Consider the following 911,381-nt stretch of genomic DNA (forward strand, 5'->3'; position numbering starts at 1 on the left):
TAGCCGCCGAGCACCATCGGCACCAGCACCACCGCCACCAGGACCACCACATAGATCATGATGTCCTTGACGAAGGCGATCAGGGCCGGTGCCCGCAGGCCGGCCGAATAGGTATAGAGCGCGAGGATCAGGAAGGCCGCGATGATGGGGAATTCCCCGGTCAGCCCCATGGCCGAGATCACCGCCTGCATGCCCACGAGCTGAAGCGCGATGTAGGGCATGGTGGCGATGAGGCCGGTGAGCGCGACCACCAGCTCCAGCGCCCGGCTGCCATACATGCCGTGCACCACGTCCGCCGCCGTCACATGGCCGCTGGCATGGGCGACCTTCCACAGCTTCGGCATGACGAGGAAAATGAAGGGATAGACGATGATCGTGTAGGGCAGGGCGAAGAAGCCGTAGGCCCCCACCGCATACACCAGCGCCGGTACGGCGATGACGGTGTAGGCGGTATAGAAGTCGCCGCCCACCAGGAACCAGGTGATCCAGACCCCGAACTGGCGCCCGCCGAGGCCCCATTCGTCGAGCTTGGCATGGTTATCGGCGGCCTTCCAGCGCGAGGCGACGAAGCCCATCACGGTGACCAGCACAAAAAAGAACAGGAAGACCGACAGCGCGGTCCAATCTATGGCGCCGATCATTCCTTGGTCGCCTTATAAACCACGAAGGTCAAAAGGGAGGTCAGCGGCACCCAGGCGAGCTGATACCAATAGAAAAACGGGAAGCCGAACAACTCGGGTAGGCGTTCATTATAGAACGGCACCCATAGCAGCCCCAGGAAGGGCAAGAGCAGGAGGAGTCGCACCTTAGGGAAACCTTCCGAAGGTTAGTCGAGGGGGCGATTAAACCGGTTAGAAAACGCCGTCCAATCAAAATGTCGGGTGTATCTTCATTCCTTAACGGAATAGCTTGCCTCCGCCGTGGTTTCGCCACCATGCGCGCCCAAGCCCTTCGGTGAGATGACGCAAGGGTCGGCGGCGCTGGATTTGCGCAGCGCAGCGCGACCGCCCTTCCGTTCCCGCCCGCTCGGTATTACATGGAGCGCGCCACAGCCGGAGCATTCTCCTTGAATTGGATTTCCAACGTCGTCCGCCCGAAGATCCGCGATTTCCTGGCGCGCCGGGATGTACCGGAGAATCTGTGGGTGAAGTGCCCGGAAACCGGGCAGATGGTGTTCCACAAGGATCTGGAGGCCAATCTCTATGTGATTCCGGGCTCCGGCTATCACATGCGCATGGACGCCACGAAGCGGCTGAAGGCCACCTTCGATGATGGCGCCTATGCGGAGGTCGCGCTTCCGGAGGTCACCATCGACCCGCTGAAGTTCCGCGACGAGCGCCGCTATGCCGACCGCCTCAAGGATGCCCGCACCAAGACCGGCATGCAGGATGCCGTGAAGGTCGCGACCGGCCTGCTGGAAGCCTTGCCCGTGACCATCGCGGTGCAGGATTTCGGCTTCATGGGCGGTTCGCTCGGCATGGCCGCCGGCGAGGCGGTGGTGAAGGGGCTCCAGACGGCGGCCGAGAAGGGCACGCCCTTCATCATGTTCGCCGCCTCGGGTGGCGCGCGCATGCAGGAGGGCATCCTTTCCCTCATGCAGATGCCCCGCACCACGGTGGCGATCCAGGAATTGCGCGAGGCGAAGAAGCCTTACATCGTGGTTCTCACCAATCCGACCACCGGCGGCGTCACCGCCTCCTACGCCATGCTGGGCGACATCCAGATCGCCGAGCCGGGCGCGCTGATCGGATTTGCCGGGCCGCGCGTGATCGAGCAGACCATCCGCGAGAAGCTGCCGGACGGCTTCCAGCGGGCCGAATATCTGCGTGAGCACGGCATGATCGACATGGTGATACATCGCCACCAGATGCGCGAGACGCTGGGCCGCCTGTGCCGCATCCTGGTGAAGGCGCCGGCCGTGCCGCCCAAGGGGCGCCTGCCGCGTCCCGCCGCCGCCTGATGCCCACCCAACCATTGCGCCGCGCGGCCGAAGCCGCGCAGGGGTAGAAGACGATGTCCCTCTCCCGCCCCGTCGGCGGACCCGACGCCATTCTGGAGCGCCTCGCGGCGCTCCACCCCCAGCGGATCGACCTTTCGCTGGATCGGGTCCATCGCCTGCTTACCGCGCTCGATCATCCCGAACTTCGCCTGCCGCCCGTGATCCACGTGGCGGGCACCAATGGCAAGGGATCCACCATCGCCTTCCTGCGCGCGGCGCTGGAGGCGGCGGGCAAGCGCGTGCATGTCTACACCTCGCCCCATCTGGTGCGCTTCAACGAGCGCATCCGCCTTGCCAGTGCTTTGGTGGAGGATGCGGCGCTCTCGCAGGCCCTCGACCAGGTGGAAGCGGCCAATGCCGGGGCGCCCATCACCCTGTTCGAGATCACGACGGCGGCCGCCTTCGTCCTGTTCGCCCAGGTGCCGGCGGACGTGCTGCTGCTGGAAGTTGGCCTCGGCGGGCGGCTCGACGCCACCAATGTGGTGGATGCGCCTCTGGCCAGCGTCATCACGCCGCTGTCCATCGACCATGTGGATTTTCTCGGGCCGACGCTGGAGCTGATCGCCGCCGAGAAGGCCGGCATCATCAAGCGCCGCGTGCCGGTCATCCTCGCCGGCCAGCCGGACGAGGCGCTGGCGGTGATCGAGCGCGCTGCGGCGCGCAAGCTCGCGCCTTTGTTCGCGCGCGGGCAGCAATGGACCATGCACGAGGAAGCGGGGCGGCTGGTCTATTCCGACGAGGCCGGGCTTCTCGATTTGCCGCGTCCGCGCCTCATGGGCGCGCACCAGATCGACAATGCCGGGCTTGCGGTCGCGACCTTGCGGGCCTTGCCGCAATTGGGCGTAAGCGCCGCCGCCATCGAGGCCGGATTGCGGGCGGCCGAATGGCCGGCGCGGCTCCAGCGCTTGGCGCCGGGCCCGCTGACCGCGCGCGCGCCGGCCGACGTGGAAGTCTGGCTCGACGGTGGACACAATGCCGCCGGCGGCGCCGCCCTCGCCAATGCCTTGGCGGAGCTGGAAGAGCGCTATGCGCGCCCGCTGGTGATGATCGTGGGCATGCTGGGCTCGAAGGATGTCGCGGCCTTCCTGGCGCCATTCGCGGGGCTCGCGCGCGAGGTGATCGCGGTGCCCGTTCCCGGCGAGCACAAGGGCCTCTCGCCCGAGGAAGTGGCGGCAGCCGCCGCCGTGCTCGGCATGTCCGGCTCGGTGGCGCGCGATGTGGGCGCTGCGCTCGATGGGCTTGCGTCCTTCCCCCTGATGCCGCCGCCGCGGGTGCTGATCGCCGGCTCGCTCTATCTGGCGGGCGCCGTGCTGCAAGAGAATGGCGCCGCTTTGCTCTGAGGGCCCCGCGTGTGGGGCCTCGCCCTCTCCTCAGCCGGAGGTCGCATCCTCGTTCGGTCGATGGGGATCGGGCAGGGCGCCGGTTCCGGGTGTCTTCTCGGGATCGGTCAGGGACGGCTTGGCGTGGGGGCCAGCGGCAGGCTTGCCGGCGGCGGGCTTGCCAGCTGTGGGATTGCCAGCGGGTTCCGATGACCCTGGCGGGCCGCCGGTGGTGACCTTGCCGGCCTTTGTCTCATCGAAAGCGGGGTGTCGCGGTGACGCGGACATGCGGGGTTCTCCTCTGCAATCCATTGGGATATAACGCGCCAGGGCAAATCCGGTTGCCTCGGCGGCAGGCGCACCTTGACTTACCGCGCCGCGAAGAGCAGCTTCCGCCCGCGCCATGAGGTGCCGGACGGACCCGTCCATCATTCCCCAAAACCCCACGGACAGGCATGCGCAGCTATTTGGACTTCGAGAAGCCGGTGGCCGAGCTCGAGGCGAAGGTGGAAGAACTGCGGGCACTTTCGAGCGGGGACGGCGTCGCCATTGCCGACGACGTGACGCGCCTTGAGGCCAAGGCCGCCGACGCCCTGGCGCAGCTCTATTCCACCCTTACCCCCTGGCAGAAAACCCTTGTGGCGCGCCATCCCGCGCGGCCGCACTTCGGCGATTTCGCCAAGGGCCTGTTCGACGAATTCACCCCCATGGCGGGGGATCGCAAATATGGCGAGGACGAAGCCATCATCGGCGGCTTCGCGCGCTTCCGGGGCGAACCCGTGTGCGTGATCGGCCATGAGAAGGGCTCCACCACGGAAACCCGTATCCGGCACAATTTCGGCATGGCGCGGCCCGAGGGCTATCGCAAGGCCGCGCGCCTGATGGAGCTGGCAGACCGCTTCAACGTGCCCATGATCGCCCTGGTCGACACCGCCGGCGCCTATCCCGGCATCGGCGCCGAGGAGCGTGGCCAGGCCGAGGCCATCGCCCGGTCCACCGACGCCTGCCTTGCGCTCGGCGCGCCCAATGTCGCAGTCGTGATTGGCGAGGGCGGGTCCGGCGGTGCCATCGCCATCGCCACGGCCAATAAGGTCCTGATGCTGGAGCACGCCATCTACAGCGTGATCTCGCCCGAGGGCGCGGCCTCGATCCTGTGGCGCGACACCGCCAAAGCACAGGAGGCGGCGACCAATATGAAGATCACCGCCCAGGATCTGGTGCGCTTCGGCGTGGTGGATTCGATCATCAAGGAGCCCACCGGCGGTGCCCATCGGGACCCCAAGGCCGCCATCACCGCGACCGGGGACGCGATCGCGGAAGCCTTGAGCGGCATGGCCGGCATGGATGCGGCGGCGGTGCGCAAGGCGCGGCGGGCGAAGTTCCTGGCGATCGGCCGCACGCTTTAACCATCTGGAACCATCTGGAGCTGGACGGCGGCCGGTTTGTCTGGAACCATCTCATATCAGCCGCAATTGGTCGGTCATGTGCGCCTAAGGGGCGCTGATTTATCGCTTTTCCGCCATCATATGGTAAGGCCCCGTCAAGGTTGGTGCTTGCATGATGGCTCTTAGTGCCGGATCTGCCCATATGGGCGGATCGCGCTCTAGTGCGCCCGAAACGGACCTTGGAGTTCTGCGTTGAGCCGTCCGCTTCCCCTCATTTCCCGGCTCCGGCTCGCGGCACTGGCCGCCACGGCGGCGGTGGTGCTGGCCGGCTGCAACGGCCAGGGCGATCTGTCCCGGCGCTCCCAGCAGCCCCTGTCGCCGCAGATGGTCACCATGATCCAGGAAAAGGGCATGACGCCCTCCAGCCCGATCCTGGTGCGCCTGTTCAAGCAGGAATCCGAGCTGGAGGTCTGGAAGCAAAAGACCAACGGCACCTATGCGCTGCTGAAGACCTATCCGATCTGCCGCTGGTCGGGCGAGCTCGGCCCCAAGGTGAAGATCGGCGATCGCCAGGCGCCGGAAGGCTTCTATGCCATCACCCCGGCGCTGATGAACCCTAATTCCAATTATTATCTCGCGATCAACACCGGCTTTCCGAACGCGTTCGACAAGTCCTACGGCCGCACCGGCGAGTTCCTGATGATCCATGGGGATTGCTCCTCGTCGGGCTGCTACGCAATGACCGACCAGCAGATCGCCGAGATTTTCGCTTTGGCGCGCGAGAGCTTCGCCGGCGGCCAGCGCTCGTTCCAATTGCAGGCCATGCCGTTCCGCATGACGCCGAAGAACCTCGCCCGCCATCGCACCAACCCGAACATGGCTTTCTGGCGCAACCTGAAGGAAGGCTATGACAGCTTCGAGGTGACGAAGCAGGAGCCGAAGGTCAACGTGTGCGACCGGCACTATGTGTTCAACGCGCAGGTGGAGGGGGGGCGCGGCTTCGACGCTTCCGCCGCCTGCCCGAACTATACCGTTCCCGCCGAGATCGCCAACGCCGTCGCCGCCAAGCGCATGGCCGACGACCTGCAGATCGCCGCGCTGTCGAAATCGCTGCCCGTGGCGCCGGTAAAGACCGGCACCGACGGGGGCATGCATCCGGTGTTCCTCGCCAAGTTCCGCCCGGTCGGCACCGAGGCGAATGATTACACGGTGGACGTGAACGGGGCGCCGCCCGGCACCATGCCCGAAACCACGCGCCCGCCGGGCATTTCTCCGGAAAGCCAGGTAGTCGAATCGAATGCGCCGGTGCGTCCGGGCGCGGATCCGACCTCCGCCTCCGCGCCTACGAGCAGCGGGCCGCGTGTCGCTTCCGTCCTGCCGCCCGGATCGGTGCAGCAGACCGCCAGCCTGAGGCAGGGCACTGCGTCCGGAACGGTCTTGCAGGGCTCCACGACCATCATGACGCCGGGTACGTTCTCCTCCGGCACGCGCTAGAGCCGTCTCGGGTTTTTCCGCCGCCGAAGCGCCGCCGGCGGCGGCTGGGACGCAAAATGTTTCACGTGAAACAATGACTTAGCGCGGACGAAGATCGGTTTACTGAGGCTTCGCCGCAGGTCTCCGGCCTACCGAACCTGCATTTCGGGCGAAGGTTCGGCAAGGATGAATCCGGAGGATGCTCCGGTTCGGTTCGGCCTCGGACGGCCGTCGGTTCGACCCTCTCGCCCCGTTCCGGATCCTCATCCTCATCCGCCTCTGAAACGCAAAAACGCCCGGCTCAGCACCGGGCGTTTTCGTTCAGAAGGGGAGGCGCAAGCCTCAGGCACTTCGCTTCAGGCACTTCGCTTCAGGCGAAGCGGCCGTGGCAGTGCTTGTATTTCTTGCCGGAACCGCAGGGGCAATTCTCGTTGCGGCCCACCTTGCCCCAGGTGGAGGGATCGTTCGGGTCGCGCGCGGCGACCGCGATGTCGCCCGCCACGTCCGGCCGGGGCCGGGTGCCGATGGCGGCGGCGGAGGCGGAGAATTCATCCTCGCCCGTGGTGGCGTCGATATGGTGCGCTTCCATGGGCGGAAGCGCCTCTTCCGGCGGCGGGGAGGTGACGATCTCCACCCGCATCAGCTGCGAGGTGACGATCTCGCGCAGGCGCCCCAGCAGGGCGGAGAACAGCTGGAAGGCTTCCGACTTGTATTCGTTCAGCGGGTCGCGCTGGGCATAGCCGCGCAGGCCCACCACCTGGCGCAGATGGTCCAGCATGCCGATGTGCTCGCGCCACAGATGGTCCAGCGTCTGCAACAGGATCGACTTCTCGATATAGCGCATGAGGTCCGGGCCATATTGGCCGGCCTTGCCCGCCATCCATTCGTCGGCGCGGCGGATGATGCGTTCGGTGACTTCCGGGCCGGCGATGCCTTCTTCCTGCGCCCAGGCTTCCACCGGCAAATCGAGGGTCAGCACGTCGCGCACGGCGAAGTCCAGGCCCTTCACATCCCATTGCTCGGGATAGGAATTTTCCGGGATGTATTTGGCGACGAGGTCGGTGATGACCGAGTGGCGCATGTCCTCCACGGTCTCGGCGATATCGGCGTCGTTCATCAAATCGAGCCGCTGCTCGAACACCACCTTGCGCTGGTCGTTGAGAACGTCGTCATATTTCAGGACGTTCTTGCGCATGTCGTAATTGCGCGCCTCGACCTTCTGCTGGGCCTTCTCCAACGCCTTGTTGATCCAGGAATGGATGATGGCCTCGCCTTCCTTCAGGCCGAGCTTCTGGAGCATGCCGTCCAGACGGTCGGACCCGAAGATGCGCATCAGGTCATCGTCGAGGGAGAGGAAGAATTTGGAGCGGCCGGGGTCGCCCTGGCGCCCGGAGCGGCCGCGCAGCTGGTTGTCGATGCGGCGGCTTTCGTGACGCTCGGTGCCGAGCACGCACAGGCCGCCGGCGGCCAGCGCCTTCTGCTTCATCTCGGCGACTTCGGCGCGAATGCGCGCTTCAGCCTCGGCCCGCTCGGGCCCGTCGGGCAGGTGCTGCAATTCCTGCGCGACGCGCATGTCCACATTGCCGCCGAGCTGGATGTCGGTGCCGCGGCCGGCCATGTTGGTGGCGATGGTGACCGCGCCGGGAACGCCGGCCTGGGAGACGATATAGGCTTCCTGCTCGTGATAGCGGGCATTCAGCACCGCGAACGACTTCTCGTGGCCATGGCCACTGAAGGCGGCGGGGTCGGAAAAGTCCTTCTGCTTCAAGCCGGCCTGCTTGAGCATTTCGGCGAGCAATTCGGATTTCTCGATCGAGGTGGTGCCCACCAGCACGGGCTGGCCGCGCTCCGAGCAATCCTTGATCACCTCGATGATGGCGACATATTTCTCATGGGCGGTGCGATACACCTCGTCGTCATCGTCCTTGCGGGCGATGGGGACGTTGGTGGGCACTTCCACGACCTCGAGCTTATAGATGTCGCCGAACTCGGCCGCCTCGGTATTGGCGGTGCCGGTCATGCCGCCGAGCTTCTCGTAGAGGCGGAAATAATTCTGGAAGGTGATGGAGGCGAGCGTCTGGTTCTCGGGCTGAACCTGCACGTGCTCCTTGGCTTCCAGCGCCTGGTGGAGGCCTTCCGAATAGCGCCGGCCGGGCATCATGCGGCCGGTGAACTCGTCGATGATGACGACTTCATTGTTGCGGACGATATAGTCCTTGTCGCGCTGGAACAGGGTGTGTGCCCGCAACGCCTGGTTGACGTGATGCACCACCGACACGTTCTCGATGTCGTAGAGCGAGGTGGACTTCAGCAGGTCGGCGGCGGAGAGCATCTGCTCCATCTTTTCCATGCCGGCTTCGGTCATGGAGACGGTGCGCTGCTTCTCGTCCACCTCATAGTCTTCCTTGCCGAGGCGCGGAATGTAGGTGTCGATCGTGTTGTAGAAATCCGAGCGATCGTCGAGCGGGCCGGAGATGATGAGCGGCGTGCGCGCCTCGTCGATGAGGATCGAATCCACTTCGTCGACGATGGCGTAGAAATGCCCGCGCTGCACCATGTGCGCGCGGTCGTATTTCATATTGTCGCGCAGATAGTCGAAGCCCAGCTCGTTGTTGGTGGCATAGGTCACGTCGCTGGCATAGGCGGCGCGGCGCTGGTCGTCGTCCAGGCCGTGGACGATGATGCCAGTGGTCAGGCCGAGAAAATTATAGACCTTCGCCATCCATTCGGCGTCGCGCCGGGCGAGATAGTCGTTCACCGTGACCACGTGCACGCCCTTGCCGGCGAGCGCGTTGAGATAGACCGGGAGGGTCGCGACCAGGGTCTTGCCCTCGCCGGTCTTCATTTCGGCGATGTCGCCATTGTGCAGCACCATGCCGCCGATCAGCTGCACGTCGAACGGGCGCAGGCCGAGCACGCGCTTGGCGGCCTCGCGCACGGTGGCGAAGGCGGGAACCAGGAGATCGTCCAGCTTCCGGCCGGCGGCGAGCTGGGCGCGGAATTCGGCCGTGCGGGCGCGCAGCTGATCGTCCGAAAGCGCGGAGATTTCGGGTTCAAGCGCGTTGATCGCCGCCACCATGGGGCGAAATCCGCGGACCATGCGGTCGTTCGCGGAGCCGAAGATCTTGCGGGCAAGTCCACCTAGCATCGTGACGTCTCTATTCCGTCCCGTCTCTTGTAGCGGAGGGGCGGAGACGGGCCGCCGGACCCTCCGGTCCATGAACGCGCTGTTCGACACGCGCAATGCGGCGCCAGCAAGTCCACGCTTGTTATTCGCTTCATCCGGGGCCGACCGCGCCCACGTCCGGCTGAAAGGCCGTTACGGGTCACGTGCCCATCCGGGATACGACGGGAGACTTATGAACGGGTCGCAGGCTTGTCAATGAGAGCGGGCCGCACGGCGTCGCTTCCGGACCGATATTCCCGCCGCGGAACCGCCATCGCGAATTTAACCCGCGATCCCGCACTGCGGTGCACGTGCTGTCATGGACTTGTCCGAGGGTGCTAAGTAGTATCCCGCACGATTGAGGTCCCGGGGGATTTACGATGATGGGGCGGGTAACGCGTGTTTGCCGCGTGGGCTTGAATGCTGGCCTGCGCGCAGGCTTGGGTATGGTTGGAACTCCGGCCCGGATCGCGCTCGCGCTGCCGGTGATCGCCGTGGCCCTCGCGGGCTGCGAGGAAAAGAACACTTATGTCGCCCCGCCGCCGCCCACCGTCACCGTCGCCGAGGCGACCTCCCAGCCCGTGGTGCGGTATCTCGAACTCACCGGCAACACCGCCTCGATCAATACGGTGGACCTCAATGCCCGCGTCCAGGGCTTCCTGACCGACATCAAATATAAGGACGGCGCCCTGGTGAAGAAGGGCACCGTCCTGTTCGTGATCGAGCAGGACCAGTACAAGGCGACCTTGGACCAGGCGAAGGCGACGCTCTCCGCCAACCAGGCGCTTCAGGTCCAGGCCGAAGCCGAGTTCAACCGCCAGAATCAGCTGGCGAAGCAGGACTTCGCCTCCCAGGCGACCCTCGACCAGGCCCGCGCGAAGCGCGACCAGGCGGTGGCGAACGTGCAGAACGCCCAGGCCGCGCTCGATATCGCCAAGATCAATCTCGGCTATACCGAGGTGACCGCACCGTTCGACGGCGTGGTGACGGCCCATCTCCAGGACATCGGCGCGCTGGTGGGCTATAGCGGCCCCACCAAGCTTGCCACCATCGTCGAGGTGAACCCCATCTATGTGTGGTTCTCGCTCTCCGAGACCCAGGTCCTGAACATCAAGGAAGGCCTCGCCAAGCAGGGCAAGACCCTGCAATCGGTGTCGCGCGACCTCGCCAACATCCCGGTCGAGATCGGCTTGCAGACCGAGCAGGGCTATCCCCACGCTGGCAAGCTCGACTATGTCTCCCCGCAGGTCGACCCCAGCACCGGCACGCTCACGGTGCGCGGCATCTTCGACAATAACGACCTCGCGCTGATCCCCGGCCTGTTCGCGCGCGTGCGCCTGCCGCTGGGTTCTGCGACGGACATGGTGGTGGTCAATGATGCCGCCATCGGCACCAACCAGAGCGGCAGCTATGTGCTGACCGTGGATGCCTCCGGCAAAGTGGCCGAGCAGGTGGTTCACCTCGGGCAGATGCAGGACAACGGCTTGCGCGCCCTCGCGGGCGGGCTGACGGCGGGAACCCAGGTGGTCGTCAACGGCCTCCAGCGGGCCGTGCCGGGCTCCAAGGTCACGGTGGAGAAGGGGAGCATGACCCCGGCGGCGCAGAAGAAGCCCATCACGCCGGCGATGAATACGCCCGCGACCACCCCCGCCGCGACCACCCCGGCTGCGACCCCGCCGGCTGCGACCACGCCTCCCGCCGCGACACCCGCGGCGCCGAAGAACTGACGGCCGATCCCTCGAACCACAGGCGGCGAACATGATCTCGCGCTTTTTCATCGAGCGACCGGTCCTTGCCAACGTCCTCGCTCTGCTTTTTGTCCTGATCGGCGCTGTCTGCCTGATCCGCCTGCCGGTGGCGCAATATCCCAATATCGTGCCGCCGACCGTCACCGTGACCACCAGCTATCCGGGCGCCAGCGCCAAGACCATCGTCGACACGGTGGCGCTGCCCATCGAGCAGCAGGTCAACGGCGTCCAGGACATGCTGTACATGCAGTCCTGGGCGGCCAGCGACGGCACCTATACGCTGGTCGTGACCTTCGCCATCGGCACTGACCCCAACATGGCGCAGGTGCTGGTGCAGAACCGCGTCTCCATCGCCTTGGCCTCGCTGCCTTCGGCGGTGTCGACCCAGGGCGTCACGGTGCTTCAGAAGGGCACCTCGATCCTGGAGTTCGTGGCGCTGACCTCGCCAGACGGGCGCTATGACGGCCTGTTCCTCTCCAACTATGCCGCCATCTACGTGCAGAACGAGCTGGCCCGCCTCAGCGGTGTCGGCAACGTGCTCATCTTCGGCGCCGGCGATTATGCCATGCGCGTCTGGATGGATCCGGACAAGATGCAGTCCGTGGGCCTGACGCCTTCGGACGTAGTCAATGCCATCAAGGGGCAGAGCCAGGAAGTCACCGCCGGCCAGGTGGGCATGCCGCCTACCCCCGCGGGCACGAACTTCCAATATACGGTCAATATCCAGGGCCGCCTCAACGATGTGCCGGACTATGAGAACATCATCGTCAAGGTGGACAACCAGGACGGCGGACGCATCCTGCGCGTGAAGGACATCGGCCGGGTCGAGCTCGGCGCGCAGAGCTACAGCAAGACCTTCATGCTGGACAACAAGCCGGCGACCGGCATCGCCATCTTCCAATTGCCCGACGCCAACGCGCTCGACGTGGCGGCGGCAGTCAAGGCGAAGATGGAGCAGCTGAAGACCTCGTTCCCCGAGGGCGTCGCCTATACCGTCCCCTTCGACACCACGCTGTTCGTCGCCGCCTCCATTGGCGAGGTCTACAAGACGCTCTATGAAGCGGGCATCCTGGTGCTGGTCGTCATCATCCTGTTCCTTCAGGATTGGCGCGCCACCCTGGTGCCGGCGACCACCGTGCCGGTCACCATCATCGGCGCCTTCGCCGCCATGGCGGCCATGGGCTTCACCATCAATCTCTCGACCCTGTTCGCGCTCATCCTCGCCATCGGCATCGTGGTGGACGATGCCATCGTGATCGTGGAGGGCGTGGCGCGCCACATCGAGGAGGGGATGGAAGGCCAGCCGGCCGCGGAAAAGGCCATGGACGAATTGTTCGGCCCGGTCATCGGCATCACATTGGTGCTGATGTCGGTGTTCTTGCCGGCCTCGTTCATTCCCGGCCTGACGGGCGAGATGTTCAAGCAATTCGCTTTGGTCATCGCGGCCACGGCCTTCATCTCGGCCATCAATGCCGCGACACTGAAGCCCACCCAGTGTGCCCTGTGGCTGCGCAAGCCGACGCCGCCGGAAAAGCGCAACGTGGTCTATCGCGGCTTCAACGCCATCTATGACCGCTGCGAACGGGGTTATACCGCCCTCATCTCGCGCATGGTGCACGTCTCCGGCCTGATGGTGCTGGTGGCGCTCGCCCTGATCGCGCTTGCCGGCTACGGCCTCACCCGCGTGCCCACCTCGTTCCTGCCCATCGAGGACCAGGGCTATGTGGTGCTGGCGGTGCAATTGCCGGATGGCGCCTCCACCGAACGCACCCAGGCGATCGTCGAACGCGCCTCGGACATCGCCCAGAAGACCCCGGGCGTGAAGGTGGTGCTCGGCATCACCGGCATCTCGGCGCTGGACAATAACGCGACCCTGAGCAGCGCCGGCGTGCTCTATGTGACCTTTGACGACTGGAGCGTGCGCGAAGAGCACCAGGGCCAGGATCTCCTGTCCATCTACACGCACTTGAACAAGGAACTGGGCCAGATCCAGGAAGCCAGCATTGCGGTGCTGGTGCCCCCGGCGATCCAGGGCATCGGCAATGCCGCCGGCTTCACCATGCAGCCGCAGATCCGCGACGGCAATTTCGACTATGTGCTGCTGGACCGCGTGGCCAATGCGATCATCGACAAGGGCGAGGCGCAATCCTCCCTGTCGCATCTGTCCACCTCGTTCCGGGTGGGCGCGCCGCAATTGCAGGTGGACGTCAACCGCATCAAGGCGGAGACGCTGGGCATCACGGTGAACCAGGTGTTCACCGCGGTATCTACCTATGTGGGTTCCGCCTATGTCACGCAGATCAACAAGTTCGGCAATGTGTTCCAGGTCTATGCCCAGGCCGAGGCCAAGGCCCGCATCTCGCCGGAGGATCTCAACAATCTGAAGGTGAAGGCGAGCAATGGCACCATGGTGCCGCTGGGAACCTTGATCGACATCCGGGTGATGCCCGGCGCGCCGCTGATCTCGCTGTATAATCTGTATCCGACCGCGACCATCGTCGGCACCAATGCCCCCGGCTTCTCCTCCGGCCAGGCGCTGAGCGTGATGGAGCAGATCGCCAGCGCCACCTTGCCGCCGGGCATGGGCTTCGAATGGACCGCCATGTCCTATCAGGAGAAGCAGGTCGGCTCGCAGATGTACTACGTCTTCGCGCTCGCCATCCTGCTGGTCTACATGGTGCTCGCCGGCCAGTATGAAAGCTGGATCCAGCCGCTTTCGGTCATCCTGGCGGTGCCGCTGGCGTTGCTCGGCACCGTCGGCGCGCTGGTGGGGCTGGGGATCGCGAACAATCTCTATACCCAGATCGGCCTCGTCCTGCTGATCGCGCTCGCCTCCAAGAATGCCATCCTGATCGTGGAATATGCCCGCGAGAAACGGGCGGAGGGCATGGACATCATGGAAGCGGCGGTGGAAGCCTCGCGCCTGCGGTTCAGGCCGATCCTCATGACATCGTTCGCCTTCATCCTCGGCGTGCTGCCGCTGGTTTTCGCAACCGGAGCCGGCGCGAACTCGCGCAAGTCCATCGGCATCGCGGTGGTGAGCGGCATGCTCGCCTCCACCTGCCTCGCGGTGCTGTTCGTGCCGTCCTTCTACACGGTGCTCCAGCGCTTCGAGGAGAAGTACTTGCACAAGAAGAAGAAGCCCCACGCCGCCCCGGAGAGCGACGACCCCGCCGCGCCCCCGTCCGGCCCGGTCCCCGGCCACCCCGCATCTGCCTGATGCCGCGCACAGGCAGGGCCGCCCGTGCGGTCCTGCCTGAAAATGAGGCAATACGCGCCGCAAACTCACGCTTTCTTGGGCCGATGCGCTTGTCTAACCTCAAGCCATGCCGTGCCAACCGGAGCTGGTGACCTGAATGACGATCCTAGCGAGCCTCCACCACGTCACCAGCTATTCCTATGACCGGCCGATCATGCTCGGCCCGCAGACCGTGCGCCTGCGCCCGGCGCCGCACAGCCGCACCGATATTCCCGCTTATTCGCTGAAGATCACGCCGGCCGAGCACTTCATCAACTGGCAGCAGGACCCGTTCGGCAACTGGCTGGCGCGGCTCGTGTTTCCCGAGAAGACCACCGAGTTCAAGGTCGAAGTGGACCTGCTCGCGCGCATGTCGGTAATCAATCCGTTCGACTTCTTCATCGAGGAATATGCCGACCATTTCCCCTTCACCTATACCGCCGACCTGAAGGCCGAGCTGACCCCCTATCTCGCGCTCGAGGATGGCGGGCCGGCGCTGGACGCCTTCGTCGCCGCCGTGCCGCGCACCAAGACGCGCATGGTGGACTTCCTGGTCGCGCTTAATCAGCGCGTCCAGGCCGAAGTCGGCTATGTGATCCGCATGGAGCCAGGCGTGCAGACGCCGGACGAGACGCTGAAGAGCAAGCTCGGCTCCTGCCGCGATTCCGGCTGGCTGCTGGTGCAGGTGCTGCGCCGCCTCGGCCTCGCCGCCCGCTTCGTCTCCGGCTATCTGATCCAGCTCAAGCCCGACGTGCCGGCGCTCGACGGCCCCTCAGGCACCGATGTGGACTTCACCGACCTGCACGCCTGGGCGGAAGTCTATCTGCCCGGCGCCGGCTGGATCGGCCTTGACGCCACCTCCGGCCTGCTGTGCGGGGAGGGCCATATCCCACTTGCCGCCACCCCGCATTATCGCTCCGCCGCGCCGATCACCGGCGGCGTCGAGCCGGCGGAAGTGGAATTCGATTTCGAAATGTCGGTGGCCCGCGTCGCCGAAGCGCCGCGCGTGACCCTGCCGTTCTCCGACGAGAGCTGGGCCGCGCTCAACACGCTCGGCGAGAAGGTCGATGCCGACCTGCTCACCAACGACGTGCGCCTGACCATGGGCGGCGAGCCCACCTTCGTCTCGATCGACGATTATGAGGGTGCCGAATGGAACACCGCCGCCCTCGGCCCGCAGAAGCGGGTGCGGGCGGACGATCTCGCGCGCCGCCTGCGCAAGCGCTTCGCCCCCGGCGGCCTGCTGCATTACGGCCAGGGCAAATGGTATCCCGGCGAGCCGCTGCCGCGCTGGTCCTTCGGCCTGTTCTGGCGCAAGGACGGCAAGCCGATCTGGCAGGACGAAAAGCTGATAGCCGACGAGGCGCATGATCACGGCGTCACCACCGCCGACGCCGAGCGATTCGCGGTGGCCCTTGCCGAGCGCCTCGGCCTCGGCCGCAAATATGTGCAGCCGGCCTTTGAGGACAATGCCTACTTCCTGCTCAAGGAAGCCAATCTGCCGGAGAATCTCGAGCCCGGCGACAAGCGGCTGGCGGACCCGGAATCCCGCATCACCCTGGCGAAAGCGCTCGCCGAGGGGCTGGGCAATGCGCGCGGCTTCGTCATTCCGGTGCAGCGGCTGAACGCGCGCGGCGGCCAGGGCTGGCTGAGCGAAGTGTGGAAATTCCGCCGCGGCCATCTGTTCCTGGTGCCCGGCGACAGCGCCATCGGCTTCCGCCTGCCGCTGGATTCCCTGCCGTATCTCTCGCCCATCCTCTATCCCCACACCGTTCCCGCCGACCCGATGGAGCCGCGCGGCCCGCTGCCCGATCCCGACGAGATGGCGCAGGGCTATGAGCGCGACGCGGCCACCGGCCATGTGCCCTCCGCCGAGCGGGCGCGGCAGATCCTGTCCGATTATCTGGCGCGCGCGCCGGAGCCGGCCGACCAGGCGGTGCGCACCGCCGTGTCGGTGGAAGCGCGGGACGGGCGGCTGTGCGTGTTCCTGCCGCCGCTGACCACGCTGGAAGATTATCTCGCCTTCGTCTCGGCCGTGGAATCGGTTGCCGCCGAGCTGAAGATGCCGGTGCATCTGGAGGGTTATCCGCCGCCGTTCGACCCGCGCCTGCAGGTGATCGGCCTCTCCCCCGATCCCGGCGTGCTGGAGGTGAACATCCATCCCGCCTCCGATTGGAAGGGATGCGTGGAGACCACCCGCATCGTCTATGAAGAGGCGCGCCTTGCCCGCCTCGGCACCGAGAAATTCATGACCGACGGGCGCCACACCGGCACCGGCGGCGGCAATCACGTGGTGGTGGGCGGCATCACCCCGGCGGACAGCCCGTTCCTGCGCCGGCCGGACCTGCTGAAGAGCCTGCTGCTCTATTGGCAGCGCCATCCCTCGCTGTCCTACATGTTCTCGGGCGTGTTCATCGGCCCCACCTCGCAGCATCCGCGCATCGACGAGGCGCGGCACGACAGCCTGTACGAGCTGGAGATCGCCTTCTCCAAATTCCCCGCGCCGAGCACCGACCTGCCGCCGCCGCCCTGGCTGGTGGACCGCATGCTGCGCAACATCCTGATCGATGTGACGGGCAACACCCACCGCACCGAGATTTCCATCGACAAGCTCTATTCGCCGGACGGGCCCACGGGCCGCCTGGGCTTGGTGGAATTCCGCTGCTTCGAGATGCCGCCCGACTGGCGCATGAGCCTTGCCCAGCAATTGCTGCTGCGGGCGCTCATCTCCGCCCTCTGGCGCAAGCCGCTGTCCGGCTCGCTGGTGCGCTGGGGCACGGCCCTGAACGACCGCTTCATGCTGCCTTATTATGCCTGGTCCGATTTCCAGGACGTGCTCGGCGACCTGCGTGATGCCGGTTATGATTTCGACCCGCTGTGGTTCCAGGCCCAGTTCGAATTCCGCTTCCCGAGCTTCGGCAAGGTGCAGCGGGCGGGCGTGGATATCGAGCTACGCCAGGCATTGGAGCCCTGGCATGTGCTCGGCGAGGAAGCCGCCGCCGGCGGCACCGTGCGCTATGTGGACAGTTCCGTGGAGCGCGTGCAGGTGCAGGTGGACGGGTTCAACCCGGCCCGCCATGTGATGACCTGCAACGGCCGGCGGATTCCGCTCGCGCCAACGGCGCGCAGCGGCACGTTCGTGGCCGGGGTGCGCTACAAGGCGTGGGATCCTTATTCCGCTTTGCATCCGACCATTCCGGTGCACACGCCCTTGGTGTTCGATCTCATCGACACCTGGAGCGGGCGTTCGCGCGGCGGGTTCGTCTATCACGTCTCCCATCCAGGCGGCCGCAGCTACGACACCTATCCGGTGAATTCCTACGAGGCGGAATCGCGCCGGCTCGCCCGGTTCGTGAACCATGGCCATACGCCCGGCGTGCCCCATGTGCCGGCGGAATCCGCGCCCGACGAATTCCCCACCACCCTCGATCTGCGGCGGCCCGGCGGAATCTGAACATCCCCGCCGGCGGCAAACGCCTGCCGGCGGAAAAAGAAATCGTTCCAATTCGCAGATAAGTTCTTTCCTCGCGGGAAAAGTTCGTCAAGCTAGAGCCGGATCTGCCCATATTCGATAAGTTAGAGGGCGATTCACCGCCCATGTGGAACCACCAAGTGGTTCCACATGGGCGGATCGCGCTCTAGGGACGCTGGCGATGGGTCCGCCTCATGCGGGCACATCGCCGGTTTCGCGTGCGGGGCCGGCGGAGCGCCGGCTTGCACCGTGCGTGCAAGAAACGGCATCGACCAAGCCCGCATCGGCCAAGCCCGCATCGGCTAAGTCCGTATGGGCCAAAGCTGCCCAGCGAAGCGGCAAACGGTGATGCGGCGAACGGCGGCGCCGCGCGAACCGGCGGTCATGAGTCATACGAGCGGGCTCTCGGGAGGAAAAGCCAAGCGTGGACAAAGTGAGCCTGGCCGAGGACACCAATCGCGATCCGTTCGCAGCTGCCGCGGTGGAAGCCGTTCTCGACGGCTACCAGACGCTGCCCGGCGTGCGCGACGAGATGATGGGCGCCGATGGCCATCCGCGCGCCCATTGGCTGCCGTTCCTCACCGCGCTCGCGGAACTCGGCCCGCAGGAAGTGCGCCGGCGCTTCGGCGCGGCCGACCGCTATCTGCGCGACAGCGGCGTGTTCTATCGCGTCTATGACGACAAGGGCGGCGGCGAACGGCCGTGGGCGCTCAGCCACATTCCCTTGCTGCTGGACAAGGCGGACTGGGACAGCCTCGCCGCCGGGCTGGTGGAGCGCGCGCAATTGCTGGAAGCCCTGCTGGCCGATCTCTACGGTCCGGCGCGGCTGGTGGAGCAGGGCGCGCTTCCCGCCGCCGCGGTGGCCGGAAGCCCGGAATTCCTCCGCCCCATGGTCGGCACCCTGCCGCGCGGAGGAAAATTCCTGCGCTTCTACGCCGCCGACGTGGGACGCGGCCCCGATGGTCGCTGGTGGGTGCTGTCCGATCGCACGCAGGCGCCCTCGGGCGTCGGCTATGCGCTGGAAAACCGCCTCGCCATGTCGCGCGCCCTGCCGGATATCTCGCGCACCATGCGCATGGAGCGGCTGGCGGGCTTCTTCCAGGGCTTCCGCACCTCGCTCCTGAAGCTCGACCGCACCGGCGAGGGCCGGGTCGGCCTGATGACGCCGGGCGCGCTCAACGAAACCTATTTCGAACACGCTTTGCTCGCCCGCTACATGGGCTTCTCGCTGGTGGAGGGCGAGGACCTCGCGGTGCGGGGCGATGCGCTTTATGTGCGCACGGTGGCTGGGCTGAAGCGCGTGGACGTGGTGCTGCGCCGGCTCGATGCGGATTTCGCCGATCCGCTGGAATTGAATGCACGCTCGCGCCTCGGCGTTCCCGGGCTTGCCCATGTGGCGCGCATCGGCGGGGTGGCGCTGGCCAATGCGCTGGGCTCGGGCCTCGTGGAGGCGCCGGCGCTCATGGCCTTCCTGCCGCGCCTCGCCATCAAGCTGCTGGGCCGTCCGCTCGCTCTGCCGCATGTGGGCACCTGGTGGTGCGGGCAGGGCGCCGAGCGCGCCCAGGTGATGGAGCATCTGGACGAACTCGTGGTCGCCTCCGCCTTCGGCACGCCGGTGCCCGGCATCGGCCGGCGCGGCTCGGTGCTCGGGGCGGATCTCGCCCCCCAGGAGCGGCGGCAGCTGTCCGCGGTCATGGCGCGCCGTGGCGCCGACCTGGTGGGGCAGGATGTGGCGCGCATCTCCACCATGCCGGTGTGGACCGGCGACAAGCTCACCCCGCGCCCGTTCACCCTGCGCGTGTTCCTGGCCGCCACCGAGGATGGCTGGACCGTGATGCCCGGCGGCTTCTGCCGCATTTCGGAGCGGCTCGACGCGCGCGCCTTCTCGATCCAGCGCGGCGACCGCTCGGCGGATGTGTGGGTGCTGGCGGATCGCGAGGTGCCGGCCACCAGCCTTTTGCCGAGCCCCGACAATGTGCGGGTGCGCCGCTCCTCCGGCACGCTGCCGAGCCGCTCGGCGGACAATCTGTTCTGGCTCGGCCGCTATGTGGAGCGCGCCGAGGGTACCTTGCGCCTGGTGCGGGCGCTGGTGGGGCGGCTTGCGGAAACCGAGCCCGCCAGCAGCCCGCTGGTACTGCGCCTGATCACGCTGCTGTCCTCCTGGGGCGCGATGCCGCGCGATTTCGTCGGGGCCTCGCCCGGCCGCTATGCCATCGCCGCCCTAACGCGGCACGATCTGCCCGGCGGCCTGCCGCAAGTGGTGAAATCGGCCCGCGCCGCCGCGTCCGTGATCCGCGACCGCTTCTCGCCCGATGCGTGGCGCGCCCTGGTGGATCTGGAAGCCTGTCTCAATACACCGGTGCCCACGGCGCCGACGGAATCGGACGCCCACGAGCGGGCGGATGCCGCCTTGCGCATCATCGCCGCCTTTTCCGGCCTCGCCAGCGAGAACATGAACCGCCTCACCGGCTGGCGCTTTCTGGAGCTCGGCCGGCGCATCGAACGGGGCATGGCGCTGCTGCGCTTCGCCCGCACCTTTGCCGAGCAGGGCGCCCCGCGCGGCGCGCTCGACGTGCTGTTGCAACTCGCCGACAGCCAGATCACCTATCGCAGCCGCTATGTGGTGATCGAGGCGCGCGGGCCGGTGCTGGACCTGGTGCTGCTGGACCCGGACAATCCCCGTTCGCTGGCGTTCCAGGTGGAGCGCATCGCCGCCCATCTGCGGGTGCTGCCGGGACGCGATCCGGACGAGCCGCCGCCGCGCTCGGAGCGGATCGTCGCGCGCATGCGGGCCGATCTCACGGCCGCCACCGCCGAATCCTTCGACATCGAGGATTTCGACGCGCTGGAAGGCGATCTTGCCCAGCTGTCGGACGAAATCGCGGCCCATTATTTCATCCAGGGGCCGGCGGCGGACATCGCCTGGCCGGGGCAGGGGTGAGGCGCCATGCTCTATGACATCCGCCAGACCACGACCTATCTCTACGGCGGGCAGGTGCGCGTGGCGCGGCAGGTGCTGCGCATGACGCCGGTGGACCGGCCGCATCACCAGAATGTGCTCTCCCATTCGCTCTCGACCGATCCGACCGCGAGCGAAATGGAACAGGGGCTCGATTTCTTCGGCAATGCGATCGCCTGGCTCACCCTCGATACGCCCCACGACCGGCTGGAGATTTCCACCCACAGCCGGGTCGAGGTGAAAGCCGCGCCGCTGCCCGATCTCCAGACCACCTTGATGGTGGACGCGGTGCGCGAGGCGGCGTTCGCCAGCACCGATCTCGGACCGAGTTCGCCGGTGCACGGGCTCTATGCGAGCCGCTCCATTCCGCTCGATCCCGCCATCACCGACTGGACGGCGGAGAGTTGCGCGCCGAACCGGCCGATCCTCGCCGCCGCCTGGGAGGTGATGGAGCGCATCTATACCGACTTCTCCTATGAGCCCGGCGCCACCGACGTCACCACGCTGCCGCACGAGGCTTTTCTCGCCAAGCGGGGCGTGTGCCAGGATTTCGCCCATGTGATGATCGCCGGCCTGCGCGGGCTCGGCCTCTCGGCGCGCTATGTGTCGGGCTATCTGCGCACGGTGCCGCCGGCGGGACAGGAGCGCCTCGCTGGCTCGGATGCCACCCATGCCTGGGCGGAGGTGTGGTGCGGGGAGGATTTGGGCTGGATCGGCCTTGATCCCACCAACGGGATCGCGGCCGGCAACGACCACATCATCCTCGCCATCGGCCGCGATTATGCCGATGTGGCGCCGGTGGACGGCGTCATTGTCGCCTCGGGCGAGCACCTGCTCGCCGTCGGGGTGGATGTGGTGCCGGTGGAACGGCCCCATGCGGTGGCGCCGGCCTCGTAAGGCCGACGCCACCGCATGGGTTCAGGTCGGGCCCATCACCAGGTCCGGTAGCCAGGTGGCGATCTGCGGGAACAGGCAGAGGATGAAAATCCCCAGCATCATGGCGATCACATAGGGGAAAGCTCCCCACAGCACCTCGCTGGTGCGAACCTGCGGCGCGATCGCGTTCACCACGAACAGATTGAGGCCGACCGGAGGGGTGATGAGGCCGATCTCCATGTTGATGGTGAGGATGACCGCGAACCAATAGGGATCGAAGCCCGAGCTGACGACGATGGGATACAGCAGCGGCGCCGACATCACGATGATCGCCACTGGCGGCAGGAACATGCCCGAGATCAGAAGAAATACGTTTATCAGGCCCATCAGCACCCAGCGGTTCACCTCCAGCGACGCGATCGCGCTGGCGACGCTCTGGGTGATGAACAGGGATGACAGGGCAAAGGCGAACAACTCGGCCGAGGCCATAATCATCATGATCATGACGCTTTCCCGCATGGTCGAGCTGAAGATTTCGACGATCGGCTTTGGGCGGAACAACCGGTACATGATGATGACCACGCCCAGCGTCAGGAACGCGCCCGCGCCGGCCGCTTCCGAGGGCGTGGCGACGCCGCCGTAAAGCACATAGAGCGTGCCGCCGATGATCAGCAGGAACGGCGTGACCCGGGGCAGGGCGGCGATCTTGTCCTTCATCGTGAAGGTCGTGCCCTGTTCGTCGAAGCGGAAGCCCTTGCGCTTGCAGTCGAACAGGGCCCAGGCCATGAACATCGCGGTCAGCATCAGCCCGGGCAGGACGCCCGCCAGAAACAGGCGGCCGATGGAGGTCTCGGTGGCGATGCCGTAGACGATCATGGTCACCGAGGGCGGGATCAGGATGCCGAGTGTCCCTCCGGCGCAGATCGAGCCGGTTGCGACCGAGGACGGGTAGCCCCGCTTGAGCATCTCGGGAATGCCCATCTTGCCGATGGCGGCGCAGGTGGCCGGGCTCGATCCGGTCATTCCGGCGAAGATCGCGCAGGCACCGATGTTGGACAGCACCAGCCCGCCCGGCACGCGGTTCAGCCAGCGGTCCAATGCTTCGTAGAGGTCCTTGCCCGCCGGCGTCGCCGCCACCGCCGCGCCCATGAGAACGAACATGGGGATCGAGACATAGGCAAGGTTGGCGATGCCTGCGAACATGGTCTCCGCCAGCACCTCGAACACGCCAAAGCCATTCGCGATCAGCAGGCCGCCGATGGCAGACAGTCCCAGCGCGAACGCGATCGGCATACCGGTTGCGAGCAGCACGACGAGGGTCGCAACCACCGTCAGTCCGGCCATGGAGGGGGAAAGCTGGATCATGCGGCATCTCCATAGGTTCCGCCGATCCGGCGCAGAATTTCAGCGACATATTGCAGGCTGAGGAGAACGAAGCCGATGGGCAGCGGCAGCAGCGGCACCCACAGCACGATGGCGGCAACCGTTGAGGTGCGCCATTCGTTCACATAGGCCTCGTGGAAGAAGATCAGGCTCGCAATGCTCATGGCGATGCAGAACAGCAGGCCGAAGGTTGCGCCCGCGAGCCCGAGCGCGTGTCGCACCGGCGCCGGCGTCATGATCTCGATCACGTCCACTCCGACATGCCCGCGGGTTTGCAGCACATAGGGCGCACCCATAAAGACGGCGGCCGTGGCGGCGAAGATGACGAAGTCCGTTTGCCAGATGGTTGGCGAGCGAAACACGTACCGCAGGAAAATCATCTCGCACGTCACCAGCATGGCGCCGAAGAGGAGCAGCGCGGCAATGACGGCGGCAATGCGGGAGAGGGTATCCACCGCGGCGAGAAAAGATCGGATCATGTTTTTCGGCCGGTTGGTGCGAGAGACGGCAACCCGGCGGCGCCCGCGAAGGGGCCGGCCGTGCGGTTCTCCCACCCCCCGGCCCGCGCACGGGCCGGGGGGTGGGCAGACGTCATTGAACGGCGAGCGCCTTCTTGATCAGCTCGTCGCCGCCCTTCACCTTCTCGGAATAGTTTTTGTAGGAACTTTCCTGAGCCACCTTCAACCAGGCGTCGTAATCGGCGGCGGACATCTCGATCACCTCGACGCCGGCCTTCTTATAGGTGTCGATCAGCTTCTGATCGCCCTTTTTCACTTCCGTGGAAAACCAAACCTGCGCCTTCTTGCCAGCGTCCAGTATCGCCTTCTGCTGCGCCGGGTTGAGGCGGTTGAACACCTGCTTCGACATGAGCACCGGCTCGTACATGAACCACAGGGCGTTCGCCCCTGGCGCCGTGAGGCACTTCACTTGTTCATAAAGGCGGTAGGAGACGAAGCTTTCAGATGAAGTATTGGTGGCGTCCAGCACGCCGGTTTGCATGCCTGAATAGATTTCAGACGACGGCATGGAGGCGATGGACGCGCCGGCCTTCGCCAGCATCTGCTCGAATGCCGGGCCGGCGGCGCGCGTCACCTGACCCTTTATGCTGTCGGGGTTGGTGATGCATTGCTTCTTGGATGCGAATGCGCCGGAAAGCCAGGCGTCGGAAATAACGATCGCGCCGTGTTCCTCGACGATCTTCTTGATATCCGCCATAAAGGGGGAGTTGTTCAGGCGCTCGGCGCGATCAAAATTCCGCACCAGGCCGGGCATCAGCGTCACTGAGAATTGCGGCACACGTCCGGACGCATAGTCGAGCGGAAATGAAGACAAATCGAGCTGGCCCTTGGTCAGCGCGCCCCATTGCTCGTTGGGCTTATAGAGAGATGAGCCGGGAAACACCTGGATCTTCAGACCGACATTGGCGGCTTCCACGTCGCGGGCGATCATCTGTACCATTTCGTCACGCGGATCTCCCTTGCCACCGGGAAACTGGTGCGAGGCGCGTAGGGTGATGTCTTGCGCGGCCACGGGCGCGGCGCACAAAAGCGCGGCGGCGAAGGCCAGTGCACCGCGCTGGCAGGCCCGCGAACGCGGGGAAGCGATCTTGGTCATGGTGTCCTCCTATATGGCCGCGGTCAGCGGTCCGATTGGCGTTTCCTCGAAACCGTCCCGGTTGCTCCGGGATCGGCGGTTCATTCACTGCGACGCCCTGGCAAGGCCGGGCGGCGCATCCTCAGGCGACGTTGCTGCGGTAAATGTCCTTGTACGTGTCTCTCAGCACGTTCTTCTGCACCTTGCCCATGGTGTTGCGGGGCAGATCATCGACGAAGATGATGCGCTTGGGCAGCTTGAACTTCGCGAGCCGGTCTTCCAGCGCGGCGTGGATATCGGCCTCGCTCACCTTGGCGTCGGCGGCGCGCACCACCACCGCCGTCACGCCCTCGCCGAAATCCTTGTGGGGCACGCCGATGACCGCGCTTTCCACCACCCCCGGCAAAGCGTCGATCTCGCCTTCCACTTCCTTGGGATAGACGTTGAAGCCGCCGGTGATCACCAGATCCTTGCCGCGCCCGACGATGTGCACATAGCCGCGCTCGTCGATCTTGCCGAGGTCGCCGGTGATGAAGAATCCATCGTGGAATTCGCTGGCGGTCTTCTCCGGCAGCTTCCAATAGCCCTTGAACACGTTCGGCCCCTTCACCTCGATGGCGCCGATCTCGTCCGCCGCCAGCACCTTGCCGCTCTCCGGATCGGCGATGCGGATCTCGACGCCGGGCAGGGGGAAGCCGACCGTGCCGGCGCGCCGTTCACCGTCATAGGGATTGGAGGTGTTCATGCCGGTCTCGGTCATGCCGTAGCGCTCCAGGATCGCCTGTCCGGTGCGCTCGGCGAACGCGCGATGGGTCTCGGCGAGCAGCGGGGCGGAGCCGGAGACGAACAGGCGCATGTGGGCGGTGGCCTCCCGGGTGAGGCCCTCCTGGTCCAGCAGGCGGGTGTAGAAGGTGGGGACGCCCATCAGGCTGGTGGCCTGCGGCATCAGGCGCAGGGTCTGCGCGGCATCGAACTTCGGGCAGAAGATCATGCGCGCGCCGGCCAAAAGGATGATGTTGCTCGCCACGAACAGGCCGTGGGTGTGGAACAGCGGCAGCGCGTGGATCAGCACGTCATCGGCGGTGAAGCGCCAAGTATCGCGCAAAGTGACGGCGTTGGAGAGCAGATTGTCATGGCTCAGCATGGCGCCCTTGGCGCGCCCTGTGGTGCCGGAGGTGTAGAGGATGCCGGCAAGATCCTCCGGCCCGCGCGCCACATCCTCGAACGTGTCGGGATAGTCCTGCGCCTTTACGGTCAGCGAGCCGATGCCGTCCGCGCCGAGCGTCTCCACCTGCGGCACGCCGAGGGAGGTGGCGAGCGCGCGCACGTCGGCTTCGATCTCCGGCCGGCAGACCAGGACGGTCGGTTCGGCGTCGGAGAGGAAATAGGAGAGTTCCGCCAGCGTATAGGCGGTGTTGAGCGGCAGATAGACCGCGCCGGCGCGCACGGCGGCGAGATAGAGCGCCAGCGCCGGCCAGGATTTTTCCACCTGCACCGCCACCCGGTCGCCCGGCTTCACGCCGAGTGCGACCAGAAGGTTCGCCATGCGGGCGGAGAGGGCGAGCGCGTCGGCATAGGTTTCCACCGCGCCGTCGGGATGCAGCACGAGCGGCTGTTCCAGGGCCGGCATGGCGGCCCGCATGGCGGAGAAGAGATGGTTGGTCTTGGTCATTGCACCGGCACCAGGGAGCGCGAGGCGGTTTCGCCCCGCAGGAGTTTCTTCACGGCGGGGCTCGCCACCACCTCGCCCTTGCCGGCGAAGGCTTCGTGGTTCTTCTCGATGTCGCCCAGCACGTAGCGATAATTCACCATCAGCCCGGCGGCCTGGGCAACGCCCTTGGGCGAGAGGTCGCCCATGGCGTTGATGCGCTCCAGCCGCGCGCCATTGCCGAGATGGAAGCGCGCCACCGGGTCCACCGGGCGGCCCTTGGCGGTCTTGGCCATCAGGAAATATTGCGCCGCCATGGCGCAGATCACCGGCGTCAGCTCGGCGCGGGCCTCCTCGCGCTCCTGCCAGTCCGGCGTTTCCAGCAATTTGAGCGTGGCGCGATCGGCGGGCGTGAGGAGCGGGTTGTCCTCTTTGCGCAGCTCGCCGTCGAGCCAGGCGCGGAAGGTGGGGGTGGGCGAGAGCGTGACGAAGGTGGTGAGCGATGGCATCTCGCGCGAAATCTCTTCCACCACCTGCTTGATCAGGAAATTGCCGAAGCTGACCCCGGCAAGGCCGCGCTGGCAGTTGGAGATGGAATAGAACACCGCCGTGGTTGCGGTCGCGGGATCGAGCGGCGGGCCGCGCTCCGGATCCAGGATCGGCGCGATGGCGGCGGCCGGCTCCTTCATCAGCGCGATTTCCACGAAGATCAGCGGCTCGTCCACCATGGCCGGGTGGAAGAAGGCGTAGCAGCGCCGGTCCGGGGCATCGACGCGGGCGCGCAGGTCGTTCCAGTCCTTGATCTCGTGCACCGCCTCATAGCGGATGATCTTTTCCAGCACATTGGCGGGCGTGGACCAGTCGATACGGCGCAGCACCAGGAACCCCCGATTGAACCAGGAGGAGAAGAGGTGGCCGAAATCCCGGTCCACCGGCGCGAGGTCCCGGCGGTGGACCATGGCGTCCATCAGATGCTCGCGCATGCGCACGAGGCTCGCCGTGGCGCCGGCGGCCATGTTGAAGCGGCGGAACAATTCCTGCCGGCGCGGCTCGCTGGCGCGGTGGATGGCGGCGATCGCGGCCTCGGCCGCATCGGTATTCTCGCCGGCATCCCCATAGGCGGCGATGGCTTGATCGAGCTTTGCCTTGTCCGGGCCGAAGGTGGTCAGGAGCGCCTCGAACAAGGCGATGCGCTCGCCGCTCTTCATGCGGGAATAGCGGTCGAGGATATCGGTGGCCAGCGCCACGCCGGAGGCTTCGCCGCGGCCGGAGAGCAGATCCTCGCAGCGGTCGATCAGGGTCGCGGCGCGGGTGGCGCCGCTGGTGCGGGCGGACCGGTCCAGCAGCGCGCGGCCGCGTTCCGCGATGGTCGTGAGGAGGTCGCCGAAGAACGAGGTGTTGGAACTCATGGCCGCCTTCCCGCAATGCAAGATCGCCGCCCATGACACAGGGCGCCGCCGCTTCTGGCAAGGGGGCATGCGCGGCGCGGGGCGATGCCTGACGTCGCGAAAACCCTTCGCCGCCCTTGCGCGACCCCGTGCCAAGCCCCGTGCGCCGCTGCCGGCCCGTCGGGTCCCTGGTGCGGAACGCGCAGTCGCGCTTGGGAGCGCGGAAAACGCAGGCACGCATGGGCCGGGGGCGTGGGCATCGGCGACCTTCCTGAATGGCGGGGTCATGAAAACCCGTCCTGCATTTCCTGTCAATGATCTTGTATGCAAGATTTGACTGGCTGCATTCTTATCGCCTGCTAAACTCCTTTCACCATTTCGGGAGGCCGATCGTGCGGGGCGAGGCGACACCACGTTTGCGGGAAGCGCTGGAGGACGACATCGTCGCCGGCCGGCTGCGGCCGGGCCAGCGGCTGGACGAGGTGGGCCTCGCCGAGCGCTTCAACGTTTCGCGCACGCCGATCCGCGAGGCGCTGATCCAGCTCGCCTCCTCGGGGCTAGTGGAGATCCGCCCCCGGCGCGGCGCCTTCGTGTTGCTGCTCGGGCCGCGCGAGTTGATCGAATCCTTCGAGCTGATGGCGGAGATCGAGGCCGCCTGCGCGCGCCTCGCCGCCCGGCGCATGGGGGACGAGGATCGCGCCGCCCTGGAGCGCGCCCATCACGCCTGCGAAGATGCGGTGCGCGCCGGCGATCCGGAAGCTTATTATCCCACCAATGCGGCCTTTCACGCGGCCATTTACGCCGCCACCGGCAATCGCGTGCTGGCGGCGGAGGCGCTGCGCCTGCAACGGCGGCTCCAGCCCTATCGGCGCCTGCAATTGCGCGTGCCGCGCCGCATGGACGCCTCGTTCGCCGAGCACGAGGCGATCCTCGCGGCGCTGCTGTCGGGCGATGGAGAGGCCGCCGCCGAGGCGCTGCACGCCCATGTGCTGGTGCAGGGCGAGCGCTTCATGTCGCTGATCACCGCCTTGCAGGACGAGGCGGAGGTGGTGGCGCGGGCGGGGTGAGCGTTTGCGGGGGAGGGGGCTTGCGATTCTGTCCGGCGAGGTCGGGCGCGCGCCCCTCACCCCAGCCCTCTCCCCGGCGGGGAGAGGGAGCCTATGGCTCCGGCGGGGAACGCGGGCCTACGGTTTCGGCGGTTCCCCCTCTCCCCATTGGGGAGAGGGTCGGGGTGAGGGGGCCGCCCCGCGATTCCCTCACGCGCCGGTGAAGAAATCCACCAGCAGCTTGATGTTGAGCGAGATCACCAACAGGCCCGCCGCTGCCGCCAGGAAGGTCTGCCAGCGCGGCGCCACGAACACGCCCATCTTGCGCTTGTCGCTGGTGAACATGACCAGCGGCACGATGGCGAACGGCAATTGCAGCGACAGCACCACCTGGCTCAGGATCAGCAGGGAGGACGCCCCGCTCTCCCCATAGGCGATGGTGACCGCCGCCGCCGGCACGATGGCGATGCTGCGTGTGATGAGACGCCGCAGCCAGGGTTGCAGGCGGATGTGCAGGAACCCTTCCATCACCGCCTGCCCGGCGATGGTGGCGGTGACGGTGGAATTCAGCCCGCAGCACAAAAGCGCCACCGCGAACAGGGTGGGGGCGAGCGCGCTGCCCAGCAGCGGGTTCAGCAATTCGTGCGCCTTGCCGAGGTCCGCCACTTCCCCGCCCTTGCCGTGGAAGGCTGCCGCCGCGAGGATCAGGATCGAGGCATTGATGGTGAGCGCGAACATCAGGGCGAAGGTGGAATCCCAGGTCGCATAGCGGATCGCCTGGCGGATGCCGCTTTCCGTCCCGTCGTGCTTGCGGGTCTGCACGATCGCCGAGTGCAGATAGAGATTATGCGGCATCACCGTCGCGCCGAGGATGCCGAGCGCGAGATAGAGCATGTCGGGATTGGTGATGATCTGCGTGGTCGGCGCAAACCCGCGGATCACATCGCCCCAATTGGGATCGGCCAAGGCGATCTGCACGCCGAAACAGGCGGCGATGATGCCGAGCAGCCCCACCACCAGCGCTTCCACGAAGCGGAAGCCGAGCTTTTGCAGCCACAGGATGAGGAACACGTCCAGCGCCGTGATGATGACGCCGATCTCCAGGGGAATGCCGAACAGCAGATTGAGGCCGATGGCGGTGCCGATCACTTCCGCAAGGTCGGTGGCGCAGATCGCCGCTTCCGCCAGCGCCCACAGCACATAGGCGACCGGGCGGGGGAAGCTGTCGCGGCAGGCCTGGGCGAGGTCGCGCCCGCTGGCGACGCCGAGCCGCGAGCACAGCGCCTGGAGCAGGATGGCGATGAGATTGGAGAGCAGCGCCACCGTAAGCAGCGCATAGCCGAAGCGCGACCCGCCGGCGAGCGAGGTCGCCCAATTGCCCGGGTCCATATAGCCGGTGGCGACCAGATAGCCCGGCCCGAGAAAGGCGAACAGGCGGGAGAAACCCCGGCGCTTGGTGACGTCGATGGTGCCATGCACGTCCGACAAGGCGGGATCGCCCCGCTCGCGGCGCCAACCGTTCAAACCCGCCTGCCGTGAATGATCAAGCATGATGCCACCGCGCACCGGATGAGGAAAACCGCGCGCCGCGCGGGCCGAGGGCGTTTCGTTCGATACATCGGCCCGATAGGCGTCGGACAATGCGATTGCGAATGAATTGCATTATCCTGACCTCCTTGTCGGTAGCTGTCAACTTTATTGCGAGTAATTCGCAAGAACTGTCGCGACCCCGACATTGATGCAAGAGACGGTCCGGAATGCTCTGCGCGAAAGCGTCGCGCGGCCGAGTGCGCGGAGCCCCGGGCCGGAGCCACGCTCGCGCCTCCGGGCGGCACGCGTCTTTCCAGGGCCTGGATTAGCGCCGATCGCCTTTCATGGCTTGACGCCGTTGCAGCAGATCCTCGTCATGCACGGGCTTGGCCCGTGCATCCACGCGGCGCCGCGGGTGCCAGACTTTCAAGACCGGGGGGCGGCGCCCCGTGGATGGCCGGGACGCGCCCGGCCATGACGAACGAGGGGCGCCGAGCGGTCAAAGAAGGACAATAGCGCCCACGTGCCGTCAGGCGTCTCGACGATACATCCCGCCGCTGAATGTCGAGCGGCCCTAGGTGTGCACGGACCTGGTGCATGGACTTGGGCAGGGTACACGAACTTGGCAGGGGCATGCCAAAGACTCAGAAGGCCGCCCTTGCGGGCCGCGCGCCGCGTCGCCAAAGTCCGTTTCAACAAAAGTGGGAGGGACCGCCATGGTGGCGCCGGGACGCCCGGATACGGGCGCGGATGCTTATGATTACATCGTTGTCGGCGCTGGATCTGCGGGCTGCGTGGTCGCGAACCGCCTCTCGGCGGACCCCAATGTGCGAGTCGCCATCGTCGAGGCCGGGGGCAAGGACGACTGGATCTGGTTCCACATTCCCGTGGGCTATCTGTTCGCCATCGGCAATCCGCGCGCGGATTGGTGCTTCAAGACCGAGCCCGAGGCCGGGCTGAACGGGCGCGCGCTCTCCTATCCGCGCGGCAAGACCATCGGCGGCTCCTCGGCCATCAATGCCATGATCTACATGCGCGGGCAGGCGGCCGATTACGACCATTGGCGCCAGCTCGGCCTGCCCGGCTGGGGCTGGGACGATGTGCTGCCGCTCTACAAGAAGCACGAGGACCATTTCCTCGGCCCCAACGCCCATCATGCGACGGGCGGGGAATGGCATGTCGAGTTTCCGCGCATCACCTGGCCGCTTCTCGACAAAGTGCGCGACGCGGCGGCGCAGGACGGAATCGCCGCCATCCCGGACTTCAATACCGGGGACAATGAGGGCTCCTGCTATTTCCACGTGAACCAGAAGCGCGGCCTGCGCTGGAGCGCGGCGCGCGGGTTCCTGAAGCCGGTCCTGAACCGGCCGAACCTTGATCTCATCACCGCCGGCCATGTGCAGAAGGTGACGATCGAGAACAATCGCGCCACCGGCATCGAACTGCGCACCCCAGGCGGCACGCGCACCCTGACGGCGCGGCGCGAGGTGGTGCTGTGCGCCGGCGCGCTCGGCTCGCCGCAGGTGCTCATGCTCTCCGGCATCGGGCCGGGCGAACATCTCCAGGCGAATGGCATCGAAACCGTGCTGGACAAGCCCGGCGTCGGCTCCAATCTGCAGGACCATCTGCAATTGCGCCTGGTGTTCAAGGTCTCCGGCATCGGCACGCTGAACGAGCGCTATCATTCGCTGCTGGGGCGCGCCGGCATGGGGCTGGAATATGCGTTCCTGCGGCGCGGGCCGCTGACCATGGCGCCCTCCCAGCTCGGCATCTTCACCCGATCGGATGCGACGCAGGATCGGGCGAACCTGGAATTCCACGTGCAGCCGCTCTCGCTCGACAAGTTCGGCGACCCGCTGCACCGCTTTCCCGCCTTCACCATGAGCGTGTGCAACCTGCGCCCCACCTCGCGCGGCACCATCCGCCTCAAGAGCGCGGACGCGGCCACCGCGCCGGCGATCCAGCCGCAGTATCTTTCCACCGAGGAGGACCGCACGGTGGCGGCGGACTCGATCCGCGTCGCCCGCCGCATCGTCTCGCGTCCGGCGCTCGCGCCTTATCGCCCGGAAGAGATCCTGCCCGGTCCGGCGGTGGGGAACGACGATGCCTCGCTCGCGACGGCGGCGGGCAATGTGGGCACCACCATCTTCCACCCCGTGGGCACGGCGAAGATGGGCCTGCCGTCCGATCCCATGGCGGTGGTGGATGCGCGCCTGCGGGTGATCGGCATCGACGGCCTGCGGGTGGTGGATGCTTCGATCATGCCGACCATTACCTCCGGCAACACCAATTCTCCGGCCATCATGATCGGCGAGAAGGGGGCCGCCATGATCCTGGAGGATGCGCGCGCATGAGTTTCACCCGTTCACTGGGCGCGGCTGCCCGAGGCTCTGCCGTTCGGCGAGCTGCCGTCCTGCCGGTCCTTGCCGCCCTGCTGGCTTTGGTCGCCGATCCGGTGCTGGCGTCCTCGCCGGCCGCCTGGGCCGAGCTGGAGGGCAAGGCGCGCACGGCCTGCCTCGCGGCGAGCGGGCTCGCGAAGGCTCGCGTGGAAGGCGCGCCCGTGATGTTTGCCGCCCATGTTCTGGTTCTGGTGAAAGGCCACTGGCCGCAGCCGCACATGAAGAACCAGGCTGCAACCTTCGCCTGCCTCTATGACAATCGCGCTGGCACCGCCGAGGCGCAGGAATGGACCGGCGCCGCGCCGAAATAGTGCCGCGCGCCCGCGGCCTCGCGCCCCGTTCGGCCTGCGTGCCATGTGAACAAGGCGCTGGCCGATGCCCCCGGCGATTGTCAATCGCCGGGCGATGGGTTAGAGGATTTCCCTCTGTGCAAGCACCCGTAGCTCAGCTGGATAGAGCGCTGCCCTCCGAAGGCAGAGGCCAGGGGTTCGAATCCCTTCGGGTGCGCCACTTCCGAACAAAACTGGGCACTCCAGCAGCCGCCAATTCTACGCTTGCAGCGGCGGCAAGTGATCGCAGCAGCTCGGTTTTCGAGCCAATCAAGCGAATCTCGCTCTGGCTGACCACCCCCACCCGCTGCGCAAGAGCCCAGAGGTGGTCCCTTCGATATGTTCCATCTTCCTTCTTGAGCTTGCGCCGCGCGGCGAGTGCGAACCGCCGCAAGCGCTCCGGCGTGATCTCCGGCCCAAGCCGCTCGACTGCGGCCGCCGCCCGCTCAGCATCGGCCTGGGATTGATCGCGAATCGCCGTCAGTTCCGTGATCCGATCCTTCAGCGAAGGGTCAGCCATGTTCACGAGACGGTTTTCGAGCGCCCCATAAAGTCGCTTCAGCTTCGCCTCGGCTTCCACCTGGCGCTTGCGCAACTCGGTGATGTGACTGCGGCGACGCCCCGGTCCATTCCTCGCGCCGTTCGAGCAACTGACAGTTGGCCGCTGTTCCCGCGCCGACCAGGGCACGCAACTTCGTCGTGGGGCATGGGCTGTTTGCGGGCGCCTCGTGCTGGTCCGAGGTGATCGCGCGTCTTCAGCCGAGGGGTCTCAATGTCACCGCCGTTCAGAACTCGCTGACGACGTTGCCCGAGGCTGTCGCTTCAGCGCAGCGTCTGCTTGATGATCGGCAAGCCTCAACTCATGCGACTCCACGAGCGTTACGCGGCCGCCGAGCAGGCAGCCCAGCGGCCTGCCATCGGCGAAGCCGAGGCGCACTCGTATCTCCGAAAGGGAATCCATGGCACGCCCTTGGAAGATGGTAATCCGCGTGCTGGTGGGTTCGATGAGCCCGTTCTTGAGCAATCCAAAAGCGAGCGCCGCGGCGGCAATGCCAGTCGCGGCATCCTCCGGGTAGCCCGAGGATTTGGGAAACTGCCTCGCCTCGAAACGCCTCTGGCCCTGATGCTCGATGGCATAGGGATAGAGGCCCGTCGATCCTATCCGCTCACAGCACAGCTCGGTTCGCTTCATATCGGTCACCAGTTCATTGAGGTACCGGATATCCTTCATCGGGATCAGCGTCTTCACGCGCGACGTGACGGCGTTCTGGAGTGGAAGATCGAGCAGATGGGCGCGCGATATGTGGAGCGCCGACAGGACGTCCTCTTCTTCGCTCGGCGTCAAATCGACGACCTCGCCGACCGGCTGGGTGATCTCGACCGAGGGATCCTCGGGGTTTCGACGATCAACATAACCTGTCACGGGCCCGCTGAGCGTCTCAATGCGCACCTCGTCAGCGACCAGGCCGCCCTTGGTCGCCAGGACCCAAAGGGCGCCGATGGTCGCGTGGCCGCACATTTCCATCTCGTGACGTGGGACCCAGAACCGGAAGGTATAGTTGGCGTCGATATTCGGAGATGGCAGGACGAAACCCGACTCATGCCCGAAGTGCTGGGCCACTGAACGCATATGTTCGTCCGAAAGACCCGTGGCATCGACCGCGATCGGACAAGGATTGCCACCGCGCCCCATATGCGTGAAAACTTTAACGAGCTCGATTTCGGTCATAAGGCTACTCATTTCAGAGAAGGCGCAACGGCATCGACGACGGCGTTCGTATAGGAGTCCCCGATCGGTACGCCCACGGACTTTCGCTCACCTTCTTGCAGGAAACTGTAATTCTTCATCATGCCGGCTTCGGAGATTCTGGGGCTGTCGCTGAACGCGGGAAGGCTCAGATTCCAGGCCAGGTCGAACTCCGCCTTCGGAACCTGCGTAAAGAACGGCCGCACCGCCTCCCGCGCTTCGTCCGGATTCGACTTCATGAACAGGAGGCCTCTCCACACCGCGCGGACCACTTTTTGCGCGATCTCGGGCTTTCCGACGATCCAGTCATTTCGCGCGATCAAGGTGTAGAAAAGAAAATCCGCGAACGGGGGATATTCACCCTTCGCAAAATTAAACAGCATCGCGCCGCCGAAACGCTCGATGCCTGTCGTCGATGTCGGCGCGGACAGCGCGTATCCGTCGATGCGCTTCTGACCGAAGGCGGCCAGCATGTTGCCCCCGCCGCCGATCGGCGTGATGGTCATGTCGCGGTCGGGGTTCAATCCGCCGTACAAGGCGATGTGGCGGACCATCAGGTCCGTCAAGCTGCCCGGTCCGGCCACGGCGATGGTGAGCCCTTTCAAGGCCGCCGCCTTGGCCTTGGGGTCCTTCAGATTGGCCAGATCGATCTTCTTCACTGCGTCCGCCGAAAGCACAAGGTCCGATCCGAATTGGGTTTGGACCGCGGCGAATGATTTGACGGGCTGCCCCTTCTCCTGCGCCCTCAATTGAACCGTCGGGCTGCCGACATAGATGTCCGATTGGCCGGCCAACACCGCCGCCATCGCCTCGGCTCCCCCCTTCGAGAAGGTGATCACCTCCGCATCCAGCCCCTCTTTTTCGAAGAAACCGCGGGTGCGCGCCACGTAGATCGGGAGGTAGATGAACCCCTCGCTGGGCTGGCCAAGGATGACCTTCTGCCTGGCCTGTGCCATCGCCAGACTAGGAATGTTGAGAATATTGGCCATTACGGCCCCGGTAATGGTGATTGCCTGACGGCGCGTGACTTGCATGGCGGTCTCCGAGATAAACGATCAGATGGACAGGGTCCGACCTGCTAAACCGTGGCTTCGCGATGCTCTTCTGCCCGCTTCCAGGGCATGAGCATGCGCTCGGCCGTCTTGACCGCCAGATTCAGCAGCATGGTGAGGGTGACGATCGCGATCAGGGCGGCGAACACACCAGGCGTGTCGAACTTCGACGCGGCGTTGGAGATGAGGTAGCCAAGGCCACGATTGGACGCGATGATCTCGCCGACGATCGCCCCGATCAGGGCGTAGGGCACCGACAGCCGCAGGCCCGCGAAAACCCAGGTGATCGCCGACGGCAGCACGAGTTTGCTCAGCAACTGGCGCTCCGAAGCCCCCATCAGGCGCATGACAACCAGTTGTTCGCGGCTCACGCTGCGCACGCCGGTATAGGTGTTCAGGAAGACGAGAAAGAAGACGGTGGTCGCCGCCAGCACGATCTTCATCTCGATGCCGATCCCCAGCCACAGGACGAACAGCGGCGCCAGCGCGACCTTCGGGAGGCTATAGAAAGCGGTCAGGAACGGATCCAGAATGTCCGCGAGAATGCGCGAGCGACCAAGAAGGAGACCTGCGGCGATGCCGACGCTTCCCCCGATCAGAAACCCGAGCAGGGCTTCCACGGTTGTGATCGAGGCATGAAAGAAGAGTTCTCCGCTGCTCAAGATCATCCAGAAGCTTGCGGCAATGGCGGACGGCGTGGAGATATAGAACTCGCTTCCCGCCCAGCTCGATCCGACCTCCCAGACGGCCAGGAGCGAAAGCAACAGCCCGAGGCGGGCCAGCAGAATCGTTGCGGGTGATGGCTTTTTTTCCATAATGGCTTTCCTCACGCCGTCAGCGCGATCGGGGACGACGCGGGCGGCTGCAGATCTGGCGTCAACGTCGCCCAAAGTTCGTTTGTGAAGGCGTGATGGCGCGGGTCGAACCGCAGGCGCATCAGATCGCGCTCTTTCGGCAGCGGATTGTCGAAGACCTTCGCGATCTTGCCCGGGCGGCCTTGGAACACCGCGCATTTGTCACCCAGGCCGGCCGCTTCCTCGATGTCGTGCGTCACGAACATCACGGTCAGGTTGAGCTTTCGGCAGATCCGGAGCAGTTCAGCCTGGAGCGTCAGCCTGAGTTGCGCATCCAACGCGCTGAACGGCTCGTCCAGCAGAAGCGTCTCGCGGTTGGCGGCGAGCAGCCTGGCCAGGGCGCAACGCTTGCGCATGCCACCGGAGATCTGGTTCGGATAGGATTTGGCGAAGTCCGTCAGGCCGACCAGCGTCAGGAGCTCGTCCAGCCGCGCCTCGCGCGCACGCCGCGGGAGCCCCGCGACTTCAAGCGGAACCGCGATGTTGCCGGCGACAGTCCTCCACGGAAGCAGGTGATCCTGCTGCGTCATGTAGGCGACCTTGGCGTTCAAGCCGGCAATGAGCGCGCCATCATAGACCACCTGCCCTGCGCTCGGCCCGATCAGTCCGGCCGTCAGATTCAGCAGCGTCGACTTCCCGCACCCCGAAGGCCCAAGCAACATGGCGATTTCGCCGCGCTTGATCGACATGGTGACGTCATGAATGGCGGTGTATTTTTGAGTACCAATCTGGAAACTCTTCGCCACATCAGTAAATATGATGAAGTCGTCCGGCCGGACATCGTGCATGTGGATTTCCTCAGCCTCGTCGTGCTGCAATTCAGCCGAGGATAAGGGCGAGCGCCACCGGGTGCGCGACCGAACGGGCCTTAAGTCTTGACCGTGCGGGCCATGCTCTTGCGCACGTCTGTCGGCGTAAGGCCGGTCACCCGCCGCATGGTTCTTGCGAGCGAGGAGCCGGATTCGAACCCGACCCGCCAAGCCACCTCGCCGACCGGCAGGCTTGTCTCCACCAGAAGGTCGCGCGCCTGCCTGACCCGCTCCCGCTCATGGAACTCCGCGATCGACATGCTTGTCTTCTCACGGAACAATCGGGTGGCATGGCGTCTGGACAGCCCGAAGAATTCGGCGATCGCGTCCAGAGGCAGATCGCTGGTCGCGTTTTTTGTGATGAAGCTCTTGATCTCGGCAATGAGTGCTTCGCCGTGGCCTTCCGGACAGGCCGCGGAAAGCTGCTCACTGCGTTCAATCTGAGCCAGGCACTTGATGAGGAGTGCCGCCGCGATATGGCCTTGCACCGCGCGGGACGCCATGTCGTCGGTCTCGCTTACGTGGCACAGGCTTTGAAGCGAGCGCATCTCGGGGGTGACCGCAAAGAAGGCGGGAACATCGAGCTTGGCCCGAACGCGGCTCAGGGATCCAATGCGCGCCTCGATCCTCGCCAATTGATCATCGCTCGCGTAGATCGCCAGATGACTGTTGCCGATGCGCGCCGCCGCCGTCTGGTGCGCCAAGCTCTGTCGCACCACAACGAAGCGGTCTTCGCTCAGCCACGCCCCGGACTTTCGGGTCTCATCGCGAAAATCGACGGCGCCGATGCGGGGCAAGAAGAGCATTAGGCAATCATGCCAATGCCACGGCATGAAATACTCACCGCCGCCCCCCCTCAGCGCAAGCTGGTCACCATCCGCTGCGAGCATGGCTGCAGGCGGCGAGGTCTCCCGAAGCTGTTGAATGGACCGCAACATTCTTGCAGACTAGCAGAACCTTTGTGGTTCGGAAATCGCCTGCATATCAGAGCAGATAGCCCGGATGTTGACTTAGACCCCAGGCGTGAGCGGAATATCGTTTGCTTCAACAACCGACGCCGATGACAGGGCCGGCGTCGATCATAACGCGCATAAGTATGTCGGCCTCCATCCGCTCTACGGAAGCGATATCGCGCAACCGCTTGCCGACGCCTGTGCGATCGTGTCGATCACGCGGTGGAGCGCAACCGCGGTATCGAAGGTCGGATGGGAGGCCTCTCCCCCGCGGATTGTCTGAGCGAACGAGGTGTACAGACGGCCGACGTTCAGCGCTTCCACCAAGGACGGGTCATCCGCCGGTGCGGCGAGCCGTTCCGGTGCAGGCAGGGGCGCAAGCTTGTTTTCGCCGCGCGCGCCATGGAGAGAAAGTCGGCAGAACTGCGGAGACTCCTCTCCCGACACCACCAGTGTCCCCTCCCGGCCGTAGATCTCCATGCGATAGCCGCTGCCGGCGAACGGAACGGCCGCCACATGAAGGGACGCCATCGCGCCATTCTTCAACTGGCCTTGGACCAACACGTTGTCGGGCGAGGTGACGTTGACCAACGTCCGGGCGTCGGTATCGAGCCATTGCTTCACCTGCGTCGTCACCACGGCGGACAATTGAGAAAGGTCGCCGACGACGAAGCGCATCGCGTCCAGCGTGTGGCCGTTCGGGATGGTCAATGTGTTTGCGCCCAGCTCGACGTCGCGTTGCCATGTGCGATTTGACGGCCTCGACAGCACGCCTTCGCGCATGAGGCTGACATGAACAGCCAACACCTCGCCAATGCAGCCGCTGTCGACAAGTTCCTTCATGTAGAGCAGTGTCGGATCAACGCGGGCCTGCAAACCGACGGCCGTAACGAGCCCTTTGCTCGCTGCCAATGTCGAGAGCTCTTCGGCCTCGGTCGTTGTGCGGCCGAGCGGCCATTCGCAGTAGACATGCTTCCCAGCCTCGAGGGCTGCTTTTGTCGGGGCGTAATGTAAGGGCACGCGCACCACCACTGCGACCGCGTCGATCTCCGGTGATGCGACCATCTTGCGATAGTCATCGAAAGCCAGACGGGCGCCATAAGCCTGGCGCGCAGCTTCTGCGCTGTCGGCCTTGGTCGTACAGACCGCTGTGAGCTCGACATCACGGCTCGATTGAAGCGCCGGCAGGTGCGAGCGTGAGGACCAGGTGCCCTTCGCGCTCGCACCAATGAGCCCTAGCCTTATCTTCTTTTCCATGTTGCCTCTCCTGCCGCTCATCTGCGCACTGGGGCAAAGGCGCGGCGCGCCCTGATCATCCCTTCCAAGCACCGACCAATGGACTTCGCTCACTTCGGCGCCTGGCGGCACTGTCTTTCCCCGAAGAGTGGAATTGAGCCGATGGGTATGCGCTATCGTTTTAAAAAGCGCCCGCTCCTCGGCGGCTATCCAAGGTCGGTCCTTCGCGTAACGTTTCCTTATTGTGCTTGTCTCGATCCGGCGCACGAGCCGCCAAACCTATTCGAAGACGCGGCGGTCCTCATTCTCATTCATCCCGCGCGCATGGCCAACTGTTGGACCACTTCGGAACGCCGCCGGCGTGGTGCCGAACTTAACCTTGAACGCCCTACCAAAATGGGACCCGTCCGAAAAGCCGAGCTCCGCCGCGATCTGCCCAATCGATAAAGGTGTATTCGCCAGTAACCAGCGTCCGTGCCTTAGGCGGAGCGCCAGATAGCTCTCGTGGGGTGTCTCACCGAGACGCTCCGCGAATATGCGTTCCAGCTGCCGGACACCCACATGAAGCCTATGAGCCAGAACCGAAATGGGTAGTGGCTCCGAGATGTTCTGTTCCATCAACAGAAGGGCGCGGGAAACGCGGGTGTCATCGACCGCATCATCCGTGGGACGCGGGGCCGGTTGAGCGCTTTCGGCAGGTCGCGGCCGATCAATCAGCAATATGTTCAGCGCCTTTTGGGCCAATGCTGATCCCAGATGGTCAGCCACCAAACGCGCCGCGAGATCCGCAACCCCTGTTCCGCCGGCGCATGTAATGCGATCGCGATCGATAACGAACAACCGGTCCGCAATCGGCACAAGTTTTGGGAATTCCTCAAGAAAATCGCGATAATGATACCAGCTGACACAGCATTTACGTTGGTTCATCAAGCCAAGCCGACACAGGACGAACGAACCGGTGCACAGGCCTATGAGAGGAACGCCAGCTGCGGCGGCAGTCTTAATGTATTTTTCAATGGGCTCCGATAATGACGGCATCCCATGCAGAAGTCCGCCGACAATTACAATGTAATCGAACTGCGCCGGGTCCAGAAGCTCCGCAGTTGGTTGAATTTCTATGCCACAGGAGCTCCGCGCGGGACTGCGTCTCGTGTTCATGACTTTCCATGAGCAATCGATAGGCCGGGACCGGTCACCTTTGTCGCCAGCCAGACGCAATACGTCAACAAAATTGGCAAAGGCCGCCAAGGTAAAATTATGCATGAGAATGAATCCCATGCGCAATTTAGCATCCTTACGCAGCGGCGAGCCGACACGATGCGCGTCCGAGGAAAGTCCGGAAGATAAAAAGGCCTCGCCAGTCACCACGTCGACCTCTTTCGAAAATGAAATTTCTGCGTTAACTACACGCCGCAAATCATCGCTTCATTCTCAAATACAAAAGCATCGTTAAATGCAGACTGGCTATTATTGTGCGTTATATTTCAAATTCCAGCCCTTATAAAGTGATGTCGCAACTCATTATTCAAGCCCAATGGCCTGACCTTAGCCTGCCTAAATCGTCTCGACCCTGGCGTTCGCGGCATCGGTCTTCAATACAGGACGAGAAATCTCTCATGGAAAAAATGTTTTCACAAGTGAAAAAATATGGTGATATTTTTATTCAAGCGTGCTCCCCATGGCGAACGAGCGAAGCAATTTGCCTTCGCACGCAAAGGCATGCGCGCGTTTTAATTCAGGTTTAAATGGATTTAAATGTTGAATAAATAAATATATCTTCTCGTTGTTCACTTGTTTCGTCACAATCCGCTGATTCCGGCGCTCAAGCGGGTAGAGCAAAAATGCCATCTTCATATATGAATAAAATCGATATATTTTCACATTCGCGAGACATATATGTTTCGCCGATCCCAATAATCACGTCTATGCGGGACGTGGCTCCTATGTGAGCCACGTCCCGCATGGACAAAGTTAATCAGCGACGATGCATGTGGAGTACGGCGTGTCATTTAGCCATATTATGTCGTCGATCTAGCTTTCATGCGGACGTCAGCGGAAGGGAGCCGACAGCCTTGAGCAAATCGCGCCTGTTCATGGCCTATCTCCATCAACGCCCGAACGCATAGCCCTGCATGTAACGAGGGTTCGCGGCCGCCCGAAGAATGTGGCCGGTGCGGGACACCGCCGATAGCCGTCCGAGCGACCATTCCGGGACAGTCGTAAGCCGGTGCCCGCGACGTATGAGGTCGGCCTGAACGTCTTGCGCGAAGCTCGCCTCGATCGTCAGCGAGCCCGGGATCGCCTGGCGCGGAAAGAAAGAACTCGGCATGTGATCGTTATGGAACATCGGCGCATCGATTGCGTTCTGGAGATTCATTCCATGGTTGGCATGACGCAAGAAGAACGCAGAGCTCCATTGATCCTGCTGGTCGCCGCCCGGCGTGCCAAAACTTCCGTAAGGGTCACCGTCGCGATAAACCAGTGTAACCGAGAGCGTTGTACGCGGACGTTTCTTGGGCGCGAGCGAGGAAGGCAGACCCGGCTTGAGCCAAAACATCTGTGCGCGCGTGCCAAGGGCAAAGCCCAGGCCGGGAACGGTGGGCGAACTTTGCAACCAACCGCCGCTCGGCGTCGCGGAGACGATGTTCCCAAATCGGTCCGCGACATCGATATGAACAGTATCCCCCCGTACCGAACCTTTGGGGCCGACCGTGGGCTCGCCCGCGCCGAGCGCCGATACCCCACCTTCCGTTCTGCCAATATTGTACGGTACCTCATGGTCATAACCGGCAATGTTGCCCGGTCGAAACGCGATCGATGCCGCATCGCCGATTAGCCGCCGACGTTCGTTCGCATATTCATCGCTCAGCAATCTCTCAATGGGGACATCAACAAAGGTCGGGTCGCCATAGAACTTCTCGCGATCGGCATATGCAAGCTTCATGCATTCTGTGACGACATGAACGAAATCCGCCCCCACGGGGTTCATCTGCGAGAGGTCGAAACCTTTCAACAGCGAAAGAAGCTGGAGAAAAACCGGCCCTTGTGTCCAAGGGCCCGCCTTCATGACTTCGAAATTTCCGTACTTCAGCGACAGCGGCGCTTCATAGGTCGGCTGCCAGTTCGCCATGTCCTGGCCGGTCAGCAGGCCGGCATGGCGCCGGCCCGAAGTGTCCATCGCTTCCGTCCGCACGAATTTGTCGATCGCCTCCGCGACGAAGCCTTCGTAAAAGGCCTTGCGGGCCGCTTCGATCCGATGTTCGCGCGATCCTGCCGCGTTTTCTGCGGCTTGCACAATGCGCTCATAAGTATTTGCCAAGTCGGGATTGGTGAACAGCTCGCCCGCGCGCGGAATACCATTGCGAAGATAGATGTCTGCCGAACTCGTCCACTCGGTGCGGAAAAGCGGCTCGATCATCTCGATCGCGGCGACGATCCGCGGCAGCATGACATAGCCATTGCGGGCATATTCGATCGCCGTCTCGAGGACATCGGCGACGCCCATGGTCCCGTAATCGCGCAACAGCGTCATCCAGGCGCCGAACGAGCCGGGCACGCATGCTGAAAGGAAGCCGCTTCCCGGCACGATATCGAGGCCGAGATTACTGAACCGCTGAATGGTCGCGTCTGCGGGGGCCGTTCCCTGGCCGCAAAGAACCTGCGTCTTGTTCGATTTCGCATCGAAGAAGATCACCGGGACCTCGCCGCCAAATCCATTCAGATGGGGTTCGACCACTTGCAGGGCGAAGCCGACGGCGACTGCGGCGTCGAAGGCATTGCCGCCCCGTTCGAGAATCCGCATGCCGGCCGCGGTCCCCAGCCAGTGCGTCGACGCGACCACGCCGAACGTTCCGACGATCTCCGGCCGGGTGGTGAATGGCGGCTCGCCGGCGTCTGGGCCGTAGCTCAAGCGAAAATTACCCAAAGCCAAATTATTGCTCACCGGCATGCCTCCTAAAACGATCCAGATGTGGCGCGGGATCAACCCGAAACAATGCGATTCCAGCGCTCAGTCCACGCGGCCCGGCGATCGGCGATATACGCAAGATCGAGCGGCCTGAGCTTGGACATGGCCGCGGCATTGGTGGTCACGCGCGCGCGCAGTGCCGGCGTAAGCAGATCAAGCATATTCGGATTGGTGCCGGAATAGTTGAACGCCTCGGCAAATACGGCCTGGCACTGCGGACCCATCATGACGTTGAGATAATCCTCCGCGAATGGACGGTTCCGGCATCCCTTCGCGATTCCCGCGCCCCAGGAAATCGGAATCGCTCCCTCTTCCGGCGCGATCCATTGCACGTCCGACCCGCCGTTCTGAAGCGTAAGGGTCTGGGATCGGTACAAAAGCCCGATCACGGCCTCGCCGCTTCTCATCGCATTCATGATGCCGTCGGTATCTCGTGCCCAGATGGGATTTAAATCCACCAGTTTCTGCAGCATCTCAAAGCCGGCGGCTTCATCCTTCGGGTCCTTGCCGGCGGCCATGGCACCGATCGGAATGATGTAAGGACCGATCGAGTGCGTGATGGAGGGAAGGACGACGCGCCCCTTGAATTCCGGCCGCCAGAAGTCGGAAAACTTCGTCGGGGGCGTCTTGACGTCCGCTTTGGTGTAACAGACCCCGATCTCCGAGAAGATGAACGGAACCCAATAGTCGTTACCGAAGTTGCCGATCAATGACTTGGCATTGGAGAGCCGAGGCGATGAGAAATCCAGCTTTTCGTAGGCACCTTGCTGGACAGCCAAAGGCACCAAACCGTCATGCAATTGCATGACATCGAAGATCTGTTTCTTTTCGTTGATCTTGACTTTCGTGATGCGCTCCACCGGCGTCGATCCCCGGTCCTGAATCACCTTGATCCCGAAGCGGCTTTCGAACTCCCGGTCCGCCCCCTTTGCGACGGCGTCGCCGAATTGACCGCCCCAGGTCATGACGGCGATCGAGGTGGGCTTTCCATTCTCCTGTGCCGCCACCCGGCTGGAACCAGCCAGCGCAAAAGCCGCGCTCGCAAGCAAAAAATCGCGACGTCTCATAGCCGTCTCCTGTCGTGGGTTGATGTGTTACTTCCCGGCGATCCGCCGGATGCTCTGGATCGTCGCGAAGAGAACGACGATGATGCCGATCTGCACCGTCGATGCCGCTGCGATCACGAGTTGGGCCCCTTCGAATTGCAGATATCCGAAGACCTCGATCGGCAGCGTCGTAAAGCCCGGCCCTGTCAAGAACAGTGAGGTATTCAGCTCGCCGATCGAGACGACGAAAGCGAAGATCCACCCCGAGAGAAGGCCCGGCCAGATCAACGGCAAGGTCACGTGCCACAGGCTCCGTAGCGGAGGCGCGCCCAGGCTGGCCGCGGCTTCCGAAAGACCTGCGTCGAAGGCCGCCAGTTCTGCGATGATCGCCCTGAACGCATAAGGCAATGCGACTGTTACGTGCGCAAGGATGAGGCCGAACGTCAGGTCAATTCCGGCTACCCTGTAGAACAGAAGGAGCGACAGGCCGAGAATGATGGTGGGGAACACCAATGGAGCGAGGAACAGAGTTTGGAGAAACGCGGACAGCTTCGGTGAAGGCAACCGCATCAGGGCCATGGAAGCCAGCAAGGCCAGAAGTGTCGCGGCAGACGCGGCGAGAAGGGCGATCTCCATGCTGAGCAGCAGCGCCGAGGTCAGGCTCGGAGTCGTGAAGAATTGAGAGAACCATCGCAAGGACAACGCGGGCGGTGGAAATGCGAAATTCTCCGAGCTCGAGAACGAGACGAACACGATTACGAGGATTGGGCCGAGCACAAGGGCGCAGGAAAGCCCCAGAACCAGGTTGAAAGCGGCGGCGACAAGGTTGCGTCGGAGCTGGCCCTGGGCGGGCACCGCGGACGGCAGGGTATTGATCGTGCTCATTTCGAGCGCCCTCCCGCACCGGCAGGCCTAAGGGCCAGAATGAGAATGACCGAGACCCCCAGAGCGAGCGCAAGCAGGATGAAGGAGAGCACGCTGGCCTTGGCCCATTGGAACGTCTGAACCGCGTCGAACACAAGGCTCACCAGCAGCTTGAAGCGCGGGCCGCCCAGCAGCGAAACGGTGATGTAAGCGCTCAAGGTCAACAAGAAGACGAGCAGGGTTCCGGTCAGGACGCCGGGTGCGCTCAGCGGCAGGGTTATGTGCCAGAAGGTGCGCCACGGGGATGCCCCGAGCGATGCGGCGGCCTCGCGATAGCGACGGTCTATGGTATTCAAGGCATTCAGGACGCTGATCACCATGTATGGTAGGAGGATCGTCATCAATCCGATGACGACTGCTTCTATGCTGAACAATATCCGCAAGGGCGGGCCGTCGTAGCCGACGGCCCGCAGGGAGGTGTTGAGCACCCCCGTCCGACCCAAAATGGCCATCCAGCCGTACGCGCGCACCACGTTGCTGACCATCAGCGGAAAGAGGAACAGCAGAAGGAACCAGGTTCTCGTCTGCGGCTTCAGGGATTCCATCTTGTATGCGGCCGCATAGCCGATGATGAGGGCAATCAGAACGATGCCCAGGCCGGAGCCGAGAGTGCGGACGATGACACCGAGATAATATCCATCCGACAGGATGTCGGTGTAGTTCGCAAATGTCCAATCCGCACCGATGAACGCGGTCGGATCCGGGGTCTTCAGACCGGCCACGAAAAGGTAGAGGATCGGTAGCGCAAAGAATACGAGGAGATATGCGATCGGCGGCGCGCCCAAGAAGGCGGCTTGACGATAGGCACGCAGATCCGATCTATCCTTTATCGGTATCGGCTTTTTCATCACTAGACTTTCGAGGCGGTGGCGCGCAGGGGAATAACGCTCGCGGGATCGAACATCGGCTTCACCCAATGGTCGCGCTCGATTTCAGCTTCAGCGCTTGTGTTCGCCGATACGACCACCAGAGGCACTTCGCCGCTTCTGGAGATCGCAATTTGTCGATGAGCACCGCGATAAACCACGTCCGTTACCTGGTAGGCTCCCGCGTCCAGGGATGACGACCGCACGAGGCCAATGCGTTCCGGCCGCAGCGAAACCGGCAAGCGCTGGCCTGCTGCCACACCGCAAGGAGGAAGGGAGATGTCCCGGTCGAGCACGCGGATCCGCGTTGCCGTCGCGGACGTCTCAGTGACCAGTCCATTCAGGATGTTGCTTGCGCCGAGGAAGCGAGCGACGAATTCCGTTTCCGGCCGTTCGTAAACCTCGGCTGGCGAACCCTTCTGTTCGATGCGGCCGGCATTCATGACGACGACGATATCCGACATGGTCAGCGCCTCTTCCTGATCATGCGTGACGAAAATCGCCGTGATGCCCAATTGTCTTTGCAGGTTACGCAATTCGGTCTGCATCTCTTCGCGCAAGGACTTGTCCAGAGCGGCCAAGGATTCATCAAGCAGCAGGACCCCGGGCTTGAACACGACCGCGCGCGCCAGTGCGACGCGCTGCTGCTGCCCGCCGGACAGCTGCTTGGGGTAACGATCCGCAAACGGCGTCAGCTTCACGAGCGAAAGCGTGCGCTCGACCAAGGGCTTGCGGTCGGGCTTCGGGATGCCGCGCATTCGCAAGCCGAAATCCACGTTCGCCGCCACGGTCATGTGGGGGAATAAGGCGTAACTCTGGAAAACCATCCCCAGGTCGCGCCGATAGGGCGGAACATTGGTGACGTCTTCGCCACGGACGTAAACGCGGCCGGCGGTCGGCGTCTCGAAACCCGCAATCAGGCGCAGACACGAAGTCTTGCCGCAGCCACTGGGCCCAAGGAGCGAGACGAATTGCCCTGCCGGCACCTCCAGAGACAGATCGTGGACCGCAACGAAGCTTCCGTATGCCTTTGTCACATCGCGAAGCGTGACGGAGGCCGCCCGAGCACCCGAGAGAGCAGGTTTGACATTCTCGCTCACCGAAGGTGCTCTCGCCTGTGCGCGCTTAGAAATCGCATGTTTCACCTCTGGTTTGTTGCTTATCGAATTTACTTCCGGCACGTCATGTCCACAGTTGACAGTTTGTGCCAGCATGGCGCGTTCTTATCTTCGGCCAGTCTATTTCCAGACCTCCTGCATATGCAGGATACACGCGCAGTGCAGACGAACCACTTCGGGCACCCGAGCTTTTTGACGGTGATTTGTGCCTTCGGTTCCCCAACCGATATTTTTGTGCGGAAGTACTGATTTATTTTATTTCTTGATACAGAAAACAATAGCGTTGGAAATCATCTCTTGGCGCGTAGGAAGACGACGACGTGGTTGTACAAATGCGACATGATGTGGCGCCTCCCCACCCCGCATGCGGAGACGGGCTTCGGTTCAGGTATGGCAGGCGCAGATGTGCGTGCTGGAATAGGCGTGCCCGTCGACAGCGAGACGCCAAGAGGGATACCGGCGTGACTATGTCGGATTTTGCGGAAGGAGCCTGATCGGAGCGGGCTCGCGGCGCGCGCGTCGGTGGCCGCCCCGTCGCCAGGCAGGGCACTCGAGAAGCGGGTCTCCATCACCGGCAGTGATGGATGCCTCCGGATTGCTGGAAGTTACATGCCAAGGGGAGATGACGGCGGACCGCGCTCAATAATGCGGCGGCGTAATGACCCAGACAATCTGGCAGGGAACATCGCCGGGATTGGCGCAACGATGCACCTCGGTGCTCCGGAACGAAAAACTATCCCCCTCTTCGATCCGGAAATGGCGGTCGCCGACCCACAGGTCCATCGTCCCGGCGACGACCAAGCCCGCTTCAGCGCCGTCATGGGTATAATTCCCGCTATCTGCTCCGGGTGCGATTGTGCTGAGCAAAAATTCTAGAGGTCCGCTCAAATTGGGCGACAGAAGCTCTTCAACAATTCCAAGGCCGGTAAATGTCAGCTTCCGTCGATTCGACTTGCGCACGACAATATCGCGCTCATCGAGTGGGGTATCTGGCATGGACTGGAAAAACCAGTTCATATGAACACCCAGGGCATCGCTGATCTGGCGTAGAACGCCGATAGGAAGCTTGGAACGGTTGCGTTCGATTTGGCTCAGGTAACCGACCGAGACGCCAACTTTATTCGCAATATCCTGCAGTGTAAGGCCCTTGATTTTCCGCAACTCGCGAATTTGCTCTCCAATCAAGACGTCCTCTTGATCGCCGGCGCGCACGTCCGTCAGGCGTTGCTGCTCAGACACAGTTTCCGATTGATGGCGTTTCAACATTATGCGTCCGTCAAATCACGATGGTGCCGGCTGCGTCCAGGCACCGCCAGGAGCAAGGACTTTCCAAAAGAAAGCCGTAGATTGAAATACACCTATCACATTGGCAACCGCATTGCGCCACATGGCCAGCGAAGCCGTCCACGGCGCCTGCCTTGCGACACTTGCTTCGCCTACGCAAAATGGGACCTAAACTGCTCGACCCTGGCATGTGCAGCTTTCATGAGAAGGCTTTGGTCGCTATCGACAAGAAATAGGCTGACCCCGTGTGAACGCCACGCCGCCGCTGTGGCAAGGTCGGGCAGGGAGAGGCCGAGAAAAAGCCCCGCCTTTCGCGCCTCCACACACACACCCTCAATCGCATCCGTCACAGCCCGCGCCGAGGGAGAGGCTTCGCCCATTGCCAGCGACAAGCCGATGCTGCCCAGGAACACCCCATCCAGGCCAGGCAGAGTGCAGATTTTGGCCGCGTTCTGCACACCCGGAGGTTCGTCGATCTGTGCGAAAATGAGCAAACGTTCAGCGGCTTCGGTCTTGAAATCGGTCCACGAGATACTTCGATACCGCGATGCCCGACTCACTCCCGCATAGGCGCGCTCCACTGCCGGCCCACGCGCGAATCGCGTCGCCTCCGCAATTTCGCCGGGCGCAGCGGCGTGCGGCAACACGATACCATCTACGCCGACGGAAAGAGCGTGATGAATGTCGCTGCGATTGAAATCCGCCAAGCGAGCGAGAACCGGCAATCCGCCGGCCCTTGCTGTGAACACACATCTGCTGAGGGACGCGCGATCAAAGGCGCCGTGCTCGATATCCATGAAAACAACATCGATCGGGCTAAGCGCCAACGCTTCGTAGACTTCGCTCGCGTCCAGCCGCGTAAACAGGCCGCAGAGGTTTTCGCCGGCGGCAAGCCGCTGTTTCAGTGCCAGGCGTTTGTCGGGTGAAAGGTTCGATGACATCCGAAGTAACCTCCTCGCAGCTACCAGCCGAGCGCATAGGCGGCCGCGCGCCGCGGATCGGCCGACGCCTCAAGCTTTCTGCCATGCGGATCGCGCCGTACGAGACAAACGCCGCCCGCCCGCCACAGGCGCTCGGGCCATACGACGACTTCGTGCCCCAGATCCGACAAGCCCTGGAGCGTTTCAAACGGTAAGCGGCCTTCTACGCACAATCGCCCTGGGAATGCAGCATGGGGCGCAAAGGAATCCGGGTGGCTGTAGGTGATGAAGCGCGGAGCCTCGACGGCACTCTGGGGATCCATTCCGAAGATGATCAGGTTCAGCAGCACCTGCAGCACCGCTTGGACCTGGCTATCGCCTCCGGGACTGCCGATCGGCATCACCGTGCCGTCAGGACGGGTGACCATGACGGGGTTGGGGGTGAGACGCGGTCTCTTGCCCGGCGCCACGCAGGAGGGGTGCTTCGGGTCGCCCCAGGACTGCGAGCCTCGGGACGAGGGCGCGAGCCCCGTTCCAGGCACCACCATGGTATCGCTGGCAACATCGCTCGGTGTGATGGCGATGGCGTTGCCGTGGCGATCCACCACCGTGACGATAGAGGTGTCGAACGGCCCGGCCTCGTTGAGCGGACCCGCCTGTGTCGAAGGCATCTTCGGGATTTCGCGCCCGAGCCCATTGGGGGGAAGTTCCGGCCAGGCCGTGTCTGGCCGGATCAATTCCCGCCGAGAGGCTGCGTAATCCTGCGACAAGAGAATCTCGGCGGGGACGTCCACGAAATCCGGATCGCCATAGAACGCTTCGCGATCCGCAAAAGTCAGCTTCAACGCCTCGGCGACATGGTGGATATAGGCAACCGAATTGTGCCCCATCGCCATGAGATCGAAGCCGGACAAGAGGTTGATCGCCTGGATCAGGGCCGGCCCTTGGCACCAGAAGCCGCAGGTATGGACGATGTGGCCCGCCATACCCGTACGCAAGGCGGGCGCAGTCTTCACCTGGAAATCCGCCATGTCCTGCGCGGTCAAGAAGCCGCCGTGCTCTTCCTGGGTCGCGATGATCGCGCGCATGATGTCGCCGCGATAAAACGCATTGTGCACGGCTTGGAGTCCGTCGAACCGGCTGCCCTCTTCGGCGAGAGCGGCGTGCTCCTGGTCGATCATATGGTGCAGGGTGCGGCCGAGGTCAGCCTGAATGAACAGTTCGCCCACCTCCGGGACCTTGCCGCCTGGCAGATAGATCTCGCGATTGGTGGGCCAGCGCTGGAGCTTCTGCTCCACGATAGCCAGTTGTTCGCGGAGAAAGGGATACATGAAGAAGCCTTCGGACGCGAAACACGCGGCGTAGGTGGCGACCTCGCCGAAAGACAGCGTGCCGTATCGCTTCAATGCTTCAAGATAAGCGGCGGGCGCCGCCGGCACCACCGTGCGCAGAGCCCCTTCGGGGATCTCTCCGGCATGATGTTCCTCATAGAAGGCACAAGTCGCCGCCTTGGGCCATGTGCCGAGGCCGTCGATCGTGATGGGGTCGTCGACGCCGGCCAGCTTGATGATCATGGGGGCGACGCCGGCCACGTTCACCTGGTCGCTATGGACGACCGCAAGCACAAGACCGGCCGCGACGCCGGCATCTATGGCATTCCCGCCGCGTTCGAGGATCTGAAATGCCGCTTCGCTGGCCAGATAATGGCCCGTGGACACCGCGTGCGTGGCGCCGGTGATGACCGGGCGCCACGCCTTGAATGCACTTTCCTGCGCGATAATGGATTGTGAGACTGAATCAATAGACATGACGTCCTCGTCCGTGAGTCGGAGATCAGATGAGGCAGCTGGAGATTCCGATCACCGTTTCCAGCGAAGCACGTGCGCTTCGAACGCATTCAACGCCGAATTGACGATGACGCCGACGCTCGCCAGCAAGACGAGCCCGGCGAACACGCCGGGCGTATCGAAGATGCCGGACGCCTGCGCAATCAGGAAACCGACCCCCCGGTTCGACGACATCAGTTCGCCCACCACCGTACCAATGAGGGCATAAGGTACCGAGACCTTCAGGCCGGCGAGCACCCATGACATGGCAGAAGGCACCACCACATAACGCAGAAGGCGGCCTTCCCCGGCGCCCATGATGCGGAGCGCATTAAGGTGGACCACATTCACCTCGCGCACACCCGAATAGGTGTTCAAGAATACGAGGAAGAAGACGACGATGGCGCTCATGGCGATTTTCGACCCGATGCCGATGCCGAACCACATGATGATGAGCGGCGCGAGCGCGATCTTTGGAAGGCAATAAAGAGCCGTAATATAGGGACTTATGACGTCGGACAGAAACTGGCTGCGACCCATCACGAAACCGAAGCCGAAACCGCCGCACGCGCCGATGACAAACCCCACGCTCGTCGCATAAAGCGTATAGCTGAGATGAAGCACCAATATTCCGCTCTCGGCCCAGGAAACGAGTTTGAGCCATACGGCTGAGGGCGACGAGATGAAGAAGGGATCGATCAGCCGCCCCGACGCGAACTCCCAAAGTCCGATAAAGGTGACTCCAAGGAGGACCTGCAGGAACAGAACCCAAGCCCTATACGCCATTGATTTAACCTCTGAATACAGTTTAGCGGCTAGTTGGTCGAAATTTCCGGCGCAAGCTGGTTCCAGAGGTCCTCGTAAATTTCCTGAAATTCGCTGTGGAAGCGGGCGCGGAATACGTCCCGGGGCCGGCTCAATGGTATCGACCGCTCCGCCTTGATGTGTCCCGGCCGCGCTGAAAAAATAATGATTCGATCCGCCAAGGCAATCGCCTCACTCAGATCATGGGTAACGAACACAAATGTTTTGTGTGATGCTTCGTGAAGCTGAAGAATTTCATTCTGCATGACCATTTTAAGCTGAGCGTCGAGGGCTCCGAATGGCTCATCCATGAGAATGGTCTCTGGATCGTAGGCGAGAACCTGTGCCAGCGCGACGCGCTTTCTCATCCCGCCGGACAATTCGTTTGGATAGGATTTGGCGAAATCCGACAGGCCGACCGAAGCGAGAAGCTGTTCGACGCGCTTGCGCCTCTTCGTCGGCTGTGCGCCCCTCAATTTCAGCGGGAGTTCCACATTCTCGAAAGCCGTACGCCACGGAAGCAGGCTTTCCGCTTGCGTCATATAGCCGACATTGGTATTCGGCCGCGTCACATTGATCCCCTGGTGAGAAATCACGCCCGTACTCGGCGTGATGAGGCCGCCAATCATGTTCAGCAGCGTCGATTTTCCGCACCCGCTCGGGCCGACAAAGGCGACGAACTCCCCCTTCTCTATGCGCAGATCCACCGGCAGCAGGACTTCGCGCGGCCCCTCTTTTGTGGGAAATGTCTTCGAGACATTGGAAACCGTAATCATCGCCCGACTGCCCTCTCCCCGGTGACCATGATTGAACGTCACGGCTTCTTATTTTTTATCGCTGGCGTCCGCGATCTGCGGATCGACCACATTCATGAAGGCAAATCCGTCGGGTATGCGCGGGTCTCGCTTCGCAAGCGTCTGCTTGTGCATAAATTCTATATTCCGGAGAAACTGATCTTCCGTGATGCGGGGGTTATTCATGTATATTTTGGAATTATTGGCAAAGGCGCGCGCAAACAGGGTGGCTTCGAGGTCGGGAAAAAATTCGCGTGCCCATTGCTCGAAGGATGCGGGATCCTGCGAGATAGAAATCAGACTCTGGTTCAACCCTCGATAATAGGCAACGAGATCCGCCGGGCGTTCCTTGATCAACCGATCGCTGGTGGCGACCGCGATATAGAGGAAGTCTTCGAAGAAAGGCGGAGGCGCGGTGGCCATGTCGAAAAGATAGGCCCCCTCGAATTTTGCAACCGCCAAATCCGATGTCGGAGACGATAATCCAAAACCATCGACCGCACCCTGCTTGAACGCCGCCAGCATCGCGGCGCCCCCGCCCCGCACGGGGACGAGTTGAACGTCTTTCTCCGGGTCCAGCCCATGCTCGCATAACAGGAAGCGAAACAGCGAGTCCGGAGCGCCCCCCGCGCCCGTGGTCGCCAGTTTCAACCCCTTCAAGGCGGCGACACGCTCCGCGACGGGCGACAATAGGGTCACCCCCCGTTCCTTCATGAGTGAGGCCCGAACGATGATGTTGCTGGCATATTTATTGACCATGCCGGCAATCAGCTTTAACGGCTGACCTTGCATCTGCACCCGCATCGCCTGATCGGGCGGCGTAAGCACGATATCGGCGGCCCGGCTCAGCAGAGCATCGATATTAGGGGCCTTTTCAGTCGCAACGACCGTGACTTCCAGATTTTGTACTTTGAAGAAGCCCTTCGCGATGCCGTAATCTTCCGGCGCCCAAAGCCACGATTTCGAGGTGGAGCGAAAGCTTGTTAATTGTGCCGGGGCTGCAGCCAGGGCGGGCCTCCCAATCACCGTGGAGGCCGCTCCGCAGGCCATCCCAGCCAGTACCGCTCGCCTACTGATGGTGTTTGGCATTCTTATTGTCCCTCGGAATTCGCGGCCGGACGAGTAGCTAAGATGGTGCGTCACGCAGCGGCACGGGTGGAAGGCGTGTTTTCTTATTGGCTCCGGGTCCGACGAAATTCGATTTCGACGTGAGAGCGCGAGTGGACAGACTTGCAGACAGACTTTTCGGTTGTGGTTCGCAGTCTGCCGGCCGCAAAAATCTGTCACGAAAAAAATTCATTCACAAGTGTAAAATTTGGTCAGATTGCTCATCTAAAGTGCTGCCCATTCACGGATCGCCGTCTACGCTAAGCGGAGCTCGATCAAACGGGGCAGATGGATTAAAATTTTCGTTTAAATTAAATGATATAAATAAGCTAGTCCGGCGTTTCATCCGCTTTCGCACACCTGGCCGACATGCGCTCCAGGCACCTGAAACCCATGGACAACGGCTTTTCCCTTGCCTAGGTTGAATTCACAAATGTAAAAATATTGAATAATTTTTCACAGTTATGATCTCGCTTTCCAGTGAGGGAGACGGACGTGGTTGAGTTTCCGCAGCAGGCGCAAGTCATTATCGTGGGCGGCGGCATCGTGGGATGCAGCATTGCCTATCACCTGACGCTCCGAGGCTATCGGGATGTGGTCCTGCTTGAAAGAAAGCAACTTACATCGGGCACCACCTGGCACGCGGCCGGATTGGTCGGCCAATTGCGCGCGACCCACAATCTGACTCGCCTCGCCCAGTATACGACCCAATTGTACGCATCCCTGGAACGGGACTCCGGCCAAGCAACTGGCTTTCTCCAGATCGGCTCCCTTGCCCTAGCGAATAATGAGGAGCGCTTCGAGGAACTCAAGCGAGGCGCCTCCATGGCGCGCTGCTTTGGCCTAGACGTGAACGTGCTAACCCCTCAGCAGGCCCTCGACCTGTGGCCGCTGATGAATGTCTCCGATCTTGTCGGCGCGGTCCATCTCCCCAAGGACGGTCAGACCAACCCCATCGATACGACCCAAGCCCTCGCGAAGGCCGCCCGGAACGGCGGCGCGCGGATCTTCGAGAATGTCGCCGTCACGCAGATCCTTGTCGAGCAGGGGCGCGCGTCCGGGGTGCGTACGACGCACGGAGACATGAGGGCCGAATTCGTGGTCAATGCCGCCGGCATGTGGGCTCACGGGCTCGGCGCGGCCGCCGGCACCACCGTTCCCCTGCATGCCGCCGAGCATTTCTATATTGTGACCGAGGCAATTCCCGGCTTGCCGAAGCATCTCCCGGTGCTGCGCGACGGCGATGCCTGCAGCTATTTCAAGGAAGATGCGGGCAAGTTGCTGGTGGGCTGGTTCGAGCCGGTCGCCAAGCCCTGGGGCATGATGGGGATTCCCGAGAGCTTCTCGTTCGATCAACTGCCGGATGACCTGGAACATATCGAGCCCTTGCTCGAAGCCGCCATCCATCGCGTGCCAGCCCTAGGGCAGGCCGGGATCCAGCTCTTCTTCAACGGGCCGGAAAGCTTCACGCCCGATGATCGTTATCTGCTCGGCGAGACACCCGAGGTGCGGAACCTGTTCGTGGCTGCGGGCTTCAATTCCATCGGCATCCAGTCCGCCGGGGGCGCGGGTAAGGTCCTGGCTGACTGGATCGTCGACGGGCACCCACCCATGGACCTATGGGACGTCGATATTCGCCGCGCCATGCCCTTCCAGCGCAATCGGACCTATCTCAAAGACCGTACGGTCGAGGCTCTGGGCCTTCTTTACGCCATGCATTGGCCGTTCCGCCAGCCGGAGACAGCGCGTGGCGTCAGGCGCTCCGCCCTGCATGACCGTCTCAAGGCGAGCGGGGCCTGCTTCGGCGAAGTCGCGGGATGGGAGCGGCCAAACTGGTACGCACCCAAAGGGGTTGCCGCCGAATATCGCTACAGCTTCGGGCGTCAGAACTGGTTCGAGCATTCCGCGGCCGAACATCGCGCTGTCAGAAACAACGTCGGCCTATTCGACCAGTCTTCGTTCGGTAAATATACCGTGGAAGGTGGCGATGCAGAAATCGTGCTCAATCGCGTTTGTGCCAATGATGTCTCAGTCCCCGTCGGACAGATCGTCTATACGCAATGGCTGAACGCGCGCGGCGGCATCGAGGCGGACCTTACTGTCACGCGCGAGGCGGAGGAACGCTTCCTCGTGGTGACGGCGGCGGCGACCCAGACCCGAGACCTCGCCTGGCTCCGCCGCCATATGCCCCAGGACGCGCGGGCGGTCGCCGTGGATGTCACGTCGGCCTATGCGGTCCTAGGCATCATGGGTCCGAAATCGCGCGATCTGCTATCGCGCCTGACCGACGCCGATCTGTCCAATGAAGCGTTCCCGTTCGCCACCTCGCGCATGATCGACCTCGGTTATGCCCGGGTGCGCGCCAGCCGCATCACATATGTGGGCGAATTGGGATGGGAGCTTTATGTGCCAACGGAATTCGCCCAGGGCGTCTTCGATGTGATCGCGGCGGAGGGACCGGCCGTGGGCCTGTGCCTCGCGGGCTACCACGCGATGAATTCGCTACGCACCGAGAAGGCGTATCGGCATTGGGGCCACGACATCACGGACGAGGACACGCCGCTGGAAGCCGGCCTCGGCTTCGCGATCGCCTGGGAAAAGGCGGGCGGCTTCATCGGGCGCGATGCCCTGCTGCGCCAGAGAGAGCGGGGACTGAAGCGCCGGCTGGTCAATGTGGCGCTGTCTGATCCCGGCAAGCTTCTCTATCACAACGAGCCTATCTGGCGGGATGGCGTGCTGGTCGGGCGCATCACCTCCGGCATGTTTGGACATACGATCGGCAAGCCGCTGGGCATGGGCTACATAGAAAACGCGCAAGGCTTCGCGACTGTGGCCTTCGTCAAGGAAGGCCGCTATGAGATCGAGGTTGCGGGAGAACGCATTCCCGCGGACGTCCAGCTGCGTCCATTCTATGACCCGGCCAACCTCCGGGTGAAGGATACGCCGCAGAAGGCCCTGCGGGTCGCGCGTATCGGATAGGCGCAAGCCTGAACACCAGCCACAGGGCGCGTCCATCCCGACGCCGTTCCTGCGCCGGGAACATCGGCATCGTCCGCGCGGTGTTCCCTCAGAAGGTCGGCGGGGTGCAAGCGCTGATCACCTCGCAGGCGTGCGGGCCGACGCAGCGGAAGCGATGCGGGCGGCGGCTTTCGAAATAATAAGCATCGCCCGCACCGAGAATGCGCCGCTCTTCGTCCACCGTGACCTCCAGCCGGCCGCTGAGCACGATGCCGCCCTCCTCCCCTTCATGCACCAGGGGCACGCGCCCGGTGTCGGCGCCGGGCTCGTAGCGCTCCTTCAGGATCTGCAGGGCACGGCCGAACAGATTGTCGCCGATCTGCCGGTAGGAGATGGGCCCCTTGCCGATCTCCACCAGTTCCTCGGCCTGATAGAAGGCCTTGGCGGGCTTGTCCGGCGCGATGGCGAAGAATTCCGCAAGGCCGATGGGGATGCCGTCGAGGATGCGCTTCAGCGCGCCGACCGACGGGTTCACGGTGTTGGATTCGATCAGGGAGACGGAGGAGTTCGTCACCCCGGCCCGCTTCGCCAGGGCGCGTTGCGACAAGCCATGGCGCATGCGGACGAAGCGCAGACGCGCGCCGACATCGACAGTCATCACAATGCCCGTTTCAGGTGTTCTCGATCAGCAACATCCTGCCTATCGGTACAATAAAATCAACAGGTTAATTAGATAAAGAAAAGGACTTGTTGGCCCTTGGGAAACGTGGCCCTGCTCGGGAAACAGGAGTCATGCCCATGAATGTCGTCGCGCCCGCCCCCCGGGGGCACAATGCCTCGCTTGATGCCTATTGGATGCCCTTCACCGCCAACCGCCAGTTCAAGGCGGCGCCCCGCCTCCTGGCCCGGGCGGAAGGCATGTATTACACGACCATCGACGGCGGAAAGGTGCTGGACGGCACGGCCGGCCTCTGGTGCGTGAATGCCGGGCACGGGCGGAAAAGCATCGCCGATGCGGTCCAGCGCCAGTTGACGACGCTCGACTACGCGCCCTCCTTCCAGATGGGGCATCCCATTGCCTTCGTGTTCGCCGACCGGCTCGCCTCCATGGCGCCGGGCGGGCCGGAGGCCGGCTTGGACCGCGTGTTCTTCACCGGTTCTGGTTCGGAATCGGTGGATACGGCACTCAAGATCGCACTCGCCTACCAGCGTGCCATCGGCCAGGGAACGCGCACCCGGCTGATCGGCCGGGAACGCGGCTATCACGGGGTCGGCTTCGGCGGCATTTCCGTGGGCGGGCTGGTCAATAATCGCCGCGCCTTCGCGCCGCAATTGCCAGGCGTCGATCATCTGCGGCACACGCACGATCCCGTCCGCAACAGGTTCGTGAAGGGCCTGCCGGAGTATGGCGCGGATCTGGCCGACGATCTGGAGCGAATGGTCGCCCTGCACGGCGCCGACACCATCGCCGCGGTGATCATCGAGCCCGTGGCCGGCTCAACCGGCGTCTTGCTGCCGCCCAAGGGCTATCTCGAGCGGTTGCGCGCCATCACCGAGCGCCATGGCATCCTGCTCATCTTCGATGAGGTCATCACCGGGTTCGGACGCCTCGGCACGCCCTTCGCCACCGATTATTTCGGCGTGGTGCCGGACCTCGTCACCACGGCAAAGGGATTGACCAACGGCGCGGTCCCCATGGGCGCGGTGTTCGCCAGCCGCAAGGTGCATGACGCGCTCATGCAGGGGCCGGAGGAGGCGATCGAGCTGTTCCACGGCTACACCTATTCCGGTCATCCGGTCGCCTGCGCGGCCGGCCTCGCCACGCTCGACATCTATGCGGCGGAGGGCCTCCTGACCCGTGGCGCGGAACTGGCCGATCTGTGGCAGGACACCATGCACGCCCTGCGCGCGGCGGCCCATGTCATCGATATCCGCACCATCGGTCTCGTCGCGGGGATCGAGCTCGACTCCCGTCCAGGTGCTGTCGGCGCGCGCGGCTACGACGTGTTCGTGGATTGCCTCAGCAAGGGCCTGCTGGTCCGCGTGACGGGCGACATCATCGCCCTGTCCCCGCCGCTCATCGTCCAGCCCGACGAGATCGGACGCATGGCAGAAACCCTCGCGGCCGCCATCAACCGGGTCGCCTGATCTGGGGCGGGCCCCGACGGTGCTGTCGTAACCCTTGCCGGCCAGCCGGATGTCGCCCGCGCCGAGGCCGTCCCGAGATGGCCGATCGCACTCCTGACCGGGAGGCGGAAGAAACGCCGGCCGGCCGGCGATCCGGCTCTGGTGCGGTTCGAACCCGGCCGGCCGGACCTTCCCGTCGTGGTCTTCGTCATAGGTGGAGCGGTGCTCGGGCGGACCGTGCAGACACTGAAGCGCCTCAGGCAAACCGCAGCGGACGTCGCCGGCGAGGTCTCGCGCCTGATGGCGTAGAAAAATCGTTCGACCCGGCGCAAGCGGGGCGACGCGGCGCATATGGGCGCGCGTCCCAGCCCCATTGCTCAGCCGCGCGCGGCGCGCACCGGCGCCGCCGGGCCGGCCATCATACGGGCGCTGTGCCATTGGCCGGTTTCGATCAGCCCGGCCGCGATCTGCCGCATCAGATCCTTCACGCAAAGCGCCGCATAGCTCAAAGGCCGCGAGGCGCATCCTAACTACATCAACCCCACCTTCAACCCCACCCGTAGCTCCGGCTTTTGGCATCGACCTTGTCACCAAGGGCCGAGTGCGCCCGGCGCTTCTCGCCGTCGTGGTGACGCCGTCACGTTCGAGGTCGCGCAGATGCGCACCACGGCGCCAAGCGCGCCAACGGAGGCTTGCTATGTGGCCTTCATGTCGGCGGTGGTGCCGTGCAAGCGGCTCTCCGCCGCCAATTGGTCGAGCGTATTGCACATGCTCTTGTCCTTCGCCGTGATCAGATACACGGAGAATGGGGTGTATATGATCTTCGCGGCGGCGGGACCCCGTCACTTCGGGAAGTGACGGGTGCGGCAATATAAGTCGCATTCCGCCTTGACCCTGCGGGAGGGGGCCCGGATAAATCTTCTTCTCTCTGTGGAAGCAGCCTCGTGGATCAACCGAAACGGATGATACCCATCTGTTTTGAAAAACTGATCCACCGGATCAAAGAGTTGTGGTGCGACCGTGACAGAAGGGTTCCACCTGTCGCGGTCGAACCACAAGGATGGACAAATGCGAAGCAGCAGAAGCGAGGTGCATTACATCCGTCTGGTCGACGAAATAGAGGCTTCGCTCGACGACCCCGGTGGCATCGAGAAGCTTGCCTCCCATCTCGAAGGTCTGCCGGAGATACTGCGCAACCTCGACCGGCCCTTGCCTGATGGCGGTCGGATGCTCCTGATGATCGACCCGCTGGGGATCGTCATCAGCCAGAACGCAGCGGCCGCAAAGGCGCTGGGCCTGTCGATCGGTGCATCGGTCGCCGAAGCGGCCCTCACGCCCCAGGCTCTGCCGGCATTTCTGGATATGTTGGGATGTGGGAAGGGGCCAGCTCCACTCGCTGTGGCAGCCCGTGCCGGGCATTCGCTATTTCTGCTGGGCTCGCAGCCCGAGGCCGGGGGACCCATCTCGCTGGCGGAGGTCCGCCGCGGGATCGGCCGGCACGTCCTGAACCGGCTGGCGGACGCGATCAACTTGATACCCTCGGAGACCGAAGTGCTGGCGGGACTGATGGACGGCAAGTCCATCGACCAGATCGCCGCCGCCCTGTCGCGCAAGGAGGGGACGGCGCGCCAGCAGGTCAAGTCAATCATGGCCAAGATGGGGGTCAATTCCCAGACCCAGCTCATCTCGACGGCTTACGCGCTCTCGCTGATGTTCGAGCGCACCCAGTCGCCGGCTCGCGGCATCGCCGGCGCCCAGGGGACAACCTTTGACATGCCCGGGGCGACGCTGTTCGACAGCCGACATGGTCAACTGGGCCTTCACTGCTTTGGCGCCGAGGATGGCATGCCGGTTCTCCTGTTCCACGGCGCGATCTTCGGCATCGCCGGCCATGCCGAGTTTCGGCGGGCCGCCGACATGCTGGGGCTTTGCATCATCGCTCCCGAGCGGCCCGGCTTCGGGCATACGCGATTGCCCGACGAAGCGGACCCGGTGGAACTGGCCTGCGCGCAGGCGCTGGATGTTCTTGACGCGCTCGGCAAGTCGCGCGTTGTCGTGCTGGCCCATGACATCGGAACCCGCTTTGCCGCGCGCCTCGCCCGCCTTGCGCCCGAACGCGTCGCCGCCGTTGTGGCCGCCTCGACGACGCCGCCCATGCAGACCTGGGCCCAGACCGCCGGCATGCCCACCCGTCACCGGGTGAATGCATGGGCGGCGCAGAACCTTCCGGGCCTGATGGACAAGATCGTCGGCCTCGGCCTGTCGCAGATTGCCCGCCAGGGCATCGACGTGCTGCCGAAGCTGGTCTTCGACGGCTGCGATTTCGATCAGGACATTCTGCGCCGGCCGGACTGCCAGGCGGCCCTTCAGGATGGGTTCCATCTCGCATGGTCGCAACAGGGGGCGGGCTTTCGCAGCGACATGCGGCTGACCAATGAAGACTGGCGCCCGGAAGCCATCCAGGTCTCGGTCCCGTTCCACTGCCTGCACGGCACGCAGAATCTCACGGTCTCGGGTCGAGCGGTCATGGAACTTGCGGCCGAGATGCCGCACGGCCGCTTCCGGGCGATCGAGCACGGCGGTCACTCCCTCCCGCTGAGCCATACCGCCGTCATCCTGCGGCATGTGCTGGCGGCGGGACACAAGACCGGGCTGGGACTGGACACGCTCGACCCCTGATCAGGAGCGGTACTGCCGAAAGGCAAGGCAATTTACCATTTGGTAGTTTTGCCCGCTTCCTGAATGCCCATAGGTTACCCGCGCGGCCACAGCGGGAAAATCGACAGTGTCAGCCTTCAAGGTCTCCACCTCGTTCGCCCTGATGGGCCGAACGGCGCCCTTCCTGTTCGTTCGCCTGATGGTCTATGTCGGCATTGCCGCGGCCTATGTGCTGGCAACGGGTGTCGGGGCCGGCATCGGCTATGGCGTGGGCGCCTTTTGGGAGGATGAGAGCCGGCTGTCGGCCGGATTCTGGGGTGCGGCCGCCGGCTTCGGGCTGGTCGGGGCGGTGCTGTACCTGCTGCGCGAATACATCCTCTACATCGTCAAGGCCGGCCACATCGCGGTGATGGTCGAACTGTTGCGGGGCCGCGAGATTCCCGGCGGCCAAAGCCAGATCGCCCATGCCCGCGCCATGGTGGCGGAGCGCTTCGGCACTTCCAACGTGCTGTTCGGCATCGATCAACTGGTCAAGGGCGTGATCAATGCCGTAACGGGACTGCTGGAGGGGGTGCTGTCGATCCTGCCCCTTCCCGGTCTGGACCGGCTGGCCTCGATCCTGCGCGCCTATCTGAGAATCGCTGTCGGGCTGATGGACGAGGTGATGCTCGCCCATTGCTTCGACAATCGCGGGCAGGACCCTTACACCGCCTCGCGCGCGGCGTTGGTGCTCTATGCCCAGAACGCGCGGCCGCTCATGACCAGCGCGGCGTGGGTGACGGCCTGGGTCTGGCTGTTCTCCCTTCTCGTCTTTCTGGTGATGCTGGCGCCGGCAGGGGCCGTCGCGTGGCTGATGCCGGGACAGGTTTCGGCGGGCGGCGTCGTCTTCGCCGCCCTGTTCGCGTGGTCGATCAAGGCCACCATTATCGAGCCCTTCGCCGTCGCCTGCATGCTGCAGGCCTATTTCAAAGTGACCGCGGGCCAGACACCCAATCCCGAATGGGAAGCGAAGCTCGATCGCGCTTCCGACAAGTTCAAGGCCCTTGGCCAGCGCGCCTGCGCGTGGGTGGGTGGGCGCATGGGCTTTTCGGCCAAAGGAGAACCGACATGAGGCGTTCCTTCACATACGCAGCGGCCGCCATGCTGCTGTCGGTCGGGCTGGCGCAGGCGGAAGCGCCGCGCACTATCATCGTGATGGACGGTTCGGGCTCGATGTGGGGGCAGATCGACGGGCGGACCAAGCTCGACATCGCCCGCGAGACCGTGGCCAAGGTTCTTGGCACGCTGCCGGCAGATCAGGAACTGGGGCTTATGGCCTATGGCCACCGCTCCAAGGGCGATTGCCGCGACATCGAACTCATGGTCGCGCCGGCCAAGGGCACCGCGAAGACCATCGGCGAACGGGTGGCAGCCATGCGCTTCCTCGGCAAGACCCCGCTCTCCGAGGCCGTGCGGCAGGCCGCCGAGGCGTTGCGCTATGGCGAGGAGGCGGCCACCGTCGTGCTCATCACCGACGGGCTGGAGACCTGCAAGGCCGACCCCTGCGCGCTGGGGCGTGAGTTGGAAGCGGCGGGACTCAATTTCACCGCCCATGTCATCGGGTTCGGCCTGACCAAGGCGGAAGGCGCGCAGGTCGCGTGCCTCGCCGAGAACACCGGTGGGCGCTATATCGAGGCGTCGAACGCCAACGCCCTGCGCGACGCGCTGGCCGCGACGGTGGCCGCGCCGGCACCGCCTCCCGCCCCAGAGCCCGCCGCTCCCACCGCCACGTTGAGCGCAGCGGACAGCGCCCCCGCGGGGTCCGTGCTTGCGGTCGGCTTCACGGCGCCGAAGGGTGAGTTCGACTACATCCATCTCCTGAACGCGAAAGGCGAGCGCGTCGCAGAGGCTGCGGTCGGCAACGCGAACCCGCTGTCGCTCCGGCTGCCCTTCGAACTCGGACAATACGTGCTGGCCTATTCCAGCCACTCGGCCGGCATCATCGCGCGCCGGCCGCTCACCGTGACCAAGGCGGCGGTCATGCTGAACGCGCCCGACAGCGCGCCAGCCGGCTCGCTGATCGAGATTGGCTGGACTGGACCTGCGGCGGAGCACGACTTCATCAAGCTGCTCGACACGAAGGGCGAGCGCGTGGCCGAGGCGGCCATCAGCGACGGCAACCCGGTCCGTCTGCGCCTGCCGTTCACGCCCGGGCGCTTCACGCTCGTCTATTCGTTCAAGAACACGGAGACCATCTTCTCGCGGCCGATTAGCCTGAGCGAGGCCAAGGTCACGCTGACCGCCCCCGACCGGGCGCAGGTCGGCTCCGAGATCGTCGTCGCGTGGGAAGGGCCGGCGGCCACCTATGACAACATCCAGCTGGTGCGCCAGAGCGATGGCGAGCGCATCACCTACGAATACGTCAAGGACCAGCCACTGACCTTCCGCATGCCGAACGAGCCGGGGCGCTACGAATTCCGCTATGTGTTCGAGGATGCCGAGGTCATCGCGCGCCGGCCCATCGACGTGGTGCTGGAGAAGGTCGAGGTCGCTCCCGCCGCTCAGCCCGGCCAGACCCAGACCGCGAGCACAGCCGCGTCGCAGGACGGCGCCTCGCTGACGCCAGGGGATCTCGTTCCGGTCACCCTTCAGGCCGACATGGGAACCATGGGGTTCAACGTGGTGTGGTCGGCAACACCCGTTCCCGGACAGAAGCTGCCGCCCGAGGCCTGGGCGATGAATGAGGGAACGGCGGATCCGGTCGAGGCCGAGTTCTTTCCCGGCCGGTACGATGTCATCGGCGAGGCGGGGGACAACGTCTTCGCCCGCCGAATCACGGTCGTGGCGGGAAGGCCGAACCGCTTCGTCATCCCGCATTCGCGCGAGCGCAGCCCCGCCGGGGAGGACGCGCCCCGCGCCGATGACGGACTGGTGACGCTGCGGCTCACCGGGATGCCGGAGAGCGGAGCGGTCCGCTGGTTCGCCTTTCCCGTCGATGGTCGGGACGCTCTTGCCGTCGCCAGCAATGATGCGGTCAACGGACCGTGGGAGACGCGGATCGAGCCCGGCCTCTGGTTGATCACCGGCAAGACGGCCGGCGACGCGGCCATCCGCCATTCGGCGCTGAAGCTGTTCGCCCCGTCGCCGTCGCCGCAAGATCTCGCGGTCCCCGCGCCCGCCCGCGCGGCACGCAAGGCAGAGGGGACCGATGGTCTTGGCAGCGTCTGCGACGCCCCGCAGCCCTGCCTCCATCGTGACGCGACAACCGGCCTCAGCCTGCTCCTGCCCAGCGGCTGGGGCATGGAGGCCGCCCTGGTGATGGAAACCGCCGCCGGCGTCGCCGCCCGCTATCCCTCCACCGTGTTCCTGCCGCTACGGCCGGACCGCAACGAGACCATGATCGCACTCAATGCCCGCCAATGGGATGCCAAGCTCGGCCCTTGCGAGGACATCGCGATCGGCCGGCTCTGCCGCACCGAGCCGATGAGCGAGGCCGACCAGCAGGCCTATCGCATCCTCGCGGCGACGCTGGCTGTCGCCGGGCCGCCGTCCCGCGCCTCCGACACCCGCGCGGTCCCGGCAGGCGCGGCACTTGCCGGCATGGTCAAGGCGATCGGGGGCATCGAGGTGACGGTTCCCGACGGGCTCGACCCGCTTGAAATCCTCGCTCCCCAGCTTTGACGGAGTGGCGCGCATGATCCGGCATCTGCTCGTCGCGGCCATGATGGCCCTCTCGCCCTTGACTGCGCAGGCCCAGCAAAATGGCGGCGAGGAGCTTATGGTCGCCCGCTGCGCGCAGGGCGGCTGCCGTTGTGCACTGGTCGACATCACCCAGGACGATCTGGCGTTCCTGCTCGGGCCCGACATTCCCGCCCGCGCGATGCGCATGACGCTGGTGTCGGTCGGGGGCAAGACCTATTTCTCGCCACGCTCCGCCGACGAGGTGCATCGCGCGGCGGGCGGGACGGGACGGTGCGAGGTAAAGCTGTTCGAGCCCATGACGCCGCTCGACGGCATGTGGCGGAGCTCAGTTCGCGTCAGTTCCATGTCCGGTTGCCTGCCGCAGGTGGCCGAGATGGTCCCGCCGATCATCGACGACATGGGCGCCACCGTGCCGGTCACCTGGAACGGGCGTTTTGATCCCGCGAAGCTGGATGGCGGCGGCGTGACCCGGGTGGTCGAATGGACCGAAACTGCACCGGGCCGCTTCAAAGGCCACATCAACATCCCGAACACCGGCATGCTGAAGGTCGATATCGGCCTGACATCGACCCTGCTCACTCCGGAGCGCGCCACCGCCACGATGCATCTGCGCATCGGCGCGGGCGCGGGGGCTAACGCGGCCGCACTCAGCGCACTGGGCATGGCCAACTGCCGAACCACGGCGGTCTACGACTTCACGCGTGTGGGCAAGTGACGCGCTGCGGCGCCGCAGACGAGGTTAATCCATGAAATACTCAGGCTTCGGGATCATCGCCGCCATCCTCCTGGTGCTCGGAGTGGGATGTCCCCGCGCCGCGCTTGCGCAGGCCAACGGTGGGAAGAAAGCCATGGTCGCTGATTGCAGCGGCAAGGAATGCCGCTGCCATCTCTCCGACCTGACACTGAATGACATGGCCATCCTGCTCGGTACCGACGTTCCCGCGGATCCCGAAAGCTTCGTGATGATCCATGGCGACGAGATCGGCTGGTCCAAGGTGAGCATTCGCGATGCGGAAACAGCTATCGGCGGCGACGGCACCTGCGACCTTGAGCTGTTCCAGGACTGGACCCCGGAAGACGGGGCGTGGGATGGAACGACCACGCTACGCGGTGTCTCCGGGGCGGCGGAGTGCCGGCAGATCGGCGGCATGATTGTCACCATGATGAACGGCAAGGGCATGAAGGCGCGGGTCGCATGGAAGGGCGTGTTCGACATGAACGTGTTCCAGGCGGCGACCAATCCGGGACCCGAGGACGACCACCCGAAATGGACACAGGTCGATCATCATACTGTCACCGGCGCGGGCGGCGGCGATGGGATGGCGACCTCCTACAAGGCCCGGCTGCTGACGCCGCGGCGATTCCTCATCGACACTCGAATATCGGGTGAGGGCTGTGTTTTCAGCTTGCGGCATGACGTACGGAAAGCGGATTGAGGGGTAAATATAGGCGGGATATTTGATATCAACGGCGGGGATCTGGGCAAGGCATTGAAGCTGATGCTCAAGGATAACGCTGTCGTCATCGAATGGCTGCAAAGTCCAATTTCCTATTCTGGATCGGAAGAATTCAAAATCGAGCTCCTTGCCTTCGTGACGAAATTTGGGAGCCGAGAACTGGTGGCCCGCCATTATCTCCATCTTTGGCTTCGACAGCGGCACATGTACTCAGCGGCGTATGTACTTTGGAGACGGAAAGTGTATTCCGTCAAAGAAGCTATTTTATGCCTTGCGTCCAGCAACGGTACTAAGATGGCTGTGCCATCACCCCAGCGAGAGGGTGCCCCCATGCACGTCCCCGCGCTTATGACAGGATCCGAGAACGGCATATTTCACTATGACATCCCCAGTCGATACCTGGCGTCAGTCACTATTCAGTTTTCTGCTCGGCAGCGAGCGTCGGGCCGCCATCACCTCTTAGAGCCTGTTTGGAAAAGTGGGACGGGTCGGTCCGCCGGATCTTTCCGGTGCCCGGTGCGTCGAAAACTTGGCCCGATGCGCGGCATCGAGCCGGCGTTTTCTCCTGCCGGATCGCCAGAAATCCCTCGACGGCCCTCAGCCGCCGATTTCCCAAACAGGCTCTTAGCGGATGGGCGAGGCGGCGCAGAGCTTGCGGCGGCGGCGCTACCGCCCACCGAGCGGGCGGTTTCCGCAACGTGCGCCTGCGTCTAAGGAGTTTCGTTCGTCTGCCCGCTGATCAGCCGGAGGTGATGCGTTCATCAACGACGTAAGCTCGCGTTCGCGATCGCTCTATAAATCGAGCTTCATCGGATGGGAGTTGGAGGCAAGTTTAAGACCTGCGAAATGTGATTTTTATCGCAGCAGTAAATAAGCTGACACATGCAGATTACTTTCTGTTTATTTAGAATGCGAAAATCTTATACATTCCAACCTCGTAGAATTATGGCTGGAACGGAAAATTTGTTGTGATTTCTGCGCCCATTTTTGTTAGGCGGTTTGCCCGGCCGCTTCCAGAATCAGTCGGGTGATCTCATCGGGATGGGAGATCAGGGAAAGATGGCTGGATTTCACTTCGATGGTCTTTGCGCCCATCCGCTTGGCCATGAAGCGCTCCAGATCCGGGTTGATCGTGCGATCCTCGGTGGAAACCGCATAGAAACTCGGCTTCGAGCGCCAGGCGGCCTGCGTGGTCTTGCCGGTGAGCAGTGCCCTGTGAAACGGCTCCTGAACTGCATAGAGTACCTTCGCCTTAGCCTCCGGCAGATCGCCAGCGAAGTCGCGCAGAAACGCCTCCTCGGTGAGGCGGCCCTCATCGCCGTCGAAGACGATGCCGGCGGAAGCCGGCGGCGTGGGATAAGTCTTCGCCAGAGCGGCGTAATCCTCGCCCGCGTCCGGCGCCCGCGCCGCCACATAGACCAGCGCCGACACCTTCGGATGCACGCCGACCTCTGAGACGATCATGCCGGAGAAGGAATGCCCGACCAGGACAGTTGGCCCGTCCTGCCGATCAAGCACGCGCTGGGCGGAGGCGACGGCTTCCGGCAGCGTCGTCAGCGGGTTCTGCACGGCCGTGGCATTGAGACCCGCCGCCTGAAGACGCGCGATCACATCGGACCAGCATGACCCATCGGCGAACAGCCCGTGGGCCAGCACGATGTTGCGCGCCTTCGCCGGCGCTTTGGTGGCGGCGATGCCGCGGGTGGAGATCAGCGAAGCCGCGGCACCGGCAACGAGGGCGGCCGAGAAGCTACGTCTGTTCATCATCATGATTGATCGTCCTTTGATCGTGAGGGAGAAATTTGTTCGCGCAAGGCGGCGGCGAATTTGCGCCGGGATGACGGCGCTATCTGGCCGCGGGCCATTCGCCCGTCCCATCAATGCAGCCGGATCGCGCTGGCTGGGAGCCACTGTTGCCGAGCGGGCCTTTGGAGAAAGGTCCGCCCGGGTCGGACATCAGTCTTGCTTGGCGGTTTCTTCCGCTGCCGCTGCCTTCTCGATGAGTCTGGCGACGACAGCCGGATGAGAGACCATGACGAGATGAGGCGCGTCCTTCACGACCAAGGCCTCCTTCGCACCCGCACGCTGCGCCATGAAGGCGTGTGCGGCCGGCGGGATGACCTTATCGGCGCTACCGTAGACAAACCATGAGGGAATGATTTTCCACGCCGGCGCCCCAGAGGCTCCCTTAAGCGCGGCGTCGGTCACGGGGCGCTGGGTAGCCGCCATCAGCTCGGCCTGCTTCTCGGGAACGTCGGCTGCGAATACAGACCGGAACTTGCCCTGCTGGACAAAGAGGTCATGAGCGCCGTCCGCGAGGGCAATCGGTGGGGCCAGCGCGTCAGGCAGGATGCTTCCCGGAAACTTGCCGGTGAGATCGAAGGCGTTCTCGCCAGCTTCCGGCGCGTAGGCCGCGACATAGACCAGGGCCTTCACATTATCGGCGCCGGTCGCGGCGTTCGTGATGATCGAACCTCCATAGGAATGACCGACCAGGACCACCGGCCCCTTGGTGTTTTTGACGATGCCGGACACATAATTGGAATCGCTCTTGAGGCTACGAAGCGGATCGGGAGCGGCGATGACGGTATATCCGTCAGCCTGAAGCCTGGAGATGACGCCGTCCCAGCTCGATGAGTCTGCGAACGCACCGTGGACCAGAATAATGGTGGGCTTCCCCGTTCCCGGGGTGGCGGCCGAAGCTGTCCCCACCGCCATGTTCAACATGCCGACGGCGGTGACAGCCAGGAGTGCGGTCGATGCCACACGTTTCACGTATGTCATAAGTTTCATCGAAGTCTCTCTCTCTGCTAGTTTGACGGGGGATCAAAGCTGACGTTCGCGAGCGATTGCCCGGCTTGCCTGCTCGCCGATGATGACGCAGGGGGCCATGGTGTTGGCCAGGGGAACTCGCGGCATCACGGAGGCATCGGCGATCCGCAGGCGGTCGACGCCGTAGACCTTAAGGCGGCTGTCCACGACGGACATGTCGTCCTGTCCCATCTTGGCGGTGCAGCTCTGGTGCCAGATGGTCGACACGCCATCGCGGATAAATTTGTCCAGGTCGGCAGCGTCGAGCGCGGTCGGCATGACCTCCCGCTTCACGAAGCGCTGAAGCGCTCGAGCGTTGCCGACCTCCCGCGCCAGCTCCACGCACCGCTTTAATGCTGTCAGGTCGGCCGGATCGGAGAGGATCTGCGAGTCGATCAGGATCGGATCTTCGGGTTTTGCTCCGGTCAGCCGCAGGCGGCCCACGCTGTGAGGACGCAGCAGCGCCGGAAAGATCCCCCAGGATCCAGCCGGAATGGCGTAACGCCCGGCAAGTTCAGGGGTTGGCACCGGGAACTGGATCTGGAGCAATTGGATATCGGGACTGTCGAGCTCCGGCGCGCTCTTGGCGAAGAGGGTCGCTTCGCCGCCATTGCCGTGTGGGGGCATCGGCTCGGGGTATTCCCACATGCAACTGGTCACCATGATGTGGTCCTGGAAGTTGGCGCCCACTCCCGGGAGGTGCTGCACCACCGGGATTCCCAGGGCTGCCAGCGTCTCGCCATCGCCAATGCCGGACTGCATCAGGACCTTGGGGGTCTGGATGGCCCCGAGGGACAGGATCACTTCCTGCGACGCGAGGAAGCGGCGGCTCCGGCCCTCGAGGATGCATTCCACGCCGATCGCGGCTCCCCGCTCGATGAGCACGCGCGTGACCAGGGTCCCGGGCAGCACCGTCAGGTTCGGCTGGTTCATCAACGGGAAGGCGTAGGAGCGGAAAATCGACTGCCGCCGGCCGTCGCGAATTCGCAGGTTGAAGTAGGCCGCGCCGCCGGACCCCTCCATCATGGCGCCGTTCACATCGTCGAAGACGGGGATATCAAGCTCGACGGCGGCGTCGAGCATCGCCTTTGCGACGGGGTGCGGCTCGATCGGGGGCGTGATGTAGAGCAGGCCATCCTGTCCGCGGCGGGCGGGATCGGGCACGCCTTGCCAGTTTTCGATCTCGCGGAAGATGCCCAGAACCGAGTCATAGTTCCAGGCGGGATCGCCGGCCTGGGCGGCGAAATAATCCCAGTCGCTCTTGTGGCCGCGCGCCCAGAGCATGACGTTGATGCTTGATCCTCCCCCAAGCACCTTGCCCATGCTCATCGGGATGGCGCGCCCGTTGAGGTGCGGATTGGGTAAGGCCGTGTAGCCCCAGTCGCGCGCGCTGCCGAGATTCATCGGCCACGCCGCCGCCATCTCCACTTCAGGCGCAGTGTCGCTCCCGCCGACCTCGATCAGCAGCACGGAGACCGCCGGATTCTCGGCCAGACGCCGCGCCACGACAGAGCCGGAAGAACCGGAACCGCACACGATGAAGTCGTAGCTCGAGCGAAGTGCGGCCCGAAGCCGAAGCTGGTTTTCTTCAGCGTTGCGGGCGAACTCCGCGTCGAGACTTTCAAGATTGGATGTTTCACTCATCTCACACCTCAAAAAAGGAGGGTCCCGGCTCGGCACAGATGGCGCGAGCCGGCGCCAGATGTCCGAGCCAGAGCCATGGCTGTCTCGGTTAGGCGTTTAGGAAGGTGCTGACGTGATTCACAAAGAGCGCGTGGTGCTGAAAGAGGGCACCGTGGCCGGAGTCGGGATACAGGAGCAGTTGGGCATTGCTCATGGCCTTGAACATCGCGTAGGCGTTGCTCGCCGGGAGCATGGTGTCATGGCTGCCGCTGACCAGGAGGGTCGGCTGGCTGATGGCGCGCAGGATGGTATTCTTGGGGGAAGGCGTGGCGCACCATGTGATCAGGGCCTTTGCCTGCGGGTCGGTCACGGCGCTGCCGCCATCGGTGTCGCGATCTTCCTTGCGGGCATAGACTCGGTTCAGAAATTCCCGGCCGGCGGCCTGACTGGCAGAGGTCTTCGTGAAGAACAGCGGCAGGCGCACGTCAGGCGCTTCGGTTTGGGAGAACGCATCCTTCAGAACCGCCAGCAGGTGCTCTTCGCCACCCTGCGGCGCAGTGCCGACGAGGATTACCTTACGGACCAGCGAGCCGTGCTCAGCCGCCATCTGCTGGGCAACGCAGCCGCCGAGCGAATAGCCCAGCAGGTCAACCTGGGAGAGGCCGAGTGCCTTGATGAAGGTGATCGCGTCGCGGGCCATGGCCGCAACAGTGTCGGGGGTTTGGCCGGTGGAACGGCCGACGCCGGCATTGTCGAAGGCGATCACGGGACGATCGGCGGCCAGGGCGTTTACGACGGCGGGATCCCAGGCGTCGATATTGCCCGAGAAATGCTGCAGCAGAATCAGCGGCGTTCCGGTCGACGGGCCGAGCTGACGATAGGCGAAGCGGATGCCACCACCTTCGATGTAACGGGTGGGCGCGGTTTCCAGCGTGGCGCCCTCACGGTTTGCGATATCCAGTTTGGTCATGTCATCTCCAGGCGCTCAGAGTAAATCTCTGGTTTAGAGCGGCACGACAGAGGATGGCATGGCGGATATTGGATCGGATGTTATGAGGCGTAAGCTCGTGAAAAGTTCTGTCATCAAGAAATTTTGATGATGAAGTACGGTCTGAACACTTTTTGAGTAACAAATTCGTGTGAACTGTACGGATGGAGGGATGCTTTTTTAGCGCCCCGCTTGGCGGCGCTCATTTAGCCGCGAAAATACCATGGTCATGAGAGGGATATTATGGGGCATGGCCCCGCGCCGATGGTGCACTGGCCCTCCGTGCCTCACACCCTGGTGCCTCACGCCCGAAGCGTCGACGGAGTGCTCAAGGTGTCGGTGCCTGAGATAGGGCGGCGGCGGCCGGTGCAGCCCGGACTTCAATGGTGCCGATATCCTCAATCTCGAGTCCTGAGTCGGCAGGGCGTCAAACATGCGCGTCCAAGGGCGGTTCCAGGTCACGCCTCGCAGGGCTTCGCGCCCCGTCAAAGCCGATTCAGATGCCAGATTGATTGCGCAGAATGATGAGCTGAACGATTTTCTCATCGTGACATGAAAAATAAAATGCAAGCACGAGCGGATCTGGCAACCCGCGCTTGTCGAACAATCCATCGATATGGGCGGTCACGATCGAGTGCCCATAGTGCTCGACCAATTTAACGACCTCGAGCGTCAACCGCTCACCGATGATGTCGCGAGCCGCCCAGGTCGCGATGGCCTTCTTCCCCCAGTAATCGACAAGCTGGTCATTAACGAGGGCGTCGTCGACGAATGTTTCCAACAAAGCATCGAGATCGCCTGCGTTCGTTGCGCCAACATAAGCGGCCACCGATGGTGGCAGCTTGGCGATCAGCGCACTCGAGGGCGAATCCTGCGTCGTGGACTCTTGCCGCTTATCGGAATGAGACATATCAATCGACGCCCTATTTGCATTACTTCGAGTAAATATTGGCGCAGGCGACGCTTGGGAGCATGTTATCAGTTGTTAAAGGGCGTTATTGTTCGAAGCGCGCCAGGAGTTCTCGCGCGTATACTAGGTCTTTTGTCTGGCCCCCCTCCACAAAGCGTCGATGGACACCTTCCAGGAGGTCGGTGGCTTTCGCCAATTCGCCCCGTCTGTACCAGTGCCATGCAAGCCCCATAGCCGATCGCAATTCGAAGCTGAGAGCCGATTGCTCCCTTGCTTTGTGCAAGGAGAGCTGAAAGACGCGCTCCGCGGCAGCCGGGTCGGGAGGAGTCGTTTGGAGTAATATCTCCGCACGTACTCTGAGCAGTTCTGAAACGTTCAGGTTTTCGCCGAAGTCCTCGCTGAGGGCCAGGCCAGCGTCGACTGTCGCGGCCGCTTCTTCGAACTCCCCAGCTCTCAAGAACCCCTCAGCCAGAGCTAGGTAAAGTGCCGGTGTTAGGGCGTGATGTTTCTGCACGCGCAGCACTTCAAGAGCGCGTTTCAAGAGCGCTATGCCCTCCGCCGGATTGCCACGCGCGACAGCCAGGGCGCCGCTCAGTGCCATGCCCTGGGTGTGATAGGGGCCGAGGGAATGTCGTGCCGCGTGAGCAAGAAGGCGGCGGACATGCTGATCCGCCTCATCGAAATCGCCTCGCCAGATGAATACGGTTGCCGCGAAGATCAAGGTCATACACAGATTGACGGGGTGATCGCGCTCGGTCGCCAGCTTGATCACCCTCTTTGCGGTATCTGCGGCACGGTCCGGAAACCCGGTTAGCCAGTAGCAGCGTGCCAGCGCAAGGAGGGCGCGAACCTCATGGTCGTATCCAAAGAAGGCAACGTGCGCGGCGCCGGCAGCTTCAGCTACCGCTAGGCCGCGTTCGCAGTGGCGCAACGCACCGATCTGATCTCCCGCCAAATGGTAAGCAACACCAACTACTGACTCTGCCGTCGCGATAACGCCGGGGAAGCCAGAGGCCTCCGCGACTGGAATGCTGCGTTGGGCGACCCCAAGGGCGCCCTGAAAATCGCCGATGCGGGTCAGGAAGATACTCAAACCGACGATCAGATGCATTTGATATACTTGGTCGCCGCGCGCTTCTGCCAAACTCAGCGCGGCCTCGATGGCTGTCCCGACTTCGTTGCTGTTACCTCGGGTAAACATCGCCGAAACAGCTAGAAAAGCCTGCAGCGTCAGGTGGGGAGCGTTTCCTTGATCTTGCTTCGGTAACGCAGCCAGACCTTGTTCGCACCAGCGAACGCACTCGGTGAACAAGGTAAGACTAAAGAATAAAGGAGCCGCTGCGGCCGCCAGCTCGACGCCGATTGCCGCATCCCCGCCAGCGGAAAAGCTCAATTCCAGGGCCGAGCGAATGTTGCCCAGGTACGGAGCGGCGAATGCTACGTCCTCAATGGTGATCGCGACTCCTTCGCCCGCCGCGCTCGAAAGTCGATTCGCGAAGTAGGTGGCATGTCGTCTGGCGACGGCGTTTTCCTCGTCTGTTTGTGCGAGTTTCTCGGCCGCAAAGGCCAGCGTCGAATCAAGCAATCGATGGTGTGCGACCCTGCCGGACGGCGCGACCCAGACCAGCGATTTGTCGATCAGGCTGGACATCGCCTCAGCGACATCAACCGCATCGGTTTGGTCATCGACCGCAACCGCCTGCGCTGCTTCCAGAGTGAACTCGCCAACAAAAACTGAAAGGCGCCTGAGCACGCGCCGCTCCCAGTCGGACAAAAGATTGAAGCTCCAGTCCAGCATCGCCGCGAGGGTCTGATGGCGAGGCGGGGCGCTTCGGCGCCCCTGCCAGAGGAGTTTGAATCGATTGCTGAGCAGGTCAGCCGTGCCCTGCAAGCCATAGGCGCCGACTCGGCTTCCCGCGAGTTCGATAGCAAGCGCAATACCGTCCAGTCTGCTGCAGATAGCGGCGACGGTCGGCGCGTCGGCGTCCGTCAGCGCGCCGGTGTGACCACTGGCAACCGCGCGCTCCATGAACAACTGCACCGCCGGCGCAGCCATGGCTTCGGCCGCGGTCAGATCTTCTCGCGCAGTCGGATAGTCGAGTGGCGCCAATAGGTGAACGTGCTCGCCGTCGGCGCGCAGCGCCTCTCGACTTGTGGCGAGGATATGCACCTCCGGCGCATCGCTATAGAGGCGCTCCGTCAGCGAAACTGCGGCGTCGATGACGTGCTCGCAGTTGTCGAGGACCAGCAGCATTCGACGGCCCGCGAGGAATGCGATGAGACTGGGAAGAGGATCATGCGTCTGCACGGAGCTTCCCACGGCAGTCGCAACCGCGCTCGCGACGACTGCCGCGTCGGTGACCGCGCCGAGGTCTACAAAGAAGACGGCATTGCCGAACTGGTCGAGCAGGGCGTGGGCAACGGACACGGCGACCGTCGTCTTGCCCATACCGCCCGGGCCTACCACGCTGACGAAGCGCCGAGAGGCGAGCAGTGTGGACAACGCCTCCACGGCGCCTTGACGACCGACCATACGCGTTAGGCGTGGCGGAAGCTTGTGTTTGGGGACGGAAAGGGAGGAAGGGAGGACGGGTGGCGACGCCGGTTCAGGTAGTCGAGCTGCCGCACGATCGACAGGCGCGACAAAACAATATCCGCGGCCCGTCACGTTGGCTATGTATCTAGCCCCGCCTTCGCCGTCACCGAGCGCTTTGCGCAAACTGGCGATCGTCACTCTCAGGCTGCCGTCGCCCACCACCACGTTAGGCCAAACACGGGCGATCAATTCGCGTTGGCCGACGACCTCGCCGGCCGATTCGACGAGCGCGATGAGGACATCAAGCACTCGACTGCCGAGGTCGACGGCCTCTCCGTCCCTCAGCAGCAGGCGCTCTTCCGGTATCAGCCGGTAGGATCCGAATGTGATGATATCGCCAGCAGACATGGGGCCTTGACACAATACCCGTTGAAAAGCGGGGGACCCTGTGTCCCCGTAGAATCTTTGTTCGTACTATCCTTCCATTCGCGACCGGCATTGCGTGGCTCCTCCGTCGCCACTATGCGGGCGCCCCCGTCGCGAGTTCCGCCAAACTGCGGAGTTTTGCATCCAGCTTGAGAGCGGCAGCGGACACCTGGTCATTGTGGAGACGGCTCATCAACGACGAGGGCAAGTCGTAGGCCAAGCGCACTTCGCCCGATGCCGTCTGGAAGATTACGACTCTGATTGGAACATTGAGGCCGACGCCGGGGTCGTGCGTGATCATGGTTCTAGCCACCAGCGGGTTACCGATGATGTACGACCGGATCTTGGCGTCCACCCCGACGCGCGCCATCCAGGCTCCATGGTCGTTGGTGAGGAAGCGCATGAATCCGCTTCGACCCTCATACGCCTTTATCCGCAACTCGAAGTCCGCCGGGCTGGCCGCCGTGGCGATTTCGCGTGGAATGATGCCTGGATCCGCAAGATCGCCAATCTCAGCCTCAAATCGGGCAACGACATCTTCAAAAGAGCGCTGGCTGACATGCTCGCAGTGCTGAACGGTAAAGCTCTCGATCATGGCCGCCTGCTCGTTGTCCGCGGGTAGATTTCCCTGACAACTCGGAAATTACGGGTTCACTGATTGGACATAAGCGTATATACGCCTTTAAATGCGCAATTACGCCTATATGATCCAGGCTGTCAAGGTTGCTCTATGAAGCCCACCTCTCCGGAGTTCTGTACCTGCTTGGCAATCCGCCAAGCCGCAAGGCACGTCAGTCAGTATTTTGACCAGCACTTGGCACCATCAGGGCTGCGCATTACGCAATTCTCGATCCTCGCCAAGTTGAAGGCTTACGGCCCCTTGACTATCAATAGTCTTTCTGACGTTCTGGTCATGGACAGGACAACCCTTGGCCGGAATATCCTTCCGCTGACGCGAGATGGTCTCATGGGGACCGTGCAAGGAGCCGTGGACCGCCGGAGCAAGGAGCTTCATCTCACGGATTTAGGTCGGGAACGACTCGACAAGGCTTGGCCATTTTGGGCGAGGGCGCAGGCCGGGTTCGATGCGGCCTTCGGAAGCCCTGAAGATTCGGAGCTGCGGACTTTGATGCGAGCTGTGACGACAACGGAACTTGTTATCGAGAGGACCGAGACGTGAGCCTGATCCCAAGAAGCGGTGTGCTCGAAACGGACCGGAGCGCTGCATCATATCCGCACGGTGTCGGTGCATCCCGATTTAGAGGGTGCAGATGCGGATGCGGATTTCATCGCCGCCTCGGGGCGGGTGGAGGCGGCCTTCACCATTCTTCGGAGCATTGCCGCTGCGCAGGAGAAAGCGCTGGTGTTCATTGAGCACCGCCAGATGCAATATCGCTTCATCGAGCTGGTGAAGTCGGCGTTCGGCCTCAAGCGGGTCGATCTCATCAATGGTGACACGCCCATCCAGAAGCGCCAGGCCATTGTCGATCGGTTCCAGGCGGGGAGTGGCGTGGCGGGCTTCGATCTGCTGGTGCTGGGCCCGAAGGCGGCCGGAACGGGATTGACGCTGACCGCCGCCACCCATGTCATCCATCTGTCCCGTTGGTGGAATCCGGCGGTGGAGGAGCAGTGCAACGACCGGGTGCATCGCATCGGCCAGACCCAGCCGCTCACCGTGCATGTGCCCATGGCGATCCATTCCGGTTACCGCGAGCATTCCTTCGACTGCCTCCTGCACTCCCTGATGCAGCGCAAGCGTCGGCTGGCGCGCTCGGCGCTGTGGCCCATGGGCGACACGCAAGCGGATGTGGGCGAGCTGCAACGGATGCTGGGCGCGGAGATGTCGGCGCGCGCGCAGGACCCGCTGCGTGCGGCGCTGGCGGCCACCTTCCTGCGTGAAGGCCTTCAGCTTCCCGAGCCGGAAGGGGATGGCTCTATTCGTTTTTCTTAGCCCCGCTGGAACGCGGATTGCGCGGTGCCATCCCGAAGCGTTTCCAACTCAATTCGCTACAAGCCCATACCGGGACAATTCGTCGACCAAGTCTCCCCGCTTACTCCACGTGCCACTTCTGAACCATTCGCACGTGCACACTGCGGTGGCGGGGCGCTGCTCGCCTGTTCAACTGACCGTCATCCGAATATCATCGAGAAATTCCGATCCCGGAGAAACGCCGGAGAGCATCAGCCGGTCACGGGCTCGCGTGGCGGCAACATAGAGCAAGTGGCGCTCGGTCTCCTGGATGGCCTCCAAGTCGGCCAAATCCCCCACTTCGCTCAGCCGCTGAGGATCGGGCAGCACATTTTCATCCAGCGCCATGACGGCCACAGCGCGGAACTCCAAACCCTTGGCGTTGTGCATCTGGATGATCGGCACGGCGCAGCCTGCCAAATCTGCTGCCGCTTGCGCACTATCGATCTGACCGGGACCGCGGACCAAAATTGCCAGTTCGTCACGAGCGATACCCTGTGCTTGGCAGTCGCGGATCCATCCGGCAACAGCCGTGATTTCTACGCGCTCGTCCGCGAACAGCTGGACCTGGGGCTCTGGCCCGTCGAACACCGACACGGTGCCGTGGCGGCTCTCGCTTATGCCGTCCTGATCAGAAATGACCGGCAGAAGCAGGCGGTCCGAGAGGGAGCGGATCTGGTGCGAGGTGCGGTAGCAGACCTTCAGCACCGTGGAGCGGCCGCGAATATCCAGCCCCAGCTTCGCCCAGGAGAACGGCAGCCGGAAGATCCGCTGGCCGATGTCTCCGGTGAAGAACAGCGCATCGGTTCTCCCGCGCCCGGCGGCCGTCAAAAAGCGCACCTGCGCGACCGAAAGATCCTGCGCCTCGTCGATGACGATGTGCGTGTAGGGCAGACGCTCTCCGCTCAAAAGCCAATCGGACAGCCGGTGATAGGCCTGGGCCTGGGTGACAAGATTGCGCGCCGCCAGATAAGCCTGGAGGAACGCGAAGACCGCCCAGGCGGCCTCGCGCTGCTTTGCCCCCAAGCGGGTCTTGCGACCGAGGCGCGGGACCGCGCCGTAGCTGCTGGCATCGGACACGCCCCAGGCGTCGGCCACCTCGTCCCATTCCTCCATGAGAAACGCGGCAGAATGGCCGGCCCCCAGTTGCTGCGCCTGGGCGGCTGAGACGGCCGCAAGCAGGTCCGCGCGGCTGGCGAGGCGCATGCCGCCGAAGGCTGCGGTGAAGACCTCATAGGCGGCTTGGTCCAGGGAACAGACCGCCACACGATCCCCTCGCTCGGGATGGGCTTGGGTGAGCAGATCGACTTTGCTACGGAGCGTGTCCGCCAGGGCTTCCGAAAAGGTCGCCAGAAGGACGTGGGCGGCTGGCTGACGGGCAAGGTACGCCGCACGATGCAACGCCACGATGGTCTTGCCCGTGCCGGCGGATCCCGAGATGCGCGCCGGGCCGCTCCAGGCCTTTTCCACCAGCACCCGTTGCGTGGGGTGCAGGAAGACAGCCCATTGCGCGAACGGGGCATCGAGCGCGGCCTTGAGTTCCTCCACGCCCTCGACCATGCGGAAGCGGCGCTGCGCATCCGGGTGCGAAAAGGGATCGGCACCGAGGGGCGCCCGCACCGCAATGTGCTCTTCCAGCCGCCCGCCGGTGGCATAGTCGAGCAGCGCCTCCGCCGCCTCGTCGGGGAGGCGGGCGAACAGGCCGTCCACGCTGGTGGATTCGGCCGAACGAACCGCCTCCAGCCAGTCGCGGGGGACGCCGACATCGAGCATCTGGTCGTCTGTCAGGCTGGCGAAGGGATGATGAACCTGCAACGGCGCGGGGGCGGCCGAGGGCTGATCCGGCGGCGCCGGGGGAATAAGGCTCTCGTGCGACCGTTCCACGATCTCCACGAACTGCATCGCGCCGGTGCGCTCGTGCGGCACGAGGCGGCGGCGCTCGGCCCAGCGATAGGCCTCGTCATGATGGCCCACATAGGCGAGGAGCGTATGCGCGCCGTCCTTGTGCAGCACGAGGCGGATGTCCTGCGAGACCCGGGCGGTCCAGAAGCCGGGAGAGGCCTCCACGCGGTGCATCTGAAGCCCGTTGCCGCCGGGATCAAGGGCCAGATCCACGGTGGCGATCTTCACCTGCTTCTGCTCGGCGGCGGCGAGCCGGCCGAGCGCCTTGGTGAAGGTGGAGGCATAGAGCAGGGTCACGCGGCTATACCCCCACCACCTTCATCACTTCATCGCCCAGATGGTTGATCACCTTCACCGCCACCCGGCCGCCCACGGGGCGCAGGAAGGGGCGGGAGCGGGTGCGCTTCAGGCTTTCCCAGGCTTCCAGGTCGATTTCCGCCTTCAGCGTGGTCTTCAGCGCCTTGTAGGGATCGTTCGCGCCGGGAAAATAAGCGTGGCGGACGCGGAAATTCTCATAGTCGTAATCGGTGTCGATGAACCAGACCGCGATGTCGTCGGCGCTGGAACTCTCGATCTGCCCGCCCTTGTACATGTCGACGCCGGCCACCTCGATGGAAACGCGGCCGTCGCTTTCTTCATGCACCTTGATGTCCGGCTCGCCGAACACGGTGAACAAATTGCCGGCGCCGGTATTGGCGAGATCCGGCATGTGCAGGTCGGGATTGATGCGGGCCTGGAGCACGGGCAGGGCGCCCATGCGGTCGAACTCGCTGGCATGGGCGTCGAAATTGAAGGCGGCGACGATCAGCATGTCAAAGCCGGCCTCCATGGCCTCGCGGGCGGCGGCGGTCATGTCGAGGCGCACCACGGTGCCATATTCCGGGCCGACCATGATGGCGGCGCGCCGCTCCGGGCTGTCGGCGAGCGTGGCGCTCTCCCCTTCGGAGGCTTGCCGCACCCGGCCCTCGGCGCAGACGAAGCGGCCGGGCCAGGGCTTGATGGCGGAGAACACCAGCCGGTCCGCCTTGTGGGCCTGCTGCACGCCGGATTTCTTCAGCGTGTCGAGGATCATCTGCGCGAAATCCGCGCTCTCGGAGACCGGCCCCGCCTGCCGGCGGCCCTCGGCGGCCTCCAGTTCGTCGAACAGGCTGTCGTCATAATCCACGGCGGCGACGCGATGGGGCGAGAGGCTCTCCACCGTGAAGGGACCGGCGACGCGCACGCGGGCCTTGTCCTCATAGGGCTGGTCGTAGAGATATTCGGTGTCCGCCTTGGCGGCGATGGAGGCGTCGATCTCCTTCTGGCGGGCGATGCGCTGCTCCCACCACGCCTGATGCGCCGCGCGCGCCGGCGCGGGCCAATCGGTGCCGGCCGCGCGGGGAATTTCCCAGTCCTGCCACTCTTTGCCGAGCGCGGCATTCAGCGCGGCGCGCAGGGGCTCCAGCACCTGCTGGAATTTCTCCCAGATGGTGTCGATCTCGGCATTGTTGGCGATGGATTTCAGCGTGATGTGCGGCACGCGCTTATAGACGAAGCCGTGGCGCAGGCGGTTGTAGGTGGGCGTGTCGGGGGGCGGGGTGCGGGTGATCTCCCCTTCCTTCATCTGCCCCTCGCGGCTGTCGGCGAGGATGTACCAGGGATAGCGCGCGCCCATCAGCCTGGCGCGGGCCAGCGCCAGCGCCACGCGGCTGGTATCCATGGTGATCCAGCGCCGGCCCCATTGCTCGGCCACGTAAGCGGTGGTGCCGGACCCGCAGGTGGGATCGAGCACCAGATCGCCGGGATCGGTGGTCATCAGGATGCAGCGTTGGATCAGAAGAGATGAAGATTGAACAACATATGTTTTTTCGTCCCTTCGACTTGAAAATTTCACATCTCTCCAGACGTTATTTATAGGTATAGCCGCATAATCTTTAAAATATCTCACATACCGCAAGGATGATCCGCGAGTTTCGATTCGATCAGCCTTAATTAGACGCTGAAAGCCCACGTCTCCGGTCTTCCAGAACCCCGCACCTGGAGTATATTTTCGACCGCGAAATGGCACAGGGAAAGAGCCCGGAGGCCTATTTGATGTCGTGTTGTCTTTTGAGAATAATTTATACTTTTCATTTAACGCCATCCAATCGGATGCCAACAAGTTATTTGGGACAGAAAATCTACTAATATTCTCATCTTGATAAAATGAATATTCATTCATCATACTATCTGTCGCGCCCTTCTCCTCCAGTGGCTGACGAAATTTAACGTTACCTCGGCTGCGACAATAAAATAATATGTAGTCTGTGCTGCTGGAAATCAAATCCGTCGTTTGAGCGCTTGTCTTTTCGATAGTGGCCAGTGCAACAAAATTCTCATCCCCGAACACCTCATCCATCAGCGCCCGCACGCGATGGACGTTCTCATCCCCGATCTGCACGAAGATGGAACCGCTCTCCGTGAGCAAATCCCGCGCCACGGTGAGGCGGTCGCGCAGATAGGTGAGGTAGGAGTGGATGCCGTCGCGCCACGTGTCGCGGAAGGCCTTCACCTGTTCCGGCTCGCGGGTGAGATGGTCGGCCTTGCCGTCCTTCACATCGCGGCTGGTGGTGGACCATTGGAAGTTGGAGTTGAACTTGATGCCATAGGGCGGGTCGATATAGATGCACTGCACCTTGCCCTTCAGCCCCTCCCGCTCGGCGAGACTCGCCATCACCTTCAGGCTGTCGCCCAAAATCATGCGGTTCGACCAATGCTGGTCGTGGGCATAGAATTCCGTGCGCTGTTCCGGCTCGATGCCGTTGAAATCCGCGAACAGGTCCGGCGCCTCCTCCGGCTCCTTGCGCCGCGTGCTGGCGCGCTTGAGATCCTCGATCAGCGCCTTGGGGTGGATCTTCTCCTGGATATAAAGCGGCGGCGCCTCCACCACGAGGTCCGACCAATCCAGCACATCCTTGCCCCGCCACACCAATTGCGGATCGAGATCGGGATTGCGCCGCTCATAGGCCACGCGGATCGGCGCCTTCATGTCCGGCGGCACGAACGCCTCCAGTTCCGCCGTCGGCGCATTCTTGCGCGTCGCCTCATCATGGGTCAGCGCATCAACGCGCAAAGGGGACTTGGACATCAGGCGTTCCTTGAAGGCGCAGGCAAAACAATGAAGGCGGCAATAGAATAAGCGGCGGTCTTGCGATCAGCCATCGGCATGTGCCCCGGCGTGGGTCACCTCATCCAGCCACGCTTCCACCTTGGCGGCGAACTCGGTGCGGATGGTCCACACATCCTTGAACTCGGCATAAGCCCAGCGGCCCAGCCCGCCGAGATTGTTCACCCCCGGCACCCACAAGGTGCGCATGGTCTCCGCCTTGTCCTTGTCGGCCTCGTCGCGCGCGCCCTTGATCTCGACCACGAGGTTCAGCGGGTCGTCCGCGCCGCGGCCATCGTCGATGCGCACGATGAAGTCCGGGCGATAGCGCCGCACCTCGCCGCCGGCCGAATAGGGCACCTCGAAGCCGAGATTGTGGTTCTTCACCCAGGCGAGCACGCGCGGATGCCGATCCGCCACGCGGCAGAATTCCGCCTCCCAATCGCTGTCGATCACCGCATAATTGATGTGGCAGCGCGGGCCGGTCTCGTAGCGGTCCTTGCTGGTCGTGAAGCGCACATGCCGCGTTGAGCCCTCGCGATTATAGGGATCGAGCAGCGCCAGCACGCGCCCCCCGCCATCCTGCGCGCGGGTGATCGCCGCCATGATGCGGTCGGCCACACGATCGGCGATACCGTAATAGAGCAATTGCGCCGGCTGGGTGCCGCCGGTGCAGGTGAGATGCTCGGCCATCCAGCGCCGCACGATGGGCTTCAACTGCATGATCAGCCCCACCTTGGGCTGCTCATCGGCATCGGTGAGCCGGCGCTTGACGATCCAGTCGGCAAGCCGAAGCTGGATGGTGGCGGGGCGGACATCGGACAGATGCGCCAGGGTCAGGTCCGCCTGCTCGCCGATGATGCCGGCATTGACCGTCTCGGTCGCGCCCACCAGATCCGGCGTCAGTTCCAGCGTCGAATCCTCGGAGAATGCGGCAGTGAGCACCTCCTGCGGCAGTTCGGTGCGATAGCCCTCCACGCGGGGAAAGCGGATCTCGCTCATGTCCCGATCCGGGATGACCGCGAAGACGCGCTCCATGTCGTCCGGCGGGCTGGGCTTGGAGACCACGGGCTGGGCCGTGAAATCGAAGGGAATGCCGAGCACATCGGCATATTCCACCTTGAACAGACCGTCGGGTTGTAATGCGTAGGATTGACGGCGCAGCGCGCGGCCGATCACCTGCTCGCACAGAAGCTGGGTTCCGAACGCCCGCACGCCGAGCACATGGGTGACCGTATTGGCGTCCCATCCTTCCGTGAGCATGGACACCGAGACCACGCAGCGAATGCCCTCGCCCAGCGCGCCCTTGCGGCCGACGGTGTTCATCACCTCGCGCAGGATGGTCGCATCGTCGACCTTCTCGGCCGCCGACCGGTCTCCGGTGCGCTGGGTCAATTCGTCCTTGAACCGCTGGATCTCCTCCTTGGCGGCCTCGCGGAATTCCGTGCTGATGGCCTCGCCGCTCTCCAGTTCCTGGCTGTCGATCAGTAGGGTGCGCATGCGCGGGATGGCGACGCCGTCAGGGTCAAAATTGCGGAACAGCGGGCATTTGCCCGCGATGAGCATCTGATTGCCCTGCGCGTCCCCCACTTGATAGCCGGCGATATAATCGTGGACGAGCTTCGACGTCGCGGTATTGTTGCACACCACGATGAACACCGGGTCCACGCCGATTCCCGCCTCCCGCCACAAAGCGTGGGTCTTCTCATAATGCCCGTAGAGCGCGTCGATGGCGGTCAGCAGCTCATTGGGAAGCTTCTGGGGGTCATAGCCCTTGGCATTCGCCCGGCCCTTCTTCGGCAGGCTCTTGCCCACATAGTCCCACAGATTGCGGAACATCGGCGTGTCGCCGCCGGGCACATTGTCCATGATCGGCACGCGGGGCAGCTTCACGATCCCGCATTCGATGGCATCCATGAGGCTGAAATCGCTCATGACCCAGCCGAACAGGGACCCCTCCCGATAGCCGGAGCCGCGCAGGAAGAAGGGCGTCGCGGAGAGGTCGTAGACCATCTGGAGGCCCAACTCGCGTTTCACCGCCTCGAGGCCGGAAATCCACAGGCGCGCGGCCTCGTTGGCCTCCTTCGCCTCCGCCAGTTCGTCGCCCTTCAGCGCCGCCAGTTCTTCGGGGGAGAGGGGACGCTCGCGATAGCAATGGTGGGCCTCGTCGTTCAGCACGACGATATTTTTGAGCCCCATCAACTCACCCGCCACGCGGCGGATCATGGCGCCATCACTCTCTTGGCGGGGCGTGGTCTGCAACGCCGCCTGCTGCACCTTGTTGAGCGGCACCTCGTCCTTCTTCTTGAAGGCGTGGTAATTGGTGATGACAATCTTTGCCCGGCCGAGGTCCGGCAACATATCTTCCGGCACGAGCTCGCGGGTGCTGTAATAGCTCTCCGGATCATTCGGCTGCAGCACGCGCAGGCGGTCCTTGATGGTGATGCCCGGCGCCACCACCAGGAAGCCGCGCGAGAATTTCTTGGCGTTCGGGTGCCGCACCGCATTAATCGTCTGCCAGGCGATCAACATCGCCATCACAGTCGTCTTTCCGGCGCCGGTCGCCAGCTTCAGCGCCATGCGCATCAGCTCGGGATTGGAGGCCGCATTGGCGGCTTCCAGATGCGTCCAGAAGCGGCGCCCCTGGGACGACGACTTCGGTGCCACCTCGGTCAGCCAGATGACCGTCTCGACCGCTTCGACCTGACAGAAGAACGGCTTCTGATTCGCGAAGGGGTACGTGCGCCAATGCCGGAGCAGCCGTGCGGTCGAGGGCGTCACCTGCCATTGGCTTTCAGGCAGGCGGCGCCAGCTTTCGACAGCAGAGCGGATGCCGTTGATCACTTCGGTCGGATTGTATTCCTGCCCGAGCTCGTCAGCGAGAAGGTCTGCTTGAAGCGCCCTTCCTCGTACCCTCTTGGGCTTAGGGATTGGCGAGACCAGGGCACTGGTGCGGCGTTTCAGGACCACCTCACTTGTGGGTTGCCCTCCCGAATCCAGCTCCCAATGACGTGAGGGTTCCTCATAGGGCGAGTTGAGAATCGGAGACTGGAAAAACGCGTCGCTCATAATGGTCCGCCCACCCGCGCTCAACGCGCCTCTGCCCATGTTGGCACACGGCGCCCACGGATGGTCAAGGCAAGGCTGCCGTTAGGAACACCCTCGACAGATTTATTACCGGTTCTAGGGCCGTGCTCTCTGACGGTCCTGACTTTCCCTCTTTACGCGTGCGCGGGGAGTTTCTCCGGCCCTGCCTTCGGCCGCATTCAGAACGTGAGCCATTAAAGCTCACTTATCAGCAGCGTCTGCGGATTTTCGGCCTTTTCCTGCCTATGCACTCGGTCCGAGAATAGCGCGAAGTAACGCGCGAGCTTTTCAAGCGCGTCGAGCTTGTCCCATTTTAAATGGTCGCGCATTTGCGAACCCATCTGCAAAAAAATGCATCTGCCTCTTCATGCGCTTCCCGAGAGAGCCTCACCCTTGACGGGCCAAGTAAGCGGGTTGCCATCTCGAATTCTGCGTCGACATATCTACATATTTCATATGGAATTATTTCGGTGCCGAGTTCTCGCGTCTGCGCCTTTCGCTCCATTAGCGAACTCACCAGATCACAAATCGCCTTCGGCGGCTCGGATTCTTCCATAAGCGTGGGGAAGTGCATAGGGGGCACCCTCTCGCTGGGGTGATAGCGCAGCCACCTTAGTGCCGTTGCTGGACGCAAGGCATAAAATAGCTTCTTTAAAGAAATATACTTTCCGTCTCCAAAGTACATGCGCCGCTGCCGAAGCCCAAGATGGAGATAGTGGCGCGTCATCAGCTCTCGGCTCGCAAATTTCGTTGCGAAGGCAAGTAGCTCGATTTTGAATTCTTCTGATCCGGAATAGGAAATCGGACTTTGCAGCCATTCGATGACGACTGCGTTACCCTTGAGCATCAGCTTCAACGCCTTGCCCAGATCCCAGCCATTGATATCAAATATGGGGTCAATCGGAATTTCGATGACGTCGCGGGGTGGTGATAGCCTTAGATACTGGTCGATGCCCCGAATGAATATAAATCGGCAATCATAGTCGCTGTCTGGAGAGGCAAAACCCCAGGCACGACTCCCTGATTCGACGGCCAGAGCGATGTTTGCGTGGTTCTCCTGCGCGATCCGTTGCAGCGTCTGGTCGATCTGCTGGACCGCATCGCGTGACATTTTTTGGGGCATGTTTCTCAGGGTCTTAAAGGCGATAGTCTCCTTTTCTGCAGGCCTCCCTTTACCCGGTTTCCGGAGGCGGCCTTACCCGGCTTTTACCCGGGATCGACTGCGCTTTAGCGCGAGATCGTGACACGCCCCTGCAGCCGATGTGCCTCGAAAATCAAGCGCCGGCCGGCTGCACCCGCGGGAAGGTCGCCGAATGCCGCGTGATCGAGATCCTGGCCGACCACGGCGAATGCCGACATCACATCCATGACGCCGAAGCCGTTGGAAGTGGCTGAGTATTTCGTCGGATCGGATGGCCGCGTGCCCACATGTCAAAGTGACGCGTAACGGTCTCGTCGCTTGACACCATCCAATGCTTTGGGTCTTCCTGTGTCCATGGTCTGCACCCTTGCACATGCCTTGCGAGCGATTCCCCGTCTGGCGATCCGCCGGATGGTGGCTGTCGCCGTGACGCTTTGCCTGCTTATCGGCGGCTTTGCCGAGCCGGTGGTTGCGCACCACGTCGATGATGTCGATGCCCTCGTCTCGATGAGCGACGGAGCACTCGACCAGGGTGCCGAGAAGAAGCTTCCAGGCCACGGGCCGTCCTTGCCCTCCGCCGACCACGATTGCCACGGTTGCTCCGCAGCGGTGCTCCATGCACCCCTGGAGATTGTGGTCGCCCACGTCCCGATGGTTCTCGAGATCCTATCCGAGAACCTCGTCGAGGGGCGTGTTCCCGGCACCGAACTGCGTCCCCCCCGAGCCTGATCCTTCCGCACGTCGCGCGCTGACGCTCTGCGTCAGCTAATGCAGACCCATGCTTGGAACGGATCATGTCTTTTCATGCCCTCGCGCTCGCGCTTGGGGCAGCGCTTGCGCTGCTTCATGCGCCGCAGACGCTCGCCGCGTCCCCGCGCCCCATCACATTGTCCCAGGCCCTGGCAAGTGCCCTGGCCGCCAATCCGAGGCTGACCGCCACCGAGCGTGACATCGGCATCGCGGGTGGCCGGAGCATTCAGGCGGCGGCGCTGCCAAATCCGAACCTGTCCCTCGAAGTCGAGAATGCCTTCGGCACAAATTCATACCAGGGGCTCGATCTTGCCGAGACGACGCTCCAGGTCAGCCAGCTTGTGGAGCTCGGCGGAAAGCGGGAGGCCCGGATCGCAGCCGCGAATGCGGGAGTGGGAGCCGCCCGCTGGGAAAGCGAAGCGCTGCGCCTTCAGGTTCTCGCTGAGACGACCGCGGTGTTCGTCGCTGTACTGAGTGCTCAACGGCGCCTCGACGTTCTCCAGACACAAGTCGGCGCCATCGAACGTCTCGCGCCGCTCCTTCAGAACCGCGTCCAGGCTGGCGCCTCTTCACCGGCGGAGATTTCACGCGCCAGGGTCGCCGCCGATCTCGCCAAGGTCGAGATGGACCGCGCCAAGGCTGCCCTTTCGACGTCTCGCAGGGAGCTCGCTCTTCTCATGGGGTTGTCCGAGGCGAAGTTTGGCCCCGTGAAGGGCAACCTCGCCAAGGTCAACGCGCCCCCGCCGCTGCAGCGGATCCTCAAGGCATCCCAGGAAAACCCTCAGCTCACGCGCTTCACGGCCCTCAAGGCTCAGCGGAGCGCAGAACTCAGCGGCGCGCGGGCGAAGGCGATACCCGACGTCACTCTGGGCGTCGGGTATCGCCATTATAACGAGACCGTGGACAGCGGCATGGTGTTCTCCTTGTCAGTCCCGCTGCCGCTGTTCGACCAGAACCAGGGTGGGATCATTGAGGCAAACGAATCCCTCCGGAAGGCGGAGGCCGAGGAGGCCGTCGTCCGCAGCGCCCTGATCTCACAGATCGGACGCGCCCACGATACTCTGAAGGCCTCCTACGACGAGATCGCGATCCTCCGCTCCGGAACGATCCCGGAGGCGCGCACCGCGTTTCAGGGCATCGAGAGCGGCTATTCCGAGGGTCGCTACACGCTGCTCGAACTTCTGGATGCCCAGTCAGCACTAACCGAAACCACGCTCCGCGAGCTCGATGCCCTCGTTTCCTATCACACGGCCCTCGCCGCCCTCGAGGGGCTGACGGGCCGGCCCGTCACGTTCGCAAAAGGAAAATCCAAATGAGCCGCGCGGCGAGACGCGACATGGCGCTGCTTCTGCTCGGCCTCGTGGCCGGGGCGGGCACGCTCTATTTCTTGCAGGATCGACCTGCCTCCGTCACCTCCAGCCAGGCCGCAGAGGGTGACCATGGAAAGGAGGAAGGTCATGCGGAAGGAGCGGTCGAGCTCAATGATGCCAAGCTCGCGGCCGCAAGCATCGGCCTCGAGACCGCCGGTCCGGCACATTTGCGCCAGAAACTCCGCCTGAACGGGTTGATTCAGCCGAACCAGGAGGCCGTCGTCCAGGTCGCGCCGCGCTTTCCCGGCATTGTCCGGGAAGTCCGCAAGCGCCTGGGGGACAAGGTCAACAAAGGTGATGTCCTTGCCGTCATCGAGAGCAACCAGAGCCTCACGACATACGATCTGAAGTCCCCCATCTCGGGCACCGTGGTGGATCGCGCCGTGGCGTTGGGAGAATACGTCTCCGAGCAGAAGCCCGCCTTCATCGTCGCCGAGCTCTCCACCCTGTCGGTGGATCTCTCCGTCTACCGGAAGGATTTCGCGAAGGTCCGCGTAGGCGATTCCGTGCAGATCGACCCCGAAGACGGCGGTGCGCTGATCCAGGGCCAGGTCATCTACGTCTCGCCGATCGGTGCCGCAGACACGCAGAGCGCGTTGGCGCGCGTGGCCATTCCCAACGATGGGATGCGGCTGCGGCCGGGCCTGTTCGCTGTGGGCACCATCGTGCTGGCGGAGAAGGCCGTTGATGTCGCGGTTCGCTTGAGTGCCCTCCAGACCATCGACGGCCGCAGCATTGTTTTCGTTCGAAGTGGCGATGCCTTCGAACCCCGCGACGTGGAGCTGGGCGAGCGCGATGGCGAACGGGTCGAGGTGCTGTTCGGCCTGATGCCCGGGGACGCCTACGCAGCGAACAACAGCTTCGTGATCAAGGCCGAGCTCGCCAAGGGGAGCGCCAGCCATGAGCACTGAGATGAAGCTCGTCACCGCCTGCATCCATCCGCACCTCGAGGCGCGCGTCGTGAAGGCGCTCCACGACCTACCGGAATTCCCGGGCTTCTCCATAATTGAACTCCGCGGCCAGGGCCGGGGGAAAGGGGCGGACGGCACTTATCTCGCGAGCGAAACCGACCTCGTCTATCAGCGGCACCTCCAGTTGCAGATCGTCTGCGCGACGGATGCAGTCGAGACGATCTCCCGGATCGTGGCAGAGGCCGGGTGGACCGGCCGAAAAGGGGACGGCGTCATCATCGTGACGCCCGTCGAGGGCTTCAGCCGCATCCGCGAGGCTGGCGCACGCGCGGCCCGGGAGGCGTCGCGATGATCGACGCCATCCTTGCCTTCTCGATCCGCCAACGCTGGCTCGTGGTGCTCGTCAGCCTCGGCATCGCGGCCTTCGGCGCCTGGAACTTCACGCGCTTGCCGATCGATGCGGTGCCGGACATCACCAATGTCCAGGTACAGATCAACACCTCCGCGCCCGGCTTCTCGCCGCTGGAGACGGAGCAGCGCATCACCTTCCCGGTCGAGACCGCCATGGGTGGCCTGCCGGGGCTGGACTACACCCGCTCCATGTCGCGCTACGGCCTGAGCCAGGTGACGGTCGTGTTCCGGGACGGGACCGACATCTATTTCGCCCGCCAGCTCGTAAACGAGCGCATCCAGCAGGCCAAGGACCAGCTTCCGCCAGGCGTCGAAACCGCGATGGGGCCCGTCTCCACGGGCCTCGGCGAGATCTACATGTACACGGTGGAGGCCAGGGACGGGGCGAAGAAGCCGTCCGGCGAGCCCTACAGCCCCACTGACCTGCGCACCATCCAGGACTGGATCATCAAGCCCCAGCTCCGCACCGTGCCCGGTGTGGTCGAGGTGAACACCATCGGCGGCTACGAACGCGAGCTCCACGTCCTGCCGAACCCGGCGCGGCTCATGGCCTACCGCATCTCGTTCCGTGACGTGATGACTGCGCTCACCGCCAACAACGCGAACGTGGGCGCTGGCTATATCGAGCGGAACGGCGAGCAATATCTCGTCCGCACGCCCGGACAGGTGGCCAATGCGGACGAGATCCGGGAAATTGTCATCGGCAGCCGTTCCGGTACGCCGATCCGCATCGGCGACATCGCCGAGGTGCGCGAGGGCAAGGAGCTGCGCACGGGCGCGGCGACGCTGAACGGAGAGGAGGTGGTGCTCGGCACCACCATGCTGCTTATTGGCGAGAACAGCCGCACGGTGGCCCAGCGCGTCGAGACGCGCCTGGAGGCAATCTCCCGCTCGCTGCCCGAAGGCGTCATCGCCCGCGCCGTCTACGACCGCTCCCACCTCGTGGAAGCCACCATCGCAACGGTGGAGAAGAACCTCGTCGAAGGTGCGCTATTTGTCATCGCCGTGCTGTTCGTGCTGCTGGGGAACATCCGCGCGGCGCTGGTGACGGCCTGCGTCATCCCGCTCGCCATGCTCTTCACCATCACCGGCATGGTGGAGAACAAGGTCAGCGCCAACCTGATGAGCCTTGGGGCCATCGACTTCGGCATCATCATCGACGGCGCCGTCATCATCGTCGAGAACTGCCTGCGCCTGTTGGCGGAAGAGCAACATAAGAGGGGCCGCCTCCTGACTCGGGCAGAGCGGTTCGAGACCATCCTCGCGGGTTCGAGGGACGTCATCCGGCCGAGCTTGTTCGGCACCATGATCATCGCCGTGGTCTATCTGCCTGTGCTCACGCTCACGGGCGTGGAAGGCAAGATGTTCACCCCGATGGCGGTGACGGTGCTCATGGCGCTGCTCGGCGCCGCGCTGTTCTCGATGACCTTCGTGCCCGCCGCCATCGCGCTGTTCGTGACCGGCAAGGTTTCCGAGGATGAAAACTTCATCATGCGGGGCGCCCGGCGCCTCTACACGCCGTTGCTGGATGCCTGCATCACCTATCGCGGCGTGGTGGCCGCGGCGGCCGCCGCCCTGGTGATCGCGAGCGGCCTCGCGGCCTCGCGCATGGGTGGGGAGTTCATCCCCAGCCTCGACGAGGGCGATGCCGCCATCCAGGCGCTGCGCGTGCCCGGCACCAGCCTGACGCAGTCCCTCGAGATGCAAGAGGCTCTCGAAAAACGCCTGCTGAAGGTGCCGGAGGTGAAGGAAATCTTCGCCCGCGTCGGCACGGCCGAGATCGCCACCGATGCGATGCCGCCGTCCATCTCCGACGGCTACATCATACTGAAGCCCCGCTCGGAATGGCCGAACCCATCGAAGCCGAAGTCCGAATTGATGGAGGATATCGAGAAGGCCGCCGAAGAGGTGGCGGGGAGCAATTACGAACTCTCCCAGCCCATCCAGCTTCGCTTCAACGAACTGATCTCCGGCATTCGCAGCGACGTGGGCGTGAAGATCTTCGGCGACGATCTCGACACCCTGCTCCAGGTGGCCGGCCAGGTGCAAGCGGTGCTCCAGACGGTGCCCGGCGCGGCAGACGTGAAGACCGAGCAGGTCTCGGGCCTGCCCATGCTGACCGTGGCGCTGAACCGGGCGGCCATGGCGCGCTATGGCGTCTCCGTCGCCGATGTGCAGGAACTGGTCGAGATCGCGGTGGGCGGCAAGGAGGCGGGCGTCCTGTTCGAGGGTGACCGGCGTTTCGACATCATGGTACGCCTGCCCGAGGAATTGCGCACCGACATCGAGGCGTTGCGCGCCCTGCCAATCCCGTTGCCACCGGCGAACGACGAGCGCAACGCTGTACGCGCGATCTGGGGGACGGCTGCGACCTCCCAGATCCGCTATGTGCCGCTCTCCTCCATCGCCAACCTCACGGTGTCTCCCGGACCCAACCAGATCAGCCGCGAGAACGGCAAGCGGCGCATCGTGGTGAGCGCCAACGTGCGCGACCGGGACCTCGGCTCGTTCGTCGCCGATGCCCAGAAGCAAGTCGCCGAGACGGTGAAGCTTCCGGAGGGCTACTGGATCGGCTGGGGCGGCCAATTCGAGCAACTCGTCTCCGCCACCCAGCGCCTCGCCATCGTGGTGCCCATCGCGCTGCTGCTGATCTTCCTGCTGCTGTTCATGAGCTTCGGGTCCATGGGCGATGCCCTGCTGGTGTTCTCGGGCGTGCCGCTGGCGCTTACCGGGGGCGTGGCGGCGCTGCTGCTGCGAGATATTCCCCTCTCCATCAGCGCGGGCATAGGTTTCATCGCCCTGTCCGGCGTGGCGGTGCTGAACGGGCTCGTCATCATCGCTTTCATCCAGCGCCTGCGGGCCGAGGGGAAGGTGATCATCGATGCCGTCCGCGAGGGAGCTCTGACGCGCCTGCGGCCGGTGCTGATGACCGCGCTCGTCGCCTCCCTCGGCTTCGTGCCCATGGCGCTGGCGACGGGGCCGGGCGCGGAGGTGCAGCGCCCGCTCGCCACCGTGGTCATTGGCGGCATCATCTCCTCCACCATCCTCACCTTGCTGGTCCTGCCCGCGCTCTACGTCCTGTTCCGGCGTGAGAGCGAGCGGCCGGAACCTCTTTCGACTGCGGCTGCCGAGGTCGCCTCAATCTAGCAAATACAAGGAGACAAGCATGTTGAAAGCCATTTTCATCGCCGCTGCGGTGCTACTGTCAGGTCCCGCTTTGGCGCAGCACGCCCACGACAACCAGAAGGGTCCCAATGGCGGTCCCATGGAGGACGTCGCCGGTGTCCATGCGGAGTTGCTGGTGTCTGGCCAGGCCGTGACGGTCAATGTCTTCGACGAGGCCGGAAAACCCGTCGACACGACGGGCTATACGGGTTCCGCGATGATCGTCTCCGGCAGCGATCGCAGGACCCTTCCGCTTGCCGCCTCCGGCAACGCCCTCACCGGCCAGGCTGCGGCTCCCATCGCGAAGGGCGCAGTCGTCACCCTCGTCATCAAGACCGCCGCTGGAAAGTCCGGCCAGGCGAAGTTTTCCGCGCCCTGAAGATAGGAATGATGCTCATCATGTCTGGATGCCAGATCTTCCACCGCATGGCCGCGGCGACGATCCCGATCGGGCTCATCGCATCTGCGATCCCGGCCCTCGCCCTAGAAGGTAAGCCTCAAGGTCACAAGGCGAAGGAGAGGCATGTCTTTTGGAATGTGCAGCTCTGCCTCAGTCATCCATCGACTCACGAGAAGAGCACTTAGATATCGGCTCCGCCGCCGTTCTTCTTTACGGGGTTCTTTTCCCCCTCGCCATCGACCTCGCAGTCGATCGGCCACGGCGGAGCTGCGAAATAGAGTGATCTCATCGTCTCTTGCCGGGCGCTTCGCTGCCGTCCTGGCCTCTTCGGGATCAGCCGGATGCGAAGTGCGCGGAGACGGGACGTCCTTCAGGCTCAAAGCCCGCACTGGTCCACAATAGGAAGACAGACATGAAACTCTCGGTAATTCTTGGATTCTCCCTAATCATGGTGAGTGCGTCATTCGCACAAACTGCAGATACTGAGCATTCAAGCGCAAAAGAACATCGTATGTACTGTGAAAAGAAGCGAACGACCTGTGTTGATACGTATAAATGGTATCGGCAACATGAGCTCACTCACTGCCGCATTCAATACAATCAGTGCATGCAGGTATGGAAAAAAGATTGAAAGGAATCGCGAGGACGATGCGCGCGCCACCTTGAACGGCACCGCCCACCCTGGACACATGAGGAACTCGAGAAGCTAAAGTGGCGCGCCAGGAAGGGCGTGGCACTGAAGGCGATCTCGAAAGCGATGACGCAGCGAGGAATCTATCAAAGACCTCAACAAACGCGATGGGATCGGCGTCGCCAAGCCTCTTTAGGTCGTGCTTTTGGCATGGCTTTGAGTGTCGTCGCTGCTCGAAAGTTCACGAACGTCAGCTGAGGCTCCCACGGCATCTGCATGCCAGAGTGGTCTCGAAGAGCTGGCATCAACAAAGGCTCGGAGCGGAAGGTTGCTCTGACGTCAGAAGTATCCGCTTCACGCTGCCTCCAGGCCATCAGGTGCGGCGCCTCTCGCAGGTTCGACTACCTCGACCTGAAGAGTGTCCGGTTTCTGAACTCCTGCCGAGGTCATCTCCTGGTGCAATGCGACCTCAGTCAAGAGGTCCGATACGGCTGGTGGTGGCCTTGCTCACGCCTGTGATTCGCGCGAGTTCGCGCACGCTCTCTCCTTCCGCCCTTCGCTTAGCAACGAAGGCACGCTGATCGGCCGAGAGCACATGTTTACGGCCGAATCGCACACCGCGCGCCTTCGCGCGAATGCGGCCTTCTCCGGTGCGCGTTCTGATGAGCTCTCGCTCGAATTCGGCAAGGCCACCAAGTACGTTGAGCATAAGACGGCCATGCGGCGTTGTCGTATCGGCCCAGCCATCGCCAAGGGACTTGAAGGCCGCGCCGCGTTCGGCGATCTCGGCAAGAATATTGAGCAGATCACGCGTCGAGCGTGCCAGGCGATCGAGCCGAACGACCAAAAGCGTGTCACCGGCTCGCAAGGCCGCCAGGCATTTTCGCAGCTGTCTGCGATCAGTTTTCGCGCCGCTTGCCGTCTCTTGGAAAAGCTTCTCGCAGCCGGCGGCCCTGAGGTGTTCGATCTGGCTATCTAAAGTCTGCCCATCAGTTGAGACACGTGCGTAGCCAACAATCATTTGTGCATTATGAGACTATATTATGAGACAGTCAACGCGTTGATATTTCAGATCATAAATATCGTCTCATATATTTTGATTTTTGAGACACAGCCTCTCCTTTTGATCGAAGGAGCATCCGAGTCGCCTCCTGCGCCGTAAGCAGAGCTTACCGATTGCACGTCTGAACGTCCGGTGTGGGGCCGGTTGCAGACTGGCAGGTTTTGGGCGGGCCGATGTGCAATGCGGGCATTCGGTCGGCAAGGTTCGGAGCTAGAAAGACCCAGAAGGCGACATTCACGACCGCATTGCCCACACCTAACGTCAGACACTCATTCATCAAAGCCCTTCGGAAGAGTCCTGACCGTTTGCCGACAGGCAGGTCCTGGCAGGCAAGCACGGTATAGCCGGGCTTCGCACGCCTGAACGGACATCTTTTGCCATAGCCGGCGTCGGCAGGTGGCCTGAGCCCTGACGATCCTCCACGTATGAGTTATGCCTGAGGCGCTGTTGATGCCCTCGGTCGGATATGAAGCAACCGTCGGCGCAGCAGATAAACCAATGCTGGTTTCAGAAAGCTCTATGCTGATCCAAGGACAAATGCCTGTCCGGCCGGGATATCGATGACCTTCACCGCCATCCGGGCCGAACGCGCTCACGTTAATAGGTGATCTACCCTCTGGTGAGGTTTACCAGGGCGAAGTTGCCCATCCGCTGGAGATCGGGCACCGCCTTGCCGGTCGCCTTGTTGATCTCGGCGATCATCGTGTTGCGCATGTCATCAACGCTGAACGTCTTGATCGTGGCGTCATCGCGTATATGGGCAGTGCGCAGATAGACCATCAATGCCCCGGCGCCAGCCAGTGCATTGTTGTTCATCGCCTGATAGGTCGCGACCGAGCCTGCGGTACGGCTCGAAAGCTCGGTAATCAGTGTATTGCGCCAATCCTCTTTTGAACCGCCCCGAGTTTTCTAGACGGCTTCGGGGCAGGTCTTGTTGCCCCGGACTTTCTGCACTTCCTGCGCATAGGCGACGTTGGCGCACAGCAGCATCGCCGTAGCGAGCGTCAGTTTGGACGTGATCTTCATTGGACTCAGCCTCCGGTTGGTTCGCGCGATCGTCGGATATGGGCCAGCCACCGCGTTCGGCGTGCGAAATGCTCCGTCTCGCGGGATCGTGCCACGACGGGAGAAGCAATAGGCGCGCGCCCGGCGAGTCCGAAACCGACCAGCCGGCCAGTTGCGGCTGGACGAACGTATAGGGTGGCGGCTGGATGCAGCGGCAATTCGGCCAACCCTGCGGCTAACACCGCCATGGGCAATGCGACCAAGGCTGACAGCGACGCGCCGCGATCCGTGGCGGTGGTCGATGAAAGTCTGCCCTGCGCCGATGACGGCCCGTGTCTGCCGATCACCAAACTGTGCGCGAGCCGTGCGGTCAATTATCTGAACTTCGACGACGGCAAGCGCCCCGATGCGCCCGAAGGATGCGAGTGGGTGGTCAACGAAACCGAGATGCCGGGTGACGAAGTAGTGCTGTATCTCGCCGCGCGTTGCGGCAAGAAGACCGCCAAACTGGCCTTCGCGGGCGGTGCGCATCTTTCCGAATTGAGCTATGAGACATCGGCGCTCGCCGAGGGCGCGCCATCGGAGGAGCCCGTCGTCAAGATCGGCGGCGCCGACCAGGGCGAGCCGAAGCTTGCCATTCTGGGCGTCGCGCGCGAGGCCTTCTCCACTCCCGCCGAAGCCGCCAAATGCCAGGTCCGCAAGGCCAATGTCGAAGGCTGGCTCGCCGATGCGATGGTCGTAAATGTGAGCGCCGCCGAATCCGCCAAGGCGCCCAAGGACGAGCCGCGTTCGGCATGCGGCTCCTTTGGCTATGACGGCGGTACGATGTCCTATTGGCGCGTGTTCCAGGGCTATTCGTGGTTTTATCAGCTCGGTCAGGATCAGCTCGAGATCGATTCGGGGGCGTTCACCGTTATGACCAAGGACGATAAGGGCGAATGGGGCCAGGTGGCGTCTTAGCCGCCGCGGGCGACACACCCCGATCGAGCGATCGGGCGCCCTTCCCGTTACCGCGCGCGACCCCGAACGGGCCGCTCGTTCAATTGAAATTTGCCACCCCAAACAAACAGGATAGCAAAACCATGCACAACACCTCCCTCTTCCGTACAGCCTGCGCGGCCCTGGCCCTGATCGTTGCACCGTCGACAGCATGGTCGCAGTCGGAGCCCTATGGCCAGCCCGTTGGCGGCTGGACCTTCAACCAGACCCCCGAAGGCGGCGCGATCAAATGCCGGGCCATCCTCAAGAGCGGCAATCAAACCTATGTCATGGGCGGCTCGACCAGCGGCGGCAGCTTTTACGTCAGTGTGAATGCCGGGAACATCGCCAAGGGCCAATATCCGGGCTCGTCCTTGGTGCTGGCAAGCGGCAATCGCAATGTGACGGTCACGTCCGACGGCGGTCGGATGTGGTTCCAGCTTGTCGATTTCGATATGGAAAAGGTCGCCCAAGAAGGGGCTTTCGTCCTCAATGTGCGGCTGAAGAACGGCGGCTTCGGCGGCGGCGAAATGACGCTCAACAAAGCGGCGCCAAAGGCGCTGGACCGCCTTTTCGAGTGTATTCAGTCGAATGGCGGCTGACAGGCGAACCCAGCGACCGTGCAGGTGCGCTTCGGTCAAGGCAATGGGGGGCGCATGACGAAATTTGCGATGGTGCGTTCAGCGGCGATGGGCGTGGGGCTCTCGCTGCGCTGGCGGCCTGCGGGGGTGGCGATACAAGCAAGGACGCTGACACCGCAGCGACAACCCTGACCTGGGGACTGGGCATTCCGGGGGGTGAGGCTGCCGATTTCGTCGGCATGTCGCTGACCGATCCGGCTGGCAACGTAACCGCGACACTGACCTGCCGACCCGGGAGCAAAAGCACTCTGCTGGCAACCCCCGGTATCGCGTTTCAGGACGGCGTCACCGAACTAACCCTCGGTAAGCCAGGGGGCGATGCGGTGACGTTCACGATGCAGCGTGATCCGTCCGATGGCATGAATGGCGAGGTGCCGCTGCCCGCCAATTTCACGGCGTTGTTCGGCATGGGTGCCGGCATCACCTATGATACCACGACCGTAAGTTTTGCGCCGCCCGAAGGCACCACCGCAGCTGACTTCAAGCTCATCTGTAAAAATGGTTACACGCGGGAGGATGAAACGAGGAACGTGGTTGGTAAAGCCCCGGCAGTCGGCGAGAACGGTCAGGATATGACCATCAACCCAGACAATATGCCCTGACGATGCCAACGGCGCCGTGCCGCTTCCCAAGGCGGCGATGATGCCTCATGTCGAGCGCGTTTCAGCAAATAATCCCAGCGCCATAGGCGATTAGTTGAGCAGTAAGCAGAGTCAGCGTTGATTGACAGTGCCGGCGCCAATATCCATCATTTTTGGCACTCCCAGCATAAGACACCCGTGCTGATCATCGGACCCCTGGTTGAACAAGGCACTTCTCGGCAATCCCTCGCATCCAACCGCTGGATGAACCCGCTGCACCACTAGACATTCGTCCGGGTCATCCTGACTGATCATCCAGTTCACCGGCTATCGGATTTTTGCCGACAAGCGATCGAAGGCACCGTTTCGGTTCGATGCGAACGCTCAGGCCGGGGCAAATGGGTCCGAGCTGCCACTTTGATCGGCGGGCCAACTCGGCAACACCCGGTGCGACGACAAGCGCCCCGTTGTCCTGCCAGTTGACCCCGGGCGAAGCTAGGCTTCAGCCGCGCGCTTATCTTGCGCATCCGCAGTCGGGCTCAAGCGCCGCTTGTGCTGATGTGTTGTGCTCATTCGAAGGGAACGGAAAGATGAAGGCTAGGATCGTTACACTCGCCGCTACTGGCCTCGCCATGGCGCTTCTGGCGCAGCCGGCCGCAGCCAGGATCGTGAAGAGCGACTGCTCGATCACCTTCAAGGGCAAGCTGGTGCTGGAGCTCAAGAAGGAGTGTCAAATCGAATTCATCGGCGACGACGGCTCGTTTAGCTGCCGATAGCGGGAGGTGAATAAGCGGTCGCTTATCTCACTTTGGCGCTCCAAAGCGGCCTGTCCGCTCTCCACCAGTCGTGTCCGTCGGCGCCACCTGACCTAACGTCAGCTTTCGGAGCGGCGATGAGCGCGTTGAACGACCGACTTGGGCCCGAGGCTGTGTGAGAACTCAGTATGGCTCGTCGCTCAGGTTGTTGCCACGGCGCGCATTAGCTCCGTTCACCCGGTTATCGCTTTGAGGGTCGATGCAACGCCGGCGACGGCGATGACGCGCTTGATGTTGTAGGCCAGGATCGCCAGGCTGGCTTCGGTGGAGACGTTCTTGAGGCCGCGCGTTCGGAAGTGGGTGGCGCCCATCCATCCTTTTATGGTGCCGAAGACGTGCTCGACCGTGCAGCGGCGGACCGCCATGGCTTCGGGCATCGCTTGAAGCCTGCGCTCCATGGCATCGAGCACCGCTTCGTGCTCCCATCGTCGGATACGCTTCTCTTTGCCGGCCGTGCACAGCGCACGAGATGCGCAGGCACCACAGGCCCTTTGGTTGAAGTACACGCTTATGAGCTTGCCGCCCTCCACCCTGGCAAAGCGCTTCTGGAGCTGTGCGCCGACTGGGCAGCGGTAGGTGTCGGTCTCAGGCTCATGTACGAACATGGCCTTGCTCCAGAAACCACGCGCCTGAGCCGGCGAGGTATTTGGCTTGGGCACCATCGGGATGATGCCAGCTTCGGTGCAGGCGCGGATCTGCTCGCCCTCATAGTATCCACGATCTGCCAGGGCGATCATTTCGGCAGCGCCGGTCTCGGCCTGGGCCGCTGTGGCCATCTCCAGCAGATGCGAGCGGTCATGACCGCGGTTGGTCACCGCATTGGCGACGACGATGTGGTGCCGGGTATCGACGGCCGCCTGGACGTTGTAGCCGACGACCCCGCGATGGTCGCTCCCGGTCGCCATGGCACGGGCATCGGGATCGGTGAGCGACACCTGCTCATCGGGAGCGGCTTGCAGTTGCTGGCCAATCTCCTCGAGTTCGCGAAGCCGACCACGCAGCGACGCCAGTCGCTCGGTCAGGTGATGGATCCGAGGAGTGGCCGGTCCGGTTTCCGCACTGTCGGCTTCCTCAAGCTCGGCGAGATAGCGCGCGATGCTTTCCACGACATGGGCCTTCCGGCGCGCCAGCTTGCCCTTGGTGTAGTTCTTCTCGTGCGTGTTCACCGCGCGCAAGCGTGACCCGTCGATTGCGACCATGCCGCCACCGACAAGACCCAGTGCACGACAGATGGCGACGAAGTGCTGGCACGCGATCTGGATCGCGCTGGAATTGTCATGGCGGAAGTCCGCGATCGTCTTGAAGTCGGGTGCCAGCTTGCCGGTCAGCCACATCAGTTCGATGTTGCGGCCCGCCTCGCGCTCTAGCTTCCGGCTCGAGGTCAGCCGATGCAGGTATCCATAGACATAGAGCTTGAGCATGGTGCCCGGGGCGGCCGGTCGATGCCGGCTGCACGCGGGAAAAACCGAGCTCGGCAAGATCGAGTTCATCGACAAAGGCATCGATGATGCGGACCGGATTGTCGGGATCGACATAGTCCTCCAAACAAGCGGGCAGAAAGCTCGCCTGATGACGGTCGGCAGCCTCGACAAAACGTCCCATCTGGCACCTCCGAAGAAGTGCCTAAACATAGCATAATCAGGGGTTTTCACACAGCCTCGGGCGCAAAGCGGCCTTTCGCGAGGGCGTGTCGGGAAGGCAGCTTTGGGTCAACAGCGCCATTTGCGCGGTGCTACTCGATGTCGAGGTCTTCGGCGCCTTTCCCGATCAGCACCCACACCTCAACCCGGCCGCAAGCGCGTCCATCAGCATTGCAGCGTCCTCGCCAGCCCGGTGCCGCACTTCGGCGTGCTCCAGCTGATCCCGTATCCCCTCGCTCACTTCATCGCCGAGTTCGCGAAGCAGACCATCCCAACTGCGCAGCGTGAAGCTCGGCTTTATACCCGCCGCTTCGAACAGGGCATCCATCCAATAGGCGTCGAAGGGGCCGCTATCGCACCAAACTGGCCCCCTGCCGATCAGCGTGTTCAGGGTCCTGGCGACGACCATCGGCGGCTCGGCTGTGGCAAGCTCGGCCCGATCGATGCCATGCACGTCTTGCGAGAGTTCGCTCCAATGGCCGAAGTCGGTCCAATCCTGCGTCGGCCGGATAAGCGCCGACCACACCTGGATAGGCTCCTCCAGCGCCGGCCAGACGGCAACACCCACCTCGATGGGATATCCGCCATCCTCCAAAGAACTCGCCTCAAAATCGATGATGCGGAGAGGCCACGGAATCGTCGGCAATTGCTGCTCCTTACCCGGCATCTGGAGAAACCTCCTACCCCCATATCTCGGATACCGCCACCTTGCTCCATGGGCTCGGGCGTCCGGACTGGCGGGAGCTCACTCGGTGCAGTTCGCTATGGCGAGGTGGATGAGCCGCCTGTCTCCTGAGACGCGGAAGCGCAGGGCATCCTGGAAGGAGAGCGCGACCACGGCTTCCAGATCTTGGAACGACGACACCCCTGAGACCTCCAGAACGGTAATGAGCTGGAACGGCGCCTCGGCGAGGCTTGGACACTGCGTGCTGGCATGCCGTCGCAAGCAGTGCCAGACGCCCTCCACAAGATGGTTCCGCGCAAGGCCACGTGCGTGGGAAATTCTCAAGATCGCACGAAGCCGACTCCACTTTCTTATCCAGACAAAATTCGAACCCGAATTTGAAATAAACTATTATTTTTCTGGCATCTTACATTAATTGAATTTTACCCCATTTTTAGATAGGTAAATTGCTCTGGGAAAAGATGCGATTATTTCATTCATGAAGCAGAAAACGATATCATCTTCTCAGCCGTTCGAAGTGCGCGGCATTGACGGTGTTCAGGCCGCCGGGGACAACATAGTGGAAACTGAAAACGAGCAGATTTCGGGCGTTTCCCATGCCGCCTATCGGCTTGTGGCGACCAACCTGCACCTGCCTGCCGACTCCGCGTTGCACAGGCCCGGCCAGATTGTCCCGGTCAGCCAGAACGATCTCGATGCAGCGCTGATGAGGGACCGTGACCAAACGCTGTGATGCCGCACTCTCGGCAAGCTCTGACCGTGAGTGGAAGCGACAATGGCGCTTAATTTCCCTAACGTGAGCCGCAGCTTCGATATGGTGCGGAACTGCGTCTGCTTCTGGGGCTATGACGGTGCCTTCGAAGTCGCCTTCCAGGTGGAGACGGGGGCGCTGCGCCGCATCAAATCCGACGTGCAGGAGGATGAAGAGTCCCTGCTGCGGGTCTTCGACGGCAATCGCGTCCGCATTCAGAAGGTCGCGACCAGCGCTTATTCCAAGCGCCGCCAGAGCCATTACCGCCTGTCGGCGGCGGACTTCTAAAAGCCCGCCCGCGCAGGCTCTCACCCTTCCATGAGACGCATCAGATCCGAGATCCTGATGGTGGCGAAGTTCGAGAAGGTGTCGGAAACCGCATAGGGCAGGATGATCTGGTCCTTGTGCCGCATGGCCCCGCACGTATAGACCACATTCGGTACATAGCCCTCCCGCTCGGACGGTTCCGGCCGCACCAGCGGCTCGCGCGCGCGGGCCAGCACCTTGGACGGGTCGGCCTTGTCGAGCAGCACGGCACCGATGGCGTATTTGCGCACCGGGCCAACCCCATGGGTCAGGAGCAGCCAGCCTTCGTCGAGCTCGATCGGCGATCCGCAATTGCCGATCTGGACGAATTCCCAGGGAAACTGCGGCCGCAAGATCAACTGCCCGCCGTCCCAGGAATAGAGATCATCGGACGTGATGAGATACAGATTCTCATTGTCCTGGCGCCCGATCATGGCGAACCGGCCGTCGATCTTGCGCGGAAACAGCGCCATGCCCTTGTTGCGCGCCGCGCTGCCCCGCAATGGCGTCAGGCGGAAGGATGCGAAATCCTGGGTTTCCAGCAACTCCGAGCGGATCGCCTTGCCGCTATAGGCGGTATAGGTCGCGTAGAAGGTGCGCTGCCCTTCCTCTTCGAACGCAACGAAGCGCGCGTCCTCGATCCCGTTGGATTGAGCTTCGGTCACCGGGAAGATCACCCGCTCGCTGATGTCTTCCTCCGCCCCGAAGATCACCTCCACATGCTCGCCCTCGGGGCCGGGCATCCGCGCCCGAATGGTCGGGGTGGAAGCCAGGCGCACGGTCGGATCGATGCTGACGCTGCCGTCGGCGGCGATGGTTCCCGATCGGAATGTCAGGGAGGAAATGTGCCCTTCGCCCACCGCCCGCAAGCTGAGGATGAAGCGTCGCCCGCCTTCCGGCGCCCCCGATTGGTCGGGGTGGGCAACGATGCTCGGATTGAACAGGGCCGAGGCTTCGAAGGAATATTCGTGGAGAAAATAGGCCCCGACCAGGCGCCGCTGGGTGGCCGTGAAGAGGTCGTGCGCCGCGAGCGCCTCTTCCATTTCGTCGGCTCGGGCATCGAATGTGGCCAGCAGGTTGCGGTGCCGGCCCTGGAAATTCTCCAGCACATCGGCGAGCTGGCTCTCGGCGGTCTCCGCATCGAGGGCGAGCACCCGGTCGACGATATGATTGGCCCGCGTCTTGTCGGTCGGGTTGAAGTCGCGCGGCTCGGTCGCGGGCTTGAAGGGCCGCACGACCACGCGCGCAGGGTCCGGACGCAGGTAGAGCGCCTGCCGGTTCAAAAACATGGGATGGGACACGGCGGCCTCGGTTCGGTTGATGGTTCGCTGTCGGGCGATCAGGCGCTCAGGGCGCGAAACGGGGCTGCCTGTGTTTGCTCGCCGCGCATCTGGGCAAGCTGGCGCATCTCTACCACGCTCAGGGCGAACGACACGACGGATTCCCCGCCGCGGTTCTCATTCGGCCGGTCGCGATGCAGGCCATCGCGGCAACTCCCCGTTTCGACATCGACGAGCGATGCGGAAAGATCATTGCTGCCGAAGAACCAGGAGAAGGCCCGCTCGGCCTCTTCCCGCCATGTGGAATCGCCATCCGCATCCCATGCCGCGAGACATGCGGAAATGGTTGCGGCGGCCTCCACGGGCTGCTGGTCGAAGGCCTCCGGCGGCGTCCGCACATCCGCGAACCCCTCGGTCCCCACGGGGCGGAACACGCCGGTCGCTGCGGTCTGGAGCGTCACCAGCCAGCGGAGCGCCCGCAAGCCTGCCTCCACATAGTCCGGCGTGCCGCTGGACACGCCGGTCAGGATCAGCGCCTGGGGCAAGCGGGCGTTGTCGTAGGAGAGCCCTTCCTCGAACCACACCCAATCCTTGGTCTCCACCCGCCCCAGAAGCACCATCAGCCGGTCGGCGAGCAGAAGCCGCATGCGCTTCGCCGCCGGGTCGTCCGCATGTGCCGCGCAATACGCATCGAGGCCCAGCAAGGTGAACGCCCAGGCGCGGGGCGAGGAAAAGCCTTCCACCGTGCCCAGCGCCGCGCAGAACAGATCGGCCGCCCAGCGCCGGCGGGAGGCATTGTCGTCCAGGCGCGCACAGGTGCCGAGCGCCCACAGGGTCCTCCCGTGGCTGTCTTCGGAGCCGCTCTCTTCCAGCCAGCGGCGATCGAAGCTCATGAAATTGCGAAACCGTCGCAGGTCCGGGTTCCAGGCATGTTGCACGAACGCCGCGAAACGGGTCGTCATGACCTCCGTCAAGGGTGCTTCGCCCGGGGCATTGAGGGCGCAGGCCAGCAGCAGGGCGCGCGCGTTATCGTCGACGCAATAGCCGTGGGACCGGTCGGGCACCGCATGCACGGCATGCTGGTAGAGGCCGGTATCGTCGCACATCGACAGAAAATGGCTGAGATGGAGAGTGGGCACCGGCGGGCGCACATGCGCCGGCGCACCCTGCGTGCGTTGGGCGATAACATTCAGGCGATGCGCGCGCCGCGCGTTTTCGAAGGTGGCGACGTAGCGTTCGGCGGTGCGCTCCCATGTCATGGAACGGCTGGCGGCATAGGCGCATTGGCGCATGGCCTCACGCCGCGCGTCATTGGTCAGAAGATCGGCGATTTCCGCACCGATGGCGGGGGAATCGCCGAACGGCACGAGTGCGCCCCGGCCGGCGGCCAGAAGTTCCCGCGCGTGCCAATAGGGCGTGGAGACCACCGCCCGGCCGAGGCCGAAGCTGTAGGCCAAGGTGCCGGAGGTCATCTGCGCCTCGTTCAGGTACGGCGTCACATAGACATCGCACATGGAAATGAAGTCGAGCAGGGTCGGCTGGTCCACGAACTGGTCGAGAAACACCACGTGCGCCTCGACGCCGAGCGCCCGCGCCCGCGCCACCAGGCTCTCGCGATAGGCTTCGCCTTGCGTGCGCACGAGATTGGGATGGGTCGCGCCAAGCACCACATAGACCGCGTCCGGGCCCTGCTTCAGGACCGCCGGCATGGCATCGATCATCACCTCGATCCCCTTGTTCGGGGACAGAAGGCCGAAAGTGAGAATGACCGAACGGCCGGCGAACCCCCGTCTTGCCTTCGCGGCGCCGGGCGCGACGAAGGGAAAGTCGGGAATCCCATGGGGGATGACTTCGATCTTGTCCGGCGGCACGCGATAGACCGCGAGCAGGAGGTCGCGCCCCTTCTCGGCCATGACGACGAGCTTGGATGAGACGTTGACGATACGCTCCATCACGCGCCGCTGAGCGGCGTTGGGTTCCGCGAGCACGGTATGAAGCGTGGTCACGATGGGCATGTTCAGCCGCGACAGCAATGCCACGATATAGGCGCCCGCTTCCCCACCGAAGATGCCGAATTCGTGTTGCAGGCTGACAACATCGATCTTGGCGCGATTCAATGTCTCCGCCGCACGGATATAATCTTCGATCCGGTCATCATTGATCTGGACCATCACGGTGGAGGGATAATCATAGGCTTGATCATGGTCGTTCATGGCGACGATGGAGGTGGTGATCTGCGCCGGCGCAGCGGCGATGGCATGCTGAAGATCGGTGGTGAATGTGGCTATGCCACAGCGGCGCGGCAGGGAATTGCCGATGAAGGCAACATGCTTGACTTGGGTCACGGTCGCATCTCCGGAGCGCGGAAGGATGTGTCCGCTGGGGAAGGGAAAACTTGGGTCGGGGCGGCGAAACCGGCGGTCCGCGCTGCCGCCGCCGACAGCTCGGGCGCAGCCAGCAGATCCGGTTGCGGCGCATCGGCGGCATATGCGATCAACGCCTTCGCGCCGCGCAGGCCGGCCTTGATCGGCGCGCATTCCCCCTGCAGGAAGATCGCGCCGCCGACCGCCACGTCGAGGCCGCCGACGCGGGCGTTGCCTTTGAGCATCAGCATCCAGGTCTCGTGCGGCGCGTCCAGCGACCAGGCTACGCCGGGGGCAAGATCGACCCGTTCAAGGACAAAATAAGGCGTGGCCGCCAGCAAGGTCCGGCCGTTGCCCAGTGCACGCGGCGCCGCTTGCGGGGAAAGCGGCGCCATATGTGTTGCGGCGACGGCCTGGTCGGCATGCAGTTCACGCGTGCGGCCATAGTCGAAAAGGCGAAAGGTCACGTCGCTGCGCTGTTGGATTTCGGCGATGACGAGACCAGCTCCGATCGCGTGGATGGTTCCGGCGGGGACACAGACCACATCGCCTTTGAGCACGTCGCGCCATTCGATGCGCTCGGCGATCGAGTGATCTTCGATCGCGGTGCGCAATTGTGGTGGCGTAAGCGGACCGTTCAGGCCGACGGCTACCTGCGCGCCGGGCCTGGCGGAAAGGATGTACCAAGCTTCCGTCTTACCGTGTTCCTGGCCGAGAGTACGCGCGAACGCATCATCGGGATGGACCTGGATCGACAGGGGCTGAGTGGTGAACAACAGCTTGAGAAGCAGGGCCGTCTCGGGAGCATGCGGATCGGCACGCTCGAACCAGAGTTCGCCGATGGCACCGTCGACAGGGGCGATGGTGCGCCACGGCAGCAGGTCGGTGCTGCCCCATGGCTTGCGAACCACGCGCACGCAGGCCTGTTCGATTGCCATGATCGTCTCCTCGACCGTGCCGCTGAGATCGGGACGATCTGAGACCGGGCATGTTCATTCGTTTGGCGCGATGCGCCAGCCGCAGCGGTCAGTGACGCCGGTTCGGCACAGCGGACGAAATGTCGCCGGTGACGTCCACATGGGCTGCATCGCTCTCCAGACGCAGCTCCTTATCGGAAAAGGTCAGGTTCAGCAGGCGCCCGTCGTCGGTCAGTAGTTGAACCACCCGCCGACCGAACACCCCACGCAGGGCCGCCGGCGAAAGCCGGATTTCCCCAGAACTGGTGATGCCGACGGGTGCATTGAAGAAGCTGTCGAAGTCATAGGTCGCGCGACCTATTTCCTGCCCGTCGCACCTCAGCACGCCCTCGCCCGCAACTCCACCGATATAGCGCATGGTAAACACTCCACTACATTGGATATATTTCTTGCTCCTATGGATACGACATCGCTTCTTTCGATGGCGATCCACGCAGTACCGCTCTACCGCACGTCGGATTTCCGAAGACGGCAACAGAAATAGGAAAGACCGGTACGCAAGGGTTGGCACAAGCGTGCGTCTGCTAGATTTTCGCCAGCATCTATATATCTAAACGACAAAACACACACGAAAGTCCCAATATCATATTATCAATAGTAAGCCGAAACATCGAAATTACAAGATTTTCATCGAAATTTAGGCTTATTTTTTCAGAAAATTGTTCGGAACAATAAAGATATTTACTCTTCGTAATTCCAAATTTTTCTTCCGCCACTCCAGCGTGATGCAACATTTACATCGTGTAAGAAGTTCCTTTTATGAGCCAACGCCAGCCTTGGCTTACCCCTTAAGAGCCATCCAACACAGCGCTGCGGGATCAAGAAGCGAAGGCTTAGGGTTCGCGACAGCACTGACTGTGCGCTTTCCTCAAAACCATATCTCGCCACCCAGGTGGCGCCCCCTCGCTTGGCCGGACGATGACATATATGATTCCAATCTTCGAGCGTGTCATCGGATGACAGCCTTGTCGCTCGGCAACATGGCGATGGAATAGGGGCGCCGGGATTGTCCATCGACACCGTTCTTGATGATCCAGGCGACAGGCGTTGCGGCGAGCACGGACGCCATGAGTGCGGCAATCATATCTGTGGTTCCTTTGATGGGCAGGGACGCGGAAGTCACTCCGCGCAGTTCGCCATGGCGAGGGGAATGAGACGTCGGTCTCCGGCGACGCGGAAGCGCAGGGCGTCCTGGATCGACCAATCGGCGCGGGAGAGATCGCCGGCGTCTTGGAACGAGACCGCGACCACGGCTTCCAGCTCCTGGAATGACACCCCCGAGACCTCCAGGATTGCGATGAGCTGGAACGGCGCCTCGGCGGTGGGGCTGGGCTTGATGTCGAGCACGCGCGCTGAGACTTTGAGCGTGCCGCCGCGCTCGAAGCGCACCTCCATGTCGAGGTTTTCCAGCATGCTCAGCACATCATCCGCCCGGCTGGTTTTTTGGCCCAGAGCGGTATCGCGCGAGCCCGGCTGGAACACCAAGGCCACGAGCGGGGTCTTGCGGCCTTTGCGACAGAACAGGCGCAGGCGGGTCGTGTCGTCGAAGCGGCTGCTGGCGACTTCGGCAGTGGCGCCGATCGCGGAGCCCATGCCTCCGGCGGCCTGCAGGCTGAGAGGGATATAACGGCGCGCGGTGTTGTCGATATTCCAGGCCCGCATCTCGTCCGGGGTGAGCCAGTGGGGCGCGCCTTCCGGCGTCTTGGCCGCGAGCGCCAGGAAGCGGGGATCTATGCCCATGCTCAGCGTGTAGTCGATCAGCCGCCCCATGATCTGCTGGGTATAGGCCGTCGTGCCCGAGAAGGAGAATTGATGCACGCCGAGGCGGGTGCCGGTGGCGCCCTCGAAGCGGTCGAAGAGATCGCCCTGGTCCTCGGCGCCGGGGTCTTGCGCGATCATGTAGCGCTTCACGCCGCCGAGAATGGCATAGGCGCAAGCGCCGATGCAGACCTCCCCGAGGCTGGTGCCGAAGCCCGCCTTGCGGATCAGTTCGCCCAGCTTGGCGGCGGAGGCGAGATCCCCGCCCGGCGAGACGAACTGCAGCATGCCGCCATCGGGATTGTCGCGGGCGAAGGCGGCGAAGGCCTGCGGCGTCTCCGGCGTGATCATGCCGACGGCGAGGTCTGCGCGCTCGACGGCATTGCCGCTGCAGATCGCGCTCGGCGGGGAGAAGAAGCGCATGGGCTTGCGCAAATCGGCGGGGCGATAGTCCGGCGCATCGCAATCCGGCTCTTCCGCCAATGCCTGGGTTGACGAAGCCGCCAGCGCCAGGATGGCGACGGCGGCAACGCTTGCGAAGATGCGCGAGATCATCCTTCGCTCCGCATGGGCGGCTCGGTGCGATTGGGCTCGATGCGATTGGGCTCGATGCGATTGGGCTCGGTGCGATACGGCGGCCGGTCAATGGCGAGGCTCCATCGGGTCTTGGCGTACCAGGTCTCCTGCGCGTCCGGATCGGCGAACACCCAGCCGTGCTCCAGATAATTCTTGGCCGTCAGTTCGTTGCCCTTGACGCCGAAGAAGATCATCAGGGTCAGATCAAGAATGCAGGCCGTGAGCGCGACCAGGGCCACGTCCTTCGGCTCCAGGTCCGCCAGGCTCTGGCTGATGCTGGTGGAGAAGTTGATCACATTGATCAGGATGCCCCAGACATAGAGGCGGCGCAGGAACAGCGGGATGCCGAAGAAGGTGGAGAAGAAGAACAGGACCCAGCTCCAGCCGACCTTGATGCGCTTGAGCTCGCCCGTCTTCGGGTTTTTCATCAGAACTTTCATGCTTTCCCCCAGAATGACGCGATGATGTGATGACGCGATGGAAACGAGAGTGAGATCGCGGCTCAGCGCTGCGTGGCGGGCGCGGCCATCCCGACGCCGCCGCTGAGCACGAAGCCGGTGCGGCCATCGGCGAGCTGGGCGGGAAGCAGCGTTGCCGCCGCCTCGCCCTTCGGCTGGATGGCAAGGCGCGGCCCGGTCCATGAGAGGGCTTCGCCGACATCGAGCACGGCGCATTCCCCAGCGTCTGTGAGGATGTCGCGCACGCGCCGCCGCGCTGGTCCCGGCCGTTCCGAAAGCAAGGTGGTGAGCTGCTGCGGGGTGCGGCAGAAGACCGTGCGCTCGACGATGGTGCAGCGGCCGCCTTCGACGCAGCGCTCTTCGCTTGGCTGCGCGACCGATGCGGCCTGCGACGCCGAGGCAACCTTCTGCGCCGACCGCAGCGCTGCGAGCGCGGCCATGGCCTGGTCGAGCTCGCGCTGTGCCTGTGCTCGCTCGCGCCGCACTCCCTCCAACGGATCGGGACCGCCGCCGCCCGCCAGACCCTGGAACGCCTGCGCCATGCCGGACGGGCCACGCGCCATACCCATGGCCAGGCTCTGCATGCGGCGCGCCTGATCAGCCTGGATGGCGGCGGAGCGCTCCTGCAAGCGCCGCTCGGCCGACTGCACGGCTTGGCGCGCCCACGCGACACGCGCCTGAGCCGCGTCCAAAGCACTGGCGGCGATATTGGCTTGCGCCTGTGCCTGCCTCTCTCGCGCCTCGGCATCGCGCACCGCGCGCGTGTCCTCCTGACGGCGCGCCTCATCCTGGCGCTGCGTTTCCTCCTGACGGCGGGCTACCTCCTGGCGCTGTGCGTTTTGCTGCTTGCGCGCCGCTTCGCGCGCCTGAAGGGAGCGTGCCGTGTCCTCCTCGATCTCGGTCAGGCGGCGATCGATGGTGGCGTAGGGCTCATCCCCCACGAGCTGCTTCAGGGCCTCCTTGATGGGAAGGTCCTCCAAGGCACCCCCATCGGCAGCGGGGACGGCAACGCCCACACCGGCCAGGCGCTGCACGCGCCAGAGGATGGTCCAGAGCCGCTGCGCGGCGGTCTGCACGTCCGTCCGCTGCAACTCGGCCTGCGGGATCCAGTTCGCCGCAAAGCGCCTGCGGGTCGCGGCCGCCAGATCGCTCAATTGCCGGTCGGTCGAGAGGCCATCGCCATAGGCCTTCTTGAAGAGCACCGTCTGCGCCAGGCAAAGCTCGGTGCCGGTCACCTCAGGCCGCCGGGGCTTTGCGTCAAGCTTCGACAAAGGCTCCGGCGCCTGCGCGATGAGATTCTGTGCGGGCGACGGCGGCGGCCGCGAGACGCCTTTCTTCTGGAGCGCCGCCCAATCGCACAGGCCGCCCATGGCCTGCGCCAGTTCCGCATTGAAAAAGCCGTCAATCTGCTCGGGGGTGATGCCGATCATCATGAGCGACAGGCGGAGCATAACCAGCTCGTTGTCGCTCGGCTTTTCCGGGAGGACGTACTTCTGCTCGAAGATGCGATCCTTGTAACCGTACTCGGACCGGGCCGCGGCAGGGAAGGCGAGCAGGCCAAGGCAGCCGCACAGCGCAAGCGTCCTGATCAGCCTGGGAGAGGCCATCGGAGGGGTTCCTTTCTGAGGGGGCGAAGCCCTGGAAAAATCGGGCATCGGCGGAGATGAATTTCGTAACGTGCACTATAATGCGTAGCACAGTAGTGCACAATGACGCGCCATCGCACCATGGTGGATGCGCAACATGTGCTTGGTGCAAACGTTCGACGCTGCCGTCTGGCGATCGGCCTCTCGCAGGAAGAGGTGGCCGAACGCATGGGCGTCGATCGTGCCTACGTCAGCGGCTTAGAAAGCGGGCGCAGAAATCCCACACTCACTACAATATGGGCTATCGCGCAGGCTCTTGGCGTTGAGATGTCGACATTAGTAAGCGTCGCTGGGGCGAGCGAGCCAGCGCCCCCCATCCGAAAGCGCGCCCCTCGTCGGAAGCCTACCGGATGATAATGCTGGGAGGCCTTGAGGCCTCCCAGCTTTCCGCTCACGCCTTGCAATCGGGATGCATGAGGGCGAGTTGGCTGATCGGCCGCGTGATCACCGGCAGATCGTCGAAGCCGTGCCATTTGAGCGTGGCCCGGGTCGCATCGCGATTGATCACTTCGGCCGGCCACCAGCCGTTGAACTCACCCTCTTCATAGTCCGGTGCCAGCACCAGGTGTCCGCTGGCAATCTGGGGCCAGAGCCCCACGGCGACCTCTTTACTGACGACACCGAGATTGCCGCCATCGAGCCTGTTCTGCGATGCGATGGCCACGGCAGAGACAGGCTTGTCCGTGGCGCCCGAGGCCGTCTCAGCGGCCGTTTCGAGCGTCGGCGCTGCCGTCGCCGCCTTCGCAGCCGTCTTGGCCTCAGCGGCCTTCGGAATCAGCTGCACGACAGGCGCCGCCTTGGCCGCGCTATCGGCCACGGCCGAGAGCTCGCTAATCATGCGCGGCGTGACAGCGCCGAGCAGGGGAGCGCCCTCCTTGTCGAAGGCGCCGCGCGCCAGGCTGGCAATGAGCTTTGCCTCCTTCGCCGGGTTCAGCGTCACGCAGCGATGGCCGAGGCCCTCGGCAGCGGCGCGCGCCTTTTCGGCGGCCTCGCCCTCGAACTTTGCCGCCTGGGACGGCGTGGCATTGAAGAGCACGAGAATGCCGGAGGAAGCGGCCTGAGATTTGACAGTCATGATGTGATCTTTCGTAAGGCTGGCGGCAGTCTCCGCCTCTGTATTGTATCATAATACCGTCGTTTTGTCAAGCAACTCGTGCGGAGGGGAGGCTTTGGCTTCGAGTCGAACCTCAAATCGCGCTTGAATATTTGACCCTCAGCGGCTCAAGGCGGCGATGTATCTGATCTGCCCGCGAGAGCGGCTTTGGGGAGGCATGACGCCCGATACAATCGAGATCGCTGCTCAACGCGGAGGCGCAGAACGTGTTCATCAACTCGAGATAGTCGCCTCGCGCGCACGCGAGAGCAGCACGATCAGAATGTGGGGTGCAATGTGGGGAGAGGCATCGTTCGAGATAGATAAGTCTTTAATTTCAACGACTTATCGCAATGATTGGCGGAGAGAGAGGGATTCGAACCCTCGATACGGTTGCCCGTATACACGCGTTCCAGGCGTGCGCCTTCAACCACTCGGCCACCTCTCCACGGCGCGGCCCGAAGGCGCGCGCGGAACTCATATGCAGGGGAGCGGCGCGGGGAAGCATCGGAGCATGTTCATGCCCTCAGCCGTCCCGAGCCCGCCGTCCTCCGTGCACCACCCGGTCTTGCCCGTTGTGACGGACAGAGCACAGGCGCGATGCACTGCATACCCGCCGAAGCTGTCGTGAAACGTGCGACGCCGGTTGAAGCGCCACGCTCTGGCAAGGCGGCGGAATATAGCGGCTCGCGCGCCTGAGACAAGCCGGTCGGCGAAACTTTCTGCCCGGCTCAACACAAGTCTTTGCACCCCTCCCGCAATCGCCTGTGATCAGCCCGTGGAGGCCCGCGCGGGAAGGGGTGCGGGGGCGCGAGCGATACGCCCTATACATTGTTGATCCAAGCGGTGGAGGAGCTGCGTGTTCGCTCGCTGCTCCGCCCGCCATGGCGATGGCGCAGAGCGCGCCCTGGCCAATGTGGACCGGTTTCTGGAGATGAGTCACGGCGTCGCTGGACTGCATTCGCGCAGTCCGTGAGCAGCGGATGGGATGATGCCCAGCGCACCGCCGAGGGGCGCCCCGACAGCGAGGCGGATGCGGTCTCCCTGATCACCATGCATTCCGCCAAGGGTCTGGAATGGCCTGTGGTTATTCCGATCAATACGATATCCGCGCCGCCCGCGACGGAAGGTGCCATTCCGGACCGCGCAGCTGGCATCTTTACTGGGAAGGCGTTTGGCATCGCCGCGCCCCCATACGCGGCGATTCACGCCGACGAGGTGGCTGAGAGGGAGCGGGAGCAGATGCGCCTCTGGTACGTGGCAACGACCCGCGCGATGGACTTCCTGTTTGTTGGCGAGGTCGGCCACGTTGAAGAAATGCCCTTTGGCGCCGCCTCGGATGAGCGCCGCCTCGGATGAGCGTCACCTCGTTCCATCGCCGCTTCCGCATCGCGACGTCGCTGACGCCATCCAATACCAGAAAAAGCTCCGGCTCCAGGCGGCACGGGCGCGCCTGAGCGCAAGCCAGGGGACATCGCACGGTCGGCCTCGCCGTGGGCTATGATAGTTTCTCACAGTTCAGCCGGGAATATCGCCGGATGTGCGGCAGGCCGCCCGGCCAGAACGGGGCGTCGTTGCGCGCCGAGGGCTCCGTCCGGGCCGAGCGCGTCGCGTGGCTTCGGTGCGTCGATGCGAGTCGTGAATCGCTCTCCATCAATAATTGAGAGACGGATTCACGGATCAGGTTCTAGGGTTCGCCCCTGCCGCGATAGGCCATCATGATGAGCCGATCGAACATCCGGTCCGAAAGTTGGCGTCGAAGGAACAGCAAGGGGCCGGCCGCGAGCCCTGCATGATAGCGCGGGCGCGGGCGCCTTGCCCGCAGTGCCCGCACCACGAGGTCGGTGATCACCTCCGGCCCCGGCGCGCGCGCCTCCTGCTTGCGCAGGCGCATCTCTGCGGCCACAAGATCGGCATAGGCGCCTTCGCCTGATAGCCGCCGGTTCTCTTCTGCCGCAATGCCGCTCCACTCGGAGCGGATACCGCCCGGCTCGATCACGACCACATCGATGCCGAACTGCCGGACCTCGTTGCGCAGCGAGTCCGAATAGCCTTCGAGCGCGAATTTGGAGGCGTGATACCAACCGCCCAAGGGGAAGGCGAACTTGCCGCCGCTCGAGGATATGTTGACGATCTTGCCGCTGTGCCGCCCGCGCATGTGCGGGAGGACAAGCTGGATCAGCCGTGCCGGGCCGAGCAGGTTGGTCTCTATCTGCTGGCGCGCGAGATCGAGCGGCACATCCTCGATCGCTCCATATTGGCCATAGCCCGCTGCATTGATGAGGACATCGATCCGCCCTTGCTCGGCGATGATCCGCTCGACGGCGGCGACACATTGCGCCTCGTCGGTCACGTCGAGCGCCATTGCTTTCGCGCCCTTGCCGGCGAGAGTCGCCAGCCGCTCGGTTCGCCGGGCCGCGGCGTAGACGACATACCTTTCGGACAGAAGGCGGCTGGCGATATCCGCACCCATGCCCGAGGAGGCGCCGGTGACGAGGGCGACGGGAGGCGATGCTGAAGTCATGGGGTTCTCCGACATTGTAACAAGTCGGCCGTTCACCTAAGCTATGGGGTAACCCCATAGTCAAGAGATGATGATGCTGATTGGAGAAGTGGCCCGGCTATCCGGGTTGTCAAAGGACGGCATTCGTCATTACGAGCAATTGGGGCTGATCGGTTCGATCCCGCGCCGGGCCGGAACTCGTACCTATCGTGACTATGACGCTTCGGTGCTTCCGGCGATCGAGCGGGTGAAGCAGGCGCAGCATCTCGGTCTGTCGCTCGCGGAAATTATGCCGCTGTTGCAGGCGTTCGGGAACCATCAGCTGAGCGATGCGGAGACGATTGTTTTTCTTGAGGAACGGCTCACGGCGATGCGGGGCAGGATCGCCGACCTGTCCGAAATAGCCCGCTTCATCGAAGCGAAGCTTGAGGCATACCGGGCGGGCAGGGGCGCCGACCATGCGCGGAAATTCTGCCGGGCATCATCGAAGATGGCAGACCGGTAAATCTGCCTGTCCCAATTGTTCCACAAACTCCACAAACTGGAGCGGGCCCGCCGCTCCGGCGTGAAGGGACACGGCGGCTTGGCGCGGGTTTTCCTTCAGCCGCCAGCATGACAGGTTCGGGTTCCAACCTCGAACCGTCGCGCGCCGACTGTACCGTTTCTCCTGGCCGCCACATTCCAGAAGCGTTCGCCGACCATTTCTTTCGCTCTCGGCCCACAGCGCCTTCGCGCGTTCAGCGTCCAGAGCGTAGGGACGGACACCTTCGGCGTCGGGAGAAAGCTGCGCCTCGGTAACCGTCGCGACATGGCAATTCTCGCAGTAGCGTTCGCCGACTTCGTCGGCGTGAGCGAGAATACCGGCCTAGAGTGACGTCGCTGCTCCTTATGCGATAGTTTTCTCAAAGTAAGAAAGGTTCCCTCTTCGCCTCCTTTTCCTTATTGATATTCTCGATCATCTGGTTGGGTACATCCTCGCCTGCGTGCCGGGCCAGGACGGTCCTGATTGCACCGGGATGGACGGCGGTGGCCTGCACGCCGCGACCACGGTAGCGTCTGGCAAATTCCACCGTGAACAGTACATTGGCTGTCTTCGAGCGAGCATACACAATCCAAGGGTCGTAATCGGTGCTCTCAAAATTCGGATTATCCAGATTGACATCAGCGAAGCGGTGCCCTCCCGATGCCAAGTTTACAAGTCGTCCCTTGGCTGCAAAGAGCGATGCGATGCGGTTGATAAAGCCCTCCTTAAAATCATAGTCGAAAGCTTCAAGGTTTCCAAAGCTCCCCTTGCACGCGCCTGGTCATTCTGTATCGGCAGCCATCATGACCTGAGCACCAAATCAGCGCCGCGTCCGATCAGGCCAGTCAAATCACCGCAGGCGTTTGGCCGCCTGACCACGCATCATAGCGCGCCAGGCATAGGCGGGATCGAGCCGACACTCCTCTCGGAACTGGATTGCGAGTCCCTCATTCTTCGGGAGGGAAATCCGTGGAGGCGGCCAACTCCTTTTGCGTCTGCACGGACGTCAACCGCTCACTGAGCGCTTTCTCAATCATCGTATAGGAATCGCTGCCCAACACGATCCGGCGGGGCGCGGGTTCCTGTTCGACGGTATCGATCATCACGCGTACCATTTTTATGGGATCGCCGTTCGGCATGCGCTTCGGGTCGTCCAGCACGGAGCGGATCATGCTGATCGGTGTCCCTTTATAGGCGTCCGGTTCGGCTCCCATGCGGGCGCTGGCGGTGCTGCGAAACGCTGTGCGGGCACCTCCCGGTTCGACGATCGTCACGCCGATGTTGAACGCCGCGACTTCTCCGGCGAGGGAATCGAAGAAGCCCTCAAGCCCCCATTTGCTCGCATGATATAGTGATGCACCGGGATAGGTGGCCTGCCCGCCATAAGTCGACAGAGCGAGGACGCGACCGCCCCCCTGCGCCCGAAGATGCGGCAGGGCGGCCCGTGTCACCTGGATCGGACCTATCAGATTGGTATCGATTTGGTGGCGAACCTGCGCATCGGTCAGCCCCTCGGCGGCGCCGAAGAGGCCATAGCCCGCATTGTTGACGACCACATCGATCCGGCCGAGCGCCGCGAAGGCCCGAGATACGACATCGTGGATCGCCGGAACGTCGGTCACGTCGAGCTGAGCGGTCCAGAGACGATCGCCGTATTTGGCCTTGAGGTCCTCCACGGCGTTCAATTTGCGCAGCGTGCCGGCGATACGATCACCGCGTGCGAGAAGTTGCTCGGCCATCTCGCGGCCGAAGCCGCTGCTGATCCCCGTGATTAGCCAGGTGCGGGCCATTTTCATTCCTTCCACCGAGGTTGTTCGTCAGAAAGATAGGCCTTAGGATTAGTCGCCATAACCCGCCTAATTTGGCATGCCATGATGGTAAATCCGCATGAATAACCAGCCCACCCTGGTCGAGCTGCGGGCTCTCGCGGCCATCGCTAGGCATCGGAGCTTTCGCAAGGCGGCCGACGAGCTGGACATGGCGTCGTCAACGATCAGCCATATGCTGACCGGATTGGAAGCCCGGGTCGGGTCACGCCTGCTCAATCGGACCACGCGCAGCGTATCGCCTACGCAAGCGGGTGAACGGCTGGTCGCTCGCTTGCTGCCCATCCTCAGTGAGCTTGATACTGCGCTGGCCGAAGTCGACGCGACGCGCGAGCAACCGAACGGTCTGCTGCGGCTTACTGCGTCGGAGACCGTCTCGATGCTGCTGATGCAGACCATCATACCAAGATTTTTGGGACGATATCCCGAAATGACCGTGGATCTCGTTGCGGAGGCGGCCTTGGTCGACATCGTGGCGGAAGGATATGATGCAGGGTTTCGGCTGGGAGAAGCCGTGCCGCGCGACATGGTCGCGGTCCGCTTCGGCGGCCCGTCGCGGATGCTCGCGGTCGCCTCGCCAGCTTATCTGGCCGGTCGCGAAGCGCCGCTTACGCCCGACAACCTCGCCAGGCACCAATGTGTCCGGTCGCGCACGCCGAACGGCAGGCCATACAAATGGGAGTTCGAGCAGCGCGGTCATGCGTTGAATCTTGATGTCACCGGGCCACTGACTCTTAACCGCACCGAGCTGATGGTCGAAGCGGCGCTGAAAGGGCTCGGGATCGCCTTCGTGCCGGAACCGCTGGCAGGACCTTATATCAATGCCGGCGCGTTGAAGGCCGTGCTGCAAGACTGGTGTCCGACCTATCCGGGCTTGTATCTGTACTACCCTGGCCATCGTCAGGTGCCCGCCGGCCTTCGTGCTTTTATCGATGTACTTAAAGCCACGCCCATCGGTGTGACCAGAGCCTGATCTGATCAGCTTGCGATGCAAGCTGATCAGTGCGTGCTCTAGGCGGTTCCGTCGGCCTGCATCCATGACGATGCGTCATCCACTTCCGCCCGTCCCGTGCAGGGAAACGTGGCTGCGCCCCGGTTTGTGGAGCGACGGGCATAGGAAGCCCTTTCTGATACGCCGGTGGTCCTGATCGTAGGCCCACGCCGTGCCGGCAAGACCACGCTTGTCCGAAAAATGGGAGATGCCGGCCGGACCTGTGTCATGCCCGACGATCAAACGGTCCTCCAGGCCGCCCGATCCGATCCCGCCGGCTTCATCCGCGGCCTGGACCGGGCGAGCTCCGCGCTGGATAGAGAGCAGGGTGCCGATACCGTAATCCGCCCCCGATTTTGGATCGACCCGCACCGGCACGCCTCACCGCGCGCGCAGGCGGCGCGCCATATGGGCGAGGCGGTGGCGAGATGCTTCTGCACCGAGCTTTCCGAGATGCCCAGATGGCGTGCCACATCGGCATGGGTGAGACCCTCGATCCGGTTCAGAACGAAAATCTCCTGCGTGCGCCGGGGCCGTTCCTGCACAAGGGCATGGACGCGCTCAAGCTGGAGGCGAACATCGACAATATCCTCCGGCGAGGGCTCGTCCGCCGCAATCTGCATGAAGGCTTCAGGCGCCATCGTCTCCGTCCGTCGGAGGGCTTCGCGCTTGTGGTGGTTGATCAGCAGGTTGCTGGCGATGGCATAGAGATAGGCGCGAAGGTCGTGAATGCGGGTTTCCGGATGCTCCTGTACGTTCAAGAAGGTATCCTGCACCATGTTGCTGGCCGTGTGCCCGTCGCGCAGGCGCCGCCGGAGATAGCTCCGCAACTCGCTTCCAGGGTCAAGAAGACACGCGACGTGTCCGGCTGCAGATATTGATCCCTCAACTCAAAACTCATTGACCTGCCGCATTGAACACCCGCCACGCCAGCGGAAGTGGGGCGGCGTGTCGCGGCTGCGGCTGGGTTGATACTCACGGCCAGCAGCGCGCTCGCCCCGCCCGACTACGTCGCGCGCTTCTACAATCGCCGACGCAGGCACTCGACACAGGGCAATCTGAGCCCCGTCGAGCTCGAGGAACGAGCCAAATTAGCTCACCCCCGCGTCCACTGAACCGGGAGTAGGCCACTCCAACGTCAAGCGGTCCGATTTCCTTACGCGGGATCAGACCGCTCTGGCCGCGCTATGCTTCCGCTCGGTAGCGCGGGAGGTTGCTTTCCAGCAGGCCCAGCATGTCGTCGCGGACGGGATCGTGCGAGCCGTTCGTCCAGGCCGCCGCCAGCGGCAGGACATCAAGCTCTTCCGCTCCGGGGAAGGCGAGGGGCACGTAGACTACCCCGGGAATGCTCATTCGCGCGGTCCATCGCGGAACCAGCGCCACGCCGAGCCTCGCGGCGACGAGGCCGACGATGGTCTGCTTTTCGCCCGCGACCTGGGCGATGGTCGGCCGTAGCCCCGCCTGGGCGAACAGCTTGATCGTGAGGTCGTGGCTATGCGGCCGCAGCCTGCGGTTTGGAACGATAAGCTGCTCCTCCGCCAGCTCGTGAACCGTGATTGAGGAGCGGCGGGCAAGGCTATGGTCGCTTTGCACCGCCACCACGACGCTCTCACGCAGCAGATGGCGGAGCTCAATCTGGCGGGCGAGCTGCCTCGGCGGTCGGATCAGTGCAAGATCGAGCCGCCCGGACAGCAGGCGCGGCAGCAGGCCGACGGTCTTGTCCTCCACAAGCTCGACCACGATGTCCGGCCGCTGGGCGCGGAAATCATGCAGCAGCATCGGCACCAGGCCGGCGGCGGCGGTATCGACCGCGCCAAGGCGCAGCGTCAACGCGGTCAGCCGCACCCGCTCGCGGAACCGGAGCGTCATCTCGTCGGCCGCCCGCAGCAGGGGCAGCGCATCCGCCAGTAGCATCACCCCGTCATCGGTGAGCGCGACACTGCGCGTGGTGCGCACCAAGAGGCGCGTGCCCAACGACTCCTCAAGCAGTTGCACATGGCGTCCGAAGGCGGCAGGCATCAGGTCCATGCGCCGCGCGGCGCGGCCGAAATGCAGCTCGTCGGCGACGGCGACGAAGCATCTCAGCTGATGAAGATCCATGGCCGGCCATCTCTCTGGGGGCAGCCAGATTATTTCAATAAATTATATAATCCAGCCTCGATTAAAGGATGGCCGCGACCGCCCTAGGATAGGTGGGACAGGTGTGAACATAAGCGCCGATCACGACCGAGGGAGGACGGCGAAATGCTGCGCACAGACGCAGGCCGGTCGAGGCGTGCCCTTCGACGCTGGTCCCCGCCATTCCAATCACAACTTTCCGGAAGGTCACGCCCGTGCTGTCGCGCCCTTGCTGTCCCGGCGCTGCATGGGACGGACGCCCCCGCCAGCGCCGGGCTCCTCGCGGCGTGCCGCTTCGACCGTTGATTTTACATCCTGTCCAGGAGAACCTTCGATGAAGACCTACAAGATCGCGGCTATCCCCGGCGATGGCATCGGCAGCGAGGTGATATCGGCCGGTGTGGAGGTTCTGCACGCCATGGCCACCCGCGAGGGCACCTTCTCCTTTCAGGTCGATCATTTCGACTGGGGCGGCGAATACTACAAGCAGCATGGCGTGATGATGCCGGAGAACGGCCGCGACCTGATCCGTCATCACGACGCAATTCTGTTCGGCTCGGCCGGCCACCCGGAGATTCCCGACCACATCACCCTCTGGGGGCTGCGGCTCAACATCTGCCAGCCCTTCGACCAATATGCCAATGTGCGCCCGACCCGCATCCTGCCCGGCATCACTTCGCCGCTGCGCAAGGTGCAGGGCCCCGAGCTGGACTGGGTCATCGTCCGTGAGAACTCGGAGGGAGAGTATGCCGGCGTCGGCGGCCGCGTCCATCGTGGGCAGGCGCTGGAAGTGGCGACGGATGTCGCCATGTTCACCCGCGGCGGCGTCGAGCGCATCATCCGTTTCGCCTTTAAGCTCGCACGCTCGCGTCCGCGCAAGCATCTTACCGTCGTCACCAAGTCCAACGCCCAGCGCCATGCTATGGTGATGTGGGATGAGGTGGCCACCGAAGTTGCCGCCGAGTTCCCGGATGTGACCTGGGACAAGGTGCTGGTCGACGCCATGACCGTGCGCATGGTCATGAAGCCGGAAAGCCTCGACACCATCGTCGCCACCAATCTGCACGCCGACATCCTGTCGGACCTCGCGGCAGCGGTGGCAGGCTCGCTCGGCATCGCACCAACGGCCAACCTCAATCCCGAGCGGAATTTCCCTTCCATGTTCGAGCCGATCCACGGTTCCGCCTTCGATATCACCGGCAAGGGCATCGCCAATCCGATCGGCACCTTCTGGTCGTCGGTGATGATGTTGGAGCATCTGGGCGAGAAGCCCGCCGCCGACCGGCTGATGAGCGCCATCGAGCGCGTCACCGGCGACAAGCGCTTCCACACGCCCGATCTCGGTGGCACCGCCCGCACGGCCGATGTCACCGCTGGCGTGATGGAGGCCATCCACGCCGCCAACGCCTGATCGCGCGCGCCTTCTGGTACCTGGACGACGAATAAATCTCCAGGCCATGAGCAACTGGACGTGGGTTTCGTTGAATGCCCCGCGTCGTCGGCCCTGAACACAAGGATGGGGTGGCTTCGGTGACAGCGGCCATGCTGCCGATCACATGTCGGCGCCCATGGTGCCGGGCGAAGTCGCAATAGAATTCGCTGTGCAGAAAGTCGTTCTCGGCAACCAGCTCGGCGCCGAGCTTCGCGCGCCGCAGATGGTCGGGCCGAGCGGTCGCAAAGTCGTAGCGGGCCTTGGCGCATCAGTGTTCGGCTGCGTCTGCAACAATTTCGGCTGTGCCCTGATCCACCGCGGCTCGGCCTTTACCCAGCTCTCGCTGTTCGCGCGGCGCGACAAGACGGGCAACCTGCATCTCGCTAATCATCTCGGAATAGCAACGACCCGGAGACGATCCATCGGCGGATCGAGAGCGGTGATTTCACCCCCGCCGACATTGTCAATGACCCCTTCCGCGTCGCTTCTGACCATGACTACGCGGACGATGTCCGCGACATCGAGGCGGCGACGCCGTCCCGCTTCAACGCCGATGCGCGTCGCCTGTTCGAGATGTCCGGCAGCGTCGGCAAGATGATGCTCATGGCTATCCGGCTCCTCCCGCAATTATAGCCCGGTTTCATGAGGGAGGGGTTGGCAGGGGCGGCACCTTCCCTCTGTTTCGCCCGCCTGCGAATGCGCGGCCCAATGGGCCGAGAATGGCCACGGCTTGCGGAGAGGCGCACGCCCCATATGAGCGCCAATCGCACCGCCTCCGCAGCGCCGAACTTCCCCGATATGTGCGCATTCCGCGGGGTTAATTCCTCCCTCTCAAGGGGCAAGGCGCAGTTCGATAAAGGTGTCGGGCCCGTAGTGGAGCGTATTGCGCGCGTAATAAGGTGGCACCTGCATGTCGAACTGGGCGTGGCCGTGGCTGACATCGCTCCGCAGGACATCGGTGCGGCTGGCGATGTCAAGGACGAGCCGCTCGCCCGGCTTCAGCACCACGGGCTGGGGCGTGAGGCTGAAGCGCAGCGTCACCGGCACGCCGGGCGTGAGGGGTTCGGGCTGATCGATGTTGATGGCGATCTCGGTGGCGGTGGAACGCGCGGCGTCGATCCTGCGACAGGCGGGACGGATCGCGCCCATGGAGAGGATCTGGTAGGCGCCATCGGCCGAGACGATGCCGGTGCGGGCCACCACGTAGGAATCGATTTCGTTCGAGCTGAAGGAAAGGCTCAAGGTCACGGGTCCGGTCAGCTCCGTCTCCTCGTGCACCGGCAGCTCGAAGGTGAGCTGCTGGTTCTCCACCTCGTCGAACCCCGCCGTCACGATGGCGCCCAGCGGCACCGCCGCCCACCGATTCGCCCCGGTATGTTCGGGTGCGGGCGTGAGCCGGTGCGTTGCGCCATCGGCGCCGCTTGAGGCGAGGTAAAGGCGAAGCGGTGCACTGCCGGGAAGCGGCCAGTCCGAAGCACTGCGATAGTCCTTCGCCCCTTCCGTCCAGTATCGCACCCGCGGCTGCGCGGCATAGCCATTGTCCGCGCCATAGACGAGATGATCGAAGAAGGCGAGTGCCTCCATCTGCCAGAGATAGACCGGCAGATCATAGGTCGCCGGGCCAATGATGAGCCAGCGCTTGTCCTTCGGCGTGCCGGCATTCTGGAACAGGTCGTAGGCGCCGAACTGGTGCAGGTTGAGATAACCTGGATTCTGTACGACGACGAACGGCACCTCGATGTCGCCCAGCACGCCGGACGGACCCGACGGCAGGGCGCTGGTCGCCCGCGTCTTACCGTCGAGCATGAGGGCGGCGAACAGCTCGCGCGTCTGACGTGTGGGGGTCATGCGCTGGAAGGCCTTCATGATCCGCGTCATGCGTTTCTTCAACTGCGGCCACCACAAGCGCTTCAGAGGCGAGTTGGTGATGTGGCTCACCACCGCACGTAGCAGCGGCGGCACGTGCAGGCGGAACTGGAGGGGCGTGAAGTTCGCCCCCATCCAGAGCGCGAAGAAATCCGGCTGCGGTGCGCCGCCGAACATGGCGATGTGGCGGAAGAAATCGGTGCACATCTCGTTGGCGAAGAAGCCTTTCAGGGCCGGCGGACGGAGCCGCGCCACCTGCGGCTGGGTCAGCCCGTAATAGGAGGTGCCGAACAGCACCACCTGGCCGTCGCACCAGGGCTGCGCCGCGGCCCATTGGATCACCTTGGCGTGGTCTTCGACGTCGGTGTCGTTGAGATAGACGGCGTCGGCGCCACCCGAGCGGCCCATGCCGCGCCGGGTGACGATTAGATGGGCATAGCCGCGATCGGTGAACACCGGCGGGCTGCCGGTCTCATTGTTGCCGGCCGGTGCGCCCGCCGCCTGCAATTCCTTGGAATAGGCCGCGAAGGCGATGACCGCCGGCCAACGGCCCGGCGCCTTCGGCACATAGACATCCGTCGCCAGCGCGATGGAGGGGGCAACCTCGATCGTCTGATCTGCGAGGATGCGGCAGCCGAGCCCCGATTTTGCGGCGGGACCTGGCGTCCAGCCCGCCAACTGGTCGCCGAACAGGCCCCCCTTCAGCGCGATCAGATTGTCCCAGAACCTCGGCTTCCCGTTCTTGGCGTCCATGGGCGCTTCCCCTCCACCGGATAACGCGACAGGCGGGCTCTTTCCATCTGCCGCCCCTCCCTCATGAAATCGACGACATTTGCGAAATGTCGAGGCCGCTCTTTTTTGCGATGCCAGCCGCATCTCGCGCAGTACCCATGTCTGTGCATCGTCCGCGATGAAAAACCCGCCGATCCCCGAGGAGAAGGGCAGATCGAATACCTGCTCCGTTACCCGGGCGAGTGCCTGCTCCATGTGCCTGCGGCATGGGGGCGAGAACAGGTCGCCATGTCCGGCAGGTTGGAACCGCGCAACCGCCCGGCGTAGCTCGCCCTGGCCCTCAGGCCTTGGTGGTGGTTCCGTTGCGGCGGGAGGAGCCGCCATGGCATCGGCCGGAAGGTGCGGAAGCATCTACGGGCACCCACACGCGGGCCGCCGTGGGGGCAGGCATTCCCAACGCGACGGACCTTGCACAGCCTGCCACAACGAACCAGACCCTCATCCTCTCGGCCGGACTGTCGCTCCAGGAATAGGCAATTATTGGAGCGGATCAGGCTAGGCGTCGGGCGGTCCCATTTCTATCTTCAAACCTATGCAGCTCCATTCATCGCCAATGATCTGTTCGGGAGGCCGGAGATGATCGTCTCAGGAAGCAAAGCCGCTGGCCAGGATGAGATGGTCGCGTTTGCCCGCAGCCGGATCGCCGATATGGTCGCGCGCCATCTGGGAGTCGGCGAGCGGGGCGAGCAGACGCCTGTCGCGGGCCTGACCATTCACGGCAAGGCAGGGCCCGCCGAGCCGACGTCCTTCCTCTACGCTCCCTCTTTCGCCCTGATCGCCCGCGGGTCGAAGCGCGTCGTGCTGGGAAATGAAAGCTATGTCTATGATGAATCGCATTTTCTGCTGACTGCGGTCGGCCTCCCCACCATCGTGCAGGTTCTAGGCGCCTCGCCATCGGAACCCTATTATTCCATCAAGCTCAACATCGACCTGGACCTCGCGCGCGAGCTCATATCCGAGGTTGCGCAATATGGGCCGGAGCTGGCGACCTTCGGCACGGGCATGGCGATCGGACCCGTTACGTCGTCCCTTGCCCTGGCCGCTATGCGCTTGGTGGACCTACTCGACACCCCGCAGGATATCCCAATCCTCGCGCGACCGTTGCAGCGGGAAATTCTCTATCATGTCCTGACGAGCCCCATCGGAGGCCGTCTTCGCCAGGTGGTGCAGCTTGGAACGCGCACCAACAGGGTCGCCACGGCCATCGATTGGATTCGCGAGAATTTCACCGAGGTTCTCAGGATCGAAGCGCTCGCGGAGATGGCGGGCATGGGGGAATCGACCCTGCATCACCATTTCCGGGCCATCACCGCCATGAGCCCACTGCAGTACCAGAAGCAACTGAGGCTGCATGAGGCGCGGCGCCTCATGGTGAACGACAGGATCGATGCCGGGCTCGCTGCATTAAAAGTCGGATATGAGAGCTCCACGCAGTTCAACCGGGAATACCGCCGTGCATTCGGGGCTCCGCCAAAGCGTGATGTCGCCGCGATCCTGGCGCGGAGCGCGGAGCCGTCCGGAACACTAGCGAGGTTGCCCTGAACGAGACCCCTTCCGCAGACGGCAAGGAAAAACCCGCGATCAAGCGTAATAGGCAAGAAACAGGCTGTTTCGAGCTAACGCGCGGCTCAAGATCGCGCCGATGACTGTCCCGGCCGTCACTGCGGTTGCAGGAGAGGGCCGGAACGCCTGCGTCCGGCGATTGGAAGAACGCGGCCCATGGTCGATTCCGTCGAAGCGCGCGCGGGTGTTTTGCACAGGTGTCTTGCAAAGGAAAAATCGATGACCGAACTCACCGGAAAAATCGCCCTCATCACCGGTGCGTCGAGCGGGATCGGCGCGGCCACCGCGCTGAAACTGGCGCAAGCGGGCGTCAAGGTCGGGATCGCCGCAAGGCGGGCCGACCGTCTCGCGGCGCTGAAGGAAGAGATCGTGCGCCGGGGCGGAGATGCGTGCGTTCTTGAAGTCGATGTCGTCGATGCCGAGGTGGTTCGGGCCGGCGTTGAACGGCTGGTCGAGGCTTTCGGGGCCATTGACATCCTCTTCAACAATGCCGGCGTCATGCCCGTGTCCGAGATTGATGAATTCAAGACCAACGAATGGAATGCGATGGTCGACGTCAACATCAAGGGCGTTCTCAATGCGACAGCCGCGGTCCTGCCCCACATGATCCGCCAGCATTCCGGGCACATCTTCAACACATCCTCGATTGCCGGCCGCAAGGTCTTCGGGCCGGGATACACCGTCTATTCGGCCACGAAGTTCGCCGTCAGCGCCTTCAGCGAAGGGCTGCGCATGGAGGTCGGCAAGAAGCATAACATCCGTGTCACATGCATCCAGCCCGGCGCGGTCGCCACGGAACTGCCCGAGCAGACGACGAACCCGGAAAGGCGCAGGCAGCTCGACGCCTACCGCGCGGCCATCCGCTTCCTTGACCCCGAGGACATTGCCAGCACCGTGCTCTTCGCCGCCGGTGCGCCCGCTCACGTCAATGTCGCAGAGCTCTTCGTGCTGCCCACTGAGCAGGCCTGACATCCGAGGCACGCGATCACGACCGCGTCACTCCCCGTGCGATCGAGCGGATTGGGCAAGAAATCCGGAGCATCGGGCTAACGTGCGGAGACTGGCCGTTCTTACGTTCAGTCATGGCAAGCAAGCGGCAGCGCCGCGAGAGGCTTCCGGAGGCCGTCGATCGCCGGAACCGCCAACGCAAACGGAGAGGCCATGCGCAACCTCGACGTCAAGCTTACGCGGCGTGCCTTCGTCGCCGCAACTTCGACGCTGGTCATTGGCGCGGCGCTTCCCCTCAGGAAGAGCCTCGCCGAGCCGCAGCCTGCCGGCGCCTCCCTTGAACCCAATGCCTTCGTCCGCATCGGCTCCGACGACGTGGTGACCGTGCTGAGCAAGCATATCGAGTTCGGCCAGGGCGCCCATACCGGCATGGCCACGCTGGTGGCGGAGGAACTCGACGCGGACTGGTCGACCATCCGCGTCGAGACCGCCAGGGCCAATACCGCCGTGTACAAGCACCTGATCTATGGCTGGCAGGGGACCGGCGGCTCGAGTGCGATCCGCGAGGCCCATGAGCAGATGCGCCGGATGGGCGCCATGGCCCGACGCATGCTGATGGAGGCGGCCGCCAGGGACTGGGCGGTGCCGATCGAGGAAATTCGCACCGACAATGGTGTGCTGCTGCACCCGCCTTCCGGAAAGTCGGCACGCTACGGAGAGCTTGCGGCTCTGGCCAGCACATTGCCGGCACCGGATCCCGAGACGCTGAAACTCAAGGCGCCGTCCGAATTCCGGCTGATCGGCAAGACATCTCACCTGCCGCGCGTGGATTCGCGGGCAAAGTGCGACGGCACTGCGGTGTTCGGCATGGACATTCACGAACCCGGAATGTTGACCGCCGTCATCCGCAAACCACCCCGCTTCGGCGGAAAGGTGCGGACCTTTGATGCCTCCCGCGCGCTTGAAGTGCCCGGCGTCGTTGCGGTCCGGCAGATCGATACCGGCATTGCCGTCTATGCGACCGGCACTTGGGCCGCCATCCAGGGCCGGGAAGCCCTCGACGTGACTTGGGATGAAAGCGAGGCGGAGACGCGCAGCACCGCCGACATCTTCGCGGCGTTCCGCGCCGTCGCCGGCAAGCCGGGCCTGACCGCGGCGGAGCGCGGCGATGTCGAGCCGGCTTTCGCCGCCGCCGACAGGATCATCGAAGCCGAGTTCACCTTCCCCTATGTCGCCCATGCGGCCATGGAGCCGCTCTGCGGCTTCATCATGTGGGACGGGGCGAGCGTCAAGGCCCGTTACGGCTGCCAGATGCATACCTTCGACCAGAGCCAGCTCGCGCGCCTGTTCGACGTGCCGGTCGAGAAGGTCGAGATTGAGAACGTCTATGCCGGCGGCAGCTTCGGCCGCCGTATCGACCTGGGCAACGAGATCCTCGGCCCGGACTTCGCCGCCGACATGGCCGCCGCCGCCAAGGGGATCGGGCCGGGCCAGGGCGTAAAGGTGATGTGGACGCGCGAGGACGACATCACCGGCGGCTGGTACCGGCCCATGATCCTCCACCGCATGCGGGCAGCCATCAAGAATGGCCGGCTGAGCGCCTGGCACGATAGGATCGTCGGTCACTCCTTCGGGGTCGACAGCGTGCTCCGCGCCCGAATGCCGAGCGGCGCCGATGCCCTGATGGTCGAGGGTGCCGCCAACATGCTCTACGGCGTCGGCAATTTCTTGTGCGACGCGCATATCGTGCGGGACAAGGTTCCGACATCCTCGCTGCGCTCAGTGGGCAGCACACATACGGCCTACGCCGTCGAACGCTTCATTGACCGGGTTCTGGAAGCGCTCGGCCAGGATCCCGTCGAAGGCCGCGTCGCCCTCCTCGGCGCGGAGCCGAAGGAGGTCGGGGTCCTGAGGGCCGTGGCGCAGGCCGCCGGCTGGTCCGGTCCGATGGTTGGCGATGGCCGGGCGCGCGGCGTGGCGGTCGGCAGGGCCTTTTCCACCTCCGTCGCCCAGATCGCGGAGGTCTCGATCGGGCCGGACGGCGGACCGCGCGTTCATAAGGTTTGGTGCGCCATCGACTGCGGCATGGCGGTCAACCCGGATGTCATCAAGGCCCAGATCGAGGGCGGCACAGGCTATGGCCTCGGCATCGCCCTGTTTGGCCAGATCGACCTGGAAAGCGGTCGCATCGCGCAGTCGAATTTTCACGACTACCGGGTGCTACGCCATGACGAGATGCCGGAAGTCGAGGTGATCATCGTTCCGTCCAACGCAGCGCCGACGGGCGTTGGGGAACTGGGCGTGCCGATGATCGGGCCCGCCGTCGCGAATGCACTCGCACGGCTCGGATGGTCGGACGCCGCGCTCCAGCTTCCGCTCCATCCTTCCTCCGCACGGCTTTGAAAGGCTTCGACATGGCATCGGATACCCGACAGACAGATCGGCTCGCCTTCACGCTGAATGGCCGGGAGGTCACCTTCGAAGGCGACCCGAACATGCCGCTGCTCTGGGCCCTGCGCGACGCGCTCGGGCTGACCGGCACCAAGTTCGGATGCGGCATGGCCATGTGCGGGGCCTGCACCGTGCATGTGGACGGAACGGCGACGCGCTCCTGCGTCCTGCCCGTGGATGGGGTCCGTGGAACGGCGGTCACGACGGTCGAGGGCGTCGGCAACACAGCGGTCGGCAGGGCTGTGCAGGAGGCTTGGGTCGACCTGAACGTGGTCCAATGTGGCTACTGCCAGTCCGGGCAGATCATGAGCGCGAGCGCGCTGCTGGCGGAGACGCGCGCGCCGAGCGATGCCGATATCGATGCCGCGATGAGCGGGAACATCTGCCGCTGCGCGACTTATCTGCGCATCAAGGCGGCCATCCATCAGGCGGCGAAAGCGCTGGCATGAGCGGCCGGGCGATCCGACCATCGCCGGTCTGATCTCGCCGGCGGGGGTATGTCGCGCGGCTGCCTGCGGGCGCCGATCCCGGATCCCGTCGCGGGCGCGGCAGATCAATCCGGAGACGGGGCCAACCTGGGCACCGAAATTCCGCGCGCGATCTCCCTTAAGGCGCTCATGACGGTTCCCGGATGACCGCAGTATCGATGCCCGGTGGCGTTTTTCAAGACATTCACCGACAAGCGCCACGAAGGCCTTGTCGAACGATAGCCTATGGCGCAATCGTCCGGACGTGGGTATTGCCCAATTTCTCGTGGGCTCCAGCAACCGGCGGATCGTGTCCCAATATTTCAGCCGCCACGTCTCCAGTTTGAAGGCGCATTCCATGTTCAGCTATATGATGATTGGTACCAACGATCTTTCCCGCGCCATCCCGTTCTATGAAGCCGTGATGGCGGTGCTCGGTCATTCCCGGCTTGACGATTACAGCGATGACCACGGCGGTCGCTGGGCCAGTTGGGGAGCACCAGATCCCGGGCCGCACATTACGGTGGGCCCCCCGTTCGACGGTCTGGCTGCAAAGGTCGGGAATGGGATGATGATTTCATTCCTTGCGAACGATCGCCAGGCGGTCGACCGCTTCCATGCGGCCGCCCTCGCCCATGGCGGCAGCGATGAAGGGGAGCCCGGCCTGCGCCCGCATTATGGTCCGACCTTCTATGCCGCTTATGTCCGCGACCCCGACGGCAATAAGCTCAACGCCGTCTGCTATATATGAGGGTGCATATATGAACTGTTGTTCCACGGGCGGACAGCGCTTCGAATATATTACTTGTGCCCCAGATTCCGCGCTGCTTCAATGGGTTGAAGCCGAACAGATCGCGCCGTCATAGAACCGGATCGTGTTTCGGGTGTAATATTCACCGGATTGAACCTTGATGGTGCCCGGACGTGCGCCGGAATTGACTTATTGAGTAGGAACCCGCCGGGCAGGCGGGGTTTTTTATTCGATCCTGATCGAAGTCCTCAGGCGGTGCATCTTTCGAGGCTGGATTTCGACGCGTGCCTTAAGACCGCACGGTGTTTTCCCGCGAGGAAACTCTTTAAGAAAGCGTCGCACTGGAGCGTTATATGCCTGAGCCGCTTCGAATTTGAACTCCTGCGTGACTGGCGGCAGGGTTGCGCTGACCGAAAAGTGCACCCGTGATGCCTCTCGTCAGCTTCCGCCGCGCGGATCGCAAAAGCCTCCTGCGTGATGGGCTCACGTCCGCCATCCTTCTCGTGCTCGGCCTGGCGTCCGCCGGCTCTGGATTCGCGCAGACCGCCGGCCGCCATGGCGGTGGCGCGAATGTCCCGGTTCCCCAAATGGCCATCGACATCCTCGCGACCACCAGCATCGGGCTGAGCGGCGCCGCTGGTGCAACCGGCAGCGATGGGCCGGACGCGAACGGCGGCAAGGCCAATGGCGAGGGCGGCAAGACCACTGGGGGCAACGGGGTCGGGGCCGGCGGCAATGCGGCCGGCGGCGGCGACGGCGATTTGGGCGGGGCGGGTGGCACGGGCGTCGATGCGGCGTCCGCGAAGGTTCGGGTGGAAGGTGGCATCGTTTCCGGCGGTGCGGGCGGCAGCGGTGGCGCCGGCGGCGAGGGCGGTACCGAGAACGGCAGCAGCGGCAATGGCAATGGCGGCAATGGCAACGCCGGAGCCGGCAATAGCAACGGCGGCAACGGCAGCCCCGGTGACGGCAACCTCAATGGCGGAAGCGGCAACGATGCCGGTGACGCTGGCGGCAACGGCGTTGCGGCAGGCGGCAACATCGTCGACGGCGGCGCTGGTGGCAGCGGTGGGGCGGGCGGCATGGGCATCAGCGCGGCCGATGCCCGGATCCAGATTAGGAACGCCATCGTTTCCGGCGGTACCGGCGGCAGCGGCGGTGCCGGCGGCCATGGCGGGGCGGGCAACGGCGGCAACGGCAATGGCAACGGCGGCAATGGCAACGCCGGGAGCGGCAACAACAACGGCGGAAATAATAACGGCGGCAGCGGGAATGCCAACGGCGGCAGCGGCAATAATAATGGCGGCAACGGCGGCAATGGCGAGAACGCAGGCGCGAACACGGCGATCGGCGGGAACGGCGGCGCGGGTAATGCCGGCGGCGCGGGCATCGGCGCTACGCATGCACGGATCCAGCTCGAAAACAGCACGGTTTCGGGCGGCGCAGGCGGCGCAGGCGGCGTCGGCGGCACCGGCGGGATCGGCAATGGCAGCAACGGCGATGGAAACGGCGGCAACGACAATGCCGGCGATAGCAACAACAATGGTGGCAACAATAACGGCGGCGATGGCAATGCCAATGGGGGCAGTGGCAATAACAATACCGCTGGAAGTGGAGATGGCGGCGGCAATGGCCGCGGTGGTGGCGGGAATAGCGTCGACGGTGGCGCGGGCGGTGGCGGCGGCGCCGGCAGCGCCGCCATCAGCGGCGCCTCGCTCTCGATCCGCACGAAGGACGGCATCATTTCCGGCGGCGCCGGGGGCGCGGGAGGTGTCGGTGGCAATGGCGGGGCCGGCAACGGCGGCAACGGCAATGGCAATGGCGGCAACAATAACGCTGGAAGCAACAACAATAATGGCGGCAACGACAATGGCGGCAATGGCAACGCCAACGGGGGCAGCGGCAATAACAACGGCGGCAACGGCGGCAATGGCGATAACGCCGGCGGCAACGCCGCCAATGGCGGACGCGGTGGTGACGGTGGGATCGGCGGGGGTGGCGTCGTCGGCACCTATGTGAAGATCGACGCCCAGGGCAGCACTATTTCCGGAGGCGCCGGCGGCCGCGGCGGCGATGGCGGGAATGGCGGGGCGGGGAATGGCGGTAATGGAGATGGCAACGGCGGCAACAATAATGGCGGCAGTGGAAATAATAACGGCGGGAATAACAATGCCGGGAACGGAAATAGCGGCGGCGGGAGCAGCAATAACAGCGGCCGGTCGGGAAACAGCAACGGCGGCAACGGCGTCCGTGCGGGCGGTAATTTCGCCGATGGCGGAAGCGGGGGGCAGGGCGCCGCCGGCGGCAATGGCCTAAGCGTGACGCATGCCGCCATCACCGCGCAAGACACCAACATTGCCGGCGGTACCGGAGGGGTCGGGGGCACCGGGGGCAATGGTGGGGGCGGCAATGGCGGCAACGGCAATAACAACAGCGGAAACAACAATGGCGGTAGCGCCAACAACAATGGCGGCAACAATAACGGTGGGAACGGTAACAATAACGGTGGAAGCTCAAACAACAATGGTGGAAGTGGGAACAACAACGGCGCCAATGGCGACCGTGCGGGCGCTAACACTTCCAGCGGCGGCAACGGCGGGGACGGCGGCGACGCCGGAACGGGCATTCTCGCTTCGGATGTAGCGATCCACATCAATGGCGGGCGCGTCTCCGGCGGTGCCGGCGGCGTCGGCGGAACCGGGGGGAACGGCGGCATCGGCAATGGCGGCAACGGCGACGGCAACGGCGGCAACAATAACGGGGGAAGCGGCAACAATAACGGCGGTAACAACAACGGCGGAAGCGGAAATAATAACGGCGGTAGCAGCAACAATAACAGCGGCAACGGCGCCAACGGTATGAGCGCGGGCGACAACAACAATGATGGCGGGATCGGCGGCCAGGGCGGGGCGGGCGGCGCCGGCATCAGCGCGGCCCAGGCCACGATCCGGATCATCGATGGAACCGTTTCCGGCGGCGGCGGCGGTGCTGGCGGCACCGGTGGCAACGGCGGGGCCGGCAATGGTGGTAACGGCAACGGCAACGGCGGCAACAACAACGCCGGCAGCGGCAATAATAATGGCGGCAACAACAATGGCGGCAGCGGCAACGCCACGGACGGCAGCGCCAACGGCAATAGCGGCAACGGCGGCAATGGCGTAGGCGCGGGCGGCAACACTGCCAATGGTCGCGACGGTGGCGCGGGCGGTGACGGCGGCGCCGGCGTGAACACGACCCGGGGGCTCGTCGCCGTTCAAGGCGGAAGCATTTCCGGCGGCGCGGGCGGCGCGGGTGGCACCGGCGGCAATGGCGGGGCCGGCAACGGGGGCAATGGCAACGGCAACGGCGGCAATAACGACGCGGGCAGCGGCAACAATAACGGCGGCAATTACAACGGCGGCAGCGGCAATAGCGGTGGCGGCAGCGGCAATAACAACGGCGGCAGCGCCAGCAACAATGGCGGCAACGGGGCCTCGGCGGGCAATAACAAGGTCAATGGCGGGGCCGGTGGCGCCGGCGGCAGCGGCGGAGCCGGCATCCTTGGGGCCGGCATCGATGGGGCCTCCGCGATTATCGACATCCGGGGCGCGGATATATCCGGCGGCGGGGGCGGCGCTGGCGGCACGGGCGGGAATGGCGGGTCCGGCAACGGCGGCAACGGCACGGGCAATGGCGGTAATAATAATGCCGGCGCCGGCAATAATAACGGCGGCGTTCAGAATGGCGGAAATGGCAATGACAACGCCGGCAGTGGCAATAATAACGGCGGGACCGGAAACAATAACGGCGGCAACGGCAATGAGAGCGGCGGCAACACCGCCGATGGCGGAGCCGGTGGGCAAGGCGGGGCCGGCGGGGTCGGCATCGGCGGGGCCTATGTCGAGATTTCCGTGACCGGCGGACTCGTTTCCGGCGGCGCCGGCGGTCATGGCGGCACGGGCGGCAATGGCGGGGCCGGCAACGGCGGCAATGGCAATGGGAATGGCGGCAATAACGACGCCGGCAGCGGCAATAATAACGGCGGCAACGACAACGGCGGCACCGGCAGCAATAATGGCGGCAGCGGCAATAATAATGGCGGTGCATCCAACAGCAATGCCGGCAATGGAAATGCGGCCGGCGGCAATACGGTCCTCGGCGGAGCGGGCGGAAGCGGCGGCGCCGGCGGCGCCGGGATCAGCGGGGCGTTCGCCCGGATCCAGCTGGACAAGGCGACCATTTCCGGTGGAGCGGCCGGCAATGGCGGCATCGGCGGCAATGGCGGGGCTGGCAACGGCGGCAACGGCACCGGCAATGGCGGCAACGGCAATGCCGGGAGCGGCAACAATAATGGCGGCAATGATAACGCCGGGGATGGCAATAACAACAGCGGAAGTGGAAATAACAATGCCGGGGCGGGCAACAATACCGGCGGCGATGGTGGCATCGCGGGCAGCAACAATGCCGATGGTGGCGCCGGCGGGCGGGGCGGCGCCGGTGGCGCCGGCGTAAGTGCGTCAGATACCACGCTCGATGCGAGCGGCTCGGCCATTTCCGGTGGCGCCGGCGGCAGCGGCGGCACAGGCGGCCACGGCGGCGCGGGCAATGGCGGCAACGGCAATGGCAATGGCGGCAGTCATAATGGCGGCAGCGGCAATAATAATGGTGGCAGCGGCAATGGCGGCAGCGGCAACAACAATGCCGGCAGCAATAACAATAATGGCGGCCATGGCGGCAACGGGGACGGGAGCGGAGACAATCGCGTCATCGGCGGCGTCGGCGGCGATGGCGGGGCAGGCGGAGCCGGCATCAGCGGCGAAAATGTCAGGGTTTCCGTCTGGGATAGCGTGATTTCCGGCGGGGCGGGCGGCGGTGGCGGGGACGGTGGCAACGGCGGCTCCGGCAATGGCGGCAACGGCAATGGCAATGGGGGCAATAACAACGCCGGCAGCGGCAACAATAATGGCGGTAACGACAATCGGGGCAGCGGCAATGACAATGGCGGCAGCGGCAATAACAACGGCAATAATGGTGGCGATGGAGATGCGGCTGGCGGGAACAGGTCCGATGGCGGTGCGGGCGGAGCCGGCGGAGCGGGGGGCGCGGGCATCACCGGCATCCAGGCCGCGATAGATGTGCAGGGCGGCCGTGTGTCGGGCGGCGCGGGCGGAGCGGGGGGCGTCGGCAGCAGTGGCGGCGCGGGCAATGGCGGCAATGGCAATGGCAATGGCGGCAGTGGTAACGGCGGCAGCGGAAATAATAACGGCGGCAGTGGCAATGCCGGAGGCGGCAACAACCAGGGCGGCAACGGCAATAATAATGGCAACAACGGCGGCAACGGGGTCGCGGCCGGCGCCAACACTACGGACGGCGGGGCGGGCGGGGCCGGCGGGGCCGGCGGGGCCGGCATCAGCGGAACCGATGCCAGGGTCACCGTCGAAGACGCGCACATTTCCGGTGGCGCGGGTGGTGCCGGCGGTGTTGGCGGCAACGGCGGCTCCGGCAATGGTGGCAATGGCGGGGGCAGCGGCGGCAACAACAATTCCGGCAGCGGCAATAACAACGGCGGCAATGACAACGGTGGAAGCGGCAATAACAACAGCGGAAATGGCAACAATAACGGCAATAACGGGGCCAGCGGCGTCGGCGCCGGCGGAAATAGTGCTGCGGGGGGCGTGGGCGGCGGCGGCGGCGTCGGCGGTGCCGGCATAGCCGGTTCATATGCCTCGATCGTGGTGAGCGGCGGCTCCATTTCCGCCGGTGTCGGCGGCGATGGGGGCACAGGCGGCAACGGAGGCGCCGGCAACGGCGGCAACGGCAATGGCAATGGCGGCAATGGCACCGGGGGAAGCGGCAACAACAATGGCGGCAACGGAAACGCCGGCGGCGGGAACCTCAATCCCGGGAACGGCAATGGCAACGACGGCAACGGCGGCAATGGCGCCGGGGCCGGCGGCAACATCGCCGACGCCGGCGCGGGCGGAACTGGCGGGGCTGGCGGCGCGGGCATAGGCGTGACGCATGCGGACGTCCTGTTGGAAAATGGGGCGGTTGCCGGCGGTGCCGGCGGCGGGGGCGGAACGGGGGGCAATGGTGGGGCCGGCAACGGCGGCAACGGTGGCGGGAATGGCGGCAACGGCAACGGCGGCGGCGGCAGCAACGGCAATTCCGGTGGCGACAATGGCGGCAGCGGCGGCGGCGGCAATGACAATGGGGGCAACGGCGTCGGCGCCGGAGGAAACAGGGCAGATGGCGGCGCCGGCGGCAGCGGCGGGACTGGCGGCGCGGGCATCAGCGGCACCTATGCACGCCTTCGGATCGACAACGCGATCGTTTCCGCTGGTGCCGGCGGGGCGGGTGGCGCGGGCGGAAACGGGGGCGCTGGCAACGGCGGCAATGGCAACGGCAATGGCGGCAACGGCCTTTCCGAGAGCGGCGCTGGCAGCGGAGCCAACAACGGGGGCAACGGGGTCGGGGCGGGCGGGAATAGCGCCTTCGGAGGCACCGGCGGCGCGGGTGGCGCGGGCGGTGACGGCATCAGTGGCGCGCACGTTTTGATTCAGACCCGGGGCGGCGTCATCTCCGGCGGCGCGGGTGGCGCTGGCGGCACGGGCGGCAGCGGCGGGGAAGGCAATGGCGGCAACGGAACCGGAAACGACGGCACGGCAGGCGCCGCCGGCAGCGGGCAGAACCGCAGTACCGGAGGCGCCGGAGGCAATGGCGCGGCCGGCGGCGCGGGCATCAGCGGCACCTTTTCGACCATCGAGGTGACCGAGGGCCTGGTTTCCGGCGGGCGCGGCGGCAACGGTGGCAATGGGGGCAACGGTGGCCGAGGCGGAGACGGGGACAATTCCACCGATGCCGGCACCGGCGGCAATGGCGGCACGGGTGGGGCGGGCATCAGCGCAAGCGACACCCGGATCACCCTGCAAGGCGGCCGCGTTTCCGGCGGCTCCGGCGGCGCCGCAGGCGGTAGCGGCGCGGCGGCCGAGAGCAATGCGCGCGCAGGACAAGCCGGGGCCGGCGGCATTGGCGGGGCCGGTATCAGCGGCAGCCACGCCACCATCATCCTGAATGAGGGCGTCATTTCCGGCGGCACCGGCGGCCTTGGAGGCGCCGGCGGCGCGGGCGTTGCCGGAGAGGACCTCACGGTAATCAGCAAGGGCGTCATTTCCGGCGGCTTCAACGCATCTGGAACCTATGCCAACGCCATCAGCTTCACCGGGGGCACCAACAGGCTCCTGCTCTATGGAAGCGCCAAGATGAACGGCGCTGTTTCCGGGACCGGAAATGACACGCTTGAACTCAATGGCGCGAGCCCCGGCGCCCTCAATCTCGGCCAATATTCAGGCTTTGCCAATTATGTGAAGCACGACGCGGGCACATGGACGCTCACGGGGACGGGCAAAGACGTTTCGAACTGGTCGATCGAGGGGGGCACGCTCACAATTGCGGCCACATTGGCAACGCGCGATGTCACGCTCCAGGCAGGACAGCTGAACCTTCAGAAAAACATGAGCGTGAGCGGGACTTTCAGCCAGGCAAACGGAACGATCCTTCAGATCCAGAATGCGGGAGCCTCCAATTACAGCCAGATTCAGGTTGCCGGCGCCGCCCAGCTCGGCGGAACCGTGGTTGTGAAACCTGCGGACGGCTTTCAGGCCCCTTACGGACAGCGGCTCGATTTTCTGACCGCGTCGCAGGTCTCGGGCAGCTACGAGTCCGTCATCCTGCTCGACACGCCGTCCACCACGCGTCCGCGCCTGCTCATCAATCAGGATGCCGGGGCCTCGATCCTGATCGCGCCCGCGACCTATAGCCAAGTGGCGCGCAACCCGAACCAGGGCAATGTGGCAGCGGTGCTCAACGATTTCATCTCCGCGACCGGCGGGGACCAGCTCGCGGTTTCCACCGCGCTGGATTCGCTCTCGGCGGCGCAATACGGGGCGGCCTTCAACGCGATCATGCCCAGTTTCTACCAGAGCCTGGGCACGATCGCCTTCAACCTCGCCAATGCCCAGAACACGCAATTGGTGCAATCGCTCTGGAGCCAGCGCCTGGCGGTGGGCGAGGCCTCCGCTCGCGGCGGCGCCGGCACGCGGGATGTGCGCCCGCCCGGCATCGACAACCCGTGGCGCGTCTTCGTGGACGAGACCGGCGTCTTCGCCACCGCCGACAGCGCCGGCATGCTCCCCACCTATGACAGCCGCAGCGTGGGGATCACGGCCGGCCTGACCTACCGATGGAGTGAAAATGTCCTGACGGGCATTTATGGGGGGTATGAAAACAGCTACACCGGCTACGGCCCGAACGGCTCTTTCAATTCCAGCAGCCTGCGCGATGATACCGCCCGCTTCGGCGTCTTCGCGACCTATGCCGAAGCGGCGGGGCAAGGTCTGTCCGCCCTGGTGCTGCTGGGGGGAGCCGGGCACAGCTATGAGGTCACCCGCGCCATCGCCTTTCCCGGCTTCAGCCGCAGCGCCATCAGCAGTCCGGATGCGGGCGAATTCGACGCGATGGTGGCCGGAAGTTACGATTTCAAGCATGAAAATTGGACGTTTGGCCCAACGCTGAGCCTGCAATACACGTATTTCAGTGTAAATGGCGTGGTTGAAACGGGCGCGGGCAGTCTCAATTTCAGCAGCGCCGGATGGAACACCAGCAGCCTGATTTCCAGCCTGGGCGGGCATGCGGCCTATCGGTGGCAGATCGACAAGGACCTGATGGCGGTCCCTCAGCTCAATCTGGCCTGGCAGCATGAATTCCTCCAGGATCCCTATGTCATCCTGGGAAGTCTTGCAGGTGGTCCCTCTTTCGCCAATTGGAGTGCCGCGCCGCTACGCGACACGCTTGCCGTAGGGGTGGGCGTCACGTTGCTGTCGCGCAACAATTGGAGCGCTTCGTTTTCCTACACCGCGCTCGGCGGCAATCAGAACCTCAGCAGCCAGAATATGCTCTGGTCGGCCAGCTTGAAATTCTAGAGCGCCGCCCCCTCGATCCGGCTCTGTCCGCGCGGTGTCGCGCAGGCGCTTGTTGCATTTTAGATTTGGCGCTCTAAAACCGAGGTGTTCCAGCGCGCGAGCGGCTTTCAGCATGGCCAGGCCCAGAGAGTTCGATGAGGAAACCGCGCTTCGCGCGGCCGTCGAGTGCTTCTGGGAGCGCGGCTACGAGGCGACGTCGGTGCGCGATCTCGCGACCCGCATGGGGATCACCAATGCGAGCCTTTACAACGCCTTCGGGGACAAGCGTTCGCTCTATCGCCGCGCGCTCGACCGCTATGTGGAGCTCAGCTTCTCGGATCGCGTCGGCCGGTTCCAGGCCTTGCCCCCGCGCGAGGCCATCGGCGCCTTCTTCAAGGAAATCGTTGACCGATCGGTGGAGGACACGGGCCGCCGCGGCTGCATGCTGGTCAATTCGGCGCTCGAAGTCGCGCCTTATGATCCGGAGTTCCAGCGCGTGGTGACGGAAGTCCTGGTGCAGGTGGAGGGTTTTTTTCGTCACTGTGCCTTGGCCGGACAGGCGGAAGGGACCATCGCCCGCCGCCAGTCCGCCGAGGATATCGGGCGCCTGCTGCTCGGGGTCCTGCTCGGCCTGCGCGTTCTCGCGCGCAACCGGCCGGAGCGCGCCTTGCTGGAAGGGCTGGTGCGCCCGGCCCTGGCCCTGCTGGACGACGGCAGGGAAGCGGCGCAGGATCCGCTTGCATGACACTCGCATCGCGCGAAGAGGAGTGGGCGAATTTGATGCGCGCCGCGATTGCGGGCGATGCCGTCGCCTATCGCGACTTCCTGCAAGCGCTGACGCCGCATCTGCGCGCCATGGCCCGCCGCCGCTGCGACAGCTACGGCTCGCCGCGCAGCGATGCGGAGGACGTGGTCCAGGAGGTTCTGCTGGCGATCCACCTGAAGCGTGGCACCTGGGATCAGGCCCGTCCGCTCGGTCCCTGGCTTTCGGCCATCGTCCGCAACAAGATGGTGGATACCTTGCGGCGCCGGGGCCGGCACATCAATATTCCCATCGAAGACGTCTCCGACATATTGGAAGCAGCCGAGCCCCCCGATGGAACGCAGGCGCACGATATCGACCGAATCCTGAGTACCTTGAAGGACCCACAACGTGATATCGTTCGCTCCATATCGGTTGATGGGACCAGCGTTCGAGAGACGGCGGGTCGCTTGAACATGAGCGAAGGTGCGGTGCGGGTGGCATTGCATCGGGCATTGCGAACACTCGCGGCGGCATATCGAGGCAATGTGTGAAGACTGAGGATTTGATCGGAGCGCTGGCGCAGGACGCCGCTGTCACGTGGAAGCTGTCGAGCCGCCTGGCGCTGGCATTCAGCCTGGGCGCGCTGATCTCCACGATCATCTTCGCGCTCGCGGTCGGCGTGCGCCCGAACCTGCTGGCCGTGGGCGGGAGCGCGCGTTTTCTGTTCAAATTCCTGTTTGCGCTCGCATTGATGCTGGGCGCCGCCGGCGCCGTCACGCAGGTTGGCCGCCCGGCCGCACGGATCGGGCCATGGGCGTTCGTGCTGGTCGCGCTCCCGATCGCGCTTGCCTTCGCCGTCATGGTGGAATTGATGGCGACGCCGGCGGCGCTCTGGGGGGTGCGTCTGGTCGGACGGAATGCCGCTTTCTGCCTCACCGTCATTCCTATTTTGGCGTTAGGACCCTTGGCCTGCCTGCTCGTTGCCCTGCGGGAGAGCGCGCCGGCCCGGCCGGGCCTTGCCGGCGCCGTCGCGGGCCTTGCCGCCAGCGGCATCGCGGCCACGCTGTATGCCTCCCATTGCCCCGACGACAGCCCGCTGTTCGTCGCGGTCTGGTATTCCTCGGCCATCGCCATGGTGGTGGGGGCGGGCTATCTCATGGGCGCGCGGGTCCTGCGCTGGTGATGCCCGGCCCATCGGCACGATAGATTCGCCAACGGCCGGCAACCTCCTCCGCGGGCGTGAAAAGCGCCGAGCGGGCGAACGGATCGCGGCTCCAGGCTCCGTCTTGCGGGGTGAGCAGCACGACCTTGCAATCGAAATCGCGCACCAGCGCCGCAAGATCGTCCGCGCTGCCGGTTCCGGCAAAGACCCGCTCGAACAGATCGGCCGCCCGGGTCCGTGCGTCCGCGGGCAAGGTGGCGAACGCAAGCGTCAGCTCATTGCCGGCGAAGCAGGAGCGGCGATCCGCGAGCAAGGCCCAGGACAGATTGACGGGCCATGGCGCGAGGGTGCTGGTCATCGCAGGATTGCTCGCGATCCGCTCCTGCGGCGTGGCATGGCGGCGCACGGCCGCCCACATGGCGGGCGCATCGCGGAAGCGGGCACCGTCCGGCGAGAGCTCTCCGACGCTGTTGTTGCGCAGCAGAATGAGGCCGTCCGGTACGGCGAGGCACGCCAGGACCAGCGCGCCGGCGATCCCGGCCATCCGGTGCCGCGCGAGGCATCGGGCGAAACCGGCGCCGGCAAACGCGGTGAGGATCAGCAGGCCGGGCAGGACGGCGCGCCATCCCAGATCATTGTTCTCGCCCACCGTGCTCACCAGCTGCCAGCCGCCGCACAAGCTGGCGAACGCCGCCGCCGAGAGGGCGGGCACCAGCGGGTTCTTCAGGCGGAACGCGGCAACCGCGCCGATGATCCAGACGGCGGGAAACTCGATCGCCAGCAAGACCAGCCAATAAGCCGGAAGGTCGAGCAGACGGCGCCAATCATCGGGCACCGCGGGGCCGAGCACCGCGAACGGGGAGATCAGCACCGGCACGCCCCCACCCCGTCCGGACGCAGCGGCGAGCTGCAGGCTCAGCAGGGGAAAGACCAGCGCCAATGCCAGCGCGCCGGCGATCGCAATCGCGATCACGAAAGGAAGGCGCGCGCCGGCCGTGGCGCTGAGCAGGAGCACGAGTCCCGCCGCGCCGGCGCAGAACAGGAAAGTGACGCCGCCCACCCACAGGGAGCTCTCAAACCCGGCGGCGATGAGCAGCGCCAGCACGAGCACGAGCGCGAATTTCGGGGCCAAACTCGGGGCCAGGTTAGGGGGCAGGCGCGAGGCGCGTTTCGGGAGGGAAGGCGCGCATGCCAGTCGCTCCATCAGGATCAGCGACAGCACCACGGTTGCGCCCGCGGCGACATGGTGCGGGCTCCAGCTGGTCTGGAACAGCCAGCCGGCAAGGCCCGTGGCGGGCTCCAGCGCGGCATCGACCGCATCCGCGCCGAACAGCGCCGCGAGCACCGGACGTAGCGATCCTCCGAGCGCAAGGATGAGAACGAACAGCGCGCTGGCCCACTGGCCACCGGACAGGCGAAAGGCGAGGCCGCACACCAGAGCGAGCGAGGCAAAGCCCGTGAACCAGGTGGCGGCGATATCCGCCTCCCATCCGGTCGCGCCCGAAAGGCGCGCCAGCTGTGCCGCGCCGAACAGCCAGAAATAATAATAAGCCGTGCTGCCGGGCCCGTGCGCCGTGCCGAGAAAGGGATTGGCCGGCGGCACGCCGGTGCGCACGATCTCGTCCACCAAAGCGATCTTCGCGTGGTCGTAGATCGGGCTCGCCAGCGCGATGCCGTCCGGCATGAGCTTGGGCAGGATGGCGAGCGCCGGCCCCACCGCCATCAGCGCCGCCGCCGCGAAAATCCAGAGCGGCAGGGCACGCGGGGCGGGTTCGCCCTCTGCTGCGGCCGGCAGGAGGAGCGCGGCTCCGCCGATCGCGAGGGTCGCCGTTAGGATGATGATGACCGTGAAGCCGGCGGCCGTCGCGACTTGAAGCGCGATGATGCCCTGGACCGCCCAGCCGAGCATCGGCGCCGTGGCGAGGGCGAGATCGCGTCCCAGCGGCAGGCGGCGGCCGATCAGCCAGCCGACCGGCACCCAGAGCAAGAGCGCCAGCAAGGCACAGAGGATCGCGGCGGACGGCGTGGCCATGATGTTCCGTGCGGTGATCCTGCCTCGGCAGGGAAGCGGCGAGAGCACGTTCCGTTCCGATGGCATCGCCATCTGAACGGTAAACGTTCTCTATTAATTTTTTAGAGGCGGATTCACCGATCTGGTTGGTTCAACCTGATCGGATCCGGCTCTAGATGTCCGATCAGAGACCGGCGAACCAGTTGAAGCCCTGATCTTCCCAGAATCCGCCGGGATAGGTGTTGGTGACTTCAATGGCCCGGATCCATTTCGGATTCTTGAAGCCGAGCTTGACGGCGGTGCGCAGGCGCAAAGGCGCGCCATAGGGGTCGGTGATGGGCTCGCCGGCGTATTTGGTGGCGAGGATGGTCTGCGGATGCAGGGCCGAGGGCATGTCTATGCATTCCATGTAATCGTCATTGCCATGGAAGGCGACATATTTGGCGGTCAGATCCGCACCGATCTGCGTGAGAAAGTTCCGCAGGTTCGGGCCGGACCATTGGCCGATATAGTCCCAGCCCTCCACGCAGATGTGCTTGATGATGACTTCCTGCTCGGGAAACGCATACACCTGATCAAGGGTCCAGGGCCGCTTGTCGGAAATAAGGCCGGCAAGCTCCAGTTTCCATGTGGCAAGGTCGATGGGCTTGACGTCCTCGATCTCATAATAAGCGTTGAAGCGGGGCGGCTTCACCACCTGGTCCACGGAATAGGTCGGGGCGAGCTTGTTGGGATTGAACAGCAGCTCCTGCACGCGATCATTGAAGGACGACACGGTCCGCAGCGCGCTTTGCACCGATTGGCGATCGGAAATGTCGCATCCTGTGAGGAAGCTGAGTGCCCCGAGGCTCATCGCCCCGCGCAGCAGCTTGCGCCGGTCGATCTCCGCGACCAGCTTGCGGTTCTCCACCAGTAGCGACTGGTCCGGCTGGAGTGTCGGGCGAAAACGAGAAGCGGTGCGGGAGCGGATCATCGTCGGGCCTTCGGCTCAGTGCGTCGGTGAGGTGGGGGCGGGGCCGGCAGCCACCCGCGGGCCGCCGGTGAGCATGGCCAGGATGGTTCGCGGCACGAGCAGCGCGAGCATCACATGCACCACCATGAACAGGCAGATCGCGGTCATTCCGATGAAATGGGCAAGACGGGCGCCCTGGAAATCAGAAAACAGCGCGACCAGGAAAGAGAATTGAACCGGCTTCCAGATCGCCAGGCCGGATATCACCTGCACGATGATGACCAGGATCACGCCCACATAGAGCACCTTCTGCACCGCATTATAGTGGGTGAGATCGGTATGCTTGAGGCGGAAGGTCAGCGCCGCGATCGCTTCCGTGATCACCTCGCGCGGGCGGATGGGCAGCAGCATCCGACGGAACCGGCCGGAAAGCACGCCGTAGGCCAGATAGACGAGGCCGTTTATCATCAGGATCCACATGCCGAAGAAGTGCCATTGCAAGGCGTGCTGCGCCCATATGCCGAGCACCATCCATTGCGGGAAATGGAGAAATCCGAACAGCACTTCGTCGTTATAGATCTTCCAGCCGCTGCCGATCATGATGATCATCGCGATCGCATTGGTCCAATGGACGATGCGTATGAGGAGGGGATGCATCTTCATCGCCGTGGGTCCGTTTCATCGTGGGGCGCCAGGGTCAGCGGCGGCTGATTGCGATCCGAATGATGTCGTTCTTTTGGATGGGTGTGCCCTGGGCGGGGTCCCACGTGGCGAGTTTTGGAACGTCCTCGCGGGGGATATCGAGCAGGTTGATATGACGCGCGAGGATGGCGACCGTCTCGATGGGAATGGGCACCGGCCGCCCGCCGCAGCCGAACCATCCGCCTTCCGGCATCACGAGAACGATCGCGCCGTCCGGCTTGCGGGCGACTTCGGTGACATAGCCGAGGATGCGGTCGTCAAAATCCTGGATCGGGATGCCGATCAAATCGCCGACGCGGACCTTCTGGGGAAAACGGGCATTCATCCGCTCTTCCGGCGTCTGATCATCCTCGCTCACGGTCTGCTGGCCTTGGGAGTGGGCGCCGCCGGGCAATCCGCCGGCGTGTGCCGCAAGCGGGGCCAGAAGCAAGGCGAGGAGCAGGGGCAGGGCAGCGCGGCGCATGTCAAACGGTCCTTAAGGAACGGGCGAGCCGGCTGACGTGCCGGGGATCGGAAAATGTGTCGGGCTGAAGCATGAGGCGCCGCCCCATGGCGAGGGCGCGGCGCTCGCAGGTGGCGCGCAGGGTGAGATCCGCGATGGTCTCGAATTCCGGGATATGCGCGAGGCCGAGGATGCGCCGATGCATCTCGATGCCGGCAAACCCGAGCGTATCGCGCCAGATGTCCCGTAGCAGAGCGGCGAGGGCGGCTTCGGCGCCTTCGGCATCGCCGCCATCCTCGAACAGTTCGGCCAGGCCGAGCATGCCGGTTCGCTCGGTGCGCCAAAGCCGCGCGAACTCTGCCTCGAAGGCGGACCAGACGCCCTCCACCAGCTGGAGAATCCAGTCTTCATAAGCGGCGCGCGCGTGGTCTTCGGCGTCGTGCCCGGCTTTGGCGAAATAGGCCATCAGCAGATTGCCCAGGAACGCCCCGATGTCGAAGCCCATGGGCCCGTAGAAGGCGAATTCCGGATCGATGACGCGGCTGTCCTGCGCGGTCACCATCACCGAGCCGGAATGGAAATCGCCGTGCAGCAAGGTTTCCGCGCAGGTGGCGAATTTACGCTTCAGCGCCGCCGCCGCCAGCTTGAGCGCCCGATCGGCGCGCAGCGCCGCGGCATCCTCTTCCAGGCCGGGCGTGACGCGGTTGCGCGGCGAGACGCAGAACGGGTCGGTGAAGATCAGGTCCTCGCTGATGCCGCACAATTCCACATTGCCGGCGAACAGCGCGAGGTCGCGCTTGCGGTGGGCCGTCTCCATGGCGAAATCCGAGCCGCGAAACAGCGTGCGCGCCAGATACTGGCCCATCTGCCGGTCGAGCTGCGGCAGCACGTCCCCGGCCATCAGGCTTTTGCGCAGGATGACGTGGGGCGTGAGATAGTCCATGACGATCAGCGCCTGTTCCTGATCGAAGACATGGACCTGCGGCAGCCGGCCGGGATCGCGCTGGCCCAGGCGAACCAGCGCATGATATTCGAAATAGCTCCGCTCCAGCGACATGGGCCAGCTCTCGCCGACGCAGCGCGCATAAGGCAGCGCCTGCTTCGCGATCACCGCCCCAAGCAGCCCCTCGACGATGAAGACGAGGTTGAGATTGCCGTCGCCGACCTCGCGGATGCGCCAATGCTCGGCCGGGCCGATCCGATGGGCAAGGCCGGGCGCCGCTGCGAGCCGGCGGGGCAGGGTGCCCACATCGAGGGGCTCATAGGGACGTTTGTCCAGCATACGGACCTCCATCGGTTGGTCGCATCCTCCCCGCCGCATGGGCCGGCAAAGATGACGCTCTGAAAGGAGTTCGCGGGCCACGCGGGGATCGTTACATCGCGCGGGATTTTTCCCGGCGGGCGGGGTTCAACTCGTCGCGAGCACCACCACCCCGAGACCCACCAGCAGCGTGCCGCCGAGGCGCTGCGGCGTGAGCGGTTCTCCCAGCAATTGCCAGGAGGCCAGCGCCACGAATACAAAGCCGAGGCCGAGGAAGGGATAGGCGAAGGAGGCCTCGACCCGGCTCAGCACATAGACCCACACCGCCACGCTGATCGCGTAACAGGCGAGGCCGCCGAAAATGCCTGGGCGCACCAGCACCCGGAGCAGGTTCGTGAGGGTCGCGCCATCCTCGAAGCCGAGGCCGGAGCGCGCGCCCCAGCGCAACAGGATCTGCGCCGAGGCATTCAGCGCGACGCTGAGCAGGATGACGGCGATCAGAAACAGGCGGCTCATGATCTTCTATGCCTGGGCAAGTTCGGCCATCCCGTCTTCGAAGGCCATGGTCGGCCGCCAGCCCAATTGGGCGCGCAGGTGCGAGGAATCCGCCGTGATGTGGCGTACGTCGCCGAGTCGGTACCGCCCCGTCACGATTGGCGCGGGGCCCTTGAGCGAGCGAGCCAGGGCTTCGGCCATCTCTCCCACGGTGCGCGGGGTGCCGGAGCCGACGTTGAAGGCCGCGACGCCCTGCGTATGCATTTCGCAGGCCTGGACCGTCGCCGCCGCGATGTCGCGCACATGGACGAAGTCGCGCCTTTGCCTGCCATCCTCGAACACCTGGGGCGCCAGCCCGTTGCGGAGCGCGGACGTGAAGATCGCGGCCACACCGGCATAGGGCGTATCGCGCGGCATGCCCGGCCCGTAGACATTGTGATAGCGCAGCATCGCCGCCGCACCGCCGGTCACGCGCGCCCAGTTGGCGGCATAGAATTCCTGCGCCACCTTGCTGCTGGCATAGGCGTTGCGCGGATCGAAGGGGGTCGTTTCGCTGACGAGCTGCGTGCTCAACCGGCGGCCGCAATGGGGGCAGGGCGGCTCGAAATCGCCCGCCGCCAGGGCCGCCTCGAAGCGCGGCGCCGGGCGCACCACGCCATGTTCGGGGCACAGGCCCACGCCCTCGCCATAGACCACCATGGAGCTTGCCAGAGTCAGGCGCGGCACGCCGGCCCGCGCCATCGCCGCGAGCAGAACCGCAGTCCCCAAATCATTGGAGGAGACATAATCGGGCAGGTCGCCCACATCCACGCCGAGCCCGACCTTGGCGGCAAGATGAAGCACCGCATCCACCCCTCGAACCGCCGTGTCGACCGCCGCCGCGTCCCGCACGTCGCCAAGCTGAAATTCCACGCCGGGGGGCGGCGTCCAGGGCTTGCCGCGATGCACGTCGGCGCGCAGGGAATCGAGCACCCGCACCGCGTGGCCGCGCGTGCGCAGGCGGGCAAGGACGTGCTGGCCGATGAAGCCGGCACCGCCGGTCAGAAGCACATGCATGTCACTGCCCTCCCGAAAACGAGGTAAGTGGCGCGCCGGCTTCGGCCCGGCGCAGGGTCCAGGCCAGGCGCACGAAGGTCGCGGTGATCTTCCAGGCCGCCTTCACACCCGCGGCGAGATTGCCGGAGACCTTGGAATCTCCGCCCCGGCGGCAGCGATGGTCGACCGGCACCTCCAGGCTGCGCAGGCCGGCGGCGGCGACGCGCATCTGCATTTCCAGGTTCCAGCCATAGGTCATCTCCGCCATGCCGAGCGCGCGCAGCGTCTCCACCCGCATGGCGCGCAGGGGCGACATGTCGGAGAACTGCACCCCGTAGGTCCGCCGCAGCAATTGGCCCGCGAGCCAGCCGGCCGCGATCTGCTGCGCCGTCATGCTGCCTGCCTCGCGCTTTCCCCTGAGGCGCGAGCCCATGACGAAATCCGCCTCCCCGCGCGCGATCGGCCCGATGATCGAGGCGATGAAGGCCGGCACGTCGCTGCCGTCGCCATCGAGGAAGCACACGATTTCCGTACCCGGCCCGACGGCGGCAAGGCCCGCGGCGCAAGCCCGGCCGTAGCCGCGCATGGGTGCGCGCACCACCCGCGCACCGGCCGCCTCGGCCCGCGCGGCGGTACGGTCGGTCGAGCCGTTGTCGACCACGATGACTTCGCCAATCCCCTGCGCGAGCACCTCGCGGACCACGTCCGCGATCGGCTCTTCCTCGTTCAGGCAAGGGATGATGATCGCGGTCGCGGAGCGGTGGGGGAGGGGCATGCTCATGCCATCACCAGCGCGTCGCGGCGCTGCCGCATGAAGGCTTGCGTGCGGGGCGCGCGCTGGAGCGGCCCGGTGGCGAAGGGCGGACGCGTGCCGGCCAGTTCGCGCTCCAGCAGCGCGTACGAGGCGGCATCGTCCACATCGTACCAGGCATCGAGCGTGATCACGGGCAGGTCGATTTCGCGTGCGCGTTCAAGGGTGCGCGCATAGACCGCCGGCGTGCTCCAGGGGATGTCGGCGAACAGATGGGGATGCGGCCGCGAGAGGCCGATCAGGGTGTATCCGCCGTCGAGTGCCGGGCTGAGCACGAGATTGTCGCCGCGAAGCACCGCCTCTACCGCCGCGTCGAGGATGGCGCGCGGCAAGGTGGGGCTGTCGGAATTGATCACGATCGCTCCGGCGTGCCCGGCCGCCAGAAGATCGTTGATCCCGGTCTCCAGGCGCACGCCGAAATTGCCCTCGGCCTGCAACACGAGGCCGAAACCATCCGGCAGCAGGGGGCGCAATTGGGCTTCCGATCCGGCGGGCGTGTAGACAGCATAGCCCTCCGCCCGGCCGGTGCCGGTCATGCTTTCGATGGTCGTCGCCAGGTCCTGGATGAAGCAGGCGGAGATGCCGGCGCATTCCTCGGGCCGCAAGGGCGGGGACAGCCGCGTCTTCGAGCGGCCGGGGCTCGGCGTCTTGCAGATGATGGCGATTGCGACAGATGGTGCCGTCTTGGATCCGTGCGTCATGTCAGATCACTCCCGTGAGCGCCTGGAGAAGATCGCGATACAGATCCTCCGGATCCTCCAGCCCCACCGAAAGGCGCAGCAGATCCTCGGGACAGGGCGAATCCTCGCCCTCGATGGAGGCGCGGTGTTCGATCAAGCTCTCCACCCCGCCGAACGAAGTGGCGCGGCGCCACAGCCGTACATGGGCCGCCACCGCGATGGCCTGGGCGCGATCTTCCAGGCGGATCGACAGCATGCCGCCAAACCCGCCGCTCATCTGCCGCGCGGCGACGGCATGGCCGGGATGATCGACAAGGCCGGGATAGAGCACGGCACGGATCGCGGGATGAACCGCGAGCCGCTCGGCCAAGAGCGTCGCGGTCTGGCTTTGCGCCAGGACGCGCAGGTCGAGCGTGCGCAATCCGCGCAGCAGCAGGAACGCGTCGAACGGGCTGAGGAAGGCGCCGTGGTGCCGCCGGATGTCGTAGATCCGCGACCAGGCCGCATCCACCCGCGCCGTCGCCACCACGCCCGCGACCACGTCGGAATGGCCGTTCAGATATTTGGTGGCCGAATGCACCACCAGATCACACCCGCAATCGAGCGGCTGGCTGAGAATCGGGGTGGAGACGGTGGAATCCGCGCATACGATGGCACCGGCGAGGTGTGCGATGCCGCAGACCGCGCGGATGTCCGTGATGGTCCACAGCGGGTTGCTGGGCGTCTCGATCCAGACCAGCCCGGTCTTTCCGGGAATGATCGCCGCGCGGACCGCCTCGAGGTCCGACATATCGACGAAGCTCACCGCGTGGCCGTAGCGCGGAAGCTCCTGCAACCATTGGCGCAGACCCCAATACATGACCGACGGCGCGACGACGTGGGTCGGCGCGAGCGACAGGAACACCGCCGTCGCGGCCGCCATGCCGGAGCTGAACATCATCGCCTCGCTGGCATGCTCCAGCTCGGCGATCAGCGCCTCGGCCTGATGGATGGATCTGTTGTCCGACCGGCCATAGACGAAGCCGGTGCTGTAGCCATTGTCCGCGTCGCGGATGAAGGTGGTCGCGACATGGATCGGCGGGGTAAGCCCGCGCGTCGCCGGATCGCCAGCGCCCAGCGCGCTCGCGGCGAGGGTGCGCCGCGTCAGAGAGGGAACGTGCCGGTCGTCCATCCTGGTTTATGTCTCGATCGATTGAACAGCTATCGATCGGTATTCGTGGGCGCGCGGCGGTTCGTTACAGGCTCACACGCGTGTGATCGTGGGGCGGCCGGCGGGGCCGCTCCGTGCTTGGCGCGCCCGGCATCGCGGCGGGCCTGTGGGCGCGGATCGCGCTCTAACTTGAATAGAGGGGGATTCACTACCCACATCGCATCGCCTTGGGCGATTCAATGTGGGTAGATCCGGCTCTAGGGGCGTGTGAGGGGCCTCAATAGCCCAGGGCGCAGCCGTCCTTGCGGGGGTCGGACGCGCCGGTCAGCACGCCGTTTTCCCAGTCGATCCAGATCGCCTGCGCACCGCCGATGGGGCGCGCGGGCTTCACGATCCGGTGGCCGAGGCGGCGCAGGCCGTCCCGCGTCTCCTGCGGCATGCTGCCTTCCACCTCCACCGCGTCGGTGCCGAACAGGGGCGACACGCGGGGCAGGTCGATGGCGCTTTGCAGATCGAGGCCGTAGTCGAACACCTTGGTGAGGAAATGGGCGTGGCCCAGCGCCTGATATTGCCCGCCCATCACGCCAAATCCCATGGCCACCTTGCCGGCGCGGGTGAGTAGGCCGGGAATGATGGTGTGCATCGGCCGCTTGGCCGGGCCGATGGCGTTGGGATGCCCGGCTTTCAGCGTGAAGCCCTGGCCGCGATTGTTGAACAGCACGCCCGACTTCGGGCTCACGAGGCCGCTGCCGAACGGCCAGAAGATGGAATTGATGAAGCTCGCGACGTTCCGGTCCTTGTCCACGACCACGATATAGACCGTGTCCTTATGGGCCGGCATTTCCACCGCCGGCAGCGGCTCCTGGCGGGCGTCGGGCCGGATCAGGCCGTGCAGTTCGCAGGCGAGGGCATCGGAGAGCAGATAGTCCACCGGCACCGCGCTGTGCTCGGGATCGGCGACCACCGCGTCGCGGACCGAATAGGCGAGGCGCGCGGCCTCGATCTCCAGGTGCAGGCGCTCGGCCGAAAGCGGATCGCCCGTGGCGTCGCAGCGCGAGAGAATGTTGAGCAGCAGCAGCGCGATGATGCCCTGCCCGTTGGGCGGGCACTCATGCACCTCGAACCCGCGATAGGCGGTCTTGATGGGGGTGACATAGGTGCCGCGGGTGGCGGCGAAATCCTCCAGCGTGTGGAGGCCGCCACGGGCGCGCAGGCCATCCACCATGTCCTGTGCCACCGCGCCTTCATAGAAGGCCTTGCTGCCGCCCTCGGCGATGCGCGTCAGGGTCTGCGCCAGCTCCGGCTGGACATGGCGCGTGCCGGCCAGAGGTGCCGCGCCGCCGGGCAGGAAGATGCGCCGCGCCGCCTCGTCGCGGGCCAGAAGGGCGGTCTGCTCGTGCCAGTCCCGGCTGACGCGCGGCGCCACGGCATACCCCTCGCCGGCAAGGCGGATCGCCGGCGCCAGCAGCCGGCTGAGCGGCCAGGTGCCATGGTCTTGCGCCAGGCGCTCCCAGGCTTCCACCGCGCCGGGCACGTTGACCGCATGGGGCGAGTGGCGCGGGATCTCGCCAAAACCGCGTTCGGCGAAGAAGCCCGGCGTGGCCGCTTGCGGGCAGCGGCCCGAGCCGTTGAAGGCGACCACCTGATCCGAGCCCTGCGGCGCATAGAGTGCGAAGCAGTCGCCGCCGATCCCGGTGGAGCCCGGCTCCACCACGCCCTGCACCGCGCAGGCGGCGATGACCGCGTCCATGGCATTGCCGCCGGCCTGGAGCACGTCGAGCGCGACCAGGCTGGAGAGCGGATGGGAGGTGGCCGCCATGCCCTGCGTGGCCATGACGAGGGAGCGGCCCGGGGTTTCGAAATCTCGCATGGAGGATCTTCCTGATCGGGCCGCGCGATGGCTCAGCGCGGCGCGGCGGCGGGCAGGCCGGCGCCGATACGCTCCAGCATATAGGGAACGAACGGGTTGGAGGAGACGCGCAGAAGCATGTCCACGCCCACATCCAGCCCGCCATATTCGCCATGCGGCGCCATGGTGCCGAGCTGGATGCCGAAATCCTCCGCCGGGTCCGGCCGCAGCCCATAGAGCCCGTCCTCGAGCGGAAAGGGCAAGGCGATATGGGAGAGCGAATAAATCTCGCGCGGATAGGACAGGCCGAGTGGGCGGCGCGTTTCGCCGCTTGCCCCGGCATCGCTCAGGCGCTCCTCGGCCTCGGCGGTGGCGGGCGAGATATTGGCGATGACCGCCGTGCGGAAGGTGCGCGGGGCCGGCGGCAGCAGGCGGCTCAAGGCGGTATCGGCATCGGCGGAGAGGAATGGCGCGAAGGTGGAATTGCGGTTCACGTCGAACAGAACCAGCTCGCTGCCGTTGGCGGGCAAGGCGGCGAACAAGGTGTCGATGACGGCCCGTGTGCTCACCGTATGGTCGAGGATCGATTGGAAGGCGAGGACGGGCGGCAGGCCCTCCAGCCGGCCGTCGCGCAGATGGGCGCGGATCGCGTCCTGGAGCACCTGGGTCAGGCGGAAGGATTCCTGCGCCGCCTTGACCGGAAAGGAATTGTATTTGAACGGGTTGAACTCCGGCAGCAGGTTCAGCCACGCGGCCTTCGCGAACGGTGGCAGCACCGCCGGCAGCCCCGCGAGGCCGGCGAAGCGGGCGAACGGCGTGATCCCCACCATGGGCGAGACCAGCACGAGCTTGTCCGCGCGCGGCAGCTCCGGCGTGTCGAGGGCGTCGAGGGAATATTTGAGCGCCAGCGCGGCGCCGTTGGAATAGCCCACCAGCTGGATCGGCAGGTCCGGCCCGGCCCGGCGCTTGGCCTCGCGCATGGCGAGGCGGGTGGCGGCGAGCCAGTCCGGCCATTCCGCGACCGTCAGCCCGCCCGGCACGGTGCCGTGGCCGGGCAGGCGGATCGAGAGCGCCACGAAGCCAGAGGCCGCATAGCGCCGCGCCACATGGCGCAGGCTGTAGGGGGAATCGGTGAGGCCGTGCAGCAGCACCGCGACGCCCTTCACCGGCCCGTCCGGCTCCAGCACGAAGGAGCGGTTGAAATCCTGCGCGAACCGGCCGGGATAGATCGGGCTGTCGGCGAAATAGCGGTCGGAGGCGACGCGGTCGCGGGGCGGCAGCTTGTCCGTCACTTGGGTGCGTACGCTGTCGAACAGGCGCTGCTCGGCGGCGAGATAGGCCGGCCAGTCGGCGCGGTCGAGTTCGGCGATGCTGAGTTCCTTCGGCACGAAGGTATGCCATGGCTCAAGCGGCGGGCCGCGCAGGGAATCCACCGCGCGCCCCGCGAACAGCGCCACTGCCACGACGCCGAGCAGGATCACCAGCGCTCGGATCGCCTTCATCACCCACGGGCGCATTTCTTTTCTCTCCGGGCCGGCGCGGTCGAATCGGCCGCCGGCGGCATTATGGACCGTGCATCGGGAGAAAGGCGCGCCCGCCGCATTTTCTGCCCCGCCAAAGCTTGCGGCGGCGGGGTATATGCGCAAAATGTTTCACGTGAAACAATGGCTTAGCGCGGACGAAGAGCGGTTTCGTGACGCCTCTCGGCCGCTTTCCGGCACACCAAACCGCCTCTTCGGGCGAATGTTCGGCGCGCATGAATCCGGCCGCGCGCGAGAGGCCGCGGAAAGGCTGGGATGGACATTTAGCGGCGTGGCGCATCGTCGAGGCGCCTGACGGGAAGTGCGTGCCATTGTGTTTCGTTCACCAGCCGTCATGGCCGGGCTTGTCCCGGCCATCCACGTGGCGGCGCCCGTACGGGCCTTGAAAAGCCAGAGCCAGCGGCTCCGCGTGGATGCACGGGACGAGCCCGTGCATGACGATGTCTCCTGCAACGACGCCAAGCCATGAATGTCGATCGGCCCCAGAGCGCACGCCGATCAGCCTGCATCGCGAGCTGGTCTCCAACTCGTGTTTAGAGCCGGGTCCGATCAGGCCCTAGGATCGGGCGCGAAACGAGGGAGCCCATCCCATGGCAGAACGTTCCGTCCGGCAGCCCGGTCCCGACCATCCCATCACCGTCACGCACCATCCGGGGCGGATCGTGGTTTCCGCCGGCGGGCGGGTGATCGCCGACACGCGCGCGGCACTGACCTTGCGCGAGGCGTCCTATCCCGCCGTCCATTATATCCCGCGCAAGGATGTGGATATGGCGCTGCTGGAACGCTCCGCCCATGCCACCTATTGCCCCTACAAAGGCGAGTGCAGCTATTTCAGCATTCCCGGCGGCGGCGCGCGGGCGGAAAATGCGGTGTGGACCTATGAGACGCCGTACCCGGCGGTGGCTGAGATCGCCGGCCATCTGGCCTTCTATCCCGACCGGGTGGAGTCCATCGAGGACAAGCCGCTCGCGCCCTGAGCGGGCGGCGCCCTGAGCGGGTCGGCGTCCCGAGCGCTTCGGCTTCAGGCGGTGGGGGCGCGCTTCTGCACCCGTTCCGCCGTGTCGAGCGCTTGCGTGGTATCGCCGGAAAGATCGGCGGCGAGGAAATCCGCGCTTTCGGGAATGGCGATGCGGAAATCCTCGATCCGCTCCAGGGCGAGCGTGATGGCCTCGCCCGCGCAATCCAGCACATGGCCGCCGAAGCGATGGTCGTCGCTGATGAAATGCACATGCCAGCCGGGCACGCCGAGCCCTTTGGCATAGGAGGGGGTCCAGAAGCCGATCATCGCGCCGTCCACGTCGCGGCATTCGAACTCGGCCTGATGGGACGTCGCCTGAACCAAGGTCTCATGGGCGCCGGCCTTGCAGGCCACGCGATTGTGCACCCGCGCGAAATGGCCGGAAAGGCGCACGGCGAAGAACACATTGTCCGTGTGCCGCAGCGCGTCGAGCTGCGCGACGAGCTCCTGGATGGAGGCGAACGGCGCCAGCGTCACCAGCGCCTCGGGCGAGAAATGGGTGACGATGGCGAACGGCACCTGCTGGGAATCCTCCGCGCGGCGGATGGACCCATCGCCCCGCATCTGGAAGAAGGCGCCATCCAGCGCGATCATCTCGCCGTCGAGATCGACGAAGGTGCCGAGCCCGAAATCCCCGTGCTCGCGCAAAGTGCCCACCGAGACCACGCCCTGGAACAGCCCTTCCACCAGCGCCCCGGAAGTGGACACCTGGAACAGCGTGCCGTGGTCCACCTGCAACGTATCGGCGAGCGCGCGCGAGACGATGTGGGAGATTGTCTCCCCGCTCTCCCTGGTGGCCGCCTGAAGGGCGGTCCACAGCGATTGGGAAATCTCGCAATTCAAGGTCGGCATGGCGGAGCCCCGCTTACGAGATGACGTTGTCGTGCATGGCGGCGCCAAGCTCGATGTTGTGGCGATAATCCACCGGGATATCGATCAGCACCGGCCCCGGCGTTTCCATGGCCTTGCGCAGGATCGGCACGAACTGGTCGGCATGCTCCACGCGGAAGCCGGTGGCGCCGAACGCCTCGGCATATTTCACCGTGTCGATCGGGCCGAAATCGATGCCGGAATGGCGCTGGTATTTCATCATCTCCTGGAACGCGACCATGTTGTAGCTGCCGTCGCGCCAGATCATGTGGACGAAATTGCACTTGAGGCGTACCGCCGTTTCCAGCTCCTGGGCGGAGAACAGGAAGCCGCCGTCGCCGGAGACCGAGAGCACCTTGTCGTTCGGCCGCGCGAGGCAAGCGGCAATCGCCCAGGGCAGCGCGACGCCGAGGGTCTGCTGGCCGTTGGAGATCAACAATTGCTCCGGGCGGAAGCTGTAGAGATACCGCGAATGCCAGATGTAGAAGGAGCCGATGTCGAGGGCGAGGGTCACGTCCTCGGTGATGAAGGGCTGCAGGTCCGAGATGATGCGCAGAGGATGCATCGGCATGCCGGATTCCCGCGCGCCGGCGGCCCGCACCTCCTCCAGCTCGCGCCGGGCCGCGTCCAGCGCGGCATGGGGCACGAGGCGCGGGCGGCGCGGCAATTCGGCGGCGATCCGCGCCAGGGTCGCGGCAATGTCGCCGTATAATTCCACCGCCGGGCGGTAGTCCACGTCCACGGCGGCGATCACATGGTCGATATGGATCACCGGGCGGGTCTTGCCGGCGTTCCACAGGCCCGCGTCATATTCGATCGGATTATAGCCGATGGCGATCACCAGGTCGGCGGCATCCAGCAGCCGGTCCGAGGGCTGGTTGTGGAACAGGCCAATGCGCCCGCCGAAGCAATCCAGCGCCGCGCGCGGCACCACGCCGGCGCCCTGATAGGTGCACACGGTCGCCAGCGGATGGGCCGAGAGCAGCGCGCGCACGGCGGCGGCATTGGCCGGGCGGCTCGCATCCATGCCCAGCAGCAGCACCGGCAGGCTGGCGGCCTCGATCAGACGCACCGCTTCGGCGATCTCCTCCTCCGGCGCGGCGCCGAGGCGGGGCACGCGGGCAGGGGTCAGCACGCGGTCCGGCGCGGGGTCGTTCATCACGTCGTTGGGCAGCGAGACATAGGCCGCGCCGCGCCGGCCGGATTCCGCCGCGCGGAAGGCGTTGGCGAGGATCTCGCCGATGGATTCGCCGGCTTCGATCTCGGCCGCATAGCGCGTCACCGGGCGGAACAGATTGACCGTGTCCAGGCTCTGGTGGGTCTGCTTCATGATCTCGGCGCGCGGCACGGAGCCGCCGAGGCCCACGAGAGGCATGCCTTCGGAATTGGCGGTGGCAAAGCCGGTGACGAGATTGGTGCAGCCGGGGCCGGAGGTGACGAGGCACACGCCGGCCTGTCCGGTCATCTTGCCGACGCCGGCGGCGATGAAGGCGGCGTTCTGCTCGTGCCGGCAGACCACGGTCTCGATGCCCGAGCCGTTCAGGCAATCATAGACCCGGTCCACCTTCGCGCCGGGAATGCCGAACACATGCTTCACGCCCTGCGCCTTGAGGTTGCGCACCAGCACTTCGGCTCCGCATACATCGCCCATGGCGCTTCCCCCGTTCGGTCGTTGCCGAAATGCCCGATCACTGGATCGGATCGTACAGGCTTCGCACTAACGCCGGACGACGCCAATGGGGAAAATGATCCATATGCGGCCCTCAGGTGCGGCCCTCAGCTCGCCGCGGTCTCGGCCGGCGGCACGCGGCCGGAGAACAGGTCCGCCACGGGGCGGCTGGCCGGATGGTGGGCGCACAGGGTCAGCGCGGCGATCAGCAGCGGCACGCCGATGAAGGCGCCGGGCACGCCCCACAGGAAGCTCCAGAAAAACACCGCGAACAGCACCATGAAGGGCGAGGCGGCCAGCGCCTTGCCGGCGATGCGCGGCTCCAGATAGCTGCCCGACAGGAATTGGATCACGTTCAGGCACACGAACACGAAGAGCGCGCTCTGCCAGGATTCGAACTGCACCAGCGCGAACAGGGTGGGCAGCAGCGTGGCGACGAACGGGCCGATGAAGGGAATATAATTCATCGAGAAGGCGATCACGCCCCAGGCGGTCGCCAGCTCCATGCCCGAGGCGAGGGTGAAGCCCCACACCACGAGGCCGGTGGCCAGGCTCATGAGCGTGCGCACCAGCATGTAGCGCTGCATCTTGGTACCGATGTCGGCGCCCGCCGCAAGCATGAACGGCCCGAACGTGCCGCCGCGCAGGCCGGCGAGCTGGCGCTTGAAGATGTCCACCTCCAGCAGGCCGAGGATGACGAATACGAAGGTGACGACCAGGAAGCTGGCGAGGCTCTGCATGCGGCTCGACAGATCCTGGAACACCAGCAGCAGCCAGCGCACGTCGAAATGCTCGGTGATGATGGAGGCCATGACGAAGCCGTGGCCCTCCAGCCAGTCGTGCGCCTGCCCGTACAGCGCCTGGAAGCGCGCGGCATTGGCGAACACCCATTGGCCGACATGGGCAAAGCCCCACACCACGAGGCTGATGATGGTGCCCACCACCGCCAGCGTCACCACCAGCGTCGCCAGCGCGGCGACGACGCCCGGCAGATAGCGCTGCAACGCCTTTTGCAGCGGCCAGACGATGGCGATGATGAACAGCGCGAACACCACCGGGGCGATGATCGACTGGGCCTCGGAGAGGGCCGCGCACACGAGGACCGCCGCGACGATCCCCACCAATATCCTGACCGCGCGATCCTTGATCATTCCCGCCCCTGTGCCCGCTTCTGTTGCTTTGGAACTCACGCCTGTTCCGGCATGGCGCCGTGGCGCACCGAGATTTCCATGCCTTTGATCTTCTCGTAAAGCTTGATGTCGCTGGAATAGGGCCACCAGGAATAAAGCAGCAGCTCCAGCGGGTGCCACAGCCCGACCCAGCCGGCGATCAGCAGGCCCTCGCCGAACAGATAGCCGAGCAGGCTGTCGGAGCCGAGCCATTTGTCCAGCACGGTGGACAGCGCGAGGCAGGCCGCGAGGAAGATCGCGCCGATGCGCAGCGCGCGGTGCCCTTCCAGGCGCAGCTCCAGCATCTTGCGGCGGCAATACAGGATCTGGGAATTGCAATAGGTGGCGAGCGCGCGGGGTAATTGGCCCACCAGCGCGTCGTCGTCGGTGCCGTCCGGAAGCCAGATCACCGCCTTGGCTCGGCGGGTGCGCCAATCCTTCTGCACCCGCAGCGCGTCCATCACCTGGTCGATGCCCGACAGGTCGATGGTTTCCCCCTCGAACGGGTCGACCTCGGGCACGCGGAAGAAATTCTTGAGGTTGCGCAATTGCAGGTGGATTTCGCCGGGCGTCGCGGTCATCGGGTCTCGCCTTGCAGGACGCGCCGGCAAGCGGGCGGCAGCTTTCGGGGGGCTGTGCGGCAGGCGCCGCGCACCATGGTCAAGCTGGGGCTTACACCATTTCGCGCGGGGCGGAAATTCACCCGATCGGGCGCCGATGGCGCCGCAGATTCCCGAGGCGCCCGGCTGGCGCGCGGTTTTGCTTGAAAGCGCGTCGAATTTCCGCTTTGCAGGACGGCGGAAGCGTCAAGGGACGAGCCGGGGGGTGCGCGTGTCGCCATCGAGCAGGGCAGGGCGCCGGAGCGCGGCGGATGGCACGCGAGCGAGCGCCTTGCGGGCAGCCGGCCTTATGGCGGTGAGGATGCGCGCGGCTCTGCTTGGCGCTGTGGCGCTGCTGGCGCTGAACGGCTGCACGCCCCATCCCGAGGGCGTGCTGGTGCCCCTCGCCGCGGGCACCCCGGTTGCCGCCACGGTGGACATTCTCGCCGCCACCACCCGCGCGCCCACCGACCAGCCGGGAATCCTGTTCACCGGCGAACGGGGCGAGGGGCTTTCGCTCACCAATATCGTGGTCTCGATCCCGCCCAACCGTCCCCTGGGCTCGATCCAGTGGCCGCAGCCCGGCACCGCCGATCCGACGCGCGATTTCGCGATTTCCGAGGTGGCGCCGGTGCCGCGCGCGGGCGTCCTGGATTGGTTCAAGGGCGCCAAGGGCAAGAAGCGGCGGGTGCTGATCTTCGTGCACGGCTTCAACACGCGCTTTGATTCCGCCGTGTTCCGCTTCGCCCAGATCGTGCACGACATGAATGCCGATATCGCGCCGGTGCTGTTCTCCTGGCCCTCGCGCGGGCGCATCCTGGATTATGTCTATGATCGCGAGAGCACGAATTTTTCCCGCAACGACCTCGCTTATGTGATGCGGGCGGCGGCGCGCTCGCCTTATGTGGACGACGTGGTGGTGATGGCCCATTCCATGGGCGCCTGGCTCGCGGTGGAATCCCTGCGCCAGCTCGCGCTCCAGGACGGGCGCATCCCGGCGAAGATCTCCAACGTGGTGCTGGCCTCGCCCGATCTCGATATCGACGTGTTCCGCCGGCAGGTGGCGGAGATGGGCAAGGACCGTCCGCGCATCACCATCTTCGTGTCGCGCAACGATCGCGCGCTCGGCCTCTCGCAGCTGATCGCCGGCGGCGTGACGCGGGTGGGCGCGATCGACCTCACGCAGCCCGCCAACGCCGCCCAGCTGGAGCAGGCCACCGGCATCGTGGTGCTCGATCTGTCCGGGCTTGAGAATGGCGATGCGCTCAATCATTCCAAGTTCGCCACCAGCCCCGATGTGGTGCAATTGCTCGGTACGCGCCTGTCGTCTGGGCAGGACCTCGGCGACCGGGAGGGCGGGGGCGGGGCGGAAGCCGTGCAAGTGCTTGGCGCCGCCGTGGGCGGGGTGGTGACTGCGCCCATCACGGTGTTCACCGGCGGCCTGCGGAACTGACACGGGGCCGGACGTCACCGGCCCCGGTGTTTCAAAGGCGTCAGAGCGACCTGGGTCAGAATGACCCGACCGCGCTGCCCAGCACGATCACCGCCACCAGCGCCAGGATCGCGCCCACCACCGCCACCATGACGATGTCGAAATAGCTCTTGGCGTGGGTCGAGCCGCATACCGCCAGCAGCGTCACCACCGCGCCATTGTGCGGCAGGCTGTCGAGCGTGCCGGCGCCGATCACGGCGACGCGGTGCATCAGCGCGGGATCGAGGCCGGTTTCCGCCGCGAGCTTCATATAGGACGCGCCCAGCGCATCAAGCGCGATGGTGAGCCCGCCGGAGGCCGAGCCGGTGAGCGCCGCCAATATGTTGGTGGCGATGGCGAGCGACACCAGCGGCCCACCCTGGATGCCGAGCACCCAGGTGCGCACCAGCTCGAACGCCGGCATGGCCGCGACCACGGCGCCGAAGCCGACCAGGCTCGCCACGCTGAAGGCCGGCAGCACCGAGGCATTGGCGCCCGCGTCCATGGTGGCCCGCAGGTCCGGCAGGCGGCGGAAATTGAACGCCAGCAGCACCAGGATCGCCGCCGTCAGCGCCGTCGCCACCGCCCACACGCCGCCCACGGCGGAAAGCGTGGTGGAGCCCCAGCGCTCTTCGCCGAGGAAGCTCACGTCCAGCCGGGGCAGGATCACCATGGACATCAGCAGGTTGACCAGCACCACGACAACCAACGGCGTTGCCGCCACGAGGAAGGAGGGGCGGGTCGTGCTGTGGGCGCCGTGGGAGATTTCCGCCGTGTCGAATTCATGCGAGGCGGTGGCGCGCTCGCGGATGAATTGGTCGTCGGCGACGCCCGCATCGAGCGGGGTCTCGTCGCCGAAGCCCTCGCCCTTGGCCCGCGCGACGCGCTCCGCCCGCATCAGCCACCACATGCCGAAGCCGAGCATGATCAGCGAGGCGATCACGCCCAGTCCCGGCGCTGCGAACGGCGTGGTGCCGAAGAACGGCATGGGAATGGCGTTCTGGATCGCTGGGGTGCCCGGCAGCGCCGACATGGTGAAGGTGGAGGTGCCGAGCGCGATCGCCGCCGGCATCAGGCGGCGCGGAATGCCGGCCGAGCGGAATAGCGCGATCGCCATGGGGGCCAGCACGAAGAAGGCGACGAACAGGCTCACCCCGCCATAGGTCACGATGGCGCCCGCCAGCACCACGGCGAGAATCGCGCGCTTTTCGCCGAGCTTTTCGGTCATGGTGTCGGCGATCACGGTCACCGAGCCGCTGTCGTCCATCAGCTTGCCGAACAAGGCGCCGAGCAGGAACAGCGGGAAGAATTGCGCCACGAAGGTGGCGGCGTTTGTCATGAAGGTCTGGGTCCAATGGGCGAGCAGCGGCTCGCCCGAGAACGCCGCCGCCACCAGCGCCGCGATGGGCGCCAAAAGCAGGATCGACCAGCCCCGGAAGGCCAGGAACAGGAGCAGCCCGAGGCCGAGGAGGATGCCGAGAAGTCCCATGCTCACACGCCTTCCAGCAGCACGTCGAGATCAATGGAGGAGCGCTTGCCGAGATTGTCGGCATCCCGCGCGAGGAACGCCTCGGCGGACTTGCGGCCCTCGTCGCGCAGCATGGAAAGGAATTCCCATTCCGCATTGAGCTTGGAGGAATAGCCGAGCGTGGACATCAGCGCGTTGGGCACCATGTGGATGCGCATCTTCGCCCATTGCGCGCCCTCGGTGTGGCCGGGGTCCGCGACCTGGCGCAGCATAGCGATCATGCGCAATTCCTTCAGCAGCACCGCATTGAAGGACACCTCGTTGAGGCGGTTGAGGATTTCGCGCGCCGAATTGGGCGTGCCCGGCCGCTCCACCGGGTTGATGGGGATGAGGATGGTGTCGTCGGACTCCAGCTCGCGCACCAGCGGCGTCATGGTGGGATTGCCGGAATAGCCGCCGTCCCAATAGCTCTCGCCGTCGATCTCGATGGCCTGGAACATGGTGGGCAGGCAGGCCGAGGCGAGCAGCACGTCGGGGGTGATCTCGGAATTGCGGAACACCCGTCCGCGCCCGGTGCGCACATTGGTGGCGGTGATGAACAGGCGGATCGGCGAGGTTTTCAGCCGCTCGAAATTGATCAGGTCTTCCAGGATGCTCCGCAGCGGGTGGGAATTGCCGGGGTTGAGGTCATAAGGGGAATAGAGCCGCGAGACGAGGTCGAGGGTGACGAACAGGGGTGAATTGTCGAGCGTCCAGCGCCCCAGCATCTTGTCGATGGGGCCGCGCTGGAACGGGCTGAAGCGCGCCGCTTCCGCCACCCGCTTCCAATAGGCTTCGAGCGCATCGCGCGCCCCTTGCGCGCCGCCCGCCGCGAAGCCGTCCGCCAGCACCGCCGCGTTCATGGCGCCGGCCGAGGTGCCGGAAATGCCGTCGATGCGCAGCCAGTCTTCCTCCAGCAGGCGGTCAAGTACGCCCCAGGTGAAGGCGCCGTGCGAGCCGCCGCCCTGGAGGGCGAAGTCGATCAATACCGGGGTGCGCCCGCTGGCGGTGGGTTCGCTCATGATGCTCTCCAATGTCCCGCACGTGTCGTGCGCGGCCGGACCGCAGGCTGCGGCCCGGCCGTCTTGGCTATGCCGTTACCGCTTGTGAGCCGGGCTCCGGCGGTGCGTCGGGTCCGAACCAGCCGACATAGAGCGCCGGCAGGAAGATCAGGGTCAGCATCGTGCCCACCAGCAGGCCGCCCATGATGGAGAAGGCCATGGGCCCCCAGAACACGGTCGGCGCGATGGGGATCATGCCGAGCACCGTGGAAATGGCGGTCAGCATGATCGGGCGGAAGCGGGTGCAGGCGGCGAGGATCACCGCATCCTGCACCTTCGCCCCGCGCGCCCGCTCGGCCTCGATCTGGCCGATCAGGATCACCGCATTCTTGGTGATCATGCCGATCAGCGCGAGGATGCCGAGGATGGCGACGAAGCCCAGGGGCCGCCCGGAGGCGAGCAGGGCGGCGGAGACGCCGATCAGCCCCAGCGGCGCCACCGAGAGCACCAGCACCAGCCGCGAGAAGCTCTGGAGCTGGAACATCAGCACCGTGAGCATGATCAGCAGCATCACCGGCACCACCGCCAGCACCGAGGCGCGCGATTTCGCGCTCTCCTCCACCGTGCCGCCGGTGACGATGTGGTAGGAGCGCGGCAAGGTCTTCGCCAGCTCCTGGATCTTCGGCGCCAGCGCATCCACCACCGTTTCCGGCAGCGCGCCGGCGATCACGTCTGCCTGCACGGTGAGTGTGGCGACCCGGTCGCGCCGCCACACCACGGGATAGTCCTGCACATATTCGAAGCTGGCGAGCTGGCTCAGCGGCACGGTGCGGCCGCTCGGCAGCGGCACTTGCAGGCTGGCGAGATTGGCCAGCGAGACGCGCTGCTCGTCGGTGGCGCGGGCGACGACGTTCACCAGATAGATGTCGTCGCGCACCTGGGTCACCGGCGTGCCGGTCATCACCGTGTTGAGCACGCCGGCGAGCGCCTGGGTGCTGAGGCCGAGCAGGCGCGCCTGGTCCTGGTCCACCGCGATGCGCACCTGCCGCCCGGGCTCGATCCAGTCGAAATTGACCTTTTCGATCTTGGCGTTGGACGCCATGACGCCGGCGAGCTGGAAGGCGATCTGGCGCACCTTCTCGATATCCGGCCCGCTGACGCGATATTGCACCGGCCAGCCCACCGGCGGGCCGAGTTCCAGCGGGTAGATACGGCCCACCACGTTGGGGAATTGCTCCGCCAGCACCTTTTCCAGCTTCACCCGCAGGCGTTCGCGCGCCGCTACATCCTTGGCGACGATCACCGACTGGGCGAAGAAGTCGTTGGGCAGCTGCACGTTGAGCGGCAGATAGAAGCGGATCGCCCCGCGCCCGACATAGGAGCTGAAGCGCTCCGCATCGGGATCGGCGCGCACGATGGCGTCGAAGCGCTGCGTGATGTCCTCGCTGTTATAGATCGAGGCATTCTGCGGCAGGCGCAGATCCACCAGCAGTTCCGGCCGGTCCGAGGACGGGAAGAATTGCTGCGGGATCAGCGGGATCGCCAGCACGGAGAGCACGAACAGGCCGATTGTGATGGCCACCGTGATCCACCGCGCCTTCAGCGCCAGCTCTAGCAGCGCGCGGTACATCCCAAGCACCTTGCTGGGCTTTTCCGGCGCGCTTTTCTTGGTCTTGTCCGGCGCTTTCAGGATCACCACGCCCAGCAGCGGCGCAAACAGCACTGCCACGAACCAGGAGACGATGAGCGCGATGGAGACCACCGCGAACAAAGAGAAGGTATATTCGCCCGCGGAGCTCGCCGCGAAGCCCACCGGCACGAAGCCGGCCACCGTCACGAACGTGCCCGCCAGCATGGCGAAGGCATAGGTGCGGAAGGCGAAGGTCGCCGCGCTCGCCTTGTCGTCGCCGGCCGCGAGGCGGTTCATCATGGCGTCGGTGGTGGTCATGGCGTCGTCCACCATGAGCGCCAATGCGATGATGAGCGCGCCGAGCGAGATGCGCTGCATGTCGATGCCGGCCAGCTCCATCACCGAGAACACCACGGCGAGCGTCAGCGGGATGGAGAGCGCCACCACCATGCCGGCGCGCACGCCGAGGCTGATGAAGCTCACCACCAGGATGATGCCCACCGCCTGCCAGAGCGAGGACATGAACTCGCCGATGGCGGTGTCCACGGTCACCGCCTGGTCCGCCACCAGATGCGGCTCGATGCCGATGGGCAGATCGGCGGTGATGTCGGCCATGGCGGTTTTCAGGTGTGCGCCGAGCGCCAGGATGTCGCCGCCGTCGCGCATGGCGATGGCGAGCCCGATGGCCGGCTGGCCGTTCACGCGGAACAAAGGCTGCGGCGGGTCGGCATAGGCCCGGCGCACGGTCGCGATGTCGGAGAGCCGCAGCACGCGGCCGTTGACGACGAAATTGACGTTGGCGATGTCCTGCTCGGACTCGAACGCGCCGGAGACGCGCAGCGAGATCGCCTCTTCCCCGGTCTGCACGCTGCCGGCGGGGCTGACGATGTTCTGGCTTTGCAGCGCGGCCAGCACCGCCGAGCGGTCGATGCCGAGGCTCGCCAGTTCCTGCATGTTGAATTCGACGAAGATCCGCTCGTCCTGCGCGCCCAGGATCTCGATCTTGGAGACGTCCGGCACCTGGAGCAGCTTGGAGCGCACCTCTTCCACATAATCGCGCAATTCGCGCTGGCTGAAGCCGTCGGCGGTGAAGCCGTAGATGATGCCGAAGGTATCGCCGAACTCGTCGTTGAAGCCCGGTCCCTGCACGCCTTGCGGCAAGGTGTGGCGCATGTCGCCGATGCTCTTTCGCACGTGGTACCAGATGTCCGGCACCTCCTGCGCGGTGGCGCTGCCCTTCAGGTTGACGAAGATGGTGGTGACGCCGGCGCTGGTATAGCTGCGCAGGAAGTCGAGCTTCGGCGTTTCCTGGAGCGTGCGTTCCAGCCGCTCGGTCACCTGTTTCAGCGTATCCTCGACCGAGGCGCCGGGCCAGGAGGCCTGCACCACCATGGTCTTGATGATGAAGGTCGGGTCCTCGCCCCGGCCCAGCCGTTCATAGGAGAGCAGCCCCGCGAGCACCGCGACGGCCATGAAATAAATGACGATGGAGCGATGCTTCAGCGCCCATTCGGAAAGATTGAGGCCGCTCACAGGTTCGCCCCCAGCAGGCGGACCTTCTGGCCCGGATGGAGCGCCTGGACGCCCGCCGTGACGACGATTTCCGCATTCTTGAGGCCGTCGGCCACGGTGACGGTGGCGGGCGAGAAGCGGGCGATGTCCACCGGCCGCAGGGCCACCGTCTTTGTGGTGGGATCGAAGATCCAGACCGCCGGCTTGCCGTCGATGCGGGTCAGGGCGCTGGCCGGAATCTCGATCACCGGGCCGGTGTCCACCGCCACCGAGCCGTTGACCGTGGAGCCGAGGCGCATCGCCTCCGGCGGGTCGATCAGCCCCACGCGGATCTGGAAGGTGCGGGTGACGGGATCGGCCTGGGGCGCCACCTCGCGCACCCGGCCCTTGGCGCTGGCGCCGCTGCCGTCCGCCAGGGTCACTTGCACCTCGGGATCGGCGGGCATGTCGCGCAGCACCTGGGCGGAGACGTCGAACACCGCGTCGCGGCCGTCCTTGCGGGCCACCTGGACGATGGCCTGGCCGGGCTGAACCACCTCGCCCTGCTCGGCGCGGCGGGCGGTGACGGTGCCGGGCGCATCGGCCTTCAATTCGGTGAAATCCACCCGGTCGGTGGCGATCTTCACCTGCGCCTCGGCATCCTCCACCCGCGAGCGCGCGGTGAGATAGGCCTGTTCGGCCTGCTCATACTGGGCGCGCGGGGTGAAGCCGCGGGCGAGCAAGGCGCGCTGGCGCTCATAGGTGTTGCGCGAGACGCCAAGCTGCCCCTGCGCCGCGCTCAGCGCCGCCTGGGCCGAGCGCAGGGCATTGACCTCATTTTGCGGATCGAGCCGGGCGAGGACCTGCCCGGCCTCCACATGGTCGCCCACATTCACCAGCCGCTCGATGATCCGCCCGCCGATGCGGAAGGCGTAGGTGACCTCGTTCATCGCCTCCACATGGCCGGTGAAGGTGAGGCCGTCCGGCGTGGTGCGGGTGGAGACCTTGATCGCGCGCACCGGCCGGATTTCCGGCGCGGTGGCGGTCTGCTCGCCGCCGCAGGCGGTCAGGGCGAGGGGGGAGAGCAGCACGAATGCCAGCGCGAGCCGCCGTCCGGTGCTGTGCGCCGTGGCGCGCGTCTTCAGTTTGCTAGCGGACACGGAACGCTCCTTTCGGGCCAGTGCATGCCGGGACGCGCCGAGGCATCACGCATAAAGCACCAACTTGGCATTGGGGTGACAGGGTTGTAACGCAGGCGAAGTACATGCGCCGCGCGGCAATCTACATTCGGATTATTCAATCCCGCCCTATGGGAGGGCAGCCATTGCTTGAATGGACTTGATCTTGTTTCGCCAGCGCGGGGAAACCGTGATGAAACCGTCATGGCGCGGCCCTCACAGCGACCGCAAGCGCGATCACCAGGCCGGCGAGCAGCGCTCCCGCCACCCCCCAGCGCCGCAGCACGTCGTCAAGCCGGCCGACACCCTTAAGCCCGCGCGCCAGCAGCGGCCCCAGGCGCTCGGCGAGCACCAGCACATCGCCCGCCGGCACCTCGGGAAGCGCCGGGCCGCGCTGGTGCAAGGCGAACGCGAGCGCGAGCCCCAGCAACACCGGAACCGCCGTCTTCTCCACATTCACCAAGGCGAAGGCGGTGGCGATCCGCTCCCCGGTCACGAGCGGATAGAGCGTGAACGGCAGGGCGAGCGCGAGCACGCTCAGCACGATCCAGGGTGCCATCAGGCGCTGGGAGGGCAGGGGGAAGGCGGCGCGGCCCTTGGCGCTGTCGCGCAGCAGCAACACAAACTTCGCCATCAGCACGGTGGTGCCCGCCGCCGAGAGCGCGAGCAGGAAGCCCGCCGCGCCCTCGCCCATGGGGCCCTTGATCGCGAGCTTCGCCAGTGCCCCGCCGGTGAACGGCAGACCCGCGAGGCTGAGGCCCAGAAGGCCGGCAAGGCCGAGCACCGGCATCACCGCCCCCGGCGCGCTCGCCGCAGCGATGCCCACGCCAAGGAACAGTGCGCCCTTCAGCAGGATGTGGTTGGCGGCATAGAAGGCGGCGATGGCGGCGGCACCGGCATCGCCCTGCACCAGCGCGCCGCCGATCACCGTCGCGACCACGCCCATCTGGCTCACGGTGGAATAAGCCAGCACGCGCTTGGGATGCGTCTGCGTGAGCCCCAGCGCGATGCCATAATAAGCGGTGATGATGCCGGCGATGCTCAGCCCCAGGCCCCAGTGCGGCAGCGCCACGCCGAGCGGCAGGAAGCGCAGCAGGCCGATCACCCCGGCCTTCACCACGATGCCGCTTAGCACCGCCGAGGCCGGCACCGGCGCCACCGAATGGGCGAGCGGCATCCACACATGCAGCGGCACCAGCCCCATCTTCAGTCCGAACCCCACCACCAGCAGCAGGAGGATCGTGTCCCGCCAGGGCGAGAGCGGCCATTGGGCGACCGCGTCGCGGATCAGCGGATTGGCCTGCGGGCTGCCCGAGGCGAGCATGACGAAGGCGGCGATCAGCAGCGCCTCGCCGAACAGGGTCAGCGCCAGATAGACGATGCCGGCACGCCGCGCCTCGGCCGTGTCGTCATGGGCGGACAGGCCGAAGGCGGCAAGGCTCACTAGGGCGAAGGCGAGATAGAAGCTCGCCACGTCGGCCACGATGAACACGCCGAAACTGCCCGAAAGCGTCAGCAGCCACCACACGCAGAAGCCGCCCCGGCGCGGGTCCTTGGCGAAATAGGTCGCGGCATAGGCGCCGGCGGCGATCCACAGCAAGGCGGCGCCACCCAGCAGGATCGCGCCCGGCACGTCGAGGAAGAAAGTGATGCGGAACGGCGCGGGGGCGACCAGCACGAACACGTCGCGCGGCACCGCCAGCGCCGCCAGCAGCCCCGGCACCGCCGCCGGCGCCAGCAGCAGCGGGGCGAAGCGGCGCACGCTCTTGAAGGCGCAGGCCAGCGCCAGCAGGAACGGGACCACCGGCGCTCCGATGAGAAGGGCGGCCGCGACATTCATGGCACGGCTCCATCCCAGCTCGCCGGCCGGCCGATGGCGAGGAAGGCCGCCGGCTGGAGCGGCACGAAGCCGAGCGCGACCGCGCCGAGCGCCAGGGCCAGGGCCACCATCTCCCGCCAGCGCGCGACCGGAACCGGCACCAGCTCCGCGTGCGGGCGTTGCAGCGCCGGCAGCAGCACCCGCAGCACATAGCCGGCGGCGAGCAGGCCGCCGAGGAGGATCACGACGGCGATCCACCATGCGCCCTGCTGCACCGCCGAGGTGAGCAGCATGACCTTGGCGACGAAGCCGCCGCTCGGCGGCAATCCCATCAGCGAGAGGCCGCCGAGCCCGAAGGCGAATACGCTGATGGGCACGATGCGGCCGACGCCGGAGAGCTGGGCGATGCGGTCATGCCCCAGCGTCTCGGCGATCACGCCCGCCGCCATGAACATGGCCGCCTTCGACAGGGCATGGGAGACGAGGTGCAGCGCCCCGCCGGTCCAGGCGATGGCGCCCCATACGCCCGCGCCGGCACTCGCGGCGGCGAGCGGGAACATGAGGAACAGATAGCCGATCTGCGCCGCCGTCGAATAGGCGATCAGCAGCTTCAGCCGCGCCTGCCGCAGCGCGAACACGCCGCACAGCACTACCGCCCCGGCGCCTAACGCAGCCAGGATCGGCGCGACGGCGGCGGTCTGCGCCGGGCTTGCGATGTCGTACCAGAAGCGCACCACCAGGAAGATCGGCGCCTTGATGACCACGGCGGAGAGAATGGCGCTGGCGGCGGCGGGGGCGCCGGCATGGGCGGCGGGCAGCCACAGATAGAAGGGAAACAGCGCCGCCTTCGCCACCATGCCGGCGGTCATCAGCGCCAGGGCGGCGAGCAGCGCCGGTTCGCCATGGGCGCGCTGCGCCAGCAGGAGAATGTCGAGCGTGCCGTAGGTGCCATAGAGCAGCGCCGCGCCCAGCAGATAGAGCACCGAGCCGAACAGGGCGAACAGCAGATATTGCAGCGCCGCCGCAATGGTCTGCGCCCGCCCGTCGAGGCACACCAGCGGCACGGCGGCGAAGGTGAGCAGTTCGAGCGCCACATAGAGGGCGAACAAATCGTCCGCCACATAGACGAGGTTCAGCGCGCTCCACACGCCGAGCAGCAGCATCCAGAAGGCGAGCGGCATGCGCGGCGTGTTCGCGCCCGGCGCGGTCATGGCGAACAGGCCGGCGGCGACCATCACCACCGCCGTCACGCCGAGCATGAAGGCGGAAAACCCGTCCGCCCGCAGGCCGACCCCGAGCGGCGGCCGGAAGCCGCCGAGGAAATAGGCGAGCGGCGCGCCGCTTCGGGCCACTTCGAAACAGAGGGCGCACACGATGGCGAGCCCGGCGGCCAGGACCACCAGCGCCGAACGCTCGGCCGGGCGGGCTTTCAGCAGCAGCAAGGGCGCAAGGCCCAGCAGCGGCACGATGACCGCCAGCACCAGTAGCAGGCCGAGCGGGGAGGCATGTGCGGAGGCGAGAAGATTGGCGGAGGCGAGAAGATTCATGCCGCCTCCTCGCGGTCGCGCGATAAGGCGCCGGGCTCGGCCTCGTCCTCCGGCTCCGGCGGCAGCGCCTGGAGCCGCCGCACCAAAGCGACCGCGAGCGCGGTGGCGGAGAAGGCGACTACGATGCCGGTGATGACCATGGCCTGGGGTACGGGATCGCCGCCGAAGCCGGCGCCCGCGCCGCGCCGCGCGATCACGCCGAACAGCAGGAAAATGCCGCCGCCCAGGATGTTGAACGCCAGGATGCGGCGCAGCGCGTCGCCGTGCACGATCAGCCCGTAAAGGCCGATGGCCACCAGCGCCGCGCCGATGAGGCCGAACAGGGTGGGGGTGGAGGCGAGCGCGGTCATGGGGCGCCCGGCGCCTCCGGCGTCAACGCGCTTCGCCCGTCTCGAACCGGCGCGCCGGGCGTGTCCGTGGTGAATGCGTCCTGCGCCTGCGGCGGATCCAGCACCAGCAGGCCGAGCGTCACGGCAATGGATACGGTGATGGCGATTTCCACGATGACGATGATGGGTTTGGCGAGGCCCTCGGGATAGGCGAGAAACGCTCCGGCGAACACCACGCCGAGCGCGCCGACGGCGAGGAACGAGAACGGCCCGAGCAGCAGCAGCGCCCGCAGCTTGCGGCTTCCGGCGGCCGGCGGGGTACGCAGGCCGGCGAGCAGCACCAGCAGCCAGGCGGCGGCGAGCACCGCGCCGCCCTGGAACGCGCCGCCCGGCTTGTCCGCGCCGGTCCAGAACAGATAGAGCCCCATGAGAAGGCCGAGCGGCGGCAGCAGCCGCGCCAGGAACACCAGCGGCGGCGTGGGCGCGTATCGCCAGAGCGGCGGCGGCGCGCCGGTCCAGTCGCGGTCGGCGGAGAGCGACCACACGCCGATCAGCGCCAGCAGCAGCACCACGGTTTCCAGCAGCGTATCGAGCGCGCGATAGACCAGCAGAACGGCGGTGACGGGATTGCCGAGGCCGGTCGCCTCCAGATGCGCGGCGGCCTCGTCCGCCAGCGAGGGCGCGGGTTCCGGCAAGGTCAGCACCAGCGCCGCGAGGCCGCAGAAGACGGCGAAGGCGAGCAGGCCCGCAAGGCCGCGCACCGCCAGCCCTTGCGGCGCCACCGGCTTCGCGGCGGAGGCCGCGCGCAGCAATACGAGCCCGGTCACGCCGCTGCCGATGGCCGCCTCGGTGAGCGCCACGTCCACCGCATCGAGCCGCACCCACAGCAGCGCCAGCACCAGGCCGAGCCCGACAAAGCCGATGGCGGCGGCGAGCGCTTCGCGCGCCAGCAGCACGCGCAAGGCCAGCGCCAGCGCCAGCAGGCCGAGAATAGTATCGAGGACGAGGCTCACGTCGGTGTGCCTCCCCGCTCTTGCTCCGCCGCACCCGACCCGGCGCCGCGGCTTTCGCCATGGGCCACCTGGGCGAGCAATTGCGCCACGGTGCCGGAGGCGATCTGCACCAGCGCCCAGACCGCCAGCATCTTCGCGCCATCCAGCACGCTGCTGGCCTGGGGCAACAGGCCGAGCACGATCAGCGCCAGGCCCACATTGTCGGCCTTGGTGAGGGCGTGGAGGCGGGAGAGGGAATCGGGAAAGCGCAGCAGGCCCAAGGTTCCGGCCAGGAAAAAGCCGGCTCCGGCCAGCAGGCAGGCGAGGGCGAAGACATCGCGCGCGAGGCTCATGGGGCCGGGCTCCGCTGCGCTTTCGCCGTGTCCTGCGACCACGCGTCGGGCGGCGGCTCGGCCTGCGGCACCGCGCGCACGCTGTGGAAGGCGGCGGCGGCGAAGGCGGCGAGCAGGGCCAGCAGCAGCGCCACGTCCAGCACCGCCGGCGCGCCGGTACCGGCATAGATGAGCAGCAGCACGGCGATGCCGACCGAGCCGAGCAATTGCACCGCCATCATCTGGTCGGCCATGCCCCGGCTGCGCCACAGGCGCACCAAGGCGGCGGCGGCGAAGGCCAGCAGGCAGGCGGCGCATCCGAGGAAGGTTTCAGCCATCGCGGACGCCGTCCCCGATCACGGCGCGGAAGGCCGCTTCGTCCCGCTTGAGATCGTCGCGCACCGGGCCGCTGGTGTCCAGGCAATGCAGCAGCAGCCCGCCATCCGATTCGCCGAGCGGCAGGGTTCCGGGCTGAAGCGCGGTGACGGCGCAGAAGGATTGAAGCGCCAGCCCGCGCGGGCAGCGCGTCGCGAAAATGAGGAAGCCGGGCTGAAGCGGGACCGGGCTCTGGAACGCCCGCCGCCCCACATCCCACCCAGCGATCACCGAGCGGCGGGCGAATCGCGTGGCGAAGGCGAGCAAAGCGGCCGGCTTGGCGCGGGCGGTGCCGGGCGGCAGCAGGGAAAGGCTCGCCCCTGCCGCCAGCGCGCAGATCACCGCGCCCGCGCAGAGATCCAGGGCCGAGACGCGGCCGAGCATGATCCAGAACAGGAAAAAACACAGCCAGCGGCAGGCGAAGGCAGGGCCGTGGAATGCCTGGTCCGCCTGCTCAGCCATTCCGGTTCCCGCCCTTCCGGTTTCCGCCCGTCCGGCATGTGCCCCATGACGGTCTCTCCAGTCCCGGACGCAGCGTCCGGCGGGACTGCCAGGGGGCGAAATGCTCTCGCAGACACTGCATGATCGATGCGATACCGCAGGAAGCTGCGAGAAGATCTTAGGAACTTGTATCGCCGGGCCTTGGGCGTTGCAACGCTCGCGCTCCCGCATTGCACGCAAAGCGCGCGGCGCAACCGCCGCCTGCCTTGGGGGCAGTTTCGGCCCGCGCGTGCCGCAATTATCGTTCGCGTCGAAAAAATCTAAATAGTTTCAATTATTTATGGCGGTACGCGCGGGCCCGCCAACGGCCGCCTTCGATCCGGTCCGGTCCGCCGGTCCGCTTGAGCAGGCCGAAAATTGGGATGGGCGGAACAGGCGCGGGATTCTGCGCCCATTGCCGGACCCTCGGAATGCGGCATAACTCGCTTGGCCGGCGCACAAATACTGGGCGAGCAGGCAATAGGCAGCGGCAGCGATGTCATATCGCGCCGCGAAGGACGTCGAATAATCTGCCCGTCCATCTTGCGCGCTGGTCGAATATCCCTTTGGCGGTTTTATAAAACCTCCGTGGTCGCGGAATCAACGTCATGAGTCATCTGGTTGTCTTTGGGTTCGATGGCATTCACGCCGCGGACGAAGTCTTGAACAAGCTACGCTCCCTGCATGTCGAGCATCTGATCGACCTGGAGGATGCGTGCGTGGTGGAGCGCGACGCGGAGGGTAAGGTCCATATCAAGCAGGCTGTGAACCTCACCGCCATGGGTGCGGCGCGCGGCGGCGTCTCCGGCGCCCTGTGGGGCGCGCTGGTGGGGATTTTATTCCTCAACCCGCTCGCCGGCATGGCGATCGGCGCGGTGGCCGGCGCGGGCACGGGCGCGCTGTCCGGCTCGCTGGTGGATTTCGGCATCAATGACAGCTTCATCAAGGACCTGGGCGGCACCATTCCGGCCGATTCCTCGGCGCTGTTCGTGCTGGTACGCTCGGTGACGGAGGACAAGGTCCTGCCCGAGGTCGAGCCCTACAAGCCTCGCATCCTGAAGACCTCACTCTCCAACGAGGCGGAAGAGCGGCTGCGCAAGGCGCTCATCACGGCGGCCTGAACGGCCGCGCGCGGGCGCAGCAGAACAACACGCTTTCGTCCTCCAGCGCGCGTCGGCGGAGCGGCGCGGAAAAAATGGCCGGCTTCCCGGAAAGGATGGGCCTCTTTCCGGGAAGCACTATCGGAGCGGGGGAGCCCCGAGGGCCTGCGCCGCGCGGGTCGGGGGGACACCGGTGCGCAGGACACCTGCAAGGCTAGCGCGGTCGGCGTCGTTTGCGATGAGCAGGCCGTCCCGCCTCCATGCGCTCGATCCCAATCCCCATTCGCGCCCCCCACGCGCGCCATGCGCGCGGGCGATGTCCCGGCAGCGAGCTGGAACGGCAGCGTTCAACCTTGGCCGGTCCTGCGCTAACATGTCGCCGGGATGCGCCGGCGGGAGCCGGGAGGAGCAGGCGGGAACGACGTGTCATTCGTGGCGATGAACCAGACTCAGCCCTTTGCCGCGCGTGCCGAGGCCGGCGATCCGGCGGCCCCTTCGCCGCTGGCGCCGCTGCATTTCAGCACGGCTGATCTGCCGAAAGCGGAACAGTTCGACGGCTGGCATGATTTCATCGCCTCCACCGTGGACCTGTCCCTGGTGGCCGCCCCCGCCGTGGGATTCGAGGCCGACAAGACGGTGTGGGATCTCGGCCGCTTCGCCCTGACCTCGGCGCGCATGCCCGGCGCCGGCTATCAGCGCAGCTGGCGCCATCTCGGCAAGGACCCGATCGATCATTGGTGCCTGGTGCTCTACGAAAGCGAAATCCCCGGCCGCCGCGCCCCGCTGGGCTTTCGTTCGCTGGCGCGACCGTTCGTGGGCGGCGGCTCAGATCGGCGGGTGCTGACGCTGTTCATTCCGCGCGACCTGTTCGCCGGCACTGCCGCCGCTTTCGATGCCGCGCCACCGGACATCCCCGACACCGGGCTCGGCGGCTTGCTGGCCGATTACCTGCTGAGCCTGGAAAAGCAGATGCCCCGCCTCACCACGGCGGACCTGCCCGCTGTCGCCGAGGCGACGCGCACTTTGCTGGCGGCCTGCATCGCGCCGAGCGCGGACGCGCTGGCCCAGGCGCAGGCGCCGTTGGCGCGCACCACGCTGGAGCGGGCGCGGCGGGTGATTCAGGCCCATCTCAATTCCCCCACCCTGACGCCGGCCGGCCTGTGCCGCGTGCTCGGCATTTCCCGTTCACGCCTCTACCGGCTGTTCGAGGACCTCGGCGGCGTCACGCGCTACATCCAGCGCCAGCGGCTGCTGGCGGCGCTGGCCGCGCTCGGCGATCCGGCCGATGCGCGCGCCATCGGGCAGATCGCCGAATTTTTCGGCTTTGCCGATGCCTCCGGCTTCAGCCGGGCGTTTCGCGGCGAATTCGGCTTCAGCCCGAGCGATGCCCGCAGCGCGGCGCTCGCCGGCCTGCCGCGCCCCCCGGCACCGGCGCGGCGCGCGCGCGAAGACGAGACGCGCGATCTTGAAACCATCCTGCGCGGGCTCCAGGCCTAAGGGACCGGTCCACGGCCGCGTGCAGCGGATTTCGCCGATTGTCATGGAAACGTAACGCTAACCGATCAAGCGTTGAGCCTGATCGGTCCATGGCGCTCTGCATGGCGCACTCGAGGAGGCACATATGGCATCTCGCATCCTGCCGTCGGCGCTGGTTGCCGCCGCGCTGGCCTTCGCCGGCCCGGCATCCGCGCAAACCGAGATCCAATGGTGGCACGCCATGTCCGGCGCGCTGGGCGAGAAGCTGGAGAAGATCGCCAGCGATTTCAACGCGTCGCAGGGCGAATACAAGATTGTCCCGGTGTACAAGGGCTCCTATCCTGAGACCATGACGGGCGCGATAGCCGCCTTCCGCGCCAAGCAGCATCCCGCCATCGTGCAGGTGTTCGAGGTCGGGACCGCGACTTTGATGGCCGCCAAGGGCGCAGTGTATCCGGTCTACAAGCTGATGGCGGACGCGAACGAGCCGTTCGACCCCAAGGTCTATTTGCCGTCGGTCACCGGCTATTATTCCGACACGGCGGGCAACATGCTCTCCCTGCCGTTCAATTCCTCCACCGCGATCCTCTATTACAACAAGGACCTGTTCACGAAGGCGGGTCTTGATCCCAACGTGCCGCCCAAGACCTGGCCCGAGGTGGAGGCGGATGCCAGGAAGCTCCAGGCGGCGGGGGTGCCGTGCGGCTTCACCACCCAATGGCCGTCCTGGGTGAATGTGGAAAATCTGTCCGCCTGGCACAATATTCCCATCGGCACCAAGCAGAACGGCATGGGTGGGCTCGACACCGTGCTGGAGATCGCCAATCCGTTGGTGGAGAAGCATTGGACCGCGCTTGCCATGTGGCAGACCTCCAAGATCTTTGATTACGGCGGACGCCAGTCCAAGGCGGATCCGAAATTCTTCTCCGGCGAATGCGCCATCTCCATCGGCTCGTCGGCGGCGCGCGCGGGCATTCTCGCCAATGCGAAATTCGATCTCGGCTACGGCATGATGCCTTATTGGCCCGACGTGAAGGGCGCGCCGCAGAATTCCATCATCGGCGGCGCCTCGCTGTGGGTGCTGAACGGGCGGCCGAAGGAGGAATATCGCGGGGTGGCGAAATTCTTCACCTATCTCTCGCGCGCCGACGTGCAGGCCTGGTGGCACCAGCAGACCGGCTATCTGCCCATCACCCAGGCGGCCTACGATCTCTCGAAAAGCCAAGGCTTCTACGAGAAGAACCCCGGGACCGACATCTCGATCCTCCAGATGACGCTGAACCCGCCCACGGAAAATTCCAAGGGGCTGCGCTTCGGTTCGTTCGTGCAGATCCGCGATGTGATCGAGGAGGAATTGGAAGCCACCCTCGCGGGCAAGAAGACCCCGAAGGAAGCGCTCGCCGCCGCCCAATCGCGCGGCAATGAGATGCTGCGGGCGTTCGAGAAAGCGAACCAATAGGCGCGGGGCGGAGCCGGACCGCGCGGTTCGGCTCCGCACGATTCCGCGGCGCTGGCCCGACGGGGCTTCAGGACCAATCGGCCGTCAGCGGCGTGGTGATCGTCGAGGGGCTCACCGCCGGTGTGCGCGATTGTATTTCTTTCACCGGTCGATCGCCTTTTGCGCGTCTTGGCCGGGCGCGTCCCGGCCATCTACGCCGGGCCGAACTCACCGGTCTTGAACGGCTGGCACCAACGGTGCCGCGTGGATGCACGGGACAAGCCCGTGCATGACGATTCCTCTGGCGACGGCGCCAAGCCGTGAATGTCGATCGGTCCTAGCCCGCCTAGGGATAGAGCGGGGCGAGGCGGGCGCCGCGGCGCTTCGGGGCGGATCGGGTGCGCGCGGCGCATTCCGCGCGCACGGCGGAGAGGCAGGCGGCGCCGCGCCAGCGCGCAGCCTTGATGCCTGCAGGCTTGAGGCCCGAAGATCCTGCCCCATAGAGATGTTGGCGCAGATCCTCTGCCGCCTTCGCCATGGCGGGCGTGCGGAAGGTATTCGCGTCGAAAGCTTGCGCGTCCAAAGTTTGCGCGTCGAAGGCGTCTCGGTGGACCTGGCCGGTGGCGACGGGGGCAGGGCTGCCCTCGGCCCGCGTCCAGGCGATCAAAGCGGCATGGGCGGCCAGCGCGTTATCGGCCTTGCAGGCGGCGCGCAGATCGGCCAGCGCGGCGGCGGCGCTGATGCGCGCCCGGCCTCGGCTGCGATACGCCGGGCGCGCGGCACCAGACGTTGCGCGCGCCGCATGGGCGGCGCGGCGGCGCAGCAGCAGCGCGGTCAGGCCCAGAACCAGCAGGATCGCGGCCAGCGTCGCGCCGGTGCGCAAATTCAGCATTTCCGCCAGCCACGCCGGCAAGGCAAGCTGCGTCTCCACCGTCGGCGGCGGCGCCTGCGGCACGTCGATGGGCGCCGCAGGTAGCGCTTGGGGCGGCGGCGCGGCGGGGCGCGTCTGGTCGGAGGCGGCGACGGTGAAGGTCTCCGCCGGAAGATGGGCGGTTTCCTGCGTCTTGGTCTCGGTGTTCCACCAGCCCACATCCAGGCCCGGCAGGGTAATGGCGCCATCGCGCGTCGGCACCACGGAAATGGTCTTGATCAGCACCGCGCCGGGCTTGCCATTGATCAGCGCCTGATCGGAACGGCTGGATTCCTCGTATTGGCGCACGCCGTCCGCCTCGACGATGGGCAGGGGCGGCAATTGATTGGGGGTGGCGCCCACCGCTTCCAGGGTCAGGGTGCGCGTCAGCGTCTCGCCCGCCTTGGCCTGGGCGAGCGGCGGGTTCCAGGTGCTGGAGAGTATGACGTCCTGCGCCGGCAGGAACCACCCCACCGCCGCCGCCGGCCGCGGCTTGACCTCGATGCGCACCGGATCCGAATGAAGCGTCACCTCGCGCCCGAGAGCGGGATCCGCGCCGGCGAGCGGCACGGCGCCACTGCGGCCGAGCAGGCGCGCCAGGTCCGAGGGCAGGCCTGCGCCCGCAAAGCCGGGCAATTGCGCCTCCAGCGTGATCGGCCCGATCTCGATCGTTCCGCTGCGCTGGGGGCGCATGATGTAGCCTTGCTCGATCACAGTGTAGCGCTGGCGCCCCACCACCTTGCCGAACACCCGCTGATCGCCGACCTTGGTGAAGGTGGCGCCCACCGCTTCCGGCGGCGTCAGGCGGCCGCCCAGTAGGTTTCCATTGGTGTAGATGCGCACCGCCACCAGCATTTCGCCCTGGACATAGGGCGCGGGGCCGAGAGGCTCCACCTGCACGAACAGCGGGCGCGCCTCGGCCGGGTCCACGGCGGAGGAGGCATCCACCGACAGGCGGATCGGCGCCGTGGTCTGGCCGGCGAGGGTCAGTCCCGGAACATTGATCGCGCCCGCTCGCTTCGGCGCGAGCGTCAGGATCCACTCATTGACCTGGGTGCGCCGGCCGTTGACCACGTCCACCCGGCTTGCCCGGTTGCGGTCGAGAATGTCGAAATCGCGCGCCAGCGGCGCCAGATCGGGCGGCTGGGCGCTATCGCCGCCCACCAGCGTGATGACCAGTTCGAAGCTTTCGCCCACCGACATGGTGGTGCGATCGACGCGCGCGGTCGGGCCGGCAGCGAACGCGGGCGCGGCGCACGCCAGCGCCACCAGCAGGATGGCCAGCATTCGGGCCAGCATCGGCAGGGCGCGGAGCAGGGGGGCGAGCTGCATGCGGAGCGCTGTCATCTCTCAGTTCTGCGACGGGTCGACGACGCCCGCGCCGCCATAATGGCTGCGGATGCGGGCGCGCAAAAGGCCGGTGGGATCATCGGGCACCAGGCGCAGGGTCTGCGCGCGATTCTGATCCTCCTCGGTCAAGGGTTTTGGCGCGCCCGGCTGGGGCGGCTGAGGTGGCGGCTCGGGCGGCTTTTGCTCCGGTGGCTTCTCGGGCGGTTTCTGCTCGGGCGGTTTCTGGTCCGATGGCTTCTGGTCCTGGGGATTGGGCTTGGGCGGTTCTGGCTTTTGCGGTTCGGGTTTGGGTGGCGCCTTCGGCGGCTCGGGCTTCTGTGGCTCAGGCTTTTGAGGCGTGCCCTTCGGGTCCGGGGTGGGCGGCGGCTGGTCGGGCTTCTTGTCGTCCGGCTTCTGCGGCTTGTCCTTCTTCTCGTCCTTGCCGGGCTCGTCCTTCGGCTTCTGGTCGGCGCCGGATTTCTGGTCCTTCTTGTCCTGGTCCTTCTTGTCCTGGTCCTTCTTGTCCTGATCCTTTTTCTGCTGGTCCTTCTTGCGCTGATCCAGCACCTTCTGAACCAGTTCGCGATTGAACAGGGCATCGGCGCGGATCGGATCGTCCTGGCCGGGATGGGCGGCCAGCGCCGCGTCATAGGCCTTGATCGCCTCTTCCAGCTTGCCGGCGCGGGCGAGCGCATTGCCGCGATTGTAATCGCCGTCCGGCACCTTGGCATAGGCGGCCGCCGCCTCGTCATAAGAGCCGGCCTTATAGAGCGCGCTCGCCTGCCATTGCGGGTTTTCAAAGCTGCGCGCGGCGGTGCCATAGTCCGCGCGGCCAAAGGCGTCGGCGCCCTGCTGGTCGGGGGTGCGCCACAGGCCGTCCCATCCGCGCGATCCGCCCGCATCGGCGCCGGCGGAGGCGGAGCCTTGCGCCCCGAGGTTCTGCGTGCCCTGACCTTGCGTGCTCTGACCTTGCGTGCTCTGCCCATCCAACCCGCGCAGGTCCAGGCTTTGCGGGGGCGCGCCTTGCGAGATTGCACCTTGGGCCTGGGCATCGCGCGGGGCCAGCGCGCCGCCGAGCGCGGCCACCAGCAGCACCGCGATCCAGCCCCGGCGGAACGCCAGCGGCGCCAGCGCGAGGACGCCCAGCAGCAGCCAGGGACCCATGTCGAGCCATTGGTCGGCGGACAGGCCGCTGTCCTGGAGCACCGTGTCCAGCGGGGCGGCCGAGCCGGAGGTCTTGGCGAGCACCGTGTCGAGGTCGCCGTCGCCCACCGTCATGGCGGAGAAGCTGCCGCGTCCGGCGGCCGCGATCTCGCGCAGGCGCGCTTCATCCATGCGCGTGGTGACCACGGTGCCGTCGCGCGCCCGCAGCACGCCGCCGTCGAACGCCAGAAGCGGGCTCCCCGCCTGCGTCCCGACGCCAATGACATTGACCCGGTAGCCCGCCTGCGCCGCGGCCTTCGCGGCGGCAAGCGTGGCGGCGGGATCATCGCCCGCCCCGTCGGTGATCAGCACGATGCGGCCCGCCGGGGCACCGGCATCGCGCAGCAGGGCGGTGGCGCGGTCGAGCGCGAGATCGGCCCGGTCCGCGAGCACCGGCATCAGCTCGGTGGAGAGTTCCGGCACCATCTGGGCGATGATGCGTGCATCCTCGGTCAAGGGCGCGGCGACGAACGGGGCGTCGGCATAGATCACCAGCCCCACCTGTCCGCCGCGCATGCGGGCGAGGATGTCGTCCACCTTGTGCCGGGCGGCGCCGAGCCGCGAGGGGCTCTGGTCGGTGGCATTCATGGATTGGGCGAGGCTCAGCACGATCACGGTGGGATCGAGCCGGTCCAGCGCCGGGGTAGGCAGCTTCTGCCAGGCCGGCCCGGCCATGGCGAGCGCGGCGAGTGCCCAGCCGAGCAGCAGCGCCAGCACCGGCCAGCGGCGCGCCCGCGCGGTCTCCTGAACGCTGAGATGGCGCAGCAGATGGGCATCCACCAGATGGCGCCAGGGGTTGCTCCCCGCGCCGAACCGCCGGAATGCGAGCGCGGCCAGCGCCAGCGCCGGCACGATCGCCCACAGCCAGTCCGGCCGCAGGAAGTGAAAGCCTGGGGGCAGCACGCCGGCAAACAGGTCCGGCAGGTTCAGCGAGAATGGGTTCAGTGTCGCGGGGATCATGGCCGCCCCCCGACGCCAGGCGCCGCATCGGGTGCTGCCGCCGCGCGTGCCGCGTTTGGCGCGCGCGGGGCGCGGCCACGGGCAAGGCCCGGCGCCAGCAGCACGGCCGCGAGGATCAGGCTCAGCACCAGGGCAAAGCCGAGCGGCCAGTGGAACAGCGCGATCGTCGGCGCGAGATAGAGCGGCTCGCCCGCCGCCGGCTCCATGAGATTGATCTCGTGATAGATCGCCGCGAGGCCGGCGCCGTCGCGGGCGCGGAAATAGCGCCCGCCGGTCATGGCGGCGATCTGCGCCAGCGCCGCTTCATCGAGTTCGGCGGAGGGATTGACGATCTGCTGGCCGATGGCGAGGCTGTCGGCACCCACCCCGATGGTATAGATCTTCACATGCTCCTGCCGCGCCAGTTCGGCCGCGTGGATCGGATCGAGCACGCCGGAATTATTGGCGCCGTCGGTCAGCAGCACCAGCACGCGCTTGTCCTCGGGCCGGTCCTGCAAGATCTTCACCGCGAGGCCGATGGCATCGCCGATGGCGGTTTCCTGCCCGGTCATGCCGATGGTGGCCTCCGACAGCAGGTCGCGCGTGACCTTGCGGTCGAAGGTCAGCGGGGTCTGGATATAGGCGCGGCTGGAGAACAGGATCAGCCCTACCCGGTCGCCGGACCGCCGGGCGATGAAATCGTCCGCCACCGCCTTCACCACCGAGAGCCGGTCCGTGGGCAGGCCGTCCTGCGTCAGGTCCTGCCGCGCCATGGAGCCGGAAAGATCCACCGCCATCATCAGGTCGCGGCCTTCGACCGGGATCGGCACCGGCTTGCCCACATAGCTCGGGCGCATGGCGGCGAGCACCAAAGCGAGCCAGATCAGGGTCAGCAAGGCGAGCTTCCCGCCGCGCCGCAGGATTGCGCCCGCGCCGGCATGGGGCGCGATCTGGGCGAAGAACGGCACGCGCAGCGCGCCGGCGCGGCTGCGCCGGGCGGCGGGCAGGAGATAGCGCGCCAGGAGCGGAAGCGGGAGCAGGGCGGCCGCCCAGAGCCATTGGAACTCGATCATGCGTTGCTCCGCACCCAGCGCCGCAACGCCGCCACCAGCGCATCGCGCGGCACGCCGTCGGCGCCGGGGGCATGGGCCGGCAGATAGGGCGCGGCCGCGACGAAGGCGGCGAGCGGCGGGGCAAGCGCGCCCTTGCCCTCGGCGAGCACGCGTTCCCAGTCCGCGCCGGTGAGCGCCGCCGCCGCCGGATCGCCCGCGCGCGTCACCAGGATGCGGCGGATCAGCAGCGCGCCGGCGGCGGCCACCGCGCGGGCATCGCGATGGCGCGCGGTGTCGCGGGCGATGGCCTTCAATTCCTGGTCCACCCGATAGGCCAGCGTCTGGCGCCGGCGCCATTCCAGGAACGCGGCGATCAAGCCCAGCACCACCAGCAGCCCCGCCAGCATCCACCAGCCCGGCGCCAGCGGCCAGAAGGAGACCGGCCCCGGCAGATGGATGTCGCGCAGCCCCGCCAGCGGGTCGGCGGCGGGCGCGCCGGGCAGCGTCGCGGGGGCATCGGGAAGGGAGAAGGCCTGCGCCAGCTTCATGCGGCGGCCTTCCGGGCCTGCCGGCGGGCATCGCGCAGCCGCTCGGGATGCAGCAGCGCGGCCGGATCATCGCCGGTCTGGAGCGCGACGAAGGCCATGCCGCGCTGGCGCGAAAGGGCATCCAGCGCCGCGCGGCGGGCGGCGAAGCGGGCCGCATAGGTCTCGCGCATCGCCCGGTTGCCGCCATCCATCAGCCGCACCGCCGCGCCGTCGCTGACCGGATAGGCGCCACGCGCCGGCATGGCTTCTTCCAGCGCGTCATGGACGAAGATGTTGGTGACCTGCGCCTGGAGCGCGAGGCGGCTCAGCTCGCGCGCGGCGGCTTCGGTGAAATCGTGGAAGTCGCTGATCAGGAACACCAAGGTACCGGGCCGCGCGGTGCGGCGCAGGCGCGCGACGGCATCCGCGAGGGCGGGTTCGGGTCCACGCTGCGCTGTCGCGCTTCTCGCGCTCTGAGCCGAGGGCGAAAGCGCGAACCCTTCCTGCGTGCCGTCGGCCATGGCCTTGACGAAACCGAGGACGCGCGCGCGGCTGCGCTGCGGGCTGTAGGAATGAAGTCCGGAGGGGGTGGCGATCACCCCGCCCACCCGGTCGCCGGCCTCGATGGAAATCCAGGTCAGCACCGCCGCCGCCTTCGCCGCGAGCACCGACTTGAACGTGTCGCGGGTGCCGAACCGCATGAAGGAGCGGCAATCCAGCAGGATCAGCACCGGGCGCTCGCGCTCCTCCTGGAACAGCTTGGTGTGGGTGCGCCCGGTGCGCGCCGTGACCCGCCAGTCGATGGTGCGGATATCGTCGCCGGCCTGGTAGAGGCGCACCTCGTCGAACTCCATGCCGCGCCCGCGGAACGCCGAGCGATAGCCGCCGAATTGCTGGCTGCGCACCTTGCCGCGCGGCGCGAACGCGCTTTTCCCGCCCTCCGGCCGCGCCGCGATCAATTCATCGAGGCGGGCGATGAGGCCATAGGCGTCGGCGGGGGCATCGCTCATCTTGCGTCCTCGTGCCGGTTCACTTCACCGGCACGCGGGCGATCAGCGTGTCGAGGAAATCGTCCGCGCTCATGCCGTCGGCCTGGGCCTCGAAGGTCAGCAGGATGCGGTGGCGCAGCGCCGATTTGGCGATCGCCTGCACATCCTCCGGCACCACATAGTCCCGTCCGCGCAGCCAGGCGAAGGCGCGCGCGCATCGGTCGAGCGCGATGGTGCCGCGCGGGCTGGCGCCGAACGCGATCGCGCCGGCGAGGCTTTTGTCGTAGCGCTGCGGGGTGCGGGTGGCGAACACGAATTGCAGGATATATTCCTCAACCGCTTCCGACATATAAGTGGCGAGCGCATCGCGCCGGGCGGCGAAGATGGCGGCCTGGGAAACCCGTTCGCCGAAATCGATCACCTCGCCCTGCGCCTCGCCGCGCACCAGCCGCAGAATCTGCCGCTCGGCGGCGATGTCCGGGTAATCCAGCTTCACATGCAGCAGGAAGCGGTCGAGCTGGGCCTCGGGCAGGGGATAGGTGCCTTCCTGCTCGATCGGGTTCTGGGTCGCCATGACGAGGAACAGCTTGGGCAGCACATAGGTCTTGCCGCCCACCGTCACCTGCCGCTCGGCCATCGCCTCCAGAAGCGCGGCCTGCACTTTCGCGGGCGCGCGGTTGATCTCGTCCGCCAGGATGAAATTGTGGAACACGGGGCCGGGCTGGAAGCGGAAGGAGCCATCCTCCGGCCGGTAGATGTCGGTGCCCGTCAGATCGGAGGGCAGAAGGTCCGGCGTGAACTGGATGCGCTGGTCGTCGCAATCGATGGCTTTCGCCAGCGCCTTGATGGCCTTGGTCTTGGCGAGGCCGGGCGCGCCCTCCACCAGCAGATGCCCGTCCGCCAGCACCGCCACCAGCAGCAGTTCCACGAACGCGGGCTGCCCGAGGATGCAGGTGTTCATATAGGCCGCGAGGCGGTCGAACAGGAGGTGAAGATCCATGAGGCGCAGGTCGTCGGAGGCGGCCGCCGTGGGGGCAAGGTGGGCGTGTGCGGCGTCGCGGGTGGGGTTCATCAAGGGTCAATCCGGTCTGGGTTTGCGACTCTATAGCCAGTGCTGCGTCGCACCGCACCGTCAGGCAGATGATTTTTATGTAATGTGAAATCAGGATATCGGTATTATATAACCAATATTCCGCGCATGTGATCTGGATGGCGCCCCGGCTGGTCGCGCGCGCCGCCGCGCCGCCGCTCCCGAATGTCGCGAATATCTCCGGCATGGCGCTTGCATTGCCTCCCTTCGAGCCAGGAATTGACGCAAACGCGCCAATCCGCTGCAAGATCGGGGGCGACGACATGACGGACATGGTCGAACTGCAAAAGCGCAAGCAGCCGATCAATCTGGCCGTGGTGCATGTGGACCCGGACGCATTTGTCGCAAGCTTCATGGGCTGGCTGGAAATCACCGCCTTCATCAGCGCCCAGCGCGCCGGCACGGCCGCCATCCCCGCTGACGGGGTGACGCCCGCTTTGACCGCCGAGGATCTGAAAAGCCCCGGGGTCCGCAATGTCGGAAACGACGCGCTGTTCGCTTTCTGCATGACGGCGGCGCTGAAGGGCGACAAGGCGGCGGTGGATGCCGTGGACACTGCGCTGAAATCGAGCCTGGGCGAGGATTATCCCGGCGCGCTCGCGGTCGGCTATTTCCGCGCCAACAATGAAAATCCCATCCTGCTGGAGGATTTCGTCGGTGTCGCCGGGCGCAAATGGCTGGAAGGCGACAGGCCGCCCCCGCCCATGCGCGCCCGCGAGGATTGGAACACCGGCCTGCGCTTCTTCGAGAAGGCCCGGCAATCCAATTTCATCCAGGAGGTGATCTATCCCCTTGCGCGCTGGATGCGGGCGCGCTGGGGCCTGATCGCGGAGAAGGAAGCCGCCTTCCTGCATCATATCGAGGACAATCTTCCGGTGCTGCGCGAGGCCCTGGAAGACCCGCGCAACGACCAGCCCTTCATCGCCAACCTGCTGATGAAGGCGGCGCCGGCGGTCGATATGGAATTGACCGAGGAATATCAAGGCTTTTTGCGTTCCCTGGCGCGCCGCTAGGCGCGGCCCTGGCGGTCCGTACGCGGGGAGGGGTGGCGCGGGGAGACAAACCCGACAGGGCCGCGCGCCGGTCGCACAATGTCCGCTTTCCCACACGCCGCCCGCATTCGACTTTGAAAGGCTGGGACCATGACCGAGTTGTTCGCCATCTGCTCCACCTATGAGATCGACGACGGCGGCGCGCGCGGTTTCGTGCTCGCGCGGCTGGACGAGACCGGGGCCAGCAAGCCCTGGCCGATCCTCGTCACGCGCAAGTCCAACGCCTTCTTCGGCTTCGAGAATGCCTGCCCGCACCAGGGATCGCGGCTCGATACCATTCCCGGCGAGTTCCTGGACGAGGACGGCAATTTCCTCACCTGCGGCAAGCATCGCGCCCAGTTCGACCTTGATACCGGCCATTGCTTCATCGGGCCGTGCCAGGGCAAGGCGCTCACCCCGGTGGAACTCGTGATCGACGATGGCGACGTGTGCCTGGTGGGCATCGAGCTTGCCGAGGAGGACGGGCTCGACATCGAGGAGCCCGACACCTTTCCCGAGGTGATGATCACCAGTGACTGAGCCGCCCGGTGCCGCCTTTCCCCTTGCTTTTGCGACCCTTTTGCGCCCCGCGACAGGCGCGCTTTCTCCCGACGTCGCGGGTCGCCCCGGCTCTGATCCGCCGATGCGAACGACGGCCACGCTTCGACGAGCCCCGTCGATCACATCGAAGGACGACCCCTATGACCGCCGTTTCCGACACGCCTTTCGCCAAGCTCGAAACCGAGGGGCGGCTGCTGAAGCCGCTGTTGAGCGCCGATACCCATGTGGCCGGCCGCTTCGGCTATCGCGGCGACATCTCCTTCGACGGGCCAGAGACCTTGTTGAAGGAAGTGTTCTCGGTCTGCGAGAGCGGCAAGCCGGCAATCGGATTCCTCGCCGGCTCCATCAAGGAGTATGCGAGCCTGCCCAAGCTGGTCGAGACCTTTGGCGAAGCGTTCGACGGGGCCGGAAACTACTTCATCTATATCGCCGATCTGCCGCAGGGCAACCGCTTCTACATCCACTTCGGCGACGTGAAGGTGTTCGCTATCTATATCGACGAGACCAGCGTCTATAATGAACTGATCGACACCTTCTATGTCGACAAGATCAAGCTGAAGAAGTTCGATACCTCCGCCAAGCTCGATGCCCTGGCCGATGTGGGGCTGAAGTATTCGAGCCTCTCGGATTATAAGGAAATGTCGTTTGAGGACGGCATGAAGGTCAAGAACGCGGCCTGAGGGGTGCGCGATCCGGCCTGAAAGGTAAAGCCCGGTCAGTCCTGCGTACTGCTGCTCCAGGTGGTGTGCAGGACGCCCGGCTGCTTTTCGATTTCGGCGATCACCGCATCGATCTCGCTGGCATCCACGGCCGTGCTGACCAGCGTGGCGAGAATTTCCACCTTGTCGTTGCTGCGCTCGGTCACCTCCACGTCGCCGACCGGATAATGGGCCGCTTCCAGGCGCTCCACCAGCAAGTCGCGCACCTCGTCCAGGGCCGTGCTGGTGGTGATGACGAGTACTTCGTAGGTCTGCTCCGCGCTCTTGTCGTTGATGGGAATGCGGTTGATCAGATTCACCACCGGCCGCAGCAAGGTGTTGCCAGCCAATACGAAAACGGTCAGCAGGCCGGCTTCCGCGAGCATGTCGGTGCCGGCGCACGCGCCAACCGCGGCCGAGCACCACAAGGTGGCGGCGGTGTTGAGGCCGCGCACGTTCATGCCTTCCTTCATAATCACGCCGGCGCCCAAAAAGCCAATGCCGGAAACGACATAGGAGATCACCCGCACCGCCTCGGCGGTTCCGGCGATGCGCTGGGCCAGGTCCACGAAGGCGGCGGCGCCGATGGCGACCAGCACGTTGGTGCGCAGCCCCGCGGTGCGCTGGCGGTACTGGCGTTCCGCGCCGATCAGCAGGCCCAGGACGAAGGCCGCGGAGAAGCTGATGAACGTGTCAAAAAACTGCAATAAATCAAAAGTTTCAGCGAATTTCATGATTCCGCGACCCCGGACGCTCCAGCCACCCCAGCCTTAGCAGTCCGGGCGGAATTTTCCACCGTACCCCGGAGCGGAAAATCGCCGCTGGGGGAGGCCGCTTTCGCGCGGCCTCCCGGCGGGTGTGCGGGGGCGGGTTCAGGCGGCGGCGCGGCCCCATTTCGGGAACGGGTCGGGCAGGGATTTGAGCTTGGCGAAGTCCAGCGCCTTCGGATCGGTGGGGCCGACCAGGCACGCGTCCAGGGCGGCGCGGATTGCGGCTTCGTCGAGGCCCATGCCGATGAACACTAGCTCCTGCCGGCGGTCGCCATAGCCGGGCGCCCAATGGCGCTTCAGCTCGGTCTTCCATTCGGGATCGTTCGGCCAACGCTCCTTGGGCACGGCGGCCCACCAGAAGCCCATGGCCTCGGTGCGGCAGATGGCGCCGGCCAGGCTCATGTCGCCCACGAAGGCATCGCGGGTGGCGAGCCAGAACAGGCCCTTGGCGCGGATCAGGCCGGGCCACACGGTCTTCAGGAAGTCGGAAAATTTCTGCGGATGGAACGGCCGGCGGGCGCGATAGACGAAGCTTGCGACGCCATATTCCTCGGTTTCCGGCTGGTGATCGGCAAAGCCATAGAGTTCGCGATACCACAGCGGGTGTTCGTGGGCGGTCTCGAAGTCGAACCGGCCGGTGCCCATGACTTCGCCCAGCGGCACGTCGGCGAAATCGGTCTCGATCAGCTTGGCTTTGGGATTCAGCCCCTTGATGACGGCGCGGGCGGCGGCGATCTGGTCCGGTGGGGTGGCGGAAATCTTGTTGAGCACGATGGTGTCGGCGAACTCGATCTGGTCCACCAATAGGTCCACCAGGGTGCGGGCATCGTCCGCGCCGGCGACTTCGCCGCGATCACGCAGGAAATCGTTGGAGCCGTAGTCCTTCAGCAGGTTGGCGGCATCCACCACGGTCACCATGGTGTCGAGGCGGGCGAGATCGGACAAAGAGAAGCCCTCCTCGTCGCGGAACTCGAAGGTGGCGGCCACCGGCAAAGGCTCGGCGATGCCGGTGCTCTCGATTACCAAAGCATCATAGCGCCCGTCGGCGGCGAGGCGCTTCACCTCGGCCAGAAGGTCGCCGCGCAGGGTGCAGCAGATGCAGCCATTGGTCATTTCCACCAGCGTCTCGTCGGTGCGCGAGAGATTGGCGCCGCCCTGGCGCACCAGTTCGGCGTCGATGTTCACTTCCGACATGTCGTTGACGATCACCGCCACCCGCCGGCCCTCGCGATTGGCGAGGATGTGATTGAGCAGCGTGGTCTTGCCGGCGCCGAGAAAGCCGGACAGCACGGTGACGGGAAGGCGCGCATCGGTCGCGGTCATGGCTGCTCCTTATGAGAGATATATTGTATCAGTTTCATGCCACGTGGCGTGGCGGGGCGCAAGCCGGGTGCGCATGGCGGCTGTCGCAGGCGGCACCGAACCGGGCGTCGGGCGGAGCGCGGAACCTGAAGCCGCACGGTGTGCTTACCTCAGCCTGGGGCAAGGATGCGGGACCAACCTGCGCCATGCCGCCGGACAGTTTCGGTTCGCACCCCGCGCCCCCGAGGAGGGCCGCCCATGATCTCGCCCGCTGGACCCCGCTCGATGGCGCCATCGCCTATGGAAAGCCATGATTTCGACCCTGGCACCGCCTTCTGCCTGCGCTGTGGCTGCCATCGCAACATGGTGCTGCGGTTCGAGCGCGCCTGTATCGAGGCGTCGAACGTGGTGGCCATGTCCCATCTGCGGGCGCGTGCTCGGATGCAAGAGGCGCTCGGGCCGAAGACGGGTGCCTCCCTGCGCTAGGACCGATCGAGATTCAGCGGCGTGTTGCATCGTCGAGGCGCCTCAAGGCAGGTGCGCGGCATTGTCTTTCTTTCACCAGCCGTCATGGCCGGGCGTGTCCCGGCCATCCACGGGGCGCCGCCCGCTCCGGCCTTGAAAAGCCGATGCCAGCGGTGCCGCGTGGATGCACGGAACAAGCCCGTGCATGACGATGCTCTGCTGCAACGGCGTCATGCCGTGAATAGCGCTCGGGCCTAAGCCGTCGGCGCATATATAGGAAATTAGTCCTTGACAGCGCTGCGCTCTAGGACTATGGTCAGTTCATGTTCGAGATTTGCGTCTGGCGCCGGCGGTCTGGTCGGCCGGCGCGCGGCGCAGTCGGCCTCGGACGACCCATCCTAATCGCGAGATCCCCTCCCAAACGCGAGATCCCCATGTCCCGCATCCCGCCCAAGGCGGCGGGTCTGGCGCGCGCCCTCTATGAGGCCGGCACGCCGATCCGCCAGATTGCCGCCGAAACCGGCCTGTCCTCCGCCTCCGTCTATTTCTGGGCCGATCGCATCGTCGATCAGGACGGCACGGTGCATCACGCGCCCGCCCAGCGCCGCTATGGCGGGCGCACCACACAGCCGCCGAGCCGCACCCGCCGGCGCGCGCTTCTGGCGCGCCTGTGGCATGCCGCCGAGCGGCAGATGGACGAAATCGATACCCGCGTCGCCGCTCTGGACGCGCCGGACGCCGCCCTTGCCCGCCCGGGCGGGCGCGATGCCGGTGCACGCGAACCTAGTGCGCGCGAAACCAGTGCCCGGGACAGCGAGAAGGATGCGAAGGCACTCGCCGTCCTGGCCCGTGTGGTGCGCGAACTCGGCGCCCTCGATGGCGAGAGCGCGGCCGGAAAATCCCCGGCAACGGGCAAAGGCGGCGCGGCCGCGCAATCGGAGGAGGGCCTGCGTGGACGAAACCTCGACACCTTCCGCCGCGAGCTTGCGCGCCGCCTTGATCGCCTGCGCGAAGGCGGGGATGGCGCCGAGCCTGCTGGCTGAACTACCCGAGGCCGATGCCCGCCTGCTGCTCGCCGATTGGGAAATGTGGGCCCGGCCGGACCAATTGCCCCCCGATGCCGCCCAGGGCGGCGGCCCCTGGTCCACCTGGCTGGTGCTGGGCGGGCGCGGCGCCGGAAAGACCCGCGCCGGGGCGGAATGGGTGCGCGGCCTCGCGCTCGGCCGCCCGCCGTTCGCCGCGCGCCCGGTGGGGCGCATCGCCTTGGTGGCGGAAACCATGTCCGACGTGCGCGAGGTGATGGTGGAAGGGGTCTCGGGTCTGCTCTCCGTCCATGCCGCGGGCGAACGCCCGATCTGGGAGCCCACCCGGCGCCGGCTCGTCTGGAGCAACGGCGCGGTGGCCCAGGGCTTTTCCGCCGAGGATCCGGAAAGCTTGCGCGGTCCGCAATTCGAGGCCGCCTGGCTGGACGAGCTGGCCAAGTGGCGCCGCGCGGATTCAACCTTCGACATGCTGCAATTCGGCCTGCGGCTGGGCGATCGGCCGCGCCAGATGATCACCACCACGCCGCGCCCCTCCGCTTTGCTGCGGCGCCTGCTGGCGGACCCGTCCACCGCCATCAGCCGCGCCCGCACGGCGCAGAACGCGCTGCATCTCGCCCCCGGCTTTCTCGATGCGGTGCTGGCCCGCTATGGCGGCACGCGGCTCGGCCGGCAGGAATTGGACGGCGAACTGATCGAGGACCGGCCCGACGCGCTCTGGTCCCGCCCCGCCCTGGAAGCGGCGCGCGAGGAAGAGGCGCCGCCCTTGGCGCGCATCGTCGTGGGCGTCGATCCGCCGGCCTCCTCCCGGGCCGGGGCCGATGCCTGCGGCCTGGTCTGCGCCGGGATTGATGCCTCCGGCATCGTCCATGTGCTGGCGGACGCGAGCGAAAGCGGCCTGCGCCCTGCGCTCTGGGCGGCCCGCGCGGTGGCGCTGTTCCGCAAATTCGCGGCCGACCGCATCGTCGCCGAGGTGAACCAGGGCGGCGAGATGGTGAGCGCCGTGCTCGCTGAGGTGGACCCTTCCGTCCCGGTCGAGCAGGTGCGGGCCACGCGCGGAAAATTCCTGCGCGCTGAGCCGGTCGCCGCGCTCTACGAGCAGGGCCGCGTGCGCCATGCCGGGGCGTTTTCGGCGCTGGAGGACGAGATGTGCGATTTCGCCTTGGATGGGCTCTCGAACGGCCGTTCGCCGGACCGGCTGGATGCGCTTGTGTGGGCCGTCACCGCCTTGGCCCTCGGCGCGAAAACCGCGCCGCCCCGAGTGCGGGGATTGTAGCGGGGAGTGTTGTGCGCGGCGTTGTGGGGCGAGCCGTTGTTTGTGGGGGAAGCTGTCTTTTAAGACTCCTGTTTCCCTGCCAGAGCCAACGCTCCCCCTCTCCCCGACGGGGAGAGGGGCGGGGAGAGGGGGCCGGCGCGCGTCGCCTTGCCTGCAGCTTGCGAGTTTGCCCCAGCCCCCGGCTCTGCGTTTTGGCTGGGCCGGCGCAGGGGGACGTCGGGCACGGTTTGCGCGATGAGAGCTTTCCCCCTCACCCCAGCCCTCTCCCCGTCGGGGAGAGGGGGCGGAGCGGTGTTTGCGGGGGAAGTTCTCTTTTAAGACCCTCCTTTCCCTGCCAGAGCCATCGCTCCTCCCTCTCCCCGGCGGGGAGAGGGTTGGGGTGAGGGGGAAGAGACAGCGCGCGAGTCTCACGCCAGCCGGTCCGGCCGCTCCCGGCGCGGGGCGCCTTCGCCGCCGTGGGGCGGCGCATCCGGGTTGAAGCGCGACCAGCCATCCTTGCGGTAATCGTTCGCCCGCGCCGCGGGGTCGAATGCCGGCGGGGCGGCGAGGATGGTGCGGGCGGCATCGAGCCGCGCCGCGTCCACCTTCGCCACCACCAGCGCGCCGCCGCGCCGCACGCTTTCCGCGCAGGCATGGGCATCGTCCTCGGGAACGCCGCCATCCATCAAGGCGCCGATGATGCCGCCCGCCGCGCCGCCCACGGCCGCACCGGCGAGCGCGCCGGCCGCCGTCGACAGCAGCCAGCCACCCGCCAGCACCGGGCCGATGCCGGGAATGGCGATCATGCCGAGCCCCGCCAGCAGCCCGCCCGCGCCGCCGATGCCGGCACCGATGCCCGCGCCCGCGCCGGCATCGTGGATCACCTCGGCGAGGTGGTCCGCATGTTCCCGGTCCGCGTGTTCCTGTTCGGCGTGTTCCTGATCCCCATGTTCCTGATCCGCCGCGCCCTGCGGCGGGGCATCCGCGCTCTTGGCGATGATCGAGATCGCGTCGCGCGCAATGCCCGCCATCTGGAGCGCGCGCACCGCTGCGACGGCATCGTCCCGGCTGTCGTAGAGGGCGGTCACGGTGGTCGTCATTGCGGTCGGCTCCTGGTTCGCATCGCGGGGTCCCGGACGGCGTGGCCGTCGTGGGACCGGCGGTCGGATCTTGCCTGCCAAATCCGGTTTGTGAAATCCGGCCGCGCGCGATCTGCGCGCCCGGATGCTCGCCTCTCAACGTATTGACCGCCGCCGCGTTCCCGGCGGCCCCAAAAGGAGCTTTCCGCATGCTCGCGTCCTTCCTCGCGCCGTTCCGCGCACGCCCCGCGGAGGGCCACGCACGCCCCGCGGAGGCGAAAGCCAGCCGGGCTGCGGCCCTGGTCGCGTTCTTCGGGCAGGGGCGGGCTCGCTGGTCGCCGCGCGACTATGGCTCGCTGGCGCGCGAGGGGTTCTTGCGTAACGCCATCGCCTATCGTGCCGTGCGCATGGTGAGCGAGGCCGCCGCCAGCGTGCCGCTGCTGCTCATGCAAGGGCCGCGCGAACTCGACCGCCATCCGCTGCTGGATCTGCTCGCCCGGCCCAATCCGCGCGCCCAGGGCGCCGATCTGCTGGAGGCGCTGTGCGGCCATCTCATGGTGGCCGGAAACGCCTATCTGGAAGCCGTGGCGGTGGAGGGCGCGGTGCGCGAACTCCACGTGCTGCGCCCCGACCGGGTGCGCGTGGTGCCCGGCCCGGAGGGCTGGCCGGAGGCGTTCGACTATACGCTCGACGGCCATACCCTGCGCATCCACCAGGATGGCGCGGATACCGCCGGGGTGCCGCCGATCCTCCATCTCACCTTCTTCAATCCGCTGGATGATCATTACGGCTTCGCGCCGCTGGAGGCGGCCGCCCAGGCGCTCGACCTGCACAATGCCGCCACCGCCTGGAACAAGGCGCTGCTGGACAATGCCGCGCGCCCGTCCGGCGCCCTGGTCTATGGCGGGACGGGATCGCTGAGCGACGAGCAGTTCGAGCGGCTGAAGGGCGAACTGGAGGCGAGCTTCCAGGGGCCCACCAATGCCGGGCGCCCGCTGTTGCTGGAAGGCGGGCTCGACTGGAAGCCGCTCGCGCTGAGCCCCAAGGACATGGATTTCGAGGCCGCCCGCAACGGCGCGGCGCGCGAGATCGCGCTGGCGCTGGGCGTGCCGCCCATGCTGCTCGGCATTCCCGGCGACAACACCTATGCCAATTATGCCGAGGCCCATCGCGCCCTGTGGCGGCTCACGGTGCTGCCGCTGGTGAAGCGGCTCGCGGCCTCGCTCTCCGCCTGGCTGGCGCCGGCCTATGGGGAGGGTCTCGCCCTGGTGCCGGACCTCGACCAGGTGGAGGCGCTCTCTTCCGAGCGCTCGGACCTGTGGGCGCGGGTGGGCGCGGCGGATTTCCTCACCGATGCCGAAAAGCGCGCCGCCGTGGGCTACGGCACCCGCGCGCCCGGCGGTTAGGCGTCACTATGGACGCGCTGATCCGCATCTTCGCCGAGCGCGGCGACCTTGCCCATCTCGCGCTGCTGCTGTGGGCGGTCAGCGCCTCGGCGGTGGCGTTCCGCGCGCTGGCAGGGCTCGCGAAGGCCACCGAGCGGCTGGATGATTTCGTGCGCGAGCTGGCCCGCTTCAACGCCCGCCACGGGAGCGAGTGAGCGCTTCCTTGTCCCGGCTGTCCTTCGCACTCCGTGTCCCGGCCCAGCGACGGCATTGCCGGAGCGCCGAGCCGGGACCCAGCGCAAAATTCCTGCGCAGCAGCCGAGTGCGCCGCGCGCATTTTGAATTGAAGCGCCTGCGGCGGCGCTTTGCGCTGGGTCCCGGCTCGCGCTCCCCGCCTGCGGCGTTCCGCTTGGCTGGGACGCAGGTGCGATATCGGGTGTCCCGGCCCAGCGACGGCTTTGCCGGAGCGCCGAGCCGGGACCCAGCGCGGGATTCCTGCGCAGCAGCCGACCGCGCCGGCGCATCTGGATTGAAGCGCCTGCGGCGGCTTTTTGCGCTGGGTCCCGGCTCGCGGTTCCCGCCTGCGGCGTTCCACTTGGCTCGGATGCGAGTGCGATATCGGGTGTCCCGGCGCAGCGACCGCATCGCCGGAGCGCCGAGCCGGGACCCAGCGCGAAACCTCCTGCGCAGCAGCCGACCGCGCCGGCGCATCTGGATTGAAGCGCCTGCGGCGGCTTTTTGCGCTGGGTCCCGGCTCGCGCTCCCCGCCTGTGGCGTCCTGCTTGGCCGGGATGCGGGCGTTCGATCACCGTTCCGCGCCATTCCCCCATCCCAAACCGGAGATCCTCCATGCGTGCTCCCGGCCGCAAGGCGTCCACGCCGCGCATCCGTGCGTTCGGCCCCACCTTCCATCGCTCCACCGCAGCGCCCAGCGCGCCGGCTCCCGGCGGGGTGTTCCGCGAGTTCGTCGCGGCGCTGGAAAAGCTTGAGCGCGCCAAGCGCCGCAAGCCGCGCGGCACCGATCCGAAGGGCGCATGAGCAGCCCGGCGCGCATCGCGCTTTTCCCGCCCGGCGCGGGGGAAGCGGGCGCCGACATTGCCGGCTATGCCTGCCGCTTCGAGATGCTCGACCTCGGCCGCGACATCATCGAGCGCGGCGCGTTCGCCGCCTGCCTCGCCGCGCGCGGGCCGGGCGCGGTGCGCATGCTCTACCAGCACGATCCCGCCGAGCCGATCGGCGTGTGGACCCACATCGTCGAGGATGCGCGCGGGCTCTATGTGCGCGGGCGGCTCGCGGGCGATGTGGAGCGGGCGCGCGAGGTGGCGAGCCTGATCCGCCTCGGCGCGCTTGATGGGCTCTCCATCGGTTTCAAGGCCGCCGCCGCCCGCACCGATCCGCGCACCCGCGTGCGCCGCATCTCCCGCATCGATCTGTGGGAGATTTCCATCGTCACCTTCCCCATGCAGCCCGACGCCCGCGTCATCGTCGCGCCCGGCGGGCAGGACGCGTCGCGCACCGACGTGGCGTCGCGCACGGACGACCTGCGCCGCACCAATACTGGCCGCGTGCCCGCCTGACCTCCCCACCGCCGGCGGTGCGCCGGCCTGACGCGAAAAATGCCGGCCGCGCGCCGGCCTTGCTTTCCGCAAATCCGGCCCGGCGCCGATCCGCGATCGGAGCCGCCGGCCGCCGCTTTCCTTTCCTCCTCCCACAGGACCGATCCATGACCCATCCCCTGAGCGCCCCCGAGACCAAGGTGACGGCCCCCGAGGCGAACGAGGCTCATTTCGACCTCATGCTCGCGTTCGAAGCCTATAAGGCCACCAACGAGCAGCGCCTCGGCGAGATCGAGCGCCGCGCCGCTGATCCGCTGACGCAGGAAAAGCTGGCCCGCCTCGATGCCGCCCTCGACAGCCAGAAGGCGCGCCTCGACGCCCATGTCACCAAGAGCCGCCGCCCCGCCCTCGGCGGCGCCCCGGAGCAGCGCTCGGGCGCTGCGCTGGAGCATGGCGACGCCTTTTCGAGCTATGTGCGCACCGGCGAGAGCGGCGGGCTCAAGGCATTGGAAGCCAAGGCGCTTTCGGTCGGCAGCGGTGCCGACGGCGGCTATCTGGTGCCGGCGGAAACCGAGCATGAGATCGCCCGCCGCCTCACCCAGCTGTCCCCGATCCGCGCGCTCGCCAGCGTGCGCACCATCGGTTCCGGTACCTACAAGAAGCCGTTCATGAAGAGCGGCCCGGTCAGCGGCTGGGCGGCCGAGACCGCCGCCCGTCCCCAGACCGACAGCCCGGTTTTGGCCGAGCTCGCCTTCCCCGCCATGGAGCTCTACGCCATGCCGGCGGCGACCCAGGCCCTGCTGGACGATGCCCAGGTCAATCTGGAGGAATGGATCGCCGCCGAGGTGGACAGCGCCTTCGCCGACCAGGAGGGCGCGGCCTTCGTGAATGGCGACGGCATCGCCAAGCCCAAGGGCTTCCTCGCCTATACCAAGGTGGCCGAGAGCGCCTGGACCTGGGACAAGGTGGGCTATGTGGCGAGCGGCGTCTCGGGTGCGCTTCCGGCCACCAATCCGTCCGATCCGCTGGTGGACCTGGTCTATGCGCTGAAGGGCGGCTATCGCCAGAACGCCAGCTTCGTGCTCAACCGCCGCACCCAGGCGGCAGTGCGCAAGCTGAAGGACGAGAGCGGCGATTATCTCTGGGCGCCGCCCGCCGTAGCCGGGCAAAGCGCAAGCCTGATGGGTTTCCCGGTCGCCGAGAGCGAGGACATGCCGGACATCGCGGCCGATGCGTTTGCGATCGCCTTCGGCGATTTCCGCCGCTTCTATTTGGTGGTGGACCGGGCCGGCGTGCGGGTGCTGCGCGATCCTTATTCCGCCAAGCCTTATGTGCTGTTCTACACCACCAAGCGGGTGGGCGGCGGGATCCAGGATTTCGACGCCGCCAAGCTGCTGAAGTTCGCTGTGAGCTGAGGCTGCGGGGGAGGGGCGGGGCAGCGGTTTCTTTGCGGCCCCCTCACCCCAACCCTCTCCCCGCCGGGGAGAGGGAGCTTATGGGGCTGGTGGAGGAGACGTCTCTTCGCCGGGTCGGTTCCCCCCTCTCCCCGCCGCGGAGAGGGGGCTTATGGGCTGGGGGGATGAGACGTCTCTTCGCCGGGCCGGTTCCTCCCTCTCCCCGCCGGGGAGAGGGTCGGGGTGAGGGGGCAGCGCGCACCTGCCCGCTGCGTAGGATTTCTCGCACTGGGTCCCGGCTCCGCGCTCCGGCTGCGCCGTCGCTTGTCCGGGACGCGGGAGCCTTGTGTCGGCGGGTCGCTGTACTCGGTCTTCGCCGCAGCCCCTCACCCCAACCCTCTCCCCGTCGGGGAGAGGGGGCTTATGGGCTGGGGGGATGAGACGTCTCTTCGCCGGGCCGGTTCCTCCCTCTCCCCGCCGGGGAGAGGGTCGGGGTGAGGGGGCAGCGCGCACCTGCCCGCTGCGTAGGATTTCTCGCACTGGGTCCCGGCTCCGCGCTCCGGCTGCGCCGTCGCTTGTCCGGGACGCGGGAGCCTTGTGTCGGCGGGTCGCTGTACTCGGTCTTCGCCGCAGCCCCTCACCCCAACCCTCTCCCCGTCGGGGAGAGGGGGCTTATGGGCTGGGGGAGGAGATGCCTTTTCGCCGGCCTGGTTCCCCCTCTCCCCGGCGGGGAGAGGGTCGGGGTGAGGGGGCAGCGCGCACCTGCCTGCTGCGCAGGATTTCTCGCGCTGGGTCCCGGCTCCGCGGTCCAGCGGGGCCGTCGCTGGTCCGGGGCGCGGGAGCCTTGTGTCGGCTGGTCGCGGCTCGCGGTCTTCGCCGCAGCCCCTCGCCCCAACCCTCTCCCCGCCGGGGAGAGGGGGCTTATGGGGCGGGGGGCGGAGATGCCTTTTTGCCAGCCTGGTTCCCCCTCTCCCCGCCGGGGAGAGGGTCGGGGTGAGGGGGCGGGACGCGCGCGGCGCTTCAGGCCCCGCCGTTCAGTTCGCGAGGACGATGCAGGCGCCGCCCGCCTTGTGGAGGCTGGCGCAGAGCGCGTTCGCTTCCGCCCGCGTCTGGGCGGGAAGTCGCACGCGATAGAACGGGCCGCGCCCACGCCCGGGCACGCGGGTGCCGATGACCATGGGCGATCGTTCGCCGATGACGCCAGCGAAGCGGTTCGCGGCGCGGCTGTAGGCGGCGAGCGCCACGCTCTTGGAGAAGGCGCCCGCCACCTGCACGCCCCAGGGCGCGAAATCCGGGCTTTCGGCCGTGCCGGCAAGTGCCGGCTCGCCCTGGCGCAGGGCGGCGACGACGCCGAGGCAGGTTTTGCCATCGCCGGTCTTGCCATCGCTGGACTTGCCATAGTCAGACTTGCCATCGTCAGACTTGCCATCGTCGGAGAAGCCCCGCGCCGCGCCGGTCTTGCGTTCCGTCTCGGGAGCGGTGGCCATGTCTGAACTCGCCCTCGCCTCAGAAGCCTTGTCCGCCTCGGACCTCTTGTCCGCGCCGGACTTGCCGGCCGGCGGCCCGCCCGGCGCCGGCTTTTCGCCGCGTTTGGCCGCCGCCCAATCCTCGGCACTGCGGCCGGTGATGAGGCGCACATAGAGGCGCGTTTCCGAGGGAAGGCCCGAGCGGCCGGCGAGGAACGCGTCCACGCGGGCGGGGCCGGCATTATAGGCCGCCGCCGCAAGCCCGAGATTGCCGAACCGGCGCTGAAGATCGGCCAGCAGGCTTGCCGCCGCCGGAAGTGCGGCCTCGGGATCGAACGGGTTCCTCAAGCCGCGCTCGGCGGCCGTGCCGGGCATGAACTGGGCGATGCCCTGCGCGCCCTTGGAACTCACCACATGGCTGCGGAACGAGCTTTCGCGCCAGATCAGGCGGGTGAGGAAGGCCGCCGGCAGCGCCTCCCTCAGCGCCGCCGCTTCGATCAGGCGGCAGAGCGCCTGGTCCACGCTCTCCCCGCCCGCCGCCTGTGCCGAAGGCGCGCCGAGCGCGGCCGCGACGCATGCAAAGAGCAATGATCGCACCGCGCGGCCGAAGGCGCGGGCGCGGGCCATCTCAGCCCTTCACCGGGCTGCCGAGGGCGCGGGCGGTGGCGGTGATCCAGTCGCGATGCAGGCCCACCAGGGTCACGCCCGTGACGCCGCCGCAGCCGCGCGCGCCATTGGGGCCGGTGGCCCAGCCGATGACGCCCGCGATCTCGCCGTCCTGGAAGGCCGGGCCGCCGCTGTCGCCCACGCAGCCGCCCGCGAGCCCGCTTTGCGGCGACAGGCGCGCCATGATGCCGCCGGTGGTGCCGATGGACGGCAGCAGCGCGGTGCGCAGCTTGCCCGCGCTCTTCTCCGCGCCGTCGGCGGTGACGCCGAAGCCGGCGATGAGAAAGAACGCGCCGCGCGCCGGCAGGCCGCCGCTGGCGATCCGCGCCGGGCTGAAGCGCGCCGGCAGCGGCTCAGACAGCTTCATCAGGGCAAGGTCCGGCGTCGGCCGGCGGGTGCGGAACTGCGCGCCGTTGAAGGACGGATGGATCGCGATGCGCAGCGCCGGCACGAGGCGCGGCGTGCCCTCGCCGACCAGCGCCACGGCATAATCGCCGGCCGGCTGCACGCAATGGGCGGCGGTGAGCACCAGGTCCTGCGCCACCACGCTGCCGGTGCAGGACGCGCCGCGCGTCGAGACGATCAGCACCGTGTGCGCGGCGATGTCGTCGCTCGCCGGCTCGCCGCCGACGATGGCATGCACCGGCAGCGCGGCGAGGCTCAGCAGCCCCACGAGCAGCAGGCCGGCGAGCAGCCCCGGTCCGTTTCCTCTGCGGTCGCGGCGGGCGGGGGCGGGGGAGGGATCTGTCGCGTCGATGGTCATGGCGCGTTTCTGCCGGCCCGGCGGGCCGTTCGTCAATGCCGCGCCGCGCGCGCCGCAATCTTATCTTCCAGCGGAGATCCCCATGTGTGAACGCATCGACGGGCCATCGGCCGAGCCCCTGGGGCTCGCCGAGGCCAAGGCTTTCCTGCGCCTCGACACCGACGCGCAGGACGACGTGGTGGCCGCGCTCATCGCCGCCGCCCGCCAATGGGTGGAGAGCGAGACGCGCCGCATCCTGCTTTTCCAGACATGGCGCTTCACCCGCGATGCCTGGCCGCCGAGCGGCCTCATCGCGGTGCCGCTCGCCCCGGTGCGGGCGGTGCTGGCGGCCCGGATGGTGGCCGAGGACGGCACGACGCAAGATCTGCCGCTCGACCTGTTCACCTTCGCCGGCGCGCGCCTGCCGCCGCTGATCGCGGTGGATCTCGCCCGCGCCCCGGCGCCGACGCGGCGGCTCGGCGGCATCGTGCTGGAGCTTCAATTGGGCTATGGCGCGACCCCGGCGGAGGTGCCGGCGGATCTGCTCCAGGCGGTGCGCCAGCTGGTCGCGGTCCTTTACGAGCATCGCGACGAGCCGGGCGACCAGGGCCGCATGCCCGACAGCATCCTGGCGCTGCTGCGCCCCTATCGTTCGGTGCGGCTGTGAGCGGCGCGGGCGTGAGCGGCGCCGGCGACCTGCGCCATCGCCTGATCCACGAGACGGCGGTGACCTTGCCCGATGGTGCGGGCGGCACCAGCACCACCTTCCTCGCCGTGGACCAGCTCTGGGCGCGCATCGAGAGCCCGGCGGGCGATCCTTCGCTGAGCGCCGAGCGGCGCCTCGCGACGCTGATCCACCGCATCACCGTGCGGGCGCCCAATACCCTGTCGCGCGGCGACCGGCTGACGCTCGGCACGCGCATCTTCGCCATCGAGGCGCTGAGCGATCCCGACGGGCGCGGGCGCTTTACGCGCGCTTTGTGCCGGGAGGAGCAGACATGAGCAATCCCGTTTCCGGCCTCGACGGCCTTGCCAGCCGGCTCGCGGCGCAATTTGCCCCGCGCCTCGCCGAACAGGCGGTGGACGGGGCGGCGCGCGATCTCGCCGCGCGCCTTGCCCCCGCGCTCGGCCTGCCGGCCGATATCCGCCCGCAAGGTCCGGCGCGCCTCGTGGGCACGGACGATCCCGCTGCCGTGGCGCGCGAGACCGGCACCCTGGCGCGGCCGGCGGCCCCCTGGCTCGCGCCCGTCCTCGCCGAACTGCGCCGGAGCGCCACCCCATGAGCCCGCCCCTCACCAGCCCCGCTCTGGCCCTGCGCACCGCGATCCGCGTGCGGCTCTCCACCGATGGCCCGCTGCTCGCTCTGCTGGGTGGGCCGCGCGTCTATGACCTGCCGCCGCCGGCCGCCGCCTTTCCCTTTCTCACGCTCGGGGAAGCGGTGGTGGCCGATTGGTCAACCGCCACCGAGGCCGGCACCGAGCAGAGCCTGACCTTGCACGCCTGGTCGCGCGAGAGCGGGCGGGCGGAAGCCTTCGCGCTCGCCGCCGCCGTGCAATCGGCACTGCACGATGTGCCGCTCGCGCTCGCCGGCCACCGCCTCGCCAATCTGCGCGCCACCACCGCCGAGGTGCGGCGCGACGAGGACGGGCGGACCTTCCACGCTCTGGTGCGCTTTCGCGCCGTCACCGAACCTGCTTGAGGAGATTTCCATGGCCGCGCAGAAGGGCAAGGACCTGCTGCTGAAGATGCACGACGGCACCAGTTATGCCACCGTGGCGGGGCTGCGCTCGCGCACACTCGCCTTCAACGCGCAGAGCGTCGATGTCACCCATTCCGATTCCGCCGGGCGCTGGCGCGAATTGCTGGCCGGCGCCGGCGTGAAGCGGGCCAGCATCGCCGGCAGCGGCGTGTTCAAGGATGCCGCTTCCGACGCTTTGGTGCGCGCCGCTTTCTTCGACGGGGCGCTGCGCGACTGCCAGGTGCTGATCCCCGATTTCGGCACCGTCTCCGGTCCGTTCCAGGTGACGGCGCTGGAGGTCGCGGCCGAGCACGACCGGGAAGTGACCTTCGACCTGACGCTGGAAAGCGCGGGCGAAATCACCTTCGCCGCGCTGTGAGGGGTTTTTGCGTGCGTCTTCCACCTCCCGAACCCTCTCGCAGCTTTCCCCCTCCCCAGCCCTCCCCCGCAAGCGGGAGAGGGGGCATGGCGGTGTGGATGGCGAGACGGTCTCTCCCTCCGGCCCATCGCAACTCCCTCTCCCGCTTGCGGGGGAGGGCTGGGGAGGGGGAGCCGGGTGCGAACGAAAATCCCTTGAGGAGATCCCCATGACCAACGCCCATCGCGGCGAAATCGAGGCTGTGCTCGATGGCCGGCCGCGCACCCTGGTGCTGACCCTCGGCGCGCTCGCGGAGCTGGAACAGGCGTTCGGCGCGAGCGACCTGGTCGCCCTCGCCGAACGGTTCGAGACCGGGCGGCTGACCGCCCGCGACGCCGCGCGCATCATCGCCGCCGGCCTGCGCGGCGCGGGCGACGCGGTGAGCGAGGAAGAGGTTGGCGCCATGCGGGCGGAGGAGGGGGCGATCGGCTATGCCCGCATCGTCGCGCGCCTGCTCGCGGCCACTTTCGGAGGCGCCGCCGACACCCGCCCTCAGCCGCCGCAGACGGCCTGAGCGCGCCCGCGCGGCCCTTCCCCTGGGAGGAGGCCATGCGGGCTGGGCTCGGGCTTCTGCGGCTGCCTCCCGACCAATTCTGGCGCATGACGCCGCGCGAGCTTTCCGCCGCGCTTTCCGCCTTCGCGCCGGATCCGCGCGCCGGCCTCGATCGCGCCGGGCTCGCCGACCTCATGCGCCGTTTTCCCGACACCGCTTGAATAGGAGAGACCCATGACCCCCGTCGATGGCATTTCGGTCAAGGTGGATGCCGATACGCGCCCGTTCCGCGATGCTTTGGCCGACAGCGAGCGCCTCGCGCGCGGCTTCGCCTCCACCCTGGCCAGCGCGTTCACCGGCATTGCCGTGAAGGGACAGGATCTGGGCGACGTGGTCGAGACCATCGGCACGCGGCTTTCCAGCCTGGCGCTGAACCTTGCCCTGAAGCCGGTGGAGCAAGGCGTCGCCAGCTTGTTCTCCGGCATCTTGGGCGGCACGACCTTTGCGCGCGGAGGGGTGGTCGCAGACGGCGCCGTGCGCCCGTTCGCCAAGGGCGGGGTGGTGGCGGCGCCGACCTATTTTCCCCTCGGATCGGGCACGGGCCTGATGGGCGAGCGCGGCGCGGAAGCCATCCTGCCGCTGGCGCGCGGCGCCGACGGTTCGCTCGGCGTGCGCACCCAGGACGGTGGCGGGCGCGCGTCGGTGACGGTGAATGTCAGCACACCCGACGTGGCGAGCTTCCGCCGCTCGGACGCCTATCTCTCCGGCCTCGTGGCGCGCGCGGTGGCGCGGGCGCAGCGCGGTGCCTGAGCGCCCAGCTTCACTTGCTCAGTTTCACTTGACCGTCTTCCACGGGTCGAAGGCGGGGCCGGAATTGCCGGTGATGGTGGTGGCGCTGGTGCCCGGATTGGGCGCATTGCCCACCGTGCTGCCCGATCCCGCATCCATACGCACAGCGCCGCCCACCTTGATGCAGGTATCGGTGCCCGGCGCACGCTGGAACCCCGCCCCGAACTGGGCGCAAGGGTTCGCGCCGGGGTTCGCCCCGGGCTTCGCCGTATCGCCGGCGCGGGCGGAGTCGGCGCCGAATGTTCCTAGCAGCGCCGCCAGGGCGAGGCCGCCACGCAGTGCGCGAACCGGCGCGCCGGCGCGGCGCGGGGGGAAGAAATGAGCGAAAGGAAGACCCATGGCATCCTCGTGACGCGGCCCGGCCGGGCAAGATCGGGAACCGTCCCGCACACAGTTTAGACCGGCAGATCGTGGCGCGTCCAAGGCGGTTCGTTCAGCCAAAGCGGTTCGGGTGGTGACGGCGCGCGCGAGACAGGTTCAAAGCTCCGCCGCCAAACCGCACCGGCGAATTTGGCGCGCGGCAGGCCGTATCATGGCGAACCTTGCCGACGCGCCTTGCCCCGGCGGGCTGTGTCTGGAGGGGTCTTGGACGGGGCGGTCTTGTTGTGGTCGGCGCACGTTCCGTTCGGGCGGAATGACCTTCTCAACGGCAAAAACTTCTCTTTCGATATTTGAGAGGCGGACCGGCTTTGCCCTGACGGCTGTTGCCGATGGGACGCATCCTGCGTCCACCGCCTCTCGCGTCGACCGTCTCCCGTGCTCGCCGTTTTCTGCGCGCGCCGTTCCGATGAGGGTGAACCCGGCGCGCCGAACCAGGCGTGCTCGCTCCGGCGAACCGGCTCAAGCTTGCCGGTTCCGGGCCGCCCGGCGCATTTGCGAAGGAAGGACGGGTATGCAGATCCCGCGCGAGCAGGGCGGTCCCATCTATGACCGGCCGGACAATCCGGCCGGATGTCTTGACCCCGCCTGCGCGGCAACGCCGGCGGTACGCGCGAAAACCGCGCGCCAAGGCTAGGGTGGCCTCAGCTTTTCTTGGCGGGCGCCTTGGCCTTGGGTGCGGCTTTCGCGGGTGCCTTGGCGGCCGCCTTTGCCGGGGCTTTGGCCGACGCCTTGGGCGCGGGCTCGGCGGCCTTCTTGGCGGCGGCGGACTTGTCCGCTGCGGCCTTGATCGCGGCGACCTTGCTCGCCGTGCTGGTCTTAGCGGGGGCCTTCGCGCTGGCCGCCTTCGGGGCCGCCTTGGGGGCCGCAGCCGGAGCGGCCTCAGCCTTCACGGCGGCTGCTTTGGGTGCAGCCGCCTTGGGCGCGGCCGCCTTGCTCGCGGCGGGTTTCGCGGCGGGCTTGGCAGCCGGTGTCTTGGCAGCCGATGCCTTGGCTGCGGGCTTTTTGGCGGCAGCCGGCTTCTCGGCCGGTGCCTCGACGGCGGGAGCCGACGCGGCTTTCGCCTTCGCGGCGGGCTTGGCCGCAGCCTTCGCAGCCGGCTTGGCCGGCGCGGATTTCACCTCGGCGGCGGCTTTCGGCGCGGCTGCCTTCGGCGTGGCGGCCTTGGCCGCGGGCTTCTTGACGGGTGCCGCCTCCGCCGCCGGCTTTGCGGCGGCGGCCTTCGCGGGTGCCGGCTTCGCTGCTGCGGATTTGGGGGCTGCGGACTTCGCCGCAGACTTCACCGCCGGGGATTTCACCGCCGGGGACTTGGGTGCTGCCGCGGGCTTCGCTGCGGCGGTTTCCGGCGCTTTCGCCGGGGCGGCGGCGGCGGGCTTTTTCGCGGTCTTCGTGGCCATGCTTCGGCTCCATCCTCAACGAGGAGTTGGAAGTCAAAGCTTCCAACTAATCTATGTCAAGACGCTGGATACTGAAAACACCTCAGAATTGGGAGGTTTTGTAACAATATGGCATCCTTTCATGAGGTTTTGTTCCCGCTGGACGTCGCCCTGGGCGCTTCCGGCGGGCCGGAGCGGGTCACGCAGGTGGTTACGACCGCCTCCGGACGCGAGGAGCGCAACGCCCGTTCCGCTGATTCGCGGCGCCGGTTCGATGCTGGATACGGCGTGAAAACCCTCGCCGCCTTGCACGATGTGCTGGCCTTTTTCGAAGAGCGGCGCGGGCGTCTTTACGGCTTCCGCTGGCGCGACCGGCTGGACCATGCCTCGTGCCCCCCGGGCGCTTCGATTTCGCCCCTCGACCAGACCCTCGGCACCGGAGACGGCGCGCGCGCCGTGTTCGCCCTGACGAAGACCTACGGCGCCTTCCACGCGCCCTATGCGCGGGCCATCGCCAAGCCGGTTGCGGGCACCGTGCGGGTGGCCGTCGACGGGGTCGAGCAGGCGGAGGGCGCAGCCTTCGGGTGCGACCCCGCGAGTGGCCGCGTCACCTTCCTGCCGGGGCATGTTCCCACGGTCGGAGCGCGGGTCAGCGCGGGGTTTCAGTTCGACGTGCCGGTGCGCTTCGACACCGATTTTCTCGAGGTCAATCTGACCGCCTTCGCGGCCGGGGACATCCCCCGGATTCCCGTGATCGAAATCCGCTGACAGGAGCCGCCATGCGCCCGGTGCCCACCGCCCTTCAAGCCGCCCTCGACGGCGGCGCCACCACCTTCTGCCACGGCTGGCGCATCGCCCGCCGCGACGGCGTCACGCTCGGCTTCACCGACCATGATCGCGACCTCCTGGTGGAGGGCCTCACGTTCCACGCGGCGGGCGGCATCGCCGGCAGCGAAAGCGTTGTCGGACAAGGCCTCGGGGTCACCGGCGCGGAGGTCTCCGGCGCGCTCTGCGCCGACACGCTGAGCGAGGCGGACCTTGCCGCCGGCCGCTTCGACGGGGCGCGCATCGAGCATCTGCTGATCGACTGGAGCGCGCCGGAAAATCACCTGCTGCTCCGGCGCGGAACGCTCGGCGAGGTGCGGCGCGAGGGTGCCGCCTTCACCGCCGAAATCCGCTCCCCGTCCGATGCGCTCAACCAGACCCGCGGGCGGCTGTTTTCCGCTTTGTGCGATGCCGATCTCGGCGATGCGCGCTGCGGGGTGGATGTCGCCGTCGCACCCCATCTGCGCACCGGCATCGTGGCCGGCGTGGAAAGCGCGCTCCGGCTGCGTCTGTCCGGCCTTGGAAGCATCGCCTCGCAGGCGTTCCTGGCCGGTCGGCTCGGCTTCACGTCGGGCCTCAATGCGGGCTTTTCCACCGAAGTGAAGCTGCACGAGGCGCAGGGCGAGACGCCGCTGTTCCAGCTCTGGCAGCGACCGCCGGAAAGCGTCATGCCGGGCGATGGCGTTGCGCTCACGGCGGGCTGCGACAAGCGCTTCTCCACCTGCCGCGACCGCTTCGCCAATGGGCTCAATTTTCGCGGCTGCCCGCATATGCCGGGCAATGATTTCGTCATCACCATCGCCGTGCCGGGCGAGGGCGGATACGACGGCGGAGCGCTCTCATGAGCCCGCACGCGCCGACACGCGCGCGCGTGGTGGAAGAGGCGCGGACCTGGCTCGGCACGCCCTATCTGCATCGCGCCTCGGCGCGGGGCGCGGGCGCCGATTGCCTCGGCCTGGTGCGCGGGGTGTGGCGCGGCCTCTACGGCACCGAGCCGGAGCCGCTCGCGCCCTATGCGCCGGATTGGGCGGAGGCGTCCCGTAGCGAGACCCTGGCGCTCTGCGCCGGGCGTCATCTGCGCGCGGTTCCGGTGGCGGAGGCGCGACCCGGCGACGTGCTGTTGTTCCGGTTCCGCGCGCATCTTCCCGCCAAACACGCGGCCATTCTCTCCGCCCCCGGTTTCATGATCCACGCCTATGACGGCGTGGCCGTGTGCGAGGGCCATCTGACGCCCTGGTGGCGCCGGCATCTGGCCCATGCGTTCGCATTTCCGGGCGTGGAATAGGGCGCGGAGGCCGGCTCTCGCGGCTGTTCCTGTGCCCCCTCCCCAACCCTCCCCCGCACGCGGGAGAGGGGGCTTGTGGGATGTCGGGGCGAGAGATTTTCGCCGCACGCACCGGCCGCCCCCTCACCCGCCCGCTTCCGCGGTCGACCTCTCCCCGTGGGGGAGAGGTGAGCCATGCGAATGGAGTGGGGGCTTACCGGGTTGGCGGCGAGAGCTGCCCTTTTCGCAAGCCAAACGCGCCCCCTCTCCCCGCCGGGGAGAGGGATGGGGTGAGGGGAAAGCCGCCGGTGCGAGCCGCGCACCAGGCGGTTTCGTGCCGGTCCAAACGACTCAAACACAATCGGAGATGTTCAATGGCGACGCTGCTTCTCGGCGCGGCCGGCTCACTTGTGGGCGGGGCGTTTTTCGGGCCGCTCGGCGCGGTCGCCGGGCGGGCGCTGGGCGCGCTCAGCGGATCGGTGGTGGACGGCGCGTTGCTTGGCGGCAGCCGCTCCAATGTGGTGCAGGGATCGCGCCTGTCCGACCTCGACGTGATGACCTCCAGCGCCGGCGCGCCGGTACCGCGCATCTATGGCCGTGCGCGCCTCGCCGGACAGGTGATCTGGGCGACGCGGCTGGAGGAGGTTGTCTCCACGAAGGTGCAGTCCAGCGGCGGCAAATCCAGCCGCGCGCAGAAGGTGACGACCACCACCATTTCCTATGCCTATTTCGCCAGTTTCGCCCTCGGCCTGTGCGAAGGGGAGGTGACCCGCATCGGCCGCGTCTGGGCCGACGGCAAGCCGCTCGACACCTCGGGCCTCACGGTGCGCGCCTATCTCGGCAGCGCCGATCAGCCGCCCGATCCCTGGATCGAGGCGAAGCAAGGGGCGGGCAATGCGCCGGCCTATCGCGGCCTCGCCTATCTCGTGTTCGAGCACCTGCCGCTGGCGAAATTCGGCAATCGCGTGCCGCAGATCACGGTGGAAGTGGAGCGCGCGGTGGGGCGGCTCGAGCCGCTGGTGAAGGCGGTGACGCTGATCCCCGGCTCGACCGAATTCGGCTATGATCCGCGGCAGGTGCAGCGGGTGCTGGGGCGCGGCGCCTATGGCGCGGAAAACCGCCATGTCACCAGCGCCGAGAGCGATCTGGAAGCCTCGCTCGATCAGCTCCAGGCGGCCTGTCCCAATCTGCAGCGCGTCTCCCTCGTCGTCACCTGGTTCGGCGATGACCTGCGCGCCGGCGCTTGCACCGTGCGGCCCAAGGTTGAGCGCACGGTGAAGGACACCATCCCTTATGGCTGGACGGTGGGCTGGTTGCCGCGCCTGCTGGCACCCCTCGTCAGCGATCACGAGGGCCGCCCGGCCTATGGCGGTACGCCGAGCGATGCCAGCGTCATTGCGGCGATCCAAAATCTCAACGCGCGCGGGTTGAAGGTGACGCTGAACCCGTTCGTGATGATGGACATCGCGCCGGGCAACGGCCGGGGCGATCCGTGGAGCGGCGCCGCCTCCCAGCCGGCCTATCCCTGGCGCGGGCGCATCACCTGCGATCCCGCGCCCGGGAGCTCCGGTTCGCCCGACGGCGGGGCGGGGGCGGATGCGCAAGTCGCGGCGCTCTTCGGCACCGCGCAGCCGGGGCATTTCTCCAATTATTTCGGCGGCATCCTCTACCTGGGTCCGGCCGAATGGAGCCTGCGCCGCATGGTGCTGCATTACGCCTTCCTGGCGCAGATGGCGGGCGGGGTGGAAACCTTCCTCATCGGCTCGGAATTCGCCGCGCTCACCCGCGTGCGCGGCGCCGGCGGCTCCTTTCCGGCGGCCCAGGCGCTGCGCGTGCTGGCGCAGGATGTGAAGGCCATGCTCGGCCCCGGCACCAAGGTGTCCTACGGCGCCGACTGGACCGAATATGGCGCGCAGAGCTTTCCGAACGGCGATGTGCGCTTTCCGCTGGATGCGCTGTGGGCCTCGCCCGCCGTGGACTTCATCGGCGTCGATTATTATCCCCCGCTCGCCGACTGGCGCGACGGCCGCGGCCATCTCGATGCGGCGCTGGCGGAAGGCCCCTACGACCTCAATTATCTCACCGCCAACACCCGGCGCGGCGAGGCCTTCGACTGGTATTACGCCGATGAGGCCGCCCGCGCCGCGCAGGCGCGCACGCCCATCGCCGACGGGGCTTATGGGGAGCCGTGGATCTATCGCCAGAAGGACCTCTGGTCGTTCTGGAGCCTGCCCCATTACGAGCGCGCGGCGGGCGTGCGCGCGGCGACGCCGACCGCCTGGACGCCTGGCTCCAAGCCGTTCCGCCTGACCGAGGCGGGGTGCCCGGCGGTGGACAAGGGCGCCAACCGGCCGAGCACCTTTCCCGACGCCAAATCGGTGGAAGGCAGCCTGCCGCCCTTCTCCAACGGCGCCCGCGACGATCTCATGCAGCGCCGCACGCTGGAAGCGGTGCTCGGCGCCTTCGATCCCGACGCGGGCGCGGGCGATGCCGACAATCCGCCCGCGCCGGCCTATGGCGGGCGTATGGTGGAAGAGGGCGGTATCTTCCTGTGGACCTGGGATGCGCGGCCCTATCCGCAATTTCCGCTCGCCCGCGACGTGTGGGCGGATGGCGCCAATTGGGAGACCGGCCATTGGCTCACCGGCCGGCTCGGCGCGGCGCCGCTCTCCGCCGTCATCGAGACCGTGTGCGCCGATCACGGGGTGGAGAATATTTCCGCGACCGGCGTGCTGGGCGTGGTCAGCGGCTTCATCGTGGACCGGCCCATGTCGGCCCGCAGCGCTCTGGAACCGCTGGCCCGCGCCTTCGCCTTCGATGCCCGCGAGGAGGGCGGCATCCTCGCCTTCCGCCCACGCGGTGGGGCGGTCGCGGCGCGCATCGATGCCGCAGACCTGGTGGCGGGGGAGGATGGGGCGGCTCTCTCCCTCGTGCGCGCGCAGGAAAGCGAATTGCCGCTGGAAGTGGGTCTGAGCTTCATCGATGCCGGCGCCGATTATCGCACCGCCAGCGTCAGTTCGCGGCGCCTGGTGGGCGCGAGCCGGCATGTGGCGCAGACCGAAATTCCGGTCGTCGCCTCCGACGCCGTGATGGTGCGCGCGGCCGACATCTGGCTTCAGGATCTGTGGGCCGGGCGCGAGAGCGCCACCTTCGCCTTGCCGCCCTCCCATATCGGCCTCGTGCCCGGCGATGTGGTGGAAATCCTCGACGGCGCGCGCACGCGGGTGCTGGAAATCACCCGCATCGAGGATGCGGAAGCGCGCGCCATCACCGCCCGCTCCATCGAGCCGGAGGTGTTCGACACCCCGCTCCAGGGCGTGGCGGCGGGCAGCGTGGCCCTGCCGCCGGCCTATGGCCCGCCGGCCGTGCAAGTGCTCGATCTGCCGCTGCTGGCGGCGGGCGATCCGGTGCCGCTGCAATCGCTCGCCGCCGCCGCCGTGCCCTGGCCCGGCACGCTCGCCGTGTGGCGCTCCGCCGACGGGGCGAGCTTTGAGGCGGTGGCCGCCTTCAGCGCCTCCTGCACCATGGGCGAGACCCTGGACGATCTCGCGCCCGGTCCGCTCTGGCGGTTCGATCGCTCCACCATTCTGCGGGTGCGGCTGGATGGCGGGCTGTTGCTCGGCGCCAGCGAAGGACAGGTGCTGGAAGGGGCGAACGTGCTCGCTCTGCTGGCCGAGGGGCGGGCGCCGGAAATCCTGCAATTCACCCAGGCGGAGCTGGTGGAGGGCGGCCTGTTCGCGCTCTCCGGCCTGCTGCGCGGACAGGCGGGCACCGAGGCTGCGGGCGCCGCCGCATGGCCTGCCGGCACCGGCTTCGTGCTGCTGGACGGAAATATCGCAAGCGTGGCGAGCGGCGTTTCCGCTTTTGGCCGCGCCTATGTCTATCGCGTGGGCCGCGCGGACCGCGACCATGGCGACGCCTTCGTTTCCGAGGTGAGCGGGCAGGTGGGCGGCGCGGCCTTGAAGCCCTATGCGCCGGTGCATCTTTCCGCCCGCCGGCACGGCGGCGATATCGCCCTTGCCTGGATGCGCCGCACCCGCACCGACGGCGATGGATGGGATGCCGTCGACGTGCTGCTGGGCGAGGCGGTGGAAGCCTATCGGCTGGAGATTCTGTCGGGCGCGTCGGTGGTCCGCGCGGTGGAGGTGGCCGCCCCCGCCTTCACCTATGCGGCCAGCGACGAGACGGCGGATTTCGGCGGGCCACAAAGCGCGTTGACCTTCCGCGTCGCCCAGCTTTCGGCGGTGCTCGGCGCCGGCGATTTCGCGCTGGCGACGCTTGCGTTGTGAGGCGTTGCCTCCGGACGTTCGGCGCGGTGCCAGCCCCTCACCCCAGCCCTCTCTCCGACGGGGAGAGGGAGATATGGGGGCGCGGACGCGGGCCTCTCTCCCCCCGTGCCGGGGAGGAGGCACGCCGCCCGCTGCGGCCCGGCGCGGCTGCCCCGTGCCCCATTCCTTTCCCACCCCAAGGAGGCCCCATGTCGTCCGACCAGTCCGCGCGCCTCGCGCTGCCCTATCTCGCGGCGGCGCAGGCGCAGAAGCATGTCACCCATAATGCCGCCGTGCGCGCGCTCGATGCGCTGGTGCAATTGGTGCTCCAGAGCGTGACCCAGACGAGCCCGCCCGGTGCCCCCTCCGATGGGCAATGCTGGTATGTGCCGGCAGGCGCCACCGGCCTGTGGAGCGGCAAGGAGGGCGCCATCGCCAGCTATGACACCGGCGCATGGGACTATCTGCCCTGCCGCGCCGGCTTTCTCGCCTATGTGGCCGACCAGGGCGCGCTGGCGATGTTCGGCGGTAGCCTGTGGGCGGCGCCGTTCGCCGGCACCGGCGGCCTGCTCGCTAGCAGCCCGCACGGCGCGGCCATCCAGGCGCAGGTGCTGGAGGAGGATTGCACCCTCTCCGGCGCCAGCGTGGACACCAGCATGGTCATTCCCGACCGCGCCATCGTGCTCGGCGTGACGAGCCGCACGCTGACCACCATCATCGGCGCCGCCTCCTACGATGTCGGGATCGCCGCCGAGCGCGCGAAGTTCGGCGGCTCGCTCGGCATCAGCGCCGGCGCCACCAACGGCGGGGTGATCGGACCCACCGCCTTCTATGCCCCCACCGCCCTGCGCATCAGCGCCAATGGCGGGGCCTTCACCGGCGGCAGCGTGCGCCTGGCGCTGCACTTGCTGCTGTGTCCCGGACCCTCGGCCTGATCGCCGAACCGCATCGCGCCACCGTGCTCCTCCAAATGGAAAGACCCCCATCATGGCTTATGATTCCGCCCGCGATCCCCTGCGCGGCCATGCCGCCTCGGCTTCCTCTCCGGCCCGCCTGGTGCGCGTGCTGGTGCCGTCCGACACTCTCGACCTCGATCCCTATGCCAAGAGCCTGTGGCTCTACGTGCCGCCGGATGTGGCGGGGGGCGTCGCCAGCGTGCGCGTCACGGCGGCCGGCACCGCGAACGATGCCGACACCGTGGAGTTTCGCGCGCTGAGCGGCCTCCAGCCGCTGCCGCCGGTGCAGATCCGCCGCGTGTGGAGCACCGGCACCACCGCCGGCGTCACCCTCTATGCGCTGGCGGACCTGTGATGCGGCTCGGCCTGTCGCTTCCGAGCGCCGCGCTCTATCGCCAGCGCGGCCAGCCCCCGGCGCCGGAGACCGCGGGTCTGCTGGCGCGCATGAGCGTTCCGCCGAGTCCGGCGCGGCGCACCCAGATCGACACGCTGGTGAAGACCCTGCTCGCCGCCGGCCTCTGGACGAAACTCGACGCCCTCTACCTGACCGCCGCCCACGATGCCCAGGCGGCCCGGCTCAATCTCGTGCCGTGGACCGGCACGGTGACCAACCTCCTGCCCAACGGGGAGATGATCGGCGCCACCACCGGCGCTCCCGGTACCATGCCGACCGGGTGGGCCTCGGTGTTCATGGTCGGCGGGATCACGCGCCAAGTCGTTGGCGTGGGCACGGTCAACGGCATGCGTTATATCGACGTTCGGTTCTCAGGCACGCCGGCTTCGGCCAGCGGCATAGGCATTCCGCTATCGTCCACCAACGCCTGCCCCGGCGTCGTTGGCAGCCGCATGACGGTCTCGCTCTATCTGGCGTTGATTGGAGGTTCGCTGGACGGCACGACCCTCACCCGGGTCAATTATACCGAATATAACGCTTCGAACGCAGTAGTTGCGGCGGACTATAATGTTATTCCAGCGCAATCCATCACGCTCACATCGGCGCTGACGCGCGTTTCCGGCACGCGCGTCCTGACGGGCGCAACGGCGGCCTTTGTGGTGCCGGCGCTGGAAATTGGGCACGGCACCGGCGCCATCGACCTCACCCTGCGGATCGCCGCCCCGCAGCTGGTGCGCATGGATGTGCCGGGCAATTTCATCCCCACCAGCGGGGTGCCGGCATCGCAGGTGCAGACGCTTGCGCGGTTCGACCTCAGCGCGGTCAATTCGCCGGTGTTCAGCGTGGATCGCGGTTATAGCGGTAACGGTACCAGCAGTTATCTGGATACGAACGCCGACCCGAGCGTCGATTTCTCTAAGGCGACCCTCAGTTCCGCGAGCTATGGCGGGTGGGCCGGACTGAATTTAACGTCCGGCTTTTCCCTGGGCGACACAAACAACCGTGTTTCCATCAACCCGCGCACATCCGGCGATCAGATCAACGTACGCATCAACTCACCCTCCGGCCTCACGAGCACCGCGGGCACGGCGCCAACTGCGGTCGGCCTGACTGTGGCCAACCGACCCTCCGAAAACCTGCGCGAGGGTTGGAAAAACGGGGTGCTCGTCGTGTCGGATACGCAAGCGCCGTCCTCGCTCCCTGTTGATCTGGCGTTGCTACGTGCTGGGGCGACGTGTTCGGCAAACCAAGTCTCGGCGGCGTTTGCCGGATCGTCCCTCACGGCGGCGCAGCACCTTGCGCTTTATTCCGCGCTGCGGACCTACCTCATCGCCCTGGGAGCCGCATCATGAGCGACCTCTGTCTCCTGCTCACCGCGGATCTGGCCGCGGAGGTGCGCGGCCCGACGGCGCCGGGCGCCGCGCTCGCCCCGGTTCTGCTGGCCGACGGCGCCACCTGGGTCTTACCCGAAAGCGTGCTTGATGACCCCGCCCATGCCGTGCGCCGGCCGCAACTCGCCGCCTGCGCCATGCGAATCGTGCTGCCGCAGGAGTGGTGTGCAACCGATCCGACCCTTCTGGATTAGGGGTTCAGTACACGTCCTGCCAGACGTTGCAGTAGGGATTTCCGTTGTATTGAGTTGTTTTATAAACGGACGTTCCGGTGAAATAATAACAATCAAGCTCATTGTCGCGCGCCAGATAGCTATAGACCAGTCCGATTGAGTTTACTTCAAGATAAAATGAAAAACTCACGAACATGAGCGTGAAAATCAAAAACGTGCGGCCAAGCGTATGTTCCACGAGATATCCCCAATACTGGCGAAGCGGTATCCCTGACCGGAATGGTCGCGCCGCGCCAATCAATCCCCGTTCTTAACGAAAAATTATAGGAGCTGTGCATGGTAGCGTCCAGTTTCGACGCCGCTTTGGCGCGCGTGCTCGTCCATGAGGGCGGCTACAGCGATCACCCCGCCGATCCCGGCGGCCCCACGATGCAGGGCGTGATCCAGCGGGTGTACGATGCCTATCGCACCGCCAAGGCCGCGCCGCGCCGCTCGGTGCGGCTGCTGGAGCGCGCCGAGCTTGTCGAGATCTACCGGCGGCAATATTGGGACGCGGTGCGCGCCGACGACCTACCCCCCGGCATCGACTATGTGGTGTTCGACGGCGCGGTGAATTCCGGCCCCGCCCAATCGCTGAAATGGCTTCAGCGCGCGCTCGGCGTTCCGGCCGATGGAGCCATCGGCGCGGTGACGCTCGCGGCGGCGGCCGCCTGCGCCGATCGGGCCGGATTGGTGGACACGATCTGCGACCGCCGGCTGGCGATGCTGAAGAGCCTCTCCACCTTCAAGATCTTCGGCGCGGGATGGAGCCGGCGCGTGGCCGACGTGCGGCAGGCCGGCCGGACCTGGGCGCAGGACGCTGGCGCCGCCGCCGTTTCGCGGGTTCCGGTGCTGCCCCTGGATGCCGGGCCGTCGGGGGCGAAGGCGCCGGCCTCCAGCGCCGCGCCGCTGCCCGGCCCGCAGGCGGGTGCGAGCGCGGCCGCCGGCGGGCTGATGGCCTCGGCGCTCGCGGAGGCGGCGCGGCAGGTGGCGCCGCTGGCGAGCGGCTCGCCCGCGCTTTCGCTGGTGTTAACTTGCCTCACCCTCGCGGGGCTGGTGCTGACGTGCCTCGGGATCGGCGCCGTCTGGTGGGCGGACCACGCCCGCATCCGGCAGGCGGGCGTGCTCGATCTCGCCGAGACGGGAGGCGAGGGCGCCGGCGCGCGGGCGCGGCCATGAGCCTGCTCGCGGAAGCGCTCGTCTACCAGGTGCCGTGGTGGCTGCTCGCGCTGCTCGGCCTTGGGGCCGCGCTGGCCGCCGCCTGGTTCCTGGGGCTTCGGGCGGCGCTCGCGGTGGGGATCGCCGCCCTTATCTTCATCGCCGGGCGCCGCGGCGCCCAGCAGGGTTGGACCGATCGCGAAGCCAAGGGAGACCGCGATGCGCAAAGGGCCATTGATGTGGCGCGCGACGCGCGTGCTGATGCTGAGCGGGGCAGCCGCGATGCTGGGCGGCTGCGCGACGACGACGGGTGGCGGCGAGACTAAGGTGTTCTGCGCCAGCGCCGCGCCGATCACCTGGTCGCGCGCCGACACCGACGCCACCATCCGCCAGGCCAAGGCGCACAATGCGGTGGGAGTCGCGCTGTGCGGCTGGCAGTGACGTGGATACAGTGATGCGCCTGACATCGCGGCCGCGCTCTGGCATGGTGGGGCGGACACGGGAAAACGGGGAACAGCGTGCGGCTGCTGGTGGTCGAAGATGATCCGGATCTCAATCGCCAATTGGTGACCGCCCTTGGCGAGGCCGGCTATGCGGTGGACACCGCCTTCGATGGCGAGGAAGGGCGGCATCTCGGCGAGACCGAGCCCTATGACGCCGTGGTGCTGGATATCGGCCTGCCCAAGCTCGACGGGATTTCGGTGCTGGAAGCCTGGCGCCGCGCCCGGCGCACCATGCCGGTGCTGATTCTCACCGCGCGCGACCGCTGGAGCGACAAGGTGCAGGGCTTCGATGCCGGCGCCGACGATTATGTCGCCAAGCCGTTCCACATGGAGGAGGTGCTGGCCCGCATCCGCGCCTTGCTGCGCCGGGCCACGGGCCATGCCACGAGCGAATTGGTGTGCGGCGCGGTGCGGCTCGACACGCGCTCGGGCCGGGTGACGGTGGCGGGCAACGCGATCAAGCTCACCAGCCACGAATATCGCCTGCTGTCCTACCTGATGCACCATACCGGCCGCGTGGTGTCGCGCGCGGAACTGGTGGAGCATCTTTACGACCAGGATTTCGACCGCGATTCCAACACGATCGAAGTGTTTGTCGGCCGTCTGCGCAAGAAGATCGATTGCGACCTGATCCAGACGGTACGCGGCCTCGGGTATCTGCTCGTGGCGCCGGAGGTGCCGCGATGAGGCGGAGCGTCCCTAGAGCCGGATCTGCCCACATTGAATCGCCCGAGGCGATGCAATGTGGGTAGTGAATCCGCCTCTATTCAATAAGTTAGAGGGCGATTCACCGCCCATATGGGACCACCAAATGGTTCCATATGGGCGGATCGCGCTCTAGTGGTGGAAACCCTGACTGATCCGATGGGCCGGGACCGCGCGAGCGGGTCGCTGGCGTTCCGCCTGTTCCTGTCCGCGGTGGTGGTGACGGCGGCGGTGCTGCTGATCGTCGGCTTCGTGCTGTCCTCGCTTTATCGCGGCAGCACCGAGCGCGCCTTCGACCGCCGGCTGGACATCTATCTGAAGACCATCGTGGCGGAGATCGCCGGTGGCCCGGCGTCGGTCGGCAGCGAATTGCCCCCGCCGCAGGTCCTGGGTGACCCCCTGTTCCTGTTCCCGCTCTCCGGCTGGTATTGGCAGGTGGCGCGGGTGGACCGGGGCGGACAGCGGCTGCTGACCTCGCGCTCGCTGGTGGAAACCGTGCTGCCCTCCCTTGGCGGCACCGACCTTTCCATGGTGCCCGAGGGGCTCCAGGAAGGCTATCTGCCGGGCCCCGAGGGGCAGCGCCTGCGGGTGGTGGAACGCGTGCTCGACCTTGGCGAAGAGGGGCGCTTCATCATCTCCGTGGCGGGAGACGCCTCCGAGATCGACGAGGAGAGCTCAAGCTTCAATATGGCGCTTTTCGGCACCTTCGGGGTGCTTGGGCTGGCGTTCCTGCTGATCGTGGCGTTCCAGGTGCGCTTCGGCCTGAGGCCGCTGGCGCGGCTTTCGGTGGCGCTGGCTGCGGTGCGCTCGGGCGCCACGGAGCGCCTGGAGGGCAGCTATCCCGAAGAGGTGGCGCCCCTGGTGCGGGAGGTGAATGCGCTGATCGACGCCAATAAGGAAGTGGTCGAGCGCGCGCGCACCCATGTGGGCAACCTCGCCCATGCGCTGAAGACACCGCTTTCCGTGCTGATGAACGAGGCCGGCGGCCGCGACGATCCCTTGGCGGCCCGCGTGCGTGACCAGGCAGGCATGATGAGCGACCAGATTTCCCACCATCTCCAGCGGGCCCGCATGGCGGCACGCGTGTCGCTGCCGACCACTGTCTGCGATCTGCGGCCGATCCTGGTGGCGCTCGCCCGCACCATGGAGAAGATCCACCGCGACCGGAACCTGTCCATCGACCTGCGGATCATGGACGACCTGCGCTTTCGCGGGGAACGGCAGGACGTGGAGGAGATGCTCGGCAATCTCGTGGACAATGCCTGCAAATGGGCCATGAGCCGCGTGGAGGTGGAGATGTTCGCCGAATTCCCCCCCTCGCCGGCAGATCGCGCTTATGTGCGCTTCATCATCGACGACGACGGCCCAGGCCTCACCCCGGCCAAGCGCGCCGAGGTGGGGCGGCGCGGCCGGCGCCTCGACGAGAGCAAGCCCGGCTCGGGCCTCGGGCTTTCCATCGTGCAGGAACTGGCCGCGCTCTATGGCGGGCGGCTGGATCTCGGCACCGCGCCTATCGGTGGATTGCGGGCGGAACTGATCCTGCCGGCGATCTAGATGCGCTGATCGCGGCGCGGCGCCGGCCGGGTGCGGCACGCCCGCGCTTGCCAAAGTTTTCCATTCGCCTAAATCCTTGGCCTGGGTCGTTGCGCCTGTCCTGCGGCGGCAGCGCCGGGCCGTGGCTGCGGAGAAATGAGGCTTTCATGGGCGTGCGAATGGGGATGGCGGTCGCCAGGCTGAGTGCCGTCCTGGGGACCGCCCTGTGGCTCTCCGCCTGCGCGAGCAGCGGCGGTACGGGGGGGCCGGCGGCCAATGCGCTCGCGCTGCCGTCGCTGGATACCAGCGCCGGGGATTCAGGCGGGCCGGGCGGGCTTGTGGGGGGCCCACTGGGCCGCGGTCTCGACGAACAGGACCGCGCGCGCGCCTATGCCGCCGAATTGAACGCCCTGGATAATGGCGGCCCCGGCTCGCCGGTAGGCTGGCGCGGCGACAGCGGCGCCTATGGCACGGTGATCGCCGGTCCGGCCTATTCGCGGCCGGGCTATCTCAAATGCCGCGATTACTCGCATACCATTTACGTGCAGGGCAAGCCGCAGGCGGCGCGCGGCATCGCCTGCGTCGCCCGCGAAGGCAGTTGGACTTCCGTTGCGCCGTAGCGCCCTCAGATCAGACCGACGGCGGGGTTTCCAGCGCGCCGTTCGGGCTGAGCTTGTCGATCAGGCCGGGAAGATACTGGGCCATCAGATTGGGCAGCATGTCGGCGGGCAGGCCGAGCCGGCCGGCCATTTCCGCGAGGACCGGCATGTCGAGCGCGTTGGTGAGGTCGGCCGCGCTGATGGGGAGATTCTCGCCATTGGACAGCCAGGACGTCACCTGCTCGCCGAGGCCGGCCGACTTGAGCTGCTCCAGCAGGCCGTCGAGATTGCCGTAGGGCGTGCCGGCGAGCGCGCTGTTGAGCATGGCGGGCAGGTTCTGCCCGAGACCGCCGCTGAGGACGGAGTTCAGCAGGCCGCCGAACAGGCCGCCGCCTTGGCCGAGCGCGCCGAGCGAATCGAACAGTCCCATGGTGTTCCCCTGTGTGCGGCCCGTGCGGGCCGGAAGGCTGTGCGCCCTTCCCTTACCAGATCTCCGCCCGCGCCGCGACCGTTGCCGCCGGTAGGCCGGCCGCTTCGAACCTGCGGCGCGGCGCCGCCGCGACGGAAAGCATCCTTTGCAGCGGCGCGTTACTCGGCTAACGCCTGGGCACGATGATGCCATCTTCCCTGTTCGCAGCCTTCGCCCTCATGACCGCCGCGGCGGTGATGGCGGTGCTATGGCCGCTGGCCCGCCGCCGTCCGCTCAAGGACGAGAAGGCGGCGGACCTTGCGGTCTATCGCGACCAATTGACCGAGCTGGAGCGCGACCAGGTCGCCGGCCGGCTTCCGGCCGCACAGGCCGATGCCGCGCGCATCGAGGTGTCGCGCCGCATGCTCGCGGCCGCCGATGCCGCGCCCGAGCCGGCGCAGGATCCGGTCCGCGCTCGCACCCGCCGGCGCATTGCGGCCGGCTTGGCGCTGGTGGGCGTGCCGCTGGCGGCGGTCGGCCTTTATCTGATGCTTGGCACGCCCGGCCTGCCCGGTGCGCCGCTCGCCGCGCGCCTCGCCGCGCCGCCGGACCGCACCGATGTGGCGATCCTGGTGCGCAAGGTGGAGGACCATCTCGCCGCCAATCCCACCGACGGGCAGGGCTATGAAATCCTCGCCCCGGTCTATCTGCGGCTTGGCCGGGTGGACGATGCGGTGCGCGCCTATGCCCAGGCGATCCGCTATCTTGGCGACAGTTCGGAGCGGCGCGCGTCGCTGGGCGAGGCGCTGGTGGTGCAGGCCGACGGCATTGTGACCAAGGACGCCGTCGCTGCCTTCCAGGCCGCGCTGGCGCTCGATTCGACATCGCCCCGCGCCCGCTATTTCCTCGGCCTCGCCGCGGAGCAGGACGGCCGCAAGGACCAGGCCGCGGCGATCTGGACCAAGCTGGTGCAGGATTCTCCGCCGAACGCACCCTGGCTCGGCCTAGTGCGCACCGCGCTCGGGCGGATCGACTCCCCGGTGCCGCCGCCCTCGGCCGCCAGTCCCTCCGGTTCCGTGATGCGCCGGGACGCTGCCTCGGGCACGCCGCCCCTCTCCGCGCCGTCTCTCGCCACGCCGCCCGGTCCCACCGCGCAGGATGTGGAGGCAGCCGCCCAGCTCGACGCCGCCGGCCGCGCGCAGATGATCCAGGGCATGGTGGACCGCCTTCAGCAGCGCCTCGATGCCGACCCGAAGGACCTCGACGGCTGGTTGCGTCTGGTGCGCGCCCGCACCGTGCTGGGGGAGCGCGACAAGGCGGTCGCGGCGCTCGCTTCCGCCCGCGCGGCGTTCGCGGACGATGCGCCCGCCCAGGCGCGCCTCACCACGCTTGCCGATGAATTGAAGATCGGACCGGAGGCAGGCAATTGAGAATGCGCGCGCCCCGTACCATCTTAGCCGACACATGCGGGAGCCGCCGTCTCAGGCCGTGGGCTCCGGGAGCAGATCGACGTGACGCGTAAAGGCCGCCGCCTCATCCTCATCGGGTCCGCTTTGGCCGTGCTGGCGCTTGCCGCGGGCCTGATCCTGACCGCGCTCAACGACACCATCGTGTTCTTCCGCTCGCCGAGCGAGATCGCCGAGCACAAGGTCGCGCCGGGCGCGCGTCTGCGGCTGGGTGGGCTAGTGGAAGCCGGCAGCGTGGCCAAGCAAGGCACGGCGGTGCGCTTTACCGTCACCGACGGCAATGCCCAGGTGCCGGTGACCTATACCGGCATCCTGCCCGACCTGTTCCGCGAGGGGCAGGGCGTGGTGGCCGAGGGCGTGGTCCAGACCGACGGCTCGTTCAAGGCCGACACGGTGCTCGCCAAGCATGACGAGCGCTACATGCCGCGCGAGGTCGCCGACGCGTTGAAGAAGCAGGGCCACTGGAAGGAAGGCGAGCCCGGCGGCCCGCCCGCGCCGGCGCCCGGGCGGAGCACCGTGCAATGATCGCGGAAATCGGCCAATACGCCCTGATCCTCGCCCTCGCGCTCGCGCTGGTGCAGATGGTGGTGCCCGCCTGGGGCGCCGCCAAGGGCGATCCCGTGCTGATGGGCGTCGCCGCGCCGGTGGCGCTGGCCATGCTGGTGTTCGTGGGCGGCGCCTTCGCCTGCCTCGTGGCGCTCTATGTGACGTCGGATTTCTCGGTCGCCAATGTGGTGGAGAATTCCCATTCCCAGATGCCGCTGGTCTATAAAATCACCAGCACCTGGGGCAATCACGAGGGCTCCATGCTGCTGTGGGCGCTGGTGCTCGCCGTGTTCGGCGCGCTGGTGGCCCTGTTCGGCGGCAATCTGCCCGACCGGCTGAAGGCGAATGTCCTCGCCGTCCAGGCCTCCATCGCCACCGCCTTCCTGCTGTTCATCCTCCTGACCTCCAACCCGTTCCTGCGGGTGCTGTCGCCGCCGGGCGAGGGGCGCGACCTCAATCCCGTGCTCCAGGACCCCGGCCTCGCGATCCACCCCCCGCTGCTTTATCTCGGCTATGTCGGGCTCTCCATCGCCTTCGCCTTCGCCATCGCCGCGCTGATCGAGGGGCGGATCGATGCCGCCTGGGCGCGCTGGGTGCGGCCCTGGACGCTGACCGCCTGGATCTTCCTCACCCTCGGCATCGCGATGGGCTCCTATTGGGCTTATTACGAATTGGGCTGGGGCGGCTGGTGGTTCTGGGACCCGGTGGAGAACGCCTCCCTCATGCCGTGGCTCGCCGCCACCGCCTTGCTGCATTCCGCCGTGGTGATGGAGAAGCGCGACGCCCTCAAGGTGTGGACCATCCTTTTGGCCATCCTCGCCTTCTCGCTCTCCCTCATCGGCACCTTCCTGGTGCGTTCGGGCGTGCTGACCTCGGTGCATGCCTTCGCCACAGATCCGCTGCGCGGCGTGTTCATCCTCGCCATATTGGTGATCTTCATCGGCGGCAGCCTCGCCCTGTTCGCGGTGCGCGCCGGGGAATTGCGCCAGGGCGGGCTGTTCGCGCCGATCTCGCGCGAGGGCGCGCTGGTGTTCAACAATCTGTTCCTCACCGCCGCCACCGCCTCGGTGTTCGTCGGCACGCTCTATCCCCTCGCGCTCGAGGCGCTGACCGGGGACAAGATCACGGTGGGCCCTCCCTTCTTCAACCTCACGTTCGGCGGGCTGATGCTGCCGCTGGTGTTCGCCATGCCGTTCGGCCCGCTGCTGGCCTGGAAGCGCGGCGACCTGCTCGGGGTCGCCCAGCGGCTCATGCTGGCGGCTGGCTTCGCGGTGGTCGCGGCGGTGGTGACGGCGGCCGCGACGGCGGCGGTGAGCGAGGAGCGCGGGCCGGTGCTGGCGCCGGTCGCCATCGGCCTCGCGGTGTTCATCATCGCCGGGGCGCTGACCGACATCGCCGAGCGTGCCGGCATCGGCCGCGTCTCCGCCGGCTTGGCGGTGCGCCGCCTCACCGGGCTGCCGCGCTCCACCTTCGGCACCGCCGTCGCCCATCTCGGGGTCGGCATCTGCCTGCTGGGCATCGTGAGCGAGAGCGCCTGGAGCCTGGAGAAGATCGCCGCCGTGCGGGTCGGCGAAACGGTGACCATCGGCACCCGCGACCTCACCCTTGCGCGGGTCGAAAATCGCGCCGGACCCAATTTCACCTCTCGCGTGGCGGTCTTCGAGATCCGCGACGGCGGCATCTCCCAGGGTACGGTGGAGGCAGCCAAGCGCCAGTTCGCCGCCCGCCAGATGGCGACCACCGAATCCGGCATCCGCACCTTCGGCTTCAGCCAGCTCTATGTCTCCATCGGCGAGGAGCATCCGGACGGGGCCCTCTCCATGCGCGCCACCTGGAAGCCGTTCGTGACCCTGATCTGGCTCGGCGCGGTGGTGATGGCGCTCGGCGGCCTGCTCTCGCTGGCGGACCGGAGGCTGCGCGTCGGGGCGCCGAAGCCCGCGCGCATGCGGCGCGGCACCCTGCCGGCGGCGGCGGAATAAGCCCATGCTGCGCCGCCTGTTCGCCCTTCTCCTCTTTCTCCCCATCGCCCTCGGGGTCCTTGGCACCCTCGTGGATCTTGGCGCCGCGCCGGCGTTCGCGGTACAGCCGGACGAGGTGCTGGGCGATCCGGTGCTGGAGGGGCGGGCGCGCGAGCTCTCTAAAGAGTTGCGCTGCATGGTCTGCCAGAACCAGTCCATCGACGACAGCGATGCGCCGCTCGCGAAGGACCTGCGCCTGCTCGTGCGCGACCGGCTGAAAGCCGGCGACAGCAACCAGCAGGTGCTCGATTTCCTGGTGGCGCGCTATGGCGAGTTCGTGCTGATGCGCCCCGCGCTCTCCTGGCGAAACGCCTTGCTGTGGGGCGCGCCGTTGGTGGCTCTGGGGGCGGGCGGGCTTGCCGCCTATCTCGCCATCCAGCGCCGCCGCCGTGCTGCGCCGGACCTTGTTCCTTTGAGCCCGGACGAGGAAGAGCGGGTGCGCCGTATCCTTGCCGAAACAGCGCCGGCGCCGTCGCCGGAGCCACCCTCCGCGCCGCCAGCCGGAAGCTGAGCGCGGGCTTGCGCGGCTCCCCCGCCGTTGCAGGGCGTCTTAAGGGAACTCACGCAGCCGTGACGCGCCTTAACGATCGGTAATCCAGCCGCCAGCCGGCTGTAAGTTTCCCCGCCCTATGTTTGCTCTCGACCTTGCCCCACGGGGGGCAGACAGAAGAGAGACGAACGATCCCATGACCGGCTTCCCGCGCAAGTCCACCCTCATCCGTCGCCGCCGCTCCGCTCTGCTCGGCGGGGTCTTCGGCCTGGCTGTGACCGGCATCGTTGTCGGCCAGTTCATCCCGCCCTATTCCATGCCGGCCAGCGCGCAGATCACCACCAGCCAGCCCGCAGGCACGTTCTCCTTCGCCGATACGGTGGAGAAGGTTTCGCCCGCCGTGGTGTCGGTGAAGGTCAAGAAGGACGTCAACGCCCAGGAAATGGCCATGGGCGAGGATGGCCCGTTCGGCAACGACGTGCCCCCGCAGATCGAGCGTTTCCTGAAGCGCTTCGGCCTGGAAGGCCAGGGCGGCCCGCAGGGCCAGATGCCGATGCGCCCGCGCGCCGACAAGGGTGAGCGCCGCGTGGTCGGCCAGGGCTCGGGCTTCATCATTTCCGCCGACGGCTATGTGGTGACCAACAATCACGTGGTGGACGGCGCCAGCGAAGTGGACGTGACCACAACCGACGGCAAGGAATATACCGCCAAGGTGATCGGCGCCGATCCGCGCACCGACGTCGCCTTGCTGAAGATCGACGGCAAGAACAACCTGCCCTGGGTGAAGCTGGCCGATGGCGCGCCCCGCGTCGGCGACTGGGTGATCGCGGTCGGCAATCCGTTCGGCCTCGGCGGAACGGTGACGGCAGGCATCGTCTCGGCGCGCGGCCGCGATATCGGCTCGGGCCCGTATGACGACTTCATCCAGATCGATGCGCCGATCAATCGCGGCAATTCCGGCGGCCCGACCTTCAGCCTCAATGGCGAAGTCATCGGCATGAACACCGCGATCGTCTCGCCCTCGGGCGGCAATGTGGGCATCGCCTTCGCCATTCCCTCCGAGACCGTGAAGACGGTGGTGAACCAGCTGCGTGACAGCGGCAAGGTGGCACGCGGCTATATCGGCGTGCAGATCCAGCCGGTGACCGACGATCTCGCCTCGGGCCTCGGCCTGAGCACGTCGGAAGGCGCGCTGGTGGCCCAGGTCCAGCCCGGCACCCCCGGCGCCAAGGCCGGCCTGAAGAGCGGCGACGTGGTGGCCAAGGTGAACGGCGATACCATCAAGGACGCCCGCGACCTCACCCGCAAGATCGGCATGATGAAGCCGGGCGCCAATGTCGACCTGACGGTGATCCGCGACAACAAGCCGATCAATGTCGCGGTGACGCTGGAGCAGATCCCCAACGATCAGCAGGCGAGCCTGAGCCAGGGCGAGAGCGACCAGGCCCCCGGCGCCGACGTGCCGCGCCTCGGCCTCCAGCTCGCTCCGGCCAAGTCGGTCAAGGGTGCCGGCGCGGACGGCGTGGTGGTCACCGACGTGGAGCCGAACGGCCCGGCCGCCCTGCGCGGCATCCGCTCCGGCGACGTGATCCTGGACGTGGGCGGCAAGACTGTCTCCAGCCCGAAGGACGTGCGCGACGGCCTCGCCGCCGCCAAGGCCGAGAACCGCAAGGCGGTGCTCATGCGGGTGAAGGGCGAACAGGGTGTGCGCTTCGTCGCCATCGCCATCGAGGCCAAGGCCAAGGGCTGATTTCGGCGTCTGACCTTTGCGTCTGAGGTGCGCGGCGGGCTTCGGCCCGCCGTTCCGGCGCGGCACAGGATTTGTTCTTCCGTCCTCCTGTGCCGTTCCGACCTCCGCGGCGCGGGAAGCCCGAGCGCTTCCCGCGCCGCGCTTTTGTCCGATACCTCTTCGCGCGGCCGCTTCAGGCCGTTCCCCGGCTCGCTTTCGGCGCTAGGATGAGATGGACGCGAATCTCGAACAAGGTCTGACCTTCTCCATGCGCCTGCTCCTCATCGAGGACGACCGCGACGCGGCGGACTATCTGCGCAAGGCTTTCCGCGAGGCCGGCCACGTGGTGGACCATGCCGGCGACGGGGAGGAGGGGCTCGCGCTCGCCCTCGACGGCAAATATGACGTGCTGGTGGTGGACCGCATGCTGCCCCTCAAGGACGGCCTGTCCATCGTCTCCGACCTGCGGCGGCGCGGCGATACCACGCCGGCGCTGATTCTTTCGGCCCTGGGGCAGGTGGACGACCGGGTGGCGGGCCTGCGCGCCGGCGGCGACGATTATCTGCCCAAGCCCTATGCCTTCACAGAACTGCTGGCACGCGTGGAGGCGCTCTCCCGGCGCGGTGCGCCGCAGGCGGCGGAAACCATCTACAAGGTCGGCGATCTGGAACTGGACCGGCTCGCCCATCGCGTCAGCCGGGGCGGCAAGGACATTCCCCTTCAGCCGCGCGAATTCCGCCTGCTGGAATATCTCATGCGCCATGCCGGGCAGGTGGTGACGCGCACCATGCTGCTGGAAAACGTGTGGGATTATCATTTCGACCCGCAGACCAATGTGATCGACGTCCATGTCTCGCGCCTGCGCTCCAAGATCGACAAGGGGTTCGACGTGCCGCTGCTGCACACGGTGCGCGGCGCGGGCTATATGATTCGCGTCGGGCTGCGCTGATGGCCCTGCGCCATCGCCTCTTGCTCCGGCTGGCCTGACGCCATGCGGATGCCCCGCAACCTGCTGCAACTGGTCCGCACCACGGCGTTCAAGCTGCTGGCGGCCTATCTGGTCGTGTTCGCGCTGTTCTCGGTCGCCATGATCGCCTATGTGGCGTGGCACACGCGCGCGCTGATCGAGAGCCAGGTGGCGGAGAATGTGGAAGGCGAGGTGCGCTTCCTCGCCGAGCAATATCGCATTGGCGGCATCCAGCGCCTGGTCATCGTCATCGACCGCCGCACCCGCCGGCCGGGCTCCTCGATCTATCTGCTGACCAATTTCACCGGCGAGGTGATGGCCTCCAACGTGTCCGATTTGCCCATCGGGCTGCTGGACAAGCCGGGCACGCGCATCACGCCCTATCGCCGCTCCGACGAGCCGGGGGCAAAGGAATTTCTCGCCTTCGTGCAGGTGTTCCAACTGCCCGGCGGCTATCGCCTTCTGGTGGGCCGCGACATCGAGGAACGCGATACCCTGCGCCAATTGGTGGTGCGCCCGGCCCAGGGCGCCCTGGTGCTCATCCTGGTGCTCGGCATCGCGGGGGGCATCTTCGTCACCCGGCGGGTGCTCAAGCGCATCGAATCCATGACCGCCACCTCGGAAACCATCATGGCAGGCGATCTCTCCGGCCGGCTGGCGGTGGACGGCACCGGCGACGAGTTCGACCGCCTCGCCCAGAGCCTCAACACCATGCTGGATCGCATCGAGGCGCTCATGGTCGGCCTCAAGGAGGTTTCCGACAATATCGCCCACGATCTAAAAACGCCGCTCACGCGCCTGCGCAACCGCGCGGAGGAAGCGCTGCGCGGCGCCCATTCGGACGAGGAATGGCGGGCCGCGCTGGAGACCACCATCGAGGAGAGCGATTCCCTGATGCGCACCTTCGACGCGCTGTTGATGATCGCGCGCGCGGAGGCCGGGCAGGCGCGGGACAATATGGTGGACCTGGACCTCGGCGCCATCGCCGAGAATGTCGCCGAACTGTACGAGCCGCTGGCCGACGAGCAGGGCATGGACCTGCGGGTGGACGCGCAGCCGGTGGAGGTTCACGGCATGCGCGAACTGCTCGCCCAGGCGCTCGCCAATCTGGTGGATAACGCGCTCAAATACGGCCGTGTCGCCGAGGGCGAGCGGGGGGAGATCCGCGTCAGCCTGCGCCGCGTGGGCGATGAGGCGGTGCTTGAGGTGGGCGATCGCGGGCCGGGCATTGCGCCGCAGGATCGCGAACGGGTGGTGGAGCGTTTCGTTCGGCTGGACACCAGCCGCTCGCGCCCCGGTTCCGGCCTAGGCCTGTCTTTGGTTGCCGCCGTGGCGCGGCTGCATGGTGGCAGCCTGGCCTTTTCCGACAATGCGCCCGGCCTGCGGGCGACCCTTCGTTTGCCCGTGAAAACGCCATAAGGGCTTGCGCTTAGGCATGGCCTCATGCCTTTAAGTGAGGCAAATGTCCGCTTCCTCCGCTTCGCCCCCTATTGCCGCCGCCTCGCTTGCCGCCTCGATGTGGGAAGCCCCTGTTCTTTGCGATGCTGAGGCGGCAAAGATCAAGCTCGGCTACGCGCTCGAAGGCCTGGACACGGCGGGCCGCGCGCGCATCGACGCCATTCTCGCGGAGCATCCGCGCGCGCGCGCCGTTCTGCTCGGCGTCTCGGAATTCTCGCCGTTTCTCCACGACCTGATCCGCGCCGATCCCCGCTGCCTGCTGCGGGCGCTGGAGGGCGCGCCGGCGGCCCATATCGCCGCCCTCACTGAGGCTTGCCGGCAGGCGGTCGCCCATGCCGCTGACGAGGCGCAGGCGATGACCGCGCTGCGCCGGATGCGCGCGGAAGCCGCGCTCACCATCGCCTTGGCGGATATCGGCGGCGCCATGGATCTGGTGCAGGTGACGCGCGCGCTCACCGACGTGGCGGACACGGCGCTGGGCGCGGCGCTGGATTTCCTGCTCGCCGAGGCGGTTTCCGCCGGAAAGCTCCTGCCGCCCGACCCCGCGACCCCCGCGGTCGGCTGCGGCCTCGCCGTGATCGCCATGGGCAAGCACGGCGCGCGCGAGCTGAATTATTCCTCCGACGTGGATCTGATCGTGGTCTATGACCGCGACGTGGCGCCGCTCGCCGCGGGCGTGGAGCCTTCCCCCTTCTTCGTGAAAATCACCCGCGCTTTGGTGCGCATGCTCCAGGAGCGCACCGGCGACGGCTATGTGCTGCGGGTGGATTTGCGCCTGCGGCCGGACCCCGGCTCGACGCAAGTGGCGCTCTCCACCGCCGCCGCGCTCGCCTATTACGAGCGCGAGGGCGCGACCTGGGAGCGGGCGGCCTATATCAAGGCGCGCCCGGTGGCGGGCGACCTCGCGGTGGGCCGGGAGTTTCTCTCCGATCTTGCCCCCTTCGTCTGGCGCCGCGTGCTGGATTATCGCGCCATCGCCGACGTGCACGCCATGAAGCGCGAGATCCATGCGTTTCGCGGGCACGACGTGGTGGCGGTGGAAGGCCACAATGTGAAGCTCGGGCGCGGCGGCATCCGCGAGGTGGAATTCTTCGTCCAGACCCAGCAGCTCATCGCCGGCGGACGGGATCCGAACCTGCGGTCCTCGCGCACGCTGGAGGCGCTCGACGCGCTGGTGCGCGATTTCTGGATCGCCGGCGCCGTGCGGGACGAACTGGCCGAGGCCTATATCTTCCTGCGCCGGGTCGAGCATCGCATCCAGATGGTGGCGGATGCCCAGACCCACACCTTGCCCGAACAGACCGACGCGCTCGGCGCCTTCGCCCGCTTCATGGGCTATGAGACCCGCGACGCCTTCGCCGCCGCTTTGGTGGATCGCTTGAAGCGGGTGCAGCACCATTACGCGCAATTGTTCGAGGACAGCCCGCCCCCCGCGGTGCTGGACGGGCAATTGCTGTTTCCCCCCGATCATGACGACCGCCAGACCCTGGCAGTGCTCGGCCGGCTCGGCTTTCGCGATCCGCCCGCCGCCAGCATGGTGGTGCGCGGCTGGATGGCGGGGCGCCACCGGGTGCTGCGCAGCGATGTGGCGCGGGGTCAGCTCGCCAGCATCGCGCCGCTGCTGCTGGAGCAATTGTCGCGCGGCGGCGATCCCGACGGGGCGCTGATTGCGGCGGATAATTTCTTCGCCGAACTTTCCGGCGGCCATCTGATGCACGCCTTGCAGCGCCATCCCGATCTGGTGCGGCTGCTGGCCACCATTCTCACGGTCGCCCCGCGCCTCGGCGAGACGTTGGCGCGGCGGCCCTCCCTGCTCGACGCTCTGCTGGATCCGGCCTTCTTCAACAAGCTGCCCGATCAGGCGAGCCTGGAACAGCATCTCGAAATCCTCCTCGACACCGCCGAGAGCGACGAAGAGCAGCTCGACCGCGCGCGCCGCTTCCGCCAGGAACAGCATGTGCTGATCGGCGTGCGCATCGCCTCCGGCACGCTGCCCGCCGCGCGCGCAGGCGAGGCCTATGCGGGCCTCGCCGAAGTCATCATCCGCGCCCTGCACGCGCGCGTCTGGGCACGCTTCCAGGAAGCCCACGGCACGATCGCGGGCGCCGAGACGGCGGTGCTCTCCATGGGCAAGCTCGGCGGCCGGGAAATGACTGCCGGCTCCGATCTCGACCTCATCGTGCTCTATGATTTCGATCCCGAGGCGGACCCATCCTCCGACGGCCCGCGCCCGCTCCATGGCGCGCAATATTTCGCCCGCTTCACCCAGCGCCTGGTCACCGCCCTCACCAGCCTGACCAACGCCGGCAAGCTCTATGACGTGGATCTGCGCCTGCGCCCCTCCGGGCGCTCCGGCCCGGTGGCGACGCGGCTGCGCTCATTCGAGAATTACCAGCGGGACGAGGCCTGGACCTGGGAACACATGGCGCTCACCCGCGCCCGCGTGATCTCGGCGCGGCCGGATTTCTGCGCCCGCGTGGAAGCGGTGATCCGGGACGTGCTGGCCCGTCCGCGCGATCCGCGCCGCATCGCCGGCGACATTCTCGACATGCGCGGCGCCATCGCCGCCGAGAAGGGCGAGGCCGATCGCTGGAATCTCAAGCATGCCCTGGGCGGGCAGGTGGATGTGGAGTTCCTGGCGCAATATCTGGTGCTGGTGCATGCCGCCCAGCATCCGCAGATCGTCGATACGGCGACGGCGCGCATCATCGCGGTGGCGGGCGAACTGCACCTGCTGCCGGCGGAGGACATTCTTCTCCTCGCCAATGCCTGCCGGCTCTACCAGGATCTGACGCAGGTGCTGCGGCTGGCGCTCGACACCCATTTCCTGCCGACGGAGGCGAGCCCGGCCCTGAAGGCGCTCCTCGCCCGCGCCGGCGAGATGCCGGATTTCGCCACCCTGGACGCCCATCTGCGCGAAACCCAGGACCGGGTGCGCGAGATTTTTACCCGCGTGCTGGAGCAGGCGGCGGGATAGGGTCCATCGACGTTGGCGGGGACGGACCTGAAAGCGGGCGGCGCTTTCCCCGCTCGCCTTTCGTTTCGTCATGGCCGGGCGTGTCCCGGCCATCCACGCCGCGCCGACGTCACGATTCCTGAAAAGCCGGTACCGGCGGCACCGCGTGGATGCACGGGTCGAGCCCGTGCATGATCATGTGCATGCCCAGGTGTCGCGCCATGAAGGTTGATCCGGTCTCGGCGGCCGCCTTACGCGCTGCTGCTGCGGGTGCGGCCTCACACCACCGAGGTGAGGCGCGGGGTTTCGTTGGAATTGGCCGCGCCGCCGTCCAGCGGCAGGCGGATGATGACGGTGGTGCCCACCCCTTCCTGCGAGCGGATGCGCATCGCGCCGCCATGCAGCTCGGTCAGTGACTTGGCGATCGCGAGCCCGAGCCCGGACCCCTTGTGGGTCTTGGTGAACTGGCTTTCCACCTGCTCGAACGGCCGGCCCAGCTTGGCCAGGGCGTGCTTGGCGATGCCGATGCCGCTGTCCTCGATGGCGATCACCGCCGCCCCGCCGTTCACCCGCGCCTTGATGGCGATCCGCCCGCCCTCGGGCGTGAACTTCACCGCATTGGAGAGCAGGTTCAGCAGGATCTGCTTCAGCGCCCGCTTGTCCGCCCGCACCGCGAGCCCTTCGCCGGCCTCGGCGGTGACGGAGATCTGCTTCTCCTGCCCCTTGAGCGCCATGACGCGCAGGGCATCCGTGACGATTTCGTCGAGCCGCACGTCCTCCAGCTCCAGCTGCATGCGGCCGGCCTCGATCTTCGACATGTCGAGGATGTCGTTGATGACGTCCAGCAGATAGGTGCCCGAGCCTTTGATGTCGCCGCAATATTCCGCGTATTTTTCCGATCCGAGCGGGCCGAACATGCCGCTCTCCATGATCTCGGAAAAGCCGATGATAGCATTGAGCGGCGTGCGCAATTCGTGGCTCATATTGGCCATGAACTCGCTCTTGGCGCGGTTGGCGTCCTCGGCGCGGTTCTTTTCTTCCGAATATTTCTCCGCCAGCTCGGCCAATTGCTGGGCTTGAAGCTCCAGGGTCTGCTGGGATTTGCGCAGGTCGGCGACCAGCGCCATCAGGCGCTTCTCATTGTCCATGAGGCGTTCCTCATGGCGCTTGAGCGGGGTGATGTCGGTGCCCACCGAAACGTAGCCGCCGTCTTTCGTGCGGCGCTCGGCGATCTTCAGCCAGCGGCCGTTGGAGAGCTGGGCCTCGAACGCCCGCGAGCCCTCTTCCGGCTTATCCTCCGGCTTCAGCGGCGTGCGCGTGACCGGGTGGCGGCCGACGGTGGCGATGGTGTCGAACGAGGTGCCGACCTGGATCGCGTCGTCCGGCAATTCATGCAGGCTCTGGAATTTGGAATTGCAGAGCACGAGCCGGTTCTGGCTGTCCCACAGGACGAAGGCTTCCGAGATGCTCTCGATGGCGTCGCGCAGGCGGGTGTCGGCGGTCACCGTGCGTTCCGCCATGCGCTGGGCCTCGGTGACATCCATGGCTATGCCGATGAGGTGCGGGCCGTCCTCGCCGCCCTGCTGCACCACTTCGGCGCGCATGCGCAGCCACACGAAGTCGCCGCGCGCGGTGCGCATGCGGAACACCCGGTCCACCGAGGCGCCGGGGCGATCCGCGAGGTCCTGGGCCAGTTCGTAGAGGTTCACGTCGTCCGGATGCACCAGCTTGGCGATGTCGCCGAACGAGAGCAACTCGTCGCGCCGGTCCAGCCCGAGAATCTCGAACATGGTGTCGGACCAGTACATGCGGCCGCGCGCCATGTCCCAATCCCACATGCCGCAGCGGCCGCGGTTCAGCGCGGTGTCGATGCGCACGCGCACGGTGTCATAGATGTGGTCCGCCTCGCGCGCCCGGCTCGCCTGCCAGTGGAAGGAGAAGCCGAGGATGAGCAGCACCGCGCCGGTGGTGGTGAACAGCGTCACCGTCAGCGTGGTGCTCTCCGACCAGGTGGCGAGCGCCCGCGCCATGGGCTGCATATAGATGATCTGGCCGAGCGGCGGGTTGAGGTTGCGCACGGTGGCGAGCGCACTGTCCTCGCCGAACGGGATTTCCAGCACGCCGGCGCGCTCGGCGAAGACCGTGAGCGGCTGGGAGGGATCGAGCACATCGGCCAGCGTCGCCGCCGGCGGCAGGCCCTGCGGCGCCGAGGCGAGGATGCGGCCCTGGGGATCGGTCACATAAATGCGGCGTCCGCCCAGCGTCGCGCGGGGCGGAAGGGATTCCTGCAAGGCCTGGCTGATGCGCGCAAGATTGCCGCCCAGGCGCTGGCTCAGCCCCTCGGCTGTCGCGAGCGCGAGCAGGCTGAGGTCGTCCTTGGCGTTGTCGATCACCGCCTGTCGGTGGCTGTGCACTTGCACAACGGCGCCGATGCCGATGACGAGAAGGAAGGTGATGATCAGCGCCGGGACGATCCGGCGCAGAAAAGGCTCGGCTTCGAGAAGCCGCTGGTAGGCGGGTCGTGCTACGGATTTTGCCAATCCACCTATGGCATGACCGCGCACACCGACGCTCTCAGCGTTGGCGCGTGCCATCGCCGGCCCCTCCTCCGGTGTCCGGTCTCAGGGCGGCCACGCCCTTCGACCTATCGTCCTCACAAGACTTGGAGGGACGTGCCGCATCTCTCCGAATCGGGGTCGATTGGACTCGAATCGGGGGGGTGTTGTCTAGAGTCCGGGAGAGTCAAGACCGCAAAAATTCACGCACTTCGCGGGTTATTTTACCGTTGTGGGATCCGCTGCGGCATCGCTCAAGCTGCATCGAGGGTGCGGGCCTCGCTTTGCCGTGCCGCCAGCGTCAGCGCGGGCGATTCAGCCGGGCGCATCCATCGCGCATAGACTTCAACCATAAAGTCCACGAACACCCGCACCTTCAGGTCCTGCGTCGCGCGGGCCGGGAACAGGGCGACCGTCTCCAGCGGTTCGCGGCGCTGCCAATCCGGAAGCACCACCTCCAATTCCCCGGCGTCGATGCGCCGGCGGGCGAGGCAGCGTGACATCATCAGGATCCCGGCGCCGCCTAAGGTCTGCCGTAGGGCCATGATTGCATCATTGGTGACGAGGGCGGGCTGAATCTGCAGGTCCAGCGGACCACCAGGCCCGTCGAGCTCCCAATGCAGCGGCCCGGGACGGTAGCGCACCGCCACTAGGTCGTGCAGGCCGAGCTCGCTCGGATGGGAGGGGCGGCCCTTGCGGTCGAGATAGGCCGGGCTTGCGAGCAGGCTCAGCGTCTGCAATCCCAATGAGCGCACATGATAGCTGGAATCGCGCACCGGCCCGGGGCGCACCGCGACATCATAGCCGTGCTCGGAAAGGTCGAGCGGGTGGTTGTCGAGGGTCAGGTTGAGCTGCACCTTGGGATAGCGGGCGCGGAAGGTCGCGAGTTCCGGCTCCAGGATCAAAATGGCCGGCGCATAGGTGATGAGCACCTTCAGCGGGCCTTCCGGCTCCTTGGTGAGGGCACGGGCGCTGGCTTCGGCGCGGTCAAGTACCGCGATCGCGTCGACGCATTGGTTGTAATAGGCTTGCCCCGCCTCGCTCGGCCACACCCGGCGCGTGGTGCGGTGGAGCAATTGCACGCCGAGCCGATCTTCCAGCGTCTTCAGCTTTCGGCTGACCGAGGTTGCGGGAAGACCCAGCTGCGCGGCGGCTGCGCTGAAGCTGCCGCGCTCGACCACCCGCAGGAACACCTCAATATCATCGAAGCGCGCCATGGCGTTGCTTCCTCTTGCAGACGGAAAGGGACGCGGCGCGCATCGCCGCGCACCGCGTCCTGGTCCGGACCGTTTAACGTGATATGGGTGTTACTCGCCCGTTCCGCCAACGCTGTACTCGGCCTGGCTCGTACGGGTGGGCTGGGCGCTCCGGGCGGGGAAGATGGCGTTCAGCGAATGGCCGGCGGTCGGGACCTCCGCATAGCCGAGCGGGGCGATGGCGGACCGCTCGGCGGCCTGCGCCTCGCGGGCCGACTCGGCCGCGACCGCATAGGCCTCCTTGTTCATGGCGGTGACGTATTCATCGGCGCTGGCGGCGCCGGAAACGGTCAGGGCCGCACCGATGGCGAGGGCTGCAAGGGTAAGATTGCGCATGGAAAGTCTCCTGCATTTGGAAGCCGGCGGGACCGGCGTGTTGATGCAGGGAACCTAATCATTAGCCGACGACGGGATAATGCGCCAAATGCGCAGCTCATTATCCCGTTTTTGTCGATAATCTCTGCGTTACCCAAGCGATCTCATCGCAATGTCGGCCACATCCTCGGACAGGCCGGGCGTTTCCGCAACCCGTCGCAGCGCGCGTTCCGCATGTGCGGCGCGGCCCGCCTCCAATTGCCGCCAGGTCTTGAAGGCGGAGAGCATGCGCGAGGCCACCTGAGGATTGGTGCCGTCGAGCCCCAGGACCACCTCCACGAGGAAATCATAGCCCGCCCCGTCGGCGCGATTGAACTGGGTGGCATTGCCGGTGGCGAACGCGCCGATGAGGGCCCGCACGCGGTTCGGATTGGTCATGGAGAAGAAGGGCATCAGCGACAGGCGCTTCACCCGCTCCAGCGTCCCGGTCTCGGGGATCATCGCCTGGAGGCTCAGCCATTTGTCGATCACCAGCGGATCGTTCTCGAACCGGCGGAAGAAGGCGTCGAGGGCTTGCGTGCGCTCGGGCGTGTCGTGCTGGGACAGAACGGCGAGGGCGGCGAAGCGGTCGGTCATATTGTCCGCCGCCTCGAACTGCGCCACGGCGCGGGCGAGCGCTTGCGGCGTGCCGGGCAAGGTCAGGTAATCGAGGCTGAGATTGCGCAAGGCACGGCGGCCGGCGGACGCCGCGTCGGGGGCATAGGGGCCGGGCGTGCCAAGGGCCGCGTAAGCCTCCGCGAACAAATCACCGAGGCCCTCGGCGAACGCTTTGCGCAGGGTCTTGCGGGCGGCGAAGACGGCATCGGGATTGACGTTGCGCGCCAGCTCCCGCGCCACTTCCGCTTCGCCCGGCAAGGCCAGAGCCTGCGCCTTGAAGGCGGGATCGAGCGTCGCATCGCTCAGGAGCAGGCGCGCGGCCTCAACCAGGGCTTTCGGATCGGGCAGGGTGCCGGTGCGCGCGCCATCCTTTAGCAAAGCGAAGGCCAAGCCCTGGAGCGCGTCGAAGCGGTTGAACGGATCGCTGTCGTGGGCCGCCAGGAACACCAGATCCTCGCTGGTGAGGTTGGACGACAGGTTCACCGGCGCCGAGAAACCCCGGTTGAGCGAGGCCACGGGCCGCGTGCCGATGCCGGTGAAGACGAAGCTCTGCCGCGGCGCCGTGATTTCCAGAACGCCGTCCTGCACTTGGGTGCCATCCTCCAGAACCAGCGGCATGTCGCTGCCATTGGGACCGACGAGGCCGAGCGCCAGCGGGATCACCAGCGGCTGCTTCTCGCTCTGGCCGGGCGTCGGCGGGGTCGATTGGGCGACATCGAGGCGGAACGTGCCGGCGGCCGCGTCATAGGCGCCGGTGACCTCGAGCCGGGGCGTTCCGGCTTGCGCATACCAGAGCGCGAAAGCATCGAGATCGCGGCCGGTGGCGTCGGCGAAGCATTTCAGGAAATCCTCGATGGTGGCGGCGTGTCCATCGTGGCGGGTGAAGTAAAGATCCATGCCGGCGCGGAACCCCTCTTCGCCCAGAAGGGTCTTCAGCATCCGCACCACTTCGGCGCCCTTCTCATAGACGGTCGCCGTGTAGAAATTATTGATCTCGCGATACACCTGCGGCCGCACCGGATGGGAGAGGGGACCCGCATCCTCGGTGAATTGCTGGGCTTTGAGCAGGCGCACGTCGGCGATGCGCTTTACCGGGCGCGAGCGCTGGTCGGAGGAGAATTCCTGGTCGCGGAAGACGGTCAGGCCCTCCTTCAGGCACAGCTGGAACCAGTCGCGGCAGGTGATGCGGTTGCCGCTCCAATTGTGGAAATATTCGTGGGCGATGATCGCCTCGATATTGGCATAGTCTGCGTCGGTCGCGGTTTCCGGTGTCGCCAGAACGTATTTGTCGTTGAAGACGTTGAGCCCCTTGTTCTCCATCGCGCCCATGTTGAAGTCGGACACGGCGACGATATTGAACACGTCGAGGTCGTATTCGCGGCCGAACGCCTGTTCGTCCCAGCGCATGGAGCGCTTCAGCGCGTCCATGGCATAGGCGGCGCGGTCCGCCTTTCCCGGCTCCACATAGATGCCGAGTTCCACCGGGCGCCCGGAGGCGGTGACGAAATGGCTCGGCACCTTGTCGAGCTTGCCGCCGACCAAGGCGAACAGATAGCTCGGCTTGGGCCAGGGATCGTGCCAGACCGCATAATGGCGGTTGGTGCCGGCGATCGGGCCGTTCTTCTCAAGATTGCCATTGCCGAGCAGGATCGGCGCCTCGTCTTTGTCCGCCTCGATGCGGGTGGTGTAGACGGCGAGCACGTCCGAGCGGTCGGGGAAATAGGTGATGCGGCGAAAGCCTTCGGGCTCGCACTGGGTGCAATAATTGGCGCTGGTGCGGAACAGGCCCATCAGCTGGGTGTTCGCGGTGGGGTCCACCAGGGTTTCGATTTCCAGCATCAGGCGATCCGCCGGCGGGGCGGGAATCACCAGCGCCTGGGGCGTCGCCTCATAGGCGCCACCGGCCAGCGGCGCGCCGTTGATCGCCACGCGCACCAGCGTCAGGCCGTCGCCGTCGAGCGCGATGGGGGCGCCCGCGGTGCCGGCGGGATTGCGGCGCAGGGCGAGGCGGGAGACCACGCGCGTCGCGGTCGGATGCAGCAAGATATCGAGATCGACGGTATCCACCAGCCATTCGGGTGGGTGGTAATCGGCCAGGCGCACGGGTTGGGGCTCGGCTTCACGCATCGATCACTCCGGGACAAGCAACGGTCTTAGAGCGCGATCCGAGCAAATTGAATCAATTTGCTCGTGAATCGCCCTCTAAACTTGAGGAAAGAGAACGCGTTATCCGTTCGGCTTGCGATGCAAGCTGAACGGCGCGTGCTCTAGCGCCTGCGGCGCGCGGGAAGACTAGGCCGTCGCAATGGGCGGGGGAAGGGGCGGGCGCGCAGGGGCGAAACTGCGAGGGTTTCTCCCGTTGCAACGGCCAAGGTAGAAATATTCAAGAACGCATGACCATGAAGTATCCGCATTTCAGACAAGGCTTCTCCCCACGGGAACTTTAGGCCTGTCTCCGGCTTTTCCGCAGCGGAGGTCTGTTTCATGGTTCGCTTCAAAGCCCTGGATGCTTGGCGCGGGATCTGCGCGCTGCTGGTGGTTCTATTCCATTTCTGCTTCGTGTTCCGTTCGCCGCTGATGGGAACGCCGATCGTCACCAATGCATTTTTGTTTGTGGACTTTTTCTTTGTCCTCAGTGGCTTCGTGGTGTGCCATGCCTATCGCGACCGGCTGGGGGATGCGCCATCGTGGCGCGCCTTCGTGGTGCGCAGGTTCGGCCGGCTGTGGCCGCTGCATGCGGCCATGCTCGCGCTGTTCATCGCCTTCATCACTTTGGTGAACCTGCTGCCGCACCCCGAGCGTTTCGCCTTCACGCTCGGGCCGAGCGAATATTCCGCCATCGCCATTCCCATCCATTTGCTGCTGCTGAACGCGGTGGATCTGCACGGCATGGCCTGGAACGCCCCGAGCTGGAGCATCGGCGCGGAATTCTACACTTACCTGCTGTTCGGCGCGGTCTGCGTGCTGACGCTGCGGCGTCTCAGCCTCGCCGCGGCCGCCTTGGTGCTGGCGAGCATCGCGCTCCTGGCCATGGTCGCTCCCAGCTACATGAATTCCACCGCCGATTTCGGCCTGTTCCGCTGCGTGGCCGGCTTCTTCACCGGCGTCGTCGCCTATCGCCTGCACGAATTATGGGGCCACCGGCGCCTGCCGTTGGCGACGGCGTGGGAAGCGGGCATCGTCGCGCTCGTGGCGCTGTTCGTGATTCGCGCGAGCCACGGGCCGGATGCGGTGCGCGCGCTCAGCCTCGCGGCGCCGCTGGCGTTCGCCGCGGCGGTGCTGGTGTTCGCCCGCGAACAGGGGGCGATCTCGCGCCTGTTGCGGGCGCGCCCGTTCGCGGCGCTCGGGCGCTGGTCCTATTCCATCTATATGAGCCATCAATTGGTTCTGATGGCGGCGGCGTTCCTGGCCTGGAGCCTTGCGGGCGCGGCCGGCGTCGCGCTGGAGCGCGAGGTGATGGTGGAGGGGCACGCCAAGACGCTCTACGATCTCGGCGGCGTGTGGCAGAGCCATGCGGCGTTGGCGGGCGTGCTTTTGGTGGTGCTGGCGCTCTCGGCGCTCACCTATTCCCGCATCGAGGAGCCGGCGCGGCTCGCCTTCAACGCCTTTGCCAAGCGCATGGTGCGCGGGGAAGCGGTGCGCCGCGCGTTCGCCCAGGTGCGGGCGCGGCGGGTTTCTAACATGACATAAGCCCACATCAGTGGCTTGAAGCTGGCGCGGCCGGCGGGTGCTCCCCGCCGGCCGCGCCATTTTTTTTGCGTTCAGGCTTTCCGTAAGGTCAGGACTTCAGCGCGTCCAGTTCCTCGGTCAGCTCGGCGACCGTGCGGTCGATCATGGTGCGGGCGAAATCGTCGATCGGCAGGCCGGTGACGCGCTCATAGCTGCCATTGGCGCAGATCGCCGGAACGCCCGCATAGACGCCCTCGGGAATGCCATAGCTGCCGTCGGACGGCAGGCCCATGGAGACCCAATCGCCGTTCGAGCCCTGGAACCAGTCGTGCATGTGGTCGATGGCGGCGTTCGCGGCGGACGCGGCCGAGGAGGCGCCGCGCGCTTCGATGATCGCCGTGCCGCGCTTGGCGACGGTGGGGATGAAGGTGTCGCGATACCAGGCTTCGTCATTGATCAGCTCGGGCAGGCTCTTGCCGCCGGAGGTGGCGAAGCGCCAGTCGGCGAACATGGTGGGGGAATGATTGCCCCACACGGCCATCTTCTGGATGCTGGCGACATCGACGCCGGCCTTGGCGGCCAGCTGGGAGAGGGCGCGGTTGTGATCCAGGCGGAGCATCGCGTTGATGTTCTCGCGCGGGAAGTCCGGCGCGTTCTGGGCCAGGATGGCGGCATTGGTGTTGGCGGGATTGCCGACCACCAGCACGCGGGCGTCGCGGCTGGCCGCTTCGTTCAGGGCGCGGCCCTGCACCTTGAAGATTTCGCCGTTGGCCAGCAGCAGGTCGCGCCGCTCCATGCCCTTCGAGCGCGGACGCGAGCCCACCAGGATGGCGGCATCCACGTCGCGGAAGGCGACCTTGGGATCATCGGTGATGGTGACGCCGGCGAGCAGCGGGAAGGCGCAGTCTTCCAGTTCCATCACCACGCCGCCCACGGCCGCCTGGGCCTGCGGCAGGTCGAGCAGCTGCAGCACCACCGGCTGGTCGGCGCCGAACACGTCGCCGTGCGCAAGACGGAACAGCAGGGAGTAGCAAATCTGGCCGGCGGCTCCGGTCACTGCGATACGCTTGGCGGGACGTGTCATGAGGCTGAGCTCCAAAACGGATCGGACGCGAATGTGTCCGGCTCCGGCTTATAAGACGGCTTTCGTGACGTTTCAGCAGGGATTTGTTCCAAAGAGCCTGTTTGGAAAAGTCGGACGGCTCGGTCCGCCGGGCCGTTCCGGCGCCCGGTGCGCCGAAACCTTGGCGCGATGCGCGCCATCGCGCCGGCGTCTTCTGCTGCCGGAGGCCAAAAACGCCCTGACGGACCTCGGCCGCCGATGTCCCAAACCGGCTCTAAGGCGCGCCCGATCTAGGTCCGATCGACATTCAGCCGCGGGGTGGATCGTCGAGGCGCCTGACGGCCGGTGCGCGCCATCGTCTTTATTTCACCGGCCGTCATGGCCGGGCTCGTCCCGGCCATCCACGCCACGCCGCCCGCGCGCGCCTTGAAAAGCTGGCGCCGGCGGGGCCGCGTGGATGCACGGGTCAAGCCCGTGCATGACGATGCTCTGCTGGAATCGCGCCGGACCAGGAATGTCGATCGGTTCTGAAGCGCGGCGCCCTCAGCTGGCGGCGAGCCGCGCCTCCAGCGCCTCATAGAGCGGATTGTCGGAGGCGAACACATATTCCATCGCCCCCACCGTCACCATGCTGGCGCCTTCCGCCCGCAGGAAGGTGGCGAGGCCATGCAAGGTGTCCGGCGGGCAGTGCAGGGTGAGCATGCCGGACGAGGTCGGCCCGCCGAACGGCGCCACGCAGCGAAAGCGCTCCACCGCCTGCGCCACCAGGTCGGCATCGCACGAACCGAAGCGCGTGCGCACCTCGCGCATGGTGCGGGCGCGCTTTTCCGCCGCCATGCGGTCGAAAATGGCGCGGGCGACGGCGCGGGTTCCCGCGGTCCAGGGCGCCGTGAGGGAGGCCACCAGATTGGCTTCCGAACGCAGCATCACCCCGTCGTCCACCACCTTGAGCGCATTGGCGGACAAGGTGGCGCCGGTGGTGGTGATGTCGACGATCAGCTCGGCGCTGCCAGCGGCCGGCGTGCCCTCGGTCGCGCCCGCGCTTTCGACGATGCGATAATCGACGATGCCGTGACGGGCGAAGAAGCCCCGGGTGAGGTTCACATATTTGGTCGCGACGCGGATGCGCCGGCCGGTGCGGCTGTGGAAATGGCTCGCCACATCGTCCAAATCGTCCATGGTGCGCACGTCGATCCAGGCCTGCGGCACCGCGACCACCACATTGGCATGGCCGAAGCCGAGCTTCTCCAGCAGCGCGACGCGGGTATCGGCGTGGGAGATGTTCTCGCGCACCAGGTCTTCGCCCGTGACGCCCACATGGGCGGTGCCGGAGGCGAGCGCGGCCGCGATCTCGGAGGCCGAGAGATAGGCCACTTCCACATTCTCCACCCCGCCGATGGCGCCGCGATAGTCCCGGGCGCCGCGCGCCTGGAGCAGCGGCATGCCGGCGCGGGCGAAGAAGGCCTGCACGTTCTCCTGCAGCCGGCCCTTGGAGGGAACGGCGAGAATCAAGGTGTCGCTCATCGTCCCGCCTCCCCATCGGCCGGGCGCGCCGCGGCCTTGTCCATCGCGGCTTCATCCAGCTTTGCGAGGCGCTCGACCCATGCGGCGAGGCCCACGGCGGGCACCACCGCGCCGCCGAGCCGCTCCAGCAAGCGATCATAGCGCCCGCCCGCCACCAGCGGACCGTCCACGCGCCCGTGCGGATCGTGCAGCTCGAACACCATGCCGCTGTAATAATCGAGCGGCCGGCCGAAGGCGGCCGAGAATTGGATATCCGAAAGGGCGATGCCGTGGGCGCTGATGAAGCCGGCGCGGCGGTCGAACGCGTCGAGCGCGGCGTCGAGCGCGATGCCGGCGTCCTTCGCCAGCGCCCGCAGGCGGGCCGAGGCATCGTCCGGATTGCCCGTGATGTCCAGATAGCGCCCGAGAATCACAGCCGTTTCCGACGACAGGCCGTTGCCCGCGTCGAGCGAGGCCTGTTCCAGGAACCGTTCGGCGATCTCCGAAACGCTGCGCCCGCCCACCGTGGTGATGCCGGCGATGGAGAGCAGGTCGGTGATCAGGGCGCGCGCGCCTTCCGGGTCCGAGCCGGTGAGCGCGTTCAGCACGCCGGCATGGCTCGCGCCATTGCTCGCGCGCTCGGCGTTGAGGCGGGTGAGGTCGGCGTCCAGGCTGCTCTGGCCGAAATCCTTCAGCAGCCGCCGCCGCCACGCCGGGGGCAGGGGAAGCGCTTCGAGCAAGGCGGCGAACAGGGCCACGTCGCCGAGACGGATCGCCGGGGCCGGCATGTTGTAGATGGTGCAGGTTTCCAGCCCGAGGGCGAGAATCTCCGCGTCCGCCGCTTCAAGATCGGTGCGGCCGAAGGATTCGACGCCGGCATGGCGGAACTCGCCGCAGCTCTCGCCACGAAAGCGGAACACCGGGCCGAGATAGCTCACGAAGGTCGGCAGCGGCGCGCCGGACTGGAGCACCTGCCGCGCGACGGGGATCGTCAGGTCCGGCCGAAGGCAGAGTTCCTGCCCCTCCATGTCGGTGGTCAGATACAGCTGGCGGCGGATGGATTCGCCCGAAAGATCCAGAAACACGTCCGCCGGCTGGAGAATAGGCGTGTCGATGCGCACGAAGCCGGCAGCCTCGTAGCGTGCGAGAAGGGCATCGTCCAGGGCGCGGCCTGTGCGCTCGGGAAATCGGCTTTGCGCCTTGGAGGGCATGGAATTCGTCCGCCGCGGTCCGGATAAGGGCTCAAGTGTTCGCGCGGCTTCTAGCAAAGGCGAAGCCCTCAGGCCACCCCGGCCTGCCCGATGGGCGCTTAAGCCTCGCGCCCGGCTCGGCTATGGTGCGCGCAATGACGAGGGAATCGGCGGGCCAGCCCGCAGGCCCGCCCGCCGCACGCGAAAGGAAAGCCCATGGCTGACGCTCCCAAAACCGCCCCCCAGCCCAAAGGCGCCAGCGCCGGCCCGGCGGTGGCAAGCCTCTCCTTCGAGATGGCCCTGGCCGAGCTCGAAGGGATCGTGCAGCGCCTGGAGCGCGGCGACGTGCCCCTGGAAGAGAGCATCGCCATCTATGAGCGCGGCGAGGCGCTGAAAGCGCGCTGCGATGCGCTGCTGAAGGAGGCCGAGGCGCGGGTCGAGACCATCACCCGCGAGTCCGACGGCCGCCCGAGCGGCACGGCGCCGCTCGATCCGGGCTGACCTGTGCCAGCGCGGGACAGGGCCTCGCCGCCGGAACGAACGGGCGGGGAACACAGCGGGTCCGAATCGGACGCCGCGCCCCGTGCGGGCTTTGTTCTTTTTAGTACAGGCCGGGAATGATGCGCTTGGTGCGGGCGCAATAGGCCTCATATTGCGCGCCGAAGGTCTCGCGCATCATCGCTTCCTCCTGTCCGACGCGGAAGAAGAACAGGATGCCGAAGCCGATGAGGCCGGAAAATCCCGCCAGCAGGTTCGGCAGCAGCAGAGCCTGCGCCACCGCCCACAGGAAAAACGCGGAATACATGGGGTGGCGCACCTGCGCATAGACGCCCGACGTCACCAGCTGATGCGCGTCCTTGATCTCCAGCGTCACCGACCAGTTGCGGCCGAGATCGCGATGGGTGCGCCAGAACAGCCAGAGCGAAAACGCGAACACGGCGACGCCCGCCGCCACCTGAAGCGGGGAGGGGGCGTAGCTCAGCGCGCGGGGAAAGCCGGTCGCCGCATAGAGCGCCGGAAGAATGCCGAGCCCGAGCGTGGAGATGGACAGCAGCACCATTTCCCGCGTGGTGCGGTGGCGCCGGTCCGCAACCCTGGCTTTCCGCGCCCTGCGCTCGAACGGCATGCGGATGACGTACCAGGCGATGACGCCGAGCGCCCAGGCCAGTTTCGCGATGGCGAGCGTGCTCATGGGCGCGTCCTGCTCCTGCTCTTGGGATTTTGCCGTCTCTTGGGATTTTGCCGCGCGCGGCCGCCCGCCTTCGGGCGCGCCTTGAGGGACGCCGGCTTTTTCGTCGCCGATGCGGCCGAGGTGTCGGCCGCGCCGCCCACCGCGGTCGCCTGGCGATAGGCGAGGGGCATGAGTGCGCCGTCGGGCGCGAAGATGGCCATCGGCCCGTCGATCTGGCGCACCATCTCGTCGAAGGTCACGGGCGCGCAGATGAAGGCGTAGAAATCGTACGGCGCCTTGCGGTCGTTCGCGAGGAAGAACTGGCAGTGCAGGCGCATCACGTCGAAGCGGAAGCGGGCATAGGTCTTGGGGGTGAGCAGGCCGCGAATGGTGATCTGCCGCACGAACGGCCGGCGCCGCCCGTCCGCATTGCCGGCATGGCCGAGCGTGACCGGATTGACCTTGTAGAAGCTGACGATGTCGTCGCGCGCCTGGAATTCCGCCCAGCCCACCGCTGGGGCGGCATGCACCTTGCGCGCGGCCGCCCGCAGGCGGGTGCCGGCGGGATGCAAAGCGAATTTCGCGGTGGTGGAACCGAGGGTCAGCAGGCGGATCGGGATCCGCGCGCCGAATCTCGGTTCGCGCGCCAGCACCTGCGCCACCAGGCTCACCACATGCATGGCGCCGAGGCTGTGGCCGGCGATGACGATCTCGTCCACGCCACCCTGCCGCGCCACCTCGCGCACCCGCGTCGCGAAGGCGGTGATGCGCGCATCGATGGCGGGATGCCGGCCGCGCGCGTAATCCACCGAGAATTCCGCAAGATCCAGCGATTGCTTGAGGCGCAGCCGCTTGCCCAGCGTCGCCATGAGGCCGAAGAACACCCCCGCCGTCGCCACCGCGCCGAGGAGCAGCGCCGGGACCAGGCCGAGCGGCGCGGTGGCGAAATTGGCCGCGCCATAGCCGGCGGCGAGCGCTGCGGCCGTGATCGCCAGCAGCACCACATAGGTGAGCACGAAGAAGATGCCGTAGCGGTGGCTCAGGCGGAAATAGCGCACCACCGTGCCGCTCGCGATCATGTCGGCGAGCGCGCGGGTCGTGCCGAGAATGTGCGACCAGCGGCCGCGCGCCATGTCGGCGCGCACGAATTCGTCCCAGGCGAGCAACTCGAAGCGCGTGCGCGTGGACCAGCCGGGGCCGTTGGCGTGGGTATTCCACGCGGCGCCCGTGAGGGTGGCTTCCGGGGCGGGATCGCAGCCGGTCGCGACGCTCCAGACCTTGGCGAATCGGGCAAGCTCGCGGGTGAAGACCTTGTGATGGCCTTCCGCGCTCATGGGATCGAAGCCCGCCACGAAGAAGAAGTGGCGGCGGAGCATCTGGTCTGGTTCGTGCGCGGCCATGGTCGTTGGCCTTCTATCGGAGCGCGGCGCGCGATGAAAGGCCCCGCGCCCGCACGGGCCGGGGATGGCGCGTTGTGGCGCGGCGCGGCGGGGTGCTACCACCAAGCGGCACGCGCCGCGCGGAGAACCCATGACCCCGAACGAGACTGAGGCCACGGATACTGAAGCCACGGCAGCGCCGTTGGTGAGCGTGATCCTGGTTTCCTACAACAGCGGGGCGGTGATCGGCCGCGCCATCGCCTCCGTGCCCGAGGGGTGCGAGGTGATCGTGGTGGACAATGCGAGCCCGCAGGGCACCGGCTTCATGGATGGCCTCGCGCGGTCCGCCCGCTTGATCGCCTTGCCGCGCAATTTCGGCTTCGGCACCGCCTGCAATGAAGGCGCGCGCGCTGCGCGGGGCGAATATGTCTTCTTCCTCAATCCCGACGCGGCTCTGGCGCCGGGCGCGCTGGATCGGCTGGTGGCGGCCGAACGCGCCTATGGCCCGGCGATCCTCATGCCCTCGATCCTCAGTGACACCGGACGCCCCATGCGCAAGGAGGGCTCGATCCTTGAGCCGGTGCCGCGCGCGGCAAGGCTCAAGGCGGAAGAGATCGCCGGCGATTATTGCACGCGCTTCGTGCACGGCGCCGCCTTCCTCATGAAACGGGCGGAATTCCTCGCGCTCGGCGGGTTCGACGAGCAGATTTTCCTCTATCACGAGGACGACGACCTGGCCTTGCGGGCGCTGGCGCGCGACCTGCCCATCATCGTGGTGCCGCAGGCGCAAGTGTCCCACAGCGGCGGGAAATCCAGCCCCCCGTCCTGGGGCGCCACCTTCGCCATCAATCGCTACAAGAAGCGCTCGGAACTCTATGTCCGCCGCAAATACGGGCGCCAGCCCCAGATGGCGACGGACGCCCTGCGCCTCGCCGGCGGGTGCCTGCTGGCGCTGGCGACCCTCGACATGCACCGCTTCATGATCCGCGCGGGCAAGCTCGCCGGCCTGCTCGACGGGCCACAGGCGCCCACCGGGCCGGGGCGGGATCGCGAGCTTTAGGACCCACCTTGGGACGCGCCGCCCCTCGCATCTATGGTTAACGGGCCTGGCCGTGTGCGTTGCACATGCCCATTTGTATGTGTAAGGCTTTTTGGCCCGGATACGCCGGGTGCGATCCCCGGCTCAGCCGTTCGGGTCGGCGCGAGGACCGGCGGTACTTGCGGATGATGGGGCCGGCGATGCCGGCGGATTAACAGGGCCGGCGATCCCGGCAGATTAACAGGGCCGGCGATGCCGGCATGTGCGGAGTGTTCCGTGACCGCTTCCAAGACCCCGCTTCTCGATACGGTGCGCAGCCCCGCTGATGTGCGACGCCTGCCGGACGAAAAGCTGCCCCAGCTCGCCGACGAGCTGCGGCTCGAAACCATCGACGCGGTCTCCGTCACCGGCGGGCATCTCGGCGCGGGTCTCGGCGTGGTTGAATTGTCGGTGGCGCTGCATCACGTTTTCGATACCCCGCACGACCGCTTGATCTGGGACGTGGGGCATCAATGCTATCCCCACAAGATCCTCACCGAGCGGCGCGACCGCATCCGCACGCTGCGCCAGGGCGGGGGCCTCTCCGGCTTCACCCAGCGCGCCGAGAGCGTGTACGACCCGTTCGGCGCGGCCCATTCCTCCACCTCCATTTCCGCCGGCCTCGGCATGGCGGTGGCGCGCGACCTCTCGGGCGAGGAACGCAATATCGTCTGCGTCATCGGCGACGGCGCCATGTCGGCGGGCATGGCCTACGAGGCCATGAACAATGCCGGCGCCATGGACAGCCGGCTGATCGTTATCCTCAACGACAACGACATGTCGATCGCCCCGCCCACGGGCGCCATGTCGGCTTATCTCGCGCGGCTCATTTCCGGGCGCACCTATCTTTCCCTGCGCGAGATCGGCAAGCAGCTCGCCGGCCATATGCCGAAGTTCGTCGAGCGCGGCGCCCAGCGGGCGGAGGAGTTCGCGCGCGGCTTCTGGACCGGCGGCACCCTGTTCGAGGAGATGGGCTTCTATTACGTGGGGCCCATCGACGGCCATAATTTCGAGCACCTGCTGCCGGTGCTGCGCAATGTGCGCGACGCCAAGACCGGGCCGATCCTGGTCCATGTGGTGACCCAGAAGGGCAAGGGCTACGCCCCCGCCGAGGCCTCCGCCGACAAATATCATGGCGTGGTGAAGTTCGACGTCGTCACCGGGGCGCAGGTCAAGGCCAAGTCCAATGCGCCGACCTATACCCGCGTGTTCGCCGAGAGCCTGATCAACGAGGCGCGGCACGACGACAAGGTGGTGGCCATCACCGCCGCCATGCCGAGCGGAACCGGGCTCGATCTGTTCGGGCAGGCGTTCCCGAACCGCACGTTCGATGTCGCGATCGCCGAGCAGCACGCGGTGACGTTCGCCGCCGGGCTCGCCGCGGAAGGCTACAAGCCGTTCTGCGCGCTCTATTCCACCTTCCTCCAGCGGGCCTATGACCAGGTGGTGCATGACGTGGCGCTGCAGGGCCTGCCGGTGCGCTTCGCCATCGACCGGGCCGGCCTCGTGGGCGCGGACGGCGCGACCCATGCCGGCGCCTACGACCTCGCGTTTCTCGGCTGCCTGCCGGGCTTCACCATCATGGCCCCGTCCGACGAGGCCGAGCTGACCCATATGATCGCCACTGCCGTCGCTTATGACGACGGGCCGAGCGCGATCCGCTTCCCGCGCGGCGAGGGCGTGGGCGTGGAGCGGCCGGAGCGGGGCGAGGTGCTGCCCATCGGGCGCGGCCGCCTGCTGCGCGAGGGCACGGACGTGGCGCTGGTCGGCCTCGGCACGCGGGTTGCGGCTTGCCTTGCGGCGGCGGAGCGGCTGGCGGACCTCGGCATTTCCGCGAGCGTCGCCGACGCGCGCTTCGCCAAGCCCATCGACCAGGACCTGATCGGCCGCCTGGCCCGTGCGCATGAGGCGCTGATCACGGTGGAGGAAGGCTCCATCGGCGGTTTCGGCAGCCAGGTGATGCAGTTCCTGAGCGATGCCGGGGCGCTGGATCGCGGCCTGAAGCTGCGCGCCATGGTGCTGCCGGACATCTATATCGACCAGGAAACCCCCTCCCGCCAGATCGCCCAGGCCGGCCTCGACGCCGACGGCATCGTGGCGAAGGTGCTTTCGGTGCTGCAACGCGCCGACCGCATCGGTTTGACCCGGCGGGCCTGAGCCGGCCGGGCCTTATGTTGCGCCTCGGCTGATCGCGCGGCGTCAGTTGGTCTTGCAGGCGCTTTCGAACGCGCCGAAGGCGTCCGGCGCGCCGGCGAGGGCCACCTGCTGCTTGACGCCCTTGGTCTCGACCGTCAGCAGCTTGCCGCCGGCGAGCAGGGCCTTGACGTCGGTCATCTTGGCGCCGGCTTCCACGTCCACGGCGCCGTTTTCCTCATTGGCGATTGCGCGGCCGGGAAGCTCCTTCTTCACCTTGCCGGCGGTCAGCACGATGCGGGCGGTCTCCTCAGCCTTCAGCCCCTTGGAGCCGATATAGGAGCTGACGAGCACCATCTCCTTGCCCTTGTCGCAGGTGAAGCTGATGATCGCCTCGTCCGTCTCCGGCACACCGAAGGTCAGGGTCGCCCCGGTATCGCTGTTGCTGCTGGCCCATTGCATCTTCACCTGGGCCGCCGCGGGCATCGCGGAGGCGGCGAGAAGCGCGAGCGCGAGGACCTTACGATACATGCTCAATTCCTCACAAAATGGCGCGGGATCATAGCCGTCCGCCGGAAAAGGGGAAGCCGGCGGGGAGGTGCGCGTGCCGACGTGGTGAATTTCGGTTGTCTGTTACCGTGACGTCAGGCACGCACGCTCGAAATCCTGAAGCCGGCTCCGCGCGCCCGCGAGCGGCAGTGTCTGCGTCTGGCCCGCGAGGCGGATGGTGAGGGTGTCCCCGTCGCGGAAAATATCGAACACGCGCGGCTCCAGGCTCACCGCCGCCTCGACCACCAGCAGGCCGTCGCTGGAGCCGAGAAAGGCGCTCGCCGCCAGTTCCAGATGGCGCTTGCCACTGGAGAGCGACAGCGCGACCCCGTCGCCGGACCGGATCTTGGTGGAATTCACCTCCAGCGCGATCTGAAGCAATTGCGCCGAGGGCTGGCACGTCGCGGCGAACGCCGGATCGGCGGCGCGGGGCTGGCCGAAGCGCAGCACATAGGTGTCATCCCCGCGCACCAGGCTCCACACGCGCGTATCGGGGGGCAGCTGGGTCTTGGATGCGCTGGCCTTGGCGGATTTGGTTTTGGCGGATTTGCCTGAACTGGATTTGCCGGTGCCGGCCTGAGAGCTGTTGGCTTGTGCAACGCCGGTCCCGATGGGCACCGCGGCAAGCACCAGGGCGCAGCAGGCTGCGAGGGCGATACGCATACATTCTCCCATCAGGCAGCCGGCGCGTCCCCTAAAGGCCGCCCGCTCCGTCGCTTGCCGTTTGCCTCTCCCCCAGCCATCGCATATCACGGCCGGCCGGCCGCGCGCGATCAGATTTGCGCGGCTGGCTTAAGGCGGGCGCGGTTCCCTTGGTGCGCTGTCCTCGTGGCGTGCGGTCCCTTTGGCGCGCGTGCGGTTCCTTATTACGGTGGGTGTGGGTCATGGCGCGGCAGCGCATCGACAAGCTTCTGGTGGCGCGCGGCCTGTTCGACAGCCGGGCGCGCGCGCAGGCCGCCATATTGGCGGGGCAGGTGCATGCCGACGGCAAGCCGGTGGCCAAGCCCTCCGAGGAGGTCGCGGAGGATGCGGCCATCGAGGCGCGGGACATTCACCCCTTCGTGTCGCGCGGCGGGCTGAAGCTGGAAGCCGCGCTGGAGGCCTTCGCCATCGATCCCGCCGGATGCGTGGCGCTGGATGTCGGCGCCTCCACCGGCGGCTTCACGGATGTGCTGCTGCGGCGCGGGGCGCGGCGCGTCTATGCGGTCGACGTGGGGCACGACCAGTTCCACGCCCGCCTGCGCGGCCATCCCGACGTGGTGCTTCTGGAAGGTACCGATGCCCGCAGCCTGGACCGCGAAAAGGTGCCCGAACCGGTCGATCTGGTGGTGATCGACGTCAGCTTCATCTCGCTCGCTTTGGTGCTGCCGGCGGCGCTCGCCTTGGCCGCGCCCGGCGCCCGCCTCCCGGCGCTGGTGAAGCCGCAGTTCGAGGCCGGCCCGGCCCATGTGCGCAAGGGCATCGTGCGCGATGCCACCGTCCATGCCGCCGTGTGCGCGCGCGTCCGCGAGAGCGTCGAGGCGCTGGGCTGGCGCGTCGTTGGCCTCATTCCCTCGCCCATCACCGGCGGCGACGGCAATCACGAATTCCTGATCGGGGCGGTGAAGCCATGATGCAAGCCGTCATCGCCCGCATGGGCGCCCAGGGGGATGCCATCGCCGAGACAGCTGACGGCCCGCTGTTCGCCGCTTACGCCCTGCCGGGGGAAACCGTCGCGGGCGTGCGCGAGAAGGACCGGCTGAAGGTGGAGACCATCGTTTCCGCCAGCCCGGACCGCGCGGTGCCGGTGTGCAGCCATTTCGGCGTGTGCGGCGGGTGCCTGCTCCAGCATTGGCAAGCCGCGCCCTATCAGGCCTGGAAGCGCGCCCTGGTGGTGGAGGCGCTGGCGCGCGAGGGCATCCATGCGCCGGTGGGCGATCTGGTGGACGCCCATGGCGCCGGCCGGCGGCGGGCGATCTTCCATGCCCGTCAATATGGCGCGCGCACCGTGGTGGGCTTCGCCGAGCGCAAGTCCCACGCCATGGTGGCCCTGCGCGAATGTCCGGTGCTGGCGCCGGGCCTTGCCCGCGCGCTCGCGGCCGCCCAGGCGGTGGCCGATGCGCTGGCGCCCCTGAAGAAGCCGCTGGATCTGCATGTCACCGCCACCGAGACCGGGCTTGATCTCGACGTGCGCGGCTCCGGCCCGCTGCCGCCGGACCTGATGGTGGAGCTTGGCGCGCTCGCGGAAACCTTCGATCTCGCCCGCTTGACCCGCCATGGAGAACTGGTGCTCCAGCGCGTCGCGCCGGTGCTGACCATGGGGCTGGCGCGCGTCGAGCTGCCGCCGGCCTCCTTCCTCCAGGCAACCCAGATGGGCGAGGAGACGCTGGCCGGGCTGGCGCTGGGCGCGGTCGAGGGGGCAAAGCGCGTCGCCGACCTGTTCTGTGGCGTCGGCACCTTCGCGCTTCGCCTCGCCCAGACCGCCCGGGTGAGCGCCTATGAGAGCAACGCCCCGGCGGTCGCGGCCCTGCAGCGCGCCGCAAAGGCCACCGCGCGCCTCAAGGGCGTGGACGGCGAGGTGCGCGACCTGTTCCGCCGGCCTTTGGTGGCGGAGGAACTGGCCCGGTTCGACGCGGTGGTGATCGACCCGCCGCGCCAGGGGGCGGAGGCCCAGGCCCGCGAACTCGCGCGTTCAAAGGTGGCGCGGCTGGCCTATGTCTCGTGCAGCGCACTCACCTTCGCCCGCGATGCCCGCCTCCTCGCCGAGGGCGGCTTCGCCTTGCGGTCGGTGACGCCGGTGGACCAGTTCCGCTATTCGCCCCATGTGGAACTGGTGGGCGTGTTCTTTCGGTAGGACCGATCGACAGTCATGGCTTGGCGCGATTGCAGCAGCGCACCGTCATGCACGGGCTTGTCCCGTGCATCCACGCGGCATCGCTGGTACCGGCTCTTCAAGGTCCGCGCGGCCATCCACCAGGCCGCTGAATGTCGATCCGACCTAAGATGCATCCGAGCCGGGCGGCAGGTTTTCCCGCGCATCCGGGCGTCGCCGAAATGTTGGCCGAACCTTCGCCCGAAATGGCGGTGTGGTCCGGCGCCAAGCGGCGGAGAAGCGCCAGTAAACCGCTGTTCGTCCGCGCTAAGCCATTGTTTCACGTGAAACATTTTCCGCCGATCGGGGGGCGGGGGCCGCTTTGCGGCACGATCAATTGTTCCAATGCTCCTGCCACAGCCGCTCGCCGATGAGGCAGGAGACGCGAGCCGGCTGCACCACCTTGATGAGCGGAAGGCGGGGCGTGGGCGGTTCCACCCCCGCCACCTCCAGCACCAGCTTGGTCTTGATCGCGCGGGCGAATTCGCCCTGTTCCCGCACTGGAATGACGAACGCGCCGGGACCGCCGATCACGCAATCCTCATAATATAAATCGAGGTCGGCGATATCGAGGAGCGAGTTTCCGGCCCGTTTCAGCAGCAATGGCAAGCCGTTGATGGTGATGCCGCGGGCCACCACCTGGTCGCGCGCCTGCTCCACCGGCCGCCCCTGGTTGTTCACCCCGTCCCCGGACACGTCGATCACCTTGCGCAAGGGGCGGAAACCGCTGTCCTTGAAGAGATCCGCGGCGAACAGCAGGCCGCTGGAAATGGAGGTGCGGTAGACCCGGCGCAGCGGTGCCGCGCGAATCGCCTCCGAGACCATGCGCGCGCTCGCCGGCCCGTCGATCACCTGCCAGGGCAGGATCAATTTCTGCTCGTGCTCGCCCGCCCATTCCATATAGCTGAGCGCGATCCGGCCGTTGGGGCCAAGCCGCAGGGCATCCAGGAATTCAGCGGAGACAAGGGCTGACGCATAGCCCTCGCGCTGAAGCGCCTGCTCGTCCGGGTCCATGGAGAAGGAGACGTCCACCGCCAGCACCAGCTGGACGTCGACCGGCAGATCCGCCGCGGCAGCCGGTATCGGGGCCAGCATCAGCAGGCTCAGGATTGCAAGCCAAAGGGCCGGGGCGCGGGGCGGGCGCACGATCCGCTGTGTCATGGCGCCTCCAGGAGGTGTCAGCCGCGACGAACGATCGACGCATGCTGCCACCTTCCCCGGCGGTGCAAAAGAGGTGAGCCGCCGCTATTTTCCGGCGGCGGCTTTCTGAACCCTCAGCTTTCCAGGTGCTCGGTCTCGACGATCTCGATGCCGAAGCCGGCCAGTCCCACATAGGTGCGGGCCTTTGAGGCCAGCAGGCGAATGGAGACGATGCCGAGATCGCGCAGGATCTGCGCGCCAAGGCCGACCTCGCGCCAGTGGCGATCGCGCTCCAGCTCGCTCGGGGTCTTCTCGCCGGGACCCATGGCGGTGGGCGGAACGCCGGCCGTGCCGTCGCGCAGATAGACCAGCACCCCCCGGCCCTCCGTCTTGATGCGCTCCAGCGCCTTCTGGATCACCTTGGCCCCCATGAAGGCATCGGCCACCGGGTCGGCGCGATGCAGGCGCACCAACACTTTCTCGCCATCGCCGATGCGGCCGTAGACGAGCGCGAGATGGTTCACGGAATCGAACGGGGTGATGAAGGAGAAGCCCTGCAATTCGCCGACGCTGGTGGGCACCGGGAATTCGGCCGAGCGGGTGACAAGCTTCTCGCGCGCCTGACGATAGGCGATGAGGTCGGCGACGGAAATGCGGTGGAGGCCGTGCTTTTCGGCGAACGCCGTCACCTGGGGCCCGCGCTGAACCGTGCCGTCGTCATTCACCAATTCGGCGATCACGCCAATGGGCGGCAGGCCGGCGAGGCGGCACAGATCCACCGCCGCTTCGGTGTGGCCCGAGCGCATCAGCACGCCGCCATCCTTGGCGATCAGCGGGAAGACATGGCCGGGCCGCACGAAATCGCCCGCGCCCATGTTGGGATTGGCGAGTGCGCGCACGGTGTTGGTGCGCTCCTCTGCCGAAATGCCGGTGGTGGTGCCGTGCCGCACGTCGATGGAAACCGTAAAGGCGGTGCCCATGGGGGCATCATTGTTTGCCACCATGGGTTCCAGGCGCAGGCGCTTGGCCTCGGAAGCCGGCACCGGGGTGCAGACGATTCCGGAGGTGTTGCGGATCACGAAGGCCATCTTCTCGGGCGTGGCGAGGGAGGCGGCGAGGATGAGGTCGCCCTCGTTCTCGCGGTCGTCGTCGTCGGTGACCACGACCATTTCGCCACGGGCGATGGCTTCGATGGCAAGCTGAACGCGGGATTGAACGGTATCGGTCACGGGCAAACCTCGGATGCGGGGCGCGGGCAGGCCGAGAAAGTCGTTGGGCGTGACGGCGTGGCCCGTGGCCTCGGCGATCCGCTCGGCGGTTTCGCGGGAGATCCACGCGCGCGCGTCATTGCACAGCGCCGTCACGCTGGCGGGCGAAAGCCCGACCTGCCTGGCAAAGGCGCTGCGCTTGGTCCCGGTGCTTTCGAGCCATTCCGCGAGCTTCATGCCGGGACGCTAGCAGCACTTATTTTCAGTGACAATGAAATTTCTGAAAATTCATTGTGACTGAAATCAGGCCTGCGGGAAGGGCCATGCGGGCGATGCTCCCACCTGTCCGCGATGGCGCAGCAGATGGTCCGCCAGCACGCACGACATCATGGCTTCGCCGACCGGCACGGCGCGGATGCCGACGCACGGGTCGTGCCGGCCCTTGGTGACGAGGTCGGTCTCGGCGCCGAACTTATCCACGGTGCGGCGCGGGGTGAGGATGGAGGAGGTGGGCTTCACCGCGAACCGCGCGACGATGGGCGCGCCGGTGGAGATTCCGCCGAGGATGCCGCCGGCATGGTTCGACAGAAAGGCCGGGTGCCCCTCATTGCCGAGCCGCATCTCGTCGGCATTCTCTTCCCCGGTGAGGCGGGCGGCGTTGAAGCCCTCGCCGATCTCCACGCCCTTGACCGCGTTAATGCCCATGAAGGCGGCGGCAAGATCGGCGTCGAGCTTGGCATAGAGCGGCGCGCCGAGGCCGCCCGGCACCCCTTCCGCCACCACTTCCACCACCGCGCCGACGGACGAGCCGCGCTTGCGGATGGCGTCGAGATAGTCGGTCCACAGGGGCACGGTGCCGGCATCGGGGCAGAAGAAGGGATTTTCATTCACCTGCACCCAGTCCCAGCGGGCGCGGTCGATCTCGATCTCGCCGATGCGCACGAGCGCGGCGCGCACATTCGTCTGCGGCAGCACCTTGGCGGCGAGCGCACCGGCCGCCACCCGCGTTGCGGTCTCGCGCGCCGAGGAACGGCCGCCGCCGCGATGGTCCCGAATCCCGTATTTGATGTCGTAGGTGAAATCCGCATGGCCCGGCCGGTAGCTGCCGGCGATGTCGGAATAATCCTTCGAGCGCTGGTCCATATTCTCGATCAGCATGGCGACCGGCGTGCCGGTGGTGACGAGCCCGCCCTCGGGATGGTCTAGCGTGCCGGAGATGATCCGCACCTGGTCCGGCTCACGCCGCTGGGTGGTGAAGCGCGACTGGCCGGGCCGCCGCCGATCGAGCGCGGCCTGGATGTCCTCCAGCGCGAAGCGAAGACCCGGCGGGCAGCCGTCCACCACGCAGCCGATGGCGGCGCCGTGGCTCTCGCCGAAGGTCGTGACCCGGAACATATGGCCGAACGTATTGAAGGACATGGCCTGCCTGTGTGATGTGCTGAGGTTGTCTAGGTCGGTCCAGGAAAAAGCACAATGTCTGCGGCGGGCCGGCCGGCTGCGTGCCCGCCGCGATAAAGCCGCGCGGCTTCGCGAAAATACCACACGGCCTCGCCCATTGCGGCGCGGCTGTGCTATGGAGAGGCGGACGGAAGGGTCCGATTTTCCCGCCATGCCCATCATCGAAATTTTGATAGTCCTTTTCCTCGTTCTCCTGAACGCTGTTCTTGCTGCCGCGGAACTGTCCATCGTCTCGGCCCGCCCGGCCCGGCTGCGCCACAAGGCGGACAATGGCCACAAGGGCGCCAAGGCAGCGCTCGCCCTCGGGGCGGAGCCCGGCCGCTTCCTGTCCACGGTTCAGATCGGCATCACGCTGATCGGCATTCTGGCAGGTGCCTTCTCCGGCGCAAGCCTCGGCGCCTATCTCGGGCAGGTTCTGGAGGGCGCGGGCGTTGCCGTGCGGCTCGCCGAACCGATCGGCTATGCCGTGGCGGTCGCGGGCATCACCTATATCTCGCTCGTGGTGGGCGAGCTGATCCCCAAGCGGCTCGCGCTCCAGAATCCCGAGCGCCTCGCCTGCATCGTCGCGCCCATGATGGTCGGCCTCGCCAAGGTCGGCGCGCCGGTGGTGTGGGTGCTCGACGTCTCCACCCGCGGCGTGCTCCGGCTGCTCGGCAATTCGGGTGGCCAGGAAGGCGGCGTCACGGACGAGGAAATCCGCGCCATCATCAACGAGGCCGAGACAGCCGGCGTGATCGAGCCCGCCGAGCGGCGCATGATCTCCGGCGTCATGCGCCTTGCGGACCGCCCCGTCACTGCGATCATGACGCCCCGGCCCGACGTGGAATGGGTGGATATTTCCGGCAGCGCGGAGGACGTGCGCGACATCATCCTGTCCACCCCGCACAGCCGCCTGCCGGCCTGCGACAAGTCTCCGGAGGAGACGGTGGGCGTGATCCAGGCGAAGCGCCTGCTCGACGCCTATCTGAAGGGCGAAACGCCCGACCCGCGCACCTTCGTGCAGCCGGTCACCTTCCTGGTGGAGACCGTGGGCGCGCTGGAGGCCATGCGCACCTTGCGCGGTGCCGAGGTGCCCATGGGCATCGTGGTCGACGAATATGGCGACATGGTCGGCGTGGTGACGGGCTATGATCTGTTGGCGGCCATCACCGGGTCGATCTCCGACGACAACCAGCACGACGAACCCCATGTGGTGGAGCGCCAGGACGGCTCATTCCTGATTTCCGGCGATGCGCCCGTGGACGAGTTGCGCGAAGTGCTGCAGCTGAATTTCCCGGTCGACCGCGGCTTTCACACGGTGGCCGGTTTCGCGCTGTCGCAGATCAAGGAATTGCCGCAGGTGGGCGCGGTGTTCGATTCGCTTGGCTGGCGCTTCGAGATCGTCGACATGGACGGGCGGCGGATCGACAAGCTGCTTGTCTCGCGTCCCCCGGTGCTGCACCGGCAGAAGACCGCCGGCGCAGCGCACTGATCCGCGCCGGTTGATCTGCGCCGGGCGGGGCCTCGTCGACCCGCCCGCTGTCCAACTCGGCGTTATTCGGCGACGCGGAAGGCGCCGCCCGCAAGCACATAGACCGCGCCCTGGCGCACGGGCAGGAGCGCCGCTTCTTCCTGCGGCATGCCCGCCTTCGTGTGAAGCAGGGCGCGAATGACGCCGCCGTGGGTCACCACGACCGCATCCTCATCCTTCAGGCGGTCCAGCGCGGTGCTGGCGCGCACGCACAGCATTTCATAGCTTTCCCCCTCAGGCGGCACGAAGGTCCAGGGCGCCCGCTCCCGCGCGCGCACCGCAAGGCTGTCGCGCCGCTTCAGTTCGGGCCAGGTGCTGCCCTCCCAGCGCCCGAACGACAGTTCGGCGAGATGGGGATCCAGATGATAACCAGCGGCCGGCAGGTCGAGCGTGGTGCGCAGGATGCGCATGGTCTCCACCGCCCGCATCAGCGGGCTGGAAACGAAGGTCAGCGGCGTCACGTCGCCCGCCAGCTGATGCAATACCCGGCCGACCTGCGCAGACTGCGCCCGGCCGAGACTGTTTAGCGGAATATCGCGCCGCCCCTGAAGCCGGCCGGCGACATTCCAATCGGTTTCCCCGTGGCGGACCAGGAACAGGCGCGCCATCTCACCGGCCCGGTAGGGTAAGAGTGTGAATGTACCATTGGCCGATCGGCGGATAGGTGACGCGGATCTGCGCGGTCCCCGTGCCGGTGCCGGTGACGATGGTCCCGGGAATGCGCTGGCCCTCGCACACCATGTAGCCGTAATCGGTTCCGGTCACGATGAACGTGCCCGGGCGGATCGACAGGCGAACGCCGGGCGATGCGCTGATCACCTCGATCGCCGGAGGGCCGATATTGAGGCAGGCCTGGTTGGCGGTGCCCGCCGCGAACAGGATTCCACCGCTGCCGCCGCCGGTGAAATAATTGGTGACATAGGCATCGGGATCATTGTCCGGGCCAGCCAGCGCGGGGGCGCTTGCCGCGGTGAGGGCGAGGCAAAGGGCTGCCGCCGCCCATCCAAATGCCTTCATCAGCCCCCTTTTCGCCCGCCCCTGCATCGCCCCCTCCTTCGTGCGCCGCCTCCGGCGCGCTTCCCCAGCCGGGACGCGCGCGGCTCAGCGGGCCGGGATCATGACCTGGTGATCGTACCACGCCCCGATCGGCGGATAGGTCACGCGCAGCACCACGGGACCACCAACGCGCGGCCCCTTGCCGGAGACGCGGACGACATTGCCGACCATGGGCCGGCCGTAGCACAGCGTCGAGCCGGCATCGGTGCCGGTTATCGTGAAGGCACCGGGCGTGACCGAAATCCTGGCTCCCGCCGGGGCGCTGATCACCTGGATCTGCGGCCGGCCGGCGGGCTGGCAGAGGAGGTCCGCCGTGCCCGCGCCGAACAGGATGCCCGGAGCGGCGCCGATCACATAGGCCGGCGGGCTGCCCGCGGGCGCACCCTCGCTCGGCGGGTTGACGTAATCGGGGAAGATCGCCCCGCCGGGTCCGAACAGGCGGTCGCGCAGCGGATAGGCGTTAAAATCGGGTGGGGCGCCGCCAGAGCCCACCGGCACCTGAATCTGCATCTGGGTCTGCGCTCCGGCGGTTCCGCCGCCAGCGAGCAGGGCAAGGCCCAGGAAGAGTGCACGGGTGTGGATCTTGGCGGAGCGAATCATCAGCGTCTCCTCATTCCCGCACAAGCGCGAGGTCCGGCGCGTCGGGATGCTTCATGCCAACGATATGATAACCGGCGTCCACATGATGTATCTCGCCGGTGACACCGCGCGACAGATCGGAGATGAGATATACGCCGGCATCGCCCACCTCGTCCGTGGTGACGGTGCGGCGCAGCGGCGAATTCAGCTCGTTCCATTTGAGGATGTAACGGAAATCGCCGATTCCCGAGGCCGCCAGGGTCTTGATGGGGCCGGCGGAAATGGCGTTCACACGGATGTTCTTTGGCCCAAGGTCAGCGGCGAGATAGCGCACCGAGGCTTCGAGCGCGGCCTTGGCGACGCCCATAACATTGTAGTGCGGCATCCATTTTTCCGCACCGTAATAGGTCAGCGTCACCAACGAGCCGCCGTTCGTCATCAGCTTCTCGGCCCGCTGGGCGATGGCGGTGAACGAATAGCAGGAGATGAACATGGTCTTGGCGAAATTGTCCGCCGTCGTGTCCACGTAGCGGCCGTCCAGCTCGTCCTTGTTGGAAAAGGCGATGCAATGGACCAGGAAGTCGATGCTGCCGAACAGCTTTTGCGTTTCGGCGAAGACCGCGTCGAGGGTGGCGGGCTCGGTGACGTCGCAATGACCGACCAGATGGGCACCCAGTTCCGCCGCCAGCGGCTCCACGCGCTTCTTCAGCGCCTCGCCCTGGTAGGTGAGGGCGATCTCGGCGCCGTGGGCGCGGGCGGACTTGGCGATGCCGTAGGCGATCGACCGATTGTTAGCGACGCCGAGAATCAGCCCGCGCTTGCCTTTCATGAGACCGCTCGCGTTGCTGTCGCTCGACATTCCACCACTCCTCACTCGTTGTCCTGTAACAGGCGGCCTCCTATGGCACGCGGGCGATGGGGGTTCAAGCGAAGGCGAAACGACGAGCTTCCGCGAGAACGCGCTTGCCTCCCTGCCAAAACGCATGCTAGAGGCAGCGCCCTGGTTCGGAGTGTAGCGCAGTCCGGTAGCGCACCACGTTCGGGACGTGGGGGTCGCAGGTTCAAATCCTGCCACTCCGACCAAGGATTTTGAACGGTTTCCCGCCCGTTCGCTTCAATGATAAATCCACGTCCCAGTTTTCCCCGCAAAGCCGCGGGGCAACATAATCCTTATCCCATAAGCGCTTTGCCGCCCTTTCCCGGGAACGAGGCGAGCGCCGCGCGAATCGCCGACGGTAGGGCCGGGCGGGTTGCATGATTCGCGTCGCGCAGGGCAGGTGATCGCCCGCGTGAGGGCACGAATCGGCGGGCTGAAAAAGAAAAACCCCGCGCCGGATGACCGGGCGGGGTTTGCAATTTTCAAAAAAGGCGCTGGAGCCTACCAGCGGCAGTGCAGGCCGCCATACGGGCCGCGATAGCAGCCGCCGCGGCCGGCGACCCACCAATCGATGAACAGGCTGGCGGATTCGCCGGATTTGGGCGCGGTGTCGCTCAGTACCTTGATCGTGTAGGTGAGGGTGTCCCCGGTCAGTTCCGGATCGGTCAGCTCGACCACCGAAACATCGCTCTTGCCGTCCACGGTCACCGAAACGGTGGCATTGGGCGGGTCCTTCTGGAAGCTGTCCTTGCCGACAGTCCAGAATTTCACGAAATCGGCGGTCGCGGTGTCCCCGGTCATGCGCTCGGGGCGGTCGGCGAACATCACGGTCTGGGGCGCGACGCCTTTCAGCGTCATCTTGTTGCCGCTGATTGTGACGGAATCGGCCACCTGGACGAACAGCCAGTTCGCGGGCGGCATCGGCTGCGAATTCGCCGGCAGGCTCTTGGCGTCCTGGGCCAGGGCCGGCGACAAGGCGCAGGTCAGGCTGAGTAGGAGGGCACCCCAAATCGATTTCATCGCGCTTCCCCTGGTTTAACCTGTCGAATTCAAGTTATTGTGACGTTCTAGCATGAACCTGTGACAGTCCCGCGCAAGACGCGATGCGTCCGCGGCGCCCGCGTTACCGTAGCGCGCCGCGTTTCGATGTAGGGTTGGTCAGCTTTCCTTGCGTAAGAACAGTGCCGCAAGGGTAAACAGGCCGCAAGCGAAGGCGGCGAACAGCGCCAGTCCGTGCAAGGTGATCTGCATGGCGAAGCCGGCCGCCAGCGGGCCGATCAGCGCCCCGCCGCCCCAGGTGAGCCCCATCACCGCATAGATGCCCACCAGCGCGCTGCCCTGGAACCGGCTGCCCACGACGGTGAGCATGATGGTGTAGATGCCGACGAAGGCGCCGCCCCAGACAAACAGCAGGGCATAGGTCGCCAGCGGGCTTTGCAGCGCCAGGGGCCACAGGAGCGCGCCGCCGGTCGCCGTCGCCGCCAGCGCGATCACCAGATGCCGCCGGTTCATCTTGTCGCCCAGCCAGCCGATGGGCAGCTGGAGCACGATCGCGCCCAGCATCATGCAGGACATGAGCCGCGCCGCCTCCTGCTCGGCCCAGCCGAGATTGATGGCATAGAGCGCCAGGAAGGAGAGCCCGGCCGCCTCGATGGCGGCATTCAGCACGGTCGCCGACATGGCGAGCGGGGCAAGGCGAAGATAATGCATGGGGTCGGAATGGCTCGGCGCCTCGAACACCGGCGCCTCGACCTTGGGGGAGGCGACGAACAAGGCGGCCGCCACAGCCATGCCGGCCCCCACCGCATAGGGCAAGATCCCCTGTGCGCCCACCAGGGACAGGATCAGCGGTCCGAGCGCGAAGCCGATGGACAGGGCGGCGGTATAGGCCGCCATGGCGCGGGCACGGGTCTGCTCGGTGGAGAGGCTGTTGATCCAGGTCTCCGACAGCACGAACAGGGATTCGGAGGCCGCGCCCAGGACGAAGCGCAGCGGAAACCAGAGCCAGATTGCTGGTGTGAGGGGGAATGCCATCAGCGTCAGCGCCGCGAGCCCCAGGGCGGTCAGGATGAGGCGGCGTGGACCCACGCTCGCCACGAGCCGCGGAAGGACGAGGGCGGTGGCCAGGACGCCAACCGCGTGCATGGCCGCATTGGCGCCGATCACGGCATCGCTAATGCCCCGCCCGGCCAGGTCGAGCGCGATCAGCGCCGCACTCAGGCTGTAGGTGAGGCCGAACATCATGGCGGTGAGAATCACCGCGCCGCGCGACAGCAGGTGCGCGGGCGCAGGTGCGCTGGCCTCTTGGGATGTCATGCGGCAGGGGCTTTCGATCTGGGAAGAAGGATGGCGAGCGCGCCCTTCAGCCGCTCGAACCAGGTTATGCGCGTCGGTTCCACGAGGCGATGGAGGGCGCGCGCGTAATCCAGCACCAGGCCGGGGGTCCAGGTCATGGCCTCGGCATGGGCGCGGATGGCGGCCGCGACCCAGAGGTCGGGATTGCACATGAGGCGCAGCAGCCGCAGCCAGGGATAGGGCGAGGCCAAAGTGCCCTCCAGCGCCGCATCGAGCGCCGATGCGACCGCGACCGAGCAATTGCGGTTGGTGAGATTGTACGTGTTCTCCTGGCGATAGCCGATCCAGAAGGCGCGCAGGCGGCGGGCGTTGAAATTGCGGAACGCCACCTCGGCGTCCGCGTCGCACCAACCGGTCCGCTCCACCTCGTAGGAAGGCTGGAAGCGCCCGGGGATATCGTTGTCGACGGTCGCGCGCAGCGCATTCATGAACGCACCGGCGCTCTGCTCGATCTCCTGTGCGGGATAATGGCTGATATAGACGTCCGGCGGCAGGTCCAGCGCGGCATGGCCGGTGGATATGGTGCCCTTGCGATCAAGCGCGGCAATATAGCGGTCCATGACGACGCGCCGGTTGGCGACATCCGCCGAGCCGACCGGCGTCCACACCCGCACCACCATGGCTTCGGAGGATTTCGGACGCGGATCGTCTCCGAGCAGCACTGGGGCATGGTCATACCAGGCGCGTGCGCCGAACATGGGCAAGGTGAGGATCGCCGCCTCCGGCTCCAGCGATTTGATCATCAGGCTCATGCGGATCAACACCCAGCCGGAGAACAGCAGCAGCAGGCCGACGCAGAAATGGATGTTCTTTGCCCGTGGGATCGGCCAGTCGGCGGCGATCACCAGCGCGAGCAACAGCTCGAAGATGCCCCATGCCACCACTAGCCGCCAATTGCGGAAGCGCACGATGCTTGCGGTGCCGATCCGCGTGGCTCCGTCGACGGCGAAAGCGGCGCTGAACAGGATCGTGACGATGTAGGTGTTGGCGTCGGGATATCGGATGATCAGGCAGCCAATCACGATCAGCCCGGCCGCCTTGAGCGTGGAGATGGTGCGGCTGACGCCGACCTGTCCCGCAAGCGCGGTGAGGATTGCAAATAGTCCTTCCAGAAGGAAAACGAAGCCGAGCACCCCATTCGGCAGCAGGGTTTGTCCGTCCTGAGCATCCAGGATCAAGAACCCGCCGGCGGCCGCGAGCAAGGCACCGAGCCCCGCCATCACGAACCAGCGTTGACGTACCGATTCCGAACCGATGAGAAGAAACGCGATCTGCCCCATGCGTGACCCGTCGCCTCTGGGCTGAAGTCCTTCAGCGTGCATTTGCACGTGAGATATTTAGGTAGCTGGCGACGCTTCGGGCGTCCAGTGGCGCCGATTGCGGTAGGCACTTGAGCGGGAATTGGGAACACGGCCAGGGTTCCGCCGTTGACCTCCCAGCCATGACACGAACGCAGCGGAGGCCAAAATGGGCGATACGGATATTGAACGGCTGAAGGCCGATGCCTCGGGGAACACCGCCTTGAGCGAGACCCTGGCGCAGGCGGTCACGGATTTCATGACCACCGACGATGCGGTGAACTTCCTCACCGCGCGCGGTTTCGACCTCTCCGCCCGCGATCTGACCGAAGCAGCCGCCGCCGAAGCGCGGGACGAAACACCCGTCGGCGAAGGCGAGGGGGGCTATGGCGCGCTGATGAAATTCATCGTGAATCACTGAGTCCGTCGCGCGGCGCCGTCGCACGGTCGAGCTTCCCGAGGTCGAAAAGAAAGCCGGCGCCGCAGGGGGCTCCGGCTTTTTGTTCAGCGAAGCGGCCGCATCCTCAAAGGATCGTGCCGCGCAGGATCGCGTAGGCGACGCTGAAATAGATGATCAGGCCGGTGACATCCACGAGCGTCGCGACGAACGGGGCGGATGCACTCGCCGGATCGAAGCCGACGCGCTTGAGGATGAAGGGCAGCATGGACCCGGCGAACGAGCCGAAGGTGACGATGCCGATCAGCGCGGCGCCGATGGTGATCGCCAGCAGCTGCCAATGCTCACCATAATCGAAAATGCCCAGCTCCTGCCAGACCACGATGCGGATGATGCCGATGACGCCCAGGATGGAACCGAGCACGATGCCGGTCGGGATTTCGCGCAAGACCACGCGGTACCAGTCCTTCAGCCGGACCTCGCGCAGGGCGAGCGCGCGGATGATGAGCGAGGTGGCCTGGGACCCGGAATTGCCGCCCGAGCTCATGACCAGCGGAATGAACAGCGCGAGGACGATCGCCTTCTCCAGTTCGTCCGAATAGACCTGCATGGCGCTGGCGGTCAGCATTTCCGAGAGGAAGAGAACGCACAGCCAGCCGGCACGCTTCTTGATCATCTGCAGGAAGGAAATCTGCATGTAAGGCTGGTCGATGGCCTCCATGCCGCCCATGCGCTGCACGTCTTCGGTCTGCTCGGCGATCATGGCGTCGATCATGTCGTCGAAGGTGACGATGCCGAGCAGATGGTGGGTGCTGTCCACCACCGGCAGGGCGATGAGGTCATATTTCGCCATCTGCCGCGCCACGTCCTCGCGGTCGGTGAGCGGCTTGGTGGTGATGACCTCGTAGGGCTGGGCCAGCGAAAGCATCGAGTCGGCGGGATTGGCCGAGATCAGCCGGCGCAGCCGCACCACGTTCACCAGGCGCTTGGAGGCGGGGTCCAGCAGGTAGATGGCATAAATGGTTTCGCGCGAGGCCTCGACCTCGCGCAGATGGACCAGGGTCTGTTCCACGGTCCAGTCGGCGGGAACGCTGACATATTCGGTGGTCATCAGGCCGCCGGCGGTATTCTCCGGATAGGTCAGCAGATGGGCGATGGCCGCGCGCGTTTCGGGCGAAAGGCGATGCTGCAACTCGCCGCGCACCGGATCATCGATCCAGCGCAGGATATCGGCTGCCCGATCGCTGGACATGCCTTCCAGCAGAGCCACTGCCTTATCCTGCGGCAGCGTCTCGATGACCTCGCAAGCAAGGTCGAAGTCGGGCTGATCGAGAACCTCAACCGCCCATTCGTTCGGCAAGGTGGTGATGAATTGCACCGCCTCGGAAAGCTCTTTCTGATTGAGGAACTCGACAATGTCCGCGACGTGGCGGCGCCCGGCATTTTCAGGCAACAGAGTCGCCTGCACCGGATCGATGGTGTCCTGCTTCATGATCCTGAGCTCCCAGCCCGGCGTGTGACGCCACGCCCGATGTCAAATCAAGCCTGTATGATGAAGGGGTAAAGCGCGTGTGACAGGCTCTCTCTTGATCGTGCGTCGCATTGGCCGCGCGTCTCATGCGGCATGGAACGCGCCGTCTTCGCCCAGCAATTCCAGTTTGCCGGTGGCGACGCCGAAATAAGCGCCGTGCAGCTTAAGCTGGCCCGCGGCGACTCGTTCGCTGAGCCAGGGGAAGGTCACCAGGTTGCGCAGCGACAGGCGCACGCAGCACAATTCGCAGAAACGCTGCCGCTCGGCGGGGGGCAAGTTGGCGTTCAGGGTCTCCGCGCGCGCCGGTTCGGCGATGGTAATCCAACTGGCTACGAAATCGCGCGCAAGCGCGGGGGCGCCTTCCAGCAGGGCGTGGACGCCGCCGCACTGGGCGTGGCCGAGCACGACGATGCGCTCCACCTCCAGCACCCGCACCGCGAATTCCAGGGCCGCGCTGGTGCCGTGATAATTCCCGTCCGGCTCATAGGGCGGCACAAGATTGGCCACGTTGCGCACCACGAACAATTCGCCCGGGCCCGCATCGAAAATGAGCTGAGGATCGACCCGGCTGTCGGAGCACGCGACGACGAAGGTATGGGGCTTCTGGCCTCGCGCGGCGAGGCGCTCGAACAGATCCTTGTAGGTGGGCCACGAGAGTTCGCGAAACCGCCGGTATCCTTCGAGCAGAGTGTCCATGCTTTTCCTCGCTGCGTGCAAACGCGCCACAAAAGAGCGTGCTGCGTCTGCGGTCAAGTTTTCCGCGATGCAACGTGGTGGATTGCGTACGGTGCGGGGAACGCTTCCGCAAGCGCGGCGTTTTCCTTTCAGAGCGTAAAAACCCGAAGGAGTAAAGACGATGCGCGGTTTTGTACTGTGGTTGCTGGGCGTACCGTTTTCGGTGATCGTTCTGCTTTACTTGTTTAACGTTCTTTAACCGGCCCGCCCGTGATCCGATCGGAAAGCGGGCCACCGCCGCGGCAATGGGGCAATGCCCCATCGCCGGAGGGGCTATTTTTTAATCAATTGGTGAATTTATAATCAGATTTATTCGACTGTATACAAATTAGGCGGGGTGTGCCGGGCGTCGAGTGCGCGCGGCGCAACCCTCCGGGGTTTGTCGGAATTGTGGCACGCCCCTTGCTCTTCGTGGTTGCTGGCTTCGCGCCGGCCGACGAACACGGAGAGAGCGTATGCTCGAATTTCTGGGACGGACCACCAAAGGCATCGGGGCGCTGGCGGCAGCGGCCGCCCTCGCGGCAAGCATCGGGGCAGCCAACGCCCAAGAGACCATCAAGGTCGGTATCCTGCATTCCCTTTCCGGCACCATGGCCATCAGCGAAACGACGCTGAAGAACGCCATGCTGATGCTGATCGACGAGCAGAACAAGAAGGGCGGCGTACTCGGCAAGAAGCTTGAGGCGGTCGTGGTCGACCCCGCGTCGAACTGGCCCTTGTTCGCGGAAAAGGCGCGCGAGCTCATCACGAAGGACAAGGTTGCCGTGGTGTTCGGCTGCTGGACGTCGGTGAGCCGCAAGTCGGTGCTGCCGGTGTTCAAGGAGCTGAACTCGATCCTGTTCTACCCCGTGCAATATGAAGGCGAGGAGAGCGAGCGCAACGTGTTCTACACCGGCGCCGCCCCCAACCAGCAGGCCATTCCGGCGGTGGACTATCTCGCCAAGGAAGAGAAGGTCGAGCGCTGGGTGCTCGCGGGCACCGATTATGTCTATCCCCGCACCACCAACAAGATTCTGGAAGCCTATCTGAAGTCCAAGGGCGTGAAGTCCGAGGACATCATGATCAATTATACCCCGTTCGGCCAATCGGATTGGCAGACCATCGTTGCCGACATCAAGAAGTTCGGTTCGGCGGGCAAGAAGACGGCGGTCGTCTCCACCATCAATGGCGATGCCAACGTGCCGTTCTACAAGGAGCTGGCGAACCAGGGTATCAAGGCCACCGATATTCCCGTGGTCGCCTTCTCCGTCGGCGAGGAAGAGCTTGCCGGCATCGACACCAAGCCGCTGGTGGGACATCTCGCGGCGTGGAACTACTTCATGTCGATCAAGACGCCGGAAAACGACGCCTTCATCAAGCAGTGGCAGACCTTCATGAAGAATCCGAAGGCCGTCACCAATGATCCCATGGAAGCCCATTACATCGGCTTCAACATGTGGGTGCAGGCCGTGACCAAAGCCGGCTCGGTCGATCCGGACAAGGTGATCGATGCACTGCCCGGCACCAAGCAGCCGAACCTCACCGGCGGCGTCTCGGAAATGTTGCCGAACCACCACATCACCAAGCCCGTGTTCATCGGAGAGATCGAGGACAATGGCCAGTTCAACGTGGTGTGGAAGACCGACAACCTGATCCCCGGCGAAGCCTGGTCCAAGCAGCTGGAAGGCTCGAAGGACCTGGTGGCCGACTGGGTGCAGCTGAAGTGCGGCAACTACGATTCGGTCAAGAAGGTCTGCCTCGGCACCGCGACCAAGTGAACGCCTGAGCGTTCTGAAATGCCGTCCCACCGCGCGGCTCCGTGCGGTGGGTGTGTCTTCGAAAGAAGGCAAGTCGCGGCGGCGTCCGTCTGCTTCGGGGGGAGCAGGCGGACGCATCGCTGCCGCTCCAGGCGAGGCCGACATGACGATTTCCTTGATGCGGCTGGTTCTATCCGCGCTGCTGGGGCTGGTTCTCCTCGGCGCAGGGCCGGGTTTCGTGACCGAAGGCCGCAGCCAGGGCGCCGCCGATATCGCGCCGGCCGTGGCGCGGTTTGCCGCCGATAGCTATTCCGACACCGAGGCCGGGCTCGCCGCACTGGCCCTCAGTCCCAATCCCCAGGCCGCCGCCATTGTCGATGCGGTGGGGGACGGGCGCCTCATGTTCGATCCCGCCACCAAGACGGTCTATGTGAAGACCAAGGCCGGCGGCCTCACCGACGCCGCCACAGGCGCCGCTGTGACGACGGCCCCGGCCGATCTCAAGACCGTGCGCCTCAACAATCGCGTGCGCCGCGCGGTGGAGGCCGCCGCCGGAGCACTGGCCCTTGCCAGCCCGGATGCGGCAAAGCGGATCGATGCCGCCGGCGCGGTGTTCAAGTCCCGCGATGTCGCCGCTCTCCCCGCGCTCGACGCCGCCATCGCCCGCGAGCGCGACACGGACGTGAAAGCAGCGCTCGCCCAGGCGCGAGCCGCCATCATCCTCACCAAGGCCGATGCGCCGGAGCCCGAGCGCATCGCCGCCACCAAGCTGATCGTCGATCGAGGCGACCAGGAGGCCCTGGCCCTGCTCGCCGGCATGCCAGCCGATGCCTCGCCCGCCCTGCGCACCGCCGCCGATGCCGGGATCGAGAAGATCAATCGCTCGCTCGCCTTCTGGAACGTGGCGCAGAATATCTGGTACGGCCTCTCCCTGGGCTCCGTGCTGCTGCTGGCAGCCATCGGCCTTGCCATCACCTTCGGTGTCATGGGGGTCATCAACATGGCCCATGGCGAGATGGTGATGCTGGGCGCCTACACCACCTTCGTGGTGCAGGAACTGATCCGCACCAAGGCGCCCTATCTGTTCGACTGGTCGCTGGCCATTGCCCTGCCGCTGGCGTTCCTGTTCACCGGCCTCGTCGGCATCGTCATCGAACGCACGGTGATCCGCTTCCTCTATGGCCGTCCGCTGGAAACCCTGCTCGCCACCTGGGGCATTTCGCTGATGTTGCAGCAGGCGACGCGCACCATCTTCGGCCCGACAAACAAGGAAGTCGGCGCGCCCTCCTGGATGTCCGGGGCGTTCCAGCTCGGGCAATTGTCCATCACCTATAACCGCCTGTGCATCATCATCTTCGCGCTGGGCGTGTTCTTCGCGTTGCTGGTGGTGCTGAAGCGCACCTCGCTCGGGCTCTATGTGCGCGCCGTCACGCAGAACCGCCGGATGGCCGGCGCCATGGGCATCCGCACCGGGCGCATCGATGCGCTCACCTTCGGGCTCGGTTCGGGCATTGCCGGCATCGCCGGCGTCGCGCTCTCGCAGATCGACAATGTCAGCCCCAATCTCGGCCAGGGCTACATCATCGACAGCTTCATGGTGGTGGTGTTCGGCGGCGTGGGCAATCTGTGGGGCACGCTGGTGGCGGCCTTCAGCCTCGGCATCGCCAACAAGCTGCTGGAGCCGTTCGCCGGCGCCGTGCTCGCGAAGATCGCCCTGCTGGTGTTCATCATCCTGTTCATTCAGAAGCGCCCGCGCGGTCTGTTCGCGCTCAAGGGCCGGGCGGTGGAATCATGAGAGGCCTCGGCATCGTGGATCGCCCCGGGGCGATCTTTCTCATCCTCCTCGTCGCCGCCGCCATTCTGGTGCCCATCGCCAATCTGGTGGTGCCGGAAGGCAGCCCCTTCCACATCTCCAATTATCTCGTGCCGCTGCTGGGCAAATATCTCTGCTACGCGCTGCTGGCGGTGTCGGTGGATCTGGTGTGGGGCTATTGCGGCGTGCTCTCGCTCGGCCACGGGGCGTTCTTCGCGCTCGGCGGCTATGCCATGGGCATGTATCTGATGCGCCAGATCGGCGCGCGGGGGGTCTACGGCAATCCGGTGCTGCCGGATTTCATGGTGTTCCTGAACTATAAGGAATTGCCCTGGTTCTGGTATGGGTTCGACTGGTTTCCCTTCGCCATGATCATGGCGCTGGTGGTGCCCGGCGTGCTGGCGTTCGCGTTCGGCTGGTTTGCCTTCCGCTCGCGCGTCACGGGCGTCTATCTCTCCATCATCACCCAGGCCATGACGTTCGCGCTCATGCTGGCGTTCTTCCGTAACGACATGGGCTTCGGCGGCAATAATGGGCTGACCGATTTCAAGGACATCCTGGGCTTCTCCATCTCCGCCGACAGCACGCGTGTGACCCTGTTCGTGCTCTCGGCGGTGGCGCTGGCGGCGGGATATCTGCTGTGCCGAGCGCTGGTGACGTCGAAATATGGAAAGGTGCTGGTGGCGGTGCGCGATGCGGAGAGCCGCACGCGCTTCCTCGGCTACCGGGTCGCCAATTACAAGCTGCTGGCCTGGACCGTCTCTGCCATGCTCGCCGGCGCGGCGGGCGCGCTGTATGTGCCGCAGGTGGGCATCATCAATCCCGGCGAGTTCGCTCCCGCCAATTCCATCGAGATCGTCATCTGGGTGGCGGTCGGCGGGCGCGGCACGCTGGTGGGCGCGGCGCTCGGGGCGTTGATCGTGAATGCGGGCAAGACCTGGTTCACCGGCGTGCTGCCGGAAGCCTGGCTGTTCGCCCTCGGCGCGCTGTTCGTGCTGGTCACCTTGTTCCTGCCGCGCGGCGTGCTCGGTCTGTGGGGCAGCCTTTCGGCCAAACGCCACAAGCCCGCGCCCAGCGCCGTGGCTTCGGCCAAGCCGGCGGAGTGAGGATCATGGAAGCAAGCCAAGGCCTCTCCCAGAGCCTCACCCAATCGCTGCTCTATCTCGACAATGTTTCGGTGGTGTTCGACGGCTTCCGGGCCTTGAACGCGCTTTCGCTCACCATCGAGGAAGCGGAGATGCGGGCCATCATCGGCCCTAATGGCGCCGGCAAGACCACCATGATGGACGTGATCACCGGCAAGACGCGCCCCACCAAGGGCGAGGCCCTGTTCGCCGGCGTGCACGACCTCACCCGGCTCGACGAGGCGGCGATCGCGGAACTCGGCATCGGCCGCAAGTTCCAGACCCCGACCGTGTTCGATATGCACACGGTGGAAGACAATCTGCTGCTGGCGGTGAAGGCGGACCGGCGGCCGTTCTTGAACATCTATTGGCGCCGGACCGCGCATGAGCGCGAGCGCATTGATGCGCTGCTGGAGCGCATTCGCCTGAAGGATCATCGCGCGCGCAAGGCCTCCGAGCTCAGCCACGGGCAGAAGCAATGGCTGGAGATCGGCATGCTGCTGGCGCAGGAGCCGCGGCTTCTGCTGGTGGATGAGCCCGCCGCCGGCATGACCGACCAGGAGACCGCCGACACCGCCGAATTGCTGCGCGAGATCGCGCAGACCCGCGCCGTGGTGGTGGTGGAGCACGACATGCAGTTCGTGCGCGACCTCGGCGTGAAGGTGACGGTGCTGCACGAGGGCTCTGTCCTCGCCGAAGGGCCGCTCGATCAGGTGAGCGCCGACGAGCGTGTCATCGAAGTCTATCTGGGGAGATGAGGATGGGTGTTTTCAGTGCATCCTCATCGGCTGGGCTGGCTCCCTCTCCCGCTTGCGGGGGAGGGCTGGGGAGGGGGCGGATACGACTTCTCCCATGTCTCAGCGCTTTCCGGCCATCGGCCGGCCCCCTCCCAACCCTCCCCCGCAAGCGGGAGAGGGCTTTTACGGTATGGCGCGCGGAGGTTTTCCCATGCTGAAGGTCGAGAACCTCGATCTCTATTACGGCGCCGCCCACACCCTGCGCAGCGTTTCGCTGGAGGCGATGCCGGGGCAGGTGACGTGCGTGCTTGGCCGCAACGGGGTCGGCAAGACGTCGCTGCTGCGCGCCATCGTCGGCCAGCGCGCCATCGCCGGCGGCTCGATAAATTTCGACGGGCGGGACATTACCCGCCTGCCGACGCCGGACCGGGCTGCGCTCGGGATCGGCTTCGTGCCCCAGGGGCGCGAGGTGTTTCCGCTGCTGAGCGTGAAGGAGAATCTCGAGACCGGCTTCGCCCGCCTTGCCCGCAAGGACAAATATGTGCCGGACGAGATTTTCGAGCTGTTTCCGGTGCTGAAATCCATGATGGGCCGGCGCGGCGGCGACCTGTCCGGCGGGCAGCAGCAGCAATTGGCCATCGGCCGCGCGCTGGTGACGCGTCCGCGCCTGCTGGTGCTGGACGAGCCGACCGAGGGTATCCAGCCGTCCATCATCAAGGACATCGGCCGCGCCATTTCCTATTTGCGCGACAAGGGGGATATGGCCATCGTACTGGTGGAGCAATATTTTGAGTTCGCCCGGGACCTTGCCGACCGCTTCATCCTGATGGAGCGCGGCGAGGTGGTGGCGAGCGGGGACCGGAGCGGGCTTGATGGGGATGATGTCCGCCGCCTCATGGCGATCTGAGGATTTGCCCCCCGTTTTGGTGAAGAGCGCACCCAGGCGCCAGCGCAGCGTGGGCCGCCTGCGGCTGGTCGCAGCCGGTGCGGGTGGGCGCACACACCTGCTGGAGCTGGAGGAACAGGGCGCCCTGCGCGGGCGCCTGCCGCGCAGCGATGGCGGCGACATGGAAGCCGTGATGGTCAACACCGCAGGTGGGGTCGCCTGCGGCGATACCTTCGCCATCGAGATTGAGGCGCGCGAGGCTGCGCGGCTGACCGTGTCCACCCCTGCCGCGGAGAAGGTTTACCGATCTGATGCCGATGAGGCGTCGATCCACGTGCGGCTTACCGCCGGGCATGGCGCTGCTCTCCATTGGTTGCCACAGGAAACAATCCTGTTCGACCAGGCCCGCCTGGCCCGCCGCTACGAGGTGGACCTCGCGCCGGTAAGCCAGTTCCTCGCGTTCGAGGCGCTGGTTCTGGGGCGCGCGGCACGGGGCGAAATCATGTCTGGCGGATCGCTCACGGATCAGTGGCGGGTGCGGCGCGGCGGTGGGCTGATCTATGCCGACGCGCTGCGGCTGTCGGGTCCCATCGGCGCGCTTCTGGCCAAGCCGGCGATCGCCAACGGTCGTCATGCGCTGGCAACCCTGCTCTATGTCGCCCCCGACGCCGAGGCGCGGCTTGACCAGGCGCGCGCGGCACTGGAACCCTGCGCCAGCGAGTGCGGGGCGAGCGCGTGGAACGGGCTTCTTGTGGTGCGCTGGCTTGCCTCGGACATCGAGATGTTGCGGCGGGACGCCACCTCGTTTTTGATGAATTTCCGGGGCGCGCCCATGCCGCGCGTCTGGGCTTCCTGAGGAGATCGGCCTTGCTGCTTACGCCGCGCGAAAAGGACAAGCTGCTCATCGCTATGGCGGCGGAAGTGGCACGCAAGCGCCTCGCCCGTGGGGTGAAGCTGAACTTCCCCGAGGCGGTGGCCCTGATCACCGATTTCGTGGTGGAAGGCGCGCGGGACGGGCGCACGGTCGCCGACCTCATGTCCGCCGGCGCCCATGTGCTCACCACAAGGCAGGTCATGCCCGGCATTTCGGAAATGCTCCACGACATCCAGGTGGAGGCAACCTTTCCCGACGGCACCAAGCTCGTCACGGTGCATCACCCCATTCGAGGAGAGGCCTCCGACGACGTGCCGGGAGAGATCACCACCGTGCCCGGCCAGATCGTGTTCAACGAAGGCGCGGAACGGGTCACGCTCACGGTCGCCAATACCGGCGACCGGCCGATCCAGGTCGGCAGCCATTACCATTTCTTCGAAACAAACCCGGCGCTCGCCTTCGACCGCGACAAGGCGCGCGGCATGCGGCTGGATATCGCCGCCGGCACCGCCGTGCGCTTCGAGCCGGGCGCGACGCGGGAAATCACGCTGGTGCCCTTCGGCGGCAAGCGCGAGGTGTTCGGCTTCCGGGGCGCGGTCTCGGGAAAATTGTGAGGCCCGCCACGTCCGCAGCAACGGCCTGAAAGGCCGGATCATTGCCTTCAATGAACCGTCGCCCTCGGTTCTGACCAGGATGAGCCCATGTCCACCCCCGCCCATCTGCCCCGTTCCGCCTATGCGCACATGTTCGGTCCCACCACGGGCGACAAGATCCGCCTCGCGGATACGTCTTTGGTGATCGAGGTGGAGAAGGATTTCACCACCTATGGCGAGGAGGTGAAGTTCGGCGGCGGCAAGGTGATCCGCGACGGCATGGGCCAGAGCCAGGTGACAAACGCCAATGGCGCGGTGGATACGGTCATCACCAATGCGGTGGTGCTGGACCATTGGGGCGTCGTGAAATGCGATGTGGGCCTCTCCGGCGGGCGCATCGTGAAGCTCGGCAAGGCCGGCAATCCGGATGTGCAGGGCGGGGTGGACATCATCATCGGCCCCGGCACCGAGGTGATCGCCGGCGAGGGCAAGATCCTCACCGCCGGCGGGTTCGATAGCCATATCCATTTCATCTGCCCGCAGCAGATCGAGGAGGCGCTGGCCTCCGGCGTCACCACCATGCTGGGCGGCGGCACCGGGCCGGCCACCGGCACCTTCGCCACCACCTGCACGCCGGGGCCGTGGCACATCGCCCGCATGATCGAGGCGGCGGACGCCTTCCCCATGAACCTCGCCTTCGCCGGCAAGGGCAATGCCTCGCTGCCGGCGGCGCTGGAGGAGATGGTGCGGGCGGGCGCCTGTGCGCTCAAGCTGCACGAGGATTGGGGCACGACCCCCGCCGCGATCGACTGCTGCCTCTCGGTGGCCGATGCCTTCGACGTGCAGGTGATGATCCATTCGGACACGCTGAACGAGAGCGGCTTCGTGGAAGACACCATCGCCGCTTTCAAGGGCCGCACCATCCATGCCTTTCACACGGAAGGGGCGGGCGGCGGGCATGCGCCTGACATCATCAAGGTGGCGGGCCTGCCGAACGTGTTACCGTCCTCAACCAATCCCACGCGGCCCTATACGCGCAACACTATCGACGAGCATCTGGACATGCTCATGGTGTGCCACCATCTCGACCCCTCCATCGCGGAAGACCTCGCCTTCGCGGAAAGCCGCATCCGCAAGGAGACTATTGCCGCCGAGGACATCCTCCACGACCTGGGCGCCCTCTCCATGATGAGTTCGGACAGCCAGGCCATGGGCCGCGTGGGCGAAGTGGTGATCCGCACCTGGCAGACGGCGGACAAGATGAAGCGCCAGCGCGGCGCCCTGCCGGGGGAGCGCGGCGACAACGACAATCTGCGCGCCCGCCGCTACATCGCGAAGTACACCATCAATCCCGCCATCGCCCACGGCATGTCGCGCCATATCGGTTCGGTGGAGGCGGGGAAGCTTGCCGACCTCGTGCTTTGGTCGCCCGCCTTCTTCGGCGTGAAGCCGGACCTGGTGCTGAAGGGCGGGGTGATCGCGGTGGCGCAGATGGGCGATCCCAACGCCTCCATTCCCACCCCGCAGCCGGTGCACTACCGCCCCATGTTCGGTGCGTATGGCCGGGCGCGGACGGGCTCTTCGCTGATTTTCGTTTCCAGAGCGGCGATCGAGGACGGGCTGGCGGCGCGGCTCCAGACCGCCAAGCAATTGGTGGCGGTGGAAAATGTGCGCGGCGGCATCGGCAAGAAGGATATGGTGCTGAACGACGCGACGCCCCATATCGAGGTGGACGCCGAGACCTATGACGTGCGCGCGGACGGGGAATTGCTCGTCTGCGAACCGGCGGAGGTTCTCCCCATGGCCCAGCGTTATTTCCTGTTCTGAGGTTTTCCCATGCTTCGTGCCACCGCCGTCGTTCGCCGTGCCGCCGTTCGCGAGGAAAAGGTGGTGGACACCATCATGCTCGATCATCAGGCGCGGCATCGCCGCCGCGTCGCCATGACCGGCGCCAAGGGCCTCGACTTCCTGCTGGACCTGGAGAAGGCGACCCTGCTGGACCATGGCGACGCGCTGAAGCTGGAAGACGGTTCCCTGGTGCGCATCGAGGCGGCGCCGGAGAAGCTGATCGAGGTGAAGACGGGAAGTCCGCTGCGGCTGATGAAAGTGGGCTGGCACCTGGGCAACCGCCATGTGCCGACCGAGATCACCGAGGACGCGCTCTATATCGCCTATGACCATGTGCTGGTGGAAATGGTGCGCGGCCTCGGCGCTAGCGCCGCCCCGGTGCTACGGCCCTTCCGCCCCGAGCGCGGCGCCTATGAGGCGGCGGAGGCCCACGGGCACGCCCACGATCACGGGCACGCGCATGATCATGGGCATGACCATCACGACCATGCCGCGCATGGCCATTCCCATGCAGAGGCCCATTCCCACGCGGAGAGGCATTCCCATGCGGAGGCGGGCGCTCCTGCGGCGGACCATGCCTGCGGATGCGGCCACGATCACCATCACGATCATGACCACGCCCATGCTTCCGCCCAGGCGCACGTTCATGGCCCGGATTGCGGACACGACCATTCCGACGCCCATGATCACGCCCACGGCGGGGAAACCTCTCACCGCCATGGCTGATCCTGACACCGGGTCGGCGACCGGCCCGGTCGATATCCTGCCGCTGCTCACCTGGCTGTCGCCCGCCTTTCCCGTCGGCGCTTATGCTTATTCCCATGCCTTGGAATGGGCGGTGGAGGCAGGCGACATCCGCACCGAAGCGGACCTCGCGGGCTGGCTGGAAACCCTGCTCTTGTATGGCCTCGGCCGCAATGACGGCATCCTGTTCGCGCAGGCCCTGGCGGCGACCGACGAGGGGGACAGCGCGCGGCTGGCCGAGGTCAATGTGCTGGCAGTCGCGCTCGCGCCCTCGGCAGAATTGCGGCTGGAGACCTGCCAGCAAGGGCGGAGCTTTCTGGATGCCGTGTGCGCCGCCTGGCCCGTGCCGGCGCTGTTGGCGCAAGCTGCCGTGCTCGAGGGCGAAGTCGCCTATCCCGTCGCAGTGGGCCTCGCCGCCGCCGCCCATGGCGTGCCCGCCGCACCGGCGCTTGAGGCTTTCCTTTTGGCGATGATGCAGAATCTGGTGTCCGCCGCGATCCGCCTCGCGCCCATCGGCCAGACGGCGGGCACGCGGGTGGTGGCCGCCTTGGCCCCGAAGGTGCGGGCACTCGCTGCAGACATCCGCACGCTCACCCTGGACGACCTCGGCAGCGCCACCTTCCGCGCCGATCTTGGCTCATTTCGACACGAAACCCAATATACAAGGCTGTTCCGCTCATGAGCACGTCAGCACATGGTCCGCTTCGCGTCGGCATCGGTGGCCCTGTGGGGTCGGGCAAGACGGCGCTGATGGAAGCGCTCTGCAAGGCGTTCCGCAACCGCTATGATATCTGCGCCATCACCAATGACATCTATACCAAGGAGGATGCGCGCATCCTCACGGTGGCCGGCGCGCTGGAGCCAGAGCGCATTCTCGGCGTGGAGACCGGCGGCTGCCCGCACACCGCGATCCGCGAGGATGCCTCGATCAACCTGCGGGCGGTGGCCGACATGCAGGCCAGATTCCCCAATCTGGACATCGTCCTGATCGAATCCGGCGGCGACAATCTCGCCGCCACCTTTTCCCCGGAACTGGCCGACCTCACCATCTATGTCATTGATGTCGCGGGCGGGGAGAAGATCCCGCGCAAGGGCGGGCCGGGCATCACCCGCTCCGACCTGCTGGTGGTGAACAAGACCGACCTTGCGCCCATGGTGGGCGCCGACCTCTCGGTGATGGAGGCGGACACCCAGCGCATGCGCGCTGGGCGGCCCTATGTGTTCTCCTCCATCCGAAATGGTATCGGGGTGGAGGTTGTGACGCGCTTCATCGAGACGGCGGGCGGCCTGACGGCGCGGGCTTGAGGCGTGCCGCCGGCTCAATGGTAGCCTTCGCCTTCGCGCACCTTGCCGCGGAACAGCCAGTAGACGAATACGATGTAGCCGAGCACCACCGGCAGCAGGAAGATGACGCCGAACAGCATCAGGATCTGGCTCGGCGCGGCGGCAGCCGTCTGCCACACCGTGAGGCTGGGCGGCACCAGATAGGGGAAGGTGGAAATGCCGAGCCCCAGAAAACCCAGCACGAACAAGGCGATGCAGCCGAAGAAGGGGGCGTATTCCGCGGTCCCCTTCAGGCCCCGCCAGACCAGATAGGCTACCGCCGCCGTCACCACCGGCACCGGGGCGAGATAGAAGATGTTGGGCGTGACGAACCAGCGCTGGGCGATGCGATCGAAGGCCAGAGGGGTCCACAGGCTGACGACGGCCATGAAGCCGAGCACCACCGGAAGCAGCAATAGCGCGGTCTTGCGGGCCTGGATGGCGACGGCGCCGTCGGTCTTCATGATGAGCCAGGTGCTGCCGAGCAGCGCGTAGCCGCCGACCACACTGATTCCACATAGGAAAGCGAACGGCGTCGCCCAATCGAACGCGCCGCCGGCGAACTGGCCGTTTTGGACATCAATGCCTTGAATCAGGCCGCCCAGAACCACGCCCTGGCAGAAGGCGGCGAGGGTGGAGCCGCCTGAAAAGGCGAGGTTCCACCAGCGGCGGCTGGAGAGCGCCACCCAGCGAAATTCGAAGGCGACCCCGCGAAATACCAAGGCCAGCAGCATGATGATGATGGGTAAGTAAAGCGCCGGCATCACCACCGCGTAGGCTTTGGGGAAGGCGACCCAAAGGCCGCCGCCGCCCAGAACCAGCCAGGTTTCGTTGCCGTCCCAAAACGGGGCGACCGTATTCATCATCTGGTCACGCGCGCGCTCTTGCTTCGCGAACGGGAACAAGATGCCGATGCCGAGATCGAAACCATCAAGCACCACATACATAACCACCGCCACCGCGATGATGAGCGACCAGATGACGGGGAGATACCATTCCATGGCCCATTCTCCTCACGAACCGGATGCGATGGCTTCGCGGCCGGCTTCATGCGCGGCGGCGATGGGGCGGCTTGGCGTATCATTGCCCGAGGGCGCGATGGCGGATCCGCCGGGCCCCTTCACGATCAGGCGGTTGATGTAATAAATACCCATCGAGAAGATGATGCCATAGACGACAACGAACAGGACCAAGGTGAAGGCGACGGCGCCAGCGCTCACCGGAGAGATGGCATCCGCGGTCCGCAGGATATTGTAGGCAACCCAAGGCTGGCGACCCTGCTCTGTCACGATCCAGCCCGACAAAATTGCCATAAATCCCAGCGGCCAGGCAAGATGAGCCGGGTAGAGATACCAGCGGCTTTCATAAAGCTTGCGCCTGTAGAGCAGGAAAGCGCCCACCCAGCCGAACAGGATCATCACGACGCCAATGCCCACCATGGCGCGGAAACCGAAGAATGGACCGATGACCGGGGGGCGGTCATTGGGTGCAAAATCCTTCAGGCCAGGGAAAAGGCCATCCAGGGAATGGGTGATCATTAAGGAAGCGCCGCGCGGGATCGAGATTTCGAACAGGTTTTTTTCCGCCTTTTCATCCGGCCACGCGAACAGAACCAGCGGCGCGGGCTTTGATCCGTCCCAATGTGCTTCGATGGCAGCGATCTTGGCCGGCTGATACTTGGCGGTATTGAGCCCATGGGAGTCACCCACATAGGCTTGGATTGGCGCGACGATGGCCAGCATGCCGATGGCCATCTGCATCATCACGCGGGCTTCTTCGGTGAACTTGCCCGCCAGTAGATAGCGCGCGCCCACCGCCAGCACCACCAGCGAGGTGGTAAGATAAGCCGCAAGCAGCATGTGCGGCAGGCGGTGGAGGAAGCTGGGGTTGAAGATAATCTCTATCCAATCAAGGGGATAGGCTAGGCCGTCGCGCATCTCATAGCCGGTCGGCGTCTGCATCCAGGAATTGGCGGAGAGGATCCAGAAAGCCGACATGGCGGTGCCGACCGCCACCATCACGCACGCCAGCGCATGTAGCCAGCGGGGCACGCGGTTCCAGCCGAACAGCATCACGCCCAGGAAGGTGGCTTCCAGGAAGAAAGCGGTCAGTACTTCGAAGCCGATCAGGGGGCCGATGACGCTGCCCGTGACTTCCGAGAAGCGGCTCCAATTGGTGCCGAACTGGTAGGATAAGACGATGCCGGACACCACGCCCATGGCGAAGCTCACCGCGAAGATCTTGGTCCAGAAACGGGACAGGCGATGGAAGACGTCGCGGTCCGTCTTGATCCACAAGAGTTCGAGTGTCGCAATAAAAGCCGACAATCCGATGGTGAAGCTTGGAAAAATAATGTGGAAGGAGACGGTAAAGGCGAATTGAATGCGCGCCAGAACGACCGGATCGAGATCCATTGCTTCTTCCCCCTTCGGCGGAAGAGGCGGGTCCACTATCCCCGCCCGGATTGGGTTGAACTTGGCCTGTGCACCCTTAAGGTAAACGACTTCACGGCCGGGCTCCAGCGACAATGACGCGTGCAGGTTCGCCGAGAGGTCCTTCGTCGGCGCAGCGAAATATCTGGCCCCGAGAAGAAAAACCCATATTTCAAAAGGTATTAGCGGGCGGCCCGGGAAGCTGGCAAGGCTCGCGCAAAAGCCCGCATATGGCGGCGATCATGCCCGCCTCCAGGTAGGGCTTGAGCAGGACCGGGGCCGCGCGCAGATGCGGCGGCAGGTGCGGATCCTGCCCGTAACCACTGCAAAACAAAAAGGGAATTCCCCGGCCGTAAAGGATTTCCGCAGCCGGCAGCACGTCTTCTCCGCCCAGGTTTCGATCCAGGATGGCGGCGTCGAGGGGCAGGGTGCGGGCCGCTTTCAGGGTCTCCGACAGGGTGCTCATGGGCCCCAGGACGGTACAATTTTGCCGCACCAGCGCCTCTTCCAGAAGCAGCCCCACCAGCATCTCATCCTCGGCCACAAGGATGCGCTTGCCCGACAAATTCATGTTTAAAGCCGCTCCTCAGCACATCTCCGCTGCGCTGAACCGCAAATTCGGCGAAACGTTCCACGCCGAAATGAAAATGCGCGTCGCCCGGCCCGGCAGCGCGCATATCAACATTCAAAATACGTAAAATGACCCGCGCGAATCGCGGGTCGGAAAGGCACCGCCTCGCGGACGATCCGCCCGCCGGGGAGGGGTCAGTCCTTGGCGCGTTCCACATAAGAGGCGTCGGCGGTCATCACCACCACGCGGGTGCCGGTGGCGACGTGGGGCGGCACCATGGTGCGCACGCCGTTGGAGAGCATCGCCGGCTTATAGGAGGAGGAGGCGGTCTGCCCCTTCACGGTCGGCTCGGTGTCGACGATCTCCAGGGTCACGCGCTGGGGCAGCTCGATGGCGATGGGGATGTTGTTGTAGATGGAGATCATGCACTCCATGCCTTCCTGGAGATACACCGCCATGTCGCCCAGCACGTCCTTGGGCACGGCCACCTGGTCGTAATTCTCCGGGTTCATGAAGGTGTAGCCGTCGCTGTCCTGGTAGAGATAGGTGTGCGGACGATCTTCCACATAGGCGCGCTCCACCTGCTCGGTGGTGCGATAGCGCTCGGAGATCTTCACGCCGTCGGAAATGCGTCGCATGTCCATCTGGGTGACCGGCGTTCCCTTGCCGGGGTGGATGTTCTCGGCGCTCAGGATGACGTAGAGCTTGTCGTCGATTTCGACCACATTGCCTTTGCGCAGAGAGCTGGCGATGACCTTGACCACGGTATGTCTTCCTCGAACGGCTTGGGGCGCCCGGGCGCCCTTGATCGGGCCGCAACATAGCGATCTTCTCGCTTTTCGCCACCCTTGCCGGCTGCTTTTGTGCGCCGACGCAAGTGTTTTTCCGCGCGGCCCACAGCTTTGAGCGCCCCATCCTCCCCCTGGTGGAGCCCGGATCGCCACCAGGATCGGCGCCCCTTCCTCGCCGCCCGTGGCCGCATCATCAAGGCGATCCGCGCCCATTTCGAGGCCCAAGGCTTCACGGAGGTGGAGACCCCCATCCTCCAGATTTCGCCCGGCAACGAGGCGCATCTGCACGCGTTTTCAACCACTTGGCGCGCGCCGGATGGGGCGCTCACGCCGCTTTATCTGCGCACCTCGCCCGAGTTCACCGCCAAGAAGCTGCTGGCGGCGGGGGAGACGCGCATCTTCGAGCTCGCCCGCGTGTTTCGCGATCGCGAGCGGGGCGCCACGCACCATCCCGAATTCACCATGCTGGAATGGTATCGGGCGGGGGAACCCTATGAAACCCTGATGGAAGATTGCGCCGCGCTCCTGGCGCTGGCGGCGCGGGCGGGGGGCGTGGCGCGCTTTTCCTGGCGCGGACAGGAGTGCGACCCGTTCGCCCCGCCCGAGCGGCTCACTTTGGTTGAGGCGTTCGCCCGCCATGCCGGCATCGATCTTTCCCCGCTCCTGGCACAGCCGGGGGAGGAGCCGCAGGCGGCCCCTTTGGCGCAGGCGGCGCGCGCGGCCGGGGTGCGGGTGGCGGAGGACGACACCTGGGCGGATATCTTCTCCAAGGTGCTGGTGGAGCGCATCGAGCCCCATCTCGGCCGGGGGCGGGCGACGCTTTTGTGCGACTATCCCACCAGCGAGGCGGCGCTGGCCCGGCCCAAGCCCGCCGACCCGCGTGTCGCCGAGCGGTTCGAGCTTTATGCCTGCGGGGTGGAACTGGCCAATGCCTTCGGCGAGCTGACCGACCCGCACGAGCAGCGCCGCCGCTTCGAAGTGGAGATGGCGGAAAAGGCCCGCCTCTATGGCGAGCGCTATCCCCTGGACGAAGGCTTTCTGGCCGCCCTCGCCCTCATGCCCCCCGCCAGCGGCTGCGCCCTGGGGCTGGACCGGCTGGCGATGCTGGCGAGCGGCGCGCGCAGCGTGGACGATGTGCTGTGGGCGCCGGTGGAGGTGTGAGGGGGGAGGGCGGGAGCGGCCGTTCGCGGACTATTTCCGAAGTTCAATTTATGGAGTGAGAGCGGACCATCGCTTGAGACTGTTCTTGCGAACGTCGAATCCTCGTCACCAATTTGGGGTATCCTACCAGTTAAGCTTCGGATCTCGAATCCTTAGAGATGACCAGAAGGCGAGGGGCGCACGATAAGACTTCTTATCGCCCTTGCGGCGACGCCATTCGCAGTGGACGACAACCTCTGCGGAAACTGAGGCGAAAGCTGTTGGCTCGTCTTAAGGGTCCGGCTATAGGGGAGAGAAGACGAGGACCTTCTAGATTCCTCGCGTTAGCGATAAGGTATGGCATGTGCTTTTGGCTACTCCCCTTTACAGACACTACGCGTTGATGTTTTCTAATACCACCTAGCCTAATTATTATATTCCAATGGGGGCTCTCGATGCGATATGCGACTATATTGGCGGCTATTATTGCATTTATTTCTTCAGAGGCGTTCGCAGAGGCGCAATCGAGTAAATATAAATTGCCAGATAACTATATTAAAATTCCAGAAAACGATATTCAGAACAAATTTCAAATACAAATTTCCAGGTCAGTCGATTTTAATTCATTATATCTGGGGATGACTAAAGAAAATTTGATTGATAAATTCAAAAATTGCGTAAATCCAAATACAGGTGTTTTTGTGAAATATTATTTATCTAATATTGGATTTTACGTGTCTGAGTCAAATAAAATATTAGATGGATTTCAATTCAGATTAGACGGAATTGTATTATATCGTCCGGGAGATAATACTATTTATAAAGAATTTTCTGGCTCGATCCATGCTGCGTGTAAGGGAGACCCTGAAGAAAATTTATCCATGGTATTTACCCCGCCGTGGCCAAAATCGCGGCTTGCATCACTTCAGAGGAAAATGAAATTCCTCCCGGAAACTGCGCCAACATTAGAAATGCTATCAACGCAGATAAAAACAAAATATGGGACACCGTCAGTCGAAATAAGTAACACGGATACACATGTTATATCTTTCTATTGGAAAGACGCGAAATTGGTTCCTCCATCTTTAACTCCGCCTATGGAATGTGAGACAAAGCGAATTGTGTCCAATGACGATTTCTTTGCGGCGACACGACAGTCGCTGGACCAAGAATGTGATCAGCTTATCATATTTGAAATCAAGGAAGAAAAGGGCGGTGGTAGGGTTGAGTCAATGAATACAACGGCTATTGATTATCAAATCATTGAAAAAATTACTTCGCAACGTGAAAATATAAAGTATAGCGCGCAATGGATGTTCGATGGTGCATTGCGAGATATTCAGTCGCGTCAGCAGCCAACCCTTCCGAAGCTGTGATCCATAGACCGAAGAAAATAACCGCCCCTTGTTCGATCCTGCCGGAGACAGGAATCGAATATTCCATGCGTTGCATGGGTCGAAGGATAATGCCCTCGTCCCGATGCAACCTCGACGCTATGGAGCGCAGGCCCTGTCGACGGTCTCGGTACCGGAGCCACGCGGGGCTGCGCGCAGCCGCAGGCGAGCACTGGGAGTATGGCGAGGAGCTCCCCCGTGGACAGAGACTAGCACAGTGGTGGCCCTTCGTCCGAACGCCGATTTTCACTGAAGGGTTGGGCTTTGATCGGAAAGCTCGCGTATGAACTGATGGAACAGATCTCCACCAGGATGCCGCACCTGAATAGAATCGCAATGGCAGAGCGAAGGGCCGGGCGGCTTCAGTTCGACCTTCCACCGAGCAAGCGGGCGCCGCAAGCCGATACGAGGCTGAAGGTCGGCGCTTGAGGACGACTGCCGCTCCCCCCGACAGATTGATGTATCACAACCTACTGACGTTGTGGCCGCCGGCAATACGTCTGCTCCAAGTCGCAGATCAGACCTTCAACTCTGTCAACGCCGAGGTCCGGTATGGGTCATTACTCCTACCGACTTCGCTCGACGCCACCACCAAATTCCCCCACTGTCGCAAATGCCCCCCCCCGATCACGCGCAGGTGTTCGCGCTTTCCGGTAATAGAAAACCTTCCCCCCTACCTCCCGCCATGATCCCGTGCCAAATGACGCGGCCGCTGTGCCTGCGGCCTGAACGAGGATATCGCCATGGATTCCACGCCCATCGCGCCCGCCGCCGATCCCGCCCTCGACGGGCTTCAGGGTCTGGTGCGCGAACCCTTCTCCCGGCGCGGCTTCGTCATGACAGGCCTGATCGCCGGCTTCACGCTCGCCACCACCTCGGTGGAAGCCCAGGCCATCCACACCGATGCCGTCGGCCTCGTCGCCGGTGAAGTGAAGATCCCCACCATGGACGGCGACATGCCCGGCTATCGCGCCATGCCGGAGGGCAACGGCCCGTTCCCGCTGGTGATCGTGGTGGAGGAGATTTTCGGCGTCCACGAATATATCAAGGACATCTGCCGCCGCCTCGCCAAGCAGGGCTATTGCGCGGTCGCGCCCGAGCTTTATGCCCGCCAGGGCGATCTCACGGGGATGACCGACATCCAGCAGATCGTCCGCGACGTCATCTCCAAGAAGCCCGACGCGGAAATGCTCTCCGATCTCGATGCGGCGGTGGCCTGGGCGGTGAAAAGCTCCAAGGGCGATGAAAATCGGCTCGGCATCACCGGCTTCTGCCGCGGCGGGCGCTCGGTGTGGCTCTATGCGGCGCATAATCCCAAGCTGAAGGCGGCGGTGGCCTGGTACGGCCCCATCGGTGGCGCGCGCACCGCCATCCAGCCCAAGACCGCCGCCGATGTCGCCGCCGACCTCAAGGCCCCGGTGCTCGGCCTCTATGGCGCCGCCGATACCGGCATTCCCGTCGCCGACGTGGAAAAGCAGCGCGACACGGCGCGCGCCGCCGGCAAGACGGTGGACATCGTGATCTATCCCGATACGCCCCACGCCTTCCATGCCGACTATCGCCCGAGCTATCGCAAGGAAGCGGCCGAGGACGGCTGGAAGCGCATGCTCGCCTGGTTCAAGCAATACGGCGTTGCCTGAGCGCTGAATGGGGGCAAGATCGCGGGCGGCTGCGTCGCCGTCCGCGCCACGCCATACCGGGAGAGCCCCTCATGCCGCGCCAGTCCCCCATGTCCCTGTCCCGCACCAAGGCGTCAGCCGTGGGCGCCTCCGCGATCGGCGCCTCCACCGTGGGCACTGCCTCGCTGGGCGCCATCGCGGTGGGGGCGCTGGCGTTCGGCGCGCTCGCCATCGGGGCGCTGGCCATCGGCCGGCTCGCCATCGGGCGCGCGCGCATCCGCTCGCTCACGATTGATGAGCTGACGGTGAAGAAGCTCACCATCCTGCCGCAGACCGATGCGTCACAGGCGGGCGCGCCGCAGGCGGGCGCACCGAAAGCCTGACGGTGACCGGCGGCTAGGGCATTGGCGGTGTCGCATTTCTTCACGCGAACCGGTGTCCACGTCGCTCGAAAATGCTCTATCGGGCCGGCGCGGCGGGTGTCGCGACCACGCCGGGTGTCGCGGCCCCGGCAGGTGCGGCGAGCGCGGGCAGCAGGCCGATATTCTGATTGACGCCGGAAATCTGGATGCCGTCCAGCTCGATGGTGTTCGGCTTGGCGCCGGCCAGTGCGCCATGGGCGGCGAGTTGGCCGCGCAGGGCGGGGGCCAGCTGCGCCAGCTGGGCGAACTTGCCGTGGTTCATCGGGTCCATGGCCTTCACATTGGTCATGTCGATCACAACGGCGCCGAGCGCCACCAGTTCGTCGTCATTGGTGTAATTGCCAAGCCGCACCTTGCCGCCAGCCAGGAAATCGGAGAAGCCGAGCGCCTTGTCGTCGCGCGAGACGATGACGATGAACGGCTTTTCCGGCTTGCCGAAGCGCTTCAGCTGCGATTTGAACACGTCCACGTCGATATCCGGCGCGGCGAGGATGATGTTGCCGACGCGATTCGCGGGCAGGCCGTTGCCGCCGATCTTCATTTGGCGCAGCGCCTCCACGGTCACCCAATTGCCCATGGAATGGGCCATGATGGTGATCTTCTCCGCCTTGCTGGAGGCCACCAGCGTGAGCGTGCGTTCTAGATTGTCGCGCGCGGCGGTGGCGCTGTTGTTGTCGTAAACATAATCCTCGGTCTTGCCGCGCGAGGCCCAGCTGAACAGCACCGGCACGCCCGGCACGTCGGAATCATGGGTCATCTGCGTCAGGCGGTAGAGCGCCTCGGAGAACATGGTGTTGTAGCCATGCACGAACACCAGGACATTGCGGTTCCCGGCCGGCAGCCGGGCAAGCTGGGCATTGAGATCGCGCACGAAATCCTGGTCGGTGTCGCGATAGACCGCTTCATGCACCACCATCTCGGTTGCGGGGTTGCCGGGCGCCTGTTTCGGCCATTCGATGCCGCCGGGCTGGTGCGCGGGCGGCACGGTCAGCGTCACATTGGCAAAGTCGAGCCCGGTCCCGCGTTCGCCGCTGAATAGGGTGCCGGGCCGCGGGTCGCGCGCGCGGGTAGTGGCGACGAGGATGGTATGCGGCTTGGCGCCCGGCGCCTCGGTGAGATTGGGGGTCAGCACATCGGCGCCCGGACGGTCGGCGCAGGCGGAAAGCAGGATCGCGGCGGCGAGAAGCAGGGCCAGAAGGGGCAGGGCGGTGAGCGGCGTGGCACGCGCGGTCTGCACGCTTGCGGCGCTGCCGGCGCGGCGCGAAATCTGCCTGGATATGAAAATCACTGAATGTCCGCCCCGATCCCCGTCGCTCCGGTGCTTGAACATAGCAGAAGCGCCGGCCGGGCGGCGATTGGCAATTCTTAGCCGCATAGAGATGCTTAATAGGAAGCGGCGCGCGTATTGGGGCGCAGTGTGTTTGCGGGATGGGATGGCCCCCTCACCCCAGCCCTCTCCCCGTGGGGGAGAGGGGGCGCGATGGGGAGGGCGGGCTTTGAGTGGCTCACCTCTCCCCCACGGGGAGAGGTCGGCCGCGCAGCGGACGGGTGAGGGGGAGGCGCGCGGCTCAGCCGCGCTCGGCGAGCGGGTGGGTGCGCAGGCGCAGGGGGTCGTAGAACGGCGTGCGCACCACATTGGCCTCATAGCTCTTGCCGTCGTCCACCACGGTCACGGCGGTGCCGAGGGTGGTGAGCGACGGGATGATCGACACCAGGGCCAGCGACTTCATCAGATGCTGGCTGAATACAGTGGAATTCACCGTGCCCACTTCCTGACCGTCCTTGAGGATCTTGGCGCCAGGGGTGATGGCGGCGGAATGCAGCACTTCGAGCCCGGCCTGGTGGGTGCGCTCGGTGCCCTTGCGGGCCATCAGGGCCGCCTTGCCGCGAAAATCCGGCTTGGAGAGGTCCACCGTCCAATCCATCAACACTTCCCACGGCGTGGTGTCCTTGTGGGGCATGTCGAACGGGAAGAACAGCAAGGCGGCTTCCACCCGGCCGAAATCCAGGCAATCCCACGACACCGGCATGATTCCGTGAGGCTTGCCGGCCTCCAGGATCTTGTCCCACACTTCGACCGCATCCTTGGCCTTCACGAACACCTCATAGCCGCGCTCGCCGGAATAGCCGCCGCGCGCGAGCGAAACCGCGATGCCGTAGAGGGTGGTCGGCGCATGGCCGAAATAGGGGATGCCGGCGATATCGAGCGGCGTGCCGGGCTGGAGGATCTCCAGCGCCTTCGGCCCTTGCAGGGAGAGGATGTGCACGTCGTCGTCGCGCGCGAAGGTGACGTCCAGCCCCTCGGTGAGGAGCGGGAGCACCTCCTCGGTGGCGCCGCCGCCATGGGAGAGGCGATAGGCGGTGGGGCTGTCGCAATAGATCAGCACGTCGTCGATGAGCCCGCCGTCTTCTCCGACCATGGAGGAGATCATGGAGCGGCCGGGCGCGATCTTTGCAACGTCGGAGGTGACGAGGCGGTTGAGGAAGGCGGTGGCGTCGGGACCCGAGACGTTCACGATCTTCAGCGCCGACACGTCGATGAGGCCGGCGCGGGTGCGCACGACGGCGACCTCCTCATAGGGATCGGTGGCGTAATGCTGGGGAATGGCGGTGTCGTTCCAGGATTCTTCCAGCTTCGATCCGAGCGCGCGGTGACGCTCGTTCAGGATCGACTGGCGCAATGGCGTCGGGCTCATTCTTTGCGTCCCCTCAGGCTCTGCAAGGCGGGGTCATCCTTGTGCGAGGGGCATTTTCTGTCAATTACTTTTCCTGAGAAGAAATCTTTTGACTAACGCGCCCAAAGAATAGGCGACATAAAAATGGTAAGTCGTTGCTTTCGCATACCTCGCCTATTTTGTGTGCATTTCTGTGCCTGCTTTTGGTTCTTGCGTCCGACGGAGCATTTGGCAATCTGTTTCTGCGGCGGCAAAAAAGTTCACTGAGGGGAACAGCGCGCCGGGGACATTCACCGCTCGCGTGCTGAGGCGCCGGGCGTTCGGAGCAAGCGTCATGTCGCAAGTCAAAATGTGGGGCCAGGAGGAATTCTGGGGCCTCGGGTTCGAGTGGGACCCGCAATGGCTCCTCACCCCCGCCCAGAAGGAATTGCAGGCCAAGCTCATCGCTTTATGCGAAACCACGCTGCGCGCCAACGCCATCGAGAGCGACGCGCAATACATCTATCCCCGCAAGAATTTCGAGGCGCTCGCCACCCTCGGCCTGCTGTCGCTGACGGTGCCCAAGGACCTTGGCGGCCTCGGCGAAAGCCATGTCTGCGCGGCCATGGTGGTGGAAACCATCGCGCGCTACGGCTGCCCCTCCACCGCCATGTGCTACACCATGCACCTCGGCGCCGTGGCGGCGGCCTTGTTGCGCTATCACGACAACGTCCGCCTCACCGACATTCTCAAGCGGCTCGACGCCGATGTGCTGATCGGCACCCTGTCCTATTCCGATCCCGAGACCGGCTCGCACTTCTGGTATCCCATCTCCTCCAAGGCCGAGGCCTTCGGGGATGGCTGGAAGATCACCAAGAAGGCCTCCTGGACCACCTCCGGCGGGTTTGCCGACTGGTACATCCTCCAGACCACCAGCCCCGGCTTCTCGGGCGATTATTCCGACCTCTCCTGCTTCCTGGTGCTCAAGGACGACGTGAAGTCCAATCCGTCCGAATGGGACGGCCTCGGCCTGCGCGGCAACCAGTCCGGCCCGATCCAGGTGGAAGGCGTGGTGATCCCCAAGGACGCCATGGTCGGCCCTATCGGCGACGGCGCGAAATCCAATGACGAGGTGGTGGACCCGTTCTTCCTCACCTGCTCCTCCGCCTGCTGGAACGGCATCTCGCTCGCGGTGATCGACATCGCCAAGCGCCACACCACCCGCAAAACCCACAATGACGTGGGCATGCGCGTCGCCGATTATCCGACCATCCAGGATTATGTCGGCGAGGCGATCATGGACACCAATGCGTGCCGCGCCTTCGTCTTCCAGATGGCCCAGGCGCTCGACAGCGTGACCAATAATTGCGACTGGTCGATCCACAAGGACCTCGACGCGCTGCCCCGCTCGGCGCTGCTGCATTGGCTGTGGCAGGTGAAGTTCGAGGCCGCCAAGAACGTCACCCACGTCACCGACAAGATGCTGCACGCCTGCGGCGGCACCGGCTATCGCCCGGCGCTGCAGATCGAGCGCTATCTGCGCGACGGCAAGGCCGGCTGGGTCATGGGCCCCACCAATGAAGTGCTGCGCCAGTTCGTCGGCAAGGCCTCGCTGCTGGGCTTCGAGAGCCTGGATTACTGGAACAAGTCCATCAACCAGCGCATGCTCAACAATGAAGTGAAGAAGATGGACGACGCGCAGAAGCGCGCCTTCGCCGAGAAGCTCCTCGCCGAGCTTCAGCCGGCCAAGGTGGCGTGAACCGCGCCGCCATGCAGCCGGACGCCGGAAGCCGCGGCACGGATGCGCACCAGGGGGGACAAGGCTTGTCCCTTCTGCCGGCTTCGGTCACCTTCCCGGCATCGGGCGTTCCGCTCGGTGCCGGCGGCCTTGCCGTCGCCGGAGAACGCGGGAGCAAGGAGCGCCTTCCACCCATGACCCGCATTGATCTCGACGCCCGCTTCGATCCGCGCGAACTGCGCAATGTGCTCGGCCGGTTCGCCACCGGCATCGCCGTGGTGCTCGGCCGCGACGAACAGGGGCCGCTGGGCGTGACGGTGAATTCCTTTTCCTCCGTCTCCCTCGACCCGCCGCTGATCCTGTTTTCCATGGCGCGCTCGCTGCAGTCGCTGGCGCGGCTGGAGAAGCTGCAATTCTTCACCGTGAACGTGCTGCTGGAGGGGCAGGAGGAATTGTCCAACCGCTTCGCGCGCGGCGGCGCCGACAAGTTCGCCAATGTCGAGCTTCACGAAGGCCATTCCGGCGCGCCCTTGCTGCGCCCGGCCCATGCGGCCTTCGAATGCGCCGCCTATGCCCATTATGACGGCGGCGACCATGAGATTTTCGTCGGCCGCGTGGTGCATTTCCATGCCGAGGGCGAGGGCGCCCCGCTCATCTATTACCGCGGGCGCTATCGCTCGCTGACCGATCCGGACTGAAGCCCATGGATGCCATCGCCGCGCCTCCCCTCTCTTCCGGTCCGCCTTCGGCGCCCCGCTCGCTCGCCGAGCGCCGCGTGGTGCCGGGCGGCGGCTGTGCCGCCTTCGCGCTGAAGGCGGGCGATGAAATCCGCATCACCGATCCCGAGGGCCTCCAGGCCGCCGATCTCTTCGCTTTCGACGGCACAGGCGCGGATGCCGCGCCAGCGCTGGGGCTTGACGCCGCCCCGCGTGGCGCGCCGCTCTCCGCGCGCCTGGCCGGGGAGGGTGGGGCGGAGGTTGCCCGCCTGCTGGCGCAACGCGGCATCGATACCGCCGCGCCGGCGCGCATCCTGCTGGGCGAGAGCGATGCGCCGGGCGCCGAGGCGCGCCTGACCGCGCTCACGGATCTTCTGGTGGTGATCGCTGCCGGCGGCCCGCTGATGGCACCCGACGAGCAGAGCCCGCCGACGGAGCTGAAGGTCGACGTCTCCCGCGTCGCCGGCTCCCTGCCGGACCTTCCCCCGCCGCTGGGCGAAGTGGTGCTGGACCTGCGCATTCCCGCCGCCCGCGCCAAGGCCTATCGCGTGAAGGCCGGCGATTATATCCAGATCATCGACGTGGAAGGCCGGCAATGCTCCGACTTCCTCGCCTTCGATGCCAAGGCGCTGGACGAAGAGGGGCTGGAATACGGCCTCGATTCCACCACCACGCGCACGCTCATGGGCTCGGCCTTCCCCGGCCCCGGCCTGCATTCGAAATATTTCGACGAGCGCCAGATGCCGCTGGTGGAAGTGGTGCGCGACACCGTGGGCCGGCACGATACGTTCGCGCTCGCCTGCTCGGCCAAATATTACGAGGACATGGGCTATCCCGGCCACGACAATTGCTCGGACAATTTCAACCTCGTCCTGAAGCCTTACGGCATCAAGGAGAAGCGCGGCTGGCCGGCGATCAATTTCTTCTTCAATACCTGCGTCGAAACCTCAAATGCGCTGACCATGGACGAGCCCTGGTCGCGCCCCGGCGATTATGTGCTGCTGCGGGCCATGACGGACCTCGTCTGCGCCTCCTCCTCCTGCGCCGACGACATCGATTCCGCCAATGCCTGGCATCCGACCGACATCCATGTCCGCGTCTATGACGGCGGCACCCCCATTTCCAAAGGAACCGCGTTTCGCATGAGCCCCGAAGCCGAGCCGCGCCTGACGCGGGAGAGCGCCTTCCACCCCCGGATCGCCGAGCAGACCCGCAATTTCGTGGAATATCGCGGCTTCTGGCTGCCCACCTGCTTCACCGGCGCCGGGCCGATCGCGGAATATTGGGCCTGCCGCGAGAAGGCGGCGGTGATGGATCTTTCGCCCCTGCGAAAGTTCGAGGTGACCGGCCCGGACGCGGAACTGCTGCTCCAGCGCACGGTCACGCGCGACATCCGCAAGCTTTCGGTGGGGCAGGTGGTCTATACCGCGCTCTGCTACGAGCACGGCGGCATGATCGACGATGCCACCATTTTCCGCCTCGGCCCGGCGAATTTCCGCGTGGTGTGCGGCGAGGAATTCACCGGCAAATGGCTGCGCGACAAGGCCGCCGAATGGGGCCTGAAAGCCTTCGTCAAATCCTCCACCGACCAGCTCCACAATATCGCCGTGCAGGGGCCGCTCAGCCGCGAGATCCTGGCCGAAATCATCTGGACCTCGCCGGTGCAGCCTTCGATTTCCGAGCTGAAATGGTTCCGCTTCGCCATCGCCCGCCTCGGCGGGCCGCAGGGGCCGGCGCTGGTCGTCTCGCGCACCGGCTATACCGGCGAACTCGGGTTCGAGATCTGGTGCCATCCCAAGGATGCGACCGCGCTGTGGGATGCGGTGTGGGCGGCCGGCGCGCCCAAGGGGATGACGCCGCTCGGCCTCACCGCGCTGGACATGCTGCGCATCGAGGCGGGGCTTGTCTTCGCCGGCTATGATTTCTGCGACCAGACCGACCCGTTCGAAGCCGGCATCGGCTTTGCGGTCGCGAACAAGGACGAGGATTTCGTCGGCCGCGAGGCGCTGTTGCGGCGCAAGGCCAATCCGGCCCGCAAGATGGTGGGGCTTCTCATCGGCTCCAATGACGATGTGGGCCATGGCGACCCCATCTATAGCGGCCGCGCCCAGGTGGGCGTCGTCACCAGCGCCACCAAGTCGCCGATCCTGAAGCAGAATATAGCGCTGGCGCGGCTCGATATCGCGGCGGCGGAGGCGGGCGGTCCGATCGAGATCGGCAAGCTGGACGGCCACCAGAAGCGCATTCCTGCGCAGATCGTGCCGTTCCCGCATTTCGACCCGCAGAAGACGCGGGTGCGGGCGTAAGGGGCGAGCTTTTGGCGATGGGCTGGCCTTGCCCCTCACCCGTCCGCTGCGCGGCCGACCTCTCCCCGTGGGGGGAGGTGAGGGGCCGGGCGGTGTTCCGGCGAGGGGTGTTTGGGCGAGAGAACGCAAAACCCCCTCTCCCCGCTGGGGAGAGGGGTGGGGTGAGGGGGGCGGCGCAGGCGTCGGGCCTTGGAATTTTGACCTGAAGCGGAAAGGCATCATGAGCGATCAAGGCATCAAGAGCCGGCCCAAATATGCGCCGCTGGAACTGGACCTGGCCGGGCGGCATCATCTGCTGCTGGTGGACGGTCCGGCGCTGCCTGCGGAGGCCCTGGCCGAGGGGTTCGAGCCGACCGCGTTCGAAACCTGGACCGTGGTGAACCGCAGCGCGCTGCTGCCCGTCTCCGTGGTGGATGCACAGGGCGAGAGCGTGCGGCCGTTCCGCGCCAACGGCCATCTGTTCTCGGCCCTGGAAGAGCGTCTCGCGCGCGAAACCATGGGCCTGCGCCTCTACGCCACCGGCTCCGAGCCGTTTCTGTGGGATGTGTTCCGCATCGCCGATAAGGCCGGCATGAGCCGCCAGGAAATCCGCCTCGCCCATGCCGGAAGCAAGGCCAGGCGGGTGTTCTGCGTGCATTGCCGCACCTATGGGGAAGGCGTCACCACCTCCATCTTCACCTGCGGCGGCTGCGGGGCGAACCTGTTCGTGCGCGATCATTTCTCCCGCCGGCACGCGGCCTTCATGGGCGTGCAGGTGGATGCCGAAGTGCCCGGCGCGGTTCCTGATGCCGAGGAGCTTTACGCATGATTGCTTCAGGTCCGATCCCGGTCCGCATCCATGAGATCGAACAGCTTTCGCCCACGCTGAAGCGCTTCGCCTTCGCGCCCTTGCACGGCGGGCCGCTGCCGACGCCCTCCGCCGGCGCCCATGTCCTGGTCACCCTGCGCCATGAGGGGCGGGTGATGAAGAATGCCTATTCCCTGGTCTCCCCGCCCGAGAGCCGGGCGCGCTATGAAATCATCGTGCGGCACGTGGCCCAGTCGCGCGGCGGCTCGCGGTTTCTGCATCAGAGCGTGGCGCGCGGCGACGTGATCGAGATCGGCGTTCCGGGCAATCTGTTTCCGCTTGCGGCCAAAGCGCGGAAGCATCTGCTGATCGCGGGCGGCATCGGCATCACGCCGCTCTTGTCCTATGTGCCGGCGCTGAAAGCGCGCGGCGCGCGGTTCGAGCTGCACCAGCTGTGCACGGCGGACGAGGCGCCGGTGTTCGAACAGCTGCTGGCGCCCCACGCGGCGGGAGAGGACATCTTCATCCACGGCAACGGGCGCGCGGCGTTCGATCTCGCCGGGATTTTGGCGCGCCAGCCGCTCGGCACCCATGTCTATACCTGCGGCCCGCGCGCGCTGATGGATGCGGTGATCACGAGCGCGGCCGCGCTCGGCTGGCCTTCAGGCAAGATCCACCGCGAGAGCTTCGGCGATGCCTCCGGCGGCCTGCCGTTCAAGGCGGTGCTGGCGAAATCCGGCATCGAGATTCAGGTCGCCGACAACCAGACCTTGCTGGAGGCGCTGGAGGCGCAGGGCATCGCCGCGCCCTGCCTGTGCCGCGGCGGGGCGTGCGGGGAATGCAAGCTCGATGTGCTGGACGGCGAGGTGGAGCACCGCGACGACTTCCTCTCGGCGGAGGAGAAGGCCTCGCAGAAATTCATGATGCCCTGCGTCTCGCGCGCCCGCACCGCGCAGGTGGTGCTGGATTTTTGAAAGTGTCTCCCTCTCCCCGATGGGGAGAGGGTTGGGGTGAGGGGCGAGAGAGCCCCTTCGGCGACCTTGTTCGTCCGGAATGGCTCTGCCCCCTCACCCGTCCGCTACGCGGCCGACCTCTCCCCGTCGGGGAGAGGTGAAACCCCGGCGGCCCCCTCTTTGGGGTGGGCTCGGTCAGCTCCCTCTCCCCGAGGGGGAGAGGGCTGGGGTGAGGGGCGAGGGGCCCTTTCGGCGAGCTGGAATTCGTCCGGAAAGGCTCTGCGCCCTCACCCGTCCGCTACGCGGCCGACCTCTCCCCGTCGGGGAGAGGTGAAACCGAGTGGTCGCCTCTTCGGGTGGGCTCGGCTAGCTCCCTCTCCCCGTCGGGGAGAGGGTTGGGGTGAGGGGGGCGCTTCTCACGCCGCGCCGATGCTTCTGCGGGGGATGCGGCGTTCCCCCTCCCTAACCCTCCCCCGCACGCGGGAGAGGGGATGTTCCCAGACTTTCTTCGTGACCGGAAGGATGTGCCATGACCCTTCAATTCAAGCCCAATGAAACCTTCCGCCGCGACTTCACCTATCGCAATTCCAGCGCGGCTATCCTGCACTTTCCGTTTCCGTTCCCCGAAGACCAGTACATGTATTCGGTGAACATCGAGCCCCATGTGAAGGGCGGCGCGAGCCCGGCCTATGACCATGTGTTCGATGTCGACGAGCATTATGTCGCCGAATGCCGCGAGCGCGCGCAGGTGCTGGCGGAAGATCCCAAGCGCTGCCAGGTGCTGCCGCACATGATGGCGGCGCAATGGGACACGCTCGAACTCATCATGGAGAATCTGGCCGCCGATTATCCCGAGCATTTCTCGCTCACCAAGGCGGGCGATTTGTGGACCTGGATCAACCGGCCGCTCGGCCTCCACCAGAGCTTCACCTTCGGCAAGGCGGAAACCCTGCCGTGCCCGCCGTTCGAATATATCACCCGCCAGGCCCAGGGCGATTTCACCTTGCAGGACCAGCGCGAGGACAATCTCTATGTGGACGGCGGCATGGTCACCACCCAGGCCGACTGGTCGTTCGAATTCGACATCGGCATGAGCTTCCACGAATGGCACGGCCCGGTGCCGCTGGCGCATGAGCAGGGGGTGTTCGACCGCGCGCTGAAATATCTGCTGCGCCTGCAATATGGCGCGCCGGTGCGGCGGCTGAACTGGACCATGACCATCAATCCGCGCCTCGACACCTCGCCGGAGAATTATCCCGTCTGGGGGCCGGACAAGGCGAGCGTGACGCCGGAGAACGTGGGGCAGAAGGTGCATCTGCGGGTGGAATTGCAGACGCTGTATCGCCTGCCGCGCTCGAACGCGATCCTGTTCGGCATCCGCTGCTATCTCGCCAGCCTGGAGGAGGTGGCGCGGGTGCCCAAATGGGGCAAGCGGCTGCATCGCGTGCTGCGCGATCTGCATCCCGACATCGAGGCCTATAAGGGCCTGCCACGCTTCCGGCAGATGGCGGTGGACTATCTCGCCCCGCTCGACGATGGCGCGGCGCTTTCCAAGGGTATCCAGAGCGAACTGACCACGCTCTGAGCCGAACAGGGCAGGGCCGCGCGGCCCCGCCCTTTTCGGGGTTACGCCGGCGCGGCGGCTTCCTGCACGCCGACGGTTTCCTTGGCTTCCTTCACCATCGTCGCCGCCGCCAGGCCCACCAGCGAGATCGCCGGCAGCATCAGGATGGCATAATGATAGGCCTGCGCCGAATATTGCCCGGTGTCGCCCGAGCCGCCGACCAGATCCAGCACCAGGCCGAACGCCCATTCCGCGATCCCGCCCGCGAGCATGATGATCATGTTCGTGGAGGCGAGCGCGGTGCCCGTGACGGTGTGGGGATTGTGCTCCACGACGGTGGCAAAGCAGATCACCTGCGAGCAGGAAGCCAGCCCCAGCAGGAGCAGCAGCAGATAGGCCACCGGCAGCGACATGCCGGGAATGACCGCGATCACGAAGGTCACAACCACCGTCGCCGCGCTGGCGTAGAGCAGGATCGGCCGGCGGATGCCGAGCTTGTCGGAGGCAAAGCCGGCGAGCGGCCCGCCCACCAGCCAGCCCACATACATCATGGAAACCGCGCCGGTGGCCTCAAGCTTCGAGGCGCCGGTGACGGCGGAGATATATTCCGCGCCCCACAGCGCGCCCAGGATCGACAGCGGCATGTAGAGCGCCGCGCCGATGATGCCGAGATACCAGCTCTGCGGGTTCGCATAGACGATGCGCAGCGCCCGCAGCACGTTGGGCTTGTAGGGATGGGGCACGTCGGTGCCCGCCGGCGGGCGGCTCGGGATCACGAACACGATCAGCGCCGTGATGCCGATGCCGACGAAGCCCGCGCCCACGAGCGCGCTCTGCCAGCCGAGCGTTTCCACCATGCGGGCGATGCCGGCATTGCCGATGATGGCGCCCGCCATGCCGAGCGAGGTGGTGAGCCCCGAGAGCCGTGCCAGCATGGAGCGGGGAAACCATTCGGCCGCGATATACATGGTGCCGACGAACGCGAACGCCGAGCCGAAGCCCTGCGCGAACCGCGCCGCCACCAGGAAGAAGCTGCTGGAGCCGATGATCTCCAGGAACGCGCCGGAGGTGCAGATCAGCGCCGAGACCACCAGCACCTGCTTCACGCCGAAGCGGTCGATGATGGTGCCCGAGATGAGCTGCATGGGCGAATAGACGAGATAATAAGTGCCCGCCGCCGCGCCCAATGCGGCAGCCGACAGGCCGAAATGGCTTTGAAGTTCCGGCTCCATGGCGGAGGGGGCGACGCGGACGAAGAATTCATACAGATAGAACAGGGCCGCGGTGCCCCAGATCATCCAGCCGTGCAGGGATGCCTTTCCCTGAAAGCCGGGTCCGCGATCCTCGATAAGCATGTCCCCCGCTCCAATGCGACCCGTTTCAAACAGGGTCCCATGAAGCCATCGGCAGGCCAAGCGGTTTTGCTTCCACTCTGCGGTGTGCAGCGCGGCAAATGTGGAAAAATCTCAAACCCTTGAGCGCGGCGGCGCAGGTTTTCTCAGCCGGGGCTCGCCAGCAGGTGCACGCTGAACAGGCGCTCGGCGTCGGTCCATGCCGCCTCGCTCCGCCAGCCGGCATTGGCTGCGAGGTCGGCGAAGCCATCCAGCGTGTATTTGTAGCTGCATTCGGTGTGCAGGCTTTCCCCCGCCGCGAAATGATAGGCGGCCCCCTCCAGGTGCACGGTCTGCGCCTCGGCGCTGACGAGGTGCATTTCGATCCGGCTCGCCGGCGCATTGAAGAAGGCGCGGTGCACGAAGGCCGACAGCTCGAAATCGGTGCCCAATTCGCGATTGGCGCGCACCAGCACGTTCTTGTTGAACTGCGCCGTCACGCCCGCCGCGTCATTATAGGCGGCATGGAGCCGGCGCGGGTCCTTCACCAGGTCCACGCCCACGATCATGCGGCTGCCGGGGCCGAGGGTTTCGCGGGCTTGGGCGAGGAAGTCGCGCGCGTCGGCCGGTTCGAAATTGCCGATGGTGGAGCCGGGGAAAAAGCCCAGCAGCGGGCGGGCCCGCGTCATCTGCGGCAAGGCGAAGCGCTGGGTGAAATCCTCCGCCAGCGGCAGGATCTCGATGCCCGGATAGGCGCGGCGCAGGTCGGCGGCGGTGCGCTCCAGGAATTCGGCGGAAATATCCACCGGCACATAGGCCGCGAGATGGGGAATGCGATCCAGCAGCAGGCGCACCTTCACGCTGGCGCCGCTGCCGAATTCCACCAGCACCCCGCCCGGCGGCAGCAGGACCGCCAGATCCTCCGCATGGTCGCGCAGGATGTCGATCTCGGTGCGGGTGGGATAATATTCGGCCAGCTGCGTGATCTGCTCGAACAGGGCCGAGCCGGCGGCATCATAGAAATATTTCGGCGCGAGACGCTTGGTGCGGGCGGACAGCGCGAGCGCGAGATCGCGGGCGAATTCCGCACTCGGGGCCAGCGGCTCCGCGCGTTCGGCGGCATGGGACAGGGGCATGAGGTCTCCTCGATCAGATCGCTTCGTCGGCGAGGCGCAGTCCGGTGAACTGCCAGCGCTGATGGGGATGGAAGAAATTGCGATAGGTCGCGCGCTCATGCCCTTGCGGAGTTGCGAGTGAGGAGCCGCGCAGCACCATCTGGTTGATCATGAACTTGCCATTATATTCGCCGAGCGCGCCAGGGGCGGCGCGATAGCCGGGATAGGCGCCATAGAAGCTGCGCGTCCATTGCCACACCACGCCGAAGGCATCGGCGAGGAGGCCCTTGCCGGCCGCCACCTCGAACGCCTCTTCCGTCGGCAGGGATTTGCCGGCAAAGCGGGCGAAGGCGTCGGCCTCGTAATAGCTCACGTGGCAGACCGGGGCGGTGAGATCCACTGGCCGAAGGCCGCCGAGGGTGAGGGCGAACCAATGCCCGTCCACCTGCCGCCAATAAAGCGGCGCCTCCCAGCCGCCGGCCTGGACGGCGCCGAAGCCTTCCGACAGCCACAGCAGCGGGTCGCCATAGCCGCCGGCTTCCATGAAGGCGAGCCAGTCGCCATTGGTGACCAGATGCCGGTCGATTTTCGTCGGTGGCACCAGCACCTGATGGGCGGGCCCCTCATTGTCGAAGGAAAAGCCCGTGCCCTCGTGGCCGATGCGATAGATCCCGCCGGCCAAAAGCACCTGTTCGCGCGGATCCTCCCCCACGTCCGGCCCGGTGGACGGGGCGGTCCAGGCGGGATCAAAGGCGGGGTTGGTGGGGTTCTGGGAAAAGGCGTGGAGAATGTCGGTCAGCATCAATTCCTGATGCTGCTGCTCATGGTTGAAGCCGATCTCCATCAAGGCGGCGATGGCGGGGAGGCGGGCGTCCTCCACCTGTTCCAGCAGCGCGATCACCGCCGCGTCCACATGGGCGCGATAGGCGCCGACCTCTTGTGCGGTCGGACGTGAGATCAGCCCGCGCTTGGGCCGCTCGTGGCGCGGGCCGGCGGAGACATAATAGGAATTGAACAGGAAGGCGAAGCGCTCGTCGAACGGCACATAGGTCGGCGCATGCGCGCCCAGCACGAATTGCTCGAAAAACCAGGTGGTATGGGCGCGATGCCATTTGATGGGGCTGGCATCGGGCATGGACTGGAGGATCTGGTCCTCGGCGGAAAGGGGGGCGGACCGCCGCTCGGTTTCCCCGCGTATGGACCGATAGGCCGCGATCAGGCCGGAACGCTGGGCCGTTGCCGCAGTTTCTGTCCGGGCATGCGATGCGGCGGGCGCGGCCTGGGATGGCCAGGACATGGGCTTCTCCATTTTCCGCCGGCGTGATGCCTGACCGGCAGCTTGATCGGGTCCAACGTCGGGTCCGCCCGCCGGTTCCGAAAGGGGGGGCGGGAATTTTTTCGTCGCCGGTGCGCTTATGACAGCGGCTTGGCTTCATAATGAAGCAAGGGAGATTCTATTTCAAAAAATGCCGATAACGTCCGACAAACCCTCGCTGCGCCGCCTGCAATATGCCGCCTTGCCGTACCGGCAGCGGCAGGATGGGGAAGTGCAGATCCGCCTGATCACGTCGCGCGAGACGCGCCGCTGGGTGATGCCCAAGGGCTGGCCCATCAAGGGCCTGACCCCGCCGCAGACAGCGGCGCGCGAAGCCTATGAGGAAGCCGGGCTGATCGGCGCCATGTCGCCTGCCGCGGCCGGCATCTACAGCTATGAGAAGCGCCTCTCGCCCACCCGCTCGGTGCCGTGCGACGTGATGGTGTTTCCCATGAAGGTGAAGCGCTATGTGAAAAAATGGCCGGAGCGGCTGGAACGCGTCGGCTTCTGGTTCAGTGCCGAGAGCGCCGCTGCCGCGGTGCAGGAAGAGGGGCTCGCCCTGATTATCCTCCAGTTCGCCGCCACGCTCACCGCGCGGCACGCGGCGAAAATGGCCGCCCAGGAAGAGGAACGCGCCGCCCAGGCCGCCGCCAAGCTGAAAACCGCCGCCAAGCCGAAAGCGGCCGCGAAGGGAACGGCCCCGGCTGAAATCGCGCTGGCGCCCGTCGCTGAGGGGGCGACAGGGAAGGCGGTGGGCAAGAAAACCGAGGCCAAGAAGGCGGAGGCCAAGAAGGCGGAGCCCAAGAAGGCGGAGCCCAGCGAGGCGGGGCCGAAAAAGGCCAAGGCGAAAAATGCCGCGCTGAAGAAGGTGAGCATTCCGCTTCAGGTCGCGGCGAAGGGACCGGTTTCGGATGGGGAAGGCGGTGCCGCTCCTGCTGGGGGCGCCTTGGCTGGGGTATCGGGAAAGGCCGGGACGGACACGTCGCGGGCCAAGAAGTCGACGCCCAAAAAACCCTTGCTTGAAAAACCCTTGCCTGAGAAACCCTTGCCTGAGAAATCCCCGGCGAAGAAGCAGCCGGCCAAGGCGCGGGATGGAAAAGCGCAGAATCTGAAAGCGCACGATACGGGCGCGCGGGGCGTTGCGCTAGAGCGGTGGGCGGCTGTCGGCGCGCGCGTGGATTCTGCTTCGATCTCGCCCGCGCACGTGGTGCTGCCGGACGCCGACGGCACGACGGCGGCCAGCGACAGGCCGGCCAATGGCAAGCAGTCCAATGGCAAGATACCGGAGGGCAAGATACCGGAGGGCGAGAACCGCGGTCGCGAGAACCGCGATGGCGAGAAGCGCGACACCAAAAAGGCGGGGGCCAAGAAGGCGGGGGCCAAGAAGGCGGAGGCCAAGAAGGCGGAGGCCAAGAAGGCGGAGGCCAAAAAGGCGGGGGCCAAGAAGGCCAGCGTCAAGAAAGCCGCGCGCAAACCAGGGCTGGCGGAGACCTCGGGGGGCGCGGGTCCGGCGGGTGATCGCTCCCCGACGCGGCCCGGCGACGGCATGGCGCCCGATCTTTAGGAGCGCCACCACGCCTACGGGCCGGGCTTAGGCGATACTGGCCGTGCGGGCTTACTTTGCGTCATGCTGGCGCCTGCGGCGGGACTGGCTTCGGGTGTGCCGCGCGCAATCGCTGCGCTTGCGCTTGCGCTGTTTGAAATGACACGAAACCATGTCACACATGCCCCGGCTTCCGTGCGCGGGGGGCTTCGTGCGGGGCGAAATCCCGCCGGCGCCTGCGGCCGAAGCTGCCGCGCCGTGCCAGAGGGGCGCGGCCCCTAATCGCAGCGAGCTTTAAGGAAACCGGCCATGAGCGATCTTGTCTTCATCGCCTTCCCCACGGAACAGCGGGCCGTCGAGGTTCGCGACAAGATCCTGGGCATGCAGAAGGAATATCTCATCGAGCTCGGCGATGCGGTCATCGCCGTCAAGGATGAGAACGGCCACATCAAGCTGCACCAGCTGATCAACACCACGGCCACCGGCGCCATGTCGGGCGCTCTGTGGGGCACGCTGATCGGCTTCATCTTCATGATGCCGCTGGTGGGCACGGCCATCGGCGCGGCCTCGGGCGCGCTCGGTGGCGCGCTGACCGATGTCGGCATCAACGACCAGTTCGTGAAGGATGCGGCCGGCGCGCTGCAGCCCGGCACCGCCGGCCTGTTCCTGCTGATCCGCAAGATGACCACCGACAAGGTGCTGGAAGACCTGCGCGGCGTCGGTGGCACGGTGATGAGCACGTCTTTTGACCATACCAAGGAAAATGCGCTGCGCGACGCGCTCGCCGCCCATGCGGCGTGCGAGGTCACCGGCGAGCCCGCCCCGGCGCCGGCCGTCGGCGAAGCCCCGGCCGCGCCGACCGCCTGAGCATTTCGCGCCGTCGCACTTAAAATAAGGGGACCGTCCGCCGCCCGGCGAACGGTCCCTTTTTCATGTCGGGCGATGCGCTCAGCGCCACCAGCCGCCGGGACGATAGACCCAGGTATTGCCCCGGCGCACCCAGGTGCCATCGCGATAGCGGAAGCCGGGCCGGCCGGCGACCCAGCGGCCGGGCACCCAAACATAGCGGCGGCGGCGCGGATCCCAGGTCCAGAAGCCGGACACCCAGACCCAGCCCGGACGGGGCGGGGGCGGGCGGCGCTCGATGCGCAGCGGCGGCGGCGGCGGCTGAATGAAGATCTGGGCATCGGCCTGGCTCGACGCGGCAATGGGCGCGGCGGCGGCGATGCCGGCGGTGAGCAGACCGCCGAGAAGGGACCGTCGAGAGATCATGGGAGATATCCTTGAATACGTCCGGCGCACCGGGCGGAATCAGGCATTCCCCCTGGCGGCAGGCGGCGTGTGTGGCAGAGCCTTATGGCGTTTTTGCGCGGGATCGCGCCGTCTTGGAGGCCACCTTACCTCTTCCAGCATGGGCGCTGCGCCCTAAGTCTTTGAAGTCGCGACGGCAGCTGCAAGGCGTCGCTGAAGATTGCGTTAACCTTGTTTGTGGACAACGGCTTGGGGGTACCGGCGTCAGCCTCCACGCGAGCTGTTCAGCCGACATTTACCGGGGATCTCCTGAAAGCAGGTGCATCCCTCTTCCGCCGTCTTTCGCTTCCTCGTCCTTCGTTCGTCAGGGCCGGGCGTGTCCCGGCCATCGACACCGGGCCGACGACGCGGGCCTTGAAAAGCCGGCGCAGGGCGCGCCGGTCAGTGGGTCCACGCGCAGAGACCGGGCTCAATGCCAAGCTCCCTGCGCCCAGTTCAGTGCACCAAGTTCAGTGCGCCAAGTTCCCTGCGCCAGGCTCAATGCGCCAGGAACAGCGGCACCGGCGAACGCTCGATCAAGGCGCGGGTGAAGCCGCCGAGCACCCATTGCTGAAGCCGCGAGTGCACGAACGCGCCCATCACCACCATATCGGCGCGGAACAGGCCCGCTTGCCCGCGCAGCGTCTCGGCCGCATCGCCATCGCGCACGCTGATGTCGTTCACGCTCACCTTCACGCCGTGTCGCGCGAGGTTCGGCGCCAGCTCGGCGCCGGGGATGGCGTGGGCCAGATCCTTCTCGCCCTTGATGCAGAGGATTTCCACCTCCTGCGCGGCCTTCAGCAGCGGCAGGGCGAAGGCGACCGCGCGGGCCGCGCGCTCGCTGCCGTCCCAGGCGATCACGATGCGCTCGGCGCGGAAGGTGGTGAAGCCCGGCGGCACGGCCAGCACCGGGCGACCGCCGCGAGTGACCACGTTTTCGATGATGTCGCGGCCAATTTCCATCGGCTCGGGCGTGGTTTCCAGCACGGTTATGTCATGCACGCGCGCCTGGCCGACGAAAGCGTCCAGCAGGTCCGCGAGGGGTAATTGCAGGTTTTCGATCGAGCAGGTGAGGCCCGAGGCATCGGCCGCGCCGCGTGCGCGCTCCAAGGTCGCGACCGCTGCTTCGCGCACCCGGCGGTTTTCCGAGCCGGCGAGTTCCGAGGCGAAATGACCGAGGGCGCTGCGTGGCACGCTGACCTTCAGCGCCGCCGCCTGCACCGTGATATGCGCCCCCGCCGCCTGGGCGAAGGAGAGGCCGTAGGCCAATGCGGAGCTGGCGCGATCCGTGCCTTCCTCCGTGATGCCGACGAGGATGCTCTTGAAATCTGAGACAGAGGTCACGGCGTTGCTCCTCACTGTATTCATTATATTCTTACGCTACGGCATTTGACGCGCATGCCTGAATGATTCAAGTCAAAAGCCTGTGGCCGCGCTTTCCACCGGCTCCGGCGTGGGCGCTGCCGCCTGTCAGAACGGCACCGAGAGGCGGGCGCTGAGCTCCTGGGCGAGGAAATCATTGCCAGTCTGCGCCTTGTATTCGGCCCGCACCTCATAGCCCTTGGCGTTCACCAGCTGGAGTCCGGCGGTCACGTCCAAAAGCGTCGCGGGCAGGGGCACGGAATTGGTGAAGCTGGGCACGGAGGGCGCGGCGCCCGCAAGGCGACTCTGGAAAGCCAGGCTGTCGTTGGACAGGAAGGTCACGCCGACGCTGCCATAGGGCCGCAGCCAATAGTCCGGGCTGAGGTCGACGCGGGCGCCGAGCTCCACCGCCGGGCTGAAGGCGAGCGTCCATTCCTTCAGCGAGGAGATGGAGAGGTTCAGCGGCCCGGCCTGGGTTTCCGAATAGCCGGGCATATAGGTGTAGAGCAGGTCGAGATCGGCATAGGGCCGCAGATACCAATTGGCGAACGCCAGCTCATAGGAGGCGCGGGCTCGCGCGCCGGCGGTGAACACGCTGGCGCTGCCTTCGGCGATCCAGCGATTGCCGCCAAGGAAGATGTTGCGGGTGTTGTCATAGCTGCCGAAACCGGCATGCCCGGCGAGCGAGAACAGCCACGGCCCCACCTGGTGCTTCACCGAGAGCGCGCCGTCTGCACCCTCGCCATCCGAGGAGCCGAAGCCGTTATTGGTGGTGAGAGAGGTGTCCGAATAGCCCACCGTGGCGCCCACGAACCAGTCGGTGATCACTTCCTTCTGGGTGCCGATGCGATAGGTGAGGGCGTCGAGCGTGAAGCCGCTGCCGTTGCTATCGGCATATTGCTCGGCGCGGCTGCCGATCACGCGCGCCCAGGTGCAGTCGGTCTCCGCCAGCAGGGTTCCGGTGCCGGAGAAAACCGGGCAGCTCAGGGCCGCATTCAGAGACGCGCGCGCGCCGCGGGTCTGGTTCACGGCGGCGGCCTGCATCTGATCGCCGGAAAGATTCTGCAAGGCGCGCTCGTAGCCGGCCGCCGTCTGCACATTGGCGAGGCTGGCGAACACCGAGGACAGGCCGGTGGAGGTCGCGTTCCAGGACTGCTGGAGCGATTGCGCCATCGCCGCCTCATTGGCGGTGAGGGAGACGTTCGACGGGGTGAAATTGGCCGTCGGGGTCAGCAGCAGGGTATTGTCCTGCTGGTCCAGGCCGAAGCTGATGACGCCCAGGGCGGAGGGCTGGATCACCTGCGCGCTGCCGGTCATCGCGCCGGTGCTGGAGAGGATGGTGTAGGTGAGCGGCAGCAGGTTCGCGCCGACCAACGGCTGCACGCTGCCACCGAGGGTCGTGGTGCCGGAGACGTTCAGCACGTCGTTGGTCTGTCCGGCATTGACGGCGGCATTGATGTCGATGCCGAGAACGCCGCCTGTGCTCTGGGTGAAGTTTCCCTGCAGCATGGTGGAAAGCTCCACATTGCGGCCGCCGGGGTTCAGCGTCCCGGCATTGGTCAATGACCCGCCATAGGGGACGTCCTCGAACGTGGTGCTGGTGCCGAGCCCGACCAGCGGGCCGGGATTGAAATGCGCCCCGGCCACATTCTGGAACGTGCTGGCCAGGGCCTGCGTCAGGTCCACATTGCCCGAGAGGGTGCCGGCATTGGTGATGGTGAAGCCTTCATACGTTCCGATGATCGCGGTGCCGGAAAGGGCGCTCACCTTGCTGCCCGCGCCGAACGTGACGGTATTGTAAATATTCCCGCCTTGGAGCACCAAGGCCGCGCCGGAGCCGCTGCCGCCGACCAAGGTGCCGGTGAAATTCACATTGATCGTGCCGCCGCCGCCGATGATGGCGCCATTCGTGGCCTGGAAACCGCTTTGCGCGAAGATGCCGGCGGCCCCTGCGCCGGTGGCGGAGATGGTGCCGGTCACGTCGATGTTCACACCGCCGCCGCCGAACAAGCCGTAAGCGCCACGCAGGGGGCCGGTCGCGGGCGGAAGCGCGATGCCCTGGGTCGAGCCGATGGCGCCGCCGCCTCCGCTGAGGCTCTGTGCGACGATGCCGTGCGCATTGGCCCCCGTGGTGGAGATCAGCGCGCCGCCCTGCGTGTTCGGCGCCATGGCGATGCTCACGACGCCGGCAAGCATATTGACGTCCGGGTCTGCGCTCGGCGGCAGCACGCTCATGCCCGTCGTGTTCATGGCGCCGCTATAGCCGCCGCCGCCGCCGATGGATTGGGCGAAGATGCCGATCGCGCCGGTGCCCGTGGTGCTGATGCTGCTGCCGCCGCCGAGCAGGATGTTTACATTGCCGCCCGCGCCGGCCCCGCTGCCGCCGACGCCGCCCGTGACGGTGACCGGCATGGTCGGGCCCGCGCCATCGGTGGCAAAGCCGCCGCCGCCGCCGATGGATTGGGCCAGGATGCCGAACGCATTGTCGCCGGTGGTGGTGACGGTGCCGGTGTGGGTGATGTTCACCGTGCCGCCGCCGCCGCTGGTCAGCGCGGAGCCGCCGATGGTGAGGGCAAGCGTGCCGTTCGCGGCATATAATTGCTGCGCATAGGCGGCGGCGATGGCGTTGAGATCGACCCCGAGGCCCAAGAGGCCTTGGACGATCTGGTTCTCGAGCGATGCGATTTCGGCATTGGTCGGGCCGTTCAGGCCGGCCTGTTCGGGATTGACGATGAACACGCCGCCGCCGCCGCCGATCGCCTGTCCGACGATGGCATGGGCTTCGCTGCCCGCCGTCTTGATGGTGCCGGAATTGGTGATCTGAACCGTGTCGGCACCGCCGGTGGCGCCTTGCTGGGCGTTGTTATTATTGGCGTTCGCGGCCGTGGAGCCGCCTACCGTGATGGAGGCAGTGAGCGAAAGGCTGGTGGAATCCACCGCCAGCCCGCCGACCCCGCCGCCGCCGCCCACGCTCTGGGCGAGGATGCCGAAGGCGGAATCGCCCTGGGTGCTGATGAGCGACGTGTTGCCCACGGTCACGAGATTGCCGGTGCCCGCCGCGCCGCCGGCGCCGCCGACCCCGACATTCACATTGATGACATTGCTGCCGGAGAGCGTGGCGCCCCCGCCATTGCCGCCGCCGCCGCCCACGGATTGGGCGAAGATGCCGAACGCGGCATCGCCCAGGGTGGTGATGCTGCCGGCATTGGTGACCGTGACGTCTTCACCGTTGCCGGCCGCCCCGCCCGCGCCGCCGACGGCAATATTCGCCTCGGTGGTCGGAAACGACAGCTTGAGGGCCTCGGACGCGGCATATTGGGGGAGCTTGGCGGCGAGGATCGCCTTCAGCTCGGATTCGATGGTGTCGGCGAGCACGCCGGCGAGCGCGCCCGCGGGGTCGGACGAAGCGGTGCCGCCGCTGCCGCCGCCGCCGCCCACCGATTGCGCCTCTATGCCGTGGGCGCCGTCGGCGGTGGTGGAGATGCTGGCGCCGGCGCTGTTGGCCACCGTCACCGCGCCGCCGTCGCCGCCGCTCCCGCCCTTGCCGCCCACCGAGAGGTTGAGCTGGTAATCATCGGTCCCGGCCGCCTGGCCCGCCGCCGCCGTGCCACCGCCTCCGCCCACCGACTGGGCGAAGATGCCGCGTGCATCCACGCCCGAGGTGGTGATGAAGCCGTTGTTGGTGACGTTGACCGCGCCGCCGGTATTGCCCGAACCACCGGTTCCGCCCACGCCGATGGAGGCGGCGAAGGATTCGTTGAACGAGAACGGAATGATGCTGGTGCTGAGATCGACGCCGGCCTGCTGGCCCGACCAGGACCAGGGCAGGCTCACCGAAGTCGCCGCCGTGCCGGTGCCGCCATTGCCGCCGCCGCCGCCGATGCTGGCGGCATAGATGGCGTCCGCCGCGAAGCCCGCGGTGCTCAGCGTGGCGTTGGGATTATTCGAGACGCTCACGCTCTCGCCGATGCCGCCGCCACCCCCGCCGCCGCCCACCGCCACCGAGAGGGCGAGCACGAGCGAGGAGCCGTAGGTATAGGTGGACGTCGCCGCATTGCCGCCATTGCCGCCGCCTCCGCCCACGGACTGGGCGAGGATGGCATAGGCCTGGTCGCTCTGGGTGCTGATGAAATTGAGGTTGCCGACCGTGACTTGGCCGCCGTTGCCGCCATAGGCGCCCGAACCGCCGATGCCGATGGTGACGCCGATGTTCGGGATTTCGCCATAGCCGAGGCTGTAGGAGCTGGAATTCGCATTGCCGCCGGATCCGCCGCCGCCGCCGATGCTGAGCGCTGCGATGCCCGCCGCGTCCAGGCCCTGGGTGGTGATGGTCGCGGCATTGATCACCTCTATGGCGCCGCCATTGCCGCCGAAGCCGCCGCCGCCGCCGAGCGCCACCGCGACGCTGGGCACCACGAAGCTGGCCGAAGTGGTACCCACCGTGCCGCCCGCCCCGCCGGCGCCGCCGACGCTCAATGCATAGATGCCGATGGCGGAATCATTGGTGGTGGCGATGAGGCCGGAATTCAGCAGGTTCAGCCCGCCACCCGCGCCGCCGCCGCTGCCGTTTCCGCCCACCGTGATGGAGATCGGCCCGAGCCCGTTCACCGCGCCGCCGGAATCCCCGCCGCCGCCGATGGACTGGCCGAACATGCCGTAGCCCTGGTCGCCCGAGGTGGTGATGATGCCCGTATTGGTCAGCGAAATGCCGGCGCCCGCGCCGCCGTTTCCGGCATTGCCGCCTTGCTCATAGACATGGCCGTTGGCCGCCCCGCCGGCGCCGCCGCTGCCGCCCTGGCTGACGCCGTAAATGCCATAGCCGCCGGTGCCGCTGGTTGTGATGGTGCCGGAACTCGTCACCGTCACCGCGAAGTCCACGGAGAGGGAGCCGCCCGAGCCGCCATCTCCGCCCGAGCCGCCATCGGAATCAAAGGTCTCGGAGGAGAGCCCGCCTGCGCCGCCATTGCCGCCCAGCGCGGCGGCATAAATGCCGTAGGAGGAGGTGCCATAGGTGGTGATGGCGGCGGCATTGCTGACGTACACCGTGCCGCCATTGCCGCCCTGGCCGCCGTCGCCGGCATTGCCGACGGTGCCGTTCTGGCCGGAACCTGTGCCCGCATTGCCGCCGACGCTGAGCGCGACGAGGCCGGAAGAGGTGGCCCCGTAGGTGGTCACGGAGGTGCCGACATAGGTGGTCAGCTCGCTGTTTCCTGCGTTGCCGCCGGCTCCGCCCCCTCCGCCGTCCGCGTCCCCGGCATTGGCATAGGCGCCGTTGCCGCCCGTGCCGCCCTGGGTGATGACGCCGAGCCCGGTCGAACTGGTGCCATAGGTGACCGCCTGGGCCGCCACGCCGGAGCTGTTGGCGAATTTCAGTATGGCGGGGACCCCCCCGCCACCGGCCCCGCCATTGGCGCCGGTGCCGTCCGCCGCCGATCCACCCGCGCCGCCGGTGCTGGCGACCCAGGCCGCCGGTGAGAACGAATAGTCCGCGCCGGCGAGGCTCGTGCCGGTCACCACGTTTCCGGTGAGGTTGAGCGTCGCCGGGCCGCCCGAGCCGCCCGCATGATTGCCGCGCCCCGCGCCGCCGGTGGACAAGAGCAGCAGGCCGGTGGAGCTTGGCCCCGCCGTGGTGGCGCCGCTCGTGGGCAGGGCGAGATCGGCGGTGACGCTGACCGTTCCGCCCGCCCCGCTGAGGCCGACGCTATTGGCGTCGCCGCCGAAGCTGGTGGCGCGCAGCGCCGGAGCATTGGCATTGGTTGTGGAAAGGACGCCGCCGGCCGTGACGGTGACCGATCCGCCGGTGCCGCCCGAGGCGTCCGCCCAGATCGCGCTTGCCCCCGCGCCCTGGGTGGTGATCACCGAGGAAGCGGTGGTGGTGAGCGTGACCGAGCCGCCGTCGCCCACGGCACCCTTGCCCAGCGCGCCCGTGCCCTCCTTGCCGCCGTTCGCCATCGCCAGAATGCCGTGGGAATCGGCCCCGGAGGTGAGGATTGTGCCGCTATTGGTGAGGGTGACCGATCCGCCCCCGCCGCCATCGCCGCCATAGCCCTGAAGATTGCTCGAATCCGGGTGCGGATTGCTGCCGCCGTCCCCGCCATTGGCGGTGGCGCGAATGCCCTCGCTCGATTGTCCGGTGGTGATGATCGTCGCGGCGTTGGTGACTTGCGTGGTGCCGCCGGTGCCGCCCGTGCCGCCGCTGGAAAAGCTGCCGCCCTGGCCACCCGCCCCGCCGTCGCTCGCCCCATGGAGCCCCGCCGATTTGTCGCCCGCGGTCTTCAGCGTGCTTCCGGCATAGGCGAGCAGGGTGGAGGAACCGCCGCCGCCGCCCACTCCGCCGCTGCCGCCATCGCCGAAATTGTCGCCGGGCGCGGCCGCCGCGCCGGCCCCGCCGTTGCTCGTCGCGGCGGCGGCCGGGGAGGAGGCGCCGGTGGTGGAGAGCAGGGCGATCCCGCCTTGGGCGGTGCCGAGGGTGACGCTGGCGCTGCCGCCGGTTCCGCCGAGGGCGCCGTTCCCCGGGCTGGCGTCGATTATGATGGTGTGAGGGGGGTTGGTCGTAATGGCGATGGTCGTGGAGGCGGTCATAAGGGTGCTGGCGACAAGGGGGGTCGCGAGCGGCGGCGAGAGTGTGAGGGACGGCGTGCCGATGAGGAGGAGGCTGCCCGAGCCCGCGGTGTCGATGTGAACGGGGCCATTCCAGTAGATGAATGTGCCTCCACCGGCGCTGATCTGGAAGGCGTCGTCCGCGCGGGAGGCGGTGCTGGCGCCGCCTGCGCCGCCGTCCGCCACCGCACGGACCGCCGCCGAGGCGGTGTCGCCGGTGGTGGAGAGCGTGCCGGTGACCACCGCCGTCGCCGATCCACCGTTGCCGCCGATGCCGCCGGTATCCGCCGCGCCGCCCGCGCCGCCGCTCGCCTTCAGCAGAAGTCCTTCCGAGGCGGTGCCGGAGGCGGTCGGCGCGCCATTGGCATTGGCCGAGAGATTGACCGTCGCGCTCGCCGTTCCGCCTTTGCCGCCCGCGCCGCCGCTGGTCTCCGCGCCGCTGGTGCCGCCGTCGCCGCCTTGGGCATAGACCGCGATGGCCGGGGCATGGGCTCCGGACGTTGCCACCGTGCCGAGCGCGTTCACGCCCGCCATTCCGGCGTTTCCACCGATCCCGCCGGCGCCCGGTGAGTCGACCCCCGCTTCATTGCCGCCGCCATTGCCGCCCGCCCCGCCGTTCGCCTGGGCATAAAGGCCGATGGACGAGGCGCCGGTCGTCACGATGGCGGATGTGGCCGTGGTGCTGACGCTCGCACTGCCGCCCGTGAGCCCGGCGCCGCCGCTGGAGCCCATGGAATCGTGTCCGCTGTCGCCGAAGCCGCCGTGTCCGCCATGGCCGCCGGTCGCGGCAGCGCCGACACCGTAGGACGTGTCCCCGCTGGTGGTGATGGCGCCGGAATTGGTCAGCGTGACGGCGCCGCCGATCCCGCCCGCCCCTCCGGCGGAGCCGGACCCTTCATCATCGCCGCCCGCTCCGCCCTTGCCGCCGCTGGCGTCGGCCCATATGCCGGCGGAACTATTGCCGGAGGTGATCAGCATTCCGTCGTTGGCGGCGACGATGGTGCCGCCCTTGCCGCCGCTGCCGGCGCTGCCGGCGCCATAGGAATTGCCTGGATTCTCGCCCTTGGCGCCGTCTCCGCCGAGCGCATAAAGGAGCATCGCCGCGGCATCCGAACCGGAGGTGCTGATGGTGGCGTTCGCGGTATTGGTGGCGTTCGCCGTTCCGCCATTGCCGCCGCCGCCACCATTGCCCGCGCCGGAGGCGAAGCCGCCATCGCCGCCCATCGCGCCCTTGCCGCCATTGGCGACGGAAACGAGGCCGCTGGCGCTATTGGACACCAGGGTCAGATTTCCGCTGTTGAAGGCGGTCGCGGTGCCGCCAATGCCGCCGGAGCCGCCGTCCGAACCGCCGTTCGAGCCCGATCCACCTTGACTTGCGCCACCGTCCCCGCCGGAGGCGATGGCATTGACCGCCGAGCGCACCGTCGCAGCGCCCGCCGGAATCGAAATGATGCCGCTATTGGTCGCGTCGGCGACGTTCCCGGCGCCGCCCGCCCCGCCGTTGGAGGGGCCATTCAGGAAATGATCGCCGTCAGAACCGGCCTCGGCGCCGCTGCCACCCAGGCCGCCGATCGAGGTGGCGTAGATGGCGATCGCGGTGACCGAGGCATTGCCGATCTCGGCCAGGACGCCAGGATTGCCCGGTCCGCCGGGATAATCATTGTCCGACGAGTTCGTGCCCTGCGTGCCGTTGCTGTTGGCCGTGTACCAAGTGGCATTGTCGGTGGTGCAGGAAGTGGCGACGCAGTTGAAGCCTTGCGCCGCCGCACCGCTCGCGGAGAGCAGAAGCGCAAGCGAGCCGCCGAGACAGACCGATGCCAATGAGGTGGATGCCAGAAAACGCGACGCCTGCGCGGACCGCTCTTCGCCGGCCCGAACCCAAATTGGCAAATCCATCTCTCGCCCCCGAAAGACCCCCCTTCCACACACCACCGGCGGCGGAAGCTTAGCCTTGAATAGCAGGGCTTTGGCGCCCCGTCACGGGGGCGGAAGAAGACCGGGCGGTGGGTGCGCGCAACCAGCGCTGGTCTCTCGGCTTTGGAACTTCGTATTCCTCGACACCCATCCCTTCGTCTGGTCGCCGAAACCGGCCAGTTGGTCCGTGGCATGCGCCTCAACATCGAGACTCACACCTTGCTGCCGAAGAGCGTGGGCGAGCTGCTCAATTGCGCGAGCTATCACCTGAACGGCGGCACGGTCGCGGACGGCTCGCCTTATGTCGGCGTTTCGGCCATGTTCCCGAGTTATGCCCCGCGCGTCCGGCAGCGGCCTCGGCCTCACTATCGCGCGCATGGCGGCCACAAGGGTGGGGGCGCGAATAGAACTTGAGAACCGGCAAGCACACCGCGGCCTCCGGGCGGCGCTGATGTGGCTCTGACGCGGCGGCGGGATCAGGCGCCGTGGCGTTCGCGGCGGGCCGCGCGCTCGCAAGACATCATGCGGCGCGCGCGATCAAGGCGTGGATGTCCTCGCAGGGATGCAACAGCGTCGGATGGTCCGCGACGAAGGCGCGAAAATCGGCGCTGCCAGGATGCTCTGCGAACACAAATGATCCGCGCTTGGTGCCACCCCCTTTGAAAACATACCCGTCGCCAGTGGCGATCGCCACCTCGCGGCCGCACCATGCATAGTGGAAACCGTGGCTGCCTGAGGCCACACAACACCCCTCGCACGCTCTCCCGAACCGGACGGGAAAAGCGGCAAGGTCATCGCGCCCGCCCGTTCCTGGCGCCGGGCTTGTTTGGCACACGCTTCCGCTTGTCTTTTTCACGCCTCTCGGCGGGAGATCGCGAACGGTCCGAAGGCCTGCTGCACGGGCATGATCTGAAGACGATTCACATTCAGATGGCGCGGCAGGGTGCAGGACCAGAAGATGGTTTCGGCGATATCCTCGGCCGACATGGCCGTGACACCTTTGTACAACGCCGCAGCTTTCTCCGCATCGCCGCCCGAGCGGACCAGGGAAAACTCGGTCTCCGACATGCCGGGCTCGATATTGGTCACGCGCACCTGCGTGCCCAGCAGGTCGGCGCGCAGACTGAGGCCGAACTGCTTCACGAAGGCTTTGGTCGCGCCGTAGACGTTCGTTGTCGGTCCGGGATAATCGCCGACCACCGAGCCCAGCAGAACGATATGGCCTTCGTCACGCTGCACCATGCCGGGCAGCACCGCACGCACCGTGTTCAGGGCCCCGTTGATATTGGTGGAGACCATCTGCTCCCAGGCCATGATGTCTGCGTCCTGGGCGCGCGCGGACCCCAACGCAAGGCCGGCGTTGACCACGCAGACATTCGGCTTGTCGAACGGGGCGGGCAAGCTTTCGATGGTGCGGAAAACGCCGTCGCGGTCGGTGACGTCCAGCTCGGCGACATGGCAGCGCGCGCCGAGTTCCGCCTTCAGAGCCTCAAGGCGCTGAAGGCGGCGGCCGACGCCGATCACCCGTGCGCCCGCGGCGTGAAATTGGCGGCACAGCGCCGCCCCGAAACCGGCGGTTGCGCCGGTGACGAAGACGGTCAGGTCCTTCGGATCAATGGTCGAAATCATGGGGCCTCCGGCAGGGGTGGGAGCGGACGGGGGACGGCTGCGGTCACATGCCGAGCAATTCCTTCACGCCGTCGGGGGTAACGGGGGTGCGATCATATTGGCGCGCCAGCTCGACCACCTTTCGCACCAAGTCCACGTTGCGGGGCGTGCCGAGCTCGCGATAGCCGTAATCGCCGAGGCCGATGGAGATGTGCCCGCCATTCTCGAGGATGTAGGGCACGAGGCCGAGCAGGTCGCCTTCCTTGCAGCCGACCGACCAGACCATGGGCACCGCCGGATCCAGCAGCTCGATGAACGGCTTGAGGCCGGCGACCGTGCCCGGATGTCCGCCGAGGATGCCGCCTTCCGTGAGCAGGAAGGTCTGGTGCACCGGCGACTTCAACAGGCCCATGCGATAGAGCGCCTGGCCGGTGCGCAGCATGGGAACGGTCCAGGCGAACAATTGCTCGCGCATGCCGAGATCATGGGTCCAGCCGATAAACCGCTCCACCGTCTCGGTGGTGTTGAGGTAAACCTTGTGCTTGGTGTCGAACGTATTGGTCGAAAAATCGAAGCGGTCGATATTCGTGGTGCCGGTGTCGATGGGAACGAAGTCCGGCTTCAGGCCCATCTTCTCCAATGCGACATAATGCTGGAAGCGCGTGGCATCGCCGCTCACATGGATCTGGCCCATGGTCGGCGCGATCAGGATATCGGAACCTGCGCGGATCTTGCGGATGGATGCGGCGTAGCTTTCCGCGTCGAAGGCCGGAGACCCATCTTCCTGGCGCGCATGGAAATGCACGATGGCGGCACCCGCTTCCCGGATCTCCTTGCAATCGCGCGAGATTTCGTCCGGTGTCCAGGGCACGTTGGGGTTGGAATGGCGCATCGCATATTCGTTGACCCGAACCTCGATGATCAATGGACGCCCCACGGCAGATCTCCCTTGGACTTTTTTTGAAGCACGCAACAACTATGACCGGCGAGCGCCGATGGAGCGCCTCAGGACGCTTCCACCAGATTTTCCGCCTTGGATTCGCTGAAGAAAATGTCGTCCTGAATCCGCCGCAACGCGAGCAGCTCGGAGTCCGGCTCGATGACCAGATGATCGAAATCCACGGTCTCGCCCTTGGCGACGGGTCTGACGAGGCGCCGGTTCGCGGCGAGATAGAAGGGCGCAGGCCGGCCCGCGCCCAAGGCCGAAGCGGGAACCAGCTCGGCCGCGACGCCGTCGATATTGTGATGGTGGCCGCCCATGTCGAGCAGGGTTCCCGCCGGCAAATCGCGGTCCGCGCGGGCGATCAGATCGAGATGGGGGCGCGGGGAAAGCCCGCCCGATGAGGCGCCGAGAAGGGCGGCCTCCAAGATGCTCGTGGTCGCCTCCAGGCCCAGCAGGTGCCGCGGCAGGTAAAGCAGCGCATTCTTCAAGTCGCGGCTGACCACATGGCCTTTTTCCGCGAGCATTTCCCAGCTGACCTTGTCGTCGCATCGCACGATGACGAAGACGCCGCCGGCGAAGCTGATCTCTTCCGGCCGGCGCAGGCAATGAAAGACGTCGAGACAGCCGCGACCGGCCAGCAGGCCGCCATCGTCTTTCCCGCACAGGATATCGGGCACTTCGCTGATGCGGGCGATGGGCGCGTGGAGATTTGCCACGTCCGGCGCGAAGCCGGTGGCATTGCCGACGATCAGGAGTTCACACAGATCCGGCACCGCCCGCTGCGGCAGGGCGCTGGCGAGGCGCGACCGAAGCTTGGCGATCTCCGCAGCGCTGCGGTCCCCGCGATCCCAGGCCTGCGCGAAGTCAGGCGCCGGAATGGTCACGCCATTGCTGGTGAGGGTTTTCGCCGCGGGATCGAACACGAAGTCGTATTCGCTGGACTTGCCCACCGCGACGATCTCGAAACCGATCGTCTGGGCCCAGCTGACATGGCCGATGAGCAGGCTCGGCTGGTCGCCGTCCACGGGGGTGACCACCCGCCCGCGCTGCGCCGCCATATGCGCGAGGCCGCTGCCGACGACGCTGTCCACTTCCTTGGAGACAAGGGCGAGATGCTTGCCTGCCTCCACGGCCATGCGCGCATGGCGCGCGCCGCCTTCGGGATGCCCGGTCGCCTCGACCAACACGTCGAACGGCAGGTTTATCACCACGCCGAGATCGGCTGCGGCGATGAAGTCGCCGGCCGCCCAGGCCTTCGCCGCCTCCTGCGGATTGGTGCAGACACGAATCCGCTCGGGCGCGATGCCGATGTCCCGCATCGCTCGGGCAACGGCATCGGCATCGAGATCGACGGCGACCCGCACGTTCATCAGCGGGACATGCAGCCCCTGTGCGAGAAAACTGCGACCAAAGCCACCCGTGCCGACGATGCAGGTTTCGACCGCTTTGGTGGACGGGAAATAACGATGGTAGTTCATCGCGTTGGCCGTATCCTCTCCGTGCTGGCCCGGCGCTGCGGGCGAGCCCCGACCCGCGCGATTAGGAAGAGGGGCGCCGGTCGATCATTCTCTTAATGAAGATTGCATGCGATAAAGAGTCTTACATGTCAAATCGAAATCATGAGACGCAAAAATCAAACCTTTTGCATGCAAACGAGGAGGCGACGATTTCGACCCTTTTGGCAGAAGCTGAAATCGGCCCGCGCGGCCAGCGGGCCTTGGCCGTGGTGGAGCGGATTCGCGACCTGATCGTCGCCGGCGAGCTGGCGGCCGGCAGCCGGATCGCGGAGCGCACCATCATCGAACAGATGGGCGTCGGCCGCACGCCATTGCGAGAAGCCTTCAAGATTCTGGAGGCGGAGGGGCTGGTCAGCATCGTTCCCAATCGCGGCGCGGTGGTCACGCAACTGACGCCGAGCGACGTCGAGGCGGTGATGACCGTGCTCATCGGCCTTGAGGGTGTGGCGTCCGAGCCGGCGTGCGCGCAGGTGACGCCAGCGCAATTCATGTCCATCGAGAATGATCATCTCAAGATGATGGACTGTCATCGACGGGGCGATCTGATGGGATATTTCCATCTGAATCAGTCGATCCACCAGAAGATCGTCGATTGTGCGGGAAACGCGCCGCTCTCACGCATCTATAAGGCGGAATGCGCGCGAATCGGCCGCTATCGACTGGCGGGCAATCGCAATGCCGCGCGCTGGGCGACCGCTGTGAGCGAGCATGAGCAGATCCTGGGCGCGATCCGCAATCGCGAGGGGGCGTTGCTGCGCGAACTGCTGCGGGTCCATCACCTCAACGGATGGCGCAAGACCAGGGAAGTGCTGGAGGCCGAGCGGCTGCCCACGGCGCAAAGTGCCGCCGGCGCGAAGGGCCCCCAGGCAGGAAAGCGCGCAGCCGCCAGCAGGAAAAAAGCTCCCCCGGAATCGGTCTGAAGGCGAAACGGAATGCGGGTCGTCGCGGGGCGGTTCGCTTCGGCTTTTTTCGGCGCAGGCGCCGAGGTTCGGTCGCCTTCCGGAACGGCAAATATTGCATTCAAAACGATTATATCGCCGTGACGCTATTTTGTGAGGTAAAAGAGCGCGTCAAATAAAATAAATAATTTCAATATGTTGAGTGTGTGTCGCCGGAATGTCGTGCCCCTCTCATGATTTGACAATATAAATTGCATTCAAAAGCATTCCTGGCTATAAACTTGCCAAAAGCGCCATCCAGAGCGCGTGGGAGGATCGATCTTGAAGACGCAATTGTTGATTGCTGCGGCTCTGTCGCTTGCCACTGCCAGCGCAGCTTCCGCCTGGGAGCCGACCAAGCCCGTCGAGTTCCTGGTGCCCTTCGCCGCCGGCGGCGCATCCGACCAGATGGTGCGCGTGATCCAGGGCATTATTCAAAAGCATGCCCTGACCTCGCAGCCGGTCGTCGTCGTCAACAAGCCCGCAGCGGCGGGCGGCGAAGCGATGCTTGAGCTGCAAGGATCCTCCGGCGACGCCTACAAGCTGATGGCGGGCTGGTCCGGCATTTATCTCATTCCACTCACGACGAAGCTGCAAGTCAGTTGGCGCGACTTCACGCCGGTGGCCTTGATGGCGCAGGATGCCTTCCTGTTGTGGGTGGGTGAAAAGTCCCCCTACAAGACCCCCGCTGACTTCATCGCAGCGGCAAAGGATGCGAAGCCTGCCCTGAAGGTGGGCGGCGCCGGCTCGAAGCGCGAGGACCATCTGCTGGCGATCGCCATGGAGCAGGCCGCCGGCATCAAGCTCAATTACATCCCCTATGCGGGCGGTGGTGCCGCGTCCACGCAGCTTGCGGGCGGACATATCGAAGCCAATTTCAACAATCCCTCCGAGGATGTCGCGAACTGGCGGGGCGGTCTCACCCGGCCGCTTTGCGTCTTCTCGTCGACGCGCCTGCCCTATGAAGCCAAAGTGACCGCCACCATGTCGTGGGCGGATATCCCCACCTGTCCTCAATTGGGGTTGAATGTCACCTACCAGATGCTGCGGGGCATCTTCCTGCCGAAGGATGTGACACCCGAGCAGGTCGCCTTCTATGTCGACATGTTCAAGAAGGTATCCGAAAGTCAGGAGTGGAAGGATTACGTCACCCAGAATGCATTGGTGCCGGACTTCCGCACAGGTGCCGCGTTCCTGGAGTTCCTGAAGGCGGACGATCAGAAGCATCAGGATTTGGTGGCGAAGGCCGGATTCCGCATCGCCAACTGATGCGGAGCGCCAATGCGCGGCACCAAGAGGGCACCAGATGGCGCCACGGGGCGATCGGCCCGCGCCGGCCGATCGAAGGACGCGGTGCGGTCCGCTCTTCGCGTTCGCCGGAACCCTTGGGCGCGATCATCTTAGGAGACATCCATGCCTAGTATTCCCGAGGAGACCGTCTCCAACCAGGGGCCCACGGACCTCGAGTCCGTGGCCCCGGCGGACGAGCGCGGAATTTCCCGTCGCGCCGCGGAATATGTGGTCGCCGCAATCCTGATCGCCATCGCCGTTCTCGTGCTTTTTGACTCCTATGGTCGCGGGGCAGGGTGGGATATGGGCCCGGAGAACGGCTATTTTCCCGCCCGCGTGGGCTGGATTTTCCTCGCCAGCTCCGCCTTCATCCTGGTGGATGCGTTTCGGCGCCCACCTGAAATCTTTGTGACCTGGGTGCAATTGTCCCTGGTTGCTCGCGTCTTCCTGCCATTGCTCGTCTACGTCGCCTTGATCAAGCCGATCGGGATCTACGTCTCGTCGGCGCTGTTCATCGTCTGCTTCATGCTGGTCGCCGGATCGCGGAATGTCTTCTCCATTCTGGCGACGGCCATCCTGGTTCCGGTCATCTGCTTCTGGGTGTTCGAAATCCAGTTCCTCGTCTCCCTCCCAAAAGGGCCGCTTGAAGCGTTCCTCGGTTATTGAGGTCCAAGGATGGCCGATCTTTCTTCGCTCTTCGCAGGCTTCGAGCTCGCCCTCTCCTGGCACAATATCCTCTTCATGGGGGTTGGCGTGCTGCTCGGAATTGTCGTCGGCGTGCTGCCCGGTCTGGGTGGCCCGAATGGCGTGGCGATCCTGCTGCCGCTGACGTTCGGCATGAATCCCACCTCGGCCATCATTCTGCTGTCGTCCATCTACTGGGGCGCGTTGTTCGGTGGCGCCATCACCTCGATCCTGTTCAATATTCCAGGTGAATCCTGGTCGGTGGCCACCACGTTCGACGGCTATCCCATGGCGGTGCAGGGGCGGGCCGGCGAAGCGCTGACCGCGGCCTTCACCGCATCCTTCTTCGGCGCCCTTTCGGGCGTCATCCTCATCACCTTCGTGGCGCCCTTGGTCGCGCAATTCGCGCTCAGGTTCGGACCAGCGGAGTTCTTTGCAGTCTTTCTGCTGACCTTTTGTTCGTTCGTCGGCATGGGCAAGGAGCACAGGGCAAAGATCGTCGCCGCCTTGTGCCTCGGCTTCCTGCTTGCTGCCTGCGGCGTCGACACCGTTTCCGGCGATATTCGCCTCACCTTCGGCGTCACCGCGCTGATGCACGGCTTCGACTTCCTTGTTGTGGTCATCGGATTGTTCGGCGTCGGCGAAATCCTTCTCACGGTGGAGGAGGGATTGCAGTTCAAGGGCAAGCGGGCCGACATCGACCTGAAGGTGGTGCTGCGGACCTGGGCCGGATTGCCCCGCTATTGGGGCACGCTGGTGCGCTCCGCCATCGTCGGCATGTGGATGGGCGTGACCCCAGGCGGCGCGGTCGCCGCATCCTTCATGGGCTATGGGCTCGCCAAGCGTTTTTCCAAGCGCGGGCATAATTTCGGCAAAGGCGAGATCGAAGGCGTCCTCGGCCCCGAGACGGCGGCCCACGCCGCCGGAACCTCGGCCCTGCTGCCCATGCTGGCCCTCGGCATCCCCGGCTCGGCCACCGCCGCCGTTCTGCTGGGGGGATTGCTGATCTGGGGGCTTCAGCCGGGCCCGCTTCTGTTTGTCGAGCATAAGGAATTCGTCTGGGGGCTGATCGCCTCCATGTATCTCGGCAATATTGCCGGGCTCATCATCGTGCTTGCAACCGTGCCTTTGTTTGCGGCGATCATGCGCGTGCCGTTCACGCTGGTCGCGCCGATCATCCTCATCATCTGTGCCATCGGCGCCTACACGATCTCCAATTCCATCTTCGACGTCTGGTTGATGCTGGCCTTCGGCGTGGTGGGCTATGTCTTCAAGAAGCTGGATTATCCGATGGCGCCCCTGGTGCTGGCCCTGGTGCTGGGTGACCGGACCGAAGAGGCCGCGCGCCAGGCCCTCATCGGTTCAGAGGGGGATCTCAACGTCTTCTTTGCCAACGGCCTTGTGACGAGCCTCATCCTCCTTGCCTTCGCGCTGTTGTTGTGGGGACCCATCTCGGATCTCGTCGCGCGGCTGCGTCGCAAAGCGGTGCCGCAGATGGGCTAAGTGTTTGATCCGGGGGGCGGCCGGGGAGCTTCTCCATCACCCAACGGTTCCATGTGGAAGTCCCTGCGGCAGCTTCAATGCAAACCTGCAGGTGCATGTGCTCACGACTTTGGTGCGTTCGATTAAGGCCCGTGGCGGGCCGGCAGCCCGCTGCGGGTTCCGCGCGCCCAGGCACGTTGATCCCGCGTTGGAGGAGGCGCAGGAAACGCCTCAGGCTGGCTCCGTATCCGGTTTACTCGCTCCGGACACCTTGAGGATTTTGCGTCCGATGAAAATGGGTCAGGAAGGAGACCGCCGTGCCGATGGCCGCCTCGGTCAGCCAGGTAAACAGCGCGGAGACCGTATGGAACGGGGGGCGATCTCCCTGGGAAGCTCAGTGAACACTTAGCGTTCGGTCGGTAGCCGCTCGCTGAAGGTCCGGATCTCCTAACCGAGCCAGGGTCTGTTTCTGGCGCTCCCCGTCCGTCGATTGGCTACGCGGCCGCCGCGTCCCAATCCGGCGCGAAGGGCGGGCGCACGAAGCGTTGGTCCTTTGGGAGCGCGGCGATGGCCGCCCGGTCCTCGTCGTCGAGGCGGATCGCGCGCGCGTCGAGATTGGCCCTCTGGCTCTCGGGACGGGCGGCCTTGGGGATCACCGCGACGCCCGGCTGGTCCAGCAGCCAGGCGACAGCTATCTGCGCGGCGCTGCAGCCATGCTTGGCGCCGAGCGCGGCAAGGGTCGGGTCGTTCGCCGCCCGTCCCTGCGCGAGCGGGGCATAGGCGGTCAGCGGAATGCCCTTCTCCCGCAGATAGGCCAGCATCGGCGCCTGCGAGAGGAACGGGTGATACTCGAGCTGGACGCTCGCGATCGGCGCGCCGATCTCTTCCAGGGCACGGCGAAGCATCGGCATATTGAAATTGCACACGCCGATCGCCCGGGTCAGGCCGCGCTGGCGCAGCGACATGAGCGCCTCCAGAGTCGCCGCCATGTCCATGTCCGGCGCGGGCCAGTGGATCATGTAGAGGTCCACATGATCGAGGCCGAGCTTGCGCAAGCTGGTGTCGAAGGCCCGGTGGAGCGCATCCGGCGCAAGCTGGTCGTGCCAGACTTTGGTGGTGACGAACAATTCGTCCCGGGCAACGCCGGACGCCGAGAGTGCGGCGCCGACGGCGGCCTCGTTCTCATACATCGCCGCCGTGTCGATATGCCGGTAGCCGAGCGCGAGCGCGCTTTCGACGACGGGCTGGGCATCGGCGCCGGGCATGCGGAACGTGCCGAAGCCGAGACGGGGGATCGCAACGCCCTGAATAGCAATGGTTTCCATGATCTTCTCCTTGTCTGGCATGTGGAGGCGGCGGCTTATGCCACAGCCTTGCCGCCACTGGCCTTCACCAGATCGGCGATGACGCTCTCAATTGTTGTGACCCCCTTCCGCGCCGCGCGGCCCTCATTAGCAAAATCGATCCAGCCTTCATTGAAGCCGTCGATCATGCGGATGCGCGGCAGCGGGTTGCGGCTGCCCTGCGCCCGAAACAAAACCTCCCATGTCTCGCGCGGCACGATCTCGACCGAAACCGGGTGCCCCAGCGCTGCGGCGAAGGCGCGGGCGATGGCGTTCGGCGAAACGCGGGCCGGACCTTCCAGCTCGACGATCCGCGTTCCGCTCCAGTCCTCGCACAGCAGCGCGGCGGCGGTGTGGCCGACATCCTGCGTCGCGACCATGGGGAAGGACTTGTCGGCGGGCTGCAGGAAGCTGCGCAGCACGCCTTCATCGCGCGCGGCGGGAACATCCCATTGCGCATTCTCCATGAACCAGCCGGGCCGAAGGAAGGTGACCGGCAGGCCGAGCCCGCCCACCGCCTGCTCCAGCAGCGTGCGCTGGGTCAGCAGGTTCTCGTGCGGGGCGTCGGCGCCGATGGTGGACAGGCACACGACCTTGGCCGGATGCGCGTCGCTGAGCGCCTTCGTCACGGCGTCGATGACGCGGCGGGCTTCCGGAAAGCCCGGCTCCGGATCGAATTCGGATGGCGGCAGGATGAACACGCCCTCGGCGTCCCTGAATGATGCGGCAAGGCTTGCCGCATCATCCATCTCGGCGATGGCGACGTCGCAGCCTCTGGCGCGCCACTCGGCCGCCTTGGCCGCATCGCGCAGCACGGCCCGCACGGGCAGGTTCGCGGCGAGCAGGCTGCGCGCAAGCGCGCTGCCGACCTTGCCGGTGATTCCGGTGATGGCATACATGGTGGGTCTCCAGCGTAGCTTATGGGATCGCTCGGCTCAGGCATGCAGGGCCCGATCCGCCGCGCGTTCCGTGATGGAGACGGTTGTATGTGGTGCCGTGGCGTGATTCCCGCGCATTAGTATCAGTGCTACGTTGACTCCGGTTCACTGCTGACCTGAAGGCGGAGCGCGCGCGCATGGTGTTCGACACGCGATTGCTGACGGGCGTAGGCGTGATGGCTGCCGTCACCGAAACCGGCAATTTTGCGCGCGCCGCCGAGATGCTGGGCCTCACGCCTTCCGGGGTGAGCCGGGCCGTCGCGCGGCTGGAGGCGCGGGTGGGCGTGCGGCTGTTCGATCGCAACCCGCGTGAAGTCAGCTTGACGGAAGAGGGGCGGCGCTTCCATGCGCAGGTGATGCCGCTGCTCGCCGGCCTCGACGAGGCCGCTGCCGAGGCCGCCGGCGCCGCGGCGGTCGTACGCGGACGTCTGCGCGTGTCGGTGGACCCGTGGTTCGCGCGAACGGTCCTCGCCTCGCGGCTTCAGGAGTTTCTGCGGCGCTATCCGCTGCTGTCGGTGGATTTTTCCACCAGCAACTACCGCGAGGAGATGATGGCGGGCTTCGACGTGGCGGTGCGCTTCGGTCCGCCGGACAGTTCATCGCTGATCGCCCGCAAGCTGCTGGAGACCCGCGTGGTGACAGTGGCCGCCCCCGCCTATCTGGAGCGACATGGGGTGCCGCGGTCCCCGCACGACCTTGTCCATCACGAGGCGCTGCTGTTTCGCGATCCTCAGACCGGCCTGCCGTTTCCCTGGGAATTCCATCGCGACGCAGAGCGCGTCGAGGTCAAGGTCGCCAGCCGACTGGTGCTGGACGATCCTTCGGTCGCGGTCTCCGCCTGCGTGGCGGGCCAGGGGATTTTCCAGAGCGTCGCGGTGGGTCTCGCGCCCTTTCTGTCAGCAGGTGACCTCGTACCTGTCTTGCCGGAATGGTCGGAGGAGCTTTATCCGCTCTACGCCTACCACCCCTCGCGCCACCTTCCCCCGGCGAAGGTCCGGGCCTTTCTGGACTACGTGCGGGAGATCGCGCAGGACACAGGAACCATTTGACTGCTCGTGGTGCGATGTCCTGACCAACATCGGTGCGGGCCATCGGTGAGAACGGTTTGCCCGACGTGCCGGGGACCCCTTCGTGTCCGCGACGCCGGCGGCTCGGACCGGCGCCGATCTTTCGGGAGGCCATCAGGCTCCTGGCGCGGCGGCGAATGATTGTTCAGATTGAACCGGCTAAGGCCCACCGCACGACGCCCTATCCGAGGCGGCCGGATTTGGCCCAGGCTTGGCGGATGCGCTCAGTAGCTCCCACAGACTCGCGCTTGCGCTTTGGCATCTCCGGTTCGCGTGTAGACGGCATCAGTAAGCGCAATGCCGACCACAAGGCTCACGGTAAAGTTCCGGCCGAGCGCATAGTCGAAACCGGCACCCAGGCCCGCCAGCAAATAGTTCCTGGCGCTCGACCGGGCCGAGCAGGCCCTGATCGCCGTAAGCGCGGTCCCAGCCGGTATCGCTTCTCGAGAAATATGAGAGCGTGGGTCGGCTGCCATTCCAGCATTCTACAGTTGCGTTGCCTCAATGCACCGCAACATGACCCGCCTAGGGTCTCCGCGCGGGACGAGCCACGGAGGCAGCAGGACGAGCTGCCGCGACGGGACGCAGGGGCGCCGAGGGGCGCGTCTGCGATCGTGATCGCGCGCGCTCATCGAACTGCCTCGCGCAGCAGGAGGTCGTTCGATGAACGATATTATTTCGGCCCGGCGTCGACCGGGATGGAAGAGATGGGGCGCGCTGGCGGCGGTCGCCGCCCTATTGGGCGCGGGGATCTTTTGGTGGGTCGTGACCCCGCCGCGCGTGGATGATGCCGGGCACACGCTCCCGGAGGCGGCGGACCCGGCGCTGATCGCGCGCGGCCGCTACATGGCCGAACTCGGCGATTGCGTCGCTTGCCACACCGAAGGCGGAGGCCCTTCGATGGCCGGCGGGCGACCGCTGGAAACGCCCTTCGGCGTCCTCTATTCCACCAACATCACGCCCGACGCCAAGACGGGAATCGGCGGCTACAGCTTCGGCGCCTTCGACCGCGCCATGCGCAAGGGCGTGACCGCCGAAGGCGCGCATATGTATCCGGCGATGCCGTATCCGTCCTACGCCAAGATCTCGCCGGACGACATGTTCGCCCTCTACGTCTATCTGATGAAGGGTGTGGCGCCGGTGGTGAGCGCCAACAAGCCGTCGGAAATCGGCTTCCCGTTCAACCAGCGCTGGTCGCTGGCGTTCTGGAACCTCGTGTTCCTCGACACCCACCCCTTCGTCGCCGACGCGGACAGGGACGAGATGTGGAATCGCGGCGCCTATCTGGTGCAGGGTCTCGGCCATTGCGGCGCCTGCCACACACCGCGCGGCATCGGCTTCCAGGAGGTCGCCATGTCGGAGCGGGGCGCGAGCGGGGCCGCGTTCGTCTCCGGTGCGAAGGTGGAGGAATGGAACGCCATCAATCTGCGCAACCTATGGACCGTCCCCGATACGGTGGAGTTGCTGAAGACCGGACAAAACCGCTTCGCCACGGTCTCGGGCTCCATGACCGAGGTGATCCACAATTCCACGCAGAATTTTACCGAAGGCGATCTCGTCGCCATCGCGACCTATTTGAAGTCCCTGCCGTCGGATCACCCCTACAAGGACCTGCCGCCGAAGGGTGACGACACCGTGCCCGAGCCTATGTTCACCACGCGCGGCGGGCTTGCCTATGCGCAGTTCTGCGCGGACTGCCATCGTCTCGATGGCGCCGGCGTCGCCAAGGTGTTTCCGCCGCTCGCGGGGAATCCCACGGTGGCGGCGAAGGATTCCTCGACCCTGGTGCATATCACCCTGACCGGCTGGAAGACGGCGGAGACGCAGACCCATCCCCGCGTCTTCACCATGCCCGGCTTCGCACGCCTCGACGACCAGGAGATCGCCGAAATCCTCTCGTTCGTGCGCTCGAACTGGGGCAATGCCGCTGCACCCGTGTCGGCGGAGCAGGTCAAGGCGGCGCGCGCCACCCTCGATCCGCAGCTTGACACCTCCCGGTTCGAGACCCCGCGCATCGCCAACCTGCTGTCGGAGCCGAACGCCGGCCAGCTGGTCCGCGGCATGCGCCTCAACACCGAGACCCACACCTTGCTGCCGAAGAACGTGGGCAATGTGCTCAATTGCGCCAGCTGTCACCTCAACGGCGGCACGGTGGCGGATGGCTCGCCTTATGTCGGCGTCTCGGCCATGTTCCCGAGCTACGCCCCGCGCGCCGGCCGGATGATCACGCTGGAAGACCGCATCAACGGCTGCTTCCTGCGCTCCATGAACGGCAAGCCGCTCGCCACCGATGGCGCCGACATGCAGGCGATGGTCGCTTATTTCAACTGGATGAAGGGCGCGACCAGGCCGGAAGACAAGGTCGAGGGCCGGGGGGTGGGCAAGATCGACACCAGGATCAAGCCCGATCCGGAGAACGGCGCGCGCATCTACACCGCGCAATGCGCGGTGTGTCACGGCCAGAACGGCGAAGGCCTGAAGAATGCGAGCGGCACGTTCGTCTATCCGCCGCTATGGGGCGACTTGTCCTTCAACATCGGAGCCGGCATGGCGCGCACCTATACGGCGGCGGCGTTCGTGAAGCGCAATATGCCGGTGGGCTTTCACCAGCGCTTCCCGCTGGGCCAGGGCGGCCTTTCCGATCAGGAGGCGGTGGACGTGGCCGAGTATTTCAGCCACATGCCGCGCCCGGATTTCGCGCCCAAGGTAAACGACTGGCCGAAGGACAAGAAGCCGGCCGACGCCCGCTACTGATCTTTTCCACGAAAGCAACGAACGCCCGGGCCGCGCAGGACCCGGGCGTCCGCATATCCCGCCCGTCACGGGACGATGCACGGGCGGGAATCTCAGCCGGGTAGAACCACCACCTTGGCTCCGTCGGGAACGCGGCGATGAAGGTCGATGATGTCCTGGTTCATCATGCGGATGCAGCCGGACGACACCGCCTCGCCGATGGACCACGGCTCGTTGGTGCCGTGGATGCGGTAGAGCGTGTCCTTCCCATCCTTGAAGAGATAGAGCGCGCGGGCGCCCAGCGGATTGGTCTCGCCGCCCGCCATGCCGCCCGCCCAGGGCTGGTATCTGGCCGGCTCGCGGGCGATCATCGTGTCGGTGGGCCGCCAGCTCGGCCATTCCCGCTTGTAGCCGATGGCGGCGGTGCCGGAGAATTCCAGGCCCGCCCGCCCGACGCCGACGCCATAGCGCAGCGCCTTGCCGTTCTCCTGCACCAGGTAGAGGAAGCGGTTCTTGGGATCCACCACAAGGGTGCCGGGCGGCTGGCTGGTGGGGTTCTCCACCAGCTGGCGCACGTTGCGGGGCTTCATCTCGGTGGGGTCGACGCCGGGAATGTGGAACCCCCCATCCTCCAGCGCGCCATAGCGTGCCGCATCGGCCGGCGCGATGCGCGGCGCCTGCGCGGCGGGGGCCGGTTGGTTCGACGCGGCGACGCAGGCGCCGAGCGCCAGCGGCAGCAGGAGCGCGCACGCCAGCGCGCGGACGGGACGACGGGCGATGCGAGCGGTTGGCTCCGGGCGGCTTTCAATTCCGCCGCGCACCGTGGATCCGTCCCGCACCACAAGTCTTTCGCGCGCCACAAGTGGGTCGCGCGCCACACGTCGGTCGCGTGTCATTGCTCGGCTGCCTGCCGCCGCCGGGCTTCCGCCACCGCCCGCTTGAAGCTGGCATAATCGAGCGTCGAGGCCAGCAGGGGGCCGACCAGATAGGCCGGCGTGCCCTGGAGCCCGAGGGATTCCGCCTGCGCATTGGTGCGCTTGAGCAAAGCGACGATCTCGGCCCCGTGGAGCTGCGCGTCCATCTCCAGGCGGCCCATGTCCACACCGGACGCCTTCACCGCCTGGAGCATCTGCTCTTGCGGAATCTTGCGTCCGGGAATGCCCATCAGGGCCGCATGGACCAACTCGTATTTCTCCTGGAACCTGGCCGCGAGCGCCAGTTTCGCGCCATAGACCGAGGCTTCCGTGAGAATCGGCCAATCCTTGTAGACGAGGCGGATATGCCCATCCTCGGCGACGATCCGGGCGAGATCGGGGGCCGATTTCTTGCAGAACGGGCAATTATAGTCGAGGAACGCAACGATGGTGACGTCGCCCTGCGGATTGCCGGCCGTGGGCGCATCGGGATCGCGCAGAATGGCGTCCACGTCCACGCCCTGGGCGAGGGCCGGCCGTCCGGCCGCCAGCACGAGGGCAGGGGGAAGGAAGGATACCGCCGCGAGGCGGATGAAGTCCCTGCGTCGCATGAAATCTCCGGTCGATGGGGTGAGGGTCACAGGCCGGCCTTCGCCATGAGGCCGTCGAGATCGGCGCGGGTGATCGCGCCGATGTGCCGGGATCCGGGAACTTCGCGTCCCGCGGCATCCAGGAGGAACAAGGTGGGTGGGCCGACGACGGAATAGCGGGACATGAGCGCTTGCTCGCCCGCGCCATAATTGGTGACGTCGGCGGCGATGCGCGGCACCTGCGCCAGGCGCTGCCGCACCTCCGGTTCGGTCATCACCGCCTCGTTGGACTTGCAGACCGTGCACCAGCCGGCGGTGAAGGAAACCAGCACCGGCCGGCCCGAGGTCCGCGTCTCGGCAAAGGCGGCGTCGAGGGCGGCGGGCGAGGAGACGCGCACCTCTTCCGCCGCCGTCGCAACCGGACCCGGCGGTGCGGCGAGGAAGCCGAGCGGGCGCAGGGGATCGTCCGCGCCGCCGGCGGCGCCGACCACGAGCACGGCGCCATAGAGCGCGGCGAGGAGCCCCGCCGCCTTGCCGAGGCGGGCCGTCGGCGGGCTGCGCCGCGCCATCCGGTCGAACCCGCCGAGGAATACGCCGAGCCCGAGGGCCAGCGCCCCCCAGAGCGCCACGCCCATGGGCGCGGGAAGCACACGCCCGGCGAGCAGGGCGGCGACGGCGAGGAACAGCACGCCGCACGCCTGCTTCGCCCGCTCCAGCCATGGCCCAGAGCGCGGCAGGATCTGCGCGCCGAAGGTGCCGACCGCGATCAGCGGCACGCTCATGCCGAGCCCGAGCAGAAACAGCGCCGCGCCGCCGCGTGCCGCATCGCCGGTCTGGGCCGCATAGAGCATGGCCCCGGCGAGCGGCGGCGTCACGCACGGACCCACCACCAGGGCCGAGCCGAAGCCGAGCGTCGCCGCTTGGCCGATCGAGCCGCCCGCGCCGCGTCCGAGCCGTGCCGCGAGCCCCGCCGGAACTGCCAATTCGAACAGGCCGAACATGGAGGCGGCGAGCCCCAGAAAGAGCATCGCCATCAGCCCCAGCGCCCACGGCGTCTGCAACGCGGCCTGGAGGTTCGCGCCCGACCAGGCGGCGACCAGCCCGAGAACACCATAGGCGGCCGCCATGGCGAGACCATAGGTGCCGGAGAGCGCGAAGCCGCGCAGCGGCGTCGGCTTCGCGCCGCCACCGGCGAGGATGCCGGACAGTACGGGCAGCATGGGAAACACACAGGGCGTGAAGGCGAGCAGCAGGCCGAAGCCGAAGAACGCCACCAGCGGCGCGCCGAGCCCGCCCCCCAGGATGGAGCCCGCCGTCTCTTCTGCCGCCGTCCCGGCGTCCTTCGCGCCGATGCCGTCGGTTCCTGTGCCGTTCGTGCCCGCAGCCTTGGCGCCGGTGCCAGTGGTTCCGCTATCTGTGATTCCGGCAGCGTGCGCGGTCGCGCCGGAGGGCGGCATAAGCGCTAAGCGCTCCTTGATGCGGGATGCGGCCACCGGGGCAGCCGTGGCCGGTTGCTCTTCCGCCGACGATGCGGCGGCAGCGTCCATTCCCGTGGGCGGTGGCGCGGCGATGGCCAGCGTCGCGAGATCCACCAGGCGCGTGACCATTGGATAGCAGATGCCCGCTTCGGCGCAGCCCTGGAAGGACACTGAGACCTCGCCCCGTGCCGGCAGGCCGGCCGCGCGCGCCTCGGCATGGCCATGATAGATTTCCACCGGCCCGAAATTGGGATCGTCTTTTTCCTCGCCGGCGGCGGTGGTGAGGGAGACCGCGGCGCCGTCGATCCGCGCCTTCAGGCTGTCGCGGTAGAGATAGGTGCCGGGCGCGATGCGCCAGAGCAGCGATAAGGTGCCGTCCGCCGCGCGCGTGGCGGTGAGGTGAAAGGCCTCGTCCGCCATCAGCGGCCGGGTCTGGGCGGACGCGAACGTCGTTGCGGCAAGCGCCAGCAGCACTGCGATCAGGACCGTGAAAGGCGGCGCGGCGGCGCGGGGAAGGAGTCTCGTGACCATGGCGCGCTCCCTCGAACGCTCACCTTAAGCCAGCCTTAAGCTCGGGGTAGAAAGTCGGGGCGGAGGAGGCCGGGGCATGCGCATATTGGTGGTCGAGGACGATCCGATCCTGATGGACGGGCTGAAGGTGGGCCTTGGCCTTGCCGGGGCGACGGTGGACGATGTCGCCACCTGCGCCGACGCGCGCGCCGCCCTCGCGGCGAGCCGGTTCGACGCCGTGGTACTCGACCTGATGCTGCCCGACGGCTCGGGCCTGGACCTGCTTGCGGCCATGCGGGCGCGGGACGATGCCACGCCCGTTCTGCTGCTGACCGCCCTCGACGAGGCGCCCGACCGCGTGCGCGGGCTCGATGCCGGGGCCGACGATTATCTCGGCAAGCCCTTCGACCTCGATGAACTGGCGGCGCGGGTCCGGGCCATCGCCCGCCGGGGGCAGGGGCGCGCCGGCCCGGTGCTCAAGGCCGGCGGCCTGGTGCTCGACCCCGCGACCCTCTCCGCCACCGTCGAGGGGCGTCCGGTGGGCCTTTCGCGCCGCGAATTCGCGGTGCTCGCCGCGCTGATGGAGCGGCCGGGCGTGATCCGCTCCAAGGCGGAGATCGAGGAGCGCCTCTATGGCTGGCAGGAGGAGGTGGAAAGCAATACGGTCGAGGTCCACATCCACAATCTGCGCGTCAAGGTGGGGCGCCAGTTCATAGAGACCGTGCGCGGCCTCGGCTATCGTGTGCGGAGGCCGGCGTGACTTCCTTGAGGCGCCGCCTGTTCCTGATCCTCATCGCCGCCACCGGTGCGATCTGGCTGTGCGCGGTGGGCTGGATCTATCTCTCCAGCCGCAGCGAACTGGAACACGTGCTCGACGCCCGCCTCCAGGAGGCCGCCCGCATGGTCCACTCGCTGGTGGCCGGCGGCAATATCGCCGCGACGCCGCTGGCGGCAGAGGTGCCCGGAACCACCTATGAGCGGCAGCTGTCGTGCCAGATCTGGTCGCTCGACGGCCGGCTCGTCGCCCGGTCCGGCGGCGCGCCCGAGGAGGCGCTCGGGGACCCGGCCGAGGGCTATTCCGAGCGCACGGTCAATGGCGAACCGTGGCGCGTCTACACCATCCTCGACACGGAAAAGGGCGTCCGCGTCATGGTGGGCGACCGCATCGGCCTGCGCGACCGGCTGGTGCGCGACCTGGTGGCGGGCCTGCTCGCGCCGCTCTTCCTCGTGGTGCCCCTGCTCGGCGTGCTGATCTGGATGAGCCTCTGGCGCGGGTTGAAGCCGCTCAACGCGGTGGCGCGCGACCTCACGGCCCGCGACGCGGAAGACATGCGCCCCCTTGCGCCGGCTGAGGCGCCGGCGGAGGTCCGCCCGCTCATCGATGCCATCAACGGCCTGTTCGCCAAGGTGGAAGCCGCCCGCCGGCACGAGCGGGACGTGACCGCCTTCGCGGCCCATGAACTGCGCACGCCGCTCGCGGGCCTGAAGACCCAAGCGCAGATCGCCCTCGCGGCCGGGGATGCGGCGACGCGCGACGGCGCGTTGCGGCGCATCCTGGTGTCCGTGGACCGAACCGCGCGCCTCGTGCGCCAGCTCCTGGCGCTGGCGAAGCTTGAAGCTTCCGCGCCCCTTGCGCTTAAGGCGGAGGTGGAGGCCGGTGCCCTGCTGCGGGAGGTGGCGCAGCTCTCGGCGGTCCCCGCGCGCATCGGCGTCAGCCTCGATCCCGCGCTCGACGCGCTCCGCCTGAAGGGAGACCGCGAAACGCTCCACCTCGTGCTGCGCAACCTCCACGAAAACGCCATCGAACATATGCCGGAGGGCGGCTCGATCATCTGGAGGCGCCTGCCGAACGGGTTGTGCGTGGAGGACGAGGGACCGGGCATTCCCGAGGAGGAATTGCCGCGCGTCACCGAGCGTTTCTTTCGAGGGCGCAACAAGAGCGCGTCCGGCAGCGGGCTCGGCCTGACCATCGCGAGCATGGCGGCCAGGCGGCTGGGTGCGCGCATAGAACTTGAGAACCGGGAAGCACGCCCAGGCCTCCGGGCGGCGCTGATGTGGTCCTGACGCGCCGGCGGGATCAGGCGTCGTGGCGCTCGCGGCGGGCCGCGCGCTCGCAAGACATCATGCGGCGCGCGCGATCAGGGCGTGGATGTCCTCGCAATGGCGCACCAGCGTCGGATGGTCAACGACGAAGGCGCGCAGCGGCGTCGCGATGGGATAGAAAAGAATATTGGCGATGAATCCATAAATGGCGGCATCCGCGCTGCCGGGACGCGCCCCGAACACAAAGCCCTGCTCCGGCACCAGCGCCGCGATGGCCGCGAGATCGGCAAGGCCCCGCGCATAGGCCTCGTGCGGCGCGAAGCGGCCGATGCCTTGAAAATAATAGCGGTTGGCATTGAAGCTGCGGGCTTTTTCAAGATCCGCCTCGGTCAGCGCGGGATGCTGGGCGCGCAAGGCTGCGCAGAAGGCGGGCCAGAACGCGTCGTCCTTCCACCGGGAATAGGACATCACCCAATAAAGGTCGTCGAGCGTTCGCCGCAGCATCACGCCAAGGTGCCGCTGCGCCGGGCTCAGGTCCGCATCGAGATCCGGGCCATGCTTGCGTGCGACATGGGCGATGATGGCGTCGCTGTCGCCGATGTTCTCGTCGCCGTCCGTGATGTAGGGAAGCTGGTTGCGGGGTGCGGCCGAGGCGTCGAAGACGTGCCGATGCTCGAACGGAATGCCGGCGAGCTTGAGATAGGCAAAGACCTTGAGTCCGTATCCGTTATTGTCTGCGACGCCAAAGAGTTCGGGATAGGAGAAGAGGGACAGCATGACATGATCCGCGGAACTTGGTGGCGAGTGGGGGAACGGAGGCCGGGAATTCTGGCAGGTGGACATCAAAGCAGCGCGGATCTTGCGCCAACCGCGTGGTGCTGCACCCCTTGAAATATAGCCGCCGCCCGCGCGATCGTCACCTCTTAGCCTCGGCTGCCCAGACTCCCGGCGCGCCTTGACGCGGGCGCGCCGCCAATGCGGTCCGCAACCAGGATCGCGCTCTCGGATCAGCGCGCGGCATCGCTGCCCGTCTCAGGCCTCTTCACGGACCTGGCGGCGCGCTTCATTCGCCAGGGGGTGGAGCCTGTCCGCCGGGGCGGCGCCGGCCAAACTGTAGCCAAGGCCATTGTCGGCCCAGCTGAAGCTGTTCACATTGCCCTGCACATGCAGAACCATCGGCGCTTTAGGGTCCGCCTGCATGGGACGAACGAGCATCACGAGCCGCGTTCCCCTGTCGTCGTCATACATGTACATGGCGGCCGGCCCGTGTTCCGTGGCAACGACGCGCCCTCCCATGAAGCGGTAACCCGCCGCCGTCAGATCGGGAATGGCGACCGGACGGCCGATGCGTATTGTCGTCCATCGTTGGAGCGCGTCTCGCTCTTCGGCGCGGACCTCGACCGGGTGGATGTCGTCCGGCGCATAGACGGAAAAGCTCGTTGTCGCTTCACGCGCGAGCGCCTGCACGCCCGCCGCCGCGGGTAGACCCATGCCGCGCAGGGACCATCCGCCGAGGCCGCCGGCGCAGACCAGCAGCACGGCCGCTGCGGCGATCGCCCAGCGCGGTGTCGGCCGCGCGCGGCGGCGGTCCTCGATCATGCGTAAGAGGCTGAGTTCGGACGGGACCGGCTCCTCGATCACCGGCGCGAAGGCGGAGCGCAGCATGTCGCGTTGTTCGCCATACAGCGTGATGCGCCGCGCGACATCCGGGTGAGCGTCGAGATAGGCGCTGACTTCCGCATGGCGGTGGGGATCGAGCGTGCCGTCTAAAAGGCCGTTGAGGTCGTCTTCGGTGATGGGGCGAGAGCTCATTTCACGCTCCGGAGATAGGGCGGCGAGAGGGCCGCGCGCGGTTCGGCCGACATCAGCCTGACAAGGCGCTCGCGGGCACGAGACAGCCGCGACATCACGGTGCCGATCGGCACTTCGAGCACCTGCGCGGTCTCGGCATAGGAGAGTTGCTCGACGGTGACGAGCAGTAGCACGGTGCGCTGCTCGTCCGGCAACTGAGCCAGCGCTGCGAGCAGATCGCGGTGGCGCAGCCCATCTTCCTGCGATGCGGCGTGCGACAGGTGCGCCGCATCGACATCGTCAAGGGCGACATGGACCGGCCGCTGCGCCGCGCGGCGCAGCCGCGTCATGGCGAGATTGTGCAGGATCGTGAAGATCCACGCACGCGCATCGTTCTCGTGACGCCGCTGATGCCAGCGGCTGATGGCACGCTCCAGGCAATCCTGCACCAGATCGTCCGCCGCCGCCCGCTCGCGCATCAGCGCGCGGGCATAGCGCCGAAGCGCGGGAATGAGCGGCTCGATGAGGCGCACCATGTCTTGGTCCATGCAGTCTCCTTTCGGCGAGAAGGCGGGCCGTTGCAAGAGGGTCCGCCCTCCTCGCGCGCGGCATGCCCGTCAGTCGCTCGTCTGGCGCTGCACCACGGCTCCGGGCTGTGCGCTCGAGCCTTCGGCGATGACGAGATACCGTCGCTGCGCCTTCGCATCGTTCTGCACAATCTGGCGGATCGGACCGGCGGCATTGACGATGGCCGACCCTGCCGGGTTGGTCATGAAGGCGGAAAGAGGCTCCAGCTTGCCTTTGCCATCCGCCTCGCTCGCCAGCGCGAGCACGTAAGGCTTTTTCGGCGCCAACCCGGTGACGGAGGCCTGCAGGATCTGGATCAGCCCCTGATCGAACAGCGAGACGCTGGTCGGGGCCTTGCCCTCTCCCTTAGCTCCATCCTGCCTGAGGGTGAGATGCGCGCTCTGCCCCGCCACGCCGAGCGGCTGAAGGTTCTGCGTGCCATCCCCCTCCGGCACCGCGCCGGGCACGTAGGTCACCGCCTGCGGCGCCTGGCCGATCGGGATGGTCGCAACCACCTTGTTGGTCAGCGTGTCGATGCCGGCCAGCGCGTCGGCGTTCTCCAGGCCGACATAGATGCGCGATCCGTCGCCCGACGGCCAGATGCCGTGCGGCAGATTGCCGACCGGGATGGTCGCCACCTGAGAAAAGTCGTCGGTACGGAATACCTTCACCTGGTTCAGCCCGCCGATGGTCACATAGGCGAAGGTGCCATTGGCGTTGTGGGCGAAATTGACGTGATTGGTAATCGGGCCGGTGTCGAGCGTCTTGATGATCTCGAACGGCGGCCGGGCGTTGAACACCTGCGTCTTGCCGATGTCCTTCAGCGTGAACCAGACCTGCTTGCCGTCGGGCGTCGCCGCGATGTTCGGGCAGAACGGGCTCTCCTGCTTCACATGGCCGACGATCATATGGTCGGCGACCGAGATCACCACGGTCTCGGGCATGAAGGAGGAGCAGACATAGCCGTATTTGCCGTCGGGTGAGAAGATCTGCATGCCCGGGCCGTTCGGCACCTTGATGCGGGTCTTCTCCTCATAGGTCGTCCCGTCCAGGACGGCGACGTAATCCTCGCCCCGCACGGTCACCCAGACTTCCTTGCCGTCGGGCGTGAAGAACGCCTCGTGCGGCGAGCGGCCGACATAGGTGGTGTGCTTCACCGCATTGGTCGCGGTGTCGATGAAGGTCACCGAATTCGAGCCGATCGACACCACCGCGATGGTCTTGCGATCCGGCGAGAAGCCCATGCCGTGCACCAGCACCTGCCCCTTGTAGAGCGGGCTGAAGTTCACCGGCTGCGGCTCGCCCAGCCGAATGACGCCGACCAGCGTGTTGGTGGCGGGATTGGTCACGGAAATGGTGTTGGAGAATTGCTCGGCGGCATAGACGCGGTCGCGGCTGCTCAGCGGGATGTCGGGGGTCGAGGCTGCGAACGGCGCCTGCCCGGCGAATGCGGGCAGGGCACAGGAGAGCATGGCGCTCGCAAGCAGACCGGTGAGGAGAGGATGCTTCATCAGTTCGTTCCTACTTCATTGGCATCGAGCTGGCCGGCATCGGCATGCTGCCGGCAGACATCGTGCTGTGGGATTGTGTGGAATGGTCGGATAGGGGCGCGGCATCGGGCTCGGTCGGCGCCGGCGCGGAAGGCGGCAGCGGCTGGCCGAGCGCAAGCCGCATCGCGGCGATCTCCTGTTGCTGCTCGACCACGATCTCCTGTGCGAGGCGGCGCAGCAGCGGGTTCTGCCCGTAGCGCAGATAGGCCACCGCCATGTCGATCGCGCCCTGATGATGCGGGATCATCATCGCCGTAAAGTCGGCGTCGATATCGCCGGTGGGCTTCACCTCCATGTCCGCCATCATCTTGTCCATGGCGGCGGCGTTCTCGGTGAGAAACGGCGTTTCACCGCTGGTGGCGGAAGCCGTGCCGGCACCATGGCTTTGGTCGTGCGCTCTGGCCGCGCTGCCAGCAAGGCATAGTGCGAGCAGCGCGCCAGCGCAGGCGAGGTGTCGTTGTCGCATGGGCTCTCTTCCTCCGGCGCGACGGCGCCTTGAAGGTTGGACTTCGCGGGGGGGCGATTATTCCCGGCTCGCGGGAGATTTTTTCCCTCCTGCCACCAGACCCGGGCGAGGCAATGCAAGCCGGTGGGAAGATCGCTACGGACGTTGAAGGTCCAGTTGCGCAGGCAATGGGGGCCACGGCCGAGGCTTCGCAATAAGGGTGCCTCTGCCGGAGCGGTGGCGAGGCGCAGCAATGCCTTCGACATGCACATGGGGCGCCCGTCGGTGGCGATCCGACGTTTCGGCTGAGTGCCTGATCAACTGAATCGTGAAGTGCCCGTCTGGATCTGACCGCTGCAGCGCACGTTGAACCGGGACAACAGGCTCACAGGCGGCTGCGTCTGTGGCCCACGTCCTTATGAGGGAGTGATCCAGTGCAGACTCCATGCAACCTGGAAGTCACCCGGCGTGCGTTGCTGATCGGAACCGCGCTGTCCGTGACGGTGACCGCTTCCACCACGCCATCGGCAGCACGCGCGCAAGCTGGCGGAAATTCCATGAACTCCGTGAACTCAAAAGTTTCGTTCGAGGTGAACGGTGTTCCCCGGCATCTCGAACTCGACAATCGCACCACATTGCTGGATGCGCTGCGCGAGCATCTGCACCTCACCGGCACGAAGAAGGGCTGCGACCACGGGCAGTGCGGCGCCTGCACGGTGATGGTGGATGGCAGGCGCATCAATTCATGCCTGACGCTCGCGGTGATGCACGAAGGGAACCACGTCACCACCATCGAGGGGCTGGGGACGCCGGAAAACCTCCACCCCATGCAGGCCGCCTTCGTGAAACACGACGGCTATCAGTGCGGCTATTGCACACCAGGGCAGATCTGCTCCGCCGTTGCGATGCTGGGAGAGATCAAGGCCGGCATTCCAAGCCACGTCAGCGCCGACCTGACCGCTGCCCCTGACGTCACGGCCGCGGAGATGCGCGAGCGCATGAGCGGCAACATCTGCCGGTGCGGCGCCTATTCGAACATCCTTGATGCCATCAGCGAAGTGGCCGGGAGGCAGGCATGAAGTCCTTCACCTATGAGCGGGCGGCATCTCCAGCCGAAGCCGTCGCCGCCGCGGCGCGCGTCCCGGACGCGAAGTTCATTGCCGGCGGGACGAACCTGCTTGACCTCATGAAGCTGGAAATCGAAACGCCGGCCCACCTCATCGATGTCAACGGTCTAGGGCTCGACAAGATCGAGCCGACCAGCGACGGCGGCCTGCGCATCGGCGCTTTGGTCCGAAACACGGATCTCGCCGCGGACGCCCGCGTGCGCCGCGATTACGGCGTCCTGTCGCGGGCGCTGCTGGCAGGTGCCTCGGGCCAGTTGCGGAACAAGGCGACCACGGCCGGCAATCTGCTCCAGCGCACCCGTTGCCCTTATTTCTACGACACCAATATGCCCTGCAATAAACGTCAGCCCGGCAGCGGCTGCGCGGCGATCGGCGGGTTCAGCCGCCAGCACGCCGTGCTGGGTGCAAGCGAAGCCTGCATCGCCGTCCATCCCAGTGACATGGCGGTGGCCATGCGCGCGCTCGACGCCACCGTGGAAACGGTGAAAGCGGACGGCACCCCGCGCAGCATCGCCATCGCCGATTTCCACCGCCTTCCCGGCGATACGCCGGATAAGGAGACGGTTCTGGAAGCGGGCGAACTCATCACCGCCGTGACGCTGCCGAAGCCGATCGGCGGGACGCACATCTATCGAAAGGTGCGCGACCGGGCCTCTTATGCGTTTGCGCTCGTCTCCGTGGCCGCCATCGTCCAGCGGGACGGAACGGGCCACGTGGCTCTCGGGGGCGTGGCGCACAAGCCATGGCGGGTGGAAGCGGCGGAGGCACAGATGCCCCGCGGTGCCAAGGCGGTGGCCGAGCGGCTGCTCGCAGACGCCAAGCCTACCAGCGACAACGCATTCAAGCTGCCATTGGTCCGACGCGCGCTGGCCAGCGCGCTTGCCGAGGCGAAGGGTTGATCCCATGAAATTCGATACGCCCGCAACCACCAATCCCATCGACCAGCTCAAGGTCGTGGGCCACCCGCTCGATCGCATCGACGGGCCGCTGAAGACCACCGGCACGGCGCCCTACGCTTATGAGCACCACGAAGGACTGGCGAACGCGGCCTATGGCTATGTGTTGGGTGCCGCCATCGCAAAGGGGCGGATCGCCTCCATGGACCTGTCGCGCGCCAAGGCCGCGCCCGGCGTGATCGCCATCGTCACGGCTGAGAATGCCGGCAGGTTGGATAAGGGCATTAAGAACACCGCAAAGCTGCTGGGCGGTCCAGACATCGAGCATTATCACCAAGCGGTCGCGGTGGTGGTGGCGGAAAGTTTCGAACAGGCGCGGGCGGCGGCGCAGCTTATTCGCGTCGATTACGTGGAGGCCGACGGCGCGTTCGACCTTTCGGATGCGCGCAAGGGTGCGACCCCGCCGACGGATACCCAGGCGGACAGCAAGCGGGGCGATTTCACGGCCGCGTTCGCCGCCGCGCCCATGACGCTCGATGAGACCTACAGCACGCCCGACCAGGCCCATGCGATGATGGAGCCGCACGCCACCCTGGCCGCCTGGACGGGCGACAAGCTGACGCTCTGGACCTCCAACCAGATGATTGCCTGGGGCGTCGACGACATGGCGAAGACCCTTGGCATTCCAAAGCAGAACGTGCGCCTTGTGTCGCCCTTCATCGGCGGCGGCTTCGGCGGAAAGCTGTTTCTGCGGGCGGATGCGCTCATGGCCGCCCTTGGCGCCCGCGCGGCGCGCCGGCCGGTGAAGGTGGCGCTTTCCCGGCCGTTGATGTTCAACAACACCACCCATCGCCCCGCCACCATCCAGCGCATCCGCATCGGCGCCGGGCAGGACGGAAGGATCACCGCCATCGGTCATGAAAGCTGGTCCGGCGATTTGCCGGGCGGCGGGCCTGAACTTGCCGTGCAGCAGACGCGCCTGCTCTATGCCGGGGAGAACCGCATGACGGCGCTGCGCCTCGCGGTGCTCGATTTGCCGGAAGGCAACGCCATGCGCGCGCCGGGCGAGGCCCCGGGCCTGATGGCACTCGAGATCGCCATGGACGAGATGGCGGAAAAGCTCGGCATGGATCCCATCGCGTTTCGTATCGCCAACGATACGCAGGTGGACCCGGAGCACCCCGAAAGGCCATTCTCTCAGCGTCGCCTTGTGGAGTGCCTGCGGCAGGGCGCCGAGAAGTTCGGCTGGAGCGCGCGCGCCGCGCAGCCTGGAAGCGTGCGCGACGGCGACTGGCTGATCGGCATGGGAATGGCCGCCGCCTTCCGCAATAACCTTGTGATGAAGTCCGGGGCGCGGGTGCGCCTCGACAACAAAGGCATGCTCACGGTCGAGACCGATATGACCGACATCGGCACCGGGAGCTATACCGTGATCGCTCAGACCGCCGCCGAGATGATGGGCGTGCCGCTGGAAAAGGTGCGCGTGCGCCTCGGCGATTCCAGCTTCCCCGTATCGGCCGGATCGGGCGGCCAATGGGGCGGCAACAGTTCCACCGCCGGCGTCTATGCCGCGTGCGTGAAGTTGCGCGAAGCGGTCGCCCAGAAGCTTGGTTTCAATTCCGCCGATGCGGTGTTCGCCAATGGCGATGTGCGCCTGGGCAATCGCAGCGTTCCCCTGACAGAGGCGGCGGGTGAGGACGGGCTTTCCGGTGAGGATACGATGGAATATGGCGACCTCAGCGAAAAATACCAGCAGTCCACCTTCGGCGGTCACTTTGTGGAAGTGGGCGTGGACGTGGTGACCGGCGAAGTGCGCGTGCGCCGCATGCTGGCCGTGTGTGCCGCCGGGCGCATCCTTAATCCCAAGACCGCCCGCAGCCAGGTCATCGGTGCCATGACCATGGGGGTGGGAGCGGCGCTGATGGAGGATTTGAAGATCGACAAACGTCGTGGCTTCTTCGTCAATCATGATCTCGCCGGCTACGAGGTGCCGGTTCACGCGGACATCCCGCACCAGGACGTGATCTTCCTCGACGAGACCGACCCCATGTCCTCACCGATGAAGGCCAAGGGGGTGGGGGAGCTTGGCATCTGCGGCGTCGCGGCTGCCATCGCCAATGCCATCTACAACGCCACGGGCGTCAGGGTGCGCGACTATCCCATCACCTTGGACAAACATCTCGAACGGCTTCCCGACCTCAGCTGAAAGCGCTGGCCTGGCGCGAGTTGTGATGGAGCAGATGGGAAACCTCGCATGATCTGTCGTCGCAGCCGCTGACGCGGCCGAGCACGCAGAAGAGTTTGAACCGGTCATTCCATCGAACACCATCATGTGGCGATCCTCGACCACGGACGGAAGCAAAGAACCCGCGACGTGCCATCATCGGGTTTGACGAAACCGGACCGAATACAGAAGCAGATCATCGGCCGGCGGGCGGCCGGAATGGTAACGGCTGACGTCTGCCGCAAGCACGGCATCTCCTCGGCGACCTTCTACAAGTTCAAGGCGAAGTATGGCGGGATGGTCGTATCGGATGCGCGTCGGCTGAATACCCTCGAGAACGAGAATGCTCGCCTCAAGAAGCTGCTGGCCGAGCAGATGCTCGACAACGCGATCCTGAAGGATGTCGCCGCAAAAAAAATGGTGACGCCCGATGCGAAGCGGAAGGCGGTGGCTCATGCCTGCACGGTGCAGGCAGTGAGCCAGCGTCGGGCGTGCCTGGCCTTGAAGATCGACCGCTCGACGGTGCGCTACACGAGCACCCGTCCCGACGATGCCTTGTTGCGCGAAGCGATGAAGACCGTGGCGACGGAACGCCGGCGGTTCGGCTATCGCAGGATCACATCATGCTGGACCGCCAGGGCATCGAGATGAACCAGAAGAAGCTGCGGCGTCTCTATCGCGAGGAGAAGTTGCAGGTGCGCCGATGCGGCGGCCGCAAACGGGCACTGGGCACGCGCAGACCCATGCTCATGCCTGATCGGGCTGGAGCCTCGATTTCCTCTCCGACACGATCACTGAGGGGCGCCGCTTCAGGGTGCTCGCCATCGTCGACGACTACACACGCGAGTGCCCGGCGCCCGTCGCCGATACCTCGCTCGCGGGCTTGGGCGTGGCTCGCGAACTGGATGGCATCATCCGCCTGCGCGGCCGCCCGGATGCGATCGTTTCCGACAACGGTACCGAGTTCACCTCGATGGCGATCCTGCGCTGGTGCCAAGAGACCGGCGTAGCGTGACATTACATCGCCGCCGGCAAGCCGACGCAGAACGCCTTCGTCGAGAGCTTCAACGGGCGCTTCCGGGACGAATATCTCAACGACACGCAGTTCTCGACGCTCACTGATGCCCGCAGCGCCATCACCTCATGGAAGGAGGACTACAACCGCCACCGACCGCACTTGGCCCTCGGCAACATGACGCCAGCCGAGTTCGCCCTCAAATCTTCGCTGGAAAAACAGGCCGCCTGAGGCCAGAAATGAAACCCAGGACTCTCTCTCAGACCGGAGGAGAAATGGGTCTCAGGTCAACGGTCTGAAATGAGGAAATGGCGCCGCAAGAGGGCACCAGACTAAGGTTCATATTTGGCCGCCGGTGTCGGAAAATGTATTTGAAAACAAACGATATTCTATAGCCGTCGTCCTTGTTCGTCCGTGTCTATTCGCTACAATCCAGCTCCATTTTGTGGGCCGATTTGTGGGCTGTATTGTGGGCGAGGGGATCATATGGGGCAATTGACAGACCTGAAGGTTCGGAAGGCAGGTGCGGGAAAATTCGGGGATGGGGATGGACTCCAGCTTGTCGTCTCCGCTTCGGGGGCCAAGAAATGGATCTTCCGCTTCATGGTGGCGGGACGAGCGCGCGAGATGGGATTGGGGACCTATCCCGATGTGTCCCTTGCTGAGGCGCGGAATGCGGCTTTCGAAGCGCGCAAGCTGGTGGCGGAGGGCAGAGACCCCATCGAAGCGCGCCGCGAGGTGGAGCGGCAGAGGGAAGTGGCTCTTGTCCGCCTGCCAACCTTCGCGGATATCGCGGCGCTGGTAATCGCCGACGCCCAAGCCCAATCAACGAATGCCAAGGTACAGTATCAATGGTCCCGCCATCTCGGCCCGGTGTTCTGCGGACCGCTTCTCGACCGGCCGGTGCATGAGATCACCACTCTGGACGTGGCCGAGGTCCTGAAGTCGGTGTGGGAGGCAAAGCCGGAAGTCGCACGGAAGCTCCATCCAGCGATCCGCCGGGTGTTTGATCGCGCCCGGGTGGTGCTGAAGGCCAAGCACAATATTCAGATGCTGGAGAACCCTGCCAACTGGGTCGACTTGAAGGCGCAGGGCTTCTCGCGACCCAAGGAGCTCTCCCGAGGGCGGCATCCATCGCTGCCGTACCCGAGAATGAAATCCTTCGTGCAGGCTTTGCGGGCGCGCGATGCAGCGGCTGCACGGGCTCTGGAATTTTTAATCCTGACGAACGTGAGAACGGACACCGCATTGAGGGCGGAGTGGCGGGAATTAGACCTGGTCGGCGCCGTTTGGTCGATCCCGCCCGCGAAGCTCAAAGATCGAATCCATCGAAAAGACCCCTTCCGCGTGCCGCTGGCTCCGCGCGTGATCGAGATCATTCAGGAAATGCGCCAGCTTCGAACCTCCGACTATGTGTTTCCGGGTCAGTCGTCGGGCCGCCCCCTGTCGAACATGGCAATGGCCACGGTTATCCGACGCATGAACAACGTTGCGCCGCACGAGGAGCGCTGGATCGATCCCGATCAGGACCGGCTGATCGTGCCGCATGGTTTCAGGGCGACGTTTCGCGTGTGGGCGGAGGAGGCCGGCAACTTCCGCAACGCGATCATCGAAGAAGCCATGGGTCATTCCGTCGGTTCAGCCGTGGAACGGGCCTATCGTCGAACGGATGTTCTTGAGCTGAGGCGGGAGCTCATGGACGCATGGTCGATGTTCTGCGCGCCATGAGGGACACCGGAGATCGATCGGGTTCCAGCGGCCCGGCGAGGATCGGCCTCGTCACCTCGCCCGTGGGCCAAAGCACCGCGATCGGACGACCGATCCGAGATGCATATCTGAGTGTACTCCACGTTCCACTGCGATGTTCGTCGGGTCCGTGAGGTGCGCCAATCAGGAGCCGCCGCCGAGAGGGTTGATCTTGGGCAGGGTCCAGCTCGGGTCGCCGTTGATAAGATTGGATACTGCGGGACGCCACCTTTTCGAGGTTTCGCCTCGGCGCTTGCCTTTAGCCCGACCTGCTAGAGGCGCGCAGCGTTTCGTGGCGGCCAAGCCCGAGGGGTTTGGCGGCTCAGCCTCCCGCTCAGGCGCTGCCGAAGGCGCCGAGAGACTTGCCGCCGCAGACATAGAGCACCTGGCCGTTCATGTAGAACGCCTCGTCGGACGCGAAGAATTGCACGGCATAGGCAACCTCCTCGGCGGTGCCGATGCGGGCGATGGGCTGGGCCTTTACCATGCGCTCCCACACCTCTGGCTTCAGGGCCCGCGTCAGAGGCGTATCGATGAATCCGGGCGCCACGCAGTTGACCGTGATGTCGAACTTGCCCAATTCGATGGCCATGGAACGGGTGAGCCCGACGATCCCGGCCTTGGCAGCGGAGTAATTGGCCTGTCCGGGATTGCCGAGCCACGCGCGCGAGGACACGTTCACCACCCGGCCGCGTCGCTGCGCCATCATCCTGCCGGCGGCCGCCTTGCTACACAGGAAATAGGATTTGAGATTGACGGTGAGCACCGCATCCCAATCCTCCTCCGGCATTCGGGTCAGATAATTATCGCGTACGATGCCGACATTGTTGACCAGGATGTCGAGGCTGCCGAACCGCTCGTGCACATGCGCCACGGCACGCTCCACCTCACCCGCCTCGGTGGCATCGGCGGCGACCGCGAACGCGGTACCGCCATCAGCGCAAATGGCCTCCGCGGCAGCTTCAGCGGCGGCCCCGTCGCGGTCGACGATGGCGACCCTCGCCCCGTTTCCGGCCAAGCGACGGGCGATCGCCGCACCTATGCCAGAGCCAGCCCCGGTGACCAAGGCGGCACGTTCCTCAACTCGCATCTCTCTACTCTCCCGTTGCAGGGCGGGAACGGCGCACGTGCGCCGTTCCCCCCACGTTCAGCTTCCCGATAGGCTGTGGACGTTCTCGAACCACATCTCCTTCCACGAGGCTGGCATCTTCTTGATGCGGCCGACTTGGTTCATGAATTTCACCGATTTCATGGTGTTTTCAGGCGTCATTACAAAGGTGATCTGAGGGTCAGAAATGATGCTGACCACGTCCGCATTGGACAGAGACTTGTCCTTTGACAGGTCGAGATAAACCTGAGCGGCCCGTTTCTTGTCGTTATGGATGATGCCTAGGGCCTTCTCATACGCGGCCAGGAAGGCGGCATAGGTCTTGGGGTTGTTTTTCTGGAAATCGACGGTTGCCCAGACCATCGTCAGCGTCGCTGGCCCGCCGAGCGTGTCGAACGAGTTCAGGATGGTGTGGATGCCGGGGTCCTTTTTCTGCAGGAAGGTAAAGGGTTGAGAGGTGAAGGTACAGGCGATGTCGTTGCTCCCCGACATCAGGGCGATCGAGGCATCCGCCTGGGAGAGCGAGACCGTCATCGGGTCCAGCTTTTCGAAATTCGCGTCGCCCCAGGTGCGCGCCGCCTCCATCTGCAGGAACACCGCCTGCGTGGAGACCTTGATCGCCGGCACGGCGATTTTGTCCTTGGCGGTGAGATCGCGCACCGATTTCAGCGCCGGATTGCGGCAATTGAGATATTCCGGCTGCGCGCTCATGGCGGCGACGCCCTTAACCCGCCCGTTGCTTTTGGCCCAGAGCGTGATGAATGGGGTGATGCCTGAGGACGCGAACTGAAGCTCGCCCGCCAGAACGGCGTCGATGGCGGAATTGCCGCCCGCGAACGTGCTCCATTCGACCGGCACATCCTTCAGGCCGGCTTTCTCCATCTCAGCCTCCAGCAGCTTCTCCTTCTGCATCACCATGGCCGGAAGGAACGCGAGGCTGAGTTGCTGCGCGATCCTAACCTTTGCGACTTCGGCCTGCGCCGGAAGCACGGCCAAAGCGGCACCAAGTGCTCCGACGACCCACGGCAGAATTGATTTCCTTGCCATTTCTTCCTCCCTGGTTTGCTCGCATCTTTGCGTGCGAGATCATACGGTCGAGGCGGTTCCGAAGAGGGCCGTGACCTGACTCGAGAGCGTGCCGCCGTTACCGTGGCACAGGGCGATCTCAGCGCCCGTCACCTGTCGATCGCCCGCGGTTCCGCGCAATTGCTCGGCGGCCTCGATCATGGTGAACACACCGTACATGCCGGGATGGACGCAGGAGAGCCCCCCGCCATTGGTGTTCACCGGCAATGAGCCGCCGGGCGCGATCGCCCCGCTGGCGACGAAGCGCCCGGCCTCGCCTTTCGGGCAGAAGCCCAGATCCTCCAGAAACATCAGGACATTGATGGTGAAAGCGTCATAGAGCTGCAGCACGTCCACATCGGCTGGCGACAGCCCGGCCATGGCGAAGGCGCGCGGGCCGGATTCCGCCGCCGCCGTGGTGGTGAAATCGGGCATGGCGGAGATCTGTCGATGCCATTGCGCCGCCGCACCGCCGAGAAAATACACCGGCTTGCCCTTCAGGTCCCTGGCCCGCCGTGCCGAGACCATGATCACGGCGCCTGCGCCGTCGGTGACGAGACAGCAGTCGCGGGTCGTCAAGGGATCGCAGACCATGCGGGCGGCAAGCACCTCCTCCACCGAGGTGGGCTCGCGCCGGTAGGCCAGCGGATTGAGCTGCGCCCATTGGCGCGCGGCCACGGCGACCCGCGCGAGATCTTCCCGCGTGGTGCCGTATTCGTGCATGTGGCGCGCCGCAGCAAGTGCATAGGCGGCGACCGGAAAGCGCGGCTTGTATGCGGCTTCGTGGGGAGGTAGCTCTGCCCCGCTGGTGTGCTTGCCGGCACCGGTGCGCGAATTGCTGCCGTAGCAGATGAGAGCCACGTCGCACAGGCCAGCCTGGATCGCCATCGCGGCTTTGATGGCATAGTCGACGAACGACGCGCCGCCGAGATTGGTGGCCTCGGCGATCTTCGGGCGCAGGCCGAGATATTCGCCCACCGTCAGCGAGGGGAAGAAGTTCACGAGATTGGCGGTAAACAGGCCGTCGACATCGCCAAGCGTCAGGCCGGCATCGTCCAGGGCTTTGGCGGTGGCTTCCGCTAAAAGTTCCAGATGCGTGTGGCCGGGCGCCTCGCCAAGGCCGGCGAGTCCGGTGCCGACGATCGCGGCGGAGCCGCGCAGGGGATGGTTCTTGGACATGGCGTGCCTCACACCGGCTCGAAGAAGATGGCCGGCGCCTCGCCTGCCTTTCGGATGGTGGCGCGCACGGACATCCCGATGCGCACATCCTGCGGCGCGATGCCGACAACCTGGGTCATCAGGCGCGGCCCCTCGGCCAGGGTGACCATGGCGAGGTTGTAGTCGCCACCTTTGTCAGCAGGCTGGCGGATGATTGTGCTGGAATACACCTCGCCCGCGCCGGAAGCTTCGACGCATTCCAGCGGGCCACCTTTGCAGGCCGGGCAAAGCGCGCGGGGGTAGAAGACGTGGGCCGCGCAGACCGTGCAGCGTTGGATCAGGAATTTCCCGTCTGTGAGCCCGGCGCGAAACACCTGCTCTGGTCCGGGACCTGCGAATTGACGCTCGTCCAAGGCATTCATCGGATTTTGTTCTCCCGCGCGGCTCAATGGACCGCGTCCTTGATCATGGCTTTGGCGATGATGATCTGCTGGATCTGGGACGTGCCCTCGTAGAGGCGGAACAGGCGCACGTCGCGATAGAAGCGCTCCACCTTGAAATCGGCGATGTAACCGGACCCACCGTGGATCTGCACGGCGCGATCCGCGACGCGTCCCACCATCTCGGTGGCGAACAATTTGGCGCAGGAGGCGAGTGCCGTGACGTTCTCGCCCGCGTCGCGCCGCCGGGCGGCATCAAGCACCATGCAGCGCGCCGCATAGGCCTCGGTCCGGCTGTCGGCGAGCATGGCCTGTACGAGCTGGAACTCGGCGATGGGGCGGCCGAACTGGCGGCGGTCCATCGCGTAGGTGAGGCTGTCGCGGATCAGCCGTTCCGCCGCGCCGACGCTGGCGGCAGCGATGTGCAGGCGCCCGCGGTCGAGAACCTTCATGGCGGTCTTGAAACCCTGTCCTTCTACCCCTCCGAGCAAGGCTGAGGTCGGTACCCGGCAATCCTCGAAGATGACGTCGCAGGTGTGGCTGCCCCGCTGCCCCATCTTCTTGTCCGGCTTGCCGAGGCTGAGGCCGGGGGTGCCCGCTTCCACCAGGAAGGCGGAGATGCCAGCTGCACCCTTTTCCTCCGGGTTGGTGCGCGCGAATACCGTGAACAGGCCAGCGTCTGGCGCGTTGGTGATGAAGCGCTTTGTGCCGTTGATCACATAGCTGTCGCCGTCGCGGACGGCGCGGGTGCGCAACGAAGCCGCGTCGGATCCGGCGTTTGGTTCGGTGAGGCAGAAGGAGCCGATGATCTCGCCGCGGGCGAGGCGCGGCAGGTAGCGCTGGCGCTGCTCTTCCGTTCCGTCGATGACCAGTCCCTGGGAGCCGATGCCCACCGTCGTGGCGAACACGGTGCGGTAGGCGCACGAGGCGAGGCAGACCTCGAACAGGACCCGCGCCTCCTCCTCCATGCCCAGACCGAGGCCGTCATACTGCTCGGGAATGGTGAGCGCGAACAGGCCGATATCTTTCATCTCGGCGAGCACTTCCGGCGGCACGTGGTCCTCGGCCTCGAGGCGGTCCTCGTTCGGCACCATGCGTTCGCGGACGAACCTGCCGATGGTGTCGAGGAACTGCTGGAATGTGTCCTGATCCAAAGCCATCCTGGTCTTTCCTCATTGCCCCCAAGGGTTTCAAAGCGGAGCGGAACCGATGCGCAGGGCCATCTCGACGGCCTGAGCAAGGTGGCGCAGCCGAGCCCCCAGATCCTCGATCATGTCCGGCCGGATGCGGCTTGCTGGGCCGCCGCAAGTGATGGACAGCACCTGTCCGCCGGCGGTGCGCAGCGGCACACCCACCGCGTTCACGTTGCTCTCCCAGTCGCCGATGGACTGGCAGTAGCCCTTTCGCTTGTAGTCGGCGCGGGCAGCCTCGATACCGGAGCTGAGGCGCGGCCAGTCATCTGGATGGCAGGCGGCAATGTCCGCAAGCAGATCTCGCCGTTCCGCTTCGGAAATCGCGGCGATATAGGCGCGTCCGCAAGATGTCGTCGCGATGGGAATGCAGGAGCCGACATCCAGCGGCAGGGTCATTACGGAGCGGTTGCGTACCCGCTCGACGAAGATCATGTGCTGCACGTCGCGGGCGCCGATCGAGACGGTGCCGCCGCAATAGTCCGCCAATTCCTGCATCAGCGGGCGCGCCACCTGGCGAACCCCGAGGTTGATCAGCACCGGATAACCGAGGCTGAGGATGTGCGGATGCAGGCGAAAGCGGCCGGTTTCCGCGCAATTGCTCAGATAGCCGAGACTGCGCAGGGTGTGTGTGAGGCGTGTGACGGTGGCTTTGGGCAGCTTCGTACGGCGGGAAAGCTCCGCATTGGTCAATGCGTCGTCGCCTGATCGGAACGCTCCGAGCACATCGAGCCCGCGCGCCAGCGCCGTTATGAAATAACGGTCTTCGCTTTCGCTGCCCTCGTCATCCTTGCTTGGCATTGGCCCAGCCCTTCGTTCCGTAAAATCTTCATCGCACTTGCGGCAGCGTTTCATTTGCAGTGCAGCATGTAATGACCAGATTTAACGGATTATCGCCCTCATGAGCGTTTTGTTATTGGCGTTTCACTCCGCGCAACATCTCGTTACGCATTTCTTTATCTTGCCATCAACTATGGCCGCACGTAATGTCCGGGTCAACAACATAAAATTCTGTTTCGCATAGTGAAACGACACCCAGGACGGAACCCCATGCCACCGGTTTTGCTTGAACGGCCAGAAGCTGGTCTGGCGCTGCTGCGCCTCAATCGCCCCGAAGCCCGCAATGCGCTGAACATGGAGGTGCGCCGACTGATGAGCGATCACCTCGCCGCGCTGGCTGCCGACGGTGATGTCCGTTGCATCTTGCTCGCGGGCAGCGATACAGCCTTCGCGGCCGGCGCGGACATCGCCGAAATGGCCGATGCCGGCCCCATCGAGGTGATGCGCCGCGCGCCGCACGGTCTGTGGCAGGCGCTGACCGCATGCCCCAAGCCCATCGTCGCCGCGGTGAACGGCTTTGCCCTCGGTGGCGGGTGCGAACTGGCCCTGCATGCGGACATCATCGTCGCCGGCGCCGGTGCCCGCTTCGGCCTGCCCGAGGTCAAACTGGGCATCCTGCCGGGCGGGGGCGGCACCCAGCGGCTGGTGCGCGCGGTCGGCAAATACAAGGCCCTGCACCTCATGCTGACCGGCGAACTCTTCGGTGCGGCGCAAGCCGACGCCATGGGCCTGGTGAGCCTCGTGGTGCCGGATTCGCAGACCGAAACCCGCGCCATCGAGATCGCATCCCGCATCGCTGCCCATCCCCCGCTGGCGGTCGAACTCATCAAGGAAGTGACGCTCGCCGGCGCCGATGGGGCGCTGGACGCGGGCCTTCGCCTGGAGCGCAAGGCGCTCCACGTCCTCTTCGCCTCGCAGGACCAAAAGGAGGGCATGCGCGCTTTCCTGGACAAGCGTCCGCCGAATTTCTCCGGGAGATGAAAATGAACCTCGAAATCGACAAGCCAGACCTCATTGTTGGCGTGGTGGGTGTCGGAACCATGGGTCGCGGCATTGTTCAGGTGGCGGCGGCGGGCGGCATGGACGTGCGCCTGCACGACGCCCGCCCCGGTGCAGCGCAGGAGGCCCGGACTTCCGTCATCGGGATGCTTCAGCGGCTCGCCGAAAAGGGCAAGATGACGCCCGCGGAGGCCGGGGCCGCGGCCGGCCGCATTCACGCGGTGGAGACCCTCGCCGACCTCTCCCCTTGCGACGTGGTGATTGAGGTGATCGTCGAGCAGCTCGAAGCCAAGAAGGCGCTTTTCGCCGCCCTGGAGGAGGTGGTCGCCCCCCAGGCCATTCTCGCCAGCAACACGTCTTCCCTTTCGATCACCGCCATCGCCGCCGCCTGCACGCGGCCCGAGCGCGTGGGCGGGCTGCATTTCTTCAATCCGGTTCCGCTGATGAAGCTGGTTGAGGTCATCGGCGGCGCACGCACCGCGCCCTGGGTCGTGGAGGCGCTGACCGGGCTCGGCCGGCGTATGACCCGGGAACCAGTAGTGGTGGCGGACAGCCCCGGCTTCCTGGTCAATCACATCGGCCGCGCCTATGTGCCGGAATCTCTGCGCATTCTCGACGAGGGCATCGCCACCGCCAGCGATATCGACCGGATCCTGCGCGAAGCCGCCGGCTTCCGCATGGGACCGTTCCAATTGTTCGACATGGTAGGCGGGGACGTCGCCCATCCGGTGATGGAATCGCTCTATGCGCAATTCTACCAGGAGCCCATGTATCGCCCATCGCCGACCGCGCGCCGCATGGTGGAGGCGGGCATGCTGGGGCAGAAGACCGGCGCCGGCTTCTACAGGTACGACAATGGTCAGGCACAAATGCCGGACGAGCCTGCACCGGCGCCGCGTCCGGACCCCATGCCGGCGGTGTGGATCAGCCCTGCCTATCCCCAGTTTGCCGCGACGCTGCGCGATGCCCTGGGCGAGGTGCCGGTCAATGCCGCCCTGCGGCCGGCGCCGGACGATCTCTGCCTCGTCACCCCGCTCGGTGCGGACATGGCCACAACCATCGCCGTCGAGGGTCTCGATCCCGCTCGCACCGTCGCGGTGGACATGTTGTTCGGCCTCGATCGCCGCCGCTCGGTCATGATCTCGCCCGCCACCGCGCCGCGCTACCGGGACTCCGCCCTGTCGGCGCTCGGCGTCGGCGCCCCGGTTACGTTACTCAACGACAGTCCGGGCTTCGTCGCCCAGCGGGTCGTGGCGATGATCGTGAACGTGGGATGCGCTATCGCCCAGATGGGCATTTCACCCCCGTCCGACATCGACCTCGGCGCCCGCCTCGGCCTCGGCTATGTGCGCGGGCCGCTGGAATGGGGCGATCTGATCGGCCCTGCGCGGGTGCTGGAAATCCTCGACCGGCTGCACGCTTTCTATGGCGAACCGCGCTACCGGGCGAGCGGGTGGCTGCGCCGGCGCGCCGGCTTCGGCCTCTCCCTCCTCGCGCCTGAGCGCGTCCGATGACCCGCCCCGTCACCGTCGTCACCGGCGCCACGCGTGGCATCGGTCGTTCTCTCGTCGAGCGTCTTGCCGGCCAGGGCCACCATGTGGTCGCCATCGCGCGCAATCCGCCTGAAACCCCGCTCCCCGCTGAGTTCGTCTCCATTGATCTTGCCGACCTGGAGGCTGCCCGTATGGGGCTCCGGGAGGTGGCGGCGCGTCATGCGGTGACGAACCTCGTCAACAATGCCGGAGCACCGCATCCCCAGTGGCTGGCGGACGTGACCTTGGAGGCATTTCAGGCCTCGATCGACATCAATCTGCGCTCCGCCCTGCTATGTGCGCAGGCCTTCTTGCCCGGCATGACGGCGATGGGGCGCGGGCGGATCGTCAATGTCTCGACCCGTGCGGTGCTCGGAAAGGAGCAGCGCACCTCCTATGGCGGCGCGAAGGCGGGGTTGATCGGCTTTACCCGCACCTGGGCGCTGGAACTTGCGGAGAAGGGCATCACGGTCAATGCCGTCGCCCCCGGCGTGGTGATGACCGAACTCTACCAGACGAATAATCCCACCGACGCGGAAAGCCTGCGCCGGGTCACGGACCGCGTGCCAATGCGTCGCTTCGGCCGGCCGGAGGAAGTGGCGGCGTCCATCGCCTTCTTCCTCGGCGACGAGGCGGCCTATGTCACTGGACAGGTGCTTTACGTGTGCGGCGGAACGAGCGTCGGCACGGCCCCCTTGTGAGCGAGGACAGCATGAGTTTCCAAGCCCTTTTCCAGCCGCGCGGCATCGCCGTCGTCGGCGCCTCTGCCGACCTCAGCCGAATCGGCGGCCAGCCCATCCAGGCGCTGAAGGCGGCCGGATATGCCGGGCGCATCTATCCGGTCAACCCCAAGTACGATGCCATAGCGGGCCTGCCGTGCATGCCCAGTATCGCAGCCATCGACGGCCCCTGTGACATGGCCGTAGTGGCGGTGCGCGCCGACGCCGCTGCGGATGCCGTGCGTGCCTGCGGCGCGAAGGGCATCGGCTTCGCGGTGATCTTGAGCGGCGGGTTTCGAGAAACCGGCCCGGCCGGCCTCGCATTGGAGGATCAACTCGTGGCGGCGGCGCGCGAGGCCCGCGTGCGGCTCATCGGCCCCAATTGCCAGGGCATGCTGGCGGTCCACGACCATGTGTTCGCAGTATTCGGTTCGATTTCCGGCGAGGTCGGGGTGAAGGCCGGCTCCGTCTCCATGTGCTTCCAAAGCGGCGGGGTCGGCTTTGCCGTCGTCACCCTGTGCGACATGCAGGGCATTGGCTTCCGCAATTGCGTCTCCACTGGCAACGAGGCGGATGTGAAGATGCCGGAACTGCTCGATGCGCTGCTGGATGATCCAGGAACCAGCCTCGTCTGCACCTATGTGGAGGGCGTACAGGATGGACGCGCGCTCATGGCGGCGGGAGAGAAGGCGCTTGCGCTCGGAAAGCCGGTGCTGGTGTGGAAGGGTGGCAAGACCGAGACCGGCGCGCGTGCCGCCGCCTCCCACACCGCCAATCTCACGGGCCGCTACGACATCTTCCGCGCCGCGTGCCGCCAGTCCGGCCTGATGGAGGTGCAGGACGTGGACGAGATCGTGGATCTCGTTCAAGCGTTCTCCGGCGGGCGGCTGCCGGGCGGGCGCAATGTCGGCGTCATCGGCATCTCCGGCGGCACCGGCATCGTGTTTGCCGACGCCGCGATCGCCCGCGGCCTTGCCTTGCCGCAATTCGAAGCGGCGACAGCAGAACGGCTCTCCCGCATTATCCCAAGCTTCGGCTCGGTGGCCAATCCGGCAGATGTCACCGCCTCTGTCTTCAACGACGTGGCAGTGTTGACCGAAGCCATCGACGCGGTTCTCGCCGATCCCGGCGTTGACCAACTCTGCCTGCTGTTGGCCTCGGCACCAGACCCTGTGGCCGCGCAGGTCGCGCAGGCCATCGTTGCTGCCAAGGCGGGCACCCATAAGCCTATCCTTGTTGGCTGGTCGGTGCGGCGCGCTCGCGCGGAGAGGGGCTATGCGCTGCTGGAAGCGGCTGACATTCCTATTCTCTCCACACCGGTCCGGCTCGCGCGCGCGGCAGCCGGGCTCGCCGATTACGCCGCCTTGCGTGCCGCCGCGCTCGGCCGCACGCCCAGCGCCCCCATAACGCGGGGAGGCGAGACGGAGGCGCATGCAGGCGACCTGCTGCCGCCGCTGGCCGGAGCCCTCGACGAGGCAGCCGGCAAGCGGCTGCTCGCTGCCTATGGCATCCCGACTCCAAAGGAGGTGTTTGTGCCCGTGGGCGCGGACCTTCAGGCGGCGACAGCCGATCTCGCCTTTCCTCTGGCGGCGAAGGTGGTCTCGCCCGACATTGCCCACAAGACCGAGGCGGGCGGCGTCGCGCTGGGGGTCCCCGATGTCGAGGCGCTCGCCGCGGCTGTCGATCGGGTGATCGAAAATGCCCGTGCCTACAGGCCTGGCGCCCGCGTCGCAGGTGTCCTGGTCTCGGAAATGATCGACGACGCTCTGGAAGTGCTAGTGGGCGTGGTTAATGATCCCGCCTTCGGACCGGTGGTGGCTGTGGGGCTCGGCGGCGTGCTCACCGAAGTGCTGCGCGACGTCGCTTATCGCATCGCTCCCTGTGATCGACACACCATACGGGCGATGCTGGATGAACTTCGCGGCCGGCCGCTGTTCGACGGCGTGCGCGGCCGTCCCGCGCTCGACCTCGAAGCATTGGTGGACGCCGTCGTGGCGATCTCCCGTCTCGCCTGGGATCTACGAGACCGGGTGCGGGAATTGGACGTCAACCCGCTGTTCGTTCGCCCCCGCGGCAAGGGCGTAGCGGCGGCCGATGCCCTCGTCATGCTCAATGCTGCGGCACCGGCCTGCGCGGCGGCGCAGCACTCAGGGTCCGGGACTGAACACTCGTCCTCGATGCCTTGCCGCCGGCCCGAAGCCTGATCGCCGACCGCGGCTACGACAGTGCCTGGTTCCGCGAGGCATTGGCCGCCAGGGGCATCGATCCCTGCATTCCTTCATCGCGCAGCCGCAAGCGGCCCTTCCCTTATGACAAAACCCTCTACCGGCAGCGCCACAAGGTCGAGAACCTGTTCGCCAAGCTCAAGGACTGGCGTCGCATCGCCACACGCTACGCATCGCCGCAACAGTCATCTTCTGGCTCTGATTAGTGAGTCCTGAGCCTAGACCTAGAACCAAATCGCTTAGAATTCAGCTCTTAGGGCCACGGTCGCCGCCGGTTTGGGCGCCGGTGGTCGCCTAGCACTACTTTGGCATATTTTGCTCATCGGAACGCTCCTGGGATTCCCTCGGGACGGATTGCGTGATTCATGGGTGGTCGGCTTATGGAATGCCGACCATGAACGAAAGCTGGAAAGCGGATCTGGAAGAGTGGCTGGCGCCGTTCCTCAGCGCTCTGGGTCATAAGGTCCGGGCGCGGCTGTGTCCCTTGTATGTGGCGGGGCTGATCGGTCTGGGAGATCGCAAAAGCATCCAGCCCATGGCGGCGCGTGAAGGCGGCGTCGGCTACGACCAGTTGCATCACTTCGTGGCAGCCGGGACCTGGGATCAGGCGCCGCTGGAGGATGTTCTGCTGAAGGAGGCCGATCGCATGGTGGGCGGCCAGGCCGCCTTCTTGATCATCGATGACACAGTGCTGCCCAAGAAGGGCAAGCATTCGGTGGGCGTCGCCCCGCAATACGCGACCACGCTCGGCAAGAACGCGAACTGCCAGACCCTCGTCTCCATCACGCTGGCGCGCGACGAGGTTCCGGCCATGGTGGGCCTGCGCCTGTTTCTGCCGGAGAGCTGGACCAGCGCCCCTGACCGCATGATCCGGGCGCGTGTGCCGGGCGAACACCAGACTTACAAGACCAAGCCCGAGATCGCTCTGGAGGAGATCGACCGCATCCGGACGGCAGGCGTGCACTTCGGCTGTGTGCTGGCCGACGCCGGCTATGGTCTGAGCGCCCCGTTCCGCCAGGGCCTGAGTGCGCGTGGCCTCACCTGGGCGGTGGGGGGGGGCGGGCGCCAGAAGGTCTATCCCGCCGGCGTGGCCCTGACCTTCCCTGTGGCGGCGCGTGGCCGGCCGCGCAAGAATCCCGTGCCCGACGCGACCTCGCTTTCGGCGAAGAAGACGCTGGCGAGCGCCCCCTGGCGCACGCTGAGCTGGAGACGCGGGACCAAAGGGCACCTTAAGGCGCGCTTTGCCGCCGTGCGGATCAAGGTGGCCGATGGGCCGCCCCAGAGGATCGGTTCCATGAGCCAGCAGCATCTGCCGGGAGAAGAGACCTGGCTCACCGGCGAGCGGAAATATTATCTCTCCAACCTTCCCGCCGATACGCCTCTCAAGCGCCTGGCCGGCGCGGTGGGCCTGCGAGCAGGCGCACCAGCAACTGAAGGAGGAACTCGGGCTCGACCACTTCGAGGGCCGATCCTGGGGCGGCCTGCACAGGCACGCCTTGATGACGATGATCGCCTACGCCTTCCTGCAGAACCGCCGCCTTGGTCAGGCGAGCGGGGGAAAAAAGGATCTCCGCCCCCCACCGCAGCCGAGCCTGCCGGAGATCCGCCAGGCCATCCTGGATCAGATCTTCACGCCGGAGACACTCAGATGTCCTCACTGCAGGGCGCGCCTTCGCGTTTACACCTCAAAATCCAGCCGCTACGCCATTAACGCCTGATACGTGGCATCAGGCCCTCCGGACATGTCTTCTCCTCCGCGGCCTCTTCACCCAGGGGGCTGACGGACCGAGCTGCATGCGATAAGACCGTCTGCATTCCACACTTTCGGAGCGTCTCTCTTCAATAAATACCTGCCTAAGCAACCGGCGCCGCCGGTCATCATCTATGCCATCCGTCTTCGTTTCGAGTCTGGCTGGCACATAAGCTCCGCTCCCGGAGATATCGAGCAAATTGCCGACTGGTACCGCCGCGGCGGCCATGACGTTGACGAGATCCGCCAACTTGGTGCGCCCGTCGAAGAGGGGGATGGCCTCGCAGCTCATTGGCGTGCGCATTCATTGGGCTGGTGGGAAGATCCACTTTGCAGGGTCTGGCGCGCACCGGACGAACCCATTCAACAGCCGTTCGGCGATCCGACGTCGTTCGAGACGCTCGCGGTCGCATTCGAGCCACCCGAGGCGGGCTGGATCGACTTCGTGCTCGCGTCCTACAAGCAGGTCGCGCTTATCCGCATCAGCTATCTCTACAGTTCTGGCGCTGAGATCGTTGCTTGGCTTGAAGAGGTGGCGCGCGGCGGCTTTCCGCGGGTGGCAATCAGCGAAGAGGGATCCTTCGGCGAGCTTCACCTTTTCCCGGGAGATCGATTTCCCCCCAGTGTCACCTGGCGGCCGCCGCGCCGCGACCATGTCAGGCTCTGCGTGATCCTTCGATACATTGTGGGCGCAAAGCTGAAGCTCGATGTGGTGATCCCGCGCAAGGCCTTGGTGCGGGCGATCTATCGGGCGTGGCTCGCCTGCCATGACGACGATCCCGAGCGCTTTCTGGATTAATGGAGCCGCTTCGGGCACGATGACGATATGCCCGATGTTCCCTTCGCGCGCTCCGTGTTTCTTGAAGAATGGCTGGGCATTCCATCGCGCCCGACGCTCTGAAAAACTGCACGCTCAATCATCTGCCCATTCCGATCTTGAAAACAGCAAACGATCAGGAGGCTCCCGCCACACCACACCGCACGCCGATCACCGGCAAAACTCTTATCGCCTGGGGCTTTGAGCCCGGACCTGAATTCCGCAAGCTTCTCGCCAAGGCGACCGAGATGGACGCCAATGGGGAAGACGAAGCCACCATCAAGCTGGTTCTTGCGGGGCTTCTGCCGCCGCTTCAGATCCTCCCTCGGCGACCGTCCGGCCGCTATACGCTCGCGATCCACGCGGAAACTCCGGAGGAAGAAGCGAATATTGCGTTCGTCCGGGCACACATGCCTGTTCGTTCGCCCCCCATGGCGCCGGCCGCAACATGTCGCGCACGGCACTGCTGAAGAAGCTGGGCATCCATGGCCTGCCGCCGGATCGCTATCATGCCGCCGCTTCAGACATCGTTGCGGCGCAGACGGAAGGTCTTGATGTCCGCTTCTTCTATGGACGGCCAGATCCTTCCGAGTCGCCGCTGGCCTACAAATCGGCGGCCTCGGTGCGGGCGCAGATCGAGCATTATGGCCTCGCCGATGTGATCGCCACCATTGAGCCCTTGGGATGCCTGATGGCTGGCGACTACGACAAACCCTGGCAACGCAAGCGCAACCCGGCGGATTAGCTTCTGTCCGATTCATGCAAGGCGGGCGAGAAATCGCCCGCCTTTGACCTCTCAGCTGGGATGCGCAGGCCGGACAAACGGAAGCTTCACATTTCGGCCGCCGTGGCTCGCACTCCCGAAACGAGCGACGAGCCCTTAGGCGATGGAAGGTTGGCGCAGCCCCATCAGTCGGGCAGGGCACGGATCCCGTTCACATCATCCGGATCGGTCACCTCTGGCACGGGTCTATTTCAACGGGCAAACCATTCACGCGGGCGACGTCGCAACGACAGGCGCTCCAGATCGACGGTGCCGCAATGCGGCCGGTCTCTGCGCCATCCCAAAGTTCCCTTTGGCGCACAGCCAGGTGATTTTGTGGGCTGATTTGTGGGCTGGAATAACTGGACGTTAGTCAAATATCTGAAATTAAAGACATTTTTTCAAGGAAATGGTGCCGCAAGAGGGATTCGAACCCCCGACCCCCTCATTACGAATGAGGTGCTCTACCAGCTGAGCTATTGCGGCCCTGAAGCGTTCAAGGCTTCCTGTCTCGGGCGAGGGCCGGAAAAACCCTAAAATCCGCGTTGCCTTGCGTGCGACCACGCGCCGACGCAGCCCAAAGGCCGAAACAGGCGCCTCTCATACGTGGAGCCGTCGTGAGATTCAAGGGCGCCGTGCGGGGGCACACGTGCCATCCCCGGCAAAAACATCCGCAGGGCCGCTCTTGCCTCCTCATCCAGGCGCGGCTAACCCTTGGCCATGGCCTCAGATCCCAAGACGCCCGCCCAAGACAAGTCCGCTCGCCTTGCCCAGGCCTTGCGAGCCAATCTTGCCCGCCGCAAGGCGCAGGGGCGTGCGCGCAAGGAGGAAACGGTCCACCCGGCCGACGCAAATCCAGGATCCGCAAACCACGCCGGTCCGGAAGCGCCCGCCCAGGAAGGGGCCGAGCGCGCCCCGGATGAGGGCGAAAAGGCCTGAATTTCCGTTTCGGAAGGCGGACGGCCCCCGGTCGCCGGTGGATTGGAGCCGGCCATCATTGTGCCCAAGGGCAAGCCTTGCTAGATAACGCGTTTACTCGACGGCCGTGACGAGGGGCAGGGCGGCCACCGGGCACCAGGAGCGTTCAACGCATGGATAAAATTCGCATCGTCGGCGGGTCTTCCCTTGAAGGCACGATTCCCATCTCGGGCGCCAAGAATGCCGCCTTGCCGTTGATGATCGCGAGCCTGCTATCTGAAGAGAAGCTGATCCTCGAGAATGTGCCGCGCCTCGCTGACGTGGCCTTGCTTCAGCGCATCCTCGGCAATCATGGCGTTGACATCACCACCAACGGCAAGCGCAACGGGGATGATCCCCACGCAGGTCAGACGCTGGAGATTGATGCGCGGGTGATTGTCGACACCACGGCGCCCTACGATCTGGTCTCGCGCATGCGGGCGAGCTTCTGGGTGGTCGGGCCGCTGCTGGCCCGCATGGGCGAGGCGAAGGTCTCGCTGCCCGGCGGCTGCGCCATCGGCACCCGGCCGGTGGATCTCCACCTCGACGCCCTGGGAGCGCTGGGCGCGGAGATTGAGATCGACGCCGGCTATGTGCTCGCCCGCGCGCCCAAGGGGCTGCATGGCGCGCGCATTGTATTTCCGAAGGTCTCGGTCGGCGCCACGCACACCGCCATCATGGCCGCCGCGGTCGCCCATGGCGACACGGTGATCGAGAATGCCGCCTGCGAGCCGGAAGTGGTCGATCTTGCCGACTGCCTGGTGAAGATGGGCGCCCGCATTTCCGGTGCCGGCACGCCGCGGATCGAAATCCAGGGCGTGCCGCGCCTGCGCGGCGCACGCCATGCGGTGCTGCCCGACCGCATCGAGACCGGCACCTATGCCATGGCCACCGCCATGGTGGGCGGCGACGTGATGCTTTCCGGCGCGCGGCCGGACCTGCTGGAAACCGTGCTCGACACGCTGCGGGCGGCGGGCGCCGAGATCGACGCCACCAATGAGGGCATCCGCGTGCGCCGCAATGGCGCCGGCATCAGCGCCGTTGATGTGACGACCGCCCCGTTCCCGGGTTTTCCCACCGATCTTCAAGCCCAGTTCATGGCGCTGATGACCCGCGCGAAGGGCCGCTCGCGCATCACCGAGACCATTTTTGAGAATCGCTTCATGCACGTGCAGGAGCTGGCCCGCCTCGGCGCGAAGATCCATCTCGACGGCGATACCGCGACCGTCGAGGGAACGGAGCGTCTCACTGGGGCGCCCGTGATGGCGACCGATCTGCGGGCCTCGGTCTCGCTCGTCATCGCCGGCCTCGCGGCTGAGGGTGAGACCATGGTGCAGCGGGTGTATCACCTTGATCGCGGCTTCGAGCGGCTGGAAGAGAAGCTCTCGCGCTGCGGCGCGCAGATCGAGCGCATCAGCGGCTGAGGATTTCGCGCGCGCAGCATTGCGCCCCGCGATGGGACGGCACGCAAATGCGCGTCGTCCCTTGATGGATGGCGTGGGCGTCGCCATCTGCCATTCATCACAAGAAGCGATAAGAAGGCCGCACGCCGATGGAAAGTCTCAAGCTCCTCGCCATGGATGGCGAAGACCTCGCCATCATCTCGGCTCATCTTCAGGATGCGGTGATCAAGGTGGAGGATATCGGCTTTTTGCCGAGCAGTCGCCGGTTCGCTTTGCTGCTCAACCGGTTCGACTGGGACCAGATGGAAACCGCGGACGAACTGGTGCGCCGCCGTGCCGGGCTGCATTTCGAGCGGGTCAGCGCCGTGCAGGCGCGCGGCTTCGATCCGCGCAAGGGCGATACGGTGCTGAATCTGCTCGCGGTGACGTTCGAGCCCACGGACGAGCCCTCCGGCCACATCTTGCTGACCTGCTCCGGCGGCGCGGAAATCCGCCTGTCGGTGGAGTGCATTGAGGCGCGGCTCAGCGATCTCGGCCCCGCCTGGGGATGCACCTGCGCCCCCAAGCACGACCCGTTGCCGGACATGAAGGCCGGCTGAACGGGGCGGCGCGAGGATCGGGCGATGCGTCACATGATGCGTCGCACCCGCCCCGAACCTGAGCGGAGCGGAAAAGGCATTCAACTTTTCCGGCACATGCTCTAGGGAGACGGAATGCCGATCCGTCTTCATACTCAGCAGAGCGATTTTCCCGCCGCCTTCGCCGCGTTTCTCGCCAGCAAGCGGGAAACCGACGCCGATGTGGCCGCCGTCGTGGCGCAGATCATCGCCGACATCCGCGCGCGGGGCGATGACGCCCTGATCGAAATCTCCGCCCGGCTCGATCGGGTGGACCTCGCGGCACGAGGCATCCGCGTGACCGATGCGGAAATCGACGCCGCGCTCGCCTCCATCCCCGCCGAGACGCGCGAGGCGCTGGAATTCGCCAAGGCCCGCATCCATTCCCATCATGCGCGGCAGAAGCCCCAGGACGAGCGCTATACCGATTCGGTTGGGGTTGAGCTTGGCCAGCGCTGGACCAGCGTGGATGCGGTGGGGCTTTACGTGCCCGGCGGCACGGCGGCCTATCCCTCCTCGGTACTGATGAACGCCGTGCCGGCCAAGGTCGCGGGCGTGCCGCGCGTGGTCATGGTGGTGCCGGCGCCCGACGGGCAGATCGCCCCGCTGGTCCTTGCCGCCGCCCGCCTTGCGGGTGTCGACGAAGTGTATCGCGTCGGTGGGGCGCAGGCCGTGGCGGCGCTCGCCTATGGCACGCAGACCATCGCCCCGGTGGACAAGATCGTCGGTCCCGGCAATGCCTATGTGGCCGCCGCCAAGCGGCAGGTGTTCGGCAAGGTAGGCATCGACATGGTCGCCGGCCCGTCCGAGGTGCTGATCCTGGCGGATGGGGAGGCCAATCCGGACTGGATCGCCGCCGATCTGCTGGCCCAGGCCGAGCATGACACCGCCGCCCAGTCGATCCTCGTCACCGACAGTCCCGCGCTCGCCGAACAGGTGGAGCGTGCGGTAGAACGCATGCTCGCCACCTTGCCGCGCGCCGAGATCGCCCGTGCCTCCTGGCGCGACCATGGCGCCATCATTCTGGTGGACGACCTCGCCGCCGCCGTCCCGCTGGTGGATCGCGTGGCGCCGGAGCATCTGGAGATCCACAGCGTGGATGCCGAGGCGCTTGCCGCCCGCGTCCGCCATGCGGGTGCGATCTTCATCGGCGCCTATACGCCCGAGGCCATCGGTGATTATGTGGGCGGCACCAACCATGTCCTGCCGACCGCGCGCTCGGCCCGCTTTTCCTCCGGGCTCGGCGTGCTGGATTTCATGAAGCGCACCTCGCTGCTGAAATGCACGCCGGAAGCCCTGCGGGTGATCGGCGGGGCGGCGGTGCGTCTCGCCGAAGTGGAGCGCCTCCAGGCCCATGGGCGCTCGGTTCTCATCCGTTCCAACGCCGGCAGCCCGGACGCCTGACGCCATGACGCAAAGCTCCCGCACCGACCGCCTGTGTAACGTCACCCTCGACGACACCTCCATCGGTCGTGGCGGGCCGGATGTGGAGCACGAGCGCGCCACCGCCATCTACGATCTGCTGGAGGACAATCGCTTCGCGCTCGCCACCGATCCGGGGGAGGGGCCGTACACGCTGCATATCGGCCTCATGGACAATCGCCTGGTGCTGGACATCAAGCGCGAGAGTGGCGATCAGGTAGTTCAGCACCACCTGTCCCTTACCCCGTTCCGGAAGGTGGTGAAGGATTATTTTCTGGTGTGCGAGAGCTATTATGACGCCATCCGCACTGCGTCGCCGACCCAGATCGAAGCCATCGACATGGGCCGGCGCGGGCTCCACAACGAGGGGTCCGAACTGTTGCTGGAGCGGCTGAAGGACAAGATCGAGGTGGACTTCGACACCGCGCGCCGCCTGTTCACCCTGATCTGCGCCCTCCATTGGAGAGGATGAGTTGGACGCGCCTCCCGCGGCAGCTTCGCGCTCAGCGCGGCCGCAATCGGTTCTCTTTATCTGCGGGCAGAATGTAGTGCGCTCCGTCATGGCCTCCGCCTGGGCGAAGCATCTGTTCGGCAAGTCGCTTTATGTCGGCTCGGCCGGCGTGATCGCGGGCGAGGCCGATCCGTTCGTCACCGCGGTGATGGAGGAAGTGGGCCTCGACGTGCGCCGCCACCGCCCAAAGAGCGTAGAGGAACTGGAAGAACTCGAGGGGCTGGGGTTCGACCTCGCCATCTCGCTGTCGCCGGACGCCCACCATCGCGCGCTGGAAATCACCCGCACCAATGCCCTCGGCGTGGAATATTGGCCGACCGCCGACCCCACCCTTGAGGCCGGCAATCGCGAGCAGCGCCTGGAGGCCTATCGCACCGTGCGGGACGAATTGGAACGGCACGTGCGGGCCCGCTTCCGCCAGGGATGAGGGCGGCAGGGTGTGCGCCGCCGCTTCGGCGCGCGGTGAAGAGCGCGGATCTGATCGCCTGGAGAGCTGGCACCAGTTGAGCCGGCGCCAGCTTTCCCGTTTGGATGCGCGGGCGGCCGACGCGCGCCGCGCTCACTTCATCAGGTCGAGCCCCTTCAGCAATGCCGCGTTGAATGCAGCCGGGTCCTGGATCTGCGGCGCGTGCCCGAGATCGGCGAATTCCACCAGCGTGGCGCCGGGTATCGCCTTGGCCGCGGCCTTGCCGAGTTCGGGATAATTGCCGAGCCGCTTTTGCACATCCGCCGGTGCGGCTGCCTTGCCGATGGCGGTATTGTCCTTCATGCCGATCAGCAGCAAGGTCGGCGCCTTGATGTTGTGCAGCTCGTGCACCACCGGCTGGCTCAGCAGCATGTCCGAGGTGAGTGCCTGGTCATAGGCCACCTTGTCCTTGCCGGCGCCGAGATACATGCCGGCCAGCATGTCCACCCATTTGTCGTACTCGGGTTTCCAGGTGCCGGCATAATAGGTGTTCTGCTGGTATTTCTTCATGCCCTGGAAATTGTTGCGCTGTTCGCCCACGAGCCATTGGTCCACGGTCAGCGAGGGCACGCCCTTTTCGCGCCAGTCCTCAAGGCCGATGGGATCGACCAGTACCAGCCCCGACACGTCCTGCGGGAAGGTAAGGGCATAGCGGATCGCCAGCATGCCGCCCATCGAATGGCCCATGATAATGGGCTTTTCCACGTCGAGCTGCGCCAGCAGGGCATGGGTGTTCGCGGCGAGCTGATGCAGGGAAAATTGGTAATCCTGCGGCTTGGAGGATTTGCAGAAGCCGACCTGGTCCGGCACCACCACGCGATAGCCGGCCTTGGTGAGCGGCGCGATCACCCCTTCCCAGGTGGCGCCGCAGAAGTTCTTGCCGTGCAGCAATACGATGGTGCGCCCGTTCGCCTGCTCCGGCTTCACATCCATATAGGCCATGTGCAGCGGCTGGCGCTGGGAGGTGAAGTCGAATCGCCCCACGGGATAGGGATAGTCGAAGCCCTCCAGCTCCGGGCCATAGGCGACGCCGCTCTGGGCGGCGGCCGGCAGCGCGGAAAGGGCAAGCAGGAGACCGGTGGCTGCGAAACTCATGCGCATCGCGCGTGTCCTCGTTCCAAATCCCCCCGGCGCGCCTTCTAGCAGTGCTTTATGAACGGTGGGCGGCATCGGGATGCTGGAAGCGCCGTCCGCTGCCGTCCAAGGGGTGCCGGCCTGATGCGCGCAAACGGGCGTTCACACGCGCAACCCTTTGCGCTAGCGTCCGCGCGCCGCGTGTCCCGTGCCGCGCGGCTTCTTTTCAGCCGGTTCGAGGTGACGCAGACGTGAACGACAGGGTGAAGCTCGTATTGGCCTCCGGCTCGCCCCGCAGGCTCGCTCTGCTCAACCAGGCCGGCATCGAGCCGGACCTGCTCATGCCCGCCGACGTGGACGAGACGCCCGACAAGGGCGAGTTGCCGCGCCACCTCGCCCTGCGGCTCGCCCAGCAGAAGGGCGAACTGGTGGCGGCCCGCGCCAAGGAGGCCGGCATGTCGGCCATCGTGGTTTCCGCCGATACGGTGGTGGCGGTGGGCCGGCGCATCCTGCCCAAGCCGGAACTTCAGGGCGAGGCGGAGGAATGTCTGCGCCTGCTCTCGGGCCGGGCGCACCGGGTATTCACCGGCCTCTGCGTGGTTTCGGCACGCGGGCGTTCGCGCACGCGCCTCGTTGAAACCCGCCTGCGCTTCCGCCGCCTCTCGCATGACGACATCACCGCCTATCTCGCCTGCGAGGAATGGCGTGGGAAGGCGGGCGGCTATGCCATCCAAGGCATTGCCGGCTCGTTCGTGGTGAAGCTCATGGGCTCCTATAGCTCGGTGGTCGGCCTGCCGCTCGCCGAGACCATCGCGCTGCTGACGGGCGAGGGCTATCCCGTGCGCGCCGGATGGGCGGAGCGCGCCGCGTGAACGACAATCAGCCCAAGGGAGCGCGCGCCGCGGTGCCGTTCGTCTCCAAGCCGTGCCCGATCTGCGCCAAGCCTTCGGTGGAGCGCTATCGCCCCTTCTGCTCCAAGCGCTGCGCCGACGTGGACTTGAATCGCTGGCTGAAGGGCGCCTATGCCATTCCGGTCGTCGAGGACGAGGACGAGGACGGAGAAGGCAGCGCACCCGAGCGGGAGAGCTGAAGGGGCGGTTGTCCTTTGCCCGGTTCCGATCTTTTGAGCCAACTGCCGCTTTTCCGGCTTCCGGAGCCTTCCCCTCCCTGACCTTCCCCGATTCCCCTCCCTAACCCTCCCCCGCAAGCGGGAGCAAGCGGGAGAGGGAATCCGGCGGAGCGGGAGAGGAGGGATTTCCCACGACGTCGGCACGCCCCCTCTCCCGCTTGCGGGGGAGGGCTGGGGAGGGGGAGGCGTTGCAGGACCACCGCGCAATCCACCCGATGACCGGGCGCCCGCCTTGACGGGGCAAGGTGACAAAGGCGAGGGTGCCGCCCACGCCCCGGCCACGCTTGAAGGATGAAGCCCATGAGCGCCAGCACCCTTAGCGCCAGCACCCTTGCCGCCGCAGCGGCCGCCCCTTCCTTCCGCACCGATGCCTTCATCAACGGCCGCTTCGTGCCGGCGGCGAGCGGCAAGCGTTTTACCGCCATCAATCCCGCCACCGGGCAGGAACTGGGGCAGATCGCCGCCTGCGACGGCATCGACGTGGATCGCGCCGTTTCCGCCGCCCGCATGGCATTCGAGGATCGGCGCTGGGCGGGTTTGAAACCGGGCGAGCGCAAGCGCATCCTGGTGCGCTTCGCCGATCTGGTCCGCACCCATCGCGATGAACTGGCGCTGCTTGAAACCCTCAACATGGGCAAGCCGATCTCGGATGCGAAATTCATCGACGTGCGCGCCACCGCCGATTGCATCGCCTATTACGGCGAGGCGGCGGACAAGGTCTATGGCGAGGTGGCGCCCACCGGCGGCGACGATCTCGCGCTGATCCTGCGCGAGCCGCTCGGCGTGGTGGGCTGCGTGACGCCGTGGAACTTCCCCATGATCATGGCGGCGTGGAAATTCGCGCCGGCCCTCGCCATGGGCAATTCGGTGATTCTGAAGCCGGCGGAGGAATCCCCGCTCACGGCGCTGCGCCTCGCGGAGCTGGCCCAGGACGCCGGCATTCCCGACGGCGTGTTCAACGTAGTGACCGGCCTCGGCGAGGAAGCGGGCGCAGCCCTTGGCCGGCATATGGACGTGGACGCCATCGCCTTTACCGGCTCCACCGAGGTGGGGCGCTATTTCATGCGCTATTCGGCCGACACCAATCTGAAGCGCGTGGGCCTGGAGCTGGGCGGCAAGACCGGCTTCGTCGTCGCCCACGACGCGCCGGATCTGGACGCGGTCGCGCAGGCGGCGGCGGCCGGCATTTTCTTCAACCAGGGCGAAATGTGCACCGCTGGTTCGCGCCTGCTGGTGGACAATCGCATCAAGGACGAATTGGTGGAGCGCATCGCCGCCGCCGCCGCCCAATGGATGCCCGGCGACCCGCTGGACCCCGAGGCCAAGGCCGGCGCGGTGGTGAGCCGCGCGCATCAGGGCCGCATTCTTTCCGCCATCGACCAGGGCCTCGCGGAAGGCGCACGCCTCGTCTTGGGCGGTACGGCGGTGCGCGAGGAGACCGGCGGCGCCTTTGTCGCGCCCACCATCTTCGACAATGTCGCGCCTGGCTCATCGCTAGAGCAGAAGGAAATCTTCGGCCCGGTGCTCTCCGTGATCGGTTTCGACGGGCTGGACGAGGCGGTGAAGATCGCCAACGGCACGGTCTATGGTCTCGGCGCCGCCATCTGGAGCGGCGATCTCGCCGCCGCCCACAAGGTAGCCCGACGCTTTAAGGCGGGCGTGGTCTATGTGAATTGCTTCGACGCCGACGACATGACGGTTCCGTTCGGCGGGGTGAAGCAATCCGGGTTCGGACGGGACAAATCCCTCCACGCTCTGGAAAAATATTCCGATCTCAAGACCGTGTGGACGCGGCTGTAAGGCTCTCCCGCTTCAGGAGCGTTGAAGCAGCAGCACCCGTTCCGTTGCCTCGCATGTGCCCTTCAGGCCGCCGGGGACCTCGACGCTTTCCAGCAGCGAGATGTCATAGGCCGCCCCGTAGAGCGCGCGGGCGTCCTCGGGGCTCACGGCGAACGGCGGACCGGCGATCAGAGATTGATCATAATCGAAGCAGATCAACAGCTGCGGCGCGGCAGCCGTGATGGCGACGAGATGGGCCGCATAGCGGGCGCGCAAGGGCTGGGGCAGGGCGACGAGTGCTGCCCGGTCATAGACGGCATCCACGGTGCCGAGCGTCTCTCGGGTCAATTCGAAGATATCACCGATGAAGATGTCGATCCCCGGAGCGCTGCACCGTGTGAGCGGGCCGAGTTTGGACATTTCGGGCGAAATGCCGAGGTCGGCGAACAATTGCTCCACCGCCAATGCGCTCAATTCCGCGCCGACGATTTCAAAGCCCTGCGAGAGCAGCCAGAAGATGTCGCGCGTCTTGCCGCACAAGGGCACGAAGATGCGGGCGCCGGGGCGAAGCTGGAGCTGGGCGAGGTGCTTCACCAGCAGCGCATTGGGCTTGCCTTCGTGAAAGGCGATCTGGTTGTTTTCCCACTTCGATCGCCAGAAATCCAAATCCATAAGGTCGTCTCCGGTGCGCGCATCTCGATGGTATTGGGCCGTGTCCTAGCATATCCGACCGCGCCGGGAACTTGCCGTTCGCCGAGGCGGGACCATCGGCCGGACGCCGGGCCGGCAAAGGCGCGCTTGTTAAAACCGGAGCGCGGCCGTAAGGAAAATCGGTCGTTCGGCTCTGAAGGAGCATCGCAATCGTGACGTCCGTTCCCCCCTCCAATTCGACCGCCCATTGGCGCCATCTGGACGCAGAGCACCATCTTCATCCCTTCTCCGATACGAAGGCGCTGAATGCGGAAGGGGTGCGGGTGATCACCCATGCGGAGGGGAATTTCATCTTCGATTCCGAGGGCAACAAGATCCTCGACGGCATGTCGGGCTTGTGGTGCTCCCAGGTCGGCCACGGCCGGCACGAGATCGTGGATGCGATTGCCGACCAGCTGCGCAAGCTCGATTATTACAACACCTTCTTCAAGACCACCCATCCCGCCGCCGCCGAGCTTGCGGCCGCCATCGCGGCGGTCGCGCCGCAGGGCATGAACCGCGTGTTCTTCACCTCCGGCGGGTCCGAGGCGGTGGATACGGTCATTCGCATGGTGCGGCATTATTGGGCCGCCATGGGCAAGCCGGAAAAGCATATTTTCATTGCGCGCCACAATGCCTATCACGGCTCGACCGTCGGCGGGGCGAGCCTTGGGGGCATGAAGCCCATGCACGCCCAGGGCGGGCTGCCCATTCCCGGCATCATCCATGTGCAGCAGCCCTATTGGTGGGCCGAGGGCGGCGACATGGACCGCGAGGCCTTCGGCCTGTTCGCCGCCCGCGAGGTCGCCCGCGCCATCGACGAGGCGGGGCCGGAAAATGTGGCCGCCTTCATCGGCGAGCCGATCCAGGGCGCCGGCGGCGTCATCATTCCGCCCGCCAATTATTGGCCGGAAGTTCAGAAGATCTGCCGCGAACGCGACGTGCTGCTGGTGTGCGACGAGGTGATCTGCGGCTTCGGGCGCACCGGGGAATGGTTCGGCTGCCAATATATGGGCGTCGAGCCAGATCTGATCACCTTCGCCAAGGGCATCACCTCCGGCTATTTCCCATTGGGCGGGGTGATCGTGGGCGATCGGGTTGCGGAGGGCTTCATCGCGCACGGCGGCGATTTCAACCACGGCTTCACCTATAGCGGCCATCCCGGCGGCTGCGCGGCGGCGCTGGCCAACCTCAAGATCATGCATGAGGAAAATCTCGTCGCGCGGGTGAAGGATGATATCGGCCCCTATCTCCAGGAGCGCTGGCTGAAGCTTGCCGCGCACCCGCTGGTGGGCGAGGCGCGCATGATCGGCCTGATCGGCGCCCTGGAACTGACTCCGGATAAGGCGAGCCGCGCGAAATTCGCCGGCGAGCAGGGCACCGTCGGCCTCATCGCGCGCGATTTTTCCTTCGCCGAGGGGCTGGTCATGCGGGCCGTGCGCGATGGGCTGATCCTCGCGCCCCCGTTCACCCTGAGCTATGGCGAGGCCGACCAGATCGTGGCCACGGCGTGGCGGGTGCTGGACCTGACGCTTGCCGAACTCAAGCGGCGCGATCTGCTCAAGGCCGCGTGATGTGAAGAAGAAACCCTGCTCGAACCGCGTCTACTGCAAAGCTGCCGATGCTGTGCAATTGCGGCGCTGGTCGAGCGGCAGCGGGTTCAAATTTAGAAGCTTGGCAATTAAGCAAACGGGCTGAGCGCCACTTAAGCATTAAGGCGGAATATTTCATCGCTTCACGTTTTTCTCCCTTAGGGAACGAAGCGCGTTGGGCTTCGTTTGAACCATCGACCAACCGTCGAGAGGAGATCAATATGAAGTCCCCGATCTATATTGCTGCCCTGGCTCTGGCCATCGCGTCCCCGAGCGCCGTCTTCGCCCAGGCGTCCACCGCCACCGGCGCCGTGGGCGGCGCTGCTGTCGGCGCCGTTGTGGGGGGGCCGGTCGGCGCCGTCGTCGGTGGGGCGGTGGGCGCCACCATGGGTGCGGCGGCCGAGCCCCCGCAGGAGGTTCGCTCCTATGTCATTCAGGAGAACCGTCCCTCGGTGCGCTACCAGCATGAAGTGGTGGTGGGTGAGCCGCTGCCGCCCAGCGTCCAGATCTATTCGGTGCCCAATCACGACGAATATGCCTACACCGTCGTCAATGATCGACGCGTGATCGTGGATCGCGGCAGCCGCAAGGTGATCCAGGTCGTCACGCCCTGAGCCTGCCGAAGTGAGATCCGGCGCGGACTTGCGCGCCGGACGATGCGAACATCGCCAAAATCCCGGCCGGACGCTCCGACCGGGATTTTTTCGGGCGCGCACCTTGAAATTGCATCCGATATGGATCGGGAGGGCGCGGTGAAGCGCCAAACTGGATGGGATTGCTCGCGCTGATTCGTAGTCTTTATGTGAAGATGGACCCATCGCCATCATGAGGAGAATGGGTCGGCCGCGGACGGGATATGGCCTCGCCCAGCTGCCCTGAATGAGATTGATGAAGACATTCTGGGTCCATGTCGTTCTGCTGCTCTGTGCGCTTGTGGGCCTGGACGACGCCGGCGCGGCGCAGAGCTTGTCGCTCACTTGGCGCACCAGCGGCGGCGTCCTCATTGCGGAGCGGCAGGTCGCCCTGGCGGAGTTGGATGCCTTTCCGCGCTTCCAGATCGATACCGCCACGCCCTGGACGCTGGGCCGACAGGTCTTCGACGGGCCGAGCCTGCTGGATTTGTCGCGGCTTGTGCCGGGGGATGTCCGCGAGGCCCGGGTGGAGGCGCTCAACGACTATTCCGCCGCCATCCCGGCCGAGGACATGACATATGGCGGCCCGATCCTGGCCACCCGCCGCAATCAGCTTGCGATGCCGGTCCGCGACGAAGGACCATTCTGGATCATCTATCCCATAGACGCGGAGCCCAGGTATAATTCCGCGACCTTCCGCGAACGCATGGTCTGGCAGGTCAAATCCATTGAATTTATCGTTCCATAAACTGACAACGCGCGGCATGCACGTCGTTTCAGCCGTCATGGTGTTGACGACGATCGTGTTTTTTGTCGCGACGGTGATGGTTTACAATTCGACCGACAATCAGCGCTCGATGCTGGCCAAGAAGATCCATAATTCGGGCTGGATCGTCTATCAGGCGCAGCTTGAATTCCTCAAGGCGACGTCACGCCTGCGTCTGACCGCGGTCTCGCCCAGTCCCGGTGAGTTCGAAGCGCTGAAGCTACGCCTGGAATTGCTGCGCTCGCGCCTGCCGGTTCTCTACGAATCCGATGAATCCGATCTGTTACCGGGGCTGGCGGGCTACAAGCCGGAATTGCAGATTTTCGAGCAACGGCTCGACGGCATGATCGACGCTCTTGCCCATCCGAACCTGTTCGATGTCAGCGGCAACGAAGTCTTCCATGAATGGGATATCGAGCTGGAACCCCTGGGGCGGCTGTTGCAGCGCGTCCTGCTGTCCTCGGTCTCCTATAACGAGGCGACGGCGCAGATCGAGGCGCAGCTCGATGCCAACCCTGCCCGCATCCCGCTGCTGCTTCTCTTCGCCTCCGGCAGTATTCTGGTGCTCATCCTGCTGGCGATGGAGCGGCGCGTACAGATGCGCCTCGCGGAGGTGATGGCGGGGCAGGCCGCGTTGGAGTCCATGGAAGCAAGCCTGCTGGCGGTCATCCAGGCGACGCCAGCTTGCGTGATTGTGTTCGATCCCAAGAGCGAGCAGGTGCGGTTTGTCAATCCGGCGGCGCTGGCGGTCGTGGATGCGCCGCTCAACGATCCAGATTGGAAACGCTTGACCCGAACGGCGCGCGATATCGCGGTCGATACCAACGGCAACCCCTGGGGCGGGATCACCATGACATTTTCACGCCGGCAGGGCGATGTCGTCTCGCTGCGCGGCAATCTGTGCGAGGTGCTCTGGCACGGCATTCCGCAAGCACTTCTGGTGGTCGCCGATACCAGCCGCATCCGCCATGCCGAGCTTCAGGTGATGCAAGCGGCCAAGCTCGCGACCCTGGGCGAAATGGCCACAGCCATCGCCCACGAGCTGAACCAGCCGCTTGCCGTGATCAAGATGGCGGCCGCGAACGCCGCGCGCCTGGTGCAATCGGGCGCCGGCCAGGCGGTAGTTCAGGCGAAGCTCGAGCGCATCCAGGGACAGGTGGATCGCGCCAAGCGCATCACCGACCAGGTACGCCGCTACGCCCGCATGCCCACCGACCAATCCAGCAGTTTTTCCATCCGCGCCGCGCTGGAGCTGGCCGCGGGATTTGTGGCCGAGCAATATCGCGCCGCCGGCATTCATCTGCTGCTGCGGTTCAATGTGTCGCCGGATGTCATGGTCGTGGGCGAACAGACCATGTTCGAGCAATTGATCGTCAATCTCCTGGTGAACGCGCGCGATGCCTGCGAGAGCCGTCCGTCGGCGTCGCTGGGGCATCCGCCACGGGTCATCGTGCATTGCCGCGCCGAGGATGATCGCGTCCTCATCGAGGTGGACGACAATGCCGGCGGCATCGCGCCGGATATCCTGCCGCACCTGTTTGAAGCCTTCACCACCACCAAGCCCGCGGACAAGGGCACCGGCCTCGGTCTGTCCCTGTCGCGGACCGTGGTGCGCGACATGGGCGGCACCATCAGCGCGGCCAATCTCGCGGAAGGCGCGCGCTTCACGGTCGACCTGCCACGGCTTGTGGTGCCCGCGCCGGAAATGGCGGAATGAGCATTTACCGCACCCTGCTGATCTGCGACGACGAGCCCGAGCTCGCGGAGGAGATCAGCGAATTCTTCGCCGCGGGCGGATGGTCCGTGCGGACCTGCCATTCCGCGCCGGATGCACTCATGGTGCTTCTCGAAGGTTACCATCCGCTCTGCCTGATCACCGATCTTCGGGTCGGCGAGCACGATGGCGCCGAACTGGTGACGGCGGCGCGGCTGCTGCCAAAGGATTTGCAGCCACAGGTTGTTGTGATAATCACGGGGCATATCGTCAACGAAGCAGAGGCAGCTGATTTCGACGCCGACCTTCTGTATGTGAAGCCTCTCGATCCCGTCATGATGGTCGACCAGATAGAAGCCGTCCTCGCGCAAGCTGCAGGCTCTACCAGCTTGTAGAAGCGAGGTAGCAATGACAGCGCGGGCGCGATCCGTTTTCATTCTGGATGATGAAGAACCCCTGTGCGAGGACCTCTGCGAGCTGATTTCGGCCGCCGGCCATCGCGCGCGCTGGGGTACGGATCCGCGCATGCTCGACATGTCCGAACTTGCCGCGTTCGACGTTGTGCTGCTCGATCTGAGCCTGCCGGCCATGGACGGCATCGACATTATGAACCGCCTCGCCGCTTTCGCGAAGACGCCCCAGCTCATTTTCATCAGCGGGGTGGGCGAGGATGTGCTTCGCGTGGTGGCGCAGGTAGCGGGCGAGCAGAAGCTCAGCGTGCTCGGCGCGCTGACGAAACCCCTTGATCCTCAGCAATTGTTGCGCCTGCTGGACTATCCCGATTGCGGGGCGGAACAGCCCGCCGCGCCGCGCCAGGCGCAGAGCGCGATTCTGCCCGCCCTCAGGGCCAGCCTCACCAATGGCACCTTGCCGGTGAGTTTCCAGCCGAAGGTGGATGTTCAGACGCTCGCCTTCGCCGGTGCGGAAGCGCTGTTGACGGGCGTGTTGCCCGATGTGGGGCCGGTCAGCCCCCTGGACATCGTCGCGGCGGCCGCATCGGATCCTGCGGTGCTGGTGGATCTGACCCAATATGTGCTCGGGGTCGCCGCGCGCGGCTGCGCGCAATGGATCCAAGCCGGCTGGCAGGGCCCGATCAGCGTCAACCTGCCCCTGGACGTGGTGCTCCAGCCCGATTGCCTGCGCAAGCTGATCGAGACCGTGGAGGCTGCCCATATTTCGCCGGCCGACGTCATCTTTGAACTGACCGAGGATTCGCTATACGATTCCTGCGCTGAGTCCCTTTCGATGCTGGCGCGGCTGCGCATAGCGGGCTTCGGCCTCGCGCTCGACGACGTGGGGCGGCGCCAGAGCGGCCTGCTTCAGCTCTCCGCGCTTCCAGTCACGGAGATCAAAATCGATCTCCAGATCGTGCGCGACGCGCGAACCTGGACCAAGGCACGAAATATCTTCGCGTCGATCGCAGAATTAGGCCGGAAGCTGGGCATAAAGGTGGTTGCGGAAGGTGTTGAATTCCCCGAGGATCTTAACCTCGCGCGCACTTTCCCGATCGATTATGTTCAAGGTTACTTGATTTCGCCCAAGCGCCCCCTGCCAGAATTGTTGCACCTGCTAAGTGCACAAGCAGCGCGGGAGGCGGCCGGCGGCGAGCCGAAGACTGGGGCCTAGATTATGGAACAGGACATCGAAGCGGCAGCCCGGGTTCTCCTGGTCGATGACGATCCGGACGTGCTTGCGGAGCTGAGCGAGGGTCTGCTGGCGCTCGACATGCCGACACGGACCGCCGAGACCGCCGTGGAGGCGCTGGACCTGGTGGCCCGCCACAATGAGCTTCAAGTCATCGTCACCGATCTCCACATGCCGCGGATCGACGGTATTGAGCTGCTCCAAAAGCTGGCGGTGCGCCGCCGCGTGAAGCCGCTCGCGGCGATCGTCATCACCGGCCATGCCTCGCTCGATCGTGCCGTGGGCGCACTGCGCCTGCATGCGGTGGATTTCCTGCAAAAGCCCTTGTCGGCCGAAGAGGTGAAGCACGCGGTGGAACGCGCGCTCTCTCTGGTCGAGGACGAATCCAGTCTCTCGCCGCAGGCCCCGATCGTCATGCCTACCGCGCGGCCGAATTATCTCAAGGCGCTGGTCGCCGCGCGCGCGGACCGGGATGCGATCTTCCAGGCCGGTCTGTTCTCCGATCCGGCCTGGGACATGCTGCTCGATCTCGCGGTGGCGGAGGCCACGGGGCGGCCGATTTCCGTGACCAGCCTATGCATCGCCTCCGGCGTGCCCACCACCACCGCCTTGCGGCGCATCGAGGATTTGAAGGACGCCGGCCTGCTGGACCGGCTGCCAGATCCCGGCGATCGCCGCCGTGTCCTGGTGGAGCTTACCGACGTGGGCCGCGAACGCATGGAGGCCTTCGTCCAGCGGCAGGCGGGACGGCTCGGCCTGAAGATCGGCTGAAGCCGAAACCGCAGCCCCCATTTGCCAAGCCCGCGCCCTGGCGCGGGCTTTTGCGTTCTGCGCCGCGGCATCACATTCCCCGCGCTCCCGTTCGCGCCCGCGCCGCGATCGTCTCGCACTCCGGAGCCGCGCCGGATGCAAGCTTCACGCAAGCTTGCCGGTCTAGTGTCTGTTCCATGGAAGGTTGACTGCTTGAACGAGCAGAGCGCCAATCAAAATGAGATTGGCCCCAAAGGCATGATGCCGCCCTTCCATGCCGGTTGAAGTCCGGCATGTCCCCCCGAAATAACCCGATTCATCAAACCCAATCGAGGGACATCTCGCCATGACCAGCATGATCACCAACACCTCCGCAATGGTTGCTCTCCAGACCCTGCGGAGCATCAATACCTCGCTCGACACGACCAACAACCACGTCTCCACCGGCAAGCGCATCAATTCTGCTTCCGACGGCGCGGCCTATTGGTCCATCGCCACCACGCTGACCTCCGACAACGGCGCGCTCGGTGCGGTGAAGAACGCCATGAGCCTCGACAAGAACTCGGTCGATGCGGCGAGCGGCGGCGTCAATGCCATCATCTCCACCCTGGGCAGCATCAAGAACGACCTGACTGCGGCTCTGTCGCCGAACGTCGATCGCACCAAGCTGCAGACGGAAATCGCCTCTTTCATCAGCCAGATCAAGACCACCTCCGACAACTCGGTGATGAACGGCAGCAACTGGCTCTCCGTCGACACCAGCGCCTCCGGCTTCAACGGGACCAAGAACCTGCTGTCGTCCTTCTCGCGCACCGGGAGCAGCGTGACGGTGGGTTCCACCGCCATCGATACCGGCGCCTTCGCGATCTACAACGCAGCGACCGCAGCCACCTCGTCCGGCACCTCCTCCACCACCGACAAGGCGGTGACTGCGGTCGCGACGGCGGCCAACGTGGCGGGCGGCGCGACGGTGACCGTTGATACGGCGGCCGGCAGCCTCAAGGGCTTCATGGACACGAAGTACGTGATCGGCGGCACGGCCACGACCGGAACCCAGGCGATCAAGGATTTTGACGTCTCCGCGCTTGGCAACACCGACGCCGATCTCGCCAAGATCCAGGCCTATGTGAAGATCGTCGATGCGACGATGCAGCAGCTCCAGAATGGCGCCACCACGCTCGGCACCACTTCGACCCGGCTGACCTCGCAGCAGACCTTCGCGCAGAGCCTGATCGACCTGAACACCTCGTCCATCGGCTCGCTGGTCGATGCCAACATGGAAGAGGAATCCACCAAGCTGAAGGCGCTCCAGACCCAGCAGCAGCTGGCGGTGCAGTCCCTCAGCATCGCGAACAACTCCACGCAGAACGTGATGACGCTGTTCCGTTGATCGCATAAAAGCCGCCGCGCCGCTCGCCGGCGCGGCTGTTCTCTGCGCGGTTGTTTTTTTGCGCGGTACGCCGCGCATTTTGAAGCTCCTCTGCCGTCCTCGCCCGGACGGCCGACTTGGCCACGTTCCAGTCTCTGGAGCGTGGCCTTTGTGTTTGCAACGTCCAGGCAAGATTAAGTCCCGAGATTGCACCTCAGGCACATGCAGCGCCGAAGCCATCTGGCCGACGCGCGTGCCCGATCGACCTCCCCCGAAGGCTCCGTCCGCATCCCGCCGGGAGGCGGCCGCGGGGCTCCCAAGGATGCAATCGAGATGAGATCCCGCCGATGATCGGCCGCGAGCAATTGACAGCCCTGTGGAACAACCTGATGGCGCTTGGCGCCCGGCGCCTGATCGCGCTTGGCGTGATCGGCCTCACCGTGGTGGCGGTTGTGGGCCTCGGCGCCTTTTTCCTCAGCCAGCCGGAGCGCGAGACGCTCTATGCCAATCTCAACCGCGAGGATGTGAGCCGCATCGGCGGCGCCCTGAAGGATGCCGGCATTTCCTTCGATGTCAGCGCCGACGGCGCGGCGGTGCTGGTGGGGCATTCGGACACCGCCCGCGCGCGCATGCTGCTGGCGGTCAAGGGCCTGCCCCAAAGCAGCAATTCCGGCTACGAATTGTTCAACGACGTGCGCTCGTTCGGCCTCACCTCGTTCATGCAGGAAGTGACCCGCGTGCGCGCCCTGGAAGGCGAGCTGGCGCGCACCATCCAGACCATGAAGGGCATCAAGGCGGCGCGGGTGCACATCGTGCTGCCGGACCGGGGCTCGTTCCGCCGCGACCAGCAGACCGCGTCCGCCTCCGTGGTGATCCGCACCGAGAATTCAGACGACTCCTCCACCGCCCAGGCGATCCGCCGGCTCGTGGCCTCGGCGATCCCCGGCATGAAGGTCGACACCGTATCGGTGCTCAACACCGACGGTGCGGTGCTCGGCGCGAGCGATGGCGAAGGCGCGGCCTCGGGTCGCAAGACGCTGTTGCAGCAGCAGGTCAATCGCGAGACCGAGGAGAAGATCCGCCGCACGCTGATCCCGTATCTCGGCCTCGGCAATTTCGAGATTTCCGTCTCCTCGCGGCTCAACACCGACCAGATCACCACCCACGAAACCATCTATGACCCGGCCTCCAAATCCGAGCGCTCGATTCGCACCGTGAAGGAGAGCGGCCAGTCGCAGAACCGCACGAAGCAGCCGAACACCTCGGTGCAGCAAAACGTGCCGGCGGCCCAGACCACCAATGACGCCAGCGCCGATTCCAACGAGAACAACACCCACAAGGAAGAGATCACGAATTTCGAGATTTCCTCCCGCACGGTCCAGACCGTTCACGAAGGCTATTCGCTTCAGAACCTCTCCATCGCGGTGCTCCTGAACAAGGATCGCCTGACCGCCCCGGCCTCCCAAGGCGCGGATGCGGTGCCGGTGGAGCAGCAGCTTTACGAAATCGAGCAATTGGTCGGATCGGCGGCGGGCTTCGACAAGGAGCGCGGCGACAAGATGAAGGTCTCCGCCGTCTCCTTCGCCGATGGCGGCCACGCGCTCGATCCCATCCCGCCGCTGCCCTGGACCGAACTGCTGCTGCGCCAGGCCGGCACGCTGATCAATGCGCTGACGATCCTGATTGTCGCGGGCCTGCTGATCTGGTTCGGGCTGCGTCCGGCGGTCCGCGCCATCCTGGCCCGTCCCGAGATTGAGGCGGACGGCGAGGATGCGGCGGCCATCGAGGCGGCCATGCTGGCGCCCCCGAGCGTTCCCGCCGTCGCCGGCCCGCCGGGCTTGCCCGGAGAGGTGAAAGCGGAGGGCGAGGCGGATGCGATCGGCGCAACCACCGTCAATCTGATCGAGGATCTCACCAGCCGCATGAACCGCTCGCCGCAGAAGCGTTTGGAGCAGATCGTCGAATTCGATGAGGCCCAGGCGGCGGCGATCCTGCGGCAATGGTTGCACCAGGATGTGAAGGTCTGATCATGCACGCTTTGTCGCGCCACCTTCCCCATTTCGGTCCGGTGCGGGCCAATGCCGGCACGCCCCAGGCGCGCGCCGCGAGCGTGATCGAGACCATGACCCGTCCGCCCGCGCCGGGTGCCGGTCGGGCGGCGACGGCCGGTGGCGCGGACGCACCGGCGGCCGTGGCCTCGAAGGCTGCCGCTCCCGCGCCGGCGAGCGAAGCGCCGCGTCCTGATCCCACGCCCCGCATTACGGCGGAAGACCTGGAGCGGGCGGTTGCGTTGGCCCGTCGCGAGGCGAGCGCCGCCCTCGCTGCGGCGAACGAGGCTGCGGCCCAGACCCGGATCCAGGACCGGGCAGAATTCGACGCCCGCCTCGCCGATGCGCGCGTGGCCTGGGCCCGCGAGGAGGGCGATGTTCTGGCCCATCAAATCAACGAGGCGATCGGCGCGCTGGAGCATCGTATCAGCGACACCGTGGCCCATGTGCTGACGCCGTTCCTGGACACCGAAATCCGCGCCAAGGCGGTCACCGACCTGTGCGCCCTGGTGCGGACCCGCCTCGGCGGTGCGCCCGGCGCGGCGGTGCGGATCAGTGCTCCTGCGGATCTGCTCGAGGCCATGCGCGCCGGCTTGGGTGAGAGGCCGGGCCTTGCCTTCGCGCAGGAGGAGGGTCCCGAAATTCGCGTCGTCGCCGACGACACGCTCATGGAAACACAGCTTGCCGCCTGGTCCGAGCGCCTGCGCTCGATTCCGGCTTGAGGAAGCATCATGTCCGACAAGGCCGAGCACGGCGAAATCATCATCATCAAGCGCCACCACGAAGAGGAGCATGAATCCCATTCGAGCGCGTGGAAGGTGGCGCACGCCGATTTCATGACGGCGATGATGGCCTTCTTCCTCATCATGTGGCTCATCAATGCCACCGACAAGGACACGCGCAAGGCGATCGCCAATTATTTCAACCCGGTGGATCTCGCCTCCTCCATCACTGAGCTCAAGGGCCTGAACGATCCCGACGACACCCAGGCCAACGGAACGTCGGCGGACGGCGACAAACAGAATTCACTCAAAAACACCACAGGCGCCAAGTCCGGCGCGGGAGCTGACCGCCAGCAGGGCGACAAGGAGCGTAGCGCGTTCCAGGACCCCTATGCGGTGCTCAACAAGCTCGCTGGCGACGCCGATCCAAGCCCCGGCAACGTCACGGCCGATACCGCGATCGGCGATATCGGTTCGCCCGGCAGTGGCGCCGGCGACACGTCGCGCGATCCGTTCGACCCGGTCTATTGGCAGACCAATGCCGCCCGCAAGACGAAGACCGATACCCCCGGTGCGGTCAAATCCAATGTCGCGCCCGCCGGCGCGCGCCCTGACGCCACCGCGCCGCGCGCCGACGCGCAGCCGCTCCAGGACAAGGACACGGCCCAGGTCGCCGATGCGACACAATCCGCCGCCAAGGGGCAGGGCGCCGGCGCCGCGTCCAAGGCCGGCTCCGCCGCCGGTCCGGCGCAGAGCGGGCAATTCCAGAGCGGTCAGGCGCAGAGCGGACAAATCCAAAGTGGGCAGCAAATGTCCGGCCAAGGTCAGGCTACGCAGATCCAGCCGGGGCAGATCCAGGCCGCCCAGGCGCTTCAGGCGGAACTGGGCGCGGCGCTGAAAGCCGCCATGGGTCCGTCCCATGCGCCGAATCTGGATGTGAAGGCCACCAGGGAAGGCCTCGTCATCAACCTCACCGACGACATCGACTATTCCATGTTCGGCGTGGGCTCGGCGATCCCGGATCCCAAGCTGGTGCGGGCCATGGAGAAGGTGGCGAAGATCGTGGCTGCGCGCCCGGGAGATATCGTCCTGCGCGGCCACACGGACGGGCGCCCGTTCCGTTCTGACACCTATGACAATTGGCGTCTTTCCACCGCCCGCGCCCAGATGGCCTATTACATGCTCGTGCGCGGCGGGCTGGAGGAGGCACGGGTGCGCCGCATCGAGGGCGTGGCCGATCGCGATCTGAAGAACCGCACCGATCCTTATGCGGCCGGAAATCGCCGCATCGAAATCCTGCTGCGCGAGCCGGCGCAATGAGCGCGCGCGCACGCATTTTGCTCGCGGGGGCGAGCCTGCTGTGCCTGCTGTCGGCGCCTGCTGCCGCGCTCGACCCTTGGGCGGACACGCGCGCGCCTGGCGAGCAACCGGTCGCCGATTGGCCAAAAAAGCTGCCCGTTCAGGCTAAGCGCCCCGCTCCGCCCGTGGCGTCTCCGGCAAGCGAATCCACTGCACCCGTCACCGCACCCGCCGCCGCCCTCGGCGCTCCGCTTTCCTTGGCACCGCCCGCGCGCGCGGCTCTGCCGCCAACCCGCATCCCCCTGCCGCTCGCCGCTCCGGTGGAGATTCGCCGCGCCGAGGTCGTGACGGTAAGCGATCCAGCCGAGTCGCCTGCGGCCGCCCCAGTTGCGCCGAGCCCGCCGCCCGTCGCGCCGACGGCACCCGTCGCGCCGACGGCACCCGCTGCGGTGGCGACGCCGATGGATCGCGCGGCAGGTGAGGCGCTGGTGCGCGGGTTTCCCGCCGCAGCCTTGCCCTTGCTGCCGCCGCCGAGCGTTTCGAGCCCTTATGCTCCGCTCCCCGACCCCAAGCTGGCCACGCGCGCGCCCTTCGCAAGCCTTGCCGCCAGCGCCGATGCCATTGTCGAAGAAGCAAGCCGGCCCGACCGGGATGATCCGAGCCCGGCCGCGACTGCGCCTGAGCCGCCGGCCGCCAGTGCGCCGCTCGCACAAGCCTCTGCCGCCGCGGAGCCGGTGGCCACGGATCAGCCCCGTGATCTTCCCGGCGAACCGGTGCAGGCCCAGACGGTGCAGGCACCCCCAGGGCATGCCGAAACGGAACCCAACGGCGCGCAAGCCGATGTCCCCCCTGCCGAAGCGAGCCATGGCGAACCCGTTCCGGCCGACCCGGCTCACGTGGCGGCCGCCGAATCCCAGGGACAGACCGAAACTCATGCCAAGGCGCCCGCCGACGCGGCCGCCCACGGCCCGGCCGAGAAGGACGCTCATGGCCCAGCTGACGCGGCCGCCGACGGAGGCGACCCCAAGGCGGATGGCAAGGCACCACCTCCGCCGCCCGTAAAGGCCGTCGTCGTCACCCTGCCGCCGGTCATGGCGAACGGGATTTCGCCCATGGAGGCGGTTCGCGCCCTGCAACGCTTGCAGGACAAGGTGGCCGCAGGCTCCGTGGAAGCCGTGGATGGCCAGCGGCGCATGCTGGCGCAGATCGACAAGGATTTCAAAGCCGCGCCCCCGGCGGTGTGGCAGGATCCGCGCAACGCCCGCGCGCTGGTGATCCATGTGCTCAGTGGCGGCAATCCCGCCGTGCTGCGCGGCATTCTTGCCCAGGAGCCGCTTCCGGCCCTCGACGAGCGCCTGCTGCGTGGCGCGCTCGCTTATGTGGAAGGCCGCGAGGAGCAGGCGTTGCGCCTGTTCGGCGAGATCGACGCCCGCAGCCTGCCGAACGCGCTCGGCGCGCAGGTGGCGATTGCCCAGGCGGCGACCACGGTGCGCAAGGACCCGGCAAGGGCCGCTAAGCTGCTCGATCTGGCGCGCCTTCTCATGCCCGGTACCTTGGTCGAGGAAGCCGCGCTGCGCCGGCAGATCCTCGTCGCGAGCCAGAGCGGCGACACCGACCAGTTCGGCCGCCTCTCCCGGCAATATCTCGATCGCTTCTCCCATTCGGTCTATGCGGGCAATTTCCGCCAGCGCTTTGCCGCCGCGCTGACCCGCATGCCCTTCATCGACGCTGCGGATGGTTTCCAACGGCTCGATCGCTTGCTGCAACCATTGGACGAAGCCAGCCGGCGCGAAATATTTCTGCTGGTGGCGCGCAGCGCGGTCATCCAGGGCAAGGCCAAGACCACCATTACCGCCGCCGAACGCGTGCTCGCCACCGCCCCCCCGCTCAGCAGCGATGCCGAGCGCGCCCGCCTCTATAAGGCCGCCGCGCAGGCCGCGACCCATGACGGGTTTCAACAGGCCCAGATCGACCTCGCGGCGTTGGATCGCGGCCGGCTGACGCCGCCGGACGCGGCTTTGCTGGATGCCGCCCTTGTGGCCGCCGACCTGGTGCGCACCGCCCCGAACGTCGCGGACGCGGGCCTTGCGTCCGCGCCGAAAATCGCCGATGCCGCGCCGGCGCAGGTTGTCGCCGCGCCAATCGCTGCGCCGCCCTCCGCCATCGCGCCGCCAGCCGCGACGTCTCCGGCCGCAGGGCCTCAAACGAGGCTGCCTCAATCCCCGGCGCCGCAAGCCGTGGCGTCCCCGGCGGCGCGCCCTTCGTCGCCTGCCTCGCCGCCGCAAGCTGGCACCACACCCACCGGCGCGCCGCAGGCCCCAACCTCGCAAGCCGCTCCGGCGCAAGCCACCGCCCAGGCTGATCCCGCACCCTCCGCCATCGAGGAGCAGGCACGCGGCACATTGGCCAAGATCGACAAGCTTCTGAAGGAGGCTCCGCGATGACAGCGCTGGACTATTCCGTCGGCCCGGGCGCCGGGCGCGGTGATGTCGTCGCCGGCAAGGGGGCCGCGCGCGCCGGCGCAGCGCCGGGCAATCCCCCCGACGGCGCGGACAGCGTGGCAGGTCACGGCTTTGCGGCGGTATTCAAGCAGATCGCCTCGCCCGCTCCGGATGCCGGCGACACGGGCGCTGCGGGCCGCGACACGTCTCGCCCCGGCTCGGATGCGCATCAGGGGGAGGACAGCGCGATGCCCGCCCCGGACGAGACGGCAAATGACGGCCCGGCGCCGGCGGGCGACCGACAGGCCCGCCCTGGCCGCGTCGCTGCGACCCATGGGCCAGGCTCGCTGTCCCAATTGCTTCTGGCCCTGGGCCGCCCAGCTCGCGCGCCCACCGTCGCCGCGCCGGGGGATGGAGACACGGCGGACGACCTCGCCGCTGCCGCGGTTCAGGCTGCACGGGATGGGGCGAGGCTCCAGGATCCCGCGATGCTCCAAGAGCTTATACCGTTCCCGGACCCCGCGACCTTCCAGGACTCGGCGATGCTTCCTCCCTCCGCAACACCGCAGGATCCGTCCCAATCTCCCCCGGCCTCCCATGGGGAAGATGTAGTGGCGGCACGGGCGACATCCTCCGGGTTGGACGATCCCACGGCACCCGGCGGGCCGAATGCGCCGACGCGGGCGGAGCAGGATGCCGCCGGGGCCGCATTCGCCACGGCGCTCGGCCGGGCCGATGCGACAGCAAGCGCGATGCCGACACGCCAATCCGAGGCGGGCGCTGGGTTCACGGCCGCCCAAACCGCCGCCCCCCCCTTTCCCGACGCCTCGGGTGGGGAAGCGGTGCGGCCGATCCAGGTGTCCGTCCTCTCGCGGGAAACCCATTTCGCGCCGATCCGCAGCCTGACCGGCCAAGCCCTGCCGTTCGTGCAGGCGGGAACCCTGCCGACGGGCGCTGTCTCCGGCGCGCCTTCGGCGCCCCCCGTAACCGCCGGACAACCGCCGCCACCGGATCGCGCGGGCCTTGATGGACAGCCCATCGCCGCGCCGCATCCGATGGGTGGCGCACCCTTCGCGCCGATCGCGCCCGGCGCGGGCATCGCCGCCCGTGAGCGCTCCGCGATGGACACCGGCCGGCAGAGCCTCACTGCCCGCGCGGCGGATGCGCGTCACATCGCCGACGAGGGGGCAATCGCGCCGGCAGACCGCGTTCTGGATGCCCACGCCGCACGTATGGAGGAGCAGGAAGCCTCGGCGCAAGGCAGCTCTGCGGAGCCGTCGCCCGGGCCGCAGCCTGCCACTATGGCGCCCCTGCCGCTGCAGCCCGGCATGCGGATGCTCGCCGAAATGCCCACGGTGCGCCAAGTGGCCGAGGCGATTTCCAGCGAGATGTCGAGCCTCGGCGCTCCGGACAGTGCCGACACGGCTATGGGCTTGCGCGCCGGGCCGGTGCGGGTACTGGAGATCCAGCTTCACCCCGACGACCTCGGCACTGTGAATGTGCGCATGCGCCTGACCCCTCAGGGGCTTGAGGTGCGCTTGCGCGCCAGCAATCCCGACACCGCGCGGATGTTGGAGCAGGATCGCGCCGCCTTGGGTGAGATCCTGCGCTCCGCCGGCTACCAGCCCGGCGACATCCAGATCATCACCACCGACGGCAGCGGATTTACCGGCTTGACGGGGCATGAGCCCACGCCATTCGCGCCGGCGCGGCCCTCGGTTCCCGAAGAGCGCGGCAGTGAACGTCAGCCGGGCGGCGGCTCAGGTCGCCAGCCCTCAGATTCCTCCGATCAGAAAGGTGCACGACGCGATGAAGCGAGTGATCGCGACAGCTTTGGCCGGGGCGATTTCTCTCGCTAGTCCCGTATGCGCGCAAACATTCTCCACCGGCATTCCCGAGCCGATCGGCGCGCGGAAGAATGCCGCGCCGCCTTCAGCTCCGGCGGCGGCGCCCTTGGGCACGATCCCCCGCGCGCCCGCCAAGCCGGCACAGCCGGCCTCGCGCGCAAATTCGGTACAGCCGGCCTCGCTCGCGAATTCGGCACAGCCGGTGCCTGTCGCGCGTCCGAACTCCGCGGCCCGGCCCGGCAAACCCAAGCGCAACGCGGCCTCGACCTCGAATGTGTGCGAGCGCGAATTGGCGCGCGCGTCGGCGCTCTATAACATTCCGCTGCCCGTGCTCTATGCGGTGGGCTTGCAGGAGAGCGGGATTAACGGACATCTCCAGCAATATATGTTGAACGTCGCCGGCAAGGATTACCTTGCCACCTCGCTTCCCGACGCCATGCGCGCCTTCAACGAGGCGCGGGCGCAAGGCATCAAGCTGATCGATGTCGGCTGTCTTCAGGTGAATTATTATTATCACGGAAAAAAATTCCGCTCGGTGGAGCAGATGTTCAATCCACGGCTGAATGTCGAGGTGGCGGCGCAGGAATTGCGAGACTGGCGCAAGAGCCAGGGCAATTGGACCATGGCGGTCGCGCGCTACAATGCCTCCAAGCACAATGTGGCGGGGCAGAAGCGCTATGTCTGCGCCGTCATCCGCCGGCTCGTGGGCACGGGTATGGGCGACTGGACGCCGGAAGCGCGCGCCCTCTGCAACAGCTGAGGCGGCGCCCGCAAGGCACGCCCTCGCCGCTATCACGATCACGCCTTCAAACAGAAAAACCCCGCGTCCGCACGTTATAAAACGGCGGACGCGGGGTTTTTATTTGAGCGGATCAGTTGAACAGGGAGTCGATGTCGTCCTGCGATACCACATTGGCGTCGTCGGCGAGCGAGGGGCCATTCAGCAGGGCGGCATCGCCCTCGCGGACCACTGGGATGATGGAATTGGCGGTGGCCACCTCGGCCGCGCCGCCCCAGATGTTCGCCATGCTGGAAATGCGCTCCTCGACGAACCGCAGCAGCTTCACCACCTTGCCGATGCGCTGGCCGGAAATATCCTGGAAATTGCAGGCCTCGAAGACCTTGATGGTCTGGGCCTGGATCGCCTCCGCCAGCGCCAGGTCGTCGCCCACCAGCGAGCGCGAGAGCTTGGCGGCTAGAACCTCGATGTCCTCGGCCGCGCTCAGAATGGTTTCGGTCGCGGTCTCGGTTGCGGCCACCACCGCATCGAGCTCGTCGGTGGCGCGAAACAATTGCTCGCCGCCGCCGCCTTCCGAATGCAAGGCCGCGATCTCGGACTTGGTATTCTGGATCGCTTCCTGGATGGTTTCCAGACCAGCCCACAGGGCGTTGCGATCGCGCTCCTTGTCCATGAGCGGATTACGATATTTGAACGTCTCGATTTCGCTCCGCATCTGGGCGAGTTCGATCAGAATGCGGTCCAGCTGGCCATCGACCGGGCTGTGCTGACCGAAGTCGGCATCAGCGGACATGCGCGTCGAAGCTTCAATGCGAAACGGTCGCCGACTCGCGGACATCCCGACCTCCAGTATTCGAAGATTAAGTTGTCTCTTTATATTTCAACTCTCCCTCCGAACACCAGCCCACCGCCCGCGGCGTTGCAAGCTTCGCGCAAGGCGATCTCCGGTAAAAGAAACGAACGGAGCCGATGAGACATCTCTCGGTCGGCATTTCTTATGCCCTCAAACGGAGCGTCCCATGGCGGTAGACCTTTCGATGAAAATTCTTGTGGTGGACGACTACAAGACCATGGTCCGGATCATTCGGAACCTCTTGAAGCAAATCGGCTTCGAGGATGTCGACGAGGCGTCCGACGGAACCGAGGCGCTCTCGCTGCTCAAGGTGAACAAATACGGCCTCGTGATCTCGGACTGGAACATGGAGCCCATGACTGGATACGAACTGCTCAAGCGCGTGCGTGACGACGAGGTTCTCAAGGAAACCCCGTTCATCATGGTGACCGCCGAAGCCAAGTCGGAAAATGTGATCGCGGCGAAGAAGGCGGGTGTCAGCAACTATATCGTCAAGCCGTTCAACGCGCAGACGCTGAAGGGCAAGATCGACACCGTGTTCGAGGCCTGATCTTCCGATCCGTGTTCAGCGCATCGCGAATACGTACGCTTCATGAATAAAGTCATTCAGAGTAGTACCTCCAGCGCCCGGCCCTCGTGCCGGGCGTTTGGATTCTGCCTCTATCCCGGGCGCTTCCAGAACTGGCCGGGCCGCCCTGCATGCGGGGCCGGAAAGGGATCCATCCACCTCACCTTTAAATCATTCTAAATCCCCCCAGAATGGAGGGAATAGGGCCCGGAAACGGACGCATGACTTGTTGCATATGGCCTGCCGGACGCACCCTCCTCACCAAAATACCGTTTCGCCTGAAAAACCCGCTCCAAATCGCAGCGCTAAGCCGAAACCACCGCTGATGGCGCTCCAAATCCGCACCAACTCTCGTTGTGGGGGAAGCAATTCCTTCATACCAATTCAACAACGGAAGCGGAGCAAATGGCTCTCGCCGGAAATACATTCTGAACCAAGAATTAAGATTGAGCCTGAACGGCCAAAATTCTGAGGAGCAGTCCCATGTATGTGGTTGTCGATCCCCGCGCATCTGTCGCTGAGAGCTATGTTTCCGGTTTTTCTCGTGAAGGATTTTCCTCTCTCGGCTTTGGGCACGGCGAATTCAAGGAATGGCTGCAGTCCGCCTCCGATCAAGACTTGGGCGCGGTTCAGGGTTTCTTGCTCGGCGACTTCGAGTCCCGCAATTCCTATCCGGAAATGATCCGCACACACTCCCGTGCCCCGGTGATCGCGCTGGAAGACATCAAGTCGCTGTCCCAGACGCTCGAGCTCTATACCGCTGGCATCGATGATGTGGTGCGCAAGCCGGTTCATGTCCGGGAGATCGTCGCCCGGTCGGACGCCGTGTGGCGCCGCATGAACACCAATAACGGCCCCGCCACCACCGGCCGGCTCAGCGTGTATTTCGACGGCCGTGATCCGGCGGTGGACGGCGTGCCGCTGTCCTTGCCCCGCCGCGAGCGCCACATCCTCGAATATCTCGTGAAGAACAGCAAACGCCGCGTCACCAAGACCCAGATCTTCAATACCATCTACGGTATCTTCAACGAAGACGTGGATGAGAGCGTGATCGAGGGCCACATGAGCAAGCTGCGCAAGAAACTGCGCATGCGCCTCGGCCACGACGTGATCGATGCCAAGCGCTACATCGGTTATCAATTCGTCGGTTGATCTCCTAGGATCCGACGGCACTGGCCGTCTCGTCGCCCCCGACGAGGCGGCTTTTCTTTTTTCGATCAGCTTCTTATCTCACCCCCGCCGGGTTGGACCCGCAAGCTTCGGTCCAGCTTCCGCGTTTAATACCGGGACGATCCTGGCCTCCACATGCGACGGCGGAAACCGCCTGGACTTGCCTTCCCGGAGAGACACATGCGCCTCACGCTCAAAACTTCGCTTATCGGAACCGTGCTGATTCTCCTGGTCTGCCTTTTGGGGCAGGCGGTCATTGGCACGCTCATGCTCAACCGACTGAACGTCGCAACGCATGATATTTCCAACAATTGGCTGCCCAGCGTGCGGGTGCTCGGCGAGATCAAATTTCACCTGGCGCGCGTCCGCGCCGCGCAGATCCGAAGGTCGGTCTTGACGAATGCCGACGAGATCAAATCAACCGACCAGTCCATCGCTGAGTCGAAGGGCGACGTAAAAGAATCCGTCAAACTCTATAAGACACTGGTCTCTACGCCGGAAGAAGCGGAGGTCTGGCGCACGGTCGAACAGAAGCTCGCCGAATACGATCTTGTGATCAGTCGCGCTTTCGCCGCTCAGGCAACTGGGGATCTCGACACCACCGTCGCTCTATTGAACGAGTCCGCGGAGGCCTTCAATAAGATGCTTGAGCCGCTCGACCGTGACGTTCAGCTGAACAACGAAAGCTCCGCCGTTGCGGCCGGCGTCGCAGAAGAGGCGTTCACGGATGGCCGCTTGTCGATGATCCTCGCCAGCAGCGCCGCGACGGCCATCGCCATCGGTGCCATTTGCTTTATCTTCTTCGGGGTCACACGGCCGCTCACCAACATCACCGACGCCATGAAGCGCATTTCCGGCGGCGCGCTTGAGACCGAGATCGCCGGGCTCGCCAAGTCCAACGAGATCGGTGAAATGGCCCGCGCGCTCAGCGTGTTCCGCGACAATCTCGCCGAGAACGAGCGGCTGCGCCTCGAGCAGATCCGCAAGGATGAGGAGATGACCGCGAAGATCATTTCCGAGCGCAATTCCATCGCCAATGCGTTCCAGCAGACCATGGGCAGTCTTGCCGAGCGCTTCGCCTCCTCCTCCAACGAAGTGGCCGATGCGGCGCGGGGGCTCTCCGCCAGCGCCGAGGAAACCTCGCGCCAGGCCCATGCGGTGTCCAGCGCCGCGGAAGGTGCATCCAGCAACGTGCAGACCGTCGCCGCGTCCGCCGAGGAGCTTTCCGCCTCGATCCGCGAAGTGAGCGAGCAGGTGGCGAATTCCGCCAAGATCGCCCATTCCGCCGCCGACGAAGCGGGGCGCACCAGCGACAATATCCGCGCCCTCTCAGCAGCTGCCAATTCCATCGGCGGCGTGCTGAACCTGATTAAGGACATTGCCGAGCAGACCAATCTGCTGGCCCTCAACGCCACCATCGAGGCGGCACGGGCAGGCGATGCGGGACGCGGCTTCGCGGTGGTTGCCGCAGAAGTGAAGGAACTGGCGGCACAGACCGCCAAGGCCACCGACGAGATTGCCGCCAAGATCGGCGAGATCCAGGAGGCGACCGGCGCCACCGTGACGTCCATCAGCTCCATCGTCACCACCATCAACTCGATCCGGGACGTGACGGGCGCCATTTCCAGCGCCATCGAAGAGCAGCGTGTCGCCACCAGCGAAATCGCCGGCAATACCCATCGCGCCGCCGAAGGCGCGAGCCAGGTGACGGTCAACATGACCGAGGTCGGCAAGGCCGCCGGTTCCACCGGCTCCGCCGCGACCCAGCTCATGAGCCTGTCCTCGGCCCTGTCCGAGCAATCGCATTCTATGGAGACCGAGGTGACCCGCTTCGTCAGCTCCCTGCGCGCCGCCTGAACGCGACGCATCCAAGAAGCAAGGCGGCGCCCTGTGGCGCCGCCTTCAACGCGTTTAAATCCCCTCGCAAGCCGCCGCGTCCCTCCGTTCCTCCGCACCGGGCGCTGGTGAAACCCGACACGATCAGCCGTCCCGGTCCGGCAGCGGCCCCATGATGGGCGCGGGATGCCGCGGAACGTCTCCCATCTGCGCCATCGCGCCGGGAAGCGTCCGGTGCCCCATCCTCATCGATGGTTTCGCCCGCCGGCGCGATGCATGCCGACATTGCGCTCTTGAGCGGCGGGATCGGCGGCGCGCCGGCTCCCGTGCGGCGGCTATCGCTGTGTTCGATCCCACCCCGCCGCGATTCGGCCCGATGCGCCACCACCCTTTGCCCGCGTGGACAGGGCGGGCGCCGGTCGCAATGTGCGGGGTCGAAGCCTCAGTCGGGCCGCCACCGAGCCCGACGGGTCCTTCCCGGCGGATCCAAACGGGCGCCGGCCGCCCTCTCTCGCCGTTCGCCGATGTCTTCAAGGCCGAGGAATGCAAGGCCGAGGATCGGCCGCATCCTCGGCCGTCCGGCGGGAGGCAGACAAGCGGAACGTCCCCGCGCGCCAGCCGGAGGCTGGCCTGTCCAGGCCTGGTGAATGCAGAGCCTCGCGTGGTCCGGCGGGGCGCATGTCTTCAGCATGGATGTGCCCACTTCGGGGAAGGGCCGCGTCTGGTGCGCGCGCCCTGCCGGCTCGCGGTGTCGCCTGAACACCAGGACCATCGTCCGCCCGGTCTGCGCAAGGCTCGTTCTCACGCAGGCAATGGCAGCGGGTGCCTTTCAAACCCAGCGCACCGTGCAAAAATAAACCCCGCCGAAACGCGGCGGGGCTTGTCAGTGGCGAGGGCGGGCCCAATGGGTGCCATCCATGAATGCTGTCCGGAAAGGGGCAGGTCAGCCTCATCAGGGGCAGTCGGGCGCACGGTCAGTAGAACGAGCGCACCAGCCCGCTCACCAGGATGTTCCAACCGTCGATCAGGATGAAGAACAGGATCTTGAAGGGCAGAGAGATCACCGAGGGCGGCATCATCATCATGCCCATGGACATCACCAGCGTTGCCACGATCATGTCGATGATTAGGAATGGCAGCACGATCAGGAAGCCGATCTCGAAGCCGCGCCGCAGCTCGGAAATCATGAAGGCCGGGATCAGGATGCGCATGTCGATCTTCTCTTCCGGCGCGTTCGCCGCCTTCGGCGGGACCGGCAGCGGGGCGGCGAGCTTGCGGTCGGGCTTCTCGGCATTCGCCTGGGCGATGTCCGCGAACAATTGCAGATCCTTGCCGCGCACCTGGGAGAGCATGAAATCGCGGAATGGGTCGGCGATCCGCGCGATCGCTTCTTCTTCGGTGATCTTCTGTTCCGTTAGCGGGCGCACGCCCTCCTGCCAGGCGCGATCGAAGGTCGGGCCCATGATGTAGAAGGTCATGAACAGCGACAGGCTGATCAGCACGAGGTTCGCCGGCGTCGATTGCAGGCCGAGGCCGGACCGCAGGAACGACAGGGCGATGGCGAGGCGCGTGAAGCTCGTCATCATGATGAGCAGGCCCGGCGCCACCGAAAGAACCGTCAGCAGCGCCACCATCTGAATGATGCGCCCGCTGGTGCTGCCGCCACCGCTGTCGGGCAGCAATTGGTCGAGATTGAGGGTCTGGGCCGTGGCCGGGCCGGCGGCGAGCACCAGGGCGCCGGCGAGCAGCAGCGCGCAAGCGGGCAGAACCCTCGCGGGCGGAACCCTCGCGGGCAGGGCCCGCGCGGTCAGGGACGGCCGGTTCACTGCACCACCAGGGTTTCGAGCAGCAGTTCGCTGACCTTGCCTTCGGAGCGGATGCCGGCGCGCTCGTTGAGATCCTCCCGCAGGTGCTGAAGCGCGCTCGGCCCCTCCAATTGGCTGAGCGAGAGCGTGCGCATATAGGCCATGATGTCTTCGCGGATCTCGCTCGCGGTGACCTGCGGGTTCGCCAGGGCGCCGGTCTTGAAGATGATCGTGGATTCGAGGCGCGCGAAGGTTCCCGAGGGTGCGGCGAGATTCACCACCACCGGCTTCAGGGCCTGGGAGGAGAGATTGCCGGTATAGGCGAGGGGTTCCGGTTTCTTTTCCGGCTCGACGGGCGGCTTGGCGGCGACCACCTTCTCCACCGTGTCGGCCAGCTGGTAGCCGAGCCCGCCGCCCATCACCACGCCGAGCACGGTGAGAATGAGCAGCGCGAGAATCATGCCGCTGCCTTTCTTGGCGGGGGCGGTGGCGGGGTCCGGGGCGGCTTTCTTGGCGGGCGCGGCGGCCATTTTTCTGTCTTCTCCACTTAGGGCCTGAACCGATCAGGTTGAAACAACCTGATCGGTGAATCAGGCACTAAACAATTGTTAGAGAACGCCTTATCCGATCAGCTTGCGACGCAAGCCGATCGCCGCGCGCTCTAGAAGGGAACGACCATGTCATAGATGCGCTGGCCCCAGGCGGGCTGCTGCACATCGGTTTGGCGACCGCGTCCGGCGTAGGAAATGCGCGCCTCGGCGATCTTGTCGTAGGGGATGATATTGGTCGCGGAGACGTCGAGCGGGTTGACGATGCCGCCGATGTTCAGAACCCGCACTTCGTAATTCACCAGGATTTCCTGCGAGCCGCTGATGATGAGATTGCCGTCGGGCATCACCTCGGTGACCACCACGGCGATGGAAAGCCGCAGCTTCTCCGACCGGTCGATGGTGCCCTTGCCGGTGGTGCTGGTGGAGGAATTGGTATCGAGATTGCCGGAGCCGGCAGCGGCATTGGCGCCCTTGCCGAAGCCGGAGAGATTCAGCGCGGCCTCGGCGCCAAGCCGGGTCTTGGAATCGCGGGAGCGGTCGGTCGCATTGTCGAACTGCGCCTTGTCGTCGATGGCGATGGCCACGCGAATCACGTCGCCCACTTTGGAGGCCCGCAGGTCGCGATACATGCTCTGCCCGTTGGCCTGATCCCAGGTCGACCTGAAGCTGCGCTGGGCCGGCTGGCGGAACGCCATGGGCACCGGCTGGCGCGTGGTGTCGAGCCCGGTTCCCACCGGGGTCAGGGCCGGTCCGAAAGCGAGGCTGTCATAGGTCGTCTGGCAGCCCGCCAGCGCGATCGCGAGGCCAAGGGCGGAAACCACGCGGGCGACGCGCGGCCGATTCGGCATCAGGTTCATCAGCTGGCCCGCCCGTCGACCGTGCGGCGGCCGAGGCCGACCATGATGGAGGTGAGGCGCGCCGCCCGGGGCGGGTCCATCTCGTTGAGGATGGCGCTCGCCACGCGCGGGGTGAGCTTCGCGAGCACGGCGGCGGCGGCTTCCTCGCCCATGGCGGAGATCTGCGCCGAGGCGGCGTCCGGGCGCATCTGGGAGATGACGGAAATGAGGGAATCGTCGGCCTTTTTCAGGAACACCTCGCGCCGTTGCAGCCAGTCCTGATATTCCGCGCGCTTGGCTTCCAGCGCGGCGATGCGGGCCTCGATGTCCTTCTCCATGGTCGCCAGTGCCTCCTTCTGCCGCGCGAAGCGGGCGTCGGATGCGGCGTTCACGATGGAACGGCAATATTGGATCGCATTGTCCTCGCGGCTGGCATCGGCGGCCGCGACTTCCATCGGCCTGGCCGCGGGCGCGCTCTGGGCCTGGGCCTCGCGTCCGAGGCCGACCAGCGCGGCACACAGCACCAGCAGCAGGGGCAGGGCGCGCGCACGCATCGGCCCGGTCTTCTGGGCTGCATCGCGCCGCATCAGGATCGCGCCGTCGAGCAGTTCGACCAGATAGCGCTTGTCTTCCCGCAGGCGCTTCATCTGCGCTTGAACCAGCAGCGAGATGCAGGCGGCCCCGGTGACGAGGCCGGTCATGAAAATCACCAGAGGTGGAAGCAGAGCGGACATGGTTGCGGTCATCGAGCATCCTCCCGTTCAATCGGGCGCGGGCTCTGCGGCGGCGGGCGGCCGTTGCCGTCTCCGGCAGCAGAGGGCGCGGGGTTTCAGGATCAAAGCCGGATGTCGCCGAGACAGCTTTTTCGTGCTGTCGTGCAGGTCCCGCAGAATGGTGTTCCATTCTTGCGCGCGGGTGGCTTTGCGCCGCCTCACGTCCCGCCTCTCTCCATGATTCCGTTCTAGGAGGAGTGGCTTGCGCGACGCTGACTGCCGCGCGGGGCAAGCGGCCTTTACTGGAAGACCAGCTCGGCCTGGAGCGCGCCCGCGGTCTTCACCGCCTGGAGGATCGAGATGATGTCGTTCGGCTTCAGGCCGAAGCGGTTGAGCCCGTTCACCAGGGTTTGCAGATTGGTGCCGGAGACGATGCCGATCGGGCCGCCGGTCTCCTGTGCTTCGATGTCGGTGCGCGGCACCACCACCGTCTCGCCATAGGAGAAGGGCGCGGGCTGCGACACCACCGGGGTCTCCTGCACCTGCACCGTGAGATTGCCCTGGGTGACGGCGAAGGTTGAGACCTGTACGTTGCGCCCGATCACAACGGTGCCGGTGCGCTGGTCTACCACCACTTTGGCCGGCGTGTCGGGATTGACGGTGAGATCGCCCAGTTCGGCGATGAAGCGCGCGGGATTGGCCTGCGGTGGACGCTGCACCGCAACCGTGCGCAGGTCGCGCTCGCGGGCGAGCGGGCGGCCGTAGCGCTCGCGAGTATAGGCGTTGATCACGTCCGCCATCATGGCGGCGGTCTTGAAATCGGGATTGTTGAGATCGATGACAATCTCGGGCAGGTCGCGCAGCTGGCCGGAGAGCTGGCGTTCCACGAGAGCGCCATTGGCGATGCGGCCAGCGGTGGGCACGCCCTGGGTGAGGGTTTCCGCCTGGCCAGTTATGGCGATGCCGGAAACCAGCTGGCCCTGCGCCACTGCATACACGAGATTGTCGGCGCCGCTGAGCGGGGTGGCGAGCAAGGTGCCGCCGCGCAGCGAGGTGGCATCGCCCAGCGAGGCGATGGTGACGTCGATCCGCGTGCCGATGGCGGCGAAGGCGGGGAGATTCGCTGTCACCGCCACGGCGGCGATGTTGCGGGCACGCAATTGCAGCCCCTGCACGTTGATGCCCATGCGGTCGAGCATGGATTGCAGGGCCTGTTCGGTGAACGGGGAATTGCGCAGCGTGTCGCCGGTGCCCTGGAGGCCGATGACCAGGCCGTAGCCGATCAATTGGTTGTCGCGCACGCCCTGGATGCTGGAGATGTCCTTGATCCGCGTGCCGGCGGCGGCGCAATCGGCGCCCGCCATTCCACCCGCCAGCAGCAGCGCGAGGGCGGCGGCGACATGCAGGAGCCCGCGAAGCGGGGTGCGAAGAGGGGCGCGCGCCGTCATTTCATGCTCACGCGCACGGAGCCGTCGGTCTGCACGACGCCGAGGATGGTCTGGCCGCTATCCATGTTCTTGAGGCGAACGACGGCGCCGGCGACGCCGGATTCCAGCGCGGTCGCATAGCCGGAAATGGAAAGGCCGCCTTCTTCCAGGCGCACCCGCGTCGCCGCGCCCTTGATGATGAGGGGAACCTCGGCAACGGAATTGAGCGGGATCGGCTGACCCGCCACCAGCAGGCGGCGCGCGGCCTTACCGATCAGCGAAGGCGCGCCGGCCATGGTGCCCCAGCGGGCGACGGTGGCGTGCGGCATCATGCGCTCGGTGAGCATGCCGGCGGTGATCACATCGCCGGGGAAGATCGTCACGGCGGGAACCGGCACGGGAATATCCTCGCTCGCCGCGACCACCGGGGCAGGCGCGGCCGGCGCTACGGCAGCGCCGGGGCTTGGCGCCGGGGGCGGCGGCTCGCGGCTGGCTTCCGCCTGCGCCGCCATGGCGGAGATGGTCTGCGCGCCGCCGGAGGTGGCCGGCATCATGCAGGACAGCGCGAGCAGGCCGAGCGCGACGCAGCGCGCCGAAACGCGGGGGAAGCGCCACGGCATGTGCGCACTTTCGGTGCGGGACGCGCGAAGCGGCGCCGGCGCTTGGCGATGTGCGGACATGGGGAGCCTCATGACGATCAGCGGATACCCTTGGAGACCGTGCTCGCCATTTCATCGGCGGCCTGGATCACCTTCGAGTTCATTTCATAGGCGCGCTGGGCGGAGATCAGCTCGGTGATTTCCTTCACCGGATCGACGTTGGAGCCTTCCAGATAGCCCTGATGGATGTTGCCGAAGCCGACGTCGCCGGCGACGCTCACCACCGGCTGGCCGGAGGCGGTGGTCTCGCGGTAGAGATTGTTGCCCAGCGGGTCGAGGCCGGAATCATTGGCGAAGTTCGCGACACTGAGCTGGCCCAGCAATTGCGGCGCCTGCTGGTCCGGGATCTGGGCATAGATCTGCCCGGAATCATTGACCACGATCCCCGTCGCATTGGCGGGAAAGGTGATGGCCGGCATAACCGCATAGCCGTCGGAGGTTACGAGCTCTCCGGCGGGGCCCTTGTTGAAGGAACCGGCGCGCGTATAGAGCGTCTCGCCCGACGGGCTCGTGACCTCGAACCAGCCGCGCCCGTTGATGGCGAGATCCAGCGGGTTGCCGGTCTGCGCGAGGGGCCCTTGAATGTGCAGGTTGCGGATGCCGACGGTGCGCACGCCAAGGCCGATGCGGGCGCCTTCGGGGATTGGGCCCGCGCCATCCTGATTGGGCACCCCCTGGGCGCGTTCGGCCTGATACAGCAGATCGGAGAATTCGGCGCGGGCGCGCTTGAACCCCGTGGTGTTGATGTTCGCGATATTGTTTGCGATCACTTCCACATTGGTCTGCTGGGCGGACATTCCGGTAGCGGCAATGGCTAGGGCGCGCATGTCTTATCCTCAGATCGCCATCCGGCTGATTTCCTGATAGGCGGCGACAACCTTGTCGCGCACCGCGATCGCTGTTTGCAGGGTCTGTTCCGCCGACATGATCGCCTCCACCACGTGGTGAACCGAGGCCTTGCCGGAGATGCCCGAGATCGCCGCGCGTTCGCCCTGCTTCAGGGTGGTCACGGCATTGGACGACATCTGCGAGAGCATGTCGGTGAAATCGGACGGGGCGGCGGCGGCCCCGGGCGCGACCTTGGACGTCAATTGCGACGTCATCTGCGTGTCGGTGCGCGTCCCGCCGAGGCTGGTGCTGGAGGTGCGCGAGAGCGCGCTGAAATTGACCGCGTCGATCATGCTCAACTCCTCAGGAGATCGATGGTCATCGCCACCATGGAGCGGGCTTGCTTGATCATCTGGAGATTGGCTTCATAGGAGCGACCCGCCTCGCGCATGTCGGCCATTTCCATCAGCGTGTTCACGTTCGGCATCTTCACCTGCCCGGAGGCGTCGGCGGCCGGATTGCCGGGATCGTATTCGGTCTGGAACGGCGCGCGATCATGCCCCAGCGACTTCACGCGCACGGTGGAGGCGCCGAGCGCGCGATCCAGCTCGGCGGAGAACTGGACGGTCTTGCGCGTATAAGGATCGGCGCCGGGCGCATTGCCGGTGGAGCGCGCGTTGGCGACGTTTTCCGCCGCGATGCGCAGGCGGGTGGACTGGGCTTCCAGGCCGGCGGCGGCGATCCCGGAGGCGGCCCGCAGCGGATCGAGGGTCAGGACGGTCATGCTCAGGTCTTCACGCTTGAGAGCATCATGCGCTGGAACGAGCGCACGACGTTCGTATTGAGGGAGAAGGCGCGGTTCACCTCGTCGGCCTTGAGCATTTCCTGCTCCAGGCTGACGGTGTTGCCGGAATGGCTGACATCCCAGCCTTCGGCCTTGTTCACCTTGCTGGTCGGCGCGCCGGCGTTGGCCACGTCCATATGGCGGGCCGAGGTCCGGTTCATCGAAAGACGCGTCTTGTCGAGCACCGCGGTGAAGGGCTCCACATCCGCGGCCTTGAAGCCGGGCGTGTTGGCATTGGCGATATTTCCAGAAATGGCGGCCTGACGGACCGAGGCCCATTGGGCGTGGCGCGATGCGAGGCTGAATAGAAATAGGGGCTCCAAACCGACCTCCCGGATAACCTGTCCGCACGCTAGGGTGAGAACCTTGCCCCAGGCTGGCGATCGCCGGGCCGGGCTTATTGTGTGGTGATGCGCATGTCTTCCAGCGCCGCCGCAAAGCAGGCGAGGTCCTCCTCGGGCGTGCCGGCGGCGCGGGCGAAGCGGATCGAATCGATGTCCACGCCGATGGCGAACTGATCGAACACCAGCCGGAAAAAGGCGCTCAGCTTGGCGTGATGAAGCTCCAGGCTGAGGCTCATGATCGGCGCGGCGCCCCATTCGGCGGAGCTTGTGGCCTGATGCCCGTAGCGCAGGATGCCCGGCTTCAGAGACATCTCCGCCGACGAGGCGAGGATATCCGCGATGATGCTTTCCTGGCCCGCGCTCACATAGGACAGCATCAGCCCGGCGTTGGTGAACGCGAGCTCGGTGATGACCTGCTTGAGGGCATTGGCCAGCAGCTTCTCGTAGCGCTCGATCTCCGCATGCTCCAGGTGCTGGATCTCGAGGATATGGGTGCCGTTACGGGGGCGCATTGGGCTTCCTCGAATAAATGAAGTAAAGTATCTTCGCCACCGGGCGATAGAATTCGTTGGGAATCCATTGATCAACTTGAACCGCGTCGTACATGGCGCGGGCGAGGGCTCGGTCCTCGATTACGGGAATGTTGTTGCGCTCGGCGATCTCGCGGATTTTCAGCGCGATCAGGTCCATGCCCTTGGCCACCACCAGCGGGGCGCCGCCCTTGGCGCGGTCGTATTGCAGGGCGATCGCGTAATGGGTCGGGTTGGCGATCACCAGCGAGGCCTTGGGCACGTTGGTGAGCATGCGCTGGCGTGCCCGTTGCTGGGCGAGCGCGCGCATGCGCGCCTTCACCATGGGGTCGCCCTCGGCCTGCTTGAACTCGTCCTTCACTTCCTGGTGCGACATGCGCAAATCGGCGCGCCAGCGGAAGCGCGCCCATACCAGGTCCGCCCCCACCAGGGCGATGGTGCCGATGCACACCGCCGAGACCAGGCGCGTCGACAAGGAAAGCACAACCGAGGGAATCAGCAGCGGATCGGAGAACATCGCGTTCACCATCTGATACTGCTGCGAATAGAGCAGGATCGCGCAGACCAGACCGATGAAGAAGAACTTGAACAGCGATTTGCCGAACTCGACATGACCCTGGGTGCCGAAGATGCGCGACCAGCCGGCGAGCGGAGAGACCCGCGACCATTTGGGGGTGATGCGGTCCAGCACCATGCGCGGCATGTTCTGGAAAACGGTCGCCACCACGCCGGCCAGCGCGAGAATGATGACGATGGGCGTGAGAAAGCGGGCCGCCACCATGAGCAGGCTCATCAGCAGATCCACCGCGTCGCCGCTCTCCTCCAGGCGGAAGCCGGCGGGATCGTCGATGAAGCGCGCGAGATCGTCCGCGAGGCGGCGCACGGGGTTCGATGCGAAGAAGGTCAGGCATAGGAGAATGCCCACCAGGGAGGCGAACAGTGTCACTTCGCGCGAAAACGGCACGTTGCCCTTCTCAACGGCGTCGCTGATCTTCTTTTCGCTCGCCTCTTCTGTCTGGCTCTCCTTGTCCGGGGCTTCAGACATCGGCCGACACCCTAGCGCACATAGGTGTCTTCCTCATTGCCGGAATTGAGTTCGATTTCCCCGCGCCCAGCCATGTCGAGCGCGAGGTCGGTGATGGTGCGGCGAGCATCTTGCACGTCGCGCTGGGCCACCGGCTCGCCGCCGCCAAGTTCCTGCTCCACCATCCGACGCACGCGGGCGCCGAGCGATTGCAGGATGATTTCGCGGAAATCCAGATCGGTGCCCTTGAGGGCCAGGATCAGCTTGTCGTTCGGCACCTGGTCGAACAAGGCGGTGCGGGCCTTCGGCGTCAGCTTGATGATGTCGTCAAAAGTGAACAGAAGTCCCTTGAGGATCTCGGCGGACTTCGGGCGCGTGGCGGCGAGGCTGTTGAGCACCGTCTCCATGTCGTCGCGCTCCATCTTGTTGATGATGTCGGCCATGCGGGCGTGCGGATCCGCCCCGGCATTGCGCGAGAAGTTCATCATGAAGTCTTCATGCACGGTCTTTTCGATGACCTGCATGGTGTTGTCGACGATCGGCTTGAAGGTGAGCATGCGCCGCATGATGCCGTTGCGGCGATCCTCGGGGATAAAGCTCATCACCTTGGCGGCGCAGGCCGGCTTTACTTTGGACAGCATGAGGGCCGCCGTCTGGGGATGCTCCTTCATGATATAGGTGGCGAGCACATTCTCGGTAATCGTGGAGATGCGATCCCAGATCGTATGGTTCGACGCCCCGCGCAGCTCCATCATAAGCTCGGCGATCTGCTCGGGCGGCAGCACGCCGGTCAGCAGACGCTCCACATCGGCCGCCGTGCCCACCAGGTTGGCGCCGGCGACGAAATGGGTCGCGAAGTCCTCGATCAGGGTTTCGATCTGCGCGTTGCTGACCGGCTTCAGTTCGGCGATCGAGCGCGTGACAAGTTTGATCTCGTCCGCCTCGAAATGCTTCATGATCCGGTTGGCCACCGGCGCGCCCATGGTCATGAGCAGCGCCGCCACCTTATCGGTGCCGTGGAGCGGCCGGCTCTTGCTTGCCGCGTAGGAGGGGGGTGAGTTGGGCATCGGGCGGCCCTATCAGGCGGTTTCGGGGCCGCTCGGGCCGACGATCTCGGTGAGGGAGACGCCGAAGCGCGAATTGTCGTCCTCCACCACCATCACCTCGCCCCGGGCGATGATGCGTCCGTTCACCACCACGTCCACCGGCTCGCCGACCCGATGGTCGAGCGGCACGATGGCGCCGCGGCCGAGCTTCAGCAGGTTCGACACCGGCATGGAGGCCGAGCCGAGCACCACCTGGAGCAGCACCGGGATGCGCATGACCGATTCCAGGCCGCGCCCGGTGGCCAGCGTTTCCTCGCGCACGCCGCCCATGCGCGCTAGAAGCGCCTCGTCCTGGGCATTGGCGGCGGCTTCGTTCAATTCCATTTCATCGACGGGCAGATTGGCCATGGGAACTCCCCCTTTGAGCATTGGCGTGACGCAGGCGCGTCGTTTGAAGTCATCGCGCCCTCAGCGGCGCCGCGCATCGCCGGACGGCGGGCGCACGCTTTTGCTGGCCGGAACCTGTCCGGCGTCGCGGCGGTCGATCTCGTCGATCAGGGCGTGAGCCTGGTCGATGCGGGTGGCGAGCAGGATCAGCGTTTCCTTGCCGTCGAGATCCAGCGTCACCAGCGCGTCGCGCGCGGCGATCAGGGCGCGCGAGGTATCCGCGAGCGCGCGCTCGTAATCGGCGTTCAGCACATCGAGCCGCTTGAGCTTGCGATGCACCATCACCACGCAGACCGTGGTGGCGAGCAGGGCTGCCAGCAGCAGTAGGTCAGCGGGGAAAGAGGTCATTCAGGAACTCCTGTTCTGGGCTGATGAGGTCGTCCACCCGCAGCACATAGGAGCCTTCCGCCTGGCCGAGGTGGCACCAGAACAGCGGCTGATCCTTGCTCTCAAGCTTGACGCGCGTGCGCGGCGTGGCCTGGAGCTTGATGACCTGCCCGACCTTCAGATCGGCGATTTCGCCGAGCGGGAAATGCCGCTCCTCCAGGATCGCGCGGACCTTGACCTGGGTGCGATTGACCTCGCCGCGGATCTGCTGCGTCCATTTCGGATCGCGCCCGCTGGATTCCGCCGAGGTGGTGCGCGAGAGGGCCTGGCGCATGGGGGTCAGGGCCGATTGCGGGATGATGACGAACATCTCGCCCCCGCGGTTCAGCGCCTGGAGCAGGAATTTCGTGACGATCGCGAGATTGTTGCGCCGTCCGATCACGGCGAAATCCATGCGGGTTTCCTGGCGCTCGAACGTGAAGGTGGTGTCTGTGACGGGCGCGAAGCTCGAGCGCAGCACCTTGCTCATCTGCTCGAACAGCAATTGCGCCACGCGCGATTCGATGTTGGAGAAGCTGCGCTCGTCGTCCACCGGCGGTTCGGAGCCATCGGCGCCGAACAGCACTTCCATCATGGTGAAGATGAAGTCGCGGTCGAAGCCGACGATGATGTGGCTGTCCCAGCTCGGGGCGTGGAAAATGCCCGCCACCGCCATGCCCTCGTACATTTCCAGCACGTCGCCGATGCGTCCGCTCTCAACGCTCGAGAGCGAATAATAAGCCTGCGAGGCGGCCAGCGTGCGCAGGCTGTCGGCGCAGAAGGTGCTCATGCGGTCGAAGATCACGTGCAGCATCGGCAGGCGGTCGAGCGAGAGCCCGGCCGCGTCCAGCAGCATGTCCCGAATATCCTGGTGCTTGTGTTCGCTCATGGTCAGGCCGCCTGCTGCTGGGGCGCGGAGGAGGAGGACGGCGCCGAGGAGATCACCTCGCTCTCGACTTCATCGATGGTCGGCCGGTCGCCGCCGGAGATGGTCTTGCGTCCATGTTCCAGTGCGATCGGCGGCAGGGCGCCGTTCATGAAGGCGATCAAGGTCTGCTTGGCGATGATGAAGGGTGCGCACTGCTTCTCGCGCGTGATCTTCACCTTGTTCGCCAGCGGGCCGAGGATCGCGTAGGACGAATAGATGCCGACGAAGGTGCCGATCAGCGCCGAGCCGATATAATGGCCGAGGATTTCCGGCGACTGGTCGATGGCGCCCATGGCTTTCACGATGCCGAGCACGGCAGCGCAGATGCCGAGCGCGGGCAGCCCCTCGGCCACCGTGCTGAGGGCGGCGGCGGGCTTGGTCTTGTGTTTCTTGATGGTGGAGATTTCCTGCTCCATCAGGCCCTCGATCTCATGCGACTTGGCGTTGCCGATGATGATGAGGCGGGCATAATCGCAGATGAACTGCGTCAGCTCCTTGTCCTTCAGGATGGTCGGGAAGTGCGCGAACAGAGTGGATTCGCCCGGATTGTCGATATGGGCTTCCACTTCGTTGCGCGGCTTCTGGCGCATGTCGCGCATCAGCGTGTAGAGCAGGCCGAGCAGGGCGATGAAATCCTTGCGCTTCGGCGCGGTTCCCATCGCGCCCTGCACGATCGCACTGCCGGTATCCTTGATCACCGACACGGGGTTGGCGATGATGAAGGTGCCGAGAGCGATGCCGCCGATGATGACGTATTCGAAGGGCTGCCACACAACATCGATGTGGCCGCCCATGGCCATGAAGCCGCCGAACGTCGCGACGAGGCCTAGGATGATGCCGATCAGGACGCCCAAGGCGCTTCTCCTCCTGTGCTGTTATGCGGTGGTACGGCGCGTGGATTGCGCGAGGCTGGAGTGGGCGGGCGCACAGCCGGGTGGAACGGGAGAGGGCGCGGGGACGTTGGGTTGGCGGCGGCTGATCAGCGGCTAAGGCGCTGGCGGCGCCTGCAAAGGCTCAAGCAAGCTTCACCGGCGAAGGTCCGGGCGACGCGAAGGTCCGGCGGGCTCGATTGACCCTCGGACGGCCACCCGCAATCGCCCTGGAGGCAGCTCATGTCGTCAAGCGCCTATGTCGCGCTTTCCGCCCAGATGGCGACGGAACGTCGTCTCTCGACCGTCGCGAACAATATCGCGAATGCGAATACGGCCGGTTTTCGCGCCGAGCATATCCGCTTCGAGACCCTGGTGTCCCAAGCGGGCGGACGTTCGGTTGCGTTCACTTCGGCCGGCGAGACCTATACCTCGCTGCGGTCGGGGCCGGTGAATTACACCGGCAATCCACTGGATGTGGCGATCCAGGGCGAGGGCTGGCTCGCCGTGAAGGGGCCGGACGGCACCGCCTATACCCGCGACGGGCGCATGCACCTGGATGACCAGGGCCAGCTCCGGTCGGTCAATAATTATCCGGTGCTGGACAATAGCGGCGGACCGATCACGCTCAATCCGGCGGCCGGGCCGATCGGCATCGGCTCGGATGGCAGCATCACCCAGGCTGGTAATACCGTGGGCTCGATCGGCGTCTTCACGATTCCCGCCTCGGCCAAGCTCACGCGTGGTGAAAACTGCACGGTCATCCCGGATGGCCCGACAGAACCGGTGCGCGATTTCACCCACAACAAGGTCGCGCAGGGCTATGTCGAGGGTTCGAACGTCGATCCCATCATGGAGATGACGCGCCTCATCATGGTGCAGCGCGCGTTCGAGCAGGCGGCGACCGCCATCCAGCAGAGCGAAAACGGCACCGATTCGGCCATCCGCACCCTCGGCCCGACATGATCGCCCGCGCTTGCTTTCGCCCGTGCGCGGGGACGTGGATATGAATGCCCTCCTGACGCTGCGCGCGACCCTGGAATCGGGGCTGGAGGACAGCCCGCCGGTGCGTGTCGGCGGTGTCGTACGCGAGGTGGCGCCGACCCATTTTCGCGTCTGCGGCCTCTCGCATTTGGTAAAACTCGGCGAGCGCGTCGGCATCGACGTGGACGGGCGCATGCGCATCGGCGAGGTGGTGCGCGTGGACGATGCGGGCGCGGTGGTGAAGCCGTTCGACGAGCGCGCCAGCATCGGCGTCGGCGCCACGGCCTATCGCATCGGACCGCTCACCCTGGCCCCCGATTCCAGCTGGAAGGGGCGGGTGGTGAACGCCCTCGGCGTTCCTCTCGACTCGCGCGGGCCGTTGATCCGGGGCGCGAGGCGCATGCCGCTTGATGCCCAGCCGCCCGCCGCCATGAACCGCAACCGCATCGAAAAACCACTGCGCACGGGGGTGCGGGTGATCGATATCTTCACCCCCATCTGCGAGGGCCAGCGCATTGGCATCTTTGCCGGCTCAGGGGTTGGCAAATCCACGCTGCTGTCCATGTTTGCCGGCTGTTCGGGCTTCGATACGGTGGTGGTCGCCCTGGTGGGCGAGCGCGGGCGGGAAGTGCGCGAATTCCTGGAAGGTCCGCTCGCGCCCAATCGCGACAAGGCGGTGGTGGTGGTTTCCACCAGCGACGAGAGCCCCATGATGCGGCGCCTCGCGCCCCAGGCGGCGCTGGGGATCGCGGAATATTTCCGCGACCAGGGCGAATCGGTTCTGCTGATCGTCGATTCCGTCACCCGCTACGCCCATGCGGCGCGCGACGTGGCCCTTGCCGCCGGCGAACCGGCGGTTGCGCGCGGCTATGCGCCGAGCGTCTTTTCCACCTTGCCGAAGCTGCTGGAGCGCGCCGGGCCCGGCCCGCAGGGCGCCGGCAGCATTTCCGGGGTGTTCTCGGTTCTGGTGGACGGCGACGACCACAATGACCCCGTTGCCGACGCCATCCGCGGCACGCTCGACGGACATATCGTGCTCGACCGCGCCATCGCCGACCAGGGCCGCTTTCCCGCGGTGAACGTGCTCGGCTCCATCTCCCGCCTCGCCGATCTGGTCTGGACCCGCCCGGAGCGGGATCTGGTGCAGAAGCTCAAGGGCATGATCGCGCGGTTCGAGGATACGCGCGACCTGCGGCTCATGGGCGGCTACCAGCCCGGCAGCGACCTCGAGCTCGACCGCGCGGTGGAACTGGTGCCGCGCATCTACGAGAGCCTGCGCCAGGACCCCCATTCGCCGCCTAGCACCGACCCGTTCCGAGAGCTGGCCGAGGCGATCCAAGGCTGAGCCCCGGCAGTTTCACACAAGCTAGTTTTGATCAGATGGCCCGAAGGGTGGCCCCCAAGGCTAGCCCGGCCGTTCCGGCGTCGCGCCAAACCGAGGACAGAGATACATGAGCCTTTATGGAATGCTGCGCACGAGCGTGTCCGGAATGAATGCCCAGTCGAACCTGCTGAGCACGGTTTCGGACAATATCGCCAATTCCGGTACTGCCGGCTACAAGAGTTCCTCGACGGAATTCTCCTCCCTGCTGCTCCAGACCGACAGTTCTTCCTACGAATCTGGCTCGGTGGTCACCGATGTGCGCCACGCGATCAGCAAACAGGGCAACCTGTCCTATTCCGGCACGTCCACGGATCTTGCGGTGCAGGGCAACGGCTTCTTCATGGTGCAGGACCCCTCGGGCCAGACGCTGCTGACGCGTGCCGGCGGGTTCCAGGTGGATGCCGCCACCGGCAATCTCACCAACAGCGCCGGGCTGACGCTGATGGGCTACGACATCGCGGACGGCAAAAGCCCGAACGTGGTGCTGAACGGCGCCGGCGGCCTTGCGGCGATCAATCTGCAGAACACCAAGCTGGCCGCCAATCCCTCCACCACAGGTGCGTTCGCGGCCAATCTGCCGTCCAACGCGGCGGTGGTCGCGGCGCCGACGGCGGGCGCCAATTTGGTTGCGTCCTCGTTCAGCCAGAAGTCCTCGCTTGTGGCCTATGACAATGTGGGCAACCAGGTGACGCTCGACATCTTCATGAGCAAGACGGTGGCCACGCCCGCCACCTGGGAAGTCGCCGTGTTCGACCAGGCGGATGCCCCCGCGACCGGCAATTTTCCCTATTCCAGCGCCGCTTTGGCCACCCAGACGCTGACCTTCGACACCTATGGCAATCTCGCATCGGGCGGCTCGATCAGCCTTGGCGTTCCCGGCGGCCAGACCCTGGCCATCGACATGAGCGGCATGACCCAGCTCGCCGCCAATTACACGCCGCTGACCGCGAGCGTGAACGGCAATGCGCCGAGCTCGGTCGCCGGCGTCACCATCAACAAGGACGGCACGGTCTACGCGACCGATTCCAACGGACGCCAATCGGCCATCTTCAAGATTCCGCTGGCCACGGTGGAGAGCCCTGACCACCTCACGCCGGTGGCTGGCAATGCCTTCATCGCCAACCAGGAATCGGGCGCGGCGCAGGTCGGCTTCGCCGAGACCGCCGGGGTGGGTAGCGTCATTTCCGGCGCCACCGAACAATCCAACGTCGATATGGCCTCGGAGCTGACCAAGATGATCGTCGCCCAGCGCGACTATACGGCCAACTCCAAGGTGTTCCAGACCGGCACGGAATTGCTCGACGTGCTGATGAACCTGAAGCGGTGAGCGTCTTTCTTTTTCCTCCTGACCCTGCGAGTGCGTTATGAGCCTGACGACGGCTTTCAATACCGCGCAGTCTTCGCTGCTCACCACGGCGACACAGATTTCCACGTCGGCCCGCAACGTGGCCGGCGCGGGAGATCCCGCGGCCTCGCGCAAGATCACCGTCACCACCACCACGGCGGACGGGTCGGCGCGGGTCGTCAACATCACGCGCGCCAGCGACAACCTGCTCTATGAGCGCACGCTCGGCGCCACCTCGGCCAGCGCGGGACAGCAGGCGATCTTGCTGGGGCTCGGACAGCTGAAGCTGACCGTGGGCGACACCACGGACACCACCTCGCCGGCGGCCAAGCTCGGCGTGCTCGACAATGCGCTGAACACCTATGCCAACGCACCCGACAATACCACCCTCGCCACGGCGGTGGTGACGGCGGCCAAGGATGCCGCCATCGGCCTCAATGCCGCGACCTCCACCGTGCAGCAATTGCGCGGCACCTCCGACAGCAAGATCGCCGACGCGGTGAGCCAGGTGAACGACCTGCTGGCCCAGTTCCAGGCGCAGAACACCGCGGTGGTGCTCGGCAGCGAAAACGGCACCGACGTGACCGACGCGCTCGACAAGCGCGACGCGATCCTCTCCCAGATCGCCGAGAAGATGGGCGTCACCACGGTGACCCGCGCCCATAACGACATCGTGGTCTATACCGACAGCGGCGCCACTTTGTTCGAGACCACGGCCCGCGCCGTCTCGTTCAAGTCCACGCCGGTGTTCGATGCCGCCACCACCGGCAATTCGGTATTCGTGGACGGCGTATCGGTCAGCGGCCCCTCGGCCGCCATGCCCTTGCAGAGCGGCGAAATCGCCGGGCTCGCGCGGGTGCGGGATTCCCTGACCGTCACCTATCAGAACCAGCTGGACGAGATGGCGCGCGGCCTGGTCGCGACCTTTGCCGAGAGCGACCAGACCGGCGGTGGCGCGCCGACGCTGCCCGGCCTCTTCACTTCCGGCTCGGCGAGCGTGCCGGGCGTGCTCACGCCCGGCCTTGCCGGTACGATCGCGGTCAATTCGGCCTTCGACTCGACGGTCGGCGGCAGCCCCGCTTTGCTGCGGGACGGCGGCGCGAACGGCGCGGCCTATGTCGCCAATACCACCTCCGCCGCCGCCTACAGCGTCCGCCTGCAAGCCACCGTGACGGCGCTGGAGGCGGCGCGGAGCTTCGATCCCGCCGGACAGCTGTCCTCGGGCACCGATCTTGCGACCTTCGCGGCGGGCTCGGTGAGCTGGCTGGAGGCGCAGCGGCAGAGCGCGTCCGCGGCCTCCGACAGCGCGCGCGCCGTGCTGTCCCAGGCGTCCAATGCCCTGTCCACGATCACCGGCATCAATCTCGACCAGGAATATGCCGCGCAACTGGAGCTGGAACGCAGCTACCAGGCCTCCTCGAAGCTGATCGGCGTGATCGGGCAGCTTTATGATTCCCTCTTCGCGGCCATCAGGTGACTGAGATGATGAGCTCCTACATCTCCACGCTCGCGTGGACGAACACCGCGCTGAACACGCTGCCGAAGCTGCAATCGGATATTTCCAAGGTGAACGCCGAGATCGCGACCGGCCGCCACGCCGACGTGGGGCTGACGCTGGGTATCACCACCGGCCGCAGCGTGGATCTGCACATCAAGGAAACCGCGGTTCAGTCACTGATCGACGGCAATGCCCTGACCACGAACCAGCTCAGCCTCACGCAGAATGCGCTGACCGACGTGTCCAACACCGCGAACAGCTTTCTTCAGAACCTGATGTCGGTGCCCGATACGTCCGGCGGCGCGGCCTCGCTGGAGGCGCACGGGAAAACCTCCATGAGCGCTCTCACCGCCACGCTGAACACCAGCGACGGCAAGCGCTTCATCTTCGCCGGCGTCAACAGCGCGGTGAAGCCGGTGGCGGACTACGGCGGCACGCCGAAGACCGCGCTCAACGTCGCCTTCGCCGCCAAGTTCGGGCTCGATCCCGTCGATCCGCAGAATGATCCGAAGATCGCGACCATCGCGCCCGCCGCCATGTCGAGCTTCCTCGACACCGAGTTCGCGGCCATGTTTACCGATCCCGCCTGGGGCGCCAACTGGTCGTCCGCGTCGAGCGAAAACCTCACCAGCCGGATCTCGCAGAACGAGCGGGCGACCGTCTCCACCAATGCCAACACGCAGCCCATGCGCGATCTCGCCATGGCCTATGCCATGGTCGGCGAACTCGGCATCGGCAGGATGTCCGCGAGCACGCTTCAGGTGGTGCTCGACAAGGCCCGCATCGTCGTGGGCGCGGCGATTTCCGGCGTCACGGACACCCAGGCGGCACTCGGCGTCACCGAGCAGCGCGTCGCCACCTCGAACGAGAGCATGATCCAGGTGGTGGGGGCGACGCAGGCCCAGATTTCCGCCCTGGAAGGGGTGGACCCGGCGGAAGCCAAGACACGCATGGATACGCTGACGACGCAGCTCCAGATGTCCTACGCCACCACCGCCAAGCTCATGCAACTGAGCATTCTCAATTACGTCTAAGCAGCCGGAGGAGGGCGCGATGTATCGGTTTTCATATGACGAGATCTTCGAAGAATCGGGTGCCGTCACGCGCGAGCGCGAGCGCATGGCGCTCGACCATGCGATCGAGTTGCTGACGGTGGCCGCCAGCGCCGGCCCCAATTCGCGCGAGGCGACCGCGGCGCTAGAATATCTCCAGCGGCTGTGGGCATTCCTGATCCGCGACCTCGCCAATCCCAACAACGAGCTGGCGGAAGCGCTGCGCGCGAACCTCATTTCCATCGGCCTGTGGATGCTGAAGGAAGCCGACCAGATCGTGCAGGACCGCTCGCAGAATTTCGCCGGGCTGATCGACATCAACCGGACCATCCGGGACGGGCTGAGATGAGCAAGACGATGCAGATCAGCCTGCGCCCGGGCGAGAAGATCTACATCAATGGCGCCGTGCTGCGGGTGGACCGCAAGGTCACCGTGGAATTGCTGAACGACGTGACCTTCCTGCTGGAAAGCCACGTGATGCAGGTGGAAGACACCACGACGCCGCTGCGGCAGCTCTATTTCGTCGCCCAGGCGATCCTGGTCGACCCGGTGAATGCCGCCACCGCGCGCACCTTGTTCTTCCAGCAGCTGGCGGCGCTGTTCGGCTCGTTCTCGAACCCGACCGTGCTGCTGGCGCTGGACGGGATCGCCCAGCTGATGGAAGGCGGGCGCACCTTCGAGGCGCTTCGGGCCTTGCGGACCCTGTTCCCGATCGAGGACGAGATCCTGGGACGCGGCGCCCTGCCGCCGCGCGCCGCCTGAGGCCGAAGTCGGCCTCGCGCAACCTTCATGGGGCATTGAAGGGGCAGGAGGATCTCAGATGACAGCGATTTCCGGCCTTCAGGGCGCCGCGAGCACCAACCAGACGGCCAATACGTCTTCCGGCAAGCCGGCGAGCGTGGATTATAATTCCTTTCTCCAGCTCCTGGTCGCCCAGCTGAAGAACCAGGACCCGACCTCGCCGATGGATTCCACGGCCTACATGTCGCAGCTGGCGTCCTTCTCGCAGGTGGAACAGAGCATAGCGAGCAATTCCAAGCTCGATTCCCTGCTCTCCGCCACCGCGCTCCAGACCGCCGACCGGGCGCTCGGCCGCACGGTGACTTCGGCCGACGGCTCCGTGAGCGGGCAGGTGGCCTCGGTGCAGATCACCTCCGCCGGCCCGGTGGCGACCCTCTCCAACGGCTCGACACTCGTCCTCGGCGCCGGCGTCACGCTGTCCTGACATGAACCAGGCCGATGCGCTGGACGTGGTCCATGCCGCGATCTGGACCATCATCGTCGCCGCCGGCCCGGCGGTCGCGGCCGCGATGATCGTCGGCATCCTCATCGCCTTGCTTCAGGCGCTGACGCAGATCCAGGAGGTCACGCTGACCTTCATACCCAAGATCATCGCGGTGCTCGTGGTGGCCGCGCTCACCGCATCCTTCATGGGCTCGCAGATCCTCGCCTTCACGGAAGGCATCTACGGGCGTATCGCCACCGGCTTCTAAAATTATCACGACACGGCCGAGGTCTGAATTTCAGCCTGGCGCTTCATGTCTGCCTCGGGGGAGGGGCTTGTAACGATGTCTGACGTTCCGGTCAGGACGGGGGGCGCCTTGCCCGCGCAATCACGGCGCGATATCGGCTTTGCCATCGGCGTTATCGCGATCATCGCGGTATTGTTCGTTCCTGTCCCGCCGTTCTTGATCGACATCGGACTTGCCTTGTCGATCGCGATTTCGGTGCTGATCCTGATGGTCGCACTGTGGATTCAAAAGCCGCTCGATTTCTCCGCATTTCCGACCGTGCTGCTGCTTGCGACCATCCTGCGCCTGGCGCTCGGGGTGGCGACCACGCGGCTCATCCTGGCCAAGGGCGCCGATGGCGTGAATTCGGCCGGACATATCATTCACGGCTTCTCCCAGCTCGTCATGAGCGGCGATTTCGTCATCGGCATCGTGGTGTTCATGATCCTGGTGACGGTGAACTTCCTGGTCATCACCAAGGGCGCGACCCGCATCGCCGAGGTGGGCGCCCGCTTTACGCTCGATGCCATCCCCGGCAAGCAGATGGCGATCGACGCCGATCTCAACGCCGGCCTCATCACCGACAAGGAAGCCCAGACCCGGCGCAGCGAGCTGGAGGAGGAGAGCGCCTTCTTCGGCTCCATGGACGGCGCCTCGAAATTCGTGCGCGGCGAGGCGGTAGCGAGCCTGATCACCATCGCCGTCAATATTTTCGGCGGCATCATCATCGGCGTGACGCGCCATGGTCTGCCGCTCGGCGAAGCGGCGGACATCTACACGCGCCTCTCGGTGGGCGACGGCCTGGTGTCGCAGATTCCCGCGCTGATCGTTTCGCTCGCCGCGGGCCTTCTGGTGTCGAAGGGCGGCACGCGCGGCCGGGCGGAAGTCGCGGTGCTTGGGCAGCTCGGGGCCTATCCTCGGGCGCTGTTCGTCTCCGCCGGCATGATGTTCGGCCTGGCGATCATGCCGGGCCTGCCGTTTATCCCATTCGCGCTGCTGGGCGCGACCATGGCGTTCGTCGGCTATGCCATCCCCCGCAAGCTGGCGCGCCAGCGGGCCGCGGAAGAGGCCAAGCAGCAGGAGAGCGACGAGCAGGCGGCGCGGGACGTACAGAATTCGGTGAAGGAATCCCTGCGCACGGCGGAAATCGAGGTCGGCATCGGCAAGCAGCTGTCCGGCCAGGTGCTGCGCCTGCCGGTGGAGGTGCAGAACCGCATCGCCAAGATGCGCCGCAAGTTTGCGCTGCGCTACGGCTTCGTGGTGCCGGACATCCGCATGACCGAGAGCCTCAGCGTTCCGGCCAAGAATTACCAGATCCGCATCCACGGGACCGTGGTCTCCTCGCAGGAAATGCGCATCGGTGAGTTGCTGGTGGTGCTGGGCGACGGCGCGCGGCCGGACGTGCCGGGCGACGACACGCGCGAGCCGGCGTTCGGCATGAAGGCCATGTGGATCCCGGAGGCCTATGCCGGCGAAGTCAAGCGCGAGGGCTTCTCCCCCATCGACAATATCAGCGTGATCCTCACCCATCTCAGCGAGGTGATCGCCAACAACCTGCCGCAGCTCCTCTCCTACAAGGACATGCGCAACCTGCTCGATCGGCTCGATCCGGAATATAAGCGCCTGATCGATGACATGTGCCCGGCCCAGATTTCCTATTCCGGGCTCCAGGCGGTGCTGAAATTGCTGCTGGCGGAGCGGGTCTCGATCCGCAACCTGCATCTGATTCTGGAAGCCATCGCTGAGATCGTGCCCCATGCCCGCCGCTCCGAGCAGGTGGCCGAGCATGTGCGCATGCGCATGGCGCAGCAGATCTGTGGCGATCTCGCCGAAGGCGGCGTGCTGCGCGTGCTGCGGCTCGGCGGCAAGTGGGATCTCACCTTCCATCAGAGCCTCAAGCGCGACGCCAAGGGCGATGTGGTGGAATTCGACATCGACCCGCGCCTGGTGGAGCAGTTCGGCATGGAGGCCGCGACCTCGGTGCGCGAGCATCTGCGCGAAGGGCGCCCGTTCGCGCTGGTCACCGCGCCGGATGCGCGCCCCTATGTGCGCATGATCATCGAGCGCATGTTCCCCGCGCTGCCGGTGCTGTCGCACGTTGAGATTGCGCGCGGGGTGGAGGTGCAGTCCCTCGGGACCATTTCATGAATGCGCTGGCGGCCGAGGGCGTGATCTCGGCGTTCCTCATCTTCTGCCGCATCGGCGGCTGCCTGATGCTGATGCCCGGGGTCGGCGGGCGGCATCTGTCCCCCCAGTTCCGCCTGTTCCTGGCCATCGGCCTGTCGCTGGCCTTCGTGCCCCTGCTCCAGTCGAGCGTCGAGGGCTTCGCGCGCGAGGCGGGTTCCTTCGCCTTGCTGGGCGCGATCGGGTCGGAAGCCGCCACCGGCGCCATGATCGGCCTGCTGGCGCGGATCTTCTTTCTCGCCCTGCAATCCATGGCCAGCGCCATCGCCCAGGCGATTGGCCTTGCCTCCATGGCCGGGACGATGATCGAGGACGACGAGGCGCTGCCGCCCGTCGCCACCTTGCTCGCGTTCAGCGCGACGACCTTGCTGTTCATCAGCGACCAGCATCTCGAGCTGGTCCGCGCGCTGTTCGACAGCTATCGCCGCCTTCCGCCCGGCACCGTGTTCACCGCCCGCCTCGGGCTGAGCGACGTGGTGGACCAGCTCACCACCGCCTTCCTGCTGGCGCTGCGGATCGCGAGCCCGTTCATCGTCTATTCCATCATCGTCAATTTCGCGGTGGGCATCACCAACAAGTTCACGCCTCAGCTTCCGGTCTATTTCATCGCGACGCCGTTCATCACAGCGGGCGGCATGCTGTTGCTGTATGCGACCGTGGATCAATTGCTCGCCGGGTTCATGATGGCGTTCAGCCAGTGGCTGGCGGCCGGTTAGAGCCGGATCCGCCCATATCGACTCGCCCAAGGCGAGTCGATATGGGCGGTGAATCCGCCTCTATTCAATAAGTGAGAGGGCGATTCACCGCCCATAGGGAACCACCAAGTGGTTCCCTATGGGCGGATCGCGCTCAAGAGGAGGGCAGGGGCGCCATGGGCGATCGTCGGGCAACCACCAAGCGTATCGTCGCCGTGCGGGCGCAGATGCACCGCACCGCCGAATGGGAGCTCGCCCGCATCCGGCAGGAGCAGGCGGCGCTTGAGCGCAATCGCGCCAGCGTCATGGAGACGCTGAACAGCGCCATGTTCGGCCCGCTCCTGGTGGACATGGTCTCGCGCACCTTGAAGCGGCTCTCGCAGGAGGCGGCACGTCTCGCGGCCGAGGAGGCCACGCAGGCCGAGCGCGTGCAGGCGCAGGCTTTCGCGCTCAAACGGGCCGAGCGCATGGCCGAGCGGGTGGTCCGCGAAACGCGCGCGCACGAGGATCGCAAGGCCTTTCAGGAACTGACGGAATCGGCGGCGCTGCGGCCCGGCGCGGCGGCATCGAAGGATGCAAGCCTCACATAAGCAAGCCCCCGCAAACTGCCCCGATCGAAACACCGTTTGATGATCGGGCCATGGGCATTCAACTCACCACAGACATTGTGATGGACGTGGTCAAGGCCGGCAATCCGGCCCGCACCCAGAAGATCACATCGAACCTCAAGGCGCTCGGTTCGGGCTTTTCCCAGGCGATGAGCCAGGAGGGCGGGATCGGGCCGGCGAACGGGTTGGCCTATGCGCCCACGTCCGCGGTCGGACTTCAGAATGCGACCGCGCTGACAAAGACCTCCGCCGCCGGCGGATCGGCGGCCACCGCCTATCGCAAATTTGAAAGCATGGTGCTGTCGCAATTTGTGCAGGCCATGCTGCCGAGCCATGCCGCCGCCGTCTATGGCAGCGGCAATGCCGGGCAGATCTGGAAGTCCATGCTGGCTGAGAAGGTCGCCGACCAGGTGGCCAAGCATGGCGGCATCGGCATCGCGGACCGCATCGCATCGGCCCAGGCGCGGGTCACCCCGTCGGCTGCCGCCGCGCCCTCGCTCCCGGTCGCATCCGCGACCGGCTCCGCCGCCTCGGCCTGAGGATGCGCCAGATGAGACACGATGAGTCCACCGTCCTGCCGCGTCTGCTGAGCCCGGAAGGCCCCGCGCGCGAAACCATGATCGCGGCCCTCGACCGGCTCGAAGAGATCATCGACCAGGAAACGGGCTCTCTCGAAGCTCATCTGCCGATCGATCTGCACGAGGTCAACCGCCGCAAGAGCCGCAGCCTGCTGGAGCTCAGCCGCGCCAGCCGGGCGCTGCCCCGCGAGGCCGATCCGGTGGTCGCCCTGCGGCTCGGCACGGTGCGGGAGAAGCTGGCCCGCAATCTCTATCTTCTGTCGGTCAATCTTGCGGCCTCGCAGGAAATCAGCGGCATCCTCGCCACGGCGCTGCGCGACGCGGAATCCGACGGCACCTATTCCAGCACGCCTTCCAAGGACGGGGCCTGAGCGATGGTGCGCTTCATCATCATCGGCCTGTGGGTCTGCGTGGTCGCGCTCGGCTCCAGCTACGGCGCCGCCTATTGGGCCGCCGGGGCGGCCAGGGCGAAATCTACCGAACCTTATATGCCGGGGCTCGAATACAAGCGTCTTCCTGCGATCACCGTGCCGATGATTATCGACGGCCGGGTGAAGGGCTATGTGCTTGCCAAGCTGGTCTTCACCGCCGATGCGACCGCCTTGCGCCAGCTGCCGCTGGATCCGGCGATCTTCGTGGTGAACGACGCCTTTTCGGAGATCTACAACAACGGACGTATCGATACCGGGAAAATCTCAAAATACAATATCAAGGACATGATGGATCGCATCAAAGCGAGCACGAATGCGCATCTAAATGGCGACGTTATTCAAGAAGTGCTCGTGGACTCCATCAATTACATCGACAAGACCGACATGCGGGCGGCAAGTGGAAGCAATGCGCCCGTGAAGCCGGCAGAATCCACCGCGCCGCCCAAGGCAGCGCACTAGCAATACGAGGGCGAACCGTGAAGATCATTGGGAAAATCTACAGCATCGTCGGTGTGCTCGGGTGCGCGACAGCGCTGGTGTGCGGCGTCTCCCTCTGGGGGCTCAGCCGGGAGGCGGACATTGCCGCGAACATCGCCCAGGCGTCGCGCCGGGCGTTCCTGACGGAACAGCTGAACGGCGACGTGACCGCTGTGGTGATGGAATCGCGCGGCCTGTACATGGCGACGGACCAAAATGGCGTCAAGCAGTTTGCCGCCGGCCTCACCAGTGCGCTGGATCGGATCGACGCCAAGGTGGCCGAGCTCAAGACTTCGACGCCGCCCGCCGATGCCGCGACCTTCGCCCGCGCCGTCGCCGATCTCGCCAAATTCCGCGAGTTCCGCTCCGAGACCGTCCGCGTCGCCCTGGCCGAGGGTCCGCAGGCCGCGAACCTCCAGGGCAATACCCCGGAAAATCGAAGCAATCGCAAAGCATTGCAGGAATCCCTGCGCACCTTTACGGCAAAAATCCAGGGCACCTTGGCCCCCATGCGCGCCGAGCAGGAGGCCGTGCAGGACAGCGTCCAGGCGATAGTCATCGCGATCTTCGTCGTCGGCCTCGCGGTCGGCATCGCGATCGCCCTGTTCATCGGCAATCGCATGCTCAGCGGGCCGATCGTCCGGGTGTCCCGCACGCTGCACGCGCTCGCCTCCGGCAAGCTCGACGTCGCCCTGGAGGAGCCGCGCGGAAAGGATGAGATCGCCGATCTGTGGAACAGCACCAAGCAATTGGTCGCGAAGCTTCGGGCCGCCGACGATCTGCGGGCGCATCAGGAGGCGACCGCCACGCGGGTTGAGACCGATAAGCGCGCCGCCATGGAGCGCCTCGCGGACCAGTTCGACGCCGAGGTTTCCGGTGTGGTGCGCACGGTCGCGGATGCCGTCACCCTGCTGGAGCGCAATGCCAGCTCGATGAGCACTTCGGCGGCCGAGACCAGCCGCCAGTCGACCATCGTCGCCGCCGCCGCCGAGGAGGCGACCGGCAATGTGCAGACCGCCGCCTCCGCCGCCGAGGAGCTTGCCGCCTCGGTGCGTGAGATCGGCGCCCAGGTCTCCTCCGCCGCGAAGATCGCCGGCGAGGCGACCGACCAGGCCAGCGAGACCGCCGAAGTGGTGCGCGGCCTTGCCGCCAGCGCCGCGCGCATCGGCCAGGTGGTGAACCTCATCACCGACATTGCCTCGCAGACCAATCTGCTGGCGCTGAACGCCACCATCGAGGCCGCGCGGGCCGGGGAAGCTGGCCGCGGCTTCGCCGTGGTGGCCCAGGAGGTCAAGACCCTGGCGGAGCAGACCTCCAAGGCCACCGACGAGATTTCCTCGCAGATTTCCGCCGTCCAAGGCGCCACCAATGAGGTGGTGAAGGCGATTGAGGGGATTTCCGGCACCATCCGGCGCATCGATGAAATTTCCACCGCCATCGCCACCTCCATCGAGGAGCAGGGCGCGGCGACCGGGGAAATCGCCAAGAACGTGCATCAGGCGGCGCGTGGAACGCAGGAAGTGTCTTCCAGCATCACCCACGTCAGTGCCGTGGCGGCCACCACCGGCAAGGTCTCCGGTGACATCGTGCACGCCGCCACGGATCTGTCCTCGCAGGCCGCGACCCTGCGCCGGCAGGTGAACATCTTCATCGAGCGCGTGCGGGCGGCCTGATCGGCCCTGCCGTCTCGCGCGGGACGGGCATCACCCGTCCCGCGACCGAAATCCGAGGCCGGCGATCCGGCCTCCACCGAGCACGCTCCCGTGCGCCGGGCGTCTCCAAAGCGAGGCGCGCGGCGCGGTCCGGCCTTGCCGTTGTTCCGGCGTCGCCGGGCGGCGTCGCGGGATGCCTGAACTGCCTGTCTTCGACCCGGAGTTGAACCCATGGACGATCTGCTGCGAGAGTTCCTGACTGAGACGAATGAGAGCCTCGACGTCGCGGACGTCGAGTTGGTGAAGTTCGAGCAGGACCCGAACAACGCTCAGATTCTCAACAATATCTTCCGCCTTGTGCATACCATGAAGGGGACTTGCGGCTTCATCGGCCTGTCGCGCCTCGCGACGCTCGCCCATGCCGCCGAAACCTTGATGGACCAGTTCCGCCAGGGGATACCGGTGACCACCGAGGCGGTCGGCCTGGTGCTGATCACGGTGGACCGGATCAAGGAAATCCTGGTCGAGATCGAGGCGTCGGAGGGCAGCGAGCCGCCCGGTTCGGATGAGGATCTGATCTCCCAGCTGGACGCGCTCTCCGCCGCTCCGGCCGCCGCCGTCGCCGCGCCGCCCCTGGTGCCCGCAGACCCTGTCGTCGCCCCCGTCGCTGCGCCCGTTGCCGCGCCCGTCAAATCCATGATGAACGGCGCCGCCGCGCCCGTCAGCGAGCCCCGGCAAGGGGTTGCGGCGGTGATGCACCAGCTGGAGCGCGCCTTGAAGCCGGGCGAAGTCTCGCTGGATGAATTGGAACGGGTGTTCCGCGAAACCGCCGTCGAGGTGCCTGCCGCCCGGGCGAAGCTCGCGGAATTGGACAAGGCCGCCGCGTCCGCCGCCGCGTCCGCCGCCGCGTCCGCCGCGCTTCCCGCGGTGCGCGACGTTGCGCCCGCCGCCGATCCCGAAGCCAAGAGCGTCCGCGCGGAAGACCATGCGCTCAGCGTCTCCAACCAGTCTATCCGCGTCAACGTGACCTTGCTCGAACACCTGATGACCATGGTGTCCGAACTGGTGCTGACGCGGAACCAGCTGCTCGAAATCGCCCGCCGCGACGAGAGTTCCGATTTCAAGGTCGCCCTCCAGCGGCTTTCCAACGTGACCGGCGAGTTGCAGGGCGCCATCATGCGCACCCGCATGCAGCCGATTGGCAATGCCTGGCAGAAGCTGCCCCGCATCGTGCGCGACCTCGCGCAGGAACTGGGCAAGCATATCGAGCTGGAGCAGATCGGCGCGGAAACCGAGCTGGACCGGCAGGTGCTGGAGCAGATCAAGGATCCGCTCACCCACATGGTGCGCAATTCCGCCGACCACGGGCTGGAGACCACCGAGGAGCGCCGCCGCGCGGGCAAGCCCGACAAGGGCACGATCCGCCTCTCCGCCTATCACCAGGGCGGTCATGTGATCGTCGAGATTTCCGACGACGGCAAGGGCCTCGACGTGGCCCGGATCAAGGCCAAGGCGCAGGAAAACGGCCTCGCCACCGCCGCCGAGTTGGCCAAGATGCCGGATTCGCAGGTGTTCCGCTTCATCTTCGCCGCCGGCTTCTCCACCGCCGCGAAAATCACCAATGTCTCCGGCCGCGGCGTCGGCATGGATGTGGTGCGCAGCAATATCGAGGTGATCGGCGGGGCGGTGGATGTCACCTCCCGTCCCGGCGCCGGCTGCACCTTCACCATCAAGATCCCGCTGACCCTCGCCATTGTCCCGGCGCTGATCGTCGAGGCCATGGGCGAGCGGTTCGCCCTACCGCAAAGCTCGGTGGTGGAGCTGGTGCGCGTGCAGCCCAATTCCTTCCACCAGGTGAAGCGCCTGAAGGATGCGCCGGTGCTATGCCTGCGCGAGAAGCTGCTGCCCATCGTTCCGCTCGCGCAATTGCTCGGCATCGCCGACGAGGGCAAGGAGCAGAAGTTCGATGACGCGCTGATCGTGGTCTTGCAGGTGGGCAACCAATTGTTCGGCGTGGTGGTGGACGCGGTGTCCCACACCGAGGAAATCGTCGTGAAGCCCATGGCCTCGGTGCTGCGCCAGCTGCCCATGGTGTCGGGCAGCACCATCCTGGGCGATGGCCGGGTGATCATGATCGTGGACCCGGTCGGCCTCGCCAAGGTCGCCGCCTCGCCCGACGAGACCCTCGGCTCGGACCTGCACAACACCGCCGCCGCCGCGACCGCCGCGCAGGGCCAGACGACGCCGCTGCTGCTGATCCGCGCCGGCTCGGACGAACTGAAGGCGGTGCCGCTCTCGCTGGTGACGCGCCTGGAGGAACTGGAGGCCACCAAGCTGGAGCATGTGAACGGCCACCCGGTGATCCAGTATCGCGGGGCCCTGATCCCGATCGTCTATGTCAACGAGAAGGTGAAGCGCGCCGCCAACGGCACCCAGCCGATGCTGATCTTCTCGGACGAGGGGAAGACCATGGGTCTGGTCGTGGACGAGATCGTGGACGTGGTGGACGCCCACCTTGACATGCAGCTGTCCTCGGATGCGGAGAACCTGCTGGGCGCGGCGATCATCGACGGCCAGGCCGCCGAGATCCTCGATGTCGGCCATTATATCGACCAGGCCTTCGGCAGCTGGTTCAAGCGCCTCTCCGGCACGCGGGACAAGCCCGGCGGCAAGCTGCTGGTGGTGGATGACAGCGCCTTCTATCGCAACCTCATCGAGCCGGTGCTGAAGGGCAACGGCTTCGAGGTGACGGCGTGCGGCTCGGCCCGCGAGGCGCTGGACCGGCTCGGCGGCGAAACCCGCTTCGACATCATCGTCAGCGACGTGGAGATGCCCGGCATGGACGGCTTCCAGTTCGCCCAGGCGGTGCGCGGCGATCCGCAGATCCGCAACGTGCCGATCATCGCCCTGGCGAGCGAGGGGGCCTACGATTTGGTCGAGCGCGGCCGTGCCGCCGGCTTCACCGACTACATCGCCAAGTCCGATCGCGCGGGCCTGATCGCCGCGCTCAAGGAATTCACCGGCGCCATCCATGGAGAAGCGGCATGAGCCAGCACGTCGTCATCAAGCAGGACGTGAGCCCCGGCGGCTCGCAATTCGTCACCGTCCGCATCGGGCCGCAATTGTTCGGCCTGCCCATCGAGGCGGTGCAGGAAGTGTTCGTGCCCGATCACATCACCCATGTCCCGCTCTGCATTCCGCAGATCGAGGGGGTGCTGAACCTGCGCGGCCGCATCGTCACCATGGTGAACATGCGCCGCCTGCTGAGCCTCCCCGACGGCGGACGCGCGAGCATGGCCGTCGGCATCGAGCACAAGGGGGAATCCTACGGCCTCATCATCGACACCATGGGCGAGGTGATGATGCTCGACAACGCCTCGCGCGAGGCCAACCCCACCAATCTCGACCCGCAATGGGCCGGGCTTGCCACCGGCGTGCATCGCCTGCCGAGCGAGCTTCTGCTGGTGCTGGATGTCGAACTCGCCCTGGCGCGCCTCACCACCGACCGCGCGGCGTGATGCCCGGCCACCCGACAGGATGAACCCATGAAGACTTGCCTTGTGGTCGATGATTCCGGCGTCGTGCGCAAAGTCGCGCGGCGCATGCTGGAAGATATGTCCTTCAGCGTGACCGAGGCGGCGAACGGTCTCGAAGCCCTCGCGGCGTGCGACATCGCCTTGCCGGACGTCATCTTGCTGGACTGGAACATGCCGGTGGTGGATGGCCTCGGCTTCCTCACGCGGCTGCGGTCGCTGCCGGCGGGCCTGGTCCCGCTGGTGATCTTCTGTTCGACCGAGAACGATCCCCACCACATCGCGACGGCGATCGCTGCCGGGGCGAACGAATACATCATGAAACCTTTCGATTTCGATCTGCTTCGCGAGAAGCTGGAGGAAGTCGGCGCATTGGAAAAGGCAGTGACATGAGCCCGCAGGCGTCGACAACCCCAGGAACCCTGCCCGCCGGTGGACCCATACGCGTAATGATCGTCGACGATTCCGTGTTCGTCCGCGGCATTATTTCCAGCTGGCTCGATAGCGATAAGAGCTTCGAGGTGGTGGCCACCCATTCCAACGGCAAGCGTGCGGCGGACGATGTGGTGCGCACGGCGCCCGATGCCATCATCCTTGACTTGGAGATGCCCGAAATGGACGGCCTCACTGCCCTGCCGCTGATCCTGGAGCGCCGGCCCAATACCGTGGTGCTGGTCGCCTCGGCGCTCAGCCGGCGCGGTGCCGAGATCAGCATGAAGGCGCTCAATCTCGGCGCCGCCGATTATCTCGCCAAGCCGAATGCGGACCGCGGCAGCATCGCGGCGGAGGAGTTCCGCTCTGAACTGCTCGGCAAGCTGCGCGGACTGGTCGATCGCGCGCGTCGGCGCGGCGCGTTCCCGGCGGGCGGCCCTGCCGCCGCACCGCCGCGCACCCTCGCGGCGTCCGTATCCGCTGCCGCATCCGCCGTCGTTTCCGCGCCGGCTGTGTCTCCGGCGGTCCTCAAGGCGCCGGCTACGCCCTCGCCGTCGCCGATGACACGCCCGGCCATTTCCACCGCCCCGCCTCCCGTGACCGGTGCGGGCGCGCCACCGAAGACGGTGCGCAAGCGCCCCTATTCCATGTCGCCCGTGGAGATCATCGCGGTCGGCAGTTCCACCGGCGGGCCGCAGGCCCTGACGCGCATCTTCACCGATTTCGGCGCCGCCATCGCCAATGTGCCGGTGGTGATCGCCCAGCATATGCCGCCCACCTTCACCGCCATCCTGGCCGAGCATGTGGGACGCGCAGCGGCCCGCACGGCCGCCGAGGGCGTGGACGGGGAGGTCCTCAAGCCCGGCCGGATCTATATCGCGCCCGGCGGCAAGCACATGCTGGTCGCCAAATCGGGCAACGATACCGTGATCCGCCTGTCGGACGGGCCGGCGGTGAATTTCTGCAAGCCGGCGGTTGACCCGCTGTTCGACAGCGTGGCGGCGATCTACGGCAGCCATGTGCTCGCCATCGTGCTGACCGGCATGGGCAGCGACGGGGCCAAGGGCGCGGGCATGATCGCCGATGCCGGCGGCAGCGTGATCGCGCAGGACGAGGAATCCAGCGTCGTCTGGGGGATGCCGGGGGCCACTTATGCGGCCGGAAACGCCAGCGAGCTGATTTCCGTGAGCAATATCGGCGCCAAGGTCACGCGCCTGCTGATGGGGGGACGGGCATGATTTCCGCAGTCGATTTCGAGTCGATTTCCAGGTTCCTGAAGCTCCATTCCGGGCTGATCCTTGGGATAGACAAGCAATATTTGTTGGAAAGCCGCCTGTTGCCGCTGTTGCGGAAGTTCGAGCTTGCCGATTTCGCCCGCCTGGCGGCGATCCTTCGCGAGCAGCCGTCCGGCGTCATTGCCGAGGCGGTGCTGGAGGCTATGACCACCAATGAATCGCTGTTCTTCCGCGATAAGTCGCCGTTCGAGCACTTCACCAAGATCATGCTGCCAAGCCTGAACGCGACGCGCCGTCCGGGCGAGCCGCTGCGCATCTGGTGCGCCGCCGCCTCCACCGGGCAGGAGCCCTATTCGATCGCCATGACGCTGCTGGAAAACCCGCACCTCACGGGCGGGCGAAGGGTGGAAATCGTCGGCACCGATTTGTCTGGCGAGGTGCTGGAGCGCGCGCGCTCGGGGCGCTACACCCAGTTCGAGGTTCAGCGCGGCATGCCGGTGCAATTGCTTCTGAAATACTTCGAGAAAGACGGCGACAACTGGCAGGTGAAGCCGAACCTGCGCTCCATGGTGGATTATCGCAAGCTGAACCTGCTGCATAATTTCAGCCATCTCGGCGCGTTCGACATCGTGTTCTGCCGCAACGTGCTGATCTATTTCGACGCCGCCACCAAGAGGGACATCCTCGGCCGGGTCGCCCGCATCACCCGCCCGGACGGCTATCTGCTGCTGGGTGGCGCGGAAACCGTGCTGGGGATTTCGGACGCGTTCCGTTCGGTGCCATCGCAGACCGGCTATTATGTGCCGAACGTGCCGGCCATGGCGGGCGCTTAGAGCCGGATCCGCGCACGGGCGCCACGGCTGGCGATACAGGAAAAGGGCGCCGCTGGGGCGCCCTTTTTGCGTTCGCTCCGGCCGGGATGCGGTTCAGCTGATGGTGGGGCTTGCCCCTTGGTGCGGCTGGGTCTCGCCGGTCATTTCCGGAGGCACGGCGGGCAGCGTGATGGTGAACACCGCGCCAGTGGCGTCGTTCTCCACGCTCAGCGTGCCGCCGTGGTCGCGGATGATGCCAAAGCTCACCGACAGGCCGAGCCCGGTGCCCTTGCCCACCGGCTTGGTGGTGAAGAATGGCTGGAACACCTTTTCGATCACCGCGTCCGGCACGCCGCCGGCATTGTCCTTCACGCGGATGCAGACCATCTGCTTTGCGCCCTCCGGCCGGTATTCTGAGACCGACAGCTCGATGGTATCGAGCCCCTGGTCTGCGCCGGCCCGCGCGCGCTTCTCGTTGATCGCGTCGGCGGCGTTCTGAAGCAGGTTGATGAGCACCTGTTCCAACTGGTCCTGGCGGCACATCACCCATGGATGCTTGCCGTGGCCCTGCACCTTGACATTGATATTCTGCAGCCGCAGCTGCGCGCCGACCACCTGGAGCGCGCCCTCGATGGATTCGGTCGGCTCGCAGGGGGCGAACACCTCGTCGCTGGTGCGGCCGAAGATGCGCATGTGGTCGATGATCCGGCTCATGCGGATGGTTTGCTGGAGGATGCGGTTGAGCTTGGATTCCAGATGCTCGTGCGAGAGGCCGCGCCGCAGCCCGGTGAGGCCGTTCGCCGCCGCAAGCCGGATCACCCCGAGCGGCTGGTTGATTTCGTGGGCAAGCCCGGTCGCGACCTCGCCGAGCGAGGCGAGCTTGGACATCTGATAGAGCTTGTTGGCCTCGATGCGCTGCGAGGTCTGGTCGAGCGCGAAAACCACCACCTCCTGCGGTGCGCCGGGGTTTGCGCCGGGCCGGATCGGCTCCAGCGGCGCGATCACCACCTGGACCTCGTACTCCTGACCCTCGCGGGTGAAATGCTCGAGGCTGAGAAGCGGCCGGCGCAGCATGGAGAGGGTGGCGCGGAAGGTGTCGGTGGAGACGAAATCCTCCATCAACTCGGCGATCACCGTGCCCTCGTCCTCACCCACCTGTGCCACGCCATCGACCGTGACATGGATCACGCACACCCCCGGCACCCGGCCGATGGCATGGAGGAACATCACCTCGCGCTGGCGCGCGCTGGCCTCGATGGCGCCGGTGCGCACCGTGTCCTGTAGCTGAATATAGCGCGCCGCGATCACCGCCACCGCCGCCAGCATCAGGAACAGGCCGATGAAGGTGACCCAGATCACCTGGCGAAAATCATTCGTCTGCGCCCACACGAACGTCTTGTCGAAGGCGACCACCACGACGATGGGGTAGCGCGGAGAGCGCGCGAAATACCCGATGCGGTCGATGCCGTCGATGACGCTGCTGGTTTCGTAAACGCCTTCGTTCATGGTCAGCATGCGCTTGAAGGTCGGGCTGCCGGAAACATCTCCGCCGAAGCTGGTGGTGGCACTGGCGCGCGCGCGCACGATGCCGTCGAACCCAATCAGCGCGATCAGGGCATTGGGCTCCGTGCGCACGCGGCTGTAGAGGTTGAGGAATTCCTGAATGTTGAAGGACGCCACCACCACGCCCGCAAAGCTGCCGTCTTCCGCATGCAGGGCGCGGGTGAACTGGATCGTCCATTGTCTGGACACCCGGCCGAGCACCGGCTTGGAGATGAACATGCTTTCGCCCGCGCTGCCGTCCATGTGCACGCGTATGTGCTCGCGATCGGACAGGTCCATCTGCGGCGCGGTATAGTCCGGCTCGTCGGCGCTGGTTGCGACCAGCCTGCCGTTGCGGTCGATCACGCTCAACAGCACGATCGACTTCGGCAGGTTGTACGCGCGCACCGCGTGATAGACTTGCTGGCGGTTCCATTTCGCGGAGAATTCCCGGTCGAAGTTCAGCAAGGCCGAGTCGATGGGCGCGACCGTCTGCTCGAAGCTGTTGAGCACCAGATAGGCGTTGCGCTGCGCCAGTTCGCGGAATTCCTTGACCTCTGCGTTGTGATGCAGCGTGAACATGAAGACCGCCCCCACCAAAGTGATGGAGGCCAGCAACATGATCGAGCCCAGGATCAACAGGGCGCGACGTCCGAAATTCAGGGCTGGAAAGAGCGGGAGAATGGGGCGCACGCCCTCAGTCCTTTCCATCGCCGTCGCCGAATGCGAGCACACGGCTGAGCACCCGCTGAAGGTCTTCCATCACGAGCGGCTTGGGAAGGCAGGCCTCCACGCCGGCGTTCACCGCCCGCGAAATGTCCTCGGCGGAGGCATGGCCCGTCATGACGACGAATTTGAACGCGCGCTCGGGATAGCGCAGCTGGATTTCGTTGAGCAGGCGGATGCCGTCCAAATCCGGCATGCGGATGTCGGTCAGCACCACGTTGATCTGCGGATGCGTGTGGACGAGCTCCAGCGCCTGCGCCGCGCTGCGGGCAGAATGAGCGTTCAGATCGTCGAACCCCAAGGCCTCGATCAGTTCGTCGAGATATTCGGGCTCATCATCCACGATCAGCAGATGGGACATGTTCTCACCGTGCCTCAGCCGCCCTCCAGGTCTTCCGCCTGAGCGAACTGCACCGTGGTTCCTCGCAGCCGGAAACGGCAAGCCGAACCACATTCAGCCAGCACCCGGAGCGAGGAGAGGTCAAGGCGAGATGCTTCCGCTTTGGAGCCATTGCCGCCGGCGCCCCCACCGGCGGCAACCGGTTCAGCTGGGCCGGCTGGCGGCAAACACCGGGCAGCGCGCGGAAAAGCGCTCCAGCCAGGCGACCAGGCGGGGATGGCCCTCGCGCCAGGTGCCGGGGAGGCGGAAGTCCAGATATTCGAGCGCGCACGCAAGCGTGATGTCGCCGACATTGGGCTCGCCCTCGCTCGGCAGGTCGGCTTCCAACTCGGCGAGCGCGCGGGCCACCTTGCCGGCCTGGATCGCGATCCAGCTTTCGACGCGCATGTCGGCGCTGCGGTAGCGGCCTTCGTAGACCTGGAGCAGGGCGGCATCCATGATGCCGTCGGCGAGCGCCTCCAGCCGCAGGGCGGTAAAGCGCGCCTCGGCCTCCTCGGGAACGATGCGCCCGCCGCCGGCGACATGGTCGAGATAGGCGAGAATCACTGGGGAATCGAACAGCGCCGGGCCGTCCTCGCGCAGCAGCACCGGGATTTTGCCGAGCGGGTTCTGTTGGCGGACCGTGTCGTCCGCATTCATGGTGTCGGCGGTTTCCAGCTCCAGCGGGAGGCCGAGATGGGCGGCGGCGACGCGCGCCTTGCGGGCGAAGGGGGAGGAGGGCGAGTAACGCAGGCGCATGAGGCTGGCTCTTCTGGCGTGAGGATCCCGCAGCAGAGCTAAACCCCTTTGCCATATGCGAGAAGGGGCCTTGCGGTTTTTTTCGCAACGGCCGGCGCGGTGCGCGCCCGTCAGCGCTCGGGGACGATCCAGGAGATGCGCGCGCGCCCCTTGCCGTCATGGGCGAGCAGTGGGGCGAGCGCGGTGAGGATGGTGCGCATCTCGTCCGCCAAGGTGAAGGGCGGATTGACGATGATGAGCCCGCTTCCGGACAGCGCGGTGGTGGTGCGCACCTCGGCGAAATCCAGTTCCACCCGCAGGGTCTTGGGCAGGCCCACCTGGGCCACCTCGCGGCGGAACGCATCCACCGCCCGCAGGTCCTTGATGGGATACCAGAGCATCAGGATGCCGGTGGCGAAACGCTCGTGGAAGGTGGTGAGGGCGCCGATGAGCCGCTGGAACTCGCCGCCTTCCTCGAACGGCGGATCCACCAGCACCAGCCCGCGCCGCTCGCGCGGCGGCAGGTGGGCGGCAATGGCGTTCCAGCCGTCCTGCGACAGCACTTTCACGCGCGGATCGTCGCCGACATTCTTCTCCAGCTTCGCGCGTTCCTCGAAATGCAATTCGGAGAACAGGAAGCGGTCCTGCGGCCGGGCGAGCGCCAGCGCCAAGGCCGGGGAACCGGGATAGCGGCGCGCGCCGGCATAGGTGCGCAGATGGCGCACCGCGTCGAGATAGGGCGCGAGCAATTCCGCCGCCGGGGCGGGAAGGTCCGCCTCGAGCACCCGCTCGATGCCCGCTTCCGCCTCGCCCGTGCGCTGGGCCGAGACGCCGCCGAGATCATAGAGCCCGGCACCCGCATGGGTATCGAGCACGCGATAGGGCGTGTCTTTCTTGTTTAGATGAGCGAGCACGCGGGCAAGCGCGGCGTGCTTCATCACGTCGGCGGCGTTTCCCGCGTGGAAGGCGTGGCGATAATTCATTGTCGGCACTTCATGGGGCGGCACGTCATGGGCGAGGTCGGCTTTCGCTGCGCCCTATCGCGCGGACGGCGCCTGCACCGGAGGAACCTCCAGGGTGCGCCCGGCCCGGCATCCGCGCCGGTCCGCTTCGGGACAGGGCCGAAATGTGAGGTCCTTGCTGAAGCAAACCCGCACCTCGCGCAAGCGCTTCGCGCCGCAATCGACGGCGATCATCGCGGTGGTCAGGCCGGGATTGGCGGCGATGAAGGCGGCCTCCACCTCGGCGGGGGTCACGGTCGCGGCCTCGGCGGGGGCGATGAACGCCGGCGGGATGGTGATTTTCTCGCGCGCCGCCCGCAGCTTGGCGAAGAAGGCCTCGGGGGCAAGGCCGGCGCAGGTGCCGTGCCGGCGCCATTCGTGGATCACGAGGCCGCGGCTCGGCATCAGGTCCTGGATGCCGTTGAGCGTCTCGGCGGGAATATAAGGCGCGGGCGTCTGGCAGGATTGGGGATAGCCGCGCTCGTTCTGCGGCCACAGGCCATGGACGATGAAGCCGAACGGGCGGCCGGCGCGGCATTGGGCGCCCTCCGCGCGGGTCTGTTCCGCGCAATAGGTCGGCGACCAGGACAGAGCGAGAATATAGAAATCAAAGGCGCCGGGCGTGCCTCCCGGCGCGGCCCGCGCCGCTCCCGCCGCCGCGAGCAGCAGCAGCGCGACGGCGCAGAGGCGTCGAATCACGGACGGGCCATCTTGCAGCCGGGGGCATAGGCCATGTTGCGATCCAGCCCGTTCACGCACCATTCCACGCCCCAGGTATAGCCCTGGAAGCTCGAGTCCTCGATGATGGAATAGTCGATCTGGTGGATTTTATTGTCCGAGAGCACCACCTTGGCGGTGCAATAGCGGCGCGGCTGGAACGCCTCGCCCCAGGGACGGAAGGCGATTTCACGCACGTTGGAATAGGACAGGATGTTCAGCGGCGCGTTCCAATACATGCGCTCGGTCTCGGCGAAGCGCATGGAGATGGTGCCGAGCGCCAGCGGCTCGGTGCAGGCGGGAAGGTTGCCGCTATAGCTGTCGTTGGGCAGCCAGAAATTATCGAGAATGCTCGCGGCCTTGGCCGGCACACCAACCGCAAGACCGGCCAACAGGGCCGCGATCCCGGCAAAAGCCCGCCCGCTGCGCATCGTGCGACCCATTCCCACTCTCCCGTACTTCAATCCGATATTTGGCGGGACGATGGAACCGGCGATTGTCCCGGTCAAGCGCAGCAGAGACACACCCGGCGAAAAAGCGTTTGGCCCGCCATCCTTGTGCTGCGAAATTCCGGCATCATGCCGCCTTGGCCGAACCCTGCGCCCGTCCGGGCGCCGTCACGCTCCCGCAGCGTCAACGAGATGGATGCCCGCATGTCGCACGCCCGCTTCGCCCCCGAGATCATCGGTGCATCGCAAGCGGTGGGAGGGACCGCCGGGCGCCTGGAGCGCTTCGAGACCGGGCGCGAAGCCGCGCTGCGCCTGCGGCCGGACCAGCCGGTCTATTGCTTTCGCCCCGAGGTGCTGCGGGCGGATGCGCGCGCCTTCCTCTCCGCCTTTCCCGGCAAGACCGCCTATGCGGTGAAGACCAATGGCGAACCGATGGTGCTGGAGACCCTGGCCGGCCTCGGCATCGGCGCGTTCGACGTGGCGAGCCCGGCGGAGTTTCACGCCGCCCGCGCCGCCGCGCCGAGGGCCGAATTGCTCTATATGCACCCGGTGAAGGCGCAATCGGACATCCGCCTCGCCCTGGAGCGCTACGGCATTTGCGTGCTGGCGCTGGACCATGAGGACGAGGTCGCCAAGATCCTGCGCATGGTGCGCGCGCTCGATCTCGACCCGACGCAGATCACCTTATTCGTCCGTATCGCCAGCAAGGGGGAGGCGGCCTACGAGCTCTCCAAGAAGTTCGGCGCGGCGCCCATGCACGCGGCCGAACTGCTCCAGCGCATCCACCATATCGGCTTTCGCTGCGGCATCGCGTTTCACGTGGGCAGCCAGATGGTGGACCCCACGACCTATGAGCGCGCCATCGCCACCGCCGCCGAGGTGCGGGACATCGCCAAGGTGCCGATCGCGGCGCTCGACATCGGCGGTGGGTTTCCTGCCCATTATGCCGAGGACCCGCGCCGCCCCGCGCCGCCCTTTCCCCCGCTGCCGGAGCTGATGGGCATCGTGCTCGACGCGGTGAAGCGCCATGGCTTCGCCGATACCCCGCTGGTGGCGGAGCCGGGCCGCGTGATCGTCGCCCGCGCCTTTTCGGTGATCGTGCGGGTGCTGCTGAAAAAGGGGCAGCGGCTTTATATCAACGACGGCATCTGGGCCTCGCTGTCGGACAGCTGGACCGGCAAGATCCTGCTGCCGGCCCGCCATATCCCCGACCCCGCCCGCCGGCGCCGCGCCGGGGCCTCGGACAAAGTGGTGCCGTTTCGCATCTATGGCGCCACCTGCGACAGCGTGGACGTGCTCTCGCGCCCGTTCTACCTGCCCGAGAGCATCGATACCGGCGACTGGATCGAGATCGGCCATATCGGCGCCTATTCGCTATCCCTACGCACCCATTTCAACGGCTTTTATCCCGACACCTTCGTGGAGGTGGCGCGGCCGTTCGAGGCGGATGGAACGGTGGCCGGCTTCGCCGAGCCGGAGCGGCGAGCGAACGTAGAGGAAGCGTGACCTTCGCACGGCCGAAATCGGCGCAATGGCAACAAATTGCCGACCGATTTCATGGTTAATCCTGCCTCATCCGACTGTTCCTACAGACATTGATGCCGCCTCGCGGGGCGTGCATGGAGATCGCCATGGCCACGGCCCTGCGGGATGGTGTGCGTCAGCTTGAGACGACGGCGCGCATCTGCTTGATGGTGCTTGCCCTTGCAAGCGGTGTTTATACTTATATCGGCGTGCGGGATTTGCTGGATGGCAGCGCCACGGCGGTGTTCTTCGCGGCGATCATCTATTCGGTCGCGGTGTCGGTGGGCATCTATGCCTTCTGGACCTTCATGATGCGCTTCCTGCCCCATGTGGAGGATGCGGCGAGCCGGGCCCTGATGTTCGGCGCCATGGCCTTGGGCTCGGTGATGATCGTCGCCATGTGCTCGTGGCTGAACGCGAGCGCGCTCGCCGGTTCCGCCGCCATCGAGCAGCATATGAGCCGGGCGATCGAGGATTACGACCGGGCGCTAGAGGAAAATCACGGCAAGGCGCTGGCCGCGCAGGGGCTGGCGCCCGACATCGCCATGGCGGCGGCGCGCTTCTCCCAGCTGGCGGATGCCGAGCGCACCGGCTCGCTCACCGGCACCACCGGGTCCGGCACCGTGGTGCAGCTGCTGACCCAGATGGCGAGCCAGCTCGGCGCGCTTTCCAAGGAGGTCGCGGCCTCCGGCGACAAGGTGAAGGAGGCCTATGACCAGGGCGCAAAGCATCTCGCCGCCATGCGGGACCTCGCCTCCGGGGCGGGCCGCGTGACGCCGCGCGCGGATGCGTTCGGTGGGGAGGCGACCGCGCTCGCGGGCGTGCTGACCGCGCTCCAGCAGGCTTCGATCGCGCCCGCGGTGAAGCGCGCCGCAACCGATTTCGCCTCCGGCTTCATCGCCCCCGCCGCCGATGGGCGCTCGCCCGACGTGGTCGGGCGGCAGAACGAGGTCGTGGGGCGGGTGCAGGGGGCGGTCGCGGCGCAGTCGAAAGCGCTCGCGGGCGCGGCGGACAAGGTGATCGCGATGCCGGCCTATGTGCCGCCGCGCTTCGCGCACATCTCGCCCGCCGAAGCCGTGCTGCGCTATGCCTCCGACTTCATCCCGAGCTGGGCCGGGGCGATTTCCATCGACCTTCTGCCCGCCGTGCTGGTGTTCATCCTGTGCATCGTCCACGCCAGCCTGCGGCGCGAGGGCCAGCCCCAGGCGGGGACCGACACCATGACCGCCGGCGAACTGCTCGCCGCTTTGCGCATGGCCCGCGCGGTCGAACTGGCGCACGCGGATTTACGCGCGCCGCTGGTTCCGGACCTCGCCGCTATGCCAGCCGCGCCGCACGGCGCTGAAATCGCTCGGCAGGAGGAGGCATCGCCTCAACCGGCGCCACCCGAGCCGGCGGACGAGGAAAAAGTGACGACCTTGCACGGCCACAGCCTGCGCCCCGCCAAGCGCGACTGATCGCCATGACCCCGGCCGTCTTCCTTCAGGCTCTGCGCGACTGGCGCCGGCGCCCCGACGATGCCCTGCTGCATCTGCTGTTCGCGGTGCTGCTGATCGCCAGCGCCGCCATGCTGGTGCAGGATTTCGGCCAGCTTCGCAAAGCCCAGGCCGCGCTTTCCGCCCCTGTTCCGGGGCAAGTGGAAGCGCCGCCCGCCGCGCCCCTCGGCCCGGCGCGGGAGGGCGGGCCGGAGGCGCCCGCGCCCGATGGCGCCCTCAACGCGCCCATGACGTTCGATCTCCAGAGCGACGGCCGCCTTGCCGCCACCGGCACCATCGCGCCCGGTACGGCGGCGCTGTTCGCGGCGGAGGTGGAGAAGCGCGGCTCCTATGTGCGGACGGTTGTGCTGCGCTCGCCCGGCGGCTCGGTTCAGGATGCGCTCGCCATGGGCCGGCTGATCCGCGCCAGGGGATTTGCCACCGAAGTGCCGGCGGGCGCCTATTGCGCCTCCTCCTGCCCGCTGGTGTTTTCCGGCGGGGTGGAGCGGCGCGCGGGCCGCAATGCGGCGCTCGGCGTGCACCAGATCTACGGCGCGCCTCCGCCCGCCGGCACCGCGCCGCCGGACGGCATGGCGCAGGCGCAGCAGGTCTCGGCGCAATGCCAGCGCTATCTGCGCGACATGGGGGTGGATCTGGACGTGTGGCTGCGCGCCATGGAGACGCCGAAGGACAAACTGTTCTATTTCACCGCCGAGGAGATGGCGCGGCTGAAACTCACCACGCCCGCGCCCGGCCCGCTTTCGACCCCCGCGGCGGCACCCGTGCCGCCGCGCGGGTAAGGCGCTCACATATAGAGCTTTTCCTTCTGCAGCCCGGTATAGAGCGAGGCGACATATTCGCCATAGCCATTATAGAGCAAGGTGGGGCGGCGCTCGCCGGTGGCGATGTCCTTCTCAGTCGCCTGGCTCCAGCGGGGATGGGGGACGGCTGGGTTCACATTGGCCCAGAAGCCATATTCCGCGCTCTGCACCACTTCCCAGAAGCTCTTTGGCCGCGTGTCCACGAATGAGACCTTGACGATGGCCTTGATGGACTTGAAGCCGTATTTCCACGGCAGGGCGAGGCGCAGCGGCGCGCCGAACTGGTTGGGCGCCGGCTTGCCGTAAATGCCCGTGACCATGAAGGCGAGATCGTTGGTGGCTTCCGCCATGGTCACCCCTTCCACATAGGGCCAGGGATAGAAGCGGCCATATTGGCCGGGCGCCACGTCGCGGTCGAGGAAGGTCTCGAACCGCACATATTTCGCCCCGCTCAGCGGCTTGGCGTAATCGACCAGCGCTTTTAAGGGAAAGCCGGTCCAGGGCACGGCCATGGACCAGGCTTCCACGCAGCGATGGCGATAGAGCCGCTCTTCCAGGGTCATGGCCTTGAGCAGGTCGTCTATGGCGACATCGCGCGGCTGCTCGACGAGCCCCTCGATGCGCACCGTCCAGGGGCGCACCTTCAGCTTGGCGGCGGCCTTGGCCACGTCGTAATTGGTGCCAAACTCGTAATAATTATTGACCGTGCTGGCCGCTGCCTCGGGCGTCACCGGCCGGTCGAGCGTGTAGGTCGGGTTGCGCTTGGCGGGGTAGAGGCTGGCCGAAGGGTCGGCCGGTCCCGCGCCTTGCGCTGCCGCGAGGCCGGGAAGCGCCCCGGCGCCGATCAATCCCGCGCCCGCTCCGAGGAGCGCGCGCCGCGAGAGAAAGACGCTTTCGGGCGTCGCCTGGCTTTCGGGGATTTCCCAGCCGCGTTTACGTCGAATGAGCATGAGTGGCCTCCATCGCGGCGCAGCATTGGAGCCAACGCAGGGGGAGGCAATTCAAACGCCCGTGTGGAAGGTATCAAGATATAGGCCTCACGGTGCCGTGAGACCTCCGCCGGCCTTGGCCGCTTTCCGCGCCTCGCTTTCCGCGCCGCCATCCTCGGCGGGCTTCTCAGCGGGAGAGCACCTGCTCGTTGGTGCGCACCGGGGGCAAGGTGGCGCGCAGGGTCAGCGTGGCGGCGGCGAGCGAGATGCTCAGCCCGCTATCGGCCGAAACGCTCAGCGGCTGCAAGGCGATGCCGAGCTTCGCGTCCTTCGCCATCAGCACGTTGGCGGAGAAGCCGGGGCCGAGCGCGGCGCCGCTGGTGAAGCCGACATATTGGCCGGAAAGCGCGCCCGGCCCGAGCTTCGGCGTGGTGGCGAGCACCGCCCAAAGCATGCTGCCCTGGTCCGAGACACCGAAATCCAGGCCCGCGCGCTCGAGCGTGCCGGTGTAATATTGGTTCATGCCGAGGGTGGCGCGAAACTCGCAGTCGACCTTGCGGGTGGAGCCGAAGCCATAGGCGATCGCGGATTCGCCTCGGCATTCCAGCAGTCCGGATTCCACCTTCTGCATGTCGGTCTTCGCCGGCTCCGTCGCCGGCTGGGCGGGCGCGGGCTGCGCAGGCGCGGATGGAGCGGTCGCGGATGGGGCAGCGGGGGCCGGAAGCGGCGCCTGGACCGCCTGTATGGTGGGCAGCTGAACGGTGGTCTGGGCCGGGGCGGGCTGTTCCGCGCCCGGCACCAGTTCCATCTGCGCGGCCGAGAGTGGCGCAGCGAGCGCCGGGATCACGGCCGAACCGAAGAGAAGGGAGCGGAGGATCGAGGCCATGTCGTGTCCTCCGTTCAGCGTCACTTCGCCGGGGTCAGGGTCAGGTCGGAAATGCCGGCGGCGATGGTGACGCCGGTGGTGCCTTGGAGCGACAGCGGCTGGAGTGCGATGGTGCTCTTGGAGCCGCCGAGCAGCACATTTGCGCCGCCGCCGAGGCCCCAGGCCGCATCCGCGCTCACGCCGACATATTTGCCCGCGAGATCGCTGGCGGCCGGCGCGGTGTTGGGGGCGAACACCGCCCAGCTCAGCGTGCCGGCATTGGTGACGCCGATATCGAGGCCGAAGCGTGCCACGGTGCCCTTATAGGACGCGTGCACCACCGGGGCGGTGGGCGTGCCGGTGAGCAACTGGCAGCTCAGATCCCGCATCGAGCCGATGATGAAGCCGACCGCCGGTGCGACCTTGCATTGCAGCACGCCGACCTGAATTTTCGGTGCGGTCTGCGCCTGGGCGGAGGTTGCCATCAGGCCACCGGCCAAAAGGGCGCCAAGTACCGTATAGATTCGCATGGAATCCCCCAAATGTCTGACGCGTTAGTCCTACGTCCGCGACGGAAGGGGTACAATAGCGGAATAGTCCCGAGGTGCCGGACGAGCGGCCCGGAAGGCCCCGCCGCCGGAGCGGCGGGGTGGAACTGCGACGATCGGCGCGCCGTCGCGCCGGGGCCGTCAGGTTCAGCGCAGGGTCATGTCGGCGATGCCGAGGGCGAGATTGACACCGGTCTGGGTCTCGACGGAAAGCGGCTGGAGCGCGATGGTGTTGCGCGAGCCCCCGACCAGCGCGTTGGCGCCGAGGCCGACGCCCAAGGAGGCATTGGCGGAAGCGCCCACATAGGTGCCGCGCAGGTCGTTCGGGCTGATCTTGCGGGTCGGCGCGAGCACCGTCCACATCAGGGTGCCCTGGCCGTTCACGCCGATATCCAGGCCGAAGCGGCGCACCTGACCGGTGTAGGACGCGCGGGGAACGCCGCGGAACGCCGGGCGCAGGGTGCAGGACATCTCGCGGATCGAGCCGATGATGAACGACACATTCGGCGCCATCTGGCAGACCAGCGTCCCGACCTGGATGCGGGTCTGGGCGGCGGCGGGTGCCGCGCCGAGCGCGAGGGCAGACGCGGCCAAAGCGGCAGCGAAGCCGGCCTTCAGAGCAATCTTCATGATGTGCTTCCTCCAATAAAACGCCGGCTGGCGGGGGGGCAGGGCCGGCGCCGTTAAGCCTTAGCCTGGACCAAGTGTTCCGCCAACGCTTACGAAAGGCTCAGGTTCCATGCCGGGCGCGCGGATTATGAAGATTCCGCGCGCCCTGCGACGAATAAGTCACGCCTGACCTCTGGAGAGGCTCAGCTGAGCGCGCCGCAGAAGCGCTGGATGCGCGTGCAGGCTTCTTCCAGGTCCGTCGTGGCGGTCGCATACGAGATGCGGAATGCAGGGCCGAGGCCGAAGGCCGAGCCATGCACCACCGCCACGTTTTCCGCTTCCAGCAATTCGGTCGCGAAATCCTCGTCGTTGGCGATCACCTTGCCCGAAGGGGCCTTTTTGCCGATCGCGCCGGAGCAGAACGGGAACACGTAGAAGGCGCCCTCCGGCTTGGGGCAGGTGAGGCCCTTCGCCTGGTTGAGCATGGACACCACGAGGTCGCGCCGCTCCTTGAACACCGCATTGTTGCGGGGAATGAAGTCCTGCGGCCCGTTCAGCGCTTCCACCGCCGCCCATTGGGCGATCGAGGAGGGGTTCGACGTGGACTGCGACTGAAGCGTGCCCATGGCCTTGATGAGCGCCTCGGGCCCGGCGGCATAGCCGATGCGCCAGCCGGTCATGCAATAGGCCTTCGACACGCCGTTCAGCGTGAGCGTGCGGTCGTACAGGCTCGGTTCCACCTGGGCCGGGGTGGCGAACTTGAAGTCGTCATAGACCAGGTGCTCGTACATGTCGTCGGTGAGCACCCACACATGGGGATGCCGCACCAGCACGTCGGTGATGGCTTTCAGCTCGTCATGGGTATAGGCGGCGCCCGAGGGGTTGGACGGCGAGTTGAAGATCAGCCACTTGGTCTTGGGCGTGATGGCGGCTTCCAGCACGTCGGCGCGGAGCTTGAAATTGTCTTCCAGCGTGGTGGGCACGCTCACCGGTGTGCCGCCGCAGAATTCCACGATGTCGGGATAGCTCACCCAGTACGGCGCCGGGATGATGACCTCGTCGCCGGGGCCGACGGTGGCCACCAGCGCGTTGAACAGCACCTGCTTGCCGCCGGTGCCGACCGACACCTGGCTCGGCTTGTAGGTGAGGGCGTTGTCGCGCTTGAACTTGGCGACGATGGCGGCCTTCAGCTCGGGAATGCCGTCGACAGCGGTATAGCGCGTCTCGCCCCGGCGGATGGCGGCGATGGCGGCTTCCTTGATGTTCTCTGGCGTCTCGAAGTCCGGCTCGCCGGCGCTGAGCGCGATCACGTCGCGGCCGGCCGCTTTCAGCTCCCGCGCCTTGTTGGAGATGGAGATGGTCGGCGAGGGCTTGATGCGCATCAAAGCGGGCGAAAGGAGGCTCATGGCCTTTGACTCCGGACGCAGGCCGGCGGTGCCGCACGCGAATGCGCTGGTGCCGTCGGACGCGAAGGGTGAGACGAAGCGCCGGTCCGCCGCGAGGCAGGCCGGCATGCGGCACTTTATTAGTCGAGGGCGATTTCCCGAACAAGCAAGCATTGTGAATGGGTGGGGCGCAATGCACTGATGGATTGCCGGCGCATAACCTTCCGGCCCGTCTTGCGGGGCACGACACAAGCCTCCATCTAGGCGGGGGCCGAGAGGGAGACGCCGTGCTGACGCTCTATTCCACCCAGGCATCGGGAAATTCCTACAAGGTGCGCATGCTGCTGGCCAAGCTCGGCCTGCGGTTCCGCCTGACCGAAGTGGATATTCTCTCCGGCGAGCACCGCACGCCGGAATTCCTCGCGAAGAATGCCGATGGCCGCGTGCCCCTGCTGGAACTGCCCGGCGGCGCGACCCTGGCTGAGTCGAACGCCATCCTGTTCTATCTCGCCGACGGCACGCCCTTGCTGCCCGCCGCGCCCCTGGCGCGGGCGGAGACCCTGCGCTGGATGTTCTTCGAGCAGAACAACCACGAGCCGGGCATCGGGCAGGCGCGGTTCTGGCTCCAGCAGGTGCGCGGCGGGCGCGAATTGCGCACCCACGACATCGACCGCTGGATGGAGGAGGGCTATGGCGCGCTGAAGGTCATGGAACGCCACATCCAGGGCCGCGACTTCTTCGTCGGCGAGCGTTTGACCATCGCCGATATCGCGCTCTACGCCCACACGCACATCGCCCACGAAGGCGAGTTCGACCTTTCCCCCTTTGCCGCCGTGCGGGCGTGGCTGAGGCGGGTCGAGCGCGAACCCGGTCACGTCCAGATCGACTGGCGCCCGCTGGAGCAGGCAGCCTGACGCAAGCTTCAGCGGATAATGTGAGGATGCGCGCAAAAGAATCACATCGCGCGCGCTACAACCTTATCCAGCGTAAAGTCTCGCGCCCGCGTGATCTAAGTCACGAAAACGCCACGCTTATTCCAGCACATGCCGTGGCGTCGCCACAATCGCGGCTTGCTTGAAGAGCAACTCTTGGTGAGTCGCAGGGAACCGATTCGCGGCATCCCGGCTTCTATAGGTCAGTTGAACCGTCCGAGGCGAAGCGATGTCTGAGTTTCGTGAGTTTGCCGTACTTGAGAACGGTGTTTCCTCCGCCGACCCCGACGCCTTGGCGCGCGCGGTGCGCAAGCACAAGGCGGGCGACGCCATGGCGCAAGTCGCGCTCACGATTGCGTTGATGTTGGCGATTTGCGCCGTAACCGTGGTACTGTCGTTCGATCGCGCAAGCGCTTCGGTCCTCAACGCCGCGGAGGCGACCATGTCCAGTTCGCTCCTCTCCAGTTCGCTGCTGTCCCTCTCCCTGTTCGGCCTCGTGGTCCTCGCGGGTGCGGCGATGTTGACGCGCATGCGCGTCGCGCGTCTCCAGCCGGTTCGGGTGCGCGCGTCCCGTCCCCGCCTGCCGCGCTGATCTTCGGTTTCTGGATCGTCCGGGGTTGGCTTGCGGCCCCTCTCGCGCGGCCGACGGCCGTGCTTTATGCATATCAAAGCGCCCACCCGCAGCGCCCCGGAATGCCGTGGCACTCTTGCCGCCGCCCGGCCCGCCGCTCTTCGACACGCCGCGTGCGATCCGTCAGAATTTCTGAAAGATGAAATAGGCGCCGAGCGCGATGAAGCTGAACCCCAGCGCGTGGTTCCAGCCCAGTGGCTCCTTCAGATACAGCACCGAAAATCCCGCGAACACCACCAGCGTGATGACCTCCTGCATGGTCTTGAGCTGCGCGGTGGAATAGGCCGCGGACCCGATGCGGTTCGCCGGCACGGCCAGGCAATATTCGAAGAAGGCGATGGCCCAGCTCGCGACGATCGCCAGCAGGATTGGAGAGGATTTGTACTTCAGGTGGCCATACCAGGCGAAGGTCATGAACACGTTGGAGGCGATCAGCATCCCGATCGGCAGGAGCGCGGTGGCGGAAAACGGCATGGTAGTTCCATCTGGACATGAGCGGGCCCGCAAGCCGCGGGCGGGGCGAGAATAGCCGGGGTCCCGGTGGCCTAGAGGTGTTTTTATACCGACAAATTTACATTCCCCCGATCCTTTGCTGGCACTACACTTCAACCTCCGGGACATGAGGCGAAGCGGGTGTGGCCTAAGGTGGACGGGGTGAAGCTCTGGGGGGAAAGCCCTTTATTCAAGCTGGTGGACGCGGCGCTCCTGGTGCTCGGGGACGGGTCCATGACGATCGAGGCGGCCAATCCGGCGGCGGCGCGGTTGCTGGGTCCCGAACTCGGCACGCTGCCCTGCGCGGCCGCGATCCTCGGCGCCACGGTGCCGCTGGCCCTCAGCACGGTAATTCAGGGTGCCAAGCGGCGCGAGGACACGCACGCGGTGCTGCGATGGCCGTGCCGCACCGCGCACGGCAATCGCACCCTGACCTTCTCCCTCGCCGCCTTGCCGGGCGCGCCGAGCCGCTGGCTCGCCACCGTCACGCCCGCCGTGGTGGGGCAGGGCGATTGGCCGGGATCGTTCGCCGAAATCCTGCATGCCCTTCCCGTCGGCGTCGAGCTCTATGATCGGGACCTCAACGCGCTGTTCTACAACAAGGCATCGGACGATCTGTTCCTGTACCAGGAGCATGCGGTGGTGCATTTCGAGGATTGGTGGGTGCTCGGCTTTCCCGATCCGCAGGTGCGGGCGCGGGTGGTGGAGGAATGGCATCAACTCATGGCCGCGGCCGAGCGCGCGCCGGACTCCATCCAGCAGACGGAATGGGTGGTGCGCTGCCGCGACGGCGTGGACCGGGCGGTGCAGTTCCGCTTTCGCTGGGTGGGACAGACCTATGTGCTGGTGGTGTCGGACGTGACCGCCCAGCGCCAGCTCGAACAGGATCTGCGGCGCCTCGCGGGGTCCGATCCGCTGACCGGGCTGCTGAACCGCCGCCGGTTCCTGGAGCAGGCGGAAGCGGTATTTTCCGCGCCGCGGGAGGCGGGGGCCTTGTCGATGCTGATGCTGGACATCGACCATTTCAAATCCATCAACGATGCCCATGGCCATGCCGCCGGAGATGCGGTGATTTCCATTGTCGCCGAGCTGTGCCGGCAGGTGCTGCGCGGCGAGGACAGCATCGCGCGCATGGGCGGGGAGGAATTCGCGGTGCTGATGCCGCAGGCGGGGCCGCAGATGGCGATGGCGCTCGCCGACCAGCTGATCGCCGAGGTGTCGCGCGCGCCGGTGGAGGCGGAGGGGCGGCCGATCGCCGTGCAACTGAGCATCGGCGGCACGGCACGCTGCGCCGAGGATGGAAGCGTGTTCGACGTGCTCGCCCGGGCCGATCGCGCGCTTTATGCCGCCAAGCATGGCGGGCGCAACCGCGCGGTCTTCATGTCATAGGCAGCGTGTGACGGGCAGCGTGTGACGGGCCGCGCGTCAAAGGCGCGCGTCCAGGGCGTGCCCGCGCGCATTTGGGCGGGCCGTGCGGCGGCTCATTGGCCGGTGGAGCCGGACCCTCCGGGCGCCGGAATCACCCGCACCGGCCGTCGGCCGGGCTGTTCGGCGGCCGGGGCCAAGGGCGCGGCCGAGGTGGGCGGCACGGGGTCGAGCGGGGCGGCAGCGGGGCGCGAGGGTGTGGCGGCCGCCGCCTTGCCCTTGGCGCCGGCGGTTGCCGGATCGCTGGCCGGGCGCGGCTGGGACATTTCCTTCGCCTGTTCCTCGGTCACGAGGATGTCGCCCTTTTGCAGGGTGGAGGCATCCTCCAGGCCCGAGAGCGCCTGCGCCCAGGATTGGCCGGGCGCCCGGCAGGAGCAGGACGGCACCAGCTGCTTGCGATACATGAGCGCGGTCGGCAGCGACATATAGGGCTTGCCGGTGATCGAGGTCGCCTGCTGAATGTCCTCGCCGGGATTGCGATAGCTGAACAGCTGGGCTTCGGTGGCCGGGCATAGGCGCCGGCACTGGGCATCGTCGCTGGCGAAGCGCGAGGGGACGGTCGCGTAGGAAATCGGGAAATAGAAGCCGTCGCAGGTGCGCACGCACACGGTGCGATAGGTGGAGGATTTCGGCAGCTCCATCGGCGCGACGTCGAGGCCGGGACCGCCTTCTTCCGGCTCGCTGTTCACCGGGCCGCCGAACAAAGCTTCGAAGAAATTGCGTTGGCGTGGCGGCTGGCGCGCCGGCTGGCCCGCGCCCATGGCCTGGGCGGCGGCGCGATATTGCTGGCCGCAATTGGCCTGCGCCAGGGCGAGGATCAATTGGCGGCGCTGGCCGTCCTGGTCGCCGCCGCCGCGATCGACGCTGGCGATGGAGGCGCGCAGGCGGGAAATCTGGTCGTCGATGACATCGCATTGGGGCGGACGCGGCGGCCCTTGGAAGATGAAGAAGCCGCGCGGCGCATCGCAGCTCATCTGCTTGGCCTGGCTGTTCAGCCGGTCCAGATCGCTGCGCATGCGCGCCAGCTGGGCCGCGCGCCCGTTATTGGGATCGTTGGTGCTGCGGTCGAGCGAGGCGAGGGCGCCTTCCAATTGCACGCAGCTGGGGCCGGCCTGCGCCTGCTGGCCTCCACCATAGCCGGGGGGCGGCGCCCCATAGCTTTGGCCGGGGGCCTGCGCCAACGCGGGGCCGGACATGAGGGCCAGGCAAAGGCCGAACACGCGAACCGATTTCATTCTCAACCCTGTTCGGACCCACCCAGGCCGATCACCGAGGGCCCTTATAGCGCCATTCGGGGCGGTCAATGGTGACGAAAGTTTGATCGTGGCTGGAAAAGTCGATCCTGCCTCACGAGCGCCCGCGCATGCGGATGTTGAAGCTGTCGTAGGAATATTCCGCGATCTGCCACCACAGCAGCTGTTCGGAGCGAATGCTCATCAGGCTTTCCAGCGCTTGCTTGAAGCTCGGATTCTGCGCCGCCAGCGTATTGTAAAGCTCGAACGAAGCCTTGTAGCCCGCTTCCATGATCGGCGTGGAAAAGGCCCGCAATTCCGCCCCCTGCTGCACCAGCCGGCGCAGGGCGGGCGGGTTCACGGCATCATATTTCGCCAGCATCCAATTGTTCGCGGCCTCGCAGGCATTGGCGAGAATCGCCTGGTAATGCTTGGGCAGCTTCTCCCACTGGTCCTTGTTGATCAGCAGGTGAAGCATGGCGCCGCCTTCCCACCAGCCGGGGTAATAATAATATTTCGCCACCTTCACGAGGCCGAGCTTCTCGTCGTCATAGGGCCCGACGAATTCCGCCGCATCGATGGTGCCGCGCTCCAACGCCGGATAGACGTCGCTCGGCGGCAATTGCTGCGGCACCACGCCGAGCTTGGCCAGGACCTGCCCGCCGATGCCGCCGATGCGGAATTTCAGCCCCTTCAGATCCTCTAGCGTATTGATTTCCTTACGGAAGAAGCCGCCCATCTGGGTGCCGGAATTGCCCATGGGAATGCCGAGCGTGTTGTACTTCGCCAGCACGCCGTTGATGATGTCGGCGCCGCCGCTGAAGAACCACCAGGACTGCTGCTGGCGCGAATTGAAGCCGAACGGCACGCCGGTGCCGAAGGCCAGCGTCGGGTCCTTGCCGATATAGAAATATGTGGCGCTCTGGGCGCATTCCACCGTGCCGTTCTGCACCGCGTCGAGCGCCTGGAGGCCGGGTACGATCTCGCCGGCCGGGAAGGTCTGGATTTGGAACTTGCCGTCGGTCGCCTCGCTCACCATTTTGGACAGCGTCTGTGCGGTGCCGAAGATGGTGTCGAGCGAGCGCGGGAACGAAGAGGTCAGGCGCCACTTTATCTCAGGCTGGCTCTGCGCCAGGGCCGGCATGGCAAGCGTGGTGGCTGCGGTCGCGGCGATCGCGGTGCCGGAAGCGCCGAGGAAGCGGCGGCGTGCGGTATCCATGGGGATCTCCTGGCGTCTTCGTTCTTATGTCTTGGTTTGGGGCGTCTTGATTTTGTCGCGGGAGAGGTGTCACGACGGGGCGATGGCGTCAATCGCGGCGTCCGTGCGCCGCATCGCAGCATCGTGAACCCGCGCCGTCTGTGAGGCGCGCCCTCTGTGAGGATTGAGCTTATGTTTCGGCCGACCTGGATTGCCGCTTTGCTGGCGCTCGCGATTGCCGCTCCTTCCGCGGCGCGCGCGCAGGAGCCGGACCTGATTTTCAAGAAGTCCACGGTGTGGAAATTCCTCACCCCCGACGACAAGCTCGCGGTCTATGGCATCGACGACCCGGTGGTGTCGGGTGTCGCCTGCCATTACACGACGCCGGAAAAGGGCGGGATTTCGGGCATGGTCGGGATGGCGGAAGAAGTGTCCGACATCTCGCTCGCCTGCCGGCAGATCGGGCCGATCGCCTTCACGAAGAAGTTCGAGCAGGGCGACGTGGTGTTCCGCGAGAGCCGCTCCTTCTTCTTCAAGAAGATGCAGATCGTGCGGGGCTGCGATGCCAAGCGCAACGTGCTGGTCTACCTCGTCTATTCCGACAAGCTGATCGACGGCAGCCCGAAGAATTCCACCTCCACCGTGCCGATCATGCCCTGGGGCACCTCCGGCGAGGTGCCGCGCTGCGCCGACTTCCTGAAATAGCCGGTCGGAGTTTCCGGCGCGCCCCGCGAATGCGGATGATCAGCGCGCGCAGGAATCAGCGCGTGCAATATTCGCCGCGTGCAGGATTCACCGCGTGCAGGATTCACCGCGTGCAGGATTCACCGCGTGCAGGACTCACCGCGTGCAGGTGATGGCGACCACGGCGGGGCAGCTTTGCCCCGTGCACACCGCGCGGGGGGTCTGTTGGGTGCTGGCGATGGGCACGATGCCGCTGGCGTCCGCGACCTTGCCGTAGTCGAGCGCGCGGGAATAATCATGGGTGCGGCACCAGGCGGTGGCCACCTGTTCGCCGCAGCGTTCGCCATTTGCGAGGCACATGTCGACGCCATAGGCGTCGGAATTCTCGATCAGGAAGATTCGCGTCTCCGCCGACGCGGCGCTCGAAGCGAGCATGAAAGCGGCGGCGAGAAGCAAGGCGGGTTTCTGCATGGGCAGGTCGGGGACCTCTGAGGGACCCGAGGGCCTGAGCAACATCAGGCGCGGGGGCCGCAGGAATGACGCGCGAAACAGATACGCGATACCGAAGCGGGATTGGCATAGCCGCGTCGCAGCATTTCGGTCAAGCCTCCCGCTGGGACACGAAATGGGGCGGCGGCGCCACAAAGCGGGCATCGGCGCGCGAAATCGGCTTGACGCTTGCGTGATCGCCTCCCATTGTCCCGCGCCATGAACGGCCAGATCTCAGCGCGTCCGCGCGCCCACCTGTCGATTATCTGCGGTTAGCCCGAACAGCTGGCCGCGGCCGTCCTATGCTGCACCCCTCTTGAGGAGTTTGGACGCCCCGGCCGGCACCGGAGCGGCGCTTGCGCGTCCTATAAGGTCCAAAGGGGAGCACACGATCCATGGAGCTGCGGCTCTACAATACCCTGACCCGGTCGAAAGACCCGTTCCGGCCCATCGATCCCGCCAATGTGCGGATGTATGTGTGCGGCCCCACGGTCTATGACCACGCCCATATCGGCAATGCGCGGCCGGTGATCGTGTTCGACGTGCTGTTCCGCCTGCTGCAACGCACCTACGGGGCGGAGCAGGTGACTTATGTGCGCAACATCACGGACGTGGACGACAAGATCAACGCGCGCGCCGCCGATCGCGGCATCTCCATCCGCGACCTGACGGAGGAGACCTACGACTGGTTCCGCAAGGATACGGCGGAGCTGGGCTGCCTACGCCCGACGGTCGAGCCGCGCGCCACCGAGCATATCGCCGAGATGAAGATCCTCATCGAGCGGCTGGTGGCGTCGGGTCACGCTTATGTGGCCGAGGATCACGTTTTGTTCAACGTGCCGGCCATGCCCGATTACGGCCGCCTGTCGCGCCGGCCGCTGGACGAGATGATCGCCGGCGCCCGCGTCGATGTGGCGCCCTATAAGCGCGATGCCATGGATTTCGTGCTCTGGAAGCCGAGCGCCGAGGGCGTGCCGGGCTGGCCTTCGCCCTGCGGCATAAACGTGCCGGGGCGGCCGGGCTGGCATATCGAGTGCTCGGCCATGTCGTGGAAGCATCTCGGCGAGACGTTCGACATCCACGGCGGCGGCATCGACCTCGTGTTTCCCCATCATGAGAATGAGATCGCCCAGTCGCGCTGCGCCTTCGACAGCGGCGTGATGGCGCGGGTGTGGATGCACAACGGCTTCCTGATGCTGGAAGGCGAGAAAATGTCCAAGTCGCTGGGCAATTTCGTCACCATCCGGGAATTGCTGAACGACTGGCCGGGCGAGGTGCTGCGCCTCGCCATGCTCTCCACCCATTATCGCCAGCCGATCAACTGGACCCGCCAGGGCATCGGTTTTGCCGCCAAGACTCTGGACAAATGGTATCGCATCATCGGCGACGAGCCGGCGCAGGGCGCGGGCGAGAGCGAGAATCCGTTCGAGGCGGAGATCGCCGAGCGGCTGGGGGATGATCTGAATTCCCCGTCCGCCATCACCCATCTGCATCACCTCGCCGAGGTTGCGGAGGACGTGGACACCTCCTCCGCCCTGAAGCGGCGGTTCAAGGCGGCGGCCAATCTCATGGGCCTGTTGCAGGACACCGAGAGCGAATGGCGCGCGCGCCAGGCCCAGGATGCGGCGGTGGACGCGGTGATGGTCGAAGAGCTGATCGCCGCCCGCAATGCCGCGCGCAAGGGCCGCGATTTCGCGGCGGCGGATCATATCCGCGAGCAATTGGCGGCCAAGGGCGTGGTGCTGATGGACAATAAGGACGGAACCACCTCCTGGGAGGTTGCACGCTGATGGCCAAGACCCCGCACGCCCCGTCCGAGGAAGGCTTGCCGCGTCCGGCGCTGCGGCCGCTCCTCCCCGCCGACACCGAAGCACTCGCCGCGCTCTTCCGCGCCTCCATCGAGGAGCTGACCGGCGAGGATTACGACACCGACCAGCAGGAAGCCTGGATCGGCGCGGCCGACGACGAAGGGGCCTTCGGCGCCCGCCTCGCGGCGGAATTGACCCTGGTGGCCACCATGGGCGGCACGCCGGTGGGCTTCATCGCGCTCAAGGACGATGAGCTGATCGACATGCTCTATGTGCATCCGGGCGTGACGGGGCAGGGCGTCGGCACGATGCTGTGCGAGGCGGCGGAGACCATCGCCAAGGCGCGCGGCAAGGAAACCCTGACGGTGGATGCCAGCGACACCGCCCAGCGCTTCTTCGCCCGGCGCGGCTATGTGCCCCAGCGGCGCAATACGGTGACGCTTGGCAATGCCTGGCTCGGCAACACCACCATGCAGAAGACCTTGCCGGAGCTGAAGGCCAAATCCTCATGACGGGCGCGGTCACGAGCGGCGCCTAACCCTATGCCGCGCCGCCCCGTTCGCGGCGCTGCGGGACGCCATCGCCTGTTGAATGATCCAGGCCGGCGCCGGACGGCGTGTTTTAAGCGCTCACATGCCCTCGATGGCCGCGCTCGCGGCGGCGTGGATATCGGCTTCCTTCACCCCGGCGGCGGCGGCCTGGAGCATGGGCAGGATCTGCCCGGCATCCTCCGCCACCAGCACGTTCACCGGCGCCGTCCCGCGAATGAAGGCGTTGGCCCGCATATGGTCCAGCAGCGACAGGAACGGGTCCCAGAAGCCGGCGATGTTCGCCACCAGGATCGGCTTTTGATGCTGGCCGAGCTGGGCCCAGGTGAGCTGCTCGACCAATTCCTCCAGCGTGCCCACCCCGCCCGGCAAGGCGACGAAGGCGTCCGCGCGCTCGAACATCAGCTTCTTGCGCTCGTGCATGTCGGTGGTGACGACGAGTTCGCCGCCATGGTCGAAGGCGCGTTCGCGGGAGATCAGGAATTGCGGGATGATGCCCGTGACCTCCCCGCCATTGCGTGCCACGGCGGTCGCGACTTCCCCCATCAGCCCCACCCCGCCGCCGCCATAGACGAGGCGCACCCCGTTGCGGGCGAGGATCTCGCCGAACCGGCGCGCCTCCTCCACGAAGATCGGGTCCGAGCCCGGAGAGGAACCGCAATAGACGCACACGCTTTCGATACGTGCCATGGGGCCTGCTTTGATATGTCTGTTCACTGTGTCTCACATGGCCGACGTTACCCGCCGGCTCCTTTAAATTGATGATGCGCCGCGACGAAATCGTGACGCGGGAGAAAACAACGTCTCCGCCTTGTTTTGGTTCAGATCATCGTTTATCGCCGATGGCCGATGACTGATGCTTTCCTTTCCCCGGCCGAGTCGGAGCTGCTGGCGGCGCAATTGCGGGCGCTTGCGCATCCCGCGCGCCTCAAGGTGCTTGAAACCCTCGCGCGGCACCAAACCTGCGTATGCGGGGAAATCGTCGCCGGTCTGCCCCTGGCGCAATCGACCGTGTCGCAACACATAAAGGTTCTCGCGGAAGCGGGCCTGATCCGCGTGACGGTCGATGGCCCGCGCTCCTGCTATTGCATCGACCACGCGGCGCTTGGCGCCTTGCGCGGCCGTCTCGATGGCCTGTTCGCCGCGCTCGCTCCGGCGGGCGATGCCGCGCGCACGGCAGCGCTTCAAGATTAAGTAGGTTTTGATGTCCGATACTTCAACGTCCCGCGCCGCGCGGGAACATGCACGCGGCGCCTTCAAGGCGGTCGCGGCCGCCGGCGGCGCTCTGACGAAGACCGTCGCGGCCCTGTGGCCCTATCTCTGGCCACAGGATCGTGCCGATCTCAAGGCGCGGGTGGTGGCGACCAGCGCGCTGATCGTGCTCGCCAAGCTCGCCACCATGGCGGTGCCGTTCTTCTTCAAATGGGCGACCGACGCGCTCACCTCACGGCCGGACGGGCAGGGCGACATCGACATCGCCTGGTTTCTCGCCGCCCCGGTGCTGCTGACCCTGGCCTATGGCGGCGCGCGCCTCGTGATGGCCGGCATCACCCAATTGCGCGACGGCATCTTCGCCAAGGTGGCGCTGCATGCGGTGCGCAAACTGGCGCTCCAGACCTTCGAGCATATGCATGCGCTGTCCCTGCGCTTCCACCTGGAGCGCAAGACCGGCGGTCTCACCCGCGTTCTGGAACGGGCGCGCGAGGGCATCGAGACCATCGTGCGCATGCTGGTGCTGCAGCTTGCGCCGACGGTTCTGGAAATGGTGCTGGTGCTGATCGTCCTCGCCGTCGCCTTCGACTGGCGCTATGTCGCCGTCGTGGCGGTGACGGTGGGCCTATACACCTGGTTCACCTATGCCGCGAGCGAATGGCGCATTCAAATCCGCCGCGACATGAACGAGAGCGACACCGAGGCCAACACCAAGGCGGTGGACAGCCTGCTCAATTACGAGACCGTGAAATATTTCGGCGCCGAGCGCTGGGAAACCCAGCGCTATGACCGCTCGGTCGCGCGTTATGAGAACGCCACGGTGAAGACCTTCACTTCGCTGGCGTGGCTGAACGCCGGGCAGGCGGCGATCTTCACGCTGGGGCTCACCTCCACCATGGTGCTGGCGGCGTTCGACGTGCGCGCGGGCCGCCAGAGCCTCGGCGGCTTCGTCATGGTCAATGCCATGATGATCCAGCTGTACCAGCCGCTGAACTTCCTCGGCATGATCTATCGCGAGATCAAGCAGGCCATCGTCGATATCGAGGCCATGTTCTCCGTGCTCTCGCGCGATCCCGAGATCGAGGACAAGCTAGGCGCCGGGGCGCTCCAGGTGAACGGCGGCACGGTGCGCTTTGAAAATGTGCGCTTTTCCTATGAGACCGACCGCGAGATCCTGAAGGGCATTTCCTTCGAGGTGTCGGCCGGGCGCACGGTCGCCATCGTCGGGCCCTCGGGCGCCGGCAAGAGCACGATTTCGCGCCTCATGTTCCGCTTCTACGATGTGAAGAGCGGGCGCATCACCATCGACGGGCAGGACATTCGCGAGGTGACGCAGGAGAGCCTGCGCGCCGCCATCGGCATGGTGCCGCAGGATACCGTGCTGTTCAACGATACCATCGCCTACAACATCCGCTACGGCCGGCAGGATGCCTCCGAGGCCGAGGTGGAGGAGGCGGCGAAGCTCGCCCAGATCGACCCCTTCATCCGCGCCATGCCCAAGGGCTACAAGACCGAGGTGGGCGAGCGCGGGCTGAAGCTCTCCGGCGGCGAGAAGCAGCGCGTCGCCATCGCCCGCACGATCCTGAAGGCGCCGCCCATCCTGCTGCTGGACGAAGCCACCTCAGCTCTGGACAGCCACACCGAGAAGGAAATCCAGAACGCGCTGGAGCGGGTTTCCGAAGGGCGCACGACGCTGGTCATCGCGCACCGCCTGTCCACCGTGATCGGCGCCGACGAAATCCTGGTTCTGTCTCAAGGCACGGTGGCCGAGCGCGGCAGCCATGCCGAGCTTCTGGCCAAGGGCGGCCTTTATGCCGCGCTCTGGCGGCGCCAGCGCGAAGCGGACGACGCCCGCGAAAAACTCGCCGCCGCGCAGGAAAGCGACGTGCCGGTGCTCGACAAGGATGCCGTGCCGGTGGTGCGGCTGGTGGACCATCACGAGGACGAGGCGAGCTCGGCGGCGTGAGCGGGGCGGGGCCGGGCGCGTTTTCCGGCGCGCCCCCTCACCCCAGCCCTCTCCCCGGCGGGGAGAGGGGGCTTTTCGGGACGCCGGGCGCTTTGCCGCCGGGGACCTTCACCTCTCCCCGCCGGGGAGAGGTCGCCCGCGCAGCGGGCGGGTGAGGGGGCCGAGCCTGCCCAGTGAGACCAGCCGCGCCGGGCGCGCCCCTCACCCCAACCCTCTCCCCGGCGGGGAGAGGGGGCCTCTTGGGCCGCCGGGCGTCGCAGTGGCCGACCCTTACCTCTCCCCGACGGGGAGAGGTCGCCCGCGCAGCGGGCGGGTGAGGGGACTGAGCACGCCCGGTGAGACCGGCCGCGCCGGGCGCGCCCCTCACCCCAACCCTCTCCCCGGCGGGGAGAGGGGGCTTTGCGTTTCCCACGCCCATCAGCCCTCCACCGGGAAATGCCACTCCGGCGCTTCACCTCTCCCCCACGGGGAGAGGTCGCCCGCGCAGCGGGCGGGTGAGGGGGCCGAGCCTGCCCAGTGAGACCAGCCGCGCCGGCCGCGCCCCTCACCCCAACCCTCTCCCCGGCGGGGAGAGGGGGCTTTTGCGCTCTCCTGCCCGCATCACCCCTGTCTGGAAAGCACCGCCCGGTTCATCACCTCTCCCCATGGGAGAGGGGCGTCTCGGAACGCCACTTGCCGCACCGATGGGACCTTCACCTCTCCCCCACGGGGAGAGGTGACCGCGCAGCGGGCGGGTGAGGGGGCTCAGCGAAACGGCAATTCCAGCTCCAGCCGGAGCATCTCGGCGACGCCATCCAGATTATCGTACACATCCTGGTTCGACACGCGCACGAGCCTGAACCTGCACGCATGCAGGTAGGCGGTGCGTCGGCTATCGCGGTCGCGCTCCGTGACGCCATCGTGGGTGACGCCGTCCACCTCCACCACCAGCGATGCGGCAAGGCAGACAAAGTCCACCACGAACGGGCCGACGGGATGCTGCCGGCGAAACTTCCACCCCACGAACCGACGCCCCCGCAGCAGGCGCCAGAGCACCGCTTCGGCCGATGTCTGTTCGTGACGCAAGCGTCTCGCGCGTGTGACGAGAGAGGTCATATCCCCCAAAGCCCTGTCCCCGTCTCAGTTTCGCCTTGGGGAGAGGTGGTGCGCAAGACTGCGTCGCAGAGATTGCGGTGTGCGGTTGAAAAAGGTGCCTTTCGCCCCCTCACCCCAACCCTCTCCCCGATGGGGAGAGGGGGGCTTTTCGGAACGCCGGGCGCCTTACCGGCCCGGCGCTTTACCTCTCCCCCGCCGGGGAGAGGTCGACCGCACAGCGGGCGGGTGAGGGGGCACCCTCGTCGCCGAAGCACCGGCCCTTTCTCCGGCCGCGCCCCCCCACCCCAACCCTCTCCCCGACGGGGAGAGGGGGCTTTTCGGGCCGCCGCCCGGCGCTTTGCCGCCCGGCGCATCACCTCTCCCCGCCGGGGAGAGGTCGACCGCGCAGCGGGCGGGTGAGGGGGCACCCTCGTCGTCGAAGCGCCGGCCCTTTCTCCGGCCGCGCCCCCTCACCCCAACCCTCTCCCCGACGTGGAGAGGGGGCTTTTCGGGCCGCCGCCCGGCGCTTTGCCGCCCGGCGCATCACCTCTCCCCGCTGGGGAGAGGTGATGCGCAGCGGGCGGGTGAGGGGGGTGTCTCCCCTCCACCGGGGACCACCTGCCCAATTTAAAGGCGCTGCCTCCCCGCGCCTCCCCGCCACCCGCGCGATACCGGCCGCTCCGGACTTGCGTGCGCGATGCCGAAATTGGCGCCGAACATTCGCCCGAAACGGCGGTGTGGTCCGGCGAGACGTCGCGGAGAAGCGTCACGAAACCACTCTTCGTCCGCGACAAGTCCTTGGTTTCACGTGAAACATTTTGCCAAAAGCCGCGCCGGGCCTGGAACGCCTCCCGCCGCCTCCCGCCGTCCCCGCGCCGAACGGCCTGAAAAAAGCCCGCGCGAAAAAACCCGGCACCCTTCCCCCGCACCTTCCGCCAGCCCGCCCGGAGAGGGCGCGCCGCGCGATCGCCATTTGACGGCGGGGCAGGGGGTGACTACCTGTTTCCTCCGCGCCCCGAACGCGCGGCCTGATCTGGAGACTTGAGTGTCCATCGTCGCGTCCGTCCGCAAGAGCCTCGTTCCCATCCATCGCGAGGGCTATCCCTTCATCGCCATCGCGGTGGTGATCGCCCTCGGCCTGCTGATGGTCTCCACCTTCTTCGGCATGATCGCGCTGGGGCTCGCCCTGTGGACGACCCTGTTCTTCCGCGATCCGCCGCGCGTGACCCCGCTGCGCGAGGGGCTCGTGGTCGCCCCCGCCGACGGCACGGTGTCGCAGATCTCGCTGGCCATCCCGCCGCGCGAACTCGACCTTTCCGACACCCCGCTGCTGCGCGTGTCGATCTTCATGAACGTGTTCAACGTGCACGTGAATCGCGCCCCGGTCTCGGGCCGCATCGAACGCGTGGCCTACAAGCCGGGCATTTTTCTCAATGCCGATCTCGACAAGGCGAGCGAGGACAATGAGCGCAACGGCCTCGTGTTCCGCACCGCCGCCGGCCCCGTCGGCTGCGTGCAGATCGCCGGCCTGATCGCCCGGCGCATCGTGTGCTTCGTGCGCGAGGGCGAGGAATTGGGCGCCGGCGAGCGCTTCGGCCTGATCCGCTTCGGCTCGCGGGTGGACGTGTATCTGCCCGTCGGCACGCGGGTGCAGGTGGCGGAAGGCCAGCTGACCACCGCCGGCGAGACCGTCATCGCCGATTTCGCCGCGCCGGGTGCGCGCGACACCGCTTATCGCGTGAGCTGAAACATGGCCGCTTCCCTCCCCCCGCTCGACCCTCACGGCGCGCCGCCGGTCTGGCGCCTGGGCAAGATCCCGGTGCGGGTGCTGCTGCCGAACCTCGTGACTTTGCTCGCTTTATGCTCGGGCCTGACCGCGGTCCGCATGGCGATCGAGGGGCGGCTGGAACTGGCGCTCGCGGCGATCGTGTTCGCCGCCATCCTGGACGGCGTGGACGGCCGCCTCGCCCGCGCGCTGAAGGGCACCTCGCGCTTCGGTGCGGAGCTGGACAGCCTCGCCGACTTCGTCAATTTCGGCTGCGCGCCGGCGCTGATCCTGTATTTGTGGGGCCTCGACACGGTGGGCTCCATCGGCTGGCTGGTGGTGCTGATCTTCGCCATCTGCGCCGCCCTGCGCCTCGCCCGCTTCAACGTGATGCTGGACGACCCGAACCGGCCGGGGTTCGCGGCGGATTTCTTCACCGGCATTCCGGCCCCCGCCGGCGCCATCGTCGCGCTGCTGCCGGTCTATCTCGACCTGCTCGGCCTGCCGCGCGGCGCCGCCACGGCCCCGGTGGCGCTGGTCTATTGCCTCGGCATTGGCCTGCTGATGATCTCCAAGGTGCCCGCCTATTCCGGCAAGACGCTGGGCAAAAGGGTCCGGCGGGACATGGTGCTGCCGCTGTTCGTGGTGGTGGCGATGTTCGTCGGCCTGCTCGCGAGCTACCCCTGGACCGTGCTGGCGGTCTGTAGCCTGCTGTATCTCGGCTTCCTGCCCTTCTCCTTCCTGCGCTACCGCCGGCTGATGGCAGCGCACATGGCGGAAACCAAAGCCGCTCCACCGCCGTCCGAGCTGTAGCCGACCGGCGGAATCCGCCGCGCGGCTTGGCGTCGCGCGGCGAAGAGTGTTGTGTCGCGATAGTCCTATTTATAGGATATTCGCATCTCGACACTCGCGTGCAGATGCATGCAATAGCGCCATATGTGCCTATTTTGCGTGCAAAATGGAATGGTGATATGCGCATAAGGTGGCCGCCATATCATCTTAAGTATCAGAAAAACAATGATATTAAAAAAATGGTATGCAATTGGCATATCCCTTGAATGAAAGAGCGCAGGCACGCTTTTTCAGACGGGGATCCAAGGCATGAATCGTCGCGAGTTTCTCAAAACGGCTTCCGTAACGGCCACCGCCAGCGCAGCGGGCGTGGCGGCGCCGGCGGTGTTTTCCTCGGCCCAGGCGCAGGCGCGCGCGGAAACCCTGCTGATCGTCTCTGAAAGCGGGCCGAACAATCTCGACGTTCAGGGCGTTGGCTCCAACGTGCCCGGCTATGAAGTGAGCTGGAACTGCTACGATCGCCTCATCACCCATCCCATGAAGGATGTGAACGGCACGCCTTATTACGACCGCGACAAGATCGAGGGCGAGCTGGCCGAGGACATGACGCTCGGCGACATGTCCGCGACCTTCAAGCTGAAGAAGAACGCGACTTTCCAGGACGGCACGCCGGTGACCGCCAAAGATGTGAAATGGTCCATGGACCGGGCGGTGAGCGTCGGCGGCTTCCCCACCTTCCAGATGAAGGCCGGCTCGCTGGAGAAGCCGGAGCAGTTCGTGGTGGTGGACGACCACACCTTCCGCGTCGATTTCCTGCGTAAGGATCGCCTTACCATTCCCGATCTCGCGGTGGTGGTGCCGTGCATCATGAATTCCGAGCTGGTGAAGAAGAATGCCACGGCGCAGGACCCGTGGGGCCTGGAATATGTCAAGCAGAACACTGTTGGCTCCGGTGCCTACAAGGTCACCAAATGGACCCCCGGCACCGAAGTGGTGTTCGAGCGTAACGACAAATGGGTCGGCGGCCCGATGCCGAAGATCAAGCGGGTGATCTGGCGCATGGTGCCCTCCGCCGGCAATCGTCGCGCGCTGTTGGAGCGCGGCGACGCCGATATCTCCTATGATCTGCCGAACAAGGACTTCGTCGAATTGAAGGACAGCGGCAAGCTGACCATCATCTCCACGCCTTATTCCAACGGCTTGCAATATATCGGCATGAACGTCACCAAGCCGCCGTTCGACAATCTGAAGGTGCGCCAGGCGATCGCCTATGCCATCCCGTATCAGAAGATCATGGATGCGGTTCTGTTCGGCCTCGGCAAGCCCATGTTCGGTGCGGCTCCAGGCGGCGTGAAAGAGGCGGTGTGGCCGCAGCCCGCTCCGTTCACCACCGATCTCGTCAAGGCCAAGCAATTGCTCACCGAGGCCGGCTATCCCAACGGGCTTGAGACCACCATTTCGTTCGATCTCGGCTTTGCCGGGGTGAACGAGCCGCTGTGCGTGCTGTTGCAGGAAAACCTGCAGGAACTCGGCATCAAGACGACGATCAACAAGATCCCCGGCGCCAATTGGCGCACCGAGCTGAACAAGAAAGATCTTCCGCTCTTCACCAACGTGTTTTCCGGCTGGCTGGACTATCCAGAATACTTCTTCTTCTGGTGCTATCACGGGCAAAATTCCGTGTTCAACACCATGAGCTACAAGTCGGCGGCGATGGACGCCTTTATCGACGGCGCCCGCGCGGCGGCGGCGAAGGGCGACAAAGCGGCCTATGATGCCGACGTGAAGGGGATGATCGACCTCGCCTTCGCCGACGTGCCGCGCGTCCCGCTCTACCAGCCCTATGTGAACATCGCGATGCAGAAGAACGTCACCGGCTACGAATACTGGTTCCACCGCCGGCTCGACTATCGCTCGTTCGTGAAAAGCTGAAGGTTTCGCAGGTAACCGACGAAACTTCCCCTCATCCTGGCCCTCTCCCCATTGGGGGGAGGGAATGCACACGGTGCAGAGGGAGGGTCGCGCTCAAAGGCGCACGCCCTCTCCCGCTCGCGGGGGAGGATGGGGGCGCCGCAGGCGGGCATGCATCCCGCGCCAGGTCGAAAGGAAGCCGTGATGTTGAAGCTCATCGCCAGCCGCATCGCCACCGCGATTCCGAGCCTGATCGGCGTGGTGATCGTGACCTTCATGCTGACCCGCGTCTTGCCGGGCGATGCCGCCGCCTATTTCGCCGGCCCCGCCGCGACCCCGCAGGCGATCGCGGAAATCCGCACCAAGCTCGGCCTCGACAAGCCGCTGCCGGTGCAATTCGTGGATTATGTGACGGCGCTGTCTAAGGGGGATCTCGGCTCCTCGCTCTCCACCGGCCAGCCGGTGACGACCGAAATCGCGAGCCGCCTTCCGGCCTCGGCGGAACTGACCCTTTCGGGCCTCATCCTGGCGCTCGCCATCGCCATTCCGTTCGGCATCATGGCGGCGGTGAAGCAGGGCACGTGGGTGGACCATGCCTGCCGTGTCATCACCACGGCGGGTGTCTCGCTGCCGGTGTTCTTCACCGGCCTGCTGCTGGTCTATGTGTTTTATTTCAAGCTCGGCTGGGCGCCGGCGCCGCTCGGCCGGCTGGATGTGTTCTTCACCGCGCCACCCACGGTCACCGGCTTCTATCTCATCGACAGCCTGATCGCCGGTGATCTTGAAACCTTCCGTTCGGCGGCGGCGCAATTGGCGATCCCGACCGTGACGCTCGCCATCTTCGCGCTGGCGCCGATCGCCCGCATCACCCGCGCTTCCATGCTCTCGGTGCTGTCGTCGGAATTCGTGCGCACGGCGCGGGCGGCGGGGCTGACGCCCTACAAGGTCATCATGGTCTACGCGTTCAGGAACGCGATGCTGCCGGTGATCACCACGCTCGGCATGGTGTTCTCCTTCCTGCTGGGCGCCAATGTGCTGGTGGAGAAAGTGTTCGCCTGGCCCGGCATCGGCTCCTACGCGGTCGAGGCGCTGATCTCCTCGGATTATGCGCCGGTGCAGGGCTTCGTGCTCGCCATGGCGATCCTCTACATCATCCTCAATCTCGTGATCGACCTCGCCTATGGCGTCATCGACCCGCGCGCACGGAGCGAAGCATGACCCTCGCCACCCCGGCCGATCGCGGATCGGCACCGTCTTCCAGCGGCCTCGCGGCGACGCTGCGCCACGCGAAATACGTGATCTCCGAGAACCCGGTGACGGGGCTCGCCTTCGGCATGTTCCTGGTGCTGATCGTGGCGGCCGCCATTGGCCCCTATATCGTGCCGTACGATCCGCTCGCGAGCGATACCAAGGCGGCGCTCCAGGCGCCCTCCTGGGCCCATTGGTTCGGCACCGACCAGCTCGGCCGCGACATGTTCTCCCGCGTCATCGCCGCCACGCGGCTGGACATGGGCATCGCCATCTTCTCAGTGGCCCTGGTGTTCGCGGCGGGCGGCATCGCGGGGATTGCAGCCGGCTTTTTCGGCGGCTGGACCGACCGCATCGTCGGGCGCATCTCCGATACCATCATGGCCTTTCCGCTGTTCGTGCTGGCCATGGGCATCGTGGCGGCGCTGGGCAATACGGTGACGAACATCGTGATCGCCACCGCCATCATCAATTTCCCGCTCTATGTGCGCGTGGCGCGGGCGGAAGCGGCGATCCGCCGGCAGTCCGGCTTCATCCAGGCGGCGCGGCTCACCGGCAACAGCGAATGGCGGATTTTGCTGACGCAGATCCTGCCCAATATCCTGCCCATCATGATGGTGCAGATGTCGCTGACCATGGGCTACGCCATCCTGAACGCCGCTGGCCTCTCCTTCATCGGCCTCGGCGTGCGCCCGCCCACCCCGGAATGGGGGATCATGGTGGCGGAGGGCTCGGCCTTCATCGTTTCCGGCGAATGGTGGATCGCACTGTTTCCCGGCCTCGCGCTGATGTTCGCGGTGTTCTGCTTCAACCTGCTGGGTGACGGTCTGCGCGACATCGTCGATCCCCAGCGCCGCACCTGAGGGGGCGCGCCATGCACGGTGTGATCGATATGACGCAGGCCACCACCCCGACCCCCGCCGAGGAAGCGCGCGGCCCGTTGCTGGAGGTGCATCACCTCACGGTGGAGTTCGCCACCCGCAAGGGCATCGTGACCGCGGTGAAGCAGGTGGACCTGACGGTCCGCAAGGGCGAGACATTGGGCATCGTGGGCGAGAGCGGCTCCGGCAAGTCCGTGACCTCCTACACGCTGATGCGCATCCTCGACCGGGCGGGGCGGATCGCGGAAGGCACCATCACCTTCTCCGGCATCGACGTCGCCAACGCCACGGAACGCACCATGCGCGACCTGCGCGGGCGGGAGATCTCCATGATCTTCCAGAACCCGCGCGCGGCGCTCAATCCGATCCGCAAGGTCGGCGACCAGATCGGCGACGTGCTGCTGCATCATCTCCAGGCCGAGCCGCGCAATGTGAAGGCGAAGGTGATCGAAATCCTGGAGCAGGTGCGCATCGCCCAGCCGCAGGAGCGTTATCATGCCTATCCGTTCGAATTGTCCGGCGGCATGTGCCAGCGCATCGTGATCGCGCTTGCGCTCGCCTGCCAGCCGCAATTGCTGATCGCCGACGAGCCCACCACCGGCCTCGACGTGACCACGCAGAAAGCGGTGATGGACCTCGTGACCGAGCTGACGCGGGCGCGCGGCATGTCCACCATTCTCATCACCCACGATCTGGGCCTTGCCGCCACCTATTGCGACACGGTGGTGGTGATGGAAAAGGGCAAGGTGGTGGAAACCGCGCCGGCCGAGCAGATTTTCCGCGCGCCGCAGCATCCCTATACGCAGAAACTGGTGCGCGCCACGCCGCGTCCGGGGATTGCGCTGAGCGACCTGCTGCCGGAGGTGCCCGCCGTTTCTACACCTCTCCCCGAGGGGGAGAGTTCGGCGCCGCAGGCGGCGGGTGAGGCGGCACCGGCTTCATCGCAAATGCCCGCCCCCGGAGCGCCCCTCCTGAAGGTGGAAAACCTGTTGAAGGAATATCCCCGCCAGGGCGTGCCGATGGGCTTTTTTGCCGGCCTGATGGGCAAGAAAGCGCCGCCGGAGGAGGCCATCTTCCGCGCCGTCGACGGGCTCTCGTTCGAGGTGAACAAAGGCGAGAGCGTCGGCCTCGTGGGCGAGAGCGGATGCGGCAAGTCCACCACCTCCACCATTGTCATGCGGCTGATCGATGCCACCTCGGGCAAGATCACCTTCGACGGCATGGATATCGGCGCGATCCCGGCGAAGGAGTTCGCGCACCATCCCATGCGCCGGCGCATCCAGATGGTGTTTCAGGACCCGACCGACAGCCTCAATCCGCGCTACACCGCCGCCCGCGCCATTGCCGATCCGCTGGTGCGCATGGGCGAGCAGTTCGGCATTCGCGGCGCCGCGCAGATGCGCGCCAAGGTGGAGGAGCTCGCCACCATGGCCGGCCTCCCGCTGGATCTGCTGGACCGCTTTCCGCACCAATTGTCCGGTGGCCAGAAGGCACGCGTCGGCATCGCCCGCGCCATCGCGCTCAAGCCCGATCTGGTGATCCTCGACGAGCCGACCGCCGCGCTTGACGTGTCGGTGCAGGCGGTGGTGCTGAACCTGCTTGAAGAGCTGAAGCAGACGCTCGGCATGAGCTATCTCTTCGTGTCTCACGACCTCCATGTGGTGCGTCTGTTGTGCGACCGGGTGATCGTCATGCGCCAGGGCAAGATGGTGGAGGAGGGGACGTCCGAGCAGGTCTTGGAAGCCCCCAAGGCCGCCTATACGCGCGAATTGATCGCCGCCATTCCCCATCCGCCGGTGTGAGGAGGTCCCATGTCCCATGTCACCGAACGTCCGGTGCCGCCCGTGCCCGATGCCGCGCTGGAACTCATGCTCGACGGCGCCCTCGCGGGCTTTGCGCTGAAGGTGGAGCCGGACTGGCGCGCCGAGGCGCTCGTGAACCTGCGCACCATCGCCGATGCGGCGCAGTTCGTCCGCAGCATCGACCTCGGTGACGAGTTCGACCCCGCGCCGGTCTATCGCCCATGACCGACGCATCCATCGCCACCGCCGATTCCGCGGCAAACCCGCATCTGCTCTCCGCCGCAGCCACCGCCGCCGACATCGCCGCTGCGGTTCAGGCCGGCACCGTTTCGGCCCGCGCGGTCATCGACGCCGCGCTTGCCCGCATCGCCGCAACCGACTCGAAGGTGAACGCCTTCACCGACGTAACGGCGGGGCGTGCCCACACCCGCGCCGATGCCCTGGACGCTGCCCGGGCGCGGGGGGAGAGCCTCGGCCCGCTCGCTGGCGTGCCGTTCGCGGTGAAGAATCTGTTCGACATCGCCGGCCTGCCGACCCGCGCCGGCTCGAAGATCAATCGCGAGCTTGCGCCCGCCACCCGCGACGCCACGCTTGTGGAGCGGCTGGAGGCGGCCGGCGCGGTGCTGGTGGGTGGGTTGAACATGGGCGAATACGCCTATGATTTCACCGGCGAGAATGTCCATGACGGCGCCTCGCGCAATCCCCATGCGCTGGACCATATGACGGGCGGTTCCTCCGGCGGTTCGGGCGCGGCGATCGCGTCGGGCGAGGTGCCGCTTGCCCTCGGCTCGGATACCAACGGCTCGATCCGCGTGCCGTCCTCGCTCTGCGGCATTTTCGGGCTGAAGCCCACCTATGGTCGGCTCTCGCGGGCGCGCAGCTTTCCCTTCGTCACCGCGTTCGATCATCTCGGCCCATTCGCCCGCTCGGCGGCGGATCTTGCGGTCGCCTATGACGCCATGCAGGGGGCTGATGGCGATGATCCCGCCGTCGCGGACCAGCCGGTTGAGTCGGCGTTTCCCAGCCTGATGCAGGGCGTCGGCGGGCTGCGCATCGCGGTCGCCGGCGGCTATTTCCGCCAGCGCGCCATGCCTGAGGCGTTGGCGGCGGTGGATCGCGTGGCGCAGGCGCTGGGCGCGAGACGCATGGTGGATATTCCGGACGCCGCGCGCGCCCGCGCCTCCGCCTATATCATCACGGCGGCGGACGGGGCGGCGCTCCATGCCGAGCGCCTTCGCACCCGTCCGCAGGATTATGACCCCGCCGTGCGCGACCGGCTGATCGCGGGCCTCGCCATTCCCGCCGCCTGGACCAATGCGGCGCAGCGCTTCCGCCGCCATTTCCGCGCGCAGATGCTGGCGCTGTTCGAGGAGGTGGACATTCTGCTCGCGCCGGCGACGCCCACCCGCGCGCCCAAGCTCGGCCAGAAGACTTTTGTGCTCGATGGCGTGACCTTGCCGGTACGCCCCAATCTCGGCCTGTTCACCCAGCCGATTTCCTTCATCGGCCTGCCGGTGGTGGCGGTGCCGGTGTGGCCCGACGATGCCCTGCCGCTCGCGGTGCAGGTGATCGCGCCGCCCTGGCGCGAGGATCTCGCCTTGCGGGTCGCCCATGAACTCGAAATGCGCGGCATCGCCCGCGCGCCCGTCGCATCGCTTTAGGAGCGCGCATGGAGATCGACATTCCCGAAGTCGTGGCCGAGGTCGCGGAAGCCTTCGCGCGCTATGAGGCGGCGCTGGTGGGCAATGACGTGCCGACGCTGGAGGATCTGTTTTTTGACGATCCCCGCACCATCCGATACGGCGGCGGTGAGAATCTCTATGGCATGGACGCGATCCGCGCGTTTCGCCGGGCGCGTGCGCCGGCCGGGCTCATGCGCGCGCTGAGCCAAACCGTCATCACCACCTATGGCCGGGATTTCGCCATCGCCTCCACTCTGTTCGCGCGGGACTCGACACCGGGGCAGATCGGCCGCCAGCAGCAGAGCTGGGTGCGTTTTCCGCAAGGGTGGAAAGTGGTCGCGGCCCATGTCAGCAGCCTTCCCCGGCCGCCCGACGATGCATTCTGAGTGCTTCAGGCAAGGTGTTTTCCCCGTGTCCCGCGAATCCGGTAGCGTTGCGTCATGAGCCTTCCAGCATCCTCCACCGAGGCGGCTGCCCGCATCGCGCGGCCCCGCCGGCGCCGGGCCCAGACGCGCGGCGTCACGCGCACCGAGGAATTGCGCCTGCAAATCGCCGACGACATCGTCGGTGGCCGCATCGCGCCCGGTACGCCGCTGGAGGAGATGGAAATCGCGCGCCGCTACGGCGTCTCCCGCACGCCGGTGCGCGAGGTCATCCGCGATCTTGCCGCCTCCGGCCTTGTGGAGACGCGGCCCCATCGCAGCGCGTTGGTGGCAAAGCCCAGCTTCGAGCGACTGCGCGGCATGTTCGATGTGATGGCGGAGCTGGAGGCGCTGTGCGCGGGCCTGTGCGCGCTCCATATGACGCCGGCGGAGCGTGGCCAGCTCCAGGCCATCCACGCTGATCTCGCCGACCTCACCCGCAGGGGCGATGAGACCAATTACACCTTCCTGAACGAGCGCTTCCACACCTTCCTATATGGCGGGGCGCACAATGATTATCTCGCCGAGATCACGCTTGCGACACGGGCGCGGCTCCAGCCTTTCCGGCGCGCGCAGTTCCGCAATCTCGGCCGTCTCGCGCTGTCCTATGCCGAGCACGACCAAGTGGTGACGGCGATCCTGCGCGGCGACAAGGCCGAAGCCGCGCATGCCATGCGCGCGCACATCATCACGGTCGAGATCGCCTACGAGCGTTACGCGGAAAGCGTGTGAGGCCGCGCCGGGCGCCCTCACATCGCGGGATCAGGCGGACTTTGCGACCAAGCTCTCCACATAGGCGCGGAAGCCGCCGAAGGCGGTGATATCGGTGCAGCCCTCAACACCCGCCGCCTCGGCCAGGAAGCCGGCGACGGTCGTGCCGTCTGTCAGGATGACGCTGCCCAGGCCAAGCGGCGCGGGGATCTGTGCCAGCAGGCGGCCGACGCCCTCGAACGGCAGGGACCACACTTCGCCCGCAAGCGATGCGCCCCCTTCGCCGACGCGGGTGACGCCCGGCCGGGGCACGCCGCCGGACAGCAGCGACATGCGATAGAGCGGGGCGGTATTCACCGCGCTCACCAGCCGCCCGCCGAGGGCGAGCAACTCCCCGTTCAGTCCCATGCCGGAAAGGTGGGCGCCGAACACGCAGATATCGAGCCTGTCCGATTCAACCGCAGGGGGCGCCGGCGCGAGCGGCGGGGCGGTTTCGCCGGTCGCGCCCAGCGGCAGGGCAGTGGCGGCGGCGAAGGCGCGGGCGATGGCGGCGAGCTTGGCATCGTTCCCGGCGGGGGCGAGAAGCGTGATGCCATAGGGCACGCCGGTTCCGGCGATGGCGGCCGGCACGGCGGTGCCGCACATGTCCAGCAGATTGACGAAATTGGTATAAGTGCCGTTGTGCGAATTGAGGCGGATATTGTCCGCCAGCACGGCTTCCAGCGTATAGGCGGTGGGCGCGGTGGGCAGCACGATGGCATCGAGCGATGCGAGCACGGGCTTCACCTTGGCCTTTAATTCCTGAAGCCGATACAGGGCGCGGAACAGATCGGCGGCGCTCGGCTTGGCGCCTGCTTCCGTGATGGTGCGCGTCACCGGATGCACCGCCTCGGGATTGGTGGTAAGCAGCTTTTCGGCGACGATCCAGCGCTCGGTCACCCAGGGACCTTCATAGAGCAGCCGCGCGGTCTCGGCGAACGGCGCATAGTCGAACTCCACCAGCTTGGCGCCGAGGGCCTTGATCTGGTCGAGCGCGTCTTCGTAAGCTTTGGCGGCGTCTTCATCCCCGAAGAATTCGCGCTGCGCCTTTGGCAGGATGCCGAGCAGCGGAGCCGCCGGCGCGGCCATCGGCCCGAGGGGCAGGGCGCGGGAGAAAGCGTCCGCAGGATCGAAGCCGGCCATCACCTCAAGTGCCGCCATGGCATCATCGACGGTAAGGGCGAAGATCGAGATGGCATCCAGCGTGCGGCAGGCGGGTACGAGGCCGGTATTGGGCACGAGGCCGAGGCTCGGCTTCACGCCGACGATGTTCTGAAGCATGGCCGGAACCCGGCCCGAGCCGGCGGTGTCCGTGCCCAGCGCCAGCGGCACGATGCCGGCGGAGACCGCCGAGGCCGAGCCAGAAGAGGAGCCACCCGGCACAAGATCGGCCTTGAAGGCATTGCGCGGTATGCCATAGGGCGAGCGCGTGCCCACGAGGCCGGTGGCGAACTGGTCAAGATTGGTCTTGCCGATGATCAGCGCGCCGGCCGCCTTCAGCCGGGCGATCACGGTGGCATCGGCCGCCGGCTGATAGGCGAAGGCCGGGCAGGCGGCGGTGGTGGGCAGGCCGGCGACGTCGATATTGTCCTTCACCGCGACGGGAATGCCGTAGAGCGGCAGGCTGGTATCCCCGGCGCGCTCCAGCGCGGCGGCGTCCGCAAGCACATCCATCTGCGGGCGCAGGGTGATGAACATCGCCGGGTCGTCATGGGCGGCGATGCGCGCATAGGTTCTGCGCACGGTGTCGCTCGGCGAGCGCAATCCTTGGCGGTGGGCGGCGAGAAGACTGGCGACCGTTTGCATGCCGAACTCCGAAGCGCATTCGCCACGGGATAAGCAGGAACCGGGCCAGACCGGGCGCCGAGCAACCTGTTGCCGCGCACCCCCGCAAAGGCGCATGGCAACAGGAAGAGCGAACCGCTCGCAAGTGCCGCACGCCGTGCCGAGCGGCGGAGTGGCACATTAGATGCCTTCGTTTTATGTCTAATAATTAGACTATTGCCTAATAATTAATCTAATAAATCGCCATTGCATGCATATCACGGCCGGACAGGACTGGACGGCGTGACCCCCGGCGGCGTGGCGGGCGAGGTGGTTGGGGGCGCGGGATCGGTGACCGCAGGCACGTTGCCCGGTGCGGTTTCGGTCGGGTCGGGCGTGCCGCGTCCGGAAAACAGGACCGCCGCCGTCAGGGCCGCGACCAGCACGACGGCGCCCAGGGTGAGGGTTGTGCCGCGAGACATGAAGCTCCTCCAGAGCTGTTTGACCTAAGGTCATAAACGCTGGAGGAGCGGTCTGGTTCATTGCGTCGGCAGGCAGGGCGGTGGCCGGGCGCCGCGTGCAGGCTTAGTCGCGGAAGACCACGGTCTTGTGTCCGTTGGGAATCACGCGGTCCTGCACGTGCCAGGAGAGCGCGCGCGCCAGCACCCGGCGCTCGATGTCGCGGCCCTTGCGCACCAGGTCGTCCGGGCTGTCCTGGTGGCTGATGCGTTCCACGTCCTGCTCGATGATCGGGCCTTCGTCGAGATCCGACGTTACGTAATGGGCGGTGGCGCCTATCAGCTTCACGCCGCGCGAATGGGCCTGGTGATAGGGCTTGGCGCCCTTGAAACCCGGCAGGAAGGAATGGTGGATGTTGATGCACTTGCCCGACAATTTGGCCGAAAGCCCGTCGGAGAGTACCTGCATGTAGCGCGCGAGCACGGCCAGATCCGATCGGGTGGACTGGAACAGGCTCCAGATCTCGGTTTCCTGCTCCAGCTTGGTCGCCTTGGTCACCGGCAGATGGTGGAACGGGATGCCGTCGAAATCGAGATGCGCATAGGTCTCGCGCGGATGGTTGGAGATGATCCCCGTCACCTCCATGGGAATTTCGCCGATGCGCCAGCGATAGAGCAGGTCCGCGAGGCAATGGTCGAACTTGGAGGCGAGCAGGAGAACGCGTCGCTTCTCGTTCGGCGCGCGCAGCGTCCATTGCAGGTTCAGCGGCTGCGCCACCTCCTCGAACTGGGCGCGGATGGTGGCCAGGGTCGCATCACCCTCCACCACGTTGAACACGACGCGCATGAAGAAGCGGCCGCTCTCCGTGTCGTCGAATTGCTGGGCCTCCAGGATGTTGCAGCCGTGCTGGAACAGGAAGGTCGAGACGCCCGCCACGATGCCGGGGCGGTTGGGACAGGAAAAGGCGAGGACGAATTGGTCGGAAGGCGTGGTCATGGAATATCCATCACGTCGAAGGGGGATTGCGGGCGGAGGAGCGGAAAGCGCGCGGCGCGCCGCCTTCAACCTCGCCCCGTGCCCGTGAGCTGGAGGCCGAATTCCGCACCGGCTCCAACCAGCGCCCGCAGGAATGCCGGAGCGAAGGAGCGCGGCACCGCGAAGCGATAGATAGGGGCAGCGTCCGCTTGCCAGATCAGCACGGGGATCAGCGCCACCAGCGTCGCCGCCGCATCGCCGGCTTTAAAGACGCTGGGGTCGAGGTCGACCGGCACCAGCTTGGCCAGCGTGTCGCGCGTGCGCGGGCCGGAAAGCTGGATCACCACTTGACCGTCGCTCTGGTCCGTCAGCGCCGCGGTTTTGCCGAAGGCATGCCCGAGACGCTCCAGCAGCGGAGCGCCGGTGATGCCCTCGCCGACCACCAGGAAGCGCCCCGGCCCGGTGCCCACCAGCGTCAGATCGCCAGCGGACGCGGTGTCCGGTCCGCGCGGCAGCGTCAGGCCAAGTTTTTCCAGCGCAAGTTCGGCCACAGAGTCGAGCGCATCCCGGCGCGCCACCATGGTGGCAAGCGCGAGCGTGCCGACCAGCGCGGCCACGACGCCGGGCACGGGCGTGCGCGCGCCGTAATGCCCTTCGGGCACCAAGGCGCTTGCGGGAATTTCTGCAAGAAGCTCAGACACGCAGCCGCTCCCCTTCCGGATCGACGAAGCCCGGATCGCACACTTCCACCATGATGTCGCCGCCGCGGACAGGGTCATAGGCGCGCACCTTCTCGCCGATCCGCCCCCGTCCCCCCTTGAGGAAGCCGAGGCCGATCCAATGGCCGAGGGTGGGCGAATAGGCAACCGAACTCATATAGCCCTCGTCGTTCTCCATTGCCGGCGCGGCGCTAAGGGGCAGGAAATGGGCGCCGGCCCGCAGCCGCTGGGTGCGATCCACCGGCTTGAAGCCGATGAAGGTCGCGCGATCGGGATCGGCGAAGGCGGGCCGCCTCGCCATGACGCGGCCGATATAATCCTTCTTCGTCGACGCCATCTTGCCGAGGCCGAGATCGCGCGCGCAGGTCTGCCCGGTCAGTTCGTTGCCTGAGACATGGCCCTTCTCGATGCGCATCACGCCGAGTGCCTCGATGCCATAGGGCGTGATGCCGAACGGCGCGCCGGCCGCCATCAGCGCCCGCGTCAGCGCCGCGCCGTGCCGAGCGGGGACGGCGATTTCGTACCCCAGTTCGCCGGAGAAGGAGAGGCGGAAGATACGGGCCTTCACACCGCCCATCACCCGGCCTTCCACCGCGCCCATGAAGGGCAGGCCGGTGGTGGAAACGTCGAGCGGCGCATCCACCACCTTGGCCAGCACTGCGCGGGATTTCGGCCCGGCGATGGCGATCTGCGCCCATTGCTCGGAGATGGAGGCGAGCTGGACGTCCAGATCCGGCCACAGCACCTGGAGGCAGAATTCCAGGTGCTGATAGACTTTCGCGGCATTGGCCGTGGTGGTGGTCATCACATAATGGTCGTCGGCGAGCCGCGCGGTGGTGCCATCGTCCATCACCAGGCCGTCCTCGCGCAGCATCACGCCATAACGCGCCTTGCCCACGGCGAGGGTGGAGAAGGTGTTGATATAGACCCGGTCGAGAAAGGCGCCGACATCGCTCCCCTGGAGATCGATCTTGCCGAAGGTGGAAACATCGATCAGGCCGACGGACGAGCGCACCGCCTTCACCTCGCGGGTGACGGTTTCCAGCCAATCCGTTTCGCCGGGTTTGGGGAAATATTGCGCGCGCAGCCAGAGGCCGGTTTCCACGAACACGGCACCCTGCTTGCGCGCCCAGTCGTGGGTGGGGGTGGGCCGCGTGGGGCGGAAATCCTTCTCGCGATGGTGGCCGGCCAGCGCACCCAAGGCCACCGGTGTGAAGGGCGGGCGGAATAAGGTGGTGCCGGTCTCGCCGATGCCCTGGCCGGTCAATTCGGCCATGATGGCGAGCCCCGCCATGTTGGAGGACTTGCCCTGGTCGGTGGCCATGCCGAGCGTGGTGTAGCGCTTCAGCAATTCCACCGCCCGGAAGCCTTCCTTATGGGCGATGGCGATATCCTTGGCCGAGACGTCGTTCTGGAAATCCACGAACGCGAGGCCCTTCGAGCCCTGCACATGCCAGAAGGCGGACAGGGCGGTCGGCGTCTCGCCGGTCTCGGGCAGCGGCGCCGGAGTGGCCGCGAAGCCCGCATCGCGTGCCGCCGCAGCGCCTTGCGCGGTGCCGGTGGCAAAGCATTGGGCGAGCGAAAATTGTCCCGCCGCCGCTCCGGCCACGCTGAGCCCCGGCGGGGTCGTGTCGGGCACGAAGGCGGCGAGCGCTGAATAATATTTCGGCCTTCCGCCGAAATAGCTTGTCAGCGCGAGATTTGGCGTCGTCCCGCCCGAGATGCCCAGCACCTGGGCTTGAAGGGTCTCGGTCCCGCCCCTGGTGCGAACCGTGATGGCCGAGAGGCACTTGCCCGAGGTGGCGATCACTTCGCCGCCGGTGATGACGCGGATAGTGCGGGCCTTGGCGCCTTCCGCCAGCGCGGCCGGCACGGTCTCGCGCACATCCACGATGGCCGAGACCTTCACCCCGGCATCGGCCGTGTCGAAGGCGGCGCTCCAGGCATTGTCATTATTGGCGAACACCACGGCATTGCTGCCGGGCGCCACCGCATAACGCACCGCATAGCTGCGCAGCGCCTGGGCCGACATGACGCCTGGCCGGTCGTTGCCGCCGAACACGATCGGCCGATCGAAGGCGCCGGCACACAGCACGGCGCGCTGCGCGATGATCTTCCAATAGCGCTGGCGCGGCTGGAATGGCGCCGGCACCGGCAGATGGTCGCTCACCCGTTCCAGCGCGCCATAGGTGCCGCCGTCATAGACACCGAACACGGTGGTGCGTGGCATCACGCGGACCTTGGGGAGCGAAGCCAGTTCCGCCCGCGCCTTGGCGAGGAATGTATCGGGCGCGGCATCGTCGATGGCGGTGCGCTCGCTGTTCAGCCGGCCGCCGAGGATCGTATCCTCGTCCGCCAGGATCACCCGCGCTCCGGCACGCCCCGCCGTCAGCGCGGCCAGAAGACCGGACGGGCCGCCGCCGATCACCAGCACATCACAGAAGGCGAACGCCTTCTCATAACTGTCCGGGTCCGCCTCTTCCGCCGCCCGCCCAAGCCCAGCGGCACGGCGGATGGCGGGTTCGTAGAGCTTTTCCCACAGCGCGGCCGGCCACATGAAAGTCTTGTAGTAGAAGCCCGCGCCGAGGAAGGCGGAGAACCATTGGTTCGCGCTTAGCAGATCGAAGGCGAGCGAAGGCCAGCGGTTCTGGCTGGTGGCCTCCAGCCCCTCGTACAGCTCCGCCATGGTGGCGCGGGTATTGGGCTCGCGGCGGGCGCCGGAGCGCAATTCCACCAGCGCGTTCGGCTCCTCCGAGCCGGCGGAGAAGATGCCGCGCGGGCGGTGGTATTTGAACGAGCGGCCCACCAGCCGCACGTCATTGGCGAGCAGGGCGGAGGCGAGCGTATCGCCCGCGAAGCCCGTGTAGGACCTGCCGTCGAAGGTGAAGGCGAGTGGCGTCGAGCGGTCGATCAGGCCGCCGGAGGACAGGCGGCTCACGGCGTCACCTCGGATTTTAGCGCGCCCGGCTCGGGGGCATCGGGCTTGGCCGTGCGGGCGAAGCGGGCGCCGGAAATCGCGTGGGTGCGGGTGTCGCGGCTCACCACTAGCCACTGGCGGCAGCCGGCGGCGTGATACCACAGCTCCTCATGGGCCCCGGCCGGATTGTCGCGCAGATAGACGTAGTTGAAGAACGTCTCTTCCGCGTCCGGCATATCAGGAGCCGGGCGCGAGACGGTCGCATCACCGAGATAGGAGAATTCGTGCGCATCGCGCAGGCCGCAATAGGGGCAGGGAATACGCATGTCAGTGCAGGTTCGGCTGCGCGCCGACCCCCTTCTCGTCGATCAGATGGCCAGTGCGGAAACGGTCCAGGCGGAAGGCGGCGTTGAACGCGTGGGGCGCGTCCTTGGCCAGCGTGTGTGCGAAGCACCAGCCCGAGGCAGGCGTCGCCTTGAACCCGCCATAGCACCAGCCGGCATTGAGATAGAGGCCCGGCAGATGGGTCTTGTCGATGATCGGGGAGCCATCCATGGACATGTCCATGATGCCGCCCCAATGGCGCAGGATGCGCAACCGGCCGATGCGCGGAAACAGCGCCATGCCGGCTTCGCACACATCCTCAATGACCGGAAGGTTGCCGCGCTGGGCATAGGAATTATAGCCGTCGATGTCGCCGCCGAAGACCAGGCCGCCCTTGTCCGACTGGCTGATGTAGAAATGCCCCGCGCCGAAGGTGATCACCCCCGGCACCAGCGGCTTCAGCCCTTCCGATACGAACGCCTGCAATGCGTGGCTCTCGATGGGCAGGCGCATGTCCAGCAGCCGGGTGAGCCGCGAGGTTGAGCCGGCCACCGCGAGGCCCACCTTGCCGGCGCGGATCGGCCCGCGCGTCGTCTCGACGCCGACCACCGCATCGCCCGCGCGGATGAAGCCGGTGACTTCGCAATTCTGAATGATATCGACGCCGAGCCTGTCAGCGGCGCGCGCATAGCCCCACACGACCGCGTCATGCCGCGCCGTGCCGCCGCGCTTTTGCAGCAGGCCGCCTTGAATGGGAAAGCGCGACTGGTCGAAATTCAGGAATGGCGCCATCTCGCGCACCTGCTCGCGATCCAGCAATTCGCTATCCGCCCCGTTCAGCCGCATGGCATTGCCGCGCCGCGCATAGGCGTCGCGCTGGGCGTCGGAATGATAGAGATTCAGCACGCCGCGCTGGGAGACCATGGCATTGTAATTGAGGTCCTGCTCCAGGCCCTCCCACAGCTTCATGGACCATTCGTAGAACGGTTCATTGCCCGGCAGCAGGTAATTGGACCGGATGATGGTGGTGTTGCGCCCGGCATTGCCGGAGCCGACATGGCCCTTCTCCAGCACCGCCACGTTGCGGATGCCATGCTCCTTAGCGAGATAATAAGCGGTCGCGAGCCCATGGCCGCCGCCGCCCACCACGATCACGTCATAAGTCGGCTTAGGGGCCGCGTCGCGCCAGGCCGGGGTCCAGCCTTTCTGGCCGTTGAAGGCATTGGCGAGGATGGAGAGGACGGAATAATGCGACATGCCGTGCGGCTCACTCACGCGGGCGGATCGCCCTTCTGAGAATCCATACCGCACCTTAAAATCAGGTATGATATAATTATTACTTATACTGTCGGAGCCGAAGCCATGGCCTTGCGGAGCACGCCCCAGCGGGCGGAGTCCCTGCCGTTCGATCTGCGCACGCTGGAGGTCTTCCTGGCGGTGTGCGAGCAGGGCGCGATGGCGGGGGCGGCGCGCCAGCTCGGCCTCACCCAGCCGGCGGTGTCGCAGGCGGTGGCGGACCTTGAAACGCGCACCGGCGCGATCCTGTTCGACCGTTCGGTGCGGCCGCTGGGCCTCACCCCGGCCGGCGGCGTGCTACGCCAGCGGGCGAGCGCGCTGCTGTCCGAGGCGCGGCAGATCGCCCCCATGTTGCACGAAACCACGCATAGCCGCCTGCCGCTGCTTCGGGTGGGGCTGGTGGATTCCCTCTCGCGTGCCCTGGCGGCGCCCCTCGGCGCCCATCTGATGGCGCTGGCGGACCAGGTGTCGATCCTCTCCGGCCTTACGGCCTCCCACGCCTCGGCCTTGCTCACCCGGCAGCTGGACCTGCTGCTGGCGCCGGACGAACTGGAGGAGATCGAGGGGCTGGAGCGGTTCGCTCTGCTGATGGAGCCCTATATCCTGATCGCGCCCGCCGTCACGCCAAAGCCGGCACGCGTGGACGATCTTGCGGATTTGGCGGCACGCCTGCCCCTGGTGCGCTTTTCCGCCCGCTCCAAGACCGGCATCGAGGTGGAACGCCATCTGCGCCGGCTGAAGCTGGATTTGCCGCGCCGGCTGGAATTCGACACGCCCCAATGCGTGACCGCCATGGTGGGGCAGGGGGCGGGCTTTGCGGTGACCACGCCCTTGTGCCTGCTGGAAGCGGTGGTGCCCATGGCACAGCTCGCCTGCTGGCCGCTGCCCGGCCCGGCGTTCCAGCGCAGCCTCACTCTGATCGCCCGCCGCCAGGAACTCGGCCGCCTGCCGCGCGATGTGGCCGCCTTCTGCCGGGCGCATCTGGAGGAGAGGTGCTGGCCGCAGCTGCGTGCGGCGATGCCGTGGCTGGCAGAGACACCGCTGATGCCGAGATAAGGTGCGCCGCGCAAAAACATCGGCGTCGGTTGGGGGATTGGAGCTGGCGCGGTGGTCCGCCCTCGCGCAAAGCATAAGGCCCGGCGTGATGGCGCCGGGCCTTGCGATATGATTTCAGCAAATCCGCCGCGTCTCAGATATCCAGCGTCGTCTCGCGTTCCCATTGGGTGAGATGGCGGGAATAGGCGTTCCATTCCTCCATCTTCAGCTTCACGAAGCCGGTGACGAAGCTCGGCCCCATGCTCTCGGCGAGAACAGACGAGGTTTCCAGCGCCCGCAGCGCGTCCAGGAGGTTAAGCGGCAGCTTTTTCGCGCCCTCCACCTTGTGGCCGTCGGTATACATATTGATGTCGAGCCGCTCGCCAGGATCGCGCGCATTGGTGATGCCGTCGAGCCCTGCCGCGAGTACGCCGGCCTGGAGCAAATAGGGGTTGGCAGCGCCGTCCGCCAGACGGAACTCGAACCGGCCCGCATCCGGAATGCGGATCATGTGGGTGCGGTTGTTGCCGGTATAGGTCACCGTGTTCGGTGCCCAGGTGGCGCCGGAAATGGTGCGCGGCGCATTGATGCGCTTGTAGGAATTCACCGTCGGATTGGTGAGCGCGCAGAGCGCGTCGGCATTGTGGATCAGCCCGCCGATGAAGCTGTAACCAAGGTCCGACACGCCGAGCTTGCCCGCCTTGTCGGCGAAGGCGTTCTTGCCGTTCTTATCCCACAGCGAGACATGGACATGGCAGCCGGAGCCGGTGAGATTGATGAACGGCTTCGGCATGAAGGTCGCGCGCAGGCCGTGTTTCTCGGCGATGCTCTTGACCATGAATTTGAAGAACACGTGCCGATCGGCGGTGACGAGGGCGTTGTCGTAATTCCAGTTCATCTCGAACTGGCCGTTGGCGTCCTCATGGTCGTTCTGATAGGCGCCCCAGCCGAGCGACAGCATGGCATCGCAGATTTCCTTGATGACCGGATATTGGCGCATCAAGGCGGACTGGTCATAACAGGGCTTCACCGCCGTGTCGGCGACATCATGGATGCCCGTGCCGTCGGCATTGGTGAGGAAATATTCGCACTCGACCCCGCTCTTCATCTCGAAGCCGAGCGCAGCTGCGGCGGCGAGCTGCTTTTTCAGCACCGTGCGCGGCGCCTGCTCGACCAGCTTGCCTTCCATGTAGAGGTCGGAGGCGAGCCAGCCGATTTCCGGGTTCCACGGCAGCTGTATCAGCGAGGTGGGGTCCGGCACGGCGAACAGATCCGGATCAGCCGGGGTCATGTCCAGCCAGGTGGCGAAGCCGGCGAAGCCGGCGCCGTTCTTCTGCATGTCGGCGATGCCGGCGGTGGGCACGAGCTTCGCCCGCAGCCCGCCGAACAGATCCACGTAGGAGATCAGGAAATATTTGATGCCCCGTTCCTTTGCGACCTGTTCCAGATCGGCATCGGGGGCGAGGGCGGCGACTGCGGCGCGGCCATCGGCTTCGCGCGTCATTTCGGGCAAGCGGATCATGTCAAATCCTCTGGGAAGGTCTTGTCTTGTCGTTATCGCCGGTGCGCCCTGCGAGGGCGCACCGGTCCGGCCGGGCGATCAGTAGGCGCCGCCCTTGCCGGGAATCCAGTTGGTGCCTGCAAGCGGCACGCCAGCCATGGCGGCCGATTCCACCGTGAGGGCGACGAGGTCCTCCGGCTCCAGATTGTGCAGATGGCTCTTGCCGCAGGCACGCGCGATGGTCTGCGCCTCCAGCGTCATGACGCTAAGATAATTGGCGAGCCGGCGTCCCGCCTTGACGGGATCGAGCCGCGCCGAGAGCACGGGATCCTGGGTGGTGATGCCCGCCGGGTCCAGGCCCTCGTGCCAGTCGTCATAGGCGCCGGCGGTGCTGCCGAGGGCCTGATATTCGGCTTCATATTGTGGGTCGTTGTCGCCCAGCGCCACCAGGGCCGCGGTACCGATGGCGACCGCATCCGCCCCCAGCGCGAGCGCCTTCGCCACGTCCGCCCCGTTGCGGATGCCGCCGGAGACGATGAGCTGCACCTTGCGGTGCAGGCCGAGATCGCGCAGCGCCTGAACCGCCGGGCCGATGGCCGAGAGGATCGGCAGGCCGACATGCTCGATGAACACGTCCTGCGTCGCCGCCGTGCCGCCCTGCATGCCGTCCAGCACCACCACGTCAGCGCCCGACTTCACTGCCAGCGAGATGTCATAATAGGGGCGCGAGGCGCCGACCTTCACATAGATCGGCTTTTCCCAATCGGTGATCTCGCGCAATTCGCTGATCTTGATCTCCAGATCGTCCGGCCCGGTCCAGTCGGGATGGCGGCAGGCCGAGCGCTGGTCGATGCCTTGCGGCAGGTTGCGCATGCCGGCCACGCGATCGGAAATCTTCTGTCCCAGCAGCATGCCGCCGCCGCCGGGTTTTGCGCCCTGGCCGATCACGATCTCGATCGCGTCCGCCTTGCGCAGGTCGTTGGGGTTCATGCCATAGCGGGAGGGCAGATATTGGTAGACCAGGGTCTGGGAATGACCCCGTTCTTCGCTCGTCATGCCGCCGTCGCCGGTGGTGGTGGAGGTGCCGACCGCCGAGGCGCCGCGCCCGAGGGCTTCCTTCGCTTGGGCGGAGAGGGCGCCGAAGCTCATGCCGGCGATGGTGACGGGGGTCTTCAGCGTGATCGGCTTCTTGGCGAAGCGGGTGCCGAGCACCACGTCGGTGCCGCACTTTTCGCGATAGCCTTCCAGCGGATAGCGCGAGACCGAGGCGCCGAGGAACAGCAGGTCGTCGAAATGGGGCAGCTTGCGCTTGGTGCCGGCGCCGCGGATATCATAGATGCCGGTGGCCGCCGCGCGCCGGATCTCCGACAAGGTGTGCGGATCGAAGGTCGCGGAAAAGCGGGGCAGGGTGCGGGGGACGTTGGAGTGGGCGCTCATGATGGGATCGTCCTCACGCATCAATAGGCATCGACATTGTCGATGTGAAAATTGTAGAGCCGGCGCGCCGAGCCGTATCGCTTGAATTCGGACACGTCGATGCTGCCGGAAAGACCCGCTGCCGCCAGCTTGTCGCTGAGCAATTGCTTGTGCTCGTCGCGCAATTCTTTCTCGATGCAGTCGGCGCCCAGGCTCTTCACAGAACCACGCACGAACAGCTTGGCTTCATAGAGGCTGTCGCCCAGCGCCTCGCCGGCATCGCCGAACACGATGAGATTGCCCGACTGGCCCATGAACGCGCTCATGTGGCCGATGGAGCCCTTCACGATGATGTCCACGCCCTTCATGGAAATGCCGCAGCGGGCCGAGGCATTGCCGTCGATGCGCAGCATGCCGCCATGGGCCGTGGCGCCGGCCGCCTGGCTGGCGTCGCCCAGCACATGGACGAAGCCGCTCATCATGTTCTCGGCGACGCCCACCCCGGCATTGCCGTGGATGATGATGCTCGCCTGCTGGTTCATGCCAGCGCAATAATAGCCCACATGGCCCTCCACCTGGATGGTGAGGGGAGCGTCCACGCCGGCAGCCAAAGCATGGCGGCCGTTGGGGTTGAGCACGCGCCAGAGCTTGGCATTGGTCTCGCCGGTCGCCTTGTGCAGCGCGCCGTTCAGCTCGCGCAGCTCGCTTTGCGCGAGGTCGAAAGTGATGTCGGGGCTGAAGGCGTTCATGCGGCGCGGTCCCAGAAATAGACGGTAGCAGGCTCGGGCTCGAACACGCGGGCATCGGCGATGCCGGGCAGGTTCACCAGGGCGCGGTATTCGGAGGCGAAGGCCACATATTGGTCGGTCTCGGCCATCACAGCCGGCTTGCAGGCGATGGGATCGCGCAGCACGCCGAAGCCGCTTTCCGTGCCGACGACGAAGGTGAAGAAGCCGTCCAGATCCTTGAGCCCGGCTTCCAGCGCCTCGCCCAGGGTGGCACCGTTCTTCATGCGCCAAGTGAGATAGCCGGCGGCGACCTCGCTGTCGTTCTCGGTGGCGAAGGCGATGCCCTCGCGCTTCAATTGGCGCCGCAGGTCATTGTGATTGGAGAGCGAGCCATTGTGCACCAGGCACTGGTCGGCGCCGGTGGAGAAGGGATGGGCGCCGGCGGTGGTCACCGCGCTCTCGGTGGCCATGCGGGTGTGGCCGATGCCGTGGGTGCCGCTCATCTTCGGCAGGTCGAAGCGGTTGGCGACCTCACTGGGCAGGCCGATTTCCTTGAAGATTTCCATGCGCGCGCCGGTGCCGACGATGGCGACCTCCGGGTGATGGGCAGCAAGCGCCGCGCGCACGGCGGCTTCCTGGTCCGCCGGAACCTCGATCACCGCATGGCTGGCGCGCACCACGAGGCGCGGATCGCCACCGACCACCACCGAGAGCGAATGGGCGAGGCCCTCGAAATCATAGCCTTCCACGGCCCGCAGCGAGAGCTTCACATGGTTCGCCGCGCCGGTGCCATAGATGGCGAAGCCGGCGCTGTCCGGCCCGCGATCGGTCATCACGCACAGCATGGAAGAGAGCATTTGCCCAAGCTCTGGCTCGAGCTTGGGGTCTTTCAGAAAGATACCGACGATGCCGCACATGGCTGAACTCCGGTGGCCGAAACATGGCCGTCTCCAGAGTGGTACGCCGCAAGCGCCGCCCCGTCAACGCGGGCGGAATAAAATTTTCTCTCTAGGAAAAAGATGCTGGTGGGAGAGGGTCAGCGCGGGTCGCGCGTATAGACGATCACCGAGAGATAGGACATGGGCGTCACGATCAGATCCTCGGGCCCATGGGCGGCACCTGAATCGAACATCAGGGAATCTCCCGGACGCAGGTGATAGGTGCGGTCGGCATGGCGATACACCACCTCGCCGCTGAGCATATAGATGAACTCGACCCCGGCATGGCGGAAGCCGGTATAGGCCGCGGCCTCCTCGGACAGTGTGATCAGATAGGGCTCCACCACGATATCGCCGCCCAGCCCGTGGCCGAGCAATTCATATTGATGGCCCACTTTGGTGCCGCGCCGCTCGATGATGACGCCCTGGTGCGCGCGCACGAAGGAACAGTCGCGGCGCTCCTCGAAGGTGGAAAACAAGGTGGTGATGGGCACGTTCAGCGCTTTGGAAATGGCCTGGAGCGTCGCAAGGGACGGGGAAATCTGCCCGTTCTCGATCTTCGACAGCATTCCCACCGAGATGCCGGCCGCGCCCGCCAGATCGGAAACGGTGAGATCCAATTGCCGGCGGATGGCGCGCACCTGAATGCCGAGGGCATCTTCCAACGTGCTGGCAATCGCCGCGGGAGCGCCCGACCCGGTCTGATAGTCGATGACCTCGGCGGCCTCGCTTGCGGCCTTTGTCTTGCGCTCTGCCACTCTCTTGCCCCTAGTCCCGCGGAAGTGTCCTTCCTCTGTATCTTCCCGTGTCTTGGGCGCAATGGCTAGCGTTTCTGCGTGCACCGCCGCATCGGCCATCCGGCTGCGCCGAACGGCATAGGATTTCAGGCGGCGGAGCCCGAGGCGTGCGAAGGCTTCTCGCTCTCGCGTTGCAAGCGGTCGAGATGCTGGCGGATATGCGCGGCTTCGGCCGCCGAGGACGCCAGAGCGATCGCCTGGCCGAAGGCGATTCGCGCCTCTTCGGTGCGGCCGAGGTCCGACAGCAGCGCCCCCTTCAGTCCGAAGAAGTGGAAATAGCCCGAAAGGCGCTGGCCCAGCGGCTCGATCATCGCAAGCGCCGCGCCAGGGCCGCGCACCTTTGAAACCGCCACGGCGCGATTGAGCGTCACCACCGGGGAGGGTTGGAGCTGCTCCAGCATGGCATAGAGCAGATCGATCTGGCCCCAGTCGGTATCCTGCGGGCGTTCCGCGCGCGCGTGCAATGCTGCGATGGCGGCCTGCACCAGATAGGGGCCGGGCCGGTGGTGGCGCATCGCCTTGTCGATCAAAGCGAGACCTTCCGCGATCATGGTCGGATTCCACAAGCTGCGGTCCTGGTCGTCCATCAGGATGATGGCGCCGTCCGCATCCAGCCGCGCCGCCGAACGCGCATGCTGGAGCAGCAGCAAAGCGAGCAGGCCCATGATCTCCGGCTCGGTCTGGAACAGGCGCAGCAGCAGGCGGGCGAGGCGGATCGCCTCGTCGCAGAGGGGGCGGCGGGCATCGGCATCGGCGCCGGTGGCCGAATAGCCCTCGTTGAACAGCAGGTAGATCATGGCCGCGACCGCCGCGAGGCGCTCCGCGCGCTCCACCGCGCCGGGCGTCTCGAAGGGGACACTGGCCCGTGCGATGCGGCTCTTGGCGCGGGTGATGCGTTGCTCCATCGCGGTATCGCTCACCAGGAACGCCCGGGCGATCTGCGGCACGCTGAGCCCGGAGACGATGCGCAAGGCCAGCGCGACCTGTTGCGTCGCTGGCAGTTCGGGATGGCAGCAGATGAACAGCAGGCGCAACACGTCGTCGCGATAATGATCGCCGTCGAGCCGCTCGGCGAGGCTGTCCTCGGCGTCGCCGAGATCGGAAAGATGCTCCTCCGCCGGCAGCGGGGCGAGCTTGGCGCGCCGCCGGGTCTCGTCGATGCCGGAATTGCGTCCGACCATGATGAGCCAGGCGGCGGGGTCGCGTGGCGGGCCGTTCTTGGGCCAAGTGCGCAGGGCGCGCAGGCAGGCTTCCTGAACCGCTTCCTCGGCGAAATCCAGATCGCGGAAATAGCGCAGCAGGGCGGCGACCGCCTGTGGGCGCGCGGCGGCCAGCGTCGCGTCGATCCAGGCGAGATCGCTCATGGACCGACACTTCCGGGATGGAACAAGGCGATGGGGCGGATCTCATAGGCACCGCCGGGATTGGCGCGGCCGAGATCGCGCGCGGCATCGAGCGCTTCTTCCAGCGTGTCGAACTCGACCACATAGAAGCCGAGCAGCTGCTCCTTGGTTTCGGCGAACGGCCCGTCGATCACGAGAGGCGGGTCCTGGTCCTTGCGCAGCGTGGTGGCGGCCGTGGTGGGCAGCAGCCGCGCCACCGGTCCCAGCCGGCCGTCCCTTTCCAGTTTCTCATGCACCGTCATGAGCTTGGCCATGACGGCGTCATCCTCCTCCTTGGACCAGGAACAGACGACATCCTCGGAATGATAGCAAAGAATGGCATAGAGCATCGGGCAGCGTCCTCGTCCTGTCTAAGACGGGCAAGCTTACCCTCAGCCGACAGGCGCCCGGAATTAAAACTGGAACTTCTTCGCATTCCCATGTGGAAACGCCGGAGCAAAATGCGACAGGACACGGCAAGCACCCGCGCACGGCGAAGCCGTGGCGGGTGGTGCATCCAAGGAAAGAAAGGTGGAAAACGAAACGCGCCTCAGGCGCGTCCGTCAGGCGCGCTTCTTGCCGATTGCGATGCTCGGCATCTGTACTGGCATGCCTTCAGGGCGGGGAATGAGGCGGAGGTCGCTTTCGAGAACCACGCGCTCATGCTTTTCGGCCGAGGCGCGCACGCGGTACGAGCATTCCCCTCGTTCGAAAGGCATCAGCGCAACGATATCGTATGCGCCCGCTGTAGCCCGGTAAAACGGACCAATGGAAAGCTCGACGTGGTCGCCGAGTGAAAATTTATGAATTGACATGAAAATACTATACGCTCTTCGCGCTCGCAGGGCTACGACTTTACCGATACGCACGCGTGTTTGTTTTTCACGGGCTTCGCAGCCGAGGGTGCGGCAGCAAGGCCCGGCGGCATGTTCGGTGCCTGCCTCCCATTTCATCGCAGCACGTGAGGGTTTCCCCTATGACACTGCTTCTGCTGGCGCTTTTGACAGGGATCCTGTGCGGATTACGCACCATGACGCCGCTGGCGATGGTCAGTTGGGCGGCCGCGCCCGGCGCGCTTTCGCTCGACGGCTCCTGGCTGTCCTTTCTCGGCTCCACCGTGGCGGTCTGGGTGCTGACGATCTTCGCCCTCGGTGAATTGGTGGCGGACAAGCTGCCCTTCACCCCGAGCCGCAAGGTGCCCATGCAGTTCGGCGCCCGCATCGTCAGCGGTGCCGTGTGCGGCGCGGCGCTTGCGACCCCCGCCGGACTGGTCTTTGTCGGCGTCGCCCTGGGCATTGCGGGCGCGGTCATCGGCACGTTAGGTGGCGCGGCGGTGCGGACGCGCCTTGCCGCGCGGTTCGGTCGTGACCTTCCCGCCGCTTTGATCGAGGATGCGATCGCTGTCTTCGGTGCCCTGCTGATCCTCGGGAGCTTGCGATGAACCAGACCTTCGATGCCATCATCATCGGCGCCGGACAGGCCGGTCCGCCGCTCGCGGGCCGCCTGACCGGGGCGGGCATGAAGGTGGCGCTCATCGAGCGGCATCTCATCGGCGGCACCTGCGTCAACACCGGGTGCATGCCCACCAAGGCCCTGGTGGCGAGCGCCTATGCCGCCCACATGGCCCGCCGCGCGGCGGATTTCGGCGTGATCGTGCCGGGCGCGGTGGGCATCGACATGACGCGCGTCCATGCCCGCGCCCATCAGGTGACGATGAACGCGCGCAACGGCCTCACGGCCTGGATGGAGGCCATGGCGGGCCTCACCCTGTTCCACGGCCATGCCCGGTTCGAGAGCGCGACCGCCGTTCGGGTCGGCGAAGATCTCCTCTGCGCGCCCCGCGTCTTCATCAATGTCGGCGGCCGCGCCCTGGTGCCCGACATGCCGGGGCTTGCCGACATCGATTATCTCACCAACACCAGCATGCTCGATCTCGATGTGGTGCCGCACCATCTGGTGGTGGTGGGCGGCAGCTATATCGGGCTCGAATTCGCCCAGGCCTTCCGACGCTTCGGCGCCGAAGTCACGGTGCTGGAGAAGGGGCCGCGCCTGGTCGCCCGTGAGGACGAGGACATCTCCGCGGAAATCGCGCGCTTCCTCGCGGCCGAGGGGATCAACGTGCGCACCGGCATCGCCGCTCTGAGCTTCGCCAAGGCGGGCGAGACCGTGCAGGTGCGCGCGGAAGGGGATGGCGGGCCGCCGGAGCTGGAGGCGAGCCATGTGCTGGTCGCCATCGGCCGGGTACCCAATACGGGCGACCTCGGGCTTGATGCGGCGGGCATCGCGCGGGACGCGCGCGGCTATATCCCAGTCGACGATGCCTTGCAGACCAATGTGAGCGGGGTCTGGGCGATGGGCGATTGCAACGGGCGCGGCGCCTTCACCCATACGGCCTACAATGATTTCGAGATCATCGCCGCCAACCTGCTGGACGGCGCGGATCGTCGGCTGTCGGCTCGTATTCCCGCCTATGCCCTTTATACCGACCCGCCCTTGGGCCGCGTGGGGATGAGTGAGGCACAGGCGCGCGCGAGCGGCCGGCCGCTCCTGGTCTCGTCCCGGCCCATGGCGCGGGTCGGGCGCGCGGTGGAAAAGGGCGAGACCATCGGCTTCATGAAGATGGTCGCCGATGCGCAGACCAAACGTATTCTCGGCGCGGCCATCCTCGGCACGTCGGGCGACGAGGCGATCCACGGCATTCTCGACATGATGAACGCCGACCAGCCCTACGACGTCCTGCAATGGGCCGTGCCGATCCATCCCACCGTGTCGGAACTCATTCCCACATTGATCGGAGATCTGAAGCCGGCGCCTTGAGCGGGGGCGTTAGGCGCGCGAAAATATCTGCTGCGTCGCATCATTTTCCATGGCATTTGCTATTGCGATGCAGCAAGAGAGGTCCCATCTGCCATCCAGCTGGATGGTGTAGGGATGGTTGCCATGACGATGCTGGCCAAGGACATTCGGCCCAAGGCGCCGGACACCGAGAAGATCACGATCAATCTCGGCTTCGTGGACTTGGGTCATATCGACCTGCTGGTGCAGGAGAATTTCTATTCCAACCGGACCGATTTCATCCGCACCGCGATCCGCAACCAATTGGATCGCCATGCCGAGACGGTGCAGAAGTCGGTGGTGCGCAATCAGCTCGACCTCGGCCTGCGCCACTTCAGCCGCCAGGATCTGGAAAGCGTGCAAGCCGCCGGCGAGCGGCTGGACATCCAGGTGCTGGGGCTCGCCGTGATCGCGCCCGACGTGCCGCCGGAACTGGCGCGCGGGACCATTTCCTCCCTCCATATCCTCGGTGCCCTCCAGGCCAGCCCGGCGGTGAAGGCGGCGCTGAGCGACCGCATGCGCTGATCGGTTCCGCTCCCCTTTTTGCCCGCGCGCAAGCCTGGGCCGTCTCTTGCTTCCAACAGGAAGGCGCTCCGCGCGTGTCGGAAGCCTTTCAGTCCAGGACGTTTTCAATGCATATGCCCACCAAGATCGACATGCTGGAGGCCACGCGGCTGACCCGGGAAGGGCGGCTGGAAGAGGCCATGGCCATTCTGCGCGGCGCCATCGCCGAGGGGCATGCGCGGCCCGCGCCAACCGGCGCGTCCGGCCCGGGGCGCGAGGGGATCGACCTCTCCCCGCCGCGTAACGGCGGCGCATGGTCCCTGCCGTTCGACGCCTCTTCTGGCGCGCACACCGGGAAATCGGTGGCCGATTATCTACCCGAGGCCTTGCGCGGCCTGCTTTCCCCGGACGCGCCATCCGCCCCGTCGGAGAAAGAAGGGACGTTCGACGAGCATCTCTATTCCAATGCCGCCGGCAGCCGCAGCTACAAGCTTTATGTGCCCACCCTGTATCGCGGGCAGCGCCTGCCGCTGATCGTCATGCTGCACGGCTGCACCCAGTCTCCGGACGATTTCGCCGCCGGCACGCGGATGAACGAAATCGCCGAGGAGCACGGCCTGTTGGTGGCCTATCCCGCGCAGGTGCAATCCGCCAACGCTTCGAAATGCTGGAACTGGTTCAATACGGCGGACCAGAAGCGCGGGCAGGGCGAGCCATCGCTGATCGCCGGCATCACCCGCCAGGTGATGCAGCAATACGAGGTGGCGCCCGGCCGGATCTATGTGGCCGGCCTTTCCGCCGGCGGCGCGGTGGCGGCCATCATGGGCACCACCTATCCCGATCTTTATTCGGCCATCGGCGTGCATTCCGGGCTGGCGTGCGGGGCGGCGAGCGATATGTCGTCGGCCTTCATGGCCATGCGCCAGGGCAGCGCCGTGCCGTTCGTCGCCCGCACCCAGGGCGCGCGCGACGGCAACGGCATCGTGCCGACCATCGTATTCCATGGCGACCGGGACAACACCGTCCATCCCGTCAATGGCGACCACGTGGTGATCCAGTCGCGCGGCGGTGCCGAGCTGGACGAGGCGGTGACAAAGGGCACGAGCCCGGACGGCACCAGCTACAGCCGCACCATCCTGACCGATCCGCGCGGCCGCGTGGCACTGGAACATTGGGTGCTGCACGGCCTTGGCCATGCGTGGTCCGGCGGCAGCACAAAAGGCAGCTTCACCGATCCACGCGGCCCCGACGCCAGCCGCGAGATGGTCCGCTTCTTCCTGCGCCACGCCCACGCTGCGTCCGCGGCCTGAAGCGGCGGGGGGCGGCGGCTCCTGGATTTTCCGCGCGCCTGGCGAGCCCATGCGCGCGGCTGGTATTAGGGTCTGCTAGGGCGATAAAACAATCCTGCCGCAACGTCCGACGGGCATTGATCAGAGCTCAGGCCCCGTGGCTATATAGCACCAGATTGTCTTTCCGGCCGGTGCCACATGACCACTTTGAATGTCGACCTCAGCGCACAGCTGCAACAAACGCTGGGGCAACAAGGCGTGTGGGCCTATTCGGTCTATTTCGATTCCAGCGGCGCCCCGCAATGGACCACCCTGGTCGAGAACGGCGCAGTCACCGCGAGCAGCGCCATCGTTTTGCCGGAGCCCTATAACAGCGGCAAAATCTATTTTCTGGTTCAAAGCCAGGATCCCTCCCAGCCGAACAATCTTCAGACGCTCATCACGGGTGAGCAGGACATCTCCTGGAACAGCGCTGCGGCCTATGATTTCCGCTACGACAGCTTCGAGGTGACGCTGAAGGACCAGCCGGGGGACGTGGGCAACCTGACCTCGGTGGAAGGCTTCGGCCTGCCGATGCAGCTCGCCGTCACCTATGGCACCGGCGGGAGCGCGACCACCGATACCCGCGGCTATGGCATCACCGGCACCAGCCTGTTCCAGGCCATCGCCGATATCAATTCCAGCAACACCTACGTTTACAACTATACCAGCGGGCCGTTGCAGGGCGACCCTCGCGCCGGCATTTCGCCGTCCCAGGCGGTCAGCGTGAACGCGCCCAACAGCTTCAGCGCGTCCGACTGGAACGGCTACGTCACGAGCCTTGAAACCAGTGTCGCGAACCAGCCGATTTCCGTCGCCGGCTTCTTCAACGGCGCGCCGGATGCTAACGGCAATTGGCACAATGCCGGCTTCTTCTCCTATTCCCTGCAATGGGACGGCACGAATTTCTGGCTCGCGCCGGACGCCAGCAGCCAGATCCAGGGCTATATCAAGATCTCGCCCGAGAACCTGGAAAACAGCATCTATTCGACCCTAGGCTCGGTCGAGATCTATACCAACCAGACCGATGCCACGCCCTATCAGATATATGGCGACCCCTCGCCGGAGATGAATACCGGTGAGAACAACCAGTGGGGCGAGGTTCTCACCCAATTCCTCACCGGGTTCACCGCCGGATTCTACAATACCACCGGCCAATCCTATAATTCCGGGATCACCGCCCCCATCGATCTCAATTCCAACTGGAACTGGGACCCGACCTACGCCTTCGGAAAGAACCTCACGAGCGGGGTGACGCCGACCTATATGGACCCCTATTCGGAGATTTATTACTTCAACTCCAATTCCTACGGGTCCGGCTATTCCGACAATCTGATGAAGCAGTACAGCGTCGGCGGGCCGCTGATCTCGGTCTATGATCCCGCGCTGGGCGCCAACGTCTCCACCATCAACCTGACCCTGTACGATGATGGCGAGCAGCCGCAGGGCTATATTCCGCCGGTCATCTATAATTATATCGCGCCGGGGCAGGGGGGCTATGCCGAGCCGGTGTGGGTGGGCGACGGCACCAATATCGTGATGTCGTTCGCCAACCAGAACATGGTGCTGGCGGACGGCACGCCCATCACGCTCAGATTCTATGCCGGCGAAAGCAATTCCATTCCCCAGTGGCAGGAAGTGACGATCACCCCGCCGGCCGGGTCAACCCTTTGGCAGAATTGGAATCTCGCCTACGATTCCGCCACCGGCACCTATTCCGCGAGCCCGCAGGCGGGGTCTTCCCAGCCCGAAGGCAGCATCCTGATCAACCAGATTCCCAAGGCCGCCGATGGGGTTGCCTGGTATCAGCTGCTGGTGGGCGAGGGCGACGCGCAGAAGACGTTCAATCTCTATACGACCATGTCGGGCTCGCAATTCCTCAATCCGGACTATGTCGGGCAAGAGGGCAGCCTCGCCGTCGACGGGTTGGCGCTGGTTACGCCGCCGTCGACCGGCGCCCAGACCATTCCCACCTTCACCCTCAGCTTCGCCTATAGCGGCACCACGACGCTCGATCCTTCGCTGCTGGTGCCGAACACCAATACGAACTTCATCGCCACCTTGCCGGCGCCCAATGCCCCGGTGGCGGGGACACTGGCGGGGGATGTCTTCACGGCGGTGGCGAACCAGGCGAGCCAGGTCACCAACACCATCACGGTCGGCGACGCGGAGGTGGCGTTCGGCTGGACGGGATTGAATTCGGCGACCGGCACCCCCTCCTGGGTGTCCGGCTATACCAATAAGATCGGTGCGCTCAACGTGGCGCAGATCAGCTTCGCCGGGCAGGGGGTGAGCGGGCCGCAACCGGTCACGGCGGTCGCGGACATCGACGGCCAGTGGGTCACCTCCGCCATGCAGCAGTTCGGCAATGGAACTTATGCCGTTACGATGCATGAATATTCCGCCTCCGACACCGGCTTTGCGACGCCGCTCGGCCCGGTCTCCAGCCCGCTGACCCTCACCGTCAACGTGGCCGATCTGGCGCTTCAGGCGGCGGGCAATGGCGGGCTCTCGCTGGTGGCGGCCGGCGGCACGGCGGGCAATTGGGTGCGGCTCGACGTGCTGCAGGCGGCCCAGGCGACCGGCGCCACGCTGCTGCTCTATGCCGTGGACGCGACCGGCCAGCTGATCGGCCGCGACGGCACGGTGGGGGGCGCCGTGACGCTCGAGGATGCAATCCTCGCGCGGGTCGGCGCCGCGCCCGACGACCATGGGGTGAACCTGCTCAAGGGCGGGCAATCGGTCTGGCTCGGGGTGGGGGAGCAATTGCGCTTCGCGGTCCTGACCGGGGATCATGTGCTCAACCCCACCCCGGCGGTGGATGTGTCCAGCGCGCCGGGCGGCGGGCTGCATATCGCGGTCGCAGGGCTGGAACTCAACGCCACCACCGACAATACCCTGGCGGACGCGGCGGTGCTCGCGGGCAGCCAGCGCATGAGCGGCCTGCCGGTGGTCTATCTCCAGCATGGCGAGACGCTCGACGTCCAGGTCACGGGCAGCAGCGCGAACACCAATAGCTTGGGCTTCGTGCATATCGACGTGGATGCCGCGACCGGCGACTGGAGCGTCGGCGGGGTGCCGGCGGGCGATACCGAGGCTTATCTTTCGGCGGTGCGTAGCCATCTCGATCCCGGCCTGCTGGCGACCAGCGGCGGCGCCTTCAACCAGACCCTCCATTGGACGGTATCGGGGACGACCGGCTTCTACGCGCCGGTGCTGCTCACCCCCTCGGGGGAAACCTTCGTCATCGGCGAGAATAATCCCGGCGGGCGCGAACAGGTGCGCATGTATGGCGAGAATACCTTCGGGTTCGAGGATCTCGCCTACAACCAGGGGTCGGATTTCGACTATAACGACATGATCGTCCGCCTTGCCCCGGCTTCGGGCCTGTTTCTTTGAAAACAGGCCGTTTCAGGCGCCGGCACTTGAAAAATGTTTCACGTGAAACAATGGGTTAGCGCGGACGAATAGGGGTTTTGTGGCCCTTCTCCGCGCCTCTCCGCCGGTTGAAACCGCCATTTCGGCCGCACGTTCGGCCGATGAACTTCGCCGAGCGGAAAGAGGGGTTGCGGCGCTCCCGTGCGGCCGGATCGCCACAGCGCTGTCCGCCGCCCGCCCGCTTCACGGCATCTCACGTCTCGTCGTGCAGACGCACGTCCCTGGGAATACGCGTCATCCAAATACCGGCGTCGAAGGGAGCAAGAGACGCCGCGATCGGACCTTCCCCACCCCAAGAATTTTTCGCGCGATTGTCCAAAGCGCAGTGCAATTTGCGCGGTGAAACGCTAGTATTGTCGATACAAATAGAAAAATACCGGCCCGCCGCCCTGATTTTCGTGTGGCGCGGTGAGGTTTTCTCAGCGGAAATTCTTGGGGGGAATATGGGACGATACAAGCGACCCTTGCGGGCGTTCGCGGTTTCATGCCTGGCGCTGCTGGGCGGGGCAAGCTCTAGCATTGCTTTAGCCGCCGAAGCGCCGCCCTTCATGAACATCATTGTCGGCGGGGCCGCGCCCAGCGCCGCCGAGACGGCAAAGCAGGACGTTCTGGCGCTGAACACCGCGATGTTCGCGCTCTATGGGGATTCCGGCCGGATCATCTCGGAGAATATCCTGGCCCAGCATCCCGTGATCCTGGCACTGTTCTCCGGGGCCGGCGGGCGTTTCCTGCTGTATCGGCCGGGCCAGCCGCGCCTGGAGGCGCCGCCGGTGCCGGAGGTGTACCAGCTGCTCAAATCCATCGGCCACAGCACCATGGTGCTCTCGGTGCTCGCTGGTCCGCATCTGGACAAGCCCACGGACCTCAGCTGGGTGTCGCCCATGACCGCGTTCCGCGCGCAGATGCAGGCGGCGCTGGACAGCCTCGACAAGACCACCATGCCCGCGGAATGGCGCCCCAACAACGCGCAGATCCTCAAGGACAATATCGCCTTCATGGACGAGAGCCTGAAGAAGGGCGTGATCACCTTCGATGCCTTGGCCGCCTTCACCAAGAAGCAGGGGCCGCAGCTGAAGAAGAGCATCGCCTGGGCCGCGCAGACGCAGGTTGCCCATTGGATGGGCGTTGTCGCCGAATGGAAGGCCATGCTCGGCCCGGACTGGGACAAGACCTATGCCGCCAGCAACACCATCTATGTGGCCCGGCAGAACAACATCCTCTACAGCGTGCTCGCCCAATTCTTCGGCCCGGAGGCGATCAATTCGCGCCTGATCCTGATCGAGACCGTCTCCTTCACCACCACGCCGGAAGACATGCTGGGCTCGCTGACCCGCATCATCGCGGATCGCACCGTGGGCGGCCTGTTCTTCGGCAATAATGCGGTGATGGATTACGAGCTGATGGGCGGCGATGCGCGCGATGCCATCATCGCCGACGCCACCAAGCGCGGCATGACGCCGTTCCTGCCGCCCCTGGTGCCGTTCGGCTCCAAGCAATGGCCGACGCTGATCACCCCCGGCCCCGGCCCGGCGACCCTGTCGCAACTGCCCTGACGCGAACCCGGCGCGCCCACCGCGCGCCGGTTTCGTTTGCGAAATCCTCCCGCATCGGCGACGGAGCTGTTCCTGTCATGGACATCAACACCATTCGTCAGATCGAGCGGCCACGCTCCGCCGCCGAGGTGACCCATTGGCGCGAGGGCTTCGCCTGGCTGTCCGGCGGCACCTGGCTGTTCTCCGAGCCCCAGCCCGCCCTCGACACGCTGATCGACCTGCGGGCCTTCGATTGGCCGGACCTGACCGTGGGGCCGGATGGGCTGGAGATCGCCGCGACCGCCCGCATCGGCGCGCTGGATGCCCTTGTGACGCCGCCGGAATGGACCGCCGGGCCGCTGCTCCAGCTTTGTAGCCGGGCGCTGCTGATGTCGTTCAAGATCGCCCATGAGGCGAGCGTCGGCGGCAATATCTGCATGTCGCTGCCGGCCGGCGCCATGATCTCGCTCACCGTCGCGCTCGAAGGCACCTATACGCTCTGGCCGCGCGACGGCGCGCCGCGCACCGTGAAGGCGGTGGATTTCGTCACCGGCAACCATGCCAATATCCTGGCGCCGGGCGAATTGCTGCGCGCGATCCATCTGCCGGCCGCGGCGCTGAAGAAGCGCTTCGCCTTCCGCCGGTCCTCGCTCTATCACCTCGGCCGCTCGGCGGCGCTGCTGATCGGCACCAGCGGGCCAGATGGCGACCTGCTGCTGACCATCACCGCCGCCACCTTCCGCCCGGTGCAGCTGCATTTCGCGGCCTCGCCGAGCGTGGAGGAGTTGCGCCACGCCATCGCCGCCGCGATCCCGCACGAGGGCTATTTCGACGACGTCAACGGCCTGCCGGCCTATCGGCGGCATCTCACCTTTCACTTCGCCGAGGAAATCCGGGCGGAACTCGCCGGGCCGGGAGCTGCCGCATGAACTTCTCCATTGACGGACACAGCTTCTCCGTCGAGCCGCGCCCCGGCCAGTGCCTGCGCACGTTCTTGCGCGAGCGCGGCGATTTCGGCGTCAAGAAGGGCTGCGACCAGGGCGATTGCGGCGCCTGCACCGTGTGGGTGGACGGCGCGCCCATCCATTCCTGCCTGATGCCAGCGTTCCGCGCCGCCGATCGCAAGGTCACCACCATCCAGGGCCTCGCGAACAGCGATGAATTGCACCCGGTGCAGCAGGCCTTTCTGGACGCCCAGGGGTTCCAGTGCGGCTATTGCTCGGCCGGCATGATCATGACCATTGCCGCCCTCGACGACGCGCAGCGCGCCGACCTGCCGCGCCATCTCAAGGGCAATCTGTGCCGCTGCACCGGCTATGCCGCGATCCACGATGCCATCGACGGCGTGGTGAATGTGAGCGACGACATCGCCGGCAACGCCTGCGGGGCGAGCCTGCCGAACCCGTTCGGGCCGGGCATCGTCACCGGCCATGCGCGCTATACGATGGACGTGGAGGTGCCTGGGCTGGCGCATCTGAAGGTGCTGCGCGCGCCGCACGCCCATGCCCGCATCCTCTCCATCGACAAGGCCCCCGCGCTGGCGGTGCCCGGCGTGCTGGAGGTGTTCACCTGGGAAGACGTGCCGCGCCGGCTCTACAGCACCGCGACCCACGAGGACCATCTGGTCGATCCCGACGACACTTATATGCTCGACGATATTGTGCGCTTCGTCGGCCAGCGGGTGGCGGCGGTGGTGGCCGAGAGCGAGGCGGCGGCGGAAGCCGGCTGCCGTGCGCTGAAGGTGGAATACGACGTGCTGCCGGCCGTGTTCGATCCCGAACTGGCCATGGCCCCGCAGGCGCCGGTGCTGCACCACAAGGGCGGCGAGGCCCATGGCAACGTGTTCGCCGAAATCCGCGGCGAGGTGGGCAGCATCGCCGAAGGCTTCGCTGAGGCCGACGCCATCCACGAGCGCACCTACACCACCTCGCGGGTCCAGCATGTGCATCTGGAGACCCACGGCTCCATCGCCTGGAAAAGCGAAGACGGGCGCATCCATGTGCGCACCTCCTCCCAGGCGCCGTTCATCGCCCACGAGAAGCTGTGCCATCTGTTCGGCTTCATCCCCGCCGACCTGCACGTCTTCACCGAGCGCGTCGGCGGCGGGTTCGGCGGCAAGCAAGAGATGCTGACCGAGGATCTCTGCGTCCTCGCGCTGCTGAAGCTCGGCCGGCCGGTGAAGTGGGAATACACCCGCGAGGAGCAGTTCATCGGCGCCAGCACGCGCCACCAGATGACCACCCGCGTGAAGCTGGGCGCCAAGGCGGACGGCACGCTGACGGCCATCGAGATTCGCGTCGTGTCCAACACCGGCGCCTATGGCGGCCATGGCAGCGAGACGCTCGCCGCCTCCCTCTCCAGCCCCATGAGCGCCTATCGCTGCGCCAACAAGAAGGGCGAGGGCTTCGTCGTCTATACCAACATGGTGCCCGGCGGCGGGTTTCGCGGCTATGGCGCCTCGCAGACCACATTCGCCATCGAATGCGCCATGGACGACCTCGCCAAGCTGCTCGGCATCGATCCCTTCGCCCTGCGCCGCCGCAACATGGTGACCGCCGACGATTGGATCGAGGCGATCTGGAGCGGCGTGTCGGACGTGGAGTTCGGCAGCTACGGCCTCGACCAGTGCATGGACCTGGTGGAAAACGCCCTCGCCACTGGCGAGCGGCGCCCCAAGCCCGAGGGTGAGCATTGGGCCGAGGGCACCGGCATCGCGCTCGCCATGCTGGAATCCGGCCCGCCCACGGAGCACCGCTCCGGCGCGGTGATGGAATTGCTCCCCGACGGGCGCTATCACCTCGCCGTCGGCTCCACCGAAATGGGCAATGGCTCGGTGACCTCCCATCGCCAACTGGCCGCGAGCGTGCTCGCCACACGCGCGGACGCCATCGACATCATCAATGCCGACACCGACAAGGCCCCGTTCGACACCGGCACCTTCGCCAGCACCGGTACGGTGGTGGCCGGGCAGGCGGTGACGCTGACCGCGACCGCCCTGCGCCAGAACATCCTCTCCTACGTCGCCCGCATCACCGGCACCGCGCCCGGCGACTGGATGCTGGAGGCGGGCGCGGTGGTGAACGGCAACACCCGCATCGCGCTGCCCGAGCTTCACGCAACGGGCACGGCGGCGGGCCATCGCTTCCAGGCCAAGCGCAAGGCCTATCTCGCGCCGCGCACGGTCGCCTTCAACGTGCAGGGCATCCGCCTTGCCGTGCATCGCATCACCGGCGATATCGAGATCCTGCAAAGCGTGCACGCCGCCGATATCGGGCGTCTCATCAACCCCATGCAATGCCGGGGGCAGATCAACGGCTCCATCCTCATGGGGCTCGGCTGGGCGCTGACCGAGCATATGGATTATGACGAGAGCGGCCATATGAAGAACGCGGCGCTACGCAATTACCGCATTCCAAGCTTCGCCGACGCGCCGCGCACGCAGATCCTGTTCGCCGACACTTATGACACCATCGGCCCGCTGGGCGCCAAGGCGCAGGGGGAATGCGCCATCAATCCCATCGCGCCGGCGGTTTCGAACGCCTTGTTCGACGCGACGGGGGTGCGGTTCGCCAGCCTGCCGTTCACGCCCGATCGCATCTTCGACCAGTTGCAGCCCCTCCCATGAGCGCGCCGGACATGAGCGCCCCGCCCAATCCATCCTCCGCCGTCACCATCGTGACGCAGACCCGCGTGCTGCCCGGCTTCGAGGAGGCGTTCGCGGTCTGGCAGGAGCAGACCAGCGCCTCCATCGCCGCGCTGCCGGGATTTCTCGGCCAGACCCTGATGCGCCCGAGCCCGCCCGCGCAGGTGGATTGGGTGATCCTGCAGCGCTTCGAAAGCAGCGCCGCCGCCATCGCCTGGCTGAATTCACCGGCCCGCCTCGCGCGCATCGCTGGCGCCCAATCCATGCTGGTGGGGCGCGACGACGTGCACATCGTGCCGGACGGCGCCTCCGGCGTGCTGCCGGCGGCGGTGTCCGCGGTGATCTCGACGCGCATCAAGCCGGGGCAGGAACTGGCCTATCGCGCCTGGGAACAGCGCATCGCCTCCGCCCAGACGCGGGCGCCGGGCTTCCAGGGCTATCGCTTCGAGCCGCCGATCCCCGGCGTGCAGGACGATTGGCTCTCGATCCTGCGCTTCGACAGCGAGGAGAATCTTCAGGCCTGGCTCACTTCCCCCGAGCGCAAGGCGCTGCTGGCGGAAGCGGAGCCCTTCACCGAGGAGTTCCACGCCCGCATCGCCCGGTCCGGCTTCGACCAATGGTTCGCGGGCGGCAGCGCGAAGGGGCCGCCGCCGGCGGTGTGGAAGCAGAACATGATCGTTCTGATGCTGCTCTATCCGGTGGTCTATCTGTTCGGCATCGCGGTGCAGAACCCGGTGCTGATGGGGTGGGCGGGGCTCGCCTTTCCCGTCGCGCTGTTCATCGGCAATGTGGTGAGCGTGGCGCTGCTGAATTATCTGGTGCCGTGGGCGAGCGGCCGCTTCGGCTGGTGGCTCAGCCCGGCCGCGCCCGCGCGCGGGGTGGATCTGCGCGGCGCGGCGATCATCGCCGCCATCTACGCCGCCCTGCTGGTGGTGTTCACCCTTTCCTCCTGACGCGCGCGGGGCCGTCGTGCGCCGTGCGGCGCCGGCCCCGATCGTCGCAAACCCATTCCGCGCAAGGATTGCCGCGCCTGTCATCCACAGGCGCGCCTGTCGTTTCTGCCGGCTATGGACAGCGCGCCAGGGAGACACTATACACACCCGTCTCCAAGAGGTTTCGGCCTCGCGGACGCCCAGGTAGCTCAGTTGGTAGAGCATGCGACTGAAAATCGCAGTGTCGGTGGTTCGATTCCGCCCCTGGGCACCATTTCCCTTATAATTCAATGACTTAGCCCCGGTGATACAAGCCGAGGGATACAACTTGAGTCGTTGGCTTTTATCGCTGCCCTATTTGCAGAGGTCCCGGCATGGCGTCTTTCGCTATCGCCGGGCGGTTCCTTTGACGCTCAGGGGAGCAGCCGGGAAGCGGGAAATCCTCACCTCGCTGCGGACCAAAAATCCAGCGGACGCGGAGTTGCGCCTTCTGCAAGCGCATTTGGACGCTGAAACGTGGCTGAGAGCCCTTCGGCCTGATGCGCCAATCGAGCCGCTGCCCTGGCCCTTCCGCAGCTTGGACACGCCTGTTAGGACCGCCTTGCAGCCTCAGGGCGCTTCAAGTGCCCAGCTTGTGCCCCCAATGGCGCCCCAGGCGCCCAACGCAAACCAACTGAATCCGGTCACGCTTAGCGGTGCGCTTGCCCTCTACTTGACCCATAAGGAGGACGAATTCGCCACTTTCAAAGGCCGGCAAAGGCAAGTGCGGCTGAACGAAAAACACCGGGTAATCAGATATCTCACGCAAGCGCTGGGGAGCGATAAAGCGGTGGTCTCCCTCACACGGGAGGACGCCAGAAGCTTCCGTGATTTCCTCAGGGGCAATGGACTCGCCCCCGGCTCCATCAATAAAAACATAAAAATTGCAGCTGCGATCATACAGACCACGCTGATCGAGTATCAGCTCACACTCAGAAACCCATTCCACAATTTCCATGTGGCCAATGAGATTGCTGATCGAGATGCCCGCCTTCCCCTCAGCACGGAGGAAATCGACACCGTTCTGCGGCTCAAGGTGAACGACGAGCTATTAGCCATCGTCAAGCTCCTGGCCTTCACCGGCGCTCGCCTGAACGAAATTGCCGGCCTGACGTGGGAGGACATTCGGCTTTCTTCAGCCGGCCAGGAAATTGCGCATATCGAAATCAGAGCAAACGCCGTGCGCAGCCTCAAAACTGCCAATAGCCGGCGCACCGTCCCGTTGATTTCCGTTGCGGAATATACCATACTCCAATACCGTAAAATGATCTCAGACACACCTTCGCCGTCTGCTCCGGTCTTCCCCCGATATGGAAGGCCTGGTGGCTCGGACGCTGCATCTGCGGCCCTGATGAAGGCGCTTCGGAAGGCCGGCATCACTGATGCTCGGAAATCAATTCATTCCTTACGCCACGCTCTGAAACAGATGTTGCGGGAAGCCGGGTGCCCTAAGGACATCAGGGATGCGATTCAGGGCCACGCCTCGGGAGATATTGCGGAGAATTACGGGCTTGGCCACTCCCTTAAACAAATGATTTTTTGGATCGAAAGTGTATTTAAAAATACAAAATTCTTAAATTAGTGGATTTCTCCGCAAGAAAACCATAACTACATTGACAATACCCAGAACAATGTGATATGATATATGTATAAACTTGCCATTTAGCTGAAACAAAGACAGCAGAGAGCGATCAACCCCAGAGATCTTGAGCGTCGTCTATTGGATGGCGGACGGACATCGGATTGCCCTGTGAACGAACGGGTCTCATCCAAACCAGCAAGCTGATAGCAAGGCATCGCGCCGCCCGCTGTGTCCACAAAATTATAAATAATAACGAAAGGAGGCAACAATGAATGAAAACTAAACAAAAACTCAGCCTAACCCTCAGAGTGAGGGTCGACCCCGACACCGTATTAGCGTTATCGACGCTCGCTAAGCGAGACGACTCAGATCACAGTAAGATTATTCGATTATTGATATGGCATGAATTTAATCGTCATGCCGAGTTGGAAACGATATCTTAAATTCAATTCATTCAAGAGAATGATACATTTAATATCGACATTATGAAATACATAAGCGAGCGCATTTCGCCGCATATGAACGTGAAACTCAAAAAACACCCTGCACGTATTTAGCCTCTGCAAATTCACATTTCAGGGCATTTGTAGAATATTGCCTATAACAATAGGAACATAATTAAACAATAAATTATAAGGAAACAGTATATATGAACCATATAGATATAACAAAAAATAATATACATTATATTACAAACAGGATTCTGATTGACGGCGACATTGAGGAGTTTCGCTCCCTGAAACGCTGCAAATCACAATCAAATATATATCACATAACTCTTACTTTTAACCAAAATAGATTTTCATCAGCGAGTTTCTATGGAGCATCATATAGGCAAAGATATCAAAATATCGACAATATCACTCCGATATTATTCGACCTCGTTCGCGGATGGTATGTGAACGGTCTGCTGAGGCATGCTATCCCGCATTTCAATAGACCAAATAAACAGAAAATATTACCAAAATTTGTCTGCTATATTGATGACAAGAGCGACGACAGCCCACGCCCTCACGTCCATGGAATAATGTGGGTGCCAGAAGACAAGAATTCCCGCATTCATCAATGGCTTACTTCCGGGAACGGTGACTTCTCATGGTATCATATCGAACCACGGGGCAATTATCACTGCCGTCCGATACCCGATGACCAGATCGGAAATGTTTTTGGATATGCCTCAAAATACTTCCAGAAACGATATTCTGACGCCCCTCAATATCTCGCAATGAAGCTGCCAAATTGAATGCAGCCCCTTACCTTGCTTAAGAAGCCGCTCAAATCAATATATTACATGTATTTATTTTATAATAAATTTTCGATATATGCATATACGCCAGATGAAATAGTTTCGATATTGATCGCAATCAACACACTTATATAGTCAATATCCGATTTTGTATCGAAGCCAATCCGAAACATCTGCCCCACCTCCCAATCGACATGATAAGCTATTGGAAGGTGAGGCGACCTTCGTCCCTACGGCATTCAACCGCCCCATCGCGCCAACCCAGCCGCCGCAGCTTCTGGCGCATCCTTAATACGATAAACCGATTGGCGCGAAAGACCGGTCATCGCCGCAATCTCACTTACGCCAACTCCCTTAGATAGAGAATCCCTTACCGTTTCGAATTGCTCCGCTGTAAAGCTGGGCTTTCGACCTCGATAGGCATCCCCTCGCCCCTTGGCATGCTCGATGCCAGCGCGTTGCGCCTCTTTTGTCGCTTCGGCCTGCGCCTGTGCGGTAGCGGCCATAAATGCGATCAACGCATCCCGAACGGCCTGCTGCATGGGGTCCCTGGTAGCGCCATCAAAGGTGAGGCCATTGATCACCGTTCGGATAATTACCCCTCGCCGCATGAACTCCCGAATGGTGTCCGTCACATCCTGATAATTGCGTCCCAAGCGATCGACCCACCGCACGAGCAATGTGTCACCGGCTCGGAGTATGTCGAAAAGCCTCCGGCCTTGGGGCCTTTCACTCAGTTTCGTGCTGACGCCGGATACGCCTTCGTCGGAAATCACCTCATCGATCTTGAAGCCCGCCTGCTCCGCATGCTTGCGCTGGTGAGCGATGGTCTGATCGACGGTCGAAACACGAGCATAAAAAATGGTCGCCAATTCGTTCCCCCAAAACGTCCGTTGATATGATGTCCGTATAATATATGTCCGAAATGCAAAAATCAACCCTTACGGACACTTGAAATGGGCGCTGACTAAGTGTCCATTAGGGCATGCGCTATCGAACATCGTTCGAAAGTTTCGACACCAGTATTGAGAGGATTGCTATAGGACTCCCTCACTCATGTTTGCGCTTCAGCCAGCGGTCGCCCCGGCCATTTACTTTTGGGGCAAAAAATTCTTAAGAAGGCATTCCGATTTTGAATTTTCGAAAATAGTATCCGCCTTACACTTAAAACCGGAGATTGGAAGAAGCTCACTCTGATGATAAAATCCAAGTTAGATTTATAGAAAGAGATATCAGATGCTTCGCGATGAGATTGATAATGCAAAACGGACTGTTACCACTGAAAGCGTTCAAATAACAATTGGCGAAGTTGCCAATATGTATATGAATCAAGAGCTTAATATATTTCCAGATTTTCAACGATTATTTCGATGGAGCTTAACAAAGAAATCTAACTTTGTTGAATCGATCCTAATAGGCATCCCGATACCTCCGGCATTTGCTTATGAAAATTCGAATGGAACGTGGGATCTTATCGATGGTCTCCAGAGAATTTCAACAATTCTCGAGTTTATGGGCGTATTGAAAGATCCTGATACGGGCGAGATAGCAAGATCTAAATTGATATCTACCAAATATTTGCCGTCTCTAAATGATGTTGTTTGGGAGGCAAACGGCAGGCCACTATCATTAAAATCTTATGAAAGCCCGGAGGCTGATGATATATCCTTGACCTCTAATGAAGGCGGGCCCGGTCTTTATCTAATCGAAAGTGACACTGGGGGGGGATATAATTAAACAGAATCCACTCGATAAAGCACTGCAATTATTTTTTAGACGACATAGAATTGATTTTCAAATCTTAAAGTATCCGAGCGATCCTAAGACGAAATTTGATCTTTTTCAGAGGTTAAATCGAGGAGGTGCTTACGCAAATGAACAGGAAGTTCGCACTTGCTCTATGGTTTTGGCAAGTCCGGCGTTCACAAAAAGCATTAGAGAAATATGTAGAGAGAATGCATTTCAGGAAGTATTTCAAATTACGCAAATTCAAAGAGAGTCACAGAAGGATATTGAATATGCGGTTCGCATCATTGTGCATACATTTATTGATTATCATCCCGGGAAGGACGTCCAGGCCTTTTTAGATACATCTATACTGAAAATTATTGACGAGTTTGATATTGGCATGGTTTTGGATACTGTTAAATGGGTAGTTAATCTGCTTTCTCAATCTCTTGGTAGCGAAGCTCTCCTTCCTCCGGTCGATGTCCGGGACTCGCTCGCGAACCGTTTTTCTCTTCGAGCGCTGGAAGGGGTTGTCGTCGGTCTTGCACGCCACAGGGCGGCTATAGAAACTCTGCCAAATCCAGATGATTTTGCGAAAGTGCGCATTGCGGCATTCTGGCAACAGCCAGAGGTTCGAAAGATGGCGACCCCTGGTCTTACCGGAACAACGCGCCTTCAACGCACGATTCCATTTGGTACAAGATGGTTTGACCCGCATGCCTCAAATTGATGAGTTTTTCGATGAAATTGATGCAAGTCGCGTTAGACGTGCGAAGGAACTTTTACAGCTCAAAAATCTTGTTATTGGACACTCGGATCCTTTTGGAATTGCTTCTAAAGCAGCAATTGTTCTGAGTTACTCCCATTGGGAGGGATTTTACAACGATTGCGTTAACACATATACGAAATTTTTAAAAGCAAAAGGGGGAAAAATAAAGGATCAAGATTGGATGATGCTTACCGGAGTTATGGTAGATGAACTTCAATCCTTAAGGGATCGAAATCATTCCAATGAAGCTCGCCGCATATTTGTTGAAAAACTCTATGATATAATTGACTGTGGATATGATCGTTTTAGGTCTGAAGTTGTTTATGCAAAATCCAATCTTAATTGCGCAACTTTGTATCACAATCTTAAAATTATGAGCTTTGATTCAACTCCAATAAATGCATATAAGATAAGATTAGATACTCAAGTGGTTGCTTGGCGACACGCAATAGCGCACGGTGACCAACCGGATCTTAGATCGTTAGACATCGAAAAGCACGTAAAATTAGTCGATGATTTGATGCTTCTTATCGCTGATATGTTTCAAGACGCGATGCTGAAGCGTCTTTAGAAAATATTCCGGAAACTGCCGCCCATCGCACACTTGTCGACTTTGAGACTGGTTGCTGCCGAATGGTTTTCGCCGATGTGCGAGGGAGTTATGTGTTAGTCCGACGCTGAAGACGTAGAGGTTTTCGGCCTTTTCGAAGCGGCCCCGGTTTGATGGCCCCTTCTGGAAACGGCTGGAACAGCTCGGAAATATGCACATCGAGCGCTTGAGCGATTTGTTCCAGCAGGTCCACCGATCCGTTGGCGCGCTCAACCTCCAAGCTCGCCAAATACGACATATCGACCTGGGCTGAGAACGCTAACGCCTCCTGCGTGAGCCCCTTCTCCACCCGCAGCCTCCTCAGATTCCACGCCACCAAACGCTTCGCTTTCATCCTCGCAGGGCAACGCCTTGCGGGGATACAATCTATGGACTATAGCCCATAAATTAGAGAAAGCCGGCCTCTTGCGGCCTGGATCCATCAGAGCTGGGGGGCTCGAATGCGGATAGCCGTTCTCGTTATCTCGTTGTGCTTGGTTGCCGTCCTCGGCCTTCAGTCCTGCGCCGTCATGGTCGGCAGCAACCTCACCAGCGATCAGACGACCTCCCAAGCCGGTGCCGCTGGCCTTGTGATGGCCTTTATGTTCGTGCTCGGCGGTGCATTCGCCATGGGCCTTCCCCGCTTCTCCGCAGCGATCTTTCTGGCGGCCGGCCTTCTCGGCTTTGCCCTGGCCTCCGCATCGATCTTTCGCGATTTGCAAATTTGGGCGGGGATTTCATGCGTCCTTGCCGTCCTCGCATTTCTCGGGCGTCGGGAAATCCGAAAAGCGAATTAATCTATTTTGATCTAAAAAGGGGATTAGTTGCAGCCATGACCGAATATAATGCTCCTCGGGAAGAAGAGATTCGGGCGCCTTCAGGCATCCATCTAAACCCGCCACCCAACGGCCTATCGGCGAGGTCCGTTAAATACACGACAAAAAAGGCCGATGGAGATCCTTCGCAACTTTGCCTAATTCCACTATATTACTCGATAATTATATTCATACCATATTTTCTGATTAAGGCAGGCTACATCACCAAAGGAAACGCAGGGCTTCTGTCATTTTTTGTGGTCGTATCATCTTTAGGATTTTTAATTCGGTATATTACGCAAGCGATTAGAGATATTCGGTCATTACCGGTGAGCTTGAATATCGCAACCGGAACTTTAATGTTCTTAGCAGTATTACTAATTCCTCCGGTCTATTTTGGAGTTCGATACATCGTAACACATTCAAAGCTGTATCTTATTTTTGTTAGTCTAATCATATATATCGGAACTATTTTATTCAATTACTCGTCCTTCATCTTCAATTGATGAGCGAATAGTTCGGATCCGAATATTTCGTGAGCATCAGCTTGGGAATGGACCTAATGTCGACGAACATTCGGTGGGCGAACCGATCCATCGCAGGAGAACGAGTTAATGTCGAAGCAAAGAACAATAGCCGGCGCATTGTTAATGGCATGGCTTTCGACTGTGTCAATTTCCACGCCCGCAGGCGCCTGGAGTTGGAGGGACGATGCCGCCGGCCAGAAGCGCGATCAAGAGGCAAGGCATTGGCTCACGACGCAGAACATATGCGGCGTGCAGCTCAAGGCGGACTATCTTGCTGACCTGGATTCCTGGATTGTCACGCATTTCACGACGATGGCTGATGACTATCGTCAGTTCCTCCTCGGCTCCGTTCAGAGAGCGAACGCCGACTATCTCCAGAATGCAAAGCCGGAGGAAATTAAGAAGGAATGCGCTGGTCGGGTGGAAGAGGCGTCCAAAGCCGGAGTTATCGCCGACATCAATGCCAAGCCCTACCAATGGGCGGCTATGGCATCGCAGACCGCAGGAACACCCACCCCAAGCACAACGCTACCAGCCGCCGTCTCAACTCCAATGGCCCCCACCGTACCGGCCACATCACCTAAGCTTTCAGATTTCATCGGTGCCTGGAGCGACGTGACGGATGCATGTCGAAGCTACAAGCAGCGGACGGAAGGACCGTGGTTTGAGATCAAGGAAAAGTCCTTTACGTCTGAGGGCGGCGGGCTTTGCAAGGCTCCCACCTACACTCTGAAGGGGAATAGCCTAACCATATCTACACGTTGCAGGGCGGAAGAGGCAGGTTACGAGGCCTATAAAGAGACGTTCACTCTGCACGAAGGCCAGCTTAAGAGTGCCGACAGAACTTTTATGCGCTGCACCTCGGCTAATTCCGGCGGGAAGTCAACGGCGCCCACACAAAGCGAGAGGGGCGCGCTGGGAGGCCTCATAGCCATCATTGGCAAGCCAAAGAGCAATGCCGAAGCCATCGCCCAAAACACGATCGTCATGGTTTCATATGCCCAAATGTGCGGCCTGGGAAAGCGTGGCAGCGCATATGAAAAGCAAAATAACCGAGCTATCCAAGGAGCAATTGCTGCTGCCTATGGAGATAAAGGGCAACAGGAAATAGGAAGGATCACCACGGGCGTATTTAAGTGGCTGAATACAACAGAATCTCCGGCGGACGCCCGAAATGCCCTTTGCAAGATGATCGATAATTCGCTCGCTCACTTGGGGTTCTGAACTCTAAGCCAGCGCTTGGTTGACCGTGGCCGTAACCCGCCGGAAAGGCGGCCTGAATTCCCTCCAAATCGCATCAGAGCAGGGATACAGGGGGAGCGTTAAAAGGGATACAAACACTGATCCGAGGGCTAAGTCAGAAGATAGGGAAATGCGCGCCAGGGAGACACTATACACACCCGTCTCCAAGAGGTTTCGGCCTTACGGACGCCCAGGTAACTCAGTTGGTAGAGCATGCGACTGAAAATCGCAGTGTCGGTGGTTCGATTCCGCCCCTGGGCACCATTTGCTCTTTTCAGAGCGTCTCACAAAGCTTCAAAATCTTTTAAAATCAACGACTTGAACCCCTTTCGAGGGGTCGCGGCGTCTCTCGCCGTGCCGTTGCATCTCATCGATTTGTAGGCATGTTCGTAGGCATCGGCCGTGTGCCTACAAAAGAGATGCCTACACATGTCGCTCACCGACCTCGCGCTTCGCAACGCCAAGCCGAAGGACAAGCCTTACAAATTATTCGACGGCGGCGGCTTGCATGTTCTCGTCAGCCCGAACGGCAGCCGCATCTGGCGCCTGGCCTATAGGTTCGCCGGCAAGCCGAAGCAGCTTTCCTTCGGGCCTTATCCCACCACGTCGCTGGCCGATGCGCGCCTCAAGCGCGATGAGGCCAAGAAGCAGTTGCTCAACGGCGAGGACCCGTCCACCGTTCGCAAGCTCGATAAGGTCGCGGCATCCGTGGCGGCGGAGAATACGTTCGGCGCGATCGCAGCGGAATATCTGGCAAGGCTGGAGGCGCGCGAAGCCGCCGCCGCCACGATGAGCAAGAACCGCTGGATGTTAGAGACTCTCGCCGGACCGGCGTTGGCGAATCGCCCCATTGCTCAGATCACCCCAGTTGAGATTCTCGCCGTCCTGCAGCAAGTCGAACGCAGTGGTCGGCGTGAGACGGCCCGGCGGATGCGCGCCGCCATTGGCAGCGTATTCCGCTTCGCCATCGCGACATTGCGGGCCGAGACGGACCCGACATTCCCTCTTCGTGATGCGCTTGAACGGCCGAAAGTCACCCATCGGGCGGCATTGACTGACCCGCAAGCGCTGGGCGGCCTGATGCGGGCGATCGACGAATATGATGGCTGGCCGACATTGCGGTCCGCCCTGCTGTTCACGGCTCTCACCTTCTGCCGCCCTGGCGAGGTTCGCGGCGCACGCTGGGCCGAGTTCGATTTCGAAACCTCGGTCTGGAGCATCCCCGCCGAGCGCATGAAGATGCGCCGGCCGCACAAGGTGCCGCTTTCGAAGCAGGCTCTTCAAGTGCTGGCGGAGATCCGGCCGCTTACGGGCGAGGCGGAACTCGTGTTCCCCTCCATCCGCTCGAACAAAAAGCTGCTGAGCGAGAACGCCTTGAACTCGGCGCTGCGGCGCATGGGGTTCACGCAGGACGAGATGACCGCCCACGGCTTTCGCGCAACCGCGAGCTCCATTCTGAACGAGCGCGGCTTCTCGCCGGACGTGATCGAGGCGGCGCTCGCCCATATTGATCAGAATGAAATCCGCCGCGCCTATAATCGGGCGACCTATTGGCCGGAGCGGGTGGTGCTCATGCAGGCCTGGGCGGACATGCTGGATGAGTTTCGGGCGTTGAAACCCTAGGCTTGATTTGATGCAAAAATTTGCCGTTTTATAACCCATTGTAAACAAACAAATTTTCGCAATTTTTGGCTCTTAAATAGCTGAAAGACCAGAATAAGAGAAAATAGCGCTTGAATAACAGGGGCTAGCACCCTACATGATGCTCATCGAAAGCGCTTCGGCGCAGGGCGGATCGGTGAGGTCATGGCGAGCGACGTCAAGCAGCGAGTGGTCAAGAAAATTCGCGCCTTGTACAAGAATGACGCGGCAGCCCGCCTCATCTTCGATTGGGGGGCAAGCCGGGAGAGAGAGACGGAATTCACGACGATCGACCGTATCGCGGTGAAGGCCAGAATCGATCGCAGCGAAGCGATCGCTTTGGCGCGAAAACTCCAGGAAGCGGAGTGCGGCGAGTTCATTCTCGGGCGCCGCGGCTCGAAATCCCGCTTTCGTTGGGATTACAGCTTCATCAGCCTCGGCCAGGCTGCGTCGGGTGAAGTGGCCGAGATCGACACCCTTTCCGACGACGCACGCGGGCGCGAAGAGGACGACCTGCCTGAGGAGGCGAAATTGCCGGTCCTGACCATCCCGCAGGCGAAGGAAGCACTGTCGAGATCTCTTGGCGTTCCGGTGGAAAGCATCGAGATTCTCGTCAAGGGCTAGGCCCGCCAACAACGGCGTTAGCCATCATCGTCCAAGACGATCGGGTCAAGTTTCAAGGGCTCGAAGGCGGCGCGGCGTTGACGCGCCTCCGATCACCTAATTCCCACTGATTATCGGATGTCCGTCCTGCGGGAGTGCAGGACGGAACCCTGACGCTTGCCTGCGCGGCCTCCATGACGGGCGCCGCGAAAGCCCCCGCACGTCCGCACATCAACCAAGTCCCGGTTCGCAGCCATCCCTCGCCGTTTGCGAGATCGATGACGCATGCCTGGAAAGCCACGAGAGCCCCATGCACAGCCAATTTGACTGCTCTGGAGGACGCCGACGCCGACAGAGGATCCGAGGCCCGCCCAATCAGGATCAGCTGTCGCTACCAAACGCAGATCATCAAACTATTTAGGAGAAATCCGATGATGGAAGGTTTCAAAGCGCCCTCCGAGCGGCTGTTGCGGTTATCGCAAGTCCTCTCTCCGGAAGGGCCGATTCCCGTATCCAAGAGCACATGGTGGCGCGGCGTGAAGAGCGGCCGCTATCCGCAGCCTATCAAGATTGGAATGCGCATTACGGTATGGCGTGAATCCGACATCAATGGCCTCTTCAAAGATAATGAATAATAAAAAATCAATAAAATGGCAGAAAATAACAATAGATTTATGTCTATCTATATCAATCGATATGAAAATCACGAATACCTAAATTAAAAACGATCGGAAATTATATGCCCAATTCGACGGGAAGCGAAGTGCGCAAGGTTAAGCCTCAGATCATTAAATCTCTGCGTGATCTGAGAGTTAAATACAAGAAGCGTCGCGAAGGATACCGGCTTGACCGATACAATGATTTGGCAGAGGGGTATCATCTCGCAAGTCTTATGAAGAAGAGGCCCGAGGTGTATGAAAAATTCAAGGAGCTTAAATATTGGGAATCAAAGAAAAAATTCCCAAAAAATATGGCGACCTCTGTAATGATGTATGTCACAGACGCGAGGGGAACAAGCCAACGACAAATGGCATGGAAGTATGCCGTAGTAATTCGGTACTTGCATGAAAATGAAGGGGCAAAAACGCACACCGTGGCGGAAAAAATCGTAGAGATGGGCGGAATTTCCGCAATCTACGAAATGGCAAAGGCGCTTAATGACAGTAAGAAAAAAGTAAATAAATCGGTCAAAGATCGAGGGAGTCGGAATGCAATCACGTCTGCTATTCATGATCTGGCGCAGGATGCCCAAATAACGTCCGACGAGTGGGATTCTGAAGAACCCGAAGGAGCTTCTAAGCCTGAGCAGACACCGACCATTACGGTTGAAATGAATGCCGCACGTTATGGGCGACTGATGGGCATGGAAATCGGCGCATCCGCCAAACTCGTGGTCACACGCCTTGATGATCGACTTGCCCTCTTCGAGGCGGAGAAAGTGACGATCGTTAAAGGCTAAAGAGACAAATGGTTTGGGCCTCGCATTGCATGCGGGGCCCTTCCAACGGCGGGCAGATCGAATTTCAATTGAGTAGATTTATCTTGCGTTCGCGGCTGAAAGTTCAGTGAACGGGTAATATATAAAATACTGTTAATTGTTCACGTCGCCAGCGGGCGCCGTGGCAATCCCGAACGCAATCGCAACGACCTCACGCCTATTCAATGTGGTGCAAAATCGCACTGCATATGAATAGTCATGTCTAAATGGCTATAAAGTATATGCCTATTTAGACACTACAATCAGCATCTCTGACATGTATCAACATCATCAATTGTCTATCTCACAAACACAGACATTCGATGATGAGATGTCTGTCAATTATGCAATGTATCAATTATCTGCTTATATGAGGTATATATCATGTCTTCTAAACTCGGACATCAGAGAGTTCCTTTAACGCCTGCCAAGGAGCTTCAGCTTGCTTATGGAAAGTGGGTCTCAGACAAAGCTGAGCAAGGGTATCAGCCCTTCTTCATGAGCTTCATGTTTCACCCTCTCGGCTTTTCGCACCGTGCGAAAATAATCGATCAGATGCATGCTGATATCGAGCGGATATATTCCGGGATCATCACGCGTTTTGCCCGTAGGCCAAATACCCCTCAGGAGCGCCATAAGCTGCCATTGATGCTTGTTGCGCCGGATCTGCCTGTTCCAAAACACACCAAAGTCGACATCAAGGATGTCACTCTGAATGACGGCCTGCATTGCCATGCAATATTTCTGCAGCCGCCTGAGTCTCGCTTCCAGGAGGAATTCCATCTCTGGGCGACTGAAAACAATGCTGCTCTGATTAGGGATACGCGCGTGCGGCGCATATGGGTCGGGCGCGTGTTCGCAACCCCCGATCACATGACCCAATATGCCCTGAAGGCGGTTGGGACCCGGCTTTCCTCTGATTCCCTCCTGCTGCTACCTCGTGAGAGAAATGGCGGGCGGGACACGACGGCTCGCGGCTATGATGAGGCTTGCCGTCGTGAAGGAGGAGCGAGCCTAATGCGAACCGGTTGGAAGCCCTTCTGAGGGATGGTCAATGGTCTCAACTTGAGACCATCGCGAACGGAACCGATGCCGCAGGTGCTATTGCGCAAATAGTGCTATTGACCCACGGCGACGTTCCCGACAGGCCGTTGCGAACGTCCGCTTTGCGCCGCCAAATGGGTCGTCGAGCGGGCTGTCCAGTGCCCCTGAAAGCTGCCGTTTGCTTGAGGGGTGTCAGACGTCCACCCCAAGGGGGGTATCCCAGTGTCGAGGACTTGAAGACGATTCCTGTGCGGGACCATGCTTGCTCGCGGGCAGAAGTGCTCGGAGCCCATGAAGGCGAAGCGTCTTCAGCGCAGATGCACGATAGCAAAAGGCGATGGGTCACCGATGTCTGGTAGTGCGGTCCTCCTGCGCGTTCATGGCGCTGTTCGCCTGTGGGCGCGACTATTTTCCAGACCAGAGCAGCGGCGCAAAAAGGTTACGCAGATCTTCATCAGTGAACCAATCGGTCTCGATGGTGCTGTGGCCGCGTACCGACAGCGCGTCTTCCCCGGGGGTTTCCGCGCGCAGGCGGTCGGCGCGGCTGGATATAGCGTCCTTCGCCCGGACCATTTCGGCGGGTGTCGCGCCAACAGTGGGGCCAAGCTCATCGACCAGCTTCCTAAAGTCGTCGAGCGTGGATTCGGAATCCACGTGTTCGAGACTGTTAGGAAGCTCGGCTATCACGCGGTGCGCCGCTGAATCGGCACTCCAGCCGATACGCTGCGCCAAATGCCCTTTGCGTGGAAGTACTTCAGTGCGGATACGGTGAACATCGTCGAGATCGAGAGCAGAATCCAAGATCTGAATCAGCCGCTCCTCCAGCGCTTCGACCAAGGCCGTGGTATTTTCGCGTTCGGCCTTGGGGGCGGCGCGCAAGCTGGCGATCAGCCGCGGCATTATACGGCCATCAGCCCAGGAACTGAACCAGTTGTCCCTGTTGGATGCAACGACCAGTGCCGCATCTAGGAATTCTTGGCGCTTACTGGTCTTCCACCAATCCCGCAAAAGTTCGACTTGACCCGAATAGGACATGCCTATCCATCGCCGCCGGTTCGGTTCGCCCCGGATCGGTTTCCACGGTTCCTCATTCACAGCGTTAGCCGCGAGGGTTATATATGAAATCAAGAAAGCCGCTTTGTCCTCGCCGCTCACCCCCGGCACCTTCTTGAAATGCTCGTAGAGCGCCCGTGCGGCGCGGAGAGTAGCCATCCCCTCCGCCATGGCGCGAAGCAGCGCACTGTCGGTCAGATATTGCGCAAGATAGTCGCGAACCGACGGATTGATCAGCGATACCTGGCCGTTCGAGATTGTAACGAAGCTACCCTCAAGCGTTCGCACGCTCTCTTCAAAATCTTTAGGCCCCGACGACAGCGAGAAGCGGCGGCATAGCGCCTGGTGTAACGGGTTGTAGACCTCCTCGAGATCCTCGATCTCGGCACCGTGTTCAGCGCTGATATACATCGCAAACAGCAAATGCCGGCAGCGGCTTGGGATATGCGTGCGGAACGCTTTGTCCCAGATGCTCAGCGGATCGTCGAGCGCGGCGATGAACGCGGCAGGGTAGTCGGTGGGAGCGATTTCCTCGATGCGGTCCGCATTGGTTAGTGTCTCGACGATACGCGGATTGTAATGGTCGTGATCGACGATCTTCTTGATCGCGTTTTGCTCGACCAGCGCCTGAATGTGCGCTTCAGGGACTCTGGCAACGATCAAGTGATTATAGAGGATGCGTGCCCGGATTCGCCGGGTGTAAATGCCGACGTCCAGCACATAGCTGGCGACGTCGAAGGCCCCGGTCGACAGAGCTTCCGACTGAAGCCGCGCCTCCTCGTAGATATAGGCGCGCGTGGTCAGGATGAACCGCGCGTTGGACGTGCGGCGAACGCGGCCGATAAACCGTGCAAGATCGGAATCTTGGTTCGAAAGGGCGCGGGCATCGAGCGCGATCCGGCCTAGGAAATCGTCGAAGAAGAAGACTTGACGCTTGGTGTCGTCGATGTGGGTGAATGCATCGTTCAGGCTGCGGATCGCTACCAGCTCCCAATCCTCCGCAAGATAGGCATAGCTCAGCATCTCGGCGAGCGTGGTCTTGCCGACACCGGGCGGACCGGACACGATCAGGACGTGGATGGACTCAAGGATGTCGCGACCGGTCTTGAAGCTGGGATTCTCGGCATAGACGGTAAGCTTGGCCTTGATGTCATCGCGCGTCAGCGACGTGAAATTATGCGTCGCGGCATGGAGCACGCGCTCCAGCACCCCGGCGCCCGAAAGCCAGAGTTTGACATGGCTTTTCTGGAGATCGGGGTATTTTCGCAGCAGCCCATTGATGTCGTCGTTGCCGAAGATATCCCACGTGCCCTGGAGGCTAGGTCCGATGATCGTCGCCAGCCGGTCTTTGTTCGGCGGCGTCAGCGGTCGCGATGTCGTCAGCAGATACCGGTTCGGGGTCAGCGCATCGATCGATGCCCGTTCCTTCTGCATCGTGCGCGCCAGCGCATCGAAATCGGACAGCCGGTAATGTTTGGCCTGCAAGATCGTCATGTCCCCCGCCGCGGCATGCCGCCCATCGACACCGCCATCGCGCCCGGGCCCAAAGGCTTCAAAGCGGACGCCAAGTTCGCAGCCGAGCAGGTCGCGGGACAGATCTTCGAAATCGGCAGGAGAGAGGGCGTCGAAACTGAACGTCAAATCTGGCTACTCCGCCCGCCCTTTCGGCAGGGTGCATTTTTGGTGAAACAATATACTACTGCCGATCGCCTCGCGTGCCAGTACTCACGCATCCGGCTGTTGATCGAGGGCGGTATACACGGCTAAAGTGCTGGAGCTGAATAAGCGGTGAGGACAGTTGGTGATGCGCGCGGATTAATGTCATCGCTTCGATCATGAACGCGAGCATTTCTCAGCCTTTGCCGCGCTATCGCCGTGTCTCTGTCGAGCAGCACGCCCTCATATATCAGGCAAGCGCGCTCATGCGTCGAAGCCACCCTTCGATCTCGCCTGCCGGATCGCGTGCGCGAATTTGCGCTGCGGTCATGTGGCTGAAGGCCTTCGACAAATACCCCTTTGCCTTGTCGGCTCCCATCCTTCCGTCGAAATTTCGCTTAGTCGAGAGCGCGATCGCGAAGGTTTCTGGCACGGAGGGCACTCCATTGGCGGGATGATCCACGCAGACCACATCGACATCGAAGGCAGCTTTAATCGCGTCAGCGTGTAGATAGCACTCGATTTCATGTTTCTGAGTCTGGACCGCCCAGGACCCAAGGCCGTCGGTGCGCGCGTTCACCTCGGCGACCGATGCCGCATACTTAGCCACGTCGGAGTCGTAGATGTGAGCCTCGGGTCGCTGCATGTTCCGTAAGTAGTTCTCGGTCACCCAGTGCTTGAGCGTCGACCCGCCCGCCGGAATAAAGGCGAAGCGCTCATCAGTCATAAGGTTCGGAATGGAGTCATCTTCCGCGTGCAATGCGGAACTCAGGCACTTCAGGGCTGTTACGTCCGTTGGCCCCTCAACACAGATGAGGACGCGTACGCGGCTGTCCGGCGTGAGTCCGAGAGCTCTCGCCACGGTGTCAAACACGTCGACCCCGGCCTGGACCACAGGAGTCGCCGGCGGTCCTTCGCTGGAAACGAACCGGATGCCCTCGATAGGAAGGTCGGCTGCCAGCCCTGGGCTGTGAGTCGTGAGGATAACTTGGCAATGAGGCGCCGTCGCTATCTCCTTGAACGCGTCAATGAGTACCCGCTGGTTCGCGGGATGCTGCGACGTCTCAGGCTCTTCGATCGCATAGATCAGATTTCGCTTTGCGGAACTTGACAGTTTGCGCTCGGCCTCTGCCTTAAAGAAGCTGACCAGGATGAGTCTCCGCACACCGCTGCCGCGCTTGTTCAAGGGAATGCGGTCATCTGTGTCCATGCCGAGCGAGAACAGGCCCATCCACTTGGACGCGGTGGGCGGGACGAACTTCGGTGAAAGCGAATTCGCAAGCTTGGGATCGATGCTCCTAAGAGCCTCGTGCGTGAGCTTCGCGATCTCCTCCGCCTTCGCCTGTACCAGATTCTGAATGGACTCGATCGCCTCCTGAGCCTCGGAGATGGCCGCCGCGACGGCCCCCTTGAGCGGGTTCTGCACCTCGCCATCGGAATCGCGGCTTTGACGATCGCTCTGAAATAGCGCGAACATCGGAAGGTGCAGCTCCAACTGATCCCAGATACGCTTGCTATCTTCCTTGGGTTTCGACACAGGGATGCGCGCTTCGACCAAATCAAGTTCAGGGCAAGCTCGCCAAAGGGCCCGACGCATGCCCGGATTGCCTTTTAGCGGTACGTCCAGCGACTGCGCCTTCACAAGCGCCTGCAACTCTTTCTCCTTTAGTTCAAGGAGGTTATCCACCCCCGCAGTGCTCGGATGTTGGGCGAGTATAAATGTTTCGCATGTCGGCGTCTTTTTTGAGCAATCGTAGACTCTCGCGATCTTTAGGGTGCCTGTGCCGGTCAAGAGGTATTCGTCACGGAGTGTCGTCGGCGCCCCAGCATCTAGTGTGATTTCTTCTGGGAGATCCGCAAATTCAGCAGTGATGCTAACGAGTGACGAACCGGTGAAGACGTTGGCATCGGCCTGATCGATCTTTACGACATCTCCGTTGAAGAAGATTTCCAACGCCTCCAGCAAGCAAGACTTACCGATGTCGTTCCGCCCGATGATCGTGGTCAGCTCCGAAAACTCGATAGTCGTCGCAGTCTGATAGGCTCGAAAGTTCTCAAGTGTCAGCGAAACCAGCCTCATCGTAACATCCCCCCGTTTCTCGAAAATTGCCGCGCGTTTCATTGCATGGCAAGCGATTCTGAAACCGAGTTTGAGAGCTGCGACCCAGCCCCAAAAAGCTGGGCGGATAGAATTAGGTGCGGCATGCGCGACAATGCGAACGTGCGTCCAGCAGCGTGATCAGCCCGTCTCAATCGATCCGCACGGGCGATGTCCGCTTTCGCATGTGAGTGATCGAAAGCTGCGAGTCCGCAATCGGCCCCGGAGCCGTCTGTCAGCAAAGCGCCGCCTAATCCCGGTCATCCAAACCCGCGAGATCGATCCCCATAAGCCGCCGTTCATTTGTGCAGCCCGGGATCCAATCCTCGGCGGCGAGCCCGGTCCGATCCGCCGCGAACACGTTCCACACCTCGAGATCGATCGCGCCACCGGGACGAAGGCTGGCATCGCGATCGGCGGTCGGGAGAGGCGAGGGGCATGGGAACTCGTAGAATTATATGTTCTCATATGTTCCGCCTCGCCGGAGGATTCGTTAAGGACCTGATCGGCGCGTCAGAGCAGATAGTGGTGCAGCGACCACCCCGTGTCGGGTCGTCCGGCCGGCGTCCCGGCGACGATGTCGGCCACCACCTCGGCAAGCCGCTCGGCCCGCACGCCCGTCATGTCGTCGGTGGTGAGCAGCGCGTCCTCATGGCCGGCAGCGGCGTAGGCGCGTCGGCGCTCGCGCCAGTCGCGCGCATAGTCCTGGCGATCGAGCATGCCGAGATGCTCCCAGTAATAGGTCCTTCCGTGCGCCTGCACGACGAAGTCGGGATGGACCGTCACGTCGCGCCCGTCGAAGGGCAGCACGAGCGATCCCTCGTAGGTGAAGGTTAGCTGACCGGCGTCGCGGGCGGCGACTAGGGCCATGTAGATCATGTATTCGATCTTCGACCGGACCCGTACGCCCTGCTCCGGCTCGAACAGGCGCGCGGAATCGAACGGCCGCGCGAACACCGACGAGTTCCGCTGGGCCAGGACCGAGCGCTCGCGCGCCACGGCGAGCGGATTGGCGCGGTCGGACCGCTCGACCAGCATGGTCAGGCGCGTCTTCGAGCGGGTCATGGCGGTGTAGACGAGCTCGCGCGATAGCAGAGCGCGCCGCTCGGGAATGACGACCAGCACCTCCTCGAACTCGCTGCCCTGCGCCTTGTGCACCGTCAGCCCGTAGGCGAGCTCGAAGTCCTCCGCGTCCATGCGCTGCCAGTCGAACCACCATTCGCTCTCCGGGAAGAACGCCTTCCAGCCCTTGGCACCGCCGCACAGAACGCCGACCGAGCCGTTGGAAAGCTTCAGGTCCATCTGCCGCGTAACGCGGTCATACCAATACAGGTTCTTGATCCGCACAACCTTGTCCGAATGGACGAAGCCGTCCGCTTGGCGACGCTGATCCGCCTTCGCGTCGGCCCGATAGGCATCGCGCATGAAGTTGCTCAATCCCAACGAGCCTGTCACGCCACCCCGGTACGGCGAGAGCAGCTGGACGCGATCAAGCGCCAGCGCGGCGGCGTCGTTGTTCGGGACGTGCCCACCATCGTAGAGGTTGAGGAGCAAATTGAACGCCTCCTGCGGCGAACGCGCCGCGTGGTCGGGCACCGCCTGGTCCATCGTCGCGGTGACGAAGTCCCTGACGTGAGACTGCATCTCCGCCGCGTCCGAGAAGTACCGGAGCTCCAAGCAGTCGCTGATGCGGCCGCCCTTGCGCATGCGGTCGTAGAGCTCCTCATGGTAGCGGTTCCCGCCGGCGAAGAGATGGGCGGCCTCCAATACCGTCGGATCGTGTCGCTGGCGGCAGTTGGCGGTCAGCCGGATCGTGTTCTCGGTCTGATACTCGGGTGTCCGGCGAAGGTGCGAGATGACGTCGTTGAAGGGCTTGCCGCAACCGATCGGCGGGAGCTGGTTTTCGTCCCCGACCAGGATCACCCGGAGCGTCGTGGTCGGCTGGTGAACCTCTATCGCCCGGAACAGAAGCGCCAGGTGGTAGAGGTTGACCATCGACATCTCGTCGACGACCAGATTGTCGAACGGCTCGAAGCCCTTCGAGCGCGTCATCGACTTCAGATCCGCGCCACCGTCCAAATAATCACGCAGTCCGGAGCGCCAGATCCAACGGTCGATCGTCTCCGCCTGCCAACCGGCGTCGTTGGGTGCCGCCTCGTTCAGGCGCAGGGCCGCCTTGCCCGTGGGCGCCAGCACGATCGTACGCTCGTTCGCGGCGTCGAAACGCCTGAGCAGCTCGGCCACGGCCTGGCTCTTGCCCGAACCCGGACGCCCCGTGGCGCAGTAGAGGCGCCGGGTCATCGCGCCGTTCATCATAGACATGCGCTCCGCGGCGAAGCCCTCGACGTCGAAATCCCTGATCCCGGAAGCGAGCGCCGCCGACTCCGCGGCGACGTAGCCGCCGATCCAGGTCAGGTCGGCCTTGACCGGCTTCTGCCCCAGCCGGCCCGTTACGAAACGCATCACGACCTGCTCCGCGTCCCATGCGCGCTGCAGGTAGAAGTAGTGGCCGCCGTCCACCAACTCGACGTGGAGCCGCTGCCGGAAGTGGGCGAGATGCCTGTCCGAGAGGAATTGCGCCTGGGTGACCTTGAGGCTGTCGCGGTAGAATAGCGGATGGGCGGCCGCATGCTCGACCAGGCCGGCGGTGGACATGAAGCTGTGCCCCTGGTCCTCCGCCGCGGCCAACGCCTCGTGCGCGAACGCGCGCAGCCGCTCCGGTCCAGTCACCGTGAGGTCGTGGAGATCGTCGCGGCGATCCAGGTAGCGATGATCCGGGAACATGCCGATGTCGATCACCGCGTAGTCGATCGGTCCGTCGCTCCGCTGCTCGCGGTCGAGGTCCTCGCGATCCTCGTCGCCATCGTCCGTCGCGGGCACGTAGCTCTCGGCCAGGACATAGGGGTTCGCGACGATGTCGCCGGGCGAGACCGCTAGGCCCCCGAAGGCGTGCGGGCCATCGTCCTCGGGAAAGAGAACGCGCCCCACCTGTCGCGGCGTGAGCGTGAACAGGGTGAGCTTGCGGAGCAGCCCGGACAGGTGCCGGTTGTCGCGGAAGCCCGCGCGCGCGTCCCGGATCGTCGCCTTGTGGCCGGCGAGCGCATCGGGCACCGCGCCCTTGGCGGCGATCAAGTCGAAGGCGGTGTCAAGCAGGTCGGCGCCGGCGGGCAGCGAGGTGCGGAGCGCGTCCGCCAGGGCGGGCCCCCGCGACCCCTCGACCTCGTATTCGCCCTCGGATAGGTCGGCGAGTACGTTCAGGACCGATCCGAGCCCCGGGTAGAGGCCGCGGTCCTCCCAGGCTTCGGCGATGTAGTCCTCGACCCGGTCGACCATGCCGTCGACGTCGGCGATGCCGTGCTCCTGGGCGCGGGCCAGCGCCCGCTTGAGCTTGTAGAGGAGCGCGAGCGCGTGGTCGTCGTGCACCTGCTCCGAGACATACTTGAAGTTGGGAAGCTGCGCGGGTTCGTCGATCAGCACGCGGATCTCGGCGAGCTTCCCCTCGTCCTCGGGATGGGCGGCGATGTGCCCCAGGTATTCGTGGTAGGGCAGCCGGACGCCGGCCACGCCCTCGTGCGAGAGCCGGATCGCCCAGTTCATCGTCGGGAAGTTCTTCATCCCGTCGCCGCCGCGAAGGCGGTCGAGCTCCTCGTCGTCGAAGGCGAAATCGCCCGAGCCGGCCAGCTCGGTAAGCCGCGCACAGCCGACGAGGGCATACTTGTACTCGTCCGCCGAGATCGGATTGTCGTAGTTGAGGTAGAGGAAGACCAGCGACCTGCCGGCCTTCAGGCGCGCCACGAACCGGGCGATGCGGTCCTCAATGTCGGGAAAATAGCTTCCGTGCCTCTTGTAGGAGGCGTGGGTCATCGAGAGGCGGAACGGCCAAGTGTAGAGCGAGGCCGGCGGAAGCGTACCCTCGATGCGCTTATCGTCACGGTATCTGGCGAAGGGATGCCGGTGCAACGTCGCGGTCGGCGCGGGCGAGAACGCTGACGACGTCCAGAAGCACGGCGGCTGGTAGTCGGGCAGGTCGGCGTCCAGCGCCGCGCAGGGGCGTTCGCACTCGACGCGCTTCTCGCGGGCCAGCCGCTCCGAGAGCAGCGAATGGCTCCCCGTGCAGTAGCTGTTTCCCGCCGGATCGTCACATACGCGACCATCCCAGCCGCGGTCGTGCCACGCCATGCGCGCCGTAATGTGCCAGGTCATCCACCCCCCTATTCGGGCCGGATGGTAAGGCTTCGAGGTCAATTCGCAAGGTCGCACTGACGGTCGGGACGGCGCTATCGCCGCCGAAGCGACCGGAAGGTGACGGACCACGGAGAAGGTCCATCCCGGCGGAGGGCATGTCCGGCGGGGCAGTTCTCCATGCGTATTGCGAGAAGGTGGACAATATCTACAAGGGCGGTCCAGACGAAGGTCGACAGCTCGCCAGCAACCTTCGCGAGCTGCACGCTTGCCAAAGGAGTGACGGGCGTCGCAAATCAACCTGTCAGCCAGTCAACGTCTACTTTCGAGGGCATTTGACCACAAGCTGCCAGTCCGCTGCCGGCCCCAAACCGGTCATTCGTCGTCGTAGCAGCGAGCTTCTGGCTCTTGCGCGAGGCGACCTCAATCAATGGGAACGATACGGCTGATGGTGGCTTTGCTCACGCCTGTGATTCGCGCGAGTTCGCGCACGCTCTCTCCTTCCGCCCTACGCTCGGCAACGAAGGCACGTTGATCGGCCGAGAGCACATGCTTGCGGCCGAATCGCACGCCGCCGGACTACATCTGCCGCGCCGATTTCTTCAATGCCCGCCTTGTGCGGCCTTTCCGGGCTGGGTTCGGTCGAATGGGACCAGCCGCGGGGACCATCGTGACGCTACGCGTTCTCCATTCCTGAGCACCCATATCATTGCAACGCGGCAATGCCAGCGGTAAATGGCGTGGAGTCGAGGGGAGCGTAGCTATGAAATTTGGTCCGATGTCCAATTACGATAACTCAAACGCCGGCCTTAGGGCTTACTCGAAAATTATCAATGATATGAATAAGGCGTTTCAGGAAGCCACAGGCAGGTCTTTACCCGAATATTCCGATTTGACCGCAATTGAACGATTTAAAAAAATCCTAAATCATTACATCGACGAAATTCAGGTGAACAAAAATGAATCAAATAATCTGATCAACTCCCTACGCTCGACATCGTCTCAACAGCCGATCCTTGCAGAAATGATCGATGATGGACTGCTTTCAGCAGAATCCATATCTTCAACGCATCGCGAGATCCTCGTCCCCGTTGAAATTGACGACGCTTCACCGAATGCCTTCAAGAACGCCTGCCGCGAGGAGGCGCGCGATCGTAGCCGCGGTGATGTATACGACCTGCCGCTGAACGAATTTTTGCGTGGCGTGATCAACAGGGTCGGGAGCACGATGGGGTGGAAGCGGCGAATGAACATCGGTGCGAACCGCCATTTTCCCCGAATGGTGCAGTGGCTGCGAGAGCTTGAAAGCGAGACCGCTTGTGAAGACGGGAACGGCTTTTGGCTGCTGAATCAGAGCGGCGCCGGTCGTATCCGAGAGAACCCCGTGGATCCCAGCATCTTGAAGATCCGAATTGATCCAGCCTATCTGTGAGGCTACACTAGCTCAGGTATTAATTTTTTTGAATCAACAGTGGGGGACTGCTGCATGCCGATGACTGGCATGCTCCGCTGCATGGACGTGTTGTGATTGAATGCAGGTAAATCCGCCGAGATCAATTTCAATGGGAGTTTATGCCGCCCCCTAGGGTTATTGAGTTGGGGGGCATTTTCGCGACTCAAATATACGTAAATTCAATATTTCTCTGCATCATTTAAATACCGCTGGGCCCCATAAGGTCGCTGCAGTTACGGCGCTGGTGCGATCCGGGAGGACTTTCACTCCCGAGCAGAAATTGGCTTTTACGCGATTAGCCACCATGCCGTCCAGAAGAAGTCTATTCTGCTCACAAAATACGGCAATCTCTGCCAACCCGTCTCATAAATCAAAATATATGAGACGATATTTATGCTCTGAAATTTCAATACGTTGACTGTCTCATAATATAGTCTCATAATACATAAATGATTGTTGGCTACGCGCGCGTCTCAACTGATGGACAAACTTTAGATAGCCAAATCGAACACCTCAGGGCCGCCGGCTGCGAGAAGCTTTTCCAAGAGACGGCAAGCGGCGCCAAAACTGACCGAAGACAGCTGCGAAAATGCGTAGCCGCCTTGCGAGGCGGTGACACGCTTCTCGTCGTTCGGCTTGATCGCCTGGCCCGCTCGACACGCGATCTGCTCAATATTCTCGCTGAGATCGCCGAACGCGGCGCCGCGTTCAAGTCCCTCGGCGACGGCTGGGCCGATACGACGACACCGCATGGCCGTCTTATGCTCACCGTACTTGGTGGCCTCGCCGAATTCGAGCGAGAGCTGATCAGAACACGCACAGGAGAAGGCCGCATTCGCGCCAAGGCGCGCGGCGTGCGATTCGGCCGTAAGCATGCGCTATCGGCTGATCAGCGTGCCTTCGTTGCCAAGCGAAGGGCGGAAGGAGAGAGTGTGCGCGAACTCGCGCGAATCACAGGCGTGAGCAAAGCCACCATCAGCCGTATCGGGCCCATTGAGTGAGCTCGCCGTTGCGCCAGAAGCTCGCTGCGACGATGACGAATGACCGGTTTGGGGCCGGATGCAGACTGTCGGCTTTTTAGCGCTGGTGCAGGACTAACATATGTCGAACGGTTGGAGGCTTGAATCGGCGACAACTGGTCGTTCGTCGAGTGGGACGCTCGATCCTCGGTGCAGTCTAACCAGTGCCGCGCGACCGCACTGGACCCCGGTAGCTTCCCGATCCTGGCGGCGGACACGAAGCGCATGATAGATTTTCTGACGGTCGACGGAGAATAGTCCATGGCGTTACTCGAATACCGGCCCCGTCAGCCCCTCTATCATTTTACTAGTCCCGCCGGCTTCGAAGGTATCCTGAAATCGAAGGCGCTCTGGTTCAACGACCTGACGCAGATGAACGACCCTCGGGAGTTGGAGTTAGGATTCGAACAATTCATTGAAGCGCTCAAGGCGGTCCGCCATAACGAATACAAAGGTCATCGAGGCTTCTTCCTGTCGATCTTGGCCGGCAGGCTGACGGCATTGCGAAAAAGCCATCAAGCTTTCTGCTGTTGCTTTTCTCTGGTCGAGGACGAACTCCCATTGTGGAACGAGTATACTGGATATGTCGGGTTATCGATCGGGTTCAAGCCGACCGCGATGAATGACATACAAGCCCGGTTGCAGCAGGCAAACTACCTCTCTGACAACACACCGGGAGCCTTCCGGTCGAAGGTTCTCGAGATAGCGGCTATTTTCGATCGCGGTGATGGCGTTGCGAATGAGCAGTTCTGGACGCAGGCCTCCGTGGGCGCCTTTGCGGCCATCACTGCGCTCAAGCATCACACCTGGGCCTATGAACGCGAAATCCGGATGATTCATTTGCAGACCAAGGAGGAGCCAAATCCGGGGGACGGCGTCTTGGTGTCCGATGACGGCGAGGTCAATGAGTGGATCACCCCTTTTACCCGCACCGGGGCCAGTGGCGAGGTGAGCTACCTGCCGTTCCAATTCGGTCGGTACCGGGACGGCGACGACAAGCATCGTGGCGCGATCGAGCGGGTAATTATCGGTCCGAAGTGCACTCTGTCCATAGATGATGTCGCCGGCATGCTGGCTGCAAACGGCTATAACGGCGTCGAGATCGTTCACTCCGAGTGCCGCATCCGGAAGTCCGTCGCGACTGCAGGAACCTGATTGTCCTATAAGAATCGGTTATCCGCGGCCTGGTGTGGAATCGTCAACACCAACGCGTTGGCGTCTGGCCTTTAGATCGCGAACCGAAAACTCGGCAGCGGCCATGTCAGCCGCTTCGACGACCTTGATCTGCGGTTCTAGGTCCGCTTTGGGGCCGTGAGCGGACTGGCGGCTTGTAGGCGATGAGCGTCGAAAGCGGACGTCCGGAAATCTTTTGCCTAGGCCGGACTTGTTGCGGGGTTGATTGGTCAAACCACCAGTTCTGTGTGTTAACGTCCTTTATCACACCTAGGAGGGCTTCGTGGTCGACCAGGTCCGAGTCAAGAGGCTTCCGCCGTTCCCCTCCCGTGCAACCGTGATCGCTGCAGCCAACATGTTGAAGGCCGAAGGTCACTCGGGCTTCGAAGCCCTTCGTCTGGAGTATGATCTTCAGCATACCGACGCCGGACTGGGTTCAGGATTGATGGCGCGGGCAACGTCCCTGGCTACTTACGCATTGCAAAATCCTGAGGTCCGCACCCCCGAAGGCATCCCACTGCAATCCGCCATCGTCGCGCGAGCAGGCGAGCACTATCGAAGCGGCATCCAGGTGAATATCGGCGAGAAGGAACGTGAGGCCTTCAAGCTCGCGTCGTCGCGCGATGGCAGCCTCAATGACTTGACCGAGTCCGGCGAGGATGTCGTCAGCATACGCGACGGTTTCGTGGAAAGAAGGCCAGCGGCGCCGATGAAAGGCCAGCAGTCTCAATGGGCGCCGAAGGCGCAACCAGAGCGTTCGAAGCGTGTCTTCATTGTGCACGGCCACGACGACAACATGAAGCTGTCCGTTTCCAACTTTCTGATGGCCATCGGTCTGGAGCCAGTCATTCTGGCTGACCAGGTGAATGCCGGGAAAACGATCATTGAAAAGTTCGAACGTGATGCTGATGTCGGCTACGCTGTCGTGCTACTTTCGCCCGATGACTACAGCCCCCAAGGGGGTGATGGGCGCGCCCGACAGAACGTCATACTTGAGTGGGGCTACTTTATCGGTAGGCTCGGCCGGTCGCACGTCTGCGCGCTGAAGCGCGGCCATGTGGAGCTGCCTTCGGACCTCATCGGGATGGTGTGGGAGAACTTCGACGAATACGGCGGATGGAGGCGGCGTCTGATCAAGGAGTTGATCGAAGCGGGGGTCGCGGTCGACCAACACAAAGCGAGCATGGCATGACCCAACTGGTCACATTACCCGATAGCTTTCTGCCATCGGTCATGACGAATGCGGGGCCGGGAGCGGACGGTCCGCTGCCGGATTTCCCAATACCAATAGCTGCATCGGAGCCTTTGCTGCCGGCGTCTGGAATTGACCCTCAGGCGGAACGCCGGACCGCAAGTTATATCCATCTGAAGGGTGTCAATGGCATCAACCGACCACACTGCCGGTTGTAGGCAAGACTATCGGAGCACGTAAGATCAATCCCGCCATTCCGCGCAGAAGCGGTCTTGCAGACGTCGTCCCTTTGCAGCGCTTCTGCGATGGGCTAAATGGGTTCGGTACAAAGGGTCAGAGGCGCAGCGGGTGAAAATAGCGGAATTCGGAGCGAAGCTATGGAGCCTCTGCCACGTTCTGCGGGACGACGGCATTGTCTATCATAAGTATCTGGCTGAGTTGAGTTATCTGCTCTTCCTCAAAATCGCGGAGGAGACGAGCGCCGAGGACGAGCTGCCCGAGGGTTGCCGCTGGAGCGACCTGCGCGCTCACGCCGGCCCAGGGATGCTTAGCTTCTATCGCAAGATGCTGACCAATCTCGGCGAGGATGTCGGCAACAACGATATCAGCCGTATCTTCGCATTCCCGACTACGGTCTTTTCTCACGACGAAAACCTCGCAAAGGTGTTTCGGTCGATGGACGAGCTCGACTGGCACGCGGTGGGGTCGGATCGGTTCGGAGACGTTTACGAATATCTCCTGCGTGAGAGCTCGGAGGGGCGGGCGGGCGCGGGCCAGTACTTCACGCCGCGCGCTCTCGTTGATTGCTTAGTCGAGCTGATGCGACCGGTGCCAGGTGAGGTAATACAAGATCCGGCCGCGGGCACCGGCGGCTTCCTAGTCTCGGCGCAGCGCTACCTGCTCGCGGCTGCCGAGGATGGGCCCCCTGCGATCTTCGAAGGCGTCGAGATCGAGCGTGACACCTGCCGCCTCTGCCTGATGAACTTCTTCCTGCACGGCATGGACGGCCGGGTCATTAACGGCGATGCGCTCACCGATGACGCCTTGAGCCTCAAGCCGGCCGACCTGATCCTCGCAAACCCGCCCTTCGGCAGCACGGGCGGCGGCGCGCGGGCGCGCCGCGATGATTTCGCGATAGCCACCTCTAACAAGCAATTGTTGTTCCTGCAGCACATCTACCGGTCGCTTAAACCCGGCGGCCGGGCCGCCGTAGTGGTCCCGGACAACGTCCTGTTCGAAGCCGGCGCCGGGCGGCGCGTGCGCCAGGAACTGTTCGAGACCTCGGACGTTCACACCATCTTGCGCCTGCCCGTGGGCATCTTCTACGCCACGGGCGTTAGCACTGTGGTCCTCATGTTCACGCGTCGTGCGCCAACGGACCGACCGATTGGGAACCGGCTGTGGGTTTATGATCTGCGAAGGACGGCCCAGCGCTATGGACGTGGGGTTCCTTTTGATGCGGCAAGCCTGTCCGGATTCAAGGCGTTCTACGGCGTCGATCCTCTCGGCCGAGCTCCTCGCCCAGAATCCGGCCCCGCCTTCAACTCCTGGTCCCGCGAGGAGATAGTCGCCCGGAACTACGACCTCGATCTGGTTCGCGATCCAGTCGGCGATGTCGTGGATGCTGATGTCGGAGGTCTCGTCAGTATGATCGCTGAACAGCTTCGAGAGGCGTTGAGCGAGGCCGAAAGCCTCGGCCTAGACCTGGCAAGTCTGCGTTCGCCCGCAGATCCGACCGCAACGTGAGCAAGCCGCGCTGGCCCGTTCCCGAGCATTGGGCTTGGGTGACGATCGCCGACATCGGCGAGGTCTATGGCGGTGGAACGCCGCCCGTGCGCCAAGCCGCCAATTTCTCCGATGATGAAAGCATACCCTGGGTGACGCCGGCAGATATGTCGGGCCGAACGGGCGCTTACATACGACGGGGGCGACGCAATCTCAGCCAACTTGGGTTGAGTAAATCCTCCGCGCGGCTTCTGCCGTCCGGCACAGTCATTTTTTCGTCGCGCGCGCCTATCGGCTATTGCGCCGTCTCCGCAAATCCCATCACGACCAGCCAAGGCTGCAAGAATGTCGTGCTGAGGCCGGAGCATGTGCCTGAATATCTCATGCTCTACCTGCGGCACTCGCGGGCCTATGCGGAGAGCTTGGCGAGCGGCACGACGTTCCTGGAGCTGTCCGCCGCGAAGATGAAAACCGTGGCGGTTCCGCTCCCGCCGCCGGAGGAGCAGGCGGTCATTGTGGTCGCTCTCGATTATCTGCTAGGCAAAATCGAGACGATCAAGGGCCTGCTTCACTCGGTCCCTCACATGGGCAACTCCGAAACGGAACGCCTTCTCTCGGAGGCCCATGACGGACGCTTGACCGAAACCTGGCGCCGTCGCGCGGGCGCAAAGACCGGCGTCGCGACGCAGGCTGGCTCGGAGACATCCACCGACAGCGGGGCCTTCGCGTTTGAAGAGGTGGAGGTCTCCGAAATGCTCGCCATTCCCATCCAGAACGGTCTGTCCATTCGGGGACAGGACACACCGCCAGGTATTCGCGCCTTGCGCCTCAGCGCTTTGCGATCAATGCGGGTTGACCTGGATGACGTTCGATATCTTCCCATCCCGACGGCACGCGCCACGCGATATGAGTTGGCGGCCGGAGATGTTCTCATCAGCCGAGGCAACGGAACCAAGTCGCTGGTGGGGCGTGCATCACTGACGGAAGCGCCGCACGAGCTGACCATCTATCCAGACACCGTTTTTCGGCTGAGAACGGATCCGACGCGCGTGCATCCGGCTTGGTTGGCGTTCGTCTGGAACGCGCCTCAGGTCCGGCGCCGGATCGAACGCAAAGCTAGGACCACGACGGGAATCTGGAAAATCCGGCAAGCCGACGTCGTTGACCACAAGCTCCCCCTGCCGTCGATCGAGGAGCAACGTGAAATTGTCCGCATTCTGCACGGATCGCTTGGCCGCATCGATGCGCTGACGAAGATTGCGACACAGGCGCTCGACAACCTTGAGAAGTTGAGGGAAACGTTGCTATCGCTGGCGTTTCGCGGTGAATTCGCCAAGGATGCGCTGGAGGGGTTGAGCCGAACGACGCTCGCGGAGTTGCGGCTGCGGGCCGTGAACGCGGAGAAGGATTGGGCGTCGGCTCCCGCCAGCCCTCAGCAGGAAGGACCGGTAAAAGTGAGTCGTATCCTGAAATCCATTCTGGACCCCGATGTGCGCGACAAGCCCTATCTGGCTGACCTGCTGAAATCCGGCGATGAGGAAAGCCTGTCCGCCAAAGCCCTTTTCGCCCTGACAGAGTTGTCGGTTGCCGACTTTTACAAGCAGCTGATGTGGGAGCTGGGGCGTCGTCATCTAGTCGAGAACGGCGACGGATTTCGGGCTGCCCCATGAGACTTGACAGGGCCGCGATTGACGGCTTCCGCAACTTGAACGCCTTCGAGATCACCTTCGACAAGCGTCGGCTGACCACGGTCGTAATTGGCGAAAACGGATCAGGGAAATCGAACCTCATCGAAGCCTTGGTGGAGATCTTCCGGGCCGCCGATCTCAACACGAACGTGCATTTCAGGTTCGAGGTGGAGTATCGGCTGGGCGCCAACAAAGTCAGCCTCTCGAACCTGACAGGCTCCATCGTGGCCCAGTTCAACGGCGAGGATTGGGCACGGTCGGTTTTCGACGAGCGTCGCGCCGACATTCTGCCCGACATGGTTTTCGGCTATTATTCAGGCAGCAGCCGCCGTCTGGAGCGACTGTTCGACGAGCACCAGCGCCGATACTACGATGCGATCAAGACCAACGAGGACGCCGAGGCCTGCCGCTCGGCCCTGGTCGAGCGTCGGCTGTTCTACTGCCGACCCATCCATGGGGTCTTCGCCCTAGCGGCCTTCTTCGGCTTCCCCGATCATGAAGTGCTGGCACTCCTGGGAGAAAAGCTTCGGATCGGCCGTTTCGGATCCGCCCTAGCGCATTTCCGGGAGCCTTGGTTCGCTAAATCCAAGCCTCGCGCCGTGCGCAACCCCTACACGCTCTGGGGAGCCGCTGGACCGGCAGGTGCCTGTGCGCGGGCATGGCTGGACGTCGCCTATCACCCGATTGACCTCGAAGACAATCCAAAGGACGACTATCGCGACAAGGACGAGCGAGAAGCGCAACTGGCCTGCTTTGTCCGATCCGAGCGGGACATGGCGCGGCTGGCGGCGAACTATGCCAACGACGCCGAAATGTTCACAGCCCTGGAGGCGGCGGACATATCCGACCTCTTCCGAGATCTGCTGCTTTGGGTTTCCCGCGCGGACAGTGAGGGCGAGGTTGGTTTCTCCGAACTCTCGGACGGCGAGCGCCAACTCCTCATGGTTCTGGGCCTGACCCGAATCTCGCGCGGCAAGCGGGTTCTCTTTCTACTCGACGAACCGGACACCCATCTTAACCCGGCGTGGCAGCTCGACTATCTGAAACTGATCGAAAAGTGGACCGGTGAGGGTGAGGAGGCCGACAACTGCCAATTCATTCTGACCTCGCACAATCCTCTCACCATCGCCGCGCTCCGCAAGGAGGAGGTCCGAGTGATGGCGGGTCGTAGTGGCGCGATCCGGGCCTACGAACCCCGCGTCGACCCAAGGGGCCTTGGCTTCTCCGGCGTCCTGATGGATGTGTTCGGTCTTCCGAGCGCTGTCGATGAGCCTACGAAGGCGCTCATGGCCGAACGCAACGCCCTCATGCGGATGCCTGACCCGTCTCCCGAACAGGATGCGAGACGGGAGGAACTGACGTTTGAACTGTCGAGGATGGGCATAACCTACGATCATAAGGACGCTCTCTATCGGGAGTTCCTCAAACAGTTCGATGCCGCCGAGCTGCGCAGAGATCACCCCCTCACCGCCGAAGAGTTGCAAGCCATCTCTGAGGAGTCCGACAGGCTGGTAAAGGAAATTCGCGAGGGACAATGATTTACGTCAAACGCGACCTTACCAAGGTCGATGCAAGCGTGCTCGCCGCCGCCGCAGCAGCAGCCACCGCGCTGGAGGCCATCACCGATGAGGCGGCACGCAAGGCGTTCATCAAGGACAATAGCGGCATCTGGACAGCGTTCCGGCCCGCCTTGCTGGAAATGTCCCATCGAAAATGCTGGTACTCGGAGGCCTTCGAAGCCGTCTCCCGGTATGATGTCGATCACTTCCGTCCAAAGGGGAAAGCGAAGATCAGTCAGACCGAAACCAGCGAGGGCTATTCTTGGCTCGCGTTCGATCCAAACAACTATGTCTTGGCCGGCGCTCTATGCAATCAGGCGAACCGGGAATACGCCGAATCGACGGTCGGCAAGGCGAACTGGTTTCCGCTCTACGACACAACGAAGGCGGCCACCCTTGCCGCGCGCGACATCAGCAGTGAGGCGCCCATCCTGCTGGACCCTACGGTCAAGGGCTCAGGGGATCTGCTTGAGTTCAATGAAGCGGGCGAAGTGCATCCCAATAGATCGCTGGAGCCGGACTATCAAAAGCAAGTAGATTGGGCGATCAATCTGCTGGGCATCCGGCAGAGCCAGCTCAACGACGCGCGTCGCTTTCATGTGCGACCCTACCGGCGCTCGATCGAAATCTACAAGGATATCGCCAAAAAGGCTCCACCGGCCCGGACTGCAGGTGAACAGAGAAGCCTCAAGGGGATCGCAGAAGACCTCATTGAGGCGAGTCGGTCGAAATCCCCGTTCAGCGCCACGATCCGGGCGCTGCTTCAGGCCGAGGGCCTGCCCCAGTTCATCGTTCGCGACGAGTTGAGTTGATATGCTGGATGAATTCCACGCTCTCATCGCAAGGGGGCATTTGGTGATCGATGCGAGAAACCTCATTGCAAAGTCCGCTTCTGGGAGATTGGACCTCGGCTCGGAATAACCGGAAAGAGGGCGAAAGGCGCCGACGTGCCTTGCCTCGCTAATGCCCGCTTTTGGGCCGCCGCCGTTGCCAGATCAATGGCCGAAATGGGGGCGCAAAGCGGGCATCGCTGAAAAGGGCAGTCGAGGGTCAGCAAATGGTCAACAGCGCCATTTGCGCCGTGCCGCCGCTGTCCAGATCCGTGGCACCCCGCCGATCAGCAATCTTGCTTCAACCCAGCCGCAAGCGCCTCCATCAGCATTGAAGCATCCTCGCCAGCCCGGTGCCGCACTTCGGCGTGTTCCAGCTGATCCCGTACCCTCTCGCTGACTTCATCACCAAGTTCGCGAAGCAGGCTGTCCCAACTGCGCAGCGTGAGGCCGGGCTTTGTGCCCGCTGCGTCGAACAGGGCGTCCATCCAATAGGCGCCGAAAGGCCCGCCATCGCACAAGACTGGCCCGTCGCCGATCAGTGTGTTCAGGCTCCTCGCAACGGCCATCGGCGGCTCGGCTGTGGCAAGCTCGGCCCGGTCGATACCGTGCACCTCCTGCGACAGTTCGCTCCAATGGCCGAAGTCGTTCCAATCCTGCGTCGGCCGGATCAGCGCCGACCACACCTGGATGGGCTGGTCCGGCGCCGGCCAGACGGCAACACCCACCTCGATGGGATATCCGCCATCCTCCAAAGAGCTCGCCTCAAAATCGAGGATGCGGAGAGGCCATCGGATCGTCGGCACCTGCAGCTCCCTGCCCAATATCTGGAACAAGCTCCTATCGCCTGATCCCGGATACCGCGCCACCTTGCTCCATGGGGTCAGGCGTCCGGACGGGAGAGTTCACTCAGTGCAGTTCGCCAATGCGAGGTGGATCAAGCGTCGATCTCCGAAGACACGGAAGCGCAGGGCGTCCTGGATCGACCAATCGGCGCGGGAGAGATCGCCGGCGTCCAGGAGCGAGACCGCGACCACGGCTTCCAGTTCCTGGAATGACACGCCAGAGAGCTCCAGGACGGCGGTGAGCTGGAACGGCGCCTCGGCGGTGGGGCTGGGCTTGATGTCGAGCACGCGCGTTGAGACCTTGAGCGTGCCGCCGCGCTCGAAGCGCACCTCCATGTCGAGGTTTTCGAGCATGCTCAGCACATCGTCCGTCCGGCTGGTTTTTTGGCCCAACGCTGTGTCGCGAGAGCCCGGCTGGAACACCAAGGCGACGAGCGGCGTCTTGCGGCCTTTGCGGCAGAAGAGGCGCAGGCGGGTGGTGTCGTCGAAGCGGCTGGTGGCCACTTCGGCAGTGGCGCTGATATCGGTGCCCATGCCGCCGGCGGCCTCTAGGCTGAGGGGGATATAGCGGCGCGCGGTGTTGTCGATGTTCCAGGCGCGCATCTCGTCCGGGGTGAGCCAGTGGGGCGCGCCCTCCGGCGTCTTGGCCGCAAGCGCCAGAAAGCGGGGATCGATGCCCATGCTCAGCGTGTAGTCGATCAGCCGCCCCATGATCTGCTGGGCATAGGCGGGTGTGCCCGAGAAGGAGAATTGATGCACGCCGAGGCGAGTGCCGGTGGCGCCCTCGAAGCGGTCGAAGAGGTCTCCCTGGTCCTCGGCGCCGGGGTCTTGCGTGATCATGTAGCGCTTCACGCCGCCGAGGATGGCATAGGCGCAGGCGCCGATGCAGACCTCCCCGAGGCTGGTGCCGAAGCCCGCCTTGCGGATCAGTTCGCCCAGCTTGGCTGCGGAGGCGAGATCCCCGCCCGGCGAGACGAACTGCAGCATGCCGCCATCGGGATTGTCGCGGGCGAAGGCGGCGAAGGCCTGCGGCGTGTCCGGCGTGATCATGCCGACGGCGAGGTCTGCGCGCTCGACGGCATTGCCGCTGCAGATCGCGGTCGGCGGGGAGAAGAAGCGCATGGGCTTGCGCAAATCGGCCGGGCGATAGTCCGGCGCATCGCAATCCGGCTCTTCCGCCCATGCCTGGAATGACGAAGCCGCCAGCGCCAGGAGGGCGACGGCGGCGAGGCTTGCGAAGATGCGTTTCGCGCGAAAAATCATCCCTCGCTCCGCATGGTCGGCTCGGTGCGAGTGGGCTCGGCGGGATGCGGCTCAGTGCGATACGGCGGCCGGTCGATGGCGAGGCTCCATCGGGTCTTGGCGTACCAGGTCTCCTGCGCGTCCGGATCGGCGAACACCCAGCCGTGCTCCAGATAATTCTTGGCCGTCAGCTCGTTGCCCTTGACGCCGAAGAAGATCATCAAGGTGAGATCAAGAATGCAGGCCGTGAGCGCGACCAGGGCCACGTCCTTCGGCTCCAGATCCGCCAGGCTCTGGCTGATGCTGGTGGAGAAGTTGATCACATTGATCAGGATGCCCCAGACATAGAGACGGCGCAGGAACAGCGGGATGCCGAAGAAGGTGGAGAAGAAGAACAGGACCCAGCTCCAGCCGACCTTGATGCGCTTGAGCTCGCCCGTCTTCGGGTTTTTCATCAGAACTTTCATGCTTTCCCCCAACAGATGACGCGATGATGTGGTGACGCGATGGAAACGAGAGTGAGATCGCGGCTCAGCGCTGCGCCGTGGCGGGGGCTGACATCCCCACGCCGCCGCTGAGCACGAAGCCGGTGCGGCCATCGACAAGCTGGACGGGAAGCAGCGCTGCCGCCGCCTCGCCCTTCGGCTGGATGGCAAGGCGCGGCCCGGTCCATGAGAGGGCTTCGCCGACATCGAGCACGGCGCATTCCCCGGCGTCTGTGAGGATGTCGCGCACGCGCCGCCGCGCCGGTCCCGGCCGTTCCGAGAGCAAGGTGGCGAGCTGCTGCGGGGTGCGGCAGAAGACCGTGCGCTCGACGATGGTGCACCGGCCGCCTTCGACGCAGCGCTCTTCGCTTGGCTGCCCCACAGGTGCGGCCTGCGATGCCGAAGCCGTCTTTTGCGCGGACCGCAGCGCTGCGAGCGCGGCCATGGCCTGGTCGAGCTCGCGCTGTGCCTGTGCTCGCTCGCGCCGCAAGCCCTCCAGGGGATCGGGACCGCCGCCGCCCGCCAGACCCTGGAATGCCTGCGCCATGCCGGACGGCCCCCGTGCCATGCCCATGGCCAAGCTCTGCATGCGGCGCGCCTGATCGGCCTGGATCGCGGCGGACCGCTCCTGCAAGCGCCGCTCGGCCGCCTGCACGGACTGGCGCGCGCGCGCGACACGCCCTTGAGCCGCGTCCAAAGCATCGGCGGCAGCCGTGGCTTGCGCCTTTGCCTGCCCCTCGCGCGCCTCCGCGTCACGCATCGCGCGCGAGTCCTCCTGACGGCGCGCCTCATCCTGGCGCTGCGTTTCTTCCTGAAGGCGGGCCTCCTCCTGGCGCTGTGCGTCCTTCTGCTTGCGCGCCGCTTCGCGCGCCTGAAGGGCACGTGCCGTCTCCTCCTCGATCTCGGTCAGGCGGCGATCGATGGTGGCGTAGGGCTCATCCCCCATGAGCCGCTTCAAGGCCTCCTTGATGGGGATGTCTTCCAGCGCACCCCCATCGGCTGCGGGGACGACAACGCCCACACCGGCCAGGCGCTGCACGCGCCAGAGGATGGTCCAGAGCCGCTGCGCGGCGGTCTGCACGTCCGTCCGCTGCAATTCGGCCTGCGGGATCCAGTTCGCCGCAAAGCGCCTGCGGGTCGCGGCTGCCAGATCGCTCAATTGCCGGTCGGTCGAGAGGCCATCGCCATAGGCCTTCTTGAAGAGCACCGTCTGCGCCAGGCAAAGCTCGGTGCCGGTCACCTCGGGCGGCCGGGGCTTTGCGTCAAGTTTCGACAAAGGCTCCGGCGCCTGCGCGATGATTTCTTGTGCGGGCGACGCGGGCGGCCGCGACACGGCTTTCTTCTGGAGTGCCGCCCAATCGCACAGGCCGCCCATGGCCTGCGCCAGTTCCGCACTGAAGAAGCCGTCGATCTGCTCGGGGGTGATGCCGATCATCATGAGCGACAGGCGGAGCATAACCAGCTCGTTGTCGCTCGGCTTTTCCGGAAGGACGTACTTCTGCTCGAAGATCCGGTCCTTGTAGCCGTACTCGGCCTTAGCTGAGTGGGGGAGGGCGAGCAGGCCAAGGCTGCCGCACAGCGCAAGCGTCCTGATCAGCCTGGAAGAGGCCATCGGAGGGGTTCCTTTCTGAGGCGTGGAGGTATTTCAGTCGCGGCGAGAACGCGCCTTGTATCCATTATGGACATTACGTAACATACAAATTGTTCGTAGACGCTGCAAGGCAGATCGGAACATTTCGTTCGCATGGATCTCTTCGCAGCGAACATTCGGGCACGGGCGGCACAGCTCGGCATCTCCAACGCTGAGGCCGCGCGCAGGGCCGGCCTCAACGAGCGCCGCTATGCCCATTACATCAGCGGAGCGAGGGAGCCTGACTTGGCCACTTTGGTGAGAATCGCAAAAGCGCTCGGCACGACGCCCGACGCGTTACTGGGTGTGAAACGCGAGCCCGACGACATGGCCGCGCCAACCGATCGCTCGATGCTGATCGACCGCATCGTCACGGTGGTGAACAATCTGGAGACTTATGAACTCGAGATCGCTGTGACACAGGCCGAAGTGATCCTGCGCCTGCAGCAGGAAAAGGGCCCCAAGACGGCCTGACGTCGGTCGATCTTCAAGGCAAGGCCGATGGCACCAATCTGGACCGATCGGCTCGTGTCAGCGAGGCGACGGGAGGGGCGCTTGCGCCCCTCCTTCTCCCTCGGTCTGGCTCAGCAGGCCTCGCCGCTCACGCCTTGCAATCGGGATGCATGAGGGCGAGTTGGCTGATCGGCCGCGTGATCACCGGCAGATCGTCGAAGCCGTGCCATTTGAGCGTGGCCCGGGTCGCGTCGCGATTGATCACCTCCGCCGGCCACCAGCCGTTGAATTCGCCCTCTTCATAGTCGGGCGCCAGCACGAGGTGGCCGCTGGCAATCTCGGGCCAGAGCCCCACGGCGACCTCCTTACTGACGACACCGAGATTGCCGCCGTCGAGCCTGTTCTGCGATGCGATGGCCACGCCAGAGACAGGCTTGTCCGTGGCGCCCGAGGCCGTCTCTGCGGCTGTTTCGATAGTCGGCGCTGGCGTTGCCGCCTTCGCAGCCGCCTTGGCCTCAGCGGCCTTCGGAATCAGTTGCACGACAGGCGCGGCCTTGGCCGCGCTCTCGGCCACGGCCGAGAGTTCACTGACCATGCGGGGCGTGACGGCGCCGAGCAAGGGAACGCCCTCCTTGTCGAAGGCGCCGCGTGCCAGGCTGGCAATGAGCTTGGCGTCCTTCGTCGGGTTCAGCGTCACGCAGCGATGGCCGAGGCCCTCGGCAGCAGCGCGCGCCTTTTCGGCGGCCTCACCTTCGAACTTTGCGGCTTGGGACGGCGTGGCATTGAAGAGCACGAGAATGCCGGAGGAAGCGGCCTGAGATTTGACAGTCATGATGCGATCTTTCGTGAGGCTGGCGGCAGTCTCCGCCTCTGTATTGTATCATAATACCGTCGTTTTGTCAAGCAACTCGTGCCAAGGGGAGGCTTTGGCTTCGAGTCAGATCGAATTTGTTGGTTCTAGAACCTGAGCCTATAGTTACACCGCTTGCCCGTCCGGAGTTTCTAATCTCTGATCATCGATGTGGTTTGTGGAAGTCATGGCCGATATTTGGAGACCAAGCGGCTTTGGAGATCGATCCGCGGTTTTATGCAGAACTGCGATTCGCAGACGATCGGATTCGGCCGAATGCGGCCCGGCGCTCAATATCGCTTGGCCTCGCGCGCGCGAGGCTGCTATGGCTCTCAAAGATACGCGGTGAAATGCAGTGGGATTCCGCTTTTTGCGGACCGAACTAACGAAGTTGCAGCCGCGAAAAATGTAGGCATGTCTGTAGGCATGAAAAATTTTCTACCTGCATTTTATGTTATAAATCATAGACTTAATCCACTACCTCGATTCCGCCCCTGGCACCATTTTCCTTATAAATCAATGACTTAGCCCCGGTGATACAAGCCGAGGGATACAATTTGAGTCGTTGGCTTTTATCGCTGCCTTATTTGCAGGGATCCCGGCACCAGGCTCCTGTCACGGGCAGTGCCATCTTGGGCATCGGGGCCGCATGAGTTCTGCCGTCGGCAAGGCCGTGTCCATCGGCGTCGTGGCACCGCAAAGACCCTGCCGCGCGACCGGCACACGACTGAAGCCGCTTGGCTCCGTCATGCGCTCTAATATCCGCCTCTCGCTCGGCATCGCACCCGTCGCCGCCGGCGTCATATCCCCATAGCGCCGCGACGACCTCGCCCGCCGCACAGGTCAGACCGCGGTTTCCTTCCCCGGAGGCTTTCCGACGCCGGTGCGCGCGCCCGTGCCCGCCTTCGTGATCGGGCCGGCATCCGAAACCTTTCGCACAAGCAGACCATGGTCTGATGCTTGAACGCCGACCTCCGCAAGATGGCTGCGACGCGGGAAAAATACCCTGCAGAACGGACCAAGCGTCCGCGCTACGAGACCGCGCTCCCCTCAATATCCGAGGGCACAGCCGTCCTTGCGCGGGTCGGAGCCGCCGAGCAGCGTGCCGGCCTCCCAATCGATCGCGATCGCCTGTGCGCCGCCTATGGCCCATCGCGGCGCGCAGACCTTAAAGCCGCGCCGCTCGAATTCGGCACCCACCGTCGTACGCAGCCGAGCTTCCATCTCGACCGCGCCGGTGCCCAGCTGGGGAAAGAGCCGGGGAAGGTCGATGGCGCTTTGCACGTCCAATTCGTTCCAGAGCACCTTCGCCAGAAACGCGGCGTGGCCCGTTGCCTGATAATGGCCACCCATGACGCCGAATGACATCGAAACCCGGCCGCCCTCGGCCGCCATGCCGGGGATGATGGTGTGCATGGGGCGCTTGTTCGGGCCGATGGCATTGGGATGGCCGTCCCGCAGCGAAAAGCTCTGGCCGCGATTGTGGAACAGCACCCCCGACTTGGGCGCCATCAGAACGGCGCCGTAGGGGTGGAAGATGGAATTGATGAAGGAGACGACGTTGCGCTCGCCATCGACCACCGAGATATAGACCGTGTCCTTGTGCTCCACCGTGTCGAACACCGGCAGATCCGTCATGGCGGAGGCGGTGTCGATGCGCGCGGCGAGCGCGTCGGCGAGTTTCTCGGAGAGGAGATAGTCCACGGGCACGTGGGCGGTGTGCTGGTCGGCGATATAGGCATTGCGCGCCGCATAGGCGAGCCGGGTGGCTTCCACTTCCGCCACCAGATTGTCGATGTCGAGGGGGTCGGGCTTGCGTTCGAGGCGCTGCAGGATGTTCAGGATCAAAAGCGCGATCACGCCCTGGCCGTTGGGCGGGCACTCATAGATGGTGCGGCCACGGAAGGTGGTGGTGACCGGCGTCACATATTCCCCTTCGGTGTTCGCGAAATCCTCCTTGGTGTGGAGGCCGCCGACGGAGCGCAGGAACGCCACCATGTCCTCGGCGATGGCACCGCGATAGAAGGCATCGGGTCCCTCCCGTCCGATGGCCTCCAGCGTGTCGGCAAGCTCCGGCTGCCGCTGCACGCTGCCCACCGCCGGCGCGCCGTCGCGGTCGAGGAAGATCCGGCGCGTCATCGGATCGCGGCGCAGCAGATCGAGCTGGAAGCCGATGTCGCTGGCGACCCGTGGGGTGATGCCATAGCCGTCCCGTGCCATCCCGATGGCGGGGGCAAGCACCTCTGCAAGGCTCATGCGGCCGTGGTCGGCGAGAAGGCGGGCCCAGGCTTCCACAGCGCCCGGCACGGTCACCGCATGGGGCGACTGGCGCTCGATCGCTGTCATTGCGTTCTGCCGATACCAGTCGAACGTCGCGGCCGATGGCGTGCGGCCGGAGCCGTTATAGCCGATGACGTTGGTCGAGCCCTTTTGCGAATAGAGCACGAAGCAGTCGCCGCCGATGCCGGTCGATCCGGCTTCGACGACGCTTTGCACGGCACAGGCGGCGATCGCCGCATCCATGGCGTTGCCGCCGGCCTTGAGGATCTCCACCGCCGTCAAGGTGGCGTCGGGATGGGATGTCGCCGCCATACCCTTGCGCCCGACGGCGAGGGAGCGGCCACCAGCTTCAAAGTCTCTCATGGGATGCCGTTTGTCGTGTGTATCGATGAAAGGGCGGATCGGGCACCGGCGGCGCCCGGCGGACATTCGGCCGGCTGAAGCCGGCGCTTAGCCTTGGGCCTTCACCCAATCCCAGGTGTCGTCGAGCGCGAGCTTGATGCGCGCCATCAGGTCCTCGATCTCGCTCTCGGTGATGATGAGCGGCGGGCACAAGTTCACGGTGTCCCCGAGGGCCCGGATGATGACGCCGTGGGCCTGCGCGCGCCGGCCCACATAAGCGGCGACGCCAAGCGCGGGATCGAACGTCTCCCTGGTCTGCTTGTCCTTGACGAGCTCCAGCGCGCCGATGAGCCCGACGCCGCGCGCTTCACCCACCAGGGGATGGCTCGCAAAGGCGCGCAGGCGCTCCTGGAACACCGGCATGACATCTCGCACGTGGCCGACGATGTCGCGCTCCTCGTAGATCTTCAACGTCTCCAGGGCCACGGCCGCGGGGACCGGATGGCCGCCATAGGTGAAGCCGTGGCCGAAGGTGCCGATCTTTTCGCTCTCCGACACCACGGCACGATAGATCTTCTCGTTCACCATGAGCGCGGAGATGGGCATGTAGGCGGCGGACAACTGCTTGGCCATCGAGATCATGTCGGGCTTGAGCCCGAAGATCTCCGAGCCGAACATGGCGCCAAGGCGCCCAAAGCCGCAGATGACCTCGTCGGCGATGAGCAGGACATCGTACTTCTGCAGGACCGCCTGGATCTTCTCATAATAGGTGGCCGGCGGAACGATGCTGCCTCCGGACGCCATCAAGGGCTCGGCGAAGAAGGCGGCGATCGTGTCCGGTCCCTCGTTCAGGATGAGCTGCTCAAGGGAATCCGCGCAGCGCGTCGCGAACGCCTCCTCCGTTTCGCCGGGCAGACCGTAGCGATAGAAGCTCGGGCAATCGGTGTGGAGGATGCCGGCAATCGGCAGATCGAAATCCCGGTGATTGTTCGGCAAGCCGGTGAGGCTGGCGGTGGCGACGGTGACGCCGTGATAGGCGCGCACCCGCGAGATGATCTTCTTCTTCTCGGGCTTGCCGATGGCGTTGTGATAGTACCAGATAAGCTTGATGGCCGTATCGTTGGCTTCCGAACCGGAATTGGCGAAGAACACCTTCGACATCGGCACGGGCGCCAGCTTGATGAGTCGCTCGGCCAGTTCGATCCCCGCCTCGTGCGATTTGCCGCCGAAGGTGTGGTAGAAGGGGAGCTCGCGCATCTGACGGATCGCCGCGTCCACTAGGCGCTGCTCGCTGAAGCCGAGAGAGGCGCAGAACAACCCGCCCAGCCCCTCGATGTAGCGGTTGCCATCGTCGTCGATGACGCAGATGCCGTCGCCGCGCGTGATGACCAATGGCCCTTCCTTCGCGTGCGTCGCCGCATTGGTATAGGGATGCAGGATGTTGGCGACATCGCGGGCCTGCAGAGAATTCACGTTCACATTCATTTTCGATGGCTCCCGCCAGGAAGGCTGCACGGCGGCATTGATTGTCGACTATCTTGTATACGATTTTGGATGCATGTCTACCTCTCACCTTGCCGTCGAAGAGCCTGAACGCCCTCCAGTGAAGCGAGGCAGCGGTGGCGGCGCCCGTGTTGCAGGATCGCATACATCATTGCATACTCGGCTTAGCGCTGATTTTCGTTTCGCCCACCGTGGAAGATCGGATAGCGTTTCGCCATTCCCGGCACACACGCAACATCACTGAAGGGGTCGAATGGCCAAGGCGGTCGCTCGGAAGAAAGGCGCGCCATACTCGCTGCGCCAGAAGGCTTATGACGATCTCAAAACCCTCATCCTGACCGGCCAGGTCCGCCCGTCCGAGCGGCTTTCGGAAAGTCGGCTGGCGGAGCGGCTTGGCGTCAGCCGCACACCGCTGCGAGAAGCCCTCATGAAGCTGGAGGAAGAGGGGCTGGTGGTCGGCCAGCGCAATCTCGGCTACGTGGTGACCGATCTCGACGTCACCGCCGTGTGCGACTTGCTCATCGTCCGGCAGGCACTCGATGTGTGCGCGGCTGGACTCGCCTGCGAGCGCGCGACCGAGGAAGACTTCGACCGCATCCGCGACATCATCAAGCAAATGGAAGCGTTGCGAGAACGCGGACAGGACAAGCTGGCGAGCCCTTCGCAAGATCTCGATCTCGGTCTCCAAATCCACAAGGTCATCGCCGCTGCGACCCGCAACGACGCGCTCATCCGGGCGACCGACCAGATCTACCAGCAGCTCCAAATGGCGCTTTGGCTCGAAGTCCTGCTGGTGGACTTCGAGGATTCCGACCTTGCCGAACACAAGGCAATCGCGGACGCCATTCTCGCCCGCGATGCCCCGGCCGCCGCAGAGGCAGCGCGCGATCACGTGCAGGGCTCCCTTCGAAACATGACGAAAGTCCAGGAGATGCTGCGGCGCAGGCAGATGGTCCCGCGGCTCGTCATTCCAAGATGAGAGGCTGGGAGCGATATCTTCGCTCCCAGTCTCGTCTACGGGGTTTCGATCGCCTTGCGGTCGAACGCGTTGATATCGTCGATCAGCGCGTTGGTGGTGATCGACGCGGCATCCACCTTGCCGGGCAACAGACCCCACTGATGGAGCCAGTCCATGTAGGTTTGGAAGGCGGCGACATCGACGCTCCCCCATTTGTCCGTGGCGGGATTGTCCAGGTGCCAGGTATTGATGCGATCCTGCAGGATCGGCATGTCGTAGGTGACCGCATCCTCCAGTTCCATGTTGGACGGTTTCGTCTGCGGGTAGACCTCATAGACCATCTTGATGGCCTCGCGGGGATGGGCGATGGCGTAGGCGGTCCCCATGGCGTAGGCCTTGCTGAAGTTCACGATGTCGGCCCGGCGCTTCTGCAGGACATCGTCCATCGCGACCCAGGAATTGCTGGGAAACCGCGCGATTGCAGAGTCGTCGAGTCGCCGCAGCTTGAGAACGGCGGTGCGAAATTCGTCCACGGTAGCGGCGGCATGATGCGGCTGCGGGCGGCTTAAAAGTCGTCCAGTTTTCCCTTTCTGCGGCAGCAGGGAGGGCGTGGGGATTTACAGCGTGGAGCTATATCTGAGAGTTCGTCAGGCTTGTGCGGAGGGCATGAGCCAGCGGGAAGCGGCACGGGTGTTTAATGTGTCGCGGGACACGGTTCGGAAGATGATGTCGTTTTCGGTTCCGCCCGGCTACCGTCGAACGGTCGAAGTCCGCCGCCCGAAGCTCGATCCGTTTATCCCGATCATCGAGGGGTGGTTGGAGGCTGACCGGATCATGCCACGCAAGCAGCGGCATACGGCGAAGCGGGTGTTCGACCGGCTTCGCGATGAGTGTGGCTTCACCGGCGGCTATACGATCATCAAGGATTACATCCGGGAACGTGAGCGACGTGGCCAGGAGGTGTTCGTGCCGCTGTCGCATCCGCCGGGCCACGCTCAGGCCGACTTCGGCGAAGCCCTGGTCCGGATCGGCGGGGTCGAGCAGAAGGCACACTTCTTCGTGCTGGACCTCCCGCACAGCGATGGCTGTTACGTCCGGGGTTATCCTGCAGCGGTGGCCGAGGCCTGGGTGGATGGCCATATCCATGCCTTCGCGTTCTTCGGTGCGGTTCCCCAGTCTGTGCTCTACGACAACGACCGGTGCCTGGTGGCGAAGATCCTGCCGGATGGAACCAGAAAGCGTGCCTCGCTGTTCAGCGGGTTCCTGTCGCACTACCTGATCCGGGATCGCTATGGCCGGCCGGGCAAGGGCAACGACAAGGGGAATGTCGAAGGCCTGGTGGGCTACTCTCGGCGCAACTTCATGGTGCCGCTACCGGAGTTCGCCACTTGGGACGCGTTCAATCTGTGGCTGGAGGAGCAGTGCCGCAAGCGTCAGCGCGCAGTCCTGCGCGGCGAAAGCGAGACGATCGGTGAGAGATTGCAGCGTGACCTTGCTGCGATGCGCGCCCTCCCGGCGGCGCCGTTCGATGCCTGCGATCAGGACAACGGCCGGGTCTCGTCGCAATCTCTGGTGCGCTACAAGACCAACGACTACTCGGTGCCGGTTGCATACGGCCACCAGGATGTCTGGATCCGGGGCTATATCCATGAGGTGGTGATTGGCTGCCGGGGCGAGGTGATCGCCCGCCATCCCCGATGCTGGGATCGCGACGAACTGGTCTTCAACCCGATCCATTACCTCCCGCTGATCGAGCAGAAGATCAATGCGTTGGATCAAGCCGCCCCGTTACAGGGCTGGGACCTGCCGGAGGAGTTCGCCACCTTGCGCCGCCTGATGGAGGTGCGGATGAACCGACAGGGTCGGCGCGAATATGTTCAGGTCCTGCGGCTGTTGGAGGCCTTCGATCTGGCGGACGTGCGGGCGGCAGTGCTCCAGGCTCTTCGGATGGGGGCGCTCAGCTTCGATGCGGTGAAGCATCTTCTCCTGTGCCGGGTGGAGCGTCGTCCGCCGCGACTGGACCTCGACTGCTATCCCTACCTGCCGAAGGCGATGGTCGAGAAGACCAAGGCCGGGTCTTACATGCGGCTGCTGTCGGATGATGCGGCATGAGTGATGCCCCGGAAATCCTGCTCGCCCATCACCTCAAAGCGCTGAAGCTGCCGACCTTCCTGCGCGAACATCAAAAGCTGGCCCGCCAATGCGCGGCGGAAGGGCTGGACCATGTCCGATACCTGGCACGGCTTGTCGAACTCGAACTGATCGACCGGGAAAGGCGAATGGTCGAGCGGCGCATCAAGGCCGCGAAGTTCCCGGCCGTCAAAAGCCTGGACAGCTTCGACTTTGCGGCCATTCCGAAGCTGAACAAGATGCAGGTGCTGGAACTGGCCCGGTGCGAATGGATCGAACGGCGCGAGAATGTCATTGCCCTCGGCCCGTCCGGCACCGGCAAGACCCATGTCGCCCTCGGCATCGGGCGGGCCGCTTGTCAGAAGGGCCTCTCGGTTGGCTTCACCACCGCCGCAGCGCTGGTCAGCGAGATGATGGAGGCCCGCGATGAGCGCCGCCTGCTGCGCTTCCAGAAGCAGATGGCCGGTTACAAGCTTCTCATCATCGACGAGCTCGGCTTCGTGCCCCTGTCGAAAACGGGTGCCGAGTTGCTGTTCGAACTGATCTCGCAGCGCTATGAGCGCGGATCGACCCTCATCACAAGCAATCTGCCCTTCGATGAATGGACCGAGACATTCGGCTCGGAGCGCCTGACCGGCGCACTGCTCGACCGATTGACCCACCACGTCAGCATCCTCGAGATGAACGGCGAAAGTTACCGCCTCGCCAACAGCACTGCCCGCAAGCGGCGCTGATCAAGATCCAGGCATCTTACAACTACTGGCCCTGACGGGCCAGCGCGCCATGGCACGCGCCAGCTATGTGGGAAGCGCGCGCGCCATGGCGCACATCCTCACCAACTGGCCTGGTTTTGCTCCGCCGCCGTGGTCGACTTTTGCGCCGCCGTTGACATCGGCGATTATTCGAACTACCGTTTAAGTAGCCCGGCGCCGGTGCCGGCACACGAATTTCCCTCTCCGACAACGTGATGGCCGTTTCGCTATGAATGCCCCCGCGGGTTTCGCTTTGCCATTTCCGCCCGCCGACGACGAGAGGCGGGCCGGTGGCACGTTGACGGTGGACCTTTCCGCCATTGTCCAAAACTACACCCTCTTGCGTCGCCGCGCCGCTCCCGCCGCGGTGGCCGCAGTGGTGAAGGCGGACGCGTACGGGCTTGGTGTTGCCGAAGTCGCCCCAGCGTTATTCCGCGCCGGATGCCGGCATTTCTTCGTCGCGCATCTGGAAGAGGCCCTGGTTCTACGTCCGTTATTGGGCGAAGCGGCCTCCATCGCGGTTCTTACGGGGCCTTTGCCGGGAACCGAAGACGACTTCGCCGCTTGCGACCTCGTGCCGGTGATCAATGGTCCCGCCCAGGCGGAAAGCTGGGCGGCCTGCGCGCGGCGGCTCGGACGCAGGCTCGATGCGATCCTGCAGGTCGATTCCGGCATGTCCCGGTTCGGGCTCTCGGCCGAGGAGACCCGCCGCCTCATCGAGGAAGCAGCGACGCTGGATGCGTTCAAGCTTCAATTGGTGATGAGCCATCTGGCCTGCGCCGACGACCCGCACCACCCGGCGAACGCTGCTCAACTCAATGACTTCAACCGATTGCGGATGCTGTTTCCCGGCGTGCCTGCGAGCTTGGCCGCGTCTTCCGGTATCTTTCTCGGCCCGCAATACGGCTTCGACATGGTGCGTCCGGGGGCTGCGCTCTACGGCATCTCCCCCCAACCCGGCGCGAATCCCATGCTGCAGGTGGTCCGCCTGGAAGGCCGTGTCGTGCAGGTGCGGACGGTCGAGGCCGGCGCCGGCATCGGCTATGGCCACACCGCCCACGCCGACACCATGATGCGGCTTGCAACCGTCGCGGTGGGCTATGCGGACGGTTACCTCAGAAGCGCCTCCAATCACGGTGCCGCCTGGTTCGGCGAACATCGCCTGCCCCAGGTGGGGCGGATCTCCATGGATAGCGCCGTGTTCGATGCGAGCGCGCTTAGCCCCGACGACCTCGGCCCGGGCGCACTGGTGGAGCTCATTGGCCCCCACCAGCCCGTGGATGCGGTTGCCGCCGAGGCCGGCACCATTGGCTACGAAATCCTGACCAGCCTCGGTCGCCGTTTTCATCGCCGCTATGTCGGCGGGTGAAGGAACATCTCCATGCGCATTCTCATCCTGGGAGCCGGCGTCGTCGGCGTGGCCTCGGCCTATTATCTTGCCCAAGCCGGCCATGAGGTCGAGGTGCTCGACCGCCAGCCGGCCGCGGGCATGGAGACCAGCTTCGCCAATGCCGGGCAGGTCTCGCCGGGCTATTCCGCGCCATGGGCGGCTCCGGGCATTCCAGTGAAGGCACTGAAATGGCTTCTCATGCGCCACAGCCCGCTGGTGGTGCGGCCGGGTATGGACCCGCACCTCTATGCCTGGGTTGCGCGGATGCTCGCCAACTGCACCGAGCAGGCCTATGCGCGCAACAAGGGACGCATGGTCCGGCTCGCCGAATACAGCCGCGATAAGCTGAAGGAGCTGCGGGCGCAGACCGGCATCGCCTATGACGAGCGCGCCAAGGGAACGCTCCAGCTGTTCCGCACCCAACAGCAGCTCGATCACGTGCATGACGACACCCGGGTGCTGGATGCGCACGGCGTTCCCTACGACCTGCTCGACCCGGCCGGATGCATCGCTGCCGAGCCCGCCCTCGCGCGGGTCAGGGAGAAGTTCGTGGGCGGCCTGCGCCTGCCGGGCGACGAGACGGGCGACGCCCACCTGTTCACGCAGGCGCTCGCCGCCCTCGCCGAGAAACTGGGGGTGCGTTTCCGCTATGGAGTCGCGATCGAGGCCCTGCGGAAGGACGCGAACCGCGTGACCGGCGTCGCCCTGGCCGGCGGAGAAATGGTGACCGCCGACGTTTATGTCGCCGCCATGGGCAGCTATACGCCCGGCCTGCTGCGGCCGCTCGGTCTCATGCTGCCGGTCTATCCGGTGAAGGGCTATTCCATCACGCTGCCCATCGTGGATCCGGCAGGGGCACCGGTTTCCACCGTCATGGACGAAACCTACAAGGTCGCCATCACGCGCCTCGGCGACCGCATCCGCGTCGGCGGCACCGCGGAGTTGGCGGGGTTCGATCTTTCTCTCCGCGAACCTCGCCGCCAAACGCTCATTCATTCCGTTTTCGATCTCTATCCGAACGGGGGCGACCTGGAACGGGCGACGTTCTGGACCGGGCTCAGGCCCATGACACCCGACGGCACGCCGATTATCGGCGGGACCAGCTTCGCCAACCTGTTCACCAACACCGGCCACGGCACCTTGGGCTGGACGATGGCTTGCGGTTCGGGAAGCCTGATCGCGGACATCATCTCCGGCAAGCCGCCCGCGATCATTCATGCAGATCTGGCCCTCGACCGCTATGGGGCCGCCGCTTGAGGCCGGAGCCCTCGCTGCCGCACGCCAATCCTGCCTCAGGCGGCAAGCTCGGACCATGAGTGGAAGCAATTATGGCGCTTAATTTCCCAAACGTGAGCCGCAGCCTCGACATGGCGCGGAACTGCGTCTGCTTCTGGGGCTATGACGGTGCCTTCGAAGTCGCCTTCCAGGTGGAGACGGGGGCGCTGCGCCGCATCAAGTCCGACGTGCGGGAGGATGAAGAGTCCCTGCTGCGGGTCTTCGACGGCAATCGCGTCCGCATTCAGAAGGTCGCGACCAGCGCTTATGCCAAGCGCCGCCAGAGCCATCACCGTCTGTCGGCGGCGGACTTCTAAAAGCCCGCCCGCGCAGACCCTTACCCTTCCATGAGACGCATCAGATCCGAGATCCTGATGGTGGCGAAGTTCGAGAAGGTGTCGGACACCGCATAGGGCAGGATGATCTGGTCCTTGTGGCGCATCGCGCCGCACGTATAGACAACATTCGGTACATGGCCCTCGCGCTCGCACGGTTCGGGCCGCACCAGCGGCTCGCGCGCGCGAGCACCTTGAAGGGCCGCACGACCACGCGCGCAGCGTCCGGATGCAGGTAGAGCGCCTGCCGGTTCAAAACCATGGGGTGGGACACGGCGGCCTCGGTTCGGTTGATGGTTCGCGATCGGGCGCTCAAGGCGCGAAACGAGGCTGCCTGTGTTTGCTCGCCGCGCAGCTGGGCAAGCTGGCGCAGCTCTACCACGCTCAGGGCGAACGACACGACGGATTCTCCGCCCCGGTTTTCACGCGCCGGCGCACCATAAGTGCACCGGGCGATGACATCCAGGCGATGCGCGCGCCGCGTGCTCTCGAAGGTGGAGATATAGCGTTCGGCGGTGCGCTCCCACGTCATGGAACGGCTGCCGGCACAGGCGCGCTGGCGCATGGCCTCACGCCGCGCGTCATCGGTCAGAAGATCGGCGATTTCCGCGCCGATGGCGGAGGAATCGCCAAAGGGCACGAGTGCGCCCCGGCCGGCGGCGAGAAGTTCCCGCGCGTGCCAATAGGGGGTGGAGACCACTGCTTTGCCGAGGCCGAAGCTGTAAGCCGGTGCCGGAGGTCATCTGCGCTTCGTTCAGGTACGGCGTCACATAGACATCGCACACGGAGATGAAGTCGAGCAGGGTCGGCTGGTCCACGAACTGGTCGAGAAACACCACGTGTCCCTCGACGCCAAGTGCCCGCACCCGCGCCACCAGGCTCTCGCGATAGGCTTCGCCTTGCGTGCGCACGAGATTGGGATGGGTTGCGCCAAGCACCACATAGACGGCATCCGGCCGCCGCTTCAGGATCGCCGGGATCGCATCAATCATCACCTCGACCCCCTTGTTGGGAGACAGGAGGCCGAACGTGAGAATGACCGAATGATCGAATGACCGGCGAACCCGCGTCTTGCGCGGCGCCGCTTGCGGGGAAAGGGGAGCCATTTGCGTTGCGGCGACCGCCTGGTCAGCATGCAGTTCACGCGTGTGCGGCCATAGTCGAAAAGGCGAAAGGTCACGTCGCTGCGCCGTTGGATTTCGGCGACGACGAGGCCGGCTCCGATCGCATGGATGGTTCCGGCGGGGATGCAGACCACATCGCCCTTGAGCACGTCGCACCATTGGATGCGCTCGGCGATGCAGCGATCTTCGATCACGGTGCGCAATTGCGGCGGCGTAAGCGGGCCGTTGAGGCCGATGGCCACCTGTGCGCCGGGCCGGGCGGAGAGGAAGTACCAGGCTTCCGCCTTGCCGTGGTCCTGGCCGAGGGAGCGCGCAAACGCATCATCGGGATGCACTTGGATCGACAGGGGCTGAGTGGTGAACACCAGTTTGAGCAGCAGCGCCGTCTCGGGCGCATGCGAATCGGCGCGCTCGAACCAGAGTTCGCCGACGGCGCCGTCGACAGGCGGGATGGCGCGCCACGGCAGCAGGTCGCTGCTGCCCCATGGCTTGCGAACCACGCGCATAAAGGCCCGTTCGATTGCCATGATCGTCTCCTTGACCGTGCCGCTGAGATCGGGACGATCTGAGACCGGGCATGTTCATTCGTTTGGCGCGATGCGCCAGCCGCAGCGGTCAGTGACGCCGGTTCGGCGCAGCGGACGAAATGTCGCCGGTGACGTCCACATGGGCTGCATCGCTCTCCAGACGCAGCTCCTTATCGGAAAAGGTCAGGTTCAGCAGGCGCCCGTCGTCGGTCAGTAGTTGAACCACCCGACGACCGAACACTCCACGCAGGGCCGCCGGCGAAAGCCGGATTTCCCCAGAACTGGTGATGCCGACGGGTGCATTGAAGAAGCTGTCGAAGTCATAGGTCGCGCGACCTATTTCCTGCCCGTCGCATCTCAGCACGCCCTCGCCCGCAACTCCACCGATATAGCGCATGGTAAACACTCCACTACATTGGATAAATTTCTTAGCTTCCATGGATACGACATCGCTTCTTTCGACGGCGATCCAGGTAGCACCGCTCCGTCGCGCGTCCGATTTGCGAGGGCGGCAACAAAATCAGGAAAGGCGCGGTACGCGAGGGTGGGCGAAAGCGCGTGTCTGCCAAACTCCCACCAGAATCCATCTGTCTGACGGAAAAAACGCGCTCGGAAATTCGGAAATCTTATGATCAGAGATAGTCGTAAATAGTAAAGTTACAAGGATTCAACTAATAATATGATATAATTCATCATAAAATCATTCAGAAGTATAAATGGGCTTACTATTTCAGATTCCAGCATTTTCTTTCATCGATCCAGCGAGTTTAACATTTACACCGGGCAAAAAGTTCCCTTTATGAGCCAACGCCAATCCTGACTGACCCTTAAGCCCCGTCACCCACCGCGCTGCGGGATCGAGAACCGGACGCTTCGGATCGCGGCCATCGTCGAGCTCCGTGCAAAATACGGTGCCCTATGAATCAGCATTCTGTTGCCTTGGGAATCCTGAATGTCGAGCCGACATGGCCGGCCGATCAGCGTCGGCCGCAAGCCGGCAGCCGGTTCGGCATAGGCGCGCGCGACAGCCTCACGTGCCGCAGAAGGTGCGCAGGACCTCTTCCTCGGGGGCCGGCGGGGTTGCATGAAGCTCCTTGCCGGGCTGGTCCGAAAAAGGCGCGGCAAGGGTCGCGACGAGATCGTGGAAGGGCGCATAATCGCCATCGGTCACGGCGGCGCGGATGACCGCTTCGATCCGATGATTGCGCGGGATGAAGCGTGGATTGACCGCTCTCATGGCCTGCGTCCTGTCATCGGGAGAGAGCGGCTCCTGCCGCAGGCGATCCCTGTATCGGTCGTACCAGGCCGTGAGCCGCTCCGGATCGGCGAACAGGCCGGCGAGATCGGCGGGAATGCCGTCGTCGCTCGCGTGCTGAGACAGGGCGCGGAAGGTTAGGGTGAAGTCGGCGCGTCCTTCGTGCATGGTCGCCAGCAGGTCGTCGATGAGGCCGGCATCCTCCGCCACGGCGGTGGCGAGCCCGAGCTTTGCCCGCATGCGGCCAAGATGGGCTTCCTCGAACCTCGGTGCGAACCCCCTCAGCACCTCTTCGGTGGAGGCAATTGCGCGGTCGGCGTCCGCGTCGATGAGGGGCAGCAGCGCTTCGGCGAGTCGCGCCAAGTTCCACACCGCGATGCGGGGCTGGTTGCCGTAAGCGTATCGGCCGAACTCGTCGATCGAACTGTACACCTTGGCGGGGTCGTAGGCGTCCAGGAAGGCACAGGGGCCGTAATCGATGGTCTCGCCCGAGACCGCCATGTTGTCGGTGTTCATCACGCCGTGGATGAAGCCGAGCGACATCCAGTGCGCAATCAGGCTGGCTTGGGCGCGCACGATATGATCGAGCAGGGCAAGGTGGCGATTGTCCGCCTCGGCGGCGTCGGGATAATGCCGCGCGATGACATAGTCCGCGAGGCTTTTCAGGCCCTCGACGTCGCCCAGTCCCGCCGCATATTGGAACGTTCCCACCCGGATGTGACTGGCCGCGACGCGGGTGAGAACCGCGCCGGGAAGCCCGGTCTCGCGCTGGACCCGGTCGCCCGTGGCAACGGCAGCCAAGGCGCGCGTGGTCGGCACGCCGAGCGCGGCCATCGCCTCGCTGACGATATATTCGCGCAGCACCGGCCCCAGGGCGGCGCGCCCATCGCCGCGACGGGAATAGGGCGTGCGCCCGGCGCCCTTCAGCTGGATGTCGCGCCGGTTGCCGTTCCTGCCCACGACCTCGCCCAGGAGGATGGCGCGGCCATCCCCAAGGCGGGGCACGAAATTGCCGAACTGATGTCCGGCATAGGCCAACGCGATCGGATTGGATGTGTCCGGAACCCCATTGCCGGAAAGGGCCGCGAGCCCTTCGGCGCCGCGCAGCCATTGCGCGTCCAGGCCCAGTTCGTCGGCCAGCTTTTCGTTCAGTCGGATCAAGGCGGGCTGCCGGACGGGGCTAGGGTCCACGGGTGAGAACAGGCTTTCTGGAAGCGAACTGTACGTGCTCTCGAATGCAATCGCCATGACCGGACCTGCTGGGTGTCGTCTTGTGATGGTGCAGGATAGATGGGCACGCACAAGGACCCGGACAACGGGCGCCCGGCGCCCGCGCCGCGTGCGGCGGTTTGTGCGGCGGTCAAGCACACGATTCCATGGTCAACGGTACCGCTCTCGCTTATGGTGCCGCCGTTTTTTCAGCCAGACCTCTCTTCCCGTGACTCCCGCCGCCCGTCTTCAAGCCACCCTCGATCTGATGCACGAGGTCGATGGCATCGCGCGCCCCGCCGATGCTGTCGTCTCGTCATGGTTTCGCGTCCGGCGCCATATCGGCGAAACGGATCGCGGTGCTATCTGTGACCTGCTCTATGCGCTGCTGCGGCATCACGCGCGGCTGGGCTGGTGGCTGGCGAAGCATGGGCGCGAAAATCTCCCGCGCAACCGGCTGCTGGCCTGGCTGGTGCTTGATGGCGGCAAGACGCGCGATCAGGTGCAGGGCCTGTTCAATGGCGGTAAATTCGCGCCCGCAGTCCTGAGCGAGAACGAGCGCGGGCTGTTGATGAAATTGCAGGGCTGCACCATCGACCATCCGGCCATGCCGGACGAGGTGCGTCTGGAGTGCCCATCCTGGGCGGCGGCGCATTTGCGGCGGCGGTTCCAAGCCGCTTTCGGGTCCGAGATGGCCGCGCTTTTGGCGCCCGCCCCGCTTGATCTGCGAGTCAATCCGCTCAAGTCGACGCGCGCGCAAATGCTGGGCGCGCTGCGGGATCTTGGCCTGCAGGCCGAGCCCGCGCCGCTGGCGCCGTATGGAATCCGCGTGAAGGAGCGGCCCGCCTTGGCGCGCCTGCCGATGCTGAAGACCGGCGAGGTCGAGATTCAGGACGAGGGCTCGCAGCTGGTCGCGCTGCTGGTGGACGCCCGCGCGGGCGAACGCGTGGTCGATTTCTGCGCCGGGGCCGGCGGCAAGACGCTGGCGATCGCCGCGCAGATGGCGAACAAGGGCCACGTCATGGCCTGCGACGTCTCAGCCGCGCGCCTGAAGCGCAGCGCCGAGCGGTTTCGCCGCGCGGGCTTGCACAATATCGAGACCCGCCTTCTCGCCAGCGAACGGGATCGCTGGGTGAAACGCCACAAGGGCGCGTTCGATCGCGTGCTGGTGGATGCGCCGTGCAGCGGCACCGGCACGTGGCGGCGCAATCCCGATGCACGCTGGCGCGCGCTTGGGCCCGGATTGGACAACCTCCTGCCGCTGCAAGCCGAGATTCTCGCCAGCGCGGCGCGGCTGGTGAAGCCGGGCGGGCGGCTGGTCTATGCCACATGCTCCCTGCTGGCGGAGGAAAACGAAGAGCAGGTGGCCGCTTTCCTCGCGGCGCATCCGGCGTTTCACGTGGTGCCCGTGCGCGAGGCGGCGCCGCAGCTGGGCGTTTCGGCGCATCCCGACCATCTGGCGCTGACGCCGGCACGCCACGAGACCGACGGCTTTTTCGCCGCCGTCCTGCAGCGTGAGGACATGCCCGCCGCTGACTGAGCGCGGGCGCCGCCGGCCCACGCGGACGTTCACTTTCTTATGGGAACGCCCTTGGTGGTGAAGCGCTGCGCGCCGATGGGGCGGCTCGTGGGGCGTTTCGTGCCGGCGGCCTTGCCGGTTCCTGGCGGCTGAAAGGTCGGCACCAGCTGATCCGGGCGCGAGCCGATGAGATCGGAGCGGCCCATCTCCTTCAGCGCCTCGCGCAGAAGCGGCCAATTGTCGGGATCGTGGTAGCGCAGGAACGCCTTGTGCAGCCGCCGCTGCCGTCCGCCCTTGATGGTCTCCACCTGGTCGCTGGCCCCGCGCCGCACGCCGCGCAGCGTGTTGATGCCGGTGTGATACATGGCGGTGGCCGTGGCCATCGGGGACGGCAGGAAGGTCTGCACCTGGTCGGCGCGATAGCGGTTCTTCTTGAGCCAGAGCGCGAGGTTCATCATGTCCTCGTCGGTCGTGCCCGGATGCGCGGCGATGAAATACGGGATCAGATAGTATTTCTTGCCGGCCTGCTTTGCCGCTTCCTCGAACATCTCCTTGAAGCGGTCATAGGTGCCGATGCCCGGCTTCATCATCTTGTCGAGCGGGCCGCGCTCGGTATGTTCGGGCGCGATCTTCAGATAGCCGCCGACGTGATGGGTCACCAGCTCCTTGATATATTCGGGGCTCGTCACCGCCAGATCATAGCGCACGCCGGATGCGACCATCACCTTCTTGACGCCATCCACCTCGCGCACCTTGCGATAGAGGCGGATCAGATCGTCGTGCGAGGTGTTGAGGTTCGGGCAGATGTCGGGAAACACGCATGACGGCAGCCGGCAGGCCGCCTCGATCTTCGGGTCCTTGCACGCCATGCGGTACATATTGGCGGTGGGCCCGCCGATATCCGAGATCACGCCCGTAAATCCCGGCGTCTTGTCCCGGATCAGCTCGATTTCGCGCAGGATCGAGCCTTCCGAGCGGTTCTGGATGATGCGGCCCTCGTGCTCGGTGATGGAACAGAAGGTGCAGCCGCCAAAGCAGCCGCGCATCACGGTCACCGAGAATTTGATCATGTCCCAGGCGGGAATCTTCGCGTCGCCATAGGAGGGATGCGGCGCGCGGGCATAGGGCAGGTCGTAGACCGCGTCCATCTCGTCGGAGGTCAGCGGAATGGGCGGCGGGTTCAGCCACAGGTCGCGGTCGCCGTGGCGCTGGACGAGCGGGCGCGCATTGCCGGGATTGGCCTCCCGGTGCAGCACGCGCGAGGCGCGGGCATAGGCTTCCTTGTCCTGCTCCACCTGTTCATAGGACGGCAGGCGGATTACAGTGTCTCCGGGATGGCGGGCGGCCGCCTCGTCGGCGGAGTCGAGATCGTCCGCGTGCAGTTCCGTGTAATGCTCAGGCACCTTGCGAAACAGCGCCACGCCGCGGATGGATTCCAGCTCGCGCGGCGCTTCTCCGGCGGCGAGGCGGTTCGCGACCTCGACCACGGCGCGCTCGGCATTGCCATAGATCAGCAGATCCGCTTTGGCGTCCGCCAGGATCGAGCGGCGCACTTTGTCGGACCAATAATCATAATGGGCGATGCGGCGCAGCGAGGCTTCGATGCCGCCGAGCACGATCGGCACATCCTTGAACGCCTCGCGGCAGCGCTGGGTATAGACGATGGTGCAGCGATCCGGCCGCTTGCCGCCTTCGCCGCCCGCCGTATAGGCATCGTCATGGCGCAGCCGGCGGTCCGAAGTGTAGCGGTTCACCATCGAGTCCAGATTGCCGCCGGTGACGCCGAAGAACAGGTTCGGCTTGCCCAGCGCCTTGAACGGCTCCGCCGACTGCCAATCGGGCTGGGCTATGATGCCGACGCGGAATCCCTGGGCCTCCAGCAGCCGGCCGATGATCGCCATGCCGAAGCTCGGATGATCCACATAGGCATCGCCCGTGATCAGCACGATGTCGCAGGTGTCCCAGCCGAGCGCCGTCATCTCGGCGCGGCTCATGGGCAGGAACGGCGCCGCCGAGCCGGAATGCATCCGCAGGGCCGGCAGGGCGGTCGAGGTTTTTTCGGCGTGGGCCAGGGTATCCATGGCGCCACGCATAAGGCGCGGGCATCGTGAATTCAACCAAAGCCGTGCCGTCGCGGAAGGCGCGCCCGGTTCGGCGCCTCGCTTCCGCCGGGTGCCGAACCGCGCTGGCGGCGAAGGCTTTGTCGCCCGCCTGGCGCATCATCCGCGTTGGGGCGGGCCCCTGGCACAGAAATGGGCACGCAAACGGGCGTGGGCGATCTTCAGGCCCCGATGCCGCGCACGCAGGCCGCTGCCGGCCGCGCGGCGGCGACACGGGTGTGCGCATCACGAATTTTTGATCTGGATCAAATGCAGATCTTGGGCGGGGGCCTCGCTTTGGCTGAGCAGGGCGTCGAGCCGGCGGCCGTGGTCGGTGAGGCTGTATTCCACATGCAGGGGCAGGGCGCCGATATCCCTGCGGACGAGGAATCCGTTTGCTTCCAGCTCCTTGAGGCGGGCGGAGAGGACGCGGGCGGAGATCGGCCCGGGCAAAGCGCGGCGCAGCGCGCCGAACCGCATCGTCGTGTTGCGCCCCAAGGCCCAGACGATATGGCTCATCCATTCCTGCGCGAGGAATTTCAACAGATGATCAAGCTGGCAGCCGCCTGGCGCATCAAGTGTTTCGCTCTTGCCAAGCACGGTCTCATCCATAGTATCTTCCCGGTTACTACTTTTTTTCCAAACCGATTTGTGGCGCATAGGGGCGGAACTTGGATCGCCAAGTTCCGATGCAACCAAAAGGTGGCCGCATGCTTCAAGCATCCCCCGTTCCGGGCAAGGGACTGCTTTCGCCCGATGACCACACCTTGATCCTGATCGACCATCAATCCCAGATGGCGTTCGCCACCAAGTCCATAGATGCGGTGCTGCTGCGCAACAATGCCGCCATGGTGGCAGCGGCGGCGGCGGGTTTCAATGTCTCCACCATCCTGACCACGGTGGCGGAGAAAACCTTCTCCGGACCCATGTTCGACGAGATCAAGGCTGCGTTCCCCACCGCAGCGCCGATCGACCGCACCAGCATGAACAGCTGGGAAGACAAGAACATCACCGCCGCCGTGACCGCCGCGGGCAAGGGGCGGATCGTGCTCGCCGGGCTGTGGACCTCGGTGTGCATCGTCGGGCCGGCGCTGTCGGCCATCGACCAGGGGTTCGAGGTCTATGTGATCGCGGATGCCTGCGGCGATGTTTCGGACGAAGCGCACGAGCGCGCCATGCAGCGCATGATCCAGGCCGGCGCGCGCCCCATGACGGCGCTGCAATATCTGCTGGAGCTCCAGCGCGACTGGGCGCGCGGGGAGACGTACGAGCTCACCACCGGGATCGCGAAGGTGCATGGCGGCGGCTACGGCCTCGGCATCATCTACGCCAAGAGCATGTTCGGTGCCTCCGAGGCGCATTGAAATGGGCCTCCCTCAAGGACGCGCGGCGCGCGCGTGGCGACATGGGGCCGTCACAGGATGACCGCACACTCACAGTGCGAACCCGATAATCCCGGCCGCCGGGATCTTCTATTGTTCGGTGCCGGCGCCGCCGTTCTCGCGGTGCTGCCGGCCACACGTGCCACCGCGCAAGCGCCGGCCGCACCCCGTTCCCAGTCCACACGCGAAAGGACCGATACCATGGGCTTCGTCACCACCAAGGACGGCGTTGAAATCTTCTTCAAGGATTGGGGTTCCAAGGACGCCCAGCCGATCGTGTTCCACCATGGCTGGCCCCTGTCGTCCGACGATTGGGACGCGCAGATGCTGTTCTTCGTCAACCAGGGCTTCCGCGTGGTCGCCCACGACCGGCGCGGCCACGGCCGCTCGGCCCAGGTGAGCGAGGGCCACGACATGGACCATTATGCCGCCGACGCCTTCGCCGTCGTCGAGCATCTGGACCTGAAAAACGCGGTCCATATCGGCCATTCCACCGGCGGCGGCGAAGTTGCCCGCTATGTCGCCAAGCATGGCGAGCCGGCCGGCCGCGTCGCCAAGGCGGTGCTGGTCAGCGCGGTGCCGCCGCTCATGCTGAAGACCGCCGGCAATCCCGGCGGCCTGCCGATCGAGGTGTTCGACGGCTTCCGCGCGGCGCTGGCCGCCAACCGGGCGCAATTCTTCGTGGATGTGCCCGCTGGCCCGTTCTACGGCTTCAACCGGCCGGGCGCGACGGTGTCCCAGGGGGTCGTCGACAATTGGTGGCGCCAGGGCATGATCGGCAGCGCCAAAGCCCATTACGAGGGCATCAAGGCGTTCTCGGAAACCGACCAGACCGAGGATTTGAAGGCGATCAGCGTCCCGACCCTGGTGCTGCACGGCACCGACGACCAGATCGTCCCGATCGCCGATTCCGCGCTCCTGTCCGTAAAGCTGCTGAAGAACGGCACGCTCAAGACTTATGAGGGCTATCCCCACGGCATGCTCACCACCCATGCCGAGGTGATCAACCCCGATCTGCTCGCCTTCATCAAGGCTTGATCGGGGCGGCTTGATGCCGGTGGCCGGCGGGGCGTTCCCGCCGGCCACGCGCCGGCATGAAACCCCCGGAAGGGGTGATGAAGCTCTATGGGATCTCGCGGGCCGTCGGCGCGCTCGTCGACGTCATCTATGCCGTGCTGGAGATGAAATCCCCGCGCCCCCGGCCCGCCCAACACGCCGGTGTTCATTCTCCATTTGTACGACCCGGCCCGGCACGGGTACGTCCACGCCAAGGCATTGGCCTCCACCGTCCCGGCCCGCGACGAAGGGGCCTTATGGGGCGCGCCTGGCTGTTCCTGCTGGGCGCTCGGAAACCCGGCGCCGCGTGGCCGCTGTCCCTGGAACCCTGAGCCAGAGCGGTGGCGCCGCGTTCGGGAAAGACCGGGATCAGCGGTCGCCCTTGAAGGCGAAGCTCGGCAGGCGCAGCACCCATTCGCCGGAGCGCTTGAGATGGAGGCGCATCTCCTGCTCGGCCCGGTCGGCATCGCCGTCGAGAATGGCTTGCGCCACCCGTACATGGTCCTGGTGCGAGCTTTCCATGTTTTCCGGCTGCATCACTTGGCCCACCTGGAACATCACCACCGGCAGGTGCAATGTTTCGATAAGGTCGGACAGCATGGTGTTGCCGCTGATCTTGACGATGCTGCGGTGGAACAGCCGATTGTGCTCCATGAAGAGGTGCGTCTTCAGCATCTCGCCAGACGGGCGCACCGTGTTCCATATGCCGGTGAAATAATCCCGGTTGGTGCCGGTGCCAATATGCGCGGCGGCGAGGCGCGCGGCGAGGCTCTCCAGATTTTCGCGGATCTGAAACAGCTCGCGCACCTGATCGCGCGAAAGCCGCCGCACCACCGCGCCGCGATTGGGGATGATCTCCAGCAGGCCGTCGGCCTCCAAGCGCCGGAACGCCTCGCGCACCGTGCCGCGGCTGATGCCGATCTCCGCTGTCAGGTCGCCGGCGATCAATCGCTGGCCGGGAACGAGGCGGCCGGCGAAGATCGCGTCGCGCAGCCGCTGGACCGTATGTTCCACGGTCTGGCCGTGCCGGGCATCCAGCCCCTCTCCATTCAGCTCCATCGCCACCCTCTCACCGCTTCGACCGGATTAGCACAAGAGGCCTTGACAGGATATCTATCCAACAAGATTATCCTACAATCCTGGCTGAAACTAAATCAAACATAAAGCCGGGTGGGGCCAGCAGCTCCGGAGAGAAACGCCGCCGCCCGCAAGGGCAGTCCAGCGAAGACACGTCCGGCGAAGACACGTCTCGCAGGGCCACGTCCCGCGAAGGCCATCGAGGTGCCCCATGGTTCCACACCCCATCTGAGGCGTTGCGCGCCTGTGCCGGCTTGAGCAGCCGACGCGCCCTCGCGCGCAGGCAGAGCCTTTCCTGAACCGCATGTGTTCCGCAGGTCGCCTCCCCCTGGGCGGCGATGGCTGACGGCGGTGCCAATGCCTTCATGCGCTTGTTTCCGGCCCGGCTGGTTCGGGGCCGAGGGCGCATGCCCCGATCATTCCGGCGCGCTTCGCGGCGCCGGATGAAATTCGCGGCCATGGGCCGCTGGATTCTTCACCTCAAAGGACGACACACATGGATCTTGGGATCAAAGGGCGGGTGGCCATCGTGAGCGGCGGTAGCCGGGGCATCGGCCGCGAGGCGGCGCGCGAATTCCTGGAAGCGGGGGTCAAGGTCATGATCTCCTCGCGTCATGGCGATCAGGCGGCGGCGACCGCCGCTGAACTCGCCCAGAAGACCGGCGGCGAGATCCGCGCGACCCAGGCGGATTCGCGCCAGCAGGCCGATGTCGAAAACCTCGTGAAGGAGACGCTCGCCGCTTATGGCACCGTCGATATCCTCGTGAACTGCGCCGGCGAGATGTATTCCGGCCGGTTCGAGGAGATGACCGACGAGGGCCTGCAAAACCAGCTCAACACCAAGCTGTTCGGCTGGATGCGGGCGATCCGCGCGGTGGCACCCATCATGCGGGAGAAGAAGTGGGGCCGCATCGTCAGCCTGATCGGCGGCGCGGGCAAGGAGCCGGACCCCTACATGTTCGGCTCGGCCATCACCAACAGCGCCCTGCTTAACATGACCAAGTCGCTCTCTACCGAATTCGGGCCGGACAATGTGCTGGTCAACGCCATCTGCCCCGGCTGGGTGGCGACCGATCTCTGGCGGCGCAACGAGGAGGGCCTGAAAAAGGACCTCGGCGTCCAGTCGACGGAAGAGGCGCGCCAGCTCGCCGCCAAGAAGAACGCGCTTGGCCGCTTCGGCCGGCCCGAGGAACTGGCGAATGCCATTGCCTTCCTGTGCTCGGAGCGCGCCAGCTACATCACCGGTGTCTCGCTGAACACGGACGGCGGCCGTCTCAAGGGTCTTTGGTGAGCCCATGGATCTCGCGCTGACAGACCGCACGGCGATCGTCACCGGGGCATCGCGCGGGATCGGCTTCGCCATCGCCGCGCGCCTGCTCGCGGAGGGCGCGCGCGTGGCGATCTGCGGACGCGATATCTCCCGGCTCGAAGCGGCGGCCGAACGGCTGCACGCTTCGGGCGGAGGCGGGACGGGGGCAACCGTCCTCCCGGTGGTGGCGGACACTTCGGTGCCCGCCGACCGCGACCGGCTGGTGGCAGCGACGCTGGAACAGCTCGGGCCGGTCGATATTCTCGTCAACAATGCGGGCACGCATGTGCGCGCCACCATCGACGATATGACCGACGCGCAGCTCCAAGGCCAGCTCGACGACAAGCTGTTTGGTTTCCTCGGCATGATCCGGGCGGTGCTGCCGGGCATGCGGGCACGGGGCGATGGGCGGGTCGTGAACATCATCGGCCAGGCGACGCGCCATCCCCATCCTGACCGGCTGCCATCCGGCATCGCCAACGCGGCGGCGCAGGCCATGTCCAAGGCGCTGGCGGATGCGCTGGCGCGGGAGAACATCCGCATCAACACGGTGTGCCCGCAATATATCGAGACCGATATTCTCGCGGGCGTCATCGCCAAGGAAATGGCCGACCGCAACCTCGACTACGCGAGCGCGGCTTCCGGCTTCACCCGTGCCAATGTGCTCGGCCGGCTCGGCACGGCGGAGGAGGTGGCGGACCTTGTCGCCTTCCTGGTGTCGGATCGGGCGGACCATGTCAGCGGCAGCTCGGTGTCGATCGACGGCGGCTATCACCGCCATGTTTTCGGATAGGCGGGCGCCATGGATCTGAGCTTGTCCGGAAAAACCGCCATCGTGTCGAACGGGTGCTCCCTGTTCGGATCGGCGGTGGCCGTGCGGCTCCTCCAGGAGGGGGCGCGCGTCGCCATCGGCGGACAGGATGCGCGCACGCTCTGGGCCACGCTTGCGGCGCTCGGAGCGCATGGGGAGGCGCGGGCGATCCCCATGCCGGGGGGCGATCCGGTGGTGGGCATGCCCCAGATGGTGCGGGCCGCCGTCGTCACCTTCGGCGCGCCGGACATTCTGGTGGCGGATGTGTGCGAGCCGCTGGAAGGGACGCTCGACACGGTGACGGCGGAGCGCCTCGCGGCTTATCTGCGGGACGGGCTGGTCGCGCTCTGGGCTTTCGTGCAGGCAGGAGCCGCCCATATGCCGCAGGACGGGGGCGGGCGCATCGTCCTGCTGATCAATGCGGCGGGCAAGATCCCGAGCCGCGACTTTCTGGCGGCTGCGGTACTTGGCGCCGCGCAGCACGCTTTCGTAAAATCGGTGTCCGACCATTTCGGACCCCTGGGCATCACCGTCAATGCGGTGTGTGTCGGCACCGCGGCGCCCGGCGCGGCGGGCACGGGGATCGGCACCGAGCCCTATCTCGGGCGTGGCCTCGGCCAGCAGGAGAGCGGCTGGGGCACGGCCCCGCCGCTCGGGCGCTGGTGCACGCCCGAGCATGTCGCCGACGCCGTGGCCTTCCTGGCCTCGGCACGCGCCGGCTTCGTGACCGGCGCCAATATCGACGTCGACGGCGGCCAGCAACGCATGATCTTCTGAACGGGAAACAGGCATGATCGAGCTTCAGCACATCAGCAAGACGTTCAGGAAGAAGGAGAGTGCGCTTCATGCCGTGCAGGACGTGAACCTGTCGATCGCACCACGATCCATCGTCGCGCTCATCGGCCCGTCCGGCTGCGGGAAATCCACCCTGCTGAACATGATCGCCGGCCTGTATGCGCCGAGCGAGGGACAGGTGTTCTACGACGGCGCGCGCGTCACCGACGTCAATACCAACGTCGGCTACATGACGCAGAAGGACAATCTGCTGCCCTGGCGCACGGTGCTGGACAATGTCTCCTTTCCCCTCGAGGTCGCCGGGGTGCCGCAGGCGGAACGCTATGCCGCCGCCGCAAAGCTGATCGACCTCGTGGGCCTCTCGGGCTTCGAGCAGAAATATTCCCACGAATTGTCCGGCGGCATGCGCAAGCGGGTCTGCCTCGCGCGCATGCTGATCTACAAGCCGAACGCGCTGCTGCTGGACGAGCCGTTCGCGGCGCTCGACGCGCAATTGCGCATCGCCATGCACGCGCTGCTGATGCGCCTGTGGGAGGAGCAGCAGCAGACCATCCTGTTCGTCACTCACGACCTCGTGGAGGCGATCACGCTGGCCGACCGGGTGGTGGTGTTCACGCGCCGGCCTGCCAGCATCGTGCTGGACCAGGCTATCGACCTGCCGCGCCCGCGCGACGTTCACGAAGTGCGCTTCACGGAGCCCTTCCACCGCATCCACAATGCCCTGTGGGACCGCCTGCGCATCCAATATGACGAGGTGCGCCTATGAGCCCGGCGAAGGCGGCGGCAGAACCGGAGACCAGCCTCATGCAAACTCCCCGCTCCGGCCGCGACGTGCCGCCCGTCACCGACGCCCCTCATCGGCTGGCCGACATGGGCGCCAGCCGGATGATGATGTTTCAGGTCCTGCTTGGGGTCGCCCTGCTGGTCGTCTGGCAGCTCGTCTCCGGCCGGCTGGTGGATAATTTCCTCATCAGCAACCCCATTTCCATCGCCTCCCGGCTGTGGACCTGGACGCTGAACGGCTCGATCTTCATTCACATCTGGGCGACGGTGTATGCGACCGTGCTCGGCTTCGTCATCGGCGCGGTGGCCGGTGTCGCCGGCGGCGTATGGCTCGGCCTGTCGCCGTTTCTCAGCCGCCTGCTGAACCCCTATATCTGGGCGTTCAACGCCGTGCCCAAGGTGGCGCTCGCGCCGCTGTTCATCCTGTGGTTCGGCCTCGGCATCGAATCCAAGGTGGCGCTGGCCGCCATCCTGGTGGTGTTCCTGGTGTTCGTGAACACCTATGCCGGCGTGCGCGAGGTGGATCAGGACCTGATCGACGGCGCACGGCTGATGCGCGCCTCCAAGCGGCAGATCCTGATGAAGGTGATCCTGCCGTCCTCGCTCGCATGGATCTTCGTCGGGCTGAAGACGGCGGTCCCGTTCGCGCTGATCGGCACCATCATCGGCGAGATGATCGCGGCCAACCGGGGCCTCGGCTATCTGGTGCAGCGCGCCGGCAGCGATTTCGACACCGCCGGGGTGTTCGCGGCGCTGCTGGCGATCGCTGCCCTCGCGGTCATATTCAACGAAATCGTCGGCACGGTGCAGGCGCGGCTCGACGGCTGGAAAGTCATCAGCCGCTGAATTGCGCCGCTCAGCCGGAAGAAGAGAAGAAGAAGCCGAGCTCCGCAAAAAGAAGGGGCCGGCGCATTGGGAGGAACAGATGAAACAGCACCTGAAACTTGCGTTGGCCGCGCTATGCGCCAGCTTTCTGTGGCAAGGCGCGGCGCGCGCGCAGGAAACCGTGCGCATCGCCAATATCGGCCACGGCTATTATGCCGGCCCGCTTTATGTGGCCATGCGCGAGGGCCTGTTCGAAAAGCACGGGCTGAAAGCGGACGTCACCTTCATCAAGGGCGGCGCGCTGGTGTTCCAGGCGGTGCTTGGACGCAGCGCCGATTTCGGCGTGCTGAGCTATGAGCATGTGCTCACCGCGGCGGCGCAGGGCAAGAACATCGTCTCGGTGTTCAACGTCACCACGCGGCCGCTGAACAATCTCATCGCCACCAATGCTTTATTCGATGCCTATCCCAACGCCACCATCGAACAGAAGGTGCGGGCGCTGAAGGGCAAGAAGGTGGGCGCGCCTTCCGCCGGCGGGTCGGGCGAGAAGATGCTCGGCGTGCTGGCGAAGCGCTACGGCCTCGCGCTGCCGGGCGATGTGGAGCTGGTCTATCTCGGCACGGACGCCGCCTCCTATGTGGGCGCGTTCCGCGGCAAGCTGGTCGATGCCGGCATTCCGTTCGAGCCGGCGGGCGCCGTGGTCGAACAGGAGGGGCTGGGCAAGATCTTCATCAATCTGATGAACGGCGAGATCCCCGAGTTCCGCGACCTGGTGTTCATGACGCTGGCCACCCATCCCGACATGCTGCGCGAGCGGCCGGAGACGGTGCGCAAGGTGGTGGCGGTGTTCGCCGAGGCGCAGAAGATCCTGCTCGACCCGGTGCGCGGCAAGGCGATCATGGCCACGGAATTCCCCGACATGTCGTCTGCCACCAATGACAAGGCCTATGAGATCGTCCGCCAGATCTGGAGCACGGACGGCCGCATGAGCCTTTCCGGCGCGAAGAAGGTGTTCGACTTCCTTCAGCCGTCCGGCACCACGCCGATCGTCTACGAAAACACGTTCACGAACGATTTCCTGCCTAAGAACTGAGGCTGCAATGACGTGCGAAATCCAAAGCGAGGAGCACTGGGCCCGAAAGGGCCCGGTGTCCCTGTTCCTGTGGCGCAAGCGTCTGGCGCAACCCGCACAGGACGGCCGCCCGCCGATCATCCTCGTGCACGGCTCCTCCACCTCAGGCATCCCTTCGTTCGACCTCCAGGTGCCGGGCCAGAGCGATTATTCCTTCATGGATTGGCTGGCCCGGCGCGGCTGGGACGTGTGGACGCTCGACCATGAGGGCTACGGCCGCTCCACGATCACCGACGGCAATTCGGATGTCGCCACGGGCGCACAAGATCTTGCCGCCGCGCATGAAGTGATTGCGCAGGCGACGGGCTCGCCCCATGCCTATGTCTACGGCATGTCCTCCGGCGCCCTGCGGGCGGCGCTGTTCGCGCAGAATGCGCCGGACGTGGTGCAGCGCCTGGTGCTCGATGCCTTCGTGTGGACCGGGGAGGGCTCGCCCACGCTCGCGAAGCGCAAGGAAGGCATCGCTTCGTTCCGGGCCAGCAACCGCCGGCCCATCAGCTATGCCTATATCGAGAGCATCTTCACCCGCGACCTGCCGGGCACCACCCATCCGGCCGTCATCGCCGCCTGTGCCGAAGCGCAGATGGCGCTGGGAGACAGCGTGCCGACCGGCACCTATCTCGACATGACCACCAATCTGCCTTTGGTGGATCCGCTCAAGATCGCCGCGCCGACCCTGATCGTGCGCGGCGAGCACGACGGAATCGCCACAATCGAGGACCTGCTGGAATTCTTCCGCCAGCTTCCGAGCGGCGATAAGCGCTTCGCCAGCCTGCCCGGCATCGCCCATGTGAGCCCGCTGGGCATCAAGCGGCATCTGCTCTGGAACGCGGTGGACGAATTCCTCACCGCCGGCACGGCCTGAGCGGGCCGGGGCTAACCCCCTTTCAAATGAAAAAGCCGGAGCGCGCGAGCGCCCCGGCTTTTTTCTTGTCGTCGCTTCACCGGCCGGCACTCACTCCTTCACGGCGCCGGCGAGCGAGGAGACATAATGGTTCACGAAGAAGGAATAGAGAATGCAGATCGGCAGCGAGCCCACCAGCGCCCCGGACATCAGCGCGCCCCAACGGTAATTGTCGCCGTCGGTGAATACGGTGACGATGGCGATGGGCACGGTTTTGTTCGCTTCCGACTGGATGAACACCAAGGCATAGATGAATTCGTTCCAGCACAAGGTGAAGCAGAAGATGCCGGCCGAGATCAGCCCCGGCACCGCCAGCGGCAGGATGATCTTCAGCAGGATCTGCAGCCGCGAGGCGCCGTCCATCAGGGCGCACTCTTCCAGCTCGTAGGGAATGGTCTTGAAATAGCCGATCAGCAGCCAGGTGGAGAAGGGGATCAAGATGGTCGGATAGGTCAGGATCAGCGCCAGCGGGCTGTCAAACAGGCCATAGGTTGAGACCACCACCGCAAGCGGAATGAACAGCACCGAGGGCGGCACGAGATAGGCGAAGAAGATCATCACGCCGACGAAGCGCGCGCCCCGGAACCGGATCCGGGTGATGGCATAGGCCGCCAGAACCGAGGCGGCCAGCGACAGCGCGGTGGCGGTCACCGAGACCATCATGGTGTTGAGCAGCCAGCGCGGATAATGCGAGCCGAACAGCAGGTCCTTGAGATGCTGCAGCGTCGGCTGCCACACCCAGAACGGGTTGAAGGTGTTGAAATCGGTGAGTTCCGCCGTCGATTTGAACGAGGTCAGCGTCATCCAGTAGAACGGAAACAGCAGCACGAACAGGATGATGGTGAGCGGGACATAGAGATAGACCACCCGCTTCGGCAGGGTCTCCAGATAGTCCATGCCCTCGCCCTCGGGAGCGGACTTGATCTTGCGCCCGAGCCGGGCCGCCGATGTGTCGGCCATGGTAGCCTCCGTGGGATGGGTCATTGGTCGTTCCCCTGCTGCCATTTCTGCCGCTGCAGGCCGAACCAGGAGATCATGATGGCGCCGAGCAGGAACGGGATCATCGCGACCGCGATGGCCGATCCCTCGCCGAGCTGGCCGCCGAGGATCGCGCGCTGATAGGAGAGCGTCGCCATCAGGTCGGTCGCGTTTGCCGGGCCGCCGCGCGTCAGCACCCAGATCAGCTGGAATTCGGTGAAGGTGAACAGCACCGAGAAGGTCATGACCACGGCGATGATGGGCGTGAGCATGGGATAGGTGATGCGGCGGAACATCTGCCAGCTCGAGGCGCCGTCGATGGTCGCAGCCTCATAGAGCGAGACCGGCACGGTTTGCAGCCCGGCCAACAGGGTGATGGCGATGAACGGAATGCCGCGCCACACATTGGCGAAGATCACGGACGCGCGCGCCAGATCGCGATCGCCGAGGAAGTTGATGTTGTGCTCGATCAGCCCGAGCGATTTCAGCGACCAGGAGATGACCGAGAACTGGCTGTCGAGGATCCACCAGAAGGCGATGGCCGAGAGCGCGGTCGGCACGATCCAGGGCAGCAGCACCACCGCGCGGATCAGCGCCTTGAAGGGCAGCCGCTTGTTCAGCAGGATCGCAAGGTAGAAGCCGATGACGAACTTGAAGATGCTCGCCCCGGCCGTGAAAATCAAAGTGTTCATCACCGCGATGATGAAAACCGGGTCGTCCATCAGCCAGATATAATTGCCGAGGCCGATGAATTCGCCCGGGCTTCCCATGCGCGTGTCGGTGAAGCTCAGCCACACGCCATAGGCCAGGGGGTAGGCCAGGAACAGGATCAGAAACGCCACCGCCGGCAGCATGAACCAGAGGGCCTGGAAGTTTCGATTTCCGCTCAGCGCCATCCACCGCGAGCGGCGGACGGGCGTTTCCGGCGTGGTTGCCACGTTCGCGATGGCGTCTTGGGCGTTCATGATGAGGCTCATCCTGGCTCTTTGCGCGGTCCGCGGGCATCGGGGCCGCCCGGCGCGTGGAGCGTCGGGCGGCCAGCGAAAGGCGTCCTGGCTCAGCGATAGATGCGCTGGGCAGAACGCGCCGCGTTCGCCATGGCTTCCTTCTCGTTCGAGCGTCCGGTACAGACCGACGCGAACATGTCGACGAGGATGAAGTCGGCCAGCGCTGCCGCCGCGCGCCGGTCGAGCGCGCCGCGGAAGCCGGGCCAGAGGCTGCGGGCGGTGGCCTCGCGGAAGATCTTGATCTTCGGATCGGAGGTCCACACCGGGTTGGAATCGTAGGCATTGAGCGTCTGGGTCAGGTAGCCGCGCGAGCTTTCCAGCCACGGGTTCATCTGGTTGGCTTCCATCAGGAACGCCATGAACGCCTTACAGGCCTGCGGATACTTGGTGTATTTGAACGCCACCAGCGGGAAGGCGAGCTGCAGTTCGGTCGGCTTGCCGGCCACCCCGATGGGATAGACCGCATGGTCCATGTCGGCGGCGAGCGCCGCCATCTTCGCCGCCTGATCCTTGGCGCCGGCGTCCGCGCCTTCCGGCACTTTCGATTGCGCCAGCGCGTTCTGGTAGATCGAGCAGCCGTTGTTGGTGAGATAGCATTCGCCGGCGGCGAACGCCGCATTGTTGGTGGGATCGAGCCAGGAGGCGGTGCCGGGCAGGAAGGTTTCGTAGAGCGCCTTCACATAGCGCAGCGCATCGGCGGTTTCCGGCGCGTCGATGATGACCTTGCCCTTTTCGTCCACCAGCGAGGCGTTGTGGCTCCACAGCGCCCAATGCAGCCAGGCATTGGCATCGGCGGTGGCGCGGCCGAGCGGCATGCCGGCGGGGGTGTTGTTCGCCTTCAGCGCCTTGCACAGTTCGAGGAAGGCGGCATTGGTGGTCGGGAATTGCGAGAACCCGGCCTTCTTCATCGCCGAGATGCGATAATTGATGTAATTGCCGTTCACCGCGACCGGAATGCAGATCCATTTGTCGCCGTTGCGGCCGAAGGTCGGCGATGCCCCGATCCAGCCGCCGTACTTGCCGCCGAGATAGTCGGCGACGTCGGTGACATCCACCGCATGGTCCGGGAACAGATGGGGCAGCGAGAACAGGCCCCAGAACATGTCCGGGCCGCTGCCCACGTTCACCGCCACGGAGGCCTTGGGCTGGATGTCGTCCCAATTCTCGGAGACGACCGTGATCTTGGTGCCGGTGGCCTTGGTGAAGGCCTCGGTGATCGCCATGAAGGCCTTGTCCTCGGCCTCCAGATAGCGGCGCCAGCGGGTGATCCGCAGCTCGGATCCGGCTTCGGGCTTCCAGGAATTGGTGGCGGCCCAGGCCTTTGCGAACGAGAGAAGATCGGTGCTCGCGGCCAGGCCGACGCCGGCGGCCCCGGTCAGGAATGTTCGACGGTCCAGTGTCATCAGGCTTTCCTCCCACCAGGATCTTCGGAAGCGAGATCCTTTGTTTTTGAGCTTTTGGATGCGCAGCTAGTTCAGGCGCGTGCCGGTATCCGCATCGAACAGGTGCTCGACGCCGGCGTCCGGCGCCACCGTGAGCCGGTCGCCCGGCGCGATCGCGAGCCGCTCGCGCAGCACGCAATTGATGTCCTGCCCGGCGATGCGCGCGACCACATGGGTCTCCGCGCCGGTGGGCTCGACCACCACCACTTCCACCGGCACGCCTGCGGGATCGAGGCGCAGATGTTCCGGCCGCACGCCGTACACCGCGGGCCCCGCCTTCGCCGCGCGCGTCTGGAGCGGCAGCACGATGCCCTGGCCCAGCGCGAAGCCGGACGGCGTGATCGTGCCGTTGAGGAAATTCATGGCCGGCGAGCCGATGAAGCCGGCGACGAACTGGTTCGCCGGGGTGTCGTAGAGCTCCAGCGGGGCGCCGATCTGCTCCACCTGGCCGTCGCGCATCACCACGATCTTGTCGGCCATGGTCATGGCTTCGATCTGGTCGTGGGTGACGTAGATCATGGTGGTGCCGAGCTTCTGGTGCAGCTCCTTGATCTCGGCGCGCATGGTCACGCGCAGCTTGGCATCGAGGTTGGAGAGCGGCTCGTCGAACAGGAACAGCTGCGGATCGCGCACGATCGCCCGCCCCATGGCGACGCGCTGGCGCTGCCCGCCGGAGAGTTGGCGCGGAAACCGGTCCAGCAGGGCGCCGAGGCCGAGGATCTGGGCGGCGTGGTCCACCCGTTCCGCCACCTTGGCCTTGGGCGCCCGCTGCAGATCGAGCGAGAAGCCCATGTTGGCGCGCACCGTCATGTGCGGGTAGAGGGCATAATTCTGGAACACCATGGCGATGTCGCGCTGCTTGGGCGGCACCTCGTTCACCACCCGCTCGGCGATGCGGATCTCGCCGCCGGAAATGCTCTCCAGCCCCGCGATCATGCGCAGCAGGGTGGATTTCCCGCAGCCCGACGGGCCGACCAGCACGACGAATTCGCCGTCGGTGATGTCGATCGACACGCCGTCGATGATCGCGGCGGCGCCGAACCGCTTCTTGACGTCACGAACTTCGACTGAGGCCATGTCTTCATCTCCCTGTTGGTGCGAACCGCGTTGGCGCGGATGTTCTGTTGGGCCGGCGGCGCGTGCGCCGGCCGGTCGCGTCAATGGATGAATTGCCCGCCGTTGACGTCGAGGATGGAGCCGGTGACGAAGCGGGCGAGATCGGACGCCAGGAACAGGCAGACGCAGGCAACGTCATCGGCGGTGCCGAGGCGGCCGAGCGGGATATCGGCGGCGATCTGCGCCTTGCGCTCGGCGCTCATCTTGCCCTGGAAGATGTCGGTATCGATGGTGCCGGGCGAGACGGCATTGACGCGGATGCGGTCCCCGCCGAGTTCGCGCGCCAGGGACTTCGTCAGGCTGTGCACCCCGCCTTTGGCGGCGGCATAATGCGGCCCGCCGAACAGCCCGCCGCCGCGCTGGGCGGCGATGGAGCCGAAGCACACGATGCTGCCGCCGCGTTCGCGCATGTGCGGCACCGCCGCCTGACTCATGTTGAGCGTGCCGCGCAGGCTCACGTCGATCACGAGGTCGAACTTCGCCTGCGTGATCTCCATCAGGCGGTCGCTCTGGCTGACGCCGGCGGCATTCACCACCACGTCGATCCGCCCGTATTCCGCCAGCACGGCGGCGATCAGCGCGTGGCACTGGTCCGGGTCGGCGACGTCGCAGGCAAAGCCGCGATGCGCCGCGCCGATGCCGGCCGCGGCGGCCTCAGTGGCGATGGCGTCGAGATCGACGATCACCACCTTGGCGCCTTCATCGGCGAACCGCTTGGCCGTGGCGCGGCCGATCCCGCGTTCGGAGGCCGCCCCCGTTATGATCGCGATCTTGCCTTCGAGCAGCATGAAACACACTCCATTTGGGTGGCGGCGCCGTCAGTCGGCGGTCCAGCCGCCGTCGATCACGAGGGACGAGCCGGTCATCAGAGAGGAGGCGTCGGAGGCGAGGAACACCACCGCGCCGATCAGGTCTTCCACTTTGCCGATGCGGCCGAGCTTGATCTTTTTCAGCACGTCGTCGCGGAATGCGGGATTGCTGAGGAAGGTGCCGGCCAGCGGCGTCTCGATGAAGGTCGGGCACAAGGTGTTGACGCGGATGCCATAGGGCGCGAGGTCGACCGCCATGGCCTTGGTCATGCCCTCCATGGCCCATTTCGAGGCGCAATAGACGGTGCGCGTCGCCGCGCCCACATGGCCCATCTGCGAGGACATGTTGATGATCGAGCCGCCGCGGCCCGCCGTCACCATGCCCCGCGCCACCGCCTGCGCCACGAAATAGGCGGCGCGCACGTTCAGCCCCATGATGAGGTCGAAATCCTCCACCGGCACGTCCAGGAACGGCTTGGTGCGGTTGGTGCCGGCGTTGTTCACCAGGATGTCGTAGGGCGCGCGTCCCTCCAGCGCGGCGGGGATGGTCTCCACCGCGCTCACGTCCAGGGTCAGCGTATCGGCCGATCCGCCGTCGCGGATGATCTCGTCCGCCGCCGCGCTGATCTCGCCCGCCGAGCGGGCGGCGAGGGTGACATGGGCCCCCATGGCCGCGAGTGTGCGGGCCGAGGCGAGGCCGATGCCGCGTCCTGCGCCGGAGATCAGCGCGCGCTTGCCGGTGAGGTCGAAGGCGGGGACGTATCCCCCCGTGTGGTGATCGGTCGTGTTCATGCCCGCCCCCTATTCCGCTGCCGTGGCATAGGGGATGTTGCGCCCGCCATAACGGCGCACGCGGATATTGGCCTGCTCGGCGTGGCCGGCGAAGCCCTCCAGCATGCACAGGCGCGAGCAATATTCGCCGATCATCGCCGAGGCGGCGTCGGTGGTGACGCGCTGGTAGGTGACGGTCTTGATGAACTTGCCCACCCACAGGCCGCCGGTGTAGCGGGCCGCGCCCAGCGTCGGCAGGGTGTGGTTGGTGCCGATCACCTTGTCGCCGAACGCCACATTGGTGCGCGGGCCGAGGAAGAGGGCGCCGTAATTGCGCATGTTGTTCAGGAAATAATCCGGGTCGCGGGTCATCACCTGCACGTGCTCGGAGGCGATGCGGTCGGCCTCGCGGACCATTTCCTCATAATCGTCGCACACGATCACCGCGCCATAATCGGCCCAGGACTTGGCGGCGATCTCGCCGGTCGGCAGGATGGTCAGCAGGCGCTCTACCTCGGCCATGGTCTCGCGCGCCAGCTTCTCCGAATTGGTGAGGAGGATGGCGGGGGAGTTGGGTCCGTGCTCGGCCTGGCCGAGCAGGTCGGTGGCGCACATTTCCGCGTCCACGCTCTCGTCGGCGATCACGAGGGTCTCGGTGGGGCCGGCGAACAAATCGATGCCCACGCGGCCGAACAGCTGGCGCTTGGCCTCCGCCACGAAGGCGTTGCCGGGGCCCACCAGCATGTCCACCGGCGAAATGGTCTGGGTGCCGATGGCCATGGCGCCGACCGCCTGCACGCCGCCGAAGCAATAGATCACGTCCGCGCCGGCGAGATGCTGGGCCGCGACGATGGCCGGGGCCGGCTTGCCGTGGAACGGCGGGGCGCAAGTGACGATATTGGGCACGCCCGCCACCTTCGCCGTGACCACCGACATGTGGGCCGAGGCCAGCAGCGGATATTTGCCGCCCGGCACATAGCAGCCAACCGAATTCACAGGAATGTTCTTATGGCCGAGCACCACGCCCGGCAGGGTCTCGACTTCGATGTCCTGGAGCGCGGCGCGCTGGTGCTGGGCGAAATTGCGCACCTGTTCCTGGGCGAACTTGATGTCCTCGATATCGCGCGCCGAGAGCTCGCTCAGGCAGTCGCGGATCTCACGGTCGGTGAGGCGATAATCCGCGCGGTCCCAGCCGTCGAACTTCACCGAAAGCTCGCGCACCGCTTCGTCGCCGCGCGCCTCGATGTCGGCGAGAATCCCTTCCACCACGGCGCGCACCTTGGCCTGGTCGGCGGCCTTGTCGGCGCTCTGGCGCCCTTCCTTGAGTATCCGCATGGTCTGCTCCCGCCACCTCGGGTGGCCTGTTGGTGTGTGAAGAGGCTGCGGCTCAGGCCGCATCGCGCGTCTTGGGGGGCGTCGGCTCGACGCCGGCCCAGTCCTCGATCACCATGGAAATGCGCGAGCAATCGTCCTTGCCCATGCCCTGGCTCATGAAGAACTGCCACATCTGCCGCACTGAGGAGCCGAGCCACATGGGCACGCCGGCGCGGTCCGCCTCTTCCAGGCACAGCACCACGTCCTTGTGCATGAGCTCGGTGCGGAAATTCTGATTGTAGGTGCGCGGAACGACGAAATTGGGATAGGCGACTTCCGAAACCCAGGAGCGGCCGGAGCCGGCATTGATCACCTGGAACAGCAGCGCGGGGTCGATACCGCCCTTCTCCGCGAACGCCATTGCCTCGCCCACCGCGATCATGTTGGTGGCGGTCAGGATGTTGTTGGCGAGCTTGACCGTCTGCGCCTGGCCGACCTCGGCGCTGATCTCCACCACCGCGCGGGCGAAGCTGTCGAAGAACGGCCGGGCCTTCTCCACCGTCTCCTTCGGGCCGGCGGTCATCACCGCCAGCGTGCCGTTGACGACGCCGATGGGACCGCCGCTCACCGGCGCGTCGAGGGTAGCGATGCCGCGCTTGCCGAGCACCTCCGCCACATGGCGGATCATGGTCGGGCCGATGGTGGACATATCCACGTAATGGCGCAGCGCGCTGCCCTCGCAGAGGCCGTTCTCGCCCAGCGCCACATGCTCCACGATGGCCGGGGTGGGCAGGGACGAGAACACGATCTCGGCAACGTCCGCCACGGCGCGCGGGCTGGTGGCGGCCGTTGCGCCGAGCGCGACGGCGCGGTCTACGGCGCCCTGGTCGAGATCATAGACATGGACGGCGAGGCCCTTGCCGCGCGCGCGCTCCACCATGGCCGCGCCCATGGCGCCGAGGCCGACGAAGCCGTAGGTCTGCGGAAGGTTCGAAGTGCTGGAAGACATCGCTGGTTTTCCTTATGCCAGGCCTGCCGTCACGCCGGAGCGTGGCGCGGCTGCGCATCGTGGTCGTAGAGTTCGAGAATGGCCGAGGTGTCGCGTTCGCTGCCGCCGAGGGCGACATAACGGTCGTAGAGCCGCAGGGCTTCGTCCATCATGGGGGTCGGCGCGCCGGCGGTGTCCGCCAGTTCCTTCACCATGTGCATGTCCTTGACCAGCTGGCGGGTATAGGCACGCGGGCGGAAATCCCGTTCGGCAAAGCGCGGAAAGATCTGGCGCAGCAATTCCCCATCCGCATGGCCGCCGCTGACGCAGGCCGGGATGCTTGCCACATCAATGCCTGCCTGCTCGGCGAGCTTGGCGCCCTCGGCCAGCACCACATAGAGGCACGACACCATCAATTGGCTGACCATCTTCGCGGTCAGCCCGGCGCCGGTGGGCCCGACATGGGTGAAGGCGGAGGAAATATCCGCGAACAGCGGCGCGAGACGCTCGATCTCCGCCGCCGGGCCACCCGCCATCACGGCGAGCTTTCCCTCCGCCGAGGCGGGCGGGCCGCCGGAGACGGGCGCATCGATCCAGGCGCAGCCGGTCTGCGCGGCAAGGCGCGTGGCGAAGGCGCGGCAGCGCTCCACCTCGATGGTGGAGAAATCCACCAGCACCTGCGGCGGGCGCATGACCTGCGCGACGCCGTCCGGGCCGAACACCGCCTGCTCGACCGCAGCCGGGGTCGGCAAATTAAGCAGCAACGCATTCGCGCCCGCCACGGCATCGGCGGGATCGAGCGCGGGCCGGGCGCCCGCAGCCACGGCCACGGCCAGCCGGTCCGCGCTGACGTCGTAGGCATGCACCTCGTGCCCGCGCGCCACGAGACGCGCGGCCATGGGGCCTCCCATCAGGCCAACGCCGATATAGGCGAATGTGAGCCTAGTCGATGGCATAGAAGCGGATCGCATTGTCGTGGAACAGCTTGGTACGCTCTTCCAGTGTCAGGCCGGAGGTGATGGTCTTGTAGCCGCTGAAGATCGTATCGAGATCGCCGCAGACGCTATCGACGGGGAAATTGCTGCCGAACATGCAGCGGTCCACGCCGAAAAAGTCGATGATCGAGAGAACGATGTCGCGGTTATTGTCCACCGTCCAAGGAATGCCCGGCAGCCCGATGCCTGAGATCTTCACCGCCGCGTTCGGACATTTGGCGAAGGCGCGCATGGCGGCCTTCCAGCCGGCGATGCCGTTTTCGCTGCGGTCCGCCGGCAGGCCGGAATGCAGCAGGATGATTTGCGTGTCGGGAAATGCGCGGGCGAGGTCCGCGGCATCGTCCAGGTGCCACCAATGGGTCTGAAGATCGAACCGCAGGCCGTTCGGCTTCAGCTGCGCGAAGCCCTTGCGCCACACCTTGTCCATCATGGTGCTCTGCACCGAGGTGCCGGGGGTCTTGCTGCCTTGGGGCTTGTGGCGCACGCCGCGCACGAACGGGAAGGCCGCGAGGCGCTCCAGCACTTCGGCGACATTGGGCTGGTCCATCCAGGCCTGTCCGACGGCGACGTTCGGCCAACCGGTCTGCTTGCGCATCTCGGCGATGAATTCCATCTCGCCGATGGGGTCGGTGGGGTCCCATTCCGCCTCGATATAGACGGTCTTCACCACCTGGTGGTCCTTGGCGTCCTTCTTATAGTCTTCGGGATAATATTTGCGGCAAATGGCGGAGTAATCGCCATAACGGAACGGAATCAGCGGCTTTTCGCACAGCCAGGGGTAATTCTGGGTGGTCGGATCCCAGAAATGGACATGCGCGTCTACCATCGGGAAAGACACCACGACAACAACCTCCCTTATTCTTCGTCGCTCGATGTCCGCTCAGGCGGAGGCGGCGGCGCTTGATGTCACAACGGGGGCAGGGGCGGCCCTGCCGGAAGCAAGGCTCGCGGCCAGCAGCAGCGTCGCGCGCATGGCACCGGGATGGGCCTTGCCCGCGCCCGCGATGTCGTAGGCGGTGCCGTGGGCCGGCGTGCAAATGGGGAAGGGGAAGCCGCCGAAAAGGACCACGCCCTTCTCGAAATTCATCAGCTTCATCGCGATCTGACCCTGGTCGTGATACATGGTCAGCACGGAATTGAAGTCGCCACGGGTGGCCCGCACGAACACCGTGTCCGGCGAGAACGGCCCGTCGCAATCGATGCCGCGCGCGCGGCCCTCGGCCACGGCGGGCGCGATCACCTCGATTTCCTCGCGGCCGAAATTGCCATTGTCGCCGGCATGGGGATTAAGCCCTGCCACTGCGATTTTCGGATGGGCGACGCCGCCGGCGCGCATGATGCGGTCGGTCATCACCAAGCGCCCCAGCACCGCCTCGCGGGTGATGAGCGGGGCCACCTGCGAGAGCGGCACATGGGAGGTGACGCGCCCGGTCCAGATGTCGGCGACGTTGAATTCGGCGACGCCGGTTCCCGCGCCGAGGATCTCCGAGATGAAGACGATCTCGTCCTGATACGAGGGGTAGGCGAGGCGCATTGCGTATTTGTTGAAGGGCGTGAAGCACAGCGCCTCCAGCACGCCCTCCTTGGCGAGGCGGATGCCGGTGCGGAAATTCTCCAGCGCGAAGGCACCGCCCTCGCGGGTCGGTTCGCCGAGCTTAAGGTGGGATAGGTCGGCCGTGTCGCCGACCTCCACCATCACGTGGCGGCCTTCGGCCAGGATCGCGTCGCGCGAGAGGCTTGCGAGCGGCAGGCCGGGCAGATCGAGGCGGAGGCCGCAGGTGGCGGCGCCCGCCTCCAGCATCCGCCGGTTGCCGAGAACAACGAGCTGAATGGCAGCGCTGATCACCGGGTCGGTGAGCATCATGGCGGCAAGCTCGGCACCGATGCCGCCCGGATCGCCCATGGCGAGACCCATGACACACCGATCCCGCCCGCTGATGGCGGTGGAAAATCCCATGCTCGGCTCCTCCCAAGGGGCGATCTGTCGCCGCCCTCTCAAAGTGCATACAGTGTTCTGCACGCAGTGGGCAGCCGCTTGCAAGCATTTTTTTTTGCGCTAGACACGAGAGGGAACAACTTCGAGTTTGCCGTGACCTTGCTCCGTGGGCCGACCGCCGCCGTGGATTATCAGGAGGTGCCGATTCAGCAGCGCACGCTGCATGATGAAGTCGCCATGCGTATTCGCGACATGATCGTGGAAGGGCGCCTCGATCCCGGAAGCAGGATCAATGAAGTTCAGCTGGGAAGATCGCTCGGCGTCTCGCGCACGCCGTTGCGCGAGGCATTGAAAACGCTTGCCAGCGAGGGATTGGTGGATCTGGTGCGCAACAAGGGCGCCATCATCCGCAAGTTCGCGCTGGTCGAGACCATCGACATGATGCGCGCGCTTGGCGCGATCGAGCAAACGTGCGCCCGCATGGCGTGCGAAATCGCCAGCGACGAAGAGATCGCTTACTTCCGCGCCACACACGACGAGATGGTCGCCGAGTATGAGGCGCGCAATCGCCTCGCTTATTTCAAGCTGAACCAGCAGCTCCACCAATTATTGGTGGATATGTCCCACAACGAGACGCTCGCGCGCTTTCACCGCACCGTGCAGGAGCGCCTGCGGCGGGTGCGCTTCATCGGCAACGACAGACCGAAGATCTGGACCGAGGCGGTCAAGCAGCACATCGAGATCACGGCTGCATTGGAAGCGCGGGACAAGGAAAGATTGCATCTGGTGTTGGAGCGTCATCTCGACTTGACGCTCCGCCGGCTTCAGGACGTCTCGCAGGAGAGCGAGCTTTAGAGTGTTTGCAAGCAAAGTGGACGCCAGTTCGCGTAAAGAAAATGCGACAACTCAATAAGTTTAAGTATTTCATCGTTGCGTGAAACGATGAAATACTTCCGCGCGCGCCGCCGGTTCAGTCCAGCAGGGCCTTGTCCGGGCCGAAGAAGGGATGCGGCCCGGCGTAGGTTCCGATGAAACTCAAATGGGTCACGAGCCGTCCGCCGGCGAAACGATGCAGGTGCAGGGCGGGCGGTTCCAGGTGGAAAGTGGGAGGGGCGGCGGGGTCGAGATCGAGACTTACCGCATGGGCCGGCGAGGGGCCGATGGAGGCCGGCACCCCGGCGAACCGGGTAAAAACCGTGCGATGCACATGGCCGCACACCACAGCGAGAACATTGGAATGGCGCGCCACAACCGCCTCCAGCGCGTCCGCATCGCGCAAATTCTGCACGTCCATATGGCGGATGCCGGTGAGAAACGGCGGATGGTGGAGGGCGATCAAAGTCGGCCGGTCCGCAGCCGCCGCGAGGGTCTCGTCCAGCCAGGCGAGGGTCGCCGCGCCGAGTGCGCCGTGGGAGGCGCCGGCCACGGACGAATCCAGCATCACGAGGCGGACGGGAAAGTCCTCCACCACATAATTCAGCTTGCCCGCCTGCGCCCGCGCCGCGATCTGCGGGAACGCCGCCGCAACGCCGGCCGTGCTGTCGTGATTGCCGGGAATCGGCAGCAGCGGCATGGGCAGCGCATCGGTGAGCGCGCGGAAGCGGGCGTATTCGTCCGGCCGGTCGAAATCGGTGAGGTCGCCCGTCACCAGCAGCACGTCGGGGCGCGGCGCGAGCGCCATGAGATGGTCCACCGCCCGTTCCAGATGGGCGGCGGTGTCCACCACCCCATAGGCCAGCGTGCCGGAGGGGCGGATATGGGTATCGGTCATCTGGGCAATCAGCATGAGGTCACACCGGAACGAGGCGGGAAGGATCGATGGCGAGGCCCACGCGCGCGCCGAGCGCGAGCGGCTCCTCGGGCGCGGTTTCCACGATGATGCGGCTGTCGTCGGGCGCGGTGAGCACCACGCGCTGGCGCGCGCCAAGGAAATGCACCTGGGCGATGGTGAAATGAAGCCCGGTTTCTTCCGGGCCGCAGATGCGCGCCACCTCCGGGCGGAAGGCGAGCGCCGCCTTTGCCGCGTCCGCGCCGGCATGGGGCAGGAAGCCGGCGGCGGTCTCGAAGCGGCCGTCGCGGATCGTTCCTTCCAGGCGGTTGGTGGTGCCCACGAAGGCCGCGACGAAGGCGTCGGCGGGCTTGAAATAGATGTCGCGCGGCGTGCCGATCTGCGCGATGGCGCCCTGGCGCATCACCACGATGCGATCGCCCAGCGCCAGCGCCTCCGCCTGGTCGTGGGTGACATAGATGGCGGTGATCGCGAGGCTGCGCAAAAGCGCGTCGATTTCGGTGCGTAGATGCTCGCGCAAGGCGGCGTCGAGCGCCGTCAAAGGCTCGTCCAGCAGGATTGCGCGCGGCCGCACGGCGAGCGCACGGGCGAGCGCGACGCGCTGGCGCTGGCCGCCGGAGAGTTGGTCGATGCGGCGGGTGGCGAGGGCATCGATGCGCATCATCTCCAGAACCTCGGCGGCGCGCTTGAGCCGCTCCGCCTTGGCGACGCCGCGCACGCGCAGGCCGTAGGAGACGTTCTCCACCACATTCATGTTGGGGAACAAAGCATAGGATTGAAACACCATGCCCACATTGCGCTTCTCGATGGGCAGAGCGGTCACGTCCGCGCCGTCGAAGGTGACCGTGCCGCCCGCGTCGGGCGCCTCCAGCCCGGCGATGATACGCAAGGTCGTCGTCTTGCCGCAGCCCGAGGGGCCGAGCAGCACCAGGGTTTCGCCGCTCGCGATGGAAAGGTCTAGTGGCTCCAGTGCGCGGGTGCCGTCGGCGAAGGTTTTCGCGCAGCGCGCCAGAGTGATGGCGGCGCCCTGCATGGCGAGCGCCGGGGCGGGGAGGGGAGATTGGCTCACGGGCGGGTCTTCCGGTCCATGGCCCGGCGCTCGCCGCCGACGAACTGGATGGCGAGCAGCAGGGGCACGATCATGATGAAGAAGACGAGCGTATAGGCGCTCGCGATTTCGAGCCGCATCGAGGCATAGCTGTCGGCCAGCCCCACGGGCAAAGTGGCGGTGAGCGGGGTGTGCAGCATCCAGGTGAGGTTGAATTCGCCGATGGAGAGCGTCACCACCATCAGCGCGCCGGCAAGGATGCCAGGGCGGGCATTGGGCACCACCACCTGGATGAAACGCTGCCAGGGCGAGGCGCCCAGGCTCGCCGCCCCTTCCTCCAGCGTGCGCACGTCCACCGCCGCGAGCACCGCCATCACCGCGCGCAGCATGAAGGGCAAGGTGTAGAGCACATGCCCCACCAGGATGAAGGCATCGCTGGCGCGGAACGCGCGGATGCCGCCATAGGCGAGGATCAGCGCCAGGGCGAGCGCAAGGCCGGGAATGGCGACGGGCAGGGTCACGATCTCCTCCACCAGGCGCGAGAAGCGGCCCGGCTTCCTCACCAGCGCCCAGGCGGCGGGCACGCCAATCAGCAAGGTCACGGCGAGCGTACCGAGCGCGATCAGGATTGAACGGAAGATCGTGGGCGCATAAAGCCCCCACACCTGCGCCACCCATTCCAGGGTGAGGCCGGAGCGCACCCCCTGGAAATAATTGACTGTAAGGCCTGCAAGTATGCTTGTGAGGGCCGGTACAACCAGAAAAGCGGCCGCAAGCAGCGTCACAAGCAGTTGGAAGCCGAAGACGAGAGGGTTCGCGCGCATGCTCCTCACCCCGCCGCCGCGACGCCGGCACCGGCGAAATTGCGGGTCGCCGCGAGCACACCCCAGGTGATCAGCCCGAGCGCCAGCGACAAGGCGCAGGCGCTGGAGAAGTTCGCCGCAAGGGTGAATTCCGTATAGATCGTCATGGCCAGCACATCGATGCGGGTGGCGAGCGTAAACGCGGTGCCGAAGGCCCCCATGGCGGTTGCGAACGCGATCGCGCCGCAGGCCATCAGCGCCGGCGCGAGCCCCGGCAGGATCACATCCCGCAGGACCTCGAACCGCCCCGCGCCCAGTGAGCGCGCGGCCTCCGACAGCGCGGGATCAAGCTTTTCCGCCGCCGCCATCAGCGTCACCAGCACGCGCGGCAGGGAGAAATACACATAGCCCGCGAACAGGCCGGCCATGGAATACGCAAACACCCATTTGCCGAGCCCAAGGCTCTGGGTGATGCCGCCGAGCAATCCTTGCCGGCCGGCCAGCAGGATGATCATGAAGCCGACCACGACGCCGGGAAAGGCGAGCGGCAGGGTGAGCATGGAAACAAGGAAAGCGCGGCCGAAAAAGCGGTTCCGCGCCAAAAACAGCGCCACCACCGTGCCGATGGCGAGCGTCGCCAGCGTCACCCCGGCGGAGAGCGCGAGGGTGGCGATAAGGGTCGCGAAATGGCGGGGATTGGTGAGGATGACGAGATATTCCGCTATCCCGTTCGGCCCCGCGCCGGCCACCGCCACCACCCGCACCAGCGGCAGCAGGAAGAAGGCCAGCACGAACACGCCGAGCGGCAGCAGCAGGATGTTGGCCAGGCGATCGGCGCTGTTCATGGCTTTCCAAGGTCTCGGTTTATGGGTGATCCCTCTCCCCACCGGGGAGAGGGCTGGGGTGAGGGGGCAGCGCTTGTTCTTGGGCGCCGGCCCCTCACCCGCCCGCTGCGCGGTCGACCTCTCCCCGTGGGGGAGAGGTGATGCGCAAAGCGGCGTCGACACGTCCAGACGGGGACACCACCTTGCCGCGTGCGCTTTGCCCCCTCTCCCCACCGGGGAGAGGGCTGGGATGAGGGGGCAGCGCTTGTTCTTGGGCGCCGGCCCCTCACCCGCCCGCTGCGCGGTCGACCTCTCCCCGTGGGGGAGAGGTGATGCGCAAAGCGGCGTCGACACGTCCAGACGGGGACACCACCTTGCCGCGTGCGCTTTGCCCCCTCTCCCCACCGGGGAGAGGGCTGGGATGAGGGGGCAGCGCTCGTTCTTGGGCGCCGGCGCCTCCCCCGCCAGCTGAGCGGTCGACCTCTCCCCGTCGGGGAGAGGTGATGTGCTTGCAAGGTGCGATGACGCATCGGGACAAAGCCTTACGGCGTGCACCTTGCTCCCCCTCTCCCCGACGGGGAGAGGGTTGGGGTGAGGGGCGCAGCTCTCGCGGCGTACTCCTTGCACGCCGGGGGATGTCGCTTGCCCCCTCCCAACCCTCCCCCGCAAGCGGGAGAGGGCTTTGCGGGCTATTTCACCTCGGCGAGATACTTGTCGGCGAAGCCCTTCTGCACGGTCTCCATCTTGCCGTAGTCCACCGGCTTGGCGCGGGCATAATCGGCGGCGGGCAGGAAGCGGTCGGCGACCTCCTTCGGCAGCGGCACGTCGCGCACCGGGCGCAGATAGGCGGCGGCCCACATGGCCTGTCCCTTGTCGGACAGCACATAGTCCAGCACCTTCTTGGCCGCTTCGGGATGCGGGTCGTTCTTCACCATGGTCATCACATAAGGAACGACGATCGAGCCCTCGCAGGGGATGACGAAGGCGAAATTGCCCTTCTCGCTGTATTTGGCGCGATAGGCGTTGAAGTCGTAGTCGAACAGGATCGGGATCTCGCCGGAGACCACGCGGGCATAGGAGGTCTGCTTCGGCACGATCGGCTGGTTGGCGGCGAGCTTCTTGAAGAAGTCGAGGCCGGGATTGAAATTGTCCAGCGAGCCGCCGAGCGCGTTGTTCACCGCCACCGCGCCCACATAGCCGACGAACGCGCTGGAGGGGTCGAGATAGCCGACCATGCCCTTGTATTCGGGCTTCAGCAGGTCCGACCAGCAGGCCGGCACCGGCGCGCCGCCCAGCGCGTCCTTGTTCACGAACAGGCCGAGCGTGCCGGAATGGATGGTGAACCAATGGCCCTCGGGATCCTTCAGGCCGGCCGGGATCTGCGAGAAATTCTTCGGCTCATAGGCCTGGGTGACGCCGGCATCCTTGGCCTTGATGCCGAAGGTGACGCCGAGATAGGCGACATCCGCCACGGGGCTCGCCTTTTCGGCGATCATCTGGGCCAAAGACTGGCCGGAATTCTTGTTGTCGGGCGGCACCTCGACACCGGTGTCGGCCTTGATGGCCTTGAGCATGCTGCCCCAATCGGCCCATTCGGTGGGGCAATTGTAGCAGATGGCATCCGCCGCCTTGGCGGGTGCGAGGGTGGCGGGCAGCAGGGCGGCCGCGAGCAGCGGCACGGCGAGCAGGGACTTCAGGGCTGAGAAATTCATGCCTTGGTCTTTCATGTGGTCGCACGAAGGGGTGCCCGGCCAGGGAGCCGGACGGGTCGGGAACGCGGTACGAAAGGCGGGCCTCAGGCGGCCGGGGCGCACGATCCGCCTGCGGGCGGACCGGGGAGAGGGGAGGCGGCGCCGGGGTCCGGCGGCGCGGCGGCGAGGGTGCCGGTGAGGCGCAGATGATAGGGCAGGTGCTCCACCGCCCGTCCCGTCGCGCCCTCGAACATGTCGAACAGCCGCTCGATGGCGCGTGCGCCCATGAGGCGAGTCGGCTGGTCCACGGTGGAGAGTTCCGGCGTCACGAGCCGGCCGATGGCGATGCCGTCGAACCCGGCCACCGACATGTCGCCGGGGACTGAAAGCCCCATGGCGCGCACGGCGGCGATGATGGAGAGCGCCAGCAGATCGTTGGAGCAGATCATGGCGGTGGGCCGCGCCCGCGCCCCGAACAGGCTTTCCAACGCCGCGCGATGGGCCGGGGCGTCGGCGATATAGTCCAGTTCCAGCACCGGCTCGGGCACAAGGCCTGCCGCGCCCATGGCGGCGAGATAGCCCTGGTGGCGCAGGCGCGAGCGATCGGACGAGGAGAAGCGCCCGGCGATGAACAGGATGCGCCTGTGCCCATGCGCGATCAGCGCCTCGGTGAGCGCGCGGGTGGCGCCCGCATTGTCCACCGTCACGGCCGGGCGGGGAATGCGCTGCGGCTCGTTATAGACCAGCACATAGGGGATGCCCTCGGCATCCAGCATGTCGAGGGTGGGATTGGAGTCGGGGTCCGCAACCGTGAGCACGAGCCCGGCCACGCTCTGGGCCACCAGCGTATCCACCACCGCGCGTTCGCGGGCGGGGTCATAATCGGTGGCGGTCACCAGCAGGGCATGGCCGCGCACGCGCGCTTCCGCCTCGATGCCGGCGACCGAGCTGGCAAACACGGGATTGGTCAGGCTCGGGATCACCACGCCGACGGTGCGGGTGCGCAGGGTCTTCAGCGAACGGCCGATCTCACTCGGCCGAAACTCCAGTTCGGCGATGGCTGCCCGCACGCGCGCTTCTGCATCGGCGCTTGCCCGCGCCGTGCCATTGATGACGCGGCTGACAGTGGCGATGGAGCAGCCGGCGCGCTCGGCGACGGTGCGGATGGTAACGGCGCGTGCCAAGGCGGCTCCCCGAATTGAGTATGTAACCGTTTACACGGTTCTCGTAGGGCCGCGATGTTACAGCCGTATGACGCGGCGGCCGCGCATGGTCGGCACGGCGGGCGATGGGAAAGGGAGGCGGCGCGCAGCACGGTTGGGCCGGCTGTGCCGTCCCGCCGGCAAATCCGCTTCAACCCGCTTTTCGGGGGCGAAAAGCGGCCCCGACATTTCGGCGCGGCGAAGGTTCACGGAAACTTAGCGATAAGCGCCGAACTCAACGAGAACATATTGCGAACATCGAACAAAACAGGTACGAATTTGGAATAGCGAATAATCCTTGCGCGCGGCGGAGAGCACAGCGATGACTCAGTCCACACTCAGACTCGTCGAAGGTTCCTCCATGGATAAGACGAAAGCGCTCGACGCCGCGCTCTCACAGATCGAGCGGCATTTCGGCAAGGGCTCGATCATGCGGCTCGGCAAGAGCGGCAAAGCCATTGAAATTGAAAGCATTCCTTCCGGGTCGCTGGGGCTGGACATCGCGCTGGGCATCGGTGGCCTGCCGCGCGGACGGGTGGTCGAGATCTTCGGCCCCGAATCGTCCGGCAAGACCACGCTGGCCCTGCATACCGTTGCAGAAGCTCAGAAAAAGGGCGGCGTCTGCGCCTTCATCGACGCCGAGCATGCGCTCGATCCCATCTATGCTCGCAAGCTCGGCGTGAATCTGGACGATCTCCTTATTTCCCAGCCGGATGCGGGCGAACAAGCGCTCGAGATCTGCGACACGCTGGTGCGCTCCGGCGCGGTGGACGTGCTGGTGATCGATTCGGTTGCCGCCCTCACCCCGCGCGCCGAACTGGACGGCGAGATGGGCGACAGCCAGCCCGGCATGCAGGCGCGCCTGATGAGCCAGGCTCTGCGCAAGCTGACGGCGTCCATATCCAAGTCGAACACCATGGTGATCTTCATCAACCAGATCCGCATGAAGATCGGCGTGATGTATGGTTCGCCGGAGACCACGACCGGCGGCAACGCCTTGAAATTCTATGCGTCCGTCCGCCTCGACATCCGCCGCATCGGGATGATCAAGGAGCGCGACGAGGTGATCGGCAACCAGACCCGCGTGAAGGTGGTGAAGAACAAGCTGGCGCCCCCGTTCAAGCAGGTGGAATTCGACATCATCTATGGCGAAGGCGTCTCCAAGACCGGCGAACTGCTTGATCTCGGCGTGCGCGCCGGAGTGGTGGAAAAGTCCGGCTCCTGGTTCTCCTACGACAGCCAGCGGCTCGGCCAGGGGCGCGAGAACGCCAAGGCATTCTTGAAGCAGAATGCGGAAGTCGCAGGGCGAATCGAAGCGGCCGTGCGCCAGAACGCAGGTCTGATCGCCGAGCAGATCCTCGCCGGTCCCGACGATGAAGGATCCGCCGAGGCCGCCGAGGATTGAGGATCCGCCTAGAGTTCCGGTGATAAGGAGGCGGAGCCCGGCTCCGCCTTTTGACGCCGCAGGGGCGAGTTTGCCTCACTTGCGGCGCGAAGCGGAGGGCGGGGCGCGATCAGCCTGGAGCGGAGGCGCCGGAAACGCTTTTCTGGACAAGCGGAAACGGCATCGTTAAACGATCTTCGCTTGCGCATGAGGGCTTTGGCGTTTGTCCGGGCCGTGCGAGAACCGACGCCGCGCCCGTCCGCGCGTCGGGATAAATCCAGTCAAGGGTATGGTGGCCGGCACATGAGCGGCGTGAATGAGATCCGGTCGACCTTCGTCGATTATTTCGTGAAGCAGGGCCACGAGGCGGTGCCTTCCTCGCCTCTGGTACCGCGTAACGACCCGACGCTCATGTTCACCAATGCGGGCATGGTGCAATTCAAGAATGTCTTCACAGGCATGGAGAAGCGCCCTTATTCGCGGGCGGTGACCTCCCAGAAATGCGTGCGCGCCGGCGGCAAGCACAATGATCTGGACAATGTCGGCTATACGGCTAGGCACCATACCTTCTTCGAAATGCTCGGCAATTTCTCGTTCGGTGACTATTTCAAGGACCGCGCGATCGAGTTGGCCTGGAACCTTGTCACCCGCGAGTTCGAATTGGCGAAGGACCGGCTCCTGGTCACGGTCTATTCCGAGGACGACGAGGCGCACGCCTTGTGGAAGAAGATCGCCGGCCTGCCCGACGAGCGTATCATCCGAATTTCCACCTCAGACAATTTCTGGGCCATGGGCGATACCGGCCCCTGTGGCCCGTGTTCAGAGATTTTCTTCGATCACGGCGCGCACATTCCCGGCGGCCCACCGGGCTCCGCCGATGCGGACGGCGACCGTTTCATCGAGATCTGGAATCTCGTGTTCATGCAATATGAGCAGCTTCCGGGCGGGGAGCGCTTGGCGCTGCCGCGCCCCTCGATCGACACCGGCATGGGGCTCGAGCGTATCTCCGCCCTGCTGCAAGGCACGCACGACAATTACGAAACAGACCTGATGCGGGCGATCATCGCCGAGGTCGCGGACTTGACGGGCGTTTCCCCGGATGGACCGCAGAAGGCCAGCCATCGCGTCATCGCCGATCATCTGCGCGCCTCGGTCTTCCTCACCGCCGATGGTGTGCTCCCGTCCAACGAAGGGCGCGGCTATGTGTTGCGGCGAATCATGCGGCGCGCCATGCGCCATGCCCAGCTTCTGGGCGCGCGTGATCCGCTCCTGCATCGCCTCGTGCCGATCCTGGTGCGCGAAATGGGCCGGGCCTATCCCGAGATCGTGCGGGCGGAAGCGCTCGCCACCGAGACGCTGCTTCTGGAGGAGCGTCGGTTCCGCCGCACGCTCGAACGCGGGCTGCTGATCCTGGAGGAGGAAAGCGCAGGCCTCACCAGCGGCGCGAGCTTCCCTGGCGATGTGGCGTTCAAGCTTTACGATACCTACGGGTTTCCGCTCGACCTGACCGAGGACGCGTTGCGCGGCCGCGGCATTCATGTGGATACCGACGCATTCAAGACCGCCATGGAGCGGCAGAAGGCGGACGCGCGCGCAGCCTGGCAGGGCTCGGGCGAGGCGGCGACGGACGCGGTCTGGTTCGCGCTGCGCGAGCGCGAGGGGGCAACGGAATTCCTCGGCTACGATACGGAAAGCGCCGAGGGCGTGGTGCGCGCGCTGGTCCGTGACGGTGTCGAGGTCGACGAACTCAAGGCGGGCGAGCAGGGGCTGCTGGTGGTCAACCAGACCCCCTTCTATGGCGAGTCCGGCGGACAGGTGGGCGACAGCGGCCGTCTCGCGGGCGAGGGCGGTGTCGCCGCCGAAATCCTCAACACTCAGAAGAAGTTGGGCGACCTTTTCGTGCACGACGTGAAGGTGAAGGATGGGGCGCTGCGGGTCGGGGCTGCGGTCGCGCTGTCGGTGGATCATGAGCGCCGCTCGGCAGTCCGGGCCAATCATTCCGCCACCCACCTCCTGCACGAGGCGTTGCGGCGCGTTCTTGGTGACCATGTGGCCCAGAAGGGCTCGCTCGTGGCACCCGACCGGCTGCGGTTCGATTTCAGCCATCCCAAGCCCCTCTCGCAGGCCGAGCTGGCGCAGGTGGAGGACATCGCCAACGCCTATGTGCTGCGGAACGAGCCCGTGGACACGCGCCTCATGGCGGTGGACGAAGCCATTGAATCCGGAGCCCGGGCGCTGTTCGGCGAGAAATATGGCGATGAGGTTCGCGTCGTCTCCATGGGCACCGACCCCGGCAATGGCGCGCCTTATTCGGTGGAATTGTGCGGCGGCACCCATGTGTCGCGCACCGGCGATATCGGCATCGTGTCGATCGTTTCGGAAAGCGCGGTGGCGTCCGGCGTGCGGCGCCTTGAAGCGCTCACTGCGACCACCGCCCGCCATCATCTCAATGCGGCCAATGCCGCCTTGCAGTCGGCGGCCGCGAGCCTGAAGACCGTGCCGGCGGATCTGGATGCACGCATCACCGCCTTGGTGGACGAACGACGCAAGCTGGAGCGAGATCTTGCGGACGCGCGCAAGCGCCTCGCCATGGGCGGGGCCGGTGGCGAAGAGCCGCTTCGCACCGTTGGCGACGTGAAGCTGATGGCGAAACAGGTTTCGGGGATCGAGCTCAAGGATCTCAAGAGTTTGGTCGATGAGGGCAAGAAGCGCCTGGGCTCTGGGGTGGTCGCGATCGTCGGCGTCACCGATGACGGCAAGGCGGGCCTCGTGGTGGGTGTGACGGCCGATCTCGTCGCGCGGTTCGATGCGCAGAGGCTCGTGCGCGCCGGTGTCGAGGCGCTGGGCGGCAAGGGTGGCGGCGGGCGCCCCGACATGGCCCAGGGCGGCGGTCCTGATGCGGCCAAGGCGGATGCAGCCCTGGCTGCGATCGAAAGCGCCCTGGCGGGTTGAGGGCGTTCTGGGGCTTCGTCGCGGTTGGCAACGAAGCGGCGTGGGCCAAAGGGCGCGGCCTGTGGAAGGTGAGCGGTTTTGGCGTCGGCGTGCGGGCCTGGAAGCCGGCACTTGCTCGGGGCGGGTTTGCGCCGGGGCTGGCATGTGTTGTTTGCGCCATTGGGGGTCGGCGCCGGCTGGTATCCTCGGCGCTGGCATATGCGCCGTGGCGCACCGGCGCAGCCGGGAAGCGCTGCGTTATCCATTCCGCGGTTCGGCGTGGGGCTGCTTGAATTTGGCTTTGTGGGCACGCTTGACATCGTGTCACGATGGGGCGTCGCGCTTTTAGGTCGCTCCACCCTAGGGCGCGACGCCACGCTTTAAGGGAGAACCGGCCACAGATGCCGGCCGCAGGGCAGAAGCCACCACCGTCGCTTTCCCTCTGGCGCCTGCCGCGGCACGCCATGCGCAAGCGCATGTTCGCCATCCTGGAGCGCGACGCCGTCCGCGATCCCACAGCGCAGGTCGTGCACACCCTTCTGATCGCGCTCATCCTCGCGAACACCTTCGCGGCCATCGTCGAAACCGTGCCGAGCATCGGCACGCCCTATCGCTCGAGCCTGCACGTGTTCGAGCTGGCGTCGTTCGTGATCTTTGCGATCGAATATGGCCTGCGCCTGTGGGCGGCGCCGGAAAATCCACGGTTTCGCGGGATGCCGACGGGCCGCGCGCGCCTCAACTATGCCGCGACGCCGGCCGCCATCATTGATCTGCTGGCGGTCATGCCGTTCGGCCTCGTGCTGCTGCTGAACGCCGACCTGCGCATTTTCGCCCTGTTCCGCTTGGTGCGGTTCATGAAGCTGGCGCGCTATTCACCGGGCATCGCATCGCTTCTGGAGGCAATCCGGATCGAGCGGCATGCGCTGCTGGCGTGCCTCGGCATCATCGCCGCCGTGGTGCTGCTCGCCGCCTCGGTGATGTATGTGGTGGAGCACGAGGCACAGCCGGACAAGTTCGGCTCCATCCCCCTCGCGGCCTGGTGGGCGGTGGTCACGGTGACGACGGTCGGCTATGGCGATGTGGTGCCGGTCACGCTTGCGGGGCGGATGGTGGCGGGCGTCACCATGATCACCGGCCTCGTCATGCTCGCCCTGCCGGTGGGCATCATCACATCGGCATTCGCGGATGTGATCCGCCGCCGCGAGTTCGTGGTGAGCTGGGGCATGGTGGCGCGCGTGCCGCTGTTCGCGGAATTGGACGCGGCGGGAATCGGGGAAATCCTGCGCCTTCTTTCCTCCCACACGGCCGAGCCCGGTGAGGTGCTTATGCGGCGCGGCGATGTCGCGCGCTCGATGTTCTTCATTCTCTCGGGTGAGGTTCAGATCGAGCTGGAATCCGGCCCGTTGCGCCTGGGCGAGGGGCATTTCTTCGGCGAGATGGCCTTGCGCACGGGCCGGCTGCGCAGCGCCACGGTGCGGGCGCTCTCGCGTACGCAATTGCTGATCCTGGACGGAAAGGATTTCACCGATCTTCTGGCGCGGAGGCCGGAAATCGCGGACCGGATCGCCGATCTGGAGCATCGCGAGGAGGCGCCGCATTCGTTGCGGCCGCGCGGCGACATTTCGCCGGAGGAGCTCGACGAGGCGGACCGTCAGCCCGGACCGGAGGCTTGAAGGGACGGGGCACCGCAGGGCGCCCCGTCCAGCGGGGTCTCAGGCCGCCATGGCTTTGTTGAGATTGTCAGAAACCTTGTCGAGGAAGCCGGTGGTGGAGAGCCATTTCTGGTCGGCGCCGACCAGCAAGGCCAGATCCTTGGTCATGTCGCCGGCTTCCACCGTGTCCACGCACACCTTTTCCAGCGTGTCGGCGAACTTGGCCAGTTCGTCGTTGCCATCGAGCTTGGCGCGGTGGGCGAGGCCCCGCGTCCAGGCGAAGATGGAGGCGATGGAATTGGTGGAGGTCTCCTTGCCCTTCTGATGCTCGCGATAATGGCGGGTCACGGTGCCGTGAGCGGCTTCCGCTTCCACCGTCATGCCATCGGGGGTCATCAGCACGGAGGTCATCAGGCCGAGCGAGCCGAAGCCCTGGGCCACGATGTCGGACTGCACGTCGCCGTCATAATTCTTGCAGGCCCACACATAGCCGCCGGACCACTTGAGGGCCGAGGCGACCATGTCGTCGATCAGGCGGTGTTCGTAGGTGAGCTTGCGCTTCTCGAACTCTTCCTTGAACTCGGCGTCGTATATCTCCTGGAAGATGTCCTTGAAGCGGCCGTCATAGGCCTTCAGAATCGTGTTCTTGGTGGAGAGATAGACCGGATAATTGCGGTTCAGCCCGTAATTCAGCGAGGCGCGGGCGAAATCGCGGATCGATTCGTCCAGATTGTACATGGAGAGCGCGACGCCGGCGCCGGGGAACTTATAGACTTCCTTCTCGATCTTGGTGCCGTCTTCGCCCACGAAGGAGAGGGTCAGCGTGCCCTTGCCGGGGACCTTGAAATCGGTGGCGCGGTACTGGTCGCCGAAGGCATGGCGGCCGACGATGATCGGCTGCGTCCAGCCCGGCACGAGGCGGGGAACGTTCTTGCAGATGATCGGCTCGCGGAAGATGACGCCGCCGAGGATGTTGCGGATCGTGCCGTTGGGCGACTTCCACATTTCCTTCAGGTTGAATTCCTTCACGCGGGCTTCATCGGGCGTGATGGTGGCGCATTTCACGCCGACGCCATGCTTCTTGATCGCTTCGGCCGCGTCGATCGTCACCTGGTCGTTGGTGGCATCGCGATTTTCGACCGAGAGATCATAATATTCCAGGTCGATATCGAGATAGGGATGGATCAGCTTGTCCTTGATATACTGCCAGATGATCCGAGTCATCTCATCGCCGTCGAGTTCGACGACAGGATTTGCCACCTTGATCTTCGCCATGTGGACGACCTTTCGGGGCGCTCTGAGAGCGTAAAGAGGGTCTATGGGAGATGCCGTATCGGCCCGCGCCCCGCTGGCGCCGACGACATCCCGCCCGGCGAGGCCGCTATAGCATTCACGCAGCAGAAGAAGAAGCGCATGACACCTCGACTTTGGCCGTGCCCACGGGCTAGAGAGCCGATAAAGGGAAAAAGTGATGCCCGGCGCAGGAACTGACAGCACGAAGCCCTGGATCGGCGGCGGTCCGGTGGTGATTTTGGTGGAACCGCAGCTCGGCGACAATATCGGCTCGGCGGCGCGGGCCATGGGCAATTTCGGCCTTTCGCGCCTGCGCCTGGTCAATCCGCGCAATGGCTGGCCGGACGAACGGGCGCGAATCTTCGCCGCTGGCGCCGATCGCATCCTGGAAGAGGCGACCCTTTTTCCCGATTTGCGCGCGGCGCTCGCGGATGTGAATTTTGCCATTGCCGCTACCGCCCGCGAACGCGGCATGGCCAAGCCGGTGTTCGGCGCCGACGAGGCGGCGGCGGAGACGGCGGCCCGGTTCGCGCAGGGGGAGGATGTGGCTCTTGTGTTCGGGCGCGAGCGCACCGGCCTCTATACGGAGGAAGTCTCGCTGTGCGACGTCATCCTCACCTTGCCCGTGAACCCGGCCTTCGCCTCGCTGAACCTCGCAACGGCGGTCTCGGTGGTGGCGTACGAATGGTTCAAGCGGGCGAGCGGCGGCGCGCTGCCCTTTGCGTCGGCTGAAAAATCCCCCGTCGCCGAGAAGAAGGATCTCATGGCCTTCTTCGACCATCTGGAAGGCGAGCTGGAGGCGGCCGCCTTCTTTCGCTCGCCCGACAAGCAGCCGTCCACGACGCGGAACATCCGCAACATCTTTCACCGCATCGCCCTCTCCAAACAGGACCTTGCAACCCTGCATGGGATGATCACCTCCCTGGTGGAGGGCCGGATCGGCCGGGAGAAGCGCAAAAGCGAGCGCAACGAGAAAGCCGCCCAGAAACGCGCGCGCGCCCTTGCTGGCCCTGGATCTTCGCCGCCGGAAGGGGAGGCGTGAAGCGCCGCCGTCCACAGGCAAATGAAATCCGGGCGCTTTTTTTGGAGCGAGGGGTTTCCTTCCCGGGTCGGCGTTGTTACATACACGTCACTGACGCCGGTTCGCCGGCAAATTGTCAGCTCTGACGCGGGGTGGAGCAGCCCGGTAGCTCGTCAGGCTCATAACCTGAAGGTCACAGGTTCAAATCCTGTCCCCGCAACCAACTCGACTTGCAAACGGCTCGCCTTTTCGGCGGGCCGTTTGCTTTTGAGGGCAATCGCAAGAATTCCAGGCAGATCGCCGTGCACCTCGACCTGGAACTCGCCTTCTGTCGGCGTCAGGATGATATCCCTCACCAGCGATCGAATCAGGTCGGCCGCGGTCATCCGCTTTTCCTCCGAATCCTCCTGAAGCGCCGCATACAGTTCGTCCACCTGAACGTGGTCGTGATGCGCCATATTCGGATGCAGGAGGGGCGGCGGTTCCTGGGCGTCCTGCAGGAACGCTTTCAGCTCCTTCTGGCGAGCCTCAAGCTGCTTTATCTGCTTCATCATCCGGGTGGGAGCGTCGTCGCTATCAGACGCAAGGATGAGCTTCATCAACTTGCCCAGTTCCTGGTCGATCCGTTTGATCTCGGCCTCGGCCGCATCAATGGATGAACGCCCCTCCATGCGCAGCCGATTCATCTCGCGGGTGAATTCCTCGCAGAATTCTTTGAACAGCGCTGGGTCCATCAGGTGATGGCGCAGCGCGTTCAGGACGCGCGCTTCGAACCGACCGCGCCGGATGTTCCTGCGATTACTAGAACCGATAGCTGAAGCGCAGAGATCCTGTATTGGACAGATAGTCGTTTCCCGCCGAGAGCCCGTAGATGGCCTTCAGCTCCGCCCCGGTCTGCTGATAGAGCTGCAAGCCAGCGTCGAGCCGGAACAGCACGTCGGGAATGTCGCTTTCCATGTCGAATGTGCCGAGGCCCGCGGGGGCGCCCTGCAGCTTCACCTGCGTGGTCCAGGTGTCCTGCGAAAGCAGGGAGACCCCCACCGCCGCATAGGGTCTCAGGATCCAGCCTGAATCGAGGTTCACGCGCCCGCCGGCCTCCACCATCGCCGACAGGCCGAACAGAGTGTCCGACTGGCCTGACACGTCGAAGGCGAGGGGCGAGAGGCTGGCCTCGCTGTAACCCGGCGCGTCCACATAGATCACGTCGAGGTCCACATGGGGCCGCAGATACCAGTTCGCAAAGGCGAACTCATAGGCCGCCCGTACCCGCCCCGACGCGGTGAACACGTTCGAGGCGCTGGAGGCCGGCAATGCCGGGCCGATCAGGTCAATGGAGCGCTCGTTGGTGGTGCGGCCATAGGCCAAGTTGAAGCCGGCGCCGAAGTACCAGGGCCCCATGGTGTGCTTCAGTGCGAGGCCTGCATCGCCGCGCTGCCCGTCGCCGCTACCCGTGCCGGAGGTCTCGGTCCAGCTCCAGCTGTAGCCGGCGGTGGCGCCGAGATACCAGTCCGGCGCGATCTCTTTCTGGCCGCCGAGGCGGAAGGTCAGCGTGCTGAGGTCCTGCGCGGGGCTCTCGCGCCCGCCGCCCAGGCTCGCCGTGCTGCCCGTCACGCTCGACCAGGCGCAGCTCGATTCCCCCAGCAGTGTGCCGGTGCCTTCGAAGACGGGGCAGGAGAAGGCGGAATCCAGCGCCGACGTGCTGGCGAGAGCCTGGTTGGTGACGGCCGCCGACACGTTGGCGATGATCTGGTCGAGATCGCTTGCGTAGGCGCTGGCGCTCTCCACCTGCGAGAGCGTGCCGTAGAGCGGCGCCAGCCCGCTCGATCCGCCCGCGTTCCACGAAGCCTGCAGGTAATTGGCGAGCGCCTGCTCATTGGTGGAAAGGCCCGCGCCGGAGGGCGTGAAGTTCGCATCGGGCGATATGGACAGGCTCGTGGTGGTGGCCGTCACGTCCCAGGTGAACAGATAGGAGGCGGAGGTCGTTGCGGTCGTGCTCAGGCTGGCCGCCTGCACGATCTCGTAGCTGCCCGGCAGGAGGGCGGAGGCGGTGGGATCGATGGTGCCGTCGATGCTGGCGGTGCCGCCCACCAGGAGGAGATCCACCTCTGGGCTCGCCGTGGCATTGATGTCTACAGCCAGGATGCCGCTGGACGACTGGGTGAAGCCTCCGCTCAGCGTCGTGGCCATGACCGTGCCGACGCCGCCCGGAGCCAACGTGCCGTTGTTGCTCAGGCTCGCGGCGGTGATGGCGCTGCCGGCGTTGAACAGGCCGTAATTGGTGATGGTGCCCACCACCGCGCTGCTGTCGTAGGATTCCTGGCCGAGATCGACACTGCCGGTCAGGGTGCCGGAATTGAAGACGTTGGTGATGGACTGCTGGGCGAGGATGGCACGGCCGTTGATGCCGTCCGTCGTGGAGAGCGAGCCGCCTTCATTGATGGTGATTGTGTTGGCGGCGACGCCTGAGACCTCGCTCTCGCCGCCGCCGGAGATGCCGCCGGACAGCCAGACGCCCGCCGCCGAAGCGCCGGTGCCGCCCTGGACGAGGCCGGAAATGTTGATGGTGATGGGGTTCTGGTGGGTATCGTTGCCGCTGGACTGGGCGAAGATGGCCACCGCGCCCGCGCCGGAGGTGACGATGCTGCCGCCGTCCTGGTTGACGGTGATGGAGCCGCCGGTGCCGTTGCTGGTGGACAGGGTGCCGGAGAGGTTGCCGCCCGCCGTCAGCGTGTCACCCATGCCGATGGCGCCGCCCGAGGCGTCGGCGATGGATTGCAGGAACAGGCCATGGGCATTTGCGCCGCTGGTGGCGATGTCCGCCGACGTCGTCACCGTGATGGCGCCGGCAGTGTTGAATTGGCCGGAATAAGAGAGGTTGTTGACGTTTGTGGTGGCGAGGGCAAGCGAGGCATCGCCCGCGAATCCGCCGCCGCCGCCAACGGACTGGGCGAAGACGCCGAAGGCGCCGGCGCCGTAGGTGGTGACGGCGACCCCGTCGCCGAGCGTCACGCTCACCGTGCCACCCGACCCCGAGGCGCCGCCGACCCCGCCCTGGTCGCCATCATCGAACGTCACCGAACCCACATTGGCCGAGGCGGCGGAGACGAGGCCGCCGCCGCCGCCGATGGACTGGGCCGCGATGCCAAAGGCCCGCGCGCCGGCGGTGATGATGGCCCCCGAGGTCTTCGCGATGGTGACGTCGCCGCCATTGCCGGACAGGCCGTTCTGCCCCCCCACGTTGAGGGTGAAGTCGGACGCATCGTTGAAGATGGAGGTGGAGGTGGTCACCCCCACCTGGCTGTTGCCGAGGCACAAAGACTGGCTGTTGCCGATGGGCCCCACCTGGACCGAGTTGGAGCAGCCCACCCCAGCCGAGCCGCCGCCGGCGCCGACCGATTGGGCGAAGATGCCGAAGGCGTCATCGCCGGCGGTCCACAACGTGCCGGTGTCGGTCACGCTCACCTGCCCGCCATCGCCGCCGTAACTGCCGCTGCCGGCATAGCTGGCGCCGAGGCCCACGGTGGTGATGTTGTCCACCGTGCCCTCCGCCCCGAAGCCCCCACCACCGCCGATGGATTGGGCGAACATGGCATGGGCGCCATAGCCCGAGGTCGTGATGGCGCCGGAATTGGTGAAGGAGACGGCGCCCCCGTCGCCGCCGCCCGAGCCGTTGCCGCCGACCGCGAGGTCCGCCGAATAGGTGCCGGCCCCGGGCGCGCTGGGCCCGCCGATCACCGAATTGGAGGTGGAGGTCGCCGCGCCGCCATAGCCGCCGCCGCCGCCGATGGACTGGCCGAACATGCCGAAGGCGCGCTGGCCGATGGTGGTGATGCTGCCGGAATTGGTGAGATTGACCGCCCCGCCGTCACCGGCTGCTCCGCCCGAGCCCCCGAGCGAGATATCGGCCGAATAGCTCGCGGACGGTGTGTTGATGGCATCTTGCACCTGACTCAGCAGGTCGATGTTGGCGGCCGCGTCCGAGGTGCCGCCAGAACCGCCGCCGCCGCCGATGGACTGGGCGAAGATGCCGAAGCTGTCACCGCCCATCACCACGGAGAGATTCGAGCTGTTGGTGTAGACCGAGCCAGTGGAGATGGTGCCGGCATTGTTGACGCTCACGGTGCCGCCGTCGCTGCCGGTGCCGCCCAGGCCGCCGACGGCGATGTTCGCCTCGTAGCTATCCCCCGAGGCGGAGGCGGAGCCGCCTCCGGCCATGCCGCCACCCCCACCGATGGACTGGGCAAGGATCGCGCTCGCGCTGGAGCCATAGGTGGTGATGGCGCTGCCGGCGTCCACCGTCACCGTGATGCCGCCTCCATCGTCTCCGCCGCCGCCGTTTCCGCCGAGGCCGTAGGTCAAGGTCACGGAAGTGCCTGTGCCGCCGGTATTGGGGCTTGAGGCGCTGGCGTCGCCCGCGCCGCCCGCGCCGCCGCCGCCGCCGATCGACTGGGCGAGGATGCCGTGGGCATAATGGCCGTAGGTCACGATGGTGCCGTTGCAGGTCGAGCAGTCGCCGGTGGGTCCGACGGTGACGTTCACATCGCCGCCGGAGCCGCCGTCCCCGCCCGTGCCGCCATAGGACAAGGCGAGCTTGACGGTCGCTATCCCGGTCTCGAGGGCATAGGACGAGGCGCTCGCGTCGCCGCCAATGCCGCCGCCGCCGCCGATCGACTGGGCAAGGATGCCAAAGGCGCCGTCGGCCCCGGTGGTGATACGTCCGGCCTGGTTCACCGATACGGTGCCGCCGTCCCCGCCCGAGCCACCGCTGCCGCCCACCGCATAGGTGAAGGTGAAGTTCACCGGGATTTCCTCAGTGGAGAAGGACAGGCCATAGGCGGTGGCCGAGCCCCCCGCGCCGCCGCCGCCGCCGATGGACTGGGCGAGGATGCCGATGGAATCCGCCGCCTCAGGGGTCGGCGCGCCCGCGATCTCATAGACGCAGCCGCTCGAGTCCGAGCAGCCGGTATAGATGGCGCCCTCATGGGTCACCGTGACGGCGCCGCCGGCGCCGCCATCGCCACCGGCGCCACCCACGGCGAGGGAGACGGTCAGCACGCCGGCGCTGTAGGAATTGGCCGCCCCGCCGGTGCCGCCGCCGCCGCCCACTGACTGCGCCAGAATGCCGAGGGACTGGTTGCCTTGGCTGATGATGGCGGTGTCGTTGGTGACAGTCACCGTTCCGCCGGCGCCCCCGCTGCCGCCTGTTCCGCCCATGGCATCGGAAATGATGGTGCCGAAGGAAGTGGAGGCGCCGCCATTGCCGCCGCCGCCCCCCACCGACTGGGCATAGACGCCGCCGGCGAACAGACCGGAGGTGAGGATGTAGCCGCTGGTATTCTCAAGATCGACGGTGACCGCCCCGCCCGCCCCGCCATTACCGCCCGCGCCGCCGGTGGAGGAGAACAGCCCCGCATTGCTGGCGCCATTGCCGCCGCCGCCGCCCACCGACTGGGCAAGGATGCCGAGCGCGTTATCGTCCTGGGTGACGATGGTTGCGGCATCGGACAGGGTGACCGAGACCGAGCCGCCCTTGCCGCCGCCGGAGCCGCTCTTGTCCTGGGCGCCGATATTGAGGCTGCCGGCGCTGGAACTGCCGCCGCCGCCGCCGATGGACTGGGCGACGATGCCGACGGCACCGGCGCCGGTGCCCGAGCCGTCGCCGGTGACGATGGAGCCGGAATGGGTGACGACGACCGAGCCGCCATTGCCGGTGCCGCCGCCATCGGTGGCGCTGCCCAGGGTGGCCGTCTGGTCCGAGCTCTCAAGGTCCATGATTCCGCCGCCGCCGCCGATGGAGGCGGCGAGGATGCCATAGGCGGCGCTGCCAAGGGTGGTGATGGCGCCGGTATTGTTCACCGTGGCGGTGCTGCCGCCGAGCGCGCCCTGCTGGGCGCCGGTGTTGCCAAGCGTGGCGGGGCCGACGTCGGAAGCGGAGACGATGGCAGCCCCGCCGATGGAGAGGGCGGCGACGCCCACGGCCAGCGTGCCCTTGGTGTTGATGGTGCCGTAATTGTTGACGGTGGCATCGCCTGCGCTCCCGGGATAGTCGGCGTTGTAGCCGCTTGACTGGGTCTGCAGAAAAAGGCTGCCCGTGGAGCCGGCGCTCACCGCCATGGCGCCGATGGAGACGTCGCCGCCGGCGCCGCTGGTGTCGATGGTGGCACCGGAATTGACGGTGACGGTGGCGCTGCCGCCCTGGCCGACCTCGCTGTTGTTGGCATTGCCGCCCGCGCTCACGGCGATGGCGCCGATGCCGGTGCTGCCCGAGGCGGCGAAGGTGATGGAGGAGCCGGAATTCAGCGTGACGCTGGCGCTGCCGCCATTGCCGGCCCCGGAAGCGTCCTCGCCGTTATTGTCGGTGTCGAAGTTGGAGTTTCCGCCGAGCGAAGCGGCGACGATTCCGATCGCTTCGGGGGCGTCGATCGAAATCGAGCCGTCGTTGACGACGCTGACGGATCCGCCATTGCCGCCGGGGGCGGAAGCGTAGCTCTTCTGGTTGCTGCCGACGCCGCCTTGGGAGACGGCGAGGATACCGATGGTCGGAACGCTGAGCGCGCTGGAGGCAACAACCGTACCCTCATTGGTGACCGTCACCGCGCCACCGGCACCGCCGCCGCCGGCAAAATCCGTATCACTTGTCTTGTTGTTGGTCCCGTTGCCGCCAAAGGACAGGGCGGCGATGGCGTTCCCGGAGATCGGAATATTGGGAATGTTCGAGTTGGTGACGTACTGCGAGCCGAACACGGCCGTGAAGCTGCCGGTATTGGTGATCTCGACCCTGCCGCCGCTGCCGCCGTTATAATCAGAGGTGTTGGTGTCGCTATTCTCGGTGACGCCGCCGCCGCCGATGGATAGCCCGACCAGGGCGCCGACCCCGGAACCCCAATAGACATTTTGATTCCCGTCGCCCGTCGTCCCCTCGAAGGAGTATTGGAGGTTCATGGCGTAGAACTGCGAGACGGTCTGCGACCCGCTGGCACTTATCGTTATATTGCCGCCATCCGTGTACCCATTGTTCCCGCCATAGGTCGTGTTCTTCTGCTGTCCCCATCCGGCATAGAAAAATCCCGTATTATAATTAGTGCTCGCTTCAAAATTACCCGTTCCGCTGATCGTCACATCCGTCGATGTCGTGATGGTGTCTCCGGATACTTGTCCATTATTCACGTTGACGGCGGTCGTCTCGTCCGCGTTGCTTGCGGTGCAGGTATAGGTGACAGAGGAAGAATCATAGCTGCAGGAGGATTGACCGATCACATCGATCACCGGATCGTTGCCCGCGAGCGCAGTGGCCGCGCCAAAGCTGGTGGCGGCCGCCGCCAGAATCACACGCGCATTGATCATTCCCATGATAGCCCCCCAGGCATCCGGTGTTCGCTGGCGCGCAGGTGCCGCCGACGAACCGGGTCCGTTTCATCGCTGCGCCCGCAGGTGAAAGCCGCCGCCCCAGCCTAGAGATGCCGTGCCTGTGGAGGTGGCGGCAAATGATCATTCTTCAGCAAGACACCTGCATGCCATGCAGCACCCGTCATGCGGGGGCGGTGTCAGGCTCGCGCCGACGGCCGGTGCGAGGGAGCAGAAGATGCGGGGCCCTCCCGGCGCCGCCAGTTCCAGAGATCCGCTCCGCTCGGTTTCTGGAAAACGGCCAAGTCGAATTCCGGAAGTAGGGCGAAGACATGGTCGAAAATGTCGGCCTGTACGGCTTCGTAGGTGCTCCAGTCGGTCGTGTTGGTGAAGCAGTAGATCTCGATGGGCAGTCCTTCCGGCCCGGGCTGCAACTGCCTTACCAGGAGTGTCATGTCCTGGCGGATCGAGGGATGGGCGCGCAGATAGGCGGTCAGATAGGCGCGCAATGTCCCCGAATTGGTGATGCGGCGCGTGTTTGCGCTGATGCGGCCCGCCTCTCCCAGCCGCTCGTTCCAATCCCTGAGTTCCTCCAGCTTGCGCAGCATGTAGGGCTCTAGATGCTGGAAGCAACTCAGCTTCTCGATCGCCTCCGGTGCCAGGAAGCCGATGCTGGTTTGGTCGAGATAGATGGCGCGTTTGATGCGGCGCCCGCCCGCTTCCTCCATGCCACGCCAGTTCTTGAAGGAATCCGTCACCAGCTTCCGGATCGGAATGGCGGTGATGGTCTTATCGAAGTTCTGGACGCGGATCGTATGGAGCGAGATGTCGACCACGTCGCCGTCGGCGTTCAGACTGGGGATCTCGATCCAGTCGCCCACGCGAACCATGTCGCCCGACGAGATCAGGATGCTGGCGACGAAGGAGAGAAGCGTATCCTGAAACACCAGGATGAGCACCGCCGCCATGGCCCCAAGGCCCGACAGCAGGATGACCGGAGAGCGGTCGATCAGGATCGCGATCATCAAGATCGCGGCGACCGCATAGATCGCGATCGTGGCGATCTGGAAATAGCCACGGATGGGCCTTGAGTGGGTCTCGGGGCGTCGATGATAGAGTTGGTCCGCCCGGTCGAGGACGGCGGCGAGCGTCATCGCCACCGTCAGGACGATGAACGCGTGCGAGACGTTGGTGACCACGCTCACGACGGAGGCGGGCAGGTCCCGGACCAGCCCGATGCCCGCCGAAATCACGATTGCAGGCAAGATGCTGGCCAGTCGCCGGACCACGCGACCGCGGGTCGCCGCCCCATCGCGGCCGAACGATGTCTGTCCCAGAACGCGTTCGGCGGCGTCCAGCAGGACCCGCTTGAAGACGATCTGCGCTACAAAGGCGGTCACGAGCAGGACGAATAGCATCATCACGCTGTCGAGCCATGGATAAAGTTCGATGGCGGACTCAACCGATTCCATCATTGCGCCATGGTCTCTATCGACGGTCGGGGCCGACGCGCGTCATCATCGCAGACCTCTGGAGCGATCTGAGAGGGATTGGTTCGGTTGTCATTCATGAAATCTCGCGAAAGGCTTCAGCGGGCTGCCGCGCGACATATCCTCGTGCGAGCCGCTCCCGGACCATGGCGGCAGGCGCGTGCGCGACAACGATGCTGTCGACAGCGCCTCCCTGCAACTGATGACTCTTCAGTTGGGCTGCTGAATATGGTGCATTGTCTGTTTCGGGGCGAAACATCGTTTCCCGCTTTGGGCAAATATTGTTAGGAGGTATGCCAGGGGTCGCGAAAGGTCGGGCGAACATGAAGATCAGTCGTCAGATTGACCTGAACCTTTTCCATGTGTTCGCCGCTATCATGAAGCACCGGAGCGTGGCGCGCGCCGCCGCGGAACTCTCGCTCAGCCCGTCCGCCGTGAGCCATGCCTTGGCCCGGCTGCGCCAGATGCTCCAAGACGATCTTTTCGTTCGGAGCGACACCGGCCTGCAGCCCACGCCGCGCGCGATGGAACTGTCCGGGCGCGTGAACAAGGGCCTGCAGCAATTCGAAGCCGCTCTGATGGCGGTCTCCTTCGATCCGGCCAAATCGCCGCGCTGCTTTCGGATTGCCGCCTCTGATTTCTTCGCCATCTATGCATTGCCGCATCTGGTGCAACGGCTGAGCGCGACGGCGCCGCAGGTGGACCTTCAGATATTCCCTGTCAGCCGCCTCGACCTCGCGCGCCAGCTTGAAACCCGGACCCTCGACCTCGTCATCGGTTGGTTCGACAAGTTGCCCGGCTTCCTGCGGCGCGCGCCGTTCGTCGAGGAGCGTGGAGCCATCGTGGTGCGTACGGGCCATCCCTTGACCGAAGGCGAGGTCACGTCCGAACGCCTTCTGGCGTTTCCACATATCGTCGTCGAGTTCACCGGTACCGCGCCGGAACGCGGCGATGGATTTGTCGAGGACCGCGGGATGGTGCGTCGCATCCGCATGGAGCAGACCCTCATGGATACGCGCCGCGGTCGGGAGGCCGCAGCGCGGGTGGCCGTGACGGTGCCTTATTTTTCCGCCGTGCCGCCGGTACTGCGCGTCTCGAACTATGTGGCGTCCCTCCCGTACCGCTTCGCGCGCGAGGCGGTGGCGGGTGGCGGGCTGGTCCTGTTGGACCTCGCGCTGGAGCGAGGCGCGGCGCAAATCGACATCGTCTGGCACATGCGCGACGACGGAGACCCTGGGCTGCGTTGGCTCGTGGAGGAAATTCGCAACGCTGGAGCGACGGCCGTCGCGGCTCTTTCCTGATTGATTATGTCTGCGATGCCGCGTTGGGTGGCGCGTCGATGCGAACCGTGTGTCGGCTCGGCGCTAGGGCAGGGGAGTTGCCGCGCGGGCACGAAAACGGCCCGCGGACGCCTTATAATTCATTGATAATAAATAATATTCAGCCCCATCTATCATAGGCTTCACCCAGCGGCGACGAGCGCCGCCTTCGCGGAAATGGTGTCGAAGAGGCTCGCCACCTGCGGTGCGAACCTGTCGAGCTGCAATATAGGAAGCACCACCTGGCCGTCCTCGTCCCGTTCATGCGCGAAAACGTCTTCGTTGAGCGCGTGCGGGTCGGCCCGTTGGCGCTGGGCCGCGCGATGCCGGGAATCCAGGAAAATGCGCAGCACGTCACTGCGCTGCGGCTCGAAACAGCAATTTGAGATGGTTGTGTGCCCCGCAACCATCTCAAATTGCGATACAAAATCGCGCAGATCAGCCGCCCCCAACGGGCGGCTTTTTTGCTTCCGCAAGCGCTGACCAGAGCAGGTCACCGCAACAACCCAGGCCAACCCGGCCTCGGGACCGCGCCCGAGAACACCGCCGGCGCATCGGACATGAGTAAAGCGAGGGCGAGCAGCGTCACGCCACCGGTCGCCGCGGCGCAGGCATTGCGCCCGGAGCGGGTCATCAGAGGCGGAATGAGAGCCCCGAGGAGCGGAATGAGGATAACGAAAAGCAAAGTCACGGCCGGACGCCTCGTCACGCCCGGCTTGGGCCAGGTGGATGAGGCTCCTTGAGCCCCGGCGGCTTGAGCCCTGACGGCTTGAACTCCGATGGAACGTGGCGACCTAATACGCTCGCAGCGCTCCCGATCATTCCTCCGCGCCAAAACCCGCACCCGGGCAACCGCATCGCTAATGATAGACGAAGATGCAGGATCTCGGCGCGCCGATGATGCTCTGGGTGGTGGAGCCGAAGAAGAACTCCTTCAGTCCGCGACGGCCATAGGCTCCCATCACCAGGACTTCGATGTCGCTGCGTGCCGCATAGGCCTGAATCACCTCGGATGGCGCCTCGAACGAACCTATAGGACAAAGGGTGACGTCATAGCCGTGGAGCCGCAGATAGGCGGCCGCATCGTCGGCGAGCCGCTCGGCCGTCTCCAACTGCGTGTCCACGCTCAAGACATGGACATGCCTGTCCGCCCAACCGCCGCAGAGGGCGAAAAGCTGCAGCGCCCGCATGGCCGGCAGGCTGCCGTCATAGGCGATCATCACGTCGCCTTCGGATCGGAAGGTATCCGGGCAGATGAGGACTGGCCGCGGCGTTGCGGACAGGAGCTGTGTCAGCGTCTGCGAGTTGGCCTCCGACTTCACGCCTCTAAAGGTGACGTCGTGGCCGGCAATCACGAGGTCGCAGGTGGCGCTGGCGGCAGTGATCTGCTCAAAGGGGTCGCCCGCAAAACTGAGGCTTGCGAGTGCGAGCCCATCGGCAACGCAATCTCGACGGAAGGTTTCCTCAAGCCGCTGGCGCGTTTTCTCTGCTTCGGCCTTGAGGCCGGTTTCCATCTGCGCGTGATAAGCCGCCCCGCCAATGGTCCCGGGCATAGGCGCTTGGATGAAAGTGAGGTCGCTACCCGCAAGACCCGTCAGATGCGCCGTCTTGCTCTTGACGAGCCGCCGGGCGTAAGCGCTGGCGGCGATGCTGGAAGGACTCTCGCCGAGCAGGAGCAATGCGCTCTTCATCATTCTGATTTCCTCCGTGGACCGCTTTTGTGGACTGAGGGGCGACGGACATGGCTGCCAAGTTTGAACAAGCGTTTTTCCGTTTCTACCACAAGGAGCAGCACCACTCCGGCACCGACAGTTACACCGAGGTCGGAAACGCCGAGGGGCCGCGTCGCGAAGATGGCCTGCATTGGCGCCAGGTAGGTGAAGGCGATTTGGGCGGCGATCACGCCGACCAGTCCGAGCAGCACGGCCGGCGTCCCCAGCAGGCCCTGAAACGTCAGGGATGTGCCGTGGATGAAGCGGACGGAGAAAAGATAGAACACCTCCATGGCGACGAGCGTGTTCACGGCCATGGTGCGGGCCGTCTCGGCATCCCGTCCCCAGGCTTCGGCGATCGCATGAACACCGAGGGCACCCGCCGCCATCAGCGCCGACACGAATGCGATCTGCCATAAGAGCCTGCCGGACAGGAGCGGGGCTCGTGCCGGACGCGGCGAGCGGCGCATAGTACCGGGCTCAGTGGGCTCGAATGCCAAGGTGAGGCCCAGCGCCACGGCGGTGACCATGTTGACCCAGAGGATCTGAATCGGCGTCACCGGCAGCGCCAGGCCGAACAGCACCGCGAAGACGATGGTGAGGGCTTCGCCCCCATTGGTGGGCAAGGTCCAGGCGAGCACCTTGGTAAGATTGTCATAGACCGTCCGGCCTTCACGCACGGCGGCGACGATGGTCGCGAAATTGTCGTCTGCCAGCACCATCTCACTGGCTTCCTTGGCCGCCTCCGTGCCCTTGCCGCCCATGGCGACGCCGATATCGGCCTGCTTGAGGGCCGGGGCGTCGTTAACACCGTCGCCGGTCATGGCGACGACCGACCCGTCCGCCTGAAGGGCGCTGACGAGGCGCAGCTTGTGCTCGGGTGAGGTGCGGGCGAATACCGTCGTCGCGGCGGCCGTGGTCCGCAGCGTGTCGTCGTCCATCTGGTCGAGCTCGGCGCCGGTGATCACCTTGGGATCATCCGCCAGCGCGAGATGGGCAGCGATAGCGCGGGCGGTCTCCGCATGGTCGCCGGTAATCATTTTGAGGGCGATGCCGGCCGCCCGGCATTCCCGCACCGCCTCCTCCGCCTCCGGCCGGGCTGGATCGATGAGGCCGACGAGCCCGAGGAGGGTCAGTCCCTCCTCCACCCGCCCCGGCGACAGCCGATCCTCGGAATCCGCCACAGGTCGACAGGCGAGCGCGATGACACGCTGCCCCTCGGTGGCAGCACGCCGCGTCGCCGCATCCCAGGTCGCCCGGTCCAGCGGCTGGGGCCCCGCCGCAGCGGCCACGTCGATGCACATGTCGAGAATGCGCTCCGGCGCGCCCTTGATGTAGACGATCAGCCCGCCGTCCGTCTTGTTGAGGCTCGCCATGTATCGATGGCGGGCGTCGAAGGGAATCTCGTCACGCCTCGGATGGTCGGCATACGCACGGGCGGGATCGAGCCCGCCCTTCACCGCAAGAACCAGAAGAGCCCCCTCCATCGGGTCCCCAACGACGGTTGATGCGTCGTCGCGCATAGTGAGTTGCGCGTCGTTACACAGCACGGCGGCACGCAGCAGCTCGGCGAGGACCGGGTCGGCGGCGGGCTCGAGGTGCACCCCATCGCGTTTGAAATCGCCCTGCGCGGCATAGCCGACGCCCACCACCGCCACCGCACCATCCGCGGTATAAAGGCTGCGCACCGTCATCTCGTTGCGGGTCAGTGTGCCGGTCTTGTCGGAGCAGATCACCGAGACGGCCCCAAGCGTCTCCACCGCTGGGAGACTGCGTATGATGGCGTTGCGCCGTGCCATGCGGCGCACGCCCACCGCGAGCGCGATGGTCATGACTGCCGGAAGGCCCTCGGGAATGGCGGCCACTGCGAGTCCGACCACCACCATCAGCGCATTGTCCGGGGTGTAGTCCCGCCACAGGACGGCGATGGCGAACACCAGGGCCGATATGCCGAGAATGGCGGCCGAGACCTGCCGGGCGAACCGATCCATGGCGCGCGTGAGCGGCGTTGCAAGGCTTTCCACGGCGCCGATCATGGCGCTGATGCGCCCGAGTTCGGTCGCACGGCCGGTCGCCACAGCGACGCCGATACCGTGACCGGCGGCGACGAGGGACGCCGAATAAGCCATCGACGCTCGGTCCCCCAGGGGGGCCTCGGCGGAAACCGGGTCTACCTGTTTGGTCGCCGGCACCGATTCTCCGGTCAGCAAGGCCTCATCGATGGTGAGACTGTGCGCGCGCAGCAGCCGCAGGTCCGCCGGCACGCGCTCGCCGGCCTCGAGCAGCACGATATCGCCCGGAACCACATTTTCAGCCGCGACCGACAGGCGGTGGCCGGACCGTATGATGCTGGCATGCGGATCCATCATTGCCCGGATGGCCTCGATGGACCGCTCCGCCCGTCCTTCCTGGACGAAGCCCACGACGGCATTCACCAACACGACGCCGCCGATCACCAGGCTGTCGGTAAGGTGGCCGAGCAGGAGCGTTACTGCCGCCGCGGCGAGCAGCATGTAGATCAGAACATTGTGGAATTGCCCGAGAAAGCGCGCAAGCGCGCTGCGACGGCGCGCCTTGGGAAGCCGATTGAGGCCGTGGATGGAAAGCCTGCGCGTGGCCTCTTCGCCGTCGAGGCCCTGCGGGCCGGATGACAGGTATTCAACGACGTCTTCCACACTCTTGGCGTGCCATGCCATAGGCGCCAGTTCGTCCGTGGGCACGACACGCATAGATCCCGGTTGATTCGCGTCCGCTTTGCGGCTGGGGGCAGATGATTCGGATTTCCTCATCTGCAGCCTGCCATCCCTTGCCACCACGATCATTGCCGCCGCGCGTCCGCGGGGCTTTCCCAGCCAAAACGTGGCACAAGCCTGAGTGCCGTTACGGCAACGGCCGGCAGTCCGTAATATGGCACAGGGGCGCAGGGAGTGTGACCAAGGCGCCGACAATGAACGACAGCGCAGCTCCCTGATCTCAGCGGTGTCGTCAGACCGCTGCCTGCGCCGCGATCCTTGCGGCTTTGCGGGTGGCGTGGATGAACGCCAGCACGAAGGTGAAGGAGAGCAGAAGCACGATGGTTGGTGCCGGTGCGCTGTCGATGAAAAACGACAGATAGACGCCGAGGAACGAGCCGACTGCCGCAAAGACGACGGAGAGGATCAGCATTGTGCTGAACTGCCGGGCAAGAAGGAAAGCGATGGCGCCTGGCGCGATCAGCATAGCGATGGCCAGGATGATGCCGACAGCCTGCAGCGCCCCGACGATGGTCAGCGAGATCAGGCAGAGCAGACCATAATGCAGCAAGTTGACGCGCAAGCCCACCGCCCTGGCCTGCGCCGGATCGAAGGCGTGCAGCAGAAAGTCCTTCCACTTAATGCCGATGATGCCAGCCGTGATCATGGCAATGAGGGCGGACTCGCCGATGTCGCGCCAGGACACGCCGAGCATGTCGCCGAACAGGATGTGGTCGAGATGCACGTCCGACTGGATTTTCACGTAGAGAACGAGGCCGAAGCCGAACATGCCGGAGAACACGATCCCCATCACGGTGTCCTGCTTGATGCGGCTGTTGTCTTTCACGAAGCCCGTGGCGATGGCGCAGAGCATCCCGGCGACGAAGGCGCCGATCGCATAAGGAAATCCGACGATATAGGCGATCACCACGCCGGGAAACACGGCGTGCGAGATGGCGTCGCCCATCAGCGACCAACCCTTGAGAACAAGGAAGCAGGACAAGAGCGCCATCGGGATCGCAACCAGCACCGAGATCACGAGCGCATTGATCATGAAGTCGAACTGGAAAGGGATGAGAAGCGTGTTAACAAAACTCATAGCCCTGCCTCCAGTGCCTGCGCGGCGCGGCGGCGGGCGGCCAGCATTCCGTGCTTGGGAGCGAACAGGAACGCGATCAGGAAGATCAGCGTCTGGAGGCAAACGATGATGCCGCCGGTGGCGCCGTCGAGGAAGTAGCTTGCATAGGCTCCGGTGAAGCTGGTGATCGCCCCGATCGCCACCGCGACGGCCAGCAGCCGCGGAAAGCGGTCGGTCAGCAGATACGCGGTCGCGCCGGGCGTGACGACCATGCATATGACGAGAAAGGCGCCGACCGTCTGGAGCGCAGCCACCGTCGAGGCAGACAGCAGCGTGAAGAACATGATCTTGAGGGCGGTCGGATTGAGGCCGATCGAGCGCGCATGACTTTCGTCGAAGAAGACGACCATCAGGTCTTTCCACTTCACCAGCAGGATGGCGAGTGAGACGAAGCCGATGATCGCGAGCTGGATCGTATCGCCGGGCGTAATTGCCAGGATATTGCCGAGCACGATGGTCTGAATGTTCACCGAGGTCGGAGAGATCGAGACCATGAACAGGCCGAGCCCGAAGAAGGCCGAGAAGATCAGGCCGATGATCGCATCCTCCTTCAGCTTGGTGCGGTGATTGAGGAAGAGCATCGCGGCGGCAGCCAGGCTGCCCGAGAAAAAGGCGCCAATCGAGAACGGCAAGCCCAGCATATAGGCGCCGGCCACGCCCGGCACGATCGAGTGGGAGAGCGCATCGCCGATCAGCGACCAGCCTTTGAGCATGAGATAGCAGGACAGGAACGCGCAGACACCGCCAACCAGCGCGGAAACCCACATGGCGTTCAGCATGTAGTCATAGGTGAAGGGTTCGAGGAGGACGGTCATCATTCCCGGCCTCCGTTACCCTGTTCCGGCTTTCGTATGGCTGCCTTGCCGTCCTGTAGCACCAGCGGACGTTCATCATCGGTAATGACGCCGATCGCGTGCGGCTTGCCGCCATCGGCTTCGTTCAGAACGAAGTGACGCAGCACGCCGCCGAACGTCTGCTCGAGGTTCGCTTGCGTGAAGGTCTCGACCGTCGGGCCATAAGCGAGCACCGTGCCCTTGATCAGGATCGTCCGATCACAGAACTCGGGCACGGAGCCGAGATTGTGCGTCGAGACCAGCATCACACGGCCTTCGTCACGCAGTTCACGAAGCAGTTTAATGATCTGATCCTCGGTCTTGACGTCGACGCCGGTGAAGGGCTCGTCGAGCAGGATGACGCGGCCGTCCTGAGCCAGCGCCCGGGCGAGGAAGACCCGCTTCTTCTGGCCGCCGGAAAGCTCGCCGATCTGACGCTTGCGGAATTCGCTCATGTTGACGCGGGCGAGCGCCTTCGAGACCGCATCGTGGTCTGCCGCCTTCGGCAGGCGCATCATGCCCATGTGGCCATAACGGCCCATCATCACGACGTCCTCGACCAGAACCGGAAAATTCCAGTCGACTTCTTCGGCCTGCGGGACATAGGCGACGAGGTTCTTACGCAATGCCTCCTCGACCGGCATGCCGAGGACCCGGATCTCGCCCTTAGCCAGCCGGACGAAGCCCATGATCGCCTTGAATAGAGTCGACTTGCCGGAGCCGTTGACCCCGACAAGTGCTGCGATCGTGCCCGTCGGGATCTGGAAGCTCGCGTCCCGCAGTGCGGTGTGGCCGTTGCGGTAGGTGACGGTCGCACCTTTCACCGCAATCCCTGACCCCGCATCCGGAGATGCGGGGCGACCGAGGCTTGTTACGGGCGCCGTCACTGTGATAGCCCCTTTGCGATCGTGTCCGATGTGACGCGGAGCAGGTCGATATAGGTGGGCACCGCGCCGTCGGCTTCGGTCAGCGAGTCGACATAGAGCACACCGCCATACTTGGCGCCCGTCTCACGCGCCACCTGCTTGGCCGGCGCCGCCGAGATCGTGCTTTCAGAGAAGATAACGGCGATCTTGTTCTTGCGAACAGCGTCGATCACCTTTCGAACCTGCTGCGGCGTGCCTTGCTGGTCGGCGTTGATCGGCCAGAGGTAGAGTTCTTTCAGTCCAAAATCGCGAGCGAGATAGGAAAACGCCCCCTCGCTCGACACCAGCCAGCGCTTCTCTTCCGGAACCCTGGCGAGCTCCGACTTGATCGGATCGATGACAGATCGGATCTTGGCCTTGTAGGTCTCGGCATTGGCCTTGTAAGTCTCGGCGTTCTTGGGATCATACCTCATGAAGGCGTCGCGGATGTTGTCGACATAGATCAGCGCCGCTTGCGGCGACATCCAGGCGTGCGGGTTGGGCTTACCGGTATAGGGGCCCTCGGCGATGCCCATCGGATCGACACCTTCCGATACCACGACACCCGGCACGTTCTTCAGATTCTGGAAGAACTTCTCGAACCAGAGCTCAAGATTGAGGCCGTTCCTGAGGATCAACTGCGCACCCTGCGCCCGCTGAATGTCGCCCGGCGTCGGCTGGTAATTGTGGATCTCTGCACCCGGCTTGGTGATCGACTCCACGATCGCCGCATCGCCGGCGACGTTCTTGGCGATGTCAGCGATGACCGTGAAGGTCGTGACGGCCTTGAATTTCTCCTGGGCGGCGGCCGGCGCCATGGTCAGCACGACCGAGAAGGCCGCTCCCATCATTCCGGCCAGAAATGACCGCCTTGCCCCGTCAAGCATGGCTGATTCCTTATTGAGAATGAATTGCAATTGCATCACTACGGAATGTACAGCACATTTGCAAGTGCGACTGAGTTGCAACTTAATACCGAGCGTCGGGCGTCAGGATGACTTCCCGCACGGGCGACCGTTTGGCGGGCGGTGTACTGATCATCAACGCGTGGCCATCAAGGTCTGCTTTGAAGGGACCCGCGCTTCAGCGAACGCGCCGGCCGTCGGCATCGATCACCAGCTCTCCATCTTCCTTCGTGAACGGCCCCTTCTGCGGCGTGGGCAGGATGTCCAGGACCCGTTCCGATGGCCGGCACAGCCGCACGCCGAGGGGCGTGAACACGAACGGCCGGTTGATGAGGATGGGGTGGGCCATCATGGCATCGAGCAAGGCGTCGTCGGAGAGGGTGGGATCGCCGAGGCCGAGCGCGTCATAGGGCGTGCCCTTCTGGCGGGTCGCGGCACGCACCGTGAGGCCCGCCGCCGCGATGGCGGCGGCGACCTCTTCCCGCGCAGGCGGCGTCTTGAGATATTCGACGATCCTCGGCTCGATGCCGGCATTGCGGATCATGGCGAGCGTGTTGCGCGAAGTGCCGCAGGCCGGATTGTGCCAGATGGTGACAAGGGGGGGCTCGGTCATCGTTCAGGCTCCGAAGATCAGATGATGGCGTGGCGGACCTTGGCGGATACCCATTCGCTCGCAACCACCGTGGCGAGGATGAGGAGGAGGATCAGCGTCACCTGCGGCCAGGCGAGGGTATTGAGCGAGCTTTCCAGGTTGAGCCCGATCCCTCCTGCGCCGACCAGGCCGAGCACGGTGGATTCGCGGATGTTGATGTCCCAGCGGAACACGCTGATGCCGGCGAAGGCGGGCATGATCTGCGGCACGATGCCATAGGCGAGGGTCTGCGCGCCCGAGGCGCCGGTGGCGCGGATCGCCTCCACTTGGGCTTCGTCGATCTCCTCGATGGCCTCGTAGAGCAACTTGCCGATGAAGCCGATGGAGCGCAGCGCGATGGCGACGATGCCGGCCAGCACGCCCGGCCCGAGGATCGCCACCAGCAGCAGCGCCCAGATGATGGAATTGATGGAGCGCGAGGCGACGATGACGAACAGCGCCAGAGGCCGCACGAAGGCGGCGCTGGGGGTAGTGTTGCGCGCCGCGAGGAAGGCCACCGGCACCGACAGCACGATGGCGGCGAGCGTGCCGAGGGTGGCGATGTTCAGCGTATCCCACAAGGGCTTGAGCAGCGATGGAAAATAGGACCAGCGCGGGGGCACCATGCGCGCGCCGATGTCGGCGGCCTGGGTGGGGGCATCCAGGACGAAGGCCCAGATGGTGCCTTGCGTCATCACCCGCCAGCAGAACACGGTGAAGGCCACGGCGAGAAGCCAGCCGAACCACACGGCGATCTGTCCCCGCGGGGTGCGGCGCTGCCAGGATCTGCGGCCTTCGGGAAGGGCTGTGACGGGCATTATTTCACCCGCCCGCGCACAAGGCCGGAGATATATTCACTCGCCATGACGATGGCGATGATGAGGATGAGGATGGCCGCGGCGCTGTCGAATTCGTAGCGGTCGATGGCGGTGTTCAGCGTGGCGCCGATGCCGCCGGCACCGACGATGCCGACCACGGCGGATTCGCGGAAATTGATGTCGAGCCGGTAGAGCGAAAGCCCCAACAGCCGCGGGGCCACCTGCGGCAGCACGCCGAAGGCGATGAGCGACGGCCAGGGCGCTCCGGTGGCGCGGATCGCCTCCACCGGGGCGGGGTCGATGTCCTCGATGTCCTCCGCCAGCAGCTTGGAGAGGAAGCCGATGGTGGCGAAGGACAAGGTGAGGAAGCCGGCGAACGGGCCGAAGCCCACCATGGCCACCAGCAATATGGCGACGATGATTTCTTGCAGGGACCGCGACACGGCGATGATGGCGCGACACATGAAATAGACCGGGCGCGGCACCACGTTGCGCGCGGCGCCGATGCCGATGGGCACTGAAATGGCGATGCCCATCACGGTGGAGGTGACCGTCATGGTCAGGCTTTCGATCATGCCCTGGACGATATCGTCCCAACGCCGCGAGAAATTGGGTTCCAGGAAGCCCGACACGAAGCGCAGGCCGCGCGCCCAGCCGTCCGAGAGGCGGGCCCAATTGACCTCGATGCTGCCCAGCGCCAGCGCCAGATAGAGCGCCGCCCCAGCGAGCAGGGCGTAGCGCAGCCAGGGATTGGCGATAAACGGTGAAGGGCGCCAGCGGCGCGCGGGGGCAGGATTGGCGCTCACAACGCCCTCGCCACGGCGGCGGGCGTCGCCTGTGCGCGCACGAGGCGAGCGGCATCCTGGGCGGCAGCTTCTTCCACCGCATCGTCCTCCGCCTCGCGGATGGTGCGCGACCAGTCTTCTTCGCCATAGATGGCGGTGAGGGCGGCGGTGTCGAGCGCGTCCGGCGGGCCGTCGAACACGATGCGCCCGGCCTTGAGGCCGATTATGCGCTGGACGAACATCTGCGCCAGCGCCACGTCGTGGATATTGACGATGGCCGCAAGCTGGCGCTCGGCGCAGACCTCCACGATCAGGCGCATGATCTGGCGGGAGGTCTTGGGATCGAGGCTGGCGGTGGGCTCGTCCACCAGCAGGATGTCGGGCTCCTGCACGAGCGCGCGGGCGATGCCCACCCGCTGGCGCTGGCCGCCGGAGAGTTGGTCCGCCCTCTTGTCCACATGATCGAGGAGACCGACGCGGTCCAGCACGGCGAAGGCCCGGTCGATGTCGGCCTGCGGAAACCGGCGCAGGAAGGCGCGCCAGAAGCCCACATAGCCGAGCCGCCCGGAGAGCACGTTTTCCATGACCGTGAGGCGTTCCACCAGGGCATATTCCTGGAAGATCATGCCCATGCGCCGCCGCGCGCGCCGCAGGCCCGTCCCGCCGAGGCCGGTGATCTCGGTGTCACCCAGGCGGATGGAGCCAGAGGTCGGCTCCACCAGCCGGTTCACACAGCGGATGAGGGTGGACTTGCCCGCCCCTGAGGGACCGATCAGTCCCACCACCTGGCCTGCGGGGATGCTGAGAGATACGTCTTCGAGGGCCTTGTCCCCCTTGGCGTAACGCTTGGACAGGCCGGCGATGGTCAGCATCCCGCAGTCTTTCTCTTGCCGGGGCCCAGCAGCCGGAGTCTATTTGCAGGTGTAGCTGACGCCCATGGCGTCGTCGATCTGCCGCACCACCGCCCAGTTCTCCTTGAAGGTGATGGGGATGAATTTCTCCTGCGGCGGCTCGGCCGACTTGAACTCCTTCTGCAGGGCGGTGCCCTCCCAGTTGAAGGTGAAGAAGGCCTCTTTCACCTTCGCCGCCAGCTCCGGCTTCAAATTGTAGACGTAGCCGTAGCCGGTGGTGGGGAAGCTCTGGGACTTGTAGATGGAGACCACCTGATCCGCCTTGATGACGTCGCGCGCGATCATCCGCTTCATCACCGAATTGGCCACCGCCGCCGCCGGGTAGTCCTTGTTGGCGACGCCGATGATGGAATTGTCGTGCTTGCCGGAGAACACGGGCTCGTAATCCTTGCCCGGCTCCAGCTTGAATTCCGTGCGCAGCAGAGCGGAGGGCGCCTTGTAGCCCGAGTTCGAGGTCTCGGAGGTGAAGGCCATCTTCTTGCCCTTGATGTCTTCGACCTTGGTGATGCCGGAGCCGGGATAGGTGATGATCTCCATCTCATAGCCGTAGGCGCCATCCTTCGCCGCCATCATGGCGAAGGGCACGAAGCCGGCACAGGCCACCGCGATGGGGTTGGAGCCGGTATTGAAACCGGCCACGTGCAGGCGCCCGGCGCGCATGGCTTCCAGCTGCGCGGCGTTGGACTGCACGGGGAAGAACTGCACCTTCTTGCCCGTCACCTTGGCGAGATGATCAAGGAATTCCTGCCACACCTTAGCGTAGACGGCGGGGTCCTCCACCGGGGTATAGGCGAAGATGAGGGTGTCGGGGTCCAGCTGCTTCGCCGGGTCGGACGGCGCATCCGCCACCATGTCGCCGTTGGCGTCGGTAAAGCGCGGGTCGAGCTTGAACTCGGCATGGGCAAGAGTGGGGGCCAGCATGGTCGCCGCGAGCATGGCGGCACAGGTCATGGAGCGCAGGAGCGACATGGCTTCATCTCCGATTGGATTGCAGATTCAATACGACTGTCGTGTGACGTGCCGACTACGATGCAGCGGGATCAGCCGCCCGTCGGGGCGCGGCGCGGGTTTGTATTCTCAGCGGGATTGGCATGGGTGGGCAGCAGCAAGGTCGTGAATAAGCAGACGGCGAGCATCAGGGCCGATCCACCCAGGCAGGCGAAGATTCCGCCAATCTGGTAGAGCAGGCCGGAAAGTAACGTGCCGATGAACCGTCCGGCGGCATTGGCCGCATAGTAAAAGCCGACGTCCTCGGCGGCCTTCTCCGATCCGGCATAGGCCAGGATCAGGTAGGAGTGCAGGGAGGAGTTCACGGCGAACGCGATGCCGAAAATCGACAGGCCGGCCACCAGCACGACGTCCGCATGGGGTGGTGCGAAGGCAAGCCAGCCCGCCATGGCGATTGGAACCAGGGTAAGGGCAAGCGCCCACCATCGCGCTGCGGGGACCTCCCGGGAGAGGCCGTCCGCGCTGCGGGTCACAACGGCGGGTGCGGCCGCTTGGACGAAGCCGTAGCCGATGGTCCACAGGGCCAGGAAGCCGCCGACCATGATGAAGGTCCAGCCAGAGCCATAGAGGAAGACCGGCACGCCAACGACGAACCAGACGTCGCGTGCGCCAAACAGGGCCACGCGGGCCAGGGCGAGCAGGTTGACACCCCGATTCTTGGCAAAGAGCTCCTTCATGCTCTTACTCGATTTCGTCTTTCCGAGCATGGGCGGCAACGACAGGACGACCCCGACCAGGACCAGGGCGAGCACGCCCGCCATCAGCCACAGGGCAGGACGGAAGCCGATCAGTTCCAGGAGCGCGCCGCCGAGCAGGAAGCCGAACCCCTTCATCGCGTTCTTCGATCCGGTGAACCACGCCACCCAGCGGAACAGGCGGCTGTTCGCATTGCCGCCCTTCGCATCGGCCTCGGTGACCTTGATGGCGGACTTGGACGCGGTCTTGGTCAGGTCCTTGGCGACGCCGCAGATGCCCTGAGCGGCGACCACCCAGGGGACCAGAAGCGCGGTCTCCCAGGACGGGGAGACCGCCGACAGGATCAGGAAGCCGCAGATCTGCGTCGTCAGGCCGACCGTAAGCATGCGCGTGATGCCGAAGCGGCCCGCGAGCCAGCCGCCGATGAAGTTGGCGCCGATACCGGCAGCCTCGTACAGCACGAACAGGAAGGCCAGGGTGAAGGGCGAATAGCCGAGCTTGAAGAAGGTGAAGAGCACGATCATCCGGAGCGCGCCGTCGGTCAGCGTGAAGCCCCAATAGGCGGCTGTCACGATGGCATAGTTGCGGATGCCGGCGGAGGAGGGGGCTGCCATCACAGCCCCGCCTGTTCGAGATAGCAGGCTAGGTCCACCATGCGGCAGGCATAGCCCATCTCATTGTCGTACCAAGCATAGACCTTCAGCAGGGTGCCGTCGGTCACCAGCGTCGAGGGGCCATCCACGATCGAGGAGCGGGTGTCGCGGGCATAGTCCGCCGACACCAGGGGGCGCGGCTCGAAGCCGAGGATGCCGTTGAGCGATCCCGCGGCGGCCTCGGCGAACAAGGCGTTCACCTCCTGTGCCGTGGTCTCGCGATTGAGCTCGAACACGCAGTCGGTGAGCGAGGCGTTGAGCACCGGGGCGCGCACCGCGTGGCCGTTCAGCTTGCCCTTCAGCTCGGGATAGATGAGGGCGATGGCGGTGGCGCTGCCTGTGGTGGTGGGCTGGAGCGAGAGCATGGCCGAGCGGGCGCGGCGCAGGTCCTTGTGGGGCGCATCCACCACCACATTGGTGTTGGTGGGATCATGGATGGTGGTGATCTGGCCGTGGCGGATGCCGATCGCCTCGTGCACCACCTTCACCACCGGCGCGAGGCAGTTGGTGGTGCAGGACGCCGCCGTGACGATAGGGTGCGTCTCTCGGTCGTAGAGATGCTCATTCACCCCCACCACCACGTTGAGCACCGAGGGGTCCTTCACCGGCGCGGCGACGATGACGCGCTTGGCGCCCCGCTTCAGATGGCCTTCGAGCACCTGCGGCGTGAGGAATTTGCCGGTGGATTCCAGCACCACATCCACGCCGAGATCGCCCCAGGGAATGTCGTCCGGCTTGGCATGAGACGAGAAGGACATGACATGCTCGCCGATGCGCACGCTGCCCTCATCGTGCGAGATGGGCGCCCGCCAGCGTCCCTGCACGCTGTCGAACTCGAGCAAGTGGGCGCATGCTTCAGCGCCGCCCTTGATCTCGTTGAGATGGACGATGTCGAGCCGGTTGTTGCCGCGCGGATCATTGTCCGGGCGATAGGCCGCTCCCAGGGCCGCGCGCAGCGACAGCCGTCCGATGCGGCCGAGGCCGTTGATCCCCACTCTCATGGCAACGTCATTCCTTGCAAGCTTAAGAACGTGCGGCTGCGCCGCATTGATGTCAGGCCGGAGGATGGTCGGCGGCATCCTTCACCTTGATGGTGCCGGCCTCGTACCAGTCCTTGGAGCGGTTCACGATCCAGACCACCGAGAGCATCACCGGAACCTCAATGAGTACGCCCACCACCGTGGCCAGCGCCGCTCCGGACTTGAAGCCGAACAGGCTGATGGCCGCAGCGACCGCCAGCTCGAAGAAGTTCGACGCCCCGATCAGGGCCGAGGGGCCCGCCACGCAATGGGCTTCCCCGGACATTCGGTTCAGCAGATAGGCCAGTCCCGAGTTGAAATAGACCTGGATCAGGATCGGCACCGCCAGCAGCGCGATCACCAGGGGCTGGGCGAGGATTTGTTCACCCTGGAAGGCGAACAGCAGCACCAGGGTGGCCAGCAGCGCCACCAAAGAGAGCGGCTGGAGCACGCCGAGCAGGCGGTCGAGCCCGGCCTGTCCGCCGCTCGCCAGGATGCGCCCGCGCAGAAGCTGCGCCGCGATCACCGGCACGACGATATAGAGCACCACCGAAAGGAAGAGCGTATCCCACGGCACAGTGATGGAGGAGAGCCCGAGCAGCAGTCCGACGACGGGCGCGAACGCCACGATCATGATGGCGTCGTTCAGCGCCACCTGGGACAGAGTGAAATGGGGCTCGCCCTTGATCAAGTTCGACCACACGAACACCATGGCCGTGCAGGGCGCCGCCGCCAGCAGGATCAGGCCGGCGATATAGCTGTCGATCTGGTCGGCCGGCAGATAGGGCCGGAACAGATAGCCGATGAACAGCCAGCCGAGCAGGGCCATCGAGAACGGCTTCACCGCCCAGTTCACCAGCAGCGTCACCGAAATGCCGCGCCAGTGCCGGCCCACATGCTTCAGTGCCGCGAAGTCGATCTTCACCAGCATAGGCACGATCATCAGCCAGATGAGGAGCGCCACCGGCAGGTTGACCTGGGCCACCTCCAGCGCCCCGATGGCCTGGAACAGCGAGGGCGCCAGCGCGCCAAGGGCGACGCCGACGATGATGCACAGGAACACCCAGAGCGTGAGATAGCGTTCAAATACGGACACGGTGCAGGATCTCCCAAGACCGCAATCTGCTGCCGATGGCGGCGCCAGCGTGGGCCAGGTCTGTTGCAGGAGGACGACGGTTCACGCGGCCTGTCCCGAGAGCGTGAGGTCGGTCGCGCCCTCCATCCGCCCGATCTCGCCGATGCGTTCCTTGAGCGAAGCAAGGTCGAGTTGCTCAAACGGCAGGTTGACGAAGGCGGAGATGCGCCCCGCCAGCCGGCGATAGGTGGCGAGGAAGGCCGCCTTCTGCTCCGCCTCGGTTCCCTTCACCAGGATCGGGTCGGGCAGGCCCCAATGCGCATGTAGGGGATGACCGGGAAAGGCCGGGCAGGTTTCACCGGCGGCGGCATCGCAGGTGGTGATGACGAAATCCATCTGCGGCGCGTCCGGCACGGCGAAGCCGTCCCAGCTCTTGGAGGCGAGCTCCGCCGTGTCGTAGCCGAGCGAGGCGAGCAGATCGAGGGCCATGGGGTGCGGCTTGCGCTTCGGCCGGCTGCCGGCCGAATAGGCGCGGAAGCGGCCGCGTCCCTCGCGGTTGAGCAAGGCCTCGGCGATGAGCGAGCGCGCCGAATTGGCCGAGCAGACCAGCAGCACGTTGTAAACGCGATCGTTCGCGGCACCGGGGCGAAGCTGCGGAAAGGCGGCGGTCAGGTTGCCGCGCCGGGGCGTGACAGAAAAGCCCATTTCCGCCATCAGCTGGCTCAGCACCGGACCCGCCCCCGAAAGATTGACCGCATAGATGATGGACCGACCATCCCGCCGCGCGGTGACCAGGCCCGCGCGCTCCAGGAGCGCGAGATGGGTCGACATGGTGTTGTGCGGCACGGCCAGCAGCCGGGCGATGTCGCCCGCGGGCAGACCGTAGGGCACATAGCGCAGCAGGAGGCGATAGGTCTCGAAGCGCGTGCCCTGGGACAGCGCATCGAAGATCCGCGTCGCGTCTTCCGCATTCAGCTTCGTCTCGTCCATCTCGTCTCACCGTTTGAATGGGTGCAAGTGCTGCGCGCGCCTCAGGCACCGCCCTTGAAGGTCTTTGCCCAATAGTCCTTCACCTGCTGGACCAGAACCGGCGGCAAGGGAACATAGCCGAGCTCGGAGGCAAATTTCTCGCCATCGTCGAGAGCGAAGCGCCAGAACGCGAAGGCGGCCTGGCTGTTCGCCGGGACTTTTGGCACCTTGTACATGACCGCGAAGGTGGTCGCGGCGATGGGGTAGGCGCCTTCAGCGGGAGAGTCGTTAATGATGACGAAGAAATCCTTCGCCGCTGCCCAGTCGAAACTCAAGGCCGCAGCCTGGAACGACGCCGCGCTCGGCGCGATGAACTTGCCCGCCCGGTTCTGCACCAAGCCGTAGGCAAGCTTCGCCTGCACCACGTAGGTGAATTCCACATAGCCGATGGAATTCTTGACTCGCTTGACCTCGGTTGACACGCCCTCGTTGCCGCGCGCGCCGGTTCCCACGGGCCATGCCACTGCGCTGCCCTCGCCCACCTGTTGCTTCCATTCCGGGCTTGCCTTGGCGAGGTAGGAGACCCAGTTGAACGTGGTCCCCGATCCATCAGAGCGATGCACCACCACGATCTTCGCATCGGGCAGCTTGAGCTCGGGATTGAGCGCCTTGATGGCGGGATCCGACCATGTCGCGACCTTGCCGAGATAGATGTCCGCCAGAAGGGCGCCGGTGAAGCGGATCTGGCCGGCATCAACGCCGTCCAGATTCACCACCGGCACGACGCCGCCGAATACGATGGGGAACTGGCCGAGGCCACGTTTCGCCAATTCCTCGGGCTTCAGCGGCTTGTCGGACGCGCCGAAATCCACCACCCCGTCCTGGATCCGGTTGATGCCGGCGGACGAGCCCACCGACTGGTATTCGACGAGGTCACCCGTGCGTTCGCGGAACGCCTCCGCCCATTTCCAGATGATGGGATAAGCAAAGGTGGAGCCGGCGCCGCGCGCTTCCGCCGCATGCGCGGCAGGCGCGAGGATGGAAATGGCAGCAAACGCAGCTGTGGCAGTCAAAGCGAGAATGCGGTTCACGGCAGGCCTCCCTTGTGCCCTTTGCGACACTCAGAGGGGATTGTACCCCCAAATGAGTCAATATGTCGATAGGCGTGGACAGATGGTTATAGGCGAATCGTGTCACTGGAATGACGTTCGCCGGGCCGATCTCGAGAGAACAGGAGCGCATGACGGAAAGGGGTGCCAGGAACGGCCAAGCTCCGAACCTTCCTGTTGGCGTGAAAAGCCATGCAGGAGAAACAGCCCGTGTTCAGGTAGCTGGCGCTCGCGACCGCCATCGTGTTTGCATCTGGCGTCGCCGCGTTGGCGGTCGATCTTGATGTCTGCGGTCCCGGCGGGCCATTGCCCGCGACGAAGGAGGCCGCCGCGTCCCAGGCGCGGGGCGCCGTTTCATCGCAGAAGGCGTACGCCTTCATTCATGAGTTTCAATCATGCGCCAGTCGACATTAAGGCGTCTGAATGTGGAAATGGGTCGCCGTATCACCATTCCAGGCGGGTCATTTGCCCGGTCGCTGTTCCGAGAGCCGGAACGCCAAGGGACCACCGAGGCGGTGATCCGTGTGTGCGCGTCAGTGAAGTGTGTGCGCGCCAGTGAAACGCGCCGCGAATGGAGATTGGACATGGCTCCGGCATGCCTCATGCCGGCCCGGACCCGCGCAGTCGCGCCGCGCGGCGGGAGAGGGACGGGCGGCCCGCGAGCCGCCCGTCCTTCGTCGTTCAGGCGCTGCGATACAGCTTCGTCATGACGAATTCGCGGTGGCCGAGGGATTCGGCGGCCGTGAGGCGTCCGTTGGCGGTGCGCACGATCATGTCGATCAGCGCATCGCCAGCCTGCGGGATGGTCATGTCACGGCGCAGGACGCCGGAGACGTCCACGTCGATATGCTCGCCCATGGTGCGGACGGTACGCGGATTGCCGGAGATCTTGATCACCGGCACGATGGGATTGCCGATCACATTGCCCTGCCCGGTGGGGAAGGTGTGCACGACATATCCGGCGGCCGCCATCAGGGTCACGCATTCGGCGGCTGCCGAGGACGTGTCCATGAAATAGAGGCCGGGACCTTTGGCGGGTGCCTCAGCGGGTTCGAGCGCATCGATATAGGTGCACTCGTGGCCGATCTTCTCCAGATTGCCAAGCGCCTTTTCCTCGATGGTGGTGAGGCCGCCGACAATATTTCCTTTGGTGGGCTGGCTGTCGGACAAGTCATCGGTCTTGTGGGCTTCGATGACGTCGTCCTGATAGGCCTTCCACATCTTAAACCACTTGTCCGCGATCTCCGGCGAAGCCGCGCGGTCCTTGCAGAGATGCTCGGCGCCGGTGATCTCGGAGGTCTCCCCGAACACGCCATAGATGCCGTGCGGGATCAGCTTGTCATACATGTTGCCCACGGTGGGGCAGGAGGAAAGGCCCGTGGTGGTGTCGGATTCCCCGCACTTGGTGGAGATCCAGAGATCGGTGATCGGGCATTCCTCGCGCTGCAGCTCGGTTGCCCACTGCAGGAAGCGCTTGGCCTGGTAGCTGGCCTTCGCGATGGTCGCGATGTCGCCATGGCCTTCGATGCCGAAGCCCACGACCGGCTTGCCGGTCTTGGCGATGCCTTCCACCACCCGGTTGGTCCACTGGTCCTCGATGCCGATGACGACAACGGCGGCGACATTGGGGTTGGAGCCGATGCCGATGAGGGTGCGGAAGTGGATTTCAAGGTCTTCGCCGAACTGCAAGCGCCCGTAGGCGTGCGGCAAAGCGAGCGTCCCCTTCACGCTGTTCGCCACGGCCTCGCAGGCCGCGTTTGAAAGATCGTCGAGGGGCAGGATGACGACGTGGTTGCGCACGCCCACCCGTCCATTTTCGCGCCGCCAGCCCATGACCGTGGCATTCGCATAGTCGCTCGAAGCCCGGTCGGCCGACAGGGCCGGGGTCACCAACTGGTCGGGCGCGCTGCCGACGAACGGATTGGTGGGGCTTTCGCCGTTGATCGTGATGTTTTCGGACATGTTCGGCCTCACCAGCGCTTCGTCTTGGCATTGTGGACGTGGACGTGCTCGCCCTTGGCGATGTCGGCGACGATCCGGCCGACGTCCTGCCCGTATTTGATCAACGTATCGCCGGTCTTCAGGTCCACGAGCGCCACTTTGTGGCCGATCGGGATGTCGCTCTTCACGAACACCTCGAAGGTGGAATTGTCTTCGGTGATGACGCCGAAGGCCTGCGTATTGGCGCCGAGACCCTCGACGACCGCGACCGCCACATTGTCCTTGGGGCTATGGGCGAGGACGTGCGGGATGCCGTCGCCATTGCCTCGCGTTTCTTGATTTGCGCTCATTTTCTTGAGGTCCTCCTATGCCGGCCGAGGGTCCAGGGCTCGCCCTGCGTTCCCATGTCTTTTATAAGACATAAGATATGATAAAAGGTCAATTGCCTTTGTGCGGCCGAGGCCGCCGGCGGGCTGGAAAAGGTTTTGAAACGCAGCGCTCCGGCGTGTCGGGACCGGTGCGTGGAACAGGATTTTTCCCGCCTGTCGCGCGGCGGCCGATCGCTTGGGCGCGCGCCATCATTCGCCCGCGCAGCGCGGATACGCCACACCAGCGCAAAGGCGCGCGTTCAATCATTCAGGCGGCATTGGCCGCCGTGCCGGGGCGCTCATCTTGGTCTTCGCGCGGGTGAGCGCGCCGTCGGTTCAGGCCGCTTCCTCGAGCAAGGATTGCCCCGGACGCACGCGCGTGAAGGCGACCGGCTCGGTGGTGATGGAAAGATCATCGCCGTCACGCCGCACCTTGGTGTAGCGCGAGGTCGCAAGGTCGGAGGTTTCGGGAAAATCCTCGCGGAAGTGGGCGCCCCGGCTGTCCGTGCGCGCGAGCGCTGCGGCGCATATCGCCTGGCTCACCGCCACCAGATTTTCCAGGTTCAGCCGGTCCATCCAGGTGAGATTATAGCGCCGCTCGCTGTCCGGCGCGCCGCAGCGCGTGACCGCTGCCGCGAGGTCCGAAAGCGCGGCACCGGCCCGCTCAAGGCCTTCCGCCGTACGCAGGATGCCCACATCGTTCCACATGGTGTCGTAAAGTGCGGCGCGGATGGCGGGCAGGTCGCGGGATGGGCGCCCGAGCGGCCCGAACGCACGCTCCAAGCTGCGCGCCACGGCCGCGCGGTCGGGATCGGCGAAGCTGCCTTCGCGCGTGACGGCCCTGGCCATCGCCTGCCCCGCGAGGCCGCCGAAGACGGTGGAATTGGCCACCCCATTGCCGCCGAGGCGGTTCGCGCCGTGCACGCCGCCGGTATCCTCGCCGGCGGCATAGAGGCGCGGCATTTCGGTGCGGCAATCGCCAGCGAACTCCACCCCGCCCATCATGTAATGGGCGGTGGGGATCACCTCCACGCGGCCGCCGGCGAGATCGAAGCCGCAATCGGCGCAGCGTTCCACCATGCCCTTGAAATTCTTCGCAACCTGGGCCGGGCCGAGATGGCTCATCTGGATATGAACGCCCCCATTCGGCGTGGCATAGCCATCGCGGATGCGGCGGATGATGGAGCGGCTCACCACGTCGCGCGTCGCGCGCTCGCCGCGCGGGTCGTAGAGGTGCATGAAGCGTTCGCCGGTGGAATCCAGCAGCCAGCCGCCGGCGCCGCGCAAGCCCTCCTCCAGCACCGTGCCGGTCATGCGCGTGTCCTCCCCCGCCAGCAGGCCGGTGGGGTGGAACTGCACCATCTCCATGTCGCGCAGCGGCAGACCCGCCCGCAGGGCCATGGCGAGGCCGTCGCAGGTCTTGTCGCCCGAGGGAGTGTGATATTTGTACATGGTGGGACCGCCGCCGGTGGCGAGCAGGGTGGCCCGCGCCCGCACGAACACCGGTTCGCCGGTGCGCATGTCCAGCATGACGACGCCCGCAAGGCCCGAGCCGTCGGCGGCGGGGATCAGGTCCAGCGCCCGATGATCCTCCAGCCGCCGAACGTCGCGCCGCCACACCTGTTCCGACAGGCGGTTGATGATTTCTATGCCGGTCAGATCGCCCTTGTGCACGGTGCGATCGAAGGTCTGCCCGGCGAAGGCCTTCTGGTGCACGCTGCCGTCGGGATTGCGATCGAAGAAGCAGCCCAGCTCATTCTCAAGCTCGCGGATGCGCACCTGCGCTTCGGTGACGAGGGTCCAGGCGAGATCCTGGTTGTTGAGCCATTTGCCGCCTTCGATGGTGTCCATGAAGTGGCGCTCGACGGAATCCCCCGGCGCGAGGGCGACATTATAGCCGCCCTGCACCATGCGGGTGCAGCCGCATTTACCGAGCAGCCCCTTCACCGCCACCGTCACGTCGAGGTCGGGCGCGGTCTTCTTGGCATGGAGCGCGGCGAACAGGCCGGCGCCGCCTGCGCCGAGAATGAGGATGTCGGTTTCCACCATGCGCAGGGCGGGGGTCATTCGCTGGCTCCGATGCTGGCGAGAACCGCATCGCGGCGGGCGGCCACGGCGTCCTGCACATTGGCGAACAGCGAGCCGCCATGGGAATCCATGCCCACCAGCAGCGGGCCGAAATCGCGGATGCGGAAGCGCCAAAGGCTTTCGGGATGCAGATCGTCCATATCGATATCCTCGATCTGCTCGATCCAGGTTGTCTCCAGTGCCGCCGCACCGCCGACGATGGCGAGATAGGCGCCGCCGAGATCGCGGAACGCCTCCAGCGTCGCCGGCCCCATGCCGCCCTTGCCGATGATGAGGCGCACGCCTTCGCGCTCCATCAGGGCTCGGGTGAAGCGCTCCATGCGCATGGACGTGGTGGTACCGATGCAGAACGGCGTGTAGCCCACCGGCGCCTCCGCGGAGGCCGGCACCTTATGGACGTTCGGTGCCGTATGGATGACGGCATGGCCGTTGAGGTCCAGCCTTGTGCGCCGGTCGCGGTCGAACATATGGATCAAGGTCGCGTCGCGAATGCCATACAGCGTGCGCCGCAAGGTGACCGTATCGCCGATCTTGAGGCTGCGCGCGACATCTGCGTCGATCGGCATGTCGAGGACATGATGGGTCATGGGGCGATCCTCAGCTGAAGGCGATGCCGCCGGGTGTCACGGTCGCCAGGGCGCGGCGCGCCGAATGGCATTGGATGTTCACGGCCACGGGGTTCTGCGTGATGTGGGTCGCGGCCACTTCCACATGCACGGCGAAGCTGGTGGAGCGTCCGCCGAGGCCCTGCGGCCCGATGCCCAATTCATTCACGGCCTGCGACAGCTCCACCTCGATCTTCGCGCCTTCCTCGTCTGAACAGACGGTGCGCAGGGGGCGCGTGGCGGCGATCTTGGCGAGGTGCATGCACAGGTCCGACGTCCCGCCGAGCCCGACCCCGACGATGGTGGGCGGGCAGACGCGGCCGCCGAGCTCCACCACCCGGTCGATCACGAAGCGCTTCGCCGCCTTGATGCCCTCCGAGGGCAGCAGCATCTTCAGGAACGACCCGTTCTCCGAGCCCGACCCCTTGGGGATCATCTCGATGCCGACGGTTTCCTCGCGGGTATCGAAATCCACATGGATGATGGGCACGCGGATGCCGCACGAGGTCTGGTCATTCTTGCGGGTGATGGGATGGACCACCGAGGAGCGCAGCGAATTTTCCTTCGTCGCCCGCTCGCAGCCGCGCCGGATCGCCGCCTTCAGCTCGGCCCCGTCGAAAGTGACGTTCCGACCGATGGTGACATTGTAGATGGGAATGCCGGTGTCCTGGCACAGGATGTTCTTGGTGCGCTCGGCGACCGCGATATTCTCCACCATGGTGCCGAGAATGGTCTTGCCCGTGGCGTCGGTCTCGCTCTGCACGAGGGTCTTGAAGCCGGCCTTGATGTCCGGCGGCAGGATCTTGAGCGCTTGCACGTACAATGCCGCGCAGATAGCCTCGACCTCTCTCATGTCCAAGTCCATGGGATCACTCCTAAATCAGAAAAAGCACGCCCGACGCGAGGATCATCGCGGCCAGCATCTGCTTGAAGCGCACCTCGTCGAGATGCCCGTAGATGCGCAGGCCCACGAAGGCGCCGATGCACAGCGGTGGAAGCGCGAGGAGGAAGAGAACGAGCCCATCCTGATCGATGGCGAAAGCACCCACCAGCGCGAGCGTAAGCACGTGGGCGAACAGGATGAAGGGCTGGTAGACCCCCCGCGCCACGGGCTTCGGCCAGCCGCGCAATTGGGTCCAGATGGTGGGCAGCACGCCGGAATAGCCGCCCAGCCCCCCCATTATTCCGCCGAAGAAGCCAATGGCCGCATCCGCCGCCCGGCCGCCGCCGGACACATGGGGCAGGCGCGGGGCGAGCAAGGCATAGAGCCCGTAAAGCGCCATGCCGATGCCGAGGGCGAGCTTGAGGGAGCCGGGATCGACCCGCGTCAGCATCACCACGCCGATGGGAACGCCGATCAGCGCGCCCATCAGGAACGGGGTGAGGCGCACGCCGTCAATGGATCGGCGGATCGGCCAGACCAAAGTGATGTGAAGCAGCGTGCCGCAGGCCACGATCAGCGCCGTGGTCTGGATGGGGTCGAGAGCATGCAGCCAGATCGCGGAAGCGGCGATCGCGAAGGCAAAGCCCGCGCCCCCGGCCGCAAGCGCGCCGATGAACGCGCCGGCCCACAGCACAGAAAGGGTGGCGAGCGGAACGCCGAACATCATGGTCATGCCCCGCTCAGGAGAAAGGCGAGGCCGACAGCGATCGCCGCCGCACAGCACGCGCCCACGAGCGCGCCGGTGCGGGTCCGCAGGGAGAGAAACTCGATGGCAAGCACCCGCAGACCAAGCGCCATGTGCAGCGCGAGCGCGCTCACCAGGCCCCATTCCGCCACCCGCACCGGCCAATAATGGGTGATCGCCAGGAAGGATTCGAGTTTGTCCGCCCCGCCGAGTGCCGTGCCGAGGGCGATGAAATGCATGGGGAGGAAAATCGCCAGGGCGACGCCGGAGGCACGATGCAGGACGGCGGCGAGGAAGCCGGGCTTGCGCCGTGCGGCGCGCAGATGTGTGTGGGCGATGCTCATGGCCGGTACACCGCGAACGCCGCCCGCAGGCCGAGCACGAGGATCAGCAGGCAGAACGCGACCATGGCGAGGTCGAGCGAGCGCCCGCGCCATCCCGTCCATTCGCGCAGCACGCTGCGCAGGCCGATGGGCGCGTGGATGGATGCGGCCACGACGAACAGGGCGTAGAAGGCGAGGAACCAGCGATTGCCGTTCGTGCGGGCGAGGATCTCGCCGGCCGACAATCCGCCGCGCACGGCATAGATCATGGTGGCGAGATGCACGCTGACGGCCACGGCGAGGATGAGGGCGGTGGCGCGCTGGGCAAGATACAGCAGCGGTGTCATCGTCCGCCCCTCCAGATGCGCTTCGTGGTGGCGCGCTTCAGCCCGGCGATGGAGAAGGTCGGCGCCAGCCCCTTGGGACAATATTCGGTGCAGCTCATGTGGCTGTGGCAGGAATGGCAGCCGGCATCGCCCGACACCGCGGCAAGCCGCGCGGCCTGGCCTTGGTCGCGTACGTCATTCACCAGTGTCCAGGCGCGGTTGAGGGCCGCCGGCCCAAGATAGTCCGGGTTCCAGGAGACCACGTCACAAGCCGAATAGCACACGCCGCAATTGATGCATTCGATGCCGGCATCCGCTTCCTGCCGCTCCGGCGCGCTGGGCGCCACGGGGGCGAAATCCGCAGCCGGATGCGCGCCCGGCTCGAAATAGCCATGGGCCTGCGTCCATTTTTGAAAAAATGGCTCCATCTCGACGGCCAGATCCTTGACCACCGGCAGGTTGCGTAGCGGCTCCAGGGTGAGCAGGCCGTCTTCCTCGACTTGCGCGACGCGGGTGCGGCAGGTCCAGCGGGGGCGGCCGTTCACGACCATGGCGCAGGAGCCGCACATGCCCACCCGGCAGGCGAAGCGATAGGCGAGCGTCGGGTCCTGCTCGCGCTGGATCTCGGTGACGACATCGAGCACCGTCTGGTTGGCGCGGCGGGGCGTTGCGAAATCCTGGAATCCGCCCGCTTCCGCCCCGCGCCAGACGCGCACCATCAGGTCCCCGCCGCCGGAGGGGGCGGTTTCGGTGGAGGTTCGAGTGTTCATCTGTCTTCTTCGGTTGGAATGAGGGCCGCCGCGGACGGCGGCCCGTTGCACGGCGGTCAGCTTCCCGAAGCGTTGTGGATCGGAGCGAAGAACAAATCGCGCCAGTCCTTCGCCTTCGCAGTCACGAGGCCCGCCCGGTTCATGTAGTCGAGATAGGTCATCATCTTCTGGGGCGTGGTCGTCCACTGGTTCTGCGGCGAGGTGATCAGCGCGACCGCCTCGTCCTGCGACATCTTGGAGTTTTCGGCCTTGAGCCAGAGCGTGGCGATCCCCTTCGGGTCCGCCTTGATGCGGGCCATGGCATCTTCCAGGGCCGCAAGAAACGCCTTCATCACCTTGGGGTTGGACTCGGCAAACTTGGTGGTGGTCCACACCAGGTTGAAGGTATGAGGACCGCCGAGCACGTCATAGCTGTCCAGCACCTTGTGGGCGCGCGGGTCCTTCAATTCCAGGTCCTGGAACGGCGAGGAGCCGAAATGTGCGTTGATCTCCGAGCGCCCGCCCATCATCGCCACCTGCGCATCGGGATGGCCCATGGAGACGGTGAGGGGGTCCAGCTTGTTCTGCTGTCCCGCGCCAAAGGCCTTCTCGGCCGCCATCTGGAGCGTGACGGCCTGGATCGACGTCTTCACGGTCGGCAGGGCGATTTTATCCTTGTCGGTGAAGTCCTTGATGGTCTTCACGTTGGGATTCACCGAGACAAGGTAGAGCGGCATCGCGTTCAACGTTGCGACACCCTTCACGCCGATGCTCTTCTGAGTGCGGCCCCAGATGGTCAGCATCGGGCCGACGCCGCCCGAGGCGAAGTCCAGATTGCCCGAGAGCAGCGCTTCGTTCATGCCCGAGCCGCCTGTGAAGCGCAGCCATTCGGTCTTCACGTCGAGCCCGAGATCCTTGGCGTGCTTCTCGAGCAGCTTCTCCTCCTCCATTACGGTGAGTGGCAGGTAGGAGATGCCGAACTGCTTGGCGAGGCGGACCGTATCCACCTCCGCCGCGGCGGCTCCGGCCAGGCTCACCGCGAAGGCGGCGGCAAGGCCCAGCGTCTTCAAGAAGTCCTTGGTCATGCGTCCCTCCCATGCCACGCTTTGCGCAGCTTCTTGTGATTTAAGAGTTTTTTAAATCGCACCGTGCGGCAGCAAGGCCTCCGCCGCACGTCACATCACGCCTGCATGCCCCAGCGGGCGATGGTACGCCGCTCGATGGTCTGGAAGATCAGGTTCTCCACCACGAGGCCGATGACAATGACCGTGAGCAGCCCCGCGAATACATTGGGAATATCCAACATGTTCTTGTTCTCGAAGATGAACCAACCGAGTCCGCCGGAGCCGGAGGAGACGCCGAACACCAGTTCCGCCGCGATCAGCGTGCGCCAAGCGAACGCCCAGCCGATCTTCAGGCCCGTGAGGATGCTCGGAAATGCTGCCGGGATCAGGATTTTCCAGATGAAGCGCGGACCGCCGAGGCCATAATTGCGGCCCACCATCTTCAGCGTCTTGCTCACCGACAAAAAGCCGGAATGGGTGTTGAGGGCGATCGCCCAGGTAACCGAATGGACCAGGACAAACACCAGGCTGCCGTTTCCAAGGCCGAACCAGATCAACGCCAGCGGCAGCAGCGCGATCGCCGGCAGCGGGTTGAACATGGACGTCATCGTCTCGAGAAAATCGGTGCCGATGCGCGAGGCGATGGCGATGGCGGTGAGCAAGGCGGCGAGCATCACCCCGAGGGCATAGCCTGCCAGCAGCACCTTGATCGAGGCCCAGGCGCGCGCCGGCAGAACCCCGTTCATCACATTCTGGAAGAAGGCCGAAATAGTGGCGCTGAATGTGGGAAACAGAAGATCATTGTTCAGGACGCGCCCGTAAATTTCCCAAATCACGGCGAGAACGATCAATATCATGATCTTGCGGACGACCGAGATATTATAAATCATCTCGAACGTCGAGAGCGGTTTCTCGACGATGGTCATCGTCGCGATGGGCTCTTCCTCGCGCACGATCTCTGGCCGCAACGCATGCACGTTCGAAAGGACATTTACGGATTCACGCATCGGCCGTCTCCTTGATTTCGTCAGAAAACAGCATGTGCTGGATGCGCCTTTCGAGCTGGGCGGCGGCCGGGGATTCGGCGGCGCTGTTCAGCTCGGCCTTGACCCGCCCAGGGTGTGGCGAAAGCAGGAGGATGCGGTTGCCGATCTTGATCGCCTCGGCGATAGAATGGGTCACGAACAACACCGTGAACTTCGTGTCCTCCCACAGCATCAGCAATTCGTCCTGCATCTTGCGGCGGGTCAGGGCATCGAGCGCCGCGAAGGGCTCGTCCATCAGCAGGATGTCAGGCTCCATGGCCATGCCGCGGGCGATGGCGACGCGCTGCTTCATGCCGCCGGAAAGCATATGCGGATAGCTGTCCGCAAATTTAATCAAATTGACCTTTTCGATATAGTGCATGGCGCGTTCATCCGCCTCTCGGCCATGCAGACGGCGCGAGGCTTCGAGCGCAAAGGCCACGTTCTGCCGCACGGTTTTCCACGGCAGAAGCTGGTCGAATTCCTGAAACACCATCATGCGGTCGGGGCCAGGCGTCCGGATAATGTGCCCCTTCAGACGCATTTCGCCTTCCGTGGGCGACATATAGCCACCCACAGCCTTGAGCAGGGTGGACTTTCCGCAGCCCGAGGGGCCAAGGAGGATGAAGCGGTCGCCCTTCATCACGTTGAAATCGACCCGATAGGTCGCCGTGATCAAAAGATGCGGCGTCTTGTATTGCAGCGTTACGCCTTTGACCTCCAGAAGAGGTTCCTGCGCGTCCATTCTGGACCTCCCTAGGATAAAGCAGATTTTTCTGCCTTGTTCTTTTGATTGTGTGGCGCCCGCGCGAAAATTTGGAACAAGCGGGAGCGGAATCGGTGTGTCCTGCGGATCGTGTCGCTGTGTCTGGTTCGCAATGAACTTAAGGAGCGGGGCGGTGCGTCGGCGTTGGCATCAGGTCACCCTTTTCCCTCGTCGAGCGGCAGAGCATGCGTGGCGATGGGCCTCTTCTGCGGGCCCCTGCATGCTCGTTCGCCTATCGTCCATCAGACGCTAACGGAGGCTGCCGCAGATGTAAAGTGGTCTAATATCATTTATAAGACTTGAGGGAACGCAAAGCCCCTTAATGAGGCGCTGCAACGGTTTTCGGGGAGGATCGGGTGCGTCGACGCGGAAATCGGGCGCGAACCCGGCGGCGAAAAAAACCGCCGAGGCGGGTTTTAGCTGAGTTCGGAGAGGTAGTGAAAACCCTCGGTCAGGCAGATGCTGACGCGCCATTCCACCGGGATCTGTTCCAGGGAGAGCGCAAGCCTGTCGATCAGCAGGGCGGGCGTTCCCTCCGCGACGCCGAGAGCGGCCGCATCGTCCACCGAAACGGCGATCGCCTTCAGCTTTTCCCGCGCGCGGCCGACCCCGATGCCGAACTTGCTAGCATAGAGGCCATAGAGATTATTCGGTATGGGGGCTTCGCCGAGACCGGGAAACAGGCTCTCGGGGAGAGCGAGATTTTCGACGATCAGGGGCGCGCCATCGAGCTTGCGGATGCGGCGGATGCGGATGACCTTCCCGTCCCGGGGCAGGCTCAAGGCTTCCCGCTCGGCGGCGTTTGCGCGACCCCGGGCGGTGCTCACCACCTGGCTTTCGGGAAAGCGGCGCTCGCCGTCATCGGCGACCAGCTTGAAGAATTGGAAGAGGATGCGGTCCTCGTCATGGCTCGCGACGAACGTGCCGCGCCCTTGGCGGCGCACCACCAGGTTTTCGGCGGCCATCTCGTCCAGCGCCTTGCGCACGGTGCCCTGGCTGACCCCGAGTTCCGCGGCCAGCTGCATCTCGCTCGGCAGGGGTTGTCCGGGGGCCCAGACCCGATCCACGAGGCGCCGAATGAGGGTCTCGCGCACCTGGCGATAGAGCGGCCGAAACCCAAGGCTCTCCACCTTTTCCGCCACGTCCGCGCTGGTGCCCCGTGCCATCCCGTTCCCGTCGATTCTCACATGATCCTCCATTTATGCATGAGGTTGGGGCCTCGCACCAGGGCCCGGGATGTGTCGATTTTATCTTGTGTCATCTGTCTTATATATAATAGCCTATCTCATATTGAGCGCTAGCGCATCCAGCATCTGCAGCAGCGGCGCGCGCCGGTGAATGCGCCGCCGAAACCCCACGGACCTTCCATGCCCGAAATCCTCGTCACCGAATTCATGGACGCAGGCGCGCTCGATGCGCTGCGGGTGGATCACGATGTCCATTACGATCCCTCGCTCGTGGACAAGGCCGACGTCCTTGCAGACCTCGCGCAGGGGGCCCGCGCGCTGATCGTTCGTAATCGCACCCAGGTGCGCGCCGGCCTGCTGGCCAATGCGCCGAACCTCATCGTTGTCGGCCGGCTGGGCGTCGGGCTCGATAATATCGATGTCGACGACTGCCGGGCGCGGGATATCCAAGTCTATCCGGCCACTGGCGCGAACGATGTGGCGGTGGCGGAATATGTGATCTGCGGCGTGATGATGCTGCTGCGTGGCGCGTATCATGCGAGCGGGGAGGTCGCCGCCGGTGCTTGGCCGCGCACCCGCCTCATGGGGCGGGAGGTGAGCGGGAAGCGGCTCGGCCTCATCGGCTTCGGCGCCATCGCGCGGGAGACCGCACAGCGCGCCCGCGCGCTCGGCATGGAGGTAGTGGCCTTCGATCCGTTCGTGGCGGCCGACGATCCGGCCTGGCGCACCCACGGCGTGGGGCCGCGTTCGCTCGACGATCTTCTGACCGAAAGCGACGCGGTGAGCCTTCACGTGCCCTTGACGTCTCAGACCCGCAATCTCATCGACGCCGCCGCTCTCGACCGGATGAAGCCCGGCGCGGTGCTCATCAATGCCGCGCGGGGGGGTGTCGTCGATGAGGCGGCGCTTGCGGCAGCGCTCCGGCGCGGTGCCATCGGCGGCGCGATGCTGGACGTCTTCGAAGCCGAGCCACTTGGGGCGGGAAGCGCCCTTTGCGACATGCCCAATTTGATTCTAACGCCGCACATTGCGGGGGTCACCGAGGAATCCAACGTCCGGGTGAGCGCCCTCATCGCGTCGAAGGTCAGCCAAGCCCTGAAAGGTCGGTCATGAATACCGCGACGATGAACACCGCCACCAAGGCTCCGCTTGCGCTCGATGCCGCGCGTGCGCTCGCCGCCGATGCCCTGATGGCTTCGCGCACCGGCGAGAATAATGCCCGCGTCACCGCCGCGGCCCTCGTGGCGGCGGAAGCGGACGGGATCGCAAGTCACGGCCTCGCGCGCCTCGCGGCCTATGCGCAGCAGGCGATCTCGGGAAAAATCGACGGGTTTGCCGAGCCTGTGCTGGACTGGACCGGGCCCGCAACCCTGCGGGTCGACGCACGAACCGGCTTCGCCTTCCCCGCGATCGGCCAGGGGCTGGCGGCCGCCGCGACGCGCGCCAGGGAAACCGGCGTGGTGGCGGTTGCGGTGCGGGCCTCCCATCATGCCGGCGTCATGGGGCATCATGTGGAATGGCTGGCGGACCAGGGGCTGGTGGGGCTCGCCTTCTCCAATTCGCCTGCGGCCATCGCGCCGTGGGGCGGGTCGCGGGGCGTTTTCGGAACCAATCCGATTGCCTTCGCCGTGCCGCGCGGGGAGGGGCCGGCGCTGGTCATCGATGCCTCGTTGAGCAAGGTCGCGCGGGGCAAGATCATGATCGCGGCGCAGAAGGGTACGCCGATCCCGTCCGATTGGGCGCTGGATGCGCAGGGCCAGCCGACCGGCGATGCCAAGGCGGCGCTCGCGGGCACCATGTTGCCCATTGGCGATGCCAAGGGCGCGGCGTTGGTGCTGATGGTGGAAATTCTCGCCACCGTGCTCACTGGGGGGCAGTTCGGATTCGAAGCCAGTTCCTTCTTCACGGCGGAAGGCCCGGCGCCGCGCATCGGGCAACTGTTCCTGGCGCTGGATCCGGTGCGTCTCGGCGGCGCCGATTTTCCCGCGCGGCTGGAGATTCTGCTGTCCGCAATTCTCGGCCAGGACGGGACCCGCTTGCCCGGCGAGCGCCGGATTGCGGCCCGCCAGCGGGCGGAGCGCGACGGCATTCAGGTGGATCCGGAGATTTTGGCCGATCTGCTGCGGCGCGCCGGGCGGGCTTGATCCGGAAAGCGGCGGCACCCGCCGCCGTTATTCACTACGTGACGACGGGAAATCCCCCGCGCCGGTGGGCCGACCTCAATCGGCGAGGGCCCAGCGGGTGAAAGCAAGGCCTTCCACTTCGAAGGCCTCGCGCTTGATGCGCAGGCCCACAAGGCTGTCCCGGCGCTCGCGCTTCATGGCCAGATCGAGCATTTCGCGCGCGCCATAGCTGAGCACGACACGCTGGCGCACCGCGTGCACATCCTCGATCTCGACCATGTCCGGCGCGCATATTGCTGTGATTTCAAAGCTGGACGGCGCCGCCGGATCAGACGCGGCGGGCGTACGGTTCGCTCCCGAACCGCCGGCGCGCCCATCGTGACGTATCGCCGGCCCGGAAGAGGCGCGTACGCCCCACGTGTCCAGCACGGAGGCAAAGAGATTTTGTACGGCGATTTTTGTCATGGGCGATAAAGCACAATTCCGGAAACACCATCCAGGAATATTCCTAGCAAGTTATGTGGATATAAAAAATAACAAAATTAATCAGTTAAATTAGCGGTGTCCTGCAGGGGGAGCGGGGGCCATTGGGGCGTGGGCCACGGGTCGCAGGTCGGTCTGGCAGATGAAATGCTCGAACGCCTCGGCGGCGAACCGCAGATTGTGCCCCTTCAGCGTCAGCCTGTAGAGCGGGCGTTCAACCGACAGGCCTTGCACCGGCACCACCTTCAGCACCCCCAGCGCAATCTGGTCCTTCGCGGCGGCGGCCGAGACCATGGCGATGCCGAGGCCCGCCGCCACCACTTGCTTGATGGCTTCGGTGCTGCCGACTTCCATGATGCTCGCAGGCCGGACCCCGAACCCATCCAGCGCCGAACCGACCACCTCGCGGGTGCCGGATCCCTCCTCACGTACGATGTGGCGGGCCTGGGCGAGATCGGACGGAAGAATCGGCCCTTCCATCCGCGCCAGGGGATGGTCGGCGGCGGCGATCACCACCAGTTCGTCCGTCAGCCAGGGGTGGGTTATGAGGTTCGGATGCTCCACCGGTCCTTCCACCAAGGCCACGTCGATATCGCGCGCCAGCAGCCGCTCGGCGATATCCTGGGTATTGGCGCTGGTGAGGCGCAGATGCAGATCGGGATGGATATCCTGGAATGCGCCAAGCAGGCGCGGCAGGACATAAGTGGCGATCGTGGTGCTGGCGCCGACATGCAATTCGCCCTGCGTCAGGCCGCGCAGGGCCTGAAGCTCCTCCTCCGCCCGCCGTTCGGCGGCAAACAGCGCAGTCGCATGGGAGAGCAGCACGGTGCCGGCTTCGGTCAGGCGAACCCCGCCCGGGCTGCGCTCCATCAGCACGCAATGCAATTGCGCTTCCAGCTCCCGCACGCCTTTGGAGACCGCCGGCTGGCTGATGTTGAGCACCTCGGCCGCGCGGGAGAAGCCGTGCTGCTCCGCAACTGTAGTAAATAGACGAAGAAGATGGAGATTTATCGCCATAACCGCACTTCATGATGGAGTGAGCAAACTGTATTTGCGCTTCTGGCCCGCCTGCGCGCACTAATAATTTCGAAGAAAAAGAACGTGGGTTGAGCTGTGTCGAGAGCCGTTCGCTGGTCGCTGGATGTTACCCCCGGAATCGTGCTGTGCGCAGCCGTGACCGGGATCGCCTATTTCATCCAGATCGTGGAGGAGCGCATCAGCGGGCATCCTTATGTGGAAGCTTTGGTGCTCGCCATCCTGATCGGGACAATCGTGCGCACGTTCTGGGCGCCCGGCCCGCGTTTCAAGCCGGGAATCGCGTTCTCGGGAAAGATCTTGCTGGAAATCGCCGTCATGTTCCTCGGCGCCTCGCTCAGTGCGGCGGCACTAGCAGCGGCGGGGCCGACACTGCTGGTGGGCATAGCTGCGGTGGTCGCGGTGGCGCTGTTCGCATCCTATGGGCTTGGACGGTTGCTCGGCCTGCCGCACAAAATGGCCCTCCTGATCGCCTGCGGCAATTCCATTTGCGGCAATTCCGCCATTGCCGCCGTGGCTTCGGTGATCGATGCGGACGGGGACGATGTCGCCTCTTCCATCTCCTTCACCGCGATTCTCGGCGTCATCGTTGTGTTGAGCCTGCCGCTGCTCATCCCCATCCTGGCCTTGTCCGATACCCAATATGGCGTGCTGGCTGGCCTCACTGTCTATGCGGTGCCGCAGGTGCTCGCGGCAACCGCGCCGGTGGGTCCGCTCGCCTTGCAGATCGGTACAATGGTCAAGCTGGTGCGGGTGCTGCTGCTGGGGCCGGTGGTGTTCTGCGCCGCGATCGCCCATGGCCAATCCCTTGCCGCGACACGGGCCGTGCCGGTGGGCGCCTCGGTGGTGGCGCGGCCACAGCGCTTGCCGATACATAAGCTCATTCCCTGGTTCATCATCGGCTTTGTCGTCTTCGCGCTCCTGCGCTCGCTCGGCCTGTTGCCGCAAGCCCTTCTGGCACCGCTCGCCTTCGTGACGACGATCTTCACCGTTCTGTCGATGGCGGCGCTCGGCCTGGGTGTGGACCTGCGGGTTTTGAGCCGGGTTGGCGGGCGCGCGACGCTTGTGGTGACGCTCTCGCTCCTGCTGCTGCTGGGTGTCAGCATCGCGCTCATCCGCGGCCTTGGGGTGGTCTGATTAACTAGGAAATTCAATCGGGTATCAGATCGCGTCAACCGGAGCGGCGGTGGATTTTCGCACCACGAGTTCGATCGGCAGCTCGGTCCATTTTTGCTGCCGCACGCCTTTCAGTTCGGCGAGCAGGTGGGCGGCGACGGTGCGGCCGAGCTGCGCCGTGGGCAGGTGCATGGTTGTCAGCGGCGGGGTGACGTGGGAGGCGATCTCCAGATTGTCGATGCCGACGATGGACACCGCCTGCGGGACGGCGATCCCACGGGCCTGTGCTTCGAACAACGCGCCCACCGCCAGCAGGTCGTTGCCGCCGATGATCGCCGTCGGCGGCGCCTCACGCCCCATGAGCTGATCCATGCCCGCCCGCCCGCCGGTGAGCGTAAAGGGTTGCTGGACAACGCAATTCTCCGAAAGATCGAGGCCGGCGGCGGCGAGGGCGGCGCGCACGCCGGCAACCCGCAGGCGCGCGCGGTCGTTGGAGGTGGTGTAGCCGGAGATGACGCCGAAGCGGCGATGGCCGAGGGCAAGCAAATGTTCCGCCACCTGCCGTCCGGCCGCTTCATTGTCGAAGCCGATGGAGGCCAGACGGGGGTCGAAGGACCAGCTGAGGATCACCGGAACCGTGGCCGCGCCCAGCAGGTTCCAGGTCTCTTCCAAATGGTCGGCGCCCACCACCATCAGCGCATCGACCCCGCGCGCGAGCAGGGCGCGGACCGAGACGGCCTCCTGCTCCGGAGAATATTCATGTGCCGCAACAAGGAGTTGGTAGCCATTGGCGGCAAGCTCGGTCTGCATCGCCTGGATCGCGCGGGCGAAGATGGCATGGTCGAGGGTGGGCACCACCGCGCCGATGGTCAGGGTCCGGCCGGAGGCGAGGGCGCGGGCAGCGCCGCCGGGCACATAGTTGAGGCGGCGTACGGCATCGGCTACCTTTTGGCGCGTGTCCGGCTGGACCAGGTCGGGACGCGAGAGCGCGCGCGACACGGTGGCGGAGGAAACGCCAGCCAGCCGGGCGACATCGTCGAGGGTCGCCTTGCCCTTGGAATTCATGGTCTTCTCGCCATTTCTACGCAACTTGTCGGGCGATTTATTTCGCATTTCGGCACAATTCCGCCGATAAACTTGAACGGCAACGGGAAACTTACCGGAAAATAGGGCCTCGCCGGTTGACAGGCAATCGCGGTCTGATAGCTTCCAATGAAAGCGCTTACATTCGCTCGTCGATGTCGCGCCCGGACGCCTCCGCAGATGAGGCGCCGAAATAGGGAGGACGGAATGCCGCTCGACCGCAGGTCCGCGGTTGGTCTTGCGACAATCGTCGCCTTCGTGGCGGCGTGGTATCTTGCAACCAGCGCAACCGGACTGATTTCACCCGGCCGATTTCCGGCCCCCGGCGACACCTGGGCCGCGGCGATGCAGTCGCTCGGGCGGGGATATGCGGATGCGACCTTGCCGGTGCATGTCCTCCAATCGCTGAAGCTGGTGGTGTTCGGCTTCCTGGCCTCGATCGCGGTCGGCGTGCCGCTCGGCCTGCTGATGGGCTGGAACCCGGTGGCCGAGGCGCTGCTGAACCCGGTGTTCCTGCTGCTGCGCCCGATCCCGCCGCTGGCCTGGATTCCCCTCGCCATTCTCTGGCTGGGGCTGGGCGATGCCGCCAAGATCATGGTGATCTTCTTCGCCGCCTTCGTCCCCTCGGTCATCAATACCCATGCCGGCGTGCGCAATATTGACCGGCCGCTGATCGAGGCCGCCCGGATGCTTGGCACGCCGCGGTGGCGGTTCGTGCGCGAGGTGCTGGTGCCCGGCGCCGCGCCCATGATCTTCACCGGCCTGCGCCTCTCGCTCCAGGCGAGCTGGACCACCCTTGTTGCCGCCGAGCTGGTGGGTGCGCTGGCTGGCCTCGGGCATGTGCTGAACGTGGCCCAGCAGGATCTTTTCCCCGGTATGATCCTGGTGGGGATGATCTCGGTCGCCATCTTCGGCGCGCTCACCACGGGGCTGCTCGCTTATGCCGAGCGGCATGTGGTGACCTGGGTGCGGGTTAAGGGAGCCGGCGCATGACCGCGACCCTCTCGCCGCTCCATCGTCTCACGCTCGGGATCGTCGGGTTCCTGGCCTTCCTCGCCTTCTGGGCCGGCATTTCCGCGAGCGGCCTCGTGAACCCGCTCTTCCTGCCGGGCCCGGTCTCCGTGGTGGCGCGATTGCTGACGCTGCTGACGACGCCGTTCGCCGGCGGCACGCTTCAGCTGCATCTGGCCTCCAGCCTCCAGCGCTTCGCCAGCGGCTATCTGCTGGCGGTGGCGGTGGGCGTTCCGCTCGGCCTGCTGATGGGCCGCTTCCGCCTGCTGGACGATATCGTCACCCCGCTGTTCGATGCGCTGCGCTTCATCGCGCCCATTGCCTGGGTGCCGTTCGCCGCCCTGTGGTTCGGCACCGGCTTCGGCGGGCCGGTGCTGATCATCTTCTCCGGCGCGTTTCCGCCGTGCCTCATCAATGCCTATCGCGGCGCCCGCTATGTGGATGCCCGCTATCTGGAAGCCGCTGAAATGCTCGGCACTCCCAATTGGCGGATCATCCTGGAGGTGCTCCTTCCGGCCTCGGTTCCTTCCATCGTCGCCGGCCTGCGCATCAGCGCCGGGCTCGGCTGGCAATCGCTGGTGGGGGCGGAGCTGATCGTCGCCTCCACGGGGGTCGGCTATCTGATGGTGCAGGCGCAAAGCTCGGTTTCAACCACCACCGTGATGGTCGGCATGCTGGCCATCGGTTTCGTCGGCGTCCTCATCGACGTCGCCCTGCGTATGGTCGAAGCGCGCATCCGCCGCCGGCTCGGACAAGTGTGAGAGAAAACGATGAGCAGCATCCGCTTCGATGCCGTCGGCAAGAGCTTTGGAAACGCGGTCAACGTTCTCGAAGGCATCAATCTCGACGTCGCCGACAAGGAATTCCTGGCGATCGTCGGCCCCTCGGGCTGCGGCAAGACCACGTGCCTGCGGCTTGCGGCGGGGTTCGAGTTTCCCACCTCCGGCCGGGTGCTCGTGGGCAACAGCGTGGTCACGCGGCCGGGACCGGACCGGGCCGTGGTGTTCCAGCAGTTCGCGCTGTTCCCTTGGAAGACGGTGGCCGAGAACATCGAACTCGGCCTGCGCAACAAGGGCGTCGCGAAGGAGGAGCGCCGCACCCGCGTCGCCGATGCGGTGGGGATGATCGGCCTCGGCGGTTATGAGGAGGCCTATCCGCATCAATTGTCCGGCGGCATGCAGCAGCGCGTCGCCATCGCCCGCGCCTATGTGCTCGACCCACAAGTGTTGCTGATGGACGAGCCGTTCGGCGCGCTCGACGCGCAGACCCGCGTGGTGATGCAGGAAGAGCTGGTGCGCCTCGCCCGCCGCAATCCGCGCACGGTGCTGTTCATCACCCATGGCGTGGAGGAGGCGGTCTATCTCGCCGACCGGGTGGCGATCATGAGCAAGCGCCCCGGGCGCATCAAGGAAATCATCGACGTTAAATCAGTGCGGCTTGCCGACAATTGGGAACGCCACAGCCGCATCGAAGATGTGATGGATTTGGAATCCTTCGTTCATCTGCGCACGCACATCTGGAAGTCACTGCGCGAAGAAAAGGCAGGCACCGGCCATTGAGGACGGGCCGCCATCGAGAGCCGCAAAGCGGCCGATCTGGGAGGAAAATCACATGAAGACGAGCCTGAAAGCTGCGGTCCTGGCCCTTGGCCTTGCCACCGCGATCGCGCCCGCGGCACGTGCCGAGGAGCAGAAGATCAACATCTCCTACCAGCCCTCGCTCTATTGGGCGCTGCCGTTCTACATCGCCTCGGAAAAGGGCTGGTGGAAGGAGGTGGGCCTTGCCCCGTCGTTCGCCACCTTCCCGGCCGGCGCGCCGCAGGTGGCGGCGGCGCAGGCGAGTTCCTGGGATGTCGGCGGCACCGGATCGGTTCCGGCGGTGCTCGGCGCGGCGCGCTTCGGCCTGATGACCATCGGCATCACCAACGACGAATCCAAGACCAATGCCATCATGGCGCGCGGCGACAAAGTGGAGGCCCTGCGCAAGGACCCGAAGAAGCTGGCCGGACAGAAGCTGCTGCTGACCACCAATTCCACCGCCGATTATGCCGCCCGCAACTGCCTGAAGAAGTGGGGCCTCTCCTCTTCCGACATGCAGTTCGTCAATCTCGGCCAGGCGCAGATCATCTCGGCCATGATCTCCAACAATGGCGATGTGGTCGGCGTGTGGGCGCCCAATACTTATACGCTTGAGGAAAAGGCCGGCGCCAAGGTGCTGTGTTCCGGCGCCGATGCCGGTGCGGTGGTGCCGGGCGCGCTGGTGGTGCGGGCGGATTATGCCAAGCAGAATCCCGAGGCGGTGGCGAAGGTGCTCGCGGTCTATGTGCGGGCCTGGGGCTGGGCCAAGGCGCACCCCAAGGAAGCGAAGGCGCTCGCCAAGCAATTCTATGCCCAGGGCGGCGTCGAGGCATCGGACGCCGCGATCGACCAGGAATTTGCCCTGCGCCCCACCTTCTCCCTCGCCGAACAGCTGCACCTGATGGATCGCAGCAAGGGCGCCTCGGAACTGGACGGCTGGCTGTCGCGCATCGGCACCTTCATGAGCGATGTCGGCACCATTTCGGCCTCGCCGGACCCCAAAACCTATGTGAGCGACAGCTTCATGAAGCAGGTGGGCGCCGATCCCAAGCTGAAGGCGTTCGCGACCGAATTCGACAAGTCGAACTGACGCCAATGGCCGATGCGCCGAACGCATCGGCCATACGCAGCGGCGCCGGACTGCGCTGACCCACACCCGGCGCCGCTGGCCGGACCCCATGGAGACTGAAAATGGCGATCGAGTATCTGAAGCGGGCCACCAAGACCCCGGAGAGCGAAACCGGCACCGCGCGCCAGGTGGTCACGGACATGCTCGGCGAGATCGAGCGGCGCGGCGAGCAGGCGGTGCGCGAGTATGCGCTGAAGCTGGACAAATGGGACGGGGATATCCTCGTCACCCGCGAGGAGATGGAGCGCCGCGCCGCCGAGGTGCCGGAGAGCGTGCGCCGCGACATCGATTTCGCCGCCGCCCAGGTGCGCCGCTTCGCCGAGGCGCAGCGCGACAGCGTGCAGGACTTCTCGGTGGAATTGCTGCCCGGCCTCGTCGCGGGGCAGAAGCTGGTGCCGTGCACGGTCGCCGGCTGCTATGTGCCCACCGGCCGCTATGCGCATATCGCCTCCGCCTATATGTCGGTCGCCACCGCCAAGGCGGCAGGCGTGCAGACCGTGGTGGCCTGCTCGACACCCTTTCGCGGGCAGGGCATCCACCCTTATGTGCTCTATGCCATGAAGGTGGCGGGCGCCGACATCGTCATGACGCTGGGCGGCGTGCAGGCCATCGCCGCCATGGCGTTCGGCCTGTTCACGGGCAAGCCGGCGGACATCATTGTCGGCCCCGGCAATAAGTTCGTCGCGGAAGCCAAGCGCATGCTGTTCGGCAAGGTCGGCATCGACGTGTTCGCCGGCCCCTCCGAAGTGGCTGTGATCGCCGACGAGACGGCGGATGCCCATATCGTCGCGGTTGATCTGGTGGGGCAGGCCGAGCATGGGCACGAAAGCCCGGCGTGGCTGTTCACCTCATCCCGCGCTTTGGCTGAAGACGTAATGCGGCGCATCCCCGGCCTGATCGCCGAACTGCCGCCGACCGCGCGCGATGCCGCCACCGCCGCCTGGAACGATTATGGCGAGGTGGTCGTGTGCGACACCCGCCTGGAGCTGGTCGAGGTCTCCGACCGCTATGCCAGCGAGCATCTGGAGGTGCACACGTCCGATCTCGACTGGTGGCTGGCGAACCTCTCCAATTACGGTTCGCTGTTCCTGGGCGAGGAAACCACCGTGGCGTTCGGCGACAAGACGTCGGGTCCGAACCATATCCTCCCCACCAAGTTCGCCGCCCGCTATTCGGCCGGCCTCTCGGTGCATAAATTCCTCAAGCCGCTCACCTGGCAGCGCATGGACCAAAACGCCTGCAAGACCATCGCCCAGGCGACCGCGCGCATTTCCCGGCTGGAAGGCATGGAAGCCCATGCGCGCACCGCCGACGTGCGGCTCGCGAAATATTTCCCCGGCCATAATTTCGATATGGGTGTGCCGGTCGATGCCTGAGAGTTCTTCGCGCTTCCGCCTTCAGGCGTTGTTCGACCTGACCGGGCATACGGCGCTTGTCACCGGCGGCAATTCCGGCATCGGGCTCGCTCTGGCGCGCGCGCTCGGCTTGGCCGGGGCATCCGTCGTGCTGGTGGCGCGCCGCCCCGCCGGTCTGGCCGCCGCCGACCACCAGCTTCAGGACCAGGGCATCGCCAGCCAATGGATTTCCGGCGATCTCGCCACCGCCGAGGGACCCGACGCCATCGCCGCGGAGCTGGTGCGGCGCGGCTGTGCGCCCGACATCTTGGTGAACGCCGCCGGCCTCAATCTGCGCCAGCCGTTCATGGACGTGACGCTGGACGCGTTCGACCTGCACATGGCGGTGCATGTGCGCGCGCCGTTCCGCCTGGTGCAACTGCTGGCGCCGGAGATGGCGGCGCGCAGCTGGGGGCGGATCGTCAATATCGCCTCGCTGCAATCGTTTCGCGCCTTCCCCAATTCCGCCCCCTATGGCGCGGCGAAGGGGGCCATCGCCCAATTAACCCGCGCCATGGCCGAGGAATGGTCGCCGAAGGGCATCACCTGCAACGCCATCGCGCCCGGCTTCTTCCCGACCCCGCTCACCCAGGCGGTGTTCGACGACGATGTGCGCGCCGCCCGCAATGCGGCGCAGACCGCCATCGGCCGCAACGGCGCGCTGGAGGATCTCCACGGCGCCGTGGTTTTTCTCGCCTCGGACGCCTCCGCTTACGTCACCGGGCAGGTGCTCGCGGTGGATGGCGGCTTCACCGCCAAATGAGGGCTTTGCCATGAAAGCGCTGGTCTATACCGGCCCCCATTCCCTGGAACTGGGCGAGGTTCCCGAGCCCGTGCCCGGCAATGACGAGGTTCTGGTGCGGGTTGAGGCGGTGGGCATCTGCGGGTCCGACATGCACGCCTATCACGGGCACGACGCGCGCCGTCCCGCCCCTTTGGTGCTCGGCCACGAGGCGGCCGGGCGCATCGCCAGCGGGCCGCGCGCGGGGGAGCGGGTCACCGTGAATCCGCTGGTCGTATGCGGCACCTGCCGCGCCTGCGAGGCGGGCAGGGCGCATCTGTGTCCCTCGCGGCAAATCCTCTCCATGCCGCCGCGCCCCGGTGCCTTCGCCGAACTGGTGCGGGTGCCGGAGCGCAATCTGGTGGCGATCCCGGAGGATTTTCCCATTGCCAAGGCGGCTCTGGCCGAGCCCGTGGCGGTGTCCTATCACGCGGTGAACCAGGGCGCGCGGCTGCTGGACATGCCGCTCTCCGCAGCGCGCTGCCTGGTCATCGGCGGCGGGGCCATCGGCCTTGCGGCGGCGCTGGTTCTCGCCATGCAGGGGGCGGCGGAAATCTTCGTCGCCGAGCCCCATGCCGGGCGGCGGGCGACAGTCGCGCGGGCCGGGGATTTTCGCTGTTACGCGCCCGGCGAGGCCGGTGCGCCGCAGGAGAGCAGCATCGACCTTGTCGTCGACGCGGTGGGCGCGGTCGCGACGCGGGCGAGCGCCAGCGCGCTGGTGCGGCCGGGCGGGGTGATCGTTCATGCCGGGCTTCTGCCGGGAATGGACGGGTTTGACGTGCGGCGCATCACCTTGCAGGAGATCATCGTCAGCGGCACCTATTGCTATACGCCCGCCGATTTCCGCGCGACCGTGAACGCCCTCGCCTCGGGCCGCCTCGGCGCGCTCGACTGGTTCGAGGAGCGCGACCTTTCGCAGGGCATCACCGCCTTCCAGGATATCGACGCGGGCCGCGCCGCCGCGGCCAAGATCGTGCTGCGGGTCTAGGCAAGCCGTGGCGCGGGCGGGCCTGTGCGCCGGCAGACCTGCGCCTCAGGAGGTCACGCGCACCTCCACCGACATGCCGAGGCAGTCGTCGCGCGCGCCCACATAGGTGCCGGAGACGGGGACGGTCTGTTCGATGGTCCGCGCCACCGAGACCGGAACGAGGTTCGACGCTCCGACGCCGCCATTGGTCGGGTCAAAGGTGATCCACCCCGCGCCGGGCACGTAGATTTCTGTCCAGGCGTGGGTGGTGCCGGCATCGCTATTGCCGACCAGCAGGGTGCCCGGCGTGTGCAGATAGCCCGAGACGATCCGCGCGCCGAACCCGAGGCTGCGGGCCGCTTCCGCCAGCAGCACGGCGAAATCGCGGCACGAGCCCCATCCGCGATCCAGCGTGTGGAGCGGCGGTTGCGTGCCCTCCTCGTCGCGGCTCTGGTAGCGGATGCGCGCGGGAATGCCCGCGTTCATGTCCTTCAGCAAGGAGAGCGTGTCGGTGGGATTGGAGCGCACGAAGCTGCGGGCCCAGGCGTGGAGGCGCCCGGCGGGATCGGCATATTGCGGGATCGTCAGCGCGCCGAGGTCGGTCCATTCATCATTGGAATGGCGGAACGGATAATGCATCGCCGAGCCCGCGATCTCGAACACCGGCCATGCGGAGGCATAATGCTCAAGCTCGGCCGAGCTTTCCACCGTCAGGGTTTCCGAACTCTCGCGGAAGGAAGCGGTGGCGACCGCATTGCCGAACACGTCCTGAGTCCAGCTGAGCACGCTGGCGGGGAAGGTCGCGACCTTCATGGAAATGAGCCGCAGGTCCAGGCTCTCGCGCGGGCGCAGCATCAGGCGATGCGCGCCGAGGGCGACCCGGTGGCGATAGAAATAGGTGGTGCGATGATGAATGCGAAGCTGAACCATTCATCATTATCGTCGCGCTTCGCATGCGCAGCAATCTCCGAGCGGCCGCGCCGGGACGCGAGCCACAGCTTTGCGCGCGCCCTTCGCGGTCAGCCCCGGCTGCGGAAGGTGATGAATTTATGCGCGGCGAAATTCACGAACACCGGCAGCATGATGGCGATGGCATGCGCGCCAGCCTGGGCCAGTGCGGCAGGAAGAAAGGGGGAGAACAGCCGGTCCAGCCCCACCGACGCGCCGAGCACCACCGGAAACGCCAGCGCGTTGAACAGGAAAAACCAGGACATTTCGGTGTGCAACGCCTTGCCAGAGGCGGGAAACACGAACAGGCGGTTCAGCGTGAAGGCGGTGAGGAAGCCGACCAGATAGGCGAGGCTGACCGAGACCCGATAATTGAAATACAGATCGAAGCCGAACCGGCTGGCGAAATTCGTTACCGCCGCGAGCCCGCCCGCGAGCAGGAACTTGCCGAACTGGCCGTTCACGTAAAGGGCGATCAGGCGCTGCATCTCGTCTCTTCAATCGCTGCGGCACGGCTCAGCCAAAGACCGGCGCGCGGCGGGGAACATGATCGGTGCCAATCGCCGCCGCCATTTCCCGGGCGAGCCGCGCGCCTTCGGAAACGCCGCGATCCTCGGGATAATAAAAGCAGGTGTCGGCGATCTGAAGGCCGGCGATCGGCGCGCGGATCGGCGGGATTTTCGCGGCGAATCCAGGCTCGCACAAGGGCTGCGCATAGCGCAGCCGCCCGACGCGCGAGCTGAGGCGGTCGCCCTCGGACAAGGCCGGATTGACGCGCCGCAGATAGCTGTAGCTTTCGGCGATCAGCTCCGCGTCGGACCATTGCCACTTCTTATGGTCGTGCGGCATGTAATAGGGCACATAGACCACCGTATCCGGCATGGCCCGCAGGTTTGAAAACTCGATGATGCCGGGAATTTCGATTTCGGGATCGACGATATTGACCCAGAAATGCGGCGTCACCGAGCGCTTCAGCTTATGCAGCACGCAGATCACGCCGATATTGCGGATTGCATCATAGGCGTCCTTCGAGGCCTGCGGCAGGCTCGGGACCAATTGCGAGACGAACGGTGTCGGCACCGTGGAAATGACGGCCTCGGCGGGAAAGAATCGGCCGCCGGCGTGAACACCGGTGACCCTGCCGTCCAAGCTCTCCACCTGTTCGCAGGGTGTCGAGAGGTGCACTCGCCCGCCGCGGCCCTCGATGGAGCGCATCAGCGCATCCACCAGGGTCTGCGATCCGCCCTCGATATGGCCCAGTTCCTCCTGGAACAGGGATTTGCGCGAATTGCCGATGCGCCGCACCCGGGTGGCGATCCAGGCGGCCGAGACGTCGTCGGCATATTGGTAGAATTTCAGCTCCATGAGGCGGCGCCAGAGCTTGTCATAGACGCTCGCGCCGGACCCCTTCTCGATCCAGTCACGGGCCGAGACCGTCTCCAGATCGTCGAAGGCGCGACGCTTGGAGGTCATGAACATCTGCAAGCCGTAGCGCAGCTTCTCCAGCGGATTCAGCAGGGATGTGGCCAGCAGGGAAATGGGATCGCCCCATTTGTGCAGGCCGCCATCCTTGAAATAGGCCATGGAGGTCGGCCGCCAGCGCATCTTGTCGGCGATGCCCAGCTCCGCCATCAAAGCGAAGGTGGGGGCGTCCGGCTTGCAGATGAAATGATAGAAGCGCTCGATGGACAGGCCGTCGAAATCGAAATGCGCCGCCATGCCGCCGGCGACCGTGTCGGCTTCCACCACATTCACCTCATGGCCGAGGTTGAGGGCGTAATGCGCCGCCGCCAGACCCATGGCGCCCGCGCCGATGATGACGGTTTTCGTCATGCGGGCCGCTCCTAGAAGTCGAGGACGATGGAGCTATAGCGCGGATCGAGGAAGGTTTCCTCGAACGCCTGCTTCAGCGGCGTCTCGGGTACGTTGAAGATCTTCGGCCAGTCGATGACCGGAAACACTTCCGGGATCACCAGGGCCTGCAGCTGGTTGACCGTGAACGGCGGGTTCGTGTTCACCAGCGCATAGGTCTTCAGCAGCACATAAAAGGCGGCATAGGGAATCCTGACGATCCGCGCCTTGGCGCCAGTGATGCTTTTGATGAGCCGGATGATGTCGATATAGTCGATTTCCGTGCGCCCCGAGATGTCGTGGGTGCCGGTGATGCGGCTCTCGATGGCCGAAGCGATGATCGCGGAGAAATCGCCCGCATAGAGCGGCTGGCGGCGGAATTTGCCGGAGCCGGGGATCGGGAACACCGGCACGCGATCCATGAAGCGACGCAGCCAGCCGAGATGCTTGCGGTCGAACCAGCCGAACATCAGCGTCGGCCGCAGCACCACGTGGGGCGTTTCGACCGTATCGACGAAGCGCTCCTGCGCGGTCTTGGTCTCCACATAGAAGTCCTTGGCCTGCGAATTCACCACGGACGAGGAGATGGCGACGAAATAGGGCACGCCGTGCCGGCGCACCGCATCGATGATGTGTTGCGTCGCCGTGACGTTGTTGGCGACGAATTCGGAATGGTCGAGCCCGCCGATCTGCGCCTGGTTGACCACCACCGCATCGGCCCCGGCGAAGGCGTCCATCCACGGGCCGGCGCGGCTGAGATCGGCCTCGATCACGTCGATGTCGGGGTGAAGCTGCCGCAGCCGGGCGGTGTTGGCCGGATGCTTGTCGATGCCGACCACCCGATAGTCGCGCGCCTTCAGGCGCGGCACGAGATTTTGCCCGACAAGTCCTGCGGCTCCGGTGACGATAATGGTCTTCATGGATGGCCGGCGCCGATCAGATGGGTGCGAAACTCGCCCATCACATGCCAGAGCCCTCCCGCCCTTGCAATGGCCGGCGGCCCGGGCCAATCGCGGGGCCGCCATGCCGGAACCGCGGCGCGCGATTCCGCCGAGGCGCCGGCGGGCTCTTTCAAGGCCGTTTGCGTTGCCCTTCCGCGCGCACGCGCGGTGGGTCTATCCTGCCGCCGATCGCCCTCCTGCTGTTCGGATGTCCATGATCGACCGCATCGTCACGCCCGCCGCCCTCGCCATTGCCATGGGTCTTGCACCCGCCGCCGAAGCGCTGGAGGCTCCGCCGGCCGCGTTCGTCGATGTGGCGTCGCTCGTGCCCGGCGCGCGCTTCGACGTGCGCTATCACGGCAGCGAGAATTTCGTCGGGACGCGCGTGGAGGGCTATGAGGCGGCGCGCTGCTATCTCACTCGGCCCGCCGGCGAGGCCCTTGCCCGGGTGGAGGCGGACGTTCGCACGGCGGGCTTCGACCTGCTGATCTTCGATTGCTACCGCCCGACCCGCGCGGTGGCGCATTTCGCGCGCTGGGCGGCGGACCTCGCGGACCAGCACACCAAGCCGCGCTATTATCCCGACGTGGACAAGAAGGATCTGTTCGCCGAAGGCTATATCGCCGCCCGGTCGGGCCATTCACGCGGCTCCACGCTCGACCTCACGCTGGTCGAGGCGGCGAGCGGGCAAGAGCTGGACATGGGCACGCCGTTCGATCTCTTCAGCCCGCGCTCCTGGCCCGGAGACACCTCGGTGACGCCGCAGCAGCGGGCGAACCGGCGGCGGCTGGCGGACGCAATGGTGCGCCACGGCTTCGTGCCGTTTGAGAAGGAATGGTGGCACTTCACGCTTGCGAACGAGCCGTTTCCCGACACCTATTTCGATTTTCCCATTCGCTGAAGGCGCGCCGCGCGGGCGCCGCGCTCAATGGGCAGTGGCTTCCTCGATCTTCAGCCGCCGGCCCCAGGCATCGAAGAAATGGCCCTCGTTGAGCACCAGCCGGTCGGCCTTCACGCGGGCTTCGAGGGCGCGCAGGCGGCTGCGGGCTTCTCCGTTCAATAGCGGCCCGCCGGAATCGAGCACCGGGAAGAAGGCCGCGCCGTCCCATTGCTTGCCCGAGCCGGCGAACAGCGCCACGATCTGCGGCCAGCGGATCTCGTCGCCGATGATGTTGAAGAAGGTGGAGGCGAGCGGCGCCACCTCCAGCCCGCCGATCTTCACCAGCACCACCAGCGCGGTGAAGGCGCCATGCGCGGCGAAGGACTCGCGCAGCCAGAGGTCGAATTCGGTCAGATCGTGCCGGCCGGCACCCTTCGTGCCCGCGCCCTTGCGGCTAGTAATCGACACGGGGCGTCTCCGGTATGTAGTGCTCGAAGAGATACCAGAACGGGCTTTCGCGGGTCTCGGCGTACCAATCCTCGAACGCCGCCAAGGCGCCGGCGGGATCGGGAGCCGCGCCTTCCGGCGTCTTGGCCGGGTCCTCATCCGCGACGGGATGCGCGGCGGAAAACAGGGCGAGGGCCACCGGCGCGAATCTTGTGAGGACCGCGTCGCGGGCATCGCTCATATCGTCCCAGCCGAGCCGTGCGCGCAGATGCGCCTGCACCGCCGCCACCGCCAGTTCCGGCGTTTCCGCGCCTTCGGCTAGGGTGGCGAGGGTCGCCACCAGATTGCTGCGGCGATAGGCATGGGCGCGAGCATAAGCGAGGGCGGCCGCGCGCGCCTCGGTTTCGCGCCGGAAATCGGCTTCGGCCTGTTCCGCCGCGGCCGCGGCCGTCTCTAGGCTCGCCAGATAAGCTGAAAGCGTGGTCATCGCCGTCCTCGCGCCGCTGTGGCGGCTTTTGATCCGGGTGCCGCCGGGCTTGCGGCTTTCGGGCTTGGGCTCTTGGATGATGGACCGCCGGGCGAATTTTGCGGCCCCGGATTTTGCGGATTTGGTTTTTGCGGATTTGGATTTGGCGGAAGAGAGTGGGAGTCGAACCCACCAAGGACCGGCTCGCGGCCCCTCCCGGATTTGAAGTCCGGACGCCCCACCAGGGACGCTTCTCTTCCAATGGCGTGCGGCGTTGCCGCCGGTTCCTGCGCCGGCGCATCATCGCTTATGGGGCGGAACAGGTCCAGCCGATGGGGATTGATGCGGCGCAGATCGCCCCGGCGCAAGGTCACGCCGTGGCGATCGAAGAATTCAAGGATCTGGATGGCCACCTTGCGCCCGCTATCCACCTCGTCGCGGAATTGCGCGGCGGTGAAGCTGCCGTGCGCGGCGCCGAGGCGGGTCAGGATCTCCACCATTTCGGCGACGGTGGCGCGCAGGAAGAAATGATCGTGGGCGATCTCGTCCACGCGGCCCATCCGCCCGAGCAGCTTGAACATGCGCCGCACGTCCGCTTCGGGCTGGGCGCGCAGATTGGCGATGTCGCGCACGCGCGGCGGGCGGAAGCGCTCGGCGCCCTGGAGCAGGGGCCGCGCCTCGCTCCACAAGGCTTCGTCGCGCGCGGTCAGCCGCACCTCGAAATCCGCGCGCCGCACCCAGGCGCCGTCGAGTCCGATATCGCCGGCCCGCGCCATCATCTGCAAGGCGGCGAGGAAAGCGGGGGCGGGCAGGCGCGGCGACAAAGCAAGCCGCAGCCGCTCGCGCCCCATGCCGGCAAGATCGGGATTTTCCGCGTGATAGGCATCGAGCCGCGCGATCAGGGCCTCGCGCAGGGCCTGCCAGCGCCCGGCGGAAAGCGCGAGCGACGTCTCGCCCATGGGCAGGCGCACCAGCCCGAGCGCCTCGGCGATGGTATCGGCCTCTGACGCGGCGAGGGCGCGATCGCGCACGAAGGCGGGCAGATCCAGATAGAAGGGCGCGCTCTCGCACAGCGCCAGCACCGCGTCGCTCGGGTCGCGCAGCGCGTGGGCGGCGAGCTGGGCGATGCGCTCGGGGCTGCGGCGCTTGCGGCTCGGCGCGCGCAGATCGAGAAACCGCCCGCCGCCGATGGTGCGCTGGGCGGAGGTGTCGCGCACCACATAGCGATCGCCCGCCGCCGCCGCGATGGGATGCTCCAGAACCAATTGCACCAGCCCGCTCGCCCCTGGCGCGAGGGTTTCGCCGAGCAGCACCACGCGGGCGCCGACCTCCCGCGATGCGGTGTGCAGGCGCACGGGAAACCATTGGCCTACCGGCTTCGCCTCGCTGGCGAGCACGTCCAGGGTGGCGTCGATATGGTCGCACGGCGCGTGCAGGCTCGGATCGAGCACCAATTCGCCGCGCGCGATGGCGTCCTTGGTGATGCCGTCGCCAACCAGATTGAGCCCGCAGCGGTCGCCGGCCCGGCCTTCCTCCGCCGGCCGGTCCTGGGCGCGGATGGAGCGCACGCGCGCGGCAAGGCCGGACGGGCTGACGACCACCCGGTCTCCCACCCGCACCACGCCCGAAAGCACCGTGCCGGTGACCACCGTTCCCGCCCCCGAGAGCGTGAAGGAGCGATCCACCGCGAGGCGGAACCGGCCGGAGGCGGCGCGCTGCGCCAGATGCTCGGACGCGTCCACGAGGCGCTGGCGCACCTGCGCCACGCCTTCGCCGGTGACGGTCGACACGGGTATGATTTCACTGCCTTCAAGCGCCGTTCCCGCGAGCGTCGCCGCGATCTGCGCCGTCACCTCGGCGCGGCGCGCATCGTCCACGAGATCCGCCTTGGTGAGGGCGACGAGCCCGTGGGAGACGCCGAGCAGATCGACGATGGCGAGATGCTCGCGCGTCTGCGGCATCACCCCGTCGTCCGCCGCCCCCACCAGGAGCACGAAATCGATGCCGCTCGCCCCGGCCAGCATGGTGTGGACGAAGCGCTCATGGCCGGGAACGTCGATGAAGCCCAGCGTCGCGCCGTTTTCCAGCGGCAGATAGGCGAAGCCGAGATCGATGGTGATGCCGCGTGCCTTCTCCTCCTTCAGGCGGTCGGTATCGACCCCCGTGAGCGCGCGCACCAGCGATGTCTTGCCGTGGTCGATATGCCCGGCGGTGCCGATGATCATGGCAACGGCTCCGGAGCCGGCAAGGGGTCAGGGGCGGGAAGGGGCAAGGCGGCGCGCCGCTCGGCCTCCGCCGCCTGGTCCTGCGAGAGCGTGGCGCGCACCGCGTCCATGAACGGCGCGGCAAGGCCGCTGCCGCCTTGATAGCCGCGCAGGAGCCATTCATAGGCGGCGAGCGGATCGCGCGGCGCGCCGGAGCCGATATGATGGGCGGCGCCCAGCATGGCCTGGCCGTCGGCATCGCCGCGCTCAGCCCCGCGCCGCCACCAGCGCACCGCTTCGGCCGGGTCGCGCTCGACGCCCAGGGCATTATGATAGAGCATGCCGAGGCGCGTCATTGAGGAGGCGATGCCCTGCTCCGCCGCCAGCTCCGCGAAGCGGCGGGCCGCGGCAGCGTCGAAGGGGATGACCTCGCCTTCCAGCAGCATCCAGCTCAGCATATCCTGAGCCGGCCCGTCGCCCTGGTCGGCGGCGGCGCGATAGAGCTCGGCGGCGCGCAAATAGTCCTGCGGCGCGCCTTCGCCCTTGAAATAAAGTGCCGCGAGATTGCGCTGGCCCACGGGATCGCCGCTCTCGGCGGCGAGATGCAGCCAGCGGAAGGCGAGGGCGGGATCGCGTTCCACGCCCAGCCCCTCGGCGAAGCAGGCGCCGATATTGTTTTGCGCCCGCGCGATGCCGGCGCGCGCCAACATCTCCCAGAGATACAAAGCAGTCTCGTAATCGCCCGCCTGCGCCGCCGCGAGCGCCTCAGCCATGCGGGCGTCGGGATCGGTGGGCGCCGCCTGCGGGTCCTGCGGGGATGCGGAGGGGGCGGCCTTGCGCCCGCGCAGCAGGTCAAGCCATCCCATGGGCCGGCCCGTCTTTTGGCACGCTGAGTTGGGCGATGGCGGTGCGGAAGCCGGCTTCGTCCAGCAGGCAGCGCAAATCCAGCACCAGCGCGCCATCCGCGATGCGACCGATGACCGGAACCGGCAAGGCGCGCAGCGCGCGCGCCAGCGCATCCAGCGCGCGCCCGCTGCCGTCGGCGGGGGTGATCGCGAGGGCGATGCTCGGCAAGGTTTCCAGCGGCAGCGCGCCGGAGCCGATCTGGCTCTTGCAGGGAATGATGGAGGTCGAAAACCCATCGCCCAGCCGCTCGGCGAACAGAGGCAGCAGCGCCTGCGCCAGCGCCTGCATCTCCGCGAGCGGCCGCGCGAGCAGGCGCAGCGTCGGCAGGCGGGAGGCGAGGCGGTCCGGGTCGCGATAGAGCCGCAAGGTCGCTTCCAGCGCCGCGAGGCGGATCTTGTCCACCCGCAGCGCCCGCTTCATGGGGTTCTTGTTGATGGCGGCGATCAAATCGCGCCGGCCGACGATGAAGCCGGTCTGCGGGCCGCCCAGCAGCTTGTCGCCGGAGAAAGTGACGATATCCGCGCCGTCCTCGATGCTTTCCCGCACGGTCGGTTCGTGCACCAGCCCATAGCGCGCGAGGTCCGCCAGCGTCCCCGAGCCGAGATCGTGGAACAGCGGCACTTCGCGTTCATGGGCGATGTCGGCGAGATCGCGCGGCGAGACCTCGGCGGTGAACCCCTCGATGCGGTAATTGGAGGTGTGCACTTTCACCACAAGGCCGGTGTCCGGGCCGATGGCCCCGGCATAATCCTTGGGGTGCGTGCGATTGGTGGTGCCGACCTCCACGAGCGTGGTGCCGGCGCGGGCCATGATGTCCGGCATGCGGAACGCGCCGCCGATCTCGATCAGCTCGCCGCGCGAGACGATGGATTCCTTGCCGAGCGCCAGCGTGTTCAGCACCAGCAGAACGGCGGCGGCATTGTTGTTCACCACCGTCGCATCCTCCGCGCCGGTGAGATCGCACAGCAATGCGCGCACATGATCGTCGCGCTCGCCGCGCTTGCCGCTCTCCACGTCGAATTCCAGCGCCACCGCGCTGCGCATGGCGGCGGTTGCGGCGGCAATGGCCTCCTCGCTGAGGATGGCGCGCCCGAGATTGGTGTGAAGCACCGTGCCGGTGAGATTGAAGACCGGACGCAGGCTGAGTTGCGCCCGCGCCTCCAGCGCCCGCAGGGCCGCGCCCGCGATCGCATCGGCGCCGGCGGGCGGGGTGCCGGCCCTTGTCGCCGCGCGGGCGGCATCGAGCGCGGCGCGCACCGCCTCGGTGGTAGCGGCGCGGCCGTGATGGTCCAGCGCGACGCGCCCCGCCTCCTGCTTGAGCACCTGGTCCACGGAGGGAAGCGCGCGCAGGGCTTCGCGGGCGGCGATGGCGGGACCGTTCATGATCGCCGCCTCAATAGCCGAGCAGGAACGGGTTGAACGTTCCGCGCCGATACGGGCCGTCTCGCATCAGCAGGTCGAGCCCGAGCCAGGCGACATCGTCGGCCACCGGGTCCGCCGCCGGGTCCTTGCTGAGGTAGAACAGCTTCGTATAGCCGTGGCAGGAATCGCAGGTTTCGGCCTTGGCGGCCCCCGAGGCGCCCTCCACCTCCTGCAATCCGATGCCCTTCGTGGAGCCGCACAGCACGCACCGCACCCGCACCTGGTTCCACAAGGTGCCGCACAGCGAGCAGGCGCAATAGCGCGCGCCCGGCGCGCTCGGCCATTCGACGATCAGGCTCGCGACCGGCGGCCCCCCGCAGCAAGGGCACATGCCGTCGCCGAGCGGGACCAGGGCTTTCGCATCGAGGCGGGCGGAAAGCCGAGCGAAATGCACCTGGAGCGCGGCGGCAACATAAATGTGCTCCGCCATGGCTTCCACCGGAATGGAATCGGCCAGCACGTTCAGGATCATGGCTTCGCGCGCCATCGGCGGCGCGCGCATCACCGCATCAAGCGCGGCGGCCGCCGCATCGGGCTTTTCCACCGGCTGCATGGCGCGGAGCAGTCGGTCGAACGTGGTGCCGAACGCATCGTCATAGGAGAATTGCGCCCGGTCCAAAGGCGGCATGGCGAATTCCGCCGCGCGCTTGCGCGCCGCCACGTCCGGCAACAGCGGCTCGGGCAGGCCGGCCTGGATATCGTGCTGGATCTGCACCAGATCGGCCAGGAACAGCAGATAGGGCCGCAACTCACTGTGCGGGGCAAGATCGCGGAAGCGCTGGGCGCGCGTGGCGAACAGTGCGGAGGGATCGGGAAGAACGGCCAGGGCAGGCTGGGCGATGCCGCCAATGACACTCGGATCGGGTTCAATCGCGCCCGGACCGCTGGAAAATTCTGACATGCCAATCCTCACGAACCCCACGGGCCACGTGGTTAAGCTTAAGGACATGAAGCGAAAGCAGGAGACGGAGCAGCCTCGTCGCCGCTCCGCCCCGGTCGATTTTCAGCTATGTGCGGCGGCCGCGCGTTCAAGAGGGCGCGTGCAAAACGTTCCCTCGCGAAACGCCACCCCCGGCCGCGTTCGACGGATTTCGCCGACGCGTCACTCCGCCGGCGTGCTGCCGGGCTTGTCCTTCGAGACCAGCTCGCGCAACCATTTGCGATGGTGACGCCAAGCCCATCCGCCGGTCACCTGACCCTTCGTCATGGCGCCGATGGTGCCACGGACCCAGATCGCCGCATAGACGTGGATGATCCACACGCAGATGATGGCGACCGCGGCCAGCGCATGCACCAAAATCGCCACCCGCTTCTGCGGGATGGTGGTGAAGGCGGAAAAATACTGGTCCCACACGACGAAGCCGCTGCAAATCAGCACGATGATCAGCAGCGACATGGCCCAGAACACGAATTTCTGGCCGGCATTATACTTGCCCACTTCCGGCAAGCGCTCCTCATGGCCGCCCAGCACGTCGCGGATGCGCGCGAGCCAGGTGCCGTCCTCCGCCTTCCACAGGTTCGCCCGCCAGAAGCGCAGGAACAGCCCGGCGAAGGAGAAGAACAGGACCACGCCGATCCAGGGATGGATCGCCCGCGTCCACTGCCCGCCGCCGAACAGATTGGTGAGGAAGAACAGCGAGGGACTGAACAGGGCCATGCCGGACAGCGCCAGCAGGATCAGGCTGATGGCCGTGATCCAATGGTTGATGCGGGCGCCAACCGTATAGCGGTCCACGGTGACAGGATGGCCCTTGTGGACCCCGTCGCCAGATTCGACGTCATAATCATTGCTCATCGCGGGTCACTCCCGGTGAGTTTTTCGGCGTTCTCCTCGTCCTCGTTGCTGACCTTGTTGGGGCCGGCGACGAGATGGTGGAGCACGCCCGCTGCGGCCGCGAGGCCGATCGCCGCGAAGCCGACGTATTTGGTCATACCCTTCCAGATCTCGACCACCGGGCTGATGGTCGGGTTCTTGGGCAGGCCGGCGTAGATTTCCGGCGTGTTGGCATGTTGCAGCACGTACATGACGTGGGTGCCGCCGACGCCCGGCGGATCATAGAGGCCGGCGTTGGCATAGCCGCGCGACTTCAGATCCTTGATGCGCCCATCGGCCCATTTCGTCATTTCGTCCTTGGTGCCGAAGGCGATCGCCTGGGTGGGGCAAGCCTTGGCGCAGGCGGGCCACTGGCCCACCGCAACACGGTCCGAGCACAAGGTGCATTTATACGCCTTGTTATCCACCTGCGAGATGCGGGGAATGTTGAAGGGGCAGCCCTTCACGCAATAACCGCAGCCGATGCACTTATCGTGGTCGAAATCCACGATGCCGTTGGAATATTGCACGATCGCGCCGGGCGCCGGGCAGGCCTTGAGGCAGCCGGGATCCGCGCAATGCATGCAGCCGTCCTTGCGGATCAGCCATTCCAGGTTCTGCGTCTCCGGATTGGTCCATTCCGTGAATCGCATCAGCGTGAAGGTGTTCGGCGTCAGGTCCGGCGGAATGGTGTAGCTGCCGTTGAAGGTGCCGATCTCCTCGTGGAGATTGTTCCATTCCAGGCACGCCGCCTGGCAGGCCTTGCAGCCGATGCACTTCGACACGTCGATGAGCTTGGCCACGGGGGTCTGCGTCTGGGCGGGCGGCGCTATGGTGGACGCCGACCGGCGGATCAGATCCTGCTGCCCGTATTTCGGGGCAACGGGGGCAACCGGGGGATTTGGGGCTGGGGGAAACATTATTTCACCTCCCTCACGCCACCGGCCCGGTGGTGGGCTCGATGTTGACACAGAACGCCTTGTATTCCGGCGTCTCGATGTTTGCGTCGCCGACGAACGGCGTCAGCACGTTGGCGGGGAAGCCCTTCTTGGCCGCGCCCACGAAGCCCCAATGGATCGGGATGCCGACGATGTGCACCGTCTTGCCGTCGCACATGAGCGGCTTGATGCGCTTCGTCACATAGGCCTTGGCGAACACCGAGCCGCGCTTCGACCACACGCGCACCCAGCCCGCATTGGCGATGTTCTTCTCCTTCGCCAGTTGTTCCGAGATCTCCACGAAGAATTCCGGCTGAAGCACCGAGTTCACGTGGTTGTTCTTGGTCCAATAGTGGAAATGCTCCGTGAGGCGATAGGAGGTCGCCGCATAGGGGAAGTCCGGCGAGCCGACGTCCGCGAACTGGGCGAAATCGTCCTTGAACACGCGCGCCACCGGATTGCCCCGCACCTTGGGGGCGATCACATTGGCGATCGGGCTTTCGAACGGCTCGTAATGCACCGGGAACGGACCCTCGCGCATCATGCCCCGGGCGAACAGGCGCGACACGCCTTCCGGGTTCATGATGAACGGGCCGACATCCTGAGGCTTGGCGGTGGGCGCGATGTCCGGCACGTCGTATCCGGTCCATTTTGCACCGTCCCACCACAGCAGCTTGCGGGTGTCGTCCCAGGGCTTGCCGTTGATGTCGGCCGAGGCGCGATTATAAATGATGCGCCGGTTGGCCGGCCACGAGAAGCTCCATTTCGAATAGGCGCCGGTGTCGCCGGGGTCGCTATTGTCCCGGCGCGCCATCATGTTGCCGGCCTCGGTGAAGCAGCCGGAATAGATCCAGCAGCCGCCGGCGGTGGTGCCGTCGTCGCGATAGGCGGCGAAGCTCGGCAATTGCTTGCCGGCCTCGAGCAGCTTCTTGGTCGGATCGTTGGGATCGGCCACGTCGCTCACGACATAGCCGTTCATTTCCTTCGCGAGCTCCTCGGGGGTGGGCTCGTTCGGGTTCTTATAGTTCCATTGCAGGTTGACGATGGCGTCCGGGAACGCGCCGCCTTCCTTCTGGTACAGGGCTTTGAGCCGCAGGAAGATCTGCGCCATGATCCAGGAGTCGGTCTTGGACTCGCCCGGAGGCGTGCCGGCCGCCCAATGCCATTGGAGCCAGCGGCCGGAATTCACCAGCGCGCCTTCGTCCTCGGCGAAGCAGGTGGTCGGCAGCTGGATCACCTCGGTCTGGATCTTGGCGGGATCGGCGGGATTATAGACCCCGTGATTTTCCCAGAACCGGGCGGTTTCGGTCTCCAGCGGGTCCATGATGACCAGCAGCTTCAGCTTGCCGAGCGCCTCGGCGAGCTTGGCTTTGTTGGGGAACGCCTGAAGGGGGTTGAAGCCCTGGCAGAAATAGGCATTCATCTTGCCCTGCTTCATCAGCTCGAAGGCCCGCAGGACGTCATAGGCGGGCACATCGAGCTTCGGCAGGTAATCATAGGCGAAGTTGTTTTCGGCGGTGGCCGACGGTCCCCACATGGCCTTCTGGAAACTGACGAAGAACTTCTTGTAGTTCTGCCAGTAACTCATCTGGTTCGGCCGCAACGGCTTGAAGCCGCGGGTCGACATATAGGTGGGGAAGTCGGCTTCCTTCTCGGTCGGCAAGGTCAGATAGCCGGGGATCAGGTTCGACATCAGGCCGATGTCGGTCAGTCCCTGGATATTGGAATGCCCGCGCAAGGCATTCATGCCGCCGCCGCGCACGCCGATATTGCCCAGGATGAGCTGGAGCATCGCCATGGTGCGGATGTTCTGGGAACCCTTGGAATGCTGGGTCCAGCCAAGCGCATACATCGACGTCATGGTCTTGTTCGGCGCCGAGCACTCGCCGATCATCTCCGCCACCTTCAGGAACTTGTCCTTCGGCGTGCCGGTGATGCGCTCGACCATCTCCGGCGTGTAGATGGAGACATGCTGCTTCAGCAGGTTCCACACGCACCGGGGGTTTTCCAGCGTGTCGTCCACCACCGCATAGCCGTCGGCGCCGATCTGGTAATCCCAGGTCGAGCGGTTGTAGTCCCGCTTGCTTTCGTCATATCCGGTGAACAGGCCGTCCTTATATTCAAAACCATCCTTCACGACATAGGTCGCGTTGGTGAAGGCCTTCACATACTCCCACTGCACCTTGTCTTTCTGGATGCAGTAATTAATCACGCCATTGAGGAACGCGATGTCGGTTCCCTGGCGGATCGGCGCGTAATAATCCGACACCGCCGCGGACCGCGTATAGCGCGGATCGACGACGATGAGCTTCGCGCCACGGTTGGCCTTCGCCTCCGTAACCCATTTGAACCCGCACGGGTGCGCTTCGGCGGCATTGCCGCCCATGATCACGACCAAATCCGTGTTCTTGATATCGGTCCACGAATTGGTCATTGCGCCACGGCCAAAAGTTGGGGCGAGACTCGCCACCGTCGGGCCGTGTCAAACGCGGGCTTGGTTGTCGAATACCAGCATGCCGGCGCTGCGTACGACCTTGTACGTGCACCAGGCGGTTTCGTTCGTGGTGGCCGAGGCGGCGAGGAAGCCGGTGGTCACCCAGCGATTGACGGTCACGCCGTCATTGTTCTTGGCGATGAAATTCTTGTCGCGATCGTCCTTGAGGACCCGCGCGATCTTGTCCAGCGCCACGTCCCAGCTGACCTGCTCGAACTTGTCCGAGCCGGCCTTGCGCAGCATGGGATAGTGCAGGCGGGTCTTGGAGTGCACGATGTCGAGGAGGGCCGCGCCCTTCGGGCACAGGGTGCCGCGATTGGTGGGATGGTCGACGTCGCCCTCGATATGGGTGATCTCGGCCTTTTCGCCCTTTTTCAGATCGCCCTTGGAATAGATCAGGATGCCGCAGGCCACCGAGCAATAGGTGCAGGTGTTGCGCGTCTCAGTCGTATTGAAAAGGCGGAACGGGCGGATGGAATCTGCGTAGGCCTCTTCTATGCCTCCGAAGCCGAAAGCTCCAAGAGACGTGCCCGCGATCCCCGCACCCGCCGTTTTCAAGAACTGGCGCCGCGAGAGCTCCATGTTCATCGAAGAAGACCTCCGATAGGCGCCCCCAACGGGGGACGATCAAAAGGGGGAAAATCACCCCTGTCCGGGATTCCGGCTCGTCAGAACGGTATTTTGGAATTGGAACCATGTCAAACTTCGCGAGCACAAATGCACGTGTTTCAAGACAATAAGACGGCTTTATTTGCTTTTTACTCGCCACGACTTTCAAGGCGACGCTGCGTCAGCGAAATAAAAATCGAAAAATATGCTGCAAATGCGAAGATGATGGAGGCATTCGCCGATGCCTTTTCGTTTGGACCACGAAATATTGATTGGGGACAGATTGACCGGCCCGAGGCTACGGCGCACGATCATCGCCGTGAACCTCACGTCGGCTCCCGAGGGTCGGGGCGATATTTTGGACGCGAAAATTCTCCGCCGGCATAGCGCGGGGAGCGTTGCCGCGTGCCCGCTTCGGTTCGCCTCTCCCTTCCAAGGCACCTCCCGCCTCCCGAGCATCTTCGCGACGCTGTGCGCCTGGGCCCTGCTGGTCTCGGGGGGCGCTGCGGCGCAGGGCGATGCCGGACTCCGCCTTGAACCTCCGCACGCAGCGCTTTCGGCCGATGCCGCGCCGTCCGCCGGCCAGCCCGCGCCGCCCCTGGCGCTGGAGATGCTCGCCCCCGTGGGCGCGCCGGTTCGGCAGGTGGATCGCGGAATGTTCGCCGGCCGCGTGGTGCTGGTGCATTTCTTCGCCACCTGGTGCGAACCCTGTCGGGAGGAATTGCCGGCGCTCAATCGCCTCGCGGCGCGCTTCGCCGACCGGCCGCTGACCCTGCTCGCCGTGGATGTGGGGGAGGTGGATGCGCGGGTGCGCCGCTTCATCGCGACCACGCCGGTCGCCTTTCCCATCCTGATGGATCGCGAGCGGCTGGCCGCGCGCGCGTGGGATGTCAGCGTGCTGCCCGCCAGCATTCTGGTGGGCCCGGACGGGCACGTGCGCGCACAGGCGCAGGGGCCGGTGGATTGGGACCGCGCCGAGACCGACCAGACCATCGCTACGTTGTTTGCTTCCGCCGATGTGAACCGCCAAGCCCAAGAGCCGATCAATCCACCCTCAGGAGGACCCACACAATGATTACGCGTCGTGACTTTGTGGTTTCCGGTGCAGCCCTCTCCGCCGCCGCCTTGCTGCCGGCCGGAGCCTGGGCGCAAACCGTGTTCGCGCCCCAGCCGGGGGCGTGGCGCAATTTCCAGGTGGTGACGCGCCTGGATGTGGCGAAGCCGGACGGCAAGACCGACGGGCTCGTGCGCGCCTGGGTGCCGCTGCCGGCCTTTTCCGAGGACCAATGGTTCCGCCCCGGCGGCAGCACCTGGTCCACCAATGCCGCCACCGCCGAGGTGGTCGGCGATCCGCGGTTCGGGGCGCAGATGCTGGCGCTCGAATGGTCGGCGCGCGAGCCGGCGCCCTCGGTGGAGATCAACAGCAAGATCGCGACCCGCAACCGGGCGGTGGACCTCTCCAAGCCCGGCACCGCCGCCCCGCTCGGGGACAAGGAGCGCGTGATGTTCCTGGCCGCCACCGACCTCATTCCCACCGACGGCATCGTCAAGCAGACCTCGGACAAGATCACCTCCGGCGCCAAGGACGAGATCACGAAGGTCCGCGCCATCTATGAATGGATCGTCGAGAACACCTATCGCAACGCCGCCACGCGCGGCTGCGGGGTGGGCGATATCGCGGCCTTGCTGAAGAGCGGGGACCTTGGCGGCAAGTGCGCCGATCTGAATGCCCTGTTCGTCGGCTTGGTGCGCGCAGCCGGCATTCCCGCCCGCGATGTCTACGGCCTGCGGGTGGCGCCCTCGAAATTCGGCTACAAGAGCCTCGGCGCCAATTCCGAAGTGGTGACGAAGGCGCAGCATTGCCGCTCGGAAGTGTTCCTCACCGGCTATGGCTGGGTGCCCATGGATCCGGCCGATGTGCGCAAGGTCGTGCTGGAGGAGCCGCCGGGCAAGCTGGGCATCGACGATCCCAAGGTGGTGGCCGCCCGCAAGACCCTGTTCGGCGCCTGGGAAGGCAATTGGATGGCCTATAATGACGCTCACGACGTGGCGCTGCCCGGCTCCAAGGGGCCGAAAGTGGGCTTCCTCATGTATCCGCAGGCGGAGACCGTGGCCGGCCGGCTGGATTGCCTCGACCCCGACACCTTCCGCTATTCCATCCGCGCGACCGAGATTTCGGTCTGAGCCTGTCTCCCGCCGAGCCCCCGTCGTGTCGCGGCGGGGGTATCGTCGGACCCGTGAGTGAGAGACGCCCCGCATGACCGAGACCGCCTTCCGCCTCACCAGCCTTGCCCATGGTGGCGGCTGTGGCTGCAAGCTTGCCCCTTCCGTGCTCCAGGAGCTTCTGGGCGGACAGCCCATTGCGCATCCCTTGGCGCATCCCTTGGCGCAGCCATTCGCGAAGCTGCTGGTGGGCACGGAAACCGGGGACGATGCGGCGGTCTGGGACCTGGACGGCGAGACCTGCATCGTCGCCACCACCGACTTCTTCATGCCGGTGGTGGACAATCCCGACCATTTCGGCCGCATCGCTGCCACCAATGCGATTTCAGACGTCTATGCCATGGGCGGCACGCCCATCATGGCGCTGGCGATCCTCGGCATGCCGCTCGGCAAGGTGGATACGCAGATCGTCCGCGAGATCCTCCAGGGCGGAGCTGCGGTGTGCGCGGCGGCGGGCATTCCGGTGGCGGGGGGCCATTCCATCGACACCGGGGAGCCCATCTATGGCCTCGCCGTCATCGGCACGGTGCGCAAGAGCCAGATCCGCCGCAACAGCGACGCCAAGCCCGGCGATGCGCTGATTCTCACCAAGGCGCTGGGCATCGGCATCTATTCCGCCGCCTTCAAGAAAGAGGCGCTCTCCCCCGACGCCTATGAGGAGATGATCGCCTCCACCACCTTGCTCAACAAGGTCGGCGCCACGCTGGCGCAGGACGAGGCGGTGCACGGCGTTACCGATGTCACCGGCTTCGGTCTGCTCGGCCATGGGCTCGAAATGGCGCGCGGCTCGGGCGTGCGGCTGCGCATCGAGGGCGGCGCCCTGCCGGTGCTGTCCCATGCCGAGGCCCTGGTTCGGCAAGGGTTCGTCACCGGCGCGTCGCATCGCAATTGGGCCAGCTATGGCGCGGGCATCGAGCTGCCGGCGGGGATGGAGGACTGGCAGCGCCATCTGTTGACCGACCCGCAGACTTCCGGCGGGCTGCTGGTGTCGGTGGCGCAGGAGGAAGCGGACCGCGTGCTGGGCGAGATCCTCGCCGCCGGCTATCCCGCCGCGCGCCGCATCGGCCGGGTGGAGGCGGGGGAGGCGAAGGTTCGGGTGGACGCCTGACGTCTCGCCGATCGGGCCTTGCACCGTGCGGTTGTCGGACGAAAGGGAACGCGGATCCCCCATCGGGCGTTGGCAGGTGTGAAAACACACAGCCCGGAGGGCGCGCCTTGATCCGTTCCACTGCGTCGGCGACATCTCTCGCCGCTTGTCTTGTCTCTCTCGCCCTCGGTGTCGGCATGGCGCCGCCGCTGTCGGGCACAGCTTTCGCGCAGGCTATTGTGAGCCCACCTCCGCCGGGGAGTCCGCAAGTGCCGGCCGAGAAATCCGGGCAGCCGCTCAATGCCGACCAGGGCTGCGATGCGACGGCCGCGGCGACGCCGCCGGCGCAGGGCGAAAGCTCCGGCACCGCGCCGGGCGGCGCGGGATCGACCGGCTGGTCGGGCGGCACGGGCGGATCCTATATCGGCACCCACCCGTCCGGCTCATCAGGATCGACGACGGACCATCCGGCGACGGTGCAGGGCGTCAATCCGTCCGTGGTCGGACCGAGCCGCAAGGATTGCTGAGGCCGCCTCAGATCTCTTGCGTTCCAGAGGATCGGCACACGTCCGCGAGAGCGGCGCGCGCCTTGCCTTCGGCCCCCGCCGAGGCCTCGATCCTGTGCCAGGACATGGCGCCGAGGTCATAATCGGCCTGCCGGCGCACCACCTCGGCCGTGGCGTCGGAGGCATCGCCCCGGCGCTGCTCGACCCGCGCGACGAGGGTATCGACCGGCGCGTCCAGCCACAGGCCGAGGAAATCCGCGCTCGTTGTCCCCGCCACGGCTTCGATGGCCTCGCGCTCCTGCGGCCGTGCATGGACCGCATCGGCGATCACGGCCTGGCCCGCCGCCAGCGCCAGCGCCGCCCGTGAGCGCATCCGCTCGTACACCGCTTGCGTTGCCTCGGACGTATAGGCGTGCGGCGGCAGCGTCTCGGTTTCGCCGACGCCCGCCATGCGTTTGCGTTCGATATCGCTGCGCAGGATCACGGCCCCCGGTGCCCGTCCGATGCCGGGCGCGAGCGCGGCCGCAAGCGTGCTCTTGCCCGTGCCCGACAATCCGCCGATGGCCAGCAGGACCGGCTTCGCCGGGGCCAGGAACGCGCGCGCCTCATCGAAATAATGGGCGATCTCGCCGCGCGCCGCCGCCTGCCGCTCGTCCGGCAGATGCGCGAGGCCCGCCGCCTGCACTTTCGCGCGGATCGCGGCGCGCAGGCTGAGGAACAAGGGCAGCGCCGCGAGCCCGGCATAATGCTCCGCCGGTCCCGCCCACAGATAGCGGTTCAGCACCGCGTTCGCCGCGCCCGGAAGGCCGCGCTCCCACAGATCCATCAGCAGAAAGGCGAGATCATAGAGCACGTCGCAGATGGCGATGTCGTCGTTGAACTCGATGGCGTCGAACAGCACCGGCGTGCCTTCCAGCAGCACGATGTTGCGCAGGTGCAGATCGCCATGGCAGCGCCGCACATGGCCCTGCGCCGCGCGCGCCCGCAGCAGCGGCGCCACCGCTGCCAGCGCGTCGGACGTGGCGTGCGTGAGGGCGCGCGCCGCATCCGGGGCGAACAGCTCCGGATTATCGGCGAAATCGGCGGCGTTCTGTTCCACGATGCGGGCGAGCGGCGCGGCGGCGTCCGCCGTGTTCCCGATCACCGGCGCCCGGGCATGGGCCGCATGCACCGCGCCGGCGAGGGCGGCGAGGAGGGCAGGGGTGAAGGCATTCTTCTCCAGCCGGTCGAGCGTGCGGGTCTCGTCGAAGCGGCGCATCTTCACGGCATAATCCACCGGCACGCCGGCGCCCCCCAAGGCAAGGCCATCCTGGGCAAGCCCGCCCGTGCCGCGCCTGTCGGCCGTGCGCACGATGGGCACGACGCCGAGATAGATTCCCGGCGCATTGGCGCGGTTCACCTCCAGCTCGCGTTCGCAGGCCGCGCGCCGCTTCTCCAGGGTCGAGAAATCCATATAGGGGAAGGCGACGGCGCGCTTCACCTTGTAGGCGACATCGCCCGCGAGGAAGACGGCGGCGCCATGGGTGTCGATGCGCGAGACCGGCGCGCCGCCGTGAGTTTCCGGATCTGCCAGGAAGGCGAACACCGGGTTCTGGTCCGCGACCACATGGCTGTCCATGGCCCAAAGCTCCGCGTGCCGGGGAATGCCTGAATATCCTTATGCCGGAAGCCGGCCGCCTTGATACGCCTCATTGGGCCGGCGCGGAACAAGGGGCAAGCTCGTCTTTGCCCTTCTGGAGCCGCACGGGGCGGAGGCGCATGCGCCGGCTCATCTTGATGGAATCCTTATGCCCACCGGCAAATCCCGGATCGCGGCTTTATGCGCCGTGGGTCTAGGACACCCCTACGCAAGGAGTGCTCCATGCTTGACCTCATCTACCTCGTTCTCGGCTTCGCCTTCTTCGCTTTGATGGCGCTCTACCTGCGCTTCGTGGCGCAGGCCTGAGGAGGAACCCATGCTCGACCTCGTTCTCGGTGCGGCGGTGAGCCTCTCGCTCGCCGCCTATCTCGTTTTCGCATTGGTACGCCCCGAGCGGTTCTGACCGCAGCTCCGCCCGATCCCCCCAAACGCTTTTCTCAGGTGATGCAACGCCATGACCTCCAACGGCTGGCTTCAGATCGCGATCCTCTTCATAGCGGTGGTGGCATGCGCCATCCCGCTCGGTCGCTTCATGGCCCGCGTGTTCGCGGGTGAACGCAATTTTCTTTCCCCCGTGCTCGCCCCCGTCGAGCGCGGCCTCTACCGCCTTGCCGGGGTCGATCCCGACAAGGAGCAGGGCTGGGTCGCTTATACGCTCGGCATGCTGGCGCTGAATGCCGCCGGCTTCGCGCTGCTGTATGCGATCCTGCGCCTGCAAGGGGTGCTGCCGGTGAACCCGCAGGGCTTCGGCGCCCTGTCGCCGGATCTCGCCTTCAACACGGCGGTGAGCTTCGTCACCAACACCAATTGGCAGGCTTATGGCGGCGAGACCACCATGAGCAATTTCAGCCAGATGGTGGGGCTGACGGTGCAGAACTTCCTGTCCGCCGCCACCGGCATCGCGCTCGCCATCGCCTTGGTGCGTGGCTTTGCCCGGTCCGGCGCGGCGGGGGTGGGCAATTTCTTCGTCGATGCCACCCGCGCGACGCTCTACATCCTGCTGCCGCTCGCCTTCGTCACCGCCCTGATCCTCGTGGCGAGCGGCATGCCGCAGACGCTGGACGGGTCGTTCACGGCCACCACGCTCGACGGCGCGCAGCAGACCATCTCCATCGGCCCGGTCGCCTCTCAGGTCGCCATCAAGCAGCTCGGCACCAATGGCGGCGGCTTCTTCAACGTCAATGCCGCCCATCCGTTCGAGAATCCGACCGCGCTCGGCAACATGCTGCAAGTGTGGCAGATGCTGGTGGTCTCCACCGCCATCATGTTCGCCTTCGGCCATCTGGTGGGCGACAAGCGCCAGGCCAAGGCGCTGGTTACGGTCGTGTTCGTGCTGCTGATCGTCGGCGTGGCCGTGGCCTATTGGGCGGAAGCGGCCGGTACGCCGGTGCTGCAGCACGCGGGGCTGGACCCGGCCGGCGGCAATATGGAGGGCAAGGAAGTGCGCTTCGGCATCGCGCTCTCGGCGCTGTGGGCGGCGGTCACGACCGGGCTTTCCTGCGGCGCGGTGAATGCGATGCACGGCTCCTTCACGCCGCTCGGCGGCATGGTGCCGCTGGTGCTGATCAAGCTCGGCGAAATCCTGCCGGGCGGCGTCGGCTCGGGCCTCTACGGCCTGCTGGTGATGGCCATCATCGCCGTGTTCGTGGCCGGCCTCATGGTGGGCCGCACGCCGGAATATCTCGGCAAGAAGATCGAGGCCAAGGAAGTGAAGATGGCGGTGCTGGCGAGCCTCGTGCTGCCCATCTTCGTGCTCGGCTTCACCGCGCTCGCCGCCAATCTTTCGGGACCGGCTGCCGGTATCGGCAATGGCGGCCCGCACGGCCTGACCGAGGTGCTCTATGCCTATGCCTCCGGCACCGGCAATAACGGCTCGGCCTTCGCCTCGCTCTCGGCCAACACCCCCTGGTGGAACACCACGCTCGGCATCGCCATGCTGTTCGGCCGCTTCGCTTATATCGTGCCGATGATGGCGATTGCCGGCTCGCTCGCCGCCAAGCCGCGCCTTACCGCCTCCACCGGCACCTTCCCGACCCATGGGCCGCTGTTCGTGGGCCTCCTCATCGGCGTCATCTTGATCCTCGGTGGTCTGCAATTCTTCCCCGCGCTCGCCCTCGGCCCGATCGCCGAGCAGGTGCAGATGCTGGCCGGCAAGACCTTCTGAGGAACGGAGAAAGAAATGTCCGCAAAAAACGTCTCCTCCATCGCCAGCCCCGATTTGATCGGCCGGGCCGCGATCGATGCCGTCAAGAAGCTCAATCCGCGCTCCTTGATGAAGAATCCGGTGATCTTCGTCACCGAAGTCGTGGCGACGCTCGTCACCGCCATTTTCCTGCGCGACCTGCTCACCGGCGCGCCGGTGTCCTTCACCGGCCAGATCATGGGCTGGCTGTGGTTCACCGTGTTGTTCGCCAATTTCGCGGAAGCGGTGGCGGAAGGGCGGGGCCGCGCCCAGGCGGAAAGCCTCAAGCGCGCGCGCACCGATACGATGGCGAAGAAGCTCGCCGACCCCAGGAACCGCGAGCGCTTCACCCGCGTCTCGGCGCTGGACCTGAAGGTGGGCGATCTGGTGCTGGTGGAAGCCGGCGACCTCGTGCCCGGCGACGGCGAGATCATCGAGGGCATCGCCTCGGTGAACGAAGCCGCCATCACGGGCGAGAGCGCCCCCGTCATCCGCGAAAGCGGCGGCGACCGCTCGGCCGTGACCGGCGGCACCACCGTGGTGTCGGACTATGTGGTGGTACGCATCACGGCGGCCGCCGGCTCGTCCTTCCTCGATCGCATGATCGCTTTGGTGGAAGGCGCCGAGCGGCAGAAGACGCCGAACGAGATCGCCTTGACCATCCTGCTGGTGGGCATGACGCTGATCTTCCTCATCACCGTCGTGACGCTCTATGGCCTCGGCCTCTATGGCGGCACCAAGCTGGCGGTGCCGGTTCTGGTGGCGCTGCTGGTGACGCTGATCCCGACCACCATCGGCGGCCTGCTCTCGGCCATCGGCATCGCCGGCATGGACCGCTTGGTGCGCCATAATGTGCTGGCCATGTCCGGCCGCGCGGTGGAGGCGGCGGGCGACGTGGATACGCTGCTGCTGGACAAGACCGGCACCATCACCTTCGGCAATCGCATGGCGACCGAGATCATCCCGGTTCCGGGCGTGAGTGCGCGGGACGCCACGCAGGCGGCGGTGCTGGCCTCGCTCGCCGACGAGACCGCGGAAGGGCGCTCCATCCTTGCCCTGGCGCGGGAGACCTTCGGCATCGACGTGACCATGGTGCCGGACGGGGCGAGCTTCGTGCCCTTCTCCGCCGCCACCCGCATTTCCGGCATCGACCTCGCGGGCCGCAAGGTGCGCAAGGGCGCGGTGGACGCGGTGCGCCGCTTCGTGTCGGAAGGCCTTACGGGCAAGACGAGCGAGCCGGCCGAGTTCAACGCGGCGGTGGATCGCATCGCGCGTTCCGGCGGCACGCCGCTGGGGCTTGCGGAAAACGGGCGCCTGCTCGGCGTCATCCATCTGAAGGACGTGGTGAAGCCGGACATCAAGGAGCGCTTCGCCGAATTGCGCCGCATGGGCATCCGCACGGTGATGGTGACGGGCGACAATCCCGTGACCGCCGCCGCCATTGCCTCCGAGGCCGGCGTCGATGATTTCATCGCCGAGGCCACCCCACAGGACAAGCTGAGCTATATCCGCAACGAGCAGCGGCGCGGCCGGCTGGTGGCCATGTGCGGCGACGGCACCAATGATGCGCCCGCCTTGGCGCAGGCGGACGTGGGCGTCGCCATGCAGAGCGGCACCCAGGCCGCCCGCGAGGCCGGCAACATGGTGGATCTCGACAGCGATCCCACCAAGCTCATCGAGATCGTCGGCATCGGCAAGCAACTGCTCATGACGCGCGGTTCGCTGACCACCTTCTCCATCGCCAACGATGTCGCGAAATATTTCGCCATCATCCCGGCGCTGTTCATCGTCGCGATCCCGGAATTGAGCGTGCTCAACGTCATGGGCCTGTCGACGCCGCAGAGCGCCATTCTCTCGGCGGTGATCTTCAACGCCCTGATCATCATCGCGCTGATCCCGCTGGCCTTGCGGGGCGTGCCCTACAAGCCCGCCAGCGCGGAAAGCGTGCTGGCCCGCAACCTGCTGATCTATGGCCTCGGCGGCATCCTGGTGCCGTTCATCGGCATCAAGCTGATCGATCTCGCCGTGACCGCCCTTGGTCTCGCCTGAAACTCACCTTGCTTGAACTTTGCCTCGCCTGAAGGAGGCGCAAATGTTGACCCAGCTTCGTCCCGCCATCGTCCTGGTCGCCGCGTTCACGGTGATCACGGGCCTCGCCTATCCGCTCGCCGTCACCGGCATCGCCCAACTGGCCTTTCCCGCCGCCGCCAACGGCAGCCGGATCGAGCGCAACGGCGTCGTCGTCGGCTCCGCCTTGATCGGCCAGAAGACCGAGGGTGCCGGCTATTTCCATCCCCGGCCCTCGGCGGCGGGAGAGGGCTATGACGCCGCCAACTCCTCCGGCAGCAACCTTGCGCCCACCAGCGCCAAGCTGAAGGACCGGATCCTCGCCGATGTCGCGGCGCTCCGCGCGGAGGGCATCACCGGCGAAATCCCCGCCGATGCTGTCACCACCTCCGGCAGCGGGCTCGATCCGCACATCTCGCCCGCCTATGCGCAGGACCAGGTGAAGCGCGTCGCCGCCGCCCGCAATCTTCCGGAAGACAAGGTGCGCCAGGTGGTGGCGCAGAATATCGAGTCGCGCGAACTCGGCGTTTTCGGTGAGCCGCGCGTGAACGTGCTGAAACTCAACATCGCGTTGGACGCGCAAAAATGATTGCCACGGGTGGGCCGGTTCGCGAAGGATCGGCCCATCCATTCCCGCAAGCCCGCCCCAGAGCAGCGCATCAGCAAGGGACTTGAAAGTGCAGGACAAGCCGCGCGCGTCTCCCGATGCCCTCCTCGCCAAGGCCGCGCGCGAGGGCAAGGGAAAGCTGCGCGTGTTTCTCGGCGCCGCGCCGGGCGTTGGAAAGACCTATGCCATGTGCCAGGCGGCGCGGGCCGCGAAAGAGGGCGGCACCGACGTTGTGATCGGCATCGTCGAGACCCACGGGCGCCGCGAGACCGAGGCGATCACCGAGGGGCTGGAGACCTTGCCCCGCAAATCCATCGCCTATCGCGGCCGACTGGTGCCGGAATTCGATCTTGATGCCGCTTTGGCGCGCCGCCCGGCGCTGCTTCTGGTGGACGAATATGCCCACACCAACGTCCCGGGCAGCCGCCACCCCAAGCGCTGGCAGGACGTGCGCGACATCCTCGACGCCGGCATCGACGTGTGGACCACGCTCAACATCCAGCATCTGGAGAGCCTGAACGAGGTGGTGCAGCGCATCTCCGGCGTGCGGGTGCGCGAGACCGTGCCCGATACCGCGCTCCAGGAGGCGGACGAGGTGGTAATGGTGGACCTGCCGCCCGACGAGCTGCTGAAGCGGCTCGCCGAGGGCAAGATCTACATCCAGGATACGGCCGCGCGGGCGATCGAGAATTTCTTCAAGCCCACCAATCTCACCGCTTTGCGCGAGCTCGCCCTGCGCCGGGTGGCGGCGCGGGTGGACAGCGATCTCGTCGAGCATATGCAGGGCGGCGCCATCGAGGGGCCGTGGGCGGCCGGCGAGCGCATCCTGGTGTGCGTCGGCCCCGACGCCTCGGCCCAGCGGGTGGTGCGCGAGGCCAAGCGCCTTGCCGATCTTGCCGATGCGCCCTGGTTCGCCATTACCGTGGAGCGCCCCGGCGCCTTGCCGAGCCTCGCCGAGCGCCAGCGCATCCAGGAGGCGCTGCGCCTCGCGGAGAGCCTCGGCGCCGAGACGCGGGCGCTGGTGGGCAATGATCTGGTGGCCGAGCTGCTGCGTTTCGCGCGGTTCGAGAATGTGACGCAGATCGTGGTGGCGCAGGCGCGCCCCTCGCGCCTCAACCGCCTGTTCTGGCGTACCCTCGCCGATGCATTGGTGCGCAAGGCGCGGGGCATCGCGGTGCATGTGGTCACTTTCGGCGATGAGAGCGAGGCGGCGCCGGTCCGCCATGTCCGACCGGCCGCGCCCCATGGCGATACAATCGGCTATGTGGTCGCGGCGGGGTCGGTGGCGCTCGCGACGGTGGCGGGGGAGGGGCTCACGGACTTGGTGGCGCTGCCCAATGTCTCCATGGTCTATCTGCTGGCGGTGCTGGTGCCGGCGATCCAATTCGGCGTGCGGGCGGCGGTGTTCGCCTCCCTGCTGTCGGCGCTGACCTATAATTTCTTCTTCATCGACCCGGTCTACACCTTCACCATTGCGCGGCCGCACGAATTGCTGGCCCTGACCATCTTCCTCATCATTGCAGTGCTGATTTCGGCGGTGGCCGGGCGCTCGCGCGAGCGGGCGGATGCGGCGGCGATCCGCATGCGGGCGGCACGGCGGCTGTACGAATTCACCCGCAAGCTCTCCGCTTTGGTGGAGTCCGGCGCGGTGGCGGAGGCGGCGGCCTCCGAGATCCAGACCATTCTCGGCCGCTCCACCGCCATTCTGGTGCCGCACGGGACGCAGATGACGCTGGCGGCAGCCTGGCCGCCGGAAGACCGGCTCGACACCGCATCCATGAGCGCGGCGCGTTGGGCCCTGGAGCGCAACGAGCCGGCCGGCGCCGGCACCGGCACCTTGCCGAGCGTGCCCTGGCTGTTCCTGCCGTTGCGCGCCCGCGACACGCAGGTGGGCGTGATCGGTATCGAATGCGCGGGACCGTCCGGTCCGCTCGATCCGGAATCGGCGGTGCTGCTCGATACGCTCGCGGACCAGACCGCGGTCGCCCTCGACCGCTCGGCACTCGCCGACGAAATGGCCGGCGTGAAATCGGCGGCGGAAACCGAGCGGGTGCGCAACATCCTGCTGGCCTCCATCAGCCACGATTTCCGCACGCCTTTATCCTCTATCCTGGGCGCCGCCACCTCGCTGATCGATTACGGCACCCGCATCGCGCCCGAGCAGCGGCGCGACCTGCTCTCGCAAGTGCGCGAGGAGGCCGAGCACCTGGACGGCATGGTGCGGAACCTGCTGTCCATGACGCGCCTGGAAGCCGGCGCGCTCGATCTGCGGCGCGACTGGACCGACATCAACGAAGTGATCCACCAGGCGGTCGCCCTCGCCAAGCGGCGCGGGGCGACCCAATTGTTCGCCGTGGAGAGCGAACAGGACCTGCCGCTGGTGTTCGCGGACCAGATCCTGCTCAACCAGGCGCTTGCGAACGTGGTGGGCAATGCCGTGCGCTATGCCGGGCCCGGCGCCCATGTGGTGCTCGCCGCGCGGCGCGCTGGCGACCTGCTGGAAATCTCCGTCACCGACGACGGTCCCGGCATCGCGCCCGATCTGCTGCCCCATGTGTTCGAGAAATTCGTGCGCGCCGTGCGCGAGGGCGCGGACGGTGGGGAAGGCTCCGGGCTGGGCCTCGCCATCGCCAAGGGCATCGTCGAGGCCCATGGCGGCAGCGTGCGCGCGGAAAGCCCGGTGGATGGCGACGGGCGCGGCGCGCGGATCATTTTTTCGCTTCCCATCGGCGGCGCGCCCGCCGCCGCGGCAATGTGAGACACCGTCATGAGCCTCGGCAAGATCCTGGTGGTGGACGACGAGCCGGCGATCCATCGCTTCCTCGCCCCGGCGCTGATGGCGGCCGGTTATGAGGTGGCGGCGGCGGAGGATGGCGGCCGCGCTTTGCGCGAGATCGCCACCCATCCGCCAGACGCCGTGGTGCTCGACCTCGGCTTGCCCGACATGGACGGCAAGGATGTGATCCGCCGCCTGCGCGGCTGGTCGCAGGTGCCGGTGATCGTGCTGTCGGCGCGCGACCGCGAGGCGGAGAAGATCGAGGCTTTGGATCTCGGCGCCGATGATTTCGTCAATAAGCCGTTCGGCATTGGCGAATTGATGGCGCGCATTCGCGCCGCCCTGCGCCATCGCGCCGGCGATGTCTCGGAAGATCCGATTCTGCGCGTGGGTCCGATCGAGATCGACCGTCCACGCCATCGCGTCACCCGCGACGGGGAGGAGGTAAAGCTGACGCCGAAGGAGTTCGATCTTCTGGTGTTTCTCGCGCGCCATGAGGGCAAGGTGGTGACGCACCACCAATTGCTTACCACCGTATGGGGGCCGGCCCATGGGCAGGATACCCAATATCTGCGGGTCTATGTGGGGCAGCTGCGCCAGAAGCTGGAACTGGACCCGAGCGCGCCCGCGCTCATTCTCACCGAGCCGGGCATCGGCTATCGCGCCGGCGCCATGGGGTGACGGGGCTGAAGGGTGAGGGGGCGACTGTTCCGCCTTAAGGCCGAGCGGTTGCCCGTCGCGTCGCCGTGACGGGCGCTGTCGCAGGAGGGGCCGCGCGCTCAGGCGGCGTGCGAATAGGCCCCGAACCGATGCTCCGAAAGCCCGAACGCCTGCGACCAGGTTTCGAACGCGACCCAGGCGCGGGCCCGCATTTCCGGCGTGCGGGCGTGCTCCATCTGGGCCAGGAGCATTTCGGCATATTCTCCCACTTCGTCCGCCTCATGGGCGTGCAGGAAGCCGATGGCATCCTCCAGGCCGCGGACATGGTGGTCTTCCCCGCCAATGAAAATACGCAGCGGACGCAACACGTTACTTGGGGATTGTGTTTGCATCTTATTCCCTCCAAGGTCGCGCTTTGCCGTTCCCCTGCCGCCCAATGCCCGCCGCTCGCGCGCAAGCGCGAAGCGGAATCTGGCCAGCAAAGGAGTGCGTGCCCACAGGTATCGCGCCTATGGGACAACACGGCTTAAACGCGCGTGTGATCCTTAGGTTCCACCCGCGAGGAAGAAAATTCAAACGCAATTTCAAACAAAAGATGGTGCGCTGCGATGCCGCCGGAGCGCGGTAGGGCCTACCGGGCGGGGCGATCGGTGAAGCGAAAAACTGGTGGGCCCGGCAGGACTCGAACCTGCAACCAGACCGTTATGAGCTTTCTTCGTGTCTTGGAAAGTGGCGCCGTTATTGGGAAAGACCTGTCCGCAAAAGGCTCAATTTGACCGAGAAACCCATTACCGGCCCCAATGACCATGTTCATCGAACCGGCAAGCAAACCGTCATTTCGCAGACACCTGCCGTGGTTTGACGAAATCGAGCGACGCGGCGGCCTTCTGGAGATGCCTCGGAGAAAAGCGGGCGTAGACGCGCCGGGTGATCCTGCTGTCTTCGTGTCCGAGATATTGCGCGATCTCCTCAATATCCACGCCATCCTCCGCCATCCAAACGGCGGCGGTGTGGCGCAGCACGTGCGGCGTCACAGCCTCAAGTCCCGCGGATTCCACAGCCGCTCCAAAGCCGGTCTTAATCGACGCAATCGGCTCTCCGTTCCACTCGATCACGTGGGTGGTCAGGGCTCCCTTTTTCGCCTCTTGGAGCGCTGCCATCAGGGTGCCGTTGATCGGCACCGTGGCGCGTCCTTTTCGGGTCATGGAGTCCGGGAGAGCGAGGCGAATCTGTTCGCGCTCCAGATCAACGCGATCCCATGTCAAGTCCAGCACCGCGCCGACGCGCGCCGCGGTCGTGAGCATGAGGATGATGGCGAGGCGGATATGGGGGGCGCTTGCCGCTTCAAGCAGCTTGCCGGCCTCCGCGCGGGTCAGATAGCGCTCTCTCGGCTTCGGCTTTGACGGGCGCTCGATCCGGGGGGCATATTCGATCAGCTTGCTATCGGCGGCCCATACGAGGACCGTGCGCAGATGGCCGAGCTCGGTCCAGATGGTGCCGTCTGCTGTCGCCCCGCGCTTTCCGGTAACGCGCCGCTTGGCGGTGTAGCTGCGGCAGAGGTCTATCGTGATGTGCTTCGGCTCCAGGTGGCCGAAGGTCGGCTTTAAAAAAGGCCACTCGAAGCCCATGGACCGCACCACGCGCCGGCCCTCTTTTTCCTTCAGATAAGCGCGCCACAACTCTTCGACGGTCACGCCGTCGCGCCGGCTGAGGCCTAGGACGAAATCTGCTTTTGTGCGCTCTGCCTCTTGGCGAGTGCCCGCGTCAAGGCGGTATCGCTTTCGCTTCCCGTCTTCCCACCAGGAGACGACCCACCGGCCGTTGAGCCGTCCGAGCTTGTATTCTGGGTCTTGCATCGCTCGTATTCCTCCACGGCAGAGGCGGGGATCCTAAGGAGCCGGCCGCCCAGGCGGAAGTGCCCTAGTGCGCCATCCCGGATCAAATTGCGAACGTGCTTTTCCGAGCATCCCCAGCGCGCCGCCACCTGCTGCGGGCGCATGGGCCGGTCTGTGAGGATCGTTTCTGCCGTGAGGCAGTGGGTGCCCACCATGCCTTTAGCCCTCCGCCGTGCCGTATTTGGGAACAATCAGCCAGTCTCCTGGCATATTGTCATCAGGTTCCAAGCGCCACTTGTCGTCGCCCGCGAATGAAGCGCGAAGATCCACAGGGCATAGGCACACATGCTTCAGCCGAGCGAGACACCCTTCTCGCGCCTCCGGAGGGGCGGCATAATCGCCGAGAAGGACAATAGCCTCGTCCGGGATGAACGATTCCAGATCCCTGATGCTCGTCACCTCTTGCTGCATGGCTTCGCAATACATTGTCGTGCACATGCCCTCAGCCCTCCTCGCCAGTTCGCCGCGCATCTACGGCCTCGGCATTCTCCGGCGCGTGCACGGGGCAGCCAACTGTGAAAACGAAGAGCCCATCCCGCCCACGCCAGCCCTGCCCATGGTGGTTGTCGATCATCGGACAAACGCCCCCCATAGCCTGGGCAAGCTCGGAGCCTGGGTTCGGTGGGAGGATGTGTTGATCACTTTTCATCGTCAATCACCGTTCGGAAGAAGCGTTTCAACTTTTCAATTTCAGGAGTATCGTAAAGCCTGTTACGATGACCGCATTTAGGGCATATGAAGTTTCCTTCCCCCATACGGGTATCGCCGTCTCCGGAATGGTCGTAATACGTCTGCCTGAATTCTGTATCCTTGATAAAGCTTAACTCTCCGCATCCTCTTCCGTGCACATTCCCCGTACATGTGAGGAGCGTGTTTTCAATTTGCCTATGACGCGCCTCTCCGTTCCTTATAAGGACTTCGTTAGCTGCGGAAACTTCCGCTTCAGACGGCCCTCCCAGCGGCGGCTGGAAATAAGCGATCGGGCTCATTACGCCGGCTCCTTGTGCTTCTCGAAATAGGCGCGGAAATCCGCACCGCACCACGTGATATCGTGGTCGCTGTCGCACTCGTTGCAGTCAGTCCGGCACGCCCGCCCCTTGAGGAGCGCCTCGGCTTCCTTAAGCCGCGTGGTAAGGTCTCCGACCGTTCCACCAAGATCCGCAATGTCCATGGCGCGGGCGGCATTCCATGCGGTGAGCGCATCGATGCGGGCGGATGTCGCGATCAATGCGTCAATCGGGGACCCGGTCCAGACGCCGTCTTCGCTAAGATTGGGCGATACATTTTCGACGATAGCGGTGGAGATTTCGTCAGCACGCTTTTCCGCGGCCTCAGCGCGGAAGATGTGGTCCTTCAAGGTGCGAAGCCACTCGCGCCGCATCGCCTCGATCTCGTCTGCCGCTTCCAGCATCATCGCCCACGCCCCATTCGGTGCGACAGGATTCCCGTCTGCATCCCGAGACAGACCCCCGCGATTGGTGATGTGCGCTCGCATGCGCTCTACGATGTCGGTCATTGCTTCTGCCCTTCCTTGCCGGGGCCGCTTTCAGACACGCGTCGCAGCCGGCCGGCTGCATCGTCGAATTCGGCCCATGCGCCAGATGACGGATGGTCCACGCGCCAAAGGCCATCTCCCATATGCCAGTGCTTGAGGTCGCCCTTGACGCCAAAATATCGGCGGAATGCCTGGGTTAATCGATCGTTTACCGTCCCGCGCATCACTTCTGTCCTTCCTTAAGAGCGCGAAGATGGGACTCCCATTCACATCGCGTCGGCATCATGCTCTGAAGCATCGACCGATCAGGTTCCGGGCAAACCTTCCACCCCAGCCAGGACAGCTTTTTGAATATCCACCAGCGGATAGGTCTCATGATTTTTGCCCTTCCTTGAGTTCGGCGGCGCGCGCGTCGGCGGCGGCAAAATAAGCGGCGCGATGCTTGAGTAATTCTCCCTTTAGTTCATCTGCCTTGGCATCATTTTGCGCCGCCCGGTTGGCAATAACCCAAACGGCATTCGCTACGGCGTAGTATCGAGGCGCGGGCATATGGCAGGAGCAGAATCCCACCATCTCGTCGATGACATCAAGCATCTCAAAGAGTTCGTCTTTCGGGAGACGGGCGCATTCAATTTCGTCCATCTCACTCCCCTCCCTGCTTGAGGGCGGCGCGGCCGGAAAGCACCGCCTTGAATTCATCTGGAAGCGTGCAGTTTTCGGGCGCGTCGCGGAACATGGGCGCGATATCTTCGTGTCGATATCCGGCGAGTCCGCATCCGATCGGAGTAACCTGAAACGTTAAGTCCGGACGGCGACGGGCGAATTCAAGAAAGGTCCGCACGCTGCGGTCTATTGCCGAAAGGCTGCGGGTTTTCAGCGCTCCGTCTTTCGTAGGGATACCGTAGCTGTGCCCTTGCAGTCCTTCCCCTTGCCCGTAGACAGCGCCCCGGTTCTGCCGCGCCCATAGCGCCGCGCCCGCGCCGTGGCGACCGGCTAGGTTCGAGCCGAAGACGAAAATAGGGGCGTTCATCTCTCACTCCTCCCCTTTGGGAGGGGCCGGCGCCCATTGATCAGGCTGGTGAAAGATCCTCCAGGCGTATGGTTCGATGAACAGTTCCGAGCATACCCAGGCGCCATTGATGAAGACGCCGGTAGCCCCATGATCGAGACATCCCGCACGTCTGACGCGAACCCTCGTGCCGTCGCGCGGCGCGGTATCGATCGGCTGAAAGTCTTGCTCTTGCGCCATCTCCTATCCCTCCTGCTTGGAGAGGTCGGGAACGCCGAGATGGGCAAGCGCGGCGCGGGCACCCGCCTCAAACGCCTTGCGCTTCGTCCCCCGATGATAGGCGTCAACGACTGGATCCGGATGCCGGCAAAACGCCTCGAATGCGGCCTTCGTCGAGGTCACCGCATCAACTCCCGCAGGGGCGGGTGACATCACGTGTGCGAGGTATAGCTTCTCGAATTCTTCCAGAGCGCTGAACCGATCAACAATGCGCTGGATCATAGCTTCAGGCGTCGAGCATCCTTCGCCTTGGAAGGTCGAGAAGCTATACTCCCCATCACCCCCGGTAAGACGGTCAATCTCCTGCGCAGCGTCCTCGCGCCCGTCTCGCTTGCCTAGTTCATAGGCTTCGTCTGGATCATCCTGATTGACGCCCGCAGGGGTGGGAGCGGGCTCTATCAGGGCGGAGCGGATGCGCTGTTCATAGTCGGCCTGGCATGCGCCCATAGCAGCTTCTGATGTTGAGAAGCGCTCATTTCCTAAGGTTGTGGAGAAATCTCCAACACCCTCATAAATCCGGTACCCCCAATCGAAAGTCGTTTGGGCGCGCCAGAAGCGCGGGTTGGTATCGGAACGCCATTCCCACTCCAGCAACCTCACATTTATCTCGCAGTCACGGGTGGAGATGGCGCAATGGCCTTCTACCCTAGCGAGAGCAGATTCGATATTGTCATAAATCTCACAGTCGGATACCTGTCCGAACTCGTTGATATTATCGCACAATTTTTTGGCGGCTCGATAAAACTTCGAGGCGTTATTCACTTCTACCGATATATGAGTGGATGAGAGGGCCGCGCGCTCTTTCCATCCGCACCACAAATACTGAGCGTAGTGGTTGTGGTAGTATCCATCACTGGATTTTTCGATTGGAAACGATTCCACGGCCCACTTCTCGAACGCCTCGCGCTCTGCATTCTCATTCATGGCCGGTCTCCGTAGTATCCAGGGTCACCAGGGCGAAGGCTTTGACCGGCTTCACCGCACGGCCCTCCCTGCGTTCGACCGGCCCGTCTCCGTGTTGCTCATTCGAGCAACCTGCGTGCGCAATTCAGCCACCTGCGCGGCCTGCTCGAACATCGCCGCCAGCATGTCTCCGCCGGGGCCAAGGCCCTGTGCGCGGGCCGCATCTGCGAGCACCTGCCCTCGTGAACGGATGGCCGTGGCGATATCGGCGCCGAACCGCTTGATCTCTTCATCGGTCATTGGTGCTCTCCGTGATGTCTGGTGCGTTCCTTGCGGCAACAGGCTGATGCTCATCTCCCGTCGCAAAGACAATGGTGTCTACGTCTGCGATATCACGCCGGGCGCGTTGGTCCCATTTGCGATGAACGAAGCCGGGGCGGCCCCAAATGCGGACGGCGCTCCAGTATTCCTCGCTACGGAAGCCGACGAAGTGGACGGCTGGCTCTATTCCAGTATTATAGCCCATTATCGCCTCGTAATCGGTTCTCCGGTGCGTCTATCCACAACAGTCCCGTCAATTTTCTTCTTGACGTTGCTTTCCTTGCTCGCGGAAAACCGGGACGGTCTTTTGACCCCGAGATGCTTCGAACGTACCCGCGCGGTGCGGGATTTCTCTGCCACGTCGGCGCGGGTTTTGCCCTTGTGGCACCAGTCGCAAACCAGCCTGAGATTTGCCTCCCGGTTCTCGCCCCCGTTGATGATCGCCACGACGTGATCCGCCTGCCATGCGTCACCGGGTCCGAGCTTGCGCATGCAGACGGCGCAGCAGCCGCCGGCCCGTTCAAAGACACGGACACGGACGCGGGGCGGGATCTGCGTGTCTGCGCTGGCGCCGATCCACTCGTCTGTGGTGCGGGCCATCTATGCGGCCTCCGTAAGCGTCGCCGGCACGGCGTCGATGTTCCCGAGGCGCGGCACGAAGCTGTAGGCGGCGACCCATGAATTTTCGGACCAAAGGGCACCGTTGTGCAGGTTATTGATCAGATCGCGATAGACCAGACGCGGGTCGGGGTGGCTGTTGATGGGGAGAGCGCCCTTCTTGGCGTTGACGCCCGCCAGACGATGAGCGCCGGGGAGATAGAAGATGTCAGGTTCGCTTCCGTCATCCTCGACTATGCCTTCGGAAATCGCATCCGCCTCGCTGATGTCCTGCAATCTCTGCACCCTCACCTCGGTCACGTAGAGGGTGATGCGGGAGGCCCAGCGGGGCATGAACATGGAGGCGCGATACCGCGCGACGGGCCATAGTCGATCGTGAGACGTGTAATGGATCGGAGCCGACCGCGGCAGATCACGCGGCGGCGTCGGGTCGTAGAGTTTCGTGGTCTTCCATTCCTCCCGGACCCAGAGGCGGTCGCCCGAAGAAGGCTTGCGATGAAGGTCTAAGAGGGCGCGGTCACTGATGCAGATGCGCCCGCCGACCATGCCAGAGGCGTTCCAGTAGTGCTTCCCGTCGGTGACAAAATTATACGGCTGCGGCGTCAGGATGCGCCGCGTCTGCGTCTTGCCCGTGCCTGGGTGCTCGATCTCGCGCAGGATCGCGCGGATCATCGGCGCGCTGAACAAAATAGGCCTATCCATCACTTCTCTCCTCTGTTGGGAGGAGAGGGGAGGGGCAGGTATCCGGCGATCCATTCGTCCGGAAACCCACCGTGTCCTACCGGCGCGGCGACACCCCAGCCGATATCAAACCCGTCTTCGCAGAGGCCTGCGTGTCGGATGGGAAGCTGAAGCCCATTCCAGCGCATCAGGTCTTCGCGGCCCGGCTCGATCCTCGGATAAATGTCCGAGTGCAATACAGCCCAAATCGGCGTGCCGTCTTTCCGCGCATTTTCGATAGGCTGCCACGCCATCACCTCTGCAATGGCGGCGTTTGCGGCTTCTTCGATGCCGAAAATGTAATGGTTGATCGGAGGCGGCGCTGCATCCACACGGATCTGCTTCGCGATCGATGCCGCCACTCTCTCCCTCAGGGTGCGGGAGGCCGGGCCTGGGGGAGACCCGGCCTCCCTATCGCCGGGGTGTGCGATGGGGCTGGGCTGCCCCGGCGAATTCTGTTCGGTGCTCATGCGGCTTCTCCCTGCTTGCGCAGCGTTTCGGGCGAGACGCCAAGCATCCCGGAGATGATTTCGAGGATGGCGGTCTTGGATTGCTGGAACTCGCGCGCGCCCATGGCGCGATGGCTCTGGCTCTTGGCCCGCTTGATCGATATGGCGGAGCCGGAAACCTGAACGAATGCGAACTCGTCCAGGAAGGTCATGGCCGCAACCATCCTGCGGGCCGCCGCAGCCGAGCCGGCATCGACCAGCACTTCGGTGCAATAGCCAGCCTCGATCAGCGCCCGTTTCCGAAGATGTTCCTCGGTGGGATAGAGGTTGGACAGGCTTTCAGGCAGACTGCGCCATGCTTCGCGCAGCCATGCGAATTCGTGCCGATGCGAGACGCCGGAGCGCGGCTCTTCCACCACCAGCGGATACACCTCGCCCACGGTGAAATGCTTGTCGCACATGCGGGCGAAGCGCTGATTATAGGGCGTGAAGCTTTCGCCATCCCAGCGAAAGGGAATCGGGGCAGTGGCGCTCATGACGAAGGCACCTCCGCTCCGAGCTGGCGCAGCGTGCGGATGGCCTCTGACTCCTTGCGTGCCCAGTGCTGTCGGATGCCGTCGACCATCGACCGTGAAAGTTGATCGAGGTGGCATCGCCCTTCATATCGAAGGGTTTCCGTGTTGCTGTGGTATCCCCTCTGTGGGGCAGCGTAGGTTGCCTCGACCTTGACGTTGGTCGCACCGGCAAGGGCCGCGATGCACTTCCTGGCGCCGGTCAGCTTGTCCCGCGCATCGATAATGGCTCGGGCCTGCTCCAGAGTGATCTCATTCGGCATCGGGATATTCCTTTGCCAGACGGAGCCGCTCGTTGAGGTCTTCACGGAGCAAGTCGGGATCGGGGCCGCAGCAATCCGGGCACGGCCGCTCTTCACCGTCATCGTGGGGGAAGCCGCAGCCGGCCTCATAGACCGTGACGCGCTTGACGATGACGCCGGAGCCGCGACAGGTTTCGCATTCGCCGTCCATAGCGGCCTCCCATTGGCAGAAGTCTGGATCTGGACTTTCGCAGGAGCGCGGGCTGTAGGCGCCGCAGAAAGGGCACGGTGTGCTCATGGTCTCACTCTCCCTGCTTACGGTAGGAGGAGAGGGCGGCGAGGGCCACGATAGCCCTATCCCGCGCGGCAGTAAGGGAAGAGTTCGGGATAGCACTCCCGCCGCTCTCAATCACCAGATCACGCAGCGCCGCCACCAGATCGTCATGGGCGTTGCAGGCGCGGACGATGAATTCCGCATCGTTGTGCGCGCCATTCTGATCAACTCGGGCTATTGCCAAAGCGTCATAATCTCCTCGCGGCCCATAGATTGTCCGAGCAAAATTGTCATTCTCGGTTGCCTCGTCGCAAAAATCCCATGGGGTGGACGTATGCGCCCCACCGTCCTTCTTCTCGCTGCTCATGTCTGAGACTCCGTGGTGCTGGAGAGGGCGGAAAGGGCGGCGGCGGAAGCGACTAGCGCGGGCACGCGGCTCGGATCTTCGTTTTGTTCCATGTACTCTTGGAAAAGATCTCCACAATATTCAGTGGCCGTAGCCAAAGAGACAACTCCATCACCCGAGCATAGATCGCACGGGCCTCCGCCTAGAACCTTATGTGCCGGGTCATGCCCGCATACCGGGCAGCCTAATCGTCCGATATCTCCGGGCATCGCCGAAATAAAACCATGGTCCGGATTATTGCAGGTTTCCTTGCCGTCTCCGCCGCATTCCGGGCACACGCAAGTCATCCCCTTCAGCGACGCCGCCAGCCGATCCCGCCCCGCTTCCGCGGCTTCCGCCCGCGCATGTGCGGCCCGGATCATCTCCGCTCCGTTCTGTATGGTCTGCTCAAGGAGGGCGATCTTGGTGCGCAGCTCGGTCAGTTCCGCCGCAACGATGTCCTCACGGATGTACTTGTGGCTATTGGCTTCTGCCTCTGATGTGGTCCAAAAGCCATGTCCATCCTGGGCCAAGCGTGCCCATACCGGCGCCTGCTGTTCGCTCATATTCCGACGCTCCGTGCTAGATCATCGTCAGAGAGAGCCGGCGCGGGCTCCTGCCCCATGCCAGACATGACGTCCAACGCTCTTTTGTAATCCACCCATGAAACGTAATAGGCGGCCACGCGGTCGTAGATCGCCAATGATGCAGGCTTGCTCTCGCGCAGAATTACGAACGTATGCCTGGCTGCCTCTCCGAATGGGCGGATCACTCCACGTAGCCGCTCCATCTCTCGATAGTTCTGGACCGCCGCGCGATCAAATGCGTCGGCCTTTTCCATAAGAGCGGCGACTTCTGCATCTCGGGACTCGCGCGCCATCCGCCACGTTTCCCGCAGGCCAATGGCAATCGCCCGAATTCCGGCTGTCGATCCGAGGTCGCAGACAGGGATGCTGTGCGCCAGGGCTCGCGCCTGGTCTTCGAAGGCGTCGCTCATGCTGCGGTCCCCGTCGAAGTTGTAGTGGGGTTACACACGTCACAACGGCGGGTGCATAGGTCGCAGCCGGCCTCGGCATCGGCGCAAAAACCATCGATGCAGTCGAAGACGTAGCCTTCGCCGCCGCAGTTCCAGCACTCGCCATCGTCATAATCGGCGTCGTATATATCTTCGACGCGCTGGCAGTTCATGCCGCCACAGGACGAGCATTCGGTGTGCGTCAAGGCGGATAGTGGGCCGCGCCACGTGATTGTTGCGGTTCCGCAGCGGTCGCAAATCATGGTCATGCTGCGGCCTTCCCATCGCTATAGCGGCGGATCTGCTCCACCACCTCGGCAAGTTCTTCGTTGAACTGCGCCACGGCGCGCGCGAGTCCGGCGATATAGACCTCGTCACGGACGGCCCGAACGATCAGCGGCGGAAGCTTCGGCCAATAGGTGACAAGGTCGATCCATTCCCGCTCCGCCACCCACATGCCGCCCTGGCATTGCGCCTTGTGCTCGGGGGAAAATTCGCCGGACAGCAGCTTGTCGATCAGGAGATGCGGCGCCGCCGTCTTGATCTCCAAGAGGCCGTCATCCCCTATGAGGCTGTCGGGGCTATAACCCTTCTGCCCGTTGGTGATGAAGCCGACCTGCACCGGCTCCACGTCCTTGATGAAGGCGTAGGCGCTGCGGGCTTCGTCTTCCATGGCGTGGCCACGTTCCATGGCGCCGTTCGTGAACCGCTCCATGGGTTCACCAGTCAGTATTTCGCCTGCGAGCTTGAACATGTAAGTCCGTCTCGTCTTGCTCTCTCCGCCGCCCCGGCCGGAGGCCATGACCGTCGAGAATTCAGAGGCGGTAGGGATGCCTGCGCGGGCGCGAAGCCATTCCTCAGAATTTTGCGCGCAATCGATAATCTTAAGCGAACTCATGGAAGAGCTCCCGTCGTTTGGCGAGATAGACGCCATGGGCTTCTAGCGGTGTGTCGTACGCTCCGAGGTGGAATTGCCTGCCGTGGCATGAAATACGCGCTTCAAATCGTCCTGACTTAGGAATTAGACGTACGCCCATCGGCAGATCATGGCGACGCTTGCGGGTCTTGTGGTTCCAAGCGTTTTCGGTGACGGTGGCTTCGCGAAGGTTCCAGATGCGATCATCAACAGAATCGCCGTTGATGTGGTCAACGCACGGCTCAGGAAAGCGACCGTGCACGGCGAGATAGATCAGCCGCCCGCGTCGAAAAGTTTGGCGTCCAATTTTTACCACCCAATAGGTCTTTCCTCCCCGGCCAGCGCGTCTGGTGCCGGCCTCGCATCCCAGCAACCGAGGGTGATTGTAAGGAGGCTTTTTCCAGAAGAGACGACCGCCCTCGGTGTCGATGACGAACATCTCTTCTAAGGCAGCTTGGGTGATCAACAGGCAGCCCTCCTAATACGTGATGGTAACGTTCGGCACAGCGCCGGTGATGATGAGCTTCAGGACAGTTCGCGCGGTTTCGTCGGCGACGCCGCCAGCCACCAGGGCAGCCAGGGCGGCGCCGTTGATCGTCTTCCGGCGCTCCTTGTCCTGCTTGCGGCGATCAGCTTCCGCCCGTTCGGCGAGGCGCTGTTGTTCCTGCCGGCGCAGCGCATTCGCTTCGGCCTCAGCGGCCCGGAGTTCTGCGTCTTCGGCCGCCCGTTTCAGCGTCAATTCGCGCGCTTCGGATGCTTCACGCTCTCGCCTGGCGGCATCTTCTACCGCCTGCTTTTCAGCGGCGGCCTTGATCTCAGCATCTCGGGTTGCCTTTTCGGCGGCGTCGCGGGCGATCTGCTCTTCGCGGTCCTTCTTGGCCCGCTCCTCTGCGGCGGAACGCAGGGCCGCAAGCTCTGCCTGTTCGGCGTCGTAGCGTTCGCGCGCGGCAATGCCGGTGGTTAGCGCCGCAACGGCGGATTCCTTGGCCTTGGCATATGCGGCTTCATATTCCTCGCACTCGGGGCCTACCGTCACGGCATCGACTTCAGCGAGCGCATCACGCAGCTGCTCGGCTGGGATCTGCAAGTGAGCAATGCCGGCAAGCTGTTCAATGCGGGAAATGGTGCCCTTGTGGCGGTCAATGCGCGCCTCTTCAGCTTCTTCCCATTCCGTGACCGGCTTGCGCACTTCGTCGGACCATTTGTCCAGCGTGTCGCGCACCAGCTTGCGCGTGGCGTCGATCTTCTTCGGGATTTCCTTCTGATCGTCCGCGAGCTGCTTTCCGATGGCCTCAAGCCGGGTCTTGACCTTGGTGACTTTGTGAGCCATCGACTTGATTTCGGCGCGGCCTTTGGCCGTCATCATGTCGCCGGAAAACCCGTCGATTTCCTCCCTCACCTTGGCGAGGAAGGGTTCGATTGCCTTGGGCGTGGTGAAAACGACGAGGGCGCTCGTCGGTTCAATGGTGATGAGTTCGAGGTCCATCACGAGGCCTTTCGCTTGGCGTTGAGCATGGTGAGCGCACAGCTGAATTCGCCCGCGGGCAGATCGATCAGGGCGCCGATTTTGAAATGGGCGCAGAACCGGCGGATGTCGGACCCCGTGTCATCGATCAGCAGGCGGAGTTGATCCACCTGCCCGGCCGAAATGGTCTCGCCTGCGCCGGCTGTCTGCCCGTCGTCGTCGCGATCTTCGCGCGCCCGGATCTGGAAGTTCGTCAGCGCGCGCGCCGTATAGCGCTGCCCGTAGCTGATGGTGCTGCCGACCGCCTGGACGCTGTTCTTGCTCCCGGTGCTGTCGTGCATCAGGGTGATAGAGGTTTCCTCCTGGTGGCCATCCCGGTGGCTCAGGACGCAGGTTACGACCTGCTTTCCATCCGGCGCCGCACTGAGGCGGAAGGAGAGGCCGAAGCCGTGCCGGAATAGGACGGGCTGGATCGCCTCGTTGATGTCTTCCCAGCGAGCATATTTGGTCTCTTGGACCACTCGCTCGCCCCCCTTCTCCTTGATGACGATGCGACCGTTCTGGTCGATCACCGGCAATTCGTTCTGCATGAGGGGCAGGGCCGCGAGGTATGCTTGCCGGGCCTCGTCAGCTCGGATCTGGCGATACATCGCCATCAAGCGTTCGACCTTATCGGCGTCGATCGCAGGATTGGCCGCGGCCTGCATGATGGCGCCAAGAATCGACCCGGCATCAGACTTCGGGGATGAAACCCGGCGTTGAGCAACGGCGCGAGAAGCCGCCCGTACCGCGGGCACCCCGCCCCGGTCAGAGCGCGCCGGCGGCGCCAAGTCGAGCTGGTCAATTTCGTCGAGATATGCTGCCTCACCCACGGCGGCCTCCTTTGATCATTGCGACGGTCAGCAGCAGCCGGACAATCGCATCGGCGCTTGCGGTGATAACGTCCCGCTCCAGGCGGGAGAGAGCGGCCTCAGTCATCGCCCATCTCCGGTGTCCAGTGCGGGACATCCCCATGGGCATCGTCCAGTGGGTCGCGTTGTGCCCGCCTCCGCAGCAGGGGCGAGAGGATCAGGTAGGCGCACACGGCGCCTATGCAGATGAGGATGATGTCGCCGGTCATGGGCTAGTCCGCGACGCGGCGGGCGAGTTCCGCGTACGGGTCATATTCGCGATCCGTCCGGAACATGATCGTGTCGCCGGGCTCGAATGCGTGCGGGGCATGCGTATCGTGCCCGCGCAGGTGCTCCAGGGTTCCGGCGCTGTCCAGAACCGCATAGAGGATGCGCATGCCCTCCGGAGCGGTGTCCGCCTCGAAGACCTGCGCCCGGTCAGCCACGAGTACATGGTCATGGTGCGTCTCGGACTGGCCAATGATCCAGTGTCCGCGCTCCTTCTTCATAGGCTTCGCGCCAGAAGGGATCGCATCAATGCGATAGATGCGCACTTCGCCCTGGGCTCCAAGAGTTTCCAAGATTTTCATTTCATGCTCCTATTTCATCATCTGATGGCGTGTTCGACGGTTAAGAACTTGCATTCTCTGTGTGGCCCACCGACAGTTTTCGGGCTCGTATTTTCCATCATTGTCGATGCGGTCAATTGATAGGTTTGAGGCGTACCCATGAGACAATGCCCATGCTCGGAAGACTTCGAAATCTTCCCATTCGGCGCAGACTGATATTCCTCTGCCCCCGTAGTACTCGTATCTGCTGGCGCGAGGATTCTGTGTCCTATCTCGCATTGCCTGCCATATTCTATAAATCCGAGAGTTCGACCCTCCGTGAGTTGAGCGCGTCGCAGGCATCTGGCGGCGCCAGCACCCACAACTCTGAACAAACCCACGCTTCAGATCCGCGCCCCTGGCGCGCTTTGACGATCCGCACGAGCACTCGCAGACCCATGTAATTGATCCTCTCTCATCGGGGCCGCCGCACGAAACAACTGCAAGACGGCCGAACTTCTGGCCCATCAGGTCAAGGCGGCGCACCTGTTACGTCCTCACTGAGGGAAACTGGAATTCGGAGACGGGGAGTCCCGTCAGCCACGCTTGCGCCTCGATCACCGTCGAGCACTCGGGTGGGATGCCAATCGCAAACTCGCGGTCGGTTCCGCAGCGCGCGTGAATGAACCGGCTCTTGCGATCAAGGTCGGGAAGCTGCACTTCCACCAGGGCACCGCAGTGGGGGTCGGGATGTTCGTCGATCACCTTGGCGCCAAGGTCGCGCAGCACGCGGTGCCAGCCGACGATTTCGATGGCGGACTGCCGCAGCTCCAGATTTTCTTGGCTCAAGGCAATCTTCGCGGTGAGCTTGTCCTTCCGCTCAATCCACTCGGCCGGGATGCGCGTGCCATGCCAGTGGTAGAGAGACCATCCGTCCCGCCACCTGTGGCTGGGTCCATCCTCGCAGTGTGGCCGGCGCCGATCGTCGACCCGAATGAATTCCGGGAAGTCGCTGACGATGCAAAACTCGGGATGCATTACCCGAAAGCCACCCTCGATCGCCGCATGCTCCCAGCTCGCATAAGCCGTATGCTCTGGAAGCTGTAGACCGATGATGTCGCGCATAGCAGTCAGATAACTGTCGTATGCAGCCCACATATTTCCACCCTGATAGACGTTCCCCCACCGGGCTGCGCACATGAGGCCGAACTCTCCCGCAAGCTCGAAGCATGCTAGTTCCGCATCTTTTTCAGCGCTGTCGGTCGCGCTGCGGGTCGCGCTGTCGGTCGCGCCGTAGGTCGCGCTGCGGGTCGCGCTGTCGGTCGCGCTGTCGGTCGCGCTGCCGGTCGCGCTGTAGGTCGCGCTGCGGGTCGCGCTGTCGGTCGCGCTGCGGGTCGCGCTGCGGGTCGCGCTGTCGGTCGCGCTGTCGGTCGCGCTGCGGGTCGCGCTGTCGGTCGCGCTGTAGGTCGCGCTGCGGGTCGCGCTGTCGGTCGCGCTGTCGGTCGCGCTGCCGGTCGCGCTGTAGGTCGCGCTGCGGGTCGCGCTGTCGGTCGCGCTGCGGGTCGCGCTGCGGGTCGCGCTGTCGGTCGCGCTGCGGGTCGCGCTGTCGGTCGCGCTGTCGGTCGCGCTGCGGGTCGCGCCTCGCTGCCCACGATTATGCCAGATTGCCGCAGACGCTCCGTATGCGAAGGCCATCGCCAGCGGCGAAGTGGCGATGACAACCCTCGGCTCTTTCAAGCCGGCTGCGGCGTATAATCCCTTGATCGCCGGGACGATCTTGTCGGGGTCAATCGGATCGGTGCGGAAAGCGCGCTTGATCCACATTTCGGTGTGGGCGCGCATCTTCTCCAGTTCTTCTGGAGTAACGCCGCCAGCGGCTTTTGTGGGAGTGCGGATAATCTTGGCCATCAGGCGCTCCATCCCTTGAGAAAGCTCGTGCCGATCAGAACCGGCGTAGCGAACATGATCGCGGCGCACCCGAAGAGCGCGGCGGCGAAATCAGCGGGCGTTGCCGGCCGGCGCGGGGCAGGTCGCGGCGGTGTGGCCACGGGCTCACGCGGGGCGAGGACGGCGACCGCTGGAACCAGCTTTGGCTTGCGGGGGCGCTTGGGGCGCAGGATCGTGACATCGCTCATTGCACCGGCTCCGGCTGGATGGCTTGGAAATAGGCGGCGCGGGCTATTTCCAGCGCGTCGCGGACGTGGTCCATGATGATTTGATCGTCGGTCGGAAGGCTCTGGATTTCCGCCGCTCCGAGGTGCCCGATGATGGTGAGCAGGTCGTCGCTGATGCTGTGGGCGTTCATGCCGCCCTCATGCCGTTCGATGTGAAGTAGGTGCCGTGTTCGCGGCGCGGGTTCTCGATCATCGCGGTATCTTCGTCTTCGGCGCGGGTAGCGGATGATTCGAGCTTGTCCGAGATGTCTTCCTGAAACACCGCGCTCATCAGGTGCACAGCCGAGAGCACGGCGTTGTATTGTTCGGTCGGAAGGCAGGATGCCTTGGCCGTCGCCAGGAGCGCGGCGCGGCTCTCGCGCCACTGATAGGCGAGGGCGTCGCGGGCTTCGGTGATTTCGGAGGCGGAGGACATCACGCGGTCTCCCAATACTCTGCCCGCAGGCTGTCGATTTCGATGCGGAAGCGGCGGCCCAGGCGGCGGCCGGAATTGCGGGCGGCGCGGAACTTCTTCGAGCGCCGGCTGATCTGGTGGATGATCTCGTGCATGACTCAATCCTCCGTCTTTTTGGGTGCCACGGTCGCTGTCCGAACTTTGCGGGGTCGCGAGCGCTGGAGCTTTTCAATGGCCGCGACGAACTCGCGCCAGATATCGGCGGGCGTGGGTGCGCGTTCGGTGCTCATGGCTCAACCCTCCGAAATGATTTTTGCGCCGATGGCGGAAAGTGCTCCGCGAAGATCCGCCTCTGCGGATTTCGTGACGGTAACGGTCAGAGTGGTAAAGTCGCGAGACCTCCGCCACGCACGGATAGACTTCGTAACGTCGTACCCTTCACCAGAGGTTGGGTCTTCACCTCGACCCTGGTATCGGATCTCTTCGAAATCACTCGTATCGTACGTTTGATCTGGCTCGATTTCTTCGAAGGGCGAATCCCAATACCAATCTTCTGCCGCCTCCGTTCCAGCGCCCGGCCACCCCTGTTCGGTGAACAGGATGAGTTCAGATCCCTTGATCTTCATCTCACTCCCCCCGTGCTTTGGAGAGAGCGGCGTCGATCTGTTCGAGGACCGCGACATGAATGCTGTCGGTGTCCCGGCCGAAAAGGACGATTTGCCTGCGGGCCGTTTCCAGCGCCTCGACCAGATCCGCGATCACAGCCGCGCTGTCGGAGCGCGTCACGCGGATGATGGCGGCATGATTGAACGGGTTGGGCTCGGTCATCTCCAGGGAGCGGTTGCCGAGGACGCGGCGGGTGTGGGGGATGTTGTCCATTTCGCCCTCCTCAGGCCGCTACCGGGAGAGCGTCCCGGCTGGTGGTGCGGGTCGCGAGTTCCTTGTTCAGCCAGCCCCGCTCCCATCCCATGATGGTGATGCTGTCGGCCCGCATCCGTCCGTGCTCGGACTTGTAGGAGTTGGCCGAGCTCTCCTGCACCTTGGTGAGGCTGGCGATCTGCGCCTTGATCTCCCGCAGGCGGGCCTTGATCTCGGTGGTGGTGGCCTTCGCGGCCTGGTCCCTGGTCATCATGTCCGCGATCCCCATCGCTCTTTCGATGCCCTCATAATACACATGCGTATGAGGATTGGAAGAGGAAAAATACGCAAACGTATAAAAATGTTCGAACGCCATCGCGGCAGGTGCGCCTCCCTGTTGTGAGGGCATGAAAAAGCCCGCCGGCTAGGGCGGGCTCGTTGTGGCCGTCAGTCTTACGCGCCGTGGTGGTTATGTCGATGGGGCGCCTTGCGTCTCCTCAGCCCCCGCGGGCGCTTCGCGAGCTGGAGGCGGGTTCGCATCTGGTGGGCGCTTCCCGGTCGGATAGAGCTTCACCCTCACGGGGTTCGGGACGTGCTCCAGGGTGGCCCCCGTCGCCGCATCAGCAGCCATCCCGATGACGCCGCCGATAATCACGTTGCCGGCGAACCCAGCCGCGCCCGCCCCCGCGACCTGCGTTTTCACCTCGACGGCCTCAGGCTCGTGGCCCGGCTTCGTTATCGTGACCGTGAATTCGTCCTTGCGATTGGTCTGGATGGTGCACGGCGTGGTGCACGTGAATCCCATTGACGTTTTAACGTCGGCGCCTGGTGGGTCGGAATAGACCTGCACCTGGTCAGTAGTGCCTCGCGTGAGCGTGGCGCACCCGCCGGTCACGGCAGCCAGAGCGGCCACCCCCAAAATTCGCAACATAATATGCCCCTCATTCCCTGCGCTCTATGGTTGCGCAGAGAGTGAGAAAAGTCGAGCGGCTACGCCTTCTCAACCCATCGGACTTTAGCCGCCCACTCCAAGAGCATGTCGGTCATTGGCGGAGCGTTGTAGCTCCACAGAGTCCAGCAATCGTCCTCTGAACCGCGCGCGAGCGTTTTGATGAACGTGCGCCCGTCAGTGAGCCGAACGACGCACTCCTTATTGATGTAGCGAGCGATGTCGGCGCCCGTCGCCAGCTCGTCGTAAATGATGTGGTCGCCTTCGCGGTAGGCTGGCAGCATGCTTTCGCCCCGGACGCGGACGGCGACAGCATGAGAGGATGCGCCTGGCGGAGCTTCAATTTCGTCTAGCCCGCCTCCCTTTTCGTGATCGTCGAAAGTGAAGACCTCGGAACCAGCGCCGACATATCCAACGACGGGAATCTGACGGTCGGCCGGGCGACGACCTGCACCGCTGAGTGCGGCAACATCCATGCTGTCTAAATCACCCGCCGATACCTCGATTAGCAAACGACGAATGGCGTCTCGCTTGGCACCTCTCGGGTCGCTGCCGCTCATCCAACGGGAAACAGTCGCCTGGGTGGTGCCGAGACGCTCCGCAAGCCGGTCCTGATTCCAGCCGGTGCGGTCGATTATCGTCAGAAGTGTCTTGGGCACATCCATCCTCGCGCTATACGCCACGGCGCCGCAAAACGTCCAATACGCTTACGCATATTTTGCTTGCATACGCCGATACGCATGCGTATATGGATGTATGAGTGCATTGCTTCATATCAGAACCGAGCTTTTCAAAATCTCGCAAGCCGAGATGGCGCGCATTGCTGAAACAACGCAGGCGACCGTTTCCCGGTGGGAGAACGGCCGCTCGTCTCCGGATCTGACGCACTTGGAGCGCATCCGCGCGGCGGCTCACGAACGGGGCGTCAAGCTGAAGGACGCCATCTTCTTCGCAGCCCCTCGTGCACGTGCACGTGAGGAGGGCGCAGCATGATGGGCGATATCCCTCTCCAAGGCGCGCGCCGCGAACGCTCATGGGCGGATATGGACAGCATGACGCCGGAGTGGCGCGCATGTGTCCATGAGTACGGCTACGCGATTGTCCATTCGGCGCGGGAGGCCGGCGTAAAGTCCCCGCGCGCTCTGCATCAATTGGTGCGAGAGATTTGGGACGGCGCCCGCAGCTACGTCGATAAGAAGAAGCCAGCAGGAACACTCGATTGGATTTTGATCCAGTCCGGCGCTGGCGTGAGCGTTTCCGCGCTGTCTCGCATCCTCGCCAATGAAAACCTACTGATTGCGCCCAAGTTTCCGACGCGGGCAATGATCAACGCGAGCCTGAATGAACTCTCCGACCACTCCGTGCGATGCACGAAGTTCGAGAAACATCAGCGTCGGCTTGCTGCTGCTTTGCGCGCTTGTGATGGACATTACGCTCGGATGAATTCTGGTTCGCGCGGCGGTGCGTCATGAGCATCCTCGCGCGCCACCAGCTCCTAGACGACCTATCCGGCCCGGCTCTCAAGCCCGCGCCCGCACGCCGCGCCATGCAACGAGAGCCGATCACCATCGGCACGCTCATGCGGCACCGGCACGCCGGCATCGTCTTTGTCGCCGGCTTTGTCCTGTCCGAATTCGCCTATTTCTATTTCCGGTATTGGGGTTAGGCATGTCCGAAACCTCCATTCCAGATCGCAGCGGGAAGCCCGACGCCTCGTGCCGGAATTTCCGTTTCACAGCCGGCGCCAGCGGCGGTGCGATCCGCTGGCAACCTCAATTTGTCCATAACGGATGCCGCAAGGGCGCCGATGGACTGCCATCCCCCGGCGCGGATTTCCTCCCCCGCGCCAACTTCCCCGGCCTTCGGGCTGGGGCCTTTCTTCGCACGCGCCGCGTCCGTCCCGGCAAGTTCAGTCGTGGTGCGTGTCTTCGTAAGCATTTTCTCTGTCTCCGTCGATGGTTAGAAGCTACCGGAGGCAGAGATGCAGTTTTCCCAAAATCCTTGGGGTTTTTCCCAAAATCCTTGTGAGCGCGATATGACCGCGTCGTCTGTTTCCATGGAGATGAGCACTGGCCTTCGGCGTTTGGCCGAACCGGTCAGTGCTGGTGAGAGCGTAAAAGCGTTAATCATCAAGGTCGCGCGCAAGACTGGCTTTGGTTACAGCCGAGCGTTTGACCTTTGGTACGGGCGCGGGCGAGTCCGCGCGGAAGAGCTTGATCGGGTGCGGGGCCTGATGCGTGCTCACGAAGAGGCACAAATCAATGGGGAAATTGCGGAGTTGCGGGCGCGTCTTGCGCGTCTTGAGGAACAGGCTGCCCTGGCCTGTCCGCAAATGGGGACAGCGCCGGGCGAATAGGTTCGCCGGCCGGTGGATGGATTTGAGCGCTTGGCTCGGCAGGAGGGATTGATGTCGAAAGATGTTCTCTCGAAAATCCGCAACAACGACGTGTATAAATCGCTACATCGCGTGCTCTTGGAGTACGGCGTGGAGCGCCACGAGGTCGAGGATCGGCGCCCGCATCCTTGCCTGCGGTTCGAATACGCAGGCAAGGAACGCAAAGTGATGTTCGCGGGCACCCCGAGTAGCCGGAGGTCTCCGACCATTTCGGCGGCGAACTTGCGCCGAGAACTGCGGGCATGGGGTTCTGAGGCCGCCGCACCGGTTGCGGAGCCCGCACCCTTTGTCTCGGATGATATCGGCCACATCGCCATGCCGCGCCCGTCCGCTCTGTCCTATCAGGGGCGGGCGATCCAGGCGGAAGACGACCGGCTATGCCTGACCGATATGTGGCGCGCCGCCGGATCGGATATGTCCAAGCGCCCAGTGGAATGGCTCCGCTCCAAGGCCGCGCGGGACTTCATCGAGCATCTGGAGACAATGGTGGGAAATTCCCACCTTTTGCAAACCGACCAAGGGCGGGGCGGCACCACCTTTGCCCATTGGCAGATCGGCATCGCCTACGCCAAGTATCTGTCCCCCGAATTCCACGTCTGGTGCAACACCATCGTGCGCGGCTACATGGAGGGTAAGCCGGCGCCGCTGCCTGACAGCGAGATGATCCAGCGCATGAACGGCATGATCAAGATGCTCGCCCGCAAGGTGACTGAGATCGAGCGCGCCGTCCCACTCATGATCGGCCACGAGGTGGAACAGGCGATCGCATCTGACCCGCGCCGGGCCGTGCTGGACTATGTGTCCGTGCGCGAGCTTCTCGACGATGCCAAGGCGATCCAGAAGGGCCGGCGCGGCGTCAACGTCAAGATCGGCTTCGAGCTGCGCAGCCGGGCCGCCGTATCCAATCCTCCGGTGTCGCTGCGGCGCTGCCCGCACTCCAATGTGTGGCTGTTCCCTCGCGATTTCGCTGCCGCCTACATGGATAGCCGGGGCGCGGCACTGGTGAGCGGGCACAACGCCACCGCCTGCGGGCAGGGCGTGATTGATTTCGGCGCCGCCCGCCGCGCCACCCACAAGTCATCCTGAACAAGAGAGATTTTCCAATGTTCGACGATACCGCACGCCACACGTCCGCCTCTGATTCCTCCGATGCTCCTGCGGGGTTCGCCAAAGAGCAGCTGAAGTCCTTCATCGAACGCGTTGAGCGGCTCGAAGAAGAAAAGAAGGGCATCACGGAAGACATTTCCGATGTCTTCGCTGAGGCCAAGGCGAACGGCTTCGACGTGAAAGCTTTGCGCGCCATCCTCAAGATCCGCAAGGAAGACGTGGATGATCGCAAGGAGCACGAGGCCATCGTTGACCTCTATGCCCAGGCCCTCGGCATCTTTCTGTGATGGGAAAGAAATCCCGCGACAAGGGCGCCCGCATCGAGCGCGCTATCGTCAAGATCCTCCAAGATCACGGGCTGTGCGCAGAACGCGTCCCGCTCTCCGGTCAGGGTGCAATCGCTCGCGCTTCGGATCGCTTCGGTGGCGACGTTCATGTTCCGGTCCTCGGACAAGACGAGCGCATCGAAGTCAAGGCGAGATCGTCAGGTTTCGCGATGATCTACGGATGGCTTGAAGGCAATTACGGTCTCGTCATCAAGGCGGATCGCAAAGACCCGCTGATTGTTCTCCGGCTTTCGGATGCTGCGCGGGTGCTCGAATGCGCTGAACACGCGAAGGCTCAATTCTTGGGACAGGATCAATGACATCCATCTCCGCCCGAAATCTCGAAATTCTGTCCTTGTTCGACGCAGGGGAGACGCTGGAATCTATCGGGCAGAAATTCAGCCTAACGCGCGAACGTGTCCGCCAGATCGCTGCCGAAAATGGGCGAAAGCCGCGCCTCCCGCTGATCATGGATAAGACGGAAACGCGCAGGAAACGAATTATCGAGGCGTGGGGCGCTGGCAAAACAAACCCTGAGATAGCGGCCGAAATTGGCGTCTGTGTGACTGCTGTTTCGGTTATTTTGGGAGAAAATGACATTAAAGCAAATCGCCTGACGTTATCTGAAGAGATAAAGCTGATGCAGGCGGCGGCGCGGGTGAAATCTGGCGCATCTATCCGCAAGGTGGGATCTTCGGATAATATTCCACTATGCAGGCTTGCGCGTCGACTGAAGGAAAGTGGCGTTGAGTCGCGACATGGCCGGTGGCGCGACTTATCACATCGTGAAGATATCGTTCGTGCGGGAAGGAAATCTGGTCGCAGCTGGAAAAAGATTGCTGCGGAACTTGAGAATATCGAGTGCCGGAAGGTATCCCCGCAAGCCTTGAGCGCATGGGCAAAGACGAATGTGCCCGAAGTCATCAACAAGCATGAGAAGTGTCGCACGTCGGATATCGGCGCATCGCAGGCTACGGCAAGCATTTAACCGAGAGTTTTAGATCATGAGCAAGATGTCAAAGCAGACGCGCGAGCGCCGGGACGGAGCCCGCAAGGCGATGGTCAACCTTCGGCGACGCGAAAAGGCCGGCAAGGTTCTTGCTGAAACGGGGCAGGCAACGAAGATTGTCTTCTTTCCTCAACTCGGCATGTTCTCCCCTCCCGCGCGGTCTGTGGACGCTGAAACGCGGGCTTTGATTGACCGGGCAGTGATGACGCGGGGGGCTGGAAATGCTCGCGCATGACATCAATACAGCCGAACAGAGGCGCCAGCACGAAGCGCACCTCGTGCGGCGGGAGAAGCTGTGGCCCGGGGCGCCGGCAAGGCAGCCCGCTGGGAGGCTCATATCTGACCCGCCTGTCGCGAACCCCGTATCGGAACAGAAAGCCCCAGCTCTGGTGCGAAGCGCCCCGCCTGTTTCGGACGCGGGGCTACCGCTCGACGCCCGCCTCACGTTTGAGACCTTCGTGCTCGGCAAGTCCAACACGCTCGCCCATGCCGCCGCCCGTCAGGTGGCGGAGGCCGTGCCCGGGGCCGGGCCGATCTTCAACCCGCTCTATCTTCATGCGGCCGTCGGCCTCGGCAAGACGCACCTGCTTCAGGCGGTGGCCTGGGCCGGCGCGAGCCGCGGGCGGCGCGTGGTCTATCTCACCGCCGAACGCTTCATGTACGGCTTCGTCGCTGCGCTGAAGACCCATGCCGCCATCGCCTTCAAGGATGCGCTGCGCTCCATCGACACTTTGGTGATCGATGACCTGCAATTCCTCACCGGCAAGAATATGCAGCAGGAATTCTGCCACACGCTCAACGCCCTGATGGATGCCGGGCGGCAAGTCGTGGTGGCTGCCGACCGTCCGCCGTCCGAGCTCGACGCGCTCGACGACCGGGTGCGCTCGCGCCTTGCCGGCGGCCTCGTGGTGGAACTCGGCCAGTTGGAAGAGGACCTGCGCCTTCAGATCCTCAAGACCCGCTCCTCGGCCCTCGCCGAGCAGCATCGCGGCTTCTCGGTTCCCGCCAATGTCCTGGAACTGCTGGCCCGCACGGTCGGCCAGAGCGGGCGCGGCCTGGATGGCGCGCTGAACAAGCTGCTCGCCTTCAACAAGCTCACTGGCGAGCCGGTGACCATGGAAATGGCCGAGAACGCCGTGCGCGACCTCGTGCGCCCGTGCGATCCCAAGCGCGTTCTGGTGGACGAGATTCTGCGCGTCGTGGCAATGCATTATAACGTCTCTCGCGCCGACCTTCTGTCACAGCGCCGCACCGCCAATGTGGTTAAGCCGCGCCAGATCGCCATGTATCTGGCCAAGACGCTGACCCTGCGCTCCCTGCCGGAGATCGGCCGCCGGTTCGGCGGGCGCGATCACACCACGGTTCTGCACGCGGTGCGCAAGATCGACGGCCTGATTGGCAGTGACGTCGGTCTTGCCATGGAAATATCCGCTCTTCGCACCAAGGTCGAGGGTCTTTCCACATGAGCGACAAAGCCCACGACCTAGAGCAGGAAGCCAACGCGATCCTGGAATTGCATCGGCAGGCCAAGGGCAACCGCGCGCTCAAGGCGACGGCTGAGTTCCTGGAGGCTCGCGTGGTGAGCGCGGCGAAGCGTCTTGGCGATGCGGCGGTGAAGATCCGTGCCAATGAGCGGGGCGGATCATGAGCACACCAGAGCTTTTCCTTGATGACCGGGTGGCGCTGCATTGTGGTGACAGCCGGGACGTATTGCGCACGCTGCCTGATGCGAGCATCGACAGCGTGGTGTGCGATCCGCCTTACGCGCTCGTCTCGATCCAAAAGCGGTTTGGAAAGCCGGGATCGGCACCGGCGAAGCATGGTGTGGATGGCGCCTATGCGCGCGCAGCCGCAGGCTTCATGGGGCAGGGGTGGGACACGGGCGAGACGGCGTTCGCCATGGAATTCTGGCGCGAGGTCTTGCGGGTTCTGAAGCCGGGTGGGCATGTCTTGGCCTTCGGCGGCACGCGCTCCTATCACCGGCTCACCTGCGCGATCGAGGATGCGGGGTTTGAGATCCGCGATTCCATCTTGGAGCTGGTGAGCCTCGATCCCATCGTGCGCGCGTTCGTGCAATCGCTGGACGAAGCGCAGCTTTCCGCCTTCCTGCGGGTGATGGACCTGCTCGGGATCGAGGGGCTTTTGGCCTGGGTGTATGGCACGGGGTTTAATAAAAAAGGCTACATCTTCAAGGATTTGGATGGCAATCCGGCCGGGCCGTGGGGAGGCGCGCTGAAGCCGGCGTGGGAACCGATCATCCTCGCCCGCAAGCCTCTTTCTGGCACGGTGGCCGAGAACGTGCTGGAGCACGGCACGGGTGCGCTGAATATTGATGGGTGCCGGGTTCCTGCGAGCGCTGACGACATTGCCATTCAGAGAGCACGTTCTGGCGGTGTTATGGGCGCTGAAATTGAAAACAATGTGTATGGCAAAGGCAGGATTCGGAAGTCTGCCGGTAACGATCTCGGCCGTTGGCCTGCCAATGTCATGCACGACGGCAGCGACGAAGTATTGGCGACGTTCCCGGAAAGCCTCGGGCAACGCGGGGTCGTGGATGGGCAGACATCAGAGCGGCAAGTCTATGGCCAAGGGATGGGACCTCGCCCCTTTATGGCACCGCGCGGCGACACGAGTTCCGCCGCCCGCTTCTTTTATTCCGCCAAAGCTGATGCCGATGACCGCATCGGCTCCAAGCATCCCACGGTCAAGCCTGTCGATCTGATGCGCTGGCTTGTGCGGCTGGTGACGCCGCCGGGCGGAACGGTGCTCGATCCGTTCGCGGGCACAGGCACGACAGGCGAAGCGGCGTGGCGCGAAGGGTTTTCGGCTGTCCTGATCGAGCGCGAGCCCGCCTATCAGGCCGATGTCCGCCGCCGAATGGCGCTGTGCTTGGCCGGCCCGGAAGAAAAGAAAAGAGAAAGCATAAAGGCTCGCCATGGGGATGTCCCGGCCGGACCTCTTTTCGAAATTGGGGAGCCTGCCGCGTGACCATGCACATCCTCCAAGGGAGCGAGGTCACGACCGGCCGGCGCAAGCCATCCGACCTGGTGGCGGAATACGACGCCAAGTGCGCGGCGATCCCGGATGCGCTTTCCGCGTTCGGAGCGGCCCAAACCGACGTGAAGATGGCGAGCACCATCGGCGGCGAATGGGGCAACTACACCCTCAAGGCGGGCGATATCGACGAGCGGGACATGCGCGCCAGCCTTCTGCGTTCCGCATGGCGGCATTGCTACAAGCTCTATTCCCTGGAGACGTTCGCAACGGCGGCGGACAAGAAGCGCATACAGCAAATGCTCGAAGCGCCGCCACCGTTCACCGTGGACAACATCCGCGACAAGTTCGGCGCGTATATTCTTGACCCTTGGGGCTCGATCCTGCGGGGGTTGGCGGAAGCATTCGCCGATCTTGACCCCGTGTTTAAGAGCCACGAAAAGGTGAAGATCGGAGCCAAGGGGCTGCCGAAGCGTGTTATTCTACACGGGTTCTCGGAATATTCCAGCTGCTACGGCATGGAGCGTATGCGGGATGTCTTGAATGCTCTTGCCGCTTACCAAGGAAAGCCGCTTCTGACCCATGACGAGCTGCGGTTGATCCAGAAGGACGGCGATGCTCTCAACGAAGGAGGCGAGTTCCCGGACCCAAATAACCGGCGCGACGAAGCCCGCACATTCGAGGCGATCGCGCGCGGCGTGTGGCTGCGCCGGTTTCAGAACGGCAATGGCCATCTGTTCTTCGGCCCGGTGGCCTTAGAGGATGTCAATCGCGCATTGGCGGAATACTATGGCGACGTGCTCCCGGATGCCGCGGAAGATCGCCCATCCAAGCCGCGCGCCGGGACAGAGGTTTCCAAGGATCTGCAATACTACCCGACGCCGGTCTCCGTTGTGGAGCGGGTGCTTGGAGAGATTTACATCAAGACGGGCGAGCGCGTGCTAGAGCCGTCCTGCGGTTGCGGGCGGTTCTTGGACGGACTGCGGGCACTTGGCGCGATCGTCTATGGCGTCGAGTACGATGCCGGCCGGGCCGCACAATGCCGGGCTAAGGGCCACAGTGTCCTGACGGCGAATTTCCTGGAGACGCAGCCGACTGGAGATTTTGACCGCGTGGTTATGAACCCGCCTTTCGCCGGCAAGCATTATGCCAAGCACGTGGCGCACGCGCTGAAATTCCTGCGCCCCGGCGGCACCCTGACGGCGATCCTTCCCGCGACGGCGCGCTACGACCATGGACTCCTGGACGGGTCTTGGCATGACCTTCCTGTGGGTTCGTTTTCGGAAAGCGGGACGAATATCTGCACCACAGTTCTGGCCATCCATAAGGCAGAGCAAGCCCGGGAGGCGGCATGAGCGCAGAGATAATCTCCCTGGAATATCGCCGGAAGCGCGCAGACGACGTGAAGCATCTTCGCGTCAGGGCCACGCGTGAAGCCTACATCAAAGCAAAGCGAGCGGCAGAGGCTAGACTATCGCTGGAAGACGGCTGTGTGGCTGGGGAGCGCTTCGCCGAATTCGTTAGCGCCTTGGCTGATATCGGTGTGCGGGCGGACGAAAGACACGCTCTGTACCCCACGAGCATCAGCATTGGACAGTCGGCGCGGGAGATGGCGGCGCTTCTCCGGTCAAGCAATCGCGGGGGTGCCCTATGAGCTGGCTGCGCTGGTGGGCTGGGACGGTCAACGATCCGAAGTGGCGCATCGTGGCGGCACGCGCCGGTTGCCGCGCCGGGGATTGTGTGGCGGTTTGGGCCTATCTCTTGGAGCTGGCTAAGCCCGCCGAAGGCGATATTTCAGCGGCGGACTGCGAAGAGTGCGCTGTCGTGCTCGGATATGATGTGCAGCAAGTCGATGCGATTATCGCAGCGATGCGCGATAAAAGCCTGATCGAAGGTGGCCGGATAGCTGCATGGGAAAAGCGGCAGCCGAGGCGAGAAGATGATAGTCGCCAGAGGGTTAAGGACTATCGCGCGAGAAAGTTACAGGCCGTTTCAGAGGTTGTTACAGAATCCTGTAACGCACCTGTAACGCACTGTAACGCCCCAGAGACAGAGACAGAGACAGAATTAGAGATATCGCATCCTTCGGATGCTCACCCCACCCCGCCTAAGGAAAATGCCCCAGACGATTGCGAATTGGCTGTCGAGGCATACAACGACGTTGCCCAGGAAGCCGGATGGCCTGTTGCCCAGCGGCTCACCGCGCCGCGCCGGTCTGCCCTGCGCCAGAGGTTGGCGGATTGCGGCGGCCTGGAGGGCTGGCGGGGCGCCATAGCCAGAGCGCGAGGCTCTCCGTTCCTGACCGGCGACAACGACCGCGGCTGGCGTGCCAGCCTGGATTTCTTCTTGCAGGCCAAGTCATTCACAAAGCTCCTGGAGGGCAGTTATGACCGCAGAGACAGCGCCCGCCCGGCAGACGACAGACACCCGCGCCGCCCTTCTGGAGCCGCTCGAAATGTCGCCGCTTTGGCTGAGGCAGTCGCTCGCCGCACTGACCCAGGATTTCCGCCCTCGGATTCCGGAGGTGCGAGCATTGACGGCGAGCCAACGTCGGTTTGTGGAGGAGACGTCATCCCGTTTAGCCTCACATCTGGCGCCGGCTTCGCCCGCTGAGAGCGGCAAATGGTGCGCCGTTCTGCAAGCTAGCCTGTATACCCGCGATCTTGAGCCCGAATTGGTGGACGCTAATGCCGAGGGGTTCTTGATCGCGCTCGAAGACGCCCCAGCATTCGCCCTCCAAGAGGCTGTTAGGCGCATCCTCAAGGCGAGGACGGGGTGTAGCAAGAAATTTGTTCCCGCGCCGCCGGAGCTGCGAGCCCTGGTGGATGAAATATCCCTTCCGGCCCGATGGCATGCCGTTCAGCTTCGCAGGCTGTTGGAAGCCGAGGTGGAGCGCGAACTGGATCGTCCGAGCTTCGATCGGGCTGCTGAAATCACGGCAGCGGCCGTGGCCGCGCTCCCGACAGTAACGAGACGGCGCACCGGCAATCCTGCGGGCGTAAATCATGCAGACAAGGGCGGGTGGTGAAATGGCTGGGTCTGTGAATCGTGTAATTATTGTTGGGAATTTGGGCCGTGATCCGGACATCCGCAGCTTTCAAAACGGCGGAAGGGTTGCTAATCTAAGCGTCGCAACCAGTGAGTCTTGGCGCGACAAGCAGAGCGGCGAGCGGAAAGAGCGCACAGAGTGGCATCGTGTTTCGGTGCTCAACGAAAATCTTGTTTCCGTCTGCGAGCGGTTTCTGAAGAAGGGATCGATGGTGTGCATCGAAGGCCAGTTGGAAACCCGCAAGTACGAGAAGGATGGCCGCGAGCAATACACCACGGAGATCGTCCTGCGCCCGTACAGGGGCGAACTGACCATTTTGAGCGGGATGGGTTCATCGGAGCGTGAAGCGGGCGCTGACGAGGCTCCTAGCCGATCTGAGCGGGCGTCGGGTTCGGCTGGTTCGCGGCCGATCAGCGACGATATGGACGACGAAATTCCCTTTGCACCGGAGGTGCGCTGATGGACGAGGGCGCAGAACGCGAGGCGTTCGAGAAGTGGTGGTGGGAAAATGTTCCCGCGATCCATCCGAGGTCTATAGCCTGGGAGGGATGGAAAGCCCGCGCGGCTCTTTCGCCCCCTCCTAAGGTGAAGCCGCTGGAGTGGAATCCGTTCCGAGCCGAAACGGCCTTCGGCTATTATTTCATCGACGATCAATCTGACCGCTCGTCAGTCGATCTGGACGGCCGTCAGCCATTTTTGCTTTCAGGGTCACGGATCGATCTTTCGCGGTACGCCAGCCTCACAGACGCCAAAGCCGCCGCTCAATCCGACTATGAGCAGCGCATCCGCTCTGCCCTGGTGATCGAGCCCGCTGCTGCCCCCATGGGCATCAATGCGGTGGAGGTCGTGCGGGAAGCTTTTGCGAAACGAGATGATGGCGACGGGCGTACCGACTTGGGTCGTTACTGGCGCAGCGGAGCAGACGATAAATCGGCGACCATGGAAGATGGTTTGCTAGCGGCCCGAGCGGTCCTCGCCGCCCTCGATATCCCCGACCTCTCCAACCAGGGGGAGGGATAGGAGATGGGTCGCAACAGCACACCGAAACTCGACGAGTGGTGTGAAGGATGGCTCTACCGCTTCCGCCACCCCGACGAAACCCCAGTCCTTAGCGCCAACGACGGGCACATGATCGTCTACGAGATGGTCACGCAGTCTGGCACTCAGGTGCTCGCTACCGCCTGGGCAGACGGGCTCCAGACGGTCATGGCTGAGATGTGGGAGAGCGGATACCGCAAAGGGGTGCGCGCAGGCGCAGAGGACGCGAAGGAGGAAGTCCGCCGCGCGCTTGGCATCCCCGCCGCTCTCAGGCCGGGTGGGCGCTAACACATGCTCTTCCGAGGCACCAAAGCCGAGCGTGACGCTCTGATAGCCGCCCTCGGATGCCGGGCATCCGTCTTAGGGCGCAGGGTCGAGCGAATGGAATCTGAGGGCAACGACGAGTCAGCCCAGCGGCATGAGGCAGAGCTTGCCCTGGTGCAGGAGATGCGAGCGGCGCTCAAGGGAGGGCTGGCGCAAGACACGCGAGAAACATGCGAGACGGCGGAAGGTGTGAGCCAATGACGATAGTCGAGAAGTTGGGCCTTGGCGCGGCGGCGGCGTTCATCGCGGCGGCGTCGATGTTGTTCGGCGCGGGCTTCGCTCATGCGCCTGCGCCGGCTGTGCAGTCGTGCTCCTCTGTTTTAGCGGGGTTGTGACGATGGTCGAACTATCCTTAGCCGCCCTGGTAATCACTACCGTTCTTGGCGCCGGCGCGGGCGGGTTCATCCTGTGCGCTATTGGCACCGTAAGGATGGTTGAGCAGTGGATCTGTGACGGGGAGTTTTCAATACGGGGCAGGCGTTACTGCATCATCCAGGTGCGAAAGGACTGACCATGGCCAAGGCAGCACTGAAGCAAAAGCCCAAGATCATCGACCGGGCGGCAGAGCGCGCCGCTTTAATCCCGGTCCCGACACCCGAGCGCCTCGCGCATGCACGAGGCGACGTGCGCGTAGGCGCGGATGGCGTCCGGCGAATGGAAGACGAGCCCCTCTTTCGGCTGGCCACTCGCCAATGCCTGGACCGGAATAACAAGGACCACAATACGATCCTGCATCAGGCGGGAGACCAGTATTATTCCCACTGGTACCTGTCTGGGCTTAATGGCCTCGGAGCGATTGACTACGGCGCCGGCTCAAAGGGCGAGGGTCTAACCCTGCCTCCAAGTGCAATGCCCAGCAGCGAGCGAGTAGCTTATCACAGGGGGCAGTTTCGCGGCGCGCGAGATTGCTTGGGCATGTATTTCTATCGCGTGCTCGATCCGATTATCCTTGATTGGCAAGACCCTGCGGAAGTCGGCTGCATGATCAGCGGGCACTCCAATCTGGATCGCGGGCGGGCTATTGCTGTGGACCGGCTGTCCGAGGGGCTGCATCGTCTCGCAATTTTTTGGGGCACACTGCAAAAAGACCATTGACGCCGAGTACGCGACTGTGGGACAAAGTGAATATGAGCCAGATTCGCGCCCGCAGGCGCACGGCTCGAAACAATTCGTAGAGGCCGCCATGTCATCCTACAGCTCATCAGGTTGCGGAGGGGTGGCAGAGCGGTAATGCGTCGCCGTGCTAAGGCGGTGAACCCGAAAGGATGCGTCGGTTCGATCCCGGCCCCCTCCGCCAAGTTCAGGAGGGTGCCGCTGAATGGCCGGCAACTAGTCTCGAAAACTAGGGTGACCTAACGGTCAGGGGTTCGATCCCTCCGCCCTCCTCCAGTTTTAGCCCTGAGAAACGGTCACTGCCCCGGCACACCCCTCAGGGCGTTGTTAGATGCCGCCGTGGGCGTGACTGCACGGACCAGTTCTAGCGGAACCCCGTCGTCGGGTCCGTGTCGGATAGGTGAGGTGACGGCTGTGATCGGAGCCAGTGACCGACCGGCCCGCTAGAGTAAGTTGCGGGGGTGTCTTGGGGCGCAAGCATCAAGCGCCTCAGACATGGAATGATGGCTTCATGTCACCCCCTCCCTGATCTCGCGGCGGCTTTCGCTGAGCGATGGGGCCTCGTAGGCTTGTGCGAGGAAACCGCCATGTAAGCCGGGAGTTGCGAACCGGCCCGCGAGGGTACATTTCGAGAGCCTTCCCATGGCGCGATCAAAAAGGCGAACCCCGATCTTCGGCAACACGACAGCCGAGAGCGATAAGGAGTTCAAGCGCGCCGAAAACCGAAGAGCGCGCCGGTGCGCTAGGGTCAGCTTGGGTATTGGCGAAGATCCCGCGCCGGCCAAAGCCTTCGGCAGCCCATGGGATTCGGAGAAGGACGGCAAGCATTTCTGGCGTGCTGCGCCTGAAGAGGAGATGCGGAAGTAGCCGCATCTCTCGAAAGCAACACCGCAGTGGATGGGTTGGACCGTTATCGTTATCGTTATCGTTCGCGGTCGCGCCTAGCTTTTCCCATCCCGCAAGGCTCCGATAGGCGCTGCGGCTCACCACACAATCCCGAATTCGGAAGAGCGCGGAACGCCTCCTCTAGCCCATTAGGGCGCACGTCTACCCGACGTTCTAGGAGCCGCGCCTTCCGAACCCCATACAGAGAGGCAAGCCTAATGGCTTCTCCTATCATGAAATATTTCGCCTACGAGCACCTGCCTTCGCTCCTTCAGGAAGTGAGTAAGCCCATCGGCGACCTCGCGCGCCAAATGGATGAAGTGCTGCCCGATGGAGCCGAGAAGTCGGCGGGTCTGCGCAAGCTTTTGGAGGCAAAGGATTGCCTCGTGCGGGCGAAGTTGGGTTGACCATGAAGAGCGCGGCTATCGACGCGACCTTGTTCGCCGTGTGCATCGTGTCCCTTGTTGCGCTCTCTCTTTCCGGCTGTGCCTCGCCCCGCACGGATTGGGCCGGCATCTCCAAGGGTGTGGGGCAGGTGACGAAATGAGCAAGCTCTTCTGGTCCACCATCATCCGCCTCGCCCACGCGCTCCTCCGAGCCGCTGGCGTGCGTGAGCCCCGCCCCAACACCTAACCCCATGCACCACCTATCCAGGCACACCCTATGGTGGATAGCCCTGGTGGTGGCTATCGCTCTGTATCTGGACACAAGGGGCGAGCGCCGATGACCAACATGGAACGTCGTGCCGCTGCTGCTGCCCTCCTCACTGCTGCCCAGGCCGTACTCGGGATGGATGATCAGCACTTCGCTGCGCACCTCATGGAAGAGGCTAACGCCATCGCGCCGGAGCTGTTTGCTCCTCTCGACGGGGACGAAGACGAGATGCTGGAAGGCGCAGCGGTGCACTGATGGCCGATAAGCCACGAACAGACTGGGAGGCGATCGAGCGCGAGTACCGCGCCGGCATGTTGTCCGCCCGCGAGATCGGCCGCCGCCATAACGTCTCAGAAGGCGCCATCCGCAAGAAGGCCAAGGCTGAAGGGTGGGAGCGCCCTCTAGCCGACAAGGTACGCGCTGCGGTACGCGAAAAGCTGGTACGCAACGACGGTACGCAAAAGCCACGTGCGAGTGACGAAGACATCATTGATGCCGCGTCAGAACTCGGCAAGGAAGTCCAACTCACACACCGGAAAGACCTCCAGCAGCTTCGAGCTATTGGAGCGCTGCTCGCGACGCGCCTCGCAGCCTTCCTGAACAAGGAGGATACTGACGGCCCCTTCATTGGCGAGAAAGAGAGCGTCGGGGACCTGTTCGAAAAGCTCGCCCGCGTGAAGGCCCGGCTTATCCCGCTGGAGAGACAGGCTCACAATCTGGATGCCGATGCAGGAGCAAGCCCAGCCCCAGATCGAAAGCTCGAAGAGATCGAGGCCTCAATCGAAAGCAAGCTGGCTCGCATCTCGGCCTCTGGCGGAGCGGAATAGGTTCCTCAAGGGCCTCTCGCCTGAGGAGCTATCGTTCCTCGAATTGGATTGGGGGTTCTGGGGTAGGCCAGACCAGCAATTGCCCAGCACGATGCCTGATGGCGCCGACTGGTTCGTGTGGATGATCCTCGCGGGCCGTGGCTGGGGCAAGACGCGAACGGCGGTTGAGAATATCGCTCGCATGTTGCGCGGGCCGACCCCGATGAAGGCGCCACCTGGTGCGCCGGCCGTAATGACCATCATCGCGGATTCGCCGTTCGATCTGCGGCAATACTCGATTGAGGGGCCGTCCGGGTTTCTGAAGGTTGGGCCGCCGGAATACCGGCCGCTGCACGAGCCATCCAAAAAGACTCTGACATGGCCCAATGGGTGTAAGGCGTTGCTGTTCTCGGCGGAAGACCCTGAGACGCTTCGCGGCGCATCGGGTTCGTTCTTCTGGTGGGACGAGTTGGCAAAGAGCCGATACGCACGCGCCGGCTGGGACAATATGTTGTTCGGCATGCGTGAGGGCAACCCGCGCGGCATTGTGACCACGACACCGAGGCCTTCGGCCTTGCTAAAGGAACTTCTGGCGCGCCCGTCAACGCTGGTTACGCGTGGCTCGACTTGGGACAACAAGGAGAACCTGTCGCCGGTCTTCTATCGCGAGGTGATTGCCCCCTTGATGGGGACGCGCCTTGGACGGCAGGAGATCGAGGCAGAGATTCTCGACGATGTTCCTGGCGCGCTTTGGACGCGCGGGCTGATTGAGGAAAACCGCCTGCCGAAATGGGCGAGCGAGGACGAACGCCAGCAGCTTATCGCGAGCATGGTTCGCATCGTTGTCGCCATGGACCCCGCCGCGACGTCCTCGGACAGCGCGGACGAGATGGGCATCATCGTCGCGGGGCTCAGGGCAGACGGTCACGGCGTTGTGCTGGCGGACTTGTCCGAACGCCTGTCACCTGACAAGGCGGCTCGCAGGGCCATCCAGGCTTATGACGACTGGCAGGCCGATCGCGTGGTTGGCGAGGTGAACAACGGTGGTGAGTGGATCGGGCAGACAATCCAATTGACCGCGAAGACCATGCGTCTAGAGGGGCTGAGGACGTCTCCTAGCGTTGCTTACCGCGCCGTTCACGCGAGCCGGGGGAAGCAGGCGCGGGCGGAACCGATCGCGGCTTTAGACGAGCAACATAAGATCCATCATGTGGGGTCATTCCCAAAATTGGAAGACCAGCTTTGCGAGTGGGAACCTCTATCCGGGGTTAGGTCGCCTGACCGTTTGGACGCCCGTGTATGGGCTTTCACTGACCTCATGGTTACAGCACCGCCGGCCGCACCGATCTTCGGAACCTATGGGCAAAGATAAATGACCGATAAGCCCGATCCGAGCGCGCCGTCCTCTGACTATTCCGCCATGGCACCATATTGGGGAATGGTGTCCGCTATCCTCGGTGGCGCGCCGGCCATGCGTTCGGCATGTAAGAACTATCTGCCGCAATTCGAAAACGAAGGCGACAAGGACTATAAGATCCGCGTCGAGCACGCGCCGTTCACGAACATCTATGCCGATATCTCGCGTAACCTCGCGTCGAAGCCGTTCTCCAAGGAGACGGTTCTTGCCGAGGGCGCACCGGATATCATGGTCGGCACCATGGACGCGAGCAAGAAGCGCTCCGGCGGCCTGGTGGATAACATCGATGGGCAGAGCAACAGCCTGCACGTCTTCGCGTCGAAGTCATTCAAGACCGGGATGGACAAGGGTCTGTCCTGGATCTTGGTCGATTATACGCGATCGAGGCCGAATCCTGACGGGCGCCCCCTGACACGGGCAGAGGAAACCGCACAGAAGCTTCGCCCCTATTGGGTGCACGTGCCGCCGGAACAGGTCATTGCCGCCTACAGCGTGTTTGTGGGAGGTGTGGAAGTGCTCGCCCACGTCAGGCTTCTTGAGGTGTCCCGCGTAAGGGAAGGGTTCAAGGAGGTGACGCGGCGCTGCGTCCGCGTTCTCGATCGCATTGTGACGGAGATCGGCCCGGATGACATGCCGGTTTCCTTGGGCGGGGCCATCTGGACCCTGTGGGAGGAAATCGAGGACAAGCCCAACGGCACGAAATCGTGGGTGGTCAAGGACCAGGGCGAATACACCATCGGGGAAATCCCCATGGTGCCGTTCATCCCAGGCGAGCGGCACGGAACGTCGTTCGTGGTCGATCCGCCGTTGCGCGATGTTGCCTATATGCAGGTTGAGGAATTCCAGCAGGAATCGAACCTTAAGGCGACGAAGACGCTCACGGCTTTCCCGATGCTGGCGGGCAATGGTGTCCCCGGCACCGGCGCGGACGGGAAGAGCATCGTTGTTCCGGTTGGCCCTCGCTCTGTGCTCTTCGCCCCTCCAGGCATGGACGGGAGCCACGGCGAATGGGTGTTCATCGAGCCTTCGGCTTCGTCCCTCACGTTTCTGAAGGATGATCTTGCCGCGCATCGGCAGGAAATGCGCGACCTCGGCATGCAGCCCCTCATGGCTGCCAATATGACCATCATCACGGCGGCGAACGTGTCGAAGAAGGCCAGCTCGCAGGTGCAGGCTTGGGCGATCCTGTTCAAGGATACGCTGGATCGCGCCCTCGCACTGACGTCCAAGTGGCTCAATATCCCGGATCAAACCGAGGCCGTCGTCTACACTGATTTTGCAGTAGAGACCGGAGAGGGCAAGGAGCTCGACGCGCTCCTGAAGGCAGAAGCGCAGGGGGTCATCTCCAAGCGCACCGTGGCATTGGAGTTCAAGCGCCGCGGCATCCTGGCAGACGATCACGACCAGGACGAGGAAGACGAGCGGCTTGCCCTTCAGAACGAAGGGTTGGAGCCGGAAGACGAGATCGATCCTGTTACGGGCGAGCCGTTCGGGCGCGCCGCGGCAGCATAGGGTTCCCCGCGTTCGAGCGGTTTTTAATGCCTACGGCCGGACGGTCAAGGGCGCAACGAGCCGGATGGCTCTTCCATAGGGCGGATGCCCAGAGGTCCACATGCGACTGAAACTAGATTCCGATGGCCACGTTGTGGTCAGCGATGGGAAGCCTGTGTACGTGCACGCGGACGGCAAGGAGGTCGCGTTCGACGCTCCGACCACGGTCGCCACGATCACCCGGCTGAATTCCGAGGCCAAGGGTCATCGCGAAGCCAAGGAATCCTTCGAGGCGAAGCTCAAGGCCTTCGATGGCATCGAAGACGCTGAAGCGGCCCGCAAGGCGCTGAAAACCGTCGAGAACCTCCATGCCGGCGAACTCGTCACGGCCGGCAAGATGGAAGAGGTCAAAGCCGCTGCCGCCAAGGCCGCGCAAGACCAGGTGGCCGCCAATGCCAAGGCCAGCGCGGAACAACTGAAGGCGCTTGAATCCGAGCGCGACAAGCTGAAGCAAGACCTCTACGGAGAGAAGATCGGCGGCGCGTTCAGCCGATCCAAGTTCATCGCCGAAAAGGTCGCCATTCCGGCCGATCTTCTTCAGGCGCAGTTCGGCTCCCGCTTCAAGGTCGAGGACGGCAAGACTGTCGCCTACGACGCGGCGGGAAACCAGATCTATTCCCTGTCCAAGCCCGGCGAACTCGCAGACTTCGACGAGGCGCTGGAAACCATCATCGGCGGATATGCTCACAAGGATGCGATCCTGAAGGGCAGCGGCGCGAGTGGCGGCGGGCAGAAGCCCGGCACCGGCGGCGCGCCTGGCGCAAAGACGATCACTCGCGGGGAATTCGAGCGGCTCGGACCTTCCGACCGGGCATCGAAGATCCGTGACGGATTCACCCTGACCGACGCGTAACTGGCGCATCGCGCGCCAAGATGCCGGCGCCCTGGATGGGGCGCGGTGACCGGGCCGGATAGCCCAAGCAAGCAATCGCCCCTTTCATCATTCCCCATCTATAGGAGGCCACATTGGCCGCTACCACCACGACCCTTACGGGCCTCGTGCCCACCATCTATGAAGCCTTCGACCGCGTGGCCCGTGAGCAGGTTGGGTTCATCCCCGCCGTGTCCAAGGACGCTTCTGCGGAGCGCGCGGCCCTCAACCAGACCATCCGCTCTCCGATCGTCGGCGCCATGGCCGCTGAAAATCTGACGGTCGATAACGTGGCTGCGTCCGCCCCTGATCAGACGATCGCCTACGTGGACATGACGATCAGCAGGGCGCGTTCCGTCTCCTTCGGTATCACCGGGGAAGATGCTCTGAGCGTCAATCAGTCTCTGGCGACCATCAATCGGGATCGTATCTCCCAGGCACTTCGGACTCTCACCAACGAGGTCGAGGCGGATCTTGCGGCGCTGCACATCTACGCGAGCCGCGCCTACGGCACGTACAATGCGACCCCGTTCGGTACGGCCGGCGACTTCTCCGACTTTGCCCAGACCCGGCGTATTCTCGACGAAAACGGCGTTCCGCAGTCCGACCTTCAGATGGTGCTCGGCGGCTCTGCCGTCGCCAACATCCGCGGCAAGCAGTCTGTGCTTTTCAAGGCGAACGAAGCCGGCACCGACGACATGCTGCGCCGCGGCGTCATCGGCATGGTCGAGGGGTGGGACATCCACAACTCTGGTCAGGTCAAGACTGCTGTGACCGCGGGCACCAACAACGGCTCTGCGGCCACGACCAACGCGGGGTTCGCAGTCGGAGCAACGACTATCGCTCTCGGATCGGCGGGAACCGGCACGATCATCGCGGGTGACATCATCACGTTTGCGGGCGACACCAACAAGTATCTGGTGGTCACCGGCGATACGGACGTGTCCGGCGGCGGCTCTATCGTGATCGCTGAGCCCGGCCTTCGCGTTGCCATCCCCGCCTCTGCGACGGTCATCACGACCATTGCCGCCACCACCCGCAACATGTTCTTCCACCGCTCGGCCATCCAGCTCGCCACCCGCGCGCCGGCCATGCCCGATGAAGGGGATGCCGCGGACGACGTGATGATCCTGACTGATCCCATCAGCGGGATCGCCTACGAGTTCTGCGTCTACAAGCAGAAGCGCCAGGTCCGCTACGAGGTCAACCTCGCGTGGGGCGTGAAGATGGTCATGCCGCGCTTTGCCGGCGTGCTGATCGGCGCCTGATCCAAATAGCCGGGCGGGCTCGTCTCGCCCGGCCTCTTCTGAAGGATGATCGATATGTCCGGAACATGCCCCACCGTGCGGGTCAAGGCGAACCTCCCAGATGGGTTCTGCCTCATCAACGAATCCGACTTCGATCCGGACAAGCATGTTCTTTTCGCGAGCGATGCGGCCGAACCGGCGCCTATCGTTGCGCCGCCCATGATCGGCATCCCCGCCGACTGGCAGTCGCTCCACTGGAAGCAGCGCATGGCGCTTGCCGAGAAGCTGACCGGCGACCGTGCTCTTGCGCCGGCCGATGGCCAGAAGCCGGTCGATGTGGCCGACGCTGTGATCGCGGCGGAAGTTGCGCGACGGGCTGAGGGCTGATCATGACACTTGTGGTGGAGACGGGCGCAGGACTGGCGAACGCCGATGCCTATGTGTCTGTGGCCGGCTTCGACAGCTATTTCGCGGCGCGCTATCCCCTTGATGCACAATTCGTGATCGAGGACCGAGAGAAGGCCGTTCGGCGCGCCACCATGTGGGTGGATGCGCGGTATCGCAGCCGGTTTCCGGGGGAACGTCTGCAAGGCCGGTTGCAGGCTCTCGAATGGCCTCGCTCTGGCGCCTGCGATAATGCCGGTTGGGCTGTGGCTCACGATGCCGTCCCGAGCGAGATTATCGCAGCCACATGCGAGGCGGCGCAGCGCGAATTGACGGAACCCGGAATCCTCGCGCCCGATCTTGAGCGCGGCGGGGCGATCAAGCGCATCCAGGCCGGATCGGTTGAGATCGAATACGGCGCGAACTCCATCGCGGGGACGCTGTTCACGACCATCGACAATGTGTTGGGCTCACTCCTTGTGGCTCAATCGCCCTATTCGGGGCGGGCGGTGAGGGGCTGATGGCGTCACCTCTTATCGGCCTCCCCAAGACAATCGGTAAGGCGCTTTCCGGGGTGTTCTTCGACGCTGTTCTTGCGCGCGATGTTGCCGCGGCCGGCGCGAACGCCTGGACGCCTGGAACAATCACCACAACGGAATATGCCTGCAAGGGCCTCAACGACGCCTGGAGCAGCTACCAGCGGGCTGGAGGGCTTGTGGCAGGCGCAGATCGCAAGATCCTCATTCTGGCGTCCACGCTCGCTGTGACGCCGCAGGAAGGCGACCGCATCACGATCCAGGGCGCGACGTTGACGCTGGTTTCTGACGGCGGATCTCAGCCCGCAGTCACGACCGATCCAGCGACGGCGGTTTGGATGTGCAGGGGGCGCGTGTGAAGCACGAGGTGGTGTGGTGTGATCGCGGTTGGCTTCCGACCTATTTCGGGTTCTGCCCTTCGAAGCGGGCTTGGAAAAAGGAAATGAAGCGCCTCGGTGCTGCCGAACCGTATCCAACGTCTGACGGACGATGCACGACATTCGAAAACACCAAGGCCGGCAAGCTTTGCGTCATCGTGACCATTTCGGAGCGGATCGACCACAAGGATGATCCAATCGGCGTGCTTGGACTCGTGACCCATGAAGCGGCTCACGTCTGGCAGGCGATCAAAAACGACATCGGTGAAGACCGCCCATCTCATGAATTTGAGGCCTATGCGATGCAGAACATCGTCATGGAGATTTGCAAAGCTTATGCCGATACACGCGGCATTGCCACTGGCTTGAAGTGATGGCGTCTAACCGATCGATTGACAAGTTGATTGAGGACTGGACGCCTCAATTGCGCCGAGCCTTTCTCGACGCGGTCTATGCCATGCGGGACCGCGTGCAGGTCGAGTTGCTCGTGACCATGCTGGAGCGCGGGGACGTGGACGGGGCCATTCGGGCCGTGAACCTCGATCCGGTATTGTTGCGTGGATTGGACGCCTCGCTTGCCCAGGCTTTCGAGGCCGGCGGGGCAAATGCATCGGGCTCTATCCCCGCACTGAGAGAGGCAAGCGGGCACGTCCTGAAAGTGCTGTTCGACGTGCGCAATCCTGCGGCCGAAGCGTGGCTCTCTGACCATAGCTCGCAGCGCGTTACTGAGATCGTCGAGGACACGCGGACCATGCTCCGACAGCGTCTGACCGCTGGGATGGAGGCGGGGCAGAACCCGCGCACCGTGGCGCTGGACATCGCGGGGAAGATCAACAAGGCCACCGGCCGGCGCGAGGGCGGGCTTATCGGGCTCACATCCTCTCAAGAGGAGTGGGTCCGGTCCTATTCCGAGCGGCTGCGCTCCGGCGATCCCGTGCAGATGCGCGAAGCCCTCGGCATGAGCCTGCGGGACAAGCGCTTTGACCGCTCTGTGGAAAAAGCAATCCGCAACGGGGAACCGATCCCCGCCGCGTCCATCGACAAGATGGTGCAGACATACAAAAACCGTGCCGTCCTCTATCGCGCCGAAACCATTGGCCGCACGGAAGCGATGACGTCATTACACCAGGCGCAGGACGAGGCGTGGTCCCAAGCAATTGCCAAAGGGCAGGTCGAAGAACGCGTCGTCACGAAGATTTGGCGTTCGGCCGGCGACAACAAGGTGCGCCACACACACACGGTGCTGAACGGGCAGAAGGTTCCGTTTCGAGGCATCTTCGTGAGCCCTTCGGGTGCTCGCCTGCGATATCCCGGCGATCCGAACGCGCCGGCCCGTGAGATTGTGGCTTGCCGCTGCCACGTGGACGTCAAGATGGATTTCCTAGCCGAGGTGCTTTGATGGCTGTGAACCGGCTTTCTTTCGCGGCTCAAGTCGATGCATGGACGCGGGAGACGGACCAGCGCTTGACGGCGGTCTTCCGTGAGAGCGCGTCTGACGTCATCTCGGAGATGCAGAAGCCTGTAGGAGCAGGGGGGAACATGCCGGTGGATACGGGGTTCCTTCGCGCCTCCTTGCAGGTAGGGATCAATACCCCGGCCGTGCCGCTCGATCGCGCGAACCCAGGCGGCTCATTCACGGCGCCAGCCACCGACCTTGTGATTGCAGGGGCGGCGCTAGGGGACACGATCACTGCGAGCTATGGCGCCAATTATGCCGGCCACGTCAATTACGGATCGAGGGGCCGCGCGCCGCGGCAGTTCGTTGGGTTGGCCGCGCAGAAATGGCCGCAGATCGTCAACGCTGTGGTGGCTCGCCTGAAGAGCCGGCGCGCTCCATAGCCGCAACGAGCGCAACCTGTAGCAGCACCAGGGTCTTCCTGGCGGCCTCCAACGCGGTGTTAGCGGGGACGGATGCCCCGGCATCGTCTCCCAGCGCCTCACGCGCCGCAACAAGCCGGTTGTGTGCTTCGTCATCGCTCAACTGCATCGGAACAGGATAGCGGCATGCCGACATTCGCGGAAGCGCTAATCCACGACCTTCTTATGGCGCGGGTGGCGAGCTTCACAAATACCCCGGCGCTCCCTGTCGCCTATCCGAACGTGGACTTCACACCTCCCGCATCGGGCGATTGGCTGGAAATCGCATATCTGCCGAACACCAACGTGGATCTGTATCTCGCCAATGACGACGAGACGATGCATCGGGGCTTGATGCAAATCACCCTGGTTTCAGCGCGTGGGAGGGGCGGAAGCGCGCCTCTCGATCTCGCAGGCAAGATCGCCAGCCACTTTGCGAAGGGCACCACGCTCTACGGCGCCTCATTCAAGGTTCGCGTCCCCGATAAGCCTTCGGTCTCGGCTCCGCTCCAAGACCCTCCATACCTGCGCACGCCAGTAACGGTGCGCTGGCAAGCATTCGTCTAAATCCCAGGAGACACCAATGGTTGGAAAACCCGACACGCAGGCGGGAGCAAAGCTCTATGTCTGCACCGCGCCGCAGACGGCCCTTCCTCTCGACGCCGCCGCCTTCGCCGCCCTGACGTGGGTCCAGGTCAAGAAGGTTGGGCAGATCAGCGACATGGGCACCGATACCAACATCGTGAACTACGACACCCTCGACACCGACGTTTCGCAGAAGGGCAAGGGTGTGACGAACGGCGGCGATTGGACCATCGAAGTCGCACGAGTCTACGACGACGCCGGACAGACGGCGATGCGCGCGGCGGCCCTGACCGGCTATGACTATGCGTTCAAGGTGGAATATGCCGACGCTCCCAGCGCGGGCTACACCAACACCATCATGTACAATTGCGGCCTCGTGACCGGCCCGCGCAAGCCCGGCGGTGGGGTTGAGGACTTCATCCTCGAACAGTTCACGCTCGCCATGAACCAGCGTGATGTCGTCGTCGATCCCACCGTGATTCCGTGAGGCCCAGCATGGATATCGCATCTCTTTTCAGCCACGAGTCGCTGTTCCCGCTTCATCTGAAGCACCCCACGACGGAAGCCCCGCTCGGCATCGTCTTCAATCTGCGGTCGGCATCGTCCGACGAAGTGAAGAAGATCGTGCGCAAGCATCTCGACGAACGCACGGAGCGGTCTCAGCGGGGCAAGCTGGTCAAGGGGGACACCCTGATCAAGCATGAGGTGGAGAAGGTCGCGGCCTCCATCGCCTCATGGGATTGGGGCGGGAACAGCTACAAGGGCGAAGCGCCCGAATATTCGCTCAAGAAGGCGGCTGAAATCCTGGAAGCGGAAGACTGGATCTACGCGCAGGTGAGCGAGGCGACGAACAACCTCGCAAATTTTTCGACCGGCTCGGCGAAAGACTAAGCGCTTTCGTCGCAGAAAAGGCGCGCTACGACACGCCGGATAGCAAGGGCGAGACGCGTCGGCAGCGCAACATCAAGTTCGGAAGCCCCGAACTCAATCCGCCAGATGCCACGCCAGAATATGGCGAACACATCCTTGAATGGTTCTACCGCCTTTCCATGGGCCGGCCCGACTCATTCAATGGATGTGCTCCAATCAGCCCCGACTATCTGGCGTCTTGGTGCGCCGTTTCTGGTGAAATCATCACCCGAGACGAGGCAATGATCATCTTCGCGATGGACGCGTCATTCCGGGGCGCGCTTTCCATCGAACTCGACGCGCAATCCAAGCGGGAGGCAGGGAAATAATGGCTGACGTTGCCACGCTTGGGCTCGCGATCGATAGCGCAGACGTCGAAAAGGGCGCGCGCTCTCTCGACAAGCTTTCGACATCGGCGAAGAAGGCGGAGGGCGCCGCGAGCGCGCTCGAATCCGCCTATGCTGCCGCGGGCAAATCTGCTGGCGGGGCCTCCAATGCCGCCGCTGCCGCATCCCGCGCCTATGACGAACAGGCATCCGCCGCAACACGGGCGGCAAATGCCAGCGCGCGCCTCGCCGGCGCCGTGAACGACAATGCCAAGGTGCAGAAGGCGGCGTATCTTCCCACGGCGAACCTCGCAGCGCAGTTCCAAGACATCGGCGTAACGGCCGCAATGTCCATGAACCCGCTTCAGATCGCTCTACAGCAGGGTACGCAGATTTCCGCGGCTTTGGGTCCGCTTGGGGCGGCCGGCGCCGTCCAGGCGCTTGGGCAGGCGTTCGTGTCTGTGTTCTCACCCTTGAGCCTCCTGATCATCACGCTTGTGGCGCTCGTTGCAGCTGGCCTTCAGATGATCGAGTGGGCGAAGGTTGGCGCGGCTGTCCTGAACGCACTCGCCTCCGTCATCGTAAAGATCGCGCCTTATGCCGCGGTGGCGGGCGCGGCGCTTGCGGTGATGTTCGCCCCGCAGATCATCGCTGGCGCGGTGCAACTCGTCGCGCTGATGGCCCGCCTGGCGCTCGCAGCCGGTGCCGCGGCCATCGCCATGGCTGCGGCGAATCCCGCACTAGCCTTTGTGGCTGGCGTGGCTGTGGCGGTCACCGCTGCGGCTGTGTTCCAAAAGGAACTCGCCAAGATTTTCGGCGTGGATATCGTCGCAGAAGTCAAGCGCGGAGTGAATTACATCATAGGCGCATTCGTCGCGGCCTTCAACGATATCAAGTTCCTTTGGAATACCTTCCCGACCATCATGGGGGCTGCGGCAATCGGAACGGCGAATGCTGTTCTCAGCGCCATGGAGACCATGATAAACAAAGGGGGCGAACTCCTAAACGCCTTCATCCGCACCGCGAATACCGGTTTGGAGAAGATCGGCGCTCCGACGCTCCCGGAGGTTGGAGCCGTCAGCTTCAACCGCTTGGCGAACCCGTCTGCCGCCGCGGCGGATAAAGCCGGAGCGCTGCGCGCGCAAGGGCAACAGGCAGACCTTTCCAGGGACTATCTTGGTGGGCTGACTTCCGCCGCGGCGACGGGGGCCACGGCCGCTGCCGCCAAGCTTAAGGAACTCGCCAAGGGGCTGCTTGAGGTGGATGACGCCGACAAGAAGTCCGGCCGCACCGCCAAGGACAAGTATGCGGGCATCATCGCCGGTGCAGATCGCCGCATAGCCTCCCTCCAGGCAGAAGCCGCGGGGCTCGGGTTGACCGAAGAGGCCGCGTCGCGACTGCGCTATGAGCAGGATCTGTTGAACCAGGCGCAGCAAGCCGACATCACCCTGTCCGCAGCCCAGCGCGCCGAACTGATGGCCAAGGCCGCCACCATGGCAGAAGTCGAAACCGCTGCGAAAAAGGTGAAGGAAGCGTTCGACTTCGCCAAGGACGCGACTAAGGGATTCCTCTCCGACTTCCGCCAGGGCTTGCAGAGCGGGCAGAGCGTCATGCAGGCGTTCGGCAATGCCGTAAGCAATGTCGTCGATAAGATCGTCTCGAAGCTTGAAGGCGAATTGGTCGATTCCCTGTTCAATGTCGGGAAGGCAGGAAGCGGGGCAGGATCGAACGGGGGCGGCGGGATTGGGGGGCTGTTGTCCTCCCTGTTCTCCGGCCTAGGAGGCGGGGGCACGGTTGGTGCGACGACCGGCGCCAGCATCGGCCTTTCGTCCGGAGGGTACACCGGCGACGGCCCGGTCTCCAAGGCCGCGGGCATCGTGCATGGCAAGGAATACGTCTTCTCGGCTGCGGCCACGCGGGCGATTGGCGTCAACAACCTGGAAGCCATGCACCGCCAAGCCAAGGGCTATCGCGACGGGGGCTATGTCGGGACGTTCGCGCGAACCCCGGCGGCATCAAACTCCAACGCTCCTGCCGCGCCGCTGATCAACATCTATGGGGCTCCTGCGGAGACGCGCACGGAAACGTCCGAGGACGGGCAGCGGGTGGACATCTACCTGGAGAAGCAGGTGGCCCGCACGCTCTCCCGCACCGGGTCAGAACCGCAGAGGGTCTTGCGCTCTCAGTATGGGGCCAATGTCAGGACGGCGCGCCGATGAGCATCCCTTATTGGCCCGCCGATCTGCCGCAGCGCGTGTTGCGGGATGGGTATTCCGAAAGTCTCCCGGATGGACGCTTGTCCCGGCCTATGGAGAAGGGGCCATCGAAAACCCGCCGCCGGGGCATTGGCATCAAGCAAGTTGCCGCCGGCATCGTTGTGACGATGGACGAAAAGTTCCGGCTGGAACGGTTTTGGAACGAAGAGACGGACGGCGGGACGCTGCCATTCTTCATCCCCGCGCAGACGGGGGATGGCCAGGGCATTCTCACCGATGGTGGGTTTTCTCTGCTGGACGCGGACGGGCATCCGATCCTGACCACATCGTGGTGGCTGGTTAAGTTCGGAGACAGCGTGCCGACGCCGAATGCCATTGACAGAGACCCCTACCGCTTCCGCGTGTCTTTTGACTTGATGGTGATGCCATGAGCCGGAACATCTCGCTTGCCGCCCGCAAGGAAATGAACAAGCCGGCCACCGGCGCAACGCCCATCACCCTGGTGGTGATCGAGCACGAGGACTTGCCGGAACCTGTTCGGCTCTCCGCAGATTACACCGAAACGCTGTCGATTGAACCCCTGATATTTGGGACGGTGAGCAACGGGAACACCTATCAGTTTGCGCTAATGAGCGCGAACCTTCCGGACGATCAAGAGGGCTCGCCCCCGCGCACGACCATCGTGTTTGAGAACGTGGACCAGGGCCAGGTTGCGGTGCTGCGGAGCATGTCCCCGTTCAAAGTCGCGACCGTGAGTCTCTATGTCGTGATGGCCTCAAGTCCCGATGCGGTTGAGGTGGAATTTACCGGGCTGAACGGCGGGCGCGTGGATTACGACGCGGGGCAGATCTCCATGGAAATCTCACGAGAGCCCGTCGCCTCGGAGCCGTGGCCCTGTGATCGGATGACGAAAGCGCGGTTCCCTGGCCTGCATCGGTAGGGTCTGGGCTGGCAATACAAGCGTCTATTTAGTTGAATCTGCGGCAGCGGCCTTCTTGAATTTTGCGGTTGAAACGCGAAGGCTTGCCTGAGCTGCAAGCATCCTATCTAGGCAAGCGCTTGCCTTGGATAAGGGGGCCTTCTTTTTTACGTCGCTCTTTATGGCTGTGGCCACGCTGTCGGCAAGGATTGCAGCATCATCGGCAGATTTACCGCCTATGATGGCGACCGCTTCCAACGATGCCAGCGCGGCATAATAATGGGATGAACCAAGCGCGTTCTCGCAGAGATACGCGATGCCGAGGTAAACGGAGGCGTCTTCCACCATTTTTCTGGCGGCCTGTTCTGCGGCAGCGCGCGTCGCGGGGTCTGACCAAGCTGTGCCATGGACAAGCGGGATTAGAACAGCACATCCCAATAAAAGACGATATGGCTTACGGGTGCAGGTCAAGCGCTCCTCCCAACTAATGAGGCCGCAGGCTACCTGCGTATCACCCTTTAGAGGAGTCTCCCATTAAGTGCAGCCCGGCCTCCACAAAAGCACGGATCGCAGCGGGGCGTGTTGGGATTGGGCGTTGCTTGGCGCGCCACTCATCGATGCGCGCCAATAGTGCCGATGGAAGGCGAACCATCACCGGCTCCGTGTTCGCCTTAGGGCGCCCCGATTTTGATACTTTGATATTATCTATTGCGTCTGGCATGCGTTTTTGATATCAAAGTAGCAGGCCGATGGGAAGCGGGAACTTCCACATCGGCCCTAACCAGCCTACGGAAGGAGTGCTTCCATGGACCAGGCTAAGAACCAGCCTACCACATCTCGCCGCCGTCCCGAAGATGCCGCCGCCTTTGGCGTCATGCTGTTGAAGGGTCTTCTGATCACGCCCCCGTCCAGCCCCGCGCTGGTGAAGGCCAACCCGAAGCTTCCGGTTCTGACCGGCGGCGTCGCTGCCAAGGTGAGGGAGGACGCGTGATGAATAGCAAGCCACTCATGGTCTCCATCGCCGGCACCGACGTCCAGCAGGTGCTCTATAAGGGAGATCCCGTCGTCACGTTCGCCATGGTGGACGAGATCCACAAGCGGCCTGATGGCACGGGGCGCCGCACCTTCAATGAGCACCGGGCTCGATTCGTGGAGGGCGAGGACTTCGTTACGCTGAACCAACCGGACGAAATACGTACGCTTGGTTTTTCACGCCCGCAGGGGGGTACGCCAGCCTCCGTGATTCTCATCACCCGCCGAGGCTACCTCAAACTCGTCAAGCCCATGAGCGATGATCGCGCCTGGGAGGTCCAGGGCGAGATGATCGACCGCTACTTTATGGTGGAGCAGATCGCCTCCCTCGCCCCGGACGTGCTGGAGGAAATCCGCCGCACGGACGGCATCGCCCGCCAGTTGTCCCACAAGGTCACGGAACAGGGTAAGGACATCGCCACGCTGGTGCAGGCCATGACTGCGCTGACCGCCATTGTGTCTCCCGGCGTCCCCGGCGTGTACCGCCCCGGCAAGTCGGCTGGTGAAATCCTCTCAGCGGCCGGGTTCACCGATGCGCCGAAGAACCTCGCCAAATGGTTTGGCAATCGCCTTGAGCAGGCGGGGTGCCGCGTCGAAGGGAATGGGCACAGCGGCATGGCCTATTATCGGCTGTTCGATCCCGACCGGGCCGATGCCTATTTGAAGAACGGCGGCAAGGCCGCTGTCGAGATGAAGATCGCGGAGCGGAAAGGGCAGGGCCGTCTTGCACTCTCCCGCATCGCCGCTGAACGCTACCTGCCTCAGGATATGCCGGAAGGAGCCGGGGTCATCATTCTTGATGGGAAGCTCGTGATGTTCGACACGTCGGATATCGCGGTCGAAGACGGCGGACCTGCCGTCGTGGTGACGAGCGTGGGGGCGGTCTGTGTGGATACCCCAGACCGCCGGGGCAATGCCAAATTTATGCTCGGCGCCCGTGGGGCGCTGACCTCTCCGATCCCCGAATATGTGCCGGGCAGGAAACAACCGATGCCCGTTGAACGCACCTGCGTCATTCTTGGCAAGGTGACGGAAGTACGCGTGGCGCGCCCGCGTCCGGTGCTGGTGGCATCGAATCCGATCGGCGCCTGAGGAGCCTGATCAGGGATCATCCATTTCATCCTGGGAAATTCCCAGATTGATCACCTCATGAGCGTTGTGGGAATTTCTCACAACGCTCTGATCGCCTCCGAGCGCGGTGGAGAGGGTACCGACTTCATCGCTGCTGTGGCCGACATGCATAATATGGCTGAGGGGCACATTATCAAAGGCGCCAGCTCAATGGCAGCGCCTGCCCGCGTCCTTTGAATTCATTGAGCATTTGGAGGTTATCGTGGGAAAATCCCACAATAACCTGCCCCCCAGTCAGGTTAAGTCATTAATTTTGAGCCGTTCAAAATCGAGCCGGCCACAGGAAACGGGGGCTCGCCAGCGGAAACGGTGGCGGCCCTATCGCGCCGATCATTCTCACAATGGTACCATTTGACACCATGTCGCCTTGACCGCGCTGTTATTTCGCGTTCTCCTGCATCAAACGGCGATGGGGATCGCAATGAAAACGCGGGCGAAACGAAGGCCATTTATGGCCAATCGTCCAGACATCAATGCTGAGCCGCGCTACATTTCCAACCGTCCGGTGTGGGGGAAGCGCGTGTACGCAATCTGTTTTGATCTGGACACAGAGACGCTGAAGAATATGTACCACAACGATTCGTGGGAGAACGGCTACGCGGACATCGGACGGGTCCTGGCGCGACACGGCTTCACGCGGCAGCAGGGTAGCGTCTATTTCGGTGACGAGAATGTGGACCCGGTAAGGTGCGTCCTGGCTGTGCAAGACGTATCAAAGACATGCCCTTGGTTCGCTGCCGCTGTTAGCGATGTGCGGATGCTGCGGATTGAGGAAAACAATGACCTCATGCCAGCAGTCGGGCCGCCTGAATTACCCTTGGATCATCCGCCGATGCGTGCGGCGGAGTAGGGGTATAGGACTAACTTTAAGGCGGCTTCATAGCCGCCTTTTTAGTGTCCACTTCTGATACCATTCACACCAACCAAAGCCGCCTTCGGGCGGCTTTTTCATGCCCGAATGAGCCACCCGATGGCGGGAGCATACAAGAATGGCTGACCGAAACTATATTCACCACTTTCGAACGATGTAGTTCCCCTTAGGTGTGATCGTAATGCGGAAATCCAGAACGTCATCTGTTTCCGGGTTTGTCTTACAGAAAAGGCGAAATACGTCGCCGTACTCGTCAGGCGGGTAATGTGCGACGACTTTTGCCACGGGGCAATTGTAATCGCGCCTTAAAGCGTAACCGCGGAACGCCGACAATATCTTAGGAGTTGTCGTGCTACTTATCATGTCTGGCTCTGAATGAGCTGCGGTAACAAGTATCATCCATGCGAGCGGTATAATCCACTTGGCGCGCATAACATCATTCCCCGGCGATCTGCCTTTGAGAAATATATTTTCTTAAGGACAAGACTTGACGGCAGATGTGATATCTGCCGCCCCAACGGGGGCAAACAACTCGACGCGGGTTCCGCCATCCTCTTTAGTTAACCGAACGAAATAGAGTTCGCCGCCGGACACGAGCGTTTGTTGCGGGGCTATTTCATAGACCCTTACAGGATCGGTAGTTGAAAGCGCGTGTGTTACCGGCGCCATCCTGCCGATGCTATTCCCAGGCAATGCGTTCAACTTTTGGATAATGCATCTCGCTTCATCATCTACCCCTTGTGGTGAGGTAAGGGATGCGATTGGGGCAGATGACCTAGGTGAATAGGCACACGCCGACAGCCCAAGGGCCAACACTAAAATCATAACGCGTTTCGGCATGTCGGCCCCCCCAGTCGCGAGCGGCGACCTTACGCAACCTCACATCACATTGTCCAATCACCAAAGGAGGCCACTATGAAGCGCTCACTGCTTCTTGGGCTTAGGCCCGATCGCGCGAACAAAGGTCGAGGCGGTCTCCGTGGCTACCTTCATCATCAATTGGGACGACTGGGATTCCATCCCAGAAATGACGCTCGCCTTCGCGATGGTTTCAATGCGGCCCACAAGCCCTTCGATCTCCTCCCAAGCCTCGGCTTGGTCCTCAGGGAGAGCGCTTTCGACGAGCGCCCGAAGGATCAACTTCGTCGCCGCGACCTCCATGAAGAGAGCCTTCATCTGCGGATCATTGATCTCTCTCTTGGCCATGGCCTTCCCCCTCTCAAGCTTCTGAGGGGTTGAGCATACCATGCATTGGAGCACGGCCTTTATCGGCCTGCCTTTCCATGGGCTTGGCCGCGACCGCAGCGGGCTCGATTGCTGGGGGCTTGTGCGCCTGGTGTTCGAGGAAGTCCGCGGCGTCGCGCTGCCCAGCTACACGGAGCGCTATGCCAGCGTGGCGGAGCGGCGGGAAATCGCTGCCGCCATGCACGAGGCCAGCGCCGGAGCGGATTGGCGCGCGGTCACCGAAGAACAGGAATTCGACGTCGCCATGTTTAGGGCGATGGGCGATCCGCTGCATGTCGGATTGGTGGTCCGCAAGGGGCTGATGCTCCACGTCTCTTCCGGGATCGAGAGCCGGGTTGAATCCTACCGCGATGGCCGCTGGAAGCCCCGCCTCCTCGGATTTTACAGGCACATATCGCAATGTCAGTAATGCTTCTCCCTGGCTTGGACGTTGCGCAGCGCGTGTCGCTGTGCGTCCCGGCTGGCGCCACCATTGGCGAGATTGTCGCGATTGCCGTGCCTGAGGAGGCGCGCCGCGCGGCTGTGCGCGTGACCATTGGCGATCATGTGATCGAGCAGGCCGTGTGGCACCGCGTGACTCCGAGGGAGGGTGCACAGGTGATCGTGCGCTTGATCCCTGGTGATAACGGGCTCTTGCGCAGCGCCCTCATGATTGCGGTGGTGATTGCGGCGGCGGCTGTGTCTGGTGGCGCACTTGCGCCCCTCGGTACGTCGCTCGGATTAGGGGGTGCTCTAGCGCAAGGCTCCATCGGTGCGACCATCGCTGCCGCCGGCACCGCTATCGCCGGCAACATCCTCGTCAACGCCCTCGTGCCGATCCGGCAAGACAGCATCGACAAAACAGCCAGCAGCCCAACCTATTCGATCCAGGGGCTTAAGAACGTCGCCAACCCCGATGGTGTCGTCCCCCGCCTTCTTGGGGAAATGCGCTACGCCCCGGTTTATGCCGCCACACCTTATACAGAGGTGATCGGCAACGATCGCTATGTCATAGCTTCGTTTAATTTCGGCTACGGCCCGCTCGCGCTGCGAAATTTCAAGATCGGGGATACACCGATCGATGAATTCGTGGGCGTTGAAATTGAAGTTCGCGAAGGGTATCCAGACGATGACCCGCTAAGCCTCTACCCTCAGCAGGTGATCGAGGACGCGCTGTCGATCAACGTCCGCGCGGATAGTGATCCGTATGTCCGCGTTACCGCATCCGATGTGACAAAATATACAGTGGATATTGGGTTCGGTCAGGGATTGTTCGCGGTCAATAAATCTGGCGCCAAGATCCCGGCTGTCGTGCAGATCGGCATTCGCTATCGTCCGGCGGGCAGCGACGATGCGTGGACCACCGAGCCGCCCATGGTGGTGGTTGGCATTGCCCAGCAGCCCTTCTCCCGGTCCTATAGCGGGACATTTCCCGCGCGTGGGCAATATGAGGTGGAGACCGCGCGGCAGACGATCGACTTCGATACGACCACCATCCTCCAGGCAACGGGCCGCTCGGATTGGACCGCGCTCCGCTCCTATCGGCCGGAATATCCGCTCAATTTCGACAAGCCCATGGCACTCGTAGCCGTTCGGATCAAAGCCACCGACCAGCTAAACGGGATGCTGGATTCCTTCAACGCGGAAGCCTGCTCGATCCTGCCCGATTGGGACACCGGAACGCAGGCGTGGGTGACGCGAGAGACGCGTAATCCCGCCGCTCATTTTCGCCACGTCCTCACAGGCAACGCCATCGCATATCCCTTTTCGACATCGGAAATGGATGCGCTTGAGGACTGGCACGAATTTTGTGATGACAAAGGCCTGACCTACGATCGCGTGCACGATTACGAGGCTTCAGTGGGCGATGTGCTGGGGGATATCGCCGCCGCCGGCCGGGCCGTCCCGCAGGACCGGGGCTCCAAATGGGGCGTCGTGATTGATCAGATCCAGGATATTGTGCGGGGCCACGTGTCCCCCCGCAACTCCTGGGGATTCAAGGGCAGCCGGTCCTTCGTTCGGCTCCCGGATGCCTTCCGCGTGAAATTCAAGGATGAAACCTTCGGCTACGTGGATGCCGAGCGCGTTGTCCCGCGCCCTGGATTTGTGGGCGATCCGCAGGTGACAGAGGAGCTTTCGCTTCCTGGCATCACCAATCCTGACCTGATTTGGAAAGAGGCGCGCCGCCGGTTCTACGAGCTCCAGCACCGCGCCGACACCTATGAGGCCTATCAGGACTTCGAGCACCTCGTGGTCACCAGGGGCGATCTGGTGAAATTGAGCCACGACGTTCTCGACCGGACGCAGATCGCGGCCCGCGTCAAATTCGTGGTCGATGATTTCGTCGAGTTGGACGAGCTCGTGACCATGGAAGCCGGGTTGGGATATGCCTGCCGCTTCCGGCTTTCGGATGGAACGTCTGTCCTAAGGAGCGTCTATACCGGACCAGGCACGACGCAGACAATCCGCCTGACGGGTTCCGGGGCGATGCCTGAGGTTGGAGACCTTGCGTTCTTCGGACTTTCCTCGCAGGAAACCTTCGATCTCATTGTGAAGGGCGTCGAGGTTGGTGACGATCTGACCGCGAAGCTCACCTATGTCGATCACGCCCCGCAAATCCAGACCCTGACCGATGCGGACACCCCGCCGGCCTGGAACGGACGCGTGGGCACGGAACTCGATCCGAGCACGGTCGCGCCTGGCGTCCCGGTCATCTCCAGCGTCGTCTCTGGCGTCCTGGCCGGCGCGGATGCCGTCGTAGTTGGTGTCATACCAGGCTCCGGCATCGTGGTCCCGGTCTCCTACGACATCCGACACCGGCTCACGGGTGCGGGCTCCTGGTCCGGCCCGGTCACGATCTCCGCAGGCGACGGCGGGGCCTATATCACCGGCTATGCCAAGGGCGATGATATCGACCTATCGGCGCGGGCCACAAGCGCGTCCGCGATCTCCTCCGCATATTCCGCCACGGTCACGCATGAGGTTGGAGCAACCGACCCGACAATCCAGGACGTGGATACGTTCTCCGCGGCGTGGAACGGCAGCACGTGGCTCTACGAATGGGCGTTTGAGACCTTGGCAGACGGCATGGACGAAGCCGCCGGGATCAAGATCCGTTACGGCTCCGGTACCAGCCTGGCCTGGGATGATTTGGAGCCGCTGCACACCGGCGTGCTGATCGTCAGCCCCTGGGACATGAGCGTCCCGCCGCCTCTGGCGCCCACTGAAAGCTACACGTTCGGCGCTGTCACCGTGACTGGTGCGGGCGACCTTGGAACCCCGGTCCTGATCACCGTCACGGCCTGATCCTCCTCACATCTGAGAGAGTACCCCAACATGCCCGATACCGGCGTGCGTAGCACCAATTTGCCCAGCAGCACCATCGTTACCGAAGTCCTTGGGAACAAGGATCTTGGCGGCGGGGTATTGCAGACGGTCAGGATTCCGGTCGGGAATTTCGCGAACATTCTCGCCCCCTACGGCACGCATGTGGTGTTCGCGACCCTTTCAGAAATGAACGCAAGCCTTGCCTATCCGGCCAATACCGGTGGCGAGGTATGGGCGGACTCGACCGATGCGAACAACGGAATCTACCGCAAGATTGGCGCGTCAGGCTCCGGCTCTTGGACATGGGTTGCCCCGCTATCCACGACGCAGATCCTGGATCGGATCGCGGCTTTGGAGGCTATCGGCGGAGATGCAAACCTCGCTGCCATCGCGGATCTTTCCCGGCCCGGCGAACGGCCGGCGCTGTGGTCCCCTGGCACGGACGGCAATCCTGATGACATGGCGATTTATACCGACTCCGTGGTGGATTCGGATGGCTCCGTGGCGCGCCTCGTTGGTGCGCAAGTCTGCGCCCCGCGCGCGGCGCAGCGGCTGGAGCCTGGGCGTCGGTATCTGGTCCGCGTCAAGGTGCGGCGCAGGATCAATACATCCGACCCTGCGGGCGATGCAGTCAACATCTCGATCCGGTGGTTGACGCAGGCAAAGGCGGGCCTGAGCACCACGGTTTCCACCTCGCTCACTACCCTGACCACCAGCTCGGGTGTGGTTGAGCACCAGATGGTGATCTCGACGGCGGCGGGCACGGGCGTCACGGCGCTTTCGCCCTCCGGATCGGTGTATTTCCGTCCTTTCGTCCAGACATTCGGGACGTTGTGCGCGACGGATGTGGAGGTGATCGCGATCCAGGACATCACGGATGCGACGGCTTATTCTCCAGACCTTACTGCCCTCACGGGGCGTGTGACGGCGATCGAGAGCGAGACGCTTCCGGATCGCGTCGAGGTGCTTGAGGCGGCGTACGGCACACCGCGCAAGGTGTTCTTTCGCACCTACGGAGATTTCGTGGCGGCGACCATCGCGTCCAGCATCGATACCGTGGAAATCCTTGGCTATTATGCCGCCAATGACGGCGGCGGGCAGGTGTTCGGGCGGGGCTCCAACGTCACGGGTGCTGTGAATGTCGGCTCCGATTATTGGGAGCGGCGCGGCAATAGCGCGAATTTCCGCAAATTCGGCGCGACGGGAGATGGGTCAACATCAGATAGGACCGCATGCGCCAATGCTGATGCATATGCCGCCGCGGCCGGTGTGAGTCTGGTTGTATCCTATGGGACCTATCTGATTGACAGCAGCATCACGTTTGCGTCCGTGCTCGATTTTCGCGGGGGGGTTCTGAAGCGCGGTGGAAGTGCGACGATCACGGTCGCTGGCGTGAGGGCTGGGCGTAGCCAGAACTTGTTTATGTCAATCGCCGACGGTTCTATTATTTTTGCGTCGGGGCAGGAGCGGTATGCCGAATGGTTTGGCGCGGCCGGCGACAACACCACAGATGACACGATCCCGCTGCGGGCGGGTAAAACGGCTGGCCCCGGCCCGCTTATGCTTGACGCTAAAACCTACAAAGTGACGGACACCCTATCCATTACGCAGACCGGGCAGGGATATTCCGGCGTTGACCCTGGCAGCACAATCATCAATATGACCGTCGCGGACAAAGACATCATCCACGCATATGGTGCGGATTATGCGCACTGGCTACCATATCCGACCGTTAAAAACCTACTCGTATACAGGAGCGTTAACCCGACCGGGACCGCTACAGGCATCCGCATGGAATACACCGTGCATTGCCGCCTGTTTAACGTGGTAAATGGGAATTCAGTATATGGGTTCCACTTTAAAGGCACCGGAAATTCCCTCGCGCGCGACTGCTGGGCAATCCGGGATATTGGTGAGGAGGGCGACTCGTTTTACGGGTGGTATTTCGACAGCTCCGTTGGCTCCCCCAACCCAACCATGGTTGTTGATAGCTGCAAAGCAGTTTGCTTTGTGCGCGATGTCAACTCGCTCGGATTTACCATCATCGGTGATGACATCAAGGACGCGTTCCTACTAAATCCCGAGGTTGCGTCTTGCACATACGGGATCAATATTTCTGGATCCGCAGACAATCCAAATTTTGACATCCACATCGAAGCGCCTATTCTCGATACAATTTGGCTGGCCTGCATCAACATCAGCAATCTCGGAACGACGGGGTTGGTCAATATTAACGGCGGCTGGTCTAATTCTGGAGAGGCAACGGGCGTTGCGTCCTATGGGTTGATTGCTGCCGCGAGCAGCGGTGTGTCTGTCCGAAATCACCAGTTTTTCGGCGGCCCGAACTACGCCAATCATATCGGCGCGCTTTTGTCCGGGTGCTCCCGCTCTGCGATCGATGGCAATCAATTCCGCAACTGCCGCAAATCTGTGGATCTGTTGGATACCGGGCTCACTGGCGTGGGGTCTAACAAAACGTATAACCTGTCAAGTCAACCGGCTGATACGGTCATCCACGTGCGGGGTTCCAGCTTCCGGAATGTTGTTACAGGCAACATTCTAGACGGAACCGCGACAAATTCAATTTTGTTGACATCTGGAGCAACAACAAATCAGGTTGCCCTGAATAATGTCAACACTGCCGCTATGGCTGCTATATCTGATCTCGGAAGCGGAAATACCGTGACGCTCAATCTCTGATGCCGGCCCCGCCGCCATCTCCATTTGCCGCCTTCGGGCGGCTTTTTTGTGCCCGGAGCAACGCCACATGGTCATGCGCTACGACGACATCGTAATCGATCGAGGCTCGACCGTCCCGCGCCTCCAATTCCGATTTCTGCTCGACGGCACGGGCTCCGAATGGCGGCTAACCCTACTGCCATCGCGGGGCGAGCGGATCGAGCTGTCTACCGAGGACAGCACACTGACTGCCACCGTCGCGACTGTGGATGGCGTCACCACGACCACCGTCACATGGGCCCGCACCGTCGAGCAGAGCCGGCTGATCCCGAGCGGCGCGCTCACCTCCTACGAGCTGGAACAGATCGAGCCGGGCGGAGGCCAGCGCCTGTGTCTGGAGGGAATCATTAAGGGCCAGGGAGGGCTGAACGATGACTGACACCGTTATTGAGGTGCTGGTTGAGGGTCCTCAAGGCCCCCCCGGCGAGGTCAATGCCGAGAGCATCGCCGCTGCCGCTGCGGCGGTTGCTGCTGCGGAGGCTACGGCAGCAGACCGGACGGCGGCGGCTACATCAGCGGCTTCAGCGGCCTCCGATGCCAGCGCGACGGCGACCAACGCAGGGATTGCGCAAACTGCGGCAACTGCTGCTGCGGCCTCCGCTGCTGCCGCTGTCGTGGATTATGAGTATGTCAACGGGCGCCTGACCGGATTCCCGCTCCAGCCCCCGCTGGCCTACGGAGCGCGGATCGCTGGCGTCGGATCAAGCAGCATGCAGGCCAATGCCGGCGCGCTGTCGTCAACCCTGATGGTCACGTCCGCCAGTGGCTTTGTCACCCGCGCGCGGCTCCTGGACCCGCGATTTGAATTCGACTGCTGGTACGACGCCACAAAACCCAACAACATCGGCGGCGCCAACAAGGGGGTGGGCGGCACGACATACGCCGCTCAGGTGACGCAGATCGAAGCGGCGCTCTCCGAGGATTATGCCGCGATCGTGCTCTATACCGGCCCCAATGAGCTGGTCAGCCTGACGCCGCAGGTCGCATTTGCAGGCATCCGGGACAATGTGCAGCGGGTGCTCGACGGCGGCGCGATACCGATCCTGTGCACGCCCAACGCACGCGGGACAAGCGGCGCCAACGCGCTGACGTCAAACAGCGTCGATCGACGCAAAAAGATGAGTCTGGACGACAAGTTGAGGGATTTCGCCGCGCAGACGAGCGGCGTGTATCTCGCCGATCTGGCCACCGCTTTTGCTGATCCCACGTCGGCCATGCAAGAGGCGCTCGCCGACACCACGCTGGACGGGCTGCATGCTCTGCCGCTGGGGGTGACGGCCGACAGCCTCGTATTTCTGGACACCATCCGCCGTGTCGTGCAGCCCCGGCCGGATGCGGATTTTTCTGTAACAAACCTATACCAAAATGGCAACCTGACCGGGACCGGCGGCAACAACGGTGTCGCCACGACGCTCAGCGGCACGCTGCCGAGCTATGTCCGCGTCGGGTGCAGTGGCGGCACGCCCGCGTCGAGCGCGGTCGCGTCAACGATCACCGATCCGGGCGGCAAAGCCGGGGTACGGGTGCTCATCACTGCTGCGGATGAGACTCCCGTGACGTGGTGGACGTTGTTTTCCGACACCTCAGGGTCCGGCAATTCCAGCATTGTGGCGTCCGCCTATGACGGGCAGTGGGTGCGCGCCGAGGCGCTGGTCTGGCTCTATACAGGTGGTGAGCTACTGCGTGGCTGGTCGCTGCAAGTCGAGTCCCGCACATCAAGCACGGGGGCCGCAACGTCTGCGGTGAGTTCCAACTATGTGGCGGACCTCACGACACCCATTGGAGATGTGCGGCTCAACGGGCATCCCTACTATTTCCGGACACCGCCATTCCAGATCCCGAGCGGCACCACGCACCTCAATTTCAAACACATCTGTTCCCACGTCGGGACGGGCTCGATCCTCTATGAGGTGAGCCGGCCCACTCTGTACGTGGTGGCCGATCCTCGGGTCTGACCTCCGAAAATATCCCGCCCGCCGCCCGCTGAGGCGGCTTTTTTGTGTCCAATCCCTGGAGAGACCCATGCGAGCAATCGACGTGGTGCACAAACTCGCGCCATCGGCACTCGACGATTACCTGGCCGCTTTCGATGGCGGCGACACGCAGCTTGATGCGGCAGGCGTTTCCACTCCCCTGCGCTTGGCTCATTTCCTGGCGCAAGTGATGCACGAATCCGGTGGGCTCACGATCCGGCGCGAGAGCGGGAAATACAGCGCCTCCCGCATCATGGAAATCTTCGGCGTCAACGTCCATTCGGCGGCCGTCACGAAGTCGGAAGCCGCGAAGCTCGCTGGCGATGGCCCGGCCCTGTTCGAGCGCGTCTATGGGCTCGGCAATCCCCGGAAGGCTAAGGAACTCGGAAACATCAATCCCGGAGACGGATGGAAATACCGCGGCAACGGAATCCTCCAGACCACGGGCCGCGCCAATCACCGGGAGATGGGCGAGCGGTGCAAACTCGGGAATCTGTTCGAAGTATCCCCCGATCAAGTCACGAGCGCACAACACGCGCTGAAGCCGGCGCTGGCGGAATGGGTGGCGGGGAACTGCAACGACCTTGCCGACAAGAATGATATTCGCAGCATCACCAAGAAGATCAACGGCGGATATAACGGGTACGAGGACCGCATCAACTGGTTCAACAAAATCTGGAAGTTGGTCGGCTCGGACGATGCGTCTTGGTCCGTTGCGTCCGGCGACGCGGAGACCGAAAAGCTTCAGCGAGACCTCAATGAATTAGGCGCGACTCTGAAGGTCGATGGCCGCACGGGGCCTGAAACCAAAGCGGCCGTCGCTGCTTTCCAAAAGGCAAATGGGCTCAAGGTGGACGGGCTCGCAGGCGAGCAGACAAAGGCCGCTATCGCGCAGCGCCTTGCCACAACCAAGCCCAGCCTGCCAACGGCCTCCATCGTCCCGCAGGCGCCTGTGAAGGAGATTGTGGGCGGTACCGCAACGATTGGGCTCTCCGAGCTTACGCGGCAGGCCGGCGCGGCGCTCGCGCCCTACCAAGACCTATCCGAATATGTCCGGTGGGGCATGCTCGGCTTGACCGTCATCGGCGGCGGGTGGGTCGCGTTCGGGCTGGTCCGATCCTACGTGATCCCGGCCATCTGGAAGCCCAAGCCTGTGGTGCTTTCGTGACTTGGCTTATCGGCATCGTCCTGGACAACACGCCGTGGTGGGCGTGGGCGATTGCCGCTGCCGCTGCTCTGGCAGCCACATATCAGCTCTGGATGCCCATTTGGGCGCTCATTCCCGCACCCGTAAAGGCGGTATTGCTCGCCATCGGCGCTGCGATCCTGGCCTATCTCGCAGGCCGCAACCGTGGCGCAACTGGTGCAGTGGAGCGCGAGCGGGCCAAGCAAGACGCAGCGACGCGGAAGATGATCGAGGAAAAGAAGGGGATCGACGATGAAACGGCTCATCTATCCGATGATGTTCTTGATCGGGATAACGCTCGCTGGGTGCGTAAGCAGCCCTAGGCCGGACGTCTGGTGCCAGACCAACACTCCGATCCGCCCGACGTCGGCGGAATATTCGGTCAAGGACCGGCAATCCAAAGAGCAGATGCGCGCGCACAATCGATTCGGTGAAAAGCTCTGTGGCTGGAGGCCGGAATGACTGAGGGGCCAAAGGAAAGCATGGACCCTGCCGTCGCGGCATTCCTTTCCCGCCTGGACGCTGAAGACGTTCCGTTGCTGGAAAAGTCTATGGAGTTGACCCGCAATATCGCAGCAACAGCGACGGTTATCAAGTGGGTGATCATTTCTGCATTCGGCCTTGTGGTCGCAGTCGCCGCATTGGGAGAAAGCCTCCAGAAGATCGCCATGTTTATCCGTGGTCACTGACCCGTCGCTCTAGCAGTGAGGTAGTCGCATGGGCGTGCCCAAAGACGAGGCCAAAGCGCGAGAGGCGGTTGAGGCTCTAGCGCGCAACCCCGATAACAAGAGCGCTGCGGCGCGGGAACTTGGGATATCCCGGCAATCATTCCGGGAGCGGCTGAACAATGCCGCGGTCCTGGGCATGATGGGCACAAAACCAGTCCTCCCTGGCTTTGTCATCACGAAGACATCGGCAGAACTCGACGAAGCAGAAAATGTCGTGCGCCAGTGGGTGCAGCAAGAGCCAGGGCCTGGAGAGGCGTTCGAAATTCCAGCCGGGCACGTGGTCAAGGGCATATCGGCCTATGTTGACGCAGACAACAGGGTCATCGGGCAATGGATCAAAACGCGAGAGGGTGAACTAGACCCGCTTGCCATTGCCGATGCAATCAAGTGCGCATTTCTCGATTACAGCGGGGCGGCTGATTCCGTTCCGGCGCCGCACCAAACAAGCAACGAACTTCTCACTTTGTACCCTCTTGCGGATTGGCACATAGGTCTTTTCGCATGGAGGGGAGAGACCGGGACCAATTGGGATCTGAAGATCGCCGAAACGACCATCGGCGATGCGGTTTCCGATCTTGTGGCGCGCTCGCCATCGTCTGGCGATGCCGTTGTATTGGGTGGTGGCGACCTCATCCACGCGGACAACGGGGATAACCGCACATCCCGCTCCGGCCACACGCTGGACGTGGATGGGCGCTATGACAAGGTGATTGGCGTCGCCTCCAGGCTCCTGGTGCGCACCGTTGATGCCTGCCTCGCCCGCCACCGAAACGTGACTGTGCGCATCCTCAAGGGGAACCACGACGAACACGCCAGCGTCGCTATCGCTTATTTCCTCCTGGGATGGTACCGCAACGAGCCCCGCGTGACCGTGGACGTTGATCCGTCTCTATTCTGGTGGATGCGGTTCGGCCGCGTGCTCTTCGGCGCCACGCACGGCCACATGGTCAAGATCGGCAAGATGCCGTCCATCATGGCGCACCGGCGGGCGGAGGATTGGGGCGCAACCCAATTCCGTTACGTCCATGGGTTCCACCTCCATCATTCCTCCAAGACCGCGACCGAAGGCGAGGGGGTGATCTGCGAGATCCACCAGAGTCCTGTCGCACAGGATGCGTGGCATTTCGGATCGGGCTTTCTGTCCGGGCGCTCCCTCCAGGCAATCACCTATCACCAGTCGTTTGGCGAGATCGGGCGCGCCCGCGTCGCGATCATGGATGCAATAGGGGTGCCAGCATGAACGAGGATGATGGTCTCGAATGCGGCGGCGGCCTATGGGAAATCGCTGCCGAGCTGCGCGCCATGATCGAGCTTGTGGACACAGCCAAAACACCGGCCGGCCGGCGCCTCGCCACCGAGGCCGCTGAAGCACTGATGCTCCACCTAACGCCGCCAAGCGCCCGCATCATCGCGATGGTGCCCAAGGCCGATGCCATGGAGGCAAAGCCCTTATGACCCTGGACGATCTTCGCGGGCTCCCGAGCTTTGTCTATCTCGCCACACCATACAGCCGGTACCGTTGGGGGCTCGCCAGTGCGGCCTATGATGCGGAGCGACACGCGGCCCATTTGATCGGGCTCGGATTGCGGGTGTTCTCCCCCATCGCCCATTCCCACACCATCGCCCGCGTCGGCGGGATAGACCCGCTCTCGCATGAGATTTGGATGGAGCAAAACCAGCCGTTCATGGATGCAGCTTCCGCGATGGTCGCTGTTCGCATGGATGGATGGAAGGAGAGCATGGGCATGGCGATGGAAGCCGAGTTCTTCCAGGCCGCCGGCAAACCTATCGTGGAAATGGAGGCGCTGCCTTGATCATCGGGTTATGCGGTCTGGCTGGCGCGGGGAAGACGACGGCGGCAGAGTATCTAGAGCGCGAGCATGGGTTCGTTCGCATTCGGTTCGCCGGACCGCTCAAGGCGATGATGGCGGCGCTCGGATGCTCGCAGGACGAGATAGACGGGCACCTTAAGGAAACCCCCTGCGATCTTCTAGGCGGCAAGACGCCGCGCCAAGCGATGCAGTGGCTCGGAACCGAATGGGGCCGGGATATGATCGCCCCCGACCTTTGGACGCGGGCATGGAATTCCGCGGCAACGGCGCCGCGCATTGTGGCCGATGACGTTCGGTTCGCCAACGAGGCTGATGCGATCCGTGCGCGCGGCGGGCTCGTGGTGGAGATCCACCGGCCGGGCGCTGGCGCGGCGATAGGCGCCGCACATATCAGCGAGGCCATGCCGTTCAAGCCGGATGTGAGGATCGAGAACCGGCTTGGCCTGGGCTTTTTCGATAGCCTGGAGTCCATAATCTGCTCGGGGGACAGAAACGGGACAGATACACCGTGAACAAACCGAGATAAACGGCGTTTTACGCGGCCAGGAATCACGCATTCATGCGGGTTTCCGTGTAGAACACCACGTTCGGGACGTGGCGCGCGCGGGTTCCGCCGATCAATGCCGCAGGTTCAACGCGACACAAAAGAAGTCCGTATTTTCATTATAAGATATTGATTTTATTGGTGGGCCCGGCAGGACTCGAACCTGCAACCAGACCGTTATGAGCGGTCAGCTCTAACCGTTGAGCTACAGGCCCCCCGCACGTTCCTATCAATCCCTAGCCGTGTGAACAACCGGGACAAGCGCGGCTTCGCCCCATTGGCGCCGCCTTCCCACAGTGCTGTGTGGCGGCACATACCCAGCGGAGCGTTCCATGTCCTTTCCCCTGTCCCGGCGCCGCGTCTTTTCCGGCGGCCTCCTCGCTGCCCTGGCGATTTGCGCTGTCCTCGATGTCCCGGCGGCGCGGGCGGAAGATCTGTCGCGCGCGACCCTCACCGTGGTCGGGCAGGGCGAAGCCAGCGCGGCGCCGGACATGGCGAGCCTGTCCACCGGCGTCGTGACCGTGGCAAAGACCGCCGAGGACGCCCTCGCCGGCAATTCCAAGAGCGTGGCGGATGTGATCGCCGCACTCCAGGCAACGGGTATCGAGCCGAAGGACCTGGTAACTTCGGGCTTCTCCATCCAGCCGCAATATGTCTATCCCCAGCAGGGCCAGCGCGAAGCGCCGCGTCTCACCGGCTATGAAGTGCGCAACACGGTCAATGTGAAGGTGCGCGATCTGTCGACGCTCGGCGGGCTTTTGGACAAATTGGTCCAGGCGGGTGCCAATCAGGTCAGCGGCATGAGCTTCGCGCTCCAGGACCCGCGTGCGATCGAGCGGCAGGCCCGCCTTGCGGCCATGGCGGATGCCAAGGCCCAGGCGCAGAGCCTGGCGGATGCGGCCGGGCTGCGCCTCGTGCGCATTCGCCGCATCAGCCCGCAGCCCGACATGGGCCCGGTCGCCGCCGCGCCGATGATGATGAAGGCCGATGCGCGCGCGGTGCCGATCCAGGCAGGGGAGACCACCGCCCGCGCCCAGATCACCATCGTCTATGACGCCGAGCCGCGCTGAGCCGGCGCCTGTCGCCGCTCAGGTGATATCGTCGCGGCGGGCTTTCGCGGCCCGCTGCAGTGAATTGGGAGGCAGCAGCAAAGTGAGTGCCTCCGGCATGATACGATAGTGTAGGGGCATGGTCTCGCGGGTGATTTCGCCGTCGGTCGCCACCCAGGCGCGGCGCCGGCGCGGGGCGTGGATGGTGAGCGCCTTGGCGCGAAACGAGTGGATGCCGGGATTGTTGCGCCAGGATTCCACCAGCAGATCGGCGCCGACGCGGATCTTGGCCAGCGCACCGCGCTCCTCGGCGATGTGGATTTCCAATTCCCCGCCATCGAGACGCGAGCGATGCCAGCCCGGCGCGTCGAAGGCATTGTTCGTCACGAGCGCCGCATAGGCGTCGATGGGCTCGCGCCGGCCCTCGATCTCGATTTCCAGCGACATGCGGCCGGAGCGGGTGAGCGCCTTGCCGAGCGCCATGAGCCAGCCGAGGATGCGCCCGCGCGAATCGCGCACCGCCTCGCGGGCAAGCGCCATTTGCGAAAAGAAGCCGACGCCGGAGACGCCGTGGAACGCGCGCCCGTTCAGGGTCGCCACATCCACCCGCATGGGCTCGGCCTCGCGCAGGCCCTGGAGCGCCCCTGGCAGGTCGCGCGGCAGGCCGATGTCATGGGCGAGCAGATTCATGGTGCCGAGCGGCAGCACGCCGAGCGCGGTGTCGGTCTCCGCAAGCACGGAGGCCGCATAGCTCAGCGTGCCGTCCCCGGCGCCGACCACCAGCGCATCATAGCCCTTGCGGCGCGCGGAACGGATCGCCTCGATCATCTCCGCACCTTGAAGGACCACCACGTCGATGTCCTTGCCCGGCTCGGTCAGGGCCTCGTCCACCTCCTGGCGCAGACGCTCGGCGCCAAGATCCTGCACGGTGCCGGCTTTTGCATTGAGTACCACCAGGGTTCGCCCCATGTTCTGTCTCCGAGTGCCGCCAGCATCAAAGCGGGCGTATGATTTGGCTAAGGGCGATAGGGGCTGTGAGAATGTCTAACATTGAGGGAACGCAGGCGCGGCCATGGATTTTCCGGTTGCGCGCCGGCTTGCTGCTGCTGGTGGCCTTGGTGTTCTTCAGCATTTCGGGCGGAAATTTCGTCGCCCGACAGTTTGGGCTCACCTGGCTGTGGGCGCTCGGGCTGGCGTTCGTCTTCGCTCTTCTTCTGGGCTATGGCGTGGCGCGCTTGACGCGGGCCATGTATTTGTCCGGTGCCGCCGTGCTGACGCTGCTGACCACATATCTTGCCTATGACTTTCTGCGCAACGCGGTCGGCTGGTCGCAGACCACCTCGCTCATCCTGGCTGCGGTGCCGTTTGTTCTGATGGGAGCCGCCTTCTGGGATTTCCGCCGGTTGAAGGAGGAAATCCGCAAATGGGCGGATGCGCGTTGAGCGGAGCGCACGGGGGGAACGAAAGCATTGCCTTTGTGGTTCCACGGCGGAAAGCCTTCTGTGGAGTGCGGCTATGCTCAAATACGCTATCATTTTCCTTGTGATTTCCATGATCGCTGGGGCAATGGGATTCTTCAACGTGTCGGCGGTCGCGCGCCGCATTTCGTTCGTGCTGTTTGGAATCTTCATTGCCCTGGCGGCGCTGGTGCTTCTGGCCTTCGTGCTACTCGGCGAGGCGACCGGCTCGGCGTCGCTGTTGCCCTCCTTCCTTCTTACCTAAGGGCATGTACAGTCCGGCGCGGCGCATTCAAGGGCGCGCGCCGGTGATGCGCGTGCGGTGCGGCGGCAAGCGACGTTTTGGGAGTTGAGCCGATGACGCGGGCGCAATAGCCTCAGCGGCATGAAGCCGGACAACGGCTTCGCGGGGTCTTCCAGAGGAGAATAATGATGCGTCGCCTTGCCCTCGCCGCGGCGGTCGGGATGGTCGCCTTCGGCGCCATGCCCGCGCTGGCACAACAGAAGGTGGTGAACGTCTATAATTGGTCGGACTATATCGACGAGTCGGTCTTGGAGGACTTCACCAAGGAGACCGGCATCAAGGTCCGCTACGACGTGTTCGACAGTAACGAGGTGCTGGAAACCAAGCTTCTGGCCGGAAAGACCGGGTATGACGTGGTGGTGCCGAGTGGCTCGTTCCTGCAGCGCCAGATCACGGCGGGTGTGTTCCAGAAGCTGGACAAGTCCAAGCTGCCGAATCTTCAATATGCCTGGCCGGAAATCACCAAGCGCCTCGCGGTCTACGATCCCGGCAATGATTATGCCGTGAACTATATGTGGGGCACCACGGGCATCGGCTACAATGTGGACATGGTGAAGCAGCGGCTCGGCGACATTCCGATTAACACCTGGGACATCGTGTTCAAGCCGGAGAACCTCTCCAAGCTGAAGGATTGCGGCGTCTATTTCCTCGATGGCCCTGAAGAGGTCATTCCCTCCGCTTTGCGGTATCTCGGCCTCGATCCCGATTCGAAGAACCCGGCCGATATTGCCAAGGCCGGCGAGTTGCTGATGACGGTGCGCCCGTTCATCCGCAAGTTTGATTCTTCCGGTTACATCAATGCGCTGGCGCGCGGCGACATCTGCATCGCGGTCGGCTGGTCGGGCGACGTGTTCCAGGCCAAGACCCGCGCCGAGGAAGCCGCCAAGAAGACCAAGAAGAAGCCCGTCACCCTCGCTTATGCCATTCCCAAGCAGGGCGCGCTGATGTGGTTCGACAATTTCGCCATCCCCAAGGACGCGAAGAATGTGGACGAAGCCCACGCCTTCATCAATTACATGATGCGTCCGGAAGTGGCGGCGAAGAACTCGAACTATATTTCCTATGCCAACGGAAACCTGGCGTCGCAGAAGTTCATCGACAAGGCGATCCTGGACAATCCCGCCATCTATCCGGACAAGGCGACCTTCGACCTGCTGTTCACCGTCACCACTTATCCGATGGATATCCAGCGCGTGGTGACCCGCACCTGGAGCAAGTTCAAGCGCGGCAAGTGAGACTGAACGGGCTACGCGTCTGAAGCCCATGGCGCCCCGCGATTCGGTCGCGGGGCGTCTTTCTTTTGCGCGCCCTCAGCCGTGCGCCCTCAGCCCCGCGCGCGCAGCTCGCGCCGCAGGATCTTGCCAGTGGCGGTCATGGGCAGGGTGTCGGTGAAGGCGACGTGGCGCGGATATTCGTGCGCGGAAAGCCGCTCGCGCACATGGCGCTGGATATCGGCCACCAGAGCCTCGCTGCCAGCATGGCCGTCCTTCAGCACGATCCAGGCTTTCACCGCCTCGGTGCGCACGGGGTCCGGCACCCCCACCACCGCGACGAAGGCGACGGCGGGGTGGCGCAGGATGCAATCCTCGATCTCGCCCGGCCCGATGCGATAGCCGGCCGAGGTGATGACATCGTCCGAGCGGCCGACATACCAGAGATAGCCGTCCTCATCCTGCCGGCCCATGTCGCCGGTGAGCAGGAAATCGCCCGTGTATTTCTCCGCCGTGGCTTTGGGATTGTTGAAATATTCCAGCATCATCACCGGATCGCCCCGGCGCACGGCCACATGGCCCTCCGCGCCCGTGGGCAGCACATTGCCGGCATCGTCGACGATCCGCACATCATGGCCGGGGATCGGCTTGCCCATGGCGCCGGGCCGGATGGGGAAGAAATTGGAATTGGATCCCACCACCAGATTGCATTCGGTCTGGCCGTAGATTTCCCGCGCCTCCACGCCCAGGCGCTCTTGCACAAAATCCCCGAGTTCCGCGCCCAGCGTCTCGCCGCCGGTGAGCAAAGAGCGCAGGTTCAGGCCCGCCGGGCGGCGCACATCGGCTTGCCGCAGCAGTTTCAGCGCGGTCGGCGGCAGGAACACATTGTGCACCTGATGGTCTGCCATCAGCGCCATGGCCGCGTCCGGATCGAACTTCTTCGCCCGATAGGCGAGCACGGGCACGCCGAGATAAAGGCTCGGGAACAGCACGTCGAACAGGCCGCCGATCCAGGCCCAGTCGGCCGGCGTCCAATGCAGATCGCCGGGCTGGGGCATGTATTGGTGGACGAATTCGATGCACGGCAGATGCCCCAGCAGCACGCGATGCCCATGCAGCGCGCCCTTGGGATTTCCCGTCGTGCCCGAGGTGAAGATGATGATGCCGGGATCGTCCGGCCCGGTATCCATTGCGGTGAAGCGGTCGCTCGCACGCGCCAGCGTCTCGTCGAAGGACAGCGTGGCGGCATCGCCCTTGTCCGGGCCGATGACGAAGACATGGGTGAGGGCGGGAAGCTGGTCGCGGATGCGCTGGAGCTTGGCGAAGCCAGCCAGATCCGTCACCAGAACCTTGGCGCCGGAGGTATTGAGGCGAAATTCCAGTGCCTCGTCGCCGAACAAGGTGAACAGCGGCACCGAGACCATGCCCGCCTTGAACGCGCCGATATGGGCGATGGCGGTTTCCGGCGCCTGGGGCAGGAACACCGCGACCCGGTCCCTCGGCGCGAGGCCGCAGGCGGTCAGCACATTGGCGAAGCGATTGGTGAGGGCGGAAAGATCCTCGAAGGAATAGCGCGTCAACGCGCCGCTTTCCTCCACGAAGATTAGCGCCGGCTTGTTCGCGCCCGTGGCGTGCGCATCGGAGCAGGCGACGCCCATATTGAAGCGCGCCGGAATCTCCCAGCGAAAGTGACGCACGAGGGCGTCATAAGTCGAAGCCGGGCGCAGCATGATGTTTCCTCCCGCCGGCTTCTGCGTCCCACGCGATAGGATGCGATCCGGGCATTATGGGAAACGATCGAACGTTTTTTTAATGCCCGCGTCAAGATGGACCCGGCCGTCTTCCCTTGTCCGCACCTCTCCCTTTGACCTCACCTCTCCCCGCCGGGGAGAGGTCGGCCGCAAAGCGGCCGGGTGAGGGAGGAGGGGGGTGGTCGGGCGGGGCGAGCCCCTCACCCCAGCCCTCTCCCCGTCGGGGAGAGGGGGCATTGCGGAGCGGTGTCCTGACTCTCCGTTGTCCTCACCTCTCCCCGCCGGGGAGAGGTCGGCCGCTCAGTGGCCGGGTGAGGGGGCGGTGCGGCGCCTATGGTTTCAAGCCACCAGCCCGAGCGCCTGCGCAGCCTGGTCGCGGATGGCGGCGATATTGGTGCGATAGCCTTCGATCCCGCCCTTGAACACGGCGGAACCGGCGACCAGCACGTCGGCGCCGGCCTTCACGCACAGGGCGCCGGTCTGCGGGTTCACGCCGCCGTCGATTTCCAGGCGGATGTCGCGGCCGCGGATCATGTCGCGGATGCGCTCGATCTTGGGCAGCACGTCGGGAATGAAGGCCTGCCCGCCGAAGCCGGGATTGACGGTCATAACGCAGATCAGGTCGGTCTTATCCAGCACATAGTCCAGCACCCGCTCGGAGGTGGCCGGGTTCAGCGCGATGCCGGCCTTCTTGCCGAGCCCGCGAATGACCTGGAGGCAGCGGTCCAGATGGTCGGTGGCTTCCGCCTGCACGGTGATGATGTCCGCCCCCGCCTTGGCGAAGGCCTCCAGATAGGGCTCCACCGGCGAAATCATCAGATGCACGTCGAACACCTTGTCGGTGTAGGGCCGCAGCGCCTTGATGATGTCCGGCCCGAAGGTGATGTTGGGCACGAAATGGCCGTCCATCACGTCGAGATGGATGTAATCGGCCCCGGCCGCCGCCACGTCGCGCACTTCTTCCCCGAGGCGGGAAAAATCGCTGGCGAGGATCGAGGGCGCGATCAGCGGGAAAGTCATGGCATCAACTCCTGCGCGGCGGCGGCTCACGGCGGCGCCCGTCATATGGGGAACGGGTGGGCGCGCCACCACATCCTTCAATAATAGCTGGCGATCTTTTCCACTTCCTCGCGCGAGCCGAACACCAGCGGAATGCGCTGGTGCAGCTTCTGCGGCACGATGTCGAGGATGCGGGTCTTGCCGTCGGTGGCGGCGCCCTGCGCCTGTTCCACCAGGAAGGCCACCGGATTGGCCTCGTAGATCAGGCGCAGGCGGCCCTCGCCATAGCCCTTGCGGCTGTCGCCGGGATAGAGATACACGCCGCCGCGGGTGAAGATGCGGAACGCATCGGCCACCATGGAGCCGACCCAGCGCATGTTGAAATCCTTCCCGCGCGGGCCGTCCTTGCCGGCGAGGCAATCGTCCACATAAGCGCGCGTGGGCGCCGCCCAGTGGCGGAGGTTGGACTGGTTGATGCCATATTCCTTCGTCGCGGCGGGCACTTCGACAGTGGCGCGGGCGAGGATGAAATCGCCGCTTGCCCGGTCCAGCACGAACACCTGCGTGCCCGCGCCCACGGTGGAGACCAGCAGGGTGGAGGGGCCATAGACCAGGAAGCCGGACGCGAGCTGGGCCGTGCCCTTCTGCTTCAGCGCCTCCACCGGATCGGGGAAGGCTTCGGCGCTATAGGGCAGCACGGAATAGATGGTGCCGATGGAGACGTTGGTGTCGATGTTCGAGGAGCCGTCGAGCGGGTCCACGGCCACCACCAGCGTGCCGGATTCGTTCAGCGGGATCGGGGTCTCGCTTTCCTCCGAGCCGAGGAAGGCGACCGGCGCGGCCTTCAGGGCGGAGACGATGGCCTCTTCGGCGATCACGTCCAGTTCCTTCTGGGCATCGCCGGCTGCATTGGCGTCCTCGCCGCGGATCCTGGCGAAATGCTCGGCGAGCGGGCCGCGTGCCACCATGTCGGCGATCGCAACGCCGGCCTGCGCCATGCGCTCCACGGCTGCGGCAACGGCCTTGCGGGTGTCATCCTCGGCCGCCCAGGTGCCGAGATAGCCTTGCAGGGTCACGACGTCGCTCACCTTGTATCTCCTACGTGCGCATGCGGGACATATCCCGCCGATCCGGCGCTCTTATGGCGCACGGCGCGGGAGCCGTCGAGCTTTGGCGCGTGCTCTTCACCGGCCGCGATGGATTTCCACGCCCACGTCGCCGAACACACCGCTGATCGGCGCGCCCGGCTTGTGGACCACCACGCGCACCTGCTCGATCTGCGGGAAATGATCCAGCAGGCGCGTGGCGATGCGCTCGGCGAGGGTCTCCACCAGATGGACGATGTCGTCCTCCACCACCGCCCGTACATGCTCGTACACCGTCTGGTACGAGACGGTGAGGGCGGGATCGTCGGCCCATGCGGCGGGACGGGTGTCGAGCCACCAATCCACGTCCACCACGAAGCGCTGGCCGAGCTGCTGTTCGGCATCGAACACGCCATGGCGGGCGAAGAAGGGCAAGGCGCGTAGGAACAGGCGGTCGCGACGCGGTGCCGGGGCGGCGGGCTCGACCTCGGCCGCTTCGAGGGCTTCCGGGTCGCTGGGATCGATCATGGGGCTCACGCGGGGCTCGGGGTGGCGAAGGAGGGGCGAGGGTGCGAGGGCGCGCCCGCGAAAGCAAGCCGGGCAAACGCAAGCCGGGCCACCGCGACGGCGGGCGCGCAATCCGCCGCCCGCGCCGCAAGGGCGGGCTCGTCGGTGAAGACGGCGCCCACATCCAGATAGGGGCGCCCGACCCGCGCCGCGAGCCGCGCGGCCAGGAACCGGCCGATGCCGGCGCCGACGATCGGAGCGTCCATCGGCAGCGTCGCGCCCGAGAGCACGCAGGCGAGCGCGCCATGCAGCATGTGCAATTGCACCGCCGCCGCATAGGCCGCGAGCTGGCGCGCCTGTTCCAGTGTCGCCGGGCCAAGATCGCGCCCCACCATGCGCAGCAGACGCCGCGCGCTGGCGTCCAGCGTCTTTGGGCCGCCGTCGGCCGCGGGATGCAGGTCGCCATGTTCCGGCAGGTCGCCGATGAGACGGTAGATATCGGCGGTGGTGGCGAAATGCTCCGCCATCAGGGGCACGAAGCCGCCGGCGAACGGCAGCGCGGGCGAAAGCGCCATCACCGGCGTGCGCGCCACGCCGCCATAGACCAGCTCGCTGCTGGCGAGACGCTCGGCATCGCTGAAGCCGCGCGCGGCGACCGCGCCGCCTGAAAAGGGAATGAGATCGGTGGTGGTGGAGCCGATATCCACCAGCACGCCGCACGGCAATTCGGTGGCGAGCGCGGCGGCGGTGGCATGCCAGTTCGCCGAGGCGATGCCCTCCACACGCGCGCTCGCCGCCGAGGCGGGCACGAGGCCGTCTGGCCCGGCATAGATCAGGCATCCGGGGCCGAGACGCGCACCGAGCGCGGCCGCGAGCGCCGTGACGCCGGTGGGGCGGTCGGGCCACAGATCCACCAGTTCGCCGGTCATGGTCACGGCGGAGGGCCGGTGCGGCAGCGGGTCGAGGGCGGCGAGCGCGGCATCAAGCTGGTCCATGCCGCGCCATAGCGCACACGGGGCCATGTCGACGGCGCGCAGGCGGCCCGATTCATCGAAAGCGGCGCGCTTGAGATGGGCGCCGCCCACATCCCAGCCGAGAAAGGCGAAATCGCTCATCGCACCTTCACCCGGACCGGCACGGCCATGGGCAGGTGCGGCAGGGTGGGCGGCCGGCCGTCGCGGATCAGTTCCGGCAGGAAGGCGGCGGGATTGATGCCGAGGCTCGCGTGCAGACCGGCATAAGAGGTGGTGATGCGGGGATTCACCTCCACCACCACCGGCCCCTCCTCGGTCACGATCAGATCAATGCCGATGATGCCGCTCAGCCCCGGCATGGCAGCGACCACCGCCCGCGCGAGCGCCGCGAACTTGCCGACCGCGTCCGGCAGGCAGCCGACCGTGAGCCCGGTCAGGGAGAGGCGGCCTTCGTCCTCGGCCATTTCCTGGAGATTGGTGGTGAGCAGGGTCACGCCATCGGGCCGGCACAGCACGGTGAGGCTGGCGGCGACGCCCGCCACATAGGGCTGGACGATGAGGCCGGCGGGCGGCAACTGCGCCGCGCGCAGAGCCGCGCGGCTGCGCCAGATGTGGGTTTGCGTGGCGCCCGCGCCATCGTCGGGCTTGGTGACGAGCGGCACCGCGAGATTTTCCGGCATCGCTTCCAGCGGGTAGGTCGGGATATGGGGAATGCCCGCCGCCGCGAGATGCTGCGCGGTGAGGCTCTTGCGGCCGGCGATTCGCAGCGCCGGCGCATCGCTCGCGATCACCCGCGCCGTGCCGGTGCGGGCCAGGGCCACGAGGCGATCCAGCAGGCCGTCGGTTTCCGGCGCCACGGGCCAGACCACATGGGCCGCGCCCGCAAGCTGCTCCCAGATCGCCCAGGGATCATCCTTTTCACCCACCGCGATGCTGTCCGCGCGCGGCGGCGCCAGGCGGTCGTCGTGGCACAGCAGCACTTGGACGCCGGGAATATTCTCGAGGTCGCGCACCATGGCATCGCGCATCAGCGTGCCCTCGGGCAGCAACGCGTCGGGAAGCGCCTTGTGGCGCAGGCCGCCGGATGTCACGAACTCGCAGACAAAGACGCGCATGCGCTTTCCTTCCCGTATCAGGCTCGGACACGAAGATGCAGGTTATCCCGGTGATCGATCTTAAGGGAGGGCGTGTGGTGCATGCCCGCCAGGGCGCGCGCCATCTTTATGCGCCCATCGTCTCGCCGCTGGCGGCCGGCAGCGCGCCGCGCGCTATCGTGGCGGCGCTGCTGGCGCTCGCGCCGTTCACGACCCTCTATGTGGCCGACCTCGACGCCATCGCGGGGGAGGGCGACAATGCGCCCGCCATCCGCGATTTGCGCGCGGCCTTTCCCGCTCTCGCTCTGTGGGTGGACGCGGGCGAGAACAGCGCCGCCGCGCTCGCGGCACGTCACGCCGCCGATGCCGGCATCCCGGTGGTGGGCAGTGAGACCCTGGCCGATGCGCGGGCCCTGGCCGGCATGGCGGGACTGGATTTCGTGCTCTCGCTCGATCATGACGCGCAGGGGCCGCGCGGCCCGCAAGAGGTGCATGCGACGCCCGCCCTCTGGCCGCGCCGGGTGATCGCCATGACGCTCGCGAAAGTCGGCTCGGGCGCCGGGCCGGATCTTGAGCGGCTCGCCGATATCCGCGCGCGCCATGAAGCCGTCGCTGCACCCGGCGGAGCGATCGCCCTGTTCGCCGCCGGCGGTGTGCGCCATGTGGGGGACCTCGACACTTTGGCCGCAAAGGGCGTGGAAGGCGCCCTCGTTGCCACCGCGCTGCACGATGGGCGCCTGTTGGGGGAGGATCTGGCGCGCTTTGTCTGATCGGCGCTCAGCCAAGGCCGTCGCGCTCCAACCCCTCACGCTCCAACCCCTCACGCTCCAACCCCTCACGCTCCAGGGCGTGCGCGAGCACGCTCGCCACCGTCAGGTCCGCGCTGGTTCCGGGATTAAGGCCGCGCTGTTTCAAGGATGTATCGTAGGCCAGCAAGGAGATGTGCCGCGACTCCCACCTTTTGAGGGGGGCCCTGAGGCGGACCGTCTCTCGCGCCTCCTCCAGCACCGCCAGCGCCGTATCCGCGCCGAACTTGCGGGCGATATGGCTGTCGGGAAAGGCCGTGAGGAAATCCAGATAGACCGCCTGCACGACCTCTGGAGCAAACGGGTCCGCGCAGCCGCGGAGCCGTGCGACGCCGATCTCGAACACGTCGGCAAAGCCGTTCACATATTGAAAGGCGATGCGGTCGCGGGGCGCGGCTTCGGCCATGGCCGCCTTCAAATCGACGGCAGCGGGGAAGCGCACATCGGCGCGCGCCGTGCCGAGCCCGCCGGGTTTGGCGGCGGCGATGGCGCGGAAGGCGCAGGCCGCGTCTTCGATCGTCATCGCCTCCAGCGCCGCCTTCAGGCGCGCACGCAGATCGCCGGAGGGCGGGGAAAGCGCGGCATGGACCAGCGGCGCGCACAGCAGCACGATGCCGAGATTGGTGTTGCAGCCGGCCGCCGCGAGCGACGCCGACACCGCCGCCTCGATGCGCGCGCCGATGCCGAGCCCAAGCCCTGAGATGTGAGGTGCCGAGAGGACGGGCGCTGCCGCCGCCGCCGCGCGCTCGAACTGGGCGACCTCCATGCCGTGCCCGGCCGCGTGCACATGCACATTGCCAGGCTTGAGCGCGCGCAGCTCGGCCCGGCAGGCGCGCTCGAACAGATCTGCGGCGCGCTCCGGCGTCATGCCATCGCCCTTTCTCCGGCCAGCAAGGCGGCGAGCGGCTTGGCCATGTCCAGCCCAGTCGCGGCGTGAAGGCCGCTCCAGGCCGGCATGGAATTCACCTCCAGCACCAGCAGCCGGCCGGCGGCGTCGGCGATCAGGTCCACGCCGGCGAAATGGGCGCCCACCGCCTGCGCCGCCGCGACGGCGATTTCGGCGAGCGCGCCTGTGGCGGGCACAGGCTCGCCGGTCGCACCCTGGTGGATATTGGTGATCCAATGGCTGGCGACCCGCCGCATGGCGCCTTCCGCCCGGCCGCCCACCACAAACACACGGTAATCGGAATGGCGCGCGTCGGCGGGTGGAATGAAGTCCTGGAGATAATAGACCCCGTCCATCTCTTCCGCGCCCGGCAGCGCTTCCTTTGGCGCGAGGCGGCGCAGGCCGCGCCCTTGGGCGCCGAACAAGGGCTTCAGCACCGTGTCGCCCGGCGCCGCGTCGATCAGCATCTGGGCCGCCTGCGGGTCTTCCAGCACCAAGGTGCGCGGGGTCGGCAGGCCGGCGCGGGCGAGCAGGAAGGTGGTCATGCTCTTGTCGATGCAGCGCTCGATGGCGCGGGCATCGTTCATCACCCTGACGCCGGATTCCCGCAGCGCATGGAGCACACCGAGCCGCAAGGTGATCTGCTCGGTGGTGCCGCCGGGCATGATGCGCACGAAGGCGCTTTGGGGAAGCGCCTCCTCGAACCCCGGCAGCAGCAGGCCGTGGGGCGTCGCGCCCACCGCGAAGCCGCAGGATTTCAGCGACAGCAGCCGCGCCGCGCGTCCGCGCTTTTTCAGCGCGGCGATGAGGCGGCGGGTGTGCCAGTCCGCCCGCTCGGCGAAGATGGCGATGCGGGGATCGAATGCGGCGGCCATGGATGTTCAGCCGGCAAATGAGCGCGCGATCAAGGCCGGATCGACTGCCCCGGCGGTGAAGCTCACGCCATGCTCCACGGCGGTCACGAGCACCTGCGCCGGCGAGAACAGCAGCGGGTCGATGCGGTAGAAATCACACGCATAGGCCGCGAACACCTCGGCGAACGGCCGGCCATGGTCGCGCGAGGTCAAGCTCGGCAGGCGCTGCGCGAGATCGCGCGCCTCGTCCGCCGGGCCGCTCACATGAAGCTGCACCTCGCCGCCGTAAAGCGTCGCATCATTGGTGCGGCCCATGGCGACGATGAAATCCGGCGCCGACGGCGGCACCGGCGCGCTGCCGCGCCCGTCCAGAATGCGATCCAGTGGGAAATGCAGGGCATGGGCCTTGTGAAGCGCCACTTCCAGCACCCGCGCCGCGATCTGCACTCCGCCCGCAAGGCTGCTGGTGGGCGTGAGGATGAGGGTGATTTTCTCCCCCGCGACCCCCGTGGCGGCACGGATATCCTCAATCACCTCGGCCGGCGGCATCTGGCCGGTTTCCAGCACCAGGACGATGTCCGCGCCCTGTTCGCGAAAGCCGAGCTCGGCAAACAGCGGCTCCTTCGCCGCCGTGGCGCGGCCGGGGCCGGAGCCGAGGGCAAAGAAATCGCCCGCCGCCAGCTGCCAGCCGGCATATTGGCTGCCGAGGCAGGCGAGCACCGGGTCGCACGTGCCCACCGTGACGAGCGTGGTCCAGGGGGCGAAGCGGTCGCAGGTCTGGAACGCCACTTGCCCCAGCCCGCCGAGGCAGATTTCCGCGATCCGCCGTCCTGCCTCCAGCCCGCCGCGCGCGTCGATGCCGGCATCGACGATCCGCGCGCCGTGCGGCCCAGTGGAGACCGCAAGGCGCAGCGCATCGGCATCATTGATCAGCGCCTCCACCAGGCCGGCGGCGCGCCGCGACAGATCGGGCCGGCTCATGCCTCGCTGCTCGCCACCTGCTGGCTTTGCGGCAGGCCGAGGTGATTGCGCATTTCGGCCAGGCCGCCGCGCACCTGGGCCACGGCGGCCGACATGTCGCTCGCGGTGCGCTTCACGGTGCAGATGGGGGCGCCGGCGGGAATGATTGTGCCGGCGGCGGTGCGGTCGCACACATGGTTCGGCCAGGCGCCGGCGGGAATCATCACGTCGCGTTCGGCATAGAGAATGCCGGCGGCGGTCGCGCCCTTAGGCTGCGGCAGGGCCTTGGGCAGCTTGCCGCCGCACGCCGCCAAATGCAGCGCCAGCAAGGGCGGCATGGGGTCCACATCGAAAATGTCGATGCTCGCGCCAATCCGGGGATTGATCTCCACCAGCCACCAGCGGTCCGCTTCCACCAGCACGTCCACCGAGATCAGGCCCACGAGGCCGCACACGGTGGCGATGCGCAGGGCCCCGGCGAGGATCGCCGCCGCATGCTTGGCGGGCAGAGGCACCGGGCCGACCGCGCCGCCATAGCGGAACGGATGGGTGCTATCGGAATGCGACCATTGCCAGCTCGCGCCGACCGGAAGCGCTTCCTTTCCATTGGAAAGGATCAGCAGCGAATAAGCGGTGCCGCTGACTTCACGTTGCAGATAATGGCCCGGCGCGGGCGGCCCGGTCTCCTCCGGCGCGCGGCGGCGGATATGGCTGCCGCCGGCGCCGCCGATCTTCTTTTCCAGTAGCGGCGCTTCGGCCAGCGCGCCGTCCGGCGCGTCCAGCGTCACCGGCGGAAAGGCGATGCCGAGATGGCCGCACAGGGCCGCGAGCGCCAGCGGATCCTTCAGCACGCGCACCGTCTCGGCCATGTTGCCGAGGATGGGATTGCGCTCGGCGATGCGGGTCATCAGCGGCGTGTCGTCCTCGAACCCGCCGCCCAGCACCACCGGCAGGCCGGGGGGCGAGAGGTTCGCGAGCGCCTGGATGAGATCGTCGCCGTCGAAGGAAAATCCGTTCTTCTTGTGCACGCGCACGCAGCGCGCGGCATTGGCGCAGGTGTCGAGATCGGCGAACAGGTCGAGGGAAAGCGCCGCGAAACCGGCGCGCGCGGCGCTCGCCGCCAGGGGGCGCGCGGACAGGGCGATGACGGCGAGATCCATAAGCTCAACCCGCAGTTTGCAACGCCGCGGCCATCTGTCTGGCCAGCGCGAAGGCCTCGTCGAGGCCGATGAAGAGGGCCGTGTCGGTTTCGTGCATGCGCCGGAGCAACGCATGCTGGACCCGGTATTTCAGATTGCCGATGGCGAGGGCTCCGATTCCGACACCATGAGGCAATGCGACGCCCTTGTCATGGGGGCCGATGCCGGCGATGCCGGCCGGCGGCACGGCGTTCACGTCGGCGGCGACTTTCAGCTCCCGCGCGGAGGCAAGGTGCGCGGCTGAGAGGATCTCCACCCCGGCCCGGCCGGCGGCGAGAATCACGTCGGCTTCGCCCACCAGGGCATGCTTTTCCGCGTCCGTGCGGGCGGCCACCGCCGAGAGGGCGACACCGAAGCGCTCGTGGAAATCATCCGCCTTGGTGGCGACGCTGGCGATGTCGCGATGCCCCACCAGCACCACATGCGCGCCCGCCTTTGCCGCCAGCACGGCCGCGATGCCGCCCACGACGCCAGTGGCGCCGTAAACCTGCACCCGCGCGCCCGAAAGGCCCGGCGTGCCGCGCAGCGCGGCTTCCTGCTCCGCCAAAGCCACCATGGCGGCGGCGGTGGTGAATGAGCCGGCGGGATCGGGAAAGATCGAAATCTCGAACGGCGGAAACAGCGCCGCGCGCGCCGCATCGGCCATATCGAGCGCGAGCCCCGCATCCTTACCGCCGATGAACAGGCCGGTGCGCGGCGCGGCCTGTGGCGCGCGGGAGAACATCATATCCTGCGTCAGGTCGCGGACCTGATCCAGCGTCACGTTCGAATAAGGCATCAGATGCCCATAGCCCGCGTCCACCGCCATGTTCACGTCGAACGGGCTCACGTGGGGCAGGGGCGAAATCATGTGCAGAATGGGGGCGGCGGTGGCCATGGCCGTCTTGCTCCGTCCGGGGAAACAGGAAAGCGGGTGGCCGCGCCCCGTGCGCCGAACGGCCTAAGGCAGATCGACGATCGTGGCGCCGCGGTTGTTTCCCCGCACGCAAGCGAACGAGAGGTTCGCGCAATCAGCATAGCGAGTGCGCAGCGCCTGCAAAAGCGCTTCGCCGCGCGCCGCGCTCCCCACAATGGCGAAGCCGGTCGGCCCCCAGGAGGTCTGGCCGACCCCGGGAATCCCGTTTTCCTCAATAAAGGCAAGGGCGTGGGCGACATCCGCGCTGGTGTGGCGCCCGCCCCCCTGCGCCGCGGCATAATGGTCGCCCAGATGTTTCTGCACGGCGCCGATTGCGCTGCCGAAGCTGGTTGCATCGCCTTCCGCAAGGGCGGGCAGCGCCTGCATCAGCACCAGATGGCACAGATGGGCGGCCAGACTTTGGGCGAACGGCGGCAGCGTCTCCATGGCGCGGGTCTCGGCCTCGCCCGAGAGACCGCTTTTCGCCGCGTCGAACACCAGCAGGATGCGCCACGCCTCGGGCACCGGCAGGCGGGCGAGAAGAGGCGGCGCGGCGCCCACGTCCGGGGCGGTGGAGACGACCGGCTTGCCGCCGTCGAGAATGACGCCGCCGGTCTCGAAAGCGCCGATGCCGATGGCCGAGCGTCGTCCGCGTTCCAGCAGGCGGGCCGCGTCGCGCACCTCCAGCGGCCGGCCGGCGAGGCGCGCCACCCCCATCGCCACCGCCAGCGCCAATTGGGTGCCGGAGCCGAGGCCCGCGTGGGCGGGAAGCGCGCCCTCGACGGTAATGGCAAGCGGCAGGTCGATGGCGAACGCAGCGCGCACCACATCCCGCGCCCGCGCGGCGCGATCGGCGTCCGGACCGGCCGCGCTGTCGTGCGCCGCCGCCTCAACGCGCACGCAGGTCTCCGGCGCCTCCAGCGTCAGGCCGAGACTGCCGAAGCGCCGGCCCAGCGCGCCGCCGAGGTCGAGAAAGCCGAGATGCAGCCGCGCCGGCGCGTGAATGCGCACGCCGGCGCCGGGGACGGCGTGACCGACGGTCACCGGGCGAGTTCTGCCTTGAGTTTCGCCGCCTGTTCGGCGAGCACCGCATTGTCTTCCCGGAAAGAGACCGGCGGCTTCAGCGCGACGCCCTCGTGGCGCGGGATCACGTGCACATGCAGGTGGAACACCTCCTGCCCGCCGGCGGCCTCGTTGAATTGCTGCACCGTGATGCCGTCCGCCGCGAACACGGCCATGGCGGCCTGCGCCACCTTCTGGGCGATCTGCGCCACATAAGCGAGGTCGTCGGGCGCGATGTCGAGCAGATTGCGGGCCGGCGCCTTGGGAATCACCAGCGCATGGCCGGGGGCGCGCGGCATGATGTCGAGGAACACGAGGGCGCGCTCGTCTTCATAGATCTTATGCGCCGGCAGTTCGCCGCGCAGGATCTTGGCGAAGATGTTGGCGGGATCGTAGGCGGGCGTCTCGCTCATGAATGCCTCCGGTGCCGGATGTGGTGCGCCCGCATCGCAAGGGATGCGTCCGGGGTCAAGCCCAAACGGGCGGGCGCGGCATGCGGGACACCACCCGCAGGCGACCAGCCCATGCCGGTTCAGCCCCGGCGCGTGGTTCAGTCCTGCGTCTGGTTCATTCTTGGGTCTGGTTCATTCCTGGGTCTGGTTCATTCCTGGGTCTGGCTCTGGCTCTGGCCGTGGTGCGAGGAGTGGGTCACCGCATTGGCCCTGGCCTCCTCGCTGGCATTGATGCCGGTGCCGCGCACCGGGGCGACGCCGAGCGAATCCAGCGCCACCGCCACCCGCACATGTTCTTCCGTGGCGCAGACCTTGCGCCCGCAGTCGAACGCGACCCAGCCGAGCTTGGGCACATGCACTTCCGCCAATTCGCGCGCCGTGCCGGGCGCATCGTCCTCGGTCGCATAGCCGGAGATGTGCCGGGCCGGGATGCGCAGATGGCGCGCGGCGGAGGTGAACACATGGGCGATCTCCCCCGATGTGCCTTCCCCGCCCGCAAGCACGGCGCTCGCCGCGCGGGCCACCGCCGCGCTTTCGACGGGAATTTCCGTGATGGCCTCGTGGATCAGCCCCATCAGGGCGTGGGCCTGGGCCAGCGGGCCGTCCGCATCCACCGCCTCGGCCGCCATGGCCTCGATCTGCGCGTCGGGCATGGTGAAATCGGTCTGCCGCAGGAACAGGGAGGGGGGAAAGCGCTCCACCGTGCCGCGCACCACGCCGGTCATGTCGCGGGTTTCCACATCGCCCTCGGCGAGCAGGGTGATGTGATCCAGCGGCCCCTCGACCGAGAACGTGTGGCACAGGTTTCCGAACGCATCCTCATGGGGATAGAGGCGGCAATCGGGCTGCACATCCAGCGGCCAGCGCATGATGTGCTGGCCTTCGTGATTGCGGGGGGTGAGCTTGATGGTGGCCGTGGCGATCCGCAGCCCCGGTTCCAGCTTGTGGATGATCTGATGGTAAATGCGAACCCGCATTGTTCTGCCCTCGCCTCATCCAATCCTGATCGGCAAAGCCGGCCGTCAGACGAGATATTGTTCCGTGATCTCGGCGGCCAGCTTGTTGTTGTCGGTGATGAATTCGCTGATGAATTCATGCAGGCCGCTCTGGAAGATATCCTCGATGGTCCGGTTTGACAGCCGCGCCTGGGTGGTTCGCGCGAGCCGCTGGGCGGGACCCTGCCGGCCATAGGCGCCGGCGATGTCGTCCAGGCAGCGCGAGAGATTGTCGTAGCAGCTGGCGAGCGAGCGCGGCATGGCGCGGTTGAGGATCAGAAGATCCGCCACCAGCCACGGCTTCACGCTGTCGCGATAGACCCAGTGGAACGCCGTGAGCGCGGAGACCGAGCGCAGGATCGAGGCCCATTGGAAATAATCCAGCGGCCCGCCCACGTGCTCCTGCTCCGGCAGCAGCACGTGATATTTCACGTCCAGGATGCGGGCGGTGTTGTCGGCGCGCTCCACATGGGCGCCGGCGCGGGTGAACCAATAGGCATCGTTGCGCAGCATGGTGCGGAAGGTGGCGCCGTCGAAGCGCAGCGAGGTTTCCTTCACGAACGCCAAGAACCGCGCCAGCTCCTCGCGGCTCAGCGCCTTGTCTGGGAAGGAGCGCAATTCGATCCAGGACGAATTGATCACGTCCCACATTTCCGAGGTCAGCGCCGTGCGCACGGACCGCGCATTGGTGCGCGCCACCTCGAAGCAGTTGCGGATGGAGCTCGGGTTCTCGAGGTCGAAGGCGAGGAAGGAGACCACATGGTCCTCGCTCGCCTCCTCCAGCGGGCCGTGGCGGGCGACGAATTCCTCGGCGCAGCCGGCGGTGAGCACGGCGGAGCCCCATTCATTGGTCGGCCGTTCGGCGGGCACGGGCGTATAGGACAGACGCTGGGCGACATCGAGGATACGCGCGAGACAATCGGCGCGCTCCACATAGCGCGACAGCCAATACAGGTTTTCGGCGGTGCGGGAGAGCATGGTCAGCCCATCTGGCAGAAGGATGAGAAGGGTGCCGCGGGTGCGGCACCGCGAGACATGTCGAAGCCGCGGTTCAGGCGTCGAGAACCCAGGTGTCCTTGGTGCCGCCGCCCTGGCTGGAATTCACCACCAGCGATCCCTCCTTCATGGCGACGCGCGTGAGCCCGCCCGGCACGATCCGCACCTTGTCGCTGCCGGTCAGGATGAACGGCCGCAGGTCCACGTGACGGGGCGCGATGCCTTTTTCCACCAGCGTCGGGCAGGTGGAAAGGGCGAGCGTCGGCTGGGCGATGAAATTGGCCGGGTCGTGCTTCAGCTTGGCGCGGAAAATCTCGATCTGCGCCTTGTCGGCCATGGGGCCGACCAGCATGCCGTAGCCGCCGGAGCCGTGCACTTCCTTCACCACCAGCTCGCTCAGATGATCGAGCACATAGGAAAGATGCTCCGGCTCGCGGCAGCGCCAGGTGGGCACGTTCGGCAGCAGGGGTTCTTCGCCAAGATAGAAGCGGATGATGTCCGGCATATAGCTGTAGACGGCCTTGTCGTCCGCAACCCCGGTGCCGACCGCATTGGTCAGCGTGACGTTGCCGGAGAGATAGGCGCTCATCAGCCCGGGCACGCCGAGCACGCTGTCGGGCCGGAAGGCGAGGGGGTCGATGAAATCGTCGTCGAGGCGGCGATAGATCACGTCCACCCGCTTGGGGCCCTCGGTGGTGCGCATGAACACCACATTGTCCTTCACGAACAGGTCGCGGCCTTCCACCAGGTCGACGCCCAGCTTGTCGGCCAGGAAGGAGTGTTCGTAATAAGCGGAATTATAGATGCCCGGGGTCAGGATCGCGACATTGGGCTCGCTGCCGCCGCGCGGGGCGAGCGAGCGCAGGGTGGCGAGCAGGTCGTCGGCATATTTCTCCACCGGCGCCACGCGATGCTGCGCGAACAGCTCGGGGAACAGGCGCAGCATGATTTCCCGATTCTCCAGCATGTAGGAGACGCCGGACGGGGTGCGGGCATTGTCCTCCAGCACGTAGAAGGTGTCCGGATCGGTGCGCACGATGTCGATGCCGGCAATGTGAACATAGACATTGTGCGGCACGCGCTGGCCGTTCATCTCCGGCCGGAAGGCGGGATTCTGATAGACCAGATCCTCCGGCACGATGCCGGCCTTGAGCACCTCGCGCTTGCCGTAGACGTCGCTGATATACATGTTCAGCGCCTTCACGCGCTGCTCCAGCCCCTTGGAGAGCCGGCCCCATTCCTCATTGGTGATGATGCGGGGAACGATGTCGAACGGGATCAGCCGCTCTTGCGCATTCTGCTCGCCATAGACGGCGAACGTGATTCCGATGCGCCGGAAAATAAACTCCGCCTCCTTCCGGCGCTGGTCCAGAACCTCATGGGGAACCTTGCTCAACCACCGGTTGAGCGAATCGTAAGCCTGACGGACCGTGCCGTCTTCACAGGACATCTCGTCGAACGCGCGCCGCATTGGGACTGCCACTCCGCTTGATTGAATCCTATGTACAAACATCGTGCCAAGGAAGAGATAATGGCAGCAAGTCCAACCTTCGCCTCTGCGGCTGAATGGCAGTGACTAAGTTTTAGGCAAAAACCCGCCGATTGTCATTGGGCGGTGCAAGGGAAGGCGACATGAGCGAAGCACTCGGCGCGCAAATTGTCAGCGCGGCTCTCCTGGTGATCGGCGATGAAATCCTCTCCGGCCGGACCAAGGACAAGAATATCGGCCATATCGCCGAGCGACTCACCGAGGTGGGGGTCGATCTGCGGGAAGTGCGGGTGGTCTCGGACGTGGAGGACGACATCGTCGCCGCGCTGAACGCCTTGCGCGCGCGCTATACCTATGTCTTCACCACCGGTGGCATCGGCCCGACCCACGACGACATCACCGCCGACGCGGTGGCCAAGGCGTTCGGCGTTTCCATCGACGTGGATCCGCGCGCCCGCGCCATGCTGCTGGAATATATCGCCGAAAAGGATCTCAACGAAGCGCGCCTGCGCATGGCGCGCATTCCCGCCGGCGCCGAGCTGGTGGTGAACGCGGTGTCCAAGGCGCCCGGCTTCAACATCGGCAATGTGTATGTGATGGCCGGCGTGCCGCGCATCATGCAGGCGATGCTGGAGGAGATCATCCCCACCTTGCGCTCCAACGCGCCCATGCTGTCGCAGACCGTGCGTGCCGATGCCCGGGAAGGCGATATCGCCGCGCCGCTGAAGGCGATCGCGGACCAATATCCCGAGGCGACCATCGGCTCCTATCCGTTCTTCGACGAGAGCGGGCCCAACACCAATATCGTCGTGCGCTCGCGCGACCCGCAGGTGGTGGATGCGGCGCGCGATGCGGTGGCGCGCATGGTGGCGGATCTGGCGCGCGCCCGCGCCTGAGGGTTATGGTGCGCCGCACAGTTCATTTGCCTCCGTGCTTGCGCACGGGCGGATGAGCCATCATTTCTTTGAAGAGCGCCCCATCCCGTCTGCGTCCCGCTGCCCCGCTTGTCCCCTGCCGGTGACGCCGCCGGCCGCTCGGGCGTGGCGCGCATGTCTTGACGGGGTTCGAGCGATCCCTTTCGCCTTCGCCGCCCGGCGAGCATGGAGCGATGCTGAATGACTGCCCTCAAGTTCGGCCACGGCCAGCCCTTCACCCGCCTGGAAGATCCCGCTCTGCTCACCGGCGCCGGCCGCTATGTCGGCGATATCGCGGCCCGGACCGCTGCGTTGCAGGGCTATGTGCTGCGCTCGCCTTATGCCCATGCGCGCTTCGCCTTCGGCGATCTCGATGCGGTCAAGGCCATGCCGGGCGTGCACCTGGTGCTGACCGCCGATGATTTCGCGGGCTGCGGCGGCCTGCCCATCGCGGCCAGCGTCGCGGTGGTGGGCGAAGCCCATATGTGGAAGCCCCATCATCCCGTGCTGGCGGAAGGCCGCGTGCGCCATGTGGGCGAGCCGGTGGCCTTCATCGTCGCCGAGACGCTGGATGCCGCGCGCGATGCCGCCGAAGCGCTCGAGATCGACTGGGAGCCGCTCGACGCCGTCGCCGACATGGAGGCCGCGATCGCCGACGGCGCGCCGCTTCTGTTCGCGGAGCGCCCGCACAATATCGCCTTCACCAGCGAGCTGGGCGACAAGGCGGCGGTGGATGCCGCCTTCGCCAAGGCGCACCGCGTGGTGAAGGTGCGGCTCGTGAACAACCGGCTCGTCACCAATTACATGGAGACGCGCGGCGTGCTGGCCGAGGTAGAAGAGGGCGGCCGCGTGCGCCTCACCCTCGGCAGCCAGGGCAGTCATATTCTGCGCGACGCCATCGCCGACAAGATCCTGAACTGGCCGCGCGAGGATCTGCGCGTGGTGACCCCGGACGTGGGCGGCGGCTTCGGCACCAAGATGTTCCCGTTCGGCGAATATCCGCTCGCCGCGCTCGCCGCCCGCCGGCTGAACCGGGCGGTGGCCTGGATCGGCGATCGCAGCGAGCACTTCCAGGGCGACAGCCACGGCCGCGACAACATCACCTCTGCCGAGCTGGCCATGGACAAGGACGGCCGGTTCCTGGCGCTGCGGGTGGATACGCTGGCCAATCTCGGGGCCTATATCGCCTATTACGGCGCCTATATTCCGGTGGGCGGGGCGAGCATGCTGCCCGGCCTCTACACCATTCCCGTGTTTCACGTGCGGGTGCGGGGCATCTATACCCATACCGTGCCGGTGGACGCCTATCGCGGCGCCGGCCGTCCCGAGGCGGCTTATGTGATCGAGCGGCTGGTGGATGCCGCCGCGCGCGAAGCCGGCATGGCGCCGGAGGAGCTGCGGCGGCTCAATTTCATCCCGCCCTCCGCCATGCCCTACCAGACCTGTTCCGGCCGGCTCTATGACAGCGGCGAGTTCGACGGCCATATGACGCGGGCGCTGGAGGTGGCGGACCGGGCCGGCTTCGCCGCGCGGGAGACGCAGGCGCAGGTGCGCGGCAAGCTGCGCGGCTTCGGCTTTGCCACTTATATCGAGGCCTGCGGCGGCGGCTCCCCGGAGCCGGCCTATCTGCGGCTGGAGGGCGATGGCACCATTTCGGTCCGCATCGGCACGCAATCGAGCGGGCAGGGCCACAAGACCGCCTATGCCCATCTCGCCGCCGCCCATCTGAAGGTGCCGCTGGAGCAGATCGTGGTGCACCAGGGCGATACGGATGCGACGAAAACCGGCGGCGGCACGGGCGGTTCGCGCTCCATTCCCGTCGGCGGCGCGGCGGTGGCCGGGGCCGCGCGCCGGCTCGCGCAGAACCTGCGGGAGCTGGGCGCCGAGGCGCTGGAAGCCGATGTGGGAGATATCGAGCTGGAAGCGGGCGGCGTGGAAGTCGCCGGCACGGACCGGCGCCTGTCGCTCGCCGAACTGGCGCTGCATCCCGCCGCCACGCCCGAGCTGCTGAACGCCCAGGATGCCTTCGCCCCGCCGGAAGCCACCTATCCCAATGGCACCCACGCCTGCGAGGTGGAGATCGACCCCGACACCGGCGCGGTGGAACTGGTCTCCTATGTGATCGTGGACGATTTCGGCGCTGTCATCACCCCGGCTCTGCTGGAAGGGCAGGTGCATGGCGGGGTGGCGCAGGGCATCGGCCAGGCGCTGCTGGAGCGCACGGTCTATGATGCCGAGGGCCAGCTTCTGACCGCGAGCTTCATGGATTACGCCCTGCCGCGCGCGGAAGACCTGCCGCCGATCCATTTCGAAACCCGCAACGTGCCCTGCGCCACCAATCCTCTGGGCGTGAAGGGTGCGGGCGAGGCGGGGGCCATCGGCTCTTGCCCGGCGGTGATGAATGCGGTGGTGGACGCCCTGTGGCGCCGCTACGCAATCGCCCAGATGGACATGCCGGCCACCCCCGCCGCCGTGTTCGCCGCGATCAAAGCCGCGCAAGCCGGCTGACGCCCCGGTGCCGGTCGCGGATGCGGCAGCATGCCGCGTGCCGGCAGGGCAGGGACGGCGGGTGTAAACGCGAGCGTGACCGTTGGCCCCCTGGCGACTTGGTTGGAATTCTTCTTAGCTCCGCCCCCTGAGATTTCTCTCAAATGCGGAGCTATCCATGCGTCTTGCCATTCTGGCCACGGTCCTTCTTCCCCTTGCGGCAACCGTCGTGGTTGCGCAGACCGATCCCATCAAGCTCCGCAAGGATCTGATGAAGCAGATCGGCGATCAAACGGACATCGGCGCGAAGATGCTGAAGGGCGAGGCGCCCTTTGATCCCGCCAAGGCCGCCGCGATTTTCAAGACGTTCTCCGAGAATGGCGCCAAGTTCGGCGCGCTGTTCCCCGCCGGCTCCGATACCGGCGACACCAAGGCGACCGCCGCCATCTGGAGCGACCGCGCGGGCTTCGACGCCGCTTTGGCGCATTTCAACAAGGCCGTGGCCGACAATGCGGCCAATGTCGGGACCGAGAGCGGCTTCAAGACCGCGTTCGCCGCGGTGGCGGAGGATTGCCGCTCCTGCCACCGCACCTATAAGGCGCGCTGAGCCAGCCGCCGCGCTTCGGCGGCGGTGCTGCGTTTCAGAAGGAGGCCGTTCAGACGAAGGCCGCCAGCGCCCATGCGGCGCCGGCGGCCAGCGCGAAGACCAGGGCCGCGAGGGCGAGGGATGCGCGACGCGGCGCGGGAATGCTCGCCGGCAGGCGCTTCCAGCCCAGGACCATGGGCCGCACCAGATCGTGCCGCTTCACCAACGCATAGGCGAGGATCGCCCCGAGATGCAGCACGACGGCGGCGAGGATGAGGTTGAAATTGAATTCATGCAGGCTGCTCAGCCGGTCGCTGACGGCGGGCGAGACATATTTCGCCAGCGGCCCTTCGGAAAACAGGCCATCGTTGGAAAACAGGCCGGTTGCCACCTGAAGCGCGATTAGCGCCAGCATCGCCAGTACCATCAGCCCGCCGGCGGCATTGTGCCCGACCTCGGTATCCGGCTCGCGCCGCCTGAAATGCGAGAGGTGCTTCAGCGCGGCCAGGGGGCTTTGCAGAAACCGCGCGAAGCGCGCGGTGTCGCTGCCGATCACGCCCCACGCCAAGCGAAACAGCAGCAGGGCGAGGATCGCGTAGCCGCACAGAAAGTGCAGGTCGATCTTGCCCAGGTTGGCGGTCACGTACGCGCCCGCGATCAACCCCGCCAGGCACCAGTGGAACAGGCGCGTGGGCAGATCCCATACCACGACCTTGCGCATCGGCGCCGTGCCGGTGCCGTCCGCCCGCTCTCCAGCTGATCGCACGTTCATGACCCCGTCCCATTCTCGCCCGGGCATGGCACCCGTTCAGCGCTGATGCCCGTGCCGGCGCGCCAAGTCCACCATGCATGGGGTGCTTTGCCGGCGCGTGACGCCAAGGTCACGCTGTTGTTAACGTTTTGCCCGGCGCTGGGGGAAATGCTCGTGCCGGCGGCATGTGGATCGGGCATGACTCCTTTACCGGTCTCCACGCTATATGGCGGTCTCGCCATGGCGGTGCGTCCGTCGGGTGCAGCGCGCCAGACAAGACTCATAATGAACCCCATCGCCGGTATCCTCTTTCAATTAGGCGCCACCCTCGCCTTCGCGATCATGTCCGCGCTCGTGCGCGCCGTGGCCGACGACGTGCCGAGCGGCGAGATCGTGTTCGCCCGCAGCTTCGTGGGCCTGCTGCCCGTGGTGGTGTGGCTGGCGTGGCGCGGGGAATTGCGCTCGGCGCTGGCGACGCGCTCGCCCTTCGGCCATGTGGTGCGGGGCACGGTGGGCGTCGCCGCCATGTGGGCGGGGTTCGCCGCGCTTGCCTTCATCCCGCTCGCCGAGGCGGTGGCCATTACCTATGTGACACCGCTGGTGGCGGTGGTGCTCGCCGCGCTGCTGCTGCGCGAGCGCGTGCCGAATTATCGCTGGTGCGCGGTGGCGGTGGGGTTCCTCGGCATTCTGGTCATGCTCTGGCCGGCGTTTTCGCCGAGCGATTTGCGCACCGAGGGCGTGGTGATCGGCGTCGGCTTCGCGCTGGCCGGCGCGGTGGGGGCGGGCTTTGCGGTGACGCAGGTGCGCCGCCTGACCCAGACCGAGACCACCGGCGCCATCGTGTTCTATTTCTCGTCGGTCGCGAGCCTCGCCGGCCTTGCCACCGCGCCGTTCGGCTGGACACTGCCGAGCTGGCGCGAGGGCGTGGCGCTTGCCGGCATCGGCATCGCCGGCGGCTTGGGGCAGATTTTCCTGACTGCCGCGAACCGCCATGCCCCGGCCTCCGTGGTGGCGCCCTTCAATTATGCGACGCTGCTGTGGGCGGTGATGTTCGGCGCCATTTTCTTCCATGAATGGCCCCATCCGCTCATGTTCTGCGGCGCCGCGCTGGTCGTGGCCGCCGGCGCGGGCCTGGCGTGGCGGGAACACCGGCGCGCGCCGCGCACCGCGCCTTAGGCATCTCAAATGGCGCCCGCGCGCGGAAAGACGCGCGGCATATGGGGCAGGAGACGACCGGCCCATGAAGGCAAGACCATGAGCCCCGCCCCTCAAGACTCCACTCCCCAAGAGTCGGCCCCCCAAGAGTCGCCCCCCCGAGACTCCGTCCCCGACGACCTGCTCTCGCAGATGGGCGAGGGGACGCCGCCGCGCGTGCCCGAGCTGTTCTTCGGCTTCCTGCGCATTGCGCTTTCCGGCTTCGGCGGCGCGCTGCCGTTCGCGCGGCGCGAGCTGGTGGAACAGCGCCGCTGGCTGGGCGCGCGCGAGTTCAACGAACTGCTTTCCATCTGCCAGCTCATGCCGGGGCCGAACATCGTGAACATGTCGTTCTGCGTCGGCGCGCGATTCGGCGGCTTCGCGGGCGCGGCGGCGGCCTTCGGCGGGCTCATCATCGCCCCCTGCATCATCGGCGTGACGCTGGCGACGCTTTATGTGCATTACGGACAGCTGCCCGCCGTTTCCGGCATGCTGCGCGGCATTTCGGCGGCCGCGGTCGGGCTGTTCGTAGCGCTCGGGCTGAAGATGGGCTTCGTCGAGCGGCGCAATCCCATCGCTTTGGTGTTCGCCGCGCTCGCCTTCGCCGGCGCCGGGCTGATGGGCTTTCCGCTGCTGCTGGTGATCCTGGTGCTGGCGCCATTCTCCATCCTCGCCGCGTGGCGGTGGTCGCGATGAGCGGGCGCGATCCCCTGGGCGATCCCTTGGGCGATCTGGTCGTCCATATGTTCGTGATCTCGTTCCTTGCCATCGGCGGCGCGAACGCGGTGATCCCCGAGCTGCACCGCATGGCGGTGGAGGCCAATGGCTGGATGAGCGGCGACACGTTCGCGGACCTGTTCGCCATCGCCCAGGTGACACCGGGCCCGAACGTGCTGCTGGTGACCTTGATCGGCTGGTATGTGGCGGGCATTCCCGGCGCCATCGCCTCGACGCTGGTCATGTGCGTGCCGGCGGGGGTGGCGGCCTATGGCATGTCGCGCCTGTCAAATCGCTTCCGCGACGCACCGCTGCGCATCGCCATCCAGCGCGGGCTGGCGGCGCTGACCATCGGCATCGTGCTGGCGAGCGCCTATATCCTGATGCGCCTCGCCGACACCCATTGGCTGGCCTATGGGCTGACCGCCTTCGCCGCCGTCGGCGCGCTGACCACGCGGCTCAATCCGATCTGGCTGATCGGGGTGGGCGGCGTGCTGGGCCTCGCCGGGCTGGTGTAGGATCGAAACGAATTTCGGCGCAGGACGGGGTTTGCCGGCGCTTTGGCGGGTCGCCGAAATTCACCGGCGAACCTTCGCCCGAAATCGCGGCTTCTTCCGCCGTGGAGCTTCGGAGAAGCGCCAGTAAACCGCTGTTCGTCCGCGCTAAGTCCTTGTTTCACGTGAAACATTTTTCAGGATGTGGGGCGGTCGAAGCCTCAGAACGCCTTGAAGGTGATGAGGGTACGCGTGTCCTGGATGCCCTCCAGCTTCTGCACCTTCTCGTTCACGAAATGGCCGATGTCGGTGTCCTTGGGCACATAGAATTTCACCAGCAGGTCGAAATCCCCGGCGGTGGAATAGATTTCAGAGGCGATCTCCGCATCCGCCAAAGCGTTGGCCACCTCATAGGATTTCCCAAGCTGGCATTTGATCTGGACGAAGAAGACGATCACGGAAACTCTCCTTGGCGCGGCCCGTCGGGGCGGCGCCAAGGTGGCGAAAAGGGCGCGCCCTTGCAAGGGGATCGACCGCTCGGGACAGGCCGGGCTTGAGGGGCGGGCTTGATGGGTGGGCAGGGGTTCTCTACATCTAAGCCATCTCGTCGGGGTGTCCCGCATCATGCGGGGCTGAGAGGCCAGTCCAACCCGCGAACCTGATCCGGATCATGCCGGCGAAGGAAACCGAGATCGCGCAGGGCGGCCGTTGGGTCGCCCATCTGTGCCGCATCTTCCGGCTTCCTGCGCCATCCTCGATGCCCGTCGGAGCTGCCGCGTGCCACAGAGCCTCATCCCCATCGCCGTAACCATTGCCGGCTCGGATTCCAGCGGCGGCGCCGGTATTCAGGCGGATCTGAAGACCTTCTCCGCCCTCGGCGTCTATGGCGCCAGCGTGCTGACCGCGCTGACCGCGCAGAACACCATGGGCGTCACCGCCATCCACGACGTGCCGCCGGACTTCATCGGCGCGCAGATCGACGCCGTGTTCAGCGATCTTGCGGTCGCGGCGGTGAAGATCGGCATGCTGTCGCGCCCGGCGGCGATCGTGGCGGTGGCGGATGGGCTGGCGCGGCACCAGGCCCGCACCATCGTGCTGGACCCGGTGATGGTCGCCGCCTCCGGCGCCCGTCTGCTGGAGGATGCCGCCATCGCCACCTTGAAGGACGTGCTGCTGCCGCGCGCCACCCTCATCACCCCCAACCTGCCCGAGGCCGCGGCTTTGCTGGATCTTCCCCCGGCGCAGGATGAGGCGGAGATGCTGGCGCAGGGCCAGGCGCTGCTGGCGCTCGGCTGCGGCGCGGTGCTCATGAAGGGCGGCCATGGCTCGGGACCGGAGAGCATCGACCTGCTGGTGAGCCAGGACGGGATGCTGCGCCTCGCCGCGCCGCGCCATGCCACGCGCAACACCCACGGCACCGGCTGCACGCTGTCCTCCGCCATCGCCGCGGGCCTTGCCAAAGGCGCGGATCTGGAAGGCGCCGTGCGGGAAGCGAAGGCCTATATCACCGGCGCCATCGCCGCCGCCGATGAGCTGGACGTGGGCCATGGCCACGGCCCCGTGCACCATTTCCATGCCCTCTGGACCAATTGAGCGGATCGCGCCGAAACCGCCTTGCACGACCGGCTTTTCACAGTATCGTCCGGTGCGGCGAACGATCGTTCGGCAAAAGGGATGAGGCATGGCGCAGCAGCGGGAGAAGGGCACCGAGCGGGGTCCGGAGGATGGCGCCCAGGCGATGACCGGCCAATTGGGCAAGACCATCCAGCGGCTGCGCAAGGCCTATAATCTCTCGCTGTCCGAACTCTCCGAGCAGTCCGGCGTGGCGAAATCCATCATCAGCCAGATCGAGCGCAACGAGACCAATCCCACCCTCGCGACCGTCTGGCGGCTCTCCCACGCGCTGGACATGACAGTGGAGCGCGTGCTTGCCGCCTCCGACGAGGCGCCGTTCATCGAGAAGCTGACCCGCGCCGAAACGCCGATCCTGGTGTCGCAGGACGGCTTGTGCCGTCTCTCCATCATCGGCTGGATCAAGACGGTGGAATGGCTGCAATATTACGAATTCCGCGCCGAGCCGGGCGGTGAGCTGGAGTCCGACGGCCATCAGATCGGCTCCATCGAATGCCTCACCGTGACAGCGGGCACGCTCACGATCGAGGTGGACGGCGTGACCGAGACCGCGAAGACGGGGGAGACGGTGCGCTATCGCTGCGACCGCCGCCACGTCATCCGCAACCTCGGCCCGGAGCCGGCCACAGCCTTCATGGTCTGCCTGCTGAAGGCCGCCGTGCTTGACTGAGGGGTGGGTGCGTCCCGCCCCTCGCTCTCCCCCTCAATACACGTCGCGGCAATAGCGGCGCTGCGCGGCGAGCTGTTCCAGCGCCTCGGTTCCGATCAGCTCGCTGAGCACATGGTCCACCGCCGGGGCCATGCCCTGGAGGCTGCCGCACACATAGATTGAGGCCCCGTCCTCGATCCAGCGCACCACTTCCGGACCCGCCTCCTTCAGGCGATGCTGCACATAAAGGTGCTCCGCCTGGTCGCGGGAGAAGGCGAGATCCAGCCGGGCGAGTGCGCCGGCGCTCTGCCATGCGGTGATTTCGTCGCGGAAATAGAAATCGTGCTGCTGGCTGCGCTCGCCGAAGATCAGCCAATTGGCATCATGTCCCGCGCGCACGCGCCGCTTGAGATGGGCGCGCAGGCCCGCAAGGCCGGTGCCGTTGCCGATCAGAATCAGCGGCCGGGCGCCCTCCGGGCCGTGGAAGGCGGGATTGGAGCGGATCCGTAGCGCGATCCGCGCGCCGTCCGCCGCATGGCGGGTTAGCCAGCCGGAGCCGAGGCCATAGCCGCCTTCCGGTGTGCGGGTCTGGCGCACCAGCAGTTCCAGCCGCCCGTCCTCGGGGATGGAGGCGATGGAATATTCGCGATGGGGCAGGGGCTTGAGGCGGTCGGCGAGCGCTTGAGCGCTGGCGGCGGGATGATCCTGCGCGGCGGGTTGCAGGCTGCGCGCCAGCAGCTCGCGCAAAGCCAGGGTCTGCCCGCCATGGATGACCGGCGCGTCTCCGTCGAGCTTGAGGGCATCGAGCGTGCATTGCACGGTCTCAAGATCGAGGCGCGGGCCGATTTCGGCGATGTCTCCGGCGGCCCAGCTCGCCGCCTCGCTTTCCCGTTCCAGCGCGAGATGGAAGGTGGGCAGTCCCGCGCTGCCGGCATTGAGCAGGCGGCGGCTGACGAGGCGCCAATCCTCATAATGGGGCTGGCTCCAGTCGGGCAAGGTGGTCAGGCCCGACAAGGTGCCAAGCTGCTGCTGCCAATGGCGCAGCGCGCCCGCATCCTCCATGTCCACCTCGACACGGTCGAACAGCGGCGTTGCGCCATGGGTGCGCAGCCAGGCATCGAGGTCCGCGCCGAACCCGCAGAAATGCGGGTATGACCGATCACCGAGCGCCAGAACGCCGTAATCGAGATTCGCCAGCCTGTCCTGCGCGTTCCGCGCGCCCATGCGCCGAGCGAAGGCGCGGGCGGCGTCCGGTGGCTCGCCGGCGCCGAAGGTGGAGACCACGAACAGCGCGCGCTTCGCCTTCGCCAGGGCATCAGGCGCAAGGCCCGCCAGGGGCGCGACGGTCACGGGCAGGCCGGCAGCCTGGAGCGCGTTCGCGCTTTGCCAGGCGAGGCGCTCGGCGGTGCCGGTCTGGCTGGCATAGGCGACCAGCACTGGCGCGGCCTCGCTCACGGGCGTCGCTCCCACCGGTGCGGCGGCGGCGCGGGCCGCGCGCTTCTTTTTGCGGCGGTCGAGATAGAGCATCCAGCCGGTGATGGCGAACAGCGGCATCAGCAGGCTCGCGATCATCATCAGCAACGTGCCGGTAAAGCCGAAGAAGCTGCCGGAATGCAGCGGGAAGATGCTGCCCATGAGCTTCTGGCCGGCCGGCAGATCATCGTAGCGGCGATGCTCGCGCACCTGCCCCGCAGCATCCAGCACCAGGGTGTTGTTCGCCCGCTCATGGGCCGGGTTCACGGGCTGGTAGGTGATGGTGAGAATCTGCGCATTGCCCTGGGGCAGGCGCACGGTGGCGATGCTGTAGCCGCCGGATTCGCGCACGAACGCCGGCCAGAGCACGGCGAGATTCAGCGGCGCCGCGTTGCGCGCCTCACGTCCCTCGCGCGGTCCCCGCTCGCCGGGCATGGCCGGGGCGGCGCCGGGCGGTGTGCCAGCCTGCGGCCCCGAGGGCGCGCCAGCTGGGGGCGCTCCAGCCGGGCGCGGGCCCTGCTGTGCCGGGCGCGGGGTGCCGGTGAGGTCGAACAGCGCGCCGCGATACCACTCGTAGGACCAATAGAGGCCCGTCAGAGAGGCCAGCAGATAGAAGGGCAGCACCCAGGTGCCGATGACCGAATGCAATTCCCACAGGAAGCTGCGGCCCTTCCGGCCGAAATCCAGCCGCAGCCAGTTGCGCCAGTCGAGCGCCCGGCGCGGCCAACGCAGATAGAGGCCCGAGAGCGACAGCACAATCAGGCCGATGGTGGAGGCGCCGACGATCTGCTTGCCGACATCGCCGGCCGCCAGCCAGCGATGCACCTGCATCACGAAACGGAAGAATGCCTGGCCCTGAACATCGCCCAGCAGCGTGCCGTCATAGGGGCTCACATAGCGGTTTTCGCCACGCGGCCCGCCGGGCCCCCCTCCAGGTGCACCGGCCGGCTGCGGCGGCGGGGCGAAGGTGACGCGCGCCGCCCGCGTCGGGTCCGCCGAAACCATCAAGGCGGTGGGCGTCTTGCCCGGCGCATTGGCGCGGATGCGTTCCAGCAATTGGTCCGGCGCCAGCGGTCCGGTGGGCGCGGCCTGTACGGTGATGATGCCGGGATTGAGCGCGGCGAGGATGTCGTCCTCGAACGAGAGCATGGCCCCGGTGACGCCCACCACCGCCAGCACGACGCCAGCGGTGACGCCGAGGAACCAATGAATCTGAAACCAGACGACCTTCAACATGCTCAATATCCTGGAGCCGCGCGGGCGTTAGCGGCAGTAAAAATCCAGGCTATGGCATATCAACCGCACTTGTGTTCCTCAATACGGGTGCAAATGAATGGAATGATTATAAATCCAGAGTGGAAAGCCGGATTGTCTCCGCTCGTCCGCGCGGATTTATTACAAATCAGCAATGAAACCTCCGACGCAGCGAAAACAGCGCCGGAGATTTGCGCGGGCGGAAGGACTGGCCGGCGGAAGGTTCAGAACGAGATGGCGAGGCGCCCGTTGAGCGCATTGTCCATGCCCTGGTCGGAGAATTGCCCGCCATAGCTGATGCCGAGCACCATGTTCGCGGTGGCGCGGAAATCGAGCCCCGCATTCACCAGCGCCGCATTGCGCCCGATGGGGGCGCCGCTCACCGTGAACGGCGCGCCGCCGCCCGCGAAGGCAAGGCCTATGTCGGGATTGATGTCGCCGAAGGCATATTGCCAGGCGAGCCCGCCGCGTGCGGTCAGCGTGCCGGTGCCGAGGGCCATGCTCTGGCTGACGCGCAGGCCGAGCGTGGCGAAGCTGTTGTCCTGCGTCAGCCCGCCGGAGGTGAGCGCCGCCGCGCCGCCGGATTCGGTGAAGCCGTCCATGTCCAGATGAACATAGGCAAGGCCAGCGAAGGGCTCGAACTGGGTGGCGCCAGCGGCAAACCCCCGTGCGATCTCGCCGAACACCTGCGTGGTGCCGGCCTTGCTGTCGGAAGAAAGGCCGTTCAGGAAGCCGGGAAACAGCACTGTGCGGCTGGTGGACAGATCGTGCCAGCCATAGGCGGCGCCGAGCCGCAGGTCGATGTCGCTGAAGCGGGTGCTGGCATAGGCGGCGAGGTCGTAATTGTCGCTGGTGCCGGAGGAGGAGAGGGCATCCACATCATAGGTGGATTGGCTGTAGCCGCCGGCGATGCCGAGGCGCCAGGCGTCGCCCACCGGCGTATCGATGCCGGCGATGACGCCGCCGATGGAGCGTGAGAGGCCGGCGGTATTGGCGCTGGCGTCGGTGCTGCCCCAGGCGCCATAACCCTGGAGCCATGCGGTGGCGGCAAGGCCGGGCGCGAGCTGGGAAGTCTGAGGCCCCGCCTGCATTGCACTGCCGGAGGCTTGCCGCTGGCGCCCGCCGATCGCCTCGCGCAGATAGAGGGATTGCTGCTGCAACACCGTCGCGGCGGAGGCGTAGATCTGTCCCGAGAGGGCGTCGAACGCGGCCGGCGCGGTGGCGCCGTTCAGCCCGACCACGGCTTGCAGCACGCTGTTGGAAGCGGGCAGCGCGCCGAGCGCGACACCCACCGCGCGCTCATTGGGCGTGCGGCCGGCGGTGGCGAGGGCGGTGGCATCGGCCACCACGTTCAGGCTGAGCGCGTTGCCGGAGAGCGTGGTCGTCAGGTCCAGGAACGGATAGGCCGTACCGAACGGGTCGTTGACGCTGGCGAAGGCGCCGGTGATGCCCGCGCCCGAGGTGAGCAGCGTGTAGCTGGCGAGCTGCGGTGTCGCCCCGACTCCCGCGATGATGGTGAGCGCGGCGCCGGAAATGGTGATCGGCCCGGTGGCGGCGATCAGGTCGCTCTGGCCCGGCGCGCCGATCTCCGCCTGATAGGTGGAGCCGGCGGAAAAGCTGACGGCGCCGTTGACTGTGAGGGTGCCGATGGAATTGCCCGGCGCCACGATGCCGGAATTGGCCAGGGCGCCGTTGAGCACGCCGGTGCCCTTGAAGGTTCCGGTGTTGGTGACGTCGCCCTTGACGGTGCCGTTATTGGTCAGCACGCCACTGTTCGTGATCGCGCCCGTGACCGTGCCGCCGGCGAGGTTGGCCATGGTGCCGGAATTGATCACGGCGCTGTCGAGGGCGCCGCCATTGATCAATGTGCCGCTGCTGGACAGCGGCGCATTTACCGAGGTGAAGGTGCCGGAATTGAGCAATTGCGCATTCGCCGCGACGCTATAGCCACCCGCGCTCACGAAATTCGCGCCCGCCAGAATGGAGAGATCGCCAATGATGGAGCCGGTGACGGCGAGCGTGCCGCCGCCCACCACGGTGCCGCCGGTATAGGTGTCGGTGCCCGCGAGCACGAGCGTTCCGGTGCCGAGCTTGGTGAGCCCGCCCGTGCCGGAAATGTCGTTGCTCCACACGTCGATGGCGTTATAGCCGCCGGCCGCGGCATTCATGGTGACGGTCACGTTCTGGTTGAAGGCGCCGTAGCCGCCGGCTGCGGAATACAAATCAAGTCGCGCCCAGCCGGTCTGGTGGTCGTCCAGCGGCGCGCCGGAGGGCAGTTCCGTGGTCGCAAGCACGTCGCGCCACTGGTCCTGCGACAGATAGGGAAAACGGGTGGAGATCAGCAATTCGGCATTCACCGGAACGATCGGCGCGTCGGTGGTGGAGCCGACGGAAGGCAGGTCGTAGGTGATGGAGGAGATATATTGCTGGCGGGCCTCGCTGAAGGCGGCGGCGCTGGGGAACATCCCTCCCGCGATGCAGCTCGCCACGTTTCCGGCGCAACCGGCATAGGGCACTGCGAGCGCGCTGCCGAGCTGGACGTGCAGCTCCGCCGATGCGGCGGTCGCGACCTCGAAGAAATTGCTGGAATAGTCGGGATTGTTGGCGAGCAATTGCACCAGATTATACATCGCCGCGATGCGCCCGCCGATCACATCGGTGGGGTAATGCACGCCCAGGATGTTGCGGCTGAGCCCGAATTCCTGAGCGGCTACCAGCAGGGCCTGATATTGTTCCGGCATCATCCAGGCGTAGGTCAGCGCCGTGCTGTTCCCGGCGGAGGAATGGCCGCTGGGAAAGGCGGGGGAGGCGGTGTTGTCGATCCATTGCTGGGCCTGAGAGGCCGGGCCGGTGAGCGAATTGGCGTCCGCCTGGCCCGTCGTCCAGGGGTTTGCCGCTATGCTCGGCGAGGTCAGGAAGGGGCGCGGGTCGCCGACGCTTCCGGGAACGTTATATTGATAGGCGATGCCGTAGATATTGGTAGCGGCATATGCGCTTTTTAGTGGGCCGACCTGCAGCGTATCGTTCAGCACCACATTGAGCAGGTTGCCGACACTGGCGGGCAACTGATTGTTGGTCGCGTTCTGCGCCATGGTGGGGCCGAGCGGCGTATTCACCATGTTCCACACGTTCGCGGAAACGCCGTTCGGCACGAAGGCGTCGATGGAATTCTGCACCGCGAGATTCTTCTGATCATAGGTCGAGCTGAAGTAGATCTCGACATCTTTTGCCATCACAGCTTGCAGGAAGGCTTGGCTTTCCGCCGTGTTAAGCAAGGTCGAGAAAGCCGAAAGCGCGCCAATTTGGCCGCTACTCTGCGCGGCGATGCAGGCCGGGGTGAGGCATACGTTCTGCGCGGTCGCCGGGGTGACGGAGACCAGCGAGAGACCGGTCGCCGCTGCGCCGGCCATCAGGGCGCCGGCGAGCCCCGTGACGCGTGACAGCCGCTGGCCCGGTCGCGACGTCCCGGCGGGATCTGCATCGATGCTTTTGCGATCGTCCGCCACAGTCAAGAAACTGAGCATTGCCACCCTCCCCAACCCATGGGGAAGTTGCAGCTTTTCACATGCGCACACAAGCGAGCGGTATCATATAGGTGACTACGCGCTTCCGAAACCGAATAGCTGTTGCCACAAGGCCACAGTCGCCGAAGAGGGCGTGCGTCGCGACCGGTTTCAGCGCTCGACGAACGCCTTCTCGATCACATAATGGCCCGGCTGCGACTGGCTGCCTTCCTGGAAGCCGCGCGATTCCAGAAGTTGAACCAGATCCTTGAGCATCGCCGGGCTGCCGCAGAGCATCAGCCGGTCGTTCTGCGGGTCGATGGGCGGCAGGCCGATGTCGGCGAACAATTGCCCGTTCTCGATCAAGGAGGTGATGCGGCCCTGGTGACGGAACGGCTCGCGGGTGACGGTCGGGTAATAGATCAGCTTGGCCTTCACCTCGTCGCCGATGAATTCATTCTCCGGCAGCTCCTTGGTGAGATAATCGTCATAGGCCAGCTCGGCCACGGTGCGGCAGCCGTGGATGAGGACGATCTTCTCGAACCGCTCATAGGCGTCAGGGTCTTTCACCACCGAGAGGAAGGGCGCAAGGCCGGTGCCGGTGGAGAGCAGATACAGATTTTTGCCTGGCAGCAGATTGTCCTGGATCAGCGTGCCCGTGGCTTTGCGGCCGACCAGGATCTTGTCGCCGATCTTGAGATGCTGGAGGCGCGAGGTGAGCGGGCCGTTCTGCACCTTGATGGAGAAGAACTGGAGGTCTTCCTCATAATTGGCGCTGGCCATGGAATAGGCCCGCAGCAGCGGCTTGCCTTCCACCATCAGGCCGATCATGGCGAACTGACCGTTCAGGAAGCGGAAACCGGGGTCGCGCGTGGTGGTGAAGGTGAACAGATTGTGGGTCCAGTGGTGGACGCTCTTCACCGTTTCTTCGTTGAAATTGCTCATGGTCGGCCAGTCAGGAGGAAGGCGGAACGGAGCGGGAAATCCACGCTGAACGCGCGTTTAACCCAGTCTCACTGTGGGATATCGTGTTCCACTGTAATTCATGTGAAGGCAGCGCGCTACTGCTGCGCCGCATCATCGACGAGATGTGACAGGGCCGGCGGGGAGCGACCATGCGCCAGATCAAACCAAAAGGGCAGGGGACCGCCGCCGGCGCGGCTCAGATATCTTCGTCGACGAGGCGGAGCAGATAGGCACCATAGGCCGATTTCGCCCGCGCCTTGCCCTGGGCCCGCAATGCATCGGCATTGATGAAGCCGGCCCGGTACGCGACCTCCTCGGGCGCGCAGATCTTCAGGCCCTGGCGTTTTTCCAGGATCTGCACGAATTGCGCGGCTTCCACGAGGGAATCCGGCGTGCCCGTGTCGAGCCAGGCGAAGCCGCGGCCCATCAGGCTGACGTGCAGCGCGCCGAGGTCCATATAGGCGCGGTTGACGTCGGTAATCTCAATCTCGCCGCGCGGCGAGGGTTTGAGATTGGCGGCGATGTCCACCACGCGGTTATCGTAGAAATAGAGACCCGTCACCGCGAGGTTGGAGCGCGGCACCGCCGGCTTTTCCTCCAGCGAGATCACCCGCCCGGTGGCGTCGATCTCGGCGACGCCGTAGCGCTCGGGATCATTCACCGGATAGCCGAATACGGTCGCGCCGTCGGTCCGGGAAACGGCGTCCTGGAGCAGTTCGGGCAGGCCGTGGCCGAAGAACAGATTGTCGCCAAGAACCAGCGCCACGCGCTCGTCGCCGATGAAATCGCGGCCGACGATGAAAGCATCGGCGAGGCCCCGCGGTTGATCCTGTACGGCATAGGTGATCTTGATGCCGAACTGGCTGCCGTCCTTCAGCAGCGCCTGAAACAGCGCGCTGTCTTGGGGCGTGGTGATGATGAGTATGTCCCGGATGCCCGCCGACATGAGCGTGCACAGGGGATAATAGATCATCGGCTTGTCGTAGACCGGCAGCAGCTGTTTGGAGACCACGAGGGTGATGGGATGCAGCCGGGTGCCGGATCCTCCGGCGAGGATGATGCCTTTCACGTGGGCTCCTTGAGCGTCGATGCGAGCAGTCCGTCCACCACTTCGGCCACGCGCGAGCGCCAGGGCGGCGCGCGATAGCCGAACGTGCGTTCGAACAGGCTGGAATCCAGTTCCGAATTGGCGGGCCGCCGGGCGGGGGTGGGATAATCGGCGGTGGTGATGGGCGCGACGTCTGGCGTGCGGCCGGTATGGCGGGCCGCTTGCGCGACGATTTCGCTGGCGAAGCCGTGCCAGGTGGTGGCGCCGTTGCCCGCCAGATTATAGGTGCCCCAGCGCGCCGTCCCGCCCGCGATGGCCTCGGCGGCCGACAGGATGCCTTCCGCGATGTCGCGCGTGGCGGTGGGGCAGCCGTGCTGGTCGGCGACGATGGTGAGGCGGTCGCGCTCGCTGGCAAGGCGCAGCATGGTCTTGAGGAAATTGGCGCCATACTGTCCGTACACCCAGGAGGTGCGCAGGATCAGATGGCGCTCGTTCTGCGCCCGCACCGCGGCTTCGCCGGCCGCCTTGGTGCGTCCGTAGATCCCGAGGGGGGCGATCGGATCGCTCTCCACATAGGCGCCCTTTTTGGTGCCGTCGAACACATAGTCGGTGGAGATGTGGACCAGCGGGGTGCCATAGCGCGCGCAGCGCTCGGCCAGCAGGCCGGGGGCCTGCGCATTGGCGCGGGTGGCGAGTTCCGCTTCCTTCTCCGCCTTGTCCACGGCGGTATAGGCGGCAGCGTTCACCACCAGGTCCGGGCGCTTGGCTTCCAGCGCGCGGGCGACGGCAGCAGGATCGCAGATGTCCACCTGCGCGCGCTCGAAGGCGACAAGATCGACGCCGCGCGCGGCCGCGAGAGCGGTGAGTTCCTGGCCGACCTGGCCCTTGGCGCCAAACAGGACGATGCGCATCAGGAAGCGAGCCCCAGCCTTTGGCCGGCATATCGGGTGCGCAGCGGCTCCCACCAGCCGGGATTTGCGAGATACCATTCGATGGTCTTGCGCAGGCCGGTTTCAAAAGTCTCGCGCGGGGACCAGCCCAATTCGGCGTTTAGCTTGGAAAAATCAATGGCATAGCGCGCGTCGTGGCCCGGCCGGTCGGTGACGAAGCGGATCAGATCCTCGCGCCTGCCGATGCGGGCGTCCGGGCGGATGTCGTCGAGAATGGCGCAGATGGTGCGCACAACATCGATGTTCCGCCGCTCGTTGGCGCCGCCCACATTATAGCTCTCGCCGATCCGGCCCTTGGAGCCGATCAGATGGAGCGCCTCGGCATGATCCTCCACGAACAGCCAGTCGCGCACATTCTCGCCCGCGCCATAGACTGGCAGCGGCAGGCCCTCCAGCGCATTGAGGATGATGAGCGGGATCAGCTTTTCCGGGAAGTGGTACGGCCCGTAATTATTGGAGCAGTTGGACATCACCACCGGCAGGCCATAGGTGTGATGCCACGCCCGCACCAGATGGTCCGACGATGCCTTGGAGGCCGAATAGGGCGAATTGGGCTGGTACGGCGTCTCCTCGCGGAAGAAGCCCTCGGCACCGAGGCTACCGAACACCTCGTCGGTGGAAATGTGCTGGAAGCGGAAGCCATCGCGCGCCGCGCCCTCCAGCCCGCGCCAATAGCGCAGGGCCTCCTGGAGCAGCGTATAGGTGCCGATGACATTGGTGGTGATGAAGGCCGAAGGCCCGTCGATCGAGCGGTCCACATGGCTTTCGGCCGCAAGATGCATGATGCGGTCGGGGCGGAAGGTTTCAAGCGCCGCCTGGAACGCCGCGGCATCGCAAATGTCCGCCTGCACGAAGCTATGGCGCGGATTATCCATCACCGGCGCCAGGGAGGTCAGCGTCCCCGCATAGGTCAGGCTGTCATAGGTCAGCACATCCGCGGACGTGGATGCGATGAGATAGCGCACCAGAGCGGAACCGATGAAGCCTGCCCCGCCGGTAACAAGAATGCGTTGTGCCATTTTCGCCCCGTCGTGCCGTCACGCGTAGGTGAACGGGCTATCATAATCCTTCAGACGCGGCCATTCGCGATCCTTGTCGGACAGCAAGGCGTCCTTGACCGGCCATTCGATCGCGAGATCAGGATCATCCCACGCTATGCCGCCTTCGCTGTCGCGCGAATACACACCGTCCACCTTATAGGCCACCTTGGTATTCGGCTCTATTGTACAGAAGGCGTGCGCGAAACCGCGCGGGATGAACAATTGCTCGCGGTTTGCCTCGGTCAGCGTGGCGCCCACCCAGTGGCCGTAGGTCGGCGAGCCCTTGCGGATATCCACCGCCACGTCGAACACCGCACCGGCCAGAACACGCATCAGCTTGGCCTGGGCGAATGGCTCAATCTGGAAGTGCAGGCCACGGATCGTCCCGACGGGAACCGATACGGACTCATTGTCCTGGACGAAACGGGCGGAAATACCGTTCGCGTGATATCGGGCCTCGACATAGGTTTCGCTGAAATGACCGCGCGGGTCGTTGAACCGGGGCGGAATAATCAGCATAACTTCGGGGATCGCCAGTGGTGTGAAAGACGTCATTGGACGCGCGTTGCCCCGTTGCAAAAATGTGACGGGAAGCTAGCCTCGCCCCCTCGCAAGGTCAATGAGCAGACGCAGCATTTTCAGGGTGGGCCGGGCTTTCAGCAAGGATGATCCGGCCCCGATGCACGCAGCAATGCATCATGCGCGATGATAAATATCCTCGATGCGAACGATATCATCTTCGCCGAGATAGGAGCCGGTCTGTACTTCGATCAATTCCAGATCGATCCGGCCGGGATTGGCCAGACGGTGCACGCCGCCCTGGGGAATATAAGTGGATTCATTCTCGCGCACGGTGAAGGTCCGGTCGTCCACCGTAACTTCTGCCGTGCCGCGCACGACAACCCAATGTTCGGCGCGATGATGGTGCTTTTGCAAGGAGAGCTTGGCGCCCGGCTCGACTACGATCTTCTTCACATGGAAGCGCTCGCCGCGACAGATGGTCTGATAGGTGCCCCAGGGCCGATGCACCTTCAAATGCTCATCGGCGGCATTGATCCTGGCGGACTTGAGCGAGGCCACGAGGGCCTTCACGTCCTGGCTGCGATCCGACGGCATGACCAGCACCGCATCTTCGGTGGCGATCACCGACATGCCCTCAAGGCCGATGCCGGTTACGAGCGGACCGTCCGAGCGCACATAGGAGTTGTGACTGTCTAGCAGCGCAACCGATCCCTTGAGCACATTGCCCTCCGGATCCGGCGTGCCAATCTCGCGCACCGCATCCCACGAGCCGATGTCCGACCAGCCGAAATCACCGCCGACCACCGCCGCATTGGCGGTATGTTCAAGCACCGCGAAATCGATCGATTTTGCAGGTGCCGCCTCGAACGCCTCGCGGCCGAGACGAATGAATCCGAGATCGTCGGTGGCACTCGCGACCGCGTTCAGGGCGGCCTCGGTCAGCGCCGGCTCGAAACGCTCGGCTTCGGCGATCATCAGGGCCGCGGGAAACAGAAAATTACCCGAATTCCAGAGAAATCCCTCGGACATGTAGCGAGAAGCGGTTTCTCGGTCGGGTTTCTCCACGAACGCCGCCACCGCATTGCCGCCGGCTGGAAGCGGCGCGCCGGGGCGGATATAACCATAACTCGTGCGCGGCGAATCCGGGACGATGCCGAACGTCACGATCTTGCCTGTGGCCGCGACCTCCGCCGCCCTTCCGACCGCTTCAAGGAATGCCTTGGATTTGAGCACCACATGGTCGGCCGCGAGAGCCAGAACAAGCACGTCGTCCCCGTGCAGCCTCTGGGCCATGGCCGCCGCAGCGATCAGGGCGGGGGCGCTGTCGCGCCGCGCCGGTTCGAGCACAACGGTGGCATCAATGCCCACCTCGCTGGCCTGCCGGCGGGCAAAAAAGCGAAAATCGTCATTGGTGATGACGATCGGCGGGTGGAAGGCCGCTCCCGGTGGGGTCCTCAGCAGGGTGTCCTGGTAGAGGGTCTTGTCGGTAACCAGGGTGAGGAACTGTTTCGGCAGCGTGTTGCGCGAAATTGGCCAGAGACGGGTACCGGTGCCGCCGGCCAGAACGACTGGAACAATCTTACTTGCTGGCACCCGCATCGCAAACGGCTCCATCCATTCCCGTTGAATGTTTCATTGCACGGTCGGCAAGGGGCGTCGAGTCCGGCGAAGATCGAGGCGGCCCTTTGCCGCCGGCGCGTGTCGGCAGGGATTGATGGCGGACGGCGCCTGCTGCACCGCACAAAAAATCACCCGCCACATTTTCGATGAGAGGTGGGTTGAAACCTCTAAAGGCCAAAAAAAAAGTCGTTCATCGGAATTTTCGCTTGAGCCGTGTGCAGTGCGGTGGGATATTGTTTTTATTCGGAATTCTAGATTAAACCGCGTTCGCGCGCGAAAGATTATGTAATAATCCATGAAAATCTTGAATAAACAAAATAAGGATCATCTCCTCGCGATCGCAGTTCCGCCAGCGGAGCATGCTTTTTGGGCTAAATTTAAATATTTGAAAGATCATTTCGCAATTTATAGTGCATCTGTGTCTGCGGATGGGGATCTTGTTTTATCTGACTGTATTGGTACGGATGTGGCGCGAAATCCGGTGTTTGTAGCATTGATAAGTCAAAAATCTGCGAACGTGAATTTTATTAAAGAACTAAAGGCAAATGCCAGGTTACGCAATTATTTCAATAATGCTGCGGTCGTTGATCTTGGCGATATCGATGATGTGCGCGGTATTTTGGTTCAAATCCTGGGTGTAGTCTCAGGCTTTTTGAATCCGTTGGCTGCGTATGCGCTTGAGCAGGCTCACGCACTTTCTGCCTCCCGTAAGGATTTCGAAGTTCAGCATCTCAAATTTTCCGCTCTAGAGACGTATATTCAGCAGGCGGGTGTCAAGCTGGTTCGGCAGAGGATGTTCGTCGCGCCGGACCGTTTGACCAATGGATCGGCGATGGTCGTCGATGTGGCTGCGAGTGCGATCCGTCAGCTCCTGCCTGTGTCCTCCAAGGGGGTTTGTGCCATTGATCTCCTGGTTCGTTTTTCCGGCGGCGAAACCGGCGGTTCATTAAAGGCGGCCTTGTATCTTGGCGATTCCGCAGAGGCCCATGCAACCTGGGTTATCCCGATACCCGATGTCGTCGGCCAGAAAGAGGATTGGATCACCCTCAGTCTGCCGCAGGCGCTTGACGGCATGTCGCGCAGCGCGATCCTTCATCTCGAGGTCCAGGGCGGCTCATCATCGGCGGTTTCTCTGGGAGCATCCCGGATCATTGCCAATGAGCGCTATTGTCCTTACGGAGCCGGCAGCGGGCACGTGGTGGGTAATCGGCCTATTGCGATGCGCATCTGGCAGGCGCCGCCGGGCTTTATTACCCCGCGCCTGCCCAATGTCGTATTGGCCGAGGCGTTGCCGACTGCGGTGGAAACCTCCTGCCGCGTGCCGCCGACGAGTCTGCAGAGGGTCGAGATGCTCCTGACTGCGGCGGAATTGCCGAATTTCGCCGAGGTGGTCTTCCATTCCGGGGAGGAACAAATTACCGTTCACCCCCCGCAGAAAGGGATCTGCATCGGCGTGTTGAAGGATCTGGTTCCTGCCGCCGCGATGAGCGTCAGCGCCAAGGGCTTCGTCGCCAGCGAGCGAGCGCAGCCGGTCGAGTTTGCGCTGGTGGTGGCTGAGGCGGATCAGGCTGCGGGCGTGCCGTGGAGCGAGGTGCCGCAACTGACGAATGTGGTCGACTGGTCTGGTTGGCGGGCCGTGGCGCCGACTCAACCCCATCAGCTTTCCGTTTTTCTGACGCCTGAGGAGCGTTCCGGTCATCCTCCTCGGACCTTGTTCCTGCTGACGCGAATGGAGCAAAATCGGTCGAACGCGTTTGCGTGGGCGAGATTCTATGATGTCGAAATCGAGCGATAACCAAGTTTACGTCATTCGCTCCGACGATCGGAGAGATGTGCCCGAAAAGACGTCTGGTGCGCGGCGGGAGCCGCGGCTGCCTCCGGCGGCGGAGTTTCCCGGCAGCGAGCCCGCTGATGTTCCAAACGTTCCACAGACTGCACAGATGTTGCAGGAGATCTTGTTCAACGATGCGCGTCCGCGCGGTCCCGTATTGGCGACGCCACTGGCGCCCTTCCTCGGCGTACGACAGCCCAATGACGAGGATATCGAGCCGAGGCCGGACGGAACGGTTCAATTCGCGATCTTGATCCCGGTCTATAAGCATTCGATCCTCTTGATCGAGGCCGTGGAATCCGCCTTGCAGCAGGTGGTGGACGGGCGGCTTGCGGTGGTGATCGTGAATGATGGCTGCCCGCACGTGGAAACCGACCAGTTGTGTTTTCTGTTGGCCCAGGCTTATGAAAACGTAGTTTATCTAAACAAGCCAAACGGTGGGCCAAGTTCTGCGCGTAATTTCGGTATAGACTATATTGTCAACGTCTACCCGAATCTGAAGGCGGCCTTCTTTCTCGATGCAGATAACCGTCTGTCTCCCCATGCTATAGCGCACGGCTGGGCATTGTTGGAAAAGCATCCGGACGTCGGCTGGTTGTTTCCCGCCATCAATACGTTCGAGGTCGAGTGGAATGGCGATTATTCGATTCCTTATTCTCGACTCTTGCATGTGGTTTATGAAAATCTTTCGGATACGGGAAGTCTCATCCGAGCGGAATTGTTGAAGCACCTTCGGTTCAACGTCGATGCGACGTCGGGTTTCGAGGACTGGGACTTCTGGCTGGATGCGGTCTCGCGTGGTTACAAGGGTATGTGCAGCGATCTGTTCGGTCTCGAATACCGCAACCGTGCAGAAAGTCGTTGCAAGGAAGTGGGTCGCGATCGAACGTCCATTTCGAAATATTTGAAAGACCGCTACAAAAAGAAATTCACGCCGCGGAAGCTGCTCGGTTATGAGCATGAGGAGTCCCCGCGTTATTGCTGGTTCGACACCGAGAGCATGGCTATAAACATGTTCACAGATCCGGCCATTTCGCCGAAATCTTACGTGTTGAAGGACTTCTGTCGGAATTTCTGGGCAGCACAGGAGGAACCCGACAAATTTCTGACTCCCGATTTGATGTTCTGGGGATCTTCTCACGTCATTCAGCAACTCCTGGGCGTCGGGCTTGCGCACACGCTGTTCTGGCTTATCGAGCGCCAACTGAAGGCGCATCAGTTCGTCGCAGTAACGCTCGCGCGGAACACACGTGAGATTTCAGTCTCTTTCCGCGCTATCGCCACGGGGGCGGGCCTGTCGGACCGCCTGATCCTGATCGCGGGGCGCCACGACATTTTGCGAAGCTGTGCCAATTCCTCAGACCAGGGGTGGCTGATGTCCCTGGCTTCGCAGGAGCCGGGGCCGAGCGCGATGGAGATAACCATCGCGGCGCCCGTTGACGTCAGTCGGCAGACACAGCTTCTCTCCTCGCTTGTCGGTGCCATGGCACTGAGCGTGTCCCATATCCATAACTCGTCGTACCGCACCGCCCTGAACGTCCGGTGGGCGTGGCGGTCGCGGCTGTTTCCTGCCATGCGGGAGTATCCCGCCCTGTTGGAGCGACACCTGAATTCCGGCACTCTGCTGCCGCGCGTTCAGGAGCCGGCACGGGCGGACGTCGCGTTCGTGGTGCCGTTCGGATCGTTCGGCGGCTCGGAAAAAGTCGGCTATGCTTGCGCGCAGCAATTACGCAGGGCCGGGTTTCGCACCCACCTGTTCGTCATCGGCGGCTCCGGTTTCAAGATTATTCCCGAGTTCAACGATGCATTCGATACGGTGAACCTCATCGGCAATGAAGTGCCGGCGCTATGGGGTGGGGGAAGCTCCGGTCGCGGAACCGAATTCGGCGTGGCCTCAGAGCCTGAAATGAGGACTCCCCTGCTGGTAGGCCTGCTCGCCAGTATGGACGTGGTCGTCAACTGCCAGGCAGCGCCACTAAACGCCGCCATCGGCGAACTGCGGGCGATGGGCATCATGACCATCTCCTATATCCATTTGTTTGATCGCAGCGACCTGGGTCGCGAGGTCGGTCATCCCTTCCTCGGACTGCTGTTCGAGCATGCCTATGACCTGTTCTTGCTGTGCTCGCACAATCTGCGGCATCGTCTGTATGCACTGGGGCTCCCGCGGGAGAAGATGATGACGGTGGAGAATGCGCCCAGCTTCTCCCTATCCGCCGATAAGTTAAAATCGATCCGCGCGAAGAGAAAAGAAGCCACCGAAACCCTAAATGTGCTTTATATCGGTCGTATGGATACGCAAAAGGGGTTGGAGCGTATTATCGATATTGTGGTTCACTGCAACAATGCGGGGCTGAAGGCGAATTTTCGCTTCATCGGGGCGAATCTTGTCGAGGGCAGCGTGAACACTGCTACGCGCGATAGCATGCAGCGGGCCAATATCGTGTTCGAGCCGCCCGTCTTTTCAGCCGACAAGCTGGGGAATGCCTTTGCCAAGGCTGACGTGATGATTCTTCCGTCGCGCTGGGAAGGCGCGCCGCTGGTTATCTTGGAGGCTCAGCAAGCGGGATGCATTCCCATTGCGACCGACGTTGGCGCAGTCAGTGAGTTGATTTCAAACGGAAAAAACGGTGTTGTGATACCAAATTCCGACGATCATTCCGTAGTACTGGGATTCGTCGGCGCGCTGGCGATGTTGCAGAGAGATCGGGATGAACGGCAAAAAATGGCTCTTGCGGCAATGGATCAGCTTTTGACTATTAGTTGGGAGCGCTCATTTGAAGCTTTTACAGCCTTGATGAATAAGCGATTTCCCGATAAGGCGCGGCCGGTATCAAATTAATATTAATTCTGAGGCTTGAGATGTTGGTTGGGGATATTCAATGGCTTTCTGCAAAGACGTTGGGGGGGTGGGCGATCGAGACCGACGCACCAGGCAAGCCCGTCGATATTTCATTAAGGAATGCTGTTTCTGGCGAAATAATTACACAGACCTCTTCGAGCCAAGCAAGTTTACCGTCTCCATATGGGGATTGCGCGCACTTCGAGATTCCCATTGAACCGGATACATATCGAGCTCTGCTGCGGCTCATTTGCGACGGCGTGCGCGATATCGGGGTGCAGATATCATTCGCGGGCCGATCTCGTTCCCTCATCGTCGGTCACCATCTTTATCGTGTCTTGAGAAAGGCCGCGATGGCGGAAAGTCTCGTCAAATTTGATGTTGGCCCTGTTGTTTCGGTGCGTGACGACGCGCGCGTTTATTTAAGAGGTGGCACAAATAGTAATCTCGTGCATCTGAATGCCACCCAGCCGTTGGAGGATGATGTTCTGAGGTATTGGGTGGAAAATATAGAGGCGCTGGCGGCTTCCGCGAAGGCTGTTTCGGCAAATCTTCTGGTTCTTGTTGTGGCGGCAAAGGAAGTCGTGGAATTTGCCGGGGGTGATTTCGAGGTGTCAGCTGCGCGTCCTGTATATCAGGTGTTTAACGCGTTGAGTCCTCTTGCTAGATCTAGTTTTTTATATAATCATTCTGCTTTGTTGCAGGGGTTGCCACACCAGCGCAAATTCTTATCAAATGATACACATATGAACGCGCTTGGGGCTTATGTAACGGGCTGCTCGTTGCTTGAGAGGTTGCGTGTTCCTCCGTCCTTGTGGCCTAAAATTGAAGACATAGGTTTTTTTGTTGCTGACTTCAAGGGTGATCTTGGTACAAATACCAAGAGCCAAACACATGCTGTAGCCTTACAATTCCATGCTTTGGCTCCTTATGTCAGCGGAGTTGGTGATTTCGAGACGTCAAATCGCAATAACATATTTGGTCTGCCGCAGACGTTGCGGATTCATGGGCATTCGACGGCCGTGATGCTTTCGCTTCTTCTGGGTCAGGCCTTTTCACAAAATTCGCATGACGGACAGATCATTCCCGTGTCCCATGATATTGAGCCAAACGAAAATGTTGTCATCGTGATTCCGGAGAGATATTTGGCTCGAGCGCGAAATTCGAAATATAAGGGGCAAGTATATAAGTCGTAGACGGCGTGGTCACATTGATGCGTGCGTCGAAAGTGGAGGCAAAATCCACCGATATCGCGTATGAGGTCCGTCTATGACGGTGTCTGCCGAATGCGGCGCAGCGTGGCAAATACGGGGGATCGTGGGTCATGGCGTTGCGGGTCGCTGTCATCGGGGGCGGGTGGTATGGGTGTCACATGGGCCTTTCGCTCAAGGGGCTCGGCTTTGACGTCCAGATTTTTGAGCGGCACGATCGACTGCTGAATGAGGCGTCCGGAAACAACCAGTTCCGCCTCCATCTGGGCTTTCACTATGCACGCCACCACGGCACGCGGCTGCAGTCGCGCGACGGCTTCATGCGCTTCATGGAGCGCTATCCCAATCTCAGCCGCGAGGTGGCTGAGAACATCTATGCCGTCCCCCGCGAGGACAGCCTGATCGATTTTCCCACTTATCGTCTGGTGATGACGGCGTCGGGCCTGGAATTTCGCGAGCTGCGTGAGAATTCAGCCGGGTTGCGCGGCGTCGACGGCATGCTCCTCACCGGCGAGCGTGTGTTGCTGATCGAGCGGGCGCGTCAATATTTCAAGCAGAATCTCGATGGGGTTCTGCATCTCGGAACCGAAGTTGAATCGGTGGAAAGTGTCGGCGCGCACGTGGTGGTGAACGGGGAGCCGTTCGATTATCTGATTGATTGCACGTGGGGCCATCGAGGCGGCCTGCCGATCCGCTTTTTCTACGAGCCGACGATTCTGCTCTATTATGAATGCGACGTGCCATTTCCGGCCGTGACCATGGTGGACGGCCCGCTGTGCTCCGTTTATCCGACGGAGGATCCGAACATATATACGCTGTCCAGCGTGCCCCATACCCCCCTCGGCCGTTTCGACAGTTCCGCCGAAGCCCGAGCCGCTCGGGATGCCGTGACCGGCCATGTGGTGGCCGAGAAATGCGCGGCGATGGAAGATCAGATTTCGCGCTATCTTCCCGATTTCAGGGATCGCTTCCGCTTCCTCGGGCCGCAGCTTGCCATCAAGACCAAGCCGGTGGGCAAGTTCGACGATCGCAGCTGCTACGTTTTCCGCCGCGGACGGGTTTTCACGGTGATGTCAGGGAAGATCGATACCATTTTCTTTGCGGTGGAACGGGTCCTGAGCTTCATCGAAGCGGGTGCCGGAGATTATTCCGAATTCGGCGGAAGCCTGCTGCGCCAGGAGATCGCCGCGGCGGCTGGAGGGGAGCGGTGATGCAGCAGGCGCTGATCGGCCACACGGGATTCGTCGGTTCCAACCTGCGCGCGCAAAGTGCCTTCGATGCTGGCTTCAATTCCTCCAACATAGGCGACATTCGCGGCCGGCATTTCGATCGGATCGTGTGCGCGGGTGTCAGCGCCGTCAAATGGTGGGCGAACCAGAACCCGGAACAGGACCTCGCGGGAATCGAGCGCCTGATGGCCGAGCTGGAGCATGTCGAGGCCGACCTGTTCACCCTGATCTCGACCGTGGACGTCTACGGGCGGCCGATCGGCGTGAGCGAAGATGCCCTGCCGGAGCGGCAAGGGCTGCACCCCTACGGCCTGCATCGCTTGCAGCTGGAGGATTTCGTCGCCGCTCGCTTTCCCAACCACCGCATCGTGCGCCTGCCAGCCCTCTTCGGCACCGGGCTCAAGAAGAACGCCATCTACGATCTGATCCACCAGAACCGGACCGAGGCGATCAACCCGGACGGGCGGTTCCAATGGTATCCGCTGGACCGGCTCTCGGCGGATCTGGCCCTGGTGGAGCAGAGCGATATTCCCCTGGTCAATTTCGCCACGGAACCGGTGTCCATGGAGGACATCCGCGCGCGCTTCTTCCCCGGCGCCTCCCTCGGGCCGGCTGCGCCAGGCGCGGGGCTCTATGATTTTCGCACCCTGCACGCCGCGCTGTTCGGCGGGGCGGGGGGCTATATCCTCGACAGGCCCGCGGTATTCTCCGCGCTGGAGCGCTTCTTGCACGCAGAAATCAGCCGCACACAAGGTCAGCCGGCATGAAATTCGGGGTGAGCAATCTGGCTTGGGCGAAGGAGGCGGAGCCGCGGGCGATCGCGCTGCTGCGCGCAAAGGGCTTTTCCGGCATCGAGGTGGCACCAACCCGGATCGCCGACTGGGATGCGCTCGGCGACGCGGACCTGCAGGCGTTCCGGCGTCGCTGCGATGCCGACGGCATCGTGGTGAGTTCGCTCCAAGCCATCTATTTCAATCAGCCCAAGGCGCAATTGCTGGGATCCGCCGAGGATTTCAAGGTGATGTGTGACCACACCCGGCGTGTGGGCGAGATCGCGGCTGCGCTTGGCGCGACGGTCGCGGTCTTCGGGGCGCCTCGCAACCGGCTTAAGGGGGACCTTTCGGCAGCGGACGCCGAGGCGCTCGGTGCGGAGCGCTTCGGTCTCCTCGGCGACATCGCCGGTGGCCACGGACTGACCCTCGGGATCGAGCCGGTACCGGAATATTATGGCGCCGATTTCCTGACGCGGGTGCGCGATGTCGCCGCGATGGTGGAGCGGTGCGCGCATCCCAACATCCGCGTCCATCTGGATTGCGCCTGCATCATGCTGGGCGGGGACGATCCGGTGCAGGCGATCCGGGATTATGCGCGGCTGACGGTGCATTATCATTGCGCCGAGCCGGATCTCGGCCCGTTTAGCCATCCGCGCTGCGACCATGCCGGCGCCGGCGCCGCCTTGCGCGCGGTGTCCTATCCCGGATGGGTGGTCATCGAAATGCGCCAGCAGGGGAATGATGGGCTGGATGCGCTCGACGAGGCGCTGTCTGTTGTCGCCGGCGTCTATCGGGGAAGTTGACATCGCGCTGTAGGGAGCGATGCCTCCGTTCGTCTGTTTCTGAGCCAGACACAGCGAGCCTTGTCGTAAGTCAGGGCGAGCGATAAATTAAGATTTGATCTGTTGAGGTTGCCGACGATGACGAAAGAATTTGAAAGCGTCGTGGCCATGCCCTCGAATTGGGACGAACGGATCCTCCATCATCTGGCCAATAATGAAGTTGCCGCCGCCCTCGAACTGGCCCGCGCTGCCGTCGATGCGCGGCCCGAGTGCGAGCAGGCGCACGGCTTGCTTGGGGATGCTTTGTGGAAGAGCCGTGAGCCGCTTGCTGCGGCACGCGCTTTTGCAAAGTCACTAGAAATAAATCCCACGCAACACGTGTGGCAATATCGCAAAGCGGTCGTTCTTGCGTACGAACAAAAGGCCTTCCATCTTGCCTCGTCGTTGGGACGGCAGGCGCTCTCGTACTTTCCGGAGGACGCGACGCTCACGGGTTTCCTTGGATTATCTCTGTACGCCGAGGGGCCGGACGATGGGGCGATGAAGCTTATTCGTCGCGGTCTCAAGCTCGATCCAGATTTATTCGGAAGCTTCTACGTTTCCTATGCCTTCATCCTCGAGGGCAGCGGCAAGATCGAACAAGCCAGGGAGGACTTCGGGGAGGCCATCGCCGAGTTGAAGCGACGGCCGGGCGGTCAGCAGGCCCTCGGCTCTGCCTATTTCGCTTTGGCTCAACTGCTTCATAAAGCCCGGCATTTCGACGCCCTGCGACCGGTTCTTACCGATATGCTGGAGGCTCGACCCGACCTCGAGACTGCAGTCGAGCATATGATGCTCGATGCATACGGACAGTTCGGCGACGAGCATGAAGAAGAAACGGATGTGGCGCGTGGATGGTCTGAGCAGGTCCGTCAACGCATCCTTGCAATACTTGCGGGCACTGCCGCGGCGCCGCTGGGCGCGGGGGAAGCTACCGCGCCCCGATCCGCGGGGCTGGCGACATTATTGCAAGGATTTCGTTTCTTTTGTCCCACAAGCCTGAGCGAGGCTGACCGCGCGACATTGTTGGAACTGGGGATTGCGCCTGCATTTCTAGATGCCGCTGCCGCCGGTCCGCGCAACTTGGCTGCGTCGTCGCTGCGCGATGGCGGCGAAGGGGCCTGGTGGTCTGATCCGGCTGCCGAACCGCGTGTCCGAGATGTGCTGGAGAGTGTCTACGGCCGGGCGAAGCCGGTCCTTTCACCCTTTAGCGGAAATGTCGGTTTTTCTACGCACAGCCTTGCGCCGGAATGTTTTCTGCTGAGCGAGGGTGGCAATGTTTGTCTGGTCATCCAGTGGACGGATACCGATCAAGCTTCGGCCGACCATTGCTGGGTGTTCCCCGCCAAGGGAATCGTGATCGCTTTTCCATTCCAGCGTGTTCAGCCTAAATCTCTCTTTCCGCAATTGTTTGGGGTTTTTTCAGCCTTGCTTGCGCGCGAAGACGAGTTTAGGGCCTATCTTTCGGCGCCTCCCCGTACGATTGCCGTCAGCGAGTTCATGTGCCCGCACATTGGACATTATATTTGGAATTGCGTCTCCGGCTGGGACCCGTTCTTCCGCCATGGCGGAGCGGCACTCACAGATTTCTATGTGGTACATGATCATGTTCGAATGCTGGGCAGCGTCGGCGAACTCTATGAAGACGAGGTGGCAAAGTCCCCCCTCGGCGTTAAGGCGCTGCGGCCGAACGAAGATCCTGTAGATCTGATCCTCCGGCATGGCGCGCTGCTGCTCACCATCAAGAACCGCTTTGTTTCCGCCGATCTCGCCACACGTGTGGTGAAATGGGCTTATCGCAATTGCTCCGAAGAGTTCCTGACAAAGGCGCGTGCTTTCCGGGCGTCGTGCGAGCCCATGGTGCTGATCACTATCCGTCTCGACAATCGATGCTGGGTCGAGCAGGGCACCGGGTGGATCGAACTCATCAAGGCACTCAAAGGGGAGTTTCCGCGCATCGGCTTCTTGCTGGATGGCCTCAACAGGGGCACCGTGCAAGGCTGGACCCATGCGCTGATGTCACTGGAGGCGGAAGAGAAAATCTCGGATCCCATCGTCGATGCCTGCGGCGATGACGGCCGGATTTTCAATTCCATCGGCTGCACAATCGCGGAGAGCCTCGTGTTGGCGGACCTGGCGGATTGCTTCATCGCGCCCGTGGGTGCTGGCATGGCCAAATATCGGTGGATCGCAAACCTTCCAGGCGTTGCATTTTCCAACGTTGCGTTCTCTCAGGCCCAGAGCTTTGACGGGCGCCTGTATGATCATTTCCGCGAAGGCGCGGTCGCCGCTGTCCATGTGGCGCCCGAGGACGTGCGTGACGTGCAGGAGCGGCTCGGCGTTGCCTCGCGGGCGAATTTCAGTATGGATTGGCAGGCACTGCACCGGCTTGCAGTGCCTTTCCTCGCCGACCTGCTGGCGGCAAAGACGGTGCCGGACGCCTGAGTGCATCGGCAGCGGCCGCTACCTCTCCAGATATGCGAGTCCCGGATCCCTTTCGCTCGAACCCACAACCCGCCCGATCACGGCCCTGTTTTGTTTGTCGGCGTCTTGAATTGCGATGCCCGGCACAGGGCCGACGGCAACATTGGCGCCGATTGTTATCGACTTGGAGACCCTGACGGGGATTTCCGTCCCAGATGTTGCGACAACAATAGACCGGCCGGTCATTGGGCAGGGATAGGCGACCGGGACGATGCCGGCGAAGCTGGTTTCGCCACCCTCACCTTGGCGCGCCAAGCGTACGCCGGTTCTGTTGGAATTTTGTGTGCTTGCCATGACGGAACCTGCCTGCAGCGTGGTGGCCGTGGCATCCATGAGGGTGTTGAGACGCATGTTCAGCGTGCCGGGAACCTCCAGTGTCACCCGTCGCTCGGCCCGGGTGAAATAGGCCGTTGAGGCGAAGGGGCCGCCAACTCCTGCGAGCACTTCTTGGCAGGCGCCTGCGTACTGCTTCAGGATATTGAGCAGCCCGTCGCCGCTCATGCGGATGCCTCCGGTATTGGCGGCGTAATTATTGGAGCGGTCGATGCGGAACAGGCCCGCGGCACCTTTGACGACCGCCATCGTATTGGGCCAGATGCTGTCGAATGTCACACCTTGCATGGATTGCAGGTCAATATAGGCATTCCATTTGCACCCGCCTTGCGGCTGGAAGCGGGGGTCCTGTCCCCACCAATAGAAATTCTCGAATCGAACGGAGAGGATGAACCGCCGCGCGCCGCGATCGGGCGAATTGGTCGGGCGGATATTGCCGTCCGCTATGGCGGCGCAGCCGGTGCTTTCCCAATTGGGCTGGATAATCGTTGAGCCTTGCATGCACATGCCGGGGCTCGGCAGACCCGGTTCGCACCAGACTGTATAGGGGGCGAACCCGAAATTGGACTTCAGCATTGCGGTGTTCAGGAAGCTCTGAGGATGCACGCTCACGTGCGCCCAGGCGGAGGCGATGATCTCGACCGCGTCCCAGACGTTGTCGCCGAACAGCACCTTCATGGGTTCGCCGTTGCGGATGCCGATGAAGTTGCTGACAATCCACAGCCGGCGCAGCGTCGTGTGATCCGCCAGCCAGTAAATTCCAGTGTTGAATCCCTCTATGAACAGATCTTCCATGTCACGCCGCGGTCCGCCGCGGATGCCGCTCATCATGACAGGAACGCCGGCAACTTTCGGACGCATCCCAGGTGTCAGCTTGCTATCGGGCATGCGAACGTGAAAGTCACGAAAGTGGCCGTGGCAATATGTGCCGCCATCCGAATACATGCCGCGTAAATTGTCCATATTTCCGGTGGGATCGCCGCACGAGAGAACAAACCCCGATGGACCGAAATCGCGGATGGGCTCAAGATAAGAAGAGTAGATGCCGTCTCCTACAATCGAAACCACATTGGAACGTATATTATCACGTCGCGAAAGCACCGGCACGATGATGGGCTGGTCGGTCAGGCAGTGGCCAGGCGGCAAACGCACCGTGCCGCCGCCCTGTTCGGCGGACTTGACGGCGGCGATGATGCCGAGGCTATCCATCTGAAGAGCTGCGGCTTCGGCATCGGTAAATGGCGCATAGAATGTAATCTCCGTGCCGCGATTGGCGGGAGATTCTGCGAAATTTGAGGTGGCGGCCTTGAGTGGTGTCGTCGATGCGGCGGACAGCGTTACGATGCCGGTCCTGACATCCACGCTTTCCACCTGTGTTCCATCGGGTATGCCGGGACCAAAGACTTGCATGCCCGCCCTTATGTTGGCGAGCCAAGGCCAGGAAAACGTCAGGTCCGTCCCGGCCGCGACGACGCCCACATTTCCCGACAGGCGCACCTCCTGCGTCGACGGGTTGACCAGTTCGACATAGGTTCCTGCCGGAATTCCAGCGCCGGTGACCAGCATACCGGCGGTGATGCCGCCGACATCCTGGAGATAGAGCGCGAATCCGCTTGTCAGGGTGCCTTGCGTGTCGGCGAGAAGGTCGGCTTCGAGTGGCTGTGCGAGTGTGATGATGCCTTTCGGCAGATCCGCCTGGGCAATGGGCACGCCGCCGCGCGGTGTCCCTGCCTGCCTGACCTCAAGTCTACTGCCAGGAACAAAGGTTCCTGGGAGGGCCGCTGGCGCTATTCGCACGCGCGTTGACCCTGCAAGCCCCGCAACTTCGAGGGACAATGTCGAGCCCGCGGGGATTGCCGCCGTCGCGGCCGGCGATACTGTCACGCGTGCGACATCGACGCTGCGGACAAACGTCTGAGCCGCAAGACCGGCGCCCGCGATAGCGGTACCCGAGCGGATGGCGCCGGGAGGGCTGCTCAAGGTGATGGTCGCGGACCCGACCGGGACGGGCGCCGCGACAGTCAGCACAAGTGGCGCCGTCTTCACCGGAGTTCCGACGCCCTGTACGTCAAAAGTGATTGGCGTGCCCTTGGCGATCGGCTCCGCCGCCGGCGGGGTGATGGTCAGTTGCGAGGTGAACACCTGATCCACCACGGTCCCGCTTTTGAGCCCTTCTCCCGTTACCGGGGTGCCGTCGGGGATGCCCCAGGGCCCGGTAAAGCTCAAGACGGCCTTGCCTGCAGCCGTCGCCTGCGTCGTGGTCAGCACGAGACCGGACTTCCGCGATACCGAGAAGGCCAGGGTCGTGGTGCCGGGTGCGGCGTCCAAAGAGACAGGCAGGTTGAACAGGGTGCCATAAGGATAAGAGGCAAGAGCCGCATAGGGCTTTGCGCCGAACTCGTTCGTCCATCCGGTGAGCTCAGCCAGTGTTGCAATGCCCAGAGCTGCCTGCGCCGAATGAAACTTGCCATCGCAAACCGCCCCATAGTCTCGCGCATCGAAGCGGTCGGCCGCGCGGGCAGACGTCGTGCGGGGCAGCGCTCCCTTCGGGGGCAGGGTGCGGCCGGACGACAGGTCCGGCGGAACCCAGTGGTGGCCATCCCAGACCTGCGGCGCGGTCGGGATATTCGACTGCGGTTCCGATTGTCGCGCCGCCGGACCTTCGGCACGCGCGCTAGCGAGCAGGCACAGCAGCCCGGCACAGGCAATGGCGATCCGTATTCCGAAGATGGCGGTGGTGCCGGGGGGATAGGGCATGTGCGGTCCGTTCCAAATCCGGTTGCACGTTAGCGGATCGCCCATGCACAAGGGAGGGGCCGCCGCCGCATTCGGCGCGCACCAACGGATGTCCGGAAAGCGCGTCGCGCCTCACGAACGGGAGTATCAACAAGCGTGCGACCTTCGCACCTCAGCCTATGCCGGCGCGTAGGAGGTCATGCATGTGAAGGAGGCCGACCGGCTTTGTGCCCTCGCTGATGACGAGAACCGTGATACGCCGCTCATTCATCAAGGCGACGCATTCGCTCGCGAGCGTGGACGGTGGCACGCTCACCGGCGACTTGGTCATGAACGTGCTGACAAGGCCCGCGAGATCGCCTTCGGTCACTGCGCGCCGAATGTCGCCGTCGGTCACGATTCCCCGAAGGCTGCCGTCCTCCGCCTTCACGAGCACGCAGCCAAGCCGGCCCGCGCTCATGGCAAGGAGAACCTCGGGCACCGGCGTATCCGGCGTCACCACGGGCAGGGCAGGGCCGGAATGCATCAGGTCGGCGGCGCGGATCAGGATCGTTCCGAGTTTTCCGCCGGGGTGGAACACCTTGAACTGCTCCGGCGAGAAGCCGCGCCGCTCCAGCAGCGTCACGGCGAGCGCATCCCCCATAACCAGCTGAAGGGTGGTGGAGGTGGTCGGGGCCAGCTTGTTCGGGCAGGCCTCCTCCGCCGAGGGAAGAATGAGCGCGACGTCGCTTGCGCGCGCGATCGTGCTGTCCTGCCTCGAGGTCAGCGCGATCATCGGAATGGAAAAGCGCTTGCCATATTCGATGACGGGCCGGAATTCCGCGGTTTCGCCTGACCAGGAGACGAGGATCAGCACGTCGTCCTTCGTCACCATACCGAGGTCGCCGTGGCTCGCTTCCGCCGGATGCATGAAAAAAGACGGGGTGCCGGTCGAAGCCATGGTGGCGGCGATCTTGCGGGCGATATGGCCGCTTTTGCCCATGCCGCTGATGACCACGCGGCCGCGCGAGGCCATAACCAAGTCGACAGCCTTCTCGAACGCGGCGCCGAGCGGTCCCAGCAGCATCGCCCCCAATTGCGCGAGGCCGCGCGCTTCCAGTTCGACGGCCCGCACTGCGGACGCCAAGGTGGCGCTTATCCTCTCCGGGGCGGTGGTGGCAGATAAACGCAAGGTCTTCGTCTCTTTTATCATTGCCCGCGCCGATCGAGGCGCCTTCGTTGCACAATAGCCTGTCGGGCGGCTGAGGGCGGGCGCGAAAGGACGCGCGCCGCTGCCGCGTCAGATAGGGCCATGCGGTGCGGCCCGGCTTCTTTCCAGCCCGGTCCTCGTGGCTCGATTGTGGGCGGAATTCGCAGGCCGCCAAGCCTTGCGCGCCGCCGCACGTGCAGATTCAGCGAACGCACAAAGGACCCAGGTCGAAAACGTACTGAGCCTTTCGCGGATTCACAGGGTATTTTATGGCAGCAGTTTGCACTGCGATCAAGGCGCGGTGCCCCCCGGAAGGGCGTTACCGCCTCGCGGAGCGATGCCGTGGTCCGTCAGGTCTTGAACAAACATGACATCCTCATGACTGACCTGCCGCAATCACATCTCTGGCCCCCCATGCTTTGGTCCCAGGCGACCGACGAGGGTGGCAGTCATGAAAACCGAAATCATCGAGCGCCTGGGGCAGGGCGACATCCTTCTCCCCGCGCTTATCGCCGAGGGCCTGCGCGCGAATGACCAGGTGAAGGCGCGCCTCAGCGTGCTCCAGGGTGCCGGACGCCATGCCCGCACGCCGCAGGCAGCGCCGTTCGACCTGGCGGAGGAATGCCGGGCCGCAGGGCTCGACGCGGCGGCCATGGAGGCACTGATCGGCGCGGCCGCATTGCTTCCCGAAGGGCGGGTCCATGCGCCGGGCCTGGGCGATCTTGGCCTCGCCATCTGGAATGATGTGGAAACCATGGCGCGCTGCGTGGCCGCCGGCGACAAGGTGGAGGGCGATGCCGGCCTCTCCCGGCTGGGGGGGCTCAAGGCGGCGCTGCCGCTCGGCGTCGAGGATACCCTGGATCTCGCGCTGATTTCCCAGCTGACCGGCCTGTCGGAGCATGGTGGCGAAAGCCTGCACCGGCTGGTGATGGATTTGCACAGGGCGCTCAATCGCCTGTCCGCGCTGCATGCGGAAGAAGTGATTGCCGGCGCCCATGCCTTCGGGCTGCTGCCTGAGGATCGCCCGGCGGTCGAAGCCTTCATGCGGGGACTAGATTCGACGCAGGCACTCAAATTCGATCATCCGGGCCTGTCCACCACCGCGGCGCGCTCCGGCACGCGCCTCACCCTTCAGAATGATATCGGCGAGACCGACGCTCATGTGGTGGTGATCTCGGTGGAAGGCGGGGCCGTCACCGTCACTTATACCGACGTGCATCTGGCACGGGCCAAGTTCTTCACCGGCCTGTTGCGGGATTTCCCCGCCCAATGGAGCGGGCTGGAGCGCAAGAGCGGGGAGGCGCTCGGTGATGACGGCGTGTTCTATCTCGTTACCGGCCGTTATCCCTATGGCGATGCGGCGGCGCGCGACGCCTTTCTGGCAGAGGTCGGCGCCTCGCTCGTGTTCCTGATCGACTGGAACAAGGCGCGCAAGGTACTGCGCAACTGGGTGACCAAGGCCGACGCGGTGCGAGTGCTCGATTGGGCGGCGCGCAACAAGGTGGGGCAGCGCGGTTTCCTGGAGCTGGGCGGCAGCGAGCTTGTGGCCGCCGCCGTCCATCACGCGGCCCCGACGCGCATCGGCTTCGGGGAGCGGCTCGACGCCGCGCTGGGGCGCGATGCCGCCGTGGATTTTCTTAAAACGGTTCTGAAGGTCTCCGCGCAAGCCTTGCTGAACGGCAGCTCGGTGCGGCTCGCGCGCGATCAGATCGAGGCCGATCTGGTGCGGCACATGCAGCGGGTCGAGGCTACCTTGCTGGCGATCGTGGTGCGTCAGGCGGGGTTGGCGCGGGAAGTCGCCGTCGCCATCGCTCATGGGATTGCGGAGCAGCAGGCGGAGCGCCCGTTCGATCGCGACCGCTTGGCGAACGCGGCGCGGCGAATCGAGGAAAAGGCCGACCGCATCGCCCTGGAGGCGCGCAATACCGCCGCGCGGTTCGATGCCGATCCGGCCATCGTGCGCCTGGTGAACAGCATGGAGGAGGCGATCGACGAGCTGGAGCAGGCCGCATTCGTCGCCTCCCTGGTGCCGGACGGGCTTCCTTCCGCTTTGCTGAAGCCGCTCGCGGACCTGTGCGCGGCGGCGGTGACGGGAGCGGGGGCCGCAGCCAGTGGCACCCTTGCTGCCGCCGATGTGCCGGAGGGGCAGCGCATCGAGTCGGAAGACGCATTGGCCGCCGTGGGCCGGCTGATCGAGCAAGAGCATGCGGGTGACGCGGCCGAGCGGGCGGTGACCGCTCTGGTGCTTACCGAGACCTACGATCTGAAGACCGCGCTCGGCGCGCTCGATCTCGCGCGGACCCTGGAACGCGCCACCGACCGGCTGGCCGCCTTCGGCCATGTGTTGCGCGAGCATGTGCTCGCCGATCTTTCAAAGTGACTAGGAGGGTATGATGCACATCGCACGCATCGGTGGCGGGTCCACCGCGACACCTTCCGCCGACATCATCGGCGCCAAGGCCGCCAATCTGGCGCGCATGGCGGCCCTGGGCCTGCCGGTTCCGCCCGCCTTCGTACTGCCGGTGGATCTGTGCGCCGCCATCGTGCGGGGTGAAGACAATGCCCTGCACAAGCTCAAGGACGGGCTTCGGGAGGGTCTGGCGTTCCTGGAGCAGGCCACTGGAAAAGTGTTCGGCGACCGGCGCCAGCCGCTTCTGGTCTCCGTCCGGTCGGGCGCCGCGCGGTCGATGCCGGGCATGCTGGATACGGTGCTGAATGTCGGCTGCACCACAGAAGCGGTCCAGGGTCTGATCCGCACCAGCGGCAACCCGCGTTTCGCCTGGGATTGCCGGCGCCGGTTCCTGGAGAGCTTCGCCGACGTCGTGCTGGGGGCGGATGGCGCGGCGTTCGCCCATGCTCGCGAGACCATCACGCGCGCCGAGGGGGCAGCGAGCGAGGCGGATCTGGACGGCGAGGCGCTGGAGCGGCTGGCGGGCGCGTATGAACGGCTGATCGACGCGGCGGACCTCGATCTGCCGGGCGATCCGCAGGCGCAGGTCGAGGCGGCGGCGCGTGCGGTCTATCGCTCCTGGACCAGCGATCGCGCCACCACCTATCGCCGGCTTCAGCAATTGGAGGATCTGCAGGGCACGGCGGTGACCGTTCAGGCGATGGTCTATGGCAATCGCGGCCTGTCCTCCGGCGCGGGCGTCGCATTCTCCCGCGACCCCTCGAGCGGCCGGGCCGAGCCGGTGATCGACGTGCTGTTCGGCGCCCAGGGCGAGGATGTCGTCTCCGGCAGCCGCACCCCGGACACCGAGGCCGCGATCCTGCGGGCGGCGCCCCAGGCAGCGCGCGATCTGCGCACGCGGCTGGCACAGCTGGAGCAGGCCTTTCGCGACATCCAGGACGTGGAATTCACCATCGACGAAGGGGTGCTCTGGATTCTCCAGACCCGCGCCGCCAAGCGGACCCCGCGCGCCGCCCTGCGATTCGCCATCGATCTCGTGACCGAGGGCCTCATCTCCCCGGCCGAGGGGCTGGCCCGGCTCGCCGACGTGGACCTCGCAGGCCTGGTCACGAAGCGGCTGGTGAATGTGAGCGCCCCCGTGGCGCGCGGCATCAGCGCATCGGTGGGGGTTGCCGTCGGGCGGATCGCCTTTGATTCGCAAAGCGCGGTGCGCCTTGCGGCCGCCGGGACGCCGGTGGTGCTGGTTCGTCCCGATACCAGCACGAGCGATGTGGCCGGGTTCGCGGCGGCGAATGGCATCGTGACGGCGGTGGGCGGGCGCACCGCCCATGCGGCGCTGGTGGCGCGTCAATTGGGCAAGCCCTGCATCGTCGGCTGCGCGGCGTTGAAGATCGATGCCGTGGCCCAGACGGCGCTGGTCGGAACCACCCTGCTGCGCCAGGGCGACTGGCTGACCCTTGATGCCGATGCCGGCGCCTTGTTCCTCGGGCAGGGACGGGTGGAGCAGGAGCGCCCCGAGGCCGAGCTCGCCGAAATCGAGCGCTGGCGGAGCGAGGTGCAGCCGGTCGCATGAATGCTTCGCGCCAGCTATTCCGAGCGGTTGGATTCGCGGCCCCGGGATCGCGGCGGATCCTCACGTCCAGCGAAGGGGAGGTGCTCTGATGCGGTGGCAAGCCTCGGGACAGGCCGGTGCGCTTAGGTGCCGGTGGATCATTCCAAACGGGTGATTCAGACCAATATGGAGACAATCATGACCACGGTCACTTCCGCCCCCACCTCCGCCGCCGCCCGGATCGCCCAGCTCAAGCAGGCCTCGGCTGCCGCCGTCGCTGCCAAGGCCGCTGCCGCTCCCAAGCCGGCGACCGTTCCGGCCGTTCCGGCCAAGGTGGCCAGCCCCGACCTGAGTGCCATCAACAGCGCCGCCGCGACCCTTCAGTCGAACCTGGCGACGCTCGCTGCGACCCCGCTGCCGACCGCTCCGACGCTGCCCGGCAAGGCCTGAGCCAGGTTCGGGTTTAGGCCCCGAACTTCAGGTAGCAGCGTCAAGTTCAGGGCAATCTCGATGAACGGGGGCGGCATGCACGGCTTCGTTCATCGACCTTCGCGGGCGGTTCACCCAAGGCCAATCACGGCTTACCGGCGTCAGCAGCCATAATAATCCTTGTACCAGGCAACGAAGGCGGCGACGCCCACGGCAACCCCGGTATCGGGACGATATCCCGTCAGCCGTTCGAGCAGGTCCACATTGGCATAGGTGTGCGGCACGTCCCCCGGCTGCATGGGCATATAGTTGCGAATGGCCGGGCGGCCGACGCAGCGCTCGATCTCCTCGATGAAATCCAGCAGGCGCACCGGGCTGCCCTTGCCGATATTGACCACGCGGAAGGGAGCGGCCGGGCTGGTGCCCAGCGAATCGTCGCTCGTGCCCGCGTCCGCGCGGGTGGGCGCCACATCGAGCAGGAGCGCGACGGCCTTCACCAGATCGTCCACATAGGTGAAGTCGCGATACATGTCGCCGTGGTTGTAGACGTCGATGGGCTCGCCGCGCAGCATGCTGCTGGTGAATTTGAACAGGGCCATATCCGGCCGGCCCCAGGGCCCGTAAACCGTGAAGAACCGGAAGGCCGTGGTGGGGATGCCCCACAGATGCGCATAGGAATGGCTCATCACCTCGGTCGCCTTCTTGGTGGCGGCATAGAGGGTGAGGGGGAAATCGGTGCGTTCATCTTCCACGAACGGCATCAGCTTATTGGCGCCATAGACCGAGCTGGTGGAGGCGAGCATGAAATGCTTCACCGCATGAAGGCGCGCCAGCTCCATCACATTGAAGGTGCCGACCAGATTGGCCTCCACGTAGGAGCGCGGGTTTTCCAGGCTGTAGCGCACGCCCGCCTGGGCCGCGAGGTGGATGATCGCTTCCGGCTGGAAGGCATCGGCGATGGCATTGAGGGCGAGGCTGTCCTCGAGCATCACCTCATGGGCCTGAAAACCGGCGTTCTGGAGCAGCAAGGCCTCGCGCCGGCGCTTCAGAGCGACATCGTAATAAGGGGTGAGCCCGTCGATGCCGGCGATCTCGTGCCCCGACCCCAGCAGCAGGCGCGCCAGATGGAAGCCGATGAAGCCGGCGGTGCCGGTAATCAAGATCCGCATGAGTGATGTCTCGTCGGGCCGCCGAACGCTGAGCGCACGCCCAGGGAAAGGCCAACCGGGCGCGCGCGTGTCTTCACCACATTCGGCGGTTCGATTCCAGTGCAGGGGGGTCACGCGGCGGGAAATGGCGAATCCCTCCCCCGCCCGCCGGCAGTTCCGGGCACGATTCGACGCCTGGAGGTCCGGCATGGGTCAAGCTTCAGGCCTTGGCGGGGCGGTGCCCGATTTTGTGGCGGAGGGCGAAATTTCGTCAGCCGGCGACGCAGAGCTTCAACGCTGGCCACGATTTGTCGGCATACGTACGGTATTATGGTAGTTAAAATAAGGCGTGTTAATCCTGCAACACTGCCTGGAAATCCAGTGTCCAAGACCCTTTCCGAGCGATACAGGCGTTGATCCGGGATGAGCCTTTTGTATGGTTGCTTTGCGACGAAGGGGGGCAGTCCCCGGTCGCCCTTCCTGTGTTTGCGGCTTCGGCCCGAGCGTGGTGGGGAATCGGGGCAAGAACCCTCTCGGGGTGCAGTGGCACCGACGAAGCGGCGCTAGCTCCCTCGGAACGAAACTTGGAGGTCACACGATGAAGATGGTGAAAAGCCTTCTCCTCGGCAGCGCGGCGGGTCTCGTCGCGGTCGCTGGAGCGAACGCCGCCGATCTGCCTGTTAAGGCGAAGGCCGTTGAGTATGTGAAGGTCTGCTCCGCTTACGGCGCCGGCTACTATTATGTTCCGGGCACCGACACCTGCCTGAAGATCGGTGGCTATGCGCGCGCCGATTATTATGTGAACGGCGTTGGCACCTTCAACCCGGCGATCTCCAGCGTTTCGGGCGGTGCTTTCAGCAACCCGGGTATCGCTGGCGCTGCCTACCCCTTCAAGACCGACCGTAGCCCCAACTACACGACCCGCGTTCGCGGCGTGTTCGACTTCGACGCCCGCACCGCGACTGACTACGGTGTTCTGCGTTCGTATGTCCGTGGCGGCATCGAGTGGAACTCCTGGGGCGCTTCGGGCTCCTCGGCCACCCCGTCCAACGGCGGTAACAACCTCTATTTTGAACGCGTGTTCATCCAGTTCGCTGGCTTCACGTTCGGTTATACCCAGTCGTTCTTCGACACGGGTATCAACTACATGCTGACGACCCCGTATGCGGGTTCCAACCAGTGGAACACCGTCGTCGCCTACACCGCGCAGTTCGGCAACGGCTTCTCTGCCAGCTTGGCGTTGGAAGATGCGGCCAACCGTATCACCGGCGTTCAGGGCACCGCCACTGGCGTTCTGGCCTCCACGCCCGGCACGATTGGTGCGCTCGGCGGCTACACCAACTACCAGGGTGGCACGCAGGCTCCTGACATCGTCGGCAACCTGCGCGTCGACCAGGCTTGGGGTTCGGCTCAGCTGTCCGGTGCCCTGCACCAGGTGGTTGCCATCACCCCCCTCAACTCGGCGTCCTATCCCACTGGCGTTTCTTATATCGGCCAGAGCACGGATACGACCTGGGGTTGGGCGCTCGGTGGTTCGGTGGAGATCAAGCTCCCCGTCATCTCCCCCGGCGACAGCCTGTACATCCAGGCCAACTATGCTGACGGCGCTCTGAGCTACCTCGGCCTCTCGGGCACCACCCAGGGCCGCGCCACCAGCCTCGGCTCCACCGACATCAACACCTTCGGCTCGTTCGTGTCGTATGGCGGCGCGTTCTACCCGCTGGCCGATGCCGTGTGGAACGGTTCGAACCTCAGCTTCGACACCGAGTCCGGCTGGGCCCTCCAGGGTCAGTATCGCCACTACTGGATGCCGAACCTGCGTTCGGCTCTGTATGCCGGTTATGTTGACGTGTCCGTGCCGCAGAACACCGTTGGCGCTGCCGACGTGAAGATGTGGCAGGTCGGCCTCAACACCATCTGGTCGCCGGTCAAGAACCTCGACCTCGGTCTTGAAGTCCTCTACTCGAAGGTTGAAGGCGGCAACAACACGCTCGCCAACAACGTCTCCTACTTCCCGACTGCCGTTGGCACGCTGTCTTCGGTCACCTCCGGCGTTGGTGGTTCCACCGACGTGTGGTCGGGTGGTCTCCGCGCCCAGCGCAACTTCTGATCGACACTTCGTCGGTTTGAGATCGGCCCCGGTGGTTTCCACCGGGGCCTTTTTGTTATTTGCACATGGCGATGCCCGCTGCCAGGCGGGTCCGATTTTCTCCCGTCGCGAAGCACCACATCCTCTGCCGGTATCGCTGGCATACCGGAGTTGGCCGGCGCGAACGCCCGCACATGTCGGATAGGCTTTACCCATCCGCCGATCCATGGGATCACAGACCATCGGCCTCCCGTGCCGGATCCCTGGAGGAATGAGACACAGCATGGAAGCTGGAGCGGGTGAAGATCTGCCACGCCTGCGCTCCGAAGGCTGGCTCGGCTGGCGTGCCTTCGGGCTGATCGCGCTCGCACTGGCCGGCCTTGCTCTGCTCTGGTGGCTCGCCTTGCTGCAGCGTCCCGCGATCGAGGCCGATCTCGAAGAACGTGCCATTGAAGCCTTGCGGAATACCGGCGAATCCTGGGTTCAAGTGCGGTTCAATGGCCGTGACGCCGTGATCACGGGCGAGGCCCTGGCCGAGCAGCCGCGCGTCAAGGTATTGGCGGCGCTGAAAAATCTGTTCGGCGTCCGGCAGGTGAGCGATTCCATCGTCATGCTCCCCGAACGCCGCCCCTTCACCTTCACCGCGGTCCGCGATGGCCGCACTTTGCTTGTGTCGGGCTATGTTCCGTCTGCCTATGCCTTAGCGAGGATTGGCGAGGCCGCGCGCGCCCTACCAGGAGGCCTGTCGGTTCAAGGGCTTGATCGGCTGGTACGCGCACGCGGCGCGCCGGCGGGCGATTTTTCGGCCGTGGTTTCCTTTGCGCTCCAGCAATTGATCCGTCTGCCGGCCGGCCGGGTGACCCTCTCCGATGATGTGATGACCATCGAAGGCCGTAGCCCGGATCTTGCCACCTATGATGCCCTCGCCGCCACTTTCAAGGACCCGTTGCCCCAAGGCTTTCGCGTCGGAACCTTCGCGGTGCGGCCTCCGGTTGCCACGCCCTATATGTGGTCGGCGGTGCGTGACGCGGACCAGATTCACCTGCTGGGGCATGTGCCATCCCAGGAGGCCCGCCAGCAGGTGCTTGCGGCGGTGCGCGGGGCCATCGACAATGCGCGGGTGGTGGACGAAATGCAGCTCGCGGACGGCGCGCCCAGCGTGGATCGCTGGGTCAAGGCCGTGGGCTATGCGCTTCGCCAATTGGCGCGCCTGCCCAAAGGACGGGTGCTGATCTCCGATACGTCAATCACGCTGGAGGGGGCGAGCCCGGATTATGGGTCGTTCGATGCGCTTATGGCCGCGCGCCGCGCGCCGCCCGAGGGGTTCACGCTCGCCCGTTTCCTCGTGGAGCCGCCTCGTGTTTCGCCTTTTCTCTGGGCAGCGACCTTGATCGGCGACACGCTGAAGCTCACCGGCGTGGCGCCGAGCGAAGAGGCGGGCCGCGGCATTGTGGAGGCGGCGCGCAGCGCCCTGCCGGGGATCACGGTTGCGGATGAGACGAAGCTGGCCTCGGGCGGCCCGCCTGCCGATGCCTGGGTGAATGCCGCGAACTTCGCGTTGGCGCAATTGGCGAAACTGCGGGAGGGGCGTGCAGAGCTTTCCGGCACGCGCATCACATTGTCGGGCGAAGCTTCCGATTCCAGCGCCTATGTCACCGTGCGTACCGCCGCCCAGGCGCCGCCGCCGGGCATTTTGCTGGATGTCTCCGCCCTGCGCCCGCCCTTGATCTCCCCTTATGTCTTTGCAGTCCGCCGCGATGGCGAAGGCGTCACTGTGTCCGGCTTTTTTCCCGATCTGGCGACCCAGGCCGCGGTGCGCGCGCTCATCCTCAATCTCTACCCCGAGGCGCGGATCAATGACGTGAGTGCGGTCGGGGCCGGTGCACCCGCCGGGCTTTCCGAAACGCTTCCCAAGGTCATCTCCCAGATGGCGCGGCTGGAAACGGCCGAGTTGAGGATCGTCGACGGGCAGGTTCAATTGTCCGGCGCGGCGCTGCATCCGGCGGCGGTGGGGCAGGTTGCGGCGAATGTGCGTAAGGCGTTGCCGCGTGGCTTCACCAGCGAAATCTCCATCGAGCGGGCGCCTCCTGGAACGCCGGAATCCGATCAGGAATGCACCCGCGAGGTGGAGCAGATCCTCGCCCATATGCCGCTTCTGTTCGAGGGACACAGCGTTCGGCTCAGCGCGCAGAGCGCGCCCACCTTGGATCGCATCGTTTATGCGGTGCAGCGCTGCCCGACCACGCGGGTCGATGTTCTGGGGGTCCCGGAAGGCAGTGGCGGCGGCGATTTTGCCTTGTCGCGCGCCCGGGCCGATACCATTTCCAGCTATCTTGAACAGGCCGGCGTGGCGACGAGCCGGGTGTTCGTGGGCACCGGGGCAGGGGGGCCGGCGCCGGGTTTCGATCCTGCGTCGGGGCTCGTGCGCGGCAGTGTTCAGGTGAATGTCAGGGCGGCCGGCGACCCGGTTCCCGAGCCGGTTTTGCGGTGAGATCGCATCCACCGGCTGGCGCGGCAGCCTCGGGAGGACGGAAAAGATGGCCTACCTCGCATTGACCCTCTGGCCCTATGTGCTGGGTGCATTCATGTTGGGCCTCGCCGTCGGATATGCCCTGCCACCGGCCACGCGGAGGCCGCAGCCATGATGTCCTTCGAGATTGAAACCGCCCTGCTGCTCGTGCTGGCCTGTGCGCTCGGCATTGCGCTCGGCCTGTTTCTGCGCCGTCGGGCCGAGCAGCGCCGGAGGATTTCTCTGTTCGCTCAAACAACCTTTCTTCCCCTGGATGAATCAGGGCCGGGGATAGATGCCGCGGTTTTGAGGGGCGATGCTGCGGAGCTATCCCCCGACGAGGATGATAAGCCCGCTCCGCCGGGTGAGGCGCCGGACGAGGGGGCGCCGTCTCCCATTGCTCCAGAGGGCATCGGCTCCCGCCCCGTGGGTCCGCCGGAGCCAGCCCCAACGCCTCCCGCAAGTCCCGCAGCAACCAAAGCCAGACGGCGTGGCCTCTCATCGCAGCTCACCCTCGGGATTCCGGACGTAGGTTCCTCCGAAACGGTCGGCGCGGGTGATCAGCCCAGCCTGTCCGCTTCGCCACTTGGCCCGGCGATTGGGGAGGCGAATTTGCCGGGGCAGCGCCCGCTAGCCGCAGCCCAACCGGATGCGGCGGGAGTGGATGATCTCAAACAGATCAAGGGGATAGGACCCTTGAACGAACGCAAGTTGAACGCCCTGGGCATTTACCATTTTCGACAGATTGCGGCCTGGACGCCGGACGAAGCGCGTTGGATCGGGGCCTTCCTCGGATTTCGCGGCCGCGTGGAGCGCGAGGACTGGATTGGCCAGGCGCGCGCCCGCTCCACGTCCGTTCCGCCGGATCCGATGGCCTGAGCGCTCAGATAGGGGCGATAGGGCGGGTCTCCCGCTCGGGCAGTGTGCAGCGAACATCGCCCCAGCCTGATCGCAGCGCCCGGCGCCCTGGATCCGCGCCACGAATGAGAAGATGGTCGGAGCAGCAGGATTCGAACCTGCGACCCTCTGCTCCCAAAGCAGATGCGCTACCGGGCTGCGCTATGCTCCGACGGGCGAAGCGCCTTCGCCTTCCTTAGTTTTATAAACGAAGGCCCGCAAGGGGCAGGCGGGAATAACGCGCAATAAGCTGGCAAATTCAAGGTGCGCGCTGGGGCGGCGCGCGTCGGGAGCAAGCCGGCGTGACGCCTATTTGCCGCTGAACAGCCCAGTCGAGAGCCGGTCGCCCGGAGCAATGCCCAGGCGCTTCGCCGCGCCGCCGGCAATCTCCACCACAACCTTCACCGGCTCCCCGGAAGAGATGGTGCGGGTGGAAAAGGGCGTGGTCATCTCCTCGATGCGCGCAATGGTGCCGTCCTCCCGGATGAACAGCATGTCGAGCGGAATAAATGTGTTCTTCATCCACATATAGACCGGCTCGCTCTTGCCGAAATCAAACAGCATGCCCTGCCGTTCCGGCAATTCCTTGCGATACATGAGGCCGGTCTCACGTTGTTGCTCGGTGCGGGCAACTTCCACTTCCAGCACCACGACGCCCTTGCGGGTCGCGATTTCCAATGCCTCAAGGGGAGCATCCGCCGCCCGGGCAAGCGAAAGCCCCGCCATCAGCGCCAACAGCACGGCGGCGCAGGCGGACAGGACGCGCGCGGGCAGCAGGGGGGCTGCCCAAGTCAAACGCAGCATAAAAAATCCTCAATGCTTTTCCGGCAGGCCGTCCTCGACCTTCACGTCGGTGGCCATCAGGCCCTTCGGCCCGTCACCATAGCGAACCTGCACGTCCTGCCCCGGTCGCAATTCCGTGAGGCCGCGCCGGCGCAGGGTTTCCATATGGACGAAGATGTCCGGCCTGTCTTCGCCCTGGGTGAGGAAGCCGAAGCCGCGCAGGCGGTTGAACCATTTTACCGTAGCGGTCTCGAAGCCGCCGCTCGGCTCGATCGTGGCGCGGGCGCGGGTTGCCGGCAGGGATGGGGGCGTGGCGGTGGACAGATCCAACGAGACCACGCGGAACGCCTGCATCCCCTTGCTGCGCTCGATCGCCTCGCAGACGATTCGGGCGCCCTCCATCGCGGTCTGGAAGCCGCCGCGCCGCAGGCAGGTGACATGAACGAGGATGTCCGGGCCGCCGCTGTCGGGCACGATGAAACCGTACCCTTTGGTGACGTCGAACCATTTGATTGCACCGGCCACCTCGATGAGGCGCACCGGGGTTTCCGCCAGATCCTCTGACGGGGCGGTGGGATGTGGCCCAAGCCCTTGTCCGTAGGAGCCCATGTCTACCCCGACCGTTACGCTTACGGGCCATCGATTCAGGTGCCAAGAATAGCAAGACATGCGCGCCTCGCACACCCTTTCCAGCGCGCCGCGGGGTAGATTCCGCGCCGCAAAAGCAGGCAGGGGCGAAATTAGGCAAATGGCGCGAGCACATCGCCGATCTCGGCGCGCACCACAAGGTCGGCCAGTTCGTCGAGGTCCGTCGGCTCGCGATTGAGAATGACCAGCCGCGCGCCGTTCTGCTTCGCCCGAATCGGGAAGGATGCGGCCGGATAGACCACGAGCGAGGAGCCGATCGCGATGAACAGGTCGCAGGCGCGCGTCATGGCGCTGGCACGCAGCATTTCCCCCTGGGGCATGGATTGGCCGAACGAGATGGTCGCGCTCTTCACCGGGCCGCCGCAGGCCGGGCAATCGGGCGCGAGTTCGCCATGGGCATGGAACTGGGTGTGCACCCAGTCCAGTTCGTAGCGCGCGGCGCAGTCGAGACAGGTGGCATAGGTGCCGTTGCCGTGCAGCTCCACGAGGGCCTCTGCCGGCACGCCCGAGGCTTGGTGAAGCCCGTCGATGTTCTGCGTGACGATGCCGCCGAGCCGCCCGCCCTGGAGCAGGCGCGCAAGGGCGAGATGGCCGCGGCCGGGCTTCGCGCTCGAAAAGGCTGCATCCATCGCGAACTTGCGCCGCCAAGCTTCGGTGCGGGCGGCGCGGTGGGCGAGGAAGATTTCGAACGGGATCGGCTTGTTCTGCGTCCACAATCCGCCGGGGGAGCGGAAATCGGGAATGCCGCATTCGGTGGAAAGTCCGGCACCGGTGAAGGCGACCGCGTGCTGTGCTTCGGCGAGATATTCCGCGAGCCGGGCCTGGGCGGTCTTGAGATCGGCTTCCAAAGTCATACGTTGCGCGTGCCGCTTGCCGGCACTCCTGTGTTCAGACAAGGACCAGCCATGCGCTTCCTCCACACGATGGTCCGTGTGACCGACATCGACCAGTCCCTGGATTTCTATTGCAATAAGCTGGGCTTGCACGAGGTGCGCCGCAAGGAGGTGCCGCAGGGCCGCTATACGCTGGTCTTCCTTGCGCCTCCGGGCCAGGAGAATATCGCCGAGATCGAGCTGACCTACAATTGGGACAAGGAACCCTACGGGGAAGGTCGAAATTTCGGCCATCTCGCCTTCGAAGTCGATGATATCTATGGACTTTGCGAGCGACTCCAGGCTGGCGGGGTGACCATCAACCGGCCGCCGCGCGACGGATACATGGCTTTTGTGCGCTCACCCGACAATGTCTCGATCGAGTTGCTGCAAAAAGGCGGCCCCAAGCCGCCGCAGGAACCTTGGGCCTCGATGCCCAACACTGGCAAATGGTGAGTTTTCACCGCCGGCGCACCGGAAAAATCTACAGAGCGTTACGTAAGTAATTGATGATAAGCATGTTTTAGGATCTGCCGCTGGCTCTTTCCGGCGGTCATCCACAGGCTGAGGTGTTTCGGCGGGTAAGGTCTTGCCCACCGGAACACCTGCCCCTATAAGGGCCACGCGCTTTGCGCCCTTCGTCTATCGGTTAGGACGCCACCCTTTCACGGTGGAGAGAGGGGTTCGACTCCCCTAGGGCGCGCCATGCCATTTTGCGGACGAATCGGACGGAGAAGGCAATCTCCGCACGATGACCGCGAGATTCGCCTCTTTTCCGAGAAAAAATCACGGACTTCGTCGGCCAAGCGGTGATTTCACCGTCGCGCGTCGCCCGCAGGCATCGCCGCCCGTCGTCCACGGGCATGGTGCCGCGTCTGCGCACAAAATCACGCGGATATAATCGGCAATGGGCGCGCGGGGAGAAGGGATCCGCGCGCGGTCCTTTCATGCTTCAGCGGGACAGTCGGTGACGCCCGAGACCCACAAAATCCCCGAACCACCCACCCCAACCGCCACACCCCCCTGACCCTCCCCCGTACGCGGGAGAGGGGGGGACCCGGTCGCGCGGGGGAGGGTGGGTGGGGGCGGCGCCTGCGCGCAACCCCCAGGAGCGCGCCGCTATTCGGCCGCCTGGGCGTCCCCGAGCCGGGGATAGTCAGTGTAGCCGACCTCTTCGCCGCCGTAGAAGGTTGCGCGATTATAGGGGGTGAGGGGAACGCCGAGGCGGATGCGCTCGGGCAGGTCGGGATTGGAGATGAACAGGCGGCCGAAGGCGATGGCGTCGGCGGTGCCGGCGGCGACCATGGCCTGCGCGCCCTCCGGCTTGAAATTGCCGGCGGCGATCAGCACGCGCGGCCACACGGACCGGAACAGCTCGGCGGCGGAGGGCGCGTCCTTATGGTCCACCTCGGCCTGGCCGGCGCCGCTGGCACGCGGCTCGATGAGATGGAGATAGGCCAGTCCCACCTTCGCCAGCTCGCCGATGAGATGGGTGTAGAGCGGCAAGGGCTCCGGCTCGCCGCTGTCATTGGCGATGCCGTAGGGCGACAGGCGGATGCCGGTGCGCTCGGCGCCGACCGCGGCGGCCACCGCCTGGGCGACTTCCACCACCAGGCGCGCCCGGTTCTCGATGGAACCGCCATAGGCATCGGTGCGGTGATTGGTGCGGGCGTGAAGGAATTGCTCCAGCAGATAGCCGTTGGCGCCGTGGATCTCGACCCCGTCGAAGCCGGCTGCAAGCGCATTGCGCGCGGCCTGGGCATAGCTTTCCAAGAGCGCGGGAATTTCATCCGTCTCAAGGGCACGCGGGGTTTCGAACGGCACCCGCTCGAAGGTGGAGGTGAAGGCATTGCCCGCCGCCGCAATCGCCGAGGGAGCCACCGGCAGCGCGCCGCCGGGCAGGTGGGAGGAATGGGAGATGCGGCCCACATGCCACAATTGCAGGAACATCAGCCCGCCCTTGGCATGCACCGCGTCGGTGACGCGCTTCCAGCCGGCGATCTGCTCGGGGGAGTGGATGCCCGGCGTGCCCGGCATGCCCTGGCCCATGGGAGAGATCTGCGAGCCTTCGCCGATGATCAGGCCGCCGGGGGTGGCACGCTGGGCGTAATAATCCACATTGAGGGCGCGCGGCACGGCGCCAGGGCCGGCTCGCATGCGGGTGAGCGGCGGCATCACGATGCGGTGCGCGAGCTCGTACGGGCCGAGGGCAAGGGGCGTGAACAGCGTGGTGGTCATGGAGACTCCTCGATCAGGCATCGCCGCGCGCGGAGGGCGCCGCGGCGGTCCGGGGGATGGGCAAGGGAACGCGGAACTTAAAGACGCACGACTGGAAAACGTCGGACTGAAAAACGCGGGACTGGCGCAAGAGGCGCGGGAGCGGCGGGACATGGCGGCCTCGTGGCCCGACCGCGACAGATGGAACCCATCTGCCGCGCACAGGTCGAACCACAATTCTTTGATCTGGCGGAGCAACTTTTCGAAACGGGCGGCCCGATCTGGTTCGGTTGATCCCTAGCTTCGGATGGACGTATAGCCGCCGTCGACCAGCAAGGTGTGACCGGTGACCATGCGCGCCGCGCCGCTGGCCAGAAAGATGACGGCGGAGGCGATCTCGTCGGGCTCCGCCGGACGGCCAAGCGGCACCCGCGCGACCATCGCCCGGAAGTCGGGGTTCTCCATGGCCTTTTCAAGCATGTCCGAGCGCGTGAACGTGGGCGAGACGCCGTTGACGGTGATGCCGTGGGGCGCCCATTCGCCGGCGAGCGTGGTGGTCAGCTGATTGAGCGCGCCCTTGCTGCCGGCATAGACGGCGCGGAACGGCGCGCCCACATGCCCGGCCTGGGAGCTGATGTTGATCACCGCGCCCTGCACCTTCTGCGCGATCATCGAACGCGCCACCGCCGTCGCGACGAAGAACGCACCCTTGAAATTGATGTCGCTGATGCGATCGAACTCCTCGGGCGTGAACTCGACCGCCGGCTTGACCATGGTGAAGCCGGCATTGTTCACAAGCACGTCGATCCGCCCCATCGCCTGGAGGGCGGCGGCGAGGAAGGCATCAATGGCGGCGGCGTCGGTGACATCGAGCGTCCCGGCGAAGGCCCGCTGTCCGAGCGCCCGGCAATCCTCGGCCACCGCCTCGGTCTGCACGAGATCGCGCGCGCCGAGCACGACATCGGCACCGCAGGCGGCGCAGGCCCGCGCGATGGCCCGCCCGAGTCCCTTGCTGGCGCCGGTGATCATCACGACCTTGCCCGCGAGGCTGAAGCGTTCAATTCCGGACATGCCGGCACCTCCCAATGTCAGAACAAACCGCCGGCGCACCCGCGCCGACGGTTCAAGGGGCTCGGGCATTGCCCCGCTTCATGGACGCGGGACAATGCCCCATCGCGGTGCGCAGGTGCGTTCCCGCACGCGAACCGCCTTGCACGAGAACGCCTTAGAGCGCGATCCGCCCATATGGGCAGATCGCGCTCTAGATCTCGCGCGGCGTGGCGACAAGCAGGCCGGACTCCAGGTCGGCACCGGCGGCGCGCACCTGGGTGTCGCGCAGATAGAGCTTGCGCGGCAGGCACCACATGATCAGCACCGCAGAGGCGCCGCAGACGGCCGCGATCACATACAGCGCCATGGACGCGCTGCCGGTGGCATCCTTCACCACGCCCACCATGTAGGGCCCGATGATGCCGCCGATCTGGCCGACCGAATTGATCAGCGCGATGCCGGAGGCGGCAGCAAGGCCGGACAGCACCCGCTGCGGCAGCAGCCAGAACAGGCCGAACGAGCCGATGATGCCGGTCGCCGCGATGGTGAGGCCGAGCAGCAGCGCGACCAGGCTATCGCCGAACGCGGCGCAGATCACATAGCCGACCGCACCGGCCACCGCGCACGCGCCGAGATGCCAGCGCCGCTCGCCGGACCGGTCGGAGCTGCGGGCGATCAGCGGGATCAAGGCGAGCGCGATCAGATAGGGTAGGGAGGTAAGGATGCCGATGACGAAGGTATCGGTGGTGCCGGCGGTCTTCACCAGTTGCGGCATCCAGAAGATGATGCCGTAGATGCCCATGGCGAGGCCGAGATAGATCAGCGAGAACACATAGGTCACCGGCTCACGCAAGGCGGCGCCGAAGGAATGGGCGTTCCCCACCTTGGGGTCCTGCGCGAGGCGGGCCTTCAGCAGGGCCTTTTCCTCGGTGGTGAGCCATTTGGCGTCGTCCACCTGGTCGTCCAGCACCATCAGCACCACGAAGCCGAGCACCACGGAAGGAATGCCCTCCAGCAGGAACAGCCATTGCCAGCCGGCAAGGCCGCTCACGCCATCCATGAACTTCATGATTGCGCCCGAGATCGGCCCGCCGATCAGCCCGCAGATGCCGATGGACATGAAGAACAGCGAGTTGATGCGGCCGCGCTGGGACGCGGGGAACCAATGGGTGAAGCAATATACGGCACCCGGAACGAACCCCGCCTCCAGCACGCCGAGCAGGAAGCGCAGCGCATAGAAGGCGTATTCGGACTTCACGAACATCATCACCGCCGAGGCGATGCCCCAGCTGATCATGATCCGCGCGATCCAGCGCCGCGCGCCGACCTTGGCGAGGATCATGTTGGAGGGAATCTCGAACAGCAAATAGCCGATGAAGAAGATGCTCGCGCCAAGGCCATAGGCGGCTTCGGAAAAGCCCAGCTCGCTCTGCATCTGCAGCTTGGCAAAGCTGACATTCACGCGGTCGAGATAGGCGACCACGAAGCACGCCATGAACAGCGGCACGATGCGCCATCCCGCCTTGCGGATCACGGCATCGGTTGCCTGCGCCACCGAGGCGGCAGTTTGGCCGACGGACGTCTTGATATTCATGTCAGGTTCCCTCCGATAACTCTTGTTCTTCGACGCGCTGAGCGCGAACCGAGATTTGTTTTTAAATCAATTAGATCGTTGCGCAGGCGGCGCCCTGGCGTATGCGCCGCCGCCCTTCGAAGACCGGGGACGCCGGCCTCAGAGCGATTGCGTGAGCATCCGCGCGTAATCGTCCGGCGTGGCCTCGCGCGGATTGGTCTTGTGGCAATGGTCGGCCACCGCGCCCTTGATGATGCCGGCGAACAGATCCTCGCCGACGCCCACCGCGCCGAGGCTGGCGGGCAGGCCGAGATGCTCGGTGGCGGCGCGGAGGGTGGGGCCGACCTCATCGGCTTCGCCAAGGCCCATCACCTGGGCGAGGCGCTCCAATTTGTGCTCGTGCCGGGCCGAATCGCTGTCCTTGTTGAAGTCCAGCACCGCCGGCAGGAGGATGGCGTTCAACGTGCCGTGGTGCAGGCGCGGATTGATGCCGCCGAGCGAATGGCTGAGGCTGTGGACGCAGCCGAGCCCCTTCTGGAACGCCATGGCGCCCTGCATGGAGGCGCTCATCATGTTCAGCCGTGCTTCGCGGTCGCTCGGGTCGTGGGTGGCGCGGCCGATATGGGTCCAGGCCCGGCGCAGGCCTTCGAGCGCGATCCCGTCGGCGGGCGGATTGAAGGCGGCGGAGAGATAGGTCTCGATGCAATGGGACAGCGCGTCCATGCCGGTCGCCGCCGTGAGCAGAGGCGGCAGGCTCAAGGTCAGCTCGGGATCGCAGATCGCCACCTTGGGAATGAGATAGGGCGAGAGCACCCCGACCTTGCGCCCGTCGTCCAGGATCAGGATCGCGCCGCGCCCGACCTCGCTGCCGGTGCCGGCGGTGGTGGGAATGGCGATCACCGGCGCGGTCGCGGCCGTGATGCGCTCCACCCCGCCCTCGATCACGGCGAAGCTCTTCAGCGGACCCTCATGGGCCGCGCACACCGCAACCCCCTTGGCGAGATCGATGGAGGAGCCGCCGCCGACCGCGATGATGCCGTCGCATTCCCCTTCGCGATAGGCGGCGAGGGCGGCGCGCACGGCCGCTTCGTTCGGATTGGGCGGCGTCGCGTCGAAGATCGTTACGATGGTCTTGGCAGAAAGCTGTTCCAGGATCGTGTCGAGAATGCCAGCCTTGCGCACGCCCGCGTCGGTGACGATCAAGGGGCGGCGGATCGGGATCAGGTCGCACTCGTCCTGCAGCAGCGAGACGGAGCCGAAGCCGAACTGGATGCGCGTGAGGTAGTTGATCAGAGCCATTTCAAGTATTTCCCCCACGAAATCGCCCGGTTGTGGCGCGACTCGCATCTTTTTATATTGCAGTGCAGCGTAAGTTGGCGGCGGTTTACGACGCCGCGCTGCTGCAAAGGGATATGTGAGGGGGTTTTCTTTGAAAACTGAGAAGAGTTGATACAGCTATATCCCGGAGTAATACAAAGACATGCTGCCTTCCCTCGGTTCCATGGTCTCGCGCCTGCATCTGCGGCATCTGCGGTTGTTGATCGCGCTGGACGATCTCGGCTCGCTCTTGAAGGCGGCGGAGCAGGTGGGATTGAGCCAGCCGGGCGCCAGCAAGGCGTTGCAGGAGATTGAGGAAACCCTCGGCGCCACCTTGTTCACCCGCACCAATCGCGGACTGGTGGCCAATGATGCCGGCCTGTGCGTCATCCGCTATGCGCGGTTGATCCACACCAATCTCGGCCAGATGCGCGAGGAGATGGAAGGCCTGCTCCAGGGCCACGGCGGCAAGCTGGCGCTCGGCGTCATCATGGGCGCGGTGCCGCTGCTGACCGAAATGATGCTGCGCCTTATCAAGGCGCATCCCGCCATCTCGATCGAACTGGTGGAGGACACCAGCGCCGAATTGCTGCGCCTGCTGGACCAGGGGCGGCTAGATATCGCCATCTGCCGCACCACCATCAGCGAGCGGCCGGACCTCTATGACAGCGTGATCGTGCGCGAGGAAACCCTTGCCGTGGTGGCCAATACCCACCATCCCGCGGCCACCCGCAAGCGGATCGAGCTGGCGGACCTCGCCGAGGCGCGCTGGGTGGTCTATTCCGCCAACATGCCCATGCGCGTACTGCTGGAGCGCGAGTTCCAGCAGGCGGGGCTGCGCTTTCCGCTCTATCTGGTGGAGACCACCTCGGCCTTCGCCACCCTGTCGCTGCTCCAGCGGGAGCCCTCGTTCGTGGCGCTGCTGTCGAGCGAGGTGGCGCAATTCTGCACCAGCTTCGGCATGACCTCGATCCTGCCGCTGCAATTGCGCTCGCGCAGCGAGCCCTATGAGCTGGTGACCCGGCGCGGCGCGCCGCTCTCGCCGGTGGCGCGCTATTTCATCGAGGGGTTCAACCTGCGCTGAGCGAGAACCCTCCGGCGACGGGACTGCGCCGCCGCCGGCTTTTCAGGTGCTGGCCTGCCTCAGGCCCATTCGCCCTTGCGGAACACCGGCACGCGGGCGCCGTCGCTCGTGATGCCGTCGATGTCGATCCGGTCCGAGCCGATCATCCAGTCGATATGGATCAGGCTCTTGTTGCCGCCCTGCGCCGCGATCTGCTCGGACGAAAGGTTCGCGCCGTCGAGGAAGCACTTGGAATAGCACTGGCCGAGCGCGATGTGGCAGGCGGCGTTCTCGTCGAACAGCGTGTTGAAGAACAGCAAGCCGCTTTTCGAGATCGGCGAGGAATGCGTCACCAGCGCGACTTCGCCCAGCCGGCGCGCGCCTTCGTCGGTATCCAGCACCTTGTTCAGCACTTCTTCGCCGCGCGCCGCCTTGGCCTCGACGATCCGCCCTGCCTCGAACCGCACCTGGATTTCGTCGATCAGCGTGCCCTGGTAGGACAGCGGCTTGGTGGAGGAGACGTGCCCCTCCACGCGCCGGGCATGGGGCGTGGTGAAGACTTCCTCGGTGGGAATATTGGCGTTGCAGGTGATGCCGTTCTTCGCCGTGGAAGCGCCGCCCTGCCATTCGTGCCCGTCGGCGAGGCCGATGGTGAGATCGGTGCCCGGCCCGGAATAATGCAGGGCCGCGAAGCGCTGGCCGTTCAGCCATTCGGTGCGGGTGCGCAGCGCGGCATTATGCGCGCTCCAGGCGGCCACCGGATCGTCGCCATCCACCCGCGACGCCGCGAAGATCGCCTGCGCCAGCTTGGCGACGGCCACGGGCTCCTCATCGCCGTGAAACACCAGCTTGGCCCAGGAGGCGGTGGGATAGGCGATGATGTTCCAATTGATGTCGAAGCCGGCGATCTTCTCCAGCGCCGGCTGATAGGCGAGCGAATTCGCCTTGTTGGCCCGCGCCACCTTGGCGGGGTCCTGGCCGGAGAGCAGCATCGGATTGTCGCCGACGATGGCAAGGCGCGCGGTATTGGCGCTGAACGCCTTGGCGATGCCGTCATAAAGCCAGCCCGGCGCCCGGTCGAAGCTCGCATCGGCGCCGAAGCGATAGCGCGCGAGCGTCATCTCCTCGTCCGAGAACATCGGGGTCACGAGGCCGGCGCCGGCCTTATAGGCATGCTCGGCGATCCGCCGCACCAGCGGCAGCGCGGCGAGGGGGGCGGTGAGGAACACATCCTGTCCGGGCTGAAGGTCGAGCCCCACCTTGACCGCCACTTCGGCCAGCCGGTCGAGCTGGACCGGGTCAATCGGTGCGGAAAGGTCGCGCGCATGTGCCGTCATAAGGGGATGCCCAGCAAAGAGATGAGTGGGCCGGACCTTATCCGAACCGGGGACGGTTGCGAATATGGCGTGTGCGCCGCGCCCGCCGGCCGTTCCGGGCGCGCAAACTTTACGAATGCGGGGGGCGTCATTATGCCAGACGCGCGCGAAGCGAGGTCCAGACCGTGCCGGAAACCGAAATGCTGCTCAATTGGCTGTTCCAGCAGGCCCTGCCGTTCTGGTCGACGCGCGGCGTCGATCGCCTGCACGGCGGCTTTTACGAGCGGTTCGATCCAGCCGGCGCGATCCTTCCCGAGCCGCGCCGCGCGCGCCTTGTGGCCCGCCAGATCTATGCCTTCGCGGCGGCGGAGCGGCTCGGCTGGGCGGGGCCGGCCCGGCCGATCCTGCGCCATGGCCTGACCGCGCTCGACGGCTTCTTCGCCGCGGACGGCACGCTGATCGCCACGCGCACCCCTGAGGGGGAGACCCTCAACGGCGCATTCGATTCCTATGATCACGCTTTCGTTCTGTTTGCCCTGGCGGCCGCCCACGCCAGCGGCGAGCGACAGGAGGCGTCGGGAGTGCGCGCCCATCGCCTGCTGGAGACGATGCGCCAGCATTACGCGCATCCGCGGGCTGGCTTCGAGGAAGCCAGCCCGCCCACGCTGCCGCTGAAGGCCAATCCCCACATGCATCTGCTGGAGGCATGCCTGGCCTGGTCGCAGACCGCGCCGGATCCGGCCTGGGACCGGCTCGCGGACGAAATCGCGGAGCTTTCCCTTGCCGCGTTCATCGATCCGGCCACGGGCGCGCTCTACGAATATTTCGATCCTGACTGGCGCCCGTTGCCCGGAGACAAAAAGATCGTCGAGCCGGGACATCAGTTCGAATGGGCGTGGCTGCTGATCCGCTGGGGCACGCTGCGGGAGAGGCCGGACGCCATCGCCGCCGCCCGCCGGCTGGTCGCCCTTGCCGAAGCCCATGGCGTCGACCCCTCTCTCGGCCTCGCCGTGAACGAGCTCGACGCGAACCTGACGATCCGCGACGCCCGCGCCCGCCTCTGGCCGCAGACCGAGCGGCTGAAAGCCCATGTGGCGCTTCAGGCGCTCGCCCGCGATGCCGGCGAACGCACCGCCGCCGCCGACAAGATCGCCGAGGCGGCGCGCGGGATGATGCGGTTTTTCGCCCATCCGGTGGCGGGTGCCTGGTGGGAGCATATCGACCGCAATGGCCAGCCGATCATCGAGCCCACGCGCGCCAGCAGCCTCTATCACATCGTGCTGGCGATCGAGGTTCTGAGCGCGGCGCAAGCCGCCTGAGCCCAAAGCCGCCTGATCCCGGCTATTTCGGCTGCACCTGCTGGTTTCCGCCCGGGCTGCCCGGCGGGGGAATGACCGGCATCGTTCCCACGTCGGGCGCGGGATGGGTCAGTTCGGGATCGAGATTGCGGGCGGGGGGAATGACACCTTCCGTGCGATCCAGCCGCTCGCTGAGGTTTTCATCGCTGCGCGGCGCGGGCAGGGTGGGCCCCGGCGCATCCGGCCGGCGCGGATCACTGCCCACCTGCGCCGCCGCGCCGGTGGCCCCAATCGCCTGGCTCAGGACAAGACCGAGGCCCAGGACCAGCGCGGCGGGGAGGGCGCTGCGGCGATGGGTCCCGCGAGGGCGGGGCGTGTGGACGTCTCGATGATGGGGTGGGCGATGGATCATTTGGCCTCCTGTCCGGGCTTTTCCCCCAGCGGATACCCATGAAGCCAACCCCCACGCCCGCAGCCCTGTTCCCATGGCGGCCAGAGGGATTTCACCCGAAGGCCCATCTCTTCGATTCAAGACCAAAGGGGACAGGCGCGCGGTTACCAGCCGAGCGCCTTCAGCACGGCGGCGCCGGGGGCGAGCATCACGAAGGCCCAGACCAGCGCGCTCAGCACGTTCGCCACCTGGAACGGAATCTGCGGCATGGCGAGGATGCCGGCGATCAGCGGCACCACCGCGCGGGCCGGGCCGAAGAAACGCCCCACCGCAACGCCCCAGATGCCGAACCGCGCGAAGAAGCTCTCCCCCTGCTGCACCAGGTCCGGGCGCCGCGAGAGCGGCCAGAAGGTCTTGGCGCGCTGCTTGAAGTGCAGGCCGAACCAATAGGAGAGGGCATCCCCCAGCACCGCGCCGCACGCGGCGGCGAACCAGATGGACCAGAAATCCAGCCCGCCGGCCTCGATCAGGGCGCCGATGCCGAGCAGCAGCACGGTCGCCGGAATCAGCAGCGACAGGAAGGCGATGGATTCGCCAAAGGCCAAAGCAAACACGATAGCCGGCGCAAAAGACTGGCGCGCGCGGATGAAATCCATCACCGGCGCGGCATAGGCGTCGAAATCGATCATAAGGCCTCCGCCGCGCTATTTCGGCGATGTCGGCGGCCCCCGCAAGGGGGAGGTGGGGCACAAAATGCGGCTGTGCACGGGCTTTGCCTTGAAATCATCACGGATCTGGGCCATATGGCGGGCTGTAGCGGCCGGCGGCGCAGATGATGCCGGGCAGGTCGCTCTCGGGCCGCGTAGCGGAACGCTCCGGGAATGCTCCATTCCCGTCGGCTTAAGCCCGATACTCATTTTGCAGAATTCGACAGCCCAGGCCACGCGGGGTGTCACACACCCCCCGCGAATGCGCGTGGCGCGTGGACCTTGTCCCGCGCCCCGGGTGGCGTTCGCCGCATGAAAGACAGAGCTTGACCTCTTTTTCCGAACTCGGCCTTGCCGAACCCATCGTCCAGGCCCTCACCGAAGAGCGCCATGTTACCCCGACGCCGATCCAGGCGCAGGCCATCCCCCAGATCCTCGCCGGCCATGACCTGATCGGCATCGCCCAGACTGGTACCGGCAAGACCGCCGCGTTCGCGCTGCCCATCCTCGACCATATGATCCGCCATCCGCGCCGGCCCGAGCCCAAGCACGTCCGCGTGCTGGTGCTGTCGCCGACCCGCGAATTGTCCGGCCAGATCGTGGAGAATTTCGAGAAGTTCGGCCGCCACACCGGCCGTACCGTCGAACTCGCCATCGGCGGCGTGCCCATGGGCCGGCAGATCCGCGCCCTGCACCGCGGCGTCGACGTGCTGGTGGCCACCCCCGGCCGCCTGCTCGATCTCGCCGAAAACCACGCCGTGAAGCTCGACGCGGTGGAAGTGTTCGTGCTCGACGAAGCCGACCAGATGCTGGACATGGGCTTCGTCCATGCCATCCGTGCCATCATCCGCCGCCTGCCGGCGAAGCGCCACAATCTGTTCTTCTCCGCTACCATGCCGTCCGCCATCGCGGACCTTGCCGGCTCCATGCTGCGCAATCCCGTGACGGTCTCGGTGACCCCAGCGGCCAAGACCGCCGACCGGGTCGAGCAGCATGTGATGCTGGTGGAAAAGCAGGGCAAGCCGGCGCTTCTGGCCGAATTGCTCGGCGGCGAGGGGGTCGAGCGCTCGCTCGTCTTCACCCGCACCAAGCATGGCGCCGACAAGGTGGTGAGCGCGCTCGCCAAATACGGCCGCGCCGCCGAGGCGATCCACGGCAACAAGTCGCAGAACCAGCGCGACCGCGTGCTCGCGGCGTTCCGCGAAGGCACCGTGCGCACCCTGGTGGCCACCGATATCGCCGCGCGCGGCATCGATGTCACGGGCGTCAGCCACGTGTTCAATTTCGACCTGCCGAACGTGCCGGAATCCTATGTCCACCGCATCGGCCGCACCGCGCGCGCCGGCCGCGAGGGCATCGCGATTTCGTTCTGCGACGGCGAGGAGCGCGCATACCTGCGGTCCATCGAAAAGCTGATCCGCATGCAATTGCCGCTGACCGACCGGCGCTCGACGCCCGGCACGGCGCCGATCGTCGATCCCACCGCCGGGGCACCCGCGCGCAACAAGCCGGCCGGTGGCCGCAGCGGCGCGCCGAGCCAGGGTCGCGGGCCGCGTCCGGAAGGCCGCAGCCAGGATCATCGTGGCGATCATCGCGGGCATGAGGGTCGCGGCGGACAGGACGGACGCTCCCACGAGGGGCGGTCCAATGAATCTCGCAATGCGGGCGCGCCCTCGGGCCGCCCTGCTGAATCGCCGCGCACGGGCGCGCGGCAGGATCAACGGGCGGTTCGCGCCCCGGGCGGCCAACGTGGCGCATCGGAAATCGGTGCGGTCGGCTTCATGCGCACCGGTTCCGGGCCTGCCGGCGGTGGCAAGCCGGGCACGGCGTTCAAGCGCCCGCGTTGAAATCTGGGGTAGCTGGAGAAGACTATATGGCGAAGGAAGAATTGCTGGAGTTCGAAGGAACGGTCACGGAAGTCCTGCCAGACGGCAACTTCCGTGTGCGGCTCGACAATGATCATCAGATCCTGGCCTATGCGGCCGGAAAGATGAAGAAGAACCGCATCCGCACCATTGAAGGGGACCGGGTGGTGGTCGAGATGTCGCCGTACGACCTCGATCGCGGTCGCATCAATTTCCGCCACAAGGCGGAAGGCAATGCCCCCCCGCCCGGCGCCCGCCGCCAGCAGAATTTCCGCCGCCGCTGATGCGCCTGCGGGCTTCGGCCTGCACCGTTTCGCGGAGTGCCACGTCTCGCGGCCGCCCTTCGAACGGCGGGCGCAGCCTTTGGCGCGCGCTGCCGACAGCCGGACCCGCTTGATATGCGCCGCCATCCCCAGGGATGGCGGCGTTTTCGTTGGGGCACGCCCTCCCCATCGGCAAAAAATCCCCTTACCCTCCGCTCCAAACAAAGCCGGATCACCGGCGCGCGGGAGGACCGATGGCAGGGTCGATGTCGCAGGAGGGCGCGTCGGCGGGTGATGCGCCGCCTTGCGCGGTGGAACTCGCGGGCGTGCAGATCGTCTTTCCCGCCCGCGCCAAGGGCGAGACGGCCTTCATCGCCGTCGAGGGGGCGGATCTGGAGGTGGCCGACGGGGAGTTCGTCGCCATCGTCGGTCCCACGGGCTGCGGCAAATCCACCTTGCTCAACGCCACCGCAGGGTTGCTCATTCCCGGCGCCGGCACGGTCTCCATTTTCGGCGCTCCGCTCGGCGGCCTGAACCGCCAGGCCGGATATTTGTTTCAGGCCGAGGCCCTGTTTCCCTGGAAGACGGCGGTCGAGAATGTCGCCATCGGCCTCGATGTCGCGGGCGTTCCGGCCGGCGAGGCGCGCGAACGGGCGCTGGCGTGGCTGAAGCGGGTGGGGCTGGCCGCCTTCGCCGATCGCTATCCCCACATGCTTTCGGGCGGACAGAGGAAGCGCGTGGGCCTCGCGCAGGTGCTGATCCGCGATCCGAAAATCCTACTGATGGACGAGCCGTTCGGCCCGCTCGACGCGCAGACCCGCCAGATCATGGGCAATCTGCTGCTCGACCTGTGGAACGCCGATCGCAAGGCGGTGCTGTTCGTGACCCATGACCTCGAAGAGGCGATCGCGCTCGCCGACCGGGTGGTGATCATGGGCGCCGGCCCGGCTTCCCGCATCATCGGCCAATGGCGCATCGAGCTGCCGCGCCCGCGCGATATCGCCGAAGTGCGCCTCGATCCGGTCTTCCATGCCCTGCATCGGGAGATCTGGTCGGCGCTGAAGGAGGAAGTGGTGAAGGGCTATCTCCAGTCCGAGGGTGTGACCGCATGAACCGCCTGGTGCTGCACCTGCTGCAAGTGCTGGTGGCGGTTGTTCTCATCGCCATCTGGCATTTTGCCTCCACCATCAAGATTCCGGCCGGGCTGGTTTCCGCCAAGGCCTTTTATCCCCTGGACCCGTTCTTCTTCTCGACGCCGCTTGCGGTGTTTGAGCGCACATGGCGCGATTTCGCGACCGGGGTGATCTGGTATCACCTCGGCATCACCTTGCTGGAAACCGTGCTCGCCTTCCTGATCGGCGCCTTGGGCGGCGTACTGGTGGGCTTCTGGTTCGCGCGTCAGCAGAGGGTGGCCGCCGTGTTCGACCCTTATGTGAAGATGGCCAATGCCTTGCCGCGCGTGGTGCTGGCGCCGATCTTCGCGCTGTGGCTCGGGCTCGGCATCTGGTCGAAGGTGGCGCTCGGGGTCACGCTGGTGTTCTTCATCGTCTTCTTCAACGTCTACCAGGGCGTGAAGGAGGTGAGCCCCACTGTGCTTGCGAACGCGCGCATGCTCGGCATGAGCGAGAGGCAATTGCTGCGCCACGTCTATTGGCCGTCCGCGCTCTCCTGGATGTTCTCTTCCCTGCACACGGCGGTCGGCTTCGCGCTGGTGGGGGCGGTGGTGGGTGAATATCTCGGCTCGGCGGCGGGGCTCGGCTATCGCATCCATCAGGCCGAAGGGGTGTTCGATGTCACCGGGGTGTTTTCCGGCATGCTGGTGCTGGCGGTGTTCGTCATCATCATCGACACGTGCGTGAGCGCGATCGAGAATCGCCTGATGGTGTGGCGCCCCACCGCCGCGTCAAACCAAAGATAACAGGACGGAGGACATCCCATGAGACGTGCGTTTCTGCTGGCCCGGCTGGCGCTTTGCGGCTTGCTGGCGCTCGGCGCGGCGGCCCCCGCGCTGGCGCAGAAGGCGGAGAAGCCGAGCCTGACGCTCGGCGTCGGCGGCAAGCCGCTGCTCTATTATCTCCCCCTCACCATCGCGGAGCGGAAAGGCTTCTTCAAGGACGAGGGGCTCGACGTCACCATCAATGATTTCGGCGGCGGGGCCAAATCGCTCCAGGCGCTGATCGGCGGCTCCATCGACGTGGTCACCGGCGCCTATGAGCACACGATCCGCATGCAGGCCAAGGGGCAGGACATCACCTCGGTGATCGAGCTTGGCCGCTATCCCGGCATCGTGCTGGTGGTGCGCAAGGACAAGGCCGGCACCTATAAGAGCGTGAAGGACCTGAAGGGGGCGAAGATCGGCGTGACGGCGCCCGGCTCCTCCACGAACTTCTTCGTCAATTTTCTTTTGGCCAAAGAGGGCCTGAAGCCCGAGGACGTGTCGTTCGTGGGCGTCGGCGGCGGGGCCTCGGCGGTGGCGCAGATGAAGCGCGGCGAAATCGACGCCCTGTCGAACCTCGACCCCGTCATCACCAAGCTGGAGAGCGACGGCGACGTGGTGGTGCTGGCGGACAGCCGCACCGAAGAGGGCAACCAGAAGATCTTCGGCGGCACCAATCCGGCCGCCGTGCTCTATATGAAGACCGATTTCATCGCGGAAAATCCGGTCACCACGCAGAAGCTGGTGAATGCCTTCTACAAGGCCCTCATGTGGCTGAAGACCGCCACGCCCGAGGATGTGGCGAAGGTGGTGCCGGAAGAGTATCTGCTCGGCGATCCGGCGCTTTATCTCGCGGCGGTGAAGGCGTCGAAGCCGATCTATTCGCAGACCGGCATCATTCCCGAGAGCGGGATGAAGAACGCGCTGAACATGCTGGTGGAATTCGACCCCGAGCTGAAGGCAGCGAAAATCGACCTGCCGAAGACATTCGACGGCCGCTTCGTCGCCAAGGCGGCCGAAACCTCGAAATAGCCCTGGAGCGAGCGCCACGCACAGAAGAAATATGCCCGGCGCCCGTCCGTCTGGGTTTCGCCAAGCCCTTGATTTCGATCGGCAAAGCAAGAGCCCTGGGCGGGCACCGCGTGGAGCGCGGGGCGGCGGCGGCGAGAAAGTGCGCCGATGCCCTTGTTGCGTCGCAGTTTGTGCTTATGTTGCACCCATCCCAGACAGACGTCCTGCGCGCGAGCGCGGAATGGGGACGCGGACGGATGTACTCCGGTCCCCTGCTCTGGCTGGGTGCTTTTTCGCGGCCGGCGGTGAAGACCGCGGCGCGAAAGGGGCTGGGACAGTTCGTGCGGCCTGCCTTGTTTCGTTCCCTTCGGGCCGCGATCTCAAGCCTATTCCCTTCGGACTGCCCGGCTCCCGCGTGTCAAGCGCGGAGCAAATGCAACGTCTGAACGGAGGCCGATATGGCCACAGGTACTGTCAAGTTTTTCAACACCCAGAAGGGCTTCGGCTTCATCCAGCAGGATGGCGGCGGCGCCGACGTGTTCGTCCACATCAGCGACGTCGAGCGCTCGGGACTGAGCACGCTCAACGAGGGCCAGAAGGTGTCGTTCGACGTGGTCGACGACAACCGCGGCAAGTCCAAGGCTTCGAACCTCGCTGCCCTCTGAGGCTGCCCGCCGATCCGGCCCTGGCCGGATCGGTCTTTTCCTGTCCGGCTTCAGCCGGATCGGTTCTTCTCCTGTCCGGGTAAAGCCGGATCGGTTTCCTTGTCCGGGCGAACCAGACGGGACTCTCGGCCGCCGGCCTGTGCCGCAGCGGCCTTTTTCTTTGTCCGCTTTGTGTCCGGGGCCGGCGCGCCGAAGCCGCCGGCGATCCTGCGGTCAGCGCATCACATAGACGGTGGCGCCGATCCTGACGCGATTGTAGAGGTCGGTCACATCGTCATTGGTCATGCGGATGCAGCCGGACGAGACCGCCTGCCCGATGGTGTCCGGCTCGTTGGAGCCGTGGATGCGATACAGGCTCGATCCCAGATACATGGCGCGCGCGCCGAGCGGATTGTCGATGCCGCCGGGCATGTAGCGCGGAAGATCAGGACGGCGCTTCAGCATTTGCGACGGCGGGGTCCAGGAGGGCCATTCCTTCTTGGCGCTCACGGTCTTCACGCCGGACCATTGAAAGCCCTCGCGGCCGACGCCGATGCCATACCGGATCGCCTGGCCCGGCGCCGTCACGTAATACAGGCGCCGCTCGTTGGTGCGGATGATGATCGTGCCCGGCTTATACTTGCCGTCGATCGCCACCATCTGGCGCGGGATGGGCGAGGTGCCGGCCGTGACGCCCATGGACGAGGTGCCGAACAGCTTGGTGAAGCCGAAGATGTCGAAATTGTCGTTGGCTTTTGCGGGCATCGCGCCGATGACGAGGGCGGCGAAACTGGCGACGGCGAAGGTCTTGAAAGCCATGGGGACCCACCTCGGTCAATAATGTCGCCGGGAACGCAGCGTCCACCGGCGTCATAGGGGATGTCGCCTCAAATGCGGCGCTCATGCAACCGATTTGTGGCAGCGAGGTTCCCCACGGAACGCACCTGTGATCGAACGTCGCAATCGCGGGCATTGCTTACTTTGGGGAATGTCTTGCCACGTCGATGAACCCCGCGAGCAGGGCATTGAAGGCTTCCGGCGCCTCCAGAAATGGCGCGTGGCCGCAGGTTTCAAACACCACATGCTCGGCGCCTCGGGCGTGTTCGGCGATGCGGTCCGACATGGCGGGGAGAATCACTTGGTCCTTGCGCCCGTGCACCGCCAAGACCGGGCGGGTGAGGGCGGCGAGCTCCGGCGCGTAGTCCGCCGGGCGGCCGCCCATGCTCGCGCGCACCTGGGGCGGCACCATCATGTTCGCGGCGAGGGTGATTTCGAAGCTCTCGGCATCGAGCGGGATCTCGAAGCATTTGCGCAGGAAGGCACGGGTGGCGGCGATGTTGGTCGCGAGATCCTCGCTACCCATCAGGCGCATCAGATTGTTGCAGGTGCCGAACAGCGCCCGCTCGGTGGCCACCACCGCGTCCACGAACACCAGTCCGCCCAATGCGGCGTCCCCATGATGGCGCAGATAATCGCAGATCACCCGCCCGCCATAGGACCATCCCACCACCACCGGCCGCTCCAGCTCGAGCTGGTCGATGAGCGCGGCGATGTCGCCCGCCCAGCGGCTATCCTGCTGATAATGCGCGGGTTCCAGCGGCTTGGCGGAGGCGCCGTGGCCGCGCAGGTCGAACGTGACCAGCCGCAGATGCGCCAGCGTGTCGCTCTCCACCTGCCGCCGCCAGCATAGGCCGCTCTGGCTGTAGCCGTGGATGAACAGCACCGGCGGTCCGAGCGCCGTGCCCCATTCCTGGACCGCCAGGGAAACGCCGTCCGGCGCGATCACATGGGTGGAGCGGTGGGGCAGGAGGGTGACGGGATCGCGCATGGGGCCTCAGGACAGGAAATGGCCCATGGCGATGCCCGCCAGGGCCGCGCAGGTGGCGACGGACAGGGTTTCGAACGCCGTTCGGGCCACCGGCCGCTTGGCCACGAGGCCGCGCCCGATGCCGAGCGCCAGCAGCAGCAGAGCGGTCACCGCGAGAGAGACGATGCGCGCCTGTTCCATGGGCAGCAAGGCGAACGGGATCACCGGGGTGAAGCCCGCGAACAGGTCCGACACGAACATCCAGAAGGCGTGCGCGGCCGGAGAGGCGTCGTCGTTGGCGTCCGGCGCGAGGGCGGCGCGCAGGGCCAGCACGGCCTGCGGGCTGCGGCTGATGGCGGCGCTGATCTGGTCAACATCGGTCGGCGCGACACCGGCGGCGCGCAGGTTGTTGCGGATGGCGGTGAGGCTTTCGGCGAGCGCGGCGCGGCGCTCGGCGGGGGCCGCCTGGGCGCGGGCGCGGCGGGCATCGCGCACCGATTCGGCATCGAGATAGGACCCCGCCATCATGGAGACGGCAGCGGCGGCGGCCCCTGTGGCGCCGGCGATCAGTACCGTCTTGGCGTCATTGGTGGTGAGGGCGACGCCGAACACCAGGCCGAAGATGGAGACCGTGCCGTCTTCCATGCCGAACACGATTTCGCCGATGGAGGCCTTGAAAGAGCGGGTGATTCCTTCAAAAACTCCCATCTGCCATGCTCCAGCGCGGGCCGGCGCGGGCGCCCCCTGCGCCCGGCGTCCCGATCACGACGCTCTTACCACGTCCGGCGGGAACTGTGACGCTCACGCCGGCTTGTTTAGAAGCGCGGCGCAGCTGGCCTGCCGCGCCCTTGGGGGACAGCGCCCTCGGGAATGTCGGCCAGGGAGGCAAGGCGATGAAACGCATTCTTCTGGGTTTTCTGCTGGTGCTCGCGGTCGCGCAATCGGCATCCGCGCGGCCGGCCAGCTATAAGATGTCGTGTGCCGCCACGGCGGGCCTGGTGCAGAGCCGGGGCGCGGCCTTGCTCGACACCTCGCCCACCACGTTCGACCGTTATGTCCGGGACGTCACCTTCTGCATGCCGGGGGAGGCGTTGCGGCCGGAATGGGTGCGCACCCGCGACAATCCGCAATGCTTCGTGGGCTACACCTGCTATGAGCCGGAACGCGACCGGCGGTGGGGGTGGTGAAAGCCGCGTCCGCCGCCCAATCGTCCGAAAATGTTTCACGTGAAACAATGACTTAGCGCGGACGAAGATCGGTTTCGTGACTGTTCGCGCCGGCTTTCCGGCACAAGAAACCGCGATTTCGGCCGAACGTTCCGCGCGAATGAATCCGAAGGGCGTGCCGGAGGTATTCGAACGCCGGCAAAAAAGAAAAGGGAGCGGAGACGGCCGACCCGGCCAAACACACAGCCGCAGGTCGCGCGAGATCGTGCGACGAGAAACACCGCCGCAGGTCGCGCGGGATCGTGAAGTCGCGTGCGATCGTGCGCGGAGATCGTCAGCGAAATGGGGGAAGAAGAATGGTGGTCGATGTAGGGATTGAACCTACGACCCCTCCCGTGTGAAGGGAGTGCTCTCCCGCTGAGCTAATCGACCGGCCATTTCGTTTGCCGTCTGGCAGGAGGCAGTGATTTAGTGCCCCAGCGCGGGGGTGTCAAGGGCAGGGGGATCTATCCACAGGCCGCCCGCCCCGCCCGCCCCCCCCCTTTGGCGCCCGCCTTTCACCGGGCCGGCTGGCGCAGCAGATCGCGCACCGCGCCTTGCAACTGGTCGAAATGATGGATCAGGACATCGGCGCCGAGTTCGGCGGGGGCGATCTCCGTATAGCCGAACGAAACCGCGATCACCGGCACGCCGGCGGCCTTGGCGGTGGCGACATCGGTGGCGCTATCGCCGACCATCAGCCCGAATCCGCCGCTCGCGCCGGCCGCCGCGAAGGTGGACCGAAGGGGCAGGGGATCGGGCTTCGACTTGGCATAGGTGTCCGCCCCGGTGATGGCGACGAAGCGCCGCGTCAGGTCGAGCCGGTCCAGCAGGAGGCGGGCGAGGCGCTCCAGCTTGTTGGTGCACACCGCGAGCAAGGCGCCTTCCCCTTCGAGGGCGTCGAGCGCCTCCAGCAGGCCGGGGAAGGGCCGGGAATGGTCGGCGATATGCGCGGCATAATGGGCGATGAAGCGGGCGGTCAGCGCGTCCAGATCGTCCTTGGGGGCGATAATGCCGTTATGCTCCAGCGCCCGCACGATCAGGAGGCGCGCGCCGCCGCCGATCATGTTGCGTGTGGCGTCGCGGTCCACGGGGGCGATGGCATAATCGGCAAGCACCGCGTCCAGGGTCGCCAGCAGGTCGGGCGCGGTATCGACCAGCGTGCCGTCGAGGTCGAAGGCGATGACGGGGCGCGGGTGCGGCATGGGGAACAATCCTTGGAAACAATCCCCGCGGGGGAGCGGGCGTGGCATTTCTTGGCTGTCTCGCCCCCTGCCTACAATCCTGCCGCTTTTCATGTCCAGCGTCCCATGATGGCGCCGGCACGGGGCGCGGCGCGAAGGAGACGACACATGGCGGAATGGTCCGGACGCGGCACGGGCAGGGTGGCGCGCGGGATTTGGGCGGGTCGCGGGATTCTGGCGACGGCCGGTCTTGTGGCGGGCGTGCTTGCGGCGGGCGTGCTTTGCGGCTCGGCCGCCAGGGCGCAGACCGCGCCCGGCGCGGGCAATTTCGCCTTCGAGGCGCCGCCCTCGGTGCAGGCCAACCGGGTCTATTCGGTCAACCGCCAGACCGGCGAGGTCTCCGCCTGCCAGTTCGAGCGGCCCGACAGCGCGCTCGTGGGCATCACGCGCTGCTTCCCCAAGGGCGAGGGCGCCGGCGCACAGAAGGCCGGGGCCTATTCCCTGGTCTCCGCCCGCTTCGCCGGGGAGACCGGCATTTTCCGCGTCAATGCGGACACCGGCGAGATGAGCGTGTGCTATGTGCGCGACGTGCCCAAGAGCGGCGGTGGCAGCGGCGGTGGCGGCGGCGCAGCGGAACCCATGGTGCTGTGCACGCCGCAGGCAAAGTAACCGTGAAGCCATCTGTCGCCGGCCTCCCCGCTTGTCGGCGAGGCCGATCAGGGCTAGCAACCGTTCAGCCAGCCACCGCCAGCCACCGGACGCCCCCATGGCCGATGCCGAAGACCTGAAGCGCGCCGCCGCCGCCCGTGCCCTCACGTTCGTGACGGACGGCATGCGCCTCGGCCTCGGCACGGGCTCCACCGCGCGGCATTTCGTGGATCTGCTCGCGGTGCGGGTGCGTGAGGGCCTGAAGGTCGTGGGCGTGCCCACCTCCGAACAGACCCGCGCGCAGGCGCTTTCGCTCGGCGTGCCGCTCGCGACGCTGGACGAACTGCCCGAACTGGATCTGTGCATCGACGGCGCCGACGAGGTCGGGCCCGATCTCGCGCTCATCAAGGGCGGCGGCGGGGCGCTGCTGCGCGAGAAGATCGTCGCCAGCGCCGCGCGCGAAATGGTGGTGATCGCGGACGCCTCCAAGCATGTGGCGATGCTCGGCCGCTTTCCGCTGCCCATCGAAGTGGTGGATTTTGGCGTCAGCGCCATCACACTGCGCCTGGCGCGCGCGCTGAAGGCGGCGGACTGCGCCGGCGATCTGGTGCTGCGCCGGGTGGGCGGGACGACGCGCTTCGTCACCGACCAGGGCAATCTCATCCTCGACGCCCATCTCGATCGCATCCCCGATCCGGCGGCGCTTGCCCGCGAGATCGAGCAGGTGGCCGGCGTGGTGGAACACGGACTTTTCCTCGGCCTCGCGCGCCGCGTCATCCTGGCTGGTCCCGGCGGCATCGAGCTGCTCGAACGGTCTGCCTGAACCCAATCCAACGGAGAAGAATATGCGCCCCTCGCTTGCCCAACGCCTCGGCGCCGGCCTGTTCGCCCTCTCGCTCTCGGGCGGCTTCGCGCTTGCCCAGCAGGCCCCGCAGCTGACCGTCCAGCCCTCGGCGACGCAGATGCAGACTGCCCGTGACCTCGTGAACGCGAACGGCGAGGCCCGCGCGTTCAACGGCGTGATCGCGAACCTGGTCGATGGCGCCGCGCTCGGCTTCCTCCAAACCAATCCCGACCTCGCCCCGCAATTGCGCGATGTGGCCGTCGCCCTGCGGCCGGAGTTCGAGAAGCGCCAGGCCGAGATCATCGACATGGTCGCCTCGTCCTATGCCCAGCGCTTCACCGAGACCGAGCTGAAGGAGGCGCTGGCGTTCTACAAGTCGCCCACCGGGCAGAAGCTGGTGAACGACCGCCCCGCCATCGTGCAGCAGGCGGTGCAGAGCATCCAGGCCTGGAGCGCCCAGCTCAATTCCGACGCGATGGAGCGGATTCGCGTCGAAATGAAGAAGCGCGGCTACGATCTGTGATCTGAGACACGCACGGCGCGGCGCCTGAGGGCGTCGCGTGCGGGTGACTCAGGATCCCACATCCGGCGGCTGAATGGCGTCGGTGCGAGGGGCGCGGCTGCCCTCCGGGCGCTTCGCGATCCCGGCGTGCAGGCTGTTGCGCGCCAGATTGGGATTATAGTGCGGGTCCACGAGCGTTGCGGTGCGCCAGAGCGCTTCCATGCGCGCCCGCTGGGCCTTCAGCCGCTCGCGATGGGCCTTGCTGCGCCGGCGCCCGCGCGAGGCGGATTCGTGATGCAGCAGCAGCGCGAACGGCGTCCACACCAGTTCGAACCCGCCGGCCCTGGCCCGCAGGCACAAATCGATATCGTTGCAATCCTCGGCGAAGCGCTCGGCATCGAGCGGGCCGATCCGGTCCCAGCACTGCCGGCTGATCATCAGGCAGGCGCCGGTGACCGCGCTGAGATTGTTGCGCGCCTGCAGCCGCCCGAGATGGCCGGCCATGTCCTCGGCGCCATGGGAAAACCAGTGCGCGGCATAGCGGAACAGGCCGGCGATCACGCCCGCATGCTGGAGCGTGCGATCGGGAAACAGGAGCTTCGCCCCGACGATGCCGGTGCCCGGCAAGGCGGCGAGCGACACCATTTCGTGCAGCCAGCCCGGGTCCACCACCTCGATGTCATTGTTCAGCAGGCAGATCAGCTCGCCCGAGGCGACGTCGACGCCGGCGTTGCAGATGCGCGGATAATTGAATCCGCCATCGTCGCGCACCACGATCGTGCGCGGCCAGGCGGCCTGGATCTCCGCGAACAAGGCGAAGGTCTCCGGCTCCACCGAGCCGTTATCGACGATGACAATCTCGAAATTGCGATAGGCCGTGTGCGCGATCAGCGAGCGCAGCGCCATGCCCATCAAATCGGCGCGATCGCGGGTGGGGATGACGAAGGATACCAGCGGCGGCACGTCCGGCAGGCGGTAATGCGGGCGCAGCTTCAGATCGGCGCGGATCTCCACCGGCGCGCCGGTGGCATCCTCCAGCGCGCGCGCGGCTTCGCGGGCCTGATCGGCGGACGCAAAGCCCGTCCAGCCGCCCGCGCCGCGCCGGCCAAAGGCGACGCGCGGGATATGGCGGATGGCCTCGGTCGGAAGGGCGCCCACGGCGCGCAGCAGCAGATCATAGCGCCACGCCAGCGGCAGATAGGCCCGCGCGCCACCGATGGCGCGGGCATGGGCCGTGCGCAGCGCCACGAGGTCGCCGAAATAATCCACCGCCCGCAGCAGATGGCGGTTGAACGCCGGCTTGAAGACGCCGTCGCGCGGCGCGCCGCCCTCGTCCAGCATCTCTTCGTCGGTATAGGCGAGCATGCAATCGGCATGGGCCGCGAACGCCGCGCGGATCATCGCCACGGCATCGCGGGTGGGGCGGCCTGAGGGATCGAGCAGGGCGACCGTCTCGCCCGTGGCGGCGGCCAGCAGCGCATTGAAAGTGAGCGGCGCGGTTCCCGCACCGGGCAGGACGCGGACGCGCGGTTCGCGCGCCAGTTCGGCCGGGATATCCCCTCCATCGTCCGGCAGGCCGATCAGCCATTCCCAATCGGCGTCGCCTTGGGCGCGCAGGGCCGCGAGGCAGGCGGCAAGGTCTTCCGCGCGTGTGCCGGCATCGAGCACGCTGAGGAACGACAGGATCGCACCTGCGGGCGCGAGCGGCCCGGCGAAATCCTCCACGAATTCCTTGCGATAGCGCCGATAGCGCCGCGCCGCCTGGATCTGCCGGGCGGGCGAATCGGCGAACAGCGAGGCGTGCATGCCGCGCAGGTCGCGCGCCGCCGCGCCGGCCGCCCGCCAGCGTTGGTGCGGGGGCAGGGCGGGAAAGCGGCCATGGGCGAAGGCATGCAGCTTCAGCCACAGTTTTCCGCGCGGATACAGGCCGAGGCGCAGGCCGGCGCCGCGCGCCGCAACGAGGGTCGCGGTGCCGCGTGGGAGCGCCAGCGCGGCCACCGGCGCGGCGATCGTCCCATGGCCGAGCACCCTGCCGTCCAGACCGAGGAAGGTCAGGTCCAGCGGTTCGAAATCCCCGGCGGTGTCGCGGGCCAGCTCCACCGCGAACACGCCGTCTCCGGCGGCGAGGCGCGCGCGCCAGAGCCACGGCAGGAAAAAGCGCCGGTCGCCGTCTTGCGTATCCTCGGCGCGAAGCCAGAGCGGGGAAATCTCTGCGGACATTCGAATGCGGTCTGCCTCGGTCGGCGGGGAGCGTTCCGGGTCTTGAAGCATCCCTGGCAGCGCCCCGCAAGCGCGGGCACAGCCATGCCTTGCGCGCGCTTGACGGCGCAGGCTGCGTGGCTACATCTCGGCAAGGTCGCGCGGTCCCAGCCGCGAAGGCCCAGCCGTGAAGGCCAACAGGAGCACGCCATGTCCGACACCGAAATCGACCTCTTCGTCATCGGTGGCGGGTCCGGTGGCGTGCGCGCCGCCCGGATCGCCGCCCAGCACGGCGCCAAGGTAATGCTGGCGGAAGAATACCGCATGGGCGGCACCTGCGTCATTCGCGGCTGCGTGCCGAAGAAGCTGTTCGTCCATGCCGGCCGCTATGCCCAGGACCTGAAGGACATGGCGGGCTTCGGCTGGAGCGTGGAGGGCGCGCGCTTCGACTGGCCGACCCTGATCGCCAACAAGGACACGGAAATCGGCCGCCTCGAAGCGATCTACCGGCGCAATGCGGAAGCGGCGGGCGTGAAGATCGTCGCCTCGCGCGCGGTGGTCGAAGGGCCGAACACGGTTCACATCCTCGCCACCGGCGAGCGGGTTCGGGCGAAATATATCCTGATCGCCACCGGCGCCCATCCCGCGCTCGGCCCCTCCATTCCCGGCTGCGAACTCGCCATCACCTCGAACGAGGCGTTCCATCTCCCGGCGCTGCCGAAGCGCATCCTGGTCCAGGGCGGCGGCTATATCGCGGTGGAATTCGCCGGCCTGTTCAACGCGCTCGGCTGCGAGGTCACGCTGGTGCAGCGCGCCGAGGTGATCCTGCGCGGCTTCGACGACGAGATTCGCGCCCATCTCGCGAAGGAGATGGAGCATGCCGGCATCCGCATGCTGTGCGGGCGTACGCTCGCCTCCATCACGGCGGTGGAGGGCGGCAAGCGGGTTCGGCTTTCCGACGAGACCGAGGTCGAGGTGGACGAGGTCATGCTGGCCATCGGCCGCGTGCCCAACACGCGCGATCTCGGCCTGGAAAGCGCGGGCGTCGTGCTGGATGCGGTGGGCGCGGTGAAGGTGGATGCCCATTCCGCCACCAATGTCCCCTCTATCTATGCGGTGGGCGACGTCACCAATCGCATCAACCTGACGCCGGTGGCGATTCGCGAGGGGCACGCCTTCGCCGATACCCTGTTCGGCAACAAGCCCTGGCAAGTGGATCATTCCCTGATCGCCACCGCCGTGTTCAGCGAGCCGGAGATCGGCACCGTCGGCCTCTCGGAAGCTGCCGCGCGCAAGGCCGGCTACGCGCTCGACATCTACAAGACCGATTTCCGCCCGCTCAAGGCGACGCTTTCGGGCAATCCGTCGCGTATCTTCATGAAGCTGGTGGTGGATGCGCAGACCGACAAGGTGCTCGGTTGCCACATCCTGGGCGAGGCGGCATCCGAGATGATCCAGCTCGCGGCGGTGGCCCTCGGCCTCGGCGCCACCAAGGCGGATTTCGACCGCACGGTCGCGGTGCATCCCACCTCCGCCGAGGAATTGGTGACGTTGCGGACAAAGGCGTCATAAACCGGCGCGCCGGGCGAACCGGACGGCGCATCGGCGCGTTGTCTTCCCGATCCCTGCGGAAATTTGCGCCGGAGGGATCGCCGCAAGGCACCCCGCAGTGCACCCCCGGAGGACGCGTGATGACTGAGATTCCCCAGATTGATGTGGACAGCACGGGCCGCGCCCCGCTTTCCGCCAGTGTGGACCAGCGCCGCGCCGATGCGCCCCGTGTGGCGCCAGGCATCCGCGCACTGCCGAATAATTACCGCACCGTGTTCCATCACCAGATGGAAGCCGACCCGCAGGTGATGCTTGCGCTGTTCGACCTGGAGGACGCGGCCACTCTCGCCGAAGTGATCCGCGACCAGTCGCAAAGCGTGCTGCGCGCGGCCCGGCAGCTCAAGCGCGAGGCCGAGGTGATGACGGATGTGCCCATGCCACCGCTGCTGCGGAACATCGGCCTCGAAAACCTGCCGGCCTTCCCCAGAGACATGCTGGACGATTATTTCCGAGCGGTGCAAATAGAGGCCTAACGCAGCCCCAGCCTGGAGCTCCAACGTGCAGCGCCCTGTCGCCGTCCTCTTCTTTTGCGCGCTCGTCCTCGCGCCAGCCTCGGCTTTCGCCGACCCCATCACCCCCGCCCAGGACAAGCCCGGATCGGTGCTGAAATATCAGCGCCTCGGCCCGGACGACCGCCAGGCGACGCTTGAAGCCTTCACCGGCGCCAAGCTTGCCAACCTGACCGCCTTCGACAGCCTCGACGCCTGCACCCTGCGCGAGACCACCGAGTCCGATGCGAGCCGGGCCAAGCTCGGCAAGACCATCGCCGATTGCCAGAAGGAACTCGGCAAGTAGGCTTTCTCCGCCTTGGCGGGGAAAAGGGCGGGCGCACTCTGCCAATGCGCCCTGCAAATGCACTGCGCTAATGGCCGGGCGTGCTGCCGAACAGGCGCCACCGCTCGGCCCACAGCACCGCCACCATGGCGAGCGCGCCGAGCACGAAATAGCCGAGGCCCAGCGGCAGGACGGTGCCATCGAACGCGCGGCCCACGCCCATGCCCAGCAAGGCTCCCATCAGCGTCGTGTAGAAGCCGAGGAACGACGAGGCGGTGCCCGCCACCGCGCCGAGCGGCTCCATGGCGATGGAATTGAAATTCGGCACCGTCAGCGCGAACAGCGCCTGATTGAGGCCCACCAGCACGCAGAACAGCAGCACCGGCGGGCGCCCCTCGAACCCCAGCGCCGCCCCCACCTGCAACGCGCCCACCACGGTGAAGCCGCAGAGCCCGAAATGCGACAGCCGCCGCATGCCGATCCGGTTCACCAGGCGGGCATTGATGAAGGACGCCACCGACATCACGCCGGCGATGGCGGCGAACGCCAGCGGGAACAGCCGGCCGAGCTGGTAGACCTCGGTCTCGAAGATCTGCTGCGAGGAGCCCACATAGCCCATCAGGCAGCCGAGCATCAGGCCCATGGCATTGGCATAGCCGAACGCCCGGCGGTTCGTGACCGTCATCCGCAGGCCGGCGAGGATCGCCCGCACGGAGAAGGGCACGCGATATTCCGGATGCAGGGTTTCCGGCATGCGCAGCGCGAACCAGGTGGCGAGCACGAGGCTCAGCAGGAGCATGGCGCCGAAGATCACGTGCCAATTGCCCAGCAGCAGGATCACCCCGCCGGCGGCCGGCGCGAGGATGGGCACCACCAGGAACACCATCATGGCGAACGACATGACGCGTGCCATATCGCGGCCCTGGAAGCGATCGCGCACGATCGCCACCGACAGCACGCGGGCGGCCGCGCAGCCCATGCCCTGGACCGCGCGGGCGAACAGCAGCGTGTTGAAGCTGTCCGCCGTCATAGCGATCACGCAGCCGGCGCAATAGATCGCCAGCCCGATCATCAGCATGCTCTTGCGGCCGAACACGTCCGACAGCGTGCCGAACACGATCTGCATCACCGCAAACCCGATCAGATAGGCCGAGATGACGAGCTGGAGATCGTTCGGGTTGGCGACCGCGAAATAATGATGGATGGGCTCGAAGGCGGGCAGCAGATTGTCGATGGAGAAGGCGGTCAGCCCCATCATGAGGGCGATAATAGCGACGAATTCGATGAAGCCGGGTGCCGGTGCGCCCGGCCGGGCCGGGTCGCTGTTGCGCTTCGTCATGGGAAAATGGCTCGAAATCGCGCCGGGAGACGGCGCAAGGGGAGGGCGTTGCGCCCGCTTCTAGGCGATCGCTGCGGGGAGCGCCCGCACTTTATTGTGTCAACCCAGCGCCGCCCCGGCGATTCCCCTTCTGCCCTCGTTCAGCGTGTCGTGCCGCGCAGATCCGCCTCCAGCTGGGGCCGGGCGGCGCCGCCGAAGCGCTGCTTGTAGACTTGGTAATTCTCCATCACCCGCTGCACGTAATTGCGGGTCTCGGAGTAGGGAATGCACTCCACCCAGTCCACCACGTCCACGTCCGGGTCGCGCGGATCGCCATAGCGCTCGATCCATTTGCGCACGCTGCCGCGCCCGGCATTATAGGCGGCGAACACCAGCACATAATTGCCGCCATAATTGCTCACCAGCTCGCCAAGCTCGGCCGCACCGAACTGGACATTGTAGGACTGGTCGCTCATCAGCCGCGCCTCGCTATAGGGCGCGCCGGTCTGCTTGGACACCTCGCGGCCGGCGGCGGGCGTCACCTGCATATAGCCCATGGCCTTGGCGCTGGAGAGCGTGCGCGGGTTGAACTGGCTCTCCTGCCGGGCCACCGCATAAATCACCGCCTTGTCCACCGGATTGCCGATGGAGGTATAAGAGGGCAGGCCAAACGTCGGGAAAGAGGCGACATCGAGGGGATGGCCCTCCGCCGAGCCTTCCTTGCCCACCACCATGACGCCGCGCGTGTCGTTATTGGCCTGCGCCAGCTCCGCCACCATGGCGAGATGGGTGGAATCCTCCATCCGCCAGGCGAGGTCGTAATAGATCGTCAGCGGAATATCGCGCTCGCCGATGGCATAGAGCAGGCGGATGGCGCGCACCGGCTCGATGCGGTCGAAGGTGGCGCGGGCATGGGCGGAGCCTTCCGGCTGGCGGCGCAGCGCCACCGGCGGCAGGCCGAGGCGGGCGCGGGACATCTGCCCATAATAGGTGGTGCTGAAGCGGGCCGCTGATTCATAGCGGGCGCGGGCGGTGCCGGTATCGCCCATGGCCTCCGCCGCCCGGCCCTGCCAATAGGCGGCGCGGGCAAGCGTGATCGGGTGCTTCTGCTCGTGCTCCATGCGGGCGAAATGCTGGGCGGCGGTGCGCGGGTCTTTCAGGAAGCGCAGCGCGATCCAGCCGGCGGTGAATTCCTCTTCGGCGCGGTAATTGTCGGCGGTCGGCGTCGCCCCATGGGCGGCGACACGATAGGCGGTCTTGAAATCCCCATTGTCGAGCAGCTCGCGCGCCACGAGGCGGCGCTCGATCCACCATTCGTCCGCATCGCCCACGGCGGCGCGGGTGTCGGGCGCGCTCAGCAGCGCCTGGGCGGCCTCGGCGGGACGATCCGCACGTCGGGCGAGCTGGGACTTGGCAAACAGATAGGCCGGATCGTTGCCGAGCGTGAACGGCACCGCCGCCAGCAGCTTGGCGCCGTTCGGGTCCTTGCGGGCGATGGCGAGGCGGGCCTGGGTGAGGGCCACCACATCGCTGCCCGCGCGGGCAGCGGCGCGCATGGCGCGGTCGGTATCCGGCTTGTAGCTGAAGGTGTCGGCGCGCGCCTTATGGTCGGCACGGGTGAGCAAGGTGCCGAATTCGGTCATGACCGTCTTTTCGACCGATTCGCTCAGATCATCCTCGCGCCACGCCTCGCGCACCAAGGCGGCCGTGGTGGTGCGGTCCCCCGAGGCGGCGAAGGCGCGCGCGAGCGCGATCTTGCCTTCGCCCGAAAGCGGGTCGGCCTGCGAGAAGAAGGCGCGGATCACGTCGGGACTGCGATTTTCCACCAGCAGCATCCGTTCCGCGCGTCGGCGCAACGTGCTCTGGGTTGGCCAGCCGGGCTTGTCCTTGAGAAAGGCGTTGATGCCGTCGAAGCCGATGTCGTTCGGCGCATTGCGGATGACCAGCCAGGTCACAAGGCTGCGGGCCACCGGATCGTTCAAGTCCCGCGCCATGGCGAGGGCCTGGGTGCCCTGCCCGTTCTTGGCGGCGGTGACGGCCGAGCGCAGCTGGCCAAGCTCGCCCGAGAGCGAAACCGCCGGCGCGCCAGCGGACGCGGAGGTGCGCGCGGCGCTCGCCGGCTTGGCATGGGGTTTGGCGGCGGTCTTCTTAGAGTCTGTTTTCTTGGCTTCGGTTTTCTTGGAGTCTGTCTTCTTGGGGTCCGATTTGGCTGCGGCCGGCTTCGCCGTCGGCTTGGCGGGTGCGCTCTTCGCGGGCTTGGGGTGCGGCGAATCGGTGGTGTCGGATGCGGCCATCACCGGCGCGGTCCAGGCGAGCGCGATCGCCAGGGCGGTGCGGGAGATCAGGCGGTGGGCAGGCGACATATTCGTTCCTCACGTCCTGGCTGGGGCTCGGGCGAGCCTGTTGCCGTGCGACCGTGTTCGAGGCCGGATGTTCCGCCCTATTGTTCGCCATGTGCCTTGACGAAATGCTAAGCAGCCCCCGCCGCAAATTTCACGCGCCCACCAGCCTCACGAAACCGGCAAAACGAGGGCCGAAGCCCGCGCAACCCTTTCCGGCCGGCTCGCAACAGTTTATCTGATGCGATCCGCCCGCCGAAATCAGGTGTGCGCGAATCGTGATTCACAACAAGGCACCTGCCATGTCCTCCTCTTCGTCCCTGCCGCACTTCCGGGGTCAGTTCACGGCCCTGGTCACTCCTTTCCGGGATGGTGCGCTGGATGAAAAAGCGTTCCGCGACTTCGTCGATTGGCAGATCGCCGAAGGCATCGACGGCCTGGTTCCAGTCGGCACCACGGGCGAGAGCCCGACGGTCAGCCACGCGGAACACAATCGCGTGATCGAGATCTGCGTCGAGCAGGCGAAGGGACGCGTCCCGGTCCTGGCCGGTACCGGCTCCAATTCCACCGAGAGCGCGGTCGAATTCTCGCGCCACGCCGAGAAGGTGGGCGCCGACGCCTTGCTGGTGGTGACGCCTTACTACAATAAGCCCACGCAAGAGGGCCTGTTCCAGCACTTCAAGGCGATCAATGACGCGGTGGGCCTGCCGATCTTCATCTATAATATTCCGAGCCGCTCGGTGATCGACATGTCGGTCGAGACCATGGCGCGGCTGTATGAGCTGAAGAACATCGTCGGCGTGAAGGATGCCACCGCCAATCTGGCGCGCGTGTCCCAGCAGCGCCTGACCCTCGGGGCGGATTTCATCCAGTTCTCGGGCGAGGACGCGACCGCGCTGGGCTTCATGGCCCATGGCGGCCACGGCTGCATTTCGGTGGCCTCCAACGTGGCGCCGCGTCTCTCCTCCGAGCTGATGGGCGCCTGTATCGCGGGCGACTTCAAGGCCGCCCTGGCGTTGCAGGACAAATTGTTTCCCCTGCACACCGCTCTGTTTGTCGAGACCAATCCGGCGCCGACCAAGTTCGCGCTCTCGCTGCTCGGCAAGATGGCCGAGGACGTGCGCCTGCCCATGGTGCCGGTCTCCGAAACCACCCGTGCGGTCGTGCGCAGCGCGATGGCCCACGCGGGCCTCCTGAACTGAGGTTGAGGGACAGCGCGCGGCGGAAGAGGTTCGCTCTTCCGCCGCCGTCCCCAAAAGCAAATGTCAGAAAAAAAGAAGAAAGAACTGCCGCGCAAAGTGGTCGCCGACAATCGGCGTGCCCGCTTCGATTATGAGATCGGCGAGGTCTTCGAGGCCGGAATCATGCTCACCGGCACCGAGGTCAAGAGCCTGCGCAGCGGCAAGGCCACCATCGGCGAGAGCTATGCCGCCGCCAAGAACGGGGAATTGTGGCTCTACAACGCCTATATTCCCGAATATCTGGAAGCCAACCGCTTCAACCACGAGACCCGCCGCCCCCGCAAGCTGCTGATGCACAAGCGCCAGATCGGCAAGCTTGCCCAGGCGGTGGAGCGCGAGGGCATGACCATCGTGGCTATGAAGATCTATTTCAACGAGCAGGGCCGCGCCAAGGTCGAGGTCGCGATCGGCAAGGGCCGCAAGACCCACGACAAGCGCGAGGCGGTGAAGGAACGCGACTGGGGCCGCGACAAGGCCCGCCTCCTGCGCGATCGCGGTTAGGCTGGGCGGGCAGGTCCGCGCCGCAGCTGTATCGCGGCCGTGGCTTTGCTAGGATGGGGCCAATCAACACGCCGGGGCCAGGCAATCCTTGCTCCGGGCAAGACAGGGACGCAGCCGTGGCCGACTGGAGCGAACTTCCCGAAAACCTTCCCGCCCCCGAGGATGATGGCAAGGCAAGCCATCTGCCGGGCCTGGAACTGCCGATCATCCCGCTTCCGGCCACCGACGGGCGGCGGGTGGATCTCTCCTCCCTGTCCGGGCGCATCGTGGTCTATTGCTATCCGCGCACCGGCCAGCCGGATACGCCGAACCCGGAAGGGTGGGACGAAATTCCCGGCGCGCGCGGCTGCACCCCGCAGAGCTGCGCCTTCCGCGACCATTTCGAGCAATTGATCGAGGTGGGGGCGCACCATGTGTTCGGCCTCTCCACCCAGGATACCGACTACCAGCGCGAAGTCGCCGAGCGGCTCCATCTGCCGTTTCCGCTGCTGTCGGACCACGCGCTGGAATTCACCCGCGCGGTGGACATGCCAACCTTCACGGTGGACGGCAAGGTGCTGCTGAAGCGCATCACCCTGATCATCGAGGACGGCGTGGTGGAACACGTCTTCTACCCGGTATTCCCGCCCCATGAGAACGCCGGCAACGTGCTCGAATTCCTGCGACGTCACGTTTCCAGCTAGGAAATCTCGGCGCTCGCCAGATAAGACCTTGCCGCGCGGAAGACGTCGGCGAACATGGCCGGCGTCAATACGCCCGTATTGGTGTTGTAGCGCGAGCAATGATAGCTGCCGAACAGGCGCAGGGGGCCGATCTGCGCCTGCGCGCCATGGCCGAACTTCACGCGCGACATTTTTTCGCCGAGCGCGGCGACGGTCGAATCATGGCCGATCTTGCCGAGCGCGATGATCGCCTTCAGGTTCGGCATGGCCGCGATGGCGGAATGGAGGAACGGCCGGCAGGTGCGAATTTCCTGCGTGGTGGGCTTGTTCTCCGGCGGCACGCAGCGCACCGCATTGACGATGCGGGCATCGCGCAAGTTTAGCCCGTCGTCGGGGCGCGCCCCGTAAGTGCCCGTGGCGAAGCCGAAATCCAGCAAGGTCTGATAGAGCAGGTCGCCGGCGAAATCGCCGGTGAACGGGCGCCCGGTGCGGTTCGCGCCGCGCAGGCCGGGCGCAAGGCCGACGATCAGAAGCCGGGCATCGTGCGGGCCGAAGCCGGGCACCGGGCCGTTGAACCAGGAGGGCTCGGCCGCGCGCCATTGATCGCGAAACGCCGCGAGGCGCGGGCACAGGGGGCAATCATGCCCCGGCTGGCGTTCCATGCAGGATCAGGGCTCTTCTGCGTCGGGCAGGGGGGAGCCGCGCCGCTCCAGGAACCGGGGCGTTTCATGCATGCGCCCCTGCCGCTCGGCGGGATCGCGGCCGATCTTCGATTGCAGGTCCACGAGATCCAGGAAAATATCGGCCTGCCGCCGCAATTCGTCCGAGATCAGGGGCGGCTGGGTGGAGACGGTGGACACGACGCTGACCCGAATGCCCTTGCGCTGCAAGGCTTCGACCAGGGAGCGGAAATCCCCGTCGCCGGAAAACAGCACGATATGATCGACATGGCCGGCGAGTTCCATCGCGTCCACGGCGATTTCGATGTCCATGTTCCCGCGCACCCGGCGGCGGCCCTGGGAGTCCGTGAATTCGCGTGCCAGCTTTGTGACGACGGAATAGCCATTATAGTCGAGCCAATCCAGCAGCGGCCGGATGGAAGAATATTCCTGATCTTCGATCAAGGTCGTATAATAAAATGCACGCAGGAGATATCCGCGCGACTGAAATTCCTTCAAGAGGCGCTTATAGTCGATGTCGAAACCAAGAGCCTTCGTCGCTGAATAGAGATTGGCGCCATCAATAAGCAGCGCGATCTTTTCCAGTCCATTCATAAAGGGCGTCCAGAACCAAGAGGGAGAGTGTACAAGCTGGAATGGGTATAAAATGGTAATGGTGACCTTTCTCGGCCAGACTTAAGCGGAGCGCAAGTGAAAAGCCTGCGTGCCCTTGCCGCGTCCCGAGCTTTCATGTAAACAACGCCTCTTCAGACTAATATCCTACCTTATTCTACCGCGCACGAGGGAGTGCCGAGCCCATGGCCCGTGTCACCGTTGAGGACTGCATCGACAAGGTCGACAACCGTTTCGAGCTGGTTCTCCTCGCCGGCCACCGCGCCCGCATGATTTCCTCAGGGGCGCCGATCACCATCGACCGCGACAACGACAAGAATCCCGTCGTTGCCCTGCGTGAAATCGCGGATGAGACGGTGAGCCCCGAGGATCTGAAGGAAGACCTCATCCACACGCTGCAGAAATACACCGAGGTGGACGAGCCGGAACCCGAGACGGTGCCGATGATCGCCTCCAGCGTCGGTTCCAGCGACGACACCGACATCGTGCTCGACCGCATGACCGAGGAAGAGCTCCTCGCCGGCCTCCAGGGCCTCGTGCCGCCCGAGCACAATGACGAGGACGAGGGCTGACCCGCGAGGGCTGAACCCCTTCGCTGCTCTAAGATTTCCGAGATTTTGAACGCGGTCGGCACCTCCCGGCCGCGTTTTTCTTTTGTCCGCTTTCCCTGAGGCGCGACCGACGTCAGAAGCCCACCGCGGTGCCGCGCAGATCGTAGGCGTCCGCCGCCTCGATCTTCACCGAGGTGATTTCGCCCACCCGCAGCGGCCGGCGCGAGGCGATGTGCACGCGCCCGTCGATTTCCGGCGCGTCGCCCTTGGTGCGGCCGATGGCGCCGGAAGGGCCGACGCTGTCGATGATCACCTGCTGGCGCGTGCCCACCTTGCGCTTGAGGCGGCGCGCGGAAATCGCCTGCTGGGTCTTCATGAAGCGGTCGTAGCGCTCGGCCTTCACCTCGTCCGGCACCGGGTCGGCGAGGGCGTTGGCGGGGGCGCCCGCCACCGGCTCGAACTTGAAACAGCCCACGCGATCGAGCTCGGCTTCCTTCAGGAAATCCAGAAGCTCGGTGAATTCCGCTTCCGTCTCGCCGGGAAAACCGACGATGAAGGTGGAGCGCAAAGTCAGGTCCGGCACCGCCGCGCGCCACGCCTGCACGCGCGCCAGGGTCTTTTCCTGGGAAGCCGGGCGCTTCATGCGCTTCAGCACGGTCGGGCTCGCATGCTGGAAGGGAATATCCAGATAGGGCAGCACCTTGCCGCTCGCCATCAGATCCATCACCCGGTCCACATGGGGATAGGGATAGACATAATGCAGGCGCACCCAGGCGCCAAGCTCGCCCAGCGCCTCGGCCAGGTCGAAGAAGCGGGCGGAGCGCTCGCGGTCGCGCCACAGGCTCTCGGCATATTTGATGTCGACGCCATAGGCCGAGGTGTCCTGAGAGATCACCAGCAATTCCTTCACCCCGGCGGCGACGAGGCGCTCGGCCTCGCGCATCACCTCGGCGAGGGGGCGGCTCACGAGATCGCCGCGCAGCTTGGGGATGATGCAGAAGGTGCAGCGATTGTTGCAGCCTTCGGAAATCTTCAGATAGGCGTAATGGCGCGGGGTCAGCTTGATGCCGTGCTCGGGCACGAGATCCAGGAACGGATCGTGCTGCGGCGGCACCGCTTCGTGCACGGCGGCGAGCACGCTCTCATATTGCTGGGGACCGGAGATGGCGAGCACGCTCGGGTGGACCGCGCGGATCTGCTCGGGCTCGGCGCCCATGCAGCCGGTGACCACCACCTTGCCGTTTTCCGCCAGCGCCTCGCCGATGGCCGAGAGGCTCTCGGCCTTCGCGCTGTCCAAAAACCCGCAGGTGTTGACGATGACGAGGTCCGCGCCGTCATGGCCGCGGGAGAGTTCATAGCCTTCGGCGCGCAGGCGCGTGATGATGCGTTCGCTGTCCACCAGCGCCTTCGGGCAGCCAAGCGAGACGAACGAAATGCGAGGCGAAGTCTTCGGCGCGAGTTCGGCCATGGCGCGGGGCGCGTTTCCATCAGTGTCAGGAGCGCCGACGCGTTAAGCGAGGACGGGGGCGGCGTCAATCCCGCGCCGGGACACGAAGACGGGAAGCAGGCGGCGCCGGGCGGGCCCGCCACCGCCCTTTTTGCCCGCCGCCCGCGAAGGCCGAAACATGAGGTGGCATGACGCAGCGGTATCGGCGCGCATGGTCGCAGGAGAGAAAAAAGCTTAACGTACCTCCTTTGATGGCGTAATAGTTGAGTCAGCCAGCCAATCCCCGAAGCGGGTCGCCAGCCAAACCAGCTTTCTTTTTTCTTGCCGGTGAAGCGCGATGACGACACGCGAATTTTCATGCATGCCCCGCGCGTGCGTCCGTTGGGGTTCGATCCTTTCTTTGGTCCTGGCCGGTGCCTTTGCGGCGCCCAGCATGGGGATGGCGCAGCAGCAGCCGACGCCGCAGGCGCAATCCGCCCCGGCGGTGCCGCAAGCGCAGCCCGCCTTGCCCGCGCTCCCTGCATTGCCGGCGCAACCTGCTTTGCCCGCGCAACCTACCTTGCCGGCGGCTCCCGCGAGCCCGGCACCCGCCGCGGCGAACGCCACACCGTCCGCTCCTGCCACTTCCGTCCCTGCCTCACCCGTCCAAGGCACCCCCGGCACCGGCACACCGAGCCCCGCCACGCCTGCTCTCGGCGCGCCCGGCGCCGCGCCCATGGCCACGTCCGCATCGCTCATCCTGCCGCACGATCTTTCGCCGTGGGGCATGTTCATGGCGGCGGACATGGTGGTTAAGGCGGTGATGCTCGGCCTTGCCTTCGCCTCCGTCGTCACCTGGACCGTCGCGGTGGTGAAGGTGCTCGAACTTTTCATGGCGCTGGGGCAGGCCCGGCGCGGCCTGAAGATCCTGCGGCAGGCCAGCGGGCTGCTGCCGGCCGCCGGCGCGCTCGGCACCGCCAAGACCACCACCAACCGCCTGGTGCGCGCTGCCCTGGCGGAGCTTGAGGCCTCGCGCGGCCTTCCGGCGGAAGGCATCAAGGAGCGCGTGGCGATTTCGCTCAGCCGAATCGACGCCTATGCCACGCGCCGCATGCAGGTGGGCACCGGCCTTCTCGCCACCATCGGCGCGACGGCGCCGTTCGTCGGGCTGTTCGGCACCGTCTGGGGCATCATGAACAGCTTCATCGGCATCTCGAAGGCGCAGACCACCAATCTCGCCGTGGTGGCGCCGGGCATCGCGGAAGCACTGCTCGCCACCGCCATCGGCCTGGTCGCCGCCATACCGGCGGTGGTGATCTACAATGTGTTCGCGCGCGCCATCGCCAATTACCGGGCGACGCTGGGGGATTCCTCCTCCGAAGTGCTGCGCCACCTCTCGCGCGATCTCGACCGGCAGGACGCGGGCATCGTGGTGCCGTCCCTGCGCGCTGCGGCGGAGTGAGCCATGGCCGCGAAGCTCGATCTCGGCGGCGACGATCTCGTCGAGAACCACGAAATCAACGTCACGCCCTTCATCGACGTGATCCTGGTGCTGCTGATCATCTTCATGGTGGCGGCGCCGCTCGCCACCGTGGACGTGCAGGTGGACCTGCCGACCTCCAATGCCCAGCCTCAGCCGCGCCCGGACAAGCCGTTGTTTCTCACGGTGAAGAGCGATCTCACCTTGTCACTCGGCAATGACCAGGTGCCGCGCGACGGGTTCGGCCGGGTGCTGGACGCCGCCTCCAACGGCGACAAGCAGCAGCGCGTGTTCGTGCGCGCCGACCGGTCCGTGCCCTATGGCGACGTGATGGAGGTGATGAACCTGCTGCGCAACGCCGGCTATCTGAAGGTGGCGCTGGTGGGCCTGGAAGGCGCCGCGCCCGCGCTTCCGGCGGGTACGCCTGCCGCTCCGGGTGCTGCTGCGCCAGCTGGTGCCGCGCCCGCTGCTCCGGGGGCAGCGCCTGCAATCGCAGCGCCCGCATCCGCCGCACCCGCATCCGCCACGCCAGGGGCAGGGCGGTGACGTCGGTCCACCATCCCCATTTCCACTGGCACCATCCCACGCGCGCCGAGGTTCTGGCCTTCATCGCGCGCTGGGCCTTGGCGGCGCTGGTGATTTTCCTCATCCACGGGGCGCTGGTCTATATCGGCCTCTATTGGCAGCGCGACCAGGAGGGCGACCTTCCGGCCGCCGCCATGGTGATCGAACTGGCCGATCTCGCGGTGTCCTCGCCCTCGGAAACCCCGGACATCGCGCCCGGCCCGCCCATGGTGAAGGCCCCCGAGCCGGTGCCCGATGCCCCCGAGACGCCGGATGATTCGCCCCCGCCGCCCGAGCCGCAGGTGATGGAGAAGGTGGAGGAAGTGTTCGAGCTTCCCCCGCCCCCGCCCATGGCCGAAGTGATGCTGCCCCAGCAGAAGCCGGTGGAGGAGGTGAAGGAAAAGCCGAAGCCGCAGGAAAAGCCCGCCCCGCCGAAAAAGAAGGCCAGCCGCAAGCCGGCGGCGCCGACCACCACCGCCGCGCCGAAGACCGATGCGCCGGAGGCCACCACCGCTGCGGCTCCCGCCATCGGTGCCTCCTCCGCAAGGTCGGCGGCACAGGCGACATGGCGCGGGCAGCTGATGGCGCATCTCAACCGCTATAAGCGCTACCCCTCCGATGCCAATGGCGACAAGGGCATGGCGCGCCTGCGCTTCACCATCGACCGTTCGGGCCGGGTCGTATCCGCGAGCCTTGCCGGCTCGGCTGGATCGGCCGTGCTGGACCGGGAAGTGCTGGCCCTGATCCACCGCGCGTCCCCGGTGCCGGCGCCGCCGCCGGAAATCGGCGGCAGCACCATCAGCCTTACGGTGCCGGTGAACTTCAACCCGCGCTGAAGCTACGGCGTATCGGGCCGGGAAGGGCGGGCATGCCCGTGCCTCTCCGCCCGCGCCCAACCCGCCGCGCTCTTCCGCCCGCGCGCCCCCGCCGCCCGCGCAGGCCAGCCGTGCCGGAAAGGTGGGGCGCGGCTTTGGACTTGGCCGCCACCCTGTGCTAAGCGACCACCCCTGCCCAAGTTCGCGCCAGCCGTGCCGCGAGCCGGCGCAGCGAAACCCTCGGAGACCACCTTCATGGCCTCGCTCGACGCGAACCGCGCCTCCGTCACGGAGGATCTGAACCGCTTCTTCTCCGCGCCGCTCTCGGAGAGCGATCCCGAGATCGCCGCCGCCATCACCGCGGAGCTCGGTCGCCAGCGCGAGGAAATCGAACTGATCGCATCCGAGAACATCGTCTCGCGCGCGGTTCTCGAAGCCCAGGGTTCGGTGCTCACGAACAAATATGCCGAAGGCTATCCCGGCAAGCGCTATTACGGCGGCTGCCAGTTCGTGGACGTGGCGGAAAATCTCGCGATCGACCGGGCGAAGAAGCTGTTCGGCTGCGGCTTCGCCAATGTGCAGCCCAATTCCGGCAGCCAGGCGAACCAGGCGGTGTTCTTCGCCCTGATGCAGCCCGGCGACGTGTTCCTCGGCCTCAATCTCGCGGCCGGCGGACACCTGACCCACGGCTCGCCGGTGAACATGTCCGGCAAATGGTTCACCCCCGTCCCCTATGGCGTGCGCCAGGACGACCAGCGCATCGATTATGACGAGGTCGCCAAGCTCGCCGACCAGCACAAGCCCAAGGTGATCGTCGCCGGCGGCTCGGCGTACCCGCGCATCATCGATTTCGCGAAGATGCGCGCCATCGCCGATTCGGTGGGCGCCAAGCTCATGGTGGACATGGCGCATTTCGCCGGCCTGGTCGCGGGCGGCGCGCATCCGAGCCCGTTCCCGCACGCCCATGTGGTGACCACCACCACCCACAAGACCCTGCGCGGCCCGCGCGGCGGCATGATCCTGACCAATGACGAGGATCTGGCCAAGAAGATCAATTCGGCGATCTTCCCCGGCATCCAGGGCGGCCCGCTGATGCATGTCATCGCCGGCAAGGCGGTGGCGTTCGGCGAGGCGCTCCAGCCCTCGTTCAAGATCTATGCGCAGAATGTGGTGGAGAACGCCAAGGCGCTCGCCGAAACGCTGCGCGGCCACGGCTTCGCCATCGTCTCCGGTGGCACCGACACCCATCTCATGCTGGTGGACCTGCGCCCCAAGCGGCTGACCGGAAAGGTCTCCGAGGCGGCGCTCGGGCGCGCCCACATCACCACCAACAAGAACGGCATTCCGTTCGATCCCGAAAAGCCGTTCGTCACCTCGGGCGTGCGTCTCGGCACGCCGGCGGGCACGACGCGCGGATTCGGGGTGGCGGAATTCCAGCAGGTGGGCCACATGATCGCGGAAGTCCTCGACGTGCTCTCGCAGAAGGGCACGGACGAGGATAGCCTGGTGGAACAGGCGGTTCGCGGGAAAGTGGCCGAGCTTCTCGCGCGCTTCCCGATCTACAGCTGAGCGCGGGGGCGCCGGGGGGCTATCCAACATGCGGTGTCCGTACTGCGGAAGCCTGGACACCCAGGTGAAGGATAGCCGGCCGACCGAGGACAATACGGCCATTCGCCGCCGCCGGGTCTGTCCCGATTGCGGCGGCCGCTTCACCACGTTCGAGCGCGTGCAATTGCGCGAGCTGATGGTGTTGAAGCGGTCCGGCCGGCGGGTGCCGTTCGACCGCGACAAGCTCGCCCGCTCGGTGGAGATCGCCTTGCGCAAGCGGCCGGTGGAGCCGGAGCGGGTGGAGCGCATGCTCTCCGGCCTGGTGCGGCAATTGGAAAGCCTCGGCGACAGCGACATCACATCGCAGACCATCGGCGAATTGGTGATGGAAGGTCTTAAGCAGATCGACGACGTCGCTTACGTGCGCTTCGCCTCGGTCTATCGCAATTTCCGCGAGGCGAAGGATTTCGAGAGCCTGCTCGGCGAATTGTCGAACGACGGCGAGCCCAAAGTTTTCCCAGGCGGGGCCAAGGCTTTCCCAGGCGAGGCGAAGCCTTTCCCCGGCGAGGCGAAAGCGCCGCGCGGCGAGAGCGGGGCGGCCCCAGTGGTCCCCCCGGTACGCGAGGACTGATCCCATGGCAGCCCTTGAGGCGGTCATCTCCCCGCAGGAAGACGAACGCCTGATGGCGGAGGCGCTTCGGGTGGGACAGGAGGGCCTCGGCCGCACCTGGCCCAATCCCTCGGTCGGCGCCATCGTTGTGCGGCAGACGGAGCACGGCCCGAAGATCCTCGGCGCCGCCGGCACCGCGCCCGCCGGGCGGCCCCATGCCGAGCCTCTCGCATTGGCGCAGGCCGGGGAGGGCGCACGGGGCGCGACGCTCTATGTCACGCTCGAACCCTGTTCCCATTACGGACGCACCCCGCCCTGCGCGGACGCTGTGGTCGCCGCCGGCATCCGCCGGGTGGTGGCGGCGATCGAGGATCCCGACCACCGCGTGAAGGGCCGGGGGGTCGCGCGCCTGCGCGCCGCCGGCATCTGGGTGACGGTGGGGGTCGGCGCCGAACAGGCGCTGGAGGACCATGCCGGCCACATCAGCCGCGTCACGCGCGGCCGGCCCCATGTGCTGCTGAAGATGGCGGTTTCCGCCGACGGCAAGGCGGCGCTGCCCGGCCCGCGCCCGGCGGCGATCACCGGGGAGGAGGCGCGCGCGCGCGTCCATCTCATGCGTGCCCATAGCGATGCCATCATGGTCGGCATCGGCACCGTGCTGGCGGATGATCCCATGCTCACCTGCCGCTTGCCGGGCCTGGAAGGGCGCTCGCCGGTGCGTCTGGTTTTGGACAGCGATTTGCGCTTGCCGCCCACTTCCGCCTTGGTGCGCACCGCGCAGGAGGTGCCGGTCTGGGTCATCTGCGCGGAGGATGCCCCGCTCGGACCCGAGCGCGTCCTGGTGGACCTCGGCCTTGAAGTGCTGCGGGTGCCGCGCGCGAGCGACGGGCGGCTCGATCTCGGTGCGAGCCTGCATCTGCTCGGCCTGCTGGGCGTCACGCGCCTGATGGTGGAAGGCGGCCCGCACCTCGCTGCCGCGCTGCTGGATGCAGGCCTCGTGGATGAAGTGGCGCTGCTGCGGGGTGCGGGGACGCTCGGCCCCGATGCGCTCGACGCCGTGCCGGGCCGCGCGCTGGAGCGCCTTTCCGCCCCGGTGGGTTTCGTCGAGGTGGAGCATGCGGACCTTGGCCCCGACCATCTGACGCGGCTGCGCCGGCGCTGAGGCCACAAGGTCCGCCGCCCGCGCCAGACGCAAGGGCGCCATGCGCCGCCGCGCGCGCCCTCGCGAAAAAGGGACGCGATTTTCGCCGCGACATGCTCTAAGGGCGTGACATCTGGCTTTTGCGGCGTGACCCGCAGAGGGAACGGCCCGCAGAGGGATTTGGACGCACACCATGTTCACCGGCATCGTCACCGATCTCGGCCTTCTCACCGAGGTCACCGCGCATCACGAGGTGCGCACCCTCGCCATCGCCTCGGATTATGATCCCGCCGGCATCGCCATCGGCGCGTCGATCGCCTGTTCCGGCGTGTGCCTCACGGTGACAAGCGTGCGCGAAGGCGGACCCCGGCGCAGCCTCTTCACGGTGGATGCGGCGCCCGAGACCTTGGCCATCACCACGGTCGCGCACTGGCAGGCGGGGCGGCGCATCAATCTGGAGCGCGCGCTGGCCATCGGCGCGGAGCTGGGCGGGCATATCGTGACCGGCCATGTGGACGCCATGGCGAAGGTCTCGGCGCGCGAGGATTTCGCCGAGACCACCAAGTTCACCTTCGAGGCGCCGGCGGATCTCGCCCGCTTCATCGCCGCCAAGGGCTCGGTCTGCCTCGACGGCACCTCGCTCACGGTGAATACGGTGGACGGCACTTTCTTCACCTGCCTGCTCATTCCCCACACCCTGGCGGTCACCTCCTGGGGGGGCGTGAAAGCCGGCGACGACATCAATCTGGAAGTGGACCTGATGGCGCGCTATGCGGCGCGACTTGCGGAGTTCCCTCGCGGCGCGTACCCCTCGCGCCCAATTCAGGAGTGATTTGACATGGTCAGCACGCGCAACGAGCGCGCGGGCACCGCGGTGGAGCCGGTTTCCGGCGCGCGGGTGCTCATCGTGGAAGCCCGCTATTACGAGGCCCTGGCCGACGAACTGCTCGCCGGCGCGCGCGCCGCGCTGGAAGCGGCCGGGGTCGCGGTCGAGGTGGTGACGGTGCCCGGCGCGCTGGAAATCCCCATCGCCGCCGAAATCGCCATGGACGGCGCGGAAATCAGCGGCGAGCCCATCGACGCCATCGTGGCGCTCGGCTGCGTGATCCGGGGCGAGACCTATCATTTCGAGATCGTCGCCGGCGAATCCGCGCGCGGCCTCATGGACCTCGGCCTCGCCCATGCGATGCCGGTGGGCAACGGCATTCTCACCGTGGATACCGAAGCGCAGGCCTGGGAGCGCGCGCGCGTCTCCGAGGGCAATAAGGGCGGCGGGGCGGCCGAGGCGGCGCTGAACCTGCTGCGCCTCAAGCGCCGGGTGTCGGAATGAGCGAGACCGCGCCGAAACCCATGCGCAAGAGCCTCGCCCGCCTGGGCGCGGTGCAGGCGCTCTATCAGATGGACGTGGCCGGCACGCCGGTGAACGAGATCTTCGCCGAGTTCCAGAGCCATTGGCTCGGGCAGGAGGTGGAGGGCACGCAATATCCCGACGCCGACGTGACCCTGTTCAAGGACGTAGTGGAAGGCGTGGTCCGCGACCAGCGCACCATCGACCCCATGGTGGACAAGGCCCTCTCCGACGGCTGGCCGCTGCGCCGCGTGGAAGTGGTGCTGCGCGCGGTGCTGCGCGCGGGCGCGTTCGAGCTTTCCTCGCGCCCGGATGTGCCGGCCCGCGTCGTGATCGCCGAATATGTCAATGTCGCCGGTGCGTTCCTCGACCGCGACGAGACCGGCATGGTCAATGCGGTGCTGGACGCGCTCGCCCGCGACCTGCGCGCCAGCGAGTTCGCCCGCAGCGGAACCGATTGAGATGGCCGCGGACGGCGGTTCGGGCGAGGATGAATTCATCGGCCGGTTCTTCCGGCCCATCGCCAAGGATGCCGCCGCGCGCGGGCTGCTGGACGATGCCGCCATCCTCACCCCGCCGGCCGATTGCGACCTCGTCCTGACCAAGGATGCGGTGGTCGCGGGGGTGCATTTCTTTCCCGATGATCCGCCGGCCTCCATCGCCCGCAAGGTGATGCGGGTCAACCTCTCCGATCTTGCCGCCAAGGGCGCGCGCCCGCTCGGCGCGCTGCTGGCGCTGGCCTTGCCGCGCGATGTCACCGGCGCCTGGATGGAAGCCTTCTCCGCCGGCCTCGGCGCCGATGCGGACCTTTATGGCTGTCCCATTCTCGGCGGCGACACGGTGCGCACGCCGGGGCCGCTGACACTCTCCATCACCGCGTTCGGCGCCGTGCCGCGCGGGCGCTTCGTGCCGCGCACCGGGGCCCGGCCGGATCAGGCGATCGTGGTGTCCGGCACCATCGGCGATGCGGCGTTGGGCCTGCAATGGCGGCTCGATCCAGCGCGGCCGGGCTTTGCCGCCCTCGATCCCGCGCATATCGCCCATCTCGCCGACCGCTATCTGCATCCCCAGCCGCGCCTGGCGCTGGCCGGCGCGCTGCGCGACCACGCAGCGGCGGGCATGGATGTGTCCGACGGGCTGGTCGGCGATGTCGCGAAAATGCTCTCGGCCTCCGGCTGCGGCGGGCGGATCTTCGCCGCGCGGGTGCCGCTCTCTTTGGCCGCACGGGCGGCGATTTCCGCCGAACCCGCCCTGTTCGCCACGGCGCTGACCGGCGGCGACGATTATGAGATCGCCGCGACCCTCCCGCTTGCCGAGGTGGAGGCCTTTCTCGCGGCAGCGCGGGAGGCCGGAATTCCCTGCACGGTGATCGGCGAGACGCGGGCGGAAGGCGGGCTGGATCTGCTAGGCCCGGACGGCACTCACATCGTGCTGGATCAGCTGAGCTTCAGCCATTTCTGAGGACCGCCGCAGTGCGGTCGCGCGCGCGCCCTGATCCCGCCATTGCACTGCGGAACCAATCCCCTTGCCCACCGTTAAGCTGCGGCATCGCACTCCCGCACGGAGGCGGGTTGCGGCCCGACCTTCACCTATGAGGCCCGTTCATGCATCGACGCCAGGTCGTCCAGGCCGCCGCTTTTTTTCCGCTGATGGGGGCGCTGGGCGCTTCGTTCTTCGGCGGGTTGGCGGCCAATGCGCAGACCCCGGCGCCGGCGGGCGAGGGCACGCCGTTCGATGCCTATACCGTGCGCCAGCTGGCCCGCGAGCGCGCCGCCAAGCCCTACAAGGCCGGCGACCAGAAGCTGCCGTCCCAGCTCGACAAGCTGAGCTATGACGATTACCGCAACATCCGCTTCAAGCCGGACAAGGCGCTTTGGCGCGGCGAGAAGCTGCCGTTCCAATTGCAGATGTTCCATCGCGGCTTTCTGTTCCGCGACCGGGTGGATATCTCGATCGTCGCCGACGGCAAGGCGCGCCCGCTCGCTTATTCGCCCGATCTGTTCAATTTCGAGCACAATGTCGCAGCGCCCGATCCCAAGGACAATCTCGGCTTTTCCGGCTTCCGCCTGCATGCGCCCATCAACCGGCCGGACTATTTCGACGAGGTCGCCGCCTTCCAGGGCGCGAGCTATTTCCGTGCCGTCGGCAAAGGACAGGTCTATGGCACCTCGGCGCGCGGGCTGTCGGTGAAGACCGGCGATCCGGGCGGCGAGGAATTCCCGCTGTTCGTGGCCTATTGGATCGAGCGGCCGCGACCGGACACGGATTCGGTGGTGGTGCATGCGCTGCTGGACAGCCCGAGCGCGGCGGCGGCGTTCCGCTTCACCATCCGCCCCGGCGATCCCACCGCCATGGCGGTGGAGATGACGCTTTATCCCCGCACCGACATGGAGCAGGCCGGCATTGCGACACTCACCTCCATGTTCTTCTTCGCCCCCAATGACCGCAACGACGTGGATGATTTCCGCCCCGCCGTGCGCGATGCCGAAGGCCTCGCCATCGTCAACGGCCGGGGCGAACGGCTGTGGCGGCCACTCACCAATCCCAAGCGGCTGCAGGTGAGCCAGTTCATGGACTCGAACCTGCGCGGCTTCGGCCTGATGCAGCGCCAGCGCTCCTTCTTTGATTACCAGGACCTGGAGGCACGCTACGAGAAGCGCCCGAGCGTGTGGGTGGAGCCGATCGGCGATTGGGGCGAGGGGGCGGTCCACCTGATCGAGATCCCCACCCGCGAGGAGGTGCATGACAATGTCGTCACCTATTGGCGGCCCAAGGAGCCGCTGCGTAAGGGCGGAGAATATGCCTTCACCTATCGCCTGTATTGGGCCTGGGATCATGCGGAGGCCGCACCGCCCGCGCGCTTCGGCGCCACCCGCAGCGGCGCGGCCAGCGGCGGGCGCCTGTTCGTGGTCGATGTGGTGGGCGACACGCTGAAGGACATGGACATCACCACCCTGCGCGCCGACGTCTCGACCAGCGCCGGCACCGTGAAGGACGTGGTGTTGCAGCCCAACCCCGACATTCAGGGCTGGCGGCTCTCGTTCGTGCTCGATCCGCAGAATGCGGAGCTCGCCGAGCTGCGCGCGCAGATCCTGCGCGACACGGATGTGGTGTCGGAAGTGTGGGTCTATCGATGGACAGCCTGACCGATCGGCGCACTGTTGACCCGCGCGCCGTTCCGGCGGACGCGCCGCCGCACGAGGCCGCTTTGCCCGAGGCGATCGTGCCGGCGCTTCCGCGCGAATCCCCGCTGGCCATGCCGGTGCAGTCGCTCTCGATCCGCCCCCATGTGACGCGCCGGCCCGATACCGCGCCGGCGGGGCTCGCCTGGCGGCGGGTGCTGGTGATCGGCGGCGCCATCGCCATGACCGCTTATGCGGCGTGGGAAATGTATCTGGTGCTCTCGGTGGGCTCGCTCTCCTGGCTGGAAGGCGTGGTGCTGGTGCTGTTCGTGATCCTATTCGCCTGGATCGCCTTTTCCTGCACCAGCGCGCTGAGCGGCATCTTTTCCCTGCTGCATGCCGGCGCCGGGCCGCTCGGCATCGATCCCGACGCGCCCTTGCCGCAGGTGTCCGCGCGCACAGCGCTGCTGATGCCCTGCTACAACGAAAGCCCGGCGCGGGTGATGGCGGGGCTCCAGGCCACGTACGAATCGCTGCTTGCGACCGGGCAGGGGGACAGGTTCGACGTCTTCATCCTCTCCGACACCACCGATCCCGACGTGTGGGTCGCCGAAGAGGCCGGCTATCTCGCTTTGCGCGCGCGCACCGGCGGGGAGGGCCATCTGTTCTACCGGCGGCGGGCGAAGAATATCGACCGCAAGGCCGGCAATATCGGCGAATGGGTCACGCGCTTCGGCGGCGCCTATGAGAGCATGATCGTGCTCGACGCCGACAGCGTCATGACCGGCGATGCCATCGTGCGCCTCGCCGCCGCCATGGAGCAAAATCCGGGGGTGGGGCTGATCCAGACCCTGCCGATCATCGTCGGCGGGCGCACCTTGTTCGCGCGGCTCCAGCAATTCGCGGGGCGGCTCTATGGGCCGCTGCTGGCCCATGGCCTTTCCTGGTGGCATGGCAGCGAAAGCAATTATTGGGGCCACAACGCCATCATCCGCACCCGCGCCTTCGCGCAATGCGCGGGCCTGCCCCATCTGAAGGGCCGCAAGCCGTTCGGCGGACATATCCTGAGCCATGATTTCGTCGAGGCGGCGCTGATCCGACGTGGCGGTTGGGCTGTTCACATGGTGCCGGGCCTGGAGGGCAGCTATGAGGAAGGTCCGCCCTCCCTCACCGACCTTGCGGTGCGCGACCGGCGCTGGTGCCAGGGCAATCTGCAGCACGCCGCCGTGCTGCCGGGGCGCGGGCTCGCCTTCGTCAGCCGCCTGCATCTTCTGACCGGCATAGGCTCCTACATCACGGCGCCGCTCTGGCTGGCCATGCTGACCGCCGGCCTCCTGGTGTCGTTGCAGGGGCGCTTCGTGCCGCCGGATTATTTCCCCTCGCAATTCTCCCTGTTCCCGAGCTGGCCGGCGCAGGATCCGGTGCGCGCGGCCTGGGTGTTCGTCGGCACCATGTCGGTGCTCCTTGCGCCCAAGCTTATCGCCTATGTCCTGATGTTGCTGGATGGCCGACGCCGGCGCGGGTTCGGCGGCGGCATTTTGACGTTTCTCGGCGTGCTGCTGGAAACTCTGCTCTCCGGCCTGATGGCGCCGATCATGATGATCATCCAGTCGGCGGCGGTGGCGAGCATCTTGATGGGCCGCGATTCCGGCTGGCAGCCACAGCGGCGGGATGATGGCTCGGTGCCGCTCGGCGCCCTGTTGCAGCGCTACGGCTTTCATACGCTGCTCGGGATCGCGCTCGGCGTGGTGGCCTATCTGATTGCCGCGCCGCTGTTCTGGTGGATGAGCCCGGTCATTCTCGGCCTCGTGCTGGCGGTGCCGCTGGTGGCGCTCACGGCGCTGCGCGGGGCGGGGACGGGATTGCGCCGGCTCGGCCTGCTCATGGTGCCCGAGGAGCGCACGCCGCCGCAGGTGCTGGAACAGGCAGGCGCCATCGCCGAACGGCTCGCCGTGGAGCTGCGCGAGGGCGAGGCGGTGGCCCGGCTGCGGGGCGATGCCGGCCTGAGGGCGGCGCATCTTGCTTTCCTGCCGGACGGTGGCGCGCGCCGGCGCGGGGATCATTCCCCCGAACGCCTGGTGGCGCGAGCCAAGATCGCCGATGCCGCGAGCCTGCCGGAGGCACTCCGCGCGCTTTCCGCGCGGGAGAAGGCGGCGGCCCTTGGCGATGGCGAGGCGCTTTCCGCGCTGCTGGCCCTGGCGGACCCACACGGCTGAATTCCAGCCCTGAGCGCGCGCCGGTTCAAAACCGGGACGCGTGCGGGCGTGCCGGGGTGGTTTCGCCGGGTAGAAGCGCCGCGTGCCGCAGCGCGTCCACCACCGTTTCGGCGCAGGAGACGCTGTCCTTGCGGGCCCATTGGGTCGCATCTTCCCAGACCCGGTTATAGGTCCGCTCATAGATCAGCTTCGCGACGAATTCCGTCACGTCGCCCTGTGCGATATCTGCATGTGCCGCGTGCGTCGGTGTCATGTGGGCTCCTTGTGAAACCGGGAACGGGCGCGACTGCGTCCGTCCTCAGGTGGGCCCCCGCCCGTTGATCTCAGAGTACGGGGCGCGGGCGGCGGGGCGCTGCGTCCTCGTCGGTGTCGGAAGGGTCGGGCAAAGCCTGCGGGCCATGTCCACCGCCGTGGAAGCGCTCGGCACCGGGAGGCGGCATCTGCGGGGCGAGCGGCGCGCCGAACGCGAAGGCCAGCGGGCCGCGCGGCGGGCCGGGGGGCAGCGCCGCGGAAAGATCGGCAGCGCGCTGGAGCTGGTCTTCGCTGAGCTTGGCCTTCAGCGCCGTGAGCGCGTCGAGCACCGCCTGGGCCTTGGCGCCCTGTTCTGCCATGTGGTGCGCGATGGCCTCGGCACGCTGGAAGGCGGCGGGCTTCGGCTCGTCCTGCGGCGGCTTGGGCGGCTGGAGCAGCGCCAACACCGCATTGGTATAGGCGCGCCACACATCGAACTGGTCGGCGCGGATGCCGATGAAGGTCTCCATCGCCGCGAGCGCGGCGGAAGCGACCATCTGCCCGCCCAGGGGTGGAGGGCCGGCGAACGGGCCGGCATGAGGAGCGACGTCTTGTGCCGCCTCAGGTGCGCCCGGTCGCCCGGTGACGCCGGGCTGCCGGTCACGCGGACCGGGCGGAGTCGCTTCGGCCAATTGCACGGCGCGGGCGGTCATGGCGAACTGGCTCGTTCCTTCGCGGGCTGAAAGGCGGTCCGTGCTCTTCGCCGGAACGGTGGCGCCATCGGCGAAGGCAAGGCCGCCGGCCGCGAAGCCGGCCACGCCGATGCCGAGCGCCAGCACCACCGAGGGGGCGAGAATGGCCCGTTTCAACATGTGCGTCGTCCTCAAGTCGTTTTCGATGACCGGACGCTGCGCCTCTGCAATTGCCCCGGTATGGCGGTTGGTTTCTGGATGTTTCCGAAAATCGGGGATTTGTGAGCGGCCATTGCTGTGCGCATGATGGCAATGGAAAATTGCAATCCGCTGGCGGATCTTTGCGCCGCCTGCGCTAGAGCGATGGGGTCAGCAACGGGAAACTTTCAGTTGGAAGCGGCGCCGCATATTCTCGTGGTCGATGACGACCATGAAATCCGAAAACTGCTCGGTCGCTATCTCGCGAGCCAGGGGTTTCGTGTGTCCTTGGCCGCGAGCGGCCGGGAGATGGAAGAAAAGCTCACCACCAACCGCATTGATTTCGTCGTGCTGGATCTCATGCTGCCCGACGCCTCGGGCCTGGATCTGTGCCGGTCGCTGCGCTCGCGCTCGCGGGTGCCGATCATCCTCCTGACCGCGCTCAAGGAGGAGGTGGACCGCATCATCGGCCTTGAAGTCGGGGCGGATGATTATCTCGGCAAGCCGTTCAATGCACGCGAGCTGGTGGCCCGCATCCGCGCGGTGCTGCGGCGCATGCACGATGTGCCGCCCGACCCCGGCCTCGCGCAGAAATACAGCTTCTGCGGCTTCACGGTGGAGCGCAGCGCACGCCAGGTGCTGGATGCCCAGGGCGTGGACCTGGCCTTCACCGCCGCCGAATTCGACTTGCTGCTCGCCTTCCTGGAGCGGCCCGGCCGCATCCTGTCGCGCGATCAGTTGCTCGACATCACCCAGGGCCGGGAGGCGGGTCCCTTCGACCGCTCCATCGACGTGCTGGTGAGCCGGCTGCGGCGCAAGCTCGGGGACGCCGGTACGTTTCAGATCCTGAAGACCCAGCGCAATGGCGGCTATCAGTTTGCCGCGCGGGTGGAGACGCTCGAGACCGCATCGTGAAATCCCTGCGCGCGCGGGTGACGGCGCTTCTGGTGGTGGCGATCCTCCTCGTCCTCGTCCTTGCCACGGCGGTGTTTCTTCTGGTCAACGGCCGCCCGCGCCCGCTGTTCGAGAAGGCGGCGACCGCGAGCCAGCTCGCGCTGGTGCTGAAGATGGTCGAGAGCGGGGCGGATGCCGTCGCGGGCCCGGACATCGTTAGCGACACCCCGCCCGAAGGCATGGCCGATCCATTTGCCTCCCGGATGCTGACCGAGGCTCTGGGGCGACTGGGCGTCACCCGCGCCGTGACCGTGGTTTCGGAATTCGGCCCGGGGACCGCGCGCGAGGGCGCGCCGCCCTCCGGTGGCCCGCCGGACGAGGAGGGCCGAGGGCATCTGGCGCTGGTCCATCTCAAGGACGGCCGGTGGCTGAAATTTCCCATCGAGCAGCTCATGCTGCCCCCGCCGCCCGCGATTCCCTACGGTGTGCTGGGCTGGTTCGCCCTGGTCGCGCTTGGCGTCACGGTGGTGGTGGCGGTGGCGGTCCAGCGTCTGCTGCGGCCGCTTGCGCTCATCGAGCAGGCGGTCGATCAGGTGAGCGTGGACGGTTCGCTGCCGCAGCTCGCCGAAACCGGCTCCACCGAGGTGCGCGCGGCGGCGCGCACCATCAACCTGCTCTCCCACCGCCTGAAGATGGCGATGGACAGCCGCATGCGGATCGTCGCGGCAGCCGCGCACGATTTGCGCACGCCGCTGACGCGCCTGCGCCTGCGGGCGGAGTTCATCGAGGACGACGAAGAGCGGGAGCGCTGGTTCAACGATCTCGCCGAGCTCGACCACATCGCCGACAGTGCCATCCGCCTGGTGCGCGAGGAGGTCAGCGGTACGCCCGACGAGGACGTGTCGCTCGACGAGGTGGTTAAGGCCGTGGTGCGCGAGACCGGGCAAAGCGGCCTTAACGCCGATCTCGTGGAGATGTGCCCGCTGATCGTCGCCGGCAAGCCGCTCTCGCTCAAGCGGGCGATCCGCAATCTCGTGGTCAATGCGGCCACCCACGGGCGCGGCGCGCGGGTCTATCTGCGCGCGGGCGCAGGGTGTGCCTTGCTGCTGATCGAGGACGACGGGCCCGGCATTCCCGAACATCTGATGGCGCAGGTGTTCGAGCCCTTCTTCCGGACCGATCCGGCGCGCCAGGTGACGATTCCCGGCGCGGGCCTCGGGCTCGCCATCGCCCATGAGATCATCCAGCGGCACGGCGGCAAGCTGGTGCTCGCCAACAAGCCGTCCGGCGGCCTGATCCAGCGGGTGGAACTGCCCGCTGTCGACGAACATCAGGATTTGGCGGACCGCGATGCCTCGTGACTCAACGCGGCATCGCGTTGCGTCTGCCGCTTCGTTACGCGAACCGGAGCCCCGTTCGCCCGCAAACGCGCGCTAGGTCCGATCGACATTCACCGGCCTGGTGTATCGTCGAGGCGCCTCACGGCACATGCGCACGATTGCCTTTCTTTCACCGGTTGTCATGGCCGGGCGTGTCCCGGCCATCTACGCCGGGTCGCCCGAGCGGGCCTTGAAAGCCGGTACTGCGGTGCCGCGTGGATGCACGGGACAAGCCCGTGCATGACGATGCTCTGCTGCAATCGCGCCAAGCCATGCATGCCGATCCGGCTCTAGACCGCATTCACGAGGCTGCGGCCGTCGCGGCGGAGATAGAGCGCGGCGGTGGCCAGCAGGCCGCACAGGGCGGCGAAGCCGAGCCACAGGCCGGGCGCGGCCTTGTCTCCCGTCGCCTCGATGAGCCAGGTGCAGGCGGCCGGCGTGAAGCCGCCGAACAGAGCGGTGGCGAGGCTGTAGGCGAGCGAGAAGCCGGAGGTGCGCACGTTCACCGGCATCACTTCGGTGAGCGCCACCACCATGGCGCCGTTATAGCTCGCGTACAGGAACGACAGCCACAGCTCCACCAGCAGCATGCGGCCGAAGGTGGGATCGCTCACCAGCCAGGCGAGCGTGGGATAGCCCGTCACCAAAGCGAGCAGGGAAAAGCCCGCGAGCAGCGGCCAGCGCCCGACCCGGTCCGACAGCGCGCCCATGACCGGCAGCCAGAAGAAATTCGATACGCCAATGCAGAAGGTCACGATCAGGCTGTCGGCGGCGCTCAGCTTCAGCACCGCGCGGCCGAAGGTGGGAGTGTAGACCGTGATCAGGTAGAAGGAAACGGTGGTCATCACCACCAGCATCATGCCCGCCAGCACCAGCGGCCAGTTGGTGAGCATGGAGCGGAAAATCTCGCTGGCGTCGGGGCGATGCTTGCGCGCGAGAAACTCTTCGGTCTCCTGGAGCGAGGTGCGGATGACGAATATGAACGGCACGATCATGCAGCCGATGAAGAAGGGGATGCGCCAGCCCCAGTCGGACACCATCTGCGGGCTCATCCATTCGTTCAGGGCGAAGCCGAGCGCGGCGGCGACGATGATCGCCACCTGCTGGCTCGCCGACTGGAAGCTCACATAGAAGCCCTTGTGGCCGGGCGTCGCCATTTCCGACAGATAGACCGAGACCCCGCCCAGCTCCACGCCGGCGGAAAAGCCCTGGAGCAGCCGGCCGATCAGCACCAGCAGCGGCGCCAGCAGGCCGATGGTGGCATATCCCGGCACGAAGGCGACGAGAATGGTGCCGCACGACATGATGACCAGGGTCAGGATCAGGCCCTTGCGACGGCCGATCTTGTCCACATAGGCGCCGAGGATGATGGCGCCGAGCGGCCGCATCAAAAAGCCCGCGCCGAAGGTGCCGAAAGTCAGCATCAGGGAGGCGAACGGGTCGTGCACCGGAAAGAACGCCGCGGCCAGATGCGTGGCGTAAAAACCGAACAGGAAGAAGTCGAACATCTCCAGGAAATTGCCGCTGGTGACGCGGAATACCGTGGCGGCCTTCGAAGGGGATTTGCGGGGCAGGCTGGCGTCCATATGCGCGGCTTCGGTCATCGCGTTCTCCATGGGCCGTGCGGCCCCGTCCGCTGCAACCGCTTCTGGATAGGGAGCTTTTTGCCCGCAGGCAATGGCGGGCCGGGGCGTGCGGAGCGCTTGCGCGGAAGGTGTGGCACGGCGGTATCAGAGGCGGATCAAAAAATATATTGCGCGCGATTTAATCGTGAGCTATATGAATGGTCATGGGGTTGCCGCTTGGGCTCGCACATGGCGAGAGGGGTGGTTGCCGCAGCGTCCGAAACGGATTTTCAAAGGAGACATCCCATGTCTGTCGATGTGAAATACACCACCCAGGCCACTGCCACCGGGGGCCGCGATGGCCGCTCCACCACTGCCGACGGCACGCTCGACGTGAAGCTGACCACCCCGAAGGAGCTCGGCGGCGCTGGCGGCGAAGGCAATAATCCCGAACAATTGTTCGCGGCCGGCTATTCCGCCTGCTTCCTTGGCGCGCTGAAGTTCGTCGGCGGTCAGGAAAAGGTGCACATCCCCGCCGACGCCACGGTGACCGCCACGGTCGGAATCGGCCCGCGCTCGGAAGGCGGCTTCGGCATCACCGCTTCGCTGAAGATCTCGCTGCCCGGCATCGAGCGCGCCCAGGCCGAGGATCTGGTTGCCAAGGCGCATCAGGTTTGCCCCTATTCCAACGCGACCCGCAACAATGTGGACGTGGGCCTCGAAATCGCCTGAGCGATCTCGCGTCGGGGGGGCGGCCTCCGCAAGGGCCGCCGCCCTCACGCCACAAAAGAAAACCCCCGCCGCGGCCGAGCCGGGCGGGGGTCTTCGTTTCAGACGTCAGAAAGGCGAGGGCTCACCAGCCCGGACGGCAGTGCAGGCCGCCGTAGGGGCCGCGCCAGCACGCGCCGGGGCGCCAATAGGGGCCGTAGCCGTACCACCAGTCGATGAACAGGCTGGCGCTGGTGCCGGAGACCGGCTTCTCGTCGCTGAGCAGCTTGTAATTATAGACCAGCGTGTCGCCGGTGAGCACCGGGTTGGTGAGTTCCACCACGGCGGTCACGGGCTTGCCGTCAACGGTCACGGAGAGCGTGGCGTTGGGGGCGTCCTTCTGGAAGCTGTCCTTGCCGGTGTTCCAGAATTTCACGAAGTTCGCGGTCGGCGCATCGCCGGTCATCCGCTCGGGACGGTCGGAGAACATGAGGGTCTGGGGCGCGACGCCCTTCAGGGTGATCGTCTTGTCGTCGACCGTGACCGAATCGGCGACCTGAACGAACAACCAGTTGGCCGGCTTCATTTCCTCGGTATTGGCTGGCTTTGCGCCTTGGGCATTCGCCATGCCGATGGCACCGACCATCGCGAACAGCGCGCCGAAAATCACAGATTTCATCGATCTCTCCCGGGCAGGGTGAATCCGCACTACACGCGCACATTACCACCGCGCCCGCGCTTTACCAGAGCTCTCGTGCCTTTTGCTGGCGGGAAAAATGCTTGCCGGCTTATGGTTAAGATCGCATTGCGTTTTGGTGTCGCCGGCGCGGCATGTGTCAGTTAAATGAACTTGTGCGCAACCTTCGATCAGGTTTGCCACAGACTCGAATACTTCCAGAAACTGGGTGCTTCCCTGGGAAGGCGAAGGCGGCGGAAGTCGCCGCCGTCACGTTCAGCTGTCCAGCAGGCCGGCGAGCTTCAGCGCCACGCCCTGCGAGCCCTCCACCCGCAGCCGCCCGGTGGAGAAGGCCAGCATGGGGCCGATGCGCCCGGTGATGAGCTTGTCCAGCGTGTCGGTGGAGAGCTTGAGCACGGCATCGGCCTCGCCGGTGCCCTCGCTCACCTCCACGGCCGGGCCGGTGGCATCCAGCAGGATGGATTCGTCGGTGTCGGTCAGTTCGAACCGCACGCGATAGCCGAGCTCGCTCAAGGCGCCGGCGCGATCGTTCATGAGCTCGATGAGGGAGGAAAGGTCTGCCATGGTCGGTCCTGAAATGCGGGGCGCGGTGCCGCTGCGCCGCGTCCAAAGAAGGGGGCGCGCCCTCGGCACGCCCTGGGTTAGGATCAGAAGGCCGCGTCGTCCAGCGCCATCATGGATGCCTTGCCGGTCTTGATGGAGCCCCACAGGGCCGCCACTTCCGGCAACAGGCGATCGATGAAGAAGCGCGCCGTGACGATCTTGGCCTCGTAGAAGGCGGCCTCGCCATTGGCCTCGCCGCGCTTTTGCAGCGCCACTTCCGCCATGCGCACCCACATGTAGCCGAGCGCCACGAGCCCGAACAGCCGCAGATATTCCGTGGCCGCGGCGCCCGCCTCGTCCGGATCCTGCATGCCTTTCTGGGCGATATGGGCGGTGGCGAGCTGGAGCGCGCCGAACGCCTTGCCGAGCGGACCCACCAGTGGCCCGAGGTCGGGATCGTCCAGCTTGGCGTCGATATAGTTCAGCACCGGATGGAAGAAGGCGCGCAGATAGCGCCCGGTATGGGCGCCAAGCTTGCGCCCCACCAGATCCAGCGCCTGCACGCCGTTGGTGCCCTCGTAGATCATGGCGATGCGGGCATCGCGCAGATATTGCTCCATGCCGTGGTCGCGGATGTAGCCGTGGCCGCCATAGACCTGCACGCCGAGCGAGGCATTGGTGAAACCGAGATCGGTGAACATGGCCTTCACGATGGGGGTCATGAGGGCGGTGAAATCCTCCGCCTGCTGGCGCTCCTCCGGATCGTTGGAACGCTCCATCAGGTCGAGGTTGCGCGCCACCCAGCCGGACAGCGCGCGGCAGCCTTCGTTATAGGCGCGCATGGTCATGAGCGTGCGCCGCACGTCGGGATGCACGATGATCGGGTCGGCGGGCTTGTCGGGATATTTGGCCCCCGTCAGCGCGCGGCCCTGGAGACGTTCCTTGGCATAGGTGACGGCGCCCTGATAGGCGGCCTCGCCGACGCCGAGCCCCTGGGTGCCGACCGAGAGGCGCTCGGAATTCATCATGGAGAACATGGCCCGCATGCCCTTGTGCGGCTCGCCGACCAGCCAGCCCTTGGCATCGTCGAACGAGAGCTGGCAGGTCGCCGAGCCGTGGATGCCCATCTTGTGCTCGATGCCGGTGCACTGCACGCCGTTGCGCATGCCGGGCCGGCCATCTTCCGTCGGCAGGAATTTCGGCACCAGGAACAGGCTGATGCCCTTGATGCCCTTGGGCGCGTCCGGCAGGCGGGCCAGCACCAGGTGGATGATGTTCTCGGTCAGGTCGTGCTCGCCGGCGGAGATGAAGATCTTGTTGCCGGTGATGGAATAGCTGCCGTCGTCCTGCGGCTCCGCCTTGGTGCGCAGCAGGCCGAGATCGGTGCCGCAATGGGGCTCGGTGAGGCACATGGTGCCGGTCCAGCTGCCCTCCACCATCTTCGGCAGATAGCGTTCCTTCAACTCCTGCGAGGCGTGGTTCTTCAGCGCGATATAGGCCCCGTGGGTGAGGCCGGGATAAAGGCCGAAGGCAAGGTTGGCCGAGCACATCATCTCCTCGATGAACTTGGTCACGCTCGCCGGCAGGCCCTGGCCGCCCCATTCCGGATCGCAGGCGATGCCGTTCCAGCCGCCCTCGCGATAGGTGTCATAGGCCTGCTTGAAGCCCTTGGGCGTGCGCACCACGCCGTTCTCATAGGTGCAGCCTTCCTGGTCGGCGGCCATGTTGATGGGCGCCAGCACCTCGGTCACCAGCTTGCCGGCTTCCTCCAGCACGGCGTCGATGAGATCCGGTGTGACCTCTTCGAGGCCCTTCATGTCCTTCAGGCTTTCGCTGCCATGCAGTTCGTGCAGCACGAAGCGCATGTCGCGGAGCGGGGGCTGATACGTCTGCATGGTCGCTCTCCCGTGATTTTTGACTTTGCGAAAAGCTCCCTCTCCCGCTTGCGGGGGAGGGGCGGGGAGGGGGCCATCAAGCAGGGCACCATTTGCCAAACTGCGATCGTCCGCCTTCCCCCTCCCTAGCCCTCCCCCGCAAGCGGGAGAGGGGACCGTTCAGGCGATACGGCTCAGTTCCGCAGCGGACGGCCGGTTTCCAGCGTGTGCTCGATGCGGGCGAGCGTCGCGTTGGTCTTGATGAGGCGCATGAAGTTCGCCCGCTCAAGCTCCAGCACCTGGGCTTCCGTGACCGGCTCGATATGGTCCGCCTTGCCGCCGGACAGAACCTCCGCGAGCGCGCCCGCCACCACCAGGTCATGCTTGGTGGCCATGCCGCGCTTATGGAAACTCTCCGCCGCCATCACCAGGGCGGTCTTGCCGGAAGGGCCGGGCAAGGTGAGGTCCTTCGGCTTGGGCGGCACGTAGTTTTCCGCCAGCGCCAGGGCCTTGGCCTTGGCATCCGCCAGCAGGCGGTCGCGGTTCATGGTGATGCCGTCGGTTTCGCGCAGGAACAGATATTCCTTCGCCTCGGCGGCGGATTTCGAGACCGTGGCGACGCTCACCAGCTCGAACACCTTCGAAGTGGCGGGCATGGGCCCCTTGGGCATGCCCTTGGCATTCTGCCAGCGGGTCAGCATCTCCTTGCAGCCGCCCCAGCCGGGCAGCAGGCCGACGCCGCATTCCACGAGGCCGATATAGCTTTCCGCATGGGCCTGCACCGCATCGGAATGCAGCAGGATCTCGCAGCCGCCGCCGAGCGCCATGCCGGCAGGTGCCGAGACGACGGGGAAGGGGGCGTATTTGAGGTCCTGATAGGCCTTCTGCCCGGTGGCGACCAGCTTCTCCACCTCGCCGAACGCCGCGATGTTACAGGCGAACAAAGCGAGGCCGAGATTGGCGCCGACCGAGAAATTGGTCCCCTCGTTATAGATCACGAGCGCCTTGTACTTGTCCTTCACCAGGCGCGTCGCCTTGCCGAGCAAGGTGATGATGCCTTCGTCCAGCGAATTGCCCTTGCTGGTGAATTCCAGGCACACCACGCCGTCGCCGATGTCCCACAGCGCCGCCGAGCCATTCTTCATCAAGGGCTCGCTGTGAAGCTTGATGTCGGCGAGCAGCAGCACGCCGTCCGGGCGCACCACGTCATGATAGGCGCCGTCCAGCCCGAGATATTGCCGCTTGCCGCTCTCCACCCGGTAGAAGGGCTTGGTCTCGGCGCTGGCGAGCAAAGCGGGAATCTCTTCCCCATCCGCCTTCAGGCGGGCGATGAGGTTTGCCGCGCCGATCTTGTCGATCAGCTCGAACGGCCCCCATTTCCAATTATAGCCGAGGCGCATGGCCTCATCGATGGCGACCACATCGTCGGCAGCCTCGCCCACCAGGCGGGCGGCATAGGCGAGGGTGCGCCCCATCACTGCCCAGGCGTAGCGCCCGGCCGCGCCGGGGGCGGAGAGAAGGGCGAGGAGATCCTTGCCGCCGCCGTCCTCAAGCTCCGGCAGCGCCGCCTTCTCCTGCGGGCGATATTCGCCGGTTGAAAGATCGATGGCTTCCTTCAGCTTGCCGCCATTCTCGCGGTTCAGGCGATAGAAGCCGCCCTTGCCCTTGCGGCCCGTATATCCGGTCTCGATCATGGTCTTGACCAGGGGGATATCGCGCAGGGTCGCATGGAAGGCATCGCTCTTGGGAAGCGCGCGCTCCAGGCTGCCCTGGACGTGGGGCATCAGGTCGAGTCCGATGAGGTCCAGCAGGCCGAAAATGCCGGTCTTGGGAATGCCGAACGGGCGGCCCATGACGGCGTCCGCCTCTTCCACCTTCAGGCCGGTCTCGATCGCTTCGCCCACCGCGAGGTTGAGCCAGAAGGTGCCGAGGCGATTGGCGATGAAGCCGGGCGTGTCCTTGCAGGTCACCACCGTCTTGCCGAGCTTCACGTCGGCGAAGGCCGAGACCTTGGCGACGGTGGCGGGGTCGGTGTGCGGCCCGGCGACGATCTCCAGCAGCCGCATGTAGCGCGGCGGATTGAAGAAATGGGTGATGAGGAAATCGCGGGCGAAGCTTTCCGGCAGACCGGCGGTCAAATCGCCCAAGGGGATGGTGGAGGTGTTGGACGACACCGCGCTCCCCGGTGTGCGGGCGGCCTCGATCCTGGCATAAAGCGCCTGCTTGATGTCCAGCCGCTCGATCACCGCTTCCACGATCCAGTCGCAGGAGGCGAGCTGGTCGAGATGGTCCTCGGTATTGCCGGGGGTGACGAGCTTGGCGGCGGCTTTCGACATGAAGGCGGCGGGATCCGCCTTCAACAGGCGGGCGATGGCGCCTTCGGCGATGGCATTGCGATTGATCGCACCCTCGGGGACGATGTCCAGCAGCAGCACCGGAATGCCCGCATTGGCCACATGGGCGGCGATGCCGGCGCCCATGACGCCGGCGCCGATGACGGCGACCTTCTTGATTTCGTTCATCTCGCGCGCTCCCGGTCAGATGCGTTCGAGAACGGTGGCGATGCCCTGCCCGCCGCCGATGCACTGGGTCGCCAGCGCATAGCGCCCGCCCTCGCGCTGGAGCAGGGCGGCCGCCTTGCCGACGATCCGCGCGCCGGTGGCGCCGAGCGGATGGCCGATGGCGATGGCGCCGCCGTCAATATTGATGGTGTCCTCGCGCAGCCCGAGATCGCTGATGCAGGCCAGCGCCTGGGAGGCGAAGGCTTCGTTCAGCTCCACCACGTCGAGATCGCCGACATGGATGTTGGAGCGCGCCAGCGCCTTGCGGGTGGCGGCGACGGGACCGATGCCCATGATTTCCGGCGCGCAGCCCGCCACCGCGACGCCGCGCAGGCGGGCGAGCGGGGTGAGGCCGTGCTTCTCGGCATAAGCTTCGGTGCAGACCAGCACGGCGGAAGCGCCGTCGGTCAGCGGCGAGGAGGTGCCGGCGGTGACGGTGCCGTTTTCATCGAAAGCAGGCTTGAGGCCGGCGAAATCCTCGGCCTTGGCCTCGGTGCGGATGCAGCCGTCCACGTCCACGCTCTTGCCATTGATGCGGATGGCGACGATCTCATCCTTCAGCCGACCCTCGGCCTGGGCTTTCGCGGCCTTCTGCTGGCTCTTGAGGGCGAAGGCGTCCTGATCGGCGCGGCTGATCTGCCATTTGCGCGCGACGTTTTCGGCCGTGTCGCCCATGCCCATGTAGGCGGCATGGTTCTTTTCATAAAGGGCGGGGTTCGGCATCGGGTTGAAGCCGGTCATGGGCACGCGGCTCATGCTCTCGACCCCCGCGCACACGAACACCTCGCCGGCGCCGAGCTGGATCTGTCCGGCGGCCATGTGGATCGCCTGCATGGAGGAGCCGCAGAAGCGGTTCACGGTGACACCGGCGACCGATTGCGGCAGGTCGGCGATCATGCCGATGAGGCGCGCCACGTTGAAGCCCTGTTCGGCCTCGGGAAAGGCGCAGCCGACGATGAGATCCTCGATGTCCTCGGGATTGACCTTCGTGCGGGCAATCAGCTCGCGCACAACCTGGGCGGCCATGTCATCCGGGCGGACGCGCGCGAGGTCCCCCTTCTTGGCGGGCGCGAAAGGCGAGCGGGCATAGCCTGCGATAACCACGTTCTGCATGGGCTCTCCTACCAGATGTCTTTTGTTGCCAAGTGTTCTTGTTCGGATATCAAGTGTTCTTGTTAGGTGTCGGATGTTCTTGCGTATGGCATCAAATAAATCGTCGCACACATTCAATATTTGAACTGGTGCCAGGGCGTTTCGTGCGAAAGCGACCAGCGGCGGGTCTGCCCGATCATGGCGCGCCATTCATGACGCCCGATAGACGCCCGCTGACATTTGCGGCGCGCGGGCAGGGACCCGCAATGGCGCGCCCGGGCTGAGGCACCGGGACGGAGCGCGGTGCCTCAGCCAGCGATGCGCTTGGAGGCGACTTCCTGCTTCAGGGCCTCCTCGGTCTGCGCCTCGATCTCCTTCAGCTCGACGATGGTTTCCTCCAGCGCCAGGCGCTGGTCCTCGAGCATCTCCAGGCGCGTGCGCACCTGCTTCAGCAGCAGGCGGATCTGCTCGATCTGGGTCGGATCGACATCGTACAGGTCAAGGTAATCCTTGATTTCCCGCAGGCTGAAGCCGAGCCGCTTGCCGCGCAGGATCAGCGCCATTCGCGCCCGATCGCGCTTGGTATAGACGCGGATATTGCCGGCACGGCGGGGCGTGATGAGCCCCTTGTCCTCGTAGAAGCGGATGGTGCGGGCCGTGACGGCGAGATCGCGCGCCAGCTCGGTCACGGTGAAGAATGTGTCGGTTATGGCACCGGAGGCGCCGCGCTTAACTACCACTGTCGCACCCTTACCTATACGTCATCCAACGAACGGCAGGATACATGCTTTAACCTTGGGCGCAAGCCCCTGCCCGCGCGGCCCGGAAGACATGGGTTTGGTGAGCTTTATGCCAATATTGCGATGCGAAAGATTCGGATCGCTCATCAGGGCGATGCACAATGACTCAACCTGTGCCAGGCACCCTCTTCCAGTGGAAAAAGGTCAATCCAGCTGTCGTATCACTATCGATCCGATCGGAATTCAATAGTTCAGAAGGAGACATCTATCTCGGAGACGTTGCACGTCTGCCACAGAAGGGTGGTTAAAGTCATTTTCGGACATCATAGGGCGATAGTCCGGTTGACGCTGCCAGCCGAATAGGCATCTTTGTTGACGTATAGGGCATCGCAAGCACTGATACGTGCGCCGCACAAAGACGGGATGCCTGTCGGAAACGCAACCTTAGGGGGCATCATGTCCAAACGTCACGCTATCGCCTGCACCGGTACCGCCGCCTTGATGATGCCGGCCTTGTTGCTGGGGGGCGCTTCAACCGCCTCGGCGGGCGGGTTCGGCCTGCGCGAGCAAAGCGCCTATTATCAGGGCACATCGTTCGCCGGTAACGCCGCGGGCGGGGCGGGCCTTGCCTCCATGTATTGGAACCCGGCGGCCATGGGCTTTGCCCCCGGCCTCTCGGTGGAAGGCAATGTCACCTATATCGCCCCCCATGCCTCGATCGACGTGATCGGCGCCCGCAGCGCGCTCGGCACCAATCTGGGAAATGTGGGCGTCGGCGATATCGTCGACAATGGCACGCTCCCCACCAGCTATATCAGCTATGCGTGGGATCGCTGGGCGGTGGGCCTCGCCGTGACCTCGCCCTACGGCCTCATCACCGACGCGCCGTGCAACTGGTCCGGCCGTTATTATGGCTGCTACAGCCGCATCTTCGACATGAACGCCACCACATCGGTGGCCTATAGGGTCAACGACTGGCTGACCCTCGGTGGCGGTGTCGTGATCAATTACATCGACGCCAAGCTGAACCAGGCGCAGATCCTCACCGGCGCGCCGTCCTATCTTCAGGGTTCCGCCGAAGTGAACGGCGACGATTTCGGCGTCGGCTTCACCCTCGGCGCCCTGTTTACCTTGCGCCCCGGCACCACGCTCGGCATCGGCTATCGCTCGGCCGTCGACCAGAATCTCAGCGGCTCCGTCACCTCGTCTCTGCCCATCGGCACGATCGCCGGTCAGGCGCCCGCGACCGCCGGCCTGAACCTGCCGGACCAGATCACCGCCAGCTTGCGCTCGCAGCTCGATCCGCGCTGGACCGTGCTCGGAACGGTTGAATGGACCAACTGGTCCAACCTTCAGCAGCTGGTCATCCAGCCGAACAGCGCGGTCCCCTCTGCTCCCTCGATCCTGTCGCTGCATTGGCAGGATGGATGGTTCTTCTCCGGCGGCGTCGAATATCAGTGGGACCCCAAGCTGACCCTACGCGCCGGTCTTGCTTATGAAATTTCCCCTGTCACCGACGAATACCGCACCCCGCGCCTGCCGGACAGCAATCGCCTTTGGCTCTCCGGAGGTCTGACCTATGCGTGGACGGATAATCTCAGCATTGATCTCGCCTATACTCACATCTTCGGTGACAGCGGCCCGATCAACCTGTCCCCGCTTGATACGGCCAATCTCACCCGTGGCGTGCTGGTCGCCGAAGTGAATAACGCCTATGTGGATATCGTGTCGGTCGGCGTGCGCTACCGCTTCGACTCTGTGCCGGTGAAGACCGCCCTCATCACCAAGTGAGGTGAGCGGGGCGCGGCCGGGAAAGCGTACCAGGCTTCGCTTTCCCGGCGCAATTGCGCCCCATGATGCGCGCGGTGGCACCTTCAGGCGCCCCGCAAGCAAGAGAGGCCGGCGCCGTGTCACACGGCGAAGTGCGCCTCCATCGAGAGGGGAAACAGAGATGCTTGATCGCAATCAGGACGCAGGCATCGCGGCAGCGCCGGTGAACGACCTGCTGGACGTCAGCGTGGCCGAGCATGGGGCGCGCCCGGCCATGAATTTCATGGGCCGCAAATGGACCTATGCCCAGCTGGGCGCGATGGTCGATGCCGCCGCCGCCGGGCTCCAGCGCCTCGGCGTGCGCAAGGAGACGCGGGTCGGCCTGTGCCTGCCCAATACGCCGTATTCGGTGATCTTCTATTACGCGATCCTGCGCGCCGGCGGCATCGTGGTGAATTTCAGCCCGCTTTACGTGGAGCGGGAGCTGGCCAACCAGATCCGCGATTCCGGCACCACGATCATGGTGGTCCCGGACCTGAAGGTGATCCATTCCCGCGTCGCCGCCGTCGCCGCGGAAGCCGGTCTGAAGTCGATCATCGTCTGTCCGTTCGCACAGGTTCTGCCCTGGTTGAAGGGGCTGCTGTTTCCGCTGCTGCGGCGCAAGGACCTGGCGGAATTTTCCCGCGAGGATGGCCGCCATATCCGCTATCAGGACCTAGTGCGCGATGTCGGCCGGCCGGCGCCGATCTCGGTCGATCCGCTGCGCGATGTCGCGGTGCTGCAATATACCGGCGGCACCACGGGCATTCCCAAGGGCGCAATGCTGACCCATGCGAATGTGGTCGCCAATGCGCGCCAGGTGATGGCGCACGTCAATTGCCTGGAAGTCGGCGGCGAGCGGGTGCTCGGTGTGCTGCCGCTGTTCCACGTATTCGCCATGACCACGGTGATGAACATTCCCATCGCCGCCGGATCGGAAATCATCCTCGTGCCGCGCTTCCATCTCGGCGACCTGCTGGCCACCATCGCCGCGCAGAAGCCGACCCTGTTTCCCGGCGTGCCGACCATCTACACGGCGATCAATAATGCGCCGGACCTCGCCAAATATGATTTGTCCTCGCTGCGGCTGTGCATTTCCGGCGGCGCGCCCTTGCCGGGCGAGGTGCGCCACCGCTTCGAGGAACTGAGCGGCTGCAAGCTGGTGGAGGGCTATGGGCTGAGCGAGACCGCACCGGTGCTCACCGCCAATCCGCCGCTCGGCGTCATCAAGGACGGGTCGGTCGGCACCGCGGTTCCCGGCACGCAGATCGAGATTCGCGATCTCGCCGATCCCACCCGCTTGGTTCCACTGGGAGAAAAGGGCGAGGTCTGCGCACGCGGCCCGCAGGTGATGGCAGGCTATTGGAACCGGCCGGAGGAAACCGCCCACGCGTTCGTGGACGGCGCGTTCCGCACCGGCGATGTCGGCTATCTGGATGCCGACGGCTATCTGTTCCTGGTGGACCGCATCAAGGACGTGATCCTGTGCGGCGGATATAATGTTTATCCGCGGATGATCGAGGAAGCGCTCTATCTGCACCCGGCGGTGGCGGAATGCGTGGTGATCGGCGTGCCGGACAAATATCGCGGCCAGAGCCCCAAGGCCTTCGTGACCCTGCGCGCGGAGGCGCACGCGACGCCCGAGGAATTGCTCGCCTTCCTGGCCGAGCAAGTTTCGAAGATCGAAATGCCGAAGGACGTGGAGATCCGCGACACCCTGCCCAAGACCCTGGTGGGCAAGCTTTCCAAGAAGGAACTGGTGGAGGAGGAGCGGCGCAAGCACGCCCAGGCCTGAGTGCGCAGGCCAGAGTGCTCAGGCCCGAGCGCGGATGGCGCCGCGCGCTGCGCCGAAATGCTCCACGGGGCGGCGGCGCGGTGGGGTAGGATGCTGCGGGAACACCCCACGGCCAGCGGCGTTGCGGAAGCGAGAGGCATAGCGCCGCCGAGGGAAGGACGCCGCAGATGGACACCGCATATGGGCTTTGAAACACGCGTGGCGCGCGGGGTGGCTGTGGGCTGCCTCGTTGCCACCGGCTTCCTGGTCGCCTGGCTGGTGTCCGATCTCATCCTGCTGATCTTTGCGGCAGTGCTGATCGCGGTCGCGCTGCATGCCCTGGCCGAGCCGATCGCGCGCGCCACCCGGCTGCCGCAACGGGGCGCGCTCGCGGTGGCCGCGCTTCTGGTCGCCATAGTCATCGGGCTCACGCTCTATCTCTTTGGCAGCCTCATCCGTGCTCAGGTGATTGAACTGGTGCAGCGCCTGCCCGAGGCCTGGGCAGAGTTCCGGGACCGCTTCGGATTGCAGGGCCTGACCGACGATCTGATTCGCCGCGCGGAAAATGCGGTGCCGTCGGGCACGACGGTGCTGACCGCGCTGCGCGGCTTCACCAGCAATGTCGCCAACGTTTTCCTCGGCCTGTTCCTGGTGGTGGTCGGCGGCATTTATCTCGCCATCCAGCCGCATCTGTACCGCCGGGGCATTCTCCTCGTGTTCCCGGAAGACTGGCGGCTGCAGGTCGACACCGCGCTGGACCGGGCGAATCTCGGCCTGCGCAATTTCCTTAAGGCGCAGCTCCTGGCGATGATTCTGGTGGGCGTGCTGAGTGGCGTCGGCCTGTCGATCATCGGCATACCTTCAGCGTTCGCGCTCGGCCTGTTCACCGGGCTCGCGGAATTTGTTCCCATGATCGGTCCGGTTGTGTCGGCGGTGCCGGCGTTGCTGCTCGCCTTCACCGTGGGCTATGAGGAGGCGGCCTGGACGCTCGCTCTGTTCGTGGTGGTGCAGCAACTGGAAGGCAATGTCATTTCCCCGCTGTTGCAGCAGGAGATGGTTTCCATCCCCCCGGCGGTCAGCCTGTTCGCGGTGGTGGCGTTCGGCACATTGCTCGGACCGCTCGGCGTGCTGCTGGCGACGCCGCTGACGGTGGTGGTGTTCGCGGTCTGGCGGCGCGAGGCGCTTGCCGGTCCGGCGGGGCAGGGCGCGGCCGTGGAAGAGGTTTCTGGGCAAGAAGGTTCCGGAAACGGCACGCCGCCGGCCTGAGGGCGCTGGTGCGAAGGCCGTGCACGGCGGGCGCAAGCAGCTTGAGCGCGACCATAAGGCGCGTTTGAAACCCGCGCGCATCGGATTGTTTGCGGTGGCGTGGGCGCCGTGTATGTTCGCGCGCCCGTTCTCGACCATGCCCCGCCAGCGCCGCAGCGCCGGTGCGCGGCATGATCCAACCTCTTTACGCGGTACGCATTCCGGCGAGGGGATCTTGTGCCCATTCCCGGTCGTGCCAGGGAAAATGCGCGCATGGCTCGCGATATGCTGGATGCGACCCCGATCCAATCCCGCGACGCGTTGGTCGCCTGGATCGAACAGGGGAACAAGCCGGAATCTGCCTTCCGGCTCGGCACCGAGCACGAGAAGATCCCCTTCACCCTCGGCCGGCATGAACCCGTTCCCTATGAGGGGGAAGCGGGCATCCGGGCGGTTCTGGAGGGCATGCAAAAGCTCTCCGGCTGGGAGCCGATCCTGGAAGGCGAGACCTTGATCGGCCTTGCCGACCCCGACGGCGGCGGGGCCATCTCGCTGGAGCCGGGCGGGCAATTCGAGCTGTCCGGCGCGCCGCTCCTGACGATTCACGAGACCTGCTCGGAGATCAACACGCACCTGACGCAGGTCCGCCAGGTGGCCGAGCCCCTCGGCATCGGCTTTCTCGGCATCGGCATGAGCCCGAAATGGACCCGCGCCGAGACCCCGGTGATGCCCAAGGGCCGTTACAAGATCATGGCCAATTACATGCCGAAGGTCGGCACGCTCGGCCTCGACATGATGTTCCGCACCTGCACCGTCCAGGTGAATTTGGATTATTCCTCGGAAGCGGACATGGTGCGCAAGCTGCGGGCGAGCCTCGCGCTCCAGCCCATCGCCACCGCCTTGTTCGCCAATTCCCCCTTTACCGAAGGCAAGCTGAACGGCTTTCTCTCATTCCGCTCACAGATCTGGCGCGACACCGACAACCAGCGCGCCGGCATGCTGCCCTTCGCCTTCGAAACCGGTATGGGGTTCGAGCGTTACGTCGACTATGCGCTTGATGTGCCGATGTATTTCGTCAAGCGCGGCGATGCCTACATCGATGTTGCCGGCTCCTCCTTCCGCGATCTTCTCGCCGGGCGCCATCCCGCGCTGCCGGGCGAGACCGCGACCTTGTCGGATTGGGTCAATCACCTCTCCACCATCTTCCCCGAAGTGCGGCTGAAGCGCTTTCTGGAGATGCGCGGGGCGGATGCGGGGCCGTGGGCGGAACTATGCGCCCTCCCGGCGCTGTGGGCCGGTGTGCTGTATGATTCCGTCAGCCTCGATGCCGCGCTCGACCTGGTGAAGAATTGGACCGAGGCCGAGCGGCAGGCGCTGCGCGACGACGTGCCCCGCCTCGCGCTCGATGCCAGCATCGCCGGCCGCAAGGTGCGCGATATCGCCGCCGACATGGTGGCCCTCTCCGAGGCCGGCCTGAAGCGGCGGCGGCATCTCGACAGCCAGGGCCGCGACGAGACGCGCTTCCTCGCCCCGCTGAAGGAGGTGCTCGCCAGCGGCAAGACCCCGGCGGAAAAGCTGCGCGACCTCTATCTCGGCCCCTGGAACGAATCGGTGGAGCCGGCCTTCACGGCGCTCGCTTACTGAGCCGACCGACCCGGGTACGGCGGTACATATGTGCCTCGCGCATGGCGGCCATGCGCGGGCGGGTGGTTCGCGCAGCGTCCGGGTGGGGTCTAACGGACCATCTCCCGGAGTTTGGAATTCAATGGCCGCGCCTCCGCCTCCCGCCGCCCCGACCGTGTTCGGCCCCGTGGAGGCGACGCTTTATGCCGCGACCGTGCTGCTCTGGGGCACCGGCTGGCTACCCCTGCGCCTGCAATTGGGCGTCGTCGCGCCGGAGGTCTCCGGCATGCTGCGCTTCCTCGTCGCCGGGGCGATCATGTTCCTGGCGGTGGGCTTTTCCGGCGGCCGGCTCGCCTTTAGGCCGCGCGATCATCTGCTGTTCGCCGGGCTCGGCGCGTGCCTGTTCTCGCTGAATTTCCTCACCTTCTATTATGCCGGCTACCATCTGAAATCCGGCGTGATGTCGGTGGTGTTCTCGCTCGCCTCGGTGTGCATCCCGGTTCTGTCGGCGGCGATATTCGGCACCCGCCTGACCGCGCGCATCCTGGTGGGCACCTTGCTCGGCGTGGGCGGCATTGCTTTGGTGTTCGAGCCGAGCCTTGTGGAAACCGGCTTCGACGGGCCGGTTCTCATCGCGCTCGCGCTCGCGATCGCCGGCACGGTGCTGTTCTCGCTCGGCAGCCTGTTGACCGGCGTGGTCTCGCGGCACGGCCTGCCGCTGTTTTCCGCCACCGCCTGGGGCATGGCCTATGGGTGCCTGGTGTTCTTTCTGGCGACGCTGGTCTCCGGCGCGCCGGTCCAGGTGGAATGGACGCCGCGCTATCTCGGCGCGCTCGCCTATCTGATCGTCGGGCCGACCCTGCTCGGCTTCGCCATCTATCTGCAATTGATTCGCCGCATCGGCGCGAGCCGCGCGGGCTATGGCACGGTGCTGTTTCCGCTGGTGGCGCTCGTCATCTCCACCGTGTTCGAGGGCTATCACTGGACGCTGGAAGCCGGCCTCGGCGTCGCCCTGGTGCTCGCGGGCAATGTGGTGGTGCTGACCAAGGGCCGCGCGGCGGCGCGCTGAGGTTATTCGGCGGCGTCGGACTCGGTGACATTGTCCAGCCCCTGGATGATGTGGAGCGCGAGCGCGTCGGCGAGCGTGTTCGGCTCGTGGCGATTGCGCAGCAAGGCGATGTCGCAGGGCGGAAGGGGCGGGTAGCCGTCCGCCGGCCCGAGCACGCGCATGCCCGGCCGCAAAGCCGATTCGGGAAAGACGCTGATGGCGAGGCCCGCCAGGACGGCGGCGGAGACGGCACCGGCATTGGGGCTGGTATAGAGCACGCGATGGGCGCGCCCGCAGGCGGCAAGACGCGTCACCGCCGCGTCCCGCCATACGCAGGTGGGGCGGCCGAGGGCGAGCGGCACCGGGGTTTCGAGATGGGCGGCATGCCGCGCGGAGCCGACCCAGAGCAGCCGCTCGCGGCGGATCACCTGCGAATCGCGGGCCGAGGTCTCGGTATAAGTGATGATGGCGAGATCGAGCGTGCCGGCCTTGATGCGCTCCACCAGTTCGCAGCTCGGCTCGCAGATGACGGTGAGTTCCACCGAAGGATGCGTGCGCGAGAAGCGGGCCATGATTTCCGGCAGATAGCGATCCGCATAATCGTCCGGCACGCCCAGGCAGACGCGGCCCGACAGCGTGGCATCGGCGAAGCTCGCCACCGCTTCCAGATTGAGCTTCACGATGCGCCGGGCATAGTCCAGCAGGCGCTGGCCGTCGTCCGTCAGGCGCGAGGCGCGTCCGTCGCGGGCGAACACCGGCCGCCCGACCCGCTCCTCCAGGCGCTTCATCTGCATGGACACCGCCGACTGGGTCTTGTGAACCACTTCGGCCGCGCGCGTGAAGCTGCCGGTCTCGGCGATGGCGACGAAGGTTCGCAGCTGATCGGTGTCGAGCAAGATGGTCATGGGCGATCTCGATGTATCAGCAGAAATGATATTTCAGATGAATAACATTCGCTAGCGTGATTTTACGTACCGTCGCACAAGCAGGGGGCCGCGGTGCGGCGAGATCGGGTGGTCCCCCCGAAGCTTCAGGGAGCAGAACGGTCAGACGTCGGGAGATGGAGATGACGATGAATACGCATGGCGAAATTCGCACGGCTGGTGTCGCGCCCTTCGGCGCCGTCCTGGCTGCGGTCCTGCTGCATGTGATCAGCCAGGGACTGAAAGTGAGCCGCGCCATGGAGCATCGCCGCGCCGTACGCGCCCTCGGCGCCCTCGACGATCATATGTTGCGCGACATCGGCCTGACGCGCGGCGACGTGCGCGACGCGGCGGCTGAACCGCTCTGGGCCGATCCCTCGGTCCTGCTGGTGCGGCGCGCGGTCGAGCGCCGCGCGGCGGCATGGCTCAAGACGCGCCGCGCGCGCTGATCGCGCCAGATTTTCGATTGGCGGTCAAAGCCCCTCGCGACCGCCCATCTGGGCCCGTGCCGGCCGCAACCGGCGCGGGCCTTTTTTATCCGCCCGCCCTCAGCCCTTGCGGGTCGGCCGCGTGCCGGTCTTCGGCGGCGAGGCATGGCCGTGGGCTGCGCTGCGACCGAGCATCTGGCTCCAGAAATCGGGAAACGGATAGAAGGCGGCGAGGCTGGCGAACGGGGCGGCCGGATCGTGGCCGCCGGTGCTCGCGTTCGGCGGGAAGCCCTGGGCGAACAATTGGGCGAAATAATCCTGCATCGGCCATTGCCCCAACGCCGCCGGGGGCTCCGGCGGAGGTGGGGGAGGCGGCAGGGCGAGGGGTTTCGCGGTAGCGACCTGGTGCGGGGCGGATTGCCGGGCAGCGGATTGGCGCGCCGCCGCCTCGCCGGAAACCGCCGCCATGGTCTCCATCATGGCGGCAATAAGTTCCTGCCACGCATTGGCGGCATTGCCGTAAAGATCCTGGCTCGCCGCGCCGGCCCGCTCCGCCGGTCCGCGATGGAGGCCTGCCGGGGCGCGCGCGGCACCGGGCCAGGACGCGCCCATGGACGCGCCCATGCCGGGCTGGCCCCACGCGCCGGCATTGCCGGCGGTCCAGGGGGATTGCAGCATCATCTGCGCGAACGCATCCACCCAGGGATTGCCGGTACTCTGGGACTGGCGCGGCATGGCGCTGTTCATCCAGGTCGCAAGTCCGTCTACCCAGGGATTGCCGGTGGGCACGGGGAGCCCGTTGGCGCGCGCCAACATGGCCGCGAGCATCTGGTTCATGGCGCCCGAGGCGGCGAGCGATTTGGTGAGGCCGCCCATCACCAGGGTTGCGAAATCGGGCATGATCTTACGCACGACCGCGGTGGCAAGGCCGCTGCTGGCCGCCGCATGATTCGCCACCGCCGCGCTGATCTCCGGCGAACCGAAGAGCGCGTCGAGCGCATTGGCGCCGGCCTGCGAGAATTGGTCGGGCGCGGCGGGGCGGCGATCGTAGAGGCCGCCATACGGGCCGCGCATCATCAGCACCATGAGGTTGGCGAGTCCCTCCGGCGATTGCATGGCCCGTTGGATGCCGGCCGCGAAGGCGGGCATGACGGCTTCCGCGGCCTTCTGCGCCTGCTGTGCCGTGAGGCCGTAGATCTGAGCGAGATTCTCAAGGCCCTGCCCGCCTTGAGCAGCCCTCAGCAATTGCACGAACTGGTCCATTTTACGGCCTCCCGAGTTCGCGACTCTACGCCATCGTCTCGCCAAAATCACGGCTCGATGGCGGTTGCATCCTGCGGCGAAGACAATGGCGGCAATTCCACGGTGGAAAGATGCGGCGCGGGCCCCCGATCGCCGACCGGCGGCGGCGCTGCGGCGATCTTTTCGATCACGCGGAACGCAAAAACCATGGCCGCGATGCCAAACGCGACCGCGCCGAGCGCCTGGCCGAGAATCACCCCGTTCGCGCCCATTAAATCGCTGCCGATCCAGACCAGGGGAATGGTTCCGACGGTGGCGCGCCCCCAATTGAAGAATGTGGAGAGCAGCGGGGCGCCGAGATTATTGAACGCCGCATTCGCCACGAACAATCCGCCGAGGAAAATGAAGCTGCCGGCGGTCACGAGGCAGAAGAAGGCCACGATCTGCTGACCCTCCGGCGTCAAGCCGAATACCGAGGCGATGGAATTGCGCAGCAGGGCCAGCAGCACCCACACGGCGCACACATAGAGCAGCGTCAGGATCAGGCTGTCGCGGAGCGTCGTGCGCAGGCGGTCGAACAGCCCGGCGCCGAAATTCTGCCCGAAGATCGGCCCGACCGCTCCGGTCAGCGCGAACAGCGGGCCGAAGGCCACGGGAATCACCCGCCCGATCACCGCGAACGCCGCCACAGCGCCATCGCCGAACGGGGCGAGCTTGGCGGTGACATAGGCATTGCCCACCGGCGTCGCGACATTGGTGAGGATGGCGGGAATGGCGATCGCCGAGATCGGCCCGGCATGGCGATGCCACATGGCAAGCGTCGGTCGGCGAAACAGATTGTGCCTGCGGTGGCACGCGTGCAGCCCGTAGAGGGTCATGAACAGGCGCGACACCACGGAAACAATCGCCGCCCCATCCACGCCCAGGCCCAGGGCGAGAATGAGAACAGGGTCCAGCACGGCCGTCAGCAGGCCGCCCCCGAGCGTCACCCACATGGCCCGTCCGGCATCGCCGGTGGCTCGCAGGAGGCCAGATGTAACCATGCCGATGCCCAGCAGCGGCGTCGACAGGGTGACCACGACGAGGAAGCGGTCGGCGATGTCGAGCGTGCGCCCATGGGCGCCGAGCAGCGACAGCAGCGGCCGGATGAGCGGCAGCGAGATCGCGGTCAGGACCACGCACACCAGCACCATGTAGAGAACCGCGATGGTGGCGAGCGCGCGGGCATCCTCCCGGTTGTCCGCGCCAAGCGCGCGCGACACCACGGCCGAGCCTGCGATCATGATGCCGAGCGCCACCGAGGTGGTGAAGAACAGCATCGTCCCGGCATAGCCGATGGCGGCAGCCAGTTCCGCCTCGCCGAGCAGCGAGATGTAGAACAGGTTCAGCAGATCCACGAGGAACACGGCGACCAGGCCGATCGACCCCGTGGCGGCCATCACCGCCACGTGGCGCATGATGGACCCCTGGAGGAATTTCGCTGGCGCTGCGCTCATGCGGTCCGTTGGGCTCGTTCGGGCTGTGGTGGACGGAGGCTGCACGCGGGCGAATCGCACCCGCCTGCGAACGGCACGACGCCCGTTCTAGGGTGTTTTCCAGCGCGGCGGAAATCGGTTCCCCTGCTGAAAGCGCGGCTGGCTCATGAGATGGAGCGTTTGCCCGCGGCCATGCCACGGGGAAACGCTTCAGGTCAGGCGGCGCGATCTTGCGCCAAGACTTGGCCGAGACGGCGCGCGGTCCAGCACGCAGCCTTCAGCCCGACGCATCCGCTATCCCAAGCCCAACCGTCAGCCGGAGAATTCGGTTTCGTGGGCGAGCACGTCCTGCGCCTCGGGATTGAGCGGCTTGGCGGGCTTGTTGGGATCGGTGAGGGGTTCGGGCTCCACCTTCTGGCCCGCCAGTTCGATGCCGGCGTAAAGCCCTTCCTGGACCTGAAGCTCGAGCCGCTGGCGGTCGCGCGCCCGCACATCGGCGACCAAAGCTGCGACGGTCTCCTGGTCGACGCCCAGCGCCTCCAGCGTCCGCCCGCCGAACGCAAACGCGGATTCCAGCGTCTCGCGCATTTCATAAGCGACCGATTTGCGCAGCAGCGCCACGGCGTGGACACGGTCGAACGCGCGCACGTGCAGGCGGGCATTGGGCATGTTGGCCTGCACGATATCGACGATGCGGTCGGCCGCCTCGCGGTCGTCCACGCACACGGCGATGACTTCCGCCTGGTCGGCGCCCGCCGCCCGCAGCACGTCGAGCCGGGTGCCGTCGCCATAATAGATATGGACACCGAAGCGCCCGGCGCTCTGGATCATCTCCACGTCATTGTCGATGATGGTGACGCCCACGCCTTCCGCCAGCAGGCATTGCGAGACGATCTGCCCGAAGCGGCCGAAGCCGATCACCAGCACGCGCCCGTTGGCGTCGGTGAAATCGTCCGGTTCCGGCTCCGGCTCGGCATGGCGAAGCCGGGGCAGCAGGCGGCCGATGCCGGCGAACACGAGCGGCCCGATCATCATGGTCAGCGCGGCGGTGGCGGTGAGAAGCTCCGCCTGCTCGCGATTGAGAATGCCGTTGGCGAGTGCCAGAGGAAATAGCACGAACGCGAATTCGCCTGCCGGCATCAGCACCGCTCCCGCGCGCAGCGCGTCGGCGTCGGTGCGATGGTCGGTGCGATAGAGCAGGAAAACGACCAAAAACTTGATCGCGGTTATCATCAGCGCGGCGAGCACCACGGGGAGGATGTGCGGCAGCAGGACCGTGAGGTCCAAGGACATGCCCACGCCCATGAAGAACACTGCCAGCAGCAGGCCGCGGAAGGCGTCGATATTGGCTTCCAGCTCATGGCGGAAAGTGCTTTCCGACAAGAGCAGGCCGGCCAGGAACGCGCCGAGGGCCATGGACAGCCCCACGGTCGCCATCAGGCCGGCCGCGCCGAGCACCACCAGCAGCGCCGCCGCCGTCATCGCCTCGCGCGCGCCGGAACGGGCCAGCAGGCGGAACAGCGGGTTGAGCAGGAACCGGCCGGACACCACGATCACGCTCACCGCCGCAAGCGCCGCCGCCGCCTTCAGCAGGGTCGCCGTCGCATCGGTTCCAAGATCGCTCTCGCCCGGCGCCAGCAGCGGTACCAAAGCGAGCAGCGGCACGATGGCGATATCCTGGAACAGCAGGATCGAGAACGCGCGCTGGCCGTAGCCGGAGGACAGATCGTTATGTTCGCCCAGTAATTGCAGGGCGATCGAGGTCGCCGACATGGCCAGCGCCATGCCGGTGATGATGGCGCCGGCAACGCCGAAGCCCAGCAGCCAAGCCACAAGGGCGATCACCATGCCGGTGATCAGCAATTGCGCGGTGCCAAGGCCGAAAATATAGCGCCCCATGGACAGCAGGCGCGAGGGCTGAAGCTCAAGCCCGATGAGGAACAGCAGCAGCACCACGCCGAGTTCGGCGACGGCGATCACCGTGGTCGGATCGGCGACATTGAAGCCCGCCGGGCCGATGGCGATGCCGGCCGCCAGATAGCCGACCACGGGCGAGAGACCCAGCCGCCGCGCCACCGGCACGGCCACCACGGCCGCCACCAGGAAGGCGAGGGCGCTGATGAACAGGGTGTGGTCGTCTCCGTGCATCCGCCATGCCTTCTGCCAAGCTCGCGCCGGCCGCTCTTGTGCAGAGCAACAATGGCCAAACCATGCCGTTTGGGCCATCCGTCATTAAAGGCGGGCCAGCTTCGGGCACCAAGAGAATTGTGACACTGCGCAGGCGCTTGCGGTGGCCTGTTGCGTTACGGCAACGGGCCTATTTGAGCGCGTCGAATCCCGGGCCGAATCCGTTCAGGCCGAGCGGAATGCCGATGCCCTCTTCCGGGGTCTGGAAAATGATGAAGGTCGCCTGCTTGCCCTGGCGCAGCTTGCTCACCAGAGCATCATCCATCACCACTTCGGCGACGCAGCCATTGGGCAGGCAGCGCACGAAGCCCGCGCGACCCACGTCGGTATCGTCGATCTTCAGGCCGAGGCCGGAGGGAATCAGCACGCCGAGGGGCGCCAGCACGCGCAGCAGGCGGCTCTTCTGGTCGGCGGTCTTCAGGATGATGACAGTGAGGCCAACGTTCGGCCGGTCGTCCGCCTGGACGCTCTGCAGCAGCACGCACTGCTCGCTTTGCGCGCCCGGAGGGGTGTCGCACCGAATCTGCCAGTCGCCATAAACCTGCTTCACAACCCCCTGCGCCGCCGCCGGCGCCGAAAGGCCGAGCAGCGCGCAAAACCCGAACGCCGCGAGGAAGAGGGCGCAGAACACCTTGCCGGGCAGCACCATGCGAGCGCCATCAAGGCGCCGATCCGTGCGGGCGAGGCCCCGCGACAACATGAACTCCATGGGCACCGGCTCCGAAAACTGGCGGCGATCCAAAACGGGCCGCGACTGTCAAATGCGGGCGTAGCGTGCCGCCCGTGCGTTTTGGCTTAAAAGGCTGACCGTCCATGTCAAGAATGCGGCGGCGCTTTGCGGAATAAAACGGAGAATTGATGGAGAAGGGCAGGGCCAAGGGCCGCCGGCCCGCTCCGGTGGGCGCGAATGGCCCATGTCCGGCTTCCGGGCGGGCGGACATCCGGTCGTGGAATTCTTTTGCCGGCACGTTGGCGAAGGGGGGAGTCCGACCTTGTGTCGCATCGTGCGCCTGTGCGCCGCAATTGCGGGGTCCGGTGATTTGTGTTTGATTTAAGTCAAGAATGCGCCGGCCAACCGGGCGTGCTTACGGCGTTCGCCAACTACCGATCACCGCTGCGCTTGCGGTAGCGACGGCGCCGCGCAGGGAGAGCAGATTACCATGATTTCGTTCATTCGCACCGGTGCTCTCGCCGTGGCCGCGATGGTCGCCGCGATTTCGCTGAGCTCGGCTGCGTGGGCCGGTATGGGCCAGCCGTCCGATTGGCAGATCGGCCTCCAGGATGCCGCGACGCCGGTGATGGCCAGCATCCATTCGTTCAATAATTTCGTGCTCGCCATCATCGTCGCCATCGTGCTGTTCGTGATGGTGCTGCTGGCGATCGTGATGGTCCGCTTTAACGAGCGGGCAAATCCGGTTCCCTCCAAGACCTCCCACAACACGCTGATCGAGGTCATCTGGACCGTCGCCCCGGTGATGATCCTGGTCGCGATCGCGATCCCCTCGTTCCGCCTGCTCCATCTGGAGCTGAACATTCCGCCGGCGGACATGACCGTGAAGGTCACGGGCCACCAGTGGTACTGGTCCTATGAATATCCCGATAACGGCGGGTTCGGCTTCGATTCGCTGATGATCCCGGAAAAGGACCTGAAGGCCGGTCAGCCGCGCCTCCTGGCGGTGGACAATGAAGTGATCGTGCCGGTCAACAAGACCGTGCGCATCCAGGTGACCGCCGCCGACGTGATTCATTCCTTCGCGGTACCCTCCTTCGGCGTGAAGATCGACGCCTTGCCGGGACGCCTGAACGAATCCTGGTTCAAGGCCACCAAGGAAGGCGTTTATTACGGCCAGTGCTCGGAATTGTGCGGCCGCGACCATGCCTTCATGCCGATCGCGGTGCGGGTGGTGAGCCAGGCCGAATTCGATGCCTGGATCGCCCAGGCCAAGCAGAAGTTCTCGGCGGCGCCCGCGTCCATCCAAACGGTGCAAGCGCCGGCCACTGGCACGCTTGTGCTCGCGGATGCGGCCAACTGAGGCGTTCGCCGCGGACGCATTGGGCACCTGGCCGGGGCCAGCCGAAAGAAAACCGCGCGAGTGGCCCTGGTGCCGCCTCGCGCACGAAATCGAAGGGTCCGCGTGCGGACCAGACACGACCCGACGCTTAAAGATAAGACGGCAACGTCAAGAGATTGAGGACTAGACTCATGGCCACCGAGGCTATCGCGCACGACGCGGCACATGCCGAGCACAATCCCACGGGATGGAAGCGGTGGGTGTTCTCGACGAATAACAAGGACATCGGCATCATGTACCTGATCTTCGCCATCGTGGCGGGGATCGTGGGCGGCGCCTTGTCCATTGGAATCCGTATGGAACTGATGGAGCCGGGCCTCCAATATTTCAAGAATCCGCAGACCTTCAACGTGTTCACCACCGGCCACGGCCTCATCATGATCTTCTTCATGGTGATGCCCGCGCTGATCGGCGGCTTTGGCAATTACTTCATTCCGCTGATGATCGGCGCGCCGGACACGGCCTTCCCGCGCATCAACAACATCGCGTTCTGGCTGATGCCCCCGGCTTTCGGACTGGCAATTATTTCCCTGTTCGTCGAGGGTGCCGCGGGCTCCAATGGCTTCGGCGGCGGCTGGACGATCTATCCCCCACTGTCCTCCAAGCTCGGCCATCCCGGCCCGGCCATGGACCTGCTGATCTTCGCGCTGCATCTCGCCGGCGCGTCCTCGATCCTCGGGGCGATCAACCTCATCACCACCATTTTCAACATGCGCGCTCCGGGCATGACGCTGCATAAGATGCCGCTGTTCGCCTGGGCCCAGCTCATCACCGCCTTCCTGCTGCTGCTGTCCCTCCCGGTGCTCGCCGGCGCCATCACCATGCTGCTGACGGACCGCAATTTCGGCACCACCTTCTTCGATCCGGCCGGCGGCGGCGATCCGATCCTGTTCCAGCATCTGTTCTGGTTCTTCGGCCACCCGGAAGTGTACATCCTGATCCTGCCGGGCTTCGGCATCGTCTCCCACATCGTCTCGACCTTCTCGCGCAAGCCGGTGTTCGGCTATCTCGGCATGGCCTACGCCATGGTGGCGATCGGCGTGGTCGGCTTCGTGGTGTGGGCGCACCACATGTACACGGTGGGCCTCTCCGCCTCGACGCAGTCCTATTTCGTCGCGGCGACCATGATCATCGCCATCCCGACGGGCGTGAAGATCTTCTCCTGGATCGCCACCATGTGGGGCGGCTCGGTGCAGTTCCGAACCCCCATGCTGTGGGCGATCGGCTTTATCTTCCTGTTCACGGTGGGCGGCGTGACCGGCGTCGTGCTTTCGAACGCCGGCATCGACCGCTCGCTGCATGACACCTATTATGTGGTCGCCCACTTCCACTACGTGCTGTCGCTCGGCGCGGTGTTCGCCATCTTCGCCGGCTGGTATTATTGGTTCCCGAAGATGAGCGGCTACATGATCCCGGAATTCTGGGGCAAGCTGCACTTCTGGGTCACGTTCGTGGGTGTGAACCTGGTGTTCTTCCCGCAGCATTTCCTTGGCCTCGCCGGCATGCCGCGCCGCTATGTGGACTATCCCGATGCGTTCGCGCACTGGAACTACGTGTCCTCCATCGGCTCCTACATCTCCGGCTTCGCCGTGCTGATCTTCCTGACCGGCATCGTGGTTGCCTTCCGCCGCAAGGAACTGGCCGGCCCCAATCCCTGGGGTCCCGGTGCGACCACCCTGGAATGGACGCTCACGTCTCCGCCGCCGTTCCATCAGTTCGAAGTTCTGCCGCGCATCAAGTGAGCGTCGGCGTTTCCCTCGGGGCGAACCGGCGCGGTGTCCCGCGCCGGTTCCGTTTCGAGACAAGGGGTGGGTGAGCTGAGGTCCGGGCAAGACGACTCTAGTTTCGATGCGTTGACCGCGCGGACGAACAATGGCCCGGTGTTCATCTCAGCGGTGTCCGCCGTCTTCCCGGCGGCGACCTGCCCGGCGGTAGCTAACGGGCCATATGGTGCCGCACGGCCGGCTTAGTTGGCGCGTATGAAGGGGCAACGCCACGGGGCGGGCTCCGAGCAAGATCAGTATGACAGGACGAGTGCGCATGAGTGACGTGAGCGTGAGCTTGAACCAGACGACGGGCGGTGGCGAAGCGGGCCTCGGCCTCGCCTCGCCGCGCGATTACCTGTCGCTTCTGAAGCCGCGCGTCATGTCGCTGGTGATCTTCACCGCTTTGGTTGGCCTCGTCCGGGCACCGGACCATGTGCACCCGGTCATCGCCTTCACCGCGCTCCTGTGCATCGCGGTGGGCGCGGGCGCGGCCGGCGCTCTGAACATGTGGTGGGATGCCGATATCGACGCCGTCATGTCGCGCACCAAGAACCGTCCCATTCCCGGTGGCCGCGTGACGCCGCAGGAAGCCCTGGCCTTCGGCCTGACACTCTCGGCCTTTTCGGTCGTGGTGCTGGGCCTGCTGGTGAATATCCTGGCCGGTGCGTTGCTGGCCTTCACCATCTTCTTCTATGTGGTGATCTACACCATGTGGCTGAAGCGCTCGACGCCGCAGAACATCGTGATCGGCGGCGCGGCCGGCGCGTTTCCCCCCATGGTGGCCTGGGCGGCCGCGTCCGGCTCCGTGGGTTTTGAAAGCCTGCTGCTGGTCGCCATCATCTTCTTCTGGACACCGCCGCACTTCTGGGCGCTCGCGCTCTATCGCGCCGATGATTACGCCCGTGCCGGTGTGCCCATGCTGCCGGTGACGGCGGGGCCCGACGAGACGCGCCGGCAGATCCTGCTCTACACGCTGTTCCTGGTGCCTCTTGCTGTGTCGCCGGTCGTGCTGGGCTATGCCGGTTATGGCTATGGCGCGGTGGCCGCTGTTCTGGGCGCGGGCATGCTCTGGCTCGCCGTGAAAGTCTATCGCGTGCGCGAAGGCGCGGCGGCGGTGAAGGCGAGCAAACAATTGTTCGGCTTCTCCATTCTCTATCTGTTTTTGCTCTTCGCCTCGCTTTTGGTCGAAGCGCTGGTGGGAGTGTGATGCGTGGTGGATGAGAAGGAAAAGCGCACGCCCGAGGGTGAGGGCATCGTGCTGACCGATGAGCAGAAGCGGCGGCGCCGGGCGCGCTCGGTGGCCATCGCTTCGGTGCTGGGTTTCCTGGTGATCCTTTTCTACGTGGTCACCATCGTGAAGATGGGTCCGGCCGTGTTGAACCGGCCGCTGTGAGGATGGAATGAGCACAGCTGCGCAGCCCCCCTTGCCCGAACCGGGCTCCGCTGCCCCGAAGCGGCGCCGCCTCCGGCACACGCCGGTGGCCTTGGCCTGCCTTGCGTTCGCGGTCGGCATGGTGGGCGCTGCTTATGCGGTCGTTCCTTTCTACGCGATGTTCTGCTCGCTCACCGGTTTCGGCGGGGCGACGCGGGTGGGCACGGCCGTGCCAGACAAGGTGCTCGACCGCACCATCCAGGTACGCTTCGATTCCAATATCGCGCCCGGCCTGCCCTGGGAATTCAAGCCGGAACAGGCGGATGTGAATGTGCGCGTGGGCGAGACCAAGATGGTCTATTACCTCGCCCGCAATCTCTCGTCGGCTGAGACCTATGGCAACGCGACCTATAACGTCACGCCGGCCCCCGCGGGCGCCTATTTCGTGAAGATGCAGTGCTTCTGCTTTTCCGAACAGACCATGCAGGGCAATGAAAAGGCGGATATGCCGGTGGTGTTTTTCATCGATCCCGCCATCGCGGACGATCCGGAATTCAACAATGTGAAGACCATCACATTGTCTTACACCTTCTTCCCGGCGCCCAAGCCTGCGGCGCCGGTGGCGCGCGCGCCCGAGCCGGCCGGCGAGAGTTCCAAAAAGGCTCTGTGAGCCTGCGCCCGGCCGGTGGCAGCGGGGCGGACACGTGATGAAGCCCGGCAGGCCGGGCGGTTGGTTGGTGGGGCTGGACACAACCGTCGCATTGCGGCGGGGCGGCAGGTCCTGGTAGAATTTTAATGCTGGAAGGGGAGGCCGCTTCAAATGGCCGAGGGACACGTGAAGCAGCACGATTATCACATGGTGGAGCCGAGCCCGTGGCCCATCGTGGGCTCGATCTCGGCCTTCATCCTCACCGGGGGCGCGGTGGTGTGGATGCACGGCGGCACGGCCATCCCCATGGGGATCGGCTTCCTTGGCGTGCTTTACACCATGTTCGGCTGGTGGCGGGACATGATCCGCGAGGGCCATCTGGGCTTCCATACCCCGGTGGTGCAGATCGGCCTGCGCTACGGCATGATCCTGTTCATCGCGTCCGAAGTCATGTTCTTCGTCGCCTGGTTCTGGGCCTATTTCGACGCGGCCCTGTTCTCCGGCGAGGTGATCAATTATTCGCGCTTCGAGGTGACCGGCGGCGTGTGGCCGCCCCATGGCATCGAATCGCTTGATCCCTGGCACCTACCGCTGCTCAACACGCTGCTGCTGCTCACCTCCGGCACCACGGTCACCTGGGCGCATCATGCGCTGCTGGAAAATGACCGCCAGGGCCTGAAGTGGGGCCTGCTGCTCACGGTCGTGCTGGGCGTGCTGTTCACGACCTGCCAGGCGTTCGAATATCTGCACGTGCATTTCGGCTTCTCGGGCAATATTTATGGTGCCACCTTCTTCATGGCGACCGGGTTCCATGGCTTCCACGTGATCGTGGGCACCATCTTCCTCCTGGTGTGCCTGCTGCGTGCGGTCGCCGGCGATTTCACCCCGCAGAAGCATTTCGGCTTCGAGGCGGCTGCCTGGTACTGGCATTTCGTTGACGTGGTGTGGCTGTTCCTGTTCGCCTTCATCTATGTCTGGGGCGCCGGCACGTCCGCCCATTGAGGTTTGCAGGGCCCCACGGGTTTCTCAGGAATCGGCGGGGCGGCGCGAGCCGCCCCGTTTTGTTTGGCGCACGGCCGCGGCCGCGGAACGGGGATATCCATGGAACCCTATTACAGCCCTGTCTCGCCCATCGTCGCGGGCCTGTCCTGCCGGTGTCCGCGCTGCGGCAAGGGGAAATTGTTCAAGGGGTTTCTCCAGCTCGCTCCTGAATGCGACGCCTGCGGCCTCGATTATTCCTTCATCGATGCCGGGGACGGGCCAGCGGTGTTCGTCATCCTCATCGGCGGGTTCCTGGTGGTCGCACTCGCCTTCTGGGTGGAGGTCACGTTCGAACCGCCCCTCTGGGTGCACGCCTTGCTGTGGATTCCTGGCATCTTGATCGTCACCCTTGGACTGCTTCGCCCGTTCAAGGGCGTGCTCGTGGCCATGCAATATGCAAACCGGGCGTCCGAAGGGCGACTGGAGCAGCGCGACGGCGAATGAGCGGGTCGCTGCGTCGCGGGCTGCTGCTGCCCACCCTGGCCACCTTCGTCGCGTTCGCCACGCTGCTCGCCCTCGGCACTTGGCAGCTGGAGCGGCTGAGCTGGAAGAATGGCCTCGTCGCCCAGGTCGAGGCGCGCGCGGCGCAGCCGCCGCAACCCGTGCTGCCCGCGTCCCAATGGCCGAGCGTGACACGCGAAGTGGACGAATATCAGCCGGTGCGGGCCACCGGCACGTTCGATCACAGCAAGGAGACCTTGATCTATACGGTCCTGTCCGACCCGAAAGGGCCGTTCAAGGGGCCCGGATTCCAGGTGTTGACGCCGCTGATGCTGCCCGACGGATCGGCGATCCTGGTCAATCGCGGCTTCGTTCCGGAAGATCGCCGCGCGCCGGACAGCCGCCGGGACGGGCAGATCCAGGGGCCGGTGACTGTCACCGGCCTGCTGCGCATGCCCGAGGAGGCGAGCTGGTTCGTGCCCGCGAACGATCCCGCCCATAATGCCTGGTTCCGGCGCGATCCGGGCGAGATCGCCGCCGCGCGCGGGCTGGCCAAGGTGGCGCCCTTCATCATCGACGCAGACGCCAGCGCCAATCCCGGCGGCCTGCCCCAGGGCGGCGAGACCCGGCTGACCTTCCCCAACCGGCACCTCGAATATGCGCTGACCTGGTACGGCCTCGCCGTGACGCTCGCCGGGGTCTATGTGGCGTTCGTCATTTCGCGGCGTCGCGGGCTGCTGTGACCGCGCCTCAGGATCGGTAATAGCGGCGCGGGCGCTCGCCCTCGCGCATGTAGCCGACGAAGCCCGCGACCCCCACGCCTTGCGCAAGAAGGGCGGGCAGCAGGGCCGCGAGATCGCCCACGGTCAGGCCGTCGGGCGCCAGAAGGTCGCGGATGGCGAACTGGCTAAAGGCGGTCACGATCAGCCACACCACCAGCGCGACCGGGGTAAGGGCGCGCGTGCGCGCGGAGCGCCGCACCGTCAAAATCACGAAACCGATCGCCCAGACGAACAGCACGACCTGCGGAAACAGGCCGAACCGCAGCATCTGCGAGGAGGCGCCGGGCGCGGACAGCGAATCCGCGATCGCCGACCAGGCCGCCTGCGGCCCGAGTACCGAGATCAGCGTGAAGATGCCGGCGAGCGGCACCGCCGTGATGCCGCACGCACACCAGAAGATGATCGCCAGGAGGCCGGAGAGCCGGGGCGCATCGTCATTATCGTGCCGGATCGGGCGGATGGAAGGGAGGCGGGGCATCGGGTGTCCTTCAGCGGAAGCGGTCGCGCCAGGCGGCCTGGGCACCGGGATAAGGCAAGGTGGTGGCCTCGAATATGGCACGCCCGACGGCGCGTGCGAGCACGCAGGCGGCTGTCGCGCCAAGCTCGGCCTCCGCGTGGCGGATCGGGTCGAGTTCCTTGCGCCCGGTCGCCAGGGCGAACACGCAATCGCCGTCGAGTTGCGTGTGTACCGGAAACAGCGACAGAGCCAAGCCATCCTGCGCCATCACGGCAAAGGAGCGCGCCTGCGCGCGGGTGAGAACGGCATCGGTGGCGACCACCGCGATGGTGGTGTTGGCGCGCGGCGTGGCGCCCTTCATGGTGAGGGGCGAGGCGTCGTCCGGCCAATGCTGCGGCATGCCGCACCCGCCGAATTCGCCATCGCGCTCGAACGGCGCCGCGCGCAGATGGGGTCCGCCGCCGATGAGCGGACTGCCCACGGCATTCACCGCCACAAGGGCGCCCACCACGTGACCGCCCGGTGTCATGGCGGAAGCCGAGCCGAGCCCGCCCTTGACATGGGCCGTAGTCGCGCCGGTGCCGGCGCCGACCGTACCGAGGGCAAAGCTGCCGGCGCGCGCCGCGGCCGCCGCGTCATAGCCGAGGGCGGCATAGGGCGAATGGCGGCCCCAGGCCTTGTCGCCGCCATTGAGGAGATCGAACAGGATCGCGCCGGGAACGATGGGCACCCGCACGGAGCCCACGGGATGCCCACGCCCCTGTTCGGCAAGCCAGGACATGATCCCCGAGCCCGCGTCGAGGCCAAAGGCCGAGCCGCCGGAGAGGAACAGGGCATCCACGTGCTGCACGCTGGCGCCGGGCGCGAGGAGATCGGTTTCGCGCGTGCCGGGGCTGCCGCCGCGCACGTCCACGGCGGCGATGGTCGGCACGTCGCACAGTACCGCCGTCACGCCCGATCCAAGCCTGAGGTCGGTTGCGTGGCCAATTTGGAGGCCCGGCACATCGGTGAGGAGGTTGAGCATGTCACGTCCGGACCAGCGGGCTACCGTGCCTAAGCTCTTAGAGCAGGTCCGGCCCCCGCGTCCACACTTGCCACGCGAGGACCACGCCGCGCGCGCCTGCGGCAAACCGGCAGATCACATGGCGGGGAGGGGAGGGGCGCGCCCTCTTGTGCGGTGGCGCCGTTCCGGCCCATGACATGCGGCGAAAGCTCCGCCGGCTTGAGACAGTGGCGGGGTCCGGTTTCGCGTACGAAGGGTGCAACCCTCCCATGGCCGATGTCACGCTGCCTGCCGCCTTTGCCGCGGGCCTTGCGAGCTTCCTGTCCCCCTGTGTCCTGCCCCTGGTGCCGCCTTATTTGTGCTTCCTCGGCGGCGCGACCCTGGAAGACCTCTCCAAGGCGGAACCGTTGCAGCAGGTGGGGCGCCGCGCGATTTTCGGCGCGCTGCTGTTCGTGAGCGGCTTTACCGTGGTGTTCGTCGCATTGGGGGCCGGCGCCTCGGCGGTGGGTGAGGTGCTACGTGCGCACCAGGAGGTTCTGTCCATCATCGCCGGCGTCGCGATCATCGTGATGGGGCTGAATTTTCTCGGCGTGTTCAAGATTCATCTGCTCTCGCGCACCGCCCGGCCGCATGTGAACGAACCCACCGGTCTGTGGGGCGCGTTCGTGATGGGCCTCGCCTTTGCCTTCGGCTGGACGCCCTGCCTCGGCCCGGTGCTGGGCGCGATCCTTGCGGTCGCCGGGTCGGAGGCGACGGTCGCGAAGGGGGCGGGCCTGCTTGCGATCTATTCTGCCGGTCTCGGCGTGCCGTTCCTGCTCGCGGCGGTGGCGGTGCGGCCGTTCCTGGACGGCCTGCGCCACATGCGCCGCCTGCTGCCGGTGATGGAAAAGGTGATGGGGGCGATGCTGGTGCTCACCGGCATCGCCTTCATGTCGGGCTGGATCGCCAGCGTCTCTTATTGGCTGATCGAGACGTTCCCGGCGCTTTCCACCATCGGCTGAACCGCTCAGGTGAGCGGCGTCATGACCGCGTCGCGATAGGCCGGCCGGTCCTTCAGGCGTGCGTACCAGGCTTCCAGATGGGGCATCGGCTGGCGGGCGATGGGCATTTCGAACCAGGCATAGACGAAGCAGCCAAGCGGAATATCGCCCATGGCGAACCCGTCGCCCGACAGATAGGGATGGTGCGCGAGCGCGGCGTCCACCCGCGCCAGCAAATCGGTGCAGGCGGCAAGGCCTTTTTCCACCGCGCCCATGTCGCGTTGCTCCGGACCGAGCCGGACGATGTTCCAGAACACATCGCGGAACGGCCCGGCAAACGAGGTGGAGGCCCAATCCATCCATTTGTCGCCGATGGCGCGGACCGCCGGATCTTCCGGCCACAGCGTGCCGGCTCCGTGACGGGCGGAAAGATAACGCACCACGGCATTGGATTCCCACAACACCAGGCCTTGGTCCTCGATGCAGGGGACAAGGCCGTTGGGGTTCAGAGCGCGATAGTCCGGTTCGTTCACGATGCCGAACGGGCCGCCTGCGTTCGCGTGCTCGTACGGCAGGTTCAATTCGCGCGCGGCCCACACCACCTTTTTCACATTGGTGGAGTTGAGGCGTCCCCAGATTTTCAGCATGGCGTGTCCTCTTGTCAGTGCAGCGGCGTCTGATACGCGGTGCGCTATTAAAAAAGCCCGCGCCGAAGCGCGGGCCTTTCATGGGCTGGCCGCGGCGCGGTCAGATTTCGCTATAGGCGCCGTCTTTCCAGATATAGACGACATAATCCTTCTTGGTGATGTCGCCCTTCTTGTCGAAGGAAAGCGGGCCAAGCACCGTCTGGAAGGTCGCGCCGGAATGCATGTAGTCGGCGAGCTTCTTCGGGTCGGTGGACTTGGTCGCCTCGGCCGCCTGCTTGATGATCTGCACGGCGGCGTAGGAGTACAGCACATATCCTTCCGGATCGACGCCCTTTGCCTTGAAGCGGTCCACAACCTCCTTGGCGGCCGGGTTCTTGCGCGGATCGGGGCCGAAGGTCATCAGCGTGCCGGCGGCGCCGGGCCCGGCGATGGACCAGAATTCCTTGTCCGTGATGCCGTCGCCGGAGAACAGGACGCTCTTCAGGCCCTGGTCGCGCATCTGACGCACGATCAGGCCGGCTTCGGGATGCAGGCCGCCGAAATAGACCAGGTCCACGCCCGCCGCCTTCAGCTTCGACACCAGCGCGGAATAATCCTTCTCGCCCGGATTGATGCCCTCATAGAGCACTTCCTTGACGCCGCCTTTGTTCATGGCCTTCTGGGTTTCGTCGGCAAGTCCCTTCCCGTAGGGGGTCTTGTCGTGGACGATGGCGACCTTCTTGTCCTTGAAATTGGCGACGATGTAGTCGCCGGCAACCGCGCCCTGCTGGTCGTCGCGGCCGCAGGTGCGGAACGTGTTCCACATCTTGCGTTCGGTGAATTGCGGGTTCGTCGAGGCCGGGCTGATCTGGAGAACGCCGGATTCCTCGTAATCGGTCGAGGTCGGGATCGAGACGCCGGAATTGAAGTGGCCGACCACGTATTTCACGCCGTCGGAGATGAACTTGTTCGCCGCCGACTTGCCCTGCTCTGGCTTGGAGGCATCGTCGCCGATCGAGAGTTCGATCTTCTGGCCATTGATCCCGCCGGCGGCATTGATATCCGTCACCGCCTGTTCGACGCCGGTCTTGATCTGCGCGCCGAAGGCGGCGTTCGGGCCGGTCATCGGACCGCCCGCGCCCATTTTGAGAGGCGTCTGCGCATAGGCGATGGTTCCGGCCGCCGCAAGGGCGAGGCCGGCACCGACCGCGAGGCCGGCAAGTAACAGCTTCCTCATCCTGTTCTCCTCTGGTTATACCGGGCGCCGAAAACCTTCACCGCGCCGGCAGAGCGTGCGTCCGGCAGCCATTGTGCCGGTTTCCCGTTCCCTGTCGACACGCCAAATGGATCACGCCGTTTCATCCGTGCCGGCCTTGTTGCGCCAGGAAAGCGGGCCGGCGGATTCGTAGAGCCAATCGTAGCGCGCGGTCATCTGCTGCTTGCGCACCGATCGGAAGCCGAGCGTGGCGATGGCGAACAGCAGCACCGCTTCCACGAGATAATAGTCGAGCGCGAATAGCGTCCCCTTGAACAAAGCGAAATGGCAGAAGCGCACCGCCGCCGTCAGCAGCAGGGAATAAGCAAGAACCAGGGGAAACGGCTTCCACCCCTTCGCCACCGCGCGCCCCGTGAGCCAGGCCGCGCCGCCGCCGAGAAACAGCGTCACCAGCATGAAATCGCCCGTGGAGACTTCCACCACCGCGCTCGGCCGCACGATGAAGAGCGCCAGCATGCCCGCCAGCGCCAGCACCGGCAGCAGGATCATGGGCGAGGAGGGACGGCCGGGATGGGGCAGGTTCGCCATGGCTCACGCGCCCCCTTCCAGATAAGCGGCCTTCACCTCGGGCCGCTCCAGCAGATCGCGGCCCGTGCCGGCCATGGTGATGGTGCCGTTCACCAGCACATAGCCGCGATGGGCGAGCTTGAGCGCGTGATAGGCGTTCTGCTCCACCAGGAACACGGTCAGGCCTTCGGTCTGGTTCAGATCGCGGATCACATCGAAAATCTGCCGCACCACCAGCGGCGCGAGGCCGAGGGAGGGTTCGTCCAGCAGCAGCAGGCGCGGCCGGCTCATGAGCGCGCGGGCGATCGCCAGCATCTGCTGCTCGCCGCCAGAAAGCGTGCCGCCGCGCTGGTGAAGGCGTTCCTTGAGGCGCGGGAACATCTCGAACATGCGTTCCAGATCCTGCGCGAAATGCACCCCGCCGTGGAGCGCGGCGCCCATTTGCAAATTCTCATAGACGCTCATGCGCGGAAAGATGCGCCGCCCTTCCGGGGACTGGGCAATGTTCATCCGCATGATCTCGTGCGTGGGCAGGCGCGTGATGTCCTTCCCGGCGAACAGGATGGTGCCTTCCTGGGCGCGCGGCGCGCCGCAGATGGTCATCATCAGCGTGGACTTGCCCGCCCCGTTCGCGCCGATCAGGGTGACGATCTCGCCTTCGTTGACCTCCAGATCGACTCCGCGCAGGGCCATGATCTTGCCGTAGAAGGTCTTGACCCCGGCAAGCGAGAGCAGGGCGCTCATCGGCCCACCTCCGCTTCCACCTGTTCGACCGCATCCTCGTCCACGCCCAGATAGGCGGCGATGACGCGCGGATCGGACCGCACCTCGGTGGGCGTGCCGTCCGCGATCTTGCGGCCATATTCCAGCACGATGACGTGGTCGGAAATCTCCATCACAACCGACATGTCGTGCTCGATCAGCAGCACCGATGTCTTCTCCTCCCGGATCGCCAGCAGTAGGGCGTTCAGCGCGGCGGATTCTCGGGGATTGAGGCCGGCGGCCGGCTCATCCAGGCACAACAGCGCCGGTTCGCTGCACATGGCGCGGGCGATTTCCAGGCGCCGCTGGTCGCCATAGGGCAGGTCTCCGGCCGGATCGTCCGCGCGATCCACCAGGGCGATGCGCTCCAGCCAGTGAAGCGCATGGTCCACCGCCCGTTTTTCCCGCCTGCGCCAGCTCGGCAGGTTGAAAAGCGCCGAGGGCGAAAGAAGCCCAGTCTCGGTCAGGCTCATGTGCTGGGCCACCAGCAGGTTTTCCAGCACCGTCATGCCCGAGAACAGCCGAATGTTCTGGAACGTGCGGGCGACCTTGGCCTGGGAGGCGACCTTGTAGTCCGGCAGGCGCTCCAGCAGGAACAGGGCGCCGGCCTGCGTGCGCGCGGCGGCAAGGCCGTTGCGCGTCAAGGCGTCGATCTCGGCCGCAGTCGGCGCCCCGCCATGGGCGAGCGCGAGCCGGCCCGAGCTCGGCTTGTAGAAGCCGGTCATGCAATTGAACACCGTGGTCTTGCCGGCACCATTGGGGCCGATGACGGCGGTGATGTCGCCCCGCCCCGCCCGCAGCGAGACGTCTCCGACGGCAACGAGGCCGCCGAAACGCATGCTCAGATGGTCCACCAGAAGGATGGGGTCGCTCTCCCAGGGCCTCATCCGTGGCCCTCCTTCACGAGATCGCCCGAGACCTTCTTGCGCTCCTTCAGGAAGATCGTGGCCAGCCGGCTGGAGACCAGCCCGCGCGGCCGCCACACCATGACCGCAACCATGGCAAAGCCGAAGATGAGCATGCGGTAGAGCGTGGGATCGAAATCGGGCCCAAGCAGCCAGGGATCCTTCAGGAAGGTGAGATTGCGCAGCAATTCCATGCCGCCGATCAGCAGGATGGCCGAGGCGGCAACCCCCATTTGAGAACCCATTCCCCCCAGCACCACGATCGCCAGAATGACCGCCGATTCCATGAAGGTGAAGGATTCCGGCGAAACGAACCGCACCCGCACCGCGAAGAACGCGCCGGCAAAGCCGCCGAACATGGCGCCGATTGAAAACGCGGTCAGCTTGGTGAGCGTGGTGTTGATGCCGAGCGAGCGGCAGGCGATCTCATCCTCGCGCAGCGCCTCCCATGCGCGCCCCACCGGCATGCGCCGCAGCCGCACGGTGGCAAGCGCAGTGAGGGCGGCAAGCCCAAGGATCACGAAATACAGGAAGATGATGCGGTGCATGGCATTGAATGGCAGGCCGAACAGCGCCGCGAACCCGTCGTCTCCCGAGGTGAAGGGAATGCCGAAGAAGGTGATGGCGGGAATGGAGGAGATGCCGGCCCCGCCATTCGTCAAATCCACCCAATTGATCAGCACGAGGCGGATGATCTCGCCGAACGCCAAAGTGACGATGGCGAGATAATCGCCCCGCAGCCGCAGCACCGGAAAGCCGAGGATCAGGCCCCAGAAGCCGGCCAGCAGGCCGGAAATGGGCAGGCACAGCCAGAACGCCCAGGCCGACCAGAAGCCTTCGCCGAGATGGCCGGCCAGGAAATCGTTCAGCGGCACGCTGGTGGACAGCAGGGCGAAGGCATAGGCCCCGACCGCATAGAAGGCCACATAGCCGAGGTCCAGCAGGCCGGCGAGGCCCACCACGATGTTAAGGCCCCAGCCCAGCATCACATAGGTCATGATGTAGACGCCGAGGTCGATATAATAGCGGCTTGCGCCGAGATCGCCGGCGGCCAGGATCGCCAGGGCCGGAAAGGCGATGGCGAAGGCGAAGAACACCGGCTTCGCGAGCGGCTCCGCCTTTGTGGCGAGCGCGGCAAGCGTCACATTGCCGCGTCCGCCCTTGATCCGCCCCGGCCGCCAGAGGGTGAGATGCAGCACGAAGCGCAGCACCGCGACGATGGCGGCGAAAATGAGCACCAGTCCGAACCGATAGGTGAGAATGAGCGGGCCGCCGGAATCCTCCGTGGCGCGCAGCCCCACCAGCGGCGTGAGCACCAGGAAGGTGAGAACCGCGCTGATGGCGGCGTCCTTCAGCGCGACCGGCAACACGGCCTCGCGGCGTCCCGCAGACACACCGGCCTGCATCAAACCTTCTCCACTTCCGGCCGGCCGAGCAGGCCCTGGGGCATGAAGATGAGTGTGATCGCGAGGATGGAGAAAGCCGCCACGTCTTTGTATTCGATGCTGAAATAGGCGGACCAGAAGGTCTCGATCAGGCCGATGAGCAGGCCGCCCAGCACCGCGCCCGGGAGCGAGCCTATGCCACCCAGCACCGCCGCCGTGAACGCCTTCACCCCCGGAACGAAACCGTCCGAGAAGTTCACGACGCCATAATTCATCAGATACATGGTGCCCGCCACCGCGGCCAGGGCGGCGCCGATGATGAAGGTGAGCGAGATGGTGCGGTCCACGTTCACGCCCAGAAGCGCCGCCATCTTGCGGTCCTGCTCACAGGCGCGCTGGGCGCGGCCGAGCGAGGTTTTCTGCACCACGAACCAGAAGATGCCGAGGCACACGGCAGTGACCGCCATGATGATCAATTGCTTGTAGGCCAGCGTGACCTGATAGCCGTCCCGGTCGATCAGCACCATCACGTCCGTCACCAGCGGCGGGATGGATTTGTTGCGCGGGCCCTGCGCCACCTGCACGAAGTTGGAGAGCAGGATCGACATGCCGATGGCGGAGATCATGGGCGCGAGACGGAACGAGCCGCGCAGCGGGCGATAGGCGAGGCGCTCGATGGTCCAGCTCACGAGGCCGGTGAAGATCATGGCCACCACAAGCACGATCGCCAGCACCAGAAACACCGACGTGATCCCGAGCACGGTGGTCAGCAGCAGGAAACAGGTGAGGCCGATGAAGCTCGACACCATGAACACGTCGCCATGGGCGAAGTTCACCATGCCGATGATGCCGAAGACCATCGTGTAGCCGATGGCGATGAGGCCGTAGATGGAGCCGAGCGTCAGCCCGTTGATGAGCTGCTGGAGGAAGATATCCATCCGTCCGATGCCCCTGTGTTTGAGTGCGCCTATTTCTTCATCGTGCCTGGAGTTTGGGCGCTTTCCATTCGACTCATAGCGCGGGCCGGCGCGGGAAACAAATCGGCACGAGGCTGTGTGCGCGTTCGGGCGAGTTTCCCACAGGCACGGCGCGGCGCAACTGCTGGTCGCGCCCCGTCACATGATTTTCATCCCTTGCGCTGGCCGGCCGAGGACAGGGTGATCGATCCGGATTCGCCCTTGGGCGCTCGCGATCGCCCTTGACCGCGTCGCCTTGGCCGACCCACACTGGAACAAATAAAAGGTGCGGGTGGGCCAAAGCGCGAGCGAGCACGGGCGTCACGCCCGCTGCGGGAGGACGCGGATGACGCAAATTGCCATGACAGTGAACGGCCGGGCGGTTTCAGCGGATGTCGAGCCGCGGACCCTTCTGGTTCAATTCCTGCGGGAAAACCTGCTGCTGACCGGAACCCATGTCGGCTGCGATACCAGCCAATGCGGGGCCTGCGTGGTGCATCTGGATGGTGCGGCGGTAAAATCCTGCACCATGCTCGCCGTGCAGGCGGACGGGCACGCCGTCACCACCATTGAGGGAATCGCCGACGGGGCGACCCTCCATCCCATGCAGGAAGCCTTCCGCGAGCATCACGGCCTGCAATGCGGCTTCTGCACGCCGGGCATGATCATGACCGCGCTCGATCTCGTGGCGCACCACGGCGCCGATCTCGACGAGCCGACCATCCGCGCCCATCTCGACGGCAATCTGTGCCGCTGCACCGGCTATCACAATATCGTCAAGGCGGTGGAAGCGGGCGCACACGCCATGGGCGGCGCGCTGAAGCACGCCGCTGAGTAACGCCACGAAGTAAGGCCACGGCCCGACACCGCCGGGCCTCCGCCCGATTGCCTATGCCCCGGTGCCGCGACGCTGGCCGCCAAGACGCGAGCGCACGGACCGGAGTCCAAGTTCCGCCAGTCCCCCAGGGAGGACGCCATGAACGCCAACAGCTTCGATTCCAGCAAGGTGACACCGCTCGGCGCGCCGGTGCGCCGCAAGGAAGACCGTCGCTTCATCACCGGCAAGGGCCGCTATACCGACGATCTCGCCCGGCCGGGGCAGACCCATGCCTATTTCCTGCGCTCGCCTTATGCCCATGCCCGCATTCGCGGCATCGATATTTCGGCGGCGGCGCGGATGCCGGGCGTGGTGGCGATATTGACCGGGGAGGATCTCGCGCGGGATGGGCTCGGTGGCCTTATCTGCGGCTGGATGATCCACTCCAAGGATGGTTCGCCCATGAAGGCCGGCACCCACCCCGCCCTCGCCAAGGACAAGGTGCGCTATGTGGGCGACCATGTGGCCGTGGTGATTGGCGAGACGCTGAACGCCGCCAAGGACGCGGCGGCCGCCATCGCGGTGGATTACGAGGTGCTCCCCGCCGCCGCGGATCTCGGATCGGCGCAGGCGGCCGGCGCGGCGCAGATCCATGACGAGGCGCCGCGCAACACGGCCTTCGAATGGGAATTGGGCGACAAGGCCGCCACCGAGGCCGCCTTCGCCCGCGCCGCCCATGTGACGACCATCGACCTCGTCAATAATCGCCTCGCCCCAAATCCCATGGAGCCGCGCGCAGCCATCGGCGAATATGATCCGGGTGATGAAGCTTATACGCTGTGGACCACCAGCCAGAACCCGCATGTGGCGCGCCTCGTGCTGTCCGCCTTCGTCGGGCTGGCGCCCGAGAACAAGCTGCGCGTGATCGCGCCGGACGTGGGCGGCGGCTTCGGCTCGAAGATCTTCATCTATGCGGAGGAGACGGTCTGCGCCTGGGCCTCCAAGCACGTCGGGCGGCCCGTCAAATGGACCTGCGACCGTTCCGAGGCGTTCCTGTGCGACGCCCATGGGCGCGACCACATCACTCACGGCGCGCTGGCGCTGGATGCGCAGGGCAAGATCATCGGCTTCCGGGTCAAGACCGCCGCCAATATGGGGGCCTATCTCTCCACCTTCGCCTCTTGCGTTCCGACCTATCTCTACGCGACGCTGCTGTCCGGCCAATACGACATTCCGGCCATCTATTGCGAAGTGGACGCGGTCTATACCAACACCGCGCCGGTGGATGCCTATCGCGGCGCCGGCCGGCCGGAAGCGACCTTCCTGGTGGAGCGGATCGTGGAAAAAGCGGCGCGCGAGATCGGCCAGGATTCGGCCGAATTCCGCCGGCGCAATTTCATCACCAGCTTCCCCCACCAGACGCCGGTGATCCTGTCCTACGACATCGGCGGCTATGCGGCCTCGCTCGATAAGGCGCTGGAACTTTCGGATTATGCCAATTTCCCCGCCCGCAAGGCGGAAGCCGCCCGGCGCGGCAAGCTGCGCGGCATCGGGCTTTCCAATTATATCGAAGCCTGCGGCATTGCTCCGTCCGCCGCCGTCGGCTCGCTCGGTGCCGGCGTCGGACTGTGGGAAAGCGCCGAGGTGCGCGTGAACCCCACTGGCAATGTGGAAGTGCTGACCGGCTCGCACAGTCACGGACAGGGGCACGAGACCACGTTCGCGCAGCTGGTCTCCGCCCGCCTCGGCATCCCCATCGACCATGTGACCATTGTCCATGGCGACACCGACAAGGTGCAGTTCGGCATGGGCACCTATGGTTCGCGCTCCGGCGCGGTGGGCATGTCCGCCATTTCCAAGGCCCTGGACAAGGTGGAGGCCAAGGCGAAGAAGATCGCCGCCCATATTCTGGAAGCCTCTGAAGGGGATATCGAGTTCAAGGACGGCCAGTTCACCGTCGCCGGCACCGACCGTTCGCTGGCCTTCGCCGCCGTGGCGCTGAACGCCTATGTCGCGCACAAATTCCCAACTTCCGAGATCGAGCCGGGCCTGAAGGAAGGGGCGTTCTACGACCCCGTCAATTTCACCTTCCCCGCCGGCTGCCACATCTGCGAGCTTGAGGTGGACCCGGAGACCGGCACCACTGAAATCATCAAATGGGTAGCGGTGGACGATTTCGGCGCCATCATCAATCCGATGATCGTGGAAGGGCAGGTGCACGGCGGCATCGCCCAGGGTGTCGGCCAGGCGCTGCTGGAAGGCGTGCGCTATGATGCCGACGGCCAGCTCGTGACCGGTTCCTATATGGATTACACCATGCCGCGCGCGGGCGATCTGCCCTCGTTCGTGGTCGGCATGACCGAGACCCGCTGCCCCTCCAATCCGCTTGGTATTAAGGGCTGCGGGGAGGCCGGTGCCATTGCCGCGCCGCCGGCGGTCATCAATGCTTTGACGGATGCCCTCGGCACGGAGGATATACCCATGCCGGCGACGCCCGCGACGCTGTGGAAGATCGCGCAGGACCAGATCGCCCGCCGCGCGGCCGAGTGAGGGAGACGCACCATGTATGCCTTCGATTATCAGCGCCCTGCCGGTCTCGACGAAGCCCTCGCCGCCCTGCGCGCGGGAGAAGACGTGAAGCTGCTCGCAGGCGGCCAGACCCTGCTGCCGACCCTCAAGCAGCGGCTCGCCCAGCCCTCCGCCTTGGTGGATCTCGCGGCCATTCCCGAGCTGAGTCGCATCGAGCACAGCCAGGATCTTCTCACCATCGGCGCCATGGCGCGCCATGCCGATGTCGCGGCCTCGCCCATGGTGACGGAGGCTATTCCCGCATTGGCCGATCTTGCGGGCCTGATCGGCGATCCGGCGGTGCGCAACCGCGGCACCATCGGCGGGTCCATCGCCAATAATGATCCGACCGCTGATTATCCCGCCGCCTGCCTCGCGCTCGGCGCCACCATCGTCACCAGCGCCCGCCGCATCGCCGCCGAGGATTTCTTCATCGGCCTGTTTGAAACCGCCTTGGCCGAGGATGAAGTGATTCTGGCGGTGGAATTCCCCGTCGGGGCGCGCGCCGCCTATCGCAAGTTCCGCAACCCCGCCTCGCGCTATGCCATGGCCGGCGTGTTCGTGGCCGCGCGCGACGGCGACGTGCGCGTGGCGGTGACCGGCGCCGGGCAGGGCGGCGTGTTCCGCTGGAGCGATGCGGAAGCGGCCCTGTCGGCCGATTTCTCCCCGGCCGCGCTGGATGCGCTGACGCTCGATCCCTCCGACGTCATGGCGGATCTGCACGGCAGCGCGGAGTATCGCGCGCAACTCGTCAAGGTGATGGCCAAGCGCGCGGTGGCGGCAATCGCCAGCTGAGGTGTCGGTGATCCCGGCGTTTCTCCGCCGGGTCGCCCCACATTCTGTCCGGTTTGACGCCGCTCGGGCGCTGTCGATCGACTGGTGTCGCTTGCGAAAATTGGCCAGGCCAGCCACAGCATCGGGACAAGAGTGAATGCTGAGACCTAGGCTGGCCCCATGACCGCTGTTGCGCTTCCCTCCTCCATTGAGGCGACAGAAACCCTTCTCTCTGGCGCCGGCTATGTGCCCGACCGTGCCCTCGCGACGGTCTTGTTCCTCGCGCTGCGCATGGGCCGACCGCTGCTGCTGGAGGGCGAGGCCGGAGTCGGCAAGACCGAGGTTGCGCGCACCCTTGCGAAGGCGCTGGGGCGGCGGCTTATCCGCCTGCAATGCTACGAGGGGCTCGATCTTTCCGCCGCCGTCTATGAATGGAACTATGCCGCGCAGATGATCGCCATTCGCCTCGCGGAAGCCGCCGGGGAAAGCGACAAGGGGGTGATCGCCTCGGACGTGTTTTCCGAACGCTATCTGCTGCGCCGGCCGCTGCTGGATGCGCTGATGCCCGATGCCGCCGGCCCGCCGGTGCTCCTGGTGGACGAGCTGGACCGCACCGACGAGGCGTTCGAAGCCTTCCTGCTCGAAGTGCTCTCCGATTTTCAGGTGACCATACCGGAGCTTGGAACCATCAAGGCGACCCATCCGCCGCTGATCATTCTCACCTCCAACCGCACCCGCGAGATCCACGACGCCCTGAAGCGGCGCTGCCTCTATCATTGGGTCGATTACCCGAGCGCGGAGCGCGAACTGGCGATCCTGCGGGCGCGCCTGCCGGGCTTGCCGGAGCGCCTGTCGCGCGAGGTGGTGGGGTTCGTCCAGGCGCTGCGGAAGGAAGATGTGTTCAAAGTGCCCGGTGTCGCGGAAACCCTCGATTGGGCTTCCGCTTTGGTGGAACTCGATGCCGCGGTGCTCGATCCCGCCGTGGTGGGAGATACGCTCGGCGTGCTCCTGAAATATCAGGACGATATCGCCGGCACGGATGCCGGGCGGATCGAACGGCTGATCGCGGAAACGCGCGAGGCCTTGCGGCCGCGCGAATGAGCGAAGCCGTGCCGGCTGCCGGGAGCGAGGGCCGGCTTTCCCACAATATCGCCTATTTCGGCCGCGCGCTCCGCGCCGCCGGCCTTCCGGTGGGCCCAGGCACGGTGCTCGATGCAGTCCAGGCGGTGGACGCCGCGGGCATCGGCGCGCGGGAGGATTTCTACAATGTGCTGCGGGCGGTGTTCGTCAGCCGCCACGAACATCAGGAGGTGTTCGACCAGGCGTTCCAGCTGTTCTGGCGGCGGCGCGCCCAGGCCGAGCGGCTGATCGCCATGCTCTCGCCGCCCGCACCGGGGGCTGAGGCGAAGGACAAGGCGAAAGTGCGCAAGCGCGTGGAGGATGCGCTGTTCGCCGGGGTGGGCCGCGAGCACCGCGCCAAGAAGAGCGAGATCGAGGTTGAGGCCCATTTCAGCGCCTCCAACGCGGATGTGCTGCGCACCAAGGATTTCGCCCAGATGAGCGCCGAGGAACTGGCGCTGGCGCGCCGCCGCATCGCCCGCCTGCGCCTTCCCGACAACGAGATTGAGACCCGCCGCCTGAAGGCGGACAAGAAGGGCACGGCGTTCGATCTTCGAGCCTCCCTGCGCGCCTCGATGGCGAGCGGCGGCGCCTTCATGGCACTGCGCAGGCGCGGGCCGCGGGCGCGGCCCCGCCCCGTGGTGGCGCTGGTGGATATTTCAGGCTCGATGGCGGATTATTCGCGGCCGGTGCTGCATTTCCTCCATGCGCTCACGGAGCGGCGCGGGCGGGTGCATACGTTCCTTTTCGGCACGCGGCTCACCAATGTGACGCGCGTGCTGCGCCATCGCGATCCGGACGAGGCCCTGGAGAAGGCCGGCCAGACCGCACGGGACTGGGCCGGAGGCACGCGCATTGCCGCCTCGCTGCGGGCCTTCAACAAGATCTGGTCGCGCCGGGTCATGGGGCAAAATCCCATCGTCCTGCTGATCACCGACGGGCTGGAGCGCGACGCCGACGCCATGCTCGACGTGGAAATGGATCGCCTGCGCCGGTCCGGGCACCGGCTGATCTGGCTTAATCCTTTGCTGCGCTACGACCGTTTCGAACCCAAGGCGCGCGGCATCCGGGCGATGTTGCCCCATGTGGATGCGTTCCGGCCGGTACATAATCTGGCGAGCCTGGAGGCCCTGGTCGCGGCGCTCGCCGAGGAGGCGGACGAGAGGGCGCGGGGGGCAAACGGGCGCGGCACCCGGCGTCACGCCTCCTCGGTCATGGCGGGTGGATAAGCATGCACCTCGCCGCAATGATCCCGCACGGTGCGCCCGCCGGACTCGAGATAGCCGGGGGTGAGCGGAACCTTGCCGTAGCCGCCCGGGATGTCGAGCACATAGGTCGGTAGCGCAACGCCGGAGAGACGGCCGCGAAGGGCGCGCATCAGCGCCACGCCGGTCGCGATCGGCAATCGGAAATGGGCCGTGCCGGGCGCAAGATCGGGATGGTGCAGATAATACGGCTTCACCCGGCATTCCACCAACGCGCGAAACAGATCGGCGAGCGCCTGCGCGTCGTCATTCACGCCCTTCAGCAGCACCGATTGCGAGAGCACCGGCACCCCGGCGTCCACGAGGCGGGCGAGCGCCGCACGTACGCTCGGCTGAAGCTCGCGCGCGTGATTGGCATGGACCACCACATAAGAGGCGACGCCCGGCGCCTTGAGGGCGGCGATCAGCGCATCGCTCAACCGTTCGGGCGCGGCGATCGGCACGCGGGTGTGGAAGCGCACCACCTTCACGTGTTCGATGGCGGCGAGGCGCTGCACCACCTCGGCCATGCGGCGGGGCGAGACCATGAAGGGGTCGCCGCCGGTGAGGATCACTTCCCAGATCGCCGGGGTGGCCGCGATATAGGCGAGGGCCGCATCGAACTGCGTCGGGCTCAGCGCGGTTTCACCGCCCGGCCCCACCATCTCGCGCCGGAAACAGAAGCGGCAATAGACGGCACAGACGCTCACCAGCTTCAGCAAGACCCGGTCCGGATAGCGGTGCACGATGCCCGGCACGGGGGAATGGGCCTCATCGCCGATGGGATCGGCCAATTCCATCGCCTGCACATCAAGTTCGGCCCGGTCCGGCACGAACTGGCGCGCGATGGGGTCCGCGGGATCGTCGCGCGCGATCAATGCCGCGAGGTCGGGCGTGATCGCCACCGCATAGCGCGCGCCGACCCGTGCCAGATCCTCCCGCCGCGCCTCGGGAGCGAGGCCGGCCGCGATGATGTCGTCGGCAGTGCGCAGGGTGGACATGGGCTTTTCCGACGGAAATTTTCCGTGATGTGGCGTCTGAATGCTCAATACGCGGGGGCCGCCCCTATATAGGTAACGCGGCCTGATTGCCAGAATCGCACTCCGCAGGAGGATTCAATGACCAGCTCGAACGAGGATGTCCTCGAAGGCGCCCTGCGCTGGCGCCGTGAAGGCAAGGGAGTCGCGCTCGCGACCGTCCTGGAAACCTGGGGCTCGGCGCCCCGGCCGGTGGGCAGTCATCTGGCCGTGGACCAGGACGGCGGATTCCTCGGCTCCGTCTCCGGCGGGTGCGTGGAAGGCGCGGTGGTCAGCGAGGCGATGGACGTCATCGAATCCGGCAAGCCGCGCATCCTGGAGTTTGGCGTTGCCGACGAAACGGCGTGGCGCGTCGGTCTCTCCTGCGGCGGCGCCATCCGCGTCTATGTCGAGCGGGTGGACTGAGCCGCGTCGCCCTGTCCCGCAGCTTAGGAAGCGCGATCATGAACCTCGAAATCCTGGCCCAGCTCACCGCCGCGCGCGCCGCCCGCCGCGCCGCCGTGCTTGTCACCGAACTCGAAACCGGGACCCAGCGCCTGGTGGCCGGCGAAGCTGTTTCCGGCGATGCGCTTGAGCTCTCGTTGCGCGCCGCGCTGGCGAGCGGCAAGAGCGGCATTCTCGAAACGCCGTCCGGACG

General features: G+C 65.4%; 829 protein-coding genes, 13 tRNA genes and 14 pseudogenes (2 of these 856 only partly in view). 438 read left to right on the forward strand and 418 right to left on the reverse strand.

Annotation, left to right across the window (positions count from 1 at the left end; genetic code table 11):
• Window positions 1-641 carry the start of a monocarboxylate uptake permease MctP gene (gene mctP, locus V5G24_RS06665; protein ID WP_394085407.1) on the reverse strand. It extends 847 nt beyond the left edge of the window, so only the first 641 of its 1,488 coding nucleotides appear in the window; its start codon is at window positions 639-641; the stop codon falls past the left edge of the window.
• A complete protein-coding gene (locus V5G24_RS06670; RefSeq protein WP_394071086.1) occupies window positions 638-805 on the reverse strand; it encodes a DUF3311 domain-containing protein in 168 nt (55 codons plus the stop codon). The genes mctP and V5G24_RS06670 overlap by 4 nt, the downstream gene beginning before the upstream one ends.
• 261 nt (window positions 806-1,066) lie before the next feature.
• Between V5G24_RS06670 and accD the strand changes: the two genes are divergently transcribed.
• A complete protein-coding gene (accD, locus tag V5G24_RS06675; protein WP_394085408.1) occupies window positions 1,067-1,960 on the forward strand; it encodes an acetyl-CoA carboxylase, carboxyltransferase subunit beta in 894 nt (297 codons plus the stop codon).
• A gap of 53 nt (window positions 1,961-2,013) precedes the next feature.
• Window positions 2,014-3,339, forward strand: coding sequence for a bifunctional folylpolyglutamate synthase/dihydrofolate synthase (locus tag V5G24_RS06680; protein ID WP_394085409.1), 1,326 nt, complete (start codon window positions 2,014-2,016; stop codon window positions 3,337-3,339).
• Window positions 3,340-3,369: 30 nt separating this feature from the next.
• On the opposite strand, the gene V5G24_RS06685 is transcribed toward V5G24_RS06680, so the two are convergent.
• Window positions 3,370-3,606 carry a hypothetical protein gene (locus tag V5G24_RS06685; RefSeq protein ID WP_394085410.1) on the reverse strand — a complete coding sequence of 79 codons (237 nt, stop codon included), beginning with the start codon at window positions 3,604-3,606 and terminating at the stop codon, window positions 3,370-3,372.
• 167 nt (window positions 3,607-3,773) lie between these two features.
• On the opposite strand from V5G24_RS06685, the gene V5G24_RS06690 reads away from it, so the two are divergent.
• Both V5G24_RS06690 and V5G24_RS06695 read left to right on the forward strand, forming a co-directional pair.
• Complete coding sequence (locus tag V5G24_RS06690; protein ID WP_394085411.1) at window positions 3,774-4,724, forward strand: acetyl-CoA carboxylase carboxyltransferase subunit alpha; 951 nt, start codon at window positions 3,774-3,776, stop codon at window positions 4,722-4,724.
• Window positions 4,725-4,955: 231 nt separating this feature from the next.
• Window positions 4,956-6,197: a hypothetical protein gene (locus V5G24_RS06695; protein ID WP_394085412.1), complete on the forward strand. Its 1,242-nt coding sequence runs from the start codon at window positions 4,956-4,958 to the stop codon at window positions 6,195-6,197.
• Window positions 6,198-6,546: 349 nt separating this feature from the next.
• On the opposite strand, the gene secA is transcribed toward V5G24_RS06695, so the two are convergent.
• Window positions 6,547-9,324, reverse strand: a complete 2,778-nt coding sequence (secA, locus tag V5G24_RS06700) for a preprotein translocase subunit SecA (protein ID WP_394085413.1) — start codon at window positions 9,322-9,324, stop codon at window positions 6,547-6,549.
• Window positions 9,325-9,788: 464 nt separating this feature from the next.
• On the opposite strand from secA, the gene V5G24_RS06705 reads away from it, so the two are divergent.
• From V5G24_RS06705 to V5G24_RS06725, 5 genes are all read left to right on the forward strand, one after another.
• Entirely contained in the window at window positions 9,789-11,069 is a 1,281-nt protein-coding gene (locus V5G24_RS06705) for an efflux RND transporter periplasmic adaptor subunit (RefSeq protein WP_394085414.1), read from the forward strand.
• A 31-nt stretch (window positions 11,070-11,100) separates the two neighbouring features.
• The gene (locus V5G24_RS06710; protein ID WP_394085415.1) at window positions 11,101-14,310 is read left to right on the forward strand and encodes an efflux RND transporter permease subunit; all 3,210 of its coding nucleotides are present in this window, start codon (window positions 11,101-11,103) and stop codon (window positions 14,308-14,310) included.
• Window positions 14,311-14,446: 136 nt separating this feature from the next.
• On the forward strand, window positions 14,447-17,782 hold the full coding sequence (locus V5G24_RS06715) for a transglutaminase family protein (protein WP_394085416.1): 3,336 nt from the start codon (window positions 14,447-14,449) through the stop codon (window positions 17,780-17,782).
• Window positions 17,783-18,224: 442 nt separating this feature from the next.
• Window positions 18,225-20,741, forward strand: coding sequence for a circularly permuted type 2 ATP-grasp protein (locus tag V5G24_RS06720; protein WP_394085417.1), 2,517 nt, complete (start codon window positions 18,225-18,227; stop codon window positions 20,739-20,741).
• A 6-nt stretch (window positions 20,742-20,747) separates the two neighbouring features.
• The gene (locus V5G24_RS06725; RefSeq protein ID WP_394085418.1) at window positions 20,748-21,656 is read left to right on the forward strand and encodes a transglutaminase family protein; all 909 of its coding nucleotides are present in this window, start codon (window positions 20,748-20,750) and stop codon (window positions 21,654-21,656) included.
• 21 nt (window positions 21,657-21,677) lie between these two features.
• Here the strand turns inward: V5G24_RS06725 and V5G24_RS06730 are convergent, their stop codons facing one another.
• From V5G24_RS06730 to V5G24_RS06750, 5 genes and pseudogenes are all read right to left on the reverse strand, one after another.
• Entirely contained in the window at window positions 21,678-23,000 is a 1,323-nt protein-coding gene (locus tag V5G24_RS06730; RefSeq protein WP_394085419.1) for a TRAP transporter large permease, read from the reverse strand.
• Window positions 23,001-23,020: 20 nt separating this feature from the next.
• Window positions 23,021-23,497: pseudogene (locus tag V5G24_RS06735) on the reverse strand (TRAP transporter small permease subunit); the annotation flags it as partial.
• Window positions 23,498-23,609: 112 nt separating this feature from the next.
• Window positions 23,610-24,632 (reverse strand): TRAP transporter substrate-binding protein, encoded by a 1,023-nt coding sequence (locus V5G24_RS06740; RefSeq protein WP_394085420.1) that lies wholly within the window; start codon window positions 24,630-24,632, stop codon window positions 23,610-23,612.
• A 121-nt stretch (window positions 24,633-24,753) separates the two neighbouring features.
• Complete coding sequence (locus V5G24_RS06745) at window positions 24,754-26,283, reverse strand: malonate--CoA ligase (RefSeq protein ID WP_394085421.1); 1,530 nt, start codon at window positions 26,281-26,283, stop codon at window positions 24,754-24,756.
• Window positions 26,280-27,668 (reverse strand): malonyl-CoA decarboxylase, encoded by a 1,389-nt coding sequence (locus V5G24_RS06750; protein ID WP_394085422.1) that lies wholly within the window; start codon window positions 27,666-27,668, stop codon window positions 26,280-26,282. The genes V5G24_RS06745 and V5G24_RS06750 overlap by 4 nt, the downstream gene beginning before the upstream one ends.
• Window positions 27,669-28,039: 371 nt before the next feature.
• On the opposite strand from V5G24_RS06750, the gene V5G24_RS06755 reads away from it, so the two are divergent.
• Complete coding sequence (locus V5G24_RS06755) at window positions 28,040-28,714, forward strand: GntR family transcriptional regulator (RefSeq protein WP_394085423.1); 675 nt, start codon at window positions 28,040-28,042, stop codon at window positions 28,712-28,714.
• A 189-nt stretch (window positions 28,715-28,903) separates the two neighbouring features.
• Here the strand turns inward: V5G24_RS06755 and V5G24_RS06760 are convergent, their stop codons facing one another.
• Window positions 28,904-30,244 (reverse strand): Nramp family divalent metal transporter, encoded by a 1,341-nt coding sequence (locus tag V5G24_RS06760; protein WP_394085424.1) that lies wholly within the window; start codon window positions 30,242-30,244, stop codon window positions 28,904-28,906.
• A gap of 695 nt (window positions 30,245-30,939) precedes the next feature.
• On the opposite strand from V5G24_RS06760, the gene V5G24_RS06765 reads away from it, so the two are divergent.
• From V5G24_RS06765 to V5G24_RS06780, 4 genes and pseudogenes are all read left to right on the forward strand, one after another.
• Window positions 30,940-32,577: a GMC family oxidoreductase gene (locus V5G24_RS06765; RefSeq protein ID WP_394085425.1), complete on the forward strand. Its 1,638-nt coding sequence runs from the start codon at window positions 30,940-30,942 to the stop codon at window positions 32,575-32,577.
• Complete coding sequence (locus V5G24_RS06770; protein WP_394085426.1) at window positions 32,574-32,933, forward strand: hypothetical protein; 360 nt, start codon at window positions 32,574-32,576, stop codon at window positions 32,931-32,933. The genes V5G24_RS06765 and V5G24_RS06770 overlap by 4 nt, the downstream gene beginning before the upstream one ends.
• 122 nt (window positions 32,934-33,055) lie before the next feature.
• A tRNA-Arg gene (locus V5G24_RS06775) sits at window positions 33,056-33,132 on the forward strand.
• A 476-nt stretch (window positions 33,133-33,608) separates the two neighbouring features.
• Window positions 33,609-33,812, forward strand: a pseudogene (locus V5G24_RS06780) (alpha/beta hydrolase); the annotation flags it as partial.
• Here V5G24_RS06780 and V5G24_RS06785 read toward each other — a convergent pair.
• The 18 genes from V5G24_RS06785 to V5G24_RS06870 all read right to left on the reverse strand — a co-directional run bounded on the left by V5G24_RS06785 (window position 33,727) and on the right by V5G24_RS06870 (window position 54,240).
• Window positions 33,727-34,680, reverse strand: coding sequence for a PhzF family protein (locus V5G24_RS06785; RefSeq protein ID WP_394085427.1), 954 nt, complete (start codon window positions 34,678-34,680; stop codon window positions 33,727-33,729). The pseudogene V5G24_RS06780 and the gene V5G24_RS06785 overlap by 86 nt on opposite strands.
• An 8-nt stretch (window positions 34,681-34,688) precedes the next feature.
• Window positions 34,689-35,732 carry an ABC transporter substrate-binding protein gene (locus V5G24_RS06790; RefSeq protein WP_394085428.1) on the reverse strand — a complete coding sequence of 348 codons (1,044 nt, stop codon included), beginning with the start codon at window positions 35,730-35,732 and terminating at the stop codon, window positions 34,689-34,691.
• 44 nt (window positions 35,733-35,776) lie between these two features.
• Window positions 35,777-36,565: an ABC transporter permease gene (locus V5G24_RS06795; RefSeq protein ID WP_394085429.1), complete on the reverse strand. Its 789-nt coding sequence runs from the start codon at window positions 36,563-36,565 to the stop codon at window positions 35,777-35,779.
• An 11-nt stretch (window positions 36,566-36,576) separates the two neighbouring features.
• On the reverse strand, window positions 36,577-37,392 hold the full coding sequence (locus V5G24_RS06800) for an ABC transporter ATP-binding protein (RefSeq protein ID WP_394085430.1): 816 nt from the start codon (window positions 37,390-37,392) through the stop codon (window positions 36,577-36,579).
• Window positions 37,393-37,472: 80 nt separating this feature from the next.
• Window positions 37,473-38,303 (reverse strand): AraC family transcriptional regulator, encoded by an 831-nt coding sequence (locus tag V5G24_RS06805; protein ID WP_394085431.1) that lies wholly within the window; start codon window positions 38,301-38,303, stop codon window positions 37,473-37,475.
• Window positions 38,304-38,528: 225 nt separating this feature from the next.
• On the reverse strand, window positions 38,529-39,623 hold the full coding sequence (locus V5G24_RS06810; RefSeq protein ID WP_394085432.1) for a Gfo/Idh/MocA family protein: 1,095 nt from the start codon (window positions 39,621-39,623) through the stop codon (window positions 38,529-38,531).
• A 258-nt stretch (window positions 39,624-39,881) separates the two neighbouring features.
• On the reverse strand, window positions 39,882-40,970 hold the full coding sequence (locus tag V5G24_RS06815; RefSeq protein ID WP_394085433.1) for a GlxA family transcriptional regulator: 1,089 nt from the start codon (window positions 40,968-40,970) through the stop codon (window positions 39,882-39,884).
• A gap of 739 nt (window positions 40,971-41,709) precedes the next feature.
• A complete protein-coding gene (locus V5G24_RS06820; RefSeq protein WP_394085485.1) occupies window positions 41,710-43,512 on the reverse strand; it encodes a gamma-glutamyltransferase family protein in 1,803 nt (600 codons plus the stop codon).
• Window positions 43,513-43,583: 71 nt separating this feature from the next.
• Window positions 43,584-44,636: an ABC transporter substrate-binding protein gene (locus V5G24_RS06825; protein WP_394085434.1), complete on the reverse strand. Its 1,053-nt coding sequence runs from the start codon at window positions 44,634-44,636 to the stop codon at window positions 43,584-43,586.
• Window positions 44,637-44,663: 27 nt separating this feature from the next.
• Window positions 44,664-45,500 carry an ABC transporter permease gene (locus V5G24_RS06830; RefSeq protein ID WP_394085435.1) on the reverse strand — a complete coding sequence of 279 codons (837 nt, stop codon included), beginning with the start codon at window positions 45,498-45,500 and terminating at the stop codon, window positions 44,664-44,666.
• Complete coding sequence (locus tag V5G24_RS06835; protein ID WP_394085436.1) at window positions 45,497-46,387, reverse strand: ABC transporter permease; 891 nt, start codon at window positions 46,385-46,387, stop codon at window positions 45,497-45,499. Before V5G24_RS06835 ends, V5G24_RS06830 begins: the two co-directional genes overlap by 4 nt.
• A gap of 2 nt (window positions 46,388-46,389) precedes the next feature.
• A complete protein-coding gene (locus V5G24_RS06840; RefSeq protein ID WP_394085437.1) occupies window positions 46,390-47,619 on the reverse strand; it encodes an ABC transporter ATP-binding protein in 1,230 nt (409 codons plus the stop codon).
• A gap of 543 nt (window positions 47,620-48,162) precedes the next feature.
• The gene (locus V5G24_RS06845) at window positions 48,163-48,789 is read right to left on the reverse strand and encodes a helix-turn-helix domain-containing protein (protein ID WP_394085438.1); all 627 of its coding nucleotides are present in this window, start codon (window positions 48,787-48,789) and stop codon (window positions 48,163-48,165) included.
• 170 nt (window positions 48,790-48,959) lie between these two features.
• Window positions 48,960-49,748 carry an HpcH/HpaI aldolase family protein gene (locus tag V5G24_RS06850; RefSeq protein ID WP_394085439.1) on the reverse strand — a complete coding sequence of 263 codons (789 nt, stop codon included), beginning with the start codon at window positions 49,746-49,748 and terminating at the stop codon, window positions 48,960-48,962.
• A gap of 20 nt (window positions 49,749-49,768) precedes the next feature.
• Window positions 49,769-51,535 (reverse strand): gamma-glutamyltransferase family protein, encoded by a 1,767-nt coding sequence (locus V5G24_RS06855; RefSeq protein ID WP_394085440.1) that lies wholly within the window; start codon window positions 51,533-51,535, stop codon window positions 49,769-49,771.
• A gap of 51 nt (window positions 51,536-51,586) precedes the next feature.
• Window positions 51,587-52,339, reverse strand: coding sequence for an ABC transporter permease (locus tag V5G24_RS06860; protein ID WP_394085441.1), 753 nt, complete (start codon window positions 52,337-52,339; stop codon window positions 51,587-51,589).
• A 29-nt stretch (window positions 52,340-52,368) separates the two neighbouring features.
• A complete protein-coding gene (locus V5G24_RS06865; RefSeq protein ID WP_509292290.1) occupies window positions 52,369-53,133 on the reverse strand; it encodes an ABC transporter ATP-binding protein in 765 nt (254 codons plus the stop codon).
• 48 nt (window positions 53,134-53,181) lie between these two features.
• Window positions 53,182-54,240 carry an ABC transporter substrate-binding protein gene (locus V5G24_RS06870; RefSeq protein WP_394085443.1) on the reverse strand — a complete coding sequence of 353 codons (1,059 nt, stop codon included), beginning with the start codon at window positions 54,238-54,240 and terminating at the stop codon, window positions 53,182-53,184.
• 513 nt (window positions 54,241-54,753) lie between these two features.
• Here V5G24_RS06870 and V5G24_RS06875 point away from each other — a divergent pair.
• Window positions 54,754-57,237 carry a GcvT family protein gene (locus V5G24_RS06875; RefSeq protein ID WP_394085444.1) on the forward strand — a complete coding sequence of 828 codons (2,484 nt, stop codon included), beginning with the start codon at window positions 54,754-54,756 and terminating at the stop codon, window positions 57,235-57,237.
• An 88-nt stretch (window positions 57,238-57,325) separates the two neighbouring features.
• Here the strand turns inward: V5G24_RS06875 and V5G24_RS06880 are convergent, their stop codons facing one another.
• Complete coding sequence (locus tag V5G24_RS06880; RefSeq protein ID WP_394085445.1) at window positions 57,326-57,874, reverse strand: cupin domain-containing protein; 549 nt, start codon at window positions 57,872-57,874, stop codon at window positions 57,326-57,328.
• A 140-nt stretch (window positions 57,875-58,014) separates the two neighbouring features.
• Here V5G24_RS06880 and aptA point away from each other — a divergent pair, with 140 nt between their 5' ends.
• The 9 genes and pseudogenes from aptA (at window position 58,015) to V5G24_RS06925 (ending at window position 67,853) form a co-directional block, all read left to right on the forward strand.
• Entirely contained in the window at window positions 58,015-59,364 is a 1,350-nt protein-coding gene (gene aptA / locus V5G24_RS06885) for an omega-aminotransferase AptA (protein ID WP_394085446.1), read from the forward strand.
• 141 nt (window positions 59,365-59,505) lie between these two features.
• Window positions 59,506-59,652 carry a hypothetical protein gene (locus tag V5G24_RS06890; RefSeq protein ID WP_394085448.1) on the forward strand — a complete coding sequence of 49 codons (147 nt, stop codon included), beginning with the start codon at window positions 59,506-59,508 and terminating at the stop codon, window positions 59,650-59,652.
• 348 nt (window positions 59,653-60,000) lie between these two features.
• A pseudogene (locus tag V5G24_RS06895) lies at window positions 60,001-60,180 on the forward strand (hypothetical protein); the annotation flags it as partial.
• A gap of 183 nt (window positions 60,181-60,363) precedes the next feature.
• On the forward strand, window positions 60,364-62,022 hold the full coding sequence (locus V5G24_RS06900; protein WP_394085449.1) for an alpha/beta fold hydrolase: 1,659 nt from the start codon (window positions 60,364-60,366) through the stop codon (window positions 62,020-62,022).
• Window positions 62,023-62,128: 106 nt separating this feature from the next.
• Window positions 62,129-63,112 (forward strand): hypothetical protein, encoded by a 984-nt coding sequence (locus V5G24_RS06905; protein WP_394085451.1) that lies wholly within the window; start codon window positions 62,129-62,131, stop codon window positions 63,110-63,112.
• Window positions 63,109-65,661: a vWA domain-containing protein gene (locus V5G24_RS06910; RefSeq protein ID WP_394085452.1), complete on the forward strand. Its 2,553-nt coding sequence runs from the start codon at window positions 63,109-63,111 to the stop codon at window positions 65,659-65,661. Before V5G24_RS06905 ends, V5G24_RS06910 begins: the two co-directional genes overlap by 4 nt.
• 13 nt (window positions 65,662-65,674) lie before the next feature.
• A complete protein-coding gene (locus V5G24_RS06915) occupies window positions 65,675-66,397 on the forward strand; it encodes a hypothetical protein (RefSeq protein WP_394085453.1) in 723 nt (240 codons plus the stop codon).
• Window positions 66,398-66,428: 31 nt separating this feature from the next.
• The gene (locus tag V5G24_RS06920) at window positions 66,429-67,118 is read left to right on the forward strand and encodes a hypothetical protein (RefSeq protein WP_394085454.1); all 690 of its coding nucleotides are present in this window, start codon (window positions 66,429-66,431) and stop codon (window positions 67,116-67,118) included.
• Window positions 67,119-67,181: 63 nt separating this feature from the next.
• Complete coding sequence (locus tag V5G24_RS06925; RefSeq protein WP_509292318.1) at window positions 67,182-67,853, forward strand: DNA polymerase beta superfamily protein; 672 nt, start codon at window positions 67,182-67,184, stop codon at window positions 67,851-67,853.
• A 276-nt stretch (window positions 67,854-68,129) separates the two neighbouring features.
• On the opposite strand, the gene V5G24_RS06930 is transcribed toward V5G24_RS06925, so the two are convergent.
• From V5G24_RS06930 to V5G24_RS06960, 7 genes are all read right to left on the reverse strand, one after another.
• Window positions 68,130-68,909: an alpha/beta fold hydrolase gene (locus V5G24_RS06930; protein WP_394085455.1), complete on the reverse strand. Its 780-nt coding sequence runs from the start codon at window positions 68,907-68,909 to the stop codon at window positions 68,130-68,132.
• 186 nt (window positions 68,910-69,095) lie between these two features.
• Window positions 69,096-69,932, reverse strand: a complete 837-nt coding sequence (locus V5G24_RS06935) for an alpha/beta fold hydrolase (RefSeq protein ID WP_394085456.1) — start codon at window positions 69,930-69,932, stop codon at window positions 69,096-69,098.
• A 33-nt stretch (window positions 69,933-69,965) separates the two neighbouring features.
• Window positions 69,966-71,594: a GMC family oxidoreductase gene (locus V5G24_RS06940; protein WP_394085457.1), complete on the reverse strand. Its 1,629-nt coding sequence runs from the start codon at window positions 71,592-71,594 to the stop codon at window positions 69,966-69,968.
• An 88-nt stretch (window positions 71,595-71,682) separates the two neighbouring features.
• Window positions 71,683-72,543: an alpha/beta fold hydrolase gene (locus V5G24_RS06945; protein ID WP_394085458.1), complete on the reverse strand. Its 861-nt coding sequence runs from the start codon at window positions 72,541-72,543 to the stop codon at window positions 71,683-71,685.
• Between the two features lie 514 nt (window positions 72,544-73,057).
• Window positions 73,058-73,471, reverse strand: coding sequence for a nuclear transport factor 2 family protein (locus tag V5G24_RS06950; RefSeq protein ID WP_394085459.1), 414 nt, complete (start codon window positions 73,469-73,471; stop codon window positions 73,058-73,060).
• An 85-nt stretch (window positions 73,472-73,556) separates the two neighbouring features.
• Window positions 73,557-76,415: an ATP-binding protein gene (locus V5G24_RS06955; RefSeq protein ID WP_394085460.1), complete on the reverse strand. Its 2,859-nt coding sequence runs from the start codon at window positions 76,413-76,415 to the stop codon at window positions 73,557-73,559.
• 112 nt (window positions 76,416-76,527) lie between these two features.
• Window positions 76,528-77,028 (reverse strand): DUF302 domain-containing protein, encoded by a 501-nt coding sequence (locus V5G24_RS06960; RefSeq protein WP_394085461.1) that lies wholly within the window; start codon window positions 77,026-77,028, stop codon window positions 76,528-76,530.
• 603 nt (window positions 77,029-77,631) lie between these two features.
• On the opposite strand from V5G24_RS06960, the gene V5G24_RS06965 reads away from it, so the two are divergent.
• Window positions 77,632-78,384, forward strand: coding sequence for a helicase-related protein (locus V5G24_RS06965; RefSeq protein WP_394085462.1), 753 nt, complete (start codon window positions 77,632-77,634; stop codon window positions 78,382-78,384).
• Between the two features lie 168 nt (window positions 78,385-78,552).
• Here the strand turns inward: V5G24_RS06965 and V5G24_RS06970 are convergent, their stop codons facing one another.
• The 5 genes from V5G24_RS06970 to V5G24_RS06990 all read right to left on the reverse strand — a co-directional run bounded on the left by V5G24_RS06970 (window position 78,553) and on the right by V5G24_RS06990 (window position 87,883).
• Window positions 78,553-80,601: a 3'-5' exonuclease gene (locus V5G24_RS06970; RefSeq protein WP_394085463.1), complete on the reverse strand. Its 2,049-nt coding sequence runs from the start codon at window positions 80,599-80,601 to the stop codon at window positions 78,553-78,555.
• Between the two features lie 4 nt (window positions 80,602-80,605).
• Window positions 80,606-83,410, reverse strand: a complete 2,805-nt coding sequence (locus tag V5G24_RS06975; protein ID WP_394085464.1) for a site-specific DNA-methyltransferase — start codon at window positions 83,408-83,410, stop codon at window positions 80,606-80,608.
• Window positions 83,411-83,476: 66 nt separating this feature from the next.
• A complete protein-coding gene (locus tag V5G24_RS06980; protein WP_394085465.1) occupies window positions 83,477-86,497 on the reverse strand; it encodes a BPTD_3080 family restriction endonuclease in 3,021 nt (1,006 codons plus the stop codon).
• A 331-nt stretch (window positions 86,498-86,828) separates the two neighbouring features.
• Window positions 86,829-87,638 (reverse strand): nucleotidyltransferase domain-containing protein, encoded by an 810-nt coding sequence (locus tag V5G24_RS06985; protein ID WP_394085466.1) that lies wholly within the window; start codon window positions 87,636-87,638, stop codon window positions 86,829-86,831.
• 104 nt (window positions 87,639-87,742) lie between these two features.
• Window positions 87,743-87,883: a hypothetical protein gene (locus tag V5G24_RS06990; RefSeq protein ID WP_394085467.1), complete on the reverse strand. Its 141-nt coding sequence runs from the start codon at window positions 87,881-87,883 to the stop codon at window positions 87,743-87,745.
• A gap of 127 nt (window positions 87,884-88,010) precedes the next feature.
• On the opposite strand from V5G24_RS06990, the gene V5G24_RS06995 reads away from it, so the two are divergent.
• The 6 genes from V5G24_RS06995 (at window position 88,011) to V5G24_RS07020 (ending at window position 94,642) form a co-directional block, all read left to right on the forward strand.
• Window positions 88,011-88,385: a hypothetical protein gene (locus V5G24_RS06995; RefSeq protein WP_509292291.1), complete on the forward strand. Its 375-nt coding sequence runs from the start codon at window positions 88,011-88,013 to the stop codon at window positions 88,383-88,385.
• A gap of 65 nt (window positions 88,386-88,450) precedes the next feature.
• Window positions 88,451-89,722, forward strand: coding sequence for a TolC family protein (locus V5G24_RS07000; protein ID WP_394085469.1), 1,272 nt, complete (start codon window positions 88,451-88,453; stop codon window positions 89,720-89,722).
• A gap of 20 nt (window positions 89,723-89,742) precedes the next feature.
• Complete coding sequence (ihpB, locus tag V5G24_RS07005; protein ID WP_394085470.1) at window positions 89,743-90,687, forward strand: divalent metal ion exporter adaptor subunit IhpB; 945 nt, start codon at window positions 89,743-89,745, stop codon at window positions 90,685-90,687.
• Entirely contained in the window at window positions 90,677-91,039 is a 363-nt protein-coding gene (locus tag V5G24_RS07010; protein ID WP_394085471.1) for a P-II family nitrogen regulator, read from the forward strand. Before ihpB ends, V5G24_RS07010 begins: the two co-directional genes overlap by 11 nt.
• Window positions 91,036-94,245, forward strand: coding sequence for an efflux RND transporter permease subunit (locus tag V5G24_RS07015; protein WP_394085473.1), 3,210 nt, complete (start codon window positions 91,036-91,038; stop codon window positions 94,243-94,245). The genes V5G24_RS07010 and V5G24_RS07015 overlap by 4 nt, the downstream gene beginning before the upstream one ends.
• Before the next feature lie 19 nt (window positions 94,246-94,264).
• Complete coding sequence (locus V5G24_RS07020; RefSeq protein WP_394085474.1) at window positions 94,265-94,642, forward strand: hypothetical protein; 378 nt, start codon at window positions 94,265-94,267, stop codon at window positions 94,640-94,642.
• Between the two features lie 1,121 nt (window positions 94,643-95,763).
• On the opposite strand, the gene V5G24_RS07025 is transcribed toward V5G24_RS07020, so the two are convergent.
• Complete coding sequence (locus V5G24_RS07025; protein ID WP_394085475.1) at window positions 95,764-96,315, reverse strand: recombinase family protein; 552 nt, start codon at window positions 96,313-96,315, stop codon at window positions 95,764-95,766.
• A 651-nt stretch (window positions 96,316-96,966) separates the two neighbouring features.
• Window positions 96,967-97,173: a hypothetical protein gene (locus V5G24_RS07030; protein ID WP_394085476.1), complete on the reverse strand. Its 207-nt coding sequence runs from the start codon at window positions 97,171-97,173 to the stop codon at window positions 96,967-96,969.
• A 435-nt stretch (window positions 97,174-97,608) separates the two neighbouring features.
• Between V5G24_RS07030 and V5G24_RS07035 the strand changes: the two genes are divergently transcribed.
• From V5G24_RS07035 to V5G24_RS07050, 4 genes are all read left to right on the forward strand, one after another.
• Complete coding sequence (locus V5G24_RS07035; protein ID WP_394085477.1) at window positions 97,609-98,322, forward strand: hypothetical protein; 714 nt, start codon at window positions 97,609-97,611, stop codon at window positions 98,320-98,322.
• A gap of 122 nt (window positions 98,323-98,444) precedes the next feature.
• Window positions 98,445-98,942, forward strand: coding sequence for a hypothetical protein (locus V5G24_RS07040; protein ID WP_394085478.1), 498 nt, complete (start codon window positions 98,445-98,447; stop codon window positions 98,940-98,942).
• 218 nt (window positions 98,943-99,160) lie between these two features.
• Complete coding sequence (locus V5G24_RS07045; protein ID WP_394085479.1) at window positions 99,161-99,583, forward strand: hypothetical protein; 423 nt, start codon at window positions 99,161-99,163, stop codon at window positions 99,581-99,583.
• A gap of 569 nt (window positions 99,584-100,152) precedes the next feature.
• Window positions 100,153-100,338, forward strand: coding sequence for a hypothetical protein (locus tag V5G24_RS07050; protein ID WP_394085480.1), 186 nt, complete (start codon window positions 100,153-100,155; stop codon window positions 100,336-100,338).
• 212 nt (window positions 100,339-100,550) lie between these two features.
• Here V5G24_RS07050 and V5G24_RS07055 read toward each other — a convergent pair.
• A pseudogene (locus V5G24_RS07055) lies at window positions 100,551-101,979 on the reverse strand (IS1182 family transposase).
• Between the two features lie 165 nt (window positions 101,980-102,144).
• Window positions 102,145-102,684, reverse strand: a complete 540-nt coding sequence (locus V5G24_RS07060) for a 3'-5' exonuclease (protein ID WP_394084539.1) — start codon at window positions 102,682-102,684, stop codon at window positions 102,145-102,147.
• A gap of 496 nt (window positions 102,685-103,180) precedes the next feature.
• Here V5G24_RS07060 and V5G24_RS07065 point away from each other — a divergent pair, with 496 nt between their 5' ends.
• Window positions 103,181-103,435 (forward strand): hypothetical protein, encoded by a 255-nt coding sequence (locus V5G24_RS07065; protein WP_394084541.1) that lies wholly within the window; start codon window positions 103,181-103,183, stop codon window positions 103,433-103,435.
• Between the two features lie 42 nt (window positions 103,436-103,477).
• Window positions 103,478-103,741, forward strand: coding sequence for a DUF1488 family protein (locus V5G24_RS07070; protein WP_394084542.1), 264 nt, complete (start codon window positions 103,478-103,480; stop codon window positions 103,739-103,741).
• 20 nt (window positions 103,742-103,761) lie between these two features.
• Here V5G24_RS07070 and V5G24_RS07075 read toward each other — a convergent pair whose 3' ends face one another.
• The 8 genes from V5G24_RS07075 to V5G24_RS07110 form a co-directional block, all read right to left on the reverse strand.
• Window positions 103,762-105,060, reverse strand: a complete 1,299-nt coding sequence (locus tag V5G24_RS07075) for a glycoside hydrolase family 130 protein (protein WP_394084544.1) — start codon at window positions 105,058-105,060, stop codon at window positions 103,762-103,764.
• A 38-nt stretch (window positions 105,061-105,098) separates the two neighbouring features.
• Complete coding sequence (locus tag V5G24_RS07080; protein WP_394084546.1) at window positions 105,099-107,384, reverse strand: glycosyltransferase family 4 protein; 2,286 nt, start codon at window positions 107,382-107,384, stop codon at window positions 105,099-105,101.
• Window positions 107,381-108,340, reverse strand: coding sequence for a class I mannose-6-phosphate isomerase (locus tag V5G24_RS07085; protein ID WP_394084548.1), 960 nt, complete (start codon window positions 108,338-108,340; stop codon window positions 107,381-107,383). Before V5G24_RS07085 ends, V5G24_RS07080 begins: the two co-directional genes overlap by 4 nt.
• An 88-nt stretch (window positions 108,341-108,428) precedes the next feature.
• A complete protein-coding gene (locus tag V5G24_RS07090; RefSeq protein WP_394084550.1) occupies window positions 108,429-108,737 on the reverse strand; it encodes a hypothetical protein in 309 nt (102 codons plus the stop codon).
• 591 nt (window positions 108,738-109,328) lie between these two features.
• Window positions 109,329-109,463, reverse strand: a complete 135-nt coding sequence (locus V5G24_RS07095) for a hypothetical protein (RefSeq protein ID WP_394084552.1) — start codon at window positions 109,461-109,463, stop codon at window positions 109,329-109,331.
• A gap of 35 nt (window positions 109,464-109,498) precedes the next feature.
• Entirely contained in the window at window positions 109,499-110,692 is a 1,194-nt protein-coding gene (locus tag V5G24_RS07100) for a COG3904 family protein (RefSeq protein ID WP_394084554.1), read from the reverse strand.
• On the reverse strand, window positions 110,689-111,153 hold the full coding sequence (locus V5G24_RS07105; protein ID WP_509292292.1) for a hypothetical protein: 465 nt from the start codon (window positions 111,151-111,153) through the stop codon (window positions 110,689-110,691). Before V5G24_RS07105 ends, V5G24_RS07100 begins: the two co-directional genes overlap by 4 nt.
• A 62-nt stretch (window positions 111,154-111,215) precedes the next feature.
• Window positions 111,216-112,778: a hypothetical protein gene (locus V5G24_RS07110; RefSeq protein ID WP_394084556.1), complete on the reverse strand. Its 1,563-nt coding sequence runs from the start codon at window positions 112,776-112,778 to the stop codon at window positions 111,216-111,218.
• A 120-nt stretch (window positions 112,779-112,898) separates the two neighbouring features.
• Here V5G24_RS07110 and V5G24_RS07115 point away from each other — a divergent pair, with 120 nt between their 5' ends.
• The gene (locus V5G24_RS07115; protein WP_394084846.1) at window positions 112,899-113,171 is read left to right on the forward strand and encodes a helix-turn-helix domain-containing protein; all 273 of its coding nucleotides are present in this window, start codon (window positions 112,899-112,901) and stop codon (window positions 113,169-113,171) included.
• A gap of 37 nt (window positions 113,172-113,208) precedes the next feature.
• Here the strand turns inward: V5G24_RS07115 and V5G24_RS07120 are convergent, their stop codons facing one another.
• Both V5G24_RS07120 and V5G24_RS07125 read right to left on the reverse strand, forming a co-directional pair.
• Complete coding sequence (locus V5G24_RS07120) at window positions 113,209-113,853, reverse strand: hypothetical protein (RefSeq protein WP_394084557.1); 645 nt, start codon at window positions 113,851-113,853, stop codon at window positions 113,209-113,211.
• A 415-nt stretch (window positions 113,854-114,268) separates the two neighbouring features.
• A tRNA-Ser gene (locus tag V5G24_RS07125) sits at window positions 114,269-114,358 on the reverse strand.
• Between the two features lie 524 nt (window positions 114,359-114,882).
• On the opposite strand from V5G24_RS07125, the gene V5G24_RS07130 reads away from it, so the two are divergent.
• Window positions 114,883-115,269 carry a 3'-5' exonuclease gene (locus V5G24_RS07130; RefSeq protein ID WP_394084558.1) on the forward strand — a complete coding sequence of 129 codons (387 nt, stop codon included), beginning with the start codon at window positions 114,883-114,885 and terminating at the stop codon, window positions 115,267-115,269.
• Window positions 115,270-115,597: 328 nt separating this feature from the next.
• Here the strand turns inward: V5G24_RS07130 and V5G24_RS07135 are convergent, their stop codons facing one another.
• Entirely contained in the window at window positions 115,598-116,434 is an 837-nt protein-coding gene (locus tag V5G24_RS07135) for an oxidoreductase (RefSeq protein ID WP_394084559.1), read from the reverse strand.
• Window positions 116,435-116,501: 67 nt separating this feature from the next.
• Here V5G24_RS07135 and V5G24_RS07140 point away from each other — a divergent pair, with 67 nt between their 5' ends.
• Complete coding sequence (locus V5G24_RS07140) at window positions 116,502-116,918, forward strand: MerR family transcriptional regulator (protein WP_394084560.1); 417 nt, start codon at window positions 116,502-116,504, stop codon at window positions 116,916-116,918.
• A gap of 397 nt (window positions 116,919-117,315) precedes the next feature.
• On the opposite strand, the gene V5G24_RS07145 is transcribed toward V5G24_RS07140, so the two are convergent.
• Together V5G24_RS07145 and V5G24_RS07150 are read right to left on the reverse strand one after the other, a co-directional pair.
• Window positions 117,316-117,603: an SDR family NAD(P)-dependent oxidoreductase gene (locus V5G24_RS07145; RefSeq protein WP_394084561.1), complete on the reverse strand. Its 288-nt coding sequence runs from the start codon at window positions 117,601-117,603 to the stop codon at window positions 117,316-117,318.
• 280 nt (window positions 117,604-117,883) lie between these two features.
• Complete coding sequence (locus V5G24_RS07150) at window positions 117,884-118,726, reverse strand: SDR family oxidoreductase (protein WP_509292293.1); 843 nt, start codon at window positions 118,724-118,726, stop codon at window positions 117,884-117,886.
• Window positions 118,727-118,823: 97 nt separating this feature from the next.
• Between V5G24_RS07150 and V5G24_RS07155 the strand changes: the two genes are divergently transcribed.
• Window positions 118,824-119,735: a LysR family transcriptional regulator gene (locus V5G24_RS07155; protein ID WP_394084563.1), complete on the forward strand. Its 912-nt coding sequence runs from the start codon at window positions 118,824-118,826 to the stop codon at window positions 119,733-119,735.
• A gap of 165 nt (window positions 119,736-119,900) precedes the next feature.
• Window positions 119,901-120,056: pseudogene (locus V5G24_RS07160) on the forward strand (ATP-binding protein); the annotation flags it as partial.
• Here the strand turns inward: V5G24_RS07160 and V5G24_RS07165 are convergent.
• Together V5G24_RS07165 and V5G24_RS07170 are read right to left on the reverse strand one after the other, a co-directional pair.
• Window positions 119,993-120,532 carry an RNA polymerase sigma factor gene (locus V5G24_RS07165; protein ID WP_394084847.1) on the reverse strand — a complete coding sequence of 180 codons (540 nt, stop codon included), beginning with the start codon at window positions 120,530-120,532 and terminating at the stop codon, window positions 119,993-119,995. The pseudogene V5G24_RS07160 and the gene V5G24_RS07165 overlap by 64 nt on opposite strands.
• A gap of 406 nt (window positions 120,533-120,938) precedes the next feature.
• The gene (locus tag V5G24_RS07170; RefSeq protein ID WP_394084564.1) at window positions 120,939-121,853 is read right to left on the reverse strand and encodes a LysR family transcriptional regulator; all 915 of its coding nucleotides are present in this window, start codon (window positions 121,851-121,853) and stop codon (window positions 120,939-120,941) included.
• A 352-nt stretch (window positions 121,854-122,205) separates the two neighbouring features.
• Between V5G24_RS07170 and V5G24_RS07175 the strand changes: the two genes are divergently transcribed.
• The gene (locus tag V5G24_RS07175; protein WP_394084565.1) at window positions 122,206-123,282 is read left to right on the forward strand and encodes a tartrate dehydrogenase; all 1,077 of its coding nucleotides are present in this window, start codon (window positions 122,206-122,208) and stop codon (window positions 123,280-123,282) included.
• 852 nt (window positions 123,283-124,134) lie between these two features.
• Here the strand turns inward: V5G24_RS07175 and V5G24_RS07180 are convergent.
• Window positions 124,135-125,922, reverse strand: coding sequence for a CocE/NonD family hydrolase (locus V5G24_RS07180; protein ID WP_394084566.1), 1,788 nt, complete (start codon window positions 125,920-125,922; stop codon window positions 124,135-124,137).
• A gap of 615 nt (window positions 125,923-126,537) precedes the next feature.
• On the opposite strand from V5G24_RS07180, the gene V5G24_RS07185 reads away from it, so the two are divergent.
• The 9 genes from V5G24_RS07185 to V5G24_RS07225 all read left to right on the forward strand — a co-directional run bounded on the left by V5G24_RS07185 (window position 126,538) and on the right by V5G24_RS07225 (window position 143,005).
• The gene (locus V5G24_RS07185; RefSeq protein WP_394084567.1) at window positions 126,538-127,503 is read left to right on the forward strand and encodes an AraC family transcriptional regulator; all 966 of its coding nucleotides are present in this window, start codon (window positions 126,538-126,540) and stop codon (window positions 127,501-127,503) included.
• A 240-nt stretch (window positions 127,504-127,743) separates the two neighbouring features.
• On the forward strand, window positions 127,744-128,493 hold the full coding sequence (locus V5G24_RS07190; RefSeq protein WP_394084568.1) for an SDR family oxidoreductase: 750 nt from the start codon (window positions 127,744-127,746) through the stop codon (window positions 128,491-128,493).
• Window positions 128,494-128,685: 192 nt separating this feature from the next.
• Entirely contained in the window at window positions 128,686-130,875 is a 2,190-nt protein-coding gene (locus tag V5G24_RS07195; RefSeq protein ID WP_394084569.1) for a xanthine dehydrogenase family protein molybdopterin-binding subunit, read from the forward strand.
• A gap of 11 nt (window positions 130,876-130,886) precedes the next feature.
• Window positions 130,887-131,372 carry a (2Fe-2S)-binding protein gene (locus V5G24_RS07200; RefSeq protein WP_394084570.1) on the forward strand — a complete coding sequence of 162 codons (486 nt, stop codon included), beginning with the start codon at window positions 130,887-130,889 and terminating at the stop codon, window positions 131,370-131,372.
• Window positions 131,373-131,619: 247 nt separating this feature from the next.
• Window positions 131,620-132,141, forward strand: a complete 522-nt coding sequence (locus V5G24_RS07205; RefSeq protein ID WP_394084571.1) for a VOC family protein — start codon at window positions 131,620-131,622, stop codon at window positions 132,139-132,141.
• Window positions 132,142-132,566: 425 nt separating this feature from the next.
• A complete protein-coding gene (locus V5G24_RS07210; RefSeq protein ID WP_394084572.1) occupies window positions 132,567-141,098 on the forward strand; it encodes an autotransporter outer membrane beta-barrel domain-containing protein in 8,532 nt (2,843 codons plus the stop codon).
• 112 nt (window positions 141,099-141,210) lie between these two features.
• A complete protein-coding gene (locus V5G24_RS07215; protein ID WP_394084573.1) occupies window positions 141,211-141,822 on the forward strand; it encodes a TetR/AcrR family transcriptional regulator in 612 nt (203 codons plus the stop codon).
• Window positions 141,819-142,373, forward strand: a complete 555-nt coding sequence (locus V5G24_RS07220) for a sigma-70 family RNA polymerase sigma factor (protein ID WP_394084574.1) — start codon at window positions 141,819-141,821, stop codon at window positions 142,371-142,373. Before V5G24_RS07215 ends, V5G24_RS07220 begins: the two co-directional genes overlap by 4 nt.
• Window positions 142,370-143,005 (forward strand): NrsF family protein, encoded by a 636-nt coding sequence (locus V5G24_RS07225; protein WP_394084575.1) that lies wholly within the window; start codon window positions 142,370-142,372, stop codon window positions 143,003-143,005. The genes V5G24_RS07220 and V5G24_RS07225 overlap by 4 nt, the downstream gene beginning before the upstream one ends.
• On the opposite strand, the gene V5G24_RS07230 is transcribed toward V5G24_RS07225, so the two are convergent.
• The 12 genes from V5G24_RS07230 to V5G24_RS07285 all read right to left on the reverse strand — a co-directional run bounded on the left by V5G24_RS07230 (window position 142,977) and on the right by V5G24_RS07285 (window position 155,889).
• A complete protein-coding gene (locus V5G24_RS07230; RefSeq protein ID WP_394084576.1) occupies window positions 142,977-145,016 on the reverse strand; it encodes a hypothetical protein in 2,040 nt (679 codons plus the stop codon). The two genes, V5G24_RS07225 and V5G24_RS07230, sit on opposite strands and share 29 nt — an antisense overlap.
• A 163-nt stretch (window positions 145,017-145,179) precedes the next feature.
• Window positions 145,180-145,968, reverse strand: coding sequence for a molybdopterin-dependent oxidoreductase (locus V5G24_RS07235; RefSeq protein WP_394084577.1), 789 nt, complete (start codon window positions 145,966-145,968; stop codon window positions 145,180-145,182).
• 15 nt (window positions 145,969-145,983) lie between these two features.
• Window positions 145,984-146,610 (reverse strand): cytochrome b/b6 domain-containing protein, encoded by a 627-nt coding sequence (locus V5G24_RS07240; protein ID WP_394084578.1) that lies wholly within the window; start codon window positions 146,608-146,610, stop codon window positions 145,984-145,986.
• A 34-nt stretch (window positions 146,611-146,644) separates the two neighbouring features.
• The gene (locus V5G24_RS07245; RefSeq protein ID WP_394084579.1) at window positions 146,645-147,112 is read right to left on the reverse strand and encodes a PRC-barrel domain-containing protein; all 468 of its coding nucleotides are present in this window, start codon (window positions 147,110-147,112) and stop codon (window positions 146,645-146,647) included.
• A 1-nt stretch (window position 147,113) separates the two neighbouring features.
• Window positions 147,114-148,373, reverse strand: a complete 1,260-nt coding sequence (gene mtnK, locus V5G24_RS07250; RefSeq protein WP_394084580.1) for an S-methyl-5-thioribose kinase — start codon at window positions 148,371-148,373, stop codon at window positions 147,114-147,116.
• A gap of 126 nt (window positions 148,374-148,499) precedes the next feature.
• Complete coding sequence (locus V5G24_RS07255) at window positions 148,500-148,868, reverse strand: EamA family transporter (protein WP_394084581.1); 369 nt, start codon at window positions 148,866-148,868, stop codon at window positions 148,500-148,502.
• A 6-nt stretch (window positions 148,869-148,874) separates the two neighbouring features.
• Entirely contained in the window at window positions 148,875-149,903 is a 1,029-nt protein-coding gene (locus V5G24_RS07260; RefSeq protein ID WP_394084582.1) for an NAD-dependent epimerase/dehydratase family protein, read from the reverse strand.
• A gap of 1 nt (window position 149,904) precedes the next feature.
• Window positions 149,905-150,663, reverse strand: a complete 759-nt coding sequence (locus V5G24_RS07265) for a glycosyltransferase family 2 protein (protein WP_394084583.1) — start codon at window positions 150,661-150,663, stop codon at window positions 149,905-149,907.
• On the reverse strand, window positions 150,660-151,394 hold the full coding sequence (locus tag V5G24_RS07270) for a TIGR04282 family arsenosugar biosynthesis glycosyltransferase (protein WP_394084584.1): 735 nt from the start codon (window positions 151,392-151,394) through the stop codon (window positions 150,660-150,662). The genes V5G24_RS07265 and V5G24_RS07270 overlap by 4 nt, the downstream gene beginning before the upstream one ends.
• Before the next feature lies 1 nt (window position 151,395).
• Entirely contained in the window at window positions 151,396-152,544 is a 1,149-nt protein-coding gene (locus V5G24_RS07275; RefSeq protein ID WP_394084585.1) for a trans-sulfuration enzyme family protein, read from the reverse strand.
• Window positions 152,545-152,800: 256 nt separating this feature from the next.
• Window positions 152,801-154,393, reverse strand: coding sequence for a gamma-glutamyltransferase (gene ggt / locus V5G24_RS07280; protein ID WP_394084586.1), 1,593 nt, complete (start codon window positions 154,391-154,393; stop codon window positions 152,801-152,803).
• A 32-nt stretch (window positions 154,394-154,425) separates the two neighbouring features.
• The gene (locus tag V5G24_RS07285; RefSeq protein WP_394084587.1) at window positions 154,426-155,889 is read right to left on the reverse strand and encodes an alpha/beta hydrolase; all 1,464 of its coding nucleotides are present in this window, start codon (window positions 155,887-155,889) and stop codon (window positions 154,426-154,428) included.
• A gap of 614 nt (window positions 155,890-156,503) precedes the next feature.
• On the opposite strand from V5G24_RS07285, the gene V5G24_RS07290 reads away from it, so the two are divergent.
• Window positions 156,504-156,890: a DUF427 domain-containing protein gene (locus tag V5G24_RS07290; protein WP_394084588.1), complete on the forward strand. Its 387-nt coding sequence runs from the start codon at window positions 156,504-156,506 to the stop codon at window positions 156,888-156,890.
• Between the two features lie 44 nt (window positions 156,891-156,934).
• Here the strand turns inward: V5G24_RS07290 and budA are convergent, their stop codons facing one another.
• The 4 genes from budA to V5G24_RS07310 all read right to left on the reverse strand — a co-directional run bounded on the left by budA (window position 156,935) and on the right by V5G24_RS07310 (window position 161,220).
• Window positions 156,935-157,783: an acetolactate decarboxylase gene (gene budA, locus V5G24_RS07295; protein ID WP_394084589.1), complete on the reverse strand. Its 849-nt coding sequence runs from the start codon at window positions 157,781-157,783 to the stop codon at window positions 156,935-156,937.
• Between the two features lie 13 nt (window positions 157,784-157,796).
• A complete protein-coding gene (alsS, locus tag V5G24_RS07300) occupies window positions 157,797-159,452 on the reverse strand; it encodes an acetolactate synthase AlsS (RefSeq protein ID WP_394084590.1) in 1,656 nt (551 codons plus the stop codon).
• Between the two features lie 125 nt (window positions 159,453-159,577).
• The gene (locus V5G24_RS07305) at window positions 159,578-160,621 is read right to left on the reverse strand and encodes an AI-2E family transporter (RefSeq protein WP_394084591.1); all 1,044 of its coding nucleotides are present in this window, start codon (window positions 160,619-160,621) and stop codon (window positions 159,578-159,580) included.
• Between the two features lie 35 nt (window positions 160,622-160,656).
• Window positions 160,657-161,220 (reverse strand): hypothetical protein, encoded by a 564-nt coding sequence (locus V5G24_RS07310; protein WP_394084592.1) that lies wholly within the window; start codon window positions 161,218-161,220, stop codon window positions 160,657-160,659.
• A gap of 340 nt (window positions 161,221-161,560) precedes the next feature.
• On the opposite strand from V5G24_RS07310, the gene V5G24_RS07315 reads away from it, so the two are divergent.
• Window positions 161,561-162,691: an alpha/beta hydrolase gene (locus V5G24_RS07315; RefSeq protein ID WP_394084593.1), complete on the forward strand. Its 1,131-nt coding sequence runs from the start codon at window positions 161,561-161,563 to the stop codon at window positions 162,689-162,691.
• Window positions 162,692-162,746: 55 nt separating this feature from the next.
• Here the strand turns inward: V5G24_RS07315 and V5G24_RS07320 are convergent, their stop codons facing one another.
• From V5G24_RS07320 to V5G24_RS07370, 11 genes are all read right to left on the reverse strand, one after another.
• A complete protein-coding gene (locus V5G24_RS07320; RefSeq protein WP_394084848.1) occupies window positions 162,747-164,198 on the reverse strand; it encodes a GntP family permease in 1,452 nt (483 codons plus the stop codon).
• Between the two features lie 2 nt (window positions 164,199-164,200).
• Window positions 164,201-165,238: a patatin-like phospholipase family protein gene (locus tag V5G24_RS07325; protein ID WP_394084594.1), complete on the reverse strand. Its 1,038-nt coding sequence runs from the start codon at window positions 165,236-165,238 to the stop codon at window positions 164,201-164,203.
• A gap of 67 nt (window positions 165,239-165,305) precedes the next feature.
• The gene (locus V5G24_RS07330; RefSeq protein WP_394084595.1) at window positions 165,306-168,380 is read right to left on the reverse strand and encodes an efflux RND transporter permease subunit; all 3,075 of its coding nucleotides are present in this window, start codon (window positions 168,378-168,380) and stop codon (window positions 165,306-165,308) included.
• Window positions 168,377-169,498, reverse strand: a complete 1,122-nt coding sequence (locus V5G24_RS07335) for an efflux RND transporter periplasmic adaptor subunit (RefSeq protein WP_394084596.1) — start codon at window positions 169,496-169,498, stop codon at window positions 168,377-168,379. Before V5G24_RS07335 ends, V5G24_RS07330 begins: the two co-directional genes overlap by 4 nt.
• 220 nt (window positions 169,499-169,718) lie before the next feature.
• On the reverse strand, window positions 169,719-171,356 hold the full coding sequence (locus V5G24_RS07340) for a complex I subunit 5 family protein (protein ID WP_394084597.1): 1,638 nt from the start codon (window positions 171,354-171,356) through the stop codon (window positions 169,719-169,721).
• On the reverse strand, window positions 171,353-172,882 hold the full coding sequence (locus tag V5G24_RS07345) for a complex I subunit 5 family protein (protein ID WP_394084598.1): 1,530 nt from the start codon (window positions 172,880-172,882) through the stop codon (window positions 171,353-171,355). The genes V5G24_RS07340 and V5G24_RS07345 overlap by 4 nt, the downstream gene beginning before the upstream one ends.
• Window positions 172,879-173,232: an NADH-quinone oxidoreductase subunit K gene (locus tag V5G24_RS07350; protein ID WP_394084599.1), complete on the reverse strand. Its 354-nt coding sequence runs from the start codon at window positions 173,230-173,232 to the stop codon at window positions 172,879-172,881. The genes V5G24_RS07345 and V5G24_RS07350 overlap by 4 nt, the downstream gene beginning before the upstream one ends.
• Window positions 173,229-174,224 carry an MnhB domain-containing protein gene (locus V5G24_RS07355; RefSeq protein ID WP_394084600.1) on the reverse strand — a complete coding sequence of 332 codons (996 nt, stop codon included), beginning with the start codon at window positions 174,222-174,224 and terminating at the stop codon, window positions 173,229-173,231. Before V5G24_RS07355 ends, V5G24_RS07350 begins: the two co-directional genes overlap by 4 nt.
• The gene (locus tag V5G24_RS07360) at window positions 174,221-174,556 is read right to left on the reverse strand and encodes a monovalent cation/H(+) antiporter subunit G (protein WP_394084601.1); all 336 of its coding nucleotides are present in this window, start codon (window positions 174,554-174,556) and stop codon (window positions 174,221-174,223) included. The genes V5G24_RS07355 and V5G24_RS07360 overlap by 4 nt, the downstream gene beginning before the upstream one ends.
• On the reverse strand, window positions 174,553-174,873 hold the full coding sequence (locus V5G24_RS07365; RefSeq protein ID WP_394084602.1) for a monovalent cation/H+ antiporter complex subunit F: 321 nt from the start codon (window positions 174,871-174,873) through the stop codon (window positions 174,553-174,555). The genes V5G24_RS07360 and V5G24_RS07365 overlap by 4 nt, the downstream gene beginning before the upstream one ends.
• Window positions 174,866-175,372, reverse strand: coding sequence for a Na+/H+ antiporter subunit E (locus V5G24_RS07370; protein WP_394084603.1), 507 nt, complete (start codon window positions 175,370-175,372; stop codon window positions 174,866-174,868). Before V5G24_RS07370 ends, V5G24_RS07365 begins: the two co-directional genes overlap by 8 nt.
• 626 nt (window positions 175,373-175,998) lie before the next feature.
• Between V5G24_RS07370 and V5G24_RS07375 the strand changes: the two genes are divergently transcribed.
• From V5G24_RS07375 to ugpB, 3 genes are all read left to right on the forward strand, one after another.
• On the forward strand, window positions 175,999-176,511 hold the full coding sequence (locus V5G24_RS07375) for a DUF1269 domain-containing protein (RefSeq protein ID WP_394084604.1): 513 nt from the start codon (window positions 175,999-176,001) through the stop codon (window positions 176,509-176,511).
• Window positions 176,512-176,913: 402 nt separating this feature from the next.
• Window positions 176,914-177,987 (forward strand): helix-turn-helix domain-containing protein, encoded by a 1,074-nt coding sequence (locus V5G24_RS07380; protein WP_394084605.1) that lies wholly within the window; start codon window positions 176,914-176,916, stop codon window positions 177,985-177,987.
• A gap of 124 nt (window positions 177,988-178,111) precedes the next feature.
• Window positions 178,112-179,425, forward strand: a complete 1,314-nt coding sequence (ugpB, locus tag V5G24_RS07385) for a sn-glycerol-3-phosphate ABC transporter substrate-binding protein UgpB (RefSeq protein ID WP_394084606.1) — start codon at window positions 178,112-178,114, stop codon at window positions 179,423-179,425.
• A 325-nt stretch (window positions 179,426-179,750) separates the two neighbouring features.
• Here the strand turns inward: ugpB and V5G24_RS07390 are convergent, their stop codons facing one another.
• The 6 genes from V5G24_RS07390 to V5G24_RS07415 are packed head-to-tail and all read right to left on the reverse strand — an operon-like array spanning window position 179,751 to window position 187,353.
• On the reverse strand, window positions 179,751-181,661 hold the full coding sequence (locus V5G24_RS07390; RefSeq protein ID WP_394084607.1) for a BatD family protein: 1,911 nt from the start codon (window positions 181,659-181,661) through the stop codon (window positions 179,751-179,753).
• A gap of 3 nt (window positions 181,662-181,664) precedes the next feature.
• Entirely contained in the window at window positions 181,665-183,806 is a 2,142-nt protein-coding gene (locus tag V5G24_RS07395) for a vWA domain-containing protein (RefSeq protein ID WP_394084608.1), read from the reverse strand.
• A complete protein-coding gene (locus V5G24_RS07400; RefSeq protein ID WP_394084609.1) occupies window positions 183,803-184,858 on the reverse strand; it encodes a vWA domain-containing protein in 1,056 nt (351 codons plus the stop codon). The genes V5G24_RS07395 and V5G24_RS07400 overlap by 4 nt, the downstream gene beginning before the upstream one ends.
• Complete coding sequence (locus tag V5G24_RS07405) at window positions 184,855-185,385, reverse strand: DUF4381 domain-containing protein (protein ID WP_394084610.1); 531 nt, start codon at window positions 185,383-185,385, stop codon at window positions 184,855-184,857. The genes V5G24_RS07400 and V5G24_RS07405 overlap by 4 nt, the downstream gene beginning before the upstream one ends.
• Window positions 185,382-186,374, reverse strand: coding sequence for a DUF58 domain-containing protein (locus V5G24_RS07410; protein ID WP_394084611.1), 993 nt, complete (start codon window positions 186,372-186,374; stop codon window positions 185,382-185,384). Before V5G24_RS07410 ends, V5G24_RS07405 begins: the two co-directional genes overlap by 4 nt.
• Before the next feature lie 19 nt (window positions 186,375-186,393).
• The gene (locus tag V5G24_RS07415; protein ID WP_394084849.1) at window positions 186,394-187,353 is read right to left on the reverse strand and encodes an AAA family ATPase; all 960 of its coding nucleotides are present in this window, start codon (window positions 187,351-187,353) and stop codon (window positions 186,394-186,396) included.
• Window positions 187,354-187,706: 353 nt separating this feature from the next.
• Here V5G24_RS07415 and V5G24_RS07420 point away from each other — a divergent pair, with 353 nt between their 5' ends.
• The 3 genes from V5G24_RS07420 (at window position 187,707) to V5G24_RS07430 (ending at window position 189,715) form a co-directional block, all read left to right on the forward strand.
• Window positions 187,707-188,456 carry a hypothetical protein gene (locus V5G24_RS07420; protein WP_394084612.1) on the forward strand — a complete coding sequence of 250 codons (750 nt, stop codon included), beginning with the start codon at window positions 187,707-187,709 and terminating at the stop codon, window positions 188,454-188,456.
• A 129-nt stretch (window positions 188,457-188,585) separates the two neighbouring features.
• Complete coding sequence (locus V5G24_RS07425; RefSeq protein ID WP_394084613.1) at window positions 188,586-189,014, forward strand: Rieske (2Fe-2S) protein; 429 nt, start codon at window positions 188,586-188,588, stop codon at window positions 189,012-189,014.
• Window positions 189,015-189,175: 161 nt separating this feature from the next.
• Window positions 189,176-189,715 (forward strand): hypothetical protein, encoded by a 540-nt coding sequence (locus V5G24_RS07430; protein WP_394084614.1) that lies wholly within the window; start codon window positions 189,176-189,178, stop codon window positions 189,713-189,715.
• Window positions 189,716-189,750: 35 nt separating this feature from the next.
• On the opposite strand, the gene V5G24_RS07435 is transcribed toward V5G24_RS07430, so the two are convergent.
• Together V5G24_RS07435 and zigA are read right to left on the reverse strand one after the other, a co-directional pair.
• On the reverse strand, window positions 189,751-190,467 hold the full coding sequence (locus V5G24_RS07435) for an MgtC/SapB family protein (RefSeq protein WP_394084615.1): 717 nt from the start codon (window positions 190,465-190,467) through the stop codon (window positions 189,751-189,753).
• Window positions 190,468-190,605: 138 nt separating this feature from the next.
• The gene (gene zigA / locus V5G24_RS07440; protein WP_394084616.1) at window positions 190,606-191,826 is read right to left on the reverse strand and encodes a zinc metallochaperone GTPase ZigA; all 1,221 of its coding nucleotides are present in this window, start codon (window positions 191,824-191,826) and stop codon (window positions 190,606-190,608) included.
• A gap of 237 nt (window positions 191,827-192,063) precedes the next feature.
• On the opposite strand from zigA, the gene V5G24_RS07445 reads away from it, so the two are divergent.
• The 3 genes from V5G24_RS07445 (at window position 192,064) to V5G24_RS07455 (ending at window position 194,586) form a co-directional block, all read left to right on the forward strand.
• Window positions 192,064-192,291, forward strand: a complete 228-nt coding sequence (locus V5G24_RS07445) for a hypothetical protein (RefSeq protein ID WP_394084617.1) — start codon at window positions 192,064-192,066, stop codon at window positions 192,289-192,291.
• A 413-nt stretch (window positions 192,292-192,704) separates the two neighbouring features.
• Complete coding sequence (locus tag V5G24_RS07450; protein ID WP_394084618.1) at window positions 192,705-193,313, forward strand: helix-turn-helix domain-containing protein; 609 nt, start codon at window positions 192,705-192,707, stop codon at window positions 193,311-193,313.
• Complete coding sequence (locus V5G24_RS07455) at window positions 193,291-194,586, forward strand: DNA-packaging protein (protein ID WP_394084850.1); 1,296 nt, start codon at window positions 193,291-193,293, stop codon at window positions 194,584-194,586. The genes V5G24_RS07450 and V5G24_RS07455 overlap by 23 nt, the downstream gene beginning before the upstream one ends.
• 407 nt (window positions 194,587-194,993) lie before the next feature.
• On the opposite strand, the gene V5G24_RS07460 is transcribed toward V5G24_RS07455, so the two are convergent.
• Entirely contained in the window at window positions 194,994-195,665 is a 672-nt protein-coding gene (locus V5G24_RS07460) for a hypothetical protein (RefSeq protein WP_394084619.1), read from the reverse strand.
• 188 nt (window positions 195,666-195,853) lie between these two features.
• Between V5G24_RS07460 and V5G24_RS07465 the strand changes: the two genes are divergently transcribed.
• The 5 genes from V5G24_RS07465 (at window position 195,854) to V5G24_RS07485 (ending at window position 200,000) form a co-directional block, all read left to right on the forward strand.
• Window positions 195,854-197,050, forward strand: coding sequence for a phage portal protein (locus V5G24_RS07465; protein WP_394084620.1), 1,197 nt, complete (start codon window positions 195,854-195,856; stop codon window positions 197,048-197,050).
• 8 nt (window positions 197,051-197,058) lie between these two features.
• On the forward strand, window positions 197,059-197,244 hold the full coding sequence (locus V5G24_RS07470; RefSeq protein WP_394084621.1) for a hypothetical protein: 186 nt from the start codon (window positions 197,059-197,061) through the stop codon (window positions 197,242-197,244).
• A 634-nt stretch (window positions 197,245-197,878) separates the two neighbouring features.
• Window positions 197,879-198,067 (forward strand): hypothetical protein, encoded by a 189-nt coding sequence (locus V5G24_RS07475; protein ID WP_394084622.1) that lies wholly within the window; start codon window positions 197,879-197,881, stop codon window positions 198,065-198,067.
• The gene (locus tag V5G24_RS07480; protein ID WP_394084623.1) at window positions 198,064-198,606 is read left to right on the forward strand and encodes an HK97 family phage prohead protease; all 543 of its coding nucleotides are present in this window, start codon (window positions 198,064-198,066) and stop codon (window positions 198,604-198,606) included. The genes V5G24_RS07475 and V5G24_RS07480 overlap by 4 nt, the downstream gene beginning before the upstream one ends.
• A gap of 146 nt (window positions 198,607-198,752) precedes the next feature.
• Window positions 198,753-200,000: a phage major capsid protein gene (locus V5G24_RS07485; RefSeq protein WP_394084624.1), complete on the forward strand. Its 1,248-nt coding sequence runs from the start codon at window positions 198,753-198,755 to the stop codon at window positions 199,998-200,000.
• A 1,013-nt stretch (window positions 200,001-201,013) separates the two neighbouring features.
• Here V5G24_RS07485 and V5G24_RS07490 read toward each other — a convergent pair.
• Entirely contained in the window at window positions 201,014-202,072 is a 1,059-nt protein-coding gene (locus V5G24_RS07490; RefSeq protein WP_394084625.1) for a lytic transglycosylase domain-containing protein, read from the reverse strand.
• 1 nt (window position 202,073) lies between these two features.
• Window positions 202,074-202,874: a S1 family peptidase gene (locus tag V5G24_RS07495; RefSeq protein ID WP_394084626.1), complete on the reverse strand. Its 801-nt coding sequence runs from the start codon at window positions 202,872-202,874 to the stop codon at window positions 202,074-202,076.
• Between the two features lie 82 nt (window positions 202,875-202,956).
• On the opposite strand from V5G24_RS07495, the gene V5G24_RS07500 reads away from it, so the two are divergent.
• The 8 genes from V5G24_RS07500 to V5G24_RS07535 all read left to right on the forward strand — a co-directional run bounded on the left by V5G24_RS07500 (window position 202,957) and on the right by V5G24_RS07535 (window position 206,312).
• The gene (locus V5G24_RS07500) at window positions 202,957-203,520 is read left to right on the forward strand and encodes a head-tail connector protein (protein WP_394084627.1); all 564 of its coding nucleotides are present in this window, start codon (window positions 202,957-202,959) and stop codon (window positions 203,518-203,520) included.
• An 11-nt stretch (window positions 203,521-203,531) separates the two neighbouring features.
• Window positions 203,532-203,855: a phage head closure protein gene (locus V5G24_RS07505; protein WP_394084628.1), complete on the forward strand. Its 324-nt coding sequence runs from the start codon at window positions 203,532-203,534 to the stop codon at window positions 203,853-203,855.
• Window positions 203,852-204,136: a hypothetical protein gene (locus V5G24_RS07510; protein WP_394084629.1), complete on the forward strand. Its 285-nt coding sequence runs from the start codon at window positions 203,852-203,854 to the stop codon at window positions 204,134-204,136. The genes V5G24_RS07505 and V5G24_RS07510 overlap by 4 nt, the downstream gene beginning before the upstream one ends.
• Window positions 204,133-204,552 (forward strand): DUF3168 domain-containing protein, encoded by a 420-nt coding sequence (locus V5G24_RS07515; RefSeq protein WP_394084630.1) that lies wholly within the window; start codon window positions 204,133-204,135, stop codon window positions 204,550-204,552. The genes V5G24_RS07510 and V5G24_RS07515 overlap by 4 nt, the downstream gene beginning before the upstream one ends.
• Window positions 204,553-204,562: 10 nt before the next feature.
• On the forward strand, window positions 204,563-204,970 hold the full coding sequence (locus V5G24_RS07520; protein WP_394013656.1) for a phage major tail protein, TP901-1 family: 408 nt from the start codon (window positions 204,563-204,565) through the stop codon (window positions 204,968-204,970).
• A gap of 208 nt (window positions 204,971-205,178) precedes the next feature.
• The gene (locus V5G24_RS07525; protein WP_394084631.1) at window positions 205,179-205,523 is read left to right on the forward strand and encodes a gene transfer agent family protein; all 345 of its coding nucleotides are present in this window, start codon (window positions 205,179-205,181) and stop codon (window positions 205,521-205,523) included.
• A gap of 35 nt (window positions 205,524-205,558) precedes the next feature.
• Window positions 205,559-205,723 carry a rcc01693 family protein gene (locus V5G24_RS07530; RefSeq protein WP_509292294.1) on the forward strand — a complete coding sequence of 55 codons (165 nt, stop codon included), beginning with the start codon at window positions 205,559-205,561 and terminating at the stop codon, window positions 205,721-205,723.
• Window positions 205,724-205,736: 13 nt separating this feature from the next.
• Complete coding sequence (locus V5G24_RS07535) at window positions 205,737-206,312, forward strand: phage tail tape measure protein (RefSeq protein ID WP_394084632.1); 576 nt, start codon at window positions 205,737-205,739, stop codon at window positions 206,310-206,312.
• 24 nt (window positions 206,313-206,336) lie between these two features.
• Here the strand turns inward: V5G24_RS07535 and V5G24_RS07540 are convergent, their stop codons facing one another.
• Complete coding sequence (locus V5G24_RS07540; protein ID WP_394084633.1) at window positions 206,337-206,690, reverse strand: porin; 354 nt, start codon at window positions 206,688-206,690, stop codon at window positions 206,337-206,339.
• A 683-nt stretch (window positions 206,691-207,373) separates the two neighbouring features.
• Window positions 207,374-208,126 (reverse strand): hypothetical protein, encoded by a 753-nt coding sequence (locus tag V5G24_RS07545; protein ID WP_394084634.1) that lies wholly within the window; start codon window positions 208,124-208,126, stop codon window positions 207,374-207,376.
• Between the two features lie 108 nt (window positions 208,127-208,234).
• Here V5G24_RS07545 and V5G24_RS07550 point away from each other — a divergent pair, with 108 nt between their 5' ends.
• The 8 genes from V5G24_RS07550 (at window position 208,235) to V5G24_RS07585 (ending at window position 217,397) form a co-directional block, all read left to right on the forward strand.
• Window positions 208,235-208,873 (forward strand): phage distal tail protein, Rcc01695 family, encoded by a 639-nt coding sequence (locus V5G24_RS07550; protein ID WP_394084635.1) that lies wholly within the window; start codon window positions 208,235-208,237, stop codon window positions 208,871-208,873.
• 11 nt (window positions 208,874-208,884) lie between these two features.
• Entirely contained in the window at window positions 208,885-209,775 is an 891-nt protein-coding gene (locus tag V5G24_RS07555; RefSeq protein WP_394084636.1) for a phage/gene transfer agent baseplate hub protein, read from the forward strand.
• Window positions 209,772-210,215: an NlpC/P60 family protein gene (locus tag V5G24_RS07560; protein WP_394084637.1), complete on the forward strand. Its 444-nt coding sequence runs from the start codon at window positions 209,772-209,774 to the stop codon at window positions 210,213-210,215. The genes V5G24_RS07555 and V5G24_RS07560 overlap by 4 nt, the downstream gene beginning before the upstream one ends.
• 353 nt (window positions 210,216-210,568) lie before the next feature.
• Window positions 210,569-214,483 (forward strand): baseplate multidomain protein megatron, encoded by a 3,915-nt coding sequence (locus V5G24_RS07565; RefSeq protein WP_394084638.1) that lies wholly within the window; start codon window positions 210,569-210,571, stop codon window positions 214,481-214,483.
• A 188-nt stretch (window positions 214,484-214,671) separates the two neighbouring features.
• Complete coding sequence (locus V5G24_RS07570; protein WP_394084639.1) at window positions 214,672-215,397, forward strand: DUF2793 domain-containing protein; 726 nt, start codon at window positions 214,672-214,674, stop codon at window positions 215,395-215,397.
• 52 nt (window positions 215,398-215,449) lie between these two features.
• Window positions 215,450-215,773 carry a spike base protein, RCAP_Rcc01079 family gene (locus V5G24_RS07575; protein WP_394084640.1) on the forward strand — a complete coding sequence of 108 codons (324 nt, stop codon included), beginning with the start codon at window positions 215,450-215,452 and terminating at the stop codon, window positions 215,771-215,773.
• Window positions 215,774-215,910: 137 nt separating this feature from the next.
• Window positions 215,911-217,164, forward strand: coding sequence for a hypothetical protein (locus V5G24_RS07580; protein ID WP_509292295.1), 1,254 nt, complete (start codon window positions 215,911-215,913; stop codon window positions 217,162-217,164).
• The gene (locus V5G24_RS07585) at window positions 217,161-217,397 is read left to right on the forward strand and encodes a hypothetical protein (RefSeq protein ID WP_394084642.1); all 237 of its coding nucleotides are present in this window, start codon (window positions 217,161-217,163) and stop codon (window positions 217,395-217,397) included. The genes V5G24_RS07580 and V5G24_RS07585 overlap by 4 nt, the downstream gene beginning before the upstream one ends.
• Before the next feature lie 4 nt (window positions 217,398-217,401).
• On the opposite strand, the gene V5G24_RS07590 is transcribed toward V5G24_RS07585, so the two are convergent.
• Window positions 217,402-217,614, reverse strand: a complete 213-nt coding sequence (locus V5G24_RS07590; RefSeq protein WP_394084643.1) for a hypothetical protein — start codon at window positions 217,612-217,614, stop codon at window positions 217,402-217,404.
• Window positions 217,615-217,712: 98 nt separating this feature from the next.
• On the opposite strand from V5G24_RS07590, the gene V5G24_RS07595 reads away from it, so the two are divergent.
• From V5G24_RS07595 to V5G24_RS07615, 5 genes are all read left to right on the forward strand, one after another.
• On the forward strand, window positions 217,713-218,594 hold the full coding sequence (locus V5G24_RS07595) for a glycoside hydrolase family 108 protein (RefSeq protein WP_394084644.1): 882 nt from the start codon (window positions 217,713-217,715) through the stop codon (window positions 218,592-218,594).
• Complete coding sequence (locus V5G24_RS07600) at window positions 218,591-218,899, forward strand: hypothetical protein (RefSeq protein WP_394084645.1); 309 nt, start codon at window positions 218,591-218,593, stop codon at window positions 218,897-218,899. The genes V5G24_RS07595 and V5G24_RS07600 overlap by 4 nt, the downstream gene beginning before the upstream one ends.
• Window positions 218,900-219,091: 192 nt before the next feature.
• Window positions 219,092-219,763 (forward strand): response regulator transcription factor, encoded by a 672-nt coding sequence (locus tag V5G24_RS07605; protein ID WP_394084646.1) that lies wholly within the window; start codon window positions 219,092-219,094, stop codon window positions 219,761-219,763.
• Between the two features lie 177 nt (window positions 219,764-219,940).
• Window positions 219,941-221,335 (forward strand): sensor histidine kinase, encoded by a 1,395-nt coding sequence (locus V5G24_RS07610; protein ID WP_394084852.1) that lies wholly within the window; start codon window positions 219,941-219,943, stop codon window positions 221,333-221,335.
• Between the two features lie 146 nt (window positions 221,336-221,481).
• The gene (locus V5G24_RS07615) at window positions 221,482-221,934 is read left to right on the forward strand and encodes a hypothetical protein (protein ID WP_394084647.1); all 453 of its coding nucleotides are present in this window, start codon (window positions 221,482-221,484) and stop codon (window positions 221,932-221,934) included.
• Window positions 221,935-221,944: 10 nt separating this feature from the next.
• Here the strand turns inward: V5G24_RS07615 and V5G24_RS07620 are convergent, their stop codons facing one another.
• Window positions 221,945-222,343: a YidB family protein gene (locus tag V5G24_RS07620; RefSeq protein ID WP_509292296.1), complete on the reverse strand. Its 399-nt coding sequence runs from the start codon at window positions 222,341-222,343 to the stop codon at window positions 221,945-221,947.
• 182 nt (window positions 222,344-222,525) lie between these two features.
• On the opposite strand from V5G24_RS07620, the gene ccmI reads away from it, so the two are divergent.
• From ccmI to V5G24_RS07660, 8 genes are all read left to right on the forward strand, one after another.
• Window positions 222,526-223,752 (forward strand): c-type cytochrome biogenesis protein CcmI, encoded by a 1,227-nt coding sequence (ccmI, locus tag V5G24_RS07625; protein ID WP_394084649.1) that lies wholly within the window; start codon window positions 222,526-222,528, stop codon window positions 223,750-223,752.
• 81 nt (window positions 223,753-223,833) lie between these two features.
• The gene (ccmE, locus tag V5G24_RS07630; protein WP_394070932.1) at window positions 223,834-224,313 is read left to right on the forward strand and encodes a cytochrome c maturation protein CcmE; all 480 of its coding nucleotides are present in this window, start codon (window positions 223,834-223,836) and stop codon (window positions 224,311-224,313) included.
• Entirely contained in the window at window positions 224,310-226,313 is a 2,004-nt protein-coding gene (locus V5G24_RS07635) for a heme lyase CcmF/NrfE family subunit (RefSeq protein ID WP_394084650.1), read from the forward strand. The genes ccmE and V5G24_RS07635 overlap by 4 nt, the downstream gene beginning before the upstream one ends.
• A gap of 4 nt (window positions 226,314-226,317) precedes the next feature.
• Entirely contained in the window at window positions 226,318-226,863 is a 546-nt protein-coding gene (locus tag V5G24_RS07640) for a cytochrome c-type biogenesis protein (protein WP_394084651.1), read from the forward strand.
• A 175-nt stretch (window positions 226,864-227,038) separates the two neighbouring features.
• Window positions 227,039-228,592: a Do family serine endopeptidase gene (locus tag V5G24_RS07645; protein ID WP_394084652.1), complete on the forward strand. Its 1,554-nt coding sequence runs from the start codon at window positions 227,039-227,041 to the stop codon at window positions 228,590-228,592.
• 211 nt (window positions 228,593-228,803) lie between these two features.
• A complete protein-coding gene (locus tag V5G24_RS07650; protein WP_394084653.1) occupies window positions 228,804-229,520 on the forward strand; it encodes a response regulator transcription factor in 717 nt (238 codons plus the stop codon).
• A 42-nt stretch (window positions 229,521-229,562) separates the two neighbouring features.
• The gene (locus tag V5G24_RS07655; RefSeq protein WP_394084654.1) at window positions 229,563-230,957 is read left to right on the forward strand and encodes an ATP-binding protein; all 1,395 of its coding nucleotides are present in this window, start codon (window positions 229,563-229,565) and stop codon (window positions 230,955-230,957) included.
• Window positions 230,958-231,000: 43 nt separating this feature from the next.
• Entirely contained in the window at window positions 231,001-233,973 is a 2,973-nt protein-coding gene (locus V5G24_RS07660; RefSeq protein WP_394084655.1) for a bifunctional [glutamine synthetase] adenylyltransferase/[glutamine synthetase]-adenylyl-L-tyrosine phosphorylase, read from the forward strand.
• Window positions 233,974-234,230: 257 nt separating this feature from the next.
• Here the strand turns inward: V5G24_RS07660 and V5G24_RS07665 are convergent, their stop codons facing one another.
• From V5G24_RS07665 to pepN, 4 genes are all read right to left on the reverse strand, one after another.
• Window positions 234,231-236,546: an ATP-binding protein gene (locus V5G24_RS07665; RefSeq protein WP_394084656.1), complete on the reverse strand. Its 2,316-nt coding sequence runs from the start codon at window positions 236,544-236,546 to the stop codon at window positions 234,231-234,233.
• A gap of 215 nt (window positions 236,547-236,761) precedes the next feature.
• Window positions 236,762-237,724, reverse strand: coding sequence for a LysR family transcriptional regulator (locus V5G24_RS07670; protein ID WP_394084657.1), 963 nt, complete (start codon window positions 237,722-237,724; stop codon window positions 236,762-236,764).
• 90 nt (window positions 237,725-237,814) lie between these two features.
• Entirely contained in the window at window positions 237,815-238,099 is a 285-nt protein-coding gene (locus V5G24_RS07675; protein ID WP_394084658.1) for a hypothetical protein, read from the reverse strand.
• A gap of 129 nt (window positions 238,100-238,228) precedes the next feature.
• A complete protein-coding gene (gene pepN / locus V5G24_RS07680) occupies window positions 238,229-240,862 on the reverse strand; it encodes an aminopeptidase N (RefSeq protein ID WP_394084659.1) in 2,634 nt (877 codons plus the stop codon).
• Window positions 240,863-241,219: 357 nt separating this feature from the next.
• Here pepN and V5G24_RS07685 point away from each other — a divergent pair, with 357 nt between their 5' ends.
• Window positions 241,220-242,425, forward strand: a complete 1,206-nt coding sequence (locus V5G24_RS07685; protein WP_394084660.1) for an acyltransferase family protein — start codon at window positions 241,220-241,222, stop codon at window positions 242,423-242,425.
• 88 nt (window positions 242,426-242,513) lie between these two features.
• On the opposite strand, the gene V5G24_RS07690 is transcribed toward V5G24_RS07685, so the two are convergent.
• A complete protein-coding gene (locus tag V5G24_RS07690) occupies window positions 242,514-243,488 on the reverse strand; it encodes a malate dehydrogenase (protein ID WP_394084661.1) in 975 nt (324 codons plus the stop codon).
• 324 nt (window positions 243,489-243,812) lie between these two features.
• Between V5G24_RS07690 and V5G24_RS07695 the strand changes: the two genes are divergently transcribed.
• Window positions 243,813-243,998, forward strand: coding sequence for a hypothetical protein (locus tag V5G24_RS07695; RefSeq protein WP_394084662.1), 186 nt, complete (start codon window positions 243,813-243,815; stop codon window positions 243,996-243,998).
• 12 nt (window positions 243,999-244,010) lie between these two features.
• Here the strand turns inward: V5G24_RS07695 and hisG are convergent, their stop codons facing one another.
• Together hisG and V5G24_RS07705 are read right to left on the reverse strand one after the other, a co-directional pair.
• On the reverse strand, window positions 244,011-244,991 hold the full coding sequence (hisG, locus tag V5G24_RS07700; protein WP_394084663.1) for an ATP phosphoribosyltransferase: 981 nt from the start codon (window positions 244,989-244,991) through the stop codon (window positions 244,011-244,013).
• On the reverse strand, window positions 244,988-246,181 hold the full coding sequence (locus V5G24_RS07705) for an ATP phosphoribosyltransferase regulatory subunit (RefSeq protein ID WP_394084664.1): 1,194 nt from the start codon (window positions 246,179-246,181) through the stop codon (window positions 244,988-244,990). The genes hisG and V5G24_RS07705 overlap by 4 nt, the downstream gene beginning before the upstream one ends.
• A 195-nt stretch (window positions 246,182-246,376) precedes the next feature.
• On the opposite strand from V5G24_RS07705, the gene V5G24_RS07710 reads away from it, so the two are divergent.
• A complete protein-coding gene (locus V5G24_RS07710; RefSeq protein WP_394084665.1) occupies window positions 246,377-246,661 on the forward strand; it encodes an exodeoxyribonuclease VII small subunit in 285 nt (94 codons plus the stop codon).
• Window positions 246,662-246,761: 100 nt separating this feature from the next.
• Here V5G24_RS07710 and V5G24_RS07715 read toward each other — a convergent pair whose 3' ends face one another.
• Complete coding sequence (locus tag V5G24_RS07715; RefSeq protein ID WP_394084666.1) at window positions 246,762-247,352, reverse strand: protein-S-isoprenylcysteine O-methyltransferase; 591 nt, start codon at window positions 247,350-247,352, stop codon at window positions 246,762-246,764.
• Window positions 247,349-248,731, reverse strand: a complete 1,383-nt coding sequence (locus V5G24_RS07720) for an alpha/beta fold hydrolase (protein ID WP_394084667.1) — start codon at window positions 248,729-248,731, stop codon at window positions 247,349-247,351. The genes V5G24_RS07715 and V5G24_RS07720 overlap by 4 nt, the downstream gene beginning before the upstream one ends.
• Window positions 248,732-248,861: 130 nt before the next feature.
• On the opposite strand from V5G24_RS07720, the gene V5G24_RS07725 reads away from it, so the two are divergent.
• Both V5G24_RS07725 and dxs read left to right on the forward strand, forming a co-directional pair.
• Entirely contained in the window at window positions 248,862-249,770 is a 909-nt protein-coding gene (locus V5G24_RS07725; protein ID WP_394084668.1) for a glycosyltransferase family 2 protein, read from the forward strand.
• Window positions 249,771-250,001: 231 nt separating this feature from the next.
• The gene (dxs, locus tag V5G24_RS07730) at window positions 250,002-251,945 is read left to right on the forward strand and encodes a 1-deoxy-D-xylulose-5-phosphate synthase (RefSeq protein ID WP_394084669.1); all 1,944 of its coding nucleotides are present in this window, start codon (window positions 250,002-250,004) and stop codon (window positions 251,943-251,945) included.
• A 42-nt stretch (window positions 251,946-251,987) separates the two neighbouring features.
• Here dxs and V5G24_RS07735 read toward each other — a convergent pair whose 3' ends face one another.
• The gene (locus tag V5G24_RS07735; protein WP_394084670.1) at window positions 251,988-252,452 is read right to left on the reverse strand and encodes a hypothetical protein; all 465 of its coding nucleotides are present in this window, start codon (window positions 252,450-252,452) and stop codon (window positions 251,988-251,990) included.
• Window positions 252,453-252,554: 102 nt separating this feature from the next.
• A complete protein-coding gene (locus V5G24_RS07740; protein WP_394084671.1) occupies window positions 252,555-253,133 on the reverse strand; it encodes a hypothetical protein in 579 nt (192 codons plus the stop codon).
• Window positions 253,134-253,354: 221 nt separating this feature from the next.
• On the opposite strand from V5G24_RS07740, the gene V5G24_RS07745 reads away from it, so the two are divergent.
• Window positions 253,355-254,083, forward strand: coding sequence for a TlyA family RNA methyltransferase (locus V5G24_RS07745; protein ID WP_394084672.1), 729 nt, complete (start codon window positions 253,355-253,357; stop codon window positions 254,081-254,083).
• The gene (locus V5G24_RS07750; RefSeq protein WP_394084673.1) at window positions 254,080-255,303 is read left to right on the forward strand and encodes a class I SAM-dependent RNA methyltransferase; all 1,224 of its coding nucleotides are present in this window, start codon (window positions 254,080-254,082) and stop codon (window positions 255,301-255,303) included. The genes V5G24_RS07745 and V5G24_RS07750 overlap by 4 nt, the downstream gene beginning before the upstream one ends.
• 351 nt (window positions 255,304-255,654) lie before the next feature.
• Here V5G24_RS07750 and V5G24_RS07755 read toward each other — a convergent pair whose 3' ends face one another.
• The 3 genes from V5G24_RS07755 to aroC form a co-directional block, all read right to left on the reverse strand.
• Window positions 255,655-256,482 (reverse strand): DUF1194 domain-containing protein, encoded by an 828-nt coding sequence (locus tag V5G24_RS07755; protein ID WP_394084674.1) that lies wholly within the window; start codon window positions 256,480-256,482, stop codon window positions 255,655-255,657.
• A gap of 113 nt (window positions 256,483-256,595) precedes the next feature.
• A complete protein-coding gene (gene ribB / locus V5G24_RS07760) occupies window positions 256,596-257,906 on the reverse strand; it encodes a 3,4-dihydroxy-2-butanone-4-phosphate synthase (protein WP_394084675.1) in 1,311 nt (436 codons plus the stop codon).
• Window positions 257,907-257,972: 66 nt separating this feature from the next.
• On the reverse strand, window positions 257,973-259,088 hold the full coding sequence (gene aroC / locus V5G24_RS07765) for a chorismate synthase (RefSeq protein WP_394084676.1): 1,116 nt from the start codon (window positions 259,086-259,088) through the stop codon (window positions 257,973-257,975).
• A gap of 190 nt (window positions 259,089-259,278) precedes the next feature.
• On the opposite strand from aroC, the gene V5G24_RS07770 reads away from it, so the two are divergent.
• Window positions 259,279-260,598: a hemolysin family protein gene (locus V5G24_RS07770; RefSeq protein WP_394084677.1), complete on the forward strand. Its 1,320-nt coding sequence runs from the start codon at window positions 259,279-259,281 to the stop codon at window positions 260,596-260,598.
• A 62-nt stretch (window positions 260,599-260,660) separates the two neighbouring features.
• Here the strand turns inward: V5G24_RS07770 and V5G24_RS07775 are convergent, their stop codons facing one another.
• The 4 genes from V5G24_RS07775 to fabI all read right to left on the reverse strand — a co-directional run bounded on the left by V5G24_RS07775 (window position 260,661) and on the right by fabI (window position 263,131).
• A complete protein-coding gene (locus V5G24_RS07775; RefSeq protein ID WP_394084678.1) occupies window positions 260,661-261,245 on the reverse strand; it encodes a histidine phosphatase family protein in 585 nt (194 codons plus the stop codon).
• 1 nt (window position 261,246) lies between these two features.
• Window positions 261,247-261,654: a hypothetical protein gene (locus V5G24_RS07780; protein ID WP_394084679.1), complete on the reverse strand. Its 408-nt coding sequence runs from the start codon at window positions 261,652-261,654 to the stop codon at window positions 261,247-261,249.
• 84 nt (window positions 261,655-261,738) lie between these two features.
• On the reverse strand, window positions 261,739-262,293 hold the full coding sequence (locus V5G24_RS07785; protein ID WP_394084680.1) for a hypothetical protein: 555 nt from the start codon (window positions 262,291-262,293) through the stop codon (window positions 261,739-261,741).
• A gap of 10 nt (window positions 262,294-262,303) precedes the next feature.
• Window positions 262,304-263,131: an enoyl-ACP reductase FabI gene (fabI, locus tag V5G24_RS07790; RefSeq protein WP_394084681.1), complete on the reverse strand. Its 828-nt coding sequence runs from the start codon at window positions 263,129-263,131 to the stop codon at window positions 262,304-262,306.
• Between the two features lie 147 nt (window positions 263,132-263,278).
• On the opposite strand from fabI, the gene V5G24_RS07795 reads away from it, so the two are divergent.
• Window positions 263,279-263,355: transfer RNA gene (locus tag V5G24_RS07795), tRNA-Pro, on the forward strand.
• Window positions 263,356-263,650: 295 nt separating this feature from the next.
• On the opposite strand, the gene V5G24_RS07800 is transcribed toward V5G24_RS07795, so the two are convergent.
• From V5G24_RS07800 to V5G24_RS07810, 3 genes are all read right to left on the reverse strand, one after another.
• Entirely contained in the window at window positions 263,651-264,169 is a 519-nt protein-coding gene (locus tag V5G24_RS07800; protein WP_394084682.1) for a hypothetical protein, read from the reverse strand.
• Window positions 264,170-264,307: 138 nt separating this feature from the next.
• Entirely contained in the window at window positions 264,308-265,465 is a 1,158-nt protein-coding gene (locus tag V5G24_RS07805; protein WP_394084683.1) for an MFS transporter, read from the reverse strand.
• Window positions 265,462-266,784 (reverse strand): HdeD family acid-resistance protein, encoded by a 1,323-nt coding sequence (locus V5G24_RS07810; protein ID WP_394084684.1) that lies wholly within the window; start codon window positions 266,782-266,784, stop codon window positions 265,462-265,464. Before V5G24_RS07810 ends, V5G24_RS07805 begins: the two co-directional genes overlap by 4 nt.
• Before the next feature lie 187 nt (window positions 266,785-266,971).
• Between V5G24_RS07810 and V5G24_RS07815 the strand changes: the two genes are divergently transcribed.
• Window positions 266,972-267,223, forward strand: a complete 252-nt coding sequence (locus V5G24_RS07815) for a hypothetical protein (RefSeq protein ID WP_394084685.1) — start codon at window positions 266,972-266,974, stop codon at window positions 267,221-267,223.
• A 103-nt stretch (window positions 267,224-267,326) separates the two neighbouring features.
• Here V5G24_RS07815 and mgtE read toward each other — a convergent pair whose 3' ends face one another.
• Window positions 267,327-268,691, reverse strand: a complete 1,365-nt coding sequence (gene mgtE / locus V5G24_RS07820) for a magnesium transporter (RefSeq protein ID WP_394084686.1) — start codon at window positions 268,689-268,691, stop codon at window positions 267,327-267,329.
• 123 nt (window positions 268,692-268,814) lie between these two features.
• Window positions 268,815-269,426 (reverse strand): carbonic anhydrase, encoded by a 612-nt coding sequence (locus tag V5G24_RS07825; protein ID WP_394084687.1) that lies wholly within the window; start codon window positions 269,424-269,426, stop codon window positions 268,815-268,817.
• A 494-nt stretch (window positions 269,427-269,920) separates the two neighbouring features.
• Here V5G24_RS07825 and urtA point away from each other — a divergent pair, with 494 nt between their 5' ends.
• The 11 genes from urtA to ureG all read left to right on the forward strand — a co-directional run bounded on the left by urtA (window position 269,921) and on the right by ureG (window position 281,125).
• Window positions 269,921-271,222 carry an urea ABC transporter substrate-binding protein gene (urtA, locus tag V5G24_RS07830; RefSeq protein ID WP_394084688.1) on the forward strand — a complete coding sequence of 434 codons (1,302 nt, stop codon included), beginning with the start codon at window positions 269,921-269,923 and terminating at the stop codon, window positions 271,220-271,222.
• A 142-nt stretch (window positions 271,223-271,364) separates the two neighbouring features.
• The gene (gene urtB / locus V5G24_RS07835) at window positions 271,365-272,996 is read left to right on the forward strand and encodes an urea ABC transporter permease subunit UrtB (RefSeq protein ID WP_394084689.1); all 1,632 of its coding nucleotides are present in this window, start codon (window positions 271,365-271,367) and stop codon (window positions 272,994-272,996) included.
• On the forward strand, window positions 272,993-274,120 hold the full coding sequence (urtC, locus tag V5G24_RS07840) for an urea ABC transporter permease subunit UrtC (RefSeq protein WP_394084690.1): 1,128 nt from the start codon (window positions 272,993-272,995) through the stop codon (window positions 274,118-274,120). The genes urtB and urtC overlap by 4 nt, the downstream gene beginning before the upstream one ends.
• A gap of 5 nt (window positions 274,121-274,125) precedes the next feature.
• Window positions 274,126-274,896, forward strand: a complete 771-nt coding sequence (gene urtD, locus V5G24_RS07845; RefSeq protein WP_394084691.1) for an urea ABC transporter ATP-binding protein UrtD — start codon at window positions 274,126-274,128, stop codon at window positions 274,894-274,896.
• Between the two features lie 190 nt (window positions 274,897-275,086).
• Window positions 275,087-275,782 carry an urea ABC transporter ATP-binding subunit UrtE gene (urtE, locus tag V5G24_RS07850; RefSeq protein ID WP_394045982.1) on the forward strand — a complete coding sequence of 232 codons (696 nt, stop codon included), beginning with the start codon at window positions 275,087-275,089 and terminating at the stop codon, window positions 275,780-275,782.
• A 19-nt stretch (window positions 275,783-275,801) separates the two neighbouring features.
• Window positions 275,802-276,617: an urease accessory protein UreD gene (locus V5G24_RS07855; protein ID WP_394084692.1), complete on the forward strand. Its 816-nt coding sequence runs from the start codon at window positions 275,802-275,804 to the stop codon at window positions 276,615-276,617.
• A gap of 11 nt (window positions 276,618-276,628) precedes the next feature.
• A complete protein-coding gene (locus V5G24_RS07860) occupies window positions 276,629-277,249 on the forward strand; it encodes an urease subunit gamma (protein ID WP_394084693.1) in 621 nt (206 codons plus the stop codon).
• An 87-nt stretch (window positions 277,250-277,336) separates the two neighbouring features.
• Window positions 277,337-279,055: an urease subunit alpha gene (ureC, locus tag V5G24_RS07865; protein ID WP_394084694.1), complete on the forward strand. Its 1,719-nt coding sequence runs from the start codon at window positions 277,337-277,339 to the stop codon at window positions 279,053-279,055.
• Window positions 279,056-279,064: 9 nt separating this feature from the next.
• A complete protein-coding gene (gene ureE / locus V5G24_RS07870) occupies window positions 279,065-279,802 on the forward strand; it encodes an urease accessory protein UreE (RefSeq protein WP_394084695.1) in 738 nt (245 codons plus the stop codon).
• Entirely contained in the window at window positions 279,795-280,502 is a 708-nt protein-coding gene (locus V5G24_RS07875) for an urease accessory protein UreF (protein WP_394084696.1), read from the forward strand. Before ureE ends, V5G24_RS07875 begins: the two co-directional genes overlap by 8 nt.
• Window positions 280,499-281,125 (forward strand): urease accessory protein UreG, encoded by a 627-nt coding sequence (gene ureG / locus V5G24_RS07880; RefSeq protein ID WP_394084697.1) that lies wholly within the window; start codon window positions 280,499-280,501, stop codon window positions 281,123-281,125. Before V5G24_RS07875 ends, ureG begins: the two co-directional genes overlap by 4 nt.
• Before the next feature lie 14 nt (window positions 281,126-281,139).
• Here the strand turns inward: ureG and cydB are convergent, their stop codons facing one another.
• The 3 genes from cydB to V5G24_RS07895 all read right to left on the reverse strand — a co-directional run bounded on the left by cydB (window position 281,140) and on the right by V5G24_RS07895 (window position 284,146).
• On the reverse strand, window positions 281,140-282,144 hold the full coding sequence (cydB, locus tag V5G24_RS07885) for a cytochrome d ubiquinol oxidase subunit II (protein WP_394084698.1): 1,005 nt from the start codon (window positions 282,142-282,144) through the stop codon (window positions 281,140-281,142).
• A 12-nt stretch (window positions 282,145-282,156) separates the two neighbouring features.
• On the reverse strand, window positions 282,157-283,557 hold the full coding sequence (locus V5G24_RS07890) for a cytochrome ubiquinol oxidase subunit I (protein WP_394084699.1): 1,401 nt from the start codon (window positions 283,555-283,557) through the stop codon (window positions 282,157-282,159).
• A gap of 190 nt (window positions 283,558-283,747) precedes the next feature.
• Window positions 283,748-284,146, reverse strand: a complete 399-nt coding sequence (locus V5G24_RS07895) for a response regulator (RefSeq protein ID WP_394084700.1) — start codon at window positions 284,144-284,146, stop codon at window positions 283,748-283,750.
• Here V5G24_RS07895 and V5G24_RS07900 point away from each other — a divergent pair.
• A complete protein-coding gene (locus V5G24_RS07900) occupies window positions 284,145-284,273 on the forward strand; it encodes a hypothetical protein (protein WP_394084701.1) in 129 nt (42 codons plus the stop codon). The genes V5G24_RS07895 and V5G24_RS07900 overlap by 2 nt on opposite strands.
• A gap of 67 nt (window positions 284,274-284,340) precedes the next feature.
• On the opposite strand, the gene efp is transcribed toward V5G24_RS07900, so the two are convergent.
• Complete coding sequence (efp, locus tag V5G24_RS07905) at window positions 284,341-284,910, reverse strand: elongation factor P (protein WP_394084702.1); 570 nt, start codon at window positions 284,908-284,910, stop codon at window positions 284,341-284,343.
• 138 nt (window positions 284,911-285,048) lie between these two features.
• Here efp and epmA point away from each other — a divergent pair, with 138 nt between their 5' ends.
• From epmA to V5G24_RS07925, 4 genes are all read left to right on the forward strand, one after another.
• Window positions 285,049-286,098 (forward strand): EF-P lysine aminoacylase EpmA, encoded by a 1,050-nt coding sequence (epmA, locus tag V5G24_RS07910; RefSeq protein WP_394084703.1) that lies wholly within the window; start codon window positions 285,049-285,051, stop codon window positions 286,096-286,098.
• A 434-nt stretch (window positions 286,099-286,532) separates the two neighbouring features.
• Window positions 286,533-287,453 (forward strand): hypothetical protein, encoded by a 921-nt coding sequence (locus V5G24_RS07915; RefSeq protein WP_394084704.1) that lies wholly within the window; start codon window positions 286,533-286,535, stop codon window positions 287,451-287,453.
• 761 nt (window positions 287,454-288,214) lie between these two features.
• Window positions 288,215-289,111, forward strand: a complete 897-nt coding sequence (locus tag V5G24_RS07920) for a dienelactone hydrolase family protein (RefSeq protein ID WP_394084705.1) — start codon at window positions 288,215-288,217, stop codon at window positions 289,109-289,111.
• Window positions 289,112-289,182: 71 nt separating this feature from the next.
• On the forward strand, window positions 289,183-289,473 hold the full coding sequence (locus V5G24_RS07925; protein WP_394084706.1) for a hypothetical protein: 291 nt from the start codon (window positions 289,183-289,185) through the stop codon (window positions 289,471-289,473).
• A 76-nt stretch (window positions 289,474-289,549) separates the two neighbouring features.
• On the opposite strand, the gene V5G24_RS07930 is transcribed toward V5G24_RS07925, so the two are convergent.
• Together V5G24_RS07930 and V5G24_RS07935 are read right to left on the reverse strand one after the other, a co-directional pair.
• A complete protein-coding gene (locus V5G24_RS07930) occupies window positions 289,550-290,800 on the reverse strand; it encodes an alpha/beta hydrolase (RefSeq protein ID WP_394084707.1) in 1,251 nt (416 codons plus the stop codon).
• Between the two features lie 280 nt (window positions 290,801-291,080).
• A complete protein-coding gene (locus V5G24_RS07935) occupies window positions 291,081-292,208 on the reverse strand; it encodes an aminomethyl transferase family protein (protein ID WP_394084708.1) in 1,128 nt (375 codons plus the stop codon).
• Between the two features lie 313 nt (window positions 292,209-292,521).
• Here V5G24_RS07935 and V5G24_RS07940 point away from each other — a divergent pair, with 313 nt between their 5' ends.
• The 6 genes from V5G24_RS07940 (at window position 292,522) to V5G24_RS07965 (ending at window position 300,251) form a co-directional block, all read left to right on the forward strand.
• Window positions 292,522-293,925 carry an acyl-CoA dehydrogenase family protein gene (locus tag V5G24_RS07940; RefSeq protein ID WP_394084709.1) on the forward strand — a complete coding sequence of 468 codons (1,404 nt, stop codon included), beginning with the start codon at window positions 292,522-292,524 and terminating at the stop codon, window positions 293,923-293,925.
• Window positions 293,926-294,098: 173 nt separating this feature from the next.
• Complete coding sequence (locus V5G24_RS07945; RefSeq protein WP_394084710.1) at window positions 294,099-294,602, forward strand: flavin reductase family protein; 504 nt, start codon at window positions 294,099-294,101, stop codon at window positions 294,600-294,602.
• A gap of 5 nt (window positions 294,603-294,607) precedes the next feature.
• Window positions 294,608-296,926 carry a trimethylamine N-oxide demethylase gene (locus V5G24_RS07950; RefSeq protein ID WP_394084711.1) on the forward strand — a complete coding sequence of 773 codons (2,319 nt, stop codon included), beginning with the start codon at window positions 294,608-294,610 and terminating at the stop codon, window positions 296,924-296,926.
• A gap of 220 nt (window positions 296,927-297,146) precedes the next feature.
• On the forward strand, window positions 297,147-297,734 hold the full coding sequence (locus V5G24_RS07955; RefSeq protein WP_394084712.1) for a dimethylamine monooxygenase subunit DmmA family protein: 588 nt from the start codon (window positions 297,147-297,149) through the stop codon (window positions 297,732-297,734).
• Window positions 297,731-298,687: a PDR/VanB family oxidoreductase gene (locus V5G24_RS07960; protein WP_394084713.1), complete on the forward strand. Its 957-nt coding sequence runs from the start codon at window positions 297,731-297,733 to the stop codon at window positions 298,685-298,687. Before V5G24_RS07955 ends, V5G24_RS07960 begins: the two co-directional genes overlap by 4 nt.
• A 508-nt stretch (window positions 298,688-299,195) precedes the next feature.
• Window positions 299,196-300,251, forward strand: coding sequence for a heme-dependent oxidative N-demethylase family protein (locus V5G24_RS07965; protein WP_394084714.1), 1,056 nt, complete (start codon window positions 299,196-299,198; stop codon window positions 300,249-300,251).
• Between the two features lie 41 nt (window positions 300,252-300,292).
• On the opposite strand, the gene V5G24_RS07970 is transcribed toward V5G24_RS07965, so the two are convergent.
• From V5G24_RS07970 to egtB, 3 genes are all read right to left on the reverse strand, one after another.
• On the reverse strand, window positions 300,293-301,585 hold the full coding sequence (locus V5G24_RS07970) for an MFS transporter (RefSeq protein ID WP_394084715.1): 1,293 nt from the start codon (window positions 301,583-301,585) through the stop codon (window positions 300,293-300,295).
• A 143-nt stretch (window positions 301,586-301,728) separates the two neighbouring features.
• Entirely contained in the window at window positions 301,729-302,697 is a 969-nt protein-coding gene (egtD, locus tag V5G24_RS07975) for an L-histidine N(alpha)-methyltransferase (protein WP_394084716.1), read from the reverse strand.
• Window positions 302,698-302,710: 13 nt separating this feature from the next.
• Window positions 302,711-303,973, reverse strand: coding sequence for an ergothioneine biosynthesis protein EgtB (gene egtB, locus V5G24_RS07980; protein ID WP_394084717.1), 1,263 nt, complete (start codon window positions 303,971-303,973; stop codon window positions 302,711-302,713).
• A 169-nt stretch (window positions 303,974-304,142) separates the two neighbouring features.
• Here egtB and V5G24_RS07985 point away from each other — a divergent pair, with 169 nt between their 5' ends.
• Together V5G24_RS07985 and V5G24_RS07990 are read left to right on the forward strand one after the other, a co-directional pair.
• The gene (locus V5G24_RS07985; RefSeq protein WP_394084718.1) at window positions 304,143-305,555 is read left to right on the forward strand and encodes an NUDIX hydrolase; all 1,413 of its coding nucleotides are present in this window, start codon (window positions 304,143-304,145) and stop codon (window positions 305,553-305,555) included.
• Window positions 305,556-305,843: 288 nt separating this feature from the next.
• Window positions 305,844-306,401 (forward strand): DUF1269 domain-containing protein, encoded by a 558-nt coding sequence (locus V5G24_RS07990; RefSeq protein ID WP_394084719.1) that lies wholly within the window; start codon window positions 305,844-305,846, stop codon window positions 306,399-306,401.
• A gap of 81 nt (window positions 306,402-306,482) precedes the next feature.
• On the opposite strand, the gene V5G24_RS07995 is transcribed toward V5G24_RS07990, so the two are convergent.
• The 7 genes from V5G24_RS07995 to V5G24_RS08025 all read right to left on the reverse strand — a co-directional run bounded on the left by V5G24_RS07995 (window position 306,483) and on the right by V5G24_RS08025 (window position 320,729).
• Window positions 306,483-306,806 (reverse strand): twin-arginine translocation signal domain-containing protein, encoded by a 324-nt coding sequence (locus V5G24_RS07995; protein WP_394084720.1) that lies wholly within the window; start codon window positions 306,804-306,806, stop codon window positions 306,483-306,485.
• A 516-nt stretch (window positions 306,807-307,322) separates the two neighbouring features.
• Window positions 307,323-308,168 (reverse strand): universal stress protein, encoded by an 846-nt coding sequence (locus tag V5G24_RS08000; RefSeq protein WP_394084721.1) that lies wholly within the window; start codon window positions 308,166-308,168, stop codon window positions 307,323-307,325.
• A gap of 126 nt (window positions 308,169-308,294) precedes the next feature.
• Window positions 308,295-316,682 (reverse strand): hypothetical protein, encoded by an 8,388-nt coding sequence (locus V5G24_RS08005; RefSeq protein WP_394084722.1) that lies wholly within the window; start codon window positions 316,680-316,682, stop codon window positions 308,295-308,297.
• A 538-nt stretch (window positions 316,683-317,220) separates the two neighbouring features.
• Window positions 317,221-317,442 carry a hypothetical protein gene (locus tag V5G24_RS08010; RefSeq protein WP_509292297.1) on the reverse strand — a complete coding sequence of 74 codons (222 nt, stop codon included), beginning with the start codon at window positions 317,440-317,442 and terminating at the stop codon, window positions 317,221-317,223.
• Window positions 317,443-317,552: 110 nt separating this feature from the next.
• Entirely contained in the window at window positions 317,553-318,329 is a 777-nt protein-coding gene (locus V5G24_RS08015; RefSeq protein WP_394084724.1) for an SDR family NAD(P)-dependent oxidoreductase, read from the reverse strand.
• A 43-nt stretch (window positions 318,330-318,372) separates the two neighbouring features.
• Window positions 318,373-319,245, reverse strand: a complete 873-nt coding sequence (locus V5G24_RS08020; protein WP_394084725.1) for a beta-keto acid cleavage family enzyme — start codon at window positions 319,243-319,245, stop codon at window positions 318,373-318,375.
• A gap of 68 nt (window positions 319,246-319,313) precedes the next feature.
• Window positions 319,314-320,729, reverse strand: a complete 1,416-nt coding sequence (locus tag V5G24_RS08025; RefSeq protein WP_394084726.1) for an NAD(P)H-dependent oxidoreductase — start codon at window positions 320,727-320,729, stop codon at window positions 319,314-319,316.
• Between the two features lie 95 nt (window positions 320,730-320,824).
• On the opposite strand from V5G24_RS08025, the gene V5G24_RS08030 reads away from it, so the two are divergent.
• The 4 genes from V5G24_RS08030 (at window position 320,825) to V5G24_RS08045 (ending at window position 325,183) form a co-directional block, all read left to right on the forward strand.
• Entirely contained in the window at window positions 320,825-321,688 is an 864-nt protein-coding gene (locus tag V5G24_RS08030; RefSeq protein WP_394084727.1) for a GntR family transcriptional regulator, read from the forward strand.
• A 300-nt stretch (window positions 321,689-321,988) separates the two neighbouring features.
• Entirely contained in the window at window positions 321,989-322,975 is a 987-nt protein-coding gene (locus V5G24_RS08035) for a tripartite tricarboxylate transporter substrate binding protein (RefSeq protein ID WP_394084728.1), read from the forward strand.
• A gap of 201 nt (window positions 322,976-323,176) precedes the next feature.
• Complete coding sequence (locus V5G24_RS08040; RefSeq protein WP_394084729.1) at window positions 323,177-323,662, forward strand: tripartite tricarboxylate transporter TctB family protein; 486 nt, start codon at window positions 323,177-323,179, stop codon at window positions 323,660-323,662.
• 9 nt (window positions 323,663-323,671) lie between these two features.
• On the forward strand, window positions 323,672-325,183 hold the full coding sequence (locus V5G24_RS08045) for a tripartite tricarboxylate transporter permease (protein ID WP_394084730.1): 1,512 nt from the start codon (window positions 323,672-323,674) through the stop codon (window positions 325,181-325,183).
• Between the two features lie 473 nt (window positions 325,184-325,656).
• Here V5G24_RS08045 and V5G24_RS08050 read toward each other — a convergent pair whose 3' ends face one another.
• Together V5G24_RS08050 and V5G24_RS08055 are read right to left on the reverse strand one after the other, a co-directional pair.
• The gene (locus V5G24_RS08050; protein ID WP_394084731.1) at window positions 325,657-326,487 is read right to left on the reverse strand and encodes an aldo/keto reductase; all 831 of its coding nucleotides are present in this window, start codon (window positions 326,485-326,487) and stop codon (window positions 325,657-325,659) included.
• Between the two features lie 35 nt (window positions 326,488-326,522).
• Window positions 326,523-327,404, reverse strand: a complete 882-nt coding sequence (locus V5G24_RS08055; protein ID WP_394084732.1) for an NmrA family NAD(P)-binding protein — start codon at window positions 327,402-327,404, stop codon at window positions 326,523-326,525.
• Between the two features lie 176 nt (window positions 327,405-327,580).
• On the opposite strand from V5G24_RS08055, the gene V5G24_RS08060 reads away from it, so the two are divergent.
• Both V5G24_RS08060 and V5G24_RS08065 read left to right on the forward strand, forming a co-directional pair.
• The gene (locus V5G24_RS08060) at window positions 327,581-328,492 is read left to right on the forward strand and encodes a LysR family transcriptional regulator (RefSeq protein ID WP_394084733.1); all 912 of its coding nucleotides are present in this window, start codon (window positions 327,581-327,583) and stop codon (window positions 328,490-328,492) included.
• A 681-nt stretch (window positions 328,493-329,173) separates the two neighbouring features.
• A complete protein-coding gene (locus tag V5G24_RS08065; protein WP_394084734.1) occupies window positions 329,174-331,264 on the forward strand; it encodes a c-type cytochrome in 2,091 nt (696 codons plus the stop codon).
• 101 nt (window positions 331,265-331,365) lie between these two features.
• Here the strand turns inward: V5G24_RS08065 and V5G24_RS08070 are convergent.
• The 3 genes and pseudogenes from V5G24_RS08070 to dsbD all read right to left on the reverse strand — a co-directional run.
• Window positions 331,366-332,022, reverse strand: a pseudogene (locus V5G24_RS08070) (L,D-transpeptidase); the annotation flags it as partial.
• Between the two features lie 113 nt (window positions 332,023-332,135).
• Window positions 332,136-332,768: a DsbA family protein gene (locus tag V5G24_RS08075; protein WP_394084735.1), complete on the reverse strand. Its 633-nt coding sequence runs from the start codon at window positions 332,766-332,768 to the stop codon at window positions 332,136-332,138.
• Between the two features lie 26 nt (window positions 332,769-332,794).
• Window positions 332,795-334,756, reverse strand: a complete 1,962-nt coding sequence (gene dsbD / locus V5G24_RS08080; protein ID WP_394084736.1) for a protein-disulfide reductase DsbD — start codon at window positions 334,754-334,756, stop codon at window positions 332,795-332,797.
• Window positions 334,757-334,832: 76 nt separating this feature from the next.
• On the opposite strand from dsbD, the gene V5G24_RS08085 reads away from it, so the two are divergent.
• Window positions 334,833-335,495: a response regulator gene (locus tag V5G24_RS08085; protein WP_394084737.1), complete on the forward strand. Its 663-nt coding sequence runs from the start codon at window positions 334,833-334,835 to the stop codon at window positions 335,493-335,495.
• Complete coding sequence (locus V5G24_RS08090) at window positions 335,492-336,799, forward strand: ATP-binding protein (RefSeq protein ID WP_394084738.1); 1,308 nt, start codon at window positions 335,492-335,494, stop codon at window positions 336,797-336,799. The genes V5G24_RS08085 and V5G24_RS08090 overlap by 4 nt, the downstream gene beginning before the upstream one ends.
• Before the next feature lie 57 nt (window positions 336,800-336,856).
• Here V5G24_RS08090 and V5G24_RS08095 read toward each other — a convergent pair whose 3' ends face one another.
• From V5G24_RS08095 to V5G24_RS08115, 5 genes are all read right to left on the reverse strand, one after another.
• Window positions 336,857-337,555 carry a glutathione S-transferase family protein gene (locus V5G24_RS08095; RefSeq protein ID WP_394084739.1) on the reverse strand — a complete coding sequence of 233 codons (699 nt, stop codon included), beginning with the start codon at window positions 337,553-337,555 and terminating at the stop codon, window positions 336,857-336,859.
• Between the two features lie 255 nt (window positions 337,556-337,810).
• Window positions 337,811-338,590: an anti-sigma factor family protein gene (locus V5G24_RS08100; RefSeq protein ID WP_394084740.1), complete on the reverse strand. Its 780-nt coding sequence runs from the start codon at window positions 338,588-338,590 to the stop codon at window positions 337,811-337,813.
• Complete coding sequence (locus tag V5G24_RS08105) at window positions 338,587-339,105, reverse strand: RNA polymerase sigma factor (RefSeq protein ID WP_394084741.1); 519 nt, start codon at window positions 339,103-339,105, stop codon at window positions 338,587-338,589. Before V5G24_RS08105 ends, V5G24_RS08100 begins: the two co-directional genes overlap by 4 nt.
• An 81-nt stretch (window positions 339,106-339,186) precedes the next feature.
• A complete protein-coding gene (locus V5G24_RS08110; RefSeq protein ID WP_394084742.1) occupies window positions 339,187-340,647 on the reverse strand; it encodes a YncE family protein in 1,461 nt (486 codons plus the stop codon).
• Between the two features lie 10 nt (window positions 340,648-340,657).
• Complete coding sequence (locus tag V5G24_RS08115; RefSeq protein ID WP_394084743.1) at window positions 340,658-341,152, reverse strand: DUF305 domain-containing protein; 495 nt, start codon at window positions 341,150-341,152, stop codon at window positions 340,658-340,660.
• 413 nt (window positions 341,153-341,565) lie between these two features.
• Here V5G24_RS08115 and paoA point away from each other — a divergent pair, with 413 nt between their 5' ends.
• The 5 genes and pseudogenes from paoA to V5G24_RS08140 all read left to right on the forward strand — a co-directional run bounded on the left by paoA (window position 341,566) and on the right by V5G24_RS08140 (window position 348,121).
• Entirely contained in the window at window positions 341,566-342,210 is a 645-nt protein-coding gene (gene paoA / locus V5G24_RS08120; protein WP_394084744.1) for an aldehyde dehydrogenase iron-sulfur subunit PaoA, read from the forward strand.
• A complete protein-coding gene (locus V5G24_RS08125) occupies window positions 342,207-343,157 on the forward strand; it encodes an FAD binding domain-containing protein (protein ID WP_394084745.1) in 951 nt (316 codons plus the stop codon). Before paoA ends, V5G24_RS08125 begins: the two co-directional genes overlap by 4 nt.
• A 4-nt stretch (window positions 343,158-343,161) precedes the next feature.
• A complete protein-coding gene (gene paoC, locus V5G24_RS08130) occupies window positions 343,162-345,360 on the forward strand; it encodes an aldehyde oxidoreductase molybdenum-binding subunit PaoC (RefSeq protein WP_394084746.1) in 2,199 nt (732 codons plus the stop codon).
• A gap of 237 nt (window positions 345,361-345,597) precedes the next feature.
• A pseudogene (locus tag V5G24_RS08135) lies at window positions 345,598-346,624 on the forward strand (IS3 family transposase).
• Window positions 346,625-346,879: 255 nt separating this feature from the next.
• Window positions 346,880-348,121 carry a tyrosine-type recombinase/integrase gene (locus V5G24_RS08140; protein WP_394084747.1) on the forward strand — a complete coding sequence of 414 codons (1,242 nt, stop codon included), beginning with the start codon at window positions 346,880-346,882 and terminating at the stop codon, window positions 348,119-348,121.
• Window positions 348,122-348,473: 352 nt separating this feature from the next.
• On the opposite strand, the gene fabG is transcribed toward V5G24_RS08140, so the two are convergent.
• The 6 genes from fabG to V5G24_RS08170 are packed head-to-tail and all read right to left on the reverse strand — an operon-like array spanning window position 348,474 to window position 353,955.
• Complete coding sequence (fabG, locus tag V5G24_RS08145) at window positions 348,474-349,229, reverse strand: 3-oxoacyl-ACP reductase FabG (RefSeq protein ID WP_394084748.1); 756 nt, start codon at window positions 349,227-349,229, stop codon at window positions 348,474-348,476.
• A 57-nt stretch (window positions 349,230-349,286) separates the two neighbouring features.
• Window positions 349,287-350,294 carry an ABC transporter substrate-binding protein gene (locus tag V5G24_RS08150; RefSeq protein ID WP_394084749.1) on the reverse strand — a complete coding sequence of 336 codons (1,008 nt, stop codon included), beginning with the start codon at window positions 350,292-350,294 and terminating at the stop codon, window positions 349,287-349,289.
• A gap of 39 nt (window positions 350,295-350,333) precedes the next feature.
• Window positions 350,334-351,491, reverse strand: coding sequence for an acetyl-CoA acetyltransferase (locus V5G24_RS08155; protein ID WP_394084750.1), 1,158 nt, complete (start codon window positions 351,489-351,491; stop codon window positions 350,334-350,336).
• 8 nt (window positions 351,492-351,499) lie between these two features.
• Window positions 351,500-351,892, reverse strand: coding sequence for a Zn-ribbon domain-containing OB-fold protein (locus tag V5G24_RS08160; RefSeq protein ID WP_394084751.1), 393 nt, complete (start codon window positions 351,890-351,892; stop codon window positions 351,500-351,502).
• Window positions 351,893-351,915: 23 nt separating this feature from the next.
• Complete coding sequence (locus tag V5G24_RS08165; protein WP_394084752.1) at window positions 351,916-353,070, reverse strand: acyl-CoA dehydrogenase family protein; 1,155 nt, start codon at window positions 353,068-353,070, stop codon at window positions 351,916-351,918.
• 30 nt (window positions 353,071-353,100) lie between these two features.
• On the reverse strand, window positions 353,101-353,955 hold the full coding sequence (locus V5G24_RS08170; protein ID WP_394084753.1) for an IclR family transcriptional regulator: 855 nt from the start codon (window positions 353,953-353,955) through the stop codon (window positions 353,101-353,103).
• Window positions 353,956-354,150: 195 nt separating this feature from the next.
• On the opposite strand from V5G24_RS08170, the gene V5G24_RS08175 reads away from it, so the two are divergent.
• The 8 genes and pseudogenes from V5G24_RS08175 to V5G24_RS08210 all read left to right on the forward strand — a co-directional run bounded on the left by V5G24_RS08175 (window position 354,151) and on the right by V5G24_RS08210 (window position 362,727).
• Window positions 354,151-354,921: an enoyl-CoA hydratase-related protein gene (locus V5G24_RS08175; RefSeq protein ID WP_394084754.1), complete on the forward strand. Its 771-nt coding sequence runs from the start codon at window positions 354,151-354,153 to the stop codon at window positions 354,919-354,921.
• A gap of 2 nt (window positions 354,922-354,923) precedes the next feature.
• On the forward strand, window positions 354,924-356,453 hold the full coding sequence (locus V5G24_RS08180; protein ID WP_394084755.1) for a 3-hydroxyacyl-CoA dehydrogenase: 1,530 nt from the start codon (window positions 354,924-354,926) through the stop codon (window positions 356,451-356,453).
• Window positions 356,450-357,172 (forward strand): SDR family oxidoreductase, encoded by a 723-nt coding sequence (locus V5G24_RS08185; protein ID WP_394084756.1) that lies wholly within the window; start codon window positions 356,450-356,452, stop codon window positions 357,170-357,172. The genes V5G24_RS08180 and V5G24_RS08185 overlap by 4 nt, the downstream gene beginning before the upstream one ends.
• An 11-nt stretch (window positions 357,173-357,183) precedes the next feature.
• Window positions 357,184-359,394 (forward strand): acetate--CoA ligase family protein, encoded by a 2,211-nt coding sequence (locus tag V5G24_RS08190; RefSeq protein WP_394084757.1) that lies wholly within the window; start codon window positions 357,184-357,186, stop codon window positions 359,392-359,394.
• A pseudogene (locus V5G24_RS08195) lies at window positions 359,361-359,617 on the forward strand (transposase); the annotation flags it as partial. The gene V5G24_RS08190 and the pseudogene V5G24_RS08195, both read left to right, overlap by 34 nt.
• A 183-nt stretch (window positions 359,618-359,800) precedes the next feature.
• Window positions 359,801-361,126: pseudogene (locus V5G24_RS08200) on the forward strand (IS701 family transposase).
• Window positions 361,127-361,472: 346 nt separating this feature from the next.
• On the forward strand, window positions 361,473-361,964 hold the full coding sequence (locus tag V5G24_RS08205; protein ID WP_394084758.1) for a hypothetical protein: 492 nt from the start codon (window positions 361,473-361,475) through the stop codon (window positions 361,962-361,964).
• A gap of 235 nt (window positions 361,965-362,199) precedes the next feature.
• Window positions 362,200-362,727, forward strand: a complete 528-nt coding sequence (locus V5G24_RS08210) for an RtcB family protein (RefSeq protein WP_394084853.1) — start codon at window positions 362,200-362,202, stop codon at window positions 362,725-362,727.
• Between the two features lie 428 nt (window positions 362,728-363,155).
• On the opposite strand, the gene V5G24_RS08215 is transcribed toward V5G24_RS08210, so the two are convergent.
• Window positions 363,156-363,231, reverse strand: a tRNA-Thr gene (locus V5G24_RS08215).
• A gap of 605 nt (window positions 363,232-363,836) precedes the next feature.
• Between V5G24_RS08215 and murA the strand changes: the two genes are divergently transcribed.
• From murA to V5G24_RS08240, 5 genes are all read left to right on the forward strand, one after another.
• Window positions 363,837-365,126 (forward strand): UDP-N-acetylglucosamine 1-carboxyvinyltransferase, encoded by a 1,290-nt coding sequence (gene murA, locus V5G24_RS08220; RefSeq protein WP_394084759.1) that lies wholly within the window; start codon window positions 363,837-363,839, stop codon window positions 365,124-365,126.
• 128 nt (window positions 365,127-365,254) lie between these two features.
• Window positions 365,255-365,704: a DUF2948 family protein gene (locus V5G24_RS08225; RefSeq protein ID WP_394084760.1), complete on the forward strand. Its 450-nt coding sequence runs from the start codon at window positions 365,255-365,257 to the stop codon at window positions 365,702-365,704.
• Window positions 365,705-365,818: 114 nt separating this feature from the next.
• Window positions 365,819-367,126, forward strand: coding sequence for a histidinol dehydrogenase (gene hisD / locus V5G24_RS08230; protein ID WP_394084761.1), 1,308 nt, complete (start codon window positions 365,819-365,821; stop codon window positions 367,124-367,126).
• 4 nt (window positions 367,127-367,130) lie between these two features.
• On the forward strand, window positions 367,131-367,616 hold the full coding sequence (locus V5G24_RS08235; protein ID WP_394084762.1) for a UPF0262 family protein: 486 nt from the start codon (window positions 367,131-367,133) through the stop codon (window positions 367,614-367,616).
• Window position 367,617: 1 nt separating this feature from the next.
• Window positions 367,618-368,082 carry an arsenate-mycothiol transferase ArsC gene (locus V5G24_RS08240; protein ID WP_394084763.1) on the forward strand — a complete coding sequence of 155 codons (465 nt, stop codon included), beginning with the start codon at window positions 367,618-367,620 and terminating at the stop codon, window positions 368,080-368,082.
• A 132-nt stretch (window positions 368,083-368,214) separates the two neighbouring features.
• Here the strand turns inward: V5G24_RS08240 and V5G24_RS08245 are convergent, their stop codons facing one another.
• On the reverse strand, window positions 368,215-369,216 hold the full coding sequence (locus tag V5G24_RS08245; RefSeq protein WP_394084764.1) for an alpha/beta fold hydrolase: 1,002 nt from the start codon (window positions 369,214-369,216) through the stop codon (window positions 368,215-368,217).
• Between the two features lie 230 nt (window positions 369,217-369,446).
• Here V5G24_RS08245 and V5G24_RS08250 point away from each other — a divergent pair, with 230 nt between their 5' ends.
• The 3 genes from V5G24_RS08250 (at window position 369,447) to V5G24_RS08260 (ending at window position 372,124) form a co-directional block, all read left to right on the forward strand.
• The gene (locus tag V5G24_RS08250; protein WP_394084765.1) at window positions 369,447-370,067 is read left to right on the forward strand and encodes a Maf family nucleotide pyrophosphatase; all 621 of its coding nucleotides are present in this window, start codon (window positions 369,447-369,449) and stop codon (window positions 370,065-370,067) included.
• Entirely contained in the window at window positions 370,064-370,285 is a 222-nt protein-coding gene (gene yacG / locus V5G24_RS08255) for a DNA gyrase inhibitor YacG (protein WP_394084766.1), read from the forward strand. Before V5G24_RS08250 ends, yacG begins: the two co-directional genes overlap by 4 nt.
• Before the next feature lie 339 nt (window positions 370,286-370,624).
• Window positions 370,625-372,124, forward strand: coding sequence for an aldehyde dehydrogenase (locus V5G24_RS08260; RefSeq protein ID WP_394084767.1), 1,500 nt, complete (start codon window positions 370,625-370,627; stop codon window positions 372,122-372,124).
• Between the two features lie 12 nt (window positions 372,125-372,136).
• Here the strand turns inward: V5G24_RS08260 and tmpT are convergent, their stop codons facing one another.
• Window positions 372,137-372,775, reverse strand: coding sequence for a thiopurine S-methyltransferase (gene tmpT, locus V5G24_RS08265; protein WP_394084768.1), 639 nt, complete (start codon window positions 372,773-372,775; stop codon window positions 372,137-372,139).
• A 191-nt stretch (window positions 372,776-372,966) separates the two neighbouring features.
• Here tmpT and V5G24_RS08270 point away from each other — a divergent pair, with 191 nt between their 5' ends.
• From V5G24_RS08270 to V5G24_RS08335, 14 genes are all read left to right on the forward strand, one after another.
• On the forward strand, window positions 372,967-374,367 hold the full coding sequence (locus V5G24_RS08270; protein ID WP_394084769.1) for an aspartate aminotransferase family protein: 1,401 nt from the start codon (window positions 372,967-372,969) through the stop codon (window positions 374,365-374,367).
• Between the two features lie 239 nt (window positions 374,368-374,606).
• Window positions 374,607-374,999 carry a DUF1236 domain-containing protein gene (locus V5G24_RS08275; protein WP_394084770.1) on the forward strand — a complete coding sequence of 131 codons (393 nt, stop codon included), beginning with the start codon at window positions 374,607-374,609 and terminating at the stop codon, window positions 374,997-374,999.
• A 274-nt stretch (window positions 375,000-375,273) separates the two neighbouring features.
• Window positions 375,274-375,765 (forward strand): putative pterin-binding protein, encoded by a 492-nt coding sequence (locus V5G24_RS08280; protein WP_394084771.1) that lies wholly within the window; start codon window positions 375,274-375,276, stop codon window positions 375,763-375,765.
• Between the two features lie 16 nt (window positions 375,766-375,781).
• Window positions 375,782-377,500 carry a sensor histidine kinase gene (locus tag V5G24_RS08285; RefSeq protein WP_394084772.1) on the forward strand — a complete coding sequence of 573 codons (1,719 nt, stop codon included), beginning with the start codon at window positions 375,782-375,784 and terminating at the stop codon, window positions 377,498-377,500.
• A complete protein-coding gene (locus tag V5G24_RS08290; protein WP_394084773.1) occupies window positions 377,497-377,892 on the forward strand; it encodes a response regulator in 396 nt (131 codons plus the stop codon). Before V5G24_RS08285 ends, V5G24_RS08290 begins: the two co-directional genes overlap by 4 nt.
• Before the next feature lie 13 nt (window positions 377,893-377,905).
• Window positions 377,906-379,123 carry an EAL domain-containing response regulator gene (locus V5G24_RS08295; protein ID WP_394084774.1) on the forward strand — a complete coding sequence of 406 codons (1,218 nt, stop codon included), beginning with the start codon at window positions 377,906-377,908 and terminating at the stop codon, window positions 379,121-379,123.
• A 3-nt stretch (window positions 379,124-379,126) separates the two neighbouring features.
• A complete protein-coding gene (locus V5G24_RS08300; protein ID WP_394084775.1) occupies window positions 379,127-379,912 on the forward strand; it encodes a response regulator in 786 nt (261 codons plus the stop codon).
• A gap of 325 nt (window positions 379,913-380,237) precedes the next feature.
• Window positions 380,238-381,281: a flagellin N-terminal helical domain-containing protein gene (locus V5G24_RS08305; RefSeq protein ID WP_394084776.1), complete on the forward strand. Its 1,044-nt coding sequence runs from the start codon at window positions 380,238-380,240 to the stop codon at window positions 381,279-381,281.
• 326 nt (window positions 381,282-381,607) lie between these two features.
• Window positions 381,608-383,287, forward strand: a complete 1,680-nt coding sequence (gene fliF / locus V5G24_RS08310) for a flagellar basal-body MS-ring/collar protein FliF (RefSeq protein WP_394084777.1) — start codon at window positions 381,608-381,610, stop codon at window positions 383,285-383,287.
• Window positions 383,288-383,289: 2 nt separating this feature from the next.
• The gene (locus V5G24_RS08315) at window positions 383,290-384,030 is read left to right on the forward strand and encodes a hypothetical protein (RefSeq protein ID WP_394084778.1); all 741 of its coding nucleotides are present in this window, start codon (window positions 383,290-383,292) and stop codon (window positions 384,028-384,030) included.
• A gap of 9 nt (window positions 384,031-384,039) precedes the next feature.
• Complete coding sequence (locus V5G24_RS08320; RefSeq protein ID WP_394084779.1) at window positions 384,040-385,350, forward strand: MotB family protein; 1,311 nt, start codon at window positions 384,040-384,042, stop codon at window positions 385,348-385,350.
• Window positions 385,347-387,773: a MotC family chemotaxis protein gene (locus V5G24_RS08325; protein WP_394084780.1), complete on the forward strand. Its 2,427-nt coding sequence runs from the start codon at window positions 385,347-385,349 to the stop codon at window positions 387,771-387,773. The genes V5G24_RS08320 and V5G24_RS08325 overlap by 4 nt, the downstream gene beginning before the upstream one ends.
• Window positions 387,770-389,629 carry a flagellar hook-length control protein FliK gene (locus V5G24_RS08330; protein WP_394084781.1) on the forward strand — a complete coding sequence of 620 codons (1,860 nt, stop codon included), beginning with the start codon at window positions 387,770-387,772 and terminating at the stop codon, window positions 389,627-389,629. Before V5G24_RS08325 ends, V5G24_RS08330 begins: the two co-directional genes overlap by 4 nt.
• A 94-nt stretch (window positions 389,630-389,723) precedes the next feature.
• The gene (locus tag V5G24_RS08335; protein WP_394084782.1) at window positions 389,724-390,377 is read left to right on the forward strand and encodes a transglycosylase SLT domain-containing protein; all 654 of its coding nucleotides are present in this window, start codon (window positions 389,724-389,726) and stop codon (window positions 390,375-390,377) included.
• A gap of 112 nt (window positions 390,378-390,489) precedes the next feature.
• Here V5G24_RS08335 and V5G24_RS08340 read toward each other — a convergent pair whose 3' ends face one another.
• Window positions 390,490-391,149, reverse strand: coding sequence for a protein phosphatase CheZ (locus V5G24_RS08340; RefSeq protein ID WP_394084783.1), 660 nt, complete (start codon window positions 391,147-391,149; stop codon window positions 390,490-390,492).
• A gap of 226 nt (window positions 391,150-391,375) precedes the next feature.
• Here V5G24_RS08340 and V5G24_RS08345 point away from each other — a divergent pair, with 226 nt between their 5' ends.
• The 3 genes from V5G24_RS08345 (at window position 391,376) to V5G24_RS08355 (ending at window position 394,804) form a co-directional block, all read left to right on the forward strand.
• On the forward strand, window positions 391,376-391,759 hold the full coding sequence (locus V5G24_RS08345; RefSeq protein ID WP_348846252.1) for a response regulator: 384 nt from the start codon (window positions 391,376-391,378) through the stop codon (window positions 391,757-391,759).
• A 501-nt stretch (window positions 391,760-392,260) separates the two neighbouring features.
• On the forward strand, window positions 392,261-392,929 hold the full coding sequence (locus V5G24_RS08350) for a response regulator transcription factor (RefSeq protein WP_394084784.1): 669 nt from the start codon (window positions 392,261-392,263) through the stop codon (window positions 392,927-392,929).
• 198 nt (window positions 392,930-393,127) lie between these two features.
• Window positions 393,128-394,804, forward strand: coding sequence for a methyl-accepting chemotaxis protein (locus V5G24_RS08355; protein ID WP_394084785.1), 1,677 nt, complete (start codon window positions 393,128-393,130; stop codon window positions 394,802-394,804).
• A gap of 953 nt (window positions 394,805-395,757) precedes the next feature.
• Here the strand turns inward: V5G24_RS08355 and fliP are convergent.
• From fliP to motA, 17 genes are all read right to left on the reverse strand, one after another.
• Complete coding sequence (gene fliP / locus V5G24_RS08360) at window positions 395,758-396,534, reverse strand: flagellar type III secretion system pore protein FliP (RefSeq protein WP_394084854.1); 777 nt, start codon at window positions 396,532-396,534, stop codon at window positions 395,758-395,760.
• 71 nt (window positions 396,535-396,605) lie between these two features.
• The gene (locus tag V5G24_RS08365; protein WP_394084786.1) at window positions 396,606-397,118 is read right to left on the reverse strand and encodes a flagellar basal body-associated FliL family protein; all 513 of its coding nucleotides are present in this window, start codon (window positions 397,116-397,118) and stop codon (window positions 396,606-396,608) included.
• A gap of 131 nt (window positions 397,119-397,249) precedes the next feature.
• Entirely contained in the window at window positions 397,250-397,987 is a 738-nt protein-coding gene (locus V5G24_RS08370; RefSeq protein WP_394084855.1) for a flagellar basal body L-ring protein FlgH, read from the reverse strand.
• 8 nt (window positions 397,988-397,995) lie between these two features.
• Entirely contained in the window at window positions 397,996-398,721 is a 726-nt protein-coding gene (locus tag V5G24_RS08375; RefSeq protein ID WP_394084787.1) for a MotE family protein, read from the reverse strand.
• Window positions 398,722-398,987: 266 nt separating this feature from the next.
• Entirely contained in the window at window positions 398,988-400,136 is a 1,149-nt protein-coding gene (flgI, locus tag V5G24_RS08380) for a flagellar basal body P-ring protein FlgI (RefSeq protein WP_394084788.1), read from the reverse strand.
• The gene (flgA, locus tag V5G24_RS08385) at window positions 400,133-400,795 is read right to left on the reverse strand and encodes a flagellar basal body P-ring formation chaperone FlgA (protein ID WP_394084789.1); all 663 of its coding nucleotides are present in this window, start codon (window positions 400,793-400,795) and stop codon (window positions 400,133-400,135) included. The genes flgI and flgA overlap by 4 nt, the downstream gene beginning before the upstream one ends.
• Window positions 400,796-400,812: 17 nt before the next feature.
• Window positions 400,813-401,601: a flagellar basal-body rod protein FlgG gene (gene flgG / locus V5G24_RS08390; protein WP_394084790.1), complete on the reverse strand. Its 789-nt coding sequence runs from the start codon at window positions 401,599-401,601 to the stop codon at window positions 400,813-400,815.
• Window positions 401,602-401,610: 9 nt separating this feature from the next.
• Complete coding sequence (fliE, locus tag V5G24_RS08395; protein ID WP_509292319.1) at window positions 401,611-401,877, reverse strand: flagellar hook-basal body complex protein FliE; 267 nt, start codon at window positions 401,875-401,877, stop codon at window positions 401,611-401,613.
• 80 nt (window positions 401,878-401,957) lie between these two features.
• On the reverse strand, window positions 401,958-402,386 hold the full coding sequence (gene flgC / locus V5G24_RS08400; protein ID WP_394084792.1) for a flagellar basal body rod protein FlgC: 429 nt from the start codon (window positions 402,384-402,386) through the stop codon (window positions 401,958-401,960).
• Between the two features lie 2 nt (window positions 402,387-402,388).
• Window positions 402,389-402,769, reverse strand: a complete 381-nt coding sequence (gene flgB, locus V5G24_RS08405; protein WP_394084793.1) for a flagellar basal body rod protein FlgB — start codon at window positions 402,767-402,769, stop codon at window positions 402,389-402,391.
• A gap of 74 nt (window positions 402,770-402,843) precedes the next feature.
• Window positions 402,844-403,302: a BspJ family T4SS effector nucleomodulin gene (locus V5G24_RS08410; protein WP_394084794.1), complete on the reverse strand. Its 459-nt coding sequence runs from the start codon at window positions 403,300-403,302 to the stop codon at window positions 402,844-402,846.
• Complete coding sequence (gene flhB, locus V5G24_RS08415) at window positions 403,289-404,365, reverse strand: flagellar biosynthesis protein FlhB (protein ID WP_394084795.1); 1,077 nt, start codon at window positions 404,363-404,365, stop codon at window positions 403,289-403,291. Before flhB ends, V5G24_RS08410 begins: the two co-directional genes overlap by 14 nt.
• Before the next feature lie 11 nt (window positions 404,366-404,376).
• A complete protein-coding gene (locus V5G24_RS08420) occupies window positions 404,377-405,411 on the reverse strand; it encodes a flagellar motor switch protein FliG (RefSeq protein ID WP_394084796.1) in 1,035 nt (344 codons plus the stop codon).
• A gap of 12 nt (window positions 405,412-405,423) precedes the next feature.
• Window positions 405,424-405,720, reverse strand: a complete 297-nt coding sequence (fliN, locus tag V5G24_RS08425) for a flagellar motor switch protein FliN (protein ID WP_394084856.1) — start codon at window positions 405,718-405,720, stop codon at window positions 405,424-405,426.
• A 138-nt stretch (window positions 405,721-405,858) separates the two neighbouring features.
• The gene (locus tag V5G24_RS08430) at window positions 405,859-406,185 is read right to left on the reverse strand and encodes a hypothetical protein (RefSeq protein WP_394084797.1); all 327 of its coding nucleotides are present in this window, start codon (window positions 406,183-406,185) and stop codon (window positions 405,859-405,861) included.
• Window positions 406,166-407,092, reverse strand: a complete 927-nt coding sequence (locus tag V5G24_RS08435; RefSeq protein WP_394084798.1) for a flagellar motor switch protein FliM — start codon at window positions 407,090-407,092, stop codon at window positions 406,166-406,168. The genes V5G24_RS08430 and V5G24_RS08435 overlap by 20 nt, the downstream gene beginning before the upstream one ends.
• A gap of 2 nt (window positions 407,093-407,094) precedes the next feature.
• Window positions 407,095-407,985 (reverse strand): flagellar motor stator protein MotA, encoded by an 891-nt coding sequence (gene motA, locus V5G24_RS08440; protein ID WP_394084799.1) that lies wholly within the window; start codon window positions 407,983-407,985, stop codon window positions 407,095-407,097.
• A 258-nt stretch (window positions 407,986-408,243) separates the two neighbouring features.
• On the opposite strand from motA, the gene flgF reads away from it, so the two are divergent.
• The 21 genes from flgF (at window position 408,244) to V5G24_RS08545 (ending at window position 428,432) form a co-directional block, all read left to right on the forward strand.
• Window positions 408,244-408,966 carry a flagellar basal-body rod protein FlgF gene (gene flgF, locus V5G24_RS08445; protein WP_394084800.1) on the forward strand — a complete coding sequence of 241 codons (723 nt, stop codon included), beginning with the start codon at window positions 408,244-408,246 and terminating at the stop codon, window positions 408,964-408,966.
• Window positions 408,967-409,006: 40 nt separating this feature from the next.
• Complete coding sequence (fliI, locus tag V5G24_RS08450; protein ID WP_394084801.1) at window positions 409,007-410,329, forward strand: flagellar protein export ATPase FliI; 1,323 nt, start codon at window positions 409,007-409,009, stop codon at window positions 410,327-410,329.
• Window positions 410,330-410,435: 106 nt separating this feature from the next.
• The gene (locus V5G24_RS08455) at window positions 410,436-411,695 is read left to right on the forward strand and encodes a flagellar hook protein FlgE (protein WP_394084802.1); all 1,260 of its coding nucleotides are present in this window, start codon (window positions 410,436-410,438) and stop codon (window positions 411,693-411,695) included.
• 37 nt (window positions 411,696-411,732) lie between these two features.
• A complete protein-coding gene (gene flgK / locus V5G24_RS08460) occupies window positions 411,733-413,190 on the forward strand; it encodes a flagellar hook-associated protein FlgK (protein WP_394084803.1) in 1,458 nt (485 codons plus the stop codon).
• 5 nt (window positions 413,191-413,195) lie between these two features.
• Entirely contained in the window at window positions 413,196-414,245 is a 1,050-nt protein-coding gene (locus V5G24_RS08465; protein ID WP_394084804.1) for a flagellar hook-associated family protein, read from the forward strand.
• A gap of 19 nt (window positions 414,246-414,264) precedes the next feature.
• Window positions 414,265-414,612 (forward strand): flagellar biosynthesis regulator FlaF, encoded by a 348-nt coding sequence (gene flaF, locus V5G24_RS08470; RefSeq protein WP_394084805.1) that lies wholly within the window; start codon window positions 414,265-414,267, stop codon window positions 414,610-414,612.
• Window positions 414,609-415,025, forward strand: a complete 417-nt coding sequence (gene flbT, locus V5G24_RS08475) for a flagellar biosynthesis repressor FlbT (RefSeq protein WP_394084806.1) — start codon at window positions 414,609-414,611, stop codon at window positions 415,023-415,025. The genes flaF and flbT overlap by 4 nt, the downstream gene beginning before the upstream one ends.
• A 58-nt stretch (window positions 415,026-415,083) precedes the next feature.
• Window positions 415,084-415,488, forward strand: a complete 405-nt coding sequence (gene flgD / locus V5G24_RS08480) for a flagellar hook assembly protein FlgD (RefSeq protein WP_394084807.1) — start codon at window positions 415,084-415,086, stop codon at window positions 415,486-415,488.
• 1 nt (window position 415,489) lies between these two features.
• Window positions 415,490-415,756, forward strand: a complete 267-nt coding sequence (fliQ, locus tag V5G24_RS08485; protein WP_394084808.1) for a flagellar biosynthesis protein FliQ — start codon at window positions 415,490-415,492, stop codon at window positions 415,754-415,756.
• 75 nt (window positions 415,757-415,831) lie between these two features.
• Window positions 415,832-417,922: a flagellar biosynthesis protein FlhA gene (flhA, locus tag V5G24_RS08490; protein ID WP_394084809.1), complete on the forward strand. Its 2,091-nt coding sequence runs from the start codon at window positions 415,832-415,834 to the stop codon at window positions 417,920-417,922.
• A complete protein-coding gene (fliR, locus tag V5G24_RS08495) occupies window positions 417,919-418,674 on the forward strand; it encodes a flagellar biosynthesis protein FliR (RefSeq protein ID WP_394084810.1) in 756 nt (251 codons plus the stop codon). The genes flhA and fliR overlap by 4 nt, the downstream gene beginning before the upstream one ends.
• A gap of 155 nt (window positions 418,675-418,829) precedes the next feature.
• Window positions 418,830-419,243, forward strand: a complete 414-nt coding sequence (locus V5G24_RS08500; RefSeq protein ID WP_394084811.1) for a hypothetical protein — start codon at window positions 418,830-418,832, stop codon at window positions 419,241-419,243.
• Between the two features lie 50 nt (window positions 419,244-419,293).
• Window positions 419,294-419,800 carry a rod-binding protein gene (locus V5G24_RS08505; protein ID WP_394084812.1) on the forward strand — a complete coding sequence of 169 codons (507 nt, stop codon included), beginning with the start codon at window positions 419,294-419,296 and terminating at the stop codon, window positions 419,798-419,800.
• A gap of 11 nt (window positions 419,801-419,811) precedes the next feature.
• On the forward strand, window positions 419,812-420,210 hold the full coding sequence (locus tag V5G24_RS08510; protein WP_394084813.1) for a flagellar protein FlgN: 399 nt from the start codon (window positions 419,812-419,814) through the stop codon (window positions 420,208-420,210).
• 3 nt (window positions 420,211-420,213) lie between these two features.
• Window positions 420,214-420,729, forward strand: coding sequence for a hypothetical protein (locus V5G24_RS08515; RefSeq protein ID WP_394084814.1), 516 nt, complete (start codon window positions 420,214-420,216; stop codon window positions 420,727-420,729).
• A gap of 17 nt (window positions 420,730-420,746) precedes the next feature.
• Window positions 420,747-422,420, forward strand: a complete 1,674-nt coding sequence (locus V5G24_RS08520; RefSeq protein WP_394084815.1) for a methyl-accepting chemotaxis protein — start codon at window positions 420,747-420,749, stop codon at window positions 422,418-422,420.
• Between the two features lie 210 nt (window positions 422,421-422,630).
• Complete coding sequence (locus V5G24_RS08525) at window positions 422,631-425,447, forward strand: hybrid sensor histidine kinase/response regulator (protein ID WP_394084816.1); 2,817 nt, start codon at window positions 422,631-422,633, stop codon at window positions 425,445-425,447.
• Window positions 425,444-425,917 (forward strand): chemotaxis protein CheW, encoded by a 474-nt coding sequence (locus V5G24_RS08530; protein ID WP_394084817.1) that lies wholly within the window; start codon window positions 425,444-425,446, stop codon window positions 425,915-425,917. The genes V5G24_RS08525 and V5G24_RS08530 overlap by 4 nt, the downstream gene beginning before the upstream one ends.
• Before the next feature lie 27 nt (window positions 425,918-425,944).
• On the forward strand, window positions 425,945-426,325 hold the full coding sequence (locus V5G24_RS08535; protein ID WP_394084818.1) for a response regulator: 381 nt from the start codon (window positions 425,945-425,947) through the stop codon (window positions 426,323-426,325).
• A 56-nt stretch (window positions 426,326-426,381) separates the two neighbouring features.
• Window positions 426,382-427,602 (forward strand): protein-glutamate methylesterase/protein-glutamine glutaminase, encoded by a 1,221-nt coding sequence (locus V5G24_RS08540; protein ID WP_394084819.1) that lies wholly within the window; start codon window positions 426,382-426,384, stop codon window positions 427,600-427,602.
• Window positions 427,602-428,432, forward strand: coding sequence for a CheR family methyltransferase (locus V5G24_RS08545; protein WP_394084857.1), 831 nt, complete (start codon window positions 427,602-427,604; stop codon window positions 428,430-428,432). The genes V5G24_RS08540 and V5G24_RS08545 overlap by 1 nt, the downstream gene beginning before the upstream one ends.
• 93 nt (window positions 428,433-428,525) lie before the next feature.
• Here V5G24_RS08545 and V5G24_RS08550 read toward each other — a convergent pair whose 3' ends face one another.
• The 6 genes from V5G24_RS08550 to V5G24_RS08575 all read right to left on the reverse strand — a co-directional run bounded on the left by V5G24_RS08550 (window position 428,526) and on the right by V5G24_RS08575 (window position 433,957).
• A complete protein-coding gene (locus V5G24_RS08550; protein ID WP_394084820.1) occupies window positions 428,526-430,646 on the reverse strand; it encodes an ATP-binding protein in 2,121 nt (706 codons plus the stop codon).
• A gap of 4 nt (window positions 430,647-430,650) precedes the next feature.
• The gene (locus V5G24_RS08555; protein ID WP_394084821.1) at window positions 430,651-431,040 is read right to left on the reverse strand and encodes a response regulator; all 390 of its coding nucleotides are present in this window, start codon (window positions 431,038-431,040) and stop codon (window positions 430,651-430,653) included.
• Window positions 431,041-431,223: 183 nt separating this feature from the next.
• Window positions 431,224-431,817 (reverse strand): glutathione S-transferase N-terminal domain-containing protein, encoded by a 594-nt coding sequence (locus V5G24_RS08560; protein ID WP_394084822.1) that lies wholly within the window; start codon window positions 431,815-431,817, stop codon window positions 431,224-431,226.
• Window positions 431,818-431,927: 110 nt separating this feature from the next.
• The gene (locus V5G24_RS08565) at window positions 431,928-432,779 is read right to left on the reverse strand and encodes a 23S rRNA (adenine(2030)-N(6))-methyltransferase RlmJ (protein ID WP_394084823.1); all 852 of its coding nucleotides are present in this window, start codon (window positions 432,777-432,779) and stop codon (window positions 431,928-431,930) included.
• A 54-nt stretch (window positions 432,780-432,833) separates the two neighbouring features.
• Window positions 432,834-433,496 (reverse strand): ribonuclease T2 family protein, encoded by a 663-nt coding sequence (locus tag V5G24_RS08570; protein ID WP_394084824.1) that lies wholly within the window; start codon window positions 433,494-433,496, stop codon window positions 432,834-432,836.
• Window positions 433,493-433,957, reverse strand: a complete 465-nt coding sequence (locus tag V5G24_RS08575) for a hypothetical protein (protein WP_394084825.1) — start codon at window positions 433,955-433,957, stop codon at window positions 433,493-433,495. Before V5G24_RS08575 ends, V5G24_RS08570 begins: the two co-directional genes overlap by 4 nt.
• Window positions 433,958-434,236: 279 nt before the next feature.
• Here V5G24_RS08575 and V5G24_RS08580 point away from each other — a divergent pair, with 279 nt between their 5' ends.
• The 3 genes from V5G24_RS08580 to V5G24_RS08590 all read left to right on the forward strand — a co-directional run bounded on the left by V5G24_RS08580 (window position 434,237) and on the right by V5G24_RS08590 (window position 437,762).
• Window positions 434,237-435,469 carry a type III PLP-dependent enzyme domain-containing protein gene (locus V5G24_RS08580; protein WP_394084858.1) on the forward strand — a complete coding sequence of 411 codons (1,233 nt, stop codon included), beginning with the start codon at window positions 434,237-434,239 and terminating at the stop codon, window positions 435,467-435,469.
• Window positions 435,470-435,594: 125 nt separating this feature from the next.
• Window positions 435,595-436,944: a hypothetical protein gene (locus tag V5G24_RS08585; RefSeq protein WP_394084826.1), complete on the forward strand. Its 1,350-nt coding sequence runs from the start codon at window positions 435,595-435,597 to the stop codon at window positions 436,942-436,944.
• Window positions 436,945-436,949: 5 nt separating this feature from the next.
• Complete coding sequence (locus tag V5G24_RS08590; RefSeq protein WP_394084827.1) at window positions 436,950-437,762, forward strand: COG3904 family protein; 813 nt, start codon at window positions 436,950-436,952, stop codon at window positions 437,760-437,762.
• Window positions 437,763-437,767: 5 nt separating this feature from the next.
• On the opposite strand, the gene msrP is transcribed toward V5G24_RS08590, so the two are convergent.
• The 5 genes from msrP to V5G24_RS08615 all read right to left on the reverse strand — a co-directional run bounded on the left by msrP (window position 437,768) and on the right by V5G24_RS08615 (window position 442,140).
• Entirely contained in the window at window positions 437,768-438,733 is a 966-nt protein-coding gene (msrP, locus tag V5G24_RS08595; protein ID WP_394084828.1) for a protein-methionine-sulfoxide reductase catalytic subunit MsrP, read from the reverse strand.
• A gap of 166 nt (window positions 438,734-438,899) precedes the next feature.
• Entirely contained in the window at window positions 438,900-439,598 is a 699-nt protein-coding gene (locus V5G24_RS08600; RefSeq protein ID WP_394084829.1) for a DUF992 domain-containing protein, read from the reverse strand.
• A gap of 20 nt (window positions 439,599-439,618) precedes the next feature.
• On the reverse strand, window positions 439,619-440,107 hold the full coding sequence (locus V5G24_RS08605; protein ID WP_394084830.1) for a DUF992 domain-containing protein: 489 nt from the start codon (window positions 440,105-440,107) through the stop codon (window positions 439,619-439,621).
• Between the two features lie 165 nt (window positions 440,108-440,272).
• A complete protein-coding gene (locus V5G24_RS08610) occupies window positions 440,273-440,755 on the reverse strand; it encodes a DUF992 domain-containing protein (RefSeq protein ID WP_394084831.1) in 483 nt (160 codons plus the stop codon).
• Window positions 440,756-440,937: 182 nt separating this feature from the next.
• Window positions 440,938-442,140: a pyridoxal phosphate-dependent aminotransferase gene (locus tag V5G24_RS08615; RefSeq protein WP_394084832.1), complete on the reverse strand. Its 1,203-nt coding sequence runs from the start codon at window positions 442,138-442,140 to the stop codon at window positions 440,938-440,940.
• Window positions 442,141-442,457: 317 nt separating this feature from the next.
• Here V5G24_RS08615 and V5G24_RS08620 point away from each other — a divergent pair, with 317 nt between their 5' ends.
• Together V5G24_RS08620 and V5G24_RS08625 are read left to right on the forward strand one after the other, a co-directional pair.
• The gene (locus V5G24_RS08620) at window positions 442,458-443,033 is read left to right on the forward strand and encodes a glutathione S-transferase C-terminal domain-containing protein (protein ID WP_509292320.1); all 576 of its coding nucleotides are present in this window, start codon (window positions 442,458-442,460) and stop codon (window positions 443,031-443,033) included.
• 247 nt (window positions 443,034-443,280) lie between these two features.
• Window positions 443,281-443,643: a hypothetical protein gene (locus tag V5G24_RS08625; RefSeq protein ID WP_394084834.1), complete on the forward strand. Its 363-nt coding sequence runs from the start codon at window positions 443,281-443,283 to the stop codon at window positions 443,641-443,643.
• Between the two features lie 162 nt (window positions 443,644-443,805).
• Here V5G24_RS08625 and V5G24_RS08630 read toward each other — a convergent pair whose 3' ends face one another.
• A complete protein-coding gene (locus tag V5G24_RS08630) occupies window positions 443,806-444,156 on the reverse strand; it encodes a DMT family protein (protein WP_394084835.1) in 351 nt (116 codons plus the stop codon).
• Between the two features lie 159 nt (window positions 444,157-444,315).
• On the opposite strand from V5G24_RS08630, the gene V5G24_RS08635 reads away from it, so the two are divergent.
• Window positions 444,316-445,563, forward strand: a complete 1,248-nt coding sequence (locus tag V5G24_RS08635; protein ID WP_394084836.1) for a GGDEF domain-containing protein — start codon at window positions 444,316-444,318, stop codon at window positions 445,561-445,563.
• Window positions 445,564-445,655: 92 nt separating this feature from the next.
• Here V5G24_RS08635 and V5G24_RS08640 read toward each other — a convergent pair whose 3' ends face one another.
• The gene (locus tag V5G24_RS08640) at window positions 445,656-446,834 is read right to left on the reverse strand and encodes a DUF2865 domain-containing protein (RefSeq protein WP_394084837.1); all 1,179 of its coding nucleotides are present in this window, start codon (window positions 446,832-446,834) and stop codon (window positions 445,656-445,658) included.
• Window positions 446,835-446,946: 112 nt separating this feature from the next.
• The gene (locus V5G24_RS08645) at window positions 446,947-448,050 is read right to left on the reverse strand and encodes a TRAP transporter substrate-binding protein (RefSeq protein ID WP_394084838.1); all 1,104 of its coding nucleotides are present in this window, start codon (window positions 448,048-448,050) and stop codon (window positions 446,947-446,949) included.
• 171 nt (window positions 448,051-448,221) lie between these two features.
• Here V5G24_RS08645 and V5G24_RS08650 point away from each other — a divergent pair, with 171 nt between their 5' ends.
• Window positions 448,222-448,734 (forward strand): CreA family protein, encoded by a 513-nt coding sequence (locus V5G24_RS08650; protein WP_394084839.1) that lies wholly within the window; start codon window positions 448,222-448,224, stop codon window positions 448,732-448,734.
• 135 nt (window positions 448,735-448,869) lie between these two features.
• Here the strand turns inward: V5G24_RS08650 and V5G24_RS08655 are convergent, their stop codons facing one another.
• The gene (locus V5G24_RS08655) at window positions 448,870-449,184 is read right to left on the reverse strand and encodes a hypothetical protein (protein ID WP_394084840.1); all 315 of its coding nucleotides are present in this window, start codon (window positions 449,182-449,184) and stop codon (window positions 448,870-448,872) included.
• 413 nt (window positions 449,185-449,597) lie between these two features.
• On the opposite strand from V5G24_RS08655, the gene cysS reads away from it, so the two are divergent.
• Both cysS and V5G24_RS08665 read left to right on the forward strand, forming a co-directional pair.
• The gene (gene cysS, locus V5G24_RS08660; RefSeq protein ID WP_394084841.1) at window positions 449,598-450,992 is read left to right on the forward strand and encodes a cysteine--tRNA ligase; all 1,395 of its coding nucleotides are present in this window, start codon (window positions 449,598-449,600) and stop codon (window positions 450,990-450,992) included.
• A complete protein-coding gene (locus V5G24_RS08665; protein WP_394084842.1) occupies window positions 450,992-451,522 on the forward strand; it encodes a GNAT family N-acetyltransferase in 531 nt (176 codons plus the stop codon). The genes cysS and V5G24_RS08665 overlap by 1 nt, the downstream gene beginning before the upstream one ends.
• A gap of 117 nt (window positions 451,523-451,639) precedes the next feature.
• Here V5G24_RS08665 and V5G24_RS08670 read toward each other — a convergent pair whose 3' ends face one another.
• Window positions 451,640-452,248, reverse strand: coding sequence for an LOG family protein (locus V5G24_RS08670; protein ID WP_394084843.1), 609 nt, complete (start codon window positions 452,246-452,248; stop codon window positions 451,640-451,642).
• Window positions 452,249-452,407: 159 nt separating this feature from the next.
• On the opposite strand from V5G24_RS08670, the gene V5G24_RS08675 reads away from it, so the two are divergent.
• On the forward strand, window positions 452,408-452,752 hold the full coding sequence (locus V5G24_RS08675; RefSeq protein WP_394084844.1) for an ArsR/SmtB family transcription factor: 345 nt from the start codon (window positions 452,408-452,410) through the stop codon (window positions 452,750-452,752).
• Window positions 452,753-452,762: 10 nt separating this feature from the next.
• Window positions 452,763-454,736 (forward strand): ABCB family ABC transporter ATP-binding protein/permease, encoded by a 1,974-nt coding sequence (locus V5G24_RS08680; RefSeq protein WP_394084845.1) that lies wholly within the window; start codon window positions 452,763-452,765, stop codon window positions 454,734-454,736.
• A gap of 744 nt (window positions 454,737-455,480) precedes the next feature.
• Here the strand turns inward: V5G24_RS08680 and V5G24_RS08685 are convergent.
• Window positions 455,481-455,801 (reverse strand): DUF559 domain-containing protein, encoded by a 321-nt coding sequence (locus tag V5G24_RS08685; RefSeq protein WP_509292298.1) that lies wholly within the window; start codon window positions 455,799-455,801, stop codon window positions 455,481-455,483.
• 1,054 nt (window positions 455,802-456,855) lie between these two features.
• Here V5G24_RS08685 and V5G24_RS08690 point away from each other — a divergent pair.
• The 10 genes from V5G24_RS08690 to V5G24_RS08735 all read left to right on the forward strand — a co-directional run bounded on the left by V5G24_RS08690 (window position 456,856) and on the right by V5G24_RS08735 (window position 467,045).
• Window positions 456,856-457,557 carry a phosphatidylserine decarboxylase gene (locus tag V5G24_RS08690; protein ID WP_394085596.1) on the forward strand — a complete coding sequence of 234 codons (702 nt, stop codon included), beginning with the start codon at window positions 456,856-456,858 and terminating at the stop codon, window positions 457,555-457,557.
• A gap of 3 nt (window positions 457,558-457,560) precedes the next feature.
• Window positions 457,561-458,388 carry a CDP-diacylglycerol--serine O-phosphatidyltransferase gene (pssA, locus tag V5G24_RS08695; protein WP_394085595.1) on the forward strand — a complete coding sequence of 276 codons (828 nt, stop codon included), beginning with the start codon at window positions 457,561-457,563 and terminating at the stop codon, window positions 458,386-458,388.
• 288 nt (window positions 458,389-458,676) lie between these two features.
• Window positions 458,677-460,299: an ABC transporter substrate-binding protein gene (locus V5G24_RS08700; protein WP_394085593.1), complete on the forward strand. Its 1,623-nt coding sequence runs from the start codon at window positions 458,677-458,679 to the stop codon at window positions 460,297-460,299.
• A gap of 183 nt (window positions 460,300-460,482) precedes the next feature.
• Window positions 460,483-461,496, forward strand: a complete 1,014-nt coding sequence (locus tag V5G24_RS08705) for an ABC transporter permease (protein WP_394085592.1) — start codon at window positions 460,483-460,485, stop codon at window positions 461,494-461,496.
• Entirely contained in the window at window positions 461,493-462,389 is an 897-nt protein-coding gene (locus V5G24_RS08710; RefSeq protein ID WP_394085590.1) for an ABC transporter permease, read from the forward strand. Before V5G24_RS08705 ends, V5G24_RS08710 begins: the two co-directional genes overlap by 4 nt.
• Before the next feature lie 29 nt (window positions 462,390-462,418).
• On the forward strand, window positions 462,419-464,209 hold the full coding sequence (locus V5G24_RS08715; protein ID WP_394085606.1) for a dipeptide ABC transporter ATP-binding protein: 1,791 nt from the start codon (window positions 462,419-462,421) through the stop codon (window positions 464,207-464,209).
• 9 nt (window positions 464,210-464,218) lie between these two features.
• The gene (locus tag V5G24_RS08720; RefSeq protein WP_394085589.1) at window positions 464,219-464,434 is read left to right on the forward strand and encodes a DUF4089 domain-containing protein; all 216 of its coding nucleotides are present in this window, start codon (window positions 464,219-464,221) and stop codon (window positions 464,432-464,434) included.
• Window positions 464,431-465,870 (forward strand): AtzE family amidohydrolase, encoded by a 1,440-nt coding sequence (locus tag V5G24_RS08725; RefSeq protein WP_394085588.1) that lies wholly within the window; start codon window positions 464,431-464,433, stop codon window positions 465,868-465,870. The genes V5G24_RS08720 and V5G24_RS08725 overlap by 4 nt, the downstream gene beginning before the upstream one ends.
• Window positions 465,871-465,878: 8 nt before the next feature.
• Entirely contained in the window at window positions 465,879-466,277 is a 399-nt protein-coding gene (hpxZ, locus tag V5G24_RS08730) for an oxalurate catabolism protein HpxZ (protein WP_394085587.1), read from the forward strand.
• Between the two features lie 54 nt (window positions 466,278-466,331).
• Window positions 466,332-467,045 carry a GntR family transcriptional regulator gene (locus V5G24_RS08735; protein ID WP_394085585.1) on the forward strand — a complete coding sequence of 238 codons (714 nt, stop codon included), beginning with the start codon at window positions 466,332-466,334 and terminating at the stop codon, window positions 467,043-467,045.
• Between the two features lie 30 nt (window positions 467,046-467,075).
• Here V5G24_RS08735 and atzF read toward each other — a convergent pair whose 3' ends face one another.
• The 7 genes from atzF to V5G24_RS08770 form a co-directional block, all read right to left on the reverse strand.
• Window positions 467,076-468,869, reverse strand: a complete 1,794-nt coding sequence (gene atzF / locus V5G24_RS08740; RefSeq protein WP_394085584.1) for an allophanate hydrolase — start codon at window positions 468,867-468,869, stop codon at window positions 467,076-467,078.
• A 236-nt stretch (window positions 468,870-469,105) separates the two neighbouring features.
• Window positions 469,106-469,309: a hypothetical protein gene (locus V5G24_RS08745; RefSeq protein ID WP_394085583.1), complete on the reverse strand. Its 204-nt coding sequence runs from the start codon at window positions 469,307-469,309 to the stop codon at window positions 469,106-469,108.
• 103 nt (window positions 469,310-469,412) lie between these two features.
• On the reverse strand, window positions 469,413-470,282 hold the full coding sequence (purU, locus tag V5G24_RS08750) for a formyltetrahydrofolate deformylase (protein ID WP_394085582.1): 870 nt from the start codon (window positions 470,280-470,282) through the stop codon (window positions 469,413-469,415).
• Window positions 470,283-470,347: 65 nt separating this feature from the next.
• Window positions 470,348-470,962, reverse strand: coding sequence for a sarcosine oxidase subunit gamma (locus V5G24_RS08755; RefSeq protein WP_394085581.1), 615 nt, complete (start codon window positions 470,960-470,962; stop codon window positions 470,348-470,350).
• Complete coding sequence (locus V5G24_RS08760) at window positions 470,955-473,918, reverse strand: sarcosine oxidase subunit alpha family protein (protein ID WP_394085580.1); 2,964 nt, start codon at window positions 473,916-473,918, stop codon at window positions 470,955-470,957. Before V5G24_RS08760 ends, V5G24_RS08755 begins: the two co-directional genes overlap by 8 nt.
• The gene (locus V5G24_RS08765; protein WP_394085579.1) at window positions 473,915-474,223 is read right to left on the reverse strand and encodes a sarcosine oxidase subunit delta; all 309 of its coding nucleotides are present in this window, start codon (window positions 474,221-474,223) and stop codon (window positions 473,915-473,917) included. Before V5G24_RS08765 ends, V5G24_RS08760 begins: the two co-directional genes overlap by 4 nt.
• A gap of 1 nt (window position 474,224) precedes the next feature.
• Window positions 474,225-475,478, reverse strand: coding sequence for a sarcosine oxidase subunit beta family protein (locus V5G24_RS08770; protein WP_394085578.1), 1,254 nt, complete (start codon window positions 475,476-475,478; stop codon window positions 474,225-474,227).
• Between the two features lie 105 nt (window positions 475,479-475,583).
• On the opposite strand from V5G24_RS08770, the gene V5G24_RS08775 reads away from it, so the two are divergent.
• Complete coding sequence (locus V5G24_RS08775; protein WP_394085577.1) at window positions 475,584-476,573, forward strand: LysR family transcriptional regulator; 990 nt, start codon at window positions 475,584-475,586, stop codon at window positions 476,571-476,573.
• A gap of 133 nt (window positions 476,574-476,706) precedes the next feature.
• On the opposite strand, the gene glnT is transcribed toward V5G24_RS08775, so the two are convergent.
• The 8 genes from glnT to V5G24_RS08815 form a co-directional block, all read right to left on the reverse strand.
• Complete coding sequence (gene glnT / locus V5G24_RS08780) at window positions 476,707-478,056, reverse strand: type III glutamate--ammonia ligase (protein ID WP_394085605.1); 1,350 nt, start codon at window positions 478,054-478,056, stop codon at window positions 476,707-476,709.
• Between the two features lie 96 nt (window positions 478,057-478,152).
• Window positions 478,153-479,490: an FMN-binding glutamate synthase family protein gene (locus tag V5G24_RS08785; RefSeq protein WP_394085575.1), complete on the reverse strand. Its 1,338-nt coding sequence runs from the start codon at window positions 479,488-479,490 to the stop codon at window positions 478,153-478,155.
• A 20-nt stretch (window positions 479,491-479,510) separates the two neighbouring features.
• Window positions 479,511-480,218: a protein glxC gene (locus V5G24_RS08790; RefSeq protein ID WP_394085574.1), complete on the reverse strand. Its 708-nt coding sequence runs from the start codon at window positions 480,216-480,218 to the stop codon at window positions 479,511-479,513.
• Complete coding sequence (locus tag V5G24_RS08795; RefSeq protein WP_394085573.1) at window positions 480,215-481,114, reverse strand: class II glutamine amidotransferase; 900 nt, start codon at window positions 481,112-481,114, stop codon at window positions 480,215-480,217. Before V5G24_RS08795 ends, V5G24_RS08790 begins: the two co-directional genes overlap by 4 nt.
• A 119-nt stretch (window positions 481,115-481,233) precedes the next feature.
• On the reverse strand, window positions 481,234-481,893 hold the full coding sequence (locus tag V5G24_RS08800) for a helix-turn-helix domain-containing protein (protein ID WP_394085572.1): 660 nt from the start codon (window positions 481,891-481,893) through the stop codon (window positions 481,234-481,236).
• Between the two features lie 125 nt (window positions 481,894-482,018).
• On the reverse strand, window positions 482,019-483,296 hold the full coding sequence (locus tag V5G24_RS08805) for an RNA polymerase sigma factor (protein WP_394085571.1): 1,278 nt from the start codon (window positions 483,294-483,296) through the stop codon (window positions 482,019-482,021).
• Window positions 483,293-483,664 carry a YciI family protein gene (locus V5G24_RS08810; RefSeq protein ID WP_394085570.1) on the reverse strand — a complete coding sequence of 124 codons (372 nt, stop codon included), beginning with the start codon at window positions 483,662-483,664 and terminating at the stop codon, window positions 483,293-483,295. Before V5G24_RS08810 ends, V5G24_RS08805 begins: the two co-directional genes overlap by 4 nt.
• Window positions 483,665-483,877: 213 nt before the next feature.
• Window positions 483,878-484,267, reverse strand: a complete 390-nt coding sequence (locus V5G24_RS08815; protein ID WP_394085569.1) for a hypothetical protein — start codon at window positions 484,265-484,267, stop codon at window positions 483,878-483,880.
• A gap of 23 nt (window positions 484,268-484,290) precedes the next feature.
• Here V5G24_RS08815 and V5G24_RS08820 point away from each other — a divergent pair, with 23 nt between their 5' ends.
• The 12 genes from V5G24_RS08820 to V5G24_RS08875 all read left to right on the forward strand — a co-directional run bounded on the left by V5G24_RS08820 (window position 484,291) and on the right by V5G24_RS08875 (window position 500,390).
• Window positions 484,291-484,755: a DUF4126 family protein gene (locus tag V5G24_RS08820; protein ID WP_394085568.1), complete on the forward strand. Its 465-nt coding sequence runs from the start codon at window positions 484,291-484,293 to the stop codon at window positions 484,753-484,755.
• Window positions 484,752-486,131: an FAD-containing oxidoreductase gene (locus V5G24_RS08825; RefSeq protein ID WP_394085567.1), complete on the forward strand. Its 1,380-nt coding sequence runs from the start codon at window positions 484,752-484,754 to the stop codon at window positions 486,129-486,131. Before V5G24_RS08820 ends, V5G24_RS08825 begins: the two co-directional genes overlap by 4 nt.
• Window positions 486,132-486,254: 123 nt before the next feature.
• Window positions 486,255-486,674: a ribbon-helix-helix domain-containing protein gene (locus V5G24_RS08830; protein ID WP_509292299.1), complete on the forward strand. Its 420-nt coding sequence runs from the start codon at window positions 486,255-486,257 to the stop codon at window positions 486,672-486,674.
• 107 nt (window positions 486,675-486,781) lie between these two features.
• Window positions 486,782-487,963, forward strand: a complete 1,182-nt coding sequence (locus tag V5G24_RS08835) for an extracellular catalytic domain type 1 short-chain-length polyhydroxyalkanoate depolymerase (RefSeq protein WP_394085565.1) — start codon at window positions 486,782-486,784, stop codon at window positions 487,961-487,963.
• Window positions 487,964-488,140: 177 nt separating this feature from the next.
• On the forward strand, window positions 488,141-491,380 hold the full coding sequence (locus V5G24_RS08840; protein ID WP_394085564.1) for a hypothetical protein: 3,240 nt from the start codon (window positions 488,141-488,143) through the stop codon (window positions 491,378-491,380).
• Between the two features lie 587 nt (window positions 491,381-491,967).
• Entirely contained in the window at window positions 491,968-492,972 is a 1,005-nt protein-coding gene (locus V5G24_RS08845; RefSeq protein ID WP_394085563.1) for a hypothetical protein, read from the forward strand.
• 77 nt (window positions 492,973-493,049) lie between these two features.
• Complete coding sequence (locus tag V5G24_RS08850; RefSeq protein ID WP_394085562.1) at window positions 493,050-493,880, forward strand: FAD binding domain-containing protein; 831 nt, start codon at window positions 493,050-493,052, stop codon at window positions 493,878-493,880.
• The gene (locus tag V5G24_RS08855) at window positions 493,877-496,576 is read left to right on the forward strand and encodes a molybdopterin-dependent oxidoreductase (RefSeq protein WP_394085561.1); all 2,700 of its coding nucleotides are present in this window, start codon (window positions 493,877-493,879) and stop codon (window positions 496,574-496,576) included. The genes V5G24_RS08850 and V5G24_RS08855 overlap by 4 nt, the downstream gene beginning before the upstream one ends.
• A gap of 11 nt (window positions 496,577-496,587) precedes the next feature.
• Window positions 496,588-497,547 carry an antibiotic biosynthesis monooxygenase gene (locus tag V5G24_RS08860; protein ID WP_394085560.1) on the forward strand — a complete coding sequence of 320 codons (960 nt, stop codon included), beginning with the start codon at window positions 496,588-496,590 and terminating at the stop codon, window positions 497,545-497,547.
• A gap of 177 nt (window positions 497,548-497,724) precedes the next feature.
• Window positions 497,725-497,800, forward strand: a tRNA-Phe gene (locus tag V5G24_RS08865).
• 54 nt (window positions 497,801-497,854) lie between these two features.
• Complete coding sequence (locus V5G24_RS08870) at window positions 497,855-499,147, forward strand: tyrosine-type recombinase/integrase (RefSeq protein WP_394085559.1); 1,293 nt, start codon at window positions 497,855-497,857, stop codon at window positions 499,145-499,147.
• A 649-nt stretch (window positions 499,148-499,796) separates the two neighbouring features.
• The gene (locus V5G24_RS08875; RefSeq protein WP_394085558.1) at window positions 499,797-500,390 is read left to right on the forward strand and encodes a hypothetical protein; all 594 of its coding nucleotides are present in this window, start codon (window positions 499,797-499,799) and stop codon (window positions 500,388-500,390) included.
• A 242-nt stretch (window positions 500,391-500,632) separates the two neighbouring features.
• Here V5G24_RS08875 and V5G24_RS08880 read toward each other — a convergent pair whose 3' ends face one another.
• Window positions 500,633-501,265: a recombinase family protein gene (locus tag V5G24_RS08880; protein WP_394085557.1), complete on the reverse strand. Its 633-nt coding sequence runs from the start codon at window positions 501,263-501,265 to the stop codon at window positions 500,633-500,635.
• Between the two features lie 364 nt (window positions 501,266-501,629).
• Between V5G24_RS08880 and V5G24_RS08885 the strand changes: the two genes are divergently transcribed.
• Genes V5G24_RS08885 through V5G24_RS08895 form a run of 3 tightly spaced genes read left to right on the forward strand, consistent with a single transcriptional unit; the run spans window position 501,630 to window position 503,461 of the window.
• Window positions 501,630-502,130 carry a DUF262 domain-containing protein gene (locus V5G24_RS08885; RefSeq protein WP_394085556.1) on the forward strand — a complete coding sequence of 167 codons (501 nt, stop codon included), beginning with the start codon at window positions 501,630-501,632 and terminating at the stop codon, window positions 502,128-502,130.
• The gene (locus V5G24_RS08890; RefSeq protein WP_394085555.1) at window positions 502,105-502,851 is read left to right on the forward strand and encodes a hypothetical protein; all 747 of its coding nucleotides are present in this window, start codon (window positions 502,105-502,107) and stop codon (window positions 502,849-502,851) included. Before V5G24_RS08885 ends, V5G24_RS08890 begins: the two co-directional genes overlap by 26 nt.
• Window positions 502,838-503,461, forward strand: coding sequence for an MAE_28990/MAE_18760 family HEPN-like nuclease (locus tag V5G24_RS08895; protein ID WP_394085554.1), 624 nt, complete (start codon window positions 502,838-502,840; stop codon window positions 503,459-503,461). The genes V5G24_RS08890 and V5G24_RS08895 overlap by 14 nt, the downstream gene beginning before the upstream one ends.
• An 88-nt stretch (window positions 503,462-503,549) precedes the next feature.
• On the opposite strand, the gene V5G24_RS08900 is transcribed toward V5G24_RS08895, so the two are convergent.
• Window positions 503,550-503,789: a helix-turn-helix domain-containing protein gene (locus tag V5G24_RS08900; protein ID WP_509292300.1), complete on the reverse strand. Its 240-nt coding sequence runs from the start codon at window positions 503,787-503,789 to the stop codon at window positions 503,550-503,552.
• 151 nt (window positions 503,790-503,940) lie between these two features.
• On the opposite strand from V5G24_RS08900, the gene V5G24_RS08905 reads away from it, so the two are divergent.
• The 8 genes from V5G24_RS08905 to V5G24_RS08940 all read left to right on the forward strand — a co-directional run bounded on the left by V5G24_RS08905 (window position 503,941) and on the right by V5G24_RS08940 (window position 510,828).
• Window positions 503,941-504,276 (forward strand): hypothetical protein, encoded by a 336-nt coding sequence (locus V5G24_RS08905; protein WP_394085552.1) that lies wholly within the window; start codon window positions 503,941-503,943, stop codon window positions 504,274-504,276.
• A 632-nt stretch (window positions 504,277-504,908) separates the two neighbouring features.
• Window positions 504,909-506,045, forward strand: a complete 1,137-nt coding sequence (locus V5G24_RS08910) for a hypothetical protein (RefSeq protein WP_394085551.1) — start codon at window positions 504,909-504,911, stop codon at window positions 506,043-506,045.
• 206 nt (window positions 506,046-506,251) lie between these two features.
• Window positions 506,252-506,327, forward strand: a tRNA-Phe gene (locus V5G24_RS08915).
• A 165-nt stretch (window positions 506,328-506,492) separates the two neighbouring features.
• A complete protein-coding gene (locus V5G24_RS08920; RefSeq protein WP_394085549.1) occupies window positions 506,493-507,686 on the forward strand; it encodes a tyrosine-type recombinase/integrase in 1,194 nt (397 codons plus the stop codon).
• Between the two features lie 183 nt (window positions 507,687-507,869).
• Complete coding sequence (locus V5G24_RS08925; RefSeq protein WP_394085548.1) at window positions 507,870-508,328, forward strand: hypothetical protein; 459 nt, start codon at window positions 507,870-507,872, stop codon at window positions 508,326-508,328.
• A gap of 410 nt (window positions 508,329-508,738) precedes the next feature.
• Entirely contained in the window at window positions 508,739-508,942 is a 204-nt protein-coding gene (locus V5G24_RS08930) for a helix-turn-helix transcriptional regulator (protein WP_394085547.1), read from the forward strand.
• Between the two features lie 104 nt (window positions 508,943-509,046).
• Window positions 509,047-509,766 carry a hypothetical protein gene (locus V5G24_RS08935; RefSeq protein ID WP_394085546.1) on the forward strand — a complete coding sequence of 240 codons (720 nt, stop codon included), beginning with the start codon at window positions 509,047-509,049 and terminating at the stop codon, window positions 509,764-509,766.
• A gap of 402 nt (window positions 509,767-510,168) precedes the next feature.
• Window positions 510,169-510,828 (forward strand): hypothetical protein, encoded by a 660-nt coding sequence (locus V5G24_RS08940; protein ID WP_394085545.1) that lies wholly within the window; start codon window positions 510,169-510,171, stop codon window positions 510,826-510,828.
• A gap of 405 nt (window positions 510,829-511,233) precedes the next feature.
• Here the strand turns inward: V5G24_RS08940 and V5G24_RS08945 are convergent, their stop codons facing one another.
• The 4 genes from V5G24_RS08945 to V5G24_RS08960 form a co-directional block, all read right to left on the reverse strand.
• Complete coding sequence (locus V5G24_RS08945; protein WP_394085543.1) at window positions 511,234-513,522, reverse strand: nSTAND3 domain-containing NTPase; 2,289 nt, start codon at window positions 513,520-513,522, stop codon at window positions 511,234-511,236.
• Between the two features lie 265 nt (window positions 513,523-513,787).
• The gene (locus V5G24_RS08950; protein ID WP_394085542.1) at window positions 513,788-515,617 is read right to left on the reverse strand and encodes an ATP-binding protein; all 1,830 of its coding nucleotides are present in this window, start codon (window positions 515,615-515,617) and stop codon (window positions 513,788-513,790) included.
• A 531-nt stretch (window positions 515,618-516,148) separates the two neighbouring features.
• Window positions 516,149-519,838 (reverse strand): ATP-dependent DNA helicase, encoded by a 3,690-nt coding sequence (locus V5G24_RS08955; RefSeq protein ID WP_394085541.1) that lies wholly within the window; start codon window positions 519,836-519,838, stop codon window positions 516,149-516,151.
• A 402-nt stretch (window positions 519,839-520,240) separates the two neighbouring features.
• Window positions 520,241-520,387, reverse strand: a complete 147-nt coding sequence (locus V5G24_RS08960; RefSeq protein ID WP_509292301.1) for a helix-turn-helix domain-containing protein — start codon at window positions 520,385-520,387, stop codon at window positions 520,241-520,243.
• Between the two features lie 193 nt (window positions 520,388-520,580).
• Here V5G24_RS08960 and V5G24_RS08965 point away from each other — a divergent pair, with 193 nt between their 5' ends.
• The 8 genes from V5G24_RS08965 to V5G24_RS09000 all read left to right on the forward strand — a co-directional run bounded on the left by V5G24_RS08965 (window position 520,581) and on the right by V5G24_RS09000 (window position 530,438).
• Window positions 520,581-521,249 (forward strand): hypothetical protein, encoded by a 669-nt coding sequence (locus V5G24_RS08965; RefSeq protein WP_394085539.1) that lies wholly within the window; start codon window positions 520,581-520,583, stop codon window positions 521,247-521,249.
• Between the two features lie 470 nt (window positions 521,250-521,719).
• A complete protein-coding gene (locus tag V5G24_RS08970) occupies window positions 521,720-522,271 on the forward strand; it encodes a recombinase family protein (RefSeq protein ID WP_394085537.1) in 552 nt (183 codons plus the stop codon).
• Window positions 522,272-522,550: 279 nt separating this feature from the next.
• A complete protein-coding gene (locus V5G24_RS08975; protein ID WP_394085536.1) occupies window positions 522,551-523,444 on the forward strand; it encodes a hypothetical protein in 894 nt (297 codons plus the stop codon).
• 301 nt (window positions 523,445-523,745) lie between these two features.
• Window positions 523,746-524,654 (forward strand): TIR domain-containing protein, encoded by a 909-nt coding sequence (locus V5G24_RS08980; protein ID WP_394085535.1) that lies wholly within the window; start codon window positions 523,746-523,748, stop codon window positions 524,652-524,654.
• 348 nt (window positions 524,655-525,002) lie between these two features.
• Entirely contained in the window at window positions 525,003-526,400 is a 1,398-nt protein-coding gene (locus V5G24_RS08985) for a class I SAM-dependent DNA methyltransferase (RefSeq protein ID WP_394085534.1), read from the forward strand.
• Between the two features lie 38 nt (window positions 526,401-526,438).
• Window positions 526,439-528,049 carry a restriction endonuclease subunit S gene (locus V5G24_RS08990; protein WP_509292302.1) on the forward strand — a complete coding sequence of 537 codons (1,611 nt, stop codon included), beginning with the start codon at window positions 526,439-526,441 and terminating at the stop codon, window positions 528,047-528,049.
• Entirely contained in the window at window positions 528,046-529,605 is a 1,560-nt protein-coding gene (locus V5G24_RS08995; protein ID WP_394085532.1) for an AAA family ATPase, read from the forward strand. The genes V5G24_RS08990 and V5G24_RS08995 overlap by 4 nt, the downstream gene beginning before the upstream one ends.
• A complete protein-coding gene (locus tag V5G24_RS09000; protein WP_394085531.1) occupies window positions 529,602-530,438 on the forward strand; it encodes a hypothetical protein in 837 nt (278 codons plus the stop codon). The genes V5G24_RS08995 and V5G24_RS09000 overlap by 4 nt, the downstream gene beginning before the upstream one ends.
• Before the next feature lie 305 nt (window positions 530,439-530,743).
• Here V5G24_RS09000 and V5G24_RS09005 read toward each other — a convergent pair whose 3' ends face one another.
• The 4 genes from V5G24_RS09005 to V5G24_RS09020 form a co-directional block, all read right to left on the reverse strand.
• Entirely contained in the window at window positions 530,744-531,292 is a 549-nt protein-coding gene (locus tag V5G24_RS09005; RefSeq protein ID WP_394085530.1) for a 3'-5' exonuclease, read from the reverse strand.
• Between the two features lie 69 nt (window positions 531,293-531,361).
• Entirely contained in the window at window positions 531,362-532,564 is a 1,203-nt protein-coding gene (locus V5G24_RS09010) for a COG3904 family protein (RefSeq protein WP_394085529.1), read from the reverse strand.
• Complete coding sequence (locus V5G24_RS09015) at window positions 532,561-533,010, reverse strand: hypothetical protein (protein WP_509292303.1); 450 nt, start codon at window positions 533,008-533,010, stop codon at window positions 532,561-532,563. The genes V5G24_RS09010 and V5G24_RS09015 overlap by 4 nt, the downstream gene beginning before the upstream one ends.
• 64 nt (window positions 533,011-533,074) lie before the next feature.
• Complete coding sequence (locus V5G24_RS09020; RefSeq protein WP_394085527.1) at window positions 533,075-534,640, reverse strand: hypothetical protein; 1,566 nt, start codon at window positions 534,638-534,640, stop codon at window positions 533,075-533,077.
• A 132-nt stretch (window positions 534,641-534,772) separates the two neighbouring features.
• Between V5G24_RS09020 and V5G24_RS09025 the strand changes: the two genes are divergently transcribed.
• The gene (locus V5G24_RS09025; RefSeq protein ID WP_394016270.1) at window positions 534,773-535,132 is read left to right on the forward strand and encodes a helix-turn-helix domain-containing protein; all 360 of its coding nucleotides are present in this window, start codon (window positions 534,773-534,775) and stop codon (window positions 535,130-535,132) included.
• Between the two features lie 127 nt (window positions 535,133-535,259).
• On the opposite strand, the gene V5G24_RS09030 is transcribed toward V5G24_RS09025, so the two are convergent.
• The 3 genes from V5G24_RS09030 to V5G24_RS09040 all read right to left on the reverse strand — a co-directional run bounded on the left by V5G24_RS09030 (window position 535,260) and on the right by V5G24_RS09040 (window position 540,068).
• A complete protein-coding gene (locus V5G24_RS09030) occupies window positions 535,260-535,904 on the reverse strand; it encodes a hypothetical protein (protein WP_394085526.1) in 645 nt (214 codons plus the stop codon).
• A 1,107-nt stretch (window positions 535,905-537,011) separates the two neighbouring features.
• Complete coding sequence (locus V5G24_RS09035; protein ID WP_394085525.1) at window positions 537,012-538,604, reverse strand: gamma-glutamyltransferase family protein; 1,593 nt, start codon at window positions 538,602-538,604, stop codon at window positions 537,012-537,014.
• An 87-nt stretch (window positions 538,605-538,691) separates the two neighbouring features.
• A complete protein-coding gene (locus V5G24_RS09040; protein WP_394085524.1) occupies window positions 538,692-540,068 on the reverse strand; it encodes an aspartate aminotransferase family protein in 1,377 nt (458 codons plus the stop codon).
• A 271-nt stretch (window positions 540,069-540,339) separates the two neighbouring features.
• Here V5G24_RS09040 and V5G24_RS09045 point away from each other — a divergent pair, with 271 nt between their 5' ends.
• Complete coding sequence (locus tag V5G24_RS09045; protein WP_394085523.1) at window positions 540,340-541,065, forward strand: GntR family transcriptional regulator; 726 nt, start codon at window positions 540,340-540,342, stop codon at window positions 541,063-541,065.
• A 35-nt stretch (window positions 541,066-541,100) separates the two neighbouring features.
• Here V5G24_RS09045 and V5G24_RS09050 read toward each other — a convergent pair whose 3' ends face one another.
• Window positions 541,101-541,577: an ABC transporter substrate-binding protein gene (locus tag V5G24_RS09050; protein WP_509292304.1), complete on the reverse strand. Its 477-nt coding sequence runs from the start codon at window positions 541,575-541,577 to the stop codon at window positions 541,101-541,103.
• Window positions 541,578-541,668: 91 nt separating this feature from the next.
• On the opposite strand from V5G24_RS09050, the gene istA reads away from it, so the two are divergent.
• The 5 genes from istA to V5G24_RS09075 all read left to right on the forward strand — a co-directional run bounded on the left by istA (window position 541,669) and on the right by V5G24_RS09075 (window position 546,908).
• Window positions 541,669-543,156, forward strand: a complete 1,488-nt coding sequence (istA, locus tag V5G24_RS09055; RefSeq protein WP_394046890.1) for an IS21 family transposase — start codon at window positions 541,669-541,671, stop codon at window positions 543,154-543,156.
• The gene (gene istB, locus V5G24_RS09060; RefSeq protein WP_394016433.1) at window positions 543,153-543,908 is read left to right on the forward strand and encodes an IS21-like element ISPve1 family helper ATPase IstB; all 756 of its coding nucleotides are present in this window, start codon (window positions 543,153-543,155) and stop codon (window positions 543,906-543,908) included. Before istA ends, istB begins: the two co-directional genes overlap by 4 nt.
• Window positions 543,909-544,230: 322 nt before the next feature.
• A complete protein-coding gene (gene alr, locus V5G24_RS09065) occupies window positions 544,231-545,295 on the forward strand; it encodes an alanine racemase (protein WP_394085603.1) in 1,065 nt (354 codons plus the stop codon).
• A gap of 12 nt (window positions 545,296-545,307) precedes the next feature.
• On the forward strand, window positions 545,308-546,573 hold the full coding sequence (locus V5G24_RS09070) for a D-amino acid dehydrogenase (protein WP_394085518.1): 1,266 nt from the start codon (window positions 545,308-545,310) through the stop codon (window positions 546,571-546,573).
• Window positions 546,574-546,644: 71 nt separating this feature from the next.
• Entirely contained in the window at window positions 546,645-546,908 is a 264-nt protein-coding gene (locus V5G24_RS09075) for a DUF1488 family protein (protein WP_394085517.1), read from the forward strand.
• Between the two features lie 20 nt (window positions 546,909-546,928).
• On the opposite strand, the pseudogene V5G24_RS09080 reads toward V5G24_RS09075, so the two are convergent.
• The 5 genes and pseudogenes from V5G24_RS09080 to V5G24_RS09100 form a co-directional block, all read right to left on the reverse strand.
• Window positions 546,929-547,117 (reverse strand): annotated as a pseudogene (locus tag V5G24_RS09080) (glycoside hydrolase family 130 protein); the annotation flags it as partial.
• A gap of 224 nt (window positions 547,118-547,341) precedes the next feature.
• A pseudogene (locus tag V5G24_RS09085) lies at window positions 547,342-547,972 on the reverse strand (glycosyltransferase); the annotation flags it as partial.
• Window positions 547,918-548,577 (reverse strand): class I mannose-6-phosphate isomerase, encoded by a 660-nt coding sequence (locus tag V5G24_RS09090; RefSeq protein ID WP_394085516.1) that lies wholly within the window; start codon window positions 548,575-548,577, stop codon window positions 547,918-547,920. The pseudogene V5G24_RS09085 and the gene V5G24_RS09090, both read right to left, overlap by 55 nt.
• Before the next feature lie 88 nt (window positions 548,578-548,665).
• A complete protein-coding gene (locus V5G24_RS09095; protein WP_394085515.1) occupies window positions 548,666-548,974 on the reverse strand; it encodes a hypothetical protein in 309 nt (102 codons plus the stop codon).
• Between the two features lie 633 nt (window positions 548,975-549,607).
• A complete protein-coding gene (locus V5G24_RS09100; protein ID WP_394085514.1) occupies window positions 549,608-551,080 on the reverse strand; it encodes a protein adenylyltransferase SelO in 1,473 nt (490 codons plus the stop codon).
• 28 nt (window positions 551,081-551,108) lie between these two features.
• On the opposite strand from V5G24_RS09100, the gene V5G24_RS09105 reads away from it, so the two are divergent.
• The gene (locus tag V5G24_RS09105; protein WP_394085602.1) at window positions 551,109-552,581 is read left to right on the forward strand and encodes an RsmB/NOP family class I SAM-dependent RNA methyltransferase; all 1,473 of its coding nucleotides are present in this window, start codon (window positions 551,109-551,111) and stop codon (window positions 552,579-552,581) included.
• A 29-nt stretch (window positions 552,582-552,610) separates the two neighbouring features.
• Here V5G24_RS09105 and V5G24_RS09110 read toward each other — a convergent pair whose 3' ends face one another.
• A complete protein-coding gene (locus V5G24_RS09110; RefSeq protein ID WP_394085601.1) occupies window positions 552,611-554,587 on the reverse strand; it encodes a YgiQ family radical SAM protein in 1,977 nt (658 codons plus the stop codon).
• Window positions 554,588-554,905: 318 nt separating this feature from the next.
• On the reverse strand, window positions 554,906-555,382 hold the full coding sequence (locus tag V5G24_RS09115; RefSeq protein ID WP_394085513.1) for a winged helix-turn-helix transcriptional regulator: 477 nt from the start codon (window positions 555,380-555,382) through the stop codon (window positions 554,906-554,908).
• On the opposite strand from V5G24_RS09115, the gene V5G24_RS09120 reads away from it, so the two are divergent.
• Window positions 555,370-556,023: a hydrolase gene (locus tag V5G24_RS09120; protein WP_394085512.1), complete on the forward strand. Its 654-nt coding sequence runs from the start codon at window positions 555,370-555,372 to the stop codon at window positions 556,021-556,023. The genes V5G24_RS09115 and V5G24_RS09120 overlap by 13 nt on opposite strands.
• Before the next feature lie 219 nt (window positions 556,024-556,242).
• Window positions 556,243-557,079 carry an alpha/beta fold hydrolase gene (locus tag V5G24_RS09125; RefSeq protein WP_394085511.1) on the forward strand — a complete coding sequence of 279 codons (837 nt, stop codon included), beginning with the start codon at window positions 556,243-556,245 and terminating at the stop codon, window positions 557,077-557,079.
• A 387-nt stretch (window positions 557,080-557,466) separates the two neighbouring features.
• On the opposite strand, the gene V5G24_RS09130 is transcribed toward V5G24_RS09125, so the two are convergent.
• Window positions 557,467-558,156, reverse strand: coding sequence for a GntR family transcriptional regulator (locus V5G24_RS09130; protein WP_394085510.1), 690 nt, complete (start codon window positions 558,154-558,156; stop codon window positions 557,467-557,469).
• A gap of 514 nt (window positions 558,157-558,670) precedes the next feature.
• On the opposite strand from V5G24_RS09130, the gene V5G24_RS09135 reads away from it, so the two are divergent.
• From V5G24_RS09135 to V5G24_RS09165, 7 genes are all read left to right on the forward strand, one after another.
• The gene (locus V5G24_RS09135) at window positions 558,671-559,465 is read left to right on the forward strand and encodes an SDR family NAD(P)-dependent oxidoreductase (RefSeq protein ID WP_394085509.1); all 795 of its coding nucleotides are present in this window, start codon (window positions 558,671-558,673) and stop codon (window positions 559,463-559,465) included.
• Between the two features lie 4 nt (window positions 559,466-559,469).
• A complete protein-coding gene (locus V5G24_RS09140) occupies window positions 559,470-560,276 on the forward strand; it encodes an SDR family NAD(P)-dependent oxidoreductase (protein ID WP_394085507.1) in 807 nt (268 codons plus the stop codon).
• A 9-nt stretch (window positions 560,277-560,285) separates the two neighbouring features.
• Window positions 560,286-561,071: an SDR family NAD(P)-dependent oxidoreductase gene (locus V5G24_RS09145; protein WP_394085506.1), complete on the forward strand. Its 786-nt coding sequence runs from the start codon at window positions 560,286-560,288 to the stop codon at window positions 561,069-561,071.
• 13 nt (window positions 561,072-561,084) lie between these two features.
• The gene (locus V5G24_RS09150) at window positions 561,085-561,855 is read left to right on the forward strand and encodes an ABC transporter ATP-binding protein (RefSeq protein WP_394085505.1); all 771 of its coding nucleotides are present in this window, start codon (window positions 561,085-561,087) and stop codon (window positions 561,853-561,855) included.
• Between the two features lie 38 nt (window positions 561,856-561,893).
• A complete protein-coding gene (locus V5G24_RS09155) occupies window positions 561,894-562,718 on the forward strand; it encodes an ABC transporter permease (RefSeq protein WP_394085504.1) in 825 nt (274 codons plus the stop codon).
• A 79-nt stretch (window positions 562,719-562,797) separates the two neighbouring features.
• Complete coding sequence (locus tag V5G24_RS09160; protein ID WP_394085503.1) at window positions 562,798-563,790, forward strand: ABC transporter substrate-binding protein; 993 nt, start codon at window positions 562,798-562,800, stop codon at window positions 563,788-563,790.
• 7 nt (window positions 563,791-563,797) lie between these two features.
• On the forward strand, window positions 563,798-564,694 hold the full coding sequence (locus V5G24_RS09165) for an alpha/beta hydrolase (protein ID WP_394085502.1): 897 nt from the start codon (window positions 563,798-563,800) through the stop codon (window positions 564,692-564,694).
• Between the two features lie 90 nt (window positions 564,695-564,784).
• On the opposite strand, the gene V5G24_RS09170 is transcribed toward V5G24_RS09165, so the two are convergent.
• From V5G24_RS09170 to V5G24_RS09220, 11 genes are all read right to left on the reverse strand, one after another.
• Complete coding sequence (locus V5G24_RS09170; RefSeq protein ID WP_394085501.1) at window positions 564,785-565,693, reverse strand: carbohydrate ABC transporter permease; 909 nt, start codon at window positions 565,691-565,693, stop codon at window positions 564,785-564,787.
• A 20-nt stretch (window positions 565,694-565,713) separates the two neighbouring features.
• Complete coding sequence (locus V5G24_RS09175) at window positions 565,714-566,607, reverse strand: carbohydrate ABC transporter permease (RefSeq protein ID WP_394085600.1); 894 nt, start codon at window positions 566,605-566,607, stop codon at window positions 565,714-565,716.
• Between the two features lie 161 nt (window positions 566,608-566,768).
• Window positions 566,769-568,121 (reverse strand): ABC transporter substrate-binding protein, encoded by a 1,353-nt coding sequence (locus V5G24_RS09180; RefSeq protein ID WP_394085500.1) that lies wholly within the window; start codon window positions 568,119-568,121, stop codon window positions 566,769-566,771.
• 66 nt (window positions 568,122-568,187) lie between these two features.
• The gene (locus V5G24_RS09185) at window positions 568,188-569,237 is read right to left on the reverse strand and encodes an ABC transporter ATP-binding protein (RefSeq protein ID WP_394085499.1); all 1,050 of its coding nucleotides are present in this window, start codon (window positions 569,235-569,237) and stop codon (window positions 568,188-568,190) included.
• Window positions 569,238-569,317: 80 nt separating this feature from the next.
• Window positions 569,318-570,064, reverse strand: a complete 747-nt coding sequence (locus tag V5G24_RS09190) for an SDR family NAD(P)-dependent oxidoreductase (RefSeq protein ID WP_394085498.1) — start codon at window positions 570,062-570,064, stop codon at window positions 569,318-569,320.
• Window positions 570,065-570,094: 30 nt separating this feature from the next.
• Entirely contained in the window at window positions 570,095-570,877 is a 783-nt protein-coding gene (locus V5G24_RS09195; protein ID WP_394085497.1) for an SDR family NAD(P)-dependent oxidoreductase, read from the reverse strand.
• Between the two features lie 9 nt (window positions 570,878-570,886).
• Window positions 570,887-572,191 carry a histidinol dehydrogenase gene (hisD, locus tag V5G24_RS09200; protein ID WP_394085495.1) on the reverse strand — a complete coding sequence of 435 codons (1,305 nt, stop codon included), beginning with the start codon at window positions 572,189-572,191 and terminating at the stop codon, window positions 570,887-570,889.
• A 52-nt stretch (window positions 572,192-572,243) separates the two neighbouring features.
• Window positions 572,244-573,179 (reverse strand): NAD(P)-dependent oxidoreductase, encoded by a 936-nt coding sequence (locus tag V5G24_RS09205; protein ID WP_394085494.1) that lies wholly within the window; start codon window positions 573,177-573,179, stop codon window positions 572,244-572,246.
• Window positions 573,180-573,208: 29 nt separating this feature from the next.
• Window positions 573,209-574,057: an NAD(P)-binding domain-containing protein gene (locus tag V5G24_RS09210; RefSeq protein WP_509292305.1), complete on the reverse strand. Its 849-nt coding sequence runs from the start codon at window positions 574,055-574,057 to the stop codon at window positions 573,209-573,211.
• A gap of 43 nt (window positions 574,058-574,100) precedes the next feature.
• Window positions 574,101-574,994 (reverse strand): amidohydrolase family protein, encoded by an 894-nt coding sequence (locus V5G24_RS09215; RefSeq protein ID WP_394085492.1) that lies wholly within the window; start codon window positions 574,992-574,994, stop codon window positions 574,101-574,103.
• 39 nt (window positions 574,995-575,033) lie between these two features.
• Entirely contained in the window at window positions 575,034-576,110 is a 1,077-nt protein-coding gene (locus V5G24_RS09220; protein ID WP_394085491.1) for a 4-hydroxythreonine-4-phosphate dehydrogenase PdxA, read from the reverse strand.
• A 66-nt stretch (window positions 576,111-576,176) separates the two neighbouring features.
• Here V5G24_RS09220 and V5G24_RS09225 point away from each other — a divergent pair, with 66 nt between their 5' ends.
• Window positions 576,177-576,944 carry a GntR family transcriptional regulator gene (locus V5G24_RS09225; protein ID WP_394085490.1) on the forward strand — a complete coding sequence of 256 codons (768 nt, stop codon included), beginning with the start codon at window positions 576,177-576,179 and terminating at the stop codon, window positions 576,942-576,944.
• Between the two features lie 115 nt (window positions 576,945-577,059).
• Here the strand turns inward: V5G24_RS09225 and V5G24_RS09230 are convergent, their stop codons facing one another.
• The 6 genes from V5G24_RS09230 to V5G24_RS09255 all read right to left on the reverse strand — a co-directional run bounded on the left by V5G24_RS09230 (window position 577,060) and on the right by V5G24_RS09255 (window position 583,428).
• Entirely contained in the window at window positions 577,060-577,875 is an 816-nt protein-coding gene (locus tag V5G24_RS09230; RefSeq protein WP_394085489.1) for a phosphodiesterase, read from the reverse strand.
• Between the two features lie 4 nt (window positions 577,876-577,879).
• Window positions 577,880-578,911, reverse strand: a complete 1,032-nt coding sequence (locus V5G24_RS09235; protein ID WP_394085599.1) for an ABC transporter ATP-binding protein — start codon at window positions 578,909-578,911, stop codon at window positions 577,880-577,882.
• Between the two features lie 32 nt (window positions 578,912-578,943).
• Window positions 578,944-579,750 carry an ABC transporter permease gene (locus V5G24_RS09240; RefSeq protein ID WP_394085488.1) on the reverse strand — a complete coding sequence of 269 codons (807 nt, stop codon included), beginning with the start codon at window positions 579,748-579,750 and terminating at the stop codon, window positions 578,944-578,946.
• Window positions 579,751-579,755: 5 nt separating this feature from the next.
• Window positions 579,756-580,574, reverse strand: a complete 819-nt coding sequence (locus V5G24_RS09245) for an ABC transporter permease (RefSeq protein ID WP_394085487.1) — start codon at window positions 580,572-580,574, stop codon at window positions 579,756-579,758.
• 668 nt (window positions 580,575-581,242) lie between these two features.
• Entirely contained in the window at window positions 581,243-582,265 is a 1,023-nt protein-coding gene (locus V5G24_RS09250; RefSeq protein ID WP_394085129.1) for an ABC transporter substrate-binding protein, read from the reverse strand.
• An 83-nt stretch (window positions 582,266-582,348) separates the two neighbouring features.
• Window positions 582,349-583,428, reverse strand: coding sequence for a LacI family DNA-binding transcriptional regulator (locus tag V5G24_RS09255; RefSeq protein ID WP_394085130.1), 1,080 nt, complete (start codon window positions 583,426-583,428; stop codon window positions 582,349-582,351).
• 340 nt (window positions 583,429-583,768) lie between these two features.
• Between V5G24_RS09255 and recA the strand changes: the two genes are divergently transcribed.
• The 3 genes from recA (at window position 583,769) to V5G24_RS09270 (ending at window position 589,434) form a co-directional block, all read left to right on the forward strand.
• Window positions 583,769-584,851 (forward strand): recombinase RecA, encoded by a 1,083-nt coding sequence (gene recA, locus V5G24_RS09260; RefSeq protein ID WP_394085131.1) that lies wholly within the window; start codon window positions 583,769-583,771, stop codon window positions 584,849-584,851.
• 282 nt (window positions 584,852-585,133) lie between these two features.
• Complete coding sequence (gene alaS / locus V5G24_RS09265; RefSeq protein ID WP_394085132.1) at window positions 585,134-587,782, forward strand: alanine--tRNA ligase; 2,649 nt, start codon at window positions 585,134-585,136, stop codon at window positions 587,780-587,782.
• Between the two features lie 443 nt (window positions 587,783-588,225).
• Entirely contained in the window at window positions 588,226-589,434 is a 1,209-nt protein-coding gene (locus tag V5G24_RS09270) for a cyclic nucleotide-gated ion channel (RefSeq protein WP_394085133.1), read from the forward strand.
• A 39-nt stretch (window positions 589,435-589,473) separates the two neighbouring features.
• Here the strand turns inward: V5G24_RS09270 and V5G24_RS09275 are convergent, their stop codons facing one another.
• Window positions 589,474-590,688, reverse strand: coding sequence for an NADP-dependent isocitrate dehydrogenase (locus tag V5G24_RS09275; protein ID WP_394085134.1), 1,215 nt, complete (start codon window positions 590,686-590,688; stop codon window positions 589,474-589,476).
• Between the two features lie 196 nt (window positions 590,689-590,884).
• Here V5G24_RS09275 and V5G24_RS09280 point away from each other — a divergent pair, with 196 nt between their 5' ends.
• The 3 genes from V5G24_RS09280 to V5G24_RS09290 all read left to right on the forward strand — a co-directional run bounded on the left by V5G24_RS09280 (window position 590,885) and on the right by V5G24_RS09290 (window position 592,386).
• Complete coding sequence (locus V5G24_RS09280; protein ID WP_394085135.1) at window positions 590,885-591,748, forward strand: RNA methyltransferase; 864 nt, start codon at window positions 590,885-590,887, stop codon at window positions 591,746-591,748.
• 125 nt (window positions 591,749-591,873) lie between these two features.
• Window positions 591,874-591,950, forward strand: a tRNA-Met gene (locus V5G24_RS09285).
• 79 nt (window positions 591,951-592,029) lie between these two features.
• The gene (locus V5G24_RS09290) at window positions 592,030-592,386 is read left to right on the forward strand and encodes a hypothetical protein (RefSeq protein WP_394085136.1); all 357 of its coding nucleotides are present in this window, start codon (window positions 592,030-592,032) and stop codon (window positions 592,384-592,386) included.
• Between the two features lie 142 nt (window positions 592,387-592,528).
• Here V5G24_RS09290 and V5G24_RS09295 read toward each other — a convergent pair whose 3' ends face one another.
• Both V5G24_RS09295 and V5G24_RS09300 read right to left on the reverse strand, forming a co-directional pair.
• Window positions 592,529-599,077, reverse strand: coding sequence for a hypothetical protein (locus tag V5G24_RS09295; protein WP_394085137.1), 6,549 nt, complete (start codon window positions 599,075-599,077; stop codon window positions 592,529-592,531).
• Window positions 599,078-599,271: 194 nt separating this feature from the next.
• Entirely contained in the window at window positions 599,272-600,543 is a 1,272-nt protein-coding gene (locus V5G24_RS09300) for a mechanosensitive ion channel family protein (protein WP_394085308.1), read from the reverse strand.
• 341 nt (window positions 600,544-600,884) lie between these two features.
• Between V5G24_RS09300 and V5G24_RS09305 the strand changes: the two genes are divergently transcribed.
• Window positions 600,885-601,862 carry a LysR family transcriptional regulator gene (locus V5G24_RS09305; protein WP_394085138.1) on the forward strand — a complete coding sequence of 326 codons (978 nt, stop codon included), beginning with the start codon at window positions 600,885-600,887 and terminating at the stop codon, window positions 601,860-601,862.
• A 161-nt stretch (window positions 601,863-602,023) separates the two neighbouring features.
• On the opposite strand, the gene V5G24_RS09310 is transcribed toward V5G24_RS09305, so the two are convergent.
• From V5G24_RS09310 to V5G24_RS09455, 30 genes are all read right to left on the reverse strand, one after another.
• Window positions 602,024-602,395, reverse strand: coding sequence for a hypothetical protein (locus V5G24_RS09310; protein ID WP_394085139.1), 372 nt, complete (start codon window positions 602,393-602,395; stop codon window positions 602,024-602,026).
• Window positions 602,396-602,740: 345 nt separating this feature from the next.
• A complete protein-coding gene (locus V5G24_RS09315; protein WP_394085140.1) occupies window positions 602,741-603,574 on the reverse strand; it encodes a universal stress protein in 834 nt (277 codons plus the stop codon).
• Window positions 603,571-606,321: an HAD-IC family P-type ATPase gene (locus V5G24_RS09320; protein ID WP_394085309.1), complete on the reverse strand. Its 2,751-nt coding sequence runs from the start codon at window positions 606,319-606,321 to the stop codon at window positions 603,571-603,573. The genes V5G24_RS09315 and V5G24_RS09320 overlap by 4 nt, the downstream gene beginning before the upstream one ends.
• Window positions 606,322-606,577: 256 nt before the next feature.
• Window positions 606,578-607,423, reverse strand: a complete 846-nt coding sequence (locus tag V5G24_RS09325) for a metal ABC transporter permease (protein ID WP_394085141.1) — start codon at window positions 607,421-607,423, stop codon at window positions 606,578-606,580.
• Entirely contained in the window at window positions 607,420-608,280 is an 861-nt protein-coding gene (locus V5G24_RS09330) for a metal ABC transporter permease (RefSeq protein ID WP_394085142.1), read from the reverse strand. The genes V5G24_RS09325 and V5G24_RS09330 overlap by 4 nt, the downstream gene beginning before the upstream one ends.
• Window positions 608,277-609,182 (reverse strand): manganese/iron ABC transporter ATP-binding protein, encoded by a 906-nt coding sequence (locus V5G24_RS09335; RefSeq protein WP_394085144.1) that lies wholly within the window; start codon window positions 609,180-609,182, stop codon window positions 608,277-608,279. Before V5G24_RS09335 ends, V5G24_RS09330 begins: the two co-directional genes overlap by 4 nt.
• Window positions 609,179-610,087, reverse strand: coding sequence for a metal ABC transporter substrate-binding protein (locus V5G24_RS09340; protein WP_394085145.1), 909 nt, complete (start codon window positions 610,085-610,087; stop codon window positions 609,179-609,181). Before V5G24_RS09340 ends, V5G24_RS09335 begins: the two co-directional genes overlap by 4 nt.
• Window positions 610,088-610,283: 196 nt before the next feature.
• Window positions 610,284-610,718 (reverse strand): arsenate reductase (glutaredoxin), encoded by a 435-nt coding sequence (gene arsC, locus V5G24_RS09345; RefSeq protein WP_394085147.1) that lies wholly within the window; start codon window positions 610,716-610,718, stop codon window positions 610,284-610,286.
• Window positions 610,719-610,735: 17 nt separating this feature from the next.
• The gene (gene phnE, locus V5G24_RS09350; protein WP_394085148.1) at window positions 610,736-611,554 is read right to left on the reverse strand and encodes a phosphonate ABC transporter, permease protein PhnE; all 819 of its coding nucleotides are present in this window, start codon (window positions 611,552-611,554) and stop codon (window positions 610,736-610,738) included.
• Window positions 611,554-612,360 (reverse strand): phosphonate ABC transporter, permease protein PhnE, encoded by an 807-nt coding sequence (phnE, locus tag V5G24_RS09355; RefSeq protein WP_394085149.1) that lies wholly within the window; start codon window positions 612,358-612,360, stop codon window positions 611,554-611,556. The genes phnE (V5G24_RS09350) and phnE (V5G24_RS09355) overlap by 1 nt, the downstream gene beginning before the upstream one ends.
• Window positions 612,357-613,211, reverse strand: a complete 855-nt coding sequence (gene phnC, locus V5G24_RS09360; protein ID WP_394085150.1) for a phosphonate ABC transporter ATP-binding protein — start codon at window positions 613,209-613,211, stop codon at window positions 612,357-612,359. Before phnC ends, phnE (V5G24_RS09355) begins: the two co-directional genes overlap by 4 nt.
• Before the next feature lie 39 nt (window positions 613,212-613,250).
• Window positions 613,251-614,186 (reverse strand): phosphate/phosphite/phosphonate ABC transporter substrate-binding protein, encoded by a 936-nt coding sequence (gene phnD, locus V5G24_RS09365; RefSeq protein WP_394085310.1) that lies wholly within the window; start codon window positions 614,184-614,186, stop codon window positions 613,251-613,253.
• Between the two features lie 104 nt (window positions 614,187-614,290).
• Window positions 614,291-615,568 (reverse strand): organoarsenical effux MFS transporter ArsJ, encoded by a 1,278-nt coding sequence (arsJ, locus tag V5G24_RS09370; RefSeq protein ID WP_394085151.1) that lies wholly within the window; start codon window positions 615,566-615,568, stop codon window positions 614,291-614,293.
• Complete coding sequence (locus V5G24_RS09375) at window positions 615,568-616,608, reverse strand: ArsJ-associated glyceraldehyde-3-phosphate dehydrogenase (RefSeq protein ID WP_394085152.1); 1,041 nt, start codon at window positions 616,606-616,608, stop codon at window positions 615,568-615,570. Before V5G24_RS09375 ends, arsJ begins: the two co-directional genes overlap by 1 nt.
• 52 nt (window positions 616,609-616,660) lie before the next feature.
• Window positions 616,661-617,722 (reverse strand): ACR3 family arsenite efflux transporter, encoded by a 1,062-nt coding sequence (gene arsB, locus V5G24_RS09380; RefSeq protein ID WP_394085153.1) that lies wholly within the window; start codon window positions 617,720-617,722, stop codon window positions 616,661-616,663.
• Window positions 617,723-617,803: 81 nt separating this feature from the next.
• The gene (locus V5G24_RS09385) at window positions 617,804-618,691 is read right to left on the reverse strand and encodes an arsenate reductase/protein-tyrosine-phosphatase family protein (RefSeq protein WP_394085154.1); all 888 of its coding nucleotides are present in this window, start codon (window positions 618,689-618,691) and stop codon (window positions 617,804-617,806) included.
• A 41-nt stretch (window positions 618,692-618,732) separates the two neighbouring features.
• Complete coding sequence (gene pstS, locus V5G24_RS09390; RefSeq protein ID WP_394085155.1) at window positions 618,733-619,761, reverse strand: phosphate ABC transporter substrate-binding protein PstS; 1,029 nt, start codon at window positions 619,759-619,761, stop codon at window positions 618,733-618,735.
• Between the two features lie 699 nt (window positions 619,762-620,460).
• A complete protein-coding gene (locus V5G24_RS09395; RefSeq protein ID WP_394085156.1) occupies window positions 620,461-621,741 on the reverse strand; it encodes a UxaA family hydrolase in 1,281 nt (426 codons plus the stop codon).
• 8 nt (window positions 621,742-621,749) lie between these two features.
• Window positions 621,750-622,070, reverse strand: coding sequence for a UxaA family hydrolase (locus tag V5G24_RS09400; RefSeq protein ID WP_348846434.1), 321 nt, complete (start codon window positions 622,068-622,070; stop codon window positions 621,750-621,752).
• Between the two features lie 354 nt (window positions 622,071-622,424).
• Window positions 622,425-624,155 (reverse strand): L-aspartate oxidase, encoded by a 1,731-nt coding sequence (locus tag V5G24_RS09405; protein WP_394085157.1) that lies wholly within the window; start codon window positions 624,153-624,155, stop codon window positions 622,425-622,427.
• Window positions 624,152-624,763, reverse strand: coding sequence for a fumarate hydratase C-terminal domain-containing protein (locus V5G24_RS09410; protein ID WP_394085158.1), 612 nt, complete (start codon window positions 624,761-624,763; stop codon window positions 624,152-624,154). Before V5G24_RS09410 ends, V5G24_RS09405 begins: the two co-directional genes overlap by 4 nt.
• A 10-nt stretch (window positions 624,764-624,773) precedes the next feature.
• Window positions 624,774-625,646 carry a fumarate hydratase gene (locus tag V5G24_RS09415; RefSeq protein ID WP_394085159.1) on the reverse strand — a complete coding sequence of 291 codons (873 nt, stop codon included), beginning with the start codon at window positions 625,644-625,646 and terminating at the stop codon, window positions 624,774-624,776.
• 10 nt (window positions 625,647-625,656) lie between these two features.
• Window positions 625,657-626,397: a sulfite exporter TauE/SafE family protein gene (locus tag V5G24_RS09420; RefSeq protein ID WP_394085160.1), complete on the reverse strand. Its 741-nt coding sequence runs from the start codon at window positions 626,395-626,397 to the stop codon at window positions 625,657-625,659.
• A complete protein-coding gene (gene sdhC, locus V5G24_RS09425; RefSeq protein ID WP_394085161.1) occupies window positions 626,394-626,753 on the reverse strand; it encodes a succinate dehydrogenase, cytochrome b556 subunit in 360 nt (119 codons plus the stop codon). Before sdhC ends, V5G24_RS09420 begins: the two co-directional genes overlap by 4 nt.
• The gene (locus tag V5G24_RS09430) at window positions 626,750-627,079 is read right to left on the reverse strand and encodes a succinate dehydrogenase/fumarate reductase transmembrane subunit (protein WP_394085162.1); all 330 of its coding nucleotides are present in this window, start codon (window positions 627,077-627,079) and stop codon (window positions 626,750-626,752) included. The genes sdhC and V5G24_RS09430 overlap by 4 nt, the downstream gene beginning before the upstream one ends.
• On the reverse strand, window positions 627,076-627,828 hold the full coding sequence (locus tag V5G24_RS09435; protein ID WP_394085163.1) for a succinate dehydrogenase/fumarate reductase iron-sulfur subunit: 753 nt from the start codon (window positions 627,826-627,828) through the stop codon (window positions 627,076-627,078). Before V5G24_RS09435 ends, V5G24_RS09430 begins: the two co-directional genes overlap by 4 nt.
• Before the next feature lie 56 nt (window positions 627,829-627,884).
• Window positions 627,885-628,892 carry an ABC transporter substrate-binding protein gene (locus V5G24_RS09440; protein WP_394085164.1) on the reverse strand — a complete coding sequence of 336 codons (1,008 nt, stop codon included), beginning with the start codon at window positions 628,890-628,892 and terminating at the stop codon, window positions 627,885-627,887.
• Between the two features lie 95 nt (window positions 628,893-628,987).
• Window positions 628,988-629,878 (reverse strand): ABC transporter permease, encoded by an 891-nt coding sequence (locus tag V5G24_RS09445; protein ID WP_394085165.1) that lies wholly within the window; start codon window positions 629,876-629,878, stop codon window positions 628,988-628,990.
• Entirely contained in the window at window positions 629,871-630,641 is a 771-nt protein-coding gene (locus V5G24_RS09450; RefSeq protein ID WP_394085166.1) for an ABC transporter ATP-binding protein, read from the reverse strand. Before V5G24_RS09450 ends, V5G24_RS09445 begins: the two co-directional genes overlap by 8 nt.
• Before the next feature lie 437 nt (window positions 630,642-631,078).
• The gene (locus tag V5G24_RS09455) at window positions 631,079-631,849 is read right to left on the reverse strand and encodes a GntR family transcriptional regulator (RefSeq protein WP_394085167.1); all 771 of its coding nucleotides are present in this window, start codon (window positions 631,847-631,849) and stop codon (window positions 631,079-631,081) included.
• A gap of 180 nt (window positions 631,850-632,029) precedes the next feature.
• On the opposite strand from V5G24_RS09455, the gene V5G24_RS09460 reads away from it, so the two are divergent.
• Together V5G24_RS09460 and V5G24_RS09465 are read left to right on the forward strand one after the other, a co-directional pair.
• A complete protein-coding gene (locus tag V5G24_RS09460; protein WP_394085168.1) occupies window positions 632,030-632,962 on the forward strand; it encodes a hydroxyacid dehydrogenase in 933 nt (310 codons plus the stop codon).
• Entirely contained in the window at window positions 632,959-633,993 is a 1,035-nt protein-coding gene (locus V5G24_RS09465; protein ID WP_394085169.1) for an Ldh family oxidoreductase, read from the forward strand. The genes V5G24_RS09460 and V5G24_RS09465 overlap by 4 nt, the downstream gene beginning before the upstream one ends.
• A gap of 75 nt (window positions 633,994-634,068) precedes the next feature.
• Here the strand turns inward: V5G24_RS09465 and V5G24_RS09470 are convergent, their stop codons facing one another.
• A complete protein-coding gene (locus V5G24_RS09470; RefSeq protein WP_394085170.1) occupies window positions 634,069-634,251 on the reverse strand; it encodes a hypothetical protein in 183 nt (60 codons plus the stop codon).
• Between the two features lie 276 nt (window positions 634,252-634,527).
• Complete coding sequence (locus V5G24_RS09475) at window positions 634,528-635,472, reverse strand: LysR family transcriptional regulator (RefSeq protein WP_394085171.1); 945 nt, start codon at window positions 635,470-635,472, stop codon at window positions 634,528-634,530.
• Between the two features lie 96 nt (window positions 635,473-635,568).
• Between V5G24_RS09475 and V5G24_RS09480 the strand changes: the two genes are divergently transcribed.
• Window positions 635,569-636,627 (forward strand): YeiH family protein, encoded by a 1,059-nt coding sequence (locus V5G24_RS09480; RefSeq protein ID WP_394085172.1) that lies wholly within the window; start codon window positions 635,569-635,571, stop codon window positions 636,625-636,627.
• 24 nt (window positions 636,628-636,651) lie between these two features.
• Here V5G24_RS09480 and V5G24_RS09485 read toward each other — a convergent pair whose 3' ends face one another.
• Window positions 636,652-637,671, reverse strand: a complete 1,020-nt coding sequence (locus V5G24_RS09485) for a LacI family DNA-binding transcriptional regulator (protein ID WP_394085173.1) — start codon at window positions 637,669-637,671, stop codon at window positions 636,652-636,654.
• 225 nt (window positions 637,672-637,896) lie between these two features.
• Here V5G24_RS09485 and V5G24_RS09490 point away from each other — a divergent pair, with 225 nt between their 5' ends.
• From V5G24_RS09490 to V5G24_RS09520, 7 genes are all read left to right on the forward strand, one after another.
• Window positions 637,897-638,682 (forward strand): ABC transporter permease, encoded by a 786-nt coding sequence (locus V5G24_RS09490; protein WP_394085174.1) that lies wholly within the window; start codon window positions 637,897-637,899, stop codon window positions 638,680-638,682.
• Window positions 638,679-639,461, forward strand: coding sequence for an ABC transporter permease (locus V5G24_RS09495; RefSeq protein WP_394085175.1), 783 nt, complete (start codon window positions 638,679-638,681; stop codon window positions 639,459-639,461). The genes V5G24_RS09490 and V5G24_RS09495 overlap by 4 nt, the downstream gene beginning before the upstream one ends.
• Window positions 639,462-639,470: 9 nt before the next feature.
• On the forward strand, window positions 639,471-640,259 hold the full coding sequence (locus V5G24_RS09500) for an ABC transporter ATP-binding protein (RefSeq protein WP_394085176.1): 789 nt from the start codon (window positions 639,471-639,473) through the stop codon (window positions 640,257-640,259).
• A gap of 52 nt (window positions 640,260-640,311) precedes the next feature.
• Window positions 640,312-641,367 carry an ABC transporter substrate-binding protein gene (locus V5G24_RS09505; RefSeq protein WP_394085177.1) on the forward strand — a complete coding sequence of 352 codons (1,056 nt, stop codon included), beginning with the start codon at window positions 640,312-640,314 and terminating at the stop codon, window positions 641,365-641,367.
• A 101-nt stretch (window positions 641,368-641,468) separates the two neighbouring features.
• The gene (hpsN, locus tag V5G24_RS09510; protein WP_394085179.1) at window positions 641,469-642,782 is read left to right on the forward strand and encodes a sulfopropanediol 3-dehydrogenase; all 1,314 of its coding nucleotides are present in this window, start codon (window positions 641,469-641,471) and stop codon (window positions 642,780-642,782) included.
• A complete protein-coding gene (locus tag V5G24_RS09515) occupies window positions 642,775-643,563 on the forward strand; it encodes an SDR family NAD(P)-dependent oxidoreductase (RefSeq protein ID WP_394085180.1) in 789 nt (262 codons plus the stop codon). Before hpsN ends, V5G24_RS09515 begins: the two co-directional genes overlap by 8 nt.
• 10 nt (window positions 643,564-643,573) lie before the next feature.
• The gene (locus tag V5G24_RS09520) at window positions 643,574-644,569 is read left to right on the forward strand and encodes a zinc-dependent alcohol dehydrogenase (protein WP_394085181.1); all 996 of its coding nucleotides are present in this window, start codon (window positions 643,574-643,576) and stop codon (window positions 644,567-644,569) included.
• A 45-nt stretch (window positions 644,570-644,614) separates the two neighbouring features.
• On the opposite strand, the gene V5G24_RS09525 is transcribed toward V5G24_RS09520, so the two are convergent.
• From V5G24_RS09525 to V5G24_RS09540, 4 genes are all read right to left on the reverse strand, one after another.
• The gene (locus tag V5G24_RS09525) at window positions 644,615-645,478 is read right to left on the reverse strand and encodes a transglutaminase family protein (RefSeq protein WP_394085182.1); all 864 of its coding nucleotides are present in this window, start codon (window positions 645,476-645,478) and stop codon (window positions 644,615-644,617) included.
• 89 nt (window positions 645,479-645,567) lie between these two features.
• Complete coding sequence (locus V5G24_RS09530; protein ID WP_394085183.1) at window positions 645,568-645,984, reverse strand: GtrA family protein; 417 nt, start codon at window positions 645,982-645,984, stop codon at window positions 645,568-645,570.
• Window positions 645,985-646,012: 28 nt separating this feature from the next.
• Entirely contained in the window at window positions 646,013-647,329 is a 1,317-nt protein-coding gene (locus V5G24_RS09535) for an NAD(P)/FAD-dependent oxidoreductase (protein WP_394085184.1), read from the reverse strand.
• 11 nt (window positions 647,330-647,340) lie between these two features.
• Window positions 647,341-648,267 (reverse strand): NAD-dependent epimerase/dehydratase family protein, encoded by a 927-nt coding sequence (locus V5G24_RS09540; RefSeq protein WP_394085185.1) that lies wholly within the window; start codon window positions 648,265-648,267, stop codon window positions 647,341-647,343.
• Between the two features lie 235 nt (window positions 648,268-648,502).
• On the opposite strand from V5G24_RS09540, the gene V5G24_RS09545 reads away from it, so the two are divergent.
• Window positions 648,503-649,189: a M15 family metallopeptidase gene (locus tag V5G24_RS09545; protein ID WP_394085186.1), complete on the forward strand. Its 687-nt coding sequence runs from the start codon at window positions 648,503-648,505 to the stop codon at window positions 649,187-649,189.
• 24 nt (window positions 649,190-649,213) lie between these two features.
• On the opposite strand, the gene V5G24_RS09550 is transcribed toward V5G24_RS09545, so the two are convergent.
• From V5G24_RS09550 to fdnG, 10 genes and pseudogenes are all read right to left on the reverse strand, one after another.
• Complete coding sequence (locus V5G24_RS09550) at window positions 649,214-649,636, reverse strand: hypothetical protein (protein ID WP_394085187.1); 423 nt, start codon at window positions 649,634-649,636, stop codon at window positions 649,214-649,216.
• Window positions 649,623-650,102, reverse strand: coding sequence for a hypothetical protein (locus V5G24_RS09555; protein ID WP_394085188.1), 480 nt, complete (start codon window positions 650,100-650,102; stop codon window positions 649,623-649,625). The genes V5G24_RS09550 and V5G24_RS09555 overlap by 14 nt, the downstream gene beginning before the upstream one ends.
• A 143-nt stretch (window positions 650,103-650,245) precedes the next feature.
• Window positions 650,246-650,341, reverse strand: a tRNA-Sec gene (locus tag V5G24_RS09560).
• 144 nt (window positions 650,342-650,485) lie between these two features.
• Window positions 650,486-652,306 (reverse strand): annotated as a pseudogene (gene selB, locus V5G24_RS09565) (selenocysteine-specific translation elongation factor); the annotation flags it as partial.
• Entirely contained in the window at window positions 652,303-653,151 is an 849-nt protein-coding gene (locus V5G24_RS09570; protein ID WP_394085189.1) for a tetratricopeptide repeat protein, read from the reverse strand. The gene V5G24_RS09570 and the pseudogene selB, both read right to left, overlap by 4 nt.
• Window positions 653,138-654,574, reverse strand: coding sequence for an L-seryl-tRNA(Sec) selenium transferase (gene selA, locus V5G24_RS09575; protein ID WP_394085191.1), 1,437 nt, complete (start codon window positions 654,572-654,574; stop codon window positions 653,138-653,140). The genes V5G24_RS09570 and selA overlap by 14 nt, the downstream gene beginning before the upstream one ends.
• Before the next feature lie 10 nt (window positions 654,575-654,584).
• Window positions 654,585-655,514, reverse strand: coding sequence for a formate dehydrogenase accessory protein FdhE (gene fdhE / locus V5G24_RS09580; RefSeq protein ID WP_394085192.1), 930 nt, complete (start codon window positions 655,512-655,514; stop codon window positions 654,585-654,587).
• Between the two features lie 201 nt (window positions 655,515-655,715).
• Window positions 655,716-656,408: a formate dehydrogenase subunit gamma gene (locus V5G24_RS09585; protein ID WP_394085193.1), complete on the reverse strand. Its 693-nt coding sequence runs from the start codon at window positions 656,406-656,408 to the stop codon at window positions 655,716-655,718.
• Window positions 656,405-657,346 carry a formate dehydrogenase subunit beta gene (gene fdxH, locus V5G24_RS09590; protein WP_394085194.1) on the reverse strand — a complete coding sequence of 314 codons (942 nt, stop codon included), beginning with the start codon at window positions 657,344-657,346 and terminating at the stop codon, window positions 656,405-656,407. The genes V5G24_RS09585 and fdxH overlap by 4 nt, the downstream gene beginning before the upstream one ends.
• Window positions 657,347-657,359: 13 nt before the next feature.
• Window positions 657,360-660,446: a formate dehydrogenase-N subunit alpha gene (fdnG, locus tag V5G24_RS09595; protein ID WP_394085195.1), complete on the reverse strand. Its 3,087-nt coding sequence runs from the start codon at window positions 660,444-660,446 to the stop codon at window positions 657,360-657,362.
• A gap of 340 nt (window positions 660,447-660,786) precedes the next feature.
• On the opposite strand from fdnG, the gene V5G24_RS09600 reads away from it, so the two are divergent.
• The 4 genes from V5G24_RS09600 to V5G24_RS09615 all read left to right on the forward strand — a co-directional run bounded on the left by V5G24_RS09600 (window position 660,787) and on the right by V5G24_RS09615 (window position 664,304).
• Entirely contained in the window at window positions 660,787-661,542 is a 756-nt protein-coding gene (locus V5G24_RS09600) for a TlpA family protein disulfide reductase (RefSeq protein WP_394085196.1), read from the forward strand.
• Entirely contained in the window at window positions 661,539-662,651 is a 1,113-nt protein-coding gene (locus V5G24_RS09605) for a transglutaminase-like domain-containing protein (RefSeq protein ID WP_394085197.1), read from the forward strand. The genes V5G24_RS09600 and V5G24_RS09605 overlap by 4 nt, the downstream gene beginning before the upstream one ends.
• Window positions 662,652-662,724: 73 nt before the next feature.
• Entirely contained in the window at window positions 662,725-663,798 is a 1,074-nt protein-coding gene (gene selD, locus V5G24_RS09610; RefSeq protein ID WP_394085198.1) for a selenide, water dikinase SelD, read from the forward strand.
• Between the two features lie 248 nt (window positions 663,799-664,046).
• Window positions 664,047-664,304, forward strand: a complete 258-nt coding sequence (locus tag V5G24_RS09615) for a hypothetical protein (protein ID WP_394085199.1) — start codon at window positions 664,047-664,049, stop codon at window positions 664,302-664,304.
• Window positions 664,305-664,311: 7 nt separating this feature from the next.
• Here V5G24_RS09615 and V5G24_RS09620 read toward each other — a convergent pair whose 3' ends face one another.
• Window positions 664,312-665,901: a bifunctional aminoglycoside phosphotransferase/ATP-binding protein gene (locus tag V5G24_RS09620; protein WP_394085200.1), complete on the reverse strand. Its 1,590-nt coding sequence runs from the start codon at window positions 665,899-665,901 to the stop codon at window positions 664,312-664,314.
• Between the two features lie 201 nt (window positions 665,902-666,102).
• On the opposite strand from V5G24_RS09620, the gene V5G24_RS09625 reads away from it, so the two are divergent.
• From V5G24_RS09625 to V5G24_RS09655, 7 genes are all read left to right on the forward strand, one after another.
• Window positions 666,103-666,228, forward strand: a complete 126-nt coding sequence (locus tag V5G24_RS09625; RefSeq protein ID WP_394085201.1) for a hypothetical protein — start codon at window positions 666,103-666,105, stop codon at window positions 666,226-666,228.
• 10 nt (window positions 666,229-666,238) lie between these two features.
• Window positions 666,239-666,325 carry a K(+)-transporting ATPase subunit F gene (gene kdpF / locus V5G24_RS09630; protein ID WP_348846543.1) on the forward strand — a complete coding sequence of 29 codons (87 nt, stop codon included), beginning with the start codon at window positions 666,239-666,241 and terminating at the stop codon, window positions 666,323-666,325.
• Between the two features lie 51 nt (window positions 666,326-666,376).
• Window positions 666,377-668,086 carry a potassium-transporting ATPase subunit KdpA gene (kdpA, locus tag V5G24_RS09635; RefSeq protein ID WP_394085202.1) on the forward strand — a complete coding sequence of 570 codons (1,710 nt, stop codon included), beginning with the start codon at window positions 666,377-666,379 and terminating at the stop codon, window positions 668,084-668,086.
• A gap of 15 nt (window positions 668,087-668,101) precedes the next feature.
• Window positions 668,102-670,153 (forward strand): potassium-transporting ATPase subunit KdpB, encoded by a 2,052-nt coding sequence (kdpB, locus tag V5G24_RS09640; RefSeq protein ID WP_394085203.1) that lies wholly within the window; start codon window positions 668,102-668,104, stop codon window positions 670,151-670,153.
• Between the two features lie 43 nt (window positions 670,154-670,196).
• Window positions 670,197-670,760: a potassium-transporting ATPase subunit KdpC gene (gene kdpC / locus V5G24_RS09645; protein ID WP_394085204.1), complete on the forward strand. Its 564-nt coding sequence runs from the start codon at window positions 670,197-670,199 to the stop codon at window positions 670,758-670,760.
• Between the two features lie 82 nt (window positions 670,761-670,842).
• Entirely contained in the window at window positions 670,843-673,536 is a 2,694-nt protein-coding gene (locus V5G24_RS09650; protein WP_394085205.1) for a DUF4118 domain-containing protein, read from the forward strand.
• A gap of 9 nt (window positions 673,537-673,545) precedes the next feature.
• Complete coding sequence (locus tag V5G24_RS09655) at window positions 673,546-674,235, forward strand: response regulator (RefSeq protein ID WP_394085206.1); 690 nt, start codon at window positions 673,546-673,548, stop codon at window positions 674,233-674,235.
• Window positions 674,236-674,333: 98 nt separating this feature from the next.
• Here the strand turns inward: V5G24_RS09655 and V5G24_RS09660 are convergent, their stop codons facing one another.
• The 38 genes and pseudogenes from V5G24_RS09660 to V5G24_RS09845 form a co-directional block, all read right to left on the reverse strand.
• Window positions 674,334-674,606, reverse strand: a complete 273-nt coding sequence (locus V5G24_RS09660) for a hypothetical protein (RefSeq protein WP_394085207.1) — start codon at window positions 674,604-674,606, stop codon at window positions 674,334-674,336.
• Between the two features lie 441 nt (window positions 674,607-675,047).
• Window positions 675,048-676,070, reverse strand: coding sequence for a tyrosine-type recombinase/integrase (locus tag V5G24_RS09665; RefSeq protein WP_394085208.1), 1,023 nt, complete (start codon window positions 676,068-676,070; stop codon window positions 675,048-675,050).
• Between the two features lie 65 nt (window positions 676,071-676,135).
• A pseudogene (locus V5G24_RS09670) lies at window positions 676,136-676,264 on the reverse strand (hypothetical protein); the annotation flags it as partial.
• A gap of 4 nt (window positions 676,265-676,268) precedes the next feature.
• Window positions 676,269-676,580 carry a hypothetical protein gene (locus V5G24_RS09675; RefSeq protein WP_394085209.1) on the reverse strand — a complete coding sequence of 104 codons (312 nt, stop codon included), beginning with the start codon at window positions 676,578-676,580 and terminating at the stop codon, window positions 676,269-676,271.
• 167 nt (window positions 676,581-676,747) lie between these two features.
• Window positions 676,748-677,098 (reverse strand): hypothetical protein, encoded by a 351-nt coding sequence (locus V5G24_RS09680; protein WP_394085210.1) that lies wholly within the window; start codon window positions 677,096-677,098, stop codon window positions 676,748-676,750.
• Entirely contained in the window at window positions 677,098-677,625 is a 528-nt protein-coding gene (locus V5G24_RS09685; RefSeq protein ID WP_394085211.1) for a hypothetical protein, read from the reverse strand. Before V5G24_RS09685 ends, V5G24_RS09680 begins: the two co-directional genes overlap by 1 nt.
• Window positions 677,622-677,828: a hypothetical protein gene (locus tag V5G24_RS09690; protein ID WP_394085212.1), complete on the reverse strand. Its 207-nt coding sequence runs from the start codon at window positions 677,826-677,828 to the stop codon at window positions 677,622-677,624. Before V5G24_RS09690 ends, V5G24_RS09685 begins: the two co-directional genes overlap by 4 nt.
• A 148-nt stretch (window positions 677,829-677,976) precedes the next feature.
• Window positions 677,977-678,246 carry a hypothetical protein gene (locus V5G24_RS09695; RefSeq protein WP_394085213.1) on the reverse strand — a complete coding sequence of 90 codons (270 nt, stop codon included), beginning with the start codon at window positions 678,244-678,246 and terminating at the stop codon, window positions 677,977-677,979.
• 1 nt (window position 678,247) lies between these two features.
• On the reverse strand, window positions 678,248-678,634 hold the full coding sequence (locus tag V5G24_RS09700) for an A1S_2505 family phage non-structural protein (protein ID WP_394085214.1): 387 nt from the start codon (window positions 678,632-678,634) through the stop codon (window positions 678,248-678,250).
• 222 nt (window positions 678,635-678,856) lie between these two features.
• Complete coding sequence (locus tag V5G24_RS09705; RefSeq protein ID WP_394085215.1) at window positions 678,857-679,816, reverse strand: hypothetical protein; 960 nt, start codon at window positions 679,814-679,816, stop codon at window positions 678,857-678,859.
• Window positions 679,817-679,867: 51 nt separating this feature from the next.
• The gene (locus V5G24_RS09710; protein WP_394085216.1) at window positions 679,868-680,095 is read right to left on the reverse strand and encodes a hypothetical protein; all 228 of its coding nucleotides are present in this window, start codon (window positions 680,093-680,095) and stop codon (window positions 679,868-679,870) included.
• A gap of 225 nt (window positions 680,096-680,320) precedes the next feature.
• Window positions 680,321-680,716 carry an HNH endonuclease gene (locus V5G24_RS09715; RefSeq protein WP_394085217.1) on the reverse strand — a complete coding sequence of 132 codons (396 nt, stop codon included), beginning with the start codon at window positions 680,714-680,716 and terminating at the stop codon, window positions 680,321-680,323.
• Entirely contained in the window at window positions 680,717-681,421 is a 705-nt protein-coding gene (locus V5G24_RS09720) for a hypothetical protein (RefSeq protein ID WP_394085218.1), read from the reverse strand.
• Between the two features lie 14 nt (window positions 681,422-681,435).
• Window positions 681,436-681,924: a hypothetical protein gene (locus V5G24_RS09725; protein WP_394085219.1), complete on the reverse strand. Its 489-nt coding sequence runs from the start codon at window positions 681,922-681,924 to the stop codon at window positions 681,436-681,438.
• On the reverse strand, window positions 681,921-682,439 hold the full coding sequence (locus V5G24_RS09730; RefSeq protein ID WP_394085220.1) for a hypothetical protein: 519 nt from the start codon (window positions 682,437-682,439) through the stop codon (window positions 681,921-681,923). Before V5G24_RS09730 ends, V5G24_RS09725 begins: the two co-directional genes overlap by 4 nt.
• Window positions 682,436-682,738 (reverse strand): hypothetical protein, encoded by a 303-nt coding sequence (locus V5G24_RS09735; protein WP_394085221.1) that lies wholly within the window; start codon window positions 682,736-682,738, stop codon window positions 682,436-682,438. Before V5G24_RS09735 ends, V5G24_RS09730 begins: the two co-directional genes overlap by 4 nt.
• Complete coding sequence (locus V5G24_RS09740; RefSeq protein ID WP_394085222.1) at window positions 682,728-682,928, reverse strand: hypothetical protein; 201 nt, start codon at window positions 682,926-682,928, stop codon at window positions 682,728-682,730. Before V5G24_RS09740 ends, V5G24_RS09735 begins: the two co-directional genes overlap by 11 nt.
• A gap of 91 nt (window positions 682,929-683,019) precedes the next feature.
• Window positions 683,020-683,358 carry a hypothetical protein gene (locus V5G24_RS09745; protein ID WP_394085223.1) on the reverse strand — a complete coding sequence of 113 codons (339 nt, stop codon included), beginning with the start codon at window positions 683,356-683,358 and terminating at the stop codon, window positions 683,020-683,022.
• Entirely contained in the window at window positions 683,355-683,942 is a 588-nt protein-coding gene (locus tag V5G24_RS09750; RefSeq protein WP_394085224.1) for a hypothetical protein, read from the reverse strand. The genes V5G24_RS09745 and V5G24_RS09750 overlap by 4 nt, the downstream gene beginning before the upstream one ends.
• A complete protein-coding gene (locus tag V5G24_RS09755; RefSeq protein ID WP_394085225.1) occupies window positions 683,939-684,373 on the reverse strand; it encodes a hypothetical protein in 435 nt (144 codons plus the stop codon). The genes V5G24_RS09750 and V5G24_RS09755 overlap by 4 nt, the downstream gene beginning before the upstream one ends.
• Entirely contained in the window at window positions 684,370-684,660 is a 291-nt protein-coding gene (locus V5G24_RS09760; protein WP_394085226.1) for a hypothetical protein, read from the reverse strand. The genes V5G24_RS09755 and V5G24_RS09760 overlap by 4 nt, the downstream gene beginning before the upstream one ends.
• Complete coding sequence (locus V5G24_RS09765) at window positions 684,657-685,193, reverse strand: YqaJ viral recombinase family protein (RefSeq protein WP_509292321.1); 537 nt, start codon at window positions 685,191-685,193, stop codon at window positions 684,657-684,659. Before V5G24_RS09765 ends, V5G24_RS09760 begins: the two co-directional genes overlap by 4 nt.
• Before the next feature lie 82 nt (window positions 685,194-685,275).
• Window positions 685,276-685,773: an HNH endonuclease gene (locus tag V5G24_RS09770; protein WP_394085229.1), complete on the reverse strand. Its 498-nt coding sequence runs from the start codon at window positions 685,771-685,773 to the stop codon at window positions 685,276-685,278.
• Window positions 685,774-685,785: 12 nt separating this feature from the next.
• The gene (locus V5G24_RS09775; protein ID WP_394085230.1) at window positions 685,786-686,793 is read right to left on the reverse strand and encodes a coiled-coil domain-containing protein; all 1,008 of its coding nucleotides are present in this window, start codon (window positions 686,791-686,793) and stop codon (window positions 685,786-685,788) included.
• Window positions 686,793-687,644: an ERF family protein gene (locus V5G24_RS09780; RefSeq protein WP_394085231.1), complete on the reverse strand. Its 852-nt coding sequence runs from the start codon at window positions 687,642-687,644 to the stop codon at window positions 686,793-686,795. Before V5G24_RS09780 ends, V5G24_RS09775 begins: the two co-directional genes overlap by 1 nt.
• 98 nt (window positions 687,645-687,742) lie before the next feature.
• A complete protein-coding gene (locus V5G24_RS09785; RefSeq protein ID WP_394085233.1) occupies window positions 687,743-687,892 on the reverse strand; it encodes a hypothetical protein in 150 nt (49 codons plus the stop codon).
• Between the two features lie 3 nt (window positions 687,893-687,895).
• Window positions 687,896-688,252 (reverse strand): DUF8820 family protein, encoded by a 357-nt coding sequence (locus tag V5G24_RS09790; RefSeq protein ID WP_394085234.1) that lies wholly within the window; start codon window positions 688,250-688,252, stop codon window positions 687,896-687,898.
• Between the two features lie 507 nt (window positions 688,253-688,759).
• Window positions 688,760-690,118 (reverse strand): DUF6745 domain-containing protein, encoded by a 1,359-nt coding sequence (locus V5G24_RS09795; protein ID WP_394085235.1) that lies wholly within the window; start codon window positions 690,116-690,118, stop codon window positions 688,760-688,762.
• Entirely contained in the window at window positions 690,118-690,345 is a 228-nt protein-coding gene (locus tag V5G24_RS09800; protein WP_394085236.1) for a hypothetical protein, read from the reverse strand. The genes V5G24_RS09795 and V5G24_RS09800 overlap by 1 nt, the downstream gene beginning before the upstream one ends.
• Window positions 690,342-690,515, reverse strand: coding sequence for a hypothetical protein (locus V5G24_RS09805; RefSeq protein WP_394085237.1), 174 nt, complete (start codon window positions 690,513-690,515; stop codon window positions 690,342-690,344). Before V5G24_RS09805 ends, V5G24_RS09800 begins: the two co-directional genes overlap by 4 nt.
• Window positions 690,512-690,799 carry a hypothetical protein gene (locus tag V5G24_RS09810; protein ID WP_394085238.1) on the reverse strand — a complete coding sequence of 96 codons (288 nt, stop codon included), beginning with the start codon at window positions 690,797-690,799 and terminating at the stop codon, window positions 690,512-690,514. The genes V5G24_RS09805 and V5G24_RS09810 overlap by 4 nt, the downstream gene beginning before the upstream one ends.
• Window positions 690,799-690,933 (reverse strand): hypothetical protein, encoded by a 135-nt coding sequence (locus tag V5G24_RS09815; RefSeq protein WP_394085239.1) that lies wholly within the window; start codon window positions 690,931-690,933, stop codon window positions 690,799-690,801. Before V5G24_RS09815 ends, V5G24_RS09810 begins: the two co-directional genes overlap by 1 nt.
• Before the next feature lie 3 nt (window positions 690,934-690,936).
• Window positions 690,937-691,068: a hypothetical protein gene (locus tag V5G24_RS09820; protein ID WP_394085240.1), complete on the reverse strand. Its 132-nt coding sequence runs from the start codon at window positions 691,066-691,068 to the stop codon at window positions 690,937-690,939.
• Between the two features lie 3 nt (window positions 691,069-691,071).
• A complete protein-coding gene (locus tag V5G24_RS09825; protein ID WP_394085241.1) occupies window positions 691,072-691,404 on the reverse strand; it encodes a hypothetical protein in 333 nt (110 codons plus the stop codon).
• Window position 691,405: 1 nt separating this feature from the next.
• Window positions 691,406-691,657: a hypothetical protein gene (locus V5G24_RS09830; RefSeq protein WP_394085242.1), complete on the reverse strand. Its 252-nt coding sequence runs from the start codon at window positions 691,655-691,657 to the stop codon at window positions 691,406-691,408.
• Between the two features lie 10 nt (window positions 691,658-691,667).
• Window positions 691,668-691,910, reverse strand: coding sequence for a hypothetical protein (locus tag V5G24_RS09835; RefSeq protein WP_394085243.1), 243 nt, complete (start codon window positions 691,908-691,910; stop codon window positions 691,668-691,670).
• Window positions 691,911-692,105: 195 nt separating this feature from the next.
• Window positions 692,106-692,567, reverse strand: a complete 462-nt coding sequence (locus V5G24_RS09840; RefSeq protein ID WP_394072620.1) for a PEGA domain-containing protein — start codon at window positions 692,565-692,567, stop codon at window positions 692,106-692,108.
• Window positions 692,568-692,626: 59 nt separating this feature from the next.
• On the reverse strand, window positions 692,627-693,250 hold the full coding sequence (locus tag V5G24_RS09845; protein WP_394085244.1) for a S24 family peptidase: 624 nt from the start codon (window positions 693,248-693,250) through the stop codon (window positions 692,627-692,629).
• A 91-nt stretch (window positions 693,251-693,341) separates the two neighbouring features.
• On the opposite strand from V5G24_RS09845, the gene V5G24_RS09850 reads away from it, so the two are divergent.
• The 41 genes and pseudogenes from V5G24_RS09850 to V5G24_RS10050 all read left to right on the forward strand — a co-directional run bounded on the left by V5G24_RS09850 (window position 693,342) and on the right by V5G24_RS10050 (window position 721,501).
• Window positions 693,342-693,578 carry a helix-turn-helix domain-containing protein gene (locus V5G24_RS09850; RefSeq protein ID WP_394085245.1) on the forward strand — a complete coding sequence of 79 codons (237 nt, stop codon included), beginning with the start codon at window positions 693,342-693,344 and terminating at the stop codon, window positions 693,576-693,578.
• Complete coding sequence (locus tag V5G24_RS09855; protein ID WP_394085246.1) at window positions 693,575-694,057, forward strand: hypothetical protein; 483 nt, start codon at window positions 693,575-693,577, stop codon at window positions 694,055-694,057. Before V5G24_RS09850 ends, V5G24_RS09855 begins: the two co-directional genes overlap by 4 nt.
• Window positions 694,054-694,251 carry a hypothetical protein gene (locus V5G24_RS09860; RefSeq protein WP_394085247.1) on the forward strand — a complete coding sequence of 66 codons (198 nt, stop codon included), beginning with the start codon at window positions 694,054-694,056 and terminating at the stop codon, window positions 694,249-694,251. Before V5G24_RS09855 ends, V5G24_RS09860 begins: the two co-directional genes overlap by 4 nt.
• A gap of 315 nt (window positions 694,252-694,566) precedes the next feature.
• A complete protein-coding gene (locus V5G24_RS09865; RefSeq protein WP_394085248.1) occupies window positions 694,567-694,941 on the forward strand; it encodes a hypothetical protein in 375 nt (124 codons plus the stop codon).
• 51 nt (window positions 694,942-694,992) lie between these two features.
• Window positions 694,993-696,066: a KilA-N domain-containing protein gene (locus V5G24_RS09870; protein ID WP_394085249.1), complete on the forward strand. Its 1,074-nt coding sequence runs from the start codon at window positions 694,993-694,995 to the stop codon at window positions 696,064-696,066.
• A gap of 17 nt (window positions 696,067-696,083) precedes the next feature.
• Window positions 696,084-696,374 carry a DUF2312 domain-containing protein gene (locus tag V5G24_RS09875; protein ID WP_394085250.1) on the forward strand — a complete coding sequence of 97 codons (291 nt, stop codon included), beginning with the start codon at window positions 696,084-696,086 and terminating at the stop codon, window positions 696,372-696,374.
• Window positions 696,374-696,733, forward strand: a complete 360-nt coding sequence (locus V5G24_RS09880; protein WP_394085251.1) for a putative PDDEXK endonuclease — start codon at window positions 696,374-696,376, stop codon at window positions 696,731-696,733. Before V5G24_RS09875 ends, V5G24_RS09880 begins: the two co-directional genes overlap by 1 nt.
• Complete coding sequence (locus V5G24_RS09885; RefSeq protein WP_394085252.1) at window positions 696,730-697,401, forward strand: hypothetical protein; 672 nt, start codon at window positions 696,730-696,732, stop codon at window positions 697,399-697,401. The genes V5G24_RS09880 and V5G24_RS09885 overlap by 4 nt, the downstream gene beginning before the upstream one ends.
• 16 nt (window positions 697,402-697,417) lie before the next feature.
• A complete protein-coding gene (locus V5G24_RS09890; protein ID WP_394085253.1) occupies window positions 697,418-697,657 on the forward strand; it encodes a hypothetical protein in 240 nt (79 codons plus the stop codon).
• Between the two features lie 10 nt (window positions 697,658-697,667).
• Window positions 697,668-698,888, forward strand: a pseudogene (dnaA, locus tag V5G24_RS09895) (chromosomal replication initiator protein DnaA); the annotation flags it as partial.
• Entirely contained in the window at window positions 698,885-699,070 is a 186-nt protein-coding gene (locus tag V5G24_RS09900; protein ID WP_394085254.1) for a hypothetical protein, read from the forward strand. The pseudogene dnaA and the gene V5G24_RS09900, both read left to right, overlap by 4 nt.
• Entirely contained in the window at window positions 699,067-700,410 is a 1,344-nt protein-coding gene (locus V5G24_RS09905) for a DNA-methyltransferase (protein ID WP_394085255.1), read from the forward strand. Before V5G24_RS09900 ends, V5G24_RS09905 begins: the two co-directional genes overlap by 4 nt.
• Window positions 700,411-700,412: 2 nt before the next feature.
• Entirely contained in the window at window positions 700,413-701,771 is a 1,359-nt protein-coding gene (locus V5G24_RS09910) for a DUF4942 domain-containing protein (RefSeq protein WP_394085311.1), read from the forward strand.
• A gap of 1,031 nt (window positions 701,772-702,802) precedes the next feature.
• Window positions 702,803-703,444 carry a hypothetical protein gene (locus V5G24_RS09915; protein ID WP_394085256.1) on the forward strand — a complete coding sequence of 214 codons (642 nt, stop codon included), beginning with the start codon at window positions 702,803-702,805 and terminating at the stop codon, window positions 703,442-703,444.
• A gap of 1 nt (window position 703,445) precedes the next feature.
• Window positions 703,446-703,925, forward strand: a complete 480-nt coding sequence (gene ssb / locus V5G24_RS09920) for a single-stranded DNA-binding protein (RefSeq protein ID WP_394085257.1) — start codon at window positions 703,446-703,448, stop codon at window positions 703,923-703,925.
• A complete protein-coding gene (locus tag V5G24_RS09925) occupies window positions 703,925-704,485 on the forward strand; it encodes a hypothetical protein (protein ID WP_394085258.1) in 561 nt (186 codons plus the stop codon). Before ssb ends, V5G24_RS09925 begins: the two co-directional genes overlap by 1 nt.
• A 3-nt stretch (window positions 704,486-704,488) precedes the next feature.
• A complete protein-coding gene (locus tag V5G24_RS09930; RefSeq protein WP_394085259.1) occupies window positions 704,489-704,791 on the forward strand; it encodes a hypothetical protein in 303 nt (100 codons plus the stop codon).
• Between the two features lie 233 nt (window positions 704,792-705,024).
• Window positions 705,025-705,162 (forward strand): hypothetical protein, encoded by a 138-nt coding sequence (locus V5G24_RS09935; protein WP_394085260.1) that lies wholly within the window; start codon window positions 705,025-705,027, stop codon window positions 705,160-705,162.
• Window positions 705,163-705,340: 178 nt separating this feature from the next.
• Window positions 705,341-705,922 (forward strand): hypothetical protein, encoded by a 582-nt coding sequence (locus V5G24_RS09940; RefSeq protein WP_394085261.1) that lies wholly within the window; start codon window positions 705,341-705,343, stop codon window positions 705,920-705,922.
• A gap of 115 nt (window positions 705,923-706,037) precedes the next feature.
• Window positions 706,038-706,124 (forward strand) — tRNA-Ser (locus V5G24_RS09945).
• A gap of 919 nt (window positions 706,125-707,043) precedes the next feature.
• Window positions 707,044-707,232 (forward strand): hypothetical protein, encoded by a 189-nt coding sequence (locus tag V5G24_RS09950; RefSeq protein WP_394085262.1) that lies wholly within the window; start codon window positions 707,044-707,046, stop codon window positions 707,230-707,232.
• A gap of 2 nt (window positions 707,233-707,234) precedes the next feature.
• Entirely contained in the window at window positions 707,235-707,372 is a 138-nt protein-coding gene (locus tag V5G24_RS09955; protein WP_394085263.1) for a hypothetical protein, read from the forward strand.
• A 176-nt stretch (window positions 707,373-707,548) separates the two neighbouring features.
• Window positions 707,549-707,734, forward strand: coding sequence for a hypothetical protein (locus V5G24_RS09960; RefSeq protein WP_394085265.1), 186 nt, complete (start codon window positions 707,549-707,551; stop codon window positions 707,732-707,734).
• Entirely contained in the window at window positions 707,734-708,306 is a 573-nt protein-coding gene (locus V5G24_RS09965; protein ID WP_394085266.1) for a hypothetical protein, read from the forward strand. The genes V5G24_RS09960 and V5G24_RS09965 overlap by 1 nt, the downstream gene beginning before the upstream one ends.
• A 91-nt stretch (window positions 708,307-708,397) precedes the next feature.
• A complete protein-coding gene (locus V5G24_RS09970) occupies window positions 708,398-709,657 on the forward strand; it encodes a terminase large subunit domain-containing protein (protein WP_324495655.1) in 1,260 nt (419 codons plus the stop codon).
• Window positions 709,658-711,214, forward strand: a complete 1,557-nt coding sequence (locus V5G24_RS09975; protein ID WP_394085268.1) for a DUF4055 domain-containing protein — start codon at window positions 709,658-709,660, stop codon at window positions 711,212-711,214.
• Window positions 711,215-711,314: 100 nt separating this feature from the next.
• Window positions 711,315-712,106, forward strand: coding sequence for a DUF6651 domain-containing protein (locus V5G24_RS09980; protein ID WP_394085269.1), 792 nt, complete (start codon window positions 711,315-711,317; stop codon window positions 712,104-712,106).
• Between the two features lie 113 nt (window positions 712,107-712,219).
• Window positions 712,220-713,392, forward strand: coding sequence for a major capsid protein (locus V5G24_RS09985; protein ID WP_394085270.1), 1,173 nt, complete (start codon window positions 712,220-712,222; stop codon window positions 713,390-713,392).
• A gap of 45 nt (window positions 713,393-713,437) precedes the next feature.
• The gene (locus V5G24_RS09990; protein ID WP_394085271.1) at window positions 713,438-713,758 is read left to right on the forward strand and encodes a hypothetical protein; all 321 of its coding nucleotides are present in this window, start codon (window positions 713,438-713,440) and stop codon (window positions 713,756-713,758) included.
• A 2-nt stretch (window positions 713,759-713,760) separates the two neighbouring features.
• Entirely contained in the window at window positions 713,761-714,276 is a 516-nt protein-coding gene (locus V5G24_RS09995; RefSeq protein ID WP_394085272.1) for a DnaT-like ssDNA-binding protein, read from the forward strand.
• Window positions 714,276-714,650, forward strand: coding sequence for a hypothetical protein (locus tag V5G24_RS10000; protein ID WP_394085273.1), 375 nt, complete (start codon window positions 714,276-714,278; stop codon window positions 714,648-714,650). The genes V5G24_RS09995 and V5G24_RS10000 overlap by 1 nt, the downstream gene beginning before the upstream one ends.
• On the forward strand, window positions 714,647-715,042 hold the full coding sequence (locus V5G24_RS10005; protein WP_394085274.1) for a hypothetical protein: 396 nt from the start codon (window positions 714,647-714,649) through the stop codon (window positions 715,040-715,042). The genes V5G24_RS10000 and V5G24_RS10005 overlap by 4 nt, the downstream gene beginning before the upstream one ends.
• A gap of 26 nt (window positions 715,043-715,068) precedes the next feature.
• Window positions 715,069-716,067 carry a phage minor head protein gene (locus tag V5G24_RS10010; protein WP_509292306.1) on the forward strand — a complete coding sequence of 333 codons (999 nt, stop codon included), beginning with the start codon at window positions 715,069-715,071 and terminating at the stop codon, window positions 716,065-716,067.
• Between the two features lie 140 nt (window positions 716,068-716,207).
• A complete protein-coding gene (locus tag V5G24_RS10015) occupies window positions 716,208-716,507 on the forward strand; it encodes a hypothetical protein (RefSeq protein WP_394085276.1) in 300 nt (99 codons plus the stop codon).
• 165 nt (window positions 716,508-716,672) lie between these two features.
• Complete coding sequence (locus tag V5G24_RS10020) at window positions 716,673-717,092, forward strand: DUF4128 domain-containing protein (protein ID WP_394085277.1); 420 nt, start codon at window positions 716,673-716,675, stop codon at window positions 717,090-717,092.
• 16 nt (window positions 717,093-717,108) lie between these two features.
• Window positions 717,109-717,597, forward strand: coding sequence for a hypothetical protein (locus V5G24_RS10025; RefSeq protein ID WP_394085278.1), 489 nt, complete (start codon window positions 717,109-717,111; stop codon window positions 717,595-717,597).
• Between the two features lie 8 nt (window positions 717,598-717,605).
• Window positions 717,606-718,001 (forward strand): hypothetical protein, encoded by a 396-nt coding sequence (locus tag V5G24_RS10030; RefSeq protein WP_394085279.1) that lies wholly within the window; start codon window positions 717,606-717,608, stop codon window positions 717,999-718,001.
• A 158-nt stretch (window positions 718,002-718,159) separates the two neighbouring features.
• The gene (locus V5G24_RS10035) at window positions 718,160-718,348 is read left to right on the forward strand and encodes a phage tail assembly chaperone (protein WP_509292307.1); all 189 of its coding nucleotides are present in this window, start codon (window positions 718,160-718,162) and stop codon (window positions 718,346-718,348) included.
• Entirely contained in the window at window positions 718,348-720,564 is a 2,217-nt protein-coding gene (locus V5G24_RS10040) for a phage tail length tape measure family protein (protein ID WP_394085280.1), read from the forward strand. Before V5G24_RS10035 ends, V5G24_RS10040 begins: the two co-directional genes overlap by 1 nt.
• Complete coding sequence (locus V5G24_RS10045; protein WP_394085281.1) at window positions 720,561-720,992, forward strand: hypothetical protein; 432 nt, start codon at window positions 720,561-720,563, stop codon at window positions 720,990-720,992. Before V5G24_RS10040 ends, V5G24_RS10045 begins: the two co-directional genes overlap by 4 nt.
• Window positions 720,989-721,501: a DUF1833 family protein gene (locus tag V5G24_RS10050; RefSeq protein WP_394085282.1), complete on the forward strand. Its 513-nt coding sequence runs from the start codon at window positions 720,989-720,991 to the stop codon at window positions 721,499-721,501. The genes V5G24_RS10045 and V5G24_RS10050 overlap by 4 nt, the downstream gene beginning before the upstream one ends.
• 24 nt (window positions 721,502-721,525) lie before the next feature.
• Here V5G24_RS10050 and V5G24_RS10055 read toward each other — a convergent pair whose 3' ends face one another.
• Window positions 721,526-721,951 carry a hypothetical protein gene (locus V5G24_RS10055; RefSeq protein WP_394085283.1) on the reverse strand — a complete coding sequence of 142 codons (426 nt, stop codon included), beginning with the start codon at window positions 721,949-721,951 and terminating at the stop codon, window positions 721,526-721,528.
• A gap of 334 nt (window positions 721,952-722,285) precedes the next feature.
• On the opposite strand from V5G24_RS10055, the gene V5G24_RS10060 reads away from it, so the two are divergent.
• From V5G24_RS10060 to V5G24_RS10070, 3 genes are all read left to right on the forward strand, one after another.
• On the forward strand, window positions 722,286-722,471 hold the full coding sequence (locus V5G24_RS10060; protein WP_394085284.1) for a hypothetical protein: 186 nt from the start codon (window positions 722,286-722,288) through the stop codon (window positions 722,469-722,471).
• Entirely contained in the window at window positions 722,471-723,604 is a 1,134-nt protein-coding gene (locus V5G24_RS10065; RefSeq protein ID WP_394085286.1) for an ORF6N domain-containing protein, read from the forward strand. Before V5G24_RS10060 ends, V5G24_RS10065 begins: the two co-directional genes overlap by 1 nt.
• 406 nt (window positions 723,605-724,010) lie before the next feature.
• Window positions 724,011-724,493 carry a hypothetical protein gene (locus tag V5G24_RS10070; protein WP_394085287.1) on the forward strand — a complete coding sequence of 161 codons (483 nt, stop codon included), beginning with the start codon at window positions 724,011-724,013 and terminating at the stop codon, window positions 724,491-724,493.
• Between the two features lie 945 nt (window positions 724,494-725,438).
• On the opposite strand, the gene V5G24_RS10075 is transcribed toward V5G24_RS10070, so the two are convergent.
• Window positions 725,439-725,720, reverse strand: coding sequence for a hypothetical protein (locus V5G24_RS10075; protein WP_394085288.1), 282 nt, complete (start codon window positions 725,718-725,720; stop codon window positions 725,439-725,441).
• 40 nt (window positions 725,721-725,760) lie between these two features.
• On the opposite strand from V5G24_RS10075, the gene V5G24_RS10080 reads away from it, so the two are divergent.
• The 12 genes from V5G24_RS10080 (at window position 725,761) to V5G24_RS10135 (ending at window position 738,035) form a co-directional block, all read left to right on the forward strand.
• Window positions 725,761-726,168 carry a C40 family peptidase gene (locus V5G24_RS10080; protein ID WP_394085289.1) on the forward strand — a complete coding sequence of 136 codons (408 nt, stop codon included), beginning with the start codon at window positions 725,761-725,763 and terminating at the stop codon, window positions 726,166-726,168.
• A gap of 14 nt (window positions 726,169-726,182) precedes the next feature.
• Complete coding sequence (gene gpJ, locus V5G24_RS10085; protein ID WP_509292308.1) at window positions 726,183-729,044, forward strand: TipJ family phage tail tip protein; 2,862 nt, start codon at window positions 726,183-726,185, stop codon at window positions 729,042-729,044.
• Window positions 729,045-729,074: 30 nt separating this feature from the next.
• Entirely contained in the window at window positions 729,075-731,765 is a 2,691-nt protein-coding gene (locus V5G24_RS10090) for a hypothetical protein (RefSeq protein WP_394085291.1), read from the forward strand.
• A gap of 67 nt (window positions 731,766-731,832) precedes the next feature.
• Window positions 731,833-732,183, forward strand: coding sequence for a hypothetical protein (locus V5G24_RS10095; RefSeq protein ID WP_394085292.1), 351 nt, complete (start codon window positions 731,833-731,835; stop codon window positions 732,181-732,183).
• The gene (locus tag V5G24_RS10100; RefSeq protein ID WP_394085293.1) at window positions 732,176-733,759 is read left to right on the forward strand and encodes an SGNH/GDSL hydrolase family protein; all 1,584 of its coding nucleotides are present in this window, start codon (window positions 732,176-732,178) and stop codon (window positions 733,757-733,759) included. Before V5G24_RS10095 ends, V5G24_RS10100 begins: the two co-directional genes overlap by 8 nt.
• A gap of 67 nt (window positions 733,760-733,826) precedes the next feature.
• Window positions 733,827-734,945, forward strand: a complete 1,119-nt coding sequence (locus V5G24_RS10105; protein WP_394085294.1) for a peptidoglycan-binding protein — start codon at window positions 733,827-733,829, stop codon at window positions 734,943-734,945.
• On the forward strand, window positions 734,942-735,286 hold the full coding sequence (locus tag V5G24_RS10110) for a hypothetical protein (RefSeq protein ID WP_394085295.1): 345 nt from the start codon (window positions 734,942-734,944) through the stop codon (window positions 735,284-735,286). Before V5G24_RS10105 ends, V5G24_RS10110 begins: the two co-directional genes overlap by 4 nt.
• 135 nt (window positions 735,287-735,421) lie before the next feature.
• Entirely contained in the window at window positions 735,422-735,652 is a 231-nt protein-coding gene (locus V5G24_RS10115) for a hypothetical protein (RefSeq protein WP_394085296.1), read from the forward strand.
• A 28-nt stretch (window positions 735,653-735,680) separates the two neighbouring features.
• Window positions 735,681-736,931: a helix-turn-helix domain-containing protein gene (locus V5G24_RS10120; protein ID WP_394085297.1), complete on the forward strand. Its 1,251-nt coding sequence runs from the start codon at window positions 735,681-735,683 to the stop codon at window positions 736,929-736,931.
• A complete protein-coding gene (locus V5G24_RS10125; RefSeq protein WP_394085298.1) occupies window positions 736,928-737,146 on the forward strand; it encodes a hypothetical protein in 219 nt (72 codons plus the stop codon). The genes V5G24_RS10120 and V5G24_RS10125 overlap by 4 nt, the downstream gene beginning before the upstream one ends.
• Complete coding sequence (locus V5G24_RS10130) at window positions 737,143-737,505, forward strand: DUF1937 family protein (RefSeq protein ID WP_394085299.1); 363 nt, start codon at window positions 737,143-737,145, stop codon at window positions 737,503-737,505. The genes V5G24_RS10125 and V5G24_RS10130 overlap by 4 nt, the downstream gene beginning before the upstream one ends.
• On the forward strand, window positions 737,502-738,035 hold the full coding sequence (locus tag V5G24_RS10135; RefSeq protein ID WP_394085300.1) for a nucleoside/nucleotide kinase family protein: 534 nt from the start codon (window positions 737,502-737,504) through the stop codon (window positions 738,033-738,035). The genes V5G24_RS10130 and V5G24_RS10135 overlap by 4 nt, the downstream gene beginning before the upstream one ends.
• Before the next feature lie 171 nt (window positions 738,036-738,206).
• On the opposite strand, the gene V5G24_RS10140 is transcribed toward V5G24_RS10135, so the two are convergent.
• A tRNA-Ile gene (locus V5G24_RS10140) sits at window positions 738,207-738,282 on the reverse strand.
• Window positions 738,283-738,399: 117 nt separating this feature from the next.
• Between V5G24_RS10140 and V5G24_RS10145 the strand changes: the two genes are divergently transcribed.
• Window positions 738,400-739,137: an SIMPL domain-containing protein gene (locus V5G24_RS10145; RefSeq protein ID WP_394085301.1), complete on the forward strand. Its 738-nt coding sequence runs from the start codon at window positions 738,400-738,402 to the stop codon at window positions 739,135-739,137.
• A gap of 18 nt (window positions 739,138-739,155) precedes the next feature.
• On the opposite strand, the gene V5G24_RS10150 is transcribed toward V5G24_RS10145, so the two are convergent.
• Complete coding sequence (locus V5G24_RS10150) at window positions 739,156-740,085, reverse strand: diacylglycerol/lipid kinase family protein (RefSeq protein ID WP_394085302.1); 930 nt, start codon at window positions 740,083-740,085, stop codon at window positions 739,156-739,158.
• 71 nt (window positions 740,086-740,156) lie between these two features.
• On the opposite strand from V5G24_RS10150, the gene V5G24_RS10155 reads away from it, so the two are divergent.
• The 3 genes from V5G24_RS10155 (at window position 740,157) to V5G24_RS10165 (ending at window position 742,112) form a co-directional block, all read left to right on the forward strand.
• Window positions 740,157-740,558, forward strand: coding sequence for a hypothetical protein (locus V5G24_RS10155; RefSeq protein ID WP_394085303.1), 402 nt, complete (start codon window positions 740,157-740,159; stop codon window positions 740,556-740,558).
• A gap of 73 nt (window positions 740,559-740,631) precedes the next feature.
• Complete coding sequence (locus V5G24_RS10160; protein ID WP_394085305.1) at window positions 740,632-740,838, forward strand: DUF1328 domain-containing protein; 207 nt, start codon at window positions 740,632-740,634, stop codon at window positions 740,836-740,838.
• A 164-nt stretch (window positions 740,839-741,002) separates the two neighbouring features.
• Complete coding sequence (locus tag V5G24_RS10165) at window positions 741,003-742,112, forward strand: polyamine ABC transporter substrate-binding protein (RefSeq protein ID WP_394085306.1); 1,110 nt, start codon at window positions 741,003-741,005, stop codon at window positions 742,110-742,112.
• An 89-nt stretch (window positions 742,113-742,201) separates the two neighbouring features.
• Here V5G24_RS10165 and V5G24_RS10170 read toward each other — a convergent pair whose 3' ends face one another.
• The 6 genes from V5G24_RS10170 to V5G24_RS10195 all read right to left on the reverse strand — a co-directional run bounded on the left by V5G24_RS10170 (window position 742,202) and on the right by V5G24_RS10195 (window position 748,519).
• Window positions 742,202-743,818, reverse strand: coding sequence for an acyl-CoA synthetase (locus tag V5G24_RS10170; RefSeq protein WP_394085307.1), 1,617 nt, complete (start codon window positions 743,816-743,818; stop codon window positions 742,202-742,204).
• 360 nt (window positions 743,819-744,178) lie between these two features.
• A complete protein-coding gene (gene rpe / locus V5G24_RS10175; RefSeq protein ID WP_394083056.1) occupies window positions 744,179-744,859 on the reverse strand; it encodes a ribulose-phosphate 3-epimerase in 681 nt (226 codons plus the stop codon).
• Between the two features lie 77 nt (window positions 744,860-744,936).
• A complete protein-coding gene (locus V5G24_RS10180) occupies window positions 744,937-745,926 on the reverse strand; it encodes a class 1 fructose-bisphosphatase (RefSeq protein WP_394083054.1) in 990 nt (329 codons plus the stop codon).
• A 96-nt stretch (window positions 745,927-746,022) separates the two neighbouring features.
• Window positions 746,023-746,451 carry a dihydroneopterin aldolase gene (gene folB, locus V5G24_RS10185; protein WP_394083052.1) on the reverse strand — a complete coding sequence of 143 codons (429 nt, stop codon included), beginning with the start codon at window positions 746,449-746,451 and terminating at the stop codon, window positions 746,023-746,025.
• A gap of 5 nt (window positions 746,452-746,456) precedes the next feature.
• Window positions 746,457-747,545 carry a hydantoinase/oxoprolinase family protein gene (locus V5G24_RS10190; protein WP_394083050.1) on the reverse strand — a complete coding sequence of 363 codons (1,089 nt, stop codon included), beginning with the start codon at window positions 747,543-747,545 and terminating at the stop codon, window positions 746,457-746,459.
• The gene (locus tag V5G24_RS10195) at window positions 747,542-748,519 is read right to left on the reverse strand and encodes an ATP-grasp domain-containing protein (RefSeq protein ID WP_394083048.1); all 978 of its coding nucleotides are present in this window, start codon (window positions 748,517-748,519) and stop codon (window positions 747,542-747,544) included. The genes V5G24_RS10190 and V5G24_RS10195 overlap by 4 nt, the downstream gene beginning before the upstream one ends.
• A 35-nt stretch (window positions 748,520-748,554) precedes the next feature.
• Here V5G24_RS10195 and V5G24_RS10200 point away from each other — a divergent pair, with 35 nt between their 5' ends.
• Window positions 748,555-749,268, forward strand: coding sequence for a HisA/HisF-related TIM barrel protein (locus V5G24_RS10200; RefSeq protein WP_394083046.1), 714 nt, complete (start codon window positions 748,555-748,557; stop codon window positions 749,266-749,268).
• Between the two features lie 7 nt (window positions 749,269-749,275).
• On the opposite strand, the gene V5G24_RS10205 is transcribed toward V5G24_RS10200, so the two are convergent.
• The 10 genes from V5G24_RS10205 to V5G24_RS10250 all read right to left on the reverse strand — a co-directional run bounded on the left by V5G24_RS10205 (window position 749,276) and on the right by V5G24_RS10250 (window position 759,074).
• A complete protein-coding gene (locus tag V5G24_RS10205; RefSeq protein WP_394083044.1) occupies window positions 749,276-750,172 on the reverse strand; it encodes a triphosphoribosyl-dephospho-CoA synthase in 897 nt (298 codons plus the stop codon).
• Entirely contained in the window at window positions 750,169-751,065 is an 897-nt protein-coding gene (locus V5G24_RS10210) for an ATP-grasp domain-containing protein (RefSeq protein ID WP_394083042.1), read from the reverse strand. The genes V5G24_RS10205 and V5G24_RS10210 overlap by 4 nt, the downstream gene beginning before the upstream one ends.
• 6 nt (window positions 751,066-751,071) lie before the next feature.
• Entirely contained in the window at window positions 751,072-752,025 is a 954-nt protein-coding gene (gene mch / locus V5G24_RS10215; RefSeq protein ID WP_394083040.1) for a methenyltetrahydromethanopterin cyclohydrolase, read from the reverse strand.
• Complete coding sequence (locus V5G24_RS10220; protein WP_394083038.1) at window positions 752,022-753,164, reverse strand: ATP-grasp domain-containing protein; 1,143 nt, start codon at window positions 753,162-753,164, stop codon at window positions 752,022-752,024. The genes mch and V5G24_RS10220 overlap by 4 nt, the downstream gene beginning before the upstream one ends.
• Window positions 753,165-753,168: 4 nt before the next feature.
• Window positions 753,169-754,080, reverse strand: a complete 912-nt coding sequence (locus V5G24_RS10225; RefSeq protein WP_394083036.1) for an NAD(P)-dependent methylenetetrahydromethanopterin dehydrogenase — start codon at window positions 754,078-754,080, stop codon at window positions 753,169-753,171.
• 63 nt (window positions 754,081-754,143) lie between these two features.
• Complete coding sequence (locus V5G24_RS10230) at window positions 754,144-755,142, reverse strand: beta-ribofuranosylaminobenzene 5'-phosphate synthase family protein (protein WP_394083034.1); 999 nt, start codon at window positions 755,140-755,142, stop codon at window positions 754,144-754,146.
• Window positions 755,139-755,573: an HIT family protein gene (locus V5G24_RS10235; protein ID WP_394083032.1), complete on the reverse strand. Its 435-nt coding sequence runs from the start codon at window positions 755,571-755,573 to the stop codon at window positions 755,139-755,141. Before V5G24_RS10235 ends, V5G24_RS10230 begins: the two co-directional genes overlap by 4 nt.
• A 188-nt stretch (window positions 755,574-755,761) precedes the next feature.
• Window positions 755,762-756,589, reverse strand: coding sequence for a transglutaminase family protein (locus V5G24_RS10240; protein ID WP_394083030.1), 828 nt, complete (start codon window positions 756,587-756,589; stop codon window positions 755,762-755,764).
• Between the two features lie 45 nt (window positions 756,590-756,634).
• Window positions 756,635-757,585, reverse strand: coding sequence for an alpha-E domain-containing protein (locus V5G24_RS10245; RefSeq protein ID WP_394083028.1), 951 nt, complete (start codon window positions 757,583-757,585; stop codon window positions 756,635-756,637).
• Between the two features lie 73 nt (window positions 757,586-757,658).
• Window positions 757,659-759,074 carry a circularly permuted type 2 ATP-grasp protein gene (locus V5G24_RS10250; RefSeq protein WP_394083026.1) on the reverse strand — a complete coding sequence of 472 codons (1,416 nt, stop codon included), beginning with the start codon at window positions 759,072-759,074 and terminating at the stop codon, window positions 757,659-757,661.
• 161 nt (window positions 759,075-759,235) lie between these two features.
• Here V5G24_RS10250 and V5G24_RS10255 point away from each other — a divergent pair, with 161 nt between their 5' ends.
• The 3 genes from V5G24_RS10255 to V5G24_RS10265 all read left to right on the forward strand — a co-directional run bounded on the left by V5G24_RS10255 (window position 759,236) and on the right by V5G24_RS10265 (window position 763,100).
• Window positions 759,236-759,988: a competence/damage-inducible protein A gene (locus V5G24_RS10255; protein ID WP_394083024.1), complete on the forward strand. Its 753-nt coding sequence runs from the start codon at window positions 759,236-759,238 to the stop codon at window positions 759,986-759,988.
• 219 nt (window positions 759,989-760,207) lie between these two features.
• The gene (locus tag V5G24_RS10260) at window positions 760,208-762,514 is read left to right on the forward strand and encodes a xanthine dehydrogenase family protein molybdopterin-binding subunit (protein WP_394083022.1); all 2,307 of its coding nucleotides are present in this window, start codon (window positions 760,208-760,210) and stop codon (window positions 762,512-762,514) included.
• 157 nt (window positions 762,515-762,671) lie between these two features.
• Window positions 762,672-763,100: a c-type cytochrome gene (locus V5G24_RS10265; protein WP_394083020.1), complete on the forward strand. Its 429-nt coding sequence runs from the start codon at window positions 762,672-762,674 to the stop codon at window positions 763,098-763,100.
• Window positions 763,101-763,149: 49 nt separating this feature from the next.
• Here the strand turns inward: V5G24_RS10265 and V5G24_RS10270 are convergent, their stop codons facing one another.
• On the reverse strand, window positions 763,150-763,851 hold the full coding sequence (locus tag V5G24_RS10270; RefSeq protein ID WP_394083018.1) for a cytochrome b/b6 domain-containing protein: 702 nt from the start codon (window positions 763,849-763,851) through the stop codon (window positions 763,150-763,152).
• A gap of 264 nt (window positions 763,852-764,115) precedes the next feature.
• Between V5G24_RS10270 and V5G24_RS10275 the strand changes: the two genes are divergently transcribed.
• The 3 genes from V5G24_RS10275 to V5G24_RS10285 all read left to right on the forward strand — a co-directional run bounded on the left by V5G24_RS10275 (window position 764,116) and on the right by V5G24_RS10285 (window position 766,259).
• Window positions 764,116-765,006, forward strand: coding sequence for a DMT family transporter (locus tag V5G24_RS10275; protein WP_394083016.1), 891 nt, complete (start codon window positions 764,116-764,118; stop codon window positions 765,004-765,006).
• Window positions 765,007-765,201: 195 nt separating this feature from the next.
• On the forward strand, window positions 765,202-765,720 hold the full coding sequence (locus V5G24_RS10280; protein ID WP_394083014.1) for a chromate transporter: 519 nt from the start codon (window positions 765,202-765,204) through the stop codon (window positions 765,718-765,720).
• A complete protein-coding gene (locus V5G24_RS10285; protein ID WP_394083012.1) occupies window positions 765,717-766,259 on the forward strand; it encodes a chromate transporter in 543 nt (180 codons plus the stop codon). The genes V5G24_RS10280 and V5G24_RS10285 overlap by 4 nt, the downstream gene beginning before the upstream one ends.
• A gap of 197 nt (window positions 766,260-766,456) precedes the next feature.
• Here the strand turns inward: V5G24_RS10285 and V5G24_RS10290 are convergent, their stop codons facing one another.
• Window positions 766,457-766,693, reverse strand: a complete 237-nt coding sequence (locus V5G24_RS10290) for an Lrp/AsnC ligand binding domain-containing protein (RefSeq protein ID WP_394083010.1) — start codon at window positions 766,691-766,693, stop codon at window positions 766,457-766,459.
• Between the two features lie 319 nt (window positions 766,694-767,012).
• On the opposite strand from V5G24_RS10290, the gene thiD reads away from it, so the two are divergent.
• Both thiD and V5G24_RS10300 read left to right on the forward strand, forming a co-directional pair.
• Window positions 767,013-767,828, forward strand: coding sequence for a bifunctional hydroxymethylpyrimidine kinase/phosphomethylpyrimidine kinase (gene thiD, locus V5G24_RS10295; protein ID WP_394083008.1), 816 nt, complete (start codon window positions 767,013-767,015; stop codon window positions 767,826-767,828).
• 88 nt (window positions 767,829-767,916) lie between these two features.
• On the forward strand, window positions 767,917-768,537 hold the full coding sequence (locus V5G24_RS10300; protein ID WP_394083006.1) for a helix-turn-helix domain-containing protein: 621 nt from the start codon (window positions 767,917-767,919) through the stop codon (window positions 768,535-768,537).
• A gap of 33 nt (window positions 768,538-768,570) precedes the next feature.
• Here the strand turns inward: V5G24_RS10300 and V5G24_RS10305 are convergent, their stop codons facing one another.
• The 8 genes from V5G24_RS10305 to V5G24_RS10340 form a co-directional block, all read right to left on the reverse strand.
• Window positions 768,571-771,225, reverse strand: coding sequence for a PepSY domain-containing protein (locus tag V5G24_RS10305; RefSeq protein WP_394083004.1), 2,655 nt, complete (start codon window positions 771,223-771,225; stop codon window positions 768,571-768,573).
• A 242-nt stretch (window positions 771,226-771,467) separates the two neighbouring features.
• Window positions 771,468-774,767: an autotransporter domain-containing protein gene (locus V5G24_RS10310; RefSeq protein ID WP_394083002.1), complete on the reverse strand. Its 3,300-nt coding sequence runs from the start codon at window positions 774,765-774,767 to the stop codon at window positions 771,468-771,470.
• A 150-nt stretch (window positions 774,768-774,917) separates the two neighbouring features.
• The gene (locus tag V5G24_RS10315) at window positions 774,918-775,691 is read right to left on the reverse strand and encodes a ferredoxin--NADP reductase (RefSeq protein ID WP_394083000.1); all 774 of its coding nucleotides are present in this window, start codon (window positions 775,689-775,691) and stop codon (window positions 774,918-774,920) included.
• A 217-nt stretch (window positions 775,692-775,908) separates the two neighbouring features.
• The gene (gene rfbA / locus V5G24_RS10320; RefSeq protein WP_394082998.1) at window positions 775,909-776,781 is read right to left on the reverse strand and encodes a glucose-1-phosphate thymidylyltransferase RfbA; all 873 of its coding nucleotides are present in this window, start codon (window positions 776,779-776,781) and stop codon (window positions 775,909-775,911) included.
• Window positions 776,778-777,671: a dTDP-4-dehydrorhamnose reductase gene (gene rfbD, locus V5G24_RS10325; RefSeq protein WP_394082996.1), complete on the reverse strand. Its 894-nt coding sequence runs from the start codon at window positions 777,669-777,671 to the stop codon at window positions 776,778-776,780. The genes rfbA and rfbD overlap by 4 nt, the downstream gene beginning before the upstream one ends.
• Window positions 777,671-778,729: a dTDP-glucose 4,6-dehydratase gene (gene rfbB, locus V5G24_RS10330; protein ID WP_394082994.1), complete on the reverse strand. Its 1,059-nt coding sequence runs from the start codon at window positions 778,727-778,729 to the stop codon at window positions 777,671-777,673. The genes rfbD and rfbB overlap by 1 nt, the downstream gene beginning before the upstream one ends.
• 18 nt (window positions 778,730-778,747) lie before the next feature.
• A complete protein-coding gene (gene rfbC / locus V5G24_RS10335; RefSeq protein WP_394082992.1) occupies window positions 778,748-779,305 on the reverse strand; it encodes a dTDP-4-dehydrorhamnose 3,5-epimerase in 558 nt (185 codons plus the stop codon).
• 141 nt (window positions 779,306-779,446) lie between these two features.
• Window positions 779,447-780,871: a mannose-1-phosphate guanylyltransferase/mannose-6-phosphate isomerase gene (locus tag V5G24_RS10340; RefSeq protein ID WP_394082990.1), complete on the reverse strand. Its 1,425-nt coding sequence runs from the start codon at window positions 780,869-780,871 to the stop codon at window positions 779,447-779,449.
• Window positions 780,872-781,187: 316 nt separating this feature from the next.
• On the opposite strand from V5G24_RS10340, the gene V5G24_RS10345 reads away from it, so the two are divergent.
• The 7 genes from V5G24_RS10345 to V5G24_RS10375 all read left to right on the forward strand — a co-directional run bounded on the left by V5G24_RS10345 (window position 781,188) and on the right by V5G24_RS10375 (window position 792,044).
• Window positions 781,188-782,687, forward strand: a complete 1,500-nt coding sequence (locus tag V5G24_RS10345) for a DUF6212 domain-containing protein (RefSeq protein WP_394082988.1) — start codon at window positions 781,188-781,190, stop codon at window positions 782,685-782,687.
• Complete coding sequence (locus V5G24_RS10350; RefSeq protein WP_394082984.1) at window positions 782,665-785,565, forward strand: glycosyltransferase; 2,901 nt, start codon at window positions 782,665-782,667, stop codon at window positions 785,563-785,565. The genes V5G24_RS10345 and V5G24_RS10350 overlap by 23 nt, the downstream gene beginning before the upstream one ends.
• A gap of 20 nt (window positions 785,566-785,585) precedes the next feature.
• Complete coding sequence (locus V5G24_RS10355; RefSeq protein WP_394082982.1) at window positions 785,586-786,761, forward strand: alginate O-acetyltransferase AlgX-related protein; 1,176 nt, start codon at window positions 785,586-785,588, stop codon at window positions 786,759-786,761.
• A gap of 176 nt (window positions 786,762-786,937) precedes the next feature.
• Window positions 786,938-787,987, forward strand: coding sequence for an FAD-dependent oxidoreductase (locus V5G24_RS10360; protein ID WP_509292309.1), 1,050 nt, complete (start codon window positions 786,938-786,940; stop codon window positions 787,985-787,987).
• Window positions 787,987-788,772 (forward strand): NAD-dependent epimerase/dehydratase family protein, encoded by a 786-nt coding sequence (locus V5G24_RS10365; RefSeq protein ID WP_394082978.1) that lies wholly within the window; start codon window positions 787,987-787,989, stop codon window positions 788,770-788,772. The genes V5G24_RS10360 and V5G24_RS10365 overlap by 1 nt, the downstream gene beginning before the upstream one ends.
• An 8-nt stretch (window positions 788,773-788,780) precedes the next feature.
• On the forward strand, window positions 788,781-789,581 hold the full coding sequence (locus V5G24_RS10370; RefSeq protein WP_394082976.1) for a sugar phosphate isomerase/epimerase family protein: 801 nt from the start codon (window positions 788,781-788,783) through the stop codon (window positions 789,579-789,581).
• Window positions 789,582-789,698: 117 nt separating this feature from the next.
• On the forward strand, window positions 789,699-792,044 hold the full coding sequence (locus V5G24_RS10375) for a tetratricopeptide repeat protein (protein WP_394082974.1): 2,346 nt from the start codon (window positions 789,699-789,701) through the stop codon (window positions 792,042-792,044).
• Window positions 792,045-792,062: 18 nt separating this feature from the next.
• Here the strand turns inward: V5G24_RS10375 and V5G24_RS10380 are convergent, their stop codons facing one another.
• Window positions 792,063-795,218 (reverse strand): hypothetical protein, encoded by a 3,156-nt coding sequence (locus V5G24_RS10380; RefSeq protein WP_394082972.1) that lies wholly within the window; start codon window positions 795,216-795,218, stop codon window positions 792,063-792,065.
• Window positions 795,219-795,324: 106 nt separating this feature from the next.
• Entirely contained in the window at window positions 795,325-796,278 is a 954-nt protein-coding gene (locus V5G24_RS10385) for a KpsF/GutQ family sugar-phosphate isomerase (RefSeq protein WP_394082970.1), read from the reverse strand.
• 514 nt (window positions 796,279-796,792) lie between these two features.
• Between V5G24_RS10385 and V5G24_RS10390 the strand changes: the two genes are divergently transcribed.
• The 3 genes from V5G24_RS10390 (at window position 796,793) to V5G24_RS10400 (ending at window position 800,753) form a co-directional block, all read left to right on the forward strand.
• Window positions 796,793-798,721 (forward strand): hypothetical protein, encoded by a 1,929-nt coding sequence (locus tag V5G24_RS10390; RefSeq protein ID WP_394082968.1) that lies wholly within the window; start codon window positions 796,793-796,795, stop codon window positions 798,719-798,721.
• Window positions 798,722-798,734: 13 nt separating this feature from the next.
• The gene (locus tag V5G24_RS10395; RefSeq protein WP_394083096.1) at window positions 798,735-800,324 is read left to right on the forward strand and encodes a PEP/pyruvate-binding domain-containing protein; all 1,590 of its coding nucleotides are present in this window, start codon (window positions 798,735-798,737) and stop codon (window positions 800,322-800,324) included.
• A gap of 177 nt (window positions 800,325-800,501) precedes the next feature.
• Window positions 800,502-800,753 carry a hypothetical protein gene (locus tag V5G24_RS10400; RefSeq protein WP_394082966.1) on the forward strand — a complete coding sequence of 84 codons (252 nt, stop codon included), beginning with the start codon at window positions 800,502-800,504 and terminating at the stop codon, window positions 800,751-800,753.
• 140 nt (window positions 800,754-800,893) lie between these two features.
• Here the strand turns inward: V5G24_RS10400 and V5G24_RS10405 are convergent, their stop codons facing one another.
• The gene (locus V5G24_RS10405; protein WP_394082964.1) at window positions 800,894-801,901 is read right to left on the reverse strand and encodes an NAD-dependent epimerase/dehydratase family protein; all 1,008 of its coding nucleotides are present in this window, start codon (window positions 801,899-801,901) and stop codon (window positions 800,894-800,896) included.
• 577 nt (window positions 801,902-802,478) lie between these two features.
• Between V5G24_RS10405 and V5G24_RS10410 the strand changes: the two genes are divergently transcribed.
• The 3 genes from V5G24_RS10410 (at window position 802,479) to V5G24_RS10420 (ending at window position 807,357) form a co-directional block, all read left to right on the forward strand.
• A complete protein-coding gene (locus V5G24_RS10410; protein ID WP_394082962.1) occupies window positions 802,479-803,990 on the forward strand; it encodes a porin in 1,512 nt (503 codons plus the stop codon).
• A 262-nt stretch (window positions 803,991-804,252) separates the two neighbouring features.
• Window positions 804,253-806,460, forward strand: a complete 2,208-nt coding sequence (locus V5G24_RS10415; protein WP_394082960.1) for an OmpA family protein — start codon at window positions 804,253-804,255, stop codon at window positions 806,458-806,460.
• Window positions 806,461-806,610: 150 nt separating this feature from the next.
• Window positions 806,611-807,357, forward strand: a complete 747-nt coding sequence (locus tag V5G24_RS10420; protein WP_394082959.1) for a helix-hairpin-helix domain-containing protein — start codon at window positions 806,611-806,613, stop codon at window positions 807,355-807,357.
• A 113-nt stretch (window positions 807,358-807,470) separates the two neighbouring features.
• Here the strand turns inward: V5G24_RS10420 and V5G24_RS10425 are convergent.
• The 4 genes from V5G24_RS10425 to V5G24_RS10440 all read right to left on the reverse strand — a co-directional run bounded on the left by V5G24_RS10425 (window position 807,471) and on the right by V5G24_RS10440 (window position 809,660).
• Window positions 807,471-807,547, reverse strand: a tRNA-Pro gene (locus V5G24_RS10425).
• A 137-nt stretch (window positions 807,548-807,684) separates the two neighbouring features.
• A complete protein-coding gene (locus V5G24_RS10430; protein ID WP_394082958.1) occupies window positions 807,685-808,179 on the reverse strand; it encodes a DUF192 domain-containing protein in 495 nt (164 codons plus the stop codon).
• Window positions 808,180-808,188: 9 nt separating this feature from the next.
• Complete coding sequence (locus V5G24_RS10435) at window positions 808,189-808,767, reverse strand: cold-shock protein (RefSeq protein WP_394082956.1); 579 nt, start codon at window positions 808,765-808,767, stop codon at window positions 808,189-808,191.
• A gap of 131 nt (window positions 808,768-808,898) precedes the next feature.
• Entirely contained in the window at window positions 808,899-809,660 is a 762-nt protein-coding gene (locus tag V5G24_RS10440) for an SIR2 family NAD-dependent protein deacylase (RefSeq protein WP_394082954.1), read from the reverse strand.
• Window positions 809,661-809,711: 51 nt separating this feature from the next.
• On the opposite strand from V5G24_RS10440, the gene V5G24_RS10445 reads away from it, so the two are divergent.
• Window positions 809,712-810,134, forward strand: coding sequence for a VOC family protein (locus V5G24_RS10445; protein WP_394082952.1), 423 nt, complete (start codon window positions 809,712-809,714; stop codon window positions 810,132-810,134).
• A gap of 175 nt (window positions 810,135-810,309) precedes the next feature.
• Window positions 810,310-810,384, forward strand: a tRNA-Glu gene (locus V5G24_RS10450).
• A 413-nt stretch (window positions 810,385-810,797) separates the two neighbouring features.
• Here the strand turns inward: V5G24_RS10450 and V5G24_RS10455 are convergent.
• From V5G24_RS10455 to gbd, 4 genes are all read right to left on the reverse strand, one after another.
• Complete coding sequence (locus V5G24_RS10455; RefSeq protein WP_394082950.1) at window positions 810,798-811,916, reverse strand: alkene reductase; 1,119 nt, start codon at window positions 811,914-811,916, stop codon at window positions 810,798-810,800.
• 276 nt (window positions 811,917-812,192) lie between these two features.
• On the reverse strand, window positions 812,193-812,966 hold the full coding sequence (locus tag V5G24_RS10460; RefSeq protein WP_394082948.1) for an SDR family NAD(P)-dependent oxidoreductase: 774 nt from the start codon (window positions 812,964-812,966) through the stop codon (window positions 812,193-812,195).
• 190 nt (window positions 812,967-813,156) lie between these two features.
• Window positions 813,157-814,539 (reverse strand): MFS transporter, encoded by a 1,383-nt coding sequence (locus V5G24_RS10465; RefSeq protein ID WP_394082946.1) that lies wholly within the window; start codon window positions 814,537-814,539, stop codon window positions 813,157-813,159.
• 138 nt (window positions 814,540-814,677) lie between these two features.
• Window positions 814,678-815,817, reverse strand: a complete 1,140-nt coding sequence (gene gbd / locus V5G24_RS10470; RefSeq protein ID WP_394082944.1) for a 4-hydroxybutyrate dehydrogenase — start codon at window positions 815,815-815,817, stop codon at window positions 814,678-814,680.
• A 181-nt stretch (window positions 815,818-815,998) separates the two neighbouring features.
• On the opposite strand from gbd, the gene V5G24_RS10475 reads away from it, so the two are divergent.
• Window positions 815,999-816,919 (forward strand): LysR family transcriptional regulator, encoded by a 921-nt coding sequence (locus V5G24_RS10475; protein WP_394045475.1) that lies wholly within the window; start codon window positions 815,999-816,001, stop codon window positions 816,917-816,919.
• Window positions 816,920-816,978: 59 nt separating this feature from the next.
• Here the strand turns inward: V5G24_RS10475 and V5G24_RS10480 are convergent, their stop codons facing one another.
• Window positions 816,979-818,235 (reverse strand): aminopeptidase, encoded by a 1,257-nt coding sequence (locus V5G24_RS10480; protein ID WP_394082942.1) that lies wholly within the window; start codon window positions 818,233-818,235, stop codon window positions 816,979-816,981.
• Window positions 818,236-818,399: 164 nt separating this feature from the next.
• On the opposite strand from V5G24_RS10480, the gene V5G24_RS10485 reads away from it, so the two are divergent.
• Window positions 818,400-819,533, forward strand: coding sequence for an AGE family epimerase/isomerase (locus V5G24_RS10485; protein WP_394082940.1), 1,134 nt, complete (start codon window positions 818,400-818,402; stop codon window positions 819,531-819,533).
• Between the two features lie 22 nt (window positions 819,534-819,555).
• Here the strand turns inward: V5G24_RS10485 and V5G24_RS10490 are convergent, their stop codons facing one another.
• On the reverse strand, window positions 819,556-819,924 hold the full coding sequence (locus V5G24_RS10490) for a hypothetical protein (protein WP_394082938.1): 369 nt from the start codon (window positions 819,922-819,924) through the stop codon (window positions 819,556-819,558).
• Between the two features lie 143 nt (window positions 819,925-820,067).
• Window positions 820,068-820,592 carry a DedA family protein gene (locus V5G24_RS10495; RefSeq protein WP_394082936.1) on the reverse strand — a complete coding sequence of 175 codons (525 nt, stop codon included), beginning with the start codon at window positions 820,590-820,592 and terminating at the stop codon, window positions 820,068-820,070.
• Between the two features lie 344 nt (window positions 820,593-820,936).
• Between V5G24_RS10495 and V5G24_RS10500 the strand changes: the two genes are divergently transcribed.
• The 6 genes from V5G24_RS10500 to V5G24_RS10525 all read left to right on the forward strand — a co-directional run bounded on the left by V5G24_RS10500 (window position 820,937) and on the right by V5G24_RS10525 (window position 826,350).
• A complete protein-coding gene (locus V5G24_RS10500) occupies window positions 820,937-822,457 on the forward strand; it encodes a DEAD/DEAH box helicase (RefSeq protein WP_394082934.1) in 1,521 nt (506 codons plus the stop codon).
• Window positions 822,458-822,483: 26 nt separating this feature from the next.
• A complete protein-coding gene (infA, locus tag V5G24_RS10505; protein WP_012115181.1) occupies window positions 822,484-822,759 on the forward strand; it encodes a translation initiation factor IF-1 in 276 nt (91 codons plus the stop codon).
• A gap of 233 nt (window positions 822,760-822,992) precedes the next feature.
• Entirely contained in the window at window positions 822,993-823,850 is an 858-nt protein-coding gene (locus V5G24_RS10510; RefSeq protein WP_394082932.1) for an ABC transporter ATP-binding protein, read from the forward strand.
• A complete protein-coding gene (locus tag V5G24_RS10515) occupies window positions 823,847-824,656 on the forward strand; it encodes an ABC transporter permease (RefSeq protein WP_394082930.1) in 810 nt (269 codons plus the stop codon). Before V5G24_RS10510 ends, V5G24_RS10515 begins: the two co-directional genes overlap by 4 nt.
• A gap of 18 nt (window positions 824,657-824,674) precedes the next feature.
• Window positions 824,675-825,706, forward strand: coding sequence for an ABC transporter substrate-binding protein (locus tag V5G24_RS10520; protein ID WP_394082928.1), 1,032 nt, complete (start codon window positions 824,675-824,677; stop codon window positions 825,704-825,706).
• Between the two features lie 437 nt (window positions 825,707-826,143).
• Window positions 826,144-826,350 (forward strand): cold-shock protein, encoded by a 207-nt coding sequence (locus tag V5G24_RS10525; RefSeq protein WP_394082926.1) that lies wholly within the window; start codon window positions 826,144-826,146, stop codon window positions 826,348-826,350.
• 213 nt (window positions 826,351-826,563) lie between these two features.
• Here the strand turns inward: V5G24_RS10525 and V5G24_RS10530 are convergent, their stop codons facing one another.
• From V5G24_RS10530 to V5G24_RS10540, 3 genes are all read right to left on the reverse strand, one after another.
• Window positions 826,564-827,148: a L,D-transpeptidase gene (locus tag V5G24_RS10530; protein ID WP_394082924.1), complete on the reverse strand. Its 585-nt coding sequence runs from the start codon at window positions 827,146-827,148 to the stop codon at window positions 826,564-826,566.
• A gap of 157 nt (window positions 827,149-827,305) precedes the next feature.
• Window positions 827,306-828,157 (reverse strand): alpha/beta fold hydrolase, encoded by an 852-nt coding sequence (locus tag V5G24_RS10535; protein ID WP_394082922.1) that lies wholly within the window; start codon window positions 828,155-828,157, stop codon window positions 827,306-827,308.
• A gap of 6 nt (window positions 828,158-828,163) precedes the next feature.
• Window positions 828,164-828,844, reverse strand: coding sequence for a VIT1/CCC1 transporter family protein (locus tag V5G24_RS10540; protein WP_394082920.1), 681 nt, complete (start codon window positions 828,842-828,844; stop codon window positions 828,164-828,166).
• A gap of 185 nt (window positions 828,845-829,029) precedes the next feature.
• Here V5G24_RS10540 and V5G24_RS10545 point away from each other — a divergent pair, with 185 nt between their 5' ends.
• Window positions 829,030-829,323, forward strand: coding sequence for a hypothetical protein (locus V5G24_RS10545; protein WP_394082918.1), 294 nt, complete (start codon window positions 829,030-829,032; stop codon window positions 829,321-829,323).
• Between the two features lie 336 nt (window positions 829,324-829,659).
• Here the strand turns inward: V5G24_RS10545 and V5G24_RS10550 are convergent.
• Together V5G24_RS10550 and gph are read right to left on the reverse strand one after the other, a co-directional pair.
• Window positions 829,660-829,734: transfer RNA gene (locus V5G24_RS10550), tRNA-Val, on the reverse strand.
• 125 nt (window positions 829,735-829,859) lie between these two features.
• Window positions 829,860-830,546 carry a phosphoglycolate phosphatase gene (gph, locus tag V5G24_RS10555; RefSeq protein ID WP_394082916.1) on the reverse strand — a complete coding sequence of 229 codons (687 nt, stop codon included), beginning with the start codon at window positions 830,544-830,546 and terminating at the stop codon, window positions 829,860-829,862.
• Between the two features lie 147 nt (window positions 830,547-830,693).
• Here gph and V5G24_RS10560 point away from each other — a divergent pair, with 147 nt between their 5' ends.
• The 3 genes from V5G24_RS10560 (at window position 830,694) to V5G24_RS10570 (ending at window position 832,540) form a co-directional block, all read left to right on the forward strand.
• Window positions 830,694-831,194 carry a hypothetical protein gene (locus V5G24_RS10560; RefSeq protein ID WP_394082914.1) on the forward strand — a complete coding sequence of 167 codons (501 nt, stop codon included), beginning with the start codon at window positions 830,694-830,696 and terminating at the stop codon, window positions 831,192-831,194.
• Window positions 831,195-831,291: 97 nt separating this feature from the next.
• Window positions 831,292-831,996, forward strand: coding sequence for a ribose-5-phosphate isomerase RpiA (gene rpiA, locus V5G24_RS10565; protein WP_394082912.1), 705 nt, complete (start codon window positions 831,292-831,294; stop codon window positions 831,994-831,996).
• A 22-nt stretch (window positions 831,997-832,018) separates the two neighbouring features.
• Entirely contained in the window at window positions 832,019-832,540 is a 522-nt protein-coding gene (locus V5G24_RS10570) for a DUF2059 domain-containing protein (RefSeq protein WP_394082910.1), read from the forward strand.
• 48 nt (window positions 832,541-832,588) lie between these two features.
• Here the strand turns inward: V5G24_RS10570 and V5G24_RS10575 are convergent, their stop codons facing one another.
• Window positions 832,589-834,739, reverse strand: a complete 2,151-nt coding sequence (locus V5G24_RS10575) for a glycosyltransferase family 2 protein (protein WP_394082908.1) — start codon at window positions 834,737-834,739, stop codon at window positions 832,589-832,591.
• A 189-nt stretch (window positions 834,740-834,928) separates the two neighbouring features.
• On the opposite strand from V5G24_RS10575, the gene gor reads away from it, so the two are divergent.
• From gor to V5G24_RS10590, 3 genes are all read left to right on the forward strand, one after another.
• Window positions 834,929-836,290 (forward strand): glutathione-disulfide reductase, encoded by a 1,362-nt coding sequence (gor, locus tag V5G24_RS10580; RefSeq protein WP_394082906.1) that lies wholly within the window; start codon window positions 834,929-834,931, stop codon window positions 836,288-836,290.
• A gap of 119 nt (window positions 836,291-836,409) precedes the next feature.
• Window positions 836,410-836,802 (forward strand): hypothetical protein, encoded by a 393-nt coding sequence (locus V5G24_RS10585; protein WP_394082905.1) that lies wholly within the window; start codon window positions 836,410-836,412, stop codon window positions 836,800-836,802.
• 25 nt (window positions 836,803-836,827) lie between these two features.
• Window positions 836,828-837,124, forward strand: a complete 297-nt coding sequence (locus tag V5G24_RS10590; protein WP_394082903.1) for a hypothetical protein — start codon at window positions 836,828-836,830, stop codon at window positions 837,122-837,124.
• Window positions 837,125-837,191: 67 nt separating this feature from the next.
• On the opposite strand, the gene V5G24_RS10595 is transcribed toward V5G24_RS10590, so the two are convergent.
• Both V5G24_RS10595 and V5G24_RS10600 read right to left on the reverse strand, forming a co-directional pair.
• Window positions 837,192-838,442, reverse strand: coding sequence for a multidrug effflux MFS transporter (locus tag V5G24_RS10595; protein ID WP_394082901.1), 1,251 nt, complete (start codon window positions 838,440-838,442; stop codon window positions 837,192-837,194).
• A 140-nt stretch (window positions 838,443-838,582) separates the two neighbouring features.
• Complete coding sequence (locus V5G24_RS10600) at window positions 838,583-840,784, reverse strand: lytic transglycosylase domain-containing protein (RefSeq protein WP_394082899.1); 2,202 nt, start codon at window positions 840,782-840,784, stop codon at window positions 838,583-838,585.
• Between the two features lie 278 nt (window positions 840,785-841,062).
• Here V5G24_RS10600 and dapA point away from each other — a divergent pair, with 278 nt between their 5' ends.
• The 3 genes from dapA (at window position 841,063) to V5G24_RS10615 (ending at window position 843,185) form a co-directional block, all read left to right on the forward strand.
• Window positions 841,063-841,962, forward strand: coding sequence for a 4-hydroxy-tetrahydrodipicolinate synthase (gene dapA, locus V5G24_RS10605; protein WP_394082897.1), 900 nt, complete (start codon window positions 841,063-841,065; stop codon window positions 841,960-841,962).
• Window positions 841,963-842,022: 60 nt separating this feature from the next.
• Window positions 842,023-842,502, forward strand: coding sequence for an SsrA-binding protein SmpB (smpB, locus tag V5G24_RS10610; RefSeq protein ID WP_394082895.1), 480 nt, complete (start codon window positions 842,023-842,025; stop codon window positions 842,500-842,502).
• Between the two features lie 116 nt (window positions 842,503-842,618).
• Complete coding sequence (locus tag V5G24_RS10615) at window positions 842,619-843,185, forward strand: peroxiredoxin (protein ID WP_394082893.1); 567 nt, start codon at window positions 842,619-842,621, stop codon at window positions 843,183-843,185.
• Here the strand turns inward: V5G24_RS10615 and V5G24_RS10620 are convergent.
• Complete coding sequence (locus tag V5G24_RS10620) at window positions 843,182-843,826, reverse strand: uracil-DNA glycosylase (protein ID WP_394082891.1); 645 nt, start codon at window positions 843,824-843,826, stop codon at window positions 843,182-843,184. The genes V5G24_RS10615 and V5G24_RS10620 overlap by 4 nt on opposite strands.
• A 6-nt stretch (window positions 843,827-843,832) precedes the next feature.
• Window positions 843,833-844,438, reverse strand: coding sequence for a LabA-like NYN domain-containing protein (locus tag V5G24_RS10625; RefSeq protein WP_348848379.1), 606 nt, complete (start codon window positions 844,436-844,438; stop codon window positions 843,833-843,835).
• 203 nt (window positions 844,439-844,641) lie between these two features.
• On the opposite strand from V5G24_RS10625, the gene rpoZ reads away from it, so the two are divergent.
• Window positions 844,642-845,028 carry a DNA-directed RNA polymerase subunit omega gene (gene rpoZ / locus V5G24_RS10630; RefSeq protein WP_394071679.1) on the forward strand — a complete coding sequence of 129 codons (387 nt, stop codon included), beginning with the start codon at window positions 844,642-844,644 and terminating at the stop codon, window positions 845,026-845,028.
• Between the two features lie 112 nt (window positions 845,029-845,140).
• Here rpoZ and rimO read toward each other — a convergent pair whose 3' ends face one another.
• Entirely contained in the window at window positions 845,141-846,475 is a 1,335-nt protein-coding gene (rimO, locus tag V5G24_RS10635) for a 30S ribosomal protein S12 methylthiotransferase RimO (RefSeq protein WP_394082889.1), read from the reverse strand.
• Between the two features lie 694 nt (window positions 846,476-847,169).
• On the opposite strand from rimO, the gene exbB reads away from it, so the two are divergent.
• From exbB to mdoH, 12 genes are all read left to right on the forward strand, one after another.
• Complete coding sequence (gene exbB, locus V5G24_RS10640) at window positions 847,170-847,895, forward strand: tonB-system energizer ExbB (protein ID WP_394082887.1); 726 nt, start codon at window positions 847,170-847,172, stop codon at window positions 847,893-847,895.
• Window positions 847,896-847,898: 3 nt separating this feature from the next.
• Entirely contained in the window at window positions 847,899-848,459 is a 561-nt protein-coding gene (exbD, locus tag V5G24_RS10645; RefSeq protein ID WP_394082885.1) for a TonB system transport protein ExbD, read from the forward strand.
• Window positions 848,456-849,313, forward strand: a complete 858-nt coding sequence (locus tag V5G24_RS10650) for a TonB family protein (RefSeq protein ID WP_394082883.1) — start codon at window positions 848,456-848,458, stop codon at window positions 849,311-849,313. The genes exbD and V5G24_RS10650 overlap by 4 nt, the downstream gene beginning before the upstream one ends.
• Window positions 849,314-849,547: 234 nt before the next feature.
• A complete protein-coding gene (gene glyA / locus V5G24_RS10655) occupies window positions 849,548-850,861 on the forward strand; it encodes a serine hydroxymethyltransferase (protein WP_394082881.1) in 1,314 nt (437 codons plus the stop codon).
• A gap of 28 nt (window positions 850,862-850,889) precedes the next feature.
• Window positions 850,890-851,471 carry a transcriptional regulator NrdR gene (nrdR, locus tag V5G24_RS10660; RefSeq protein ID WP_394082879.1) on the forward strand — a complete coding sequence of 194 codons (582 nt, stop codon included), beginning with the start codon at window positions 850,890-850,892 and terminating at the stop codon, window positions 851,469-851,471.
• A gap of 4 nt (window positions 851,472-851,475) precedes the next feature.
• Window positions 851,476-852,612, forward strand: coding sequence for a bifunctional diaminohydroxyphosphoribosylaminopyrimidine deaminase/5-amino-6-(5-phosphoribosylamino)uracil reductase RibD (ribD, locus tag V5G24_RS10665; RefSeq protein ID WP_394082877.1), 1,137 nt, complete (start codon window positions 851,476-851,478; stop codon window positions 852,610-852,612).
• A 172-nt stretch (window positions 852,613-852,784) separates the two neighbouring features.
• Entirely contained in the window at window positions 852,785-853,423 is a 639-nt protein-coding gene (locus V5G24_RS10670) for a riboflavin synthase (RefSeq protein WP_394082875.1), read from the forward strand.
• Window positions 853,424-853,429: 6 nt separating this feature from the next.
• Window positions 853,430-853,921: a 6,7-dimethyl-8-ribityllumazine synthase gene (ribH, locus tag V5G24_RS10675; RefSeq protein WP_394082873.1), complete on the forward strand. Its 492-nt coding sequence runs from the start codon at window positions 853,430-853,432 to the stop codon at window positions 853,919-853,921.
• Entirely contained in the window at window positions 853,918-854,400 is a 483-nt protein-coding gene (gene nusB, locus V5G24_RS10680) for a transcription antitermination factor NusB (protein ID WP_394082871.1), read from the forward strand. The genes ribH and nusB overlap by 4 nt, the downstream gene beginning before the upstream one ends.
• A 1-nt stretch (window position 854,401) precedes the next feature.
• Complete coding sequence (gene thiL / locus V5G24_RS10685; protein WP_394082869.1) at window positions 854,402-855,400, forward strand: thiamine-phosphate kinase; 999 nt, start codon at window positions 854,402-854,404, stop codon at window positions 855,398-855,400.
• Window positions 855,401-855,543: 143 nt separating this feature from the next.
• A complete protein-coding gene (locus tag V5G24_RS10690) occupies window positions 855,544-857,085 on the forward strand; it encodes an OpgD/OpgG family glucan biosynthesis protein (protein ID WP_394082867.1) in 1,542 nt (513 codons plus the stop codon).
• On the forward strand, window positions 857,073-859,277 hold the full coding sequence (gene mdoH / locus V5G24_RS10695; RefSeq protein ID WP_394082865.1) for a glucans biosynthesis glucosyltransferase MdoH: 2,205 nt from the start codon (window positions 857,073-857,075) through the stop codon (window positions 859,275-859,277). Before V5G24_RS10690 ends, mdoH begins: the two co-directional genes overlap by 13 nt.
• 25 nt (window positions 859,278-859,302) lie before the next feature.
• Here mdoH and V5G24_RS10700 read toward each other — a convergent pair whose 3' ends face one another.
• Window positions 859,303-859,530: a hypothetical protein gene (locus tag V5G24_RS10700; RefSeq protein ID WP_394082863.1), complete on the reverse strand. Its 228-nt coding sequence runs from the start codon at window positions 859,528-859,530 to the stop codon at window positions 859,303-859,305.
• A gap of 70 nt (window positions 859,531-859,600) precedes the next feature.
• Window positions 859,601-860,380, reverse strand: a complete 780-nt coding sequence (locus V5G24_RS10705) for a hypothetical protein (RefSeq protein ID WP_394082861.1) — start codon at window positions 860,378-860,380, stop codon at window positions 859,601-859,603.
• Window positions 860,381-860,590: 210 nt separating this feature from the next.
• Between V5G24_RS10705 and V5G24_RS10710 the strand changes: the two genes are divergently transcribed.
• Together V5G24_RS10710 and V5G24_RS10715 are read left to right on the forward strand one after the other, a co-directional pair.
• Complete coding sequence (locus V5G24_RS10710) at window positions 860,591-861,313, forward strand: response regulator (RefSeq protein ID WP_394082859.1); 723 nt, start codon at window positions 860,591-860,593, stop codon at window positions 861,311-861,313.
• A complete protein-coding gene (locus tag V5G24_RS10715; RefSeq protein WP_394082857.1) occupies window positions 861,310-862,653 on the forward strand; it encodes an ATP-binding protein in 1,344 nt (447 codons plus the stop codon). Before V5G24_RS10710 ends, V5G24_RS10715 begins: the two co-directional genes overlap by 4 nt.
• 308 nt (window positions 862,654-862,961) lie before the next feature.
• Here the strand turns inward: V5G24_RS10715 and V5G24_RS10720 are convergent, their stop codons facing one another.
• The gene (locus V5G24_RS10720) at window positions 862,962-864,257 is read right to left on the reverse strand and encodes an MFS transporter (RefSeq protein WP_394083094.1); all 1,296 of its coding nucleotides are present in this window, start codon (window positions 864,255-864,257) and stop codon (window positions 862,962-862,964) included.
• Between the two features lie 285 nt (window positions 864,258-864,542).
• Here V5G24_RS10720 and V5G24_RS10725 point away from each other — a divergent pair, with 285 nt between their 5' ends.
• Window positions 864,543-864,968, forward strand: a complete 426-nt coding sequence (locus V5G24_RS10725; RefSeq protein ID WP_394082855.1) for an organic hydroperoxide resistance protein — start codon at window positions 864,543-864,545, stop codon at window positions 864,966-864,968.
• 121 nt (window positions 864,969-865,089) lie between these two features.
• Here V5G24_RS10725 and V5G24_RS10730 read toward each other — a convergent pair whose 3' ends face one another.
• The 6 genes from V5G24_RS10730 to V5G24_RS10755 form a co-directional block, all read right to left on the reverse strand.
• Window positions 865,090-865,623, reverse strand: a complete 534-nt coding sequence (locus tag V5G24_RS10730) for a hypothetical protein (RefSeq protein ID WP_394082853.1) — start codon at window positions 865,621-865,623, stop codon at window positions 865,090-865,092.
• A 273-nt stretch (window positions 865,624-865,896) separates the two neighbouring features.
• Complete coding sequence (locus V5G24_RS10735; RefSeq protein WP_394082851.1) at window positions 865,897-866,205, reverse strand: SCP2 sterol-binding domain-containing protein; 309 nt, start codon at window positions 866,203-866,205, stop codon at window positions 865,897-865,899.
• Window positions 866,206-866,288: 83 nt separating this feature from the next.
• Window positions 866,289-868,079: an acyl-CoA dehydrogenase C-terminal domain-containing protein gene (locus V5G24_RS10740; protein WP_394082849.1), complete on the reverse strand. Its 1,791-nt coding sequence runs from the start codon at window positions 868,077-868,079 to the stop codon at window positions 866,289-866,291.
• Window positions 868,080-868,252: 173 nt separating this feature from the next.
• A complete protein-coding gene (locus tag V5G24_RS10745) occupies window positions 868,253-870,580 on the reverse strand; it encodes a 3-hydroxyacyl-CoA dehydrogenase/enoyl-CoA hydratase family protein (protein WP_394082847.1) in 2,328 nt (775 codons plus the stop codon).
• Window positions 870,581-870,595: 15 nt separating this feature from the next.
• Entirely contained in the window at window positions 870,596-871,732 is a 1,137-nt protein-coding gene (locus V5G24_RS10750) for a thiolase family protein (RefSeq protein ID WP_394082845.1), read from the reverse strand.
• Window positions 871,733-872,019: 287 nt separating this feature from the next.
• On the reverse strand, window positions 872,020-872,451 hold the full coding sequence (locus V5G24_RS10755; RefSeq protein WP_394082843.1) for a MerR family transcriptional regulator: 432 nt from the start codon (window positions 872,449-872,451) through the stop codon (window positions 872,020-872,022).
• A gap of 456 nt (window positions 872,452-872,907) precedes the next feature.
• On the opposite strand from V5G24_RS10755, the gene V5G24_RS10760 reads away from it, so the two are divergent.
• The 5 genes from V5G24_RS10760 to V5G24_RS10780 all read left to right on the forward strand — a co-directional run bounded on the left by V5G24_RS10760 (window position 872,908) and on the right by V5G24_RS10780 (window position 879,971).
• Window positions 872,908-874,242, forward strand: a complete 1,335-nt coding sequence (locus V5G24_RS10760; RefSeq protein WP_394082841.1) for an OmpP1/FadL family transporter — start codon at window positions 872,908-872,910, stop codon at window positions 874,240-874,242.
• Between the two features lie 160 nt (window positions 874,243-874,402).
• The gene (locus V5G24_RS10765) at window positions 874,403-876,055 is read left to right on the forward strand and encodes a long-chain-fatty-acid--CoA ligase (RefSeq protein WP_394082839.1); all 1,653 of its coding nucleotides are present in this window, start codon (window positions 874,403-874,405) and stop codon (window positions 876,053-876,055) included.
• Between the two features lie 180 nt (window positions 876,056-876,235).
• On the forward strand, window positions 876,236-877,300 hold the full coding sequence (locus V5G24_RS10770) for an AI-2E family transporter (RefSeq protein WP_394082837.1): 1,065 nt from the start codon (window positions 876,236-876,238) through the stop codon (window positions 877,298-877,300).
• Window positions 877,301-877,552: 252 nt separating this feature from the next.
• Window positions 877,553-878,923, forward strand: a complete 1,371-nt coding sequence (locus V5G24_RS10775; RefSeq protein ID WP_394082835.1) for a glutamate--cysteine ligase — start codon at window positions 877,553-877,555, stop codon at window positions 878,921-878,923.
• Window positions 878,924-879,044: 121 nt separating this feature from the next.
• On the forward strand, window positions 879,045-879,971 hold the full coding sequence (locus V5G24_RS10780) for a DMT family transporter (protein ID WP_394082833.1): 927 nt from the start codon (window positions 879,045-879,047) through the stop codon (window positions 879,969-879,971).
• 2 nt (window positions 879,972-879,973) lie between these two features.
• Here the strand turns inward: V5G24_RS10780 and V5G24_RS10785 are convergent, their stop codons facing one another.
• Complete coding sequence (locus tag V5G24_RS10785) at window positions 879,974-880,855, reverse strand: LysR substrate-binding domain-containing protein (protein ID WP_394082831.1); 882 nt, start codon at window positions 880,853-880,855, stop codon at window positions 879,974-879,976.
• 161 nt (window positions 880,856-881,016) lie between these two features.
• On the opposite strand from V5G24_RS10785, the gene V5G24_RS10790 reads away from it, so the two are divergent.
• A complete protein-coding gene (locus tag V5G24_RS10790) occupies window positions 881,017-881,322 on the forward strand; it encodes a DUF1127 domain-containing protein (RefSeq protein WP_394082829.1) in 306 nt (101 codons plus the stop codon).
• Between the two features lie 99 nt (window positions 881,323-881,421).
• On the opposite strand, the gene V5G24_RS10795 is transcribed toward V5G24_RS10790, so the two are convergent.
• The 4 genes from V5G24_RS10795 to V5G24_RS10810 all read right to left on the reverse strand — a co-directional run bounded on the left by V5G24_RS10795 (window position 881,422) and on the right by V5G24_RS10810 (window position 886,914).
• A complete protein-coding gene (locus V5G24_RS10795; RefSeq protein WP_394082827.1) occupies window positions 881,422-882,564 on the reverse strand; it encodes a DUF937 domain-containing protein in 1,143 nt (380 codons plus the stop codon).
• A 47-nt stretch (window positions 882,565-882,611) separates the two neighbouring features.
• On the reverse strand, window positions 882,612-884,039 hold the full coding sequence (locus V5G24_RS10800) for an MATE family efflux transporter (protein WP_394082825.1): 1,428 nt from the start codon (window positions 884,037-884,039) through the stop codon (window positions 882,612-882,614).
• Window positions 884,040-884,330: 291 nt separating this feature from the next.
• Window positions 884,331-886,166: a monovalent cation:proton antiporter-2 (CPA2) family protein gene (locus tag V5G24_RS10805; RefSeq protein ID WP_394082823.1), complete on the reverse strand. Its 1,836-nt coding sequence runs from the start codon at window positions 886,164-886,166 to the stop codon at window positions 884,331-884,333.
• A gap of 169 nt (window positions 886,167-886,335) precedes the next feature.
• On the reverse strand, window positions 886,336-886,914 hold the full coding sequence (locus V5G24_RS10810) for an invasion associated locus B family protein (RefSeq protein WP_394082822.1): 579 nt from the start codon (window positions 886,912-886,914) through the stop codon (window positions 886,336-886,338).
• A 493-nt stretch (window positions 886,915-887,407) separates the two neighbouring features.
• On the opposite strand from V5G24_RS10810, the gene coxB reads away from it, so the two are divergent.
• From coxB to V5G24_RS10850, 8 genes are all read left to right on the forward strand, one after another.
• Window positions 887,408-888,238 (forward strand): cytochrome c oxidase subunit II, encoded by an 831-nt coding sequence (coxB, locus tag V5G24_RS10815; RefSeq protein ID WP_394083092.1) that lies wholly within the window; start codon window positions 887,408-887,410, stop codon window positions 888,236-888,238.
• A gap of 170 nt (window positions 888,239-888,408) precedes the next feature.
• Entirely contained in the window at window positions 888,409-890,019 is a 1,611-nt protein-coding gene (gene ctaD, locus V5G24_RS10820; RefSeq protein WP_394082820.1) for a cytochrome c oxidase subunit I, read from the forward strand.
• A gap of 298 nt (window positions 890,020-890,317) precedes the next feature.
• Window positions 890,318-891,250, forward strand: coding sequence for a heme o synthase (gene cyoE / locus V5G24_RS10825; RefSeq protein WP_394082818.1), 933 nt, complete (start codon window positions 890,318-890,320; stop codon window positions 891,248-891,250).
• Between the two features lie 3 nt (window positions 891,251-891,253).
• Window positions 891,254-891,436: a cytochrome c oxidase system small membrane protein gene (locus V5G24_RS10830; RefSeq protein ID WP_394082816.1), complete on the forward strand. Its 183-nt coding sequence runs from the start codon at window positions 891,254-891,256 to the stop codon at window positions 891,434-891,436.
• Window positions 891,437-891,467: 31 nt separating this feature from the next.
• Window positions 891,468-892,085 (forward strand): cytochrome c oxidase assembly protein, encoded by a 618-nt coding sequence (locus V5G24_RS10835; RefSeq protein ID WP_394083090.1) that lies wholly within the window; start codon window positions 891,468-891,470, stop codon window positions 892,083-892,085.
• Between the two features lie 150 nt (window positions 892,086-892,235).
• The gene (locus V5G24_RS10840; protein ID WP_394082814.1) at window positions 892,236-893,066 is read left to right on the forward strand and encodes a cytochrome c oxidase subunit 3; all 831 of its coding nucleotides are present in this window, start codon (window positions 892,236-892,238) and stop codon (window positions 893,064-893,066) included.
• A gap of 99 nt (window positions 893,067-893,165) precedes the next feature.
• Window positions 893,166-893,549 (forward strand): DUF983 domain-containing protein, encoded by a 384-nt coding sequence (locus tag V5G24_RS10845; protein WP_394071719.1) that lies wholly within the window; start codon window positions 893,166-893,168, stop codon window positions 893,547-893,549.
• A complete protein-coding gene (locus V5G24_RS10850) occupies window positions 893,546-894,289 on the forward strand; it encodes an SURF1 family protein (protein ID WP_394082812.1) in 744 nt (247 codons plus the stop codon). The genes V5G24_RS10845 and V5G24_RS10850 overlap by 4 nt, the downstream gene beginning before the upstream one ends.
• Before the next feature lie 7 nt (window positions 894,290-894,296).
• Here the strand turns inward: V5G24_RS10850 and V5G24_RS10855 are convergent, their stop codons facing one another.
• Together V5G24_RS10855 and V5G24_RS10860 are read right to left on the reverse strand one after the other, a co-directional pair.
• Window positions 894,297-894,806: a hypothetical protein gene (locus V5G24_RS10855; protein WP_394082810.1), complete on the reverse strand. Its 510-nt coding sequence runs from the start codon at window positions 894,804-894,806 to the stop codon at window positions 894,297-894,299.
• A gap of 10 nt (window positions 894,807-894,816) precedes the next feature.
• On the reverse strand, window positions 894,817-895,809 hold the full coding sequence (locus V5G24_RS10860) for a P1 family peptidase (protein ID WP_394082808.1): 993 nt from the start codon (window positions 895,807-895,809) through the stop codon (window positions 894,817-894,819).
• Between the two features lie 248 nt (window positions 895,810-896,057).
• Here V5G24_RS10860 and V5G24_RS10865 point away from each other — a divergent pair, with 248 nt between their 5' ends.
• The gene (locus V5G24_RS10865) at window positions 896,058-896,789 is read left to right on the forward strand and encodes a cytochrome c biogenesis CcdA family protein (protein WP_394082806.1); all 732 of its coding nucleotides are present in this window, start codon (window positions 896,058-896,060) and stop codon (window positions 896,787-896,789) included.
• Between the two features lie 5 nt (window positions 896,790-896,794).
• Here V5G24_RS10865 and V5G24_RS10870 read toward each other — a convergent pair whose 3' ends face one another.
• The 7 genes from V5G24_RS10870 to V5G24_RS10900 all read right to left on the reverse strand — a co-directional run bounded on the left by V5G24_RS10870 (window position 896,795) and on the right by V5G24_RS10900 (window position 903,167).
• Window positions 896,795-897,415: a glutathione S-transferase family protein gene (locus tag V5G24_RS10870; protein WP_394082804.1), complete on the reverse strand. Its 621-nt coding sequence runs from the start codon at window positions 897,413-897,415 to the stop codon at window positions 896,795-896,797.
• A 100-nt stretch (window positions 897,416-897,515) separates the two neighbouring features.
• Window positions 897,516-898,631, reverse strand: a complete 1,116-nt coding sequence (locus V5G24_RS10875) for a branched-chain amino acid ABC transporter substrate-binding protein (RefSeq protein ID WP_394082802.1) — start codon at window positions 898,629-898,631, stop codon at window positions 897,516-897,518.
• Window positions 898,632-898,742: 111 nt separating this feature from the next.
• Entirely contained in the window at window positions 898,743-899,198 is a 456-nt protein-coding gene (locus V5G24_RS10880) for a DUF6867 family protein (protein WP_394082800.1), read from the reverse strand.
• A 3-nt stretch (window positions 899,199-899,201) separates the two neighbouring features.
• A complete protein-coding gene (locus V5G24_RS10885; RefSeq protein ID WP_394082798.1) occupies window positions 899,202-899,921 on the reverse strand; it encodes an ABC transporter ATP-binding protein in 720 nt (239 codons plus the stop codon).
• Window positions 899,918-900,826, reverse strand: a complete 909-nt coding sequence (locus V5G24_RS10890) for an ABC transporter ATP-binding protein (RefSeq protein ID WP_394082796.1) — start codon at window positions 900,824-900,826, stop codon at window positions 899,918-899,920. The genes V5G24_RS10885 and V5G24_RS10890 overlap by 4 nt, the downstream gene beginning before the upstream one ends.
• Window positions 900,823-902,250 (reverse strand): high-affinity branched-chain amino acid ABC transporter permease LivM, encoded by a 1,428-nt coding sequence (gene livM, locus V5G24_RS10895; RefSeq protein ID WP_394082794.1) that lies wholly within the window; start codon window positions 902,248-902,250, stop codon window positions 900,823-900,825. Before livM ends, V5G24_RS10890 begins: the two co-directional genes overlap by 4 nt.
• Window positions 902,250-903,167 (reverse strand): branched-chain amino acid ABC transporter permease, encoded by a 918-nt coding sequence (locus V5G24_RS10900; protein WP_394082792.1) that lies wholly within the window; start codon window positions 903,165-903,167, stop codon window positions 902,250-902,252. The genes livM and V5G24_RS10900 overlap by 1 nt, the downstream gene beginning before the upstream one ends.
• A gap of 364 nt (window positions 903,168-903,531) precedes the next feature.
• Here V5G24_RS10900 and V5G24_RS10905 point away from each other — a divergent pair, with 364 nt between their 5' ends.
• The 5 genes from V5G24_RS10905 (at window position 903,532) to V5G24_RS10925 (ending at window position 909,692) form a co-directional block, all read left to right on the forward strand.
• A complete protein-coding gene (locus V5G24_RS10905; RefSeq protein WP_394082790.1) occupies window positions 903,532-904,023 on the forward strand; it encodes a (2Fe-2S)-binding protein in 492 nt (163 codons plus the stop codon).
• A 138-nt stretch (window positions 904,024-904,161) separates the two neighbouring features.
• Window positions 904,162-906,552: a xanthine dehydrogenase family protein molybdopterin-binding subunit gene (locus tag V5G24_RS10910; protein ID WP_394082788.1), complete on the forward strand. Its 2,391-nt coding sequence runs from the start codon at window positions 904,162-904,164 to the stop codon at window positions 906,550-906,552.
• 12 nt (window positions 906,553-906,564) lie between these two features.
• On the forward strand, window positions 906,565-907,365 hold the full coding sequence (locus V5G24_RS10915) for an FAD binding domain-containing protein (RefSeq protein WP_394082783.1): 801 nt from the start codon (window positions 906,565-906,567) through the stop codon (window positions 907,363-907,365).
• Window positions 907,366-907,524: 159 nt separating this feature from the next.
• On the forward strand, window positions 907,525-908,445 hold the full coding sequence (locus tag V5G24_RS10920; protein WP_394082781.1) for an AAA family ATPase: 921 nt from the start codon (window positions 907,525-907,527) through the stop codon (window positions 908,443-908,445).
• On the forward strand, window positions 908,442-909,692 hold the full coding sequence (locus V5G24_RS10925) for a vWA domain-containing protein (protein ID WP_394082779.1): 1,251 nt from the start codon (window positions 908,442-908,444) through the stop codon (window positions 909,690-909,692). The genes V5G24_RS10920 and V5G24_RS10925 overlap by 4 nt, the downstream gene beginning before the upstream one ends.
• Here the strand turns inward: V5G24_RS10925 and V5G24_RS10930 are convergent.
• Complete coding sequence (locus V5G24_RS10930) at window positions 909,662-910,708, reverse strand: lysine-2,3-aminomutase-like protein (RefSeq protein WP_394082777.1); 1,047 nt, start codon at window positions 910,706-910,708, stop codon at window positions 909,662-909,664. The two genes, V5G24_RS10925 and V5G24_RS10930, sit on opposite strands and share 31 nt — an antisense overlap.
• Before the next feature lie 117 nt (window positions 910,709-910,825).
• On the opposite strand from V5G24_RS10930, the gene V5G24_RS10935 reads away from it, so the two are divergent.
• Window positions 910,826-911,149, forward strand: a complete 324-nt coding sequence (locus V5G24_RS10935; protein WP_348848440.1) for an XdhC family protein — start codon at window positions 910,826-910,828, stop codon at window positions 911,147-911,149.
• A gap of 38 nt (window positions 911,150-911,187) precedes the next feature.
• A protein-coding gene (locus tag V5G24_RS10940) for an XdhC family protein (RefSeq protein ID WP_394082775.1) crosses the window boundary here: on the forward strand, window positions 911,188-911,381 show its 5' end (the start). It continues 517 nt past the right edge of the window; the window shows 194 of its 711 coding nt (coding positions 1-194); the start codon lies at window positions 911,188-911,190; its stop codon lies off the right edge, out of view.

The organism is Roseixanthobacter finlandensis (assembly GCF_043195105.2).
Classification (GTDB): domain Bacteria; phylum Pseudomonadota; class Alphaproteobacteria; order Rhizobiales; family Xanthobacteraceae; genus NCEH01.

Coding starts and splice junctions, on each gene's coding strand:
- V5G24_RS06680 (WP_394085409.1), top strand. CDS start 2,014: ATGTCCCTCTCCCGCCCCGTCGGCGGACCCGACGCCATTCTGGAGCGC.
- V5G24_RS06685 (WP_394085410.1), bottom strand. CDS start 3,606: ATGTCCGCGTCACCGCGACACCCCGCTTTCGATGAGACAAAGGCCGGC.
- V5G24_RS06690 (WP_394085411.1), top strand. CDS start 3,774: ATGCGCAGCTATTTGGACTTCGAGAAGCCGGTGGCCGAGCTCGAGGCG.
- secA (WP_394085413.1), bottom strand. CDS start 9,324: ATGCTAGGTGGACTTGCCCGCAAGATCTTCGGCTCCGCGAACGACCGC.
- V5G24_RS06705 (WP_394085414.1), top strand. CDS start 9,789: ATGGTTGGAACTCCGGCCCGGATCGCGCTCGCGCTGCCGGTGATCGCC.
- V5G24_RS06710 (WP_394085415.1), top strand. CDS start 11,101: ATGATCTCGCGCTTTTTCATCGAGCGACCGGTCCTTGCCAACGTCCTC.
- V5G24_RS06715 (WP_394085416.1), top strand. CDS start 14,447: ATGACGATCCTAGCGAGCCTCCACCACGTCACCAGCTATTCCTATGAC.
- V5G24_RS06725 (WP_394085418.1), top strand. CDS start 20,748: ATGCTCTATGACATCCGCCAGACCACGACCTATCTCTACGGCGGGCAG.
- V5G24_RS06730 (WP_394085419.1), bottom strand. CDS start 23,000: ATGATCCAGCTTTCCCCCTCCATGGCCGGACTGACGGTGGTTGCGACC.
- V5G24_RS06740 (WP_394085420.1), bottom strand. CDS start 24,632: ATGACCAAGATCGCTTCCCCGCGTTCGCGGGCCTGCCAGCGCGGTGCA.
- V5G24_RS06745 (WP_394085421.1), bottom strand. CDS start 26,283: ATGACCAAGACCAACCATCTCTTCTCCGCCATGCGGGCCGCCATGCCG.
- V5G24_RS06750 (WP_394085422.1), bottom strand. CDS start 27,668: ATGAGTTCCAACACCTCGTTCTTCGGCGACCTCCTCACGACCATCGCG.
- V5G24_RS06760 (WP_394085424.1), bottom strand. CDS start 30,244: ATGCTTGATCATTCACGGCAGGCGGGTTTGAACGGTTGGCGCCGCGAG.
- V5G24_RS06765 (WP_394085425.1), top strand. CDS start 30,940: ATGGTGGCGCCGGGACGCCCGGATACGGGCGCGGATGCTTATGATTAC.
- V5G24_RS06770 (WP_394085426.1), top strand. CDS start 32,574: ATGAGTTTCACCCGTTCACTGGGCGCGGCTGCCCGAGGCTCTGCCGTT.
- V5G24_RS06785 (WP_394085427.1), bottom strand. CDS start 34,680: ATGACCGAAATCGAGCTCGTTAAAGTTTTCACGCATATGGGGCGCGGT.
- V5G24_RS06790 (WP_394085428.1), bottom strand. CDS start 35,732: ATGCAAGTCACGCGCCGTCAGGCAATCACCATTACCGGGGCCGTAATG.
- V5G24_RS06795 (WP_394085429.1), bottom strand. CDS start 36,565: ATGGAAAAAAAGCCATCACCCGCAACGATTCTGCTGGCCCGCCTCGGG.
- V5G24_RS06800 (WP_394085430.1), bottom strand. CDS start 37,392: ATGCACGATGTCCGGCCGGACGACTTCATCATATTTACTGATGTGGCG.
- V5G24_RS06805 (WP_394085431.1), bottom strand. CDS start 38,303: ATGCTCGCAGCGGATGGTGACCAGCTTGCGCTGAGGGGGGGCGGCGGT.
- V5G24_RS06810 (WP_394085432.1), bottom strand. CDS start 39,623: ATGGAAAAGAAGATAAGGCTAGGGCTCATTGGTGCGAGCGCGAAGGGC.
- V5G24_RS06825 (WP_394085434.1), bottom strand. CDS start 44,636: ATGAGACGTCGCGATTTTTTGCTTGCGAGCGCGGCTTTTGCGCTGGCT.
- V5G24_RS06830 (WP_394085435.1), bottom strand. CDS start 45,500: ATGAGCACGATCAATACCCTGCCGTCCGCGGTGCCCGCCCAGGGCCAG.
- V5G24_RS06835 (WP_394085436.1), bottom strand. CDS start 46,387: ATGAAAAAGCCGATACCGATAAAGGATAGATCGGATCTGCGTGCCTAT.
- V5G24_RS06840 (WP_394085437.1), bottom strand. CDS start 47,619: ATGCTGGCACAAACTGTCAACTGTGGACATGACGTGCCGGAAGTAAAT.
- V5G24_RS06845 (WP_394085438.1), bottom strand. CDS start 48,789: ATGTTGAAACGCCATCAATCGGAAACTGTGTCTGAGCAGCAACGCCTG.
- V5G24_RS06850 (WP_394085439.1), bottom strand. CDS start 49,748: ATGTCATCGAACCTTTCACCCGACAAACGCCTGGCACTGAAACAGCGG.
- V5G24_RS06855 (WP_394085440.1), bottom strand. CDS start 51,535: ATGTCTATTGATTCAGTCTCACAATCCATTATCGCGCAGGAAAGTGCA.
- V5G24_RS06860 (WP_394085441.1), bottom strand. CDS start 52,339: ATGGCGTATAGGGCTTGGGTTCTGTTCCTGCAGGTCCTCCTTGGAGTC.
- V5G24_RS06865 (WP_509292290.1), bottom strand. CDS start 53,133: ATGATTACGGTTTCCAATGTCTCGAAGACATTTCCCACAAAAGAGGGG.
- V5G24_RS06870 (WP_394085443.1), bottom strand. CDS start 54,240: ATGCCAAACACCATCAGTAGGCGAGCGGTACTGGCTGGGATGGCCTGC.
- V5G24_RS06880 (WP_394085445.1), bottom strand. CDS start 57,874: ATGACTGTCGATGTCGGCGCGCGTCTGCGCTTCGTCCGCATGCGCCAT.
- aptA (WP_394085446.1), top strand. CDS start 58,015: ATGAATGTCGTCGCGCCCGCCCCCCGGGGGCACAATGCCTCGCTTGAT.
- V5G24_RS06910 (WP_394085452.1), top strand. CDS start 63,109: ATGAGGCGTTCCTTCACATACGCAGCGGCCGCCATGCTGCTGTCGGTC.
- V5G24_RS06915 (WP_394085453.1), top strand. CDS start 65,675: ATGATCCGGCATCTGCTCGTCGCGGCCATGATGGCCCTCTCGCCCTTG.
- V5G24_RS06920 (WP_394085454.1), top strand. CDS start 66,429: ATGAAATACTCAGGCTTCGGGATCATCGCCGCCATCCTCCTGGTGCTC.
- V5G24_RS06925 (WP_509292318.1), top strand. CDS start 67,182: ATGCTCAAGGATAACGCTGTCGTCATCGAATGGCTGCAAAGTCCAATT.
- V5G24_RS06930 (WP_394085455.1), bottom strand. CDS start 68,909: ATGATGATGAACAGACGTAGCTTCTCGGCCGCCCTCGTTGCCGGTGCC.
- V5G24_RS06935 (WP_394085456.1), bottom strand. CDS start 69,932: ATGAAACTTATGACATACGTGAAACGTGTGGCATCGACCGCACTCCTG.
- V5G24_RS06940 (WP_394085457.1), bottom strand. CDS start 71,594: ATGAGTGAAACATCCAATCTTGAAAGTCTCGACGCGGAGTTCGCCCGC.
- V5G24_RS06945 (WP_394085458.1), bottom strand. CDS start 72,543: ATGACCAAACTGGATATCGCAAACCGTGAGGGCGCCACGCTGGAAACC.
- V5G24_RS06950 (WP_394085459.1), bottom strand. CDS start 73,471: ATGTCTCATTCCGATAAGCGGCAAGAGTCCACGACGCAGGATTCGCCC.
- V5G24_RS06955 (WP_394085460.1), bottom strand. CDS start 76,415: ATGTCTGCTGGCGATATCATCACATTCGGATCCTACCGGCTGATACCG.
- V5G24_RS06960 (WP_394085461.1), bottom strand. CDS start 77,028: ATGATCGAGAGCTTTACCGTTCAGCACTGCGAGCATGTCAGCCAGCGC.
- V5G24_RS06975 (WP_394085464.1), bottom strand. CDS start 83,410: ATGTCCAAGTCCCCTTTGCGCGTTGATGCGCTGACCCATGATGAGGCG.
- V5G24_RS06980 (WP_394085465.1), bottom strand. CDS start 86,497: ATGAGCGACGCGTTTTTCCAGTCTCCGATTCTCAACTCGCCCTATGAG.
- V5G24_RS06985 (WP_394085466.1), bottom strand. CDS start 87,638: ATGCCCCAAAAAATGTCACGCGATGCGGTCCAGCAGATCGACCAGACG.
- V5G24_RS06990 (WP_394085467.1), bottom strand. CDS start 87,883: ATGGATGTGATGTCGGCATTCGCCGTGGTCGGCCAGGATCTCGATCAC.
- V5G24_RS06995 (WP_509292291.1), top strand. CDS start 88,011: ATGGTCTGCACCCTTGCACATGCCTTGCGAGCGATTCCCCGTCTGGCG.
- V5G24_RS07000 (WP_394085469.1), top strand. CDS start 88,451: ATGTCTTTTCATGCCCTCGCGCTCGCGCTTGGGGCAGCGCTTGCGCTG.
- ihpB (WP_394085470.1), top strand. CDS start 89,743: ATGGCGCTGCTTCTGCTCGGCCTCGTGGCCGGGGCGGGCACGCTCTAT.
- V5G24_RS07010 (WP_394085471.1), top strand. CDS start 90,677: ATGAGCACTGAGATGAAGCTCGTCACCGCCTGCATCCATCCGCACCTC.
- V5G24_RS07015 (WP_394085473.1), top strand. CDS start 91,036: ATGATCGACGCCATCCTTGCCTTCTCGATCCGCCAACGCTGGCTCGTG.
- V5G24_RS07020 (WP_394085474.1), top strand. CDS start 94,265: ATGTTGAAAGCCATTTTCATCGCCGCTGCGGTGCTACTGTCAGGTCCC.
- V5G24_RS07025 (WP_394085475.1), bottom strand. CDS start 96,315: ATGATTGTTGGCTACGCACGTGTCTCAACTGATGGGCAGACTTTAGAT.
- V5G24_RS07030 (WP_394085476.1), bottom strand. CDS start 97,173: ATGAACAACAATGCACTGGCTGGCGCCGGGGCATTGATGGTCTATCTG.
- V5G24_RS07035 (WP_394085477.1), top strand. CDS start 97,609: ATGGGCAATGCGACCAAGGCTGACAGCGACGCGCCGCGATCCGTGGCG.
- V5G24_RS07040 (WP_394085478.1), top strand. CDS start 98,445: ATGCACAACACCTCCCTCTTCCGTACAGCCTGCGCGGCCCTGGCCCTG.
- V5G24_RS07045 (WP_394085479.1), top strand. CDS start 99,161: ATGTCGCTGACCGATCCGGCTGGCAACGTAACCGCGACACTGACCTGC.
- V5G24_RS07050 (WP_394085480.1), top strand. CDS start 100,153: ATGAAGGCTAGGATCGTTACACTCGCCGCTACTGGCCTCGCCATGGCG.
- V5G24_RS07060 (WP_394084539.1), bottom strand. CDS start 102,684: ATGCCGGGTAAGGAGCAGCAATTGCCGACGATTCCGTGGCCTCTCCGC.
- V5G24_RS07065 (WP_394084541.1), top strand. CDS start 103,181: ATGAAGCAGAAAACGATATCATCTTCTCAGCCGTTCGAAGTGCGCGGC.
- V5G24_RS07070 (WP_394084542.1), top strand. CDS start 103,478: ATGGCGCTTAATTTCCCTAACGTGAGCCGCAGCTTCGATATGGTGCGG.
- V5G24_RS07085 (WP_394084548.1), bottom strand. CDS start 108,340: ATGGCAATCGAACAGGCCTGCGTGCGCGTGGTTCGCAAGCCATGGGGC.
- V5G24_RS07090 (WP_394084550.1), bottom strand. CDS start 108,737: ATGCGCTATATCGGTGGAGTTGCGGGCGAGGGCGTGCTGAGGTGCGAC.
- V5G24_RS07095 (WP_394084552.1), bottom strand. CDS start 109,463: ATGATTGCCGCACTCATGGCGTCCGTGCTCGCCGCAACGCCTGTCGCC.
- V5G24_RS07100 (WP_394084554.1), bottom strand. CDS start 110,692: ATGATCTCGCGCATCTTCGCAAGCGTTGCCGCCGTCGCCATCCTGGCG.
- V5G24_RS07105 (WP_509292292.1), bottom strand. CDS start 111,153: ATGAAAGTTCTGATGAAAAACCCGAAGACGGGCGAGCTCAAGCGCATC.
- V5G24_RS07110 (WP_394084556.1), bottom strand. CDS start 112,778: ATGGCCTCTCCCAGGCTGATCAGGACGCTTGCGCTGTGCGGCTGCCTT.
- V5G24_RS07115 (WP_394084846.1), top strand. CDS start 112,899: ATGGTGGATGCGCAACATGTGCTTGGTGCAAACGTTCGACGCTGCCGT.
- V5G24_RS07135 (WP_394084559.1), bottom strand. CDS start 116,434: ATGACTTCAGCATCGCCTCCCGTCGCCCTCGTCACCGGCGCCTCCTCG.
- V5G24_RS07140 (WP_394084560.1), top strand. CDS start 116,502: ATGATGATGCTGATTGGAGAAGTGGCCCGGCTATCCGGGTTGTCAAAG.
- V5G24_RS07150 (WP_509292293.1), bottom strand. CDS start 118,726: ATGGCCCGCACCTGGCTAATCACGGGGATCAGCAGCGGCTTCGGCCGC.
- V5G24_RS07155 (WP_394084563.1), top strand. CDS start 118,824: ATGAATAACCAGCCCACCCTGGTCGAGCTGCGGGCTCTCGCGGCCATC.
- V5G24_RS07165 (WP_394084847.1), bottom strand. CDS start 120,532: ATGGTGCAGGATACCTTCTTGAACGTACAGGAGCATCCGGAAACCCGC.
- V5G24_RS07170 (WP_394084564.1), bottom strand. CDS start 121,853: ATGGATCTTCATCAGCTGAGATGCTTCGTCGCCGTCGCCGACGAGCTG.
- V5G24_RS07175 (WP_394084565.1), top strand. CDS start 122,206: ATGAAGACCTACAAGATCGCGGCTATCCCCGGCGATGGCATCGGCAGC.
- V5G24_RS07180 (WP_394084566.1), bottom strand. CDS start 125,922: ATGGACGCCAAGAACGGGAAGCCGAGGTTCTGGGACAATCTGATCGCG.
- V5G24_RS07185 (WP_394084567.1), top strand. CDS start 126,538: ATGATCGTCTCAGGAAGCAAAGCCGCTGGCCAGGATGAGATGGTCGCG.
- V5G24_RS07190 (WP_394084568.1), top strand. CDS start 127,744: ATGACCGAACTCACCGGAAAAATCGCCCTCATCACCGGTGCGTCGAGC.
- V5G24_RS07195 (WP_394084569.1), top strand. CDS start 128,686: ATGCGCAACCTCGACGTCAAGCTTACGCGGCGTGCCTTCGTCGCCGCA.
- V5G24_RS07200 (WP_394084570.1), top strand. CDS start 130,887: ATGGCATCGGATACCCGACAGACAGATCGGCTCGCCTTCACGCTGAAT.
- V5G24_RS07215 (WP_394084573.1), top strand. CDS start 141,211: ATGGCCAGGCCCAGAGAGTTCGATGAGGAAACCGCGCTTCGCGCGGCC.
- V5G24_RS07220 (WP_394084574.1), top strand. CDS start 141,819: ATGACACTCGCATCGCGCGAAGAGGAGTGGGCGAATTTGATGCGCGCC.
- V5G24_RS07230 (WP_394084576.1), bottom strand. CDS start 145,016: ATGGCCACGCCGTCCGCCGCGATCCTCTGTGCCTTGCTGGCGCTCTTG.
- V5G24_RS07235 (WP_394084577.1), bottom strand. CDS start 145,968: ATGATCCGCTCCCGCACCGCTTCTCGTTTTCGCCCGACACTCCAGCCG.
- V5G24_RS07240 (WP_394084578.1), bottom strand. CDS start 146,610: ATGAAGATGCATCCCCTCCTCATACGCATCGTCCATTGGACCAATGCG.
- V5G24_RS07245 (WP_394084579.1), bottom strand. CDS start 147,112: ATGCGCCGCGCTGCCCTGCCCCTGCTCCTCGCCTTGCTTCTGGCCCCG.
- mtnK (WP_394084580.1), bottom strand. CDS start 148,373: ATGCTGGACAAACGTCCCTATGAGCCCCTCGATGTGGGCACCCTGCCC.
- V5G24_RS07255 (WP_394084581.1), bottom strand. CDS start 148,868: ATGAGCCGCCTGTTTCTGATCGCCGTCATCCTGCTCAGCGTCGCGCTG.
- V5G24_RS07260 (WP_394084582.1), bottom strand. CDS start 149,903: ATGCATGTGCTTCTGACCGGCGGTGCCGGCTTCATCGGCCAGCACGTC.
- V5G24_RS07265 (WP_394084583.1), bottom strand. CDS start 150,663: ATGAGCATGCCCCTCCCCCACCGCTCCGCGACCGCGATCATCATCCCT.
- V5G24_RS07270 (WP_394084584.1), bottom strand. CDS start 151,394: ATGACGCACGGATCCAAGACGGCACCATCTGTCGCAATCGCCATCATC.
- V5G24_RS07275 (WP_394084585.1), bottom strand. CDS start 152,544: ATGGACGACCGGCACGTTCCCTCTCTGACGCGGCGCACCCTCGCCGCG.
- ggt (WP_394084586.1), bottom strand. CDS start 154,393: ATGCGAGATTTCGAAACCCCGGGCCGCTCCCTCGTCATGGCCACGCAG.
- V5G24_RS07285 (WP_394084587.1), bottom strand. CDS start 155,889: ATGCGCCCGTGGGTGATGAAGGCGATCCGAGCGCTGGTGATCCTGCTC.
- V5G24_RS07290 (WP_394084588.1), top strand. CDS start 156,504: ATGGCAGAACGTTCCGTCCGGCAGCCCGGTCCCGACCATCCCATCACC.
- budA (WP_394084589.1), bottom strand. CDS start 157,783: ATGCCGACCTTGAATTGCGAGATTTCCCAATCGCTGTGGACCGCCCTT.
- alsS (WP_394084590.1), bottom strand. CDS start 159,452: ATGGGCGATGTATGCGGAGCCGAAGTGCTGGTGCGCAACCTCAAGGCG.
- V5G24_RS07305 (WP_394084591.1), bottom strand. CDS start 160,621: ATGATCAAGGATCGCGCGGTCAGGATATTGGTGGGGATCGTCGCGGCG.
- V5G24_RS07310 (WP_394084592.1), bottom strand. CDS start 161,220: ATGACCGCGACGCCCGGCGAAATCCACCTGCAATTGCGCAACCTCAAG.
- V5G24_RS07315 (WP_394084593.1), top strand. CDS start 161,561: ATGCGCGCGGCTCTGCTTGGCGCTGTGGCGCTGCTGGCGCTGAACGGC.
- V5G24_RS07320 (WP_394084848.1), bottom strand. CDS start 164,198: ATGGGACTTCTCGGCATCCTCCTCGGCCTCGGGCTGCTCCTGTTCCTG.
- V5G24_RS07325 (WP_394084594.1), bottom strand. CDS start 165,238: ATGAGCGAACCCACCGCCAGCGGGCGCACCCCGGTATTGATCGACTTC.
- V5G24_RS07340 (WP_394084597.1), bottom strand. CDS start 171,356: ATGAATGTCGCGGCCGCCCTTCTCATCGGAGCGCCGGTGGTCCCGTTC.
- V5G24_RS07345 (WP_394084598.1), bottom strand. CDS start 172,882: ATGAATCTTCTCGCCTCCGCCAATCTTCTCGCCTCCGCACATGCCTCC.
- V5G24_RS07350 (WP_394084599.1), bottom strand. CDS start 173,232: ATGACCGCGCTCGCCTCCACCCCCACCCTGTTCGGCCTCATCGGCGCG.
- V5G24_RS07360 (WP_394084601.1), bottom strand. CDS start 174,556: ATGAGCCTCGCGCGCGATGTCTTCGCCCTCGCCTGCCTGCTGGCCGGA.
- V5G24_RS07365 (WP_394084602.1), bottom strand. CDS start 174,873: ATGGCTGAAACCTTCCTCGGATGCGCCGCCTGCCTGCTGGCCTTCGCC.
- V5G24_RS07370 (WP_394084603.1), bottom strand. CDS start 175,372: ATGGCTGAGCAGGCGGACCAGGCATTCCACGGCCCTGCCTTCGCCTGC.
- V5G24_RS07375 (WP_394084604.1), top strand. CDS start 175,999: ATGAGTCATCTGGTTGTCTTTGGGTTCGATGGCATTCACGCCGCGGAC.
- ugpB (WP_394084606.1), top strand. CDS start 178,112: ATGGCATCTCGCATCCTGCCGTCGGCGCTGGTTGCCGCCGCGCTGGCC.
- V5G24_RS07390 (WP_394084607.1), bottom strand. CDS start 181,661: ATGACAGCGCTCCGCATGCAGCTCGCCCCCCTGCTCCGCGCCCTGCCG.
- V5G24_RS07395 (WP_394084608.1), bottom strand. CDS start 183,806: ATGATCCCCGCGACACTGAACCCATTCTCGCTGAACCTGCCGGACCTG.
- V5G24_RS07400 (WP_394084609.1), bottom strand. CDS start 184,858: ATGATCGAGTTCCAATGGCTCTGGGCGGCCGCCCTGCTCCCGCTTCCG.
- V5G24_RS07405 (WP_394084610.1), bottom strand. CDS start 185,385: ATGAAGCTGGCGCAGGCCTTCTCCCTTCCCGATGCCCCCGCGACGCTG.
- V5G24_RS07410 (WP_394084611.1), bottom strand. CDS start 186,374: ATGAGCGATGCCCCCGCCGACGCCTATGGCCTCATCGCCCGCCTCGAT.
- V5G24_RS07415 (WP_394084849.1), bottom strand. CDS start 187,353: ATGGATCTTCACCTCCTGTTCGACCGCCTCGCGGCCTATATGAACACC.
- V5G24_RS07420 (WP_394084612.1), top strand. CDS start 187,707: ATGACGGACATGGTCGAACTGCAAAAGCGCAAGCAGCCGATCAATCTG.
- V5G24_RS07425 (WP_394084613.1), top strand. CDS start 188,586: ATGACCGAGTTGTTCGCCATCTGCTCCACCTATGAGATCGACGACGGC.
- V5G24_RS07430 (WP_394084614.1), top strand. CDS start 189,176: ATGACCGCCGTTTCCGACACGCCTTTCGCCAAGCTCGAAACCGAGGGG.
- V5G24_RS07435 (WP_394084615.1), bottom strand. CDS start 190,467: ATGAAATTCGCTGAAACTTTTGATTTATTGCAGTTTTTTGACACGTTC.
- zigA (WP_394084616.1), bottom strand. CDS start 191,826: ATGACCGCGACCGATGCGCGCCTTCCCGTCACCGTGCTGTCCGGCTTT.
- V5G24_RS07445 (WP_394084617.1), top strand. CDS start 192,064: ATGATCTCGCCCGCTGGACCCCGCTCGATGGCGCCATCGCCTATGGAA.
- V5G24_RS07450 (WP_394084618.1), top strand. CDS start 192,705: ATGTCCCGCATCCCGCCCAAGGCGGCGGGTCTGGCGCGCGCCCTCTAT.
- V5G24_RS07455 (WP_394084850.1), top strand. CDS start 193,291: ATGGCGCCGAGCCTGCTGGCTGAACTACCCGAGGCCGATGCCCGCCTG.
- V5G24_RS07460 (WP_394084619.1), bottom strand. CDS start 195,665: ATGACGACCACCGTGACCGCCCTCTACGACAGCCGGGACGATGCCGTC.
- V5G24_RS07465 (WP_394084620.1), top strand. CDS start 195,854: ATGCTCGCGTCCTTCCTCGCGCCGTTCCGCGCACGCCCCGCGGAGGGC.
- V5G24_RS07470 (WP_394084621.1), top strand. CDS start 197,059: ATGGACGCGCTGATCCGCATCTTCGCCGAGCGCGGCGACCTTGCCCAT.
- V5G24_RS07475 (WP_394084622.1), top strand. CDS start 197,879: ATGCGTGCTCCCGGCCGCAAGGCGTCCACGCCGCGCATCCGTGCGTTC.
- V5G24_RS07480 (WP_394084623.1), top strand. CDS start 198,064: ATGAGCAGCCCGGCGCGCATCGCGCTTTTCCCGCCCGGCGCGGGGGAA.
- V5G24_RS07485 (WP_394084624.1), top strand. CDS start 198,753: ATGACCCATCCCCTGAGCGCCCCCGAGACCAAGGTGACGGCCCCCGAG.
- V5G24_RS07490 (WP_394084625.1), bottom strand. CDS start 202,072: ATGGCCCGCGCCCGCGCCTTCGGCCGCGCGGTGCGATCATTGCTCTTT.
- V5G24_RS07495 (WP_394084626.1), bottom strand. CDS start 202,874: ATGACCATCGACGCGACAGATCCCTCCCCCGCCCCCGCCCGCCGCGAC.
- V5G24_RS07500 (WP_394084627.1), top strand. CDS start 202,957: ATGTGTGAACGCATCGACGGGCCATCGGCCGAGCCCCTGGGGCTCGCC.
- V5G24_RS07510 (WP_394084629.1), top strand. CDS start 203,852: ATGAGCAATCCCGTTTCCGGCCTCGACGGCCTTGCCAGCCGGCTCGCG.
- V5G24_RS07515 (WP_394084630.1), top strand. CDS start 204,133: ATGAGCCCGCCCCTCACCAGCCCCGCTCTGGCCCTGCGCACCGCGATC.
- V5G24_RS07520 (WP_394013656.1), top strand. CDS start 204,563: ATGGCCGCGCAGAAGGGCAAGGACCTGCTGCTGAAGATGCACGACGGC.
- V5G24_RS07525 (WP_394084631.1), top strand. CDS start 205,179: ATGACCAACGCCCATCGCGGCGAAATCGAGGCTGTGCTCGATGGCCGG.
- V5G24_RS07530 (WP_509292294.1), top strand. CDS start 205,559: ATGCGGGCTGGGCTCGGGCTTCTGCGGCTGCCTCCCGACCAATTCTGG.
- V5G24_RS07535 (WP_394084632.1), top strand. CDS start 205,737: ATGACCCCCGTCGATGGCATTTCGGTCAAGGTGGATGCCGATACGCGC.
- V5G24_RS07540 (WP_394084633.1), bottom strand. CDS start 206,690: ATGGGTCTTCCTTTCGCTCATTTCTTCCCCCCGCGCCGCGCCGGCGCG.
- V5G24_RS07545 (WP_394084634.1), bottom strand. CDS start 208,126: ATGGCCACGAAGACCGCGAAAAAGCCCGCCGCCGCCGCCCCGGCGAAA.
- V5G24_RS07550 (WP_394084635.1), top strand. CDS start 208,235: ATGGCATCCTTTCATGAGGTTTTGTTCCCGCTGGACGTCGCCCTGGGC.
- V5G24_RS07555 (WP_394084636.1), top strand. CDS start 208,885: ATGCGCCCGGTGCCCACCGCCCTTCAAGCCGCCCTCGACGGCGGCGCC.
- V5G24_RS07560 (WP_394084637.1), top strand. CDS start 209,772: ATGAGCCCGCACGCGCCGACACGCGCGCGCGTGGTGGAAGAGGCGCGG.
- V5G24_RS07565 (WP_394084638.1), top strand. CDS start 210,569: ATGGCGACGCTGCTTCTCGGCGCGGCCGGCTCACTTGTGGGCGGGGCG.
- V5G24_RS07570 (WP_394084639.1), top strand. CDS start 214,672: ATGTCGTCCGACCAGTCCGCGCGCCTCGCGCTGCCCTATCTCGCGGCG.
- V5G24_RS07575 (WP_394084640.1), top strand. CDS start 215,450: ATGGCTTATGATTCCGCCCGCGATCCCCTGCGCGGCCATGCCGCCTCG.
- V5G24_RS07585 (WP_394084642.1), top strand. CDS start 217,161: ATGAGCGACCTCTGTCTCCTGCTCACCGCGGATCTGGCCGCGGAGGTG.
- V5G24_RS07595 (WP_394084644.1), top strand. CDS start 217,713: ATGGTAGCGTCCAGTTTCGACGCCGCTTTGGCGCGCGTGCTCGTCCAT.
- V5G24_RS07600 (WP_394084645.1), top strand. CDS start 218,591: ATGAGCCTGCTCGCGGAAGCGCTCGTCTACCAGGTGCCGTGGTGGCTG.
- V5G24_RS07610 (WP_394084852.1), top strand. CDS start 219,941: ATGGGCCGGGACCGCGCGAGCGGGTCGCTGGCGTTCCGCCTGTTCCTG.
- V5G24_RS07615 (WP_394084647.1), top strand. CDS start 221,482: ATGGGCGTGCGAATGGGGATGGCGGTCGCCAGGCTGAGTGCCGTCCTG.
- V5G24_RS07620 (WP_509292296.1), bottom strand. CDS start 222,343: ATGGGACTGTTCGATTCGCTCGGCGCGCTCGGCCAAGGCGGCGGCCTG.
- ccmI (WP_394084649.1), top strand. CDS start 222,526: ATGATGCCATCTTCCCTGTTCGCAGCCTTCGCCCTCATGACCGCCGCG.
- V5G24_RS07635 (WP_394084650.1), top strand. CDS start 224,310: ATGATCGCGGAAATCGGCCAATACGCCCTGATCCTCGCCCTCGCGCTC.
- V5G24_RS07640 (WP_394084651.1), top strand. CDS start 226,318: ATGCTGCGCCGCCTGTTCGCCCTTCTCCTCTTTCTCCCCATCGCCCTC.
- V5G24_RS07645 (WP_394084652.1), top strand. CDS start 227,039: ATGACCGGCTTCCCGCGCAAGTCCACCCTCATCCGTCGCCGCCGCTCC.
- V5G24_RS07650 (WP_394084653.1), top strand. CDS start 228,804: ATGGACGCGAATCTCGAACAAGGTCTGACCTTCTCCATGCGCCTGCTC.
- V5G24_RS07655 (WP_394084654.1), top strand. CDS start 229,563: ATGCGGATGCCCCGCAACCTGCTGCAACTGGTCCGCACCACGGCGTTC.
- V5G24_RS07660 (WP_394084655.1), top strand. CDS start 231,001: ATGTCCGCTTCCTCCGCTTCGCCCCCTATTGCCGCCGCCTCGCTTGCC.
- V5G24_RS07665 (WP_394084656.1), bottom strand. CDS start 236,546: ATGGCACGCGCCAACGCTGAGAGCGTCGGTGTGCGCGGTCATGCCATA.
- V5G24_RS07670 (WP_394084657.1), bottom strand. CDS start 237,724: ATGGCGCGCTTCGATGATATTGAGGTGTTCCTGCGGGTGGTCGAGCGC.
- V5G24_RS07675 (WP_394084658.1), bottom strand. CDS start 238,099: ATGCGCAATCTTACCCTTGCAGCCCTCGCCATCGGTGCGGCCCTGACC.
- pepN (WP_394084659.1), bottom strand. CDS start 240,862: ATGCGTGAAGCCGAGCCCCAACCCGTGCGCCTGGCCGATTACCACCCA.
- V5G24_RS07685 (WP_394084660.1), top strand. CDS start 241,220: ATGGTTCGCTTCAAAGCCCTGGATGCTTGGCGCGGGATCTGCGCGCTG.
- V5G24_RS07690 (WP_394084661.1), bottom strand. CDS start 243,488: ATGACACGTCCCGCCAAGCGTATCGCAGTGACCGGAGCCGCCGGCCAG.
- hisG (WP_394084663.1), bottom strand. CDS start 244,991: ATGAGCGACACCTTGATTCTCGCCGTTCCCTCCAAGGGCCGGCTGCAG.
- V5G24_RS07705 (WP_394084664.1), bottom strand. CDS start 246,181: ATGCCCTCCAAGGCGCAAAGCCGATTTCCCGAGCGCACAGGCCGCGCC.
- V5G24_RS07710 (WP_394084665.1), top strand. CDS start 246,377: ATGGCTGACGCTCCCAAAACCGCCCCCCAGCCCAAAGGCGCCAGCGCC.
- V5G24_RS07715 (WP_394084666.1), bottom strand. CDS start 247,352: ATGAGCACGCTCGCCATCGCGAAACTGGCCTGGGCGCTCGGCGTCATC.
- V5G24_RS07720 (WP_394084667.1), bottom strand. CDS start 248,731: ATGGCCGCGCACGAACCAGACCAGATGCTCCGCCGCCACTTCTTCTTC.
- V5G24_RS07725 (WP_394084668.1), top strand. CDS start 248,862: ATGACCCCGAACGAGACTGAGGCCACGGATACTGAAGCCACGGCAGCG.
- dxs (WP_394084669.1), top strand. CDS start 250,002: ATGCCGGCATGTGCGGAGTGTTCCGTGACCGCTTCCAAGACCCCGCTT.
- V5G24_RS07735 (WP_394084670.1), bottom strand. CDS start 252,452: ATGTATCGTAAGGTCCTCGCGCTCGCGCTTCTCGCCGCCTCCGCGATG.
- V5G24_RS07740 (WP_394084671.1), bottom strand. CDS start 253,133: ATGCGTATCGCCCTCGCAGCCTGCTGCGCCCTGGTGCTTGCCGCGGTG.
- V5G24_RS07745 (WP_394084672.1), top strand. CDS start 253,355: ATGGCGCGGCAGCGCATCGACAAGCTTCTGGTGGCGCGCGGCCTGTTC.
- V5G24_RS07750 (WP_394084673.1), top strand. CDS start 254,080: ATGATGCAAGCCGTCATCGCCCGCATGGGCGCCCAGGGGGATGCCATC.
- V5G24_RS07755 (WP_394084674.1), bottom strand. CDS start 256,482: ATGACACAGCGGATCGTGCGCCCGCCCCGCGCCCCGGCCCTTTGGCTT.
- ribB (WP_394084675.1), bottom strand. CDS start 257,906: ATGAAGCTCGCGGAATGGCTCGAAAGCACCGGGACCAAGCGCAGCGCC.
- aroC (WP_394084676.1), bottom strand. CDS start 259,088: ATGTCCTTCAATACGTTCGGCCATATGTTCCGGGTCACGACCTTCGGC.
- V5G24_RS07770 (WP_394084677.1), top strand. CDS start 259,279: ATGCCCATCATCGAAATTTTGATAGTCCTTTTCCTCGTTCTCCTGAAC.
- V5G24_RS07775 (WP_394084678.1), bottom strand. CDS start 261,245: ATGGCGCGCCTGTTCCTGGTCCGCCACGGGGAAACCGATTGGAATGTC.
- V5G24_RS07780 (WP_394084679.1), bottom strand. CDS start 261,654: ATGAAGGCATTTGGATGGGCGGCGGCAGCCCTTTGCCTCGCCCTCACC.
- V5G24_RS07785 (WP_394084680.1), bottom strand. CDS start 262,293: ATGATTCGCTCCGCCAAGATCCACACCCGTGCACTCTTCCTGGGCCTT.
- fabI (WP_394084681.1), bottom strand. CDS start 263,131: ATGTCGAGCGACAGCAACGCGAGCGGTCTCATGAAAGGCAAGCGCGGG.
- V5G24_RS07800 (WP_394084682.1), bottom strand. CDS start 264,169: ATGAAATCGATTTGGGGTGCCCTCCTACTCAGCCTGACCTGCGCCTTG.
- V5G24_RS07805 (WP_394084683.1), bottom strand. CDS start 265,465: ATGACATCCCAAGAGGCCAGCGCACCTGCGCCCGCGCACCTGCTGTCG.
- V5G24_RS07810 (WP_394084684.1), bottom strand. CDS start 266,784: ATGGGGCAGATCGCGTTTCTTCTCATCGGTTCGGAATCGGTACGTCAA.
- V5G24_RS07815 (WP_394084685.1), top strand. CDS start 266,972: ATGGGCGATACGGATATTGAACGGCTGAAGGCCGATGCCTCGGGGAAC.
- mgtE (WP_394084686.1), bottom strand. CDS start 268,691: ATGAAGCAGGACACCATCGATCCGGTGCAGGCGACTCTGTTGCCTGAA.
- V5G24_RS07825 (WP_394084687.1), bottom strand. CDS start 269,426: ATGGACACTCTGCTCGAAGGATACCGGCGGTTTCGCGAACTCTCGTGG.
- urtA (WP_394084688.1), top strand. CDS start 269,921: ATGCTCGAATTTCTGGGACGGACCACCAAAGGCATCGGGGCGCTGGCG.
- urtB (WP_394084689.1), top strand. CDS start 271,365: ATGACGATTTCCTTGATGCGGCTGGTTCTATCCGCGCTGCTGGGGCTG.
- urtC (WP_394084690.1), top strand. CDS start 272,993: ATGAGAGGCCTCGGCATCGTGGATCGCCCCGGGGCGATCTTTCTCATC.
- urtD (WP_394084691.1), top strand. CDS start 274,126: ATGGAAGCAAGCCAAGGCCTCTCCCAGAGCCTCACCCAATCGCTGCTC.
- urtE (WP_394045982.1), top strand. CDS start 275,087: ATGCTGAAGGTCGAGAACCTCGATCTCTATTACGGCGCCGCCCACACC.
- ureC (WP_394084694.1), top strand. CDS start 277,337: ATGTCCACCCCCGCCCATCTGCCCCGTTCCGCCTATGCGCACATGTTC.
- ureE (WP_394084695.1), top strand. CDS start 279,065: ATGCTTCGTGCCACCGCCGTCGTTCGCCGTGCCGCCGTTCGCGAGGAA.
- V5G24_RS07875 (WP_394084696.1), top strand. CDS start 279,795: ATGGCTGATCCTGACACCGGGTCGGCGACCGGCCCGGTCGATATCCTG.
- ureG (WP_394084697.1), top strand. CDS start 280,499: ATGAGCACGTCAGCACATGGTCCGCTTCGCGTCGGCATCGGTGGCCCT.
- cydB (WP_394084698.1), bottom strand. CDS start 282,144: ATGGAATGGTATCTCCCCGTCATCTGGTCGCTCATCATCGCGGTGGCG.
- V5G24_RS07890 (WP_394084699.1), bottom strand. CDS start 283,557: ATGGATCTCGATCCGGTCGTTCTGGCGCGCATTCAATTCGCCTTTACC.
- V5G24_RS07900 (WP_394084701.1), top strand. CDS start 284,145: ATGTTTAAAGCCGCTCCTCAGCACATCTCCGCTGCGCTGAACCGCAAA.
- V5G24_RS07895 (WP_394084700.1), bottom strand. CDS start 284,146: ATGAATTTGTCGGGCAAGCGCATCCTTGTGGCCGAGGATGAGATGCTG.
- V5G24_RS07915 (WP_394084704.1), top strand. CDS start 286,533: ATGCGATATGCGACTATATTGGCGGCTATTATTGCATTTATTTCTTCA.
- V5G24_RS07920 (WP_394084705.1), top strand. CDS start 288,215: ATGGATTCCACGCCCATCGCGCCCGCCGCCGATCCCGCCCTCGACGGG.
- V5G24_RS07925 (WP_394084706.1), top strand. CDS start 289,183: ATGCCGCGCCAGTCCCCCATGTCCCTGTCCCGCACCAAGGCGTCAGCC.
- V5G24_RS07935 (WP_394084708.1), bottom strand. CDS start 292,208: ATGAGCCCGACGCCATTGCGCCAGTCGATCCTGAACGAGCGTCACCGC.
- V5G24_RS07940 (WP_394084709.1), top strand. CDS start 292,522: ATGTCGCAAGTCAAAATGTGGGGCCAGGAGGAATTCTGGGGCCTCGGG.
- V5G24_RS07945 (WP_394084710.1), top strand. CDS start 294,099: ATGACCCGCATTGATCTCGACGCCCGCTTCGATCCGCGCGAACTGCGC.
- V5G24_RS07950 (WP_394084711.1), top strand. CDS start 294,608: ATGGATGCCATCGCCGCGCCTCCCCTCTCTTCCGGTCCGCCTTCGGCG.
- V5G24_RS07955 (WP_394084712.1), top strand. CDS start 297,147: ATGAGCGATCAAGGCATCAAGAGCCGGCCCAAATATGCGCCGCTGGAA.
- V5G24_RS07960 (WP_394084713.1), top strand. CDS start 297,731: ATGATTGCTTCAGGTCCGATCCCGGTCCGCATCCATGAGATCGAACAG.
- V5G24_RS07965 (WP_394084714.1), top strand. CDS start 299,196: ATGACCCTTCAATTCAAGCCCAATGAAACCTTCCGCCGCGACTTCACC.
- V5G24_RS07970 (WP_394084715.1), bottom strand. CDS start 301,585: ATGCTTATCGAGGATCGCGGACCCGGCTTTCAGGGAAAGGCATCCCTG.
- egtD (WP_394084716.1), bottom strand. CDS start 302,697: ATGCCCCTGTCCCATGCCGCCGAACGCGCGGAGCCGCTGGCCCCGAGT.
- egtB (WP_394084717.1), bottom strand. CDS start 303,973: ATGTCCTGGCCATCCCAGGCCGCGCCCGCCGCATCGCATGCCCGGACA.
- V5G24_RS07985 (WP_394084718.1), top strand. CDS start 304,143: ATGCCGATAACGTCCGACAAACCCTCGCTGCGCCGCCTGCAATATGCC.
- V5G24_RS07990 (WP_394084719.1), top strand. CDS start 305,844: ATGAGCGATCTTGTCTTCATCGCCTTCCCCACGGAACAGCGGGCCGTC.
- V5G24_RS07995 (WP_394084720.1), bottom strand. CDS start 306,806: ATGATCTCTCGACGGTCCCTTCTCGGCGGTCTGCTCACCGCCGGCATC.
- V5G24_RS08005 (WP_394084722.1), bottom strand. CDS start 316,682: ATGGATTTGCCAATTTGGGTTCGGGCCGGCGAAGAGCGGTCCGCGCAG.
- V5G24_RS08015 (WP_394084724.1), bottom strand. CDS start 318,329: ATGATTTCGACCATTGATCCGAAGGACCTGACCGTCTTCGTCACCGGC.
- V5G24_RS08025 (WP_394084726.1), bottom strand. CDS start 320,729: ATGAACTACCATCGTTATTTCCCGTCCACCAAAGCGGTCGAAACCTGC.
- V5G24_RS08030 (WP_394084727.1), top strand. CDS start 320,825: ATGAAGATTGCATGCGATAAAGAGTCTTACATGTCAAATCGAAATCAT.
- V5G24_RS08045 (WP_394084730.1), top strand. CDS start 323,672: ATGGCCGATCTTTCTTCGCTCTTCGCAGGCTTCGAGCTCGCCCTCTCC.
- V5G24_RS08050 (WP_394084731.1), bottom strand. CDS start 326,487: ATGGAAACCATTGCTATTCAGGGCGTTGCGATCCCCCGTCTCGGCTTC.
- V5G24_RS08055 (WP_394084732.1), bottom strand. CDS start 327,404: ATGTATGCCATCACCGGAATCACCGGCAAGGTCGGCAGCGCGCTTGCG.
- V5G24_RS08060 (WP_394084733.1), top strand. CDS start 327,581: ATGGTGTTCGACACGCGATTGCTGACGGGCGTAGGCGTGATGGCTGCC.
- V5G24_RS08065 (WP_394084734.1), top strand. CDS start 329,174: ATGAACGATATTATTTCGGCCCGGCGTCGACCGGGATGGAAGAGATGG.
- V5G24_RS08075 (WP_394084735.1), bottom strand. CDS start 332,768: ATGCGACGCAGGGACTTCATCCGCCTCGCGGCGGTATCCTTCCTTCCC.
- dsbD (WP_394084736.1), bottom strand. CDS start 334,756: ATGGTCACGAGACTCCTTCCCCGCGCCGCCGCGCCGCCTTTCACGGTC.
- V5G24_RS08085 (WP_394084737.1), top strand. CDS start 334,833: ATGCGCATATTGGTGGTCGAGGACGATCCGATCCTGATGGACGGGCTG.
- V5G24_RS08095 (WP_394084739.1), bottom strand. CDS start 337,555: ATGCTGTCCCTCTTCTCCTATCCCGAACTCTTTGGCGTCGCAGACAAT.
- V5G24_RS08100 (WP_394084740.1), bottom strand. CDS start 338,590: ATGAGCTCTCGCCCCATCACCGAAGACGACCTCAACGGCCTTTTAGAC.
- V5G24_RS08105 (WP_394084741.1), bottom strand. CDS start 339,105: ATGGTGCGCCTCATCGAGCCGCTCATTCCCGCGCTTCGGCGCTATGCC.
- V5G24_RS08110 (WP_394084742.1), bottom strand. CDS start 340,647: ATGAAGCATCCTCTCCTCACCGGTCTGCTTGCGAGCGCCATGCTCTCC.
- V5G24_RS08115 (WP_394084743.1), bottom strand. CDS start 341,152: ATGCGACAACGACACCTCGCCTGCGCTGGCGCGCTGCTCGCACTATGC.
- V5G24_RS08125 (WP_394084745.1), top strand. CDS start 342,207: ATGAAGTCCTTCACCTATGAGCGGGCGGCATCTCCAGCCGAAGCCGTC.
- paoC (WP_394084746.1), top strand. CDS start 343,162: ATGAAATTCGATACGCCCGCAACCACCAATCCCATCGACCAGCTCAAG.
- V5G24_RS08140 (WP_394084747.1), top strand. CDS start 346,880: ATGGGGCAATTGACAGACCTGAAGGTTCGGAAGGCAGGTGCGGGAAAA.
- fabG (WP_394084748.1), bottom strand. CDS start 349,229: ATGCGAGTTGAGGAACGTGCCGCCTTGGTCACCGGGGCTGGCTCTGGC.
- V5G24_RS08150 (WP_394084749.1), bottom strand. CDS start 350,294: ATGGCAAGGAAATCAATTCTGCCGTGGGTCGTCGGAGCACTTGGTGCC.
- V5G24_RS08155 (WP_394084750.1), bottom strand. CDS start 351,491: ATGTCCAAGAACCATCCCCTGCGCGGCTCCGCCGCGATCGTCGGCACC.
- V5G24_RS08160 (WP_394084751.1), bottom strand. CDS start 351,892: ATGAATGCCTTGGACGAGCGTCAATTCGCAGGTCCCGGACCAGAGCAG.
- V5G24_RS08165 (WP_394084752.1), bottom strand. CDS start 353,070: ATGGCTTTGGATCAGGACACATTCCAGCAGTTCCTCGACACCATCGGC.
- V5G24_RS08170 (WP_394084753.1), bottom strand. CDS start 353,955: ATGAAACGCTGCCGCAAGTGCGATGAAGATTTTACGGAACGAAGGGCT.
- V5G24_RS08175 (WP_394084754.1), top strand. CDS start 354,151: ATGCCACCGGTTTTGCTTGAACGGCCAGAAGCTGGTCTGGCGCTGCTG.
- V5G24_RS08180 (WP_394084755.1), top strand. CDS start 354,924: ATGAACCTCGAAATCGACAAGCCAGACCTCATTGTTGGCGTGGTGGGT.
- V5G24_RS08185 (WP_394084756.1), top strand. CDS start 356,450: ATGACCCGCCCCGTCACCGTCGTCACCGGCGCCACGCGTGGCATCGGT.
- V5G24_RS08190 (WP_394084757.1), top strand. CDS start 357,184: ATGAGTTTCCAAGCCCTTTTCCAGCCGCGCGGCATCGCCGTCGTCGGC.
- murA (WP_394084759.1), top strand. CDS start 363,837: ATGGATAAAATTCGCATCGTCGGCGGGTCTTCCCTTGAAGGCACGATT.
- V5G24_RS08225 (WP_394084760.1), top strand. CDS start 365,255: ATGGAAAGTCTCAAGCTCCTCGCCATGGATGGCGAAGACCTCGCCATC.
- hisD (WP_394084761.1), top strand. CDS start 365,819: ATGCCGATCCGTCTTCATACTCAGCAGAGCGATTTTCCCGCCGCCTTC.
- V5G24_RS08235 (WP_394084762.1), top strand. CDS start 367,131: ATGACGCAAAGCTCCCGCACCGACCGCCTGTGTAACGTCACCCTCGAC.
- V5G24_RS08245 (WP_394084764.1), bottom strand. CDS start 369,216: ATGAGTTTCGCAGCCACCGGTCTCCTGCTTGCCCTTTCCGCGCTGCCG.
- V5G24_RS08260 (WP_394084767.1), top strand. CDS start 370,625: ATGAGCGCCAGCACCCTTAGCGCCAGCACCCTTGCCGCCGCAGCGGCC.
- tmpT (WP_394084768.1), bottom strand. CDS start 372,775: ATGGATTTGGATTTCTGGCGATCGAAGTGGGAAAACAACCAGATCGCC.
- V5G24_RS08275 (WP_394084770.1), top strand. CDS start 374,607: ATGAAGTCCCCGATCTATATTGCTGCCCTGGCTCTGGCCATCGCGTCC.
- V5G24_RS08280 (WP_394084771.1), top strand. CDS start 375,274: ATGAAGACATTCTGGGTCCATGTCGTTCTGCTGCTCTGTGCGCTTGTG.
- V5G24_RS08285 (WP_394084772.1), top strand. CDS start 375,782: ATGCACGTCGTTTCAGCCGTCATGGTGTTGACGACGATCGTGTTTTTT.
- V5G24_RS08290 (WP_394084773.1), top strand. CDS start 377,497: ATGAGCATTTACCGCACCCTGCTGATCTGCGACGACGAGCCCGAGCTC.
- V5G24_RS08295 (WP_394084774.1), top strand. CDS start 377,906: ATGACAGCGCGGGCGCGATCCGTTTTCATTCTGGATGATGAAGAACCC.
- V5G24_RS08300 (WP_394084775.1), top strand. CDS start 379,127: ATGGAACAGGACATCGAAGCGGCAGCCCGGGTTCTCCTGGTCGATGAC.
- V5G24_RS08305 (WP_394084776.1), top strand. CDS start 380,238: ATGACCAGCATGATCACCAACACCTCCGCAATGGTTGCTCTCCAGACC.
- fliF (WP_394084777.1), top strand. CDS start 381,608: ATGATCGGCCGCGAGCAATTGACAGCCCTGTGGAACAACCTGATGGCG.
- V5G24_RS08315 (WP_394084778.1), top strand. CDS start 383,290: ATGCACGCTTTGTCGCGCCACCTTCCCCATTTCGGTCCGGTGCGGGCC.
- V5G24_RS08320 (WP_394084779.1), top strand. CDS start 384,040: ATGTCCGACAAGGCCGAGCACGGCGAAATCATCATCATCAAGCGCCAC.
- V5G24_RS08325 (WP_394084780.1), top strand. CDS start 385,347: ATGAGCGCGCGCGCACGCATTTTGCTCGCGGGGGCGAGCCTGCTGTGC.
- V5G24_RS08330 (WP_394084781.1), top strand. CDS start 387,770: ATGACAGCGCTGGACTATTCCGTCGGCCCGGGCGCCGGGCGCGGTGAT.
- V5G24_RS08340 (WP_394084783.1), bottom strand. CDS start 391,149: ATGTCCGCTGATGCCGACTTCGGTCAGCACAGCCCGGTCGATGGCCAG.
- V5G24_RS08345 (WP_348846252.1), top strand. CDS start 391,376: ATGGCGGTAGACCTTTCGATGAAAATTCTTGTGGTGGACGACTACAAG.
- V5G24_RS08350 (WP_394084784.1), top strand. CDS start 392,261: ATGTATGTGGTTGTCGATCCCCGCGCATCTGTCGCTGAGAGCTATGTT.
- V5G24_RS08355 (WP_394084785.1), top strand. CDS start 393,128: ATGCGCCTCACGCTCAAAACTTCGCTTATCGGAACCGTGCTGATTCTC.
- V5G24_RS08365 (WP_394084786.1), bottom strand. CDS start 397,118: ATGGCCGCCGCGCCCGCCAAGAAAGCCGCCCCGGACCCCGCCACCGCC.
- V5G24_RS08370 (WP_394084855.1), bottom strand. CDS start 397,987: ATGCCGAATCGGCCGCGCGTCGCCCGCGTGGTTTCCGCCCTTGGCCTC.
- V5G24_RS08375 (WP_394084787.1), bottom strand. CDS start 398,721: ATGACCGCAACCATGTCCGCTCTGCTTCCACCTCTGGTGATTTTCATG.
- flgI (WP_394084788.1), bottom strand. CDS start 400,136: ATGACGGCGCGCGCCCCTCTTCGCACCCCGCTTCGCGGGCTCCTGCAT.
- flgA (WP_394084789.1), bottom strand. CDS start 400,795: ATGTCCGCACATCGCCAAGCGCCGGCGCCGCTTCGCGCGTCCCGCACC.
- flgG (WP_394084790.1), bottom strand. CDS start 401,601: ATGCGCGCCCTAGCCATTGCCGCTACCGGAATGTCCGCCCAGCAGACC.
- fliE (WP_509292319.1), bottom strand. CDS start 401,877: ATGACGTCGCAATTGACGTCCAAGGTCGCGCCCGGGGCCGCCGCCGCC.
- flgC (WP_394084792.1), bottom strand. CDS start 402,386: ATGACCGTCCTGACCCTCGATCCGCTGCGGGCCGCCTCCGGGATCGCC.
- V5G24_RS08410 (WP_394084794.1), bottom strand. CDS start 403,302: ATGCGCCCCCGTAACGGCACCCATATCCTCGAGATCCAGCACCTGGAG.
- flhB (WP_394084795.1), bottom strand. CDS start 404,365: ATGTCTGAAGCCCCGGACAAGGAGAGCCAGACAGAAGAGGCGAGCGAA.
- V5G24_RS08420 (WP_394084796.1), bottom strand. CDS start 405,411: ATGCCCAACTCACCCCCCTCCTACGCGGCAAGCAAGAGCCGGCCGCTC.
- fliN (WP_394084856.1), bottom strand. CDS start 405,720: ATGGGCGGCGTGCGCGAGGAAACGCTGGCCACCGGGCGCGGCCTGGAA.
- V5G24_RS08430 (WP_394084797.1), bottom strand. CDS start 406,185: ATGACCTCTTTCCCCGCTGACCTACTGCTGCTGGCAGCCCTGCTCGCC.
- V5G24_RS08435 (WP_394084798.1), bottom strand. CDS start 407,092: ATGAGCGAACACAAGCACCAGGATATTCGGGACATGCTGCTGGACGCG.
- flgF (WP_394084800.1), top strand. CDS start 408,244: ATGTCGTCAAGCGCCTATGTCGCGCTTTCCGCCCAGATGGCGACGGAA.
- fliI (WP_394084801.1), top strand. CDS start 409,007: ATGAATGCCCTCCTGACGCTGCGCGCGACCCTGGAATCGGGGCTGGAG.
- V5G24_RS08455 (WP_394084802.1), top strand. CDS start 410,436: ATGAGCCTTTATGGAATGCTGCGCACGAGCGTGTCCGGAATGAATGCC.
- flgK (WP_394084803.1), top strand. CDS start 411,733: ATGAGCCTGACGACGGCTTTCAATACCGCGCAGTCTTCGCTGCTCACC.
- V5G24_RS08465 (WP_394084804.1), top strand. CDS start 413,196: ATGATGAGCTCCTACATCTCCACGCTCGCGTGGACGAACACCGCGCTG.
- flaF (WP_394084805.1), top strand. CDS start 414,265: ATGTATCGGTTTTCATATGACGAGATCTTCGAAGAATCGGGTGCCGTC.
- flbT (WP_394084806.1), top strand. CDS start 414,609: ATGAGCAAGACGATGCAGATCAGCCTGCGCCCGGGCGAGAAGATCTAC.
- flgD (WP_394084807.1), top strand. CDS start 415,084: ATGACAGCGATTTCCGGCCTTCAGGGCGCCGCGAGCACCAACCAGACG.
- fliQ (WP_394084808.1), top strand. CDS start 415,490: ATGAACCAGGCCGATGCGCTGGACGTGGTCCATGCCGCGATCTGGACC.
- flhA (WP_394084809.1), top strand. CDS start 415,832: ATGTCTGACGTTCCGGTCAGGACGGGGGGCGCCTTGCCCGCGCAATCA.
- fliR (WP_394084810.1), top strand. CDS start 417,919: ATGAATGCGCTGGCGGCCGAGGGCGTGATCTCGGCGTTCCTCATCTTC.
- V5G24_RS08500 (WP_394084811.1), top strand. CDS start 418,830: ATGGGCGATCGTCGGGCAACCACCAAGCGTATCGTCGCCGTGCGGGCG.
- V5G24_RS08505 (WP_394084812.1), top strand. CDS start 419,294: ATGGGCATTCAACTCACCACAGACATTGTGATGGACGTGGTCAAGGCC.
- V5G24_RS08510 (WP_394084813.1), top strand. CDS start 419,812: ATGAGACACGATGAGTCCACCGTCCTGCCGCGTCTGCTGAGCCCGGAA.
- V5G24_RS08515 (WP_394084814.1), top strand. CDS start 420,214: ATGGTGCGCTTCATCATCATCGGCCTGTGGGTCTGCGTGGTCGCGCTC.
- V5G24_RS08525 (WP_394084816.1), top strand. CDS start 422,631: ATGGACGATCTGCTGCGAGAGTTCCTGACTGAGACGAATGAGAGCCTC.
- V5G24_RS08530 (WP_394084817.1), top strand. CDS start 425,444: ATGAGCCAGCACGTCGTCATCAAGCAGGACGTGAGCCCCGGCGGCTCG.
- V5G24_RS08535 (WP_394084818.1), top strand. CDS start 425,945: ATGAAGACTTGCCTTGTGGTCGATGATTCCGGCGTCGTGCGCAAAGTC.
- V5G24_RS08540 (WP_394084819.1), top strand. CDS start 426,382: ATGATCGTCGACGATTCCGTGTTCGTCCGCGGCATTATTTCCAGCTGG.
- V5G24_RS08555 (WP_394084821.1), bottom strand. CDS start 431,040: ATGTCCCATCTGCTGATCGTGGATGATGAGCCCGAATATCTCGACGAA.
- V5G24_RS08560 (WP_394084822.1), bottom strand. CDS start 431,817: ATGCGCCTGCGTTACTCGCCCTCCTCCCCCTTCGCCCGCAAGGCGCGC.
- V5G24_RS08565 (WP_394084823.1), bottom strand. CDS start 432,779: ATGAATTATCGCCACGCCTTCCACGCGGGAAACGCCGCCGACGTGATG.
- V5G24_RS08575 (WP_394084825.1), bottom strand. CDS start 433,957: ATGGGTCGCACGATGCGCAGCGGGCGGGCTTTTGCCGGGATCGCGGCC.
- V5G24_RS08585 (WP_394084826.1), top strand. CDS start 435,595: ATGGCCACGGCCCTGCGGGATGGTGTGCGTCAGCTTGAGACGACGGCG.
- V5G24_RS08590 (WP_394084827.1), top strand. CDS start 436,950: ATGACCCCGGCCGTCTTCCTTCAGGCTCTGCGCGACTGGCGCCGGCGC.
- msrP (WP_394084828.1), bottom strand. CDS start 438,733: ATGCTCATTCGACGTAAACGCGGCTGGGAAATCCCCGAAAGCCAGGCG.
- V5G24_RS08600 (WP_394084829.1), bottom strand. CDS start 439,598: ATGGCCTCGATCCTCCGCTCCCTTCTCTTCGGTTCGGCCGTGATCCCG.
- V5G24_RS08605 (WP_394084830.1), bottom strand. CDS start 440,107: ATGCGAATCTATACGGTACTTGGCGCCCTTTTGGCCGGTGGCCTGATG.
- V5G24_RS08610 (WP_394084831.1), bottom strand. CDS start 440,755: ATGAAGATTGCTCTGAAGGCCGGCTTCGCTGCCGCTTTGGCCGCGTCT.
- V5G24_RS08615 (WP_394084832.1), bottom strand. CDS start 442,140: ATGAGCCTCCTTTCGCCCGCTTTGATGCGCATCAAGCCCTCGCCGACC.
- V5G24_RS08620 (WP_509292320.1), top strand. CDS start 442,458: ATGCTGCTGGCCAAGCTCGGCCTGCGGTTCCGCCTGACCGAAGTGGAT.
- V5G24_RS08625 (WP_394084834.1), top strand. CDS start 443,281: ATGTCTGAGTTTCGTGAGTTTGCCGTACTTGAGAACGGTGTTTCCTCC.
- V5G24_RS08630 (WP_394084835.1), bottom strand. CDS start 444,156: ATGCCGTTTTCCGCCACCGCGCTCCTGCCGATCGGGATGCTGATCGCC.
- V5G24_RS08640 (WP_394084837.1), bottom strand. CDS start 446,834: ATGAAATCGGTTCGCGTGTTCGGCCTTTGCCTGGCCCTCATGTCCGGC.
- V5G24_RS08645 (WP_394084838.1), bottom strand. CDS start 448,050: ATGGATACCGCACGCCGCCGCTTCCTCGGCGCTTCCGGCACCGCGATC.
- V5G24_RS08650 (WP_394084839.1), top strand. CDS start 448,222: ATGTTTCGGCCGACCTGGATTGCCGCTTTGCTGGCGCTCGCGATTGCC.
- V5G24_RS08655 (WP_394084840.1), bottom strand. CDS start 449,184: ATGCAGAAACCCGCCTTGCTTCTCGCCGCCGCTTTCATGCTCGCTTCG.
- cysS (WP_394084841.1), top strand. CDS start 449,598: ATGGAGCTGCGGCTCTACAATACCCTGACCCGGTCGAAAGACCCGTTC.
- V5G24_RS08665 (WP_394084842.1), top strand. CDS start 450,992: ATGGCCAAGACCCCGCACGCCCCGTCCGAGGAAGGCTTGCCGCGTCCG.
- V5G24_RS08670 (WP_394084843.1), bottom strand. CDS start 452,248: ATGGCACGTATCGAAAGCGTGTGCGTCTATTGCGGTTCCTCTCCGGGC.
- V5G24_RS08675 (WP_394084844.1), top strand. CDS start 452,408: ATGACTGATGCTTTCCTTTCCCCGGCCGAGTCGGAGCTGCTGGCGGCG.
- V5G24_RS08680 (WP_394084845.1), top strand. CDS start 452,763: ATGTCCGATACTTCAACGTCCCGCGCCGCGCGGGAACATGCACGCGGC.
- pssA (WP_394085595.1), top strand. CDS start 457,561: ATGGCCGCTTCCCTCCCCCCGCTCGACCCTCACGGCGCGCCGCCGGTC.
- V5G24_RS08700 (WP_394085593.1), top strand. CDS start 458,677: ATGAATCGTCGCGAGTTTCTCAAAACGGCTTCCGTAACGGCCACCGCC.
- V5G24_RS08705 (WP_394085592.1), top strand. CDS start 460,483: ATGTTGAAGCTCATCGCCAGCCGCATCGCCACCGCGATTCCGAGCCTG.
- V5G24_RS08710 (WP_394085590.1), top strand. CDS start 461,493: ATGACCCTCGCCACCCCGGCCGATCGCGGATCGGCACCGTCTTCCAGC.
- V5G24_RS08715 (WP_394085606.1), top strand. CDS start 462,419: ATGACGCAGGCCACCACCCCGACCCCCGCCGAGGAAGCGCGCGGCCCG.
- V5G24_RS08720 (WP_394085589.1), top strand. CDS start 464,219: ATGTCCCATGTCACCGAACGTCCGGTGCCGCCCGTGCCCGATGCCGCG.
- V5G24_RS08725 (WP_394085588.1), top strand. CDS start 464,431: ATGACCGACGCATCCATCGCCACCGCCGATTCCGCGGCAAACCCGCAT.
- hpxZ (WP_394085587.1), top strand. CDS start 465,879: ATGGAGATCGACATTCCCGAAGTCGTGGCCGAGGTCGCGGAAGCCTTC.
- V5G24_RS08735 (WP_394085585.1), top strand. CDS start 466,332: ATGAGCCTTCCAGCATCCTCCACCGAGGCGGCTGCCCGCATCGCGCGG.
- atzF (WP_394085584.1), bottom strand. CDS start 468,869: ATGCAAACGGTCGCCAGTCTTCTCGCCGCCCACCGCCAAGGATTGCGC.
- V5G24_RS08745 (WP_394085583.1), bottom strand. CDS start 469,309: ATGTCTCGCGGCACAACCCTCACCCTGGGCGCCGTCGTGCTGGTCGCG.
- purU (WP_394085582.1), bottom strand. CDS start 470,282: ATGACCACGCCTTCCGACCAATTCGTCCTCGCCTTTTCCTGTCCCAAC.
- V5G24_RS08765 (WP_394085579.1), bottom strand. CDS start 474,223: ATGCGTATTCCCTGCCCCTATTGCGGCCTGCGCGATGCGCACGAATTC.
- V5G24_RS08770 (WP_394085578.1), bottom strand. CDS start 475,478: ATGTCGCATTATTCCGTCCTCTCCATCCTCGCCAATGCCTTCAACGGC.
- V5G24_RS08775 (WP_394085577.1), top strand. CDS start 475,584: ATGGCCTTGCGGAGCACGCCCCAGCGGGCGGAGTCCCTGCCGTTCGAT.
- glnT (WP_394085605.1), bottom strand. CDS start 478,056: ATGACGCGCGAAGCCGATGGCCGCGCCGCAGTCGCCGCCCTCGCCCCC.
- V5G24_RS08785 (WP_394085575.1), bottom strand. CDS start 479,490: ATGAGCGCCCACTCCAACGTCCCCCGCACCCTGCCCCGCTTTTCCGCG.
- V5G24_RS08790 (WP_394085574.1), bottom strand. CDS start 480,218: ATGAACGCCTTCAGCCCCGACATCACTTTCGACCTCGCGCAAAGCGAG.
- V5G24_RS08795 (WP_394085573.1), bottom strand. CDS start 481,114: ATGTGCGGCATCGTCGGTATCTTTCTGAAAGACCCCAAGCTCGAGCCA.
- V5G24_RS08805 (WP_394085571.1), bottom strand. CDS start 483,296: ATGAGCGATCTCGCCTGGATCGACGCGACGCTGGCCGCCGCGCGCCCA.
- V5G24_RS08810 (WP_394085570.1), bottom strand. CDS start 483,664: ATGCTCTATGCCATTCTTTGCTATCATTCCGAGGATGTCGTCTGTTCC.
- V5G24_RS08815 (WP_394085569.1), bottom strand. CDS start 484,267: ATGAAATGGGAGGCAGGCACCGAACATGCCGCCGGGCCTTGCTGCCGC.
- V5G24_RS08820 (WP_394085568.1), top strand. CDS start 484,291: ATGACACTGCTTCTGCTGGCGCTTTTGACAGGGATCCTGTGCGGATTA.
- V5G24_RS08825 (WP_394085567.1), top strand. CDS start 484,752: ATGAACCAGACCTTCGATGCCATCATCATCGGCGCCGGACAGGCCGGT.
- V5G24_RS08830 (WP_509292299.1), top strand. CDS start 486,255: ATGACGATGCTGGCCAAGGACATTCGGCCCAAGGCGCCGGACACCGAG.
- V5G24_RS08835 (WP_394085565.1), top strand. CDS start 486,782: ATGCATATGCCCACCAAGATCGACATGCTGGAGGCCACGCGGCTGACC.
- V5G24_RS08840 (WP_394085564.1), top strand. CDS start 488,141: ATGACCACTTTGAATGTCGACCTCAGCGCACAGCTGCAACAAACGCTG.
- V5G24_RS08845 (WP_394085563.1), top strand. CDS start 491,968: ATGAACATCATTGTCGGCGGGGCCGCGCCCAGCGCCGCCGAGACGGCA.
- V5G24_RS08850 (WP_394085562.1), top strand. CDS start 493,050: ATGGACATCAACACCATTCGTCAGATCGAGCGGCCACGCTCCGCCGCC.
- V5G24_RS08855 (WP_394085561.1), top strand. CDS start 493,877: ATGAACTTCTCCATTGACGGACACAGCTTCTCCGTCGAGCCGCGCCCC.
- V5G24_RS08860 (WP_394085560.1), top strand. CDS start 496,588: ATGAGCGCCCCGCCCAATCCATCCTCCGCCGTCACCATCGTGACGCAG.
- V5G24_RS08875 (WP_394085558.1), top strand. CDS start 499,797: ATGAACCATATAGATATAACAAAAAATAATATACATTATATTACAAAC.
- V5G24_RS08885 (WP_394085556.1), top strand. CDS start 501,630: ATGCTTCGCGATGAGATTGATAATGCAAAACGGACTGTTACCACTGAA.
- V5G24_RS08895 (WP_394085554.1), top strand. CDS start 502,838: ATGCCTCAAATTGATGAGTTTTTCGATGAAATTGATGCAAGTCGCGTT.
- V5G24_RS08905 (WP_394085552.1), top strand. CDS start 503,941: ATGCGGATAGCCGTTCTCGTTATCTCGTTGTGCTTGGTTGCCGTCCTC.
- V5G24_RS08910 (WP_394085551.1), top strand. CDS start 504,909: ATGTCGAAGCAAAGAACAATAGCCGGCGCATTGTTAATGGCATGGCTT.
- V5G24_RS08920 (WP_394085549.1), top strand. CDS start 506,493: ATGTCGCTCACCGACCTCGCGCTTCGCAACGCCAAGCCGAAGGACAAG.
- V5G24_RS08925 (WP_394085548.1), top strand. CDS start 507,870: ATGGCGAGCGACGTCAAGCAGCGAGTGGTCAAGAAAATTCGCGCCTTG.
- V5G24_RS08930 (WP_394085547.1), top strand. CDS start 508,739: ATGATGGAAGGTTTCAAAGCGCCCTCCGAGCGGCTGTTGCGGTTATCG.
- V5G24_RS08935 (WP_394085546.1), top strand. CDS start 509,047: ATGCCCAATTCGACGGGAAGCGAAGTGCGCAAGGTTAAGCCTCAGATC.
- V5G24_RS08940 (WP_394085545.1), top strand. CDS start 510,169: ATGTCTTCTAAACTCGGACATCAGAGAGTTCCTTTAACGCCTGCCAAG.
- V5G24_RS08950 (WP_394085542.1), bottom strand. CDS start 515,617: ATGAGGCTGGTTTCGCTGACACTTGAGAACTTTCGAGCCTATCAGACT.
- V5G24_RS08955 (WP_394085541.1), bottom strand. CDS start 519,838: ATGACCTGGCACATTACGGCGCGCATGGCGTGGCACGACCGCGGCTGG.
- V5G24_RS08965 (WP_394085539.1), top strand. CDS start 520,581: ATGAAATTTGGTCCGATGTCCAATTACGATAACTCAAACGCCGGCCTT.
- V5G24_RS08970 (WP_394085537.1), top strand. CDS start 521,720: ATGATTGTTGGCTACGCGCGCGTCTCAACTGATGGACAAACTTTAGAT.
- V5G24_RS08975 (WP_394085536.1), top strand. CDS start 522,551: ATGGCGTTACTCGAATACCGGCCCCGTCAGCCCCTCTATCATTTTACT.
- V5G24_RS08995 (WP_394085532.1), top strand. CDS start 528,046: ATGAGACTTGACAGGGCCGCGATTGACGGCTTCCGCAACTTGAACGCC.
- V5G24_RS09000 (WP_394085531.1), top strand. CDS start 529,602: ATGATTTACGTCAAACGCGACCTTACCAAGGTCGATGCAAGCGTGCTC.
- V5G24_RS09010 (WP_394085529.1), bottom strand. CDS start 532,564: ATGATTTTTCGCGCGAAACGCATCTTCGCAAGCCTCGCCGCCGTCGCC.
- V5G24_RS09015 (WP_509292303.1), bottom strand. CDS start 533,010: ATGAAAGTTCTGATGAAAAACCCGAAGACGGGCGAGCTCAAGCGCATC.
- V5G24_RS09020 (WP_394085527.1), bottom strand. CDS start 534,640: ATGGCCTCTTCCAGGCTGATCAGGACGCTTGCGCTGTGCGGCAGCCTT.
- V5G24_RS09025 (WP_394016270.1), top strand. CDS start 534,773: ATGGATCTCTTCGCAGCGAACATTCGGGCACGGGCGGCACAGCTCGGC.
- V5G24_RS09035 (WP_394085525.1), bottom strand. CDS start 538,604: ATGAGAGACTTTGAAGCTGGTGGCCGCTCCCTCGCCGTCGGGCGCAAG.
- V5G24_RS09040 (WP_394085524.1), bottom strand. CDS start 540,068: ATGAATGTGAACGTGAATTCTCTGCAGGCCCGCGATGTCGCCAACATC.
- V5G24_RS09045 (WP_394085523.1), top strand. CDS start 540,340: ATGGCCAAGGCGGTCGCTCGGAAGAAAGGCGCGCCATACTCGCTGCGC.
- istB (WP_394016433.1), top strand. CDS start 543,153: ATGAGTGATGCCCCGGAAATCCTGCTCGCCCATCACCTCAAAGCGCTG.
- V5G24_RS09070 (WP_394085518.1), top strand. CDS start 545,308: ATGCGCATTCTCATCCTGGGAGCCGGCGTCGTCGGCGTGGCCTCGGCC.
- V5G24_RS09075 (WP_394085517.1), top strand. CDS start 546,645: ATGGCGCTTAATTTCCCAAACGTGAGCCGCAGCCTCGACATGGCGCGG.
- V5G24_RS09090 (WP_394085516.1), bottom strand. CDS start 548,577: ATGGCAATCGAACGGGCCTTTATGCGCGTGGTTCGCAAGCCATGGGGC.
- V5G24_RS09095 (WP_394085515.1), bottom strand. CDS start 548,974: ATGCGCTATATCGGTGGAGTTGCGGGCGAGGGCGTGCTGAGATGCGAC.
- V5G24_RS09100 (WP_394085514.1), bottom strand. CDS start 551,080: ATGGCGATTGCATTCGAGAGCACGTACAGTTCGCTTCCAGAAAGCCTG.
- V5G24_RS09105 (WP_394085602.1), top strand. CDS start 551,109: ATGGTGCAGGATAGATGGGCACGCACAAGGACCCGGACAACGGGCGCC.
- V5G24_RS09110 (WP_394085601.1), bottom strand. CDS start 554,587: ATGCATTCCGGCTCGGCGGCGCCGTTCCTGCCCATGAGCCGCGCCGAG.
- V5G24_RS09120 (WP_394085512.1), top strand. CDS start 555,370: ATGCTTCAAGCATCCCCCGTTCCGGGCAAGGGACTGCTTTCGCCCGAT.
- V5G24_RS09115 (WP_394085513.1), bottom strand. CDS start 555,382: ATGCTTGAAGCATGCGGCCACCTTTTGGTTGCATCGGAACTTGGCGAT.
- V5G24_RS09125 (WP_394085511.1), top strand. CDS start 556,243: ATGGGCTTCGTCACCACCAAGGACGGCGTTGAAATCTTCTTCAAGGAT.
- V5G24_RS09130 (WP_394085510.1), bottom strand. CDS start 558,156: ATGGAGCTGAATGGAGAGGGGCTGGATGCCCGGCACGGCCAGACCGTG.
- V5G24_RS09135 (WP_394085509.1), top strand. CDS start 558,671: ATGGATCTTGGGATCAAAGGGCGGGTGGCCATCGTGAGCGGCGGTAGC.
- V5G24_RS09140 (WP_394085507.1), top strand. CDS start 559,470: ATGGATCTCGCGCTGACAGACCGCACGGCGATCGTCACCGGGGCATCG.
- V5G24_RS09145 (WP_394085506.1), top strand. CDS start 560,286: ATGGATCTGAGCTTGTCCGGAAAAACCGCCATCGTGTCGAACGGGTGC.
- V5G24_RS09150 (WP_394085505.1), top strand. CDS start 561,085: ATGATCGAGCTTCAGCACATCAGCAAGACGTTCAGGAAGAAGGAGAGT.
- V5G24_RS09155 (WP_394085504.1), top strand. CDS start 561,894: ATGCAAACTCCCCGCTCCGGCCGCGACGTGCCGCCCGTCACCGACGCC.
- V5G24_RS09160 (WP_394085503.1), top strand. CDS start 562,798: ATGAAACAGCACCTGAAACTTGCGTTGGCCGCGCTATGCGCCAGCTTT.
- V5G24_RS09165 (WP_394085502.1), top strand. CDS start 563,798: ATGACGTGCGAAATCCAAAGCGAGGAGCACTGGGCCCGAAAGGGCCCG.
- V5G24_RS09170 (WP_394085501.1), bottom strand. CDS start 565,693: ATGGCCGACACATCGGCGGCCCGGCTCGGGCGCAAGATCAAGTCCGCT.
- V5G24_RS09175 (WP_394085600.1), bottom strand. CDS start 566,607: ATGGCGCTGAGCGGAAATCGAAACTTCCAGGCCCTCTGGTTCATGCTG.
- V5G24_RS09180 (WP_394085500.1), bottom strand. CDS start 568,121: ATGACACTGGACCGTCGAACATTCCTGACCGGGGCCGCCGGCGTCGGC.
- V5G24_RS09185 (WP_394085499.1), bottom strand. CDS start 569,237: ATGGCCTCAGTCGAAGTTCGTGACGTCAAGAAGCGGTTCGGCGCCGCC.
- V5G24_RS09190 (WP_394085498.1), bottom strand. CDS start 570,064: ATGCTGCTCGAAGGCAAGATCGCGATCATAACGGGGGCGGCCTCCGAA.
- V5G24_RS09195 (WP_394085497.1), bottom strand. CDS start 570,877: ATGAACACGACCGATCACCACACGGGGGGATACGTCCCCGCCTTCGAC.
- hisD (WP_394085495.1), bottom strand. CDS start 572,191: ATGCGGATACTCAAGGAAGGGCGCCAGAGCGCCGACAAGGCCGCCGAC.
- V5G24_RS09205 (WP_394085494.1), bottom strand. CDS start 573,179: ATGTCTTCCAGCACTTCGAACCTTCCGCAGACCTACGGCTTCGTCGGC.
- V5G24_RS09210 (WP_509292305.1), bottom strand. CDS start 574,057: ATGGCCGCGCGTCTCGTGGCGCGCGGGCACGAGGTGCATGCCTACGAC.
- V5G24_RS09220 (WP_394085491.1), bottom strand. CDS start 576,110: ATGGGATTTTCCACCGCCATCAGCGGGCGGGATCGGTGTGTCATGGGT.
- V5G24_RS09230 (WP_394085489.1), bottom strand. CDS start 577,875: ATGCTGATTGCCCAGATGACCGATACCCATATCCGCCCCTCCGGCACG.
- V5G24_RS09235 (WP_394085599.1), bottom strand. CDS start 578,911: ATGCAGGGCGCCGCCATCACTCTGGCGCGCTGCGCGAAAACCTTCGCC.
- V5G24_RS09240 (WP_394085488.1), bottom strand. CDS start 579,750: ATGCGCGCGAACCCTCTCGTCTTCGGCTTCCAACTGCTTGTGACGCTG.
- V5G24_RS09245 (WP_394085487.1), bottom strand. CDS start 580,574: ATGAACAGCGCCGATCGCCTGGCCAACATCCTGCTGCTGCCGCTCGGC.
- V5G24_RS09250 (WP_394085129.1), bottom strand. CDS start 582,265: ATGAATTTCTCAGCCCTGAAGTCCCTGCTCGCCGTGCCGCTGCTCGCG.
- recA (WP_394085131.1), top strand. CDS start 583,769: ATGACTCAGTCCACACTCAGACTCGTCGAAGGTTCCTCCATGGATAAG.
- alaS (WP_394085132.1), top strand. CDS start 585,134: ATGAGCGGCGTGAATGAGATCCGGTCGACCTTCGTCGATTATTTCGTG.
- V5G24_RS09270 (WP_394085133.1), top strand. CDS start 588,226: ATGCGCAAGCGCATGTTCGCCATCCTGGAGCGCGACGCCGTCCGCGAT.
- V5G24_RS09275 (WP_394085134.1), bottom strand. CDS start 590,688: ATGGCGAAGATCAAGGTGGCAAATCCTGTCGTCGAACTCGACGGCGAT.
- V5G24_RS09280 (WP_394085135.1), top strand. CDS start 590,885: ATGCCCGGCGCAGGAACTGACAGCACGAAGCCCTGGATCGGCGGCGGT.
- V5G24_RS09295 (WP_394085137.1), bottom strand. CDS start 599,077: ATGGGAATGATCAATGCGCGTGTGATTCTGGCGGCGGCCGCCACCAGC.
- V5G24_RS09300 (WP_394085308.1), bottom strand. CDS start 600,543: ATGGAATCGGTTGAGTCCGCCATCGAACTTTATCCATGGCTCGACAGC.
- V5G24_RS09305 (WP_394085138.1), top strand. CDS start 600,885: ATGAAGATCAGTCGTCAGATTGACCTGAACCTTTTCCATGTGTTCGCC.
- V5G24_RS09315 (WP_394085140.1), bottom strand. CDS start 603,574: ATGATGAAGAGCGCATTGCTCCTGCTCGGCGAGAGTCCTTCCAGCATC.
- V5G24_RS09320 (WP_394085309.1), bottom strand. CDS start 606,321: ATGCGTGTCGTGCCCACGGACGAACTGGCGCCTATGGCATGGCACGCC.
- V5G24_RS09325 (WP_394085141.1), bottom strand. CDS start 607,423: ATGAGTTTTGTTAACACGCTTCTCATCCCTTTCCAGTTCGACTTCATG.
- V5G24_RS09330 (WP_394085142.1), bottom strand. CDS start 608,280: ATGATGACCGTCCTCCTCGAACCCTTCACCTATGACTACATGCTGAAC.
- V5G24_RS09340 (WP_394085145.1), bottom strand. CDS start 610,087: ATGCTTGACGGGGCAAGGCGGTCATTTCTGGCCGGAATGATGGGAGCG.
- arsC (WP_394085147.1), bottom strand. CDS start 610,718: ATGACCGAGCCCCCCCTTGTCACCATCTGGCACAATCCGGCCTGCGGC.
- phnE (WP_394085148.1), bottom strand. CDS start 611,554: ATGCCCGTCACAGCCCTTCCCGAAGGCCGCAGATCCTGGCAGCGCCGC.
- phnC (WP_394085150.1), bottom strand. CDS start 613,211: ATGCTGACCATCGCCGGCCTGTCCAAGCGTTACGCCAAGGGGGACAAG.
- phnD (WP_394085310.1), bottom strand. CDS start 614,186: ATGCTCGCGGCGACCATGCTGGCCCCCACTCTTGCCCATGCCGAGTTC.
- arsJ (WP_394085151.1), bottom strand. CDS start 615,568: ATGGCAGCCCCCTCCTCCGCCGGCATCCGCAACTATGCCATCGTGACA.
- V5G24_RS09375 (WP_394085152.1), bottom strand. CDS start 616,608: ATGAGAGTGGGGATCAACGGCCTCGGCCGCATCGGACGGCTGTCGCTG.
- V5G24_RS09385 (WP_394085154.1), bottom strand. CDS start 618,691: ATGGACGAGACGAAGCTGAATGCGGAAGACGCGACGCGGATCTTCGAT.
- V5G24_RS09395 (WP_394085156.1), bottom strand. CDS start 621,741: ATGTCCGAAAACATCACGATCAACGGCGAAAGCCCCACCAATCCGTTC.
- V5G24_RS09400 (WP_348846434.1), bottom strand. CDS start 622,070: ATGAGCGCAAATCAAGAAACGCGAGGCAATGGCGACGGCATCCCGCAC.
- V5G24_RS09405 (WP_394085157.1), bottom strand. CDS start 624,155: ATGACCCCCGCCCTGCGCATGGTGGAAACCGACATCCTCATTCTCGGC.
- V5G24_RS09410 (WP_394085158.1), bottom strand. CDS start 624,763: ATGACCCATCATGTCCTCGACATGCCGATCGACGCAGATGTCGCGCGC.
- V5G24_RS09415 (WP_394085159.1), bottom strand. CDS start 625,646: ATGGACTTGGACATGAGAGAGGTCGAGGCTATCTGCGCGGCATTGTAC.
- V5G24_RS09420 (WP_394085160.1), bottom strand. CDS start 626,397: ATGACCATGATGTTCGGCGTTCCGCTCGCCACCCTTTCTGTGCTGTGG.
- sdhC (WP_394085161.1), bottom strand. CDS start 626,753: ATGAGCATCGCCCACACACATCTGCGCGCCGCACGGCGCAAGCCCGGC.
- V5G24_RS09430 (WP_394085162.1), bottom strand. CDS start 627,079: ATGACACCGCTGCTGTATCTTGCCCAGCGCGCCACCGCCCTCATCCTC.
- V5G24_RS09435 (WP_394085163.1), bottom strand. CDS start 627,828: ATGAACACTCGAACCTCCACCGAAACCGCCCCCTCCGGCGGCGGGGAC.
- V5G24_RS09440 (WP_394085164.1), bottom strand. CDS start 628,892: ATGACCAAGGACTTCTTGAAGACGCTGGGCCTTGCCGCCGCCTTCGCG.
- V5G24_RS09445 (WP_394085165.1), bottom strand. CDS start 629,878: ATGCGTGAATCCGTAAATGTCCTTTCGAACGTGCATGCGTTGCGGCCA.
- V5G24_RS09450 (WP_394085166.1), bottom strand. CDS start 630,641: ATGGACGCGCAGGAACCTCTTCTGGAGGTCAAAGGCGTAACGCTGCAA.
- V5G24_RS09460 (WP_394085168.1), top strand. CDS start 632,030: ATGCCCGAAATCCTCGTCACCGAATTCATGGACGCAGGCGCGCTCGAT.
- V5G24_RS09465 (WP_394085169.1), top strand. CDS start 632,959: ATGAATACCGCGACGATGAACACCGCCACCAAGGCTCCGCTTGCGCTC.
- V5G24_RS09470 (WP_394085170.1), bottom strand. CDS start 634,251: ATGGTCGAGATCGAGGATGTGCACGCGGTGCGCCAGCGTGTCGTGCTC.
- V5G24_RS09475 (WP_394085171.1), bottom strand. CDS start 635,472: ATGGCGATAAATCTCCATCTTCTTCGTCTATTTACTACAGTTGCGGAG.
- V5G24_RS09485 (WP_394085173.1), bottom strand. CDS start 637,671: ATGAATTCCAAGGGCAAGGCGACCCTCGACGATGTCGCCCGGCTGGCT.
- V5G24_RS09490 (WP_394085174.1), top strand. CDS start 637,897: ATGCCGCTCGACCGCAGGTCCGCGGTTGGTCTTGCGACAATCGTCGCC.
- V5G24_RS09495 (WP_394085175.1), top strand. CDS start 638,679: ATGACCGCGACCCTCTCGCCGCTCCATCGTCTCACGCTCGGGATCGTC.
- V5G24_RS09500 (WP_394085176.1), top strand. CDS start 639,471: ATGAGCAGCATCCGCTTCGATGCCGTCGGCAAGAGCTTTGGAAACGCG.
- V5G24_RS09505 (WP_394085177.1), top strand. CDS start 640,312: ATGAAGACGAGCCTGAAAGCTGCGGTCCTGGCCCTTGGCCTTGCCACC.
- hpsN (WP_394085179.1), top strand. CDS start 641,469: ATGGCGATCGAGTATCTGAAGCGGGCCACCAAGACCCCGGAGAGCGAA.
- V5G24_RS09515 (WP_394085180.1), top strand. CDS start 642,775: ATGCCTGAGAGTTCTTCGCGCTTCCGCCTTCAGGCGTTGTTCGACCTG.
- V5G24_RS09520 (WP_394085181.1), top strand. CDS start 643,574: ATGAAAGCGCTGGTCTATACCGGCCCCCATTCCCTGGAACTGGGCGAG.
- V5G24_RS09525 (WP_394085182.1), bottom strand. CDS start 645,478: ATGGTTCAGCTTCGCATTCATCATCGCACCACCTATTTCTATCGCCAC.
- V5G24_RS09530 (WP_394085183.1), bottom strand. CDS start 645,984: ATGCAGCGCCTGATCGCCCTTTACGTGAACGGCCAGTTCGGCAAGTTC.
- V5G24_RS09535 (WP_394085184.1), bottom strand. CDS start 647,329: ATGACGAAAACCGTCATCATCGGCGCGGGCGCCATGGGTCTGGCGGCG.
- V5G24_RS09540 (WP_394085185.1), bottom strand. CDS start 648,267: ATGAAGACCATTATCGTCACCGGAGCCGCAGGACTTGTCGGGCAAAAT.
- V5G24_RS09545 (WP_394085186.1), top strand. CDS start 648,503: ATGATCGACCGCATCGTCACGCCCGCCGCCCTCGCCATTGCCATGGGT.
- V5G24_RS09555 (WP_394085188.1), bottom strand. CDS start 650,102: ATGACCACGCTTTCAGCTTATCTGGCGAGCCTAGAGACGGCCGCGGCC.
- V5G24_RS09570 (WP_394085189.1), bottom strand. CDS start 653,151: ATGGGATGGCTTGACCTGCTGCGCGGGCGCAAGGCCGCCCCCTCCGCA.
- selA (WP_394085191.1), bottom strand. CDS start 654,574: ATGAACGGTCCCGCCATCGCCGCCCGCGAAGCCCTGCGCGCGCTTCCC.
- fdhE (WP_394085192.1), bottom strand. CDS start 655,514: ATGTCAGAATTTTCCAGCGGTCCGGGCGCGATTGAACCCGATCCGAGT.
- V5G24_RS09585 (WP_394085193.1), bottom strand. CDS start 656,408: ATGAGCAATGATTATGACGTCGAATCTGGCGACGGGGTCCACAAGGGC.
- fdxH (WP_394085194.1), bottom strand. CDS start 657,346: ATGTTTCCCCCAGCCCCAAATCCCCCGGTTGCCCCCGTTGCCCCGAAA.
- V5G24_RS09605 (WP_394085197.1), top strand. CDS start 661,539: ATGATTACGCGTCGTGACTTTGTGGTTTCCGGTGCAGCCCTCTCCGCC.
- selD (WP_394085198.1), top strand. CDS start 662,725: ATGACCGAGACCGCCTTCCGCCTCACCAGCCTTGCCCATGGTGGCGGC.
- V5G24_RS09620 (WP_394085200.1), bottom strand. CDS start 665,901: ATGGACAGCCATGTGGTCGCGGACCAGAACCCGGTGTTCGCCTTCCTG.
- V5G24_RS09625 (WP_394085201.1), top strand. CDS start 666,103: ATGCGCCGTGGGTCTAGGACACCCCTACGCAAGGAGTGCTCCATGCTT.
- kdpF (WP_348846543.1), top strand. CDS start 666,239: ATGCTCGACCTCGTTCTCGGTGCGGCGGTGAGCCTCTCGCTCGCCGCC.
- kdpA (WP_394085202.1), top strand. CDS start 666,377: ATGACCTCCAACGGCTGGCTTCAGATCGCGATCCTCTTCATAGCGGTG.
- kdpB (WP_394085203.1), top strand. CDS start 668,102: ATGTCCGCAAAAAACGTCTCCTCCATCGCCAGCCCCGATTTGATCGGC.
- kdpC (WP_394085204.1), top strand. CDS start 670,197: ATGTTGACCCAGCTTCGTCCCGCCATCGTCCTGGTCGCCGCGTTCACG.
- V5G24_RS09655 (WP_394085206.1), top strand. CDS start 673,546: ATGAGCCTCGGCAAGATCCTGGTGGTGGACGACGAGCCGGCGATCCAT.
- V5G24_RS09660 (WP_394085207.1), bottom strand. CDS start 674,606: ATGCAAACACAATCCCCAAGTAACGTGTTGCGTCCGCTGCGTATTTTC.
- V5G24_RS09665 (WP_394085208.1), bottom strand. CDS start 676,070: ATGCAAGACCCAGAATACAAGCTCGGACGGCTCAACGGCCGGTGGGTC.
- V5G24_RS09675 (WP_394085209.1), bottom strand. CDS start 676,580: ATGCGCGGCGAACTGGCGAGGAGGGCTGAGGGCATGTGCACGACAATG.
- V5G24_RS09680 (WP_394085210.1), bottom strand. CDS start 677,098: ATGAGCCCGATCGCTTATTTCCAGCCGCCGCTGGGAGGGCCGTCTGAA.
- V5G24_RS09685 (WP_394085211.1), bottom strand. CDS start 677,625: ATGACCGACATCGTAGAGCGCATGCGAGCGCACATCACCAATCGCGGG.
- V5G24_RS09690 (WP_394085212.1), bottom strand. CDS start 677,828: ATGCGCGGGACGGTAAACGATCGATTAACCCAGGCATTCCGCCGATAT.
- V5G24_RS09695 (WP_394085213.1), bottom strand. CDS start 678,246: ATGGACGAAATTGAATGCGCCCGTCTCCCGAAAGACGAACTCTTTGAG.
- V5G24_RS09700 (WP_394085214.1), bottom strand. CDS start 678,634: ATGAACGCCCCTATTTTCGTCTTCGGCTCGAACCTAGCCGGTCGCCAC.
- V5G24_RS09705 (WP_394085215.1), bottom strand. CDS start 679,816: ATGAATGAGAATGCAGAGCGCGAGGCGTTCGAGAAGTGGGCCGTGGAA.
- V5G24_RS09710 (WP_394085216.1), bottom strand. CDS start 680,095: ATGACCGATGAAGAGATCAAGCGGTTCGGCGCCGATATCGCCACGGCC.
- V5G24_RS09715 (WP_394085217.1), bottom strand. CDS start 680,716: ATGGCCCGCACCACAGACGAGTGGATCGGCGCCAGCGCAGACACGCAG.
- V5G24_RS09725 (WP_394085219.1), bottom strand. CDS start 681,924: ATGAGCACCGAACAGAATTCGCCGGGGCAGCCCAGCCCCATCGCACAC.
- V5G24_RS09730 (WP_394085220.1), bottom strand. CDS start 682,439: ATGAGCGCCACTGCCCCGATTCCCTTTCGCTGGGATGGCGAAAGCTTC.
- V5G24_RS09735 (WP_394085221.1), bottom strand. CDS start 682,738: ATGCCGAATGAGATCACTCTGGAGCAGGCCCGAGCCATTATCGATGCG.
- V5G24_RS09740 (WP_394085222.1), bottom strand. CDS start 682,928: ATGGACGGCGAATGCGAAACCTGTCGCGGCTCCGGCGTCATCGTCAAG.
- V5G24_RS09745 (WP_394085223.1), bottom strand. CDS start 683,358: ATGAGCAGCGAGAAGAAGGACGGTGGGGCGCATACGTCCACCCCATGG.
- V5G24_RS09750 (WP_394085224.1), bottom strand. CDS start 683,942: ATGAGCGAACAGCAGGCGCCGGTATGGGCACGCTTGGCCCAGGATGGA.
- V5G24_RS09755 (WP_394085225.1), bottom strand. CDS start 684,373: ATGAGCGACGCCTTCGAAGACCAGGCGCGAGCCCTGGCGCACAGCATC.
- V5G24_RS09760 (WP_394085226.1), bottom strand. CDS start 684,660: ATGACCATGATTTGCGACCGCTGCGGAACCGCAACAATCACGTGGCGC.
- V5G24_RS09765 (WP_509292321.1), bottom strand. CDS start 685,193: ATGGCCTCCGGCCGGGGCGGCGGAGAGAGCAAGACGAGACGGACTTAC.
- V5G24_RS09775 (WP_394085230.1), bottom strand. CDS start 686,793: ATGGACCTCGAACTCATCACCATTGAACCGACGAGCGCCCTCGTCGTT.
- V5G24_RS09785 (WP_394085233.1), bottom strand. CDS start 687,892: ATGACCGGCGACATCATCCTCATCTGCATAGGCGCCGTGTGCGCCTAC.
- V5G24_RS09790 (WP_394085234.1), bottom strand. CDS start 688,252: ATGAAAATCTTGGAAACTCTTGGAGCCCAGGGCGAAGTGCGCATCTAT.
- V5G24_RS09795 (WP_394085235.1), bottom strand. CDS start 690,118: ATGGCCAAGATTATCCGCACTCCCACAAAAGCCGCTGGCGGCGTTACT.
- V5G24_RS09800 (WP_394085236.1), bottom strand. CDS start 690,345: ATGAGCGATGTCACGATCCTGCGCCCCAAGCGCCCCCGCAAGCCAAAG.
- V5G24_RS09805 (WP_394085237.1), bottom strand. CDS start 690,515: ATGAACGCCCACAGCATCAGCGACGACCTGCTCACCATCATCGGGCAC.
- V5G24_RS09810 (WP_394085238.1), bottom strand. CDS start 690,799: ATGTCCTCCGCCTCCGAAATCACCGAAGCCCGCGACGCCCTCGCCTAT.
- V5G24_RS09815 (WP_394085239.1), bottom strand. CDS start 690,933: ATGCACGAGATCATCCACCAGATCAGCCGGCGCTCGAAGAAGTTCCGC.
- V5G24_RS09820 (WP_394085240.1), bottom strand. CDS start 691,068: ATGAGCACCGAACGCGCACCCACGCCCGCCGATATCTGGCGCGAGTTC.
- V5G24_RS09825 (WP_394085241.1), bottom strand. CDS start 691,404: ATGAAGATCAAGGGATCTGAACTCATCCTGTTCACCGAACAGGGGTGG.
- V5G24_RS09830 (WP_394085242.1), bottom strand. CDS start 691,657: ATGGACAACATCCCCCACACCCGCCGCGTCCTCGGCAACCGCTCCCTG.
- V5G24_RS09835 (WP_394085243.1), bottom strand. CDS start 691,910: ATGATGACCAGGGACCAGGCCGCGAAGGCCACCACCACCGAGATCAAG.
- V5G24_RS09840 (WP_394072620.1), bottom strand. CDS start 692,567: ATGTTGCGAATTTTGGGGGTGGCCGCTCTGGCTGCCGTGACCGGCGGG.
- V5G24_RS09845 (WP_394085244.1), bottom strand. CDS start 693,250: ATGGATGTGCCCAAGACACTTCTGACGATAATCGACCGCACCGGCTGG.
- V5G24_RS09850 (WP_394085245.1), top strand. CDS start 693,342: ATGAGTGCATTGCTTCATATCAGAACCGAGCTTTTCAAAATCTCGCAA.
- V5G24_RS09855 (WP_394085246.1), top strand. CDS start 693,575: ATGATGGGCGATATCCCTCTCCAAGGCGCGCGCCGCGAACGCTCATGG.
- V5G24_RS09860 (WP_394085247.1), top strand. CDS start 694,054: ATGAGCATCCTCGCGCGCCACCAGCTCCTAGACGACCTATCCGGCCCG.
- V5G24_RS09865 (WP_394085248.1), top strand. CDS start 694,567: ATGCAGTTTTCCCAAAATCCTTGGGGTTTTTCCCAAAATCCTTGTGAG.
- V5G24_RS09870 (WP_394085249.1), top strand. CDS start 694,993: ATGTCGAAAGATGTTCTCTCGAAAATCCGCAACAACGACGTGTATAAA.
- V5G24_RS09875 (WP_394085250.1), top strand. CDS start 696,084: ATGTTCGACGATACCGCACGCCACACGTCCGCCTCTGATTCCTCCGAT.
- V5G24_RS09880 (WP_394085251.1), top strand. CDS start 696,374: ATGGGAAAGAAATCCCGCGACAAGGGCGCCCGCATCGAGCGCGCTATC.
- V5G24_RS09885 (WP_394085252.1), top strand. CDS start 696,730: ATGACATCCATCTCCGCCCGAAATCTCGAAATTCTGTCCTTGTTCGAC.
- V5G24_RS09890 (WP_394085253.1), top strand. CDS start 697,418: ATGAGCAAGATGTCAAAGCAGACGCGCGAGCGCCGGGACGGAGCCCGC.
- V5G24_RS09900 (WP_394085254.1), top strand. CDS start 698,885: ATGAGCGACAAAGCCCACGACCTAGAGCAGGAAGCCAACGCGATCCTG.
- V5G24_RS09905 (WP_394085255.1), top strand. CDS start 699,067: ATGAGCACACCAGAGCTTTTCCTTGATGACCGGGTGGCGCTGCATTGT.
- V5G24_RS09910 (WP_394085311.1), top strand. CDS start 700,413: ATGCACATCCTCCAAGGGAGCGAGGTCACGACCGGCCGGCGCAAGCCA.
- V5G24_RS09915 (WP_394085256.1), top strand. CDS start 702,803: ATGACCGCAGAGACAGCGCCCGCCCGGCAGACGACAGACACCCGCGCC.
- ssb (WP_394085257.1), top strand. CDS start 703,446: ATGGCTGGGTCTGTGAATCGTGTAATTATTGTTGGGAATTTGGGCCGT.
- V5G24_RS09925 (WP_394085258.1), top strand. CDS start 703,925: ATGGACGAGGGCGCAGAACGCGAGGCGTTCGAGAAGTGGTGGTGGGAA.
- V5G24_RS09930 (WP_394085259.1), top strand. CDS start 704,489: ATGGGTCGCAACAGCACACCGAAACTCGACGAGTGGTGTGAAGGATGG.
- V5G24_RS09935 (WP_394085260.1), top strand. CDS start 705,025: ATGACGATAGTCGAGAAGTTGGGCCTTGGCGCGGCGGCGGCGTTCATC.
- V5G24_RS09940 (WP_394085261.1), top strand. CDS start 705,341: ATGGCCAAGGCAGCACTGAAGCAAAAGCCCAAGATCATCGACCGGGCG.
- V5G24_RS09950 (WP_394085262.1), top strand. CDS start 707,044: ATGGCTTCTCCTATCATGAAATATTTCGCCTACGAGCACCTGCCTTCG.
- V5G24_RS09955 (WP_394085263.1), top strand. CDS start 707,235: ATGAAGAGCGCGGCTATCGACGCGACCTTGTTCGCCGTGTGCATCGTG.
- V5G24_RS09960 (WP_394085265.1), top strand. CDS start 707,549: ATGACCAACATGGAACGTCGTGCCGCTGCTGCTGCCCTCCTCACTGCT.
- V5G24_RS09965 (WP_394085266.1), top strand. CDS start 707,734: ATGGCCGATAAGCCACGAACAGACTGGGAGGCGATCGAGCGCGAGTAC.
- V5G24_RS09970 (WP_324495655.1), top strand. CDS start 708,398: ATGCCTGATGGCGCCGACTGGTTCGTGTGGATGATCCTCGCGGGCCGT.
- V5G24_RS09975 (WP_394085268.1), top strand. CDS start 709,658: ATGACCGATAAGCCCGATCCGAGCGCGCCGTCCTCTGACTATTCCGCC.
- V5G24_RS09980 (WP_394085269.1), top strand. CDS start 711,315: ATGCGACTGAAACTAGATTCCGATGGCCACGTTGTGGTCAGCGATGGG.
- V5G24_RS09990 (WP_394085271.1), top strand. CDS start 713,438: ATGATCGATATGTCCGGAACATGCCCCACCGTGCGGGTCAAGGCGAAC.
- V5G24_RS09995 (WP_394085272.1), top strand. CDS start 713,761: ATGACACTTGTGGTGGAGACGGGCGCAGGACTGGCGAACGCCGATGCC.
- V5G24_RS10000 (WP_394085273.1), top strand. CDS start 714,276: ATGGCGTCACCTCTTATCGGCCTCCCCAAGACAATCGGTAAGGCGCTT.
- V5G24_RS10015 (WP_394085276.1), top strand. CDS start 716,208: ATGCCGGTGGATACGGGGTTCCTTCGCGCCTCCTTGCAGGTAGGGATC.
- V5G24_RS10020 (WP_394085277.1), top strand. CDS start 716,673: ATGCCGACATTCGCGGAAGCGCTAATCCACGACCTTCTTATGGCGCGG.
- V5G24_RS10025 (WP_394085278.1), top strand. CDS start 717,109: ATGGTTGGAAAACCCGACACGCAGGCGGGAGCAAAGCTCTATGTCTGC.
- V5G24_RS10030 (WP_394085279.1), top strand. CDS start 717,606: ATGGATATCGCATCTCTTTTCAGCCACGAGTCGCTGTTCCCGCTTCAT.
- V5G24_RS10035 (WP_509292307.1), top strand. CDS start 718,160: ATGGGCCGGCCCGACTCATTCAATGGATGTGCTCCAATCAGCCCCGAC.
- V5G24_RS10040 (WP_394085280.1), top strand. CDS start 718,348: ATGGCTGACGTTGCCACGCTTGGGCTCGCGATCGATAGCGCAGACGTC.
- V5G24_RS10045 (WP_394085281.1), top strand. CDS start 720,561: ATGAGCATCCCTTATTGGCCCGCCGATCTGCCGCAGCGCGTGTTGCGG.
- V5G24_RS10050 (WP_394085282.1), top strand. CDS start 720,989: ATGAGCCGGAACATCTCGCTTGCCGCCCGCAAGGAAATGAACAAGCCG.
- V5G24_RS10060 (WP_394085284.1), top strand. CDS start 722,286: ATGGACCAGGCTAAGAACCAGCCTACCACATCTCGCCGCCGTCCCGAA.
- V5G24_RS10065 (WP_394085286.1), top strand. CDS start 722,471: ATGAATAGCAAGCCACTCATGGTCTCCATCGCCGGCACCGACGTCCAG.
- V5G24_RS10075 (WP_394085288.1), bottom strand. CDS start 725,720: ATGGCCAAGAGAGAGATCAATGATCCGCAGATGAAGGCTCTCTTCATG.
- V5G24_RS10080 (WP_394085289.1), top strand. CDS start 725,761: ATGCATTGGAGCACGGCCTTTATCGGCCTGCCTTTCCATGGGCTTGGC.
- V5G24_RS10090 (WP_394085291.1), top strand. CDS start 729,075: ATGCCCGATACCGGCGTGCGTAGCACCAATTTGCCCAGCAGCACCATC.
- V5G24_RS10095 (WP_394085292.1), top strand. CDS start 731,833: ATGGTCATGCGCTACGACGACATCGTAATCGATCGAGGCTCGACCGTC.
- V5G24_RS10100 (WP_394085293.1), top strand. CDS start 732,176: ATGACTGACACCGTTATTGAGGTGCTGGTTGAGGGTCCTCAAGGCCCC.
- V5G24_RS10105 (WP_394085294.1), top strand. CDS start 733,827: ATGCGAGCAATCGACGTGGTGCACAAACTCGCGCCATCGGCACTCGAC.
- V5G24_RS10115 (WP_394085296.1), top strand. CDS start 735,422: ATGACTGAGGGGCCAAAGGAAAGCATGGACCCTGCCGTCGCGGCATTC.
- V5G24_RS10120 (WP_394085297.1), top strand. CDS start 735,681: ATGGGCGTGCCCAAAGACGAGGCCAAAGCGCGAGAGGCGGTTGAGGCT.
- V5G24_RS10125 (WP_394085298.1), top strand. CDS start 736,928: ATGAACGAGGATGATGGTCTCGAATGCGGCGGCGGCCTATGGGAAATC.
- V5G24_RS10130 (WP_394085299.1), top strand. CDS start 737,143: ATGACCCTGGACGATCTTCGCGGGCTCCCGAGCTTTGTCTATCTCGCC.
- V5G24_RS10145 (WP_394085301.1), top strand. CDS start 738,400: ATGTCCTTTCCCCTGTCCCGGCGCCGCGTCTTTTCCGGCGGCCTCCTC.
- V5G24_RS10150 (WP_394085302.1), bottom strand. CDS start 740,085: ATGGGGCGAACCCTGGTGGTACTCAATGCAAAAGCCGGCACCGTGCAG.
- V5G24_RS10155 (WP_394085303.1), top strand. CDS start 740,157: ATGTCTAACATTGAGGGAACGCAGGCGCGGCCATGGATTTTCCGGTTG.
- V5G24_RS10160 (WP_394085305.1), top strand. CDS start 740,632: ATGCTCAAATACGCTATCATTTTCCTTGTGATTTCCATGATCGCTGGG.
- V5G24_RS10165 (WP_394085306.1), top strand. CDS start 741,003: ATGATGCGTCGCCTTGCCCTCGCCGCGGCGGTCGGGATGGTCGCCTTC.
- V5G24_RS10170 (WP_394085307.1), bottom strand. CDS start 743,818: ATGCTGCGCCCGGCTTCGACTTATGACGCCCTCGTGCGTCACTTTCGC.
- rpe (WP_394083056.1), bottom strand. CDS start 744,859: ATGACTTTCCCGCTGATCGCGCCCTCGATCCTCGCCAGCGATTTTTCC.
- folB (WP_394083052.1), bottom strand. CDS start 746,451: ATGATCGATCCCAGCGACCCGGAAGCCCTCGAAGCGGCCGAGGTCGAG.
- V5G24_RS10190 (WP_394083050.1), bottom strand. CDS start 747,545: ATGAGCGATTTCGCCTTTCTCGGCTGGGATGTGGGCGGCGCCCATCTC.
- V5G24_RS10195 (WP_394083048.1), bottom strand. CDS start 748,519: ATGCGCGTCTTTGTCTGCGAGTTCGTGACATCCGGCGGCCTGCGCCAC.
- V5G24_RS10200 (WP_394083046.1), top strand. CDS start 748,555: ATGCAGGTTATCCCGGTGATCGATCTTAAGGGAGGGCGTGTGGTGCAT.
- V5G24_RS10205 (WP_394083044.1), bottom strand. CDS start 750,172: ATGACGCCGGAGCGCGCCGCAGATCTGTTCGAGCGCGCCTGCCGGGCC.
- V5G24_RS10210 (WP_394083042.1), bottom strand. CDS start 751,065: ATGGCCGCCGCATTCGATCCCCGCATCGCCATCTTCGCCGAGCGGGCG.
- mch (WP_394083040.1), bottom strand. CDS start 752,025: ATGAGCCGGCCCGATCTGTCGCGGCGCGCCGCCGGCCTGGTGGAGGCG.
- V5G24_RS10220 (WP_394083038.1), bottom strand. CDS start 753,164: ATGGATCTCGCCGTCATCGCCCTGTCCGCGCGCCCCCTGGCGGCGAGC.
- V5G24_RS10225 (WP_394083036.1), bottom strand. CDS start 754,080: ATGGCCACCGCCGCCCCCATTCTGCACATGATTTCGCCCCTGCCCCAC.
- V5G24_RS10235 (WP_394083032.1), bottom strand. CDS start 755,573: ATGAGCGAGACGCCCGCCTACGATCCCGCCAACATCTTCGCCAAGATC.
- V5G24_RS10240 (WP_394083030.1), bottom strand. CDS start 756,589: ATGCGGGTTCGCATTTACCATCAGATCATCCACAAGCTGGAACCGGGG.
- V5G24_RS10245 (WP_394083028.1), bottom strand. CDS start 757,585: ATGCTCTCCCGCACCGCCGAAAACCTGTATTGGCTGTCGCGCTATGTG.
- V5G24_RS10250 (WP_394083026.1), bottom strand. CDS start 759,074: ATGCGGCGCGCGTTCGACGAGATGTCCTGTGAAGACGGCACGGTCCGT.
- V5G24_RS10255 (WP_394083024.1), top strand. CDS start 759,236: ATGAGCGAAGCACTCGGCGCGCAAATTGTCAGCGCGGCTCTCCTGGTG.
- V5G24_RS10260 (WP_394083022.1), top strand. CDS start 760,208: ATGACTGCCCTCAAGTTCGGCCACGGCCAGCCCTTCACCCGCCTGGAA.
- V5G24_RS10265 (WP_394083020.1), top strand. CDS start 762,672: ATGCGTCTTGCCATTCTGGCCACGGTCCTTCTTCCCCTTGCGGCAACC.
- V5G24_RS10270 (WP_394083018.1), bottom strand. CDS start 763,851: ATGAACGTGCGATCAGCTGGAGAGCGGGCGGACGGCACCGGCACGGCG.
- V5G24_RS10275 (WP_394083016.1), top strand. CDS start 764,116: ATGAACCCCATCGCCGGTATCCTCTTTCAATTAGGCGCCACCCTCGCC.
- V5G24_RS10285 (WP_394083012.1), top strand. CDS start 765,717: ATGAGCGGGCGCGATCCCCTGGGCGATCCCTTGGGCGATCTGGTCGTC.
- V5G24_RS10300 (WP_394083006.1), top strand. CDS start 767,917: ATGGCGCAGCAGCGGGAGAAGGGCACCGAGCGGGGTCCGGAGGATGGC.
- V5G24_RS10305 (WP_394083004.1), bottom strand. CDS start 771,225: ATGTTGAAGGTCGTCTGGTTTCAGATTCATTGGTTCCTCGGCGTCACC.
- V5G24_RS10310 (WP_394083002.1), bottom strand. CDS start 774,767: ATGCTCAGTTTCTTGACTGTGGCGGACGATCGCAAAAGCATCGATGCA.
- V5G24_RS10315 (WP_394083000.1), bottom strand. CDS start 775,691: ATGAGCAATTTCAACGAAGAAACGGTGAAGAGCGTCCACCACTGGACC.
- rfbD (WP_394082996.1), bottom strand. CDS start 777,671: ATGCGCATCGTCCTGTTTGGCGCCAAGGGCCAGGTCGGCCAGGAACTC.
- rfbB (WP_394082994.1), bottom strand. CDS start 778,729: ATGGCACAACGCATTCTTGTTACCGGCGGGGCAGGCTTCATCGGTTCC.
- rfbC (WP_394082992.1), bottom strand. CDS start 779,305: ATGACGTCTTTCACACCACTGGCGATCCCCGAAGTTATGCTGATTATT.
- V5G24_RS10340 (WP_394082990.1), bottom strand. CDS start 780,871: ATGCGGGTGCCAGCAAGTAAGATTGTTCCAGTCGTTCTGGCCGGCGGC.
- V5G24_RS10345 (WP_394082988.1), top strand. CDS start 781,188: ATGAAAATCTTGAATAAACAAAATAAGGATCATCTCCTCGCGATCGCA.
- V5G24_RS10350 (WP_394082984.1), top strand. CDS start 782,665: ATGATGTCGAAATCGAGCGATAACCAAGTTTACGTCATTCGCTCCGAC.
- V5G24_RS10355 (WP_394082982.1), top strand. CDS start 785,586: ATGTTGGTTGGGGATATTCAATGGCTTTCTGCAAAGACGTTGGGGGGG.
- V5G24_RS10360 (WP_509292309.1), top strand. CDS start 786,938: ATGGGCCTTTCGCTCAAGGGGCTCGGCTTTGACGTCCAGATTTTTGAG.
- V5G24_RS10365 (WP_394082978.1), top strand. CDS start 787,987: ATGCAGCAGGCGCTGATCGGCCACACGGGATTCGTCGGTTCCAACCTG.
- V5G24_RS10375 (WP_394082974.1), top strand. CDS start 789,699: ATGACGAAAGAATTTGAAAGCGTCGTGGCCATGCCCTCGAATTGGGAC.
- V5G24_RS10380 (WP_394082972.1), bottom strand. CDS start 795,218: ATGGGCGATCCGCTAACGTGCAACCGGATTTGGAACGGACCGCACATG.
- V5G24_RS10390 (WP_394082968.1), top strand. CDS start 796,793: ATGAAAACCGAAATCATCGAGCGCCTGGGGCAGGGCGACATCCTTCTC.
- V5G24_RS10395 (WP_394083096.1), top strand. CDS start 798,735: ATGCACATCGCACGCATCGGTGGCGGGTCCACCGCGACACCTTCCGCC.
- V5G24_RS10400 (WP_394082966.1), top strand. CDS start 800,502: ATGACCACGGTCACTTCCGCCCCCACCTCCGCCGCCGCCCGGATCGCC.
- V5G24_RS10405 (WP_394082964.1), bottom strand. CDS start 801,901: ATGCGGATCTTGATTACCGGCACCGCCGGCTTCATCGGCTTCCATCTG.
- V5G24_RS10410 (WP_394082962.1), top strand. CDS start 802,479: ATGAAGATGGTGAAAAGCCTTCTCCTCGGCAGCGCGGCGGGTCTCGTC.
- V5G24_RS10415 (WP_394082960.1), top strand. CDS start 804,253: ATGGAAGCTGGAGCGGGTGAAGATCTGCCACGCCTGCGCTCCGAAGGC.
- V5G24_RS10420 (WP_394082959.1), top strand. CDS start 806,611: ATGATGTCCTTCGAGATTGAAACCGCCCTGCTGCTCGTGCTGGCCTGT.
- V5G24_RS10430 (WP_394082958.1), bottom strand. CDS start 808,179: ATGCTGCGTTTGACTTGGGCAGCCCCCCTGCTGCCCGCGCGCGTCCTG.
- V5G24_RS10435 (WP_394082956.1), bottom strand. CDS start 808,767: ATGGGCTCCTACGGACAAGGGCTTGGGCCACATCCCACCGCCCCGTCA.
- V5G24_RS10440 (WP_394082954.1), bottom strand. CDS start 809,660: ATGACTTTGGAAGCCGATCTCAAGACCGCCCAGGCCCGGCTCGCGGAA.
- V5G24_RS10445 (WP_394082952.1), top strand. CDS start 809,712: ATGCGCTTCCTCCACACGATGGTCCGTGTGACCGACATCGACCAGTCC.
- V5G24_RS10455 (WP_394082950.1), bottom strand. CDS start 811,916: ATGACCACCACGCTGTTCACGCCCCTTGCCCTCGGCCCGTACGAGCTC.
- V5G24_RS10460 (WP_394082948.1), bottom strand. CDS start 812,966: ATGTCCGGAATTGAACGCTTCAGCCTCGCGGGCAAGGTCGTGATGATC.
- V5G24_RS10465 (WP_394082946.1), bottom strand. CDS start 814,539: ATGAATATCAAGACGTCCGTCGGCCAAACTGCCGCCTCGGTGGCGCAG.
- gbd (WP_394082944.1), bottom strand. CDS start 815,817: ATGGCTCTGATCAACTACCTCACGCGCATCCAGTTCGGCTTCGGCTCC.
- V5G24_RS10475 (WP_394045475.1), top strand. CDS start 815,999: ATGCTGCCTTCCCTCGGTTCCATGGTCTCGCGCCTGCATCTGCGGCAT.
- V5G24_RS10480 (WP_394082942.1), bottom strand. CDS start 818,235: ATGACGGCACATGCGCGCGACCTTTCCGCACCGATTGACCCGGTCCAG.
- V5G24_RS10490 (WP_394082938.1), bottom strand. CDS start 819,924: ATGATCCATCGCCCACCCCATCATCGAGACGTCCACACGCCCCGCCCT.
- V5G24_RS10495 (WP_394082936.1), bottom strand. CDS start 820,592: ATGATCGATTTCGACGCCTATGCCGCGCCGGTGATGGATTTCATCCGC.
- infA (WP_012115181.1), top strand. CDS start 822,484: ATGGCGAAGGAAGAATTGCTGGAGTTCGAAGGAACGGTCACGGAAGTC.
- V5G24_RS10510 (WP_394082932.1), top strand. CDS start 822,993: ATGGCAGGGTCGATGTCGCAGGAGGGCGCGTCGGCGGGTGATGCGCCG.
- V5G24_RS10515 (WP_394082930.1), top strand. CDS start 823,847: ATGAACCGCCTGGTGCTGCACCTGCTGCAAGTGCTGGTGGCGGTTGTT.
- V5G24_RS10520 (WP_394082928.1), top strand. CDS start 824,675: ATGAGACGTGCGTTTCTGCTGGCCCGGCTGGCGCTTTGCGGCTTGCTG.
- V5G24_RS10525 (WP_394082926.1), top strand. CDS start 826,144: ATGGCCACAGGTACTGTCAAGTTTTTCAACACCCAGAAGGGCTTCGGC.
- V5G24_RS10530 (WP_394082924.1), bottom strand. CDS start 827,148: ATGGCTTTCAAGACCTTCGCCGTCGCCAGTTTCGCCGCCCTCGTCATC.
- V5G24_RS10535 (WP_394082922.1), bottom strand. CDS start 828,157: ATGCGCGATCCCGTCACCCTCCTGCCCCACCGCTCCACCCATGTGATC.
- V5G24_RS10540 (WP_394082920.1), bottom strand. CDS start 828,844: ATGGGAGTTTTTGAAGGAATCACCCGCTCTTTCAAGGCCTCCATCGGC.
- V5G24_RS10545 (WP_394082918.1), top strand. CDS start 829,030: ATGAAACGCATTCTTCTGGGTTTTCTGCTGGTGCTCGCGGTCGCGCAA.
- gph (WP_394082916.1), bottom strand. CDS start 830,546: ATGCCGCACCCGCGCCCCGTCATCGCCTTCGACCTCGACGGCACGCTG.
- V5G24_RS10560 (WP_394082914.1), top strand. CDS start 830,694: ATGGCGGAATGGTCCGGACGCGGCACGGGCAGGGTGGCGCGCGGGATT.
- rpiA (WP_394082912.1), top strand. CDS start 831,292: ATGGCCGATGCCGAAGACCTGAAGCGCGCCGCCGCCGCCCGTGCCCTC.
- V5G24_RS10570 (WP_394082910.1), top strand. CDS start 832,019: ATGCGCCCCTCGCTTGCCCAACGCCTCGGCGCCGGCCTGTTCGCCCTC.
- V5G24_RS10575 (WP_394082908.1), bottom strand. CDS start 834,739: ATGTCCGCAGAGATTTCCCCGCTCTGGCTTCGCGCCGAGGATACGCAA.
- gor (WP_394082906.1), top strand. CDS start 834,929: ATGTCCGACACCGAAATCGACCTCTTCGTCATCGGTGGCGGGTCCGGT.
- V5G24_RS10585 (WP_394082905.1), top strand. CDS start 836,410: ATGACTGAGATTCCCCAGATTGATGTGGACAGCACGGGCCGCGCCCCG.
- V5G24_RS10595 (WP_394082901.1), bottom strand. CDS start 838,442: ATGACGAAGCGCAACAGCGACCCGGCCCGGCCGGGCGCACCGGCACCC.
- V5G24_RS10600 (WP_394082899.1), bottom strand. CDS start 840,784: ATGTCGCCTGCCCACCGCCTGATCTCCCGCACCGCCCTGGCGATCGCG.
- dapA (WP_394082897.1), top strand. CDS start 841,063: ATGTCCTCCTCTTCGTCCCTGCCGCACTTCCGGGGTCAGTTCACGGCC.
- smpB (WP_394082895.1), top strand. CDS start 842,023: ATGTCAGAAAAAAAGAAGAAAGAACTGCCGCGCAAAGTGGTCGCCGAC.
- V5G24_RS10620 (WP_394082891.1), bottom strand. CDS start 843,826: ATGGAACGCCAGCCGGGGCATGATTGCCCCCTGTGCCCGCGCCTCGCG.
- V5G24_RS10625 (WP_348848379.1), bottom strand. CDS start 844,438: ATGAATGGACTGGAAAAGATCGCGCTGCTTATTGATGGCGCCAATCTC.
- rpoZ (WP_394071679.1), top strand. CDS start 844,642: ATGGCCCGTGTCACCGTTGAGGACTGCATCGACAAGGTCGACAACCGT.
- rimO (WP_394082889.1), bottom strand. CDS start 846,475: ATGGCCGAACTCGCGCCGAAGACTTCGCCTCGCATTTCGTTCGTCTCG.
- exbB (WP_394082887.1), top strand. CDS start 847,170: ATGGCCACGTCCGCATCGCTCATCCTGCCGCACGATCTTTCGCCGTGG.
- exbD (WP_394082885.1), top strand. CDS start 847,899: ATGGCCGCGAAGCTCGATCTCGGCGGCGACGATCTCGTCGAGAACCAC.
- glyA (WP_394082881.1), top strand. CDS start 849,548: ATGGCCTCGCTCGACGCGAACCGCGCCTCCGTCACGGAGGATCTGAAC.
- nrdR (WP_394082879.1), top strand. CDS start 850,890: ATGCGGTGTCCGTACTGCGGAAGCCTGGACACCCAGGTGAAGGATAGC.
- ribD (WP_394082877.1), top strand. CDS start 851,476: ATGGCAGCCCTTGAGGCGGTCATCTCCCCGCAGGAAGACGAACGCCTG.
- V5G24_RS10670 (WP_394082875.1), top strand. CDS start 852,785: ATGTTCACCGGCATCGTCACCGATCTCGGCCTTCTCACCGAGGTCACC.
- ribH (WP_394082873.1), top strand. CDS start 853,430: ATGGTCAGCACGCGCAACGAGCGCGCGGGCACCGCGGTGGAGCCGGTT.
- nusB (WP_394082871.1), top strand. CDS start 853,918: ATGAGCGAGACCGCGCCGAAACCCATGCGCAAGAGCCTCGCCCGCCTG.
- thiL (WP_394082869.1), top strand. CDS start 854,402: ATGGCCGCGGACGGCGGTTCGGGCGAGGATGAATTCATCGGCCGGTTC.
- V5G24_RS10690 (WP_394082867.1), top strand. CDS start 855,544: ATGCATCGACGCCAGGTCGTCCAGGCCGCCGCTTTTTTTCCGCTGATG.
- mdoH (WP_394082865.1), top strand. CDS start 857,073: ATGGACAGCCTGACCGATCGGCGCACTGTTGACCCGCGCGCCGTTCCG.
- V5G24_RS10700 (WP_394082863.1), bottom strand. CDS start 859,530: ATGACACCGACGCACGCGGCACATGCAGATATCGCACAGGGCGACGTG.
- V5G24_RS10705 (WP_394082861.1), bottom strand. CDS start 860,380: ATGTTGAAACGGGCCATTCTCGCCCCCTCGGTGGTGCTGGCGCTCGGC.
- V5G24_RS10720 (WP_394083094.1), bottom strand. CDS start 864,257: ATGGACGCCAGCCTGCCCCGCAAATCCCCTTCGAAGGCCGCCACGGTA.
- V5G24_RS10725 (WP_394082855.1), top strand. CDS start 864,543: ATGTCTGTCGATGTGAAATACACCACCCAGGCCACTGCCACCGGGGGC.
- V5G24_RS10730 (WP_394082853.1), bottom strand. CDS start 865,623: ATGAAATCTGTGATTTTCGGCGCGCTGTTCGCGATGGTCGGTGCCATC.
- V5G24_RS10735 (WP_394082851.1), bottom strand. CDS start 866,205: ATGGCAGACCTTTCCTCCCTCATCGAGCTCATGAACGATCGCGCCGGC.
- V5G24_RS10740 (WP_394082849.1), bottom strand. CDS start 868,079: ATGCAGACGTATCAGCCCCCGCTCCGCGACATGCGCTTCGTGCTGCAC.
- V5G24_RS10745 (WP_394082847.1), bottom strand. CDS start 870,580: ATGAACGAAATCAAGAAGGTCGCCGTCATCGGCGCCGGCGTCATGGGC.
- V5G24_RS10750 (WP_394082845.1), bottom strand. CDS start 871,732: ATGCAGAACGTGGTTATCGCAGGCTATGCCCGCTCGCCTTTCGCGCCC.
- V5G24_RS10760 (WP_394082841.1), top strand. CDS start 872,908: ATGTCCAAACGTCACGCTATCGCCTGCACCGGTACCGCCGCCTTGATG.
- V5G24_RS10765 (WP_394082839.1), top strand. CDS start 874,403: ATGCTTGATCGCAATCAGGACGCAGGCATCGCGGCAGCGCCGGTGAAC.
- V5G24_RS10770 (WP_394082837.1), top strand. CDS start 876,236: ATGGGCTTTGAAACACGCGTGGCGCGCGGGGTGGCTGTGGGCTGCCTC.
- V5G24_RS10775 (WP_394082835.1), top strand. CDS start 877,553: ATGGCTCGCGATATGCTGGATGCGACCCCGATCCAATCCCGCGACGCG.
- V5G24_RS10780 (WP_394082833.1), top strand. CDS start 879,045: ATGGCCGCGCCTCCGCCTCCCGCCGCCCCGACCGTGTTCGGCCCCGTG.
- V5G24_RS10785 (WP_394082831.1), bottom strand. CDS start 880,855: ATGACCATCTTGCTCGACACCGATCAGCTGCGAACCTTCGTCGCCATC.
- V5G24_RS10790 (WP_394082829.1), top strand. CDS start 881,017: ATGACGATGAATACGCATGGCGAAATTCGCACGGCTGGTGTCGCGCCC.
- V5G24_RS10795 (WP_394082827.1), bottom strand. CDS start 882,564: ATGGACCAGTTCGTGCAATTGCTGAGGGCTGCTCAAGGCGGGCAGGGC.
- V5G24_RS10800 (WP_394082825.1), bottom strand. CDS start 884,039: ATGAGCGCAGCGCCAGCGAAATTCCTCCAGGGGTCCATCATGCGCCAC.
- V5G24_RS10805 (WP_394082823.1), bottom strand. CDS start 886,166: ATGCACGGAGACGACCACACCCTGTTCATCAGCGCCCTCGCCTTCCTG.
- V5G24_RS10810 (WP_394082822.1), bottom strand. CDS start 886,914: ATGGAGTTCATGTTGTCGCGGGGCCTCGCCCGCACGGATCGGCGCCTT.
- coxB (WP_394083092.1), top strand. CDS start 887,408: ATGGTCGCCGCGATTTCGCTGAGCTCGGCTGCGTGGGCCGGTATGGGC.
- ctaD (WP_394082820.1), top strand. CDS start 888,409: ATGGCCACCGAGGCTATCGCGCACGACGCGGCACATGCCGAGCACAAT.
- cyoE (WP_394082818.1), top strand. CDS start 890,318: ATGAGTGACGTGAGCGTGAGCTTGAACCAGACGACGGGCGGTGGCGAA.
- V5G24_RS10840 (WP_394082814.1), top strand. CDS start 892,236: ATGGCCGAGGGACACGTGAAGCAGCACGATTATCACATGGTGGAGCCG.
- V5G24_RS10845 (WP_394071719.1), top strand. CDS start 893,166: ATGGAACCCTATTACAGCCCTGTCTCGCCCATCGTCGCGGGCCTGTCC.
- V5G24_RS10850 (WP_394082812.1), top strand. CDS start 893,546: ATGAGCGGGTCGCTGCGTCGCGGGCTGCTGCTGCCCACCCTGGCCACC.
- V5G24_RS10855 (WP_394082810.1), bottom strand. CDS start 894,806: ATGCCCCGCCTCCCTTCCATCCGCCCGATCCGGCACGATAATGACGAT.
- V5G24_RS10860 (WP_394082808.1), bottom strand. CDS start 895,809: ATGCTCAACCTCCTCACCGATGTGCCGGGCCTCCAAATTGGCCACGCA.
- V5G24_RS10865 (WP_394082806.1), top strand. CDS start 896,058: ATGGCCGATGTCACGCTGCCTGCCGCCTTTGCCGCGGGCCTTGCGAGC.
- V5G24_RS10870 (WP_394082804.1), bottom strand. CDS start 897,415: ATGCTGAAAATCTGGGGACGCCTCAACTCCACCAATGTGAAAAAGGTG.
- V5G24_RS10875 (WP_394082802.1), bottom strand. CDS start 898,631: ATGAGGAAGCTGTTACTTGCCGGCCTCGCGGTCGGTGCCGGCCTCGCC.
- V5G24_RS10880 (WP_394082800.1), bottom strand. CDS start 899,198: ATGGCGAACCTGCCCCATCCCGGCCGTCCCTCCTCGCCCATGATCCTG.
- V5G24_RS10885 (WP_394082798.1), bottom strand. CDS start 899,921: ATGAGCGCCCTGCTCTCGCTTGCCGGGGTCAAGACCTTCTACGGCAAG.
- V5G24_RS10890 (WP_394082796.1), bottom strand. CDS start 900,826: ATGAGGCCCTGGGAGAGCGACCCCATCCTTCTGGTGGACCATCTGAGC.
- livM (WP_394082794.1), bottom strand. CDS start 902,250: ATGCAGGCCGGTGTGTCTGCGGGACGCCGCGAGGCCGTGTTGCCGGTC.
- V5G24_RS10900 (WP_394082792.1), bottom strand. CDS start 903,167: ATGGATATCTTCCTCCAGCAGCTCATCAACGGGCTGACGCTCGGCTCC.
- V5G24_RS10905 (WP_394082790.1), top strand. CDS start 903,532: ATGACGCAAATTGCCATGACAGTGAACGGCCGGGCGGTTTCAGCGGAT.
- V5G24_RS10910 (WP_394082788.1), top strand. CDS start 904,162: ATGAACGCCAACAGCTTCGATTCCAGCAAGGTGACACCGCTCGGCGCG.
- V5G24_RS10915 (WP_394082783.1), top strand. CDS start 906,565: ATGTATGCCTTCGATTATCAGCGCCCTGCCGGTCTCGACGAAGCCCTC.
- V5G24_RS10920 (WP_394082781.1), top strand. CDS start 907,525: ATGACCGCTGTTGCGCTTCCCTCCTCCATTGAGGCGACAGAAACCCTT.
- V5G24_RS10925 (WP_394082779.1), top strand. CDS start 908,442: ATGAGCGAAGCCGTGCCGGCTGCCGGGAGCGAGGGCCGGCTTTCCCAC.
- V5G24_RS10930 (WP_394082777.1), bottom strand. CDS start 910,708: ATGTCCACCCTGCGCACTGCCGACGACATCATCGCGGCCGGCCTCGCT.
- V5G24_RS10935 (WP_348848440.1), top strand. CDS start 910,826: ATGACCAGCTCGAACGAGGATGTCCTCGAAGGCGCCCTGCGCTGGCGC.